828 protein-coding genes, 34 pseudogenes and 2 riboswitches are annotated in these 877,212 nt (G+C 60.9%); of the genes and pseudogenes, 420 read left to right on the forward strand and 442 right to left on the reverse strand.

All coding sequences use genetic code 11. The annotated features are described in order from the left end of the window. Positions 1 to 10 precede the first annotated feature (10 nt). From J0663_RS22125 to J0663_RS22150, 6 genes are all read right to left on the reverse strand, one after another. On the reverse strand, positions 11 to 298 hold the full coding sequence (locus J0663_RS22125; RefSeq protein WP_221105720.1) for a hypothetical protein: 288 nt from the start codon (positions 296 to 298) through the stop codon (positions 11 to 13). A gap of 62 nt (positions 299 to 360) precedes the next feature. After that, on the reverse strand, positions 361 to 1,425 hold the full coding sequence (locus J0663_RS22130; protein WP_207244938.1) for a fatty acid desaturase: 1,065 nt from the start codon (positions 1,423 to 1,425) through the stop codon (positions 361 to 363). Between the two features lie 66 nt (positions 1,426 to 1,491). Beyond that, on the reverse strand, positions 1,492 to 1,863 hold the full coding sequence (locus tag J0663_RS22135; protein WP_207244939.1) for a DUF6481 family protein: 372 nt from the start codon (positions 1,861 to 1,863) through the stop codon (positions 1,492 to 1,494). 173 nt (positions 1,864 to 2,036) lie between these two features. Continuing rightward, positions 2,037 to 2,246, reverse strand: a complete 210-nt coding sequence (locus tag J0663_RS22140; protein ID WP_088396361.1) for a cold-shock protein — start codon at positions 2,244 to 2,246, stop codon at positions 2,037 to 2,039. Between the two features lie 178 nt (positions 2,247 to 2,424). Continuing rightward, positions 2,425 to 2,712, reverse strand: a complete 288-nt coding sequence (locus J0663_RS22145) for a hypothetical protein (RefSeq protein WP_207244940.1) — start codon at positions 2,710 to 2,712, stop codon at positions 2,425 to 2,427. 66 nt (positions 2,713 to 2,778) lie between these two features. After that, the gene (locus J0663_RS22150; protein ID WP_097599674.1) at positions 2,779 to 2,976 is read right to left on the reverse strand and encodes a hypothetical protein; all 198 of its coding nucleotides are present in this window, start codon (positions 2,974 to 2,976) and stop codon (positions 2,779 to 2,781) included. A 641-nt stretch (positions 2,977 to 3,617) separates the two neighbouring features. On the opposite strand from J0663_RS22150, the gene J0663_RS22155 reads away from it, so the two are divergent. From J0663_RS22155 to J0663_RS22165, 3 genes are all read left to right on the forward strand, one after another. Next, positions 3,618 to 4,391, forward strand: a complete 774-nt coding sequence (locus J0663_RS22155) for a hypothetical protein (protein ID WP_207244941.1) — start codon at positions 3,618 to 3,620, stop codon at positions 4,389 to 4,391. Positions 4,392 to 5,004: 613 nt separating this feature from the next. Further along, positions 5,005 to 5,271 carry a DUF1488 family protein gene (locus J0663_RS22160; RefSeq protein ID WP_207245462.1) on the forward strand — a complete coding sequence of 89 codons (267 nt, stop codon included), beginning with the start codon at positions 5,005 to 5,007 and terminating at the stop codon, positions 5,269 to 5,271. Between the two features lie 38 nt (positions 5,272 to 5,309). Beyond that, a complete protein-coding gene (locus J0663_RS22165; protein WP_207244942.1) occupies positions 5,310 to 5,576 on the forward strand; it encodes a BON domain-containing protein in 267 nt (88 codons plus the stop codon). Positions 5,577 to 6,521: 945 nt separating this feature from the next. Here the strand turns inward: J0663_RS22165 and J0663_RS22170 are convergent. Next, complete coding sequence (locus J0663_RS22170; RefSeq protein WP_246590437.1) at positions 6,522 to 6,923, reverse strand: hypothetical protein; 402 nt, start codon at positions 6,921 to 6,923, stop codon at positions 6,522 to 6,524. 627 nt (positions 6,924 to 7,550) lie between these two features. Here J0663_RS22170 and J0663_RS31360 point away from each other — a divergent pair. Beyond that, on the forward strand, positions 7,551 to 7,661 hold the full coding sequence (locus J0663_RS31360) for a DUF982 domain-containing protein (protein WP_246590462.1): 111 nt from the start codon (positions 7,551 to 7,553) through the stop codon (positions 7,659 to 7,661). Positions 7,662 to 7,852: 191 nt separating this feature from the next. Here J0663_RS31360 and J0663_RS22180 read toward each other — a convergent pair whose 3' ends face one another. Next, positions 7,853 to 8,062 carry a hypothetical protein gene (locus tag J0663_RS22180; protein ID WP_207245514.1) on the reverse strand — a complete coding sequence of 70 codons (210 nt, stop codon included), beginning with the start codon at positions 8,060 to 8,062 and terminating at the stop codon, positions 7,853 to 7,855. A gap of 423 nt (positions 8,063 to 8,485) precedes the next feature. Here J0663_RS22180 and J0663_RS22185 point away from each other — a divergent pair, with 423 nt between their 5' ends. Next, positions 8,486 to 8,851: a hypothetical protein gene (locus J0663_RS22185; protein WP_207244944.1), complete on the forward strand. Its 366-nt coding sequence runs from the start codon at positions 8,486 to 8,488 to the stop codon at positions 8,849 to 8,851. Positions 8,852 to 8,890: 39 nt separating this feature from the next. Here J0663_RS22185 and J0663_RS22190 read toward each other — a convergent pair whose 3' ends face one another. Continuing rightward, positions 8,891 to 9,106 (reverse strand): hypothetical protein, encoded by a 216-nt coding sequence (locus J0663_RS22190; RefSeq protein WP_207244945.1) that lies wholly within the window; start codon positions 9,104 to 9,106, stop codon positions 8,891 to 8,893. A gap of 772 nt (positions 9,107 to 9,878) precedes the next feature. Beyond that, entirely contained in the window at positions 9,879 to 10,196 is a 318-nt protein-coding gene (locus tag J0663_RS22195; RefSeq protein ID WP_207244946.1) for a hypothetical protein, read from the reverse strand. A gap of 83 nt (positions 10,197 to 10,279) precedes the next feature. On the opposite strand from J0663_RS22195, the gene J0663_RS22200 reads away from it, so the two are divergent. Together J0663_RS22200 and J0663_RS22205 are read left to right on the forward strand one after the other, a co-directional pair. Further along, a complete protein-coding gene (locus J0663_RS22200; protein WP_207244947.1) occupies positions 10,280 to 10,588 on the forward strand; it encodes a hypothetical protein in 309 nt (102 codons plus the stop codon). A 292-nt stretch (positions 10,589 to 10,880) separates the two neighbouring features. Further along, positions 10,881 to 11,192, forward strand: a complete 312-nt coding sequence (locus J0663_RS22205; RefSeq protein WP_207244948.1) for a hypothetical protein — start codon at positions 10,881 to 10,883, stop codon at positions 11,190 to 11,192. Between the two features lie 167 nt (positions 11,193 to 11,359). On the opposite strand, the pseudogene J0663_RS22210 reads toward J0663_RS22205, so the two are convergent. The 6 genes and pseudogenes from J0663_RS22210 to thiC form a co-directional block, all read right to left on the reverse strand. Further along, a pseudogene (locus J0663_RS22210) lies at positions 11,360 to 11,511 on the reverse strand (cold-shock protein). Between the two features lie 99 nt (positions 11,512 to 11,610). Next, a complete protein-coding gene (locus J0663_RS22215) occupies positions 11,611 to 12,237 on the reverse strand; it encodes a thiamine phosphate synthase (protein ID WP_207244949.1) in 627 nt (208 codons plus the stop codon). Beyond that, positions 12,234 to 13,007 (reverse strand): thiazole synthase, encoded by a 774-nt coding sequence (locus J0663_RS22220; protein WP_207244950.1) that lies wholly within the window; start codon positions 13,005 to 13,007, stop codon positions 12,234 to 12,236. Before J0663_RS22220 ends, J0663_RS22215 begins: the two co-directional genes overlap by 4 nt. A gap of 1 nt (position 13,008) precedes the next feature. After that, positions 13,009 to 13,206, reverse strand: coding sequence for a sulfur carrier protein ThiS (thiS, locus tag J0663_RS22225; RefSeq protein WP_064710472.1), 198 nt, complete (start codon positions 13,204 to 13,206; stop codon positions 13,009 to 13,011). Beyond that, entirely contained in the window at positions 13,203 to 14,189 is a 987-nt protein-coding gene (gene thiO, locus J0663_RS22230) for a glycine oxidase ThiO (RefSeq protein ID WP_207244951.1), read from the reverse strand. Before thiO ends, thiS begins: the two co-directional genes overlap by 4 nt. 2 nt (positions 14,190 to 14,191) lie before the next feature. Then, complete coding sequence (gene thiC / locus J0663_RS22235; protein ID WP_207244952.1) at positions 14,192 to 16,024, reverse strand: phosphomethylpyrimidine synthase ThiC; 1,833 nt, start codon at positions 16,022 to 16,024, stop codon at positions 14,192 to 14,194. Positions 16,025 to 16,115: 91 nt separating this feature from the next. Then, positions 16,116 to 16,247, reverse strand: a riboswitch (TPP riboswitch). A 276-nt stretch (positions 16,248 to 16,523) separates the two neighbouring features. On the opposite strand from thiC, the gene J0663_RS22240 reads away from it, so the two are divergent. Next, positions 16,524 to 17,438, forward strand: a complete 915-nt coding sequence (locus J0663_RS22240; protein ID WP_207244953.1) for an acetamidase/formamidase family protein — start codon at positions 16,524 to 16,526, stop codon at positions 17,436 to 17,438. A gap of 15 nt (positions 17,439 to 17,453) precedes the next feature. Here the strand turns inward: J0663_RS22240 and J0663_RS22245 are convergent, their stop codons facing one another. Both J0663_RS22245 and J0663_RS22250 read right to left on the reverse strand, forming a co-directional pair. Then, positions 17,454 to 18,356: a proline iminopeptidase-family hydrolase gene (locus J0663_RS22245; protein ID WP_207244954.1), complete on the reverse strand. Its 903-nt coding sequence runs from the start codon at positions 18,354 to 18,356 to the stop codon at positions 17,454 to 17,456. A gap of 62 nt (positions 18,357 to 18,418) precedes the next feature. Further along, the gene (locus J0663_RS22250; RefSeq protein ID WP_207244955.1) at positions 18,419 to 19,213 is read right to left on the reverse strand and encodes a helix-turn-helix transcriptional regulator; all 795 of its coding nucleotides are present in this window, start codon (positions 19,211 to 19,213) and stop codon (positions 18,419 to 18,421) included. 127 nt (positions 19,214 to 19,340) lie between these two features. Here J0663_RS22250 and J0663_RS22255 point away from each other — a divergent pair, with 127 nt between their 5' ends. The 5 genes from J0663_RS22255 to J0663_RS22275 are packed head-to-tail and all read left to right on the forward strand — an operon-like array spanning position 19,341 to position 25,299. Continuing rightward, the gene (locus tag J0663_RS22255; RefSeq protein ID WP_207244956.1) at positions 19,341 to 20,231 is read left to right on the forward strand and encodes a proline iminopeptidase-family hydrolase; all 891 of its coding nucleotides are present in this window, start codon (positions 19,341 to 19,343) and stop codon (positions 20,229 to 20,231) included. Positions 20,232 to 20,282: 51 nt separating this feature from the next. Continuing rightward, a complete protein-coding gene (locus J0663_RS22260; RefSeq protein WP_207244957.1) occupies positions 20,283 to 21,221 on the forward strand; it encodes an ABC transporter permease in 939 nt (312 codons plus the stop codon). Next, positions 21,218 to 22,069 carry an ABC transporter permease gene (locus tag J0663_RS22265; protein WP_207244958.1) on the forward strand — a complete coding sequence of 284 codons (852 nt, stop codon included), beginning with the start codon at positions 21,218 to 21,220 and terminating at the stop codon, positions 22,067 to 22,069. The genes J0663_RS22260 and J0663_RS22265 overlap by 4 nt, the downstream gene beginning before the upstream one ends. Continuing rightward, positions 22,066 to 23,766, forward strand: a complete 1,701-nt coding sequence (locus tag J0663_RS22270) for a dipeptide ABC transporter ATP-binding protein (protein WP_207244959.1) — start codon at positions 22,066 to 22,068, stop codon at positions 23,764 to 23,766. The genes J0663_RS22265 and J0663_RS22270 overlap by 4 nt, the downstream gene beginning before the upstream one ends. Before the next feature lie 18 nt (positions 23,767 to 23,784). Then, positions 23,785 to 25,299 carry an ABC transporter substrate-binding protein gene (locus tag J0663_RS22275; protein WP_207244960.1) on the forward strand — a complete coding sequence of 505 codons (1,515 nt, stop codon included), beginning with the start codon at positions 23,785 to 23,787 and terminating at the stop codon, positions 25,297 to 25,299. Between the two features lie 83 nt (positions 25,300 to 25,382). Here J0663_RS22275 and yghU read toward each other — a convergent pair whose 3' ends face one another. The 7 genes from yghU to J0663_RS22310 form a co-directional block, all read right to left on the reverse strand. Then, on the reverse strand, positions 25,383 to 26,258 hold the full coding sequence (gene yghU, locus J0663_RS22280) for a glutathione-dependent disulfide-bond oxidoreductase (RefSeq protein ID WP_207244961.1): 876 nt from the start codon (positions 26,256 to 26,258) through the stop codon (positions 25,383 to 25,385). Between the two features lie 166 nt (positions 26,259 to 26,424). Then, on the reverse strand, positions 26,425 to 26,805 hold the full coding sequence (locus J0663_RS22285) for a cupin domain-containing protein (protein ID WP_207244962.1): 381 nt from the start codon (positions 26,803 to 26,805) through the stop codon (positions 26,425 to 26,427). A 16-nt stretch (positions 26,806 to 26,821) separates the two neighbouring features. Then, positions 26,822 to 27,913 (reverse strand): Gfo/Idh/MocA family protein, encoded by a 1,092-nt coding sequence (locus tag J0663_RS22290; protein WP_207244963.1) that lies wholly within the window; start codon positions 27,911 to 27,913, stop codon positions 26,822 to 26,824. Positions 27,914 to 27,915: 2 nt separating this feature from the next. Continuing rightward, the gene (locus J0663_RS22295; RefSeq protein ID WP_207244964.1) at positions 27,916 to 28,743 is read right to left on the reverse strand and encodes a carbohydrate ABC transporter permease; all 828 of its coding nucleotides are present in this window, start codon (positions 28,741 to 28,743) and stop codon (positions 27,916 to 27,918) included. Further along, a complete protein-coding gene (locus tag J0663_RS22300) occupies positions 28,740 to 29,687 on the reverse strand; it encodes a carbohydrate ABC transporter permease (RefSeq protein ID WP_207244965.1) in 948 nt (315 codons plus the stop codon). The genes J0663_RS22295 and J0663_RS22300 overlap by 4 nt, the downstream gene beginning before the upstream one ends. 59 nt (positions 29,688 to 29,746) lie before the next feature. Beyond that, positions 29,747 to 31,000 (reverse strand): ABC transporter substrate-binding protein, encoded by a 1,254-nt coding sequence (locus J0663_RS22305; protein WP_207244966.1) that lies wholly within the window; start codon positions 30,998 to 31,000, stop codon positions 29,747 to 29,749. 78 nt (positions 31,001 to 31,078) lie between these two features. Then, the gene (locus J0663_RS22310) at positions 31,079 to 31,744 is read right to left on the reverse strand and encodes a GntR family transcriptional regulator (RefSeq protein ID WP_207244967.1); all 666 of its coding nucleotides are present in this window, start codon (positions 31,742 to 31,744) and stop codon (positions 31,079 to 31,081) included. A 133-nt stretch (positions 31,745 to 31,877) separates the two neighbouring features. Between J0663_RS22310 and J0663_RS22315 the strand changes: the two genes are divergently transcribed. Further along, positions 31,878 to 33,074 (forward strand): Tm-1-like ATP-binding domain-containing protein, encoded by a 1,197-nt coding sequence (locus J0663_RS22315; protein ID WP_207244968.1) that lies wholly within the window; start codon positions 31,878 to 31,880, stop codon positions 33,072 to 33,074. A 10-nt stretch (positions 33,075 to 33,084) separates the two neighbouring features. Beyond that, positions 33,085 to 33,909, forward strand: coding sequence for a phosphoenolpyruvate hydrolase family protein (locus J0663_RS22320; RefSeq protein WP_207244969.1), 825 nt, complete (start codon positions 33,085 to 33,087; stop codon positions 33,907 to 33,909). A 455-nt stretch (positions 33,910 to 34,364) separates the two neighbouring features. Here the strand turns inward: J0663_RS22320 and J0663_RS22325 are convergent, their stop codons facing one another. Then, positions 34,365 to 35,045, reverse strand: a complete 681-nt coding sequence (locus tag J0663_RS22325; protein ID WP_221133718.1) for a TetR/AcrR family transcriptional regulator — start codon at positions 35,043 to 35,045, stop codon at positions 34,365 to 34,367. Positions 35,046 to 35,124: 79 nt separating this feature from the next. On the opposite strand from J0663_RS22325, the gene J0663_RS22330 reads away from it, so the two are divergent. Beyond that, positions 35,125 to 35,865, forward strand: a complete 741-nt coding sequence (locus J0663_RS22330) for an SDR family NAD(P)-dependent oxidoreductase (protein WP_207244971.1) — start codon at positions 35,125 to 35,127, stop codon at positions 35,863 to 35,865. Between the two features lie 186 nt (positions 35,866 to 36,051). On the opposite strand, the gene J0663_RS22335 is transcribed toward J0663_RS22330, so the two are convergent. The 3 genes from J0663_RS22335 to J0663_RS22345 are packed head-to-tail and all read right to left on the reverse strand — an operon-like array spanning position 36,052 to position 38,772. Next, the gene (locus J0663_RS22335) at positions 36,052 to 36,636 is read right to left on the reverse strand and encodes a dioxygenase family protein (protein ID WP_207244972.1); all 585 of its coding nucleotides are present in this window, start codon (positions 36,634 to 36,636) and stop codon (positions 36,052 to 36,054) included. Positions 36,637 to 36,672: 36 nt separating this feature from the next. After that, positions 36,673 to 37,755, reverse strand: a complete 1,083-nt coding sequence (locus tag J0663_RS22340) for an aldo/keto reductase (RefSeq protein WP_207244973.1) — start codon at positions 37,753 to 37,755, stop codon at positions 36,673 to 36,675. A 24-nt stretch (positions 37,756 to 37,779) separates the two neighbouring features. Continuing rightward, positions 37,780 to 38,772 (reverse strand): MBL fold metallo-hydrolase, encoded by a 993-nt coding sequence (locus J0663_RS22345; protein WP_207244974.1) that lies wholly within the window; start codon positions 38,770 to 38,772, stop codon positions 37,780 to 37,782. 166 nt (positions 38,773 to 38,938) lie between these two features. Between J0663_RS22345 and J0663_RS22350 the strand changes: the two genes are divergently transcribed. Beyond that, positions 38,939 to 39,859: a LysR family transcriptional regulator gene (locus tag J0663_RS22350; RefSeq protein ID WP_207244975.1), complete on the forward strand. Its 921-nt coding sequence runs from the start codon at positions 38,939 to 38,941 to the stop codon at positions 39,857 to 39,859. 161 nt (positions 39,860 to 40,020) lie between these two features. Here J0663_RS22350 and J0663_RS31745 read toward each other — a convergent pair whose 3' ends face one another. The 3 genes from J0663_RS31745 to J0663_RS22365 form a co-directional block, all read right to left on the reverse strand. Continuing rightward, positions 40,021 to 40,158, reverse strand: a complete 138-nt coding sequence (locus tag J0663_RS31745) for a winged helix-turn-helix transcriptional regulator (RefSeq protein WP_311043558.1) — start codon at positions 40,156 to 40,158, stop codon at positions 40,021 to 40,023. 253 nt (positions 40,159 to 40,411) lie between these two features. Then, positions 40,412 to 40,906 carry a lipocalin-like domain-containing protein gene (locus J0663_RS22360; RefSeq protein WP_207244976.1) on the reverse strand — a complete coding sequence of 165 codons (495 nt, stop codon included), beginning with the start codon at positions 40,904 to 40,906 and terminating at the stop codon, positions 40,412 to 40,414. 49 nt (positions 40,907 to 40,955) lie between these two features. After that, positions 40,956 to 41,789: an SDR family oxidoreductase gene (locus J0663_RS22365; RefSeq protein ID WP_207244977.1), complete on the reverse strand. Its 834-nt coding sequence runs from the start codon at positions 41,787 to 41,789 to the stop codon at positions 40,956 to 40,958. A 94-nt stretch (positions 41,790 to 41,883) separates the two neighbouring features. Here J0663_RS22365 and J0663_RS22370 point away from each other — a divergent pair, with 94 nt between their 5' ends. After that, positions 41,884 to 42,783, forward strand: a complete 900-nt coding sequence (locus J0663_RS22370; RefSeq protein ID WP_207244978.1) for a LysR family transcriptional regulator — start codon at positions 41,884 to 41,886, stop codon at positions 42,781 to 42,783. A gap of 104 nt (positions 42,784 to 42,887) precedes the next feature. On the opposite strand, the gene J0663_RS22375 is transcribed toward J0663_RS22370, so the two are convergent. Together J0663_RS22375 and J0663_RS22380 are read right to left on the reverse strand one after the other, a co-directional pair. Further along, the gene (locus J0663_RS22375; protein WP_092586163.1) at positions 42,888 to 43,217 is read right to left on the reverse strand and encodes an Atu4866 domain-containing protein; all 330 of its coding nucleotides are present in this window, start codon (positions 43,215 to 43,217) and stop codon (positions 42,888 to 42,890) included. Positions 43,218 to 43,300: 83 nt separating this feature from the next. Continuing rightward, positions 43,301 to 43,855: a nuclear transport factor 2 family protein gene (locus tag J0663_RS22380; protein ID WP_207244979.1), complete on the reverse strand. Its 555-nt coding sequence runs from the start codon at positions 43,853 to 43,855 to the stop codon at positions 43,301 to 43,303. Between the two features lie 174 nt (positions 43,856 to 44,029). Between J0663_RS22380 and J0663_RS22385 the strand changes: the two genes are divergently transcribed. The 4 genes from J0663_RS22385 to J0663_RS22400 all read left to right on the forward strand — a co-directional run bounded on the left by J0663_RS22385 (position 44,030) and on the right by J0663_RS22400 (position 47,031). Then, entirely contained in the window at positions 44,030 to 44,920 is an 891-nt protein-coding gene (locus J0663_RS22385; RefSeq protein WP_207244980.1) for a LysR family transcriptional regulator, read from the forward strand. A gap of 265 nt (positions 44,921 to 45,185) precedes the next feature. Next, entirely contained in the window at positions 45,186 to 45,653 is a 468-nt protein-coding gene (locus tag J0663_RS22390) for a universal stress protein (protein WP_207244981.1), read from the forward strand. A 137-nt stretch (positions 45,654 to 45,790) separates the two neighbouring features. After that, positions 45,791 to 46,705, forward strand: coding sequence for a DnaJ C-terminal domain-containing protein (locus tag J0663_RS22395; RefSeq protein WP_207244983.1), 915 nt, complete (start codon positions 45,791 to 45,793; stop codon positions 46,703 to 46,705). 2 nt (positions 46,706 to 46,707) lie between these two features. Then, a complete protein-coding gene (locus J0663_RS22400; protein ID WP_207244985.1) occupies positions 46,708 to 47,031 on the forward strand; it encodes a chaperone modulator CbpM in 324 nt (107 codons plus the stop codon). Between the two features lie 18 nt (positions 47,032 to 47,049). On the opposite strand, the gene J0663_RS22405 is transcribed toward J0663_RS22400, so the two are convergent. Genes J0663_RS22405 through J0663_RS22415 form a run of 3 tightly spaced genes read right to left on the reverse strand, consistent with a single transcriptional unit; the run spans position 47,050 to position 48,970 of the window. Continuing rightward, positions 47,050 to 47,979: a phosphatidate cytidylyltransferase gene (locus tag J0663_RS22405; RefSeq protein ID WP_207244986.1), complete on the reverse strand. Its 930-nt coding sequence runs from the start codon at positions 47,977 to 47,979 to the stop codon at positions 47,050 to 47,052. Next, positions 47,976 to 48,596: a lysophospholipid acyltransferase family protein gene (locus tag J0663_RS22410; RefSeq protein ID WP_207244987.1), complete on the reverse strand. Its 621-nt coding sequence runs from the start codon at positions 48,594 to 48,596 to the stop codon at positions 47,976 to 47,978. The genes J0663_RS22405 and J0663_RS22410 overlap by 4 nt, the downstream gene beginning before the upstream one ends. Further along, the gene (locus J0663_RS22415) at positions 48,593 to 48,970 is read right to left on the reverse strand and encodes a hypothetical protein (RefSeq protein ID WP_207244989.1); all 378 of its coding nucleotides are present in this window, start codon (positions 48,968 to 48,970) and stop codon (positions 48,593 to 48,595) included. Before J0663_RS22415 ends, J0663_RS22410 begins: the two co-directional genes overlap by 4 nt. A gap of 177 nt (positions 48,971 to 49,147) precedes the next feature. Here J0663_RS22415 and J0663_RS22420 point away from each other — a divergent pair, with 177 nt between their 5' ends. The 6 genes from J0663_RS22420 to J0663_RS22445 are packed head-to-tail and all read left to right on the forward strand — an operon-like array spanning position 49,148 to position 56,380. Continuing rightward, positions 49,148 to 50,134, forward strand: a complete 987-nt coding sequence (locus J0663_RS22420) for a BMP family protein (protein WP_207244990.1) — start codon at positions 49,148 to 49,150, stop codon at positions 50,132 to 50,134. Positions 50,135 to 50,142: 8 nt separating this feature from the next. Further along, positions 50,143 to 51,552 carry an amidase gene (locus J0663_RS22425; protein ID WP_207244991.1) on the forward strand — a complete coding sequence of 470 codons (1,410 nt, stop codon included), beginning with the start codon at positions 50,143 to 50,145 and terminating at the stop codon, positions 51,550 to 51,552. Next, the gene (locus J0663_RS22430) at positions 51,552 to 53,084 is read left to right on the forward strand and encodes an ABC transporter ATP-binding protein (RefSeq protein ID WP_207245463.1); all 1,533 of its coding nucleotides are present in this window, start codon (positions 51,552 to 51,554) and stop codon (positions 53,082 to 53,084) included. The genes J0663_RS22425 and J0663_RS22430 overlap by 1 nt, the downstream gene beginning before the upstream one ends. Beyond that, the gene (locus J0663_RS22435) at positions 53,074 to 54,123 is read left to right on the forward strand and encodes an ABC transporter permease (protein WP_207244992.1); all 1,050 of its coding nucleotides are present in this window, start codon (positions 53,074 to 53,076) and stop codon (positions 54,121 to 54,123) included. The genes J0663_RS22430 and J0663_RS22435 overlap by 11 nt, the downstream gene beginning before the upstream one ends. Next, complete coding sequence (locus tag J0663_RS22440; RefSeq protein WP_207244993.1) at positions 54,120 to 55,064, forward strand: ABC transporter permease; 945 nt, start codon at positions 54,120 to 54,122, stop codon at positions 55,062 to 55,064. The genes J0663_RS22435 and J0663_RS22440 overlap by 4 nt, the downstream gene beginning before the upstream one ends. A 26-nt stretch (positions 55,065 to 55,090) precedes the next feature. After that, positions 55,091 to 56,380, forward strand: coding sequence for an amidohydrolase family protein (locus J0663_RS22445; protein ID WP_207244996.1), 1,290 nt, complete (start codon positions 55,091 to 55,093; stop codon positions 56,378 to 56,380). Between the two features lie 54 nt (positions 56,381 to 56,434). Here the strand turns inward: J0663_RS22445 and J0663_RS22450 are convergent, their stop codons facing one another. Next, on the reverse strand, positions 56,435 to 57,214 hold the full coding sequence (locus tag J0663_RS22450; protein ID WP_207244998.1) for a class I SAM-dependent methyltransferase: 780 nt from the start codon (positions 57,212 to 57,214) through the stop codon (positions 56,435 to 56,437). Between the two features lie 112 nt (positions 57,215 to 57,326). On the opposite strand from J0663_RS22450, the gene J0663_RS22455 reads away from it, so the two are divergent. After that, entirely contained in the window at positions 57,327 to 58,193 is an 867-nt protein-coding gene (locus J0663_RS22455; RefSeq protein ID WP_207245000.1) for an alpha/beta fold hydrolase, read from the forward strand. A gap of 80 nt (positions 58,194 to 58,273) precedes the next feature. Here J0663_RS22455 and msrA read toward each other — a convergent pair whose 3' ends face one another. Then, the gene (msrA, locus tag J0663_RS22460; protein WP_207245007.1) at positions 58,274 to 58,783 is read right to left on the reverse strand and encodes a peptide-methionine (S)-S-oxide reductase MsrA; all 510 of its coding nucleotides are present in this window, start codon (positions 58,781 to 58,783) and stop codon (positions 58,274 to 58,276) included. Between the two features lie 187 nt (positions 58,784 to 58,970). On the opposite strand from msrA, the gene J0663_RS22465 reads away from it, so the two are divergent. From J0663_RS22465 to J0663_RS22480, 4 genes are read left to right on the forward strand one after another with little or no spacing between them, the layout of a single operon-like run. Next, positions 58,971 to 60,116 carry an extracellular solute-binding protein gene (locus tag J0663_RS22465; RefSeq protein ID WP_207245009.1) on the forward strand — a complete coding sequence of 382 codons (1,146 nt, stop codon included), beginning with the start codon at positions 58,971 to 58,973 and terminating at the stop codon, positions 60,114 to 60,116. After that, entirely contained in the window at positions 60,116 to 61,006 is an 891-nt protein-coding gene (locus tag J0663_RS22470) for an ABC transporter permease (RefSeq protein ID WP_207245011.1), read from the forward strand. The genes J0663_RS22465 and J0663_RS22470 overlap by 1 nt, the downstream gene beginning before the upstream one ends. After that, entirely contained in the window at positions 61,003 to 61,830 is an 828-nt protein-coding gene (locus J0663_RS22475; RefSeq protein ID WP_207245012.1) for an ABC transporter permease, read from the forward strand. Before J0663_RS22470 ends, J0663_RS22475 begins: the two co-directional genes overlap by 4 nt. 29 nt (positions 61,831 to 61,859) lie before the next feature. Beyond that, the gene (locus J0663_RS22480) at positions 61,860 to 62,936 is read left to right on the forward strand and encodes an ABC transporter ATP-binding protein (protein WP_207245013.1); all 1,077 of its coding nucleotides are present in this window, start codon (positions 61,860 to 61,862) and stop codon (positions 62,934 to 62,936) included. A gap of 4 nt (positions 62,937 to 62,940) precedes the next feature. On the opposite strand, the gene J0663_RS22485 is transcribed toward J0663_RS22480, so the two are convergent. The 7 genes from J0663_RS22485 to J0663_RS22515 all read right to left on the reverse strand — a co-directional run bounded on the left by J0663_RS22485 (position 62,941) and on the right by J0663_RS22515 (position 70,288). Then, positions 62,941 to 63,774 carry an inositol monophosphatase family protein gene (locus J0663_RS22485; RefSeq protein WP_207245015.1) on the reverse strand — a complete coding sequence of 278 codons (834 nt, stop codon included), beginning with the start codon at positions 63,772 to 63,774 and terminating at the stop codon, positions 62,941 to 62,943. Positions 63,775 to 63,874: 100 nt separating this feature from the next. After that, positions 63,875 to 64,945, reverse strand: a complete 1,071-nt coding sequence (locus J0663_RS22490; protein ID WP_207245017.1) for an ABC transporter ATP-binding protein — start codon at positions 64,943 to 64,945, stop codon at positions 63,875 to 63,877. Further along, a complete protein-coding gene (locus tag J0663_RS22495) occupies positions 64,942 to 65,769 on the reverse strand; it encodes a carbohydrate ABC transporter permease (protein WP_207245018.1) in 828 nt (275 codons plus the stop codon). The genes J0663_RS22490 and J0663_RS22495 overlap by 4 nt, the downstream gene beginning before the upstream one ends. Further along, a complete protein-coding gene (locus tag J0663_RS22500) occupies positions 65,766 to 66,668 on the reverse strand; it encodes a carbohydrate ABC transporter permease (RefSeq protein ID WP_207245020.1) in 903 nt (300 codons plus the stop codon). Before J0663_RS22500 ends, J0663_RS22495 begins: the two co-directional genes overlap by 4 nt. A 375-nt stretch (positions 66,669 to 67,043) precedes the next feature. Then, positions 67,044 to 68,276 carry an ABC transporter substrate-binding protein gene (locus J0663_RS22505; RefSeq protein ID WP_207245021.1) on the reverse strand — a complete coding sequence of 411 codons (1,233 nt, stop codon included), beginning with the start codon at positions 68,274 to 68,276 and terminating at the stop codon, positions 67,044 to 67,046. Positions 68,277 to 68,339: 63 nt separating this feature from the next. Next, the gene (locus J0663_RS22510) at positions 68,340 to 69,242 is read right to left on the reverse strand and encodes a sugar phosphate isomerase/epimerase family protein (RefSeq protein ID WP_207245023.1); all 903 of its coding nucleotides are present in this window, start codon (positions 69,240 to 69,242) and stop codon (positions 68,340 to 68,342) included. A gap of 11 nt (positions 69,243 to 69,253) precedes the next feature. Next, entirely contained in the window at positions 69,254 to 70,288 is a 1,035-nt protein-coding gene (locus J0663_RS22515) for a Gfo/Idh/MocA family protein (RefSeq protein WP_207245024.1), read from the reverse strand. 109 nt (positions 70,289 to 70,397) lie between these two features. Here J0663_RS22515 and J0663_RS22520 point away from each other — a divergent pair, with 109 nt between their 5' ends. The 4 genes from J0663_RS22520 to J0663_RS31370 all read left to right on the forward strand — a co-directional run bounded on the left by J0663_RS22520 (position 70,398) and on the right by J0663_RS31370 (position 72,125). Next, positions 70,398 to 71,468 carry a LacI family DNA-binding transcriptional regulator gene (locus J0663_RS22520; protein WP_207245031.1) on the forward strand — a complete coding sequence of 357 codons (1,071 nt, stop codon included), beginning with the start codon at positions 70,398 to 70,400 and terminating at the stop codon, positions 71,466 to 71,468. A gap of 61 nt (positions 71,469 to 71,529) precedes the next feature. Beyond that, positions 71,530 to 71,778 (forward strand): type II toxin-antitoxin system Phd/YefM family antitoxin, encoded by a 249-nt coding sequence (locus J0663_RS22525; RefSeq protein WP_207245032.1) that lies wholly within the window; start codon positions 71,530 to 71,532, stop codon positions 71,776 to 71,778. After that, on the forward strand, positions 71,778 to 71,957 hold the full coding sequence (locus J0663_RS31365) for a PIN domain-containing protein (protein WP_246590438.1): 180 nt from the start codon (positions 71,778 to 71,780) through the stop codon (positions 71,955 to 71,957). Before J0663_RS22525 ends, J0663_RS31365 begins: the two co-directional genes overlap by 1 nt. A gap of 15 nt (positions 71,958 to 71,972) precedes the next feature. Beyond that, entirely contained in the window at positions 71,973 to 72,125 is a 153-nt protein-coding gene (locus tag J0663_RS31370) for a PIN domain-containing protein (protein ID WP_246590439.1), read from the forward strand. Between the two features lie 95 nt (positions 72,126 to 72,220). On the opposite strand, the gene J0663_RS22535 is transcribed toward J0663_RS31370, so the two are convergent. Further along, positions 72,221 to 73,555 carry an LLM class flavin-dependent oxidoreductase gene (locus J0663_RS22535; protein WP_207245034.1) on the reverse strand — a complete coding sequence of 445 codons (1,335 nt, stop codon included), beginning with the start codon at positions 73,553 to 73,555 and terminating at the stop codon, positions 72,221 to 72,223. A 321-nt stretch (positions 73,556 to 73,876) separates the two neighbouring features. Between J0663_RS22535 and J0663_RS22540 the strand changes: the two genes are divergently transcribed. Then, on the forward strand, positions 73,877 to 75,094 hold the full coding sequence (locus J0663_RS22540; protein ID WP_207245037.1) for an SfnB family sulfur acquisition oxidoreductase: 1,218 nt from the start codon (positions 73,877 to 73,879) through the stop codon (positions 75,092 to 75,094). Between the two features lie 265 nt (positions 75,095 to 75,359). On the opposite strand, the gene J0663_RS22545 is transcribed toward J0663_RS22540, so the two are convergent. After that, positions 75,360 to 76,568 (reverse strand): acyl-CoA dehydrogenase family protein, encoded by a 1,209-nt coding sequence (locus J0663_RS22545; RefSeq protein ID WP_207245039.1) that lies wholly within the window; start codon positions 76,566 to 76,568, stop codon positions 75,360 to 75,362. Between the two features lie 79 nt (positions 76,569 to 76,647). Continuing rightward, the gene (locus tag J0663_RS22550) at positions 76,648 to 77,694 is read right to left on the reverse strand and encodes a substrate-binding domain-containing protein (protein ID WP_207245040.1); all 1,047 of its coding nucleotides are present in this window, start codon (positions 77,692 to 77,694) and stop codon (positions 76,648 to 76,650) included. Positions 77,695 to 77,927: 233 nt separating this feature from the next. Here J0663_RS22550 and J0663_RS22555 point away from each other — a divergent pair, with 233 nt between their 5' ends. From J0663_RS22555 to J0663_RS22600, 10 genes are all read left to right on the forward strand, one after another. Then, complete coding sequence (locus tag J0663_RS22555) at positions 77,928 to 79,412, forward strand: sugar ABC transporter ATP-binding protein (protein ID WP_207245041.1); 1,485 nt, start codon at positions 77,928 to 77,930, stop codon at positions 79,410 to 79,412. Next, the gene (locus J0663_RS22560; protein WP_207245042.1) at positions 79,409 to 80,458 is read left to right on the forward strand and encodes an ABC transporter permease; all 1,050 of its coding nucleotides are present in this window, start codon (positions 79,409 to 79,411) and stop codon (positions 80,456 to 80,458) included. Before J0663_RS22555 ends, J0663_RS22560 begins: the two co-directional genes overlap by 4 nt. Before the next feature lie 16 nt (positions 80,459 to 80,474). Then, complete coding sequence (locus J0663_RS22565; protein ID WP_207245043.1) at positions 80,475 to 81,872, forward strand: LLM class flavin-dependent oxidoreductase; 1,398 nt, start codon at positions 80,475 to 80,477, stop codon at positions 81,870 to 81,872. Positions 81,873 to 81,996: 124 nt separating this feature from the next. Then, positions 81,997 to 83,607, forward strand: a complete 1,611-nt coding sequence (locus J0663_RS22570; protein ID WP_207245044.1) for an ABC transporter substrate-binding protein — start codon at positions 81,997 to 81,999, stop codon at positions 83,605 to 83,607. Positions 83,608 to 83,647: 40 nt separating this feature from the next. Further along, positions 83,648 to 84,637 carry an ABC transporter permease gene (locus J0663_RS22575; protein ID WP_207245045.1) on the forward strand — a complete coding sequence of 330 codons (990 nt, stop codon included), beginning with the start codon at positions 83,648 to 83,650 and terminating at the stop codon, positions 84,635 to 84,637. Beyond that, positions 84,634 to 85,467: an ABC transporter permease gene (locus tag J0663_RS22580; protein WP_207245046.1), complete on the forward strand. Its 834-nt coding sequence runs from the start codon at positions 84,634 to 84,636 to the stop codon at positions 85,465 to 85,467. Before J0663_RS22575 ends, J0663_RS22580 begins: the two co-directional genes overlap by 4 nt. Beyond that, complete coding sequence (locus J0663_RS22585) at positions 85,464 to 86,249, forward strand: ABC transporter ATP-binding protein (RefSeq protein ID WP_207245047.1); 786 nt, start codon at positions 85,464 to 85,466, stop codon at positions 86,247 to 86,249. Before J0663_RS22580 ends, J0663_RS22585 begins: the two co-directional genes overlap by 4 nt. Next, complete coding sequence (locus J0663_RS22590; RefSeq protein ID WP_207245048.1) at positions 86,246 to 87,028, forward strand: ABC transporter ATP-binding protein; 783 nt, start codon at positions 86,246 to 86,248, stop codon at positions 87,026 to 87,028. Before J0663_RS22585 ends, J0663_RS22590 begins: the two co-directional genes overlap by 4 nt. 11 nt (positions 87,029 to 87,039) lie before the next feature. Next, entirely contained in the window at positions 87,040 to 88,134 is a 1,095-nt protein-coding gene (locus tag J0663_RS22595; RefSeq protein WP_207245049.1) for an aminotransferase class V-fold PLP-dependent enzyme, read from the forward strand. Between the two features lie 70 nt (positions 88,135 to 88,204). Next, complete coding sequence (locus J0663_RS22600; RefSeq protein WP_207245051.1) at positions 88,205 to 89,068, forward strand: glycerophosphodiester phosphodiesterase; 864 nt, start codon at positions 88,205 to 88,207, stop codon at positions 89,066 to 89,068. On the opposite strand, the gene J0663_RS22605 is transcribed toward J0663_RS22600, so the two are convergent. The 7 genes from J0663_RS22605 to J0663_RS22635 form a co-directional block, all read right to left on the reverse strand. Beyond that, positions 89,058 to 89,882, reverse strand: coding sequence for an inositol monophosphatase family protein (locus J0663_RS22605; protein ID WP_207245053.1), 825 nt, complete (start codon positions 89,880 to 89,882; stop codon positions 89,058 to 89,060). The two genes, J0663_RS22600 and J0663_RS22605, sit on opposite strands and share 11 nt — an antisense overlap. Beyond that, entirely contained in the window at positions 89,882 to 90,886 is a 1,005-nt protein-coding gene (locus J0663_RS22610; protein WP_207245054.1) for a LacI family DNA-binding transcriptional regulator, read from the reverse strand. The genes J0663_RS22605 and J0663_RS22610 overlap by 1 nt, the downstream gene beginning before the upstream one ends. Next, positions 90,879 to 91,649 carry a glycerophosphodiester phosphodiesterase gene (locus J0663_RS22615; RefSeq protein WP_207245055.1) on the reverse strand — a complete coding sequence of 257 codons (771 nt, stop codon included), beginning with the start codon at positions 91,647 to 91,649 and terminating at the stop codon, positions 90,879 to 90,881. The genes J0663_RS22610 and J0663_RS22615 overlap by 8 nt, the downstream gene beginning before the upstream one ends. Then, complete coding sequence (locus J0663_RS22620; RefSeq protein WP_207245057.1) at positions 91,649 to 92,704, reverse strand: ABC transporter ATP-binding protein; 1,056 nt, start codon at positions 92,702 to 92,704, stop codon at positions 91,649 to 91,651. The genes J0663_RS22615 and J0663_RS22620 overlap by 1 nt, the downstream gene beginning before the upstream one ends. Next, on the reverse strand, positions 92,704 to 93,546 hold the full coding sequence (locus tag J0663_RS22625) for a carbohydrate ABC transporter permease (RefSeq protein ID WP_207245058.1): 843 nt from the start codon (positions 93,544 to 93,546) through the stop codon (positions 92,704 to 92,706). Before J0663_RS22625 ends, J0663_RS22620 begins: the two co-directional genes overlap by 1 nt. Positions 93,547 to 93,548: 2 nt before the next feature. Continuing rightward, on the reverse strand, positions 93,549 to 94,850 hold the full coding sequence (locus J0663_RS22630) for a carbohydrate ABC transporter permease (RefSeq protein ID WP_207245060.1): 1,302 nt from the start codon (positions 94,848 to 94,850) through the stop codon (positions 93,549 to 93,551). A 62-nt stretch (positions 94,851 to 94,912) separates the two neighbouring features. Then, positions 94,913 to 96,259: an extracellular solute-binding protein gene (locus tag J0663_RS22635; RefSeq protein ID WP_207245065.1), complete on the reverse strand. Its 1,347-nt coding sequence runs from the start codon at positions 96,257 to 96,259 to the stop codon at positions 94,913 to 94,915. A gap of 904 nt (positions 96,260 to 97,163) precedes the next feature. Here J0663_RS22635 and J0663_RS22640 point away from each other — a divergent pair. Continuing rightward, complete coding sequence (locus J0663_RS22640; RefSeq protein ID WP_207245066.1) at positions 97,164 to 97,622, forward strand: YbaK/EbsC family protein; 459 nt, start codon at positions 97,164 to 97,166, stop codon at positions 97,620 to 97,622. Positions 97,623 to 97,697: 75 nt separating this feature from the next. After that, positions 97,698 to 98,705 (forward strand): Tim44 domain-containing protein, encoded by a 1,008-nt coding sequence (locus J0663_RS22645; protein ID WP_207245071.1) that lies wholly within the window; start codon positions 97,698 to 97,700, stop codon positions 98,703 to 98,705. Between the two features lie 55 nt (positions 98,706 to 98,760). On the opposite strand, the gene J0663_RS22650 is transcribed toward J0663_RS22645, so the two are convergent. Continuing rightward, entirely contained in the window at positions 98,761 to 99,792 is a 1,032-nt protein-coding gene (locus J0663_RS22650; protein WP_207245073.1) for a hydroxyacid dehydrogenase, read from the reverse strand. A 282-nt stretch (positions 99,793 to 100,074) separates the two neighbouring features. On the opposite strand from J0663_RS22650, the gene J0663_RS22655 reads away from it, so the two are divergent. The 7 genes from J0663_RS22655 (at position 100,075) to cydX (ending at position 107,907) form a co-directional block, all read left to right on the forward strand. Continuing rightward, entirely contained in the window at positions 100,075 to 100,674 is a 600-nt protein-coding gene (locus J0663_RS22655) for a HupE/UreJ family protein (protein ID WP_207245074.1), read from the forward strand. A gap of 280 nt (positions 100,675 to 100,954) precedes the next feature. Next, positions 100,955 to 101,533: a GbsR/MarR family transcriptional regulator gene (locus tag J0663_RS22660; RefSeq protein ID WP_207245076.1), complete on the forward strand. Its 579-nt coding sequence runs from the start codon at positions 100,955 to 100,957 to the stop codon at positions 101,531 to 101,533. Between the two features lie 4 nt (positions 101,534 to 101,537). Further along, positions 101,538 to 103,268, forward strand: a complete 1,731-nt coding sequence (cydD, locus tag J0663_RS22665) for a thiol reductant ABC exporter subunit CydD (protein WP_207245079.1) — start codon at positions 101,538 to 101,540, stop codon at positions 103,266 to 103,268. Continuing rightward, positions 103,265 to 104,956 (forward strand): amino acid ABC transporter ATP-binding/permease protein, encoded by a 1,692-nt coding sequence (locus J0663_RS22670; RefSeq protein ID WP_207245084.1) that lies wholly within the window; start codon positions 103,265 to 103,267, stop codon positions 104,954 to 104,956. Before cydD ends, J0663_RS22670 begins: the two co-directional genes overlap by 4 nt. 74 nt (positions 104,957 to 105,030) lie before the next feature. Next, complete coding sequence (locus J0663_RS22675; RefSeq protein WP_207245090.1) at positions 105,031 to 106,611, forward strand: cytochrome ubiquinol oxidase subunit I; 1,581 nt, start codon at positions 105,031 to 105,033, stop codon at positions 106,609 to 106,611. 6 nt (positions 106,612 to 106,617) lie between these two features. Next, positions 106,618 to 107,772, forward strand: a complete 1,155-nt coding sequence (gene cydB / locus J0663_RS22680) for a cytochrome d ubiquinol oxidase subunit II (protein WP_207245092.1) — start codon at positions 106,618 to 106,620, stop codon at positions 107,770 to 107,772. A 12-nt stretch (positions 107,773 to 107,784) separates the two neighbouring features. Next, on the forward strand, positions 107,785 to 107,907 hold the full coding sequence (gene cydX, locus J0663_RS22685; RefSeq protein ID WP_018069319.1) for a cytochrome bd-I oxidase subunit CydX: 123 nt from the start codon (positions 107,785 to 107,787) through the stop codon (positions 107,905 to 107,907). A gap of 245 nt (positions 107,908 to 108,152) precedes the next feature. Here the strand turns inward: cydX and J0663_RS22690 are convergent, their stop codons facing one another. The 5 genes and pseudogenes from J0663_RS22690 to J0663_RS22710 form a co-directional block, all read right to left on the reverse strand. Beyond that, on the reverse strand, positions 108,153 to 110,156 hold the full coding sequence (locus tag J0663_RS22690; RefSeq protein WP_207245100.1) for an aldo/keto reductase: 2,004 nt from the start codon (positions 110,154 to 110,156) through the stop codon (positions 108,153 to 108,155). A gap of 35 nt (positions 110,157 to 110,191) precedes the next feature. Further along, on the reverse strand, positions 110,192 to 111,274 hold the full coding sequence (locus J0663_RS22695; RefSeq protein WP_207245106.1) for an ABC transporter ATP-binding protein: 1,083 nt from the start codon (positions 111,272 to 111,274) through the stop codon (positions 110,192 to 110,194). 12 nt (positions 111,275 to 111,286) lie between these two features. Beyond that, entirely contained in the window at positions 111,287 to 112,123 is an 837-nt protein-coding gene (locus J0663_RS22700; RefSeq protein ID WP_207245110.1) for a carbohydrate ABC transporter permease, read from the reverse strand. Beyond that, a pseudogene (locus J0663_RS22705) lies at positions 112,120 to 112,979 on the reverse strand (carbohydrate ABC transporter permease). Before J0663_RS22705 ends, J0663_RS22700 begins: the two are co-directional and overlap by 4 nt. 82 nt (positions 112,980 to 113,061) lie before the next feature. Continuing rightward, positions 113,062 to 114,336 (reverse strand): extracellular solute-binding protein, encoded by a 1,275-nt coding sequence (locus J0663_RS22710; RefSeq protein ID WP_207245115.1) that lies wholly within the window; start codon positions 114,334 to 114,336, stop codon positions 113,062 to 113,064. An 86-nt stretch (positions 114,337 to 114,422) separates the two neighbouring features. Between J0663_RS22710 and J0663_RS22715 the strand changes: the two genes are divergently transcribed. Next, a complete protein-coding gene (locus tag J0663_RS22715; RefSeq protein ID WP_207245116.1) occupies positions 114,423 to 115,343 on the forward strand; it encodes a helix-turn-helix domain-containing protein in 921 nt (306 codons plus the stop codon). Between the two features lie 24 nt (positions 115,344 to 115,367). On the opposite strand, the pseudogene J0663_RS31375 reads toward J0663_RS22715, so the two are convergent. Then, positions 115,368 to 115,567: pseudogene (locus J0663_RS31375) on the reverse strand (VOC family protein); the annotation flags it as partial. A gap of 79 nt (positions 115,568 to 115,646) precedes the next feature. Here J0663_RS31375 and J0663_RS22720 point away from each other — a divergent pair. Then, complete coding sequence (locus tag J0663_RS22720) at positions 115,647 to 116,147, forward strand: GNAT family N-acetyltransferase (RefSeq protein ID WP_207245464.1); 501 nt, start codon at positions 115,647 to 115,649, stop codon at positions 116,145 to 116,147. 18 nt (positions 116,148 to 116,165) lie between these two features. Here J0663_RS22720 and J0663_RS22725 read toward each other — a convergent pair whose 3' ends face one another. Both J0663_RS22725 and J0663_RS22730 read right to left on the reverse strand, forming a co-directional pair. Beyond that, positions 116,166 to 117,260: a Gfo/Idh/MocA family protein gene (locus J0663_RS22725; protein ID WP_207245118.1), complete on the reverse strand. Its 1,095-nt coding sequence runs from the start codon at positions 117,258 to 117,260 to the stop codon at positions 116,166 to 116,168. A gap of 10 nt (positions 117,261 to 117,270) precedes the next feature. After that, entirely contained in the window at positions 117,271 to 118,281 is a 1,011-nt protein-coding gene (locus J0663_RS22730; RefSeq protein ID WP_207245120.1) for a Gfo/Idh/MocA family protein, read from the reverse strand. Positions 118,282 to 118,646: 365 nt separating this feature from the next. Between J0663_RS22730 and J0663_RS22735 the strand changes: the two genes are divergently transcribed. Next, entirely contained in the window at positions 118,647 to 119,807 is a 1,161-nt protein-coding gene (locus J0663_RS22735; RefSeq protein WP_207245122.1) for a fumarylacetoacetate hydrolase family protein, read from the forward strand. A 1-nt stretch (position 119,808) separates the two neighbouring features. Here J0663_RS22735 and scpA read toward each other — a convergent pair whose 3' ends face one another. The 6 genes from scpA to J0663_RS22765 form a co-directional block, all read right to left on the reverse strand. Next, positions 119,809 to 121,947 carry a methylmalonyl-CoA mutase gene (gene scpA / locus J0663_RS22740; protein WP_207245124.1) on the reverse strand — a complete coding sequence of 713 codons (2,139 nt, stop codon included), beginning with the start codon at positions 121,945 to 121,947 and terminating at the stop codon, positions 119,809 to 119,811. Between the two features lie 130 nt (positions 121,948 to 122,077). Next, on the reverse strand, positions 122,078 to 122,731 hold the full coding sequence (locus tag J0663_RS22745) for a methionine ABC transporter permease (RefSeq protein WP_207245125.1): 654 nt from the start codon (positions 122,729 to 122,731) through the stop codon (positions 122,078 to 122,080). After that, complete coding sequence (locus tag J0663_RS22750; protein WP_207245126.1) at positions 122,712 to 123,797, reverse strand: methionine ABC transporter ATP-binding protein; 1,086 nt, start codon at positions 123,795 to 123,797, stop codon at positions 122,712 to 122,714. Before J0663_RS22750 ends, J0663_RS22745 begins: the two co-directional genes overlap by 20 nt. 87 nt (positions 123,798 to 123,884) lie before the next feature. Next, the gene (locus tag J0663_RS22755) at positions 123,885 to 124,724 is read right to left on the reverse strand and encodes a MetQ/NlpA family lipoprotein (RefSeq protein ID WP_207245127.1); all 840 of its coding nucleotides are present in this window, start codon (positions 124,722 to 124,724) and stop codon (positions 123,885 to 123,887) included. Positions 124,725 to 124,968: 244 nt separating this feature from the next. After that, positions 124,969 to 125,529 (reverse strand): FMN reductase, encoded by a 561-nt coding sequence (msuE, locus tag J0663_RS22760; RefSeq protein ID WP_207245128.1) that lies wholly within the window; start codon positions 125,527 to 125,529, stop codon positions 124,969 to 124,971. 214 nt (positions 125,530 to 125,743) lie between these two features. Next, positions 125,744 to 126,943: an MFS transporter gene (locus J0663_RS22765; RefSeq protein WP_207245130.1), complete on the reverse strand. Its 1,200-nt coding sequence runs from the start codon at positions 126,941 to 126,943 to the stop codon at positions 125,744 to 125,746. 347 nt (positions 126,944 to 127,290) lie between these two features. Here J0663_RS22765 and J0663_RS22770 point away from each other — a divergent pair, with 347 nt between their 5' ends. Beyond that, positions 127,291 to 127,749: a helix-turn-helix domain-containing protein gene (locus J0663_RS22770; RefSeq protein ID WP_207245131.1), complete on the forward strand. Its 459-nt coding sequence runs from the start codon at positions 127,291 to 127,293 to the stop codon at positions 127,747 to 127,749. Between the two features lie 116 nt (positions 127,750 to 127,865). Here J0663_RS22770 and J0663_RS22775 read toward each other — a convergent pair whose 3' ends face one another. From J0663_RS22775 to J0663_RS22795, 5 genes are read right to left on the reverse strand one after another with little or no spacing between them, the layout of a single operon-like run. Next, a complete protein-coding gene (locus tag J0663_RS22775; RefSeq protein WP_207245132.1) occupies positions 127,866 to 129,023 on the reverse strand; it encodes a glutathionylspermidine synthase family protein in 1,158 nt (385 codons plus the stop codon). 1 nt (position 129,024) lies between these two features. Next, positions 129,025 to 129,618: a DUF1190 domain-containing protein gene (locus tag J0663_RS22780; protein WP_207245133.1), complete on the reverse strand. Its 594-nt coding sequence runs from the start codon at positions 129,616 to 129,618 to the stop codon at positions 129,025 to 129,027. 11 nt (positions 129,619 to 129,629) lie between these two features. Beyond that, positions 129,630 to 130,031 (reverse strand): DUF350 domain-containing protein, encoded by a 402-nt coding sequence (locus tag J0663_RS22785; RefSeq protein ID WP_207245134.1) that lies wholly within the window; start codon positions 130,029 to 130,031, stop codon positions 129,630 to 129,632. A gap of 33 nt (positions 130,032 to 130,064) precedes the next feature. Beyond that, complete coding sequence (locus J0663_RS22790; protein WP_207245135.1) at positions 130,065 to 130,724, reverse strand: DUF2491 family protein; 660 nt, start codon at positions 130,722 to 130,724, stop codon at positions 130,065 to 130,067. After that, positions 130,721 to 131,776, reverse strand: coding sequence for an ion channel (locus J0663_RS22795; protein WP_207245140.1), 1,056 nt, complete (start codon positions 131,774 to 131,776; stop codon positions 130,721 to 130,723). Before J0663_RS22795 ends, J0663_RS22790 begins: the two co-directional genes overlap by 4 nt. A gap of 104 nt (positions 131,777 to 131,880) precedes the next feature. Here J0663_RS22795 and J0663_RS22800 point away from each other — a divergent pair, with 104 nt between their 5' ends. From J0663_RS22800 to J0663_RS22810, 3 genes and pseudogenes are all read left to right on the forward strand, one after another. Next, entirely contained in the window at positions 131,881 to 132,327 is a 447-nt protein-coding gene (locus J0663_RS22800; RefSeq protein WP_207245142.1) for a YjfI family protein, read from the forward strand. Continuing rightward, positions 132,324 to 133,058 carry a PspA/IM30 family protein gene (locus J0663_RS22805; protein ID WP_207245145.1) on the forward strand — a complete coding sequence of 245 codons (735 nt, stop codon included), beginning with the start codon at positions 132,324 to 132,326 and terminating at the stop codon, positions 133,056 to 133,058. The genes J0663_RS22800 and J0663_RS22805 overlap by 4 nt, the downstream gene beginning before the upstream one ends. Before the next feature lie 268 nt (positions 133,059 to 133,326). Then, a pseudogene (locus J0663_RS22810) lies at positions 133,327 to 133,662 on the forward strand (ZinT family metal-binding protein); the annotation flags it as partial. 182 nt (positions 133,663 to 133,844) lie between these two features. Here J0663_RS22810 and J0663_RS22815 read toward each other — a convergent pair. From J0663_RS22815 to J0663_RS22875, 13 genes are all read right to left on the reverse strand, one after another. Next, positions 133,845 to 134,570 carry an amino acid ABC transporter ATP-binding protein gene (locus tag J0663_RS22815; RefSeq protein WP_207245147.1) on the reverse strand — a complete coding sequence of 242 codons (726 nt, stop codon included), beginning with the start codon at positions 134,568 to 134,570 and terminating at the stop codon, positions 133,845 to 133,847. Continuing rightward, positions 134,548 to 135,207, reverse strand: coding sequence for an amino acid ABC transporter permease (locus tag J0663_RS22820; RefSeq protein ID WP_207245148.1), 660 nt, complete (start codon positions 135,205 to 135,207; stop codon positions 134,548 to 134,550). Before J0663_RS22820 ends, J0663_RS22815 begins: the two co-directional genes overlap by 23 nt. Next, on the reverse strand, positions 135,204 to 135,875 hold the full coding sequence (locus tag J0663_RS22825) for an amino acid ABC transporter permease (RefSeq protein ID WP_207245150.1): 672 nt from the start codon (positions 135,873 to 135,875) through the stop codon (positions 135,204 to 135,206). The genes J0663_RS22820 and J0663_RS22825 overlap by 4 nt, the downstream gene beginning before the upstream one ends. Positions 135,876 to 135,949: 74 nt before the next feature. After that, positions 135,950 to 136,735 carry a transporter substrate-binding domain-containing protein gene (locus J0663_RS22830; protein WP_207245151.1) on the reverse strand — a complete coding sequence of 262 codons (786 nt, stop codon included), beginning with the start codon at positions 136,733 to 136,735 and terminating at the stop codon, positions 135,950 to 135,952. A 3-nt stretch (positions 136,736 to 136,738) separates the two neighbouring features. Further along, positions 136,739 to 137,488: a GntR family transcriptional regulator gene (locus J0663_RS22835; RefSeq protein WP_207245465.1), complete on the reverse strand. Its 750-nt coding sequence runs from the start codon at positions 137,486 to 137,488 to the stop codon at positions 136,739 to 136,741. A gap of 273 nt (positions 137,489 to 137,761) precedes the next feature. After that, complete coding sequence (locus J0663_RS22840) at positions 137,762 to 138,532, reverse strand: amino acid ABC transporter ATP-binding protein (RefSeq protein ID WP_207245153.1); 771 nt, start codon at positions 138,530 to 138,532, stop codon at positions 137,762 to 137,764. An 11-nt stretch (positions 138,533 to 138,543) separates the two neighbouring features. Then, positions 138,544 to 139,203 (reverse strand): amino acid ABC transporter permease, encoded by a 660-nt coding sequence (locus J0663_RS22845; protein ID WP_207245154.1) that lies wholly within the window; start codon positions 139,201 to 139,203, stop codon positions 138,544 to 138,546. 5 nt (positions 139,204 to 139,208) lie between these two features. Continuing rightward, complete coding sequence (locus tag J0663_RS22850) at positions 139,209 to 139,871, reverse strand: amino acid ABC transporter permease (protein WP_207245156.1); 663 nt, start codon at positions 139,869 to 139,871, stop codon at positions 139,209 to 139,211. A gap of 66 nt (positions 139,872 to 139,937) precedes the next feature. After that, a complete protein-coding gene (locus J0663_RS22855) occupies positions 139,938 to 140,777 on the reverse strand; it encodes a transporter substrate-binding protein (protein ID WP_207245158.1) in 840 nt (279 codons plus the stop codon). 473 nt (positions 140,778 to 141,250) lie between these two features. Beyond that, entirely contained in the window at positions 141,251 to 141,898 is a 648-nt protein-coding gene (locus J0663_RS22860; RefSeq protein ID WP_207245159.1) for a TetR/AcrR family transcriptional regulator, read from the reverse strand. A gap of 138 nt (positions 141,899 to 142,036) precedes the next feature. Beyond that, complete coding sequence (locus J0663_RS22865; RefSeq protein ID WP_207245161.1) at positions 142,037 to 142,231, reverse strand: hypothetical protein; 195 nt, start codon at positions 142,229 to 142,231, stop codon at positions 142,037 to 142,039. A 248-nt stretch (positions 142,232 to 142,479) separates the two neighbouring features. Further along, positions 142,480 to 142,893 carry a type II toxin-antitoxin system VapC family toxin gene (locus J0663_RS22870; protein ID WP_207245162.1) on the reverse strand — a complete coding sequence of 138 codons (414 nt, stop codon included), beginning with the start codon at positions 142,891 to 142,893 and terminating at the stop codon, positions 142,480 to 142,482. Next, positions 142,890 to 143,138 carry a plasmid stabilization protein gene (locus J0663_RS22875; protein WP_207245170.1) on the reverse strand — a complete coding sequence of 83 codons (249 nt, stop codon included), beginning with the start codon at positions 143,136 to 143,138 and terminating at the stop codon, positions 142,890 to 142,892. The genes J0663_RS22870 and J0663_RS22875 overlap by 4 nt, the downstream gene beginning before the upstream one ends. A 251-nt stretch (positions 143,139 to 143,389) precedes the next feature. Between J0663_RS22875 and J0663_RS22880 the strand changes: the two genes are divergently transcribed. Further along, positions 143,390 to 145,207 (forward strand): methyl-accepting chemotaxis protein, encoded by a 1,818-nt coding sequence (locus tag J0663_RS22880; RefSeq protein ID WP_207245172.1) that lies wholly within the window; start codon positions 143,390 to 143,392, stop codon positions 145,205 to 145,207. A gap of 45 nt (positions 145,208 to 145,252) precedes the next feature. Here J0663_RS22880 and doeB read toward each other — a convergent pair whose 3' ends face one another. The 10 genes from doeB to ehuR form a co-directional block, all read right to left on the reverse strand. Then, positions 145,253 to 146,260: a N(2)-acetyl-L-2,4-diaminobutanoate deacetylase DoeB gene (gene doeB / locus J0663_RS22885; protein ID WP_207245180.1), complete on the reverse strand. Its 1,008-nt coding sequence runs from the start codon at positions 146,258 to 146,260 to the stop codon at positions 145,253 to 145,255. 7 nt (positions 146,261 to 146,267) lie between these two features. Continuing rightward, a complete protein-coding gene (doeA, locus tag J0663_RS22890) occupies positions 146,268 to 147,449 on the reverse strand; it encodes an ectoine hydrolase DoeA (protein WP_207245188.1) in 1,182 nt (393 codons plus the stop codon). Between the two features lie 32 nt (positions 147,450 to 147,481). Continuing rightward, positions 147,482 to 148,474, reverse strand: a complete 993-nt coding sequence (gene eutC / locus J0663_RS22895; RefSeq protein WP_207245190.1) for an ectoine utilization protein EutC — start codon at positions 148,472 to 148,474, stop codon at positions 147,482 to 147,484. Further along, entirely contained in the window at positions 148,471 to 149,472 is a 1,002-nt protein-coding gene (eutB, locus tag J0663_RS22900) for a hydroxyectoine utilization dehydratase EutB (RefSeq protein WP_207245191.1), read from the reverse strand. The genes eutC and eutB overlap by 4 nt, the downstream gene beginning before the upstream one ends. Before the next feature lie 4 nt (positions 149,473 to 149,476). Then, the gene (gene eutA, locus J0663_RS22905) at positions 149,477 to 150,256 is read right to left on the reverse strand and encodes an ectoine utilization protein EutA (RefSeq protein WP_207245192.1); all 780 of its coding nucleotides are present in this window, start codon (positions 150,254 to 150,256) and stop codon (positions 149,477 to 149,479) included. A 1-nt stretch (position 150,257) separates the two neighbouring features. After that, on the reverse strand, positions 150,258 to 150,917 hold the full coding sequence (gene ehuD, locus J0663_RS22910) for an ectoine/hydroxyectoine ABC transporter permease subunit EhuD (protein ID WP_207245193.1): 660 nt from the start codon (positions 150,915 to 150,917) through the stop codon (positions 150,258 to 150,260). Positions 150,918 to 150,922: 5 nt separating this feature from the next. After that, positions 150,923 to 151,582: an ectoine/hydroxyectoine ABC transporter permease subunit EhuC gene (gene ehuC / locus J0663_RS22915; RefSeq protein WP_207245194.1), complete on the reverse strand. Its 660-nt coding sequence runs from the start codon at positions 151,580 to 151,582 to the stop codon at positions 150,923 to 150,925. Positions 151,583 to 151,660: 78 nt separating this feature from the next. Then, positions 151,661 to 152,503, reverse strand: a complete 843-nt coding sequence (gene ehuB / locus J0663_RS22920) for an ectoine/hydroxyectoine ABC transporter substrate-binding protein EhuB (protein ID WP_207245195.1) — start codon at positions 152,501 to 152,503, stop codon at positions 151,661 to 151,663. A gap of 56 nt (positions 152,504 to 152,559) precedes the next feature. Next, positions 152,560 to 153,345, reverse strand: a complete 786-nt coding sequence (ehuA, locus tag J0663_RS22925; protein WP_207245196.1) for an ectoine/hydroxyectoine ABC transporter ATP-binding protein EhuA — start codon at positions 153,343 to 153,345, stop codon at positions 152,560 to 152,562. Positions 153,346 to 153,467: 122 nt separating this feature from the next. Beyond that, positions 153,468 to 154,853 carry a MocR-like ectoine utilization transcription factor EhuR gene (gene ehuR / locus J0663_RS22930; protein WP_207245197.1) on the reverse strand — a complete coding sequence of 462 codons (1,386 nt, stop codon included), beginning with the start codon at positions 154,851 to 154,853 and terminating at the stop codon, positions 153,468 to 153,470. A 100-nt stretch (positions 154,854 to 154,953) separates the two neighbouring features. Here ehuR and J0663_RS22935 point away from each other — a divergent pair, with 100 nt between their 5' ends. The 5 genes from J0663_RS22935 to J0663_RS22955 all read left to right on the forward strand — a co-directional run bounded on the left by J0663_RS22935 (position 154,954) and on the right by J0663_RS22955 (position 160,110). Continuing rightward, positions 154,954 to 155,451 carry an Lrp/AsnC family transcriptional regulator gene (locus tag J0663_RS22935; RefSeq protein WP_207245198.1) on the forward strand — a complete coding sequence of 166 codons (498 nt, stop codon included), beginning with the start codon at positions 154,954 to 154,956 and terminating at the stop codon, positions 155,449 to 155,451. A 119-nt stretch (positions 155,452 to 155,570) separates the two neighbouring features. Next, a complete protein-coding gene (locus J0663_RS22940) occupies positions 155,571 to 157,067 on the forward strand; it encodes an NAD-dependent succinate-semialdehyde dehydrogenase (RefSeq protein WP_207245199.1) in 1,497 nt (498 codons plus the stop codon). A 26-nt stretch (positions 157,068 to 157,093) separates the two neighbouring features. Further along, positions 157,094 to 158,473, forward strand: coding sequence for an aspartate aminotransferase family protein (locus J0663_RS22945; protein WP_207245201.1), 1,380 nt, complete (start codon positions 157,094 to 157,096; stop codon positions 158,471 to 158,473). A 14-nt stretch (positions 158,474 to 158,487) separates the two neighbouring features. Then, complete coding sequence (locus J0663_RS22950) at positions 158,488 to 159,561, forward strand: alcohol dehydrogenase family protein (protein WP_207245203.1); 1,074 nt, start codon at positions 158,488 to 158,490, stop codon at positions 159,559 to 159,561. Between the two features lie 174 nt (positions 159,562 to 159,735). After that, positions 159,736 to 160,110, forward strand: coding sequence for a DUF4112 domain-containing protein (locus J0663_RS22955; protein ID WP_375337002.1), 375 nt, complete (start codon positions 159,736 to 159,738; stop codon positions 160,108 to 160,110). 25 nt (positions 160,111 to 160,135) lie between these two features. Here the strand turns inward: J0663_RS22955 and J0663_RS22960 are convergent, their stop codons facing one another. The 6 genes from J0663_RS22960 to J0663_RS22985 all read right to left on the reverse strand — a co-directional run bounded on the left by J0663_RS22960 (position 160,136) and on the right by J0663_RS22985 (position 166,229). Next, complete coding sequence (locus J0663_RS22960; RefSeq protein WP_207245205.1) at positions 160,136 to 161,173, reverse strand: Gfo/Idh/MocA family protein; 1,038 nt, start codon at positions 161,171 to 161,173, stop codon at positions 160,136 to 160,138. A gap of 27 nt (positions 161,174 to 161,200) precedes the next feature. Then, entirely contained in the window at positions 161,201 to 161,986 is a 786-nt protein-coding gene (locus J0663_RS22965) for a ThuA domain-containing protein (RefSeq protein WP_207245208.1), read from the reverse strand. 62 nt (positions 161,987 to 162,048) lie between these two features. Then, positions 162,049 to 163,074, reverse strand: a complete 1,026-nt coding sequence (locus J0663_RS22970; protein WP_207245216.1) for an ABC transporter ATP-binding protein — start codon at positions 163,072 to 163,074, stop codon at positions 162,049 to 162,051. 10 nt (positions 163,075 to 163,084) lie between these two features. Further along, positions 163,085 to 163,915 (reverse strand): carbohydrate ABC transporter permease, encoded by an 831-nt coding sequence (locus tag J0663_RS22975; protein WP_207245218.1) that lies wholly within the window; start codon positions 163,913 to 163,915, stop codon positions 163,085 to 163,087. Then, positions 163,915 to 164,901 (reverse strand): carbohydrate ABC transporter permease, encoded by a 987-nt coding sequence (locus J0663_RS22980; protein WP_207245220.1) that lies wholly within the window; start codon positions 164,899 to 164,901, stop codon positions 163,915 to 163,917. Before J0663_RS22980 ends, J0663_RS22975 begins: the two co-directional genes overlap by 1 nt. 65 nt (positions 164,902 to 164,966) lie before the next feature. Then, complete coding sequence (locus J0663_RS22985; protein WP_207245221.1) at positions 164,967 to 166,229, reverse strand: ABC transporter substrate-binding protein; 1,263 nt, start codon at positions 166,227 to 166,229, stop codon at positions 164,967 to 164,969. Positions 166,230 to 166,500: 271 nt separating this feature from the next. Between J0663_RS22985 and J0663_RS22990 the strand changes: the two genes are divergently transcribed. Beyond that, positions 166,501 to 167,514 carry a substrate-binding domain-containing protein gene (locus J0663_RS22990; protein WP_207245225.1) on the forward strand — a complete coding sequence of 338 codons (1,014 nt, stop codon included), beginning with the start codon at positions 166,501 to 166,503 and terminating at the stop codon, positions 167,512 to 167,514. Positions 167,515 to 167,535: 21 nt separating this feature from the next. On the opposite strand, the gene repC (J0663_RS22995) is transcribed toward J0663_RS22990, so the two are convergent. From repC (J0663_RS22995) to J0663_RS23020, 6 genes are all read right to left on the reverse strand, one after another. Beyond that, the gene (gene repC, locus J0663_RS22995) at positions 167,536 to 168,840 is read right to left on the reverse strand and encodes a plasmid replication protein RepC (RefSeq protein ID WP_207245226.1); all 1,305 of its coding nucleotides are present in this window, start codon (positions 168,838 to 168,840) and stop codon (positions 167,536 to 167,538) included. Positions 168,841 to 168,993: 153 nt separating this feature from the next. Beyond that, on the reverse strand, positions 168,994 to 169,995 hold the full coding sequence (repB, locus tag J0663_RS23000; protein ID WP_207245227.1) for a plasmid partitioning protein RepB: 1,002 nt from the start codon (positions 169,993 to 169,995) through the stop codon (positions 168,994 to 168,996). A gap of 1 nt (position 169,996) precedes the next feature. Further along, positions 169,997 to 171,190: a plasmid partitioning protein RepA gene (gene repA / locus J0663_RS23005; protein ID WP_207245228.1), complete on the reverse strand. Its 1,194-nt coding sequence runs from the start codon at positions 171,188 to 171,190 to the stop codon at positions 169,997 to 169,999. 359 nt (positions 171,191 to 171,549) lie between these two features. Then, a complete protein-coding gene (locus tag J0663_RS23010; RefSeq protein ID WP_207245230.1) occupies positions 171,550 to 172,575 on the reverse strand; it encodes an ABC transporter permease in 1,026 nt (341 codons plus the stop codon). Between the two features lie 43 nt (positions 172,576 to 172,618). Further along, on the reverse strand, positions 172,619 to 174,160 hold the full coding sequence (locus tag J0663_RS23015; protein ID WP_207245231.1) for a sugar ABC transporter ATP-binding protein: 1,542 nt from the start codon (positions 174,158 to 174,160) through the stop codon (positions 172,619 to 172,621). A gap of 68 nt (positions 174,161 to 174,228) precedes the next feature. Beyond that, entirely contained in the window at positions 174,229 to 175,191 is a 963-nt protein-coding gene (locus J0663_RS23020; RefSeq protein ID WP_207245233.1) for a sugar-binding protein, read from the reverse strand. 324 nt (positions 175,192 to 175,515) lie between these two features. On the opposite strand from J0663_RS23020, the gene J0663_RS23025 reads away from it, so the two are divergent. After that, positions 175,516 to 176,619, forward strand: a complete 1,104-nt coding sequence (locus J0663_RS23025) for a LacI family DNA-binding transcriptional regulator (RefSeq protein ID WP_207245240.1) — start codon at positions 175,516 to 175,518, stop codon at positions 176,617 to 176,619. A 126-nt stretch (positions 176,620 to 176,745) separates the two neighbouring features. Here J0663_RS23025 and J0663_RS23030 read toward each other — a convergent pair. Beyond that, a pseudogene (locus J0663_RS23030) lies at positions 176,746 to 177,497 on the reverse strand (SDR family oxidoreductase). Positions 177,498 to 177,838: 341 nt separating this feature from the next. On the opposite strand from J0663_RS23030, the gene J0663_RS23035 reads away from it, so the two are divergent. The 7 genes from J0663_RS23035 (at position 177,839) to J0663_RS23065 (ending at position 185,379) form a co-directional block, all read left to right on the forward strand. Beyond that, positions 177,839 to 181,471 carry a PAS domain-containing protein gene (locus tag J0663_RS23035; protein ID WP_207245466.1) on the forward strand — a complete coding sequence of 1,211 codons (3,633 nt, stop codon included), beginning with the start codon at positions 177,839 to 177,841 and terminating at the stop codon, positions 181,469 to 181,471. Beyond that, positions 181,471 to 182,112 carry a response regulator transcription factor gene (locus tag J0663_RS23040; RefSeq protein WP_207245467.1) on the forward strand — a complete coding sequence of 214 codons (642 nt, stop codon included), beginning with the start codon at positions 181,471 to 181,473 and terminating at the stop codon, positions 182,110 to 182,112. Before J0663_RS23035 ends, J0663_RS23040 begins: the two co-directional genes overlap by 1 nt. A gap of 2 nt (positions 182,113 to 182,114) precedes the next feature. Continuing rightward, positions 182,115 to 182,492, forward strand: coding sequence for a response regulator (locus tag J0663_RS23045; protein WP_207245468.1), 378 nt, complete (start codon positions 182,115 to 182,117; stop codon positions 182,490 to 182,492). 1 nt (position 182,493) lies between these two features. Further along, positions 182,494 to 183,189: a response regulator transcription factor gene (locus J0663_RS23050; RefSeq protein WP_207245242.1), complete on the forward strand. Its 696-nt coding sequence runs from the start codon at positions 182,494 to 182,496 to the stop codon at positions 183,187 to 183,189. Positions 183,190 to 183,377: 188 nt separating this feature from the next. Then, positions 183,378 to 183,731, forward strand: a complete 354-nt coding sequence (locus tag J0663_RS23055; RefSeq protein ID WP_207245244.1) for an ArsR/SmtB family transcription factor — start codon at positions 183,378 to 183,380, stop codon at positions 183,729 to 183,731. Between the two features lie 326 nt (positions 183,732 to 184,057). Beyond that, positions 184,058 to 184,723 carry a nitroreductase gene (locus J0663_RS23060; RefSeq protein ID WP_207245246.1) on the forward strand — a complete coding sequence of 222 codons (666 nt, stop codon included), beginning with the start codon at positions 184,058 to 184,060 and terminating at the stop codon, positions 184,721 to 184,723. 83 nt (positions 184,724 to 184,806) lie between these two features. Then, on the forward strand, positions 184,807 to 185,379 hold the full coding sequence (locus J0663_RS23065) for an NADPH-dependent FMN reductase (protein WP_207245248.1): 573 nt from the start codon (positions 184,807 to 184,809) through the stop codon (positions 185,377 to 185,379). A gap of 37 nt (positions 185,380 to 185,416) precedes the next feature. Here J0663_RS23065 and J0663_RS23070 read toward each other — a convergent pair whose 3' ends face one another. The 12 genes and pseudogenes from J0663_RS23070 to J0663_RS23125 form a co-directional block, all read right to left on the reverse strand. Beyond that, the gene (locus J0663_RS23070) at positions 185,417 to 186,358 is read right to left on the reverse strand and encodes an ABC transporter ATP-binding protein (protein WP_207245250.1); all 942 of its coding nucleotides are present in this window, start codon (positions 186,356 to 186,358) and stop codon (positions 185,417 to 185,419) included. 22 nt (positions 186,359 to 186,380) lie between these two features. After that, positions 186,381 to 187,016 carry an ABC transporter permease gene (locus tag J0663_RS23075; protein ID WP_207245252.1) on the reverse strand — a complete coding sequence of 212 codons (636 nt, stop codon included), beginning with the start codon at positions 187,014 to 187,016 and terminating at the stop codon, positions 186,381 to 186,383. After that, complete coding sequence (locus J0663_RS23080) at positions 187,013 to 187,645, reverse strand: ABC transporter permease (RefSeq protein WP_207245254.1); 633 nt, start codon at positions 187,643 to 187,645, stop codon at positions 187,013 to 187,015. The genes J0663_RS23075 and J0663_RS23080 overlap by 4 nt, the downstream gene beginning before the upstream one ends. Next, positions 187,642 to 188,460 (reverse strand): phosphate/phosphite/phosphonate ABC transporter substrate-binding protein, encoded by an 819-nt coding sequence (locus tag J0663_RS23085; RefSeq protein ID WP_207245255.1) that lies wholly within the window; start codon positions 188,458 to 188,460, stop codon positions 187,642 to 187,644. Before J0663_RS23085 ends, J0663_RS23080 begins: the two co-directional genes overlap by 4 nt. A gap of 5 nt (positions 188,461 to 188,465) precedes the next feature. Next, positions 188,466 to 189,470: an ornithine cyclodeaminase family protein gene (locus tag J0663_RS23090; RefSeq protein ID WP_207245256.1), complete on the reverse strand. Its 1,005-nt coding sequence runs from the start codon at positions 189,468 to 189,470 to the stop codon at positions 188,466 to 188,468. A gap of 119 nt (positions 189,471 to 189,589) precedes the next feature. Continuing rightward, positions 189,590 to 190,477: a glycine betaine ABC transporter substrate-binding protein gene (locus tag J0663_RS23095; RefSeq protein WP_207245257.1), complete on the reverse strand. Its 888-nt coding sequence runs from the start codon at positions 190,475 to 190,477 to the stop codon at positions 189,590 to 189,592. A 114-nt stretch (positions 190,478 to 190,591) separates the two neighbouring features. Further along, entirely contained in the window at positions 190,592 to 192,097 is a 1,506-nt protein-coding gene (locus tag J0663_RS23100) for an HAL/PAL/TAL family ammonia-lyase (RefSeq protein ID WP_207245258.1), read from the reverse strand. After that, positions 192,094 to 192,861 carry a histidine utilization transcriptional repressor HutC gene (hutC, locus tag J0663_RS23105; protein ID WP_207245260.1) on the reverse strand — a complete coding sequence of 256 codons (768 nt, stop codon included), beginning with the start codon at positions 192,859 to 192,861 and terminating at the stop codon, positions 192,094 to 192,096. Before hutC ends, J0663_RS23100 begins: the two co-directional genes overlap by 4 nt. Next, complete coding sequence (locus J0663_RS23110; RefSeq protein WP_207245263.1) at positions 192,858 to 193,709, reverse strand: MaoC family dehydratase; 852 nt, start codon at positions 193,707 to 193,709, stop codon at positions 192,858 to 192,860. Before J0663_RS23110 ends, hutC begins: the two co-directional genes overlap by 4 nt. Further along, positions 193,706 to 194,512, reverse strand: a complete 807-nt coding sequence (locus tag J0663_RS23115; RefSeq protein WP_207245264.1) for an SDR family NAD(P)-dependent oxidoreductase — start codon at positions 194,510 to 194,512, stop codon at positions 193,706 to 193,708. The genes J0663_RS23110 and J0663_RS23115 overlap by 4 nt, the downstream gene beginning before the upstream one ends. Further along, positions 194,509 to 196,058 (reverse strand): annotated as a pseudogene (locus J0663_RS23120) (acyl CoA:acetate/3-ketoacid CoA transferase). Before J0663_RS23120 ends, J0663_RS23115 begins: the two are co-directional and overlap by 4 nt. 100 nt (positions 196,059 to 196,158) lie before the next feature. After that, the gene (locus J0663_RS23125; protein ID WP_207245469.1) at positions 196,159 to 197,184 is read right to left on the reverse strand and encodes a YeiH family protein; all 1,026 of its coding nucleotides are present in this window, start codon (positions 197,182 to 197,184) and stop codon (positions 196,159 to 196,161) included. Between the two features lie 100 nt (positions 197,185 to 197,284). Here J0663_RS23125 and J0663_RS23130 point away from each other — a divergent pair, with 100 nt between their 5' ends. Further along, positions 197,285 to 198,208 carry a LysR family transcriptional regulator gene (locus J0663_RS23130; RefSeq protein WP_207245267.1) on the forward strand — a complete coding sequence of 308 codons (924 nt, stop codon included), beginning with the start codon at positions 197,285 to 197,287 and terminating at the stop codon, positions 198,206 to 198,208. 334 nt (positions 198,209 to 198,542) lie between these two features. After that, the gene (locus tag J0663_RS23135) at positions 198,543 to 199,460 is read left to right on the forward strand and encodes a DMT family transporter (protein ID WP_207245268.1); all 918 of its coding nucleotides are present in this window, start codon (positions 198,543 to 198,545) and stop codon (positions 199,458 to 199,460) included. A gap of 3 nt (positions 199,461 to 199,463) precedes the next feature. Here J0663_RS23135 and J0663_RS23140 read toward each other — a convergent pair whose 3' ends face one another. Continuing rightward, a complete protein-coding gene (locus J0663_RS23140; protein ID WP_207245269.1) occupies positions 199,464 to 200,717 on the reverse strand; it encodes a DUF763 domain-containing protein in 1,254 nt (417 codons plus the stop codon). Positions 200,718 to 200,825: 108 nt separating this feature from the next. Between J0663_RS23140 and J0663_RS23145 the strand changes: the two genes are divergently transcribed. Further along, positions 200,826 to 202,340 (forward strand): phospholipase D-like domain-containing protein, encoded by a 1,515-nt coding sequence (locus J0663_RS23145; protein ID WP_207245270.1) that lies wholly within the window; start codon positions 200,826 to 200,828, stop codon positions 202,338 to 202,340. On the opposite strand, the gene J0663_RS23150 is transcribed toward J0663_RS23145, so the two are convergent. Next, positions 202,287 to 203,246 (reverse strand): lysylphosphatidylglycerol synthase domain-containing protein, encoded by a 960-nt coding sequence (locus J0663_RS23150; RefSeq protein ID WP_207245271.1) that lies wholly within the window; start codon positions 203,244 to 203,246, stop codon positions 202,287 to 202,289. The genes J0663_RS23145 and J0663_RS23150 overlap by 54 nt on opposite strands. A 149-nt stretch (positions 203,247 to 203,395) precedes the next feature. Here J0663_RS23150 and J0663_RS23155 point away from each other — a divergent pair, with 149 nt between their 5' ends. The 3 genes from J0663_RS23155 to J0663_RS31395 all read left to right on the forward strand — a co-directional run bounded on the left by J0663_RS23155 (position 203,396) and on the right by J0663_RS31395 (position 206,789). Beyond that, positions 203,396 to 204,124 carry an endonuclease/exonuclease/phosphatase family protein gene (locus tag J0663_RS23155; RefSeq protein ID WP_207245272.1) on the forward strand — a complete coding sequence of 243 codons (729 nt, stop codon included), beginning with the start codon at positions 203,396 to 203,398 and terminating at the stop codon, positions 204,122 to 204,124. A gap of 161 nt (positions 204,125 to 204,285) precedes the next feature. Further along, positions 204,286 to 205,482, forward strand: coding sequence for a hypothetical protein (locus J0663_RS31390; RefSeq protein WP_246590442.1), 1,197 nt, complete (start codon positions 204,286 to 204,288; stop codon positions 205,480 to 205,482). Beyond that, a complete protein-coding gene (locus J0663_RS31395; protein WP_246590443.1) occupies positions 205,383 to 206,789 on the forward strand; it encodes a methyl-accepting chemotaxis protein in 1,407 nt (468 codons plus the stop codon). The genes J0663_RS31390 and J0663_RS31395 overlap by 100 nt, the downstream gene beginning before the upstream one ends. 142 nt (positions 206,790 to 206,931) lie before the next feature. On the opposite strand, the gene J0663_RS23165 is transcribed toward J0663_RS31395, so the two are convergent. The 5 genes from J0663_RS23165 to J0663_RS23185 all read right to left on the reverse strand — a co-directional run bounded on the left by J0663_RS23165 (position 206,932) and on the right by J0663_RS23185 (position 211,514). Continuing rightward, complete coding sequence (locus J0663_RS23165; RefSeq protein ID WP_207245273.1) at positions 206,932 to 207,183, reverse strand: hypothetical protein; 252 nt, start codon at positions 207,181 to 207,183, stop codon at positions 206,932 to 206,934. A 120-nt stretch (positions 207,184 to 207,303) separates the two neighbouring features. Then, positions 207,304 to 207,813, reverse strand: coding sequence for a hypothetical protein (locus J0663_RS23170; protein ID WP_207245274.1), 510 nt, complete (start codon positions 207,811 to 207,813; stop codon positions 207,304 to 207,306). A 56-nt stretch (positions 207,814 to 207,869) separates the two neighbouring features. Further along, complete coding sequence (locus J0663_RS23175; protein WP_207245275.1) at positions 207,870 to 209,006, reverse strand: NAD(P)/FAD-dependent oxidoreductase; 1,137 nt, start codon at positions 209,004 to 209,006, stop codon at positions 207,870 to 207,872. A 67-nt stretch (positions 209,007 to 209,073) separates the two neighbouring features. Further along, positions 209,074 to 210,606 (reverse strand): amino acid ABC transporter permease/ATP-binding protein, encoded by a 1,533-nt coding sequence (locus J0663_RS31640; protein ID WP_207245276.1) that lies wholly within the window; start codon positions 210,604 to 210,606, stop codon positions 209,074 to 209,076. Between the two features lie 80 nt (positions 210,607 to 210,686). After that, positions 210,687 to 211,514, reverse strand: a complete 828-nt coding sequence (locus J0663_RS23185) for an ABC transporter substrate-binding protein (RefSeq protein WP_207245277.1) — start codon at positions 211,512 to 211,514, stop codon at positions 210,687 to 210,689. Between the two features lie 180 nt (positions 211,515 to 211,694). On the opposite strand from J0663_RS23185, the gene J0663_RS23190 reads away from it, so the two are divergent. Then, complete coding sequence (locus J0663_RS23190) at positions 211,695 to 212,759, forward strand: LacI family DNA-binding transcriptional regulator (RefSeq protein ID WP_207245278.1); 1,065 nt, start codon at positions 211,695 to 211,697, stop codon at positions 212,757 to 212,759. A gap of 43 nt (positions 212,760 to 212,802) precedes the next feature. Here J0663_RS23190 and J0663_RS23195 read toward each other — a convergent pair whose 3' ends face one another. The 5 genes from J0663_RS23195 to J0663_RS23215 form a co-directional block, all read right to left on the reverse strand. After that, the gene (locus tag J0663_RS23195; protein WP_207245470.1) at positions 212,803 to 213,066 is read right to left on the reverse strand and encodes a hypothetical protein; all 264 of its coding nucleotides are present in this window, start codon (positions 213,064 to 213,066) and stop codon (positions 212,803 to 212,805) included. Positions 213,067 to 213,166: 100 nt separating this feature from the next. After that, a complete protein-coding gene (locus tag J0663_RS23200; protein ID WP_207245279.1) occupies positions 213,167 to 213,397 on the reverse strand; it encodes a hypothetical protein in 231 nt (76 codons plus the stop codon). 200 nt (positions 213,398 to 213,597) lie between these two features. Next, positions 213,598 to 213,846 (reverse strand): hypothetical protein, encoded by a 249-nt coding sequence (locus J0663_RS23205; RefSeq protein WP_207245280.1) that lies wholly within the window; start codon positions 213,844 to 213,846, stop codon positions 213,598 to 213,600. Between the two features lie 64 nt (positions 213,847 to 213,910). Then, positions 213,911 to 214,321, reverse strand: a complete 411-nt coding sequence (locus J0663_RS23210) for a hypothetical protein (protein ID WP_207245281.1) — start codon at positions 214,319 to 214,321, stop codon at positions 213,911 to 213,913. A gap of 14 nt (positions 214,322 to 214,335) precedes the next feature. Next, positions 214,336 to 214,626, reverse strand: coding sequence for a hypothetical protein (locus tag J0663_RS23215; RefSeq protein WP_207245282.1), 291 nt, complete (start codon positions 214,624 to 214,626; stop codon positions 214,336 to 214,338). A gap of 290 nt (positions 214,627 to 214,916) precedes the next feature. On the opposite strand from J0663_RS23215, the gene J0663_RS23220 reads away from it, so the two are divergent. From J0663_RS23220 to J0663_RS23235, 4 genes are all read left to right on the forward strand, one after another. Further along, on the forward strand, positions 214,917 to 215,177 hold the full coding sequence (locus J0663_RS23220) for a DUF982 domain-containing protein (protein WP_207245283.1): 261 nt from the start codon (positions 214,917 to 214,919) through the stop codon (positions 215,175 to 215,177). Between the two features lie 318 nt (positions 215,178 to 215,495). Next, positions 215,496 to 215,858 (forward strand): hypothetical protein, encoded by a 363-nt coding sequence (locus J0663_RS23225; protein ID WP_207245284.1) that lies wholly within the window; start codon positions 215,496 to 215,498, stop codon positions 215,856 to 215,858. Between the two features lie 47 nt (positions 215,859 to 215,905). Next, positions 215,906 to 216,130: a hypothetical protein gene (locus tag J0663_RS23230; protein WP_207245285.1), complete on the forward strand. Its 225-nt coding sequence runs from the start codon at positions 215,906 to 215,908 to the stop codon at positions 216,128 to 216,130. 85 nt (positions 216,131 to 216,215) lie between these two features. Continuing rightward, positions 216,216 to 216,359 carry a hypothetical protein gene (locus tag J0663_RS23235; RefSeq protein WP_207245515.1) on the forward strand — a complete coding sequence of 48 codons (144 nt, stop codon included), beginning with the start codon at positions 216,216 to 216,218 and terminating at the stop codon, positions 216,357 to 216,359. A 62-nt stretch (positions 216,360 to 216,421) separates the two neighbouring features. On the opposite strand, the gene J0663_RS23240 is transcribed toward J0663_RS23235, so the two are convergent. The 4 genes from J0663_RS23240 to treZ all read right to left on the reverse strand — a co-directional run bounded on the left by J0663_RS23240 (position 216,422) and on the right by treZ (position 220,685). Continuing rightward, the gene (locus J0663_RS23240) at positions 216,422 to 216,583 is read right to left on the reverse strand and encodes a hypothetical protein (protein ID WP_167377222.1); all 162 of its coding nucleotides are present in this window, start codon (positions 216,581 to 216,583) and stop codon (positions 216,422 to 216,424) included. 193 nt (positions 216,584 to 216,776) lie between these two features. Next, on the reverse strand, positions 216,777 to 216,977 hold the full coding sequence (locus J0663_RS23245) for a hypothetical protein (RefSeq protein ID WP_207245286.1): 201 nt from the start codon (positions 216,975 to 216,977) through the stop codon (positions 216,777 to 216,779). Positions 216,978 to 216,988: 11 nt separating this feature from the next. Next, positions 216,989 to 218,902 carry a 4-alpha-glucanotransferase gene (malQ, locus tag J0663_RS23250; protein WP_207245287.1) on the reverse strand — a complete coding sequence of 638 codons (1,914 nt, stop codon included), beginning with the start codon at positions 218,900 to 218,902 and terminating at the stop codon, positions 216,989 to 216,991. Between the two features lie 13 nt (positions 218,903 to 218,915). Beyond that, positions 218,916 to 220,685, reverse strand: a complete 1,770-nt coding sequence (treZ, locus tag J0663_RS23255; RefSeq protein WP_375337269.1) for a malto-oligosyltrehalose trehalohydrolase — start codon at positions 220,683 to 220,685, stop codon at positions 218,916 to 218,918. A gap of 262 nt (positions 220,686 to 220,947) precedes the next feature. Here treZ and J0663_RS23260 point away from each other — a divergent pair, with 262 nt between their 5' ends. Then, complete coding sequence (locus J0663_RS23260) at positions 220,948 to 221,442, forward strand: hypothetical protein (RefSeq protein WP_207245289.1); 495 nt, start codon at positions 220,948 to 220,950, stop codon at positions 221,440 to 221,442. A 47-nt stretch (positions 221,443 to 221,489) separates the two neighbouring features. On the opposite strand, the gene J0663_RS23265 is transcribed toward J0663_RS23260, so the two are convergent. Beyond that, complete coding sequence (locus J0663_RS23265) at positions 221,490 to 223,163, reverse strand: response regulator (protein ID WP_207245290.1); 1,674 nt, start codon at positions 223,161 to 223,163, stop codon at positions 221,490 to 221,492. Positions 223,164 to 223,173: 10 nt separating this feature from the next. Next, the gene (locus J0663_RS23270; RefSeq protein WP_207245291.1) at positions 223,174 to 229,476 is read right to left on the reverse strand and encodes a HAMP domain-containing protein; all 6,303 of its coding nucleotides are present in this window, start codon (positions 229,474 to 229,476) and stop codon (positions 223,174 to 223,176) included. Positions 229,477 to 229,645: 169 nt separating this feature from the next. On the opposite strand from J0663_RS23270, the gene J0663_RS23275 reads away from it, so the two are divergent. The 5 genes from J0663_RS23275 (at position 229,646) to J0663_RS23295 (ending at position 233,390) form a co-directional block, all read left to right on the forward strand. Further along, a complete protein-coding gene (locus J0663_RS23275; protein WP_207245292.1) occupies positions 229,646 to 230,098 on the forward strand; it encodes a hypothetical protein in 453 nt (150 codons plus the stop codon). A 27-nt stretch (positions 230,099 to 230,125) separates the two neighbouring features. Further along, positions 230,126 to 230,407, forward strand: coding sequence for a hypothetical protein (locus J0663_RS23280; protein ID WP_207245293.1), 282 nt, complete (start codon positions 230,126 to 230,128; stop codon positions 230,405 to 230,407). A gap of 162 nt (positions 230,408 to 230,569) precedes the next feature. Continuing rightward, positions 230,570 to 231,595: an ABC transporter substrate-binding protein gene (locus J0663_RS23285; protein WP_207245294.1), complete on the forward strand. Its 1,026-nt coding sequence runs from the start codon at positions 230,570 to 230,572 to the stop codon at positions 231,593 to 231,595. Beyond that, positions 231,592 to 232,632, forward strand: a complete 1,041-nt coding sequence (locus J0663_RS23290) for a FecCD family ABC transporter permease (protein ID WP_207245295.1) — start codon at positions 231,592 to 231,594, stop codon at positions 232,630 to 232,632. The genes J0663_RS23285 and J0663_RS23290 overlap by 4 nt, the downstream gene beginning before the upstream one ends. Further along, on the forward strand, positions 232,629 to 233,390 hold the full coding sequence (locus tag J0663_RS23295; RefSeq protein ID WP_207245296.1) for an ABC transporter ATP-binding protein: 762 nt from the start codon (positions 232,629 to 232,631) through the stop codon (positions 233,388 to 233,390). Before J0663_RS23290 ends, J0663_RS23295 begins: the two co-directional genes overlap by 4 nt. A gap of 14 nt (positions 233,391 to 233,404) precedes the next feature. Here the strand turns inward: J0663_RS23295 and J0663_RS23300 are convergent, their stop codons facing one another. Beyond that, a complete protein-coding gene (locus tag J0663_RS23300) occupies positions 233,405 to 233,872 on the reverse strand; it encodes an Lrp/AsnC family transcriptional regulator (protein ID WP_207245297.1) in 468 nt (155 codons plus the stop codon). A gap of 150 nt (positions 233,873 to 234,022) precedes the next feature. Here J0663_RS23300 and J0663_RS23305 point away from each other — a divergent pair, with 150 nt between their 5' ends. Next, complete coding sequence (locus J0663_RS23305) at positions 234,023 to 235,201, forward strand: amino acid aminotransferase (protein WP_207245298.1); 1,179 nt, start codon at positions 234,023 to 234,025, stop codon at positions 235,199 to 235,201. 25 nt (positions 235,202 to 235,226) lie between these two features. Beyond that, on the forward strand, positions 235,227 to 236,855 hold the full coding sequence (locus J0663_RS23310; protein ID WP_207245299.1) for a thiamine pyrophosphate-dependent enzyme: 1,629 nt from the start codon (positions 235,227 to 235,229) through the stop codon (positions 236,853 to 236,855). A gap of 6 nt (positions 236,856 to 236,861) precedes the next feature. On the opposite strand, the gene glgB is transcribed toward J0663_RS23310, so the two are convergent. The 3 genes from glgB to J0663_RS23325 are packed head-to-tail and all read right to left on the reverse strand — an operon-like array spanning position 236,862 to position 245,572. Further along, positions 236,862 to 239,066: a 1,4-alpha-glucan branching protein GlgB gene (gene glgB, locus J0663_RS23315; RefSeq protein ID WP_207245300.1), complete on the reverse strand. Its 2,205-nt coding sequence runs from the start codon at positions 239,064 to 239,066 to the stop codon at positions 236,862 to 236,864. Then, the gene (gene treS / locus J0663_RS23320; protein WP_207245301.1) at positions 239,063 to 242,344 is read right to left on the reverse strand and encodes a maltose alpha-D-glucosyltransferase; all 3,282 of its coding nucleotides are present in this window, start codon (positions 242,342 to 242,344) and stop codon (positions 239,063 to 239,065) included. Before treS ends, glgB begins: the two co-directional genes overlap by 4 nt. After that, entirely contained in the window at positions 242,345 to 245,572 is a 3,228-nt protein-coding gene (locus J0663_RS23325; protein WP_207245302.1) for an alpha-1,4-glucan--maltose-1-phosphate maltosyltransferase, read from the reverse strand. It abuts the gene before it with no gap. Between the two features lie 257 nt (positions 245,573 to 245,829). Between J0663_RS23325 and J0663_RS23330 the strand changes: the two genes are divergently transcribed. The 3 genes and pseudogenes from J0663_RS23330 to J0663_RS23340 all read left to right on the forward strand — a co-directional run bounded on the left by J0663_RS23330 (position 245,830) and on the right by J0663_RS23340 (position 247,963). Then, positions 245,830 to 246,210 (forward strand): hypothetical protein, encoded by a 381-nt coding sequence (locus J0663_RS23330; RefSeq protein ID WP_207245303.1) that lies wholly within the window; start codon positions 245,830 to 245,832, stop codon positions 246,208 to 246,210. Between the two features lie 66 nt (positions 246,211 to 246,276). Further along, entirely contained in the window at positions 246,277 to 247,161 is an 885-nt protein-coding gene (locus J0663_RS23335; protein ID WP_207245304.1) for an MBL fold metallo-hydrolase, read from the forward strand. Positions 247,162 to 247,187: 26 nt separating this feature from the next. Next, a pseudogene (locus J0663_RS23340) lies at positions 247,188 to 247,963 on the forward strand (phosphotransferase enzyme family protein). Here the strand turns inward: J0663_RS23340 and J0663_RS23345 are convergent. The 6 genes from J0663_RS23345 to J0663_RS23370 form a co-directional block, all read right to left on the reverse strand. Then, a complete protein-coding gene (locus J0663_RS23345) occupies positions 247,960 to 249,006 on the reverse strand; it encodes a magnesium and cobalt transport protein CorA (protein WP_207245305.1) in 1,047 nt (348 codons plus the stop codon). The pseudogene J0663_RS23340 and the gene J0663_RS23345 sit on opposite strands and share 4 nt — an antisense overlap. A 265-nt stretch (positions 249,007 to 249,271) precedes the next feature. Beyond that, positions 249,272 to 249,976: a DUF4272 domain-containing protein gene (locus J0663_RS23350; protein ID WP_207245306.1), complete on the reverse strand. Its 705-nt coding sequence runs from the start codon at positions 249,974 to 249,976 to the stop codon at positions 249,272 to 249,274. A gap of 134 nt (positions 249,977 to 250,110) precedes the next feature. Further along, entirely contained in the window at positions 250,111 to 251,289 is a 1,179-nt protein-coding gene (locus J0663_RS23355) for an alpha/beta hydrolase (protein WP_375337268.1), read from the reverse strand. A 178-nt stretch (positions 251,290 to 251,467) separates the two neighbouring features. After that, positions 251,468 to 254,542 (reverse strand): efflux RND transporter permease subunit, encoded by a 3,075-nt coding sequence (locus tag J0663_RS23360; RefSeq protein ID WP_207245307.1) that lies wholly within the window; start codon positions 254,540 to 254,542, stop codon positions 251,468 to 251,470. After that, complete coding sequence (locus J0663_RS23365) at positions 254,539 to 255,618, reverse strand: efflux RND transporter periplasmic adaptor subunit (protein ID WP_207245308.1); 1,080 nt, start codon at positions 255,616 to 255,618, stop codon at positions 254,539 to 254,541. The genes J0663_RS23360 and J0663_RS23365 overlap by 4 nt, the downstream gene beginning before the upstream one ends. Then, positions 255,615 to 256,688 (reverse strand): efflux RND transporter periplasmic adaptor subunit, encoded by a 1,074-nt coding sequence (locus J0663_RS23370; protein WP_207245309.1) that lies wholly within the window; start codon positions 256,686 to 256,688, stop codon positions 255,615 to 255,617. The genes J0663_RS23365 and J0663_RS23370 overlap by 4 nt, the downstream gene beginning before the upstream one ends. Positions 256,689 to 256,799: 111 nt before the next feature. Here J0663_RS23370 and J0663_RS23375 point away from each other — a divergent pair, with 111 nt between their 5' ends. After that, positions 256,800 to 257,432 (forward strand): TetR/AcrR family transcriptional regulator, encoded by a 633-nt coding sequence (locus J0663_RS23375; protein WP_207245310.1) that lies wholly within the window; start codon positions 256,800 to 256,802, stop codon positions 257,430 to 257,432. A gap of 108 nt (positions 257,433 to 257,540) precedes the next feature. Further along, positions 257,541 to 258,578, forward strand: a complete 1,038-nt coding sequence (locus J0663_RS23380) for a LacI family DNA-binding transcriptional regulator (protein WP_207245311.1) — start codon at positions 257,541 to 257,543, stop codon at positions 258,576 to 258,578. A gap of 30 nt (positions 258,579 to 258,608) precedes the next feature. Here J0663_RS23380 and J0663_RS23385 read toward each other — a convergent pair whose 3' ends face one another. Then, the gene (locus tag J0663_RS23385; RefSeq protein ID WP_207245312.1) at positions 258,609 to 259,640 is read right to left on the reverse strand and encodes a helix-turn-helix transcriptional regulator; all 1,032 of its coding nucleotides are present in this window, start codon (positions 259,638 to 259,640) and stop codon (positions 258,609 to 258,611) included. Positions 259,641 to 259,812: 172 nt separating this feature from the next. On the opposite strand from J0663_RS23385, the gene J0663_RS23390 reads away from it, so the two are divergent. Next, on the forward strand, positions 259,813 to 260,964 hold the full coding sequence (locus J0663_RS23390) for an ROK family transcriptional regulator (protein ID WP_207245313.1): 1,152 nt from the start codon (positions 259,813 to 259,815) through the stop codon (positions 260,962 to 260,964). Positions 260,965 to 261,137: 173 nt separating this feature from the next. On the opposite strand, the gene J0663_RS23395 is transcribed toward J0663_RS23390, so the two are convergent. Genes J0663_RS23395 through J0663_RS23420 form a run of 6 tightly spaced genes read right to left on the reverse strand, consistent with a single transcriptional unit; the run spans position 261,138 to position 269,263 of the window. Then, complete coding sequence (locus J0663_RS23395) at positions 261,138 to 262,184, reverse strand: carbohydrate ABC transporter permease (protein WP_207245314.1); 1,047 nt, start codon at positions 262,182 to 262,184, stop codon at positions 261,138 to 261,140. Between the two features lies 1 nt (position 262,185). Next, positions 262,186 to 263,172 (reverse strand): carbohydrate ABC transporter permease, encoded by a 987-nt coding sequence (locus tag J0663_RS23400; RefSeq protein WP_207245315.1) that lies wholly within the window; start codon positions 263,170 to 263,172, stop codon positions 262,186 to 262,188. A 2-nt stretch (positions 263,173 to 263,174) separates the two neighbouring features. After that, complete coding sequence (locus tag J0663_RS23405; RefSeq protein ID WP_207245316.1) at positions 263,175 to 264,281, reverse strand: ABC transporter ATP-binding protein; 1,107 nt, start codon at positions 264,279 to 264,281, stop codon at positions 263,175 to 263,177. Then, positions 264,269 to 265,633, reverse strand: coding sequence for a polygalacturonase PglB (gene pglB / locus J0663_RS23410; RefSeq protein ID WP_207245317.1), 1,365 nt, complete (start codon positions 265,631 to 265,633; stop codon positions 264,269 to 264,271). Before pglB ends, J0663_RS23405 begins: the two co-directional genes overlap by 13 nt. Further along, positions 265,630 to 266,724: a beta-galactosidase BglB gene (gene bglB / locus J0663_RS23415; RefSeq protein ID WP_207245318.1), complete on the reverse strand. Its 1,095-nt coding sequence runs from the start codon at positions 266,722 to 266,724 to the stop codon at positions 265,630 to 265,632. The genes pglB and bglB overlap by 4 nt, the downstream gene beginning before the upstream one ends. Positions 266,725 to 266,740: 16 nt before the next feature. After that, complete coding sequence (locus tag J0663_RS23420; RefSeq protein WP_207245319.1) at positions 266,741 to 269,263, reverse strand: hypothetical protein; 2,523 nt, start codon at positions 269,261 to 269,263, stop codon at positions 266,741 to 266,743. A gap of 191 nt (positions 269,264 to 269,454) precedes the next feature. On the opposite strand from J0663_RS23420, the gene J0663_RS23425 reads away from it, so the two are divergent. Both J0663_RS23425 and J0663_RS23430 read left to right on the forward strand, forming a co-directional pair. Continuing rightward, a complete protein-coding gene (locus tag J0663_RS23425) occupies positions 269,455 to 270,741 on the forward strand; it encodes an ABC transporter substrate-binding protein (protein ID WP_207245320.1) in 1,287 nt (428 codons plus the stop codon). A 355-nt stretch (positions 270,742 to 271,096) separates the two neighbouring features. After that, on the forward strand, positions 271,097 to 272,359 hold the full coding sequence (locus tag J0663_RS23430; RefSeq protein WP_207245321.1) for a DUF3422 domain-containing protein: 1,263 nt from the start codon (positions 271,097 to 271,099) through the stop codon (positions 272,357 to 272,359). A gap of 32 nt (positions 272,360 to 272,391) precedes the next feature. Here the strand turns inward: J0663_RS23430 and J0663_RS23435 are convergent, their stop codons facing one another. After that, on the reverse strand, positions 272,392 to 272,868 hold the full coding sequence (locus tag J0663_RS23435; RefSeq protein ID WP_207245322.1) for a MarR family winged helix-turn-helix transcriptional regulator: 477 nt from the start codon (positions 272,866 to 272,868) through the stop codon (positions 272,392 to 272,394). 97 nt (positions 272,869 to 272,965) lie between these two features. On the opposite strand from J0663_RS23435, the gene J0663_RS23440 reads away from it, so the two are divergent. Next, entirely contained in the window at positions 272,966 to 273,334 is a 369-nt protein-coding gene (locus J0663_RS23440; RefSeq protein WP_207245323.1) for an antibiotic biosynthesis monooxygenase family protein, read from the forward strand. 197 nt (positions 273,335 to 273,531) lie between these two features. Here the strand turns inward: J0663_RS23440 and J0663_RS23445 are convergent, their stop codons facing one another. From J0663_RS23445 to J0663_RS23460, 4 genes and pseudogenes are all read right to left on the reverse strand, one after another. Further along, positions 273,532 to 274,404: a carbohydrate ABC transporter permease gene (locus J0663_RS23445; RefSeq protein WP_207245324.1), complete on the reverse strand. Its 873-nt coding sequence runs from the start codon at positions 274,402 to 274,404 to the stop codon at positions 273,532 to 273,534. Further along, positions 274,394 to 275,319 (reverse strand): annotated as a pseudogene (locus J0663_RS23450) (carbohydrate ABC transporter permease). Before J0663_RS23450 ends, J0663_RS23445 begins: the two are co-directional and overlap by 11 nt. Before the next feature lie 154 nt (positions 275,320 to 275,473). Next, the gene (locus tag J0663_RS23455) at positions 275,474 to 276,697 is read right to left on the reverse strand and encodes an ABC transporter substrate-binding protein (protein ID WP_207245325.1); all 1,224 of its coding nucleotides are present in this window, start codon (positions 276,695 to 276,697) and stop codon (positions 275,474 to 275,476) included. A gap of 49 nt (positions 276,698 to 276,746) precedes the next feature. Continuing rightward, entirely contained in the window at positions 276,747 to 278,072 is a 1,326-nt protein-coding gene (locus tag J0663_RS23460; RefSeq protein WP_207245326.1) for an alpha-L-fucosidase, read from the reverse strand. A gap of 205 nt (positions 278,073 to 278,277) precedes the next feature. On the opposite strand from J0663_RS23460, the gene J0663_RS23465 reads away from it, so the two are divergent. After that, positions 278,278 to 279,285, forward strand: coding sequence for a LacI family DNA-binding transcriptional regulator (locus J0663_RS23465; RefSeq protein ID WP_207245327.1), 1,008 nt, complete (start codon positions 278,278 to 278,280; stop codon positions 279,283 to 279,285). Positions 279,286 to 279,587: 302 nt separating this feature from the next. Here J0663_RS23465 and J0663_RS23470 read toward each other — a convergent pair whose 3' ends face one another. The 5 genes from J0663_RS23470 to J0663_RS23490 form a co-directional block, all read right to left on the reverse strand. Next, the gene (locus J0663_RS23470) at positions 279,588 to 281,984 is read right to left on the reverse strand and encodes a PAS-domain containing protein (protein WP_207245328.1); all 2,397 of its coding nucleotides are present in this window, start codon (positions 281,982 to 281,984) and stop codon (positions 279,588 to 279,590) included. Between the two features lie 144 nt (positions 281,985 to 282,128). Then, entirely contained in the window at positions 282,129 to 282,572 is a 444-nt protein-coding gene (locus J0663_RS23475) for an HD domain-containing protein (protein WP_207245329.1), read from the reverse strand. Positions 282,573 to 282,577: 5 nt separating this feature from the next. After that, positions 282,578 to 282,904 (reverse strand): DUF2934 domain-containing protein, encoded by a 327-nt coding sequence (locus J0663_RS23480; protein WP_207245330.1) that lies wholly within the window; start codon positions 282,902 to 282,904, stop codon positions 282,578 to 282,580. A gap of 132 nt (positions 282,905 to 283,036) precedes the next feature. After that, positions 283,037 to 283,393 carry a hypothetical protein gene (locus tag J0663_RS23485; RefSeq protein ID WP_207245331.1) on the reverse strand — a complete coding sequence of 119 codons (357 nt, stop codon included), beginning with the start codon at positions 283,391 to 283,393 and terminating at the stop codon, positions 283,037 to 283,039. 106 nt (positions 283,394 to 283,499) lie between these two features. Further along, on the reverse strand, positions 283,500 to 283,790 hold the full coding sequence (locus tag J0663_RS23490; RefSeq protein WP_207245332.1) for a hypothetical protein: 291 nt from the start codon (positions 283,788 to 283,790) through the stop codon (positions 283,500 to 283,502). A gap of 351 nt (positions 283,791 to 284,141) precedes the next feature. Here J0663_RS23490 and groL (J0663_RS23495) point away from each other — a divergent pair, with 351 nt between their 5' ends. The 3 genes from groL (J0663_RS23495) (at position 284,142) to ydiJ (ending at position 289,304) form a co-directional block, all read left to right on the forward strand. Then, on the forward strand, positions 284,142 to 285,770 hold the full coding sequence (groL, locus tag J0663_RS23495) for a chaperonin GroEL (RefSeq protein WP_207245333.1): 1,629 nt from the start codon (positions 284,142 to 284,144) through the stop codon (positions 285,768 to 285,770). Between the two features lie 108 nt (positions 285,771 to 285,878). After that, the gene (locus J0663_RS23500) at positions 285,879 to 286,130 is read left to right on the forward strand and encodes a hypothetical protein (protein WP_207245334.1); all 252 of its coding nucleotides are present in this window, start codon (positions 285,879 to 285,881) and stop codon (positions 286,128 to 286,130) included. A 132-nt stretch (positions 286,131 to 286,262) separates the two neighbouring features. Then, positions 286,263 to 289,304, forward strand: a complete 3,042-nt coding sequence (gene ydiJ, locus J0663_RS23505; protein WP_207245335.1) for a D-2-hydroxyglutarate dehydrogenase YdiJ — start codon at positions 286,263 to 286,265, stop codon at positions 289,302 to 289,304. Positions 289,305 to 289,382: 78 nt separating this feature from the next. On the opposite strand, the gene J0663_RS23510 is transcribed toward ydiJ, so the two are convergent. Continuing rightward, positions 289,383 to 290,513, reverse strand: coding sequence for an HPP family protein (locus J0663_RS23510; protein ID WP_207245336.1), 1,131 nt, complete (start codon positions 290,511 to 290,513; stop codon positions 289,383 to 289,385). Positions 290,514 to 290,566: 53 nt separating this feature from the next. Further along, entirely contained in the window at positions 290,567 to 291,472 is a 906-nt protein-coding gene (locus J0663_RS23515) for a LysR substrate-binding domain-containing protein (RefSeq protein WP_207245337.1), read from the reverse strand. Positions 291,473 to 291,781: 309 nt separating this feature from the next. On the opposite strand from J0663_RS23515, the gene J0663_RS23520 reads away from it, so the two are divergent. Next, a complete protein-coding gene (locus J0663_RS23520) occupies positions 291,782 to 292,093 on the forward strand; it encodes a hypothetical protein (protein ID WP_207245338.1) in 312 nt (103 codons plus the stop codon). A 270-nt stretch (positions 292,094 to 292,363) separates the two neighbouring features. After that, on the forward strand, positions 292,364 to 292,567 hold the full coding sequence (locus tag J0663_RS23525; RefSeq protein WP_207245339.1) for a hypothetical protein: 204 nt from the start codon (positions 292,364 to 292,366) through the stop codon (positions 292,565 to 292,567). A gap of 7 nt (positions 292,568 to 292,574) precedes the next feature. Here J0663_RS23525 and J0663_RS23530 read toward each other — a convergent pair whose 3' ends face one another. Next, on the reverse strand, positions 292,575 to 293,477 hold the full coding sequence (locus J0663_RS23530) for a GNAT family N-acetyltransferase (RefSeq protein ID WP_246590445.1): 903 nt from the start codon (positions 293,475 to 293,477) through the stop codon (positions 292,575 to 292,577). A 245-nt stretch (positions 293,478 to 293,722) separates the two neighbouring features. Here J0663_RS23530 and argE point away from each other — a divergent pair, with 245 nt between their 5' ends. The 6 genes from argE (at position 293,723) to J0663_RS23560 (ending at position 300,355) form a co-directional block, all read left to right on the forward strand. After that, complete coding sequence (gene argE, locus J0663_RS23535; RefSeq protein ID WP_207245341.1) at positions 293,723 to 294,847, forward strand: acetylornithine deacetylase; 1,125 nt, start codon at positions 293,723 to 293,725, stop codon at positions 294,845 to 294,847. A 19-nt stretch (positions 294,848 to 294,866) separates the two neighbouring features. After that, the gene (locus J0663_RS23540; RefSeq protein ID WP_207245342.1) at positions 294,867 to 295,790 is read left to right on the forward strand and encodes a 2-hydroxyacid dehydrogenase; all 924 of its coding nucleotides are present in this window, start codon (positions 294,867 to 294,869) and stop codon (positions 295,788 to 295,790) included. A gap of 38 nt (positions 295,791 to 295,828) precedes the next feature. Further along, the gene (locus J0663_RS23545; RefSeq protein ID WP_207245343.1) at positions 295,829 to 296,182 is read left to right on the forward strand and encodes a cupin domain-containing protein; all 354 of its coding nucleotides are present in this window, start codon (positions 295,829 to 295,831) and stop codon (positions 296,180 to 296,182) included. A gap of 183 nt (positions 296,183 to 296,365) precedes the next feature. After that, on the forward strand, positions 296,366 to 297,829 hold the full coding sequence (locus J0663_RS23550) for an aldehyde dehydrogenase family protein (protein WP_207245344.1): 1,464 nt from the start codon (positions 296,366 to 296,368) through the stop codon (positions 297,827 to 297,829). 9 nt (positions 297,830 to 297,838) lie between these two features. Further along, positions 297,839 to 298,882: a tartrate dehydrogenase gene (locus J0663_RS23555; RefSeq protein ID WP_207245345.1), complete on the forward strand. Its 1,044-nt coding sequence runs from the start codon at positions 297,839 to 297,841 to the stop codon at positions 298,880 to 298,882. A gap of 15 nt (positions 298,883 to 298,897) precedes the next feature. After that, positions 298,898 to 300,355, forward strand: coding sequence for an NAD-dependent succinate-semialdehyde dehydrogenase (locus J0663_RS23560; protein ID WP_207245346.1), 1,458 nt, complete (start codon positions 298,898 to 298,900; stop codon positions 300,353 to 300,355). A gap of 135 nt (positions 300,356 to 300,490) precedes the next feature. Here the strand turns inward: J0663_RS23560 and J0663_RS23565 are convergent, their stop codons facing one another. From J0663_RS23565 to J0663_RS23580, 4 genes are all read right to left on the reverse strand, one after another. Next, positions 300,491 to 301,765, reverse strand: a complete 1,275-nt coding sequence (locus J0663_RS23565; protein WP_207245347.1) for an NAD(P)/FAD-dependent oxidoreductase — start codon at positions 301,763 to 301,765, stop codon at positions 300,491 to 300,493. Positions 301,766 to 301,778: 13 nt separating this feature from the next. Further along, entirely contained in the window at positions 301,779 to 302,447 is a 669-nt protein-coding gene (locus tag J0663_RS23570) for a haloacid dehalogenase type II (RefSeq protein WP_207245348.1), read from the reverse strand. 224 nt (positions 302,448 to 302,671) lie between these two features. Further along, complete coding sequence (gene otnC, locus J0663_RS23575) at positions 302,672 to 303,346, reverse strand: 3-oxo-tetronate 4-phosphate decarboxylase (RefSeq protein ID WP_207245349.1); 675 nt, start codon at positions 303,344 to 303,346, stop codon at positions 302,672 to 302,674. A gap of 16 nt (positions 303,347 to 303,362) precedes the next feature. Further along, positions 303,363 to 304,361 carry a LacI family DNA-binding transcriptional regulator gene (locus J0663_RS23580; RefSeq protein WP_207245350.1) on the reverse strand — a complete coding sequence of 333 codons (999 nt, stop codon included), beginning with the start codon at positions 304,359 to 304,361 and terminating at the stop codon, positions 303,363 to 303,365. Positions 304,362 to 304,554: 193 nt separating this feature from the next. On the opposite strand from J0663_RS23580, the gene J0663_RS23585 reads away from it, so the two are divergent. From J0663_RS23585 to J0663_RS23645, 13 genes and pseudogenes are all read left to right on the forward strand, one after another. Continuing rightward, the gene (locus tag J0663_RS23585; RefSeq protein ID WP_207245351.1) at positions 304,555 to 305,871 is read left to right on the forward strand and encodes an MFS transporter; all 1,317 of its coding nucleotides are present in this window, start codon (positions 304,555 to 304,557) and stop codon (positions 305,869 to 305,871) included. Positions 305,872 to 305,936: 65 nt separating this feature from the next. Beyond that, positions 305,937 to 306,878, forward strand: coding sequence for an L-threonate dehydrogenase (ltnD, locus tag J0663_RS23590; protein WP_207245352.1), 942 nt, complete (start codon positions 305,937 to 305,939; stop codon positions 306,876 to 306,878). 14 nt (positions 306,879 to 306,892) lie between these two features. Further along, a complete protein-coding gene (otnI, locus tag J0663_RS23595) occupies positions 306,893 to 307,669 on the forward strand; it encodes a 2-oxo-tetronate isomerase (protein WP_207245353.1) in 777 nt (258 codons plus the stop codon). Positions 307,670 to 307,672: 3 nt separating this feature from the next. Continuing rightward, on the forward strand, positions 307,673 to 308,950 hold the full coding sequence (otnK, locus tag J0663_RS23600) for a 3-oxo-tetronate kinase (RefSeq protein WP_207245354.1): 1,278 nt from the start codon (positions 307,673 to 307,675) through the stop codon (positions 308,948 to 308,950). 195 nt (positions 308,951 to 309,145) lie between these two features. Then, entirely contained in the window at positions 309,146 to 309,982 is an 837-nt protein-coding gene (locus tag J0663_RS23605; RefSeq protein WP_207245355.1) for a GNAT family N-acetyltransferase, read from the forward strand. 12 nt (positions 309,983 to 309,994) lie between these two features. Further along, positions 309,995 to 311,371 carry an aspartate aminotransferase family protein gene (locus tag J0663_RS23610; RefSeq protein ID WP_207245356.1) on the forward strand — a complete coding sequence of 459 codons (1,377 nt, stop codon included), beginning with the start codon at positions 309,995 to 309,997 and terminating at the stop codon, positions 311,369 to 311,371. A 217-nt stretch (positions 311,372 to 311,588) separates the two neighbouring features. Then, positions 311,589 to 311,944: pseudogene (locus tag J0663_RS23615) on the forward strand (hypothetical protein). A 60-nt stretch (positions 311,945 to 312,004) separates the two neighbouring features. After that, entirely contained in the window at positions 312,005 to 313,618 is a 1,614-nt protein-coding gene (locus tag J0663_RS23620; protein ID WP_207245357.1) for an ABC transporter substrate-binding protein, read from the forward strand. A gap of 81 nt (positions 313,619 to 313,699) precedes the next feature. Beyond that, on the forward strand, positions 313,700 to 314,650 hold the full coding sequence (locus tag J0663_RS23625) for an ABC transporter permease (protein ID WP_207245358.1): 951 nt from the start codon (positions 313,700 to 313,702) through the stop codon (positions 314,648 to 314,650). Beyond that, positions 314,647 to 315,501, forward strand: coding sequence for an ABC transporter permease (locus tag J0663_RS23630; RefSeq protein WP_207245359.1), 855 nt, complete (start codon positions 314,647 to 314,649; stop codon positions 315,499 to 315,501). Before J0663_RS23625 ends, J0663_RS23630 begins: the two co-directional genes overlap by 4 nt. After that, positions 315,501 to 317,156, forward strand: a complete 1,656-nt coding sequence (locus J0663_RS23635) for an ABC transporter ATP-binding protein (RefSeq protein ID WP_207245360.1) — start codon at positions 315,501 to 315,503, stop codon at positions 317,154 to 317,156. Before J0663_RS23630 ends, J0663_RS23635 begins: the two co-directional genes overlap by 1 nt. Positions 317,157 to 317,350: 194 nt before the next feature. Continuing rightward, positions 317,351 to 318,346, forward strand: a complete 996-nt coding sequence (locus tag J0663_RS23640; RefSeq protein ID WP_207245361.1) for an ornithine cyclodeaminase family protein — start codon at positions 317,351 to 317,353, stop codon at positions 318,344 to 318,346. After that, positions 318,343 to 319,311, forward strand: coding sequence for a threonine/serine dehydratase family protein (locus J0663_RS23645; protein ID WP_207245362.1), 969 nt, complete (start codon positions 318,343 to 318,345; stop codon positions 319,309 to 319,311). Before J0663_RS23640 ends, J0663_RS23645 begins: the two co-directional genes overlap by 4 nt. A gap of 388 nt (positions 319,312 to 319,699) precedes the next feature. Here the strand turns inward: J0663_RS23645 and J0663_RS23650 are convergent, their stop codons facing one another. After that, on the reverse strand, positions 319,700 to 320,176 hold the full coding sequence (locus J0663_RS23650; protein ID WP_207245363.1) for an Lrp/AsnC family transcriptional regulator: 477 nt from the start codon (positions 320,174 to 320,176) through the stop codon (positions 319,700 to 319,702). 231 nt (positions 320,177 to 320,407) lie between these two features. Here J0663_RS23650 and J0663_RS23655 point away from each other — a divergent pair, with 231 nt between their 5' ends. Further along, positions 320,408 to 321,733 carry an NAD(P)/FAD-dependent oxidoreductase gene (locus tag J0663_RS23655; RefSeq protein WP_207245364.1) on the forward strand — a complete coding sequence of 442 codons (1,326 nt, stop codon included), beginning with the start codon at positions 320,408 to 320,410 and terminating at the stop codon, positions 321,731 to 321,733. A gap of 28 nt (positions 321,734 to 321,761) precedes the next feature. On the opposite strand, the gene J0663_RS23660 is transcribed toward J0663_RS23655, so the two are convergent. Genes J0663_RS23660 through J0663_RS23680 form a run of 5 tightly spaced genes read right to left on the reverse strand, consistent with a single transcriptional unit; the run spans position 321,762 to position 326,560 of the window. After that, positions 321,762 to 321,923: a hypothetical protein gene (locus tag J0663_RS23660; RefSeq protein ID WP_207245365.1), complete on the reverse strand. Its 162-nt coding sequence runs from the start codon at positions 321,921 to 321,923 to the stop codon at positions 321,762 to 321,764. A gap of 12 nt (positions 321,924 to 321,935) precedes the next feature. Beyond that, the gene (locus tag J0663_RS23665) at positions 321,936 to 322,787 is read right to left on the reverse strand and encodes an alpha/beta hydrolase (RefSeq protein ID WP_207245366.1); all 852 of its coding nucleotides are present in this window, start codon (positions 322,785 to 322,787) and stop codon (positions 321,936 to 321,938) included. Positions 322,788 to 322,798: 11 nt separating this feature from the next. Continuing rightward, positions 322,799 to 324,286, reverse strand: coding sequence for an NAD-dependent succinate-semialdehyde dehydrogenase (locus tag J0663_RS23670; protein WP_207245367.1), 1,488 nt, complete (start codon positions 324,284 to 324,286; stop codon positions 322,799 to 322,801). Between the two features lie 13 nt (positions 324,287 to 324,299). Further along, positions 324,300 to 325,529 carry an iron-containing alcohol dehydrogenase gene (locus J0663_RS23675; RefSeq protein ID WP_207245368.1) on the reverse strand — a complete coding sequence of 410 codons (1,230 nt, stop codon included), beginning with the start codon at positions 325,527 to 325,529 and terminating at the stop codon, positions 324,300 to 324,302. Then, complete coding sequence (locus J0663_RS23680; RefSeq protein ID WP_207245369.1) at positions 325,526 to 326,560, reverse strand: Ldh family oxidoreductase; 1,035 nt, start codon at positions 326,558 to 326,560, stop codon at positions 325,526 to 325,528. Before J0663_RS23680 ends, J0663_RS23675 begins: the two co-directional genes overlap by 4 nt. Before the next feature lie 93 nt (positions 326,561 to 326,653). On the opposite strand from J0663_RS23680, the gene J0663_RS23685 reads away from it, so the two are divergent. Together J0663_RS23685 and J0663_RS23690 are read left to right on the forward strand one after the other, a co-directional pair. Beyond that, positions 326,654 to 327,352: a GntR family transcriptional regulator gene (locus tag J0663_RS23685; protein ID WP_207245370.1), complete on the forward strand. Its 699-nt coding sequence runs from the start codon at positions 326,654 to 326,656 to the stop codon at positions 327,350 to 327,352. A gap of 55 nt (positions 327,353 to 327,407) precedes the next feature. After that, on the forward strand, positions 327,408 to 328,001 hold the full coding sequence (locus J0663_RS23690; RefSeq protein WP_207245371.1) for a DJ-1/PfpI family protein: 594 nt from the start codon (positions 327,408 to 327,410) through the stop codon (positions 327,999 to 328,001). A 70-nt stretch (positions 328,002 to 328,071) separates the two neighbouring features. Here J0663_RS23690 and J0663_RS23695 read toward each other — a convergent pair whose 3' ends face one another. From J0663_RS23695 to J0663_RS23710, 4 genes are read right to left on the reverse strand one after another with little or no spacing between them, the layout of a single operon-like run. Further along, positions 328,072 to 329,262: a M24 family metallopeptidase gene (locus J0663_RS23695; protein WP_207245372.1), complete on the reverse strand. Its 1,191-nt coding sequence runs from the start codon at positions 329,260 to 329,262 to the stop codon at positions 328,072 to 328,074. A 30-nt stretch (positions 329,263 to 329,292) separates the two neighbouring features. Next, entirely contained in the window at positions 329,293 to 329,706 is a 414-nt protein-coding gene (locus tag J0663_RS23700; RefSeq protein ID WP_207245373.1) for a cupin domain-containing protein, read from the reverse strand. 23 nt (positions 329,707 to 329,729) lie between these two features. After that, positions 329,730 to 330,572: a phosphoenolpyruvate hydrolase family protein gene (locus J0663_RS23705; RefSeq protein WP_207245374.1), complete on the reverse strand. Its 843-nt coding sequence runs from the start codon at positions 330,570 to 330,572 to the stop codon at positions 329,730 to 329,732. 12 nt (positions 330,573 to 330,584) lie between these two features. Then, a complete protein-coding gene (locus J0663_RS23710) occupies positions 330,585 to 331,781 on the reverse strand; it encodes a Tm-1-like ATP-binding domain-containing protein (protein ID WP_207245375.1) in 1,197 nt (398 codons plus the stop codon). A 97-nt stretch (positions 331,782 to 331,878) separates the two neighbouring features. On the opposite strand from J0663_RS23710, the gene J0663_RS23715 reads away from it, so the two are divergent. From J0663_RS23715 to J0663_RS23745, 7 genes are all read left to right on the forward strand, one after another. Next, positions 331,879 to 332,517, forward strand: coding sequence for a TetR/AcrR family transcriptional regulator (locus J0663_RS23715; RefSeq protein WP_207245376.1), 639 nt, complete (start codon positions 331,879 to 331,881; stop codon positions 332,515 to 332,517). A gap of 348 nt (positions 332,518 to 332,865) precedes the next feature. After that, complete coding sequence (locus J0663_RS23720) at positions 332,866 to 334,176, forward strand: ABC transporter substrate-binding protein (protein WP_207245377.1); 1,311 nt, start codon at positions 332,866 to 332,868, stop codon at positions 334,174 to 334,176. Positions 334,177 to 334,331: 155 nt separating this feature from the next. Then, the gene (locus tag J0663_RS23725; RefSeq protein WP_064709699.1) at positions 334,332 to 335,237 is read left to right on the forward strand and encodes a carbohydrate ABC transporter permease; all 906 of its coding nucleotides are present in this window, start codon (positions 334,332 to 334,334) and stop codon (positions 335,235 to 335,237) included. A gap of 1 nt (position 335,238) precedes the next feature. Beyond that, positions 335,239 to 336,198, forward strand: coding sequence for a carbohydrate ABC transporter permease (locus J0663_RS23730; RefSeq protein ID WP_207245378.1), 960 nt, complete (start codon positions 335,239 to 335,241; stop codon positions 336,196 to 336,198). Then, positions 336,195 to 336,398, forward strand: a complete 204-nt coding sequence (locus J0663_RS23735; RefSeq protein WP_207245379.1) for a hypothetical protein — start codon at positions 336,195 to 336,197, stop codon at positions 336,396 to 336,398. The genes J0663_RS23730 and J0663_RS23735 overlap by 4 nt, the downstream gene beginning before the upstream one ends. Next, positions 336,395 to 337,504, forward strand: coding sequence for an ABC transporter ATP-binding protein (locus tag J0663_RS23740; RefSeq protein WP_207245380.1), 1,110 nt, complete (start codon positions 336,395 to 336,397; stop codon positions 337,502 to 337,504). Before J0663_RS23735 ends, J0663_RS23740 begins: the two co-directional genes overlap by 4 nt. Then, positions 337,504 to 338,580, forward strand: a complete 1,077-nt coding sequence (locus tag J0663_RS23745) for an ABC transporter ATP-binding protein (RefSeq protein WP_207245381.1) — start codon at positions 337,504 to 337,506, stop codon at positions 338,578 to 338,580. The genes J0663_RS23740 and J0663_RS23745 overlap by 1 nt, the downstream gene beginning before the upstream one ends. Before the next feature lie 75 nt (positions 338,581 to 338,655). Here the strand turns inward: J0663_RS23745 and J0663_RS23750 are convergent, their stop codons facing one another. From J0663_RS23750 to J0663_RS23765, 4 genes are read right to left on the reverse strand one after another with little or no spacing between them, the layout of a single operon-like run. Next, a complete protein-coding gene (locus J0663_RS23750; RefSeq protein WP_207245382.1) occupies positions 338,656 to 339,630 on the reverse strand; it encodes an NAD(P)-dependent oxidoreductase in 975 nt (324 codons plus the stop codon). Between the two features lie 20 nt (positions 339,631 to 339,650). After that, positions 339,651 to 340,343 (reverse strand): FadR/GntR family transcriptional regulator, encoded by a 693-nt coding sequence (locus J0663_RS23755; RefSeq protein WP_207245383.1) that lies wholly within the window; start codon positions 340,341 to 340,343, stop codon positions 339,651 to 339,653. Between the two features lie 2 nt (positions 340,344 to 340,345). Further along, positions 340,346 to 341,515: a mandelate racemase/muconate lactonizing enzyme family protein gene (locus J0663_RS23760; RefSeq protein WP_207245384.1), complete on the reverse strand. Its 1,170-nt coding sequence runs from the start codon at positions 341,513 to 341,515 to the stop codon at positions 340,346 to 340,348. A gap of 57 nt (positions 341,516 to 341,572) precedes the next feature. After that, complete coding sequence (locus tag J0663_RS23765; RefSeq protein WP_207245385.1) at positions 341,573 to 342,463, reverse strand: sugar phosphate isomerase/epimerase family protein; 891 nt, start codon at positions 342,461 to 342,463, stop codon at positions 341,573 to 341,575. A 330-nt stretch (positions 342,464 to 342,793) separates the two neighbouring features. Here J0663_RS23765 and J0663_RS23770 point away from each other — a divergent pair, with 330 nt between their 5' ends. Next, the gene (locus J0663_RS23770) at positions 342,794 to 343,645 is read left to right on the forward strand and encodes a sugar phosphate isomerase/epimerase family protein (protein WP_207245386.1); all 852 of its coding nucleotides are present in this window, start codon (positions 342,794 to 342,796) and stop codon (positions 343,643 to 343,645) included. 165 nt (positions 343,646 to 343,810) lie between these two features. On the opposite strand, the gene putA is transcribed toward J0663_RS23770, so the two are convergent. After that, entirely contained in the window at positions 343,811 to 347,512 is a 3,702-nt protein-coding gene (putA, locus tag J0663_RS23775) for a trifunctional transcriptional regulator/proline dehydrogenase/L-glutamate gamma-semialdehyde dehydrogenase (protein ID WP_207245387.1), read from the reverse strand. A 27-nt stretch (positions 347,513 to 347,539) separates the two neighbouring features. After that, a complete protein-coding gene (locus J0663_RS23780) occupies positions 347,540 to 347,743 on the reverse strand; it encodes a hypothetical protein (RefSeq protein WP_207245388.1) in 204 nt (67 codons plus the stop codon). Positions 347,744 to 347,915: 172 nt separating this feature from the next. On the opposite strand from J0663_RS23780, the gene J0663_RS23785 reads away from it, so the two are divergent. Then, positions 347,916 to 348,410 carry an Lrp/AsnC family transcriptional regulator gene (locus tag J0663_RS23785; RefSeq protein ID WP_207245389.1) on the forward strand — a complete coding sequence of 165 codons (495 nt, stop codon included), beginning with the start codon at positions 347,916 to 347,918 and terminating at the stop codon, positions 348,408 to 348,410. 97 nt (positions 348,411 to 348,507) lie between these two features. On the opposite strand, the gene J0663_RS23790 is transcribed toward J0663_RS23785, so the two are convergent. Further along, positions 348,508 to 349,521, reverse strand: a complete 1,014-nt coding sequence (locus tag J0663_RS23790) for an aldo/keto reductase (protein WP_207245390.1) — start codon at positions 349,519 to 349,521, stop codon at positions 348,508 to 348,510. Positions 349,522 to 349,900: 379 nt separating this feature from the next. Beyond that, the gene (locus tag J0663_RS23795; RefSeq protein WP_207245391.1) at positions 349,901 to 350,788 is read right to left on the reverse strand and encodes a LysR substrate-binding domain-containing protein; all 888 of its coding nucleotides are present in this window, start codon (positions 350,786 to 350,788) and stop codon (positions 349,901 to 349,903) included. 107 nt (positions 350,789 to 350,895) lie between these two features. On the opposite strand from J0663_RS23795, the gene J0663_RS23800 reads away from it, so the two are divergent. Then, a complete protein-coding gene (locus J0663_RS23800; protein ID WP_207245392.1) occupies positions 350,896 to 352,149 on the forward strand; it encodes an aromatic ring-hydroxylating oxygenase subunit alpha in 1,254 nt (417 codons plus the stop codon). After that, positions 352,139 to 353,227, forward strand: coding sequence for an FAD-binding oxidoreductase (locus J0663_RS23805; protein WP_207245393.1), 1,089 nt, complete (start codon positions 352,139 to 352,141; stop codon positions 353,225 to 353,227). Before J0663_RS23800 ends, J0663_RS23805 begins: the two co-directional genes overlap by 11 nt. A 78-nt stretch (positions 353,228 to 353,305) precedes the next feature. Here the strand turns inward: J0663_RS23805 and J0663_RS23810 are convergent, their stop codons facing one another. From J0663_RS23810 to J0663_RS23850, 9 genes are all read right to left on the reverse strand, one after another. Next, a complete protein-coding gene (locus J0663_RS23810) occupies positions 353,306 to 354,319 on the reverse strand; it encodes a GlxA family transcriptional regulator (RefSeq protein WP_207245472.1) in 1,014 nt (337 codons plus the stop codon). A gap of 558 nt (positions 354,320 to 354,877) precedes the next feature. After that, entirely contained in the window at positions 354,878 to 355,450 is a 573-nt protein-coding gene (gene gfa / locus J0663_RS23815) for an S-(hydroxymethyl)glutathione synthase (protein ID WP_207245394.1), read from the reverse strand. A 58-nt stretch (positions 355,451 to 355,508) separates the two neighbouring features. After that, on the reverse strand, positions 355,509 to 356,342 hold the full coding sequence (fghA, locus tag J0663_RS23820) for an S-formylglutathione hydrolase (protein WP_207245395.1): 834 nt from the start codon (positions 356,340 to 356,342) through the stop codon (positions 355,509 to 355,511). A 3-nt stretch (positions 356,343 to 356,345) separates the two neighbouring features. Continuing rightward, a complete protein-coding gene (locus tag J0663_RS23825) occupies positions 356,346 to 357,473 on the reverse strand; it encodes an S-(hydroxymethyl)glutathione dehydrogenase/class III alcohol dehydrogenase (protein ID WP_207245396.1) in 1,128 nt (375 codons plus the stop codon). 74 nt (positions 357,474 to 357,547) lie between these two features. Beyond that, positions 357,548 to 358,240: a dimethylsulfonioproprionate lyase family protein gene (locus J0663_RS23830; RefSeq protein WP_207245397.1), complete on the reverse strand. Its 693-nt coding sequence runs from the start codon at positions 358,238 to 358,240 to the stop codon at positions 357,548 to 357,550. A 15-nt stretch (positions 358,241 to 358,255) separates the two neighbouring features. Then, on the reverse strand, positions 358,256 to 359,185 hold the full coding sequence (locus J0663_RS23835) for an electron transfer flavoprotein subunit alpha/FixB family protein (RefSeq protein ID WP_207245398.1): 930 nt from the start codon (positions 359,183 to 359,185) through the stop codon (positions 358,256 to 358,258). A 25-nt stretch (positions 359,186 to 359,210) separates the two neighbouring features. Then, entirely contained in the window at positions 359,211 to 359,960 is a 750-nt protein-coding gene (locus J0663_RS23840; RefSeq protein WP_207245399.1) for an electron transfer flavoprotein subunit beta/FixA family protein, read from the reverse strand. Positions 359,961 to 359,993: 33 nt separating this feature from the next. Further along, positions 359,994 to 360,596, reverse strand: coding sequence for a dimethylsulfoniopropionate lyase (locus J0663_RS23845; protein ID WP_207245400.1), 603 nt, complete (start codon positions 360,594 to 360,596; stop codon positions 359,994 to 359,996). Between the two features lie 48 nt (positions 360,597 to 360,644). Beyond that, positions 360,645 to 362,681 (reverse strand): NADH:flavin oxidoreductase, encoded by a 2,037-nt coding sequence (locus tag J0663_RS23850; RefSeq protein ID WP_207245401.1) that lies wholly within the window; start codon positions 362,679 to 362,681, stop codon positions 360,645 to 360,647. Positions 362,682 to 362,827: 146 nt separating this feature from the next. On the opposite strand from J0663_RS23850, the gene J0663_RS23855 reads away from it, so the two are divergent. The 5 genes from J0663_RS23855 to J0663_RS23875 all read left to right on the forward strand — a co-directional run bounded on the left by J0663_RS23855 (position 362,828) and on the right by J0663_RS23875 (position 367,387). After that, entirely contained in the window at positions 362,828 to 363,457 is a 630-nt protein-coding gene (locus J0663_RS23855) for a TetR/AcrR family transcriptional regulator (RefSeq protein WP_207245402.1), read from the forward strand. Between the two features lie 10 nt (positions 363,458 to 363,467). Further along, positions 363,468 to 364,262, forward strand: a complete 795-nt coding sequence (locus tag J0663_RS23860; RefSeq protein ID WP_207245403.1) for a pyrroline-5-carboxylate reductase family protein — start codon at positions 363,468 to 363,470, stop codon at positions 364,260 to 364,262. A gap of 68 nt (positions 364,263 to 364,330) precedes the next feature. Beyond that, positions 364,331 to 365,332: an ABC transporter substrate-binding protein gene (locus J0663_RS23865; protein WP_207245404.1), complete on the forward strand. Its 1,002-nt coding sequence runs from the start codon at positions 364,331 to 364,333 to the stop codon at positions 365,330 to 365,332. Between the two features lie 95 nt (positions 365,333 to 365,427). After that, a complete protein-coding gene (locus J0663_RS23870; RefSeq protein WP_207245405.1) occupies positions 365,428 to 366,315 on the forward strand; it encodes an ABC transporter permease in 888 nt (295 codons plus the stop codon). Further along, a complete protein-coding gene (locus tag J0663_RS23875) occupies positions 366,308 to 367,387 on the forward strand; it encodes a quaternary amine ABC transporter ATP-binding protein (RefSeq protein ID WP_207245406.1) in 1,080 nt (359 codons plus the stop codon). The genes J0663_RS23870 and J0663_RS23875 overlap by 8 nt, the downstream gene beginning before the upstream one ends. A 696-nt stretch (positions 367,388 to 368,083) precedes the next feature. On the opposite strand, the gene J0663_RS23880 is transcribed toward J0663_RS23875, so the two are convergent. Beyond that, positions 368,084 to 368,287 (reverse strand): hypothetical protein, encoded by a 204-nt coding sequence (locus J0663_RS23880; protein WP_207245407.1) that lies wholly within the window; start codon positions 368,285 to 368,287, stop codon positions 368,084 to 368,086. Between the two features lie 184 nt (positions 368,288 to 368,471). Here J0663_RS23880 and J0663_RS23885 point away from each other — a divergent pair, with 184 nt between their 5' ends. Then, a complete protein-coding gene (locus J0663_RS23885; protein WP_207245408.1) occupies positions 368,472 to 369,470 on the forward strand; it encodes an AraC family transcriptional regulator in 999 nt (332 codons plus the stop codon). Between the two features lie 56 nt (positions 369,471 to 369,526). Here the strand turns inward: J0663_RS23885 and J0663_RS23890 are convergent, their stop codons facing one another. From J0663_RS23890 to J0663_RS23900, 3 genes are all read right to left on the reverse strand, one after another. Continuing rightward, positions 369,527 to 369,799 (reverse strand): hypothetical protein, encoded by a 273-nt coding sequence (locus tag J0663_RS23890; RefSeq protein ID WP_207245409.1) that lies wholly within the window; start codon positions 369,797 to 369,799, stop codon positions 369,527 to 369,529. After that, positions 369,796 to 372,090: an FdhF/YdeP family oxidoreductase gene (locus J0663_RS23895; RefSeq protein WP_207245410.1), complete on the reverse strand. Its 2,295-nt coding sequence runs from the start codon at positions 372,088 to 372,090 to the stop codon at positions 369,796 to 369,798. The genes J0663_RS23890 and J0663_RS23895 overlap by 4 nt, the downstream gene beginning before the upstream one ends. Positions 372,091 to 372,191: 101 nt before the next feature. Beyond that, complete coding sequence (locus tag J0663_RS23900) at positions 372,192 to 374,120, reverse strand: diguanylate cyclase (protein ID WP_207245411.1); 1,929 nt, start codon at positions 374,118 to 374,120, stop codon at positions 372,192 to 372,194. A 238-nt stretch (positions 374,121 to 374,358) separates the two neighbouring features. Between J0663_RS23900 and J0663_RS23905 the strand changes: the two genes are divergently transcribed. Both J0663_RS23905 and J0663_RS23910 read left to right on the forward strand, forming a co-directional pair. Then, positions 374,359 to 375,384 (forward strand): aldo/keto reductase, encoded by a 1,026-nt coding sequence (locus J0663_RS23905; protein WP_207245412.1) that lies wholly within the window; start codon positions 374,359 to 374,361, stop codon positions 375,382 to 375,384. Between the two features lie 25 nt (positions 375,385 to 375,409). Continuing rightward, positions 375,410 to 375,703 (forward strand): annotated as a pseudogene (locus tag J0663_RS23910) (sigma factor-like helix-turn-helix DNA-binding protein); the annotation flags it as partial. Between the two features lie 22 nt (positions 375,704 to 375,725). Here J0663_RS23910 and J0663_RS23915 read toward each other — a convergent pair. After that, on the reverse strand, positions 375,726 to 376,646 hold the full coding sequence (locus tag J0663_RS23915; RefSeq protein WP_246590447.1) for an ABC transporter substrate-binding protein: 921 nt from the start codon (positions 376,644 to 376,646) through the stop codon (positions 375,726 to 375,728). A 94-nt stretch (positions 376,647 to 376,740) separates the two neighbouring features. Here J0663_RS23915 and J0663_RS23920 point away from each other — a divergent pair, with 94 nt between their 5' ends. The 4 genes from J0663_RS23920 (at position 376,741) to J0663_RS23935 (ending at position 380,633) form a co-directional block, all read left to right on the forward strand. Further along, on the forward strand, positions 376,741 to 377,748 hold the full coding sequence (locus J0663_RS23920; RefSeq protein ID WP_246590448.1) for a FecCD family ABC transporter permease: 1,008 nt from the start codon (positions 376,741 to 376,743) through the stop codon (positions 377,746 to 377,748). After that, complete coding sequence (locus J0663_RS23925; RefSeq protein WP_207245413.1) at positions 377,745 to 378,776, forward strand: FecCD family ABC transporter permease; 1,032 nt, start codon at positions 377,745 to 377,747, stop codon at positions 378,774 to 378,776. Before J0663_RS23920 ends, J0663_RS23925 begins: the two co-directional genes overlap by 4 nt. Next, the gene (locus J0663_RS23930; protein WP_207245414.1) at positions 378,769 to 379,587 is read left to right on the forward strand and encodes an ABC transporter ATP-binding protein; all 819 of its coding nucleotides are present in this window, start codon (positions 378,769 to 378,771) and stop codon (positions 379,585 to 379,587) included. The genes J0663_RS23925 and J0663_RS23930 overlap by 8 nt, the downstream gene beginning before the upstream one ends. A 434-nt stretch (positions 379,588 to 380,021) precedes the next feature. Beyond that, entirely contained in the window at positions 380,022 to 380,633 is a 612-nt protein-coding gene (locus J0663_RS23935; RefSeq protein ID WP_207245415.1) for a L,D-transpeptidase, read from the forward strand. Between the two features lie 514 nt (positions 380,634 to 381,147). Here the strand turns inward: J0663_RS23935 and J0663_RS23940 are convergent. Then, complete coding sequence (locus J0663_RS23940; RefSeq protein ID WP_207245416.1) at positions 381,148 to 381,987, reverse strand: hypothetical protein; 840 nt, start codon at positions 381,985 to 381,987, stop codon at positions 381,148 to 381,150. A gap of 94 nt (positions 381,988 to 382,081) precedes the next feature. After that, positions 382,082 to 382,171, reverse strand: a pseudogene (locus tag J0663_RS31750) (GntR family transcriptional regulator); the annotation flags it as partial. A gap of 382 nt (positions 382,172 to 382,553) precedes the next feature. Between J0663_RS31750 and J0663_RS23945 the strand changes: the two are divergent. From J0663_RS23945 to J0663_RS23955, 4 genes are all read left to right on the forward strand, one after another. Further along, positions 382,554 to 383,339, forward strand: coding sequence for a pyrroline-5-carboxylate reductase (locus J0663_RS23945; protein WP_207245417.1), 786 nt, complete (start codon positions 382,554 to 382,556; stop codon positions 383,337 to 383,339). A gap of 65 nt (positions 383,340 to 383,404) precedes the next feature. After that, positions 383,405 to 383,701: a DUF5086 domain-containing protein gene (locus J0663_RS23950; protein ID WP_259666870.1), complete on the forward strand. Its 297-nt coding sequence runs from the start codon at positions 383,405 to 383,407 to the stop codon at positions 383,699 to 383,701. After that, positions 383,634 to 383,822, forward strand: coding sequence for a DUF5086 domain-containing protein (locus J0663_RS31645; protein WP_259666074.1), 189 nt, complete (start codon positions 383,634 to 383,636; stop codon positions 383,820 to 383,822). The genes J0663_RS23950 and J0663_RS31645 overlap by 68 nt, the downstream gene beginning before the upstream one ends. Before the next feature lie 286 nt (positions 383,823 to 384,108). Further along, positions 384,109 to 385,296, forward strand: coding sequence for a hypothetical protein (locus J0663_RS23955; RefSeq protein WP_207245418.1), 1,188 nt, complete (start codon positions 384,109 to 384,111; stop codon positions 385,294 to 385,296). Positions 385,297 to 385,398: 102 nt separating this feature from the next. On the opposite strand, the gene J0663_RS23960 is transcribed toward J0663_RS23955, so the two are convergent. Further along, on the reverse strand, positions 385,399 to 385,947 hold the full coding sequence (locus J0663_RS23960) for a cupin domain-containing protein (RefSeq protein ID WP_207245419.1): 549 nt from the start codon (positions 385,945 to 385,947) through the stop codon (positions 385,399 to 385,401). A 141-nt stretch (positions 385,948 to 386,088) separates the two neighbouring features. On the opposite strand from J0663_RS23960, the gene aptA reads away from it, so the two are divergent. Further along, a complete protein-coding gene (gene aptA, locus J0663_RS23965) occupies positions 386,089 to 387,423 on the forward strand; it encodes an omega-aminotransferase AptA (RefSeq protein WP_207245420.1) in 1,335 nt (444 codons plus the stop codon). An 18-nt stretch (positions 387,424 to 387,441) separates the two neighbouring features. Here aptA and J0663_RS23970 read toward each other — a convergent pair whose 3' ends face one another. The 3 genes from J0663_RS23970 to alr all read right to left on the reverse strand — a co-directional run bounded on the left by J0663_RS23970 (position 387,442) and on the right by alr (position 390,956). Further along, positions 387,442 to 388,461, reverse strand: a complete 1,020-nt coding sequence (locus tag J0663_RS23970) for an AraC family transcriptional regulator (protein WP_207245421.1) — start codon at positions 388,459 to 388,461, stop codon at positions 387,442 to 387,444. A gap of 79 nt (positions 388,462 to 388,540) precedes the next feature. After that, entirely contained in the window at positions 388,541 to 389,791 is a 1,251-nt protein-coding gene (locus J0663_RS23975) for a D-amino acid dehydrogenase (RefSeq protein ID WP_207245422.1), read from the reverse strand. Between the two features lie 31 nt (positions 389,792 to 389,822). After that, positions 389,823 to 390,956 (reverse strand): alanine racemase, encoded by a 1,134-nt coding sequence (alr, locus tag J0663_RS23980; protein WP_207245423.1) that lies wholly within the window; start codon positions 390,954 to 390,956, stop codon positions 389,823 to 389,825. A 125-nt stretch (positions 390,957 to 391,081) separates the two neighbouring features. On the opposite strand from alr, the gene J0663_RS23985 reads away from it, so the two are divergent. After that, positions 391,082 to 391,546, forward strand: a complete 465-nt coding sequence (locus J0663_RS23985; RefSeq protein WP_207245424.1) for an Lrp/AsnC family transcriptional regulator — start codon at positions 391,082 to 391,084, stop codon at positions 391,544 to 391,546. 12 nt (positions 391,547 to 391,558) lie between these two features. Here J0663_RS23985 and J0663_RS23990 read toward each other — a convergent pair whose 3' ends face one another. Then, entirely contained in the window at positions 391,559 to 392,281 is a 723-nt protein-coding gene (locus tag J0663_RS23990; RefSeq protein WP_207245425.1) for a helix-turn-helix transcriptional regulator, read from the reverse strand. A 139-nt stretch (positions 392,282 to 392,420) separates the two neighbouring features. Further along, positions 392,421 to 393,059, reverse strand: coding sequence for an acyl-homoserine-lactone synthase (locus tag J0663_RS23995; protein WP_207245426.1), 639 nt, complete (start codon positions 393,057 to 393,059; stop codon positions 392,421 to 392,423). Positions 393,060 to 393,222: 163 nt separating this feature from the next. Between J0663_RS23995 and J0663_RS24000 the strand changes: the two genes are divergently transcribed. The 9 genes from J0663_RS24000 to J0663_RS24040 all read left to right on the forward strand — a co-directional run bounded on the left by J0663_RS24000 (position 393,223) and on the right by J0663_RS24040 (position 403,679). Then, positions 393,223 to 393,567, forward strand: a complete 345-nt coding sequence (locus J0663_RS24000) for a helix-turn-helix domain-containing protein (protein ID WP_207245427.1) — start codon at positions 393,223 to 393,225, stop codon at positions 393,565 to 393,567. A 250-nt stretch (positions 393,568 to 393,817) separates the two neighbouring features. Further along, complete coding sequence (locus tag J0663_RS24005) at positions 393,818 to 395,245, forward strand: glycoside hydrolase family 15 protein (RefSeq protein WP_207245428.1); 1,428 nt, start codon at positions 393,818 to 393,820, stop codon at positions 395,243 to 395,245. A 94-nt stretch (positions 395,246 to 395,339) separates the two neighbouring features. After that, the gene (locus tag J0663_RS24010) at positions 395,340 to 397,211 is read left to right on the forward strand and encodes a GMC oxidoreductase (RefSeq protein WP_207245429.1); all 1,872 of its coding nucleotides are present in this window, start codon (positions 395,340 to 395,342) and stop codon (positions 397,209 to 397,211) included. Positions 397,212 to 397,309: 98 nt separating this feature from the next. After that, positions 397,310 to 398,425 (forward strand): ferritin-like domain-containing protein, encoded by a 1,116-nt coding sequence (locus J0663_RS24015; RefSeq protein WP_207245430.1) that lies wholly within the window; start codon positions 397,310 to 397,312, stop codon positions 398,423 to 398,425. Further along, on the forward strand, positions 398,422 to 398,979 hold the full coding sequence (locus tag J0663_RS24020; protein WP_207245431.1) for a hypothetical protein: 558 nt from the start codon (positions 398,422 to 398,424) through the stop codon (positions 398,977 to 398,979). The genes J0663_RS24015 and J0663_RS24020 overlap by 4 nt, the downstream gene beginning before the upstream one ends. Continuing rightward, positions 398,945 to 399,883 carry a myo-inosose-2 dehydratase gene (gene iolE, locus J0663_RS24025; RefSeq protein WP_207245432.1) on the forward strand — a complete coding sequence of 313 codons (939 nt, stop codon included), beginning with the start codon at positions 398,945 to 398,947 and terminating at the stop codon, positions 399,881 to 399,883. Before J0663_RS24020 ends, iolE begins: the two co-directional genes overlap by 35 nt. A 131-nt stretch (positions 399,884 to 400,014) precedes the next feature. Next, positions 400,015 to 401,043, forward strand: coding sequence for a sugar phosphate isomerase/epimerase family protein (locus J0663_RS24030; RefSeq protein WP_207245433.1), 1,029 nt, complete (start codon positions 400,015 to 400,017; stop codon positions 401,041 to 401,043). Positions 401,044 to 401,160: 117 nt separating this feature from the next. Then, positions 401,161 to 401,985, forward strand: a complete 825-nt coding sequence (locus J0663_RS24035) for an MBL fold metallo-hydrolase (RefSeq protein ID WP_207245434.1) — start codon at positions 401,161 to 401,163, stop codon at positions 401,983 to 401,985. A 38-nt stretch (positions 401,986 to 402,023) separates the two neighbouring features. Continuing rightward, a complete protein-coding gene (locus J0663_RS24040; RefSeq protein ID WP_207245435.1) occupies positions 402,024 to 403,679 on the forward strand; it encodes an alpha-keto acid decarboxylase family protein in 1,656 nt (551 codons plus the stop codon). Between the two features lie 173 nt (positions 403,680 to 403,852). Here the strand turns inward: J0663_RS24040 and J0663_RS24045 are convergent, their stop codons facing one another. After that, positions 403,853 to 405,580, reverse strand: coding sequence for a putative bifunctional diguanylate cyclase/phosphodiesterase (locus J0663_RS24045; RefSeq protein WP_246590450.1), 1,728 nt, complete (start codon positions 405,578 to 405,580; stop codon positions 403,853 to 403,855). A 180-nt stretch (positions 405,581 to 405,760) separates the two neighbouring features. On the opposite strand from J0663_RS24045, the gene J0663_RS24050 reads away from it, so the two are divergent. From J0663_RS24050 to J0663_RS24070, 5 genes are all read left to right on the forward strand, one after another. Then, complete coding sequence (locus J0663_RS24050) at positions 405,761 to 406,168, forward strand: hypothetical protein (RefSeq protein WP_246590451.1); 408 nt, start codon at positions 405,761 to 405,763, stop codon at positions 406,166 to 406,168. Positions 406,169 to 406,655: 487 nt separating this feature from the next. Beyond that, complete coding sequence (locus tag J0663_RS24055) at positions 406,656 to 407,969, forward strand: CmpA/NrtA family ABC transporter substrate-binding protein (protein ID WP_207245437.1); 1,314 nt, start codon at positions 406,656 to 406,658, stop codon at positions 407,967 to 407,969. Between the two features lie 55 nt (positions 407,970 to 408,024). Next, the gene (gene ntrB / locus J0663_RS24060) at positions 408,025 to 408,918 is read left to right on the forward strand and encodes a nitrate ABC transporter permease (protein ID WP_207245438.1); all 894 of its coding nucleotides are present in this window, start codon (positions 408,025 to 408,027) and stop codon (positions 408,916 to 408,918) included. Between the two features lie 12 nt (positions 408,919 to 408,930). Continuing rightward, entirely contained in the window at positions 408,931 to 409,728 is a 798-nt protein-coding gene (locus J0663_RS24065) for an ABC transporter ATP-binding protein (RefSeq protein ID WP_207245439.1), read from the forward strand. Between the two features lie 69 nt (positions 409,729 to 409,797). Then, on the forward strand, positions 409,798 to 410,517 hold the full coding sequence (locus J0663_RS24070) for a 4'-phosphopantetheinyl transferase family protein (protein WP_207245440.1): 720 nt from the start codon (positions 409,798 to 409,800) through the stop codon (positions 410,515 to 410,517). Here J0663_RS24070 and J0663_RS24075 read toward each other — a convergent pair. The 3 genes from J0663_RS24075 to J0663_RS24085 are packed head-to-tail and all read right to left on the reverse strand — an operon-like array spanning position 410,490 to position 416,073. Then, the gene (locus J0663_RS24075; RefSeq protein ID WP_207245441.1) at positions 410,490 to 411,848 is read right to left on the reverse strand and encodes a lysine N(6)-hydroxylase/L-ornithine N(5)-oxygenase family protein; all 1,359 of its coding nucleotides are present in this window, start codon (positions 411,846 to 411,848) and stop codon (positions 410,490 to 410,492) included. The genes J0663_RS24070 and J0663_RS24075 overlap by 28 nt on opposite strands. After that, complete coding sequence (locus tag J0663_RS24080) at positions 411,845 to 415,837, reverse strand: non-ribosomal peptide synthetase (protein WP_207245442.1); 3,993 nt, start codon at positions 415,835 to 415,837, stop codon at positions 411,845 to 411,847. The genes J0663_RS24075 and J0663_RS24080 overlap by 4 nt, the downstream gene beginning before the upstream one ends. A 17-nt stretch (positions 415,838 to 415,854) precedes the next feature. After that, complete coding sequence (locus tag J0663_RS24085) at positions 415,855 to 416,073, reverse strand: MbtH family protein (RefSeq protein WP_207245443.1); 219 nt, start codon at positions 416,071 to 416,073, stop codon at positions 415,855 to 415,857. A gap of 195 nt (positions 416,074 to 416,268) precedes the next feature. Here J0663_RS24085 and J0663_RS24090 point away from each other — a divergent pair, with 195 nt between their 5' ends. From J0663_RS24090 to J0663_RS24100, 3 genes are read left to right on the forward strand one after another with little or no spacing between them, the layout of a single operon-like run. Beyond that, on the forward strand, positions 416,269 to 417,258 hold the full coding sequence (locus J0663_RS24090; protein ID WP_207245444.1) for a GNAT family N-acetyltransferase: 990 nt from the start codon (positions 416,269 to 416,271) through the stop codon (positions 417,256 to 417,258). Next, positions 417,255 to 418,673 carry an MATE family efflux transporter gene (locus tag J0663_RS24095; protein ID WP_207245445.1) on the forward strand — a complete coding sequence of 473 codons (1,419 nt, stop codon included), beginning with the start codon at positions 417,255 to 417,257 and terminating at the stop codon, positions 418,671 to 418,673. Before J0663_RS24090 ends, J0663_RS24095 begins: the two co-directional genes overlap by 4 nt. A gap of 10 nt (positions 418,674 to 418,683) precedes the next feature. Then, entirely contained in the window at positions 418,684 to 419,871 is a 1,188-nt protein-coding gene (locus tag J0663_RS24100; RefSeq protein WP_207245446.1) for a PLP-dependent transferase, read from the forward strand. On the opposite strand, the gene J0663_RS24105 is transcribed toward J0663_RS24100, so the two are convergent. Continuing rightward, positions 419,762 to 420,418 carry a sigma-70 family RNA polymerase sigma factor gene (locus J0663_RS24105; RefSeq protein ID WP_207245447.1) on the reverse strand — a complete coding sequence of 219 codons (657 nt, stop codon included), beginning with the start codon at positions 420,416 to 420,418 and terminating at the stop codon, positions 419,762 to 419,764. The genes J0663_RS24100 and J0663_RS24105 overlap by 110 nt on opposite strands. 165 nt (positions 420,419 to 420,583) lie before the next feature. Here J0663_RS24105 and J0663_RS24110 point away from each other — a divergent pair, with 165 nt between their 5' ends. From J0663_RS24110 to fhuB, 3 genes are read left to right on the forward strand one after another with little or no spacing between them, the layout of a single operon-like run. Then, positions 420,584 to 421,075: a GNAT family N-acetyltransferase gene (locus J0663_RS24110; protein WP_207245448.1), complete on the forward strand. Its 492-nt coding sequence runs from the start codon at positions 420,584 to 420,586 to the stop codon at positions 421,073 to 421,075. Positions 421,076 to 421,107: 32 nt separating this feature from the next. Continuing rightward, positions 421,108 to 421,938, forward strand: coding sequence for an iron-siderophore ABC transporter substrate-binding protein (locus J0663_RS24115; protein ID WP_207245476.1), 831 nt, complete (start codon positions 421,108 to 421,110; stop codon positions 421,936 to 421,938). Next, complete coding sequence (gene fhuB / locus J0663_RS24120) at positions 421,938 to 423,902, forward strand: Fe(3+)-hydroxamate ABC transporter permease FhuB (RefSeq protein WP_207245449.1); 1,965 nt, start codon at positions 421,938 to 421,940, stop codon at positions 423,900 to 423,902. The genes J0663_RS24115 and fhuB overlap by 1 nt, the downstream gene beginning before the upstream one ends. Before the next feature lie 10 nt (positions 423,903 to 423,912). Here fhuB and J0663_RS24125 read toward each other — a convergent pair whose 3' ends face one another. Continuing rightward, the gene (locus J0663_RS24125; RefSeq protein ID WP_207245450.1) at positions 423,913 to 424,662 is read right to left on the reverse strand and encodes an SDR family oxidoreductase; all 750 of its coding nucleotides are present in this window, start codon (positions 424,660 to 424,662) and stop codon (positions 423,913 to 423,915) included. A gap of 95 nt (positions 424,663 to 424,757) precedes the next feature. On the opposite strand from J0663_RS24125, the gene J0663_RS24130 reads away from it, so the two are divergent. Then, positions 424,758 to 425,660, forward strand: a complete 903-nt coding sequence (locus J0663_RS24130) for an AraC family transcriptional regulator (protein WP_207245451.1) — start codon at positions 424,758 to 424,760, stop codon at positions 425,658 to 425,660. Position 425,661: 1 nt separating this feature from the next. Here J0663_RS24130 and fhuF read toward each other — a convergent pair whose 3' ends face one another. The 5 genes from fhuF to J0663_RS24155 form a co-directional block, all read right to left on the reverse strand. Beyond that, positions 425,662 to 426,447, reverse strand: a complete 786-nt coding sequence (gene fhuF / locus J0663_RS24135; protein ID WP_375337012.1) for a siderophore-iron reductase FhuF — start codon at positions 426,445 to 426,447, stop codon at positions 425,662 to 425,664. Between the two features lie 2 nt (positions 426,448 to 426,449). After that, the gene (locus J0663_RS24140; RefSeq protein WP_207245452.1) at positions 426,450 to 428,621 is read right to left on the reverse strand and encodes a TonB-dependent siderophore receptor; all 2,172 of its coding nucleotides are present in this window, start codon (positions 428,619 to 428,621) and stop codon (positions 426,450 to 426,452) included. A gap of 317 nt (positions 428,622 to 428,938) precedes the next feature. Next, entirely contained in the window at positions 428,939 to 429,739 is an 801-nt protein-coding gene (locus tag J0663_RS24145; RefSeq protein ID WP_207245453.1) for an ABC transporter permease, read from the reverse strand. Between the two features lie 2 nt (positions 429,740 to 429,741). Next, the gene (locus tag J0663_RS24150; RefSeq protein WP_207245454.1) at positions 429,742 to 430,536 is read right to left on the reverse strand and encodes an ABC transporter permease; all 795 of its coding nucleotides are present in this window, start codon (positions 430,534 to 430,536) and stop codon (positions 429,742 to 429,744) included. Position 430,537: 1 nt separating this feature from the next. Further along, positions 430,538 to 431,521: an ABC transporter ATP-binding protein gene (locus tag J0663_RS24155; protein ID WP_207245455.1), complete on the reverse strand. Its 984-nt coding sequence runs from the start codon at positions 431,519 to 431,521 to the stop codon at positions 430,538 to 430,540. Between the two features lie 376 nt (positions 431,522 to 431,897). Between J0663_RS24155 and J0663_RS24160 the strand changes: the two genes are divergently transcribed. Then, positions 431,898 to 432,572: a L,D-transpeptidase gene (locus tag J0663_RS24160; RefSeq protein ID WP_207245456.1), complete on the forward strand. Its 675-nt coding sequence runs from the start codon at positions 431,898 to 431,900 to the stop codon at positions 432,570 to 432,572. Positions 432,573 to 432,586: 14 nt separating this feature from the next. Continuing rightward, positions 432,587 to 433,120 carry an OmpA family protein gene (locus J0663_RS24165; protein ID WP_207245457.1) on the forward strand — a complete coding sequence of 178 codons (534 nt, stop codon included), beginning with the start codon at positions 432,587 to 432,589 and terminating at the stop codon, positions 433,118 to 433,120. Between the two features lie 280 nt (positions 433,121 to 433,400). Here the strand turns inward: J0663_RS24165 and J0663_RS24170 are convergent, their stop codons facing one another. Next, positions 433,401 to 433,871 carry an Hsp20 family protein gene (locus tag J0663_RS24170; RefSeq protein WP_207245458.1) on the reverse strand — a complete coding sequence of 157 codons (471 nt, stop codon included), beginning with the start codon at positions 433,869 to 433,871 and terminating at the stop codon, positions 433,401 to 433,403. Positions 433,872 to 434,104: 233 nt separating this feature from the next. Then, on the reverse strand, positions 434,105 to 436,567 hold the full coding sequence (locus tag J0663_RS24175) for a beta-glucosidase (protein WP_207245459.1): 2,463 nt from the start codon (positions 436,565 to 436,567) through the stop codon (positions 434,105 to 434,107). 195 nt (positions 436,568 to 436,762) lie between these two features. On the opposite strand from J0663_RS24175, the gene J0663_RS24180 reads away from it, so the two are divergent. After that, positions 436,763 to 437,401 carry a TetR/AcrR family transcriptional regulator gene (locus J0663_RS24180; protein ID WP_207245460.1) on the forward strand — a complete coding sequence of 213 codons (639 nt, stop codon included), beginning with the start codon at positions 436,763 to 436,765 and terminating at the stop codon, positions 437,399 to 437,401. Positions 437,402 to 437,601: 200 nt separating this feature from the next. On the opposite strand, the gene J0663_RS24185 is transcribed toward J0663_RS24180, so the two are convergent. Both J0663_RS24185 and J0663_RS24190 read right to left on the reverse strand, forming a co-directional pair. Further along, positions 437,602 to 438,324 carry a response regulator transcription factor gene (locus tag J0663_RS24185; RefSeq protein ID WP_097590922.1) on the reverse strand — a complete coding sequence of 241 codons (723 nt, stop codon included), beginning with the start codon at positions 438,322 to 438,324 and terminating at the stop codon, positions 437,602 to 437,604. 12 nt (positions 438,325 to 438,336) lie between these two features. Then, entirely contained in the window at positions 438,337 to 439,575 is a 1,239-nt protein-coding gene (locus tag J0663_RS24190; RefSeq protein WP_207245461.1) for a GAF domain-containing sensor histidine kinase, read from the reverse strand. A 275-nt stretch (positions 439,576 to 439,850) separates the two neighbouring features. Between J0663_RS24190 and J0663_RS24195 the strand changes: the two genes are divergently transcribed. From J0663_RS24195 to J0663_RS24215, 5 genes are all read left to right on the forward strand, one after another. After that, positions 439,851 to 440,867 (forward strand): ABC transporter substrate-binding protein, encoded by a 1,017-nt coding sequence (locus J0663_RS24195; protein ID WP_207244579.1) that lies wholly within the window; start codon positions 439,851 to 439,853, stop codon positions 440,865 to 440,867. Positions 440,868 to 440,937: 70 nt separating this feature from the next. Beyond that, positions 440,938 to 442,389: a sugar ABC transporter ATP-binding protein gene (locus J0663_RS24200; protein ID WP_207244580.1), complete on the forward strand. Its 1,452-nt coding sequence runs from the start codon at positions 440,938 to 440,940 to the stop codon at positions 442,387 to 442,389. Continuing rightward, a complete protein-coding gene (locus tag J0663_RS24205) occupies positions 442,386 to 443,333 on the forward strand; it encodes an ABC transporter permease (RefSeq protein ID WP_207244581.1) in 948 nt (315 codons plus the stop codon). Before J0663_RS24200 ends, J0663_RS24205 begins: the two co-directional genes overlap by 4 nt. Next, positions 443,330 to 444,280, forward strand: coding sequence for an ABC transporter permease (locus J0663_RS24210; RefSeq protein ID WP_207244582.1), 951 nt, complete (start codon positions 443,330 to 443,332; stop codon positions 444,278 to 444,280). Before J0663_RS24205 ends, J0663_RS24210 begins: the two co-directional genes overlap by 4 nt. A gap of 14 nt (positions 444,281 to 444,294) precedes the next feature. Next, complete coding sequence (locus J0663_RS24215) at positions 444,295 to 445,209, forward strand: SMP-30/gluconolactonase/LRE family protein (RefSeq protein ID WP_207244583.1); 915 nt, start codon at positions 444,295 to 444,297, stop codon at positions 445,207 to 445,209. 28 nt (positions 445,210 to 445,237) lie between these two features. On the opposite strand, the gene J0663_RS24220 is transcribed toward J0663_RS24215, so the two are convergent. The 5 genes from J0663_RS24220 to J0663_RS24240 all read right to left on the reverse strand — a co-directional run bounded on the left by J0663_RS24220 (position 445,238) and on the right by J0663_RS24240 (position 451,965). Then, positions 445,238 to 445,408, reverse strand: a complete 171-nt coding sequence (locus J0663_RS24220) for a HAMP domain-containing protein (protein WP_207244584.1) — start codon at positions 445,406 to 445,408, stop codon at positions 445,238 to 445,240. 190 nt (positions 445,409 to 445,598) lie between these two features. Continuing rightward, positions 445,599 to 446,183 carry an RES family NAD+ phosphorylase gene (locus tag J0663_RS24225; protein ID WP_207244585.1) on the reverse strand — a complete coding sequence of 195 codons (585 nt, stop codon included), beginning with the start codon at positions 446,181 to 446,183 and terminating at the stop codon, positions 445,599 to 445,601. Continuing rightward, positions 446,180 to 446,902, reverse strand: coding sequence for an antitoxin Xre/MbcA/ParS-like domain-containing protein (locus tag J0663_RS24230; protein ID WP_207244586.1), 723 nt, complete (start codon positions 446,900 to 446,902; stop codon positions 446,180 to 446,182). Before J0663_RS24230 ends, J0663_RS24225 begins: the two co-directional genes overlap by 4 nt. Before the next feature lie 94 nt (positions 446,903 to 446,996). Continuing rightward, on the reverse strand, positions 446,997 to 450,023 hold the full coding sequence (locus J0663_RS24235) for an alpha-mannosidase (RefSeq protein ID WP_207244587.1): 3,027 nt from the start codon (positions 450,021 to 450,023) through the stop codon (positions 446,997 to 446,999). Between the two features lie 1,108 nt (positions 450,024 to 451,131). Then, positions 451,132 to 451,965: a universal stress protein gene (locus tag J0663_RS24240; protein ID WP_207244588.1), complete on the reverse strand. Its 834-nt coding sequence runs from the start codon at positions 451,963 to 451,965 to the stop codon at positions 451,132 to 451,134. A gap of 122 nt (positions 451,966 to 452,087) precedes the next feature. On the opposite strand from J0663_RS24240, the gene J0663_RS24245 reads away from it, so the two are divergent. From J0663_RS24245 to J0663_RS24270, 7 genes and pseudogenes are all read left to right on the forward strand, one after another. Beyond that, entirely contained in the window at positions 452,088 to 453,698 is a 1,611-nt protein-coding gene (locus J0663_RS24245) for an MBL fold metallo-hydrolase (RefSeq protein ID WP_207244589.1), read from the forward strand. After that, positions 453,699 to 453,995 carry a hypothetical protein gene (locus J0663_RS24250; RefSeq protein WP_207244590.1) on the forward strand — a complete coding sequence of 99 codons (297 nt, stop codon included), beginning with the start codon at positions 453,699 to 453,701 and terminating at the stop codon, positions 453,993 to 453,995. Positions 453,996 to 454,021: 26 nt separating this feature from the next. Then, positions 454,022 to 455,191, forward strand: a complete 1,170-nt coding sequence (locus J0663_RS24255; RefSeq protein WP_207244591.1) for an acetate/propionate family kinase — start codon at positions 454,022 to 454,024, stop codon at positions 455,189 to 455,191. 218 nt (positions 455,192 to 455,409) lie between these two features. Further along, positions 455,410 to 455,586 carry a hypothetical protein gene (locus J0663_RS24260; RefSeq protein WP_207244592.1) on the forward strand — a complete coding sequence of 59 codons (177 nt, stop codon included), beginning with the start codon at positions 455,410 to 455,412 and terminating at the stop codon, positions 455,584 to 455,586. Between the two features lie 207 nt (positions 455,587 to 455,793). Next, positions 455,794 to 455,916 (forward strand): annotated as a pseudogene (locus tag J0663_RS31825) (ATPase inhibitor subunit zeta); the annotation flags it as partial. Between the two features lie 47 nt (positions 455,917 to 455,963). Continuing rightward, the gene (locus J0663_RS31830) at positions 455,964 to 456,110 is read left to right on the forward strand and encodes an ATPase inhibitor subunit zeta (protein ID WP_375337014.1); all 147 of its coding nucleotides are present in this window, start codon (positions 455,964 to 455,966) and stop codon (positions 456,108 to 456,110) included. A gap of 50 nt (positions 456,111 to 456,160) precedes the next feature. Beyond that, complete coding sequence (locus J0663_RS24270) at positions 456,161 to 458,851, forward strand: cation-translocating P-type ATPase (RefSeq protein ID WP_207244594.1); 2,691 nt, start codon at positions 456,161 to 456,163, stop codon at positions 458,849 to 458,851. Between the two features lie 39 nt (positions 458,852 to 458,890). On the opposite strand, the gene J0663_RS24275 is transcribed toward J0663_RS24270, so the two are convergent. Continuing rightward, a complete protein-coding gene (locus J0663_RS24275; RefSeq protein WP_246590414.1) occupies positions 458,891 to 459,787 on the reverse strand; it encodes a universal stress protein in 897 nt (298 codons plus the stop codon). 132 nt (positions 459,788 to 459,919) lie between these two features. Between J0663_RS24275 and J0663_RS24280 the strand changes: the two genes are divergently transcribed. The 6 genes from J0663_RS24280 to J0663_RS24305 all read left to right on the forward strand — a co-directional run bounded on the left by J0663_RS24280 (position 459,920) and on the right by J0663_RS24305 (position 469,059). After that, positions 459,920 to 460,990 carry an HlyD family secretion protein gene (locus J0663_RS24280; protein WP_375337015.1) on the forward strand — a complete coding sequence of 357 codons (1,071 nt, stop codon included), beginning with the start codon at positions 459,920 to 459,922 and terminating at the stop codon, positions 460,988 to 460,990. A 25-nt stretch (positions 460,991 to 461,015) separates the two neighbouring features. Continuing rightward, complete coding sequence (gene rbbA / locus J0663_RS24285; protein WP_207244596.1) at positions 461,016 to 463,754, forward strand: ribosome-associated ATPase/putative transporter RbbA; 2,739 nt, start codon at positions 461,016 to 461,018, stop codon at positions 463,752 to 463,754. 2 nt (positions 463,755 to 463,756) lie between these two features. After that, the gene (locus J0663_RS24290) at positions 463,757 to 464,869 is read left to right on the forward strand and encodes an ABC transporter permease (protein WP_207245479.1); all 1,113 of its coding nucleotides are present in this window, start codon (positions 463,757 to 463,759) and stop codon (positions 464,867 to 464,869) included. 94 nt (positions 464,870 to 464,963) lie between these two features. Next, a complete protein-coding gene (locus J0663_RS24295) occupies positions 464,964 to 465,671 on the forward strand; it encodes a CBS domain-containing protein (RefSeq protein WP_207244597.1) in 708 nt (235 codons plus the stop codon). Positions 465,672 to 465,747: 76 nt separating this feature from the next. Continuing rightward, entirely contained in the window at positions 465,748 to 468,354 is a 2,607-nt protein-coding gene (gene mgtA / locus J0663_RS24300; RefSeq protein WP_207244598.1) for a magnesium-translocating P-type ATPase, read from the forward strand. Positions 468,355 to 468,537: 183 nt separating this feature from the next. Beyond that, positions 468,538 to 469,059, forward strand: a complete 522-nt coding sequence (locus J0663_RS24305) for an Hsp20/alpha crystallin family protein (protein WP_207245480.1) — start codon at positions 468,538 to 468,540, stop codon at positions 469,057 to 469,059. 189 nt (positions 469,060 to 469,248) lie between these two features. Here the strand turns inward: J0663_RS24305 and J0663_RS24310 are convergent, their stop codons facing one another. Continuing rightward, positions 469,249 to 469,731, reverse strand: coding sequence for a baeRF12 domain-containing protein (locus J0663_RS24310; protein ID WP_246590415.1), 483 nt, complete (start codon positions 469,729 to 469,731; stop codon positions 469,249 to 469,251). A gap of 277 nt (positions 469,732 to 470,008) precedes the next feature. Beyond that, a pseudogene (locus J0663_RS31420) lies at positions 470,009 to 470,426 on the reverse strand (VIT1/CCC1 transporter family protein); the annotation flags it as partial. Between the two features lie 118 nt (positions 470,427 to 470,544). On the opposite strand from J0663_RS31420, the gene J0663_RS24315 reads away from it, so the two are divergent. Continuing rightward, a complete protein-coding gene (locus tag J0663_RS24315) occupies positions 470,545 to 470,718 on the forward strand; it encodes a hypothetical protein (RefSeq protein WP_207244599.1) in 174 nt (57 codons plus the stop codon). Between the two features lie 506 nt (positions 470,719 to 471,224). After that, positions 471,225 to 472,520 (forward strand): DUF2254 domain-containing protein, encoded by a 1,296-nt coding sequence (locus J0663_RS24320; protein WP_207244600.1) that lies wholly within the window; start codon positions 471,225 to 471,227, stop codon positions 472,518 to 472,520. Here the strand turns inward: J0663_RS24320 and J0663_RS24325 are convergent. Then, positions 472,507 to 473,382 (reverse strand): bile acid:sodium symporter family protein, encoded by an 876-nt coding sequence (locus J0663_RS24325; RefSeq protein ID WP_207244601.1) that lies wholly within the window; start codon positions 473,380 to 473,382, stop codon positions 472,507 to 472,509. The two genes, J0663_RS24320 and J0663_RS24325, sit on opposite strands and share 14 nt — an antisense overlap. A 742-nt stretch (positions 473,383 to 474,124) precedes the next feature. Here J0663_RS24325 and J0663_RS24330 point away from each other — a divergent pair. Together J0663_RS24330 and J0663_RS24335 are read left to right on the forward strand one after the other, a co-directional pair. Next, positions 474,125 to 474,988 (forward strand): universal stress protein, encoded by an 864-nt coding sequence (locus J0663_RS24330; protein ID WP_207244602.1) that lies wholly within the window; start codon positions 474,125 to 474,127, stop codon positions 474,986 to 474,988. Positions 474,989 to 475,030: 42 nt separating this feature from the next. Then, on the forward strand, positions 475,031 to 475,744 hold the full coding sequence (locus J0663_RS24335) for a phosphoribosyltransferase (RefSeq protein WP_311043549.1): 714 nt from the start codon (positions 475,031 to 475,033) through the stop codon (positions 475,742 to 475,744). 128 nt (positions 475,745 to 475,872) lie between these two features. On the opposite strand, the gene ppsA is transcribed toward J0663_RS24335, so the two are convergent. Beyond that, positions 475,873 to 478,275, reverse strand: a complete 2,403-nt coding sequence (ppsA, locus tag J0663_RS24340) for a phosphoenolpyruvate synthase (protein ID WP_207244603.1) — start codon at positions 478,273 to 478,275, stop codon at positions 475,873 to 475,875. A gap of 137 nt (positions 478,276 to 478,412) precedes the next feature. On the opposite strand from ppsA, the gene J0663_RS24345 reads away from it, so the two are divergent. After that, the gene (locus tag J0663_RS24345; protein ID WP_207244604.1) at positions 478,413 to 479,372 is read left to right on the forward strand and encodes a glucokinase; all 960 of its coding nucleotides are present in this window, start codon (positions 478,413 to 478,415) and stop codon (positions 479,370 to 479,372) included. A gap of 46 nt (positions 479,373 to 479,418) precedes the next feature. Here J0663_RS24345 and groL (J0663_RS24350) read toward each other — a convergent pair whose 3' ends face one another. Next, the gene (gene groL, locus J0663_RS24350) at positions 479,419 to 481,038 is read right to left on the reverse strand and encodes a chaperonin GroEL (RefSeq protein ID WP_207244605.1); all 1,620 of its coding nucleotides are present in this window, start codon (positions 481,036 to 481,038) and stop codon (positions 479,419 to 479,421) included. Positions 481,039 to 481,259: 221 nt separating this feature from the next. On the opposite strand from groL (J0663_RS24350), the gene J0663_RS24355 reads away from it, so the two are divergent. Next, positions 481,260 to 481,472, forward strand: coding sequence for a hypothetical protein (locus tag J0663_RS24355; RefSeq protein ID WP_207244606.1), 213 nt, complete (start codon positions 481,260 to 481,262; stop codon positions 481,470 to 481,472). On the opposite strand, the pseudogene J0663_RS24360 reads toward J0663_RS24355, so the two are convergent. Together J0663_RS24360 and J0663_RS24370 are read right to left on the reverse strand one after the other, a co-directional pair. Then, positions 481,448 to 483,700: pseudogene (locus J0663_RS24360) on the reverse strand (heavy metal translocating P-type ATPase). The gene J0663_RS24355 and the pseudogene J0663_RS24360 overlap by 25 nt on opposite strands. 201 nt (positions 483,701 to 483,901) lie before the next feature. Further along, a pseudogene (locus J0663_RS24370) lies at positions 483,902 to 484,322 on the reverse strand (chemotaxis protein CheB). 623 nt (positions 484,323 to 484,945) lie between these two features. Between J0663_RS24370 and J0663_RS24375 the strand changes: the two are divergent. From J0663_RS24375 to J0663_RS24395, 5 genes are all read left to right on the forward strand, one after another. After that, positions 484,946 to 485,164, forward strand: coding sequence for a hypothetical protein (locus J0663_RS24375; RefSeq protein WP_207244609.1), 219 nt, complete (start codon positions 484,946 to 484,948; stop codon positions 485,162 to 485,164). Positions 485,165 to 485,219: 55 nt separating this feature from the next. Further along, complete coding sequence (locus J0663_RS24380; protein ID WP_207244610.1) at positions 485,220 to 485,456, forward strand: hypothetical protein; 237 nt, start codon at positions 485,220 to 485,222, stop codon at positions 485,454 to 485,456. Between the two features lie 58 nt (positions 485,457 to 485,514). Then, positions 485,515 to 486,162, forward strand: a complete 648-nt coding sequence (locus J0663_RS24385) for a BON domain-containing protein (RefSeq protein WP_207244611.1) — start codon at positions 485,515 to 485,517, stop codon at positions 486,160 to 486,162. Positions 486,163 to 486,319: 157 nt separating this feature from the next. Continuing rightward, on the forward strand, positions 486,320 to 486,700 hold the full coding sequence (locus J0663_RS24390) for a hypothetical protein (RefSeq protein WP_246590417.1): 381 nt from the start codon (positions 486,320 to 486,322) through the stop codon (positions 486,698 to 486,700). Positions 486,701 to 486,806: 106 nt separating this feature from the next. Next, the gene (locus J0663_RS24395) at positions 486,807 to 489,455 is read left to right on the forward strand and encodes an erythromycin esterase family protein (RefSeq protein WP_207244613.1); all 2,649 of its coding nucleotides are present in this window, start codon (positions 486,807 to 486,809) and stop codon (positions 489,453 to 489,455) included. A gap of 206 nt (positions 489,456 to 489,661) precedes the next feature. Here J0663_RS24395 and J0663_RS24400 read toward each other — a convergent pair whose 3' ends face one another. After that, complete coding sequence (locus J0663_RS24400) at positions 489,662 to 490,120, reverse strand: pyridoxamine 5'-phosphate oxidase family protein (protein WP_246590418.1); 459 nt, start codon at positions 490,118 to 490,120, stop codon at positions 489,662 to 489,664. 543 nt (positions 490,121 to 490,663) lie between these two features. On the opposite strand from J0663_RS24400, the gene J0663_RS24405 reads away from it, so the two are divergent. Continuing rightward, complete coding sequence (locus tag J0663_RS24405; RefSeq protein WP_207244614.1) at positions 490,664 to 491,416, forward strand: Crp/Fnr family transcriptional regulator; 753 nt, start codon at positions 490,664 to 490,666, stop codon at positions 491,414 to 491,416. Between the two features lie 382 nt (positions 491,417 to 491,798). On the opposite strand, the gene J0663_RS24410 is transcribed toward J0663_RS24405, so the two are convergent. After that, positions 491,799 to 492,230 carry a DUF3775 domain-containing protein gene (locus J0663_RS24410; RefSeq protein WP_207244615.1) on the reverse strand — a complete coding sequence of 144 codons (432 nt, stop codon included), beginning with the start codon at positions 492,228 to 492,230 and terminating at the stop codon, positions 491,799 to 491,801. A gap of 197 nt (positions 492,231 to 492,427) precedes the next feature. On the opposite strand from J0663_RS24410, the gene ftsH reads away from it, so the two are divergent. Both ftsH and J0663_RS24420 read left to right on the forward strand, forming a co-directional pair. Then, complete coding sequence (gene ftsH / locus J0663_RS24415; RefSeq protein WP_207244616.1) at positions 492,428 to 494,275, forward strand: ATP-dependent zinc metalloprotease FtsH; 1,848 nt, start codon at positions 492,428 to 492,430, stop codon at positions 494,273 to 494,275. A 142-nt stretch (positions 494,276 to 494,417) separates the two neighbouring features. Continuing rightward, positions 494,418 to 494,603, forward strand: coding sequence for a hypothetical protein (locus tag J0663_RS24420; RefSeq protein ID WP_207244617.1), 186 nt, complete (start codon positions 494,418 to 494,420; stop codon positions 494,601 to 494,603). 45 nt (positions 494,604 to 494,648) lie between these two features. Here the strand turns inward: J0663_RS24420 and J0663_RS24425 are convergent, their stop codons facing one another. Continuing rightward, the gene (locus tag J0663_RS24425; protein ID WP_207244618.1) at positions 494,649 to 495,296 is read right to left on the reverse strand and encodes a BON domain-containing protein; all 648 of its coding nucleotides are present in this window, start codon (positions 495,294 to 495,296) and stop codon (positions 494,649 to 494,651) included. Between the two features lie 257 nt (positions 495,297 to 495,553). Between J0663_RS24425 and J0663_RS24430 the strand changes: the two genes are divergently transcribed. Next, the gene (locus tag J0663_RS24430; protein WP_246590419.1) at positions 495,554 to 496,168 is read left to right on the forward strand and encodes a hypothetical protein; all 615 of its coding nucleotides are present in this window, start codon (positions 495,554 to 495,556) and stop codon (positions 496,166 to 496,168) included. A 112-nt stretch (positions 496,169 to 496,280) separates the two neighbouring features. Here J0663_RS24430 and J0663_RS24435 read toward each other — a convergent pair whose 3' ends face one another. Both J0663_RS24435 and J0663_RS24440 read right to left on the reverse strand, forming a co-directional pair. After that, positions 496,281 to 498,200 carry a PAS domain S-box protein gene (locus J0663_RS24435; protein ID WP_207244619.1) on the reverse strand — a complete coding sequence of 640 codons (1,920 nt, stop codon included), beginning with the start codon at positions 498,198 to 498,200 and terminating at the stop codon, positions 496,281 to 496,283. Between the two features lie 116 nt (positions 498,201 to 498,316). Continuing rightward, positions 498,317 to 499,300: a zinc-dependent alcohol dehydrogenase family protein gene (locus tag J0663_RS24440; RefSeq protein WP_207244620.1), complete on the reverse strand. Its 984-nt coding sequence runs from the start codon at positions 499,298 to 499,300 to the stop codon at positions 498,317 to 498,319. 216 nt (positions 499,301 to 499,516) lie between these two features. Between J0663_RS24440 and adhP the strand changes: the two genes are divergently transcribed. The 3 genes from adhP (at position 499,517) to J0663_RS24455 (ending at position 502,784) form a co-directional block, all read left to right on the forward strand. After that, entirely contained in the window at positions 499,517 to 500,590 is a 1,074-nt protein-coding gene (gene adhP / locus J0663_RS24445) for an alcohol dehydrogenase AdhP (protein WP_207244621.1), read from the forward strand. Positions 500,591 to 500,961: 371 nt separating this feature from the next. Beyond that, complete coding sequence (locus J0663_RS24450) at positions 500,962 to 501,684, forward strand: CBS domain-containing protein (protein WP_207244622.1); 723 nt, start codon at positions 500,962 to 500,964, stop codon at positions 501,682 to 501,684. 125 nt (positions 501,685 to 501,809) lie between these two features. Next, on the forward strand, positions 501,810 to 502,784 hold the full coding sequence (locus tag J0663_RS24455; RefSeq protein ID WP_207244623.1) for an ABC transporter transmembrane domain-containing protein: 975 nt from the start codon (positions 501,810 to 501,812) through the stop codon (positions 502,782 to 502,784). Between the two features lie 11 nt (positions 502,785 to 502,795). Here the strand turns inward: J0663_RS24455 and scpC are convergent, their stop codons facing one another. From scpC to blh, 12 genes are all read right to left on the reverse strand, one after another. Continuing rightward, on the reverse strand, positions 502,796 to 504,286 hold the full coding sequence (gene scpC, locus J0663_RS24460) for a succinyl-CoA:acetate CoA-transferase ScpC (protein WP_207244624.1): 1,491 nt from the start codon (positions 504,284 to 504,286) through the stop codon (positions 502,796 to 502,798). A gap of 44 nt (positions 504,287 to 504,330) precedes the next feature. Continuing rightward, positions 504,331 to 504,552: a hypothetical protein gene (locus J0663_RS24465; RefSeq protein WP_207244625.1), complete on the reverse strand. Its 222-nt coding sequence runs from the start codon at positions 504,550 to 504,552 to the stop codon at positions 504,331 to 504,333. A 195-nt stretch (positions 504,553 to 504,747) separates the two neighbouring features. Next, a complete protein-coding gene (locus J0663_RS24470) occupies positions 504,748 to 506,079 on the reverse strand; it encodes a sensor histidine kinase (RefSeq protein ID WP_207244626.1) in 1,332 nt (443 codons plus the stop codon). Then, positions 506,076 to 506,753, reverse strand: a complete 678-nt coding sequence (locus J0663_RS24475) for a response regulator (RefSeq protein ID WP_207244627.1) — start codon at positions 506,751 to 506,753, stop codon at positions 506,076 to 506,078. Before J0663_RS24475 ends, J0663_RS24470 begins: the two co-directional genes overlap by 4 nt. Further along, positions 506,750 to 507,319: a cytochrome b/b6 domain-containing protein gene (locus tag J0663_RS24480; RefSeq protein WP_207244628.1), complete on the reverse strand. Its 570-nt coding sequence runs from the start codon at positions 507,317 to 507,319 to the stop codon at positions 506,750 to 506,752. The genes J0663_RS24475 and J0663_RS24480 overlap by 4 nt, the downstream gene beginning before the upstream one ends. A gap of 2 nt (positions 507,320 to 507,321) precedes the next feature. Then, complete coding sequence (locus J0663_RS24485) at positions 507,322 to 507,588, reverse strand: PepSY domain-containing protein (protein ID WP_183706231.1); 267 nt, start codon at positions 507,586 to 507,588, stop codon at positions 507,322 to 507,324. Positions 507,589 to 507,909: 321 nt separating this feature from the next. Continuing rightward, entirely contained in the window at positions 507,910 to 508,344 is a 435-nt protein-coding gene (locus tag J0663_RS24490) for an EF-hand domain-containing protein (RefSeq protein ID WP_207244629.1), read from the reverse strand. Between the two features lie 98 nt (positions 508,345 to 508,442). After that, positions 508,443 to 508,766 (reverse strand): hypothetical protein, encoded by a 324-nt coding sequence (locus tag J0663_RS24495; protein ID WP_375337018.1) that lies wholly within the window; start codon positions 508,764 to 508,766, stop codon positions 508,443 to 508,445. A gap of 47 nt (positions 508,767 to 508,813) precedes the next feature. After that, on the reverse strand, positions 508,814 to 509,245 hold the full coding sequence (locus tag J0663_RS24500; protein WP_207244630.1) for a YeeE/YedE family protein: 432 nt from the start codon (positions 509,243 to 509,245) through the stop codon (positions 508,814 to 508,816). After that, positions 509,242 to 509,652: a YeeE/YedE family protein gene (locus tag J0663_RS24505; protein ID WP_207244631.1), complete on the reverse strand. Its 411-nt coding sequence runs from the start codon at positions 509,650 to 509,652 to the stop codon at positions 509,242 to 509,244. The genes J0663_RS24500 and J0663_RS24505 overlap by 4 nt, the downstream gene beginning before the upstream one ends. Continuing rightward, positions 509,649 to 509,996 (reverse strand): sulfite-sensing transcriptional repressor BigR, encoded by a 348-nt coding sequence (bigR, locus tag J0663_RS24510; RefSeq protein WP_207244632.1) that lies wholly within the window; start codon positions 509,994 to 509,996, stop codon positions 509,649 to 509,651. The genes J0663_RS24505 and bigR overlap by 4 nt, the downstream gene beginning before the upstream one ends. After that, the gene (blh, locus tag J0663_RS24515) at positions 509,987 to 511,285 is read right to left on the reverse strand and encodes a bifunctional sulfur transferase/dioxygenase Blh (protein ID WP_207244633.1); all 1,299 of its coding nucleotides are present in this window, start codon (positions 511,283 to 511,285) and stop codon (positions 509,987 to 509,989) included. The genes bigR and blh overlap by 10 nt, the downstream gene beginning before the upstream one ends. 152 nt (positions 511,286 to 511,437) lie before the next feature. Between blh and J0663_RS24520 the strand changes: the two genes are divergently transcribed. The 4 genes from J0663_RS24520 to J0663_RS24535 all read left to right on the forward strand — a co-directional run bounded on the left by J0663_RS24520 (position 511,438) and on the right by J0663_RS24535 (position 514,515). Continuing rightward, complete coding sequence (locus J0663_RS24520) at positions 511,438 to 511,668, forward strand: hypothetical protein (protein ID WP_207244634.1); 231 nt, start codon at positions 511,438 to 511,440, stop codon at positions 511,666 to 511,668. Positions 511,669 to 512,275: 607 nt separating this feature from the next. After that, positions 512,276 to 513,349 carry a hypothetical protein gene (locus J0663_RS24525; RefSeq protein WP_207244635.1) on the forward strand — a complete coding sequence of 358 codons (1,074 nt, stop codon included), beginning with the start codon at positions 512,276 to 512,278 and terminating at the stop codon, positions 513,347 to 513,349. 345 nt (positions 513,350 to 513,694) lie between these two features. After that, positions 513,695 to 513,937 (forward strand): hypothetical protein, encoded by a 243-nt coding sequence (locus tag J0663_RS24530; RefSeq protein WP_097600190.1) that lies wholly within the window; start codon positions 513,695 to 513,697, stop codon positions 513,935 to 513,937. Between the two features lie 56 nt (positions 513,938 to 513,993). Continuing rightward, complete coding sequence (locus J0663_RS24535; protein ID WP_246590420.1) at positions 513,994 to 514,515, forward strand: ATPase; 522 nt, start codon at positions 513,994 to 513,996, stop codon at positions 514,513 to 514,515. A 311-nt stretch (positions 514,516 to 514,826) separates the two neighbouring features. Here J0663_RS24535 and J0663_RS24540 read toward each other — a convergent pair. The 10 genes and pseudogenes from J0663_RS24540 to J0663_RS24585 form a co-directional block, all read right to left on the reverse strand. Then, a pseudogene (locus J0663_RS24540) lies at positions 514,827 to 515,231 on the reverse strand (GlcG/HbpS family heme-binding protein); the annotation flags it as partial. Between the two features lie 18 nt (positions 515,232 to 515,249). Continuing rightward, positions 515,250 to 516,230 carry an ROK family protein gene (locus J0663_RS24545; RefSeq protein ID WP_207244637.1) on the reverse strand — a complete coding sequence of 327 codons (981 nt, stop codon included), beginning with the start codon at positions 516,228 to 516,230 and terminating at the stop codon, positions 515,250 to 515,252. A gap of 14 nt (positions 516,231 to 516,244) precedes the next feature. Continuing rightward, on the reverse strand, positions 516,245 to 516,946 hold the full coding sequence (locus J0663_RS24550) for a ribulose-phosphate 3-epimerase (RefSeq protein ID WP_207244638.1): 702 nt from the start codon (positions 516,944 to 516,946) through the stop codon (positions 516,245 to 516,247). Next, a complete protein-coding gene (locus J0663_RS24555) occupies positions 516,933 to 517,760 on the reverse strand; it encodes an alpha/beta fold hydrolase (RefSeq protein ID WP_207244639.1) in 828 nt (275 codons plus the stop codon). The genes J0663_RS24550 and J0663_RS24555 overlap by 14 nt, the downstream gene beginning before the upstream one ends. After that, entirely contained in the window at positions 517,757 to 518,593 is an 837-nt protein-coding gene (locus J0663_RS24560) for a sugar phosphate isomerase/epimerase family protein (RefSeq protein ID WP_207245486.1), read from the reverse strand. Before J0663_RS24560 ends, J0663_RS24555 begins: the two co-directional genes overlap by 4 nt. Further along, on the reverse strand, positions 518,593 to 519,669 hold the full coding sequence (locus J0663_RS24565; protein ID WP_207244640.1) for a Gfo/Idh/MocA family protein: 1,077 nt from the start codon (positions 519,667 to 519,669) through the stop codon (positions 518,593 to 518,595). Before J0663_RS24565 ends, J0663_RS24560 begins: the two co-directional genes overlap by 1 nt. A 25-nt stretch (positions 519,670 to 519,694) precedes the next feature. After that, positions 519,695 to 520,780, reverse strand: coding sequence for an ABC transporter ATP-binding protein (locus J0663_RS24570; RefSeq protein WP_207244641.1), 1,086 nt, complete (start codon positions 520,778 to 520,780; stop codon positions 519,695 to 519,697). A gap of 5 nt (positions 520,781 to 520,785) precedes the next feature. Beyond that, positions 520,786 to 521,697: a carbohydrate ABC transporter permease gene (locus J0663_RS24575; protein ID WP_246590421.1), complete on the reverse strand. Its 912-nt coding sequence runs from the start codon at positions 521,695 to 521,697 to the stop codon at positions 520,786 to 520,788. Beyond that, the gene (locus J0663_RS24580; RefSeq protein WP_246590422.1) at positions 521,681 to 522,532 is read right to left on the reverse strand and encodes a carbohydrate ABC transporter permease; all 852 of its coding nucleotides are present in this window, start codon (positions 522,530 to 522,532) and stop codon (positions 521,681 to 521,683) included. Before J0663_RS24580 ends, J0663_RS24575 begins: the two co-directional genes overlap by 17 nt. Before the next feature lie 137 nt (positions 522,533 to 522,669). Beyond that, positions 522,670 to 523,923, reverse strand: coding sequence for an ABC transporter substrate-binding protein (locus J0663_RS24585; protein WP_207244643.1), 1,254 nt, complete (start codon positions 523,921 to 523,923; stop codon positions 522,670 to 522,672). Positions 523,924 to 524,051: 128 nt separating this feature from the next. Between J0663_RS24585 and J0663_RS24590 the strand changes: the two genes are divergently transcribed. Genes J0663_RS24590 through J0663_RS24600 form a run of 3 tightly spaced genes read left to right on the forward strand, consistent with a single transcriptional unit; the run spans position 524,052 to position 526,347 of the window. Then, the gene (locus tag J0663_RS24590; protein ID WP_207244644.1) at positions 524,052 to 524,423 is read left to right on the forward strand and encodes a CidA/LrgA family protein; all 372 of its coding nucleotides are present in this window, start codon (positions 524,052 to 524,054) and stop codon (positions 524,421 to 524,423) included. Further along, positions 524,416 to 525,114 carry an LrgB family protein gene (locus J0663_RS24595; RefSeq protein ID WP_207244645.1) on the forward strand — a complete coding sequence of 233 codons (699 nt, stop codon included), beginning with the start codon at positions 524,416 to 524,418 and terminating at the stop codon, positions 525,112 to 525,114. The genes J0663_RS24590 and J0663_RS24595 overlap by 8 nt, the downstream gene beginning before the upstream one ends. 24 nt (positions 525,115 to 525,138) lie before the next feature. Further along, complete coding sequence (locus tag J0663_RS24600; protein ID WP_207244646.1) at positions 525,139 to 526,347, forward strand: ROK family transcriptional regulator; 1,209 nt, start codon at positions 525,139 to 525,141, stop codon at positions 526,345 to 526,347. Here the strand turns inward: J0663_RS24600 and J0663_RS24605 are convergent. The 7 genes from J0663_RS24605 to J0663_RS24635 all read right to left on the reverse strand — a co-directional run bounded on the left by J0663_RS24605 (position 526,341) and on the right by J0663_RS24635 (position 532,711). After that, positions 526,341 to 527,003 carry an HAD-IA family hydrolase gene (locus J0663_RS24605; RefSeq protein ID WP_259666079.1) on the reverse strand — a complete coding sequence of 221 codons (663 nt, stop codon included), beginning with the start codon at positions 527,001 to 527,003 and terminating at the stop codon, positions 526,341 to 526,343. The genes J0663_RS24600 and J0663_RS24605 overlap by 7 nt on opposite strands. A gap of 38 nt (positions 527,004 to 527,041) precedes the next feature. Next, complete coding sequence (locus J0663_RS24610; protein ID WP_207244647.1) at positions 527,042 to 527,476, reverse strand: RbsD/FucU family protein; 435 nt, start codon at positions 527,474 to 527,476, stop codon at positions 527,042 to 527,044. Positions 527,477 to 527,561: 85 nt separating this feature from the next. Further along, entirely contained in the window at positions 527,562 to 528,719 is a 1,158-nt protein-coding gene (locus tag J0663_RS24615; RefSeq protein ID WP_207244648.1) for an ROK family transcriptional regulator, read from the reverse strand. A gap of 137 nt (positions 528,720 to 528,856) precedes the next feature. Then, positions 528,857 to 529,627 (reverse strand): SDR family NAD(P)-dependent oxidoreductase, encoded by a 771-nt coding sequence (locus J0663_RS24620; RefSeq protein WP_207245489.1) that lies wholly within the window; start codon positions 529,625 to 529,627, stop codon positions 528,857 to 528,859. A 29-nt stretch (positions 529,628 to 529,656) separates the two neighbouring features. Then, positions 529,657 to 530,415, reverse strand: a complete 759-nt coding sequence (locus J0663_RS24625; RefSeq protein WP_207244649.1) for an ATP-binding cassette domain-containing protein — start codon at positions 530,413 to 530,415, stop codon at positions 529,657 to 529,659. Continuing rightward, positions 530,412 to 531,650, reverse strand: coding sequence for a sugar ABC transporter permease (locus J0663_RS24630; RefSeq protein ID WP_207244650.1), 1,239 nt, complete (start codon positions 531,648 to 531,650; stop codon positions 530,412 to 530,414). Before J0663_RS24630 ends, J0663_RS24625 begins: the two co-directional genes overlap by 4 nt. A gap of 23 nt (positions 531,651 to 531,673) precedes the next feature. Beyond that, positions 531,674 to 532,711 carry a substrate-binding domain-containing protein gene (locus tag J0663_RS24635; protein ID WP_207244651.1) on the reverse strand — a complete coding sequence of 346 codons (1,038 nt, stop codon included), beginning with the start codon at positions 532,709 to 532,711 and terminating at the stop codon, positions 531,674 to 531,676. Positions 532,712 to 533,044: 333 nt separating this feature from the next. Here J0663_RS24635 and J0663_RS24640 point away from each other — a divergent pair. Continuing rightward, a pseudogene (locus J0663_RS24640) lies at positions 533,045 to 533,554 on the forward strand (GlxA family transcriptional regulator); the annotation flags it as partial. A gap of 14 nt (positions 533,555 to 533,568) precedes the next feature. On the opposite strand, the gene pdxR reads toward J0663_RS24640, so the two are convergent. Beyond that, on the reverse strand, positions 533,569 to 534,984 hold the full coding sequence (pdxR, locus tag J0663_RS24645; protein ID WP_207245490.1) for a MocR-like pyridoxine biosynthesis transcription factor PdxR: 1,416 nt from the start codon (positions 534,982 to 534,984) through the stop codon (positions 533,569 to 533,571). A 90-nt stretch (positions 534,985 to 535,074) separates the two neighbouring features. Between pdxR and J0663_RS24650 the strand changes: the two genes are divergently transcribed. The 4 genes from J0663_RS24650 to J0663_RS24665 all read left to right on the forward strand — a co-directional run bounded on the left by J0663_RS24650 (position 535,075) and on the right by J0663_RS24665 (position 537,632). Next, on the forward strand, positions 535,075 to 535,500 hold the full coding sequence (locus J0663_RS24650) for a cupin domain-containing protein (RefSeq protein WP_183705514.1): 426 nt from the start codon (positions 535,075 to 535,077) through the stop codon (positions 535,498 to 535,500). 11 nt (positions 535,501 to 535,511) lie between these two features. After that, positions 535,512 to 535,961, forward strand: a complete 450-nt coding sequence (locus J0663_RS24655) for a carboxymuconolactone decarboxylase family protein (RefSeq protein WP_207244652.1) — start codon at positions 535,512 to 535,514, stop codon at positions 535,959 to 535,961. Positions 535,962 to 536,004: 43 nt separating this feature from the next. After that, positions 536,005 to 536,649: an HD domain-containing protein gene (locus J0663_RS24660; protein WP_207244653.1), complete on the forward strand. Its 645-nt coding sequence runs from the start codon at positions 536,005 to 536,007 to the stop codon at positions 536,647 to 536,649. Between the two features lie 263 nt (positions 536,650 to 536,912). Next, the gene (locus J0663_RS24665; RefSeq protein WP_207244654.1) at positions 536,913 to 537,632 is read left to right on the forward strand and encodes an SDR family oxidoreductase; all 720 of its coding nucleotides are present in this window, start codon (positions 536,913 to 536,915) and stop codon (positions 537,630 to 537,632) included. A gap of 554 nt (positions 537,633 to 538,186) precedes the next feature. On the opposite strand, the gene J0663_RS24670 is transcribed toward J0663_RS24665, so the two are convergent. Next, complete coding sequence (locus tag J0663_RS24670) at positions 538,187 to 539,215, reverse strand: SDR family oxidoreductase (RefSeq protein WP_207244655.1); 1,029 nt, start codon at positions 539,213 to 539,215, stop codon at positions 538,187 to 538,189. Between the two features lie 26 nt (positions 539,216 to 539,241). Then, positions 539,242 to 540,237, reverse strand: a complete 996-nt coding sequence (locus J0663_RS24675; protein ID WP_207244656.1) for an aldo/keto reductase — start codon at positions 540,235 to 540,237, stop codon at positions 539,242 to 539,244. A 91-nt stretch (positions 540,238 to 540,328) separates the two neighbouring features. Between J0663_RS24675 and J0663_RS24680 the strand changes: the two genes are divergently transcribed. Beyond that, entirely contained in the window at positions 540,329 to 541,285 is a 957-nt protein-coding gene (locus tag J0663_RS24680; RefSeq protein WP_207244657.1) for an AraC family transcriptional regulator, read from the forward strand. A 195-nt stretch (positions 541,286 to 541,480) separates the two neighbouring features. On the opposite strand, the gene J0663_RS24685 is transcribed toward J0663_RS24680, so the two are convergent. Further along, positions 541,481 to 542,455 (reverse strand): AraC family transcriptional regulator, encoded by a 975-nt coding sequence (locus J0663_RS24685; protein WP_207244658.1) that lies wholly within the window; start codon positions 542,453 to 542,455, stop codon positions 541,481 to 541,483. A 102-nt stretch (positions 542,456 to 542,557) separates the two neighbouring features. On the opposite strand from J0663_RS24685, the gene J0663_RS24690 reads away from it, so the two are divergent. Together J0663_RS24690 and J0663_RS24695 are read left to right on the forward strand one after the other, a co-directional pair. After that, entirely contained in the window at positions 542,558 to 543,652 is a 1,095-nt protein-coding gene (locus J0663_RS24690) for a zinc-binding dehydrogenase (protein WP_221121893.1), read from the forward strand. A 2-nt stretch (positions 543,653 to 543,654) separates the two neighbouring features. Further along, positions 543,655 to 544,623: an oxidoreductase gene (locus tag J0663_RS24695; protein WP_207244659.1), complete on the forward strand. Its 969-nt coding sequence runs from the start codon at positions 543,655 to 543,657 to the stop codon at positions 544,621 to 544,623. A 283-nt stretch (positions 544,624 to 544,906) separates the two neighbouring features. Here J0663_RS24695 and J0663_RS24700 read toward each other — a convergent pair whose 3' ends face one another. Further along, a complete protein-coding gene (locus J0663_RS24700; RefSeq protein WP_207244660.1) occupies positions 544,907 to 545,749 on the reverse strand; it encodes an alpha/beta fold hydrolase in 843 nt (280 codons plus the stop codon). Between the two features lie 132 nt (positions 545,750 to 545,881). On the opposite strand from J0663_RS24700, the gene J0663_RS24705 reads away from it, so the two are divergent. Further along, positions 545,882 to 546,496 (forward strand): CGNR zinc finger domain-containing protein, encoded by a 615-nt coding sequence (locus J0663_RS24705; protein WP_207244661.1) that lies wholly within the window; start codon positions 545,882 to 545,884, stop codon positions 546,494 to 546,496. A 55-nt stretch (positions 546,497 to 546,551) separates the two neighbouring features. On the opposite strand, the gene J0663_RS24710 is transcribed toward J0663_RS24705, so the two are convergent. After that, positions 546,552 to 547,517 (reverse strand): DUF1349 domain-containing protein, encoded by a 966-nt coding sequence (locus J0663_RS24710; RefSeq protein WP_207244662.1) that lies wholly within the window; start codon positions 547,515 to 547,517, stop codon positions 546,552 to 546,554. Between the two features lie 234 nt (positions 547,518 to 547,751). Between J0663_RS24710 and tnpA the strand changes: the two genes are divergently transcribed. Genes tnpA through J0663_RS24730 form a run of 4 tightly spaced genes read left to right on the forward strand, consistent with a single transcriptional unit; the run spans position 547,752 to position 550,491 of the window. After that, positions 547,752 to 548,162, forward strand: a complete 411-nt coding sequence (gene tnpA / locus J0663_RS24715) for an IS66-like element accessory protein TnpA (protein WP_096772345.1) — start codon at positions 547,752 to 547,754, stop codon at positions 548,160 to 548,162. Beyond that, entirely contained in the window at positions 548,159 to 548,506 is a 348-nt protein-coding gene (gene tnpB / locus J0663_RS24720) for an IS66 family insertion sequence element accessory protein TnpB (RefSeq protein ID WP_095436757.1), read from the forward strand. The genes tnpA and tnpB overlap by 4 nt, the downstream gene beginning before the upstream one ends. A 45-nt stretch (positions 548,507 to 548,551) precedes the next feature. Further along, positions 548,552 to 550,207, forward strand: a complete 1,656-nt coding sequence (gene tnpC, locus J0663_RS24725; RefSeq protein ID WP_207243129.1) for an IS66 family transposase — start codon at positions 548,552 to 548,554, stop codon at positions 550,205 to 550,207. 8 nt (positions 550,208 to 550,215) lie between these two features. Next, positions 550,216 to 550,491, forward strand: a complete 276-nt coding sequence (locus J0663_RS24730; RefSeq protein ID WP_207243130.1) for a hypothetical protein — start codon at positions 550,216 to 550,218, stop codon at positions 550,489 to 550,491. A 391-nt stretch (positions 550,492 to 550,882) separates the two neighbouring features. Here the strand turns inward: J0663_RS24730 and J0663_RS24735 are convergent, their stop codons facing one another. Together J0663_RS24735 and J0663_RS24740 are read right to left on the reverse strand one after the other, a co-directional pair. Beyond that, positions 550,883 to 551,176, reverse strand: a complete 294-nt coding sequence (locus J0663_RS24735) for a type II toxin-antitoxin system RelE/ParE family toxin (RefSeq protein ID WP_207244663.1) — start codon at positions 551,174 to 551,176, stop codon at positions 550,883 to 550,885. Further along, a complete protein-coding gene (locus J0663_RS24740) occupies positions 551,173 to 551,481 on the reverse strand; it encodes a type II toxin-antitoxin system RelB/DinJ family antitoxin (protein WP_183704861.1) in 309 nt (102 codons plus the stop codon). Before J0663_RS24740 ends, J0663_RS24735 begins: the two co-directional genes overlap by 4 nt. A 293-nt stretch (positions 551,482 to 551,774) precedes the next feature. Between J0663_RS24740 and istB the strand changes: the two are divergent. Next, positions 551,775 to 552,424, forward strand: a pseudogene (istB, locus tag J0663_RS24745) (IS21-like element helper ATPase IstB); the annotation flags it as partial. A 64-nt stretch (positions 552,425 to 552,488) separates the two neighbouring features. On the opposite strand, the gene J0663_RS24750 reads toward istB, so the two are convergent. Next, on the reverse strand, positions 552,489 to 552,665 hold the full coding sequence (locus J0663_RS24750) for a hypothetical protein (RefSeq protein ID WP_207245512.1): 177 nt from the start codon (positions 552,663 to 552,665) through the stop codon (positions 552,489 to 552,491). A gap of 326 nt (positions 552,666 to 552,991) precedes the next feature. Here J0663_RS24750 and J0663_RS24755 point away from each other — a divergent pair, with 326 nt between their 5' ends. Continuing rightward, positions 552,992 to 553,732, forward strand: coding sequence for an SDR family NAD(P)-dependent oxidoreductase (locus J0663_RS24755; protein WP_183704862.1), 741 nt, complete (start codon positions 552,992 to 552,994; stop codon positions 553,730 to 553,732). 279 nt (positions 553,733 to 554,011) lie between these two features. On the opposite strand, the gene J0663_RS24760 is transcribed toward J0663_RS24755, so the two are convergent. The 6 genes from J0663_RS24760 to J0663_RS24785 all read right to left on the reverse strand — a co-directional run bounded on the left by J0663_RS24760 (position 554,012) and on the right by J0663_RS24785 (position 559,396). Beyond that, on the reverse strand, positions 554,012 to 554,248 hold the full coding sequence (locus J0663_RS24760; protein WP_207244664.1) for a hypothetical protein: 237 nt from the start codon (positions 554,246 to 554,248) through the stop codon (positions 554,012 to 554,014). Positions 554,249 to 554,374: 126 nt separating this feature from the next. Further along, positions 554,375 to 555,889, reverse strand: a complete 1,515-nt coding sequence (locus tag J0663_RS24765; RefSeq protein WP_207245492.1) for a GMC family oxidoreductase — start codon at positions 555,887 to 555,889, stop codon at positions 554,375 to 554,377. A 28-nt stretch (positions 555,890 to 555,917) separates the two neighbouring features. Then, positions 555,918 to 556,865: an alpha/beta hydrolase gene (locus J0663_RS24770; RefSeq protein WP_207244665.1), complete on the reverse strand. Its 948-nt coding sequence runs from the start codon at positions 556,863 to 556,865 to the stop codon at positions 555,918 to 555,920. A 125-nt stretch (positions 556,866 to 556,990) separates the two neighbouring features. Next, entirely contained in the window at positions 556,991 to 557,767 is a 777-nt protein-coding gene (locus tag J0663_RS24775; protein WP_207244666.1) for a pirin family protein, read from the reverse strand. Positions 557,768 to 557,872: 105 nt separating this feature from the next. Continuing rightward, positions 557,873 to 558,784, reverse strand: coding sequence for a LysR substrate-binding domain-containing protein (locus tag J0663_RS24780; protein WP_183704866.1), 912 nt, complete (start codon positions 558,782 to 558,784; stop codon positions 557,873 to 557,875). A 294-nt stretch (positions 558,785 to 559,078) separates the two neighbouring features. After that, complete coding sequence (locus J0663_RS24785) at positions 559,079 to 559,396, reverse strand: hypothetical protein (protein WP_207244667.1); 318 nt, start codon at positions 559,394 to 559,396, stop codon at positions 559,079 to 559,081. 483 nt (positions 559,397 to 559,879) lie between these two features. On the opposite strand from J0663_RS24785, the gene J0663_RS24790 reads away from it, so the two are divergent. Both J0663_RS24790 and J0663_RS24795 read left to right on the forward strand, forming a co-directional pair. Continuing rightward, on the forward strand, positions 559,880 to 560,497 hold the full coding sequence (locus tag J0663_RS24790; protein WP_207244668.1) for an isochorismatase family protein: 618 nt from the start codon (positions 559,880 to 559,882) through the stop codon (positions 560,495 to 560,497). A gap of 185 nt (positions 560,498 to 560,682) precedes the next feature. Next, a pseudogene (locus J0663_RS24795) lies at positions 560,683 to 561,716 on the forward strand (IS3 family transposase); the annotation flags it as partial. Here J0663_RS24795 and J0663_RS24800 read toward each other — a convergent pair. The 10 genes from J0663_RS24800 to J0663_RS24845 all read right to left on the reverse strand — a co-directional run bounded on the left by J0663_RS24800 (position 561,622) and on the right by J0663_RS24845 (position 571,037). Next, complete coding sequence (locus J0663_RS24800) at positions 561,622 to 562,293, reverse strand: toxin-activating lysine-acyltransferase (protein WP_207244669.1); 672 nt, start codon at positions 562,291 to 562,293, stop codon at positions 561,622 to 561,624. The pseudogene J0663_RS24795 and the gene J0663_RS24800 overlap by 95 nt on opposite strands. A 439-nt stretch (positions 562,294 to 562,732) precedes the next feature. After that, the gene (locus tag J0663_RS24805) at positions 562,733 to 563,116 is read right to left on the reverse strand and encodes a DUF3307 domain-containing protein (protein ID WP_246590423.1); all 384 of its coding nucleotides are present in this window, start codon (positions 563,114 to 563,116) and stop codon (positions 562,733 to 562,735) included. Positions 563,117 to 563,128: 12 nt separating this feature from the next. After that, entirely contained in the window at positions 563,129 to 564,991 is a 1,863-nt protein-coding gene (locus J0663_RS24810; RefSeq protein WP_207244670.1) for an adenylate/guanylate cyclase domain-containing protein, read from the reverse strand. After that, positions 564,981 to 566,258 carry an NAD(P)/FAD-dependent oxidoreductase gene (locus tag J0663_RS24815; RefSeq protein ID WP_207245493.1) on the reverse strand — a complete coding sequence of 426 codons (1,278 nt, stop codon included), beginning with the start codon at positions 566,256 to 566,258 and terminating at the stop codon, positions 564,981 to 564,983. Before J0663_RS24815 ends, J0663_RS24810 begins: the two co-directional genes overlap by 11 nt. Positions 566,259 to 566,303: 45 nt before the next feature. Continuing rightward, entirely contained in the window at positions 566,304 to 566,777 is a 474-nt protein-coding gene (locus J0663_RS24820; RefSeq protein ID WP_207244671.1) for a DoxX family protein, read from the reverse strand. 14 nt (positions 566,778 to 566,791) lie between these two features. Then, positions 566,792 to 567,574: an HvfC/BufC family peptide modification chaperone gene (locus tag J0663_RS24825; RefSeq protein WP_207244672.1), complete on the reverse strand. Its 783-nt coding sequence runs from the start codon at positions 567,572 to 567,574 to the stop codon at positions 566,792 to 566,794. Beyond that, positions 567,564 to 568,589, reverse strand: coding sequence for an MNIO family bufferin maturase (gene bufB / locus J0663_RS24830; RefSeq protein ID WP_207244673.1), 1,026 nt, complete (start codon positions 568,587 to 568,589; stop codon positions 567,564 to 567,566). Before bufB ends, J0663_RS24825 begins: the two co-directional genes overlap by 11 nt. A gap of 32 nt (positions 568,590 to 568,621) precedes the next feature. Continuing rightward, complete coding sequence (locus J0663_RS24835; RefSeq protein WP_085862087.1) at positions 568,622 to 568,891, reverse strand: BufA1 family periplasmic bufferin-type metallophore; 270 nt, start codon at positions 568,889 to 568,891, stop codon at positions 568,622 to 568,624. Positions 568,892 to 569,103: 212 nt separating this feature from the next. Then, positions 569,104 to 570,177, reverse strand: a complete 1,074-nt coding sequence (locus J0663_RS24840; RefSeq protein WP_246590424.1) for a patatin-like phospholipase family protein — start codon at positions 570,175 to 570,177, stop codon at positions 569,104 to 569,106. Between the two features lie 29 nt (positions 570,178 to 570,206). Then, on the reverse strand, positions 570,207 to 571,037 hold the full coding sequence (locus tag J0663_RS24845; protein ID WP_207244674.1) for a 3-hydroxybutyrate dehydrogenase: 831 nt from the start codon (positions 571,035 to 571,037) through the stop codon (positions 570,207 to 570,209). A gap of 181 nt (positions 571,038 to 571,218) precedes the next feature. Here J0663_RS24845 and J0663_RS24850 point away from each other — a divergent pair, with 181 nt between their 5' ends. The 4 genes from J0663_RS24850 to J0663_RS24865 all read left to right on the forward strand — a co-directional run bounded on the left by J0663_RS24850 (position 571,219) and on the right by J0663_RS24865 (position 574,683). Continuing rightward, the gene (locus tag J0663_RS24850) at positions 571,219 to 572,115 is read left to right on the forward strand and encodes a LysR family transcriptional regulator (protein WP_207244675.1); all 897 of its coding nucleotides are present in this window, start codon (positions 571,219 to 571,221) and stop codon (positions 572,113 to 572,115) included. A 196-nt stretch (positions 572,116 to 572,311) separates the two neighbouring features. Continuing rightward, positions 572,312 to 572,800 (forward strand): cupin domain-containing protein, encoded by a 489-nt coding sequence (locus J0663_RS24855; protein ID WP_207244676.1) that lies wholly within the window; start codon positions 572,312 to 572,314, stop codon positions 572,798 to 572,800. 100 nt (positions 572,801 to 572,900) lie between these two features. Beyond that, a complete protein-coding gene (locus tag J0663_RS24860) occupies positions 572,901 to 574,106 on the forward strand; it encodes an MFS transporter (protein ID WP_207244677.1) in 1,206 nt (401 codons plus the stop codon). Between the two features lie 97 nt (positions 574,107 to 574,203). Beyond that, a complete protein-coding gene (locus J0663_RS24865) occupies positions 574,204 to 574,683 on the forward strand; it encodes a DUF302 domain-containing protein (RefSeq protein ID WP_183705088.1) in 480 nt (159 codons plus the stop codon). A gap of 299 nt (positions 574,684 to 574,982) precedes the next feature. Here J0663_RS24865 and J0663_RS24870 read toward each other — a convergent pair whose 3' ends face one another. Beyond that, on the reverse strand, positions 574,983 to 575,666 hold the full coding sequence (locus tag J0663_RS24870) for a redoxin domain-containing protein (RefSeq protein WP_207245495.1): 684 nt from the start codon (positions 575,664 to 575,666) through the stop codon (positions 574,983 to 574,985). Between J0663_RS24870 and J0663_RS24875 the strand changes: the two genes are divergently transcribed. From J0663_RS24875 to J0663_RS24890, 5 genes and pseudogenes are all read left to right on the forward strand, one after another. Next, on the forward strand, positions 575,659 to 575,856 hold the full coding sequence (locus J0663_RS24875) for a hypothetical protein (protein ID WP_207244678.1): 198 nt from the start codon (positions 575,659 to 575,661) through the stop codon (positions 575,854 to 575,856). The two genes, J0663_RS24870 and J0663_RS24875, sit on opposite strands and share 8 nt — an antisense overlap. Positions 575,857 to 576,087: 231 nt before the next feature. Then, positions 576,088 to 576,276 (forward strand): hypothetical protein, encoded by a 189-nt coding sequence (locus tag J0663_RS31430; RefSeq protein ID WP_246590425.1) that lies wholly within the window; start codon positions 576,088 to 576,090, stop codon positions 576,274 to 576,276. Positions 576,277 to 576,461: 185 nt separating this feature from the next. Beyond that, the gene (locus J0663_RS24880) at positions 576,462 to 577,034 is read left to right on the forward strand and encodes a GNAT family N-acetyltransferase (RefSeq protein WP_207244679.1); all 573 of its coding nucleotides are present in this window, start codon (positions 576,462 to 576,464) and stop codon (positions 577,032 to 577,034) included. 186 nt (positions 577,035 to 577,220) lie between these two features. Continuing rightward, positions 577,221 to 578,188, forward strand: a pseudogene (locus J0663_RS24885) (IS481 family transposase). An 11-nt stretch (positions 578,189 to 578,199) separates the two neighbouring features. Continuing rightward, a complete protein-coding gene (locus J0663_RS24890) occupies positions 578,200 to 579,339 on the forward strand; it encodes an ROK family transcriptional regulator (RefSeq protein ID WP_207244680.1) in 1,140 nt (379 codons plus the stop codon). Between the two features lie 29 nt (positions 579,340 to 579,368). On the opposite strand, the gene J0663_RS24895 is transcribed toward J0663_RS24890, so the two are convergent. Beyond that, positions 579,369 to 580,415 carry a Gfo/Idh/MocA family protein gene (locus J0663_RS24895; protein WP_207245496.1) on the reverse strand — a complete coding sequence of 349 codons (1,047 nt, stop codon included), beginning with the start codon at positions 580,413 to 580,415 and terminating at the stop codon, positions 579,369 to 579,371. A gap of 339 nt (positions 580,416 to 580,754) precedes the next feature. Between J0663_RS24895 and J0663_RS24900 the strand changes: the two genes are divergently transcribed. The 9 genes and pseudogenes from J0663_RS24900 to repC (J0663_RS24940) all read left to right on the forward strand — a co-directional run bounded on the left by J0663_RS24900 (position 580,755) and on the right by repC (J0663_RS24940) (position 591,351). Beyond that, positions 580,755 to 582,053, forward strand: a complete 1,299-nt coding sequence (locus J0663_RS24900) for a type 2 periplasmic-binding domain-containing protein (protein WP_207244681.1) — start codon at positions 580,755 to 580,757, stop codon at positions 582,051 to 582,053. Between the two features lie 273 nt (positions 582,054 to 582,326). Then, positions 582,327 to 583,256, forward strand: coding sequence for a carbohydrate ABC transporter permease (locus tag J0663_RS24905; RefSeq protein WP_126908255.1), 930 nt, complete (start codon positions 582,327 to 582,329; stop codon positions 583,254 to 583,256). Beyond that, entirely contained in the window at positions 583,253 to 584,095 is an 843-nt protein-coding gene (locus tag J0663_RS24910) for a carbohydrate ABC transporter permease (RefSeq protein WP_097615824.1), read from the forward strand. Before J0663_RS24905 ends, J0663_RS24910 begins: the two co-directional genes overlap by 4 nt. 43 nt (positions 584,096 to 584,138) lie before the next feature. Further along, the gene (locus J0663_RS24915; protein WP_207244682.1) at positions 584,139 to 585,377 is read left to right on the forward strand and encodes an ROK family transcriptional regulator; all 1,239 of its coding nucleotides are present in this window, start codon (positions 584,139 to 584,141) and stop codon (positions 585,375 to 585,377) included. A 27-nt stretch (positions 585,378 to 585,404) separates the two neighbouring features. Continuing rightward, entirely contained in the window at positions 585,405 to 586,259 is an 855-nt protein-coding gene (locus J0663_RS24920; protein ID WP_207244683.1) for a sugar phosphate isomerase/epimerase family protein, read from the forward strand. Positions 586,260 to 586,281: 22 nt separating this feature from the next. After that, positions 586,282 to 587,334: pseudogene (locus tag J0663_RS24925) on the forward strand (ABC transporter ATP-binding protein); the annotation flags it as partial. Between the two features lie 249 nt (positions 587,335 to 587,583). Beyond that, a complete protein-coding gene (gene repA / locus J0663_RS24930; RefSeq protein ID WP_207244684.1) occupies positions 587,584 to 588,792 on the forward strand; it encodes a plasmid partitioning protein RepA in 1,209 nt (402 codons plus the stop codon). A 69-nt stretch (positions 588,793 to 588,861) separates the two neighbouring features. Further along, entirely contained in the window at positions 588,862 to 589,836 is a 975-nt protein-coding gene (gene repB / locus J0663_RS24935; RefSeq protein WP_207244685.1) for a plasmid partitioning protein RepB, read from the forward strand. 210 nt (positions 589,837 to 590,046) lie between these two features. Further along, a complete protein-coding gene (repC, locus tag J0663_RS24940; RefSeq protein WP_207244686.1) occupies positions 590,047 to 591,351 on the forward strand; it encodes a plasmid replication protein RepC in 1,305 nt (434 codons plus the stop codon). Between the two features lie 152 nt (positions 591,352 to 591,503). Here the strand turns inward: repC (J0663_RS24940) and J0663_RS24945 are convergent, their stop codons facing one another. Continuing rightward, the gene (locus J0663_RS24945) at positions 591,504 to 591,983 is read right to left on the reverse strand and encodes a ProQ/FINO family protein (RefSeq protein WP_207244687.1); all 480 of its coding nucleotides are present in this window, start codon (positions 591,981 to 591,983) and stop codon (positions 591,504 to 591,506) included. A 246-nt stretch (positions 591,984 to 592,229) separates the two neighbouring features. On the opposite strand from J0663_RS24945, the gene panC reads away from it, so the two are divergent. Both panC and panB read left to right on the forward strand, forming a co-directional pair. After that, entirely contained in the window at positions 592,230 to 593,123 is an 894-nt protein-coding gene (panC, locus tag J0663_RS24950) for a pantoate--beta-alanine ligase (RefSeq protein WP_207244688.1), read from the forward strand. After that, complete coding sequence (gene panB, locus J0663_RS24955) at positions 593,120 to 593,941, forward strand: 3-methyl-2-oxobutanoate hydroxymethyltransferase (protein ID WP_207244689.1); 822 nt, start codon at positions 593,120 to 593,122, stop codon at positions 593,939 to 593,941. The genes panC and panB overlap by 4 nt, the downstream gene beginning before the upstream one ends. 72 nt (positions 593,942 to 594,013) lie before the next feature. Here the strand turns inward: panB and J0663_RS24960 are convergent, their stop codons facing one another. Beyond that, positions 594,014 to 594,928, reverse strand: coding sequence for a hydrogen peroxide-inducible genes activator (locus tag J0663_RS24960; RefSeq protein WP_207244690.1), 915 nt, complete (start codon positions 594,926 to 594,928; stop codon positions 594,014 to 594,016). 143 nt (positions 594,929 to 595,071) lie between these two features. Between J0663_RS24960 and katG the strand changes: the two genes are divergently transcribed. Both katG and J0663_RS24970 read left to right on the forward strand, forming a co-directional pair. Further along, positions 595,072 to 597,258: a catalase/peroxidase HPI gene (gene katG / locus J0663_RS24965; RefSeq protein ID WP_207244691.1), complete on the forward strand. Its 2,187-nt coding sequence runs from the start codon at positions 595,072 to 595,074 to the stop codon at positions 597,256 to 597,258. 191 nt (positions 597,259 to 597,449) lie between these two features. Further along, the gene (locus J0663_RS24970; RefSeq protein WP_207244692.1) at positions 597,450 to 598,088 is read left to right on the forward strand and encodes a hypothetical protein; all 639 of its coding nucleotides are present in this window, start codon (positions 597,450 to 597,452) and stop codon (positions 598,086 to 598,088) included. A gap of 110 nt (positions 598,089 to 598,198) precedes the next feature. Here the strand turns inward: J0663_RS24970 and J0663_RS24975 are convergent, their stop codons facing one another. From J0663_RS24975 to J0663_RS25000, 6 genes are all read right to left on the reverse strand, one after another. After that, positions 598,199 to 598,858 (reverse strand): adenylate/guanylate cyclase domain-containing protein, encoded by a 660-nt coding sequence (locus tag J0663_RS24975; protein WP_207244693.1) that lies wholly within the window; start codon positions 598,856 to 598,858, stop codon positions 598,199 to 598,201. A 281-nt stretch (positions 598,859 to 599,139) separates the two neighbouring features. After that, entirely contained in the window at positions 599,140 to 599,574 is a 435-nt protein-coding gene (gene copM / locus J0663_RS24980; RefSeq protein ID WP_207244694.1) for a CopM family metallochaperone, read from the reverse strand. Positions 599,575 to 600,396: 822 nt separating this feature from the next. After that, entirely contained in the window at positions 600,397 to 600,954 is a 558-nt protein-coding gene (locus J0663_RS24985; RefSeq protein WP_207244695.1) for a DUF3299 domain-containing protein, read from the reverse strand. A 338-nt stretch (positions 600,955 to 601,292) separates the two neighbouring features. Next, positions 601,293 to 601,697, reverse strand: a complete 405-nt coding sequence (locus J0663_RS24990; RefSeq protein WP_207244696.1) for an ROK family protein — start codon at positions 601,695 to 601,697, stop codon at positions 601,293 to 601,295. 61 nt (positions 601,698 to 601,758) lie between these two features. Beyond that, positions 601,759 to 602,334: a pyridoxamine 5'-phosphate oxidase family protein gene (locus J0663_RS24995; RefSeq protein WP_207244697.1), complete on the reverse strand. Its 576-nt coding sequence runs from the start codon at positions 602,332 to 602,334 to the stop codon at positions 601,759 to 601,761. A gap of 14 nt (positions 602,335 to 602,348) precedes the next feature. After that, positions 602,349 to 603,053 (reverse strand): SDR family oxidoreductase, encoded by a 705-nt coding sequence (locus tag J0663_RS25000; protein ID WP_207244698.1) that lies wholly within the window; start codon positions 603,051 to 603,053, stop codon positions 602,349 to 602,351. 105 nt (positions 603,054 to 603,158) lie between these two features. Here J0663_RS25000 and J0663_RS25005 point away from each other — a divergent pair. Next, positions 603,159 to 604,048, forward strand: a pseudogene (locus J0663_RS25005) (LysR substrate-binding domain-containing protein). An 87-nt stretch (positions 604,049 to 604,135) separates the two neighbouring features. Here the strand turns inward: J0663_RS25005 and J0663_RS25010 are convergent. Together J0663_RS25010 and J0663_RS25015 are read right to left on the reverse strand one after the other, a co-directional pair. Next, on the reverse strand, positions 604,136 to 604,495 hold the full coding sequence (locus tag J0663_RS25010) for a hypothetical protein (protein ID WP_207244699.1): 360 nt from the start codon (positions 604,493 to 604,495) through the stop codon (positions 604,136 to 604,138). A 108-nt stretch (positions 604,496 to 604,603) separates the two neighbouring features. Continuing rightward, positions 604,604 to 605,443: an oxidoreductase gene (locus J0663_RS25015; protein ID WP_207244700.1), complete on the reverse strand. Its 840-nt coding sequence runs from the start codon at positions 605,441 to 605,443 to the stop codon at positions 604,604 to 604,606. A gap of 143 nt (positions 605,444 to 605,586) precedes the next feature. On the opposite strand from J0663_RS25015, the gene J0663_RS25020 reads away from it, so the two are divergent. Further along, positions 605,587 to 606,225 carry a TetR/AcrR family transcriptional regulator gene (locus J0663_RS25020; protein WP_207244701.1) on the forward strand — a complete coding sequence of 213 codons (639 nt, stop codon included), beginning with the start codon at positions 605,587 to 605,589 and terminating at the stop codon, positions 606,223 to 606,225. 35 nt (positions 606,226 to 606,260) lie between these two features. On the opposite strand, the gene J0663_RS25025 is transcribed toward J0663_RS25020, so the two are convergent. Then, positions 606,261 to 606,728 (reverse strand): nuclear transport factor 2 family protein, encoded by a 468-nt coding sequence (locus J0663_RS25025; protein WP_207244702.1) that lies wholly within the window; start codon positions 606,726 to 606,728, stop codon positions 606,261 to 606,263. Positions 606,729 to 606,862: 134 nt separating this feature from the next. Here J0663_RS25025 and J0663_RS25030 point away from each other — a divergent pair, with 134 nt between their 5' ends. Then, entirely contained in the window at positions 606,863 to 607,234 is a 372-nt protein-coding gene (locus J0663_RS25030; protein WP_207244703.1) for a winged helix-turn-helix transcriptional regulator, read from the forward strand. Between the two features lie 338 nt (positions 607,235 to 607,572). Here the strand turns inward: J0663_RS25030 and J0663_RS25035 are convergent, their stop codons facing one another. Beyond that, positions 607,573 to 608,541, reverse strand: coding sequence for a zinc-dependent alcohol dehydrogenase family protein (locus J0663_RS25035; protein WP_207244704.1), 969 nt, complete (start codon positions 608,539 to 608,541; stop codon positions 607,573 to 607,575). A gap of 53 nt (positions 608,542 to 608,594) precedes the next feature. Here J0663_RS25035 and J0663_RS25040 point away from each other — a divergent pair, with 53 nt between their 5' ends. The 5 genes from J0663_RS25040 (at position 608,595) to J0663_RS25060 (ending at position 613,397) form a co-directional block, all read left to right on the forward strand. Then, entirely contained in the window at positions 608,595 to 609,011 is a 417-nt protein-coding gene (locus J0663_RS25040; RefSeq protein ID WP_207244705.1) for an acyl-CoA thioesterase, read from the forward strand. A gap of 3 nt (positions 609,012 to 609,014) precedes the next feature. Beyond that, the gene (locus J0663_RS25045) at positions 609,015 to 610,538 is read left to right on the forward strand and encodes a class I adenylate-forming enzyme family protein (RefSeq protein ID WP_207244706.1); all 1,524 of its coding nucleotides are present in this window, start codon (positions 609,015 to 609,017) and stop codon (positions 610,536 to 610,538) included. After that, positions 610,516 to 611,718, forward strand: coding sequence for a thiolase family protein (locus J0663_RS25050; protein WP_207244707.1), 1,203 nt, complete (start codon positions 610,516 to 610,518; stop codon positions 611,716 to 611,718). Before J0663_RS25045 ends, J0663_RS25050 begins: the two co-directional genes overlap by 23 nt. 453 nt (positions 611,719 to 612,171) lie before the next feature. Then, on the forward strand, positions 612,172 to 612,936 hold the full coding sequence (locus J0663_RS25055; protein WP_207244708.1) for an SDR family oxidoreductase: 765 nt from the start codon (positions 612,172 to 612,174) through the stop codon (positions 612,934 to 612,936). A 47-nt stretch (positions 612,937 to 612,983) separates the two neighbouring features. Next, the gene (locus J0663_RS25060) at positions 612,984 to 613,397 is read left to right on the forward strand and encodes a cupin domain-containing protein (RefSeq protein ID WP_207244709.1); all 414 of its coding nucleotides are present in this window, start codon (positions 612,984 to 612,986) and stop codon (positions 613,395 to 613,397) included. 46 nt (positions 613,398 to 613,443) lie between these two features. On the opposite strand, the gene J0663_RS25065 is transcribed toward J0663_RS25060, so the two are convergent. The 3 genes from J0663_RS25065 to J0663_RS25075 all read right to left on the reverse strand — a co-directional run bounded on the left by J0663_RS25065 (position 613,444) and on the right by J0663_RS25075 (position 618,041). Next, positions 613,444 to 614,727, reverse strand: a complete 1,284-nt coding sequence (locus J0663_RS25065; RefSeq protein ID WP_207244710.1) for a cystathionine gamma-synthase family protein — start codon at positions 614,725 to 614,727, stop codon at positions 613,444 to 613,446. An 85-nt stretch (positions 614,728 to 614,812) separates the two neighbouring features. Further along, a complete protein-coding gene (locus J0663_RS25070) occupies positions 614,813 to 615,892 on the reverse strand; it encodes a YihY/virulence factor BrkB family protein (RefSeq protein ID WP_207244711.1) in 1,080 nt (359 codons plus the stop codon). Positions 615,893 to 616,298: 406 nt separating this feature from the next. Then, a complete protein-coding gene (locus J0663_RS25075) occupies positions 616,299 to 618,041 on the reverse strand; it encodes an adenylate/guanylate cyclase domain-containing protein (RefSeq protein WP_207244712.1) in 1,743 nt (580 codons plus the stop codon). A gap of 741 nt (positions 618,042 to 618,782) precedes the next feature. Here J0663_RS25075 and J0663_RS31435 point away from each other — a divergent pair. Continuing rightward, positions 618,783 to 619,034 carry a GFA family protein gene (locus tag J0663_RS31435; RefSeq protein ID WP_246590427.1) on the forward strand — a complete coding sequence of 84 codons (252 nt, stop codon included), beginning with the start codon at positions 618,783 to 618,785 and terminating at the stop codon, positions 619,032 to 619,034. A 248-nt stretch (positions 619,035 to 619,282) separates the two neighbouring features. Here J0663_RS31435 and J0663_RS25085 read toward each other — a convergent pair whose 3' ends face one another. Further along, positions 619,283 to 619,678 carry an RES domain-containing protein gene (locus J0663_RS25085; RefSeq protein ID WP_246590428.1) on the reverse strand — a complete coding sequence of 132 codons (396 nt, stop codon included), beginning with the start codon at positions 619,676 to 619,678 and terminating at the stop codon, positions 619,283 to 619,285. Positions 619,679 to 620,251: 573 nt separating this feature from the next. On the opposite strand from J0663_RS25085, the gene J0663_RS25090 reads away from it, so the two are divergent. Beyond that, positions 620,252 to 620,800: a DEAD/DEAH box helicase family protein gene (locus tag J0663_RS25090; protein WP_375337270.1), complete on the forward strand. Its 549-nt coding sequence runs from the start codon at positions 620,252 to 620,254 to the stop codon at positions 620,798 to 620,800. Between the two features lie 358 nt (positions 620,801 to 621,158). Here the strand turns inward: J0663_RS25090 and J0663_RS25095 are convergent, their stop codons facing one another. From J0663_RS25095 to J0663_RS25105, 3 genes are read right to left on the reverse strand one after another with little or no spacing between them, the layout of a single operon-like run. Then, complete coding sequence (locus J0663_RS25095; protein ID WP_207244713.1) at positions 621,159 to 621,458, reverse strand: DUF4304 domain-containing protein; 300 nt, start codon at positions 621,456 to 621,458, stop codon at positions 621,159 to 621,161. 30 nt (positions 621,459 to 621,488) lie between these two features. Then, positions 621,489 to 622,427 (reverse strand): diacylglycerol kinase catalytic domain-containing protein, encoded by a 939-nt coding sequence (locus J0663_RS25100; RefSeq protein WP_207244714.1) that lies wholly within the window; start codon positions 622,425 to 622,427, stop codon positions 621,489 to 621,491. Then, positions 622,414 to 623,448, reverse strand: coding sequence for an SPFH domain-containing protein (locus J0663_RS25105; protein WP_207244715.1), 1,035 nt, complete (start codon positions 623,446 to 623,448; stop codon positions 622,414 to 622,416). Before J0663_RS25105 ends, J0663_RS25100 begins: the two co-directional genes overlap by 14 nt. 128 nt (positions 623,449 to 623,576) lie before the next feature. Between J0663_RS25105 and J0663_RS25110 the strand changes: the two genes are divergently transcribed. The 8 genes from J0663_RS25110 to J0663_RS25145 all read left to right on the forward strand — a co-directional run bounded on the left by J0663_RS25110 (position 623,577) and on the right by J0663_RS25145 (position 631,589). Continuing rightward, entirely contained in the window at positions 623,577 to 624,272 is a 696-nt protein-coding gene (locus J0663_RS25110) for an NUDIX hydrolase (RefSeq protein ID WP_207244716.1), read from the forward strand. Positions 624,273 to 624,407: 135 nt separating this feature from the next. Beyond that, positions 624,408 to 624,728 (forward strand): hypothetical protein, encoded by a 321-nt coding sequence (locus J0663_RS25115; RefSeq protein ID WP_207244717.1) that lies wholly within the window; start codon positions 624,408 to 624,410, stop codon positions 624,726 to 624,728. Between the two features lie 125 nt (positions 624,729 to 624,853). Further along, positions 624,854 to 625,858, forward strand: a complete 1,005-nt coding sequence (locus tag J0663_RS25120) for a LacI family DNA-binding transcriptional regulator (protein ID WP_207244718.1) — start codon at positions 624,854 to 624,856, stop codon at positions 625,856 to 625,858. 34 nt (positions 625,859 to 625,892) lie between these two features. After that, complete coding sequence (locus tag J0663_RS25125; RefSeq protein WP_207244719.1) at positions 625,893 to 627,185, forward strand: ABC transporter substrate-binding protein; 1,293 nt, start codon at positions 625,893 to 625,895, stop codon at positions 627,183 to 627,185. Between the two features lie 88 nt (positions 627,186 to 627,273). Then, positions 627,274 to 628,209 carry a carbohydrate ABC transporter permease gene (locus J0663_RS25130; protein WP_207244720.1) on the forward strand — a complete coding sequence of 312 codons (936 nt, stop codon included), beginning with the start codon at positions 627,274 to 627,276 and terminating at the stop codon, positions 628,207 to 628,209. Continuing rightward, positions 628,202 to 629,095 carry a carbohydrate ABC transporter permease gene (locus J0663_RS25135; RefSeq protein WP_207244721.1) on the forward strand — a complete coding sequence of 298 codons (894 nt, stop codon included), beginning with the start codon at positions 628,202 to 628,204 and terminating at the stop codon, positions 629,093 to 629,095. Before J0663_RS25130 ends, J0663_RS25135 begins: the two co-directional genes overlap by 8 nt. A gap of 3 nt (positions 629,096 to 629,098) precedes the next feature. After that, positions 629,099 to 630,814, forward strand: coding sequence for a GH32 C-terminal domain-containing protein (locus J0663_RS25140; RefSeq protein WP_207244722.1), 1,716 nt, complete (start codon positions 629,099 to 629,101; stop codon positions 630,812 to 630,814). 247 nt (positions 630,815 to 631,061) lie between these two features. After that, complete coding sequence (locus J0663_RS25145) at positions 631,062 to 631,589, forward strand: sigma-70 family RNA polymerase sigma factor (protein WP_207245497.1); 528 nt, start codon at positions 631,062 to 631,064, stop codon at positions 631,587 to 631,589. Between the two features lie 21 nt (positions 631,590 to 631,610). Here J0663_RS25145 and J0663_RS25150 read toward each other — a convergent pair whose 3' ends face one another. The 6 genes and pseudogenes from J0663_RS25150 to J0663_RS25175 all read right to left on the reverse strand — a co-directional run bounded on the left by J0663_RS25150 (position 631,611) and on the right by J0663_RS25175 (position 634,391). Beyond that, positions 631,611 to 631,781 carry a hypothetical protein gene (locus J0663_RS25150; protein ID WP_207244723.1) on the reverse strand — a complete coding sequence of 57 codons (171 nt, stop codon included), beginning with the start codon at positions 631,779 to 631,781 and terminating at the stop codon, positions 631,611 to 631,613. Then, positions 631,781 to 631,933 (reverse strand): hypothetical protein, encoded by a 153-nt coding sequence (locus J0663_RS25155; protein ID WP_207244724.1) that lies wholly within the window; start codon positions 631,931 to 631,933, stop codon positions 631,781 to 631,783. The genes J0663_RS25150 and J0663_RS25155 overlap by 1 nt, the downstream gene beginning before the upstream one ends. A 68-nt stretch (positions 631,934 to 632,001) precedes the next feature. Then, positions 632,002 to 632,646: an NrsF family protein gene (locus J0663_RS25160; RefSeq protein ID WP_207244725.1), complete on the reverse strand. Its 645-nt coding sequence runs from the start codon at positions 632,644 to 632,646 to the stop codon at positions 632,002 to 632,004. Beyond that, on the reverse strand, positions 632,643 to 633,191 hold the full coding sequence (locus J0663_RS25165; RefSeq protein WP_207244726.1) for a sigma-70 family RNA polymerase sigma factor: 549 nt from the start codon (positions 633,189 to 633,191) through the stop codon (positions 632,643 to 632,645). The genes J0663_RS25160 and J0663_RS25165 overlap by 4 nt, the downstream gene beginning before the upstream one ends. Positions 633,192 to 633,412: 221 nt before the next feature. Next, a pseudogene (locus J0663_RS25170) lies at positions 633,413 to 633,644 on the reverse strand (molybdopterin-dependent oxidoreductase); the annotation flags it as partial. A 30-nt stretch (positions 633,645 to 633,674) separates the two neighbouring features. Continuing rightward, the gene (locus tag J0663_RS25175; protein WP_207245498.1) at positions 633,675 to 634,391 is read right to left on the reverse strand and encodes a Crp/Fnr family transcriptional regulator; all 717 of its coding nucleotides are present in this window, start codon (positions 634,389 to 634,391) and stop codon (positions 633,675 to 633,677) included. A 294-nt stretch (positions 634,392 to 634,685) separates the two neighbouring features. Between J0663_RS25175 and J0663_RS25180 the strand changes: the two genes are divergently transcribed. Continuing rightward, on the forward strand, positions 634,686 to 635,405 hold the full coding sequence (locus J0663_RS25180) for a Crp/Fnr family transcriptional regulator (protein WP_207245499.1): 720 nt from the start codon (positions 634,686 to 634,688) through the stop codon (positions 635,403 to 635,405). Positions 635,406 to 635,432: 27 nt separating this feature from the next. Here J0663_RS25180 and J0663_RS25185 read toward each other — a convergent pair whose 3' ends face one another. The 3 genes from J0663_RS25185 to J0663_RS25195 form a co-directional block, all read right to left on the reverse strand. Continuing rightward, the gene (locus J0663_RS25185) at positions 635,433 to 635,864 is read right to left on the reverse strand and encodes a DUF983 domain-containing protein (protein ID WP_207244727.1); all 432 of its coding nucleotides are present in this window, start codon (positions 635,862 to 635,864) and stop codon (positions 635,433 to 635,435) included. Positions 635,865 to 636,107: 243 nt separating this feature from the next. Then, positions 636,108 to 636,410, reverse strand: coding sequence for a hypothetical protein (locus tag J0663_RS25190; protein ID WP_207244728.1), 303 nt, complete (start codon positions 636,408 to 636,410; stop codon positions 636,108 to 636,110). A gap of 131 nt (positions 636,411 to 636,541) precedes the next feature. Beyond that, a complete protein-coding gene (locus J0663_RS25195; RefSeq protein ID WP_207244729.1) occupies positions 636,542 to 636,913 on the reverse strand; it encodes a response regulator in 372 nt (123 codons plus the stop codon). A 273-nt stretch (positions 636,914 to 637,186) separates the two neighbouring features. Between J0663_RS25195 and J0663_RS25200 the strand changes: the two genes are divergently transcribed. From J0663_RS25200 to J0663_RS31755, 3 genes are read left to right on the forward strand one after another with little or no spacing between them, the layout of a single operon-like run. Then, positions 637,187 to 637,486 (forward strand): hypothetical protein, encoded by a 300-nt coding sequence (locus tag J0663_RS25200; RefSeq protein WP_246590429.1) that lies wholly within the window; start codon positions 637,187 to 637,189, stop codon positions 637,484 to 637,486. Continuing rightward, positions 637,479 to 637,775, forward strand: a complete 297-nt coding sequence (locus tag J0663_RS25205; RefSeq protein ID WP_207244730.1) for a hypothetical protein — start codon at positions 637,479 to 637,481, stop codon at positions 637,773 to 637,775. Before J0663_RS25200 ends, J0663_RS25205 begins: the two co-directional genes overlap by 8 nt. Next, positions 637,744 to 638,121 (forward strand): DUF6894 family protein, encoded by a 378-nt coding sequence (locus J0663_RS31755; protein WP_311043493.1) that lies wholly within the window; start codon positions 637,744 to 637,746, stop codon positions 638,119 to 638,121. Before J0663_RS25205 ends, J0663_RS31755 begins: the two co-directional genes overlap by 32 nt. On the opposite strand, the gene J0663_RS25215 is transcribed toward J0663_RS31755, so the two are convergent. Both J0663_RS25215 and J0663_RS25220 read right to left on the reverse strand, forming a co-directional pair. After that, positions 638,105 to 638,845, reverse strand: a complete 741-nt coding sequence (locus tag J0663_RS25215) for a Crp/Fnr family transcriptional regulator (protein ID WP_207244731.1) — start codon at positions 638,843 to 638,845, stop codon at positions 638,105 to 638,107. The genes J0663_RS31755 and J0663_RS25215 overlap by 17 nt on opposite strands. Before the next feature lie 190 nt (positions 638,846 to 639,035). After that, positions 639,036 to 640,409, reverse strand: a complete 1,374-nt coding sequence (locus tag J0663_RS25220; protein ID WP_207244732.1) for a sensor histidine kinase — start codon at positions 640,407 to 640,409, stop codon at positions 639,036 to 639,038. Between the two features lie 237 nt (positions 640,410 to 640,646). On the opposite strand from J0663_RS25220, the gene J0663_RS25225 reads away from it, so the two are divergent. Next, the gene (locus J0663_RS25225; RefSeq protein WP_207244733.1) at positions 640,647 to 641,375 is read left to right on the forward strand and encodes a Crp/Fnr family transcriptional regulator; all 729 of its coding nucleotides are present in this window, start codon (positions 640,647 to 640,649) and stop codon (positions 641,373 to 641,375) included. 30 nt (positions 641,376 to 641,405) lie between these two features. Here J0663_RS25225 and J0663_RS25230 read toward each other — a convergent pair whose 3' ends face one another. Beyond that, positions 641,406 to 641,666, reverse strand: coding sequence for a hypothetical protein (locus tag J0663_RS25230; protein WP_207244734.1), 261 nt, complete (start codon positions 641,664 to 641,666; stop codon positions 641,406 to 641,408). A gap of 127 nt (positions 641,667 to 641,793) precedes the next feature. Between J0663_RS25230 and J0663_RS25235 the strand changes: the two genes are divergently transcribed. The 7 genes from J0663_RS25235 (at position 641,794) to J0663_RS25265 (ending at position 649,302) form a co-directional block, all read left to right on the forward strand. Further along, positions 641,794 to 642,867, forward strand: coding sequence for an Ldh family oxidoreductase (locus J0663_RS25235; protein ID WP_207244735.1), 1,074 nt, complete (start codon positions 641,794 to 641,796; stop codon positions 642,865 to 642,867). Positions 642,868 to 642,974: 107 nt separating this feature from the next. Further along, positions 642,975 to 643,733, forward strand: a complete 759-nt coding sequence (locus J0663_RS25240) for a FadR/GntR family transcriptional regulator (RefSeq protein ID WP_207244736.1) — start codon at positions 642,975 to 642,977, stop codon at positions 643,731 to 643,733. Between the two features lie 24 nt (positions 643,734 to 643,757). After that, positions 643,758 to 644,732, forward strand: a complete 975-nt coding sequence (locus tag J0663_RS25245) for a sialic acid TRAP transporter substrate-binding protein SiaP (RefSeq protein ID WP_207244737.1) — start codon at positions 643,758 to 643,760, stop codon at positions 644,730 to 644,732. 217 nt (positions 644,733 to 644,949) lie between these two features. Then, positions 644,950 to 645,522, forward strand: a complete 573-nt coding sequence (locus J0663_RS25250) for a TRAP transporter small permease (RefSeq protein WP_207244738.1) — start codon at positions 644,950 to 644,952, stop codon at positions 645,520 to 645,522. A 4-nt stretch (positions 645,523 to 645,526) separates the two neighbouring features. Beyond that, positions 645,527 to 646,933: a TRAP transporter large permease gene (locus J0663_RS25255; RefSeq protein ID WP_207244739.1), complete on the forward strand. Its 1,407-nt coding sequence runs from the start codon at positions 645,527 to 645,529 to the stop codon at positions 646,931 to 646,933. A 9-nt stretch (positions 646,934 to 646,942) separates the two neighbouring features. Further along, on the forward strand, positions 646,943 to 647,977 hold the full coding sequence (locus J0663_RS25260; protein WP_207244740.1) for an L-idonate 5-dehydrogenase: 1,035 nt from the start codon (positions 646,943 to 646,945) through the stop codon (positions 647,975 to 647,977). Between the two features lie 338 nt (positions 647,978 to 648,315). Next, positions 648,316 to 649,302, forward strand: coding sequence for a GGDEF domain-containing protein (locus J0663_RS25265; protein WP_246590430.1), 987 nt, complete (start codon positions 648,316 to 648,318; stop codon positions 649,300 to 649,302). 150 nt (positions 649,303 to 649,452) lie between these two features. Here J0663_RS25265 and J0663_RS25270 read toward each other — a convergent pair whose 3' ends face one another. After that, positions 649,453 to 650,751, reverse strand: coding sequence for a GGDEF domain-containing protein (locus tag J0663_RS25270; protein ID WP_207244742.1), 1,299 nt, complete (start codon positions 650,749 to 650,751; stop codon positions 649,453 to 649,455). A gap of 152 nt (positions 650,752 to 650,903) precedes the next feature. On the opposite strand from J0663_RS25270, the gene J0663_RS25275 reads away from it, so the two are divergent. The 3 genes from J0663_RS25275 (at position 650,904) to J0663_RS25285 (ending at position 653,280) form a co-directional block, all read left to right on the forward strand. Beyond that, positions 650,904 to 652,598, forward strand: coding sequence for a sensor histidine kinase (locus J0663_RS25275; RefSeq protein ID WP_207244743.1), 1,695 nt, complete (start codon positions 650,904 to 650,906; stop codon positions 652,596 to 652,598). After that, a complete protein-coding gene (locus tag J0663_RS25280; protein WP_207244744.1) occupies positions 652,595 to 652,951 on the forward strand; it encodes a response regulator in 357 nt (118 codons plus the stop codon). Before J0663_RS25275 ends, J0663_RS25280 begins: the two co-directional genes overlap by 4 nt. A 143-nt stretch (positions 652,952 to 653,094) precedes the next feature. Further along, positions 653,095 to 653,280: a hypothetical protein gene (locus tag J0663_RS25285; RefSeq protein ID WP_207244745.1), complete on the forward strand. Its 186-nt coding sequence runs from the start codon at positions 653,095 to 653,097 to the stop codon at positions 653,278 to 653,280. A 49-nt stretch (positions 653,281 to 653,329) separates the two neighbouring features. Here J0663_RS25285 and J0663_RS25290 read toward each other — a convergent pair whose 3' ends face one another. The 5 genes from J0663_RS25290 to J0663_RS25310 form a co-directional block, all read right to left on the reverse strand. After that, positions 653,330 to 653,848 carry a hypothetical protein gene (locus J0663_RS25290; RefSeq protein ID WP_207244746.1) on the reverse strand — a complete coding sequence of 173 codons (519 nt, stop codon included), beginning with the start codon at positions 653,846 to 653,848 and terminating at the stop codon, positions 653,330 to 653,332. Between the two features lie 69 nt (positions 653,849 to 653,917). Continuing rightward, positions 653,918 to 654,442: a GXWXG domain-containing protein gene (locus J0663_RS25295; protein ID WP_207244747.1), complete on the reverse strand. Its 525-nt coding sequence runs from the start codon at positions 654,440 to 654,442 to the stop codon at positions 653,918 to 653,920. Positions 654,443 to 654,649: 207 nt separating this feature from the next. Further along, complete coding sequence (locus J0663_RS25300; protein ID WP_207244748.1) at positions 654,650 to 655,576, reverse strand: manganese catalase family protein; 927 nt, start codon at positions 655,574 to 655,576, stop codon at positions 654,650 to 654,652. Positions 655,577 to 655,667: 91 nt separating this feature from the next. After that, positions 655,668 to 656,165: a metallophosphoesterase family protein gene (locus J0663_RS25305; protein ID WP_207244749.1), complete on the reverse strand. Its 498-nt coding sequence runs from the start codon at positions 656,163 to 656,165 to the stop codon at positions 655,668 to 655,670. 43 nt (positions 656,166 to 656,208) lie between these two features. After that, positions 656,209 to 657,030 carry a DUF1206 domain-containing protein gene (locus tag J0663_RS25310; RefSeq protein WP_207244750.1) on the reverse strand — a complete coding sequence of 274 codons (822 nt, stop codon included), beginning with the start codon at positions 657,028 to 657,030 and terminating at the stop codon, positions 656,209 to 656,211. A 95-nt stretch (positions 657,031 to 657,125) separates the two neighbouring features. Here J0663_RS25310 and J0663_RS25315 point away from each other — a divergent pair, with 95 nt between their 5' ends. Then, complete coding sequence (locus tag J0663_RS25315) at positions 657,126 to 657,599, forward strand: NUDIX hydrolase (RefSeq protein WP_207244751.1); 474 nt, start codon at positions 657,126 to 657,128, stop codon at positions 657,597 to 657,599. 57 nt (positions 657,600 to 657,656) lie between these two features. Here J0663_RS25315 and J0663_RS25320 read toward each other — a convergent pair whose 3' ends face one another. Continuing rightward, positions 657,657 to 658,655: a LacI family DNA-binding transcriptional regulator gene (locus J0663_RS25320; protein WP_207244752.1), complete on the reverse strand. Its 999-nt coding sequence runs from the start codon at positions 658,653 to 658,655 to the stop codon at positions 657,657 to 657,659. Positions 658,656 to 659,101: 446 nt separating this feature from the next. Here J0663_RS25320 and denD point away from each other — a divergent pair, with 446 nt between their 5' ends. The 10 genes from denD to J0663_RS25370 all read left to right on the forward strand — a co-directional run bounded on the left by denD (position 659,102) and on the right by J0663_RS25370 (position 669,308). Further along, on the forward strand, positions 659,102 to 660,088 hold the full coding sequence (gene denD / locus J0663_RS25325; protein WP_207244753.1) for a D-erythronate dehydrogenase: 987 nt from the start codon (positions 659,102 to 659,104) through the stop codon (positions 660,086 to 660,088). Beyond that, entirely contained in the window at positions 660,085 to 660,858 is a 774-nt protein-coding gene (locus J0663_RS25330) for an SDR family oxidoreductase (RefSeq protein ID WP_207244754.1), read from the forward strand. The genes denD and J0663_RS25330 overlap by 4 nt, the downstream gene beginning before the upstream one ends. A 53-nt stretch (positions 660,859 to 660,911) precedes the next feature. After that, positions 660,912 to 661,979 carry an ABC transporter ATP-binding protein gene (locus J0663_RS25335; RefSeq protein ID WP_207244755.1) on the forward strand — a complete coding sequence of 356 codons (1,068 nt, stop codon included), beginning with the start codon at positions 660,912 to 660,914 and terminating at the stop codon, positions 661,977 to 661,979. 147 nt (positions 661,980 to 662,126) lie between these two features. Further along, on the forward strand, positions 662,127 to 663,431 hold the full coding sequence (locus J0663_RS25340; protein WP_207244756.1) for an ABC transporter substrate-binding protein: 1,305 nt from the start codon (positions 662,127 to 662,129) through the stop codon (positions 663,429 to 663,431). A gap of 183 nt (positions 663,432 to 663,614) precedes the next feature. Then, positions 663,615 to 664,541: a carbohydrate ABC transporter permease gene (locus J0663_RS25345; RefSeq protein WP_207244757.1), complete on the forward strand. Its 927-nt coding sequence runs from the start codon at positions 663,615 to 663,617 to the stop codon at positions 664,539 to 664,541. A gap of 10 nt (positions 664,542 to 664,551) precedes the next feature. Beyond that, positions 664,552 to 665,451 (forward strand): carbohydrate ABC transporter permease, encoded by a 900-nt coding sequence (locus tag J0663_RS25350; RefSeq protein ID WP_207244758.1) that lies wholly within the window; start codon positions 664,552 to 664,554, stop codon positions 665,449 to 665,451. A 275-nt stretch (positions 665,452 to 665,726) separates the two neighbouring features. Next, positions 665,727 to 666,641, forward strand: a complete 915-nt coding sequence (locus tag J0663_RS25355; protein WP_207244759.1) for a metal ABC transporter substrate-binding protein — start codon at positions 665,727 to 665,729, stop codon at positions 666,639 to 666,641. 62 nt (positions 666,642 to 666,703) lie between these two features. Then, entirely contained in the window at positions 666,704 to 667,609 is a 906-nt protein-coding gene (locus J0663_RS25360; protein ID WP_375337024.1) for a manganese/iron ABC transporter ATP-binding protein, read from the forward strand. Then, the gene (gene sitC / locus J0663_RS25365) at positions 667,606 to 668,466 is read left to right on the forward strand and encodes a metal ABC transporter permease (protein WP_207244760.1); all 861 of its coding nucleotides are present in this window, start codon (positions 667,606 to 667,608) and stop codon (positions 668,464 to 668,466) included. The genes J0663_RS25360 and sitC overlap by 4 nt, the downstream gene beginning before the upstream one ends. Then, on the forward strand, positions 668,463 to 669,308 hold the full coding sequence (locus J0663_RS25370; protein WP_207244761.1) for a metal ABC transporter permease: 846 nt from the start codon (positions 668,463 to 668,465) through the stop codon (positions 669,306 to 669,308). The genes sitC and J0663_RS25370 overlap by 4 nt, the downstream gene beginning before the upstream one ends. Here J0663_RS25370 and J0663_RS25375 read toward each other — a convergent pair. Further along, positions 669,305 to 669,523, reverse strand: coding sequence for a hypothetical protein (locus J0663_RS25375; RefSeq protein WP_207244762.1), 219 nt, complete (start codon positions 669,521 to 669,523; stop codon positions 669,305 to 669,307). The two genes, J0663_RS25370 and J0663_RS25375, sit on opposite strands and share 4 nt — an antisense overlap. A gap of 767 nt (positions 669,524 to 670,290) precedes the next feature. Between J0663_RS25375 and J0663_RS25380 the strand changes: the two genes are divergently transcribed. From J0663_RS25380 to J0663_RS25410, 7 genes are all read left to right on the forward strand, one after another. Continuing rightward, positions 670,291 to 671,175 (forward strand): dihydrodipicolinate synthase family protein, encoded by an 885-nt coding sequence (locus tag J0663_RS25380; RefSeq protein WP_207244763.1) that lies wholly within the window; start codon positions 670,291 to 670,293, stop codon positions 671,173 to 671,175. 7 nt (positions 671,176 to 671,182) lie between these two features. Continuing rightward, positions 671,183 to 671,860, forward strand: coding sequence for a GntR family transcriptional regulator (locus J0663_RS25385; RefSeq protein WP_207244764.1), 678 nt, complete (start codon positions 671,183 to 671,185; stop codon positions 671,858 to 671,860). 55 nt (positions 671,861 to 671,915) lie between these two features. Continuing rightward, positions 671,916 to 673,244, forward strand: coding sequence for an ABC transporter substrate-binding protein (locus J0663_RS25390; RefSeq protein WP_207244765.1), 1,329 nt, complete (start codon positions 671,916 to 671,918; stop codon positions 673,242 to 673,244). Beyond that, a complete protein-coding gene (locus J0663_RS25395) occupies positions 673,244 to 674,182 on the forward strand; it encodes a carbohydrate ABC transporter permease (protein WP_207244766.1) in 939 nt (312 codons plus the stop codon). The genes J0663_RS25390 and J0663_RS25395 overlap by 1 nt, the downstream gene beginning before the upstream one ends. Further along, complete coding sequence (locus J0663_RS25400) at positions 674,182 to 674,997, forward strand: carbohydrate ABC transporter permease (protein WP_207244767.1); 816 nt, start codon at positions 674,182 to 674,184, stop codon at positions 674,995 to 674,997. The genes J0663_RS25395 and J0663_RS25400 overlap by 1 nt, the downstream gene beginning before the upstream one ends. Positions 674,998 to 675,016: 19 nt before the next feature. Continuing rightward, positions 675,017 to 675,994: a sugar kinase gene (locus J0663_RS25405; protein WP_207244768.1), complete on the forward strand. Its 978-nt coding sequence runs from the start codon at positions 675,017 to 675,019 to the stop codon at positions 675,992 to 675,994. Between the two features lie 447 nt (positions 675,995 to 676,441). Beyond that, entirely contained in the window at positions 676,442 to 677,344 is a 903-nt protein-coding gene (locus J0663_RS25410; protein WP_221105670.1) for a DUF6030 family protein, read from the forward strand. Positions 677,345 to 677,350: 6 nt separating this feature from the next. Here J0663_RS25410 and J0663_RS25415 read toward each other — a convergent pair whose 3' ends face one another. The 3 genes and pseudogenes from J0663_RS25415 to J0663_RS31835 all read right to left on the reverse strand — a co-directional run. Next, entirely contained in the window at positions 677,351 to 679,987 is a 2,637-nt protein-coding gene (locus J0663_RS25415) for an AMP-binding protein (protein ID WP_207244769.1), read from the reverse strand. Between the two features lie 457 nt (positions 679,988 to 680,444). Then, the gene (locus tag J0663_RS25420) at positions 680,445 to 681,392 is read right to left on the reverse strand and encodes a sulfonate ABC transporter substrate-binding protein (RefSeq protein WP_207245502.1); all 948 of its coding nucleotides are present in this window, start codon (positions 681,390 to 681,392) and stop codon (positions 680,445 to 680,447) included. A 183-nt stretch (positions 681,393 to 681,575) separates the two neighbouring features. Next, positions 681,576 to 681,675: pseudogene (locus J0663_RS31835) on the reverse strand (NADP-dependent oxidoreductase); the annotation flags it as partial. Between the two features lie 133 nt (positions 681,676 to 681,808). Here J0663_RS31835 and nuoH point away from each other — a divergent pair. Genes nuoH through J0663_RS25435 form a run of 3 tightly spaced genes read left to right on the forward strand, consistent with a single transcriptional unit; the run spans position 681,809 to position 683,873 of the window. Next, positions 681,809 to 682,810 carry an NADH-quinone oxidoreductase subunit NuoH gene (gene nuoH / locus J0663_RS25425; RefSeq protein ID WP_207244770.1) on the forward strand — a complete coding sequence of 334 codons (1,002 nt, stop codon included), beginning with the start codon at positions 681,809 to 681,811 and terminating at the stop codon, positions 682,808 to 682,810. Positions 682,811 to 682,820: 10 nt separating this feature from the next. Continuing rightward, entirely contained in the window at positions 682,821 to 683,387 is a 567-nt protein-coding gene (locus tag J0663_RS25430) for an NADH-quinone oxidoreductase subunit I (RefSeq protein WP_207244771.1), read from the forward strand. A 45-nt stretch (positions 683,388 to 683,432) separates the two neighbouring features. Then, entirely contained in the window at positions 683,433 to 683,873 is a 441-nt protein-coding gene (locus J0663_RS25435; protein ID WP_207244772.1) for a CBS domain-containing protein, read from the forward strand. Positions 683,874 to 683,922: 49 nt separating this feature from the next. Here J0663_RS25435 and nuoG read toward each other — a convergent pair whose 3' ends face one another. The 14 genes from nuoG to J0663_RS25505 form a co-directional block, all read right to left on the reverse strand. After that, positions 683,923 to 686,502 carry an NADH-quinone oxidoreductase subunit NuoG gene (gene nuoG, locus J0663_RS25440; RefSeq protein WP_207244773.1) on the reverse strand — a complete coding sequence of 860 codons (2,580 nt, stop codon included), beginning with the start codon at positions 686,500 to 686,502 and terminating at the stop codon, positions 683,923 to 683,925. After that, on the reverse strand, positions 686,495 to 687,799 hold the full coding sequence (nuoF, locus tag J0663_RS25445) for an NADH-quinone oxidoreductase subunit NuoF (RefSeq protein ID WP_207244774.1): 1,305 nt from the start codon (positions 687,797 to 687,799) through the stop codon (positions 686,495 to 686,497). Before nuoF ends, nuoG begins: the two co-directional genes overlap by 8 nt. Before the next feature lie 4 nt (positions 687,800 to 687,803). Further along, entirely contained in the window at positions 687,804 to 688,313 is a 510-nt protein-coding gene (nuoE, locus tag J0663_RS25450; RefSeq protein ID WP_207244775.1) for an NADH-quinone oxidoreductase subunit NuoE, read from the reverse strand. 16 nt (positions 688,314 to 688,329) lie between these two features. After that, positions 688,330 to 689,544 (reverse strand): NADH dehydrogenase (quinone) subunit D, encoded by a 1,215-nt coding sequence (nuoD, locus tag J0663_RS25455; protein ID WP_207244776.1) that lies wholly within the window; start codon positions 689,542 to 689,544, stop codon positions 688,330 to 688,332. Between the two features lie 29 nt (positions 689,545 to 689,573). Beyond that, positions 689,574 to 690,110: an NADH-quinone oxidoreductase subunit C gene (locus J0663_RS25460; RefSeq protein ID WP_207244777.1), complete on the reverse strand. Its 537-nt coding sequence runs from the start codon at positions 690,108 to 690,110 to the stop codon at positions 689,574 to 689,576. Continuing rightward, positions 690,107 to 690,610: a NuoB/complex I 20 kDa subunit family protein gene (locus tag J0663_RS25465; protein ID WP_207244778.1), complete on the reverse strand. Its 504-nt coding sequence runs from the start codon at positions 690,608 to 690,610 to the stop codon at positions 690,107 to 690,109. Before J0663_RS25465 ends, J0663_RS25460 begins: the two co-directional genes overlap by 4 nt. Next, entirely contained in the window at positions 690,598 to 690,963 is a 366-nt protein-coding gene (locus tag J0663_RS25470) for an NADH-quinone oxidoreductase subunit A (RefSeq protein ID WP_207244779.1), read from the reverse strand. Before J0663_RS25470 ends, J0663_RS25465 begins: the two co-directional genes overlap by 13 nt. 127 nt (positions 690,964 to 691,090) lie before the next feature. Further along, positions 691,091 to 692,530: an NADH-quinone oxidoreductase subunit N gene (locus tag J0663_RS25475; protein WP_207244780.1), complete on the reverse strand. Its 1,440-nt coding sequence runs from the start codon at positions 692,528 to 692,530 to the stop codon at positions 691,091 to 691,093. Continuing rightward, positions 692,527 to 694,002: an NADH-quinone oxidoreductase subunit M gene (locus tag J0663_RS25480; RefSeq protein ID WP_207244781.1), complete on the reverse strand. Its 1,476-nt coding sequence runs from the start codon at positions 694,000 to 694,002 to the stop codon at positions 692,527 to 692,529. Before J0663_RS25480 ends, J0663_RS25475 begins: the two co-directional genes overlap by 4 nt. An 8-nt stretch (positions 694,003 to 694,010) precedes the next feature. Continuing rightward, the gene (locus J0663_RS25485; protein WP_207244782.1) at positions 694,011 to 695,786 is read right to left on the reverse strand and encodes a Na(+)/H(+) antiporter subunit D; all 1,776 of its coding nucleotides are present in this window, start codon (positions 695,784 to 695,786) and stop codon (positions 694,011 to 694,013) included. Continuing rightward, positions 695,779 to 696,033, reverse strand: a complete 255-nt coding sequence (locus J0663_RS25490; protein WP_207244783.1) for a hypothetical protein — start codon at positions 696,031 to 696,033, stop codon at positions 695,779 to 695,781. The genes J0663_RS25485 and J0663_RS25490 overlap by 8 nt, the downstream gene beginning before the upstream one ends. Further along, the gene (locus J0663_RS25495; RefSeq protein ID WP_207244784.1) at positions 696,030 to 697,493 is read right to left on the reverse strand and encodes a monovalent cation/H+ antiporter subunit D family protein; all 1,464 of its coding nucleotides are present in this window, start codon (positions 697,491 to 697,493) and stop codon (positions 696,030 to 696,032) included. Before J0663_RS25495 ends, J0663_RS25490 begins: the two co-directional genes overlap by 4 nt. A 5-nt stretch (positions 697,494 to 697,498) precedes the next feature. Further along, positions 697,499 to 697,801 carry an NADH-quinone oxidoreductase subunit NuoK gene (gene nuoK, locus J0663_RS25500; RefSeq protein ID WP_207244785.1) on the reverse strand — a complete coding sequence of 101 codons (303 nt, stop codon included), beginning with the start codon at positions 697,799 to 697,801 and terminating at the stop codon, positions 697,499 to 697,501. After that, positions 697,801 to 698,301: an NADH-quinone oxidoreductase subunit J family protein gene (locus J0663_RS25505; protein ID WP_207244786.1), complete on the reverse strand. Its 501-nt coding sequence runs from the start codon at positions 698,299 to 698,301 to the stop codon at positions 697,801 to 697,803. The genes nuoK and J0663_RS25505 overlap by 1 nt, the downstream gene beginning before the upstream one ends. A 40-nt stretch (positions 698,302 to 698,341) precedes the next feature. Here J0663_RS25505 and J0663_RS25510 point away from each other — a divergent pair, with 40 nt between their 5' ends. Genes J0663_RS25510 through J0663_RS25520 form a run of 3 tightly spaced genes read left to right on the forward strand, consistent with a single transcriptional unit; the run spans position 698,342 to position 700,730 of the window. Next, entirely contained in the window at positions 698,342 to 698,536 is a 195-nt protein-coding gene (locus tag J0663_RS25510) for a hypothetical protein (protein ID WP_207244787.1), read from the forward strand. A 5-nt stretch (positions 698,537 to 698,541) separates the two neighbouring features. Further along, entirely contained in the window at positions 698,542 to 699,960 is a 1,419-nt protein-coding gene (locus J0663_RS25515; RefSeq protein ID WP_207244788.1) for an NfeD family protein, read from the forward strand. Continuing rightward, complete coding sequence (locus J0663_RS25520) at positions 699,957 to 700,730, forward strand: slipin family protein (RefSeq protein ID WP_207244789.1); 774 nt, start codon at positions 699,957 to 699,959, stop codon at positions 700,728 to 700,730. The genes J0663_RS25515 and J0663_RS25520 overlap by 4 nt, the downstream gene beginning before the upstream one ends. A 201-nt stretch (positions 700,731 to 700,931) precedes the next feature. On the opposite strand, the gene J0663_RS25525 is transcribed toward J0663_RS25520, so the two are convergent. The 7 genes from J0663_RS25525 to J0663_RS25555 form a co-directional block, all read right to left on the reverse strand. After that, positions 700,932 to 701,279 (reverse strand): cupin domain-containing protein, encoded by a 348-nt coding sequence (locus tag J0663_RS25525; protein ID WP_207244790.1) that lies wholly within the window; start codon positions 701,277 to 701,279, stop codon positions 700,932 to 700,934. Continuing rightward, the gene (locus J0663_RS25530) at positions 701,272 to 701,940 is read right to left on the reverse strand and encodes a cysteine hydrolase family protein (protein ID WP_207244791.1); all 669 of its coding nucleotides are present in this window, start codon (positions 701,938 to 701,940) and stop codon (positions 701,272 to 701,274) included. Before J0663_RS25530 ends, J0663_RS25525 begins: the two co-directional genes overlap by 8 nt. Beyond that, positions 701,940 to 703,490, reverse strand: a complete 1,551-nt coding sequence (locus J0663_RS25535; protein WP_207244792.1) for an ABC transporter ATP-binding protein — start codon at positions 703,488 to 703,490, stop codon at positions 701,940 to 701,942. Before J0663_RS25535 ends, J0663_RS25530 begins: the two co-directional genes overlap by 1 nt. After that, positions 703,487 to 704,188 carry a biuret amidohydrolase gene (gene biuH / locus J0663_RS25540; RefSeq protein WP_207244793.1) on the reverse strand — a complete coding sequence of 234 codons (702 nt, stop codon included), beginning with the start codon at positions 704,186 to 704,188 and terminating at the stop codon, positions 703,487 to 703,489. The genes J0663_RS25535 and biuH overlap by 4 nt, the downstream gene beginning before the upstream one ends. Before the next feature lie 103 nt (positions 704,189 to 704,291). Beyond that, positions 704,292 to 705,218, reverse strand: coding sequence for an ABC transporter permease (locus tag J0663_RS25545; RefSeq protein ID WP_207244794.1), 927 nt, complete (start codon positions 705,216 to 705,218; stop codon positions 704,292 to 704,294). Next, positions 705,218 to 706,345, reverse strand: a complete 1,128-nt coding sequence (locus J0663_RS25550; protein ID WP_207244795.1) for an ABC transporter permease — start codon at positions 706,343 to 706,345, stop codon at positions 705,218 to 705,220. The genes J0663_RS25545 and J0663_RS25550 overlap by 1 nt, the downstream gene beginning before the upstream one ends. A gap of 20 nt (positions 706,346 to 706,365) precedes the next feature. Continuing rightward, a complete protein-coding gene (locus J0663_RS25555) occupies positions 706,366 to 707,493 on the reverse strand; it encodes a BMP family ABC transporter substrate-binding protein (RefSeq protein WP_207244796.1) in 1,128 nt (375 codons plus the stop codon). A gap of 335 nt (positions 707,494 to 707,828) precedes the next feature. Between J0663_RS25555 and J0663_RS25560 the strand changes: the two genes are divergently transcribed. After that, positions 707,829 to 708,521 (forward strand): GntR family transcriptional regulator, encoded by a 693-nt coding sequence (locus tag J0663_RS25560; protein WP_207245503.1) that lies wholly within the window; start codon positions 707,829 to 707,831, stop codon positions 708,519 to 708,521. A gap of 290 nt (positions 708,522 to 708,811) precedes the next feature. On the opposite strand, the gene atzF is transcribed toward J0663_RS25560, so the two are convergent. The 8 genes and pseudogenes from atzF to soxR all read right to left on the reverse strand — a co-directional run bounded on the left by atzF (position 708,812) and on the right by soxR (position 719,354). Beyond that, on the reverse strand, positions 708,812 to 710,623 hold the full coding sequence (gene atzF, locus J0663_RS25565; protein ID WP_207244797.1) for an allophanate hydrolase: 1,812 nt from the start codon (positions 710,621 to 710,623) through the stop codon (positions 708,812 to 708,814). Positions 710,624 to 710,626: 3 nt separating this feature from the next. Further along, a pseudogene (gene uca / locus J0663_RS25570) lies at positions 710,627 to 714,165 on the reverse strand (urea carboxylase). A gap of 2 nt (positions 714,166 to 714,167) precedes the next feature. Further along, entirely contained in the window at positions 714,168 to 714,818 is a 651-nt protein-coding gene (locus J0663_RS25575; RefSeq protein WP_207244798.1) for an urea amidolyase associated protein UAAP2, read from the reverse strand. 10 nt (positions 714,819 to 714,828) lie between these two features. Continuing rightward, positions 714,829 to 715,650 (reverse strand): urea amidolyase associated protein UAAP1, encoded by an 822-nt coding sequence (locus tag J0663_RS25580; RefSeq protein WP_207244799.1) that lies wholly within the window; start codon positions 715,648 to 715,650, stop codon positions 714,829 to 714,831. Next, positions 715,647 to 716,471: an ABC transporter ATP-binding protein gene (locus J0663_RS25585; protein WP_207244800.1), complete on the reverse strand. Its 825-nt coding sequence runs from the start codon at positions 716,469 to 716,471 to the stop codon at positions 715,647 to 715,649. Before J0663_RS25585 ends, J0663_RS25580 begins: the two co-directional genes overlap by 4 nt. Continuing rightward, the gene (locus J0663_RS25590; RefSeq protein ID WP_207244801.1) at positions 716,468 to 717,286 is read right to left on the reverse strand and encodes an ABC transporter permease; all 819 of its coding nucleotides are present in this window, start codon (positions 717,284 to 717,286) and stop codon (positions 716,468 to 716,470) included. Before J0663_RS25590 ends, J0663_RS25585 begins: the two co-directional genes overlap by 4 nt. Positions 717,287 to 717,344: 58 nt before the next feature. Next, the gene (locus J0663_RS25595; protein ID WP_207244802.1) at positions 717,345 to 718,418 is read right to left on the reverse strand and encodes a putative urea ABC transporter substrate-binding protein; all 1,074 of its coding nucleotides are present in this window, start codon (positions 718,416 to 718,418) and stop codon (positions 717,345 to 717,347) included. 74 nt (positions 718,419 to 718,492) lie between these two features. Next, positions 718,493 to 718,604, reverse strand: a riboswitch (guanidine-I (ykkC/yxkD leader). Between the two features lie 315 nt (positions 718,605 to 718,919). Continuing rightward, positions 718,920 to 719,354, reverse strand: a complete 435-nt coding sequence (soxR, locus tag J0663_RS25600) for a redox-sensitive transcriptional activator SoxR (RefSeq protein WP_207244803.1) — start codon at positions 719,352 to 719,354, stop codon at positions 718,920 to 718,922. An 86-nt stretch (positions 719,355 to 719,440) separates the two neighbouring features. Here soxR and J0663_RS25605 point away from each other — a divergent pair, with 86 nt between their 5' ends. Both J0663_RS25605 and J0663_RS25610 read left to right on the forward strand, forming a co-directional pair. Continuing rightward, positions 719,441 to 720,163 carry an SDR family NAD(P)-dependent oxidoreductase gene (locus tag J0663_RS25605; RefSeq protein WP_207244804.1) on the forward strand — a complete coding sequence of 241 codons (723 nt, stop codon included), beginning with the start codon at positions 719,441 to 719,443 and terminating at the stop codon, positions 720,161 to 720,163. Beyond that, positions 720,160 to 721,200 (forward strand): S-adenosylmethionine:tRNA ribosyltransferase-isomerase, encoded by a 1,041-nt coding sequence (locus J0663_RS25610; protein ID WP_207244805.1) that lies wholly within the window; start codon positions 720,160 to 720,162, stop codon positions 721,198 to 721,200. Before J0663_RS25605 ends, J0663_RS25610 begins: the two co-directional genes overlap by 4 nt. Before the next feature lie 29 nt (positions 721,201 to 721,229). Here the strand turns inward: J0663_RS25610 and J0663_RS31760 are convergent, their stop codons facing one another. Further along, positions 721,230 to 721,448, reverse strand: coding sequence for an ATP dependent DNA ligase (locus J0663_RS31760; RefSeq protein ID WP_343075800.1), 219 nt, complete (start codon positions 721,446 to 721,448; stop codon positions 721,230 to 721,232). Positions 721,449 to 721,832: 384 nt separating this feature from the next. Here J0663_RS31760 and J0663_RS25615 point away from each other — a divergent pair, with 384 nt between their 5' ends. Continuing rightward, the gene (locus J0663_RS25615) at positions 721,833 to 722,372 is read left to right on the forward strand and encodes a SixA phosphatase family protein (protein ID WP_207244806.1); all 540 of its coding nucleotides are present in this window, start codon (positions 721,833 to 721,835) and stop codon (positions 722,370 to 722,372) included. Between the two features lie 383 nt (positions 722,373 to 722,755). Further along, on the forward strand, positions 722,756 to 723,211 hold the full coding sequence (locus J0663_RS25620; RefSeq protein WP_207244807.1) for an NUDIX hydrolase: 456 nt from the start codon (positions 722,756 to 722,758) through the stop codon (positions 723,209 to 723,211). Positions 723,212 to 723,251: 40 nt separating this feature from the next. On the opposite strand, the gene J0663_RS31840 is transcribed toward J0663_RS25620, so the two are convergent. Next, positions 723,252 to 723,377 (reverse strand): hypothetical protein, encoded by a 126-nt coding sequence (locus tag J0663_RS31840; protein WP_259666286.1) that lies wholly within the window; start codon positions 723,375 to 723,377, stop codon positions 723,252 to 723,254. A 16-nt stretch (positions 723,378 to 723,393) separates the two neighbouring features. Here J0663_RS31840 and J0663_RS25625 point away from each other — a divergent pair, with 16 nt between their 5' ends. Next, positions 723,394 to 724,236 carry an extracellular catalytic domain type 1 short-chain-length polyhydroxyalkanoate depolymerase gene (locus tag J0663_RS25625; RefSeq protein ID WP_246590458.1) on the forward strand — a complete coding sequence of 281 codons (843 nt, stop codon included), beginning with the start codon at positions 723,394 to 723,396 and terminating at the stop codon, positions 724,234 to 724,236. A gap of 240 nt (positions 724,237 to 724,476) precedes the next feature. Here the strand turns inward: J0663_RS25625 and J0663_RS25630 are convergent, their stop codons facing one another. The 4 genes from J0663_RS25630 to J0663_RS25645 form a co-directional block, all read right to left on the reverse strand. After that, a complete protein-coding gene (locus tag J0663_RS25630; protein WP_375337022.1) occupies positions 724,477 to 724,758 on the reverse strand; it encodes a hypothetical protein in 282 nt (93 codons plus the stop codon). Between the two features lie 169 nt (positions 724,759 to 724,927). Continuing rightward, entirely contained in the window at positions 724,928 to 725,572 is a 645-nt protein-coding gene (locus tag J0663_RS25635) for a helix-turn-helix domain-containing protein (RefSeq protein ID WP_207244810.1), read from the reverse strand. A gap of 122 nt (positions 725,573 to 725,694) precedes the next feature. Continuing rightward, complete coding sequence (gene fixJ / locus J0663_RS25640; RefSeq protein ID WP_207244811.1) at positions 725,695 to 726,363, reverse strand: response regulator FixJ; 669 nt, start codon at positions 726,361 to 726,363, stop codon at positions 725,695 to 725,697. After that, positions 726,332 to 727,564 carry a sensor histidine kinase gene (locus J0663_RS25645; protein ID WP_259667078.1) on the reverse strand — a complete coding sequence of 411 codons (1,233 nt, stop codon included), beginning with the start codon at positions 727,562 to 727,564 and terminating at the stop codon, positions 726,332 to 726,334. The genes fixJ and J0663_RS25645 overlap by 32 nt, the downstream gene beginning before the upstream one ends. A 271-nt stretch (positions 727,565 to 727,835) precedes the next feature. Between J0663_RS25645 and J0663_RS25650 the strand changes: the two genes are divergently transcribed. The 5 genes from J0663_RS25650 (at position 727,836) to arcC (ending at position 731,918) form a co-directional block, all read left to right on the forward strand. Beyond that, positions 727,836 to 728,186: a hypothetical protein gene (locus J0663_RS25650; protein WP_207244813.1), complete on the forward strand. Its 351-nt coding sequence runs from the start codon at positions 727,836 to 727,838 to the stop codon at positions 728,184 to 728,186. A gap of 173 nt (positions 728,187 to 728,359) precedes the next feature. Beyond that, a complete protein-coding gene (locus J0663_RS25655; RefSeq protein ID WP_375337021.1) occupies positions 728,360 to 728,569 on the forward strand; it encodes a hypothetical protein in 210 nt (69 codons plus the stop codon). Between the two features lie 136 nt (positions 728,570 to 728,705). Continuing rightward, positions 728,706 to 729,935, forward strand: a complete 1,230-nt coding sequence (gene arcA, locus J0663_RS25660; protein WP_207244814.1) for an arginine deiminase — start codon at positions 728,706 to 728,708, stop codon at positions 729,933 to 729,935. A gap of 38 nt (positions 729,936 to 729,973) precedes the next feature. After that, entirely contained in the window at positions 729,974 to 730,978 is a 1,005-nt protein-coding gene (locus J0663_RS25665) for an ornithine carbamoyltransferase (RefSeq protein ID WP_207244815.1), read from the forward strand. A gap of 1 nt (position 730,979) precedes the next feature. Beyond that, positions 730,980 to 731,918, forward strand: a complete 939-nt coding sequence (gene arcC, locus J0663_RS25670; RefSeq protein ID WP_207244816.1) for a carbamate kinase — start codon at positions 730,980 to 730,982, stop codon at positions 731,916 to 731,918. 12 nt (positions 731,919 to 731,930) lie between these two features. Here the strand turns inward: arcC and J0663_RS25675 are convergent, their stop codons facing one another. Next, entirely contained in the window at positions 731,931 to 733,298 is a 1,368-nt protein-coding gene (locus J0663_RS25675; RefSeq protein ID WP_207244817.1) for an amino acid permease, read from the reverse strand. A 191-nt stretch (positions 733,299 to 733,489) separates the two neighbouring features. Here J0663_RS25675 and J0663_RS25680 point away from each other — a divergent pair, with 191 nt between their 5' ends. From J0663_RS25680 to J0663_RS25715, 8 genes are all read left to right on the forward strand, one after another. Beyond that, positions 733,490 to 734,416 (forward strand): cation diffusion facilitator family transporter, encoded by a 927-nt coding sequence (locus J0663_RS25680; protein ID WP_207244818.1) that lies wholly within the window; start codon positions 733,490 to 733,492, stop codon positions 734,414 to 734,416. 160 nt (positions 734,417 to 734,576) lie between these two features. Beyond that, the gene (locus J0663_RS25685; RefSeq protein WP_207244819.1) at positions 734,577 to 736,838 is read left to right on the forward strand and encodes an Orn/Lys/Arg family decarboxylase; all 2,262 of its coding nucleotides are present in this window, start codon (positions 734,577 to 734,579) and stop codon (positions 736,836 to 736,838) included. Then, positions 736,835 to 739,198 carry an ornithine decarboxylase gene (gene speC / locus J0663_RS25690; RefSeq protein WP_207244820.1) on the forward strand — a complete coding sequence of 788 codons (2,364 nt, stop codon included), beginning with the start codon at positions 736,835 to 736,837 and terminating at the stop codon, positions 739,196 to 739,198. Before J0663_RS25685 ends, speC begins: the two co-directional genes overlap by 4 nt. A gap of 118 nt (positions 739,199 to 739,316) precedes the next feature. Next, a complete protein-coding gene (gene potE / locus J0663_RS25695) occupies positions 739,317 to 740,675 on the forward strand; it encodes a putrescine-ornithine antiporter (RefSeq protein ID WP_207244821.1) in 1,359 nt (452 codons plus the stop codon). 16 nt (positions 740,676 to 740,691) lie between these two features. After that, positions 740,692 to 741,618: an amino acid ABC transporter substrate-binding protein gene (locus tag J0663_RS25700; RefSeq protein ID WP_207244822.1), complete on the forward strand. Its 927-nt coding sequence runs from the start codon at positions 740,692 to 740,694 to the stop codon at positions 741,616 to 741,618. A 121-nt stretch (positions 741,619 to 741,739) separates the two neighbouring features. Beyond that, positions 741,740 to 742,888 (forward strand): calcium/proton exchanger, encoded by a 1,149-nt coding sequence (cax, locus tag J0663_RS25705; protein WP_246590432.1) that lies wholly within the window; start codon positions 741,740 to 741,742, stop codon positions 742,886 to 742,888. 87 nt (positions 742,889 to 742,975) lie between these two features. Then, entirely contained in the window at positions 742,976 to 743,281 is a 306-nt protein-coding gene (locus J0663_RS25710; protein ID WP_207244823.1) for a potassium channel family protein, read from the forward strand. Positions 743,282 to 743,373: 92 nt separating this feature from the next. Continuing rightward, positions 743,374 to 744,333, forward strand: coding sequence for a hypothetical protein (locus J0663_RS25715; RefSeq protein ID WP_207244824.1), 960 nt, complete (start codon positions 743,374 to 743,376; stop codon positions 744,331 to 744,333). Between the two features lie 5 nt (positions 744,334 to 744,338). Here J0663_RS25715 and J0663_RS25720 read toward each other — a convergent pair whose 3' ends face one another. Continuing rightward, complete coding sequence (locus J0663_RS25720) at positions 744,339 to 746,111, reverse strand: hypothetical protein (RefSeq protein WP_207244825.1); 1,773 nt, start codon at positions 746,109 to 746,111, stop codon at positions 744,339 to 744,341. 318 nt (positions 746,112 to 746,429) lie between these two features. On the opposite strand from J0663_RS25720, the gene J0663_RS25725 reads away from it, so the two are divergent. Next, on the forward strand, positions 746,430 to 746,666 hold the full coding sequence (locus tag J0663_RS25725) for a hypothetical protein (RefSeq protein WP_207244826.1): 237 nt from the start codon (positions 746,430 to 746,432) through the stop codon (positions 746,664 to 746,666). A 12-nt stretch (positions 746,667 to 746,678) separates the two neighbouring features. Here the strand turns inward: J0663_RS25725 and J0663_RS25730 are convergent, their stop codons facing one another. From J0663_RS25730 to J0663_RS25740, 3 genes are read right to left on the reverse strand one after another with little or no spacing between them, the layout of a single operon-like run. Next, entirely contained in the window at positions 746,679 to 747,827 is a 1,149-nt protein-coding gene (locus J0663_RS25730; protein ID WP_207244827.1) for an AI-2E family transporter, read from the reverse strand. A 37-nt stretch (positions 747,828 to 747,864) separates the two neighbouring features. Then, positions 747,865 to 748,707, reverse strand: a complete 843-nt coding sequence (ppk2, locus tag J0663_RS25735) for a polyphosphate kinase 2 (RefSeq protein WP_207244828.1) — start codon at positions 748,705 to 748,707, stop codon at positions 747,865 to 747,867. A gap of 21 nt (positions 748,708 to 748,728) precedes the next feature. Beyond that, positions 748,729 to 750,429: a SulP family inorganic anion transporter gene (locus tag J0663_RS25740; protein ID WP_207245505.1), complete on the reverse strand. Its 1,701-nt coding sequence runs from the start codon at positions 750,427 to 750,429 to the stop codon at positions 748,729 to 748,731. A 581-nt stretch (positions 750,430 to 751,010) separates the two neighbouring features. Here J0663_RS25740 and J0663_RS25745 point away from each other — a divergent pair. From J0663_RS25745 to J0663_RS25755, 3 genes are read left to right on the forward strand one after another with little or no spacing between them, the layout of a single operon-like run. Then, on the forward strand, positions 751,011 to 751,325 hold the full coding sequence (locus J0663_RS25745; RefSeq protein WP_207244829.1) for a hypothetical protein: 315 nt from the start codon (positions 751,011 to 751,013) through the stop codon (positions 751,323 to 751,325). 39 nt (positions 751,326 to 751,364) lie between these two features. Continuing rightward, positions 751,365 to 752,795, forward strand: coding sequence for a DUF3300 domain-containing protein (locus J0663_RS25750; RefSeq protein ID WP_207244830.1), 1,431 nt, complete (start codon positions 751,365 to 751,367; stop codon positions 752,793 to 752,795). A 28-nt stretch (positions 752,796 to 752,823) separates the two neighbouring features. Continuing rightward, the gene (locus tag J0663_RS25755) at positions 752,824 to 753,762 is read left to right on the forward strand and encodes a DUF2950 family protein (RefSeq protein ID WP_207244831.1); all 939 of its coding nucleotides are present in this window, start codon (positions 752,824 to 752,826) and stop codon (positions 753,760 to 753,762) included. Between the two features lie 5 nt (positions 753,763 to 753,767). On the opposite strand, the gene J0663_RS25760 is transcribed toward J0663_RS25755, so the two are convergent. Further along, positions 753,768 to 754,253 carry a CYTH domain-containing protein gene (locus J0663_RS25760; RefSeq protein ID WP_207244832.1) on the reverse strand — a complete coding sequence of 162 codons (486 nt, stop codon included), beginning with the start codon at positions 754,251 to 754,253 and terminating at the stop codon, positions 753,768 to 753,770. 31 nt (positions 754,254 to 754,284) lie between these two features. Further along, the gene (locus J0663_RS25765) at positions 754,285 to 754,752 is read right to left on the reverse strand and encodes a hypothetical protein (protein ID WP_207244833.1); all 468 of its coding nucleotides are present in this window, start codon (positions 754,750 to 754,752) and stop codon (positions 754,285 to 754,287) included. Positions 754,753 to 755,012: 260 nt separating this feature from the next. Here J0663_RS25765 and J0663_RS25770 point away from each other — a divergent pair, with 260 nt between their 5' ends. From J0663_RS25770 to J0663_RS25790, 5 genes are all read left to right on the forward strand, one after another. Next, entirely contained in the window at positions 755,013 to 756,803 is a 1,791-nt protein-coding gene (locus J0663_RS25770; protein WP_207244834.1) for a hypothetical protein, read from the forward strand. 241 nt (positions 756,804 to 757,044) lie between these two features. Further along, a complete protein-coding gene (locus J0663_RS25775) occupies positions 757,045 to 758,247 on the forward strand; it encodes an alpha/beta hydrolase (RefSeq protein ID WP_207245506.1) in 1,203 nt (400 codons plus the stop codon). A 34-nt stretch (positions 758,248 to 758,281) separates the two neighbouring features. Further along, positions 758,282 to 760,435 carry a mechanosensitive ion channel family protein gene (locus J0663_RS25780; protein WP_207244835.1) on the forward strand — a complete coding sequence of 718 codons (2,154 nt, stop codon included), beginning with the start codon at positions 758,282 to 758,284 and terminating at the stop codon, positions 760,433 to 760,435. Between the two features lie 65 nt (positions 760,436 to 760,500). Continuing rightward, the gene (locus J0663_RS25785; RefSeq protein ID WP_246590433.1) at positions 760,501 to 760,977 is read left to right on the forward strand and encodes a hypothetical protein; all 477 of its coding nucleotides are present in this window, start codon (positions 760,501 to 760,503) and stop codon (positions 760,975 to 760,977) included. Between the two features lie 2 nt (positions 760,978 to 760,979). Then, positions 760,980 to 762,206, forward strand: coding sequence for an HlyD family secretion protein (locus J0663_RS25790; RefSeq protein WP_207244836.1), 1,227 nt, complete (start codon positions 760,980 to 760,982; stop codon positions 762,204 to 762,206). A gap of 131 nt (positions 762,207 to 762,337) precedes the next feature. Here the strand turns inward: J0663_RS25790 and J0663_RS25795 are convergent. Next, a pseudogene (locus tag J0663_RS25795) lies at positions 762,338 to 762,472 on the reverse strand (cupin domain-containing protein); the annotation flags it as partial. Positions 762,473 to 762,588: 116 nt separating this feature from the next. Between J0663_RS25795 and J0663_RS25800 the strand changes: the two are divergent. From J0663_RS25800 to J0663_RS25830, 7 genes and pseudogenes are all read left to right on the forward strand, one after another. Continuing rightward, positions 762,589 to 762,795 carry a hypothetical protein gene (locus J0663_RS25800; RefSeq protein WP_207244837.1) on the forward strand — a complete coding sequence of 69 codons (207 nt, stop codon included), beginning with the start codon at positions 762,589 to 762,591 and terminating at the stop codon, positions 762,793 to 762,795. 164 nt (positions 762,796 to 762,959) lie between these two features. Next, entirely contained in the window at positions 762,960 to 764,222 is a 1,263-nt protein-coding gene (locus J0663_RS25805; protein WP_246590461.1) for an efflux RND transporter periplasmic adaptor subunit, read from the forward strand. 8 nt (positions 764,223 to 764,230) lie between these two features. Further along, positions 764,231 to 767,377: an efflux RND transporter permease subunit gene (locus tag J0663_RS25810; RefSeq protein WP_207244838.1), complete on the forward strand. Its 3,147-nt coding sequence runs from the start codon at positions 764,231 to 764,233 to the stop codon at positions 767,375 to 767,377. A gap of 22 nt (positions 767,378 to 767,399) precedes the next feature. Next, positions 767,400 to 767,717: pseudogene (locus J0663_RS25815) on the forward strand (XdhC family protein). A gap of 377 nt (positions 767,718 to 768,094) precedes the next feature. Beyond that, positions 768,095 to 768,814 (forward strand): response regulator, encoded by a 720-nt coding sequence (locus J0663_RS25820; RefSeq protein WP_207244839.1) that lies wholly within the window; start codon positions 768,095 to 768,097, stop codon positions 768,812 to 768,814. Then, positions 768,811 to 770,325, forward strand: a complete 1,515-nt coding sequence (locus tag J0663_RS25825) for an ATP-binding protein (RefSeq protein ID WP_207244840.1) — start codon at positions 768,811 to 768,813, stop codon at positions 770,323 to 770,325. The genes J0663_RS25820 and J0663_RS25825 overlap by 4 nt, the downstream gene beginning before the upstream one ends. 145 nt (positions 770,326 to 770,470) lie before the next feature. Further along, positions 770,471 to 770,593: pseudogene (locus J0663_RS25830) on the forward strand (IS66 family transposase); the annotation flags it as partial. A gap of 166 nt (positions 770,594 to 770,759) precedes the next feature. Here the strand turns inward: J0663_RS25830 and J0663_RS25835 are convergent. Next, a complete protein-coding gene (locus J0663_RS25835) occupies positions 770,760 to 771,611 on the reverse strand; it encodes an SDR family oxidoreductase (protein ID WP_207244841.1) in 852 nt (283 codons plus the stop codon). 347 nt (positions 771,612 to 771,958) lie between these two features. Between J0663_RS25835 and J0663_RS25840 the strand changes: the two genes are divergently transcribed. Beyond that, complete coding sequence (locus J0663_RS25840; protein ID WP_259666097.1) at positions 771,959 to 772,936, forward strand: AraC family transcriptional regulator; 978 nt, start codon at positions 771,959 to 771,961, stop codon at positions 772,934 to 772,936. Positions 772,937 to 773,179: 243 nt separating this feature from the next. After that, positions 773,180 to 773,290, forward strand: a pseudogene (locus J0663_RS31440) (IS630 family transposase); the annotation flags it as partial. A 26-nt stretch (positions 773,291 to 773,316) separates the two neighbouring features. Here the strand turns inward: J0663_RS31440 and J0663_RS25845 are convergent. Continuing rightward, entirely contained in the window at positions 773,317 to 774,300 is a 984-nt protein-coding gene (locus J0663_RS25845) for an oxidoreductase (RefSeq protein ID WP_207244842.1), read from the reverse strand. Between the two features lie 446 nt (positions 774,301 to 774,746). On the opposite strand from J0663_RS25845, the gene J0663_RS31655 reads away from it, so the two are divergent. From J0663_RS31655 to J0663_RS31765, 4 genes are all read left to right on the forward strand, one after another. Beyond that, a complete protein-coding gene (locus J0663_RS31655; RefSeq protein ID WP_259666089.1) occupies positions 774,747 to 774,881 on the forward strand; it encodes a hypothetical protein in 135 nt (44 codons plus the stop codon). Between the two features lie 65 nt (positions 774,882 to 774,946). After that, positions 774,947 to 775,192 (forward strand): hypothetical protein, encoded by a 246-nt coding sequence (locus J0663_RS25850; RefSeq protein WP_207244843.1) that lies wholly within the window; start codon positions 774,947 to 774,949, stop codon positions 775,190 to 775,192. A 61-nt stretch (positions 775,193 to 775,253) separates the two neighbouring features. Then, the gene (locus J0663_RS25855) at positions 775,254 to 775,724 is read left to right on the forward strand and encodes a DUF6152 family protein (protein WP_207244844.1); all 471 of its coding nucleotides are present in this window, start codon (positions 775,254 to 775,256) and stop codon (positions 775,722 to 775,724) included. Continuing rightward, positions 775,715 to 776,188, forward strand: coding sequence for a DUF6644 family protein (locus tag J0663_RS31765; RefSeq protein ID WP_311043475.1), 474 nt, complete (start codon positions 775,715 to 775,717; stop codon positions 776,186 to 776,188). The genes J0663_RS25855 and J0663_RS31765 overlap by 10 nt, the downstream gene beginning before the upstream one ends. Positions 776,189 to 776,317: 129 nt before the next feature. Here the strand turns inward: J0663_RS31765 and J0663_RS25860 are convergent, their stop codons facing one another. Continuing rightward, a complete protein-coding gene (locus J0663_RS25860; RefSeq protein ID WP_207244845.1) occupies positions 776,318 to 777,211 on the reverse strand; it encodes an AraC family transcriptional regulator in 894 nt (297 codons plus the stop codon). Positions 777,212 to 777,477: 266 nt separating this feature from the next. Between J0663_RS25860 and J0663_RS25865 the strand changes: the two genes are divergently transcribed. Beyond that, the gene (locus tag J0663_RS25865) at positions 777,478 to 778,233 is read left to right on the forward strand and encodes an SDR family NAD(P)-dependent oxidoreductase (RefSeq protein ID WP_207244846.1); all 756 of its coding nucleotides are present in this window, start codon (positions 777,478 to 777,480) and stop codon (positions 778,231 to 778,233) included. 166 nt (positions 778,234 to 778,399) lie between these two features. Here J0663_RS25865 and J0663_RS25870 read toward each other — a convergent pair. The 6 genes and pseudogenes from J0663_RS25870 to J0663_RS25895 form a co-directional block, all read right to left on the reverse strand. Beyond that, positions 778,400 to 778,555, reverse strand: a pseudogene (locus J0663_RS25870) (tetrahydrofolate dehydrogenase/cyclohydrolase catalytic domain-containing protein); the annotation flags it as partial. Between the two features lie 3 nt (positions 778,556 to 778,558). Further along, positions 778,559 to 779,443 (reverse strand): formyltetrahydrofolate deformylase, encoded by an 885-nt coding sequence (gene purU / locus J0663_RS25875; protein ID WP_207244847.1) that lies wholly within the window; start codon positions 779,441 to 779,443, stop codon positions 778,559 to 778,561. Positions 779,444 to 779,508: 65 nt separating this feature from the next. Next, positions 779,509 to 780,735, reverse strand: coding sequence for an NAD(P)/FAD-dependent oxidoreductase (locus J0663_RS25880; protein WP_207244848.1), 1,227 nt, complete (start codon positions 780,733 to 780,735; stop codon positions 779,509 to 779,511). A 132-nt stretch (positions 780,736 to 780,867) separates the two neighbouring features. Continuing rightward, positions 780,868 to 781,134 (reverse strand): annotated as a pseudogene (locus J0663_RS25885) (sterol desaturase family protein); the annotation flags it as partial. 11 nt (positions 781,135 to 781,145) lie between these two features. After that, entirely contained in the window at positions 781,146 to 781,937 is a 792-nt protein-coding gene (locus tag J0663_RS25890; RefSeq protein WP_207244849.1) for a 3-methyl-2-oxobutanoate hydroxymethyltransferase, read from the reverse strand. Positions 781,938 to 782,007: 70 nt separating this feature from the next. Then, entirely contained in the window at positions 782,008 to 782,358 is a 351-nt protein-coding gene (locus tag J0663_RS25895; protein WP_207244850.1) for a hypothetical protein, read from the reverse strand. Between J0663_RS25895 and J0663_RS25900 the strand changes: the two genes are divergently transcribed. The 3 genes from J0663_RS25900 to J0663_RS25910 all read left to right on the forward strand — a co-directional run bounded on the left by J0663_RS25900 (position 782,357) and on the right by J0663_RS25910 (position 786,867). Next, entirely contained in the window at positions 782,357 to 783,808 is a 1,452-nt protein-coding gene (locus tag J0663_RS25900; RefSeq protein WP_207244851.1) for a CYTH and CHAD domain-containing protein, read from the forward strand. The two genes, J0663_RS25895 and J0663_RS25900, sit on opposite strands and share 2 nt — an antisense overlap. A 374-nt stretch (positions 783,809 to 784,182) precedes the next feature. Further along, positions 784,183 to 784,749: a sugar transferase gene (locus J0663_RS25905; RefSeq protein WP_207244852.1), complete on the forward strand. Its 567-nt coding sequence runs from the start codon at positions 784,183 to 784,185 to the stop codon at positions 784,747 to 784,749. A gap of 123 nt (positions 784,750 to 784,872) precedes the next feature. Then, positions 784,873 to 786,867: a polysaccharide biosynthesis protein gene (locus J0663_RS25910; protein ID WP_207244853.1), complete on the forward strand. Its 1,995-nt coding sequence runs from the start codon at positions 784,873 to 784,875 to the stop codon at positions 786,865 to 786,867. Positions 786,868 to 786,902: 35 nt separating this feature from the next. On the opposite strand, the gene J0663_RS25915 is transcribed toward J0663_RS25910, so the two are convergent. From J0663_RS25915 to J0663_RS25925, 3 genes are all read right to left on the reverse strand, one after another. Next, positions 786,903 to 788,177 (reverse strand): O-antigen ligase family protein, encoded by a 1,275-nt coding sequence (locus J0663_RS25915; protein WP_207244854.1) that lies wholly within the window; start codon positions 788,175 to 788,177, stop codon positions 786,903 to 786,905. Positions 788,178 to 788,432: 255 nt separating this feature from the next. Continuing rightward, positions 788,433 to 788,681: a hypothetical protein gene (locus J0663_RS25920; RefSeq protein ID WP_207244855.1), complete on the reverse strand. Its 249-nt coding sequence runs from the start codon at positions 788,679 to 788,681 to the stop codon at positions 788,433 to 788,435. A 37-nt stretch (positions 788,682 to 788,718) separates the two neighbouring features. Further along, the gene (locus tag J0663_RS25925; RefSeq protein ID WP_207244856.1) at positions 788,719 to 789,108 is read right to left on the reverse strand and encodes a DUF2934 domain-containing protein; all 390 of its coding nucleotides are present in this window, start codon (positions 789,106 to 789,108) and stop codon (positions 788,719 to 788,721) included. Positions 789,109 to 789,300: 192 nt separating this feature from the next. Here J0663_RS25925 and J0663_RS25930 point away from each other — a divergent pair, with 192 nt between their 5' ends. Both J0663_RS25930 and uxuA read left to right on the forward strand, forming a co-directional pair. Further along, on the forward strand, positions 789,301 to 790,023 hold the full coding sequence (locus J0663_RS25930) for a GntR family transcriptional regulator (protein ID WP_207244857.1): 723 nt from the start codon (positions 789,301 to 789,303) through the stop codon (positions 790,021 to 790,023). Between the two features lie 44 nt (positions 790,024 to 790,067). Continuing rightward, positions 790,068 to 791,255, forward strand: a complete 1,188-nt coding sequence (gene uxuA, locus J0663_RS25935; protein WP_207244858.1) for a mannonate dehydratase — start codon at positions 790,068 to 790,070, stop codon at positions 791,253 to 791,255. 58 nt (positions 791,256 to 791,313) lie between these two features. On the opposite strand, the gene J0663_RS25940 is transcribed toward uxuA, so the two are convergent. After that, on the reverse strand, positions 791,314 to 791,961 hold the full coding sequence (locus J0663_RS25940) for a TetR/AcrR family transcriptional regulator (RefSeq protein ID WP_207244859.1): 648 nt from the start codon (positions 791,959 to 791,961) through the stop codon (positions 791,314 to 791,316). 136 nt (positions 791,962 to 792,097) lie between these two features. Here J0663_RS25940 and J0663_RS25945 point away from each other — a divergent pair, with 136 nt between their 5' ends. Both J0663_RS25945 and J0663_RS25950 read left to right on the forward strand, forming a co-directional pair. Then, the gene (locus J0663_RS25945) at positions 792,098 to 793,282 is read left to right on the forward strand and encodes an HlyD family secretion protein (RefSeq protein WP_207244860.1); all 1,185 of its coding nucleotides are present in this window, start codon (positions 792,098 to 792,100) and stop codon (positions 793,280 to 793,282) included. 22 nt (positions 793,283 to 793,304) lie between these two features. Then, positions 793,305 to 794,885, forward strand: coding sequence for a DHA2 family efflux MFS transporter permease subunit (locus tag J0663_RS25950; RefSeq protein WP_207244861.1), 1,581 nt, complete (start codon positions 793,305 to 793,307; stop codon positions 794,883 to 794,885). A 76-nt stretch (positions 794,886 to 794,961) separates the two neighbouring features. On the opposite strand, the gene J0663_RS25955 is transcribed toward J0663_RS25950, so the two are convergent. Continuing rightward, positions 794,962 to 795,831, reverse strand: coding sequence for an aldose 1-epimerase family protein (locus J0663_RS25955; RefSeq protein ID WP_207244862.1), 870 nt, complete (start codon positions 795,829 to 795,831; stop codon positions 794,962 to 794,964). Positions 795,832 to 795,926: 95 nt separating this feature from the next. Continuing rightward, positions 795,927 to 796,256 carry a DUF6665 family protein gene (locus J0663_RS25960; RefSeq protein ID WP_207245509.1) on the reverse strand — a complete coding sequence of 110 codons (330 nt, stop codon included), beginning with the start codon at positions 796,254 to 796,256 and terminating at the stop codon, positions 795,927 to 795,929. Between the two features lie 139 nt (positions 796,257 to 796,395). Between J0663_RS25960 and J0663_RS25965 the strand changes: the two genes are divergently transcribed. The 5 genes from J0663_RS25965 to J0663_RS25985 all read left to right on the forward strand — a co-directional run bounded on the left by J0663_RS25965 (position 796,396) and on the right by J0663_RS25985 (position 800,449). After that, positions 796,396 to 798,018, forward strand: a complete 1,623-nt coding sequence (locus J0663_RS25965) for an ABC-F family ATP-binding cassette domain-containing protein (protein ID WP_207244863.1) — start codon at positions 796,396 to 796,398, stop codon at positions 798,016 to 798,018. A gap of 193 nt (positions 798,019 to 798,211) precedes the next feature. Then, positions 798,212 to 798,802: a hypothetical protein gene (locus J0663_RS25970; RefSeq protein WP_207244864.1), complete on the forward strand. Its 591-nt coding sequence runs from the start codon at positions 798,212 to 798,214 to the stop codon at positions 798,800 to 798,802. An 87-nt stretch (positions 798,803 to 798,889) separates the two neighbouring features. Next, a complete protein-coding gene (locus J0663_RS25975) occupies positions 798,890 to 799,054 on the forward strand; it encodes a DUF1328 domain-containing protein (protein ID WP_003571841.1) in 165 nt (54 codons plus the stop codon). Positions 799,055 to 799,380: 326 nt separating this feature from the next. Then, positions 799,381 to 799,902, forward strand: coding sequence for a DUF992 domain-containing protein (locus tag J0663_RS25980; protein ID WP_207244865.1), 522 nt, complete (start codon positions 799,381 to 799,383; stop codon positions 799,900 to 799,902). 79 nt (positions 799,903 to 799,981) lie between these two features. Next, positions 799,982 to 800,449: a GNAT family N-acetyltransferase gene (locus tag J0663_RS25985; protein WP_207244866.1), complete on the forward strand. Its 468-nt coding sequence runs from the start codon at positions 799,982 to 799,984 to the stop codon at positions 800,447 to 800,449. Positions 800,450 to 800,546: 97 nt separating this feature from the next. Here J0663_RS25985 and J0663_RS25990 read toward each other — a convergent pair whose 3' ends face one another. Beyond that, complete coding sequence (locus J0663_RS25990; protein WP_207244867.1) at positions 800,547 to 801,476, reverse strand: LysR family transcriptional regulator; 930 nt, start codon at positions 801,474 to 801,476, stop codon at positions 800,547 to 800,549. Positions 801,477 to 801,547: 71 nt separating this feature from the next. On the opposite strand from J0663_RS25990, the gene J0663_RS25995 reads away from it, so the two are divergent. The 15 genes and pseudogenes from J0663_RS25995 to glpK all read left to right on the forward strand — a co-directional run bounded on the left by J0663_RS25995 (position 801,548) and on the right by glpK (position 818,750). Beyond that, a complete protein-coding gene (locus J0663_RS25995; RefSeq protein ID WP_207244868.1) occupies positions 801,548 to 802,465 on the forward strand; it encodes a DMT family transporter in 918 nt (305 codons plus the stop codon). A gap of 441 nt (positions 802,466 to 802,906) precedes the next feature. Beyond that, a complete protein-coding gene (locus tag J0663_RS26000; RefSeq protein ID WP_207244869.1) occupies positions 802,907 to 804,844 on the forward strand; it encodes a DUF3604 domain-containing protein in 1,938 nt (645 codons plus the stop codon). Between the two features lie 26 nt (positions 804,845 to 804,870). Next, positions 804,871 to 805,788, forward strand: coding sequence for a peptidyl-prolyl cis-trans isomerase (locus J0663_RS26005; protein WP_246590434.1), 918 nt, complete (start codon positions 804,871 to 804,873; stop codon positions 805,786 to 805,788). Next, entirely contained in the window at positions 805,785 to 806,780 is a 996-nt protein-coding gene (locus J0663_RS26010) for a HupE/UreJ family protein (RefSeq protein ID WP_207244871.1), read from the forward strand. Before J0663_RS26005 ends, J0663_RS26010 begins: the two co-directional genes overlap by 4 nt. A 66-nt stretch (positions 806,781 to 806,846) precedes the next feature. Further along, positions 806,847 to 807,423 (forward strand): annotated as a pseudogene (locus J0663_RS31445) (hypothetical protein); the annotation flags it as partial. 292 nt (positions 807,424 to 807,715) lie between these two features. Then, positions 807,716 to 808,507, forward strand: a complete 792-nt coding sequence (locus J0663_RS26015; protein WP_207244872.1) for a porin family protein — start codon at positions 807,716 to 807,718, stop codon at positions 808,505 to 808,507. Positions 808,508 to 808,665: 158 nt separating this feature from the next. Further along, a complete protein-coding gene (locus tag J0663_RS26020; RefSeq protein ID WP_207244873.1) occupies positions 808,666 to 809,439 on the forward strand; it encodes a DeoR/GlpR family DNA-binding transcription regulator in 774 nt (257 codons plus the stop codon). Positions 809,440 to 809,557: 118 nt separating this feature from the next. Further along, a complete protein-coding gene (glpD, locus tag J0663_RS26025) occupies positions 809,558 to 811,072 on the forward strand; it encodes a glycerol-3-phosphate dehydrogenase (protein WP_207244874.1) in 1,515 nt (504 codons plus the stop codon). Between the two features lie 41 nt (positions 811,073 to 811,113). Further along, complete coding sequence (locus J0663_RS26030; protein ID WP_207244875.1) at positions 811,114 to 812,211, forward strand: ABC transporter ATP-binding protein; 1,098 nt, start codon at positions 811,114 to 811,116, stop codon at positions 812,209 to 812,211. Between the two features lie 9 nt (positions 812,212 to 812,220). Further along, positions 812,221 to 813,291 (forward strand): ABC transporter ATP-binding protein, encoded by a 1,071-nt coding sequence (locus J0663_RS26035; protein ID WP_207244876.1) that lies wholly within the window; start codon positions 812,221 to 812,223, stop codon positions 813,289 to 813,291. Positions 813,292 to 813,294: 3 nt separating this feature from the next. Then, the gene (locus J0663_RS26040; RefSeq protein ID WP_207244877.1) at positions 813,295 to 814,161 is read left to right on the forward strand and encodes a carbohydrate ABC transporter permease; all 867 of its coding nucleotides are present in this window, start codon (positions 813,295 to 813,297) and stop codon (positions 814,159 to 814,161) included. A 14-nt stretch (positions 814,162 to 814,175) separates the two neighbouring features. Then, entirely contained in the window at positions 814,176 to 815,003 is an 828-nt protein-coding gene (locus tag J0663_RS26045; RefSeq protein WP_207244878.1) for a carbohydrate ABC transporter permease, read from the forward strand. A gap of 14 nt (positions 815,004 to 815,017) precedes the next feature. Further along, complete coding sequence (locus J0663_RS26050) at positions 815,018 to 815,299, forward strand: DUF2160 domain-containing protein (protein WP_207244879.1); 282 nt, start codon at positions 815,018 to 815,020, stop codon at positions 815,297 to 815,299. A 77-nt stretch (positions 815,300 to 815,376) separates the two neighbouring features. After that, entirely contained in the window at positions 815,377 to 817,098 is a 1,722-nt protein-coding gene (locus J0663_RS26055) for an ABC transporter substrate-binding protein (RefSeq protein ID WP_207244880.1), read from the forward strand. Positions 817,099 to 817,247: 149 nt separating this feature from the next. After that, positions 817,248 to 818,750, forward strand: a complete 1,503-nt coding sequence (glpK, locus tag J0663_RS26060; protein ID WP_207244881.1) for a glycerol kinase GlpK — start codon at positions 817,248 to 817,250, stop codon at positions 818,748 to 818,750. A gap of 23 nt (positions 818,751 to 818,773) precedes the next feature. Here glpK and J0663_RS26065 read toward each other — a convergent pair whose 3' ends face one another. The 4 genes from J0663_RS26065 to J0663_RS26080 are packed head-to-tail and all read right to left on the reverse strand — an operon-like array spanning position 818,774 to position 823,411. Then, entirely contained in the window at positions 818,774 to 819,775 is a 1,002-nt protein-coding gene (locus J0663_RS26065; RefSeq protein WP_207244882.1) for an ABC transporter permease, read from the reverse strand. A 2-nt stretch (positions 819,776 to 819,777) separates the two neighbouring features. Next, complete coding sequence (locus tag J0663_RS26070; RefSeq protein WP_207244883.1) at positions 819,778 to 820,797, reverse strand: ABC transporter permease; 1,020 nt, start codon at positions 820,795 to 820,797, stop codon at positions 819,778 to 819,780. Next, positions 820,787 to 822,337: a sugar ABC transporter ATP-binding protein gene (locus J0663_RS26075; RefSeq protein WP_207244884.1), complete on the reverse strand. Its 1,551-nt coding sequence runs from the start codon at positions 822,335 to 822,337 to the stop codon at positions 820,787 to 820,789. Before J0663_RS26075 ends, J0663_RS26070 begins: the two co-directional genes overlap by 11 nt. Positions 822,338 to 822,397: 60 nt before the next feature. After that, on the reverse strand, positions 822,398 to 823,411 hold the full coding sequence (locus J0663_RS26080) for a sugar ABC transporter substrate-binding protein (protein ID WP_207244885.1): 1,014 nt from the start codon (positions 823,409 to 823,411) through the stop codon (positions 822,398 to 822,400). 414 nt (positions 823,412 to 823,825) lie between these two features. Here J0663_RS26080 and J0663_RS26085 point away from each other — a divergent pair, with 414 nt between their 5' ends. From J0663_RS26085 to J0663_RS26105, 5 genes are all read left to right on the forward strand, one after another. Then, positions 823,826 to 824,689 carry an AraC family transcriptional regulator gene (locus tag J0663_RS26085; protein ID WP_207244886.1) on the forward strand — a complete coding sequence of 288 codons (864 nt, stop codon included), beginning with the start codon at positions 823,826 to 823,828 and terminating at the stop codon, positions 824,687 to 824,689. A gap of 110 nt (positions 824,690 to 824,799) precedes the next feature. Next, on the forward strand, positions 824,800 to 825,237 hold the full coding sequence (locus J0663_RS26090) for a VOC family protein (protein WP_207244887.1): 438 nt from the start codon (positions 824,800 to 824,802) through the stop codon (positions 825,235 to 825,237). Positions 825,238 to 825,293: 56 nt separating this feature from the next. Then, positions 825,294 to 826,340 carry an ABC transporter substrate-binding protein gene (locus tag J0663_RS26095; protein ID WP_207244888.1) on the forward strand — a complete coding sequence of 349 codons (1,047 nt, stop codon included), beginning with the start codon at positions 825,294 to 825,296 and terminating at the stop codon, positions 826,338 to 826,340. Between the two features lie 8 nt (positions 826,341 to 826,348). Then, positions 826,349 to 827,137 carry an ABC transporter ATP-binding protein gene (locus tag J0663_RS26100; RefSeq protein ID WP_207244889.1) on the forward strand — a complete coding sequence of 263 codons (789 nt, stop codon included), beginning with the start codon at positions 826,349 to 826,351 and terminating at the stop codon, positions 827,135 to 827,137. Beyond that, entirely contained in the window at positions 827,134 to 827,904 is a 771-nt protein-coding gene (locus J0663_RS26105) for an ABC transporter permease (protein WP_207244890.1), read from the forward strand. The genes J0663_RS26100 and J0663_RS26105 overlap by 4 nt, the downstream gene beginning before the upstream one ends. On the opposite strand, the gene J0663_RS26110 is transcribed toward J0663_RS26105, so the two are convergent. From J0663_RS26110 to J0663_RS26130, 5 genes are all read right to left on the reverse strand, one after another. Then, a complete protein-coding gene (locus tag J0663_RS26110) occupies positions 827,889 to 828,098 on the reverse strand; it encodes a hypothetical protein (RefSeq protein WP_207244891.1) in 210 nt (69 codons plus the stop codon). The two genes, J0663_RS26105 and J0663_RS26110, sit on opposite strands and share 16 nt — an antisense overlap. After that, positions 828,099 to 829,085 (reverse strand): 4-hydroxythreonine-4-phosphate dehydrogenase PdxA, encoded by a 987-nt coding sequence (gene pdxA, locus J0663_RS26115; protein ID WP_207244892.1) that lies wholly within the window; start codon positions 829,083 to 829,085, stop codon positions 828,099 to 828,101. A 31-nt stretch (positions 829,086 to 829,116) separates the two neighbouring features. Further along, a complete protein-coding gene (locus tag J0663_RS26120; RefSeq protein WP_207244893.1) occupies positions 829,117 to 830,250 on the reverse strand; it encodes an iron-containing alcohol dehydrogenase in 1,134 nt (377 codons plus the stop codon). A gap of 358 nt (positions 830,251 to 830,608) precedes the next feature. Further along, on the reverse strand, positions 830,609 to 831,796 hold the full coding sequence (locus tag J0663_RS26125; RefSeq protein ID WP_207244894.1) for a sialidase family protein: 1,188 nt from the start codon (positions 831,794 to 831,796) through the stop codon (positions 830,609 to 830,611). A gap of 11 nt (positions 831,797 to 831,807) precedes the next feature. Continuing rightward, positions 831,808 to 832,710, reverse strand: a complete 903-nt coding sequence (locus J0663_RS26130) for a dihydrodipicolinate synthase family protein (RefSeq protein WP_207244895.1) — start codon at positions 832,708 to 832,710, stop codon at positions 831,808 to 831,810. Positions 832,711 to 833,035: 325 nt separating this feature from the next. Between J0663_RS26130 and J0663_RS26135 the strand changes: the two genes are divergently transcribed. The 7 genes from J0663_RS26135 (at position 833,036) to J0663_RS26165 (ending at position 840,650) form a co-directional block, all read left to right on the forward strand. Continuing rightward, positions 833,036 to 834,673, forward strand: coding sequence for an ABC transporter substrate-binding protein (locus J0663_RS26135; protein ID WP_207244896.1), 1,638 nt, complete (start codon positions 833,036 to 833,038; stop codon positions 834,671 to 834,673). Positions 834,674 to 834,802: 129 nt separating this feature from the next. Next, a complete protein-coding gene (locus J0663_RS26140) occupies positions 834,803 to 835,759 on the forward strand; it encodes an ABC transporter permease (protein ID WP_207244897.1) in 957 nt (318 codons plus the stop codon). A gap of 2 nt (positions 835,760 to 835,761) precedes the next feature. After that, on the forward strand, positions 835,762 to 836,721 hold the full coding sequence (locus J0663_RS26145; RefSeq protein ID WP_207244898.1) for an ABC transporter permease: 960 nt from the start codon (positions 835,762 to 835,764) through the stop codon (positions 836,719 to 836,721). Further along, positions 836,718 to 837,725 (forward strand): ABC transporter ATP-binding protein, encoded by a 1,008-nt coding sequence (locus J0663_RS26150; RefSeq protein ID WP_207244899.1) that lies wholly within the window; start codon positions 836,718 to 836,720, stop codon positions 837,723 to 837,725. The genes J0663_RS26145 and J0663_RS26150 overlap by 4 nt, the downstream gene beginning before the upstream one ends. Further along, positions 837,725 to 838,714, forward strand: a complete 990-nt coding sequence (locus J0663_RS26155; RefSeq protein ID WP_207244900.1) for an ABC transporter ATP-binding protein — start codon at positions 837,725 to 837,727, stop codon at positions 838,712 to 838,714. Before J0663_RS26150 ends, J0663_RS26155 begins: the two co-directional genes overlap by 1 nt. Further along, positions 838,711 to 839,772 (forward strand): four-carbon acid sugar kinase family protein, encoded by a 1,062-nt coding sequence (locus J0663_RS26160; protein WP_207244901.1) that lies wholly within the window; start codon positions 838,711 to 838,713, stop codon positions 839,770 to 839,772. Before J0663_RS26155 ends, J0663_RS26160 begins: the two co-directional genes overlap by 4 nt. Before the next feature lie 113 nt (positions 839,773 to 839,885). Continuing rightward, positions 839,886 to 840,650, forward strand: coding sequence for a FadR/GntR family transcriptional regulator (locus tag J0663_RS26165; protein ID WP_207244902.1), 765 nt, complete (start codon positions 839,886 to 839,888; stop codon positions 840,648 to 840,650). A gap of 44 nt (positions 840,651 to 840,694) precedes the next feature. On the opposite strand, the gene J0663_RS26170 is transcribed toward J0663_RS26165, so the two are convergent. Further along, on the reverse strand, positions 840,695 to 841,090 hold the full coding sequence (locus J0663_RS26170; RefSeq protein WP_207244903.1) for a DUF2934 domain-containing protein: 396 nt from the start codon (positions 841,088 to 841,090) through the stop codon (positions 840,695 to 840,697). Positions 841,091 to 841,318: 228 nt separating this feature from the next. After that, positions 841,319 to 843,301, reverse strand: coding sequence for a protein-L-isoaspartate(D-aspartate) O-methyltransferase (locus tag J0663_RS26175; protein ID WP_207244904.1), 1,983 nt, complete (start codon positions 843,299 to 843,301; stop codon positions 841,319 to 841,321). 392 nt (positions 843,302 to 843,693) lie between these two features. On the opposite strand from J0663_RS26175, the gene J0663_RS26180 reads away from it, so the two are divergent. Next, complete coding sequence (locus J0663_RS26180; RefSeq protein WP_207244905.1) at positions 843,694 to 843,939, forward strand: hypothetical protein; 246 nt, start codon at positions 843,694 to 843,696, stop codon at positions 843,937 to 843,939. 43 nt (positions 843,940 to 843,982) lie between these two features. Continuing rightward, complete coding sequence (locus tag J0663_RS26185) at positions 843,983 to 844,246, forward strand: hypothetical protein (protein WP_207244906.1); 264 nt, start codon at positions 843,983 to 843,985, stop codon at positions 844,244 to 844,246. Between the two features lie 29 nt (positions 844,247 to 844,275). Here J0663_RS26185 and J0663_RS26190 read toward each other — a convergent pair whose 3' ends face one another. Beyond that, positions 844,276 to 844,998, reverse strand: a complete 723-nt coding sequence (locus J0663_RS26190; RefSeq protein WP_207244907.1) for a metallophosphoesterase family protein — start codon at positions 844,996 to 844,998, stop codon at positions 844,276 to 844,278. 9 nt (positions 844,999 to 845,007) lie between these two features. Beyond that, positions 845,008 to 845,811: a nucleotidyltransferase family protein gene (locus J0663_RS26195; protein WP_207244908.1), complete on the reverse strand. Its 804-nt coding sequence runs from the start codon at positions 845,809 to 845,811 to the stop codon at positions 845,008 to 845,010. A gap of 191 nt (positions 845,812 to 846,002) precedes the next feature. Between J0663_RS26195 and J0663_RS26200 the strand changes: the two genes are divergently transcribed. Genes J0663_RS26200 through J0663_RS26210 form a run of 3 tightly spaced genes read left to right on the forward strand, consistent with a single transcriptional unit; the run spans position 846,003 to position 846,585 of the window. Beyond that, on the forward strand, positions 846,003 to 846,224 hold the full coding sequence (locus J0663_RS26200) for a hypothetical protein (protein ID WP_207244909.1): 222 nt from the start codon (positions 846,003 to 846,005) through the stop codon (positions 846,222 to 846,224). After that, entirely contained in the window at positions 846,221 to 846,418 is a 198-nt protein-coding gene (locus tag J0663_RS26205; protein WP_207244910.1) for a hypothetical protein, read from the forward strand. The genes J0663_RS26200 and J0663_RS26205 overlap by 4 nt, the downstream gene beginning before the upstream one ends. Next, positions 846,415 to 846,585, forward strand: coding sequence for a hypothetical protein (locus J0663_RS26210; RefSeq protein WP_207244911.1), 171 nt, complete (start codon positions 846,415 to 846,417; stop codon positions 846,583 to 846,585). Before J0663_RS26205 ends, J0663_RS26210 begins: the two co-directional genes overlap by 4 nt. Positions 846,586 to 846,703: 118 nt before the next feature. Here the strand turns inward: J0663_RS26210 and J0663_RS26215 are convergent, their stop codons facing one another. From J0663_RS26215 to J0663_RS26225, 3 genes and pseudogenes are all read right to left on the reverse strand, one after another. Next, positions 846,704 to 846,961: a hypothetical protein gene (locus tag J0663_RS26215; protein WP_246590436.1), complete on the reverse strand. Its 258-nt coding sequence runs from the start codon at positions 846,959 to 846,961 to the stop codon at positions 846,704 to 846,706. Between the two features lie 148 nt (positions 846,962 to 847,109). Continuing rightward, positions 847,110 to 847,710 (reverse strand): annotated as a pseudogene (locus J0663_RS26220) (transposase family protein); the annotation flags it as partial. Between the two features lie 456 nt (positions 847,711 to 848,166). After that, complete coding sequence (locus tag J0663_RS26225; protein WP_207244912.1) at positions 848,167 to 849,069, reverse strand: LysR substrate-binding domain-containing protein; 903 nt, start codon at positions 849,067 to 849,069, stop codon at positions 848,167 to 848,169. A 137-nt stretch (positions 849,070 to 849,206) separates the two neighbouring features. Here J0663_RS26225 and J0663_RS26230 point away from each other — a divergent pair, with 137 nt between their 5' ends. After that, positions 849,207 to 850,085 carry an NAD(P)-dependent oxidoreductase gene (locus J0663_RS26230; RefSeq protein WP_207244913.1) on the forward strand — a complete coding sequence of 293 codons (879 nt, stop codon included), beginning with the start codon at positions 849,207 to 849,209 and terminating at the stop codon, positions 850,083 to 850,085. Positions 850,086 to 850,252: 167 nt separating this feature from the next. Here the strand turns inward: J0663_RS26230 and J0663_RS26235 are convergent, their stop codons facing one another. Together J0663_RS26235 and J0663_RS26240 are read right to left on the reverse strand one after the other, a co-directional pair. Then, positions 850,253 to 851,173 (reverse strand): RNA polymerase sigma factor, encoded by a 921-nt coding sequence (locus J0663_RS26235; RefSeq protein ID WP_207244914.1) that lies wholly within the window; start codon positions 851,171 to 851,173, stop codon positions 850,253 to 850,255. After that, positions 851,148 to 851,483: a hypothetical protein gene (locus tag J0663_RS26240; RefSeq protein WP_207244915.1), complete on the reverse strand. Its 336-nt coding sequence runs from the start codon at positions 851,481 to 851,483 to the stop codon at positions 851,148 to 851,150. The genes J0663_RS26235 and J0663_RS26240 overlap by 26 nt, the downstream gene beginning before the upstream one ends. Before the next feature lie 183 nt (positions 851,484 to 851,666). On the opposite strand from J0663_RS26240, the gene J0663_RS26245 reads away from it, so the two are divergent. Beyond that, entirely contained in the window at positions 851,667 to 852,074 is a 408-nt protein-coding gene (locus J0663_RS26245; protein ID WP_207244916.1) for a tautomerase family protein, read from the forward strand. A gap of 324 nt (positions 852,075 to 852,398) precedes the next feature. Here the strand turns inward: J0663_RS26245 and J0663_RS26250 are convergent, their stop codons facing one another. From J0663_RS26250 to J0663_RS26300, 11 genes are all read right to left on the reverse strand, one after another. Next, positions 852,399 to 852,932 (reverse strand): nuclear transport factor 2 family protein, encoded by a 534-nt coding sequence (locus J0663_RS26250; protein ID WP_207244917.1) that lies wholly within the window; start codon positions 852,930 to 852,932, stop codon positions 852,399 to 852,401. Positions 852,933 to 853,043: 111 nt separating this feature from the next. Continuing rightward, complete coding sequence (locus J0663_RS26255) at positions 853,044 to 853,652, reverse strand: helix-turn-helix domain-containing protein (RefSeq protein ID WP_207244918.1); 609 nt, start codon at positions 853,650 to 853,652, stop codon at positions 853,044 to 853,046. 557 nt (positions 853,653 to 854,209) lie between these two features. After that, complete coding sequence (locus J0663_RS26260; protein ID WP_207244919.1) at positions 854,210 to 855,094, reverse strand: intradiol ring-cleavage dioxygenase; 885 nt, start codon at positions 855,092 to 855,094, stop codon at positions 854,210 to 854,212. A gap of 8 nt (positions 855,095 to 855,102) precedes the next feature. Then, positions 855,103 to 856,857: an FAD-dependent oxidoreductase gene (locus J0663_RS26265; protein WP_207244920.1), complete on the reverse strand. Its 1,755-nt coding sequence runs from the start codon at positions 856,855 to 856,857 to the stop codon at positions 855,103 to 855,105. Continuing rightward, positions 856,850 to 857,965 carry a branched-chain amino acid ABC transporter permease gene (locus J0663_RS26270; protein WP_207244921.1) on the reverse strand — a complete coding sequence of 372 codons (1,116 nt, stop codon included), beginning with the start codon at positions 857,963 to 857,965 and terminating at the stop codon, positions 856,850 to 856,852. Before J0663_RS26270 ends, J0663_RS26265 begins: the two co-directional genes overlap by 8 nt. Before the next feature lie 8 nt (positions 857,966 to 857,973). After that, entirely contained in the window at positions 857,974 to 858,837 is an 864-nt protein-coding gene (locus J0663_RS26275) for a branched-chain amino acid ABC transporter permease (protein ID WP_207244922.1), read from the reverse strand. Beyond that, positions 858,824 to 859,546, reverse strand: coding sequence for an ABC transporter ATP-binding protein (locus J0663_RS26280; protein WP_207244923.1), 723 nt, complete (start codon positions 859,544 to 859,546; stop codon positions 858,824 to 858,826). Before J0663_RS26280 ends, J0663_RS26275 begins: the two co-directional genes overlap by 14 nt. Further along, a complete protein-coding gene (locus J0663_RS26285) occupies positions 859,546 to 860,265 on the reverse strand; it encodes an ABC transporter ATP-binding protein (protein WP_207244924.1) in 720 nt (239 codons plus the stop codon). Before J0663_RS26285 ends, J0663_RS26280 begins: the two co-directional genes overlap by 1 nt. A gap of 51 nt (positions 860,266 to 860,316) precedes the next feature. Next, positions 860,317 to 861,597, reverse strand: a complete 1,281-nt coding sequence (locus J0663_RS26290; protein WP_207244925.1) for an ABC transporter substrate-binding protein — start codon at positions 861,595 to 861,597, stop codon at positions 860,317 to 860,319. Positions 861,598 to 861,644: 47 nt separating this feature from the next. Next, the gene (locus tag J0663_RS26295; protein ID WP_207244926.1) at positions 861,645 to 862,706 is read right to left on the reverse strand and encodes a maleylacetate reductase; all 1,062 of its coding nucleotides are present in this window, start codon (positions 862,704 to 862,706) and stop codon (positions 861,645 to 861,647) included. Next, on the reverse strand, positions 862,703 to 863,578 hold the full coding sequence (locus J0663_RS26300; protein ID WP_207244927.1) for a dioxygenase family protein: 876 nt from the start codon (positions 863,576 to 863,578) through the stop codon (positions 862,703 to 862,705). Before J0663_RS26300 ends, J0663_RS26295 begins: the two co-directional genes overlap by 4 nt. Positions 863,579 to 863,668: 90 nt before the next feature. On the opposite strand from J0663_RS26300, the gene J0663_RS26305 reads away from it, so the two are divergent. Continuing rightward, the gene (locus tag J0663_RS26305) at positions 863,669 to 864,619 is read left to right on the forward strand and encodes a LysR family transcriptional regulator (RefSeq protein ID WP_207244928.1); all 951 of its coding nucleotides are present in this window, start codon (positions 863,669 to 863,671) and stop codon (positions 864,617 to 864,619) included. A gap of 254 nt (positions 864,620 to 864,873) precedes the next feature. Here the strand turns inward: J0663_RS26305 and J0663_RS26310 are convergent, their stop codons facing one another. The 5 genes from J0663_RS26310 to J0663_RS26330 all read right to left on the reverse strand — a co-directional run bounded on the left by J0663_RS26310 (position 864,874) and on the right by J0663_RS26330 (position 869,226). Beyond that, a complete protein-coding gene (locus J0663_RS26310; protein ID WP_207244929.1) occupies positions 864,874 to 866,103 on the reverse strand; it encodes an MFS transporter in 1,230 nt (409 codons plus the stop codon). A 113-nt stretch (positions 866,104 to 866,216) separates the two neighbouring features. Then, positions 866,217 to 867,272 (reverse strand): NAD(P)-dependent alcohol dehydrogenase, encoded by a 1,056-nt coding sequence (locus tag J0663_RS26315; RefSeq protein WP_207244930.1) that lies wholly within the window; start codon positions 867,270 to 867,272, stop codon positions 866,217 to 866,219. A 118-nt stretch (positions 867,273 to 867,390) separates the two neighbouring features. Then, positions 867,391 to 868,116 carry an alpha/beta hydrolase gene (locus tag J0663_RS26320; protein ID WP_207244931.1) on the reverse strand — a complete coding sequence of 242 codons (726 nt, stop codon included), beginning with the start codon at positions 868,114 to 868,116 and terminating at the stop codon, positions 867,391 to 867,393. Between the two features lie 51 nt (positions 868,117 to 868,167). Next, positions 868,168 to 868,464 carry a putative quinol monooxygenase gene (locus J0663_RS26325; RefSeq protein ID WP_207244932.1) on the reverse strand — a complete coding sequence of 99 codons (297 nt, stop codon included), beginning with the start codon at positions 868,462 to 868,464 and terminating at the stop codon, positions 868,168 to 868,170. A gap of 87 nt (positions 868,465 to 868,551) precedes the next feature. Next, on the reverse strand, positions 868,552 to 869,226 hold the full coding sequence (locus J0663_RS26330) for a type 1 glutamine amidotransferase domain-containing protein (protein WP_207244933.1): 675 nt from the start codon (positions 869,224 to 869,226) through the stop codon (positions 868,552 to 868,554). Here J0663_RS26330 and J0663_RS26335 point away from each other — a divergent pair. Both J0663_RS26335 and J0663_RS26340 read left to right on the forward strand, forming a co-directional pair. Then, positions 869,198 to 869,470, forward strand: coding sequence for a hypothetical protein (locus J0663_RS26335; protein WP_207245513.1), 273 nt, complete (start codon positions 869,198 to 869,200; stop codon positions 869,468 to 869,470). The two genes, J0663_RS26330 and J0663_RS26335, sit on opposite strands and share 29 nt — an antisense overlap. A 641-nt stretch (positions 869,471 to 870,111) precedes the next feature. Continuing rightward, a complete protein-coding gene (locus J0663_RS26340) occupies positions 870,112 to 872,991 on the forward strand; it encodes an ATP-binding protein (RefSeq protein ID WP_207244934.1) in 2,880 nt (959 codons plus the stop codon). A 99-nt stretch (positions 872,992 to 873,090) separates the two neighbouring features. On the opposite strand, the gene J0663_RS26345 is transcribed toward J0663_RS26340, so the two are convergent. Beyond that, positions 873,091 to 874,026, reverse strand: a complete 936-nt coding sequence (locus J0663_RS26345; protein ID WP_207244935.1) for a pirin family protein — start codon at positions 874,024 to 874,026, stop codon at positions 873,091 to 873,093. Positions 874,027 to 874,259: 233 nt separating this feature from the next. Next, the gene (locus J0663_RS26350; protein WP_207244936.1) at positions 874,260 to 874,919 is read right to left on the reverse strand and encodes a hydrolase; all 660 of its coding nucleotides are present in this window, start codon (positions 874,917 to 874,919) and stop codon (positions 874,260 to 874,262) included. 140 nt (positions 874,920 to 875,059) lie between these two features. Here J0663_RS26350 and J0663_RS26355 point away from each other — a divergent pair, with 140 nt between their 5' ends. Next, positions 875,060 to 875,932, forward strand: coding sequence for a LysR family transcriptional regulator (locus J0663_RS26355; protein ID WP_207245511.1), 873 nt, complete (start codon positions 875,060 to 875,062; stop codon positions 875,930 to 875,932). Between the two features lie 452 nt (positions 875,933 to 876,384). Then, positions 876,385 to 877,105, forward strand: a pseudogene (locus J0663_RS26360) (SDR family NAD(P)-dependent oxidoreductase). Positions 877,106 to 877,212: the final 107 nt, after the last annotated feature.

The raw sequence follows: 877,212 nt of genomic DNA on the forward strand, positions 1-877,212 counted from the left end.
CTGACCTGATCTATTTATGCTTCAGCAGCCACATCTTTCCGGCCATCGTGATGCCGTGCGGCGAGATGTCTGGGTCGGCGTTGGCATCAAGGGTCTTGAGAAGACCGCTGCTTCTCAATTCGCCTACCGTCGCCGTTGTCGCGAACTTGATTTTGATCGGGCGCTCCTGAAAGCGATCGGCTTTGGCGAAGGTAATCGTCGCATTGAGATGCGTCCACTTCTTGCTCTCCTGTAGGTACAGGTCCCCATCCCTTGCAAGTTTCAGGCCTCTGATCTGGGGAGGCGTCAAAGTGACCATCAAAGCGGCCGTATTGGGACTTGTTTTGGCGGTCGTACTCATCTTGGATCCTGACATGCTAATCAAACGATCCGCATAAAGCGGTCAGATATCGATGGACCAAGGCTCTCGGCCTCTCGGAAGGAGATGAGCCTGCCGCTCTGTTCATCCCACAAAGCAAGCCGGACACATTCGACGCTTTGCCGAACGGTGACGCGGCCGATAGCCACCAACTCGGGGTAATTGCGCAGGACTTCCGGAAGCCGGTAATACGGAATGCGGCTTGAAAGGTGGTGGATGTGGTGGATACCGATATTCCCGGTCAGCCATCGAAGCACGAGCGGAAGATCATAATGTGACGCGCCGTGAAGAGCGGCCCGCGGAAATTTCCATTCTCCGGTCTTCGACCAGTGCGTTTCCTCGAACTGATGTTGGACATAAAATAGCCAGACGCCGGCTGCCCCTGCCAGCAAAACGATCGGCAGATGCACCAGCAGGAAGGGGATAGGCCCAATCGTCCACATTAACAGGCCGACTACGATCGCGATCGCTACATTCGTGGCCATCGTGGAAACCCAAGGCAAGGCTCCCGCCTGCATCATCCCGATCGGCAGGCGTTGCTTGACGATAAAGAGCCAGGCGGGTCCAATGCCGAACATGACGATCGGATGCCTGTAGAGTCGGTAGGCGAGTCGCCCGGTTCGAGAACGGGCGCGATATTCCTCGAGCGTCAAGGTCGTGATGTCCCCGATGCCACGTTTATCAAGATTGCCGGCAGATGCATGATGTTCGGCATGTGTTTGCCGCCAATAATCGTACGGCGTTAGGGTCAAAACGCCGAGTGCTCGTCCTGTCCACGTATCCAGCTTTCGCCGGGCGAAGAATGAACCGTGCCCGCAATCGTGCTGGATCATGAATAACCGGAGCAGGAAGGCGGCGGCTGGCAGGATGAGTATGTAGCCGGGCCAAAAGTCTTGCAGTAAAGAGGCATATGCGCCGACCCATAGCAGCGCGAACGGGACAGCTGTCACAGACAACTCGAACGCGCTGCGCCAAAAGCTCGGTTGCCGGTATTTCGCGAGGATCTTCAGCCACGCACCGGCGGAGTCTTCAAACGGCTCGTGCAACTGGCCGGCTTGGCTTCTCATAGGTTTTCTGATTCCTTCTGGACGTCGATGCAAATTGGCAGGAGCCACGGTCGGATGTTCAGGCCGTCAAGGGCGACGAGCCTTACGTGCGGCATAGCGCCGGTCGCGCTCGGCCTTGCGTGCCGCTTCATCGGCGACGACACGTGCGATTCGGTTATTTGCTTCCAATTGGCGAGCCTCCGCCTCTGCTCTTTGATGAGCCTCGGCAACATCGGCTAATGCGGCAGCTTCCTGAAGGAGCCGGTCATTTTCCGCCGCCTTCATCGCATCGCGCTCGGCGCGACGCGCGGTCCTGGCCGAAGCAATTGCCGCCAACCGTTCTTGCATTACAGGGTCGGTCGGCTTCGGAGCCGACTCAAATTTTGCAATCAGCTGACGTCTGGCGCTTTCGGCGGACTTACGACGTTCTGAAAAGCTGTTGTCGCTTGGGTGTTTCAATCGATGTCCTTGCCCAACAGGATAGCGCAGCCCGCTACGCTTCAAGTCTCGGTACGAGCGGTCGGGCGCTGTTCGGTCTTCTTGAATGAAAAAGGCCAGACATCTGCCTGGCCTTCAACTGCCCTTGCCAGCCACGCCAGTACATCCGTGGTCGCAGCAGCTATAAGAGCTTCTTAGGCCGCTTGGAGCTGGCCCGCAGACATTTTGCCGGACTTACGGTCATGCTCCAATTGAAAGCCGAGCTTCTGGCCCTCAGCGATTGAACTCATTCCCGCGCGTTCAACGGCAGAGATGTGAACGAAGACGTCGGCGCTGCCGTCGTCGGGCTGGATGAAGCCAAAGCCTTTGGTGGCGTTGAACCATTTTACTGTGCCAGTGGTCATGACAAACCCTTTCATTGGCATACATTTAACGGCCCGCCGAGCGGCGCGCGGCGGTGTTTCGACTTTTGAAGGGAGAGTTGATCAAGAGGCGCAGAGCGCAGCCAAACAAATATCGGCAAACAAAGTATCGATGTTTGCAGCAATAGACTGGAGATCCTTCCCCGTCAACCTTTTGTTTTCAGCTTCTCGCAATTTCCACTTTTGCGGGCAACCCCGTAATGCCTTCCAGGCGGCGCGTCAGCGGATAAGCGTCGTCTTCATAGAGTTTGCGCATCTGCAAACCATCGAAGCGCGCCTCCTCGACTTCGAGCACGGATCCACGAAGGAGAGAAGCCGGCATGTCCTCGATCGCAAAGCGAAGAGCTTCGGCGACGGAATCGAACCTCTTGTAGACGAGGCTGCCTCTTCTGTTGATTGTCTTGCACGGGTAAAGCCCCGCCCCAGCATTATAATCGAAAACGGTCATAACCTAATCCTTGCGGCGTGAGCGATCGTCGAGGACAGTCGATCTTTGCCGTTCCATCTTGCGGTATCAACGGAAAAAAGAAGCCAGTCCAACCGTTCCAGCAGTCCGTTTTTCGAGACGCTGCTGCATCTCGGCAAGCTTCGTCGCGCGCCTCCGGAGAGCTTGCCTGCTGAGGAAATCCTGCAGCTTTGCTGCATCCGATCCTTGTTCTGGCTTGGAGCGCTTGAACATGCTTTCGGCGGCATGGCGGGTGGTGTTGGTCATTATGGCATCCTCAGTGTGGCTGCTGGACGAATACATCCGGAACAAACCGCTCCAGCCAGTATGGCGGAGTTCGCAACGTTCGCAAAATCAGGGTTTGCCAAGCAACCGGCGCAGCCGGGAGGATTAGGTAGCCGAAAGGCTGAAAACGTGTCCCGCATATAAGGTTTTAATCAGCCTCATTCAAGGCACCACATGAATAGCAAAAGCTTGCTTGCCAAAGGCGGAAATGAAGTCCAGGGTGCGATGTCGGCTGCAACTGGTCAGGGCGCTGCCGCCTGAGGGACAAGAGCGCGCCCTAGCCCCGACAAGAGGAGGACGCGATGACGTCCCGATCCTCGCATGCCTGCTTCCTGCTCTACTTCCAGAAAATGCTCCTGAACGCCAACGGCGAAAGCAAGCACAAACCATGCAATCAGAAAGTCCATAGGACCTTTCCCATGGTTCGCATCAAAGACCAGCTTCATGGCTCGTCACTTGTCGGTCGCGGGATGTGGGCCGGCGCGCCCATTTTTCCTGAGAAAGCTCCCGAGAAAAAGCCAAGGCTCTGGTAGCGTCGCACGTATCTGTCCTTCCCTCTTTACCGCCCATCCGCGTTATATCTTTACCAGGAGATCGCGGATGCGGGCCTTTGGAGACAACTTATGCGCCAATCATATTACAGCGCGCTGGCCCTGATGATGACCATCCCCCTGCATTCTGCATCGGGACTCAGCTCCTCGGCGTTCGGCCAGACCTCAAGGCCGGTGCCTGAAAATGCCCAGGCAAACCGCTTTGGCCTAGGCTGGGAATGCAATCGTGGTTTTCGAAGGCAGGATGACGCCTGCTTTAAGGTGAAGCTTCCCGACAACGCGTTTCTGACGAACTCCTCCTTTGGCAAGGGCTGGGATTGCCATTACGGCTTTGTGGAGAAGGGGAACCAGTGCCTCACCGTCCAAATTCCGACCAATGCATATCTTGACCCAAATTTCGGCGATCGCTGGAGATGCCTGCGTGGATACCGTCAAACCAATGTGGGTTGCGACCTCATTAAAGTCCCGGAGAAAGCATTCCTGTCCGATAATACCACGGGATCCGGCTGGGAATGCGAAAGAGGTTATCGCGCGCTACAACAAGCATGCCTCAAGCTCGAACTCCCCGCCCACTCCTACCTGACAACCGGCGGAAATGACTGGAGGTGTGATAGAGGCTTTGAAAACAAGGATCAGAAGTGTGTCGCTGTCGAGGTTCCGGAAAATGCCATCTTCGTCGACGCGGCCCACGGACAGAAATGGAAGTGCGACCGAGGCTTCGGGCTACGGGGCAATCAATGCCTGCAGCTCAAGCTCCCCCAAAACGCACACATTAACTCGACGGGCAACGGCTGGGACTGTAATCGTCCGTACCAGCTTCGCGGTGGTGCCTGCATGATCGAATGACAATCAGCTGAGGTCCACTATCCGGCGCCCCCCTCGCCGTCTAAATGGCTGATGATTTTTCACTCTGCACGTTTTTTCTATCGGAAAGCAAACGGCTCGACGTCGAAGACGGAAACTCGAGAAGAGCGACGAGATTACTCAGCGCGTAAATGAAAACTTCCAATTCCGACACGATATCGTCATCATAGCAGCGGGTATCACATGAACCGCCCACAGGAGTTTTCGATAGTCCCAATGGGGATCGATGGTTGCGAAACGCGGACGACCGTAGAAGAGTTTCACAACCTGCCCCCGTTCGGTCGCGAACGCGATGCTCTCGTCGCAGCCCTCCTCAAGCGCAGACGACAAATTCCAGCCAGCGACGGACACTCCTTCTGGCCTTACATTGCAATTCGAATGCCGCGCCCCATATTTCTTTAGGGCCGGAGCTGCGAAGGAGCAGCCGTCGTTCCGGGATTCCGGCACGCCGACAGGAGGAGAAGGTTTCCCTGCATCTGTAAGCGGCAACCTGACCAGCCCTGCCGGGCCTCAGTGAGCCCGGCGGAAGTTCAATGACATGATCTGCTACAGTCCAGTTTGACTTGGCATGACCAATCCCTCCGGGAGAGAATGCGTGACACTGACCTTTCCTAATAGAAGCCGCAGTTTCGACGAGAGCCGGGATGCCGTTCGCTTCTCCGGATATGACGGCATGTTCGAGGTGCGGTTTTTGATTGAAGCCAATGCATTGCGGACCGCAAGCCAGGCCGCCCGCTCCGAAGACGAGTGCTTGAGAGCCTTTGATATGGCGCGCGATGCCATTTTGGATGCGGCCACGCATGCCTACGGCAACGGCGGCAAGGACCGACATACCCTGACGGCGCGGGATATCCGCCGATAGGCTATTACACCCGAAAGGGCCGCGCAGGAGGCGAAACGATGTCAGTCGACAGAAAACATCTCGGCGTCGCGAGCCGCGTAGCAACCCGGCATCCCGACCAGGACGATCTTGAATCGGCGGTCTACAGCGCGCTTGCCGATTTCGGCGATCTCGACCCCAGCTATATCTTCGTCACCGCACGCGGCAGCGATATCACGCTGGCCGGGTGGGTGCATGTGCAAGCGGAGGTGTTGTTGGCGGAGGAGATTACGCTGAGAACGAAGGGTGTGCACAAGGTTCATAATGAGCTGTCGCCGGATTTGTGAGGCGAACCCATGGCAAGCCCGGCACGCTGCCGGGTTTCCGTTAACCGCAGATGGATCTCCCGATCACAGAGGCGGTTGGCGGACGAGGTCCTGCATGGCGGCGACGCTCAAAGCCTCCATGCGTTCCCGTAAGGCTCTCTCATCGACATTCTTGCCGGCCGAGCGTAAATCTGCCAGGATCTTGGCAATCACGCCCTCATCGTCAGCGCCTATCCAAGCGCCCGAACGGCAATCCTCCCCCAAGGAATCGATCGCCGACGCGGTCGCCGCACACAGACATCGCCGAGCGCCTGGGGAAGCTCGCGCAGTTGACGAAGTCCGTGAAGCACAGAAGCCTATCTGCATACTTGGTCGTCAGAATGAAGGGGCTCCCCTAGTCACGCTGGGCCTTCGGCAAAGATCCCCATCGGTTGATGAGCGACGGGGTGTGATTCGAATTGACTCGCTTTTGTCTTGCTTATGTGAGCAAGTGCCTATGCCCGGTCGTAGTTCTGTTCCTGGGATCGACTTCTGAGCTTTTTGGAGTCCGCTTCCTACCCCTTGGCGGGCTCCTTCTGTGTGGTGCTAATACAGCCAATTCGATCTTTTTGATTCAAGACTGCTCATTCCTTGCCTTCCGGCTAATGAACGAGCTGCGAATTGCGTCTACAAAAGCGTGGTGCTGAGGACTTTGCCGCGGCGAACGCGATACCGCAGGAATTACAGTTGGCTGCTTCGAAAAGTGGGCTCGCTTTCAGTTTCTCAAAGCGAGCCTTCCGAGTTGCTACTATCGGACGTCTATTTGCGTCCACCGCTAGGACGGGATTTGCCACCGGTTCCGCCTGCGGTCTTGGCGTCGGGAGCCTGCCCGAAGTTTGTTCCCCCCAAGTGGCCGCCACCGCTCGTGTTCGCGACTTGGCGTTCGGTTCTGCGCCGGATCTCAGCCGCATTGGTTTTGCTCATTTTTCAATTCCCTTTTGTCGCGTGAGTGATCGCTGCCGGACCGCGCCCGGAAGACCGAAGTTCGATTTTGAGAGGAAAGGTCTGCTTGACGCCGATTGACACGAAACAAAACTCGACTGGCAAACTCGATGTGGCAACCTGAGCCGCCATTGTGTTTAAACGAGGTTCTGGGACAGCGAGCCGGCCAACAAAAAAGGCCGAGGCGATACCGCACCGACCTTCCACATCGCTACTCATACCAATGCCATTATCCGTGGTCAAAAGCAGAAAGCAATTGCGGCAATTGCGAGCGACAGATGCCTTCCAGCGCTCATCAGCAATGCCGATGAGAGCCATATAGGCACTCGCTGCATGAAACGCAACCGCAATTTTCGGTTTTGTTAAAGATATCTTATAAAAATTCAAATTGCGTGATTCACATTGCATGCGGAGGTGCGCTCAGGCATGGTCACCTTGTCAGCAGCCAATGTTACGGGCGCTGCTGCATCAGGGCTTTCAGCCCTCGCCCCAAATGGAAGGAGGACCAGAAATGTCTTCCGAACACGTCTATATTTTAAATTCCAGAGACCTCACAATGCTGCAAGGCGTCTTGGATGCGGCTGGATACAATTCAGCCAGAAGCGTCGCCCATCCTGAGCGATACAGCGCGGCAGCGAAGTTGCTTATCCAACGTTTCCAATATGGGATGACCTCTGCCAACGACCTTTCCAGGGAGCTGGAAAGGTGTTTTGGCGAGCCAATATCGTCTAAGTCTCCGCCAAGCTTTGAGCGGACACGCGCCTCCATTCAGGGACGGCCTGTTCGATAAACCTCCGGCAACCGTAGTACTTATCGGCCCTCCTGTGTAGTAAGGCGATAGCATGGAACAACGCGTCAAGGCGGTGGTTGGGGGTTGTGGATTGCACGGGTGAGGAACGTTTCTCCCTCATGTCCTACGCCGGCTAACTGTGAGATCCACTATTTCTCAAATGTGGAATCGGAGACTGTGTGTCGACATCGGCGTGGCTGCTCTTAGTGGTTGAACGCAATCAGGTGCGGCATACTATTGCGTCCGCAGATGAAGCCCTTGACATGCTTTTTAAGAATTGGCCGGTGACGAGCGGTAGCGCTTTCTTCATGGCAATGGAGGCGCGGGCACGGTAGAGGGCATAGTAACCGAAGGGGAAGCCCCGTCCGCATTCCTTGCAGCAGCTTTTGACGCGCGAGTCGTGGTTCGGATCGCCTAGCTCTTGACTTAAAAGGACTGCCAATTTCCTCGTCTTCGGTCAGAACAACCTGGAGGCGGCGTCCGAGGCAGGTCACCGAAGGCCGCAATGGTAAGCGCAAATCCCCGCCTATGCGTGGCTTTGGCGGCGTCGGTAGGCAAGCCAAGACAGACCTTCGATCGCCTCCTGGGCGATCTTGTAATCGCCGACCGGATGCATCTCGCCAGCCAGATCGGGCAGCGCGAAAGGGGCGGAGAAGTGCACGATGGCGTTCGTCGTGCGTGTAGATGATATGTCCATGGACATGGTGACAGGCTCCAGTTGAATACGGTCAGCCAAGCCCGTGAATACTTCCTACAGGGCATTGGCAGAGCGATCGGAATTCAGGCCGATGATGGCCCGCAAGTTTCTGGCACCTACGAGAGCCACAGGGCCAAACGACCATAGAGATTCCTACGCCTCAATTGCGTCGCAACTGGGATGAAATGCTAAACTGAAGGTTTTATTCAAGCTTGATTGGCAAGATTTGGAATTATAATATTATTGGTTGATGGAACTAGATTGAACTAATCTTCAGTAAAGACCTATTTGCCTTTTTATTGTGTTATTTTCCTGAAATATAAGATGCTGCAATTCCAAGATCGGATTTGCGAAAATATTCGCCACCTCAGCGAGCCCGCTCGATAAGCAGGAGGCCCGCCGAAGGGCGTCGCTGCGTGAACGGCAGGCTCGTGGCCTCACACTAAAACGGAGGGCATCTAAATGTCGAAACATAACAACGCCATGTGCTTTACTGCCCGCGATCGCCACGACTTCGACGCCAACGGCAAGCGCCCGGATGGCAATCCCTCGGCCAACGAATTGATCGCCCATGCCGTCGCCGCACGCACCGACCTCGCCATGCCGTCCGAGGAAGCTCGCGCAGTTGAGAAACGCCGTGAAGCAACGAAGCCGCGGCATCGGTTCACAAAGCGCCAAAGCACTGAGGTCGATGACAAGAGCATGGGTGTCCGGGACCTTCCCACAATGAGAGAACTCGAGCAGGCGCGGACCGATCACAGCCGGAAGATCGCCAGCCAGGAAGCTGAGAGGCGTGCCGAGGAGCCTGACGAGAAGGCTGCGGAGTGAACAAGCGGGAAGTCCGTCAACCGCCCCGAGGGCGCAGGCTCAGCGTTCCAATCGGATCGACGCCTGAATCAGATCCTGATGGAAGCAATGCTTGCGTAGATCCTCTGTCAATTTGACCAGCCTTTCGTTGGCCAGCCCAGCGGGCTCGCCGCGCGTCAGCATTCCGTCGATCAGGCTCTGCTGAGCGTAAATCATCTGCCGGTCGATAGTCACCTGCCGGCGCGCGAGTTCCAGGTCCTTCGGGGAATAGGTCATGAGAGACTATATCATACAGGCGGGCGAGAGTAGGATTCAATTCGGGGCCGCCTCGGTACTATCGCGGCCGCCAGGTGAGTTGTCATCGCTGAACGAGCCGAGAAGAGCCTGCGCCTCTCGCTCCGCTACCGAATAGCTCCGCACGAATTATATTGTCGCCTGGAGCTGCGTTCGTCGCATTTGCCTTGGATAAAGCGCAATAGAGGCGCATATTTGCATATCGACAGCCAATGACACGGGCGCTGCCGATCAAGGGGTGGCTCCCTTCGCCCCAATCAAAGGAGGACAAGATGTCTTCCACCTTCAAGCGCTCTTCCCATATGGCGGCTCACGGCGACTTCTTATTCAGGGCTTCCATCCTGGCGAGCTTCGCCGTCATCATCAGTCTAATGTTGAGAGGCTGGTTATGGTAGTAATCCTCACAACCGGAATTCCGACGAAACGCGACGAAAATTGGCGGCTCCGGTCCATCCTCAAGCGCGCTGACTACGCGACGACAGATCTCGTTGCTTCAGAACATGGCGACCATCACGAAGAGGTGATGGTGATAAGGCGCATCAAGGCGGCGACGATTCCCGCGCCCGACTACCCCTCTTCGAGACGGCGGAAGCTGCATGCCGATCCTGAGGCTTTGGCATCATGGGAAAACGAAGGGGGCGCCACGCGAGCTGTGGACGCGCCTGCGGACAAGAAGAATTGATGACCCACGAGGCAATTGAGCAAGGAATGCCGAATTGGCGATCAGGCTCGGTGGTCGAAAGCCCAGCCCCTCTTAGTCTTTGGTGATGCTGAGATTCTGCCCGGTGGTTTGTTGCAAAGACCTGCAGCGATTATGCTGTCGCAGGCGTGATGTCCGCATGCTGTCGCATTGCTCCAGTTCGGGAAAGAGGTGATCGAGCGATTTCCGGTTCACCAACTTCATTCGGAGTTCGGACGGGATATGCGTAGGGCCTTTTACGTCCTTCTGGCCCTGATGATTGAACCTGGAAAAAGATGATTGCGAAAAATCACCACATTGGAACGCACAGGCCTGACCGCTTTCTGCCCATCCCACAATATTCAGTTTGCCAGCCGTATCGATTAGGCGCATGGTAGGTCTTCAGTAGCTGTTTCTCAGGGCGCTACTGCGTGGAGGTCGGTTTCTGCCTTCGCCCCAAATTGAAGGAGGACAGCATGTCTTCCAATCTCAACATGTCTGTGCGGACCTCTGACCTGGCTGTATTGCAGGGCGTCCTTGACGACGCAGGATATGATTGCACAAGTAGCCTTGCAGACCCGAGATATTACAGCGTTGCCGTCAGACTGCTGTTCAAGCTTTATCACGACGGAATGACCTCGCCCGCCGCCCTCTCTATCGAACTCAGCCGGCACTTCGGAAAAACACCACTGCCCTCGAAATCATCCGCCGAGTTCGAAAAAAATCGCAAGCGGATGCAGGGTATCCGTTCAGCCATTGAAGTTAGGTCGCCTACCGGCGCCTGAACAGAACGTTCTCGCAAAGCTCATTCGACGAAGCCCTTACCAACGGGATGGAGGGTTGCATGCCGGAGCCGTTCGAACAGCTAAACGAGCTTCTCATCGCGCTCGGTGCAAGCGCCGGAGGCGCAGGAAGTCATTAACTCTCCGTGCCATCAACTACCTGCAACGAAAGTGCACACTGCGCCGGATTGCGCGGTCCAAGCCAAAGACCTTGCTGCTGCGCTTGCCGAAACCATAATGCGCAACAGCGCGCCGGGAAGCGGCACAATAATAGGCACCGTCAGAGGAGGCTAGAATGCCAGAAGCACCAAACGAATTTGCGGCCAGTCCAAACGGAGACAAATGGTATCTCGAACATAACGAAACAGTGGACCAGCATGTTGTCATCCATCGCGCCAACGACGCCTCCGGCGGCGCTGAGACGAGATGGCCGATTTCGAGCTTTCTGGAGCACTTCGGCGATCATCCGCAAGGCCAGGCTCTTCGCAAGGCATTGGAAGATGCCGGATCAGCTGAACAGGAAGTACCAAGTGAACATACGCCCGTTGTGCAGAAACTGGTGACTTCTTTCCCTTGGTCGCGCAAAATGCAACACGTTGAGAATTGAGTACGCATTCACTTACCTAAAAGGGTAGCCCCACGGCCGTCTCAGGCTTTGTCATATGCAAACGATGTCAGCAGAGTCGTCGAAAAATTCCTGGCGCGTTTCTTGACAAGGAACTCCGTCCACTCGTCTGTACCTCTTCAAGCAGCCTGAAGATTGCACGCCGACATCTAGCCGGACTTGTCGTCGCGCTCCAAGTCGTAGCCGTTCTTCTGGCCGATATCGCGCATTTCAACGCGTTCCACCGCAGAAATATGGACGAACGCTCCGGGCCGCCATTGTCAGGCCGAATGAAACCGGGCTCATTAGTGGAATTGAACAAATCCGAACCGGCGTTCCGCCTCGCAAGCAAACCGAGCAACCGAATGGACAATACCCGAGCCGGCAGGATCAAAGGCTTCCCCGTTGCCGGCGGGATGTATCAACCTTCATCCTCATTCGCGCGCCGCCATGGCGCGGTCGCGGCCAGCCACTGCCGCGTGCGGGCCTCGGGATCCGAGTTGCGGGTGATATCGGTGACCACGGCGGCACTATCGGCACCTTTTTCCAGCACCAGCGGCGCGCGTTCGGCGGTGATCCCACCGATGGCGACGAGCGGTATCGCGCCGACTCGCTGGCGCCAGTCGAGAAGGCGTTCGACCCCCTGCGGCGCCCATTTCATCTCTTTGAGAACGGTGGGCCAGACTGGTCCGAGCGCAACATAATCCGGCTCGGCCGCCAGCGCCGTCTCGAGCTCCGATGGGTCATGCGTGGAAAGGCCGAGCCTCAGGCCGGCGCGACGAATGGCATTCCTGTCGGCGGCCATCAGGTCTTCCTGTCCGAGATGAACGAAATCGCATCCTTCATCTATCGCCAGCTTCCAATAGTCGTTGACGACCAATTGGCAAGCCGCTGCCGCGCAGGCAGCCTTCGAACGCCGGATCTGCTCGCGAAGCACGGAGTCCGGGCAGTCCTTGATGCGCAGTTGGACGAGTTTGACGCCGAGCGGCACGAGACGCTCGACCCATTCGGCGCTGTCGACGATGAGATAGAAGGGATCGAGCTTCATGTGAAGACGGCCTTTCCGATGACGGGAGTGGATGGGACGGCGATGTCGCGTGGCTCCAGCGGTACGGCGCCATGTGCCAGGCGGCCGGCTTCGATGGCAAGCGCGAATGCCTCGGCGATGGTGGCGGGATCGCCTGCGCCGGCAACGGCGGTGTTGAGAAGTACGGCATCATAACCGTACTCCATGACGGCGGCGGCATGAGACGGGCGGCCGATGCCGGCATCGATGATCAGCGGCACATCCGGAAAATGCGCGCGAAACGCCCTTAGCGCCATCGGGTTCAGCGGCCCTTGAGCGGAACCGATCGGCGCGCACCAGGGCATCAGCACACGGCAGCCGGCCTCCAGCAGCCTTTCGGCCACGACAAGGTCGTCGGTCGTATAGGGGAAGACCTGAAAGCCCTCGCCGTTCAGGATGCGGGCCGCTTCGACAAGGCCGAAGACGTCAGGCTGCAGCGTATCATGATGACCGATGACTTCGAGCTTGATCCAGTCGGTGCGGAACACGTCGCGCGCCATCTTCGCCGTCAGCACAGCCTCCTGCACGCTATGACATCCGGCCGTATTCGGCAGCACGCGCACGCCAAGCTCACCGATCAGGTCGAAGAAGGCGCCGCCCGCTTTGCCGCCGACGGCTTCGCGCCGAAGCGACACGGTGACGATCTCCGTTTTCGAGCGCCTCACCGATTCTGCAAGGATCGCTGGAGACGGATAGCGGGCGGTGCCGAGCAGCAGTCGGGAGCGGACTTCGACATCATAAAGTTTCAGCATCTCAGCCTCCTTGCATGGGTGAGAGAATTTCGATGCGGTCGCGTTCGCCGAGCCTGAAATCGGCGCGGTCCTCGCGGTGCACCAGCTCACCGTTGACTGCGGTTGCCAGCCATCCGCCTTCGTAGTCCAGAGCGAGAAGAAGATCTGCGAGCGTCGTGGCCGCGACCTCCTGTTCCTCGCCATTGATGATGAAGGTCATGATGCCCTCCTTTCCGGTTGCTTCTGTTCTCCAAGGAGACGCCGCGCCACCTCGCCTGCCATGGCCGGCGCCAGCAGAAAGCCGTGGCGGTAGAGGCCATTGACATGGAAGGTGCGGCCTTCCTGCGTCACCCGCGGAAGATTGTCGGGATAAGCCGGCCGCACGCCTGCGCCGGTTTCCGTAACCCGTGCCTCCCCGAAGGCAGGATTGAGAGCATAGGCGGCATTTAGCAGCTCCATCAGCGAGCGCGCGGTAATCGGGCCGGTATCATTGCTTTCGATCATCGTCGCCCCGATCAAGAAACGATGTCTTTCGCGCGGCACGATATAGATCGGATGACGTGGATGCAGCAGGCGAACGGGACGAGAGAGCGTTATCTCGTTCGTTTCGACGCAAAGCATCTCTCCGCGAACGCCGCGCAATCCGGGCAATCGGCCGATCTGCGCTGCCCCGGTGCAGTCGATCACGCGATCATAATGGGCAAGGTCAGCATCGCCGGCAACGCCGAAGATGAGACGCATGCGGGCCTCCTCGAGTCCGGCGGCCAGCGCCGAGAGCGCCTGTCGCGGGTCAAGATGCGCTTCCTGCCGGAAGAACAATGCCCTGCGGAAGCGGCCCGCAAGATCGGGTTCCAGCGCCGCGATCGCCTGCTCGTCCAGCCATTCCCATCCGCTTGTCCGGCGGGAAAAGCGGTCGAGTTCGCCGGCATCGCGCCCGGCTGCCACGACAAGCGTCCCCCGGCGAGTGACGTGACCGGGCAGTGCTGCCTCCCACCAATCGGCGGCAAGACGACCGAGCGCCAGTACCGGCTCCTCCGCGCTTTCCCTTTCGCACCATGGAGCCAGCATGCCGCCGGCAAAGCCGGATGCGCCAGCGCCGACCCGGTCGCCTTGCTCAGCGACGCTGACCCGGAAACCGTGCCGATAGAGCTGCCACGCAACGGTGAGGCCGGCAACGCCGGCCCCCTTGACGAGAATGTCCATCGTCATTCCTCGGCGGGCGTTTTCGCCGCGTCAACGACCGGCATGTAGAGATCACCGCCATCGCGATATCTGGCGGCCATGGCTTCCAGTCCCTCTTTCTGGGCTTCGGCTCGAATGTCGTGGGAAATTCGCATGGAACAGAATTTCGGGCCGCACATCGAGCAGAAATGCGCCACTTTGTGCGCCTCCTTCGGCAGGGTTTCGTCATGGAAGGAGCGGGCCGTTTCCGGGTCGAGGGAGAGATTGAACTGGTCTTCCCAGCGGAATTCGAACCGCGCCCGCGACAGCGCATCGTCGCGGATGCGGGCGGCCGGATGTCCCTTGGCAAGGTCGGCTGCATGAGCGGCGATCTTGTAGGTGATGACGCCGGTCTTGACGTCGCTGCGGTCAGGCAGCCCCAGATGCTCCTTCGGCGTGACGTAGCAGAGCATGGCCGTGCCGAACCAGCCGATCATCGCGGCTCCGATGCCGGAGGTGATGTGGTCATAGCCCGGCGCGATGTCGGTCGTCAGCGGTCCGAGCGTATAGAAGGGAGCTTCGCCGCAGACCTTGAGCTGCTTGTCCATATTCTCTTTGATCTTGTGCATCGGCACGTGGCCGGGGCCTTCGATCATCACCTGGCAATCCCCGGCCCAGGCGATCTTGGTCAGTTCGCCGAGGGTTTCGAGCTCGGCAAACTGCGCTGCGTCATTGGCATCGGCGATCGAGCCGGGGCGAAGACCGTCCCCGAGCGAGAAGGAGACGTCGTAAGCGCGGCAGATCTCGCAGATTTCCTCGAAGTGCTCGTAAAGGAAGCTTTCCTTGTGGTGATGCAGGCACCACTTGGCCATGATCGAGCCACCGCGTGAGACGATGCCGGTGACACGATTGACGGTGAGCGGGATATAGGCAAGCCGCACGCCCGCATGAATGGTGAAATAATCGACCCCCTGCTCAGCCTGTTCGATCAGCGTATCGCGGTAGACTTCCCATGTCAGGTCCTCGGCAATACCGTTCACCTTTTCAAGCGCCTGGTAGAGCGGCACCGTTCCGATCGGAACCGGCGAATTGCGAATGATCCATTCCCGGATATTGTGAATGTTGCGGCCGGTGGAGAGGTCCATAACCGTGTCGGCGCCCCAGCGGATCGCCCAGACCATCTTTTCCACCTCTTCCGCCATCGACGAGGTGACCGCCGAGTTGCCGATATTGGCGTTGATCTTCACCAGGAAATTCCGGCCGATGATCATCGGCTCGGACTCGGGGTGGTTGATGTTGGCCGGAATGATCGCGCGGCCCGCCGCAACTTCCCGCCGCACGAATTCGGGCGTCACGGAATCGGGAATATCAGCGCCAAAGCTCTCGCCGTCGCGCGCGAGCGCCTCCTTTGCGGCCTGCCGGCCAAGGTTTTCGCGGATCGCGATGAACTCCATTTCCGGCGTGACGATGCCGGCGCGCGCATAGGCGAGCTGGGTGACGGCGCGGCCCGCTTTTGCCTTTAGCGGCGTGTTGCGGATGGGAAATTCCGGCGTCAGCCGCTCGCCTGCGGCAAAACCATTGTCCTCAGGCTTCACCATCCGGCCTTCATAGGCTTCGACGTCGCCGCGCGTCCTGATCCAGCTCTCGCGCAATCGCGGCAGCCCGGCGTCGATCGAGACTGTATGCGCCGGATCGGTATAGGGGCCGGAGGAATCATAGACCGTGACCGGTGGTTCGCCGGAGGTCGGGTGAAGGCTGATTTCGCGCATCGGCACGCGCAGATCCGGATAGAGTGCTCCGGGCTTGACGACCTTGGTCGAGGCCGGAAGCGGGCCGGTGGTGACGATCGGAGTAAGCTTGGGTGCGACAATATTCATGGGTGAGGCTCCAAGGTTTGACGTTTGGAGACCCAGTTCCAGTGTTGGAATGATGGAAAGACTCAAGCGACAAAGCGAAATCCGCCCGACAGCCGCAGCGTCCGCACCGTCCCTACGCCAGTATGAACTGGATCAGGTTCAACGGGTCACTGCGCCACAAACGGCAAAGCCGCATTGTTCAGCAGAATCTCAGCCCCTTGCCGGGACACCCCTGGTGAATACCTGCATCAAAGACCGCTGCGGCCCTGATGTCAAGAAGCCCTCTCTCCTATCGGATCCGGTCCCACGGTTTAAATATGAGTGCAGCGGAAGGGCGGTTTGGAGAAATCTCTTTTGTTTTTCATGTATATAACCAAGCAAGGCCATCCCCGCTCTCGGTTGCGGAGGCCTATGGCGGCCCGGAGCTCGGCAGGATTGGCACCCCGACGTCTCTGGTCTAGTCTCGAATTCTCCTGCGGGGCTTTCAGCCGCAGCCGGTAATTGAACGAAAGAGATTTTCATGACCACGCATCGTTTCATTCCGACGGTCTTCCATAATGTCATCGGTTCTCTACCGGCGGCGCTCCGTATTGCGAGTGGCGATACCGTGGTCACCGAGACGCTCGACGCGATCGGCTATGACAAGAACGGCATCAGGCAGGCATCTGGTCCGAACCCGATGAACGGCCCGATTTTCGTCGAGGGCGCCGAGCCCGGCGATGCGCTGAAGGTAGAGATCGTCAGCATGATCCCGACCAGGGGCACCGGTTTTACCCGAAGCATCGTTGCGGCCAATGTCATCGATCCGGAAACGGCTCGCGACCTGCCGCCGCGCGATATGGCGATCTGGGCGATCGACCGCGAAGCATTGACCGTCCGGCTGGCGGAGCCGGTCCCCGGCCTCGAAAATTTCGTCCTGCCGCTCGCGCCGATGATCGGCTGTTTCGGGGTTGCGCCGAGCCTCGGCCAAGCGATATCGACCGCGACCAGCGGCGAGTATGGCGGCAACATGGACTATCGCCTGTTCGGACCGGGAACCACGGTTTGTTTCCCCATATCGGCGCCAGGAGCCCTTTTCTTTTTGGGCGATTGCCATGCCGTACAGGGAGATGGCGAGATTGTCGGCACCGGCATCGAAACCAGTTTCGAGGTCACGGTGCGACTGACGGTCGAAAAGAGAGCTGGCCTCGTCTGGCCGCGCGGAGAAACTGCCGAAGACATCTTCACCATCGGCAATGCCCGGCCCCTCGATCAGGCGCTTCAGCATGCCACCAGTGAAATGCTGAACTGGCTGGCATCGGATTATGGGCTGGACAGGACGGCTGCAAGCCATCTGCTCGGCCAGGTAGTGCGATACGATGTCGGCAACGTCTTCGATCCGGCCTATACGATGGCTTGCCGGGTCGCCAAGAGATGGCTGGCCGGCCGATCATGACGGACCGTCCACGCTTCAGTCGTGCCGCGACAGGAAGCGGGAAACGGTCGCCATGCAAAGCTGCCTTTCCTCGACATGCGGCATATGGCTGGAATTTTCGAAGAGCACCCACTCGCAGCCGGGGACGCGATCGAGATAGGGCCTCACGACCAGGGGCGTTGCCTCGTCATATTTGCCCGAGATCAGCAACGTCGGTGCGTCGATGCGGTCGAGCCGGTCTTCGATCGTCCAATCCTTCATCGTGCCGATGACGTGGAATTCAGTCGGACCGTTCATGTTGCGATAGACGGTGTTGTCTTCGTCCATGATGGCGAAGGTGCGCGCCACTTCCGCTGGCCATGGCGTCACCCGGCAGACATGGCGATCATAGAAGACGCGAGAGGCGGCGACATAGTCCGGATCGGTGAGGCTTCCCGCCTGTTCGTGCTTCAGCAGCGTGTCCTGCACCTCTTTCGGCAGTTCCTGCCGCAGCCGATTGGCTTCCGCAACCCAGGTGTGCATGTTGGCTGGCGAGTTGGCAATGACAAGAGCCTTCAGTCCCTGCGGCCGGCGCACCGCATGTTCGGCGCCGAGCATGCCGCCCCAGGACTGACCGAGGAAGGCGTAACGTTCCTGGATGCCGAGATGGGCCAGCAGTGCGTCCAACTCCTCGAGGAAGAGACCGACCGTCCAGAAATCCGGGCCCTTCTCAGGAAGGCGGGTGGAATTGCCGTTGCCGAGCTGGTCGTAGTGGATGACGGGGCGGCCGTCGAGGGCGGCGATATCCTTGAAGGAATCGACGTAGTCATGCGTGCAGCCCGGCCCTCCATGGGCGACGACGAGCGGCAGCTTGTCACTCTGGAGAGAACCGGTGATGCGGTACCAGGTGCGGTAGTCGCGAAAGGGCAGATAGGCTTCACTTGTTGCGACTTCGGCCACCGGCGTCTCCATTCCTCGGAAGTTTGGAAACCATAACGTGGCGTCAGCGGCGAAGGCAGCTATCACAAGTTATAGGGTGGCAATGACCGGCCACGCTCGTCGAGCAGTCGGTAATGGGTCGCGCGCACGACGGCCTGCGTACGGTTGCGGGCGCCGAGTTTCTTGGCGGCGGCGTTGAGATGCATGACCACGGTCGGCACGGAGCGGCCGATGATCCGCGAGATTTCCTTGGCGGAGTAGCCTTCGGCGGAATGGCGAAGGCACTCGCGTTCCCGCTCTGTCAGGCGGATAGTGCCGACGGTGCGCGCCTTGATGTCGAAAAGCGAATAGGCCGTCTCATGAAAGACATGGGCAAGCAGGTTGAAGTCGGCGATATAACGCAGCGCATGCCGTTCGAAATCGCCGTCCCCGCTGAAGCGGATGCCGGTGACCGTCGCATAGTCGCCGCCCGGCATATGGACCGGCACGGTGACGCCGGTCGACATGTCGCGTTCGCGCAGATAGCGCGTCACCGGCGCGGTGTCGTCGCTCATGAAGCGGTTGATCAGCGTGTCGGCATTCGTGTCGTAATTCCAGAAGAACGGTGCAGTACTGCGCAACGCCACCTGCTGGACCGGGTCGATGCGAAAATAGCCGCGGTTAAACCAATAGTCGTGCATGTCGTCGGAGATGTTCCGGAGCTTCAGCAACGACGGGAACATGATCGCGCCATCGAGATCGTAGGGCACCGGCGTATAATCGTAGATCAGCGCCTCGAAGCCCAACTGCTTCATCGCCTCGAAGGCCTGGTCAATCCGCCCGTCCAGCGTTTCATGTGCCGTAAACTGCCGTCTGATCATTCCGATGTCGTCAAGCATAAGCAGTTCCCCGGTTCGGTGTGCGCCCTACCCTATCACTTCTTATAGCTGGCATAGAACGCGATTTCCGGTAAAAAATTAACCATGCCCAAATATTGAGCAAGGGAAATTTCTGCTGGAGCAATCAATGTGGCGTGAAATGCAGCCGGACGCGCGATTTGAGATCGATGTGGATGGCTATCGCGTCGTCGCCTATAGCTTTGGGTCCGGCGACGAGACGGTGTTCTGCCTGAATGGCGGTCCCGGCCTGCCTTGTGATTACTTGCGCGAGGCGCACTCCTGCCTGATCGACAAAGGCTACCGCGTCGTCGCCTTCGACCAGCTCGGCACCGGCGCGTCCGACCGGCCGGACGATCTCTCGCTCTGGACGATCGGCCGCTACGTCGAAGAGACCGAAACCGTGCGCAAGAAGCTGGGCCTCGGCAAGGTCCATATGCTCGGCCATTCCTGGGGAGGGTGGCTGGCGATAGACTATGCTCTGACCTATCCCGAAAACCTCAAGACGCTGATCCTCGAAGATACCGTCGCCGACATGCCGCATCTGGTCTCGGAGCTGGAACGGCTGCGCGCAGCACTCGGTCCGGAAACAGTGTCGATGATGCAGAAGCATGAGGCGCAGGGAACCTACGATCATCCGGAATACCTCGCTGCGGTCACCATCCTCAACTACCGCCATGTCTGCCGGCTGGCGGAATGGCCGGCGCCGGTGCGCCGTTCGCTCGACGACTGGAATATGGCGCCCTATGCGACGATGCAGGGCCCGAACGAATTTCTCTACATCGGCAACCTCAAGGACTGGAACCGCATCCCGGACCTGCCGCGGCTGACGCTGCCCGTGCTGATCACGACGGGAGAGCATGACGAGCTGACGCCGGCCTGCGCGCTCAGGATGAAGCTCGCGCTGCCGAATGCCGAGCTCCGGGTATTTGCCAATGCCAGTCACATGCCTTTCTATGAGAACCCGCAGGATTATTACCCGGCGCTTCTCGATTTCCTCGCTCGGCAGAAGGCGGCGTGATGCAAGGGGAAGCGGCTCAAACCGGACGAAGATACAGGGGCGGCCGCCGTCATGCATCGCTATAAATTCGTTCTCACGCGACCGCTGCAGTTCCTGCCCGTCATTATCGGCATCAGCGTCATCACCTTCATCCTGGTCCGTCTGATCCCCGGCGATCCCGCACGCAACATCCTCGGCACGCGGGCGACGCCGGATGCGCTTGCGAACATCCGCGCCCAATACGGGCTCGACCAGCCGATGTGGCTGCAATATGTCTATTTCCTCAAGAACCTCGCCAATGGCGAGATGGGCAAGTCGATCCTCTACAAGATCGACGTGCTGAAACTCATCGCGACACGCATCGAGCCGACGCTCGCGCTCGTGGCCGCCAGCGTCGTGCTCTCGGTCCTGATCGCGGTGCCGATGGCGGCGATCGCCGCACGCAACGCAGGCCGCGCGCCGGACCATGCGGTCCGCATCATCTCGACTTTCGGCATCGGTTTTCCGCCTTTCTGGCTGGGGCTGATGCTGATCATCCTCTTCAGCGTCGAACTCGGCGTGCTGCCGGTTTCGGGCTACGGCGCGACCATCGGCGAAAAGCTTTCACATCTGGTGCTGCCGAGCCTGACGGTGGCGCTGTCGCTCTCGACCGTTTTGACGCGCAGCCTGCGGGCGGCAATGATCGAGGCGCTGAAATCGGATGTCGCGACGGCGGCGCGCGCCCGCGGTATGCCCGAGAGCATCGTCTTCTGGCGGCATGTGCTGCCGAATTCGCTGATGCCGACGATCAACCTGCTCGCCGTCAACATCGGCTGGCTGATCGGCGGCACGGTGGTGGTCGAGAGCGTCTTTGCGCTGCCCGGCATGGGGCAGCTCCTCGTCAGGGCGATCTTCTCGCGCGACTATATGGTGGTGCAAGGCGTCGCCATGGTCTTTGCCTGCGCCACGGTGCTCATCAACTTCGTCGCCGACATCGTCACCGTCGCCGTCGATCCGAGGGTGAAGCTATGAGCGTCGAGGCGACCGCAACCGCGTCTCCCCGCCGGCGCCGTTTCCTCGGCCGGCGGCCGATGCTTGCCGTCGGCGCCGGCGTGCTGCTGTTCTTCATCCTGTTGGCGGTCGCATCACCTCTTGTCGCGCCCTATGATCCGATCATGCAGGATGCCGCAGTGCGCTTGCAGGCGCCGTCGCTGCTGCACCCTTTCGGCACCGACAATTTCGGCCGTGACATCCTTTCCCGCGTCATCTGGGGTGCGCGCGTCGACCTGCAGATGGCGCTGATCGGCGTCGTCTTCCCCTTCCTCATCGGCACGACGGTCGGCACGATCGCCGGCTTTTTCGGCGGGATCGTCGATGCGCTGTTCATGCGCCTGGTCGATATCATCCTCGCCTTCCCCTTCCTCGTGTTGATGCTGTCGATCATCGCGATCCTTGGACCGGGCCTCGGCAGCTTCTACATCGCCATGGCGCTGGTCGGCTGGGTCTCCTATGCCAGGCTGATCCGGGCGCAGATGCTGGTGCTGAAAAGCAGCGACTATGCCGTCGCCGCCGTCAGCCTCGGCTTCAGTCGTTCGCGCATCATGTTCCGGCACCTGCTGCCGAATGCCATCGCCGGCTCGATCGTCTTTTCCATGTCCGATGCGACGCTGGTGCTGCTCAGTGGTGCGGCCGTCAGCTATCTCGGCCTCGGCGTCCAGCCGCCGATCGCCGAATGGGGCGTCATGGTCGCGGAAGGACAGGGCTTCATCACCACGGCCTGGTGGATCACGCTGTTTCCCGGCCTCTCCATCGTCTGCCTCGCCTTCGGCTTCAGCATGCTGGGTGATGCGCTCGGTGAACTGCTGGGGGTGCATGAATGAGCGGCTCCGTACTGTCAGTCCGTGATCTCACCGTCAGGGCACATGTCGATTCCGGCCCGCGCACGCTTCTTGATGCCGTCTCGCTCGATCTCGGCAAGGGCGAGATCCTCGGCCTCGTCGGCGAAAGCGGCTCGGGCAAGAGCCTGTTCTGCCGTTCTCTGGTGCGCCTGCTGCCCTCTTCGCTGCTGAAGATCGAAAGCGGGAGCGTGCTGCTCCAAGGGCGCGACCTCATGCGGATCGACGATCGCGAGATGCTGAAGGTGCGCGGCGGAGAGATCGGCATGATCTTTCAGAACCCAACCAGCCATCTCGACCCCGTGATGCGGATCGGCGATCAGATCGCCGAGGGCATTCGCTATCATCAGGGCCTCGGCGCCCGCCAAGCTCGCTCCGCGGCGACGGACATCCTCGCCCAGGTCGGCTTTCCCGATCCCGCCCGCCAGTACGACAGCTATCCGCACGAATTTTCCGGCGGCATGCGGCAACGGGCGATGATCGGTGTCGCTCTGTCCTGCAATCCGAAGATCCTGATCGCCGACGAGCCGACGACGGCGCTCGACGTCACCATCCAGGCGCAGATCCTGCGGCTGCTGATCGACATTCGCGACCGGCGCGGCTTGTCGATCATTCTCATCACGCACGATCTCGGTATCGTCGCCCAGACCTGCGACCGCATCGCCGTAATGCGCGGCGGCAAGCTTGTCGAAGAAGGGCTGAAACGGACGATCCTCGCGCGGCCGCAGCATCCTTACACGATCAACCTGATCGACAGCCACCCCTCCATGTCAGGCGAGATGGCCGCGCCGTTGGCCGAGCTTGCTGAGGCCCGCCGGTCGAGCAGGGCATTGCTCGAAATCGACGATCTCCAAGTCCAATTCACAGCGGGCCGCAGTTTGCTCCCCGGCAGTGCCAAGACGGTCAGCGCCGTTGCCGGCGTCAGCCTGAGGATCATGCCGGGCGAAACGGTCGGCATCGTCGGCGAATCCGGCAGCGGCAAGAGTACGCTTGCCCGCGCCGTGCTCGGCCTGACGCCGCTTTCTGCCGGCCACGTCACCTTCGACGGCATCGACCTGGCGCAGCAGCGGAGCGCGGGCCTGGCAAAACTCAGGCGCGAAACTGCGATGGTGTTCCAGGATCCCTACAATGCGCTGAACCCGCGGCTGACGATCGGGCGGATGCTTTCCGAGGTGCTGAAGGTCCAAGGTAAGGTCGCCACGCCCGACATTCCGGCGCGCATCGGCGAGTTGCTCGATCTCGTCGGCCTCGAGCGCGAATTCGCCGAGCGCAAGCCGCGCAGCATGAGCGGCGGCCAGTGCCAGCGCGCCGGCATTGCCCGCGCGCTCGCCGTCGAGCCGAAGCTGATCATCGCCGACGAATGCGTGGCCGCCCTCGACGTCACCATCCAGGCGCAGATCATCGAGCTATTCCGCCAACTCACCGCGAAGATGAACCTCACGCTGATCTTCATCGCCCACGACCTCGCGATCGTACGCAATCTCTGCGACCGCGTCGTCGTGATGTATCGCGGCGAGATCGTCGAGGAGGGCCGCTCCGAGGAAGTCTTCACGCGGCCGAAGCACGCCTATACCGCGGCGCTGATCGCCGCCATTCCCGACATCGATCCCGACAGGCCGCTACTGCAAGGCACCGGCCGTGGGGACGAACCGCAATCCATGTCGATCAAACGCATGCCATAACAAAGAAGGGAACGACTGATGACAAACAGGTGGAAATCAATCGGGCTTGCCGCCATGCTCGCAGCCCTGACGCTGAGCGCGAGCTATGCCGAGGCCGCCGGCGTGCTCACCATCGGACGCCGCGAGGATTCGACGACATTCGATCCGATCAAGACGGCCCAGAACATCGACAACTGGGTGTTCTCCAACGTCTACGACGTGCTGATCCGCGTCGACAAGACAGGCACGAAGCTCGAGCCCGGCCTTGCCGAAAGCTGGACCGTTTCGGATGACGGGCTGACCTATACGCTCAAGATCCGCGACACGAAATTCTCCGATGGTTCGCCGCTGACGGCGGAAGACGCGGCGTTCAGCCTGCTGCGCATCCGCGACGACCCTGCCTCGCTCTGGAGCGATTCCTACAAGGTAATCGACACGGCGGTCGCGACCGACGCACATACGCTGACGATCAAACTCAAGAACCCGTCCGCGCCCTTCCTCTCGACGCTTGCGCTGCCCAATGCCTCCGTCATCTCCAAGAAGGGCATGGAATCGCTAGGGGCCGAGGCCTATGGCGAGAAACCGATCGCATCCGGCGCCTTCGTGGTCGACGAATGGCGGCGCGGCGACCGCGTCATCCTCAAGAAGAACCCGAATTTCTGGGAAGCCGACCGCGCCAAGCTCGATGGTGTCGAGTGGATCTCGGTGCCCGATGACAACACCCGCATGCTGAATGTTCAGGCCGGCGAACTCGATGCCGCGATTTTCGTGCCCTTCTCCCGCGTCGAGGAGCTGAAGAAGGATCCCAACCTCAACGTCGACATCGATGCCTCGACACGCGAGGATCACCTGCTGATCAACCATGCGCATGGCGCGCTCGGCAAGAAGGAAGTCCGCCAGGCCTTGGACCTTGCGATCGACAAGAAGGCGATCGTCGACACCGTCACCTTCGGCCAGGGCACGGTCGCCAATTCCTACATCCCGAAGGGTGCGCTCTATTATTACGCCGACAACCTGCAGCGGCCCTATGATCCCGCGAAAGCCAAGGAGATGCTGGCGGCTGCCGGAGCCTCCGACCTGACCCTGAATTACGTGGTGCGTGCCGGCGACGAAGTTGACGAGCAGACGGCTGTCTTGGTCCAGCAGCAGCTGCAGAAGGCCGGCATTACCGCCAATCTGCAGAAGGTCGACCCCAGCCAGGAATGGGATATGCTCGTTGCCGGCGACTATGACATTTCGGTCAACTACTGGACCAACGACATTCTCGACCCGGACCAGAAGACCACTTTCGTCCTCGGCCACGATTCCAACAACAACTATTTGACCAACTATAAGAACGAGGCGGTGAAGGAACTGGTCGCCAAGGCCCGTCTCGAGCTCGACCCGAAGAAGCGCGAAGAGATGTATGTAAATCTGCAGAGGATGGCCAAGGACGACGTCAACTGGATCGACCTCTATTACAGCCCTTACATCAACGTCTCGCGCAAGAGTATCGAGAACTTCCACCAGAACCCGCTCGGCCGTTTCTTCCTGGAAGACACGGTCAAGAACTGAGTTCGCGCAGCATGCAAATGCTCCGCCGCCCTTGCGGCGACGGAGCCTCATTCATTGCTGCGACAGGTGACTGACCGGCTTGATTACTCGGCGGCCGCAAGCTTGTCCTGCGTTCTGGTTTCAAAGTCGCTGGCGTCGTGACGCTCGTGCAACTGGGTCGACGGGTCGCCGGAGAGGCGGTTGACCATGCGGCCGCGCTGCACGGCGGGCCGGCTGTAGATCGTGTCGGCCCAGCGCAGCACGTTCTTATAGTCCTCGACCTGCAGGAATTCGGCAGCCCCGTAGCTCCAGCCCTTCACCAGGCCGCCGTACCATGGCCAGATGGCAATATCGGCGATCGTATATTGGCTGCCTGCCACATATTCGCTTTCGGCAAGCCGGCGATCGAGCACGTCGAGCTGACGTTTCACTTCCATAGCGAAGCGGTCGATCGCATATTCGATCTTCGTCGGCGCATAGGCGTAGAAATGGCCGAAACCGCCGCCGAGATAGGGAGCGCTGCCCATCTGCCAGAACAGCCATGAGAGGCATTCGGCACGCTCGCTCGGTTCTGTCGGTAGGAAGGCGCCGAACTTTTCGGCGAGATAGGTAAGGATGGCGCCGGATTCGAAAACGCGGATCGGCTTCGGACCACTACGATCCATCAGCGCCGGGATCTTCGAATTGGGGTTGACCTTCACGAAACCGCTGCCGAACTGGTCGCCGTCACCGATCCTGATCAGCCATGCGTCATACTCGGCGCCGCTATGGCCAAGGGCCAGCAGCTCCTCGAGCATGATCGTGACCTTCTGTCCGTTCGGCGTACCGAGCGAATAGAGCTGCAGCGGGTGGCGGCCGACCGGAAGTTCCTTCTCATGCGTCGGTCCCGCGATCGGGCGATTGATGTTGGCGAATTGGCCGCCATTCGCCTTGTTCCAGGTCCAGACTTTCGGGGGGGTATAGTCGGGAGAACCGCTCATCTTTTAAAACTCCTGGGATTGGTCGGATGGAGTGCGGCGCAGGTTGGGTTGCCGCATTTTTCCTGACATAGCAGAGGCGACGAGCTTTTGTCACAGGTGTTGGCGCGGTTTCACGCAATCGTCAGAGCCTTGGCAAAGTTCATGATATCCCTCTCGAACGCAGCGTTCAGGCTGCGCCCTCGCCTTCATGATTGACTGCCGTCCTTGTGCCGGAGGAGAAGATGATCAGGGCAAAGAGCGGTTCGGTTCCGAGGGCGCGCGCCCAATGACGGACATTGCGGGGGATGCGGATGGCGTCGCCAGCTTTCAGCCGGTACAGGACATCGCCGAGCTTATGTTCGCAACTGCCGGAAACGACATAGAGGATCTCCTCACAGTCGGGATGTGAGTGCAGCTGGTTGCGCTCGCCGGGATTGATGCGGCAGGTGCCGAAGGTCATCTCGGCGCCGGGCGTACCGTCGCCGGTGATTTTCCAGTTGAGCTCGCCCCAGGAGGTCGGCATGAATTCGCCGCCGGCTTTCCGGAAAATGACATCGCTGTCGGTCAAGGCTGTCCCTCCCCTATCAGAGATTGGTGGTGACGCCGGCATCCGTGCGTCTGTAGAATTCGAAGAGCTTCATGATCTCGCGGGCGATTTCGAGCGTGCCCCTCGTGATCGGCGTACCCGCAAGGATCGCGTCGGTCAGGTGCAGGATTTCGGGCACATAGCCGAGATAGAAGAGGTTGTTGTTGTAGAGCTGGCCGAGCGAATGTTCGGGCTCATAGAACAGCGCCGCATTCTCGTCCGGCTGGATGAAGCTTGCGGCGCGGCCGTAGGACGGAAGATCGGCCTTGCGGAAATAAGTCAGTCGGCTGCCGTTCTCGACGATGGCATTGGCGCCCTCGCCGATGATCTCGACCCGCTCGAAGATGCTGCCGCCCGATTGGCCGGCGGCAAAATGCAGCGTGCCGATCGCGCCGGAGCGGAAGCGCAGGCTGGTGACGCTCGCGCCCGTCAGCGGCTCCCATTCATAGCCCGCGCGCTCGATCTCCCCGCCGAGGAAATTGAGGATCGCCCCCGGATGGTAGATATGGTCGAGGAAGCTCTGCATCTTGACGAGATCGGCGCGCTCTTCCGGCTTCGGCAGGCTCTGGGGATAGCGGACGTTGATCGAGGTCAGCCTGCCGAAACCGGGGGAACCGATCAAATCCCTAAGTTTCTCGATTGTGGGGAAAAAAGTCTTCTTGAGTCCGGTCATCACCATGCGGCCGGCCGCCGCACTTGCCGCCTGCAGCCTTTCGATGTCCTCGATGCTTGCTGCCGTCGGTTTCTCCATCCAGACGTGGGCGCCTGCTGCAAGCGCGTCGAGCGCCAGATCGGTCGCCTGCACCCGGCCATCGGGATGATAGGCGGTGACGAGAAAGACCAGTTCCGGCTTTTCCCGTTCCAGCATCTCGCGGTGATCGGTATAGGCTTTGCCGGCGCCGAAGAGCTTGGCGAATTTCTCGGCGCGGGCGAGATCGAGATCGCAGATACCGGCGAGTTCGACCGGCGCATAACGCAGCGCCGGATAGACGTTGCGATAGGCATGGCCGCCGGCGCCGATGAAGCATGCCTTGATGCGGTGATCGAATTCGAAATTGTAGCGGATTTCCCGCTGGACATGATGTGACATGGTCAGCCCTTGATTGCTCCCTGCGTCAGCCCCTCGGTGAAGCGGCGCTGCATCAGGATGTAGAGAAGAATGATCGGCAGGAACGAAATGACGGTGCCCGAAAAGACCAGGCGGTAGTCGGAGGCATAGGTGCTGGCGAAACGGACCAGCCCGAGCGGCAGTGTCTGGACCTCGGGGCTGATCAGCACGATCAGCGGCAGGAAGAAGTCGTTCCAGGTGGAGAGCGCGCTGATGATGACGAGCGCCTGCACCGCCGGCGTCGAGATCGGCAGAAAGACCTTGGTGAGGATCTGGAAATGCGAGGCGCCGTCGATCTTGGCGGCCTCGATCAGATCGTCCGGCACGCCGATGAAGAAGCTCCGCATCAGGAAAATGCCGAAGGGAATACCGTTGCTGACCTGCACCAGCACGATACCAGCAAGCGTGTTGACGAGGTTCAGTCCGAAGAGCACCTGGTAGAGCGGGATGACGATCGCCTGGACCGGCACGGTGAGCCCGAGGATGAAGGCATAGAACAGCCACTCCCGGCCGGGAAAGCGGATCTTGGCGAGGGCATAACCGGCCGGCGCGCAGGTGATGAGCGACAGGAGGACGACGCCGACGAGATTGATCAGGCTGTTGCCGACGAGCTCGCCGAACCCGCCGATTTGCCAGGCATCGAGATAATTCCGCCACATCAGGTCGGCGGGCCAGGTGAAGGGATCAGCCCGGCCGATCTCGGCCTCGGTCTTGAAGCTCGAAATCACCAGCCAGACGAAGGGGGCAAGGATCAGGATCAAGACCGGCGTCAGCGCCAGCACCACCGGCCATTCGCGGTTGCGTACACTCATTGGGACAGCCTCGCGCGCCAGCGGTTGAAGACGATGGTGATGACGATCGCAAGCAGGCTGAGCAGGATGCAGAGCACGGCCGCAAGCCCGTGATCCTGGGACTGGAAGGCAAGCCGATAAATATAGGTCGTGATCAGTTCACTCTGATAGAACGGCCCGCCATTGGTCATGACGAAGACTGTGGCAAAGCCCTTGAGGCCGTTGATCATCGCCAGCGAGATGACGAAGGTCATGACCTCGCGAAGTCCCGGCAGGGTCACATAGATCAGCTTCTGGAAAGCGTTGGCGCCATCCACTTCGGCTGCGTCATAGAGCGAGTGATCGATATTCTGCAGGCCGGCGATGAAGAGCAGCATGTAAAGGCCGAAGCCCTGCCAAGAGCTTGCGACGTTGACGGAGAACAGCACCAGAGCGGGATCCGAAAGCCAGCCTTGCGTGAAGGCGCCGAGCCCGATCTGCGTCAGGGCCGTGTTCAGCAGGCCGAAAAACGGATCGTAGATGTTGGCCCAGATGACGCCGACCACGGCGAGCGAGACCAGATGCGGCAGGAAGAAAGCGGTGCGGAAGAAGACCTGCGTGATCCTCAGCCTGCTGACCGCAAGCGCCAGCAGAAGACCGAGCCCGCCTGCCATCACCACATGATAGGCCAGCCAGGCGAAGGTATGAACGAGGCTCTTCCAGACGATCGGATCCTGCGCCGCCTTGGCGTAATTGCCGACGCCGACGAAACTCGCCGAGGTGTTGAAGCCAGCGGAGCTGTTGAAGCTCAGCCAGAAGGTCGCAGCAATCGGCAGCAGCGTGAAGACGGCGTAGAGCGCGAGCGCCGGCGCCACCAGCCAGAATGCGGTGCGGGCATCGTCATTGGGCGAGCCCTCAGGTAAGGCAGCGCCGGCCGCCCGGCCTTTGGACATGCGGGCAGACAGGCCGCCCGTATGTCCCGCCACGGCAGACGCATCCCTGAGAGGAGCCACGATCTTGCTTCCCTGCGTTTCTGGAACAACCACTATTTGGCCTCGGCCATCTTCGCCTGGAGTTGCTTCATGCCGTCCTCGCCGCCGATCTGGCCGGAGATCAGGCCCTGGATAACCTGGAAATAGGTGTCGAGAACGGTGCCCGGCAGATAGACGCTCGGATTGTAGCCGACGCCGCCAGCGGCCGCGGCGAAGATATCTTTGAGAACAGGGGTCGGCGGTTCGACGCCGGGGATCTCGCGGGGGTAGATCATCGTGCTTGCCGGATCCTGCGCGCGCTTCTTCATCACCGCATCCGACAGCATGAAGTCGATCCACTTCATCGCAAGCTCCGGCTGCTTGGAATTGACCGGCACGAGCCAGCTCCAGCCGACGCCGCCGGTCGGGATCGCTGCACCCTTGATGTCGGAAGGCATCGGCGCATAACCGGCGTTGGCGAGGTCATAGCCGGCCTTGCGGGCATTGGCGGTGAACCAGGGACCGGCAACGAACATCGCCGCGCGCTTGTTGAACCAGAGGCGGGAGGCGCCATCGAGATCCAGGCCGGCCATTTCCTTCTTGATGTAGCCCGCCTCGACCAGCTTCTGCAGCCGGACGGCGCCGGCGGCGATCGATGGATCGTCGAAGGCGACCTCGCGGCGCAGCGCCTTGCCGATCACCTCCTTGCCGCTCGCCGATTGCAACAGGTTGCCGAAGAGATGGCCGGCGCTGCCCGGCGTGCGCGGACCGATGGCGATCGGCTGCAGGCCGGTTTCCTCGATCGCCTTCATCAGCGTTTCGAACTCGGCCCAGGTCGCCGGGATCTTCCAGCCCGCCTGCGCGAAAATGTCTTTGTGATACCAGATGCCGAGAGCATCGAGCCCATCGGGAACTTCGTAGATTTCGCCCCCGAACTGGCCCTTGAGCTCGGTGTAGAGCCAGGGATAGATCTGATCCTTCCAGCCGCGCTTCTCATATTGCTCGGTGAGCGGCATCACCTGCTTGGCGTTCTTGACGACGCTGATGCGGCCGATGCCTGAATTGGTGAGGATCACGTCGGGGCCGGCATCCGACTGGATCGCCGCCTGCACCGCGCCGTTGCTGATCGTCCCGGTCGGCGGCATGAATTCGACGGTCACATCGGGATTGGCCCTTTCGAAATCGGCCTTGATGCCGTTCCAGAGCTGCGCGACCAGCGGTTCGGTGATCTGTTCCGGACCCCACATTTTCAGGGTCTCGGCATGCGCCAGCGAGCTTGTGGCGATCATCGCAGCCAGCGCCGTGCCGCGGGCAAGAAATTTCAGCATTGCTCCCTCCTCCGGGCCGCTCCTCGGCCACGTTTTGCTTGTTGAAAAGGAGACCTCCCTCTCCTTCGTTCCGGGCGGCTAACGCTCCGGATCTTCTTTCTGAAACCGCGCCATGACGGCCTGCTGAACATCGCTGATATGTGCGTGCATCAGTGCCTTGGCGCGGGCGATGTCACGCGCTCTGAAAGCCTGCAGGATCTGATCGCGCTCCTCGGCCGCCCTTACGGCCAGATCGCGGCTCTCATTGGCGATCGAGCGGCAGATCTGGATCTGCAGCGCCAGCCGCGCCAGCGTTTCGACCAGCGGCGCACTTCCTGAAAGCTCGGCGATGGTCTCGTGAAATTCCTTGTCGCGGATGCCGTAGGTCGCCATGTCGCCGCGGCGCAGCGCCGCCACCGCCTCGTCGAGGATGTGTTCGAAGCCGGCGATATGCCGGTCGCTCATCTGCGGAACAGCGAGTTCGACGGCGAAGCACTCAAGCGTCTTGCGTAATTCATAGAGGTCGTCGATCTCCTTGGGCGTGAAGCTGCGCACGAAGAAGCCACGATAGGGCTTGATCTCGATCAGACCTTCCTTGGCAAGCGTGCCGATCGCCTCGCGGAACGGCGTGCGGCTGACCTGCAGGCGTTCCGTCAGTTCCTTTTCGTCGATCGAGACGCCGCTCGGCAGTTCGCCGGAAACGATCAGGCGAACGATCTCCTCGTAAATCCGCTCGCGAAGGGTGAGGTGGCGCGGTGCGTTCATAGTCTCCACTTCCGTCTGGCATTCGTGAGTTAAGTATGCAATATACTAAAGAATATACAATATGGAAAATACAAAACGGGGAATTTTGTTGGGAAACCAGCAGGAGCTGGATCGAAGGAGAGGAGGAAACCCAATGCGAAAGGTCTATATCGTCGGCACCTGCGACACCAAGGGCGCTGAACTGAACTACGCCAGGGAGGTGCTTCTTTCAGCCGGAACCGAGGCCGTTCTGGTCGATGTCGGCACGCTTGCTGAGGGTGCGGGCGCCGACATTCCAGCGTGCGACGTCGCGGCATTTCATCCGGATGGTGCTGCGGCCGTGCTCGGGCAGACCGACCGGGGAACCGCGGTTTCGGCCATGGCCACGGCGCTGACGGGTTTCCTGAAATCACGCAACGATATCGGCGCCGTCCTCGGCCTCGGCGGAACCGGCAATACCGCACTTGTAACGGAAGCGATGCGGGCGCTTCCCATCGGCCTGCCGAAACTGATGGTCTCGACCGTCGCCTCGGGCAATGTGGCTCCATATGTCGGGCCGAATGATCTCACCATGATGTATTCGGTCGTCGACGTCGCCGGCCTGAATGCGATCTCGCGCAAGGTGATCGGCAATGCGGCGAATGCGGCGGCCGGCATGGCCCGCAACCCCGTGCCCGCGTCCAGGGATGATCGACCGGGCATCGGCATGACCATGTTCGGCGTCACCACGTCCTGCGTCACGCAGGTTCGCGAGATGCTCGCCAAGACCCATGAAATCTATGTCTTCCATGCGACCGGCGTCGGCGGCCAGTCGATGGAGAAGCTCGCCGATTCAGGTCTGCTGCAGGGCGTGATCGATGTGACGACGACCGAGGTTCCCGATCTCCTTGTCGGCGGCGTCTTTCCCGCGACCGAGGATCGCTTCGGCGCCATCATCCGCAGCGGCCTGCCCTATGTCGGCTCGGTCGGCGCCGTCGATATGGTGAATTTTGGCGCGCGCGACACAGTGCCGGCACCGTTCTGTGACCGAAGGCTTCACGTCCATAATGCGCAGGTTACCCTGATGCGCACCACCCCAGAGGAAAATCGCCGGATCGGCGCCTTCATTGTCGAACGGCTCAACCGGATGCAGGGGCCGGTCCGCTTTCTGCTGCCGCTTCAGGGCGTGTCGGCGATCGATGCCGCCGGCCAGCCGTTCTACGATCCCGACGCCGACGAGGCACTGTTTTCCGTCATCCGCGCCGGCTGGAACGATGCGCCGAACAGGCGCCTCATCGAGATAGACGCCCACATCAACAGTCCGGAATTTGCCGCGGCACTCGTTGCCAGCTTCCACGATATCCACGCCTGAGGAGAAAGTTTTGACCAACGCCAACCGCAACGACATTCTGAGCAAGCTTCGCCGCAAGATCGCCGAGGGCCGGCCGATCATCGGCGGCGGCGCCGGCACGGGCCTCTCGGCAAAGAGCGAGGAGGCAGGCGGTATCGACCTTATCGTGATCTATAATTCCGGCCGTTACCGCATGGCTGGACGCGGCTCGCTGGCCGGCCTGCTCGCCTGCGGCAACGCCAACGAGATCGTCAAGGACATGGGCCGCGAGGTCCTGCCGGTTGTGCGCCACACGCCGGTGCTTGCCGGCGTCAACGGCACCGATCCGTTCATGCTGCCCGATCACTTCATCGACGAACTGAAGGCAATGGGTTTTGCCGGCATCCAGAATTTTCCGACGGTCGGGCTGATCGACGGCACGTTCCGCGCCAATCTCGAAGAGACCGGCATGGGCTTCGATCTGGAAGTCGACATCATCGCCCGTGCGCACGCCAAGGACATGCTGACGACGCCCTATGTCTTCAGCAGCGATGATGCCGCCGCCATGACCAAGGCGGGTGCCGACATCGTGGTCTGCCATCTCGGCCTGACCACGGGAGGCGCGATCGGTGCGGAAACTGCGCTGACGCTCGACGGATGCGTGGAGAAGATCAACGCATGGTCGGATGCCGCAAGATCGGTGCGCGACGACATCATCGTGCTCTGCCATGGCGGCCCCATCGCCATGCCCGCGGACGCGGCCTATGTGCTCGCCCGCTGCAAGACTTGCAATGGCTTTTACGGCGCCAGCTCAATGGAGCGCTTGCCGACCGAGGTCGCGATCCGGGCGCAGGTCGAGGACTTCGCAAAGATGTAAATGCGACTCGGGACCGGCCGCACGCTTTCCCGGTTAAATTGAAGCATTCTGTGGAGTGCGCCCATTGAGGCGGACAGAGATCAGGCTGCGGTTTTGCCCGTCTGCCGGATGTGTTGGTCCTCAAACTCTTACGGACTGAGATAACCCAGCGCCGAATGCTGCCGCCGGTTGTTGTAGATGCTCTGGATGAAGTCAGGAAGATGTTCGATGACTTCATCATAGGTTCCGAGCGCCTGCATTGCGTACGGATTGCCTCGTTCGCCTCATAGAACCGACCAATCCATGCGATCCACGATCGGAATGGTGAATGCAGACGGCCGGGGTCGTCTGCATTTCGATAGCTGTCTGCAGGGTCGCCGCCAATGTCAGACGGGCATCGATTGACCGTCGGATGGCATGCCCCGATGACATCCGTGACCAGGCATAAAGGATGACGGCCCTTCACTGCCAAAGGGTCAGGCCTTGCCCTGCATGCTGTGACCGACGTTGCCGGTGATATTGTCCCAGCCGGAAAGCGCAATTTCCGCCACAGCTTGCAGTTCGGCGCGATCCGCTCCATCGCGGGCGCGAATCGCCATGCCGCTTTGGACTGTCTGCACGAACCTCGCCAATTTGGTCGTGTCTGCCATGGCCTTAAGGTCGCCGTCGCTCTTCGCTCTGTCGAAGCGCGCCTTGAGGAGATCGAAACCGCCTGCACGAGTCGCTCGCATGAGTTCGCTCAGTTCGGAGTGTCCTTCGCTGCCCACGGTGGCGAGCGTCGCCATGCAGCCGTGCGGTAGATCACAATCTCCACCGGTCATGGCGATCGCGGAATCCTGAAGAAACGCCAGCGCTGCGTCTCTCGCAGACGAAGCAGCCCTGAAGCGTGTCCAGACCAACCCCTCGTAGGTCGTGTAATAATATTGGAGTGCCTCCGCATAGAGCGCGTCCTTTGAGCCGAAGGCTGCATAAAGGCTCTTGGTTCCGATCCCCATCGTTTCCGTCAGATCAGCGATCGAGGTCGCCTCATAACCCTTGATCCAGAACAGCCGTGTCGCCGCAGCAAGCGCAGCCTGGCGGTCGAATTCCCGCGGTCGCCCGCGCGAGCGATGGGTCTGCTCTGAATGCTCTGGAGAGGTCGGAACGTAATTTTGCATTGACCACTGCATAAATCAGTTGACGGCAATTTGCAATGGGCTTACCTATTTATACATCGATCACTGCATAAAGGGAATAATGATGGAATTGCTTGGAAAACGTGCTTTGGTGAATGGTGGCTCGCGGGGAATAGGCGCCGCGATCGTGACCACCCTCGCTGAGAACGGCGCGGATGTTGCGTTCACCTATCAGCGTTCGACAGACAGGGCTGCATCGGTAGTTCAGACTATCGAGGAAAAAGGCCGGCGCGGGCTTGCCATTCAAGCCGACAGTGCCGACCCGGACGCCATTCGTCGCGCCGTCAGCCAGACGCTCGACACACTTGGGGGGCTTGACATTCTGGTCAACAGCGCAGGCATCGGAACCGCAGGCATGACCGCGGATCTGGCTCTCGCCGACCTGCAGGCCATGCTTGATGTGAACGTTCGCGCGCCCGTCCTGTTCGCACAGGCGGCGATCCCGCATCTCTCATCGGGCGGCCGTATCATCTCTATCGGCTCTGCTTTGGCGGAGCGCGTGCCTTTCCCGGGTGTCACGGCTTACGCCATGTCGAAGTCGGCACTCCTGTCGCTCACGCGAGGCCTTTCGCGCGAACTTGGGCCCCAAGGCATTACCGTCAATCTTGTTCTCCCCGGTTCAACTGACACGGACATGAACCCGGCCAATGGCGAGAATGCTGATTATCAGCGAAGCCTCACATCGCTCGGCCGATTTGGCGAACCCCGTGAAGTTGCCAGCGCGGTGGCGTTTCTGGCCGGTCCGGCTGCAAGTCTGATTACCGGTGCGGTTCTCAGTGTAGACGCCGGCTTCAACGCCTGATTTGCCTTTCGCGTTGTCCGGACGTCGTGCTTTACGGCGTCCGGCAGGCGATTTTCAATAGCGGCCGTAAGACGCGTTGACGAGCGATCTCTATCTGTCAACGAGGCTGTGCAAATCAGCGGAATGCACATCAACGCAAGTTGAGAAACTCGCAGGCGATTAAGTCCCCCTCTCCCGCCGCCTTCGTCAGATCACGAAATCAAACCGTCCGAACTTTCCGTCACTGGTTTGCTTCATGTCGAGGAGCAGTGCCTCGTCAAACAGCCGGTCTCCGGCGTTTCTGGGCTCGCGGGGAAAATAGAGTTGAGTGGTAAGGACGCGTCCCCCTGGGCGCTGGACCTTGAAATGGAAATGACGCGTGCGGCCGGGATAAAGCGCGGGGACGATGGTGTTGAACCACCATCGTCCCTGGGTGTCGGTGAACTGGTGTCCGCGCAGACGGAAACCCACGCTGTCGTAGTCACCGTTTTCGTCAGCATGCCAGATCTCGACGAGGCTGCCGCCAAGCGGTCGGCAGCGGTTGTCGAGCACGAACCCGGCGACGGTTATTCGCTCGCCCCCCGGTGCATCCGAATAGAGATCCCGATTGAGCGGCGAGTTTGGCCTGAAGAATGGGCCGGCTTCTCGCTCGGGGGTTGGTTGATCCCCATCGTCACACGCAAGGGTGAGCGGCAGTTCGGGAGCGGCCTGCGCAAACGCCTTCATTCTTGCTGCGTCGATGAGAGGCAACGTCAGAAAGGCCGTCAATAGCGAGCGTCTGGTGGAGGGCAAAGTCGATCTCCTGGCGATTTGTAAAATAGTCGCGCTTTACCGCAGGCGCTGCACCGCAGTCGCCTGCGCCTCCCGGATCAGGCCGGCATACATATTCTCTTTGCCTGGATACCACGGCATCGTGCCGATGGAGCCGAAGCCGGGAATGGTCTCCATATGTGCGACCATGCGGGCACGCATGCGCTCGTCAGGAAGCGGTCCTGTCATCGCCTGGACATTATCACTCATGTGATCAGGGTTGGAGGTGCCGCAGAGTACGCTCGTGACGGCCGGGTGAGCCATGACCCATTTCAGGAAGAACTGGGCCCAGCTCGTCGCGCCGAACTCGACTGCGAAACCAGGCAGCGGATGTCCCTCAACCACCTTCATCAACCGTGCTTTTTCAAGCGGCAAATTGATCAGGACGCCGACGCCCTTGTCGGCCGCGGCCGGGAGAAGACGGCGCTCGGCGTCACGGTTGAAGATCGAGTAGTTCGTCTGGATGAAATCGACATCGTCGCGCTGGACGATCGCCAGCAACTGGTCCTGCGCCGCCGATTCGTGATGCGTCACGCCGACATGGCGTATGAGACCTTCCTTCTTCCAGGCTTTCATCAGTGGAATGACGACCGGCGCATTGGTGATGCTGTGGCATTGCATGAGATTGATCGTGGCGCGCCATGTCCGCATGCGCGATTGCCGAAAGCTTTCAACGGCGTGACTTTCGTCTCCAAGATACTCTCCTGTCGACCAGACCTTGTTGGCGAGAAACATCTCATCGGATCTTGCAAACTCGCCCATGAACTGCCCGACGCTGACTTCGGCCGAGCCATAGAGAGGCGATGTGTCGACCACGCGACCGCCTGCAGCGACGTATCGCTCGAAGACCTGACGGAGAGCGTCGCGGCGATCACCGGGCCTGAGGTCAAAGGTGAGGAATGTGCCGAGACCCAAGGCTGTAACCTTTTCGCCGGTACGCGGCAAGCTGCGGGCCAGCACATCCGGGTTTGGTCCAGTGACTGGCGACGCCACATTCTTGTCCTGGATTTGCGCCGTAGCGTTGGTGGCCAGTGCCAGCCCTGTCGCCGCCGCCCCCATAGTGCCGAGGAAGCCGCGTCTGTTGATCTTTGAGTGGTCCATGAGATCTCTCCGTTTCGCTAACCGTCAGAACTGCCAATTAGCGGGTACCCAGGCATAGCCACCGTCGGTCTTCAGCATCCGCCCAAGACCAGGGAATGGATAGTGGAAACCAAGCACGGGCATGCGCTCGGCGGCCGCCCTATCGAAAATGCGACGACGGGAAGAAAGAGCCGTCTCCTTGTCGCGGTCGGGTCCCGGCAGCCAGGGATTGTCGACGTTGACGACAGGGTGGTAGGCAAGGTCTGCCGTCAGCAGCAACTGGTCGCTCCGGGAATGGACGAGGAAGGTCGCCATGCCTGGCGTGTGACCCGATGCGACGATCGTCGTCAGACCCGGCACGATGTCGGCGCCGGCTTCATAAAGCTCGACGTCGTTCATGACCGGCGCCAGGCTGTTCTTGATGTTTGCCGCGAAGCGCAGACGGAATTCCTCCGGCACAGGCATGTAGGAGAGATCCGGATCGGTGCGGACGAAGAAGTCCCAGTCGGCCTTCGGGACGAAGACAGTGGCGCGGGGAAAGGCCTTGCCGCCGTCCGCGGTCCTTAAGTTGCCGACATGGTCGGGGTGGGTGTGCGAGACGACGATCGCGTCGATCTCGGCAGGATCAAGACCGATTGCCGCGAGGTTATCGAAGATGCGGCCACCGTTCGGGCCCATGGTCTTGCCGGCGCCAGCCTCGATCAGAATCCGCTGGCCACCGGTCTCGATCAGCAGCGTGTTGAGGTTGAGCGTCATGTGGTCGGTCGGCAGAAATGCCTGCCGCAGGACCTCTTGAAGCTCGGCTTCCGGCGCGTCGCTTGCATAAACGCGGGGCGGGCCACCAATCACGCCGTCGCTCAACACAGTCGCGCTGATTTCGCCGACGCGGAAGCGGTAGTGACCGGCATTGCCCGTCACCGGGGACGCGGCCTGGGCGTTGGCGCTGCCGGAGCCACCCAGGCTTGGGATGAGCACGCTTGATACGCCTGCGACAGCGGACAGCATGATCGCGCGTCTGTTGAGAGTGAAGGCATTCATCGGTCTTCCCTTCTAAGTTGGGCACTCTTCATTGGCTTGGCTGGTCGAACTGGCCGCTAAAGGAGGCGGATCGAGCACGGCGATAAACTCTGAGCTCATCATGACATGGGTCGATTGGTCTGATAACCTGCGCTAAGTTTATCACGTTGGTTAGAAATACTTCTCAATGGATCCAATTCGCTTAGACAGCTTCGATGTCTTCGTGGCCATCGTACGTTGTGGCGGTTTCCGTGCAGCAGCACTCGAGCGAGGCGTATCTTCATCTGCCTTGAGCCAAACGATGAATGCTCTGGAAGAGGCTCTTGGTATCCGGCTCCTCAATCGAACGACGAGGAGCGTGTTTCCGACAGAGGCTGGCCAGCGCCTTCTTGAACGTCTGGCACCTGCATTGAGCGACATCAGGCTCGCCATCGCAGAGGTCGATGAATTGCGCGATAGCCCATCCGGAACCCTCAGGATCAACGCACCGGCACCGGCCGTCGATCATGTCCTCTGCCCGATGATATTCGACTTTATGGATACCTATCGCGAGGTGAAGATCGAGATCATCAGCGATGCGGCCGTCATCGATATCGTGGAACAGGGTTTCGATGCCGGCGTCAGGTTCGGCAAGCAGCTGGCCCAAGACATGATCGCGCTGCCGATTGGACCCGCGCTTCGCTATGCAATCGTCGCTTCGCCTGACTATATCAAGAGATGCGGTCAACCGCTGACGCCGCACGAACTCGTTGGTCACGACTGTATAAAGCGTCGTTTCCCTGGTGGCACGCTTGTCACCTGGCGGTTCGCCGAAGGAAGCGAGGAAATCGAGGTCACCCCCACGGGCCGTTTGACCGTCAGTTCCGCGCACAATGAACTGCAAGCTGCACTGGCGGGCAGAGGAATCGCCCATGTCTTCGATGACTACGCCGAGCCGCATGTCCAAACCGGCCGGCTGGTGGAGCTTCTCTCCGACTGGAGCCCCACCTTGCCACACTGGTTTTTATACTACCCCAGTCGCCGCCTCCCGAGCGCCGCCATGCGGGCGTTCCTTGATTACATGAGGAGCTACGACTGGAAGGCGAAGAATGCCTTCGACGCGCGGTGATTTGGCCAGCAGCTTGGTAGAAGCAGATCGGCGCTCCTTCTAAATCCGGCGTTGTTCGGCGGCATCGAACTTCCTACGCGAGGCTTCGATATTTTGCCATGTGTCGCGCGTCCGATCGGTGAATCCCGCAAGCGGCTTCAGCATCGATTTTCCGCGATCGGTCAGCTCATACTGCGTGGTGGCAGTTCGGTGTAATAGTGCCGTGCTACTAGCCCGTCCCCCTCAAGATCGCGAAGAGTAAGGGTCAGCATACGCTGCGAGATATCGGGAACGCCGCGTCGAAGGGCGCCGAACCGCATCGGTGCATCGGGAAGCAGGCCGGGGAGTTCGCGCCTTCGTTCGTGACCCCTATAGCGAAAGGGCCAAGCCACTCGTCGCGGACGGCATCAGATCAGAAATTGATAGCTCACGGCGGCCCCCGCCTTGAACATGGAACGACGATTGAAGAGCATGGTTTTCTTCCTCCAGATAGCTCAGCTTCGCTTTGGTCATGGCCGAAGGACAGAAGCTCGGCGCGGTCGAACCTCATTCAGAGAGCTGGCCTCCGGTGACTCATTTGACCCGCTGCCATTCAATCCTGATTTCAGTACCTTCCGGTCTGCGGAATTGTTCGGTCATGCGGTCGCCTTCAACGACCAGTCGCAAATCCTCACGTGTTCGTACGCTGCCGACCCAGTTCGGGAACGTAGACCCTTCGACACGATTGCCGCTGAATTCTCCTTTCTCATCAACGGTGTAGGTTCCGAAAAATCCGATGCTGCGTGACATGGCCATGCGATTTTCATCATCCGTCCCCTCGCCGCGAGCGTTGGATGCAAACCGTGGGATGCCGGCGTCGGTCAGCACTTCCACGAAGTGCATGTCGGGGGTGAAGACGAGAAGACCGTGGGGCTTTTGTCCATAGGCAGAGATATTTTTGCCGCCGGGATTGATCGTCGCCGACATCATCCGCCAGGTGCCTACGACTTGGTTTTCTGCGGCTGTCTGCGCGAAGGCAGAAGACGAGACGCTGAGGGCGAGAGCCAATATTATTGATCGAATGGACATGTTGTCTCCTTCCTGCATGAGGTCCGTGTTTGCAGATCGCTGTTGCGGTTCACAGATCCTGCCTGTCGGCGGAATTCGCCACTCCCCGCTGCGCCTCAAGGGCAGACAGGCGTGCGGAAAGCGCCTGTGAGATGGAGGAATAGGCCGTGCTACCCAGCGCCAGCCGCAATGGCGGCGTCCTGCTCTCGGCGGCTGATATGATTGCTGCCACGGTGCGCGCGGCATCCCCCTTGATCTCGAAGCTGCCGTCGGTGATCGGCCGGCGAACGGCCCCGGCAGGGGTTTCGTCGTAGGCATCCATCGGCTTCGCGCGGACGAGATTGGCTCCGAAGTTGGTGCCGGTCGGTCCCGGCTCGGCAATGATGAAGTCGATGCCGAAAGGAGCCACCTCCTGTGCCACGGCTTCGACAAAGCCCTCGATACCCCACTTGGTTGCGTGATAGAGGCTGAAGCCTGGATAGGCGATCTGCCCACCCTCGGAGGAAACCTGGACGATTCGCCCGCCGCCTTGTTTTCGAAGAAGGGGCAGCGCGGCACGGATGAGATGGATGGATCCCGCAAGGTTGGTGGCGATCTGCCGGTCGATCTCTTCAGTCGTGAGCTCTTCCGCAGCACCGAACAGGCCATAGCCCGCGTTGCTGACGATTACCTCTATCCGCTCGTGCCGTTGGAATGCGTCTCTGACGGCCGAGGCAATGCGCTCCGGCTCGACCAGATCGAGCTGAACGATATCCAGGCGTTCGCGGTATTCCTGCGCAAGTTTCGTCAGCGCCCCCGCGCGGCGAATCGCTGCGACCACGTTGTGTCCCTGCGTGAGCAGCTGTTGCGTCATCTCGAGACCGAGCCCCGAGGAAGCGCCGGTGATAAACCATGTCTTTGGCATGTGAACTCCTGATCTGTTCATTTGCAATGTAAAACAGCCATATTGGTGATATAAGATCTTCAATTTGAGATGCCGTGGTGAGGTTGATTCACGAATGATGCGTCCCAGTCTGAATGATCTCGCCGCCTTTGCGGCGGTGGCCAGTCACCAGAGCTTTCACAGAGCTGCCGACGTCATGGGCGTTTCGCGCTCGGCTCTCAGCCACGCAATCATCGGATTGGAGGCAAAACTGGACGTGCGGCTCTTTAACCGGACGACCCGCAGCGTGTCGCTGACCCAGGCCGGCGCTCGCCTGCTTGCGCGCCTCGATCCGGTTCTTCAGGATCTTGATCAGGCGCTCGATACCTTGTCGGAGGAGCGCGGCACGCCGAGCGGCACACTGCGGATCAATGCAAACAAGAGCGGCGCCCGCATTCTCCTCGAAGAGGTCGTGCCGCGCTTTATGGATCTCTATCCCGACGTCGAGCTGGATCTTGTTTCGGAAGGTCGACTCGTCGATATCGTGGAACAGGGATTCGATGCTGGAATACGCTTGCTGGAAACCGTCCCGAAAGACATGGTCGCGGTGAAGTTCGGCGGCGACGTGCGTTTCATTGCCGTGGCAGCGCCGTCCTATCTCGAGAGCAGAGCAAGACCGGATACGCCCGACGACCTTTTTACGCATTGCTGCATCCGCCAACGTCTGCCTAGCGGAAAGCGTTATCGCTGGGAGTTCTCAAAGCGCGGCGCCGAAGTCGCAATCGACGCACCGGGCAATCTCACCCTCGACGACAATGATCTTCTCGTGCAGGCGGCCGCGGACGGCCGTGGCATTGCTTATGTGCCGGAATATTTCGCACGGCCGTTTCTGGCGTCCGGTCAACTCGCGACCGTGCTCGATGATTGGTGTCCGCCGACGCCTGGTCTGGCGCTCTATTACCCGCGCAGCCGGCACGTGCCGTCCCCGTTACGGGCCTTCATCGACCTCCTGCGAGAGGTGGACAGGGCACGATGACGGGGCGACGCTGCGTGGCGTCCGGACCTGTCAGAGGATTCAGGAGGACCTGCGGCACCCATCGCTTTGAACCGTTTCCGCACCGCGGATGCTCGCCCAATGTGTCAAGGCGTCGCTGGCTTGCGGCGCAAGATCATGCCGCCATGGTGCAGTGTGTTCGCATCGACGAAATCGCCGTCGGCGGTGAAGCCGGTGTCGTCCCAGTACTCGATATGCGTCCCGTCGACTTCGTAGCGGCCTTCATAGGCACGCTCGCGCTGACCGCGGGCCTCGACATAACGCCCGCTCGGCAGAAGTTCATGGCGAACACGGTTGTCGTCGGTGACCCACATGCCAACGTAAGGATGGTTCGGCTGCAAATTGGTCTCCTGTGCTTCTGCGGGTTGGATCGAAAGGGTGGCCGCGGTGATGAGTGCTGCAAACGGCTGTCGCATGGTCGGGGCTCCTCTAAGCGTTGCTATTCTCGGTTTGGAGGCGATAGCGCATGGGTGCGCGGTGCCAAAACCGCGGCCGTCGGTCATTGAGCGCGCGGAGCGTTGTTGTCGACAACCTGCTGATAGGCAACGAGGTCCAGGAAGGCTTCCGCATTGACGACGAGGCCGTCCTTCATCTTGAATATCCAGACAAACTGGTTGCGATAGGGCGCGCCCGACGTTGTGGTCGCGGTTCCGTCAAAACGAATGATGATCGTGTCGCCATCGGCAAAGATGTTGTGCACCTCCGGCATGATCGCCGTCGCGAGACGGCTGGTCAGAGGACGCGATGCCCGTTCGATAAAGTCCTTCTGGTTGCGATAGGTGCCGGCGACCGGCCCGGAGCCATGGATCGTCCAGACGACGTCGGGAGCGAGTAGTTCCGCGAAGACGTAGGTACCACCACGCCATTTTTCGAAGGCGGCTTCGACGATAGCCCTGTTCCGCTGCTCGATCGCGGAACTGTCAGGGGCCTGCGCCTGCGTTGCCGCGGTGGTGGCAATGGCTGCACCCGGCAGGGCGAGCGACAGCAATGCCAGTGTGATCAGAGTTGTCCGGCTTACGCCTGCGATCCACTGGCGTGTCGGAAGAATGGTCATGGTATCAGTCCTTTCCTGTTGCTGAGAGCTTGCTAAGACCCCTCGATCAGCAATGAAGCTGCGTGCGCCGTCGACAGGCCTCGCGTCGTTTGAACGGTCAGTCGCAGCGTAGGCGTATCGATAAGGCCGAACAACTTGCCCAATAATGACCACTCTGGTAAATAGATCTAACCAATGGCGATCGACCTGAATGGCATTTCTGTTTTTCTGGCAGTCGCCGAAGCGCGGAGCTTTCGCGTGGCCGGGGAGAATTTGGGCGTCACACGGCCAGCGGTCAGCCAGGCCATCCGCCGTCTGGAGGACCGGCTGGGCGTCGCGCTCGTGCGCCGCACGACGCGCAGTGTCAGTCTCACAGAGGCCGGTGAACAACTGTATCAGAGGGTGGCGCCGGCTATTTCGGAAGTCGGACTGGCGCTCGACGCGGCCGCGGACCGCGACAGCGCACCGGGCGGACTGTTGAGGCTGGCGGTGTCATCTATCGCCGAGCAGTTTATCTCCGGGCCGCTTCTGGCCCGCTTCGCGGACACCTTTCCCACTATTCAGATCGACGTGACCGTCACGGACGAGGAATTCGACATTGTTGCGGAAGGCTATGATGCGGGGGTACGTTTGGGCGAAGTCATTGATCAGGATATGATTGCCGTTCCGGTGTCGGGCGAGCAGCGCCAGGGCGCCTTCGCTGCGCCGTCCTACATTGAACGTTTCGGCAAGCCCGAACATCCTTCAGAGCTCTCGTCGCATCGTTGTATCGGCTGGCGTCCAGCGCCACACAGCGCACCTTATCGTTGGGAATTCGGCCAGCATGGCCGCGAGTTCGACGTGGCTGTCGACCCCCAGATCACCACCAACGACATGTGGCTTATGATCCGCACAGCCTGTGCCGGCGGCGGGATCACCTTCGGGATGGAGGACACCTTCAAACCCTATGTCGAATCTGGTCAGTTGGCTCCTCTCCTTCAGGAGTATTGCCCTCCCTTTGCCGGCTTCTTTCTTTATTATCCCAGCCGGCGCAATCTGCCTCCGAAGCTTCGGGCACTGGTCGACCATGTCAGACGGTGGCGATAGCATGGGCCCACGAGATCGGCGTCGTGACAGGCAATGTCAGGCTGGGCCGGGTCGACGCGGATCCTGCGGGCCAAGCCTACCTTTAAGCCATGGCCGCATCGTGGATGCTCGCTGGATTGCCCGCCCGATCGCGTTGCTTTCGTCGAAGACGCCGTTCGGGTGGAAACCACATTGCCGCGGCAGTCCGGCTTGACTTTAGTCAAAGCAGGCGCTGTCGATAGCGCTATGATGACGAAAATGGCTCGCCTTCGAGGATATAGGCTCAATGTATCGCACGATCATCTGCGGCATCGGCATGGGATCGCGACAGACGGCAAACCGCCTGTTGCGCCGGGCTGCGGCGCTGCTGGACGACGGCGGAACCATTATCGTCATTCATGTGGTCGAGAATATCCCGGACCGTCACCTGACTGACATTCCCGAGGAATTCGAGAGGGCTGCCATTATCGATGCCGAGCAGAAACTTGCATCGTGTTGCAAGGAGTTGGGCGTCCCGGCGAGGATTGAGGTCCGCATCGGCGTTGCCGCCTCGCTGCTGGTGTCGGTCGCAGCGGAGAGAGCGGCTGATCTCATCCTGCTGTCGTCCCACGTGCCCGATATCACCGACTATGTCTTTTCATCGATCGTCGAGAAGGTCGTGCGCCACGCCGAATGCTCGGTTCTGATCGATCGACGGCCTCGTCACGGGCATGAAGGCTCGTCGCGAGCGGCAGACGATGCCGCTTTGCTCTGATCTCTGGCGGGCTCCCGCCGAGCATGGCATGATCGGCTTTTGCACGCTGATCGGCATCCCCTCCCCGGCGGCGGCTCGACAACCTATATCTTTCCCAACCCAACCAGCAGTACTCACTGCCCCGACCGGAGATATGCATGAGCCAGGATCCCTATGAGCTTCTGGGCGTGAAGCGGGATGCAACGCAGAAGGATATTCAGAGCGCATTCCGCAAGCTTGCCAAGAAACTTCACCCCGACCTCAACCCAGGCGACAAAAAGGCGGAGGATAAGTTCAAGGAAATTTCGACCGCCTACGAGATCCTGAGCGATGAGGAAAAGCGCGGTCGCTTCGATCGCGGCGAGATCGATATGTCGGGCGCCGAGCGGGCCCAGCGCAGCTATTATCGTGATTATGCCTCGACGAGCGGCCCCGGCGATCCCTATCACAACAGCGCCGGCTTCGCCGACTTCGGTGACGCCGATGATATCTTTGCGAACTTCTTCTCGCGCCGTACCGGCGGTGGCCGGGCGCGCAGCCATGGCCAGGACCGGCGTTTCTCCATGGAGGTCGATTTTCTCGAGGCCGTCAACGGCACCAGAACCGAGGTCAAGCTTCCCAACGGTCCCGCGCTCGAGGTGCAGATCCCACCGGGAACCCGCGACGGCCAGACCTTGCGGCTGCGCGGCAAGGGTGAACCCGGTATCGGAGGCGGGCCGGCGGGGGATGCGCTGATCGAGATCAGAGTACGGCCGCATCACTTCTTCACGCGCGATGGCGACGATATTCGCCTGGAACTGCCGATCTCGCTCAGCGAAGCCGTGCTCGGCGGCAAAGTCCGGGCGCCGACGCCGTCCGGACCCGTCAACCTGGCGCTGCCGCCTCATTCCAACACCGGGAAAGTGCTGCGTCTCAAAGGCAAGGGGGTTCCGAAACGCGGCGGTGGACACGGCGATGTCTATGTCTCGTTGAAGATCGTATTGCCCGATCGCCCCGACGAACGACTGACGTCCATGGTGAAGGATTGGGCGAGCGCACATCCATACGATCCGAGAAAGAACATGGAGGCCTGATCATGGATGATCTCGAATTCCGTCTTTACTTGAAAATCGATGTCGTCCAACTCGATTTCTGGATCGAACAGGGCTGGCTGATCCCTGAGACGTCGAGCGGACGGCGGCAGTTTCGTGACGTTGACGTTGCCCGCGCGCGGCTCATTCTGGATCTGATGGGCAATATGGGTGTCAACGCCGCTGGGGTCGATGTCGTCATGGAACTGGTAGACGAATTGCACGGGCTGCGCGGAACGATGGGCAGGCTGATGACAGCCATCGGCAGGCAGGAGCGCGACGTTCAGCGCCGGCTGTTCGAGAGCCTCGAGGAACTCGATCGCGTTTAACACGATCACGCGCGACGCCTATGTCGTGAACCAGTAGCGGACGATGTGGAAGAACAGCGGTGATGCGAAGGTAATGGAATCCAACCGGTCAAGCACGCCGCCATGGCCCTCGATCACATAGCCCCAGTCCTTGGCGTTGAGATCGCGCTTGATGGCCGAGAGCACGAAGCCGCCGAAGAAGCCCGCGACGACGATGACCGTGCTGATGGCTGCTGCCTGCAGGGGTGAGAACGGCGTCAGGCGATAGAGCAACGTTCCCACCAGGATGGCCGAGGCGCCGCCGCCAATCAGCCCTTCGAGCGTCTTCGACGGGCTGATGTTCGGCGAGAAGCGGTGCTTTCCCAAGAGCTTGCCCCAGACATACTGGAAGACGTCGCTGAGCTGCACCACGATGACGAGATAGACGAGAAGCAGCGCCGACGGCGTGCCGGTCTGCAGCATCAGCAGCGCCGGCGCATGGCTGATCGAATAGACGGTCAGCATCAATCCCCACTGCACCCTGGCGGTCCGCGCCAGGAATTCGTTGACGTCGCCCGTCAGGGTTGCGACGGCCGGCAGGATCAGGAAGGCATAGACCGGGATGAAGATTGCAAACAGCCCGTACCATAACGTTCCGAGCAGCACATATTGCACCGGCAGCACAACGAAGAAGGACAGGAACAGCGCCAGGTGATCGCCGCGCCGCGATGGCGTCAGCGTCCAGAATTCGCGAAGTGCCATAAAGGACAGAAAGGCGAACAGGATGACCACCGCCGTATCGCCGAGCAGGATCGCGCCGCCGAAGACGGCGACCATGATCCACCAGGAGCGAATACGGGCGTTGAGGTTTTGGACGGTCGCGACGGAGCCGGCCTCGGTCGCGCGCCGCTGCAGGATGAAACCGATGGCGGAGGCGACCGCCAGCAGGCCGAGGATCGCGGCCAGCACGATGGAGAAGAAGCTGGTCATGCCGTGTGCCCTCCGCCAGCCAAGTCGATGACCGCGGCACGGGCGCGAGCCAGGAACGCTCCCTTTTCCTCGCCCGGTTCGACGCGCAGCGGCTTGCCGAAGCGCGCCGTGCAGGTGATCGGCACGATCAGCCAGCTTCCCTTCGGCAGGATGCGCTGAAGATTGTCGAGATGGATCGGTACGAGATCAACGTCAGGAAAACGGCAGGCGAGGCGATAGATGCCGCTGCGGAACGGGGCGATCTCGTCGTTGGAGCTTCTCGTTCCTTCCGGGAAGATTAGAACGGAGCGCCCCTCCTCGAGCAGGCGCTCGACCGGCGCGAGCGGATTGCTGTCCGGCAAAGGCTTGCGTTCTATCAGGACAGCACGCAGGCCCTTTTCCGCGATGAAACGGCGAAAGGCGTTGGTTCCCCAATAATCGCGCGCCGCGACGGGATGGGTCAGCCGCCGCACCGGCCACGGCAGGGCGGCCATGACGGCGACAGTATCGACATGGCTGTTGTGATTGGCGAAATAAATACGGCGGATCGGATCGGGGGCGCAGCCCCGCCATTCGCTTCGGGCGCCGACCACAATACGGACGAGTAGCACGAGAAGGCGACGAACGAGCGCGATCATGATCTCTCCAGGGAACGGCTGAGGTTTATCGTGCGCGTGATGCAGGTCACGAGACTTCCGGCCGCGATAGTGACGGAGGTGATGAGCAGCGACCAATGGCTGCGCGAGGCCAGGGTCTCGATAGCCTGGGCGGCAAGGCCATCAAGCAGATTGCAGACGAGCCGCAGTTGCATCGAAACCGCCGCGCCGATCATCGCGATCGTTTGCGTCGTGAGCAGAATGAGCGCTGCGCCGATGCCGGCAAACAGGATCGAGAAAAGCGAGATGCTGTTCGGCGTGACACCGGTACGCGCCACCCATGCGCTCATGCCGGTTGCCCAGGACGACGACCGGCTCGCGATCGGTCGCCCCGAGGCGTCCTCTTCTTCACCCATTCTCATTTTCCCCGACCCAATGCTCCATGCATATCCCGCCAATGTCGTCGCGCCAAGCCCTCGTTCCTTCCTCGTTGCGGCGGCCATCAGCCTGTTTTTTAAGCCGGTTCTGAGCTTGACACCTTTTTGGGCGCTACTATGATTTTTGAACCAGATGGTAAAAAAGGGGAACAATCAATGACCAAAGACATGCTGATTTCACGCCGAGCAGTGATCGCATCGGGCATTGCGCTCGGCGTCAGCAGCTTCGCCCCGCGCGCGAGGGCCGCCGCTCCGCTGAAAGTCGCCGGCATTCATGCGTCGCCGGTCGAAAATGCCTGGAATTCCTGTCTTCATAAGGCCCTTCAGGACGCCGCCAAGGACGGCGTCATCGAATATGTGTTCTCCGAAGGTGTCTCCGGCACCGATTATCCGCGTGCCATGCGCGAATATGCCGAACAGGGCAACAAGCTGATCATCGGCGAAGCCTATGCCGTAGAGAAGGAGGCCCGGCAGGTCGCGGCCGACTACCCCGACACGGCTTTCGTACTGGGCTCGAGCGGCGAGCAGGCCGGCGACAATTTCGGTGTCTTCGGCACCTGGAACCACGACGGCGCCTATCTGGCTGGCATGCTGGCGGGCAAGATGACCAAGTCGAACGTCGTCGGTTCAGTCGGCGCCATCCCGATCCCGGAGGTCAACATGCTGATCAACGCCTTTGCCGCGGGCGTCAAGGCTGTCAATCCGGATGCGAAGCACCTCGTCTCCTTCATCGGCACCTTCTTCGATCCGCCGAAGGCCCGCGAAGCCGGTCTTGCCCAGATCGACGCCGGCGCCGACATTCTGTTCGGCGAGCGCATCGGCACGGCCGATGCCGCCAAGGAACGCGGCATCAGGTCGATCGGCTCGCTGATCGATTATACGCCACGTTATCCGGATACGGTGTTCGCTAACGCCATGTGGTATTTCCGCCCGATCCTGAATGCGGCGATCGCCGATGTCGCCGCCGGCAAACCGGTCGGCAGGAACTACACGTCTTACGGCCTGATGAAGGAAGGCGGCAGCGATATCGTCTTCGTCAAGGGCGTGGCGCCCGCTGAGGCGGAAGCCGCGATGGAAGCCAAGCGCGCCGAGATTAAGGCCGGCACATTCGAAGTTCCGAAGATGATGGACGAGCCGAAGTAGTTCGGTCGATGCAGGGCGACGCAACGGAGCTGGCGGCAGCGATCAGGCATGGCAGCCTGAGCGCTGCGGAAGCGATGCAGGCCGCCATCGCTATGGCCGCCCGGCAGGAGCCGCTCGGCGCAATTGCCTATCTCGATCGTGCCATGGGTCTCGCCTCGGCGCATGACCGCGACCGGGAACGGCGGATCGCTCCCGATCGTTTTTCTGCGCGGCCCTTTGCCGGCGTGCCGACCCTGGCGAAGGATCTTGGCGGTCCTTTTCGAGGACTGCCGGTGAGGGCGGGTTCGCGCCTGTTCGAAAGAAAGGGCGGCGACGCCGATTCCGACCTCGCCTCCCGGTTCCGTGATGCCGGCTTCTGTCCGTTCGGCCTGACGACGAGTCCGGAATTCGGTCTTTCGCTCGCCAGCGAACCGGCGATCGGGCCCGTCTGTCGCAATCCGCTCGATCCGGCCCGTACCGCCGGCGGTTCGTCCGGCGGTGCGGCGGCAGCGGTTGCGGCCGGGATCGTAGCGATCGCCCATGCAACCGACGCCGGCGGCTCGATCCGTGTACCTGCCGCCTGTTGCGGCCTTGTCGGGCTGAAGCCGACCCGCGGCGCCATTCCCGGCGGGCCATCCTTCGGCAACCACCTCGGCGGTATTGCGAGCGAACTGGCGGTCTGCCGCTCGGTGCGGGATACGGCGCTAATTTTCAGCCGGCTCAGCGGCAACTCGCGCGGACCCGTTCCCGATCCCTTGCCTGCCGAAATCGATGGCGGCCGTTTGCGGATCGGGCTGCTGACCGATACCGGGCCGGTCCATCCGACTGAAGGTAGCCGGCTCGCCGCCGTCGAAGACGCGGCGCGCATATTGCAGCGTGATGGACACGTCATCCTTCCTTTGGCTTGGGCCGAGTTCGAATGGAACGTCGCCGCCAGCAGCCGCGCCTTTGCCGATATCGTGTCCGTCAACCTTTCCGCGCTCATCGAGACGGCGGGGCTTGAGGAAAGCAGGGCCGAGCCTCTGACGCAGGCTTTCGCGGCGCGCGGGCGGGCGCTTCCGGCGACCATGCTCTGGAACACGCTGCACGACGCCGTTCTGGTGAGCCATGCATTCTGGGCGCTGTTCGACAAGGTCGACTGCATCCTGATGCCGATGCTTGCGTCCGCGCCCCTTGCGATCGGCTCCTTTCCGTCCGATCATGCCGACACGTATCTGCATCTCGAACGCATGGCGGCATTTGCGCCGCTTGCCTGCCTCGCCAATATTTCGGGTTTCCCTGCTTTGACGCTACCTTTCGGACAGGATGAGCATGCCATGCCGCTGCCGGTGCAACTGATGATGCCGATGGGTCACGAGCGGCGCCTTCTGTCGCTTGCGGCACGCCTGGAGGCTGAGGCGCGATGGCAGCATCGTTTTCCGGTGGCGGGGCTGCCGTGATGACCGGGCCGGTTCTGGAAATTGTCGGCGTCAGCAAACGTTTCGGCGCCAATCTCGCCAATGACGATATTTCCATGACCCTTGCCAGCGGCGAGATCGTGGCGCTGCTCGGTGAAAACGGCGCCGGCAAGACGACGCTGATGAGCATCCTTTTCGGCCACTACACGCCGGATGCCGGCCGAATCCTGATCGATGGCGCGGAGGTGCCGCAGGGCAAGCCGCGCGCGGCGATCCGCGCCGGCGTCGGGATGGTACACCAGCATTTTTCGCTCGCCCCCAATCTGACGGTCCTCGAAAATGTCATGACCGGCACGGAAGGGCTGTGGTCCTGGCGTTCGGCAACGTCAACGGCGCGCAAGAAGCTCCTGGCAATTTCCGAGCGCTTCGGCCTCAGGGTCGACCCGGATGCTCGTCTTGGCGACCTCTCGGTCGGCGAGCAGCAGCGCGTCGAGATTCTCAAGGCGCTCTATAACGACGCCCGCATCCTGATCCTCGACGAGCCGACGGCCGTGCTGACCAACATCGAAGCCGAGCGGCTGTTCACGACACTCAAGGAAATGGCCCGCCAGGGCCTGTCGTTGATCTTCATCTCGCACAAGCTCGAGGAGGTCATGGCGGCGGCCGACCGCATCGTGGTCTTGCGCGGAGGCAAGATGGTCGCCGAACGCCGGGCGGTGGAAACCAGCAAGGCGGAGCTTGCCGAATTGATGGTCGGGCGGCGCGTAACACGGCCCGTGCGAGAACCATCGACACCGGGCGCCGTTGCACTCGAAGCTGCCGGTGTGACGGTGCGCACCGGCGGTGTCGACCGGCTGAAATCGATCAGCTTCCGGCTGCACCAGGGAGAGATCCTCGGCATCATCGGCGTTTCGGGCAATGGTCAGGCGGCGCTGGCGCATCTCCTGTCCGGCACGCTGGCGCGCAGTGCCGGCGACCTCACGCTGTTCGGGGAAATCGTCGGCAATCTTGGCGTCGCCGATGTCGTCGAAGCCGGCATCGGCCGCATTCCCGAGGATCGCAACCACGAGGGCGTGATCGGGGAAATGGCGATCTGGGAAAACGCCGTGCTGGAGCGTATCGCCTCGCCGGCCTTCTCGCGCCGTGGTCTCGTCAATCGCAGGGCCGGCATGGCTTTCGCCAGGGAGATCATCGACGGCTTCGACGTTCGCGGCGGCAGCCCGGCAAGCCGCACACGGCTGCTTTCCGGCGGCAATATGCAAAAACTCATTCTCGGGCGCAGCCTGTATCGGCGGCCGCGCATTCTGATTGCCGCGCAGCCTTCCCGGGGGCTCGATGAAGGTGCCGTCGCCGCTGTGCACGCACGCCTGCTCGAAGCCCGCCGGCAGGGCACCGCCGTGCTGCTGATCTCGGAGGATCTCGACGAGGTGATCGCGCTTGCAGACCGCATACAGGCGATCGTCGGCGGCCGCCTGTCGCCGCCGGTCGAGGCCGAAGACGCCGACGCCCGCAGGCTGGGGCTGATGATGGCCGGTGAATGGCAAGAGACCCGTGAGGCCGGCCATGCGATTTGAGCGCCGCGAGCACCGCCCGCTTTACCTGCTGATCGTCACGCCTGTTATCGCCGTCATCGCGGCGCTTGCGCTCGCCGGCATCTTGATCTCGATCGCCGGTGCGCCCGTGCTTGATGCCTATTGGCGCATCCTCACCGGCGCCTTCGGCTCGCGGCTATCGGTGACCGAAACGCTGACGCGGGCAACGCCGCTGATGCTGACGGGACTTGCTGCTGCCGTCGCTTTCCGGGCGCGACTCTGGAATATCGGCGCCGAGGGGCAGTTCTATCTCGGCGCCATCGCCGTTGCGGCGGCAAGCTCGAAACTCCTCGGCAATCTTCCCGCTCCGATCCTCATTCCGCTCCTGCTGCTGATCGGGGCCATCGCCGGCATGGTGCTGATCCTGGTTCCGCTCTGGCTCAGGCTGCGCTTTTCCGTCGATGAGGTCGTCACCAGCCTGCTCCTGAACTTCATCGCCGTGCTTTTCGTCTCGATGCTGATTGACGGCGTTCTCAAGGATCCGCTCGCCTTCGGCTGGCCGCAATCGCAATCCGTCAGCGATCACGCCATGCTGCCGAAGCTGATCGCCCGCTCGCGCTTGCATATCGGCTTTGCGATCGCGATCGCTCTGGCCCTTGTCGTCCATCTCGTTCAATCGCGAACGGTGTTCGGCATGCAGTCCCGCGCCGCCGGCCTCAATCCCGCCGGCGCGGTCTTCGCAGGCGTCCCGCTCGGCAGGACACTGGTGAAGGTCGCCTGTCTGTCAGGCGGGCTGGCGGGACTTGCCGGAGCAATCGAGGTGATGGGCGTCAAGGGTTACGTGACGACCGATCTATCACCGGGTTTCGGTTATGCCGGCATCGTCGTCGCGATGCTTGCCAATCTCAATCCGCTCGGCGTCGTCTTCGCCGCAATTTTCACGGCCACCATGTTCGTGGGCGCGGACGGCATGAGCCGGGGCCTCGGCATCCCGACCTATATCGCCGACGTCACGGTGGCGCTGTCGCTGTTGACGATGCTGATCGCCTTGTTCTTCACGCAATACAGGATCCGGCGATGATGCAATTGTTCGATATCATTGCCTCCGCCGGCCTCTGGGCGGCAATCCTGCGGATCGCCACGCCGCTGATTTTCGGCACGCTCGGCGCCCTGCTGTGCGAAAGGGCCGGCGTGCTCAATCTCGGCATCGAAGGCATCATGACTTTCGGGGCGATGATCGGCTGGATTTCCGTCTATCACGGCGCCGACCTCTGGACCGGCCTGCTGATTGCTGCGATCGCAGGCGGCGTCTTTGGCCTGCTGCATGCGGGGCTGACGGTGACGCTCGGCCTCTCCCAGCATGTTGCCGGCCTCGGCGTCACGCTGTTTGCTTCGAGTTTCAGCTATTATGTCTTCCGGCTGATCGTGCCGCTAGCCAATACGCCGCCCACCATCGTGCCGTTCCAACCGATCGCCATTCCTGGTCTCTCGACGCTGCCGTTCATCGGCCCGGCCTTCTTCACGCAGACCGCGCCGACCTATCTCGCGATCCTAATCGCTCTCCTGATGGCCTACATCATCTTCCGTACGCCGGTGGGGCTTGCGATCCGCATGACCGGCGAGAACCCGCATGCGGCGGAAGCCCAGGGCGTCAACCCGATGAAAGTGCGTTACGGCGCGGTGGTGGCCGGAAGCGCGCTGATGGGAATGGGCGGCGCCTTCCTGACATTATCGGCATTCAACAGCTTCTTCCCGACGATGGTCCAGGGGCGCGGATGGATCTGCATCGCGCTGGTCGTGTTCGCCTCCTGGCGTCCGGGCCGCGCGCTTTTCGGCGCCCTGCTCTTCGCCTTCTTCGATGCCTTTCAGCTTCGGCTGCAAACCGTGCTGAGCGGGCTCGTGCCCTATCAGCTCTTCCTGATGACGCCCTATATCCTCTCCATCGCCGCGCTTGCCGTCATGGCCCGCCGCGCCCGCGTTCCGCAGGCGCTGATGCAGCCTTATCGTCGCGGCGAGCGCTGAGACCGTTCACATCAAATGAGGCTCCGATGTTCGATCTGATTGTCAGAAACGCAAATCTCCCCGATGGCCGTACCGGCATCGACATCGGCGTTCAGCGCGGCAGGATCGCTGCCGTCGAGCGTGACCTCCAGGCGCAGGCGGGCGAAGAAATCGACGCCACCGGCAGGTTGGTCAGCCCGCCTTTCGTCGATCCGCATTTTCATATGGACGCCACCCTGTCGCTCGGCCTGCCGCGCATGAATATCTCCGGTACCCTGCTCGAAGGCATTGCGCTGTGGGGCGAGCTGCGTCCGATCGTGACGAAGGAAGAACTTGTCGATCGCGCGCTGCGCTATTGCGATCTGGCGGTGACGCAAGGCCTGCTTTTCATCCGCAGCCATGTCGATACCAGTGATCCGAGGCTGGTAACGGTCGAGGCGATGATCGAGGTCCGCGAAAGGGTCGCGCCCTATATCGATCTGCAGCTCGTCGCCTTCCCGCAGGACGGCTATTATCGCTCGCCAGGCGCGATCGACGCGCTCAACCGCGCCCTCGATATCGGCGTCGACATCGTTGGCGGCATTCCTCACTTCGAACGGACGATGGGTGACGGCACGGCGTCGGTCGAGGCGCTCTGCCGCATCGCCGCCGATCGCGGCCTGCCGGTCGACATGCATTGCGACGAAACCGACGATCCGCTCTCGCGCCACATCGAGACGCTGGCTGCGCAAACCATCCGCTTCGGCCTGCAGGGACGTGTCGCCGGCTCGCACCTGACCTCGATGCACTCGATGGACAATTATTATGTCTCCAAGCTCATCCCGCTGATGGCGGAGGCCGAGATCAACGTCATCCCCAATCCGCTGATCAACATCATGCTGCAGGGACGGCACGATACCTATCCGAAACGGCGCGGCATGACCCGAGTGAGGGAACTGATGGATGCCGGGCTCAACGTTTCCTTCGGGCACGATTGCGTCATGGATCCCTGGTATTCGATGGGGTCCGGTGACATGCTGGAGGTCGGCCATATGGCGATCCATGTGGCGCAGATGGCCGGCATCGAGGACAAGAAGAAGATCTTCGATGCACTGACCGTCAATTCGGCGAGGACGATGGGGCTTGAAGGCTATGGTATCGAGAAAGGATGCAACGCCGATCTCGTCATCCTCCAGGCGCGCGATACGCTGGAAGCGCTGCGGCTGAAGCCGAACCGGCTGGCGGTGATTCGTCGGGGCAAGATCGTCGCCCGCTCGGCGCCGCGCATCGACGAGCTTTTCCTAGACGGGCGCCCAGCCCAAATCGACGGCGGCCTGGACTACGCGCCTGGCTATTGAGAAGCGGCGGCACCGACCATCGGTTAAGTCCCGCGGCCGTTGCCCGCCTCTCCGCTATCCCTCGGCCCGGCGAGCCGTGATGATCCACGCGCGCGAGTCGAAGAACACGCCCTTGGCGGTCATATGCACTTCGAGCAAGTCGCGTAGCCGCTGCAATGGTTTTTCGCGCGGTTCACCAACATGCGCAAGCGCGTCCTTCACGAGATAGAGGCCGGCGAGCGCACCGAGCGCCGTATCGACATCGGGTCCATAGAAGACCGGCTCCCGCACGTCAATGAAGTCGATCGAAGTAAAGCCTGCTGCGCCCAGAAGGGCGGTTGCAATCGCTTGATCGCCGAGCGAAAACGGATCGGGAGCATCTGCAGAAACCGCAGCCGGCGCCGCCAAGGCTTGCCGGATGGCTTCGGACCACTCGTTGTGCTCGCGGCTTTGCCACACCATCCACACAAGGCGCGCACCGGGACGCATCGCTCGGGCGACATTGGCAAAGGCCGCTGCCGGATCGGCAAAAAACATCACGCCGAACCGGCTGATGCAGAGGTCGAATCCGGCCGCCGGGAATGCGTGCACCTGCGCGTCGCCAAGTTCGAACGTCACATTGCCTAAACCCTCGGCGACGCTCCGTCGCCTTGCGATCTCGAGCAGCTCCGCTGAAGTATCGACGCCGACCGCTTTTCCCTGCGGCGCGACGCGGGCGGCCTCGCGGGTCGTCTGCCCCGCCCCACAGCCAATATCGAGCACCCGGTCAGCCGCGCCGACATCGGCAACATCCCGAAGGTGCCCATTATGGCGCGCCAATTCTGCGTCGTAAAAGTCGGCAAGATCCAATGCCATCCCGCTCATCCTCGTTTTTGGCTCATCTGGATTTCTTGAAAAACAGATTGCATATCGGGATCAGTTATGCAAGATAAAACCGGTTTCAAATAACAATCAGAAGTGCGGTGTCATGGAAGCAGCCAGCTCATCTCCCGTCGCCGATAAAGTCGTTGAACTCAGAGGCGTGCGGCTTCAGACTCAAGCATTCGGCGATCCGGCTAGCCCCCCCGTGCTGCTGATCATGGGCGTGATGTCATCGATGCTGTGGTGGCCGGAAAGGTTCTGTCAGGAACTCGCCGCCCAAGGGCGCCATGTCATCCGCTACGATCAGCGCGACACCGGCCTTTCCACGCATTATCCGCCGGGCAAGCCGGCCTATTCATTCGGCGATCTGTCCGATGATGCGATCGCCATTCTCGAAGCGTATGGCATCGAAGCTGCGCATCTCGTGGGCATGTCGATGGGCGGTTTCGTGGCGCAAGAGGCCGCACTGTGCCATCCCCGGCGAGTGCGGACGCTCACCCTGATCAGCTCGTCGCCGCTCGGGGTCGATGGGCTGCCCTCCTCCACCTCAGCTTATAAGGAGCACTCCGCCGCTGCCGAAAACATCGACTGGTCTGACCTTGAAGCCATCGCCGATTTCATGCGGCGTGACTCGGCCATGCTTGCCGGCACGAAGCATCAGCATGACGCCGAAGCCGCGAGTGCTCTGATCGCGCGTGATACGGATCGCGCACCATCCTTCGTCAGTGCGACGAACCACTTCATGCTGTTAAGCGGGAATGAGGGCGCAACGTTGCATGCATCCCGAATAGATATGCCGGTTCTCGCAATCCACGGCACATCGGATCCGCTATTTCCCATCGAGCACGGAGAGGCCTTCACGCGTGTCGTTCCGAACGCGGAACTGCATCGGATCAGCGGTGGAGGACACGAAATTCACGATCAGGACATCGATGAGATGGTGCGCGTGATCGCAGGTCACACGGCGTCCTGAAGGTCCGCAGTCCGTTCGAGCAGCAACGACGACTTGCACGATGCATGCCGGCATCTAGATGCCGGCATGCATCAATAGCGTCAGGCGATCTTCTGGCGGGCCGGCAGTTTCCAGCCCGGTCGGACGAAGTGGCAGGTATAGCCGTTCGGAATCCGCTCCAAATAGTCCTGGTGTTCGGGCTCGGCCTCCCAGAAATCGCCGGCCGGCACGACCTCGGTGACGACCTTGCCGGGCCAGAGGCCCGATGCGTCGACATCGGCAATCGTATCGCGGGCGATGCGCTCCTGTTCCGGGCTGACGTAGAAGATCGCCGAGCGATAGCTCGTGCCGACGTCATTGCCCTGGCGATTGCGCGTGGTCGGGTCGTGAATCTGGAAGAAGAATTCGAGGATTTCGCGATAGCTGATCCGGGCGGGATCGAAGATGATCTCGATCGCCTCGGCATGTGTTCCGTGGTTGCGGTAGGTGGCATTCGGCACGTCGCCGCCGGTATAGCCGACGCGGGTCGAAATCACGCCATTATAGCGGCGGATGAGGTCCTGCATGCCCCAGAAGCAGCCGCCGGCGAGCACTGCACGTTCTTCGGTCATTTGGTATCTCCTTGTTTCCCGACAGATAGTGTCTCAAGCCGCCAATTTCCATACGGCGGATATCAGCACAGCTGTGCAATTTCCCTTCGAACAGGCCCTGCCTGTCATGTCGATGTTACGCGCCGGCGCTAGCAAGGCCCAGGACAATCCGCGGAGACCGAGCCGCGACACCTGATGGAGATGGGTTATGAACAGGCGTGAATTTCTGATCACTTCGTCGGCTGCGGCCGGTCTTCTGGCTCTTCAGCGCTTCGCATCGGCCGCGGCCGGCACGATCGACCTCTACAGCGGTTCGGACGCCAATATCGTCGACCTCTGGAACAACATCATCCGCCCGGCCTTCGAGAAGGCCCATCCGGGCGTTGCCCTGAAGGTGACCGATGCCGGCGACAATAACGGTCTGCGCGCCATTGCCGATCGTGCGCTTGCAGCATTGAAGACCAAGACCGATCCGCAGGCCGATCTGTTCGAGCAGTTCGATCCACGCCTGCCGTCCGGCGGCATCGATGCCGGTCTCTGGGTCAAGTTCTCTGCCGAGAACATCGAAGGCTACGACCACATCAATCCGCTTGCCCTCGATACCCCCTACTCTCTTCCCTATCGCGGCTCGCAGGTCCTGCTCGCCTACGATACGACCAAGCTCGATCCGAAGGATGCGCCGAAGAGCTGGGAGCAGCTCACCACATGGATCAAGGCCAATCCCGGCCAGTTCATCTACAACAGGCCCGACAAGGGCGGCTCGGGCGGCAACTTCGTCCGCCGCGCGATCCATGAGGCCAACGGCCGCGACCCGAAGAAGTTCAAGATCGACAATTACACTGCCGACTTCGGCACCGAGGCGCTGACGCCGGCCTGGAAGATTCTCACCGATCTCGCCCCCTCCCTCTACGACAAGGGCGCCTACACATCCGGCAACACCCAGTCGATCCAGCTGCTTGCCCAGGGCGTCGTCACCATGGTGCCGGTCTGGTCGGATCAGGTGCTGCAGGCGATCGCGCAGGGTGTGCTGCCGGAGACGACCGGCCTGGTGCAGCTCGGCGATCTCGCGCTTTGCGGCGGCTTCTCCAGCATCACCGTGTTTTCGAACGGCGCCAACAAGGATGCGGCGCTGAAGCTTGCCGCCTTCATGCTGACGACGGAAATGCAGGAAGCGATCATCACTGGGATCGGCGGCTTCCCGGCTGTCTCCTGGGATCATATTTCCGATGATCTCCGCAAGAAATATGCCGACGTGATTCCGTCGACCATCCCGACCTTCCCCGCCGGCGATTGGGAAAGGGCGATCAATGACGGCTGGTACCGCAGCGTCGCGCCCGGCATCAGCCGTACCTGATGTCCACCGACACTGCGCCGGCGGCCCTGCGCCGTCACCGGACCATCCACAGGAGGGGCGCGATCGGCCTCCTCCTCGTTGCCCTGCCGGTATTCCTGCTCGCCTGGCTGATCATCTTTCCGATCTTTTCGGCTGTCGTCGGCACGATCTTCGTACCGGGTGCTGACGGCGCGCGCGAGTTTTCGCTCGCCTCCTACCGCTTCTTCTTCACCGACGGCTACAGCCTCGCCAATCTATGGGTGACGCTCTGGACCACTGCGGTCTGCGGCATCCTGCTCTTGGCGATCGGGCTTCCGATTGCGCTCTACCTCCGTTTCTCGCAGGGGCGCCTTGCCGCCTACGTGCAGGGACTGGCGATCTTCCCGATGTTCGTGCCGTCGATCATCCTCGCCTATGCGCTGATCAGGACGATCGGGCCGAACGGCACCGTCGATCTGCTGCTGAATTCAATCGGCCTGCCCAAGCTGCGCACACCCTATCTGACTCCGTGGGGACCGGTTATCGGTCTTGTCTGGGATAATCTTCCCCTAACTGTGCTGATGCTCACGGCCGGGCTCTCCTCCGTGTCGAACAGCGCGATCGAGGCCGCCCGCGACGTCGGCGCAAGGCCACTGCGGGTCTTTATCTCGATCATCCTGCCGCGTATGGGCAACTCCCTGCTGGTGACCGCGTCCTTCGCCGTTCTCGGGATCTTCTCCGCCTTCACCCTTCCCTATGTGCTCGGTCCGGCATCGCCGGAGATGATGGGGCCATTCATGCAGCGCACCTTCGCCGACATGAACGATCCGCTGAACGCCATGACGCAGGCGGTCATCACTTTCGGTTTCTGCCTGGTCTTCGGCATTCTTTATATCAGGTCGATTGCCCGCAACCCCGAGACCAGACCATGAGCATCGGCAGATCGGGCATCTCCCTCCGCTTCGATTGGATCGGCTTGCTCTTCGCATGCCTGCTGACACTGTTCATCGCTTTGCCGCTTGTTGTCGTCGGAACATGGGCCTTTACCGAGGTCTGGCGTTATCCCTCTGTGATCCCGCAGCAATTCGGCCTGCGCTTCTGGGGCCAGACGCTGGCACGTCCCGATGTCTGGGAGGCTCTCCTGCTCAGCCTGCGCCTGACGACGACCGTGACCATTCTTTCCGCCGTCATCTGCCTTCCCGCGGCTTACGCTTTCGCGCGCATGCGCTTCCCCGGCAGGAACATCCTCTTCCTCTCCTTCCTGGCGTCACATGCCTTTCCGAAATTCGGCCTGCTCGTCGCCATCGCCGGCATCTTTCTGCAGCTCGGCCTGATCAGCACTTTCTGGGGCGTCGTACTTATCCAGCTCGTCGGCACGCTGATGCTGATGATCTGGATTCCGGTCGCGGCCTTTCAGAATGTCGACCGGCGCATGGAAGAGGCGGCGCGCGATGCCGGCGCCACGCCGCTGCGCGTCTTCTGGTCGATTACGCTGCCGCAGGCCGCACCGACGATATCGGCAGCTCTGCTTTTGACGTTCGTCGGCACTTTTTACGAAACCGAAGGCGCCTGGCTGATCGGCGCGCCCGAAATCCGCACCATGCCGGTGCTGATGATCAGCTTCATCAACAATCAGATCGTCGTGCAATACGGCGCCGTGCTCTCCGTCATGCTGTGGGTGCCGTCCTTCATCGCGCTGATGTTCGCGCGCCGCGTGGTCGGCACCGGCGCCTTTGCGAGAGGTTTTGGCGCGTGAGGCGCCGCGCGTCGGGACAAGGAAGGATTATGGCACGTTTGGCGATCGAGGGTGTTTCGAAGCTGTTCGGGACCAGCTATGCCGTTCGCGACTTCTCGCTCGAAGTCGGCGACGGCGAGCTCGTATGCCTGCTAGGCCCGTCCGGTTCCGGCAAGTCGACGCTGCTCAGGATGATCGGCGGTTTCGAGCGCCCGAGCGGCGGAACGATCCGCATCGATGCGAAAGATGTGACGAGCCTGCCGCCCGAGCGGCGCCCGACCGGTATGGTGTTCCAGAGCCATGCGCTCTGGACGCATATGGATGTCTTCAACAACATCGCCTTCGGGCTGAAGCTTCGCCGGCTGCCGAAATCAGCAATCCATGAGCGTGTCGAGAGTGCATTGGCGTTGGTCGGCCTTGCCGATTATGGGCGGCGGATGACGACGCAGCTCTCGGGTGGACAGCAGCAGCGCGTCGCGCTTGCCCGCTCGCTGGTGCTCGAACCGAAGATCCTGCTGCTCGACGAACCCTTCGCCAGCCTCGATCAACACTTGCGCGAAAGATTGCGGGAGGAAGTGCGCGATATCCAGCAGCGCCTCGGCATCACCACGCTTTTCGTCACCCACGGCCAGGACGAGGCCCTGGCGCTTGCCGACCGCATCGTCGTCATGCGCGACGGGCGTACTGAACAGATTGCGCCGCCGAGTACCATCTACCGGCAGCCGCAGACAGCCTTCGTCGCCGGCTTCATCGGCTCGATGAATTTCGTCCAGAGCCACACGAGAAACGGTGTCTGCGGGCACCCTCTCTTCCCGCTCGCCATTCCCATCGAGGATGGGCCGGTGACGCTTGCCGGCCGCCCCGAAGCGCTGGTGATCCGTCCTTCTGATCAGGCGGATGCGGCGACTGCCCACCGCATCGTCGATTTCGGCACCCATAAGATGGTCGATATTGATCTCGTAGACGGCACACGCCTGAAGGCGATGGTGGCGCCGGACGATCGAATCCGGGCCGGAATGAAGGTCGAGCCGAGCTTCGCGAGCTTCTTCGCCTTCCGCGACAGCGCGCTCGTGCATCAGTCGATGCCGGCAAAGAGCGACGCGGAGGCTGAGCTCCTGTCGGTATAGGCGATTACGCCTTGTTCGAGAAACCTTCCCTGAGCCAGGGATAGAGCGCCTTGCTGGCCGCAAGGATATCGCCGCGCCCGTCGACATCAGCACCGGAAAAACGCGTGACGATGCCGCCCGCCTCTTCGACCATCAGCGCCGAGGCGCCGAAATCATGGATCGAGAGCCCGTCCTCGAAGAAACCGTCCAGCCGGCCGCAGGCGACATAGGCGATCGACAGTGCGGCCGAGCCGAGGCGGCGCACGCCCGCCGTATTGGCCATCAGGCGCTTGATGGCGTCGAAATAGGTCTCTTCCGAAACCGCCTTGACCTGGCCAGGGATCGGCAGTCCGGCGCCAACAAGCACGTTTTCGATGTCGCTGACATCAGCGCAACGGATATGCTCGCCGTTGAGATAGGCGCCACCGCCGATCTCGGCGCTGAACAGCTCGTCCTGCATGGCGTCGTAGACGACGCCGGCGACGAGCCTGCCGCCTTCGGCAATCGAGATCGTGATGCCGAAATGCGGGACGCCCCATGCATAGTTGGTCGTGCCGTCGATCGGATCGATATAGATGACCGGGGTTTCCGGCCCGGCCGTACGGTTGCCGACGGCCTCCTCACCCTGGATGGCATAATCAGGGAAGGCCTTGATCATCTCCTCGACGATGATCCGCTCGACGGCGACATCGATCTCGGTCTGATAGTCGCGCGGCGCCTTCGCAAGCATTTCCTGAGAGGTTCTGCGCCGCAGCGAGGCGCGGGCCGTGTCGCCGGCCTTCAATACCGTTTCGGCAAGCACGACAAGACGGGATGAGGCGTTCGGAGAAAGACGCGCTGATATCGGGGAGGATGTCATGTGAAAATCCGGGTGCTGCATGGGGTGGATCGTGCGGAGCCACTCCTTTCGCAGAGCCCGATGATGGTTTTATGAAGCCGCCGCACTTGTCCGATGCGAGCTATATCAGGCGCTCGGTCGATGCGTCAAAGAGATGCACCTGCGCCGGATCGACCGAAAGCCCGATCATCTCACCCGGCCTGACCTTATCGCGCCTCGTCTCGACGATCGTCAGCTCCGGCTGGGTCGCCGCGACGATGAAAGTCGAGGAACCTGTCGATTCGACGAAGGCGATCGGCACATCGAAGCTGCCCTGCCCGGGCGCGACCACCTCGATGTGTTCCGGCCGAATACCCGCGACGAGCTGACGACCCGGCTCGACGGCGCGAGCCAGTGCAAGCTTCGGCTTCACCGCGCCGAAATCCAACACCAGGCTCTTTCCGTCCTCCCCCGCGATCGCGGGAATGAAATTCATCGCCGGCGAGCCGATGAAGCCGGCGACGAAGCGGTTTGCCGGCCGGTCGTAAAGGTCCAGCGGTGCGCCCTGTTGCTCGATAATACCGTCGCGCATCACCACCACGTGGTCGGCCATCGTCATCGCCTCGACCTGGTCGTGCGTGACGTAGACGAAGGTTGCGTTCAGCCGGTCGTGCAGCGCCCGGATTTCCTTGCGCATGTGGACGCGGAGCGCTGCGTCGAGATTGGAGAGCGGCTCGTCGAACAGGAAGGCTTTGGGATGGCGGATGATGGCGCGGCTCATGGCGACGCGCTGGCGCTGGCCGCCGGACAGTTCGCGCGGGTAACGCTTCAGAAGATGCGAAAGCCCCGTCGTCGCCGCCACGTCCTCGGCCGCCTTTTTGGCCTCCGCCTTGGCGATGCCGCGGATGCGCAGGCTGTAGGTCAGGTTCTCCTCGACCGTCATATGCGGATAGAGCGCATAGGACTGGAAGACCATGGCGACGTCGCGCTTGCGCGGCGGCACGCCGTTCATCAGTTCGCCGGCGATCCGGAGATCGCCTGTGGAAATGCTTTCGAGCCCGGCAAGCGAGCGCAGCAGCGTCGACTTGCCGCAACCCGAGGGGCCGACGAGCGCAACGAAGGTGCCTTTGGCGATCGAAAGGTCGATGTTCTTCAGGGCATGGAAGGCGCCGTAATATTTATTGACGCCTCTGAGCTCGATCTGCGTGGTCATTTCAGGGCTCCAGAGGTGAGGCCGGACACGATGCGGCGCTGCAAGAGAACGAAGATGGCGAGGATTGGCGTCACATACATCGTGGCGTAGGCCATGATGTTGTTCCACTCGTTGGTGTTCGGCCCCATGAAGGAGTTGAGGCCGACGCTGGCCGGCTGAAGATCGACCGCCTGGATCATCGACTTCGAGTAGACGAATTCGCCGAAGGCCTGCATGAAGATCAGGATGGCGCTGACGAGGATGCCGTTGCGGGCAAGCGGCAGCACGATGTTGGAGAAAGCGCCAATGCGCGAATTGCCGTCGACGAGGGCCGCCTCCTCCAGTTCCTGCGGAACGCTCATGAAAGTGGCGCGCACCAGGACGACGAAGAAGGGCATGTGTTTTGCTGCGATCGCGATGATGACGGCAAGGCGCGGATAGGAGAGCATGCCGATCTGCGAGAAGCCGACGAAGATCGGCGTGATCATCAGCGAGGCCGGCAGAACCTGCAGCATCAGGATCAGGAACAGGCCGATATCCACCCAGACGTTGCGATATCTCGCGAGCACATAGGCACAGCCGATGCCGAGCAGCGTGATCAGCGCCACGGAACCGAGCGCGATGACCAGCGAATTCCATAGATAGCGGCCCATGTCTCGGCTTTCCCAGACATAGGCGTAGGTTCCCCATTGGGGTGCTGCCGGCCAGAAGCTCGGCGGCGTGGCGAACATCTCGGAGCCGCTTTTCAGCGCCGTGATGTACATCCAGTAGAGCGGAAAAAGATAGATCGCCGCCATGACGATCGATATTGCCAGCATCAGCCGGTCACGGTTCGTCGTGCTCATCCGCGCACCTCGTGGCGCGTGGAGCGGACATAGACGACGGACGCGAACATGACGAAAACGATCATGATGACGGAGATCGTCGCGCCCTTGGCGAAGTCGTATTGACGGAAGGAGAGATCCCAGGCCCAATATTGGGTGACGTTCGACGAATTGTTCGGTCCCCCCGACGTGATCGCGGCGAAGAGATCGAATTGCTGCAGCGTGAAGATGAGTCCGAGCGCGACGATGGCGCCGATCGTCGAGCGCATCATCGGCAGCGTGATCGTCCAGAAGCGCTGCCAGACATTGGCGCCGTCGAGTTCGGCCGCTTCGTAGAGATCGGCCGGGATTCCGGCAAGACCGACCGAGAGCAGGATCATATTGAACGAGGCGCCGAGCCAGATATTGGCAATGATCACCGCATAAAGTGAATAATGCGGATCCGAACGCCAGAAAATGTTGCCGGAGATGATGCCGCTCTCCTTCAAGATAAAATTCAGGACGCCGAAGTCGCCGGAGAGGATCCAGTTCCAGATGGCGCCGGCAACGAGGCCGGGCATTATCCAGGAGACGAGGAACAGCCCGCGCATCCACGAGGCGCCGGGAAAATTGACCCAGAAGAACAGCGCCAGGCCGAAACCGATCAGGAACTGGCCGGCGATCGAGCCGGTGACGAAGATGAGGGTGTTGTAGAGGATCGGCAGCGTTTCCGGCTGCGCGAAGAGGTCAGTATAGTTCTTGAAGCCGACGAAGGGCCGCGAGAAGGTGCCGAGGCTGAACATGTCGACCTCCTGGAAGCTCATCACCACATTGTAGATAAGCGGCAGCCCCGCCATCAGGAACAGAAAGCCAAGGGGAAAAGCGACCAGCACGATATCGAAACCGCGGCCGTCCCTGACGCTCGTCAGGATCCTCTTCATGGGTCCTCCGATGTCCCGAACGGGGCCGTCAGGCGCGTGACGCGGAAGACGGCCCCTGCCGGGAGGAAATGGTTGAGTTTTCCCTTCTCCCCAGAGGGGAGAAGGTGGCCCGAAGGGTCGGATGAGGGGGCGGCGAGCTCGACGCTGACTGTTCTTCACTTGCGTTCAGAACGTTCGTCGCTTGCGCTCCTCACCTCCCTCATCTGCCTGTTGGGTATCCGTACCTGGGTCGAGCCGCGTGTCTCGCCCGTCCTTTCGGACCCCGTTGGGAGAAGAGGGAGCAAGCGGCGATCCCGGCCCTGCGCTTTGGCTCCGGGCGTTCGTCGCTGCAATCGATCCACTGGATCGATTGCTTCGGCTGCGCCGAACCGCTCCTCACCCAAGCACAGCTTTGATCTTATCCGCGGCTTGATCGAGCGCGTCCTTCGGGCTCATCTGGCCGGTCAGCGCTGCCTGGATAGCATCCTGAATCGCCTTGGAGATCTTCGGCCATTGCGGATGCGGGCCGCGGGGCTTCGCGTATTTGAGCTGTTCGAGGAAGACCTTGAGGGCGGCATCCTTCAGCGGCTGGCCGCTCTCGGGGATCGAGATGTCGGAACGGGCCGGAAGCTGGCCGAAGTTCTTGAACATTTTGTCGTCCTGCGAGGCGAAATATTCGAGCGCCTTGAAAGCTTCGGCCGGATGTTTGCTGCTGGCGAAGATCGCCCAGTTGAAATCGCCCATGGCCGAGGAGCGTTCAGCTCCTTCCTTCGGAACCGGAAGCAGGGTGACGCCCCAGTCGAATTTCGCTTCCTGCACCATGCGGTCGAGTTCCCACGGACCCGAGATCGCCATCGCCGCATTGCCCGAATTGAAGGTACCGGTCGAATCCCACTGGCCGCGCGTCAGACTATCGGGAGAGGCGAGCTTCTCATCGATGATCGTCTTCCAGATCTCGAGCGCCTTTACCGCGCCGTCGGCATTGATGTGCTCGTAGCTGCCGCCGCCCATCTGCGCCCAGGGAAGGAACTGGAAGGTGCCTTCCTCGTTCGCCTTGGCCGAGAAGGCGAGACCGTAGATGTTCTTGGCGGGGTCGGTCAGCTTGCGGGCATCCTCGACCAACTCATCCCAGGTCTGCGGCGGCTTGTTCGGATCGAGGCCCTTCGCCTTGAACATGTCCTTGTTGTAGTAGAGAGCTATCGTGTTGGTCGCCTTCGGCACGCCGTAATATTTGCCGTCCCATTCGACCGATTTCAGCGGGCCCGGGAAATAGTTATCCGGCTTGATGACGGTCGACTTGGAGATCATGTCGGTGAGATCGAGGAAGGCGCCGCGCGACGAGAAGAGCGCGTGCTCGGGATTGTCAACGGCGATGATGTCGGGCGCTTGGCCGGTCGCGTAGGCGCGCATGGCTTCAGTAACGACGTCGTCGAACTGGATCAGCCGGTATTCGATGGTGATGCCGTTGTGTTGGTCATTGAATTCCTTGACCAAGGTCGGCGCAGGCTGGGTGTCCTTGTCAAGCGACCAGAGCGTCAGCTTGACGTCTTCCGCCTTGGCGGACAGACCGAAGAGCGAGACGCTTGCGAGCGCCAGAGCGCCAAGAATTGCATATTTGCGGATAGCCATGGTTCTCCTCCTTTGTGGTTATCCCCGTGGGCCGGCAATTCCTCTTTGCCGGCCACGATGTCATCAGACCGGATCGACGACGAATTCGCCGCCCCGGGCATGCTTGAGGTGGTTCAACGCATAGACCTGGCCGGTCATTTCGAGTTCGTCGCGGTAGACCGGGTCGTGCCAGCCTTCGATGTCGATCGATCCGCACCAGCCGGCAAGGCGCAACTCGGAAATGATGTCGGTCCAGTTGCTGTCGCCGAAGCCCGGCGTGCGCATGAAAACAAACTTCTCCTTGCCGAAGATCCCGTGTTCCTTGATGACCTCCCAGCGGATGGTCGCGTCCTTGCCGTGGACGTGGAAGATCTTGTGCGCCCATTTGCGGATCTGCGGCATCGGGTCGATCAGATAGACCATCTGATGGCAGGGTTCCCACTCCAGCCCGATATGGTCATCCGGCGTTTCGTTGAAGATCAGTTCCCAGGCATCGGGATTGTGGGCGATGTTCCAGTCGCCGCTCGCCCAGTTGCCGTCCATGGCGCAATTTTCGAAAGCGATCCTGATGCCCTTGTCGGCGGCGCGCCTGGCGAGCTCGCTCCAGATCTCTCTGTAGCGCGGCAGACTGTCGGTCAGCGGTTTGCCGCGAATGCGGCCGGTGAAGCCGGCGACGCAGGAGGCGCCGAAGTGATGGGCGTTGTCGATGCAGTCCTTCCAGCCCTGCAACGTCTCCAGGTCAATTGCGTCCTCTTCCAGCGGGTTGCCGAACATGCCGAGCGTCGAAATGGTGATGTCGCGGTCGCCGATCGCGTCAAGGCAGCGCTTGCCGAGTTCGGCGAGATTCTGGCCCTTGGTCGTCTGCCAGAAAAAGGGTTCGAAACTTTCGAAGCCGAGGTCAGCGATCTGGCCGATGCGTGCGGCGGCATCACCCTTGTTGCCGCTGACCATCGTGCCGATGCGAATGGATTTTGCAGGATTGCTCACGTCACTTCATCCTATGCTGAAATTTCGATGCGCCGGCCGGTCTTGGCGCTTTCGATCGCGCTGAAGACCATGGCGAGGCTTCTGATATTGTCGGAATTGACGGTCTCCGGCTGTTTGCCGGTGCCGATCGCCGCGATGAAATCGGCGATGACACTGGCGTGGCCGTGAGTCTCCTCATCATGTTCCGGACCGGGAACGTTTACGGAAACAAAGCCGTGCAGAAGGCCAGGCTCTTCGCCGGCGACGGCTGCCTTGAAATTCTCGTCGCCGTCCCAGGTCAGCATTCCTTTCGAGCCGACGAGACGCCATTGGCTTTCCCAACTGGTGCGCTCGCCTTCCGCGCACCAGGAGCCGCGATAGGTGAAGACGATATCGTCGGAAAATTCGAAGATGGCGTTTGCCGAGGCGCCGTGCCTGTACCAGGAGCCCTTCGGATTGCGCTCGACGCAATAGACGGCGAGCGGCTTCTTATCCGCGACATAGCGGGCCGCATCGAAGGTATGGATCGCCATGTCGAGCAGCAGCACATTGTCCATCTCCTCGCGGAAGCCGCCGAAATGTGGCGCGATGAAGAAGTCGCAGTGAATGGCGGTGAGCTCGCCGATCGCACCGCTGTCGACGAAACGGCGCAGGCGCCTGACCCCCGAGATGAAGCGTCGGTTCTGGATGACGGCGTGGATACGGCCGGTCTCTGCCGCGAGATCGATCAGCGCAGCGCCTTCGGCAAGCGAGGCCGCCATCGGCTTTTCACTGAGCACGTGGCAGCCGGCCTTGAGTGCGGTCGAAACAACATCATACCGGGCGGACGGAATGACGATGTCGAAGACGAGATCAGCCTTCGTGACAGCAATGACGTCGGACAGGTCCGAGCCGATGACTGCGCCTTCCAGACCGAACTCGGCGGCGAGCGTTTCCGCCGTCTCCCGGTTCAGGTCCACGAGGCCGACAATGGCGATGGACTCGGCGAGTTGGGGGTTGGAAGCGATGGCGCGCAACCAACCTTTGGACATAGCTCCGCACCCGCACAGAATGGCACTGAATTTCACGATTTCCTCCGAGGGAACGGCGCCAACTCTCTTGGTGACACGCATCCCGTAAACGTTTACGACTGTAGGCGAAAACATTTTACGCTGTCAATAGAGGCGAAATGCGAAAATGCGGAGCAAAGGAAAAGCGTCGGCAACGAGAGGCATCCGCCAACTTGCTGAACACCTTGATATCTCGATTGGCACGGTCTCCCGTGCCCTGAACGGCAAACCCGACGTGAACGAGGAAACCCGCCGGCGCGTGCTGGCGGCGGCCGAAGAGCTCGGCTACGTCGCCAATCAATCGGGGCGAAGCCTTCGACAAGGAGAGACGAAGGTCATCGGCTTCATGATTGAATCCAGCCAGGAAGTGGTCGAAAATGCCGACAACTTTTTCCTTGGGGTCACCAGCGGGCTGCAGCATTGCTTTGCCCGCCATAAGCTCGACCTCCTGATGCTCCCCTGCCCGGCCGATGAGGACCCGTGCGAATATCTGAAGCGCATGGTGGCGCGACGTATCGTCGATGCGATGATCATCTCCAACACGCAGCGTATCGATCGGCGCATCGATCTTCTCTTGCGCGCAAAGATTCCCTTCCTCGCTGTCGGCCGCAGCCTTTCAGCCGGCAATTTCCCCTGGGTCGATCTGGATTTCGAGGGGGTCGCCGAACGCGCTGTCGAACGGCTGGTCGCGCGCGGCCATCGCCGGATCGCGATCACTGCGCCATCGACCGAGGCCAACCTCGGCTACGTCTTTGTCGACAGCTACCGCCGTGCGCTCGAACGGCACGGCATCCGCTTCGATCCCTTGCTGGTCATTCGCGTCAAGTCGAGCGAACAAGGCGGGTACCGCGCAGCACAGGAACTGCTGCAGTTTGAAGACCGCCCGACCGCAGTCATCCTGATATACGAGATCATGGCGATCGGCCTCTACCGGCGGCTGACGGAATCGGGGATCCTCCCCGGTCGCGACCTCGCGGTCATAGGCTTCCGCGACGCTCCGCGCGCACGCTTCCTGCAGCCCTCGCTCAGCTGCTTCCGCATGTCGCTCCACGATCTCGGCATCGCGATCGGCCAGACGCTTCTCTCTAACATGCCGGCCTATCGCGCGTTCTATCCGGATGGCGGCCGCAACATCATCTGGCCGCTGGAACTGGTATCCGGCGAAAGCGACGCGTTTGAGATCGGAGCCCTGACCTGAGCGTCTGTAAAGTAGACATGAGGTAGTATATTTTCTCGTAAATGTAGCATGGAACTTTCCGATGAGAATGTCCTTCATGACCAGCGCCGGCTTCAACCAGAATCCAAGCAAGGCGAAGAAGGAGGCAAGCGAGCGGCCGCTTGTGATCACCGATCACGGCCAGGCAGCCTATGTGCTTGTCAGCTACGCCGCATTCCAGGCGACTTGGAAAGCGCCGAAGACGCTCTTTTCGGCATTGCGCGATCCTCGGGCGGATGAACGAGAATTCGAGCCCGAGCGGATCGGCTTCGACAGGACTCTCGAGTTCTGATGGTGTTCCTCCTCGATACGAATATCGTCTCCGCAGCGCGCGGGGTCGAACGGCAGGCGCGGGAATTCCAAGACTTCATGAGGAGTTTTCCGTCACTGAGGCCTATCTCGGCGGTCACGATCATGGAAATCCAGTTCGGCATTCAGCGCGAGCGCACAAGGGACCCTGGCTTCGCCTAGAATCTCCACCGCTGGATGGACGAGATCGTGCTGGCGGAATTCGCCGGGCGCATCCTGCCGTTCGACACGGCGACGGCAAGCCGGGCCGGCCTGCTGCCGACCGCGGATAAGCGTCTCTCCGCCGATGCGATGATCGCAGCCACGGCGCCGGAGCACGGACTGACGTGACGCGCAATGTCGCGCATTTCAACCCGCTCGGTGTCGAATGCATCGATCCCTGGCGCTTTGCCGGCGCGCCGAGCTGAGCGCTCGCGAGCTGTTCTTCATGCCCCTGCGGCGAAAAACCGGTTCCCCGGCCGCGGCAGGCCGAGATGCTCGCGCAGCGTCGTGCCTTCGTATTCGCTGCGGAACAGGCCGCGGCGCTGAAGCTCGGGAATCAGCCTGTCGGTGACATCAAGCAAACCTTGCGGAAGATAGGGGAAGACGACGTTGAAGCCATCCGAGCCTTCCTCATCCAGCCAGCGCTCCATCTCGTCGGCGATGCTTGCCGGCGTGCCGACGAAGGCGAGGCCGGCATAGCCGCCGTAGCGCTGCGCCAGCTGGCGCACGGTCAGCTTCTCCTCTGCAGCCAATTTCAGCACCTGTGCGCGGCCGGTCTTGCTGGCATTGGTGTCGGGAATATCGGCCGGCAGCGGCGCGTCTGGATCGAAGGCGGAAGCGTCGTGACCGAGGGCAATCGAAAGCGAGGCGATGGCGCTGTCGTAATGCACCAGGCTGTCGAGGGTGGCGCGTTTGCCGCGCGCCTCCTCGATGCTGTCGCCGACGATGACGAAGGCGGCAGGCAGGATCTTCAGATGGTCGCGGTTGCGGCCGATGGCTTCCATACGGCCCTTGATATCGGCATAGAGCGCCTTGCCGGCGGCAAGATCACGCGGCGAACAGAAGACCATCTCGGCGGTCTCGGCAGCAAGCTGGCGGCCGGGATCGGACTGTCCGGCCTGAACGATGACAGGCCAGCCCTGTGGTGGGCGGGCGATATTGAGTGGCCCGCGCACGCTCAGTTCTTCACCCTTGTGACCGAGCACATGCATTTTATCCGGATCGAAGAACAGGCCGCTCTCCCGGTCGCGGATAAAGGCATCGTCGGCGAAGCTGTCCCAGAGCCCGGTCACGACATCATAGAACTCGCGCGCACGATGATAACGCTCGCCATGCTCCACGTGCTCATCCAGGCCGAAATTGAGTGCGGCATCGGGATTTGAAGTCGTAACGATGTTCCAGCCGGCGCGGCCGCTGCTGATGTGGTCGAGCGAGGCGAAACGCCGGGCGATGTGATAGGGCTCGTCGAAGGTGGTGGAGGCGGTGGCGACGAGGCCAATACGTTCCGTCACCGCTGCCAGCGCCGACAGCAGCGTGAAGGGCTCGAACGAAGTGACGGTATGGCTGCGCCTCAGCGCCTCAACGGGCATGTTGAGCACGGCCAGGTGATCGGCCATGAAGAAGGCGTCGAATTTCGCCCGCTCCAGCGCCTGGGCGAAGAACTTCAGATGCGCGAAATTGAAGTTGGCATCGGGGTAGGAACCGGGATAACGCCATGCGCCGGTGTGCAGGCTGACGGGACGCATGAAGGCGCCGAGGCGCAACTGCCGTGGGGTCATGATGTTCCTCATGGAGCGGGCAAGGCGGCCGCCTGCTCCGCATTGGGCTCATTGTGCAACCGTTGCGGCGAGGCAGCGGAATTCTGGTTACGTAGGTAGTCGCCGAAATCGAATCGAGACCGCAAGCAAGAATTCCGGGCTGGAATTTTAACGCTTGCGGGGCCGCCTCGCCGCGACAGTGTTGAACGCAAACCCTAATCGCGGCGGTTGGGGGGCCGATAAGCAAACACTTTTCATTTTCGACGGCTTCTATAGAATTTGTGCTCTTATCTCGACGCTTGATTTCTTTCACCGATGGGCTCGTCAGAATTGGAGACATCGATGAACACCGTGCTGAGATCAACAGATCAGATCCGACCCTTGGCCGCCCGCATCGGCAGCGACGAGGAAGCGATCGCCACCGCCCGCAGACTGGCGGCGCAATTTGCCGCGCGCGCCGCCGAGCGCGATGCCGACCGGATCCTGCCGTTTGCCGAACTCGATCTTCTCGCGCAATCCGGCCTTCTGGCGATCACCGTGCCCGCGCAATATGGCGGGCTCGACGTCTCCAATGCCGTGCTTGCCGAGATCACCGCGATCCTGTCGGAGGCGGACGGTTCGATCGGCCAGATCCCGCAGAACCATTTCTATATTCTGGAGGCGCTAAGGACCGACGGCAGCGAGGAGCAGCAGCGTTATTTCTTCGGCCGCGTCCTGGCGGGCGACCGCTTCGGCAATGCGCTTTCCGAGCGCGGCACCAAGACGGTCGGCCACTACCACACGCGCATTACCCACGACGGCCCGGGCTACCGGATCAACGGCCGGAAATTCTATTCCACCGGCGTGCTCTTCGCCGACTGGATCACCATCTTCGCGCTCGATCCGGAAGACCGGCTGACCATGGCTTTCGTGCCGAAGGGCACTGAAGGTGTCGAGATCGTCGACGACTGGGATGGCTTCGGCCAGCGCACCACCGGCAGCGGCACGACGATCCTCGACAATGTTTATGTGAGCGCCGATTCCGTGGTTTTTCATCACAAGGGTTTCGAGCGGCCGACGACGATCGGCTCTGTCGGCCAGATCATCCATGCCGGCATCGATCTCGGGATCGCGCGGGCGGCTTTTGCCGAAACGCTTGATTTCGTCAGGAAAAAATCGCGCCCCTGGATGGATAGCGGCCTCGATCGTGCCTCGGATGATCCGCTGACAATCGCCAAGGTCGGCCAGATCGCCATCCGGCTCGAAGCGGCAACCGCTCTGGTAGAGCGTGCCGGTAACAAGGTGGATGCCGCTCAGGTCGAAACGACGGAGGAAAAGGTGATCGAGGCCACGCTTGCGGTTGCCGCCGCCAAGGTACTGACAACAGAGGTGGCGATCGAGGCTTCGAATACGCTTTTCGAACTTGCTGGAACCTCGTCGGTACAAACAAGCCTCAATCTCGACCGCCACTGGCGCAACGCCCGTACTCATACACTGCACGATCCCGTGCGCTGGAAATACCACGTTGTCGGCAACTACCATCTGAACGGCGTCATGCCGCCGAAAAACGGCGCGCTCTGAAATTCCCGCCTATTCAGCCGAAAACCCCACCGCTGGCGGTGGGGGCAGGCTGCTGACAACCACTGCGAAACCCCGCGACGGCATCCTCGGCCTTGTGCCGAGGATCTGCGTACGTCTAATTAAGATACTGAAAAGAAACGGTTTCCTGCCAGGAAAATGCCGTCGTTAGATGCTCGGCACAAGGCCGAGTATGACGGAGGAGAGGTTATCGACACACTGACCCATCGCGGGCGGTGGGTTTTGCTTTCGGTGACGAGCGTCCGCCTCAGCTGTAGAGGCTGACCTCCGGTATCCTGTCGTTCAGCACGAATTCGCCGACTTCCCGCGCCTTGTAGAAGACCGGGTCGTGCAGAGTATGGGTGCGGACATTGCGCCAGAAGCGGTCGAAGCGGTATTTGTCCGCCGTCGAGCGCGCGCCCGTCAGCTCGAAGACGCGCGAGGTGATGTCGAGCGAGACATGAGTGGCATGGACCTTGGCGGCATAGGCTTCTGCCGCCGCCTCGCCGCGCTCACGCGCCGTCACTTGGCGCCCACGCGCAAGACCTGCCTGCACGGCGAATGCGGCGCTGTCGGCAAGGGCTGCCGAAGCCTTCAATTCCGCGGTGAATTCCCCGACACGCTCGAGGATATAGGGGTCGTCGGCCGCCCGCTCGACGCCTGAGGTGATCCACGGCCGGGTGATGGTTCTGACGTAATCGACGGCGGCCTGCAGCGCGCCTTCGGCGGTGCCGAGATAGAAGTTGACGAAGACCAGCTGGATGAACGGCGTATTGAAGGTCGACAATACGGGCGGCGCTACGTCGGGCGGAGCCGGTGCGCCGACGAAGTCCTCTTCATAGACGGGGAAGTCGCGAAATTCGACGCTGCCGCTGTCGGACAGGCGCTGGCCGATATTGTCCCAATCGTCATTGGCGACGTAGCCCGGCCGGTTGGTCGGCACGGCGAAGCTGGTGATCTTATCGTCGAGCGCGGCATTGGCATTGATATAGTCGGAGACCCGCGCTGCCGTGGAAAAGGACTTGCGCCCATTCAGCACATAGCCGTTTCCGCGGCGGGTGAGCACCAGCCCGGGATCGCGCGGATTGACCGCCGCGCCCCAATAGAGGTTCTTCGCCACCGTTTCGCTGCCGAGCGCATGGGCGCGCGCGGGGTCGAGTGCCCAATAGATGTACTGGCTGTTGACATAGTGGTAGCCGAGCAGCTGGCCGATCGAGCTTTCGCCGCGCGCGAGGATGCGCACCAGTTTCAGTCCGTCGACCCAGTCGAGGCCGCCGCCACCGATCTCCGTTGGATGCAGCGCATTGAGGAGGCCGGCATTCTTCAACTTAACGATTTCGGCGAGCGGCGGGCGGCCTTCTCGGTCGAGGTCCGCGGCACGCCTGGAAAGATCAGCCGAGATCTCCTCCGCACGGGCAAAAAGGTCTTCTCGCGTCGGGTTGCGGCTCACTGCGAAAACGACATTGGACTGGCTCATGGACGAAACTCCAAATCTCCAAAAAGATGATCCGGCGGGAGTTTGACGCTTCCGCCGGAAGGGATCGAGGATGACCGCCTCAGGAGAGCTTGTCCGGGATCCAGCTCGCGGTTGCCGCATCGCTTGTGCTGAAGGCCGGGATCTTTGCCGCCAGGTCCTCGATCGTCTTGACGCCGGCGGCGCGCAGGCTCTCCTGCGTCAGAAGCGTCGGCTTGACGGTGATCTGATGGGGAACGGTCTGGCCGGCGATTTCGAGGGCGGCGGCGCGGATGGAGACGGCGCCGACGACAGCCGGATTGGTCGCGACAGTCGCGACCCAGGGGCTGCCCTCCTCGGTGATCTCCTGGATGTCGGCCGTCGAAACGTCGGCCGAGTAGATCTTGATTTTGCTTGAAATGCCTAGGTCGTTGGCGGCGAGCTTCACGCCGCGGGCGAATTCGTCATAGGGCGCGAAGACCACGGTGATGTCGGGATTGGCGGTGAGCGCGGCCTTCGCCTGATCGGCGGTCGAGGTGGCGGTCGTGTCGCTGACATTGCCGAAGCGGGCCTTTTCCACAACGCCCTTATTCTCCGACTTGAACTTGTCCCAGACCTCGTTGCGGCGATCGAGCGGCGCAAAGCCCGCAACGTAGACGTAGCCCGCTTTGAAGTCTTTGCCGTTGTCCTTCACCACCTGTTCGAGCGCAAGCGAAGCAAGCTCGTGGTCGCTCTGCTCGACCTGCGGGATCTTCAGGTTGTTGAGGTTGACGTCGAAGGCCACAACCTTGATGCCCTTGTCGAGCGCCTGCTGCACGACGTCGCCAAGCGACTCCGGCAGGCCGTGGTCGATGACGATACCGGAGACGCCGAGATTGATCGCCTGCAGGATCTGTTCGCGCTGCTCGGCGGCATCCTGCCGGCCAGGGAAAACGCGCAGGTCGATATCCAGCGCCTTTGCCTGGGCCTCAGCACCGGCCTGATAGGCCTGGAAGAAATCGCCGGCGGAGATGTAGCTGATCAGCGCCACCTTGACGCCGCCCTTGTCGAAGGGGGCCGGAGCACCGGGCAGGCCATCGGCGTTTGCGTCTTGAATGAAAATGAACGGAATGACGGCAGCGGAGAGTGCGAGCCGTGCGAGGGATTTCATCGTCGCGTTCCTTCTAACAATCGGAGGCGTCGTCTGACAGGTTTCGACCCTCGCGACGCGTCGATTTATTAGATATATTATCTATGTTTTTAGTAGATTAAATGATCCGAATTTGCTGGCTGCGGGAGATTCTTTGTTTCCCTGGTGCAGTTCACCAGGGAAATGCGTGCCTGGAATTCGACCGTCCGAACAAGGCACACTTCAGGTTCGAATGCAGTCCCGGACTTTTGCCGATGCCGCTCCTTCACGTTGACAATACGACTCGCAGCTTCGGGTCGACGCAGGCGCTTGCCGGCGCTCATCTTTCGATTGAGCGCGGCGAGATCGTGGCGCTGATGGGCGCGAACGGCGCGGGCAAGTCGACGCTGGTGAAGATCCTTTCCGGCGTACTTCCGGCCGATGGCGGCACGATCCATCTCGATGGCCATCTCTTTTCGCCGCGCAGCCCGGCCGAAGCGGCAAAAGCCGGTGTCGTGACCGTGCACCAATCGACGGATCTGGTCGGCGCGGCGGGGCTGAGCGTTGCAGACGCCCTGCTTCTCAACCGCTTCGCCGATCGCAGCACACCTTTCTTCGTGTCGCGCGCCGGCATCCGTCGCGCCGCGCAGGCGATGCTCGATGCCGCCGGCTTCAGCCTGCCGCTCGATCGTGATTTCGGCGAGCTTACCAGCGCTGACCGTCAGCTGGTGGCAATTGCCCGGGCGCTCGCCAATCGCGCGGATCTTCTCATTCTCGATGAGCCGACGGCGAGCCTTTCCGGAGCGGAAAGCCGACGGCTCTTCGATATTCTGCTTCGTTTGCGCAAACGCGGCTTGGCGATCCTCTACATCTCGCACCGCACGGCCGATCTGGAAGCCGTCGCCGATCGTGCGCTCGTCATGCGTGGCGGTCGCGTCGTCGGCACCTTCTCGCGGCCGATCGATTTTTCGAGTGCCATCGAGACGATGATCGGCCGCAAGCTGGAAGCGGCGCGGCCGGATGCGCGGTCCGCGGCCGGGCCTGCGATTTTCGAGATGCGCGATATCAGCCTCCTCCCGGCAAGCGCGTCCTTCGATCTGTCGCTGCACGAAGGCGAGGTCGTGGCGGTGACGGGCGTGCTCGGCGCCGGCAAGAGCCGGCTGCTCCAGGCGATCTTCGGCGTGACGGCGCTTAGCCGTGGTGCGATGTTTCTGGACGGCCGGCCGTATCAGCCGAAAAATCCGGCCGACGCAATTGCGGCCGGTGTCGCCATGGCGGCCGAAGACCGCCACCGCTCTTCGCTGATGCCGGCGGCATGGCCTGGCCACTCGCTGTCGGCGACGATCAGCCTGCCGCATCTTGCCAAATGGTATCCGCGTGGTTTCCTTGTCGGCAGTCGCGAACGGCGCGAGGCCGAGCAGGCCATCGCCCGCCTCGGCATCAAGGCCGCAGGCCCGTTCGCCTCTGTCTGGTCGCTTTCAGGCGGCAACCAGCAGAAGGCGGTGATTGCCCGCTGGGAGGCTGAGCCGAGCCGACTCTTGCTGCTCGACGAACCCTTTCAGGGCGTCGACGTCGGCGCCCGGCGCGACATCATCCGGACCATCCGCAGCCGCACCGACCTGGCGACGCTGATCGCGACCTCGGATCCGGAGGAGGCCTATGAGGTGGCCGACCGCATCCTCGTTATCGACCACCACGTGTTGAGACCCGCAATCGGCGGGGCCGCCGGTCATCCCGAAATCCAAGGAATATCCGCATGACGACGATCGACGAAGAGACGCTGCCGCAGACCGGCACCCTGCCGCGCGCCGGCCGCAACCGCCTTGCCGCTTTCGGCGCGTTCCTGCGGTCGGGCGCGGTGTTCATCCTGCTTGCGCTCCTCGTCGTCGGTTTTACCATCGCCGAGCCCGCCTTCATCAATATCGCCAATCTGATGAGCATCCTGCAGGCGGTCTCCGTCGTCGCCATCCTCGGCGCTGGCGTCACCGTCACCCTTGCCGTCGGTGGTTTCGATCTGTCGATCGGCGCGGTCGCCGCCTCGAGCGTGATGGCGGCGAGTTATGCGATGATCGTCTGGGGCTTCGACGCCTATGCGACGGTGCCGCTGGTGCTCGCCTTCGGCGCCATGGTCGGCCTGGTCAATGCCTTCCTGATCGTGCGCTTGAAGGTGCCGGATCTTCTGGCGACGCTGGCGATGATGTTCTTACTTTCCGGCCTGCAACTGATCCCGACCGCCGGCCGCTCGATTTCATCAGGCCTCACCCTGCCGGACGGCTCAAAGGCGACCGGCGCTTATGACCCGGCCTTCCTGTTGATCGGCCGCTACAGCATCTTCGGCACCCTGCCGGTTTCCGTGGTGTTGATGGCGGCGGTTGCCGTCCTTCTCTTCATCCTTACCGAACGCACCCGCGTCGGGCGGCTGCTGTTTGCGACCGGCGGCAACGAGGTCGCAACCCGGCTTGCGGGCGCTTCGACGGTCCGGCTGAAGACGCTCGCTTACGTCATTTCGGGCACGCTGGCATCGCTCGGCGGCATCGTCATTGCCGCCCGCGTCGGGCGCGGCGATATCTCCTCCGGCGGCTCTCTGCTGATGGATTCGGTTGCCGCTGCATTGATCGGTTTCGCCGTCTTCAACCTCAGGCGTCCAAACGTGCTCGGCACCATTGCCGGCGCCGTCTTCGTCGGCGTGCTCTTGAACGGCCTCACCATGCTGAACGCCCCCTACTACACGCAGGACTTCGTCAAGGGCGCCGTGCTCGTCGGAGCCCTGGCGCTGACCTACGGCCTCGGCCGCAGCAATCCCTAATCCAAGGAAAAAAGACATGACCCGCCAGATCAGGCTCAACGCCTTCGACATGAACTGCGTCGGACACCAGTCGCCGGGGCTCTGGCGCCATCCGCGCGACAAGTCCTGGACCTACAAGGATCTCGACTATTGGGTGCATCTGGCAAAGACGCTGGAGCGCGGCAAGTTCGACGGGCTATTCATCGCCGATGTGCTCGGCGTCTACGATGTGCTGAACGGCAATGTTGATGCGGCATTGCGCCATTCCGCGCAGGTGCCGGTCAACGATCCGCTGCAGCTCATCCCGACCATGTCTTATGAGACCGAGCATCTCGGCTTCGGCCTGACCGCGTCGCTCTCCTTCGAGCATCCCTACACTTTCGCCCGCCGCATCTCGACGCTCGACCACCTGACCAAGGGCCGTGTCGGCTGGAACATCGTCACCTCCTACCTCAACAGCGGTGCGCTCAATATCGGTCAGCCGGCGCAGACGAAGCACGACGACCGCTACGATCTTGCCGAGGAATATCTGGAGGTCTGCTACAAGCTCTGGGAGGGAAGCTGGGAGGATGGCGCCGTCGTCCGCGACCGGGAAACCGGCATCTTCACCCATCCCGACAAAGTTCACTCCATCGGCCATTCCGGCAGGCATTTCAACGTGCCCGGCATTCACCTGAGTGAGCCCTCCCCGCAACGCACGCCGGTGCTCTATCAGGCCGGCGCCTCCAGCCGCGGCAAGGATTTCGCCGGCGCCCATGCCGAATGCATCTTTGTTGCGTCGCCCTCGAAGGCCGTACTGAAGCGTTATGTCGCCAATGTCCGCGAGGCGGCCGAGCGTGTCGGCCGCAATCCGCGCGAAATCCTCGCCTTCAACCTGCAGACCGTGATCCTCGGCGAGACGGATGCGGAGGCGCAACGGAAGTTCAACGACTACCGCAAATATGCCTCCTTCGAAGGCGCGCTGACGCTGATCTCGGGCTGGACCGGCATCGATTTCGGCCAGTTCGGACCGGATGAGGTGCTGCGGCATCGTCATACCAATGCCGTGCAATCGGCCGTCGAGACCTTCACGACAATCGATCCGACGAAGGAATGGACGGTGCGCGAAATGGCCGATTGGGTCGGCGTCGGCGGTTTCGGTCCTGTCTTCGTCGGCTCGCCGCAGACGGTCGCCGATCTGATGCAGGAATGGATCGAGGATACCGATGTCGATGGCTTCAACCTCGCCTATGCCGTAACGCCCGAGAGCTTCGAGGATGCCGTCGATCTGCTGGTGCCGGAACTGCAGAAGCGCGGCGTCTACAAGACCGAATATGCCAAAGGAACGCTGCGTGAGAAGCTTGGGGGAGCGGGCCCTCGGCTTGTCGCGCCGCATCCGGGTGTCGCCTATCGCAATCTCTTCGGCGAGCCCGCGCGTATCGCCGCCCGCGGCTGAGCGAATAATGGCTGGGTGACAAAAAATATCTCGCCCAGCCCGGTCATTCGAATTTAATCTCTATGACAGTCGGTACTTCGCCCTGAATATGGGCGCTCGGAACATGATCGATCAGGAGGGGCTCATGACCATTCCAGAAATCTCGCGGCGCGCGCTGATGAAGGGCACCGCTCTGCTGTTTGCCTCGACGGCGCTCGCCCGGCAAGCCCTTGCGCAGGCCGCGCCAAGCGGCGGCCGGCTGGTCGTTGCGGCCGATTCCGAGCCGAAGAACCTCAACCCCGCCATCGTCGCCTCGAACGGCGTCTTCTTCATCGCAAGCAAGGTGGTCGAGCCGCTCGCCGAAGCCTCGTTCGACGGCAAGGACGGGCTTGCGCCGCGCCTTGCCACCTCCTGGGAAGGTTCGCCCGACGGCCTCTCCGTCACCTTCAAGCTGCGCGACGGCGTCACCTGGCATGACGGCAAGCCGTTCACCTCGTTCGATGTCGCCTTCTCCGCGCTCAAGATCTGGAAGCCGCTGCAAAATCTCGGCCGTCTGGTCTTCGCCAATCTCGAAGCCGTCGATACGCCCGACGATTACACCGCCATCTTCCGCTTCTCCAAGCCGACGCCGTTCCAGCTCATCCGTAATGCGCTGCCTGTCGTAACCAGCGTCGTCGCCAAACATATTTTCGACGGCACCGATATCGCCACCAATGCAGCCAATAATGCACTGGTCGGCACCGGCCCGTTCAAATTCGCCGAACACAAGCCCGGCGAATATTATCGGCTGACACGCAATGAGAATTATTGGGAAAAGGATCAGCCGAAACTCGACGAGATCGTCTACCGCGTGCTGCCTGATCGCGAGGCGGCGGGAGCGGCGCTCGAAGCAGACGAAATCCAGCTTGCCGCCTTCTCGGCGGTGCCGCTCGCCGATCTCGACCGTATATCCAAGATCGACGGCATCAAGGTGATTTCCAAGGGCTACGAGGCCCTGACCTACCAGCTCGTCGTGGAGATCAATCACCGCCGCAAGGAACTCGCCGACCTCAGGGTGCGCCAGGCAATCGCCCATGCGATCGACAAGAAATTCGTGGTCGACACGATCTTCCTCGGTTATGCCGCCGCCTCGACCGGGCCGGTGCCGAAGAACGCACCGGAATTCTACACGTCCGATGTCGCGACCTATGAGTTCAACCCCGCGGCCGCCAACGATATCCTCGACAAGGCGGGTTACATCAAGGGGCCGGATGGCAACCGCTTCTCGCTGAAGCTCCGCCCCGCCCCCTATTTCAACGAGACCCGGCAATTCGGTGATTACCTTCGTCAGGCGCTCGCGGTGATCGGCATCAATGCCGAGATCGTCAATGCCGATGCGGCCGCGCACCAGAAGGCTGTTTATACGAATCACGATTTCGATCTCGCCGTCGGCCCACCGGTCTTCCGCGGCGATCCGGCAATCTCCACCACCATTCTCGTCCAATCAGGTACGCCCGATGGTGTGCCCTTCTCCAACCAGGGCGGTTATGCCAATCCGGAACTCGACAAGATCATCAAGCAGGCTGCGCAGACCATCGACACCGGTGCGCGCACCGGTCTCTACCGCAAGTTCCAACAGCTTGTAGTCGCCGACCTGCCGCTGATCAACGTCGCGGAATGGGGCTTCATCACCGTCGCGCGCGACACCGTGCTCAACGTCTCGAACAATCCGCGCTGGGCCGTCTCGAACTGGGGCGATACCGCGCTGCAATCATGATAGGATCGGCGGCAATTTTCTTCCAGAGGCCCTCTCCGGCGTGAAACGAGCCATCATCCTCCTGAGGCGCAGGGCGATCAGCAGCATTCCGGTGCTGCTGATCGTGGTGATCTTCACGTTTTTCCTGCTCGAATCCGCCTCGGGCGATGCCGTCGACGCCTATCTCGGCTCGATCGGCGGCGGTGATGCGGCCCTGATTCAGTCGCTGCGTGAGAGCTATGGCCTCGACCGGTCCATGCTTGCGCGCCTCTGGCTCTATCTTTCCTCGCTCGCGCGGTTCGATCTCGGCTGGTCGGTCGCCTTCAACCGGCCGGTCGGCGAACTGATTGCCGAGCGCCTGCCCAATACACTGCTGCTGATGGGCAGCGCGACGGCGCTTTCCTTCGGCCTCGGCTCAGCGCTCGGCGTCCTTGCGGGCGCGCGGCCAGGCAGCGTACGGGATCGGCTGCTGTCGATCGGTTCGCTTGTCGTTTATGCCATTCCGAGCTTTTGGCTCGGCCTGGTGCTCAGCATCACCTTTTCGGTGAAGCTGCGCTGGTTTCCCATCGCCGGCATAGAGACGATCGCTTCCGGCAAGACGGGATTTGCGCGCGCGCTCGATATATTTGATCATCTGGTGCTGCCGGTCGGTGCGCTTGCCATGATCTATCTCGCTTTGTTCCTGCGAGTGATGCGGAGCGGCATGGCTGAGGCATGGAAGCTGGATTTCGTGCTCTTTGCCCGCGCCAAGGGTCTGTCGCGAAGCCGCATCGTGCTGCGCCATGTCGCGCGCAATGCGCTGCTGCCGCTCGTCACCATGCTCGGGCTGCAATCGGCCGCCATGCTCGGCGGCAGCGTCGTGATCGAAAGCGTCTTTGCGATCCCGGGGTTCGGGCGGTTGGCGCAGGAGGCGGTCAATGGCCGCGATGCACCGCTGTTGATGGGCATCGTCGTCACCAGTGCCGTGCTCGTTATCGCCGTCAACTTCCTCGTCGATCTCGTCTATGCCGCGCTCGACCCGCGCATCGGCGCTTCGGAGGGCGGCGTATGAGCCGTCTCCAGCACTTCTTCAGCACCTGGGAAGGTGTGGCCGGGCTTGCGCTCCTCGTCATCCTGCTGTTGGCCGGCCTGCTCGCACCCGTCATCTCGCCGGGCGACCCGCTGAGAATCGCCGGCCGAGCGCTGCTCGCGCCGTTTTCCGAGCCGGCTTTTCCGCTCGGCACCGATCGTCTTGGCCGCGATGTGCTCGCCGGTCTGCTTTACGGTGCGCGCACCTCACTTGTGGTCGGCCTCGCGGCAGCCTTATCGGCCATGGTCCTCGGTGTCTGCGTCGGCATGGCGGCCGGTTTTGCCGGCGGGGTCGTCGACGAAGCGCTGATGCGGGTGGTCGACGCCTTCCAGATCGTGCCGGCTTTCCTGCTGGCACTTGCCTTCGTCAGCACCATCGGCGTCTCGACGCCTGTCGTCGTCCTGGCCATCGCACTTGGCAGTTGGGCGGATCCGGCGCGGCTGACACGAGCGCAGGTGCTTGCGATCCGGGAGCAGGATTATGTCGCTTCGGCGAAGGTGATCGGCATGCATCCGCTTGAGATCGCCGTCCGCGAAGTCCTGCCGAACGCGCTGCCGCCGGTGCTTGCGCTTTCCGCCACCATCGTCGCCGGCGCGATCCTCACCGAGGCGGCGCTTTCCTTTCTAGGCCTCGGCAATCCCAATATCGCCACCTGGGGTTCAATGATCGCAGAGGGTCGCAGCGTGCTGCGTTCGGCATCCTATCTCTCGGTCATCCCCGGCGCAGCGCTTGCCGTGACCGTGCTCAGCGTCCACCTCTTCAGCGAGGGCCTCGGCAAGGCGCTGGCCGAGAACGGCGTGAGGGCGGTATGAGCGGTATTTTCTGCAGCCTGAAACAGTTTTCGGTCATTTATGGGCGCGGCACGGCCGCGCTCGATGGCATCGATCTCGATATCGTCGCCGGCGAGAGGCTGGCCATCATCGGCGAAAGCGGTTCCGGCAAGAGCACGCTTGCCCGCGCGCTCGCCGGTCTGCTGCCTGAAGGAGCGAAGGTCGGCGGCAAAATGCAGTGGTCTGTCCTTGGCCATTCGCCCCGTCCCGGCCGCGATTTCGGCTTCGTCTTCCAGGATCCGGGCTCCAGCCTCAATCCCGTGATCACGATCGGCGAGCAGATCGCCGAAGGCGCCAGGCGCCATCTCGGCTTCAGCTGGAAACAGGCTTATATCAGAGCCGAGGAATTGCTCGAGCGAGTGCAGATGCCGCGGCCTGACAGGGTCATGCGGGCCTTTCCGCACCAGCTTTCCGGCGGCCAGCGCCAGCGCGTGGCGATTGCGGCGGCCATCGCTGCAAGACCTGCGCTGCTGATCGCCGACGAGGCGACCAGCGCGCTCGACGTCGTGGTCCAAGCCGAAATTGTCCGTCTTCTCGACGGTCTGGTGCGCGAGGACGGCATGACGTTGCTCTTCATCACCCATGACATCGCGCTCGCTTCCGGCTTCGTCGATCGCATCGCCGTCTTTCACAATGCGCGGCTGGTCGAAACGGGTCCCGTTCGTTCGGTGCTTTCAGCGCCGGCAAATGATCATACCGCCGCCCTCATCGCCAGCCATCGCGATCTGGCGACGCCGCCGCTGATCGCAGGGGTGGCTTCATGAACCCCGCGCTGCTTTCCTTAGCAAACATCTCCAAAGCCTTTTTGTCCTCGGGTCGCCGGGTCGCTGCTCTCGACAATGTCTCGCTGACGATCGCAGCCGGCGAAACCCTTGGCCTCGTCGGGGCCTCCGGCAGCGGGAAATCGACGTTGTCGCGCATCCTGTTGCGGCTTCTCTCGGCCGACGCCGGCGCGATCCGCTTCGAGGGAGAGGATTGGCTTGCGTTGAACGGTGCGCCGTTGCGCCGCAAACGGGCGCGCATGCAGATGGTGTTCCAGGATCCGCTCGCGGCCTTCAATCCGCTGGCGAGCGTAAGTGTGGCGCTCGACGATCCGCTGCGTATCCACGGCATCGTGCCCAGGGAACGACGTGCCGGCGAGATCGCAATGCTTCTCGAACGCGTCGGCCTGCCCGCCGATTATGCCTCACGTCCAATCCGCGCTCTCTCCGGCGGCCAGCGCCAGCGTGTGGCGATCGCCCGAGCTATCGCTACGCGTCCCTCTCTGTTGGTGCTTGACGAGGCGGTATCGGCGCTCGACGTCACCGTGCGCGGCAGGATTCTCGAACTTCTGGTCAGCCTGCAGAAGGAACAGGGCATTGCCTGTCTGTTCATTTCGCATGATCTTGCCGTGGTGCGTGCCGTGTCCCACCGCATCGCCGTCATGGATGGCGGACGGATCGTCGAGACCGGTCCGGCGGCGGCAGTCGTTGCCAAACCGAAATCCGATGCCGGCAGCGCGCTCGTGGCAGCGGTCCCTCGCCTCGTTACCGATCCGTCCTGAAGGAGATGCCGATGTTCGATCTTGGTTGGAATCCCCTGCATGGCGTGCCGTCCTACCCCGTGGAGCGCTTCGGCACCCTCGCCGACAGGATCGGCGGCATCTTGCGCAGCCGTGGCGATGTCTTACTGGTGCAGGCCGAGGCGGTGGTGGCGCTGGAGGCGGTCGCGGTCAGCCTTGCGCGCCCCGGCCTTGCCGCACTCAACATCGTCACCAGTCCCTATGGCCGCTGGTTTGGTCAATGGCTGCGGCGGGGTGGTGCCAGGGTTGAGGATATCGTCGCCGAGCCAGGCCTGCCAATCGAGATCGAAGCGGTCGCGAAAGCGTTGCAGGCCGGCCCTCACATCGACGTCATCGCTGTGGGTCACGCGGAATCCGCGAGCGGCATTCTCAATCCCCTGCCCGAGATAATGGCGCTTGCCCGGGCTCGCGGCATCGTCACCGTTGTCGATGCGGTCGCCTCGGTCGGCGGCCATCAGTTCGACGTCGATCATCTCGGCATCGACATCGCCGTCATAGGTCCGCAGAAGGCGCTCGGCGGTCCGGCGGGCGTCTCCGCGCTCTCCGTAAGCCAGCGCGCCTGGCAGCTCATTCTCAAGGAGGGCGCACAGCGCGACTCGATCCTGTCGCTGGCCGATCTGAAAAGATGGGTCGACGATGGCCGGCGCGGTCTGCCGGGAACGCCGGCGCCGCTGGAATTCTTTGCGCTGGAGGCGGCTCTCGACCGTATCGAGGCCGAAGGTATGGAGAATGTCATCGCCCGCCATGCGCTGGCGGCGTCGGCGACGCGGGCTGGGCTTGCCGCACTCGGCGCCGGAGCCTGGGCGCCGCCGGCAAAGGCTTCCAACCTGGTCACGGCGGTGCCGGTGCCGCAGGCGTTGGCGCCTGCTGCACTGATCGCCGCTGCGGCGCGGTTGGGTGTCGAGTTGACCGAGGGTGTTGGGACGGCGCCCATCAATCTCGTGCGTCTGAATCACACCGGCCCACGCGCTGCATTCCAGACGGTACTTGCTAATGTCGCGGCTTACGGCGCGGCCCTTCGGCAGGCCGGCCACCCATCTGACATTGCCGCAGCATCCGAGGCGATTTCAGTGGTCTACAGTCGATGAAAGCCTGCTTCGGCCTTGATAATCACAGCTCGTCAAGGCAGGAGAATGGCATCACGGAGACTTGGCAGAGATGACGAAATTGCTGGATGCACAGGGCCTGGAGATTTCACACGCGGGGCATCGCACCCGCCTGAAATGGCACCGGCTGCGCAAGCGCTTTGCTGATCCACTGTTTTCAGCCGAGGTGATGGCGGAAGGTTTTGCAGCAGGCGCCTCGATGGAACTCGACCTGCGCGTGCGCGCCGACGGCGGCTTCGTCGTGCTGCACGACAAGGAGCTGGAAGGCGAAACAACGGGATATGGACCGATCGCCAAAAAGAGTGGCTCCGACCTCCGCGACATCCGGATGAAGGAGGGCGCCCGGCCGCTGATCCTCAGCGAGGATCTCGCAGGCATGATGCAGGCGACGCATCCGGCCGCGTTGCTGCAATTCGACATGAAGGACGATTACGAAGCGATCGGCGCAAGCGGCATCGCGCATCTTGCCGAGCATTTCCGCGATATCGCTGCTTCGGTGATCGTCAGCGGCGGCTGTCTCGACCTCGTTATGGCAGTCAAGGAAAAGCTTCCGCATCTGCTGCGCGGCATCGATCCGACCGATAAGCTTTACGGCATCCGGGAGGCCAGCGGTTGGAAGGCCGCCGAAACGGAACTGCGCGCCGATCTGCGCGGGCCGACCGAACCCGACACAGTCTACCTCCACTGGCCGCTGATCCTTGCTGCCGCCAAGGACGGCTTCGACATGATCGCGCTCTGCCGTGACGAAGGCAAACGCGTCGACGCATGGACCTTCACCCTGAAGGATCCGGAGGCAGGATTCAGTGAAGAGGAGTGGCGCAGCTTCTCGGCATTGATGGCCCTGAAGCCGGATCAGATCACCACCGATGAGGCGCCGGCGACCGAACGCGCCTGGCGTCGGCGCATTAGCGGGTAACGGGCGCCAGTCCTTCGATATCGAGAATGAAAGCGAATTCATCGGCAAGTCCCGGCGAATGGGCGATCACCGGTCCGCCTTGCGTAAGCAATCTCTCAACAGGCGGCATCACCACCGTCGCGCCGGCCTCTGCGGCGATCAGCGCGCCGGCCAGCATGTCCCACGCATTGAGCTGACGTTCGTAATAGAGATCGGCGGCACCCTCGGCGACGCGAACCAGGTCGATGGCAGCCGCGCCCATGCGGCGATAATCCATGCCGCGTTCATGCAGCCGCCGGGAGAGCGCGAGATAATCGTCGAAACTCGTCTTGCGGGAATGGCCGAGGATGACGAGCGCATTGGCCGGATCGGTGGTTGCGGCGGCATGAATGGCAAGCCGATCCTTGAAGGCGCCGCCGCCGCGAACGGCATGGAAAACCTTGTCCTCAGCGGCGTCGTAGACCACGCCGACCTCGACCCTATCGTCGGCGACGAAGGCGATCGAGATGCCCCAATGCCGGAAGCCCCTGATATAATTGGTCGTACCGTCGATGGGATCGACGACCCACGTGCCGGCCCCGCCCGACAGTCCGCCGCTCTCCTCTCCCATGAATGAATCGCCCGGAAAGCGCGAGATAAGTCCGTCGCGGATTGCCTGCTCGGCTTTTCTGTCGGCAACGGTGACGAAATCCTGCAAGCCCTTGTTTTCGACAGCGAGCATGCCGGGGTTTGAAACCCTCCGAGACCGCGCCGTTTCCCGTCCCACCTCCAGAGCCACGGTGATCGCAGCCTCCGCCCTTGCGCCAATGGCGGCGGCATCGAATGCGGAATTCATCAGGCTGTCCTTCTCTTTATCAATGTCACCGGCGTGAATTCGACGCGCGCCGTCAGCTCGGGTTCGGCCATCCGGCTCATCAGCAGGTCGACGGTCTGTTCGGCCTGGAGATCGCAGGGTTGGCGGATGGTCGTAAGGTCGTAAGCGGTCCAGCTCGCCTGAGGAATATCGTCATGGCCAATGACGGAAAGCGGCGGCGCATCATTACGGCCGCGGCCTCGCATCATGCGGTCGATCACGCCGCAGGCCATGTAGTCGTTGGCGCAAAACAGCCCGTCGATACCCGAGCCGGCAAGCTCGCCGGCCGCATCGTAGCCGCTCCGGTAATCATTGATTTTGACATGCAGAAACTCCGCTTCGACGCCCAGCTGCCTGCAGCGCGCGACGAAGGCCTCGCTGCGCCGCCGCGCCGTATAGGATATGGCGGGTGCGGCCATCACGGCGGGCTTTCGCACGCCGTTGTCGATCAGGTGGGTGGCCGCAAGATGGCCGGCCATGCGGTCATCGGAAATGATGCGATCGACGAAGGGAATGTCGTTACCCTTGTTGATCAGCACGATCGGCACGCCCTCGGCCGCACATTGCTCGCAGATCTCACCCGGCGGTGCGTCCGAGGTGACGATGACGCCGGACACGGCATAGTGCAGCAGCTGGCCGATGACCGTCGAGGTATCCGCTTCCTGTGAGGTCGGCAGCAGGATGGGGCGGAAATTCCGCGCCAGCAGCACCCGTGACAGATGCTCGATCTGCTGCGTGCGGAATGGGTTGTCGAAACCGGCGGCGACGAGGCCGACGAGATCGGAGCGTTTGTTGGTGAGGCTCCGGGCAAGGTAGTTCACCCGATAGCCGAGTTCCTTGGCCGCCTGATAGACCTTCTCCCGGGTTTTCGGCGAGACGCTGGCATCCGGGGTGAAGGCGCGCGACACGGCAGCGCGCGAGACGCCGGCCACCCGCGCGACGTCGAAGGAGGTTACCTTGCGTGGTCCCTTGTCCCTGTCAGCCAAATGCTCGTTCCTTCATCAGAGGCGCCCGCATCAGATCGGGCAGATCGGTGCAGATACCGAGAACCGAGAGTTTCATGAGGTCATCGAGAATGGTCCGCCGCTCCTCGTGCCAAAGCACGATCTCGCGGCCCGCCTCGAAGGCGCGCGCCATCAGCGCCTCGGTCACCAGATCCTGCGGGCGCTCCCCTGCCCTCTCCCAGCAGAGATGGAGAATATCGGCGCCGGCCTCATCACCGAGCGCATGCGGATCGTGGCCGACGCGGATCAGCAACGAGAGCGGAAAATCGCAGGCCGCATCTCTGAGTTCGCGCACCTGTGCGGTATCGAAGGAACCAAGGCAAGCAAAGCGCTGGTTCATTTCGACAAGGTGCTGCCAGCAGCGGATGCCGGTCCCCGGCGCCTTGAGCTCGACATAGAGACCGGTCCCGGTCTCGCGGGCGAGAGCGGCGACCTCGGAAAAGCTCGGTACGTCGACGCCGTCAAGGGCAACGAGCTCCGCCGCCGTCATTTCCGAAATCCGCCGGTCGATGCCGTAGACCCGCTGCAGATGGTCGTCGTGTGATACGACCACAACGCCGTCGCCGGTCAGCTGCGTGTCGAGCTCCCACATCTCCGCACCGAGTTCAGCCGCGCGGCGGAAGGCGGCGAGCGTGTTTTCGCGTTCGTGGCCGCTGGCGCCGCGATGGCCGATGCAAAAGGGAAGCCGGCCCTTGGCGGTCGGCCAGCCGTAGCGTTTGAAAAAGGCCGAAAAATCGCGGTTCATCAGAGCCTCGTTCCGTTCTCGTCGAAAACGAACACGCCGCGGCTGTCGATCCCCCAGGCGACGTCGTCGCCGACGTGAATGTCGTTGCGCACAGGCTGGATCGAGCGCAGCAGCGGGCCGCCGGCAAGACGCACGTCGTAAAGGTTCTCTCGCCCTTGCGTTTCTGCAAAGGTGATCTTGCCGGACACGCTGACGTCGCCGGCGGGCGTAAAATGCTCCGGCCGGACGCCGAGCATCAGCTTGGTGCCTTCTGCCGCACCGATGGCGTTTGGCAACGGCACCCGGATCTCGCTTTCCGGGATTGCGAAGGCGCCCTTGTCCATGACGCCGCGCAGGAAGGTGATCGGGGGATTGCCGAGAAAGCCGGCGACGAAGGCGGTCTTCGGATCGTTGTACATTTCAGCCGGCGTGGCGATCTGGACGATCTCGCCCTCTTTCATGATGGCAATGCGGTCGCACATGCTCATTGCCTCAACCTGGTCATGGGTGACGAGAATGGCGGTGATGCCGGTCTCGCGCTGCAGGCGGCGGATTTCCGAGCGCATTTCGAGACGCAGCTTGGCGTCGAGATTGGCGAGCGGTTCGTCGAGCAGCAGCACGTCGGGTTTGCGGATCAGCGCGCGCGCCAGCGCTACGCGCTGCTGCTGGCCGCCTGACAGTTCGGCCGGGCGTCGGCCCATCAGATTGCCGATCTGGACAAGGGTTGCGATACGGTCGACCTCCTTGCGGATATCTGTGGCCGGCGTGCCCTTCACCTTCAAGGGAAAGCCGATGTTCTCGGCAACCGTCATATGCGGGTAGAGCGCATAGGACTGAAAGACGACGCCGACATTGCGGGCCTGGCTCGGCAGGTCGGTAACGTCGCGATCGCCGAACAGGATGCGTCCACCGGTCGGCCGGTGAATGCCGCAGACCGCGAAAAGCGTCGTCGACTTGCCGCAGCCGGAAGGGCCGAGCAGCGCCAGCATCTCGCCGCTGCCCACTTCGAGCCGCATGTTCTCGATGACTTTGGTCGAGCCGAAGCTCTTCGAAAAATTGTCGAGGAGGACGCGCATCAGCCTTTGCTCCCGCCGCCGTAGATGTTCATCAGATATTTGTTGAAGAGTGCGTAGGCGATCAGCACCGGAACGAGGTAGAAGAGTCCGACCGCCTTGAACATGTTGAAATCGTAGTTGTTGTCGTCGGCGAGGAAGCCCGCGAGATAGACCGAAAGCACCTGCACGTCATTGCCTGGCGCGAGCACCTGCGGCAGGATGAATTCGCCCCAGCCGGACAGGAAGGAGAAGAGCCCGAGCGCCATGATCCCGGGCTTGACCTGCGGCAGCACGAGGCTCTTCCAGACGCGGAAGCGGGAGGCGCCGTCGACGACACCGGCCATTTCGATTTCCCAGGGCACCGTATCGTAGAAGCCCTTCATCAGCCAGATCCCGAGCGGCAGGTCGATCGCCGCCTTCACCAGGATGACGCCGATCAGCGAATTATAGAGCCCGATCATCTGCAGCACGATGAAGATGGCAATGATCAGCGTCACCGACGGGAAGGCGTGCAAGACCATGACGCCGGCGAGGAAGAAGCCTCGCGCCGGCACGTTCAATCGCGAGAGAACGTAGCCGGCCATCGACGAGACCAGGAGTACGAGACTGGTGGTGCAGGCCGAAAATAGCAGCGTATTGACGGTCACCTGCCAGATGTTCGCCTTGCCCGCCGTCGTCTGCCACAGGAAACGCCAGTGATTGACCGTGAAACCAGAGGGCAGCAGCGCATCCGGCTGCTTCACTGTTACGGTGTCGAGGAAGAGGTAGACATACATCAGAAGCAGCGGCAGGCTGACGATCGTCAGTGCTGAAACGACAGGCCAGCTGCTGTAATTTGCCGAGGGCTGCGATCGTTCGGCCATGGTCAATCCTCGATCAGGGGCTTGGCGACAAGCGTGCGGTAGTTGAAGACGCGCAGATAGAGGAGCGACAGCGTCACGCCGATGACGACGAGCACCAGCGCCATGGCCGCGCCCAGCCCGTATTCAAGGTTGCCGGCATAGTTCCTGAGTGCCGTGTGATAGGCGGCGAGCGCCCAAACCTCCGTGGCGTTGCCAGGCCCGCCATTGGTGGCGAGCAGGGTTTCATTGAAGGAGGCGAGCAGCGACAGTGTCTGATAGCAGGTGACGAAGAGGATCGGCCAGCGCATCTGCGGCAGGATGATGTAGCGAATCTGCTGCCAGCGCGACGCGCCGTCGACCTCGCTTGCATAAAATTGGCTCTTCGGAATGGCCTTCATCGCCGAGGAAAAGACCAGCATGCCCATCGAGGCGCCGATGAAACCGTTGATCAGAACGACGAAGAACCAGGCATTATAGGCGGTGTCGAGGAGATAATTCTTCGGCGGATAGCCGAACTTGCCCATCAGCACCGAAATGAAGCCGGTGTCCCAGGCGAGCCATTTCCACAGCATGACATAGATGACGACGGGCGTGATGCGGGGCAGCAGCCAGATGCCGCGGAAGATCGAGGCCGGCGCCGGCGGCATGTAATGCGTCCAGATTGCCAGCAGCAGCGCATAGCCGACATTGAAGAGCGTCAGCACCAGCGCGACATAGAGCGCGGTATTCAAGAGCACGCGCGCCATGTCGGGTGAGGTGGCGATGCGCGAGAAATTGTCGGTCGTCCAGGTCCAGCCGGTGTAGGTGGCCTCAGCGACGGCTTCCTTCTGTTCCAGCGTCAGATTCAGGCCGAGCGTATCAAGAGCGGAAAAAAGCTCTTCCTTGCTGTCAAAGCGTGTGTTGACGGCGGAGCGGTTGAACTGTTCGGAAATCTGTTTGACGTCGCGCGTCGAAGGCCGTTCGGCAAGATCCTTGATCATGCGCTCGGCTTCGCGCCGCGTCGGGAAGACCTCGCCGGCGTGCTTGGCGCGCAATTCCGCAGCAATGCCGTGCGCCAGGCCGAGACCTTCCACGGCCTTGAGGCCGGCTTCATCGATCGCGTAGCGCGGTTCGGCCAGTTCAGCGGCGATATCGGGCATCGCCGATTTCAATATTATCAGGGAATTAGGGGCGATTTGGTAGACGCCGCCTGATATCCCGGTCGCGGTCGACATGTTGGTCATCGAGAAGACTGCCGTCAGAATGACCGGCAGCAGGAAGAAGAGGACGATCATGATCGCCGCGGGCGCGATCATCACCAGTCCGAGCCTTCTGGACGATTTCATGGAAGCCTCCTCGCGGATCGACCGGGCGGCGGGGTGCCGCCGCCCGGAAGGGTGCTTCGATCTTAGCGGATGACGATCTTGTCGCCGAGCGTGCCCTTCAGCTCGCTCTCGGCATCGCCGATGGCGGCGTCGACGGTCTTGGCGCCGGTCCAGGAAGCTTCGAGGTTCTTCCACATGATGTTCCAATATTTGCCGAAATCGGAATTGTTCGGCATCGCATTGGCATGCGGCAGCAGGCGCTCGGTGGCTTCCCGGGTCCAGCGGTCGGCCGAGTAGAAGTCGACTTCCGATTCCGCCTCGGAAATGCCGAGATGGGCTGACTTGACCGCATGCAGCGCGTTGATGCGCGGCTCGGAGGCGATCGTGATCAGCTGGGCCGCGATATCGGTCTCCTCCTTGTCGTGGCCTGCCGTCAACAGGTAGACGAGCGGGTGGGTCAGCGTGTTGGCCTTGCCGCCTTCGCCGGCCGGGATCAGCGTGAAGATCACGTTGCCGAAGAAGTCCTTGAGGCCTTCCTGATTAACGAGGCGGGCATAGTGCCAGGTGCCGCCGTCCCAGATGCCGGCCTTGCCGGTGGCGACTTCCTTCCACCACTGATCGCCAGGCATGCCGATATGGTTCTTCTTGGTGACGCCCGCCTTAACGGCGTCGGCGAAGAACTGGTAAGTGCGCTGCATGGCGGCCTTGTCGAAAACGAGCTTGCCGCCTTCTTCCATCGTACCGCCGAACGAGGTGTAGAACTGCCAATAGTCAGGGCCGTTGCTGGGGCGCGGATAGAAGCCGTAGCCGGGCTGGACGACGCCCTTGTCCTGCATCTTCTTGGCGTCTTCGAGCAGGTTCTTCATGGTGTACTTGCCGTCCTGGACGTTTTGCGGCAGAGCATCCAAATCGGCGTCGCTGTAGCCGATCGCCTTCATGTGCGGCTTCCAGAAGAACATCGGACGGGATTCGGCGTCCTGCGGAATGCCGTAGACGGCACCGTTATAGGAAGCGATCTGCAGCAGGTTCTCATAAATGCCGTTGAGCGGCCAAGCGTCGAGATCGACGTAGTCCTCGATCGGAACGATAAGGCCGGCCTGCGACCACGGCGCGATATCCTCGTGGCCGCTGGCGACGATGTTCGGGGCGGTCTTGGCTTCTGCAGCAAGGGTCAGCGCCTGCTTGAAGTCGTCCCAGCCGGAATAGGCTTTTTTCTCGACCTTGATCTTCAGCTCTTCGCCCTTGAGAGCGGCTTGGCGCTCCAGCTGCTGGGCGGCGATGTCGATGGCGTCGAGGCGATAGACGTCGTTCGGACCGGTGCCGCCAGCCCAGACGGTGATGGTAACGTCCTTGGCGAATGCGAGAGCAGAAGTCGAAGCCAGGATGGCGGCAGCGACGGTGAGGGACTTCAGTGTCGGCAAAATGGTCATTTTCTTCATCTCCCCAGAAGAGCAGTGTGAGGCCTCTTTGACGGGTCATCACTGGTGTTGACGACCGTTTCAAAAACCCGCGAAAACGTGACAAGTCCCGCTCTATGGGCTTAACGTAACGGCCGAATGACAAAATTGAGCACGTGTGCAAAATTATTATGACGATGTTCTGAATGTGGTCAATTGCCGATGCTGAGGCGACATCGCTTCTGGGTGAAAATCAGCATCGATGGCGATCTTGAAGGCCTGAATGAAGTGCCCCTTGCCTCCGTTTTCGCAATCAGCTATTGGTAGTGAAGGATTTGACCAGCAAGGGAGGCGTGCAATGACAGATATTTCCTCGTCCAACGCCTCTTTGGCATAGGCTTCCGAAGCTCCCTACCCTCGTTCATCCGAGACCTTTCAAGCTTCACCATCCGAAGACGGCTTCCATTTCGCACGCAGCGTTTTGGCACGGCGACGTCCGGGCAACATGGCGTTGCGCTTTTCAGGCTTGAAGAAGGGCGGTTCAGCATTCCGACCGCGATTGATCATGAACAATCAGCACGCCGGCGAGAGCTTGGCGACATCCATGAGCGAGCTTTGCTCGCGATTTAGCTTTCGAGAAATTCTCGTCGCAACCATAATTGCCCGGCGGAAACGTCGTAGCATGGTGAACAGCTTGGACTCTTTTCCAGCATGGCTGCGCCGCGACCTCGCTTTATCAGGTGAATAGATCGGCTTCCTCGCCGATGTTGGGGAATGTCCGGCCGGGATGGTTTCAAGGCAAAATCATGCCGGCCGGCTTCGGCGGCCGAGCCGCGCTTTGCTTGAAATATCTCGAACTTTAAGTTAGGGGATTATGCTTGGATTTCGGTATCCACATCCCGCATTTTTCCGATCATCGTTTTTGCACGTCCGTTCCATGAGCCTTGAATCCGTCCGTGCCTTTTTCCGCACCCATGCACCAGATATCGAAATCATCGAAACCGCCGAGAGCTCCTCGACGGTGGCACTTGCTGCCGAAGCCCATGGCGTCGAGCCGGCCCAGATCGCCAAGACGATCTGTCTGCGCGTCGGAGAACAGGCGATGCTGGTCGTTGCCGGCGGCACGGCGCGCCTCGACAATCGCAAGTTCAAGGATACGTTCGGAGGCAAGGGGCGCATGCTCGATGCGGAGGAAGTCGTGGCTATGACGAGCCATCCTGTCGGCGGCGTCTGTCCGTTCGGCCTGCCCGCGCCGCTGCCCATCTATTGCGATGTCTCGCTGAAGCGCTTCGATGAGGTCGTGCCCGCGGCCGGCTCGACGAACTCGGCCGTGCGCATCGAAACCGGGCGCCTTGCGGAACTGACCGGCGCCAGCTGGGTCGACGTCTGCCAGTAAAGAACTTCACACCTCAGAAAGAGTACCTATATTAGCTCCCGATATGCCATGATTGTGCATGACAGGAGATCAGGAATGCCGGGTGCCGTTTCGCGTTTTGCCAAAATTGCGGCGATTGCCGTACTGACGAGCGCTACCGTTTTTGCTTCGCTCGGGGATGCCGAGGCTCGCCGCGCCGGCAGCTCCGGTTTCGGGAGCCGCGGCACGCGGACATTCCAGGCTCCACCCGTCACCCAAACCGCGCCTGCTCCTGCTGCGCCGATCGAACGTTCGATGACGCCGCGTCCGCAGACGACGGCGCCAGCCACGGCACAGCAGCCCCTCGGCGCCCAGCGGCCCGGATTCTTCAACGGCTTCGGCCGTTCGATGATCGGGGGCCTGATCGCCGGCGGCCTCCTCGGCATGCTGCTTGGCCACGGATTCGGCGGAGGCTTCGGCTTCCTCGGCATGCTGCTGCAGATCGCCTTGATCGGCGGCGCCGTCATGCTCGCCATGCGTTATTTCGCCAACCGCCGCCAGCCATCTTATGGCGTAGGCGGCCAGAGCCGGTCCTACGGCCAGTCTTTCAACATGTCGCCCGCGAACCATTCTTCGTTCCAGATCCCGGCGATCGGTTCGGGCGCCGGCTACGGCGGGCAGTCGCGCGGCAATCGCCCGAACGACGAAATCGGGCTGGCGCAGGCTGATCTCGATCAGTTCGAGGAGTTGCTGACGAGCGTGCAGACCGCTTACGGCGCGGAAGACTACGGTACGCTGCGCCGGCTGACGACGCCTGAGGCGATGTCCTATCTTGCTGAGGAACTCGGCGAAAACGCCACCAATGGCGTGCGCAACCGTGTCTCCGACGTCAAGCTGCTGCAGGGCGATATCGCCGAGGCCTGGCGCGAGGACGGCCAGGAATATGCAACGCTCGCCATGCGCTACTCTTCGATCGATGCCATGGTCGAACGCGACAGCGGCCGCGTCGTTTCCGGCGACGACCGCCGCCCGAGCGAAAGCACCGAGATCTGGACCTTCGTGCGCAAGCCCGGCGCTGACTGGAAGCTCGCCGCAATCCAGGGCACTGGGCAGCGGGCCGCTTGAAGAAAGCCTTGCCTCTTTTGTGCCGCCCAAACTGTCGGTCAGTCTGGGCGGCATTTTAATTCACCGCGACCGGTCTGGAGCGCATGCGGGAGACCGTCTCGCGCTCGGCGCGCTTGCAGCGCATCGGCGGCAGGCCGCGATCCATCAGGTCCATGTCTTCGAGCACCATGTCGCCCATCTTCTTGAAGGCGCCGTCGAGCGCACCGGCACGGTGCGCCGAGCGGATGAAGCCTTTCAGCTTCCGCACCGGATGGTCCGCCGGCAGCGGCTCTTGCGGATAGACATCGCTTGCTGCGACGATGTGGCCCGACGAGACAGCTCCCATCAGCGCATCGAAATCGACGACATCGGCGCGGCTGAGCAGGATGAAGGCCGCGCCTTTGCGCATGCTGGCAAACGCCTCGGCGCCGAGAAAACCCTTGTTTTCGCTAGTGACGGCTGCGACGACGAAGACGAAGTCGCTTTTCGTCAGCACATCCTCCAGGCTTGCGGGCTCGACGCTGTTTTCTTCGAGGATCGAGCGGGGCAGCCAGGGATCGAAGACCCTGATGCGCGCCCGGAAGCCGGACAGCACCCGGCGCAGCGCCCTGCCGAGATCGCCGAAGCCGACGATGCCGATGTCGGAACCAGCGATGAGCCGCGCGCTCGCATTGCCCTCCCCGCCCCAGAGCTCGGTGCCTTCGCGAAAAGCGACATCCCCATCGACGATACCGCGCGCCAAGGCCAGCGCGAAGCCTAGACCGATTTCGGCGACCGGCTCGGCGAAGACCTGACCCGTCGTCACGACATGAATGCCGCGCTCAAAGAGCACGTCATAGGGCATGTTGTTGAGAAGATTGCTCTCGACATTGAGGATCGAGCGCAGAGCCGGCATTTTCGCGAGCGTTTCGGCCGAAAGCGGCGGCTGGCCGATGATGTAACGCGCCCTGCCGAGAATGTCGTCGCCGAGGGCGGCGATATTTTCGGGATCGGCCTCGACGATTTCGTATTTCGCATGCAGTTCGGCGCGTGCCTTGTCGGTGAAGATCAAGTCAAGCGTGCGCGGCTCGGGCGCACTGATCGCCAGCGGCCGGTCGATATTGGTCATGAGCATCTCCTCCATCGCGGCGGCTTGCGCCGCCTCGGCTCTTCGATTGATAGCTTCTGTGCGAGAAGCTTTCCAGCTCATGAGCCTTCGATGCCTCACATGAGGTGGCGGCGCTGTCGAAAGCGGCATTTGCCTATCAGATAAGCAATTGAATCGCCTTGGTATTTCTGAGGGTTTTCGTTGACGGCGCAAACTCATTGAACTAGCTTGAGCGCGCGTCTTTGAACCATGCCTGATGGTGGCAGCCGCCGCGTATTGGAAAACGAACGAGGGGATCGAGCAATGAAATCAGCACTCAAGAGCGGTCTGCTCGCTTTGGCCGCCATAGCGCTGCCGGCGGTTGCCTCTGCCCATCCCGCGGTCGGCGAAGCGGCGGGTTTCAGCCATGGCTTTGTCCATCCGATGTCCGGCCTCGATCATGTCCTCGCCATGGTGATGGTCGGCGTTTTCGCCTTTCAGCTCGGCGGCCGCGCCGCATGGCTCATGCCGACGACCTTCGTTTTGGTTATGGCGCTCGGCGGTGTCCTTGGCGTTGCCGGCATCAATGTTCCCTTCGTTGAAACCGGTATCGCGCTTTCCGTTGTCGTGCTCGGCGCCGTTGTGGCGCTCAATGTCAAAGCGCCGCTCGCCGCATCGCTCGGAGTCGTCGGGCTCTTCGCCGTCTTTCACGGTCACGCGCACGGGAGCGAAATGCCGGAGAATGCGACGGGCGCCGCCTATGCTGCCGGTTTCATGATCGCCACCGCATTGCTGCACGTCGCCGGCCTAGGCCTTGGCTACCTCGTGGGTCGCGCCGGAGAACGGCAGGGTGCCTTCGTGACCCGTGCCGCCGGCGGCATTGCCGCAATATCAGGCATCGGCATCCTGGCCGGCATGATCTAGGCCTGGTAGCTTTCCGGCCGCCTTCGGCATCACGTATACCTTACAGTCCGATCGGAACGCCCGGCACGCCATTGCCGGGCGTTTTTGCATCATGGCCGCAAAGTGACGCAGACTTGACTCAAATCAAATCCGGCCATGCGTTGTCGAGCTATATTTGACACGTGTTCAACGGACGGACATCCAAATTGACGCAGGCTGCCTTGCCTGTTGGCGGCGAGGTGCGAAAGTCACTATAGTAATTTCAGAAATTTCTGAAATCACAGACGCAACGGAAATTACAATGAACCTTCCGCCTCTCGTCCAGTCCTTCGTTCTTCACTTCGGCGAAATGGGCTCGCGCTGGGGGATCAACCGCACGGTCGGCCAGATCTATGCCCTGCTCTTCGTCTCGCCCGCGCCGCTTTGCGCGGAGGAGATCGCCGATTCCCTCAGCGTCTCGCGGTCCAACGTGTCGATGAGCCTGCGCGAACTGCAGGCCTGGAACCTCGTCCTTCTCAAACACAAGCCTGATGATCGCCGCGATTTCTTCACCACGCCGGACGATGTCTGGCAGATATTGAGGACGCTCGCCGAGGAGCGAAAGAAGCGGGAAGTCGACCCGACGCTGTCGGTTCTGCGCGAAATCCTGATGCAGCGCCCCGCAAGCGAAACCGAGCGCTATGCGCAGGAGCGCATGGGCGAGATGCATACGCTGATTGAACAGCTGACGCATTGGTATGAAGACGTAAAGCAACTTGAAACGGAAAGGCTCGCGACGCTACTCTCGCTTGGCGCGAAAGTGACAAAGCTTCTGGAGGCCAAGGACCGGGTCATCTCGCTCGGCCGCGGCCGCCGGCCGAATCCTGCGAACAAGAGTTAGCGCCATGGGCACTGCTTTCTCCGACGCGACAATCGAAGCGAGGGCCCGGCCGCGGGATGAAGAGGTTCCCTCGCCACGCGCCGACGCGGCGAAAGGCCGGCTGCGTAATGCGGCGATGCTGCAGGCGCTGGCCGCCGCCATCTGGATTCCGCAGGCCGGATTGCTGGCCGCCTCGGTCGGCCGTATCGCCGATGGCGGCGGATTTCATGACGTTTTGTGGCCGGCCTTCGGCATCCTCGTCCTTGGATTGGTGAGAAGCTGTCTCGACGCGACTGGCGGGCGCCTGGCCTTTCGCGCCGCCCGCACGCAGCTCAGCCGCAAGCGTCAGGCCGCCGCCGCTGCCCTTTCCCTGTTGTCGCCGGTCGACCGCGGCCGGCCGGCATCTGGCAAAGCCGCGAGCGTCATCGGCGAACAGGCCGAACTCATCGTGCCTTATCTCTCGCGTTTCCGGCCGGCGCGGATGAAGGCGAGCCTTGTGCCGCTCGTCATCCTCGCCTTTATCCTACCGGTCTCCTGGGTTGCCGCGCTGGTCCTGCTGTTGGCCGCGCCGTTGATCCCGCTCTTCATGGCGCTGATCGGCTGGCGCGCCCAGGCGGCAAGCGAAAGACAGCTCGTCGCGACCGGCGGTCTCAACGGCTTTCTGCTCGATCGCCTGCGCGGATTGACGACGATCCGCGCGCTCGACGCGGTCGATGCGACCGCTCTCAAGCTGCGTTCGGAGGCGGAGTTGCTTCGCGCGCGCACTATGGCAGTGCTGAAGATCGCTTTTCTGTCCTCGGCCGTGCTCGAGCTTTTCGCGGCGCTCGGCGTGGCGATGATTGCCGTCTATGTCGGCTTCAGTCTGCTCGGCGAAATTCGCTTCGGCACCTGGGTAGGCAGGCTCGACCTGACCGAGGGGTTGTTCATCCTGCTGCTCGCCCCCGCCTTCTTCGAGCCGCTGCGTGAACTCTCAGCGGTCTGGCACGACCGGGCCGCCGGCGAAGCGGCGCTGAAAGCGCTGGACGCCCTTGCCGGCGTCAGCTTGCCTATCCGAGGATCGGCCGAACCGGCGGCTGTAGTTGGCACCGAGGCGCCGGACGTCCATCTCGAAAATCTCGCCTTTCGCTATGGTGCCGACGAACCGCTGATCCTAGACGGCTTCAATCTCGATGTCACTGCTGGCGAACATCTGGCGCTGCTCGGTGCCAGCGGTTCCGGCAAGTCGACGCTTCTTTCGCTGATTGCAGGCCTGGCGCCCTCTGCCGATGGCCGCATCATGATTGGCGGCGTCGACCTTACCGACGAAACTGCCGCGAACCTTCGGGGCGGCATGGCTTGGATCGGCCAGAAACCGCATATCTTTGCCGGTACCATCGCCGGCAATATTGCGCTCGGCAGGCCGGGCACCTCACGCGGCGATGTGGCGGATGCTCTTGCCGCCGCCGGCCTTGAAAAGGCGGCTGATGCCTATGGAAGCCGGCCGCTTGGTGAGAACGGAATCGGACTTTCCGGCGGCGAGGCGCTGCGGCTTGCAATCGCGCGCGCGGCCTGCAACCCGCATCTGAAGATCATCCTGGCCGATGAGCCGACCGCCCATCTCGACGCCGCCACCGCGGCTGATGTAACCGAGAGCCTGCTTGCGCTCGCGCAGGGTCGTACCCTCATCGTCGCGACACACGATCCGCTCCTGGCCGCCCGCATGCATCGCGCCATCCGCATCGACGCCGATCTTGCCATGAGGGAGGCCGCCGAATGAGTTTCTTTGCTGCAGATATCAGGCCCATCCTGCGTCTCTTCCTCGGGGAGCGCCGGCGTGCGCTGTTACTCGGCGCTATGCTTTCCGCAGCGACGGTGACGGCCGGCATTGCGCTGCTCGGCCTCTCCGGCTGGTTCATCACCGCCACTTCGCTTGCCGGTCTTTCCGCCGCTGCGGCTCTGACTTTCGACGTTTTTGCGCCGGCGGCCGGCATCCGTCTGCTGGCCATCATCAGGACCGCGGCACGCTACGGTGAAAGGCTCGCGACCCATGACGCGACGCTCGGTGTGCTCGCCGCACTTCGCGAGAGGCTATTTCGCGGCTTTGCCGAACCGCGTGCCGCCTGCGTTCTCCTGCACCGCCCCGCGCGGCTGCTCTTCCGGCTGACGGCCGACATCGATGCGCTCGATTCCCTCTATCTCCGCATTCTCGTGCCGGCTGCTGTCGCGATCGGCGCGGCCCTGGCTGCAAGCGTGGTACTGGGGCTGATGCACCCCCTGTTCGGCCTGTGTTTCGGCCTTTTTCTCGCCGGCGCCGGCCTCGGCCTGCCTTTGATCGCCGGCCGCGCGGCGCGCAGACATGCTGGGCGGCGCGCCCATGGCATCGAGGCGCTGCGCTCACGGACGATCGATCTCGTCGCCGGCCAGACCGACCTGTTGATGGCCGGTCGGCTTGCGGCGCAGAGGGGTGCGATTGCTGCGGCCGACAGCTATGCCGTTCGCGCCGATGATCGGCTGAACCGCATCGAAACCGGCCTGACCTTCAGCTTCGGCATCGTCTCAACACTCTTGCTGACGGGATCGCTGCTTGCCGTCGCGGCCCTTGCGGAAACGAAGACGATTACCGCACCTGTCGCAGCCCTCGGCCTGCTCGTCGCCTTCGCGGCGGTCGAACCCTTCGCCGCGTTGCGCCGCGGCGCCCTGGAACTCGGACGGACGATGCTTGCCGCAAAGCGGATCGCGCCCCGAATTGCCGTCGCCGATGTAACCGAACCGTTGGCGACGCCGCTGCCGGGATATGCCTTTTCTGTGGCCGACGTGGCCGCCTTTCATGAAAATTCCGCCGTGCCGGTGCTCCAAGGCATCGATCTTGTGCTCAAGCAGGGCGATCGCCTCGCCGTCATCGGCAGCAGCGGCGCCGGCAAGTCGAGCCTGCTCGCTCTGCTTTCCCACGAGTTGCCGGCAAGGACAGGTTACGTCGCTGCGATGACGGCGACCCTGCTGACTCAGCGGACGGAACTCTTCGAGGATAGCCTGCGCGGCAACCTCGTCCTTGCAAATCCGGATGCCACAGAGGCCAGCCTTCGCGAAGCGCTGGCCGCGGCCGGCCTGCTTGCCGATGTCGAGGCCATGCCGCGCGGGCTCGATACGCCGCTCGGCGAAGGCGGCCTCGGCCTTTCCGGCGGGCAGTCGCGCCGGCTCGCGCTTGCCCGCCTCTTCCTGCGCGACACGCCGCTCTGGTTGCTCGACGAGCCGACCGAAGGCCTCGATGGCCCGACCGCCCGTGATGTGCTCCAGCGTCTTTCGGCGAAGGCGGCGGGCCGCTCGCTGGTGATCGCAACGCATATCCGCCGCGAGGCTGCGATCGCAGACCGCATCGCCATCATCGAAAGCGGACGTATTTCAGAAGTTTCGTGCCGCGGAGAGGCGGCGTTCGAAAGGGCGCTCGGCCGGCTGCGGCCGGATTGAGCGAGACCACATGCCTTCGACGCCGGCCGGCGCTGAGGAACGCTTGTATCCCGTGGGACCGTGGGAGAAAGACAATGGAACTAGATATCGTGGCGCTATCGCGCTTCCAATTCGCGCTGACGGCGCTTTACCACTTCCTGTTCGTGCCGCTGACGCTCGGTCTGTCCGTGCTCTTGGCGATCATGGAAACCGTCTATGTCATGACCGGCCGCCAGATCTGGCGGCAGATGACGAAATTCTGGGGGACACTGTTCGGCATCAATTTCGTGCTGGGCGTGGCCACAGGCATCGTCATGGAATTCCAGTTCGGCATGAACTGGAGCTATTACAGCTATTATGTCGGCGACATCTTCGGCGCGCCGCTGGCGATCGAAGGCCTGATGGCCTTCTTCCTCGAGGCGACCTTTGTCGGCCTGTTCTTCTTCGGCTGGGACAAGCTGTCGAAAGTCGGCCATCTCGTCGCCACCTGGGCGGTGGCGCTCGGCTCGAATTTTTCCGCACTCTGGATCCTCATCGCCAATGGCTGGATGCAGAACCCGGTGGGATCGGCGCTCAATCCACAGACGATGCGCATGGAGATCACGAGCTTCTTCGACGTCGTCTTCAACCCGGTCGCCCAGGCGAAATTCGTCCATACCGTGTCGGCGGGTTATGTCTGCGCCTCGATCTTCGTGCTCGGCGTCTCGGCCTGGTATGTGCTGAAGGGCCGGCATATCGAGCTTGCCAAACGTTCGATGGCGGTGGCCGCCTCCTTCGGCCTCGCCTCGGCGCTCTCGGTCGTCGTGCTCGGCGACGAGAGCGGTTATCTTGCGACTGAAAACCAGAAGATGAAACTTGCCGCCATCGAAGGCATGTGGAAGACGGAGCCGGCTCCGGCCGCCTTCACGGCCTTCGGCTTCCCGGATCAGGAAGCGCGCGAGACGCACTTTGCCGTGCATATCCCATGGGTTATGGGCTTGATCGGCACACGGTCGCTGACCACCGAAATCCCCGGCATCGATAAGCTTGAACAGCAGGCCGAAGCGCGCATCCGCGACGGCATCAAGGCTTACGACGCGCTGATGCAGATCCGCGCTGCACCCGCACAGGATCAGGTGGCGCAGGAAGTCCGCACTTCCTTCGAGGATCTCGGCCACGATCTCGGCTATGCGCTGCTTCTGAAGCGCTATGTCGACGATCCCCGCCTGGCGACCGACGCGCAGATCGCCCAGGCGGCGCGCGATACGATCCCGCATGTGCCGACGCTCTTCTGGTCCTTCCGCATCATGGTCGGCCTCGGCATCTTCTTCATACTCCTGACGGCGACCTTCTTCTGGCTGTCGGCGCGGCGTCGTCTCGATAAATACCCGCAGCTTCTGAGAATTGCCGTGCTGGCGATCCCACTCCCCTGGATCGCCATCGAACTCGGCTGGGTCGTTGCCGAATTCGGCCGCCAGCCCTGGGTGATCGAAGGCGTGCTGCCGACGGCCGCCGCAGTCTCCAGCCTCGGCGCCGGCACCGTGCTTTTGACGATCATCGGATTTGCCGCGCTCTACACAGTGCTGATCGTCATCGAGATGAGCCTGATGATCAAGGCGATCCGCCAGGGACCGGAGCCGGACGACGAGCCGGAAGCCGTCCTGATTTCCGAAACCCTCGTCCCGGCCGCGGAGTGACCTGCTATGATCCTTCACGAACTCATCGACTATGAAACCCTGCGGATCATTTGGTGGCTGCTGCTCGGCGTACTGCTGATCGCCTTCGCGACAACAGGCGGCTTCGATCTCGGCGTCGGCACGCTTCTGCCCTTTGTCGCCAGGACCGATACGGAACGGCGCGTGGCGATCAACACCATCGGCGCCACCTGGGAGGGCAACCAGGTCTGGCTGATCCTCGGCGGCGGCGCCATCTTCGCCGCCTGGCCGCCGCTTTATGCGGTTTCCTTTTCCGGCTTCTATCTGGCGATGTTCGCGATCCTTTTCGCGCTCATCCTGCGCCCGGTCGGTTTCAAATACCGGTCGAAGCGGGAAAGCGCCCGCTGGCGCAACGGCTGGGACTGGGCGCTCTTCATCGGCGGCTTCGTGCCGGCGCTGATCTTCGGTGTTGCCGTCGGCAATGTGCTGCAGGGTGTGCCCTTCCGCTTTGCCGACGACATGCGGATCTTCTACGAAGGTTCGTTCATCGCCCTGCTCAATCCCTACGCACTGCTTTGCGGCCTGCTTTCCGTCGCAATGCTGACGATGCATGGCGCGGCCTGGCTGGTGCTGAAGGCGAGCGGGCCGGTTGCGGAACGTGCCAGAAGCTATGGCAGCATCGCCGCCCTTGCCGCGATCGTGCTTTTCGCCCTCGGCGGCCTCTTCCTGTGGATGGGCATCGACGGCTACCGCATCACCAGCGATATCAGCCCGATCGGGCCTTCCAATCCGCTGCTGAAGACGGTGGTGGTCGAGAACGGCGCGTGGCTTGCCAATTACAGCGTCCATTCCTGGATGGTCGTGGCGCCCGTCCTCGGCTTTGCCGGCGCGGCACTGGCCTTCATCGCCATGCGGGCAAGGCGCGAGGTGATGACGCTGCTTTTCAGCAAGGTTTCGATAACAGGCATCATCTCGACGGTCGGTCTGTCGATGTTCCCGTTCATCCTGCCCTCCTCGCTTGATCCGCGATCGAGCCTGGCAGTCTGGGATGCATCGTCCAGCCATATGACGCTGTTCATCATGCTGGTCGTAACGGTGATCTTCCTGCCGATCATCGTCGCCTACACCGCCTGGGTCTATAAGGTTCTCTGGGGCAAGGTCGACGAGACGTCCGTCACCGACAAGAACAGCCACGCCTACTGAGGGAGACGAACAATGTGGTACTTTGCATGGATCCTCGGCCTGCCGCTGGCGGCCGCCTTCGCCGTCCTCAATGCCATGTGGTATGAGCTCATGGACGACGCCGCCAGAAAGAAGGCTTCGGAGCTGCGCAAGTAGAAATCTAAGGGCGCGGCTTGCACTGCGCCCTTAGACTGGTTTGGTAACAGCCTCGCTCTATTTTTCGGCGTCATCTTCTGCATAAGCCCCTCATCCGGCTTCTCCCGCTTGCGGGGCGAAGGGGTATGCCGCACCCGCTTTCCCCAACCTCCACGCTGAGTTTGGCACGTCCCCTCGCCCCGTTTACGGGGAGAGGGTTAGGGTGAGGGGCAAGCACGGCTCGAACTGCGCCCTTTGCTTTTTCATCAGCCTTCCAGCCACTTCACCTGATCGGGCGTGAGCTTGATGTCGAGAGCCGACAGGCTGTCCTCCAGTTCGGCGACGGTGCGCGGCCCGATCAGCGGAATGACCGGGAAAGGCTGGGCGATCACATAGGCGAGCGCGATGTGGATCGGATTGCGGCCGAGCTTGTTGGCAAGCTCGATGGCGCGGTCGCGGCGTCCGAAGTTACGCTCGGAATACCAGACGCGCACGATCTCCTCATCGTCTCGCTTGTCGCGGCCGGCGCGGTCGGTGAAGAAGCCGCGGCCCTGGCTGGACCAGGCGAAGTTCGGGATCTGCTTCTCATTCAGCCACGTCTTCCAGTCGTCATCGGAGGCTGCGACGCAACCGGCCCAGATCGGATCGAGCATCTCTGCGAGCGAAAAGTTGTTGGAGAGTGCCGCCGGCGCCGTTTTGCCGGTCTTTTCGGCATAGGCGATCGCCTCGTCGAAACGTGCCCGCGTCCAGTTCGAACCACCGAAGATGCCGCGAATGCGGCCGCGTTTGACCTCGGCGTCCATGGCATCGACGAACTCGCCGACGGGTACATCAGTGTTGTCGCGATGCATGAAATAGATGTCGACATAGTCGGTTTTCAGCCGGGCGAGCGACTGGTCGAGCTGCTTTGCAATCATGTCGGGGTAGCAGAGCGGCGAGTGCGCGCCCTTGCCGATCAACACGATTTCCTCGCGCGGCACCTTGCGGCTGGTGTGCCAGTCGCCGAAGATCGCCTCCGTCTTGCCGGCGCCATAGACGAAGGCCGTATCGAAGGCGTTGCCGCCGGCTTCGTAGAAGGCATCGAGCGTCAGCGACGCAGCCGCGAAGTTCGGGAAGAACTCGAAGCCGAGGGTCACGACTGAGGCCGGCTTGGAAATACCGGGGATCTGGCGCTGCGGAATGCTGTTGCCCCGCTTGACCATGCCGCCTGATATGTTGGCCGTGCGTTTGGCGGCTTTCTCCACACCATATTCGAGACCGACCGAGGCGCGCCACTGGTCGAGCACGCGCAGGTTTCCGATCGAATCCGCCCAGCTCATGCCGGGGGTGCTGAACTCGGTCTTGCCGGCGCGGATGGCATCGCCCGCAGCGTCCGCCTCGAAGGAATAGAGCCAGCGATTCTCTTTGATCTCGACCGTTTCCTGTTTGCCGCCCTTGAAGACCTCGATCTTGCCGACGCCGCCCTTGTGGCCGGAGGCAAACCAGAAGTCGGCGACCTCGATCCGGCCCTCGGAGCCGATGATGCGCAGCACATTATCCTGCTGGGCCATGATCGAGCAGGAGACTTCTGCAATGATCTCGTTCGGGAATTTCAGCACCGCGGAAGCCCATTCGTCGACGCCGCTCTCACCGAGATGCGCGACGCCCGAAACCTTCTTCGGTTCGAGGAAGGCTTTGCCCTCCGCCGCGCCTGCTATCAGCCTCGCCATGGAAACCGGATAGCCGCCGACATCGAGAATGCCGCCGCCGGCAGTATCGTTGGCGAAAAGCCGGTGCTCCGGCTTATAGCTGCCCATGTTGAAGCCGAAGCTCGAGCGGATGATGCGGATCGTGCCGATGATGCCGCTCTTGATGAGGTCGACCAGCTTTTCCGTCTGTGGATGCACACGATACATGAAGGCCTCGCCGGCAAAGACGCCAGCCTTCTTGGCTTCGTAATAGACGGCTTCGGCGTCATAAGCCGAAAGTGCGATCGGCTTTTCGACGAGGATATGCTTGCCAGCGCGTGCGGCCTTGATCGCCCATTCGGCATGACCGGTATGAGGTACGGAGATATAGACTGCATCGACCTCAGGGTCGGTAAGGAGCGCCTCGTAGCCGTTGACGATGCGGGCCCCGGGGAAGTTCTCCTGAAGTCCTGGCTTGGAAGGATTACGGGTGGCGATCGCCACCAGTTTGCCGGTGCGCGAATGGGCGACGCCGTCCGCAAAGGTGCGGGCGATAGTACCGGGGCCGATGATGCCCCAGCGGATCGGTTGATCGGAAGTCATGGAGTCCTCTTTCGTCGTTCTGCCTTGGGATTGGTTCAGCGGAGCCGTTTGCCGGCGCCGTCGAAAAGGAATGAGCGGTTAGCGGGAAGGCCGACGGTCAGCGTCTCGCGATTGCCTGATGTGCGTGATTCCGGCCGCTCGATAATCAACTGCTCGGCGCCGATGGCGGCATAGATGTAGCTGGTATTGCCGAGATGTTCGGCGACATCGACAGCGACGGTGAGATCAGCATCGCCCGCACCGGCATCGACAAAATGCTCGGGCCGGATTCCGAGGGTTACCTTCGTGCCGGTTTCAACGGGGTCCGCCACGAGCAGCGGCAGACGTGTCTCCGGATTGCTTTCCAGCGCGATTACCGCCCTGCCCGGCTGCGCCTCGCTCACAACGGCCTTCAAGAAATTCATCTTCGGCGAGCCGACGAAGCCGGCGACAAACTGGTTGGCGGGATCGTCGTAAAGGTCGAGTGGCGCACCAATCTGCTCGATGTTGCCGGCGCGCAGCACGACGATCCTGTCGGCGAGCGTCATCGCTTCCGTCTGGTCGTGGGTGACATAGATCATCGTCGTGCCGAGCTGTTTGTGCAGCCTGGAGATTTCGACGCGCATCTGCACGCGCAGTTCCGCGTCGAGGTTCGACAAGGGCTCGTCGAACAGGAAGACCTCAGGCTCGCGGACGATGGCGCGGCCAATGGCGACGCGCTGGCGCTGGCCGCCAGAAAGCTGCTTCGGTCGCCGCTTCATCAGCTCTGTGATCTGCAGGATTTCGGCAACACGGCGCACACGCCGTTCGGTGTCCTCTTTCGGATTGCCGTTCATGCGCAGGCCGAAGCTCAAATTCTCCTCGACGGTCAGGTGCGGATAGAGCGCGTAGGACTGAAAGACCATGGCGATGCCGCGGTCGGCGGGCTCAACGTCGTTGACGACCCTGCCGCCGATCCGAAGCTCGCCTGATGTGATCTCCTCGAGGCCGGCGATCATCCTCAGCAGCGTGGACTTGCCGCAGCCGGAGGGGCCGACGAAGACGACGAATTCGCCATCCTTTACCTCGAGGTTGGCGCCATGGATGATCTCAAAGCCGCCGAAGCGCTTGACGATGTTGGTAAGTGAAAGCTCTGCCATGCGGCCCCCCGATTACTTGATTGCGCCGGCCGCGATGCCGGCGATGAAATGGCGCTGGAGAGCCACGAATACGACGAGGATCGGCGCCGTCAGCAGCACCGCGCCGGCCATGATGCCACCCCAGGAAACCTTGGTCAGGCCGATCAGCGTTCCCAATGCCACCGGCGCCGTCATCATCCCAGGCCTGGAGTTGATGAGCAGCGGCCAGAGGTAATTGTTCCACGAGTGCAAGAAGAGAATGATCGCCAATGCCGCCATGGTCGGGCGGGCCAGCGGCAGCGCGATGCGAAGGAAAATCTGCCATTCCTTGACACCCTCGACGCGGGCCGCATCGAAGAGCTCGCCCGGCATCATCGAGAAGGATTGCCGCATGAACAGCACGCCGAGCGAATTGAAGAGCGGCGGCACGATCAGAGCCACCCAGGTGTTTGCCAGCTTGAACTCGCGCGCCACCATGATGAATTGCGGGATGACGACCACGGAGAACGGCAGCGTGATCGTGCCGAGGATGATCGCGATGACGATGGAGCGGCCGACGAAACGGTAACGTGCCAGCGCCCAGCCGGCCATCGACGTCAGCATCACCGAGAGCGCGGTGTAGATCAGCGCCACGCCGATGGAGATCACCATGGCCCCGATGAAATCGGTATCGGCCTGCAGGTTCTTGAAATTCTCGACGAAGTTGGTCGATGGCCACAGCACGATCTCGGGATTGAAGATGCCGTTGTCGGGCATGGTCGAGAAGACGAACATCATCCACAGCGGAAACAGCCAGATCAGCGCCAGCGGCGCCAGCACGGCATGCAGCGCGATCTGACGGACGAGAAGGGATTGCGATTTGGATCTCATTTCGGGTCCCTCCCGATCCAGAGATTGAAGAGAGAGATCACCACGGCGAGAGCGGCCATTGTATAGGCGATTGCCGAGGCATAGCCGAAATTCAAGGAGGTGAAACCCTGGCGATAGAGGAAGAGGCCGAGTGTTTCCGTGCCGCCGCCGGGACCGCCGCGATTGGTAATGAGGAAGGGTTCGGTAAAGAGCTGCATGGTGCCGATCACCGAGAGTACGACACAGAAGAGGATGATCGGTTTCAGGAGCGGCAGGGTGATGTGAAAGAATTGCTGTGCCTTGCTCACCCGGTCGAGCGTCGCTGCCTCGTAGACATCGTCAGGAATGGCCTGCAGGCCCGCCAGGATAATGATGGCGTTATACCCGGCCCATCGCCACGTGACGGCGAGGATGATCACTGCCATCGCGGCATTTGCGTTGTCGAACCAGGAGACCGGGCTGAAGCCGATCGCTGAAATTAACTTGTTGATGATGCCGAAATCGAGGCTGAACATCAGTCGAAACACGGCCGCGTAAGCGACCTCGCCGACGACGACGGGGGCAAAGAAGGCGAAACGGAAAAGCGGCCGCGCTTTCAGGAGCGGCGAATTGAGCAGCACGGCCATGACGGTCGCCAGCGCGATCATGACGGGCACCTGGATCACCAGGATGATCAGCGTGTTGTAAAGAGCGTTATAGAAGGCCGGATCGTAAAACAGCCGGCCCCAATTGGCCTGAAAACTGTATTTCCACGGGTTGATACGCGTGTTCTGAAAGGAAATCAGGAACGAGTTGATGATCGGCCAGACCCAGAACGTGGCGAAGATCAGCAGATAGGGGCGAGGAACGCATAGGCGCTCCGGGTTCTGAACGGCATCGAGCCTCCTCCTTACGAACGAATGACCGGCAGCGTTACAAGCCGGGAAAAGCCGGGCGCTTCGGGCGCCCGGCATCGTCACTCATTGCGCGATCGGAAGTCCGGTTGCGGAAGCGATCTGATTGGCGGCGTCGTCGAGCGCCGCCTTTGCATCGGGGTAGCCGCCGGCGAAGAACTTCGCCTGCGTTGCTCTGAAGATGCCTTCGGCATCACTCTGGAAGGCCGTGCCGCGGCTCGGTACGATCTTCGGCAGCGTCGCGAGGATATCGGCCCAAACCTTCTGGCCGCCCCAATAAGGCTGCGGCTCGTTGACGAAGGGGTCCTTTTCGGCAGAAAGCAGCGACGGCACCAGGCCGAACTCCTTCAGCATGGTGACCTGACCCTCATTCGTACCGAGGGCGTAGTTGACGAATTTCCAGGCCGCCTCCTTATTTGCGGAGGCCGCCGAAATGGCGAGCGACGAACCGCCGAGATTGGCCGCATGGGGACCGTCGGCCTTCAGGCTCGGCATTCTATAGACGCCCCACTTGCCCTTGAGATCGGGAGAGGTCGAGCGCACGGTGCCTTCATACCAGCCGCCATAGAGCTGGCTCGCGGCCTTGCCGGCGGTATTGGCCTGGATCTTCTCGTCCCAGTTGGCTGCCGTCAGCGTGCCGGCGTCCTTCATCTCCTTCACCTTTTGCAGGGCGGCGACGCAGGCCGGCTGGTTGATGGTGATGTTCTGGCCATCGGTCGAGAAATAGCCGCAGCCCTGCTCGTTGGCGATCATGCGGAACCATTCGCTATCGCCGTTGAAATCGGCTTGTGCCATGACGACGCCGGGATTGGCGGCGGAAATCTTCTTGCCGGCGGCGATGAAATCGTCCCAGGTGCTGATCGTGCTCGGATCGACGCCGGCCTTTTCGTACATGTCACGGCGGTAGAAGACGGCGACGGGGCCGGAATCCCACGGCATGGCATAGGCGACATCGCCAACTTCAAGCTCGGTACGCTTGAAGTCGGGGAACTTCGCCTGAATCTCTGCCGTGTAGCCGAGTTCCTTCAGATTGGCGAAGCAATCCGGGAAGCGGCTCCAGAAGATTTCGGCCTCGAAATTCTCGATGCTGACAATATCGGGCAGGCCGTCGCCCCCGGCAGCGCAGGCTGCAAGCGTCTTGTCGAAGACCTGGCTGTTTCCGAGGTCCTCGACGGTCACCTTGATATCGGGGAATTGTTTATTGAAACCCGGAAGCGTGGATTTCAATGCCGACGCGGCGACATTCCAGCTCCAGATGGTCAGATTGGCCGTCTCAGCGAAGGCGGAGCCGGAAGCAAGCAGTGCGACAGCTGCGGTCGCGGCGAGAAGTTTGAAGCGCATTGAAAATCCTCCCTTTTCAATTGCCGATCTTTCACGAACGCGGTTAGACTATCTGCAAGGGAGCGGCTGTCTCCTAAAAAGGGAATATGGATTTGGCGGAAAGTAAGATCGGCACGAGTGCAATCTATCGGCCCGGCGCTAGCAGCATTGAGGGCTCGCCGACGGCGCTGCAAATGTTTCATGCCCATCCGCTCGTCATGGCGATGCCGCACTGGCATGCGCAGGTCGAGGTCAACTATGTCTTGCGCGGCACTGTTCACTATCGGATGAGCGATCACGATTTCCGCCTGAACGCCGGCGAAATGTGCCTCTTCTGGGGTGGGCAGCCGCATCAAATGGACGAATCGTCGGACGATTCGCTCTATGCCGGCGCTCATCTGCCGCTCATCTATTTCTTCCGGCTGCGTCTGCCGATCAGCATTTCCAGCCGGCTGATGAAGGGCGAGACGCTGCTGACTTCGGCGACCGATGCCGCCGACAACGAAAACTTCGCCCGCTGGTTCCGCTATTCCAAGTCCGGCGATGCAGCCAAGGCCCAGCACGCCGTCGATGAATTGCTGCTGCGCATCGAGCGTATCGCACTCGAACCCTATTCGATGACGACATCGAAGACGACCGTCAGCCTGGAAGGCGATCAGCCGCATCCCAATTCCTCGCGCAGCGTTGCGCGCATGTGCGATTTCATCGCCGCCAATTTTCTGCAGGACATCGATTCGGTCGATATCGCTCGCGCCGCCGATCTGCATCCGAAATATGCCATGAACCTTTTCAAGCGATCGACCGGCATGACGCTCAGCAAATATGTGACGCTGCTCAGGCTGTCTCGTGCCCAGGCGATGCTGATGAGCGAAGGCGCCAATGTGCTGCAGGTGGCGATGGACAGCGGCTTCGGCTCGATCAGCGCCTTCAACAAATCCTTCCGCCACATCGCCGGCATGTCGCCATCGGATTTCCGCCGCGATATCCGGCTGGTGACGACGGTGCCCGCCGGCGCCTTCCGCAATTAACTTGCGTCCGCGCCCGTCATATGCGGCGAGCTCTGTCTGGATGCCCTCGGGATTGCGCGGGAAGGCGATCTTGTGCAGGACCTCGGCGTTGTTTGCCAGGCGCGGTCGCTCCTTGATCTCGACACCGGCCTTTTCCAGGCGGGCGAAGGTGTCATCGACATCCTCGAACAGGAAGGTCAGGTGGCGAGGCCGGCCGTGCCTTCGGGCACGTCACCCCCCTTTGCTGTAGCAGATGGGCGGTCACTTGTGTTCTATCGCGGTCATGGCTACGCTGTCGCTCCGGAGATGGGGACTACCAAAAATATGCATGTTCGAAGAGCGGTAGCCGCCGACGCGCAAGAGTTGTGCGGTCTCCTGAACGAAATCATTCTGGCCGGCGGAACAACGGCTCTCGAGACACCGCTTACGGCCGCGGAATTCGCAGACTGGTTCATCGACGGCGAGTTTCCCCTTGTCTGCCATGTTGCGGAGCATGACCGGTCGCTTGCCGGCTTTCAGTCGTTGAGCCTCTATGGCGATCCGCCAAAAGGTTATGCGGATATCGCAACATTTGCCCGCATCAGCCCGAAGATTTCCGGCGTCGGCCGCGCCCTTTTTCCGGCGACACGGGCAGCAGCCGAGGAGCTCGGGCTCGAATTCATCAATGCGACCATTCGCGCCGACAATGTCAGCGGTCTTGCTTATTACACAAAGATGGGCTTCGAGCCCTATGACAGGCTTATCCAGGTTCCGCTTTTGGACGGAACACCCATCGATCGGATCAAGAAGCGTTTCAGGCTCCACAGCCGCCCGGCATCCTCCTAGTGACCCCAAAGGCGTCGCTCAGAGGCCGGCCCCCGAGCGTTGTTCTTCCGGGAGCCAGGAGCGGTAGAGCGGATGATCGGCGGCGATCGGCATCGGCGTCGGTTTGCCGGTGCGTTGCGAGAAATAGGCGGCTGTCACCAATTCCAGAGAATTGCGGGCGTCCTGCAGCGTCACTGGTGGGTCGGTGTCGTCGACGATCGCCTTGTGGAAAAGCTCGAACTGACGGGTATAGCCATCCTCGCCGGGCACATAGGCGGCAAGCGCCGCGTCGATCCGCGCCTGATGCTCCTCTGTCCCGGCGATGAACGTCCAGGGATCACGGCCCATGGTATAAGGTTCGATGATGCTCTCGGCGACAAGGTCGTTGAAGCAGAAGCGCAGCCGCGATATCTCCTTGCGTGAGCCGAGGGTCATCGACAGCGTCGCCAGCGAGCCGTTCTGCATCTTCACCGAAAGTGCTGCCGTATCCTCAACCTCGATCGGGTTGACCAGCGTAGCGCCATAGGAAAATACCTCGGCACAGGGGCCGTGCACGTAGTTCAGCATGTCATGAGCGTGAATCGCATGGCCGAGAAGGCCGCCGCCGAGTTCGCTCGCCCATTTGCCGCGCCACGGCACGGCGTAATAATCCGGGCCACGCCACCAATGGGTTTCGATCGTCGTTAGAAAGGGCTTGCCGGTCAGGCCCTGTTCGATCAGGAGCTTCAACTTCTGCAGGCCGGAGCCGTAGCGATACTGAAAGATCGGCATCAGCTTCCTGCCGGGAAAGCGGGCGAGGATGCGGCCCATCTCGTCAACTTCGGCAATCGAGCCGAAGAGCGGCTTTTCGCAGATCACGTGCTTGCCTGACACAATGCCCTTGCGGCAAAGCTCGAAATGCGAGCTCGGCGGCGTCGAAATGTCGATGATGTCGAGATCGTCACGGGCAAACAGCGACTCCGCATCCTGCGTATATTCAGCAATACCGAATTCCTCGCACAGCGCCCTGCCGCGATCTTCGTCCAGCGAGCAGAGCACGGGAACCTCGAAAAGCTCCTTGTTCCAGCCGAAGCCGGTCAGATGCCGCGCGGCGATGCCTGCGCCGATGACCCCGACGCGCAATTTCCTGGCCATGCTATCCTCCTCAGCGGGCGCCTATGCGCGCGGCTTTCGTCTGCGCCTCGAGCGAAAGGCGGCAGACTTCGAACACGTGATCCTGTGTCATCGCCGTCTGCGTGCGGTTGCCGACGTCGGCGGTGAAAGCGTCGAAATAATCGAGCTTTTCGCCGCTGCAATCGATATGGGTCATTTCCTTGCCATTGACGAGGAAGAGATGATCCTTGCCCGGCCGGCCGGCAATATCGATATATTTGCGCAGCTCGATATAACCCTCGGTGCCGAGGATGGTCAGACGCCCGTCGCCCCAGGTCGGCAGCGCCTCCGGTGTGAACCAGTCGACGCGCACATAGCCCGCCGCCTTGTCGGAGCGAAGCAGCACTTCGCCGAAATCCTGGAAGGCCGGCTTGTCCGGCATGCCGAAATTGCCGATCGAGCTGGCGATGACCTCGCCTGAGGTCGAGCCGGTATAAAACAGGAACTGGTCGACCTGATGCGATGCGATATCGACGATGATGCCGCCAAAGGCTTCGGGGTCGAAGAACCAGCTGGGCCGGGTCGGCAGCTGCAGCCGGTGCGGGCCGACGCCCAGCGTCTGGATCACCTTGCCGATCGCGCCTTCCTTTACGAGCTTGCCGGCCTTGACGGCGGAACGCACGCAATGGCGCTCGGAAAAGCAGATCGAAAAGATCTTGCCCGTTTCGGCGACGGTCTTCTTGACCTCCTCAAGCTGGGCGAATGTCGTCACGCCAGGCTTGTCGGTCATCACGTCCTTGCCGGCTTTCATCGCGCGGATGGCAAGGCCGGCCCGATCGCGCGGGATCGCGGAAATGCAGATGACGTCGATCGACGGATCGGCAAAAAGTTTTTCCCGGTCGATCTGCGGCGCGTCGGGATAGGTCTTCTCGAAGGCCTCGCGCAATGCCGGTACGGAGGTCTGAGGGCAGTAGCCGACGAACTCGCCGCCTGCGGCAAGCAATCCCTTCACGTGATCGAACGTATGCCCATGGTCGATTCCGACGACGGCAAATCTCAACATCGCTGCAATATCCTCCTGGGATTTTCTTAAGCCCGGCTGATGCCGGCATCCTCCATGTCGGGGCAAAACAGATAACGAAACTTGGCTCCTGTCAAGGCGAGGTAGAGACCGAAATTGCGCGCAGATAGATATAACTACTTGAAATAATACAATTATTTTGTATCTAAATAGTTATTTACCGGTTTCTGTACGGCGTTTTGGCAGCACGCGGCTCATTCGATCCCATTGGACGAAAGTCTTTTTCCCAAGCATGTCTTGCCCCATCTGCGTGAATGTGATCGATTTCAGCCGTCACCGGCTGGAGGGTGGCAACGATCTCGGAAATTTAAAGAGTGCACCACGCTCGCCTATGACGGAGGACCACCATGTCTCATCCCCTTCTCGATGCCGACGCTTCGGCTGGTCTTTTTGTCGGCCGCGTCTGGAATCCCGAGGTCGCCGGACCGAGTATTGTCACGCTTCGGGAGGGAGTGCTGATCGATATCACGTCGCGCGAGGCGCCGACGCTGAGCGCTTTGCTCGAGAAGCAGGATGCTGCCGGCTTCGTCCGTGCCGCAAATGGCAAGACGATCGGCACCTTGGGGGAGATCGCCGCCAACAGCAACGGAGCGCCGGATGAGACGCGCTCCTACCTCCTTGCGCCTGCCGACCTGCAGGCGGTCAAGGCCTGCGGCGTCACCTTTGCCCAGTCGATGATCGAGCGCGTCATCGAGGAGAAGGCGGCCGGCAGTCCTGAACGTGCCGCCTCGATCCGCGAGCGCGTCAGCACGTTGATCGGCGGCAGCCTCACCAATCTCAAGGCCGGCTCGCAGGAGGCCGCCAAGGTCAAGCAGGCGCTGATCGACGAGGGCATGTGGTCGCAATATCTCGAGGTCGGCATCGGTCCCGACGCCGAGGTCTTCACCAAGGCGCCGGTGCTGTCCTCCGTCGGGTGGGGCGCGGATGTCGGCTTGCACCCGATCTCGACCTGGAACAATCCCGAGCCGGAAATCGTGCTTGCCGTCAACAGCCGCGGCGAGATCAAGGGTGCGACGCTCGGTAACGACGTCAATCTGCGTGATGTCGAGGGCCGCTCCGCGCTGCTGCTCGGCAAGGCGAAGGACAACAATGCCTCCTGCTCGATCGGTCCCTTCGTCCGCCTGTTCGATGCCGGTTACGGCCTGGATGATGTGCGCAAGGCGGAACTTGACCTCAAGGTCACCGGCCGCGATGGCTTCGTGCTCAACGGCAAGAGCTCGATGTCGCAGATCAGCCGCGATCCGACCGATCTCGTCAAGCAGACGCTTGGCCCCCACCATCAGTATCCCGATGGGTTCATGCTCTTTCTCGGCACCTTGTTTGCGCCGACCCAGGACCGCGACGCACCGAAGCAGGGCTTTACCCACAAGATCGGCGACGTCGTCGAAATCTCCTCGGCGGGGCTCGGCGCACTGGTCAACACCGTGCGTCTCTCCACCGAATGCCCGCCCTGGACTTTCGGCATTTCGGCGCTGATGCGCAATCTCGCACAGCGGGGATTTCTTTGAGCTACTGGTTTCGCCGCCTGCCCTGCAAGAGGTCGAGGACGGAGTTTGCCGCCTCGAGGACGTTCGTGCCCGGCCCGAACACGGCCGCAACGCCGTGTTCGTGCAGGAATTCATAGTCCTGCCGCGGGATGACGCCGCCGCAGACGACAATGATATCGTCACCCCCCTGCTCTTTCAGCTTGTCGACCAGCTGTGGCATCAGCGTCCTGTGACCCGCTGCCAGTGACGAGACTCCAACCACATTGACCTTTTCGCCAAGCGCCATCTCGACAGCCTCGTCAGGTGTCTGGAACAACGGACCGGCGAGCACATCGAAGCCGATATCGCCGAAGGCCGAGGCGATCACCTTGGCGCCACGGTCGTGACCGTCCTGACCGAGCTTGGCAACCATGATTTTCGGCCGCTGTCCCATCGCTTCCGTGACCTCCGCCATGCGGGTCTTCAGCACCGCAAGTTCCGGCTCGTTGTCATAGGCCTCGCCATAGACGCCCTTGATGACGGCAGGCGTTGCGGCATGATCGCCGAAGGCATCACGCATGGCATCCGAGATCTCGCCGACGGTGGCGCGGGCCCGCGCTGCCTCGATGGCGGCTTCCAGGAGGTTTCCCCTGCCGCTCCGCGCGACCTCCGTCAGGCTGGCCAGAGTCTCGCGCACGGTGGCGCCGTCGCGCCGTCTCTTGGTTTCCTCGATCCGTTTGATCTGGGCGTTGCGCACCGCACTGTTGTCGATCTTCAAAATGTCGATCGGCTGTTCGTTGTCGAGCCTGTAGCGATTGACGCCGACGATGACCTCCTCGCCTTTGTCGACGGCCGCCTGCCGGCGCGCCGCCGCTTCCTCGATCAGTCGCTTCGGCAGGCCGTCATTGACGGCGCGGGTCATGCCGCCGAGCGCTTCCACTTCTTCGATCAACGCCCAGGCGTGGTCGGCAAGTTCCTTCGTCAGGCTTTCGACGTAATAGGAGCCGGCCAGCGGGTCGACGACCTTGGTCACCCCGGTTTCATGCTGGAGGATGAGCTGGGTGTTGCGGGCGATGCGGGCGGAAAATTCCGTCGGCAGCGCGATCGCCTCGTCGAAGGAATTCGTGTGCAGGGACTGCGTGCCGCCGAGCACGGCCGACATCGCTTCGAAGGCGGTGCGGACGATGTTGTTATAGGGGTCCTGTTCCTGCAATGAGACGCCGGAGGTCTGGCAATGGGTACGCAGCATCAGCGAAGTTTCCTTCTTCGGCTGGAACTCCTCCATGATCCGGGTCCAGAGCAGGCGGGCGGCGCGGAGTTTTGCGGCCTCCATGAAGAAATTCATGCCGATGGCGAAGAAGAAGGAGAGCCTTCCGGCGAAATCGTCGACATCGAGGCCCTTCTTGATTGCGGCGCGGACATATTCGCGGCCGTCGGCCAGCGTGAAGGCGAGCTCCTGCACCAGCGTCGCGCCGGCCTCCTGCATGTGATAGCCGGAGATCGAGATCGAGTTGAACTTAGGCATCTCCCTTGCCGTATAGTCGATGATGTCGGCAACGATCCGCATCGAAGGCTCGGGCGGATAGATATAGGTGTTGCGGACCATGAACTCCTTGAGAATGTCGTTCTGAATGGTTCCCGACAGCTCTGCGCGGGAAACACCTTGCTCTTCACCAGCGACGATGAAATTGGCGAGGATCGGAATGACGGCGCCGTTCATGGTCATCGAAACAGACATTTCCCCAAGCGGAATGCCGTCGAACAGGATTTTCATGTCCTCGACGCTATCAATCGCGACGCCCGCCTTGCCGACATCGCCCTCGACGCGGGGGTGATCGCTGTCATAACCACGATGGGTGGCAAGATCGAAGGCAACCGACAGGCCCTTCTGGCCGGCAGCGAGATTGCGGCGATAAAAGGCGTTGGATTCCTCTGCCGTCGAGAAGCCGGCATATTGCCGGATCGTCCATGGCCGGCCGGCGTACATCGTCGCGCGTGGCCCGCGGGTGAAGGGCGAAAAACCGGGCAGCGAGCCGAGGTGCGCCGCGCCTTCGACATCGTCGGCGGTATAGAGCGGCTTGACGGCGATGCCTTCCGGCGTGTGCCAGGTCAGTGTGTCGGGCAAGGCGCGCAGCTCCTTCTGCGCAAGCTCCACCCAATCCGACAGCGTCTTCTTCGTCATGCGTTCCTCCGGCTCTTTCATCGCCACCTTATCATTTCACAGGTGGCTGATGCGATACAGCCTTAGGACAATTAACGCAGCAAAGCATTCGCTGCCTGCCGTTCGCCCGCCGCAAGCCTCCGCCCTTGACCTATCGATGATCGAGCTTGGCGACCAGCCGGTCGCCTAGCCACTGGATGCCGCAGACGAGGACGATGAGGACGGCTACCACCGCGATCATCACGCTGGTTTCAAAACGCTGGTAGCCGTAGCGGATGGCGAGATCGCCGAGACCGCCGGCGCCGATTGCACCGGCCATGGCGGAGGCGCCGATCAGCGTCACCAGCGTGACGGTGAAACCTGCGACGATGCCAGACAGTGCTTCCGGCACCAGCACCTCGCGGACGATTGTCCAGCGATTGCCGCCCATGGCGCGCACTGCATCGATCAACCCGCGGTCGACCTCGCGCAGCGATACTTCGGCAATACGCGCGTAGTAGGGAGTCGCGGCGATGGCGAGCGGCACGATGGCTGCCCATGTGCCGAGCGCCGTGCCGACGATCAGCCGCGTCAGTGGGATCAGCGCCACCAGCAGGATGATGAAGGGCACCGAACGGAAGCCGCTGATAACAGCGCCGAGGACGCGATTGATCCAGAGATTTTCAGCGATGCCGCCGCGTGCCGTCACAACAAGGGCAAGGCCGAGCGGCAGGCCGGCGACGAGTGAAATCACGCCCGAGGCGACGGTCATCAGGACCGTTTCCCAAAGCGAACGGATCAGCAGTTCAAGCATGATCGGCGTCATAGCCAAGCACCTCCACCCGGGCGGACCGGGCCGTCAGGAATTGTTCGACCTTTCCGGCAAGCGCGGGATCGCGCGTGGGAATGGCGATGAAGAACCGCGCTACCGGCTGGTTCTGGATATGGTCGATGCCGCCGTGGACGAGGCGGAACGAATGCGGCAGTGCCGCCGAGAGTTCGGCAAACAGCGCGCCTTGTGCTTCGGGTCCGGCGAGATCGACGCTGAGGATCGCTTCGCTGCCCGCCGTCGCCGACAGCCGGCCGGCGATATGATCCGGAAGCTGCGGCCGGATGCCGCCGAGCAGGCTCCTGGTGGTCTCAGCCTGCGGATTGGCGAAGATCGACCAGACCTGCCCTTCCTCGACGATCCGGCCGGCATCGATGACTGCGACGCGATCGGCAATGCCGCGCACCACTTCCATCTCGTGCGTGATCAGCAGGATGGTCAGTCCGAGCTTACCGTTGATATCCTTGAGCAGCGCCAGGATCGACCGAGTCGTCTCGGGATCGAGCGCCGATGTCGCCTCGTCCGATAACAGGAGCGCCGGGCGTGCCGCGAGCGCCCGGGCGATGCCGACGCGCTGCTTCTGGCCGCCCGAGAGTGACGAGGGATAGGCCTTCGCCTTGTCGGCAAGGCCGACGAGCTCAAGCAGTTCATGCGCCCGCTTCAGTCGCTCGGCCTTGGCAACACCCTCGATCTTCAGCGGCAGTGCGACATTGTCTTCGACCGTCTTGGCGGAAAGCAGATTGAAATGCTGAAAGATCATGCCGATGCGGCGACGGAGCAGCTGCAGCTCCTGCTCCTGAAGCCGGGTGATATCACGGCCTTCGATGCGGATTTCGCCGCTGTCGGCACGCTCCAGCCCGTTCAGGCAGCGGATCAGAGTCGATTTGCCGGCGCCGCTGCGACCGATGATGCCGAGGATCTCGCCCCTCTTCACTTTCAGTGAAATTCCATCGAGCGCCGGCGTGGCTCCGAACCGCCGCTTCACGTCGGTAAGCCTCACCACCTCCTCGGCCGCCGCTTGTGGCTGTGCCTCAATCGCCGTGGTGGAAACAAACGAATTCATGTGCTTTTCCTTACAAACACTGAAGGCGGCCCCGGCAAGGACACCCGGGCCGCCTTCGGCGGGCCTTAACCCCGGCCCTCTTTCGGATCAATAGGCGCTGAGACCCGTGCCCTTGTAGACCTTGTCGAACTCGGCCTTGACGGTGTCATTCTGATAGGAAGACACAAGCGTTTTGACCCAGTCGGCATCCTTGTTCTCGTCCTTGACGGCGATGAAGTTGCGGTACGGATTATCGGCGATCGGCTCCTGCGCAATGCGTTCGGCCGGCGAAAGGCCGCTCTTCAGCGCCCAGTCGGTGTTGACGACGCCTGCATCCAGATCGTCGATCGAACGGCCGACAATGCCAGCGTCGAGCTCCTTGATCTCGATTTTCTTCGGATTGTCGATGACGTCGGCAACGGTTGCGAGAATGCCCGTGCCGTCCTTCAGCTTGATCAGGCCTTCATTCTGCAGAACGCGGAGCGCCCGGCCTTCGTTCGAGGGGTCGTTCGGCACGCCAATGACAGCCCCTTCCGGGATCTCGGCGACGGATTTGTGCTTCTTGCTATAGAGGCCGATCGGCCAGACCCCGGTATAACCGACGCGCACGATGTGATAGCCGTGCTGCTTGACCTGGTTGTCGAGATAGGGCTGGTGCTGGAAGGCGTTGGCGTCGATTTCGCCACGCTCCAGCGCTTCGTTCGGCTGGGTATAGTCGTTGAAGGTAATGGTCTCGATCTTGAGGCCCTTCTTGGCCGCCTCGTTCGTGACCACGCGCCATACGTCCTCATCCTCGCCGGCCATGATGCCGACCTTGATCGACTTGTCTTCGGCAAAGGAAGGAGCGGGCGCTGCAAAGGAAATTAGCGCGGCAGCGGAAACAGCGACGGCTGCAAGAGCCGCGCGGCGCGAAAGGTGGAAGCCGTGAAGATTTTTGTTCTTGGTCATTTTATGTCCCGTCTGACTGAATGAGGCCGAACGCCCCGAGCGGGCCGATCATGGCAAATGCGCGCATCGGGAGCGAAGTACGAAAGTCTGATGTGGAGGAAAGGTCGGAAATACTCTTGCCTTGCCGTCGATATCGGCAGGATAAATTTCCATTAAATTTGTGGATTAATTGCGGCTCGTAAGCATATTCTAAAAAATGAAAACGGCGCCTCCGGGCGCCGCCTCAAACCTGTTTCGGCACTTTTCACTCGGCAGCGATAAGCGCTTGATGTCGGGCAGGAAAGAAGGCAGAAAGCTCGCGAATGACATCTTCGATCCGCTTGGAAAGCGGCTCGGACGAGACGCGGTAATCGGTGAAGTCACGGTCGGAAGCATAAATGGCCGTCGGCAGCGTGTGGGACATGAAGAAGCCGAAGAGCGGGCGGAGCTGATGCTCGACCACAAGCGCATGCCGGTCGCCGCCGCCGGTTGCGCTGATCACGATCGGCTTGGCGCGCAGCTCATGCGGATCGATCAGGTCGATCAGATGTTTGAAGAGGCCGGGATAGCTGCCTTTGTAGGTCGGCGCGCCGATAACCAGCACGTCGGCATTGACGATGTCGTCGATGATGTCCTTGGCGCGGCTGTCGAGATCGTCACGGCGCAGCGCTTGGCCAAGCGAGGGGCCGACATCGGCCAGGTCGTAGATGGTGTTGTCGAAGCCGTATTTCTCACGGGCGAGACTGGCGACGTTTTCGACGAGCGCGAAGGTCTTCGAGGGGCGGTTGAAGCTACCCGCAAGGCCGACCAGTGTATGAGCAGACATGCCATTTCCTTCCTATACGTGCCGTAACCGATGTCGTTCTCCGAGAATATTATCTATAAAAATAGTGGATTAAAGGAATGATGATCCCTCTTCCCCATATGAGATGAAAAATGCGTTCGTGCCTGTCGCGATAGCGACGTTCGAAACCGCATGATGCGTCCCGCCGGAATATCGAGGGATTTCCGGCTCGATGCATCACCTGCATGCGGCTGACCTAGGATTTCGGCTTTGGGATGCGCGGCAGGAAGACCGTCAGAAGGCCGAGCAGCGGCAGGTAGGAGCAGAGGCGGTAGACGAAGGCGATGCCGTGGGTGTCGGCAAAATCGCCGAGCAACGCCGCGCCAAGCCCCCCTGCCCCGAATGCAAAGCCGAAGAAGACGCCGGCAATCAGCCCGACGCGGCCAGGCACCAGTTCCTGGGCGAAGACGACGATCGCCGAAAAGGCCGAAGCAAAGACAAGGCCGATGACGATGCTGAGCACGCCCGTCCAGAAAAGATTGGCATAGGGCAGCAGCAAGGCGAAGGGAATGACGCCGAGGATCGAAAACCAGATGACGAAACGGGCGCCGAAGCGATCGCCGATCGGTCCGCCGAGGAAAGTGCCGACGGCGACCGAGCCGAGGAACAGGAAAAGCATCAGCTGCGCCTGCTGCACGCTGAGCTCAAACTTGTCGATGACATAAAAGGTGAAGTAGCTCGACACGCTCGCCATGTAGACATTCTTCGTCGCCGTCAGCAGCACGAGGATCAGCAATGCCCAGACGACCCTGTTCTGCGGCAGCGGCAGGGTTCGGCTGACGGCCGGCCTGCTGGCGTTTTGACGTCTGTGGCTCATATACCAGCTGCCCACCCAGCTCAGCACGACCATTCCGACCATGGCGATGGCGGCAAACCAGGAAACGCTGTGCTGGCCGAGCGGCAGCACGATGAAGGCGGCGAGCAGCGGACCGATCGCCTGACCGGCATTGCCGCCGACCTGGAAAAAGGACTGCGCGAAACCGTGGCGGCCGCCGGAGGCAAGACGGGCAACACGCGAAGATTCCGGATGGAAGACGGCCGAACCGAAGCCGATCAGGCTTGCGGCGACCAGCAGCAGCGCGAAATTGCCGGCATTGCCGAGCAGAATGAGACCGCAGAAAGTACTCGCCATTCCGACCGGCAGAGAATAGGGCATCGGCCAGCGATCGGTGACGATGCCGACCACCGGTTGCAGCAGAGACGCCGTGACCTGGAACGTCATGGTCAGGAGGCCGATCTGCACAAAATCGAGATCGTAATTCGCCTTAAACAGCGGATAGAGGGAGGCGAGCAGCGACTGCATGATGTCATTCAGCATATGGCAGAAGCTGACAGCCACCAGAATAGACATGGTCGTCTTTTCAAAACGCGGCGCGCGCTCGGCAACGGTTGCCATCAATATCCCTCCTGCACGGTCACGCTCGGGGCCGCGTCGTTTTCGATGGATCTTGGGGCGATCGGGGCTGGCAAGACTGTCGAGCGACGGTCGCTGAAAAGCATTTAACGCAGGCCGGGCAACAATCACCAGCCCGGTTTAGCCAGGATCGGTACGGCTTTGGTCCGATTTGTCCTTCCGTCGACAGGTTCTTGCGTCGCTGACCGCCTGACGGATGGGGGTTTCATACCACAGTCAGCCGGGATCATCGCATATGTGGTATGCTATACGAAAACAATCGTGGCAAACCGCTCAAAGGGGTACTACAGCTGCGCCGATTGAAATGCGATCGAGGCTGAAAATACGCGATGAATGTCAAGACACCGAATGCCATAGACAGCTATGTCGGAGCGCGCATCAGAACGCGCCGGCAGCTGCTCGGAATGAGCCAGGAGCGGCTTGCCGATCAGATCGGCGTGACCTTTCAGCAGGTTCAGAAATACGAGAAGGGAATCAACCGCATCGGTGCGAGCCGTTTGCAGCGAATTGCCGAAGTGCTTCACACCTCACCAAGCTTCTTCTTCGAACAGAGCGATTCCGAACCATTGAGGCTGCAAGGGTTGGATCTGCCGAACGATGCCGATCCGGTCGCCGAATTCCTGCGAACGAAAGAAGGATTGGTGCTGAACCGCGCCTTTCTAAAGATCGGCGATGCCGATGTCCGTGAAACGATCATCGCCCTGGTGAAGGCGATGGCGCAGGCGGAAAGCCGCGGTCCGACACTGGAAGCTTCGATGCCCGATGCCACCCATCCGCTCGGAGAATAGCCGGCGGATCGAGGAGGAGCCTCGATGCCTGGTTCAATTGAGTGATATCGGTGGTTCTCGGCGCGTCGGCACTAAACTTCACTGCGGATGTCACAGCGGCGGCAGCAGAAGACACCTCAATCCATTATGACGTGCGGCACGAAACGCGATAGGTTTGCGGTTATGCGCGAGCGGTCCTCGCGGACGGCGAGGCCGCAGGCGCGATCGCCGGCTATCCAGCTGCCGAGCACGGCAAAGCCGGTATCGCTTTCGAAAAGCGGGGCATAGGCCTGAACGATGAAGCCTTCGTCGCCATAGTCGCCGGGGGCGGAAATCGAGTCCCGACCATTTCGAAATATGGTGACGTTCTCGCCTTCCCGCGACAAGAGTGGTTTGCGCACGTAATCGGTCAAAGTCGAAGCCGCCGGATCATCGGTGAAATAGCTAGGCAACAGATTGGGATGATTGCGGTGGCGCTGCCAGAGCAGAGGCAGAAGCCCTTTGTTGGAGAGCACCGCCTTCCAGGCTGGCTCGACGAAAACATCGCCCGAGCGCGCGAGTTCGCGAGCGAAGGGCTCGCGCAGCATGAATTCCCACGGGTAAAGCTTGAAGCAGCGGTCGATCACCCGATCCTTGAGGTCGGTGTAGCGGCCCTGCGCATCGATGCCGATCTCCCGAATGTCCAGAAGCTCGACGCGATGGCCCGCCTGCACCGCACAATCCATGAGGTAGACGGTGGTGCCTCGATCCTCCTCATTGTCGGTTATCGCGGCGAAGTGGAAGATCGACTCCTTGGGAAATTGATCGAACGCCTCGACAAGGCTTTCCTGCAGGAAGTTATACTGGTCCGCATCTTTGGGCAGAACACCCAAAGCGATCTGATCAGTCAGCCAGTTGAACTGGAAATAGGCCGTCTCGAACACCGAGGTCGGGGTATCGGCGTTGTATTCGAGCAACTTGGCTGGGCCGTTGCCATCATAAGCTAGATCGAAACGGCCGTAGAGGTGCCGGTCCCGGCGCTGCCAGGACCGCTGCACCACATCGCGCAGGTCCTCCGGAATGGCCAGCCTGTCTAGCGACTCTTCGCTGCCGACGATCTCGCCGACCAGATCCATGCACATGTCATGCAGCTCCTGGCTCGGCTCTTCGATCTGCTTCTCGATCTCATCGAGCGTGAAGGTATAGGCGGCATCGTCGAGCCAGTAGGGTTCGCCATACATGACGTGAAATCCGAAGCCAACGGCCCGCGCCTTGTCACGCCAGTCAGGACGCGCCGGAAGGGTGATGCGTTTCATGTCATCCGCCGAAACTGAATGACGAACGGCCGCCGAAGCCTTGTCGGGCAACTGTGCGGGTATTGACGTTGACCGGCTTGACAGTCTGGCGCGAGGGTGCGGTCACGCTGTCGCTGCCCGAGCGAACAGTGGTTGTGACCGTCTGCCCGGAGCGATTGCGATAAATCGGCGTCGAGCCGTAATAGGAGCCGCTCTGCTCCTGGCGCCGGCGATAGTCGTAATAGTCGCCGATATTGTTCAGTGCCGAAGACAGCATATAGCCTGCCAGGAAGGGCACGAAGAAGCTACCGCCTCCGCCGCTATTATTGGCGACGGTGTTTGACGGCTGTTCGGTGCACTGGCCCTTGCCGTATTCGGCCTCGCAGGCGGCCATGCCATTAAAACGCGGCGCGGCGGCGAGATGGGCGCGCATCGCATCCTGATAGCCTGCCTGGCAGACCTGCCGATCCATGCCCGCCGCCACACATTGGTCGACGGAAGTGAACATGATGTCCGAAGGAGCCTCCTCGCCGCAGCCGGACAGCGCCAGGGTCGAGGCGGCGATGGTGCCAAGGGCCAGCAAAGGTCGCCTGTGCCCGCTCATGCGTCTGCGCATCTTTCCCTCCCTCAATAGGTCATGCAGGCGGCGTTGAGAATACCGATGACGAGCGCGATGCCCCCACCCCATATGCCCGCGGCGATATCGTCGGCGGTGATCTTTTCATGCAGGTCCTTCATGGTGAAGTTCGCGATATAGAAAGCAAGGATTTGCGCCAGAATGCCTATTATAGCCCAGATGACGTAGTCTACGATGCTGACGGAATTTGCTGCGGCCGATGCCAGAGGCAGGCTGAAACCGACAAGCGCGCCCAAGAATGCCGTGACGGCCGCAAGATTGCCCGCGCGAATGAGCTGAACTTCCTTTTGCGGCGTCAAGAATGTGTAGATGACCCCGAAAACGCCGTAGGCGGCAAGACCGACGGCGAAATAGCCGAGGAAGGCAGGCAGGCCCGCCACGTAATCGAGCATTGAAAAAGTCCTCCGTTGAAATTGACAGGTCCATCAGACGCGGCGAACGTCTGCCGGAGCCAATCCATAACCGATCAGAAATTCCACCGAGCTGCCCGCCTGAGCCTGTCCGAGATCGAGGTCGCGCTCGACATTGATCAGAAGCATTTCGCGCGTCGAGCCGAGCGGGCGATAATACAACATGCAGGTCTGATGAATGGAGCGCTGGGTTTCTCCATCAGTGACCTTTTCAACAAATTCCACCAGCTGGGCGCGTTCCGGGCCGTCGCCCCAAAATCGGTTGTAGAGGATCCCATCGGCATCATAGGATGGCTGACCGATCAGGCCAGCCGGCCCGGTCCAGCGGTTCCATTCGCTCTGGCCGGCGGGCACGACGCTGTCCCAAGGCTGATAAAAGCTGATGTCGTCGATCACGTCACCCGGCTTGCCCGACGCCGACATCACTTGAATCAACCGGTTCTCTTCATCGTAATAGCGCGAAAGAACCGTCGCGGCATCGAGCAGGACTTCACCGTAGCCGGCAATGATGAACGGCCCGCTTTGCGGCAGCGGCATGGCCGGCTCACCGCCCAAAGCATCGGCTTCAAGCGAAAGGAAATCGATTTCAAGCGCCCCGCCGATGGCCGCGCTCAGGGGGCCAAGCTCTTCGGGCAAGGACCTCTCGTTCTTGTTTCCGCCGAACCAGCTGATCATGATACGTCTCCCATTCGAGCCCAGGCGATGGCAGCGGGATCTAGCCGTATTTCGCTGATGTAGTAAAGCGTCTCGCCGCCCCGCAACAGCGTCTCGTCCCGGCAGTTAAGATCGGTGACGCCCTGGCTCAGCATACCGACGAGCGTCACATGATGCCGGCGCTTGAGACTTAAAAACACGTCGCCATAACGCAGCGACGTTTGCAAGGGCGGTACCGGCAGGGAAAAGGCGGTGTCCGAGGAAGCGGCCGACAACAGACGTGCGGCGATTTCCGAAGAGCCCGGATCACGTGCAGAGCGCGACAGGAGCTCTTCGGCGAGCGAACCCACCGCCTCGACGCGCGGCCGGCGTTGCTTGACCATCTGTGCTGTGCGGTCGTCGGCGAAATAGGCCACGATATGGGCATTGGGCGCATGATCCTCGGCGATCAGCACCGCAGCGAGCGTTTCGTCGTCATTTGCTCCGCGCGCGATGATCGCACGTGCCTGGGCCACGCCGGCCCGCAGCAAGGCGTCGGCATCGGCAAGCCGTTCCGTGCGGACGTAGTCGGCAAAATCGCTGGCGGGATTTTCCGGCAGCTCCTTGGCGACCAGGACGGCCATCGGTTCGTCGGCATGCCGTTCGGAATGCAGCAGCCGCAGCGTTTGATAAGTCTGCCCCTCCTGCCAACCCAAAACGATGATATGACCGGTGCGTTCGCTGTAATCACCCAGTCCGCGCATGCGATTCCTCCACATCGTACCGATCGCTGTCAACAACTTGCCAAGAACAGCGGTAAAGATGGCAATGCCACCGGGAAGAACAACGAGGACGGTCATGATCCGACCGAGCCCCGATTTTGGGGAAAGATCGCCATAGCCGACAGTCGTTGCCGTAACCATATAGTAATAAACAAAGTCGATCGGGTTGCCGACGAGATCACCTTCGCCGGCCAGCATGAAGAGCAGGTAGGACGTAACCAAGTGCACAAGGAGGATAACAAGAAGGGCTGACCACGCCAATTCGCTGAGCGACAGATATACACGCCGCAGTAATGTAGCGATAAATGGCAAGCGATTCGCCCCCGTTGCTGACAGATACCCTACTGAAATTTATTTCGCGCGCCAGACCTTTAAGTTGTAAATCGACTACCCAGATGATTCCGACGCTCTAACCGATGGAGGACTTTTTGGAGACCTGGAACCTGACCACTTTAACACGCCTGTTCGCCGCTGATCCGGAAGCGCTGGGCGATGTGGACGTCGCCGTACCCGAACAAGGAGACGTCATCTGCGTAACTCTTAAGGAAAGAGGCGATCTCGACGTCTTCGTCGCGGTGAGCGGTGAGCGCGATATTCTCGTCAGCGTTGTTCTCGTGCCATGCAAGGACGTGCCCAAGCGAGAGGCCTTCGAACGGATGGTTCTCAAGACGCACAAGTTCGTGCCGCTCTCCAGCTTCGGCATCACCACGATCGACGGCGAGGAATGGTATGAATTGTTCGGCTCGCTGTCGGCTCGCTCGTCGGCCGAGACAGTCGTCGAGGAGGTCGCCATTCTGGCTGCCAACGCGGTCGATGCGGCACACATGATTGAAGAATGGAAAAGCGGGGAGATTGCAGCGTGAGCACCTGGGGAAAGATTTTTACCGCCATTCGTGGCGGCATCAACGAGGCAGCGGAAGCGGCGGCCGACAGCCAATCCATGCGCATTCTTGACCAAGAAATCCGCGATGCCGAACAGTCGCTGCGCCGGGCTCGATCCGATCTGGCCGGCATCATGGCGTCGAACAAGAGCGTCATGCGCCGGCTTGAAGAAAACCGCGCAAAGGAAGCCAAGGACACCGACAGCGCCCGCGCTGCAATCTCCGCCGGCCGCGCGGACCTCGCGCAGGGTCTCGCGCAGCGCATTGCCAACAGTCGCGCCGAAGTGCAGCGAGACCAGGAAGAGCTCGATCGGCTGCTGCCCCGTCAGCAGCAGATGCTGCGCACGATCCAGGAAACCGAATCGCGCATTGCTCAGATGAAGCGCGAGGTGGAGAATGTCAAAGCCAACGAGTCGCTGCTGCGCGCTCAATCGGCGATTGCCCACAATCAATCTGGCATCAACACCCGCCTCGGCAGCGCCGTCGAAAGTCTCGAGCGCATCAAGAAGCGCCAGGAAATCACTGCCGGCCGCATCGAAGCCGGTGCTGAACTGGCCGCGCTGGAAAACGGCAGCGATCTCGATCGTCAATTGCGCGAGGCCGGGATTGGCGGTTCGAGTGAATCGGCCGACGACATCCTGGCGCAGCTGATGGCACCAAAGCATTCGGCTGAACCGGTCTTGCTGCCCCCGCCTGTCGGCACCAAGAACTGATAATTTCCAGAGCGGCCGCCCTGTCGGCAGATCGAAGACAGAGCGGCCGCAGGCCGAACTTTGACGTTGCAGCCCGAACAAGTCGAAGAATGATACGGCTCCCCGCCTGTGATCCGGTCAGCGGGCCGGCCAAAACGGCGCCTATGACGCCAGCACGATCGCGGATTTCGGCACCGATGCTGTTTGAACCGGACCTTTTGCAGCAACGGGCGCCTTCTGAATGACCTGAATGTGTTCGTTGAGTGCTGATCACTAAGCGACGCGCATCGTTGACCGGATCGTCATCAATGGAAAGAAGGTTACCTTTTTCCGTGGCAAGGACTCCGTGGTCGGAGACTACGAGACGGATGGGCACGAAATTCTCACCTACAAGAAGGGTAATCGAGGGGTTCGTTTCATCTTCAGAAAGAGCGCCGGTGATGACGCCGCACCTCGGTTCATCCAGTTCAGCGATCACATCGTCGCCCCCGAGAAGGCCGACCACTACCATCTTTACTGGGGCAATGACCGCGCCGCGCTACTGAATGAGGTCACCAACTGGCCGACCTACTACCCCGCGAGCCTGAGTGGGAAGCAGATCGCCGAGGAGATGCTGAGTCACTGACCAGTCGCGGCGACCGTACATAGCCGGATCGGGTGCGCAAAGCGCCCCTTCATGTGCTTGGCTGGCTGAAACGGGCCCCCTGATCGACCAGCCGGCTTGCCGTAGGGCTGAGCTACGGCGCGCGCCGGCCGGTCGACCATCCGACTCCATTTGAGCCAAACAGAATGCTTCAATCTAGAGCTCTAGCTGACACCGAGAAACTGCTTCAACTCAGCCGTCTGCGGATGGGCGAAGACATCCTCCGGCCGGCCAGCTTCATGGACCCGGCCCTGATGCATGAAGACGACGCGGCTGCAGACGTCGCGGGCGAACCTCATCTCATGCGTGACCATCAGGAGCGTCATTCCCTCGGCAGCAAGCTCGCGCACGACGGCCAGAACTTCGGCCACCAGCTCCGGATCGAGCGCCGAGGTGATCTCGTCGCAAAGAAGCGCGGTCGGCTGCATGGCGAGCGCGCGGGCGATGGCGACGCGCTGCTGCTGACCGCCCGAGAGCTCATCCGGATAGGCGTCGAACTTGTGGCTAAGCCCTACCCGCTCCAGCATCTTGCGGGCGGTCGCCTCTGCTTCGGCTTTCGGTGTCTTCTTGACCACGGTCTGCGACAGCATGACATTGCCGCCGGCCGTCAGATGCGGGAACAGATTGAATTGCTGGAAGATCATGCCGACCTTGAGCCGCAGCGCCTTCAGATGCACATCATCATCAAGGAGCTGTGCGCCGGCCACGGAGATGGAACCGCTGGTAATGGTCTCAAGCCCGTTGATGCAGCGAAGCAGCGTCGATTTTCCAGAACCGCTCTTGCCGATAATGGCGATGACCTCCCCTGACTCGACGTCGAGGTTGATGCCTTTCAACACCTCGGTGGCGCCGAAGCTTTTACGGACCTCAGTGATTTCGATGAGCGACATTGAGCTTCCTCTCCAGGATCTGGCTGCTTTTTGACAAGGGCCAGCAAAGGGCGAAATAGATGAGCGCGACGAGCCCGTAGACGGTGAAGGGCTGGAAGGTGGCGTTGGTGACCACGGTGCCGGCTTTCGACAATTCGACGAAGCCGATGATCGAGGTTAGCGCCGTGCCCTTGACGATCTGAACGGAGAAACCGACGGTTGGCGGGATGGCGATCCTCAGCGCTTGCGGAAGGATGACGTAGCGCATCTGCTGCAGGCGGCCCATGCCGAGGCTGGCGGAGGCTTCCCACTGACCTTTGGCAACCGCTTCGACGCAGCCTCGCCAGATCTCGGTGAGGAAGGCGGCGCTCCACAGGATCAGCGCCAATCCCGCGGCAAGCCAGGCCGGCACGTCAATTCCGAAGATTCCGAGACCGAAAAAGGCGATGAAGAGCTGCATCAACAGCGGCGTGCCCTGGAAGAGCTCGATGTAATATTTCGCGAATGCCCTGGCAGCCCTGCGTTTGCTGATGCGCAGGAACAGCAGACCCAGACCGACCATGCCGCCGCCGACGAACGAGACCACCGACAGAACAATTGTCCAGCGGGTGGCGAGTAGCAGGTTGCGCAGGATGTCCCAGAGTGTGAACGTGATCATCGTGCTGTTCTCCTCGGGAAGATGAACCAGCCGATCAGACCCAGCACCTGCCGGAGCAGGATTGCCAGCGCGAGATAGATTGCTGTCGAGACGATGTAGGCCTCGAAGGCGCGGAAGGTTCGCGATTGTATGAAATTCGCGGCAAAGGTCAGATCCTCAGCAGCGATCTGCGATACGACCGCCGAGCCGAGCATGACGATGACCACCTGCGACGACAGCGCCGGCCAGATGCGCTGCAGCGACGGCACGAGAACGACATGCCGGAAGGTCTCGAAGCGAGTCAAGGCGAGGCTCTCGCCTGCCTCGAACTGGCCCTTCGGCGTTGCCTGGATCCCGGCACGGATAATCTCGCAGCTATAGGCGCCGAGGTTGACGACCATTGCGAGATTGGCGGCCGTCAATTCCGAGAGCTGGAGGCCGAGCGACGGCAGACCGAAAAAGATGAAGAACAGCTGGATCAGGAACGGCGTGTTGCGGATCAGTTCGACATAGGCGGCAACGACAGGTTTCAGCCAGACCGGGCCAAGTGCCCGCACCCAGGCGCAGCAGATGCCGAGCGAAATGCCGAGCACGCCACCGACGAGGATGAGTTCCAGGGTAATCAGTATGCCCTTGCTGATCTCAGGGTAATATTGAAGCAGCCAGCCGAATTCGAAATGGTAGCTCAAGGAATGTCCCCTCTTGCAGTGACGGAGCGCATGTCTCCCGCGGGCGCGGGAGACATGCGCAACACCCGGTTTCCCTACAGATCGGACGGCAGATCAGCGCCGAGCCACTTTTGCGATATGGCGTTCAGCGTGCCATCGGCTTTGGCGGCGGCGACAATGCCGTTGACTTTCTCCAGCAGCGCGGCCTGCTCCTTATTGAGGCCGATGTAGCAGGGCGAATTCTTGATGAGGAACTTCAGCTCAGGGCGCTTGGGAGGATTTTTGGCGAGGATCGCGGCCGCCACGACGTTGCCGGTGGCGACGATGTCGACCTGGCCGGACAGGAACGCCGAGATGGTGCCGTTATTGTCCTCGTAACGCTTGATCGTTGCGTCGGCCGGCGCGATCTTCGTCAGTTCGAGATCCTCCACGGCGCCGCGTGTGACGCCGACGCTCTTGCCCGCGAGATCTTCCGCCTTGGCGACCGAAAGATCAGCCGGCCCGAACACGCCGTTGAAGAAGGGCGCATAGGCGACCGAGAAATCGATCACCTTTTCGCGATCCGGGTTCTTGCCGAGGCTTGAGATGACGAGATCGACCTTGTTCGTCTGCAGATAAGGAATGCGGTTGGCGCTTGTGACCGGCACGAGCTCGGCTTTGACGCCCAGCTTTTCGGCAATGAGGTTGGCCACGTCGATATCGTAGCCCATCGGCGCCATGTCGGTGCCGACACTGCCGAACGGGGGGAAATCCTGCGGGACCGCGACACGCAGCGTACCGCGGGCCGTAATGTCGGCGAGAGCATCGGCGTGAGACGGCGAGTTGAAGCTGAAGGTCGCGGCGAAAGCCGCGATTGCGAAGAAGATTCGTCTTGTCAGCATGTGTCATTGCTCCTTTAAACGTGCGATTTTTGGGTCTGGCTGTTGGAAGACTGAGGACGCGCTCTTGGGCGGAAGCGATAGGGAATGACGCAGATCCGAAAGCGGATCCGGGCGCGCGGTGAGGTCGAGGCCCATTTCCACTTCGTCAAGATGTTCGACGGAGAGCTCCGCAGCTCTGACGAAATCACCTGCCTGCATCGCCTCAAAAATGCGGCAGTGCCCGGCGTGAGACTGCGCCGCATGAAATTCGGATTGATAGAGCATCGAAATAAGGATCGTTCTGGCTGTGAGGTCGCGGAGAATATCGACAATGATGGCGTTCCCGCTCAATTCGGCGATGCGGATGTGGAAATCGCCCATCAAATAGGTCAGGCGCTGGCGGTCGCCCGCCGCCATTGCAGTCCGTTCCTCGTTCAGATGGGTGTCGAGAGCCCTGCGCCCCTCGTCCGTCAGCACACCCATGCTGCGCAGCAATCCGGCCTCGACGATACGCCTTGCCTCATAGACGGCGATCGCGTCTTCAGCGGACGGCTCGACAACGAACCAGCCTCGCCGAGGGCTGACATGCACGATGCCGCGAGTCTCCAGGCGCATCATGGCTTCACGCACGCGGGTTCGGGACACGCCAAAGAGCACTGCCAGCTGGTTTTCGCCAAGACGCGTGCCTGGGCGAATCTTGGCGGAAAGGATGCCCGAGACGATCGTTGCCTCAATGGACTTCTGCGTGGTCTCGGATGTGTGGCTATCTTGCATACAAGACAGAAAGCAAAGCTCGTGCCAAAATCCCGGGTTCAGGATTTTCAACGTGCCTCGGATTTTTCGCGGGAGATTTGCCTGCGGGGAATGCAGCCTGAACGGAATTTGTGCGCGCTCCCTGCCCCGGGCATCGACCTGTTACCGATGCCGGCAGCCAAAGACCAGATCCGACCTTCCAACCGGGGCGGAGGTATAACCCGCCGAAGCCGGTAGATCGACCACATCAAGACCTGCGGTCTCGATGAAAACCGTATCGCGGATGACGTCCTATTAATTGAAGCTCGAAGTTTTGAGAAATTCCGCCAACCGCTCGGTCTTTGGGCGCACGAACATTTCCTTCGGATCGCCCTCTTCGCAGATGACGCCCTGGTTCATGAAGATCACGCGGGAGGAAACCTCGTAGGCAAAACGCATCTCGTGGGTGACGAGCAGCATGGTCATGCCGTCGGCGGCAAGCCCCTTGATTACCTGCAGCACTTCGCCCACCAGTTCCGGATCGAGCGCGGAGGTGACCTCGTCGAACAGCATCAGCCGCGGCGACATGGCGATGGCGCGAGCAATTGCAACGCGCTGCTGTTGGCCGCCGGAGAGCTGGCCCGGATAATGGTTGGCACGGGCAGCAAGGCCGACCCGATCCAGCCATTTTTCAGCAACGGCGCGGGCTTCGGGCTTCGTCATCTTCTTCACCTTGACGAGGCCGAGCATAACGTTTTCGGCCGCACTCATATGCGGGAAGAGATTGAACTGCTGAAAAGCCATGCCGGTCAGCGCGCGCTGGCGGGCGATCTCCTTCTCGCTCTTGCGCCGCCGCGTCGCACCGTCGACATGATAGCCGATCTCCTCGCCGTCCAGGCTGATCGTGCCGCCCTGGAATTCCTCAAGCATGTTGACGCAGCGCAGCAAGGTGGTTTTGCCGGAGCCGGATGAGCCGATGATGGAGATGACCTCGCCTTCCTGCACGGCGCAATCAACGCCTTTGAGAACTTCGTGGATGCCGTAAGTCTTGCGCAGACCCTTGATGTCGAGAATGGTCTTGGCCATCGGAGGTCTCCTCAGGACGGCAGGGCGGTCTTGCGCTCGACATATTTGCCGAAGTGCTCGATGCCGTAATTGACGATGAAATAGAGGCCGCCGGCCAGGAAGTAGAACTGGAGGCTCATGAAATTGCGGGAAATAATCTCCTGCGTGCGCAGAAGCAGCTCCGCGACGCCGATGACGGAGAGCAGCGTCGAGGCCTTCACCATCTCGGCCGCCGTATTCACCCAGGCCGGCAGACACTGCCGCATGGCCTGCGGCCACAGCACCGAGGTGAAAGTCTGGGTAAAGGTCAAGCCGATCGCCTTTGCGGCTTCGGTCTGACCTTTCGGGATCGCCTGAAGCGCTCCGCGCACGATTTCGCCGACATGGGAAGAGCAAAAGATGGCAAGCGCGAGCACACCGGCAGAAAAGGGTCCGAGATCGAGACCGACCGCGGCGGAGACATAATAGCTTGCCAGCACGAGCACGAGTACCGGCGTCCCCCGGATGATATCAGTATAGGCCCGCACGAGGAGACGCAAAACGATGCCGCCGTAAACCAGCGCCAGGCCGACAAAGACACCGAGGACCGAGCCTGCAAGAATGGCCAGCAGGGAGATCGACACCGTCATGGCGATGCCGTTCATGATGACGTAGCGGGCGATCCAGAGTTGTTCGAGAAAGGTGTGAGACATCGGGACTATCTCGGCAGGGCCAGGCGGCGCTCGACGAGGCGCATCAAGGCGGCGATGAGGAAACAGGTCGCGACATAGAGGGCTGATGTAACGATCCAGGTCTCTATGACGCGGAAGCTCTCCACATTGATCTTGCGGGCGGCAAAGGTCAGCTCGGGCACGGCGATGGCGGCGGCGAGCGAGGTATCCTTGAAGAGCGAGATGATCGTCGAGGAGAGCGATGGCAGCACGTTACGCAGCATCAGCGGCGCGATGATGGAACTGCGGATCTGCATCCCCGTCAGGCCGATGGCGAGGCCGGCTTCCGTCAGCCCTCTCGGGATGGACAGCAGGCCGGCACGGAACACTTCGGCGAGATATGCGCCGGAATAGAGGGAGAGAACCAGCACGAAGCTTTTCATCTTGTCGAGGCGCAACCCCATCTGCGGCAGCGCGAAAAAGGCGAAAAGCACCAGCACGAGGATCGGCAGGTTGCGGATGACAGTGACATAGATTCGCCCCGGCAGGACCGCAAAGGGGCGCCTGGATGTCAGCGCGAAGGCCACGACGAGACCGATCGCGGCTCCGATCAGGATCGAGATCACCGCAAGGCCGAGGCTGAGCGCAAGCCCGCTCAAAAGAAAATCGAAATTGCGCCAGACGGCAGCGAAATTCAGCGTGTAACCCATGCGGGCCGCCCTTTCAGAATACGCACTGCAGCGGAGCGGGAGAACAATCCCGCTCCGCATGGCGGTTCACTTGAACTCAACCGGAAAGCCGATCTGCGGTGGGGTCAGATCCTTGCCGAACCAGGTCTTGAAGGACTTGGCATAAAAGTCAAACTCGACACCGGTCATCGCTTCGTGAAGAGCGGTGTTGACGAAGTTCAGCCAGTCCTGATCACCACGCTTGACGGCGCAGGCATAGGTCTGTGGGTTCCAGCCGTAGCCGGCATCCTTGTAGCGGCCCGGGTTCTGCGTCATGTACCAGGCGAGCGACGACTGGTCCGTGGCGGCGGCATCGGCACGGCCCGACTCCAGCGCCTGATAGATGAGGTCGACGGATTCGTACTGGTCGACGGCCGCCTCCGGCAATGCGGCATGAACCATGGCTTCGGCATAGACGTTCTGAAGAACCGAAATGGTGACCGACGAGCCGGCCGCCTTCAAGGCGGCGTAGTCGGCATATTTTCCATCCGCCTTGAGCATCAGACCGACGCCCTCACGATAATAGGGAATGGTGAAGGCAACCTGCTGAGCGCGTTCACCCGTAACCGTCATGAACTGGCAGGTGATGTCGACCTTATCCGTGGTGATGTTCGGAATGCGGGCGTCCGAGGACTGGTTGACATATTCGATCTTCTCGGGATCGCCGAAGAGCGCCTTAGCAATGATGTGGCCCATGTCGACATCGAAGCCCTGGAGCTTGTCGTCGGCGCTCTTGAAATGCCAGGGCGCATTGGTGCTGCCCGTGCCGAGGACGAGGTGGCCGCGGGCCAGCACTTCGTCGAGCTTGCTGCCCTCGGCGAGCACAGGCGTCGACACCAAGGCGGCGATGGCCAGCGACATCAGGCCGTTGCGAAAGGAAATGATCATGGCGTTCCCCTTTGTAGATGTTTCGATGATCCAATATACCGGACATCTGTCTATTTTATTGGATTTCGATATCAAGTGCCATCGGCGGTGAATTGTCAATGGGGCATGCCGAAAAAACGCGCAGCAGAGGGCTTGGCGATTTTTTCGGCAGCGCAGCATTTTGCGATCGGTTTTCGATTTCCTCGCCCGCGGCGCGCCCTTGGGGCTAAGTCGCTTTCGAGCACCTCTTTCATGAAGGCCTGGCATATCTTCGAGGCCCTAGGCCTTCATGGCATAGGAGTAGAGCTTGTAGTCGCTCATGACTTCACCGACCGTCGGGACCTTGCCGGTGTTTCCTCGTGAAAGCGCTGTGGCGGGCAACGGTTGCCTATGAAGCCACGTTGGGGAGACTGGCACTCAGATTCGGGCGGCAAGCACTTGATCCAGGGATTGCGCGGCGTGGGATGCGAGAGTTGCTGCGCCACTTTACCGCTCTAAGCGGCCGCGACGCCGGCGGCGAAGATCGCGATGCAGCGGTGAAGATGGGCAAGCATCAGTGCCCGGTCGGGCCAGGCTTGCACGCGACCTTCCGGCGGGCCCATGCCGCCAAAGATCATATCCATCAGCATGCGAGCGCCGCTCTCCGGATCATCCAGCGACAGCCTGCCTTCCGCCCGGCGATCGCTCAGCCAGTCGGCGAGATGTTGCCTGCTGGTGAGTATGCCTTCGCGCTGGAGAATGTCGATAAGCTCGGGAAACTGCGTCGCTTCGCGAAAGACAAGCTGCAGGAAGCCGGCGCGTTCCGCATCCGTATCCTCGTCCATGTCGATCATGAAGATACGCTCGAGACTCACCGTGATCGGGATATCCTCGGGGGGCCTCGGCAGGTCGAGCATGAGGCGCCGATGCGCGCCGACTACAGCTGCAAACAGCTCTTCCTTGCTCTGAAACAGCTTGTAGAGCGTCTGCTTGGAAACACCCGCCTCCGAGGCGACCACTGCCGTCGTGCTTCCGGCATAGCCGTATTTTACGAAAACGCGGCGGGCGACTTCGACGATATGAGTGCGCTTGTCTTCGTCGCTGGAGACTTTCGGCCGGCCCCTTTTGCGCGGCTCATCTGAGCTCTCGTCGGTGATATCCATGACGATCAGGCCGCTTTGCCGGAACGCATGCCTACGATCCTGAAAAGCAGCCTGAAATATCGGGGCGATTTTTTCTGTCGTGGCATCAGCAATTTCGATTTAGAGAACTCGTCAGTTTTGCAACACGACGTCCACATCTTAAGGCATTCTGTCCTGTAGTACGGTTTCAGCAAAAAAAAGCAACCACGATGGGCTGGTCGACTTAGACACGTCCGGCAGCACCGACAAATTGATGCCCCAGCTGATGACGCTGCGATAAACCGCTTCGATCAGTCCGGCTCCGGCAGCAGAGATGATGGCGGCGCCGGCATGAACGTTGCCGATCTGGATCACGAGGCGGCGGCTATGTGAGCAAGGCCGAATTGTAACGGCCCGGCCGTCGGACGCCAGGGAGGATCCAGGCAGGCAGGCTCTGCCAGGAAGATACGGACAGGCTGATTGAACTGCTGCGATAGATCGGCAAGCTCAACATATGCTGATGCGATTGGCCTGAGAGCGCCGTCGCAGAACGGATCGAACGCCACGGCAATTATAAAAACCCGTCCACCGGATTAGGTTCCTGCTTCCAGTGCTTCGGGAGATCAAAACTCCCAAGGGGAGATCAATTCGAGGTCCGTGGTCGCGAAATCGCCCAGGTTTCGGGTGGCAAGTCGACCGCCATTGACCCGCGCAATAGCTGCGATCATACCATCCGGCGCTGACATGCCGCGTCCTTGGTGAGTTGCGGTTCCCATGATCTCACCATAGGCAAGAGCGGCCTCCTCGGTCAGGCCAAAAATCCGGTCCGCGAAGCGGCGACGCCAATCGGACAGTCCTTGTTCGAGGCGCTCGGCTCTTTGATCAGGCCGGATCTTCTGGATACCGTAGGCGACCTCGGCAATCGTCACAGTCGGCAGAGCCAATTCAGCATCATGACGAACGAGCCATGCGATCACCGCTTCATCGGGTGATTTTCTCAACGTTTCCGAAACAATGTTGGTATCGAGAAAAATCAAAGCTCGATGCCCTTATGCGCCTGCCGGCCTTCCTTGAGGACAGTCTCAAGGTCGATATCCGTTCCGCTTTGCTGCGAAAGCCTGGTGTAGAAAGATGACGCCGGCTCCCGGCCGGCCTGGCGTATTTCATAGGATTCGAGCGCCCGCTCGACGATGTCGGCAACCGACCGGTTTTCACGGCGTGCCAGCCGGTGGGCAAGATCACGCGCCCTCGCGCTTCGTACCGAAAGCTGAGGTTCAGCCATGATCAGCTCCTTTGCGATACATATAGCGAGCTCCCGTTTAGCCATCAAGATGGCAAGTGATGGCTTGGTACCGAAAATATGTGGTTGTCTTCAACCATCCCAATTTTGGACGGCTGCCTCCTTGCCAGGACGGTTAGTCGACTTCTCATCCGAATAAGAAATTAACCACATTTCAGCGTTCTTGAGAAATAATGCTCTACGTAGATCAGGCGTCTCGAAGAAGAGAGCCGCAAAGTTATTTGGAGACAGTCTTGGCACTTACTATTGCGCGCAGTTTGGTGGCCTTCGGCGTCGCTGTTTCGACTGGCCTTTTCATGTCGATCGGGTTGCAGCAATCGGCACTCGAACGGCTGAAGGTCAACGGTCCGGTTTACGAGCAGGTGATCTACGGCAAGGACCTCATTGCCGATATCCTGCCGCCGCCGCTCTTCGTTGTCGAATCCTACATGCTCTCTTTCGAGGCCAGCAAATTTCCCGAACTCACCGAGATCAATCTTACCAAGATCGCAAATCTGAAGACCGCTTACGACGACCGCCGCGCCTATTGGAAGTCCACCCGGCTGCCTCAGGCTTTGAAGGACGAGCTAGAAAATGATGTGCTGACCAAGGGCGATGCATTCTGGGACGTGATGAACCGCGAGATCATCCCGGCGTTGAAGGCAAAGGACCAAGACAAGGCGCAGGGCGCCATCGAGCAATTGCGCGGCGCCTTCCATGCGCACCAGGATGCTGTGGAGAAACTTGTCGCGAACTCCGACGCCTTCCTGAAGGGCGAGGAAAAGAACGCCGCTTCTGAAATCGTGACCTGGACGGTCTATGCTGGCGCCGCGGGCTTCGGCTCTTTCGCCCTGCTGCTGGTCGGGCTCTATTTTCTGCGCCGCCGGGCCATTGTGCCGCTTGACGGCATGAAGGCCTATATGGGCAGCCTTGCCGAAGGCGATTTTTCGACCGAGGTTCCCTATTTCGACCGCTCCGACGAGATCGGCGCCATGTCCAAGGCCGTGGCGGTGTTCCGCCGCAATGCGCTGGAACGACAAGATGCTCAAAAGCGCGAGACGGCGCTTCGCGACCAGGAATTCCAGCGCGAACACAGCCAGATGGCTGAAAAGGCCGCCGAGGAACAGCGCCGCGAAACGGTGATCGAGGAGCTGACCTACGGCCTGGACCAGCTCTCGCTCGGCAATCTGAATTGCCGGATCACCACGGCCTTCGCACCCGCCTACGAAACGCTACGTGCCAAGTTCAACGGCAGCCTGGATGCGCTTTGCGTCTCGATGGCGGAGGTCGCCCAGACCTCCAGGCAGGTCGGCACTTCCTCCTCCGGCATCACGGATGCCGCCGACAGCCTTGCATCGCGCACCGAACAGCAGGCCGCCATGCTTGAAGAGGCAGCGAGCGCGCTCGGCGAAATGAACGCCAAGGCCAAGGACGCTTCGAACCATGCAGGCAAGGCGACCGGCATGATGGCGGAGACCCGCAGCAGCGCAGAACATTCGGCCGCCATCGTTCGCGATGCGATCGCCGCCATGCAAAAGATCGAAGGTTCGTCCACCCAGATCGGCGAGATCGTCAACGTCATCGACGAGATCGCCTTCCAGACCAACCTTCTGGCGCTCAACGCCGGCGTCGAAGCCGCCCGCGCAGGCGAAGCCGGCAAAGGCTTTGCCGTTGTGGCCCAGGAAGTGCGTGAGCTTGCTCTTCGCTCAGCCAACGCCGCCAAGGAGATTAGATCCCTGATTTCCACCTCATCGTCTCATGTTTCCACCGGTGTGGAGCTCGTCAACCGCACCGGCAAGGCGCTTATGGAAATCGAAGGCCAGGTCGAGCAAGTCGCCGGGCTGATCGCCCGCATCGTTTCGGTTTCCTCAGAGCAGGCGCTCGCGATCGGGGAAATCAATGCCTCTGTCAACGCGCTCGATGAGGTCACTCAGCGCAATGCCGCCATGGCCGCCGAAACGGTCTCGGCCTGCCGTGCGCTCGGAAGCCAGACGCAGACGCTGGAAGGAATTGTCAGCCGCTTCCAAACCGATGCGGCAACCGCCAGGTCGAAATCGCAGAAGGCGGCGTGACGTTCATCGGCAGGTGAAACTTATCTCACGCTGCCTGTCGTCTTTTCAGTTCGTCACAACCGCCACGACGCCAACGCAGTCGCCTGATTTGACCAGGCCCGGGAAATGCCGGGCACAGAGAATACCATCCATGGCGGCACGGATTTCGCGTGGCGCCTCTCCGGTCTTTCCTGTGGGATAGATGCGGGCGATGACGGCATCTTCGGCAACCGCTTCACCGAGGTCGATGGTAGGTTCGATCAATCCGCCCTGTTCTGCGAAGGAGAAACAGCGGCTGTCCGGCATGTCGAGCCAGTTCGTCGGACTGCTGTCGACGGCGCCGGAGACGATACCCGCATGCCTCAGCACATTCATGGTGCCGCGTTTGGCGATCGCCGCACTTCTGGCCGTGGCGGTACCGCCACCGCCGAGCTCGGTCGTGATGAAGATCTTACCCATTTCCTCGGCTGCCGTGTCGTACATGCCGACCGCATCGATCTCCAGCATCTTCATCGAATAGGGTGCGGCAAAGGCTGTCACGAATTCAAAAGCCTGTGCTTCCTGCTGTTTGTTCGGCAGGATGTGCGCTGCGCAAAACGGGAGGAAATCGAGCGTCTTGCCGCCGGAGTGGAAGTCGAGAACGAAATCGGCCATCGGCAGAAGCACGCGCTGGAAATAATCGGCGATCTTTTCTGTCACCGTGCCGTCCGGACGGCCCGGAAAGCTGCGGTTCATGTTGCCCCTGTCGATCGGCGACGTTCTGGTTCCCGCCAGGAATGCCGGGTAATTCATCGCCGGCACGATGATGACAGCGCCACTGACTTCGTCGGCTCGCAGCGAGCGGGCGAGATCGAAGAGCGCGATTGGCCCTTCATATTCGTCCCCATGATTGCCGCCAGTCAGAAGCGCCGTCGGTCCCTGGCCGTTCCTGACGACGGTTATCGGAACCATTACCGAGCCCCAAGCGGAATCGTCACGACTGTACGGCAGCCGGAGGAACCCGTGCTGGACGCCCTCGGCGGCAAAATCTACCGTCGCGCTGATCGGCGACGGCCGCAAACCAGTGTCTGTCATGACGGCCTCAATCCTTGACCATCAGCTTGCGCGGAACGCTAGCGAGGCATTCGACACCGCTCTCGGTGATGAGGATGCTCTCCGTCGTTTCGAAACCCATGTCCTCGAGCCAGAGGCCGGTCATGAAATGGAAGGTCATGCCGGGCTTCAGTTCCGTCCGGTCGCCCGGCCGCAGGCTCATGGTTCGCTCGCCCCAGTCCGGCGGATAGGAAAGCCCGATCGGGTAACCCGTACGATTGTCTTTGACGATCCCGTATTTTTTCAGCACTGCGAAGAAGGCATTGGCGATATCCTCGCAGCTATTGCCGGGTCTGGCGACCGCAAGACCGGCTTCCATGCCTTCCAGTGTCGCCTTTTCGGCGTCGAGAAAGGCCTGCGTCGGCTTGCCGAGGAAGACCGTGCGCGACAGCGGCAGATGATAGCGGTTGTAGCAGCCGGCGATCTCGAAGAAGGTGCCCTCTCCCTTCTTCAACGGCCGGTCGTCCCAGGTCAGATGCGGTGCGGATGCTTCGACGCCGGATGGCAGCAGCGGCACGATCGCCGGATAGTCGCCGCCGATGCCATCGACGCCGCGGGTGCCGGCGTCGTAGATTTCCGCCACCAGATCGCATTTACGCATGCCCACCTCGATCTTGTCGAAGATGCGGGCGTGCATGGCTTCCACGATCCGGGCCGCATTGCGCATGTATTTGATCTCCGTCTCGCTCTTGACCGCGCGCTGCCAGTTGACCAGCGCAGTCGCGTCGACGAAGCGCGCGTTCGGCAGATGCTTCTGCAGTGCGGCGAAGGCGGCCGCCGAGAACCAGTAATTGTCCATTTCGACGCCGATCGTCAGCTTTGCGAAGCCGCGCTCCTCCAGGATGCCGGATAGGTAATCCATCGGATGGCGTTCGGTGGATTGCACGTAGTGATCGGGATAGCCGACGATATTGTCGTGCTTGAGATAGGCGGTGAGCTTGGCGCCATTGGCGTCCTGGCCTCGGCCGAACCAGATCGGCTCCCCCTGCGGCGGCACGATCACGGCCTGGTGCACGTAGAAGGACCAACCGTCATAGCCTGTCAGCCAAGCCATGTTCGAGGGGTCGCTGACAACAAGCAGGTCGACACCCTTCGCCTCCATGGCGCGCCGTGTTTTTTCCAGCCGCGCGGCATATTCGCCGAGCGAAAACTTCAGATTGGGCTGGGTCATGTCTCTTCCCTTCTTTTGCGGCTCCGCGCCGGTCAGCTGTCGAATGGGGTGCCGGCATCCGCCGCGCCGGCGCGGGCGAAGGCGAGTGTGGCGATGGCTGTATCCTGGATGCCGGTTCCGGTGAGGTCGGCTATGGTGATCTGATCATTGCTCGTCCTGGCCGGTATCTGACGGGCAACAATCCGGCCGAGTTCGGCAAAATCGGCATCGGCTGAGACCAGACCGGCATCGATTGCATGGTGCAGTTCGCCGAGACGGCGCGTCTGCTTCAGGCTGTCGGCGACATAAAGGCTCGCGTGGGCGATAGCTGCGGGATCGATCTCGTTCTTGTGCTCCGCATCCGACCCCATAGCCGTCAGATGCTGCCCAGGTTCGAGCCACCCCGCTTCGAGGATGGGGGTTTCCGCCGGTGTGGTGGTCACGACAATATCAGAGCCGGACATCGCTTCTCTCGGAGCCGACATCGCAATGACGGGAAAGCCGAGTTTTCCGCTCAATTCCGCCGCTGCCTTTCGTGCCTTTGCGGCATCACGCGCCCAGATCCTGGCTTCGGTAATGGGCCGCACCAGCGTCAGCGCTTCGAGCTGCAGCCGAGCCTGCATACCGGCGCCGAAAATTGCGGCCACGCCGGAATTTTCCCGCGACAGGTATTTCGCCGCGACGGCGCCGGCTGCCGCGGTACGCACGTCGGTGAGATAGCCATTGTCCAGAAGCAGCGCCTGCACCAGGCCGGTCCGGCTCGACAGCAGCACCATCATGCCATTGGTGCTCGGCAGGCCGATCTTTGGATTGTCGAAGAAACCAGGGCTGATCTTGATCGCGAAACCTTCGATGCCGGGGACGTAGGCCGTCTTCACGTCGACCTCACCCCGATACTCTGGAATGTCGAGCCGCAAAATCGGCGGCATGGCCACCGCTTTCGTTGCAAGCGCCGCGAAAGCCTGCTCGACGCAGGCGACCGCATCGGGATCGAGCACCACGATCCTGCGCAATTCCGCTTCCGTCAGAATGATCATGCTGCTCATGGGCTATCCTCCGCGAACGCTGCACCCTCGCCGTTAATCACCCGGCGGTGCTGTTCCATGTCGACATTTCGCCCGGAAAGGATCGCAACGACCGGACTTGCAGAGCGGATCTTTCCCGCCAGCAGCGCTGCTATTCCGACCGCTCCCGCGCCCTCGACGATCTCATCTTCGCGGGCATAGGCATGGCGCATGCCGGCGGCGATCTCCGCCTCCGTCAACAGCAGGACGTCGTCGAGAAGCGCGCGGCACATGGCGAAAGTCACCTGATTGTCGGGGCCGATGCCGCCGCCGAGCGAGTCGGCAAGGCTGCTCACCTCCTCGACCTGCACCGGCCGTCCAGCATCGAGGCTCGCTTTCATCGCCGCGCCCCGTTCCATTGTCAGGCCGATCACTTTCGTCTTCGGATTGACGCCCTTGATCGCCGCGGCGACGCCCGCGGCAAGGCCGCCGCCCGAGAGCGGCACCAGAACCGTAGCTGTCTCCGGCAATGCGTTGACGATTTCGAGCCCCAGCGTCCCCTGACCGGCCACGACAGCGGGATGATCAAAAGGCGGGACCATTACCAGCCCTTCTTCGCGCACCAGCCGGTCAACTTCCCCCTGCGCCTCGTCCTGTGACCGACCGACGATGCGCACATCGGCGCCGAGTCGGCGGATTTCCAAAACCTTGTTCTCCGGCACCAGCCGCGACATGCAGATCGTCGCGACCATGCCTTGTGCCTTCGCTGCGTAGGCAAGCGCCCGGCCGTGATTGCCCGTCGAGGCGGCGACGACGCCGCGCGCGCGTTCCGCCGGCGACAATGACACTACCGCATTGGTTGCCCCGCGAAGCTTGAAACTGCCCGTCGTCTGATGATGTTCGAGCTTCAGCCAGACCGGAACACCGGCGATCTCGCCGAGTGATGCCGACGGCACCATCGGTGTTTCGGCAATGCGGCCGGCGATCCGATGCGCCGCAGCGCGGATATCCTCCAACGAAACCGGCAAGGCGCCTTCCATGCTCTCACCCTTCCCCATAGGGCCTGGTCATCAGCTGACCGAGCTCGGGCCGCGCCTGATCGTCGCCGCAAAGCCTGAGGCACGCCCAGGCGGTCGCGAGATTGCTGGTCACCACCGGCTTGCCGGTCTCCGCTTCGATACGGGCAGCGACCTGGGCGGCGCGCACGGCGGTGCAGGAGATGAACAGCGCATCGGATTGCGGCGCCAGTGCCTGCCGCGCGAAGGCTGCGATTTCATCCAATGCGATCCGCGCCATCTCGCGGTCGTCGCTGAGGCCGAGGCAGGTGAAGCGGTCGATCGCAAAGCCGAGTCGCGTGAAATAGTCCGCCATCGGCCGACTGGTTTCGATCGTATAGGGCGTCAGCACGGAAATCTGCCTGGCGCCGAGTACCTTCAGGGCTCTTACCGCCGCCGCCGTCGGCGTCACCACGCAAGCGCCCGGTTTGGCCGCATGGATCGCCGCTTCGATTTTGCCGTCGCCGATGACGACCGAGGCCGAGGTGCAGGAATACATGACGACATCCAACGCCTCATCCGGCAGAATGAGCCCAGCGCCCTGCGTCAGCGATGGCTGCATCTCCAGGAGATTTTCCGGTGTCACCGGATTGGCGTAATGGATGCGGCCGACATAGACGCCGATGCGGTCGCTGGCGACCATGCGCCGGAAATCGGCTTCCGTCGTGTGGTCGGTGGCAAGAATGACGAGGCCGATGCGCTTTTCCAGCGGCCGGTCATCCAGCCGTGGCAGTCGGCCGGCGGGAATGATCTCGATCGATGCCGTCATGTCAGTCGTCCACCCTGGCATAGCGCTCCTCGAGCCAGCGCAATCCGACAACCGATATCAAGCTGATGACGAGGAAGAAGACGCCGACCAGCGTCATCGGTTCGATATAGCGATAGTTGCTGTTGGCGATGCTCTTGGCCTGGTTCATCAATTCCAGCACGGTGATCGCCGACAGCAGCGGCGTCTCCTTGAACATGGCGATGAAATAATTGGCGAGCGCCGGGATCATCGGCGGGATCGCCTGCGGCAGGATTACGTGGATCCAGGCCTGGCGCGTCGTCAGATTGGTGGCCTTGGCCGCCTCCCATTGTCCGCGCGAGACGTTCTCGATGCCGGCGCGATAGACCTCCGCCGTATAGGTCGCATAGTGAATACCGATGCCGATGACGCCGGCAACCAGCGGCGACAGCCGGACGCCGATATCCGGCAGGACGTAGAAGATGAAATAGAGCTGCACCAGCAGCGGCGTCCCGCGAATGAACTCGGAAACGAAGCCGACCGTCTTTGATAGGGCTGCGACCGATGATCGCCGCGCGATAGCGAGGAAGAGCCCGACGATCATCGCGACCGCGGCGCCGAGAACGGTGGCAAGAATGGTGATCTTGAACCCTTCGAGAAGGGTCGGCATGATGTGCCAGACGAAATCCCAATCCCATTCCATATTGATCAGGTCCTCATGCCGTCGAGGCCGCGTGTCATCCGCCGCTCCAACAGGCGCATGCCCGCCGAGATGGCGGAGGCCATGAGGAAATAGAGGATGAGGATCGTTGCGAAAGGCACCAGAGTATTGCCCGTCTGTGCCCGCACCACTTGCGCCTGGAAGGTCATGTCGGTCAGCGAGATCAGCGACACGACGGCCGTGCCTTTCAAAAGCTCGATCGCATTGTTGCAGAAGGTCGGCAGCATCAGGGGCAAGGCCTGCGGCAGGATGACATGGCGCATGCGTTGGTATCGCGACAGGTTCAGCGCGATGCAGGCTTCCGACTGTTCGCGCCCGACGGCCCTGACGGCGCCACGCACCACTTCTGCGCCGTAGGCGCCGACATTCAGGCCGAGCGCCAGCACGCCCGCCTGCAGCGGCGTCAGCGTCAATCCCGCGAAGGGCAGGACGAAATAGACCCAGAAGAGCTGGACGAAGATCGAGGTGCCGCGAAAGAATTCGATATAAGCGGTCGCCAGAGCCCGGAGCGCAAAGAAGCGCGACAGGCGGCCGAGGCCTGCGACGAAGGCCATGACGAGGGCCAGCGCCGAGCCCATGATCGTCAGTTCGAGCGTCACCAGGGCGCCCTGAAGGATCAGTGTCAGATAGCCGGACCATACCGACATCGGCAACTCACTTCTCTGGAGGTCGTGCTAGGGACAAACCGGCCATGACAGGACACATGGCCGGCTGCCCACTTCCGTTTACTTGGCTGCGGCGCAGAGCTTTTCGCGGCTCGTCGACATCGCCGCCTTGGCCGAAAAGCCATAGGGCTCGATGATCTTGGCGAATTCGCCCGATTCCTTCAGCTTCTTCAGCTCGACGTCGAAGGCATCGCGAAGCGCAACATCCTGTTTGCGGAAGGCCGCGCCATCGCAATAGACGGGTGCGTTGACGACCGGAGCGACGGTTTCCAAATTCGGGTCGTTCGCCTTGGCCAACAGGTCATGGATCGACAAAACCGGCAGCGAATAGACGTCGATGCGGCCGTCCTGCAGCATCTTGATGCCGCTCTGCCCATCCGGAACGACAATGACGCGGTCACGCGGCACGCCTGCTTCCAGCGCCAGCTTCTCCTCCGTGCCACCGCCCGGCGCGCCGATCTTGGCGTTGGGGTTGTCGGCGATATCCTTGTAGCTCGTCAGTTTCAACGGGTTGCCCTTCTTGAGAGCAAAGGCTTCGGCGTCGCACAGAATCGGCTCCGAATAGGCGACGGCATTGCATCGTTCGGGCTTCATGAAGAGACCTGCCGTGATCGCATCGTGACGGCCGGCCTGCAGGCCGGGAATCATCGCGCCGTATTCGGAGATCGAGGCGACCACTTCCTTGACACCGAGCTTTTCGAAGATCACGCGCGCCACATCGGGCGCGGCGCCTGAAACCTTGCCATCGGCCCCGACGGCCGTGAACGGCGGCTCGTTGGCAATTGCGATACGGGCAAAACCCTGTTCCTTCAGTTGCTCGAGCTTGTCATCAGCGGCCGAAGCCTGGCCGGCCGCCAGCAGCACCGACAGGCCGACGGCGCTCAAAAGATATCCTGCTTTCATCGTTCCCAACTCCTCTGACTTTCCTTGCGTTTTGTTTTTGCGGGCGATCTCTGATGTCAGACGCGGTGCCCTGCCGCGATGATCTTGCGCAGGAAGGTCTGCGTCCTCTCCTGCGTCGGATTGCGAAAAATGTCGCCGGGCTTGCCTTCCTCAACGATCCTGCCGCGATCGAAAAACAGCACGCGATCGGCGAAGTCATGGGCGAAGCCCATTTCGTGGGTGACGAGAAGCATCGTCATGTCGGTCTCGGAGGCGAGGCGGCGCATGACGTTCAGCACCTCCTCGACCAGCTCCGGGTCGAGCGCCGAGGTCACCTCGTCGAAAAGCATGATCTTCGGCGACAACGCCAGCGCCCGGGCGATGGCGACGCGCTGCTTCTGGCCGCCGGAAAGCTGTGCCGGGACGCTGCGGGCCTTATCGGCCAGGCCGACCATGTCGAGAAGTTCCATTGCCCGCTTTTCGGCTTCGGGCCGCTTGACGCCCTTGGTCAGCATCGGCGCCAAAGTCACATTGTCGAGCACACATTTGTGCGGGAACAGGTTGAAGTGCTGAAAGACCATGCCGATCTTCTCGCGCATCCGATGCAAATGGCGTTCATCGGCCGCCACCAGCCCGCCGCCGTTCGGCATGTGGTAGAGCTGTTCGCCATCCACCTCAATATGGCCGCCGCTGATCGTCTCGAGGGTCATCAGGATGCGCAGGATCGTCGTCTTACCGGAGCCGGACGGCCCGATCAGCGCCAGTTTCTCGCCCGGCATGACATTCATCGACAGGCCGTCGAGCACGGTCAGCGGGCCGTATCTCTTGACGATGTTGTCGATGCGGATGATGGGCGCAGGCATTCATGTCTCTCCCTTTTGAGACAAGCAATAACCTAACGATGACGGCCCAGCAAAATCATGTCAATTCGTAAAATAATATCATGACAATTATTCTGCATCTGCCAGCAAATGAGGCGCCGGCGTCAAATTGCGAGCAACAATTCTTCCGGATTTCCTTGCGCCAGTGAGGCAACGATCCCCAGCCCCGTCCGCAGCTCGCCTTCCGTCGTCGAGCCGAGCGAGATGCGCACCGCCGGCGTCCAGCCGTGATCGGCCGTGTGAAAGGATTTTCCCGGGGCGATCGCTACGCCGCGAAGCCTTGCCTGTGACACGAAACCATCCTCCGTATGGCTGCCGGAAAGCGGCAGCCATACATGCAGACTCTGCGGGTGCGTCCGATAGGAGAGGCCGGCCAGCGTCTCCGCCGCGATCGCATGGCGCCCAACGAGGGCGCGGCGCTGCCAGTTGACCAGTTCCATCGCCGTGCCGTCACTGACCCAGCGGGTGGCGATCTCGGCCATCGCAGGTGTGGCCATCCAGCTGGAGACCAGATGCCGGTTGGCGACGGCGGCGACATAGCGGTCGGGGGCTGCGAGATAGCCGATCCTGAGCCCGGGAACGGTGATTTTCGTGAAACTCGTGACGTAGAGCGTGCGCTCCGGCGCGAAGGCGGCGATCGGCGGCGGGCGGTCATCGACCATTGGGCCGAGAATGTCATTTTCGATGATCGCTATGTCGTGCTTGGCGGCCACTGCGGCAAGTGCCTGCCGGCGTTCGGCGCTCATCAGGGCGGCCATGGGATTGATCACCGAAGGCTGCAGGAAAATCGCCCTGATTGGCCCTGTCCGGCAGGCCTCGTCCAGGGCTTCGGGAATCATGCCCTCCTCGTCGATCGCCAGCCCCTCAAGGTGCAGCCCGAGATAGGTGGAAAGCGGCACCAGCGTATGATGGCTGATTGCCTCGGTCGCAATCGTGGAACCCGGCGGGGCGACGCTCATCAGCGCCACCGTCATGCCCGAGGTCGCGCCATTCGTCAGGCTGATGTTCAGCGGCGATAGGTCGAGCCCGCAGCGCGCCAGCCATTCGGTGGCAACGGAGCGATGGCGGGGAAAGACCATGTTCGGCCGAAACGACAGGGCCGAGCTTGAAGGCAAATTCTCCGAGAGCCAGCCAAAGGCCTGGCGCAGCCTTTCCAGATGGATCTGCTCGCAGACCGGTTTCAGGATCGAAAGATCGATCACCTCCCCCAGCCGCTCCGGCAGATAAGGCGGCTCTGGCTCCCGCGGGCGCGTCTGCACGAAGCTGCCGCGTCCGATCTCGCCTGATATCAGCCCGCGGCGACTCAACTCGTCATAGGCGCGGCTCACCGTCTGTACGGAAAGATGCAGATCATCCGCCAGCTTGCGATGCGGCGGCAATTGCGTGCCGTCGGAGAGCTTGCCGTCGGTGATGGCGTTGGCGATCTGCTCGGCGAGCGAGAGATAGGCAGGCCGGCGGAGTTGCGAGGGATCGGGGCGCCAATTTGTCATGATTTCAACACTGCTGAAAATCAGTTCAATTGACAATGCCAAAATGCGCTTCCATTGTCTTTTCGCTGCGTTTGAAATGATTTCTTTCCGAAGAAGCACCATGAAGCTCGACGCCATCGACCTGCGCATTCTCGACGCCGTCCAGCGCAACGGCCGCATCACAAAGCTGGCCCTTGCCGAAAAGGCTGGCCTGTCGCCGACACCGTGCTGGCTGCGCCTGCGCAAGCTCGAAAAGGCGGGCATCATCACCGGCTATCACGCCCGGATCGCCCCGCGGCGGATCGCGCCGGTGGCCAGCGTGATGATGGAAGTGACGCTCGCCAATCATCGCCAGGCCGATTTCGAGCGCTTCGAGCGGGCCGTTGCCGCAACTCCGCAGATCGTCGCCTGCTGGTCGGTCGGAGGCGGCGTCGATTATATTCTGAAGATCATCGCAACCGATATTGATGCCTATCAACGGCTCGTCGACGGACTCCTCGACCGTGAACTCGGTATCGACCGCTACTTCACCTACATCGTCACCAAGACAGTGAAGGAAGATACCGTCCTCCCGCTCTCGTCCTTCGCCGCATCCGGCGAGGAACAGAGCGCCTCGTAGACAATCTCTCCAGGAGGCGGCCGAGCTTTAGACCGTCTGTCTCTTTGGACCATCGGCAATGGACAATCTCTCGCCTGCTCTCATGGAAGACTTGCGTCAACACCACGAGGAGATTGGACATGACCGCCGTTTTGGCCCGCCCCGCCTATCATGATGCGCTGTCGCGGCTTGCCGACCGTCATCTCTTGCGCGATCTCGCCTATGTCGGCGGCCGCTGGACTGCCGCAGAGACAAGCAAAAGTTTCGCCGTGACCGATCCGGCCTCATCGGCAACGCTGGCCTGGGTTGCGAGCCTCGGTGCGGAGGAAACGGCAACGGCCATCGATGCGGCATCGGAGGCGCTTGCCGCGTGGCGCGCCATGCTGCCGCAGCACCGTGCGACAATCCTGCGTAAATGGCACGCGCTGATCCTCGCCGCCAGGGAAGATCTGGCGCTGATTATGACGCTCGAACAGGGCAAGCCGCTCGCGGAGGCGCGTGGTGAGATCGATTACGCCGCCTCCTTCCTCGAGTGGTATGCCGAAGAAGGCAAGCGGCTGAACACCGAAAGCGTCACCAGCCATTTGGCCGGTGCGGAAATGATCGTCCGGCGCGAGCCGCTTGGCGTCGTCGGCGTCGTCACGCCCTGGAATTTCCCTTCCGCCATGCTCACCCGCAAGGCGGCGGCAGCACTTGCCGCAGGCTGCACGGTTGTCGCCCACCCGTCCTCGGAAACGCCGCTTTCGGCCCTCGCGCTTGCCGAGCTCGGCGAACGGGCCGGCATTCCCGCCGGCGTCTTCAATGTGGTCACCGGCCATGCCGCAACGATCGTCGGACGGATGTGCAGCGACAACCGCCTGCGCGCCATGAGCTTCACTGGTTCGACCGAGGTTGGCCGACTGATCGCCGCCCAGTGCGTGCCGACCATGAAGCGGCTGGTAATGGAACTCGGCGGCCATGCGCCGCTGGTTGTCTTCGACGATGCCGATGTCGCAAAAGCCGTCGAGATTGCTATCGGTGCCAAATTTGCCACATCCGGCCAGGACTGCCTTGCCGCCAACCGGATCTTCGTCCAGCGACGCATCGCCGATGCTTTTACCAAGGCTTTCGCCGCGCGCATTGGCGAACTGAAGGTCGGCGCAGGCGTCGAGGCTGAAAACGAGATCGGGCCGCTGATGCATGAACGCGCCGTCGCCAAGGTCGAGGACCAGGTCGCCGACGCCTTGGCCCGTGGCGCCAGACTCGTTACCGGTGGCAACCGCCACAAAGCCGGCCCGCTCTTCTATCAGCCGACGCTTTTGACGGATGTGCCGGCGAATGCGCTGATCATGCGCGAGGAGACCTTCGGGCCTGTAGCAGCGCTTGCCACCTTCGACACGGAAGAAGAGGTCGTCGCCCGTGCCAACGATACCGAGTATGGCCTCGTTGCCTATGTCGTCACCGAGAATGGCGCCCGCCAGATGCGCCTCGGCCGCGCTCTGGAATACGGGATGGTGGCGGTCAATCGCGTGAAAATCACCGGTGGCCCCATTCCATTCGGCGGCTGGAAACAGTCCGGTCTCGGCCGTGAAGGCTCCCGTCATGGGCTCGAGGCCTTCACCGAGCTCAAATATCTCTGCATCGACACTGCCGCCTGAGCGCCCATTTTAGAAGAGGACAGGACATGCTCGACAAAAGCAACGAACTCACCGCGTGGGATCGCGACCACTTCTTTCATCCCTCAACCCATATGGGCATGCATGCGCGCGGCGAGACTCCGACGCGCGTCGTCGCCGATGGCGAAGGCGTCTACATCACCGACACGAGCGGCCGCAAAAGCCTCGATGCCTTTGCCGGACTATATTGCGTCAATGTCGGCTATGGCCGTCAGGAGATTGCTGATGCCATTGCCGAACAGGCGAAAAACCTCGCCTATTACCACGCTTATGTCGGCCACGGCACTGAAGCCTCGATTACGCTTGCGAAAATGATTATCGACCGGGCGCCAGCCGGCATGAGCCGCGTCTATTTCGGCCTTTCCGGCTCGGATGCCAACGAAACCAACATCAAGCTCATCTGGTATTACAACAACATTCTCGGCCGGCCGGAAAAGAAGAAGATCATCTCGCGCTGGCGTGGTTATCACGGCTCCGGCGTTATGACCGGCAGCCTCACCGGTCTTGCGCTTTTCCATAATGCCTTCGATCTGCCGCGCGCCCCGATCCTTCATACTGAAGCGCCCTATTATTTCCGCCGGCCCGACCGGTCGATGAGTGAAGAGCAATTCTCGCAATATTGCGCCGACAGGCTGGAGGAGATGATTCTCGCCGAGGGGCCAGATACCATCGCGGCCTTCATCGGCGAACCAATCCTCGGCACCGGCGGCATCGTCCCGCCCCCGCGAGGCTACTGGCAGAAGATCCAGGCGGTGCTCGACAAATACGATATCCTGCTGGTCGCAGACGAGGTCGTCACCGGCTTCGGCCGCCTCGGCACGATGTTCGGCTCGGATCACTACGGCATGAAGCCGGACTTGATCACCATCGCCAAGGGCCTGACCTCGGCCTATGCTCCGCTTTCCGGCTCGATCGTTTCGAACAAGATGTGGCAGGTGCTGGTGCAGGGTTCCGATCAGCTTGGCGCAATAGGCCATGGCTGGACCTATTCCGCCCATCCGATCTGCGCTGCCGCAGGCATCGCCAATCTGGAACTGATCGACGAGCTCGGCATCGTCGACAATGCCGGTACGATCGGCACCTATTTCCGGTCGCGATTGCAAGAGGCGGTGGGCGGCCATCGGAACGTCGGCGAGGTCCGAGGCGACGGTCTGATGGCGGCAGTCGAGTTCGTCGCGAACAGGGACGATTGCAGGTTCTTCGATCCCGGGCGCAAGATCGGCCCGCAGGTCGCATCCGCCCTTCTCGAACGCGGCGTCATCGGCCGCGCCATGCCGCAGGGCGATATTCTCGGATTCGCTCCGCCGCTCTGCCTCACCCGCGAAGAAGCAGACCTCGTCGTCGAGGCGGCCGCGGACGCAATCGAGAGCGTTTTCAAAGCCATCTGAGAAGGAGAGCCCCAATGACGATCCCGGAGAAGATGGCGGCGGTATTGCTCACCGGCCATGGCGGCCTGGAAAAGCTCATCTATGAAACGGATGTACCTGTCCCGACCCCAGCGGCGGGCGAGGTGCTGATCCGTGTCACCGCCTGCGGCATGAACAATACCGACGTCTGGGTGCGCGAAGGCGCCTACGGCACAGAGGATGACCCTTCCGCCGTCTCCACCTGGCGCAGGCAGGGAAACACGCTGACATTCCCGCGCATCCAGGGCACCGATACCGTCGGTCGTATCGTCGGCGTCGGTTCGGGCGTTGATTCCAGACGCATCGGCGAACGCGTCATGGTCGACTTCTCGATCTATAATCGCGACGACGACAGCCTTGCCGATATCGATTACATCGGCCACGGGCGGGATGGCGGCTACGCCGAATACATGGCGCTGCCTGCCGAGAACGCCCATGTCGTCGCAACCGATCTGACCGATGTCGAGCTCGCCACCTTCTGCTGCGCCTATCTGACCGGCGAACGAATGCTGGAGCGGGCAAGACTCGTCGCCGGCGAGCGCGTACTCGTCACCGGCGCTTCGGGCGGCGTCGGTTCAGCGATCATCCAGCTCGCTCGCGCTCGCGGCGCCATCCCGATCGCGATCGCAGGTCCCGGCAAGGAGGCGGCAATGATCGATATCGGCGCTGAAGCCGTCGTAACCCGGGGCAAGGGCGATCTTGTCGAAGCAGTCCATTCCGCAACGCGTGGCCAGCCAATCGACGTCGTCGCCGATCTGGTCGGCGGACCGCTGTTCAACGATCTTCTGAAGGTTCTGCGCCCGGAAGGCCGCTATACCACGGCCGGCGCGATCGCCGGCCCCGTTGTCCAGCTCGATCTGCGGACCATGTATCTGAAACAGCTCGAGCTGCACGGATCGAGCCAGGGGAGCCGCGCCGATTTCCGCAGGCTCGTCGGCTATATCGAAAGCCGCAAAATCCGGCCCCTCGTCGGCGGCGTCTATCCGCTGTCGGACTTCCACCGGGCGCAGGCCGAATTCATGGCAAAGAATTTTGTAGGCAAGCTGGTCGTCGTCCCCGACGCGAGATGATCTTCGGAGCGCCGCACGAACCTTATCGGGTTTGCGGCGTTCCACCGCCATGGAAAACGCTTTCGATCGCATCAAGTACACGCAGCTTCGGACGATGGAAGGCATCCCTGCATTCATGATGGAAGCGCAGCGATCCGTCGCTCGCCCGGGCCGCAGATGCCAGGTTCCAATGCCATGAGATACCCTACCGCCGCCGAACTCGGCAGAATCCGCCGCGCTGCGGCGATCGCTCGCCTCATGGACACCGCAGTCAGATTGCCTTTCGGCGTCCGGATCGGCGCGGACTCGGTTCTCGGTCTCATCCCCGCCGTCGGCGACGTTGCCGGTTCCCTCGTCGGTCTTTTCATCATTGACGAGGCAAGGCGTCTCGGCCTTCCCGCCCATAAACTCGCCCGCATGGCGGTCAATCTCGGCGTCGACGCGGCCTGCGGCACGGTTCCGCTGATCGGTGATCTCTTCGATGTCTATTTCAAGTCTCACCGCAGGAACGTCGGCATCATCCTCGAGCACTTCGGCATCAGTGAAGACGAGTTGAACCAACGCATGTAACGAGCCCGACCGCCCTGCGAAGAGCCTAAAGCTCAGTCAGGGCACCGGCCGTCTTGACTGCGTGATCAAGAACAAATTGCAACTTGGCGGCATGGCCGAAACCCGGCTCATCCGGCTCCCCCTTTTGCACGGCGTTTGCAAATCGCTGGAAATTGGAAATGACCGGCTCAACCTCGATCTTGCGCCAGATCGCCTTATCGGCATCAGCGCCTTCACAGACCCTGAGGGTCGAGCCTTCAGGCGTATGAACCACCTCCAGCGCGCCCTTGTCTCCATGCAGCCGCAGGCGCAATTCGTTCAGATGACCGGTTGCCCAGCGCGTTGCATGAATGACGCCAGCCGCGCCGTTTTCGAGTTCGGCCATCATCAGGAAGCTGTCATTTGCATCGAGCTCATATTCTCCGATCCGGTTCCCGGGGCTCTTGTCGAAAACCTTGAGATGCGATGCCGCCGCCTTGACATCGCTTCCGGCGGCAAAAACCGCGAAGTCGAGAATGTGGATACCGACATCGCCAAGCACGCCATTGGAGCCGTGCTTCGTCGACAGGCGCCAAAGCCATTGCGACTCTTTGGTCCAGTCGCCCCAGGCCTTTGAGACCAGCCAACTTTGGAGATAGGACGCTTCGAAATGGCGGATGGCGCCGAGACGCCCTTCAAGTACCATCTTTCGTGCAGCTTGCAGCGGCGCGACGTTACGATAGGTGAGGTTCACCATCGTGACCTTGCCGGACGCCGCCGCGGCGTCGGCCATCTCCTTGGCTTCGCGGTAGTTGACCGCCAGCGGCTTCTCGCAGAGCACATGCTTGCCGGCGGCGAGTATCTTCATCGTCGTGGCGTAGTGCGCACGATCCGGCGTCACATTGGTCACGGCATCGAACTCGCCCCAGGCAAGGGCGTCGTCGAGCGAGGTGAAAGTCAGCGGGATACTGTGCCTGAGCGCGAAGGCCCGCAGCCGCACCTCATCCGTATCGACGGCGGCAACGATTTTGACGCCGGCGATTTCCGAGAAGTTCATGGCATGGGTATTTGCCCATCCTCCGGTTCCGAGAATGATCAAGCGCATTTTTGTCCTCATGGTCGTTTTTCGAATTCAGCGATAACCGGCTTCGCCGGCCTGGTGCAGTTTCGGTCCGCGTTCGACGATCGGTTCCAGTGCCTTTTCTACCGGCACATTCGGAGCCTCGGTGATGCCGGTCAACGCGCCTTCAGGGTTATAGGCCCACTTGACGCCGTTGATCAGCACCTTCTGGATAGTGGCGTCGTAATAGGTCGGATAGGTCTCGTGGCCGGGGCGGAAATAGAAAATGTTGCCGGCGCCGCGGCGCCAGGTCAGGCCCGAGCGGAACACCTCGCCGCCCTGGAACCAGGAGATGAATACCGTTTCGAGCGGCTCCGGCACCGAGAACTGCTCGCCATACATTTCCTCGTTCTCCAGCTCGAAATGCTCGCCGATGCCGGCGGCGATCGGATGGCGGGGATTGATCGTCCACAGCCGCTCGCGCTCGCCCGCCTCGCGCCATTTCAGCGCGCAGGGCGTGCCCATCAGCCGCTTGAAGATCTTGGAGAAATGGCCGGAATGCAGAACCAGAAGGCCCATGCCCTCCCAGACACGCTTGGCGACGCGCTCGACGACGACGTCGGAGACAGCGCCGTGATCCTTGTGGCCCCACCAGGTCAGCACGTCGGTTTCGGCAAGACGGGCTTCGCTTAAGCCATGCTCCGGCTCCTGCAGCGTCGCCGTGGTCGCCGAGATGCCCGGGTCGGTATTCAACGCATTGGCGATCGTCGTGTGCATACCCTCGGGATAGATGCCCCGGACGATCTCATTGGTGGTCTCGTGGATGTTTTCACCCCACACAACGGTGCGTATGGTCACGTCGTTTTCTCCTTGTATTGCGAGCGGATCGAGTCTTGGGAGGAACATCGTTCCTGGGAAGGTCAGGCAGCCTGCACAGAGTGACGCTCGAGCGCCCTGCCCGAACGATCGAAACGGTGGACGTGGCCGGCAAGCGGGGCGAGGCCGAGTGTCCGGCCCGGCTCGTGACGGGAGACGCCCGCCTCTCGCACGACGAGCGGCTCGTCCGTCCCTATATCCACATAGACGAAGCTGTCGGAACCGAGGATTTCCGAGTGGATGACCGTGCCGTTCCAAACAGGCGACTCGGGCGCGATGCGAATATGCTCTGCGCGCACGCCGATCGTATGGCTGCCATAAGGCTGCGCCAGTTCGCCTGAGAGAAAGTTCATTTTCGGCGAACCGATGAAGCCGGCAACGAAGACCGAATTAGGGCTTTCGTAGAGTTCCAGCGGCGTGCCGATCTGCTCGACGACGCCATCCCTCAGCACGCAGATCCGGTCGGCCAGCGTCATGGCCTCGACTTGATCATGCGTCACATAGATCATTGTCGTGCCGTGCATGCTGCGATGAAGCTTCGCGATCTCAAGCCTCGTCGCGACGCGAAGTGCCGCATCGAGGTTGGACAGCGGCTCATCGAAGAGAAAAACCTTGGGATCGCGCACGATTGCCCGGCCGATGGCAACGCGCTGACGCTGCCCGCCGGAAAGCTGCCGCGGCAGGCGCTCCAGGTAGGATGAAAGCTGCAGCATGCCAGCCGCCTGTTCGACGCGCTTTCGACATTCGTCCTTTGTGCGTCCCGACAGCTTCATGCCGAAAGCCATGTTGTCGAAAACCGTCATATGCGGATAGAGCGCGTAGGACTGGAACACCATAGCTATCCCTCTCTTCGAGGGCGCGTGCTGGTTCACCATCACGTTGTCGAAGGCGAGCGTTCCCGACGTAATGTCCTCGAGGCCGGAGATAAGCCTAAGCAAGGTGGACTTGCCGCATCCCGAAGGCCCCACGAAGACCATGAACTCGCCCCGGCGGATGTTCATCGTCACGCCTTTGATCACCTCGAAAGCGCCGAAGCTCTTGCGGATATTCTCCAGTCTGATCTCTGCCATGTTCTGCTCCTCAACCCTTGACGCCGCCGGCGGTCAGCCCGGAAATGATCCGGCGCTGGAATATCAAGACAAGCACGACAACCGGAACGGTGACGATCACCGAAGCAGCCATGATGTTGCCCCAGGGAATTTCGAATTCGCTGTTGCCCGACAGCAGCGCGATGGCAACCGGCACGGTTCGTTGCGTATCAGACGATGTGAACGTCAGCGCGAAAAGGAACTCATTCCAGGCGGTGATGAAGGCGAGCAGCCCGGTCGTCACCAGCGCTGGCCACATCAGCGGCATGAACACCTGGGTGACAATGACCCATGGCGAGGCGCCGTCGACGATTGCCGCCTCCTCGATCTCGATCGGCAGTTCGCGCATGAAGGTGGTCAGCACCCAGACGGTGAACGGCAGTGTGAAGATCATGTAGGAAAAGATCAGCGCGAACGGCGTGTTGAAGATGCCGATCCAGCGAATGAGTTCGAAGAGGCCCGCAAGGACGGCAATCTGGGGAAACATCGACACCGAGAGGATGGTCAGCATCAACAGTGCCCGTCCGCGGAAATGCACCCGGGCCAAAGCAAACGAAGCGGTGATCGAAAGCAACAGCGAAGCTGAAACCACGACGCAGGCGATCATCGCGGAATTCGCGAGACTGCGGACGAAGCCGCCCTGGCCCATCACGGAAGCATAGTTGCCGAAGGAAATCGAGGTCGGCCAGTAGTCAACTTTGAAAAGGGCCGTGCCGGTCTTCAGGCTCGTGAGGATCGCATAGTAGAACGGAAATATCGCAATGATGACGATGATCGTGACGAGCAGATAGAATAGCGTATTTCTGGCGATCGAAAGCAGCATCAGCGTTCCTCCCCGCCGAGCCTGACGCGGCCGAGCCAGATATAAAGGATGGTGACGGAAGCAATGATCAGGAAAAGCACCGTCGACGCGGTGGCGCCGTAGGCGAACTTGTCGAAGTCGAACAGGTTCTCACGCGCCATGACCGACATGGTCTTCGTCTGCGCATTGTTGGGCGTCAGCACATAGATCAGATCGAAGATGCGCATCGCATCCAGCATCCGGAAGATCACGGCGACCATGATGGCAGGCCGGATCAGCGGCAGCGTCAGACGCCAGAAAACTTTTATTGGATTGACGCCATCGATCTTGGCCGCTTCGTAGATATCTCCCGGCACCATCTGCAGTCCGGCAAGGATCAGAAGCGCCATGAAGGGCGTCGTCTTCCAGACGTCGACGATCAGGACCGCGATCATCGCCGTTTCCGGATTGGCGGTCCAGGCGATTTTTTCGCTGATCAGGCCGAAGCCGAGCAGAACATCATTGAGAATGCCGAACTGGTCATTGAGCATCCAGGCCCACATCTTGGCCGAGACGATCGTCGGGATCGCCCAGGGGATGAGGATTGCGGCCCGAACGATCCCACGCCCGACGAACTGCGCGTTCAGCACCAGCGCGACGATCAAGCCGAGCATGGTCTCGATTGTCACCGACAGGAAGGTGAATTTGGCGGTGTTCCAGACGGCGTTCCACCAGACTGGATCGGCAAGCAGCCCGCGATAGACGGTCCTGCCGCTCTTCAGTGTCACCCAAGACAGATAATTGCCAAAGCCGACGAACTGGGCATTGCCAAGATCGTTGAGTGACGCATTGGTAAAACTGAAATAAATCGTTCTGAACAGCGGCCAGCCGGCGACAATTGCCAGGATCAACAGCGTCGGCGCCAGAAACACCCAGGCCGATCGAATGCGCTCTGATCGCAGTTCCGTAGAGGCTTTGAGATTGGAAACCCGCGGTTCAACTGCTTGGGGAACTACGATTTCAGTCATGAAACGCCTTCCTGTTCAGCCACTCGGAGATTGGACCGACGACCTGGGGTCGCCGGTCCCGATGCTCACCAGGCGTCGCCCATGAGGGTCGTCAGGTCGGCTTCGAGAAGCTCGAGGTTCTCGGCGGCCGAGCCGCTGCCCGACAATGTGTTGTGCACTGCCGTCCAGAACTTCGAGGAGACTTCGTTGTACTTTACCTTGGCTGTCGCCGAAGGACGCGGCACCGCATCCTGGAAAATGGGTTTCCAGTTCGGCATGAAGGGTTGCGCGGCGGCAACATCCTTGTCGTCATAAAGAACGGCCAGAGTCGGCAGATTGGACAGCTCGATGGCACGGGCCTTTTGGACGTCCTTCGATGCCAGGAATTTTACGAGCGCGATGGCTGCTTCCTGTTTTTCGGAATATTTCGAAACCGCCAGATTCCAGCCGCCGAGCGTCGAAGACGGTTTGTCGCCGGTGGCTGCAACCGGCAGCGTCGTCACGTCGAACTTGCCTTTCACGGCGCTGTCGGCGCCGTTACCGAGGGAGTAGGCATAGGGCCAGTTGCGCATGAAGACGGCGTTGCCTGTCTGCCAGACGCCGCGCGATTCCTCTTCCTGATAGGCAAGCACGCCGGGCGGCGAGATCGTGCCGATCCAGCCCTTGGCGCGCTCAAGCGCTGCTGCCGCCTTCTCGTTGTTGATCGAGATCGTCCCGTCCGGCTCGACGATCTGACCGCCGCCCGACGACTTCACCCATTCCAGCGCATTGCAGGTGAGCCCCTCGTAGGAATTGCCCTGGAAGACGTAACCCCAGAGATCCTTCTGGCCGGCCTGACGTTCCTTGTCCTGGATCTCCTTGGCGGTTGCGGCCATCTCATCCCAGGTCTTCGGCGGCTGCTTGCCGTATTTCTCGAGCAGGTCCTTTCGGTAAAACAGCGCCGGAGCATCTGTAAACAAAGGTAGCGCCACAAGTCGGCCATTGACAGTCTGCGAGGCGATGATCGACGGGAAGAACTGGTCGACCACGTCCTTGGTGGCGTCCTTCAGATCGATAAACTGGTCGGCAAGCTGCGGCGCCCAGATCACGTCGGTCTGATAGACGTCGATGTCCTTGTTTCCCGCCGCAAGCCACAGGCGATATTGAGAAAACTGCTCGCTGCTCGATGATGGCATGGTGACGAGCTTGACGTGATTGCCGGTATTCTTCTCGAAAATTGCGAGCTGCTTGTTAAGGAATTCGACGTTTTTCCCCGTGGTGTTCGCGGCAAACGAAATTTCAGCGGCATGGATTGGGCCGGCAGCGAGAGCGACGCTGAGGACTGACAAGGCTAAGGCAAATGTTTTCATGATCTCCTCCCAGAAATTGAAATCGATTTGGCCGCCAAACCATTGCAGAAGGTCAAGCAGGCGTCAAGTCATTATAAACATCATCTTTTGGTTGTGTTTTAACTGATAAATGGCAAAACTTATAGGGTCAGGGCGGTATTTTCTGAGTTCCAGGGGCGGCCATTTGGAGCAATGAATTGAAACCGCTTTCAATTTCGGTCGAACTGACACTTGTCCGTTGCGCATTGCCAACACTTCGTCCATTGATTTGCCGGGACAAAGAAGACATCCGATGAAACTGCGTGAATTTGCAAAGCAGCTTGGGCTCTCTCCGACGACAGTCAGCCGTGCGCTCAGCGGCTACCCCGAGGTGAGCGAAGCCACGCGCGCCCGGGTTGCGAGCGAGGCGATGCGGCTTGGCTATCGCCCCGATATCAATGCCGTGCGGCTAAAGACCGGGCGAGCCGGAGCGATCGGCGTCATGATGGGGCGCTCGGGAGAAATCCATTTCGCTGAGTTCATGGCGGGGATGGCGCAGCGCCTGGAAACGGCCGATACGGATATTCTCATCACGCCTATTACCGCGCACAATGACGATGACGAGATCCAGGCCTACCGACGCCTGGTCGAAAGCCGCCGGGTGGATGCGGTGATCATCCATTCGCCCCGCCCCAGGGATCCGCGGATCGAAATGCTGAACAACCTAGGCCTGCCTTTCCTGGTCCACGGCCGTTCGGAGACCGAGCACGTTCACGCCTGGCTCGATATCGACAATGAAAATGCCGTGCGCAGAGCCACCGAGCACCTGCTCGATCTCGGGCACCGGCGCATTGGCATGATTAATGGCCTGCGGGGCAAGACCTATTCCATCCATCGCGAGCAGGGTTTTCGGATAGCCCATCAGGAGCGTGGGCTCGCCGCAGATCCCAACCTGATGGTCTGCGATAAATTCTCCGACGAAAGCGGCTTTCGCCATGCCCGCTCGTTTCTGGAGAGCGCCAATGCCCCGACCGCCATCGTTGCCGGTTCCACCATGACAGCGCTTGGTGTCTACCGTGCCGTCCGTTCGCTTGGGATGACGGTGGGACAAGATGTTTCCGTCATCGCTCATGACGACGTCTTTCCCTATCTGACGGCTGAAAATATGGTGCCGTCGCTCTCGAGCACGCGATCCTCCATGCGTGCTGCAGGCACTCGTTGCGCCGAGCTGACACTACAGCTTATCGCTGGGCGCGCCGCAGATGAGATCCATGAATTGTGGCCAGTCGAGTTGATCCTTCGGGAAAGTACGGCGCCGCCGCGCTGACTGCGCTGCAATCGAAGTCCATCAGCCAGCATCGCGCCGCACTCCACCATTCGCCCGAACCAGCGCCATCAGCATCGGACCGATCGCAAATTCGCCTCGCTCGGTCCTGCGGGTCAAATCGCGGAGATAACCGCCGGGCGAGTTGATGTGCCCGCCCCGTTCCAGAATGCAGGCGATCACTGTCGCGGCGTTCTCCGGCCCCATGCCGGCGCAGGCTTCCTCATAGGCCGAGGGGCTGACGCCGAGCATCGAGCGGACGATAACGGCGGCCGACATCAGATCGCGCCAGTTGCCAATCGTTCCGCCCGGCCCGTAATCGAGAATTTGTGGGCAGGCCTGGAGAACGAGGCCGAGCGGGAAGGATTTCAGCCTATGTCCCGCCGCCGGATCGGCCGCCCTTGATATTTCGGGGTTCATCCCTGCAGACTTTACCGCCTGCTTCAGCCTCCGCTCTTCCCGCGGCCCGGCATCCGGGTCCTTGTCGACCGCTGCCTTTGCGCCCTGCTTCGTCTCGAAGCTTGGTTCAAGTTCAGATGTGGAGTTGGGGTTTGAATTCTGTTTGTGGCGCTCAGTTTGAGACTCATTGGCGTCTACTTTTTTGACTTTTATATGTCTTTCCAGCAGGTTGACGACTTCCTCACGCAGCAGTTCCATCTCGTCGAGCAGCGGCGCCAATTCTTCCGCGCTCGCCACGCGCGGAATTCTGAGAACGAGTGCGCGAAACATCATCGAAATGCGCTCCCAGTCGCCCGGAACAGCTTCGTCGAGTGCCGCCGCAATCAGCTTGGAGATATCGCGACGGCAGACCGTCAGGCGTTCCCGCGTCACCCTGGTGAGCTCCCGATCGGCAATCGCCTGGGCCGCCAGAGTTTCGATCTCGACAGCGCGGGCAAGCAACGGAGCGACGCTGAAGCCGAAAGCCTCACCAACGGCCCCTTCCCTGTCGCGGCGCGCATAGCGCTTTCCGTTCGGGCTGTCTTTGCGCAGGATCAGGCCGGCCTCCACCAGCACCGCAAGGTGCCGCCTCAGCGTCGCCGGCGTCATGCCTCGGGCACGCAGCGAAAGCTGGGCGTTCGAGGGAAAGACTATCAGGCCTTTTTCCTCGGAAATCTCGTCGTCTGGGTAGAAGGTCAGAAGCGCATCGAGCACCGTCAGCGCCCGGTCGGTCACGCCGAGCGCCGGCCGCGCTTCGCAGATCGCGCGAAACAGTTTCCATTTGCCGCGTTTCATTCCCGGCTCGATCGTCTCGGCCAGTTGCTGGTTTGCCAGCATGCCAAGCGACATCGGCCGCCGCCCAAAGGGCGTCGTCACATATCCACTCTCCATTGCCTTCACCTTCGTTCAGGCAAAAGAAAACCATCCACCAATTTGGTGCCTAAGACGCTTGACTGTGATTCGTGGAAATGCGATTCTCGATGTGCTTAAGATCTGAGAAGGGCTTCCACGACGGCGTCGTTGGGGGCCTTTTTCTTTTGCGCGCTACGCTCCTCTGTGCTTTTTGAACTCCTGGAACAGGCCCTGCAGCCGTTCCTGGACGAATTGATCGAAACCGGGCGCATTCTTGCCGTCGAAAACAAAGGTGGCACCGGACGCTGTCTTCTTGACTGTCACCGGCACGCCGCTGACCTCTGCTTTGACCGCTGCGAGCTTCGGCGCGGCCGCCTTCTTCGTTGCCAGCGCGAATGCTCGATGGAACCGCTCGTCACTCGAAATCCTGCCCGCGTCGTCCGCGGACAACTTCGCGACGATCTTGTCGACATCGGCCTTCTCCAGCCGCTCGCCGAATTCTAGCCATCGCCGCCTACCGATCTCAGGCGCAGCACCTATGGCGTTGATGAGCGTCAAGGGCACCTGCCGCATCACGATCAGCATCCTCGACAGCGCCGCCTTGTCGACGCTCAGCGCCGCCATGATGACGTCGCGGCTGAAACCGCGTTCCTCGAGCCGCGACGCGAAGAGCGCCCGTTCGATATAGGAAAGATTGGTGCGGGCGCTGTTTTCCTGCCCCTGGCTCACGACCAGCTGGCCATCGGTGAGATCGCGGACGACCGCGCGCACCCTGATGCCGATCTCTCTCGCGGCCGCCAGGCGGCGATGCCCATAGGCAACCTGATAGCGGCCTTTGGCTTCCGGATGCGGACGAACGAGGATTGGGACCTGCTGCCCATGCTCGCGGATCTGGTGGACGAGTTCGGCGAGTTCAGCCGCGTCGATCGCCAGGCGATCGCTGACGAAGGAAGCATCGATCAGTCCGGGATCAAGTTCGACAATCATCTGGCCGGCGGCAAGCTGGCGTTCCAACTCGCTGGCACGTTCCATCTTCTCGGTGATGTTGCCGAGCGTCTTGGTGATGCCGCCGACCGGCCCGCCGCTGCGTTCCTGCGGTACGAAGCCGGCAATCGGGCGATTGTCGCGCGGCGCGACCGCTTCCACCCGTGCGGGGCTCGGTGCTGAAACTTCGATAAGGTTCTTGCGCGCCATCCTATCTCCTTCCCCAGGTGGAGCGAATATGCGCTTCGATCTCACCATTCACGAGGTTCAGCGACTCCAGCGCCCGATCATAGGTTCCGCGCGTGAATTGCGACCGCTCGACCTCGTAGAGCGTCTGCTTGGTGACCCCTGCGTCGGCGACGGCCGTCGATTTCACCATGGCATTGTGGAGCATGCGATTGCCGAAAATCGCCCGCATGAAGCCGGTCATCTGGCTCTGCGGACCGTCGTTCGGTTCGAACCGCGTCACGAGATAACGCATCCAGTCATAGCTGGTGCGCCCGCCGGCCTTCTCGACGACCGACATCAATTCGCTGGTCATCGTCAGGAACTGCGACATCGACATGACGTCAAGCATTTGCGGGTGGACAGTGATCAGGACCGAGGTCGCGGCGCAAAGCGCTGACATGGTGAGGAAACCGAGCTGCGGCGGGCAGTCGATGACGACGACGTCGTAGAGGCTCTCGATATCGGTCAGGACCTCGCCAATACGGGCGAAGAACATCGTCTCCGCCGTACCCGATGCCATCGCCTTCGGCGTCTCGTGCTCGAATTCCATCAGTTCGAGATTGCCGGGGATGAGATGCAGGTTCGGCGTGTAGGTGGCGCGCACGATGTCGGCTATAGGACGCGGATCGTCATAGCGGATCGCGCCATAGATCGTTTCGCCCTCCCCGACGTCGAACTCCGGCTGATGGCCGAACAGGGCGGACAAGGAGGCCTGTGGGTCGAGATCGACCGCGAGCACGCGGTAGCCCCGGAGCGCCATGAATTGCGCGAAGTGGGCCGCGGTCGTGGTCTTGCCCGAGCCGCCCTTGAAATTCATCACGGAGACGACCTGGAGCTTTTCGCCAGGCCTGCGAGCCGGCACATATTTCGGCGTTCCGTTGCGCTCGTCGAGAACGCGGCGGATCCGGTCCATGTCGGTTGCGCTATAGAGCCGGCGTCCGTTTGCGAGCGGATCCGGGCCGTGGCCGTCGGCCGCCACCTGCCGCAGATAGCCTTCGCCAATGCCGATGAAGGCCGCGGCCTCCGCTGGAGAAAACGTCCTGATCGTCTTTTGCGAGAGCGGGGGAAAGATTTTGGCCTGATGCTGCTGAAGTTGATAGGATAACTCCTTCGCATCCGTTGCCAGAAGCGACGGAAGGTGCTCTTGATCATCTTGAAGAGCAAGACTCGGCTGCATGATCTCTTTCCCACGTAACTGCGCAATTTTGAACGAAAGCGCTTCAGTTGCGCAGTTACTATATGCCGCGATTCGTGACCGAAATACAAATGCTTAACCAAGACCGCGCATCACCCCAGGTAAAATCGGCTTCGAAACCAAGCGATTTGCGGACTGGAGCGCGGTGATTCGCGCGGCCCGAAACGCCGATAAGGCAAGGGCCCCCATTCTTGTTATCACATGAAATTCATTGGATTTTTGCGACGCCGCTCAACTGGGCAGACAGCCGAGCCAGCTATCGCCAACTCCGTCTCGGCAACATACTGATGGCCATGGCAACTATCTCGACGAACAGCCGCAAATAACCGCCAAGGATGTTCCTAGTCCCGGTTTGCAACGATCGGCAAGCTTGCTTCGCTTGGCCGACCGGATTCAGCCTGTCGTGCGGCGGAGACGAGGCGTCGCTTTGCGCGGATCGAATGCCATTGTTGGTCTATCAGGACGCCGATCAGGATCACGCCGCCCATGACGGCGAAGTTCAACGACGAGGGAATGCCGAGCAGGTTCACAAGATTTTGCAGCTCTTGCAACAGGACTGTGCCGAGCACGACGCCGACGATCGATCCCTCGCCGCCGCGCAACGAAAAGCCACCGAGCACAGCGGCGGCAATCGCGTAAAGTTCGTAGAACTGACCATGGCTCGCCGGCGAAATGGAGCGCGTGTACATGGCGAAATAGATCGCCGAGAGCGCCGTAAGCAGTCCGCAGATGATATAAGCAGTCATAACCAGTCGATCGGTCCGGATACCTGAATAGCGAGCAGCCTCTTCGTTCTTTCCAATCGCGTAAAGATAACGTCCGAAGACGGAGCGATGCAGCACCAGCCACATCGCGACGCCAATAATGACCAAAGCAATGAAGGTGATGGGAATGCCATAGAACCGGCCGGCGGTCAGAAATTCGAGCTCGGGGAAACTCTGCCCGAAGGCAAACCCCGCCGTTCCGTCGGCCGTATAGAAGCGCGCTGCCCCGCGATAGATCAAGAGGCCGCAGAGGGTGACAACGAAGGGCTGCAATTTAAGCCGGGTGATAAGCCAGCCGTGGACGGCGCCTATGACTGCTCCAAGCAGGAGAATGAGCGGCAGCGCCAGCGCCCAAGGCATATATTGTACGGCAACGAAATCGACGAACAGTACGCCGAGAAGCGCTACGAGCGAGCCCACCGAAAGCTCGATACCCCCCGTAATGATAACAAAGGCTTGTCCCATCGACAGGATGCCGAACAGGCCGATCAGGTTGGCGGTGTTCGCAAGGTTGATCGGCAGCAGGAAGCGCGGATTGATGATGGCAACGACGATGCCGACGACGACGATCAAAAGCAGCAGTCCGAGATCTTTTTTGATCATTCGAGATTCCATCCCCGACATCGGTTTCTCATGGCCGCAGCCGCTATTTTACGCTTTTGCCGACGGCAAGCAAAAGGACACTTTCCTGGCTGAAGTCGTCCTCCTCCAGAATGCCTGCAACCTGGCCCTCGTGCATGACGGCGATGCGGTCGGAAACGCCAATCACCTCCTCCATGTCGCTGGAGATCATCAGGATCGCGACACCGGCATCGGCAAGCGCTCGCATAAGGCCGTAAATCTCATTTTTCGCGCCGACATCGATGCCGCGCGTCGGCTCGTCAAAGATCATCACCCTCGGGCTCATCGACAACCATTTGGCCAGCACCACCTTCTGTTGGTTGCCGCCGGACAGGGTGCCGGTTCGCGTCGACACAGAGGGCGCCTTGATACCGAGACGAACACGCTGCTTTTCAGCGGCCGCAGTCTCCCGCTCAGCCGAAAGCATGAAGCGGCGGGAAATCCTGGGGAGATCGGCAAGGGTTATGTTCTGGGCGATCGGAAGGTCAAGAAGAAGACCATTGCGCTTGCGATCCTCCGGCACCAGGAAGATGCCGCGAGCCACGGCGTCCCGGGCAGAATTGATGTCAATTTGGCGTCCATCCTGCAGAATGATTCCGCCGTAACTCCGGTCGATGCCGAAGAGTACCCTTGCAAGCTCCGTGCGGCCTGACCCAACGAGGCCTGCAAGCCCCAGGATTTCTCCGTACCTGAGTTCCAGGTCGACCGAACGATCTGGATATGCTCCGGTGCGCACGCCGCTGACCTTCAATGCGACCGGACCTGGCGAGCGCTGGGGTTTGGCTGTGCGGGCTGCGAGCAACCGCCCGATCATCAGCTTGACCATCTGATCATGGCCGATGTCCTTCCTGGCCAGCGTGCCAACAAGCGTGCCATCGCGCAATACGACCACTCGGTCCGCAACCCGCTCGACCTCGTGTAGGCGGTGCGAGATGAAGATTACGCTGATACCATCCGCCTTCAGCAACTTGATGATGTTCAGGAGCCGCTCGGTTTCGGCCAGCGGCAGGCTAGAGGTGGGTTCATCGAAAATGACAAGCCTTGCCTTGATGGACAGCGCCTTGGCAATTTCCACCATCTGCTGCTCGGCAAGGGAAAGCGACGCTACGGGGGTGTCGGCGGAAAAATGCGCCCCTACGCGCTTCAAGAGTGGGGTCACCATCTCTCGAAGTCGAGCGCGATCGACAAACTTAAAGGGTCCCGCCTTCAAGGGCTCACGGCCCAGGAGGATATTGGCGGCAACGTCCAGATTGTCAAAGAGGTTGAGTTCTTGATGCACAAAGGCGATGCCCGATGCAATGCTCGTTTCCACGGTGAGGTGGCGATGTTCTACGCCGTCGAGCAGGATCACGCCCCGATCCGGAGCGATCACGCCGCCGAGAATTTTCATCAGCGTCGATTTTCCGGCCCCGTTCTCGCCGACCAGGCCGATGACCTCTCCCGGCACGATGTCGAGCGACAACCCCTCAAGCGCCACGACGCCTGGATAAGTCTTGGAAACGCCTGAAAGCGAAAGGAACGGCGTTGCAGGCGCGGCCGGTGAGGGGATGTCTGAGCTCTGGTTCATCGCCTGTCCAAGACTGATGGTGCTGCGGCATGAAACGGCGGCGGGGAGAACCCCGCCGCAAAAGAGGATTACTTTCCGGCCATGGCCTTCAGGTTAGCGGCATATTTATCAACATCATCCTTGCCGATGATCACTGTCGGAATGATGATCAAGCCGTTGCTGGGAACGCCGGATTTGTCTCCCTTGAGGTAGGCGGCCATCAACTTCATCCCCTGATAAGCCCATTCGAATGGCTGCTGCACGACGGTTGCTGCGACCGTGCCTTCCTTGACGCCGCCGAGCGTGATCGGATCGTCGTCAAAGCCGACCACGGTGATCTGACCAAGCTTTCCGGCGTCGCGCAGCGCTTCATAGATGCGTGGTGTGTTATAAGAGTAGAAGCCGACCATGCAGGTCACGTCCGGACTCGCCACCAGCGCATCCTCGACATTCTTTTTTGCGCGTGTCTGGTCGATATCGTCGCCGCGTACATCTGTCAGCTCTATCTTCGTACCCTTAAGCCCATCCTCCATGCCCTGGATACGTTCCTTGGCGTTATCGGCGCCGAGGAGCCCGACGAAACCGATGCACTTGCCGCCATCCGGCATCGCCTTCTTGGCGATTTCGGCCGCCTGCAGACCGGCGTCGATGTTGGATGAGCCGATATAGGCAACGCGGTTGGTCTGCGGCGCGTCGCTATCGGTGGTGAAAAGAGCTGTCTGTGAGCCGATCTTGTTCAGCCCTTCAGTCTGGGTCTTGGGATCGACTGCGGAAACCATGATCCCCTTGACGCCAGCACTGACCAGATCTTCCATCAGACGTTGCTGAATGGCTACCGATGCCTGCTCAGGATACTTCAGCTCCAGTTGGTAGTCAGGCAATTCGGCCTGGGCTTTCTTCACGCCTGCTTCCGCGGCTTTCCAGAAGTCAGACGCTCCGTTGACGACGAAAGCAAGAGTCGGCTTGTCGGCGGCATGAGATACTGCAATTGGCGCCGCGCTCAGTATCAGCCCCGCAAGGAACAAGGCTGCATTGCGTTTCAGCTGTTTCATGGCTACCTCCCGAGGGGCCGCGGTCGCGCAGGCCCGTTTGCGATATACGGCCGGCCGAATGCGCGCCCCCTCCCAGGGCCGTCGATAACCGACGAATGGCATTGGTTCCGATCGCTCCCTGACGGTATACAAGAATCTTAATTAGTAAATAGTATTATCAATGCACATCAAAACATTTCATCAGGGAGGGGCGAAAATGAAGTTTTTCGACGCCGATTCCTAAGATAATACAGGCGTTAACGTGATTGCCATGAATTTCGGACAGGTGATAATATTTATTATCCAGAACGTTGTTTCTTTCAGAACCGGAGATCGTTCCCGCGAATGCGAAAGCCCAGGACCCAAAAGAAGCCCGCAATAAACAAGCCAGTTCGCGTGACGATGATGGACATCGCCGCGGCGGCCGGCTGCTCACAGGCGGCTGTTTCCTTCGTGCTCAACGACACGCCCGGCACCCGCATCTCACAGCAGACCCGCGACCGTGTATTGGAGGCTGCGCGCGCGCTCGGCTACATGGGAACAAGCTATACCATGAAGGCCTCTTATTCGGGTCTCGACAACGTCATCGGTTTCGCCGTGGATCAACTCGCCACCAGTCCCGAAGCAATCGTCGCAATCGAGGGCGCCCGGCAGGCCTCCTGGAACACGGGCAACGTGTTGTTGGTCACCCAGACGCTGGGTGATCCCGTCATGGAGCCCAAAGCAATCAGAGCGTTGACCAGCGGCGGCATATCCGCGCTCATATACATGACGATCTATACCAGGGAGGTCCACCTTCCTTCTTACGTCTGTGAGCTCAAGATCCCGACCGTATTGTTGAACTGCTACACAGCTGATCATGCCTTTCCAGCCGTGGTGCCGAGCGAGATCGCAGGCGGCCAGAGCTCCACCCGGCACCTGATCATGCACGGCCACCATCGCATCGGAACGATTACCGGCGAGATTTGGATGCAGGCTGCGCAGGACCGGCTGACGGGATACCGCCGTGCACTTGCGACCGCCGATATACCCTTTGATCCGGAATTGGTCATTGAAGGCGACTGGTCGGCCGGCGCCGGCTATGCCGCCACGATGAAATTGCTTGCGTTGAAGGAACCGCCGACCGCGATCTTCTGCCAGAACGATCGAACTGCCGTGGGATGCTACGAGGCCCTCAAAGATGCCGGGCTGCGCATCCCCCAGGACATGTCGGTGGTCGGTTATGACGACGAAGAAATCTCGCGACACCTCGTACCGACACTGACCACTTCGGTCCTTCCGCACCTCGCCATGGGTCAGTGGGCAATTGAACATCTCAACCTGCAGACCATGCCTGGCAAGCGCTATCCAATCACGAAGCTGGAATGCTCGCTGGTCAATCGTCATTCCGTCGCTGCGCCGAGGACCAAGGCGCGGCATATCTTCGATGGCGCGCAAGCGCCGCGATAGGGACGAGACGGCCGAGCGGACGTGGCACAGGCCAGATGCCCGGACGACATCGTGCTCCAGCTAAAGATCAGAATCGGATTCAACGTTCGGTACGACCAAGCCAATCGCCAAAATTCAAGGAGGCCGTTAAGCCGCAATCGACTGATAGAGCCAGTCGGAGAGCTTCTGCCTCGCCATGCGTGCGCCGACATTCGGAAGCAATACGTCGCCCGTCAATTCGACACCGAAATAGGAGGTGGAGGGATTGGTGATCACCTGCCGCTGGTCTTTGTTCGCGGCAAGAAAGACCCGGGCGATGTCGTCGATGCCGAACTGTTCCGGGCCGCCGATCTCGATGATATTGCTCAAGGGATCTCCGACTGCCAGTTCGGCCAGGAACGCCGCGACGTCTTCAGCCGCGACCGGCCTCATCAAGGCCGGGGGCAAGCGAAGGATGTTGCCTTCGGCACCGATGTCGATCACGCCGTTTATGAATTCGTAGAACTGGGTGGAGCGGAGGATCGTGTAGGGTCGGGTCGAAGCCCGGATGAGATTTTCCTGTACTGCTTTCGCGCGGAAGTAATCGCTTTCCACCAGACGCGGCGTGCCGACGATGGAAAGCGCGAGATAGTGGCGGACGCCGGCTTCCGCCGCGGCCGAAAGCAGGTTCTTCGTCGATACCTTGAAGAAATCAAGCGCCGAACTGTCGCCGAAGGAGGCGGCATCGGTCACATCGACGACGACCTCGGCGCCGGCCATTGCCGCTGCGAGGCCCTTGCCCGTCGCCGTATCGACGCCGAGCGACGGAGAGGCGGCCGTGACGTCGGGCCCGAGCTCCGCAGATCCGCCCTCAGTTGCGTTCCGATAAGCCCGCTTGCTCCCGCTACCATGATCTTCATGTCGGCATCCTCCGTTGCATCTCATCCGCATGCCCGCGCGGACGGAGAATGATCGGAACACCGGACACCTTCCATCATGCTTGAGGGTCGGAGGCCTCAGACGCAGGGCATAGCCGAACCAGCCCAAAGTGAAGGGTGCCTCATCGGGAAGATAGGAGAGCATCGTCCGCGGCCGAAACTTCCGGCTACATTCCCGCGCAATGCATGGTTTTCCATGAGTTGCGGTTGTGGTGCTACAGGATTAGCGTTCGAATATGAGCTCGCCGGCCCCAAAATGGAAAATTACTGTCGCAGGACATGCTGACGATCCCCCGGCCTTGCCTGTCCGGCCGGAGCGGTTGATCGAGAGCGTCTGGTCTCACCGGCCCCCATTCTTGCGTCTGGCGCTTTTCTTCCTCGCCTATGTGCTCGCCTGCGGCTTTGCTCAGTCGCTTGCGATCGTGCCGGGAACAGGCATTTCCATCTGGCCTCCGGCCGGGCTTTTCATCGCGACACTCATCCTCGCCTCCCGGCCGAGCTGGCCGTGGTGGATCTTGGCGGGCTGCCTGGGTGAGATGTTCAGCAATGTCCTCTGGTTCCACAGTCCGCAGGCCGCGGCCTTCCTGATCTATGTCGGCAATGCTCTCGAAGCTGTGGTTGCGGCATGGCTCGTCAACCGGACTTTGAAGCCTCCGGTTCGGCTCGAAACCCTGCAGGAAGTTACCGCATTCGTCGTCATCAGCGCCGGGATTGCGCCGGCCGTCAGCGCGACCATCGGAAGCGCCACGCTTGCCTGGTTCAGCATCCAGTCGCAATCCTTCCTGACAGCCTGGCCCTTATGGTGGATCGGAGACGCGACCGGTGTTCTGATCGTGGCGCCGCTGGCGCTGGTCCTTTTCCACAGCTGGCGCGGCAAAACCCAGTTTTCGGCCGGGCAATGGGTGGAAGCGGTCATCCTGGCGCTGATCTTTCTCGGCGTCGCCGCTCTGTCGCTGAGCGGCTACCTTCCCTTCGCCTATATCATCATGCCCCCTCTTCTCTGGGCCGCGGTCCGCTTCGAATTCAAGGGAGCGGCGGTGTCACTCGCGCTCCTCGCCCTGATTACCGCCGTCTTTACGATCACGGGCGCCAGCCAATTCGCCGGCGATCCGACGTCCCAGAAACATAATCAGGTCATGCTGCAGCTTTTTCTGGCGATCTCGGCATTTTCAGCGCTGATTGTCGCCGCCATATCCCGTCAGCATCAGATGGCGGTGCTTTCGCTGCGCCAAAGCGTGCAAGCGCTCAGCGAACGGGAACGGGAGCTCTCGCAGCTCGTGGACATGGTGCCGAGCCATGTCTGGCGTCTCAGACCCGACGGCGAGCCGACCTTCTTCAACAAGCGCATGGTCGACTTCCTCGGCGTCGATGTGGCGGATTCCGACAGGCCCGACGTGAGCAGGCTGGAGGCGGTGTTTCAGGCCATCGTTCATACCGATGACGCCGCGGCATTCAGAGATTTGCTCAGCCATTGCCTCGTCACGGGCGAGAATTTCGTGATGCGCTATCGGCTGCGCCGCGCCGACGGCGTCTATCGGTGGATGTCGAGCCGGGCAGAGCCGATGCGCGACCAAGCGGGAAACATCGTCCAGTGGTGTGGGCTTTGTCACGATATCGACGACCAGGTCCATGCGGAAGAGGCCTTGCGCCGGAGCGAGCAGCAGCTGCAGCAGATGATCGACGCCGTTCCCATCCGCATCTGGAGCGTGGAGCCGACGGGTGGCTCGATCTACTTCAACAAACGCTACCAAGATCACTTCCGCGCCGTCATCGCCGATTTCGACTCCGTCGGCGAACCGCGCATCGACGAACTGCTGCAGCAGTTGATCCACCCCGATGAAGCGCACGACGTTCAGCGCACGCTGCGCAATTGTTTCGAAAGCGGCGGCGGCGCAGCAATGCGGTTTCGCTGGCTTGAAAAGGATGGCGTCTATCGCTGGGCCGAATGCAGGGTGGAGCCGAGGCGCGACGAAGACGGAAAGGTCGTGCAGTGGTACGGCGTTTCGCTCGATATCGACGATGAGGTGCGCGCGCTGGAAACCTTGCGCGACCGTGAGCGCGAACTCTCGCAGCTCGTGGACATGGTGCCGGTGCAGATCCGGCGCCTGAAACCGAACGGCGAACCGGTCTTCTTCAACAAGCGCCTGATCGACTTTTTCGGCCTCGACGTCGGCGATATGGACCGGCCCGGCATGAGCCGTCTCTCATCGGTCATTCACACGCTCGTTCATCCCGACGATGCACAGCGGCTGCTGGATACGGTCCAGCAATCCCTCGTCAGCGGCGATCCCTTCTCGATCAAATACCGCATGCGCCGTTTCGACGGAGCCTATCGCTGGGTCGACGGCCGCGCCGAGCCGCTGCGGGATCAAAACGGCGCGATCGTGCAATGGTACGTGATATCGGTCGACATCGACGACGAGATGCGGGCGCAGGAAGCGCTGCGCAACCGGGAGCACGAGCTTTCCCAACTGGTGGACATGGTTCCGAGCCTGCTCTGGCGGCTCAATCCGGAAGGCGCTCCAACTTTCTTCAACAAGCGCCTGATCGACTTCCTCGGCCTTGACGTCGCGGAGATGGAGAAACCCGGCATGAGCCGGCTGGCGGCCCTCATCGACGTCGCTGTTCATCCCGACGATGCCGAGCGCCTCGCCGAGGCGCTGAACCATTCCCTCGTCACCGGCGAACGATTCTCGCAGCAATATCGCCTGCGGCGCGCCGACGGGGTCTATCGCTGGGTGAAAGGCAGCGCCGAGCCACTGCGCGACGAAACCGGACGGATCGTCCAGTGGTACGGTCTCTCGCATGATATCGACGACCAGTTGCGCGTCGAGGAGGCACTGCGAGAGAGGGAGCGGTCGCTCTGGCAGATCGTCGAAACGCTGCCTGTCATGATCGATTGCGCGGCTCCGGACGGAGAGCCGGTCTATCGCAATCCGCAACTTCGTGACTTTCTCGGATACAAGCTCGAAGACCTTGATGGAACCGGAAAGTCACGGCTGGCCGGCACGCTCGATGCCGGCGTTCATCCCGACGATCTAGCCGGCGTGAAGGAGAAATATGCCCATTCGCTCGCCACCGGCGAACCCTATGCGCGCAGGCACCGCCTCCGGCGGTTCGATGGCGACTATCGCTGGGTCGAGACGCGGGCTGCGCCGATGCGCAACGCCGAAGGCGCCATCGTGCAGTGGAATGTCATATGCCTCGACATCGACGGCGAGGTACGAATAGAGGAAGAGCTGCGCCTGGCGCAGGAGGGGCTTGCCCGGGCGAGCCAGGCGGCAAGCCTCGCCGAGCTTTCCGCCTCCATTGCGCATGAGGTGAACCAGCCCTTGGCGGCCGTCGTGGCGAATTCCCACGCCTGCCAGCGCTGGCTGACGGCCGAGCCGCCGAACATGGAGCGGGCGCAGAAGACGGTCGAGCGCATTATCCGGGACGCCAACTCGGCCGCCGATGTCGTCAGCCGCATTCGCGCCTTGTTCAAGCAATCCGCAGACAGCAGGACCCAGACGACGCCCTCCGGGATTATCGAGGAGGCGCGCAGCCTGATGGCCGACGAGGCCTGGCGCCGCCGCGTTCGCCTCGAGGTCGACGTCGACGCCAACCTGCCGCTGATCGCGATCGATCGCGTCCAGATCCAGCAGGTCCTGATCAATCTCGTCCGCAACGGCATCGAGGCGATGCAGGCCACGACGGACGACAGAGTGATCGGGATACGCGCGCACCATGTAGGAAATGGCGTCCGGATCGAAGTCAGCGACCGTGGCCAGGGCATCGCGTTTCCCGAGAAGATGTTCGAGCCTTTCTTCAGCACTAAGGAAAACGGTATGGGCATGGGGCTGGCGATCTGCCGCTCGATCGTCGAACTGCACGGCGGAAGATTATGGGCGGAGAAGAACGAACCGCACGGAGCGACGTTGATCTTCACATTGCCCATTGAAACGAAGGCGGCATGATGACGGCCGACGACCATATTGTCTTCATCGTGGATGACGATGAACGCATTCGCGAGGCGCTCGGCGAGCTGCTCGCCTCGCACGGCATGCATGCCGTCGCCTTCGAGTCCGCATGCGATTATGTGAAGGCAGACAAGCCGGATCGGCCTGCCTGCCTCATTCTCGATATCGAGCTGCCCGATATCAACGGCCTCGAGCTGCAGCGGCAGATCGCCGACGGTGATCATCCGCCGATCGTCTTCATCACTGGACACGGCGACATCCCCTCTTCCGTGCGCGCCATCAAGCGCGGCGCGGTGGATTTTCTCACCAAGCCGTTCAGCGATGATGATCTCATGGCGGCCATCCAGGCGGCAATCGCCCAAGATCGCGCAAAGAAGGCCGGGCGCGCCGAACTCGACATGCTGAGGCGACACTATCTCGACCTGACACCGCGCGAGCGCGAGGTGCTGCCGCTCGTCGTCAGCGGCCTTCTCAACAAGCAGGCGGCAGCCGAACTGGGGATCAGCGAAGTCACGCTACAGATCCACAGAAGGAACGTGATGCAGAAGATGGCGGCGGCATCGCTCGCCGATCTCGTGCGCATCGCGGAGAAACTGGAAATACCGATAACCCACTCGCGCCGGGTGGGAGGGAATTGAACATGAACAAGACAAGACATGTCGTGGCAATTGTCGATGACGACCCAAGACTCCTTGAATCCATGGGCGACCTGCTGGAGTCAGCGGGCTATGTCGCGCGAAGTTTCTCGTCGGCGGGCTCGCTGCTCGTCAATGGGTTGTCGGATCTCGACCTGCTCATCACCGACATCGGAATGCCCGGCATTGACGGCTTCGAGCTTCGTGATCTCGTCAGGAAATCACGTCCGGAGCTGCCGGTGTTCCTGATCACAGGCCGCCACGAGATCGCGGATCAGGGTCGGGCTCAAGGCACCGGCCGATTCTTTCGCAAGCCTTTCGATGCCCAGGCGCTGCTCGCGGCTATCGCCAATGCTTTGCACAAATCGAGAGATGGAGGGTGACATGAGAGTTGACCAGCCGTTGCGGAGATCGGCGCCGTTATCACCGCAGCGCGTGTGTGAAGAGGATCAGCCGCTCGTCATTATAGTGGATGACGACGCCTCCATTCGCGAGGCGCTCTGTGAACTCATCCTGTCGGCAGGTTTCCAGCCGGTCAGTTTTGCCTCGACCCGCGAATTGCTCGACGCGCATATATTGGACAGGCCGGGCTGCCTGGTCCTCGATGTGCGCATGCCGGGGGCGAGCGGTCTTCACCTGCAGAGTCATCTGGCCGAAAACGGCATCGCCAAACCGATCATCTTCCTGACCGGACACGGTGATATTCCGATGACCGTACAGGCGATGAAAGCCGGGGCGGTGGATTTCCTCACCAAGCCGGTGCGGGACCAGACGCTGCTCGATGCCGTGACCGCGGCCATAGCGGTAGACGGCGAACGACGGGCGGAAGCCGCGATCGCCAAGCGCAATATCGAACGTCTGGAGACGCTGACGCAGCGCGAGCGTGAAGTGTTGCACGAAGTTGCCCGCGGACGCCTCAACAAGCAGATCGCTTACGATCTCGGCATCAGCGAGGTGACGGTCAAGCTGCATCGCAGCAATGTCATGCACAAGATGGAGGCCGCCTCGATCGGCGAACTGATCCGGGCCTGGGAAACACTCCCGGCGCAAATGCGTCAGGGCGGGCGCGTAGGCCTTTAACCGGGTGCCGTGCAAAGAGGGAAGGACGCCGGCTGTCCATTTTGATGCACGCGTATCCGATTCACGCCAAAAAAGACGATGCGGCGCCGACAAATGGGTTTCGGCACTGCACCCTTGCGTTATCTCTAAATTAAAGTTCGGGGATATGACCCGGTGCCCGGCTTTGGTTCCCCAAAGGAGATCTCGCCTTGAACAATCAATCGTCAGTCCCGCATTCCCCCGAAACCATCGCTTTCGATAACGAAGCAAATTTCCTGTCGGCCATGGGGAATGCCAAACGGCTTCACATTCTGCATCTGTTGACCGAAGGAGAAATGTCCGTGACGGTCCTGGCCGACGAAGTGGGATTGAGCCAATCGTCAACGTCGCAGCATTTGGCAATTCTTCGAGAACAGGAACTCGTGCAGACGCGAAGGGCTGCGCAGACCATCTATTATTCACTTCAATCTGACGCGGCCAGGGCGATGCTCGATACGCTCGCTGACATCTTCGGATCGCACCGTCCTGCGGCGGCAGAACGTGCCCGAGCCGTAGGCGCTTAACGAAACGTCGGTCTTGCCAGTTCTGCCGAGAATGACCTTGTTGGCATCAGGATCGGCGCCTCGACGGCGAGAACGCGGTTTCAACGAGATGACCGCCGCTGGACCTCTATGCACCAGAGGCTGAGGCCGTTCAAGGCTTCTTACCGAGGCCTTGACGCCGTGCTCAGGATTCCCGCGATGCTTCGCCCACATCCTCCTCGGACAGATCGATCCCCGATGGACCTTTGACGTACGCCTCCTAGACCACTGTGTGATTACGCCGCCGTTGCAAATGGGGATAATGAGCCACATCAGAAACGAGACCGGCTCACGACATGGAGGCGATCATGGATGTATATGAGGCAGTCAAAAGTCGACGGTCGGTGCGCGGGTTCAAGGACAAGCCTGTGGCAAGGGAGGTGCTCGAGCGTGTGCTGTCGGCCGCCGCCTGGTCGCCATCAGGATCGAACATCCAGCCGTGGAACATCTACGTGATGACCGGCGCGCCGCTGGTCGAGCTCAAGACATCGGCCGTCGAGCGTGTGGCCCATGGCGACGCCTGGGACAAGCGGCAGTACGAGATGTATCCGCCCGCTCTGAAGCCCCCCTATGGAGAGCGCCGATCCGCCTTCGGCAAGGAGCGCTACAGCGCGCTCGGCATTGCTCGCGAGGACTGGGAGGCACGCCAGCGGGCAGCGATCGCCAATTGGAACTGCTTCGGCGCGCCCGCCGCCCTGTTCTGCTACATCGACCGTGACCTCGGCCTGCCCCAATGGGCCGATGTCGGCATGTATCTGCAGACCGTCATGCTGCTGCTTCGCGCCGAAGGTCTGCACAGTTGCCCGCAGATGGCGTGGTCGCAGGTTCGCGAGACGGTCGCAGAGGTCCTGTCACCTCCGGATGGGCTGATCCTCTTCTGCGGAATGTCGATCGGCTACGAGGATCCCGCGGTCGCCTACGCCCGTACGGGCCGCGCCCCGCTCGACGAGACCGTCACGTTTGTCGGCGAATAATCGTTTGCGCTCGAAGGACAGAGACCCCTTCGATAAATCCGCGTATGATACGTCCTTCATCATGCGGGATATTGGAGAACGCCATGACCACGCATAAAGTAGGCTATCTTATCGGCAGCCTCGCCAAGGGCTCGATCAACCGCAAGCTCGCCAAGGCATTGGTGCGTGTCGCCCCGCCGGAACTTGACATGTCGGAGATATCCTTCAAGGACCTGCCGCTCTACAGCTACGACTATGACGCCGACTACCCTCCGGCCGGCAAGGCGTTCAAGGCGGCAATCGCGGCCGTCGACGCGGTGCTGTTTGTCACGCCCGAATATAACAGATCCATACCCGGCGGGCTGAAAAACGCAATCGACTGGGCAAGCCGCCCCTACGGCACCAACTCGTTCACGCGCAAACCGTCGGCGGTGATCGGTACGTCGCCGGGCGCGATCGGCACAGCCGTCGCCCAACAGAATTTGCGCAGCGTGCTCAGTTTCTGCAATTCTCCCCAGATGAATGCCCCGGAAGCCTATATCCAATTCACACCGGGGCTGATCACCGACGACGGCGAGGTAACCAACGACACCACTGCCGATTTTCTGCGCACGTTCATGCGGGACTTTCATGCCTTCATCGCAAGGGTTCGCTCAGTGCTGCCGAAAGATGCCTAGAGCAATTCCAGGAAAACCGCTGCGCACTTTTCCTGCTCTATAGCCGATTGGCGCGCAACAACGTGGCTCGCGACAGATATCCCGCAAGCGTCCCATCGGCTGATCTGACATGGAGGCCCGGCATGTCGCCAGAGAGGATGAGCGCCAAGGCATCGTGAACCGTGGCGTCGGCGGCGATCTCGGCATCGCCGTTGGACGGTTCGGGCGCGGTCATGATCGTCGATACGGCAATCAAGCTCAGCCTCTTTATGGCTCGGTCAGGGCCGAGGAAGGTCTCGACGAACTCGTTGACGGGACGCGCAAGAATTTCCTGTGGGCTATCATATTGAAGAAGGCGGCCATCCCGCATGATCGCGATGCGATCACCCATCTTGATAGCCTCGTCGAGGTCATGCGTGACGATGACGACGGTCTTCTTCACCTTCCTCAGAATATCGCGGAATTCGTCCTGAAGCCTAACGCGGGTGATCGGGTCGATCGCGCCGAACGGTTCGTCCATCAGCATGATTGCGGGGTCTGCTGCGAGCGCACGCGCGAAACCGACGCGCTGACGCTGCCCGCCCGACAATTCGTGCGGCAGGCGCTGCCGCATGATGGCCGGCTCAAGACCGACGAGATCCAGGAGCTCGTCGACGCGGCGATCGCTGCGCGCCTTTTCCCAACCGAGAAGCCGCGGGACGGTCGCGACATTGCGTGCGATCGACATATGTGGAAACAGACCGACCTGCTGGATGACATAGCCGATGCTGCGGCGGAGCTCCTTCTGATCGACCCGGGCTATATCTCTTCCGTCGACCAGGACGCGTCCCGTCGTCGGCGTCTCCAACTGATTGATCATCCGCATGGTCGTGGTCTTGCCGCAGCCCGAGGGACCAATCAGGGCAACCGTCGTGCCGGTCTCGATCAGCAGATCGAGATTGTCGACCGCATGCGGGCCGCTTCCGTCGTATTTCTTGGTAACATGATCGAGATGAATCATCCTGATATCCGCTTTCGGCCGCTCAGCGCCGTTGAGTGAAGAGGCGCTCAAGGGCGCCGAAGGCCAATTCCGCAAAGATTGCCAGCAGGGCTATCGGCACCGCTCCGACGAGAAGGCGCGGCATGTTCATGATCGCAATGCCGGCGTTGATGAAATCGCCAAGCCCGCCGCCGCCGATGAAGGAGGCCAGCGCCGCCCCACCGATGACCTGGATGGCGCTCGTTCTGACGCCCGACAGAATCGCGGGAACTGCCAGGGGAAGTTCGATCTCCCACAGCATCTGTCCGGCGCTCATGCCCATTCCATCTGCCGCATCGATCACCGAGGCGTCGATCTCGCGGATGCCGATGATCGTGTTCAACAATAGCGGCGGCACGGCCAGGACGATGAGGGCGATCACCGACGGCAGCAATCCGATGCCGAGAAAAGGCATCGTCGCCGACAGGATCGCAAGGCTTGGGATGGAGCGCAAGGCGCCGGCGAAATTGACCACCGCAAAGGCGGCGCGCGGTGCCCGTGCAACGACAAATCCGAGCGGTACCGCAATGACGAAGGCGATGCCGAGCGACAGGACGCACATCAGAAGATGGCGATTGAAAGCGTTGAAGAAGGTACCGGAATTGTTGAAGATCCAGCTGGATGCATCGATGAAGATCATACTACCTTCCCCCCGCTGCGCCGACGCAGCAGCTTTTCGAAGGAGGCAAAACAGTAGTCGGCAAAGAGCGCCAGAAATGACGTCAGCAGCCCGCCTGCGATGATCTTTTCAGGAAAGCGCTGGTCGATGCCTTCGAAAATGATGACGCCGAGCCCGCCGGCATTGATATAGGCGGCAACGGTGGCGATGCCGATGACCGTCACCATGGCGATGCGAAGCCCGCCTACGATATAGGGCATTGCCAGCGGCAGTTCGACCTCCCAAATCCGTCGTGCCGTGCCGTAGCCCATGCCATCGGCAGCTTCCAATATGTCACGCGGAATCGCCTGAAATCCCATGCCGATATTGCGGATCAGGATCATCAGCGAGTAGGCGGCAAGACCGGTTATGGCGGGTGCCGCACCGATGCCCATGATGGGAATGAGAAGCGCAAACAGCGCCAGGCTCGGCACCGCGAACAGGATACCAGTGAAAATGACGATGACGGCAAAGCTCCGCGGTCGCCTCGCCGCCCATATCCCGACGATCAGCGAGATCACCAGGGCAATGCCGACCGAGGAAAAAACGAGATAGAGGTGCTCCAACAGCGCTTCGAATAGCCGGTCGAGATGTTTAGGGACCCATTTCACCATGAGATCCCCAATTTGCGATCGGTGTCGTCGGCTCTCTGCGGCAGAATATCGTAGGCCGAGGGAACGACCGTTGAGAATCGCCTGAGGCCGAGCGGCGCCAAAACCGCCGCTCCCTCAGGCGTTTCATGCAATGTCACGAGGCTTTGCTGCAACGCTGCGGCGATGTCCAACGGCAATGTCTGGGCGGCAACCAGCAGCGGCGCAGGAAGCGGATCGGTCGTCGCCAGAACACGGAGACCGTCGATCGCAGCGGGTTCGTGCATCCGCAGCAATTGGAAGGCGCAAGCGTCGATCGCACCTGCATCGATCCTGCCGTCCTTGAGGGCGGCGACGATGCCTGACGGGTTGAGCAGCGGTCCGACTGTCATGCCCTGCTTCATTTTCCCGGCAAACCGGTCGGCAAGAAAAGAACGCGCCGCGTGGTAACCCGATTGGGAATCGCGCACAGTCCAGCCCCAGCGTACCGATGCAAGATCCTCCACGGCGTTCACCGGCCCGGTGGAGGCGACGAGAATGTGGCTGGCATAGAGCGGCTGGTCCAAAGACCATGCCTCGCTCGAGACGGGTGCGGCAAGCACCGTCGGTCGCGCAGCCTCGGGCATGTGCGAAAACGGATAGCCGCACATGAAGACCGCTCCCATGTCCGGCCTCCCCCATAGCTCCGAAAGCGGTGCCGGTGCTGCATGAGCGATGATCTCGAGTTCGATGCCGGACTGCAGACTGACCTGCGCAAACAGCGCATCCCACAGGCCGCGAATGCGCGGACTGAGATTATACATTCTCGAACAGGCGATCGGCTTGGACATCACCATGGCAATTATGCGAACCGCAGCCGTTGGCCGATGTTCATCTGTCTTGCCTTGTCGACCATGGCGGCGCCGAGTGCCACATCGGTGGTGCTGAGGCCGCGGTGCCAGAACAGGATCGTCTCCTCATCGCTTTGACGGCCGGGCTTCCTGCCGCAGATGATCTGGCCGATTTCGGCATGCAGGTTCTCGGCTGTCACCTTGCCCTCGTCGACGTGACGGCGAAGCGCTCCAAAGGGCTTGCCGGGGCCGCATTGTCCCCAATCGTCGACGACGACCTTATCCATGATGTCGGTGAGATCGAATTCGAGCGCGCTCATCGTGCCATAGGGCACGACGAAGGCTCCCTTCTTCACCCATTCGGTCTTGAACAGCGGCGCCGGTTCCGGCAGGCGGCTGGCCTCAACCATGATGTCGGCATCCTTGAGGCAATCCTCCCAATTGTCGGTGACGACGATCTTCTTGCCGAGATCCGCCTCAAGACGCTTGGCGAAGGCATTGCGGCTTTCCGGGCGGCGCGAATGCACGCGGATTTCCTCGAAATCGAAGAGATGGTCGAGAAGCCTGACATTCCAGTAGGAGGTTCCGCGCGCACCGATATGGCCGAGCACCTTGCTGTCCTTGCGAGCGAGATATTTTGCGCCAAGAGCGGTGACGGCGCCGGTGCGCATGTCGGTGATGGCAGTCGCGTCGATGATGGCCTTCGGCACGCCCGTATTTGGGTCGAACAGGTTGAGGACCGCAAGCTCCGAAGGCAGGTCCACCTTGTAGTTGTCGACGAAGTCGCCGACGACCTTGACGCCGGCATAATTCAGCGCTTTGACATAGCCACGAAGCACATTGAAATGGCCTTTGTCGGAGCTCTCCGGCACAAGATGAACCCGCGGCTCGATGACGGTTTCACCCCTGCCCTGCGCATCCAGCGCCTTCGCCACCGCATCGAGAATCTCGTCATTCGTCAGCGCCAGCGCCTTGGCATCGAGGGCGTTGAGATAATCGATCCAGATTTCCTGCATTTCCCGCTTCTCCACATTCCTGCCCGCCTGCTCACCGGATGGATTTTCGAACAAACTCTTAAAAGGATCGCCGCGCCAGACAGCGGCCGGATTGATATCCGGCCGCGGAGGCATGACGGTTATTTCGGCAGGAGGCCGTTTTCCTTGAGGAAATCGACCGCCACGTCCTTGGCTTCCTCGTGATCGGTCTCGACCTTGGCATTGAGGACCCGCATTTTTTCATTATCGAGATGGGAGCCGACCGCTTCCAGCAGTTCGGCAACCTTCGGGTTGGCCTTCAACACGTCCTGGCGGACAACGGGCGCCACATAGTAGGGCGGAAACAGACCCTTGTCGTCTGCCAGCGGCACGAGGTTCTTCGAGCCGATCTGCCAGTCGGTCGCTGCACCATTGGCAACATCGATGTCCTTTTGTTCCAGCGCGTCGTAACGAAGACCAAGCTTGGCGAACTGCTTGAACTCCTTGAATTCGGCGTCATAGACACGCTTCAGGCCGGGCAGGCCGTCGGCGCGATCCGGAAACTCGGCACCGCCGCCGAAGACCAGGGTCTTGGAAACCTTGGCGAGATCCGACAGGCTCTTCAGATTGTTGGCCTGCGCGGTTTCCTGCCGGACAACGATGACATAGCCGTTGTTGATGCCGCTCGGCTTCAGCCATGTGAGGTTGAACTGCTTGGCGTAGAAGTCCTTGACCTGGGTGTAGACCTTGTCGGCATCGGTCGACATCTCGCCCTTGACGACAGACGCGAGCGCCGTCCCGGTATATTCCGGATAGAGATCGATCTCTCCGGCCACCAATGCCTGGTGCGCAATCAGCGTGCCGCCGAGGTTGATCTTGCGCTCGACGGTGAAGCCGGCGTTTTCCAGAACGGCTGAATACATTTCAGCGAGGATGAACTGCTCGGTGAAATTCTTGCTGCCGACCTTGATCGTCTCTGCGGATGCCGACTGGAACATGGCGGCTGCCATGATACCGGCTGCAAATATGCCCTTTGTCCAATTTTTCATAGTCATTCCCTCTGTTGACTTTTCAATGAACGAACCGGCGGCATTCCCCAGAATAACCGTCGGCATGACCGGTCGGCGCCCTGCCCTTCTTGGTGGGGCAGTTGCGAACCGGGCTTATTGCGGGCCAAGCCCGATCAATGCGGCGATCGTCGCAAAATCCGGCCCCTGCGCGCGATCCTCATCAAGCGCCGGGACATGGCTGCGGACGAATGCATAGGCCTCAGCCGATCCCTTGCCCAATTCGGCTGAGACACCGCGCAGCTCGACGGCCTGTGCCGAGGCAATCAGTTCGATGGCAACGAGATAACGCAGGCGCTCGACGATCGCTTGCGTCTTTGCCAAAACGCTCGGCGCCATCGATGCTTGATCTTCGACGCCATCGGCGACGGGAAAGGGCGAGAGCGAAACCGGCATGGCGAGATGGCGGATTTCGGCTTCCATGGCCGAGACGGTCTTTTGCACGGTCGCAAAACCGGTCCGGCTCTGGCCCATCGGGGTCAGGAAGCGTGGAAGGTCGGACATGCCAGGCGACATGATCTTCATGATCCGATAGGCGGTGCCTGCCGCACAATGCGCCATCGCCTGCCCCAGCCTTTCCCAGGCGAGCACAAAAGCGGTCATGTCGAAATTGCCGTGTGCAAGAATGACGCCTTCTGAGGCGATGACGACAGGATTGTCGCTGGAGCTGACGAGATCTATCTCCGTCGCCTGCCTTGCCTCATCGATCGCATGCCTCAACGCACCCCAGACCTGCGGCGTGCAGCGGTAGCTCAATGGATCCTGGAGACGTCTTGCGGCATCGGCGGCGAGCAAGGAGCTTCCCGAAAGCAACTCCATCAGTTGAGTGGCAACGCGGCGCTGCCCGAAGGCCGGTCTCGCAGCCAGAGCGCGGTCGTCGAAGACGCTGACATTGGACCTGAACGCTTCGAAATTAACCGCAATCGCCTTCAGAGACCAATCGAAGAGCCGCTCGATATCCTCAAGCGCCAGGCAGGCAAGGCCGATGGAGAGGCTGTTGGCCACGACAAGCGCGTGCCCATCCTTCGGCGCCAACTCGAGAGGTTTGAGGCCAGCCCTTTCCAGGGCGACGGCGGCCGGCAGCACTTCGCCGCCAAGCTCGATCTCGCCGAAGCCGAGAAGCGCCCGGCTCATATGGGCAAGCGGAGCCAAATCCGCCGCACCGATCGAGCCCAATGACGGGACGACAGGATGGACACCTGCATTAATGGCGGCGATCAGACCACGGAACACGTTCAGCGAAATGCCGGAACCGCCCGCCGCCATGCCGACAGCCCTGACGGCCATCATCGCCCGCACGGATTCCTGACCAAGCGGCTTTCCGACGCCGACGGCGCGGGCTTGTGGCACACGCATCTGAAACGCCACCAGATCTTCCGTTGCAAGTCGTGTATCGACCCCCGCTCCCAGTCCCGTCGTCAGGCCATAAACCGGCAGATCCTTTTCCGTATAGCGATCGACGACAGTGCGCGCCGCCGTAATCCGGGCCTCGACCTCGGCGGAGATTTCGATCCTGGCGTGACGACGGGCAATTGCGGCGATGTCCTCGATCGTCGGCGGCGACGCGCTGAAGGTGATCGATGGAGAATGGGTGGCGCTCACTGTTTCTCTCCGAGAATGGCGACGGGCTTCGAGGGACCCTTGGTGGACCGTGCTTCCAGCCGATATTGCGCGCCGGGATAGTATAACAGCGCACAGGTCACGACGGCCTCGCCCGACCAGGTCCTTCGAAAGACGCGCAGGCAAGGGTGATCATTCTTGAGGCCAAGATATTTGCGGATCGTCGTGTCCGGCTTGACGGCCTGGACGATATGTTCGAACGCCGTTATCGGGGCCACCTTCGTCAGATATTCATTCGGCGTCATGCTGCTGAAATCGGTCGACAGGTAGTCGGGCGCAACCAGCGGATTGACGTAGCGCTCCTCGACCTGAATGGGGCGGTCGTTTTCCATGTGCACGATCAGCGAATGCATCACCTCAGCGCCGAGGGTCAGCTCGAGCGCGTCGGCAACGTTGGCATCCGCCTTCATCAAACCGGCCTTGACGACCGTAGCCTTATGCGTGTGACCCCGCTCCAGTATTTCGTCGGCTATGTTGCGGATTTGAAGCAGATCGACATCGAGGTGTTTTGGCGACACGAAGGTGCCGATGCCGGCGGATCGCTTGAGAACACCCTCGAACATCAACTCCCGCAGCGCCCGGTTCGCCGTCATGCGGCTGACGCCGAATGCCGCCACCAGCTCGCTTTCAGAGGATACCCGGTCTCCCGGCTGCAGCTTGCCCTCGGCGATCTCGGCCAGGATCTGCTCCTTGATCCTGATATATTGGCGCGCCTCGCTGGCGGCCGGCTTGACCGCTTTCGTCATGACAGCCTCGCCATGCCGTTGTCGAGGATGGTCACGCCCCGGGAAGCAACGATCCCCCGGAAGCGAATTTCGGCATCGTTGCGCCACATCTGCAGGGTGATCGTTTCTCCGGGAAAGATCGGCGCGCTGAACCGCGCCGCGATCGCGCTCAAACCGGTAGCCATGCCTGGATCGATGGCGGCGACGATGGCGTAGCCCGCATAACCGAAGCTGCATAGCCCATGCAGAATCGGCCGATCGAAGCCGCTGCTGCCGGCTGCCCGTGGGTCGACATGCAGCGGATTGAGATCGCCGTTCAGGCGATAAAGCAGCGCGGCGTTACGAGGGATGTCGACGTTGTATTCGAAGTCAGGCTCTCTGTCCGGGACTTTGGACAGAGGTTCAGGCGCCAATCCCGCCGAACCGCATCCACCGTCGCCGCGGCAGGCGTTCGTCTGGACGATCGTCGCGATCGGCTCGTCACCGTCCACGGTTGTGATCAGCCGCTCGAAGCTGACGAACATGCCTTTCGCAACGCCGCGATCGACCACCGACAAGACGCGCGACCGGGAGATCAGCGGCACATCGAGAGGGACCGGCCGATGGATCATCAGGCGATGTTCGGAATGCACCAGACGCGCCCAGTCGACACCCGTCTGCTGCATCCACGGGCCCGGATGTGCCACGATGTTGGCAAGCGTCGGCGCAGTGACCAGATTGCGTTCATAGACGTAGTTTAACGCGTTTTCGTCGAGCGGGCTGGTGCCGTAGCCGACCGACAGAGCGTAGAGGATGGCATCCCTTGCGGTGACCACATGCGTCGCTTGCGGCACCGGGAAATCGAGAATGGATTGAGCCGACAGCGTCACGATGCGGCTCCGCCGGATGCCACGGGTCTGCGAACGCCACCGGACAGGCGGATGCCGCCGTCGACGGAAAGCAATTCACCGGTGACGAAGTCAGCCCCCTGAACAAGCCAGACAATGGCGCCGGCAACGTCTTCCGGTGTCGCGACCCGGCCGAGCGGCGCGGTTTCCGAAAATCGCTTGGCAATGGCTCCATAGGCATCCGGCCCGAGCGTATCGCGCATCCAGCGCGTATCGATGATGCCGGGGCAAACCGCGTTCACCCGGATATCGGGACCGCAGGTGCGCGCCAGCGCCATTGTCAGCGCATTGAGCGCGCCCTTGGAGGCCGTGTAGGCAAGCGAACTGCCGCCGCCGGTAAAGGCAACGTTGGATGAGACATTGACGATCGCGCCGCCGCCGCTGTCACGCATGGCCGGCACCGCCGCCCGGCACATCTGATAGGCGCCGATGACATTGACGCCGAAAACACTCTGAAAATCCTTTGCCGACAATGTCTCGAGATCGAAAGGATCCGATTTGACCGTTATTGCGGCATTGTTCACCAGGGCGTCGAGCCGCCCCCACCGTTTAACGACCGTCGCAACCATCCGGCGGCAGGCCGCATCGTCGGCAACGTCGGCCTGGACGATCTCGACCTCCGCGCCCAGGCTGCGGCAGATATCGGCCGTTTCATCGGCCTCTTTCCTGCTGCGGCTGTAATTGACCACCACCCGGGCACCGCCCTCGGCGAACAGCTTCACGCATGCGGCCCCGACGCCTGTTGCCGAGCCGGTGACGATGATGACGGCTCCATCGATTTTCATGGGGCAGAGTCCTTCATGGCGTGGGTGGAAAACAGGCGCGCATCCATCTGTTTCAGCTGGTCCGACACCGCGACGCCCTTCGGCAGGCGGTCGAGAACGTGGGCGGCGAGATCGATGCCGGGGGCAAACTCCGTCAGCGTCAGGCAGCCGTCGATCACCTGAAAGACCGCCCGCTCGGTGAAGACGAGCTGTGTCTGCCCTTCCGGCGCAAAGGCCGGGCTCGAACTGATCTGGTCGACGTGGTCGACGATCTTGCAAACTCTGCCGTCCCGGATGATGTCGAGCCTGCCGTCGGCAACCGCAATTTCCGCGCCGCCGGCCGAAAACGCGCCGAGATAGACAACACGCCTCGCTGTCTGCGAGATATTGGTGAAGCCACCGACGCCAACGAGGGAGTTGTTGAAGCGGCTGACATTGACCGCACCGTACCTATCCACCTCGGCCATGCCGAGAAAGGCGATATCGAGGCCGCCGCCGTCATAAAAATCGAACTGTGAAGCCTGTGGGACGATCGCGGTCGGATTGACGCAGCGCCGAAGGACAGTTCCTCGGCCGGTACGCCGCCGATGACGCCGGATTCGATCGTCACCGTATAATCGTCAAATCCCTCTTCGCTGGCGATACGGCCGATCCCGGCGGCAATGCCGATGCCGAGGTTGATCGTCGGGCGATGGAGCGGCGCCAGCTCCAGGAAGGCGCGGCGCTGGATAATCTTATCGGCCGACAGCGGCGCCGGCTGCAGACGGCTCACCGCCATCCGGACGCGCCCCGTATAGGCGATATTGTCCGTCTCGGCGAAACTGACGCCGTGCTGGGCCGGATTTTCGCAGACGACAACATAATCGACCAGCGCCGCCGGGATGCGAACATCGCCCGGCGGCAGTGAGCCGCGCTCGGCAATCCGCTTGACCTGCACGATGACGATACCGCCGGAATTTCGGCCTGCCTGCGCCATGGCAAGCACGTCGAGGGGAAAGGCTTCGTCCTCGAGGGTGATATTGCCATCTTCGTCGGCCGTCGTACCGCGCAAAAGCACGCAGTCGAGCGGCATCGAGGGATAGAGCAGCCATTCCTTGCCGCGCAACGACACACGCTCGACAAGCGCGCGTGGCGTCGTCGCATTCATGCGGCCGCCGCCATGCAGCGGATCCATGAAAGAACCGAGCCCGATATGGGTGATCACCCCAGGCTGACCGGCGGCAATCGCTCGATAGAGCTGGGCGATAACGCCTTGCGGCCAGCAATGCGCTTCGATCTTTTCCTCGATCGCCAGCCTGCCAAGGCGCGGCGTTCCCCGCCAGCCCCCGGCGATCACGCAGGCGACGAGGCCTTCATAGCCAAAATGCCCCATGCCGCGCGTATGACGATCGCCCGTGCTGGCAGCAAACAAAAGTGTCAGATTGCGGGGTTTTCCAGAGGCGACGAAACGCTCCTCCACCGCTGCCGTGATGGCCTCGGGATGGCAGCATCCTCCAAAACCCGAAGCAGCGACAGTCATCCCGTCTTCGAGGAGATCCGCAGCTTGCTGTGAAGAGATGACCCGCATGACGATCTTTGTTTCCACCCAACCTGTATATACAGGCTAGCCGCCGATCGTTTGGAAGGCAACCGGAATCTTTGCCGGTATTTTGGGCAAATCGCCTCGATCAGCCGATGTCAAGCAGCCCCATCAAGCAAAGCCCAAGAGCCGCCAGAGCCAACAGTGACAGCGCCGCCGCTGCAAGGATCCGGCCGCCGGTACGGGCGACGGATCTCACATCGACGGAGAGGCCTAACGCGGCCATGGCGGTGACGGTGAAAGCGGCGGAGACAGCCGACATCCCGGTCAGCAGCGGCGCCGGGATCGCGTCAAAGGAGCGAAGCGTCGCCATGGCTGCAAAACCGAGGATGAACCATGGCAGGAGATGGCGGAGATTGACTGCGGAGCCAGTGGCACGGCGGCCATGAAGTGCGCCGAGCACAAGAATAACGGGTCCGAGCATCATCACGCGGATCAGTTTGACGAGCGTGCCAACCTGGGTGCTGACGGCGCCTGCAGAGGCTGTGGCTGCCAATACCTGCGGCACGGCATAGGCTGTCAGCCCTGCGAAGACGCCATATTGTACGGTGCTGAGGCCCAGGAGCAGATGCAGAAGCGGCAGCGCCAGCACCGCACCAACGCCTAGCAACGCGGTAAAGGCTATCGAGGCAGCGATATCGTCGGGTTTGGCGCCGATGACAGGGGCTGCAGCGGCAATCGCAGAATTGCCGCAGATCGAGTTGCCGCACGCAACCAAGGTCGCTTGGCCCGTCGACAGCCCCAATAGCCGCCCGATCAGAAAGCTGCCGGCCAGGGACAGAGCAACCAGGACGGCAATTCCGCAGACCAGCGGCAATCCGGCCTGCCGGATGGCAGCCGCGCTGAGCGAAGCGCCCAGCAACACGACGGCAATCTCGAGCAGCGTCTTGGCGGCGAAGTGAATGCCTGGCGTGAAACTCTGCGGAAGACGGACCGAGGAGCGCACGGCAATGCCGATCAGAATGGCCAGCACGAGGCTCTCGATCCAGTGCGCGCCGAAAATCACTAGCTGCAACCGCTCGAGCAACTGCGCCATGAGCGTGACTGCCGCGCAAAGGAAAAGGCCCGGCAGGACAGCAGGAAGCGACGGGGAACGTGAAACGGAAACGAGCATCGGCGAGACCTTGCGGAATGCTTCACTCTCCCATAGCCAATTGTCGGATTCCATTGAATAGTTTAGGATGGTTCATTCGGTTAAATCGAACGATTGTATCATGACCTTCGAACAGCTCTCCATCTTCATCGCGGTTGCGGAACGCGAGCACCTGACCAACGCCGCCTCGGCGATCGGCCTCACGCCATCAGCCGTCAGTTCGGCCATCCGCAATCTCGAGGCCTCCTATGGCGTCGAGCTTTTTCACCGTGTTGGACGCCGCATAGAGCTGACATATGAAGGGCGGGTGTTTCTGGGGGAGGCAAGAGCCACACTCGCGCGCGCAAAAGCCGCAGCCCTCGTCTTGTCCGATCTCGGTGGGCTGCAAAAGGGTGAGCTCGTTGTCTTTGCCAGCCAGACGATCGCAAGCTATTGGCTGCCAGCGATGCTGATGCGTTTCAAGACCCGCTATCCGGGCATCGAGCTGAAGCTGATGATTGGCAATACCGCCACGGCGGCAAAAGCGGTTCTCGATGGATTGGCGGAAGTCGGTTTTGTCGAAGGCAGCGTTGATGAGCCGGCGCTGAATGTTCAGCCGCTTGCCGAGGACGAACTCCTTGTCGTCGTCGGTCCGCGCCATCCCTGGGCGCGTGGCAAGCCGATCGCTCCGGCGGAGCTGGTTTCGGGCACGAAATGGGTCATGCGGGAAAAAGGGTCCGGAACCCGGTCGGCTTTCGAGGCGGCGATTTCAAATCTCGGCATTGGCGCCGGAGATCTGAATGTCGCGCTTGAGCTGCCATCGAACGAAGCCGTCATATCGGCAGCTAGAGAAGGCCTCTGCGCAACGGTCGTTTCCGGCGCCGTGGCCGCGCCGCTCTTGACGCAGGGGCTATTGGTAAAGGCGCGCTTTCCTTTGCCGTCCCGCCAGTTCGCAATCCTGCGGCACAAACAAAGACACTCCAGCCGTGCCTCGTTGGCGCTGCAAACGATTTGCCGCGAGGACAAAGCTGCCGAAGTCCAATACCGGGATGACTGGACGCTTTAATCGAGAGCAGTTCAGTTTTCAACGCACACAAATGGGGATGCATTCAATTGCGGGAGCGGTTCGGTCAGGATAGCGCTCCGTTTGGATGCGTCGCTGACGATTACACAGGCTGGAATACTGAACACGCTGAGGCATCTCCCGTTGCGTTCAACTTGACCGGCCAAATTTGGCAAACACAGCGCGTGGTCAGGCATCCTGGATGCGGTCGCTCGCCATACCATCTATGCCAAACTCAAAATGCGGGCGCTTCAAACTGATGGTTGACATCGGCAGCGTTAAGGCCGAAGCGGCAGCTGGCCGCGCACGCGCGGCCGTGTTTGCGAGGATGCGAAAGATGAACACCAAGACGGCCGCAGCCAATGCCGGCAACCTGATTCTGACCGGCGTTGTGCTGATGCTGCTCGGCGATCTGCTCTTTGCGCTGAACGATGCGATGGGCAAATGGCTTGTGGCGAGCTTTGCCGTTGGCCAGGTGCTGGTGATCCGCTCGGTCGGGGCGTTCATCGTGCTCGGGCCTATGATCGCACGGCAAGGGCCGATGGCCTTGTTCCGCGTCGAGCAGAAGTGTCTTCAGTTCATGCGGGTCGCCATGGCGACCGGCGACGTCGCCCTGTTCTACGCGGCCGTCGCCTATCTGCCGCTTGCCGACGTCATGACCTTCTACATGGCAGGGCCGATCTACATTGCTGCGCTCTCGCATTTCTTTCTCGGCGAAAAGATCGGCTGGCGCCGGTGGCTTGCCGTTCTGGTCGGCTTCGCCGGCGTCGTCATTGCGCTTCGTCCCTCCACCGCGATGCTGTCGCTTCCGTCCTTCTTCGGTCTCGCCGGCAGCTTTGCCTTCGCGCTGTCGCTCGTCATGAGCCGCTATCTGCGCTCGACGAGCGACACGACTCTGGTGACATGGCAGACGGTCGCCGCCCTCGTCACGGGCGTTGTATTGAGCGTCGGTCATTGGCAGCCGGCAACGCCCATCGATTGGGCTGGCATGCTGCTGCTTGGGATCGTCGCCACCTGCGCGCATCTGCTCATCACCCGCTCGCTGAAGCTCGCACCGGCATCGCTGCTGGCGCCGCTGCAATATACGCTGCTGCTGTGGGCGATCGTGCTCGGCTACATCTTCTTTAACGATATTCCCGACACGCAGATCGTCATCGGCGCCGCCATCATCGTCTTTGCCGGGCTCTTCATCTTCCATCGGAAGAACCTGAAAGAGACAATTCCGGCCGAAGCCGTACCGCCGGACGGACATTGAGGACTATGTGTCGGCGGCCACCGTCGGCGGCTCCCAGCCGAACACGCTGCGGCCGCCGAAATCGGCGGAGTGGTGGAATTCGCCGGCGATGATCTCCTTGAGGTCAGGACCGGTTACGTAGCGTTCCATCTGCCTGGACTGGTCGTCGAGGCGCCGCAGCGCCTGCAGCTCCTCCTCTCGCCCGAGCTTGCCCTTCTGCACCGCCGACTTCATCACGGCGATCGTCTCGTCATAGACCTTGAGCGGGACCGGAAAAGGATGGCGATCCTTGCCGCCATGGGCGATCGAAAATCGCGCCGGGTCGGAAAAGCGGCAGGGCGCGCCGTGGACGACTTCCGCAACCATCGCCAAGGCCTTCACCGTGCGGGCACCGACACCTGGAACGAGCAACAGCTCCTGGAAATCCGCGGGCCCGCGGTTGGCGGCGGCAGCCAGATTGCCATGCAGGCGCCGCATGTTGACATCGCTCTCGCGAACGTCGTGATGGGCGGGCATGATCAGGTGCGGCAGCATCGGCTGTTCGGCCGGCTCCGGGACCGGCTCCTCGGCACGCAGCAACGCGGCCGCCTCGCGAATGATCCCGTCGGGACCGAGGGTGGCCAGCAGATCGAGCTGGCCGCGCCGCGAGCGCTCGGCGCGCCGGTCGGCGAGATTGACGATCTCACCCTGGCTCCTGCCCTCGATCGCCGCATGCGGCGAATCGACAAAACTCTCCAGTCCCTCCGACAGCCAATGATACCGGCGGGCCTGCCGCCTGTCGCCATTCATGCCTTGCTGCACGACCACCCAGTGGCCGTCATCGGCGACGATGAAGCCGTGGAGATAGAGGTCGAAGCCGTCCTGGAGGGCGGCGCTGTCGACCTTGGCGATGAGGCGGCTCGTTGTTGCCAGCCCCTCGCCGTCGAGGCCGACGCGCTCGCCGATCCAGACGAGCTCCTGCGGCGTTTTGCGCGAATGCGCACCACGGCCGCCGCAGACATGTAGGCCGAGCTCGCCGGCACGCGGCTTCAGTCCTCGCTTGAGGGCTCCAAGAACGCTGGTGGTAATGCCGGAGGAATGCCAGTCCATGCCCATGACCGCGCCGAAGGACTGGAACCAGAAAGGGTGAGCAAGCCGGCGCAGGAATTCGTCGCGGCCGTAATGATGAACGATCGCCTCGGTGATCAGCGTGCCGAGCCGCGTCATCCGGTCGCCGAGCCAGTGCGGCACGCGTCCGCCGTGAAGGGGAAGATCGGCACTGCCTGCTCGTTGTGACATTGCTCTTCCTATACTCGCTGCGCCGGCGCATTTCGACAGCAGCGCCCTGCGATCGGGAACCCTGTTAAATTCCAGGCGTTTGCTTTCAGTCAAACGGCCGAGGCAACCATGACCGCATTCGAAACCATCTCCAATCAACCGTACCTGACCCGAACAAAAGCGCAACATCCGGATGGCGAAAAAGCGGGATGTGCGGCATTGCGTCTCCAAGGACGCGCAGAAAAAACCGCCTTTCTGATCAACGGCAATAGATATTTCGCCGAAGTCTCGCGGGCGCTGCGGCAGGCGCGACGCACTGTCTGGATCATTGGATGGGATTTCCATCCCAATATTCGGATGGAACCGGAAAAGTCGGACGAAACCTTGGCCGATCTGCTGCATGCTCTGGCAGCAGAAAATCCCGAACTCGAAATACGCATTCTTGTCTGGGCGCTCGGACCGATCTACTCGGGCAAATCGATAGATCTGCTTCGGAAGAAGAATTTCCCCAGGAATGCCAGGATCGATCTGCGTTTCGATCTTCAAGGGGCGCTACGCGGCTGTCATCATCAAAAGCTTGTCTGCATCGACGACGCCGTCGCCTTCACCGGGGGTATCGACCTGACGTCACGCCGATGGGATACCAGACGCCACCGCGCCAAGGACAGGCTGCGGCGCGATCCGGAGGGAGCCCCTTACGATCCGTTGCATGATGTGCAAGCGATGGTCACGGGCGATGCCGCCCGGCTGATCGGCGATATCGCCAGGCAGCGCTGGGAAAACGCCACCGGCGAAAAGCACCTGCCGCCCGCCGAAAGCATGCCCTTCGCCTGGCCGGACGATCTTGCCGTTTCGTTGCGGAACATCCCTGTCGGCTTCGCCCTGACGGAGCCGGCGAGCACTTGGCGCACCGGCATTTGTGACGGTATCGCCTCGACCTTGGACATCGTCTCCCGCGCCCGCCGCCAGCTCTATATCGAGGCGCAGTATCTCGCTTCCTTCCGCGTCGCCGACGCCATTGCCGCGCGATTGCAGGAAGAGGATGGGCCGGAGGTCGTCGTCATCTGTACGCGCAGCTCTCACGGGCTGATCGAAAAGCTGGTCATGGGCAGCAATCGCGATCGAGTGATCCGCCTCCTCAAACGTGCCGATCGCGCCAATCGCCTGCGGGTTTACTATCCCGTCGTGCCCGGGCCGAAAGTGTCCGGGTCAGCGGCAGACAGCGAGGTGGAGGTGCTTATCCATTCCAAGCTGATGATCGCCGACGATGACGTCGTCCGCATCGGTTCCTCCAATCTCAACCATCGCTCGGAAGGGCTTGATTCGGAATGCGATCTGCTGTTCGAGGCTGAAAATCGCGAGCATCGCCAGGCGGTCGCGGATCTGCGCAATCGTCTGCTGGCGGAGTACCTCGGAACGGCCCCCGCGACCTTTGCCACCGCCTGCGCGCAAAGCGGCTCGATGATCGAGGCGATCGACGCGCTGAACGAGGGCGTTCGCGGACTCAGGGAGTTTGCCATTGAGCTGTCGGGCAGCGTCTCGCCGGTCAGAGGCACCGCATTCTTCGACCCGGCCCGGCCGTTTCTGCTCCTACACCGACTGGGCCTCGGCGCGCTCGTCCGCCTCTTCGTCCGCACCGCGTGATCTGCGGAAAACGAGCTCGCTGATCAGGAGTAGCGTTGCCCCGAGCGCCAGCGGAATGAAGAAATAGGCGCAACGGAACGCGATCAGCGCCCCGATCGACGCCTCTTGCGGCACGGCATAGGAGACGGTCGCCTCCAGCACGCCGAGACCGCCCGGAACATGAGTTGCGAGGATTGCGGAATTGGCGAGCACGTAGGCCGTGACCGATCGGAAGAAGGCAACGTCGCCGAAGGTCGAGAGCATTTGATGCAGGCAGGCGGATACGAAGATGAAATTGATCGTCCCGACGCCCACCTGCGCGAGCGCGATCGAAAAGCGCGGCAGCTGAAACGACCAGCGCCAGAGATGCAGCTTGCTGCGGATGAAAAACGCCAGGCTCGCGTAGACGACGGGCACGATCAGGGCCAGCACCCCGAAGATGCGGGCTCTGGGCGCATCTATGCGCAGCAAACGTGCTGCGTCACCGGGATTGACGATCAGCGCAAGGCCACCGAGCGTGATGAGCCCGAGCCCCACGGTGACGCCGCAAAACAGGATGATCTTCGCCACATCCTCCGTCGTCAGCCCCCAGCGCGAGTAGAAGCGATAGCGGAAGGCGCCGCTGCTCAAGCCCGCAAAGCCGATATTGTGGCCGAGCGAAAGGCTGATGAAGGAGGCGAGCACGATCTTCCGGTAGGGCAAGGTTTTTCCGAGCGAGCGGATCGCCAGAAGGTCGAAACAACTGAGGCAGAGATAGGATGCCGCCGCAAAGGCGAGCGCCGTGAAGAAGGTGGAAAGCGGAATGCTCCGGACCGATTGGACGATCTCGTCCAGGCTGTAGTTTTGGAAGATTCGATAGAGAAGAAAGACCGCAAGACAAAGGGCGGCCACGAGCAATCCATTCATGATTATGCTTTTCAGGCTCATCGATCTTCCATCTCCGAGGTGCGAGCGACGGGGCTCGTCTTCCGGAACGATCAAACGAGTTCTGTGTTCCCAGGAGAGCCGCAGCTTCGCGGCTCTCCATTCCCCAGGGGGCAAGTCCATGCTCCCGGAAACGAGCTTTCAGCGGGCCTATGCCGAGAAGAACGATCAAACTCCTGACCTATAACGTGCACAGCTGCATCGGCAGCGACCGGAAGCTCGATCCCGGCCGTATCGCTTCCGTCATCGCCGAGACCGAGGCCGATATCATCGCGCTTCAGGAGGTCGACGTCGGCCGACGCAGGACCGGCGGCATCGACCAGGCCCATATAATCGCCTCGCTTTTGAAGATGCAGGCGCATTTCCACCCCGCCCTGTCGGTTGCCGAGGAGCAATATGGCGATGCGATCATCACCGCCCTGCCGACCGGCGCGGTCAAATCAGGTCCCCTGCCCTCCATCGGCGAGACCCGCGGTGCCCTTTCGGTCGAAATAACGGTCGGCGACCAGAAACTTCTTGTCGTCAATACCCATCTCGGCCTTCGCGGGCGCGAGCGCATTCAACAGATGACGACGTTGCTCAATTCCGGCTGGCTGCACGGCACGGCGGAAGCGCCCCTCCCGACCGTTCTCTGCGGCGATTTCAACGCCATTCCTTCCTCCGCGACCTACCGGCTCGTCACACGGACGTTGAAGGATGCGCAGCTCGCCGGGCCGGGCGCGCCGAGAGCGACCTTTCCCGCCCGTTACCCTCTGATGCGCCTCGACCACATCTTCGTCAGCGGCGATCTCGTCGTCAAGAAGGCCGCCGTTTTCGAAAACCGCCTGACGAGGGTCGCCTCGGACCATCTCCCGCTGCTTGCGGAAATCGGTTTTGCCTGATCGTCCGTTACATCAGATCCGCTCCGGTGGGATATTCGGTGCAAAACGACGTTGAGCACCCTCCAAGCGACATTCGAAACGAATATTTCACGAATATTGCTGTATGAAATATTCATTCCATGGTGTTTGATAGGTCTGGGGATCAGCAGAGGGAGGGGCTCATGTTGGGAAGGCTGTTATCACGGGTTCGTATCCAGACGCAGGTGATGGTGTTCATTACCCCGTTCGTCTTGAGCATCGTGGCGGTCGGCGCGACGGGTTTTTATGCATCGAGCCTCCTCCAGGGACGGATGGATATTTCCAATTCCGTCCTGCAATCCTTGAGCGGTTTTCGCAATCTGTCAGCGGCGATGGCCGAGTTTCTCGCCAATGCCACCCAGGAAAACCGGAATGCCGTCACCCGGAGGCTTGGCGATCAGCGGACACTTCTGAAATCCGGCATAGACAGGCTCGCTTCCGATCGCGGCGGCCAGCAGGAACTGGAGCAGACGCTGTCTTCCATCGACGGAATTTCGACCCGTATGGATTCGCTGTGGCAGCTCCAGGAGAGCCGGGCAGCGTTGCTCGCCAACCTTCAGAAGGCCCAGAGCGTGATCGTATCGTCCCAAACGGATATTGTCGAAGGCACCAAAGCTCTCCAGCGTATCGCCGACCTGCAGGAAGATGAATCCCGCAACACGCTCGCCGACGCACAGCGTATTTCGGACTTTGTCTCCTTCGCCCAATCGTTGAACGATAAGGCGCAAGCCGCCGGCCCGATCGGCGGCGCCGACACTGACGAACTCGCCCGGCAGCAGCGCATCGTGGGAATGGCGCTCGGCGGCGAGGCACCAGAGGCCAAAAAGGCGATCGACGATGCCATTGCTTCCTTGAAGCCGCTTTCCGAAGCCGCCGACCAGATCGAGGGGCGTGCGGCCGGCCTCAAGGATGTGACGGGCCGGATCGTCGACAGCCTGCCCGAATTGCAGGCTGTCGCCGCACGGCGGGTGAAGGCGGTCACGGACAAGGCGGCCGAGACTGCCAAAACGGTCGAGCGCGCCAAGACCAGCCAGAGGGACGGCCAGAAACTCACGACCTCGGCTTACGTGATCCAGATCGTCATGGCAAAGCTGACGCTTGCGCCGACGCACGCCAATTTCCAGAGGCTTTCGCAGGAAATCACGGCCGTCAGGAAGAGCCTGGAAATGCTTATTTCCAATGCCGGCGGCGTTGCCCAGTTCGACAACCTCAAAAGAAACTTCTGCCGGCGCTGGACAAGATGCAGACCTCCGCCGCCGATCTCGTCCGCATCAGCCTGCAGCGCGAGGACGAATTCCGGGCCGCCGCCGCCGACGTCGACCGGATGTGGGCTCAGTTGACGGCCTTTGCCGAAATGCAGCGGCAGAACGCAGCCGAAGAACGCGCCGACGCCAATTCCATGTCTTTGGGAACGACGATCCTCGGCGCGGTGATCGCCATCCTCGCCGGCATAGGGCTGACGGTGACGCTCAAACGCCCGATCAACCAGATCACCTCGGCCATGCGGCGGCTTGCCGACGGCAGGCTCGAAACGGCAATCGTCGGCGAAAACCGCGCCGATGAGATCGGCGACATGGCCCGTGCACTAGGGGTCTTCAAGAACAACGCCATTGCCAAGGTCGAGATCGAGGAGCGCAGCCAGATTGAACGCACGAGGGCGGAGGAGGAACGGCATCGCAACGACGAGGAAAAACGCGCGGTCGAACAGCAGATCGACTTTGCGGTGACGGCACTGGCCGAGGGCCTCGGGCGTTTGGCGCGTGGCGACATTTCGCAGACGATCGCGACACCCTTCTTCGGCAGGATGGAGCAGCTTCGTAACGATTTCAACTCGTCGCTCCTGCGCCTTCAGGAAACGATCGACCAGATCCGCACCAACACCCGGATGATCGAAGGCAATGCCGGGCAAATGGATATCTCCGCCGGCAACCTTGCAAAACGCACCGAACAGCAGGCCGTCGCGCTCGAAGAGATCGCCGCCGCGATCGAGGAGATCACCTCCACGGTCCGTTCGTCGGCGGCTTGCGCCGACGATGCCCGAGAGATCATCACGGATACCAAGAAGACCGCGGATTCATCGTCCGAGGTGGTTGCCAGCGCCATCGAGGCGATGAGCAAGATCGAAGCGGCTTCCGACGAGATCGTGCAGATCATCGGCGTCATCGACGATATCGCATTCCAGACGAACCTGCTCGCGCTCAATGCCGGCATCGAAGCGGCCCGCGCCGGCGAGGCCGGAAAGGGCTTTGCGGTCGTGGCTCAGGAAGTCCGCGATCTCGCCCAGCGCTCCGCAGAGGCCGGCCAGCGGATTAAGCAGCTTATCGGCCGCTCGCGGGCGGAGATTACCAACGGCGCGCGTATCGTGCGCGAAACGAGCGAAGTCCTCGAAAGCATTTCGACAAAAGTGGTCACCGCATCCGAGCAGATGGACGTCATCGCTCGATCGAGCCGGGAGCAATACAACGCGCTGCACGAAGTCAATTCCTCCGTCAACCGCATGGACCAGATGACGCAGCAGAATGCGGCCATGGTCGAGGAAACGAGCGCGGCGACGAAGGAGCTTGCCGATGAGACCAGGACGCTCCTGCAGCTGATCGACCAGTTCCAGCTGGATGAAGCGGACGCACGCCGCATTGCCGCTGCGTAGACTGATCCCGCTCCAGAGCTGTCCAGGCAAAGCGCGAAGCGCTTTTGCCGGGAATTGCGTAAAACAAACTTGGAGCGGTTCTGCGCTTCCATGAAAAGCTGAACCGCTCTAAGTCGCGATGGTCATCGCCAGCACGGGTGCGTCAATGACGACTGTAGAGTGGCGGCGCCACGTCTTCATCGGCGAATTCCGGGTAGAGGTGTCTGCGCGTGCGAGCAAGTGCTTCCGCCTCCCTGCGGTTCCGCTCCAGCAGCGCGGCGGTGACATCCTTCCAGGGCCCGCCATCCGACGAGGCGATACGGACGGCTCCGCCCTGCGAGAGGAAGTCGCAGAACGACCGCACCGAGCGAAGACGCGTCGTAATTTCGACGTAACGGTCGTCATGTCCAGCCATGTTCGCTCCCTTTCAAAACGGTAGGATGTCATGAACACTTCGGCGAGATGATGGCGCCCGTTCCATCGATGAAGAAAACGACGCACGATCGCAATGCAGGAACCGTCCGCGCCTGTGCCATTACCGTCGGGCAAACTTTCTATTCATCGCAGCGACAGCCAAAGGCAGGGCCGTTGTCGCCACGGTTCCCCAGGGCAACCGCCTCAGGCCCCTGGTGATGACGAATGCACCGGCCATCGCGCCGGCGAGCTTCAGCCACGGTTGATCGCCGAGCTGTGCGTGGGCGCTGGAATCAGCCCACCGGACATTTTCGGTTACGACGGTCGCGGCCTGGCGTCTGCTCACATGAAGGCGAGCCTGAAGGTTTTCGAGCTCCCATCTTAGTTCCTGCAATCGGCTTTCCAGAACGTGCTTCTCGGCGATCCGGACTGGCTCCTCGACATACTCCTCGGCCGTAGCGGAAACATCTCGGCCCAACGTGGCAAAATAGGCGCGGTATTCGGCCTCGCTCGCGAACCCCTCGCGCCGGATGAGATCCGGATTGATGGTCGACCCTTCTCCATTCAGCGCTGAATCGCCGGCATCGCCGCGGTTGTTTTCCGTGCCGACGGCGGGTTGGTCCTTGAACATCATGCTTCTCCCGTTGTTTCCTGTCGGCAGAACGCTCGATGGCTCTAATTGATCCGTCACTGCCGAGCTGCGCCGAAACGCTCAGGGCGAAAGTCCGCAAGCAGGCGGTAGCGGCGGCTGGTGGCGATCTCGTCCGCCAGCAACTCCCCGGCAATCAAGCCGAGGGTGGCGCCGCTATGGCTGAAGGCGACGAAATAGCCCGAGATCGATGGCAGCTCGCCGAAGACAGGCTCGCCGTCGCCTGGAATAGGTTTCGGACCGACCCCATAATCTTCGATCTCCAGCGCCGGATTGCCTTCAAGGACTCTTGATGCCTCTCGCAGCAGCCCCTGCAGTGTAGATTGCCTGACATTGTAGCTGCCGTCGGAATTCACGCTTACCTCTTCCTCCGACCAGGCGGAATCAAGCGCAAAGCCGCCCTTGGGCATCGGTCGAATGGCGACGCGAGGCGTATTGAGCACAGCTTTCAGGGGGTGATCGATCGGCTTGGTCCTGACGAGAAGGGCGACAGGCGTCGCATCTTCGATCTGCTGGCCCGCCTTCGCAACGATTGCGGGAACCTCACCGCCGGCAGCCAGGAGCACAGCGTCCGCGTCGTGTCGCACGCCGTCCGCCGTGATCACGCCACGGGCGCGCCCATTGCTGACATCGACCATCGCACGTCCGGCATCCGTGATGATCTCGCCGCCCAGCGTCAGGAATTCATCCGCAAGCACGCCGATCAGAGACGGAAGATCCACCCATCCCTCCCCCGGATTGAATATTGCGCCTTGCGGCGTCACAGCGCTTGGGTCGACGCCGGGCGTCGCTGCGGCAATCCTCTCCGGGGCAAGCCATTGTGCGTGATAGCCGAGTTCACGTTCATGGTCGAAGATTTCAGCGATCTCGTTGCTGGCGTCGTCCGCGTCCCAGGTCAGGCCGCCGTCGAAGCGCAGCCATGGTGCATCGCGATATCGGGCGGCCAGCGTGCGATAGCGGTCGATGCCGGCCAGGCGCAGCCTGTGATAGGCATCGGAGCGCTTGCGCGCCGAGTTCAACCAGGCGAGCGATCGGCCGGAGGCGCCGTTGGCGAGCGGGCCGTCATTGACGAGCAGCGTTCCAACCCCCAATCGAGCCAGATGGAGCGCGGCCGAGACGCCGAAAATCCCCCCGCCGATGACAACGACCTTCGAAGGTTTGGTGGAAGCATTCATGTCGGGTGCCCTATTCCTGCTCTTTCTGATTGAAACAAATATTGGATCGCGTTTGAGTCCGGTCGCCTCAAAGTACTTCTGCAAGGAAGCGCTTCAGCCGTTCGCTTTGCGGATTGTCGAAGATCTGCTGCGGAGAGCCGGCTTCGATGATGCGGCCCTCGTCCATGAAAACCACCTGGTTGGCGACGCGGCGGGCAAATCCCATCTCATGCGTCACGACGGCCATCGTCATGCCCTGGCGGCCGAGTGTCGCCATCAGGTCGAGCACGCCCTTTACGAGTTCAGGATCAAGCGCACTCGTCACTTCATCGAACAGGATGACCTCCGGATCCATGGCCAGAGCCCGCGCGATCGCGACGCGCTGCTGCTGACCGCCCGACAGGCCAGCCGGCCGATGATCCCTGCGCGCGGCCAGACCGACATCCGCCAGGCGCGCCTCGGCGATGCGCCGCGCCTTCTGCCTCGGCATCTTCTTGATCTTCGTCAGTGCAAGCATGACGTTTTCGAGAGCGGTGTGATCGGGAAACAGATTGAAGTGCTGGAACACCATCCCGACACGGCGACGAAGCTTTTCCGGCCGCATGGCCAGGATACTCTCGCCGTCGAGCAGCATGTCGCCACTCTTCGGCTCGACGAGCCTGTTCATGCAACGCAGCAGCGTTGACTTTCCCGAGCCGGAAGGGCCGATGATGCAAGTGACGGTCCCGGGGGCTATATCGAGATCGACGCTCTTGAGAACGTCGAGTTCGCCGTAGGCCATACTCAAATTGCGGATTCGCAGCGCCCCGCCTTGGAAATGACGGCTGCCTTCGCCGGCTGCGCCGGTGGCGGAAGAGCCGGCAGCCGCAAGTTCGCTCACTTCGACAAGCCCGCTCGCAGGACCGGGACCGCGTCCCTGTTTTCCCAGACGCAGCCTCGCGTCGATATAATTGACGAAGTGGGTCAGCGGCACAGTGATCACGAGGTAGAAGACACCAGCCAGCAGCAGCGGTGACAGATTGCCGGTTACGACCGCCTGATCCTGGCCGACGCGGAAAATCTCCCGCTCGGAGGCGAGCAATCCGAGGAAATAGACGAGGCTCGAATCCTTGACGTTACCGATGAACTGGTTGACCAGCGCCGGCAGCACGCGCCTGATACCCTGAGGGATGACGATCAGACGCATGCCTTGCCCGTAACTCATGCTGAGCGCCCGGCAGGCTTCCATCTGGCCGCGCTCGACGCTTTGGATGCCCGAGCGGAAGATTTCGCCGATATAGGCGCCGGCGATCAGGCTGAGCGCCAGGATGCCAAGCGGGAATGGCGACGGGCCGAAAATATCCCGTCCGACGCGGGCAAAGCCCTGACCAATGATCAGGATCGTGACGATCGCCGGCAGCCCGCGAAAAATATCGGTATAGATGCGCGCTGGCAATCGCAGCCAGCGAGACTGAGAGATACCCATCACGGCGAGAACCATGCCGATGACGACACCGAGCACGGTCGATGCGGCGGCGAGGATCAGCGTATTCTTCAGGCCGATGCTGATCATGCTCGGCAGCACGTCAGCCATCGCCTCCCAATCGAGGAAGCTGCGGCGCAGATTATCTAGCCAGTTCATAGAAATCCCCATCGAAGCCGGTGACCGCGGCCTGCCGCCGCTGAAGTCAGCCGTCCGTTTTTGACGGACGGCTTGTGGCCTCACTTCTTAGGAAGATACTGGTCCGGCATCGGCGAGCCGGGAAACCACTTCTCATAGAGGGTCTTCCAGGTGCCGTCCTGCATCGCCTCATGAAGGGCGCCATTCAGCGCCGTGCGAAAGGCATCGTTGCCCTTCCTGATCACGAAGCCCGCGGGCGCATCGAAGGATGGAATGTTGACAGCGACCTTCAGTGCGGGATAGCGCTCGCCATATTGCTTGGCGGCCTCGTAATCCAGGAAATGCGCATCGATCGTGCCGTTGTTGAGCGCGGCGACGGCGGAATTGTTGTCGGGGAATTTCACGAGATCGGTCCCGCCGAAATTCTTGGCGGCATAGATTTCCTGCAAGGTTCCCTGCACCACGCCGAGACGCTTGCCGTTCAGCCCCTCGGCATCCTTGATCCCTGCATCCGGCGTCAGCACCGAGAGGTAGCCGGCAAGATAGCCGTCGGAAAAATCGACCGTCTTCTTGCGGGCCTCGGTGGTTCCGATCGCCGCAACGGCAACATCGAAGCGTTCGTTGGCGACCGAAGGCAGCAATGCCGAAAATTCCTGGCCGGTAAACGTCACCTTCTCCTTCGGGAAACCAATACGAGAGGCGACGTCGAGAAAAAGTTCGATATCGAAACCGGTGAACTGGCCGTCCGCAGTCGCAAAGGTGTAGGGCTTGGCGTCGCCCATCGTGCCGACGCTGATGAGGCCGGGCTCGATGAGATTATATGGATTGTCCGCGGCGGCCGCAGAGCCGATCCCTGTCGCCAGAAGGCAAGCCATGAGGCCGGCGCGCAACGGCGCAATGGCAGCCGGAACTGATTCAAAAAACTTCATATTGGTTCTCCGCTCTGAAAGGAATGCTCTTTTCGGCACTATCGATCATCCGCTCTTGCCGCGTTCACGGCAGAGCTTGTTTGGCAAAGATACCGGTATCTTTTAAAAAGAGACCGGTCTCACAACATAATTGATATCTGTCAATTGACCCGCCGTCAATAACTCTTGTAGTGCTGCCGCATGGAAGATCCTGTTGCCCACAAACGTTCAGTCACGGTTGCCGACGTCGCGAAGGCGGCGAGGGTGTCGAAAGCGACGGCCGCCCGCGTGCTGGGCGGCTATGGCGTCGTCAGCGGCAAGATCAAGGATCAGGTCATGGCCGCCGCAGCGGCGCTCGAATACCGGCCGAATGAACTTGCCCGCAGCATGAGCACCGGACGGTCCGGCATCATCGGGGTCGTGGTGGGAGACATTGAAAACGCCTTCTTCAGCCTGGCAGTTCGCGGTATAACCGACGCAGCCCGGGTCGCCGGCTTTAACGTGATCATTTCCAATTCGGGCGAAAAGCTTGAAGCGGAGAAATCGGCGGTCGACCTCCTGATTGGCAAGCGCGTCGATGGCCTGATCGTGACGCCGGCTCGCTGCGACAGCATCGATCATCTCCGCCACGTCCGCCGCGCGGGTATGCCGCTGGTGCTGTTCGATCGGACTATCCCCGAACTCGATGTGGACTCCGTGACCGGCGATGATCGCGAGGCCGCAATCGCCGCCACTCGGTTTATGGTCGGGGAAGGGCATCGCCGTCTCGCCTACGTCTCGGCCATGGATGCCGAAGGCAATGGGTTCATTGACATCGGGGGGATATCGAATTCAGCCGTACGCGAACGCGTGGAAGGCTTCGTGAGCGTTCTCACGGAGGCAGGCTCGCCCAACCCCGTTCACTATGTACGGTTGGGCGCTACGGATCAGCCGCAAACCGACGCCGTGATCAAACGGTTGCTCGCGGATCCATCGCCGCCGACCGCCATCCTGGCGTCGGACAGCCTTGTGGGATTGCGGGTCTTCAAGTCGCTGCAATCACTCGGCCTTTCGATTCCCGACGATGTCTCGATGATTTCCTTCCTTGATGCCGATTGGACAACCGTTACCGTCCCGCCGATCACCATCGTCGACCAGCACGTCTACGAGATGGGCAAGCTCGCCGGCGAGAGGCTCGTCGCCCGCATCGAACAAAGCCCCCTTGCCGTCGAACGGCTGCGGGTTAGGACGAGGCTCGTCACACGCGGCTCTGTCGCAAAGCGATGAGCATGCCCCCAGCGCAGCAGGAGGAAGGTGAAACGCGCGGCGTCTAATCGAAAAGCTCGCCGTGGCCAATCTGCTCCCGCTTGCCTGGCACGTCACTAATGACGGGATCATCGGCAGGATCGGGATCCTTCTTATTGGCTTCGGTCAAAAACCGCGCGGCCTCAAGAAAGGCGACCGTTATCTCCTCGGTTCCCCATCCGGCTTCGTTGGCGGCTGCAATGAGCCTCTCCAAGGCGTCTCGTGCAGCAGCGCTCGCTTCTTCGAAGCGTTGAGCGGGAGCTTCGGCTTTTGGCGGTGGAAAGGTCATCGGCGTTCCCTCCATGGTCTGGCTATCGAGGATGAACGCAGCTCCTCGGAAATGGATGCACCATGATGACGATTTAGCTGCGGCTGCGCCGACTTCCCTATCAGACGACCGTCTGCAATAAAAACGGGGAACGCTCCAGCGGACGCTGGGCGAGGATTCTCAGCATCGCCGGGCCCTGTATGCCGGTTGTCGTGCACGAGCGGCCGTCGTGATAGATGACCGTCATGACCTGGCCGCGAATATCATAGCGTATCTGCGCGATCGTCCGGCTGTGAACCGGAAATACGAATTCGTCGGGCCCAGATGTCTGCCCGGAGGTCTTCAAAGTCATCGCGATGCCCCAACGATCATGCGCCCTGTCCCGATGCTTCTTCCTTCCAAGGAACCCGGCCCGGAAATCGAAAGCGCCAAGCGAGCCCAATCAAACACATATTGCTTCTATGGTCGCGTGACATCGGCGTGACATGCAGTCCTGCGTTAGAAAACCCTTTGAGAACAGCCATGGACCTAGATGCCGCGAAAGCCACGCAATCAGTGCAAAGTCGCCTGCAATCCATAGGCCCGGGTGGCCTGTGGCCAGCGTTCGATTACGTGCGTGAGCGACCGGACTGCCTCATCCACCGCAAAAAGCGCATCCCTCAGGCGTGCGACCTCATAATGGAGTTCATACATCTCGACCTCGTCAATATCCTCCCTGTCAAGCAGGCCTCGCGCCGCTTCGATCAAGCGCTCCCCGCGCCCGACAATATCGAGAGCGCTTCTTACAATGACGTCGAGCATGCCTCACCCCGGTTTTCCGACCAAGCTCCCGCAGAATCGGCATACTGACAATCCTAAAATCTTGTCAGATCCGCTCGCGCATCCTGCCATAGAAATCCCTGAGATCCCGTAGGGCCAATGAGTTGTGGTGGCGCGGCGGGGAGAAGTAACGTGAGGCTGTAAGGGCAAACATACCCGCGACGGCAGCCATCAGGACAATTGTGGAAAGCGGATAATGTCTTACCACTGCCTCGGTCTGTCGGATCGCCTTCCCGGTGCTACCCTTCGCCAATCGCCCGGCATCGAGAACCCGTTGCCGGAGCGCATCAACCTGTTTCCGCAGCGCGCTCAGTTCCACGCCCAGGTCCTGTTCCGGTTGTCGAGGGATGCCGACGGATGCGGTTTTGATGTCGATGATGGCCTTCGGCACCGGTTCGCCGATCTTGGCTGCGCTGGTGTCGAGGGCTGTCGTGCTACTGTTCTTTCGGCGCGGCATGTCACATCTCCATCCTAGTCGTCGTCGAGTGAAAAGAGCGGCCGGTAATGGCGCTCGGCGATCAGCAGGCTTCGGTCGGACCGGATAACGTATATCTCCTCGACCTCCCGTCCCCATTGGTCAGTGAAGGTGTGCGGGAAGGAAGAGCCCACCGGCGACTTGGTCAGCTTGGTACGAGGCTGGCCGTTAAAGGTTATGCTGCCGGGAATGGGCGCGAGCCCCGCCGACGAGTAGCTGCCTGCGCTGGTCGTGCAGCCTGTCAGCGCAATGACCAGGACCATCGTCAATCCCGTACTCCGCCTCATCGAATCCTCCAACTGCGTCGGCGTCGATCGCTGTTCGTCGATGTAACAAGAAGCTGTAGACATTGTTCCAGAATTCGGCGGCGCCGGGGCGTGCGTCTGCGACAGGAACAACCGGGCTGTGGCGTAGTTCGGTCTGCAAAGGAGATGCCATATGAACCACGAAGCCCCGATCCGGCAGCGGCTCCTTCAGAGGGCCTCACCTGCGTTTGGCCACCCGGCCCACTACCGGATTTTCCGAGACCGAGACAGAGGCTGCGCCCACCGCCTGAACAACCGCGTTGGATCATGTCATGGCTGATATCATCGAGGTCGATTTCCAGCTCGTGTGGCGGTATCCGGTTTTCATCCGCACCGGAGCGAGCGAACAGCAGCGCATAGAAGGCCCGGACGCGGCGCTCGACGCCCTGAACCACCGCTGGTCCGATGTTCGGGGCGGCGGTTATGTCGAAGCGAAGCGGCGCTGCGTCGATGCGCTTCGCCGACGCGGAAGTGCGGAACTGGCGCGCCAACGTTTCATCCAGGCCGCCATTGCCGCCGGCGTCCTGGCCTGACGCGAGCAACTTGGCCCGCAGCTCGAACCGCTGGTCCGCGCGCTATCTCACCAAGGAGACAAGCGGGCTGGCATCAACAACGCGTCCGTTATCTTGATCAACTGAAGGGCGATTGTTCTCTGCATCGCCGCGATCCAGCTCTTCTGCGACGGCAAGACAGATGTCGAAGATCTCGCCGCAGGATTAAACGAGATGTTTCCCCCCGGATCTGCTCAAGATCAATGCTCCAACCTCGCAGTCGATCCACTGACGCCTGTCCTACGGACTCCGGGAACAGGGCGCGTCTCACTGCGTTTTCCGCTCGAAGGGAGCTATACCATGGCCAAAACAAAGATTCCGAGGAAAATTGCCGGGTACAAGGTGCCGAACAGCATCCGGAAGAATTCAATATTGAAAACCTTGCTGGCGAGCCCCACAGGCCGTGACATCCTGGGAAAGGCACTGATCGCCGGCGCCGGCGCTGCCGCCGCCGTGCTGGTGGAGGACCACGACGACATTGCCGACGCCGCAGGATCGGGAAAGCGCAAGGGCGCCAAGACCCTTGGGCTGATCGGCCAAGCCTTTCATAGCGCAACGGATGCGGCCGTCGAAGTCGTGCGTGACGCCGCCAGCGCGGCGCTTCCGAAGAAAATCAGGAAACGGGCCGAAGAAAACCCTCGGAAGGGCGTCGCCGTGCACTAGATGCGACGCCGCCCCCAAAGCATTCGAAGCGAGTGTTGGAATCTCTCTTGCGCAAACACGCAGATAAAGGCGTACTGTCCCAGGCCAAGGCGGCTGCCGCTGCCAAGGCGCTGGGCAAGCTTGTGCGCAAGCACCCTTTCATCGCTGCTGAGCTTGCCCTGGCGGGAACGGCCAGAGGCATCGTGGTCGCGGCCGAGGAAGTAAAGCAGCGCCTTCTACCTCATCATGATGCCGGAGAAATCGGGGATGAGGGTTCGGGGGAAATCAGATGAAAGAACAGGACTTGAAGGAGCTCGGCGAAGCCGTCCTGAAGGAACGCGGGCCGATATCACTCCGAAGCAGCTCATCAAGGCCGTAATGAAATCGCATCCGCAGGCCACCAGGAAGGAGATCGTTCGTGCGGCCTTCTATGCGCTTATTGCGCATGCCGGCAACGAGCCTGAAAAGGCCGGCATCCTTCAGGACTTCGCGATCACCGAGCGCACCAAAGACGACGAGTGAAACTCTGGCGGCCGAAGACTTCGGCATCCCAAGCGCGAATGTGATGCTGGCTCTCCGTTCGCCTACAGCTCGTCGCTGCGCCGCTTTACGGCGTGTTTTACAGCCAGCAAATGTCGGCGCCGCTCGATCACGTAGTCGGCATAGCCGACGCAGATATAAAGCAAGGTCGGACCGGCGTAGATGACGATGAGAGCCAATGCAACAAGGATGAATGCGGTCGTCATGGTCTGTTTTCCATCATATTGATGATCTAAGCGATGGACTTGCGCCTTTGGCAGTTTCCACCGCTCGGTCTGCGGTCGGCATGTGCGATAATTTTTCTCCTTCGGTTTATCGACTCAAACATTCGAGGCCCATGGAGGTTCCGGGCCCGAAACGCAAATCACCTGGCTACGCGGGCTGGCGGACTGAGACAGCCTAAGACTTGTCCAGGTGCCGCCGCAGTTCGTCCTTGGGAATGAAATTGTCGGTACTGCCCGCCTCATGATCGGGATGCGATACTTTCACATCGATATCGTCAGGAAGTGACAATGCCTGCTTAGCATTCATGATGCCCAGCGGCACCCGTCCCTTCTCGGTCTCGACGGCGACTTCGACAAGTGGTTTCCTAGGTTTCATCGTGGCGATCCTTATCCTTGTCTAATCGAAATCCGCCTGCTTCCCGATCGTTCCCTCTCCGCGCGATTTCGTGGTCTTTCTTCCCGCATTGCCGCCGTAATACGGTCCAGCAAGGGGTTCGACGCCAGACCCTCGAGCGAAACCGACAGCTTCGGCTTCCAGTTCGGGTAGCTGACGCTGGTGCCCGGTATATTGGTGGGCCTCTTCTCGTCAGTCAGATCCGCCAGCCGGACCGCGACGAGAAGCGAAGGGGTCCGGGCGATGAAGCGGTAGGCGCTGACAGTCAATTCCCTCAAGGTCTCCCGGCTTGCCCTTGCGCTCAGCCGGGCCGGCATCTCGAGGCCGGCGGCGCGCAGCGCCGCCTTGAGATTTCGTCGCTCGCGCCGACGGTGCTCGAGATGTTTTGCCGTGAGATCGGGCGGCACGATGCCGTGGTCGCGGCGATCCTGGATGTCGGCGCTGCGCCACCAGCCGACCAGGGTTTGATGGTCATGCGTCGAAATGCAGGTTAGGCCGAAAATGGGATAGGCATCCGGCGGCTTGAAGCCTTTCTTGTCCTGTTCGTAGGAGAGGATGCGATAAGAGAGTATCTGCGCCGCTGCCAGTTCGTCCGGCAAATCCACGGGGATCATTCCCAGCGCTTCGCCGATGACGAGGCATCGATGCTCGGCGGAAGTCTCGGCGAGAATCTGCAGAAGACGATGCTGGGGGTAGCGGACATAGGCGCCGCCGTCCGGCTTGCTGCCCAGCGGCACGAGGAAGAGGCGCCGGAGCGCCGGGGCGTGATCGATCCGGATCGCACCGGCATATCGCATGGCGGCGCTCACCATGCGCCGGTAAGGCGACCCATCTCCGGCGACGATCGCGGAAGGCAAATACCCGGCAAGATGCCAGTCCTGCCCCCCTACAGCAAACGGATCGGGAGGGCTGCCGATGGTTGCCTTGGAGATATAGACATCCGGCTCGCCCCAAGTCGCCGACCCGTCGACCGCCTCGCCCACGGCCAGATCGAGATAAAGTCCGATCCGCAGTCCGGCCTTGCGCGCCCTCTCCGCTGCCAGCAGCAACTGACGATGCGCCAGCCACTGCAGCCACATGTGGAAGCGGACCTCGTCCGCATGCCCATGCTCGAATTCGGCGACGGCAGCGCTGTCGAAACGCTGGAAATCCCCCGGCCATCCGTGCCAGCCGGCGCCTGCCCCGCGCTCCACCATGGAAAACGAAAGGCATTCGAAAAGCGCGTGCCGCCGCAGGCTGTCGCCGCCTCGCGCGACGAAGCTCTCGAAATCACCGGGATTGTAGGTTTCATCGGCAGCGCCCGACTGCAACCAGGCGCGCCATAGATCACGCAAGGCGCCAAGCTTGACCCGTGCGACCCCGACATAATCGACGAGATCGGCCTGGCGAAGCCCCTTCAATTGTCGTTCGAGTTCGGCATTACCGACAAAACCCGGCAAACGATCGACCGCGATATAGAGCGGGTTGAGATGCTGACGGTTTGAGGGCTCATAGGGGCTGCAGCGGTTGGGATCGGCGAGAAAAGGCGCATGGAGCGGGTTGAGGCCGACGAAATCGGCGCCGAGCTTCGCCGCCAGACCGGCCATATCGGACAGATCCTCGAAATCCCCGATGCCCCAATTGCGCGCCGACCGGAGCTCGTAAAGCTGCAGGCTGATACCCCAGACCCGTGTCCTGAACAGAAAATCCGGCAGAAATGATTTGGGAATTGCCTTATCCGCCGGCTCCTGCGCCCGTCGCGGTGCATTCGTCTCTCGTTGGGTGGCTGCCGCCAGTTCGACTCCCAAAGCCGAGAGTATCTTGCGTTTGGTATCGGCGGAGATCGCCACCTCGCGGCCGTCGGGGCTGGGCCGGGTCGGGCTGATCCCGTATCGGCGGGCGAGCTTGTCGAGCCCGGCAGATTTCATCGTCCGATCGCCTTCATGCCAGGCCCTCACCTTTCGAGATGCTCCAGATCACTGTCCAGGGCGCCAGTTGACCTCCATCGCTGCCGCCGAGGCGGAAGATCGTCTCGCCTTGGTCACGCCGGGAGAGAAGCGGCGCCGCCTCGTTGCCGAGATTGGCATCCAGATGAAGACGCCGGTCGCCGGCCAAAACCCAATCGACCGCAAGCGTTGAGCCCGCCGAGCGATAGGCCGCGTTTCCATCGCCGGCGCCTTTCAGCAGCGGTACGATCCGTCGATGCCGAAGGTCGAGCAGCGTCCTGTAGAATTCAAGCATTCCCGATAAAGCGCATTTCGACCAGTCGAGCTTGGCGGCCGCAAAGGTCGATGGCGCCGTCGGATCAAGACGCTCGTCGGCGTCGAAGCCCGGCAGCCGCGAAAGCTCCTTGCGCCGACCCATCCGGACCTTTTCGTTCAGTTCCTCGTCAAAATCGCAGAAAAACGGAAAGGGCTCTCGCGCACCCCATTCCTCGCCCATGAACAGCATCGGTATCTGCGGTGCCAGCAGGTAGATTGACGTGACGGCCTTGACGGCATCGGTCGGGCTCGACGCCATAATCCGGTCCCCCAGCGCCCGGTTGCCAATCTGGTCATGATTCTGGATGAAGGACACGAAGGCGGCGGGCGGCAGGTGGCCGCTCGGCCGGCCTCGGCTTCCACCACGATACGGCATGTGCTCGCCTTGGAACACGAAGCCTTCCGCCAGCGCCCGGCCGAGCTTGTGCGCGTCACCGACATAATCGGCATAATAGCCGAAGGTCTCGCCGGTCGCAGCGATATGCAGCACATGATGCAGGTCGTCGTTCCACTGGGCGGTAAACAGCCTCGACTCGCCGTTCTCGTCGCGCAGCAGAAGATCGCTGTCGTTCTCCTCGTTCTCGACGATCAGATGAACCTGGCGGCCGCCGGCCGCCGCCCGAATGCGGCGCGCAAGCGCATGAAGAAGATGCTCTGTGCTGTCGTCCTTGATGGCGTGGACGGCGTCGAAGCGAAAACCATCAAGTCTGAATTCGCTGATCCAATAGATGGCGTTCTCTATGATGAATTCGCGGATCATCTCAGAGCCGTCGCCGTCATAATTGATGCCGTGGCCCCAGGGCGTCTTGTGATGATCGGTAAAGAGCGGTGCGTAGGAGGGAATATAGTTGCCGTCGGGTCCGAAGTGATTGTAGACCGCGTCGAGGAAGACCGAGATGCCGCGCTCATGCGCCGCATCGACCAGCGCCATGAAATCTTCCGGCCGGCCGTAACTGCTGTCGGGCGCATAGGGAAGCACGCCGTCATAGCCCCAGTTGTAGCGGCCCGGGAAGTCGCTGAGCGGCATGATCTGCAGCGCCGTAACGCCCAGCTCCCGCAAATGGTCGAGACGTTCGATCGCGGCCCTGAAGGTCCCCTGCGGTGTAAAGCAGCCGATATGCAGTTCGTAGATGACCATCTCTTCCCATGGCCGGCCCGTCCAGTCGCCCGTTTTCCAGCGATAGGCGGAAAGGTCGACCACTTCGCTCGGACCATGCACATCCTGCGGCTGGAACCGCGAGGCAGGATCGGGAACTTCGCGGCCATCCGGCAGGACGAAACGATAGCGCGCACCGGCACGGGCATCTGCAACCATGCACCGATGCCACCCGTCTTCTGTCGGCTGCATCGGACGCGTGGCACCTCCTTCGATTTTCAATGACACGCTTTGATGCAAAGGCGCCCAGTGGCGAAACAGAGTGCCATCTTCGGTGAATGCGGGGCCGAACATCGTTTTGGTCAAGGGAAAGCCTTCAGTGGAGGGTGGGATTTGAGTAACTTTTGTCAGAGCAAAAAGTTTCGCCTGAGCGGAGTGCGCAAGCTGAGTGCCGCGAAGGTGAACGGCGTTTGATCTGCGTCTCCATGTATTCCGTTTGAAACGCGGTTGTGCTTCAACCATGCGACGACGACGGGATGATGCTTGAAGCGAAAAGGTTACCTGCGGCTTGCAAACTATTTCGATAATTTCAAAACATTTTGTAAGACACGGCGCGATGGCAGCGACCGGATTCCTTTTGATGATTTCCGGTCTCGCGCCAGCATTCGGTTCGGACATGGAATCGCGCGAATCATGGGGGAGTTTTCCTGTATCGCTCGATTCCGTTGAAATAAAATGCCCACGCTTTGGGAAAGCTTCATCAGACGCGGCGCTCGTCATGGAGTGCGATGGAAGCAAGCGGACGGTGATGATTGCGAAGAGCCTAAATTTTGACGGCGCTTCCTATATTAGAAATCCAGACAGCCACGCAAAGCAAGTATTGTCGGACGTTCGCAAGATCATAAATGAAGATTTAAACATCGAACATCGACTATTAACGTTGTGCGATCCCTCAATAGATAATCTCGGAAGATGCAAAACAGTCTACGTTCTGAGTGGCGCCAGGGACTTTGAAGAGGCGGCGTTGGCCATCAACCCGAAGGACAATAAAATTGACAGCGTACTTTCTGATCCTCTCGTGGGAGCGAGGCAAATGAGGGGTGAAACTTGATCCCCCAGATACTCCAGCTCCCGCTAGGCGCGGCGCTTCGATCATCATCACGCGGCGGCGACCTTATCCCTGAGCGCCGCGTCCATGGCCGCCTGGAGCTGCTCCTGCGTGAATGGCTTCGTCATCCTGAGCATCCGGCCGAGCCCCTGGTCCTCGGTAAGCTCGACATAGCCGGAGGCGAGGATCACCGGCAGGTTGGGGAAGGCTGAACGAAGGTAGCGCGCAAGTTCCGCACCCGTCATGCCCGGCATGGCATGATCTGTAATCACGAGATCACACTCCTGTCCGCCGGCGAGGAATTCCAGAGCCTGAGACGCGGAAGCCGCTTCCCGCGGCAGGTGGCCGAGATCCTCCAGCATTGCCACGGTTCCGGTCCTGACGAGCGCATCGTCGTCGACGACGAGGATGGCAAGCGATCGCGAGACCGGGTTCAAGGGTTCGGCGACCGCAGGCACGTCCGCCGGCTCTGCCCTCGGAACCCTCTGCGCGACGGGCAGCCAGAGGGAGACGGTCGTGCCCTTCCCTCTTGTGCTCGAAATCTGGATGGAACCACCCGACTGCGCTGCCAGGCCGTGCACCATCGAGAGGCCGAGACCGGTTCCCTTACCGATCCCCTTCGTGGTGAAAAATGGCTCGGCGGCGCGCAGGACCGTCGCCTCGTCCATGCCTTCGCCATCGTCCGAGACCGATATCTTGATGTAATTTCCGCCTGCAAGACCGGCGGGCCGCGCCTCCTCCGCCGCCGCGGCGACCGTCACCGCACCGCCGCTTTCGAGCGCATCGCGTGCATTGACGAAGAGATTGAGCAGCGCCAGCTCCAGCTGGTTGCTGTCCACCAGCAGCGGCTCCAGATCCGCCGGAATGCGCTTTCGGATCTCGACGCGCGGTCCGACCGCCTTGGCGAGCAGATCCTCGACATTTTCGAACAGCCGTAGGAAGTCGACCGCCTGCGGCTTCAGCTCCTGGCGGCGAGCGAAGGCAAGCAGGCGCTGGGTGAGCGCCGTACCGCGTTCGGCCGCCTGGATGGCGTTCGTCACCAGGCGCTCGCTGCGCTCATCCGCCGGAAGCCGCTTCTTTAAGAGACTGAGACTGCCGAGCACTGCCATGAGAAGATTGTTGAAGTCGTGCGCCACCCCGCCTGTCAGATGACCGATCGTATCGAGCTTCTGCGCCTCGAAGAGCTGCGCCAGCGCCTCCTCGCGCTCGCGCGTCCTTTGATCGATGCGATGCTCGAGCTCCTCGTTCAGCTGACGCAACTGCGCTGCCGAGGCTTCGAGTTCGGCGGTGCGCTGGTGCACTCTGGCCTCCAGCTCGGCATTCAGGCGTTCGAGTTCCCGCGTCTTCCTGTAGAGATCGGCAAAGACCCTGACCTTGGCCCGCAGCACCTCGGGCACGATCGGGACGGAGACGTAATCGACGGCGCCCACCGCATAGCCGCGCAACCGGTCTGGTTCCGCCAGCATGACGGCGGAGACGAAGATGATCGGTGTGTTTTGATAGCGCGGATGCTGCCGGATCATGCTGACGAGTTCGAATCCGTCCTGCTCGGGCATGCAGACGTCGACGAGGATCACGGCAATTTCCGTGCGCAGCAGGTGCTCGAAGGCTTCGCGCGCCGATTGCGCCTTGATGAGATTTTCCTCGAGCTCTTCGAGAATGACCTCATAGCTCAGGAGTTTGGCGGGCTGGTCGTCGACGAGGAGGATGTTGACGGGGTTCATAGCCGGATCCTCAGCGGTGCAGCCACATACGCAGAGCCGACAGGAGCTGCTCGGTGTTGACGGGCTTTGCCAGGTAGTCAGACGCGCCGGCTTCCAGGCATTTCTCCCGGTCGCCCTTCATCGCCTTGGCCGTCAGCGCCAGGATCGGCAGCCGTCGGAAGCGGGGCTCCGACCGGATCACCTGCATCGTCTCGTAACCGTCCATCCCGGGCATCATGATATCCATCAGCACGATCGCGACGGAGGGCTCGTTGTTGATAACATCGATCGCCTCGCTGCCCGTCGTCGCGGTCAGCACCTTCATGCCGCGACGTTCGAGCACGCTGCTGAGCGCGAAGATGTTGCGGGCATCATCATCGACGAGCAACACGGTCTCGCCGACGAGATCCTCGTCCGAGCTGTGCAGTTCCTGCAGAGTCGCCTGTTTTGCCGCCGGCAGGTCGGCGACCACCCGGTGCAGGAACAAGGCCGTTTCGTCGAGCAGGCGCTCGGGCGACTCGACGCCCTTCACTACGACGCTGCGCGCCATGCTGTGCAGCGTGGCGTCTTCCTCAGGCGAAAGCTCGCGGCCGGTGAAGACGACCACCGGCACTTCGGCGATCTCGTCATTGTCACGTATCTGTTCCAGCACCTCGAAGCCCGACATATCGGGAAGCGTGAGGTCGAGCACGACGCAATCGGCCGAACCCTGCCGGAGAATGTCGAGCGCCTCCGATCCAGATCCGACGCTCGTTATGTCGATGTCGTCGTGCCCGAGAAGGGCGGTGACGCTCATGCGCTCGGCTTCGTTATCCTCCACGAGCAGCAGATGCTTGCGGCGCGGTTCGGCATAGGCCTTCAGCCGCGACAGCGCCTTTCCGAGGCCTTCGGGCGTCGTCGGCTTGCTCATGAAGGCGAACGCGCCGCGGGTCAGGCCGTGCTGGCGGTCCTCATCGAGGCTGATGATCTGTACCGGAATATGCCGCGTCTGCGGATTCTGCTTCAGCTGGCTCAGCACCGTCCAGCCGAGCATGTCGGGCAGGAAGATGTCGAGCGAAATCGCCGATGGCCTGTATTCCTGCGCAAGCACGAGCGCATCGCTGCCGCGCATGGCGACCAGCACCTTGAAGCCGTTGTCGCGGGCAAGATCGACCAGGACGCGGGCGTAATGCGCATCGTCTTCGACGACGAGCAGCACGGAGTCGCCCGCCTCGATCCGATGGCGGTCGTCCGCGACATGTTCGGCCGGCTTCTCGGCCCGCCGGCTGGCGGCTGCTTCCGCGAATTCCACGACATTGGCCGCGGCCGGAGCAGGCTTCGGCGCCACCGCACCGGCACCGACATAGGTGAGCGGCAGGTAGAGCACGAAGGTGCTGCCGACGCCGGGCGTGCTGCGCAGCTGGATTTCGCCGCCAAGCAGGTTTGCAAGCTCGCGACTGATGGCGAGGCCGAGGCCAGTGCCGCCATATTTGCGGCTCGTCGAGGCATCCGCTTGCTGGAACGCCTCGAAAATGATGCGCTGCTTCTCCGGCGGTATGCCGATGCCGGTATCGACCACTTCGAAGGCGATGACGGAAGGCGCATGCCGGAGCGAGGGATGCTCCGGCGACCATCCGCTCGTCGCGGAGGCGACGCGGAGCGTAACGCCTCCTTGCGCAGTGAACTTGAAGGCGTTCGACAGCAGGTTTTTCAGGATCTGCTGGAGCCGCTTTGAGTCCGTGATGATGCTCTTCGTGACATCGACGCCGACCTCGATCGAGAATGACAGGTTGCGGTTTTCAGCCTCGTGGCGGAACGGCCTGGCCATCACCTCGAGCAGATTGCTGACGAAGATCTCCTCCGCATCGACCGAAACCGTTCCGGACTCGATCTTCGACAGGTCGAGGATATCGCTGATGAGATTCAGCAGATCGGTCCCCGCACCGTGGATCGTCTTTGCGAATTCGACCTGCTTGCCCGACAGGTTGCCGTCGGGATTTTCGCCGAGCTGCTGGCCGAGGATCAGGATCGAATTCAAGGGCGTGCGCAATTCGTGCGACATGTTGGCGAGGAACTCGGATTTGTATTTCGAGGTCAGCGCAAGCTCGGTCGCCTTCTCCTCGAGCGCGCGGCGGGCCTGCTCGATCTCCTGGTTCTTTGCCTCGACTTCGACGTTGCGCTCTTCCAGCTGCTGCGCCTTCTGGCCGAGCTGCTCGTTGGTCTGCTGCAGTTCGCGCTGCTGCGTCTGCAGCTCGGCGGCGAGCTGCTGGGATTGCTTCAGCAGGCCTTCGGTCTGCATGGTCGCTTCGATCGAGTTCAGCACGATGCCGATCGATGTCGTCAGTTGGTCGAGGAAGGAGAGCTGCAGCTCGGTGAACTCACCTGCTGAGGCAAGCTCGATCACCGCCTTCACCTGGCCCTCGAAATGCACCGGCAGCACGATCGCGCTTCTCGGCAGAGTCGTGAACACGCCGGAAGTGATCGGAACCACGTTGTCGGGAAGATCGGTGACGAGGATGCGGCGGGCGTCACTGGCGCATTGGCCGACGAGGCCCTGGCCGAAGTCGAGCCGAGGCGGATGCGCCGCCTCGACGCCTTGCGCATAGACCGACAGCAGCGACAGGAACGGCTGGCTCTCGTCGGCGTCCACCTGGTAGATCACGCCCTGATGCGCACCGACTAGTGGTGCCAGCTCCGAGAGCAGCATCTTGCCGACCAGCGTCAGGTCGCGTTGGCCCTGCAGCATGTTGGTGAAGCGCGCCAGGTTCGTCTTCAGCCAGTCCTGCTCGGTGTTGCGCTCTGTCGTCAGGCGCAGGTTGTCGATCATCGTGTTAATGTTGTCCTTGAGCTCGGCCACTTCGCCGCGCGCATCGACCTTGATCGACCGCGTCAGGTCGCCCTTGGTGACGGCGGTGGCGACCTCGGCGATGGCGCGCACCTGTGTCGTCAGATTGGCGGCCAGCAGGTTGACGTTACCGGTCAGGTCCTTCCACGTCCCCGCAGTACCGGGAACATTCGCCTGGCCGCCGAGGCGGCCTTCGACGCCCACCTCACGCGCCACAGTGGTCACCTGATCGGCGAAGGTCGCGAGCGTATTGGTCATGTTGTTGATGGTTTCTGCAAGGGCTGCCACCTCGCCCTTGGAGGCAACAGTGAGGTTCTGCTTGAGGTCACCGTTCGCGACTGCCGTCACCACCTTGACGATGCCGCGCACCTGCTCGGTCAGGTTGGCCGCCATGACGTTAACCGTGTCGGTCAGATCCTTCCAGGTACCGGCGACACCGGGCACCTGCGCCTGGCCGCCGAGCTTGCCTTCGGTGCCGACTTCGCGGGCCACACGCGTCACTTCGCCGGCAAAGGCGTTGAGCTGGTCCACCATCGTGTTGATGGTGTTCTTCAGCTCGAGGATTTCGCCCTTCACGTCGACGGTGATCTTACGCGAGAGGTCGCCGCGCGCCACGGCGGTCGTGACTTCGGCAATGTTGCGCACCTGTGTCGTCAGGTTGGCGGCAAGCAGGTTGACGTTGTCGGTTAGGTCCTTCCAGGTGCCGGCGACACCGGGAACGACCGCCTGGCCGCCGAGCCGGCCGTCGGTGCCGACTTCACGGGCGACGCGCGTCACTTCGCCGGCAAAGGAGCGAAGCTGGTCGACCATCGTGTTCAGCGTGTCCTTCAACAGCAGGATTTCGCCGCGCACGTCGACGGTGATCTTGCGCGACAGGTCGCCATTGGCGATCGCGGTCGCCACTTCAGCGATGTTGCGCACCTGCGCCGTCAGGTTGCCGGCCATGGAGTTGACGCTGTCGGTCAGATCCTTCCAGGTACCGGCGACACCCGAGACCTGCGCCTGGCCGCCGAGCTTGCCTTCAGTGCCGACCTCGCGCGCGACACGCGTGACTTCGCCGGCGAAGGCGTTGAGCTGATCCACCATGGTGTTGATGGTGTTCTTCAGCTCCAGGATTTCGCCCTTCACGTCGACGGTGATCTTGCGCGAAAGGTCGCCGCGCGCCACGGCGGTCGTGACTTCAGCGATGTTGCGCACCTGACCTGTCAGGTTCGAGGCCATGGAATTGACATTCTCGGTGAGGTCCTTCCAGGTGCCCGCGACACCCGGCACCTGCGCCTGTCCGCCGAGCTTGCCTTCGGTACCGACTTCGCGGGCGACGCGCGTCACTTCCGATGCGAAGCGGTTGAGCTGGTCCACCATGGTGTTCAGCGTTTCCTTGAGCTCCAGGATTTCGCCCGAGACCGACACCGTGATCTTCTTCGACAGGTCGCCGTTCGCGATCGCCGTCGACACTTCGGCGATGTTGCGCACCTGCGCCGTCAGGTTACCCGCCATGGAATTGACGCTATCGGTCAGGTCCTTCCAGGTGCCGGCGACGCCGAGCACGTTCGCCTGGCCGCCGAGCCGGCCTTCCGTGCCGACTTCGCGCGCCACGCGCGTGACTTCGCCGGCAAAGCCGTTCAGCTGGTCGACCATCGTGTTGATGGTTTCCTTCAGTTCGAGGATTTCCCCCGACACAGTGACGGTGATCTTCTTCGAAAGGTCGCCCTGGGCGACCGCGGTCGCGACCTCGGCGATGTTGCGCACCTGGCCTGTCAGGTTCGAAGCCATGGAGTTGACGCTGTCGGTCAGGTCCTTCCAGGTGCCGGCGACACCGCGCACGTTCGCCTGACCGCCAAGCCGGCCTTCGGTGCCGACCTCGCGGGCGACACGCGTCACTTCCGAGGCAAAGGCGTTCAACTGGTCGACCATCGTATTGATGGTTTCCTTGAGTTCGAGGATTTCGCCCTTCACGTCGACGGTGATCTTCTTCGAGAGGTCGCCATTAGCGATGGCGGTCGAAACTTCGGCGATATTGCGCACCTGCGCCGTCAGGTTGCCGCCCATCGAATTGACGTTTTCGGTCAGATCCTTCCAGGTGCCGGCCACACCGCGCACATTGGCCTGGCCGCCGAGCCGGCCTTCAGTACCCACTTCGCGGGCCACGCGGGTCACTTCCGAAGCGAAAGCGTTCAGCTGGTCCACCATCGTGTTGATGGTTTCCTTCAGCTCCAGGATTTCCCCTGACACCGTCACCGTGATCTTCTTCGACAGGTCGCCATTGGCGATGGCGGTCGAGACCTCGGCGATGTTGCGCACTTGTGCCGTCAGGTTCGAGGCCATGGAATTGACGTTGTCGGTCAGGTCCTTCCAGGTGCCGGCCACGCCGGGCACCTGCGCCTGGCCGCCGAGCCGGCCTTCCGTGCCGACTTCGCGTGCCACGCGCGTCACCTCGCCGGCAAAGCCGTTCAGCTGGTCGACCATCGTGTTGATGGTTTCCTTGAGTTCCAGGATTTCGCCCGAGACGTCGACGGTGATCTTGCGCGACAGGTCGCCGCGCGCCACGGCCGTCGTCACCTGGGCAATATTCCGCACCTGGGCTGTCAGATTGCCGCACATGGCGTTGACCGAGTCGGTCAGGTCCTTCCAGGTGCCGGCGACGCCGGGCACGAGCGCCTGGCCGCCGAGCTTGCCCTCGGTGCCGACCTCTCGGGCCACGCGCGTCACTTCGGAAGCGAAGGAGCGCAGCTGGTCGACCATGGTGTTGATCGCTTCCTTCAGCTGCAGGATTTCGCCGCGCACGTCGACGGTGATCTTCTTGGACAAATCGCCATTGGCAACGGCGATCGTCACTTCCGCAATGTTGCGCACCTGGGCCGTCAGGTTCGACGCCATCGAGTTAACGCTCTCGGTCAGGTCCTTCCAAACGCCCGTCACTTCAGGCACCTGCGCCTGCCCGCCGAGTTTACCGTCGGTGCCGACCTCGCGGGCGACGCGTGTGACTTCCGACGTGAAGACGCTCAGCTGCTTGATCATCGTATTGACGATATCGGCCGAGCGCAGAAACTCACCCTTGAGCGCCCGCCCATCGACGTCGAGCGGCACGGTCTGCAACAGATCGCCCTTCGCGACGGCGGTGATCGTGCGTGTGACTGCCGTCGTTGGCCACAGGAGATCGTCGATCAGGCCGTTGATCGAGCCCTCCATCTCCGACCAGGATCCATCGGAAAGACCGAAGCGCACCCGTGTGCTCGTTCGCCCGTCGCGGCCGACGACCTGACCGACATGTTCGAGTTGCTGGGCCATGCGTTGGTTGGCGGCAATAATGTCGTTGAGCGCATCGGCGACCTTGCCGGTAACGCCGGTGAGATCCGACCGCATGCGCACGGAAAAGTCGCCGCGCCTCACCGCGACCAGGACCTCGAGGAGGGCACTGGCATCGTCGAACGCCATGGATTTGTGGTCGTGCCCGTTAAGGCTCTCTGGCGCAGACTCGTCGCGCGAAAATTCACTGCTTTGCGTGCTCACGAAACTTCCCCCTCGTCGAACAAAAGGTAATTAGTGCCGTACTGGAAAAATGCTATGGGCGTGCCACATGGTTGCAATGTTAGGCCTAACCTAACGTCAACGGCAAACTTTGCCTCCGCGGGAACAGTTTCCTGCCAGCCGTCGTTTCCGTCCTGACAAGGAGAGCGACATGTCGAACGTCTCAAGGACAGGCAAGAACGAGATCAACAACGCGACCAGCCCGACCACCTTCGGAAGGTCGGTCGAGAGCCAGGCACAGATGCAGGATGCCGCAGCGGAGGCATCACCCGAAGCCGGCGGCGAAGCGCTCAATATCTACCGGTTGGAACCAATCGCCAAGCCCGACGATCCCAGATGGGCCAACGCCCCCGGCCACGGCACGGTCGTCGTGGCCGCCAGAACGCCCGGTGACGCCAGAATCGTCGCCTCCGCGCGCGAACTCGATTTCATGGAAGTCGATGCGGCGCCGGCCGAGGATGTCACCACGGCCAATGCCAGCGCATTCCGAGACGACAAGCTCTACACCGTGATCGAGATCGATCGGGACAGACGTGATATAAAGCGGGGTATTCTCGACGGCACGGTCTCGGTCGACACGATCCGGCCGGTCGAGGCGGACTAGAAATCCTTTCTTCATCGGGGAGTTCTCATGAATACCGCCAATCTGCAGCTCAAAGGCCTGATCATGGCAATGGCCTCGCTATGCGACGCGATCGCCGAGAAGGAATTGCTCACACGTGGGGAAATCAATGCCGCGCTCTCGAAGGCTCAAAAGGCGATTGAGGATGACGATGACCATGAGCTGTCCGGCGCCAACCGAGCAGCGATCCTGTTTCCGATCCGCGTGCTGCAGCTTGCCGGCGAAGCCGGCCGCAAAGGCGAAGGGGCCACGTTTTCGGACTATGCCAAGCTCGTGGGAAAACTTACCTGACGATATTCGAAGGTTTTGCTTGCAACGTCGGAGAGCATTGCCCCGCCCGCAACATCCAGCACTGTCGATTTTTGCGATAAGTTGATCATTTTGATCTTGTTTTCCCGCCACCCCTGTGGCTATACCCCCGGGCGCATATATTCACGCACCGGGATTATCTTCGTGACCAGCATCAACTCACTTCTGGCCGCCTGCGGCCTCTCCGCCTTGATCGGCCTTGCCGCAACCCCGTCCTTCGCCGGTTCGACCTCCTATCCGCTGACGCTGGAGAACTGCGGCGCCGAGGTGACGTTCAAGAAGGCGCCCGAGCGGGCAATCGGGCTTGGCCAGAACAGCGCGGAAATCCTGCTGCTGCTCGGCCTTCAGGACAAGATGGTCGGCACCGCCTTCTGGCCCAGCAAGGTCCTGCCGCAGCTCGCCGAGGCCAATGCCAAGGTCAAGCTTCTCACGGTCGAGATGCCGACCTTCGAATCCATGCTCGCCGAAAATCCCGATTTCGTGGCCGTCGCCCTGCCGAGCCTCGTCGGGCCGAACAGCAAGATCGCCAAGCGCGAGGATTTCGACAAGGTCGGCGTCGCGACCTATCTCTCGCCCAGCACCTGCCTCAGCACCAAGGACGTCAAGGACCAGTACGGCAGTCGCGGTGAGCTGTGGAACATGGACCTCCTCTATAAAGAGATCGACGAACTCTCGCAGATTTTCGACGTTGCCGACCGCGGCCAGGCTGTGATTGCCGATTTCAAGGCGCGTGAAGCCAAGCTTCGCGCGAGCGTTTCCAAGGACGGCAAGAACCTCTCCTACGTCTTCTGGTTCTCCAGCCCCAGCCCGTCGGCCGACGCCTATGTCGGCGGCAAGAACGGCGCCTCCGGCTTCATCGCCGACCTGCTCGGCGGGCACAATGCGATCACCGCAGAGGCGGAATGGCCGACCGTCGGCTGGGAAGGCATCATCGCCGCCAATCCCGACGTCATCGTCGTCGCCAGCCTCGACCGCAATCGCTGGGAGCTCGACAAGCCGGAAGCCAAGATCAAGTTCCTCAACACCGATCCGGCCGTCAGCCAGATCCCGGCCGTCAAGAACAAGGCTCTTGTCGTCATGGACGGACAGGCGATGAACCCGACCATCCGCACGATCTACGGCGCCGAGCAGGTGACAGAGCAGCTGAAGGCGCTTGGTCTGCGGAAGTGACTGACGCAGGCCGTCTCTTCCGGCAGCTGGGAGCGGTCACCGTACTGCTCCTGGCTTCCCTGTGCCTCATCGCGGTCGCCATCGGCGTCAGCGTCGGGATCGGCGATCTGCCGATCCCGCTTACGACCACCTTTTCGGCGGTCACCAACCGGCTCGGATGGACCGGGGTCGAGCTCAACCGCATCCACGAGACGGTCATTTGGGATTATCGCCTGAGCCGGGCGTTGGTCGCCGCCTTCTGCGGCGCCGGATTGGCGCTGTCGGGCGCGATCATGCAGTCGCTGCTGCGCAACCCGCTTGCCGAACCCTATGTGCTCGGCATCTCGGCCGGCGCGTCTACCGGCGCCGTCGCGATCGTTATCCTCGGGCTCGGCTCGGGCGCGGTATCCCTATCATCAGGCGCGTTTGCCGGCGCCTTCGCAGCCTTCTTCTTTGTCGCATTGCTTTCCAACGGCACCCGCGGCGGCGCCGACCGCACCATCCTTGCCGGTGTCGCCGCATCCCAGCTCTTCAACGCCTCGACCTCCTATATCGTCACCACCTCGGCCAACGCCCAGCAGGCCCGCGACGTCATGTTCTGGCTGCTCGGCAGCTTCAGCGGCGTGCGCTGGCCGGAATTCGCGCTGGTCTCGGTCGTCGTCGGTCTCGGCCTTGCCGCCTGTCTGCTCTATGCCCGCGTGCTCGACGCCTTCGCTTTCGGCGACGAGGCGGCATCCTCGCTTGGCGTCAATGTCGGGCGCGCCCGCATGGTGCTCTTCGCACTGACGGCGATGATGACCGCCACGATCGTCAGCATGGTCGGCTCGATCGGCTTCGTCGGCCTCGTCGTGCCGCATGTCGCCCGTTTCGTCGTCGGGCCGTTGCATATCCGTCTGCTGCCGGCCTGCGCCATCGGGGGAGCGATCTTCATGGTGCTCGCCGACATCGCTGCGCGTGCCCTCATTCCCGGCCAGATCCTGCCGATCGGCGTCGTCACGGCGCTGGTGGGCGTTCCCTTCTTCTCGATCATCCTCTACCGGTTCCAGCGCGCGTCATGAGCATCAAGGCCGACAATGTCACCTGGAAAATTGGCAGGAAGACCATTCTGGACGGCGTCTCCATGGAGGCTGAGCCCGGCCGGATGCTCGGCCTGCTCGGGCCGAACGGCTCGGGCAAGACCTCGCTGCTCAGGCTTCTCGCCGGCCTGAAGCGGCCGCATTCCGGCCGCGTCATGCTCGACCGCAGCGACATCGGCACGATCAGTCGCCGCTCGATCGCCCGTCGCATCGCCTTCGTCGAGCAGCACGCGACGACGAACGCCAATCTGAAGGTCGTCGACGTCGTCAAGCTCGGCCGCTTCCCGCACCGTTCGATGTTCTCGGGCTGGACGAAGGCCGACGAAGAAGCGGTGGAAGCGGCACTCGCCCGCGCCGGCATGGCGGAGAAGCGCGACGACCGCTGGCAGAGTCTTTCCGGCGGCGAAAAGCAGCGCACCCATATCGCCAGGGCGCTCGCTCAATCGCCTAGGGAATTGATCCTCGACGAGCCCACCAACCATCTCGATATCCAGCACCAGATCGGCCTGATGCGGCTCGTCTCCGGCCTGCCGATCACCAGCATCGTCGCGCTGCACGATCTCAACCATGCCGCCATGTTCTGCGACCGGCTGATCATCATGCACCAAGGCCGGATCGTCGCCTCCGGCACGCCTGAGGACGTGCTGAGCGAGAAGCTACTGCGCGAGGTCTTTTCTATCGAGGCGCGGATCGAAGCCTCGCCCTATCATTCGCGCCCGCATATCCACTATCTCAAGTGAGAGCGGGCTCGCTCTCACGACACGATCTGCAGCGGCAAAGCCGTGGTCTTTTTCAATGTCCTGAGGACGATGCTCGATTTGACCAATGCCAGATTGTCGGTGACGCGGATCATCCTTTCGAGAAACTGGCTGAGATGGTCGAGGTCGCGCGTCATCACCTTCATCAGAAAGTCGGCGTCGCCGGTCTGCGAATAGCACTCCAAAATCTCCGGCGCGGTCTCGATGAAGCGATGAAGTTTCTCGTTTCCGCCTTCGGTATGTGCTCTCAAGCTGACGAGCGTATGAGCAACGACCGTGAAACCCAGTTTTGCGGGATTGAGGATGGCGACGACGCCTTGGATATATTGCTCATTGCGCAGCCTTTCCAAACGACGTGCGCATTGGGTCGCCGAGAGATTGACCTTCTGAGAGAGTTCGCTCTGCGTCAGCTCGCTGTTTTGCTGGAGTGCGGCAAGCAGTTTGATATCGAACTGGTCAAGCATAGCACCTCCTCCAACCGTGATTTTCTGCACATCATAAGCTGTTTTCGCTGATTGTCTGCATGATCGCGCTTAAATAGGGAGAAAATCGCAGAAATTCGCCATGGAACTTCAGTTAATCTCCGGCCACCTAAAAAAGATCGAGGTGGAACTGTGTTTGACCAACTGAACAGCCGGCCGGCCGACAGCCTGCTTGCCCTCATCAAGGCCTTCCAGGCTGACGATCGCCTGGGAAAGATCGACCTCGGGGTCGGGGTCTATCGCGATGCGATGGGACGCACGCCTGTCATGAGGGCCGTGAAGGCTGCGGAGCAATTTCTCCTGGAGAACCAGGACAGCAAGAAATACCTCGGCCCCGAAGGCGATCTGCAATTCGTGCGCCTGCTTGAGCCGATCATCTTCGGCAACGCGCCGAAATTCGCCCAACGGCTCGCCGGTATTCAAACGCCCGGCGGCAGCGGCGCGCTCCGTCTCGGCGCGGAGCTCATTCAAACGGCAAACCCATCAGCAAAAGTTTTTTTGGGAACGCCGAGCTGGCCCAACCATGCACCGATTTTCGCTTCGGCACGCTTGGGCGTGAAGGAATACGCCTTCGTGGACCTGACTTCACAGCAGGTGACATTCGACAGCGTCGTCTCCGCCTTGTCTTCCGCCGGGGAAGGCGACGTCGTGCTGCTTCACGGTTGCTGCCATAACCCAACTGGCATCGATTTCACCATCGAGCAATGGCGAAAGATTACCGACCTCCTCGTCGCGCACAGGCTGGTGCCCTTCATCGATCTTGCCTATCAGGGGCTCGGCGACGGCCTCGAACAGGATGCCGCCCCGACACGCATGATCCTCGGTGCGGTCGACGAGGCGCTGATCGCCTATTCCTGCGACAAGAACTTCGGCCTCTATCGCGAACGCGTCGGCGCACTTTATGTCGTGGCTCGCAATGCCGATGACGTCAGAAAGGCGGAAAGCAACATGGCGGCGCTTGCCCGCGTCAACTGGTCCATGCCGCCGGATCATGGGGCTGCCGTCGTCAGGGCCATTCTCGAAAGCCCCGAAATGACGACAATGTGGCGCGTCGAACTCGAAGAGATGTGCCTGCGCGTCAACGGCAATCGTGCCGCGCTGGCCACGGCCTCTGCCGATCTCGCCTTTATCAGCCGCCAACGCGGGCTGTTTTCCAATCTCGCCATGTCCAAGGAAACGGCCGCTGCCCTCAGAGCCAGGCACGGCATCTACATGGCGGATTCCGGGCGCATGAACCTTGCCGGCATGCAGCCTGCCGATGCCGGCGCCATCGTCGCTGCGCTCCGGGCCGAAGGCTGCCTGAGATCGTAACCGAACGAAGCATTGGAGCCTCCGAATGAGCAGGAAAGAAACGACCGGCCAGGCGATCACCCGTTCGCTTGTCGCCCATGGGATCGATACGGTCTTCGGCATCCCGGGCGCCCACATGTATGACTTCAACGACGCCCTCTACGGCGCTGGCGATAAAATCCGGTTCATTCACACCCGGCACGAACAGGGTGCGGCCTACATGGCCTACGGTTATGCCAAGTCCACCGGCCGGGTCGGCGCCTATACCGTCGTCCCCGGCCCAGGCGTCCTCAATTCCGGCGCGGCCCTTTGCACCGCTTACGGCGCCAATGCGCCGGTGCTTTGCATCACCGGCAACATCATGTCGCATCTGATTGGACAAGGCAGAGGGCAACTGCACGAACTGCCGGACCAACTCGCGACGATGCGCGGGATTACCAAGACGGCAGAGCGGATCAACCATCAGTCCGAAACCGGGCCTGTCTTGGCCGGGGTCCTCAGCAAGATGCTTTCGGGCCGCCAGGGGCCGGGAGCAGTCGAAGCGCCATGGGACGTGTTTGGGCAATTCGGCCCTGAAATCGATCTCCCCCTTGCCAAGAGAGCACCTGATCCGGCCGTCAATCCTGACCAGATCGCCGCTGCGGCAGCGCTGATATCAGGCGCCAGCAATCCGCTGATCATGGTCGGCGGCGGCGCGGCGAATGCCGGCCCAGAGATCGCCGCGCTTGCGGAATTGCTGCAGGCGCCGGTCACCTCCCATCGCTCCGGCAAGGGTATCGTCGCCGACGACCATCCGAACACTCTGAATTTCGTCGCCGCCTATGAATATTGGAAAAAGGTCGATGTGCTGATCGGGATTGGCAGCCGGCTCGAATTGCAGTTCATGCGGTGGAAGTGGCTTCCCAAGGGTCTGAAGGTCATCCGTATGGATATTGATCCGACCGAGATGGTCCGCCTGAAGCCCGATGTCGGTATCGTCGCGGATGCGAGGGACGGAACGCAGGCGCTGACCGCTGCGCTGGCCGGTTACAGCCGCGAGAAACGCACGCCTGAATTTGCCGCGCTCAATGAAGAGGCGAGGTCTCGCTTCTCGGCGGTGCAGCCGCAGCTTGGCTATCTCCAAGCCATCCGCGAAGCTTTGCCGAGAGACGGTTTCTTTGTCGAGGAGGTCAGCCAGATGGGCTTCACCGCCCGCTTTGCATTCCCGACCTACGGACCTCGCCTATATGTGACATGCGGTTACCAGGATAATCTCGGTTTCGGCTTCAACACCGCCTTGGGCGTGAAAGTCGCCAATCCCGACAAAGTGGTCATCTCCGTATCGGGTGATGGCGGTTTCATGTTCGGCGTCCAGGAGCTTGCCACCGCCGTGCAGCACAAGATCGCCATCGTCGCCATCGTCTTCAACAACTCTGCCTACGGCAATGTGCTGCGCGACCAGCAGCAGACCTATAAAGGCCGCATTCTAGGCTCGGATCTCACCAATCCCGACTTCGTCACCCTCGCCGAAAGCTTCGGCATCCGATCCTTCAAGGCGACAAGCCCAGGCGAACTGAGAGGCATATTGGAGAAAGCGCTCTCACTCGATGAGCCTGTCCTTATAGAAGTTCCCGTCGAAAAGGGATCCGAGGCGAGCCCCTGGCCTTTCATTCATCCGGCTCCGCACGCCGAATGAAGCCCCTCAAGGCGATGGTCCCTTCAGAAAGATCGTCGCCAGCGGCGGCAGCGTCAGCGAGAGCGAGACGGGCCTGCCATGCGAAGGTACGGGCTCGCTCGACACTGCCCCGTTGACGAGGCCCGAGCCGCCATATTCGCTTGCATCCGTGGTGATCCTCTCGATCCACACGCCGTCCTGTGGCACGCCGATCCGGTAGCCATAACGCGGCACCGGCGTGAAATTCGAGACGACAAGGACCGAGGAGGAGCGATCGGGGGCATAACGGAGCATGCCGAGGACGGAGTTGACGGCATCGTCGGCAGCCGCCCATTCGAAACCCTCGGGATGGAAATCGCCGAACTGCAGGGCCAGCTCCTGACCATAGAAGGCGTTCAAATCCTTGACCAGCCGCTGAAGCCCCGCATGCGCCGGCCGGTCCAGCACGTCCCACGTGACCGATGCGTCATGGTTCCACTCGCCCGGCTGGGCGATCTCGCCGCCCATGAACATCAGCTTTTTGCCGGGGTGGCCCCACATGAAGGCGAGATAGCTGCGCAGATTGGCAAATTTCTGCCATTCGTCGCCCGGCATCTTGCCGAGCAGCGAGCCTTTTCCATAGACGACCTCGTCGTGCGAAATCGGCAGCATGAAGCGCTCGGAATAGGCATAGATCATGCCGAAGGTCATCGTGTTGTGGTGATAGCTTCGGTAGACCGGGTCCTTCGAAATGTAGCTCAAGCTGTCATGCATCCAGCCCATGTTCCATTTGATGTCGAAGCCGAGTCCGCCCTCTTCAGGTGGTTTGGTGACGCCGGGCCAGGCGGTCGATTCCTCGGCAATCGTCATCGCATGCGGGCAGCGCTCGTGGATGATGCTGTTCAAGTGCTTGAAGAATTCCACCGCCTCCAGGTTCTCGCGGCCGCCATAGCGGTTCGGAATCCATTCCCCCTCCTTGCGGCTATAGTCGCGGTAGAGCATCGAGGCGACGGCGTCGACGCGCAATCCATCGATATGGTAGCGTTCGAGCCATTCGAGCGCGCTGGCGATCAGGAAGCCCTTCACCTCGTTGCGGCCGAGATTGTAGATCAGCGTGTTCCAGTCGCCATGAAAGCCCTCGCGCGGGTCCTCGTGTTCGTAGAGCGCAGTCCCGTCGAAGCGGGCAAGTCCCCAGACGTCTGTGGGGAAATGGGCCGGCACCCAGTCGAGGATCACGCCGATCCCGGCGCCATGGCAGCGGTCGACGAAATAGGCGAAATCTTCAGGAGTTCCATAACGGCCGGTCGGAGCGAAGAGGCCGAGCGGCTGATAGCCCCAGGAGCCGCCGAAGGGATGCTCCATGATCGGCAGCAGCTCGATATGGGTAAATCCCATCTCTCTTGCATAGGGAACGAGCCGCTGGCTGAGCTCGACCCAGTCGAGCGACCGCCCGCCATTCTCGCGCAGCCAGGAGCCGGCGTGTACCTCGTAAACGGAGACCGCGCCTTCCAGTCTTTCCTGCCGCGACCGGCCTTTCATCCAATTGTCATCAGTCCATCGAAAGCGTGCCGAGGACGCGACGATCGAGGCAGTGGACGGGGCGGCCTCGCTTGCCCGCGCGACCGGATCGGCCTTCTGCGGCAGGCAGTTTCCATGCGCGTCGATGATCTCGAACTTGTATCTTTCCCCAGGGGCGAGACGTGGGACGAACAGCTCCCATACGCCCGCCGATTGCCTCAGCCGCATCGGATTCCGGCGTCCGTCCCAGGCGTTGAAGTCGCCAACAACCGAGACGCGCCGCGCATTCGGCGCCCAGACGGCGAAACGAACACCCGGTACGCCGTCGATCGACATATCAATCGCACCGAGCGTCCGGCTGAGGCTGTAGTGCGTGCCTTCCGATATCAGGTGAAGGTCGAGCTCCCCGAGCAGAAGACCGAAGCTGTAGGGATCCTCGGTGACTTGCACCGCGTCCGGCCAAGTGATCCGCAGCCGATATCCACTCCTCGAAGCGGTCGCAGCGGCAAACAAACCGGCTGGATGGGCGATGCTGAACGGCGTCACCACCCGCCCGCTTGCCGCCTCGACGAGATCGACCGCCTCCGCGCCGGGCAGGAAGACGCGCACGATCGTCATGCCCCCGCTTTCATGGGGGCCGAGGATTGAAAACGGATCGCCATGGCGGCCCTCGATCAGGGCCCAGAGCGCATCCTGTCCAATGCCTGAGAGAAATTCCGAGCGCTCAACATTCATGCCGTCACTCCCGCCAGGCGCGATACGATTTCGGTCAGGCCGGCAAGCGGGATCGGTAACCACTTCGGCCTGTTGCGAGCTTCATAGGCGATCTCGTAGGCTGCCTTTTCGAGAAGAAAGGCATCGAGAAGCCTTCGTCGGCGATCGGGCGGCATGGCAAGCTCCTTCGACGCCGCGACCGCCTCCCAATAGGCATCGAGAAAAGCCGCCTCGGCGTTGTGTCCGAAACGGGCGATGGCGCCGCGGCGGACTTCGTTTTCGTGTTCGGTAACGGCGTCGTTATCCAGCTGGGCGGTGGCGACCAGATAGCTCAGGGATCTTAGAAGGCCGGCGACGTCGCGCAACGGAACCGTCTTGGCGCGGCGCTCGGCCAGATTTTTCGCCGGCTCACCTTCGAAGTCGATGATGACAGCATCACCCTCGCTGACGAGAATCTGGCCGAGATGGAAGTCGCCATGTGTGCGTGTCATGAGCGTATCGCGGGCGCTCTCTGCCAGCCTCGCGGCGAGCTCGATCAGTTCGGAGCGGCGTTCGAGAAGCGGTGCCGAAAGCAGGTCGATTGCCGGATCCGCCCCCACCTCGCGCTCGGCGAGTTTCGACATGGCATAGGCGACCTCGCCGGCAACCGCCTTCTTGATCGCCTCGACTTCGCTATCGCCGGCCATGACGGGGCTGAAGGCCTCGTCTGCATTTTCGCCGGCGAGCACGACGTGCAATTCGCCGAGCCTCAGGCCAACCATCGCGACGAAGCTGATCAGCGAGCGGAAAACGTCATCGCCCGGCTGGACGGCGGGATCGTTCAACACGAGTTCGTCGGCGGCGCGGCGCAGATTGTTCAGCATCCAGTTCCAGGCGTCGCCCTGATTGCGGATTGCGCCCTGGACGATGATCAATGTCGAACGACGCCCGGCGGAATCGGTGTGTGCAACCTCGCCGAGCAGCGGCGCCGTGTGGTCGTAGCCGGCCCGGGTGAGAAAGCGCGTCATCTCGACCTCCGGATGGACGCCGGGAAAAATGTGCCTGATCAGCTTGATCATCGCGACGTCGCCGACAATCAGCGAGCTGTTCGATTGTTCGGCCGAAAGCCAGTGGACCGGCAGATCATCGGTGATAGCAAGGCGGTCAAGCCGTTCCGTGCCGAGGAATTCGAGGGTGCCGGTGCGGCCGGTGATGCGCGAGCGGTCGGCAAGACCGCGCAGGACGCCGCGCGCCATCGATTCAACAGCAAATCCGTCTGTCAGAAAGCCGACGCGCCTGCCCTGCCGCACCCGCGCCAGCGCCAACTGCTGGGTCAATGCCGTTGGCTGTGCATCATCCCAGGCGATCGTCAGCGGCAACTGATAGGATTCGCTGTGGTTCGGCAGCACAGCCTCCAACTCGCCGAGAACGACGCCGTCTGCATAAGGGATCGGCGTAGCCGAGATCAGCCGCGCCGCCTGAAGCGGCTGGTCCTTCGCCCCGAACCAGCGCCGCCGGGCGAGATAGGCCGGGAGGATTTCGTTGCTGAGAAGGCGCGCGTGCCCGGGCTCGTCGACGAGGTCGAGCAACCCGCGGCGGATGACCATCGTCACGAAATCGGGAAGCTGCTCGGGCGGCGCCGTGCGCCAAGCCGGCGGGTCGGCATCCGCCTCCAGCTGAAACCAGAAGAAGCCGTAGGGCGGCAGCGTCAGCAGATAGGTCAGTTGACCGATCGGCGGAAAGGGCGACATGCCGGTCAGCTCGATCGGCACCCGGCCCTCGAAGGCCGACAGGTCGAGCTCGACCGCCTGGGGCAGGCGCGAGAGGTTTGCGACGCACATCAGGGTCTCCCCGTCATATTCCCTGAGATAGGCGAGGATCTTGCGGTTCTCGGGCGAGAGGAACCGCAGCGAGCCGCGCCCGAAAGCCGGATGCCGGCCGCGCAGGGCCAGCATCTTGCGCGTCCAATTGAGCAGCGAATGCGCGTCCGTGCTCTGCGCCTCGACATTGACGGCTTCGTAGCCGTAAAGCGGATCGGCAATCAGCGGCAGGACAAGTCGCGCAGGGTCCGTCCTGGAGAAGCCGCCATTGCGATCCGGCGACCACTGCATCGGCGTCCTCACCCCATCCCGGTCGCCGAGATAAATATTGTCGCCCATGCCGATCTCGTCGCCGTAATAGATGACAGGCGTTCCCGGCATCGAGAGGAGAAGCGCGTTCATCAGCTCGATGCGCCGGCGATCGCGCTCCATCAGCGGCGCCAGGCGCCGCCGGATGCCGAGATTGATGCGGGCGCGCTTGTCGGAGGCATAGGTCTCCCAAAGATAGTCCCGTTCGGCATCGGTGACCATTTCCAGCGTCAGCTCGTCGTGGTTGCGCAGGAAGATCGCCCACTGGCAGTTCTCGGGAATCTCCGGCGTCTGTCGCAGGATATCGGTGATCGGAAACCGATCCTCCTTGGCGATCGCCATGTACATGCGCGGCATCAGCGGGAAGTGAAAGGCCATGTGGCATTCGTCGCCGTCGCCGAAATATTCGCGGGTGTCCTCCGGCCACTGATTGGCTTCGGCCAGCAGCATCACGCCGGGATGCGTAGCGTCGAGGGCCGCACGGATGCGTTTCAGGATCGCATGGGTTTCCGACAGATTTTCGTTAATCGTTCCCTCGCGCTCGACGAGATAGGGGATCGCGTCGAGACGGAAGCCGTCGATGCCCGTTTCCAGCCAGAAGCGCATCACCTTCAGCAGCTCTTCCATGACAAGCGGGCTGTCGAAATTGAGGTCCGGCTGGTGGGAATAGAAGCGGTGCCAATAATAGGCGCCGGCGACGGCATCCCATGTCCAGTTGGATTTTTCCGTGTCGAGGAAGATGATGCGCGTTTCCGGGAATTTCTGGTCGTTGTCCGACCAGACATAGAAGTCTCGCTCCGGTGATCCCGCGGGTGCATGGCGCGCACGCTGGAACCAGGGATGCTGGTCGGAGGTGTGGTTGATGACAAGCTCAATGATGACACGAATGTTGCGCTGATGGGCGGCGTCAACAAAGGCGCGGAAATCCTCCATCGTTCCGTAGTCAGGACTGACATTGCCGTAGTCGGCAATGTCGTAACCATCGTCACGGCGCGGTGAGGGAAAGAAGGGCAAAAGCCAGATCGCGTTGACACCGAGCGCTGCGATGTGGTCGAGCTTCTGATTCAGGCCGGCAAAATCGCCGACGCCATCGCCATTGGCGTCGTAGAACGACTTGATGTGCAGCTGATAGATTATCGCGTCCTTATACCAGAGCAGCGGTTCGACGCTACCGGGGTTCATCGTGTCCATTCATGCCTCCGCTGCGCGTACGCGCCAGATCGCGAATGGCAGGATCTGAGGATTGAAACTCACTCTCTGCCATTTGCCGTTCCACCTGAACCGATGCCCCGCGACCAGATCCTCGGCGTCGAGGGCGCCGCTGTCACCGAGCCCCCATTTCCAGAGCGGCAGCTCGACGTTGCTTTCCTGGAAGCGATGGGGATCAAGGCTGATTGCGATCAGCAAGACATTGTCGCGGGCGCGGCTCGCCTTTTCGAAGAACAGAATGTTGTCATTCCCGGCATTCAGCATCGTCAACCCGAGATGCGAATGCAGCGCGGTGTTTTCGTTACGGATACGGTTCAGCATCCGGATTTCGGCGATGATGTTGCCCGGCCGGTCGTAGTCCCAGGCGCGGATCTCATATTTCTCGCTATCGGCATATTCCTTCCGCTTGGCATCAGGGCGCCCCTCGCACAGTTCGAAACCGTTATAAACACCCCATAGCCCGGACAAAGTGGCGGCGAGTGCCGCGCGGATCAAGAAGGCCGGGCGCGGCGCGTTCTGAAGAAAATCCGGGTTGATGTCATGGGTATTGACGAAGAAATGCGGGCGAAAGAATTCCTTCGGCGCCGTCTCGGTCAGCTCCCGCATATATTGCTCGAGCTCCCACTTGGTATTGCGCCAGGTGAAGTAGGTATAGGACTGAGAGAAGCCGATCTTCGCCAACCGGTACATGACCTTCGGCTTGGTGAAGGCTTCCGACAGGAAGACGACCTCGGGATGGCGCGCCCTGATATCGCCAATCAGCCATTCCCAGAACGGGAAGGGTTTGGTGTGCGGATTGTCGACGCGAAACAGCTTGACCCCCTGGTCGACCCAAAGCTGGACGATATCCCTGAGCTCCACCCATAGAGAAGGCAGCGCGTCTTTCGCGTAAAAATCGACATTGACGATGTCCTCGTATTTTTTCGGCGGGTTCTCGGCATATTTGATCGTGCCGTCGGGCCGCCAGTCGAACCAGCCGGGATGTTCCGTCAGCCAGGGATGATCGGGCGAGGCTTGAATCGCGAGGTCGAGGGCGATCTCCAGCCCGTGCTGGCCCGCCTCCTCGACCAGCCGGCGGAAATCCTCGAAATCGCCGAGCTCTGGATGGATGGCATCGTGGCCGCCGTCCTCGGAGCCGATGGCATAGGGGCTACCGGGATCGCCGGGTGCTGCCTTCAGGCTGTTATTGCGCCCCTTCCGGTTGGTCGTTCCAATCGGATGAATCGGCGGGAAGTAGAGCACGTCGAAGCCCATGTCGCGGATATCCGGCAATCTCGGGATGACGTCGTCAAAGGTGCCGTGTCGGTTCGGATCGCCGCTCTGCGAGCGTGGGAAGATCTGGTACCAGCTGGCGAAAGCCGCCGACTTGCGTTCGGCATCGACGGCGCTTGCCGTGGAGCGAAGCCGGAACGGCCGCCTGTCGGCCCTGTGCATCAATTCGGATGTCTCGGGATCGAGCAGGATCGCCGTGCGTTCGGAGTCGGAAGCATTTTCGAGACTGTCGATGAGCGCCTGCAAGTCGGCGCCGAGTGCCGCCGGCCCTTCGGCCTTCGCGGCCCGGACGAGGTTCAGACCCTCCTGAAGCTCCAGCTTCAGGTCCAGCCTCGCATCGTGCTTCTTGGTCAGTTCATAACGGAAGATCGCGAAGGGGTTTTTCCACGCCTCAACGGCGAACTCATAGCGTCCTATCCGCTCCAGCAGAAATTCCGCGCGCCATCGGTCGTTCTCGACCAACTGCATCTCTGTCTCATTCCACCCCGCCATGGCATCGTGCGGCCGCCAGAGCAGGACGGCGGCGATCGGGTCGTGCCCATCGGCGAAGATGTCGGCCTCAACGGTGACGTTGTCGCCGACGACGCGCTTGACCGGAAAGCGCCCGTCATCGACCCGCGGCATGATGTTTTCGATGGCAAGCCGCGGCGAGGCTACCGCCTGCTCGATCTCGAGGGCCGGTCTGGACGTGATCGGCTCCGGCGCCTTGCCTTCTATCACCCGGGTCTCCCCTGCCCGCAGGCGCAGGACAGCGTCATCGGCAGTGACGGGAAGATAGCCGGAGGCCGCTTCGCGAAGCGCCGTCACCGGCGCGGGCGCACTTCGCCTGAGGTCCCTGTTAATCAGAACGAACCGCACATTCGATGCGCTGCGAATATCCTGCGTCTCGGATTGAACGAGCGCCGAAACCGGCCCATTGGCGTTGCGGATCAGGCGAAGCGAGGGAGCGCGAGTACGGCCGGCCTTGCCGATTTCGCTATTGGCGACGCGTATTTCGGAGGAGATATCAAAGGCGAGATCATGGCGCAGCTTCCGCAATCCCGAACCATCGCCGTGGGTCGGATCGAGCGGTGTCGCCGCACCATATTCGAAGCCCATGGGAACCATGAGGCCGCCACCGAGCGAGGCTGCAAGCCGCAGTGCTCTGACGGCGCGCCGTTCGAGAATCTCGCGGCTCTCGGTTCCGTGCGCGATGCGCCTTGCGAATGGCGGCTCCGGAAAAGCGACCTGCCAGCCGAGCGGCTCCTGGACGCGATGCTCCTCGACGAACCATCTCTCATCGAGATCCCACCAGGCCATAGACGAAAAACACCCTGAAAAACCCGCATCCGCAATCGCTCGCCTCACCGCGAAATCGGTGCCGGGCGTCCAGGCGAAGAATTGCGCGTCAGCCTTCTCCCGCACCGCTGCAATCAGCGCTTTGAAAAGCGCTGGGGCCGCTCGATCGATCCCGAGCACCCGGTAGCCGGTGAGGCCGAGGCCGGAGAAGCGCCGCAGCCGTTCGGTCCATTCCGCCAGCAAATGCGATTGCCGATCCGCTTCCATCATGGCCATCGGCTCTACTGGGTCGAGCGGCGAGCGACGGGGATCGACAGGATAAAAGCCCGCTTTCGGGTCTCGCGCTTTCCCGTCGAGCATCAGGTCCATCATCAAGCCGACGCCGCTCTTGTCGGCCGTCTCCACCAGGCGGGACAGCCCCTCCTCGACCGCGCTTCCGAGCTGCAGTTCAGTATCGAGACGATCGAAATGTTGAGAGGTGAAGACGCTGCAGTCCCCGCCCCGGTCGAAGAGGGGCGCTGTCAGCACATGGTCGAAACCGGTATCTGCCGCATGGTCGAAAACCTCGCGCCATGCATCGATGCCTTGGAGAAGGAGCGGATTGACATAATAGATCCGGGGTGGGGTGCTCAGCACACCCTGCTTCGCAGAGAATAACATCGGCCGCCGCCTCGCATTGCTTTTCAGGCAAACTTCCTTTGGCGGAGGTTGTTCCACTCAAACCGTCAATTCACGGCTGCATGCGCCATCGCAGGCGGCATCAAGTCATCGGGGATACGAGGTCATCAGGCAGATCGGTCTCACTAAAAGGGAGAAGGAAGCCGCATGATTTTCCGGTGGAGATATTGAGGCCATGCGCTAAAAGATCTTCTGACCATTGCCAAGCCGGAACCTCTCGGACGGTTGAGAGCGCATCAATGCTGCGATCAATACTCTTCACCATCGAACTCGTGGCCTGCGTTGCGTGCCTGGCCTCCTGGAGCATCGAGACCGATCGCTCGACACCGGAAAAGCACGGCCTCTTCGAAATCCGTGAGGAGGCCAGACGTTTCATCGCGCAGGAGAACGCCAAGGGACAGCAGCAGTGGGACGCGCTTGATCCCAACGCGAAGGTGGTGGTTCCCCGTTGTACGGTCCCGCTCCGGGCCCAATGGACGCCGACGAGCCTCGGCCGCTCGAAACCCAGCGTAATGGTGATATGTCCCGCCGCCGTGCCGAACCTCGTAATGGGGAAGTGGAATGTGGACGTTCCCGTAAAGCGGAAGCCTGACCGAGAGGACGCCGGCAGTCGTCCTTAGCAAGCGTCAACGCAGAATTTGATGTATCTGAGTGAAATCACTGCGATTGCACGGAGGCGACGAGAGGTGAATGCACCGGTAGAATTGTGCTCATATCCCGACCTCGACGAGCGGATCGTGATCGTCAGGGCGGGAGACGAGGTGGATGCCGTGTTTGTCCGGACCGAAAGGTTCAACGTGCTGATCGACACGCTCGGCACGCCCGAGCAATGCCGGATGGCGCTGGATCTTCTCGACGAAAAGCAGGAGAAGACGCGTCCCCTGATCGTCGTCAACTCGCACATGGATTGGGATCACTTCTGGGGGAATGGCGCCATTGCCGGGCGCGCCCCGATCATTGCGCATGCCGCAGCACTCGACCGCCTGCGCAACCCTTCCACACAGCAGATCCTGAAGGACAAGACGAGCGACGAGCCTCGGTTCGGCAGCGTCGAGGTCATCGGTCCCGACATCACCTTCTCCGGCTCGATGGCCCTCAACGGCGGCGACTTGACGCTGGAGCTCATTCACACGCCGGGGCACACGCCGGATCATATCGCCATCTGGATTCCGCAGCTGCGCATCTGCCTCGCCGTCGATGCGGTGGAATATCCTATCCCCGAAGTCTGGAGCAGAAGTGCGGCTGATCTTGACCTGATCCGTTCCTCGCTTCAGCATATTCGCGACCTCGAGGCGAGGCTGGTTATTCCGGCGCATGGCAGGACATCTTCGCCCTCGACCGTGGATGCCAACCTCGCCTATTTCGAGGCCTTGGCCGATCGCGTCGGTAGCTTGAGCGAGGACCGGCTGACGGATAGACAGCTCGGGAGTTCAAGCGGCTTCGGGCTTGAAGATTTCGTTGCCATTCCCAATGGGATGCCTTCGGACACGGTGACATTCTACCGGAACTGCCATGAGACAAACCTTGGCGCGACGGTTCATGCCCGTCTCGAAACGTTGAAATCCGCGTAGAGGCATCGCAGACGGGAGGCGATAACGTGAAACCACTTGAGGGCGGACGAACCGGGCAGATCTGGCGCGACGGCGAGACCGTCATCAGGCCTTCCGGCACATGGACGCCAACGGTGCATCGGTTCTTGCGCCATCTCAGGAGCAGGGGCTTTGCGGGGCGCCCGAGCCGATCGACATCACTGACGGGAACCGCGAGGTCGTCAGCTACGTCGCCGGGCGCGTCTGCGAAGAGCTTGGCGATCCGTTCGTCGGCTCCGAACGCATGCTGGTTTCGGCGGCCAGGCTTCTGCGCGATTTTCATTCGGCGTCGCGAGGCTTTCTGGAGCGGGACGGCGAGGTCCAGACATGGATGCTGGCGCCGCAGGAACCGCGCGAGATCATATGCCACGGAGATTTTGCGCCTTACAACGTCACCGCGGCGGATGGTGAGGCGGTCGGAATTATCGATTTCGACACGGCCCATCCGGCGCCGCGCCTCTGGGATGTCGCCTATGCGATCTATCGCTGGGCGCCCTTGTCCGATCCCGCCGGCCCAGCGGCTTCATTCAGCACCGAGGACCAGCTGCGCCGAGCTCAACTCTTCTGCACGGCCTATGGGGCAACAATCGAAGAACGGCTCCGGCTCCCGGAAATGATCTGCCGGCGGCTCCAGGCCCTCGTCGATTTCATGCTGACGAGCGCTGCGGCCGGAAACGAAACCTTCGCGGAGGACGTCGATGCAGGAGACGCCCAGCTATATCTGGCCGATATCGACTATATCCACCGACATCGAGACCGGCTGCTGAAAGCGCTGTCTGACTAAAGCCACTTCCTGCGTCGGAAAAAGCCGAAAAGACTCAGACACAAGACGGCGATGACGCCGAGGACGACGAAATAGCCATATTGGAACTTAAGTTCCGGCATATCGTTGAAATTCATCCCGTAGATGCCGGCGATCGCGGTGGGAACGGCGAGAATCGCCGCCCAGGCGGCAAGCTTGCGGGCGATCGCCGTCTGCTCCGTCTGGCCGATCATCACACTGGCCTCGAAAGCGAAGGCCAGGACCTCGCGCAGCGCGTCGATATCCTCCTGCACCCGTCGCACATGATCGGTCACATCGCGGAACAGCGACTGGAGCGTCGGGTCCATGCCGGGAAGATCGATATGCTCGTAGCGCCGGCAGACATCCACCAGCGGCACCACGGCATTGCGCAGCCGCAAAAGCTTGCGCCGCAATAGATAGAGCCGCTCGATGTCCGACTTGCCGAGCTGTTCGCGCAGCACCAGATCCTCGAGTTTCTCCACCTCGTCCTGCACGACCTCGATCACCGGCATGTAATTGTCGACGATGAAATCGAGGATGGAATAGAGGATGTAGTTCTCGCCGTGGGCCAGCGCGGCGGGCGTCGCCTCGCATCGCTGCCGCACCGCCAGATAGGAGGAGGATTCTCCGTGGCGGACGGAGACAACATAACCGCGGCCGACGAACAGGTGGGTTTCGCCGAAGATGATTTCACCGTCCTTCATATGGGCGGTCCGGGCGACTATGAACATCGCGTCGCCGTAAATTTCCAGTTTCGGGCGCTGGTGTGGCTGTGCGGCATCCTCGATAGCCAGCGGATGGAGATTGAACTCCGCCTGGACCTGGTGCAGCAGCACTTCATCCGGCTCATGCAGGCCGATCCAGACAATGGCGTTCTCCCGGTTCCGCCAGTCGCCAGCCTCCTCTATCCTGATGTCGCGAATGCGCTGCCCGTGCTGGTATACGGCGGCAGCCACGACGCCCGGTCGTTGATCGTACCGCGGCGACGGCGAGCCGCTGCCTTCCCGCGCGGCAACACCCTCCATATCCTTCAACCGTTCCAAATCCTGCCTCCCATCCCGCGGACAAACGTATCCGGATCCAAATCAATGAATCAGAGCATGGTGTCCCGCAAAGCCGCTCATAGTTTTCGGCCTCATGCTCACCGCCGGCCCCGACGTTGCGCCGATCTTAATGCCATTTCGCAAAACATGCATCCGTCTCAATGCGGGGCAGCTTGGTCCTAGCCGGCAAACATGCTTAACGGACAGCATGTGCGCGGCTCCTTTCCTGGCGAGAGGCTGCGCCCTCTTGAGGCGGTAAGCGTCATCAAGTATCCGTGGAAATATCGTCCCAGTCCTGATCCATATAGCCGATCAGCCAATTGAGGGCGTAGTGGCGTTCATAGACGACGCCCCTATCCAATCCGCCGGGCGGCTCTTCGCCCTTCAACCTGGCGTTCACGGCGGCCCAATCGTATCGGTAGATCAGGTCGGCGGCATCGAGAAGTTCGGCCTGCGGACGCAGCCTGGCGCGGCGCATCAAGCCGTCCGTCCCCAGCTCGCGGAGCGTGTTGGCGATGGACGGAACGTCGCAAATATGGTCGGGACGTTCGAGGTCCGGCACAATCCCAAGCGCCCACAACATCACATGGACGCCTTCGTAACGCCAGGTGAAGTTCGTCCGATCCTGATCGGAGGGATCGGGATCGTCCATGAAAGCCTGTTCCTTCGGGGTGAAAAACCCCTCCGCGCTGAACTGGCGAATAAGCGTCTGCCCCATCGCATGGTCGCCGGTCTCGCCTTTCACGGCGACGATCGCCAGCGCAATGGTCCGCTGGACGACAGCCATCGTCTTTCGCCGGGTACTCTCGTTTTCGGGGGCGATGGTCGGCAGATGATCGATAGTCGGCACGCCCTCCGATTGAAGTTGGGCAATGGACCGGGCCTTGCGCGCTTGAGCCTCGTCGGCGGGCTGCGAAACTGCCTGCACTGGAAGAAGCAATGCAAGGATGGTGGAGAATATGCGCTTCATCGTGGGCTGGCTCCTGTCATCTCAGCAATGCATCGATAGCCATTTCCGCGTTTGAACGGGATGCCAAGCGGGACGGCGAAGGCGATTTTTCCAAAACTGGTAAATGAATTTTTTTGCAATTTAAGGCTCCCTGTCTATTGCGAGTGAACCACACGTCCGGCCAAGCGAAACGGGCTTGCGACTGCGGCACCGGCGGCATCGAAGACGAAGGCGCCGACATCCCCAGCGCTCGAACGCCGGCCGCTCTCGAAGGAGGCAAGCTGAGTGCCGAACTTGGCGAGCGATGCGTAGCGGTCGTGACCCAATCCGTCGGAGGTCTTGATCGACGTGATGTCGATGACCCGAAGCCTCGCCTTCAAGGCAGCATCCTCGATGACGGGATCGTCGATGTCGGGCCGCTCGACGCGCGGCCGCTCTCCAGCGATGAAGCTCGAGGCCACCAGCGCCCGGTCGTCCTTGGAGACGAGCAGCGAGATCGGCATCGGCATTGCACCGATGTCTTTCAGCTGCGAGCGGAAAACATCGACGTCGATATCCGGGGCGGCGAGCAACACCGCCAGTTTGCCGATGACCGCGTCGCGATGCTGCAGCTTGAGCTCCCGCACCGTTTCCATCACCAGAAACCCGCCCATGCTGTGCCCGAACAGGATGATGCGCTTCACCTTGGCTGATGCCGAGAGCGATGTGACGAGTGAATCGAGTTCGCTGCGCGAGGAAAGTGCCGCGTCACGGTCGGCGACATATCCGGCGACCGAGGCCGCCGAAGGCCAGGAAAACAGGATCGGCGCGCCCCGGATCTTGGCGTCTGCGGCGATCTGGGCGGTACGATAGAGCGCCTCCTGATAACTGTAGTTGTATCCATGCACAAAGATGCCGATAGTGCCGTCCGGCTGCACGAAGCCGAGTGCCTGCTGCACGAAAGCGTCCTTCGGTAGCTGCTTGCGCTCGACGACGGCAAATTGCCGTTCCGGATCCGGCTTTGCCGTCGGATAGGTGATCGCCGTATCCTTCCTCCCTGGAGGAACGGAAAACGCATACTGCTCATAGGTAAGCTTCTCGGCCCAAGCTCTGCCGAAGCCGCCGCGCGCACTATCGGGGGTTCTGTTGGTGGCAACGAGGACGCTCACCTTGTCCGGCGCTATTTGGGAACGGACCGGCTCGTTCAGATGAACGGGCGTCAAGACTTCAGGCGATGGCCTCGTGGCGCAGCCCGCAAGCATCGCCAGTCCAATTGTGGCGATGACCGCGAGTGTCGCCTTCGGCAGGACTCGGGGAGTTGCCGAAGCCAACCCCCGGGATTGCTGTTCCGTCATCGATCCGTTTCCCTCAAGGCCACATGCTCTTCGGCGCGGAGTTTTGTCCACCATCATCCAGCATGCCGTTCCCGCCCCGGCGTGGGATGGCATCGCCCGCGCCATCCCACCATTTCATCGCAGCCCGTGTTGCAGCGGCCGCCGCGACGGCCGTGGGCGATGGCCGTCGAAGACTGCCTCATGCTTCTGCCGTGGCGGCTTCGGCCGGAACGCCTTCGTCCCTCGGGATCCTGAACCAGGCGACGTAGAGCGCCGGCAGGAACAGCAGGGTCAGCGCGGTACCGATGACGATGCCGCCCATCATGGCGTAGGCCATCGGCCCCCAGAAGATCTCGCGCGAGATCGGGATCAGCGCGAGCGTGGCGGCGGCGGCCGTCAGCATGATCGGCCGCATGCGGTGTTCTGTCGCCTCGATGACCGCCTGCCATGGCGCCATTCCTTCGCTGCGCAGATGCTCGATCTGCACCACCAGGATGACGGAGTTGCGGATGAGGATGCCGATCAGCGCCAGAATGCCGAGGATGGCGACGAAACCCATCGGGGCATTGCTCAGCAAGAGCGCTGCGACCACGCCGATCAGCGCCGTCGGCGCAACCGCAAAGACCAGGAACAGGCGGCTGAAGCTCTGTAGCTGGATCATCAGGATCGTCGCCATCGTGAACAGCATCAGCGGAGCCACGGCCGCAATCGGCCCTTGCGCCTCGGCGCTGGATTCGACGGCGCCGCCGATTTCCAGCTTGTATCCGACAGGAAGGCTCTTCTGGAACTCTTCGACCTTCTGCTTCAGCTGATCGACGACTGTGGCCGGCTGCGTCGAACCGATGACGGCCGCCTTGAGCGTGATCGTGGGCTGGCGGTCACGACGCCAGATTGTCGGCTGCTCGAGCTCGTAACGGAAATTCGCCACGGCAGACAGAGGCACGACCTTGCCGTTGGAGGTGGAGAGCTGAAGATTCTCAAGGGTCTGGATGGAGTCGCGCTCGGATGCCCTGGCGCGCCCGACCACGTTCACCAGGTAGATGTCGTCGCGGATCTGTGTCGCCGTAGAACCTTCGACGATACCGTTAAGCGCCGTCGCGATGTCTTCGGAGGAGACGCCGAGCTGGCGCGCTTTGTCCTGCAGGACATCGACCTTCACGACACGGGAGGGTTCATTCCAGTCCAGCACCATGTTCGACAGTAGCGGATGCGAACCGACCACGCCGGCAAACTGCTGGGAGATGTCGCGCACCTTCTGAATGTCAGGGCCGCTGATCCGGTACTGCACCGGCTTACCCACCGGCGGGCCGATGTCGAGAAGCTTCACGAAGGCGTCGGTGCCGGGGAAGGTCTTCGTCAGATAGGCCTGCAGGTCAGCCCGCACCTTGTCGCGCACGTCGAGGCCTTTGGTGACGATGATCGTCTGTCCGAAGGTGACATCGGGCGTCTGCACGTCAAAGGACAGGATGAAGCGCGGCGCGCCCTGGCCGACATAGGTCGTCCAATGGTCGACATCCTTGTTATCGGCCAACATTTCCTTTTCAAATTTGGCCATCTGCCTGTTGGTCTCGGCGATCGAGCTGTTGTGAGGCAGGTTCCAATCAATGACGAGCTCGGTTCTGTCCGAATTCGGGAAGAATTGCTGCTGCACCAGCCCCATGCCACCGACCGAAAGAGCGAAGGCGCCGACTGTGAGAACGATGGTGACCCAGCGCCAGCGCATTGCAAGCTTCAAGAGCCAGGAGAAGACAGTGGCGAAACGGCCCTTCTTCTCATGATGCGACTTCATCGTCTTCGGCAGGATCGTGACCCCGAGAAGCGGCGTGAAAAGCACCGCGACGATCCAGGAAACGACCAGCGACACCGCAATGACGACGAAGAGCGTGAAGGTGAATTCGCCGGCGGCACTGCTGTTGAGACCGACCGGGATGAAGCCCGCGACGGTGACCAGCGTTCCCGTCAACATCGGGAAAGCCGTCGACGTATAGACGTGGGTGGCGGCTTTCCTTAGATCGTCGCCCGCCTCCAGGCGGGCCACCATCATCTCAACGGCGATCATGGCGTCGTCGACCAGCAGCCCGAGCGCGATGATGAGCGCGCCGAGCGAGATGCGCTGAAGCGAAATGCCGGAATATTCCATCACCACGAAGGTGATGGCGAGCACCAGGGGAATGGAGATCGCCACAACCATGCCGGCCCGCAGGCCGAGGCTGATGAAGCTGATGACGAGCACGATGACGATCGCTTCGAAGAGCGCCCGCGTAAAGCCCGAGACCGCTTCGTCGACGACATGCGGCTGGTCGGAAACGCGATGGACGTCCACGCCGATAGGAAGATCGGCAACGACACGTTTCATCTGCGCGTCGAGCCCCTCGCCGAATTCCAAGAGGTTGGCGCCCTGCTTCATGCCGATGGCAAGCCCGATCGCCGGCTCTCCGTTGAAGCGGAAAAGCGCCGACGGCGGGTCGACATAGCCGCGCTTGATCGTGGCGACGTCGGTCAGCGGGAAAAAGCGGTCATTGATGCGAAGGTTGATCGAGCGCAGGCTCTCCTCCGAGGAGAACTGTCCGCTTACCCGCAAGGCGATGCGCTCCGGCCCGGCATCGACGAAGCCGGACTGGGTAACGGCATTCTGGGCCTGCAGCGTCTGGATGACCGACTGCTGGTCGATGCCGAGCGCTGCGATCTGGCGTGTGGAGAATTCGAGATAGATCGCCTCGTCCTGGGCGCCGATCACATCGACCTTGCCGACGTTCGGTACCGTCAGAACTTCGGAGCGGGCATTTTCCACAAGATCGCGAAGCTGACGCTGGGTCAGTCCGTCGCTCGTAAAGGCGTAGATGTTTCCGAACACGTCGCCGAAGCGGTCGTTGAAGAAGGGACCGATGACCCCGCTCGGGAAATCGCCCTTGATATCGGCGATCATGTTGCGGATGCGCAGCCAGGTCGGCGCGACATCCCTGGCCTTGGTCGTCGGCAGCAGCTCGACGAAAATGGTGGTCTGGCCGGCAACGGTCTGGCTTTTGGTGTAGTCGAGCGATTCCAGTTCCTGGAGCTTCTTCTCGATCCTGTCGGTCACCTGCCGCGTCACTTCCTCGGCGGACGCGCCGGGCCACTGGGCAGTGATCACCATGGTCTTGATGGTGAAGTTCGGATCCTCTTCGCGGCCGAGGTTCAGATAGGAGAAGGCGCCCGCAAGGATGAAGACGATCATGAAGTACCAGACGAGCGAACGGTGTTCGAGCGCCCAGTCGGAAAGATTGAAGGACTTCACTGGCTGATCTCCTGGTCGATCCTGATGGCCTGGCCATCTTGAAGTTTATGCACGCCCGCCACGACCACTCGCTCTCCCGGAGCGAGCCCTTCCACGATGCGGACGGTGTCGACGACGTCGCCGTCGATCTTCACGCGGCGCAGCGACACTTTTTTCCCCGGCACGTCGACGATCCAGACGCTCGCGCCATCCGTGCTGGCGAGGATGGCTGATGCGGGTAGCACGATCTCGGGATCGGCGGCGATGGTTGCGGAGGCTGTAATCACCGCGCCGAGCCTGAAGGCTTCAGGCGGATCGGCGAGCGCAATCTTGGTCCTACTCGTGCGGGTGGCGGTCTCTGCCTCCGGCGCGATCTCGCGCACCACCCCGGACGTGCGGATTGTCGGATCGAGCTGCAGCGTCACTTCGAATGGCGCGCCGATCTTCAGTTTCTGAGCGGCCGCCTGAGGCACGTCGACCACCGCATCGCGCTTGTCCGGTCGCGCGATGGTGACGACCGTCTGGCCCGCCGACACGACCTGGCCGACCTCGGCCGAGGTTGCCGTCACGACGCCATCGAATTCTGCCCGCAGCTGCGCGTAACCCAGTTGCTCTTTGGCCTTGTCGAGATTGGCCTGTGCCTTGGCCACGGCCGCCGCGGCCGTTCGTCTCGCCTGCTCGGCCTCTTCGAGCGAGGCCTCCGTGCCCGAACGCGATTCCACCAGCGCGCGCTGGCGCTGCTCCGTGGTGACCGCGTTTCGAAGCTGGGCGTCGCTGTTTTCGACGTCGGATTGGGCGCTGCGCACGGCAAGCTCCAGTGCCAGGGGATCGATGGCGGCCACGACGTCGCCCTTCTTGACGACATCACCGACATTGACGTTGCGGGCGATCATCCGGCCCAAAATCCGGAAGCCAAGCTCGGTCTCGATCGTCGGTTTGATCGTACCGGTCAGGCGGAGGGTCGTGGCAGGCGTCTGCCTGACTGTCATCGACAGCACGGGACGGGGCGCTTCCTCGGTGATTTCCTCCTGCTTCGTGCAGGAAGAGATCAGGGCCGTACCCATCATCAGTGCGATTATCTTGGGACGAATACTCACTTGGAATCTTCCTTGACATAAGACACGATTTCACCCGGCCTGAGGAACTTGGTGCCGTCTGTCACCACGACCTCTCCTGCCGACACGCCCGACTTGAGGATGAAGCTGCCGGTCTCGTAGCCGGCAACGTCGACCGCCCGGACCGAAACCGCGGAGGATGCGGGATCGACGATCCAGACAGCCGGCTTGCCGTCCTTGGACGTCATCGCCGACCAGGGCAGCTGGATGACGTCCTGCGGGACATAATTGAACTTGCCGACGACCGGGGCACCGAGAGGAATGGGGGCGTCGCTCGTGATCGCGACCTTGACCCTGATGGTGCCGGTCGAGGAATCAATCGTCGGCGAGATTTCGCGAACCTTCGCCGTGATCTTCTGCGCGGGGTCGGACAACAGGTTCACGGTGCCGTCGCCATCGACCGGGCGCAGGAACGCGCTCTCGACCACGTCGAACACGGCATCCCGGTCGCCGTCATGGGCAAGGGTGAAGACGACCTGGGCGGCCTGCGCCACCTGCCCGACCTCAGCGTTGCGGGCGGTTATCACACCGTCGGCATCCGCCTTCAGCTCGGTGTAGGACAGGGTGTCCTGGGCGGTTTCGAAGAGCGCCTGCGCCGATTTTGTCGATGCCTGCGCGGTCAGAAGCGCCTCCTGCGCCTGATCGAGCGCCGCACGGGTCGTCACCTGGGTTCGAAACAGGCTCTGCTGGCGGTCGAAGGCAAGCTGCGCCTGGGTCTGCAGCGCTTCGGCCGATTGAAGATTGGCCGCCGCCACGTCCAGGTCGGCCTTCTGCTCTTCCGGATCGATCCGCGCGAGAAGCTGCCCCGCTTTGACGGATTGTCCGACTTCGACCAGCCGTTCGATGATCTTGCCGCTGACGCGGAAGGATAGATCGGTCTGGACACGCGCCCGCACTTCTCCCGTAAGGGCGCCGCCCTGGATCAGCGGCTCAGGCTTGGCGACGATGACGCCCACCTGCCGTCGGGTCGGCTCCGCCGGCCTGCCTTCATCGCTGCATGAACCCAGACCGATGGCGCATACGATCGCTGTGGCGATCAGAATGGTTCTCATAGTTGACCTCTTGCTCTCAACGGCAGCTGCTATATAATTGACTAACGCATTAGTCAATGAAAGTTTTGCCGCAGGGACGAGGGCGCGCAACGAAAGGGAGACGAGGCACGAATGGCAGATCAGAAGAAACTCACACGCGCAGAACAGAAGGCGCTGCGACCGATCCAGATCCTGGATGCCGCCTTCGAGGAATTCGTCAGAAACGGCTTTACCGGCGCCCGCGTGGACGACATCGCCGACAGGGTCGGCGTCACCAAGGGCACCGTCTATGTCTATTTCGAGACGAAGGAGAAGCTCTTCGAAGCCATGATCAGCCATTTCTCCGTGCCCTTCCAGGAGCTGCTGGCGATCACCGCGAGCCTCAGCGGTAGCGCGGCTGACAGGCTGATGTCCATGCTCGGACTGCTCTATGACCAGATCGCTGAGGATCGGACGACCCGCGAATTAACGCGGCTCGTCATTTCGGAAGGACAGCGGTTCCCCGATCTGATCGATCGCCATCACGACCAATTCATAGCGCCTGTTATCGCCAAGATCGACGGTCTCATTCTGGAAGGGGTTGAGTCCGGAGAGTTTCGGGAAATTCCGGTGGAATTCTCCGACATCGTCGTCGCCCCCATCCTGACGACGACGGTTCTGCGGCTGATATTCGACGATCGCCGCGTGCCTACTCCCGACAGGGAGGCCTTCCTCCGGACCTACTTCGACCTGCTGTTCAACGGCCTCCTTGTCGAACGCCGCTGATTGCGGGGGCAGAAAAATATGCCGATAACATAGCTTTTCCAGTTGTTATGTGAAAACACCGAGTTAGCTTATGTTGCGAAGGCAATATCTGAATTCCTGGCGGGAAAAGTGGAACGCAAAGTCAGTCTCAAGGATGTCGCGCGCGATGCTGATGTGTCGCTGAGCACGGCCTCGCATGCCCTGAACGGAACCGCGCCGCTGACGATCGAGGTGCGCGAGAGGGTTCTGGATTCTGCCAAACGCCTGGGCTACCTCGACCGTCGCAGGAGGAAGGCGACGATCGCCACGCTGCGCGTTCTGCTTCTCGCCATTCCCGACGATGCCGCTCCGCAGAGCGACCTCAACCTGGTGAGTTGGACGATCCTCAACGGCCTTCGCAGGGAATGCGAGCGCCGCGGCATCCGCATCGTCCCTTATGTCAGCACCGGCCGGCGCATCGACGGCACAGAGGTCCGGAAGATCGCGCTGTCTGAACGCGCCGACGGCATCGTGGTTCTGAACGACGATCAGCCCGAACTCATCCGCAGCCTTGCCTCGGCTGATATGCCCGTCGTCATCGTCAACGGTGAGGACCCGGCCATGCTGGTCGATACGGTAACGCCCGAAAACCGCTTCGGCGCTCGGCTCGGCATAGAGCATCTGCTGGCGCTCGGCCACCGCCGAATCCTGCATTTGACCTGGAAGGGCCGCACGACGATCCAGCGCCGATATGACGGCTTTTCCGACGCCTATTTCGCCGCACAGCTTCCCGTGCCTGACGATATGATCATCGAGGCCGAGGGATATGAGCCGAGACATGGCGAGGCTGCGATCGACGCGCTGCTCGATCGCGACCCTACGATGAAAGACGCGACCGCTGTCTTCTGCGCGGCCGACAATCTGGCGCTCGGCTGCCTGAAGGCCCTGGCCGATCGCAACATACGCGTGCCCGACGCGGTCTCCGTGCTCGGCTTCGACGACATCGTTCCCGGCGAGTTCAGCCGGCCGCCGCTTTCGACGGTGAGCGTACCCACCGACCGGCTCGGCGCCGCCGCTCTCGCGCTTATCGAACAGCGGCTGATTGCCAACGATCCGCAGCGGCCGGCACATCGCCTGGAGCTCGGCTGCCATCTCGTCCTGCGCGGCAGCATTGCACCACCGCGCTGAACCGCCGGAAGATGCGGGATCCCGCTCAAATCAGCGTAAGCGTTCAGCCCGCAGCCGCGTATCCCTCGGGCTTTCTCCAAAGGTGTTGCGGTAGATAATGGAGAACCTGCCCGCGTGAGCAAAACCCCATATCGCGCAGATTTCGCGGACGGATTGCTGGTTGGTCGGGTCCCGCAGATGCTCGCGGGCTGCCTGTAGCCGGATCGTGCGCAGGTATCCTGCCGGCGACGTTCCCCTGAAGGCCTTAAAGCCCGTTTGCAGCGCGCGAAGGGAAACGCCGACACCATCGGCAACCATCGTCATGGTGAGAGGTTCCGCGATATTGGCATGCATGTAGTCGATGGCCCGTCGAACATGCCAAGGCGCAATCAACGATACCTTCTTTCTTTCCAGATGATGAGAGAAACGATGCCGGCCAAATCGGAGCACCAGATGAGCGAGAGTTTCGCTCATCGCCGCTGCGGCAAGGGGCGAAGATAGAAGCGGACCGCCGTTGCGCATGCCCTGCACGATCGTCTGGAGCAGATTGCCAATGAGCTGGCCTGACTGCGTTGCAAGATCGAGCACAGGGTCGAGGTCGAGCGACTCGGAGAGTGGCGGTTCAACCAGCGAGGCGAGCGTCCTCTTCACAACCTTCCAATCCAGGAACAGGACGTCCGAGCGGTGCGGTCCACCCTGGATCACGCGATCGCCGGCTTCGTGGTTGTTGGCCATAAGCAGGTGACCAGCGCCGCTTTCGACGGTCCGCTTCCCGATCGACAGTCGAAAGGATCCTGAGTGCGGCATGAAAAACGCGAGATGTTGCGGCGAGTCCTCAAGCGTTCGTATTGTCCACGAACTCTGATATGCCGAATGAAGCACCGTGAGCGCCTCGGTCCTTCTCAAGTCCGCGGCCCAGGCAAACCTCCGGTCATTCTTCAACGGCTGCGCGCCGAAAACCCCATAACCCGCTGAAAAGGCTTGGACCATCGACTCGAAGTTGGCCCCTTTATGCGTGGGCGTAAAACCGAAACCCTCGTGCTCGGCAAGGCGGGCTATAGTCTCTGGTCTCAACGAATCCATGGCGCTCGATTCCTCCCTTGCACCTGAACCGACGCCATCGCGACTGGCCTGACCAATCTTGATGAGTTAAGCAGGACCCAAAACCATTAGATGATTTTTCTTGCCCTGCAGAAGCAAAGTGGTTCCCTTTCACCTGCTTCACACTTATAGTGTAAATCAAAATGATCGGAAAATGAAGTACGCTCCTTTAAACCATGTGGCCGCACATTTTTTGCGGGACGCGCATCCGGCGAGAGTAGCGTCTCGCAACGAACGGGACCTCTTGCGGTTGATCTGGAAGTCGCCCGGCATCGAACGCTCGAGCCTGACCGAACCGCTTGATCTCACCCAGCAATCGCTGCACAGAATCGTCGGGCGGCTCCATGATCGGGGAATGGTCGCCTTTTCCCAGTCGGAAAACCGACGGGCCGGTCCGCCCAGTCCAGAGCTGACGCTCCGACGGGAGTGGTGTCTGACGCTCGGCATCTCCGTCAACGTCGGCTCGATCGGCCTTTGCCTCATGGGTTTCGGTGAGCCGGTGGACAATATGGAAATTCCGCAGACGGGCTCGTCGCTGTCCGAGGAGATGGACCGGATCGAAGCGGCGGTCGAAGACATTCTTGCCCGACGCGGTGCCAAGCGGCGCGACATTCTCGGCGTCGGCCTCGCAGTCGCCGGCCACCGCATGTTTGAAACGGCTTTCAATTGTCCCCTGCCGCTAGCCCATTGGTCTCTGATCGACCTGGCGCCCTTGCTTGGAGAGCGACTTGGCCTGCCGGTCTGGGCGGATAATGTCGCCAGGACCGCGGCTCTGGCGGAAGCCATCTTCGGCGTTGGACGTGACGTCGCCGATTTTGCCTATATCGCCCATCTTCACGGTTATGGCGGCGGCCTGGTTTCCGGGGGCATGCCGTTTCGCGGCAGTTTCGGGAATGCCGGTGAATTCTCCGTTCTCTTCGGACGTCAGGACTACGACGATCGCCCCGCCCTCAACCAGCTGCTCGAACATCTTCGCGCCAACGGGCGCGTGGGCCTGACCCTGAGGGATCTGAAGAACGAAAATCTGGTGGATTGGGATGGCGTCGAGGAATGGATCGACCGCGTCAGTCCGGCCCACAATCGGGCCGTCAATGCGATCTGCGCGATCTTCGACCCGGCATTGATCGTGCTTGGCGGCGAGCTTCCACATTCGCTTGCGACAATGCTGATCGAACGCACCGAATTCAACAATCTCCCTCGGCATGGCGCATTGCGCGACGTTCCGGCGCTGGCCGTGGCACAGATCATCGATGCCCCCGGCGCCATCGGCGCGGCCTTGATCCCGCTCTTCGAAACCGTTTTGTGATTACGGCTCGGACAGTCAACCCCGCGCGGCTTCTCCAAACAGCACTGAAGTGCACCGCCGGACCAGGCGCGGTGCGCTTCAGCCGGGCGCGATGAGATGGGAATGCAGTCTTCAATGCTTGGGAGGCGCTCTCCACATCTCGACCTCCATTTGGGCTACGCGCCGGGGTCCGGTCACTTCATCCCTGTTCCGGCGATGCCTGTCGTGATGTATTTCTGCAGGAACAGGAAGACGACGGTGACGGGCAGCAGGCTGAGGAAGGTCATCGCCAGGATATAGTGCCACTGCACCGAGAACTCGCCCTGGAATGCGTTCAGACCGACCTGCAGCGTGAAATTCTCGCGGCTGTTGAGGACGATGAGCGGCCAGAGGAAGTCGTTCCAGCGCCAGAGCACCGAAAAGATCGCCAGCACCGCGAGAGCGGGCGCCGTCAGCGGCAGGATGATGCGCCAGAAGATGCAGAATTCGCTCGCCGCATCGACGCGCGCCGCCTCGATCAATTCGTCGGGAATGGTCAGCATATATTGCCGCAGCAGGAAGACGGCGGTCGGCGAGGCGATCGTCGGCAGGATGACGCCCCAGAGATTGTCCGCGAGCCCGACCCCGACGATGACGAGATAGGCCGGCACCATGACGACGGCGAGCGGGATCATCAGCGTCGAAATGATGATGACGAAAACAGTCGTGTCGCCGCGAAACTTGTATTTCGACAGCGCGAATGCCGCCATGGCGTTGACGATTAGCGTCAGAAGCGTCGCAACGACGGTGACGAACACCGAATTCTTGAGGAAGGTCAGGAAGTTGAAGCGCGTCAGCGGATCGGTGTAATTCTCGGTGGCGACGGTCAGGTGCTGCACCGGCGTGATCCCCTTTACGTCGACGCTGACCGGCGGCCCTGGATTTGCGGGATCGACCATCTGGGCCTTGAGACCGATGCGCCGCACCATGGCCATTTCGCGCTGCTGGCCATCGACCGTGACCTGCCAGATGCTGAGCGGCTTGTCGAAGCCGGGCACAGTCTGCTCCACCGCTGTCCGGGGGAGCAGCGACGGCGGAAAGCGCGTGATTTCGGCGGCCGGCTTCAGCGAGGAGAGGCCTGCCCAAACGACGGGGACCAGCACGGCGAGCGTGCCGCCGATCAGCCAGACCCATGACAACATATCGGTGATATCGATACGACCGGCCCGGCGCGTGCGCGAGAGAAAGCTGATCGGGTTCATCTCAGGACTCCATTCGCTTGCCCAAGCGCAGCTGTATGAGGGTGAGGACCAGAAGCACCAGCCCCATGAGAACCGATGCGGCGGAGGCAAGTCCGAAGACGCGCAGATCGCTGCCGAATGCCATCTGGTAGATATACTGGACGATGAAGCTGTTGGCCGTGCCGGGACCGCCGCCGTTCGTCAGAACCCAGGCCTCGTCGAAGATCTGCACGGACTTGATCATCAGAAGGATGAAGACGACGAGCAGGTTCGGAGCCAGCAGGGGCAGCGTGATCCTGAACAGGGTGCGCCGCGGCGAAGCGGCGTCGATGGAGGCAGCCTCGTAGAGCTCCTTCGGGATCGCCTGCAGGCCGGCGAGCAGGATCAAGGTGTAAAAACCCATATGGAACCAGACCGACACCACCACGACGAAGAAGCGCGACCAGCCCACATCGAGCAGGAAGATTTCCGGCGGCACGCCGATCATCTGGAAGAAGGCGTTCAGCAACCCGTTACGATCGAGGAACCATTTCCAGATCAGACCGATGACGACGGGCGAGAGCAGAACGGGATAGAAGAACATCGCCCGGAAGAAGCCGCGCGCGAAGATCGCCCGATTGAGGATCAGCGCCGTGATCAGCGCCACCAGCAATGTGGCGACGACATTGCACGCCACGAACCAGAGCGTATTCCACACCGCCGTCCAGAACAGCGATTCCTGGCAGGTTCCCGGCTGCAGGTAATTGCCGCAGGAAAGCAGGGTTCGGAAATTGTCGAAGCCGACGAAAGGCCGTTCCGAGACGAAAAGATTGGTGCCGCCGGTGAAGGCGTAACCGACCGCGATCGCGATCGGAAGGAAGGTGAAGATGGCAAACAGAATGAGGTTCGGCGCCAGGAACATCCAGGGCATGCGCTTGCGGCCGAAAATGTGCTCGAACGCATTCATCGGCGCTTCGACCACCCTCATCGCCGTTTCGCCCGCCTGGGAGAACAATGCACCAGCCGCCATGGTCAGCGCCTCCCCTGTCCCGATCGACGGGCAAAAGCAAGTTCGCTTTTGGGATCGAACAGATGAATACGTGCCGGATCGGCATCGATCACGAGCCGGTCGCCCTGGTGAGGTGCGAAATGGCCTGCCTCATGGATGATGATCTGCTCGTCCTGTCCCTCGAGATTGCCGTAGACGTAGGTCTCGGTGCCCAGGCCCTCGTGATACTGGACGACAAATGGCAGGCCCTGCCCGCTGGATCGCAAGAAATGCGCAGGCCTTATGCCGGCGAGAACCTCCTGCCCCACGGAAATGCCGGCGGGATCGACATCGCTGACGATCCTGCCGCCGCTCGCGACATCGATGGCGATGCCGCTTTCCGTGATGGCTGCAACCTTGCCCTTGATAATGTTCATGCGCGGTGAACCGAGGAAGCCGGCGACGAAGAGATTGCGCGGATTGTCGAACAGCTCCAGCGGTGCGCCCACCTGCTCGACCCGCCCGGCGCGCAGCACGACGATCTTGTCGGCCATGGTCATCGCCTCGACCTGGTCGTGCGTGACATAGATCATCGTCGTCTTGATCTCACGGTGGAGCTTGGTGATTTCGGCGCGGGTCTGGACTCGCAGCGCCGCGTCGAGGTTCGACAGCGGCTCGTCGAAGAGGAAGATGTCGGGTTCGCGCACGATCGCCCGGCCAATCGCCACACGCTGGCGCTGGCCACCGGAAAGCTGCTTCGGACGCCGGTCGAGATAGGGTTCGATCGCCAGCATCCTCGCGGCTTCGGCGATCCGCGCCTCGATCTCGGCGCGCTTGAACTTCAGGTTCTCAAGGCCGAAGGCGAGGTTCTTGCGCACGCTCATATGCGGGTAGAGCGCGTAGGACTGGAAGACCATGGCGATCTTGCGCTCGGCTGGCGAAAGCGCGCTGACGTCGCGTCCCCCGATCGCGATCGTGCCCTGCGTGACCTCTTCGAGACCGGCGATGACGCGCAGCAGGGTCGACTTGCCGCATCCCGACGGGCCGACGAAGACGACGAATTCGCCGTCCTTGATGTCGAGCTCAACGTCATGCAGGACCTTGACCGTGCCGTACGCCTTGTTGACGGTGGAAAGTTTCAGTTCTGCCATGCCCCACTCCCATCAGATGTCGCCGTTTCGAAGACGACGTCGTTTTCGTTCCAGCCTTGCGGCAGCGGTGCCGGCCGTGTGATCCGCACCTCGTTCATCGATATCCCGGTGACGTCGGCCACGTAGACGGCAGGCATTCCGCCGGGATAGTTCTGCAAGCCGATCACCCGGCCGTCCGAACCGCGGGTCCAGGCATTGGCCCGCCCGCCGCCATCGGCCCTCGGTGCGAGGTCGGCGTTCGTCGGACGCAGGTCATAGGTCCGCCCGGTGCCAAGCGTGCCGGCCTGCTGATCGATGGCGATACGGGCCAACGACACATTGCGGATGCCAGAAGGTGCTGCCGCAATGACGGTGATCGCCCCTTCCATACGGCCGGTCACGTCTTCGACGATCAGGTTTTCGATGGCGCCCGCGGGGCGTTCGGCGACGCGGTCGATGACATTGACGGTCAGCGCCTCCCCTGAGCCCCAAAAACCATCCGGTGTTTCCCGGCACTCTACCGCAATCCGCGAGAACCTCACGTTCGAGATCCGCCCGCCGTCGCGGGAGAATATGCCGAGCGCTCGGTTGGAAGCCGAGACATTGCAATCCTCGAATAAGACGTTGCTGACGTCACCATGCGTTTCCGTGCCGATCTTCAGCGCGCAGCTCAAACTCTCAACGGAGCAACGGCGAATTAGGATGTTTTCGCATCGCCCGATGGCGACGCCTTGAGGGCCGATGCTCGTCTTCAGGCATATGCCGTCGTCGGCCGTTGATATCCTGCAATCCTCGATGACGGCGCCACGGCAGGCGTCGAGCACGATGCCGTCGGTATTGGGAAGGCGGCGATCGTTTTCGATGGTGACGTTGCGGACCGTGAGATCGGTGCAGTCGACGAAATGCAGCGTCCACATCGGCGAGCGGCTAATGGTGACGGAGCTGATCTCGACCTCGTCGCAGCCTTCGAAGACGACGACGCGGGGACGAAATTCGGCCGGGATGAAGGTTCCCACGCTTTCATCGTCGCCTGTGATGAAGTTGTCGCAGCCGGCCTCGATGCGCCCTTCCCCCGTCAGGCTGATCCGCCGCGCACCGTTAGCGACAATCATGCCGCGGTCCGATTTCTCGGCGACCACCGAAACCGTCGTATGCGCATAAGCCGCATAATCGGGGACAGGACGCAGGATCGCGCCGGCGGCAAGATGCAGATCGACGCCGGAATGCAGCCGGAGCCCCCGGCAGAGGTGGATGCCCGCCAGGAGCTCCAGGCGGCCGCCGCCGGCAACCGAAAGACTGTCGATTTCGGACTGCAGGCGGTCGGTATTGTCGCCGTCGAGCGCCTCAATCGCGACGAGGGAGGAAGCACTCATTGGCGGCGGCCACTCTCGATAAGCACTTCGGTCAGAAGCAGCATGGTCAGCGCCTGGCCGTAAGGCGTCGGCAGGTTCGGGATGCGCCGGTAGAAATCGAGATCGTGACCCATCGGCGTGCCGTCGGAAACGCCGTGGACAACGCCTTCGTCATCGATCTGCGCCAGCACCGCCGCAAGCGCGCGCTCTGCATAGACCTTGTCGCTCTCGTCGAGAATGCCGGCGTCGATGGCGCGCAATATGCCATAGGCGATGCCCGCGGTTGCCGAGGTTTCGAGTGGCGAAGCCGGGTCGTCCAGAAGCGTCGTGAACATGCCGTCCGGCCGCTGGTAAGCCTTGAGCGAACGCACCTGGCTGACGAGGACGTTCGACAGGAAACGCCGGTCCTTCTGACTGAGCGTCGGCACGAGATCGAAGAGTTCGGGGATCGCCACCGTGATCCAGGCATTGCCGCGCGCCCAGAAGGCATTGGCGAAATTGTGCCGGCCGTTGAAGGTCCAGCCGTGATACCAAAGGCCGCTTACCGGGTCGGAAAGATAGCGAGTGTGGATTACGAACTGATAGACGGCCTCGTCAATCCAGTCGTCGCGCCCGCAGAGGACGCCGGCCTGGGCGAGGAAGAGGCAGGCCATGAACAGCGTGTCGTCCCACAATTCCCCGTCGTTGAGACGTTCCTTGACGACATGCTGGAAGCCACCATCCTCGGTCTTCGGCAGCTCCTTGACGAGCCATTCGGCCCAGTCCTCGACCAGCGCGCGAAAATCGGGACGCTCGACATGCTGAACGAGGATCGCGAGCGGCAGCATCGGCGCCGTGCTGTTGATCTGGCGCGGCGGAATACCCCGTTCGATTTGGGCGCTGTACCACGCAACGAGCTCCTGCAACGCCTTCTGGTCATTGGCGGATATTGCGCGGCGCAAGAATCCGTAAAGGCCGACGCCGACTTCCCAGTCCCATTCGTCGAACTGGATGCCGGAGGCGGCGCTGTCCGTGACGAGACCCTCCTTGATGCCCCGGAGTCGGCTGAAAGCCGTCGCCACGCGATCGATGGTCGTCAGGAGAGCGGCGTTGTCGACAGATGCTGTGTTCATGCTGGAGACCTATGTTTTAGGAGTAGAACGGCCCGTCAGTGCCGGCTTGGGACGCGGCGCTGTCGTGGGTGAGGATCGGGTGCGGCTGATCATGCGTGAACGGCCGGGCCTTACCGGCGATCGAAAGACCGTCGGCATAGGAAAGAGCAATCGCCGGACCGCCTGGCGGCGTCAGAGAAAGACGCCGAAGCGCCGGATCGAAGGAGACCACCGTCTGGCACAGGCGCTCGATGAAGGCCTTGAAAGCATCGTCATTGCCGGATGCTACGATAGAAGCCCAGCCGCAGAGCGACCCATGCGATCGCGCCTCGCGGCCGGCGGTCGGGCCGTCCGTGATCAGTTCCAGGCCGTTCGACGCCCAGAGGGCGGCAAATCCCCTTCCTGACCGGGCGATCAACCATTTGTCTTCGACGATCAGATCGTCGAGACCGTCGCGGCCGATATAGGCGTGCGTCCAGGCATGCCGCGCGTCGGCTGTATCCTCGATCAGAAGGGCGACGTCACGATGCTGGGCGACACGCGGCAGGATGCCGTTGCCGGCCCAATAAGACGGTCTTTGATTGCCCCACGGGTCGTCTTCGCCCGGGTGGTTGACCCAAAGTCTCGCCATTGGATGGCCGGCAAGCCTGATATCGAGAACATGCTGCTGATGCCCCTTCCGGCCGGTCTTGTGGTCGACAACCGTCGAAAGCTGCGCGGCCTCGTTCTTGAAGAGCACGAGCTTTCCGCTCTCCAGCCCTTGGCTGTAGCGCGCCTCGACGCTTCTTCCCCGCGAAAGCGAAGCAAGCTCGGCGAGATCGGCCGGCGGCTCATAATCGCCGGCGCAGAACATGGTCAGCGCGGCGACGCCGTTGTTGAGCCAGCCCGTGCCGAAGGCGACCTGGGCGAAGGGTGCAAGCTCGGTCAGCGGGCCCGCGCGCAGTTCCTTGTCGTAGGCGCGCCCCTGTGACCCGGCCGGAACGCCGGCGAGCGTATGAAGGGCAATCATGCGGAAGATGAGATCGATCTGGCCGCGGGCGCGATCGGCGATGCCGCTTTCAGCCCAGCGCTCCAGCGCCAGCAGGCCAATGAAGTCGATCGGGTAATAGGCCGCCGAATTCCATTCCGCCAGGCCATGCGCTTCGACGCTGTCGAACCAGCGCCCGAGCCGTTCGGCGGCGAGTTCCGCCTGCTGCCGTCCCGTCCGCCCCGAGGTCGAGAACACGTCGCCGGGCAGCAGAAGTCCGGCCAGCAGCTGGCTCGTATGGAAGCAGAGCACATGGTTCTCGCTCCAGAACCACATCGCGTCGTTGCCCGGCTCGTCAACCCAGTATCGGTAGGAGAGAACGGAATGGCGAATGCGATCAACCGTGGCCTTGGGCATCCGGTCGCCGTACGCGCCGAGCAGCCACAGCAGCGGCACCATGATGAAATCCGAGCAATCCTCCCGCGCATCGATGGAGGCGAGCGTCATGTCGACGATGCGATCGAAGCTTTCCTGGTCGTCATGACCGGTTTCCATCATGGCGATGAGCCGCCCGGCGCGGTTGGCGCCGAAGCGGGCGCTGTATTCTAACGCCTGGCGCTTGCGGGCGGAAAGCGACGCCGCTGCCGGCGATGGCAAGATGCTGCTCATGAAGGCGGCGTCAATGACGCGGGTGACCGAGCCCGGCCCCGACCCGATCGTCATGTGGATACCGTGATAACCGTCGGCAATGCCGCAGACATCCTGCGCCGTCAGCCGGCTCTGACCTGCGTGGAGGGTCAGTTTCGCATCGGCGAGGACCGGCCGCTCGTGACCATGTCCGAACACCTTGAGCTCCACCGGCAGGTCGCGCTCGGGCGCCGTGTCGAAGATGATCTCCAGCGGCTCTCTGACGAAGACGTCGCGCGCCGGCCGCACGCCGCGCGAAAGGGCTTCCAGCTCCCGCACCTCGTTGTGATCGAGCGCTACCGGCAGCAGCACTGAGAGCGGCTCCTTGTCCAGCATTTCGAGCTCGAAGAACCAGGTCGTGTCGCGCTCGGCAAGATCTTCGCTATGGACGAGAATCTCGTTGTCGCCGGCTTCGAGCGGCAAAGCTATCTCGGTTGCGCTCTCGACGTTACGCTTGAAGGGCTCGAAGCGAACCGCCTCCCGCCCGTTGACCCATATGCGAACGCCGCCGCAGGTCTTGAGCGCGAGATTGAGCGCACGCGGCGCTTCCGTCCTGAAGGTGCCCTTCAGCCAACGCCTGACATGCGTGGGCACGTGCCAGAAGCTGGTGAATTCGACGCGGCGGTTCGAGCCGGGAAGATAGAGGCTTTCGGTCGGCCAGGACGTGTCGGGGATGAGCTCGCGGCCGACCATGGTCGACCAGAAGGCCTTGCGGCAGGGCAGGTCGCCGACATCGACGAAACCGTTGATGAAACGATAGTTCACACGGTCTTCGGCGGGCGCCGGCTCGCCGGGAAAATGGCTCGCGATGAGCGCTGATACCGCCCATGCCGTTATCGTCTGCCCCTGGCCCACGCCATATGCTGGCGCCATGTCGTCCGGCTGCTTGATGCTTTCCGTTTTCACAGATCGCCTCCTCCGCAATCTCATGAAAATATTTTCACTTGGTTATTTTGATGCGCGATTTCTGAAAATTGCTCAAAAACATCGCTATTCGCGTAGAAAATAGCTTGACGGAATGAATGTCAAGTATATGAAATTCGCTTATCGATGGCTGATGCCGCGATTGATGAAAATGTTTTCATGGGAGGATGAAAATGAAAACCTATCTATCAGGGGCTTTCGCACTGGCGCTGGCCACCGTTTCTTTCGCATGGTCGAGCGTCGCCATGGCGGAAACCCAGACGATCACCTTTCTCTTCACCGACGACGACCAGGCTTACGTCGAGCGCATGGAAGCGCTGAGCAAGGAATTCGAAACCGCGCACCCCGACATCAAGGTGAATTTCGTCTCGTCGGGCTATGATGCCGTCGCCAAGCAGCTGCCGGTGCAGCTTGCCATCGGCGAAGGTCCTGACATCGCCAAGATCACCGACTGGCAGCTCGCGCCCTATTACCTCGACATGCGCCCGCTGATGAAGGATCCGGACGGCTTCGCCAAGCTGCACGGCGACAGCCTGAACACGCTTCGCTTCCCCGGCGTCAACGATCCGAATTCGATCAACGGCTACGTCGCGTCACAGACCTTCAACCTGCCCTTCGTCAACAAGACGCTCTTCGAACAGGCGAACGAACCGCTTCCGCAGCCGACCGCCACGCTGAAGGAAATCGTCGAAGCCTCCGCCCGGGTCGCCAAGGCGACCGGCGCCCAGATCCCCTTCACGATGGACCGCTCCGGCCACCGCTTCTCGGGTGCCGCCTTCTCCTACGGCTCGAATTACGTCAAGGACGGCAAGTTCTCGTTCCCTGACGATGCCGCCAAGCGCTACATCACCGATCTCTACAACTGGACGAAGGACGGCTCTTTCCCCAAGGAAATGTGGGGTGCTGCCGGCGGAACCCAGTACAAGAACATGGGTGACGAATTCGTCAACGGCAATGTCGTGACCTATCTCGCCGGCAACTGGATGGTCAATCCGTTCCAGAAGAAGATCGGCGACGGCTTCGACTGGACGGCACTCAGCGCGCCCTGCGGCGATGCCGGCTGCTATGCTATGCCCGGCGGCACCGCGATCGTCGGTTTCAAGCGCACCAAGCACCCGGAAGCCGTGGCCGCCTTCATCGAGTTCCTCGGGTCTGAAAACATCCAGCGTGAAATCGCCGAAAACTACGTCATCCTGACCGGCGCCGACATCAAGGATCCGCAATACAAGCTCGAGAGCAAGAACGCCAAGGATGCCATGGCCGTCTTCCTCGCGGCCCGCAACAGTGCGCCGCAGGCAGCCCGCGATCTGGAACGCCTCAAGGGATCTGGGGCCATCTATCAAACGATCGTGCAGCGGATGAGCCAGCTGTTCGTCGGCGAGCTTTCCCTCGAAGAGACCTTCAAGGCCATGGCCGCAGACGTCGACAAGGTCAACGTGACGCTCGCCGCCAACAAGTAACCGGCCGCGCCTGTCTCCCACAGATTGCGCGCCGCATCAGCCACGGCCTCGCAACGGGCCGTGGCTGATCGTTTTTTGTCCATGCTTCGGCTCATCCTTCCGGCCGGCCGGTACAGCGCGGAAGAGATCGGCTTGCCGCCGACCGGCATCTCGCCGGGACCGATGTTACCGTACAGTGGAGCGGCTTCCCCAGTATTGCGCCCGATCAAGTATATTCAGCCAGCCTTGTACATCAGGCAGAGAAGTCGTCGTGACAGGCGCCACGGGAGAGGCTATAGGCGTCGTGGTCAGTTCAAAACGCCGACACCCCGGTTACGTCAGCCGTCGATCCGTCTACCACATAGAGGTGCATTCCATGCCGATGGGTTCCGAACATCCGCTGCGCAGGGAGTTGCATAACGAGCTGCATGCGCGGCCGTCGCTTTACTTCGATGGCGATACCGACGTCTGGCATGTCGCCATCGTCGGCGACAACGGCTCGCCTCTGCTGCCGGATTCCCTTCCGGGATTGGAGGACGTCTCAACCACCCTCGGAGGCAACCACGGAATCGGCCGCTTCGGCGACGGCCGGCTGAAATGGGAGGCGCATACCGAGTTTCTAAGCCTCACCTTCGTCGCTCCGGCAGCGTCTGCGCCCGGCAGCCATCCGCCCGAGGCTTTCAAGGCCTGCTGCGACAGGATCGACGGAAAGGTGATTGCAGCCGTCCGGGTGCTGGTGCGCGACGAGAAGGACGGGCCGGCTCTCGAAAAACCCAAGCTCGACTACGTCGCCTCCAGGGTCGGCGGCGGCGATGCCGAAGTACATTCGAATTTCCGCCTGAGCGACAGCGGTTTCGTCGAATTCCTGTTCTTCAACCACAACCTCAACGCCTATCGCACCGGCCGCATGGTCCGGCGCGTCCTCGAAATCGAGACATACAGGATGATGGCGATGCTGGCGATGCCGATGGCGCGCGAGACGATCTCGCAGCTCTCGGCCTTCGACCGGCGCCTCGATCTGCTGATCACGCACATGCAAAGCGCCGTCAAAGTCGACAAGGCGCTGCTTTCCGAAGTGACGAGGCTCTCCTCCGACGTCCTCAACTTCTCCGCGCTTGCGCGCCACCGCTTCGGGGCGACCAAAGCCTATGCGGAGATCGTCACCAGCCGGGTATCGGAGCTGCGCGAAGAGCGCGTCGAGCAGCGCCAGCGGATCGGCACCTTCATCGGACGACGCTTCCAGCCGGCCGTGCGTTCCGTGCATGCCGCAGAACGCCGCCTCGACGAACTCGCCGAACGGGTCAGTCTCGCCGGCGATCTGCTCAGAACCACCGTTCAGGTTCAGCTCGAGGATCAGAACGCTTCGCTGCTGACCTCGATGGAAGAAAGGGCGCGAATCCAGGTGCATATCCAGCAGGCGGTCGAAGGCTTCTCCGTTATCGCCATCACCTATTACACCGTGGGCCTCGCCAAGATCTGCCTCGAAAGCATTACCGAGCTGGGCGTCGATCCGCATATGGCCAAGCTCGCGGTGCTTGCAGCCATCCCGCTCGTGCTCTTGGCTGTGTGGACCGCCGTTCGCCACGTTCGCAGAAGCATTGCCGGCGCCCCACACAGCCCGGTATCCGGAAATCGCTGACGCGCCGATACTCAGGCTGCCGCAAGGGGACTTCAGGCCTCTTCACGAGCCTCCTCGCTTCCTTCCAGCTTGTGAAGAAGCGCCCTCATGACGCGATGCGTCCTCTCAATCTCGGTGACCTCGAGACCGTCCGCGAGACCACTCGCCCATGGAGCCTGGAGGCGCATGGCCGCCTCGCAGGTGATCCGTCCCTTTTCCGTCAGCACGACGAGTTGCGCGCGCCGGTGATGGGGGTTGGCTGCAAAAGCGACGAGCCCCTCTTTCTCCAGATCGTTGACGATGCGCTGCACGTTCTGGCGGTTGGCTCCCATGTCGCGCGCCAGCCAGGCGACCGGCTGCGGGCGTTCCGAAGCTTCGATGGTGCCGAGAACTTGCCAGCGCGCGCTCGTCAGCCCGAGATTGGCGACGAGCCTGTCTCCTGACGTCAGCATCCGGTTGTTGAGCCTGAACAAGTCAAGGATGAGCTTGGTCAATGCGGATCCCGCGGCGGTTCGTTCAACTTCAGCCATTTGTCACCATGCAAATAAATTGACATCATAATGTCAATATCATATGTTTTCTTCATGTCGAATTGACACCATGGAACCATAGAGACCGGAGCAAGTCATGCCACATTTTCGTCCGATGGACCCCACCTTCCCGATCGACCGGCAACTCGGCCTCGAAGCCTCCCCGGTCGTGCTGGTCAACCTGTTCACCCTCGACAAGGCGGACGAGCCGAGATTCCTCGAGGTCTGGCAGGACGACGCCGCCTTCATGAAGCGCCAACCCGGCTTCATCTCCACGCAGTTGCACCGCGCGCTCGGCGAAAACCCGACCTATCTCAATTACGCCGTCTGGGAATCCACCGCGCATTTCCAAGCCGCCTTCGTCCATCCTGAATTCAGGGCGAAAACCTCTGCTTATCCCTCGTCGGCGGTCGCGTCACCGCATCTCTTCCAGAAGGTCGCAGTCGCCGGCATCTGCGTGGCCTAGGGCCTTTCCGGGTTAGATCGAAGCATTCTGTTGCTCAAACGGCGTCGGATGGTCGACCGGCCGGCGCGCGTCCTAGCCCGGCTCTGCGGCCAAGACGGCGGGGCGATAAGGCGGCCCGCTTCGGCACCGGCTCCCTCGACTTGAGGTGCGCTGCAAATAACTTGAAATGAGCACGTCAAGCCCTTGTTTTATAGCCGCTATCTTCCACCGAAACCGGAGCCCACGCTGATGCCTTTGTAGATCACCCGCTGCAGCACGATGGCCAGGATCACGCCCGGCACCATGGAGATCGTCGCACCTGCCATGATGTAATTCCACGAGGTGCCCTGCTGCGTCTGGAACAAGGTGAGCCCGAGCGGCAGCGTGGCTTTATCGAGGCCGCTGGTGGCGATCAGCGGCCAGAGAAAGCTCTTCCACTGGGCGATGAAGGTGAAGAGCGCCAAGAGGCTGATCGCCGGCATGGCGAGAGGAACGATGACCCTGACAAGGATGCGCAGCCGCGAGGCGCCGTCCATCATCGCCGCCTCGTCGAGATCCTTGGGAATGCCGAGGATGAACTGACGCAGCAGGAAGGTGCCGAACGACGAAAATGCGACCGGCAGGATCATACCGTGATAGGTGTTGATCCAGCCGAGCTTGCTGACGACGAGGAAGAGCGGGATGACCAGCATCACCTGAGGGATCATCAGCGTGCTGAGATAGGTGAGCAGCAGCCCCTCGCGGCCGGGAAACCGCAGCCTGGCGAAAGCATAGGCAGAGAGACAGGATACCACGATGACGATCGCGGTGACGCCGCAGGCGACAATAACAGAATTCAGGAGGAAGGTGCCGAAGGGCAGCGACACCAGCGCCTCGACGAAATTGCCCCATTGGTATTCCTCGGGCAGGATGCGGACCGGCACGGCCATCACTTCGGTGTTGGAACGCACCGCGTTCGACACCATCCAGAAGAAGGGAAAGAGGAAGAGCAGCGCGACCAGCGACAATGTGGCATAGCTGACGAAGCTGCCGATCCGTCGCAGGATGCGATGTCGGGACTGGGAATGCCGTGAAGTCGCGTCATTCATCATAGTGCACCCATTTGCGCTGCATGTGGAACTGCAGGATGGTCAGGCCCATGATCATCACGAACATCACCCAGGCGAGCGCCGAGGCATAACCCATCTGGAAATTGGTGAAACCCTTCTGATAGATGGCGAAGCCGAGGGTGGCTGTTGCCGAGCCCGGACCGCCGCGCGTCATCGCGAAGATCTCGTCGAAGACCTGCAGCGAGGTGATGGCCGTCATGACCGTGGCGAAGAAGACCGTCGGCGAGATGAGCGGCAGACGGATGCGCCAGAAGCGGCGCCAGGGACCGGCGCCGTCGATCATCGCCGCTTCAAGATAATGCTTCGGCACCAGGTCGAGCGCGGCGTTGAACATCACGACGTTATAGCCGACATTGGCCCAGAGCGTGACGAGCACGACCGCCTGCATGGCCCAGCTCGAACTCAGCAGAAAATTCGGCAAGCCGAGGCCGAGCGAGCGGATGATGCTGTCGGCGAGCCCGTCTGGCGTGAAGATCAGCAGCCACACCACGGAGGCTGCGATCGTCGGGGTAAAGGTCGGCAGGAAGAAGATCACCCGGAAAATCGCCTTGCCGCGCTTGAGGCTCGATATCCAGACCGCGAGCGTCAGGGACACGACGATATTCAGCGCCAGATATTCGACAGCAAGAACAGCGTATTGCTCAATATGGTGTAGAAGGCCGGATCGACGGTGAAGAGCTTTATATAATTCTGGAATCCGACGAAGGACGGCGTCTTGAGCAGCTGCCAGTTGGTGAAGGAGAGCGCCAGTGACGCCAGGATCGGCAGGGCCATGAAGATCATGAAGCCGAGGAAACTCGGCAGCAGGAATAGCATGGCCGTCTGCGTTTCAGGCTTCAGAAAGCGCCGTGGCTGACCAGGCTGCAGGCTTATTTCGGCAATGGCGCTTTCCGACATCCCTTCCTCCATGCGCGGCAGCTCCTTCCGCCGCGCTCTAGAGCAATTCCAGCAAAAGCGTGCAACGGTTTTGCGTCCGGAATTGCGTGAAAACAAAGAGATAGAGCATTTCCGTGATTCAAAGAAAAACGGAGATGCTCTTGCGCGACATGCTCTATTGCTGCACGAGGCTCTGGATGGACTCCATCGTCTGCCTGGCGTCGGCGCTGCCGCCGAAGGCGGGTGGGAAATATTGGTTGAAGAGATTTTCCACCGCCGCCCAATTGTTGGTGATCACATAGGGCACCGAATGCGCCAGCGAATAGTCGAGCGCCTCGCCGCCATTGGTGATGTCCTTGGCCGCCACCTTGTACCAGGAGGCTTGCGAAGCCGTGCGCGCCGGGAGCGCGCGCCCCTGTTCGGCGAGATACTGCAATGCTTCCGGACTGGTCAGCACCTGGATCGCCTTCCAGGCCGCATCCTTGTTCTTGCTCGTCGTGGAAATGCCGAAACCTGATCCCGCCGTGACGGCCGCAAGTTCCTTGGCGTCGTCACGCGGCAGCGTGGTCAGGCCGATCTTGAACTTCGCCTTGTCCTTCATGCCGATGATCGACCAGGGGCCATCGACATACATGGCGACATTGCCCGAGTTGAAGCGACCCTGGATAACCGTGCCGACATCGGCGCTCGACGGCACCAGCGGCGCGACCTTGTCCTTGGCGGCAAAGCCGATCACCCTTTCGGCAGCGGCAATGGCGCTTGGATTGGTAAGGTCGAGTTCCCCGGCGTCGTTCACGTATTTGTCGCCCCAGGCCGAGGCCAGGACCGAATAGTTCTGTGGGGTGATGCCGAAGCCGTACTTGCCGTCCTTCGTCAGCTTCTTGGCGGCATCGGTAAACTCGGCGAGCGTCCAGCCCGGTTTCGGCAAGGGAATGCCGGCAGCTTGGATCGCGTCCACGTTATAATAGATGACCCACGGACCGACGTCATAAGGCAAGCCGTAAAGCTGCTTGTCGACGGACATGCCGCCGATGATCGAAGGGGTAAAGGCCCCGATATCGAACTTGTCGGCGGCGATGCGGTCGTTCAGCGGCTCGAGCAGCGAATAGAAGTTCGGCATGCGCAGCGACTGCATGGACACGATGTCGGCAAGCTGGCCGGACGCCGCCAGCACCGGCAGCCGCGTCCAGTAGTCGACCCAGCCCGTCGTCGTCAGCGTCACCTTGATATCGGGATATTTGGCAGTCACCATATCGGCCAGGTGCTGCCAGCTCTTGGTGTCGGCCTCCGAACCGGTCCACATCTGCCAGGTCAGGTTGACCTGCTCGGCCGAAGCGGATGTGGCAAAGAGGCTTCCGCCGATTGCGGCGAGCAAAAGCGTTTTCTTCAGAACCTTCATGGGTTTCTCCTCCCTCCATGACGCAATGAACACGCGAATGGGACCGAGTTCATGCCTTGAGGATGATCTCGATCACCGGGACGGTAACGTCCGGTCGCCGGACCGGCAGCTCGAGCATGACCATGCCTTCCGGCACCATCACGCCGACATTGGGATCCACATCCCTGGTGTGGGTGAGCCAGCGCACTTCGCTGGCGTCATGCAGGAACTGCACATAGGCGATCCTGCCGGCGATGCCCTCGATGTGGATGTGGCGGTAAGGCCAGTTATAAACATGCAGATACAGTCGGTTGCCCCGCTGGGTGTAGCGGCAGCCGGCCGGTGCCGGAAGTTCGGACGGACCGGCTCCATAGATGGAGCGCGCGTTGACGGCCATCCAGTTCTGGTAGACCTCGAGCGCGGCGATGGCGCGCGCATCGAACGTGCCCCGCCCGGTCGGGCCGACATTCATGAGGAGGTTGCCGCCGAGCGCAACGGAATCGATCAGCAGCTGGATGATCTGTTCCGGGCTCTTCCAGCTATCCTCGTCACGGTGATAGCCCCAGGAGCCACTGAAAGTGTGGCAGGCTTCCCAGAGCACCCCTTGGCTCGCGATGGCGGGCGCCACGCGTGGCGTATATTGCTCCGGCGTGGTTATGTCGGGCAAAATTCCCGGCGGCAGATCGAGGCGGTTGTTGATGATGATTTCGGGCTGCAGCTCGCGCGCCAGTTCGACCAGCCGCTCGCTCTCCCAGTCTGCGCGCCCCTTGCCGGGCAGGCCGCGATATTCGCGGGCGGGCCCGGGATAGCTGAAATCGAACCAGATAATGTCGACGCGACCGAAGCCGGTCAGAAGCTCGCGCACCTGTTCGCGCATATAGGCCGCATAGTTGGCAACGTTGCGGCCGGCATTCAGCGCCTTGGCTTCGGGATGGTTGCGCAAGGGATGGTGAAGGTCGATCGGGAAATCCGGATGATGCCAGTCGAGCAGCGAATAATAGAAGCCGATCTTCAACCCCTCGGCGCGGAAGGCCTCGACCAGCGGCGTCAGCAGATCCCGGCCGCAGGGGGTGTTCGGCGCCTTGTAGTCGGTGACCTTGCTGTCCCAAAGGCAGAAACCCTCGTGATGCTTGGTCGTCACCACGACATATTTCATGCCGGCGAGACGGGCGCGACGCGCCCATTCCTTGGGATCGTAGAGGTCGGGATCGAAATTGTCGAAATAGCGCTGGTAATGGTCGTCGCTCAGCTCTTCGCGGTTCTTCAACCACTCGTGCCGGGCTCCAAGAGCATAAAGGCCCCAATGGATGAACATACCGAGGCGGTCATAGCTGAACCAGGCGTGCTTACCCGCCCCCGATGCCGAATTCTCCGGCAGGCGCTCCGAACTCGTCACAGGTTTCTCCTCCCTGTTTTCCGGTTCCACGTCATGTCGAACCGGTTCGGTGAGTGAACATCTTCCTTGATCCGGCGCCTGTCAAGGCGAAAATCACAAATCGCAAAACTGCCGATTAGGCCGTGCTGTAGAGGCCAATAGACGGCGCGTGTTGCAACGCCGAATAAAATCTGACAAAAGAAAGCTCTAGAACCGGTTCGATAACATGACGACCATACGAGATGTCGCGCGCCTGGCGGGGGTTTCGATCTCGACTGTCTCGCTCGCGCTCAACAGCCCGAAAAAGGTGGGCGCCGAGACGCTCGAGCGCATCCGGCAGGCGATACAATCGACGGGCTACCGCATCGATCCGGTGGCGCAGACGCTGGCGCGCGGGCGAAGCTCGCTGATCGGCTTCGTTGCAGCCAATCTCGGCAACATGTTCTTCGGCGACGTCCGACGCGAGATCGAGCACCAGGCGCTCGACCACGGCTATTTCGTGCTGATCGCGGATTCCTCCGGCAGGGCCGATCTCGAACGGGCGTTGCTGGAGCGGCTGCAGGCGCAGAAGATCGCCGGCATCGCCTTGGCGGCAAACGGACACGGCGAGGAATACGCAACCTTCTTGCGCGACTTCAAGACGCCGATCGTCATGTTCGACCAAAAGGTGGAGGGTGCGGCGCGTGATTTCGTCGGCTCCGACAATGCGCTGACGACGACCATCCTGGCGGAGCACCTGCTGCAACTCGGCCACCGACGCATCGCCCTGATCTCCGGACCGAGCAGCCTTTACACCGCCAACGAGCGCCTGACGGGATTCTTGAACACGATGGCCGGCGCCGGGGTCGAGGTCGATCCTTCGCTGGTGGTCGAGGGCGGGTATACCAGGGCCGGCGGCCACGCACAGGCAATGCGCCTGCTGACCCGCCGCGACCGGCCGACTGCCATTATCGGCGCCAACAACATGACCGGCCTTGCTGCTTTGCAGGCGATGCAGGAAATGGGCTTCCGTTGCCCCGACGACGTATCGCTAGCCATGGTCGACGACGTGCCCTGGAGCAACGTCATCACGCCCCGCATCACCATGGTCGTCCAGGATGCGCAGAAGCTCGGCGAACTCGCTGCACAGCGTCTGCTGGCCAGGATCGCAAGCCCCGAAGCCGCCGCCGAGCCGCCGCAGGATTTCATCCTGACGCCGCGCTTCGTGCGCGGCGAGTCGACCAGACGGCTGTGAGGGCTTCCGGGGCGAAGCTGCGCCAAAGCACGAGAGAACCTCATCCTTGTAGGTTGCCGTTGCTATATGGTGGGGCCGGGAGACGGGGAGGCGCTTCATCCTCAGGTTTGGAACTCGTACCTCAGCGCGCATCTCCGTCGCCATGTCTTGGCTCGAACGGTTGCTGGGCTTTGGGCCCGCGTTGCAAGGAGGAGCAGTCATGCATGCCGCGGCGTCGAAGACCCTTTCAAGGCGCGGGATAGATTCGACCGGCTGGCGGCGATCATTCTGAGCCTCTGTGATCTCGCGGAAAGCTCCCCGAGCTAACGGGCAGCAGTAATCCGCACTTCATCCGACATCTCCGCACCGATCGGAATCCGAAGCGTAAACGTCGTGCCGTTTCCGCGGCTACTTGTCACCACTATCGATCCCCCGTGAAGCTCGATGATCTGCTTGACGAGATTGAGGCCGATGCCGGTGCCGGCAATACCTGTGGAGCTTCTGGCGCGAAAATAACGCTGGAACATCTTCGGGAGGTCGTCGGCGTCGATGCCGATGCCCTCGTCGCGCACGGCGATGCAGACGTTATCTCCTTCCTGCCATCCCGTAACGTGGACGTTCGGAGAGTCCGGCGCGTATTTCACGGCATTCGAAAAGAGGTTGCTGAAGACCTGATCGAGAGCGGGATGATCGCCGTAGATGGTCGAAGGAAGTCGATCGAGGTCGAGCAAGAAGCGATGGGACCGCCGGATGCTTTCCTGACGTGCGCTGCAGGTTCCGATGATTTCGGCAATCGAGCACGGCTTGTGCACGATGCTGATCCGGCCATGATCCAATCGCCCGGCCGCAAGAATGCTTTCCATCAGTTCGAGCATGCGCGAAACCGAGCTGCGGATCTGATCGGCTTTTTCGGAGAGAAACTCCGGCGTCGCCGCCTCCTTGCGCCGAATGAGCCGCTGCGCCGCGCCGTCAATCACTGCGAGCGGCGTACGGAACTCATGCGACGCCATCGAGACGAACTGGCGCTGCAACTCGTTGATCTGCTTTTCCTGTTCAAGCATGCGTTCGAGCTCTTCCGTCTGCCTCGCCAATTCGACCGTGCGGGAGCGCACCATCTCTTCAAGCGTGTCGCGGTGCTGCAGCAAGGCCTTTTCGGCGCGCTTGGCCTCGGTGACGTCGACGACTGCCATCAGCGACGCGGCCTTACCCTTATAGGTCAAACAGGTGGAATAGACGGTGACTTCGATGGCCGTGCCATCTCCCTTGAGATGCTGGGAGCAACGGGTCGAGGCGGGATGTTCGACGTCGAAGAGGAGAACCTCGGGTCGGTTGAATTCCTGCGGCGCCTCGATGTCGGACAGCCGCATCGTCAGGAATTGTTCCAGACCGTAGCCGTAGTGATCGATGGCGGCCTGGTTTACGTGGAGAAATCGCAACGTTTCACGATCGTAAACCCACATCGGCATCGGGTTGCCTTCAAACAGCAGCCTGAACGACGCCTCCTGCATCTTAAGATCGGTGATGTCGACACGTATGCCGACACTGCCCCCTTCGGAGATCCGGCGTTCTTCGATCCGCAGCCACCGGTTTCCGGGCAGGCGCTGCTCGTGTTTGCTGCTGGGCTCGGCGTGATGAGCCAGCCTTTCCGCCAGCCATTCCTCTTCCCGGCCGACTGCTTCGGGATATTGGCCGCGTTCGAGGCCTGCACGCAGACGGTCTTCGAAGCGCATGCCTTTCTCGAGCATATCGCCGCTTTCGGCATAAAGCTGTTCGTATCTCCTGTTCCACAGGACGAAGCGGTCTTCCGCGTCGAACAATACGAGGCCTTCCGGGACGACTTCGAAAGCCGCCAGAAGCCGGGCATGCGCCGCCCGCGCCTCCTGCTCGGCGCGTTCCGCCTGGGCGTGCGCCTTGGCAAGCGCCCTATCAGCCAGCCAGGCCTGCGTGATATCCTCGTGGGTCGAGACCCAGCCGCCGTCCTGTGTCCGCTGATGATAGCCACGGATGATCTGGCCGGACTTGAGTTCCTTGATCCAGTCCTGAGGCGTGTCGCCCTTGTTGGTCGCTTCTGCCCAGGCAAGATAGTCCGAGGTCGAGGTGGCGGGAACGGCGCCGACCCCGTGTCTTAGATTCAGAATGTCTTCGAGCGACTGCCCTGGATGGATGACGGAGGGATCAAGCCCGTAGACTTCGGCATAACGATTGTTTGAAAGCAGCAGCCGGCCGCCTTCGTCAAACAGGCAGACGCCTTGGCCCATACTGGCAAGGGCCGTGTCGAGCTGCTCGTTGCGCCGCCGCAGGCGCGCGTGAACAGAACCGAGCTCGATATGTCGTTTGATGCGGGCGACGAGCTCGCCGGCGGAGACAAGATTGGAAACGCAATCCACCGCGCCGGCGGCAAGCCCTCCAATCCGGCTTTCCTCGTCCTCCGGCAAGACGAGGATGATCACCGGAATATCACTCGTTAGCGGATTTTCCTTCAGACGCCGGCAGTCTTCGAGACCATGTCCCTCCGGCGACAGGGCGTCCAGCAGAATAAGTTCCGGCAGCGGTCGCTCGGCGGCGAGTTGGTGAAACTGATCCCGGTCGAGGTGAACGCGCAACGCTATACCATGTCGTTCAAGATCACCGCCGACACCATGCAGGCCTGGCAACGCGCCGCCCATCGCAAAGATTCTGTGCAGTTCGCCGGACACGACCGTTCCCCCGTTCGTCCACATGGACGCGACCATAAGTCGTGCCGGTTAACATGCCCCTCACCTACGGTCAGCATCATGGCATTCCTCATTCTATGGTTGAAGAAAAGTTTGCGGGGGGTGGGTAAATATCAGGTGATGCAAGCGGCAGGGCGTTCTTCGAAGTTTTCACCGATGTCGGCTGGACCGACCTACCGTTCGTTCCATGCCCTTGCGCAGGATATCCAGGCCGCGCTGGTATTTTTCGGTGTTCTTGCCGGCTTGTTCGGCCTGTCGGAGATTGTCTTCGAGATCGGCCTGTTTGACCGGCAGGGCCAGCGGGTTCGCTGCGGCGCGCCTGACGAATTCCTCGTCAGGCTCGTCGGGACGTCGGGTCAAAGCATCCACCGCGGAAATGATCGCTGGCGGAAAACCTTCCTCCCTCAGCCTGTCGAGGGTCCAGCCGCTGCCTTTTTCGGCGACGTCGTGAAGATAGGCGACCGTCCGCGCGTCGTCACCCGAAACAAGGAGGGCGACCCGCTGACAGTGCTCGAAGAACGGCTGGCCGGTCTTGTCCACCTGCCCCTTATGCGCCTCGATGGCGATTTGCATGGCATGATCGAGATGCTGCATGGCGGCTACGGTCCCTCGGTCTCTCTGATCTTCCGCCGGGAAGCTTCCTCCCCGGTTGTCATCTCGATATCGGGCGTCGACGTTCCGGCAACTTGATCAGGTCCGGCTCGTGGCCGATCGAGATCACCGCTTTCCCCGGCCGCTTGAAGCAGCGCCGCATCGTCCCTGTCATCTTGCTCAAGCAGGTCTCGCAGCGTCTCATGCTCGTCCTCGCCGGCCAGCTCATCGCAGGCTTGCATCCAGTGACGCAGGTCCGCACCTTCAGGGCGGCCTTCGGCTTCCCATATTTCATAGGCGCGCCGCCGTATCTGCTCGTGTTTGTCTATGGCCATGGTCTTCTCCAATTCCGACCTGATGCGCAGCCTAAGCTTAGCTCCGGCCGGCCTAAAACGATCGCGTTCTAGGCCGCCATCTCCCGACAGCTTTCAGCGCAGCTTCGGCACGACGAGCCGAGCGGTCGGCCTTCAAGGCGAATTGATGGTGGGAAGAAAATCCTCCACCTGCTTGCGCTGATCTTTTGAAAGCGTCTCCACCCGCTCCTTCCAGAAGCGTTCGGCCGCCGGAGGATCCTCCTCCCATTGGCGAACAGTGGTGATGTTGTCGTCGATCTTGGACCGACGGCGCCCGCCGAGACTCAGATACTCCTTTGCGAGTTTGAGGCTCGGGGTTTCAGTGCCGCTATCGCGATCCAATGTCGAACTCGCGTTGCTGCGGGCTGCTTGCGAGGCTTTCTGACGATCGGCCTCGGCCCGCTGCGTGTCGAAGGAGCGCGCGTCGTCGGTTCCGCTCTCGGGTGTCGTGTCGGTTTTGAAAGTGCTCATGGATCACCTCGATTGCTGTGATCCAATAACCCTTGCCAGCGGCCAGAGTTCCGCACATCTGCGATTGATTTGAGCGGCTAATCGAGCCGGACCGGCCTGCCGGCAATCAGTGAACGGCCATGCTCACCATGCGATAGGGATGCACCGCCTCGAACTGCGAGATCATCGCCGTTGCCTGAAGCAACACGCGCTCGGCATTCTCGGGATCGTCCCGGGCGAGCTCGTCGGCGTTGACGCGGATCGCCTCGGCCATGTTGTTGGATAGGACAGCAAACTGCATATTGCCTTCGACAAGAGCCTCGCGCGCCGTATCCTCCAGCGTACGAGCGATATCGACGAAGATTTCCTCGCGTTCCTCGACACTGAGGTCTTTGATTATATTGGTCTTCTCTTCCATGTCACTCACTCCTGAGACGTGGGACGGTGATCGAGCTCATCGAGCCTCGATCGCCTGAGAGCTAGGAATGCCGAAATCCGCTTTCAACCCCTGGTGCAGTTTGAACTCGTCTTCGAGACGAGGGGGACGACCATCGTCTTATGTCGAACGCAGGAGCGGGTCTTCTGTTCCCGGGGAGGATCGTTGGCAGTCGTCATCAGAGAGTGCTAATTTTTCTTCTGCTCCTCTTGAAATCGAAAAACCCCCGAACCAGATCATTCGCGCAAGGCGCGCGCGCGTTTACGCATGTCGTGTCGCCAAACCGCTGTACATTTGGCGACATGCGCTAGCTGCCGATGAAGGAGTGAGGACATGGCTGCTAAAGAAGTCAAATTCAACGTCGAAGCCCGCGAGAAAATGCTGCGGGGCGTCGAGATCCTGGCCAACGCCGTGAAGGTGACCCTCGGCCCGAAAGGCCGCAACGTCGTCATCGACAAGTCCTTCGGCGCGCCGCGCATCACCAAGGACGGCGTTTCGGTCGCCAAGGAGATCGAACTCGAAGACAAGTTCGAAAACATGGGCGCCCAGATGGTCCGCGAGGTTGCTTCGAAGACCAGCGACATCGCCGGCGACGGCACCACGACTGCGACGGTGCTCGCCCAGGCGATCGTCAAGGAAGGCGCCAAGGCCGTGACCTCGGGGATGAACCCGATGGACCTGAAGCGCGGCATCGACCTCGCCGTCAGCGCCGTCGTCGCGGAACTGAAAACCAACGCCCGCAAGATCTCCAACAATTCCGAAATCGCGCAGGTCGGCACGATCTCCGCCAATGGCGACGAAGAGATCGGGCGCTTCCTCGCAGAAGCGATGGAAAAGGTCGGCAATGACGGCGTCATCACCGTCGAAGAAGCCAAGACTGCCGAAACCGAACTCGAAGTCGTCGAAGGCATGCAGTTCGACCGTGGTTATCTGAGCCCCTACTTCGTCACCAATGCCGACAAGATGCGCGTCGAATTCGAGGACCCCTATATTCTCATCCACGAGAAGAAGCTCTCGAACCTGCAGTCAATGCTTCCAATTCTCGAAGCTGTCGTTCAGTCCGGCAAGCCGCTTCTCATCATCGCTGAAGACGTCGAAGGCGAAGCGCTTGCAACGCTCGTCGTCAACAAGCTGCGCGGCGGGCTGAAGATCGCTGCCGTCAAGGCGCCGGGCTTCGGCGATCGCCGCAAGGCCATGCTCGAAGACATCGCCGTGCTGACCGCCGGCACCGTCATCTCCGAAGATCTCGGCATCAAGCTCGAGAATGTGACGCTCGATATGCTCGGCCGGGCAAAGAAGGTCTCGGTCGAGAAGGAAAACACCACGATCGTCGACGGTTCGGGCGCCAAGTCCGACATCGAAGGCCGTATCGCCCAGATCAAGGCCCAGATCGAAGAGACCACCTCCGACTACGACCGGGAGAAGCTGCAGGAACGTCTTGCCAAGCTCGCCGGTGGCGTTGCCGTCATCCGCGTCGGCGGCTCGACGGAAGTCGAGGTGAAGGAGAAGAAGGATCGTGTCGACGACGCGCTGCATGCAACCCGCGCAGCAGTCGAGGAAGGCATTCTGCCGGGCGGCGGCGTGGCGCTTCTGCGTGCGGTCAAGGCGCTCGACGCCGTCAAGACGGCCAATGACGACCAGCGGGTCGGCATCGACATCGTCCGCCGCGCGCTTGAGGCCCCGGCACGCCAGATCGCCGAAAACGCCGGCGCCGAAGGCTCGATCGTCGTCGGCAAGCTGCGGGAGAAGAGCGAATTCTCCTATGGCTGGAACGCTCAGACCGGCGAATACGGCGATCTCTATGCGCAGGGCGTCATCGATCCGGCCAAGGTCGTTCGCACCGCGCTTCAGGACGCCTCGTCCATAGCCGGTCTTCTCGTGACGACGGAGGCCATGATCGCCGAGAAACCGAAGAAGGATGCTCCTCCGGCAATGCCGGCCGGCGCCGACATGGGCTTCTGAGACAGGCCGCCGGCTCGCCCGGATCGGAAGATTTGGGCCTGCTCGGCCGATATCTCAATCCTTTTTTGGCGTCGCCACCGGGCGAGCCCTTTTTCCGAGGGAATGAAAATGGTTCAACCGATCGTAAACCGATCGCAGGTGCCGCTGGACTCCCGCGATCTCGAAACCTGCCAGCGTGTCTTCGACAAGCTCAGCGCCGATTTCGCAGTCGCAAGGGATAGCGACGAAGCCGAACGAATGGCGAGCATCATTATCGAACTCTACCGGCAGGGCGTGCGCGATCCCAATCACCTGCAGTCGATGGTCGAAGCGGCCCGCGGCCTCTTCGAACCGAGCGGGCGCCCGCCGGCTGCTCGGTGACTGCGCCGACTTGACAGGGCGTCAGCTTGGATTACCACACCGTCGACCATCTTGGATCGGCCCGAAAATCGATTCCGATTTTCGGGCCGATCCGCTACGGACAAAGTTCGAGTGCATTCCGAAGGTATCGAAATGATTCCACGCCTCCAGCCGAAGATTTCCGTTTCCCTGCCCGCCGCGGGGTTTTTCCAGCGGCTCGTCGAGGCGGGATTCGACGGCGACATCGAGACCGGCCCGGCGAGCCGAACCGTATTTTCGACCGACAATTCCATCTACCAGCTCGAGCCGACCGGCATCCTTTTTCCTCGAGGCGTGGAAGACCTGCAGGTCGTGACAGCCGTGCTCTCAGAACCGGCCTTCCACGGGATCAACATCGCGCCTCGTGGCGGCGGCACGGGCACAAACGGGCAATCGCTGACATCGGGCGTCGTGGTGGATTGTTCGCGGCACATGCGGTCCATTCTCGAAATCGATCCCGTCCGACGAGTTGCGCGCGTCCAGGCGGGCGTCGTGAAGGATCAACTGAACCAGGCGCTGAAACCTTACGGTCTTTTTTTCGCGCCCGAACTCTCCACCTCCAATCGCGCCACAATCGGCGGCATGATCTCCACCGATGCCTGCGGCCAGGGGTCCTGCCTCTACGGCAAGACCAGCAATCACGTTCTCGGATTGCGCATCGTGCTCGCGGACGGATCCGATTTCTGGTCACGCCCGCTCGATGCCGGCGCGCTTGAGGAGATTGCCGCAAGCAAGGACCGCGTCGGCAAGATCCACAGGACGGTAGAGCGGATCACCCGCGAAAAGCGCGACCGGATCGCCGAGATCTTCCCGAAACTCAACCGCTACATGACCGGCTACGACCTCGCCCATGTCAGGCGAGCCGACGGACGCTTCGACCTCAACGCCGTTCTTTGCGGCTCGGAGGGAACGCTGGCCATGATCGCCGAAGCCGAACTCAACCTTCTGCCGATCCCCGCCCATGCGGCGCTGATCAATATCCGCTACGGCGATTTCAATACCGCCCTGGAGGACGCCCGCAATCTCGTGGCGCTGAAGGTCGCTTCCGTGGAAACCGTCGATGAGAAAGTTCTCGACCTTGCGAGACGCGACATCGTCTGGCCCGGCATTGCTCGCTTCTTCCCGGATGACGCGGGCGGGACGACCGATGGCATCAATATCGTGGAAGTCCTCGCCGACCACGAGGCGGAGCTCGAACGCAAGCTTTCGGAAGTGACGGCAGCCCTTGACACCGGCGCAAATGCCCGCCACGCGGGTTACACGATTGCCCGAGGCCATGCCGAGGTCGAGGCGATCTGGTCAATGCGCAAGCGGGCCGTCGGCCTGCTTGGAAATGTGGAGGGGCCGGTCAGGCCCGTCGCCTTCGTCGAGGATACAGCCGTGCCGCCGGAAAATCTGGCGGCCTACATCCGCGAATTCCGCGCGCTTCTCGATAGCGCAGGCCTTTCCTACGGCATGTTCGGACATGTTGATGCCGGCGTCTTGCACGTGCGACCCGCTCTTGACCTCACCCGCGACGCTCATGTCCGGCTGGTTCGGGAGATCAGCGACGCCGTCGTGGCGCTTACCCGCAAATATGGCGGCGTGCTCTGGGGAGAACACGGCAAGGGGGTGCGTTCGGAATATGTACCCGAATTCTTCGGCGATCTTTATCCTAGCCTGCAGGAGATCAAGCGGGCTTTCGATCCGGAGAACCGGCTCAATCCTGGCAAGATCGCAACGCCTGCCGCTGAGGCGCTCACCAAGATCGACGATGTCCCGCTGCGGGGCGATATCGACCGCATCATCGGAAACGATATCCGCTCCGCCTTCGACAATGCCGCCTATTGCAACGGCAATGGCGCCTGTTTCGATTTCGACGAAACCAGCCCGATGTGTCCCTCCTATAAGGCGACGCGCGACCGGCGTTTTTCACCCAAAGGCCGCGCCGCGCTGATGCGCGAATGGTTGAGGCTGCTTGCCGAACAGGGCATCGATCCACGTGATGAAGCGACACGCCTGCGGCGAAGCGCTCCGCTCGCCGGCCTCGCGCGACGCGCCTTCAACTCTTTGAACCCTGCAAACCAGGCTGATTTTTCCCACGAGGTGCGCGCGGCGATGGACACCTGTCTCGCCTGCAAGGCCTGCGCCGGGCAATGTCCGGTGAAGGTCAGCGTGCCGGCCTTCCGCTCGAAATTCCTGGAACTCTACTACGGGCGCTATCTCCGGCCGCTGAAGGACCCGCTGGTTGCTGCGATCGAGACGACCTTGCCGCTCGTCCGGCGCATCCGGCCTGCCTATAATCTGGTCGTCGGCACGCGCGCCGGCAGGGCGATGATGCGCATGGTGGGGCTGACCTCCCTGCCGCGTCTGTCACAAATCTCCCTGGCGAAGGAAGCCGCCCGCCTCGGTGTGCCGGTTGCGACCGCGCAGACGATCGAAGCGCTATCCCCGGCTGAACGGCAGCGGCGCGTCGTCTTCGTCGCCGACAGCTTTACCGCCTATTTCGATCCTGACGTCGCTCTCGCCGCGATCGCTCTCGCCAGGAAAATGGGACTCTCACCCCTCCTCGCTGCCTCCCATATCAATGGCAAGGCCCTCCATGTTCATGGTTACCTCGGACGCTTCGAGGCCGCCGCCCAGCGGACCGCACGCTATCTTCAGCAACTTGATCATGCCGGTATGACCCTCGTCGGGCTCGATCCGTCGATGACGCTCGCTTTCCGCAGCGAGTATAAGGGCATGCTGCAGGCTGCAGTCCTTCTTCCACAGGAATGGCTTGCCGCCAATCTCGACCGGGTTGCCGCTTCGCCTTCTGTCGTTGAGGGCAACAGCTTCCGACTAATGGCGCATTGCACCGAACGCACCAACGCACCGGCCTCCGTCGCACAATGGCAAAATATATTCGAAAGCCTTGGCATTGACCTCCAGGTGGCACAAACCGGCTGTTGCGGCATGGCAGGAACCTTCGGGCACGAGGCCCGCAACCGCCCGATCTCCGAACGCCTCTACGCAATGAGCTGGAAGCCGGAGCTTGATGCGGCCGGCGACGCCGATATCCTCATGGCGACAGGATATTCCTGCCGTTCGCAGGTGAAGGAGATCGATAACCGGCGCATCCCGCATCCGTTTCAGGTCATCGCCCGGATCATTTCGGCAAAGACCGAAATCCGGTAGTTGCACATGGCATTTCCGCGGAGTTGACAACCAAGCCACGCCGCCTGCGACGGCGGCAGTCCGAGCGGCTCCGCGAGTTCACGCCACGGCCGCGATCGTGTCGCCGTCATTCGGCAGCAGCCGCGCCACGGCGCTCAAGAGGTCCGTCTGTGATATCAGGCCGAGGATTCGGTCGTCGTCGTCGACCACGATGACGGCATGCGTGCGCCCGTCCGTCAGAACGGGCAGCAGCGACAGAGCAGCATCCGAAGCTCTCGCCACCGCCGGTTTGGAGATCGCATGGGCAATCGTATCGCCGCCGGCAAACAATTCACGCAAGCCGAGAGTGCCGACCAGACGGCCTTCCGGATCCTTGACCGGCAAGGTGCGGATATTGTGCTTCAAAAGAAGATGGCGTGCGGCGTCCGGCTCGGATGTCTCGCCGATGGCGATCACGTCACGCGACATGATATCGGCGCAGCTTATCTTGCCGTTTGAGCGGATAGCCGCTTGCAACTCGACCTGCTGCAACAGTCGCCCGAGGTCTGCCCGATCGATATCGAAGGTTTCGTCGAGCGCTTCGAGGGCGGCATCGACATCTTCTTCGCGAAAACCCACCCGCACGGCAGATGGCGCATCGGTCGTCTGATGGGTGTTCTCCGCAGGTTTCGGGACGACGTGCGGATAGTTCCGCCTTGAAAGCTTGTGGAACAGCAGCCCAAGCCCGACGAGAATGCAGGAATTCAAAGCGACCGGCACGAAGGGAAACAGGAACCCCCAGCCGGCGACGACAGGACCGCCGAGCACGGCTGTCAGTGCTGCGGCCCCTCCCGGCGGGTGAAGGCACCGCGTGAACGACATCGCGCCTATGGCGAGCGAAACGCCGACGCCCGTCGCAATGATCGGATCACCTATAAAATAGGCGGCAATGATGCCCATCATGGCGGAAATCGTATTGCCGCCGATGATTGCCCAGGGCTGCGCCAGCGGGCTTGCCGGCACTGCGAAAAGCAGCACCGCCGACGCCCCCATCGGCGCGACGAGCAGCGGAAGATGCGGTCCTTGGCCGAACAGGTAGCCGCTGATGACGCCGGTGAGACCGATGCCCAGCAGCGCGCCGAAACACGCGATCAATCGTTCTCTTAATGTCGCGCCGGCCAGGATGGGCGAAAACAGGCGAAAGCGAGGAAAACGGCTCGACCCGACCTTTGGTGAAACGGGATGCTGCATGCGAAGACCAATGTAAGCGAGGATTGTCTGGGGCGAAGGAGAAGACGGAGGAGCTAGTTCGTCGCCAGCCTGATACCTCCGCCTTTCCCAGCGCTGAGCACTTCACGGAAGGCACTGAACGCGCTGGGGCGATCCTCCCTGCGGTAGATCAGCAGCGTCTCGACGGGCCCGAGCTGATGGGTCTGGACGGCCGTCGGCCAGTGCATGAGATCAAGCACGGATCTCGGCATCACACCCGCCGTATTCCCGGTCGCAACACTCGCCAGGATCGCATGGTAGGAGCCGAGCTCGCTCGTCGGCAGGGCGCTCGATTTGCGCGCCCAGTTTTCGGCGATCCGGCGATAGGTGCAGCCGGGTTCCAAGGCCGCGAGCGATCCGACACGCAGGTCGGCGGCGGATTTGATGACGGGATGCCCGGATGGCAGCACGATCAACAGATCTTCGACGAAGATCGTCTCCATTTCCAGCGCCTCGAGTTCGGCGTCGAAATCCAGATCCTCCTCGCGCATCGTCTTTGGCGGGCGGGCAATCAGCGCGCAATCCAGCACATCAGCCAGGACGTCGCGGGCCAGATCACGAGACGCGCCCATCGTCAGATGCAGCGACACGTCGGGCCACATCTGGTTGAATTGCGTCAGCGCCGCAGGCAGCCTGCTTGCCGCCGTGCTCTCCATCGTGCCGACGCGCAGAGTTCCCGATGGGGCGAGAGGACGCACGGCCTGCCGCGCCTGGAGCGCAAGCGCCATAAGCCGGTTGGCATAGGCGAGGAATGTCTCACCCTCGCGTGTCAGCGTCATCTTCTTGCCGTCACGACTGAACAGCAAAGCGCCAAGATCCTCCTCCAGCTGCTGGATGCGCGTCGTCACGTTCGACGGCACCCGCCCGACGGCCTTTGCCGCCTTTGTCACGCTGCGGTCGCTGGCAACGGCGAGGAATATCTCGATCGACGAAAGGTCCAATGAAAAATCTCTTTTCCAGAATTAGAGCGATTTATAATTCTCTATATAAAAATCATCTCTTGAGCTCAAGCGGGTTTCGGCACCGGGCGATAGCGCCGGAACGGGGTGGCGCCTGAAGGTTCCCGGCTCCGACTTGCTCGTTCAGACCTCCATGCCATCCGCAGACAAACAGGCAAGGGATTGCCGAAAAAAAGATCGCTGCGCCGCCGAAATAGCCATGCAAGCCGCGATATGGTCTCCGCCGCACGGTGTTTTGCGAGCTGGCATGCGGATTGCTTCTGTATGCTTACCTGCAGAGCGATCGGCCCGATGTTGCACCTTGTCCTGACTTGTCTACTTCTGAGCGTCGCTTCGGGCCTGAGCATGCGGCGCTTTCTTCTGCCATATTTTCCAGGCGGCGACCTTTCAGAAAAATCCGCTCCCGTGACGATCGTCGCAAGCGCCGTCTTTCTGGCAGCGGCCGCCTTCACTGTCTCCGATCAGGGCCTTTGGGCCAAGTCCGTCATCCTCATGCTCTGCCTTTTACTGGCAGCACTGCTCGACGACGCCCGACCGAGGCTGACTATCGCCCTTTCCGTCGTCAGCCTGGCAGCCTATCTCGGGCTACGCTCAATTGGCTGAGCCCGTCCGTCTTGTGCGAGCATGCCAGCGGCGACGAGACCGTACGGCTTCATTTCTCGACGCCCGATCGAGACCTGCAGCCACCTGTGAAACTCATTCCTCAGCAGTCGCATCGTTTCCACCGCGGTTCGCAAAGTCCCGCGAAAGACATGGGAAGGATGGGTTCGAGCGGCCCTTAGAATGATCTTCGTGAAGGAATAATTTCGTATTATTATTCTTTCTGCCTGAATATTTTTCGGAGCGAACCGATTCAAGAATGGGAGAGGGGCGATGATCGGGAATCAGGAGGGAAGAAGGATCTGGTCGCAGTGGTATGCCTGGCATCCCGTCGTGCCGATCGACGATACGGTGTTCTGGCTCGAGACCGTATACCGGCGAGAAACCGCGGAAGGCCTATGGCAATATCGTTCGTTCCGGCCCGAATTCGAACGAACCCAGGCTTCGGCCGCCTTGCCCATCTGTCCCGGCGCTTGATGCCCTGTCAACCTAGCGCCTGACTGACGAGCGCATAGGTCTTCGGCTGATGCTCCGCTTGATGTCCCGGATTCGGCAGCCAGGGCTCGCCCAGCGACATGGTCGTCACCATGTCGTAGATCGCAAGGCCGCAGCGGGAGAGGAAATCGCCGAATATCCCGCCTTTCTCGCGTGTGTCGAGGCGCAGGAATGCGCCTGCATGCTCGACCGCATGCGGATGGATGACGGCAATCGCGTCTGCGTCACTGCTCGCCACCACCGGACCGACGACATGGCCGCGCCCGAACCTTCGGCAAAGTGAGAAGGCCTCGATCCGGCCGCCGCGGACCAGCACGACGCCCTTGGAACTTGCTATAAGGCGAGCCAGAAGCAGCCTGCGGTCGGTGCCGAAGGCCACGCGATCCAGGTCCGCGATCGGCCCTAGATCTCCAGCGTCCAGGGGGCGTACGACGGCACCGTCCGACAGTTCCACATCCGGCGGCAATGTCGCTTCACCCTGGCATTGATAGACGGGCGCCTCCGACACAAAATCCAGGGATAGATAAAGGCGTCGCGCCGCCCGTGTCGAGTTCAGCCCCAGATTGCGTCCAGCGACCTGGTCGAGCGCGTGGCGCATCAGCCATTGCCCGGCGCCGTTGGCCTGCAGGCGCGGCGAGGTGATGACCATACCGATCGTGGCGAAGCGATCATCATAGGGAAACCACATGGCGGAGCCGAGGATGCGGCCGATTTCATCGATGGCCGCGATACCCTGGCCGAATTCGCGCAGGAACTGCCAGTCTTCCCGGCGATGAGGCCAGGCGACGGACATCGAAAGCGCATGGAGTTTGTCGAGGTCGACGCTGTCGATCCCGGCGATGCGCGTCTCAAAACTATCGACCAATCTGGATTCGGATGTCAGTGCACTCACTACCCGCCCTCCTGGCGCGTGTCTGGCCCCTTGGGAAAGCCGCCGAGGATATTCCTTTATAGAGATTAGGACGGATCGCGCGATACAATCGACTGGCGAAGCCCGCGCAAACACAACAATCATCCAAATCCGATGCACTTTCAGCAAATAAAGCCTGGGCGGGCCTCTACAGTCATAGCCCGAACCCGACCGCCGGCAGCGCCGTGATGGCCAGAGCCCGGTAGCGATACGACGTGAGAAGGCTTATGCAGGCAATTGAAATCCTCGAAAGGCTTGTCGGCTTCCCCTCCGTCGTCGGTACACCGAACGGCGAGATCGTCGGCTGGATTCGGCATTACCTGCAAAATCACGGCATTGCCATCACCGAGCTTCGCGGCCCCGAGGGTGACCGGTCGAACCTCTTCGCGACAATCGGCCCAAGGGAGATGCCCGGCTACATCCTCTCCGGTCATATGGACGTCGTTCCCGCCGCAGAAGACGGGTGGAGCAGCGATCCGTTTCGACTCCGCGCCGAGGCGGGCCGCCTCTACGGTCGCGGAACCACCGACATGAAAGGCTTTCTAGCCGTCATGCTTGCGGCCGTTCCTGCACTCGCGGCGGCACAACTCGGCCGGCCCATCCACCTCGCCTTTTCCTACGATGAGGAGGCGGGTTGCCGCGGCGTCCCGCACATGATCGCGCGCCTGCCTGAGCTCTGTGCCCATCCGCTTGGCGCGATCATCGGCGAGCCGAGCGGCATGCAGGCGATCCGCGCCCACAAGGGCAAGGCCGCAGCCCGGTTGACGATCCGGGGCCGGTCCGGTCATTCCTCGCGCCCGGACCAGGGACTGAATGCAATCCATGCCATGACCGACGTCTTGGCCTGCGCCGGCGCCGAAGCGGAACGCCTGTCCAAAGGCCCGTTCGAGCATGTGTTCGAACCGCCCTATTCCTCGCTTCAGGTCGGCACGCTGAAGGGCGGCCAGGCGGTCAACATCATTCCCGAGACCTGCGAAGCCGAGTTCGAAGCCAGGGCGATTTCCGCGATCGACCCGGCCACGCTACTGACGCCGCTTCGGGCGGTGGCCGAGGCGCTGCCGCGGCGCGGCTTCGAGGTGGAGTGGCGCGAACTCAGCGCCTATCCGGCGCTGTCGCTTGCCGCCGAAGCGCCGCTTGCACGCTTGCTTGAAGAACTCACCGGCGTGGAGCCGCTCGACGCCGTCAGCTACGGCACCGAAGCCGGTCTTTTCCAGCGGGCCGGCATTGACGCGATCATCTGCGGGCCGGGTGACATCGCCCGTGCTCACAAGCCGGACGAATTCATAATTGCCGATGAACTGCTGGCCTGCCAGGCGATGGTCGAGGCGCTCGCCCGGCATTGCATCCGCTGACGATTAAGGAGCCGATGCAATGACCTTTCTCTTCAATTCCGATGCGAAGCGCGGCGCCATATTCGCCGAGGCCTTCGCGCGCGAACTGCCGGACATTGCCTTCGCCATTGATCCGGCATCGGTCGAACCGGAATCGATACGCTACCTGATCACCTGGACTGTTCCGGATGATCTCGTGCGCTACCGCAATCTCGAAATCCTCTTTTCGATCGGCGCCGGCGTCGACCAGTTCCGCATCGATGCGGTGCCTGCCGGGGTCAAGGTGGTGCGCATGGTCGAAGACGGCATCATCAGAATGATGCAGGAATATGCGACGCTCGCCGTGCTCGCTCTCCATCGTGATCTGCCCGCCTATCTCGACCAGCAACGGCGCCGGATCTGGCAGCCGATGACACCGGTGCAGGCCACGAAACGCCGTATCGGAGTACTCGGGCTTGGCATGCTGGGAAGCGCGGTGCTTAAGAGCTTGCGGCCCTTCGGCTTTCCACTGTCCGGCTGGAGTCGTACTCCCCGCATCATCGACAGCGTTCGATGCCTCAGCGGCGGCGAGGGACTCGAGGTCCTGCTTGAAACCAGCGATATTCTCGTCTGCATGCTGCCGCTGACGGAGGAGACGCGCGGCTTTCTGAATGCCGAACTCTTCGCCAAGCTTCCGTCCGGGGCAGCACTCGTTCATGTCGGCCGCGGCGCCCAGCTCGATCATCAGGCGCTCGTCGACGCGCTGAACGCCGGACATCTCTCCGGCGCCGTCGTCGACGTCACCGATCCGGAGCCGCTGCCGGCTGACCACGCCTTCTGGAGCCATCCGAAAATTCTGCTGACGCCGCATATTGCCAGCGTCACCCAAGCTGAAACCGCCGCGGCCGCCGTGATCGGCAACATCAGACGGCATCGCGTCGGCCTCGACCCGATCGGGCTGGTCGATCGCAGCCGAGGCTACTGATTCATCTCCCCACACATCTGACCCCGGAAAGGAAACCCATGTCCCTGCTCAAGACAATCGACGTCAACCCATCCCAGGCGCCGCGCGAGTCCGGCCCCCTCCCCGAGCGCCTGATCTCGGGCAATCCAACCTACAAGACCTGGGCGCAGGATGTTGCTCGCGCAGACACGGTTCATACCGGCGTATGGGAGGCGACGCCCGGTGAGACTCGATCCATCAAGGGCGAGACATTCGAATTCTGCCATATTCTTTCAGGCTTGGTCGAACTCACCCCCGAAGGCGGAGAGCCGGTCGTCTACAAGGCCGGCGACAGCTTTGTCATGAAGCCGGGCTTCGTCGGCGTCTGGAAGACGATCGAGACGGTCCGCAAGATCTACGTGACCGTGACGTGACTGCGACGCGGAGCGCGGTTTTCCGCGCGCGGACGGTGCGGCATCGGTGCCGGGCATCCGCCGTAGATTTGACTGACGGCGGCGCGCAAAACGCAATTTTCGACCGTCGCAGCATTCCCGGTCGATGCATGCTGCTCGCTTTCCCCAGCTAGGCTTGTTCTCAGCTCACGGCGAGGACACGCAATGACACTCAGCTTCGATCCCAACACGATCTCCCTGCCTGTCGGACATTTCATCGGCGGCCGTCTGGTTCCGGCCGAAGCCGTCATCGACATGCATCGGCCTTCCGACGGCAAAGCCTATGCGGGCTGCCCGCTCGCCGACGCGGCGCTCGTGGACCAAGCCGTCGAGACGGCAAGGGGGGCGTTAGACAGGAGCAATTGGGGCGGCGTGCGGCCGCGTGAGCGCACCACGGCGCTACAGCGCTGGGCTGACCTGATCGAAGCCGAGGCAGAAACTCTCGCCAGGCTTGAAGCGCTCTCCTCAACCCGCCCCGTCGGCCATCTCGTCGCCGGCGATATCGCCGTCACCGCCGAGCAGATCCGCTTCTTTGCCGAATTCGCCGACAAGGAAGGCGGCGATCTCGTCCCGACCGACGACGCGAATTTCGGCATGATCGTGACGGAGCCCTATGGTGTGGTCGGCGCCATCACACCCTGGAATTTCCCCTTGTCGATGGCGGGCTGGAAGCTTGGCCCGGCACTGGCGGCGGGCAATGCGGTGGTGTTGAAACCATCGGAAATGACGCCGTTCTCGACACTCTATCTTGCCGAGCTTTCGGTGCGGGCCGGCTTGCCCGCCGGCCTCGTCAACATCGTCCTTGGTGACGGCCCGACCACCGGCACCGCCATCACCGGACATCCGGGGATTTCCAAAGTCAGCTTCACCGGCTCGACGACGGCCGGCGCGGCGATCATGGCCAATATTGCCAGGACGGGCGTGAAGCCGATGACACTGGAGCTCGGCGGCAAGAGCCCGCAGTTGGTCTTTGCGGATGCCGATCTCGATCTCGCGGCAGGCGCCATCGCCGCCAGCATTTTGTCCAATGCCGGCCAGGCCTGCATATGCGGATCCCGCCTCATCGTCGAGGCGAAGATAGCGGATGCACTCGCGGCCGCACTCATCGCGAGGCTGGCGGCAATCCGCCCCGGCCCCACCTGGGACGAAACGACCGATTATTCGCCCGTCATCTCCGAACGCCAGATCGCCCGCATGGACGGCATCATCCGCGCCGCGATCGACGGCGGGGCCGAATGCCTCACCGGTGGCCGCCGGCTCGATCGTGAGGGCTATTTCTACGCGCCGACCCTGATTTCGGGCGTAACGGCAACATCACCCGCGGTTCTCGAGGAAATCTTCGGGCCGGTCCTGACCATCCAGACCTTCGAGACGGAAGAGGAGGCGCTGAGCCTGGCAGATCATCCATCCTATGGCCTGGCCGCCGGTCTCTTCACCCGCGATCTCTCCCGTGCGATCCGCCTCACCCGCCGCCTGCAGGCCGGCACCGTCTGGGTCAACCGCTACGGCCGCTCGCGCGACCATATCCTGCCGACCGGCGGCTACAAGCAGTCCGGCATCGGCAAGGACCTCGGCCGCGAAGCCTATCATGCCAACCGCAAGAGCAAGAGCGTGCTCATCAGCCTTTAAGGAGCTGCGATGAAGACCTACAGGATTGCCCTTCTGCCGGGAGACGGCATCGGCCGCGACGTGACCGACGCTGCCTGGGCCGTGCTCGAAAAGACTGCCGGATCGAGCGGGTTTTGTCTTGAAGCGACCCGCTACCCCTGGTCCTGCGACTACTATCTCGAAAACGGCAGCATGATGCCCGCCGACGGGATCGAGACGCTGAGATCCTTCGACGCCATCTTGCTCGGCGCCGTCGGATGGCCCAGCAAGGTGCCGGATTCCGTGTCGCTGCATGGGTTGCTGCTGCCCATCCGCAAGGCTTTTGTGCAATATGCCAACATCCGCCCGCACAAGCTGCTGCCCGGTGTGCTGGGACCGCTGCGGTCGCAAGACTTCGACATCCTGTGCATCCGTGAAAACACCGAGGGCGAATATTCCGGCGCCGGCGGCCGCGTGCATCAGGGCACAGACAGCGAGGTGGCGGTCGAAACCTCCATCTTCACCCGAAAGGGGGTCGAACGCATCCTGCGTTTCGGCTTCGAGCAAGCGCGTGCGCGGCGCGGTAAACTCGCGTCGGTGACCAAGTCCAACGCGCAGAAATATTCGATGGTCTTCTGGGACGAGATCACCCACCGCCTCTCCGCCGAATATCCCGATGTCGAAGTGACGAGCTACCATATCGACGCCATGGCCGCCCGTATGGTCATGGCGCCCGATAGTCTCGATGTCGTGGTTGCATCCAACCTGTTCGGCGACATTCTGACCGACCTCGGCGCCGCCATCCAGGGTGGGCTCGGGTTTGCGGCATCCGCCAACGTCAATCCTGATCGCCGGGCGCCGTCGATGTTCGAACCCGTCCACGGTTCCGCGCCCGATATCGCTCATCTCGGCATCGCCAATCCGATCGCCGCCATCTGGTCGGGAGCGATGATGCTGCAGCATCTGGGGGAAACGGCTGCGGCCGGAAAGGTGATGGCAGCTATCGAGGCAACGACCGCACGCGGCATCGGCGCAATCCCCGGCAAAGACAAGACCGATGCAATCACGGCATCGGTGCTTTCGGCACTTGACTGATCAATGGAGAACTAAATGAACGGACTAAGGGATGAGAGCCTGCTTCGCCAGCAAGGGCTGATCGACGGAGAATGGCGTGCGGCCGCAACCGGGCGCATGATCGAGGTGATCGACCCGGCGACGCAGAATGTGCTGGGCATGGTGCCCGACATGGACGGAGCCGATACGCGGGCGGCAATCGCGGCGGCGGAAAAGGCCTTCGGTCCATGGCGGGCAAAAACCAATGCCGAGCGCGCCGCTTTGCTGGAAGCCTGGCACGATCTGATGATGGACAATATCGAGGATCTGGCGCTGATCCTGACCCGGGAACAGGGCAAGCCGCTGACGGAGGCGCGCGTCGAAATCCGTTACGGCGCCTCGTTCATCAAATGGTTTTCCGAGGAAGCGCGCCGCATTGGCGGAACGACCATCCCCTCGCCCACCGCAGAGCGGCGGATCGTCGTTCTGAAGGAGCCCGTCGGCGTATCGGCGATCGTCACACCGTGGAATTTTCCAAATGCGATGATCACCCGCAAGGTGGGGCCAGCACTTGCGGCCGGTTGCACGGTCGTCATCAAGCCATCGGAGCTGACCCCCTTCTCGGCACTGGCGCTCGCCGTACTGGCGGAGCGCGCCGGCATCCCCAAGGGGGTGATCAACATCGTCACCGGCATGCCGACCGCAATCGGCAACGAGTTGATGACGAACCAGACCGTCCGCAAGATCTCTTTCACCGGCTCAACCCGCGTCGGGTCGCTGTTGATGCGCGGCGCGGCCGACAGCATCAAGCGGCTCAGTCTCGAACTCGGCGGAAACGCGCCTTTCATCGTCTTCGACGATGCCGATCTCGACCTTGCCGTGGAGGGCGCCATCGCATCGAAATTCCGCAACGGTGGACAGACCTGTGTCTGCGCCAACCGCCTTCTCGTCCAGTCCGGCGTCTACGACGCCTTTGCCGCCAAACTCGGCGCGCGGGTCTCGGCCATGAAGGTCGGGGCAGGCACTGAGGCCGGCACCGATATCGGACCGATGATCAACAAGGCTGCGATCGACAAGATCAAGCGTCACGTGGATGATGCGGTGGAAAAGGGAGCCAAGATCCTCGCCACTGCCGGCTCCATGCCGGTCGGCGATCAATATGCGGCGCCGATGGTGCTCGGAGGCGCAACGACCGAGATGCAGCTTGCCACCGAAGAGACATTCGGACCCGTTGCCCCTCTCTTTCGCTTCGACACCGAGGAGGAGGCGATCCGCATCGCAAATTCCACTCCCTTCGGCCTTGCGGCCTATTTCTACACGGAGAGCCTGAAACGGTCCTGGCGGGTCGGCGAGGCGCTCGAATTCGGCATGATCGGCCTGAACACGGGCGCCATCTCGACTGAGGTCGCTCCGTTCGGCGGCGTCAAGCAATCCGGCCTCGGGCGCGAGGGCGCCCAATGCGGCATTGAGGAATATCTTGAAATGAAGAGTTTCCACATCGGTGGGCTCTCCTGACCGGCAAGAAGACAAAGGGCGCCGGAAACTCCGCCGGCGCCCTTCCCAAGTAGTTCTTTTCCACCTTCTTCCAAACGGCGGCAGCTTTTGAGAGACGCGGCTGAGAAAGCCTCGACCGCTCTCGTCACGCCGCGCTTACACGAAGCGATCAAGCGTCTTGTAATAGAGCCCGACGACCGGCAGGAACCACGGCTTGCCGAAATGGCCGGGCACGGCAGGCCATTCGAGCCCCTTTACCGGATTGCGGTCCGCCTTGCCCATGATGGCGTCGGCGATGATCATGCCGAGATGGGTGGAGAGTTGGGCGCCGTGGCCGGAATAGCCCATGGCGTACCAAACGCCGTCAACGTAGCCCGCGCGGGGATAACGGTCTTTCGTCATATCGACGAGCCCGCCCCAGCAATAGTCGATCTCAACGCCGGCAAGTCGTGGGAAGATTTCGGCCAGGCTGGCGCGCAGAATATCGCCGCTCTTTTCATCCGAGCGCTGATCAGACGTGGCGGAAAAACGTGCGCGGCCGCCGAAGATCAGCCGCTTGTCCGGCGACAGTCGGAAATAATTGCCGATATTCATCGAGGTGACGCAGGTCCGGTTTCCCGGCATCGTCGCGGCGATTTCGGCATCGGTCAGCGGACGGGTGGCCACAAGAAAACTGCCGACCGAAATGATCCGGCGGCGAAAATAGCCGAAGAGGGACGGCGTGTAGGCGCCCGTCGCGACCAAGACGTGGTCTGCGGTAACGCTGCCGCGTGCGGTCGCAAGGCTGTGCCGACCATTGCCCTGCCGGTGCGCCGTCACCGCCGCCTTTTCGAAGATGACGGCGCCGTGGCGGACGGCCGCGGCGGCGAGCCCGGCGACATAGCGACCCATATGCATCATCGCACTCTTCTTCGAGAGCATGGCGCCATGGAAGGGCGAGCCGACCTCACTCTTCAAGTCATCCGCCGAAAGCAGCGCCGTCTCCGGATCGACGTCTCTGTGCACAGCCTCGAAGTTGCGGGCAATGGCCTCGAAATGCTGAGGTTTGGAGGCAAGCTTCAGCTTTCCGGCGCGACGGAAATTGCAGTCGATGCCCTCCTCGGCGATGATCGCCTCGATCGTGTCGATGGACTCATCGAACGCACGATAGAGCGCGATAGCATTCTCCGCGCCGAGCGCTGACTTCGCGGACAGGAAGCTGTGGGCCAGTCCGTTGTTGAGGTGGCCTCCATTGCGCCCCGATGCGCCCCAGCCCACTCGTTCTGCCTCCAGTACGACGACCCTGGCGCCGACTTTCGCAAGCTGGCGCGCTGCTGCTAGCCCCGTAAAGCCAGCCCCGATGACGGCGACATCATAATGCCCTTCGACCGGGCCTTGAGCCGCATCGGCAAAAGCACGGGCTGTGTCGTGCCAGTAGGACTGGAATTGCATCCGCTTGTCTCCGTCAGAGGCCAACGACGCCAGGCAGGCTCGATATACCTGAAATTTCTACATAGCCGTAATAGGGATTGGCCGGCTCGTGACCGCGATTGACCCAGACCTTGTTCTTGATGCCGAGATCGTGGGCCGACATCAGATCATAGCGGAAGGAGGACGAGCAATGCAGCACGTCTTGCGGTCCGCAGCCGAGCATGTCGAACATATATTCAAAGGCCTGGAACCGCGGTTTGTAGGCATTTGCCTGTTGGGCGGTATAGACAGCGTGGAATGGCGCACCGAGCTTTTCGACATTCGACATGATCTGCGCGTCCATGGCGTTCGACAGGATCACCAGCGGAATTTCCCGGGCGACCCTGGCGAGGCCCTCCGGTACGTCGCGATGCGGCCCCCAGGTCGGAACACGCGCGTAGATCATCTGAGCGGCTTCGTCGCGAAATGTTACGCCGTTGCGCTTGCAAGTCCGCTCGAGCGAATTATGGACAACCTCGGCGTAGGGCTTCCAGGCGCCCATGATCTCGTCCAGGCGATAGGCGGCGAAATTCTTGATGAACTCCACCATGCGCGGCTCATCGAGCTGGTCGCCGTAGAGATCGCGTGCCGCTTCTGCCATCTGAAAATTGGTCAGCGTGCCGTAGCAATCGAAGGTGATGTATTTCGGACGGAACGTCGTCATCTGCGTATCCTTTAACGATCGGAACTGGGGACGTGTTCAAAATCATAGGCACTGCTTCACCCGTGGCTTACCTGAATTAGCCGCATCGGAAGCAGAATCTATCGTATCGAGAGTGGCGTTTGGCAGAAGGTTGCGCGCGCTTGCTGCTCCTGGAAATTGAAGCGATCGTAAGAAAGGATCAAACGGCCCAGTTCTGCGCCGCCGGAAGGCGGCCGGCTATCGGTTCAATCGTGATCGTGATCATGCTCATGATGCGATGGAAGATCGAGGTCGAAGGTATTGACGAGATCGGCCACCTGAGCAGGGCTGAGGAAACGGGGATTGAGGTTGCGCAGCAGCAGATAGAGCTTCGCCGTTTCCTCCAGTTCCTCGGTCGCGAAGACCGCCGCTTCCAGACTGTCACCGGCGACGACAGGGCCATGATTGGCCAGAAGCACCGAAGAATATCTGCCAGCCAGCCCCCGGATCGCGTCTGCCACCGCCGGATCCCCGGGGCGAAAATACGGCACCAAAGCGGTCTCACCGGCGCGCATGAGATAATATGGCGTCATCGGCGGCAGGGCGGCACGCGGATCGATCTCCGGCAGCATCGTCAGCGCCACCGCATGAGTGGAGTGAAGATGGACGATGGCACGGGCGCTGCCGCGTGTCTCATAGAGGGCAGTGTGAAGCGGGATTTCTTTTGTCGGCTTGTCGCCGGACAGCAGCCGGCCTTCCGCGTCAAGCCTTGAGATGCGGGCCGGGTCGAGAAAGCCGAGCGAGGCGTTGGTCGGCGTCACCAGCCAGCCGCCGTCCTCCAATCGCAACGATATGTTGCCGGACGAACCGGGCGTCAGCCCGCGCTCGAACAGCGAGCGACCGTATCGGCAGATTTCCTCACGCAGGCGCGTGTCGGACATGGCGGTTCCTCCAATATTACGCAGTTGCCCCTTCGATCAGTTCAAAACCGAGATCGATGGCCTGCGGCGGCGCATTGGCGATGACCAGCTGCGCGGCAATCTGCCCCGTTGCCACACGCGGCGTCCGGATGGTCGATAAAGGTTGCGGGATTGCCCGGCCGATATCGAGACCGTTATAGCCGAATATGGCGAGCTGCGAGGGGATGGCGATCCCTTGAGCGAGACAGTGAAAATAACCGCCGAGCGCCATGTCATCGTTGGAAAAGTAGACCGCATCGAGGTCGGTCGCTCGTGCCAACAGTCGCTCCAGTCCCTGCTTGCCGTTTTCCACTGACGAAGCGCTCGCCAGGATTTCGCGAGCGATAAGTGGAGTTCCGTTAGCTTCGAGAGTTTCGCAAAAGCTCAAAAAACGCTTTCCGGCACGGGTGTCGCGGTCCAGGTCGTGACCGACATAGCCGATCCGTCGGTAGCCCCGCCGGAGCAGGAAGGCAGCGCTCTCCTGTCCGGCCGCGCGGTTCGAGAAGCCGACGGCGATATCGAGGGGATCGCCGTCCAAATCGAGCAACTCCACCACCCGGCATCCGCTGGCACGCAGCATCTTCGCTGTTCCCTCGGTATGCTCGTAGCCCGCCAACATCACTGCCGCCGGGCGCCAGGCAAGCATCGCGGCGGCGAGCGCTTCCTCCTTGGCCGGATCATAATCGGTGACGGAGAACACCGCCTGGTAGCGGTTTTCTTCCAGGACGGCGCTGGCGCCGCGCAGCACATCGGGAAAGACGATGTTCGAGAGCGAGGGAATGACGAAGGCGACCAGACGCGAACCGGTGGAGGCCAGCGTCCCGGCAATCCGGTTCGGCACATAGCCCAGCCGCTCGACGGCAGCCATCACCCGCTCCCGCGTCCTGCCGGAAAACGAACCGTGGTTGCGCAGCACACGCGACACCGTGCTTTCACCGACACCGGCCGCTTCCGCGACCTCGGCAAGCGTTACCGTCGCCTGATGTTTGAATTCCATCGTTACATCGAACCCAGCTTTTCCCCACCATTTTTCATTGCTCACGCCAAGAAGCAAGATTTTTTTGGCAGCGCTACCAATTTACCGTTGGCAGCGCTGCCAAAATGGACTATTGGAAATTGGCAGCGCTGCCAAAGACGGCGCGCCGGGCCGCAGGAGGATCGACGGGCCGGCAACAGTGGAGGAGAAAATCATGACACTGCAGACGCAGGCGCCAGTGGCTGGCGCATATATCGCTGAGGCCTGGGAGGACCGGGCCTATGGCAAGGTATTCTGGCGCATAATACCCTTTTTGATGCTGTGCTACGTCGTGGCCTATCTCGACCGCGTCAATGTCGGCTTCGCGAAGCTGCAGATGTCGAGCGAACTCGGCCTGTCGGAAGCCGCCTATGGCATCGGCGCCGGCATCTTCTTCATCGGTTATTTTCTGTTTGAAGTGCCGAGCAACGTCATCATGAACAAGGTGGGCGCGCGGGTGTGGATCGCCCGCATCATGGTCACGTGGGGCATCATATCAGCCGCCTTCATGTTCACCTCGTCGGAAACCGTCTTCTATGTCCTGCGTTTCCTGTTGGGCGTTGCCGAAGCCGGATTTTTCCCTGGCATCATTCTCTATCTGACCGCGTGGTATCCGGCCCATCGCCGCGCCAGGATCATCACCACCTTCATGTCGGCGATCCCGGTCTCCGCCATTTTCGGCAATCCGCTATCGGGTCTCCTGATGGACAGTTTCCACGGCGCGCATGGCCTTTCAGGCTGGCAGTGGATGTTCCTGATCGAAGCCGTTCCGGCCATTCTTTTCGGTATCGCGACGTTCTTCTATCTTGATGATACGATCCAGGACGCGAAATGGCTGGACGATAAGGAAAAGCGCGTGCTGACGGCCAATATCGAGGCGGAGAACCGGATCAAGGCGACAAGCCCGCACAGCATCGCGGCAACCCTGGCCGACCGTCGCGTCTGGCTGATGTGCCTGATCTATTTTTGCTTCGTGCTCGGGCAATATGGCCTGAATTTTTGGATGCCGACCATCGTCAAGGCCTCGGGCGTGAGCGGAAATCTGAATATCGGTCTGATTTCCGCGATCCCCTATATCTGCACATTCGTCGCCATGCTGGCGCTCGGCCGTTCCGCCGACAGGCTGCGCGAACGCCGCTGGCATCTCGTCGTCCCGGCTCTCACCGCCGCCGGCGGTTTTGTCGCGGCGACCATGGCGACCAGCACGACGGTCTCGATCGTCTGCCTCTCGCTGGCGGCGGCGGGTGCGATCAGCTGCGCGCCGCTCTTCTGGTCGCTGCCGACGGCCTTTCTTGCCGGCACCGGCGCTGCGGCCGGTATCGCCTGGATCAATTCGGTCGGCAACCTCGCCGGGTTTCTCGGGCCGTTTCTGGTCGGCTATCTCAAGGATTTCACCGGCACCAACAGCGCCGGCATGTATCTGCTGGCGGCCGCGCTGGTCATTGGCTCGCTGGCCGTGTTGACGGTTCCGGCGAAAAGCGTCAATCGCTGAACGGCAGCCCTCCGGGACAGGACCCGGAGGGCGCAGACGTTCCTCACAAGATGGAGAATCTCCTCATGTCACCGCTTGCTGAAAACCCGGGCTCCGCCATTGTCGCGGCCGTAATCGGTCTTGGTTCCATGGGGCTCGGAATGGCCCGGTCGATGAAGCGCGCCGGTCTCGACGTCGTCGGATATGACATCACGCCGGCGGCGGTGGACCGCTTCATCGCTGATGGCGGACGTGGCGCAGCGACCCCCGCCGATGCGGCAAAGGGCGCCGACATCGTCGTCTCCGTGGTCGTCAACGGCGCGCAGACCGAGGCGGTGCTATTCGGGCCTGAAGGCGTCGCGCATGCGATGGAGCCCGGCGCGGTCTTCATCTCGTCGGCCACCATGGATCCAGCCGTCGCCCGCGATCTGGCGCAACGGGTGGAGGCTCTCGGCTTGCATTATCTCGACGCGCCGATTTCGGGCGGCGCGGCCAAGGCGGCGCAGGGCGCGTTGACGATCATGGCGTCCGGCTCCAGGCAGGCCTTCGACGCCGCCCGCCCAAGTCTCGACGCCATGGCCGCCAAAGTCTACGAGCTTGGCGACGCAGCCGGCAAAGGCGCGGCCTTCAAGATGATCAACCAGCTTCTCGCCGGCGTGCACATCGCCGCCGCCTGCGAGGCGATAAGTTTTGCCGCCAAGCAGGGCCTCGACCTCGACAAGGTCTATGAGGTAATCACGGCCTCGGCCGGCAATTCGTGGATGTTCGAAAACCGCGTGCCGCATGTGCTGGCCGGCGATTATACTCCGCTCAGCAGCATCGAGATTTTCGTCAAGGACCTCGGCATCGTCCAGGATATGGCCCGCTCCGAACGATATCCGGTGCCGCTCGCGGCAGCCGCCTTGCAGATGTATCTGGCCGCCGCAGGCGCCGGCATGGGCCGTGACGACGATTCCTCGCTCGCCCGGCTCTATGCCCAGCTTTCCGGCGCAGAATTGCCGGGCTTCAAAGAGCCGCAGAGCCTGTAGAGGGAACGCTAGACATGCCGGTTTTCGCCGCCAACCTGACGATGATGTTTAACGAATGGACATTCCTCGACCGTTTCGACGCCGCAGCCGATGCCGGCTTTGCCGCCGTCGAATACCTCTTTCCCTACGAGGCCACGCCGGAGGCGATTGCCGAACGGCTTGCCCGCAACAATCTGCAGCAGGCCCTGTTCAACCTGCCGCCGGGCGACTGGGCAGCCGGCGAGCGCGGCATCGCGGCCCTTCCCGGAAGGTTCGATGAGCTGAAGACTTATGTCGAGCGGGCACTGGATTATGCGGCGGCGACGGGCGTCAGGCGATTGCACCTGATGGCGGGCATCGCCGATGCTCATGATCAGAACGCCTCTTCCTGCTATCGGCGATCCGTTGCCTACACCGCCGGCCGGCTTGGGGAAAAGGGCATCGACCTTCTGCTTGAGCCGATCAACGGGCGCAACATGCCGGGATATTTCCTCAACGACTTCGGGAGGGCCGAGCGGTTGATCGCCGAATGCGGTCTGCCGAACCTGAAGCTCCAATTCGACATCTATCACCGTCAGATCATCCATGGCGACGTCGCCATGGCATTGCGGCGCCTGCTGCCGATCACAGGCCATATCCAGATCGCCAGCGTGCCGTCCCGCAACGAGCCGGATGGGGAGGAGCTGAACTATCCCTATCTGTTCAGCGAGATCGACCGGCTGGGTTATGACGGTTTCATCGGCTGCGAATATATTCCGCGGGGACGCACGCTGGACGGCTTGGGCTGGTTCGCCCCTTTTGCACGGAGCTAGATGATGGCCATTTCACTCGGATCGATTGCTGACGACTATACGGGCGCGTCGGATCTCGCCAACACGCTGACAAAGAACGGCCTGCGCACGGTGCAGACGGTCGGCATTCCCGATCCCGCGCTTGCACTGCCTGACGTGGATGCCGTCGTCATTTCCCTGAAAATCCGCTCAGTCCCGGCCTCCGAGGCCGTGACTGCTGCCACCGAAGCTGAGCGATGGCTGCGCGAGCGAGGCGCGCACCACGTGCTTTACAAAATCTGTTCGACCTTCGATTCCACCGATGCCGGCAATATCGGTCCCGTCACCGAGGCCTTGAGCGACGCGGCCGGCGGCGGGAGTGTGCTGGTAACACCGGCCTTTCCGGAAACGGGACGGACCGTCTATCTCGGCCATCTCTTCGTCGGCGGCCAGCCATTGAACGAAAGCCCGCTCAAGGACCACCCCTTGAACCCGATGCACGATGCCAATCTCGTGCGGGTTCTCACCCGGCAATCGCGCGGCTCCGTCGGACTGCTCGACCTGGCAAACGTCGCTGCCGGCCCTGCCGCGGCCAGGGCGAGGTTCGATGCGTTGCGCCCGACGGGCGTGAGCATGGCTATTGCCGATGCAATATTCGAAAGGGATCTGGAGACGCTCGGCGAGATCGCGCTCGAAATGCCGGTATCCACCGGTGCGTCCGGCCTTGGTCTCGGCCTTGCGCGCGCTCTCGTCCGTTCCGGCCGCATATCCGGCAGCGAAACCGCTGAAGACATCATTCGCCCTGTGGGGGGGCTTTCGGCGATCGTGGCCGGCAGCTGTTCGCAGGCGACGCTGCGCCAGCTCGACGTCGCCGAACGATCGATGCCTGTGCTGCGGCTTGATCCGGAACGGCTGCTCGCCGGTCCGGATGAGATCACCGCAGCGATTTCCTGGGCCGGAGACCGCCTCTCCGCCGGCCCCGTCATCATCGCGGCGAGCGCGGCGCCGGAAACGGTATCCCGGCTGCAACGCCAATATGGGCGGGAGGCCTCCGGCCACGCGATCGAGACCGCAACCTCGATGATCGCAGCTGAATTGGTTGAGAGAGGCGTGCGCCGCCTCGTGGTCGCCGGCGGCGAAACGTCTGGGGCCGCAGTCGACAGGCTCGCCATTCCGGCATTTCTGATCGGCCCCGAGATTGCCCCCGGCGTGCCGATTCTGCGCACGCTCGGCAACGCACAGGGCGACATGCTTCTGGCGTTGAAATCAGGAAACTTCGGCGGCGACGATTTCTTTGCGGCAGCGCTGGCGATGATGCACTGAGCTTCAGCGAACGGAACGATTTCATGCCGAGCCGGTCTGGACAGCATCCGGACAGGATCGATATCGATGGCCCCAGCATAAGATGCGGCGGCCCGTCAGCGCAAAGCTATAAGATACTGCTCGAGCCACGGCCTTCAGACGATCTGCCCGCCGGGGCTCCGGCAGACTTGCGGGCACGACATGAAGGATGGCCCGATGCAAACACGTCAGATCGAAATCGCCGCGTTCAGCCCCGGCCATCTGGAAGCCGCCGTAGCGCTCTCCAGACAGGCGGGCTGGCCGCATCGGCCCGAGGACTGGCAGATGGCGCACGCCTTGAGCGAAGGCGTGGTCGCAATCGAAGACGGCAGGGTCGTCGGCACCGTGCTCGTCACATCCTACAAGGAGGATTGCGCGACCATCAACATGGTCATCGTCGACGAAACCATGCGCGGTCGCGGCGTCGGCCGCAGGCTGATGGATGCCGCCTTGCGGATCGCTGGCGACCGGCCGCTGCGGCTGATCGCGACAACGGCGGGGCTGCCGCTCTATCAAAAGCTGGGCTTTGATGAAACCGGGACAGTGATGCAGCACCAGGGCCTTGCCGAAGAAATCGGCGCGCCGACCGGCACCGACGCCGCCACCGCCGGCGATCTCCCGGCCATCATGGCGCTCGACCGCCTTGCCTTCGGCGCCGACCGCGAAAAACTCATCGCCTGTCTCGCACAGGTGGGCGAATTCGCCGTCATTCGCCGCAACGGCGGTGTCTCGGGTTTCGCCTGCCTGCGTCCCTTTGGTCGCGGCGAGGTGATCGGGCCCGTGGTCGCCGCAGACATCGAAGACGCCAGGAAACTCATCGAACATCACGTCGCCGCACGCGCAGGAAGGTTCCTCAGGGTGGATACGACCGCCGAAACCGGACTGTCTCCATGGCTCGACACGCTGGGGCTCGCCCATGTCGGTGGCGGTATCGCAATGAGAAGGCCATCGATCGGCGACGTCGCCGCCCGGACCGCCACCATCTTTGCCCTTGCCAACCAAGCCCTCGGCTGATTCGGAGATCCCATGTATAGCAACTCGCTCATCGAACTCGATCGCGCCCATCTCATTCATCCCGTAGCGTCCTACCGCAGTCATGAAAAACATGGCGTGCGCGTGCTGGCCTCGGCCAAGGGAGCAACGGTCACCGACGCCTCGGGCAAACAGCTGATCGACGGTTTCGCCGGTCTGTGGTGCGTCAATGCCGGTTACGGCCACGACAGCATCGTCGAGGCGGCAGCCCGGCAGATGCGGGAGCTTCCCTATGCAACAGCCTATTTCGGCCTCGGCTCCGAGCCAGCGATCCGGCTCGCCGGGGAGCTTGCCGACCGGACCCCAGGCAATCTGAACCATGTCTACTTCACGCTCGGCGGCTCGGACGCGGTGGACAGCACGGTCCGCTTCATCCGCTACTACTGGAATGCCCGGGGACGGCCCGAGCGCGATCAGTTCATCTCGGTCGAACAGGGCTATCACGGCTCCTCCACGGTGGGTGCGGGCCTGACCGCCCTGCCTGCCTTCCATGCCGGCTTCGGCCTTCCTTTCGATTGGCAGCATAAAATTCCGTCGCATTACGCCTATCGCAACCCGGTCGGCGACAGCCCGCAGGCAATCATCGAGGCCTCGCTTGCGGCGCTGAAAAGCAAGGTGAAGGCGATCGGGCCTGAACGCGTCGCCGCCTTCTACGTCGAACCGATCCAGGGTTCTGGCGGCGTGCTTGTGCCGCCGAAAGGCTGGCTTAAGGCGATGCGGGAATTCTGCCGCGAGCACGATATCCTTTTTGTCGCGGATGAGGTGATCACCGGCTTTGGCCGGACGGGGCCGCTTTTTGCCTGCAGCGAGGAAGGGGTCGTGCCTGATTTCATGACGACCGCCAAGGGCCTCACCTCCGGCTACGTCCCGATGGGCGCCGTCTTCATGGCCGATCATGTCTATGAAACGATTGCCGAGGGGGCGGGCGCCGCCGCAATTGGTCATGGCTACACCTATTCGGCCCATCCAGTCAGCGCCGCGGTCGGCCTCGAAGTCTTGAAGCTCTACGAAAACGGCCTGCTCGACAATGGCATCAAGGCCGGGAAGCGGCTGATGCAGGGCCTGGAATCGCTAAGAAATCACCCGCTCGTCGGCGATGTCCGCGGGCGCGGCATGCTGGCCGCCATCGAACTCGTGGTCGATAAGGCCAACCGGACGCCGCTACCGGCGTCCGCCGATCCGGCGCGTCGCATCTTCGATCGCGCCTGGGAAAACGGCCTCGTCATCCGCGCGTTCGCCAACGGCATCCTTGGCTACGCGCCGCCGCTTTGCTGCACCGACGCCGAGATCGATGCGATCGTCGAACGCACGCGTTTGACGCTGGACGAGACGCTGGAGGATCCGGATGTGCGCCGGGCGCTACGGGCCTGAGAATACCGCGAAACGGTCAGATTCGGTGTTTTGTGCCGCCCCAGGGCGCCTTTTCGGAGAATCCGGCGCGGCGCAAGTGACAAACTGAAACACACGAAAGGCACGGATGACAACAAATCCGGCCTTCATACAAGAGCAGGACAACGATCCTGCCGGGAACGGAACATTCTTCTTCGAGAAGCCGCGCTCCATCGGAGCCGAACACTGGGGAATTCGCGTGAGCAGAAGCCTTCCGAAAATCAGCTACATGAGCTTCGACATGGTCGGCGCGCTCATCGATTCAGCCGAAGCGGGACATGAGATCGATGGCGAGCGGGCGCTCAGCATCACGACGCCCGCCGCTACTCAGACGACGTCGACCTCTTTCCCGGCGATCTCGTGCGCGTCCATCTCGCGACCGCGCCGGAGCTTGGCCTGCCCGCAGCCGGTCGCCATATGTGCGATCGGCGGGAGCGGCGGCATGCCCAGAAGGACTGCGACGGCACGATCGAGCCGGCCGAATTCACCGCACCCGATGATCATTTCACGTCGATGGCCGGCCTCGCGGAGGCCGTGGCTGCTTCGCGCGCCTGACTTTTAAAACCGGATCGGCTCGCCAGCAGGCGGCCGTCACAGAAAGAAAAGGGGAATGCCATGACCGACTTAAAGACTACGAACTGGAACCGCGCCGACGACGCAGTGGTCGAAAGCGCCATCCGACGCGGCGCCACCCGCCGTGAACTGCTGCAGATGCTTCTCGCCGGCGGCGTCGCCATGTCTGCTGGCGGCGTCATCGTAGGTCGCGCCACTAAAGCGATCGCCGCCACTCCGGTTAGCGGAGGACACCTCAAGGCGGCAGGCTTCACGTCTTCGACCGCAGACACGCTCGACCCGGCCAAAGCGTCGAATTCCACGGATTATTCACGGTGTTCCGCAGTCTATAACCGCCTTTCCAACCTCGACAAGTCCGGCGCGGTCGAGATGGAACTGGCGGAAAGCATCGAGAGCACCGACGGCAAGGTGTGGACCGTGAAGCTGCGCAAGGGCGTCACCTTTCACGACGGGAAACAACTTACGTCCGCAGACGTGATCTTCTCGCTCAAGCGCCACCTGGATCCCAAAGTCGGCTCAAAGGTCAATGCCATCGCAAAGCAAATGACGGGGTTCAAGGCGGTCGACGATCTCACTCTCGAAATAACACTCGCAGATGCCAACGCCGACCTGCCGACCATCCTGGCGCTTCAGCACTTCATGATCGTCGCGGACGGGACCGCCGACTTCTCGAAGGGGAACGGCACAGGGCCTTTCGTTCTCGAAAACTTCGAACCCGGTGTGCGCTCGCTGATGCGGCGGAACGACCATTACTGGAAGTCGAAAGGACCATTTGTCGACTCCTTTGAGTTCTTCGCGATCAGCGACGACAGCTCGCGCGTGAACGCCTTGCTGTCGGGAGACGTCCATGTCGCGGCCGCTATCAATCCCCGCTCGGAGCGGCTCGTCGAAGGGAGGCCCGGCTTCGTTCTATCGAAATCGAGCGCCAACAGTTACACCAACCTCAACCTGCGCCTCGATACGACCCCTGGTCAAAACAGCGATTTCGTCGCGGGCATGAAGCACCTGGTCAATCGTGAGCAGATCCTGAGGGCAGCCCTGCGCGGGCGCGGTGAAATCGGTAACGACCAGCCGATTTTCCCTGGCAACCCCTATCGCAACGACGATCTCAAGCCGAAGCCGTACGACCCTGAAAAGGCTAAGTTCTATTTCAATAAGGCAGGCGTTCTCGGCCAGTCGATCCCGGTTATCGCGTCCGAGGCCGCGAACTCCGCAATCGACATGGCGATGATCGTTCAGGCCGCCGGCGCCGAAATCGGCATGAAGCTCGACGTTCAGCGTGTGCCCTCCGACGGCTATTGGGACAAGTATTGGCTCAAAGCGCCGATCCATTTCGGCAATATCAATTACAGGCCGACGCCCGACATCCTGTTCTCGTTGCTGTACGCGTCCGGCGCACCCTGGAATGAGAGCCATTACAAATCGGACAAATTCGACAAGATGCTGATCGAGGCGCGCGGCTCGCTCGATCAGGAGAAGCGCAAAGCCATTTACAATGAGATGCAGGTGATGATCGCAGACGAGGCCGGCACCATCATTCCGGCCTACCTGACCGGGATCGACGCCATCACGGACAAGCTCAAGGGCATGGAAACCAACCCGCTCGGCGGTATGATGGGTTATCGCATGGCCGAGCATGTTTGGTTTGAATCTTGATTGACAAAGTAGGCTCGGGGCTGCCGCCACGTTGCTGTGGCCCCTCTGCACTTTGGTTCCGATAACTGGAAGGAAGCGAGTGTGAACAAAGAGGTCCTGTCCCTGGTGCTGAGCAGATTGCTCATCGCCCTGATCACCTTGGTCATCGTCTCGTTCGCGGTCTTTACAGCGACGTCGCTCCTGCCGGGGGATACTGCGTCGATCCTGCTCGGCCAGGCTGCAACGCCGGAGGCCGTCGCAGGGTTGCGCAAGGCCATGCATCTCGACGACCCGGCGTTCGTGCGTTTTATCTATTGGATGGGCGGGCTGCTATCGGGTGACCTGGGCACGTCCTACGCCAACAACATGCCAGTTGCCGACCTGATCAGCGGCCGGTTCGCCAACTCGATGAAGCTTGCGGGCATCACGGCCTTGTTCGCAGTACCGATTGCATTGACGCTCGGCATCACCGCCGCCATGGTGCGGGGCTCGCTCTATGATCGGGCGGTCACCGTATTTACGATCGGCGTCATATCGGTCCCGGAATTCATGATAGCGACGTTGGCTGTCATGTTCTTTGCAGTCTATTTGCAATGGCTGCCGGCGATTTCATTCACCAATGAAGTCCACACTATCACCGACATAGTGCGCGTATACGCGATGCCGGTGATCACCCTCACCTTTGGGGTCTCCGCGCAGATGATCCGCATGACGCGGGCTGCTGTGGTGGAAACGCTGAACACACCCTATGCCGAAATGGCGCTGTTGAAGGGTGCCTCTCGAAGCCGCATCGTGTTGAAACATGCGCTGCCGAACGCCCTCGGTCCGATCGTCAATGCGATTGCCCTCTCGCTTTCATACCTTCTGGGCGGAGTGATCATCGTCGAGACGATCTTCAACTATCCCGGCATCGCTAAGCTGATGGTCGACGCCGTCGCCACCCGCGATCTCCCCCTCATCCAATCCTGCGCGATGATATTCTGCGTCGGCTATCTGATCCTGATCACGACGGCCGATATCGTCGCTATTCTTGCCAACCCGAGGCTACGATGATGACCACGATCGAAACACATGCGCCAAAGCGTCGGAAATTCGCCTATCGCATCAATCTGGTCGGTGTGGTCGGCTTCGCCGTCATTGCTTTCTGGGCAATCATCGCCGTCATTGCTCCCTGGATCATCCCCCATCCGGTTGGTGAGATACTCGATTTTGACTATTTTGGCCCCATGAGCCAGCAGTTCTGGCTCGGTTCGGACTATCTGGGACGTGACATGCTTTCCCGCATCCTGATGGGAGCGCGCTACACTGTCGGCATTTCGCTAGTCGCCGTTAGCATCGCCTGCTTCTCAGGCGTCGTGCTCGGCATGATCGCGGCGGTGTCTGGCGGCTGGGTCGACACCCTTCTCAGTCGCTTTCTCGATGCCATGAACTCGATTCCAAGCAAACTTTTCGGCCTCGTAGTCGTGGCCGCGGTCGGATCGTCCATTCCCGTTCTGGTGATGACACTTGCGGTGATCTACACGCCCGGCTCCTATCGCTTCGCCCGGGCTCTCGCAGTCAACATCAATACGATGGACTTCATCACCGTGGCCCGCGCTCGCGGCGAAGGTATAGTTTACTTGGTCGCGTCCGAAATCCTGCCCAATATTGTCGGGCCGGTGCTTGCCGACCTGGGCCTGCGCTTCGTCTTCATCGTGCTGCTCCTGTCGGGCCTTTCGTTCCTCGGGCTTGGCGTGCAGCCGCCCTATGCGGATTGGGGCGCCCTGGTGCGCGAGAATATCGGCGGCCTCCCTCTCGGCGCACCCGCGGTGATTTTCCCCTCGATCGCTATCGCCACGCTGACGATCAGCGTCAACTTGCTGATCGACAACCTTCCTCAAAAAATACGCGATCGGAGCGAATGATGGCCAACCTCGTCGAAATCCGTGACCTCAAGGTCGAAGCCAAGACCGACTCCGGCCGCATCGTCGAAATCATCCGTGGCGTCAGTTTCGAAGTCGCCGAAGGAGAGATCGTCGCTCTGATCGGCGAAAGTGGGTCAGGCAAGACGACCATCGCTTTAACCCTGATGGGTTATGCCCGAGCCGGCTGTCGGATCAGCGGCGGCTCCGTCGTGCTCGCCGGTCAGGACATGGCAAGCCTTCCGGAGCGAAAACGGGGCAAGATCCGGGGAACCGTCGTCTCATATGTACCACAAAGTGCCGCCGCGGCCTTCAATCCGTCACAGACGATCATGGAACAGGTCATCGAGATCGCTCGCATCCATGACCTGATGCCGGCCGAAGAGGCCCGCACCCGCGCGGTAAGCCTATTCAAGGCGCTCTCTCTTCCCGATCCGGAAACGATCGGTTCCCGTTATCCGCATCAGGTTTCCGGCGGTCAGTTGCAACGCCTCTCGGCCGCGATGGCCCTGATCGGCGATCCAAAACTTGTCATCTTCGACGAGCCCACGACGGCGCTTGATGTGACCACACAGATCGAAGTGCTGCGCGCCTTTAAATCCGTAATGCACAAGGGTCGCATCGGCGGCGTGTACGTCTCGCACGATCTCGCCGTGGTGGCTCAGATCGCCGATCGCATCGTTGTCCTCAAAGGAGGCGAAGTCCAGGAGATCGGAAGCACCGAGCAAATCCTAAGCAGACCGCAGCATCCTTATACCAAGGAGCTGCTGGGCGCTTTCAAGCCGGAAGCGCGGGCCAAATCCCCTGACAAGCAGCAGAGCAAAGCGATTCTTCAGGTGCAGGACCTTATCGCAGGCTACGGCCCCATCCAGGCCGACGGTACACCTCTCGTCAAAGCCCTGAAATCCGTCAGCGTCGAGGTTGAGAGCGGTTGCAATCTGGGAATTATCGGTGAGTCCGGCTGCGGCAAATCCACCCTGGCTCGAACGATTGCCGGCATCATTCCGGCGACTGCGGGCAAGATCACCTTCAATGGACAGACGCTGGCGCCAGCCGCCCGCGCCCGTACGCGAGAACAGTTGCGAGAGCTGCAGATCGTTTTCCAATACGCCGACACCGCTCTCAATCCGGCCAAATCGATCAGCGATATCCTGGGGCGACCGTTGGCCTTCTATCATGGCATGACAGGTGAGAAGCGTGAGAAGCGGATCGACGAACTCCTGGATATGGTTCGCCTTCCCCGGGCCTTGAAGCACCGGCGCCCGTCAGAACTGTCAGGCGGTCAGAAGCAGCGCGTCAACTTCGCTCGCGCGCTTGCTGCCGAGCCAAAACTGATCCTGTGTGACGAAGTTACGTCGGCACTTGATACAGTTGTTGCCGCAGCCGTCATCGACCTTCTCAAGGAACTGCAGCGGGAGCTTTCTCTCTCCTACATTTTTATCAGCCACGACCTCTCGGTCGTCGAGGCGATCTGCGACGAAGTCGCTGTGATGTATGCGGGCGAAAAGATCGAGCAGCTCCCTCCGTCGGCCATGAGCAGCAGCGCGAGCCACCCCTACTCACAGCTACTGTTCTCCTCCGTTCCGAAACTCGATCCGGCCTGGCTCGACGGGCTAAAGCAGGATCCGAAGCTGATCAGCGCCGTCGCAGGCCGATAATTGCGCGGGAAGAGGCTCTCACCGGCCGGTGCGATCTGGACGCCTGCTGGCGAAAATTCGCAATAGTGACGCCTAAGCAGGAAAGGCGGCCGCGCATGCGGCCAATAAAGCCGGCACTGGGCGATGATGATGATCCCGAAATCAAGGCGGGATGATCGAAGCGTTGGTTGAATCAAGAAATTGAGAGCTGGTGCATGAAAACGCTGCTGCTTAAAAAGGACGAGGTCAGTCGGCTGATCAGCGTGACGGAAGTCATCGCTGCCGTGGAAGAGGCGTACAAGGCCTTTAGCAGTGATCAGGTGGAACAACCTGACTATATGGGGATAGATCTCCCGTCGCCTCGTGGCGAAATCGACTTTAAGCTCGGCTACTACAAAGCCAATGAAATGATCTCCATGAAAGCCTCTTCCGGCGGGTTCATTGATAACCCGACTGCACACGGAGTGCCCAATGGCATGGCGACGATTTTCCTGTTCGACGCCAGGAGCGGTTCGTTGATCTGCGTTATGGATGGAAGCTTGATTCTCGGTCTCAGAACGGGGGCGTCTGGAGCCGTCTCCGTCAAAGCACTGGCGAGGAAGAACGCCACGACAGTCGCATCGATCGGCACTGGCAATCAAGCAAGAATGCAAATCCGGTCAATTAACGAGATCATGAAGATCGAGGAGATCCACGCCTGGGACAGCAACCCTGACACGCTTTTCAAATACAAGACGGATATCGAAAGCGAGCTTGGCATTCCTGTCATGATGGCGAATTCCAAAAGGGAGGCCGTCGAGCAGGCCGATATCCTTGTTACGACGACCCGCGGAAAAGGCTCGCTCGTGGAAGCGGATTGGGTCAGGCCCGGCACGCACATTGTTGCGATCGGCACGGATCAACAAGGCAAGCAAGAATTGGATCCGGAGATATTCAGGAATGCAAAGCTAGTCGTCGACTCGATCGCGCAGTGCACCGAGAAGGGCGAAACCTGGCATCCCCTGAACAAAAATATCATCACCAAGGACGACATTCACGGTGAAATTGGCGAGATATTGCTGGGAAGGAAACCTGGACGAGAAAGTGATGACGAAATCACGATCTTCGACTCCACGGGCATGGCCATACAGGACAATACGACGGCCAGCAGAATTTATCATAACGCCATAGCCTATAACGTCGGCACCTTCTTTCGGTTTTTCGAGCAATGACCATGCGCAATTACCCCACCATTGACGACATCCGTGAAGCTCAAGAGCGGCTAAAACCGCACGTCAGACACACCCCCCTATTGCGTGCGGACAAGATCGAGAAGGCGGTTGGTTGTCAGCTCTATCTCAAGCCCGAAACCCTGCAGATTACTGGCGCGTTCAAGATCCGCGGCGCCCTGAACAAGGCTCTCTCGCTCTCCCGAGAAGAGATTGCAAACGGGATCATCGCGACGTCGTCGGGCAACCATGCCCAAGGGCTTGCTTATGCCGCCAGGATGCTGGGTGTGAAAGCGATTTTGGTCCTTCCGGTCACCACACCCAAGATCAAAATCGAAAACACGAAAGCCCTCGGGGCGGAAGTTATTCTCTTCGACGGCGACACCGCTGCCAGATGGAAAAGAGTGTACGAAATCGCCGAAGAAAACAGCTACGCGGCTGTCCACGCCTTTGAGGACCCCATCGTAATGGCCGGTCAGGGAACGATCGGTTGTGAAATACTGCAGGATCTGGACGATGTGCATACCGTCATCGTTCCCGTAGGCGGCGGCGGTCTGATATCGGGAATCGCTACCGCCATAAAGGAAACGAAGCCATCGGTGCGGGTTATCGGCGCGGAACCTGCGTTGACACCGAAGTATTTTCATAGCCGGATCAACAAGGAGCGAACAACGCTTCCCTTGAAGAACACGATTGCTGATGGCTTGAGGATAAGCGTTCCTGGCCAAAATCCGTACCCGATTATCGAAAAGTATGTCGACGAAATAGTTCTTGTTGAAGACGAACACATCATTGCCGGCATGCGTGCCCTTGCCAAGGATGCAAAATTGATCGCTGAACCGGCCGCCTCCATCGGAATCGGAGCCTTGTTGGCAGGCAGCATACACGTGAAACCAGATGAGAAAGTCTGTGCGGTCTTGTCTGGCGGGAATTGGGATCTAAGCGACCTTGCCGAGATTTACAATTAGCACTGTGTTCTGTTCAGCTTCGCTCAATGCACCATCCGGTCGGGCGATCATCCTCGCGCAAATACAAGCTGTCCGACGGCGCGGTGCCAACCGCGAATTTCGTTCGGCAGGGACGGTAGACCGAGCCATACCTAGGAGCCTCCAGTAAAACATGCGCAAGCGAGTGTGATGACGTCGTGCGTATCCAAGAACATGTGCGTCGCGGGTGATAGCGAACAGGGTCGACGGCACGAAAGATCCAGAGAGCTCGCTCGTGATATCTGAAACTCACATCCTCGCAGGCAAAAGCGGCTTCTCCTTCACCCGAAGAGATACTCGCGAGCGCCGCTACATTTTCACAAGCCGCAGATCACCGGCCAAGTGTGCGCCATAAAGGCCAGCGCGCTCTCTAATGCGGAAACAGGGTGGTCAACGGCATGTGGGCTTTGACGATCGGCGATTTCAGGACGACGAAGCTGAAATATTTGTCGATGCCGACGTCCATGTCGGTCAGCCTTTCCATGATCGTCTGGTATTCGTCGATCCCGGCAGTGACGAATTTCAAGAGATAATCGTAGCCGCCCGACACCAGATGGCATTCGATCACCTGTTCGACCTTCTCGATCGCCCCGAGGAAGCGAGCGAAGTCGATCTGCCGATGGTTCTTGAGGGTAATCTCTGTGAATACGGTCAGTGTCTGCCCGAGTTTGCTGACGTTAATCTGCGCCGAATAGCCTTCGATGTAACCCTCCGACTGCAGTTTCTTTACCCGCATCAGGCAGGGGCTCGGCGACAGATTGACCAGCTCGGCGAGCTCCACATTCGTGACGCGGCCATTCTTCTGCAGTTCATAAAGAATTTTTATGTCGATCCGGTCGAGTTTCATCACAGGCCTTCGTTTGCTAGAGATCCCCAACCACACAGCAGATTATGCTGAGGCTTCCCGACACTGAATTTAACACATAACAAAAAGGTGTCGATCGGATTGCCTGCTATACCGAAGCACAAATGGCTGCCAGTCTCCCCGCAACACGGAATCTTCTGCTGTCACCGGCTGATCTCCGGCAAAGGTGTCGCGTCGAATCCGTTAGACTCGACCTGAAACGGAGACCACGCAATGCCCGCACCGCTCACCCGCGTCGACACCACACCGCAGCTGCCGGCTGCCGCCGATGCAGTCGTGATCGGCGGCGGCATCGTGGGCGTTTTCGCAGCCTATTATCTCCTCAGGCGCGGGCTGAAAGTCGCGCTTGTCGAGAAGGGCTTAGTCGGTGCGGAACAATCGAGCCGCAACTGGGGCTGGTGCCGGCAGCAGAACCGCGACGCCCGCGAATTGCCGATGGCGACGAAGAGCCTGGATCTGTGGGAGCGCTTCGCCACTGAGACCGGCGAGGATACCGGCTTCCGCCGCTGCGGCCTCTTCTATCTCAGCAACAGCGACGAGGAACTCTCCGGCTGGGCGCGCTGGCGCGATTTCGCCCGATCGGTCGGCGTCACGACGCATATGCTGAGCGGCGCGGAGGCGACGGAACGCGGGCGAGCCACCGACACGACGTGGAAAGGCGGGGTATTTTCGCCAACCGACGGAACCGCCGACCCCGCTAATGCCGCTCCTGCCGTCGCGCGTGCGATCCTGAAGCTCGGCGGCACGGTGCATCAGTCCTGTGCAGCCCGCGGCGTCGAGATTGAAGGCGGCCGACTATCGGGCATCGTCACGGAGCATGGCACGATCCGGACAAAGGTCGCCATCCTGGCGGGCGGCGCCTGGGCATCCTCCTTCTGCCGCCAGCTCGGCGTTCGATTTCCACAGGCCTCGATCCGCTCGTCGATCCTTTCGGTTTCGCCGGGCGCAAGCGGCCTGCCCGATGCGCTGCATACATCCGCGGTTTCCGTGACACGCCGCGGCGACGGCGGTTACACGCTTGCTATCAGCGGCCGCGGCCGCGTCGATCCCACCGCGCAGCAGCTTCGTTTCGCGCCGCAGTTCCTGCCGATGTTCGCTCGACGCTGGCGCAGCCTCGCACCTGGCGGATTGGAGGGAGTTCGCTCGGGGCATGAATCGCTGGCACGCTGGCGGCTCGACAGGCGGACGCCAATGGAGCGCATGCGCATCCTCGACCCGGCGGTCGACCAGGCCACCATTGCCCTCACGCATTCGCGGGCGCTGAAGCTTCTGCCCGCCTTGAAGAACACCGAAATCAACGCGGCCTGGGCGGGCTATATCGACAGCACGCCAGATGGCGTGCCGGCAATCGGCGAGATTGCCACTCTTCCGGGCTTCATCCTCGCCGCGGGTTTCAGCGGCCACGGCTTCGGCATCGGACCCGGCGCCGGTCATCTGATTGCCGATATCGTCACGGGTGATGAGCCGATCGTCGATCCCGGGCCCTATCATCCCAACCGCTTCGCGACGTCCGCCTGGGGCAAAGTCGCCGATTTCTAGCGCGCGTCGCAAAAGAAGGACGAGCCACTCAGAAGGCCAAGGCCGTCCGCGACTTACGACAGGCGGAACTGTCTTCGAGGGCGGCCGCCTGCTGTTCCGTGCGCCGGGCCAGATCGTCGGCCGCGCCGACGCCGACCGGCAGATCGATACCGGTTATGACAAAGCATGACTTTTCGACTGCCACGATCACCGAAAACGGCCGTCAGGGAAAGGTTGATCGCTTGAGTTCCTCACCGGCATCACCGGCAATTGAGGCGCGCAATGCCGCCGCGGCTGGTGTGCCAGCGACCGCAAGATCGCGCACCGTGCTCATGTGATTCCCGCCCAGAGCGTACGATGCCCGCACTTCAAGCCCTTGGGCAGCAAGAATGTTCTCAAATGCCTTTGCCTGGATTTTGAACGGATCAGTTTCCTCATCGCCGGTCATGATCGCGACACGCGTTGCAGGATCGTGCTCGTAACGCATCGGTGTAAACCGTCGTACCTCCTCGTCGCTCAAGGCGATCTCGTCACGCAGGAAGGACGTCTGCAGCGGTGCCAGATCGTATAGCCCGCCAAGCAGGAAAGCGGCAGTTACGCCCGAGGGCGCCGGAGAGCGATGGAAGAGGAAGGTTGCAAGATGAGCACCGGCGGAGTGTCCGCTGACGGAAAACTGCTTCGGTGTGGCGCCAAAACGATCCGCATGCGCCAGCAAGAAAGCCTTGGCTTTCAGGACCTGACCAACCAGGACGTCCATTCTCACGCCGGGCATCAAGGAATAATCCACGATGGCCGCGACCGCGCCAGCTCCGATGATGGTCTCAGCGACGCAGGAATAGTCCGTCTTGGAAAACATCCGCCAATAGCCACCATGAATGAACATGTGGATCGGCATCTCCGAGCCGGCATTGCTTGGCAGAAAGATGTCGAGCGTCTCGCCCGGCCCGGTCCCATAAGCGATATTGGCTTCCATTGTCACAGTGCGCCGCGTTGCAAGGCTGCGAGCACGGATATCGCCAACGATCTCGTCGAAATTTGCGACGTGGTCACGAATGCGGAACGGATCGGCGGCCACAGGTTCCTCCTTCAGAAACTTGTCGCAATGTACTTGGCTTCCATGAACTCCGCGATACCGTGGTGCTGCCCTCCTTCACGTCCGAGGCCGCTCTGCTTCACACCGCCAAAGGGGGCGGCGGGATCGGAGACCAGTCCACGGTTGAGCGCGATCATGCCCGCCTCAACCTTGGAGGCGACGCGCATGCCACGACCAATGTCGCGGGTATAGATGTAGGCGGCGAGGCCATACTCCGTATTGTTGGCGGCAGCGATGACTTCTGCGTCGCTCTCGAAACGGTAAAGCGCCGCGACGGGCCCGAAAATCTCCTCACAGCCCATGTCTGAGGCCGGGGAAACATCGACCAGCACCGTCGGCGGATAGAAAAAGCCCCGTCCGGCCAATGTGCGTGCGCCGCAGAGAGCGCGCGCACCGCGGGAAATGGCGTCCGCAACAAGGCGCTCGATCTTCTCCACCGCCTTGCGTGTGATCATCGGACCGCACGCGGTATCCGGATCGACGCCCGGGCCGACCCTGAGGGCTGCCATGCGTCGCGCAAACCTTTCCGCGAAGGAATCATGGATACCGGATTGAACATAGATGCGGTTCGCAGCCGTGCAGGCCTCACCGGCATTGCGCATCTTCGCGACCATCAACCCGTCGATCGCCGCGTCGATATCCGCGTCGTCGAACACGATGAACGGCGCGTTGCCGCCGAGTTCCATGGAGCAGGAGATGACGTTTTTCGCCGCTTCCGCCAGGAGCGTGCGGCCGACACCAGTCGAGCCTGTAAAGGAGAGTTTTCGCACGCGCGGGTCGGCCAGCATGGCGGCGATGACGGGACCAGGCGTCGACGTTGTCATCACGTTCACGACGCCCGGCGGCACCCCAGCCTCCTCGTAGAGAGCCGCAAGCGCGTAGGCCGTCAACGGCGTCTCGCTCGCCGGCTTCAGGATGACGGTGCAGCCTGCGGCAAGGGCTGGCGCAATCTTGCGGGTCGCCATCGCGGCGGGGAAATTCCACGGTGTGATAAGTACGCAGACGCCGATAGGCTGGTAATCGACGACGATCCGGTTTCCACCGACCGGAGCGATGCCGAACTCACCCGAGATGCGGACCGCCTCCTCGGCGTTCCACCGAAAGAACTCCGCAGCGTAGGCAACTTCGCCGCGCGCGTCGGGCAGCGCCTTTCCGTTCTCGAGCGAGATGAGCCTGGCAAGCGTTTCGGAGCGCTCCACCATAAGTTCGAAGCAGCGGCGCAGGATCTCCGAGCGCTTCCTCGGCGGCGTCTCGCGCCAGCTTTCAGCCGCGCCTGCTGCAGCCTCCACGGCCGCTGCCGCATCCGCAAGCCTCGCATCCGGCACGGCGGCAATGACCGCCTCGGTCGAGGGATCGATCACCTGGATCTGCCCCCCGCCCGCTGCAGGCCGCCAGGCGCCACCAATATAGAGGCCGCGGGAAAACGCACTGAGCCCGAAGGAATCGTGGTCGGGATGGGGAGAATGCTGATTAATGTTCATGATGATTTCCAGGTCAGAGGGCCGAAGCGGCCAGGTCGCCATCATAGGCGGCCCGTACCAGGCCGCGCATGGCGGCCGGATCGAGGGGGCGTGGGTTATTCTTGATTAGCCGGCCGATACCGAGGGCCTCTTCGGCCGCCCAGTCGATCCGGTCTTCGGGAAGGCCGAGCCTGGCGAGCGTCGGCGCAATGCCGATTGCGGCAAAGAGGCGGCTCACCTCGGCGATTGCCGCATCGGCAAGTGTCTCGTCCTTGTCTATTCCATTGGGATCGAGGCCGAGCGCTCTACCGACAGCGGCAATTTCGGCGACGGCGACGCGGCGATTAAATGTCATCACATAGGGCAGCATGGTCGCCACCCCGAGCCCATGCGGCGTATGCGTCAGGGCGCCGACCGGATATTGCACCGCATGGGCCGCAGCGGTGCCGGCAGTTCCGAAGGCGCAGCCGGCTGCGAGCGCGCCCATCATCACATCGGCGCGCGCGTCGATGTCCGAACCGTCGGTGAAGGCCCTTTCCAAGCTCCGGCTCAGGAGTCGGATAGCATACAGCGCGAACTGGTCGGAGAGGTCGCTCTTGCCGACAAAGACATGCTGCTGAGCAAGCTCCGGATCGCCGGGGCGGCGCATCGCCGTGAACGCTTCGATGGCATGCGTCAGCGCATCCGCACCGGCAACCGCCGTGAGCCCAGGCGGGCAGGATAAGGTGAGTTCCGGATCACAGATCGCCGCGGCAGCGATGAGATACGGGCTCGAAATGCCAACCTTCAGGATACGATCGGGATCGGAAACAACCGCAACCGGCGTCACCTCGGAGCCGGTGCCTGCCGTCGTCGGCACGGCGATGATCGGCAGGACGGGTGCAGGCACCTTGAACTCACCGTAGTAATCGGCGAGCGCGCCGCCATGAGCGAGCAGCAGCGAGGCACATTTCGCCATGTCGAGGCAGCTGCCACCGCCGATGCCGATCACCATATCGGGCTCAAAGCCGCGCGCGGCCTCAACGCAAACTGCGACCGTATCGCGCGGCACGTCCGGCAGCGTCTGATCGTGGACCAGTACAGCGATGCCGGCGGCTTCGACGGCGGCGATCATTTCCGCGAATACCGGCGTTGCGGCAAAACGCGCGTCCGTGCAGACGAGTGCGCGCCGGCCGGTCCTTCTGGCGACGCTCGCGAGCGCATGGCGCTGGCCGATGCCAAACAGGATCTCCCGCGGCAGCCTCAAGGCGGCAAACAGGCTCATGATCTTTGCCCCTCAAAGGCCAGAATACGGGAGGGGGAAAGCGCGTTGAGCTCATCCCAGAGACGCTCGTCGATCTCAAAACCGTTGCGGCCGGCGGCCGCACGCCGCTGGCGGGCGCGATCGCCGGGGACGAGAATCGATTCGCCAGCCACCTCGGATGGTGAGGCGCGCACGGCATCGAGATAGGCTGACAGCTGCGCCGGAAGCCCGGGTGCCAGGCTGGGCTCGATCAAGATGAAAACGTCGCCCTTGTTGCACGGCGACTGGCTATCGAGCGTGCCGTGCACTTCGGGTGCAAGCGCCGAGCCTGCAAGAGCCGCCACCAGCAGCTCGATGGCAATTCCGAGGCCATAGCCCTTCGCACCGCCGAACGGCGCAATCGCGCCGGCCTTGGCACGCCTCGGATCGGTCGTCGGCTTGCCGGCCGCATCGCGCGCCCATCCCTCGGGAATAGACCTGCCGGTCGCCGCGTGATGATGGATCCTGCCCATCGGCACGATGCTGGTGGCAAGGTCGAGTACGAGAGGGTCCTCGGCAGTCGGAACGCCGATAGCGATGGGGTTCGTGCCAAGCATGGCTCGTGTACCGCCGAAGGGATGGACCAGCGCCTCGCTCGACGAGAGCGCGATGCCGACCAAACCCAAAGCAGCGATGGCCTCAACATAGTGCGCGAGCATGCCGAGATGGTTCGCGTTGCGCACGACCACCAGGCCGATGCCAAGATCAGGAATATGAGGCGCCAGCCGCTCGATCGCGGCCATGGCGACAACGGGGCCAAATCCCGCCGACCCCTCGACCTCCAGCGCCGCATCCGCACGCCAGCGCTGCGTTCCCTTCGTTCGTGGGTCGACGACACCGCGCGCCATCCTTTCGACCAGGCGTGGAAGCCGGCTCAGGCCATGCGAAGGGTGCCCCTTCATCTCGGCCGTTACGAGGACGCGGGCCTGCAGTGCCGCATGGTCACGCGGTGCGCCATGCTCTTCCAGCAGGCGGCTGGCAAGCGCAAGGGCTGCCGTTTCGGTAACTCGCACGATTTCCCCCTATATTAAATCGTATAGGATATAGGATTGTCTTGGATGCAGCATCGTGCTAGCGATTGAACCTGTCAAGAGACAAGGTAGCAGATGATTTCGACGCGACTCAGAGAACCCTCAACGGGCACAACCCAGATACCCCGGGCCAACAGTCTGGCTGTTGACGTCTACGAGGCAATCTTCAATCAACTCATGTCGTTGAAAATCGCGCCGGGCGCGCGCATTACGGTCGACAACCTGGTTAGGGAGTTCAACGTCTCCCACACCCCCATCCGCGAAGCTCTCGGCCGGCTTGAAGGCGAAGGCCTCGTGGTCAAGCAGCACCTCGTCGGCTATCGCGCTGCGCCCCAGATCACGCGCCGCCGCTTTGACGAGCTCTATGAGCTTCGTCTGCTGCTGGAACCTGCTGGCGCTGCGAAGGCCGCCCAGGCGATGGACGACGAAAAGCTGGCCATCCTGACGGATGCCGCAGGCGTGATGACACGTAGTGACAACAGGGACGAGAGGGCGAACTATTCGGCCTTCGCCCGCAACGATGCTATTTTCCACGACCGCATCATGGAATTTGCCGGCAACGAGTTGATCCGAGAGACGTTGGCATTTCAGCACACGCATTTTCACATCTTCCGCCTGATGTTTCATCGCCGTGTAACCGAGGAGGCACTCGGCGAACATCAGATGCTGCTCGACGCCTTTGCGGCGCGCGACCCGGGCGCGGCTGCGAATGCAATGCGCATCCACATCGAACATTCGCGCGACCGGCTGTTGCCGGCGTTCGACGACATTTGATTCACCCGGCAGGCAAGGACGCGCCTGCCCGATCTGACAACGAGGAGGAGAACCCATGGCAGGCAAGAAAATCCTGATGCTCACCGGCGATTTCACCGAGGAGTACGAAATCTTCGTCTTTCAGCAAGCGATGGAGGCGGTCGGTCACACGGTGCACGTCGTCTGCCCGGACAAGAAGGCCGGCGACATACTCAGGACGTCGCTGCACGATTTCGAAGGGGATCAGACCTACACAGAAAAGCTCGGGCACAACGTCACCATCAACAAGACGTTCTCCGAAGCCGAGGACCAGCTCGACCAGTATCACGCCGTCTACTGCGCCGGCGGGCGCGGACCTGAATATATCCGCACTGATAAACGGGTGCAGGCAATGGTGCGTCACTTCCACGAGCAGCGGAAGCCGATTTTCACCATCTGCCACGGCGTCCAGATTCTGATCGCGGTCGACGGCGTCGTTCGCGGCAAGAAGGTGGGTGCGCTTGGGGCCTGCGAGCCCGAGGTTACTTTGGCGGGCGGAACCTACATCGACCTCTCGCCAACCGAAGCCTATGTCGATGGGACCATGGTTTCAGCCAAGGGTTGGACGGCGCTCGCCGCCTTCATGCGCGAATGCTTGAAGGTGCTGGGAACGGAGATCCACCATAGCTGAGACGACGGCCCCAGAAACAAATGCCCGGCAGTGACGTCTGCCAGGCATTTCATCGCGGCCGGCGCTCCAATCACACTCCGCCGCGGTTCCAGCCGCGGCCACGCTGACCGAACATTTCATAGCCGCCATCAGTGATCGCGAGCGTATCCTCCAGCTTGATGAACCCGCGCTTGGGGTGAAGCATCGTCGTCTCGACCGAGATCACACTGCCGGCTTCCAGCGGCTTGTCGGCATCGATTCCCTCATAGGCGACGGGGTGGTTCGTCATGAGGAAAGGCGCTTCGTGGCTGATAAGGCCCATGCCATGGCAGAAGAAATCGGTGAAGGCAGCCGATGGCGAGGCCTTGAGTTCGGCTTCCGCCGCCACGATCATGTCACTGCCTGCAGCCCCTGCCCTCACCTTGGCGAAGGCTGCTTGCTGGATGCATTCGACTTCCGCCAGAAGATCCTCCAGCTCCGCATCGGGCTCACCCAGCACACCCATACGGCAGAGGTCGCCGATGTATCCGTGATAGTTGCCGCCGGAATCAATCGACAGGACCTCGCCCTCGGCCCAGGCCTGCGGCGAGCCCGCGCGGTTGTGGCTTGCGCCGAGCGTCAGCAGACAATATTCGAAGTGCAGCCCCCGGTTTGTTTCCTCCCGTCGCAGTTGCTCGATGATCTCCAGTTTCGTCGAACCGGCGCGGGCGCCAGCGATCGTCGCCAGCATCGAATCGGTGATCAGCTCGGAGGCGCGTCTGAGCTTTGCCAGTTCATTCAGCGTCTTGACGGCCCTCAACCGCTCCAACACATGTGTGGCATCGACAAACTGCGCGCCATCCAGCCGAGAGGAAAGGACATCGCGGGCGTCGGACGGAAGGAAGGCCGGCTCGATGCCGATGCGCCCGCCGGCCTTGCCGATTTTCTTCAGGTGCTCGACGGCGAGCCCGGCCGCATCCTGCGTGCCCCAGGCCGCCGTATGCACCGCGGGCGTCCAGAATGGATTGTTCTGGTGCTCTGCGCCCTCCATGCGGTTCCCCACATAGGCGGAGTGATGAGGCGCGCCTTTCTCATAAATGACTATAGGCAGGTAACGGCTATGCCCGATCGCGTCCATGGCGGCAAAGAAGATGAACTTGTAGCCACCCATGAGATATTGCGTGTTGTGTTTGGAGGTGGCGACGATGACGTCGATACCAGCTTGCTCCATGAGACGGTCGAGCTTGGCCGTATCGAAAGGTGCCACGGCGGCCTGCCTTGTCTGCCCTGCATTGTCGTTCATTGTCTTTCCTCCACAATATGGATGCCCGCCTCACCGGCGCTGCGGCAGCAGACGGAAGTCCGGCAAATCGCGCAAAGCAAGCTCAGGCCCAGCCGGTGAGTAGACCACGAAGAGGAGCATCGGCCCGCCCCCGGTGTTCTTCGTCGAATGAAAGCGACTTTCGGGAATATAGATCGTGCAGCCGCTGGCGACCCTCCGCGTCACCGGATCTCCGTGCTCGTCCTCGACCATCTGCTCGCCCTCGCCGGAAATGACGAAGATGATTTCCTCTGCGCCCGGATGATTGTGACGAGAATGGCCTTCGCCGCTTGGCAGTTCGACGACCCCGCCGGAAAAGCGGCTGGCGCCGTTGACTTCGGGCGCCACGGTCAGCGACAGCTTGCCCCAGTCGAAACCGAAGGCGCTGACATCCTCCGGATAGATAAAGTAATTGTCCTTTACCATGAACCCCTCCTCCAAGATCTTCCTCAGACGACCGCACCGATCGCGAGCGCCTTGAAATCTTCCGTTTGCTTGCGGATTGCCGCCTCTGCCGGCAATCGCTCCATCGAGCTTGCCCCATAGAAGCCGTGGCAGCCGGCACAACGCTCGAGGATGAAGCGCGCATCCTCCGGCATGGAGATAGGACCGCCGTGGCAAAGCACAATGACGTCGTCGCGCACGGACCGCGCCGCCTTGGCGATCGAGGTAATCTCGTCGACGCAGTCATCGAGCGACTTGCCGGATGTGGCTCCGATCGTGCCGCCGGTGGTCACACCCATATGCGCCACGACAATGTCGGCGCCGGCGGTCGTCATGGCGATAGCCTCGCTCTCGTTGAAGACATAGGGCGTCGTCAGCAGGTCGAGGCCATGGGCGGTCGCTATCATCTCGACCTCCAGATTGTAGCTCATGCCTGTCTCCTCGAAACTCTGCCGCATCCGGCCGTCGAAGAGGCCGATCGTGGGGAAGTTCTGTACACCCGAAAAGCCCATGGCCTTCAGTTCGGCCAGGAAGCGCGGCATCAGCACGAACGGATCCGTGCCATTGACGCCGGCGAGCACCGGCGTCTTTTTCACGACCGGCAACACTTCGAGCGCCATATCCTTCACAATCTCGTTGGCGTTGCCATAGGCCAGCAGTCCGGCCGCCGAACCGCGTCCCGCCATGCGGTAGCGCCCAGAATTGTAGATAATGATGAGGTCGATGCCGCCTGCCTCCTCGGCCTTGGCGGAGATGCCGGTGCCGGCACCACCGCCGACGATCGGCACGCCGGCTGCGATCATGCCGTGAAATTTTTCGAGGATAGTCTGGCGCGGTGTAGCTGGCATCTATTTTGTCTCTCAGGGGTTGGCGATGTCACGATAGGCAGCGACGGCGGCTTCTGCGAAATGCGGATCGTTGATATGGAGCGGCAGTCGAACAATACGTCGCGACGCCGTCGGCTTCACCGTTGCCTCAAGCGCGGCAAAGAGCGCGGCGTCGGCTTCCGGGTCGAAGAACGCACCACCTTCAATATCGAGGGCCGAGACTCCCTTCTCCGGAATGAGGAAGCGTATGGGGCCGTGGCAAAGATTGAGCTTGTCGCCGATCCAGCGGCCAATCTGCCGGCATTCGGCCGATGTTGTGCGCATCAAGGTGACGTTTGGATTATGGCGGTAAAACAGCCGGCCGGCAAAGCGCTCGGGGACCGTCTCCGGCGCCCAGAAGTTCACCATATCGAGCGCACCGACGGAGCCGACATAGGGCAGGCCCGTGCGGGCAATCGCATCGAAACGGTCCGAAGTGGCCGGCAAGACCCCTCCGAAAAGCAGGTCGCAGACTTCGGTAGTCGTGATGTCGAGCACACCTGAGATCAGCCCGCTGTCGGCAAGCTTCTCCATCGCCCGCCCGCCCGTGCCGGTAGCATGGAAGACCAGGCAGTCATAGTCCGCGCGGAGGCGCTCGACCATGGCGGATACAGCAGGTGTGGTAACACCGAACATGGTAAGGCCGAGCGCCGGCTTCGATGCCGTCACCTCAGCCGGGCGGCGTGACATGGCCGTAATCGCCTGGGCGGCGTTGTGAAGAATGACCCGGCTCAGCCGGTTCAGGCCCGCCATGTCCGTAACCGAAGGCATCATCACGATGTCGGAAACATCGACATAGGGAGCAACATCGCCGGAGGCGAGCGTGGAGACCATGATCTTTGGCAGGCCTAGCCGCAGTTGGCGCATGCCTCTAGTGATGATCGAGGTGCCCCCGCCTCCGCCGATACCGATAATGCCGGCAATGTCCTGGCGATCCACGAGGAAGCGCGCGAAGGCGATGCCCATCGCCTCGACTGCCCTTCCCCGGTCCCTGCAGGCAAGGACGGCTGCAGCACCGTCCGGATGGTATGCGGCAACCGTATCGGCCGTCACATCAACCTCTGTCCGAGATGGGCGGGTACCGACGTCGACGCACACGACACCCCCGCCCGCCGCCTTGATGCAAGCGACGAGATAAGTAAGCTCCTCGCCCTTCGTGTCGGCCGTGCCGACCACGTAGATCTGCTTCATTTCCCCTCCGCGACCGGGTGGGCTCCTCCCAGCATATCCCACGTTCGGAGCAAAGCGATGGGCTTGCAAATTTGTGAGACGCGCGTATCATAAAGATATGGATGTCTCACGTCAACAGAACGAAACGGCCAGGATCGAGCGAGGCCCGAAAGCCCGCACGCGAAAACTGATGCTTGAAACGGCAACGCGGCTGATGCAGTCAGGCATTACCCCTTCTGTCAGCGAAGTGGCTGAGGCCGCCGAAGTCTCGCGGGCAACCGCCTACCGTTACTTTCCGAGCCAGGCCGCGCTGGTGCATGCCGTGGTGGATGAGGCTCTGGGGCCGATACTCGGCTGGTCGTCCGACAGTCCGGATGCACAGGCCCGGGTTGCCGATCTTTTGGCAACCGCGATGCCGCGCATCGACGAGTTCGAGGCCACCTTCAAGGCGGCGCTGAAACTTTCGCTGGACCAGTGGGCGCAGCGCCAGGCGGGCACGCTCGGCAACGAGCCGCTGTTCACGCGCGGCCACCGCGTCGACCTGCTCAGGTGCGTCACTGCGCCCCTGCAGGGCGCCGTAACCCCCGAAGCCAGGGAACGCCTTGCTCAGGCGCTTTCGCTTGTCTTCGGCGTTGAGGTGCTGATTGTGTTGAAGGATATCTGGGGCCTGACCTCCGAAGGCGCGCAATCTGTTGCTGAATGGGCTGCCCAAGCGCTCGTCGACAGCGCGCTGCGGCAGGCGGAGGGCGAAGCATGACATCGCAACCATCTGGTTAGACCAGATGAAGCAACATATTCTGCATCGCGGGTCCGGATTGACGACAGAGAACGTGAGGCCACCTAACGTCGCAGCATCGAGATGCTATAATTGCGGGAATATATCCGGCAGTCTGAAAGATGAACCGATGATGAAAGCTCGCCGAGGCTCGCTCTTGACCGTAATTGAGTTTGGTACTACCAGATCAGGGACATAATATTCAGGCTTGAGATCCTGAAACGCGCGGGGTCGGGGAGGACCCAGCACGAAATCAACTTGTAAGGATCAGGGAGCCGGATCGGGAGGCCCGCGACGACGCGGGAAGGTGCATAAATGGGAGGAAACGTTATGCGCAAAACTATGACCGGTCTCATTGCCGGTGTCGGACTGATGTGGGCCTGCGGGACGTCCGCACAGGCCCAGGAACTCACGATATTCTGGGCCGAGTGGGACCCGGCAAATTATCTTCAGGAGCTCGCAAACGAATACGAGGCTGAAACCGGCGTCAAGGTCACGGTCGAGACCACACCATGGGCCGACTTCCAGACCAAGGCCTTCACCGAGTTCAACGCAAAAGGTTCGGCTTACGACCTAGTCGTTGGCGACAGCCAGTGGATCGGGGCGGCGTCAGAAGCAGGACATTACGTCGATCTGACCGAATTCTTCACCAAGCATAATTTGACTCAGGTGATGGCCCCGGCCACAGTGAAGTACTACTCCGAGTATCCGGCGAACTCGAAGAAGTACTGGTCAATCCCCGCAGAAGGTGACGCCGTCGGCTGGTCCTACCGCAAGGACTGGTTCGAGGATCCAAAGGAGATGGAGGCGTTCAAGGCCAAATACGGCTACGACCTCGCTCCGCCGAAGACGTGGGCGCAGATGCGCGACATTGCCGAGTTCTTCCACCGTCCAGACCAGAAGCGCTACGGCATCGCCATCTATACCGACAATTCTTACGACGGTCTCGTCATGGGTGTCGAAAACGCGATCTTCTCGTTTGGAGGCGAACTCGGCGATTACCAGAACTACAAGGTTGACGGCATCATCAACTCGGAGAAGAACGTCAAGGCGCTCGAATTGTATCGCGAGCTCTACGGCTTTACGCCTCCCGGTTGGGCAAAGTCCTTCTTCGTGGAGAATAACCAGGCGATCACCGAGAACCTGGCGGCGATGAGCATGAATTACTTCGCCTTCTTCCCGGCTCTGGTGAACGAGGCGTCTAACCCTAACGCCAAGGTTACAGGCTTCTTCGCCAATCCGGCAGGCCCGAACGGCGACCAATTCGCAGCGCTCGGCGGCCAGGGGATATCGGTCATCTCCTATTCGAAAAACCAGGAAGAGGCGATGAAATTCCTCGAATGGTTCATCAAGGACGAGACCCAGAAGCGCTGGGCCGAGCTCGGCGGTTACACGGCAAGCGCCAAAGTGCTTGAATCGCCGGAATTTCAGAACGCCACACCGTATAACAAGGCTTTCTACGAGACCATGTTCAAGGTGAAGGACTTCTGGGCCACTCCTGAATATGCCGAACTGCTGATCCAGATGAACCAGCGCATTTATCCCTTCGTCACCGCCGGCCAAGGCACTGCGAAGGAAGCGCTCGATGCTCTGGCAGCTGACTGGAACGCCACGTTCAAGAAATACGGGCGCAATAATTAGCAAGCGCGATCAGCGGAGGGGCACGCCGCCCCTCCCGTTTCATTCTGCATCCCGCGCCGAAAGCGCGGCTCGAGAGGGCGCGGCGCCCGGCATTCACTTCGCGCATTGTGATGCCTTTCCGGCATCCGGCGCCGAACTCTCGGAGGAGGAGAGGATTGGCCACCGCAGTCATGACATCGCTCGACACGAAATCGCGTGCCGCATCCCGCGGCATGAGCGATATCCGCATCCGCAATCTGTTCATTATTCCGACGATCCTGTTCCTGATTGTCTTCAACATCTTTCCGCTGATCTATTCGCTCGGCTATTCCTTCACGGACTTCCGTGCCTCGTCGAACGCAGCGGCCAGGTTCGTCGGCCTGCAGAACTACCGCGAGCTGCTGAACGACCCATTCATCTGGTCGAATTTCGCGATCACCGCCAAATATGTGATCGTCTCCGTTACCGGGCAGGTGATCGTCGGCTTCGGCACGGCGATGCTGCTCAACCGTGACATTCCGCTGAAGGGCCTGCTGACGACACTGCTGCTGCTGCCGATGATGCTCTCGATGGCGGTGGTCGGCCTCTTCTGGAAGCTGCTCTACGATCCCTCGTTCGGCATTATCAACTACACACTCGGCCTCGGCTCCTTCGAGTGGCTGTCGAATCCGGAGGTGGCGCTCTATGCAGTCGCGATCACGGATATCTGGATGTGGTCGCCCTTCGTGATGCTGCTGTCGCTTGCCGGTCTTTCTGCCGTGCCGAAACACCTCTATGAGGCAGCGGCGATCGACCGGGCAGGACCATTCTATACTTTCTTCCGCATCACGCTGCCGCTGGTGGCGCCGATTCTGATGATCGCGATCATCTTCCGTACGATGGAAGCCTTCAAGACGTTCGACCTGGCCTACATTCTGACCAGCCAGCCGACGACCGAGGTGATCTCCATCCGGCTCTACAAGATGGCCTTCCAGGAATGGCAGACCGGGCGCTCCTGCGCGCTGGCCTACATCGTGCTCATCATGATTCTCGCCATCACCAACATTTACGTGAAGTATCTCAACAAAGTGAAGGAGCGCTAAGATGGCGGCCGTACAAACCCGCTCCGAACGCGCGCTGAATCGGGTCGCGATCGCCGCGGTACTGATCATTACGTTGATCTTCCTGGCACCGATCTACTGGATCACCTCGACGGCCTTCAAGCCTCGCAATCTCGCCACGACCATCCCCCCGACAGTGGTCTTCGAGCCGGAACTCTCGCCTTTCGTGAAGCTTTTCACCAAGCGCTCACAGCTGCGCGGAGCGCCGACGCCCGAAGAATATGCCGCCGCCCCCTGGTGGGAGCGGATGGTTTTCGACGGCGGCGAGAAGATCGTCCGCTCCGGCCGCGGCGAGGTGCAGCCGTCCGGCTATCCGAACCGCTTCATGAACTCGCTGATCGTCGCGATCACGTCCACGGTGCTGGCGGTCGGCATGGGAACTTTCACAGCCTACGGTTTCTCGCGCTTCAGAGTGAAGGGGGAGGCGGACCTGCTCTTCTTCATCCTGTCGACGCGCATGCTGCCGCCCGTCGTCGTGGCGATCCCGATGTTCCTCATGTACCGCGCCGTTGGCCTCAACGACACGCATTGGGGCCTCATCATCCTCTACACCGCCTTCAATCTATCCTTCTCAGTTTGGCTGATGAAGGGTTTTATCGACGAGATTCCGAAGGAATACGAGGAGGCCGCGCTCGTCGACGGCTACACGCGGATGGAGGCCTTTTTCAAGATCGTCATCCCCGAAGCGGCCACCGGCATAGCCGCAACCGCCGTCTTCTGCTTCATAACGGCCTGGAACGAATATGCGTTTGCGCTGATCATGACGAACCGGCGCGCGCAAACCGCCCCACCCTTCATTCCGAGTCAGGTCGGCTCCGGCCTGCCTGATTGGACGGTCATTGCGGCCGGTACGTTCCTGTTCCTGCTGCCGGTTGCCATATTCACCTTCCTGCTCAGGAACCATCTCCTGCGCGGCATGAGCTTCGGAGCGATCCGCAAATGACCTTGCGCGCCTTCAACCAGAAATACCTCGAACCCGGTTCGCAATATCTGATGATCCTGGGGATTATCGCGCTCTGCCAGCCCTGGAACCTGTTCCTGCACCGCTACGGCATGACGATGACGCTCGTAGGACTGATCGCCTTCATGGTCACGACCAAAGTCCCCCGGGACGCGCAACCAGACGAAGGGGGCCAATCATGACTCAGATTGAATTACGCGCCATCCAGAAATATTTCGGTGCCGTCCAGGTCATCAAAGACCTCAATCTCGCCATCGCCGACAACGAGTTCATCGTGCTGCTCGGCCAATCGGGTTGCGGCAAGACGACAACATTGCGCGCAGTCGCGGGCTTGGAGACGATAGACGAAGGCGATATCCTGATCGACGGGCAGCCGGTGCAGCATATCAAGGCATCCGGCCGGGACATCGCCATGGTGTTCCAATCCTTCTCGCTCTACCCGCACATGACGGTCTACGAAAACATCGCCTTCCCGCTCCGCGCCACCCGGATGAGCCGCGCAGATGTTGATAAGGCGGTCCGCGAGATCGCCGCCGTGCTGCGCATCACCGGTCTGTTGACCCGCAAGCCCTCAGCGCTTTCGGGGGGCGACATGCAGCGAGTGGCAATCGGCCGCGCGCTGGTGCGACGCCCAAAGGCTATGCTGATGGACGAGCCGATCGGTGCGCTTGACGCGAAGCTGCGAGAGGAGATGCGGGCGGAAATCAAGCGTCTGCATATCAAGCAGGGTTCAACCACGATCTACGTGACCCATGACCAGGTGGAGGCCATGTCGCTCGCAGACCGCATCGTCATCATGCACGAGGGCATCCTCCAACAGGTCGGCACGCCGGAAGAGGTCTACGGTCAACCCGCCAACATGTTCGTCGCACAGTTTGTCGGAAGCCCTGTGATGAACATGGCGCCTGCGACAGTCAGCCAGACTGGCGGCCGCACGAATGTGCAGGTAAGCCCCGGGACAACGGGCTTCGAGTTCCCCGCCGTACTGGCCAACCACCTCTCTGACGTGAGGGCTGAGAACGGCCAGCTGACGCTCGGGGTTCGGCCGGAGGGCGTGATCGTTTCACGGGATGCGCGTGAGGGCTTCGTGCCGGTTGAGGCGCATATTATCGAGCCGCTCGGCTCGCACGACATCGTGGACCTGAAGGTCGGCCAGCAGATGATCAGGGCACGAACCAAAAGCGGTTTCGTGCCCGGCCCGGGCCAAGCCGTCTGGGCACGCATCGACCCCGCCCAGGCGCATTTCTTCAACACGACAACCGGTTCATCGCTTGGGATCAGACTCTGATGGCGCATATCGAACTCAAGGGCATCACCAAGACCTTCGGCAGCCACACGGCACTGAAAAACCTGAACATCGACATTGCTGACGGCGAGTTCTTCGTGCTGCTCGGACAGACCGGCGCCGGCAAGACAACGACGCTTCGCCTGATCGCCGGCCTCGAACAGCCGACGGCAGGCCAGATCTACATCGACGGACACGACGTCGCCGACTGGGGCGCCGCCGAGCGAGACGTGGCCCTGGTGCTCCAGCAGTACTCGCTTTACCCGCGCTATACGGTGCGGGAGAACCTGGAATTTCCTTTGAAATCCCGTATTCGCCGCATCGAGCCCCACGAAATCAAGGAGCGCGTCGCACGGGTTGCGAAGACCCTGCGCATCGAGCATCTCCTCGACCGCAAGACGGACCGGCTGTCGGGCGGCGAGATGCAGCGCGTATCAATCGGCCGTGCCATCGTGCGCAAGCCGCGGGTCTTCCTGATGGACGAACCGCTTTCGGCTCTCGACGCAAAGCTTCGCGAAGCACTCCGCACGGAGTTGAAGAACCTGCAGATGAACCTCGGCGCCACCTTCCTCTTCGTCACCCACGACCAGATCGAGGCCATGTCGATGGGCGACAAGATCGGCGTCCTGAATAACGGTCAACTGGTGCAAACGGGGACTCCGCAGGAGATCTACCGGAATCCTGTCAACACATTCGTCGCTCGCGCCGTCGGTTCGCCGCCGATGAACCTGATCGCCGGCACGCTTTCCGGCGGTGAGGCCGTGGCCAGCGAAGGTTATCGGCTGCCGCTCGCCAATGACCACGGCATCGCGACAGATGGTCGGCCACTCACCTTCGGTATCCGACCAGAGGACATCTTCCTCGACGGCGGTGCTCCAGGGGAGGCACGGGTGCACGACGTGGAAAACCATGGCGTCGAAAAAATCGTGACGCTACGCACCGGCGAAAGGTTCATCCACGCGACCGTGCCGACGCAAACGGCGCTTCGGATTGAGGATACGGTTCGTTTTTCCTGGAACCCGGAAAAGGTCGTGCTGTTTGATGCCGGAAGCGGAGTAAGCCTGCGGCATGCGGGCTGACCTGATCCGTGTAAGAGATTCCTACGATCTCTGGGGCGCGGCAGGACAGCCGGCAGTCGTCCCTCGCATGCCGCATTATGCGGGGAAACGTCGGCGGTAGTGCTCTAACACCTCGGGGTTACGCAAATTGACGGGCAAGTCGCCCTTGATGACACGCAGCACTTCGTTGGCCGCGCCTGTTCCCATGCGCATCATGCTCTCTTCCGTCAGACCAGCCAGATGCGGCGTGACGATGACATTGGCAAAGGCGAAATAGGGATGATCGAGCGGCAGCGGCTGCGTTGCAAAGACGTCGAGCGCCGCTCCGCCGATGTGGCCGTCGCGTAGCGCCTCGATCAGCGCCGCATCTTCGACCACCGGCCCACGCGAGACGTTGACCAGAATGGCGTCGGGCTTCATACGGCCGATGCGCCCGGCATTGAGCAAGCCGGTTGTCTCCGGCGTCAGCGGGCAGCAGAGCACGAGGATGTCGGCGCTGGCGACGAGCTCATCGATTGCCAGGAAGCGCGCGCCTTGCGGCACGCTTTCCGGGGAGCGGCTGGTGGCGACCACTTCCAGGCCGAAACCGAACTTCGCGATCTTAAAGACCGCCTTGCCGACATTGCCCATGCCGACGATGCCCATAGTGCGGCCGGCGAGGTCGACGGCCGCATCTGACTGCGAGCGGGCGGCTGTCCAGCCGTTTTGACGCAGTTGCCCATCCATTTGGCGGAAGCGCCTCAGCAGAGCCAGCGTCACCAGGAAGACGTGCTCGGCGACGGTTGACGCATTGACAGCAGGCACGTTGGCAACAAGCACGCCGGCTCGGGTCGCCGCCTCCATCGGCACCATATCGAGGCCGGCACCATGGCGAATAGCAGCGCGAAGCGCAGGCGCATTCTCGAAGAAGGCCGGGGGGATCGGCGCGCGCACGACGACGATGCCCGCGCCGTGGCCTTCTCGGAGCAACGTTTCGGGGTCGGGCGCAGAAGCCACGCGCAGATCACCTGCAGCCTCAAGCATGGCCGTGGCCGCGGGGTGCAGCGGATGTGTGGAAAAGATAAAGCTCATCGGCCCTCCCCCGCGGTTACCTATCCGGCCGCCGTCGCCGGACCGCCGATGAGACCCTTCCAATAGCTTTCCGCACCTTGAAGATGGGCGCTCATCAGCGCCTGGGCGAGATTGCCGTCCCGCGCAAGCAGCGCCTCGTAGATGCGGATATGCTCCTCATGCGAGCGCCGGCTGCGGGCGGCATCGGCAAAATAGATAGGCAGGCGGTGCTCGCCCATGACGTAATAAACGCTGCAAACCCGATAGAAGACGCTATTCTTGGTGGCTCGCACGATCTCCAGATGGAAATCCCGATCCTCGCGCGCCAGCCCCTCGCCCGCGGCAAGCTTCGCCTCTGACGCCGCGAGGATATCGCGCAAGCGCTGGTAATTCTCCTCCGTTGCCCGGTCGCAGGCAAGTTCCGCGGCCTTGATCTCATGGATCTTGCGAAGCTCCACCGTCTCGTAGATCAGGATGGGATCAAGCGGAACGCCGGCACGGGCAAAGAGCGCCATCGCCTCCACGCTCGCCTCCGTCGTCGTCAGGTAGATTCCCGACTTGGCTCGACGCTCCACGATGCGCATTGCCTCCAGGATCGCCAGCGCCTCGCGAATCTGCCCCCTGCTGACGGCGAAATGTTCCGCAAGCTCGCGCTCCGATGGCGTGCGGCCATTGCCGCTCGAGTTCGAAAAAAGGTGTGCGGCGAGATCCGAGAGGAGGGAATTTTCTTTCATCGTCACTGTCTTTGCGCGTGAGTCTCCAGGACCCGCTGATTGATCGTGAAACCCAGGCCAGGCCTGTCCGGGATCTCTATCATACCGTCCTTCACGGACACAGTGTCCTCGACCAGGTCATGGATCATCGGATTTGCGCCAAGGGAATATTCGATGACGAAGCTTGCCGGGGAAGCCGCGCACACGTGCAGGCCGGAGAAGAAGCAGGGCGCACCGGCCCAGAGATGCGGTGCGAAACGAAGGTTGAAGGCGCTGGCGAGCGAACCGATGCGCATTGCCTCGGTAATGCCGCCGCAAAAGGCGGGGTCCGGCTGGAATATGTCGGCGGCCCGAAGCATCGCAAGATCTCGGAAGGCAAAACGCGTCGCCTCGCTCTCGCCGGCAGCGATCGGCACGTTCCCGGCGGCCCGCACCTCCGCCATGCCAGGCTTGTCATCGGCTATCACCGGTTCCTCGAACCAGGCGAGGTCGCAATCGGCAATCATCTGGATGAAGCGCTTCGCTTCGGCAACAGTATAGGTGCCGTGAGCATCGACCATCAGGTCGACGTTGGGGCCGACAGCCTTGCGAGCCGCCCGCACGCGCGATGCCGAGACATGCGCCGCACCATCCATCGCACCGACGCGCATCTTGACTGACTTGAAGCCGCCGGCCGCGATATAGGACCGGAGTTGATCGCCGATCCGGTCGGCGCTCTCCCAACCGCCCGAGGCATAGGCGGGCAATCGGTCCGCCTTGCGGCCACCCAACAGCTTCCAGACCGGGACGCCGAGCGACTTGCCGAGAATGTCCCAGAGCGCGATATCGACCGCGCTGATCGCCGCGACGGAAAGACCACGTCGCGCGATCTCCGGCATAGCGTGACCCGAACTCGCCGCGGTCTCGTGGCGCACGCCGTTGTAGAGCATCTCCCATATGCTGGAGATGTCGGCAGGATCGCGGCCGATGAGCTTCGGCCCTACCTCATGATTGATCATGTGGACCAGCGTGCCATAGGTGCCCGCGCTGCCCGCGGCATTCTTGCCCTCTCCCCAGCCCACGATGCCGTCGTTCGTTTCGATACGCAGGATTGCTGCATCAAAGGTCGTCAATCGGCCGAAGTCGCTGCGGTGCTGTCGACTCGCCTCGATGGGAATCTTAACCCACCAGGCCTCTACGGTCTTGATACGCATGTCTCGGATCCCCGCTCCCCACGGCCCTCCGCGGGCCGCCGGCATATGTCTTTCCGTTCATTGTTTGATCAGCGGCAGGATTGTCTCAGCGGTGATCCGCATCTGATCGTCATAGAATTTCTCGGTGAGAAGGCTCGAGCCGTGGTCCTGGATAAATTTCAGTTGCTCGGGAGGAATGTCGACAGGGTTGCGCTCGACCATCTCCGGATATTTGGTGGCGGGCGTCCGGTCGACCGGAGCGACGAACTCGTTGGTGACCGCGCCGTCGTAACCGATCTCCTTCAGCGTACCGATGATCTTCGGCCAATCGAGGTGGCCGAGACCGGCGGCGAAACGATTGTTATCGGCGATGTGGAAATCGAACAGGCGCTCTCCGGCGAGCCGGATCGCCTCATATATGTCTTCCTCTTCGATATTCAGGTGGAAGGCATCCAGACAAACCCCGCATTCGGGGCTGACCGCGTCGGCGAGCGCCAACGCCTGGGCGGCGCGGTTGAAAAAATAGGTCTCGAAACGGTTGAGCGGTTCGACGGCAATGCGCACGCCCCGCTTCTGAGCGTGGGCAAAACACTCCCTGGTGGCATCCACCACCCATCTCCACTCTTCCTCCTCGGTTCCATCCGGCACCACCTTGCCGACCGTCGCAGGTACGAGCGTGAGGATCTCCCCCTCGAGTTCGCTGATCATGGTGATGACGCTCTTGACATAGTCCACTGACCTGGCGCGCTGTCCCTCATCCCTGGCGGCAAGATTTCGCTCGCCGAGCGTCAGCGTAACCGCGCCCCAGCAGCGGATGCCATGCTCCTTCAGCAGCGCACGAGTCTCCTTCACGTCGTATTGTGTCGGCTCGCCGGATATCTCGATGCTCTCGTAGCCGTATTTCTTGATGCGCTTCAGGGTGACCGCGAGCGGTTCGGCCCGCATCCAGTTGTGTGTCGAAAGATGCATGAGGTTTCCTCCTATATTTTGCGGCCACGCTCGATAGCCGCTTGGCATCGAAACGTACCTTGTCGCTGGCCACTATCGTTCCCCCGGCGGAAATCTGGTTTGGCCAATTCTTATTGTTACAAGGTCTAGCCTAAATCCAGAGCCTCTGCAAGATGACCCCAGAAGCACCGAGGAAGCCGCCAAATATCGTGGTTTTTACCGCCGTATACCGAATGCTCGCTCCCAATGGCGCGGAAAAGCAGCTTGACCAAAGCCGCCGCTTTGGTATGACCAGATGTGAAAAATTTAGACGCTGGAGCCGCAAGCAGTGGCAAACCACGAGGGGGAGAGATGAAGATCGGCATGTGCATGTTCCTGTGGACGACAGCTGTCGGCCGGAAACACGAGAGACTGTTGCGCGACATCAAGGACACCGGTTTTGATGGGGTCGAGATCCCCATCTTTTCGGGCACACTCGATGACTACCGGCACCTGGGGGACTTGCTTGACCGGATCGGCCTGGAACGGACCGCAGTTTCCGCCATGGGCGACCCGCAGATGAACCTGATCGCTCCCGACGCGGCAACTCGCCGACGCGGAATTGATTATGTGAAATGGGCGATCGACTGCAGCGATGCGCTTGGCGCGACAATGCTGAGCGGGCCGCTGCATTCGACGCTCGGCAAATTTTCCGGAAGTGGGCCAAGCGCGGCAGAACTCAAGCGCTCGGTTTCCTCGCAGTTGGCGATCGGCGATCATGCAGCAAAGCACGGCGTCACTATCGGACTTGAGGCGCTCAACCGCTTCGAATGTTACCTGTTCAACACGATGGACGACCTTGCGGCCCATATCGATGCGGTCGGGCATCCGAATATCCGCGCCATGTACGACACATTCCACAGCAATATCGAAGAAACCGATCCTATCGGCGCTTTCACGCGCAATAGTGACCGCATCGTGCATGTCCACATTTCGGAGAACGACCGCGGCGTACCAGGGCGCGGCAACATTCCCTGGGCGGAGACGTTCAGGGCACTGCGCGCGAGTGGCTACGACGGATGGCTGACAATTGAAGCCTTTGGTCGGGCGCTCAAGGAGCTCGCTGCGGCGACAAAGGTCTGGCGCGACTTTTTCGAGACACCGGAATCGGTCTATCGCGAAGGCTACCGTCATATCCGCGACGGATGGCGGGCGGCGGCATAACCGCCAACCCACCAGAAGTTTCGATCTCGCCGGCTGCACCGCTCGGGAGAGCGCGAACACGGCCGCGCCACCAGGAGGAATGTAGGCGCTCATGCTGCTCGCGAAAACCGCCGGTTTCTCAAGCTTGCCGACGAGACTGCGTTTTCAGCGCGCCCATCTCGTGCCTCAGCCGATAGCCATCAGGCTCGCATTGCCGCCGGCAGCCGCTGTATTGATCGAGGTCGACACTTCTTCCAGCAGCCAGTTGAGGCAATAGGCCTCCGGGTCTCTCGCGAGTTCCTCGCTCGTCGCGGCCTGGACCAAGAGAAGCGGGCCGGGCAGCGCGGCGATCTTCCGGTTGACCGAAAGAACTCTGTCGCGGTCCCCTTCGACGAGCGCACCCGAGAAGGGTCCGTCTTTCTCCCAATCCGAGGTCCAGGAGACACGGCTCGCGACGGTCGCGGGAAGGTCTGCCAGCACCGACTTCGATATGGACCCTGCATCCACGACGGTGTGGTTGCCGGTCGAGAGCGCTGCGGCGATCTGGCGATGCAGCCCGCTTTCGGTCTGTGGCACGAGCAGGATACGGCCGCGCGGATGGAGCGCATAGAGGTTGCGCTCGCCGACGGGGCCGGTGAGTTCGCGTTCGAGCCCGAGCGCCGAGCGGCTCGCATATCCGCGTGCCGCTTCCCCTTCCGCCGTCAGGCCCTTCTTGTCGAGCCAGACGATGTAATCGCGAAGGGCAAGGTCGGTATGCACCGAATCCTGCTGCGGCGGCACGGGCGCGCGCTGCACCAAGCGGCCGATATAGAGCGGACCGCCGGCCTTCGGACCGGTTCCCGAAAGGCCGCGGCCGCCGAAAGGCTGCACGCCGACGACCGCGCCGATGATGTTGCGGTTGACATAGAGGTTGCCGGCCTTGATGCGGCTCGTCACATGGGCGATCGTTTCGTCGAGCCGGGTGTGAAGCCCGAATGTCAGGCCGTAACCCGATGCGTTGATGTCGTCGATCAGGCGGTCGAGCCCGTTTCTCTTGAAGCGGACGACATGCAGGACCGGCCCGAAGACCTCCTTCGTCAGGTCCGAGAGCGATTTGATTTCGATGATCGTCGGCGGAACGAATGTCCCGGCCGCAGCACTTTCCGGCAGCGGCAGCTGCTCCACCTTGCGGCCGGCGGCCCGCATCGCTTCGATATGCTGGTCGATCTCCGCCTTCGCACCGTCATTGATGACAGGCCCGACATCGACACTCAAGCGATCCGTGCGGCCGATCGTCAGCTCACGGAAAGCGCCCTTCAGCATGGCGAGCGTTCTGTCGGCCACATCGTCCTGAAGGCAGAGGACGCGCAGCGCCGAGCAGCGCTGGCCGGCGCTGTCGAAGGCCGATGTCACGACGTCGGCCACCACCTGTTCGGCCAAAGCCGAGGAGTCGACGATCATGCCGTTCTGGCCGCCGGTTTCGGCAATCAGCGGGATCGGCTTGCCGGTCGCCGACAGGCGTTCGGCAAGCTGCGCCTGGATCATGCGCGCGACCTCGGTCGAGCCCGTGAACATGACACCTGCCGTCTCCTGGGCGCCAACCATGCCCGCGCCGAGGCGGCCGCTGCCGGGCACGAACTGCAGCGCGCCGACCGGCACGCCGGCGTCGTGGAGGATCTTGACGCTCTCCGAGGCGATGATGGGTGTCACGCCGGCGGGTTTGGCCAGCACAGGATTGCCGGCGACCAGGGCTGCCGCAACCTGGCCGGTGAAGATCGCCAGCGGGAAGTTCCACGGACTGATGCAGACGATCGGTCCGAGCGGCAGATGCGACGGCCCAAGGGTCTTGCGGGCCTGATCGGCGTAATAGCGGAGGAAATCAACCGCCTCGCGCACTTCGCCGACTGCGTTGGCCGCGGATTTGCCGGCCTCACGCATGACGATGCCCATCAGCACCTTGATGCGAGCCTGCATGATATCGGCTGCGCGGTCGAGGCAGGCGGCGCGCTCAGCCGGCGGCACGGCCGCCCATTGCTGCGCATATTCGGCGGCCATCGCAACGACGCGGGCGGCATCCTCGGCTTTCACTTCGGTGACCGCGCCGACGACATCGCTGTGATCCGCAGGATTGAGGACATCGCGCGTCACTCCGTCGGTCGAGCCGTCGGCGAGAATCGGAAGGGCATGCCATGGCGTCCCAGCCGTGGAGACGAGCGCCTGCCCCAAGTCCGCGAGCGTCGCTTCATTCGACAGATCAAGGCCACTCGAGTTGACGCGGGCGCTGCCGTACAGAGCCTTCGGCGCTGCGATCTGCACATGCGGTGCGCCGACGACGGGCATGGCCGCGACGGTCTCGGCCGGATCGGCGATCAGTGCCTCGACCGAGACATTCGGATCGGAGATGCGGTGCACGAAGGAGGAATTGGCGCCGTTTTCAAGCAGGCGGCGGACGAGATAGGCAAGCAGCGTCTCATGCGTCCCGACGGGTGCATAGATGCGGCAGGGCCGGTCGAGCTTTTCCTTGCCGACGACCTCGTCATAGAGCGGTTCGCCCATGCCATGCAGGCACTGGAACTCATATTTGCCGACCGCGAAATCGGTACCCGCCAGATGATAGATCGTGGCGAGGGTCTGCGCATTGTGGGTGGCGAATTGCGGGAAGACGGCATCGGCGGCGGCCAGCAGCTTGCGAGCGCAGGCGATATAGGCGACATCGGTATAGATCTTGCGGGTATAGACCGGATAGTCGTCGAGACCGTCGAGCTGGGCCCGCTTGATCTCGGCATCCCAATAGGCGCCCTTGACCAGACGCACCATGATCCGGCGCCCGGAGCGGCGCGCGAGATCGATGATGTAGTCGAGAACGAATGGGCAGCGCTTGCCATAGGCTTGGACGACGAAGCCCAGCCCGTTCCAGCCGGCAAGTTCCGGGACGAAGCAGAGTTCTTCGAGGAGATCGAGCGAAAGCTCCAGCCGATCGGCCTCTTCGGCATCGATGTTGAGACCGATATCATAGGACTTGGCGAGAACGGCGAGCGCCTGGACCTTCGGCAGCAGTTCGTCCATCACCCGGCCGGCCTGCGCTCTGCTATAGCGAGGATGCAGGGCCGAAAGCTTGATCGAGATGCCAGGGCCGTCATAGATTCCCCGCCCTGCCGCAGCCTTGCCGATGGCATGGATCGCCTTTTCATAATCCTTGAAATAGCGTTCGGCGTCGGCGGCGGTCGTCGCCGCCTCGCCCAGCATGTCATAGGAATAGCGGAAGCCGCGGGCTTCGAGCGGCCGGGCGCGCTTCAGCGCCTCCTCGATCGTTTCACCGGTGACGAACTGCTCGCCCATCATGCGCATCGCCATGTCGACGCCGCGGCGGATGACCGGTTCGCCGGCACGCGCGATCAGCCGCGTCAGCGCCGCCGACAGGCTGCGGTCATTGACCGTCGAGGTGAGCTTGCCGGTGACGACGAGACCCCAGGTGGCGGCGTTGACGAACATGGATTTGCCGCCGCCGATATGCGAGGTCCAGTTGCCCTCGGCGACCTTGTCGCGGATCAGCGCGTCGCGGGTGTCCGTATCGGGAATGCGCAGCAGCGCTTCGGCAAGGCACATCAGCGCCACGCCTTCCTGGCTGGAAAGCGAATATTCCTGGACCAGCCCTTCGACGCCGGTGCCCTTGTGTTTGGCGCGCAGCGCCTCGATCAGAGTCCGGGCCGTGCTGCGAATATCATAACGCTTGGCCTCGGAGACGCGTGCGGCGGCAACGAGCGGCGGCAGGCATTCGGTTTCGGGGCGGCGATAAGCGGCCGTAATCGCCTGGCGAAGCTCCGACTGCGGCCGGATCGGCGGCGCAAAGGCCGAGAACGGCGCGCCATTGGAATTGGATGACGTGTTGTCGATCGCTGCGTTCAGCATGGAGGTCCCTATCAATCGATATCTGGTTTAACGGATGAATGAGACGCCTGGTTCATCGTCCCAGTCAGCATCATCCGTGACGGCTGGGCCGGAATATTCCGTTTCGCGAAGCGGGCGCGCCGGCTTGTCGCGTTTGAGGGTGAGCGCTGCCGCGACGGCCCTTATCGCCACCGGCCGGTAATGAGCGATAAGGTCCGGCTTCTCGTCGTCATCTTGTTTTTCCCTAGCCATGCATGACCCCATTTTTCCGGTGGCGCCGATCCGATCCTGGCGATCGTCAAGCGCCTGCGCCTTCCATCCCATCGTCGACGCATAAGGTATCACAGATCGCCGACCACGATCTCACTTGATTTTCGCCATTTTCAGTCTGTATGAACTTATTAAATCATATCCGAGAGTTCAAATGGCTAGCGAACCCGACATCTTTAGTGAATTGGACCAGTTCGACAGAAAGATCCTCGCCGCGCTTGCCGAGGACGGGAGATTGTCGATCACAGATCTCGCCGCGCGCGTCGGGCTCTCGAAGACACCCTGCCAGATTCGTTTCAAGCGGCTGATCAGCGAAGGATATATCGAAGGCTTCAAGGCCGTCCTCAATCCGGCGAAAATGCAGCTCGACCATATCGCCTTCGTCGAGGTGAAGCTCTCCGACACCCGCGAGGATGCACTGAGAAGCTTCAACGAGGCCATCAAGAAAATCAGGGAAGTTGAAGAGTGCCACATGATCGCCGGCAGGTTCGACTATCTCCTGAAAATCCGTACCCGCGACATCGGCCGCTACCGCCGCGTGCTGGGCGAACGCATCTCGACGCTTCCCCACGTTGCCAACACATCGACGAATGTCGCGATGGAGACGATCAAGGAAGGCTGGGACAAGTTCGGTTCGAGTCTTTCGTGATGTGATGCATGGAACATTGCGACCAGCTGCCGCCGATCCGGCGACAGAAGGTTCGCCGATGATTGAATAGGCGAGGCCGGTATCGGATCTCACATCTTCAGCCAGCGACAGGCAGCGGCGCATCTGGATTGACCAGGCTGGCCTGACGAATTTCGTGCCAGAAATCCGCCGGAATTACCTCCGCGAGTGCCGCGCGATCCTCAGCGATGCGCTCGGGCTTGCTCGCACCGGGAATGACCGCTGCGACCGCCCGATGGCCGTGGGAGAATTGCAGCCCAGCGGCCTTCATGCTCACGCCATAGCGATCGGCGATTGCCTTGATCCGCGCCACCTTGTCCAGGATTGCAGGTGTCGCCGGGGCATACTCAAAGTTTGGGCCGCCCACCAGCGCTCCGGAACTGTAGGGGCCGCCGACAACGATACCGAGTCCACGTTCGACCACCTGAGGCATGACGCGCTGAAGGGCTCGGTCATGGTCGAGCAACGTGTAACGGCCGGCGAGCAGAAAACCATCAGGGCGTGGACCTTCCAGCGCGAGCAGCAGTTCGATCGGCTCGACACGATTGACGCCGAGGCCCCAGGCCTTGATCACGCCTTCGTCGCGCAACCGGTCCAGAGCTTTGAAAGCGCCCTTGCGTGCGCTTTCGAAAACGCTCAGCCATTCGTCGCCGTAAAAATCCTGGGCAACGTCATGGACGAAGGCGATCTCGATATGATCGGTGTTCAACCGCTTCAGGCTGTCCTCGATCGAACGGAGGGTGGCGTCTCCCGAGTAGTCGTTGACGACCTTGTTGGGGCGACCGTATTTGAAGACATCGCCCTTCTCTCCGAGGTCGCGACTGCTGACATCCTCGATCTCGTCGAGGATGATCCGGCCAACCTTGGTGCTGATCACATATTGGTCGCGCGGCTTATCCGCAAGCGCCTGGCCCATGCGGATCTCCGCGAGGCCGGCGCCATAGAACGGCGCATTGTCGTAGTAGCGAATTCCATCATTCCAGGCGGCCTCGACGGTTGCCAGCGCCTCTTCCTCCGGAATATCGCGGAACATGTTGCCAAGTGGGGCTGCGCCAAAGCCGAGCTTGCTCGGCAGAATATCCTTGAGAGTCATCATCTTATCCTTTCGTTGGGTCCGTTTGGATGAAGAGATAAAGAAGCTGGATCACCAGGGGGCCGCGAGGCTTTGCAGGATATGCGAAAAAATTCTTAGATCAGGCAAGCAAACGTAGAATCGCAGCCCTAAAGGCGGAAATGTTTCCGGATTGGCAGGGCTGGTCATGCAGAGATTGGAAAATGGGATCGCCTGGCAACCCCATTCGACATCGTCCCCTAAGCGACACTGCCACCCTACAAGAATTTTCAGCAAAATCAAAAGCGATGGCGAGCGCCCGGTTGGAAGGCAAGAACGGTCAGAAGCTGACCGGTGAGGTACCCGCCCGGGTGTTGCCAAAGGCGTGCACCGAACGGCGTCTCCCGGACTCGGCCTGCAATCAACCATGCAACGAGGCCGTCAGCCAGGCGGCGGCGAGGTTGCGCGCATTGCTTCGCTTGGCCTTGATCGGAACGATCACGTTATAACGGTCTTCGGCGACAAGCTCGCCGCCGTCGGCCTGCACTAGGGTTCCGTCTTCCACGAAGGTACCGATCAGCATTCGCCACCCGAGGGCGATCCCCTGGCCCGCGCGGGCGGCGGCGATGGTTTCGGTATAGTGATTGAAACGAAGCGACGGCTTGAACTCGACATTGGCGCCGGTCAGGGAAAACCATTGCGACCAGCTGTACCAGGAACGGTCGACGACATCAGTTTCGATGAATTCGTCGCCCGAGCCGAGTGGCCCATTGCCCCGACGCTTGAGATAATCGGGTGAACAGACGGGAGTGATGATGTCGCCGCGCGAAGCGATGACGGTTCCGTCGCTGAAGGGCGGCATGCCGTAGCGGATGGCGACGTCGATCTCTCCGTCGTCGAGAGCGAACGGGCTGTCCTGGGATATGACCCGCACCAGAATGCCGGGATTGGCCCGGCGGAATTCGGCAAGCCGCGGGAGCAGCCAGAAGGAGGAGAAGGCGACGGTCGCGCCGATCGTTACTACGTCCTGTCCGCGCGACCGGATCGCTTCCACGCTCTCGGCGATATCGGCAAGACTCTTGGCAAGCGTCGCGCCAAGGCTGACGCAGGCGGCCGTCGGTTCGATTGACCGATGCTTGCGCAGGAACAGCGGCTGGCCGAGTTCCTCTTCGAGAGCGGCGATCTGTCGGCTGACCGCAGCCTGTGTGACGCCGAGTTCGTTCGCAGCAAGCGTGAAGCTTTTCCGGCGCAGCACCGCTTCCAGCGTCACCAATGCGGTCAGTGAGGGCAATCGTCTTCGAAACTGCATTCGATCCTCATCACATGAGAAAATATTATGCGAGCCTGATTTTTTATGCCGTTGAAATCTCCTAACTGCAAGCGCAATCTAGGGAAACTCTCCCATAAGAGGTTTTCATGCTAAACAAGCTTCCATCTTCCATTTCAGCCCTTCTCGACGCCCGCGCCGACGGCCACTCCCAGCCGGCGGGCCTCTACACCAGGGAAGATGTGTTCGAAGCTGATATCGACGTCTTCTTCCACAAGCACTGGATCTGCGTCGGCCTCGACTGTGACGTTCCCGAACCCGGCGACGCGACGGTGATCGACATCGGCAAGACGAGCCTGATCCTTCTGCGTGACGACGACGGCGAACTCCGCGTCCTGCACAATGTCTGCCGCCATCGCGGCTCCCGCCTTCTCGATCCGGGCAAGACGATCGTCTCGAAGCTCGTCTGTCCCTACCACACCTGGACCTATGAACTGACGGGGGAGCTTAGCTACGCTCCTCATATGGGCAAGGATTTCGACAAGGACTGTCGGGGCCTAAAACGCGTGACCTTTAAGTCCATCGGCGGGCTGATCTATGTCTGCCTCTCCGACAATCCGCCCGAAGACATCGCTCTCCTCGAGCGGACGATGGTCGAGCGGCTGGCGCCGTACGACATCCGCAACGCCAAGATCGCCCACCAGGTCGACGTCATCGAGGAGGGCAACTGGAAGCTGACGATGGAGAACAACCGTGAGTGCTACCATTGCTCCGCCAACCATCCGGAACTCTGCGTCTCCTTCGTCGATCTCGACTTCGGCTTCGACCCGGAGACCCTGAGCCCCGAGGATCGCGAGCAGGCCGAAGAGCATTTCCGGCTCTACCAAGAGCGGACCAGGGCATGGGAAGCCGATGGCTATCCCTCGGCTGCCGTCGAACAGCTCGTCGACTGCGCCACCAACTTCCGCACGCAGCGGCTGATCATAGCAGGAGCCGGCGAATCCCAGACCCATGACGCCACCGCCGCATCGTCGAAGCTGCTCGGCCGCATGACCCGCAAGGATCTCGGCGATACCCATCTCTGGGGCCACAACAGCTGGAACCACTTCATGGGCGACCATGCGGTCGTAGCCGTCGTCATCCCGCTCTCGGCGGGCAAGACGCTCGTCCGCACCAAATGGCTGGTGCACGAGGAGGCCGTCGAAGGGATCGATTACGGCCTCGACAAGCTGACGGATGTCTGGAACGCGACGACGGATCAGGATGCAGACCTTGTGGCCCGCTCGCACGCCGGCACGCTCGACCCCGCTTATCAGCCCGGCCCCTATTCCCGCTTCTCCGAGACGAACCTCGACAAATTCGCCACCTGGTATATCGATCGGATGCGCGCCCATGGATACTAGAAGCCCACAGGTATCGATCAAAAAGGCTGCCCCCGCTGCGCTCTGGAACCCCGAGGAAGACGACACGCTCGTCTGCCTCGACGTCCAGCAGGAGACCCACGACGTCAAGACCTTCACCTTCGCATCGCCCGAGGGGAAGCGGTTCGCGTTCAAGGCGGGGCAGTATTTCCTGTTCGACCTCGATCATAATGGAGAGGCCGAAAGCCGCTGTTACAGCATCTCCTCCTCGCCGCATCGCACCAACGCCTTTTCGGTAACGGTGAAGCGCGTTCCCGGCGGCAAGATCTCCAACTGGCTGCACGACACGCTGGTTGTGGGGGCATCGGTCAAGGCGAACGGCCCCCTCGGTCATTTCGTGCGATCGGAGACGGGACGCAAGCTGCTGCTGCTGTCGGGCGGCTCCGGCATCACGCCCGTGATGTCCATCCTGCGTGAGATCGCGGACAGCTGCGAACCCGCCAATGTCGTCTTCATGCACGGCGCACGCAGGCCGCAGGATCTGATTTTTCGAGACGAGCTTGCCTGCATCGCCCGCAGACTGAAAGGTCTTCGGCTGCACCTTCTGCCTGAGACCGTCGCGGGCGAAGCATCCTGGCCGGGGCTATCCGGCCGTATTTCGGCGGAGTATATGCGGCTTGCCGTTCCCGACATCGCCGAGCGCACCGTGATGTGCTGCGGCCCGGCGCCGTTCATGGCGGCGGCGCGCCGCATCGCTGGCGAACTCGGCGTACCCGCCTCGAACTATGTGGAGGAAAGCTTCGACGCCGCTGTCATCGACGAGCCGGAGATACCCGCGGTAAAGGAAGCGGTTATCAAGGTCTTTCAGGTGAGCTTCTCCAAGCAGGCCCGCAGCATCGAGGTCTCCGGCGACCAAAGCGTGCTCTCCTGCGCCAAGAAAGCGGGCGTCCGGATTCCATCCTCCTGCGCGAACGGCGTCTGCGGCACCTGCAAGTCGAAGCTGATCTCCGGCACAGTCGACATGAACCACAATGGCGGAATCCGCCAGAGAGAAATCGACGCCGGCTTGTTCCTGCCCTGCTGCTCCAAGCCGCTCAGCGATCTGATCATCGAGCGCTGAACGACCCTCCCTGGTCACGTCGAAGGGCGCGGAGCGGCTGGACAACTTTCCTGGGAGGATATCTAATGATTGCTATGTTCAGTGCGCTCTCGAAGCCGCCGCGCGATGCTGCGAGGGCGTCTGTCCGAATGTCCGCTTGAACGTCCTCGTGAATTGCGAGGCATTTTCGAAGCCGACATCGAGCGCGATCTCGATCAGCGGCGCCTTCGATTGGGCAAGGATCGATTTTGCCCGCTCCATGCGGACACGATTATAGGCCTTGGCAGGCGACATGCCGGTCTTGTCGATGAAGATCCTCTCCAGCTGCCGCCTTGAAAGCCCTACCATGGCGGCGAGCTTCTCGATCGGCATGCTGCCATCGACGAACTGCTCCATCGTGATCATCGCCGCCTTGACGCGGGCATCGTCATAGTCGTCGTAGAGCGGGCGCCTGGGTTGAATGTCGGCCGGAGCCCGGGCCTTCTCGATCTGCAGCACTTCAAGCGCGTTTCGTTCGGCATCGCGGCTGATGTATTTCCTGACCAGCAGCGCCGCCATATCGGCACTGCTGCTGCCGCCGGCGCAGGATCCACGCTGGCGATCGAGATTGAAGAGCCGGTCGGAGCGAACGCTGAGATCGGGGAAGCGCTCGCGAAACTCCCTGTAATGCAGCCAGCTCACGCAGGATTCATGCCGCTTCATCAGGCCCGCGGCGGCAAGGATGAACGTACCGGTGCACACGCCAATCAGCGGCACTTTCTTGGCGTCCGCCTGTTTGAGGAAGGCGATGGTCTGCTGGTCGACGGGATTCTCCACCGTCAGAAGCCCCCCGACCACGACGATGTAGTCGAAGCGGGTGGGATCGACGAAGTCAGACGTCGGAGCGACCTGGACGCCGCAGCTCGAGGTGATCAGATGCCGCGTGCTGCCGATCACCTGCCAGTCGGCAAGCACCCGTCCGGAACGGTCCTGCTCGTCGCTGGCAAGCCGCAGCGTGTCCACGAAGAGCGCAAAAGCGGACAGCGTGAAGGACCGCGACAAAACGAACCCAACCTTGAGCCGGGCGGTCTGTTTTTTGCCATCGTCTGCCGACCGATGCTGCTCAGGTCGCATGGTCATTTCCCGTCCTCCAAAACGCGCTCATCGAATCCAAACCCCATGCGCCAGCGGATCGTGATTGTCGATCAAAAATGGTGTTGTGCCCGATCACCCGCGCCCAGCCTCCGAGCGCGGACGGTATCCAGGCATAAGATCAAAGGACTTCACGACCTCTTCCACCCTTCTCAAGCAAGCAGGGCTCGCCGTCAAAGATCGATCAGAACGATTCATACCACAATGGCCAGCGGGGCATTTATCAAAGTCGCGCTATCGAGCGTCCTGATCGCGCCGTAGGTCGCTCCTCCAATGCCGGTCACCGCAGGGGAAAGCGGATAGCGAGAAGGTATCGCTGGCGACACCCTGAGCGCCGCTGTCGCTGTTCCTGAGCGAACACGCGCGATCCAACCCGTGTCGACCATCGCAGGATCCTTCGACGCGGGTGACGGTTGCAACGTGTGGTGCCGGCATCGAGGCGCATTCTCGAACATCGGAAGTCGAATATCGAGCGAGAGCTATCGTTTGCTACCGTCCAACAACTGGACCGGAAGCGCCGGCACCGCAGTTAGCGAAGCTTCAAGCCGCGAGAGCGCCGCTCTTCTTGGCGGTCCAGGTCGCGATATAGTCCATCAGACCGGGCGACAGGCAGTCATAGGGCTCGAGGCCCGACGCCCTCAGCTGTGCGCGGACGGCATCCATCTTCGAAGGGTCGAAGCCGCTTTCGATGATCGACGAGACGAAGGCCGCAAAGGTCGGCTTTGCCCAGCCGCTTTCCTGGAAGCGTTCCGGATGGACGAAGGACAATCCCTGGAAGGGGTGTTCGCGCTCGACTGGACCGTACATATGCACGCCGCACTCCTTGCACGCGTGGCGCTGGATCAAGGCCGCCGAATCGACGACCGCGAGCTTGTCGCCGTTCTCCAGCACCTCGACATTTTCGGTCGGCGCCACCGCCACGACTGAGAAGACGGCACCTTTCGGCTTCCAGCACTTAGTGCAGCCGCAGACGTGGTTGTGGGCGATGTCGCCCCTGATCCTCACCTTGACCGGATTGCTCGCGCAGTTGCAGACGAGCGTTCCGCCAGCGAAAGCAGCGTCGGTCGCTCGAAAGCCTGAATCCACTGCCGGATGAATGGCTATGCTGGTCATTGCTTCTCTCCTTCCCTCCCTGGCCGTTTGCGAAATGCCCGGCCGAGCTCTGCAATTTTTATCCCAGCCTCTGCGCATGCCAGCGCAGATGGTCCTCCATGAATGTCGAAATGAAGAAGTAGGAATGGCCGTAGCCTTCCTGCATGCGAAGCGTGAGGTTGATTTCAGCCGCCTCACAGGCTGCTTTCAGCTCGGCGGGGCGCAATCCATCCTCCAGAAAGCTATCGGCCGTTCCCTGATCGACGAAGAGTTCCGGGAAACGATAGCCATCCTCGATCAGCGAGCAGGCATCATAGGCCCGCCACGTCTTTTCATCGGCTCCGAGATATTTCCGGAAGGCGGGCTTCGACCAGCCGGAAACTGAGGGGTGGCTGATCGGCGCGAAGGCCGAGCAGCTGCGGAAGCGGTCGGGGTTCTTGAGCGCGATGGTGATCGCGCCGTGTCCGCCCATCGAATGACCGAAGATCCCCTGGCGGTCCATATCGACCGGGAACTCGGCCGCGATCAGCTTCGGCAGCTCTTCGGCGATGTAGCTGCACATGCCATAATTCGCAGCATAGGGCGGCTGGGTGGCGTCGACGTAAAAACCGGCGCCCTTGCCGAACTGCCAGTTGTCGGCCTCGTCGGGAACATGGTCTCCACGAGGGCTGGTATCCGGGCAGACGATGACGAGACCGAGTTCGGCGGCAAGCCGCCGATACTCGCCCTTGTCCATGACATTGGCATGCGTGCAGGTCAGGCCGGACAGATACCAGAGAACCGGCAGATTGCCTTCGGCGGCCTGCGGCGGCACGAACACAGCAAAGGTCATGTCGCAATCGCACGCCTCGGAGCGGCTGACGTAGACGCCCTGGGTACCGCCATAGCACTTGTCGGTCGAGATCGTCTTCATCGCTTAATACAGCACCACGCCGCGGATGCTTTCTCCCTTGTGCATCAGGTCGAAGCCCTTGTTGATGTCTTCAAGCGGCATGGTGTGGGTGATCATCGGATCGATCTGGATCTTGCCCTGCATGTACCAGTCGACGATCTTCGGAACGTCGGTGCGCCCGCGTGCGCCGCCGAAGGCCGTGCCCATCCAGTTGCGGCCGGTGACGAGCTGGAACGGACGCGTCGAGATCTCCTGGCCGGCGCCGGCAACGCCGATGATCACCGATTTGCCCCAGCCGCGATGCGAAGCTTCCAGCGCCTGACGCATGACCTTCGTATTGCCGGTGCAGTCGAAGGTGTAGTCGGCGCCGCCGATCAGGTCGCCGCCCCGTTTGGTCATGTTGACCAGATAGGGGACGATGTCGTCGCCAACGTCCTTCGGATTGACGAAATGCGTCATGCCGAACTTTTCGCCCCATGCCTTGCGATCCGGGTTGATATCGACGCCGATGATCATGTCGGCGCCGGCCAGCCGCAGGCCCTGGATGACGTTCAGGCCGATGCCGCCAAGCCCGAAGACGATCGCCGTCGATCCGATCTCCACCTTGGCCGTGTTGATGACGGCGCCGATGCCTGTGGTGACGCCGCAGCCGATGTAGCAGACCTTGTCGAAGGGCGCGTCGGGATTGATCTTGGCGAGCGCGATCTCGGGCAGCACAGTGTAATTGGCGAAGGTCGAGCAGCCCATATAGTGATGGATCTTGTCCTTGCCGATCGAGAAGCGGCTCGTACCATCCGGCATCACGCCCTGACCCTGGGTGGCGCGGATCGAAGTGCAGAGATTGGTTTTGCGCGACGTGCAGGAATAGCACTCGCGGCATTCCGGCGTGTAAAGCGGAATGACATGGTCGCCCTTCTTGACCGAGGTGACGCCCTGGCCAACATCGACGACGATGCCGGCGCCCTCATGGCCGAGAATGGCGGGGAAGAGGCCTTCCGGATCGGCGCCGGAGAGAGTGAAATCATCGGTGTGGCAAATGCCCGTCGCCTTGACCTCGATCAACACTTCGCCGGCCTTCGGGCCGTCGAGCTGCACGGTCATCACTTCGAGCGGTTTTCCTGCCTGAACGGCAACGGCGGCGCGAACGTCCATTTGATAATCCCTCCTATTAAACTGAATTCAGTGGCTGCGTATGCGGATAAACGATCTGGTTCGGCCTCGCCCGGTCATCCCGGCTCGACCTGGCACCAAACCGCCAGAAGAGGCTGGGCCGTGCATCTTATCGCGAAGGATTGCCCGGCATCGTTTGCAAAGACTGTGCCGGTAGCGGCAGAAAACCATTGGGAATCGCCAAGGCAGATTTCTCCCGGCGAAAGCAGGATGAAGGCGCGCGGCTGCGTCTGAACGTGATCGGGGAACCGGGTGTAGCGATCCATATAGATGACGCCGACCCTGAGATCGGCGCGCTCCTCCATGCCGCCGGGACCGACCACGACCGCATGGGAGTGCGTATTGCCGAAATTCAGGCTGGCAAACGGCCCGGAGCGGCCGCGTCTCCAGAGCAGCTTGTCGGCGAGACTCTGGAACTGGCCGGCGATCGCCTCATATTTCCGTCCCGACTTTGCAAGATGGCGGACGGCATCGTCGAGCCCTTCGGGCACGCCGGGAAGAGGCCCGCCCTCCGGGCGCACCTTTCCTGTTTTCAGCAGCCGCTGAAGGACCTTGCCCGCAACGAAACTGGCGACGGCAGGAGCTTCCGCCGACAGCATCAGGCCGCCGACGTCGTTGAGGAATTCCTGCAGCGGCCGAGGCCGCCTTTCCCTGCCGATGTCGTGCAGCCGTATATATGCCGGCTTCTCGTCATCGTTCAGAAGAAGGTCGGCACCAGGTTTGATTGGACGTCCCACCGCGCGCGCCACGTTCGGTCTCCCCGCTCAGAGCGCCTTTTCGAGTTCCGGCAGGACCTCGAAGAGATCGGCGACGAGGCCGTAGTCGGCGACCTGGAAGATCGGCGCCTCCTCGTCCTTGTTGATGGCGACGATCACCTTCGAGTCCTTCATGCCGGCCAGATGCTGGATCGCCCCGGAGATGCCGGCCGCGATATAGAGATCGGGCGCCACCACCTTGCCGGTCTGGCCGACCTGCCAGTCGTTCGGCGCATAACCGGCATCGACGGCAGCGCGGCTGGCGCCGACGGCCGCCCCGAGCTTGTCGGCGACCGGCAGAATGACCTCCTTGAACTTCTCGGAGGAGCCGAGCGCCCGGCCGCCGGAGATGATGATCTTCGCCGAGGTCAGCTCCGGACGTTCCGACGCCGACAGCGCATCGGAGACGAAACGCGACAGCCCCGGATCGGACACCGCCGGGATCGCCTCGACGGCGGCAGAACCGCCTGCCGGCGCGGCGGCGAAGGAAGCGGTGCGCACGGTGATGACCTTCTTGGCATCGCTTGCCTGCACCGTCTGAATGGCATTGCCGGCATAGATCGGCCGCTTGAAGGTATCGGATGAGACGACCTCGATGATCTCCGAGACCTGGGCGACGTCGAGGAGGGCTGCCACCCGCGGCAGCACCGTCTTGCCGACCGAGGTCGCGGCCGAGACGATCGTGTCATAGGAGCCGGCGAGCGAGACGATCAGGTCGGCGAGCGGTTCGGCCAGATTGTTGGCAAGCGCGTCGCTTTCGGCAAGCAGCACTTTAGAGACGCCGGAAAGTTTGGCGGCCGCATCGGCCGCAGCCCTGGCACCCTTGCCGGCGACGAGAATGTGAATGTCGCCGCCGATCTGGGTTGCGGCGGTCAGCGCCTTGGTGGTCTGGTCGGAGAGGCTCGAATTGTCGTGATCGGCCAGAAGAAGAATGGTCATGATGGTTGCTCCTGTTCTTGCCCGATTACAGCACGCCGGCTTCGTTCTTCAGCTTGTCGACCAGCTCAGCGACCGACTTGACCTTGACGCCGGCCTTGCGGCCGGACGGTTCCTCGGTCTTCAGCACCTTCAGCCGCGGCGTCGTGTCGACGCCGAAATCGGCAGGCGCCTTCTTGTCGAGCGGCTTCTTCTTCGCCTTCATGATGTTCGGCAGTGAGGCGTAACGCGGCTCGTTCAAGCGCAGGTCGGTGGTCACCACCGCCGGCAGCTTGATCTCGATCGTCTGCAGGCCGCCGTCGACCTCGCGGGTGACGGTCGCCTTGCCGTCGCCGATCTCGATCTTCGAGGCGAAGGTCGCCTGGGGCATGCCGAGCAGCGCCGCCAGCATCTGGCCGGTCTGGTTGGAATCGTCGTCGATCGCCTGCTTGCCGGTGATGACAAGCCCCGGCTGTTCGGCTTCGGCGATCCCTTTCAGGATCTTGGCGACGGCGAGCGGTTCGACGGCATCGTCGGTCTCGACCAGGATCGCCCGGTCGGCGCCCATGGCAAGTGCCGTCCGCAGCGTCTCCTCGGCCTTGGCAGGACCGATCGAGACTACCACCACTTCCTCAGCCTTGCCGGCTTCCTTCAATCTCAGCGCCTCTTCTACCGAGATCTCGTCGAACGGGTTCATCGACATCTTCACATTGGCAAGCTCGACACCCGTGCCATCCGGCTTCACACGGATCTTCACGTTGTAGTCGACAACCCGCTTGACGGGCACGAGAATCTTCATTTGCGAACCTCTTTATATCTTCAATGGCCGCCGTCAGTGCGGCTGTTCGGCAAGCAGTGCCCAGAAGGCGAAGAACGGTGTATCGACCGATCTCATGGCATGTTTGATTCCGGGGATATTGTAGAACGATCCGCCGATCCCAGGCGAAAACCAGTCCCCCTCCCCTTGTCGAAACTCTCCCTTGGAAAGCACGAGATAGACTTCCTCCGGCGCATGGTCGTGGTCGGGATAGCGCACGTGAGGCGCCATCAACGTCACGCCGAGCCACAGGTCGTTTCGCTCCTCCAATCCGCCCGGGCCGATGATCAAGGCATTGGCATGCCCATCGACGAAATTGTCGCTGGCCGTGTGGTCATACTTGGTGCGCCGATGCCATTCAAGCATTGGCTCGATGCCTCTGAAACCCTCGATCAATCGCGCCAGGCAAGCATAGGACGTATCGACCGAGAGCGCCATATCGAGCTGATCACAGACGGGCAACCGGCTTCCTTTTCCTGCCCGCGCGCTCCCCGGACGCTCCAGCGCCGCAAAGATCTGACCGATCGAACGGCGGGCTTCTGGAGCTTTCGCGAACTGATCGAAAGCCACATTCGCCGCCTCCAGGAAGTGCTGGAGGCTTTCATTGCGCAAGTTCATCTCAACCCCTCCCGAGACGATCGGCCGGCGATCCGGCTGCTGTCGCGATCATAGATCCTTTGCGATGCGCAGAGCGTCATAAATGGCGGCATGCGTATTGCGCGCAGCGACGGCATCGCCGATGCGGAACAGCTGGAACCGCCCCTCGGGATTGCGAACGACGGACTGGGGCTTTCCCGAAAGGAGCTCGTCGTGCGAGACCTCGCCGAGATTGCTGGAACTGGGCTTCAGCTCGAAATAAAGCTCGTCGAGGGGGATGGTGCCATGATTGACGACGATCTGGTCGTAACTGTGCTCCCGGGCAATTCCACCATAATCGCTGCCGACATGGGCGACGAGCTGGTTGCCGCTCTTTTCGACTGCTTCCAGACGGTAGGTGACGGTAAACGTCACGTCATGCTTCTGGAGCGAGCGCATATAGGGCACCAGGTTCATGGCCATGACCTCGGGCGCGAAGGATCGGTCCGGTGTCATGATCTCGACCTTGGCTCCTGCCCTGGCGATAAATTCAGCGGCCTGAAGGCCGGCATGGTCGCCGGCGTCGTCGAAGATCAGCACATTGGTTCCAGGCTTCACGTCGCCGGAGATGATGTCCCAGGAGGAGACCACCAGTTCGTTGCCTCTTGAGAGAACCTCGGTATGCGGCAGGCCGCCGGTGGCGATGATCACGACATCGGGCTTCTCCGCCTCGATCGTGTCGGCTTCGGCCCAGCTATTGAAGTGGAAGGTGACATCGTATTTCTCACACTGGCTCATGCGCCAGTCGATGATACTGATCATTTCCCTGCGGCGCTCGCTCTGGGCAGTCAGCCGGATCTGACCGCCGGCATTGTTCGCCGCTTCGAAGACCACGACCTCATGGCCGCGCTCTCCGGCGACACGCGCCGCCTCCAGACCGGCCGGGCCGGCGCCGACGACGACGACCTTTTTCCGGACATTGGCCTTCGTCAGGATATGCGGCATGGTCAGTTCGCGGCCGGTGGCGGCGTTGTGGATGCAGTAGGCGGCCCCGCCCTGGTAGATGCGGTCGAGGCAATAGTTGGCACCGACGCAGGGGCGGATATCCTCTTCCCGCTTCTCGATGATCTTGCGGACGATGTGCGGGTCCGTCATGTGGGCGCGGGTCATGCCGACCATGTCGACTTTGCCGGCTGCGATGGCATGACGCGCCGTGGCGACGTCGGGAATCTTCGCGGCATGGAAGGTCGGGAAGTTGGTCGCGGCACGGATTTCGCCGGCAAAATCCAGGTGCGGCGAGTTGGCCATGCCCTGGATGGGAATGACGTCGGTCAAACCCGCGTCCGTATCGATGTGACCGCGAATGACGTTCAGATAGTCGATGAGCCCGCTGTCGCGCAACCGCTTCGAAATCTCTATGCCTTCCGCCTGCCCGTTGCCGCCGGGCAGACACTCGTCGGCCGTATAGCGCACGCCGAGGATGAATTCGTTCCCGACCCTCTCGCGGATCGCCTTGAACACGTCGAGACAGAAGAGCATCCGGTTTTCGAGCGCACCGCCATAGGGGTCGTCGAGTTCGTTCGTGAGCGGAGACGCAAATTGGTCGATCAGGTGGCCGTAGGCCTCCAGCTCGATTCCATCCATGCCGCCCGCCTTCATCCTTTCGGCCGCGTCGGCGAAATCCTTGATGATGCGCTTGATGTCCCAATCTTCCACCTTCTTCGGGAAGGCGCGATGCGAGGCCTCGCGATGATGCGATGGGGCGACGACCGGCAGCCAGTCTCCCTTGTCCCAACGCGTGCGCCGGCCGAGATGAGTGAGCTGGATCATGATCGCCGCCCCCTCCTCGTGCACGGCATCGGTCATTTCCCTGATCCAGGGCACGATCTCGTCCTTATAAGCCAGCAGATTGTTGAAGACCGGCGGGCTGTCCCTGGAAACCGCGGCAGAGCCCGCCGTCATCGTCAAGGCCACCCCGCCCTTCGCCCGCTCCACCGCATAAGCCCGATACCTCTCCTTCGGCATGCCGTCCTCGGGATAGGCCGGCTCGTGCGAGGTCACGATGATACGGTTACGCAGCGTCAGATGCTTGAGCTGATAGGGCTGAAGAAGGGGGTCGTTCGACATGGACGGTGGTTCCGGATTAAAACATTGAAGCAGACGGTAAGGACGATGTACACATGTGTCAACAATGAAAACATTTGAGTCATTGGTTTAGACACTGGTGTACATTTTTCTTGCGCCGCGCCGTGCCATTTGGTAGGAGATAATCTATGGACCAAGCTTTGAACGACACCGGCTGGCGCGGATCGCAGGAGGGATGGCTGGAGGCAGCCTACCAGTCATTGCTGGAATCCGGCGTGGATTCGGTGAAAATTCTGCCGCTCGCAAAGAAGCTCAATCTCTCGCGAACGAGCTTCTACTGGTTCTTCAAGGATCGGGAGGAGCTGTTGAGCGCGCTCGTGGCGCGGTGGCGCGAGAAAAACACCGGCAATATCGTCAAGCAGTCCGAAGCCTATGCCGAGTCGCTCGCCGAAGCGATGCTCAACGTTTTCGATTGCTGGCTGAACACCGAGCTCTTCGACGCCAAGTTCGAGTTTGCCGTGCGCAGCTGGGCGTTGCAGTCCGATGAGCTTCTGGCCGATGTCCAGCAGGCCGACCAGATCCGGCTGGAGGCGCTGAAACGCATGTTTATGCGGTTCGGGTTACCAGAAACGACATCAGATGTCAGAGCGCGGACAACTTATCTCGTCCAAATCGGGTACATCTCCATGCAGTCGAAGGAGGAACTCGCCGTCCGCATGAAACGGATTCCGGAATACATCGCGATCTACACGGGCGAAGTGCCGCAGCAAAGGGAGCTCGATCGCTTCTTCGCCCGGCATGGCTATAGGCCCGGCTGAGGAAACCGAGATGAGCGTTTCCTTGAGGATCGGCATTATTGGCGGTGGCGGCTGGCTCGGCGGGGCCATTGCCGGGTCGATTCTTGATTCCGGACTGGTCGACCCTCAAAATCTCTGTCTCTCCTATCGCAGCAGGCAGCCGCCGCGTTTTCCGAATTCCTTCTGGACCACCGACAGCCAGGAGCTTGCCGACCGGTCGGATGTGATCCTTCTCTCCGTCCGCCGCGATGACTGGCGTCGTCTCGACGTCGACGCCTCCGGCAAGCTCGTCATCTCGGTCATGGCCGGGATCCGCCTGGCGGCCCTTTCGGAGCGCCATAAGACCGACCGCGTCGTCCGCGCCCTGCCGAATGCCGCTGCGGAAGTGGCGAAATCCTATACGCCATGGATCGGCGCGAGCAGCATCACGGAAGACGACCGCGCCGTCGTCCGCGCCATCTTCGAGACCTGCGGATGTGAAGACGAGGTCGAAAGGGAAAGCGACATCGATTATCTCACAGGCCTTACCGGCTCCGGTCCGGCATTCCCGGCGCTGCTTGGCGCGGCTATGATGCGCGACGCCGTCGCACGCGGATTGACGGCCGAGGTCGCGCGCCGCGCCGTCAATACGGTGCTGGTCGGCGCGGGCCATTTGCTGGAGCGCCGCGACGAATCTCCTGACGATGTTGTTCAAGCCTTTCTCGACTATCGCGGAACAACGGCGGCCGCCATCGAAGGCATGCGCGCCGCGGGGTTCGACGCTGCGTTGGCGCAAGGACTATCGGCGGCATTCAAGAAATCGGTGAGTATGGGAGAGGCTTCCTGACGACCGTTGAGGGCGGGTACTGCGGCGCCCCGCCTGACTAGATTTGCCGCTAAATAGAGGGAACGAGAATGAAGAAACTACTCGCATCGACATGTTTGACGTTCGGCCTGATTGGCGGCGCGTCTTTCGCCGGCGCCGCCGAATGCGGCAGCGTCACCATCGCCAGCATGAACTGGCAGAGCGCCGAAGTTCTCTCCAACTTGGACAAGTTCATTCTGAACGAAGGTTACGGCTGCAGCGCCGATATCACCGTTGGCGACACCGTCCCGACGATCACCTCCATGGCCGAAAAGGGCCAGCCTGATATCGCGCCGGAAGCCTGGATCGACCTGCTGCCCGACGTCGTCAAGAAGGGCACCGAAGAAGGCCGCATCGTTCAAGTCGGCTCACCGCTGCCGGACGGCGGCGTTCAGGGCTGGTGGATTCCGAAATATATCGCCGACGCCCATCCCGATATCAAGACGATCGGCGATGTGCTGAAGCATCCGGAACTCTTCCCCGATCCTGAGGATCCGAAGAAGGGCGCCATCGTCAACGGCCCGCAAGGCTGGGGCGGCACCGTCGTCACCTCGCAACTCTATAAGGCCTTCGCAGCCGACAAGGCCGGCTTCACCCTCGTGGACACCGGTTCGGCTGCCGGCCTAGACGGTTCGATCGCCAAGGCTTACGAACGCAAGGAAGGCTGGGTCGGCTACTACTGGGCGCCGACCGCGCTACTCGGCAAGTATCAGATGGTCAAGCTCGAAGCCGGCGTGCCGGAAGATGCCGCCGAGTGGAAGCGCTGCATCACCGTTGCCGATTGCCCCGATCCGAAGCCGGCGGCATGGCCTGTCGACAAAATCGTAACCCTGGTGGCCAAGCCCTTCTCCGAAAAGGTCGGTCCCGAAGTCATGGACTACCTGAAGAAGCGCTCCTGGAGCAACGATACGGTCAACAAACTGATGGCCTGGATGACCGACAACCAGGCGACCGGCGAAGACGGCGCCAAGCATTTCCTTGAAGAAAACAAGGACATCTGGACCAAGTGGGTCACGCCTGAGGCAGCCAAGAAAATCGAAGCTGCGCTTTAATATTGACTATCGCGGTGCGCGAAAAGCGCACCGCCTCTCGCTGCCGATAAGATCAAAAAGACTGCCACGGCTCTTTGAAGAAAAAGGGGATCCGAATGGACTGGTTTTATAAATTCCCGCACATGAACGACGACGCGCTTCGAAATCTGAAGAAGGCGATCGACGACGGTTTTCGTGCCTTCACGCGCGCCTATGGCGACGGCATCGAAAGCCTGTTCGTCCCGCTTCAGCATTTCCTCATCGCCGCCGAGCGCTTCATGACGCAGACGCCGTGGCCGATCATCACTGCGATCATTCTGGCCATCGCATGGTTTGCGAGCCGCAGCCCGAAGATCGTCTTTGGCTGTCTCGTGACGCTGCTGCTGATCGGCTACTTCGACATGTGGGACGATACGATGCGGACGGTCTCGATGATCTTCGTCTGCACCGTGCTCTCCATCGCCATCGGCATCCCGATCGGCATCCTGATGGCCCGCTCCGACCGCCTCCAGCGCGTCGTCAACCCGATCCTCGACGTCATGCAGACGATGCCGAGCTTCGTCTATCTCATCCCGGTCGTCATGCTGCTCGGCATCGGCAAGGTGCCCGGCCTCATTGCCGTCGTCATCTACGCCATCCCGCCGATGATCCGCTTGACCGATCTCGGCATCCGTCTGGTCGACAAGGACGTGCTCGAAGCGGCCGACGCCTTCGGGACATCGCGATCGCAGAAGCTCTTCAAGGTGCAGCTGCCGCTCGCGCTTCCCACCATCATGGCCGGCATCAACCAGACGATCATGATGGCGCTCGCCATGGTGGTCATCGCCTCGATGATCGGCGTGCAGGGCCTCGGCCAGCCGGTGCTGAAGGCGATCGCCAACCAGTACTTCACGCTTGGCATTTTCAACGGCCTTGCCATCGTCGGCATCGCCATCATCTTTGACCGGGTCAGCCAGGCTTATGGCAAAAGGCTCCAGAAACATCGGGAGACCGTCCATGGCTGAGCATCATTTCGGCGGCATCGAGATCCGCAATCTCTACAAGATCTTCGGTCCCAATCCGGCGGACTATGTCGAAGCGGTCCGCAACGGCCTGACGAAGGCCGAACTCAATGCTAAACATGGGCACGTGCTGGGACTGAGGGATATCAATATCGAGATCCCCTCCGGCCGGATCCAGGTCATCATGGGCCTTTCCGGTTCGGGCAAGTCGACGCTCATCCGCCACATCAACAGGCTGATCGACCCGACATCAGGCGAAGTGCTGGTCGACGGCGTCGATGTCGTGAAGATGAACGAGGCCGAATTGCGGACATTCCGCCGGCAGCAGACGGCCATGGTGTTCCAGAAATTCGCGCTTCTGCCGCACCGAAACGTCCTCGACAACACTATCTTCGGTCTCGAAGTGCAGGGTATGGAGCGCGCAAAAGCCATCGACGTCGCCATGCGCTGGATCGAGCGCGTCGGACTGAAGGGCTTCGAGCAGAAATATCCCAACCAGCTTTCCGGCGGCATGCAGCAGCGCGTCGGCCTGGCGCGGGCGCTCTCCAACGATGCGCCGGTGCTCCTCATGGACGAAGCCTATTCGGCGCTCGATCCGCTGATCCGAACGGATATGCAGACGGTCCTCCTCGACATTCAGAAGGAGATCAAGAAGACCATCGTCTTCATCACCCACGATCTCGACGAGGCGCTGCGCCTTGGCGATCAGATTGCCATCCTGCGCGACGGCGAAGTCATTCAGCAGGGCACCAGCCAGGACATCGTGCTGCGCCCGGCCGACGACTACATCGCCAACTTCGTCAAGGAGGTGAACCGCGGCCGGGTCGTCCATGTCGAGGCGGTCATGACGCCGCTGCATTCTCCCACGGCGGCGGGTGGCCTGACGATCGTCTCGGGCACGACCGTCGAAGAGGCCGTCCGAATGCTGGCTTCGACGCCGGACGATGATGCTCGTGTGGTTTCACCGTCGGGGGAAACCCTGGGCCTTGTCACCTTCCGCCAGCTCGCCGGCGCTATGGTGAACTCGCAGGAGGTGGCTGCCCCACGCAATAGCACCCTTTCGGTCGCTCTCTGACTCTCCGCGGACGGCCTCCCCCGGTTGGCCGCTGAGATTGGCGCGGCGGTCGCCCGGTACTGCAACCGCCAAAGCCGCCCGCGCGGCCGCCGAGGGAGGCCACAGTGTCATCCTCGCGGAAACATCCAGCCGGCTCGGCAACAATTTCTGGCTGCCGGAACGCAGCCTCACCGGGGGCGGATCCTCGACCGTGTCGCTGGTACGAGCGGCAACTGACAAAGCTCGGAATCGACATCCGGATCAACTCTTATGTCGAGGAATCGGATGTAGACGCCGTCATCCTGGCGACAGGCTCCTATTCCCCCGCACCGAGTCTTATGATGGCGCCGGCGATGGGCAGCAAAGCGCAAGCTTGTACGTTTTGCGCAGGACCAGTCCAGACTGCGTCGCGAAAAGCTGATTGACCAACAATATCGGCGCCCGACAATTGCTCCGTGGCTGCGGAACACTAAAGTGAACCCGACCGAGGCCATGATGGCCTACGGTCTGGAAGCCAAAATTCCTCCATCGATTACCCCAAATGATGGAAGGGATTGCATCCATACGCACTCCATCCCGTGCGTATGCCAACCTGTCGGCCTGCCGAAGGCTATCTCGAGCGGTCCACTTTAGAACCTTCGGCAGGCGACTTTGAATGGCGCATTGAATGCGCCATCCCTGCACAGGCTGGCTAATCGTTTCATCACCGGATTTCCATCAGGCGAGCTGTTCCAAGGCCTTGCCAAGTGCTGTCGGTCCTGTCGGCTCCGGTCGACCGACCAGCAAATCCGACAGATGGAAATTGTCGATAAAGCATTTAAAAAGTTCATATTTCCGGCGCCCGCGACACTCGGGGCTCAAGGTGTACCCGCTTGCCTCGACCAGCAATACCGACACCCGCATCGCTGCCGCTTGCTGCACTCTGACCTCTTATCCGCTAACATACGACCAAGGCTCGTTCATCTTGCTCTCCATCAGGTCCTGACCAAGCGCGAGGGAGAGATGAAGCTCGGCGGCGTGCAAACCAGGACGACGTACCTCATCCGATCAGGCGGGCGAGGCGTCGCGCCGTCCTCGGCGCCGGTGAGATAACGGGGGGAACAACATGACGGAAGACAGCGCCCAGCCATTCTCCTTCCGATTCCACGGTTCGTCCTTCGACAACATGGTGGAAACCCTCGGCGGCGCCTTTGGCGCGTTTGACGCCGAGCCTGTCGGCCGCGCCAAGGACTTCCATTGGGGATTGGATTTTTCGGTGACGGATAGCGCAGTCCTGCTGACGGGCTATCATGAGGCAGAGTTCCAATTCAATATCGAGCCCACCCCCAGCACGGCGGAGTACTTGTCGCTCGTCGTCCCGCGCCGCGGCGGTATGGGCGTCACCTACGGGCCACGCAAAGCCGAGGCCGGGCAAGGAAAGCTGCTTCTCTACAACAATTTCGAACCCGACAGCGTTCTCATGCATGGGGAAGGGAATGTCATCGACGAGCTGCTGATCAACTGGCCCGTCATCCTCCAGACGATCGGCCAGACATTCGAGATGCCGTTCAGCGGCTCACTCGACCTGCTGCCCGAACTGGACCTGTCGACGCCGGTCGGCCGGACGATCGGCAACCTCACGGAAACGATCATCATTGGCATGCGTGACGACGGCCCGCTGCTGCAGTCGCCGATCGCCATGGCGCACATGACGCAGGCGCTTGCCGATCTGATCGTGCGGATGGTGCCGCACCGGCTGTCTCATTTCCTGGAAAGGGGGCCGGCTCTGATTGCTCCCAAGCATGTGCGAAGGGCCATCGAATTCATGCAGGCAAATATCGACCAGCCGATCACCATGCTGAAGGTGGCAGAAGCGGCCGGCGTCTCAAGCAGAGCGCTCGAAACCGGTTTCCGGGCCTTCAAGGGTACGTCACCCGCCGCCTACCTGCTGACACTTCGTCTGCGCGCCACACGCCAGGATCTCCTCGATCCCGAGAGCAAGGAGACGATGAAGGCCATCTGCCTGAAATGGGGCTTCTTTCATTTCGGCCGATTTTCCTCCGTCTACAAGGCGACGTACGGAGAATATCCCTCCGACACGAGAAAGCGCGTGAGCCGCCGGTAACCTGCATCGGACGCGTGTCGCGACGTACCAGCCTCGCTATCTGCGCCTTTTGTGTTTTAGAGCGCGGCCAGCCTGTAGTGCACCCGCATTGTCCTCGGATCCCGCTCGACGATTTGAAGTGCATCACGCTCCGCCAGGGCACTGAGTTCCCGCAACACAAGGGCATGTGCGATCCCGAGCTTATGCGCAAAGGAGCGGCTGTCGCATGCAATCCCGAGCTCGGCGGCGACGAGCAGTCCGGCCTGTATCGAGCTCAGTCTCATATCTCTCTCTTGCGCCGCGGCAACAAGAGCAAGAAACCGGTCGGCGCTGGACGCCTCTTCCTTCACGCGGCGTCTCGCTTGCGGAAGGAAACCATGATCGATTTCGAGGTCGGCGTATCGCTTTCCTCGCCGGCACTGCCAAGCGGCACGAGCACGTTCAGTTCCGGATAATAACCGGCAATGCTGCCGCGCGGAATGTCATAGGGCACGAAGCGGAAATCCCGCGCGATGCGCTCGATGCCCTCATCGTGCCCGCCGATCACGTCGACACGGTCACCGGGCTTGGCAGTCATCGCCTCCAGGTCTGCCGGATGAATGAAGATGACCTGCCGCTCTCCGTAGACACCGCGGTATCGATCATTGAGACCGTAGACCGTCGTATTGTATTGGTCGTGCGACCGGAACGTCTGCAGGGCGAAACGCCCCGCGCCTTTTCGCGCACGCTGGTGCACCGTCTCCTCTGGAAGCGGCTGGCAGGAGAATGATGCCTTGCCCGCCGGCGTCTGCCACTCCCGATGGGCGGCCGAATTGCGCAGATGAAAACCGCGCGGCTTGCGCAGGCGCGCATTGTAGTTTTCAAAGCCAGGAATGGTCGCCTCGATATGATCGCGGATGCGGTCGTAGTCATCGGCAAGCTCCGCCCAGTCGACCACTGAGGTGCCGACCGTCGCCTGCGCAATGCCGGCAATGATGGCGACCTCCGAGAGGAGGTGCGGTGAGGCCGGACGATTGATGCCGGCGGAACCGTGCACCATGCTCATCGAATCCTCGACGCTCACGAGCTGGGAGTTGCCGGCAGCGTTCAGATCCATCTCGGTACGCCCGAGGCAGGGGAGGATAAAGGCCGCCTCGCCGGGGATCAGATGCGAATGGTTCGGCTTGGTCGCGATGTGCACCGTCAGCTTCAGCCCCCGCAGCGCTTTCTCGACAAGTGCGCTGTCGGGGGTGGCGCGGGCGAAATTGCCGCCAAGCCCGATGAAGGCCTCGGCCGAGCCGTCGAGCATCGCGCCGATCGCGGCAACGACATTGTGGCCATGTTCGCGAGGAACGGCGAAGCCGAAATGCTTCTCCAGCGCATCGAGGAAATCGTCCGATGGCTTTTCGTTGATGCCGACGGTGCGGTCGCCCTGCACGTTGGAATGCCCTCGAACCGGGCAAAGGCCGGCGCCAGGCCGGCCGATATTGCCGCGCAGGAACATGAAATTGGCGATCTCGCGGATCGTCGCGACGGAATGCAGATGCTGGGTCACGCCCATCGCCCAGGTGCAGATGACCCGCTCGGCATTGATGTAGACATCGGCCGCCCGTTTGATTTCCTGCCGCCTCAGTCCCGATTGGTCCTCTATATCAGCCCAGCTCGTCGCCTCGACCGCTGCCCGATATTCCGCAAAACCCGCGCAATGTTCGGTGAGGAATGCATGATCGAGAACGGAGGGCAGACCGGCGGCGACCGCTTCGTTTTCCGCGGCCAGCACGGCCTTCGCCATACCTCGCACCGCGGCCATATCGCCGCCGAGTTGCGGCTGGAGATAAAGGCTGGCGATGTCGGTCGAACCACCGCGCAGCATCTCGAGCTTGTCCTGCGGATCGGAGAAGCGCTCCAGGCCGCGTTCGCGGATCGGATTGAAGACGACGATGCGCGCGCCGCGAAGCGCCGCCCGGCGCAGGTCGCCGAGCATTCGCGGATGGTTGGTGCCCGGGTTCTGCCCGATCACGAAGATCGCGTCGGCCTCTTCGAAGTCCTCCAGAAGCACGGTGCCCTTGCCCACGCCGACCGCCTGGCGCATGGCGATGCCGCTTGCCTCGTGGCACATGTTGGAGCAGTCGGGAAAATTGTTGGTGCCGTAGACGCGCACGAACAGCTGGTAGAGAAAGGCTGCCTCGTTGCTCGCCCGGCCGGACGTGTAGAATTCCGCCCGGTTGGGATTATCGAGCGCCTTGAGAATGGCTCCGATTTCGGCGAAGGCATCCTCCCATGCAACTGGAAGATACCGGTCGCTCGCCGCATCGTAACGCATCGGATGCGTCAGGCGGCCGTTGAGTTCCAGTTCATAATCCGTCAACTGGCGAAGCTGCGATACCGTATTGTCAGCAAAGAAAGCAGGCGTTGCCCGCTTCTCCGTCGCTTCCCAGGCGACGGCCTTTACACCGTTTTCGCAGAATTCGAACGACGATCCATGTTCCGGATCGCCCCAGGCGCAGCCCGGGCAATCAAACCCATCCGGCTGGTTTGCCTTCAGCATCGTCCGCGCGCCGGAGATCGGCATACCGCTTTGGAGCAATTGCTTGCCGCAGCTTTTCAAAGCGCCCCAGCCGCCGGCGGCGGCCGATTTCTTCCCGATGAATTTCGTGTCCATGCGCCCTGTATTGTCGAATTGCGATAAACATCAAGGGCATAGGAGCGATGGCTCGATAGAAAAATCCTATCGAGCCAATGTGAAGGTTACCGGGATGCGGCCTAACCCGCTTCCTTCAGCGCATGCCCGTTCTCGCGGGAATGTGCCAGGATGCGGTTGCGGCCTTGGGTTTTGGCCTCATAGAGGGCCGCGTCGGCCTCGACCAGCAGACGGTTCGGGCTGGTCCGCAGGGTCGCCCCTGTCGCGCAGGATATGCCGATACTGGCCGTGACCCGCCCGAATTCGCTGCCGGAATGAATGATATTCTCCTCAGCCAGGCGACGCGCGAACTGCTCGGCGACGATCATCGCCCCCTTGGCGCTGGTGTCGGGAAGGAACACGGCGAATTCCTCTCCGCCGTAGCGTGCCACGATGTCCGCCGGCCGGCTGACGGACTGGCGCAGGCACTTGCTGACGACGCGCAGGCATTGGTCGCCGGCGGGATGGCCATAGGTGTCGTTATAGGCTTTGAAGCGGTCGATATCGACCATCAACAGGCTGAACGGCGTGTTTTTCCTGGCGCCGCCGGCGGTCTCACGAGCGAAGGCTTCGTCGAAAGCACGGCGATTGACCATGCCGGTAAGCCCGTCGGTCTCGGCTAGGTTCTTCAATTGCTCGGCCGACAGCCTGAGCGCGATTTCTGCCTGCTTCGTCGCCGTGATATCCGAGACGACGGCCATCGCCGTGCCGTCCCCGGCAATCCTTGTGCGGATGCTGCGCCAATCACCGTTGTAAAGCTGAACCTCCTCATCCTTATTGCTGTGCAGCAAAGCGGTGGCTGTCTTGATCCACTCTTCCGGATCACCCTCTGCGATAGCCGGCCGCTCGCCGGTTTCGACGACGCGGCGCAGGATGTCGCTGATATGCGCGCCGACCACGCGGGCGTCTCCGGAGAGCGGAAAAGCGGTGCGGTACTGATCGTTGCAAAAGACAAGAAACCCTTTGCGGTCGTACATGGCGATGCCGTCGGACATATTCGCCATCGCATGCGACAGCAGGTTCTTGCTTTCGCGCAGCTCCCGCTCCAGCGCTGTACGCTCGGTCACGTCACGCGTTACGCCTGCAAGACCGATGATCCGTCCCTGCTTATCCCTGAGCGGCACCTTGGAAGCGAGCAGGAAACGGCCTTCGATCCGCTCAATTGAGTCGATCAGCGGCGTCCCTGTCTCCATCACCTGCTGTTCGAGATGATACAGCTCTTCAGCGAGCGGCGGCGACATCAGATTAAAATCCGACAATCCGGTCATCTCCGCCGTCGTCCTGAAACGAAACAGGCGCGTCATGTTTTCATTGACGGTGATGAACCGGCTGTTTCGGTCCTTCACATAGAGATAGTCGGGCGATTGCGAAAATGCCGTCACCAAAATGCTGCGTTCGAGCTCCCATTGCTGCGTCTTGAGCAGGACAAAGCCACCCAGCACGGTCGCCAGACAATTGAAAGCCGTCAGGGGAAAGCCCACTCCGGCCAGCACATGGGCAGTCACGAGCGTGGGAAGCAAGGCCATTGTAGCAACCAGTACACCGCCAAGGGCCAGGCTGAGCAGAACAACCTCCGTAAAACCGGGGGATCTCTTGCGAGTCCAGAAATGGCCGGCCACGCCGATGCCGGTCGCCAATGCAATTGTGACGATCCCGTCGACCATCGCCGCGCCGCCGACGGCAAAGCGGAAGGCGATCGCCAGCGATGCAGCAAACGCCGCTGCAATCGGCCCCCCGAACATGCCGGCCAAGGCAAGTGGAGAGAATCGCAGGTCGATATAGATCCCGGGATGGAATTCGATGGCGAGCAATATCGATCCGATCGACGCGCCGCCGGCTATCATCCCGAAGGCGATCTTCTCCTGCGTGAAGGAACGGCGCTGAAACTGGATCGAAAACAGGGCCCAGAGCGACATCGCCAGAGACACGAAGGATAGGTTGCCACCGAATTGCGTCCAGATGCCATTCACCGCGTTGGATCCACCTTCACGACCATGTAATTCTCCTATCATACGACAATACTGGTTTGGGCTTCGTTAAATTGGAGGGCCGGATGTGTCATTCACTGGAGCCGATGCGCCAGGATATGACGGTTCTGCACCTCGAGGACGGTGTCAGCACGCAAGTCCCTTGTCGGGGCCATAGCGGACCGAGGTTCCAATCTCGGGTTCGATTCCACTTCAGAAGCGGATTGGATAGAATGCAGCGTCGAGCACGAGTGGCAAGCCAACATGGATGCAGACACCTGACATGAAGACGCGACACTGGGATCGCAGGGGAGATGGCGGGCTTACCTTTACCGAACTGGGATTCGGCACCGCGCCGCTGGGCAATCTCTATCGAGCGATAACCGATGAGGAGGCGGCAATGGTGTTGGATGCCGCTTGGCGGTGCGGCATCCGTTACTTCGACACCGCACCGCTCTATGGACTTGGACTCGCCGAAAGGCGGGTCGGCCGCTTCCTTGCAGCGAAACAACGGGACGACTTCGTAGTGTCGACAAAAGTCGGCCGGATCCTGCAGGTCTGCCGACCCGAAGAACGGACCGGCATCGGCAAATTCTTCGATACTCCCAGTCGCCGAGAGGTTTTCGACTACAGCTACGATGGAGTCATGCGGTCTTTCGAAGCGTCTTTCGAGCGTACCGGACTCGACAGCTTCGATATTCTGTTCGTGCACGATCTCGATGTCTTCAATCACGGCACCCAGGCGGCCTGCGACCATTACGTCGAGCAATTCATGAACGGTGGGTATCAGGCAATGACCGCGCTGCGCGACCAGGGAGTCGTGAAGGCCATCGGTGGCGGAATAAACGAGTGGGAGATGTGTCAGACGCTTGCCGAGCGTGGCGACTTCGATCTGTTTCTGCTTGCCGGGCGCTATACTCTGCTGGAGCAGGAAGCGTTGGAATCCTTTCTTCCGATGTGCGTGGCCCGCAATATCGGCATCGTGCTCGGCGGGCCATATAATTCCGGCATCCTGGCAACAGGCCCGATTGCCGGCGCGCAATATAATTACTCTGACGCCCCGTCACACATCCTCGACAAAGTCCGGCGCATCGAGCAAGTCTGCCTGAAATACAATGTCGCTCTCCCAGATGCGGCTCTCAACTTTCCGTTCTTCCATCCGGCTATCGTTTCCGTCATCCCAGGTGGTCAGTCGATCGATCAGGTGGCGTCAAACGATCGCGCGCGGAAACGACACATCCCCTTCGAACTGTGGGAGGACCTGAAATCGCTTGGCTTGATGCGAGGTGATGCGCCGGTCGGTGAATAATCGGATTTTTGAGGCCGTCCCGCAATCGCGAAGCCAGGCGCGGCATCTTCTCGAACAGGCTGTTGTCGGACTTCCGGACGAGTTCCGCGCCGTCTTCGTGCTGCGCGATGTCGAAGGCATGAGCACAAAGGAGGCCGCATCTTATCTCGGCATCAAAGCCGAGACCGCCAAGACACGGCTGCACCGGGCGCGGAAGATGATGCGCCAGTCGATCGAGAAACAGCTCTCCGGCGCATTGTCCGCCCTGTTTCCCTTCGATGGCGCCCGTTGCGCCTCCATGGGCGACCGCATCGTCGCAGCCCTTCGCCGGACACCGTGATCACACCGGCTTATTCCACGCCTCACCGCGAGGCAGGCAGGCCGTATATCTTCTCGATATCGTCAAGCATCAGGTTTGCCGCGATAATGCCGCCGGCGGTATTCCAGACGGCGTCGCTGACGGCCTCGACCTTGCCTGCCTTGACGACGGCGAGGTTCTTCCAGAGCGGATCGGAGGTCCAATCGGCGGCGGCAGCAGCCGTCTCGCCGTCGCCGGTGTCGTAGACCAGGTAGAACAGCCGGTCGCCATCGAATTCGGGCGTGCGCTCCTTCGTCACCTCGTCGGCAAATTCCATCCGGTCCTGATTTGCCGGCCTGCTAAAACCGACTTGGCTCAGTATGTTGCCGGCAAAGGTATCCTTCAGCAGGATCCGGGTGCGCCCGGGCATGAAGCGCACCAGCGAAATCTTCTCCGCTTTCTTGTCGCCCAGCGCCTTGCTGATCGCCGCGACGCGGTCGTCATAGGCCTTGAAGGCGGCATCGGCCTCCGGCAGCTTGCCGACGGCCGTGGCGTAGAGCTTCATATTGCCCTTCCAATCGCTTCTGATCCGCTCGGAAAGGACCGTCGGCGCGATGGCCGACAGCTGGGAATAGATCTTCTCCTGCCGGAACTTGGTGCCGAGAATGAGATCGGGCTCGAGCGAGGCGATCAGTTCGAGGTTGACGGCCGACTCGTCGCCGACGACCGTCACGCCGTCCATCTGCCTTGCGATATGATCGTACCAGGGCTTGCCCAGCCAGGACCGCACGGCGCCGACAGGCGTGATGCCGATCGAAAGCAGCGCTTCGGTCCCTTCATTGGTCAGGACGACGATCCTCTTCGGCGCATCCGGCACTTCGGTCACGCCCATGGCGTGGGTGACTTCGCGCGCGCTTGCGGCACCGACGGCGATGAAGGACAGGAGGACCGCGAACACCGCGAGCAGGATGGATTTCGTACGCACAGACGCCTCGAACTTGACAATCGAATGATTTTCCGACCAATCGGTCGGGCCATAAAGATGAGATGCATTATCCACTTAAAGTCAAGCTGAAACCGTGCGCCCGATTGCCATCTCCCCCTCTTCCCGTCCCGTGATATCGCTGACGATCGCCTTGTGGGCGATGCTGGCGGTTGTCGTCGTCGCGAGCGTGGCGCTGGGCTACCGGCAATATTCGCCGGCAGCGATGTGGCACGCGATCTTTTCCTTCGACGGCTCGGAAAGTGCCGTCGTCATCACCACGCTGCGCATCCCCCGCGCCCTTCTCGCGCCGTTGGTGGGCGCTGCTCTCGGTGTCGCCGGCGTCTTGACCCAGACGCTGGCGCGCAACCGCATCGCTTCCCCCGATACGCTCGGCATCAATGGCGGCGCGGCACTCGCAGTGGTCGCTTCGAGCGTCTGGTTCGGGGTCGGTTCGATCGCCGGAATGTCCGTGGCGGCCATTTCAGGCGCGCTTGCGACCAGCCTGCTCGTCTTCGGCATTGCCGCCAGTTCCGGCGGCTTCTCGCCCATCCGGATCGTGCTGGTCGGCGTCACCGTCGGCGGCCTCGGCTATTCGATCGTCCAGATCATCCTGACCACCAATGAGGCCCAGCTCAAGGAACTGCTCTTCTGGCTGACGGGCTCCTTCGCCGACCGCCCGATCGCATTTGCCCTCGGCGGCGCTCCGGTGGTGCTGGTGGGCCTTGCGGTCGCGTGGATGCTCGCGCAGCCGCTCGATGCGCTGCAGGCCGACGATACGACGGCGGCAAACCTCGGCGTGCCGCTCGCGGTGATCCGCTGGGCCGGATTCGTCACCATCTCGCTGCTAACCGGCGCCAGCGTCTGCATGGCGGGTCCGGTCGGTTTCGTCGGTTTCGTCGTGCCGCATGTGGCCAGGCGCTTCGTGGGCTTGAGCCATCGCCGGCTCATCGTCACCTCGGCGCTGATCGGCGCGATCTACGCCACCGCAGCCGACATTCTCGCGCGGTTCATCATCTACCCCGCCGAAGCGCCTGTCGGCGCGATCACCTCGACCATCGGCGGCGTGGTTCTGCTCGTCCTGCTGAAGCGGAGAGCGGCATGACGTCTTCCGCAGGTTCGTCCGCCGTCTCCAGAGCGCCGCTGACGCTGGCGGGAATCATCCTCCTCTTCATGGCTCTCGCCTTGACGGGGATCGCATTCGGCTCCACCTGGATCCCGCTCGCCCAGGTGTGGGATGTGCTTCTCGGCGCTGATATACGCGGCAAGACGGTCATCATCCTGCAGTTCCGCCTACCCCGCGTCGTGATCGCGGCTCTCGCGGGAGGCGGCTTTGCGGTCGCCGGATATCTTCTGCAGCGCGTGACCCGCAATGATCTCGCTTCACCAGGCATACTCGGCGTCGTCGATGGTGCCGCGCTCGCGGTCGTCTGTTTCCTCGCCGCACTCTCCAACGAATCCAACGCTCTCGTCACGTCGGTCGCCTATCAGCCGGTCGCCGCCGTTGCCGGATCGATCGCTGCAATCTTCGTCGTCTTCGCCTTCGCCGGTCGGCAGGCGGCGTCGGCGATCCGCCTGCTTCTCTTCGGCACCGCCGTCGCCGCCGTTTTGAAATCGCTGACGGTCATCGCCATGCTGGTCGGTCCGGTCTATCAGGCGGGGCAGGCCGCCCGCTGGATCGCCGGCGCGGTCAACGAGATAAACTGGAACGAAATCCGCATCACCGCTATCGGCATGCTTCCGCTCGGGCTCATCGTGCTGATCGTGGCGCGCAGACTGCCGCCGGCCGATCTCGACGAGATATCGGCGAGAAGCGTCGGCCTCGATCTGCCGCGCTTCCGCATCCAGATCTTCGTTCTGGCCGCGGCCATTACCGCGCTTTCGGCTGCTTTCGTCGGCGGTGTCGGCTTCATCGGCCTGATGGCGCCGCATCTCGCGCGCCGGCTGATCGGGCGGACCGTCCATTTCGGCCTGGTCGGCAGCTTCTTCATCGGCGCCGCGATGCTGGTCGGCGCGGACCTCCTGGTCCGAGTGCTTTTTTCGCCGACCGAAGTGCCCGCCGGAACGGTTCCGGCCGTCATCGGCGCTCCCTACTTCCTCTATCTTCTGATGAGAAACCAGGACCATGACTGAGGCCGCCGCCATCGACAACGTGATATCGATCGAGGAACTCAGCCTCGATTACGGCAAGCTCAACGTCCTCCATTCCCTGTCGCTCGCCATCCCCAGAGGTAAGATCACCGTGCTTGCCGGCGCAAACGGCTGCGGCAAATCCACCCTGCTGAGAGCCATTCGAAGGCTGCACAAGCCGAGCAAGGGCCATATCCTCCTCGAGGAGCTGAACCTTCACAGTCTCGGCGAAAAAGCGCTCGCCAGGAAAATCGGACTGCTGACCCAGAGCCCTTCCGCCCCTGAAGACATGACGGTGCAGGAACTCGTGCGCCTCGGGCGTTATCCGCACCAGACGCTGCTGCAGCCCTGGAGCGCCGGCGATGCGGAAGCGATCGAGCAGGCGATGGCCGGCACCGGTGTCGGCCATTTGCGAGACCGCAGGCTCGGCTCTCTTTCGGGAGGGCAATTGCAGCGCGCCTGGATTGCGATGGTGCTGGCGCAGGAGACCGACATCATCTGCCTGGACGAGCCGGTCAATCATCTCGACCTCGCCCACCAGCTCGAATGCCTGGAACTGGTCTATCGCCTCAAGGAACAATTCGGCAGAACGGTCGTGCTCGTCCTGCACGATCTCAATCTCGCGGCGCGCTACGGCGATAGACTCGTGTTCCTAAGGGGCGGCAAAATCGTCGCCACCGGCGCACCGGCCGACCTCGTCACCGAAGAGAGGGTCGCCGAGGTTTTCGGCGTGCAGGTGAGGATCATTACCGATCCCGTCCATGGCCGGCCGCTTTGCATTCCGCTTCGCCTGGCGGAGAAATCGCTTGCCTAAGCAAGCGGCGGGACCGGTGAATATCCGCCGGCGATCCGCTCCGGTATCAACTTTCGACGATCAATTGGCGTAGCTCGCCGTTCAATCGAAGTGGGCCAGGACCTTCCGGATTCGGGCACGCGCCCCAAGCATGTGCTTGGTTTCGGAATCGCCGGGCGGCGCACCTGCGGCCTGCGATTCGCAAGAGCGGTTTGTTGCGCCTTGCTTGTCGGGCAGTAAACGTCGCAATATCCTTAATAAGAAGCCACTTTGTCCGGCATCGCAGCTCCCCTTTGCGGCTTTGCTGCGACAAGCGGATAAAGCTGCGACATTCGGACAGCGCAACCGGCGACTGCAGGACCGTCAAGATAACCGCCAGAATGCAGACCGAACCTGCCATAGTGCCGCCATAGAGTTCGGCCCAGTCATGCTTGGATAACAAGCGGATGCATTGAATGAGATTGTTGGTTCTCCTTGCTGCGGCCCTTTTGGTAACGGTCTTCCAGGCTCAAGCCCAAGTTTACGAGCCTTATGATGGATACGGTGAATTCGATGGATACAGCTATGATGAGCCATATGCCCCGTATCCACCTCCCGACTACTACGAGCCAGCGCCTCGATATCGGCCCCCTTTACAGGAGCGTCGGGAGCCGCCAGCACGAAGCGCGAGAGGAACCATCATCATCGCTACGCGCGAACATACGCTTATCTACACGACGTCATGGGGCGAGCAGTTCGCTTACCCCATCGCTGTCGGCCGTGAAGGAAAACAATGGTACGGCACGACGCGCGTGGTGTCGAAGCGCGAGCATCCCGAGTGGCGGCCGACAGCCAGCATGCGCCAGAAGAACCCAAGGCTCCCGGAAGTTGTGAAACCCGGCCCCGCAAATCCGCTTGGAACCCGCGCAATCTACCTTGCCGACGGACTACTCCGTATCCACGGAACCAACGATCCCTCCTCCATCGGCACCAATGCATCGAGCGGATGCTTTCGGATGTACCGCGAGGACGTCGAGGAGCTTTACGATATGGTCCAGCCGGGAACCCGGGTGATCGTCCAGCGGTGATCGGACGGGGTGCGATTGCAGCCCTGGACGTTCCTTGCCAGCCATATTGGCGGCCTCTCGCGTCGTCGTTCCGTTCCGCAGCATCTCCAGAGCTTGGCGATTTACCGGATCGGCAAAGAATGAGCCTGATTGATCGTCAGAAATGCGCACGCGTTTCAGCGGCGGCGACATCGACGGACAAGCCGATCCCGACCCGCAGTACAGGATAGACGCCTTTCGTATCGCGGCCGAAGCGGGGCGGCTGGTCGGCGCCAAACATGCAGCCGAGAAGAATGTGGATCGGCTCCCCATTATGAAGAGCTTGCCAAGACCTTGGAACAGCAGAACGACTGAGCGATAGGTATATGGGCGAGACGCTGCAGCGACGGTCCTTTCTGGCGCCCCGGAGTGCCGAGGCCGCACTCACCAAACGCATTCCAGCGAGTTGCGGCTCAATTTCGACGGGCCGAAGAAGCCCCGGCTCTGGCTGCGCAACTACGACTATCACTACAGCCTTTACTGAGCGAAGCGAGGCTCAGCCGGCGAGCTTGAGGACGCCGTAGGGATTGAACTTGAACTCGTCCACTTCGTAGGTGGAATCGAAGGTGAGGCTTGCGCCGCGCGCTTTCAGCGTCGGATCGAGACCCTGTTTGCCGATCTCGTCGGCAACCGCGTCCATGATGGCGACGACCTGCCTTTCGCTGCCGGCCGTCTCCGGCACGTAGACCTCCGGCAGCCCCACAAGATGGAAGCCGACGCTTTCCAGATATCCGCGCGCCGAGAGCGGCCGCTTCGCAAAAGCCAGGCGGCCGATGCGCTGCTCAGCGAACGGATCGCCGGCCTTCTGCGCTTCGGCTCCCTGGCGGATCAGCGCTCTCCATCGATCGAGCCCATGCGCGATGCCGGCGCTTTCACCCTTGACGGCCACGGCTCCCGCCTCGATCAGCCGCTCGACGAGACGCAGCGCCGTCATCGATACCTTCACGGTTTCTGCCTGCGCCATGCTCGGCCCGAGGATATAGAGGACGGACTGATGCGCGGCGACGGCTTTCTCGTCCGTCTCGCTCCACGCGTCGGGTTCGACTCGATCCCAGCAGACATCGAATGACCGGCTCATACGGTCATCCGGCTCCGCCTGCGAATAATCCTCATCGATACTGAATCCGGTGGCGAAATCATGAATCGCTTTGCCCGCCGCTTCGGACAAGCGGCTGAGGTCGCGATCCCTCCCGAGAAAACACAGGACATGCCGGGGCGTCACCGACGACGCCTCCTCCTGGGTCATCGTTTCCGGGCTGACTTGCGCAGCGAAAGACGGTTTCCAGCCGATCATGGCCCATAGGGACCCCAGCAGCGCACGACGCAGAATACGCAAGATCGATGCCTCCGTTCGGTCATATGTTTACAGCTTTCGCTTGTAAACATATGCCGCGTAAAACGAAAGCGAGATCATCGCCGCAGGCGAGCGCCGCGACCGAATCACGGATAAATTTCAGGATTATATCCGAGGCCGTGGACGCCTTCCCGAGATCGGTCACCTGTGCGGTGTTGAATGGCACTTCCCAAGCTCCTCATGACAAGATCGTGCTTGGGATATCGTAGACGACTTCTTTCCTCAAGCCGGCCCGCCCGTAGACGATGTGCCACAGCGATGTTGCCTGAAATGCACGAGCGCTTGCTTGCCCAGGTCGACCGCCTCATAGGAGCTCCACCTGGTACTCATTCCGCCAACTGCCATGATCAGCATTGTCGCAAAACCAGACGAAAATTACATTGCCGACAAGCTGTTTTTCTGGCCCTATGGAGCCAGCTCGGAGAGAATGGGACCTGGGTCTCAAATCGTGAAACGCTCGAACCGGAGCACGATTGTCGCCCATCGAGGCAAATACGTCCGAGCCCTCGACATCGCGCTAGGGCCGCTCAAAGCTGCGGAGTAATCAGGTGAACGTCAAGAGCATCGGATTCGTCGGAACCGGCGTCATCACCGAGGCAATGGTTCGCGGGCTTCTCACCGCCCCGGCCTATGCCAGCGAGATTCACGTCTCTCCCCGAAGCGCTCACATTGCGGAGACGCTGGCGGGCGAATTCGCCACTGTCAGAATTGCCAGGGACAATCAGGAGGTCGTCGATCGCAGCGACATTGTGTTCCTGGCGATACGGCCGCAGGTCGCCGAGGAGGTCGTGCGTGAGCTTTCATTCAAAGCCGGACAGACCATCGTCAGTGTCGTCGCGGCGACGGAGCGCCAGGCTCTCATCGACTGGATCGGCACCGACGTGCATCTGGTCCAGGCGATTCCCCTGCCCTTCGTCGCAACTCGCCAAGGCGTAACCGCCATCTTTCCGCCGGACGACACGGTCGCAACGCTGTTCGACACGCTTGGAACGGCCGTCCAATGCCAGTCGAGGAAGGAATACGACCTTCTCGCAGCCGCGAGTTCAATGATGTCGACTTATTTCGGGATCATGGAGACGCTCGCCGGCTGGCTGGAAAAGAACGGCCTCGAAAGAGCGAAAGGCCATGCCTACATCGCCCCGCTCTTTGCAAGCCTGGCGCAGAAGGCGAGCGGCCCCAGCGCCGAGCCGTTCAGCACGCTGAGCCGCGAATTCGCGACCAAGGGCGGATTGAACGAGCAGGTTCTGTCCGACTTCGAGAGCAAGGGCGGCATAGCCGCGCTGGCCGCCGCGCTCGACGGCGTGCTTGCCCGCATCGAGGGCCGGACGAACTGAAGCGCGTGGACCCGAAGCAAAAAACCCTGAGATCGCGCTCATGGGTACAAGTAGCCCCTGCAGCCATGCTTCTCACAGCCGCAATCATCTCAGGCGCCGCGGTCTCGGCGCCTGCCGCAGCGGCGGAACGCTCGACCGTTTCCACCATCATTCTCTCCGCCTCACCGAGAACCGTTCGCTGGGCCACCGTCTGCAAAGTTCCCGATCCCGCCGAACACGCTCCTTATTACCATGTCGAGGTGATCGAGAAGGAGCGACGCACACCGCCATGGCAATTCAAACGGCTTGCCACCCATGTCGTCGTCACGGTGGCAGCGTTGGAACGGAGCCGCCAGAGGCACAAGGCCAACCTATTTCTATAAGGATATCGAATTCCGGATCGCCTACCAGAACTGGCGCACACGGCCTCACGCGCAGAGGGAGGCCGGGGTTTGCCGCACGACAATTCTCGAATGCGTCGGGGTCGTCGGCAAAAGCGACTGATCGCGCGACGCTATCCCGAAATTCGAGGGTTGCAAGAATCGAAGAAATACAATTTAGGTCTAGCAATGAGTCGAAGAACTACTCTTGCTAGAGAAAATCTTATCGCCCAGTCGGCAGGATGGCCGCCTTTCTCCAGCCTGCCTCTGCCGGCTGATCCCGATTTCGTCACCCCTAATTAGCTGATCACCTGAACTTGCGATGTCCTGCCCGCTTTCCAAGCCGAGAGCGGAGCGGACCCTGTTCCATGCATTTCCATCGCATCCACTTTCCACACGAGGATATCTCCATGAAGTCCATGCGCAACCTGCCCCTGATGATGGCAAGCACCGCGTTCCTGACACTGGCCGGCCCGGCATCTGCCCTCGACGGCACGGATATGATGAAGAAGCTCAGCGCCGCGACCGGCGCCGGCGGCACGGTCATCACCTTCGAAAAGGCCGAAGTCGACGGCGACACGGTGACGGCGACAGGCGTCCAGGTAGGATATGCGAACCTGCCCGGCGACACGTTGAAGATCGGCGACCTCACCTTCGAGGGCGTTGAGGAAAGGGAAAGCGGCGGCTACTACGCCAAGACCCTTTCCTTTCAGGATGTCGACATCAGCCAGGAGGGAGGGCACTTTTCCGTCAAGGACATTCTGTTCACCGGCCTGACAATTCCTGCCAATCCGACCGGCGAGACGCTGGACGACATCCTCCTCTATGAGACCGCCAGCACCGGGCCGATCGCTCTCAACATCAAGGGCAAGGACGTGGTTGCGATCGAAGGCGTCGAAGCAAATATGGGGCGCCGGGAGGGCGGTTTCACTTACGACGCCAATGTCGCCGGCTTCAAGGCCGACTTGTCGCAGGTCGAGGAAGCGGCTGCGAAGGAGGCCATCGAGAAGCTGGGCCTGACGACGTTGGACGGCACCGTGACGATGAAGGGAAGCTGGGAAGTCGAAAGCGGTAAGGTTGCCCTCGACGAATATGCTTTCGATTTCAAGAATGTCGGCCGGCTGAACTTCGCCATCGATTTCTCCGGTTATACACTCGCCTTCATCAAATCGCTGCAGGAGGCAGTGAAAACTGCCGAGGCCAATCCGAACAAGGAAGAGGCCAATCAAGCTGCGGGACTTGCGATGATGGGACTGATGCAGCAGCTGACGTTCAACAGCGCCTCGATCCGCTTCGACGACGCCTCGATCACGAAGAAGGCGCTCGATTATGCCGGTTCGAAGCAGGGCGTGACCGGCGAAGAGCTGGCGCAATCGCTGAAAGCGCTGGTGCCGATCATGATGGCGCAGCTCAATATGCCGGAGCTGCAAAACCAGGTGTCGGCTGCCGTCAGCACCTATCTTGATGGGCCGAAGAGCCTGACGATCAGCGCCGCTCCGGGAAAACCAGTTCCCGTTCCGATGATCGTGGGTGCCGCCATGGGCGCGCCGAACACCGTTCCTTCGGTCCTCGGCGTCAAGGTATCGGCGAACGATTAAGGTCGAGATCCATTTCAGAATGGCCAACTTCCGGCGGCGGATCGTTTGCCGATCCGCCGCCGGACGTTTTTTCAAACCCGCTGCACACTTTGCCCAATCCCCCTAAAAAGTAGGGGGTGTGCAGGCGCTGATGACCTCGCAGGGCACCGGGCCAACGCAGCGGAACCGGTGCGGGCGCCGGCTTTCGAAATAATAGGCGTCACCTGCCCCGAGGACGCGCCGTTCGTCGTCGACCGTGACCTCAAGCCTTCCCGAGAGCACGATCCCGCCCTCCTCCCCCTCATGGACAAGCGGAATTTTTCCGGTATCGGCACCCGGCTGGTAGCACTCCTTGAGCATCTGCAGGCTGCGCCCGAACAGGGTTTCGCCAACTTGCTTGTAGGAAATGGCACCCTTGCCGATCTCCACGAGGTCCTCGGCGGCGTAGAAGGCCTTCCTCGGACGCTCGGGTTCGAAAGCGAAGAATTCCGCCAGCCCGATTGGAATGCCGTCAAGAATTCGCTTCAAGGCTCCGACCGATGGATTTGAGGCGTTCGACTCGATCAGCGAAATCGTCGAGTTCGGCACCCCGGTGCGCTTGGCGAGCTCACGCTGGGAAAGCTTGTGGGCGATACGGAGATGGCGAAGGCGGCTGCCGATGTCGACTGACATGATGGGGTCCGTTTGCGTTGTCCAGGATAGCTAAAACCTATCCGGCGATCCATTATGATTCAATATGTTGCATCAACAAAGAAAAGGACTTGTTTGCGATGGAGAAATCACCATTCTCGGCCTGTCCCAAAGGAGGCCAGGATGGATCAGTTGAACAAGACGAACGCACCCGTACTCGAGAATTTCTGGATGCCGTTCACTTCGAACCGGCAGTTCAAAGCCACCCCGCGTCTTCTGGCCGCTGCGGAAGGAATGTACTACACCGACGTCGACGGAAACCGGGTGCTGGACGGCACGGCCGGTCTTTGGTGCTGCAATGCCGGACACGGCCGCAGGAAGATCGCCCAGGCGGTCGAGCGGCAGCTTGCCACTCTCGACTACGCGCCGACCTTCCAGATGGGACATCCGATTGCCTTCGACTTCGCCGCGAAGCTCGCCGCAACCGCGCCGGGCGGCCCTGACGGCAAGCTCGACAGGGTCTTCTTCACCGGCTCGGGTTCGGAATCGGTCGATACGGCCCTGAAGATCGCCATCGCCTACCAGCGCGCAATCGGCCAGGGCACGCGCACGCGCATCATCGGCCGCGAAAAGGGCTATCACGGGGTCGGCTTCGGCGGCATTTCCGTTGGCGGCCTCGTCAACAATCGGCGGGTCTTCCCGCAGATACCGGCCGACCACATGCGCCATACGCTCGATATCGGGCGCAACGCGTTTTCGAAGGGGCTTCCCGCGCACGGTATCGAACTGGCTGACGACCTCGAGCGCCTCGTGCAGTTGCACGGCGCCGAAACCATCGCAGCCGTCATCGTCGAGCCGATGTCGGGATCGGCGGGCGTTGTCCTGCCTCCGAAAGGTTATCTGGAGACGCTGCGCGCGATAGCCGACAAGCACGGTATCCTGCTGATCTTCGACGAGGTTATCACCGGCTTCGGTCGCCTCGGCACGCCTTTCGCGGTGGACTATTTCGGCGTCGTGCCTGACCTGGTCACCACGGCGAAGGGCCTCACCAACGGCGCCATTCCCATGGGCGCGGTCTTTGCCAGCCGCAAGATCTATGACGGACTGATGGTCGGACCGGAAAATACGATCGAACTCTTCCACGGTTACACCTATTCCGGCCATCCGGTCGCCTGCGCCGCCGGGCTCGCAACCCTCGAAATCTACGAGGAAGAAGGGCTGCTGACGCGAGCATCCGGTCTGGCGGAATACTGGCAGGACAGCCTCCACTCGCTGAAGGGACTGCCTGGCGTCATCGACATCCGCAATCTCGGACTGGTCGGCGCAGTCGAACTCGCCCCGCGTGACGGGGCACCGGGAACCCGCGCCTACGACGTCTTCGTCGATTGCTTCAAGAAGGGCCTGCTGATCCGCGTGACCGGTGATATCATTGCGCTCTCACCACCGCTGATCATCGAGAAAGACCAGATCGACACGATCGTCTCGACAATCGCCGATGCGCTTAAGCGCGCAGCATAGTCTGCCAACAACACTAGACTAGCGCTTCACGGTCTGCGACGGCAACTGGCCGAAGCGCTTCCTGTAGTCGGCTGCAAATCGCCCGAGATGGGTGAACCCCCATCTCCCCGCGATTTCGGCGATGGCCTGGGTCCCGTCTGATTCCAGCAGCTCGCGATGGGCGGCAATCATCCTGATATCATGCAGATATGCGATCGGAGTGGTGTTCCTGAACTGACGGAAGCCCTGCTGCAAAGTCCGAACGCTTACCCTGGCCGCCATGGCGATTTGGCTGAGGGAGATCGGTTCGGAGATGTGTTCCTGCATGAAATCCATGGCCCATTTCACATGGCGGGGGGCGGGGAGCGGAGCGGAGCGCGCCAGCTCCTCCGAATAGTGATGGGGACATGTCTCCAGAAGCAGGTACACCGCCGCGTCGCAGAGCGATTGGACGGCCAGAGGCGAGCGTTGCAACAAGCCATTGCCGCTGAGACCGCTGTGGAGGTTCGAGACGAGTTGCTGCAAGACGAATCCCGGACCGGCCGTCAGATCTATGTCGGTATGGAAGCCGACATCGCCGCTGATCGTCCGCTCGCACATATGGGTGAGCTGCGCGGCGATCTTGCCGCGGTCGATGAAAAGGCAGAAATGACTGCGGGGGCCAACAATCCCCGTTCCACTAACGCTGCCCTGTTCAAGGATCACGCCGCGACCAGGTGCCGAATATATCGGCTCTTGCTTGCCACCGAACCACATCTTCCCCTGCTTCGGCAGGAAGATAGCCAGTTTATCGGCGACCCCTTCCCGCTTGCAGAAAATCGTGCCTTCATAAGAGCAATCTGCCACGCTTACATCTTCCATCGAGATGAAATTGCAGCGATATGCAATCGGCATCGTGCCTTCGGTCGAAACCCGTATCGTGGATCTCGGCGTCGACAGTGCTTCCGCGAGTTGATCCGCGTCGGTTCCGTTCTGCACCGTTGCCCGAAACGACATATTCGCTACGGCCGACGACTGGACCACGCTGTCTGGGACATGCCGATCGGGGCTAACGGACATTCGTGACCTCCTACAGTGATGCCCGCGAGTAAAAAACGATTTGTACCATATCGCTTATCCGCCTGTCGTCTATTTCGCGTCAGCCGTATCGGCTGACGGCAAGATCCCTGGCGTCGATATCGGGCGTGCGGCCGCCGACGAGATCGCCGATCAGCCGGGCCGAACCGGTGCTCATGGTCCAGCCGAGCGTGCCGTGACCGGTATTGAGGAACAGACCAGCGATCTTGGTCGGTCCGATGACCGGCGTGCCATCGGGTGTCATCGGGCGCAGGCCGGACCAGAAGGAAGCCTTCGAAACGTCGCCGCCGGGGAAGAGATCGGTGACGGAATGTTCGAGCGTGCTGCGGCGGGCGAGGCCGAGATCATTGGTATAGCCTGATATCTCGGCCATGCCGCCGACGCGGATGCGGTCGCCGAGCCGGGTGATCGCGATCTTGTAGGTTTCGTCCATGACGGTCGATTCCGGCGCGCGCGATACGTCGGTGATCGGGATGGTGAGCGAATAACCCTTGACCGGATAGACCGGCAGGCCGATGCCGAACGGTTTGAGCAGCAGCGGCGAATAGCTTCCGAGCGCGACCACCACAGCCTCCGCATCCATTCGCCCGCGGTCGGTGATAATCCCGCGCACGCGGCCCGCTTCGACGTCCAGCGCCTTGATGGTCGTGCCATAGGCGAAGCGGACGCCGAGCGCCTCGGCCTTGGCGGCCAGCGCATTGGTGAACTTGAAGCAGTCGCCGGTCTCGTCCTTCGGCGTCAGCAGCCCGCCGACGATCTTGTCGCGTACATGCTTCAGTGCCGGTTCGACGCGGATGCAGCCATCCCTGTCCAGCACCTCATAGGGAATGCCGTCGGCCGCGAGCGCCTTGACGTCCTTAGCCGAAGCATCGAGCTGCTGCTGCGTGCGAAACAGCTGCAGGGTTCCCTGCATGCGTTCGTCATAGGCGATGCCGGTTTCGGCGCGGAGCTCGGCAAGCGCGATGCGGCTGTAATCGGCAAGACGCAGCATGCGGCTCTTGTTGATCGCGTAGCGCTCGGAGGTGCAGTTGGACAGCATTCTCGCCATCCAGGAGAGCATGGCCAAGTCGAATTTCGGGCGCAAGATGAGCGGCGCATGCTTCATGAACAGCCATTTCATCGCCTTCATCGGAATGCCGGGCGCTGCCCATGGCGAGCAATAGCCGAACGAGACTTCGCCGGCATTGGCAAAGCTCGTCTCCAGCGCCGGCGCCGACTGCCGGTCGACGACGGTAACCTCATGGCCTGATTTGGCCAGCTGATAGGCGGATGTGACGCCGACGATGCCGGCACCCAGTACGATGACTTTCATGATGTCCCCAAGGATGGGAGCCAGCCGGCTCTCAGCGATATTGCCTGTGATACCGATCGCCGAGACCGGTCAGGATTTCATAAGATATGGTGTCGGCATCCCGCGCAATATCCTCGAGCGTCTGATGCGGACCGAGCACTTCGACAAGACTGCCGAGCGTCAGCGCGCCTTCGGGCAGCGCCGATATATCGACCGTGATGCTGTCCATCGAAACGCGGCCGACGATCGGCAGGCGCGTGCCCTCGTAATAGACGGCGCCGCGGTCGCTGAGGCAGCGCGGCAGGCCGTCGGCATAGCCGGCGCCAATGGTGGCGAGACGCATTTCCCGTTGCGCGACATGCGCACCGCCGTAACCAATCTTCGTGCCCGGTGACACGGTCCGCGTCTGCACGACGGCAACATCGAGGCTGACGACCGGCTCCATCGGGTTCGCCCGGCCGGCGCTCGGAGCGCCGCCGTAAAGCGCGATGCCCGGCCGGGCGAGCACGCCATGATAGGCTTTGCCAAGGAAAACGCCGCCGGAATTAGCGAAGGACATATCGAAGCCTGGAAATTCGTCGGCGATGCAGGACATTTCTGCCAACTGGTCACTATTCTGCTGGCCCTCGGTCTCATCTGCCGAAGCCAGGTGGCTCATGATGAACAGGACTTCGATGTTGGTACCGTTGCGAAGGGCTGTCGCCAGTTCCGCCCGTTCTTCCGGGGGAAAGCCCAGCCGCGACATGCCGGTGTCGAATTGCAGGACGGCAGGCAGGCAGCGCTTTAGCGCGCGCGCCGCCGCCGACCATTGCTGCCACTGGGCGAGCGAATTGAGGACCGGAACAATGTCCATTTCGGCGCAGGCAATTTCGTTGCCCGGCTGCAGGCCGTTCAGCACGAAAACCTGAGCATCCCGCGCAAGCACAGGCCGGAGCCTCGCGGCCTCGACGAATTGAGCAACGAAGAAATGCCGGCAGCCTTGGCCATAGAGCGCTTTCGCCACCCGTTCCGCACCGAGGCCGTAGGCATCGGCCTTGACGACGGCGCCCGCGCGAGCCGGAGCCAGCATCGACACGAGCTTCCGATAATTGCGGCCGAGTGCGGCAAGATCGATTCTGAGATAGCCCGTGGCTCCCTGCGTAATCGCGGCAGTACGTGCATGGGAGACCAAAATATCGCTGTCCATGTTCACCCTCTTATTCCCAGCCCAATCTATGAAATAATGAGCGAAATTGCCGGTCAATTTGTTGTCGATCATTGCAACATCTGCATATTATGCGCATGATCGGCGAAATTTTGGAACTATCGATCATGCCCGCTCTTGACACGACAGATCGCAACATCCTCAGGCTGCTGCGTCTCGACGCCCGGATGAGCAATGCCAGGCTTGCCGCCGAGATCGGCCTTTCGCCATCGGCCTGCCTGAGACGCATCAAGATCATGGAAAAGACCGGCGTAATCCGCGGCTATACGGCGCTTCTCGATACGAGCAATGCGGATGCGATGATTGCCGTTATCATCAACATCACTCTCGAGCGGCAGACGGAGGATTATCTCGACCGTTTCGAGGCCGCCGTCCGCCGCCATCCGGAAATCCGCGAATGTTTCCTGATGACGGGTGGTTCCGACTATCTGCTGCGCGTGGAAGTCGCCAATGCCGGCGAATTCGAACGGATCCACAAGGAAATATTGTCGGCCTTGCCGGGCGTCCTCAGGATTCACTCCAGCTTCTCGATTCGAAACGTCTTGGCGACGCGCGGCAGAGGCAAACGCTGAGACCAGGCAGGCTTATATCAGTTCGAGCGCCACCGCCTTGGCGACCGCTTCGCTCGTCGTGGCAACCGCCAGCTTCCGGCGCGCCGAGGCGAGATAGAGCTGCACCGCGCTGAGCGAAATCGACAATCGGGCGCCGATCTGCTTGGCCAGAAGGCCATTGGCTGTCATGTCAAGGCATTGAACCTCGCGGCGCGACAATTGCGGAACATCCGCAGCCTCACGCATTCCCGACAAGACCATTGCCCTGTCGTGAAGGTGGTGGGCGAGATATTGTAGGTCGCGCATGCTGTCCATTCGGAATTGCCGCCAGTAGGCGTCGGGATGGTTGGAGGTCACGGTAAACAGCGACCGCTCCCCCTGCGGGCCCCGCACCGGGAGGGTCACACCCTGCCGGCCGACGCCGAAGGCCATGGCTTCCTTGAAGAAGCCGTGCGCCCGGCCCGAATCCCATTTCGAGGCGAACCATTCCACCGGCAGGAAGCCGCGCCGGCCGAGATGCACGACGGGATCGATGCTGAAATAGTCCCGCTCAAGATATTGTTTCACCCATTCGGGAGGATAGGTCAGCATCAACAGCGGATTGCTGGCATTGCCCGAGGAGCGGGTCACATGCAGAACCATGTGCGATATCGCATAGATGTGGCGGACTTCGTCCAGCGTTGCTTCCAGATCTCGCATCGTGGGCGATGCGGAGATCCGGTCCAAACTGTAGAAAAAACGAGAACTGCTCAGCATGAGTGGACTCGTAGTTGTGTTATTACAAACTGCTCGCGATAGTAACATTTCGCGATTACCGAGAACAGCATATTTTTCAACAACTGTTGCGCGATATGAAGAACAGGTTAAAAGCTGAGCATCCCGACAGCGACGGCGCTTACCGCATGCCGCCATAGAGAAGGGCTCCGGCAGGATTGAGAGAGGCTTGCTCCACAAGGCGGGACAGGTTGGCTCGAAGTGTCCGACCATTCTCCGCCGTCACATCCCATAGGCCAACATATAGTTTGCCGATCTCCGGCCGGGATCGGGCAAGCGCCGTAGGCCTCCAGCCGATCCTGCGGTACACGGCAATCATCGCGACGTCATAGACGCCGACAATGCTCTCGATACCGGTGTCGAGCGCAAGATCGCAAAGCCCTGAGAGCAACTCCGTGGCGACTGCGCGCGATTGCTCCATTTGCCCGGCATGCGGATGAAGGCAAAAGCGGGTACATTCCCAGGTCGTTGGGCTATCGACGTCGATGGGTTGATCGAAGAAATGCCGGAACTCGCTTTTAAGCATCGTCGCTCCGGTGGTCGGCAGCAGGCGCAGCGAACCCGTCAGCGTGCCGGAAGGGTGGTGCGTGACGAGGTAGACGGGATCCTCGGCCTCGTCGTATCGGTCCCTCTCCCATTGATCCCGGACATCGACCTGCCATCCCAGCCGATCGCGAAAAACGGTGGCGCGAGCCCGAAACATTTCATCGAAAGCGCGTCGATCGGTATCGAGCATGTCTTTGGTGAGTATCCGCAACATATCCGTCCCTCCTGATGTGGACGTTTCACATCAGGAGGCCGAGCGGGAGCAATCTGGATATTTCACCAGGTTGACCGGTGCCTGGCTTTGCCTTTCCTTTCCATAAGCAGTTTCTGATGTTCGTCGATCAGAAGCACTTGATTTACTGAAGGGGGGATTCTTGATGACCTACGACATGGCACGCGGCAGACGTATTCGAGAAGCGATATCCCGGGGCAAGTTCCGGAAAGTTCACGCCCTGGCGGCCGAACTAGACGTGTCCGTCGCCGCTGTCTCACGCTGGCAGAATGGCGGTCATACGTCGCTGGAAAGCGCCTGCGCGCTTGCCGACCTGCTGGATGTCTCCCTCGACTGGCTGCTGCTCGGGCGCGGCACGATGGACTGGCATAGGAACAGCGCGATCTCCCCCGCAGAATTGCAAATGATTCTGGCGTTGCGCAATCGGTCTGCGGCAACGCGGTCCAATCTCGCTGGGCTGGTCGAATCCATCCCGCCGGAGCACCCATAAAGCGAAGCGCAATTCTCCGACATTTTTTTACCGGAAGTAAACAGCTTCAGGTTGCCAAGAAACAAAACGTCGACGATCTTTCCAGTTAAAGGTGCAACTGAAGCGAGGGCAGACGGCCGGCCACCCTGCCCTCCGCAGAGACCTTGTGTTCACGCTCAACGCCCATTCGACCGCAATATTTCGCTCATCCGGGTCCGGAAATTTACTCGATCCGGTTGCGGCAAGTCTCAACCGTTTTTGGAGTCAGTCAATGACAGTTGCGCTTTGGAGTCAGTCAATGACGGGTGCGAACCCGGCCGATATCGGCGCCAATGCACCTATGGTCAAACCGCGGCCCGCCTTCGCGCAGACCGATCTGGTCGCATTGTCGCGATATTTTGCCATTCTTATGATGCGCAACATCACAAGCGATGGCTATGTCATTGAGGATCCCACATCGCCCGGCGTCTTTTCGGCCCCCGGCTGCGTCATCGCCGCACCCTCCTATCCAGCGAACACGCCGGGTGTCGATCAGGATTACGTTTTTAACTGGGTCCGCGACGGGGCCATTACGGCAATCGAGATCGCGCTAGCCGGATTGCTGCCCGTTCCGGGCGGAGTTTTGCCGAGCCTGGTCGACTATGTAAACTTCGCCGCGCTCTGCCAGGCGAATGCCAAGAACTCCGCGACCGTCACACTTGGCCACGCCTGTTTCACCATCACCGGCGAGGTTCGCCCGTGGTCGGAGCAGAATGACGGGCCGGCCATTCAGTCGATCGCGATCCTGACCCTGTTCGATCAACTGGATGGCGCCACGCAGACGATCGCCAGACAATTGGTCGAGGCCAACCTCGCCTATCTTCTCGAAGTTTACCAGAACAAGACCACAAATCTCTGGGAGGAATATGAGGGGTATTCGTTTTTCACAAGAGCCGTACACCTGCGCTTTTTCCGGGAGATCTCCACAAACACGATCGGCGTTGCGGTGCCTGCCGGGGTGGCCGATGCCATCTCCTGGCTGGAAAGCCAGCTGGCAACCCACTGGAACGGGCAGCTCTACGTGAGCATTCTTGATGCCGCCGAGCAAGCCGGTTACGACGCAAACATCGATATCGTCTCTTCGGTCTGCTATGGCGGGATCGAGCCAACCGATACCAAGCTTCTGGCAACGGCGGCCATCTTGCGGCGCCAGTGGGCCGATCCTTCGTCTTCGACCTACTACCCGGTCAATGGCGCCGACGCGGCCAAAGGGCTCGGACCACTCTTCGGGCGCTATCCAGGTGACCATTACGATGGCGATGTGGCAGCTCCAGTGGTCGGCGGGCATCCCTGGGCTCTGTGCACCGCCAACTTCGCCGAGTTTCAATATCGGCTTGCCAATGCCATCGATGCCAGCGGCGCCATCCCCCTCGATCAGTTCTCCGAACCCTTCTTCGCGGAACTCGGACTTGGCGCATCCAGCAGCGCCGCCGAAGCGTCGGCTGCCCTGCGGGCTTCGTCTGACGCCATGCTGCGCGCCATCGTCTATCACAGCGATCACTATGAGTTGAGCGAACAGTTCGATGGAACTGTCGGCTACGAGAAAAGCGTCCGGAATCTGACCTGGAGCTATGCCTCCTTTCTCTCGGCAGTCAGAGCCCGCGCCGTCGCGCCGGCCGCCAAGTCCAAGCCCCGAAACTCTCGCGGAGCGAAATCATGACGATGGAAGGCCCTAGGGCCTGAAATCTCGATTGAGTCCAGAACGGCATGGTTCGCAAAGCCCTGATGCGGCTTGGGATTAATGGAGGATCAAAGTGCTTTTTCCCCTCGAATCGGCAATAAGAGCCGATGCCAAGACCGTCGCAGAGTCTGGCGACTACGATATCGTGATCGTCGGCAGCGGCATTTCCGGAGCAATCATTGCCAAGCAGGCTGCGGAAGCGGGCAAACGTGTCCTTATCCTTGAAGCCGGAACCGGTGCCAATGTTACTCTGGCAGGCTATGACAATCTGCTGACGACTTTTTATTCGGCAGCCTCCAAGGACAACCAGTCGCCCTTTCCGTTGAATGCGAACGCGGCCATACCCCGCAGCCCGCAACTTCGCAAGCTGCAGGCGGGGGAAACCGATAGCTCGAACTATATCGTTCAATCCGGCCCTTATGTCAGTGATACGGTATATACCCGTATTTTCGGCGGAACGACCATGCACTGGGAGGCGAAAACGCCCCGTCTGCTTCGCTCCGATTTCAAGACGCACACGCTTTTCGGCCAGGGGCTGGACTGGCCGCTGAGCTTCGAGGAAGTCGAGGAGGATTACCGTCTGGCCGAGCGGGAAATCGGCGTATCGGCAAATGTCGAAGATCAGCAATATCTCGGGCAGACCTTCCCGGACGACTATGTCTTTCCCATGCGCGGCCTGCCGCTTTCCTATCTGGATCAGCAGGTCAACAAGGGCATCGAGGGCACCACCGTCGAGCTTTACGACAAGACCTACCCCCTGAAGGTCAGGCCCTATCCGCAGGGGCGCAATGGCATACCAAACCCGGCCTATGACGGCGGGAAGGGCTACCGTCCAATCGGCGCAGTCAACACGCATCAGGTCGAAGAGGGCGGTCGCTGCCAGGGCAACACCAACTGCGTACCGCTCTGTCCCGTGCAAGCGCGCTACCACTCCGGCAAATCACTTGCCAAGGCGTTCGCTGTAAGCGGGGAAAGGGGCGAGCGGCTTGTCGAATTGTTGCCGCAGGCGGTCGCATCGAAGGTCAACATCGATCCGGATAGCGGGAAAGTCCGCTCCCTCGAGGTCAAGGTTTACAAGGACCCGGCCTCACCGGCTCACGAGACCATCACCGTGAAGGGCAAGGTTTTCGTGCTTGCGGCAGGCGCCATTGAAACCGCGCGTCTTATGCTGGCCTCCGGCCTGCGCAGCACCAGCGGTCTTGTCGGACGCAATTTGATGGACCACGCCTACCTGCTGAACTGGGCACTGATGCCTGAGATCTGCGGCACGATGCGCGGAACCAGTTCGACGGGCGGTATCGTCGACCTGCGGGACGGCCCTTTCCGGGAAAAGCAGGCCGCCTTCGCCATCGATATCCATAATGATGGCTGGGGTTGGGCCACGGGTGCGCCGACCTCCGACCTTCTCGAACTGGTGGATGATCGCAACCTCTATGGCGCGGATCTTCGGCGCGGCATGGTCGACCAGGTTTCGCGGCAGTTGCTGCTGGCGTTCATGATCGAGGTCATGCCCGTCGAAAGCAACCGCATCTCGGTGGATCCGCAATATACCGATGCTCTGGGCAACATGCGGCCCATCCTGTCCTTCACGGTTCCGGAATATACCATGAAGGGTGCCGCCTATGGCCGCCAGTTTGCGCGCACCGTCTTTGCGCGCCTCGGCGCGCGGGACCATACCCATTACGACCCCAGCGATTACGGCTATGTGGCCTATGAGGGACAAGGCTATGCGATCCGCGGCGGCAATCATCTGGCCGGCACCCATATCATGGGAACGACGAAGACCAATTCCGTCGTGGACAAGAACCAGCGCAGCTGGGACCACGAAAACCTCTATCTCGTGGGCGGCGGCAGCATGCCGACGATCGGCACGGCCAATGTCACCTTGACGCTGGCCGCCATGTGCTTCCGAAGCGGTCGCGACATTCTGAAGTCTCTGCATTGAACGAAGACCGGCGACAAGCGCGGAACGAACCTATGGGTTCGATGCAAGCGACGCGAAGCCGGCCGGTGCACCCAACTCGTTTTTCATGGAGCATGAGCATGGATTCCAGTATCAAGACGCTCGATGAGCTGAAAGAGTTTCTCTACCGGGCGATGCAGCTCGAACATGCGACGATTCCGCCGTATCTGACGGCGCTTTACTCGATCAAGCCCGGCGTCAACCAGGACGCGACCCAGGTTTTGCGCGTGATCGTCGTGGAAGAAATGCTGCACCTGACGATCGCGGCCAATATTCTCAATGCCATCGGCGGCAAGCCGGATCTTGTCAGGCCGGACTTCGTAGCGAGATATCCCGCCGCCCTGCCGGACGGTGAGACCGATTTCAAGGTCGGCATCCAGGCTTTCGGCCGTGAGGCGCTGGCGACCTTCCTGAAAATCGAGCGGCCGGCCCAGCGTCCTGACCATCTCGTCGGCAAGGACCTGATATACCGCAAAACTCCGCCTGATATCACCGCGCTTGCCAGCCATCCGAGGCATGAGGACCTCCATTTCTACAGTATCGGCGAATTCTACTCGGCCATCGCGGAAGGCATCAAATACCTGGAAGCCGAAGCGCATGAGGCGGGCACAACCATCTTTACCGGCGACAGGTCGCGCCAGATCACCTCGGAATATTATTACTCCGGCGGCGGCGAGCTGTTTCCCGTGACCGATCTGAAAAGTGCCCAGGCAGCCATCGAGCTCATCATCGAACAGGGCGAGGGCGACGGCGGCGGCATCTACGACGATGACGACCACGAACTGGCCCATTATTATCGTTTCGAGGAACTGGTCAAAGGCCGCTACTACCAGAAGGGCGACCAGCCCGGCCACCCCACGGGTCCGCACCTGCAGGTCGATTGGGAGGGCGCCTATCCCATAAAAGAGAACCTGAAAGTGGGGGACATACTCGAAGGTTCGGAACTGCGTGAGGCGGCGACCGCCTTCAACACGCGCTATGGCGAATTTCTCCAGCTTTTGACGCGTGCCTATAACGGCCAGCCAAACCTGTTGCTGGAAGCCGTTCCGATGATGTTCGAATTCCGCAACATGATCCTCGAACTCGTCCGCAATCCGCTGCCGGGGCATCCCGGTAAGAACGGCAGCCCCACCTATGAGATCCCCGGCGGTATCAAACAGCCAGCCGTCGCCCGGCAGGCGGAGGTGAACGCATGAACAGCCGTTTCGAGCCCTTTCTGGGTCTTTCGGTCGAATTGACGGCCTTCTCCTACTTCGATCTTCTGGGAACCGGCCTTGCGGAACGCTATCTCGCCACGCTCGACACGGTGGTCGGCAGTGAGATCACCGACGCGCTGCTGGCCGCTTTCACCGCCTTGCCACCGCCGGAAAGCGAGGCTCGTATCCACGCCGTGCGCACGACAATCCTCGGCAGTGAATTGCTCGGAGACGTGGCCCGCGCGCTGATCAAGCTCTGGTATTCCGGCACCTGGTTCGAGCTGTCCTCCGCTTGGACGGAGCGCTTTGGACCCAGGCCCGCGAATACCACCTTCGTCGTTTCTCCCGATGCCTATATCGAGGGTCTCCTCTGGAAGGCGATCGGAGCCCACCCTCCTGGCGCCAAGGGGCAGGGCTTCGGCTCCTGGGCCTTTCCACCGAAAATTCCGGCTCCGGCCCCCGGTCCAAAACCTGACCTGACGCCACTTCCGCTTGTCTTCAAAGAACTGGATCAACGCCATGACGAAATATCTGCATCGACTGACGCCCGCTAAGGTCTGGCTCGGCGTCATCCCCACGCTCTGGTGGAATGACGATTTCATCAACATCGACATTGGCATCCCCTATGAGCAGGCTCTGAGTGAAATGGCACTCGCCGGCTATGTCGGGTGCGGCGTCGGCCATAAATATCCGACGGATCCGAAAATCCTGCGCCCCGTCCTCGAACTCAGGGGATTGCGGATTTCCGAGCCTTGGGTGAGCACTTACTTCACCATCAAGGCGATGAATCGTCACACGCTTGAAAGCGTCGATGCTCAGCTCGACTTCCTCGAAGCCATGGAAGGCGGCAGCGACGATCCGCGCAGGGCCGATCTCGTCGTCGCCGAGTTTGGCGGAGCGGTCAATCCGCTTCCGGTCGCCCTGTTTCCGAATTGCCCCGAATTCTCCGAGGACCAGTGGAAACAGCTGATCGAAGGTCTGCATGCAGCCGGAGAGAAAGCCAGGGCCCGCAACCGCCGGCTCTGCTATCACCCGCATCTCGGAACCGGGGTGATGAAGACGGAAGCGATCCACCGGCTCATGGACGAGACGGATCCTCGCCTGGTCAACATGCTTCTCGATACAGCGCACCAGGCGGCCGCCGGTGTCGATCCGCTGGCGCTGGCCAGAAAATACGCCCACCGGATCAAGCATGTTCACCTCAAAGACATTCGCGGCGAGGTGGTCACGAAGATTCACAGGGGAGAATTGTCCTTCCAGCAAGGGATCGAGGCGGGGATCTTCACCGTGCCGGGCGACGGCTCCATAGAAACCTTTCCGGAAATACTCGATGTGTTGGCCGAGGCGGACTTCGCCGGGTGGATCTGCGTCGAGGCAGAGCAGGATCCGGCCAAGGCCAATCCGCTGCAATACGCGAAGATGGGCCGCGAATATCTGCGCAAGCTGCTTGGATGGTAGCCCTGCGCGGACGGACCGTTTGTTTCAGCACTACGGCAATGTGAATGAGACGGGACGGATCTCCGCCTCATTACAAAGCCAGTCGAGACATCATCTGAACCACGCATTACTGGATAGCCACAGCTGGAGCGATGAAGATGGAAGAGGCACGCAGGCGAGATATATTTTTCAGCTTCTTTATGTTTACAGCCGATTTGAGGCCGAATGACGCGGGCTATACCCAGGTTCTCGTCAGACATCTGAAAGCTCTTATCGAGATCGGCTACACCGGCTTCGATGTGCATATCGCCCCGGGACCGGCCCATGTCGGTCATCATGCCGAAGTTGAAAGCTATATCAGCCTCAAGAGGGCGTTCGATGAGGCAGGCTTCCGGAGTGTGAAGTTCACAACCAATGTGGGGACCACGCGAAGCTTCGATCCGACCTCGCCCTACGAGGAACAGCGCAAGCAGGCTTTGTCCTATCTCAAATCCCGCGTCGACATCACCTCGGTGTTGGGCGGGGAGAATACAATCATGTCGGGGCCGTTCCTGTACCCCTATGGTGTCTTTCCGCTGACGGATGATGGCGATGGGATCTGGAGCGACGCACTTCAGGATTGGATGAAGCCAAGATATGCGGCGGCGGCCTCCATCTTCCGGGAATTGGCGCAATATTCTGCCGAGAAGAGGGTGAAGCTCGCCATCGAACCCGTCAAGAATTGGGAAACGCCCGGGCCGACCATGGTCTCGGAGGCGCTGGATTTTCTCGAAAGCGCCGACATTCCGGTCTGTGGCGTCACGATCGATACAGCCCAGGTCGTGATGGAAAGCCAGGGGCCGGCAATCTTCCGGAAAAACGTCGCCCGGGCAGCACAGCAGAGCCGGCTGAATTACGTTCATATCTCAGCGCCGGACCGGGGCGCTGTCAGCGACAGCTGGATTCCCTGGGAGATCATGCTGGACGAAATCGAGCCGGTCTATTCCGGCCCATATCTCGTCGAAGTCTTCAACGCGATTCCCCCCTTCGAGAGCTCCATGCGAATGACGCGCAGACGCTTCTGGCGCCCCGGCGAGGACGCGCCGCAGGCGGGCGTCGACAGCGCCTATGACATTGCGCGCACCGCCCTGAGGACATTGGAGGAAAAGATCGCGTCCCACGGTCGTCGATCTCGTCGGTGATGGCGCTCCGGCGCGCAAATGTTGGAAACAGCCCGCGAATGCTGGGGAACCGAGTCTCCGCCATGCCCGGGTGAACGTCAAACCTCAACAAATGACCTTTCAATCAGGGAGATACCTATGGTGGCGCAATTGCCGGATCCCATTAAAATCGTCAGGCGAGCAGGCGATGTCCGTATTCACACCTTCATTTCAGCTTTCACGGATGACAATATCGCCAACGCGACGCATATCATCGAAAGCAGGAACAAGCTTGTTCTTGTCGATGGGCAATTCCTCGTCCCCTATGCGCTGCAATTCAGGGCCTATGCCGACAGTATCGGCAAGGAGATCGACCGGATTTACCTGTCGCACAGGCACCCCGACCATTGGTTCGGCCTGGGAGCCGCCTTCAGCGACATTCCGATTCATGCGCTGTCGGAAACGAAGGAGTTCCTGAGGCAGCATGGGCAGGATTCGCTGAACGACCATTGGAAACTGGGCAACCTCGCTCCGACAAGCTTGGTAATCCCCGAAAAAACCGTCCGCGCCGGCCACGAGATCATCGACGGAGTCAGATACGTATTTGATGAAGTCGTTGATACGGAGATCGATTTTCTCCTCACCATAGGCCTTCCGGACGTGGGCGTTTTTATTGCGCAAGACCTGATCTACAGCGGAACGCACCTTTATCTGACGAAATACATGGAGCATTGGATTGGGATTTTGCAGGGCATGCTGCTGTCCGACTATGAGCTGTTCCTTCCCGGTCACGGCTTTCCGGCCGACAAAAACGAGGTTGCCAAAAATATAGAGTATTTGTCCGCCGCCATGGAGGCCGCCGGCAACGGACTTACCAATGATGCCTTCAAGCGCTTCCTGCTGGAAAGATTTCCCGAGCGAAAATGCCCCGGAATATTCGACATATACATACCGCGCTTATTCGATAACGCGAGCGAGTTCTAACACAGATCAATTATCGTCAACAGGAGGGCCGTTGGAACATGGGCAATACATACACGGTTGGACAATATCTGGTCGACAGACTTGGCGAACTTGGCCTGGGACACCTGTTTTCCGTAGCGGGCGATTATTCGATCGAATGGGTAAACAGCTATGTCGAGAAAAGCGGTATTCAGGTCATCGAAGAGGTGAACGAACTGAATGCCGGTTACGCGGCCGACGGTTATGCGAGACTGAAAGGAATTGGCGCGCTGTGCGTCACCTATTCCGCAGGCTCGCTTTGCGCAACAAATGCGATCGCCGGATCTTACGTCGAGAAAGTGCCGGTCGTTCTGATCAATGGTGCGCCAAGCATCCAGAAAACGCTGACATTCGAACAAACCGGCTACAGTTCGCATCACTTCATCAGCGGACGGGAAACGGATCTTCAGGTGTTCGAATACATAACCGCAGCTACCGTCCGCATCGACAGCCCTCATCTTGCGCCAATGCTCATAGATTACGCGCTGACACAGTGCATCACGGAAAGACGTCCGGTCTATATCGAGTTGCTGGAGGATATGGTCGACCTGGAATGCGCGCGCCCGTCGAACGCGTTAAAGGCGGCGCCCGTCATATCCGACAAGGACAGTCTCAATCAGTCGATCGCGCAAATCAGCGACAGATTGGAAAATGCCACCAAACCCTTGATCTGGATCGGTGTCGAGATCGACCGGTTTGGTCTTCACGACCAGGCGGAGCGGCTCATTCGTGACCTCAAAATTCCCTACGTGACTGAGCTTCTGAGCAAGGCCATCCTGTCGGAAGACGATGTCCAATTTGCCGGGGTGTTTGATGGCAAATCGTCGTCACCCTATGTCCAGTCTTTGGTCAAAGACTCCGACTTCGTATTGGCGCTTGGCGTCTGGTTGACTGATATCAACGACTTGGGCTGGCCTATCGATCTTGATAAAACCGCATTCGCCTCTTGGGATACGGTAAAATACGGCACGATCTTCAACGCACAGGTTTCGTTGGCAGATCTCGTCAACGGCTTGATCGACAAAAGGCTGACGTGCAAAGCGCAAACTCTTCCGGCGAAAACGGCCCGGCAAGCGCCGGTCGTGAATCCGGCAGCCGAAATCACCTATCAGGGCTTCTACGATTTCATTCAGCAGCAGATCGACGGAAATACGATCGTTGGTGCCGACGCCAGTTTGAATTACTTCGGGAGCCTGCTTCTTGAAGTGGGTGCTCGCCGCGGTTTCATCGTCCAATCATCCTATTCGGCGATCGGTTATATTGGCCCGGCCGCGACCGGGGTTTCGCTAGCGAAGCAAGATAAACAGAGGCTGCTGGTCTTTGCGGGGGATGGCGGGTTTCAGATGACCGCTCAATGCCTCTCGACACAAACCCGTTTCAATCTCAACCCGATCGTCTTTGTGATGGACAATGGCGTCTATGGCGTGGAGCAGTGGCTTGCCGATGCATCAGTTTTCCACGGCAACAAACCGTTCTACAATTCATGCATTCTGCACCGATGGAATTACAGCAAGCTGGCAGAGGTCTTTGGCTGCCAAGGCTGGAAAGTGGATACCTATGGAGAACTGCAGGACGCCATAAACGGCGCCAAAGAAAACCTGAACAGCCCGTCCATCATCCAAGTGGTCGTGCCTCAGCGGTCGATCCCCGACAATGCGAACTGGAAAACAAGCTAGAGTGCGGTTCAGTTTTTAACGAAGCGCAGAACCGCTCTCGCCTGCTGTTTTTGCGCAATTCCGGACGAAAAAAGTAGGTTCGGGAAATCGTCGATGGCCAACACAACTCCATTCTCCCCGCCTTAACCGAATGTTAGCGGGGAGAAAATGGTGATGCCGCCGAGTTCTCTTCATCAGCGCGCGCGCACGACGTCCGCTCGCCCGAACTCCAACTCCTCCTGCTCCAGTCGCGCCGACAGATCGGCAAACGATTGTGGTCGTCCAAACGCATAACCCTGGAGCGTGTGGACGCCGAGATCGGCAAGCACTTTGGCATGGTCGAGCGTTTCCACCCCTTCCGCTATCACTTCCATATCGAGCGCCCGCGCTATGTCGACCAGTGAGCTGACCAGCCGGCGGCTGGGCACGGATTGCAGGATCGGCATCACCAACTGGCGATCGATCTTGACCCGATCCGGTCGCAACTCGAGCAGGCCAAGCAAGGAGGCATGTCCCGACCCGAGATCATCGATCTCGATGTCGATACCGAAGGATTTGATGGCCTGAATATTCTGGCGCACCCGATCACTCAGGCTATCCAGGAATATCGTTTCGATAAGCTCGAAGCTCAACCGGCCGGGCGGGATGTCATAACCGCCGAGCTTCGCTGTCAATTCGGGATCGTCGAGACGATCGGCGGACAGATTGACCGAAACCCGGATGCCCTCCAGCAGAGAGATCAGGGATTTCATATCCGACAGGACAGCCTTCAGAACGACATCGTCAAGCTCTGCGACCAAGCCATTCGACGAGGCGAGAGCCAGAAAATGCGCCGGGGCGAGAATTCCTTTGGTCGGGTGGTGCCACCTCGCCAGAGCTTCGACGCCTTTAACCCGGAATGACTTGGCGTCGACCTGCACCTGGTAAAATGGACGAATCTGGCCGAGCGCCAGTCCGGACCGCAGATCCTGGGCGAGCTGCCTTTCGTTCGCCAGGGTCGACGCCATCTCGTCGGAAAAGATCTCGGCGCGATTCCGGCCGTTCCGTTTGGCATGGTACAAAGCCAGGTCCGACTGGGAAAGCAGCCTGGCGTAGTCTGCGCTGATCGCGCTGGCAACGCCAATGGAACACCGCACGCTGAGCGTCTGGTCGCCGACAGGAAAAGGACTCTCCAGACGTCGCTGAATATGATCGAGAACCGCGCTCGTCTTGTCGGACTCGTCCTCAGCGATGATGACGGCGAACTCGTCGCCGCCGAGGCGCGCCGCGACGTCACCCGTGGAAATCGCCTCCAGCAGAATCCTGCTGACATGACAGAGAATGAGGTCGCCGACGGCATGCCCAAAACGATCATTGATTTCCTTGAAATGATCGACGTCTATATGGAGAAGCGCAACCTTGACGCTCTCCTGTCTGGCAAGCTCGGACAGGGCAAAGTCGAAGCTGCGCCGGTTCAAGAGACCGGTGAGGTGATCGTGATCGGCGGCGAAGCGAGCCTCCGCCCGGCTCCGCTCCAACTCCTTGTTGAGAAGGACGTCGTCCGTGACATCCCATTCGGCGCCGACAAAACAAGCGTCGCCGGCCGCATCGACGAAATAACGGGCGCGCGAGCGCAGATAGCGGATCGCTCCATCCGGTCGAATAATGCGAAATTCGGATGCATAATCCGATTTGGTTTCGATCGCGCGCAGGAATATTTCGTTGGTCGGCGCCAGGTCGTCGGGGTGGACGCTGTCGAGCCAGATGACATCGAGCGGCGCTTTCGGAACACCATACATCAGCTTGAGCTGCTCGTCCCAGCGCGTCTGATTTTTAGGAATGTTGTGTTGCCAGATTCCGATTCCGGACGCCTCAAGGGCCAGGCCCAGTTGGCGAAGCAGGTTCTCAAGCTCGACATTTGTTCTGGATCGTTTGTTGCTCAAGGCGATCTCGCTGTTTCGTTCGCCCGAATGTCGCATCGAATATTTTAAAGAGTGCTAATCGAGGGCAAGCCACCGCGGCCGAAAGCCGCTCGCTGGTGGTGGCACAGATTCGATGTCAGCTGATAAACCGCCCATCTCTCGGAAACGACCGGGCCTGGCTGCACATCCCGCAGAGCCGACATGCGCAACGCTTCACGGGCGCCGATTTTCCTTTTATGCTGGCGAAATTCATTGGAGCACGCATGGCGGGAGGAGTGGATGTTGGGAGAAATCAAGTATCGGCTGGGTGGAATGCTCATCCTGCTCGTGGGCATCGTCATCGCATGGGTTGCCATCTGGCAGCCGCTTCACCAGGCGGAGCTGGGAGCGGATGCGGTCACATGGATGCCGCGCATCGTCGTCCTCGTTGCCGTTTGCGCGGTGTTCGGTTTCTATTTTGTCGTGACCGGCAACAGATATCCTTATCGCAATGTCGAGCGGCAGTCCCTGACAACGGCCGGCTGGATATTGTTCGCGATCACCGCCCTGGCGGCGGTCGCGGGCTTCTTCTGGATGGATGCGACGCTTAGGTCGCTTGGTTACAGCTGACCCAGATCAACCAGAAAACCTCATAGTCCAGGCGTCCACCGCAATCCTTTTGTCGCCGGAAGAATGCCCGCGCAGACCGTCCAATGGGGTTGAACCCGGATGGATGGGCTCGAAGATTATTTCGAATTTGCATGGCCAACGCCGTGTGCGCTGCACAAAAATAACGCTTTGCAAATGCGGCCACATTCGAAATCGCACAAATCGTCACCACCCAGCCGACATGCACAATAATTGGCCATTGCTGAAATAGCCGGATTCCTGTTTTGTCTTCATGCAGTTATCGCCCCCTCCTTGGAATTGGCACGCTTGTTGCAAGGGCATAGACGCCCCGGTCAACGGCGACCGAGGCGGATGGGCGCACCATAAGCGCCTACCATAGACACCGACGTCGCAAGGTATTTGCTGTCCGGGATATCCCATCCCGCGAGCGCAAATTCCGGCGGCGTTTTTTTGCGTCCGAATTCACCAAGCAGAGGGGAACCTGCAGATGAAGAAGATTTCGACGACTGGGATTTCGACAACCGGCATCACCCGCCGGAGCATGCTCCAGATGACTGCAGCGGCTGCCCTCATCGGCGCTGTCAAGACTGCCTTTCCCTCCGGCGCCTTCGCAGCCGGGACCGGCCCTGAAGTAAAAAGCGTCAAGCTCGGCTTTATCGCGCTCACGGATTCCGCACCGCTGATCATCGCCAAGGAAAAGGGCTTCTTCGACAAGCACGGCCTGCCGGAAACAGATGTCGCCAAACAGGCATCCTGGGGTGCGACCCGTGACAATCTGGTGCTGGGCGGCGCAGCAAACGGCATCGACGGCGCCCATATTCTCTCGCCGCTCCCCTATCTCATGCAGACCGGCAAGGTGACGCAGAATAACAAGCCGGTGCCGATGGCCATCCTCGCCCGGCTCAATCTCGACAGCCAGGGCATTTCCGTCGCCAAGGAATATGCCGACACCGGCGTGCAGCTCGATGCCTCCAAGCTGAAGGCGGCCTTCGAAAAGAAGAAGGCCGAGGGTAAGGAGATCAAGGCAGCCATGACCTTCCCGGGCGGCACTCACGACCTCTGGATACGTTACTGGCTTGCCGCAGGCGGCATCGATCCGAACAAGGATGTTTCGACCATTGTCGTGCCGCCGCCGCAGATGGTTGCCAATATGAAAGTCGGCAACATGGACGTCTTCTGTGTGGGCGAGCCGTGGAACGAGCAGCTCGTCAACCAGGGTATCGGCTTTACCGCAGCGACCACCGGCGAACTCTGGAAGGGCCACCCCGAAAAGGCGCTCGGGCTGCGCGCCGACTGGATCGAAAAGAATCCCAATGCTGCAAAGGCGCTGTTGATGGCGGTCATGGAGGCGCAGCAGTGGTGCGAAAGCATGGACAACAAGGCGGAGATGGCCGACATCCTCGGCAAGCGCCAATGGTTCAACGTTCCGACGAAGGACGTGCTCGGCCGCCTCAAGGGCGACATCAACTATGGCAACGGCCGTGAGGTCAAGGCCACCGACCTCTATATGAAATTCTGGAAAGACGGTGCGTCCTACCCGTTCAAGAGCCATGACACCTGGTTCATGACGGAAAACATGCGCTGGGGAAATCTGCCGGCAAGTACGGACATCAAGGCGCTGGTCAACCAGGTGAACCGCGAAGACATCTGGCGGGAGGCCGCCAAGGATCTCGGCGTCGCGGCGGCCGACATTCCCCCATCGTCCTCGCGTGGCAAGGAGACTTTCTTCGACGGCAAGGTCTTCGACCCTGAAAATCCCTCGGCCTATCTCGACAGCCTTTCGATCAAGGCTCTTTCCTGACCCGCTCCGGCGCGCAACGGCGCGCCGGCCTTTCATTCACGTGAGGAGCGCGCTGATGTCCGCCCTGGCAAATAAACAAGACCCCTTCACGGCCGCCTCCGCCAAGCCGGCGGCAAAGGTTCTGCCATTTTCCGGCAACAATGGATCGCGGATCGATTTTCGTCGAGCGGCATTGACCGCACTTCGCAACGTCGTTCCGCCAGCCGTCGTGCTGACCCTCGTTCTCATCCTCTGGCAGACACTTTGTTCATCGGCTGATGCCTCTTTGCCTTCGCCGCATCAGGTCTGGCAGGAGAGCTATGACCTGATCGTCTATCCATTCTTCAACTACGGCTCGCAGGATATCGGGCTTGGCTGGCGCGTGCTGGTGTCGCTGCAGCGTGTGCTTTACGGCTTTGGCCTTGCCGCAGTAACCGGCGTCATCATCGGGGCGATCATCGGCCAGTCCGTCTGGGCAATGCGTGGCCTCGACCCGATCTTCCAGGTGCTGCGCACGGTGCCGCCACTCGCCTGGCTGCCGCTGTCGCTCGCAGCCTTCCAGGATTCCAACCCTTCCGCGATCTTCGTAATCTTCATCACATCGATCTGGCCTGTCATTATCAACACCGCCGTCGGCGTCCGCAATATCCCGCAGGACTACCGCAATGTCGCCGAGGTACTGCGCCTCAACCAGTTCGAGTTTTTCTGGAAGATCATGTTGCCTTCGGCAGCGCCCTATATCTTTACCGGCCTCAGGATCGGCGTCGGACTTTCCTGGCTTGCCATTGTCGCGGCGGAAATGCTGACGGGCGGAGTCGGCATCGGCTTCTTCATCTGGGATGCATGGAACTCGTCGCGCCTTCCAGACATCATCGTCGCACTCGCCTATATCGGCATCGTCGGTTTCGCTCTCGACAAGCTGGTGGCCGTGCTCGGCAAACTCGTCACCCGCGGCGCCATGGCCAATTGAGGAGCGCGACTTATGAACGCCTATCTGAAGCTCGACCGTATCGACAAGCATTTCGACCGCGGCGGCGTGCGCGCCGAGGTTCTGAAGGACATCAACCTGACAATTTCCGAAGGCGAGTTCGTCTCGATCATCGGCCATTCGGGTTGCGGCAAGTCTACCTTGCTCAACCTCATCGCCGGCCTGACCCCGGTTTCGGCAGGTGCCGTGCTCCTTGAAAATCGCGAGGTCAACGAGCCAGGTCCGGAACGCGCCGTCGTCTTCCAGAACCACTCGCTCCTGCCTTGGCTGACGGTCTACGAGAACGTCAACCTCGCCGTCTCCAAAGTCTTCAGCCGAACGAAGACCAAGAGCGAGCGCCATGACTGGGTCATGGCCAATCTCGACCTCGTGCAGATGGCGCATGCCAAGGACAAGCGGCCTTCGGAAATTTCAGGTGGCATGAAGCAGCGTGTCGGGATTGCCCGCGCGCTTTCAATGGAGCCGAAGATCCTGCTCCTCGACGAGCCGTTCGGCGCGCTCGACGCGCTGACCCGCGCCCATCTTCAGGACGCAGTGATGGAGATCCATAGCCGGCTCGGCAACACGATGGTGATGATCACCCATGATGTCGATGAGGCGGTGCTGCTGTCCGACCGCATCGTAATGATGACCAATGGCCCGGCGGCCCGCATCGGCGAAGTGCTCGATGTGATCATGTCCCGTCCGCGCAATCGCATCGAACTCGCCTCCGACCGGACTTACCTCAAATGCCGCCAGGCCGTGCTGAAGTTTCTCTACGAACGTCACCGCTTCATCGAAGCCGCGGAATAGGTCCCGCAGCAATTGCAGATATAACCGCGGCCTGATTGCCAATCGGGCCGTGGCACGCATACTGGCTCCATGCAGCAATCAGAAAATCAACCGGCAGCCATTGATGTCGCGCTCTGGCCGTATCCGAAGAACGAGGGTGACCGTAACCGCTGGATACGGTCGCTTCCACCGGATGAGCTGGAGCGCGCCGCTCGCTATCGATTCGACCGGGATCGGACCTCGTTCATCGCCGGCCGCTATCTCCTGCGGCGAATGTTGAGCGCGCATGCCGGCATCCGGCCGAGCGAGGTTGCGCTGGTTGCAGACGAGTACGGCAGGCTGACACTCGACCGTCGTGATGCCCCACGATTCAGTCTCGCCAATGCTGACGGGCTCGTGGCGGTCGCCGTCGCTTCGGGCTGCGAGCACATCGGAATAGACTGCGAGCGTATCGATACCGAGATCGAAGCGGCAGCTTTAGAGAGCTATTGCAGCCCGGGCGAACGAGGTTGGCTCGGTGAATTGCCTGCGAGCGAGCGTGCGCGCGCCGCCGTTGAACTTTGGACCTTCAAGGAGAGTCATCTGAAGGCGCTCGGCATTGGGCTGCGCGAAGATCCCCGCAATGTCGCCTTCGCCTGGGAGAACGGCCTTCCCGTCGCGGCCCACAATGGCGAGCGCGACGGGCGCTGGTTTCACCGCCTGATCGAGAGCGGCAGCCAGCACGTCGCTGCACTGGCTGTCTGCTCCCGATCAGGGCTCCCCGCCATTGATGTGCGCCTGTTTCAGGACGACAGCACGGAGTCCGAATAGCTCGCCCGGAGCTGATGCGGCATGGCCGATGCAGTCTCCGTCGCCCAGACCAGCTGCGCATTGTCGGGTTCGGTATCGAAATGCTGGCGGCCGAGAAGCGTATTGACGATGGCGGCGCTGCGCCAGGCCATGAGGCTGAGCTGCGAGTCGGCGATGCCGTGCGAATATCGGCCGGCATTCTGCGCAAACAGCCGGTTGGTTCTCGGACCGGTCCACTGCATGGTGTAGTCGTCGTTGAGGCTGGGATAGCCGTTTCTGTCGAGGCTTATCCTTTCGCCGAGCGAGGCCAGCGCATCCGGCAATCGGAACCTGTAGCCGGTCGCGAGCACCACGGCATCGGCATGAAGCACCTCTATTCCGCCGTCGAAGTGGTTTCGTACGATGAGCCGATAGGCATTGCCGTTCCGCTCCATCTGGATCACATCGCGGTTCGGCGACAGGGACGCGTTGAGCGAGCCCGGCTCGAGATAACGCAGCGCGTAGAGGCGGCGGTAGATCGAGTGGATCGTCGAGACCGACAGGCCGTCGCTGGTCAGGATCGAGTTTTTCAGGGCCGCCTGCTTCTGTTCGCCGCTGAGCTTCAGATAGGCCTGCACATATTCCGGCGAGAACACCTGGTTCGAAAACGGCGTGTCGTTGATCGGCTCGAAATTATGGCGCCGGCTGATCCAGGTCAGCTCCGTCATCAAACCGGGATCCCCAAGCAGCGCCTCGACCACCTCGCCACCGCTCTGGCCGCCGCCGACCACGACGATGCGGGCGGCGTTGAGATCGCTGAGACGCGATTTCGCCTCGCTGTTGTGGAAGCAATCGGCACCCAGGAAGGGCTTCGCCCAGTCGGGCACGAAGGGCGAAGAGCCGGTGCCGATCACCAGGTTGCGCGCTTCCTCCTGGCCGTTGTCGAAGCGCAGGACGAAGCGGTCGTCGCGGTGTTCGACATCGCGGATCTCGGCGGAGAAGCGCAGACCCTCCACGCCCCTGGCGACCCAGGCGAGATAACGCGCGAACTCCTGCCGGGGAACGGCTTCATAATTGGCGTTCAGGAAGGCGTAGAGCCGCTTATGGGCCACGAGGTAGGAGATGAAGGACCATGGGCTGGTTGGCAGGACCGGGGTGACGAGGTCCTTCAGGAACGACGACTGCAGCTCGACGCCGGGCATCATCATGCCGGGATGCCAGTCGAAGGAGCCGCGGCGCTCGAAGAAGCGGCTGCGGACCTCAGGCACCGACTCCAGCAGGCACGCAAGGCTCAGATTGGAAGGACCGATACCGATGCCGGCAACATCGAGCGGCTCGTTCAGGGCATCCCTTCGGGTAAATGCGACGGTCATGCGTTATCCTTCTCTGTTTCCTTGAGACGCAGGGCAAGCCTTGAGTGGAAGGCGGGAGACCCGATCATGTGCAGATGGTTGGTGCCGGTGATGATCTCGGCCGCGTGTGCGCGCGGCGACAGGCGGCGCCAATCGATCAGGTTGAGGCCGCGATTGAGGCTGTCGTCGGCTGCCCAGGGATAGATGGGCACATCGTGGGGAACGAGCCGATGCTTGCGGAAGATCAGGGCATTGTCGATCAGCACCCAGAATGTATGCTCGCGGCTGCTGATATCAGGCCCGTCCGTGGGAAGCGGGTCCTTCTCATCGCCGACGAAGCGCAGGAACTGCTCATAGGTATCGGCGTCCATCGTTGAAAGCAGCCTGTCCCATTCGGGCCGCATCGCCGTCTTTTGCAGCCATGCCTGCACGTCGCGGTGAAGCGCGTCGCGCTCGCCGGGCCGGAAGCGCGGCTTGGCGCCGATCGCAAATTCCGATCCGAGGTCGCAAACGTCGACCATCGCCATCATCCTGACGTTGACCTCGTTGCCCAGCGTGCGGGCAGCCTCATAGGCCAGAAGCCCGCCCCAGGACCAGCCGAGGAAGTAGCAGGGCGCGCCCCTGCTGTGCGTCCGGATATAATCGACATAGCTCTCGATGATCTCTTCGATCGGCGCGCCAACTTCCTTCTTCTCTGACAGCGAGTGGCAAATGAAGCCGGTCGCTGGCTGGTCGGCTCCGAGATAATCGACGAGCTTCACATATTCGCGCGTGCTGACGAGCAGCCCGGGGAAGCAATAGAGCCGCGGCTTGGCGCCGGAGGAGCGCAGCACGATCACTTCGGAGAGATCACGCTCCTTTCCCTGCTCCATCACGCCGGCAAAGGCGCGAATGGTCGGGTTGTTGAAGATATCGGCGACGGTGAGCGGAACCTTCGGACGGCGCTGCCGGAGTAGCGACAGGATGCGGATCGCTCCCAGCGAATTGCCGCCGATCGCGAAGAAATTATCCTCGACGCTGATTGCCTCCAGCTTCAGAACCTGGCGCCAGACATCCAGCACCTCTTCTTCGAGCCCAGTCGCCGGCTCGACGATGGCGCGCTTGACCGGCTGCGGCGCCGGCAGCGCGAAGCGGTCGAGCTTGCTGTTCGGATTGGTCGGCATCTTATCGAGTTCGACCACGGCGGCCGGCACCATGTAGGACGGCAGGCTGCGTTCCAGGCCCGCGCGGACCGTCTCGACGTCAAGCTTGTCGTCCTTCTTCGAAACGACATAGGCAACCAGCGCTTTCTCACCGGCATCGTCGTCTCGCAGTACCACCAGGGCTTCACCGACGCCCGGCTGCTGGAGCAGAGCCGCTTCGATCTCGCCGAGCTCGATGCGGTAACCGCGCAGTTTCACCTGATGGTCGACGCGGCCGACGAATTCGACGGTTCCGTCCTCACGCCAGCGCGTCAGATCACCGGAGCGGTAAAGCCGGCCGCCCTCTTTCGAGAACGGATCGGGGATGAAGCGGTCCGCCGTCGTATCAGGCTTGCCGAGATAGCCGCGGGCGATGCCCTCACCGCCGATATAAAGTTCGCCGGTTACGCCGATCGGGCACAGGTTGAGGTCGGGGTCGAGCACATAGACGCGCCTCAAACCAACGGCACGGCCGAGCGGGGCATAGACGCCCTGGAATTTCGTGCCGGCTCTCACCTTCCAGACCATTGGTGTCATGATCGTTTCAGTGGGACCGTAGCCGTTGATCAGCCATTCCGATTTCAGCGCCCGCGACAGAAGGTCGAAGGTCGATTGCGCCAGCCCCTCGCCGCCGAAGGAATAGAGCCGCATCGGCGGCGCGCCGTCCGTAATGTCGGCCCATTCCGCCAGCTGCTGCAGATAGGTTGTGGGAATGCTCGCATTGTTGGCGCCGTGTTTGCGCATCGCCGTCAGCGTCTCTTCCGGCGTCCACAGCGGCTGGTCGGGAAGGATAATGCTGCCGCCTTCCATCAGCGGGTTCATCCAGCGCTCATGGCCGCCGTCCGAGCTGAAGGGCAGGAATGGCAGCTCACGGGATTCCGAGCTCATGCCGTAGACGCGTGAGGTATTCTGCAGATGGTGGGTCAGCGGGCCATGCTCGACGGCGACACCCTTCGGCAGTCCGGTCGATCCGGAGGTGTACATGACGTAAGCGAGCTGATCCTTATGGATCGGAACATAGAGCGGCGTCTCCGGCTCGCCGTCGAGATCGAGCTTGTCGAGTTCGAGGACGATGGCGTCGAGTTCCTCCGGCAGACGATGACGCAGCCAGCTATGGGTGAGAACGATCTTCACCCCGCCGTCGCGCAGGATATGGTGGTTGCGCACCGCCGGGTGGTCGGGCTCGACGGGGATGTAGGCGCCGCCGGCCTTCAGCGTGGCGAGGATGCCGACGATTGCTTCCGGCGAACGCTTGATAAAGATCGCGACCGTCACCTCGGCGCGAACGCCGAGCTGCCGCAGCCGATGCCCAAGGCGATTGGTGCTCGCCTCCAGCCAGCCATGGCTCCATTCCTCGTCGCCATAGACGATCGCCGTCTTCTCTGGCGTCCGGCGCGAATGGGCCGATATCAGCTCGTGGACCGGCCGGTCGTCGTTGATGACGTCATCCTCGTAGGGCGCCGACAACCAGTCGAGTTCGTCGCTGCCGACGAGTTCGATGTCCTTGATCCTGAGATCAGGCTGCGCGACGATCTGCTCGAGCACCAGGCCGAAATGCCTGGCGACACGGGCGATCAGCGCGCCGTCGTAAAGGTCCTGGGCATAGTCGATCAGCCCCGATGCGCTCCCGTCGGGACGCGCCTCGATCACCAGGGAAAACTCGCTGTCGGCGCGCGGACCTAGTGGCTCCAGATTCGCAGCCTCTCTCGCGACCGGATAGGATTCGCGAAATTCGAACAGCGCCTTGACCACGGCTTCCTGTGCGGCGGCCTCGTCGACCACCAATTCCTGTGTGATGCGCTCCAGCGGCACGAGCCGGCGAAGCCCCTCCTCCGTCACCGAAGAGATCGCCGCGACGAGGTCGTCGAGGGAAAGTCTAGAGGCGAGCGGCAGAACGAGAGGAAGGACCTGTTCGGCACGGCCGCGGCTGGCGAAATGCTCCGTGCCCGGCCGCGCGACCAGAAGGCCTGTCAGCAAAGCATAATTGCCACTGTAGCGCGCCAGCAGCGCCCAGAAGGCGGCGTGAAGCACACGCTTGACCTGATATCCCTTTTTCCCCGCATGCCGTTCGAGCTTGTTCCAGAGTTCGGGCTTGATCACAAACCGATGCTCGGCGCGCGCCACGCCGGCAAGCCCGCCGCTGTTGAAGCGGGTGGGAAAAGTCGAGGCCGCATAGTCGAGACCGATGGTCTCGCGCCAATAGGCAAGCGCTTCGCGCGCCTCGTCCGTCTCCAGCCATTCTTCCTCCCGCGTTCCGGCCGAGATTTCCGCCGCCTGCATATTGCCGGCGGGTTCGCCGTCGAGAATTCGCGCCAGGGAACCGGCAAGAACGGATTTTTCGCGATCGTCGCAAATGATCGGATGCAGCACGATCGTCAGCAGCGACTGACCATCAGCAAGCGGGATGATCTGGATGCGCGCGCCTGGCCCTTCCAGGAGATCGAAGCGTCTGTTGCGGAAGGCTTTCCGCGCGGCCAACGCATCAGTCTCGGAAAGAGCGGCTCCTTCTTTTCCGAGGATTTCGGTCGGCACGGCGTTCGATGCACCGCGATATTGCTCGATGCGGCCGCCCGCCAGCCGGCGGAAGCGGGTGGTGAGCGACGGATGCTGAGCCACGAGCGCGCGGCAGGCGCCGGCAATCGTCTCGACGTCGATCGCGGCGCCCAATCGCAGCCCGATGACCTGGTCGGGAAAGACCGTGTAATTGCCGATCTGCTCCAGCGACCAGATACGCTTCTGCGCGATCGTCAGCGGAAAGCTTTCGAAGACTGCGTCCACAGCCGCATCTGTCGGGCGGGCACCGGCGAAATTGGTGATCTGCTTGTTCATCTTGTCATCCGGATGTTTCAGAGACGCGCATCGCCGGCCATTGCCGAGCGCAGGGAGAGCGGGCGCGGATCGGCCCAGATGGCGCGGATATGCGCCAGGCACTCCTGGCGCGAACCGGCAAAGCCCGCGGGCTGCCAGCTCACCGGAATCCGCTTGTCCTGCGGCCAGACCGAGTAGTGATGCTCGGTGTCGTGGACGACGATCCAGAGATCGTCGCCGGGCTCGAGATTATCCATTGAAGGCTCCTGCCGTGATTGACGTCATGCGCAAATGACGGATCCCGCCAGCCCCAGTTTAGAAGATTGTTGAGAATTTTTTTCTTCTCCCGACCCTAAATCCAGCCGGAGATGGATCGTCATTCTACCAAATCGGCATAGGAGCGGGCTTCATGCTCGCAGCATCGAAAAGCCTTGCCGATCAAGGAGAACATCATGGATTTCGACGCCGCTAAACAAAGGCAGGCTCTGCAGGCGCGCAGCTATGTCAGCCTTGCCCCCAATCTCATCCACTTGAAGACCGTGCACGGGCTCCACGAAGCCGCCTTCGAGGTCGAGGCCGGCGCCGCAACGGTCACTTTCTACCACGGCGATTCCCCGCAATCGGCGGAGCTTCTGATGGCGGCCGCCGAAGCGGTGACGGCACAGGATCGCTCGATCAAATCGGTCGCCTTCGAAGGCCATCAGATGAGCCTTCCCCGGCACATTTCAGGCGTCGGCGGAAGGCTCGAGTCCGAGATCCTCTGGCAATGGCCCTCGCTGTGGCTGCCGCAGCTTTCCTATCCGCTGCCGCCCGTGCAGAAGATGACCGCGGGCCGCTATCATCCGCGCCGACCGGCAAAGCCGAAGGGCACGGTCTACCAGCGCTTCATCCCCTGGCTGGAGCGGGATATCACCTTCAGGGTCGCCGATCCCGAAACCGATCTTGCGGTCTTCCATCGCTGGATGAACGACGAGCAGGTCAACACGATCTGGGAGGATGCGGGCTCCATCAACAAGCACCGGGAGATCCTGGAGGAAAGGATCGCCGATCCGCATATCCTGCCGCTGATCGGCAGTTTCGCGGACATTCCCTTCGGCTATTTCGAAGTCTACTGGGCCAAAGAAAACCGGCTCGGCCCCTTCTACGACGCCGACGATTACGATCGCGGCTGGCATGTCGCGATCGGCGAGCCCGATTATCGCGGCAAGAAGTGGATCAGCGCCTGGCTTCCCTCGCTGATGCATTTCATCTTCCTCGACGATCCCCGCACCAAGCGCATCGTCGGCGAGCCGCGCGCCAGCCATGAGCAGCAGATCCGCAACCTCGACCGCTCGGGCTTTGCCAAGGTCAAGCATTTCGACTTTCCACACAAGCGGGCGCTCTTGGTGATGCTGAGCCGCGAACGCTTCTTCGGCGATCATCTCTGGGTTCCCGCATCATGAACGACATGAGCGAGATGAGCAGCAGCCTCCGGAAACGGCGGCTTGCACCGGAGGATCTTGCCAGCCCGCAGCTTTTCCGGCTGCTGCTGCGGCTTGGGCTGCCCGCGATGTTCGGCCTGTCGATCAATGCCGCGCATCACACTATCAACATGATCTTCCTCGGCATGATCGGCGAAGACCAGATCGCCGCGATCATGATCGTGCTGCCGATCCTCATGCTCGTCGCCGCCTTCGGCGAAGGCATCGGCGTCGGCGCGGCGACCGAGGTCGGGCGCGCACTCGGCGCCGGCAACCGATCGAAAGCCGGCATCCTCGCCTCGGTCAGCCTTGCCGCCGGCGTCGCCTTCGGCGCGGCGAGCGCCATCGCGATCGTCGCTTTTCCCTCTTTCATGCTGTTCGGCGCCACGGCCGCCATCGAGCCGCTTGCGCAGCATTATCTCCTCATTATCGCGTTCTCGATACCGCTGACGATGGCGCAGATCATTCTCGACTTTTTGGCGATCGCCGAGGGCAATGCCCGCTTCAGCATGTGGACGCTGGTCGCCTGCTTCGCGCTGAACATCATCCTCGACCCGATCATGATCTTCGGTTTCGGTCTCGGCCTGCAGGGCGTGGCTATCGCGACGATCCTCTCCCAGCTCGTGGCGCTCTGCATCTATGGCGCCTACCATGCGAGGCGGCTTGGGACGATCCGGCTGTCGCTCGGCTGGCGGTTCGCCGATCTTAGCCATCTCAGGCCGGTTCTTGCAGTGGGCGCGCCGACGACGCTGACGAGCCTTGCAACGGCGGGCGCAATCGCCACGATGCTGTCGATCGCCGGCACCTACCACGGTGAAGACGGGATTGCCGGCGTCGGGATCGCCCTGCGGCTGCTCGCCGTCGGCGCGCTGCCTGTCATCGGCATTTCGCTCGGGGCGCAGTCCATCCTGAGCTTTGCCTGGGGTCGTGGGGATATCGACCGAGTGCTGTCGGCAGCCCGCATGCTGACAGCAGTGACAAGTGCGGTCGGCGGCGCCTACGGGCTGATGGCGATCATCTTTTCCGAGCACCTTGCCTCGTATTTCACCGACGATGCATCCGTGGTTTCGATCGCTGGGCAGGCGATCATTGCAACCCATCTTCCCTTCCTGCTGTTCGGCCTCAGGCAAACCGTGCTGATCCTCTTCCAGGCGCAAGGCAGGCCGAAAGCCGCAGTGATCATCGGCCTGGCGCAGAATGGATATCTTCTCTTTCCGCTCTTGGCTCTCCTGCCGCCCTTCTTCGGTTTTTCCGGCCTGCTCGCAGCCATGTTCCTGGCCTCGGCGCTCACCGGTCTCTTGTCATGCTTCTGCCTGGCGCAGTCGCTCGGCGCGCTCCGGCACCGCTCGGCCGACCGGCTGATCTCCATCCGTCCCCATCCCCGCTTTTGTCCATGAGAGGATTATTATGAACCAGTCGTTCAGCCCACGCGGTCTTGGCGCCCATGCGGCCGCCGACGATCTCTTCACGCCCGTCGATCCGGCGGCCTTCAACGCCGTCTCGCCGCCGATCTTCCAGACGTCGCTCTTCACCTATGACAGTTACGAGGCGATGGAGGATGTCTTTGCCGGCCGGGCGCGCAACTTCATCTATTCGCGCGGCGACAATCCGACCGTCCGCGAATTCGAGCTGCTGGTCGCCCGCCTCGAAGGCGCGGAAGACGGGCGCGCCTTTTCGAGCGGAACGGCCGCCATCACTTCGACCATTCTCAGCCTCGTGGAAGCGGGCGACCGGGTCGTTGCGGTCCGCCACCTCTATAATGATGTCTACCGCCTACTGGTGAAGCTGCTCGGCCGGCTCGGCGTCACGGTGGATTTCGTCGATCCTTCCGACCATGACGAGGTGCGCAAGGCGCTGCCGGGCGCCAAGCTGCTCTATCTCGAAAATCCCTCCTCCTTCGTCTTCGAGCTTCAGGACATCGTGGCGCTGTCGGCCATGGCGAAAGAGGCCGGTGTGACGACCCTCATCGACAATTCCTGGGCAACGCCGCTCTTTCAGAAGCCGATCCAGCACGGCGTTGATATCGTCATTCACGCCGCCTCGAAATATCTCGGCGGCCACAGCGATACGGTCGCCGGCGTCGTCGTCGGCTCGAACGAGGCGATCGCCAGAATCAACTCGACCTCCTACCCCTATGTCGGCGCCAAGCTCTCGCCCTTCGAGGCCTGGCTCCTGCTGCGCGGCATGCGGACGCTTCGCGTCCGGCTGAAGGAGCATGAGCGCAGCGGGCTTCTGCTCGCCGACCGGCTGAAGCAGCATCCCGACATTGCGCGCGTCCGCCATCCGGCCTTTCAGGATCATCCCGGCCGGGCGACGCTGTCGGGATATGCCGGGCTCTTTGCCTTCGACGTCACGCCCGACATCGATGTCGCGCGCTTCGTCAATGCGCTTCGCGAGATCCGTCTCGGCGTCAGCTGGGGAGGACCGGAAACGCTGGTTGTTCCGGCCAAGGTTGCACTGCAGATCCCCGACCGGATGACCACTTTCATCCGGTTCGGCGTGAGCGAGCAGACGGTTCGTTTCGCAGTTGGGCTGGAAGAACCGGAACTGCTTTGGAGCGACCTTGAGCAGGCGCTGCACGCCGCGCAGCGGTAACATCCTGCCGATGTACATGATCGGGGCGGGCGGGTTCGGTGATCGCCGAATGGCAATGCTGCTCCGCCGCCTTGATCATGAAATTGACCAACGTCCTCGAGACGCCGAGTTCAGCCGCGATATCCTTCTGCGGCACGCCATTCAGGCGATGGCGAATGAAGGCGTCGTTGGTCCGCTTCGGCAGCGCCTCGAGCGAAGCAAGCACATCACGCAGGGTCTCGGCGGCCACCAGCTGATCGAGCACGGTGGGGATCGGAGCGGTGATTTCCTGAATCTGATCTATCGACCTATGGTTGTTCAACTGTTGGCGTCGGCGGCGGCTCTCGTCGAGGGCGAGGTTATAAACCATCCGGAAGGCGTAACCGATCGGGCAACGAATACCCTCGACATTAACCCCGTAAGCTTTAATGACGCCATCCTGAAATATATCCTCAGAATATGACCTTGATTTGACAACGCTTTCAATCGTTTTAAGGAGTTTTTCCTTATTTTCGATCATCGCGTTGACAACCGCATTTCCGTTCACATCACGATGCGATGCTCGCATTGCCCTGTACCCTTTTTACAAATGGAAAATCAGGCTCTGTCGTTGCTGGTCGGTTCGGCCTTGGCGCTCCTTTTTCAAGCGGAAGTGCACGATGTGATTGCAGTGTCTATTTTAAGGTGATAACAAGAGTCAAGTTTAAATCGATCAAACGAATGCGAGAAATAAATGGGACAAACAGTCGAGATCCTGACCGGCAAGGCAGAGCTTTGCCGATCGATCATGGGGGCCTTGCCAGACTGGTTTTCGGAACCTGAAGTCATCGAGGCAAGTGCACAGGCGGTCGAGGAACTGCCAGTGTTCGGCTATGTCGAAGCCGATGTCGTCACTGCGATGATCGCCCTAAAGCCGCACCTGCCCGATGCCGTCGAAATCGCGCTGATCGCGACCCGACCGGAATATCACGGCCACGGCGCCGGGCGTCATCTCGTCGACGCGGCCGAACGCTTCGCCCAGGAAGCGGGCGCCCGGCTGCTCACGGTCAAGACGCTCGCGCCGCGCGGGCGCGATGAGCCGCAATTCGAGGCGACGCGGCGCTTCTATGACCGAACCGGCTTCGTCAAGGCCGAGGTCTTTCCAAAATTCTGGCGCGAGGATCATCCTTGCCTGTTCATGATCAAGCCGCTCACGGACAAGCAGCCAGGCAGGACAGCGCTTTGAGACGACGAGACTTTCTACTCGGCGCTCTGGCAATGACCGGCGCGCCGGCCATCGCGGGCGCGGGCGATGCCAACATCGTTTCGCTGGATTACGGGCTGGCGTCGACGATGCTGGCGCTCGGCAGCGTGCCGCGCGCAATCGCCTCCCTCAGGAACTGGCCGGAATGGGTGGTCGAGCCGGCGATGCCCTCAGGCGTCGTCGATGTCGGCACCACGTCCGAGATCAATCTCGAAGTCCTCACCAGCCTCCGGCCATCGCTCATCCTCAGCACGCCCTTCCTGGCCGCGCTGGACGAAAAACTCTCCCAGATCGCACCGGTGGAAAGCTTCACCGTCTACGCCGAGAACGGAGAGGCGCTCGACCGCTCCTATTCGGAAACGCTGCGTCTCGGCGCCATGATTGGGCGGCAGAGGCAAGCGGAGGCATTTCTGTCCCGCGCCGACGCCACCTTCGCCCGGCTGCGCGACCGGATCAAAAGCCTGTCGGCGCCACCGGTCGCCGTCATCAACTTCATCGACCTGAGACATGCGCGCATCTATGGCGGCCCCGGGCTTTACGGCGGTGCCATGGGCCGGATCGGCCTAGAAAATGCCTGGCAGGGCGAAGCGAGCTACTGGGGATTTCAGACGATCGGCCTGGAACAGCTCGCCGAGCTCGACGAAGAAGCCCATCTCGTCGTCGTTTCGCCGCTGCTTCCGCCTGATGTCCTGACCCGACTTTCCGAAAGTCCGCTCTGGACCAGCCTTCCCTTCGTCCGGCGGCAGCGGATCTCGGTCGTTCCAGGCGTTCTGATGTTTGGAATGGTCCAGGAAGCGCTGCGCTTTTCGACCCTGATGGTCGAAGTTCTGGAGACTGCGGCCTGATGAAAGTGCAAATTTCCGGCTTCGGCGCGCCCGCGCTTGCGTCGCTGCTGCTGTTTTCTAGCCTGGGCCTGGCTCTCCTTGACCTGCTCCCGTCGCTGCCCCATCTGGAGACATCAGGCGGATACGATGCGCAGCACCTTCTCCTCCTCTACTCCACGCTCCCGCGCATGGCCACGGCCCTGATCACCGGCGCCGCGCTTGCGCTGTCGGGCACGATCCTGCAACAGGTGCTGCGCAATCCGCTGGCTTCACCAACGACGCTCGGCGTTTCGGCCGGGGCCAATCTGGCGCTGGTCTCTGTCATGCTCGCCTTCCCCTCGCTGGCGGGGTGGGGCCGCGACGCGGTCGCTCTTGCCGGAAGTGCTGCTGCTGCCTTCGCCATTTTTTCGATCAGCGCCCGGCACGGTTTCTCGCCCTTCTCCCTCATCCTGTCGGGCATGATCATCGGCCTGTGGTGCGGCGCGGCGGCGGCCATTCTGATCTTGATGAACGATCAATATCTCTCCGGGATCTTCATCTGGGGCGCTGGGTCTCTGTCGCAGCAAAGCTGGGCGATCCCGCTGTCGCTGCTGCCCAAGGTCGCCCTCCTCGCCGGCCTCGCCTTCCTCGCCGCGAGACCGCTGGCGCTGAGCCAGCTCGGAGATGCCGGCGCAGCGAGCCTCGGCCTGCCGATCAAATGGGCGCGCGGCTTTATCCTGGCGATTGCGATTGCACTGAGCGCCCTCGTCACCAGCGCCGTCGGCGTCATCGGCTTCATCGGGCTGGTCGCCCCGCAGATCGTCCGGCTGGCCGGCGCACGCCGGGTCGTCAGCCAGTTGATCTGGTCGCCCATAGCAGGCGCCGGCCTTCTTCTTCTGACCGATGAGGCGAGCAAGCTCCTTGCTCCCGGCGATTTCGTGCCGACCGGGGCTGTCACCGCGTTGCTCGGCGGACCGATCCTGATTGCGCTTCTGCCACGCCTTGCCACTGCCACCCGCGCGCTGCCGGGCATGGCTACGCCAGGAGTTGCCGTCGCCGGCAGAACGGCACCCCTCGGCCTGCTGCTGGTCTCGGTCGCCGCGCTGGCAGCGGCCGCGATCTTCTTCGGCCGCGCACCCGACGGAAGCTGGACCTGGCTGCCGGCCGCTGCGTGGAATGAGATCCTTCCCCTTCGCCTGCCGCGCGTCGCGGCCGCCTTTGGCGCCGGAACCGTGCTCGGCGTGACCGGACTGATCCTGCAGCGGCTGACCGGAAACGAAATGGCAAGTCCCGAGGTGCTCGGCGTTTCGGCCGGAGCCACGCTCGGCGTCGCGGCTGCCATGTTCGCCTTCGCCGCGCCGGGCCTGACGGTCCAGCTTGCCTTTGCCGGCGGCGGCGCGCTTGGCGTGCTGCTGCTGATCTTCCTCCTGAGCGCCCGTTCAGGCTTCGGCCCGAACCGCGTGCTGCTCGCCGGCATCGCCTTCGGCGCGATCCTCGATGCCGGGATCGGCGTGCTGGCGGCAAGCGGCGATCCGCGCGGCCTGGCGCTGATCCGCTGGATGTCGGGCTCGACCTATTTCGTCGACAACAGCGTTGCCGCAAGCGCCATGCTGATCGCTCTTGCCTGTCTCATCGCGGCCTTTCTCGCAAGCCGCTGGCTTGCCCTGCTGCAGCTCGGCTCGGAGACGGCGAGCGAACTCGGCCTCAGGATAGCACCGGCGCGCGGCGTCCTCTTCGGGCTCTCGGCGATCATGACAGCGGCCGCCACGCTGGTCGTCGGCCCCTTGAGCTTCGTCGGGCTGATGGCGCCGCACCTTGCCCATGGGCTTGGCCTCCGCCGTCCCCCAACCCAACTGCTCGCCGCAGCGCTGATCGGAGCGACGCTGCTCGTCATCGCCGACTGGGCCGGCCGCATGATCGCCTTCCCCTATCAGGTTCCAGCCGGATTGATTTCAGCCCTGGTCGGTGCCCCGATGCTGCTTTTCCTTCTGCGCCGGCGCCCATGAGAAGCCGCCTTCATCCTGCCAATGCTTCCGCATCGGCCCCTGCAGGGATGCGCAATGGAGAGGAAGGATCGGTCGCAGCACGCCACACCGCCTCGACGACGTCGACGGGCTGTGTCAAGGCGGTCTCCGACTGCTGCTCCCAGGATGCGAACACCTCTGCGACAACTGACGAATAGGCTTCCGGGAAGCCACCCTCTTGTTGAATCCGTGCGCGCGCCGTATCGCCGAACCGCGTTTCTGGCGCGCGTCCTGGAAGCACGATCCTCACACGCACATTGAACGGCTCGAGCTCGAGCGCGACAGATTCGGTGAACGCGTTCACCGCGGCTTTGCTCGCCGTATAGACCGAGAGGAGCGGAAGCGGCTTGAGTGTCACGCTTGACGTGACGTTGACGATGACGCCTTCCTGGCGCGCCCGCATCTGCGGCAGAACCGCCTGCGTCATCGCGATTGTTCCGAGCGTGTTCGTCTCGAAAATATCGCGGGCGATCTCCATCGGCGTTCCCTCGACCGCGTTGAGCCAACCGATGCCGGCATTGTTTACCAGCACATCCACGGGGCCAGCGGCCTCAACCGCAGCGCGGATACTTTCGGGGCTCGTGACATCGAGCGCAACGATCGCAAGATTGTCCGAAGGCGGCAGAAGGTCTTGGCGTGGCGTTCGCATGGTGGCAATCACCTTCCATCCCTGCGCGAGAAAGAACCTGGCAATTTCCAGCCCGAAACCAGATGAGCATCCTGTAACGAGAACCGTCTTCATATGTGTCTCCTATCTATGCTGACGGCCATAGATGTAGACGGCGATATCGGGACTGGATATCATGCATAGTCCTTTTTTCATTATCAGGAGTATCGATGAGCGACCCTTTGGCGGATATGGTCACGCTGCTTCAGCCAGCTGCCCGCTATTCAAAGCTCGTCAGCGGCGCAGGAACGTGGCGCGTCGAGCGACAGGAGACAGGTCAGCCTTTCTACTGCGTGGTCCTGGAAGGTTCTTCGCGGTTGAGCGCTGAGGACGAGCAGATCACACTCCTAGAAGGCGACTTCATCCTGATCCCGGCTGCCCGTGCATTCACGATGTGGAGCCTCGACGACGGGTCATCGGGCGGCATCGATCCCCTCACCGTCACGATGCTCGCCGAGGAAACCCGGCACGGCGATCCCGAAGGCGTCCCGAATGCACGATTGCTCGTCGGCCATTTCGCCTTCGGCTCGCCTGATACGGCCTTGCTGGTCGCCCTGCTGCCGCGGATCATCCATATCCGTGGCGACAGCAGACTTTCGGCGATCGTTCAACTTGTCACGGACGAAGCGCGCGCGGAGCGGCCGGGAAAGAACATGATCCTGGCTCGATTGTTGGAAGTGCTGCTTGTCGAGGCGCTTCGCTCGACGGACGGGGAGACTGCGCCGCTTGGAATCCTGCGGGGGTTGAGCGATGGACGCCTCTCGCTCGCCATTCGTCGGCTGCATGAAAATCCCGCGATGGAATGGACGGTGGAACAGCTTGCCGGCGAGGCTGCGCTGTCGCGGTCGGCGTTTTTCAATCGCTTCCGGCGTGCTGTGGGTCTGGCGCCAATGGAATATCTGATATCATGGCGCATGGCGCTCGCCAAAAATCTGTTGAGGCACGAGCATATCGGAATTCAGGAAATCGCCGAGCGCGTCGGCTATGGCTCCGCAAGCGCGTTCAGCACGGCATTTACGCGCTCTGTCGGCTTGCGGCCGTCTAGATATGCCGAGCAAATAAGGACCGTCTGATTCAATGCCGCCCGTCCGGCAGCGGACAGGCTTCGCCGCAGCCGCCAACGCCTGGTAGGTTGTAGCGCAGGCAGCAGACTTTGCGGCGGGCGAATTCGAGGCCGCATTGCTGGCGCGCCATGCGGATCATGCCGAACATCGGATTGCGACCGCCGCCCGGCCATTGCGCTTCATCGAGCAGCGCCAGACCGCCCTGAACGAGGCCGGGCTCGTGGCGATGAGCAATCTCTTTCAGAATCCAGGAGAGATAGGCAGCGACATTGTTCCAGAGAAGCTTCGGCGCGACCCCGGCATTGGTGGCGATCGCCGCGATGACAGGCTCGGCGTGGCCGAGCATCATCCGGTGAAGCTCGCCGGCCGGATCGCTTGTCACTTCGGGCTGACCGGACATCACGAATGCTTCCGGCTCGCCTGTCTGCTCATTGCAGACCAGCCAAATCCGATCGATCTCCATCGGCAGCGCGATGCGGTTGACGAACATATGGACGCTCGGCGCGATCGTCAGCATGCTGAAATAATAGAGCGTCCACATGGAGACGATCGCGCGGCGATCGCTGCCTGGAAACTTCTGGGCATATCGGGCGATGATCCCGTCAAAGACGTCGCGGTCGCCGAGATTCCCGCAGGGAACGACCAGGCCGGTCTGCGAGGGAGAACTGAGCAGCTTGCCGCGGCAATAGGAGAACGGGCCGTCGCCCACCAGGCCATCGAGGTCGACGGTCTTATGGCCGACAGAATGATCGGCAATCGAAGGACGCTCTGATGCCCCGTTCCTCTCCATCGCCATGCCTACCACCGATACTTCAGGGTGCCGGTCATGTTGCGGCCCTGGCCGAGGTAGCAGAAGCCCTCTTCGCAAACCGTCTCGCGCTCATCGGCGATGTTGCGAATGGCGAAGGCTGCCGTCAGCCCTTCATATTTCTTGTCGACCGCGCCGAAATCATAAGAGGCCGATGCATCGACATAGAAAGTTGCAGGGTTCTTCGAGGTGTTGGCGACATCCGTCCAGGTCTCGCTGATGTAGCGCACGCCGGCGCCGACCGACAGACCGTTGAAGGGGTTGCTTTCCTGGAAAGTGTAGTTCGCCCAGAGGCTCGCAACATGGGTCGGGGTGATGGCCGGAGTATTGCCGACGTTGTTACCCCCGGTCACTTCGGAGTCGTTGTAGGTGTAGGCCGCGATGATATCCAGACCGTCGGCGATGGCCGCGCGGGCTTCAAGCTCGATACCCTTCCCGGTCACCTCGCCCTGGGAGTCGTAGGCAAAGGTCAGCGGATCGGCGAGCCTCGGCTTGTTCTGCTCGACGATGTGGTAGGCGACGGCCGACAGCAGGATATCGGAGCCAGGAGGCTGGTACTTCACGCCGACTTCGTATTGCTCGCCCTTCGTCGGCGGAAGAATTGTGTTGGTTGCCGATCGGTTGGTGACCGGATCGAAGGAGGTCGCGTAGGAAACGAACGGCGCGATGCCGTTGTCGAAGAGGTAAAGCGCGCCGGCCTGTACGGAGAAGGCATTCTTGTCGACGTCCTCCGAACTGACCGACGGCAAGGTCGAATCGCGCGTCTGGTTCACCCAGGTTTGACGGCCGCCGAAATTGAAACGCCAGTTTCCGACCTCGATCTGGTCCATGGCGTAGATGCCGATTTGCCGCATGTCGGCATCGGAAGCCATGAAATTATAGTCCGGCGTAGCGCCCGAAACTCCATAAGTCGGATTGGCGATATCGAAATCGAATGCCGGATCGGCGGCTCCGAAACCATAGCCAAAGCTCGACTTCAGATTGGTGTAATCGAGCCCGAACAGCATCGTATGCGTAAGCGGGCCGGTATCGAACTTCGCCTCGAGCTGATTGTCGACCTGGAAAACATTCATCTCGTCCCGGATCGCATTCGTGCCACGATGCGCGACGGTCCCTGTCCAGCTGGTAACGCCAAGGTAGCGGGCCTCCAGATCGAGATGCGAATATCGCAGGTTCTGCCGGAAGGTCAGGCCGTTGTCGAATTCATGTTCGAACTGGTAGCCGACCTGCTGCTGCTTTATTTTCTGGTGGTCATAGTCTGGATCGCTCGCCCTGAGGTCGAGGATCCTGCCATCCACGGTCGTGATCGCGCCGACATTGGCATCGGTCTCGTCGGACTGCGCCAGGCCGTAGACCGTGAAGGTCGTGCTCTCGTCGGGCTTCCAGGTAAAGGACGGCGCCAGGAAATAGCGGTCGTCGGCAATATCGAAATTGGTGTCGCCGCGACGGGCGAGGCCGACGATGCGGTAGAGGAAATCGTCGTTATCTTCACTGATCGGCCCGCCGAAATCGAACATCCCCTGCACTCGATCCTTGGTGCCGTAGGTAATGCCGACTTCGCGGATCGGCTCTTCGGTCGGGAGCTTAGAGATCTTGTTGACGAGGCCACCCGGAGATCCCGAGCCGTAGAGAACGGAAACGGGACCCTTGATCACCTCGACGCGCTGCAATTGATAGGGATCGGTGCGGAACGTGCCGTAATTGATGTAAGGCTGGCGCAGTCCGTCACGATAGTCGCCGACCGTTGTCGCGTTGTAGCCTCGAATGTAGATCTGGTCGAAACGCGGATCGAAGCCGCTCATTCCCGTCGTCACGCCGGCCGTATAACGGACCGCCTCTATAACCGTTTGCGCGCCGCGCTGCTCGATTTCCTTCTCCGTGGTGACAGAGACCGAACGCGGCGTTTCGACGAGCGGCGTGCTGATCTTGGTCGCGCCCGAGCTGTTCTTGGCGGTGACGGAGGTCCGGTCGGTCTTGCTATCAGAGGATGCGCCCTGAATAACGATGGGCTCCAGCGTCGTCGCGGTCTCACCTGTCGAGGCGCTCTGGGCGGCGGCCGGCGATGCTGCAATGCCGACCAGGAAGATCGCCGTCGTGGCTAATAAGGCATCTCGATAAATTTTTGCTACATTATTAGAAAGGTTAAAAAAAACATACGCCATTGTTGGGTTCCTACCTCACGATGCGGGCGGAACCTATGGAGCGAAATTGGCCTTGTCAACATAAGATGATTATTTTTGTCATCTTTTGTTCGATGATCCGTCCGTGTCCGCCACTCCCGAAGAGGTTGCAGGCAGAATCGAGGCCGACAATGGTCTGAGCATTCGCGGCTTGCCTCCGGCGCAACCGCTTCGCCACATCTGCTCCGCCAAGGATTGGCGGGCCGCCCCGGTGAGCGGTTTCTACGACATGCCCAGGCAACCATTTTATGACCGCGAGGGGACATAAAGAAACCATGACCTCGCCGGCCGCGGATCTATCAGCCGCCGACACCCTGGTAACGGCGGATCGCGAAGCGCCAGAAGGCAGCGGCAATCAAGGCAGCGACGGGTCCGACGGTGACCGCGACCGACGCGGCGGCATCTCCGAGATATGGAACCGGCTTTCGAAGCAGCGCGGCGACGGGCACATAGGCCATGTAGGCAAAGGGCAATCCTGAAAGCAGCAGAAACTGGAGCGGTGCTGCAAAGATCGTTATCGGATACCGGGATAGTTCCCAAAAGTCGAAATATATGCCGAAAATATAGCGCGCGCGCCGCAGCACCAGCGCACTTGCGCCGATCAACGTGATCAGCGCGCCAGTCAGAAGCGCAGCGCTGAAAAGGCTGGCGGCGAGTTGCAATATGGTGAAGATACTCCAGTCGACCGCCACCTTGGGCAAAGCCCAGGCCATCAGGCCCACGCCCAAAATGACATGGCTGCCATACTCGATGTTAAATCCTGAGAACGACAAAAAAGCCCATGTATTCACCGGCCTGGTCAGCAGCGAATCGAATTCGCCATCCCGGACGATTTCTTCCATTCGGCGCAACTGCACGAAGGTAAAGCACGCGCCGAGGGCATAACCCAGGGTGTGGAAACCCAGCAGGAACGCCATATCTTGCCAGCGCCAGCCGCCCATGCCGCCAAATCGCGTGAGGATGATCCAAAGCGAGGCGAAGGCGCCAGCATAACCGAAGCCCTGCGAGACCCAGGCAAGAACCAGTGCCGCCCGATATTGCAACCGGGTCCGCATGCGCAGCCGCATAAGATACCAGGCGAGCGCCAGCGTGTCCGGCATGATCAGCCTCCCTGAACGACAATTCGCCGGCGCGCACCGGACCACAGCGCTGCGATCAGGCCGACAAGGCCGGCGACCCAGCAGATCCCGACGGCCAGATATGTGAAAGCGGAGGCAAGATCGAGCTGACCGAGATAGACGGCCATCGGATAATAGGTGATCCAGGCGAAGGGCAGCACGTGAGCGGCTTCGGCAAGCGCCGGGGGAAAGAACCACAGGGGCACAAGTCCACCCGACAGAAGCGCCCCGAATCCACGCATGAACCATTCCAGTGAGTGTGCGTCGAATACCCAGAAGGACAGAAGACCAAACAGGATCGAGATCAATAGAAGCAAGGTCGTGGAGACGGCGACATAGGCGATGAAGACGAGGCCGTGCGCGACGCTGGCCGGCGGCAAAAGCCCATATAGAAGTGCAAATACGACAATCACCGGCGTACCGACGACAGCGAAGTTGAAGAGCCGCGGCCCGAGATTTTCTGCAAACAGCATGAGCGGAAAGCTCGCCGGACGAATGAGGCTGTTGGCGATTTGGCCGGTGCGGATCGCCGTGCCGATTTCCCGTACCACCAGTGCGGTGTCCCAATTCGAAAGGAGCGTTGCCCCGATAATGGCATAGGCTATCATCTGAGGCAGGGTAATGCCCGCCACCACATGCTGGCCCCCGTAAACGGCTTTCCATATCGAAATGCGGGCGAAGACTTCGATCATCGCGCCGAGGACCATCGAGAGGATTTCGGCACGATAACCGGCCTGCTGGCGGATGGCGGCTGCAGCCAAAGCTAGAAACCCCCGCATGTCATCCCCTCGCCTGATAGTGTGTGCGGATCACTTCCTCGATGCCGGGCTCATGCAAACGAACATCGCGAAGCGCGGCCTTGGCGGTGAGCGCGCCCATCAAATCGATCAAAGAGCGTCCATCGTCGGCCAGCAGAAATTCGCGCACCGCTCCCTCTCCCCCGAGCAGCTCGGCCCCGGCCAACGAGACTACGCCGGGTTCGCCGTCAAACTCCAGCGTCAACCGGCGCCTCGCGCCAAAGGTCACGCGCAGTTCTGCAAGCGGGCCGTCGAACAGAAGCCGGCCTTCATCCACCATGATAAGGCGGGGGCAGATCTCCTCGATGTCCTGCAGGTCGTGCGTTGTGAGAATGATCGTCGTGCCACGCTCTCGGTTCGTGCGAGCGAGAAACTTGCGCACAACGTCCTTGGCGACGACGTCGAGCCCGATAGTCGGCTCGTCGAGGAACAGGATTCTAGGCTCGTGCATAAGCGCCATGGCAATTTCGGCCCGCATGCGTTGCCCCAGACTGAGTTGACGGACGGGCCGCTCGATAAACGAGGAAAGCTCCATCATCTCGACCAGTTCGGCTCTGTTGATGCGAAAGGACGAATCCGCCACCCGGTAGAGCCGCCGGTGCAGCTCGAAGCTCTCGGCAAGGGGAAGGTCCCACCATAATTGGGTACGCTGACCAAAGACCACGCCGATCTCACGCGCATTGGCGATCCGGTCCGCCACAGGCCTGCGACCGAGCACGCTCACCTCGCCGGAGGAGGGCATGAGGATGCCGGTCAGCATCTTGATCATGGTCGACTTGCCCGCACCGTTCGGTCCGAGATAACCGACAGCCTCCCCCGCCCCTATCGTGAAGGAAATCTGATCCACAGCGTGCACGGGCGTCGTAACCGGCGCTATGATGTTGCGCAGCACCCCGGTCAGGCCCGGCTGCGGCACACGCTGGCTGAAGGTCTTGCTTACGCTCTTGGCACTGATGATCGGCAGCATGATGGAATCCGGCGATTATGGGAAGATCCCAATAAGAGAGTCGCGTGAAACCTATGCAACACATGCGGCCTGGGATAGACAATTCTTTTGATACAACCGATCGACCGTCGAAATGTCGGGCGCCTGCAGATGCACCGCTGGAGCACTGCCCACGCCATTTCGGCTCAAGTTCGGGACGCAGGTGCCCTCCTCCCCCGGGGATGATGCGCAATGGTTTTAATATTGTCCCGTGCCGAGTAACAACGAAGCAATACCGATCCAGGAAACGCTCAATTCGATATCGATCGTGATACGGAGAGGAGTTTTCTATTGAGGCAAATAGAAAATCTGGTTTACTGACGCTTCGCTTGTTGGCTTCCAGGGGGGATTTTAGCCGATGGTATGGACCCGCAGGAGTATTGTGCTCGGTGGATTGGCGTTGATTGGGACCGGCGCCCTTCGGAACCCGGCCGCCGCGGCGGCACCTTCTTATTTTGACGGCACCGCCGTCGACAATGGCGTTACATTTCGCCGCACCAATTTCGGCAAAATCGACAGGCGGTGGCACCGCCAGGTCGTCAAATATTTCAGCAGCGAGCCGATCGGCACCGTTGTCGTCGATACGAGGCACCATTTTCTCTACGTGATCATGGAGAACAAGACAGCGATCCGCTATGGCGTCGGGGTCGGCCGCGAGGGCTTCAAATGGTTCGGCCGCGCCACCATCGACGCTAAATCGCTCTGGCCGCGCTGGACGCCGCCGCCGGAGATGCGCAAGCGCCACCCCGAACTGCCGGAGTTCGTCTCGGGTGGCTCACCGAAGAACCCGCTCGGCCCTCGCGCCATGTATCTGCATCGCGACGGCGTCGACACCGGCTATCGATTCCACGGCACGCTGGAGCCATGGAGCATCGGCAAGGACGCCTCCAGCGGCTGCATCCGGATGTTCAACGAAGATGCCATCGATCTTTACCAGCGCTGCCCCATTGGCACCGCGGTACAGGTTTTGCCGCACATTGCCGACCAGGCGGAGAATTCCGCAGAGCTTAGCCAGGCTACCCCGGTCGAATGAGGAAAATCACCCCTATGTCTGCTATATCAGGATTCACGAGGGGCCTCCTCGCAGTAACGCTTTTGGCGCTCGCCGCCTGCACCACTCCCGGCACCGCCTCGTTGGAGGAACCCGCCGTCGCGCCCATGACCGGCCAGACCAACGATCCGGCACCCGGTTTCGAGAATATCGCGATGGGCAGCGAGGAAGACTTCATCCTCAATGTCGGCCGACGGATCTACTTCGCGCAGGATTCTGCCAGCCTCGATTCCGTCGCCAAGGCGACGCTGGACAACCAAGCCGCCTGGCTCAACAGGAACCCGAGCTGGATGCTCAAACTGCAGGGCTTTGCCGACGATTCCGGCTCCGCCGCCAAAATGCAGACGCTCTCGCAGAAACGCGCCGATGCGGCGATGGCCTATCTTGCCTCAAAGGGCGTGGACCCCAAGCGTATGTGGGCCAAGGGCTACGGCAACGACCGCGAAGTCCGCGACTGCACAGAGCGCTCCTGCAAGGTGCAGAACCGGCGCGTCGTCACCAATTTGCGCAGCCAGCCGGATGCGGTCTGATTGCACGTGGGCCGAACAAAGGTCAAGCTTGCGCCAAGAGAGTTCGAGGGGAATGCAACCTTGAGGCCGCATCACTCGTGAACAAGGGCCGGCCACTTGGCCGGCCGATTGACATGGAGGGCCCGTTCAGGATCGCGCTTCCGAAACGGCGTCCGCGCTGCCGAGCTTGCCTAACAACTTCGGAAACAGAGGCTTTGCAGCATTTTTCGCGCTGCTTCCGCGACGTTTCCTGATCTCTACGATAAACGGCTTTATTCGGGACTTCATGGAGAAGCTCTCCTTAAGCCACCTGACGTTCCGCTTCGATCTGAAGAGGTGTCTGCTGAAAGGAGCCGCCTCCGATGGCGATCTTGCGCGGTTTCATAGCCTCGGGCACTTCACGCTTCAGCGCAATAGAGAGAATACCATTCGTCAGCGAGGCATTCTCGACCCTGACGTGATCGGCGAGCTCGAAGCGGCGTTCAAATGCGCGCCCGGCGATGCCGCGATGCAGATATTCGCCGTCCTTCCCTTCGGCCTTTTGCCCCTTCACCAGAAGGACGTTCCGCTCCTGGGTGATGTCCAGGTCACCTTCGGCGAAGCCGGCCACTGCCATCTGAATGCGATAATCGTCTTCGCTCGTCTTGACGATGTCATAGGGCGGCCAGGCATCGATCGCCTGCAGGCGTTGCGCATTGTTCAGGAGATTGAAAACACGGTCGAAGCCGATGCTGGACCGATAAAGGGGGGCGAAGTCAAGTTCGTTTCTCATAGCCATATCCTCGGTAAAGCAACATGGGGTGGAGACGCCTCGGAAACCTGCGTCTCCGCTCTGATCATCGGCCCGCTTCTGCGCTGCCGACGAAAATGATCTGGTTTCGCACGATTTTCGTTTCAAGAGGAGCATCTGAAAATTTTCAGCCTGCTTTATCCGACAGGCCGGAAAGCCTTTTGAACACTCTCTTTATTCACCCAATCGATAGGCGCAGGCCATAGACACGGCAATCAGGCGGTCGAGGGCGACAACACGTGGCCCGCTGACGACGGCAGGTCGATCACGGATCTTATGTCGGTGGCGTTGGCCGCCACGACCAGCTGATAATCACCCGGTTCGGCCCGGAAGGCGCCGGCCTCGATATCGAAATAAGCCAGATCGCGCGGCAGGATCTTCATGATGGCTGTGCCTGTTTCGCCGGGCTGCAGCAAGAGCTTTGCGAAAGCGCGCAGTTCCTTGTCCGGCCGTTCCACCTTGGATTTTGGCGAGCGCACATAGAGTTGGACCAGTTCCGATCCGGCCCGGTCGCCGACATTGGTGACGTCGACGCAGACGGTCACACCTTCGGGGCCCATTTCGCCGGCGAGCCGCGGTTCGCTCCAGCTGAAACGGGTATAGCCTAGGCCGAAACCGAAGGGGAAGAGCGGCTCCACGGCGCGCGTATCGTGGTGTCGGTAGCCGACGAAGACGCCCTCGGCGTAGCGCACGTGCCCGTCCTTGCCGGGATAAACGGCGGGATCGTCCGTGATGGCGGAATTGTCGGTCAGCGCCTTCGGGAAAGTCTGCGGCAGGCGGCCGCCGGGCTCGGCATCCCCGAACAGAACGTCGGCGGCGGCATTGCCGAGTTCCTGGCCGGGATACCACATCTGCAGCACGGCGCGGACCTTGCCGAGCCAGGGCATCTCAATGGGACCGCCGGTCTGCAGCACGACGACCGTGTTGGCATTGGCGGCCGCAACTCGCTCGATCAGTCCCTCCTGCCGGCCCGGCAGCCGCATGTCCGGCAGATCGAGTCCTTCTGTGTCCCACTCGCCGTCGCGGCCGACGAAGAGGAGTGCCACATCGGCATTGCGTGCCGCCTCGACGGCGGCCTCGATATCGGCCTCGCCGAGCGGCTTTTCGACGCCGAAACGAACTGCGATGAGGTTGATCCCCTCCTCACTCGCCAAGGACGGCTCATATTCGACGGTGATTTCATAGGAACGGCCCGCTTCGAGCGTCAGCGCGCCGCGCTGTTCGTCATTGGCGGTGCCGAAATAATTCTCGCCGCGCGTCCAGCCCTCGCAGCCGTCGACCGTCAGTCTCCCGTCGACGAAGAGCCTTGCCAGGCCGGCATTGGTCATGCCGAAGACATGCTCGCCGCTCTCTTCCGGCACGAACTGCATCATCATGCGCGTCGAAAAGTCGGCAGGGTTGAGTTCACCCGACGGCAGCTCGAACCAGAAGAACTCACCCTTGTCGACGGTCTCGACATGGAGGGGATTCCCCTTGCAGCCGCGCCCCTTGAAATATTCGACCGTGATCCTGCCCTTGAACACGTCAATCAGCCGGTTATGGCGGCAGCCGACCGCATGGCTGATGCTGTTGGCATTGGAAAGAGCGGCGCGAATGCCTTCGAGCGGGCTCACCGTATAATGGGCGGCGATCTGGGCGCTGCCGCCGCCCATGACGCGGGCGCTCGCGGCATTCGGCCCGATGAGGGCGATCCGGTCGAGCGAGGTCTTGGCGAGCGGCAGGATGCCGTCATTCTTGAGAAGGACCGCGCCTTCGGCACCGAGACGCCGGATCAGCGCGCGGTCTTCCGGCAGGTCGACCGCCCGTTCGGTGAGGTCGGGCTTGCTCTTGAACGCACCGACCCGCTCGAGCAGCAGCAGGATCCGCCGCGCCGCTGCCCGTATCTTGGCAGTCTCGACCTTGCCCTCGCGCACGGCCGCAACCAGCTTCTCGCCGCGATCGCGCGCCGGACCCGGCATTTCGAGATCGAGGCCGGCATTGATCGTCTCGACCGTCGAATGCGAGCCGAACCAGTCGGACATGACGATGCCGTCAAAACCCCATTCCTCGCGCAGCACCTTGGTCAGCAGCCAGGGATGCTCGCTCGTATAGATGCCGTTGAGGCGGTTATAGGAAGACATGACGGCCATCACGCCGGCGCGGCGCACCGCCTGCTCGAAGGGCGGCAGGTAGATTTCGCGCAGCGTCCGCTCGTCGATGTCGGACGACATGGTCTGCCGCTCGATCTCGGATTCATTTCCGGCGAAATGCTTGATCGTTGCCGCGACCCCCTCGCCCTGCACACCCTCGATATAGGCGACGGCGAGTTCGGAGGTCAGCATCGGATCTTCGGAATAACATTCGAAATTGCGACCGTTGAGGCCGGAGCGATGAATATTCACCGTCGGCGCGAGCAGCACGGCAGCCCCCTTGCTCTTGGCCTGGCGCGCAAGCGCTGCGCCCATCTGCTTGACGAGGCCGGGATTCCAGCTGGCACCGAGCGCAATGGCGACGGGAAAGCAGGTCGCCTTGACGCCGGCGACCAGCGAACCGGCACCGCGGGCGCCGTTCGGCCCGTCCGTCACCTTGATCTTCGGCACGCCGAGGCGCTCGACGGGAACGGTCGTCCAGAAATCGGCGCCCGACAGCAGGGCAACCTGCTCCTCGAGCGTCATCTTGTCGAGAATGGAATCGATCATGCAAACCTCCCCGTTCGAATGCGTTGCGAGCACCGCAAGCCATCCATCGGGCCCGGGTCGCCTTCTGCAATCTTAAACCTACCGATTACTCGGTATTTTTAGGATGTCAACCCGCCGGGCGTGCTGTATGAATGGACACTGGAGAAATCGACCGGAGACTTGGCGATCGCTCGGGGAAATGGCAGACGGGAAACCATGGCAGAGTCTTCAAAAACAGAGACCGGAGAGACGCAACCGCGTCGGCGCCGTTCCCGCAAGGGGGAGGAGCGCCGGAAGGAGATCCTGGCGGCGGCGATGCGGCGCTTTGCCGAAGACGGCTACCAGAATGCGGCGATCGGCGACATCGCCCGGGATGTCGGCCTGTCGCTGCCCGGCCTGCTGCACCATTTCCCCACAAAGGTCGATCTGCTGCTTGCGATCCTCGCCAAACGCGATCTCGATAGCGCCGATTTCATCGGGCACTATCGCTATGATCTTAGCGCCCTGCTGAAGGGCATGGTGGAGGTCTTCCGCCGCAACGCCGGAATGATCGAGGTCGTCAGGGCCTTCGCTATCCTGAATGCTGAGAGCCTGATGAAGGATCATCCTGCCAAGGCATGGTTTCTGGGGCGCGCCGTAGAGATGCAGAATGGCATCGCCGCGACCTTCGAGCGGGCCATCGCCGACGGCTCGATCGACAACAAGACTGACAGCCGCGCGATGGCCGCCGAACTGATCGCCGTGATGGACGGCCTGCAGATGCTCTGGCTGCGCGATCCCGATCGCTTCGACATGGTCGGCGGCTTGGAAGCCTATGTCGGCCGCCTGCTGGCGAGCCTCGGACTGGAGGGCTGAGTTCGGCGTGCGGTTGTCGGAACGTCTAGCGTCGATCAAAGCGCACCGGCCAGATCATGATGCGGCCGCTCACGGCTTCATAGTACCTTCGGCCGATCAGCAGGCCGTATGTGTCGTGCCCTAAAGACCTAGATACTCGCCAACGAGGTGACGAGGCTCGCTTCAGTGCCCAGGATAAAGGTTCGGACAGCGGTCGGAAATTACTTTCCGTCAAGCCATTCCTGCAGCTCCGCCTCAGCGCGTTCCAGAGCGCTGTAATTCAGAAGTTTACGCAAGAAAGCAATCGTAACGGCGCGGGCACGGAGATTGAAACGGCCATCCTCATGGTCGTCGCCGGCCGTCTGATAGACGTCGAGCTTGTCGTAGAGCTGCTGCAGGCGGTTTTGAACGCTGCGCAGCGACAGGCCCCGCCGTTTGGCGATGGCCCGGTCGGTCAGGCCGAGTGCTATATCAACGAGAATCTCGTATTCGGAATCGGTAAAGCCGTTCGTCTGGCCGAGGCTCTTCTGTTGAAGGCCGCGCACCTCGCGGTCGATGACGCACTGGCTCTCGATGAAGATCGAGCGCAGCGCGAGCTTCAGCCGCTCGTCGGAGGCGGATTTCAGCACGTAGCCATAGGCGGCGCCATCCGGCACGATGCGCGAGACGCCGCGCACATAGGCCTCGTCCGAGTAATTCGACCAGAAGAGGATGCGCGTCTCCGGCCGTTCCTTCCAGATCGTGCGCGCCGCCTCGATGCCGTTGCGACTCGCCATCTGCAGGTCCATGACGATATGCGCCGACTTGTGGTCACGGGCGAGCTTCTCACCGGCCGTTCCGTTCTCCGCCTCGATCACTGTATCGCATTCCGGCAGCGCGGCGTTGACAGCCTCGTGCAGGTAGGACCTGTGCAGCGGGTCGTCCTCGACGATCAGCACCTTCATGTTGTCTACTCCTCAGTCTGGCTCGCCCGCCGGGCCGTTCGGCGCCAGCGGCAGCACGACGCGGACCACGGTGCCGCGATTGTTATGGCCGGGGCCGATCGTGAAGCGCGCCGAGATCAGCCGCGCGCGGGTCTTCATATTGTCGATGCCCCCGCCGATCCGTCCCCGCGTCTTGGCAAGCCCGGTCCCGTCGTCCGAGATTTCGATCGACAGCTGTTCGTCGTCGGCTTCGAGCCGCACCATGATCGCCAGGGGCGCGGCATGGCGCACGGCATTGTTGATCGCCTCCTGCGCGATGCGGAACAAGGCGACGCTGACGGTCGGTTCCAGCCTTTCCAGCGCGCCGCTGGTCTCGTCGACGAGGCCCCATTCGATGCCCGATCCCGTGTCGCGGGTCGACCGGTCGAGATGGTGCTCGATCGCCTGGGCGAGGCCGAAGAGCTGGAGCACCGAGGGTTTTGCCTGCTCGATGATCTGCCGCAGATCCTGCATGCAGTGCTGCAGAGACCGCGAGACGGGCTCGAGCGCCTCAGGCGTCACCTCTCCGTTGCGCGACAGCCGATCGATCCGGCGGGCAAGCCGCGTCAGGTCGGCAAGCGTCTGGTCGTGGAGGTCCATACCGATCCGCTGCCGCTCCTGTTCCAGGGCTTCGGTCAGCTTCAGCGCACCTTGACGCAGCCCCTCTTCCCGGGCACGAGCCTCGGCCTCGACGATCGCCGAGCGTTGCGCCTGCTCGGCCGCCTGCAGCGCGAAGAAATAGGGCGTCAGCAGATCGGCGATGATGCGGGCGCGCTCGACGTCCTCCATCGTATAGGCGCCCGCCCTGTGAGACGAACAGGAAAGTGCTGCGATGATCGTGCCCTGTACCTTCATCGGGACATGCAGGCGGCTCCTCAGCGATTGCTCGACGATCGGCCGCTTGAACGCGCCTTCGAAATGGAAGCGCGGGTCTTTCATGGCGTCGTCCGAAAGCAGAAAGTCGACCTCACCCCGCAGGAGAGAGCGGATGGGGCTGTTAACGACAGGCGCGCCGGCAATCTCGCCCCAGGCGGTCTCGATGCCCGTCTCATAGGCCGTGTGATAGTTGCCGCCTTCGAGCAGCACGCAGACGTCGAGATGATCGTGCGGTATAATGTGGGCGACCTCGGCCGCGACGGAACGGATCGCCGAGCGGAAATCGAGCTGGCCCGCGAGCAGCCGGGAAATGCCGAGATAGTGGTCGAACAGGGATGCCGGTGCAAGATGCAGCATTGTAGTTCCTCCCCGTCACGACAGGCTCCTCAACCCGTCGTAATCGTTTCCCAGTAAGCGCCCGCACATGGGCTGCCGTCTTGCGTAAACCCGCAGCTTGTTGCGCAAAACCCGCAAACGAGTTGCCGCCTTGCCCCTGTACAGTCTGGCCGATCTCCCGCATCCTGCCCTTACTGAGAGGAGGAAGCTCAGTGCAAGAACAATTTTCACTCGGGCCTGTGAGCCGGCAGGGGTGAAACGATCGGCCGACCGGCACGATCATGAGGGAGGAAGACATGACAATCCGTAAGATGCTCCTGGCATCGGCCGCTATTGCTTGCGCCGCCATGCCCGTTTCCGCCTTTGCCGATACGTCGGCCAAGAAGATCGCTTTGTCCAACAACTATGCCGGAAACTCCTGGCGCCAGGCGATGCTGACGAGCTGGGGCAAGGTGACGGGCGAGGCCGTGAAATCAGGCGTCGTGGCCGCAGCCGATCCTTTCACCACCGCCGAGAACCAGGCAACGGAACAGGCGGCGCAGATCCAGAACATGATCCTGCAGGGCTATGACGCGATCGTGCTGAACGCCGCCTCGCCAACGGCGCTGAACGGCGCGGTCAAGGAAGCCTGCGACGCCGGCATCACCGTCGTGTCCTTCGACGGCATCGTGACCGAACCCTGCGCCTGGCGCATTGCCGTCAATTTCAAGGAAATGGGCCGCAGCGAGGTGGAGTATCTGTCGAAGAAACTCCCGCAGGGCGGCAATCTGCTTGAGATCCGCGGCCTCGCCGGTGTCTTCGTCGATGATGAGATCTCGGCCGGCATCCACGAAGGCGTCAAGCAGTTCCCGCAGTTCAAGATCGTCGGCTCCGTTCACGGAGACTGGGCGCAGGACGTCGCGCAGAAGGCCGTCGCCGGCATCCTGCCGAGCCTGCCCGAGATCGTCGGCGTGGTAACGCAGGGCGGCGACGGTTATGGGGCAGCACAGGCGTTTGCCGCGACCGACCGGAAGATGCCGATCATCATCATGGGCAACCGCGAAGACGAGCTGAAGTGGTGGAAGGAGCAGAAGGACGCGAAGGGCTACGAGACCATGTCCGTGTCGATTGCACCGGGTGTCTCGACACTTGCCTTCTGGGTTGCCCAGCAAATCCTTGACGGCAAGCAGGTCAAGAAGGACCTCGTCGTGCCGTTCCTGCGCATCGACCAGGACAATCTTGAAGCGAACCTCGCCAGCACCCAGGCCGGCGGCGTCGCCAATGTGGAATATACGCAGGCAGACGCGATCAAGGTCATCGAGTCGGCAAAATAACTCTCCCGGCGACTGCCGCGGGGCCAAAATGGCCCTGCGGCAGTCCTTCCGAGCAGATGTGGCGGGCAGCATGAATGAGGTTTTGAAGGCGGTGATCGCCGTCGATGGCGCCAAGGTGAGCTTCGGGGCCGTCAGGGCGCTTGACGGCGTCACGCTCCGTGTCATGCCGGGGGAATGCGTCGGGCTCGTCGGACACAATGGAGCCGGCAAATCCACGATCGTCAGCGTGATCAATGGCGGCCTCACCCCCCATGAAGGAAGTGTCGCAAGCGATGGCGAGCGGCTGGAGCGCTACGGCATCAACGCCGCACGAGCTCACGGCGTGCGCTGCGTCTTTCAGGAGCTTTCGCTCTGCCCCAATCTCTCCATTGTCGAGAATACGCGCATCATGCACCGCGATCTCGGCGGCTTCGGCTGGCGCAGGCGCGCCGCAAGGATCATCGAAAAGAGCCTCGATGCGGTCTTTCCCGGCCATGGCATCGACAGCGGCCGGGCCGTGGGAGACCTCTCCATCGCAGAGCGACAGATGGTCGAGATCGCGATGGCCTTTTCCGACGCTGGCATTGCGCCGCGGCTGGTGATCCTCGATGAACCGACCTCCTCGCTGGACGCGAGCCTCGCCCGCAAGATGCTCGACCATGTCCGGCGCTTCGTCGCCGCCGGCGGCTCTGTCATCTTCATCTCGCATATTCTGCACGAAATCCTCGAAACCTCCGACCGCATCGTCGTCATGAAGGACGGCCGCGTCGTTGCCGAACGCCCGGCGCGCGACTTCAACCATCATGGCCTGGTCGAGGCCATGGGTACCGTTGCGAAGGAAGAGACGGGACAGCGGCCGGCACGCGAACAATCGACCGCTCCACTCATTCTGTCCCATCAGACGGCCGGCCGTCCCTTTTCGGCCCGCAAGGGCGAGATCATCGGCTTGGCAGGTCTCGCCGGACACGGGCAGACCGAACTCCTGCTTGCCCTGCATGCCGCCCAGTCCGGCAACTGGCTCCCCGAGCACGATCCGCTCGTCACCTTTGTCGCCGGCGACCGCCGCCTCAACGGCGTCTTCGAACTCTGGAGCATCCTGCGCAACTTCTCGGTCGCCTCGCTCGGTGACCTGTCGCGACGCGGCCTCATTCTCGAGGGCAAAGAGGAGGCCAAGGGCGCGGACTGGAAACGACGGATCGAAATCCGCACGCCGGACATGGCAAACCGCATATTGTCGCTTTCAGGCGGCAACCAGCAGAAAGTGCTCTTCGCCCGCGCCCTTGCCACACGCGCGCCCGTCGTCTTGATGGATGATCCGATGCGCGGCGTCGATGTCGGGACCAAGCAGGAGGTCTACGCCATCATCCGCGACGAAGCTTCGCGCGGCCGCACCTTCGTCTGGTATTCGACTGAAATGGACGAGGTTCGTCTTTGCGACCGCGTCTACGTCTTCCGTGAGGGCCGCATCACCGCCGAACTCACCGGTGACGCCGTCAACGAAACGACCATCATCGCCGCATCCTTCGAGGGGGTTGCCGCATGACGTTCCGGCTTTCGTCCGACGCCATGCGTCTTGCCATTCCCGCCCTGTCGCTGACCCTGCTGCTCGCCGCCGTCTTCTGGCTGCAGCCGCGCGCCATGAGCTATGTCGGGCTCAACCTGCTGTTCAATCTGGCTGTGCCGATCGCGCTTGCGACGATCGCCCAGATGCTTGTCATGGCGGTCAACGATCTCGACCTGTCGATGGGCACCTTCGTCAGCTTCGTCGCCTGCGTCAGCGCTACATTTCTGCGGGATGACCCCGTGACCGGTGTCCTGATCCTTGCCGGAGCGATCGCCACCTATGCCGCGCTCGGCGTCGTCATCCATCTGCGCAACCTGCCGTCTATTGTCGTCACGCTCGGCATGAGCTTCGTCTGGGGCGGCCTTGCCGTCCTGCTGCTGCCAGCCCCGGGTGGGCAGGCGCCGGATTGGGTGCGCTGGCTGATGACCGTCAAGCCGCCGCTGGCACCGATGGCGATCGTCGCCAGCATCGTTATCGCCGCCGTCGCCCATCTTCTCGTCATGCGGTCCTCGCTCGGCGTGCTGATCCGCGGCATCGGCGGTAACCAGCGCTCGGTCGAGCGGGCCGGCTGGTCGATCGTCGCCGCCCGCGCCGCCGCCTATGGCCTCGCCGGCCTCTTCGCCGTGCTTGCCGGCATCGCCCTCGTCGGCCTGACGACTTCGGCGGATGCCAATATCGCACTGCGTTACACCCTGCTCTCGATCGCCGGCGTGATCCTCGGCGGCGGCGAATTCATCGGTGGCCGCGTCTCTCCGGTCGGCGCCGTCATCGGCGCCCTGACGCTGACGCTCGCGGGCTCCTTCCTGTCCTTCCTGCGCATCTCGCCCGACTGGCAGATCGGAGCACAGGGCGCGATCCTGATCATCGTGCTCGCGCTTCGCCTGATGCTGAACCGCCTGGAGAAACGGGAGAAACGCCGATGACCTCCCCCCTCCGCCTTTTCGGCAAACCCTGGATCTGGTCATGGCTTGCCGCCTTCGTGGTCTGGTTCCTGACGATCATGGTGACGCTCGGCGCCAGCACGCTCGGCCTGTCTCAGGCAGCACTCACTTTCGCGGCCTTCTCGGTGATCGTTGGCATCGGCCAGATGTTCGTCATCACGCTCGGCCCCGGCAATATCGATCTGTCGGTTCCCGCCACCATGACTCTTGCCGGGACGCTGGCGCTGAAGCTGATGAATGTCGAAAACGGCTTGATCCTACCTGGACTTCTCGTCGCCATCCTCATCGGCCTCGTCGTCGGCCTCGGCAACTATGCGCTGATCAAGGCGTTGCGCATTCCGCCGATCATCGCCACGCTTTCCATGAGCTTCATCGTACAATCCGCAGCGATCTGGACGAACCGCGGCTTACGCATCAAGCCTCCGAGCATTCTTGCGGAGTTCACCACTTCGACCACGCTCGGTGTGCCCAACGTGGCGATCGTCGCGCTCCTCATCTCGCTGCTGGCCTGGTTCCTGCTCGAAAAGACGATCTACGGGCGCTGGATCTCGGCGATCGGCCAAAGCATGCCGGCCGCACGCATGGCCGGCATTCCGGTCGACGGCACACGCTTCGTCACCTACCTCTTCTGCGCCGTGCTCGCATCCATCGCGGGCTATCTGCTCGCCTGCTTCTCCGGCGGCGCGGCGCTCAACATGGGCTCGGAATATCTGCTGACTTCGATTGCCGTCGTCGTGATCGGCGGCACGGCGGTCGCCGGCGGCGATTCCAACGTGCCGGGCATATGGGGCGCATCGCTTTTCATGTTCCTGGTCGTCTCCATGCTTAACACCTACGGGGTCGGCGCGGGCATCCGCCTCATCATGACCGGCCTCATCATCATCAGCGTCATCATGCTCGCCGGCGGCCGCCGGGCCGGCATGCGATAAACGGGAAGACCGCCATGGCCGAGGCCAGCATCTACGAAATCCACGACCCGCGCTTCCGGCAGTTGATCGTCACCAGCGCCGGCCTCGACCAACTCTATTCACGCTGCCGCTGGGCGGAGGGTCCTGTCTGGTTCAACGATGCGAACCAGCTTCTGTGGAGCGACATTCCAAACCAGCGCATGCTGCGATGGACGCCCGAGGGCGGCGTGTCCATCTACCGGCAGCCATCCAACTTCACCAACGGCCACACGCGCGATCGCCAGGGCCGGCTCGTCTCCTGCGAACATGGCGGGCGCCGCGTCACGCGCACCGAGATCGACGGCTCGATCACCGTGCTCGCCGACCGTTTCGAGGGCGCGCGGCTCAACTCGCCGAACGACGTGGTGGTGAAATCGGACGGCACGATCTGGTTCACCGATCCCACCTACGGTATCATGTCGAATTATGAAGGCTACCAGGCCGAGCCCGAGCAGGCGACGCGCAACGTCTACCGGCTCGATCCGGCAACCGGCGAGCTTGCCGCTGTCGTCACGGATTTCATCCAGCCGAACGGCCTCGCTTTCTCACCTGATGAAACGATCCTTTATGTCGCGGACTCGGCAGCAAGCCACGACGAAAGCCTGCCGCGTCACATCCGCGCCTTCGACGTGGTCGACGGCAGCAGGCTCACAAACGGCCGCGTCTTCTGCCACATCGACACCGGCATTCCGGACGGCATCCGGACCGACGTGAACGGCAACCTTTGGTCCAGTGCCGGTGACGGCGTGCACTGCTTTGATCCGTCAGGCAAGCTGATCGGCAAGATCCGCGTCCCTCAGACCGTAGCCAACCTGACCTTCGGCGGCCCCGGACGCAACCGTCTGTTCATAGCGGCAACGCGCTCACTCTATTCCCTCTATGTTGCCACGACTGGCGCCCAAAGACCGTAAGCACCTTGATGCCGTTCTGCTTGAAGGCTTAGACGGCGCGGGCCATCCGGTCGATTTCGTCACGCCGGTTGGCGAATGGGATGTCGGCATCGAGATTGCCTTCTGCTAGACCGCTCATGCTTGCGGTGATCTCGCCGATCGGCTTTGCGGTCACGCGGGCGCCAAAAACAGCGGCGACGATCAACGTTATAATGGTCAACAGACCGCCACCGAGATTGACGTATAGGACGAGGCAGCGGAGGCATCGGCCTCTTCCTCAGCCTTCGTCGCCATCGCCTTGGCCGAGTCCGCACCTTCGATTGGGATAGCGAGCGCAGGATGTGGATATGACAGCTGGCTCGCTCTGTGTCGCATCCGCCGATCGCGGAACGTCTTCTCGACGACCGGGATTATTCCCTTGATATGACCGTGACCTGCAGCGCATCGAGGATGAGGCCGAGCGCCGACAGGCGGGGCAGATCCAATGCGGGGCTATCCGCCTCAAGGCCGGCGGTGGCGCGGTCATAAACGGCAACACATTGCTTGTTGGTGATCCGCGACATGTAGAGAATGCCGTCGAAATCGGTGCGATCGTAGATGTCCTGGCTGAGCCGGCGTCCGCTCGCCTGCGCCCGTGCCCGAACGGCATCCGTCGAGACACCGAGCAGGTTTGCGCCTTCGTAGCGCAGGTCGAGCAGGAAAAGCGGGCCCGGGTTTCGGACGGCGGCGATCGAATAGCGGTCGAACTCCTCCTGGAATATCACTCGCTCGGCCTTGCCTTGAAAGCGGTCGCGAACAATCGTTTCCGCCACCGCGGTCATGGGGTCCTGAGCGAGGTAGAGCAGCTGGAACTTGTCTTTGGGGCTCGAAAACCGCGACTTGCCGAAACCCATGCCGAGCGGCGTTCCGGCATGGGCGCGCGCGATGATCCTGACATAGTCGGTGACATCAGCCCGGACGGCGAGGCGCTGAAGGATAGTTTTGTCGAGTTTCATTGCGTGGCGAAATAGGTCTGAGCCGCGTCGATGATCTCGTCCGCGCGATCCTGTTTCAGGAGGTCGATGGGCCTGCGGCCGCCCAACATGGGGTTCGGCTGGCAAAGCCACAGCCATGCCACCCGCTGATTGGACACGAGAGCGGCGACCGTTGCTATGCCCCTTGCGGGACGCCCGTCGATGAATTGTTCGATCGGATAGACGTGCTTTCTCGTTCCCTTCAACAGTGCGATCACCTCGCCGGCATGCTGCCAGCGATTGAGCGTGGAGCGCGCAATTCCAAAATCGCGCTGGAGTTCGCTGGCGCCGGCAACCGGCCCGGCCCAATCCTCAAGCCTGCGGGCGACCGCAAGCTCGCCCAGCAACCGCGCGCCCTCCTCGACTGTCACGATCTTCCCGAGTCCTTCGCCGGCGGAGGGCTCCACGGTTTTCGGAATCTCGAGCGCGATCTTGCCGCCGGCAGCCGCATCGCCGAACGTCTCCACCAGGCCACGAATGCGGCGGGCAAGTTCGCCCTGGCGCTTGCTAAGCTCGCGCCGCACGCTGACGGGAAGATCGACGATGGCCGCAGCCGCCGCACCCGCAATACTGGCCGACAGGGCCACCGAGCCGGCCTCGAATGCGGCGTCGGCTTTCAGCGCGTCGGCAACTTTGGCGGCGACGCGGTCGGCAACCCTTGCCTGACGGGCACGATGCAGCCGCGCCTCAGAACCAACCATGACACTATCTCCGTTCTTACAGAAACTGATATAGTCTCAAATAGCCAATTTGTCCAGTTTGTCCCACTTTAGCGCCGCCACGGACTGAGCGTGATCAGCCCTTTCGCAGCCTCCAGCTCCTGACTTCGAAGGGCATGATGTCGGCGGGGCCTTTGCGTTCCATCGGCTCTTCGAGAATGCTGAGCGGCTGTGACGCCGTCCATCCGGAAGGCAGGGCAAGCGAAAGACGGCCACGCCGGCCGGCCGGTTCGTAGAGGCGCAGGATCAGGCCCTCGCCCTCCTCCGCCGGTTTCAGGCCGGAGAAGGCGACGGGGGTCCCCTCGACGCCAATCGGCGCGAAACTGCCGGCGGAGAGGCCGCTGGCTTCGGCCGTCACCAGCGGCTGGTTGAGATCGAGCGCCTCGTCAAGGACGCCGCCTTCATGCCAGGCGCCCTCATGCGGCATCAGCGCGTAGGTGAAGCTCTGCTCGCCTTCGTCGGCGAGCGGATCGGGATAGATCGGCCCGCGCACCAGGCTCATGCCGATCACATTGCCGCGGGCGCTGTGGCCGTATTTGGCATTGTTGAGGAGCGCCACGCCGAAGCCCGGCTCGCTGAGATCGACGAAGCGATGGGCGGCAGCCTCGAACATCGCCTGTTCCCAGGAGGTATTCGTGTGCGTAGCCCGCTCGACCACGCCGAAGGCGCATTCGAAGGTCGCCTTGCGGGCCTGCACGCCGACCGGGTTCAGGGTGCGCAGCAGGGTTCGGCGGTCGTGCCAATCGATCGTCGTTTCGATATCGAGCCGCCTGGCGTTGGCGGTCAGCACATAGATCTGCGTGACGCTCGAATTCCGGTAGCGGTGGACGACGCGGATCGCCGCACGATGCGGGCCGTTTTCGACGAGGCTGATGCTTTCGGGCGCTTCAAGACGCACACCTTTCTCGGCATAATCGGCATCGACATCCCAGGCGTCCCAGTTGCGCGGCTTGTCGGCCGGATAGACCCAGAGCTGGTTGGCGGAGCCATCGACCGCCTCGCGGCCGCTTGCCTTGTGAATAAGGCTGGCAACGGCGCCATCCTTGCCGATGACGACCGAGAGATGATCGTTTTCAAACCGATCGGAACTTGCCTTGAGTCCACCCGCTGGCTGCAACGTGCGCCTGTCGAAGACGGCAATGGACAAGGGAGCGACGATCTCAGCGGCCGAAAGTGCCGTGCCGTCGGCAAGTCTGGCGCTTACTGGTCTGGCCGCTAGCGACGGATTGACGACAATGAGCGCATCAGAGACCCCGCCCTTCGGCAGATTGGTCGAGAGCGCCTGCAATGCCTTTGCCTGCTCGGCCTTGGCATGGTCGATGACGCCGCCGAGCTCCTGCTCCGCATCCTGGTAGACCTCGCGGATGCTCGAACCCGGCAGGATGTCGTGGAACTCGTTCTTCAGCACCACGCGCCAATCCGCTTCCAGGCTGCGGGGCTTGTCGGCGCCGAGCATATGGGCGAGCGAAGCGAGCGTCTCAGCGGTGATCAGCGCGCGTTCGGCGTGGCGGTGCTTGCGCTTGACGCCGCTTTGTGACGTCAGCGTCGCGCGATGCAGCTCGAGATATATTTCGCCATCCCAGACGGGAAGCTTCTTTTCCCTAGCGGTCTGGTGCGCCTGCTCGTAGAAGCCTTTGACGGTGCCCCAGCGCGCCTGCGGGATGGCGGGGAAATCGCGCAGTTGCACTTCGCGCTCCACCATCTCGGGCGTGACCCCACCGCCGCCGTCACCGTAGCCGACGGCCAGAAGCGAGGCATGATGCTGCGTCTTGCCGCGGAAATTCTTCCATGTCGGCAGGTAACAATCCGGCTGCACGAAGCCGTTATAGCCCTGCATGGGATTGTCGAATGTGTGGGTCAGCACGCGGCTGCCGTCGAGACCTTTCCACCAGAAGAAATCAGAGGGGATGTGGTTGGTCTCGCTCCAGTTGACTTTGATTGTGAAGAAACTGTCGATGCCGCCCTGTTTCAGGATCTGCGGCAGCGCGCCTGAGAAGCCGAAGCAATCCGGCAGCCAGCAGACCGTGTGGCGCGTGCCAAAAGTCTTCTCGAAATAACGCTGGCCATAGAGCACCTGGCGGACGAGGCTTTCGCCGGTCGGCATGTTGGTGTCGGGCTCGACCCACATGCCGCCGACCGTTTCCCACTTTCCTTCCGCGACCTTCTTCTTGATGCGCTCGAGAAGCTCGGGATCGTCCTCTTCCATCTGCGCGTAATAATGGGCGGTCGACTGGTTGAAGCGGAAATCCTCGGAGCGTTCCATCAGCGAAAGCGCCGTATTGAAGGTTCGCCGCATCTTTCGCCGCGTTTCTCGATAGGGCCAGAGCCAGGCGAGATCGATATGGGCATGGCCCGTCAGCACCAGTTCTCCATTCGGGGGGAAGCGCTTCTGCAGCTCCTTCAGCCGCGCCGTCAGCGCCTCAAAGGCGGCAGCCGCCGAAGCACTCTGCTCTTCGGAGAGACCCGCCGGATCGGATACAAGCTCCGGCAGTTCCCAGATCTTCTGCTGCATGACGGCATCAGCGGTGCGGGAGATGTAAGCCGCCGTATCCGACGGCCAGTCGAGACTGCGCAGCGTCCGCTCGGCGGCCTCCACCAGATGCGGCACGACCTCATGATCGCCGAGCGCGCCGACCGATTCGGCGACCTGCTTCAGAAGAAGATGCAGGCGGTGGACGGCACCGTCGAGCCAGATCAGCCGGGCCTTGTTGAGCCTCGGCGCCCGGTTCGGCTCGCCGAAAGGAAAACGGGCGACGCTTTCCGTCGAAATCGAGAAGCGGCGGCCCTTCACCGGAAATTCCTGGTGGTAGGGATCGAGACCGAATGTTTCGCTCTCGCCGTCGGGATAGCTGAGCATAATCAGGCTCTCACCGCCGAGATCTAGCTGCAGGCGAATATTTTCAAGCGGCCAGCTCTGCGGCGCTTCAGCACTCGCAGCAAAATGCACCACGCCCTGACGATGCGGCCAGTCCTGCTGATGGGCGATCGGCTCGCCCTCGAAGGTCCAGCCATCGATCGGGCTGCTATACCGGTCCCGCCAATGCGCGAGCTCGGCGATACGGACCTTCAGACTGTCGTGGCGTTGGGCGATGGTGAGCGGCATGGCTTATCCTGTTGAAAAATCGGCGGCGCGCGATCGGGAATCCTGGCTTTGGGAGACGAAGATGATGCGATAGGGATCGCGAATGCCGGCCCCTCCTCCCAGCGGGATCCTGCCGATGCTTAGATTAAGTAACTTTGATTTGGCGTCAAGCCGCAAAACATCTTCCTGTCCGAGATCGCCTAGCTGCTGGTCTAGCGGAACTCTTCGACTGAGGCGGTGTTCAGGAGCCGGAATGTCTGCCCGTCCGATCAGACGAAGCCAGATCAGACATGGTGAGGGAGTCTCCCAAACGACTCGTTCAGGGGGAGCGGTCACAACCGATCGACGGTGTCGGTTTTACATTGCCATGTCAAACAAGAAAAGGGGCTTTAGATTCAAGGGGTAAATGGAAAGTGATTTTCCGCTAACGATTTCAATGATACCGATCTCGAGGCGTTGCGTCATTCTGGCCGTGCCGCCGAACTCGTGGTGTCCTTTGAAAAATGGCGAGCCAAATACGACTGCATGGACGCATCGATGATCAGCCAGATGAAGGCCCCGGCGGTCTCGTCAGCGAGGTCGGCAAGCTGCAGAGCGCCAGCGAAGAGTTTGTCATCGGCTATGACCGCCAGCCCGGAATTCGATCGACATAAACCTCGATGACGGCAGCAAGTGCTACGCCGAGTTTTCCTACACGCCTCAGCCGGGAAACCAGGTTATCATCAACGATGTGAAATGCATGTGAGAGGGTCAAAAGGATGCTACGCGCAATCGGTTTGCTGTTGTTCCTGCACGGTAGGGCTGGATCATGGAAGATCCTTGCCGGCGCAGCACCCTCGCCTTGATCAGACGTATATAACCACGCCGCAGTGGCGCGATCAGCACGACGAGCGCCATCTGAACGGCCTGGACTAGGCGAGTGGAGATCACGACCAAGCCAGCACCACAAGCAGGAAGACAAGCGCGCGGAAGACCCGGCTCAGATACAGAGCCCTTCCCAAAACAAACGCGCCGGCCGAAGATCCCCCGGGGGCAGCATGTCCACCCGCTCGCGGGCGCGGAAAACCAGCGTCCCGAAATCACGCCGAACCAGCTGGTGGGACATGCCTCGGCGGAGCGGACTTAAATCTCAATGGGCCATGAATATCGGCATCGTGCTTTCTTCGATCATGCTGCGCGTGACTCCGCCAAAGATCGTCTGCCGCCAGCGCGGATGGTTATAGGCGCCCATGACGATCAGGTCGGCGGATATGTCAACGGCATGCTGTCGCAGGACTTCGCCTGCCTGTCGTCCGCCGCTGGCGATGCGGTCCACCTGCACCTTGACGCCGTGACGGGCGAGATAGGCGGCGATGTCGGCGCCCGGCTCCTCGCCGTTCGCGCGCATGCGTGCTACCGGATCCACCATGGTGACGTAAACGGTGTCGGCCTGCTTCAGCAGATCAAGCGATTGCCGGGTGGCACGTGACGCTTCGTCACTGGAATCCCAGGCCAGTAAAACCGATCTCGACGCCGCATTCATCGCCCGTGTTCCGCGGTTGATGAGGATCGGGGTCGGCGTCTGGAAGAGAGCTCCATCGATGATGCGTCTGCGGAGCTGTTCGTCTCGGGCCGCCTGCCGTCCAACCAAAACGACGTCGGCGTAAAGCGCCCTTTCGGCAATGTCTTCATCAGCCCAGGCAAATTCCGTATAGACATCCTGGACCTCATAGGAGATTTCGCTTCGGCCGAGGATCGTCTTGAGCTCGTCCGTCTTCTCGGAGAGCGCGTCGATTTCACGCTGGCGCTCCTCGATCCAGACAGGTGAGATGACATTATAATCTCCGATGAGCGGAGCCGCACCCAGCGCGATCACCAGCGCATTCAGATGCGCGCCGTGTGCTCCGCAAAAGTCGATTGCCGCTTTCAGGTCTTCCTCGAACTGATCGACGCTGAGGATGCTAAGTACCGTCCTGATGGTCATGTCGATATACCTCGCTGATTGATAACAGAAGCATAACCCCCGATATCGGCAAGTTCCTTGACCTTCGTCAAAGCGGTTTCGAATTAAGCCTCGTAGTCTGGCTCCTAACGACAGGAGCAGCCATGGACACCGTAATCTTAGAGTTTCACGGAGCAGCGGGTTCTGTCACCGGATCCTGCTTTCTTCTCAAGTCCGGCGGTGCCCGTATTCTGATTGATTGCGGAATGTTCCAAGGCTCCAAGACCGAGAAGGAGCTCAATTACAGACCGTTTCCGTTTGAGCCTGCCGAGATCGACGCGGTGCTTCTCACCCACGCCCACATCGATCATTCGGGCCTGCTTCCGAAACTCGCCAAGGACGGTTTCAGCGGCCCGATCTACACGACACCCGCCTCGATCGATCTTTGCACCATCATGCTGCAGGATTCCGGGCATATCCAGGAATCCGAGGTTCATCAGCTTAATCGCCGGAACCGCCGGCGCTCGCGCAAAACGGTGGAGCCGATTTACACCGCGGACGACGCACGCAGCATCATGCCGCAATATGTTGCGGTGCGATATGGAGAATGGCGCGAGACGGCAGGCGCAGTGAGGTTTCGCTTCTGGGACGCAGGACACCTTCTCGGGTCCGCTTCGGTCGAGGTTGAGGCAGGCGATGCGGAAAGACCCCTGAGGCTTTTGTTCTCGGGCGACGTTGGGCCTGGCTCCAAGCTTTTCGAAAGTCGCCCGGAAGCTCCGCGCGGGATCGACTATTTGATCTGCGAAACCACCTACGGCGATCGCGAGCGGGAGGAATACGCGTTGCAACAAAGACGCATCCGCCTTCAAAAGCTCGTCGCACAAGCGAACCACCCGAATGGTGTGCTTCTTATTCCATCCTTTGCGGTCGAGCGCACTCAGGAAGTTCTGACGGATCTTATCGCGCTCATGGACGCCGGCACACTGCAGCGGTGCCCCGTCTTTATCGATTCACCGCTGGCCTCCAGAGCGACCGATGCCTTCAAGAAACACGCTCGCGACATGGAGAATGGCGCCAATTTTCTGCGGGCACTCAATGCCCCGAATGTAAGATTTACGGAAACCGCCGAGCAGTCCAAAGCCCTGGACCTCATAAAGGGCTTCCACATCATCATTGCTGCAAGCGGCATGTGTGAAGCGGGCAGGATCAGACATCGTCTCAAGAATTGGCTCTGGCGCAGTGAATGCACAGTTCTCTTCGTCGGGTTTCAGGCGGCAGGCACGCTCGGCAGGATCTTGCAGGACGGCGCGAAGGTAGTGCGGATCCAGGGGGACGAAGTACGCGTGAGAGCGAAAATCGCAACCCTCGATGCTTACAGTGGCCATGCCGATGCAAGCGAGCTGGATGGCTGGGTGATGGAGCGTGGTCCGATCCGCAAAGGGCTATTTCTCGTGCATGGCGAGGATGGCGCTCGCAACGCCATGTCGCGCAGGCTTTCCGGAAAACTACCCATCGAGATATTCTCCCCCCGCCTCGACGACGTCTATGAACTGACCGGAGCATCTGCTCGACTTCTATCGAGGCCGACGCCGGCGCGTTTGCAGCCCGAAGAGATTGGACTTCCGGACTGGCACAACGACTACCAGAACTTCATCCTCGATCTCGCCGACCGATTAAAGGATGCAGCCGATGGCAAGGGCCGCGCTGTCATCCTGCGCCGGCTTGAGCGTGCGCTCGAAGCCGAGACGGACCCGAGCGAACATAGGGGACCGTAGATGCTGTCGACGGAACGAGACTACAAACGAGGCGGCGAGCGCTTCCCCATTCCTTCCCAAAGCGAAGTCGAGGGCAAGCTTCTGATATTCGAAGTGGTTGCCGTCACATGCTTGCAGGAGCTTCTCGCAAACGGGGATTCGAATCTGATCCGCAGGCTTCGCCAAAGGCTCCTACGCAATCTCAAGGAACGATGCGCGCCGTTGAAGTTATGTTGCGACGATGAAAAGGCAACAACGGAATTTGCACTTCATTTGCTGGAAGCGGCCGGCGAAGAGGCAAGAAATGACAGGCAGTAATGCAGCATATATCCGGAGGAGGTTCAATGAGCAGAATTGCAGTTACCTTCAATTCGGGATCGTCGAGCTTGAAGATCGGCGTCTTCAGCATCGGCGCGGGCGACGCACAGCTATTGGCCAGAGGTGCCGTGACGACCGACGGGCAAACACGCTTCAGATACGGAGCGGGGGAGGCCATGCATGAGATCAATCTGTCGACCGCCACAGAAATCGATCCAGCCTTGATTGCCGACATTCTGTCGAGGCTGCTGCCACAAGGTTCGCAGCCGGCGGTAATTGGGCATCGCATCGTCCATGGAGGCCTCAGGTTCACCGGGCCTGCGCTTTTGGACTCGGATACCCAGGCCCTGATCGAGGAGCTGGTCCCACTAGCACCTTTGCACATTCCAGCGGCGCTGAAGGTCATCCGCGCCGTTAGCATGACATGCCCTGAGGTGCCGCAGACAGCGTCTTTCGATACGGCATTTCATACGTCCCAGTCCAGCTTGGCCACACGCCTAGCCATTCCGCGCGCAATGCACGAGGCGGGAATTCGCAGATATGGCTTCCACGGAATTTCCTATAAGTCCGTTTCCGGCAAGCTCAAGAAATTCGCCCCGGATCTCGGCAGCGGCAGAGTTGTTTGCGCGCATCTGGGGAGCGGCGCGAGCCTTTGCGGCATGGTGGATGGTGTCAGCATTGACACCAGTATGGGGTTTTCCGCGCTCGACGGCATACCCATGGCGACGCGACCGGGTTCGATCGATGCCGGGGTCCTGATCCATCTTCTCCGCAATGAATTCCATGACACGGATAAACTCGAGGATTTTCTCTACCACAAATGTGGCCTGCTCGGCGTTTCCGGAGTGAGTGGAGACGTGCGGGTGCTCGTAGAAGACTTTCACCCGGCGGCGCGGGAAGCTCTGGATCTCTTCTGTTTCAGGATCGCCGGCGAAATAGGCAGGCTGGCCGTGTCGCTGGGCGGCGTCGACGCCATCGTCTTCACGGCCGGCATCGGAGAAAATCAGCCAGAAGTCCGGAAGGGCGTGGCGCATCATCTCGCGTGGATGGGACTCGCGCTCGGCGAGACCGCAAACAAGTCGAATGCGACCATGATTAGCGGTCGGGACAGCACCATTGCTGCCTTCGTCATTCCGACCGACGAGGAGCAAGTGATTGCTGATGAGGCGCTTGCCATCGTTAGCCGGCACATCTGACGAGCGTGGAGCTTCGCGCCGCTTGCCTGGCTCCGGCTTGACCATTGTCCGATGGAGCTCCCCGCCTCGAGCAGGGACGGCGGCATGTCTCTGCGAAGCCTCATACCTCCTGCGACATCGCAATCACTTAGGTTCGATCGGCTGATTGATCGAGCGCAATGCGCCGGAGCCAGGCCCGCTTGAAGATGGCCCCGTCAACGCGCGGAAAGGAAAGCGCCATGCCGAAGATAGTGACAGTAACAGCTGTGATCCTCCTCGTCATCCTGGCCGGTTACAGCGGCGCGGCATGGTGGCCGCAGCCGAATCAGTCGGATGACGCGCCCCAGGAGAAGGCGACTTCCAAGAAAGGCTATCCGGATCCATTCATCCCGCCGACAAAGGGCAATGGATTCTGATCTGGCCGACATCGGCGGAAAGCGGTGCCGGTGATCTGCTGCATTGCTGGGACAATTGTCCGGTGAAACGATGCGAGAGGCTTTCGTGCAGGCGGTTTCCGATGCAAGAATGATCACCTGCGCGCCGAATGCGACGCGCGGGGCTGACTCCGGCGACACACCGGCAACCAGGCGTTCAACGACAACTAATCAGCCGGAGGAACGGTGATGGGCATCATCAACGAGCGTGAAGAAGCACTCGAGAAAGAGTACATTATGAAGCTCGAACGTTCATTCCATATCCAGGCCAGACGGGACCGGATGCTGGCACGCTGGGCGGCCGAACTCATCGGACGAAATGACTTCGACGTCATTTTGACGAAGTCATTTCCGCCGGGTTGCTGGAGTCCGGCGACGAGAATGTCTTCAGAAAGGTTCTTGACGACCTGCAATATGCAGATGTCGCGATCGATGCTCACGCGGTTCGCGAGAAAATGAAACGGCTTCTGCGTGAAGCGGCTAGCTCGCTCGACAGCGCTGGTTAGATCTCGATAACATGGGCGGGCAGCCGGCGATTTCAGGCAAGAGATAGGTCATGGCCAGTCCCATTCCCCAGCCATTCGCTCCCAAGCTCCGCGATCGTAGCGGCCTTGTCACTGAAGAGGCCGAGAGCCGGCTGGTGCGTTTCGGTCCAAACATTCTGCCCGAGCCTGAGGCTCCCTCTTTCGCGTTTGTCTTCTTGCGGCAGTTCCGCAGCCCCCTGATTTATATCCTGTTTCTGGCCGCTGCCATCTCACTGGTGATCAGTGACACCAAGGACGCAGTCTTTATCGGCGTCGTCTTGCTGCTGAACGGCTTGATCGGCAGCCTGCAGGAATATTCGGCAGGCCGAGCTGCGCAGGCGCTTCGAAAGCTCGAACAACCGCGTGCCGCCGTCATTCGCGACGGAGAGGTGCGGGGAATCGAAGCACGCCTGCTGGTGCCGGGGGATCTCGTGCTTCTGGAAGCCGGCGGAAGGGTTCCGGCCGACCTCGCACTGGTCGAGGCGACCGACCTTCTGTGCGACGAATCCCTCCTTACCGGAGAAGCCAAGGCGACACGCAAGACGGCGTCGTCGCCCGCCGCGCCGGTTGCGGAGGGCAAGACGGCAACCGCATTCGCGGGCACGCTGGTCACGCGTGGACGGGGCACGGGCGTCGTGACAGGGACGGGACTTAGAACCGAGATCGGCAAGATTGCCGTCGAAATCGGCAGGGCATCCGCATCGCAACCGCCACTGATGATCCGGCTTGCTCGTTTCTCCAATGCGATCGCCTGGGCGGTGGGGGTGACGTCGCTGGTCTTGATCGGCATCGGCCTCATGCGAGGGCTCGCGTGGAGCGATCTTTTCCTCATGTCGGTCGGTCTTGCCGTGAGTGCAATTCCCGAAGGCCTGCCCATCGCAATCTCGATTGCGCTCGCGATCAGCATGCGTCGCATGGCGAAGCGCAACGTCATTGTGCGGCGAATGCCGGCGGTCGAATCGCTGGGCTCCTGCACCATGATCGCCACCGACAAGACAGGGACGCTGACGCTCAACGAGCTCACCGTTACCGATATCCGGCTCCCGGACGGCACCGATCTTGCCGTTGATGCGGATACTGACCTGGACACCTGCGAGATCAAGGCGGCCAATATGAGCGTGGCGGAGGCACGCGTGCGCGCCAGCCGACTGCTCAGAGCGGCCACGCTTCCCAACGAGGGTTTGCTCATGCAGGACGAGAACGGCTGGAAGGGCGTCGGCGACACGGTCGACGTCGCCCTATTGGCCGCCGCGCGTAAGGCGGGCTTGGCGCAAGAGAAGATGGCAGCGGATTATCCCTTGCTCGCCCGCATCCCTTATGAGCCCGATCTGAAATATACTGCCTCCTTCCATCGTGGGAGCGAAAGCGTGCGCATCTTCGCGAAGGGCTCGACTGAGACGCTGCTCAGCATGGCCGACCGGATGGATATCGGCGACCGGGTGGTGGAAATCGACAGAGACAGGCTTCTCGCCCAGAAGGAGGAGATGGCGGCCCGGGGCCTTCGGGTTCTCGCTTTCGCAGATGGCGAAATTCGCGATGATGCCGACGCCACCTTCGGCCACCATCATCTTATCGATCTCGTATTCCTTGGCATTGCGGGCATGCAGGATCCGATCCGCCAGGAAGTTCCGCAGGCGATCCGCGAATGCCGCGCCGCCGGCGTGGAGGTAGCGATGGTGACAGGCGACGACCCCAAAACAGCAGCGGCCATCGCCGCTCAGGCGGGTTTGCACTTCGGCCCGAGCCAGATCACCACCGGCGACGCGGTGCGCGAGGCCGAAGCAGCAGGCCCGGAGCGGCTGGATGAGCTTACGAAACGGGCGCGCATCTATGCCCGCGTCGTTCCCGATCAGAAGCTTGCGATTGTGCTCTCCTTGGCGCGCAACGGCCATTTCGTGGCGGTGACCGGAGACGGGGTCAATGACGCTCCAGCCCTGAAACACGCTCATGTCGGTGTCGCCATGGGCGTGAAGGGTACGGAGGTCGCCAAGGAGAGCGCGGACATCGTCGTTGCCGACGACAATTTCGCCTCCATCGTCAGCGGTATTCGCGAGGGTAGAACCGCCTATTCGAACATTCGCAAAGTCATCCTCATGCTGACGGCGACAGGAGCTGCGGAAATGCTGCTGTTCCTGCTGGCGATTCCGCTCGGTCTTCCAATGCCACTGCTTCCCGTGCAGCTTCTCTGGCTGAATCTCGTCACGAATGGCATTCAGGATGTGACGCTCGCGGGAGAGCCGCCCGAGGGCGACGAACTGGGCCGGCCACCTCGCCGCCCGAAGGAGCCGATCTTCGACCGGCTGATGGTTCGCCGGATCGTCCAGTCCGCGCTCGTCATCGGCGGCGGCGGGTTTGCAGTCTTCTATTGGCTGCTGTCACAGGGCTACCCGGTATCCGAGGCGCGCAATCTGCTGCTTCTGCTTTTCGTCATGTTCGAAAATGTGCAAACCCTCGGCTCCCGTTCCGAACATCACTCGCTCTTCTCGCGATCCTTCTTCAAAAACCCGCTGCTGCTTGGCAGCATCGTCGTAGCCCAGGCCATCCATATCGGCGCCATGCATGTCCCGTGGTTCCGTGAGGTGCTTGGCCTGGCGCCGATTTCGCTCGCGGAATGGGCGCTGACGCTTCTGGCTGCTGGATCACTGCTTGTCGTCATCGAAGTTGACAAGGTGCGTGAACGCACGTCTTCTCGCGCATATCCGAGAAGAATCGAAGCCGAGTAGCTGCCATTGCCTCTTTCGCCAATGGCAGCAAGCTCTGGCTCATCGGGCCATTAAAACCGGCGTGTCGCAGTCCTCGAGAATCGAGGCCGTCACGCCGCCAAATATCCTTTCGCGAAGCCGCGAATGGCCATAGGCGCCCATAACGATCATGTCACAGCCGAGCTCGCGCGCGCGTCTCAGGAGAACCTCCTCGGTTTTGCGTCCACCGCTCGCCAACTGCTCGACAGCAATCTTTACTCCATGGCGCGCTAGGAATGTTGCAAAATCCGCCCCTGGCTCATCACCGCTTTTGAAATAGGTGACATCCGGATCGACGAGTACGAGATGAACCTCCTCGGCTGCGATCAGCAGCTCTAAAGCTGCCTTGGCGGCATTGGCCGCTTCAGGTCGCGAGTTCCAGGCAACGAGCACGTTCGTCGGCTTCAGGCTTGCGGTGCCCGCATTCGGAACAAGCAACAGCGGCGTCTTCGAATCGAAGGTTATTGCCGCCACGACGGTTCTCCTCAGCTCGGCATCAGCGCGTAAGCCATGTCCGATCAAGACGATGTCGGCGTACATGCTGCGCATGCCGATACTGCTCTCCAGGAGAAAGAGATCTTCATAGAGGCAGTCGACATCGAAGGAGATATCGTTCGTTCGGCACAAGTCTTCGGCCTGCAGCCGGATCTTCTGCAGCGCATCTGTCTCCTTCTGCACTTGGTCAATCCAGGCTGTAGTCACCGGGTATTCGACGGTGACCGGCTGCAACGCAGCGCCGACTATCAGAATTGACAGATGAGCGCTGTTCTCGACCGCCAGTTGAATGGCGCTCTTGATCTCTGTTTGAGCATCTGTGGCTCCGACGAGCACAAGCAGAGTTTTCAAAGACATGGTGATCTCCCTCCGGTTTACTTTGGTTGGTCTGAGGGAGGCTACAAGGCTGCCCGAAAGCCGCAATGATCTTTGTCAATAGCCCCAAGCAAGCGTGAGAAGATCAATTGAATTCGTCGCGATTGATCCCCATCAAGGTAGATTCCCGGGAATGGTATGATGAAAGGCTCGTCAGATTTCGCAGGTAAGGAGCCTTCGTTGAACCGTTACTGGAAACTTGCACTTCTGCTCGTCGCCCTGGCGGGTGCCAGCTATGCCGCCTGGCTGTATCAGGCAAACCGGCTTGCCGCGCGGGCCATGATAGGCATCGCGAGCGGAAACGGACGCATCGAGGCCGTCGAAATCGATGTCGCTGCTCGCACGGCCGGACGTCTGTCGGACGTGCTCGTCCATGAAGGCGACTTCGTCGAGGCCGGCCAAGTCGTCGCAACGATGGACGTCGAGCAGCTCAATGCCCAAAGGCGGGAGGCCATGGCGCAACTCTCCAGGGCAAAAATTGCGATCGGCACGGCACGGACGCTGGTTGTGCAGCGGCAGGCGGAGAAGGAGGCTGCGGCAGCCACCGTTTCCCAGAACGACGTCCAGCTTCAGTCGGCGCAAAAGCGGCTTGCCCGCAGTCAGCAACTTTCAAGGAGCGGCTCCGTCTCCGAGCAGACGCTCGACGACGATCGCGCGCGCGCCGACGCAGCGGCGGCCACACTTGGCGCAGCCAAGGCGAATCTCGCCGCCACTGACGCTGCCATCGGCAACGCCGAAGCGCAGGTGGTCGACGCGAAAGCCGCCGTCGAAGCCGCTGAGGCGACCGTCGTGCGGATCGAGGCAGATCTGCGGGACTGCGACCTCAAGGCCCCGCGAAGCGGCCGTATCCAATATCTCGTCGCGCATCCGGGCGAAGTCGTCGCGGCGGGAGGACGAGTCCTCAACCTCCTGGATGTTGGCGATGTCTATATGACTTTCTTTCTGGGAACGGTGGACGCGGGCCGTACCGCAATCGGCAGCGAGGCACGCATCGTCCTCGACGCCGCACCGCAATACGTTATCCCTGCTCGAGTCTCTTTCGTTTCGGACGTCGCCCAGTTTACCCCGAAGACCGTCGAAACCGAGGAGGAGCGCGAGAAACTGATGTTCCGCCTTCGTGCGCAGGTGCCGAAAGAACTGCTGCAGAGATATGTGACGCAGGTGAAGACAGGCCTTCCGGGACGAGCCTATGTCAGGATCGATCCCGCCGCCAAATGGCCGGCCCCGCTTTCGACGCCTCTCACCCCTTGACCTGGAGCATCCTGTGACCATCGAGATGGCAGACTCAGCATATGTCGCCCGCCTGAAGGACGTGACGCATGCCTACGGCGGGTGCAGGGCTCTCGATGCAGTCACGATCGATATTCCGGCAGGTTTGATGGCCGGCCTTGTAGGTCCGGATGGCGTCGGCAAATCCTCGCTCCTCTCCCTGATCGCCGGCGCACGACAGATCCAAAAGGGCGATGTCACTGTGTTTGGCGGCGACATGCGCCGCCCCGGCCACCGTCGCCAGGCCTGCCCTCTGATCGCCTATATGCCCCAGGGCCTTGGCAAAAATCTTTATCCGACACTCTCGGTTTTTGAGAATGCTGACTTCTTCGGTCGGCTGTTCGGCCAGAACCGAGAAGAACGGCAGGACCGCATTCACACGCTCCTGCAGCGCACCGGCCTTTCCGGCTTCGAAGACCGGCAGGCTGGGAAACTTTCGGGAGGCATGAAACAGAAGCTCGGCCTCTGCTGTTCACTGATCCACGACCCAGAACTTCTGATCCTTGACGAGCCGACCACCGGCGTCGACCCTCTGTCACGCCGGCAATTCTGGGATCTTATCGATGACATACGGTCTGAGCGACCGCGGCTCAGTGTGGTGGTGGCAACGGCCTATCTGGAAGAGGCGGCGCGTTTCGACTGGTTGGCGACCATGGATGCCGGCCGGCTGGTGGCGACTGGATCGCCCCGATATCTGCTGGAGAAAACGAAGGCCGCCACGCTTGACGATGCCTTCATCGCACTGATGCCGGAAGACAGGCGGGCATTGCATCACGCTGTGGAATTGCCGCCCCTTCCGATGCGGGGTGAAGCGGATTTCGTCATCGAGGCTGAGGGCCTGACGACACGGTTCGGCGAGTTTACCGCGGTCGATAACGTCAGCTTCAAAATTCGTCGTGGCGAGATATTCGGATTCATCGGCTCGAACGGATGCGGCAAATCGACCACGATGAAGACGCTGACCGGTCTTCTGCCGGCGAGTGGAGGCACCGCAAGACTGTTCGGTAAAACAGTCGACGCGCGCAATATGGATGTCCGCCGGCGCGTCGGCTACATGAGCCAGGCCTTTTCGCTCTACACGGAATTGACGGTCCGGCAGAATCTCGACCTTCACGCGCGGCTTTTCGGATTGCCAGCGAAGATCATCCCTGCGCGGATTGAGGAACTGGGGCTTCGCTTCCAACTCGACGGCGTCATGCAATCTCTGCCTGACACGCTGCCGCTCGGCGTTCGGCAGCGATTGTCGCTGGCGGTCGCTCTCGTCCATGGGCCGGAGATGCTTATTCTCGACGAGCCGACATCGGGTGTAGACCCCATCGCCCGTGACCAACTCTGGGCCACGCTGATCGAACTGTCGCGCAAGGAGAAGGTGACGATCTTCATTTCCACGCATTTCATGAACGAAGCCGAGCGCTGCGACCATGTCTCGCTCATGCATGCCGGCCGCGTTCTGGTGACGGACACGCCCGAGGCGCTCCGCGAAAGCTGCGGCGTCGCCACGCTGGAGGACGCCTTCATCAGCTACCTCAAGGATGCGATCGGCCAATCGTCGAAGACGGATTTCGCTCCATCTGCCATGATCGGCAGGCCGCGTCCCCTTCCCACGGCCAAGCCGCGACGCGCTTTCGACCTTCGCGGCGCTTTGAGCTATAGCCGCCGCGAGGCGCTGGAGCTGCGCCGCGATCCCCTTCGCGCGACCTTGGCCTTGATCGGCAGTGTTATCCTGATGTTCGTCCTCGGCTACGGCATCAACATGGACATCAAGGATCTTACCTTCGCGGCGCTCGATCGGGACGATACGGTCGCCAGCCGCGATTACATCGCAGATATTGCAGGTTCGCGCTATTTCATCGAACAGTCGCCGCTCACCGACTACGCCGATCTCGACCGTCGCATGCGCGACGGCTCGCTGAAGCTCGCAATCGAGATACCACCCGGTTTTGCCGAACGCCTCGCCCGCGGTCATGATGTCGAGATCGGCGCCTGGATCGATGGTGCGATGCCGCAGCGCGCGGAAACGATGCGCGGCTATGTGCAGGGCATGCACAACAGCTGGCTCGCCCGCAAGACACGCGAAATTTACGGCCAAACAGCACCCGGCCAGTTCTCCGTGGAGACCCGTTTCCGCTACAATCCCGGCATCGAAAGTATGGTCGCCATGGTGCCGGCCGTCATCCCGCTCCTGCTGCTTCTGATCCCGGCCATGCTTTCAGCTCTTTCGGTCGTCCGGGAGAAGGAACTGGGGTCGATCGTCAATCTCTACGTCACACCTGTGACGAGGCTCGAATTCCTGGTCGGCAAGCAGTTTCCCTATCTGGTGCTCGGAATGATGAATGCCGCGCTGCTCTTGCTGTTTGCCGTCTTCATCTTTGAGGTTCCGTTCACCGGCAGCCTTCTCGTCTTCACGATATCGGCCTTCCTTTACGTGGTCTTCGCGACTGCTTTCGGATTGATGATCTCCACCTTCATGTCCAGCCAGATCGCGGCGATCTTCGGCACGACGCTTCTGACCATCATTCCGGCCGTGCAGTTCTCCGGCATGATCGATCCGGTCTCGTCGCTGCAGGGCTTTGGCGCAATCATCGGTCGGATCTTTCCGGCGACCTATTTCAACATCATCTCGCGCGGCACTTTTTCAAAGGGGCTCGGCTTCGGCAACCTCGAAACGACCTTGCTTCCGATCCTCGTCGCCGGGCCGTTGCTCCTTGCCGCTAGCGTCCTCCTCCTCAGAAAGCAGGCGAGATGACCATGCGTCTCGCCACTATCTTTCATCTCGGCATCAAGGAATTGCGGGGGCTGATGCGCGATCCGATCCTCCTCGGATTGATCCTCTATTCCTTCACCGTCGCCGTCTATGCTGAAGCGAGGGCCATCCCCCAAACCTTGAACAACGCTCCGATTGCCATCGTCGATGAAGATGGTTCGCCGCTTTCGCTGCGCATCGCCGATGCATTTTTGAGACCCTATTTCAAGCCGCCGGTGACGATCACCGCAGACGAGATGGACACCCGCATGGACGCAGCCACGGATACGTTCGCGCTCGACATTCCCCCACATTTCCAGAGCGACCTCATTGCCGGCAAATCGCCGGTCATCCAGCTCAATGTCGACGCCACCCGCATGACCCAGGCATTTTCCGGTTCGGGTTACGTGCAATCCATTGTTGCTCAGGAAATCACGGGCTTCGCCGCCACACAAACAATCTCCCAAATCCCTCGGGTTGATCTGGCGCTCCGGGCCCGCTTCAACCCCGAGCTCAATCAGACCTGGTTCGGATCGGTAATGAACGTCATCAATATGGTGACGATGCTGTCGATCATCCTTACCGGCACTGCACTAATCCGTGAGCGGGAACACGGTACAGTGGAGCATCTGTTGGTCATGCCGGTTACACCACTCGAGATCATGCTCGCCAAGGTCTGGTCCATGGGACTGGTCGTCTTTGTCGCAACCGGCCTTTCCCTGGTCTTCATGGTGGAGGGCCTCCTCCAGGTGCCGATCGAAGGCTCGCTGGGCCTGTTCATGGCGGGGGCGGCACTCGACCTTCTGGCGACAACGGCAATGGGCATCGCGCTCGCGACAATTGCGGGTTCCATGCCACAGTTCGGACTGCTGCTGATGCTGGTGCTGATGCCGCTGCAGATCCTCTCCGGCGCCACGACGCCGCGAGAGAGCATGCCCGAGGCGATACAGACGATCATGCTCGCGGCGCCGAACACGCACTTCATCACAATGGCACAAGCAATCCTCTATCGTGGCGCGGGCTTTGCGACCGTCTGGCCACAATTTCTCTGGCTTGCAGCGATTGCCGCGGTCTTATTTGTTTTTTCGCTGCTCGGATTTCGCAGGTCGTTGCGGTGACCTCCGACGATCGCCACTGACGATGTCAATTGACGGCGATCAAGGAAGAGCGCCGCAGACGTCGTATCCTGCCGTCAGTTCAGGAGGTAGGAAGATGTTGAAAATTCGATCAATCATGACGCCAAAACCGGCGACGATCGGGCCGGATGCCAAGATCTGGGAGGCTGCCAACGCGATGCTGGATCACGGCATCAGCGGATTGCCCGTCGTCGATCAATCGGGCGGCCTTCTCGGCATCATCAGTGAAAGCGACTTCTTGCGGCGCAGCGAAATCCATACCGACGCAACGCACGGCCTCTGGCGCAATTTCTTCTCTTCACGGGGCGAGTTGGCTGAAGAATACGCAAAAAACTTCGGAAGTACGGTTGGCGAAGTGATGTCCTGTCCGGCGTTGACTGTGCAGCCCGATGCATCAGTCGAAACCGCGGCCGAGCTGATGGCCAGGAAGAACATCAAACGTCTTCCCGTGGTCGAAGGCGACGAAATGATCGGTATCGTGACCCGCTTCGACGTCATGGCCGCGCTCGTCCGCGAGCTTGCAAGCCATTACGCCGCACGAGCCGATAGCGATATCCGAAATGCGTTGGAAGCGGAGCTGGCTCATCAAAAGTGGGGAGATTCCGTGACTCTGCACGTCGCCGATGGGGTGGTTACGCTTGAAGGCCGGGTGCTGGACACACGGGAGAAGACCGCCCTTCACGTGGCGGCAGAAAGCACGATCGGCGTAAAGCGGGTGGATGACCGGATCCAGGTCGTGGCGCCTCCCGACATGCCGGTGCCGCCACCCGGCTTCTATCTATGACGGCTGTGCGCGGCGACCTCTCTGTTCTCCTGGGACCGCCAGGATGCGGTTGCAAATCGCTGAAGAAGGATCTGGAATGGACACGATCTCAGATCACGAGACGCCACCCTACTGGTCCCTATCCGCTGAGACAGTCTTGGCCGAGCTGCACAGTTCGCGGGACGGCCTTTCCACTTCCGAGGTCGCGCGGCGATTAAAAGACAGCGGTCCGAATTCGCTGGGCAAGGACCGGAGTCACTCCGCGATCGCGGCTCTTGCGCGGCAATTCCGCAGTCCTCTCGTCCTGATCCTCATCGCGGCCGCCGCAATCTCCGCTTTAGTGGGCGAAGGGCATGAGACGCTTATCATTTCGATTATCGTGCTGGCCAGCTGCCTGCTCGGCTTCTTCCAGGAGTATGGGGCTTCACAGGCGGCGGAAAAGCTCAAGCGGCGCCTGTCACAGAAAACGGTGGTCCTGCGCGATGGCGCCGAGAGTACTATTCGCGTCGAAGAGGTCGTTCCAGGCGACATCCTGCACCTTTCCGCGGGCAGCCTGATCCCCGCCGATGGTATCATCTTGGAAGCGCGCGACCTCAATGTCAGCGAGGCAGTACTGACGGGAGAAACCTTTCCGGCCATGAAGACACCGGGCATCGCCGAAGCAGGCGCGCCTCTTTCCCGGCGCAGCAACGTTGTTTTCGCCGGTACATCCGTGCGTAGCGGCAAGGCTTGCGTCCTGACCGTCAAAACCGGCATCCACACGGAATTCGCCTCCATCGCCGAGAGCCTGGAACGTCAGGTTCCGGAGACCGAGTTTTCCCGGGGTATCCGCCGGTTCGGCCTGTTGATGACCGAGATCATGTTCGTCATGGTTATTCTGGTCTTCTTCGCAAACGCGCTGCTCGACCGACCGCTGATTGACTCCATCCTCTTTTCCCTTGCGCTTGCGGTCGGCCTCACGCCCGAGCTGCTGCCCGCCATCATCAGTGTGACGCTTGCCCGCGGAGCCAGGGCAATGGCGGCCAACGGCGTCATCGTTCGCCGGCTTGAAGCAATCGAAAATCTCGGCAGCATGGATATTCTTTGCACTGACAAGACCGGGACATTGACGGAAGGCGTCATCCATCTCGATGGCTGCCTGGACGCCGGCGGACAGCGATCGGACGAGGTGCTCCTGCTGGCCCGGCTCAATGCCACTCTCCAGAGCGGCCTCACCAACCCGCTGGACGAAGCGATCCTCGCCGCAGAGGAGACTGATGCGCGCGAGCAGTCCTTCATCAAACGGGACGAAATTCCCTACGATTTCGTGCGAAAGCGACTGTCGGTGATCGTCGCGTCTCCTGAAGGAGACATCGTGCTGATCTGCAAAGGGGCGGTCGACGGTGTCCTGAGGATCTGCAGCACCATCCGCGACGCTGGAAAAGAGGCACGCCTCGATCCGGAGAAGCGAGCTGCGGTCGAGGGCAAGTTCCGAAGCTGGAGCCAACAGGGCTTTCGCGTTCTCGGTCTTGCAACACGGCGCTTGGCGACGCCCGGTCCCTACGCCCGCACGGACGAAAACGGCCTTTGCTTCGAAGGCTTTCTGCTATTCCTTGATCCGCCGAAGCAGGGGATCCAGCGCTGCCTTTCCGATCTGGCGAGGCGCGGCATCATGGTCAAGGTCATTTCCGGTGACAACCGCTATGTCGCCTCCCACCTCGCTGCCGCGATCGGGCTGTCATCCGATCGGATTCTTACAGGGGCGGACCTATCGAAGCTCTCCTCGCAAGCACTTGCGGCAAAAGCGGCGCATACCGATCTCTTTGCCGAGATAGATCCTAATCAGAAAGAAAGCATCGTAAGGGCCCTCAGGTCGCGCGGCCACGTCGTCGGCTATCTCGGCGATGGGATCAACGACGCACCCGCCCTCCATGAAGCCGATATTGGGATTTCCGTCGACAGCGCCGTAGACGTGGCGCGCGAAGCCGCCGACATGGTCCTTCTGAGACGCGATCTCGGCGTACTGGTACAAGGCGTTGATGATGGGCGAACCACGTTTGCCAACACGATGAAATATATATCGATCACCACCAGCGCCAATTTCGGCAATATGATCAGCATGGCGCTGGCCTCCGTCGCGCTCCCTTTCCTGCCCCTTCTCGCCCAGCAGGTCCTGCTCAATAATTTTCTCTCTGATATCCCCTCATTCGCGATTGCCACCGATAATGTCGACGAGGAGGACAGGCGTCGGCCCCGTCATTGGGAAATCGGCTCCGTACGACGGTTCATGGTCACCTTCGGATTGGTCAGTTCGCTGTTCGACCTCCTGACCTTCGGCTTTCTGATCTTCCTGGTGGGGACCGGCGAGCGACATTTCCAGACGGCCTGGTTCCTTGAATCGCTGCTGACGGAATTGCTGATCGTCTTCATTGTCCGTACACGCAAGAGGTTCTGGCAGAGCTGGCCGTCGCGCCTGCTCGCCGCTCTGTCTGCTCTGATCATCTCGGTGACCTTTGCACTGCCCTTCCTGCCGGTCGCGCGCTGGTTCGACTTTGTCCCCTTGCCGCTTTCCACCATACGCGGGATCGTCTCCATCAGCGTGATGTATCTTTTGTCGTCGGAGCTGGCCAAACACTGGTTCTTCCGACGCGAGGACCAACGACGCCGCACCGCAGGCCGGAAACGTCGACGATCTCCACGGCGTCTCCGGCCAGAACGCGCCTGAGGCGTCAGGCAGTCGCGCCGAACACGGATGAGGTCCTCCGCGCGTGAAGCTTGATCCGCGTCAATGCTGACTTGCTCCTAAAGATTTGAAATGGAGATGCTCAATGACGAGCTGACGTCGGCTGCACCGAAATACGCTTGGCGCTTCGATGCGGCCTCCTTCTTGGAAGACAGGAGAAAAATCATGGCAGATGCAACCAAACTTGCTGTTAAGAACGAAGATAAGCCGGTTCAGTCGGCAGGAATCTGGTCCCCCTTCGAAGCGCTGCGCTCGGAGATCGACCGTCTGTTCGATGGCTTCATGCCCTCACCTTGGCGTTCCTCCGACCGGTCCATTTTCGCGCGCGGCTTTCCGTCGCTGAGTGGATGGGCAGCCGCCCCGGCTGTCGATGTGATCGAAAAGGACGACGCCTTCGAGATCACCGCCGAAATGCCTGGCCTCGATGAAAAGAACATCGAAGTCACGCTGTCCAACAGCTACCTGACAATCCGTGGCGAAAAGCAGGAGGAGAAGGAGGATAAGCAGAAGGAATACCATGTGTCCGAGCGTCGCTACGGCTCCTTCCAGCGCACCTTCCAGATCCCAGATGGGGTAGATGCCAACAAGGTGGATGCCACCTTCACCAAGGGCGTCCTGAAGGTGAGGCTTCCAAAGAGCGCCGATGCCAAAAAAAACGAGCGGAAGGTGGAGATAAAAGTCGCTTGATCCGGGTTCGCGTCGGATGGGCGCGCATCGCGATGCGCGCCCATTACTGTTGGCAATGGGCCAATAGAAATCGTCGAACGCCATGCACATCGTCACACCGTGCTTTTGCCGATGCCGTTGCCCGTCCAGTCATCAGCTACCGGCGAGTCGACCTGGCCGGTGCCGTGCCATCCATGATAACTTCATTGTTCACGACGCCAGATGTTTTTCGATTTCGTCGACCGGAAAATTGACGAGGTCCTTGTCGTATTCCGCCACAATCCGCTTCCTTACCGTTTCGGACATGGCACGGCGCAGGTCGGCAAGAGCCTTCGGGGGAGCCACGAGGAAAAGCTTCTGAATGTTGTTGCCTGCGCAGATCACCTCCAGCTTTTCCGCGACCATGGAAGAGAACTGCTCTTCTTCAAGCTGATGGAAATCAGTCTGTCCGAGGCTGCTGCGATGGCTGCCGCTGGCGGTCCGGCCAGGCCTATCTGTCCCCTGTTGACGGGTCGGCGCATTGTGCGGCGCCTCGAATACCTGCTCGACTTCAAGAGACAGGTCGGACGCTGTCCCGACATTGCGCAGAAGCAGGGCTTTTCTCGCGTCCGCGACGAGCACTCGCGCGTTGTAAGAGATGATGATATTTTGGTTCATCGCGATCGATCCCCTTTCTTTCGTGAGGTTCATCATACTCGCGTGCTGGACTGGCGATTTGATCGGCATCAATGCCCAAGAGAAGGCGTTGGCGGTTTGATCAAAGCTTCTTCTTAATGCGCTTACGACACAAAGAACCTGCGCTGAGCGCGTCTGCCGGAAAGCGGCGGCTGAGTGGGCCGGAGCGTACGCGGGCGGGCGGCGCGTCCTAAGAAAGTGCCGGTCGCCATCGTCCGGTCCTTCGAAATGATCCTACGCCGCAGAAAAGCAGGTCGAACTGCGGGTAAGGGCCTACGAAGGATGTTCAACCACCGAGAGCGATCGCGATCATGTCAGACCCACGCGCAAATGCCAGGAGTGAACGATAAAGCGCATCTGCATCTGCAGCCTTTGCAGAGAGCGATACTGCTGGGACCGGGAATTCGTTTTCAAGAATCCTAAGCGCAGCGGACTCGTTCTTGGCGGCCTTGATCTGTCGAAAAAGGCGCAGCCGCCGGCTCCGATAGAAGGTGGTGCCGAGGACGAACAATACGGCGTCGATGATCCCCCACGCAACGTTGCATCCAATTGTCGCGATAACCAATTCGCCGGCGTTGAGCCCCTTCTTGTTCGAAGACGAGTCTCGAACCGACCGTCCACGTCAGCGCCATGATCAACCCAAAAAGAACCTCGCCCATAGCATCTCCAGGATCAATGATGTTGGCAAGTTGGCTGCCTGTGTTCGAAGTCATCGACTGCGTCCCAGCTGATAGAGATGACGGTTTGCCCGCGGCTATCCAGCCACCATAGGACGAGCCAGTCTCGATGTGGATGCCGCCGTGGCACGGGTAAAGCCTGAGGCGAACTATGATGGACGCAGCAGCCTATTTCATTGACCGTGATCAATATCAAAAGCCCGGCGTGTCTGATGACCCACTTGTCACAAAAGCGCAAAGGCTTCGTGATCACTTGGGAGGCGAAAGTCGTCGATCGGCAGGTTGCGCTCTGGTCGGCATCGCACATTCGATGCTGAAGGTTAAGTGACCGCCTCCCGAGGGGGCTGCGTTTGACTCGGCCTCCTCTTCGCGCAAGCGCGGTCTACGGCTGATTGGGCCGGCGGAGACGGTCGGACTTGGCGTTCCATAAAGGTACCACTACTCAGCCGAGCAATAAGACTGCGGGCTTCTTCCCGTGTCAGCAAAACCGATGTCACGTCCGCCTCCACCGGTGAACCGCTGCTCGCTTCGACCACGTTGTAGAGATCGAAGGGCGCTGGGACGCAGACGTATTGCCCTTTCTTATTCATCGTGAGGGTCTCCGACCCACTAGCTTGTGCCACTCGCTGCCGTCGTGATCCCTTCATTGCACACCCATCAGTCGGAGACGCTACGGCATCGTTGAAAATCTACGCAGATCCTGCCGGCCATACATTGAGCGAGATCAAAATAGCCGTCCGTGTCTTGATCGGCATCAATGCTCTTTCCGGGTGATAAAGCCATCGTTGAAAGACCAATTTTTGCCCTCACGGTTTTCAGGAGTGGGATACGCCGATGCGTTGGAACCGCTGGTATAGCTTCAGGAGTTACATCAGATCCTCTTTGTGGGTCGTTCCCTTCGTCGCCCTGCTCCTTTACGTCGCCGCCATCCGACTGGTCTACCTCTTTGAAAACTGGACCCAGTGGCTCACTTTATGGCCCTGGGAATTGGCGGGCACGCAAAGGATGCTTGAGACGATCATTACAATGACTTTGACATTCGTCGTGTTCACCTTCGGATCGCTGCTGGTGGCAATTCAAGTTGCCGGCGGCCAATTGACGCCCCGGATCATCGCGACGACTCTTTTGCGCGACAATGCCATCCGGTTCACCGTAGGCCTTTTCATTTTTACATTGCTGTTTGCAACCGGCGCCCTTGCGAGACTTGATGCAACCGTTCCCCATGGTATCTCTGCGATCGCGGCGCTGCTTGGTTTTCTTTCCATTGCAGCCTTCCTGTATCTCATAGACTACGCGGCCCGCCTGCTGCGTCCTGTCAGCATCATCTTGAGAGTCGGCGAAAGCGGTCATGCCGTCATTGAGGAAGTCTATCCCGCACCTGCCAAAACTGACTGCTCCCATCCCGAGTTGATCACGTTCACGGGTTCGGCCGACAGGATTGTCTGCCATCAGGCCAATTCCGCGGTCGTGGTCGCTGTCAATATGGCTGCGCTGGTCGCCCTGGCCGAGAGGACAGATTCGGTCATCGAGCTGGTGCCAAAAGTCGGCGACTTCGTCGGTACGGGCGAAGTTCTTTTCCGCCTATACGGCCAAGATCTGCCGCCGGACAGCGTCGTGACAGCCTTGGTCGCTTTCGGGCCGGAACGCACGCTCGAACAGGATGCGACATTTGCCTTCAGGATCATCGTCGACATCGGAATCAAAGCGCTATCGAAGGCTATCAACGATCCCACGACGGCCGTTCTCGCGATCGATCAGCTTCAACGCCTCCTTTGCTTCGTGGGAGGAAGGCATCTCCTCGGCGACGAGGTCCGCGGAAAATCCGGCAAATTGAGATTTATCTGCAGAACGCCGAACTGGGAGGACTTCGTGCAACTGACCTTCAGCGAGATACGCCTGTACGGCGCGGAAAACTTTCAGATCGCCCGCCGTTTGCGAGCGATGATCGAATATGCCTCACAAATTTTGCCTAACGACCGGCGCCCGGCGCTTCTCGCTGAACTCGACCTCCTCGACCGGATGCTCGAGAGGACTTATGTCTTTCCTGAAGACTTGGCGCTGGCACGCACACCGGACTCACAGGGGTTGGGAGGGGCCGCCGAGCGAACAAGCGGAGCTAGCGAGCATTAATCGCCAGATCGCGCTTCGGCGCCAGTCGGCCCAATATTTTGGCTACGGCGAATCCGACTATGAGGGTGATGAAGGCTGCCAGGATGCACATCGTGGTTGATCGTTGATCGGCATTGGCAACTGCTGACAATGGGGCGAGAGCCGCCCCGACATTCCTGGTGCAGACCCCAATTGTGACCACGCCGCGCTTCTCGTGAGGAAGCCTGAACGAAACTGCGTAAGAGCACAGAGCCAGCGCGCAATAGTAGATGAACTGTGCTGCTATCGCCCAGGTTCCTATGGCGCTGAGAATTTGATCCCAATTCTGCAGGAATGCGACGGAAAGCAACACGGCAGTGCTGAAAGAGACCAGTTTCCTGATAATCGGATCGCACCTATCCGCCCACCTCTTCGACAGTTGACGCACTGCTATTCCGACGCCGAAAGGTGCGAGAATGAGAAGCAGGAGCGGCCGCGCGATCGTACCCGCACCGGCGTGAAGGTCTGGAGCAAAAAGAGGAAGTGCGATCGGCATCAAGAGGATTGTGCCAAGGGCAGCAATCACGATGAATGCCGCCGAATAGGCGGCGTCTCCTTTCGCAATGTCCGACAGCATCGGCATGAATGGTGCACATGGCGCCAGGCCCAGCAGCAGCAAACCAACGGCGTAGGGTTCCGGCAATGCGAGCAACCTTGCAATAACAATGGCAAGAATCGGCCCCAGAACGAAGCCTGACAATAGGCTGGGGACGACGAAGTCCTTGTCATGCAGCGCAGTCCAGGCATCCCTGACATCAAGTTTGAGGCCGACATCTGCCAGGCTGCCGAGCATGAACGAGATGAGCGCGACCTGTAAGGTGTACCTAAGTAACTCCGATGTCATGTTCTTCTCCTTTCCCCGGAGAACTCCGCTCTCTCGGTCTGCCCCTTTCTGCCCTGCGCCGTCGGTGCTCTGGCCGAGCTGGCAAGTCCTGGCTTGCGCTGGGGGTTCTAGGATCTTCCAATCGTTGCCGAAGCGGTCCGGTTGAGCCCCACGGGCTAGAATAGATCCGTGCCGCTGCGGCCAACGAACTCAGTTCGGAATCCCCTTTCGTGCGCGTCTTTCACGAAAGAGTTCGCGCTGAGGGCATCTGCTCGTATGACGTCATTGAAGCATTGAGCGAAGGGGCAGCATAGTTCGTCACGCATCCAGTCGTGGGCGCGGGGTGACACGGCGGTTATCTGCCAGTCATCATTGCTCGTTCGCTCAAGGCGAAAATCCACACCACCGCGAAGGACATCCGCGCAGCCGGCGCCGGCCAGCAAGGCCTCTGCGGTTCGCGAGATAACTCCGCTCATATCATCCCCCTTTCTTTCATGGGGTGCGATTACCTCAGGGATGTCGTAGCGCTTCCGTCTGACAAAGCGCGGTAAGCGATCATCTCGACCGGCACGCTTCAAGAAGACATCTTTTGACGCCCTTTCTCATTGATGCGGGTCAAAATGTGATCAGCATTCATCTCCGTGGTGAAAGCCGCAGGTGCCCGGCCGTTTCAGCCTTCCGGCGAGGGGCGGATCATGGATGGAAGGGTCCACGTCTTGACGTGGGTCAAAGCGCCCACGAGCAGGCGGACTAGACTTGCGGGATGCAGCCGAAAGAAGGAGGCATTGGATTGCCTTACAAAACGATACTGGTTGTGCTCGGGGTCAATGACTTCAAGGACGATATCAAGAACGCCGTCGCCAGCGGTCAGGCTATCGACGCCCACCTCTCGGTCGTAGTGGTGGCCATGGCAGCGCCACCGCCTTTCGGCGCATCTGCCGAGGAGATTTCAGCCGTCTGGCTGGAGGAGCGCGGAGGCGACATCGCCAAGCTTGCGGAGCATACGAGACATGTGGAAGAGCAGCTTGCATCTTCGGGGCTTTCGTTTGACGTTCAGGACCTCTACACGGAGGGCGCCTGGACGGACGAGGCGGTCGCCGAAAGAGCGCTGTACGTCGATCTGACCCTTGTCGGCCGGCGGGCTGCCCACGATCGCGATCTCTGCCCGCGGATCATCGGCGGAGCCTTGTTTCAGGCGCCCGCTCCTCTGATTTTAAATCCGACGGATCAGCCCGCCGAGATCACTCCTCGCACAGTTCTGATCGCCTGGAACGCCCGGAGGGAAGCGGCGCGCGCGGTTCAGCAGGCCCTTCCAATTCTCCAGCGCGCCGGCGAAGTGCGTCTTGTTCTGGTTGATCCTTTGGCAAAGACATCGCCAAGCGGTGAGGATCCGGGTGCCGATATCGCCGCCTATCTTGCACGGCAAGGCGTACCTGTCGCGGCGGAAACCATCGTGAGCGGAGGAAGGCCCGTCCAGGACATCCTCAAGCAACGCGCAGCGGAAATGGGAGCCGATATGATTGTCATGGGCGCGTATGGCCACTCCCGATTGCGCGAACGAATTTTCGGAGGCGTGACGCGAGCGATGATTGAAACGTGTAATCGGCCGCTTTTCCTCAGTCATTAGCGGAGGCTGTAAGATCAGTATCGGAATTGGAACAAGGCCGCTGTGCAGGACGAGGCCAATGCCCAAAAGAAGCATGTGCGCTCGAAGCGCGTCAAAGGGAGATCGCCGATGTTCAAGGATAGAAGAGATGCCGGCCGGAAACTTGCTGCAGCTCTGCTCCGGTATCGCGGGCGAGACGCCGTCGTCGCAGGCCTTCCGCGTGGCGGCATCCCAGTCGCGTTCGAGATCGCCAGAGCACTGGACGCACCGATGACGATGGTGTTCGTCAGGAAAATTGGGGTGCCCGCGATGCCTGAGCTTGCTATGGGCGCGGTCGTCGACGGACCGCATCCCTATGTCTTCAAGAACGGCGACATCATACGCCAAGCCGACATCTCGGACGCCGTGTTTCAATCCGCCACGGATATGGAGTTGAAAGAAATCGCGCGCCGCAAATCCCTGTTCAAGGGGATTTTTCCCGATATCGACATCGCAGGCAGGATCGTCATCCTCGCGGATGACGGCATCGCCACTGGCGCAACGATGAAGGCAGTGGCGATGGCAATCAGACAATACGGGGTAGAACGCATCGTCATTGCCGTACCCGTTGCGCCGGCAGAGGTGGTCGCCGATCTCGAGGATGAGGTCGAAGAGGTGGTTTGTCTTGAGGCTGGGCTGTCCTTTCGCGCGGTCGGTGATTTCTACTTCCACTTTCCTCAGCTGACAGACGAAGACGTCATCAGCTGCTTTAAGCAGCTTGCACCGGCGGCACACTGATTGCGTCGGTTAATCCAGCGTCTTATCTGAATGGCGCGCGGCGCTCCCCACCGTAATAATCGCGCTCGAGAGGTACAACAGCAAGATAGCTGAATAGACGCAGCGGCTTCATTCCGGTCTGTCTGTAATCACCCTCGAACGGTCCGCCCCCTGCGCCGCTCGGCCTCCGCCACTATCTGTTTCACAGCCACGAAGCTGTCCGGCGTGACGGAAATGCTGTCGATCCCGCATTCGACGAGAAAGGCGGCAAAGTCGGGGTGGTCGCTTGGCGCCTGGCCGCAGATGCCGATCTTGGCGCCGGCCTGTCCGGCTTCGGTGACGACTCTCGAAATCATCCACTTTACCGCCGGATCCTGTTCGTCGAAAAGATCGGCGAGATCGCCAGCGTCCCTGTCGACGCCGAGCGTCAGTTGCGTGAGATCGTTCGAGCCGATGGAGAAGCCATCGAAATAGCGGGCGAAATCCTTAGCAAGAACGACGTTTGAGGGTATCTCGCACATCACATAGATCTTCAGTCCGTCCTCGCCGCGTTTCAAGCCGCTTTCCGCCATGACCTGCAGCACCTTCTCAGCTTCTTCGATCGACCGGCAGAAGGGAACCATGACGATGACATTGGCAAAACCCATCTCATTGCGCAGCTTGCGAATGGCGCGGCATTCCAGCGCAAAACCCTCACGGTAGCGAGGCGAATAGTAACGGGAGGCGCCACGGAAGCCGAGCATCGGATTTTCTTCCTTGGGCTCGAACTCAGCTCCGCCCAAAAGCCCGGCATATTCATTCGTTTTGAAATCACTCAAGCGGACGATGGCGGGATTGGGGTGTACCACAGCGGCGATCCGGGCAAGACCACCCGCGAGAGTGTCGACGAAATACTCCGACTTGTCGTCATAACCCTGCGTCAGCGCCGCGATCTCGTTGCGGGCAACCTCGTCCTTCAGCCTGTCGAAGTGGACAAGTGCCATCGGATGGATGCGGATGGCGTTGCTGATGACGAACTCCATCCGGGCTAGGCCGACGCCGTCGGCGGGCAGCCGCCACCAGCGGAAGGCCGTAGCCGGATTTGCAAGATTCAGCATCACTTCGGTCTGCGTCGCCGGCAGGTCGTGGGCATCGAAGGTTTCAACCTCGTATTCGGCAGCCCCGTCATAGACGAACCCTTCGTACCCCTCCGCGCAGGACACGGTCACCTGCTCGCCCGTATGCAGCAGCAGCGTCGCGGTGCCGGTCCCCACCACCGCCGGCAAGCCGAGCTCGCGGCTGACAATTGCGGCGTGAGAAGTGCGGCCACCATGATCGGTAACGATCGCCGCCGCCCGTTTCATGATCGGCATCCAGTCCGGGTCGGTTGTCGCGGTTACCAATACCGAACCGTCAACGAATTGATCGATATCCTTGGCCGTTTCAACGAGGCAGACGCGGCCCGAGACGATGGCGTCACCGATCGCCAGACCTTCGACAAGCTTCTTGCCTTTCTGTTTGATGCTGTAGCTCCTGAACACCCCTGTCTTGTGCCTCGACTGAACTGTTTCCGGCCGCGCCTGCACGATGACGAGTTCTCCGGCCTCGCCGTTACGGGCCCATTCCATGTCCATCGGACAGCCGTAGTGCTGCTCGATGAGCGATGCCCAGCGGGCGAGCTTGAGCACCGCTTCGTCGTCAAGCACATAGCTTGCCCGTTCGGCTTTCGAGGTCGGAACGTTAATGGTAGGCTCTTCGGCCGATCCGTAGATCATCTTCTTTGCCTTCGCGCCGCACTTGCGGGCGACGATGGGGCGGAGAGAGCCGTTTGCGAGGAACGGCTTGAACACTTGGTATTCATCCGGATCGACGGCGCCTTGGACGACGTTCTCGCCGAGCCCCCAGGCGGCATTGATGAGCACGACCTTGTCAAAGCCGGTTTCCGTGTCAATGGAGAACATGACGCCGGAGCCACCGAGGTCCGACCGGACCATCTGCTGGATTCCGATCGAGAGTGCGACTTTCAGATGCTCAAAGCCCTTCGTCTGGCGATAGGAGATCGCCCTGTCGGTGAATAGGGAAGCGTAGCAGCGGCGGCAGGCATCGAGAAGCGAACGCTCACCGCGAATATTCAGGAAACTCTCCTGCTGCCCGGCGAAGCTCGCATCCGGAAGATCTTCGGCCGTGGCGCTGGAGCGGACAGCAACGGCGACATCTTCGCTTCCGATACGTTTCGAAAGCTCCGCGTAAGCGGCTCGGATGGCGTTCGCCAAGTCCTGTGGCCAGTCGCCGCGCAGGAAAAGCTTGCGTATGGCCGAACCTGCTTCAGCCAAACTCGCTTTGCCCTGCTGCCAGTCGACGATGCCTGCGGCAACCTTGTCCCGAATACCATTGGCATCGACATAATGCCAATAGGCGTCGGCGGTGGTGGCGAAACCCGCCGGTACGGCAATTCCTTTCGGCGAGAGATCCTGGATCATTTCCCCCAGGGAGGCATTCTTGCCGCCCACTCGGGCGATGTCGCCGCGCCGGAGGTGCTCAAACCAGATCACCTGTTCCATCCCTCCGTCCATGACACCCTCCCGGCCTGTCCCAATTGAACTGCGCCGAGAGTAGACGGGCTCGTCTCCTTCGACCTTGATGAAAATCAAGGCCATGGCGCAGCAGCTGGCGCAGACTGGGAAAAGTTTGAAGAATGCGGAGACCCAACATGCCAACGCTTTCAGATCGTCACGCCATTGTCGGGGAGATCGGACCGACCCACTTGCGCTTTGCGGTGGCCGATATCGATGAACTGGCGATGGACCACTATGTCAACTTCCGAACCGCCGACTTCGACTCGATTGAACTGGCGGTCGATGCTTATCTCACGTCGCTGCAGAACCGGCCGGCGAAGATGAGCCTCGCCGTGGCCGGTGATATAGCCGGAGGCCATGCTCGCCTCTTTCATCGCCCCTGGAGTTTTAGCGCCAAACAGCTGCAAAACGCTTTTTCCATCCCCACGGTCAGGCTTATGCGCGACATCGAAGCAGTCTCCCGATCCGTGCCGCTGCTGACGCAGCACGACCTTCTGCAAATCGGCGGAGCAATATCCCCCCGGGTCGGACCGAAAGCCATCCTGCTGGTGGAAAGGGACGTGGAGGTCGCTGCCGCAGTTCCAGTCGGACCGGGTTGGGGAACCTTATTGGGCCGGGCCGGCGATATCTCATTCGGCGCCGAAGACGGGGATGAGCTTCTCGTCCTCAATATCATGCGACGTGGACCGGCCAGAATAGCGCTCAGGAATGTCCTGACTTCAACCGGGCTTGCGAGCCTTCACGATGCGTTGCGGCAGCATGCCGGTCTCGGTGCATCAACTTGGGGCGTATCGGAGATCATCGAAGCCGCGTCGGCTGAAGAACCGGATCCCTATGCGAGTGAAACGCTCCGACGCTTCACGACCTGGCTCGGGCGCTTCGCCGGCGATTTGGCGGCCGCTTACGGCGCAGAGGGAGGACTTTATCTGGCTGGCAGCCTCTCGAACGATCTACGGAACGTTCTGACAGAGGGAACATTCGCCGCCTCGTTCACGGCTGCAGGCGGCCCGTCAGGCTTTGCGTCGACCGTTCCGGTGCACATCGTGACGGCTTCGAACGTTGCCCTGCGTGGGGCCGCCCTAGCGCTTTCCTGATTGGCACGAAGGATCTCGCGCGAGGACCAGCTGGCGTCGCCCGGCTCTACATCTCCATCGGAGGCGCAGCCGGCTGCCGGATAGGCTCGGGGATCTCTGTCATCGTCGCCTCCGTCAGCAGTAATATGCTGGCGACGGACACTGCGTTTTCCAGCGCGACGCGCACGACCTTGGTCGGATCGATAATGCCTTCCTGCAGGAGATCAACATAGCGGTTCCGCGCAGCATCAAAGCCGATGGCTCCTTCACTTTCGAGCATCCTGGCAACGACGACACCGCCATCGACAGCCGAGTTTTCGGCAATCTGACGTGCCGGGACCTCCAGAGCACGCTTCAGGATCTGTACGCCCGTCCGCTCATCCCCATCGCAGAGCTGTTCTTCCTCGGCCACAGCCGCGATGCAGCGCAAGAGCGCAAGCCCACCGCCGGGAACGATACCCTCCTCAACCGCCGCCTTGGTGGCATTGATCGCGTCGTCGAGAGCTTCCTTCTTGGCCTTCACCTCCGCTTCCGCAGGAGCACCAACGCGAATGACGGCCACCCCACCGGAAAGCTTCGCCAGCCGTTCCTGCAGCTTCTCCTTGTCATAGTCGCTGGTGGTCGTCTCAATCTCCTTGCGGATCTGCTCGCCCCTTGCCCTGATCGCCTGCTGCGAGCCGCCGCCCCCGATGATCGTGGTGGTGTCCTTATCCACGACAACGCGCGTCGCCGTGCCGAGCTGCTCCAGCGTCGTCTTATCGAGCTTGAATCCGAGATCTTCCGAAATGAGCTGAGCGCCGGTGAGGATCGCCAGATCCTGCAGCATTGCCTTGCGGCGGTCACCGAAGCCGGGCGCTTTGACTGCGCAGTTGCGGAAGGTGCCGCGGATCTGGTTGACGATCAAAGTGGCAAGCGCCTCGCTTTCCACGTCCTCGGCGATGACGAGGAGCGGCCTGCCCGACTTGGCGATTTCTTCGAGCAGGCCGACCAAGTCGCCAAGCGCAGAGATCTTCCTGTCGAAGATCAAGATCCGAGCATCCTCGAGAACGGATTCCATCTTTTCCGGATCCGTCGCAAAATAGGGCGAGATATAGCCGCGGTCGAATTGCGTGCCTTCCACGACATCCAGCCGGGTTTCCATCGTCTTCGATTCCTCGACGGTGATGACACCTTCCTTGCCGACTTGCGTCATGGCTTCGGCGACCAGCTGGCCGATGGTTTCGTCATTGTGTGCGGAGATCGCCGCAACCTGCTGTTTTTCCTTGTCAGTGGTCACCGGCCTGGAAAGATCCCGCAATGCCTTGATGGTGCGGTTGACGGCGCGGTCGAGGCCACGCTTGAGGTCGATGGCGCTCGCGCCCGCCACGACATTGCGGTGACCATCCGCCAAAATCGCGTGCGCAAGCACGGTGGATGTGCTTGTTCCGTCTCCAACCACATCTCCTGTCTTCTCGGCAGCGGCGCGCAACATGCGGGCGCCGAGATTTTCCTCGGGATCCTTCAGATCGAATTCCTTGGCGATCGTCACCCCGTCATTGCAAACGATGGGAGCAGCCCACTTTTTCTCGATCAGAACCGACTTGGAACGCGGGCCGAGGGTGATGCGAACGGCGTCTGCCAGTCTGGTTGCCCCCTGAAGAACCTTACTCCTGGCCTCTGCATGAAAGAAAACTTGTTTGTGCGGCATTGCCCTATCCCCAAGTTGTCATGACCTCGCCTAACAGGCTGGCACGATATCAATGACATAGATCCGCGGCGATGAAATTGACCGGCGTCAAAAGCGGCCGTCAGGAAATCGGCGCGGCGGTAATTTGATCCTGCGCAATGCCTCTTCGATGGCGCCCTCTAGACTGTTGCCGTGAAGACAATCGTTCTCACTGGCTCACCAGCTACGATTGGAGCAAGGCCGTGAACCACTTCTCCGCGGGACGATGGCTGCGATGGCTTATCATCGATCACCTCCTGTTGATCGTTCTCATTCTGATGGTTGCGGCCGTCTTCAGCATCCCAGCGATCAAAGCTATGATCGAGCACGATCAGGGAAATGCGCCGCTGATGGGTTCGACACCGCAGCAGTCCGTGCTGGCTGAGACCCCTCACTCGACCTCCAGCGAGCGATAGATCTCCTCCTCCTGCGCAAAATGAAGGCGGGTGATCGCCTCCAGCCCGTGCAGCAGCCGCTGGATCTCGTTAAGCTGCGTCTCCGTCGGCGCCTTGCCGTCAAACGCCTTGCGCATGACGGCGAGGTTGTGAATTTGCCGTTGAATTTCCATGTGCGTCCGGCTCATTCCGGCCAGGATGTCCGGCGCCGCTTTTTTTTGGCGAAGCTGCGCGTAAACCTGTTCGTCCTTCTTCTCGTGTGGGAGAAGACGGTCACGCAAGCCGCGATCCAGTCTTTCGAGCTCGTCCATTGCCTCTTCCAGAGGCAGGCGCTTGAGTCGATCTGCCGTCATGCCGATATCGTCGACCAAGTCAGCCAACGCCTTGTGCTCGGCCTCCAGTCTCTGGAGATCTTCGTTGCTCAACCGCGGTGACGTCATGGCGAACGAGACGGGCGGCCCCAGGGCGCGCAGCGCGTTCAGGACGACGGCGACATCGATCGCCTCCTGAAAGAGCGCTCCTTCGACCGGCGTCAGATAACCGAAGGCGGCAGCAATCATGCCGCGACCGAAAGGCCTGTGCCGACATAAACGCTCTGCACTGCAATCCTGCGCGAGCGGCGTGCGATGTGAAGGGCATCGACCAGCCTGTCCAGACGATCGACGAGGATCACGACGTCCGCCGCTTCCGACGAAGCAGCGGCGCCGCGTGCTCCCATCGCTATGCCGACATCGGCGGCCGCAAGCGCAGGCGCGTCATTGACGCCATCGCCGATCATCAGTACGGGACGGCCTCTTGCACGCTCCTTTTCGACCGCGCTGGTCTTGTCCTCGGGCTTCATTTCACTGATGACGTCATCCACTCCGAGGAATGCGCCAACACCTGCAGCGAGATCGGCGCGATCGCCGGTAACGAGAACGATGCGCGCAATGCCGGTCTCGCGCAGATGCCGCAGTACGCAACCCGCTTCGGGACGAATCTGATCTGCCAGAAGCATCGCCCCGGCCAGGGCGCCGTCTATTGCCACAACGACTGCGACCGTTCCGTCGCGCCGTATCCATGCTTCGATCTCGCGACAAAAATCCGAGTCCTCAATGCCTGCGCTCGCGAAAGCCCAGCCGCCGACCACGACGTCTTGCCTGGCGACGCGGCCCCTCAACCCAGAGCCGGCCGTCTCCCGGACGCCGCTTGGTACATCAAGCAGACCCCCCGTTCACGGGCGGCGGCCACGATGGCCTGGGCCACGACATGAGGCGAGCTCTGATCCAGCGATGCCGCCACCCTCAAAAGGTCGAGCGGATTGAGGTCGCCGCGTGCCTTGATCTCAATCAGGCGGGCCCGACCATCGGTAACCGTTCCCGTCTTGTCGAGAAGCACCGTCCTTGCGGCGGCAAGGGCTTCAAGGGCGCCTCCGTCTTTCACCAAGACGCCCTTTTTTGCGCAGCGTGAAATGCCGGACACGATTGCGACGGATACGGCGAGTATCAGCGGACAGGGTGTCGCCACGACAATGACGGCAAGGGCCCGGGTTGCCTCGCCCGTCAGTGCCCAGGCCGAAACGGCGATTGACAAGGTGAGGGCCAGGAGGCCAACCCGAATTTGGCAGCCAATCGCTCGATCGGCGCTTTCGTCCGCTGTGCTGCTTCGACTAGCCGGATGACGCCGGCATAGGTGCTGTCGACAGCCGCGCTCGTCGCCTGGAGGTCGAACGCATCGCCGGCATTCGTGGAGCCGCTCATCACCGTCTGTCCAGATTGCCGTCGGATAGGCAGAGCCTCGCCCGTCAGTGCGGATTCATCTAGGACGGCAACATTGCCCGCGACAATTCCGTCGACGGGAACAACTTCGCCGCGGCGGACCAGGATAAGGTCGCCAGGCGCGATTGCCGCCACCGCAACATCCTCGATGCGGTCATCTTTATAACGGGCCGCGCGCGTTGGCACCCGGCTGAGCAGTGCTGTCATCTCTCGGCTTGCCCTGTTTTGCGCGAAGTTCTCCAGGAACTGCCCGCCGGTGAACATCAGCGCGACAACAATTCCGGCGAGATATTCGCCGAAGATGATGGCGCCGCCTATGGCCAGTGCCGCAATCAGGTCGAGGCCGAAATCCTTCCTGTGCAGACCAATGCCGATATCGATGACGAGCACCGCAAAGACAACTGCCGTGCCCGTCGTCCACAATTGCGTCGCAAGGCTCTCTTGCCCCACAAATCTGGCCAATCCACCGCCGACCAGAGCCAATGTGACCATCGGCAGCATCCATGCTTTGGCGACACGCCAGTCGGGCATCCGCATGTGGGCATTTCTCCGTTCCTGAACCACGGCCTCCCGGGACTGACCTGACGAATGTGGCCGACGAGACCCCTTGCACTCCGGACACTAGGACTGCGCCCGCATTGGAAAGCCGAATACATCACTAGTCCACGCCGATCAGTCGAACCTTGAGCATGATCATCCTGGGGGGGCGCTGAGGGATAGAGGTTGAAGCCCGACCTGCTCGCAGATGAATTCAGCAAGGGTTTCGATGGGACCGATCAGATCTATCTCCCCGTCGTGCATCGCCGCATTCTCCGGCATGTCCGGAAAGGAGGCTTCAGCGGGATCTTGCACCAAAGCGATGCCGCCAGCTTCTTTCAGGAACTTCAGGCCTAACGTTCCATCTTTCAGCGCGCCCGAAAGGATCACGCCGACCGTACGCGGGGCAATTGCGGCGGCAAGACACGCTCAGGTGCCAGCCAGGCGGGTTCAACAAACAGGTGCCGTATTCGAGTTGCTCGCCTTCGCGTGCGAAGCGCACTGGAAGCGCGCATAGCCGTCCGAGAACCTCAGGCAGGTAACTCGGCGGCTCAATTGGTCGATGGATGACGACCAAGACAGCGGCTGGAGTTCTGCCGGCAAATAGCTCAGTAACTTCGAAACGGCTTCAATTCCACCCGCAGAGGCTCCGATAGCGACAACATCTCGTTGCATGATTTACCTCAAGCACCCGATTTTCCAATCCTTTAGCCGATGATACGTTTTCGGACATTGACGTTGATCAATCGAACTGCGGGCTTTCGGTTGGCATCGAGGCCAAAAAATCGAGCACTTAGTGACCCAGGTTTTGGCGCAATACCTCTTCATCTTAATTCGGGCAATTGACCTTCAATGCCGATATCCAGAACCGTCGGGTCATCTCCTGCTCCCGCCCCGCGGCACGCGATGCCAGGAATGCATAGTGCATTGAACCGCTCGATCCGGGGGAGACCACTTGCGGCGCGCTCGCGATCGTCTCCACCGGGGGCAGCGCTCGGAAGCGAGCCACTCCTGTCTCCCCCGCGTGCAACAACTTCATTCGACGTCTTTGATTCGAATCAAAGAGCCCCGGAACATTTCGCCTATGGTGGACGAAAGAAGAAAGAGCTCATCTCATGTATATCCCTCGCGCCTCGGAAGACTTCCGAGCATCGCGGGTTTCATGTCGAACTGTCGTTGCGCCGATAGGGGAGAAATTGGATGTCCGTCTTAATTGCTTCGAATGAGCAGCAACTGCCAGATTTCAGGGTTAAGCGTGAAGAAGCCAGCTACTGGACGATCAGCCCTCTCACGCCCCGAGCAGCCCAGTGGGTACGCGCGAATTTCGGCCAATTCGATTCAAAAGAGGATCAGATCGTCAAGACCAACCTGATTGGCGCCAACGCACTGATCAGGAAAGCCCGTTCTTTTGGCTGGTGACGGAATATGTCGGGCCGGTTACCACCTTTCATTTCTGAAGGAGAAGGAAATGCGGATGCCAGCAGCGATTATCGTTTCTTCCATTGGTCTCGTCGGCCAGATGAGCCTGGACGAGGCAGGCCACCGCGTTTCAAAGGGTCCACGGGTGACCCTACCGGCCGCGATCTACACCGACCAAAGCCCAACTCAGCGATCGCGCGCACAACTTGATCAACTGCGTGGCGCCTTGCTCCAGCAGAAGGAGCAGTTGCGTGCGAAATCGGCAAACGAACGCATGGGGCTTCCCGCCTGATGGGAAGGGCCTTCGTCCGTTGCCGGACAAAAGTCCTGAAAGCAGAAAGGAGCAAATCATGGACGATATTACCCTGAGACAGAACATTATTGACGAGCTTGACTTCGAACCGAGCATCGATGCCGCCAACATCGGAATTTCCGTCGAAGACGGCATCGTCACCGTCACCGGTCACGTCAGCTCCTACTCCGAAAAGGAGACCGCCGAGCGAGTGGTGAAGCGGATCAAGGGCGTGCGCGGCATTGCCCAGGAGATCGAGGTGAGGATCTTCGGCAATCATGAGACATCGGACGACGATATCGCCCGCCGCGCCGTCAACATGCTCGACTGGAACGTTTCCGTTCCGAAGGGCGCAATCCAGGTCAAGGTCCAGAAGGGTTGGGTCACACTCACCGGCAAGGCCGAATGGCAATATCAGAAAAATGCTGCGGCCGATGCCGTCCGCAACCTCGCTGGTGTGGTCGGTCTGTCAAACTTGATCGAGATCAGCCCGAGTGTCAGCGCTGCTGACGTGAAGAAGCGCATCGAGGATGCGTTCAAGCGTGATGCCGAGCTGGAATCGCAGGGTATCCGCGTCGAAGTCTCCGGCGGCAGCGTTACGCTCAAAGGGAAGGTCCATACCTGGTCGGAGCGGCGTGCAGCCGAACGGGCGGCCTGGTCAGCCCCCGGAATCAAGACGTTGAATGATCAGATAGCGATCGGATGATCGGATTACGGATCCACATCAAATGTCGTGCCGGGGAGGTTTTGCTGTCCCCGGCGTGACTGCATCAGCGATTGCATGAAGCGGCAATCCGTCGCTTGGAGTGAATGGGTTTCATATGGCATCCGAACTGAAGATCGGCCAGTTGCAGGAAACTGAGGTGGAGCGTGCCTATGTCGTCGCGCAAGCGGGAATGCCACGTCTGACGCTCGCCTCCTGGCGTCAGGTCACCAGCGGTTCCGAACGCCGCAACTTCATCGTCGCGGCCGATATCAATGATTACGTCCGCGGGCTCTGCCACGCTCGAATGGAGAACCATCCGCTTGCCGGGCGGCTGTTCGATATTGCGATTTTCATCGTGGTGAGCCCGTTTCGCGAGCAAGAGATCGCCGCAAAGCTCTTTTCCAATGTGAAGAAACAGGCGATTGACGCGAACTGCAATTATTTAAGGGTATGGACGCTCAGGCCAGAGAACTGGGACCTCCTCGATGACCAGGACTATCGTCATCGTTGGGATCACGGGAGCATGCACCCGCTTTGACCTCCTTCCAGCGGCCGTAATCTCGGCGCCCTGAGGTCCATCTATTCCCCGCGAAGATTTGATGTTGGTCAATGCGTGGCGATCAATAGGCACATATTCTATCGTAATGGTTCAATCGCACCTCCAATTTCGAGACAGGTTCGATGCCGGGCGTCAGCTAGCGACCAAGCTCGTTGCGCTAACTCTCGAGCAACCTGTCGTTTATGCCTTGCCACGCGGTGGCGTACCGATCGCGCTGGAAATCTCGCGTGCTTTGCAAGCGCCGCTCGATCTCCTTCTGGTGCGAAAGATTGGCGCGCCGGGGACGCCCGAAGTGGCGCTCGGTGCTGTCGTCGAAGGCTCAGGGGCCGAGACCGTCATCAATGAAGAGGTACGAATGGCAACGGGTGCCGACGATACTTACCTTGAGCGTGCACGGCAGCGGGAACTTGTCGAGCTAGAACGTCGGCGCGCCTTATACCTCGGTAGCCGCGCGCGGTTGAAGCCGGCGGGACGAACCGCAATCGTCGTCGACGATGGCCTTGCCACGGGGGCCACAGCCAAAGCCGCGCTCATAGCAATCAAAAATCAGGGTGCTGCAAAAGTTGTGCTCGCTGTTCCAGTGGCGCCAGAAGCAACGCTGGCGGAAATGCGTCCATATGCGGACATTATCGTTTGTCTCCATCCGGTGCGAGCTTTTCCGGGAGTGGGCGCATTCTACAGCGATTTCCACCAACTCACTGATGAAGAGACGATCGGGCTGCTGAGGCAGGGTTGGGTCAGGGGCGGAACCACCGGCTCCGCTCATTCGAGGCGCAGTATCTTGGTCCCGCCGCTCGGTCTGGTCGGAGATTTGAGCGTGCCACTTGATCCAAGAGGCATCATATTGTTCGCCCATGGCAGTGGGTCGAGCCGCCTCAGTCCTCGCAACGCTGCTGTCGCCGACCGGCTGAATGACAAGGGTTTCGCGACGCTCCTTCTTGATCTGCTGACGGCAGATGAGGCGAAAGACCGCCGAAATGTCTTCGATATTCCATTGCTTGCCGAGCGTTTGCTCGAGGCTGCGATCTGGATTCAAGCTGAGCCGGACATTGCCGATCTACCGTTGGGGCTGTTCGGTGCGAGTACCGGCGCCGGAGCGGCAATGCTGGCAGCTGCCGAACTTCAAGGTCGCGTGGCAGCGGTAGTCTCGCGCGGCGGGCGCCCTGATCTCGCCGGGCCGCGTCTGGCGGAGGTCGAAGCACCGACCCTGCTCATTGTCGGGGGCGATGATCGGGAGGTTCTTACACTAAATCAGAAGGCACTACATGCGCTCGCATGTGAGAAGCTGCTCAAAATCGTTCCTGGAGCCACGCATCTGTTCGAAGAACCTGGAGCGCTTGAAGCGGTGACCGACTTGGCAAGCGCCTGGTTCGAGCATTACCTGTTGAAGCCTAACCAGCCACCCACATCCGCGACGCCTCAGTCAATCTCACAGACATCGGCAGTGGCCGTGTTGCGGACTGCGGCCGAGCCACTGCCTTCGCTGGAGGACGCGAATTTCGCAGCCGTCTTTGATCGGTTCGCTCAAGCAAGGGTAATATTGCTTGGCGAAGCCTCCCACGGCACTTCGGAATTTTATCTGGCTCGCGCCGCTATAACGCGCCGTCTGATCGAGCGGCACGGCTTCACGATCGTCGCTGTGGAGGCCGACTGGCCCGATGCCGCCGCAATCGATCGGTATGTTCGGCAAAGTCCGCATCGGCCAATGCACTCAACGCCGTTCGCGCGATTCCCCACCTGGATGTGGCGCAACAAGGATGTCGACGCCTTTATCAGTTTCCTGCGCAATCACAACGCCAAGAAACTCCAGGGTGAAAAGGTCGGTTTCTATGGCCTGGATCTTTACAACATGACGGCGTCGATCGCCGCTGTGCTCGCCTATCTCGACCGCGTGGATCCCGAGGCCGCGCAAATTGCGCGTGAACGGTATGCCTGCCTGTCGCCGTGGTCGCGGGAGCCGGCTGCCTATGGCCGCGCGTCACTGACTGAAGGTTATGCACTGTGCGAACGGCCGGTGACACGCATTCTCATCGACCTGCTGCAGAAGGAGCTCCAATATGCCAAGAACGATGGCGCTGAGTTCTTCGACGCGATGCAGAATGCCCGTCTTGTGGCTGACGCGGAACGCTACTATCGGGCCATGTATTACGGGGCTCGTGAGTCATGGAACCACCGCGACCAGCACATGTTCAACGCGCTGCAGAATATCCTCGCATGGACAGGTCCAAAAGCGAAAGCGGTTGTCTGGGCACACAATTCACATATCGGAGACGCGCGGTTCACCGAGATGGGTATGGAGCGCGGCGAGCTGAACATCGGCCAGTTGTGCAGACAGGCGTATGGACGTGATGCGGCGCTGATCGGCTTTGGCACACATTCCGGTACCGTCGCGGCGGCGTCGGAATGGGATGGGCCGATGGAAATCAAGGCCATACGGCCGTCTCGCCCAGGCAGTTACGAGGACTTGTTCCACAAGGTCGGCGCCGACCGCTTCCTGGTGGACTTTCGCGCAAAGGAGCACGACAATCTCCGCCGCGTCATCGCTGCCCCGCGGCTTGAACGCTACATTGGTGTCATCTATCGGCCCGAGACGGAGCGATGGAGTCATTACAGTTACGCGTCGTTGTCCGACCAGTACGATGCGTTCGTGTGGTTCGATCAGAGCTGCGCAGTAATTCCGTTGCCGACTGAGGTGGCCGCCGGAGAGGATGAGACTTATCCCTTCGGTCTATGAAGCGCCACTGTCGTTCAGGTTTCCTCACGCCACTGCAAGAGGCTGTTCAAGTCTAATGTCCGAGCCTCAAAACCGTGGACGCGACCAGTCCATCACACAAGGCGTCCCCACGTCCAAATTCAACGCCAGGCATCCGGAATGAAAAGGTCACGCTCTCGGCTCATTGGGAAGAGCCAAAGCTCTCATGAGACCTCGTCCGATTCATCTCAAATCGCCTCGACACCGTGCCTGCCCGAAATCTCTTCAACCCAAATTCCAAAGAAAATCGGCTCGTGTGGCTTTGCCGCCGTCCCATCTTCAGGGGTGAGCGCGCCAGGCTCCCACCACCCGCTCTCCTTCTGCAGAACACTCCAGGCGTGCTGACGTTCACTGGCAAAGCCATCCTTATCTGGAAATTCTTCGAAGCGTCCGGAGGCAATCACGGAACGCCATGAGCCACGGGATGTATGTTCGTGGACCAGCACGCAAACATGGGGATTTGCGCGCATCCAGTCGATTTTCTTTCCCTCGAGCGAGAAGGCATAGATCTTTCGTTCCTCGCAGGCAAAGGAGATCGGAACGAGGTAAGGTTTGTTCTCATGGCTACATGCCAGTATTCCCGTTTTCGCATGGCGAAGCATATCGAAGCAATCGTCTGTGTTCATTTCCTTAATCGTCACGCTCATCGTCGTCTCCTCCAGCCGAGTATTGAAGCAATGCCACACTGCTCGTCACAGGACCTTGCGATAGCTCAATTGGCCACAGATTTCAGGAACAACGAGCCAGGGGCGTTCAATTAGATCTCGTTTGGGAGAGGGAAGCGCCGCGACAGTTTGCCAACGCAGGAGTTTCGAGCGCGCACGAGCAAGAGTCTTCGTTAGTGCAAGGTCAACTCTCACTGCCGGGAGCGTTTGATCTGTCGCAATGTTCTGCGGCCGCCAGACATCTATAGTTCGTCAGATATTTGCTCCTCATTTGCAGCGGGAGGGCATGCGGTTTGAAAACTTTACTGTAGCGTCCGTCCCCGCCCAGCAGAATTTAAAGCTGCGCAGATCAATTACGAACGGGCAGGATAGATAGGGTTGCTCGGCTCTCTCGCCAAACCCGTGTGCTCGACAAGCCGTTGGCTGTTACAAACTGTTACAAATTCGCACCATCTTTAACCCGCGCGGCATCGGCGTGTCACCGGCGGCTGGTCAGATCGTGATCTACAGCACGGAGGGATGGACATGCCTCAGGTTGCCAATTTTAACTACGCAGAAGGCGTCACGAGCGCGACCTTTCCCGCCTCCGCGCCGACCGGCCTTCAGGCGCTTTTCCAGAAACTGCCCGTCGAACGCATAGCGGCGGGCCAATCGCTGTTCTTCGAAGGGGATGCCGCCGGTCATCTCTTCGAGGTTGTCGAGGGCAGCCTGCGAATTTTCAAGATCATCTCCGATGGCCGCCGCGTCATCACCGGTTTCCTGCATGACGGCGACATCATCGGCGTATCGCTAAAGAGCCACTATCTCTACAGCGCCGAAGCCGTCACCGATATCAAGGTCCGTCGCATCTCACGCAGGACTTTCGAGACAGAGGTCGACAAATCACCCGGCCTGCGGCCCGAGGTCTTTGCTCATCTCTGCGACGAGATGGCCGCCGCCCAGGATCAGATGGTGCTCCTCTCCCGCAAGAATGCCGAGGAGCGCGTTTGCAGCTTTCTATTGAAGGAACTCCTTCGCGATATTGACGGTCGCCAGTCCGACAACATCATCGAACTGCCAATGACCCGGCTCGATATTGCGGATTATCTTGGCCTGACCATTGAGACGGTTTCGCGGACGATGACGAAGCTAGCGAACAAGGGCGTCGTCGCCCCCGCCGGTCGTCATTCAGTCAGAATCGTGAAGCGCTCCGCCCTAGTGCTACTGGCAGGCAATGACGACGAATATGTGGACAACACGGTGGAATTTGCCAGTTATGCGAGGCGGTCGCACCACTGAACCAGCGGCGGAAATAATGTGACAACGGACATACATCGTTGAAGTTGACCATAGCTAAAACGAGCTATTGATCTGGGCGGGCGCGGCGCTAGAATGGGCGTTCCCGCTGCCCGGAAACAGGTCTACGACGATGGACCCCTATGTCGTCCAGCAGAACATCAGGCGATTTCAGGACATGCTCGATCAGGCGCGAGATCCTGCAGAGCGCGCAAAACTAAGTCGTATGATCGACCGAGAGCAAGCGCAGTTGGAACAGGCGGAACGGAAAAAAACTGACAACTCTGAAAGGTCGTGAACCATCGCTGCGCTTGTGGTTGAGCCGACGACCCTCGCCGGCGGCCACTGCTATGCTTTGCCAGTCTCTCCCGTTTGAAGCGCTGTTTTACAACTTGCCTTCCATTGCGGCAGCCGAGCTCTCTCCGAACTGATCGAGCGCGTCTTCGAGGTAGTCCGGCAGCAGCGGCAGGCCGAGAAGATAAGCAACCGTTCGATTGTTATGCGCCTCGGCAGCCTGATGGCGCAGGTCGTCCCAATCGCTGGTATCGCCATCGCCGCGACCGAGCCAGGCAAGTGCGACTAGATCGATCTGCTCGTCTTCATTGAGGGCCCAGATTGCGCTTGCCAGTTCCTTTTCGACGACATCATCCGGATGCTCCTCCAGAATTTCGATCATATTGTCATCCATCGGATTGGAGCCGGGATCGGGCTCCGTGAGCACATCCTTGGCGTTGAATTCACGGCCCTTCAGAATAAGATAGCGCACCTTCTCCGGAGATATGCCAGGCTTCCAATCATCGCTCGCACCATTTCGCATGTCCCTTCCTCACATCACGTCTCAGCATGAGAGGCTATCAGCTCCAGGTTCGGCCGCGTTGCGTTGGATCAATTTTGACCTCGACCGATCGCGATAGGTTTCCCATTGCAGCGCGTCGCAAGTTGATCAGCGTCAATGATGGCCTCGCCAAGCTGTGTGAGAAAACTGAGGAAGAACGCGGATGCGGGGAGCGACCGATGGAACGCAAACACGGCTTCAACCTTGGATACTTCTTCGTTGCGATGGTGTTGGTCGGACTTTTTCAACTCTGGCTCGCGTCGAGGGATATTATTGAGGTCGGCTACAGCGATCTGATGCGGATGGTCGCCGATGGAAAGGTTCAGTCGGTAACGCTCACTGAAACGAAGATCCAGGGCGTATTCAAGCAGCCGCAGAACGGCAAGACGCTGTTCATCAGCAACCGCGTCGATCCTGCCATCGCCGGGACCTTCGAGAGGGCTGGCGTACAGGTCGTGGGAGGCACGGACAGCAATTGGGTGACGACGATCCTTTCCTGGATGCTCCCGACGCTGCTGTTCCTCGGCGTCTGGGTTTTCCTCTTCCGCGGCTTTGCAGAGCGGCAGGGCATGGGGGGTCTGATCAATATCGGCAAATCCCGCGCCAAGGTCTACCTCGAACGCAAGACCGGCGTCACCTTCGATGATGTCGCCGGTGCCGACGAGGCCAAGGCGGAATTGCAGGAGATCGTGTCCTTCCTGAAGGAAAAGGATAAATACGGTCGGCTTGGCGCCCGGATCCCCAAAGGGATCCTGCTCGTCGGCCCCCCGGGGACGGGGAAGACGCTGCTTGCCCGTGCCGTCGCCGGCGAGGCGAACGTTCCCTTCTTCTCGATCTCCGGTTCCGAATTCGTCGAAATGTTCGTAGGCGTAGGGGCGGCGCGCGTCCGCGATCTTTTCGAGCAGGCGCGCGAAGCCGCGCCATGCATCATTTTCATCGACGAGCTCGATGCGCTCGGCCGCGCTCGAAGCCCGCTCGGAGGGTTCGGCGGCAGTGACGAGAAGGAACAGACGCTCAACCAGCTTCTTTCCGAACTCGACGGCTTCGACCCCAGGGTGGGAATCGTGCTCCTGGCCGCCACCAACCGACCTGAGATTCTGGACGCGGCGCTGCTGCGTGCCGGCCGTTTCGATCGTCAGGTGGTCATCGACCGGCCGGACCGGAAAGGTCGTGCCGCCATTCTTGCCGTCCACGCGAAGAAGGTGACCATGGCGCCTGACGTGAAGGTCGACGACATAGCGGGCCTGACGCCGGGGTTCACAGGGGCCGACCTTGCCAATCTCGTCAACGAGGCCGCGATCTTCGCGACGCGTCGCAACGGCACCACCGTCAATATGGACGATTTCACCCAGGCGGTGGAGCGCATCGTCGCCGGCTCCGAACGCCGCAGCCGTCTGCTCAATCCGCGGGAGCGCGAGCGGGTCGCCTATCACGAAATGGGACACGCACTGGCGGCAGCTGCCCTGACGAGGACCGATCCGGTGCAGAAAGTTTCGATTATTCCGCGTTCCATCGGGGCCTTGGGCTATACGCTGCAGCGGCCGACGGAGGATCGCTTTCTGATCACCCTCGGCGAGTTGAAGGAGCGGATGATCGCCCTGTTGGCAGGCCGGGCTGCGGAGGCCGTCATCTTCGGCGAGGTGTCGACGGGAGCTGCCGACGATCTTGCCAAGGCCACCGATGTGGCGCGGGGATGTGTGACTCGCTTCGGCATGAGTCCGGTCGGCCAGGCGGTCTTGGAGCCACAGCGCCTGCAATGGCTGGGCGACGGGCAACCGGACCTGCGGCAGAAAGACTATTCCGAGGCAACGGCGCGAGAAGTTGACATCGCCATCCGCGCCATGCTCGACGAGGCTTACGAGCAGGCCAAGGCACTATTAACGGCGCGGACGGCTGATCTGCACGCCGGCGCCAAGCTACTGCTCAAACACGAGACAATCACTCCGGCAGACTTCGAGCCACTGCGGCGAGTGAGCAGCGGGAATGTCGCCCTGGGGGCCGAAGATCTGCCATTTGCAGCCCAGTAGGCATTGAAGATGGGCGACCATCCGGATTTCGCGGAAGCACACAAGCAATCCGCCACGTCGCACACTTCAACCCTATCGAGGTGGGTAATCGGTATCCTGATCCTGGGGAGCCATACTTCGCTTCGGCGATATCTGTCTCTTCATGGACACGCAGAAATCAACTGATCTCGGCTGCCTTGCCGCGGCGCTCATCGTCCAGGCAGCCACCTATCGCTGTGCGGCGACAATCTGGTTGCGCGTGATGGCCAAAGCCGGATACCGAATAAGACTCCCCGACCTGCTCAGCCTGTGCACGCTCGCCTCAGTCTTTGTCGCGAAGCAGAATTGATTGTTTGAGGAGGTGGCGAGGCTGCCCCTCGCCACCGGCCGTGAATCAGCTCACTGCGATGCGATTATCGACCATTGTCACGCCCGGCACGGACCATGCAGCACGCTCGGCAGCGCGACGCTCGTTCCAAGAATGAACATCGCCCCTCAAGGTGACATTGCCGCCGGCTACATCGGCGCGAATGCCGGAAGCCTCGATCTCGGCATTGCGACGCAATGCGTTCTCGATACGCTCCCGGACGTCCGCGGCGCTTGCGGTCGGCCGGATGGTTAAATGATTTGCGATCGCAAGAACCCCACCCAGTTTGCGGACTGCATTTTCCGCCGCGACGCGTTGGAAGTGCCACGGCACTTCGCCGGTCAGGGTAACGCAACCACGCTGGACGGTCACGCCGATGGCGGCATCTGGAAGTGCTGTGTCCCAGCTGATGATTTTCACTGCTCTTGCTGCAATTTCATCATCAGCGTGCTTCTTCCGTTCGGGATAGCGGACCTCGATTTCCTCGGCGATCGCCCGTACACCTCTGACGCGTCGTGCCGCTGCTTCGGCGGCTGCCTTTTCCGCATAACTTCCGACGTGGCCTGACAGGGTGACGATGCCATTTTCAACCGCGACGCCGATATTGGCAGCATCGATGCTTGGCTCGAATTCCAATTCGTCTAAGACGTCCTGTTGTATGGTGCTGTCGTGCATCTGATCTCTCCGCTTTTGAAGATGATAGAGGTGGACCCTCGGCACTAGTCTGTTCCGATCCCGGCAGGTCTGCATTGCGGTCGATCAAAGAGCGGTGTGATCGCGATTGGCCTATAGCAAATGGCATTCGCGGCTGCTGTCGTGTCGGATAGCGAGATTGCGATTCAACACGAATTTTCCTCGTGAACCGGCGCCTGATTGACCAATCTCATGGAATGGCGCCGTCAAAACTCCGATAGATTCATGAAGTCACGCGTGTGAATACCGAGATTAAGCCTGCGGCCCACCGAAAACAGCCGATAGAGGTTGGGATCGAACAGAGGCGGCAACGAGAGATTGTTCGGCAGATGGAAGATGAGAGCTACACGATCGTCTTGAAGGTCGATTGCGCAGCTCGCCTATTCAACTCCCTCGACCCTACGCCCTTTCGTGAGCGGGATCTCGATCCAGACGCGGAGCGCTTCATCGTCGAATGGGCTCAGGAAGCACCGAGAAGCGCTCGGCTGGAGATCGTCGTTCAGCTGCCCGTTCAGGAATCCGCAGCCGAATCCGCCGCAGCGATATGCGAGGCAATTCGACACAACTTCGGCGATCGCGCTGCTCAAAGCCGCCGCGAACTGCGCGAGGGGCGACGTGAACTGATCGTGGGCATTCCGGCTTTGGCGTTGAGCATCGTTTTCAGTCAACTCATCATCAATGCGATGGGATCGGACACCCTTGGAAAAGTGCTGAGCGAAAGCCTGCTTATATTCGGCTGGGTTGCGAACTGGCGTCCGCTTGAAATCTTCCTTTATGATTGGTGGTCTATCGCCCTCAAACGCCGCTTCTATCGGCGATTGGCGGCAGCCGACGTGAAAGTGGTCGCAGCATGATTGCCCAATCCGGCACGTCCCTTCGCGCGATCAGCTTTGCCAGGGTTTCCCACACTACAGCCGACGTTTAGAGCCGAAGAAGTTTCAATAGCGACGCCGGCGACAGGCAATGTCAATCGAGGAGTTCTCGAAGCCGGATCGCCAGCTCACGGGCGGTGTAAGGCTTCTTCAGCCAGCTCCCGGAAAGAGCCAGTTCCCGGCCTGCGATTGTCGGCTCCGCGTACCCCGACGTGAATAAGATCTTCATCCCGGGGTTCCGCGTCCTCACTTCGTTGGCGAGCTCATCGCCAGTCATGCCGCGTGGCATGACGATATCAGTGAAGAGCAAGGCGATATCGTCATGTTCCTCCAGCCGCTCCAGTGCTTCCCCACCATTCGCAGCCTCGACGACCGTATAACCCGCGGCTACCAGACGCGAGACAGCGACGCGGCGTACGCGCGGATCGTCCTCGACGACGAGGATTTTTTCGACGCCGCGCGGAATGCTCGGTTGAAGGCGCGCTTCCGCTCCCCCCTCGCCGGCATTCGCGGCCGCCATGTGCGCGGCTGGAAGGAAAACGCGCACACTCGTACCTCGGTCGATCTCGCTGTAAAGCTGGATAAAACCGCCCGATTGCTTCGCGAAGCCATAGACCATGGAAAGGCCTAGCCCGGTCCCGGCGCCGACGCCCTTGGTGGTGAAGAAGGGTTCGAAGGCCCGCTGCTTGACCTCGGCCGTCATGCCGCCGCCGGTGTCGGTGACCGAGATCAGCACGTAATCGCCCGTGCGCACCTCGGGATACATCTTGGCATAGTCGATATCGAGCTTGACACGCGAGATTTCAATCGAAATCTGCCCGCCGCGGGGCATGGCGTCCCTGCCATTGAGCACGAGGTTCAAAAGCGCGTTTTGTAGTTGCGAGCTGTCGACAAGCGCTTTGTTGTCTACGCCCGTGATGATGGTACGGAACTCGATCGCCTCGCCTACAGTGCGCCGCAGCAGCTCGGAAAAGCCTGAAACCAGTTGGGCGACATCGACGAGCTTCGGGTTCAGCGGCTGCCGACGGCCAAAGGCCAGCAACTGAGCCGTGAGCTTTGCACCATCATCAGTTGCCTCCTGCGCCTCTCGCAAGAGCGGTCGCAGTTTTTCGTCCGTCAACTTATCCTCAATCATTTCAAGATTGCCGCTGATGACTGTCAGAAGATTGTTGAAGTCGTGCGCCAGCCCTCCGGTCAGCTGGCCGATCGCTTCCATCTTCTGCGATTGGCGCAGTTCCTCATCGATCCTCTGACGGCTCGTCAGATCACGGATGAAACCGGTGAATATCTGCTTGCCATTAACAATGGCCTCGCCGACAGCCAATTCCATGGGAAAGACGGAGCCGTCCTTGCGCTGCCCGGTCACCACCCGGCCATAGCCGATGATGCGCCGGTCGCCGGTCGCCATGTAACGAGAGAGATAACCATCATGCGCGTCGCGATCAGGCTGCGGCATCAACATCTTGACGTTCCGGCCAAAGACTTCCTTGGAGGAATAGCCGAAAAGCCGCTCAGCTGCGGCGCTGAAAGAGGAGATGGTGCCAGTGTTGTCGATGACGATCATCGCCTCGGGAACGGTGTCGAGGATGGAACGCAAATGCGCCTCACGCCCCGCTAGGTCGTCCTGCACCCTCTTCATCTCGGTCACATCATTGTTGGTCTGGACGATCACACCCTTGGAAGAAGATGGATCGATACCAATCCAGCGAGTGGCGATGAAGAGGGTGCGCCCGTCCTTGTGACGATGCAGCACCTCGCCTTCCCAGGCGCCTTCCCTCCGCACTGCCTCCCGGATTTCTTCCACCGGCCGGGGAAAATGCGTTGCCAGAAGCTCATGTACGACCTTGCCGAGAGCCTCTTCCCGCGACCAGCCGTAAAGTGCTTCGCAGCCGCCGGTCCACCGGCTGATGACGCCATCGAAACCGTGAATGATGAGATTGGCTCCATCGAGCAGGCGGGCGAGTTCGACGAGCTGGGTTTCGATAGTGGAACTGTTCGTAATGTCGCCGTTCATGGCACTTCTTCACCAAAAGAAAGATGGCGCGGCCTCGATCGTAAGATCATCCGACATTCGCCGCCATCAAGAATGCACCATCGTGCCGTATTTTGCGAGACGGCGTCGGGTGTCGCTCAAGGCGTCAGAACGGCGGCCCCGGTCACCCGGCCAAGCCGGAGATCCGCAAGCGCTCTGTTGGCATCGACGAGCGAATAGACAGTCGTATGAGTCCTGACCCCGGCCTTGCGAGCGACCGGAAAGAGTTCCTCCGCGTCGGCGCGCGTGAGATTAGCGACCGAAACGATGCTTCGCTCGCCCCAAATGAGGGCATAGGGCATCGCGGGAAGATCGCTCATATGGATGCCACCGCAGACGACCCTGCCCCCTTTCCGCACTGCCCTCAAAGCAGCCGGCACGAGCTCGCCGACAGGAGCGAAGATGATCGCCGCGTCGAGCAGGACTGGCGGACTTTCATCCGAGCCTCCCGCCCACGCGGCGCCGAGGTCGAGCGCGAAAAGCTGCGCCGCCTCGTCGCCCGGACGTGAAAAAGCATAGATTTCGCGCCCTTGCCAACGGCAGACCTGCGCGATGATGTGGGCCGCCGCACCGAAACCGTATAACCCGATCCTGGAGCCGTCGCCGGCCTTCTTCAGTGAACGCCACCCTATGAGACCGGCACACAGCAACGGCGCAAGCGCTACCGGATCGGCCTGCGGATCCAGCACAAAGGCGTAATCAGCATCGGCAACGACATGCATGGCAAAACCGCCATCACGCGTATAGCCGGTGAATTGCGGCTGATCGCAAAGGTTTTCCGCTTTGTTCCGGCAAAAGGAGCAGCAGCCGCAAGTATGACCAAGCCAGGGAACGCCGACCCTCTGTCCGACCCGCGATGACGGCACCCCCTCTCCCACCGCCTCGACGCGGCCGACGATCTCATGGCCGGGAATGAGCGGAAGTTTCGGCTCGGAAAGATCGCCGTCACAAACTTGAAGATCGGTCCTGCAAACGGCGCAAGCTTCCACTCTCAACATCAGTTGCCCGCTTAGCGGGACGGGATCGGGCCGATCGACCGGACGCAGAGGAGATCCGACCGCTTCGAGAACCATTGCTTTCATCAGGCCTTCCTCCGAACGCCTCCTGCAGATGCGGCAGGTTACCCTCTTCTACCGGCGGGATGAAGCCAAGACTGCACCTGCATGGGCATCGGCGTCGATGCCGTAAAATTCAAGCGCGATCCGGTCAACGGAACTGCTCTTTGCGATGGATCAACGTGCGCGGCGTGCATCACCTGCATTATCCGCGCCGGACACCATCGTGAAGGGACGAAGATCATGACGAGCAAGATGATGAAGGCGGCAGTGGTTCGGGAGTTCGGCAAGCCGCTCGCAATCGAATGCGTGCCGGTGCCTGTTCCGGGTCCAGGTGAAATCCTGGTGAAGGTCGTTGCCTGTGGAGTATGCCATACCGACCTGCACGCCGCCGAGGGCGATTGGCCGGTCACGCCGCTGCCGCCCTTCATTCCCGGTCACGAAGCGGCCGGGGTCGTTGCTGCTCTCGGTCCCGGCGTCACCGAATTCAAGGAAGGCGATGCCGTCGGCGTCGCCTGGCTGCACGATGCCTGCCTGCGCTGCGAATATTGCGAAGCCGGTTGGGAAACCCTCTGCGAACACCAGCACAATACCGGCTACAGCTGCAATGGCGGCTTTGCCGAATATGTCATTGCCTCGGCCGCTTTCGCCGCCCGCCTTCCCGCAGACGTCGACTTTGCCGAGATCGCGCCAATCCTCTGCGCCGGTGTCACGACCTATAAGGGGCTGAAGGAAACCGAAGCGCGGCCCGGCGAATGGGTGGCGATATCGGGCGTCGGCGGCCTCGGCCATGTTGCGATCCAATATGCCAAAGCGATGGGTCTCAAGGTGGTCGCTCTCGATGTCGCTGCCGCCAAGCTTGACCTTGCCCGCCAGGTCGGGGCCGATCTCGCGCTCAATGCCCGCGCCGAAGACACCGTCGAAAAGGTACTGAAGGCAACTGGCGGCGGTGCGCATGGCGTTCTCGTCACCGCCGTCTCGCCGCCCGCTTTCTCGCAGGCGCTCGGCATGGTGCGTCGCAAGGGCACCGTCAGCCTCGTCGGCCTGCCGCCGGGCAACTTCCCGACACCGATCTTCGACGTCGTCCTGAAACGCATCACCGTACGCGGCTCGATCGTCGGCACGCGCCGCGACCTCGACGAAGCGCTGGCTTTCGCCATCGATGGCAAGGTTCGCGCCGAAATCTCCAAGGCGCCGCTCGACAACATCAACGATATATTTGCCGATCTCAAAGCGGGAACGATCGAGGGCCGCACGGTGCTCGATATCGCAGGAGAGGCGAGCATCTTCGCAGCGCGGGACCAGTCCGCAGCATAGCTGGCGCGCTGCGCCTCTCCGCCGCGCCGGGAGGAGCGGCGGAGACACCTTCGCTTCGAAAACCAGAGCGCCTCGTCCCGGCCGATCCGGTACGTGGAGCAAGGCGCCCCCCGGCTGGGGCTGAGAGCGAAGCGCTGGGCCGAAAAGGAATTCAAAACGATCCGGCTGCGTTTCGAGTTCCTTCCATTGTTGACGTTGGTCAAAGCGTCCCGGCTTCATCGCCACTACCTTGTTCCCACTAGCCCAAAGTGTTGCTTGCCTGCTGCAAAGGCCGGCACCCAGCCATCGATTACGCCGGCAAAATGCCGGTCTGTTCAAGGTTCTCGCGCGTCACGTTTTGCCGAGAGGATGCGAAACATCAGGAGTCGAAAATGCTCGTTCAAGACATCATGACATCGCCGGCGATCACTACGACGACATCCTGTTCCGTCGCCGAAGCCGCCAAGCTGATGCTCGACAACAGGATCAGCGGTCTGCCGGTCGTCGATGCCAACGGAGCGCTGGTCGGCGTCGTCAGCGAAGGGGACTTCCTGCGCCGCAGCGAATTGAACACCGAACGTAAGCGGTCGTGGCTGCTCGAATGGCTGACGGGCTCCGGAAAGATCGCCGCCGAATATGTCCGAACCCATGGGCGGCGGATCGAGGAGGTGATGACCGCGGAGGTCAGCACGATCGCGCCGACCGCCTCCATTTCCGACGCCGTCAGATTGATGGAACACCAGGATATCAAGCGTCTGCCCGTGGTGGAGAACGGCAGGCTCGTCGGTATCATCTCGCGCTCCGATCTCTTGCGGGCCTTGTCTCGGGCGCTACCGGCGGCGGCGCTTTCGGCCGGGGACGCTCAGATCCAGGCAGCAATCGAAGCGGAACTTGCAAAACAGAGCTGGAGCCGTAACGGCTTCATCCATTGCCACGTCGCCGGTGGCGTCGCCGAACTGACCGGAACGATCTTCGACGAACGCGAGCGCCTGGCCGCAAGGGTCGCGGTCGAGAACGTTGCAGGCGTGACGTCGGTCAGGGACCTGCTCGTCTGGGTCGATCCCTATTACGGCATCGCACTGCCGCCGCCGGATGCCGAGGCGAGACAGGCTTGAAACGTCAGGGAGGCAAATCATGGAATGGCCAGCCGGCAGGAGCGCTCCAAAAGGTGGAAGCCCGTTCCCGTCGCTCGCAGCGGCGCCGGCCATTGTAAAGCACAAATACGAGGCCATGACGTAAAATGCCGAAAAGCCTGTTCGGTTTCGTGTTTCTCGTCGGTCGCCATCACCAGATCGCGATCGCGGCCCTTTCCATCGTTCTCTTCCTCGCCGGCACCGCGCCGCTGGAAGTCCAGAGGCGCATCATCAATGCGGCCACAGACGGCGGCGCCTACCAGACCATCCTGTTTCTCGTCCTTGCCTATCTCGGCCTCGTCCTGCTGGAAGGGCTGACCAAACTGATGCTCAACATCTATCGTGGCTGGATCGGTGAGATCGCGGTGCGCTGGCTGCGCAAGTCGGCGCTGGCTGCCTCGGAGCGATCGGGGGAGGCTCCCTTCGATGCGCTTGCCGAAGGCGTGCAGCTCTCGATCATCATCGCCGAGGCCGAACCGGTCGGCGGTTTTGTCGGCACCAGCATCTCGGAGCCGCTGCTGCAGGCCGGCATTCTTGTCGCAGTTGGCGGTTATATGATCTTCCTGCAGCCCCTTATGGCGCTGGCCGTCGCCGTCGTCTTCCTGCCGCAGATCGGTTTCGTGCCACTGATGCAAGCGGCGATCAACCGCAGGGTCGAAACCAAGATCACCGTTATGCGCCATGTCAGCCAGAGCATGGTCCAGCACGTCGCCACCAATGATGCGCTCGATGCTCAGGGCGATCGGATCGAGAGGCTCTTTGCGTTGAACATGAGCGTCTTCCGGATCAAGTTCACCATGAACTTCATGATGAACCTGATGACACAGCTGGGCTATGCCGGCATCTTCGCGCTCGGCGGCTATTATGTCGTCACCGGCAAGACCGAAATCGGCACCGTCGTCGCCTTCATCTCCGGCCTCTCCAAGATCAGAGATCCGTGGGGAGAACTCATCGACTGGTACCGCGACCTGAAGGTGACGCAGGTCAAATATGCCATGATCCGCGATGCAAGTGACGCTGCAAGATTGCAAGAGGACGAGATGGTCGAGGACACGGCAGCGGCTGACGCCATGGAGGCGTGAAACGGGCGGCACTACGGCAGCATCTTTCCTGTCCGGCGCAAGGCATCGTGCCAGCTGAGCGCCTCCTCCAGGAGATGAGGCGTGTGGCCGCCGCGCAGCAGCGCGCGCCGATAATAATCTGCCAGCGTTTCACGATAGATCGGATGCACGCAGTTGGCGACGATCACCTCCGCCCGCTCCCGCGGGGCAAGGCCGCGAAGATCGGCGAGGCCGATTTCCGTCACCAGAATATCGACGTCGTGCTCGGTATGGTCGACATGGCTGACCATCGGAACGACGCGCGAGATTGTTCCGTTCTTGGCAAGCGACTTCGTGACGAAGATCGACATGTGGGCGTTGCGGGCGAAATCGCCGGAGCCGCCGATGCCGTTCATCATTTGGGTGCCGCCGACATGGGTCGAGTTGACGTTGCCGTAAATGTCGAATTCCAGCGCGGTGTTGATGGCGATGATGCCCAGCCGGCGGATGACTTCGGGATGATTGCTGATCTCCTGCGGGCGCAAGATCAGCCGCCGCTTGTAATGTTCGATTTCCGAGAGCACACGCCGGTGTTTCTGCGTTGACAGCGTCATCGACGACCCTGAAGCGAAGCCAAGCTTGCCGGCATCCATCAGATCGAACGTCGAATCCTGCAGCACCTCTGAATACATGGTCAGATCGTGGAACGGTGTCTCCGTGAAGCTCTGGAGCACTGCGTTGGCGATCGTTCCAATGCCCGCCTGGAGCGGCAGCAATTTCTCCGTCAGGCGGCCGCGCCGCACCTCATGCAACAGGAATTCCGTGAGATGCCAGGCGATAGCATCGGTTTCGGCATCCGATGCCTCCACCGCTGAATCGCTGTCGCTGCTCTGGGTGACGACGATCGCGGCGATCTTTTCCGGCGGGATCGGAATGAAGGGCACGCCGATGCGGCTGTCGGGCGCAACGATGGGGATCGCCTCCCGGCTCGGTCGCGCGGCCGGGATATAGATATCGTGGAGACCTTCCAGTGCTTCCGGCTGCGACAGGTTTATCTCGACGATCACCTTCGTTGCGAGGACGGCGAAACTTGCCGAATTGCCGACGGAGGTTGTCGGCACGATGCCGCCGCCCTCGGTAATCGCGGTCGCCTCGACGACGGCCACATCCACCGGTGCAAGCTGGCCGCTGCGCAGGAATTCCACCGTCTCCGACAGATGCTGGTCGACGAACATCACATCGCCGGCATTGATCGCCCGGCGCAAGACGGGATCGGATTGGAACGGCATGCGGCGCCCGATGACATGAGCCTCGGTGAGCGTGCTGTCGAGATTGTGGCCGAGCGAGGCGCCGGTCATCAGTGTGATCTTCAGCGGATCACGTCTTGCCCGTTCCGCCAGCGCCAGAGGCACGGCCTTGGCCTCGCCGGCTCTGGTGAATCCGCTCATGCCGACGGTCATGCCGTCGGTGATCAGCCGCGCGGCCTCTGCGGCATCGACGATACGATCCCAAAGCCGAGTGTTCCGGAGCCGGTCCCTGAACATCTCAACCGCCTAATTCGATAAAAGCACTGGCAGCCTGACGCTGTTCAGCACAGCCTGTGTGGCACCGCCGAGCATAAGTTCTCGCAAGCGCGAATGGCCGAAGCCGCCCTTAACGAGAGCGTCCGCCCGACTTCGAAAGCTTCGTTCTGCAGCCCCTTTACGCCGAGCCCGCCGCGGGCACGTACTTGGATCGCCTCGGCCATCACGCCATTCTTCGGCAGGTTTTCGATCAGGTATTCGCCTGTCTCGTCTTTCAGCATCGGCATAGGTGAGGAGCGGAAGGAAGAAGTGCCGTCTCATGGGTGTATTCCCGAAGGAAAGAATTGGGCTGTAATATTACCATTCTGACACCTGGTCAGAAATGCGCATTGACCTGGCGCAATAGCAGCTCTGATGTCTTGCTTGATCAGCGGAGGCGGTCAGGCTGGATCGGGAGAAGCGATGGCGCGAACAGTTCAGCCCTATTTCGGTTCGCCTGGCAGCAACAAGAGTTCGAACATGTTGCCGTGCCGAGATTTGGTACGCCTCAATGATCCCTTATGAAGCTCCGCGATCCGCTCAACGATTTTAAGCCCTATCCCGAGGCCTTCCGCATTCCGGGTTTGATGGACGAGACTGCCGGGTTGGGCGTCCTGTCGATCTTCGACCTGGATACCGTATTCTCCCACCCTGACAATGATCTTCGTTGAATCCGGCGTATGACGAACCGCATTCTCGATCAGATTGCGAAGGGCGTCTTTCAATAGGGCTGGTGCGGCTCTGACAACTGCCGCCTCAACATGAGCGAACACCTCTAGCGAATGCTTGTTTTCGTAAACCCAAGGTGCAAGCTGCTCTGCCACGCCTGTACATAGGACGACGAGATCGACCTCTTCGAACGTGCTGTGATCGAACGTGTCCAGCCGCGCGAGCGCCGTCAGCTGGCTCACAAAATGCACGAGGTCGTCGAGATCAGCCTCGGCTTTCCGCGCCCTCGGATGGTCAATACGGCCGAGTTCGAGTTTGATGGCCGCAAGCGGTGTGCGCACTTCATGGGCGATGCCCGATGTCAGTATCCTTTGCGACAACATCAGCTCGCCAATCCGTTGGAACGCCCGGTTAACGGCCACCGCGAGATGGGCAATTTCTCGCGGCATTCCCTCGAAGGGCAAATGAGATCCGGAATCCATCGGATCGATAAGTTCGGCAGCATCGGCCGCTGCCTTCACAGGCTTCAGAGCACGGCGAACCGATATTAAGGTTGCCCCGAGAACAAGTCCGAGCAAGATGCTCATCGGCACGATCATGTGCTCGAGGATCTCGTTCCAAAAGACGCCGGAGGCGAGATTCTCAGGATCGCCCACGGTGGCGACATCAACCAGAATCCGCTGCTCGCCGATCTGGAAACCTCGACCTCCGACAAGCGTAAGCGGTTTCCCTGGCTTGATGGTGCGAAGCCAAAAATCCGGAGGATTGACCTCCGCGGGCAGGAAACGGCTTTCGCAGGCATCGTCGCAGGATTCGAAGATAAGGTGGCCGCGTCCGTCGCGAATGCGGGCGACATAGCCTGTCTGCGGATGGGCATAACGCCGGCCTACAGCTGCCGGCAGCCTGTAGGTAACGGCTCCGTCCCTGCCACCTACGCCCGAGGCAAGTCGCTCTGTTTCCTGCTCGACATATAGGCGGGAGAGTTCCCCGACGTTCCAATAATAGTCGGAGAAGACGACGGCGAGCTGGACCAGCATCGCGACCATGGCGAAGAAGGCGATCCTTCGCGTCAGAATGGCCGTCAAGGTGGGAGCCGATCGAATCAACCCCGTTCCTCGCGCAGCATGTAACCGACGCCTCTTACTGTTTCGATGACGGCATTGGCGGGATGTCCCTCGAGTTTCCGCCGGAGCCGGGAGACTGCCAGCTCAACGGCATTGCTGCTGCGCTCGTCGCCGAACTGGGAGAAGGCGTGTTCCATCTTGCGCTTGGAAACCACGTTCCCGCCATTGCGCATCAGCAGTTCGAGCAGCGACTTTTCCGATGGGGCGAGCGCCATTTCAATGCCGTGGCAGGTGACCTGGCGAGATGCCGTCTCAAACCTGACGTCGGCGAATTCCAGTGTCGGCATGGCTGTCACGGGCGAGCGCCGCATCAGTGCGCGAATCCGCGCGATCAGCTCGCCATTATTGAAGGGTTTGATCAAGTAGTCGTCGGCCCCGGCATCCAGCCCGGCGATCCGCTCGTCGACAGCCCCGCGTGCCGTCAGCACGAGCACCGGAATCTGCCGCTTCGCGAGACGCAAAGACTTCAACACGTCAAGGCCATCTTCGTCAGGCAGGCCAAGGTCAAGAAGAAGGAGATCGTAGCTTGTTCCATCAAGCGCGAGACGGCCTTCATTTGCAGTAGCAAAGGCATCCATGCGCCAGCCGGCCTCGCGGATGGCTTCGCAAAGAAGCTCGCGAAGCCGGGGGCTGTCTTCGATCAGAAGAATCCTCATGCTCTCTTTCGACCTGTCACCATCGACCAGACGAGATTTTCCCGATGTCTCCAGCTCTCGATCAATGCCGCCGCGGCATGGATGAAAGCCAGGACCATGATGCTGTTGGCGATGACACCGTGCATCTCCTCGAGCCATTTGTCGCCCCAGAAGGCATCAAGCGTCGTCATCCAGCCACTGACCGCGGTCATGGCAAGAAGTACCATGAGGCCCAGCATCATGATGGATGCCAGCGGATTATGACCGATATAGCGTTGCTCGCTGCCATTGATCATACCGAAGATCTGCGCCCTCACCTTGCCGGGTGTCGGGAGAAAATCGCCGAACCGCGCATGCCTGGTTCCGACGAACCCCCAGATGATCCGCACGACGACGGCCGTGGCAACGACATAGCCAGTCAAGCGGTGCCAATATTTCCCTTCGTCGAACACAAAAAGATTGAGGATGCAGGCCGTAACGACCGTCCAGTGAAACAGCCTGACAACCGGGTCCCAGACCTTGACAGTGGCGCTCGCAACCTGGGAGGGCCGGAGGCCCTCCTGCTTCTGCAACTCAACGGGCGCCATGGTCAGTCGCCTTTCTGGACGATTTCGCCGGACACCGGATTGAAATAAACTTCGGCGCGGTCTCCATCCTTGTCCTTGCCGTAGATCTCGTAGCAGCTTCCGGTGATCTCGAAGGTTTTTACCTTGTAACCCAGAGCGTCGATCTTTTCCTTCATGGCTTTTTCGGGCATCCACTTGGACTTCGGCTCCTTGGTGCAGCTTGGGCTGGCGATCGCCAGAGCGGGAGTTGCGGCCAGGATCATAAGGGCGGAGATAAGTTTCAACTTCATGGTTCAATCCTTTGCTGGTGCCTTCCAGAAGGCGACAGCGACTGGATAAAGGCCTGAACCTGTCTGTTTGCTGTCCGTGACACCATTCGAATTTGCGACAGGCCGAGACAGCCAGCCTGCGGGCAACGGTAATTTCCTGCCCATCGGATCGGCAACATAAAGCTGCGGCTGGGGGCACATCCGACGTACCTGCATCCGATTGCGGGGGTGCAATCCGCAGCGAGAGCTCGCAGCAGAGCCGATCGCAAGCAGCGCCAGCAGCACTGCTGCCGCTGTAACGAGGCACCAATTGTTGGAGAACCCATTGTTTACCGGTTCTGCCTATTGCCGCCAGAACGCCTGCATCTCCTCGGGCGTGACCTTGCCGTCTCTGTTGGCGTCCACGCTGTCGAAAATCCGCTTGTGGATGGCCGTCACCTCCTCGAAGGACAGGGCACCATCCCCGTCCGTGTCGGCGATTGCGAACATAATCTTCATCATCTGTCCGCGCATACCCATCGGCGGCATGCCGCCCATGATGCCGGGCTGCATCATCATACCTCGCCCCATCATGCCGCCGGGCATCATGCCGGAACCGGGCATGGTCTCCTGGCCCTGTCCGTTCATCTCCTCCGTTCCGGAGGGTGAGGCGCCTTGCGATGATTCCTCGGAATGATGCGGATCCGCACCATTAGTCTGTGCGACCGCGAATCCCGCAGCGCCGAGGGCGAGCGTCGCGGCGAGCGCCACAGCGTTTGGAAGTCTTGTCTTTCTCATGTCCTTCCCCTTTGGTTTAATCTGTCTACACGCCTGTTTCCGAATGGAGCAGCACGATTTAAGATGAGCTTGCGCCCAAGTCCCCGCAGATTGCCCAATCAGCCAAGACGTCGGCTGGTGAAGTTGAAGATTATAGCGATCAATCCTCCCGCGTAGCCGCCGAAGATGACGCTTTGAATCGTCCCGAGGGCCAGGCTTCGAAGATCAAAGCCGGTCAGGCCCGAAAAGAACTGCAGCCAGGGCCGATGCAGTCCCCAGTCGGGAGCCACGAAGCCGAGCACCATGCAGAGCAGGAATGAGATAGTGACGAAGGCGGCCAGTGTCGTGCCAAGCACCAGCACGGAGACATGAATCGGCATCGCAGAGTAGGTCGACGGTTGCGCATGCAGGGTAGATCCGCCTCCACCCAGGAGGCCGAGCATGAAGCCGACGAGGCCGCCGGAGCCGACTGCCGAAACGATAGGATAGCTCACGCCCGTCGGCTCCATACTCTGTCATACAACATCATCCCGCCCAGCATCGCCACGACAAACAGGATTGTCCGAGGAAGACCCATTGACAAAGATGCAATCGCCGGGCCTGGACAGAGGCCGCCGATCCCCCAGCCAAGACCGAACAAGACGGAGCCGATAACCAGCGGCGCGTCGACCCGATGGTTCGCCGGCACATGGAAGCTGTCGTCAAAGGCTGGATGCCGCATCCGCTTCATCACCTGCATGCCGATGGCCGCGACCGCAACTGCACCGCCAAGAACGAATGCGAGGCTCGGATCCCAGGCGCCGAAGACGTCGAGGAAGCCCTGTATACGGACGGGGTTCAGCATACCGGACAAGGACAGTCCGAAGCCGAAGACAACGCCCGAGGCAAGCGCCGCGACGAATTGGCAGATGTTCCTGTTCATAACCCAACACCTCGCAGAATTGCGACGGCGACCGCGCCGGCGGTCAGGAACGTGGCGACCGCCACCATCGATCGTATAGAAAGGCGGGCAAGCCCGAGCACGCCGTGTCCGCTGGTGCAGCCCGAGCCCATGCGTGAGCCGAAGCCGACAAGCAGCCCCGCCACGATGAGCAGCGGCCAACTGGCAGTGATCTGCACGACCGGCCAGCCGCCGAACAGGAGCAGATAGGCGAGCGGCCCTAGCAGCAGACCGAGCACAAAGGCAAGGTTGGTCCTCAAGCCGATCCCCTGCGCGAGACGCCCGACGATCCCGCTGATCCCGGCAATCCGGCCGTTGAGGAGCACAAGCATGACGGCCGATGCGCCGATCAGCATGCCGCCGAGCAGAGATGGGAGATAGGCGCTCATTTTTCTTCCTTCGCACAGAAGATGTCATAGAGGGCGGCAACCAGTTGCGCGGCCTTTTCTTCCGTCAGACGGTAGAAAATCTGTTTCCCCTCCCGCCGCGTTTCGACGATGCCGGAGCCGCGCAGTACCGTCAGGTGCTGCGACAGATGCGGCTGGTGAACGTCGACTTTCTCTTCAAGCTCCCCGACCGAATACTCGTCTTCCACCAGGGTGCAGACGATCATCAGACGCGCCGGATGGGACAGCGTTTTCAACAGGTTCGCCACCTCGCCCGCGCGGAGAGAAAGCTCCGCAGGAGACAGCCCAGCCTTCATCATTGCCTTCAGATCGGCGGTCATTCCCATGCTGCTCCCTGTAATGCATCGAGCGGAAACTTGAGGTAGCGCTTGCCGTTGGCTTCCGGCTCCGGCAGGCGCCCGCTGCGGATGTTTACCTGCAGGGCATGGAGGATGAGCTTCGGCATCGGCAGCGTCTTGTCGCGCTTCGTCCTGAGCGCCACGAATTCTTCTTCCGTCACGCCAGCAAGATGCGGGTTGAACTTCTTCTGATCAGCCACGCTGCTTTCCCAGCGAGGAGCCCGCCCGCCTGGCTGGTAGTCGTGGCCGGTAAAGATCCGCGTCTCATCCGGAAGCGCGAGGATGTCCTGTATCGACTTCCACAGGACGCGTGCGTCACCACCGGGGAAGTCTGCTCGTGCGGTCCCGCTGTCGGGCATGAAGAGCGTGTCGTGCACGAAGGCCGCATCGCCGACGACATAGGTGACGGAGGCGAGGGTGTGTCCCGGCGAGTACAGCACCTTGGCGTCGATGTAGCCGACCTTGAAGGTCTCACCATGGGCGAACAGCCGGTCCCATTGGGAACCATCGTTCGCGAGCTCTGGCCAGTTGTAAATGCCCTTCCACAGCTTCTGGACATCCACGACGTGCTCGCCGATGGCGGTTTTCGCCCCCGTCTTCTCCTTCAGATACTGCGCCGCCGAGAAGTGGTCGGCGTGCGGATGGGTGTCTAGGATCCATTCGACGGTCAGCCCCTGGTCGCGGACGTAGTCGAGGATCGCGTCGGCATTGACGGTCGCTGTCGCCCCTGACTTCTCGTCGAAGTCGAGCACAGGGTCGATGATGACGCACTTGCTGGTCGCGGGATCCGACACCACGTACTGAACGCTCCAGGTACGCTTGTCGAAAAAGCCCTTTACCTGCGGACGGTGCGCGCCCTGCTTCTCAAGCCAGCGTGCGGCAGCGCTGATGTCGTAGCCGCGGCTGCCTCCGAACTCGACGACCTCATCGGCAGACATGCGGCCGTCAAGGACCTCACCGATCAAGTAGAGGCTCAGCGAGCGAGTGCCGGTCTTGCAGTGGCCGAGCACAGGCCCGTCGGATTCATCGACCGCGCGCTGGAACGCACGCACGTCCGCCTCGGTGATCGTGCTGGCCGTGACCGGGATGAACGCATAGGACAGGCCGCAGTGCTTCGCTTCCTGGCTTTCCGCTTGCGTGCCAGGCTGTGCAGGATCCTCGTCGTCCGGTCGGTTGTTGATGAGTGTCTTGAATCCTTTGTCGCGGAGCGACTGGATGTCCTCAATGCTCGGCTGCGTCGAGACGGAAAGCTTCTCGGATATTGCTGTAATGGGCATGACTGGCTCCGCGCTTATTATATACTATAATATAATATATAACGATATAAAACAAGATCAGGTATGCAACTCTGTGCATACCTTGTGGCCGGACGCTCGAGGCGAAAGCTTCCAGTTCAAGGAACAGTCCTGGCGGCCACGGCGGATCGCCGGTGGCTGGTCCTGCCGGCTATCGTGACGGGGTTCTTTTCCAGCACGCCATCCGAGGGATGCTGAGCGCCGCTGCCGATCCTGCGTCGGCTGGCTTCCGGACTGACTATGCTTTGAAAACGCTCAGGGGCGTTTTTGAAGCCAAGGTTGGCGACAAGCTCGATGCCGTCCTGCGCTCCCCCGGGGTATCAGAAGAGGCGGCGCATGGCGGCAACGTCTATCGGTCGTCGTGAGATTTGGAGAAGCCTGGGCAACGCCCAAGAACGGAACGTTGCCAATGGAACTGGGCCTTGCAGCTTCTCGGGGAAGACGTCCGATTTAGAACATGATTTTCGACGAACGACGGTGACAGCGCTCTCGCCATTTTTCTGACTGCCAATCGGCGTCCAACCGACGACCGTTAATGCAGTTGAAGGGATCAGAACCGAAGACCCGAAAACTTGTTACCTCACTATGGCACATTATCTAGGAATCTTAGGAGCCTAGCCAGGCGGGGAATAACGGGAGTGCGGCCGATGGCAAATCGCTGGCGGCAATGACATGGATGTCCGTTCTCGCTGCCGAAGTTCAGGATCGGCGTTCGGCGGACAGTCGTCCACAGCGAGACGAAAATCCCAGACACTGATTAGAAAGATTGTACGTCGGCCTCGTGGCGACGGTGAAGCGCCTGCGGCAATATTTAAGAGGGGTCAATGCTGCGAATGTGTCGCCGTGAGGACCTTGTCATCTCTAAGCGAACTTCGACGAGCATCAACGCGCACAAAAATTGTTCTTAGCTAATTCTTTCGCTTCCTTGCGATATCGATCTGCAACTTCAATTTCTTTTCCGCTGGTGAACCAATGCCTCAATTGACCGACGATGCCGCAGCCGCTCTCGCCGAAGCGTATCTTAGCGATCCGCAGCGCCATACTTCGCAAGACGTCGTAAGAGCTGACCGCCTTGTCCGGCAGACGGCGACTATCTTGGCAACAATCTCCCGATATGTTTCGACCTCGTCTCAAGAAGAAGCTAAGGCTGAATTTCCGTTCGTCCTTGACCCGAGTGGAGAGCCAAACGGGCCGGCGGGTATGAATAAGAAGGACGGCGAGCTGTTCTACTACGCGCGAATAGCACTGGCCTCGGTAGAGCGGCTTTTCGACCTAATTGTCAGTGTGCACGAGGTTCCTGCACGTAATTATGACCCGATGGCGTTCGTGGTTGCTGCAGTGGTTACTGCTCTCGCCCATGAGTATTCTCATGGCCTTTATGGACACAAGGAAAAAGTGGAGACCAACATTAGCGGGTCCCGCTTTCTCGAGGAACTAGATGCAGACCGTCGTGGCGGCGTGGGCTCGCTTTGCCTTTTTGTTGATCGAGAATTGCGTAGGATGATGGGTGACTTCTTCAACCTGAAAGATCCCATGGATTTTTTAGAAGCGGCGATGGTTGGACACTCGCTGCTCGCCTTTTGGCTGGCCGGCGGCCGAGAGGATCTGTACGCCGGGCCGACGATGCGTTGTTTCATGTATTACGACGGTCTGCGGTCTATTGCTCTACGGGAACGTTTTGCTGACTTGAGCCAAATCAATCTTGCCCGGACCAACGCCGATCGGATTGTCGTTAAAATAGCAAAATTCGTCGAGGGAGGTGACCGACTAATCAAGATTCGCGAGGATCACCTTGCAGCCGAGACGGGATATAAGAAGACTTTCAAAAAAAATCTGTACAAGCGCACCGACGAAACCGTTGCGGCATCGCCGTTTTGGATTGCATTTTCTGGTCGCAGTCAAGCGACGTGGGATGACGACAATGAACGTCACGGAATCGTTATTCGACAACCCACACTACGGGAGTTACGTGCAGATGGTGTTAAAGTCCCGTTTAAGGCGTCACTCCTCGAAACAATCTGTCGCCTGGTATGCCGCTGGAGGTAAATGGCATCCGGCAATCGCAATAGAGATGACTATCAGCCAAGTGTAGCAGAACGCATCAGGCGCCGCGCCGGAATATGCCTGAAGAGAGTTCCCGCAGTGTCTGCCTTTCAGCAAAGTATCTTTGAACTCCATCACGCGCGCGGGAGCATTGTCCACACCGGGGAACTTGGCCAAGCCGCACACGTAGAATGCGCGCAGGCAGCTTGCACGATGCTTCTGCAACCTGGTTGCTCGTATCTCGACCGGCCGGCTGCCGTCCAACAATCCCATCCGCAACCTGCTCGGATTGGCCTTTTCGGGCTCGATGATGCTTGCTATATTGGACGGTGAAGAATTGGAGTAAACATGGCAAAAGTCGTCGTCAAAAAGCTTGGTGGCCCAAACTCCGGAGTGCGTGGCAACGCGGTGACGGAGAAGCGAGTTCGCGATTCGAGCAGCGGGCAGTTCGTCACTGTGCGCACGATTGACGCGAAAAGCCAAACATTTGGACAAGACATCACCTACGTCTTCAGCAAGAATGTGGCCAAGGCTCGCCGTGATAACAAAGCTGTGACAGGCGTCGTCGACCGTGCTCCTGCAAAAGCTTGAGCAGCCTGTCTTTCTGATCGTTGCAGGACCCAACGGATCCGGTAAGAGTAGCGTCTATGCAGTTGGAAGGGCGGTCCGTATGGATTGTCAATCCTGATCTTCTAGCAGCCCGGATCAGTGAAGTAGAAAAGAAACCACTCTCCGAAGCCAATTTGATTGCAGTTCAACGCATCGAGGCCTGGATCCATTCATCCATAGCCGTCCATAAAACAATTGGCGTCGAGACCGTGTTATCTACAGATAAATATCGACGTCTTGTGGAAGCCGCTGAGGCCTTGGGATTTGCTGTATGGCTTTTCTACACCGTTTTGGACAGTCCGGAACGATCGATCGAGCGCATCAAGCTACGCGTCGCGAAGGGTGGACATGACGTTCCCGCCGATAAGGTACGTGCTCGCTACGCAAGATCTCTCGATCAACTCCCTTGGTTTCTTGAACGTGCTGACAGAGCCTGGATTTGGGACAACAGCGGTGCAAAGCCCAAACTGATCGGTGAAAAGCAGGATGGTGTAATTGGTCTTGATGAGAATGCTCTCGCCGTCGTCGCGTCCGCTGTGAAATCTATCGCGACAGAGTGACGGAAGCTATTCCGGCGCTTTAATTTTCGTCACCCTTCAAGCGCCCCACCTTTAGGCGGAGCTCTTGAAAGGATATGAACCAGCAACCCGCAACAGGCAGGCCGGCGCTCGAACTAAATCAACGAGTTGGTACATAACGCTGTTTTATGGAACCGACCACCGAAGATGAAGCCAGCGTGCATTTCAAAGCTGAAGTTGACCTATGTCTCGAAGGGACCTTGGGCCAGTGACCCAATCCCCGGAACAGGTACGGCTAACTTCTTCGTGCTGGCATCAAGCCATCGGCAACTTTTCAGGCGCTGAGGTCGCGAAAAAAGGTCGATTCCTGCCTGGGCGCAATCCTTGTCCTGCCCGGGCGTTCCAGAACTGACCCCAACGGCGCCGACGACCTGACCGTCGACGATGACGGGGATGCCGCCAGCCACGACCAGCAGTCGCCCGCCGATGGCCGAGTTGATGCCATAGGCCGGCTTGCCCGGTTGGCTGACTTCTCCATAGCTCTCTGTCGTTCGCTTGGCGCCGGCGGCAGTGTAGGCCTTGTCCTGTGCTATGATGGTGCTGGTAATTTTGCCCCCGTCCATGCGTTCGAACGCGATCAATTGCCCCGATTCATCCGTCACAGCGATACACATCGGTACTCCGATTTCTTCCGCGCGTCCGCGAGCACCCTCGATCAGAATGCGGGCGTCGGCCAGGCTCAATCTGTTAGTCAGCATATCTTCTCCTTCTTGCTTTCAATTGTACGCAGCAAGCGCGAAGGTATCCGCCTCGGGGCGTTTCGCCAGAAAGGCAAGCGCAGCCGACCCCACAAGGCCAGAATTCTGGCCCAGGGCGGCACGCACCACCTTTACATCCTTGAAGGCAGGCATTGCCCATTGGCCGATGTAGGCCTGGATGCCGGGCTGGAGGCTTTCGAACTCGTGCGAGATCCCGCCACCCATGACGACGATGTCGGGGCTGAAGATGTGGATCAGGCCGGTAAAACCGCGCCCGAGGATCTCCGCCTCCTCGTCAATCAGTCTCTTGGCAAGGGCGTCGCCGTTCCGCGCCGACACGAAGACATCGCGCGCGTGGATCTCGCTACCGTTCTTTCCCAGCGTCGTCTCCTCGCAGCCGATGGCGCGCGTCCTGGCGCGCAGGGTGAATGCCGTGCCGGAACCATAGGCTTCGAAACAGCCGTGATTGCCACAGGGGCATAGCGCGCCGTTAGGCTCGACCGACATGTGGCCGATGTGCGCGGCCATGCCCTTGCGGCCGCGCACCACGCGACCGTCCGCGACGACACCCCCGCCGATGCCCGTGCTCACAGTAACGTAAACAAGATTTTCGAGCCCTCGGCCCGCCCCGAATTGCCATTCTCCGATGGCTGCGGCAATGCCGTCGTTCTCGAGGCTTACGGGGAAGGCAAAGCGCTTTTGCAGTTCCGCTTTCAACGGGAAATCCGCAAAGCCTGAAAGGGTCGGAATATCCTTCGCGATGCCGCTGACGGTGTCGATCGGACCCGGCGTCGAGACGCCGATGCCAACGACCACGGAAGACTTGGTCGCGGCCAGCAATCTTTCGGTGAGGCTGTGAATTTGCGAAAGAACTCGCTCAGGACCCGCCTGGGCCTCGGTCGGCTCCTCCATGCGCGCAACGATCGTGCCGTGCTTGTCGATGAGGGCCGCGCGCACCTGAGTTCCCCCTAAGTCTATCCCGATGGCGATCTGATGCATGTTCATACCGTGCGTTAGAGTGCGCGTAGCCACGCCATCCGCTCTTCAAGCGATGGAGCATTGAAAGCCAGAGAGCCGAGAACGACCGTCTCCGCGCCTGCTCGGCGCAGCAGCGGTACCGTATGCTCCCGGATACCGCCATCGGCAGCAAGAACGATGCGATGCGTCGCGCCGCTGGCCGCTATGATCCGGCCAGCTTCCTCAAGCCGCGTGCCGGCCCGTCCGTCGAGCCCCTGCCCTTTTACGCCGATGGCCGTTCCGAGCAGCGTTACGAAATCCAGGCGTGGGACATATTTGGCGATACGGTCCACGGGGGACTCGACCCGCAGGACCATGCCTGATGCAACGCCGCGCCGGTCCAGAAGATCGATCGCTGCGTCAGCCACCGCTTCGTTCTCAACATGGATGCTGATGAGATCACTGCCGGCATCGACGAATTGTTCGATCTGCGGCAACAGCACATTGTCGGACACCATCAGGTGAACATGGATCGGCCGCGAGGAGACCTTGCGCACGCCCGCTACCAGATCAGGGAAGAAGAGCATCGCAGGCGCGAAGTGACCATCGGCGACATCGATATGCAGGACGTCGACAAACGGTTCCACACGCGCGAGATCATCGGCAAGCCGCACGAGATCGGCCGACCACACGGAAAACTCAGCGATCAATCGGTCTCTCGGCAGGTTGGCGATCCATTTTCTATTAGGCTTGCTCATATCTCAGACTCTTCAGGAAATTGCCCATCGCAAGCCGGAAATCGGCAACGTACTTCTCCCGGTTTTCCACTTTGGGCGTAATTTGAACGAGGCGTGCACGGGGTATGATGCGGGCCAGGGTGTGCGCGTGGGTGAGCGGGTGAATCAGGTCCTTCTCATGACCGATCACCAGCGTTGGAACTTCAAGGTTGCGAACCTCAGCTTCCGTCACATCCGGCCCATCGCCGGAAATCGCGGTCAGGAGTGCCGCGGTCACCTCGATCGGAGTCCGTGAAAAGAAACCGGCAAGCGATGCCAGATTGTCAGGCGCCTCCGTTGCGAGGCGGCGGCCGATCGGTCCGTCGAGAAAGGCGACCTTTGCCTCTTCAGGCGGCATGGTTTTCAACAGTCTGCCCACTTCGGCATTCGGCGCCATGTTTTCCGGCCCAGCCTCAATAACCCATGCAGGTCGAGCAACCACAAGTCCGTTGACGAGATCGGGCCGCTTGACCGCAAGTCGCAGCGCGATTGCTGCCCCCATCGAAATGCCGCCGATCACCACGGGCTCCTGCAGATTGCGTTCGATGTATAATGCAATGTCGTCCGCGGACGTCGCGATCGAAAGATTGTCGAGCGCGCCCGGCTGTGAGCGGCCATGGCCCCTTGCCTCCACCGTAATCCGGCGCAGCCCCGGCTCGGTCGGAAAGGCTTCGCGCGTCTGGCCAGCATCGCCGCAAAGGCCGTGCTGAAAGACGACGGTCTGCCCTTCGCCGGCTGCGTCGACATTCAGCAGCGTGCCGTCGGAGGTTTCGAACGGGCCAATGGCCGTGCTCATGAGGCCACTCCGTCCTGCAGATGGTTTTTCAGGAAAGCTGAGACGCCGGGCGCTTCGCCTACCGACAGACCGTGGGTGATCAGGCTGCCTTCAAAGCCGATGCTCTTGAGACGGCCGAGGTAATGGCCGTAGTCGAGCACGCCCTTGCCGGCTGTCGCGAAGCTGCCGTCCGGATTGCGATCCTTGGCATGGGCCATGACGATGCGATCGGCCAGAAGGTCAACGGCGCCCGATACGAGAGCGCGCTGCTCTTCAAGGCTTGCGATCTCGAAGAGGTTGGCCGGGTCGAGCACAATCTTGATGCGCGGACTTTTTATTTCGTCAATGAGCCGGCGAGCCTTCGCCGCCGAATTCACAACGTTGGCAAGCTCCGGTTCGATGCCGAGATCGACGTCGTAGCGGTCGGCGATACCAACCGCCGTTTCCATGGCTTCCAAGAGATCGCGCCATGCTTCTGGCGTATTGTTATCCGGATGCTCCTTCCACTGATCTACAGGATCGCCCGTGCCGGTGCACAGCGTGATGAGCCTGGTGGACATGCCCGCGCAATTGCGCGCAATGACCTCAAGCTTAGCGTGACCGACGGCGCGAACGTCCCGGTCGGGGTGGATCATGTTGTAGGTGCCGGACACAGCGACAACGTCCACGCCGGTAGCGTCTGCTGCATCGCTTACCGCTTTGGCCTGCGCTGCCGAAATGTCTTCCGGCATGGATGGCAGGCCGGAACAGGCCATGTTGTATTGTGCGCAAACGAACCCGGCCGCCGCGACAGCCTTGAGGACCATTTCGGGATCGTTGCCATCAAAGGTCTTTGCAAATATCCCGAGCTTCATCACACGCCACCCGTGGCGTCGGCAAGTGCAACAGACTTCCCGCTTTCAACGGAGCGGGCAATCGCGACCATAGCCTGGACCGAGGCCAACCCGTCGTTGATGTCGGCACCTTCCATCGGTGCATCGTCGAGAATGGTGCGTGCGAAGCCTTCGACCTGGCGGCGGTAGAAGTGGCCGTCGGCGCCGAGAACCCGGTGGGTGGCACCATCTGCCTCGCGGAAGATATCGACCTCGCTCGACTTATAGTACCAAGGGTTGTACGTCTTGCCGAGAATGCTGCCGTTCTTGCCATAGATCTGGAAACCTTCGTGCCAGTCCATGCGTACCTGAACCGTCAGATCGAGATGGCCGAGTGTGCCGGAGGCAAACTCGACATCAATGAACCAGCACCAGATGCCGGAGCGCTCGGAAAGCCGCGCGTTCACAGACACAATATCGCCGGCGAAATAGCGCGCGGTATCGATCAGGTGGCAGCCATGAGCCAGCATATAGTAGCGGCGAAGATCAGCCTTGGGGTTCGTAGAGGGCCGCTTGGCATGTGCGCTGGTCACGATCAGCGGCTGCACCGCATCCGTCATCGGGTAGCGGTGAGTATTGTCACAATACCAAGCCTTCAGCGCGATCAGATCGCCCATCTCGTCACGGATGAAAGACTTGGCAGCCTGCAGGCCTGCGTCAAAGCGCTTCATGTGACCGACCTGGAAGGTCTTGCCGGACTTTTCGACGGCGGACTTGAGGTCCACGCATTCCTCGACGGTGACGCCGACCGGCTTTTCGCACAAGACATGCTTGCCCGCTTCCAGTGCTCGAATCGAGGCCGGAACGTGGAAGGCATCGGCCGTTGCGATGATGACGGCGTCGAGATCCGGATCAGCCAGCATCTTGTCGTAGTCGTTATACGATTTTTGCGCACCGTGGGTGATCACCATGCGCTCGCGCAAATCGTCCGCGACATCGCAGATAGCATAGAGATCGGCGTTTGCGGCCTTCGTGCAGGCTTCGAAATGCGCTGCCTGGGCGATCTGACCGGCTCCGAGCACGCCGACGCGGAGGCGTCTTTCCTGTTTTGCTGGCATTGGTAAGTCCTTGGGTCGTTAGTGTTTAGAGAGCGACGCCGGTCTCGGCGTCGAAGAGAACTGCTTTTGATAGGTCGAGTGTGAAGGATGCTTTCTCTCCGATCCGGACCGGGGTGCCCGTAGGCAGGCGCGACATGATTTCGCGCTCACCGGTGCGCAGGGCCACGAACACGTCCGGGCCAGTGGGCTCGATGACATCCACATGCAGCGTCAGTGTTGGATTGGAGGAGTTGCCGTCCGTCGCCAGTGAAATCCATTCCGGCCTGAGGCCCAGAAGCACCTCCCTGCCGGGGGCAGGCATGTCGAGGACTGACATGGGGACCGGCAAAGTCGTGTCCGCGCCTTTAATGGAGAGAATTTGGGAGCCGGGAGTGACTACGGCGGGGAGCAGGTTCATCGGCGGCGAACCCATGAAGGTCGCGACGAATACGTTTGCGGGCCGATCGTAGATGTCTTCGGGCGTCCCGAACTGCTGCAGTATACCGTCCTTCATCACGGCGATCCGGGTCGCCATCGTCATGGCCTCGATCTGGTCGTGTGTGACGTAGACGATGGTTGCTCCGAGCCGCTGGTGCAGCTTCTTGATCTCGGTGCGCATTTCCACACGCAGCTTCGCATCGAGGTTTGATAGCGGCTCGTCGAAGAGAAAGACTTTCGGCTCGCGAACCAGCGCTCGTCCCATGGCAACACGCTGACGCTGCCCGCCCGAGAGCTGGCCCGGACGCCGCTTGAGCAAGTGGCGGATCTGAAGCAGATCTGCAACCTTGCCGACGCGCTCCACCCTTTCGGCTTTCGGCATCTTGCTCATCTCCAGCGAAAAGCCGATGTTCTGCTCGACCGTCATTGCCGGGTAGAGCGCATAGGATTGAAACACCATCGCGATGTCCCTTTCCTTCGGTTCAAGGCCCTGAACAGATTTACCATCGATGGTGATCGAGCCCGATGTGTGCTCGTCCAGTCCGGCAATAATGGAGAGCAGGGTCGATTTTCCGCAGCCTGAAGGACCGACAAGGACAAGGAACTCCCCGTCGTCAATGGAGATGTTGATGTCCTTCAGGACCGTCAGACTCCCGAAGCTTTTGTTGATGTGATTGATCGCCAGGTTGGCCATCGTCGTTATCCCTTCACTGCACCGGCCATCAGACCACGAAGGAAGTACCGCCCTGCCGCCACGTAGATAATTATGGTGGGCAGCGCGGCGATCATCGCGGCGGCCATGTCTTCGTTGTAAGCTTTGGTGCCTGTTGATGTATTGACCAGATTGTTCAGTGCGACCGTCACCGGTTGACTGGAGCCGGCTGCGAACGAGACGCCGAACAGAAAGTCATTCCAGACCCCCGTGAACTGCCAAATGATGGACACCATCACGATCGGCCAGGAGATTGGCAGCAGTATCCGGAAGAACACGGCCCAGAACCCGGCCCCGTCGATACGTGCCGCCTTAAAGATCTCCGCCGGCACGGTCACGAAATAGTTTCTGAAGAACATCGTCGTGAAGCAAATCCCGTAAACGACGTGAACGAGAACGAGGCCAGGTATCGTGCCGGCGAGTTTCAATTGCCCCAGGAGGCCGGCCATCGGGATCAGTACGATCTGTAGTGGGATGAAGCAGCCGAACAGGACGAGGCCGAAGAGGATATTGTCGCCCCTAAACCGCCAATTTGCAAAAATGTATCCGTTCAGTGCTCCGAAGCCCACCGACAGCAGTGTGGCCGGTATGACAATCAGGAAGGAATTGCCGAAGTAGCCCTTCAGCCCCCCGCAGGTAACCCCGATGCATGCTGAATGCCAAACGTGCTTCCATGCTTCGAAGGTGATCGCTTTCGGAAACGACAGAATATTGCCGGACCGAATTTCGTCCATGCTTTTCAGGGACGTGAAGATCATGGAAACAAGGGGCGCCAGGAAAACCGCGGCTGGGATAATCAGGCATCCATAGATAAAGCTCCGGCCGAGAATACGGGTCACTTTTATGTCGGTGCCCTTCGATAGGATTGCGGCGCTTTCCGCATCAAGTCGCAGGCTCATTGCGCAGCTCCGAATAAAGATAGGGGATGATGATGCTTGCCAGAGTAACGAGCATGACGGTCGCGCTGGCCGCGCCGACCGCGAGCTCGTTACGCGTGAATGTCATCGAATACATGAACGTCGATGGAAGTTCGGTGGACACGCCAGGACCACCCTTCGTGAGCGCGACGACAAGGTCGTAGCTCTTGATGGCGAGATGCGCCTCGATCACGAAAACCGTGAGGAAGGCTGGCCGAAGGGCTGGTATGATGATGCGCGTGTAGACTTTGTGTATGGGGGCCCCGTCTATGCGGGCAGCCCGAAGAATCTCGGTATCTACCCCGCGAAGGCCGGCCAGGAGAAGCGCCATGACGAAACCGGTTACCTGCCAGACGCCGGCGATGACGATCGTGTAGATCGCGCGGTCGGGCTCGATCAGCCACTGAAACGAAAAGGAATCCCAGCCAAGCTCGCGCATCATGTGCTCCAAGCCGAGGCCGGGGTTCAACAGCCACTGCCAGATGACGCCCGTAACCACGAATGAGAGCGCCATCGGGTAAAGGAAGACCGCCCGAAACACACCCTCGAAGCGGATACGCTGATCAATCAGGATGGCGATGAATAGGCCAAGGCAGGTCGCTCCAATGATATAGAGGCACCCAAAGATCGCCATGTTTTCAATGGCCGTGATCCATCGGGGGTTTTCAAAAAGTCTTCCATACTGTCGCCACCCAACGAAAGTGAAGTTGGCGAACATCTTTGATCCGGTGAAGGATAACAGCGCAGTGTAGGCGATGAAGCCATAGACGCAGACCGTGATGACCGCCAACGATGGCGACAGGACGATTGCTGGCATTACCTTGCCAAGGCGTTTTGAAAAGGACATCTGCTGGCTCGGAATCAACAGGTTGGCGTCCCCGTCTCCGACGGGCGCGCAACCTCGCTGCAGGATACCCCCGCCGCCTTTCGACGGCAGGGGCAGGGAGGAGCTGGTTACTTCGCAGCCTGGATGGAGCTGATCAGCGCAGACACGGCATCCTTGGACGACATGTCCGAGTTGATGTGCTGAGTCACGACGTCGAAGATCGCGCGCTGGATCGACGCGGGCTCCGCGTGGCCGTGAGCAAGCGACCCCATCAGCGTGCCGGCCTTCTCGGCCGTCTTCAGGTCGGCCATGGATTTCTGAGCGCAGGCATCGAACTTGTCACCCGGCACGTCGGAACGCGCTGGGATCGATCCTTTCACGAGATTAAAGGCTTGCTGAAATTCAGGCGACATGACGCTCGATGCAAGTTTGGTCTGTGCATCGACCTTGTCGGCACCAACCGGGAACATCGCGAGAAAGTCCGTGTTGAAAAGGAACGAGCCCTCGGTTCCTGGCGCGGTAACGCAGAGGATATCTACGCCCGGTTTCATGCCGGCCTTGACGATTTCGCCCTTGGCCCAGTCACCCATGAGCTGCATTGCTGCATCGCCCTTAAGGACCATTCCAGTTGCAAGGTTCCAGTCGCGGCCGGAAAAATTCGGATCGACATAACCGCGGATCTTGCGCATTTGATCGAAGACCTTGACCATTGTGTCCGAGCCAAGCGCGGTCTCGTCCAGCTCGATGATCGCTTTCTTGTAGAACTCCGGCCCGCCGAGCCCCAGAACCACGTCGTCAAAAATCGTCGTGTCCTGCCAAGGCTGTCCGCCATGCGCCAGCGGCGTAATTCCCTTGGCTTTGAGCTTTTCCGCAACCGCGTTGAACTCGTCCCAGGTTTTCGGTGGCTCCAGCCCGTTGTCCTTGAAAACTTTAGCGTTGATCCAGAGCCAGTTGGGCCGATGTATGTTAACCGGAACGGCCTGCCACTTCCCATCATGAACAGCGAACTGCTTGATCTGATCCGGGACGACCTTGTCCCATCCCTCTTTTTGGGCAACAGAGGTCAAGTCGCCGAGAAGACCCTGCTCGGACCACTCGTTAACGGCCATTCCGAGCAGCTGAGCAGCCGTCGGGGGATTGCCGGCGGCGACTCGCGCTTTGAGAGTGGTTGTTGCAGCTTCACCGCCGCCTCCGGCGACCGGCATATCCTGCCAACTGACGCCCTTCTTCTGCAGATCGTCCTTGAGGACGCCCACAGCTGCAGCCTCTCCGCCCGATGTCCACCAGTGCAACACCTCGACGCTTTCAGCCGCAAACGCATGGCCGCTGACCGAGGCGCTCAGTGCAGCCGTCAGGGCCGTTATTTTGAACGATAAACGCATGTAGTCCTCCTCCAGCCAAACCGGCACCATGCCGGATCTCAGACAAACGACACTCCTCTAGTTTGTTTCGATTGAAAACAAACATACTAGGGTTTATGAGTCAAGGGAGTTTGTTGTGGAGTCGAACAATGCTCGTTGGGATTACGTTTCTGCTGATATTTCAGCTCTTTGGCGAAGTCATCGCCTATTACCTCCATGGCCTCGTACCCGGGCCAGTTATAGGCATGGCTTTGATATTTGGCGCGCTGACAGCATCGAAGAGAACTCCGATCGGCAAGCTGATGCAACCGACCGTCTCCACATCCCATGCCCTATTGGCAAATTTTGGAGCCCTGTTTGTTCCAGCCGGCGTTGGAATCATCCAGCATTTGGACCTCCTTGCCGAAAGAGGCCTGACGCTTTTCGTGACGATATCCGTCTCAACAGTTGCGACGCTGATCGTCACCGTGTGGTGCTATCTGGCGATCAAGCGGCTGATTGGGGGGACAAGCCATGGATGAAGGCTTGTGGGTTTACCTTGCAGCGTCCCCGCTCTCTTGGCTTTCCGTAACGCTGTTTGTCTGGATAATCGCGCTCAAGATCGCAAGGGCGCTTCCCGCCAATCCTCTTGTCAATCCGGTTCTGCTGTCGGTCGTGACGATCGCATGCCTGCTTTCTGTCTTTCACATTAGATACCAGACCTATTTCGCCGGCGCGCAGTTCATTCATTTTCTGCTAGGGCCAGCGACTGTGGCGCTCGGTATACCGCTTTATGAAAAGCTTCATCTGGTCAGGGCCAATCTTATTCCGATGGTCGTGGCGCTGTTTGCCGGAAGCCTGACGGCGGTGACTTCCACGATTTATTTGGGCCGCTTCTTCGGCTTCGATCAGACGGTCATCGCTTCTCTCGCTCCAAAATCTGTCACGGCGGCGGTCGCCATGGCTATCTCGTCTGGTTTGCACGGCGATCCTGCCTTGACCGCCGCCGTCGTCATTATGGCCGGCATTACTGGCGCCGTCGTTGTGACCCCGCTGATGAACGCGATGAAGATTCGCGATTACAGTGCGAGAGGGTTCGCCGTAGGGCTTGCATCGCACGGAATTGGCACCGCTCGTGCCTATTCGGTTGACCCGGTGGCGGGTCTTTTCTCAGGACTCGCCATGGGCTTGAATGCGCTCGTCACTTCCTTGATTGTACACCTCTTTTTGTGAGTCTGATTTAATTGGAGGACACCAATGTCCATGCCGCGCGCCGTAAGGCACATTAACGAGGTCAGGGCGCTGGATGTTGTTTTTCGCCATGGCCGCATTAGCCGGGCGAATATCGCCAAAGAGCTCGGCATGGTTCGCTCGACGGCAAGCAGCATCGTTGCCAGCCTGGCCGATGAAGGATTGCTGGTGGAAGACGACTCACAGGATGACAAAAGTGCCGGCACGGGCAGGCCCGGGACGTTTGTTCGCATCAATCCAAACTATGGGATGTTCATAGGCGCAGATATCGGCGTCGGTCGCATGAACGTCGTCGCTCTCGACATGGAGGCGTCGGTCATTGCGCAGTCGACGGCGGACTTCAGCCTCCTGGAGGCAAGCCCCGACGTCGTGGTGCAGAGGTTGGCGGATGTCGTTGAGAATATCAGGCAACGGCTCGGCAATGAATATCGCATCCGCGGCCTATGCCTGACCGCCCCGGGTGTTATAGATCGCAATGGCACGGTTTTGCGCGCTCCCATTTTGGGATGGCGGCAAGAACCGATCCTGGAGCGATTACAGCAGCGCCTGCCCGAAATTCCTCTGCTGATTGCTGAAAACGATGCAAACGCCTTCGCAATTGCCGAGATCTACCAGTCCAAGGACGAGCGCGGCGAGACCGAGATCTACATCTATCTGGACGCCGGTGTCGGCGGGGCGATTGTGAATTCCGGTCAGCTTCTCCGTGGACAGGATGGCTATGCCGGCGAGCTTGGCCACATCATTCTGGGTGACGAGGGCTTCGTTGAACTGGCAACCGTTTCGGGATCGTTCGAGAGCTTCATCGGGCGCGAAGCTGTGCTTGCGCGCTATCGCTTTCACGGTGGCTCAGCAGATGACATTCAAGCATTCATGGAAGCCGCCAGGCGACAGGAAAAAAGCGCTCTTTCGACACTTAAGGATTGGTCGTTTTATCTCGGAAGAGGAGTTGCGACCCTGACAAGTATTTTCAATCCCACGCGTATTGTACTCGGCGGACCGGTCGCCGCCCTTTTCGACCTTTGCCGTGAAGAGACGCTCGAGAAAGTGGCGCGCAATCTCCTCGACGGGCATCCGATCCCGGAAATAAAGCTCTCGTCGCTCGGCCTCGAAGGCCCCGCGATCGGGGGCGCATCAATGCTGCACAAGCAGATGTTGTCTGTAGACGAAAACCTTGTCTTCCGCCGCCCGAAAATGGAGGCTGGACGCGCTCAATGATTAGAATGACATAAGCCCAAGGCCCCGTTGACGAGCCTCGGTTTGATGCGTTCGTAACTCTCAAACTGGTGGTGGTCGACCTTCATCCGCCGCTTATGCGTCTCGGTAATGATGCAGACCTGACAACCTGCCGCGGTTGCGGCGGCAATCCCCACTTCGGCATCCTCGAAGACAAGGCAACGCGCGGGTTCGACCGAGAGGCGCTCGGCGGCCAGAATGAAGCAATCAGGCGCCGGCTTTCCCCGCTGTACGTCCTCGGCTGTTACGAGTACCGCTGGTGTCGGCAATCCGGCCGCCTCAATCCGTCTTTTGGCCAGTGCGGAAGGCGCAGAGGTCACGACGGCCCATCGGTGAGATGGGAGGCTGCTCAAAAAATGCTGTGCACCGCCGATTGCAATCACACCGTTGATTTCATCGATTTCCGCCTGTGTTATGGCGGCAGCCTCGGCCTGCGGATCGACATCCGGGAGGCCGAGGGAAGAGATTGTTTCGAAGGCCCTGCGCCCATGGATCGTGGGTAGAAACACTTCTGGATCAAGCCCGAACTTCCAAGCCCAAGCGCCCCAAACCCGTTCAGCAGCGGCAATAGAGTTGAGGATCGTTCCGTCCATGTCAAAAAGGAAGGCGTCGAAAGAAGAGGCGAAAAGATCGGGCAAGATGACACCTGACGTTGGATTGCCGCGTGGATTCCGATTTATTCGGGCGCAATGACACCTTTGCGCAGAATGACACTGCCATAGAAGCGTCGCTCTCCAGTGACCACGACCGTATGGGCGGCGCGGACGCGGTCCTTGAATTCATCCGGCTCGACTGCAGTGAGTTCGATCGCCCTGCCCTGCGTTTTCTCTAGGCCGGCACTGTAATCTTCGAAAACGGGCAGGATCTTGGCAGCATCGCCTTCAGCGATCATACGCCATGCCACATGCGGTTCCTGCTCTTCCAGCGGAAAGATCTTGAGGATTGCTTCCAGCGCCCGTGGCCCGGAAACGCCGTCGAGACGGATGAGGCGCTCGTCGCCGGCATCGCATGGGAAGTTCGCATCGACGATAGCAATATCGTGCCGATGCCCCATCACTCGAAGAGCGTAAAGCAGTTCCGGAGAGAGAATTGGGTCGATTAGCTTCAGCATCTGCTTCCTCCACTGGCTGGCTATTTGCGTTTGTATTATACAAATACAAATATGGAGTCAAACCCGTTTGGCGTTCCGCGTCGAATTAAACGGCAGGCAGTTCGGGAAGGTCGAAGAGGCTCTCGCGAAGAAGAGCGGCAGCGCCAATGGCAGCTCCATCCCCACCGAACCGGGCAACGGAGATAGGGGGGACGTTGAAGCCGTGGACGAGGTTTTCAGAGAGGAGGCTCTCGACGCGCTCTGCCACCTTTGGGTAAAGGACGGCGAGTGGCCCACCCAGCACGATCGTTTTCGGGTCGAGAATATGAATGAGGTTAAGGATGCCGGTTGCCAGTCCCAAGGCCCATTCATGAAGAGCCTGGTCGAGAGCCGGAGATCCTTCCCGGGTCACGAGTTTGGCAAGACCTTCCGGGATTGGGACACCATTCTCGATGAAGGGCAGAAATCTTTGGTAGCCAGCGAGGATTTCGAACGTGTGCGTGGCCGCCATTTGAGGCCGCCCACCCATCACCATGTGCCCGACTTCCCCTCCAAGTCCGTGTGCGCCCTCGACGACCCGCCCCTGCCGCAAATGCGCGCTGCCAATACCCTGCGCGAGCAATAACAGCAGTACGTCGCTCAGATCGCTTTCCGACGAGTCGGCGGCGACCGCGCTTGCAAGAGCCACTGCGTCATTGCAAATTTGAAGCGGCAGCGAGGGCTTCATCGCTTCCGACATGGCTGAAACGACGTCGACGTCTCGCCAGCTCAACCATGGCGCGGAGATGATTTTCCCGTCGCGCACGATACCCGGCGCGGAAATACAGACCCCGCGCACCCTCGATGCCCGGACCTTTGATACGTCAACCAGTTCCTTCGGCAAGGCGGCGAGCAATTCGATCACCCGCTTCGGCTCGTGATAGCGGTCGGCAATCGACACGATCCGCTTGGCAACCACGCGCATCGAAAAGTCGATCAGAACCGCGTTGATCTCTGCCGAGGAAATATCGAGACCGATAAAGTAGGCGCCTGCCGGATTGAGCGATACGAGAGCCCCGGGGCGCCCGGCTCCATTGGCCTCGGCGCTTTCGTTGAGGTCGATAACGAGATTTTCTGCAAGAAGCTGCTTTATCGAATTGCCGACGGTCGCGCGCGTCACGTTCAGTTCGCGCGCAATATCTGCGCGCGACAGAGGAACGTCTCTGCGCAGGACGCGCAGACAACGCACGGCATTCATGTGTCTCAAGACACTGTTCGTCGTCAAGTTTCCTCCCACTGACAGCATTGTCGATCAGGAGCTGTTGTCAGGCACCGGCAATGCACTCGAATCATTGCTTGAAATACACCTCCACGCACTATCAGATGGCAGCGTGCAGGCAAAGGTTTGAGAGAAGGACATCGTCATGCAATCGACCATCCCCCGTCCACCAACAGGTTGGCGCCAGTCACAAGGGATGCGGCAGGGGATGCGAGGTAGACCACGGCTCCGACAACGTCATCGGTATCACCGATCCGCCCGAGCGGGATATGGCCCACGGTACGTGCATAAAAATCCGGATCGGCAAGGACCGGGCGGGTCGAATCCGTCCATATGAAGGTGGGCGAGACCGTATTGACCGTAATGCCATATTGCGCCCACTCGGCCGCCAGGCATCTGCTCAAGTGGTTGATAGCCGCCTTGCTCATGCAATACAGGGCTTCACCGCGAAGCGTGACGGTCCCGGCCTGTGAACTGATGTTGATGATGCGACCGCTCTTGCGCTCGATCATATGGCGGGCAACCGTTTGCGTGACGAGGAAGGTGCCTTTGATGTTAACATCGAGGATCTGGTCAAGCGCCTTTTCGTCGACGAGTTCCGCGAGGTTTCCCGGCGCCACGCCGACGTTATTGACCAACACGTCGATTTTTCCGAATGCCGCGACAGCTTCGGCAACCGCTTCGGCGATTTGACCGCTGTTTGAGATGTCCATCGTGACGGCGAGAGCGCGTCGGCCAGTGGTCTTCAGTTCCACAACGAGATCGGCAACCGCCTCCACGCTTCGCACGCCGATGACCACATCGGCCCCGGCGGCGGCGCAGGCGAGTGCGATCCCGCGACCTATGCCACGCGCCGCGCCCGTTACGAGGGCAACCTTCCCGTCGAGACTGAAGTTTGGTGCTTTGACTGTCATATTTCTTTCCATTCTCGGGTTGGTATGCCTCATGCCGTCGCGGCAAGGCGAGCCGGCTTGCGGCCAAGGATGATCATTTCGAGCGCGTCGTCCTGTGTCAGGTCTCGCGTCGGATAGGAACCGACAACGCGTCCGGATTTCATCACGGTGATCCGGTCCGACAGCGCGAAGACATCGTGCATGTCATGGCTGATGAGGAAAATACCCAAACCCTGCTTTTTGAGTTCCTCAATCAAGATGCCGACGTTTTTCGTTTCCTCGGGTCCAAGGGCGGCGGTGGGTTCATCCATGATGAGAATGCGCGCGTTGAAGTGAAGTGCGCGTGCGATCGCCACCGCTTGCCTTTGACCACCTGACATGGATCGGACGGACGCGTTCAGAGAAGGTATCCTCAACCGCATGCGCTCTATCGTCTTTCGTGCCCCATGCTCCATCGCTTCCGTGTCGAGGAAACCGAAGCGGTCGGTCTGCTCCCGACCGAGGAAAAGGTTAGAGACCGCATCGAGATTATCGGCGAGCGCCAACGTCTGATGGATCGTCTCGATCCCCAGTTCCTGTGCATCGTGGGGGGACCGGATATCAACGGTTTCGCCGTCGATCAGGATCTCGCCGCTGTCTGCGGGAAAGACTCCCGACAGCATCTTGATGAAGGTGGATTTGCCAGCACCATTATGGCCGAGTAGCGCGACGACTTCGCCCGGCATGAGCGATACACTGACATTCTCGACTGCGTGAACGCCGCCAAATGCCATGTTGACGTTTCTGGCTTCGAGCAACGGAGTCGTCATGATGGCCTCCTTTCGCGCCACATTGTATCAATCCAGACGGCGAGTACGAGAACGCCCGCAAGCACCATGCTCTGCAGCGGGCTCGCAACTCCCATCAGGACCATCGCGCTTTGAAGACTTTGCATGATCAAGGCGCCAATGCAGCCACCAAGAATTGTACCGGCTCCTCCGGCAAGCGACGTCCCACCGATCACTGCGGCCGCGATCACATAGAGCTCCATCATCGTGCCCGCTCCGCTCGCTGCGGCGTTCAGTCGGGCCGTAAGAACGATCGAGGCCAATCCAGACAGGAACCCCATCAGAACGAAGACTTTCAGGACGACGCGTTGGGTATTGATGCCCGTCAACCGCGCGCTGAGTGGATCGCCGCCGACGGCGAACACGTGGCGTCCAAACCTGTGCTTTTTGGCGATGACCGTCATAAGCATCGTCACCGCGATCAGGATGAGAACGGGAACGGCCAATCCCATCGACTCTGTCGTTCCAGGCCGATAGTAGCTGTTCATGACTGCCACTAGACCGAATGCGCAAACGCACCATAGTGCCGCCGGAACAATGTCGGATGCCGTTAATGCATTCTGTATGCCAAGCGACTTTTTGCGCTGGTACCTGCGAACAAGGTTGAAGACGACATAGGCGGTGACCGCGCCGGCCGCAGCCCAGCTCAGGGTGGCTCCAAGAACTCCGTTCTGTCCCCCGCCGAGATTCTGGAACGTCGAGCTCAGGGGGGCGATCGTGGTGCCATCGTTCAATTCATAAGCAGCATTGCGCAGGAATAGCAGGCCACCCAGCGTAACGACGAACGAGGGTATGCGCGCGTAGGCGACAAGCGCGCCCTGGATCAAACCGATCACCATACCGCCCGACAGCATGACGAGGCAGGAGATCCACCAGGCGTGCGGGCTGTCGGGGAGCCAGCTGCTTTGCACGAGACCACCGAGGACCCCGAGAAAACCGACCTGAGATCCGACCGAGAGGTCGATGTGTCGCGTCACGATGACCAGGATCATGCCCGACGCCATGATGGCCACGACCGAGACCTGCAACGAGAGATTGAACAGGTTTCGAGGCGACAGGAATACGCCGTTGGTAAGGATGTTTGCGCAAAGCCATATCAAAGCAAGGACGGACACCATCGCCACAAGGCGAGTGTCGCGGCCCCCTCCCCCGACCGCTTGTAGCAGTCGGGGGAAAAGCTTCGTCGAGCTGGACGCAGGTTGAAGAATAGATGTCATGACAGAACTCCAGCTGGAACTGTTTATTCGCAGGCTTTTGGCGGGTTCTTCGTCACACCTTTGCAAAGCACGTCCTTCGAGATCCAGCCGGCTTTGACCACGAGGTCGAGGTTGTCGCGCGTAATGGCGATGGGATCGAGAATTATTGCGGGCTGCGAAGCGCCGGTTGATGTCTTGCCAGGCTTTACGCCCGTCACCCCATCAATTTTTGTGCCCTTGATGATTTCGACGGCAGCATTCGCCGCGACCGTTCCAAGTGCGTTCGCGTCCTTCCAGACGGTCATCGTCTGGTCACCTTTGGCGATGCGATTGAGGACGTTCTTGTCGCCGTCCTGCCCGGAGATTGCAACCTTGCCCAGGAGATCCTGGCTCGCGAGTGCCGCTGCCACGCCGTTAGCAATGCTGTCGTTCATCGCAAGCACTGCATCGACCTTGTTGTTCGTCGCTGTCAGGACCTGTTCCATGAGCGACTGCGCAACGTCCGGCTTCCACTGCTCAACGTTCTGCTGGGCAACGATTTTGATATCGCCTCTGTCGATTGCGGACTGGATCGCCTGCATCTGACCGCTCTTGAAAACCTGCTGGATCGTCTGGGCAGGGTCTCCGTCCATCGCAACGTAGTTGCCCTTTGGCACAGCTTTCAGGAGAGCCTCGCCCATGACACGGCCGACAGCTACGTTGTCGAAGCTTGTATAGAGGACGTCGCCGGTGTCGATCGGAGCATCGTAGGCAATGACGGCGATGTTGCTGCGCTTGGCCTCGTCGATAACAGGAATGATGGCCTTGGCATCCTGGGCTACGACGACAAGCACCTTAACGCCACGAGCAATCAGGCTTTCAATGTCTCCTGCTTGTTTCTGCGGGTCGCCCTGCGCATCGATGCCGACATAGGAGACGCCGGCCTTTTCGAGCACGGACTTCATTGCGGCTTCGTCGATCTTCCAGCGTTCGTCCTGGAAATAGCGCCAGCTGACACCGACAGAGTCCTGAGCAGCGGCAACCCCCGACATCAGCGCAACGGCTGCGACGGCGCTAGCGAGCATCTTCGAAATCTTTGACATTCATTCCTCCCTAATGGAAACCTGCTGGCCAAGCCCATGCTCAAGCCGCGATAGCGCCCCTCCAGTGCTATTTGTATTTGTTTAAAGCAGATACATATTAGAGTCAATCACCATTCGGGCCGGAGCCGCAACTGGGCCATGTTGAGCCATCACAGAAAACTTCAACTAAGAGGGCTTGAAGTATGGGAAGTGCCGGACTGCCCGACTTGAGAGATAGGTGACGTTTCGTACCGGAGACATGGGTAACACTTTTCCCTTTTTGGCGGGAGGTGTTGATGCCGTGGAAAGAGACTTCGGTGATGGAGGAACGTCTACGATTTGTCGCCCGGCTATCGGGACGGCCGCCTCGTGACCTCTGCGGGCGTGACGGCGGGTATCGATCTCGCGCTGGCTCTGGTCAGGGAGACGCACGGAAACGACGTAGCGCTCGCTGTCGCGAAGCGGCTGGTCGTAGTCGCACAGCGTCAGGGCGGCCAGTCTCAGTTCAGCCCGTACCTTATCGCGCCTGCCGATCCGACGTCGCCTATCGCCAGGATCCAGCAGCATGTGATGGACCATCTGCGCGAACGCCACACGCTTGAGTCTCTGGGAAACCTTGTCGGAATGAGCGCACGCAGCCTTGCTCGACACTTCGTGCAGGCCACAGGCTGCACCCCGCATGAGTTCGTGGAGCGGGCAAGAGTAGATGCCGCGAGGAACCTGCTCGAGGGTAGCGATCTTCAGCTGAAGACGGTGGCCTACGACTGCGGATTTGGCACGGCCGACAGGCTGCGGGCCGTCTCCACGCAACGGCTCGCGGTCACTCCAGCTCAGTATCGCGCAAGCTTTCGGAACACGCGGTGATTGGGTGGCCACACCTAAAGCCGCGACCGTTCGGCCAGCTCCAGAAGCCGGCGGCAGGCCTCGCGGAGATTTCTCTGGGGAGCACTCGCGACGCCCAGAAGCAGCCCCGGCTGAGCGCTTGCTGACGACGCGAACCACGTCGAAAGCGGTGCTGGAAACAGACCGAATGGGAGAGCCTCGCTGACCACGGCGACGTCCGAAATGTCGTCCCGCAGCTTGAGCAGGACCGCGAGACCCGGTGTCGAAACATCAACGACGCAATCGGAGCTTGGAAGGGCAGCAAGCACGGCCTGCTGTCGCGAGGCATAGAGACGCTTCATGCGGCGTATGTGCCTCAGATAGTGGCCCTCCCTGATGAACTCTGCGACAGCCATCTGCACTGCGGGACCAGGCGCCGGCATGAGACAGGCGGCCGTCTCCGCGAACAACGGCACCAGTGCAGGGGGTACGATGACGAAGCCGAGCCTGAGCGCCGGGCTAATGGTCTTGCTGAAAGAGCCGATGTGGATGACACGCCCTGCACGATCCAGCGAGGCAAGAGCGGGGGCTGCCCTGCCTGTCAGCTGCAGTTCGCTCAGGTAGTCGTCTTCCACAATCCATGCACCATTCGCCGCTGCCCAGTCGAGCAGAAGCAGACGGCGTCCCAGGGACAAGGTATGGCCCAGAGGTGCCTGCTGTCCCGGCGTGACAACCGCGAGCTTGGCGCCGGAGCATGAGCGCATACCGTGTTCCACGTCGATGCCCTGCGCATCGACCGGGATCGGTGCGACTGAGAGACCGGCCAGTTCGACGCCTCTTCTCGACCAGGGAAAGCTAGGTTCCTCCAGCCAAGCGGGATGTCCGGCCAGCTTTAGGGCGCCGAGTGCAAGCCCCAGACCTGCAGCATATCCATTGGTCACTATCACCTGGTCCGGCGAACAGTTCATGCCACGGGCTATGGCCAGAAAGGAGGCGATCTCGCGTCTCAACTCTAGCTCCCCACGCGGATCCGGGTAGAGCAGCGGCGCGCTCGCACCGGCTCGCACGGCCTGGCCATACAGACGGGCAAACAATGTTGCGGGAAAGACGTCGGTCGCAGGGACGCCCATTTGGAAGAACGCGGGTCCCTGCGTCATTTCCAGATACATTTGCATGAACGCACCTGGATCTACCCGCGTCTGCATATCCGCAACGGAACCTGGCCGCTGCGCCACGCGGGTGCCCGCCGCCCTTGAAGCCTCGATCAGCTGCGCTGCAGCAAGCCTGTCATAGGCGGCCCGGACGGTTCCGCGCGCAACCCCAAGCTCGGCCGAAAGATCCTGCCAGGAAGGCAGGCGCGCTCCCTGTTCCAGGACGCCGTCCTCGATCGCCTTCCTGATTCCGGAGTGAATCTGTTCCGAGAGCGATGTCGATGCGGAGCGGTCGATGGAAAGGCTAAGCTTAGTCCCCATGGGTTCATGATACACTGTTTCTGCATGTTCTTGGTTCTTTTTTTTATGCCACGGCAGCGGCATCTTCAGGCCATCGAAAGGAGCACACTCATGAAGATGAAGAACCTGTTGCCCGTCGCCGTCGCGGCAATGTCCTGGATCATGGCGTCGCAGGCATCGGCGCATGATCCGCGGTCCGAGACGGTCACCCCCAGGCTCCGGGAAGCCATCCCCAACGTACCGGGTAAGTCGCTTGTCGCAGTCGAAGTCGACTACGAGCCCGGTGCGGCTTCTAAGCCGCATACCCATGCCAAGTCGGCCTTCATCTATGCCTACGTCCTTTCCGGCCGGGTCGAGTCGAAGGTCAACGACGGCCCGGCTCGTATCTACAAGGTCGGAGAAGGCTGGTCGGAGCCACCTGGCGCTGTCCATTCCATCAGCCGCAACGCGAGCCAGACGGAGCCAGCCAGGCTGCTTGCTATCTTCGTCACCGATACCTCCGAAACGAAACTCACTTTCCCCGTAAAGCAGAACTAAGGATAACCGACATGACACAGAGGCTTGATTACAACCAGGTCGCACCGAATGGCGCGAAGGCACTTGGCGGGGTGTATGGCTACGTCAGCCAGAGCGGCCTGCCGGGAGAACTCGTCGACCTCGTCTATCTCCGCGTATCGCAGATCAACAACTGCGCCTACTGCCTCGACATGCACACCCGCGAACTTATCAAGCGGGCCGTCAAAACTGAAAAGTTGGCCCTCCTGCAGGCCTGGCAAGAAGGCGGCAACCTCTTCTCCGAGACCGAGCGTGCGGCTCTGGCATGGGCGGAGAGCGTGACCCTGGTTGCGCAGACCGGCGTGCCCGACAGCGCCTATCAGGCGGCGCGGAAGGTCTTCGACGAGAAGCAGCTTGTCGACCTCACTATCGCGATCAGCCTGATGAACAGCTATAATCGCATGGCCATCAGCTTCCGCAACACGCCCCAGGCAGTGCGCTAAATCGGCTTAAGGCCGACCCCAACCAACACCAATGGAGCATGCCATGATCCCGCTGGAGATAGCCGGCATACGCATTCCCGACAGCAAGCTCGCAAGGGATGTAACCCAGCTCATACGCGACACAGAAAGCGAGCTGCTCTTTCGCCACTCGTGTCGCGTCTACTTCTGGGGAGCCATCGGCGGGACAAACAAGGGGCTCGTCTACGATCCCGAACTGCTCTACGTCGCCTCCATGTTCCATGACCTCGGATTGACGGCGCAGTTCGCAGACAGCCGCCTTCGCTTTGAAGTGGATGGGGCAAATGCCGCGCGCGACTTCCTGCGCGCGCGCGGCATCTCGGAAGGCGACATCGAAACGGTGTGGAACGCGGTTGCCTTGCACACAACGCCTGGCATACCGGAGTTCATGCGTGCGGAAATTGCGCTGCTCCAGGCTGGAGCCGGGATGGACGTCGCCGGCCGAGGATTCGAGCATTACGATGAGGCAGACCGGAACGCGGTCGTCGCTGCGTTTCCTCGTGAAGCCGATTTCAAGGACGGGGTCATCGACGCGTTCTACCAAGGCATGAAGCATAGACCGGAAACCACCTTCGGAACCTTCAACGATGATTTCCTGGCCGCAAGGGATCCGCAGTTCCAGCGGGTGAACATGTGCTCGGTCATCTGCCACTCGCACTGGGAACACTGAAATCTTCCCGGAGTGTCAGGCAAGAGCGTCAGCGCGCACCAGCGACGTCCCGCGCCCGCGGAACATCTGCGGGATCCCGATGGGAGGCAGACGTCTGGGCGGCTCGCGTCAGGCGCTCGCCGGCGCTTCGAAGAACGGCCAGACAGGAACCTCCTCACTCACCGCATGAACCATCTGCGGCGACGATACAACAAGCGCACCGTCAGGCGTGTCCCTCGAGCGGTTCGCCAACAACATGACATTCTATCATGACAGGTACGGACATGACTGAACGAACTTTCCTGGTGACTGGTGCAAGCAAGGGCATCGGTCGCGCACTATCACATCGCCTCGCCGCCGCAGGCCATCAGGTGGTCGGCATCGCCCGTGGAAAGGATCCTGACTTCCCTGGCGCCTTGGTCTCGCTCGATCTCAACGATACGCAGGCTTCGGAGGAAGCTCTCAGGGAATTGGCGCAACTCTATTCCTTCGACGGCGTCGTCAACAATGTCGGATTGGCAAGGCTCCACGCAGTCGGAGAAATCGATCTTCATGATCTGGAGGACATGCTTCGTGTCAACCTTCACCCCACGATCCAGACCGTCCAGGCTCTCTTACCAGTGATGAAGGCAAAAGGCTGGGGCCGGATCGTGAACGTCAGTAGCATGGTGACGACCGGCACACCGCTCAGGAGCGGATATGCAGCAGCGAAGGCTGCGGTAAACAGCCTCACACGGACATGGGCGATGGAGCTCGCCAGCAGCGGCATAACCGTTAATGCCGTTGCGCCGGGTCCGGCCGAAACTGAAATGTTCCGCCGCAACACCCCGGCCCGGAGCGCAGCCGAGGCACGGTTCCTCTCGACGATCCCAATGGGCCGCCTTGGCAGACCGGAAGAAATCGCAGCCGCCATAGCCTTCCTTCTGTCCGAGGATGCTGGCTTCATCACTGGCCAAATCCTGTTCGTTGATGGTGGTGGGTCGGTCGGTAGAAGCGCGGCATAAATATCCCACAGGAAAGTCTGGTTCCATGTGGGGGAGCTGGGCATGGAGGAAATCATCGAGGCGCCGCCCCTTGGTTTTGCCTTGCGGTAAGAAGTCCAAGAACAAAAAGCGGACCGGCTGCTTGCAGGTATCTGACCGCAGTGACCGAATGGCGGAAATGACGGGCGCAAAGCTCTCACAGCCTTTTTTTGCAGTTGAAAGGATCGGAACCAACGACCTAGAGGAGCGTCAGTTTGTTTTCGTGGAACGGCCGATATGGGGCCATCTTCGGACTGCCCGCTTCAAGAGCGTAGAAAATGAAAGCGGTCGCGCAACCGTCATGCGCTGAATCGGTCCAAAACAGACTCTATGCCTGTCTGACCGAACGAACATTTTTTTCAACCTTAGCGACCGACTGGCCATTGCGCGTGTTGGTGATCCGTTAGCATGGCGCCGAAGATTCCCGGGAACGATGCTCAATGCCGCAGATCTGTTTCCCCGATTTTTCCTGCTTTCAGCCGGCCGGCGGCAGGCCAAGCAACGCCCGCGCCTCCGCGGCGACCGTCCCTAAACACTCAGTCAACTATACCCAAGCGAACGAGGCTTTCGGCCGTCGCAACGATTGCCTCTTCCCGCGAGCGCGGCTTCCATCCGAGCAGGTGCGTTGCCTTTTCTCCGCTGGCGTTCATGTCGGCACCGAGTTGCCACATGATCCCCCGCATGGCCGGGTTGAATAGAGCTACGAGACGGACGAACCAATTGGGCAAGACGCGCGTGTTAACTTTGCGCGCAGTCAAACCGGTACGCTCCTTCAGCAGTTTGGCAATGTCGACCAACCACAAACTATTGCCCGTTGTGGCTAGGAAACGCTCGCCCTTGGCGGCAGGGTCGACCATCGCGCGCAAATGCAGATCAGCGACGTCACGGACATCGACGACGCAGGTGTTGATCTTGGGGCAACCCGGCTGGCCCCCCAGCATGTTTTTGATCAGCCGGATTGAATGCGAGTAGTCAGGGCCGAGTGCTGGTCCGAGTACGGTCGTCGGATTGACAGTTGCAAGCTCAAGACCGTTTCCTTCCCGAGCAATGAAGTCCCAGGCCGCGCGCTCGGCGAGCGTCTTTGACTTCTGGTAGGGCGCGATGTTGCCGTCGAGATCACTCCAGTCGGTCTCGTCGAAGGGGCGGTTCCGTGGTTCGGAACGGCCACCGGCGATCGCGCCGAATGCCGAGGTGAGCACCACCCGTTTGACACCTGCATCGCGCGCAGCCCGCAGCACGCGCAGATTCCCCTCGACCGCCGGCCTCACCCAGTCCTCCTCGCGGACCTGATCGCCAGATGGCGTTGGCGACGCGCCATGGATGACGTATCTGCATCCGCGTACGGCCTCAGGCCAGCCGGCGTCCGACTTCAGGTCCGCCTGCACAAATGACAGGCGGTCGCCCGGTTCAACACCGCCGGTCTTCAGATTGTCGAGCACTTCCTGGCTGCGCGACATCGACCGGAGGGTGGTTCTCACCCTATAGCCGGCGCCAAGAAGCGCCAGTATGCAATATTGCGCGATGAATCCGCTGCCGCCGCTCACCAGAACTAAATCTTCCGTCACCTTCGTCTCCGGGATTGCGCCCGCGCTCAGCGGTCGATACCGGCCATGATCCAGGCCGGGTAGCGGTTGCCTGCGACGGTGCCCGACGCCAGCGTTTTGTCGAGCGTCTGCATTTCCTCGTTGGTGAGGTGGACCGCATCCGCAGCGACGTTCTCCTCCAGGAAGGTGCGGCGCTTGGTGCCGGGGATCGGGACAATATTGTTGCCCTTGCGAAGCAGCCACGCTAGCGCGACTTGCCCAGGCTTCACATCTTTGGCATTCGCTATGGTAAAGACGGCTTCCGCGGCCCGAACGTTGGCGTAGTAGTTTGTACCCTGATAGCGCTCGTCGTTGTGACGAGTATCGTTGGCAGGATATTCCTCCGCCCGCTTGACCGCACCGGTGAGGAAACCACGACCGAGCGGTGCGAAGGGCACCAGGCCGATGCCAAGCTCGCGCATTGTGGGGATCACATCGACCTCCAAATTGCGCTCCCAGAGCGAGTACTCGCTTTGCAGCGCGGACACTGGATGGACGGCGTGGGCGCGGCGCAATGTAGCGGCACCCACTTCGGAGAGGCCAAAGAAGCGCACCTTACCTTCCTGCACCAGTTCGCCGACCGTGCCGGCAACGTCTTCGATAGACACATTCCGATCAATGCGATGCTGGTACAAAAGATCGATGTAATCGGTCTGGAGCCGGCGCAGCGATCCCTCCACAGCGCGGCGGATTGCCTCGGGGCGGCTGTCGGTCTCCGCACCGAGTTGGCGGCCGTTCTCGAACTTGAAACCGAACTTGGTCGCGATGACCGCCTTTTCGCGCCGATCGCGAAAGGCGCGTCCGAGTAGTTCCTCGTTGGTATAGGGGCCGTAGCCTTCGGCGGTGTCGAAGAAATCGCAGCCGATCTCTATCGCCCGGTGCAAGGTTGCGATTGATTCCGCCTCATCCGCGGGGCCATAAGATTGGCTCATCCCCATACAACCGAGACCGATAGCTCCGACCTCCAGTCCCTGTGTGCCTAGCCGACGCTTGCTCAATGCCATGATCAGTATCTCCGTGAAGGTTTCCTAATATCTTAGGCTCTGCGCACTTAAAATGCTTGCAAGTCCGCAATACTTGCGCGATAGTCCGGCCATGCCCAATGAACCTTTTTCCGATATTCTGAAACTGACTCGTGCGGAAACGCTGGTGACAGGTGGCTTCACTGCCGGGGGACCATGGGCACTCCGCTTTCCGATTCCCAAGACAATCAAGTTTTTTGCAGTGCTCAAGGGGAGTTGCTGGGTCACGCTCGATGGGCAGGAAGCGATCAATTTCTCCGCGGGCGATGTAGGATTGTTGTCCGCTCCCTTGGCTTTCGAGCTCGCCAGCGATCCATCTATTCCTCCCGTCGATGCAATGAGCCTGTTTTCCGGCGCTGGAAGAACCGACGTGCGAATTGGTGACGGCAGCGAGTTCGCGCACATCGGCGGGCATGTGCTACTCGACGCGACGAGCGGACGGCTCCTAACGGACGTGTTGCCGCCCTGGATCCATGTTCAGGCCGGTCGGCCTGAGGCAGCTACCTTCCGTTGGCTACTGGACCGTTTGGCCATGGAGCGCGCCAACGATCTGCCGGGTGCCGAACTCGCGGCCGCTCAACTCGCTCAATTGCTGTTCATCGAGATCTTGCGAGCCCATCTGTCGCAGAACAGCGTCGAGCAGACTGGGTGGCTGCGAGCGTTGGCCGATCCGGGGATCGTGCCTGCTATCCGGTTGATGCATGCCAATCCGGCAAGAGCCTGGCATCTTGAGGATTTGGCCGAAGCTTGCGCCATGTCGCGAACGACGTTCGCTGAGCGTTTCCGGACCGTGGCTGGGATTGCACCACTCGCCTATCTCACAAACTGGCGCATGCGATTGGCGGAACGGGCCCTGCGGGAAGAGGCAAGACAACCGGTCGCTTCGATAGCAACCACGGTCGGGTACGCGTCAGAGAGCAGCTTCAGCAACGCGTTCAAACGCATAACCGGCGCATCGCCGCGAGAATTCCGAAACGCGAGCCATCGGCCAATCATCGCGGTTCAATCACCAGAGGCTGCGGATGGCTGAAACATTGCGGCCCGAAAGATATGGCCCAACGATCGCTATTCTTTCCGGACGCTCGCTCGTGAAATCACCTCTTCTTTGGTCATATCGACGGCTTGATTTTGATCGCAGTCTTGCCGAATGGTGATCCCGATCCGATCAGACTTTGCCTGATCGCCTCACCGCGATGATATGAGGCTGGTATTCGATGATCGGCATCTATCCTTCGAAGGCGGGTTCCAAGATTTGGCTGGCAGGATTGCTTAGCCCTGAACCCGCCACCCGCATCCTCGCGCGGTATCGGCCCGGACTTTCATTGAACATCCGCTTGAACGCGAGGCCGAAGGCTGTCTCGGAGTCGTAGCCGATCTTGTTTGCAATCGTCGCCAGGGTGTCGGTGTCACTCCTCAACACATGACGTGCGAGCGTCATCCGCCAACGGGTTAGATATTCAAGCGGCGGCAGCCCGACCTTTGCTCGAAAGCGCTCGGAAAAACTTGTGCGCGACATGGCTACCGCCGTTGCCAGATCAGCAACTTTCCAATTTCGTTGGACCTCGGCGTGCATAGATCGCAGTGCCTCCCCGATCTTTGGATCACCAAGCGCCCCGAGCCACCCGACCGGGGGAGCATCGCTGGCCAGGTGAGCGCGCAGAATATTGACGAGGACGATCGAGGCGAGGCTTGCCGCGATGACGGTCGCGGCTGGGCGCACCGTCTCGGTTTCGAGCTGGATGAGTTCGAGTGCCGGCCGAAGTGATCGAGCTTGCGGACTGTCGCCACGAATAACGATCACCGGGGGTAGCAGATCAACGAGCCATCCGCTCATCTCCTGATCGAAGACGAACCGGCCGCCAGCACCGATCGTCTGGGGGTGGCCAGCCCCAAAACGGACGACGCCATCGTTGCAAAGGTTCGCAGCCATGACCTCCACGCCTTCCAGGACCGGCGCAGCCAGATCGCTGGCGAAGCAATAGGGCCGGCCATCGGTCAGAAGGTAGAAATCACCGGGGTTCAGCTTCACCCGTTCACTCGATCCGTCGATCCAGAGCCATCTGGCACCTTCGATCACGCCCCCGAACTTGACATGGCGATAAGCCGGAAAGCGCAATGCCCACGGCCCCGCCGCTTCGATCCGAGCCGAGAGTACGCTCTCCACTTTAAGCAAGGCAAAGACATCAGACAGAGGATCCATTGGCCATTCTCGTATGATCGAATAGGAAATGCGGACGCGACATTATGGATCGTCCGCCAAATCTACGCAACTATGCGGACAGTTCAATATGGATGATCTCTGATGACCTCTCATATGAAAGCCTGGCGGCTGGAGCGGCCCGGTGGCGCTCTGACCTTCAAGGATGTTCCCATCCCGGAACCGCGTCCCGGAAGCGTCTTGGTGCGCATCGAGGTTTCCACCCTGATGTCCTACATGAAGGGCTACGTCGAAGGACGCCTGCCCTTCTACAATCCGCCGAAGGTCGAGTATACCATCGGTACAAACGGCGTGGGGATCGTCGAGGCAGTCGGCGGCGATGTCTGGCACATCAAGCCCGGTCAGCGCGTCTTGATCTCCTCACACTTCATCGCTCGGGATAATGTGGATGATCCCAATCAGATCCTGATCGGCCTGACGGCGGGGACCGGCGCCGACGCGATGCTGTCGGACTGGCCAGACGGGACGCTTGCAGAATACGCCTTGGTACCCGTCGAGGCTGTCACGCCTGTCGATGGCTTGGACCACGTCGATGCGGCCCATCTTGCTGCTGTGTCCCGCTGCATAATTCCCTTTGGAGGCCTGCTGCGCGGACGGCTGGCAGCCGGGGAGACCTTGGTCGTCACGGGGGCAACAGGCGCCTATGGCACCGCGGCGGTTTTGCTCGCAGTCGGCATGGGAGCTGCACGCGTCGTCGCCGCCGGACGCAATCAGGCCCGGCTGGAAGCAATCGCCGAGGCGGGCGGCCCACGTGTGGCAACGGTGGTGCTGAAGGGAGATCCGGCTGAGGATGCTGCGGCGTTGCGCGCGGCTGCCAGCGGCGGTGCACACATGGCATTCGATATGGTCGGTAATGCGACTGACACGAACGCAACCCTTGCGGCGCTGAGTAGCCTGCGCCGCGGCGGCCGGCTGGTGCTGATGGGAAGCATGACGACACCCCTGCCCGTTCCCTACACCCTGGTGATGCTGAACGATTGGGAGATCCTCGGCCAGTTCATGTACCCCGCAAGAGCCTATGGCCGTCTGCTGGAACTGCTTCGCAGCGGCCTGCTCGATGTCGGCCGGATCCAGCCACGCCTCTATCCGCTCTCCAACCTATATGAGGCCATGGACGTGGCCGCAGCTGCCAGCAATTTCGAATACGTTGTGATGCAACCTGACTATCGAGGAAAATAGATATGCCCTCCAAGCAAGCCCCGATTCATTCCGGCTTCGGTCCAAAGAGCACCGCCGTCGAGACACTCGGCGATACCGATCTCACCGGTAGGATCGCCATTGTAACCGGAGGAGCATCGGGGATCGGGCTGGAGACGACGCGCACCCTGACGCAAGCCGGTGCGACCGTGATCGTGCCGGCGCGCGACCCGGTCAAGGCAGCGGCAGCCCTGTCCGGCATCCCCCGTGCCGAGGTCGGCAAGCTTGACCTGATGGATCCAGCCTCCATCGACGCCTTTTCCGAGACCTTCCGTGGCAACGGTCGCCCGCTCCATCTGTTGATCAACAATGCCGGGATCATGGCCGCGCCGCTGGTGCGCGACGCGCGAGGATACGAGTCGCATTTTTCGGCCAATCATCTCGGCCATTTTCATCTCACCGCTCGGCTCTGGCCGGCTTTGCAACAGACCAAAGCTGCGCGGGTCGTCACCCTTTCCTCAGGCGCCCACCGGCAGGCGGCGGTGGATTTTGACGATCCCAATTTCGAGCGCTGCGACTACGACAAATGGAAGGCCTATGGACAATCCAAGACCGCCAATGTGCTGTTCACCGTCGCCTTGGATCAGAGGGGAGCGTCGGACGGCATCCGAGCTTTCGCCGTCCATCCCGGGCGGATCGAGACAAATCTACAGCGTTTCATCCCAATGGAGGAATTGCAGGCTCGCGGCCTTCGCAACGAAAACGGGGAAATTCCTCCGGAGCAACGCAGTCTTTACAAGACTCCACAACAAGGTGCCGCGACCACGATCTGGTGCGCAGTGAGCAAATCTCTCGATGGCCTGGGCGGAGTCTATTGCGAGAATTCGGACATCGCGCAAGCCGTCCCATCCGATCACAAGCCGCTCGACGGGGTCCTTCCCTGGGCAATCGATGAGGAAGCGGCGGAGCGTCTTTGGACATTGAGCGAGCAGATGACCGGCGCCGTTCTATAGCATGCTGGTCAATCAGTGGCCAACCGCGGCAGGTTGGTGCAAGCAGCGAACCCTGTAGCGGTCAAGCGATAGGAAGATGGCAATTTGGCCGCCTTCCTATTATCGGATTCCACCGGCGCGTTGGCGATTACGCATCCAGCCGCGCCTGGCTGAAGAACTCCAGCCCGCCGCAGGCCCGTCTTCAGGAATCTGTCACCACACATTGGCAGTCCTGCCCTCTCTTGCCGTTTTGGTGTCGCGGTGGAGACAACGCGCAACCTGAAGCCGCGCGTTCTCTACGATGTCAGGGGTTCGGAAGAAATTTGAGGAGCTCCGCAATGATAGCTTCTGGAGCATCTTCCTGGACTATATGTCCAGCGTTGGGAATTATTTTGAGCTTGGAACCGGCAATCTTCTCGGCGAGCTTATAGGCGAAGTCGACCGAGATCCATTTGTCTTCCTTACCCCAAAGGATCATCACCGGGCACCGGAAGCTGTCGTACTTGGATTCGATCTCGTCGGTGTATTTTTCGTCGAACTGCGCGATCTGCCTCCAAAACGCGGGCTGTCCCAATGGTCCAAACCACGGCTCAGCGTAAAGCGCCATTGCCTCAGCAGACAGGGGCGTAAAAACCGCTCCCTCAATATAAGCGGGCACGACCGCCCGTTGGATGAAGTCAGGCAAGCCAGCAAAAATGCTTTCATGCTGACGAGCGTAACGTGGAAGCGGGGTTCCCCAGGGGGAGAGAGCAACAGGATCAATTAGCGTCAGCGAACGGTAGTTACGCTTGTTGAGAAGATGGCCGCGCAAAACCGTTGCGCCTCCGAAATCGTGACCAACCACATCCGGGGATCCCAGCCCCCAGTGCTCAAGCAAAGCTGCAAAGATTTCGTTTTGAACGCCCAGCGACACGATCTGTCCGTCCCGCATCTCAGACTGACCATAACCGAGAAGGTCGTAATAATAGACCCGGTACCGATCTTCCAGGTGAGGGATAATTTTCCTCCAGACAACTGAACTAAACGGGGTTCCGTGAACCAGCACCAGAGGAGGTCCCTCGCCTCGGATGTTGTAACGAATCTTCTGACCTTCGTATTCGAAGACATGCGGGAGATCCCAGATCTTGCTCAAATCAGCTGCCGACATATCTAACCCTTTCTTTATTGACTTCGGGTTAGATAAACTGCCCCTCTTCGATCGGCAACCGAAAACACTTCTAACGGAGTTCAGTTTTGCTTATGCAGCAATCAGACTTATTGAATTTTCGCGGATCCTGGCATGACAGAATGGCCTGAAAAAACCTTCCTTGGCGGACACCCGGTTCTTAATTTCCTGAACACGGCAGGGGGCGAGACGAAAGGGCGCGACGTAGAGCGTCTGGTTGATTTTGAAGCCTTCATTTCGTGGTGCGAGGTAAGCGAAGTCGTTTCGACAGAAGAAAGTTCATTGTTATCGCAAGCGGCTTCGCGGTCGCCAGGCGGCTCGGTAGACCGGCTTACTTCGGTACGGACATTCCGAGAAGCGACGTACGGCTTTTTGAATGCTGCCGTGCATGGCCGGCCACCCGAATCCGTTGATGTAGCCTTGATTGAGGACGCTTGTAGGAAAGCTTATATTGCCGCGAGACTGAATAGCCCCGATGGGCGACACTTCGAATGGCAACTCGCGGTCAACGAGAACGAGATCGATCTACCAATGCATCGGCTCGCGCTCCTGACGTCGACTCTCATCACGCAGACGCCCGTAACGGATATTAGACAATGCGAGATGTGCAGCTGGTTATTCATCGACTCATCCACGACGAAGCGACGCCGTTGGTGCTCTATGGCCTTGTGTGGTAACAGGGCGAAAGCGCAAAGACATTACTATCGCAGTAAAGACGTCAAACACTGACCATTGGCCATTCGTACCGGGTACAGAAAATCTGTGCGGCGGTCAGTTCAGGCATTCAATATATGCGCTTTTTCAGCTTAAGAAGCGAAGGGACAAGCTCTGCTGCTTCTCGGCAAACCACGGCGCCAGCTTTTTCGAGTTCATCACCCACGTCTACAGGAAGACTGGAGTTCGAGCCTTCCGGGATCTGGTTGAGGCGGCCACCGATCATGACGGGAGTTTCAAGACCTCGCTTTGCGAGCTCGGTCTTGAGTTTCAGGTAATAGTTCAGGGCGACGCCGTTGTAGGTACTGATGGCCACCGCGGTTGCACCAGTTTTCTGAACCAGCTCAGCGACTTTTTCCGGATCGGTTGAGACGCCTCCATCAAGACTATCGACGTTTAATTGCTTCAGCATCTCGTCGATCAACATCTTTCCATGTTCATGGACATCGCTTGTGGCGACTAACACGACTTGCTTGGTGGCTTTCAGGGCCTCTCGATCCATTTGAGTGACGCTCCTCAGCGCTGCCTCAGCCATCTCATGGATTTCCGTCAGGATAGTAGCGGCAATCACCGGCTCACGATCGCCTCGGGAGCTTCTCGTACCCACACCCCACTCGCGTTCCAGATACCGTGCGCCCAGGCGACGCATAGCGAGCAACATTTCGAAAGCGTCACGCGTGTCGACGCCTGCGTTCGCCAGTCCTTGGGTGACATTGCGGGCGAACCGCCTGCCTTCCTCGAGGAGCGCAGTTGCAATCCGGTCGATCTCCAATTTTGCCCAATTATCGTCATCAGCCTGCACGAAGACTGCGCCGGCGTCATAAGGGGAAGCGAAGTCGACGGAAACCCGGGCTCTGACGGAAAAGGTCCCTTCCGCTACCTCGGTAGCCAAGGAAAGGACATCGTTGCGACGGAAGCTGTCCGCGGGGTGGTGGAACCAATCGGTGTTTGTGTTGGCGGTAAGGATCAAGTTCTTATCGCCAATCAAAACCGTTCCGTAGCTTTCGCCGCGGACCTGCATTTTATTTAAGTTCATCTACGACTTCCGATCGCTTGTGACATGGATTGCTTTCTGAAACGTCGACGGTTCAGGTTTCCAGAAGAACGGCGCGTGCTGGTGAGAAGGCAATTGCAACGAACCGGACACCATCAGGATCGCATGGAATGCGTCAGCGACAATATCGCAATGTAGGTAATCCCACGGTGAGGGCCGTCTTGCGAGGTTGATGCGAACATCGGAAGTCCTAGTGCAAACACTAGGAGTAGTCCTATGACCAAGCATCCGATTGAAGTGATCACGTCTGTCGAGCGCCGTCGGCGCTGGTCTCGCGAGGACAAAGAGCGACTGGTTGCAGCCTGCCTTGAGCCTGGTGCGGTTCTTTCCGAGATTGCCCGTGCGGCCGGCATCCACGTGAGCCAACTCTTTCGGTGGCGCAAGGAACTCTGCCGGATCGAGGAGCCGTCGACGCAGGTGTCGAGCACCTTGGTGCCCGTGATCGTTTCGGAGGCCGCGCCGGCAGCCCAGCCCGCTGCCTCAGAAGCGCCGGCCTCATCGCATCCCCGCCGGAAGCGCAGCGATGTGACGATTGATCTGGGCCGCGGTCGTCGTGTCCGTGTGGACAGCGACATCGACACGGAGGCACTTGGCCGCATTCTCGATTGTGTGCTGGGTCGGCGATGATCCCGGTTCCTGCTGGTGTGAAGGTCTGGCTGGCGACCGGCCATACGGACATGCGCAAGGGCTTTCCCGGTCTGTCGCTGATGGTGCAAGAGACACTGAAGCGCGATCCGATGTGTGGGCACCTGTTCGTGTTCCGCGGGCGTGGCGGCGGCCTGATCAAGGTCATCTGGCATGATGGTCAGGGAGCCTGCCTGTTCACGAAGAAGTTGGAACGTGGACGCTTCATATGGCCGTCGGCGGCCGATGGGACGGTCGTGATTACGCCTGGGCAGCTCGGTTATTTGCTGGAAGGTATCGACTGGCGGATGCCGCAAAAGACCTGGCGACCAACCTCGGTTGGATGAGCAAAAACACTGGAATAGCGGGGACGAATATGATTCCATCTGGCCGTGAACAGCCCTGTCGACCAGCTTCCAGATGACCTTGCCAGTGCGCTCGCACTGCTGGCGGAAGAGCGAGCGCTGCGTGTTGCTGCCGAGGTGGAAGCGGCGACAGCCAAGGCGGAAGCTGCCAGCGCAAAAGCGCTCGTGTCACATTCCGAGGCGCTGATCGCGCGGCTGAAGCTGGAGATCGAGAAGGTCCGCCGAGAGCTTTACGGCAGCCGCTCTGAGCGCAAGGCGCGGCTTCTCGAACAGATGGAACTGCAACTCGAAGAACTCGAAGCTGATGCCGGCGAAGACGAACTCGCGGCAGAGATGGTTGCCAAAAGCTCGACCGTCAGGGCCTTCGAGCGCAAGCGTCCGTCACGCAAGCCCTTTCCTGAACACCTGCCGCGCGAGCGCGTCGTTATTGCCGCCCCATCCAGTTGCCCATGCTGTGGATCGGCCAAGCTGTCGAAGCTCGGCGAGGATATCACCGAGACCCTGGAGGTCATCCCGCGTCAGTGGAAGGTTATCCAGACGGTGCGGGAGAAGTTCACCTGCCGCGAGTGCGAGAAGATTACGCAGCCGCCAGCACCCTTCCATGTGACACCCCGCGGCTTTGCCGGCCCGAACCTTCTGGCGATGATCCTGTTCGAGAAGTACGCCCAGCATCAGCCGCTCAATCGCCAGAGCGAGCGCTTTGCCCGAGAGGGGATCGATCTCAGCGTGTCAACGCTTGCCGATCAGGTCGGCGCGTGTGCTGCAGCCCTGAAGCCCATCCATTCGTTGATCGAGGCCCATGTCCTAGCGGCCGAGCGGCTGCATGGCGACGACACGACTGTGCCGATCCTGGCGAAGGGAAAGACCGATACCGGCCGCATCTGGACCTACGTTCGGGACGATCGGCCGTTCGGCGGACAGTCACCGCCCGCCGCCCTCTACTATTCCTCTCGGGATCGGCGGCAGGAGCATCCAGAGCGACATCTGAAGACCTTCACCGGCATTCTGCAGGCGGATGCCTATGGCGGCTATAACCCGCTGTTCAAAGCAGATCGCGATCCCGCGCCTCTGCGCCAAGCACTCTGCTGGGCACATTCGCGCCGCAAGTTCTTCGTGCTGGCCGACATTGCCACGAACGCCAAACGTGGCAGCAAAGCCGCACCGATCTCACCAATGGCATTGGAGGCCGTCAAACGGATCGATGCCCTGTTCGATATCGAACGGGAGATCAACGGTCTTAGCCCCGAGCAGCGCCAGGAGCGCCGCCGCAAAGGCAGCCAGCCGCTCGTCGAAGAACTGCATGACTGGCTCCAAACCGAGCGGGCAAAGCTGTCGCGCAGTTCTCCTGTCTCTGAGCCGATCGACTACATGTTGAAGCGCTGGAACGGCTTCACGGCCTTCCTCGAAGACGGCCGGATTTGCCTGACGAATAATGCCGCCGAACGCGCGCTCAGAGGCTTTGCTCTCGGAAGAAAGTCATGGCTCTTCGCCGGATCGGATCGTGGTGCTGATCGTGCCGCCTTCATGGCCACGCTGATCATGACCGCCAAGCTTAATGACATCGACCCACAGGCTTGGCTCGCCGACGTTCTCGCCAACATTGCCGACACGCCGATCAGCAGGCTGGAGCAATTGCTGCCGTGGAACTGGAAACCGACGCAAACAGCAGCCGTTGCGGCATAGGATCAACGATGGATCGCAAAGCCAACCGAGCTATCATTCGGAAAATATTGCTCACCGAGTGGGACCCCATCGGGGTGTCGGACATTCCTGAAGCGCAAGACGAATATGATGCCTATGCCGATACCGTCTTTGGCATGCTGGCCAACCAAACCGCCTCAGTTGATGCCATCGCCCAGTATCTCTTCAAGATCGCGACCGAGCACATGGGGCTCTCATACCCAGAACTTACAGAGCGCTGTGATAAGGCGGCAAGAGCCGTCGCGGCACTTCAGTCAGACCGCTGAACCTACACACCATCAGCGCCAGGTGCGGCAATCACCGGATGCTTACCAATGTAGTCAAACCTGACGCGATGTGACGTTGTCGATCAACAGCAGACCATCTCGCCAAGGCCTCGAGAAATAGTGAGCTAGTCACCGGGTGCGCTAACAATGGAGCCGAAGGTGCTCTTCTTGATTCAGTGGAACTTGATGCCATTCGACGTTTGGCGAATTTGAACCAACTCGAACCGTTGACCCGTCGCTTTGCGAGCATCAGACCATGATTTTTCGTTGCAACTTAGCGGCTATGGCTACCCACTCGAACCTGCCGCAATCTCGTTGGATCGCAACTGTAGTTCGGGTCAAGCGGCGCTTGTCTCAGAAGACGTAGCATCTTGCGCGCCAAGCTGAAAATTTAGCTGCCGGGCAAAGTGTCGGGCCATTCTTGCGATCCATGAAGGACGCGCAGGACACGAACTGCTGTTTCCGTAGCGACATATGCAGCGATATATGGCGTTCCGTTGATCACCAGTTCGCGTGTCCCAGCAATTCTTCCAACGCGACCGCTTGCTGGAAAATCGACCAAGCGGCGCGCAGCGGCCATGATCCGCTCGTCGATCATTACAGCGGCCGAAGGATTCTCTGCCTCGATATAGGTGAATATGGCGTCTCGGTCCGACAGCGCGAACGCAGACCATGTAAGCTTCACGACTTGAGAGCACCTGCTTTGACGCGCGCTATCGCCCGGCGCTCCTCGAAGTGTGCCTCGACGTCAAAATCTGACACGTCCGGTCGAGTGTCGTTCAGTGCTTCGAGTACCTTCGTGCGAAACCAAGCATCGTGAGCCTCGCTTCCCGAAAAAAGTTCAAGTGGCAGCGCACCCTCGTTAGCTGTCCGCGTGAGCAGGATGCGGACTGCATCTGATACCGTCAGGCCCATGTTCTCAAGGACGGCGGAAGCACGATCCCGAACTTCGGCATCGATACGTGTTTGGACAAGTGCGTTTGCAGCCATGGCTATCTCCAAATTTAATAGCAAGGTAATGCATTTGAATGACAAAATCCATAGTAAGTTTCCGGCCGAGAAGGCCCCTATTCAGATCATCGACGACGCGATTTTCTCGTGCGGCGTATCATGGAACTAGCGGGCGGACTCGCAAACGGTGCTTCTTATCTGAAAGCCGCCGTTAGATAGCTTATTAAACTGAGAACGGCGGTGCATACATCGGCCATCGGTAGTAGCGGAATAATCCGACCGCGGCCGGAGTGCCCCTCTCCAGGCTTTGGCCGGACGAGTTTGCGACGCTGCTGTGTGCCACCGAGGGCGACGATCATGTCGGCTACCTGCTCCGGCTCTCCGAAAGGGAGATGATCGAACGGGATCGCCATAAGGTCGAACGCCGGATCAAGGCTGCTAAATGCCCTGTCGTGAAAAGCCTCGACAGCTTCGACTTCGCTGCCATCCACAAGCTCAACAAGATGCAGGCTGCGAATGGATCGAGCGTCGGGACAACGTCATCGTTCTCGGCCTCAGTGGAACCGGCATGACGCATGTGGCGCTCGGCCTCGGGCTGGCGGCCTGCCAAAAAAGCCTCTCTGTCGGCTTCACCACAGCGGCCGCTCTGGTCAGTGAAATGGTGGAGGCCCGTGACGAGCGGCGTCTGCTCCGCTTCCAGAAGCAGATGGCCACCTACAAGCTGCTGATCATCAACGAACTGGGCTTCGTGCCGCTATCCACGACTGGCGCGGAATTGCTGTTCGAGTTAATCTCACCACGCTACGGGCGCGGTGCCACCCTGATCACCAGCAATCTTCCATTTGACAAATGGACCGAGACCTTGGGATCCGAACGTCTGACCGGCGCGCTGCTCGATCGCATCGCCCACCATGTCAACATTCTCGAAATGAACGGCGACAGCTATCGTCTCGCCCAAAGCCGAGCCCGCAAGGCAGGCTAAAACTCTTCTCAAAAAATCGCCGCCCCGGCATGAGCCCCCGCTCGGGCTACGCCCTCCCGGGGGCTCATGCCAGCGCTATGGTGGCCGACTTTTGCTCCGCTCCGTGGCAGGTTTTTAATCCGCCGTTGACAAAAGCGAACCCCAGCTCGCGTTTCCATTGCTCATTTTTGGTTGCGATGAGTTCGGCAACCGCCGGGTTAACCCCTCCGAAGCCGATGAGCGAAACATTGTAGATAGTCATGTAAAGCCTCCATCAGTGTTATCCACGAAGGCTCCCATTGCCAACTTACGTTAGCATTTCGACCAAACTGCTTACCGGAGTGCCCACTTCTGTGCACTCCGCACGGGGGTCGACCAACTCAACATTCCAGAACGTTCACGGCCAATACGTGCGATCTCTGACGTCTCTAATTGTCCAATGTCATGGACGCTAAGTTATGTTTTTGCTGCCTTCTGAGACGCGCGGTGAGTGACTAACTTCTTGCCATGAGAACGGGAAAAAGCGAGGCAGCCGATCCATTCGGCTCGAGCGCTGGCCGGCCTCATCATCAAAGAAGGAGCCAAGTTATGAAATCGCTTACAGGTAAACGTGCCTTTGTAACTGGCGCCAGCCGCGGCATCGGCGCCGCAATCGCACGCCGCTTCGCAGCGGAAGGCGCATTTGTCGCCATCGGCTACGAGCGGTCAGCCGAGGCCGCCAACGCCATCGCCAACGAAATTGAAGCAGGCGGCGGCCGCGCCGTCACAATCCAAATGAATGCTGCCGACCCGATCTCGATCAAGAAGGCGGTTGACCAGGCCGCCTCCGAACTTGGCGGCCTAGATGTCCTCGTGAACAATGCCGGCATTATCAGCTACGGCACGCTCGAAGAGGTCACTCTTGAGCAAATCGACGCCATGCTGCACGTGAACGTGCGGGCGGTCATCCTCGCGAGCCAGGCAGCGCTACCCCACATGTCTGACGGCGGCCGTATCATCTCGACCGGCAGCAATCTGGCCACACGCGTGCCGGACGCCGGCAAGGCTTTGTATTCCGCTAGTAAGGCAGCGTTGCTCGCCTGGACGCAGGGCACAGCCCGCGATCTCGGCCCGCGCGGTATCACTGTCAACCTCGTGCATCCTGGCTCGACCAATACTGACATGAACCCCGCCGACGGTCCTCACGCCGAAGCCCAACGTCAGCGCATGGCCATCAAGCAATATGGTCGGGCCGAGGATGTCGCCGCAGCCTATGCTTTCCTCGCAACCGACGAAGCGCGGTCCATCAACGGGACGGGTATCGTTGTGGACGGTGGAGCAAACGCATGAACTCCGCCAGCGACCATTCCGAACATATCTTGAACAAAGCCCTGCTTTTGCTGCACCGGCGATAACAATCGTTGTTGCCTCCGTATTCATCGTTGTCGGGCTCCTTCCCCTGGTTTCGCAGGATCTGCGCATCCCCCTTGCGAAGGAGGGAGATCTGGCGGGCTGGTGGGCATTTTCGGCGGCGGTCGCCGGTCCCTTCGTCACGTTACTCGCGAGCTGGATGGCGCCGCGGGTAGGCGCTTCGCCGAATGAAGCTTTGCTGGTCGCTTGGAACAGTAATCATGGCAAAGCTGATAGCGACGCCATACTCGCCGAAATCGGGATCGCCGGCTGAGATTGCGATTGTATCCACCGACGGACATCGGCGTCCTGCAAAAGACGCATCAAATCATCTATCTTCGCCTGCGTAACCTGGGCGGGTGCCGCGATCGACGAAGATGAATTCTTCTCAAAAAGCGCCTGGGCCGAAGACGCGGAAGCGATGAGCAGAAAGAACAATACGGTGAGCCATCTCATCGGAATTCTCCAATAGCTGTCGATCTCGGGCCTCGACCCGCACTTTGGCAAAGAGATGCCGGGGCACCCTCTCGTGACGCGCCGGCATAGATTCAGGTCACCCGATCATTCGTTTGGCTCGTTCGATCAGAGCCTTCGACTGATCATCTCGGCCATCATCATCGTGGTCACATTGGTCGGTGCTGAAACGATATCGGGCATGATGGATGCGTCGACCACATGCAGGTTTTCCGTACCGCGGACTGCTCCATTCTCGTCAACGACGACGGTAGGATCTTCGGCACTTCCCATCGGAACGGAGGACGTGGGGTGAGAATAGCCGTCGACCTGCTCGATGATCGCTTTCTCTAGCGAAGCGTCGTCATCGACATCCTTTCCAGGGAACATCTCCATCTCGATCATGTCGCTGAAGGGTGCCGTTCTGCCGATCCGGCGCGACAGCTTTACGGCTTCCATCATCCGGCGCAGATCGCTTGGATCCTGGAAGAAGTTGAAGCGGATCAGCGGCATGGCGCGTGGATCGCGACTAGCAAGGCGGATCGATCCGTTGGACTTTGGCAGTGTTACCGAGCAGGCAAGCACAATCGCACGGCCCGTCGGACTTTGAGCCGGGTCGAAGATATGCGTTCCCGAGACGTGTAGATCGAGCTCATCCGTGCCAGCCTCGCTGGAATTGGTCCAGACGATGGCCCCTGCCGCTGGCGTCATCGAATTGGCATCCGGCTTCAGAGCGTAGATATTGTAGTAGAATGGGTGTTCCTTCAGCAGGTTTCCAACGGGTGCGTCAACGACAACCGGAATATCCAGCTCGCGCAGATGCGAGGACGGTCCAATACCGGAGCGCATGAGGATAGCGGGGCTGCCATAGGTCCCGGAGGACAGGATGATCTTGCCGCCGGCGATCGTCTCCCCGCCGATGAGCGTGATGCCAATGGCACGACGCCCGCTAAAGAGGATGGAATCGACCTCGGCATGCCCCATAACTGTAAGGTTCGGCCTGCAACGCACATCGTCCGTTAGGTAGGCCATGCCGGTGTTGATCCGGCGGCCATCCACGACGTTCAGCGGATAGGGCGAAACCCCGTTCTGCTCGGCACCGTTGAAATCGCTGATACGGGCGAGGCCTGCAGCTTCCGCCGCCAACACGAAGGCTTGCATCGACGGCGTATTTTCTCCCATCGTTCTCTGTCGGATCGGGAACGGGCCAGAACGACCGTGCCAGGCGTCATCTCCGGTCGGAGTATTCTCGAGCGATTTGAAGACTGGCAGGACGTCTTCAAAGGTCCAGCCCTTGACTCCGCGAGCTGTCCAGCGTGCGAAGTCGGACCTGCGCGCACGCATTGCGACAGCCGCATTGACAGCCGAACCACCACCGAGAACCTTGCCGCGCAATGCCCTGACATCATGCCCGGGACCAAAATGATCCTGCGTGCGGTAGCCCCAGTCATGCTCCGCATCGCCACCCACGCGGTTCGCATTAGCGATGACGTCGGGAAAGTCGGCGGCCGCATAGGCGGGGCCGGCTTCGATGAGCAGGACCTTCCTGCTGGCATCTTCGCTCAATCGGTTCGCCAGAACCGCGCCGGCAGAACCTCCTCCTGCGATGATGACGTCATATGTGGTAACGGTTGGCATATCCATCTCCTCTAGCAGTTGGCCCAATTTCGCCTCAACCACGGTTGAAAGCGGCGAGCATGAACTGTGCTGCACGGTCGAGTGCTGTTCTGGCGCTCTCGATATGCTCGACGTCGAGCTGGAAAACGTGGTGCATGCCTTCCCAGATCTCGAGCTGGACAGGGACGCCAGATTGAGCTGCGCGGTCGGCGAATTGCCGGGAGTCATCGAGCAGGCGCTCATCGGTGCCGACCTGGATCAGCAATGGCGGCAGTTTTTGAAGATCACCCAGCAGAGGCGACGCCAGCGGATCGGAGGCGCTGAACGAGCCGATATATTTTTGGGCGCAGTCCTTGAGGTAGTCATAAACGATCAGCGGATCGACAACGGATTGATCCACCATCGAAGCGCCAGAGAGGGTCAGATCGACCCAGGGAGAAAACACGACGCCGGCGACTGGCTTCACGTCCGAGTTCCCGTTGCCGAGTTGCGTCAACGTCACCAGCGAAAGTCCGCCGCCGGCAGAATCGCCGACGATAGCGATTTTTTGGAAGCCCTGAGCGATAAGCCAGTCCCAGGCAGCTAGTGCCGTGTTCGGCGCCGTCGGCAAAGACGCTTCAGGCGCAAGTGGATACTCGAGGATGAAAGCCGAAACCCCGGTGCGGGCAACGATCTGGCTTACAAAACCGCGATAGGCTTGCGACGAACCAAGAACGTAGCCGCCACCATGGATATAGAGGAATGCCTTGGAGGTGCTTGCCTGTTCCGGACGAACCCACCAGCCGCTGACGCCACCCTCATCGACAGCTTCGAAGCTTACGCCGTCCACAAGTGGGCTTGCCGAGATGAACGCTTCGTAAGTGGCGCGCAGGTCGCTCGTGGCCGATGCCCAGAAATCAGCAAACCGCTGGCGAAGGGCGTCTTCGCGGGCACGCTCTACGTCCGAAATCGTGACGACTTCGGTCTTCGCCTTGATATCAGTGGTCTTCAGAACATCCAGCATGGTCTTACTCCGTTTGTACCGCTCGTCCGGCGGCGTTCGAGGATTAGGATTCGAGATTGCCCGATGTAAAGTCGCCCTCGAAGGCGCCTTCAGGCGCCGCCGTTGGTCTTCATCCAAGGCAGGATTCAGGGGATCGGTTTTGCCGCGAGAAGTACGAAATGAGCCTCTTCATTGGCCTCGATGTGAACTTCCGTTTCCGATCCTGCAGCCACCGTCGTTGCGGTTCCTGCAGTAAGGTCTCGGCTCTCGCTGGCCGCTTTGAGCGTGATCGTGCCCGAGACGGCATAGATCCATGCCCCCCGGCCCTCCGGCATCAGATGTGAAAACTGTGCGCCTGAATGGAGGAAGCCATCCAGCATGGTCATTTCCTCCGGCGTTCCCTGGGCACCGGCGACGTGACCGCTGCGGCCAAGAACGACGCGGATACGAAAGTCCGGCGTTTCGATGACTGGCATGCTAAGCGCTTCCACATGAAGCGCTCGGGCCGGTTCCCTCTTCAGGCGCTCCGGCAGATCGACGAAGATTTGCAGTGCGTGGGTTCTTCCACCTTCCTCGGGCTTTTCCTCATGCACTGCACCGCTCGCCGCAGCCAACCAGTAAAGATCTCCTGGCTTCAAGGCGACATTATTCCGGAGTGTATCCCGGTTCAGAAACGCCCCTTGGGAATCTTCGAAGATAGCAGTGACAGCTGATATATCTTTATGAAGATGCGGGTCGAAGGTAGGGGCCGTCATGACAAAATGATCGATCATGAGAAGCGGGTTCATCCGACCATCGAACATCTTCTCGGAGAAGTGGACTGCGACGAATCCGCTGCCGATTTCACGTGGCAAACCGGTGACGATCGCACCTATTCTCGCCGCATCATCCCGCGGGATCTCAAATGTTGCAGCCGTTTGCATCTCGTTCGCTCCGTTGACAGGTGTCTGCCAACGAATTTGCGGCCAACTGCATCAGACGAGAAGTCGCTAATGTCCCAACCTTGCGTTCAAGAAACTGGACGATCCCTATAACAAGACTGCTTTCGGAAATTCCGCAGCCAGATGATCGAGAAAAGCGCGAACCGATGGAAGCAGGCCTTGCCGGTAAGGAATAAGTGCCGTCAGTGTGGAATCGCCTGCTAGCCAATCCGGCAGGATGCGCCTGAGGGCACCGGATTGAACTGCTGCCCTGGCGATGTAACCTGGTAGAGCGACCACACCAATTCCTTTGATGGCCGCTTGCTGAAGACCAACCATGTCGTCTCCAATCAGTCGGGGTGTCAGCGGCACCACAACTTCGTCTCTCGCCTGGCGCGCATGACGTAATCGCCAGACCGGCGAAACCCCGGTCCTCATCATGAACAGCGACGGATGAGTCTGGAGATCTTGAGGGCGTTTTGGAGCACCATTTTTTTCGATATAATCAGTTCCGGCAAAGAGATACCAGGGGGCGGGCGCAAGCGTCCGCTGGACGAGGTTGGAATCGGGAAGAGGATCGGAATGCGCCCGGACCGCGAGGTCAAAATTCTCACCGACGATATCCACCGTCCGGTCGGCAGCATGGGCGAAGATATTGACCTTGGGATACTTCACCAGAAAATCGGCAATAATATCCGCCATGGCAAACTGCATCGTTGCGACACCCGCCGTGCAGCGCACAGTGCCGGTCGGCTCGGTTAGCCGGTGCCTTATTGTCGTTTCCGCCATTTCGGCTTCACGCAGCATGGCGACGGCGTGGCGATAAAAGTCGCTTCCCGCGTCCGTCATACTGAAACGACGTGACGTTCGGTTGAGCAAGCGGACCCCGAGTTCCTTCTCGAGCTCCTGCATACGGTGGCTGAGTGTCGACTTCGGCACTCGAAGTGTTCGGCCAGCTGCCGTGAAGCCTCCGCGATCGACGATTTGCACATAGTAAAAGAAATCATTTAAATCGAGCATCACACATCGTTCATTTGGTCGGACGTTGCGTTGTGGTTTTGACGGCTTTTGAGCCATTCGTCCAGACACTAGCTAATGCCGGATACTGAATTTGAGGGATTTGCTGTCTCAGGGTCGCGTTAAACGACTCTCTTGTTCACCTACCCGCTAGCGAGGAAGCCGATGTCTGCAGGCCATGAGCCACTGGCTCGCATTGACACGGTCTTGAGGGTTCGTCCCGAGCTCCAGTACTTTTGTCATTTCAGGCTCGTGGAGCCTTTCTCATCCCGATGCAGGCTCAGGATGGGCAGCATTTCATATCGCCATCAGGGGCGATGGAGAGCCCGGATTTAAGCTTGTCACGCTCAAGGCAGGAGATGTGATCTTACCGCCACAGCCTGCAGACCAAGGGATGTAAGGCGCCTGCACAATCGCCATTGAGATACCGGGCGGACCGTGCCCTGTGGCGAAATCGGCGATCATTTGGTCAACGTATTCGCCGTGGCGCTGCAGATTGGTGTCACCCCGTACGATCGGCAGATGCGGAGCCGATGCGGCCTGAGAAAAAGCCGGAACGGAGAAGCTTGCTGAGGCAGCCAGAGCTGCCTGCAGGAGGTTTCTAGTGACGGTCATGGTTTGATCCTCTGGCGCAAGGGAATGCCTTTGGCTGCATCGGGTCCGATGCCCCTTACGTAACGTTGATTTTAAGATTGCTCGAAAGAAAAGCCGATTGGGTGCGTGGTCCCTGTTCAGGCTTTAGCGGTGAAAGAGTGTGAGAACTTCGTGCATTTGGTTCGTCTGCTCCTTGCGTTGCGATGAACAAAAGTTAGGAGGAACCTCAGGCATTGTGGATGGCCGTGCCGCTCACTCTCTTGTCCCAGAGGATCGTTTCACGATGGCCAAGTGCGGTCGAGTTCAGGCGCGTCTACAATCGGGCCGACCCGACAGATCTGCATTGAAAAGACGAAACGAACATCACGCCGTCGTCCAATGGGTAGGACTTCAGGTTGCGTTTTTGCTGACTTTTGGGCTGCTCGTGACAAGGCTAACTTATCCTGGTCACGAACGAAATGAACCGCCGCGAGTGAGCTGGTTGAGTTCAAAAGGAGAAACGCAATGACCAACCGCACCTACGAACCTCTTACCGCCGACAATGCCGCCGTCATTCTGGTCGACCATCAGGTTGGTCTCATGACAGGCGTGCGTGATTATTCCACTGGCGAACTCAAACACAATGTTGTCGCGCTCGCAAAGGCGGCGAAGGCCTTAAACCTGCCGATCGTCGTCGTCACCACGGCTCGCGACAGCATGTGGGGGCCGACCATTCCCGAACTCGTCGAAGCGCTGCCGGGCATCGAGATCATCGACCGTTCCTCGGTCAATGCTTATGACGACGAACGCGTCGCCAAGGCAATTGAGGCAACCGGCCGCAAGAAGTTGATCTTCGCGGGCATTTCTCTGGAAGTCTGCGCGGCTTTCCCGGCCATGACGGCAGTCGCCCGCGGCCTCGACGCTTATATTGCCGTGGATGCTTCGGGCACCTTCAGCGAAACCAAGCGGCAAGCGGGCCTCCTTCGCATGCAGCAGGCGGGCGTCATCCTGTCCGACTACGCCACCCTCATGGTGGAGATCCTCAAGGATAACGGCCGCCCGGAAGCCGGAGCCGTCTACGCCGCCCTCGACATGCCCTGGGCCACTCTTGTCGGCCAGGTCGCCAAGGCATACGGCAAGTAAATCCCAACGACTATATCCGACCATCACGCGTCGCGAGACCTATTCGCCTGAGCGGCTTAGCTAGCCGCTTCTGTCACGAACTCGACCGGTTTCGCGCTTGCGGTCACTCTTGCCAGAACTAGGCCCTGTTGACAAAGTAAGGTAGCCATATCTTGGCTGCGGCCAGAGCGAGGAAGGCCTCGAAGGATTTTCGGCTGAAAGCGCTTGAGGACGAGAACGCGAGGCTAAAGAAGCTGCTCGCCGAACAGATGCTCGATGCGGCCGCACTGCGCGAGCTTCTCGCAAAAAAATGGTAGGGCCCGCTGCCAAGCGTGACGCCGTCGCGCATCTGAAGGCTGTGATGGGGCTTTCGGAACGGCGGGCCTGCCAGATCATATCCGCCGACCGCAAGACGGTGCGCTACCAGTCGAACCGACCGCCGGAGACCGAGTTGCGAGCGAAGCTGCGCGAGTTGGCTAATGAGCGACCGCGTTTCGGTTACCGTCGACTGTTCGTCTTGCTTCGGCGGGAGGGAGAGCCGTCCGGGGTCAACCGTATCTACCGCCTGTATCGCGAGGAAGGGCTTTCAGTACGCAAACGTAAGGCCCGACGGCGCGCCGTCGGCACGCGTGCGCCGATCCTGGTCGAAGCGAAGGCCAATGCCCGCTGGTCGCTGGATTTCGTCCACGACCAGTTCGCCTGCGGCAGACGCTTTCGCGTGCTCAACATCGTCGATGATGTGACGCGTGAATGCCTGGCAGCAATCCCGGACACCTCAATCTCCGGCCGCCGCGTTGCACGCGAACTGACGACGCTGATCGAGCGGCGTGGCAAACCCGGAATGATTGTCTCCGATAACGGCACCGAGCTCACCTCGAATGCCATCCTTGCCTGGTCGAGGGATCACAAGGTCGAGTGGCATTACATCGCGCCGGGAAAGCCAATGCAGAACGGCTATGTCGAGAGTTTCAACGGGCGAATGCGTGACGAACTGCTCAACGAGAGTCTGTTCTTCGGCCTCGATCACGCCCGGAGCGCCATCGCGGAATGGGCGGACGATTATAATCATTTCCGGCCGCACTCATCCCTCGGATATCAGACCCCGGCAGGCTATGCCGGGTCCATCGCCGCAACCGGCTCCAACGCTACGCAAGATGAAAGCTTCGCGTTTCCGCCGGTTGCTCCCACCGCGCCAATTGGCGTATCGAAAACTGCCGGGGCTCTAATCGCCGCTGGATGAAAGTTCCGTGGCAGGTCAGATTGCCGATCTCGCTACCGCTTGGCTCCGCTGACGGGGAATCGGCCAACTTCCGCAAGACCTCACGGTCAACCAAGTGGGCAACCATCGGATGAATCTTGATGTCTCCCCGCTTGGCGACGTGGTGGAAATTCGTTAGCACCATCGTTGCCAGCTCGCGCGTGGGCGCGATCACATCGAGCAGCCAAACGGTGTCACCACTCTTCCGGTCTTCCGGCTTCAGCCGGACCGGAAACACACCCGCCTTAGCCTGTTCCGAAATCCCCGCATCAACCTCGGCGCTCACTGCCGCCCAGATGGCAATTGCTGGCGGTTCGATGCCTGTGACGGCCTTGGGCATCGCAATGGCGATTCTGTCGTTAATCAAAGGATCGACAACCAGATGGTGGAGGTCGGATAACATCTGGCTACGGTAGCGCGGCACTGAGCTCATCGCGAGAACAACCTGCCCAAAGGTTGATTGCAAAGCCGCCTTAGCTCCTGCAAGCTTCTTCTTCGTCTCTTCAGATAACGCGTTTTGGCTTGAACTAGCCGACGCTTCGGTCGCAATGTTATCCATGTATCCCCAGCCCCATGGGTTACCAGCTAAATCTCGATATAGAGTTGCAATCACCCCGACTGCGATTATGAAACGGAGATTATAAATTGAATTGACAATTCCAAGTGAAATTGACGCGCGATGCTCTCACTGAGTGAATAATTTCGCCCGCGTCCTCTTCCGGCCAATAATGGCCGAGGCATACCCTCTTGCGGCTGCCTGTCGATCGACCGATGCAGCTTGGCGAACCCTGCCGACGTGGCAGGGCGCAAAGGGCCGGGAGCGAGGTATTGGCTGGGGTGAATGAGCCTCCAATGGTATGCCGAACGATCTTACGATCTTGACGGTTATTCAATGTGTCATGTCCCGACTTCATCTCCACACTGAAGATTGACTTATGGCGGAACGCTACCCGCATAACCTGATCTCAACAGCCGAGACGACGATTCGAATGTCTGCTTCAAGAAATGAACACAGTATCCCAGGCCACGATCGCCAAGATTGCCGAATAGGTCAGGTGATGAGCGAGCTGGTCGGCACCGTGAAGTATCCAGAATGAACGAGTATTGACCGGGTGCGGCTGACGTTGACCGTGGATGGCCTTCAAGTGGTCGATGAGGAAATGGATCAGAAACTCGCCGGAGGCAATGGCGAAAATCCACATCGGATCCGTGATTGCAACCAAGAGGATTGGCGCGGTGGCGACGGCGTGGATGCCAGCGTGGACATAAGCGCCCGGCTTCTTGAAGTTCCCTTTGCCGGCAATCATCCATTCGGGCTGCAGGACATAGTCAGCCATGAAGTGCTTGGTTTGCAACCAAATCAGCGTTGTGAGCAGCAGCATCGTCATGCTCCTTCAGTCCGCCATAACCGCCGGATCGATCGTGTGCACTCGGACCGGCGCGATCCTTCCCCGTATGCCGACGCAGCCAAGCGGCCTTGTCTGAATAAGGTCTCGGGTCTTTCGAAGCGTTTCGTCGCTTAGCGCAATTTCCACGCCTTTGTCCTTGGCCACGCCAACGAGCCGGCTCGCGAGATTGACGACGTCGCCGATCGCCGTATAGCTGAGGCGTTCAGTCGAGCCGATATTGCCGACAAGGGCCACGCCGGTGTTGATGCCGATACGCACCCGAATCTCATCATGCTTGGGCGCAATCGGCGCCATGGCATGCATCGCATCGCGAATTGCCGCTGCGGCGCGGCACGCGCGCAATGCATGATCCGGCACATTGCCGGGGGCATTCCAGATCGCCATCACCGCATCGCCGATGAATTTGTCGACTGTGCCGCCTTCGGCATGAATAGCGGCGATCGACAGGGTCAGAAACCGCGTCAGGCTTGGTTCAACGCCAGCGCCGAACTCTTCCGTGAGTTCCGTAAAGCCTGGCAAATCCGCAAACAACACCGTTATGTCCCTGAGTTCGCCGCCGGGACGAGGCTTAAGACCGCCGTCGACAAGGGGACGAACGACCTCGACGGGCATGAAGCGCGCGAACGCGGCAAGGCCACTCGACATGCGCTTCAAGGCGGAGGAGAAATGATCGAGTTCAGTCAACAGCGCCGGGCGATGTTCCACCGCGTCGAGTTCGAACCTCTCGATCATATGCAGCTGCTCGGCCAGGCGCGACAGTGGCCGAGCGAAGAGAATTCTGGCAAACAGGATCGCCGTCACAGCGGCCAACACAGCAATGCCCCCGATGATGAAGATCAGTCGCTCGGTATTGGCGTCGATGTCGCCGGCAAAAGTCGCCCGCGGTATGGCGGTTACCAGACGCCAGTCTTCGAACGGCAACTTGCCAGATGACACGAAGATTGGGCCGAGCGCCTTGCTTGCCACCAGCGTCCGGGAACCGTCTGGTTTTTCGGCGCTGGCAGCCAGGGCGACTGCCGCGGCCAGAGCGTCGGAGGCGGCAAAATCCTTGAGATGAGCAGCGACCATACCGTCTGACGGCTCGGATGTCGCCAGTACCGCGTTATCCCGCGCTAGCACAAAGGCCTTGCTGCCTTCCGGCATCTTGAGCCCTCCAAGGATGGCCGACAACCGATGCAGGCTGACCGCCACCATCACCACACCTTCGAAATGGCCGAACACCTCGACTTTCTTCGAGACGACAATCGCCGGTTCGAAGCCGTTCGGAAGGATATTGACGAGACTCCAGGCCGGTTCTGCACTGGTCCGGCCAAGTCTGTACCATGGCGAGCCCTCCGGAACGTAGACACTCTCGGCCTTCAGCCGATTTTCGAAAAAAATATCGCCAGGGATTGGCTTGTAGAGATCGCGGCGTAGCGGACGCGGCTTGCTCAGGGGTGCCCAACCGATCTCCACCATTTCGATCTCGCCATCCGGCAGCGCGTGCGCCCCAAAGAAGCGCCCGTCCGGGAAGCCGAAACCGATCCAGGCAATCGCCGGCTGTTCACGCAGCAACGACAGGAAAAGGAATTCGCGCTTCACCTCGTCGTCCGGCCTGATCGCTCCCTGGAAAAAGACCGATCTGACGATCTCCGCGCTGCTCGAAACCAGCGCCAGATTAGAAGAAAGCTCGTTGCGGACCGCAGCGGTGCTCTGAGCATCGAGGCTCGCGACGACCGCCTCAATATTCCGGCTTGCGGTACGATACCAGACCAGGTGGACGAGCGCCGCCGTCGACAACACCGCAAGCAGCAGCAGTGCAGTGACCGCACGCCCCATCTTTATGCGTGGGAATGTTCTAGCGTTCATAGCGGTCGGTAATCAGACGGGCGGCGCGGTCATAGCGGACATAAGCCAGCGCCCAGTCCGCGAACACGACGAAGCGATTGCGGAAGCCCACGAGAAACCAGAGATGGGCGATGTTCCAAACCAGCCAGGCGGAAAATCCTGAAAGACGGATGCGGCGAAAGTCGGCGACCGCCGCATTGCGTCCGATGGTTGCCAGATTTCCGAAATCGCGATAGCCGAACAGGCCAGCGGTCCGACCATCGAGACCGGCGAGAATGGCGCGAGCCGCGTGTTCACCCATCTGCTTGGCGGCCGGCGCGACTCCGGGAACCGTTCTACCGTTCTTGTCCGTGACCGCCGCGGTGTCGCCGATCACGAAGATCTCGTCATTGCCCGGCGGGTTGAGGTTCCGGTCGACATGAACGCGGCCGGCGCGATCAGCGGGCACGCCAAGCCATTTGGCCGCCCTGGAGGCCATGACACCGGCCGCCCACAGCACGCAGGATGATCGGATTTGCCGGCCGCCGGCAAGCGCTACTCCCTCAGAGTCGCAGCGCGTTACCGCTTCCCCGAGGGACACCTCGACGCCGAGCATCTCCAGGTGTCGCCGGGCTTCTCCCGACAATTTCGCCGGCATGGTCGGCAGAACGATATTGCCGGCTTCGACCAGCACCACGCGAGCTGAGGACGGATCAATGCGCCTGAAGTCACGGACGATGACCTTTCTTGCCAGCTCGGCGATTGCTCCAGCCAGTTCAACGCCTGTCGGGCCGCCGCCAACAACGACGAAGGTGAGAAACCGCCGCCGCTCGGCTTCGTCCTCGGCTGCCTCGGCACGTTCGAAGGCCGACAGGATCCGGGCACGGATTTCAGTCGCATCGGCGATTGTTTTCAACCCGGGCGCGGTCTCCGCCCATTCATCCTTTCCTAAATATGCGTGTCTTGCACCGGTGGCGACGACCAGATAGTCGTAGGCGATGCGACTATTTGTGGTCTGAACGAACCGGTTCTCCTTGTCGATCCCCTCGACACGCTCCATCAGCACAGTGACGTTGGATTGCCGAGAGAGAATGCGGCGGATCGGCATGGCGATCTGGGCTGGCGAAAGCGCGGCCGTCGCGACCTGATAAAGCAGCGGCTGAAAAAGATGATAGTTGCGCCGATCGACGACCGTCACATCCACGTCCGCGTGCCGAAGCCCCTTGGCGGCGGCAAGGCCGCCAAAACCGGCTCCGAGGATGACGACCCTCAGGCGGTGACCCGCCGCCTGACGTGCCCCTGGGCTCATGAGCGGCGAGCCGCCACTTGTCTCTTCGACAACGGCGCGCATGGCTCAGCGCCCCCTCGGAAACAGGCGCGCTGCCAGATAATCGAGCGAAATGGCGCCTGCCCCGCGCGTCAGGATCAACAGCAACGGCGCCGTCCAGAGCAAATGGTCCGGCCAGTTCTGCGGGTAGACGAGGAGCTGGATCGTCGAGATGACGCAAAGCAGCATAATGGCGGCAGGGCGAGAGAACAGGCCTAGAAAAATCAAGATCGAGCCAGTCACTTCGGCCGTCGTCGCAAGCACGGCGGCCACGCCGGGATCGATGACGGGCAGCTGGTATTCAAGGGTGAACAGCTGAATTGTCACCGGCCAGGAGGCAAGCTTGCTCTGCGACGACTGCCAGAAGACGTGGGCGACCGCCAGACGGGAAACAAGTTGGGCGAGCGACAAGGGCAGGCTGTTGAAGCTCTCGAGAGCGGCGACATAAAGTCCAATAATACCGCCTCTGTGTCGCGTCGAAGAAGGGGACATCATAGTCATGATTTCCATCCTGTTTACTTTGTTGCGGGCTTGATGTGGCGAATGCGAGCGACGAGGCCAAAGGCGAAAAGACTGCCAAAGGCACCCTCAAGATCGAAGCCGGGAGTTTGGGCAAGCACGCGGCTGACCGCAGCCTCCAGGCTGGCGCGTTCTTTCAGGGCATGAAGGAAGGCGAAATGGCTGGCATCGAGGCGCAGAAATCGCAGGCTATCTTGGCCGCGCCAGAGCGCGATCCGCTCCGGTCGGCGGCTCAGACTCGCCAATGCTTCGATGTTTCCGCCGGCTTGATGCGCCTCCCATATGTCCAGCGCGGGCCAACGGCAAACCAGTAGGCGTAGCGAGGGCTGAAGAAATATCTGGGGAGCGGTGTCGGCTTCACCGTCCGCCAACTGCTCCAAGCGACAGCCCGGCAGCGCCGGCGCATCCAGCGCCTCGGCAATCATCCATTCCAGCCGCGCCGTTTCGGCAATGAAGGGCATGGCGCGGATGCCATCGAAGTCGGCCAGGAAGCGAGGGAAACTCGTGCCATAGCGAACAAGCTGCGCTTCCTGCGGCGGATTATTCCGGATGAAGGCGCCGGCGACATGACGAAAGTAGTTCTCGCCCAGAAGCTGGACCGTGATCGGAAAAACCGCGATCAAGGTCGCTGTCAGCGAGGCGAAGGTGTTGTTGCGGTAAATGTTGAACCGACGCAGCGGATCGAAAGCACCTTTCGCCAGCACTGGCGCAAGATCGCGGCCATCTTCACCGAGGATGGCTTGGGCGACCCGCGATTGCAGCGCGCAACTAGAGAGCATGGCCAACCCTCCTTGCGCCGGAATGATTGGCGAACACCGACGGCTTAATCGTCGCAAGCGCGGCGAGCGCCGGCATCGGGCCCGTCCGGTTGTCGGCCCGCAATGGCAGGATCATCCCCTCGAACCGGGTCGACTGTGGTGTCGGCCTTTCCGCCAGCATGCGGTCTTCGAAGGCGATCGACTGCGCCAGCATGTCGGCCCACATGGCTTCACCGAGGAGCACGTCGAGAGCGGGCACATCCGTATCCCATTCGATGAGCGTCGGACGCGGGCCGATCTTGCGGATCGCATGAGCATAGAGCGACCAGACAGCCGGCGGAACACGCGAACCGTGGTCGTCGATCAGTACGATATCGCCTTCGACCTCGTTGATCGCGTGCCCGGCAAGATGAATCTCCCCGATGGCGCACGCGGGAAGCTGGTCGATGAAGGCTTTGGAATCGAAGCCGAGATTGCAGGCCGAGACGTGAACATTATTGATATCGAGAAGCAGCCCGCAGCCGGTGAGGCGCACGAGCTCGACTAAGAATTCCGCCTCGGTCATTGTCGAGTCCTCGAAGGCGACATAAGCAGAGAGGTTTTCGATGTAGACGCGCCGCTGGAGCGTATCCTGCAGTCGCGACACGTTGGCGCTCACGATGGCGAGGGCCTCTGCGTCATAACGCAGCGGCAGGAGATCATTCAGATAGGCGCCGTCGGCGGCGCTCCAGGCGAGATGCTCGGAGACCAGGCCTGGCTGGAAACGCAGGCAGAGCTTGCGCATGCGCTCCAGATGGTCGCCGTCGAGACCGGAACTACTCCCGAGTGAAAGGCCAACGCCATGGACGGACAGGGGATAGTTTTCCCGCAGCCGCTCCAGCGCGTCGACGGCCGCCGAGCCGCCCATGTAGTTTTCCGCGTGAACTTCAAGCCATCCCGCCGAGGGGCGGCGAGACAGCATTTCGCCGATATGCTGGGAGCGAAGACCGATGCCCGCGGCGGTTGGCACCGGATTGCTGGGATATATCTTGGACATCGATTACTCCTTTGGTTGAAGTGGTGGAAAGGTCAGGCTTTGGGTTCGTTGCTTCCGCCGGTGATCTTCGTGCAGGTGCCGGCCGGCACGTAGATCCATGAATCCTTGGCGTTGTCGGCGGTGGCCGTGCCGGCGCAGGAGTGGCTGGCCGTCTGGCAGTCGTTCAGGCCGGCCTTGACGACGCCGAAGCACTTTTCGAACGAGAAATCCGGCTTGGCAGCCGGGCCGGCAAAGGCGCTGCCCGCAGCCACGGAGGCTGCGGCGGCAAGGGCCGAACTGATGAGAAGACGAGTGGTATTCATGAGAAATCTCCTGGGTTACGTGAGGTCAAACCGCCATCGGCTTGCCTGTCTTCACCTTCCCAGAAGTCAGTCGTCACCTGAAATGCTGTCTCTGCATGATTTCGATACGCTGTCTCTATGCGTCGCGGCTGATCCTCACGACAAAAACCCCCCGCCGGAGGCGGGGGCTCAAGTTGCAGGCGGGAGGCGGGACTTTCTGAGATAGCCGAGGATCAGAGATAGCGTTCGCGGACGTCCACTGTCGATCGTTTGCCGATATCCTGGTAATTCGTTTGCAGCCAGAGGTCAGCGCATCGGCGGCCGCGATCCCTCAAGTCCATGAGCGCTCCCCAGTCGGCGTTCAGCTTGCTCGCGACGCTGAGGTTTTTCATCGCCTCGTCGTCTGAGATACCGTGCACGAAAATGCGCTTGAGATTGGAAGGCGGCGTCGCTGCCGTGTCGATCAGCTGTGTGACGAAGGCCACCGCACGCATTTCCCTCAGCAATGACGAATTGAAACTGATCTCATTGATTCGATTGAGAATCTCTCCAGCCGTGCGCGGCAGTTCCGTTCGTTCAATCGGATTTATGTGAACCACGATCACGTCGGGCGTGTCGCAGCCGTAAATCAGCGGGAAGATCGCGGGATTACCCATATAGCCACCGTCCCAATAGGCTTCCCCTCCGATTTCCACCGCTTGGAACAAGAATGGCAGACAGGCTGACGCCATGATGGCATCGATCGAGAGTTCGTCGTTCCCGAACACCTTTACCTTGCCGGTGCGAACGTTTGTGGCACAGATGCTGAGCTTGACAGGGCAGCGTGCCATCCGGATTGCCTCCAGATCGATCGACTGTTCCAGCACCTGCCGCAGGGGATTGAAATTGAAGGGGTTGAACTGGTAAGGCGACATCAGCCGTGTCACCAGGTCGAACATGATGAAGGCCGGCGAGAATTCCAACGATTTGGAGCCTGTCAGGCGGTCGAGCAGGGTTGGCTGCAAAGGTCCGGATGCGGCTGCATGGCTGACGCGGCGCCAGAAATTGGCAAGCGCGGTCTGTGCTCCGCTGCGCCCGCCCTCGGCGAGGCCATAGGCTGCGACCGCAGCATTCATAGCGCCTGCGCTGGTCGCCACAATGCCTTCAAATGAAAGGCTCGGCTCGTCCAGCAGCCGGTCGAGCACTCCCCACGTAAAGGCGCCATGCGCGCCGCCGCCCTGCAGCGCAAGATTGATCGTCCGCGGCTCCCGCTCGGCGAGCGAAGAGTCGGGCTGCATTTTGAGCTTTGCACCCACATGTTTGTTCACGATCGAACCTCCGTGTCTTAAATAGTAGGTCAGTGGGCAGTCCAGCCGCCGTCGACAGGGATCGCCGTGCCTGTGATCGATCCGGCAAGATCGCTGCAGAGAAAGACGGCAAGCGCGCCCATTTCCTCGACGGTGGCAAAGCGCCTCGTCGGCTGGTCCTTCAGGAAGACGTCGCGGATCACCGCGTCCCGCGGGATGTTGTGCGACTTCGCCTGATCCTCGATCTGGTGTTCGACAAGCGGCGTCCAGACGTAGCCGGGGCAGATCGCATTGGATGTCACCCCGTATTCCGCGCCTTCGAGCGCAATCGTTTTGGTGAAGCCGACAATGCCGTGTTTTGCCGCCACATAGGCGGATTTGAAGGGGGACGCGACCAATCCATGGGCGGAGGCAACGTTGACGATCCGGCCATAGCGGTTGGCGCACATGTTGTCGAACGTCGCTTGAACGAGATGGAAGGCTGAGGAAAGATTGATAGCAAGTATCGCGTCCCACTTTTCCGGCGGAAACTTTCCGAGTGGCGAAACATGCTGGATGCCGGCATTGTTGACGACAATGTCCACCTGCCCAAAACGGGCGACCGCCCTCTCGACCATCATGCGGATCGCTTCCGGCTTCGACATGTCAGCGGCGTCATAGGCAACATCGACGTCGTTATCGGTGGCAATGCCGTCGCGCAGCATCTCGATCTCGGCAGGGTCGCCGAAGCCGTTCAACATCACGGCGGCCCCCGCCCTTGCAAGCGCATGTGCAATGCCAAGGCCGATCCCGCTGGTCGAGCCAGTGACTATGGCGCTACGCCCTTCCAAGGGCCTGCGGCCAACGAGAGTATCAGTTACGGGATCAAAGGCGTTCAGCATATCCGCTCTCCACTACGATCGACTACGCCGTCTGGCGTCTTGCAATCACAATGGTCGACGGGACTTCGCTTTAGAAATGCCAGTCTGGTATGGAATTGATAAATCCATGGCATTGGAGGAGAATGCCGCCCGCGGAGAATATTGAGGGCATTGCAAATAGAATTCATGCCGAGGGGCGGCGATGGATATTCACCATATAAGGTATTTCCTGGCGGTGTGTGAAACGCGAAACTTCACGCGCGCAGCCGAAAAGTGCAATGTTACTCAGCCAGCGCTCAGTCGCGCCATCCAGCAGCTGGAGGATGAGGTGGGCGGCCTGATGTTCCGTCGGGAGCGCAATCTCACCCACATAACAGATCTCGGGAACCTTCTTCGCCCACGATTCCAGCAGATCCAGGACGAGTTGATGGGTGTGCGCACCGAGGCTTCGCGATTTCTCTGTCTTAGTGAAGCACCGCTCAAGGTCGGCATCATGTGCACGATCGGACCGCGCCGGTTCACCGGTCTGCTCACCGACTTCAACATGCGCCACAAGGGAATCCAGCTGCAACTGATCGAGGGCGTGCCCGCCCGATTGTCCGATCTGCTGGAGACCGGCGAAATCGATGTGGCGCTGATGTCGACGGCAACGAGCTTTCCGGAACGCTTCGACGTGACCTCGCTCTTTCGCGAGAGGTTCATGCTCGCTTTCCCCGCCGGCCATCGCCTCGGCCAATATGATGCCATTCCCATAGCGGCGATCGACGGTGAGATCTATCTGCGTCGTGTCAACTGCGAATATTGGGATTACCTCACGGATCTCTGCAACGCACAAGGCGTGAAGACCCTCGTTTCCTACTCCAGCGAGCGCGAAGACTGGATCCAGAACCTGGTCGCCGGTGGTCTTGGTATCTGTTTCATCCCCGAATACAGCGCGGTTATCCCAGGCTTGCAGGTGCGACCTGTCGCGGACCCGGAAGTTTCGCGGGAGGTCTGCCTCGTGACGGTCGCGGGTCGTCGCTTCTCCCCGGCGGTTTCAGTCTTTGTCGGCGCCGTGAAATCCTACGGCTGGGCGAGCGCGACAGGCCGTTCGCACTGACGGCCGTATTTTTTACCGAGCCTTGGGAGCATAGCCTGGCAAGCTGCCGGGCATTCGGTGTTTCCGCCGCGGCTGACAATAGCTTGCGGCTATCGAAATCAAAAGCATCTGGCATTTCTCTTTCGATCGGCGCTCCGCCAGTCTTCGAACATGCTCGGCACCGTCCTCGCCGGGCTCCAACAAGGAGAAACCGCTGATGAAGCCCGTATTGAAAATCGACCGCATGTCCCTCGCCGCTCTCGCATTCGCTGCAGTGGTCCTCGGCGCCGGCCTGCCCGCCGCGTCCGCCATGGCGGGCGAATGCCCGGCTGATCAGGTCACTGAAGATGGCATGAAGCCTGGCCCGATGATGCCGAAGGGCGTCTCCGACAGCGTCGTCAAGACAATCGATCTCTCGTCCAAGGGCGAAGCCTGGAAGGGCAGCATACTGCGCATGCGCAAGCTCGTCGTGCAGCCGGGCGGCATCGTTCCCTGGCATTCGCACGAGATGCGCCCGGCCAATATCCTGATCATCTCCGGCTCGATCACGGAATACAGCAGCACCTGCAAGGTGCCGATCCTGCACAAGAAGGGCGAGGTGACGGCCGAGTTTGGACATCTCTCCCATTGGTGGAAGAACAATGGCAAGGCTTCGGCCGTGCTCTATTCCTCCGACATACTGAGCCCCGGAAATGCACACCGATGACGCGGCGATGTAACGGTTGCCCTTTATCTGAAGCAGCCCCATCGCTCGCCGGCGTTTCCCTCGCACTGGCAGGGAAACGCCGCATCCCGGAGGAACAAGCATGACCGACATCGAACAGCCGCTCACGGCATCCGTTCAAGAGCGCCGGACCATTCACGCCGACAGTTGGCGCTTTGGACTGATCGCACTCATCGCCTTTTTGACCTTGGTCGACCTCTTTGCGGCGCAAGCCGTATTGCCTTCTCTGGTCGAGAGGTTTCAGGTCAGCCGCGCAACGATGGGTTTCGCCGTCAATGCCAGCACCCTCGGTATGGCGCTCGCCGGTCTGCTCGTCGCCTTCGTCGGCAGCGGCCTGGACCGGCGCAACGGCATCTGGATCAGCCTCGCGATCCTGTCCGTGCCAACGACGCTTCTGGCATTTACCGACAACATCATCGTCTTTGCCGCGCTGCGAGTACTTCAGGGGCTTTGCATGTCGACGGCCTTCACGCTGACGGCCGCCTATCTGTCGGAGCATTTCTCCGCCGGAAAGGCCTCCACGGCCCTAGCCGCCTATGTCACCGGCAATGTTGCCAGCAACCTCTTCGGCCGCATGCTGTCCGCTGCCGTCGCAGGCATTGGCGGCCTCTCGATAAATTTTCTGGTGTTTGCCGCCCTCAACCTCCTCGGCGCCGCCCTGGTTTGGTTCACGCTCAAAAGGACGACCAGCATGATGCGGAGCGATGATCGCGGGAACCTCACCATGCGCATCTGGGGCGGACATCTTGCCGATCCAAAGCTGCGACGCGTCTTCGCTATCGGCTTCCTCATCCTCTTCGTGTTCATCGGCACCTACACCTATGTCAACTTTCGGATTGTCACCCTCGGGGTACGCCCGATGGCGCTCGGCCTTGTCTATCTCGTCTTCCTTCCGTCGATCTTCACCACGCCTTTCGCCGGCAGGCTCGCAAGCGCTGTGGGGCCGGCAACCGGAATCGTGCTGACGCTTGCGATTGCCATCGTCGGACTCGTCGCGCTTCTCAGTGCGTATTTGCCGGTCATCCTGATCGGTTTGACACTGGTGGCGGTCGGCACCTTCCTCGCACAGGCAATGGCAACCGGCGTCGTCGGTCAACATGCCAGGGGCGACAAGGCTGGAGCGAGCGGCATCTACCTCGCATCCTACTATACCGGAGGCATGGCCGGCAGTGTGGTTCTCGGTCAGGTCTACGATCACGTCGGCTGGAACGCATCCGTCTACGTGCTTATCGCAGCTCTGGCGGTAGCGATGCTGCTCGCGGGTTCGCTAAGCGCCCCGCACCGATAGATCCCAACTTTCCGTGGTAGCCGGAATAGGGGTCGCCCCTTCCATACGGAAGCCGGCGACGAGTTTGAATGAGACACAACCGAAAGGAGTAAATGACATGCAAAGAATGATCAGACTATTGTTCATGGCCGCGCTTTCATTGGCAGGAATTCTGTCGGCATCAGCCACTATCGTCCAGGCAGGTGCCCGGGACGGTGTCGTTGTTCTGAAGAGTCGCTATTCGGTCGACGAGACTGTCACAAAGATCAAAGGCAGCGTCGCAGAGAAGGGCATAATGCTGTTCGATGATATCGATCAAGCAAGGCTCGGCAACGCGGCTGGCAACAAGGTCCGTCCATCGCGGCTGATCCTGTTCGGCAATCCGGCGCTCGGAACGACGTTCATCACCGCAAATCCAGTGGCCGGGCTCGATTGGCCCGTCAGAGTTCTCGTTTACGAAGCGAAGGATGGAACGGTCCGTGTTGCCTATACGGATTTTAACTGGATCGCGCGACGCCATGGCATCACCAGCCGGGAGAAGGAGTTCAAGATGGCGTCCGAGGTCATCAAAGCGGTGACGGATCCGGTCCATCAATGAGGTCATGGCGATGCGGTGATAAATGGGGAGGGAGCGACTTCCTCCTCATTGCGGATGTTGCAGAGAGGTTACCATCCGAGGCTGACCTTGATGGTTGGTTGAGAACCTTCCAGGCGCGATGCTGACTTTGGTCTAGATTCTACTGGTTCTGATGAACGTTGCTCGCCACGGACTTCGCAATGCCCACGGTCCGCTGGTGGCCCCAGACCTGCTGATCATCGTATACAACGGGAAGCTCTGCGCGTTCGCCGACTGGTATAAGGCTACCAACCATCTCGTGGGACGAGTTGTTCAGCAGCTTATCGATGTGCGACTTGGGACGCTGCTGACATCAATTCTTCGGCACTCGGCGCCCGGCATATATTTTGGCCTTCCTCTTCGGCTTCTGTAAAACTCCAGCGCACAGTGCCTTCCCGATCGAGCAGGAACTCGCCGATAAGCGGCATGTGACCGGCGATCATAATCTGCCGGTCGGCCGCCGTAATTTCATACCGGTCCTTTTTTTCAAGAAAGTCGCCCGCTGCAGGCGGGTTCATCGGCACGGGCAATTCCCCGGGCAGATCGATCCGCATTGCCATGACCGCGTCCATTCCGAGCTTGTGCGGCCATTCGGTTTCATTCTCCGTGAACTCGAGGATGGGTAGACCAAAGGCGCGATGCGAAGCCCCCTCCGGGTCGGATGCGCTAAGAAGGCCGGGTAGCGGATGGTAGCGGAAGTAGAGCCGCGCCCGCTCGACTGGCGTCTTGACCACGGCGAGACATTCGATGCCTTTCTCCTTAAGGGCCGGGTTGAGTTGCGCCATCGCCGAGACATGACGCCGGCAGAACGGACAGTGTAGGCCTCGAAACAAACCGATCAGTAACGGGCTGCGGCCTCGAAAATCATCAAGCGCGATCTTGCCTTCGCGCGAGATCGCGTCGAATATAACATTCGGTGCCCGTTCGCCCGGCTGCAGCGGGCGGTCGACACTACTCGTGGACATGAACAACCTCCTCGCCTGGGATCAGCAAAAAAGGCAGCACACCCAGCCCGTGCTGGGCGGCCATCATAGCACGGAAAGCGTCTGCGGGCGAACATTCAGGCTGGTCAGCAATCCGGCGCGCTATGTCCTTTGCGAGATCTTCGATCGAGATCCTGCGTTTACCGAGGATGTTTCCAAGGTCGAAGCTTGATCCCACGCGAACCTCATCCCTGAAGCGGGACCTATCTAAAGTCGGCAGATTGCAAGTCTGCAGACCCATCAGTTTCCGTCTATGATCGTTAAGGCCATCGACAGCTGCCGATGGCTCTCACCGAATAACGAGATCTTGATAGGCAACATTGGTTACAAATCCCCGGTCGGCCCTATTTGACCCAGAACAGAACTGGTATCGCCGATGCCAGGCAGCGATCGGGAGGGTGGGATGCTACATATTCGCAAATTGTCGACAGCCGCGGCTGGCGTCATCGTGGTTGCCGTATCGTTATCGTCCTGTACGACGAGTTCGAGTGATCCGGTGCAGACCGGTTCGATCGGGTATAGCAGCGTTGACTATGGACTCCGACCGGCCTGCCGCGATGGGTTCGGCAACGATCGACCTTGCAGTTACTAGCGACGGCGGTTGGGCATCGGCTTGATCAACCCCGCTTGAATCATATCGGCGCTTGCCGATGTGACAGGTCATTCACGCACTCAGATCTAAAATCGGCAGTGCTTCCAATCTGACCGTAACGAATCAGGTGATCATCCAGCTATAAGCTGCCTGCTGATGATTTCGGGCGAAGGGGCTGAAGAGTCGTGAACATCCAAATCAAAACTTCGCGGCTTACTTTGCGTCCTTGGAACGAGGAAGACATCGAGCAACTCATATTCGGCTTGAACGAACTCAAGCTTGCAAAATGGCTCGCTTTCGTCCCTCACCCCTATACGGCCTCACACGCCAAAGCCTGGATCAGCAGATGCCAGCAGATTTCGGGCAGCGATATCCGGCCGGCCGCATACGAATTTGCAGTGGAACTCAAGCCTGAGCGGATAGTGATCGGCGGGGTCAGTCTCAACAAGATAGACTGGGAGGCCGGGACAGGCGGTGGAGGCATCTGGATAGCCAAGAATTATCGGGGGTGCGGCTATGGCCGTGAAGCGTTCGAGGCAAAGATCCGTTTCGCTTTCTCCGAATTGGGCCTGACGAAGCTCGTCAATGGTTACTTCGACGGCAACGAAAGTTCCCGGGCGATGCAGCGGAAATTGGGCTATCGGCGTGTCGCCGAGGTTGCCAACCGTTGCATGGCCGACGGACGGCAAACAATCGAACATGTCACCACATTGCTCCGCAGTGATTGGGAAGATCGCGGATTAACCGTCCAAACGTGATCCGATGGCCGCCGGAATAGAATCAATTGCTTGCGGAGCTCGATTGGAAAATACTCGAGAAGCATCGATAACAGGCAGCACACCAGCGAGATGGGGCTCTAGGTGTGAGCTTTCGGGAGGTTGTCCATTCGGAGCGGATTTAGGAGACTGGAGCTACCACACCTCGAGTCGGAAGGATCGCCGCGAATGAACATTCATAAGAATGCCCGACTGACGCCGTTGCGCCGGGAAGAAATGGCGCTTGCTGTTATCGAGGGGCATCTGACCCAGGCTCAGGCAGCACTGACCTATGGCGTCGCGGCCAAGATCGTCGCCCGCTGGGTCGAGCGTTTCAAGGCCGGTGGTCGAGAGGCGATGCTCGATCGTTCCTCCCGGCCTCATGCCATGCCCCGGCAGACCAGTCAGGCGCTGGCGGAGCGCATCATCACGCTTCGCCGCCAGCGCCTGACTGGCAAGCACATCGCGATCGAAACCGGTGTATCTGCAGCGACGGTGAGCCGGGTTCTCAAGCGCGCAGGCCTCTCCCGCCTCAAGGATATCGAGCCGGCCGAGCCTGTGCGTCGTTATGAACGCCAGGCCCCCGGCGAGATGATTCATATCGACATCAAGAAGCTCGGCCGGTTTCATGAGGTCGGCCACCGCATCACCGGCGATCGCACTCGGCAGAGTTCGCGCAGAGGCAAGAGTTGGGGCGCCGGTTGGGAATGCGTTCATGTGGCCATCGACGATGCCTCTCGCATCGCTTTCTCACAGATATTGCCGGACGAGACGAAAGAAAGCGCCGTGGCCTTCTTGAAGGCGGCATTGGCCTATTATGCCAGCCTCGGGATCGCGGTCGAGCGCGTCATGACCGACAATGGTCCCTGCTACACATCAAAGCCATTCGTCCAAGCTTGCCGCGACAACGGCCTCAAGCACGTCCGCACCAGACCATACACGCCTAAAACCAACGGAAAGGCCGAACGCTTATCCAGACCGCCCTCAGAGAGTGGGCCTACGCCGTCGCCTATCCCAACTCGGACATGCGCGCCGCCGAACTGCCAGGATGGCTTCATCGCTACAATTGGCACAGGCCTCACGGAAGTCTAAACTCAAAACCACCAATCACTAGGCTCGCTCTTACCCAGGACAACCTGTTGAGGCTCCACATCTAGGAAAGACAGTCATGCGGTATCTTCGGTCAGGGCCGCGTCGGCTTCATACCCAGGAGACGGGCGCGCCCCGCGCCAAAACGGTCGGTCTGAGGTCGGGGGAGATCGCCGATCGGAACATTCGTGTCATTCTCGAAGCCATCCGCCGGCATGGGCCGCTGACGCGCACCGAGCTTGGGCGGCACAGCGGGCTGACCGGGCCGGGCATCACCAATATTCTGCGCAGGCTCGCCGAAGAGAATCTCGTGACGTCGAACCGGCGCAGCGGGCTCGGCGGCGGCGCCACTGCCACGGAATTTGCGCTGCGCCCGGAGGGCGCGTTTTCGATCGGGGTCAAGCTTCGCCGGACGCGCGGCGAAATCGTTCTGATCGATCTCAGCGGCCAGGTTCATGACCGGGTCTATTTCGACGTGGAGCCGGAAGACGGGGTTGGCGCGGTGCATGCGGCGGTTAGGGACATGGTCGATCGGCATGCGACATTGCCGGTCGTCGGGCTCGGGATCGCTGCCAACGATTGGAGCGATGCGCGGAGCGAACAGCTCTCTGCGATGTCGACGATCGCACGGCCCTGTGTTGAAAACGAATGTACGGCGAGCCTGCTTGCCGAACGCACGATCGGCAGCGCCCTACCGGAAGGTGGGCTGGCCATGATCATCATCGACGACGATGTACAGGCCGGCTTCCTCATCCGCGGCATTCCCTATTCCGGCGTCCATGGGCGGGCGGGCAGCATCGGCGAAATGCTGACCGGGCCAGATAACGTCCAGCTCAACTCCGTCGTCGGTTTCGATTCCTTGCGTTCACGCATCGGGGACGAGGACTTCGCGCGCCTGCTGAAGGGGGAGGAATTCTCCTCGCCGTCGCTGTCGCAATGGATACGCGAGGCGGCCGGCCATCTGCTCGACCCGATCATTGCCATGGCCGGCTTCATCGCCCCGAGCGTCGTCATGATCGGCAGCGACCTGCCGCAGGGCGTGATCGAGGCGCTGATCCACCAGCTTTCCGTCGAGCGGCGCGACACCTCCACCAGGCCGCTGCTGACGCCCTGGATTTCGCCGATGCGGCCGGCAAGCTTCAGCGGTGGCGGCGTGGCGCTCGGTGCGGCCCTCCTGCCCTTCCTTAACACTCTGCTGCTGCAGCCCGCTTCAGCCTAAGCCGAACGTGCTGCACGCTCTGGGTGGCCTCAGCCAATCACCTCGTCGGCGTGGCCGAGATCGGAGGCAATTGCCTTGTCGAGCACCTTCTGAATGTTGGCGGCACGCCGGAAGGACGGCTCCTGGGTCTTGCCCGCACGCACGGCCTGGACAAAACGCTGGTAGTTCGTTTCCACCGGGTCGAAGGGCAGGTCACGCCAGGTCGCCGTGTGCACGTCTTCGCCGAGGCAGGCGCGCAACGTCGATTTGCCGGTGTCGTAGATCATCTCGACCGAGCCGGTTTCGCCATAGACCCTGAGGCGCAGCTGATCCATCTGGCCGGCCGCCGTGCGTGTCGCCTGGATCGTGCCGATGGCGCCATTGGTGAAATCGACATTCATCGTGAAGCTGTCGTTGGCGTCGAGATCATATTCGCCGATCCTGTGACCCGGCGCCTTGTCGAAAGTCTTCAGCCGCGCAAAGACATGGGCGATGTCGAGGCCGGAACCGTAGGAGGCAAAATCGACGATGTGGATGCCGATATCGCCGAGCGCACCGTTCGATCCGTGTTTTTTGCTCAGCCGCCACAGCCATTTGCTCTCACTTTTCCAATCGCCCCAGTGGCGGCCGACCAGCCAACTTTGCAGATGCGACGCTTCGACGTGGCGCACTAGACCGATCTCGCCGGCGAGCACCATCTGCCGGCCTTTCTGCAGCGCTGGCGAGTTGCGATAGGTGAGGTTGACCATGCCGACCTTGCCCGCCCGCTCGATCGCCTCGGTCATTTCCATAGCTTTCACAGCATCGGTGGCGAGCGGTTTTTCGCAGAAGACATGCTTGCCGGCGGCGACAGCCTGAAGCGTCGTCGGGTGATGAATACTATCGGGCGTGACGTTCGCCACCGCATCGAATTCGCCCCAGGCGAGCGCCTCCTCGAGCAAAGCGAAATGGTTGGCGATGCCATGTTCGGTGCAGAAGGCGGCGAGCCTTTCCGGAACGACATCGACGCCGCCGACGACGCTGACACCTTCGATCGCCTTGAAGCGCGCGGCGTGCTGATTGGCCATGCCGCCGGTGCCGAGAATGAGTAATCGCATCTTCTCCTCCATGAACTTCAGTTTCCGGCTGCCGCTGCGGCCAAAACGAACCGGCGTCATCGGGGGTATCCGCGATCGCTCGGGTTCTTCTTCGGGAAAATTGCAGGTTCGATGCGCCGCGCGTCCGTAAGGCGCGCTCCGTCACTTAATTTGGCGCGCATCCCTTCCGAAAAGGCGAACGCGCGCTAGCTGCTGTTGAATGTCGCCAGCATCTCAACCTCCCAAGCTCTGGCTTGACATCAAATCAAAGTAACTTAATCTAATTAATGCAGCACGGAAATGAGGAGAGGTCAACCGACCGCCAGGCTGTATTCGTTCAAAATGGGGAGGAGACCCATCATGAAGAGCGCGACCGTCAGCGCATTGGCGCTGAGCACTATCTTATTTTCAGCATCCGCCATTTTTGCTCAGGAACTTGCCACGAAAGACCGGATCGGCACTGCCGATGCGGCCAAAACCCTCGTCGTTCGCCTGACGAACGACAGCCCGAACAATTCCGACCCCGCCATCGCCGAGGGCTACCAGAAGCTCTTCGTCGATTTCATCAAGAAGCACCCGGACTGGAAAATGCAGATGCAGTTCATGTCCTCCGACATCGGCACCGAACAGGCCAAGATGCTGGAGCAGGCCAAGGCCGGCAATGCGCCGGATTGCGCCGCTGTCGACTCCTTCGTGCTGTCGCAGTTCATGGTCAACAAGGTGCTGGCGGATTTCACACCCTATTTCTCCAAGGAGGAAGTCGACGACCTCTTCCCCTTCATCCGCAGCGGCATCACCGACAAGGATCAGACGATCCGCGCCTGGTGGTGGGACACCGACCTTCGCGTGCTCTACCGCAACAAGTCAATCGTTGCGGACGCGCCGCAGACCTGGGACGACCTGAAGAAGGCCGCCATTGCTTCCACCAAGGAGGGAATGGAAGGCGTCCTCTTCAACGGCGGGCGCTGGGAAGGCACGACCTTCGACTGGCTGGCGAACTACTGGGCGCTCGGCGGCAAGCTCGTCGACGACTCGGGCAAGCCGGTCTTCGGCGAAGGCGAGAACAAGGAGAAATTCCTGAAGGCGCTAAACTACTTCAAAGATCTCGTCGATTCCGGTGCCGCACCCAAGCGCGTCACCACGATCGCCAATTACGACGATATGAATGCGGCAGCGGCGGCCGCGACGACGGCGCTCTTCATCGGCGGCAACTGGCAATATGCGCAGCTGAAGTCCACGCTCGACGAAGAGGAATTCAAGAACTGGACATTCTCGCCGATCCCCGGCCCGACAGCCGACCAGAAGTCGACGGGCACCGGCGGCTGGACGATCGCTTCCTTCAGCAAGGACAAGGAGAAGATCGAGATGTGCGCCAACTTGGCGCGCGATGTCTATATGGGCCCGGCCAACGCGCTGCAGCAGCAGCTGCCGACCCGCAAGTCGCTGTTCGACAAGTATGAGGTCTTCTCGACGGAAGCCAACAAGACCTTCGCCAATGCGCTGGTCGACGGCCAGGCCCGTCCCGGCGTGCCGATCTATCCCGAGATCTCCAACCAGATCCAGATCATGATGGGCGACGTGCTCTCCGGAACGAAGAAACCGGAAGAAGCCCTGGATGCCGCCTTCAGCGCGGCGATGGAGGCTTACAAGCGGCTGTGATGCCAAGGCTGAGATCGGTGAGACCTGCCCCTCATCCGGCTGCCGCCACCTTCTCCCGCTTGCGGGGAAGGACAAGCTGCGGGCTCTCCGTCCCTCACCAGCGCCTCGTAGGGCACGTCCCCTCTCCCCGTTTTTTACGGGGAGAGGGTTAGGGTGAGGGGCAGCCATCGCCGCGAACCGGCTCGCATGCCAGGCGTCTCGGACGCTTCAGATAACGGCGACGCCTGCCATTGAGGGCGCCGTCGACAGTGCCAAACCCGGACAGAGATGCCAATGAGCCCTATTGCCATCGAGGCTGACAGCCCGCCTCAAAGCAGAACGTTCATGCGCCGGTTCGCCGGCGCGCCCCTGCCCTGGATCATGCCCGTGATCGTCGTCATCGGCATATTCTACCTTTATCCCGTCATAGACGTTTTCCGGCTTTCCTTCACCAATGCGACGCTGATCGGCGAAAACCAGCAATATACGTTCGGCTCGATCGCCAATGCGCTGAGTTCTCCGCAGCTGCCCGACATTCTCTGGGCGACGCTGATCTTCGTCGGCGGCAGCGTCATCGGCCAACAGATCCTCGGCCTTGCCGTCGCCGTCACCGTCATCCGCGGCGAAAAGCGCGGCTTATTCGGCACCACGATCCTGAGGACGACGGCGCTCGTCGCTTGGGTCGTGCCGGGCATTGCCGGCGGCATCATCTGGCAAATGCTGTTTTCCGAAGCGCCCTACGGCGCTCTGAACAGCATCCTCAGGCTAATGCACATGCCGACCGTTGCCTGGCTCTCCGATCCAGCGATGGCGCCCTGGTCGACGCTGATCTCCAACATCTGGCGCGGCACGGCCTTTTCGATGGTGGTCATGTATGCGGCACTGAAATCGATCGATCCCTCGCTCTACGAAGCGGCGGAGGTCGATGGGGCAACGGCCTCGCAGCAGTTCTTCTTCGTCACCCTTCCGCAGCTCCGCGCCGCGATCCTCGTCAACATGATCCTGATCACCATCCAGACGGTGAACACCTTCGACGCGATCATCACGCTGACCGGCGGCGGACCGGGACGTGCGACCGAGGTGATCTCGCTCTACGTCTTCAACATCGTCTTCCGAAACTACGACCTCTCCGGCGGCAGCGTGCTTTCGGTGCTGATGCTGATCATCAGCCTTGGCCTTGCCTTCGTCTACGCGTCGTTCCTGCCGAAGGAGGAAGAGCAATGAGCGGACGCACCGGAACCCGCCTCGGCGACGCCATGAGCTATCTCTTCATGCTGGTGATGTTCGTCTTCTTCGCCGGCCCCCTCACCTATCTCCTGTCGATGGCGCTGCGCGACAAGCGTGAGGTCTATCGCGGCGCGGCGCGTTATATTCCCGACAATCCCACCATCCAGAACTTCATCACAGTTCTGAACAACAGCTACTTTCCAATCTATCTCTGGAACGGCCTCAAGCTCGCTGCGCTCAGCGGCCTCGGCGTGCTGATCGTTGCGTTGCCCGCCGCTTACGCATTTTCCCGCTTCCAGTTCCGCGGCAAGGGCCTCTCCATGATGGGCCTGCTGCTCTTCCAGATGATCTCGCCGCTCGTCATCATGGTGCCGCTCTACCGCTACATGAACCGCCTCGGCCTTCTCGACACGCATTTCGCCGTCGTCATGGTCTATATCGCGCTCGGCGTTCCCCTGGCGACCTGGCTCCTGAAGAGCACGGTCGACGGCATTCCGCGCAGCCTCGATGAAGCGGCGATGATCGACGGTTGCAACCGCTTCTCTGTCTTCTGGCGCATCATCCTGCCCCTGTCGGCGCCCGGCATCGCTTCGGTCTTCATCATCACCGTCATTGCCGGCTGGTCGCAATTCCTGGTGCCTTTCCTGCTGCTCACCAAAAATGACCTGATGCCGATTGGCGTCGGAATCTTTAACTTCCGCGGCATGCAGACCGACTCGTCCATTCAGCTGCTTGCCGCCGCCTGCCTGATCTCGGTCGTTCCGGCGATCGTGGCCTTCCTGTCGCTCCAGAGGCTGATCCTCGGCGCGATGACCAGCGGCGCGGTGAAGGGATGAACCGGTCTGCTTCATTCTCGACGCATCAGGAAGGATTGAACGCATGAATCAGACACAGGGCACCAAGCTCTCTCCCGATCTGACGGGCGCCAATGTCGAGGACGCGGGCGAGCACAACAGGGCCGTCGTCCTGCGCTGCATTCACCGTCAGGCGCCGATTTCGCGCGCCGAGATCGCCAGGCAAACCGGCTTCACCAAGCCGGCGATCGCCCGCATCGTCGATCGCCTGCTCGACGAAGGTCTGATCATGGAAGCCCGCCGGCGGCATGGGCTGAGAGGCCAGCCGGCGATCGAACTCGAAATCAATCCGGATGCCTATTACGCCATCGGCATCAACATCGACCGCGACCATCTGACGATTCTGGCCGTCGATGCCGTCGGCAATGTGCGTGCTCGCGTGCATCATGAAAAACGCTTCATCCTGCCGGCGGAATTCCTGCAGCTGACATCGGACGCGATCTCTCATTTCCAGCGCAGCCGGCTGATCGACGATGCGCGCCTTGCAGGCATCGGCCTTGCGATGCCCGATTGGCTCGGCGAAATCTCGCTGCTTGGCAAGCCCGATGCCTATCAGGAATGGACGGAATTTGACGTGCGAGGCGCACTGGAGAGCCTCACGCCGCATCCTGTCTTCACCGAAAACGAGGCCAATGCCGCTGCCCTTGCAGAACTCAACTACGGCCTTGGCGCTGAAAGCAGCAGCTTCTTCTATATCGCCGTCAATGCCTGCCCGGGCGGCGGCTTGGTTCTCGACGGCAATAGCCATCGCGGCGCCATGGGCCTCAGCGGCGAAATTGGCTGGCTTCCGATCGCCGACGGCCGCGACGGCGAGGCGCAGAAGGTCCAGCTGCTCGGCGAGATCTTCTCGCTGTTCTTCCTCTATGATTTCCTCGCCCGGCACGGGATCAAGGTAAGCGTTCCCCAGGATCTGCTGACGCTCGACGCGCGCGGCAAGAGGCTCGTTTCGCAGTGGCTGAAGGAGATGAGCGCGCATCTCGCCGTCGCCGTCAAGCATATCGCCATGATCGTCGATCCCGACGCCGTGCTCGTCGGCGGCAGGCTGCCGATCCGCATCGTCGACGAATTGCTGCGTTATGTGCACGAGCATCTCGACGCGGAGGATACGAACCTGCCCTCGCTGCATCGCGCCTCGATTGGAGAGGATGCCTCGGCCATGGGCGCGGCGGCGATGCCGATGGCGGCAGCGCTGATGCTTGCCTCGGCCGACGTGGCGCAACGCACGCGCTCGCCGCTCAAATTCATGGATCGGCTGACCGGTTGAGACGGCCGAGAGGCCCGGGAGGATATGGTGAAGATCGGCTTCTATACCTCGACTTTCAATGACCGCCCGCTGGAGGAAGTGGTGGATTTCGCCGCTTCGGCAGGTTTCGATGCAATCGAGATCGATGTCGGCGGCCATATCAAGACGCCCGACCGGGTGGAGGATGCCGTCTCGCTCGCCAGGAACCGCGGCCTCTTCGTCTCCTCGATCACCTTCTTCGGCAACCAGCTCGATTCCGACCGCGACAAGCGCCGGGAGCTTCGGGCAAGAACCGCGGAATTTGCGGCCGCAATCGGCGAGACCGGCGTTCCGATCTTCGTGATATTCCCCGGCCGGGATGACACGACGAGCGAAGAAGCCAATTACGACGATTTCGCCGACTTCACGAACGGACTAATCGCAGAAACGCGGGCCAGCGGCCTCACCTTCGCGATCGAGAACTGGCCCGGGCCGAGAGACAATTTCATCGGCACGACGCCGAAGGGATGGCAGGAGCTTTTCCGCCGGATTACGGACCGCCGCTTCGGTCTCGAATTCGATCCCTCGCATCTCGTCCGCATCGGCGTCGACCCCTATCGGGCGTTGGAGGCGGTCAAGGATCGTATCGCCATTCTGCACGCCAAGGATACGGCGATCGATAGAGAGGCCCTGCAGACGCTCGGCTATCACAGCAGGGGCTGGTGGCAATACAAGCTGCCGGGGCTCGGCCTTCTCGACTGGCCGCGGTTCCTCAGTCGGGCCCGTGGCTACGGCTTTAACGGCACGCTCTCGATCGAGCACGAGGATGCCGCCTATGGCTGGCCGAGCAAGGACTTGGCGGCGCGCAAGGAAGGCGAGCGCCTCGGCCTCGATTTTCTCAAGAGTGTCTTGAACGGACTTTGACGGCGATTTCGGGAGGAGTTTCATGGCCCATGTTTCGGTCAGCAATGCGCGCAAGGATTACGGCGCGTTCAAAGCCATCAAAGGCGTGTCGGTCGATATCGGCGACGGCGAATTCGTCGTCCTGGTCGGCCCCTCCGGCTGTGGAAAATCGACACTTCTCAGAATGATCGCGGGCCTCGAGGATATCACGTCGGGGAAGATCCAGATCGGCAAGCATATCGTCAACGAGCTTGCGCCCAAGGATCGCGACATCGCCATGGTGTTCCAGAACTACGCGCTGTATCCGCATATGACGGTGGCGAAAAACATGGGCTTTTCGCTGCGACTGAAACGCATGCCGAGATCGGAGATCGACCAGCGGGTCGACAATGCGGCGAAGATCCTCGGTCTCGAAAACCTCTTGGAACGCTATCCGAAGCAACTGTCCGGCGGCCAGCGGCAGCGCGTTGCCATGGGCCGGGCGATCGTGCGAGACCCGGCCGTCTTCCTTTTCGACGAACCCTTGTCGAACCTCGACGCCAAGCTCCGGGTGCAGATGCGCTCGGAGATCAAGGAGCTGCATCAGCGGCTGCAGACGACGACTATCTACGTCACCCACGACCAGATCGAGGCCATGACCATGGCCGACAAAATCGTCGTGATGAAGGATGGGCTGATCGAACAATCCGGCTCGCCGCTCGAACTCTACGACCGCCCGAACAATCTCTTCGTCGCCGGCTTCATCGGCTCCCCGGCGATGAATTTCATCCAGGGCACGATGGCCGACGACGGGTTCCGGACCGAGGACGGCCTGCTGCTGCCGAGCGAGCGCCGGCCGAAGGATGCCGTGACCTACGGCATCCGTCCCGAACATATCATGCTCGACCCAAACGGCATCGAGGTGACGACAATCGTCGTCGAGCCCACCGGCTCTGAAACCCTCGTCCTTGTCCGGCTGGGAGCCCAGGCGCTGACCTGCGTCTTCCGCGAGCGGATCCGGGCCGCCCCCGGAGACGTGCTGAGGATCGCGCCGGGTCACGACACCGTTCACCTGTTCGGCGTGAACGAACAGCGCATCACATCAGGCGAAGCGCCCTCAGCTAAGCCCGCCGAATGCCCCCTCCCCTTCGGCCGGGCGACGCCGGGGGCGCGTTATCAGCGCCCCCGGCCCAAAGGTTCCGGTCCTTTCCGGACATGATGCAGCAGCAGCCAAGTGTTTGAACGAACACCGAAAAGGTTAATATGCGTTAACCTTAAAATTCTTGGCCGACATTGGAGAATCGCGGATAATAACGGTTACAGGGGCTTTTGATCCCGAAAACCGTTATCCGAGAGATTGCTGCCGATGAACGCTAATTTGAACGCCATGATGGCCGCGCCATTGCATTTCGAGGATCAGATTCTCGAGCATGGCGACGTGATTTCGAAGAAGCTGCATCTCTTGAGCATGCAGCGCTTTCCGCCGAACGCGAAGAAGACATTGCGCAGCTTTTCCCTCGCCGAGGTCGCCAACTATGTCGGGGCCTCGCAGAGCACGCTGAAGAAACTGCATCTCGAAGGCAAGGGCCCCTGCCCGCAGACATCGCCCTCCGGTCGACGCTCCTACAGCGCCGAGCAGATGCTGGAGCTGAGGCGCTATCTCGATGCGCATGGCCGCTCCGAGAGCCGCATGTATGTTCCCCATCGCCGCGGCCATGAGAAACTGCAGGTCATCGCCGTCGTCAACTTCAAGGGCGGCTCGGGCAAGACGACGACAGCAGCCCATCTGGCCCAGCATCTGGCGCTGACCGGCCACCGCGTGCTGGCCGTCGATCTCGATCCGCAGGCCTCACTCTCTTCCCTGCACGGCTTCCAGCCGGAGTTCGACCAGGCCTCGTCGCTCTATGAGGCGATCCGCTACGATGGCGAGAGGAAGCCGCTCTCTGAGATCATCCACAAGACGAATTTCCCCGGCCTCGATATCGTGCCGGCCAATCTCGACCTGCAGGAATATGAATACGACACGCCGCTCGCCATGGCCGACAAATCGACCAATGACGGCAAGACCTTCTTCACCCGCATCTCGCGCGCGCTCGCCGAGGTCGACGACCGCTACGACGTCGTCGTCATCGATTGCCCGCCGCAGCTCGGCTATCTCACGCTGACGGCGCTGACGGCGGCGACCAGTGTCTTGATCACCATCCATCCGCAGATGCTCGACGTCATGTCGATGGGCCAGTTCCTGCTGATGCTCGGCGGCATCCTGAAGCCAATTCGCGCCGCCGGCGCCGAAGTGAATCTTTCCTGGTACCGCTATCTCATCACCCGATACGAGCCGACCGACGTGCCGCAGGCACAGATGGTCGGCTTCATGTCGACGATGTTCCACGAGTTCATGCTGAAACATCAGATGGTGAAATCGACAGCGATCTCGGATGCCGGGATCACCAAGCAGACGCTCTACGAGGTCGAACGCGCCTCGCTGAACCGGGGAACCTACGATCGCGCGCTGGAGGCGATGGACGCCGTCAACGCGGAGATCGCCGGCCTTATTCACCAGGCATGGGGGCGGTGAAATTGTCGGCTGACAAATTCACGGTTTCCTTGAACCGAATCAATGGAATGACCGCAATCGGAGGACGCGATGGCACGAAAGAATCTCCTTGAAGGGCTGGCCGATATGCCCGACGAAAACGCGGGCGCGCCGAACTATCCGATGCGCGGAGCAGGCCGCTCGCTCGTCCGCTCGCTGGATGAGCTTGCCAAGCAGGCCGAGAAATTCCTGGAGGGCGAGGCGGTCGTCGACCTCGACCCCGATCTCGTCGAAGCCTCCTTCGTCAAGGACCGTCTGTCAGAGGATGACGATGACTTCCGCGCACTGGTGGAAGCGATCCGCGCCCGCGGCCAGGACACGCCAATCCTGGTGCGTCCCCATGGCAGGATCGACGGGCGCTATCAGGTTGTCTTCGGCCATCGGCGCCTGCGCGCGGCCCGCGAACTTGGCCGCAACGTCCGGGCCGTCGTCAAGACGATGGATGATCGCACCCATGTCATCGCCCAGGGGCAGGAGAATTCGGCGCGCGCCGACCTGACCTTCATCGAGCGGGCGCTCTTCGCCCGGCGGCTGGAAGAGCTCGGCTATGATAGGGAGGTCGTCTCGACGGCACTTGCCGCCAATGCGGCTTCGGTCTCGAAGATGATGTCGGTCATGGATCGCATCGCGCCGGAGATCGTCAAGGCGATCGGGGCGGCACCCGGTGTCGGCCGCGAGCGCTGGGTGGCGCTGTCGCTGCTCGCCGGCAAATCGGCCAATGCGGCAAACGTCGCCAAGGTCCTGCAGGACGACAACTTTCATCAGCTACCTTCCGACAAACGTTTCGAAGCGCTCTACACGGCGCTGAACAAAAGCGCGCGGCCAGTGAAGAAAACCGTCGCCGCGAGGAAGGTCAAATGGCAGCCGCGGGATAAGACGGTCCAGGCGGAAATGAAAAATGACGGCAAGGCGTTCTCGCTCTCGATGAAGGCGAAAAATGCCGGCCGCTTCGGAGAATTTCTCTCCAGCAGGCTGGATGCGCTCTATGAGCAATTCCTCGCCGAGGAGGGCAAACAAGGAGACTGAACCGCAAAAGAAAAAGGCCCCCAAACGAACGAGTCGTGGAAGCCCTTCTCACATCCTTAGCAAGACAGAGAATCGCATTTTCACGAATCCCAGTCAAGAGTCCTGCGGCGCCCTCGCGTCTCTTCAGACGCAGAAATGACGCGGCAGCACCCTCAAGCCTCGCATCGTTTCGGTGAGCGGATTTCTTTTGCCTGATTAAAGGTGAAGGAAATGGAGAGTGAATATGTGACGACGCCCTTTGGGCGGCGACCGATGACGCTTGCCTTGCTGTTGAAACAGCGGCGCGGCGAAGCAATCGCGGCCGGGACGACGCGCAACAAATGGAAACTGTTCCGATCGGTCTGCGAGGCCAGGGCAGGGCTCGGCGTGACCGACCGGGCGCTCACCGTGCTCGATGCGCTGCTGACCTTTTATCCCGAGGACGAACTCTCCGGCGAAAAACCGCTGGTCGTCTTTCCCTCGAACGCGCAGCTTTCGCTTCGAGCCCGCGGCATGGCACCCGCGACGCTCCGCCGGCACCTCGCCGTGCTCGTCGAGGCCGGCCTCATCTCCCGCAAGGACAGCCCGAACGGCAAGCGTTACATGCGCCGCGGCCGGGACGGCGGCATCGACGAGGCCTATGGCTTCAGCCTCACCCCGCTGTTGGCCCGCGCAGGCGAGATAGAAGCGATCGCGGCGCGGATCGCCGCCGACCGCCAGATGCTGCGCGGAATGAAGGAGTGGCTGACGATCTGCCGGCGCGACATCGCCAAGCTCCTTGCCGCCGCCGTCGAGGAAGCGGTTCCGGGCGACTGGGAATGTATGTCTTCGATGTTCCAGACGATCCTGCAACGCATTCCACGCGCCGCAACGATCGAAAACCTCACGCCGATCCTCGAAGAGCTGGAGACGATTCGTGAAGAAATAGTCAAGTTATTGGAACTACATGAGAAAATTCCGATAGCGAGCACCAGTGAATCCCAGATTGAGCGCCACATACAGAATTCTCACACCGAATCCATATCTGAATCTGAACCGGGCTTGGGGACAGGGCCGGGGACGACGGCGGCCGGACAGACTGAGCGGGATCAGCAACCGGGAACGAAGCCGCATGATGACAGCCTGAAAGCGCAAACAAATGGCAGGGAGGGATCGCGCTTCGCCGTCCGGTCGAGGGCAGGCGAACTGGATTCCTTCCCGCTCGCCACGGTTCTGCAGGCCTGCCCCGACATCGTCGACTATGGACCAGGCGGAGGAATCGCCAGTTGGCGGGATTTCATGGCGGCGGCCATTGTCGTGCGCACGATGCTCGGCGTCAGCCCTTCGGCTTATGAGGCAGCGGCGGCAGTGATGGGACCGGAAACCGCCGCCATCGTCATGGCCTGCATCCTGGAGAGGGCACGGGAGATCAACTCCCCGGGCGGTTACCTCAGGGATCTCACGCGGCGGGCCCAAAGGGGCGGATTCGCGCTCGGTCCGATGTTGAAGGCGCTCCTGCGCGTCAACGGCCGGCTTCGCTGCAGAATCGACGGGTGAGCCCGGTTGGTCGCCTGTTCGCGCGCCGCACCCGCCAGCGCCTCCATGAACCGGTTGATATCGACGATGAGGCGGCCGAGGTGTTTGCCGACCGACGCGATTGTCAGCCTGCGCGCCCTATCGGCTCTTATGGATGCACATCTCCAGCCGCATTACCCCGCTCTGGCTGATGCGTTCTTCTTGCTGAGGAGGGCTGCGCGAATTTGTTCGTTCTTGCTCAGAAGGGGAGGGGCAACAGGGGCGGGCTCGGGCGTCTCGGCCTTGGCGGCGCTCTGCTTGAGGCTCAGGAAGCGCTTCTGCGCGACCAGCCGGTCCTCCTGCGACAGTTCTTCGACCGGTTCTCCGTCAAGGTTGTGGCGCATGGAATCGGGCTGGGCGCTGGCGAAATAGTAGCGCCGGCAATGGACGTAGGCAGCGGTCGCGCGCCTCAGAGTCGTCACACCGGCATCGGGCTTCAGGAGCGGGCGCAGCTCGTTGAACAGGCCGACGGCGAAGGGGAGGATCGGATCACCGGGTTTGGCCGGAAGCACGCCGACCGGCCGGATCAACAGCGTGTTGATCGCGTTTGCCTTCTCAACGTCAAGCTCGGTCGCCGCAATGGGGCCGCGGCTGATCTTCCAGGGTTTGTCCATGCATCCTCCATAGCGGCCGACTGTGATGGTATCTTGACGGACTGGGCCAATAGCGCTCCGGCTCGCATATTGCTAGTCCCGCTGCGAGCCGGGGCACGAGACGCCATTTTCCGGGCGGATATAGGCTGGCTTCATCGGCCGGCCATTCTACATAATCGTTTTTATCGCGGAATGTGCATTGACCTCCCGCTTCGATTACACTTCTTATCCGCGCCCAGGATTGGTGAGCGGCCGCGGGGAGGATGCATGCGGGTTTTTTCGAGTATTGAAGAGCTGCGGCACACGCTCGATGCGCTGAAGCGGCAAGGGCGCACCGTCGGCCTCGTGCCAACGATGGGTTACCTCCACGCCGGTCACATGCAGCTTGTCGCACGCGCCCGCGCCGAGAACGACATCGTCGTCGTCTCGATCTTCGTCAATCCGCTGCAGTTCGGCCCGGCGGAAGACCTCAGCAAATATCCGCGCGATCTGGAGCGCGACGCGGCCATGCTGAAACAGGCCGGGGTCAATTTCCTTTTTTCGCCCGGCGTCGAGGACATGTATCCGCGGCCGATGCAGACCGTGGTCGATCTTCCCGACCTTGGTCGTGAGCTGGAAGGGGCTGTCCGGCCCGGGCATTTTGCCGGCGTTGCGACGGTCGTCTGCAAGCTTTTCAACATCGTGCAGCCGCAGACCGCTTATTTCGGAGAGAAGGACTACCAGCAGGTGGTCATTATCAGGCGCATGGTGGAGGATCTCGCCGTGCCGGTGCGTGTCATTGCAGTGCCGACTGTCAGAGACGTCGACGGCCTGGCTTTGTCGTCGCGCAACGTTTATCTCAGCAAGGCGGAACGGCGCGCCGCGGTGATCATTCCTCAGACCCTTGAGGAAGCCGAGCGTCTGGTTACCGGCGGCCTCGCGGATCCTGCGGAGCTGGAGACAAAACTCATGACCTTTCTCGGCCGCGAGCCGTTGGTAAAGCCCGAGGTCGTCGCCGTGAGGGATGCCGCGACGCTTGAGCCGGTCACGACGATCACAGCGCCTGTCGTCGTTGCGCTCTTCGTGCGGGTCGGCTCGACACGGCTTCTCGACAACAGGGTCGTCGGGGGTAACAAGCTGAGCGGCGAGCAAGGCTTGCCGGGAAAGGGAGTGAGCAGATGAGCGCGGTCGGATCTCAGAAGCGCCTTACGCCAGCGCGCATCTCTACCATGAAGGGCGGCAAACCGATTGTCTGCCTGACCGCCTATACGACGCCGATGGCGCGGCTGCTCGACGAGCATTGCGACCTGCTGCTGGTCGGAGATTCGCTCGGCATGGTGCTCTATGGCATGGAGACCACGATCGGTGTCACCATCGATATGATGATCGCCCATGGCAAGGCTGTCATGCGCGGCGTCTCCACGGCCTGCGTCGTCGTTGACATGCCGTTCGGCAGTTACCAGGAATCGAAAGAGACCGCCTTCCGCAACGCCGTCCGCATTCTCCAGGAAACCGGTTGCGATGCCGTCAAACTGGAAGGCGGCGAGGAGATGGCCGAGACCATCGCCTTTTTGACGAAGCGAGGGATCCCGGTCATGGGGCATATCGGGCTGATGCCGCAACAGGTTCAGACCGCAGGCGGCTATCGCTCCGTCGGGCATTCCGAACACGAGACCTCGAAAATCCGGCGCGATGCGCATGCCATCGGCGGCTCGGGCGCCTTTGCTGTCGTCGTCGAGGGCACGGTGGAACCGCTCGCTCGCGAAGTGACGGCCGCCGTGCACATCCCGACCATCGGGATCGGCGCCTCATCCGCCTGCGACGGCCAGGTCCTCGTTTCCGATGATATTCTTGGGCTCTTCAACGATTTCACGCCGCGTTTCGTCAAGCGCTACGATGAGCTCGGCAAGAGGGTCGCGGCAGCCGCAGCCGCCTATGCCGAGGAGGTGCGCTCGCGAAAGTTTCCGGCAGCCGAACATACCTTCAAGCGGCGGTCGTAAGGCGATGGCGCCTGCCATTCACTCTTTCCCACAAGGAAGGGTTTTTGGGTTCAACGGGACAGCCATCGTCCGTCACCCGCCGTCAAGCTGCCCACGCATCGCCTGCGCCGAGCGGCGCACCGCCTCGGCGACCTCTTGCAGCTGCTTGGCCATCGGCGTCGAATTGCGCCAGACCATACCGATCATTCGCGACGGCTGCGGCGACGGGAAGCGGGAGATCGACACCTGCGCCGAGCGCGTTTCGACCTGAACCGCCATCTCCGGAATGAGGGTGACGCCGATACCGGCGCCGACCATCTGGACAAGGGTGGAAAGCGAGCTGCCTTCCATGATCTCCCGCGGGCGAGCCGGCCCGACCTTGCAGAAGGACAGCGCCTGGTCGCGGAAGCAGTGGCCCTCTTCGAGCAGCAGCAGCCGCATCTCACGCAGCGCCTCGCGTTCGGGCACTGGCTTGTCTCCATCCTCCCGCCGCCTGACCAGCACGAACTCCTCCTTGAAAAGCTCGAGCTCGGTCAGCGAAGGTTCGGACACGGGCAGCGCGACGATCGCCGTGTCCAGCTGGCCTTGCGCCAGCTCCTGAACCAGCCTTGCCGTCTGCGTCTCACGCACTTCGATATGAATTCCGGCGAAGGTTTGGTTCAGATCGTTTATAATCGCCGGCAGCAAGTAAGGCGCGATAGTCGGGATGATGCCGATGCGCAGCCGTGTGAGGAAGGAATCGCGCGAGGCTCGGGCAAACTCCCCCAGTTCGTCCACGGCCCGCAGGATATCGCGGACCCTCAGCGCGAAGGTCTGCCCGAACGGCGTGAGCTTCACCTCGCGCGCGCTGCGCTCGAAGAGTTCGCTGCCCAATTCCTGCTCAAGTTCTTTGATCTGCATGGAGAGCGCAGGCTGGGAGATGGCGCAGGCGTCGGCAGCACGCCGGAAACGGCCATCCCTTGCGAGGGCTTCAAAATAACGCAACTGTTTCAGGGTAAGATTTTTCATAAGTTCAACTTATCGCAGCAATCAGTAAATCCAACTTAAAATTATTGAACGCTTCCGATATGAAGACTGCAGGGAGAGAGCGGGGCGCCGGCCCGGTTCATCTTTTTCGACGGCAGACAGATCAAGCAATGAAGGAGACGATCATGGACAACCCCACTGACAGCGCAGGCAAATGTCCTGTCGCCCACGGTAATACGCCGCGCGGCCGATCGAACCGCGACTGGTGGCCCAACCAGCTGAACGTGCAGATTCTTCATCACAATTCCGGCCGTGCCGACCCGATGGGCACGGACTTCGATTATGCCGAGGAGTTCAAGAAGCTCGATCTCGACGCGCTCAAGAAGGACCTCCACGCGCTCATGACGGATTCGCAGGACTGGTGGCCGGCTGACTTCGGTCATTACGGCGGCCTTTTCATCCGCATGGCCTGGCACAGCGCCGGCACCTACCGCATCACCGACGGCCGCGGCGGCGCCGGTCAGGGCCAGCAGCGGTTTGCGCCGCTGAACAGCTGGCCTGACAATGCCAACCTCGACAAGGCTCGCCGCCTGCTCTGGCCGATCAAGCAGAAATACGGCAACCGCATCTCCTGGGCCGACCTTCTGATCCTCACCGGCAACGTCGCGCTCGAATCCATGGGCTTCAAGACCTTCGGCTTCGCCGGCGGCCGCGCCGACGTCTGGGAGCCGGAAGAGCTCTACTGGGGTCCGGAGGGCACCTGGCTCGGCGACGAGCGCTACAGCGGCGAACGCCAGCTGGCGGAACCGCTCGGCGCCGTGCAGATGGGCCTCATCTACGTCAACCCGGAAGGACCGGGCGGCAATCCGGACCCGGTGGCCGCCGCGCGCGACATCCGCGAAACCTTCGCCCGCATGGCGATGAACGACGAGGAAACCGTGGCGTTGATCGCCGGCGGCCACACCTTCGGCAAGACCCATGGCGCGGGCGACCCGTCCTTCATCGGCGCCGAGCCTGAAGGCGGCGCGATCGAGGATCAGGGCCTCGGTTGGAAGAGCACGTTCGGCACCGGCGTCGGCAAGGACGCGATCACCGCCGGCCTCGAGGTTACCTGGTCGCAGACGCCGACCAGGTGGAGCAACTATTTCTTCGAAAACCTTTTCGCTTACGAGTGGGAGCTGACGAAGAGCCCGGCCGGCGCGCATCAGTGGCGGGCCAAGAACGCCGAAGCCTCCATCCCAGATGCCTATGAGGCTGGCAAGAAGCATGTGCCGACCATGCTGACCACCGATCTGTCCCTGCGCTTCGATCCGATCTACGAGAAGATCTCGCGCCGGTTCCTGGAAAATCCCGACCAGTTCGCCGACGCTTTCGCCCGCGCCTGGTTCAAGCTGACCCACCGCGATATGGGACCGAAGGTGCGTTACCTCGGCCCTGAAGTACCGGCCGAAGACCTGATCTGGCAGGACGTTATCCCGGCGGTCGACCATCCGCTCGTCGACGACCAGGACATTGCCGAACTGAAGGCAAAGGTTCTCGCAACCGGCCTTACCGTTCAGGAACTGGTATCGACCGCCTGGGCCTCGGCCTCGACCTTCCGCGGCTCCGACAAGCGGGGCGGCGCCAATGGCGCGCGCATCCGCCTCGCGCCGCAGAAGGACTGGGAAGCCAACCAGCCGGCGCAGCTCGCCAAGGTGCTCGGTGTCCTCGAAGGCATCCAGAGGGACTTTAACGCCGCCCAGACCGGGGCGAAGAAGATCTCGCTCGCTGACCTGATCGTGCTTGCCGGTGCGGCGGGCGTCGAGAAGGCGGCGGCAGCCGGCGGCAACGCCGTCAGCGTGCCGTTCACGCCGGGCCGGATGGACGCTTCCGAAGCCCAGACGGACGCGCATTCCTTCGCAGCACTCGAGCCGCGCATCGACGGCTTCCGCAACTATGTGAATGGCAAGCGTCTTCAGTTCATGAAGCCGGAAGAAGCGCTCGTCGACCGCGCCCAGCTCCTGACCCTGACCGGCCCCGAGATGACCGTCCTCGTCGGCGGCCTGCGCGTGCTGAAGGCCGGCAATCCCGAGCACGGCGTCTTCACGTCACGCCCCGAAACGCTGACGAACGACTTCTTCGTCAACCTGCTCGACATGGCGACGCAATGGGTTCCGGCCGCTGGCAAGGACGGCGTCTATGAAGGCCGCGACCGCAAGACGGGTGCGCCGAAGTGGACCGGCACCCGCGTCGACCTGATCTTCGGCTCGCACTCGCAGCTGCGTGCCTTTGCCGAAGTCTACGGCCAGGCCGACGCCAAGGAGAAGTTCGTGAAGGACTTCGTGGCCGCCTGGAACAAGGTCATGAACGCCGACCGCTTCGACCTCGTCTGATCGGTAAGCATTTCGCATTTCGCCCGGGTGCAGTTGCGGCTGCGCCCGTGCTTTTTCTTTCTTTTCGACGCCGCTCCTCTCCTCCCTTGCGCTCGTAGGATCCGGTCGGCGAGGATCTGCTGACTTACTCCCTCACGGCGCCGCACGGGCAGCCCGTTGACGCTCGCCCTTCCGATCCCATCTGCTCCAGTATGCCGAACACGAAGACGCAAAATAACAGCGATGATCCCGAGCTGATCAGGGAGTGGTCACTCCCCGTGGAGGCGACGCTCGGATCGGCTGTGAGGGTGAAGGGAATCCTGCAGGAAATCCGGTCTCGCCTGCCTCCCGCCGTCAAAAAGTCGCTGGATATGCAGTCGGGCGAGCTTACCCTCGTCATGCCAGAGACTTCGAAGACAGTGTTTCGTGCGACCGCGTCGATTGTGTCCGAGGCGCTCCGGGACATCTCAGACCTACCGGTCATCCCACGTGAGGTCGAGGACATCCTCGGGATTAAGGCTTCTGAGAGAAAGCGGTGGCTGGAGGACGGACGTCTCCCAAGCGCTGGAACTCGAACGGTCAGGCTTCAGGGCCGGGCGCGGCGGATCACCTTCCACATATTCGATCCGCGGGTTGTCGAAGACCTGCTCGATCGCGGGGTCGTGGAGGAATGGCGCGAGGAAGACGCGGCGGCGAGAGCAGAAAATCGGAGGCGTGCCGCGTACCAGGCGAAACTGACACGTTCGCTGAAGGGAAAGGAGAAAGTCAAAGCGGCTGATCCGAACGCTGACGATGCTGCAACCGGGTTGAGCGGTTGGGAAGAATTCGGCAGCGAAGGCCTGCTTCGCTGAAAGTCGAGAGCGCGTCCTGATCTGAACTCACTCTCCCAAGCGGCGCTTCACAGCGGCCTGAGCACGAGCGCGCCATGATCTTGAACGGACAAAATTCGCGTCCGTTTCCCTCAGCGTGTCAGTTGATAGGTCTGCGGTGACCGTCGATAGGCTTCTTCACACTGGGGAGAGCAAAACCACGGCCCTTGCGGGGCGGCCCGCCTGTAGGCCGAATAGGGTGCATGCATCTTGCAAACCGGATCGATCCAGGCCGGGTCAGCCGATGGAGCAAGCTCGATCTCATAGAGAGGGACCTCGTCGGCAACCGATCTTAGCGCGACCATCCCGAGATTACGCACTACGATGCCTCTGGCGATAGCCGCCTCGGCGATGGATCGAGTGGCAAGCAGTTGACCTGGCATTGCGAGCGCCGCTATTCGAGCCGCAATGTTGACAGTCGACCCAAACAGGTCGCCTTCTCTGCGGACCACCGGTCCATGGTTCAGGCCCGTCCGAGTAAGCGGGAGCCGGGGTTCTTTGCGGCATGCGTGTAACAGCGTTCCGAGCACTTGGATCGCCGTATCGGGCTCGGAAAACGAAAGCATCGCCTCATCGCCGATCCATTTGATCGGAGGCTCGTAGCCGCTGAGTGCGTCGCGCACCATGCCCTCGAACACTTCAAGAACGTCAAGCGCGGCTCCGTCTCCATAAACATCGGCAATAGCGCTGAATCCCGCAATATCGACGAACGCAACAGTGGCGGACGTGTCAGAATCCTGTCGCTGCCTCATATCACTCCGCATCGCGGCTCCCACTGATGCTTACCTTAACTCTGAGCAATCGGGCTCGGCTGTAACGGCTAGCACATTTTGCACATGTCGACACCGACGACCGGCCACATCCCTCGCAGGGAATGCGGGCGACCAACACGGTTCGCCTTTTGCGGCGGATATCCGCCGTTTTAGCGGATATCCGTTTGATCAAGGCAGCAAGTGGGCTGACGCCCCTCATCGCGCCAGACAGTTGTCGATGCAGGCCCTCCCAATTGACATGTGATGCATCGGGCCAGCTCCTATTTCGCTTCCTTATCCACCCACTTCGACATCTCTTCGATCTCTTTCTTCTGGGCTTCGATGACTTTCTTGGCCATCTGTTTGGCCTCGTCATTATCGCCATATTCGAGCTCGACCTCGGACATGCTGATCGCGCCCATATGGTGGGCGATCATGCCGCAGACGAAGGAGACATCGGCATCCTTCTTCATCATTCCCTGCATCATGTTCATGTGCATGTCCTTCATCCCGTTCATCGACGCCTTCTGGTAGTCGGTCATCTCACCGGTCGGCATGCCGTTCATCGACATGTCCGCCTTCGACATGTCCATGCCTTGGGACTTGCATTTCTCCGGATATGCCATCGTCGACTGGGCAGAAGAGGCAGAGGGCAGGATTGCGAGTGAGGCAAGGGCGGCCATCGCGGAGAGGGCCAGGTTAGTGAACGTCTTCATATTTCGATCTCCGAAAGCTGGGTTGAGGTGGTTTGTCAGCCTGCCAGAGATCGGGGCGGCGGATCGATCGCACGGATCAGCAGCAGCTGCCGATCGTCGGCCACCGTCCTCCCATGCCGTTTCGGTTGCGGGAGCGGAGCCGCGTCCGCCGCAAGCTCCGGCAAGAGCGGACAACAGTGAGCCGCCGAACAGCACGCCGTTCGCTGCCCGCAAGCATGTTCGGCCGTATGATGATCCTGGCTGGCGACAGCGCAGTGCTTGTGATGAAGGGCAGTCGACGCCGAGGCCATCCCGGAAGGATTGGCCGTCACCAGCAGAGCGACCACGACAATCTGAACGTAGCGGAAAATGCTCCCAAGTCTCATTCGGCCGGGTTCCCTTCCGCCCTACAACCGTACGGCGCCAGAAATGTTCCGATCCGCGCCTGCTGCCGATGAGCAAGCGTTAACCGCCGACTAGCCTGCGCTGTCAGGCGGAAGCATCGATAGTGTCATTGCGAAAAGGTCCAATCCCTGTTGACCTTGCCACCGTCGGAAGCCGTAGACGCCTAAAAGTGATGTTCGCGTTGTTTTCCACGACGCAACGTCGGCTGCAAGCGCTTCGGAGAACCCCGGCAGCTCACTGCTTCCGCAATAGTATCCTCAGTCGCCGAAGCCTCGAACGCGACGTCGATTAGCGATTGTCGGCAGGAGCGCGTCGACCCCGGTTTCTTGGAAAAACTTGTCTGCCTCCGAGAGGTCGAACCCTTGACCGCACGGTCAGTTTCCATCGCCATCACTTTCCGCGTTGAGGCCTTCTCGCATTCATGCAAGAGGCCTTGCATCAACGAGGCAGAACGCCGAATGGCGAGAGCGACAGCAGATCCGGATCGACAGTCGCCGTCGCTTTCGCCACCTGGGCATGGCTCATGCTGTAGCCGTAGGCGAGGATGCGGACGCCATCGATCATGAAGAACTGCGCCTGGTCCAGACCCGGCCGCAGCGCCCCCGTCACAGTGACGATCTCGTAGATTCTTGCGAGGTGCAAAGGCTCCTTTGGAACGACACGCACCAACTGGTTCGGCGGCGGGGAAGGCATATGGCTGCAGGCTCCGGCCCAGGGCACCAGCATGAACTCGTAGACGAGATCGCCGTCCTGGTCGATCGGCAGAACGAAGCCCGTCAATTCGACAGGACGGCCCTCGTCATGCCAGGCAAGCGTGTCGCCCTGCGGACCACTGACCGCCTTGCCCGACAGCGGCATTGTCGTCCTCGCCTGATCGGCTGGCCGCAATGCGCTCCAGAAAATAGGCTGAGCTGCGGCAGAGGCGCCGGAAATCGGCCATGCGGAACCAAATGCCAGCGCCGCAAATGTCAGGAGGAAAGGTCTGTGTTTGATCATGAAGTCTCCTTGGGCGCCGGCCGGCGAGGACCTTGCAACTGCCGGACAGATGCTACTCCCGATCTTGGTCGGCCGTCAAAGCTCGGGCGGGCTAACTCTTCTCCTCATCATCCCTCTGCTCGACATCCGCGCGCCCGCTGGAACTCGCCAAACACGGGCTGGCGGCGCCGAAATAGGAGCGTCCCGTATCGACTGATCGACCTACCCCCTATCTCAGACGATGGACCTTGGCTCTCGCGAATGCTGGCCCAGCAACTCGGCGGCAATCGGCAGCAGAGCGGCGGCCTCGGCAAGCCCGGCGGGGCCCGAGAGGCGCCTCACGGTAAGCGTCGGCCTGGTCAGCGGCCGCCGGCCGGCCACATTGAGAGCGCCGAGATCGATGCGCTCACAAAGCCGCTCCGATAAATCGCGCGCGGAAAGAAGCCGCCGACGACGATCGCATCCGGATTGAAGAGCTGGACGACGGTCGCGAGCGGCTTCGACAGCCTCTCGCCGCGGTCGTCGATCCAGTCGATGAGGCGGGCATCGCCCCCCTGGAACAGGGCCGAGAGGAAATCCTCCGAGAGCTCATCCAGCCGGCAGCCGAGATGCCGGGCGAGATCGGAAAGGTTCGGCCGGGGACCGGTTTCGGGAATGAGCGCGCCGATATTCGAGGCTTGATTGAAAGCGCCGCGAAAGACGGCGTCCTTGGTGACGAGACCGCCGCCGCGGGTCAACTTTCCGAAAGTGACAAGCGAATCCAAGAATAGGCTGCCGGCCTGTTCATGTCATGCACTTAACGCTGATTCGCACCGTAATCTCCGGTTACGGATTGATCCATCGACAGGAGGAGAGGGCGCCGGTTTCGTCGTAGACAAACAATGCTCTTCGATTGTCCTGCTGGCGCAGCTCGAACCAGTCCATCGTCCGGGCCCGGAAGCTCAGGACGCCGAAACGCGGCTTTCCGCCCACTTCGCCCAGAGGTTCCGGCAACTCGCCGATCGCTTCGAAGCCGCGCTCGTCCCCCGGCGGACCGCCCACATAAGTCATCCGCGTCCGACTGGGCAGGTTCTGCCACGCGGCGTCGGCGTGTTCGCTTCCCGGGCCATGGCGTTCGGCCCTTCCCTGAAGCCGCAACTGCAGCCGGGCCTGCGGGCAGAAGCCCAGCACCGTGACTTCAGGATTTGCCGAAAGCTCCAGCCACTTCTGGCTCCGCGTATCGGTGTGAAATTCAAGGCTCCGCGTCGTTCTGTCGGCGCTGCGTAGCACCACCATGCGGGCCTGCGCTCTCGCCTCGGCGTCGACGGTGCACAGGTTCACATAGCGGAAACCGGACAGCGGGTTTCCCGCAGCCATTTCGAGTTCCGCCCATGCCGAAGCATCTATGTCAGTTAGGTTCACCGCCAGGTCCTCGCTCAGACGGAACGGGCGATGCCGCCGTCGACGCGGATGTTCTGGCCGGTGATATAGCCCGCACCCTCCGACAGGAGGAAGGCGATGGTGGCGGCGATTTCCTCGCTGGTGCCGTAGCGGCGCATCGGAATGCTGTCGCGCCGCTCGTCGGTGGCCGGCAGGCTGTCGATCCAGCCGGGCAGGACGTTGTTCATGCGGATGTTCTTGGCCGCATAGGTGTCTGCGAAGATCTTGGTGAAACTCGCCAGTCCCGCCCGGGCGACCGCGGAGGTCGGGAACATCGGCGAGGGTTCGAAGGCCCAAGCCGTGGAGATGTTGACGATCGCGCCGCCGCCCTGCGCTTCCATGATCGGCACCACCAGCCGGACCGGGCGCACCGCGCTCAGGAAATAGACCTCCATGCCCTTGTGCCAGTCCTCGTCGGAGATGTCGAGGATCGGGGCGCGCGGGCCGTGGCCGGCGGAATTGACCAAGGCATCGATCCGGCCCCATCGCTCCATTGCCAGATCGACGAGCCGCTTCACATCGTCGTTCGACTGGTTCGAGCCGGTGACGCCGACGCCGCCGAGTTCTTCTGCCAACGCCTCTCCCTTGCCTGAGGAGGATAGAACCGCGACGCGATAGCCGTCTGCGGCGAGTTTGCGGGCGGCTGCCGCCCCCATTCCGGATCCACCTGCGGTAATGAGAGCGACTTTTTCTTCAGACATTGAGGCCTCCGACAACTGATCTCCCAAAGCATTATGCCAGATGCCTTCGGGACTTTCGCGCGAGAAAGAAAGCTGCGAGACTGTAGAAAATCTACTGGAAGACCGATGACCCAATCCCGCCGCACGCTGCCGCCGCTGAACGCCCTGCGCGCCTTCGAGGCCGCGGGCCGCAGGCTGAATTTCCGCGCCGCCGCCGAGGAACTGGGCGTCACGCAAGGGGCAGTCGCGCAGCAGGTACGCGCGCTGGAAGACCAGCTCGGCCTCAGGCTGTTCCTGCGCCTTTCCCGCGGCCTTGCGCTCACGGCCTATGGCACGGGCTATTTGGCGGAAGTGAGTCGCGCCTTCGACACGCTCGCAGAAGCGACCGGGCGGCTTCTGGACCGGCCGGAAACCGTGACGATCAGCGTCACCCCACGGTCGCCACCAAGGTGCTGATCCCGCGGCTCGCCGAGCTCTACGCCGCCCTTCCCAATATCGATCTGAGGACAATGGCCACCGAGGCGCTGTCGGATTTCGATCGCGACCAGGTTGATATAGCAGTGCGCCTCACCCGCCCGCCCTTTCCGACGAACCTGGAGGCGCAGCTGCTGTTTCGCCAGGATCTGGTGGCGGTCGCAAGCCCGCGCCTGGTCAAGGGCCTCACCCTCCCTTTAACCGGCGAAGAGCTGCGCAAGCTGCCGCTTCTGCATGACTCGCACGATCACTGGCGGGTGCTTCTGCAGTCCCGCGAGAAGCTGCCGGGTGCGGCCTTCAACCACACGACCCTCGCCCTGGACGCCGCGCTTGCCGGCCAGGGCGTCGTGCTCGCCTGCCGGGCTTTCGTCATGGCCGATCTCGAAGCCGGCCGGCTAGTGCGGGTGACCGAGGAGACGGCGACCATCGGACCCGACTACTACCTCGTCCGCAAACGTTCATCATCGCCGCGTAAGGCCGTCGACGCGGTGTGGGAGTGGTGCGCGGCGCGGCTGTCGCTGCCTTTGAGCGAAGCGGCATAGCGGCAGAACTTCTTCACTCCATCTGAAACGCATGCTCGGCTGACCGGTCGCGCCAGGGCCGCAGACCTGTCCTCAGGCCGCCGACATTCAAATCTCAAGAAAGACTTCCGTCATATTCACGTCATGCACCTTAATATTGATGCACACGAGGGTGTGAGCAAGATCTTCCCGAACGGTCACAGGGTGCTCGACGTCCTCGGGCGAATTCCTGACGCTGCTCGGGCCGTCGGGATGCGCGACCGGCTGTCGGACCTGCTTCAGCTCCGCCACCCCGGGCATGAGGACTATGTATTCCACCTCAGCATCGCCTATCTGATCCGCTATCCCGATGAAAGGCAGCGGGCTGCTCTTGCGGCGCAGCTTTTCGAACTCCTCTCCGGCCTGTCTGATGAATTCGAGCTTGGCGCCCCGGAATTCTGCCGCTTCGCCGACATGTTCGCCTTCCATCGCCAGTTCTTCCTGCGCAGCCGGGAAAGGGGCTCTCACGCGAACATTCCGCGAGGGGCCGGTGTGGCCAGGCCCCCTCTCTGCGTCTTCACGATCTTTATCTGCCACTCAGACCATCGAGGAAATGATCCGATCGAACATCCGGTCGCTGAGCCAGCGGCGCAGCCACAAGACCGGGCCTGCCATGTAGCCAGTGTGATACCGGGTCTTCGGCCTGGCTGATGTGACGGCTTTCAGAATGGTGGCCGCCACGACGTCGGGGGCCGACAGCCGTGAGCCGGAATAGATTTCATGCATGCTGGCCGCGGCTTTATTGGCGGCCTTGGCATAGGCGCCGGTCCCTGACGTCTTCTTCAGATTGTCGGCGGCGATATGCCCCCAATCCGTTTTGATGCCGCCCGGCTCGACGATGACGACGTCTATCCCGAAAGGTTTGGTCTCCAGGCGAAGCGTATCCGACCAGCCTTCGAGCGCATGCTTCGTTGCATGATACCAGCCGCCGAACGGCGTGTAGATCTTGCCGCCGATCGAGGTGACGTTGACGATCTTTCCGAACTTGTTCTCGCGCATTTTCGGAAGGACGAGTTGCGTCAGCCGGGCAAGCCCGAAGAGGTTCACCTCGAACTGCCGGCGGCCTTCGTCGACCGGGACATCTTCGATTGCCCCGTAGGAGCCGTAACCGGCATTGTTGACGAGAATGTCGATCGAGCCACATTCCACGACGATCCGCTCGACCGCCGCCACGATCTCCTCGTCCCTGGTGAGATCCAGGGGCACGGCGATGGCGCCACGCTGCACGAGATCCTGCATCTGCTCGACGCGGCGTGCGGCCACGTAGACCCGGTAGCCCTCCTGCAGCAGTTTCCGGGTCGTGGCATTGCCGATGCCCGACGAGGCACCGGTGATCAAAGCCGTTTTCTTCTTGGCGGTATTGGATGAGATAGCCATGATAGCACCTTTCGTTGGTGAAATGGGGTCGGCGGGCCCCGTCGGACTCACGGCCTCGCCAGTTGGTCAGTTTGCAGTTCTTTGCAACTTATTTTGAACAGTGTTAAGATGCGTATATAGACGTCGATTTGAACGCTGTACAGATGCGGCTCGAAAAAATTATGGAGTGTGCTTGGGTGGCTGAAAAGCGGGGGTATCATCACGGGGAGCTGAGGAAGGCGCTGATCACCGCCACCGACGACATCCTGAGAGAAAGCGGCATAGAGGGGTTTTCATTGCGCGATGCCGCCAGACGGGCCGGCGTGTCGCCGGGAGCACCCGCGCACCATTTCGGCAGCGCATCGGGGCTGCTGACCGAAGTGGCGATTCTCGGCTATGAGGAGCTGGCTCGCTATCTCGATGAAGCAGTGGATGACGGAACGCCGGCCGGGAGGATGCGCGCCCTGGCGGCGGCCTATGTCACCTTCGCCCTCGACCATCCCGGTCGGTTCCGTCTGATGTTCCGCAAGGATCTCGTCAATCGCACCAACCCCGTATACGAGGAAACGAGCAAACGGGCTCTTTGGCCTTTCGCCGAAGCCATCGCGCGGGTCAACGGGACGACCTTGGAGGCCATGCTGGAAGCGCGCAACCTAGCTCCGATCTTTGCCGCCTGGTCCACCGCCCACGGCATCGCCTATCTCGCACTGGAAGACAAGATGCACTTCGCGCTCCAGGGCAACTACGATGAGGACTTCCGCAAAAGGCTCCTGCCCGAAATATTGAAAGCGCAGTGGGCGTAAGTCATGGGGCCGGTCGGAAGCCGGCCCCATTAGATTCAGAACATGGTGTTCTTGTTGGCCGCTTCGCTTGGAACGGCCTGGACGACGTCCCAGTGCTCGACGATCTTGCCGTCCTTGACGCGGAAGACATCGACGATCGCCTGGCCGCGGTCAGTCGCACCGTTCGTCGCGTGCACATGCAGCCAGACGAGATCGCCGTCTGCGGCGCTGCGGACAATCTCAGCCTTCGATTGGGCATTGTCCTTGAAGAAGCCGGAGAAGAAGGAAATCAGCGGCTTCTTGCCATCGGGAACCTGGGGATTGTGCTGTCGGTAATCATCGGCGATGACCGAGGCGGCCTCGATATCGTGCTTGTTGAAGAACCGGTCATAGAACTCCACCACCAGCTTCCGATTGGATTCCTCGACCTTCAAATCCCGCGCGGCCGACTCGGCGAAAGCGCCTGAAGGCGCGGCAATGCCTGCCAGGATGGCGAGTGCGAAAAGCGATTTCCCGAAAGTCATGAGTCAAACTCCTATCGATCTGGGATCTAGTCTAGAAAGCAGACTATGGAGATCTGGTCTATGGAAGCCGGGCACAGTGGGCAAGAAGGCAGATTTTAGTGGCAAGGTAAGCCTGCGCTGACCAAGGAGAGGACATGCCCGGGAAAATGGACGAACCAAAACAGCGGCCCGGGGCAGGGTGCCCGGTCAGAGGCGTCCTCGATCGCATCGGCGATCAATGGAGCCTGCTCACGCTGGAGGCGCTGGAAGACGGAAAGAAGCGCTTCAACGAGCTGCTGCGCGACATCGGCGACGTCTCGAAACAGATGCTGTCCAAGACGCTGCGGCATCTGGAACAGGACGGCTTCATCAGCCGCACCCTCTATCCCGAGGTTCCGCCGCGCGTGGAATATGAGCTGACGGAGATGGGGCGATCCTTCCTGTTTCCGATGAAAGGCTTGATCGGCTGGGCTGAACGGAACCACCCGGAAATTATCAGGTCGCGGCGGCGGCATGAAACGGGTTAGGGTTTAACTCACTGCGACAATGCCTCAATGTTTGTCACCCGTCCCGTTATTTGCCTTTCGCTTGCGCTCAAGGCGTTCGTCGCTTTCGCTCCTCACCCCCCTCATCTGCCCTGACGGGCATCTTCTCCCCGCTGGGGCGAAGGGGGAATGAGCAGCACGGTAGCCGTTCCTGCAGCAAAGGTTTCAAGCCGAGCGAGACGCCGCCGCGATTCCCCTTCTCCCGCGCGGGGAGAAGATGCCGGCAGGCAGATCAGGGGGTGAGCGACGATAGGAGCGAATGCACGGAGCGCAAGCGAAGGGCAATAATTAAGGTAGAAACCTCATCCTATGGCGCCCCATCACGCCAGCAACACTTTCCCCCCTGTCCGGAAGGGCAAGGCAGAGCGCAACGCTTCGCCCACCTTTTCCAGCGGAAACACCTCCCGCACCTCGGTGGCGATAACCTTGGCCACGATCTCAGCGGCGATCTCGGAATAGGCGCGCTGGACGTCATCGATCGCTTCGGAATGCACCCATTCCCGCAGGTGGCAATAGGAAAAGGCGATATCGGGATGGGAGGCCCAGAAGGCGGGCGGGATGCTTTGGCCTGACAAGAGGCCGTAATGCAGGAAATGTCCGCCGGGTTTGAGCGCATCGGCGAGCACCGAGGCGCGCGGGCCACCGACGCAGTCGAGCACCGCGTCGAGCCCGTGCCGGCCGGCGAGGCCGGCGGCGAGATCATTCTCCGCCTTGTCGATGATAACAGCTTCGAGCCGGCCGCGGAGGCGCGCCAGCGAGGCCTCGCTGCGGACGATTGCAATCGGTTCAACGCCGACGGCATTCGCCATGCCGATCAGGATCGACCCGATCGACGAGGCGGCGGCATTGATGGCGATGCGCATGCCTGACTTCAGCCCGATCTTCTGGTGCAGCATCAGCCAGGCGGTCATCGGGTTGACGTAGCTCGTCGCCGCTTCGAAATCGGAAAGCGCGTCGGGCACACGAAGGCACCAGCCCGGATCGGTGTCCTTGAACTCCTGCCATCCGCCGGCGCTGCGCACCGGCAGCACGCGCGCGCCCGGGCAAAGGCCGCAAACCTCCTCGCCGCACTCTTCGACGACGCCGAAGGCTTCGAAGCCCGGAATGAAGGGCAGGGTCGTGCGTCCGGCATAGGCGCCCGAAATGGTGATGATATCGGAGGGATTGATCGAGCGGGCCAGCAGGCGCACCCGCACCTTGTCGCGCGCGAGCGGCGGCAGTTCGGCACATTCGATCCCGACGACCTCCTCGGCCGGCCCGAATTTTCGCACGACCGCCTGATATTGCATTTGCATCCCCCACACAGTCGGTTAGAACACGCCTTCGAAATTTCGGTGATCGAATGAGCGTTGACGACAGGCCTTTAGCATCGTTCCGGGTCTCGATGCGAGACATCGACATCTATGGTCATGTCCACAATTCGGTTTATCTCGATTACTGCGAGGATGCGGTCGTCGAATTTTTGCGCGACCGCGACATTCTCAGCCACTTCCGCCACACCACCTCGGGCGTTGCCTATCACGTCAAGAAAGCGGAGATCACCTTTCACAGCCCGATCGATGTCGACGATGTCGTCGAGGCGAAGGTCAATATCGAGAAGATCGGGCGTTCGAGCCTCTCCTTTACGATCGAGCTCTATCGCCAGCGCGACGGCGCTCACTGCGCATCGAGCGGACTAGTCTGGGTCTGCGTCGGCATCTCCGACAGCCGCCCGACGCCGATCCCCGAGGCGACCAGAGCCGCCTTGTCGCAGGGCTGAGCCATGCCGATCCACAAAGAGCTTCTTCGACACGCCACCGAGAGACCGGAGAAGCCAGCGGTCGCAATCGACGGCCGCTCCCTGAGCTATGGCGAACTCCATACCCGCGCGAGCGCGATCTGTCGCCTTCTCCAAGCGCTTCCGCGCTCGAGCCGCCGCTCACTCGATCTGCCCGGCGTGGAGAAGCTCGTGGGTTTGAGCCTCGGTAATCACATCGGCTTTGCCGAATATTTCGCCGCCGCCACCGCCTCGCCGCATGCCGCGGCGGTCATCGATCCGATGATGCCGGCCGAAAGGATCGAGCGCATCGTCGAGCGCCTGGCGCCCGACGTGCTTGTGGTCGACGACGGTGCCAGCCCGAGCGCCGAAATCGGTCGCAGGCTCGGCATTCCTGTCATCGTCGCCGGAGCGGAGCCCTTCGACCTTGCAGCAACGGGAGACGGCCTGCCCGTCGATGTCGAGGGTATCTTCCTGATCGGCTTCACCTCAGGCACAACGGCCGAGCCGAAGGCCTATTATCGCTCGCGCGAGCAGTGGCGCCGGAGCCTCGACCGCGGACGTCTCGTTTTCGAACTCCAGGACGCGCCCTCGACCGTTTGCCCGGGAGCGCTCGCGCATGGGCTGGCACTTTACGCACTGGTCGAGGCGCTCGACGCCGGGGCGACTTTCCATTCCGTGGGGAAATGGGATGCCGGCGCGGTCGCGCGTATTCTCTGCTCGGCTGGCATAGAACGGCTGGTCGCCGTGCCCACCCATATCGCCGGTATCGCGAGAGCGTGGGCGGGTGAACCCGCGCTGACCGCGCTCCGCGACGTGCTGACGGCAGGCGCGAAATTGAACCTAAGCGAGGTCGAATCCATCCGCCGGCTCTTCCCGCAGGCGCGCATCCGCGAATATTACGGCGCCTCCGAGATCGGCTTCATGACAGTCTCGACGCTTGTCGGCGGCAAGACCGATTATCCGATCGACCGGGTGGGGCGCGCCTATCCCGGCGTCGAAATCTCCATCCGCGATCCTGATGAAAACGATGTCGGCGCCGATGTGCCGGGCACCATCTTCGTCAACAGCGACCTGATCGCCGACGGCTATCTCTGGGGCGACGACGGTCAGGCGTTCCGGGTCACCAAGGCGGGTGCCACGGTCGGCGATCTCGGCGAGATCGATCAAAACGGCATGCTGCGGGTGATCGGCCGGGCCGGCGGCATGATGATATCGGGCGGCAACAATGTCTACCCCGCCGAAGTCGAGAGCGCGCTCAAAACCTGCCCCGGCGTCGAGGATGCCGTCGTCTTCGGGCTGCCGGATGCCTATTACGGCCAAAGGATCGTCGCCGTCGTCGCGGGCGAGGCGACGGACGCGAAAATTCTCGCAGACCATTGCGCAGCCAAGCTTGCAAGGTTCAAGATCCCCAGGGAGTTCCACCGCATCGGCTCCTGGCCGATGACGAGCAGCGGCAAGATCGCGCGCGGGCAGGTGGAAGCATCGGTGATTGCGGGAGGCGGTCTTGTCCTACGCCTATCAGCCTGACGAGGATTGGCAGCCGGTCGTGGTCGCCGCCTACCGCACGCCGATCGGCCGTGCCTTCGGCTCGCTGGCGACGGTCGCGGCCGAAGATCTGCTTGCCCCGATCATCCGCCGGGTCCTTGCGGAAACGGGCGTTGCCCCAGAAAACATCGAAGATGTGCTGGTCGGCAATGCCGCCGGCGGCGGCGGCAATATCGGCCGGCTGGCGGCGCTCAATGCAGGCTTGCCCATGGCCGTTCCCGGCGTTGCCATCGACCGGCAGTGCGGTTCGGGGCTGGAAGCAATCATCCTGGCCGCCCGGCTGATCCAGGCGAAGGCGGGAGCCTGTTTTCTCGCCGGCGGCGTCGAGAGCGTCAGCACCGCGCCATGGCGCGTCGAAAGGCCGAAAGCCAGCGGTGCGCTGCCGCGTTTTTACGGGCGCGCGCGGTTTTCGCCTGAGGCAGTCGGCGATCCCGAGATGGGTGTTGCCGCCGAAAATGTTGCGCGCGCCTTCGGCATATCGCGCCAACGGCAGGATGAATTCGCCCTGCGCAGCCACCGGCTCGCGGTAGCAGCGGCGGAAGCCGGCCTGTTCCGGCCGGAGATCGTCGAGATCGCCACCGGTCACGGGCTGGTGGAGCGGGACGAATGCCCGCGCCCGACGACCTCGATGGAAGCGCTGGCAAACCTGAAGCCCGTCTTCCAGGCCGATGGTTCCGTGACGGCAGGCAATGCCTGCCCTGTGAATGACGGCGCCTGCCTGGTGCTGGTCATGAGCCGCGGCATGGCCAGACGCCTCGGCATTGAAAAAGGCCTCGCCTTCATCGACAGCGCCGCCGCCGGCGTCGACCCCAAGCTGCTCGGCATCGGCCCGGTCGCTTCGACTGGAAAGCTCCTGAAGCGCCAGCCCGAACTATCGCTTTCCGAGGCCGACGCCATCGAATTCAACGAAGCTTTCGCGTCCCAGGTTCTGGCGTCGCTCGATCAGCTCGGTATATCAGCCGACGCGGTCAACAAGGAAGGCGGCGCCATCGCGCTCGGCCATCCCTTCGGTGCTTCCGGCGCGATTCTCGTTAGCCGACTATATAGTCAGCTGGTGCGCGGCGATCGCTGGTCGCCCGCCGCAACCGGCCTCGCGCTGATCGGCATCGGCGGCGGCATCGGGCTGACGGCGCTGTTCGAGGCAGTCAGGCTTTCTCAATAGGAAGCAGATCTCTGCCTAGGCAAGCCGTCCGGTTTGTACCAGCGCCCGCCCCTCACCCTAAGCCTGACCCTAACCCTCTCCCCGCTCGCGGGGAGAGAGGACGTGCCATGCGCGAGAGGAACTGAGACGGCGAGGCATGTCCCTTCGCCCCGCGAGCGGGGAGAAGTGGCGGCAGCCGGATGAGGGGCGACGCCAACGCGAATTCTCCATTTCCACAAAATGGCTCTCTCGCAGGGCCAGCTCCCCTACACCTTGGCATAGGGCGACAGCGACTGAGGGAGAATGGTCCGTCGCCGCGATCGGGCGCATTCTCCTGGCGATCGGTTCCGGCCGATGAAGCCGCTTGGCCTCGCCAGGTACGCGGTTTCGGCACGTCGAGCAGTTCCTGCTCGCCTTCATTCAGCAAAGGCACGTCAACAGAGGACATCCTCGTAACGGACAAGGGAGATTATCATGAAGATCGTCGTTATCGGCGGCACCGGGCTCATCGGCTCGAAGACCGTGGAGAGATTGCGCAAGAAGGGGCATGACGTTGTGGCGGCTTCGCCGAATTCGGGCGTCGACACGATCACCGGCAAGGGCGTGGCCGAGGCGCTCGCCGGTGCCAAGGTGGTGGTCGATCTCGCCAACTCGCCGTCCTTCGAGGACAAGGCCGTGCTCGAATTCTTCCAAACCTCGGGCCGCAACCTGCTCAAGGCCGGGGCTGCGGCCGGCGTTAAGCACCACATCGCGCTCTCGATCGTCGGCATGGAGCGGCTGCAGGGCAGCGGCTATATGCGCGCCAAGATGGCCCAGGAAGAGCTGATCAAGGGCTCCGGCATTCCCTACACCATCGTCCACTCCACACAGTTTCATGAATTCATGGCAGGCATCGCCGAGGCGAACACGGTCGGCCAGACCGTGCATCTGTCGCCGGCCTATCTGCAGCCGATCGCCTCGGACGACGTCGCCGACGTCATGGCCGAGGTGGCGCTCGCAGCACCTGTGAACGGCACGATCGAGATTGGCGGGCCGGAGAAGATCCGCCTCACCGAGATCGTAATGCGCCTCTTCAAGGCGACGAACGATCCGCGCCAGGTGATGGCGGATCCGCACGCCCGCTACTTCGGCGTCGAGCTCGACGACACTTCGCTGGTGACCGGCGCCAATGCGCGGCTCGGCAAGATCCGCTTCGACGACTGGCTGAGCCAGCAGCCGCCCCAGAAGAAGAGCGCCTGATAGCGAGGCAGGTGTCGAACCATTCTTATCATCCGAGGAGACCAGATATGCTCAGGAAATTGATCTCGGCGGCGGCCTTCGCCTTCGTCCTTGCCGCCGGCACTCAGGTTCACGCCGGAGGCGAAAAAGCCAAGGTAACCGTCGTTTTCGACCAGAAGCTTCCCAATGTTCCCGGCAAGAGCATGAAGGGCGTGCTGGTGGAATATCAGCCCGGCGGCATGTCACCCGGCCATACCCATCCGGATTCGGCCTTCATCTATGCCACCGTTCTCGAAGGTTCGATCCGCAGCGCGGTCAACGACCGCCCGGTGAAGACCTACAAATCCGGAGAAAGCTTCGCCGAATTCCCCGGCGATCACCACAGCGTCAGCGCAAACGCCAGCACGACCGAACCGGCGCGCCTGCTGGCAGTCTTCGTGCTGGATACGACCGAGACGGAACTGACGATCGACGACAAATGACCTCACGCCCGATGCCCGGCGCCGCCGGGCATCGTTTCCCACCGCCTCAGGCCGCCTGCAGCGCCAGTTCCAGATCGGCGATGAGATCATCCGGATGCTCGATGCCGATCGACAGGCGGATCGTCGATTCCAGCACGCCGATCCGCTCCCTGACATCGGCGGGCACGCCGGAATGCGTCATCGCAGCCGGATGGCTTGCGAGCGACTCCGTACCCCCGAGGCTGACGGCGAGCTTGAAGACCTGCAGCGCATTCAGGAATTTGAAGGAAGCCGGCTGGCCGCCGCGGATATCGAAAGAGAAGGTCGAGCCGGCGCCGGTGCATTGGGCGGCGAAGGTGCGGCCGGAGGGCGAGTCCGGATCATGGTAGGGGAGATAGTGTACCGTCTCGACCTTCGGGTGGTCGCGCAGGAAATCGGCGACGGCCCGGGCATTGCTGTTGGCCCGCTCCATGCGCAACTGCAGCGTTTCCAGCGACCGGCCGAGCATCCAGCAGGAATGCGGATCGAGCTGCGTGCCGATAGCACCGCGCAGTGCCTTCACCTGCTTGATGACTGCCTTGCGGCCGAGAACGGCGCCGGCGATGAGATCGGAATGGCCGCCGACATATTTGGTCAGCGAATAGAGCGAAATGTCGGCGCCATGCTCGATCGGCCGCTGGAAGACCGGTCCGAGCAGGGTGTTGTCGCAGACGACGATCGGCACATGTCCCTGCTTCGCGCCGATCTCATCGGCCACGCGCCGGATCATTGCGACGTCGACGAGGCTGTTGGTCGGGTTGGCGGGCGTCTCGATCAGGATGACGGAAACGCGGCCCTTTCCGAGCGCCTCATCCGCCGCCTTCTGCACCGATGTCTCGCTGACGCCATCGGCAAAGCCGACCGCGGCAACGCCGAAATTGAGAAAGGTTTTCGCCAGCAGGGTTTCGGTGCCGCCATAAAGCGGCTGCGAATGCAGGATTGCATCGCCCGGCCGCACGAAGGCGAACAGGGTCGTGGCGATCGCCGCCATTCCCGAGGAAAACAGCGCGCCGCTTTCCGTCCGCTCATAGACGGCGAGCCGATCTTCGACGATCTCGCTGTTGGGATGGTTGAAGCGCGAATAGACGAGGCCCGCGCCCTTGCCCGCCGGCGGCTCGCGCCGGCCAGAGACGTAATCGAAGAAATCGCGGCCATCCTCGGCGGAGTTGAAGACGAAGGTGGAGGTCAGGAATACCGGCGGCTTGACCGCGCCTTCCGAGAGTTCGGGATCGTAGCCGTAATTTAGCATCTGCGTTTCAGGATGCAGCGCGTGATTGCCGATATGGGTTTTGGAAGGATGCGGGGCGGTCATGATCGTCTCCTCTGCCGACGTGCCGAAGCACAAAATACATCAAAACCGCATCGGGCGAGCAGCCATCGATGAGGCTCCTTAACGATCAGCTCACCGTCTCGCCCAGCGTGTCCGCGACATAGGCACCGCGCGCGCCCATCGGCAGCGGCGGGCCTGTGGTCGTGTCCTTCGCGGTCTGGTGTTCCAGCTCGGCGTTGAGCTCTGCCCCGAGGATGAGAATGACGACGGAAAGCCAGATCCAGACGAGGAAACCGATCAGCGCGCCAAGCGTGCCGTAAGTCGCGTTGTAATTGGCGAAATGCTCGAGATAGAAGGAGAAGCCGACCGACATGGCGGCCCAGGCGAATGTGGTCAGCCCCGCGCCCCACGTCATCCAGCGGACCCTGGCAGGCTCACGGCTCGGGCCGAAACGATAGACCAAGGTCACGGCCACGGCGACGACGAAAAGAAGCAGCGGCCATCTCAGGAGAAGCGCCATATTCTCCTTGAACTGGTCGAGCCAGAGATAGGAGAGCACGACGGGCATCACGCCGACGAGCGCCACCATGACGACGGCGAAAACCATCGCGCATAGGGTGAAACAGAGGCCGATCAGGTTCAGCCTGATGAGACTGCGCTTCTCCCTTTCCTCATAGGCGACGTTCATGGCGTCGAAGATCGCCAGCGTGCCGCTATGGGTGCTCCAGAGCGCGATCGCGAGACCGATGAAGAATGTGATGCCGAGGGTGCTTTCGCGATTTTCGACGAGCGCCTTGATCTGGTCGGCAAGAAGATCAAAGGCACCGGGCGGCAGCAGGATGGCGAGCTCGCGCAGATGTTCTGAAATCGTCACCGGATCGGCCACCAGCCCATAGAGCGAGACGAGGGCCGCGAGCGCAGGGAATATCGCCAGCAGCAGATAAAAGGTCACGCCCGCGGCAATCAGGGTGACCCGGTCGTCCAGGATCTCATGGAACACACGCCAGAACACATCGCGAAGACCGCTCAGCGGAATGGCTTCCGGCGTGGCCGCACTGCGCCCATGATCATCACCGGACCAGGCGGTTGGGGCAGGCGGAGCCAGCGAACCGCGCTGCCTTGCCTGCACAAACACAAACACCCCGATCGCGGCCGCCATCATTGCGGCGGCGAGCGGATATCTCTTGAGGTGGAGCACCTCAGCCATTACCCTATCCTCCGATTTGCTTCGGGGATAACGCTGCGCGCCGCTAAAGGATGCAAGCCATTGCTTTCCCGCGGAGAATCCCGGCGGGGGGGGGGGGTGGCTCGCCTGCAGCGATGAGCACGGCGGGTCAGAATCCGGCACCGTTTCACAGATTCATAAGCAGCTGATTTTGTTGAATTGGTTTCGAGCTACGGAAGCGAACCAGCAGTTTGATTTCGTTACTAGGGCATGAGCGCAATTTTGGTCACCGCCGCCGGGGTGCGGCTTTGCGGTTCCGAGGCAGAATATTCGCGCGAAAAACGTCCAAAGAGCGCGGTTCGAACCTGAATTCGGCGTCAAATATCAAGGCTCGAGCGACGCCTCGCACCAGCGGCGGCCAACCGAGTGGAGACGAGGCAGGTCAATCCTATTCCGGCAACCCGGCCTTGCGCAATGCCGATGCCAGCTTATCCATGAGCTGAGGCCGCACGACATCCATTCGCACAAACTCGCTGATCGTCCAGCCGGGCGCGACCTCCAGCAGTCGCCCGGCCGCCGCTCGGGCGGCCTCCAGCCGGTCAAGATTGGCATAGCTCGCCACCAGGCTGGCGTGGAGAATGCTGAAGCCAGGGTTCACCTGAATACCGAGCGCTGAATATTTTACCGCGTCCTCGAAGTGCGCGGTAAACAGGCTGACCCAGGCCAATGCCAGATAGGAATGATAGTTCATCGGATCGAGCGGACTGAGCCGGAGCGCCTTGAATGCGTGATCGCGCGACTGCTCATAGGTTTCGTTGAACATATGCACCATCGAACTCAGCCCGTAGGCGAGCGACGCATTGCCGTCCAGCATCAGCGCCCTGTCGAGCGCGTTGATCGAGCGGTCGTAATCATGGGTGATCGTCGCGTGAACGAATGCGCCCAGGCAAAGCGCCTGCGGATCGTCCCCGCCGGTATTGAGCGCCGCGTTCGCGTGTCTCAGCGCCGCAGCCCTGTCCTCGGGATGGAAGCCGCCACGCAGGAAACGCTGCTCATATCCCCAGGCAGCATAGCCATGGGCGCAGGCGTAGCTGGGATCGAGGCGCAAGGCCTCGCCCAACAATCGCAGGGCTTCGCCGGTCTCCGCCGGGGTGTTGGCATAGCTGTGCGGCAAGGCGCGGAGGAAAAAGTCGTAGGCATCAAGGCTATCCGGCCGTTTGCGGCGTGCACGCTCGATCTCCGCGCGCCAGATCGTCGGCTCAAGCGTGCCGACAATGCGTTCAGTCAACTGATCCTGTAAGTCGAAGATATCCTCGGCCGCGCCCTCGAACCTGTCGGCCCAGATGTGGGTTGCGTCCTTGCCCTCAATGAGTTGCGCGGTGATGCGCAACCGGTTCGCCGCCCGCCTGATACTGCCTTCCAGCACGTAGCGGACACCGAGTTCCCTGGCGATCTGCCGGATGTCGATCGTCCTGCCTTTGTAAGCGAAAGTGGAATTTCGCGCGATGACGAACAGGCTCGGAATCTTCGAAAGATTGGTGATGACATCCTCGACCAATCCATCGGCGAAATACTCCTGCTCGGGATCGCCGCTCATGTTTGCAAAGGCCAGAACGGCGATCGACGGCTTGTTCGGCAGGGGAGGCGCCCTCGCCAACCGCGCTTCCGGAGACGTGCCTTCCTGCACGATGCGGTGGACTGTGATCGGCTCGGCAATGTTCTTGACCTGCTGCTCGCCCATCGATTCGAATCCGAAGGCAAGGGTCTTTTCGACCTCGCGCACCACCTTGCCGGAGATGCATATGCCGCCGGGATCGCCGAGCTGCTGCAGACGCGCCGACACGTTGACGCCCTCCCCATAGCGGTCGTCGCCATCGACGATGACCTCGCCGAGATTGAGCCCTATTCTCAGCTCCAGCCGCTCGTTCTGCGGCACCTCCGCATTGCGCTCGTTCAGCGCGCGCTGCAGCGATACGGCGCATTCAACGGCATCCACGACGCTGCCGAATTCGGCAAGCAAGCCATCACCCATGAGCTTGAAGATGCAGCCGCGTCGCTTGGCGATTTCCGGCTCGATCACTTCCTTGCGTATCCCGGTGAGGCGCTCGAACGTCCCCGTCTCGTCACGCTCCATCAGCGCCGAGTACCCAACCACGTCGGCCGCTAGGATCGCCGCAAGCTTCCTGTCCATCTGTCCCTCACACGACGGCATGCCGAACATTAACATAGAAGCAGAAAGCCACCTAGGGAGCCGCCTCCGGTATCGACGGCCAGGATGGATGCCGGTTGAAGCTTGGATTGGGCGATCCGTTGTCCGCGGACAACCGGTCAATGTAGAACCCGCAGGACATGCCAAAGGCGGGCCTCCGCAGAATACTCGTGTCACACCGGGAACGTATGGCTTCCATACCGTCGACTTCCATACCGAACTGGCGTCACCAGCACATGGCACCTCGACTGGCGTAGACGGTCAGGCGGCTTCTCGCGCCCTTGCTGGCAGGCTGACATTCACCATCTCTTCGGTTGTCCGCGGACAACGCTCCCCAAGCTGGCGATAGCGGACAACCGGGTGACACATCCGCCCCGCCCTCCTTCTTCGACATTCCCTGCACGGCATCGACGCAACCACCTGGCTTGAATTCGCCTCATTGCGGCACTACCTCGTGACGAGCCGAAGCGCTGCACCCCTCCTGGGTTGCTTCGGCCCGATGGACAGCATTCCTCCTCCCATGCTGTCGGTCACTATCGAAGCCCGGCGCCTCTCTCCCCGCGCCGGGCTTCTGTCAGTTCGATGCACCAGCGCACCCGCCTCATCCTTCGTGGCCCCTTGCGGGGCGCCTCAGGATGAGGCTCTCTTCAACCTGACGCGGCCCAACACCTCCCATTGGATGCAACGCGCCAAGCACCAGGTCAAAAACAACCGAGGCGACAAATGAACAGGCTTGCGCAATGCCATTGCGGATCACTGCGCGCAAAGACTTCGGGCGACCCGCTCACGGTGAGCATGTGCCACTGCCGCGATTGCCAGCCGAGAACCGGAGCCGTCGCGGGAAGCGGTGCGATCTTTGCGAAGGCCGAGGCGACGATCGAGGGCGATCGCAAGATTTTCGAACGGGACGCCGCGCAAGGGCGCAAAGTTCGATTCCACTTTTGCCCGAACTGCTGGGACGTCATTATTCTTTGAAGGCGACTTCAATCCGGAGCTCTGCGTCATCGCGGCCGGCGCCTTCGCTGACCCGGCATTCCCACCGCCGTTGGTTTCCGTCTACGAGGAGTCCAGGCATGATAGGGTTCAGCTTCCTCAAGGGGTGAAGCACGCCCAGCGCGGGTTGGCTTCATCGGCGGCGGACAAGGAGCCGGGCAACGGATAGCGCCAGCCGGACGGCACTTTGCCTGGAGGCCTCACAGCTGACTTTCAAGCCTACAGCCAGGTTACAAACCCCACTTCGGACCATCCTCCGATAATCTGATCTCGACCGGATCGCCGCTCACCTCGACCGATGGACCGCCGAGCACGTTCCAGCGAAACAGGTTGAGATGCCAGCCGCCGGGGATCAATCTCGATCGATCAATGATGCCGTCAGCACCAGCGGCTCTGGCAGCGTCGGCCGTGCGCCATGACGGCGGCTCCTCGCCGGCCGTCAACGCGAAGCGCCAAGACAAATTAGAGACATTCCGGTCGATGCCGAGCCGTTCACACGCCTGCTGAGCATGCTGATCAAGCACAAGTGCATTGCCGACCGACAGCGGCACGACAACACGCCGCCGTCCATCCTCGCGCATATAAACCGAAATCGCCATGATCGCCCATTCGGCCGAAGCGCTCATATAGAGGGCAGGCTGGCCGAGCCTGTGGTAACGGCCCGCGCTCTGGATCGAGTACGCGATCGAGGCGCTCGACCAGCACAGAACGAAAGAAGCGACCGCTCACATTGCGAAAGATGCTCGGCGGTTCACGTGCTGGCGATTGCTCGTGCATATGAGCCTCCGAATTATCGATGCAAAAATGCGACGATCGGCAATCGCCGACAGAGTCGCATCAGCTCTGAGCATGATGGCGAAAGGCGTACACGGTTCAAACGTGCTCTTTCGCACCTTTTATGGGACTTGAGCCGCCTACAGAAGTAGCGGAAATTAAGTCCAATATCGCTTCCGCAATTGACATGATCAAAACAAAATCAATGCGTTGTTCCTTCCACCGCAAACCGCGGGACACTGGCAAGCCAAACCCGAGCAGGCGGCCGAATGTGGACCGGAGTTTTGCGACGATCGCCGCAAGGGAGGGCTTTTCGAAATCGCGCGGCTGGATATTATCTGCTGCGTCAGTCCAAGGACCAGGTGAGGCACTGCCTCTGAATTACCGATTGCGAAGTTCGAAAGGTCAGCGGAGCTTGCACTGCCATGAAATCATTCGTTCTGCTGATAGGCTTTCCCGGCGTCGGAAAGCTGACGATCGCGAAAGAGTTAAGCCCGCTCCTGGCTGCAAAAGTTATCGATAATCACTGGTTCAATAATCCAATACTGCGTCTGCTCGACGACGACGGGACGACACCCCTTCCCAGCGGAATATGGAAATATACCGGCAGAGTCCGGCAAGCCGTCCTGGATGCGATTGTCGACCATGCCCCTCCTACTGCGAATTTCATCTTCACACATGCCGGATTGGGAGGGGATGAGCGCAGCATCCGCACCTTTCAGCAGATTGCCGACGCCGCCCGGCAATGCGAGGCGCTGCTGGTGCCGGTGCGATTGCTTTGCGATGAGGAGGAACTGGCGCGCCGCGTTACCATGCCGGCGCGTCGCGAGCGGTTGAAGTCGATTGACGCACAGGCCTCTAGGGAAAGGAGCAGGCGAGCTCAGGTCCTCGATCCTCAACATCGATTTACCCTGAATTTGGATGTGACATCAAAGACCGCCGAAGCGAGCGCAGCGGCGATGATCATATCCTGAGCGTGGCAGCCGGAGACTTCGGTTCGCTTTCGTGCAACGATGTCGTCAACCCGCCGTAGCCAGGGGAAGTTCGCGTTGCGATGGTTCAGAGCGCAATTCCATTCTCGACCGCCCAAGCGCTAAAACGCTCTTTAGCGGCAGGTCTGGATGTGATTGCCGCTTGCAACCTTCGAGTGGCCTCCGCCTTGTCGCCCGCCAACCAAGCTGCGCTGAACGATTTCAAAGATGGGCTATCCCTTAGGGCCGCGGCAACATGCGAGAGGTCGCGATGGATATCGAGCCAAGGCAGTCCGACCGACTGCATTTTCTCCACCAGATCAGCGGATATTGCGCTTAGGTTTACCCCTGGCTCAACGACCTACCAATGGTCTTGGCCATAGGCAAGACTTCCCAGCCTTTCTCGAATTGTAGACTCGTACTCCTTGGGCTTGCCGGCAGCTACCCCCTCTCCAGAGAGGGCTGCAACCGACGCCATGTAGACCCCGAGGTTTACAGTAAATTGTCCCCTGTCGCCGAAATTGGAGCGACTTGCCTGGACATTGACAATCAACCAGTTTTCGCCGTCGGCTTTATGCCAATTTCGCCCGGATTTCTTAAAACCGTGAGCTCGCAGCAGGTCCGCAAACCCAAGTTTGATAACGTCGTCAATGCGATCCACAATCCGCTCCTTGTCTCTTGCTTCAGCTGCTCACACCACCAGCATCCCCTGCCGCTCGGCAATCGTCACCACCGCGCGTGTCCCGGAGTTGAACTCTAGAAAATCCGCCTCGATGCCGTCGCTGAAAATGACGCCGTGTTCCGGCATTTCGGAGACGATGGTAAGCGGCTGGTTCTGGGAGACGAGACCGGCGACGATGCTCGTGCCGGTCGTGCGGCTGGGGAAGGGTTCGCGGACGAAATAGCGCAGGTAATCCGCGTCCCAGGGGAAGGTCATGTCCAGCGCCTTTCGGTCGGGGTCGATGCCGAGCGCGCTTGCAGCTCCGAGCCAGCCGGAATAGAGGCTCTTCAGCCAGCCGGTCGAGCCCATGCCTGTGGAGACGATGATGCCGCTGGAGGACTGGCGCTCCTCGCGCTCCTCGGCGTGCAGGATGTAACGGGCCGAGGCGTGGCTTTGCGGGCCGATGAAGAGGTCGTTGACCGCGTGGATGACGGCGCCGGTGTTGAGCGTCGCCTTGGCCATGCTGACCCGCTTGATCGGCCGCTTGTTTTTCAGCGCCTCGCCGATCACTTTCGGAAGGCTCTTCGGATTGAAGGGAAGCAGCAGGCCGTCCCAGCGCTTGGGATCGGGATTGACGCCGAGGACCGGCTGCACGTCGAGATATTTCAGCGTGTTGGCGACGAGACCATCCTGGCCGAGCACGACGACGACATCGTCGGGGCCGAAGACGAAGTTCGCGAGGTAGCGGCGCTCCAGACGCTGGACGCGGGCGACGGCGCGAAGGCTCCCTTCCACGTCGGCGATGGCAGCTTCGTACCGCTTCTTTTCGGCGAGATAATCGCTGAAATCGGCGCCGAGATGCTCGACGTAAAACTGTGCCTGCTGCACCGTGTTGTAGCGGGCGATGAGTTCGTCGAGCCGGGTCGGCCTGACGACCAGGATGATCTTGCGTTCGTCAGAGGCCGGCACGATCCTTGCCCTCCTGCGGCTGCAATATCTCCCTCAGAAGATCGGGCGAGACGTTCAGCTGGCCGATCTTCGTCGCATTGTCGGCGAGGTCGCGGAAGGCGAGCGCCATCAGCTGACCCGGCTGCATGCCGACCGAGGCGAGCGCCTGCAGCACTTTCGGATCGGCCTCTTCGAAGGATTTCATCATCGCCGTCATCGCATAGGCCTGGGCGTCGGCCTCGGCCCGGGCGTTGGCCGCCGACAGTGTCACCAGTTCGCGGTTCTGCTCCTCGAGCGCGATCTTGCCGGCCATCTCTTCCCGCCGGATCTGCAGCTGCCGCTCCTGCACGGCGCGTTCGGCCTCCATCTGGGCTTCGCGCACCTGCCGCCTCTTATTCTCCAGCGTGATCTCGGTGGCGATCTCGTTTTCCTTGATCGTCCGCTCCTGTTCGATCGCGGCGTTGCGCCTGGTATAGATGGCTTCGTCGGCCTGGCGGAGCAGGGCTTCGCGCGCATGCGCTTCCAGCGCCTTTGATGTCTCGGCCTTCGGCATGACGGCGAGCAACGACAGGCCGAGGATCTCGAGGCCAAGCGCTTCGATCGTCGGATGGACCTTGAGAGCTTCCGCCACGCCGGCGACGAGGGCCTCGCCCGAGGCCAGCACTTCCTTGAGCGACAGTGTCTGAACCTCGGCCCGCATGGCCACCTGAACGCGGTCGATCACCCGGGTCGAAAGCTTCTGCGGATCTTCCGAGACGTAGGCACCCCTACGGTCGAGCGTGAAGTTCAAAAGTGCCGCCGTGCGGCGCGGCTCGGCGATGCGGTAGGTGATCTGCCCCTGCACCGTCACTTCCTGGAAGTCCGATGTCACCAGGGGAAAGATGAAAGGATCGTTGACGCTCGCTGTCGGCACCAGCACGAGGGAGCTCGACGGCGAAAAGTGCCAGAAGGCCAGGCCCGCGCCTTCGCGGATGACATTGCCATTCTGATATTGGATGACGTATTGCGTGGGTTCCGTCTTAATGAAGCGCAGTCCGAACATATCCGTTTCCCTATTCCCGACACGAGCCCCTCGCTCGTGTCGTAAAGGAGAAAACATGACTTAGTGATAAATGTCAACTAACTTAGTTGAAGATTTACACTAAGGCTGACCCATGCTATCTTCCGATCATGACGACCCATGACAATGACGCCTTCAAACCGATCGCGACCATCGATCTCGCGATCTTCTCGCTGTCGCCGGCCGGGCTTTCCGTGCTGCTCGTGCGGCGGGCGAACGCGCCTTTTGCCGGCGAATGGGCCTTGCCCGGCGGCTGGATCCACATCGACGAGGATATCGATCTGGAGGCTGCCGCGCGCCGCGTGCTGAAGGAAAAGACCGGCGTCGAGACACCCTATCTCGAACAGCTGCAAACGACTGGGAGCGCCGGCCGGGACCCGAGGGGCTGGAGCATCAGCATCGTCTATATCGCGTTGCTTTCGTCCGACGATGTGGCGGAACGGCAGGATGCGATGGCCGAGGAGGCCGAATGGCGGCCGGTCGAGGGTGACGGCGTCGGCATTCCCATCGCTTTCGACCACGCATCGCTACTCAAGGAGGCGCTCGTCCGCATCCGCAGCAAGGTTGAATATTCGAGCCTGCCCGGCCATCTGCTGCCTGTCCGTTTCACATTGAGCGAGCTGCAATCGGTCTATGAGAGCCTTCTCGGCCGCAAGCTCGACAAATCGGCTTTTCGAAAGCGCATGGCCGAAGCCGATTTCCTCGAGCCGGTGGAGGGCGAAATGCGCCGGGCGAGCAATCGGCCCGCCCAGGTGTTTCGCTTGAAGGACACCCAGTCGCTGACGCTGTTCGACCGAAAGATTTAGCCTCTGCACCCTTTCGGGCGCGGGAAGATGGGTCGACGATCTCTTTCGAACCTCCAGACAGGCTGATGCGGAACAATGATGGTCCGGCGAGGTTGTGCATGGGCTAACCGTGCAACATCCCAAGGAGGATATAAGATGCGTATGAAACTCGTAGCAGCTTCGCTTTTCGCTCTCGGCTTGGCCACGTCGGCCTTCGCCCAGTCCAATCCGGCTCCGGCCGGCGCCACGATCGACAAGAATGCCGCCGATCAGGGCGGCGGAGCGAGCGGCGACATGAAAGCCAAGAAGCCGATGGCGACGGACACCACCACGACCGGCTCAACCACCAGCGGCACGATGAAAATGGACAAGACCAAGTGCCCGAACCCGGTCAACAACTCCGCCAATCTCCAGACACAGGGCGGCACCAGCAACGCCACCCCGATGGACGAAGCCTGCGCAGCTCACAACAACTGAGCCGCTTCTTGCAACAACAACCCCGCTTCGGCGGGGTTCTTGCTGCCGGCTCTTTCCTGTAGTGTTATTGACTCGCCGAAAGGTCGTTGCTATGAATTGGGTAATCGATAACCCAAGCGCAGCCCATGACCGCCTCACTCAACGACATAGCCGCCCGTGCAGGCGTTTCCGTCAAGACGGTGTCGGGCGCGCTGCACGGCGGTTCGGCGCGGATGTCGGAGGACACACGACAGCGCATCAAGGAGATCGCGGAAGAGCTCGGCTACGTCACCAACTTCGCCGCCCGCAGCATGCGGCAGGGCTGGATGCCGCTCGTCGGCCTCATCGCGGATGATCTAATCACATCACCATTCGCAACCGAGATCATCCGGGGGCTCGACGGCGCGGTCCGCGCCGCAGACATGGCCGTCTTCGCGATGACCCTCGGCGGCCACCGGAGCGTGGCATCGATCCTCGACGAGATGCGCCGCTTTCGCCCGAGAGCGATCGCCTATGCCGCCATGTATCACAAGAGCGTCGACCTGCCGCGCGAATTTGCCGATGCGGTTGGCGTCATGATCAACTGCCGGGACGCCAACGACCGTGTAACCTCGCTGGTGCCTGATGAAACCGGCGCCGCGGTCGAGATTACGAACCACCTAATAGACGCGGGCCGACGCAATATCGCCTTCCTCAATCTGCCGGGGCTGCTCGCCGGCGAACTGCGCGAACTTGGCTTCCGGCAGGCGCTCGATCACGCCGGCATCGATGGGGCAGGGGCTGTCGTCCTGCCTGCGGTCAGCAAGGCGGTCTACAGCGATCGCGCCCACAGTCTCGTGCCGACGCATGTCCATGACCTCATCAACCGCTCCCGCCGTCCTGACGCCATCCTGTGCGGCAATGACCGTGTAGCCATGGAAGTCTACGCCGCGCTGCGCCGTGCAGGCGCGACCATTCCCGACGACGTTGCGGTTGCGAGTTTCGACAACCAGGTCGAAATCGCCTCCCGCCTCGATCCGCCGCTCACCACGATGGCACTGCCGCATAGGGCAATGGGCCGTCAGGCGGCCCAAATCCTGCTTGCCGAAGACCGGTCGCCGGTCGGAGTGCAGAAACTGCCGTTCCAGCTGGTGGAGCGGGCATCCGTGTAAATTGAGTCAGCCATTCTATTGAGGAGGAATTCAAATGGGTAAACGTTTACTTTGGTCTCTGATCTTGTCCTCGGCGCTGACCGCCACATGGGCTGACGCAGCCGAGAAGACCGCCGTCCAGGTCATGCACCAGGGCGATCCCGGCTTCGTTGCCGCCTATGGCAAAGTGGCGGAGCGTTTCGAGGCTGCCAATCCCGATGTCGACATCCAGTTCATCTACGCGCCGCACGATGCCTATAATGAGAAGTTCAGCGCAGCCGTCATGGCCAAACAGCTGCCCGACGTCATGGAACTCGATGCGCCGTTCCTCGCCAATTACGTCTGGTCGGGATATCTGCAGCCCCTCAAGCCGCTGGTCGACAAGGACTTGCTCGACGACATGACGGAGTCCAACATCGCCCAGGGGACATACCCGATCGATAAGGATCTCTATGCGATCGGTCTGACAGATTCCTCGGTCGTTCTCTATGGCAACAAGAAATATCTCGAAGCAATCGGCGCCCGTATCCCGAAGTCCGTCGACGATGCGTGGACCCGCGAAGAATTTGAGGGCTATCTCGAAAAGCTTTCGAAACTCGACGGCGTGAAGTGGCCGATCGACACCTTCCGCGGCTACGGCATCAAGACCGAATGGATCACCTATGCCTATGGACCCATCCTGCAGTCTGCCGGCTGCGATCTGATCGACCGCAAGGCCTGGAAATCGGAGGGCACGCTCGACAGCGACGCCTGCGCCGATGCGCTCGCCATGATGCAGAAATGGGTCAAGAACGGCTGGGTCGTGCCGCAATCGGCCGGGACCAATCAGTTCTTCGCCGAAGGCAATCCGGCAGCCCTGGCTCTCGGCGGGCACTGGGTCTACGCAGAGGCCGCCGCGACGATGAAGGACAATATCGTCGTCCTGCCGCTCCCGAAGTTCGGCACGAAGGGCGCGAGTCCCAACGGCACGTGGATCTGGGCGATCACCAAGACGTCGAAACATCCCGACATCGCGGCAAAATTCATCAGCTTCATGCTGAAGGACAAGGAATACCGCGCCTATGTCGCAAGCCAGTCCGGCTATCCCGGTTTGAAGAGCTTCGCCGCCGAATCTCCGCTCTATGCCGCCGGCGGCCCGATGGCGATCGCCTTCGAACAGGCATCGAAGACGGCCATCGCCCGCCCGCCGCATCCGGCCTACCCCACAATCACCTCGGCCTTCATGCAGGCCGTCGACGAGGCTTTCAATGGCGGCGATCCCAAGGAGGCGCTGACGTCCGCCGCCAGGAAGATCGATCAGGATATCGAGGACAATGACGGCTATCCGCCGTTCGGTGACGAGCAGTAACCGCCATAGTCCGGCAGGTAATGCCTTGCGATGTCCAATTGGGCATCGCAAGGCAGGACGGGCATCAAGCGTGGAGAGGAGGAGCGACATGGTCATGCAGCAATCAACATCGTCAACGGCCGTCCCGGTGACGGCGCGCCGGCGCGACAAGGGGCGGCTGATGCAGGAAGCGGCCATGCTCGCGCCGGCCGTGATCCTGCTGACCGTCTTCCTGATCGTGCCGTTCTTCCTGTCCTTCTGGACGGCCATGACCAATCAGCCTCTGGTGCCGCGGCCGACACCCGTCCGGTTCATCTGGTTCAGCAATTTCATCCGCATCTTCAAGGACGAGCTCTTCTGGACCGCCCTCTGGAACGTGTCGCGCTTCACCTTCTGGATCATTCCGGCGCAGTGCGGCCTCGCTTTCGCGACGGCGCTGCTGCTGCATCAAAAGCTGCCGCTGCGCAATCTGTTGCGCGGCATGTTCTTTCTGCCGGCGATCACCTCAATGGTGGTGGTCTGCGTCATCTGGGGAACCCTGTTCCAGTATCCCACCGGGCCGTTCAACCAGATCCTCGGCTTCCTCTCCGGCGGAGCGATCCAGCCGATCGATTGGCTCGGCGACCCGCAGTGGGCGATGTTCTCGATCGTCCTACTCTCGGCCTGGCAAGCCTATGGCTTCCAGATGATCGTCTACCTCGCCGGCCTTCAGGGTATTCCCGACGAACTGTACGATGCCGCCAAGATCGACGGCGCCAACGCCTTCCGGCGTTTCTGGCACGTGACCATGCCCGGCCTGCGGCCGACCCACGTCTTCGTCCTCGTGATTACGACGATCCAGGCGTTCAAGCTTTATACGCAGGTCGCCATCCTGACGCAGGGCGGACCGAAGAGCAGCACCGAAACGGTGGTGCATTACATGGTCCGTGCCGGCTTCGAGGAGCAGAAAATGGGCTATGCCTCCGCCGTCTCGGTGATCCTGTTCGTCATCGTTCTCATCATCGCGCTGATCCAGCGCCAGCTCTTGAGGCGCTTCGATGTCTGATATTGCTCTGTCCATCCCGCAATCGCGCGTGGCGCAGCCTCGCTCGGCTACCCGGGTTCTGCGAGCCATCCAGGTGACTTGCATCTTCATCATCGCCCTGGTGATCGTGTCTCCGCTGCTGCTCCTGGTCGTGGCGAGCCTCAAGGACGACCGGTTCCAGATTCTGGCCGATATGGGCAGCTTCCGCGCCTTCTGGGTTTCGAATCCGACGCTTTCCAACTACGCCGAGGTCGGCCACCTCTCGGGCGAACTCGCCTTCGGGCGCTACCTCATCAACTCGCTGATCATCCTGATCACGACGGTTTGTTCCGGGCTGATCGTCAATTCGATGGCCGGCTTCGTTCTGGCCTGGGGGTCGCTCAAGGGCCGCGCCGTCATCCTGGCGATCGTGATTGCGCTTTACGTGATTCCGCAGGAGAGCATCATCATGCCCCTCGTGATCATGGTCTCGCGGGCGGGAATGTCCGACACCTTTGCGGTGCAGATCGTGCCTTGGGTCGCGAGCCCTCTCTATATCTTCCTGTTCTACCAGTTCTTTTCGCAGCTGCCGAAGGAACTGCTGGAAGCCGCCGAGATCGATGGCGCAAGCTTTTTCCGGGCCTACCGATCGATCTTCCTGCCGCTCAGCCTGCCCGCCCTAGCCACCGTCTCGATCCTGATGGGGATCGAGACCTGGAACCAGTATCTCTGGCCGATCCTCGTCACGCAGACGGACTACGCCCGGCCGATCGCGGTCGCCATCGCGACCTTCTTCGGACAGGACAGCATCTACTGGGATCGCGCGATGGCCGCCTCCGTTTTGATGATGATCCCGATCCTGGGACTCTACCTCGCATTCCAGCGCTGGTTCGTGAGTTCCTTCATCGGCTCCGCCGTGAAAGGTTGACATATGACAGACCAAGCGATTTCTCAGCCCCATCAGCGCGGGCGGGAGACAATCAACGCTGTCCTGCCTGCCGGAACCATGATCCACGCGTGGATCAAGGCATCGGCCGGAAACAGCTCGGGATGGCTGACCGCATATGTCGCCGGCGAGCCGGCAGCAGCCGTCGAAACAGCAAATCCCGACGAGTTTGAGTTCCGGCAACTGACGCTGGAAAGCGGCGGAGACACGGTCTTCTCCTTCGATCCGGTAACGACCGATATCTCGGTTCTCTATGCCTTCCTTCCATCTCGCGTTCTCGAAGAAGGCATCCGGCTGCTCCATGTCCGGCCTGCCAATGCCGCCCCTGAAGTTGCCGGCGGCTATCATTTCCGCCCGCCTTTCGGCTGGATGAACGATCCCAATGGCTTCGGGAGATTCGACGGCAGACTGCACCTCTTCTACCAACACTATCCGCATAGCCTTCGCTGGAACAATATGCATTGGGGCCATGCGGTCTCCGACGACTATCTTCGCTGGACCCATCTTCCCGTCTTCCTTCCCCCTTCGGAAGAAATCGCCGCGCGCGCCGATGGGCGGGGCGGCGCATTTTCCGGCTCGGCGATCGCTCTCCCCGGCGAGGCCGGCCTGCGTATCTTCTTTACCGAGCATGTGAAGGACCGGGAGCCGGAGGAGCAGGTTCAGTTCACGGCCGTCACCCGTGATTTCGTCAAAGCCGAGCCGGCAACCCTCATCCTGCCGGCGCGCCCAGCGGGTCTCGGCCTCACCACCGACTTCCGCGATCCCTATGTGTTCCGGGGGCCTGACGGCAAATGGAAGATGTTGCTGGGGACGCGAGACCGCGAGGGCGGCGTGATCCTGCTCTATGAAACCGAGGATCCGGCTGCGGCGGCGGGATGGACCTTTCTCGGCGTTATCCACCGCGAAAACCGTTTCGGAATGACGGCGGCGGAGTGCCCATGCCTGATTCCGGTCGACGGCCCCGCAAACGACCCATCGACGCGATGGGCGCTGATCTTCGGTCTTCTGACCAGCCGCGACCCGGCAACCGGCCGGCGCAACGTGACGCTTGCGACCGTCGGCCGCTTCGATGGCCTGAGGTTTGCCGTGGAATTCGAACAGGAACTCGATTTCGGCACCGACGCCTACGCGTTCCAGGCCTTCGTCGACGAGACCGGCCCGATCGGGATCGCGTGGCTGGCGAACTGGACCGATGTCTCCAGGGAAACGGACATGCCGACGGCGATGACGCTGCCGCGCCGGCTGGCGTTGCGCGGCGGCGCATTGATCACGCCGCCGATCGGTGCCGTAGAAAGCCTGCGGCAGCGCCGACTGGATGCCGGAGGCTTGCTGGACGGCCTTCCCGTCGACCTCGCCAATGGCGCCGTCGAAATCCTGCTCACTCTGGCCGAGGCCGGCAACGCCTTCCGCCTCGCATTTGAACATCCCGAGGCGAAGGTCGAAGTTGAGTTGAACGAGGATGGGCTGAGCATTCCGTTTTCGCTGGCGAATGCCAAGACGTCACCGCGCTACATCGCCGCCGGCGCACGCCCATCGACAGTCCGGATATTCCTGGACGCAGGCTCGATCGAGGTCTTCGCCGACGATGGCCGCTGGACGGGGACCAAGCGGCTCCCCGGTTTCAACGGGGTCAACTCCGTGCGCCTTGTCGCGCCCGCCGGCAATGTGCTTGCCGCCGAAATCTGGCAGCTTGGTCTTTGATCCCAGGAGGAGAAGGCAAGGCGGCATCGCCCACTGCCGTGTCCTGACCCTACGAAGCACGGCCGCCAGGGCGGCCGTGCGTTCTCATCCCTTCTGCGTCCGCCGTCTGACGGCGTCGCTGAAGCTGCGCCCATGACCGAACTCGGCAACATGATCCCAGCGCAGAACCGTGGCAAGCAGTTCGTCCGGTATCGTACAGCAACGAATAGAGTGCCAACGACTTTCCTCTTCATCTCAGGAGAGAAAAATGTCTTCCTTATCTTCACTGCGCCCTGCGCCGAATTGCAAAGAAACGTCGAAAATCGAATTGGAAATCGTCGAACTGACACCGGCCTTGCGCGCCTTTGCCCGACGGTTTCTGCGCAGCGAGGACGACATCGATGACCTCGTTCAGGAAACCTTGCTGAAGGCGCTGAACTCGCTTCATCTCTACAAACCCGGCACCTCGCTCAAATCCTGGCTTTTCACCATCCTTCGAAACACGTTCTGTACCAATTACCGCCGGCAGAAACGCGAACCAGCCGGAATGGACGCGGCGATGGAACAGGTGGCGATCGCTCCAACCCAGGAGTGGGTCCTGCGGGAGCGTGAGCTGCAGCGGGCATTGACGTTTCTTTCCGACGACCGGCGTCGGGCCCTGACATTGGTGGCTGCCGGAACGAGTTACGAGGATGCCGCCAGGATGTGCGGGTGCCGGATCGGCACGTTGAAAAGCCGTGTGAGCCGCGCCCGTGAGTGCCTGGCTCAGATGCTCGGAAACCACCTCGTCGACTGAGCACCTTGCGCCGTCTTGTGCTCACATCCTTTGCATCACGCCGTAAACGAGAATCGAGACGTAGAGCAAAAAGGTGATGGCGACCATCGTCGCGATCAGAGCGATGGCCAGCCACAGGGGTTTCGTGCCGTTCCGCTGCTGTTCAGCATTCAGCCGGTCCACTCGGATAGGGTCCTCTTTGGGCCACTTCATCAGGGATTGGCTTCCCTTGAATATAGCGTGGACTGCTCGCTTGTGCTGGTCGAGTTCCACGAAAGCGTCGCGCCGAGCACGATCAAAAGCCCGACCAGTACGATGGCCCCGATATAAATCAAAAAAGCACGACGATCCGATTCCTGGCTCATCTTCCGCTCCTTCGTCCCTCGAACCAGACAAGACCCGGAATGTTCCGGTCAACCGGCTGAGAAACAATCTACCAGCGCAGCAGGCGGGGCCCGGACACGGCGCCGACAGCCGCGGTGAGCAGGATGCCGAGTGTGTACCAGATCAACACGAAGGGCATGCCGTTTTCGGTGCAGAACCAGGAATAGACCCAGGCGCCGGCTCCTCCCGCGGCAATGCCAGTGACGAAGCCGGTCAGCCGCAGGTCCACCGGCGCGGCGCGGCGCAGGGCCCAGACCGCACCGGCATAGACCGGGATCGCAAAGCCGATGATGAACAGTGGGCAATGCAGTGCCGAGGAACCGAGGATCAGCACCCGATAGGCTTCGATCGGGCCCATCATAAGCTGGACGGCTGCGACGGCCGCCATGGCGGCGAAGATCAAGCCAAGAATACCGAAAAGACGTCCCTCGGAACCATCGGGACGGGAAAGCCGAAAGACGGCTGCAAAAGCCGCCACGGCAATCAGCGTGTTGTAGGCTGATTTCATCCAGAAGACCGGCTGCGTCAGGACATCAGGCATGTCGACCCTGAGACCGACGATGGCCAGCATCAGCAGCAGAGACAGGCCGAGGGCGGGCAGTATGCCAAGCGCGAGCCGACGGCGCAGCGCATGGCGCGGCACGGGTTTCAGGTCGCTTACAAGCCTCTCGATGATGTCGTCCGTCTCTGTCACGATGTGCCCCGCAATCTCTCGCCGAGCGCCTTGAGCGCCCGATGGATGCCGACTTTTACCGCTGATTCGGACTGGCCGGTGCGCTTTGCCGTGTCGGCGACCGATTGGCCCTCCAGTTTCACCTGCCGGATCAGTTCCTGTTGCTTCGGCGACAAGCCCTCGAGCAACCGCTCGACGTCCAGGCGGGCCGTCAGCCCTTCCTCATCGAAGTCACTTTCAAACTCCTCGCCGAGCTCGGTCTCGGCCATCCTGCGTCCGCCGCGGCCGCGGTGATGGTCGATCAGCTTGTAGCGGGCGATCGAGAAGAACCAGGCCGTAAAAGCTCTTTCCCGGTCATAAGTAGCTCGCCGGGAATGCAGTGCCAGCAATGTCTCCTGAACCAGGTCTTCCATATCCGCTTTCATCGCAGAGGCCATTCTGCGGCTGTAATACCCGACAAGCAGGACGCGCAACGCCGTCAGCAAACGCCGATAGGCCGCCTCGTCGCCGTCAAGGGACAGAAGCATCAGTGCTTTCAAGACTTGTTCCGTATGGGCGATCGTCATGCTGTCAGACAGTTCATTCGGGCAAACAGCCGATCGGTTACAGGGAAGAGTAAAAACAATTGCGGACATCACAGCTCTATCACATGCGCTTGAGGCTGTAACGCATCTCCACACCCTCTCGAATGCTTGGGTGGGAGCCGTCGGCGGGGCGCCGGCGGACACGGCAAACCCATGTCAGGAGAGTTCATGGCCAAGCTTTTTCCTACCCTTGCAGCCTGCGCCAGATATTTCGCCTGCTTGTAACCGAGCTGCCGCTCGACCCTGAGCCTTAACGGCGCTCCATGCGTCACTTTGAGGTCTCGGCCATTCATCGAATAGGCAAGTATCGTCTGCGGATGGAAGGCATCGACAGATGCTCTCATAATACCAGCCGCTGCCATCGAGTGTCTTTTCGTATTCGTCCGCGCAGTGGAACACGATGTAGCGGGCCTCCGGTTTCAGGCCGAGGCACTGCCGAGATATAGCTGCCGCTGTTACAGTAAGCTATCGCTTCGTTTTTTTCAGAGGGCCGATCAGCCGCTCATACTCCTCCTCCGCCTTGCCGTAGGCATCGGCGGCGAATTCCTCCAGGCCAGGGCGATCCCGGACGATCACCAGGCCGCGGACGGAGCGGATGAAATGGTTGCCCTCGAGCATATGCAGAGCCGTGGTGACGCTCGGCCGCCTGACCGCGAGCATCCAGGCGATGAACTCGTGCGTCAAAGCGAGCTTATCACCGTCGATTCGGTCATGGCACATCAATATCCAGCGGGCCAGCCGCTCGTCGATCCCGTGAATCGCATTGGAGAGCGCGGTGAACCCGGCCTGAACCGCGAGGACATGCGTGCTCCTGTGGAGCAGGCCGGCAAACACCGGCTGGGTTTTCATCAAATCCGCCAGCTTGTCCTGCGCCAACCGATAGGCAAAGCCAGGCACCTGGACGGCGACCTCGTTGATGCTGATCCCGGCGTCAATCGCCGCTCCGGTAGGTGCAAATCCGTCACGGCCGAACAAACCGGCTTCGACGCGATTGCCCTCGGGCGAGATGTTGATGACCGAACCGACGCCCGAGCAGGGAAAATAGGCGTACTCAATCGTTGCGCCGGCCTCGGCAATGACAAAGCCGCGGGGAGTGTCAGTCGGTTCGAGATGGGATTGGACGGCCGCAAACTCCTCCTCGGGCAAGAGCGCAAGTAAACGATTTTCCTTGTACGGTGTCATTGCTTCTGCCAATGCTCCCCCGGAAGTGCGCGGTATTCGAGGCTGTGTGAGCGATTCAGATAGAGAACGACGGCTCGCTGTTTTTCTCATACACGCAACTCGCAAGCCCTTGCTTGGTTCCCCGGCCTCAGGGGTGGATCTCGCGGGTGTCCCACCGAACCGCAGGCGCGGGCCAGGACTGATCAAACGGATACTGACGGTCTGTACGCTAGTGCACAGTGTATTGCTCAACGATTCTAGATGGTTAGGTTCGCCCGCAGCAGGGGTCGCATTAACACCGATGCGCGGATGGACATGGATGACCAACAATTGAATTTCCGGAATGAACTTTTGCGCGCCATGGGCCCGCAGGAGCAGGCACTCCTGCTGCCGCATCTGCAGCCCGTCGATCTCGAGGTGCCCACCATCCTCGAAATGGAGAATAGCCCGGTCAGCGACGTCTACATTCTCGAATCAGGGCTCGCCTCGATCGTGGCGAGATTTCCAGGCGGACGCGATATCGAAGTGGGCATCGTCGGCCGCGAGGGCATGACGGGCGCGGCCGTCATCCTGGGCGGTAATCAGTCCGCGAACCGGACGTTCATGCAAGTTGCCGGCCATGGCTTCAAATTGCCGGCCTCGGTCCTTTCTGCGGCGATGGAGGAAAGCCGCCCCTTACGCAGCCTGCTTCTTGCCTATGTCCAGGCGCTGCTCGCGCAGACAACGTCGACGGTGCTGGCAAACGGCCACGCCAAACTCGAGGAGCGGCTGGCCCGATGGCTGCTGATGGTCCATGACCGGACCGATGGCGCGACCATCTGGCTGACCCACGAGTTTCTGGCGGTGATGCTCGGCGTCCGCCGCGCCGGCGTGACGGTTGCGCTGCATCTGCTGGAAGGCAAAGGGCTGATCCGCTCCACGCGGCGCCAGATCGTCATCCTCAACCGCCGGGGATTGATCGAAGAGGCGCATGGATCTTACGGCGCTGCCGAAGAAGAATACCGGCGGCTGATCGGGAAGGATCTCGCCCGCTGAAAAGCATGCCGCCGCCGCGCGAGCGCCTCAGGATCGCTCTCTCCGCACCTTCTCGGAGGTATGCCAGGCTCTGTCGATACTGCCTTCCTCAGCCTTGTGAAAGAATTGCGAGCAGACGAGCCAGCCTTTCAGCGGCCTCAGGATGAGGATGCAGGCGATGACGCTGAGCGGCAGGCTGACGATGAGATGCATCCAGATTGCCGGCTCGAACGTGAACTGGAACCAGAGGGCGAATGCGAGTGCCGGGACGGCGACGATCGACATCGCGAAGAAGGCCGGTCCATCCGCCGGATCCGCGAAGGAATAATCCAGTCCGCAGACTTCGCAGCCTCGGGCGAGCGTGAGATATCCGGAAAACAGATGACCGCGCTGGCACCGCGGGCAACGTCCCAAAAATCCCGTGAGGGCAGGGTTGGTCGTTACCTGATAGTCGGTGGAAGCTTCGTGTTCGGGGTCCATTCTCCTCGAACTGCGCCGGAAGGGGCAGGTTCCGCAGCCGACGGCGTTTTCCGCCACGCCGGCCCTGGGTCAGCCTGATCCCGGCGTGATGCTCTGCTCGACCTTCCCGGGCAGCGCGCCGGCGCCGGGCGTCTTTCGTCTATGAGATGATCCTTGGCGTGAGGACCGGCCGGCGGTTTTTTCCTGGCATCAACGGCTCCTTTTGCGCTCCTTCGACGTCGGCTCGCGCGTTTTCATCGTCATTCATGAGCTGCTCCTCGTCAGACTGAGTTGACGGACCGGCCGTTTCGATCTCCGCCCGGCCGTGGCGGCAGCAGCTGGGGAGTGCCCTTTTCGCGCTGCCGCCAGACGGCCGACCGACAGCAGCTTGTCCTCATTTGTCAAACCGTGGCGATAGAGGCGAATGAGCAGCGCGGCGAGCTCCTGCATTTCCGGCGAGCGCACGGCTTTGCCAGCCTCGCGGCAGATCACATCCAATACGACCTGCAGACGCTGAAGATCGGCTGAATCAAGCGCTTTCAGATGGATGGATTGAGAATCGAGCATAATCGTGGTCTCGAAGCTTCATCGTTCGTTTTTGGATAATGGGACTCAATTGCAGACGAAACAACTCCTCGTCCTCCATTGTACAGAAGCGAACATCCATCGCATCGCGCCCGTAGGGGGACACAGGGCAGTTAGTGATAGTAGGACGGGTCCCCTCCGAACAGAGCGGCAACTATGGCGTCCACGTCGGAAGGGCGCCCGCTGACGACAAATCCGCCCGGCGGTGTCTCGGGCCGCTCGTCATGAGCAAAGATGAAAGGAATCCGGCGCGCCTCCAACCAATCATTTATCCAGAGCATGGCTTCGTCGGAAATCGTCACATCGATGATCACCGCATCGAACGGGAGGCCCTCTCTCAAGCACTCCATGGCGCTGGAGGTGACGACGGGGCCGGCGAGCACCGCCTGGCGCGCGATCAACGCCTTTCTGGCACCGTCCGAAAGGAAGCCGGCATCACCAATGATAAGGATCGTCTTACCGGCGACCGGACTGAGCGACTTCATGGCGGACGCCTACTGTAATCCAGGATTTAGGGCGATCATGCTGTTCAATGGCGGTTAGAAACATAGGCGGGTCCGCGCCTGTATCGTGCCTACCATATTCGAGCCTGTCATGCGACGTTCATTTTGCCCTGACCGCCGAACCCTTGCCGGGCCGCCTTGTTCCCCCGGCGATCCGGATCTGACCACGATCGTCCGGTCCGTACGCTTCCGCACCAGCTGTTGAAATCGATGACCCTAAGTTTAGGATCGTCGCATACAAGGGGAGGAACGCGGATGATGCAGCACGCGGGAATCACGAAGCCGCCGTTACAGCCCGATGACGTGGCGATGCTGACCACGGTCCTTGAGGACTGGTGCCAGGAAAAATCATACGAGATCACCAGCCCGGCAGCCGAACATATTGCCAGAGAACTCGTATCCTGGTTCGAATGCGGAATTCGAGACAAGCACAAGCTCGCAGGCCTGATGCGACATGTGCATCTGGATCCGGAGGAACTGCTGATCGCCCCGGATGCGGCGTCCTGCGCACAGGTGCGTCAGAACGCCAGGCGGGCGGAGGGGCACGATGGATAGAACCCTGCAAAGTGCTCCTGTCGTGGCGGGTCATTCCGAACTCGGTTTTGTGGATCGGCAGATCGCTCTGCGACAGATCGTTGCCGATCTTAGAAACCTGCGCGATGGAGTGCCGGACAATTTCGGTCGAGCTCCGGCTCTCGATCATCTGCTTCGCATGATCGACGCTTCGGTCATATCGATTGCCAAAGCGGATGACGAGGAATGGGAGATCATTCTTATGGAGCTCCTCGATCTTCGCGCGACGATGACGCGCCTTGCCACTGGCGGCGCCGAAACGTCCCACTGATTTCGACAGCAGGGATTTGAAACGAGGATTTAAAGGGCGCCCTGGTTCTTTTCCACGGAACCTTAAGACAGGCTATGGCATTGATTCTGCAACGATGGGGCGGCTGATGCCAAGATTTTATTTCAACGTCGTTTCAGACACCGGCACGGTCGTTGATCCCGATGGTTCGGAACTGGCAACCATTGAAGACGCCAGGCGCGAAGCCGTTCAGGATGCAAGAGCCCTCATGAGTCAGGCAATTCTTTCGGGAAAAGACATTTCAGCGAGAAAGATCTACATCTGCGACGAACAGGGGAGCCTGCTTCTGATCGTGCCTTTCGCCGATACGATCAGGAGTGCCGATTAGTGGGGCGCCGGATCGGCAGACCGATCAAACGTTGATATTCGCGCTCCGGAACGCCGTAGCAGCCGGCTGCGATTTCTTCCAGGCGGTCTCTGTCGAGGATCCGGACATTGGCGCGGGTCGACCGGATCGCTCGCAGGCCTTCGATGACGTGCAGTTCGTTGGTGACGCCTGCGCGGCGCACGCCGAGCATGATGGCCAGGAGCTCATGCGTCAGCGGCAGGTCGTTGCCACTCAGCCGGTCGTGGCACATCAGCAGCCAGCGGGCGAGCCGCTCGTGCATGTTGTAGCGCCCGTTGGCAAGCGCCGACTGGGCCAGCTGAATGTCGCAGCAATGCATGTATTTGAGGAACAGTTCGTCGGCGGCCGGAAATTCCGCCAGCACCTGGCTGAAGCTTTTCACCGAAACCCGCACGCCGGAGCCGGCGACCTGAACGAAGGTGCGGTTGGGTGTCGTATCCGTTCTCAGCAGGACATGAAGCCCGGACATGCCATCAAGTCCGATGTGCCCCACCTCGACGGCTTCGTCATCGCCATTGGCCGCCACCATCGAGGCAAGACCGTCTTCGATAAAACAGACATACTCGTTCGGCTGATCGGCTTCGACCAGAACATGTCTGGCCGGAAGTTCAATCAGACTGCCATCGCCGGTGAGCTTTTGGAATGCCTCGGCCGGCAGGGCCTTCAACAGCAAATTCCGAACATTGCGTTGGTCCGGTACGCGCATGCTCATCTCCTGGCGGGAGACAGCCCGTGCTCATACCGACGCCTCGTTGGCGGTAATGACAGGTATATGGGTCATGCGTGCAATGATGACCATCTCCAGAAAGGTATTGTACGGTTCTGACAAAAGCCGAGCTATAGAACCCGCACGCGCCCCCCCCCCGGACAATTACCGTGGCCGGGACGGAACGCTCTCAAACCTCCCTCGGCAGCCGGATCACGAACCCCGTGCCGGGGTCCCGGTTTTCGATTTGAAGCTCAGCCCTCAGTTGCTGCACCAACGCACGCACGATCTTCATTCCGAGGCTCTTTCCGCCGTTCTCGCCGGACAGCACTTCCGGCGGCAGGCCTTGTCCGTCGTCGGCGATCTCCAGGCGGATTTCGTCGGCAATGCTCCGGGCGCTGACGGTGACGGCGCCCGCCACGTCAGCATAGGCGTGTTTGAAGGCATTGGTTACCAGCTCGTTGACGAGAAGAGCGATCTGGATCGCACGGTCCGCATCGATCATGCATGGATCGGCCTCGACCGATACCGTGTGGCCGGAGGTCGATTGCTGTAGGCGTTGGCAAAGGCTCGACAGGAAATCGGCGAGATCCACCGTTTCGATATCAGGCTGCCGCCACAGTTGATCGTGCACCTGCGCAATGGTTCCCACTCGCGCTTCAGCATCCCGAAGCGCCTGTCCGACCTCCTCCTGCGTTGTCGAACGAGCCTGCATGGCGAGCATGGCCGCAACCAGAGCCAGGCTGTTCTTGACGCGATGGCTCATCTCCCGCAGCATGATCTGCTGATGCTCGTCGGCGAAATGACGCTCGGTATCGTCCCGAAGCACCTTGAGATAACCGGCCCGCTGGGCGCGTAGCGGCATGGTCAAACCGCTGCCCCAGAATGTCGAGCCGTCCTTACGCAAGTGGAACCGCTCGTTCTCGGCGCGGCCGTGCTCGGCCGCCGCCTGCATCTCGCGCTCCAGAGCCTCCTCTTCGCGGTCCTCGGGAACGAACAAGATGCGGGCGTTGCGACCGAGGATCTCGCTCTCCTCATAACCGAAAATGCGGCAGGCGCCGGTATTCCAGCTGATGATCCGCCCATCACGGCCAAAAGAGAAGATCGCATAATCGATTGCGCTTTTGAGAATAAGCTGGAGGCGCTCTTCGCTGGCGCGCCGAGCTTGGTCCTGATGAAGCATCTGCGTTCGGTCGCGGACGATTTTCAGGAGACCGTAGGTCTCGCCGGCATTGTTGCGGAGCGGCATCATCAGTCCCGAAGCCCAGAACGTACTGCCGTCCTTTCTCACATGCCAGCGATTGTCGTCGGCCCGTCCGGTGGTCAAGGCAAGCCTGATCTCCTTGAGCATCGCCCCTGCCAGCTGATCCTCGAAGGTAAAGATTGTGGCACCGCTTTGCCCGATGATTTCGGTATCCGAATAGCCGAAAATATTCTTCGCACCGGCGCTCCACGTCAAAACAGTGCCGTCGCGATCCATCGCAAAAATCGCATAGTCCCCAGCGCTCTCGACGATGTGCCGATAGATTTCAGTCTCGTCGCTCGGAAGCGGATATTGATCCATGCCAGCGCGCCCTGGAATTGCCGTCACCTACATTAGCACTTGCTACAGCAATGTCTCTCCCGAGTGCGGTTACGTACAAAACTCGCCGACGGAACCTTCCGCCGACCATAGGAGTTTAGGCTAGTGCGCCTCGCTAGTGGTCATCGCAAAGCTAATGGCCTTTGGTCCCGCGGAGCGTGGACCTTCTGGCGTTGACGGCTGGAAGGTGGTGTCCTCTCGCCAACAAAGGGCTGAGTGATGCGCGCGTTCGAAAGCGAAAATCTCATCCTGTCGCAATTGGCGGATCCGGAGCTTTTGGATCTCGAGCGCATTCTGGAGCCGCTTCTTCTTCCGCGCGATTTCGAGCTCGTCCATTTGGGCACGCCGGTCAGCCACTATTATTTCCTGGAAAACGGCATAGCTTCCATGGTGGCGACGAGTCCCGAGGGCAGGAAGGCCGAGATCGGCGTACTCGGCAGGGACGGAATGTCTCCACCGGCCCTGACGATGCATAGGGAACAGTTCTCCTTTGATGTGATGATGCAGGTCGGCGGCCATGGACGCCGTGTGGAAGCCGGCGCCCTGGAGTGCTTCCTGGCCGACCGCCCCGCGGTCCGGCGGCTGCTTTCGCGCTTTCTCCATACCTTTTTCGTGCAGGTCGCCAACACCGCGCTTTCCAACGCCGTTCACAAGATCGACGTTCGCCTGGCGAAATGGATCCTGATGTGCCACGACCGCCTCGAAGGGGAAGAGATCGAAATCACCCACGAATATATGGCGACGATGCTCGGCGTGCGGCGCTCCAGCGTGACGGACGCCCTGCATGTTCTCGAGGGCCAGCATCTCATCTATTCCACCCGAGGCGTGGTAATCATCCGCAACCGCGCCTCTCTGGAAGCCTTCGCGGCCGACGCCTACAATGTTCCAGGCATTTCGGGCCGTGACTGGCCGCAGACACGCCGTCGTCCTCTGGTCATGTACAATTAGGGACGTTGGACACTAGCGATCTTCCATCGGTCACTGTCCCGGCAGATCCTTTTCGGTCGTCGCAGCACCCGGAAGCCTGTTCTGCGATCCCTCGCGGTCGGAGGAGCGCAGCGGAGCGGTGGGTTCTTTGGAGACATAGACTCCAAGACCCAAGGCGCCGATGGCAACGATAAAGGCGCAAGCGATGGCGGCTACCGAGCGCCGGCCATCCTGCTTGATCATTCCGAAAGCAAGGGCAATTCCGAGAACGGCCGCTCCTCCCGCCACTGCAAAAAGCCAGAGATAATTCATCATCATGCTCCCAATATCAGCTCACCCAACCCGGAAAAATGGCGAAGGTTCCCGTTCTTTTCGCCGTTTACGGGCGACCGGTGCATGGCTACACCCTGTGAAAACGTGATTGGAGTGGATCAAGAACATGCCGACAGACAGCCCCTCATCGTCCAGCCTCCTGACGCCACTTGCGGCAATCGACGCTTTCTGCAGGCAGATCCTGACAGCAGCCGGCGCCGACCATGCGACCGCGGAGGCCGCCACGAGGGGGATGATCCACGGCAGCCGCCACGGCATCGACAGCCATGGCGTGCGACTGCTCGCCCATTATGTGAAGGGGCTGGTCGAGGGCCGACTTAATCCAAGTCCCAAGCTGGCGCTCGCCACCGCCTTCGGCGCCGTCGCCTCGCTGGACGCCGATAATGCGCACGGCGCGCTCGCGACCTACACCGCCATGACCCATGCGACGCGACTGGCGGGCGAATTCGGGATCGGTTCAGTCGCCATCCGGAATTCTTCTCATTTCGGGCCGGCCGGCGCCTATGCGATCGACGCCGCGGAACACGGCTTCATCGGCTTTGCCTTCTGCAATTCCGACAGTTTCGTGCGCCTGCATGATGGAGCGATGCGCTTCCACGGCACCAACCCGATCGCCTGCGCCGTGCCGGTCAGAGGGCAAAATCCCTGGCTGTTCGACATGGCAACGAGCGCAGTGCCCTATAACCGCGTGCAGCTCTATCGAAGCCTCGGCCGGGAGCTGCCGGCCGGCGTCGCTTCCGACGAGCGGGGCTACGACACAAGGGACCCGGAGGTGGCGGACATGCTGGCGCCGCTCGGCGGCGAGTTCGGTTTCAAGGGCGCGGGGCTCGCCGGCATCTGCGAGATCTTGAGTGCCGTGCTGACGGGCATGAAACTCAGTTTCGACATAGCTCCGATGCCCGGCCCCGATTTCTCGACGCCGCGCGGTCTCGGCGCGTTCGTGATCGCGCTCAAACCCGGTGCATTCGTCGATATCGATACCTTCGATGCGGCGATGACGCGTTACCTCGACACCTTGCGCAGCTCGCCGGCGCGGGAGGGCTTCAATGTGATGGCGCCGGGCGACCGGGAATGGAAAGTCGCCGTGCACCGGGAAAAGGAAGGCATCGAGCTTGATCCGGCTACTGTCGAATCCTTCCGGGCGCTCGGCTCCACCTATGGCGTCAATAGTCCTGTTTGAGCTGTGTGGCCGATTGACGCACAATACATGCGATGCTATCCCTTGATGAATTGGTCAGGCCAGTTGACCAGATGCGTGCTTGAGGAGAAGCCGCCGGGGAGGCCAGAATGTTTTCGCCTGTTGAATCGCGCCGCCTCTACAGGCAGGTGGCGGATCAGATCCGTTCGATGATCACGAGCGGAGAGCTTGTCGTCGGCCAAAAGCTGCCGGCCGAGCGCGAGCTGGCGGAGCAATTGTCGGTCTCGCGCCCGACCGTGCGCGAAGCGCTGATCGTTCTCGAGGTCGAAGGCCTCGTCAACATCCGCATGGGCTCCGGCATCTACGTGGTGCGCCGGCATGCCGTCAGCATGACGGCAAGCGAGAGCGAGCCGGTGGAGGGACCTTTCGAGCTGCTGCAGGCGCGCGCCATTATCGAATGCGCCATCGCCGAGGAAGCGGCGACCCGGGCGAAGCCTGAAGATATCGCCGTGCTCGACGAGGCGCTGATGCGGATGAGCGGCGGCGTCAACGATGCGGCGACGGTGCTCGCCGCCGACCGCGCCTTTCACACCGGCATTGCCGCCATCGTCGGCAATGCGACGCTGACCCGCGTAACGGGCGAGATGTTCGACATGCGCATGACCCCTTATTTCGCCAAGCTTGCCAGCCATTTCGAGGGACCGACGACATGGCGCAGCGCTGTCGACGAGCACCGGGCCATCCGCGATGCGATCGCCGCCGGCGACGCCGCAGGCGCGAAGGCTGCGATGCGCAGCCATCTCACCATGTCACAGAAGAGGTTTTCCGAGAGCTTCGGGGAGGAGTTTTCGGGAGAGGAGGAGCGCGCCCGCGACAAGGCGGGCGCGAAAGGAGCCAACAAGACTTAAACCCGAGCTCGGGAGGAGCGAGAAATGAAAAGCAGACTGGCAACGATAATTTGCACCGCAGCCGCGATCATGGCGACGACGGCGGTCGCGCACGCCCAGACGGTATTGAAGTGGGCGCATGTCTATGAAACCTCGGAGCCCTTCCACACGGATTCCGTCTGGGCTGCCGAAGAAATCGCCAAGCGCACCGACGGCCGCTACAAGATCGAGGTCTATCCGGCCTCGCAGCTCGGCAAAGAAGCCGACATCAACCAGGGCCTGAAGCTCGGCACGGTCGACATCATCATCTCAGGCTCGAGCTTTGCAGCGCGCGACTACAAGCCGATCGGCGTCACCTACTTCCCCTATATCTTCCGCAGCCCCGATCACCTGATCGCCTATACGAAGAGCGACGTCTTCAAGCGTCTCGCCAAGGGCTATGAGGATAAGACCGGCAACCATATCGCCGCCGTCAGCTATTACGGCACGCGCCACACGACCTCGAACAAGCCGATCGCAAAATGCGCCGACATGCAGGGCCTGAAGATCCGCGTGCCCGACGTTCCGGCCTATCTCGCCATGCCGCGCGCCTGCGGCGCCAACACAACGCCGATCGCCTTCGCCGAGGTCTATCTCGCTTTGCAGAACGGCACGGTCGAGGCGCAGGAAAACCCGCTGACGACGATCGAGGCGAAGAAGTTCTACGAAGTTCAGAAGAACATCATCCTCACCGGCCATATCGTCGACCACCTGAACACTGTCATCTCCAAGACGCGGTGGGCGAGCCTTTCCGACGAGGACAAGAAGATCTTCGGTGAGGTTATGCAGGCCGCCGCCGAGCGCACCACCAAGACGATCGCCGGCAAGGAAAACACCCTCGTCGCGACCTTCAAGGAAAAGGGCCTGAACGTCGCCGAAGTCGACAAAACCGATTTCGAAAAGACCGTGATGGAAAAGGTGAAGTTCGAGGACTTCGGCTATGAAAAGGCCGATTGGGAAGCGATCCGGGCGATTCAGTAAAACTCGCTGCGCGACGTCCCCACGTCGCGCTCGTCCCAAGCCCGCCAACCCTTCCTTCGTCATGCTCGGGCTTGTCCCGAGCATCTGCCCACGTCGATACACAGCAAATCCTCGGCACAAGGCCGAGGATGAAGTCGGGGAAGGAACGATCCCAGCAGCTCTCAGGTCGCGTCGCCCAAGCCCCGCGCCCTTCTTCCCAACCCAGACAAGGCCGATCATGTCGCAAGAAATTCATACGCCAATCACGGCCGAGGAAATCGGCCACGAATTCGAGGGGCACGCGCCGACGGCAAATGTCGCGGATTATGCCATCGAGGACTGGATCACGCTGATCGTCTTCTGGCTGATGGCGGGCTGCGTCTTCCTGCAGTTCTTCACGCGCTATGTGCTGAACGACAGCTATGCATGGACCGAGGAAATCGCCATCAACTGCCTGATCGGCGTCGTCTTTCTCGGTTCCGCCATGTGCGTGCGCATGTCGCGGCATATTCAGGTTGATGTCTTCTATCACTATATGCCGGCGGGCCTGGCGCGCGTGCTCGCGACCTTCGTCGATATCGTCCGCATCGGCTTCTTCGCTTATGGCTGCTATCTGATGTGGCGTTACGTCGAGATCGTCGCCGACGAGCAGATGGTCACCATCGAGCTGCCGCGCAACATCGTTTTCTACTCCGTTCTCGTCGCCTTCGTGCTGATGCTGGTCCGCGCGATCATTGTCTTCATCGCCAATATGCGTCGCGGCTATTCCGTCCTGGAGCGGCCCGAAGAATTCCAGAGTGTGGAGGGGTGATCCGATGCTACTGCTTCTTGGCTCGTTTCTGCTGCTGATGCTGGTCGGCGTGCCCGTCGCCATCTCGATGGCCGTCGCATCCGTCCTCTATATCGTCCTTTACGGGGTGGCGCCCGATATCATCGTCGCCCAGCGCATGATCGCCGGCGTCGAAAGCTTCCCGCTGCTCGCTGTGCCCTTCTTCATCTTGGCTGGCAACCTGATGAATTCCGCCGGCGTCACTGGCCGCATCTATTCCTTCGCGGTCGCGCTGGTCGGCTGGATGAAGGGCGGACTGGCGCAGGTCAATATCATCGGCTCCGTCATCTTCTCCGGCATGTCGGGCACAGCCCTTGCCGATGCGGCCGGCATCGGCACGATCGAGATCAAGGCGATGAAGGATCACGGCTATCCGGTCGAGGCAGCAGTCGGCGTCACCGCCGCCTCCGCAACGCTCGGGCCAATCTTCCCGCCGTCCCTGCCATTCGTGATCTACGGCATGATGGCGAACGTCTCGATCGGCGCTCTGTTCATGGCCGGCATCCTGCCCGGCGTCGTCATGACACTGCTGATGATGGTCACCGTCGCCGCCTTCGCCTACCGCAAGCGCTGGGGCTCGGATGCACCCTTCGATGTCCGCCAGCTTCTGTCGGCGGGACTCGAAATCGTCGTCGTCTTCATGGTGCCGGTGGCGATCTATCTGATGATGCGCGCCGGCCTCTCGATGAATGCCGCCGCCGGCATTGCCCTTGCCATACTTCTGGCGCTCGACTGGTATTTCAGCTTCTCCGCCGTCATGGCGCTGATGACCCCGGTCATTCTGATCGGCGGCATGACGATGGGCTGGTTCACGCCGACGGAGGCCGCGGTCGCGGCCGTGCTCTGGTCGCTGTTCCTCGGCCTCGTGCGCTACCGCACGATGACGCTTTCGACGCTCGCCAAGGCAAGCTTCGATACGATCGAGACGACGGCATCCGTTCTCTTCATCGTCACGGCGGCATCGGTCTTCGCCTGGCTTCTGACGGTCAGCCAGGCGGCACAGCTGCTTTCGGATGCGATCCTGTCGATCACCGACAATAAATGGGTGTTCCTCATCCTGGTGAACCTCTTGATGCTCTTCGTCGGCTGCTTCCTGGATACGATCGCGGCGATCACCATCCTCGTGCCGATTCTTCTGCCTATCGTCGCAAGGTTCGGCATCGATCCGGTTCAGTTCGGCCTGATCATGACGCTGAACCTGATGATCGGCCTGCTGCATCCGCCGCTCGGCATGGTGCTCTTCGTCCTGTCGCGAGTGGCGAAACTTTCGGTCGAACGCACCACCATGGCGATTCTGCCCTGGCTGGTGCCGCTCTTCCTGGCGCTGATCCTGATCACCTTCGTGCCGGCCATATCGCTCTGGCTGCCGGAACAGGTCGGGCTCTTGAGATAGGAGGGCAGGATGCAGACGCGTCTGGCACGGCTTTACCGGAAGGGCGATCTCAGGATCGAAACCGACAGCGTTCCCGCTCCCGGTCCGGGCGAGGTGCTTCTGAAAATGGCGGCCGCGGGCATCTGCGGCTCCGACCTGCATTATTATCAGGACGGCGGCTTCGGGCCGGTCAGAGTGTGCGAGCCGATCATCCCCGGTCACGAGGCCTCGGGGATCGTCAGCCAGACGGGGGAGGGGGTCGACCTCGAAGCCGGCACGCTGGTGGCGGTCAATCCGAGCCAGCCCTGCGGCCACTGCGAATATTGCGGCAAGGGGCTGCCGATCCACTGCCTCGACATGCGCTTCATGGGCAGCGCCATGCGCCTGCCGCATGAGCAGGGCATGTTCCGGCAGTGGCTGGTGGTGCCGGCCAGGCAATGTTTCGAATCGGGAGCCGCGACGACGCCTGCGGAAGCGGCCTGCAGCGAGCCGCTATCAGTCTGCCTGCATGCCGCATCGCGCGCCGGAGAGATAGCGGGCAAACGCATCCTCATCACCGGCGCTGGCCCGATCGGCTGCCTGATGGTTGCCGCCGCCCATCATCACGGCGCAGCCGAGATCGTCGTGACCGATCTTGCCGATGCCGCGCTGGAGAGAGCAGAAGCGATGGGCGCCAGCCGCACGATCAATGTTTCCGGAGGGCCTGCGACGCTTGCCGAATTCGAGGCGGGAAAAGGCTATTTCGATCTCGTGTTCGAATGCTCGGCCGCAGCACCGGCGATCCACAGCGCAATTGCGGCGATCAGGCCGCGCGGCACGATCGTTCAGATCGGCGTCACGGGAGAGATCCCGGTGCCGCTCAACGCCATCGTCGGCAAGGAGCTGCAGATCCACGGCACCCAGCGCTTCCACGAGGAATTCGCCACCGCCGTCGCGCTGATCGCAAGCCGCAGCATCGACGTGAAGCCGATCATCAGCCACAGCCTGCCGCTGGAAGAGGCGAACGCAGCCTTCATCCTCGCCGGGGACCGCACGGCGGCCTGTAAGGTGCAGCTTACGTTTTAGAGCAGGGGCGCGTGTTGCCGCACCGTCGACCGGTTGGCGCCCGCGCGAATTGAAATCATGCCCTTGCCAAAACCGTCGGCAGGCGAAGGACGCGCTCTTCATCAAGCATCAAGCAATTAGATTCACATAAACGTAGCTGTTGTTGATTATCTCCGTCGCCGTCTTGGTTGGCTCAGAGTTCGGCGATGGATCTTGCTACGGTTCTTCTTCTCCACAAATCATCGTTCATCGTTGGCGCATTATGCTTTTTCTATATGAGATGGCGGTCCCGGGAGCCCGGCCTCGAACTTCTCGCGGTCGGCGATTGTTTCCTCGCCTTCGCCTCCACGCTCGCGGGAATGGGCGAACAGGGCTCCCTTCCCTATGAAATCTGGACCTTCGGGAGCTTTTCCGTCGGCGTGACCGGCTACGCGTTGATGGCTGTGGGGACCATCCGGTTAAGCGGGCGCCGGCGTGAGCTTTCGGATTGGCTACTGGTGACGGCCGCGCTGGCTCTGTCGATTGTTGTCGGTATGACCCATTTGTATCTCGACAATCAATCGCGGGCCGCGATATTCAACGCAAACGCTTCAATCTTCCTCTTCATCTCCGCCGGCGCCATTTCAGTGGATTTTTTCGGTGATCGCCTGCCGGGAAGAATCGGTCTGGCCGCGTCGCTTATGGCCGCGATGATGTTCTCGGCATTGGTCGTCCTCGGGGTGGCTTTCCCGGAATATGGTCCGATCGCCCCGCGGAACGCCTTCTTCATGCTCATCATCTGCCACTTCTCGGTTGCGCTGTTCGTCGTTGTTCTCGTGCAAGAAAGGGCGGAGGCCAAGCTTAGTCGTCTTGCAAATACCGATGCCCTGACCGGCATTCCTAACCGCCAGAACTTCCTTGCCTGCCTCCCGCGGCAGCTCAGGCAGGGAGACGGCTTCATCATGATGGACATCGACCACTTCAAGTCGGTCAATGACCGGCATGGTCACGAGATCGGTGACGCCGTCCTTGTCGGCGTCGCGCAGACCATCGCCGCCGCCGCCGGACGCGAGCTGCTGCTCGCCCGCCTCGGCGGGGAAGAGTTCGCGTTGTTCCTGCGCGATCAGACCGAGGAAACTCTGGTCGCGACGGCCGACCAGATCCGGCGAAAGATCAAGACCCTGGCGTTTGACGTTGGCGCCGGGACCGTGACGCCGACCGTAAGCGCGGGCGTTGCCCTGTGGAGCGATGAATGCGACGCGACGAAGCTGCGCGATCGTGCGGACCAGGCGCTTTACCGGGCGAAGAGGGCGGGGCGCGACAGGGTCGAGACATACGCTGCCGAAAGCGTCGCTGCGCTCAGCTGAGTTCCTGGGAAAGTCCGATGTGCAACCCTTCAGCTCACGAATGCAATAGGAAGATATACGTCCCTGTGCCGGACGACTTCGCCCACGAGCTCGACGCCGCTGCTTTCAGATCGGAAGCTGGTGAGCCGCATGGCCGATACGCGGCATCTTCTACCGCCGGGCGGCGATCTGCTCGGACGGTGCGGCTTGTTGCGACCGGCGGAAGACGCAGACCTGATTGCGCCCCCCTTCCTTGGCGCGATAAAGCGCCATATCGGCCTCGTGCTGAAGATTCGCGAGCGAAATATCGGCGTCGAGCGCCGATTTCAAAGCGACGCCGACGCTCAGCGTCACCGACGGGCCGACGCCGGAGCCGGGATTGGGAAGGGCGGCGGCTTCCACGCTCTCCCGGATGCGCCTGGCAATCGCCATGGCTTCTTCTTCCTCGACATCGGGAAGCACGATCAAGAATTCCTCACCGCCGTGCCGGGAGACGAGGTCGCGGTCGGCGCGCACGCAGCTTTGGATGATGCCGGCGACCTTGACGAGGCAGCGGTCGCCCTCACCATGGCCGAGCTTGTCGTTCAGCGCCTTGAAGTGATCGATGTCGCACATGAGCATGGCCGCGACGCCGGTTTGGCCGCCGCCACGCCAAAGACGCTCGAGCGTCTCCATCATCCAGCGCCGGTTGGCAATGCCCGTCAGCGGATCGGTTCTGGCGAGCCGCTCCAATCGGGCGTTCGCATCGGCCAGTTCCGCGACACGACGCTGGTCCCTGCAGTCCAGGAGAAATGTCTTCTGCGCCAGGATGTTCATCGTGCGCCTGGCAACCACCGTCGCGATGATGCCGCAGGAAAAGAACAGAGTGCCGGCAACGACGCTGCCCGCTTCCGCAAGCGGGTTGTACCACTGAAAAACAAAATAGAGGCAGAGGGCGTAACAGGCGATCGCGATCGTCCACGCCAGCGGCACGCTGAAGATGGTGATCGCACTCGTTGCTACGAACAGCATGATGGTCAAATGCCGCTCGTAGAATTCGCCGCCGGCAAAGACGCCGACGAGCGCCACCGATAGAAGAATGAGGCCCATTCCGCCGAGAAGCGATGCGCGCTGAAGCCAGGCCGGGCGCGGCTTACGCCAGATCAGGGCAGTGAAAATTGCCGCCGGCGGCAAAAGGCAGGCCGGAGCGACCATAGAGAGAGCGACATCATGGGGAAGCAGGATGGCGTTTAGCGCCAGCGTCAGCACATCGACGAAAGCGACCCATGTCATCCAGGAACGCATGACCTTCGCGGTCTGGCGCCATGACCTTTCTTCATACCGCCGGCGCAGATCGCCCGAGAGGCGAATGTCGCGGGTGCGGCCCGACAAAAGGCGCTCGACCTCTTCGGCCATCGCGGCATTCAGCGGCCGCGGCGAGAAGGACCCGGCTGCAGAACCTTCGGAGGAAGTGCTCTTGGCATCAGTCATCACCGGATTATCTAGCCGCGATCGAAAGCTCGGCAAGGCTCGTGCGCAAACGTCCGAAATCATATGTTGATATTTTGTAAACAAGATTCCTCTCGCGATCTGTGCGAGATCGTCTCGATCATGCTACCAACCGTCTTGGGAGAGGGGGCAGGATGAGACTCAAGCTTGTAGCAGTTGCGGTCGCGGCGCTGGCGCCGGTGGTCACGATGCTCGCCTATAACGAGATCGCGCTCCGCCATCAGCGGAACGAGGAAGTGCGCGCATCCGCAGCACAGGCGGCAAGACAAGCATCGTCGGAAGTCGAAAGGATCGTCGAAGGCTCGCACGCGCTTCTCGTTTCGGTCTCCGCCATGCCCTCCGTCCGGCATCTTGACGTCAGCGCCTGCAACCAGGCCCTCAAGTCGGTCGCCGACAACATTCCGAACGTCAGCACCCTCTTCGTCATTGGTCTCGACGGGCGGCCGGTCTGCGGCAGCACGGCATTTCCCGACGGTGTGACATTCTCCGATCGCGACTATTTCCAGCAGATACTGAAGACCAGGGTCTTCACCGTCGGCACCTACACCCAAAGCCGCCTTTCCGACAAGCATGTCCTGCCGCTCGCAATGCCCTTGATGGAGGGCGGCATCTTCAAGGCCATCATCGTCAGCGGCATCCGGATGGATTGGCTGCAGAACCGCATCACCGAGCGCGGCATCGCCTCCGGCGACACGGTGACCATTGCCGACGGCAAGGGAACCATCGTCGCGCGGGTTCCGGATGCCGAGCAGTTTGTCGGCACCGCCATCCCCGAGGCATATCAGCCGCTGATCCACGCCGAACAGCCCGACGTGATCGAGGTCGCAAGCCAGGACGGGACCGAGCGCATCCTCGGCTATCGGCCGATAGCGCTGCCTTCCAGCCCTCTCTATGTCAGCGCCGGCTTCTCGAAACGGGAAGCCTTCGCGCCGATCAACCGGGCGACGCTGACGAACACGCTCGCAATTATCGGCGGCGCGCTGTTTTCCTTCCTCGCCGCGATCTTCATCGGCAACCGTTTCATCCTCGTGCCGATCTCGCGGATCGCCGACGTGATGGAGAAGTGGCGCAACGGCCAGACGACAGCGCGAACCGGCATGACCGGATCCGACGAACTGGCCGTCGTCGGCGCGACCTTCGACCGACTGCTTGACGAACTGGATGAGCAGCGACACCAGAACGAAGAGGCGGAGGAGGAGCGCATCCTTCTCGTCCGCGAGTTGGCCCACCGGGTCAAGAACGGCTTTACCCTCGTCCAGGCGATCGCCCGGCAGACCTTCTCGCGCTCCGATCCCGAAAGATACAATTCCTTCGCCGAAAGGCTCGCTGCGCTCGCCGGCACCTATGATCTCATCCTGTCGCGGGAGGGATCGGCCTCATCCATCCGAGACATCGTCTCCGCCGCCCTGCGGGCGCATGTCGCCTCAGAGGCGGAGCGCATTCGCCTCGACGGGCCGGAAGTGGTTCTGCCGGCGGATACGGCTTTGCCGCTTTCCCTCGTGATCCATGAACTCGCTACCAACGCGACGAAATATGGAAGCCTCGGAAGCGAGGATGGAACGGTCGCGATTGCATGGAAGCACGAGGGCGGACGCGTCTTTCTTCTCTGGACAGAAACCGGCGGATCCCCGGTGTCGGCGCCGACGAAAAGGGGCTTCGGTTCGGTGCTCATAGAGCGCGCCTTCCCCGCCAAGGCGCAGGCGCGGTCGCACTCCGACTTCCGGCCTGAAGGTCTTGTCTTCGAAGTTATATTCTCGGCGGGGGAACCTGCTGCGAAGGGGGAAGTTGAAACTTCAGATAGGCATATGGTGCATTCGAGCAAAACATGAAAACCAAGGTAGTCGTGGTCGAGGACGAACCCCTGCTGCTGATGATGGCGGTCGAAATCGTCGAGGAAGCCGGCTTAGAGGCGCTCGAGGCACGTGATGCCGACGAGGCGCTCCTGCTCCTCGAGCGAGTCGCGGGCATCCGGATCCTTCTGACCGATATCGACATGCCGGGAAGCATGGACGGGTTGAAGCTGGCCCGGGCGGTTCGCGACCGCTGGCCGCCCGTGGAAATCATCATCGTCTCCGGCATGAAGCAGCCCGACGCCGATGAACTGCCGGAGCGCGGCGTCTTCTTCTCGAAGCCCTACGATACCAGGCAGCTTTCCGATACGCTCGTCCGCATGGCTGCCTGAAGAGTGTCGCGCAAAAGTGTGCAGCGGTTTAGCCAGGCAAAGCGTGAAACGCTTTTGCCGAGACATGCGTGAAACCAGCGGCGCATCCAATGCATCCTTTTGGAATCTGGCGCGTTTTGTCTGCTCCAGCAGAGGAGACGAACATGTCCAAACGTGAACTCGTAGATACCGGCACCGACAAGCGCTACGTCCGCCGCGACGATCAAGGCCGTTTCAAGGAGTCGGACGATGTCGGCCGCTCGTTGTCCGCGGACAAACGGCGTAAGGCAAAGAGCGCTGCGAAGCCCGGCGAAGGCGACCGCGGCGACCGCCAGCCGAGGAAACATTGAGACCAATCCGGGGCAGGCGGTCGAAACCGTCGCTCCGGTGTCTTGATTGCTAGTTTCTTGCTGCGGCGGGACGCTGCAGATCGATGCGGCTCGTGACGACAGACCGTCCCGAAAGCAGGTCGTTGTCGACCGTCTGCAGCCGGAGCCGGTCCTGCCCGATCTTTTCGATCAGCAGAGTTGCTTTCCGGTCGCCATTGACCACGCGGGCCCAGGTAATGTTAAGGTTCAGTCTGTCGCCCTGCCTGCGTCCGACAAGCTTGGACGACTGTCCCGATGGTCCGATGTAATTGCCGCTGTAGTGTTGTCCCGATGCCTTGACGTCGGCCGAGAAAGTCCTGGTGAAGACCGCAAGCCCGCGGCACTTCCCGTTCATCGATAAGGCGGACTGGCTGGCGTCCGATCTGAGGGTGCAGGAGACGTTGAAATTCATGCCGCCGATCTTGGTCAGGACCATTCCCGTGCCGTTCCAATCGCCTCCCAGAGACCGCAGGAAAGCGGACTCCTGCGCCAGTGCACCGGCAGGCAGACCGTAAAGCGACAGCAAAGTGGCGATCAGGACAACGCGCATGACACCCTCGATGTTGGGTGCGGTAAAAACAGATTAACGCGGCAGATTGTTCCCACATACGGGCGCCGTTCAAACCGAAGTGATGCCGACCCTGCGGAGTTTGAAGAAGTAACGACGGGCATCATCCTTCACGCACATCATGCCGGCCAGATCTTCTCCGTTGATCCTGCGGAAATAATCGACGATCGGCTGCCTGTCGTAGACCATCGCCGCAGTGGCGACACGCTCCAGGCTCTGGAGCCTCAGCGACGCGGTGGTGCTCCGCGCCCGGAGTGCCTTCTGCAGGTAGGAGAACCAGTTCCGCGCGATCCGAGTGCGACCGAACGGCGCGGCCCTGATGGCCAGGCCAATTGGAAGAATACCGGGGTCGATGGCCACCAGCCGATCCGGCCGCCACTGAAAGAGGAGGGCGTCCGCGCGCATGTCGGCGTGAAATCTTTTGCCGAACCAACCCAGATTCTCGAGAACGCCGTCGAGCGGGTGATCCGATGGGATGCCCGCGCCTCGCCACAAGCCGACCATCTCGATCGGCTGGACAGGCGCCAGCGACGAGAACCACTCCTTGGCCTCTTTCTGCCGCTCCGTGCTTTTCATGCATTTTCCATAGAGCAATTCCAGGAAAAGTAAGAAGCCATTTTCCATCCGGAATTGCGCAAATACGAAAGGTAGAGAGGTTCTGCGCTTCGGCGAGAAACTGAACCGCTCCAGCCTGCGATCGAACCTTTTCGCCCTAGCGAAAGAAAGGGCCGACACCGCGCCGGCCTTTGTTTCCCTTCGAGGGCCTATCTGCCAGCCGGCTGCCTACAGCGATTTCTTGTACAGCTTTTGGGCGATCTCAAACATCTCTTCCGGCGCGTAGTCGGGCGTGAAGGCAGAGGGAACACCGACAAGCTGGTGGATCTTACCGCCGTCCGGCATGCCCTCGACGACTTCAAGCTCGCCCGGCGGATCGTCCGGCAGTGCGACCTCGTCATTGCTCCAGATGCCGGCGATTTCCTTGTAGTCGTTCGGGCTCCAGGTGTAGAGGCGGCGATGCGATCCTTCGTCGAGGTATTTCTGCGCCTCCGGAATGTTGGCGAGCGGGATGTTGGGGCAGGGAAGAAACTTCTCGATCTCGACCCCGGTGATCTTCTTCAGCGCAAGCGCATAGGCGTGTGCATGCACGGAGCCGCGTACGAGCAGATAACCGCAGACTTCGCGCCCTGTCGGATCCGTAACCGTTTCGTACACCCTGAGCTTATGAAGCCTGGCGCCGCATTCCAGATGAAAATTGTGCAGCAGGTCGAAGACGATATTGCCGGTCGTGGTGATGAAGTCGTTGTTCCACGAGACGCCGTTGCTGTTGACCGGCATTGCACCGCCGCCGCCGGACAGGAAGCTCGCGGCAAGGCGGATATCCGTCATATCCTTAAAGGGCGCGCCGGAAATGTCGCCGCCATCGCCCGCGTCGCCATCGGGCATGTCGGGACCGTTGGCAAGCATGGCGACGCCGTTGCTGACAAGCTCTACATGGCCGAGCTCCTCCGCGGTGATGCTGGCGACCAGGCTGTAGAACGGCCGGAGCTTCGATTTGGAGCGGAAGTTGAAACTCTGGAACATGTAGTTGCCGAGAGTCGACATCTCCCCGTATTTGCCCCCAAGCAGCTCCTGGAGGGCTGCAGCCGCATTTGGGTCTGCCGCCTTCGGCGCGGGTAATTCCGCCTGCAATTGATCGACGCGCATGAACATCGGGAAGTTCCTTTGGTTGAGAAAACACTGCCCAACCTCGCCGGGCGGCCACTGTTCCCGCCCCTACGGAAATTTTCCCGATTGGGCGGGATCACGCCCCTCCCTTCGTTGACAACAAGGAGTCCAGCGACACGGGCCTCAGGCCCTGTGCATCGACGCCGACATCATATTGGCGGGGCACGGGCTTCAGGCGGCCATGGGAATGTCCGTGCAGATTGATCGACTGCTTGCCCATCTTGTTCCAGGTGCGGAACGGGTAGTGGCACAGGATCAGCAGCTGATCGCCCAGTGTCATCTCCTTGTAGTGCTGGACGCTTGCCCATCCCGTCGCTTCGGTCGTCGTCTGCGGATCATTATTCCCGATGATGAGGTGCTTTCGCCCGTTCAGCATCGAAAGGAGCTGGTCGCAGTCCCCGCCGCGGAAAGCCATAAAGTCGCCGAGATGCCAGACGTCGTCCTGCGGACCGACGATCGCGTTCCAGTTCCGGATCAGCGTTACGTCGTGGGAGGTCAAGTCGGGAAAGGGACGTCGGTCGATGCGAAGGACGCGGGGATCTGCAAAATGGGTATCGCCGGTGAAGTAGATCATTTGACAGAGATGGCGCAGCCGGCCCGGTTGGAAAGTCGCTTCGCTAACGGCCAGGTGTCGGGATCGAATGCTTGACGTCATCAAGGGACGGGCTGCGCACGACGCGATAGCGCGCTTCGACGAGGTTATAGATCCCGAAGGCCGCCAGTCCGATCGCGATGGCGATATAGAGGATCGAGCCGAAAGGAAGCCGTCTCACCCATTCAAGCGCGTCCCCCATGCTGCCTGCCTGTTGCGGGTCGACGCTGAACCCGGCATAGGCGAGGAAGATTCCGGTGATCACGAAGACGGCGCCGCGCGCGACAAGACCGTAGACACAGACCGAGGTCACCACGCCGCTGGCGTCGTCAAGCCTGAGATAGCGCTTGAATTTCTTCGTGATGCCCTTGGCTGCCGTCACGACCCCGCCGATGACGAAGCCGAGGCCGACGGCTACGGCAAGATAGGCGCCGAACGGCTGCGACATGATCCATTCGGCCAATCCCTTCTCACCCGATCCCTGGCTTGCGCCGCCGCTGAAGAGCGCATGTCCCAGCGCGTATCCGGCAAGCCCGAGATAGACGACGGCGCTGCCGAGGAGAACCGTGCGGATGGCGATCGCCTTGGTGTCGCCGCCATGGCCGTCGCTGTCGGCCAGGGACTGCGCCAGCCGCCAGGCGACGAAACCAAGAAGTCCGATGCCGATGAGTCCAACCCAGACGCGGCCGAAGGGCTGTGCGAGAAGCGTCGAAAGTGCCGATTTCGTTTCCGGCTTTCCCCCGGCGACACCGGAAAAGAGGGCGAGGCCGGCGACAAGGAGGAACACGACACCGCGTGCCATGTAGCCGCTCTTGGCAAGCAGATCGAAACGAAATCCTTTGGACATGATATGCTCCGCGCTTCTGTGTGGCTGTCACCCCTAACGCGCCACCGCGCGGAAAGTTGTCGCCGAGGAGGCCGCGATCATGCCGGGAGTCGTCAATGCCGGTCCGTAGCGCCGGGCTTCTCATCTACCGCCTTTTCGGGAGGAGGCTGGAGTTCCTGCTCGTCCATCCCGGCGGCCCCTTCTGGGCGAAGAAGGACGAGGGCGCCTGGTCGATCCCGAAAGGATTGATCGAAGCCGGCGAAAACGAACTGTCGGCAGCAATCCGGGAGGCGCAGGAGGAGCTCGGCGTCGACATCCAAGGAGCCTTCGCCCCGCTCGGAGAATATCGCCAACCCGGCGGAAAATTGGTGGTCGTCTGGTCGATGGAGGCGAACGCTGCGCTTGATGTCGAGACGGTGCACAGTTCAGAGTTTCAGATCGAATGGCCGCCGCGATCGGGTAGGATCCAAAGTTTTCCCGAGGTCGACCGCGCCGCATGGTTTGCCCCTGCAGAGGCTGAGATCAAAATTCTCAAGGGCCAGGCCGCAATGCTTGCAGATCTCGCAAAGCAACTCGGCCGGGACCGGTGAACGGGAGTCTCGATCATCATTCTGTTTCGACAAGCACGGCGGGCGCGGTCGGCGGCCTCAATCGACCCCGGTAATCTTTGGAGTGAAGGCGATAATTTTTTCGGATATCCGGCTTTCGTCGCCGCTGCTCGCCGCGAGCAGAAGCGCGGCAGCGGCTTCGCCCATCTGACGCCGTGGCGAGATCGACGTCGCGATCCTGACGGGGAGGGCGCTGGCGACATCCAGGCCGTTAAACCCGGCGATCAGTATTTCCGCGGGGCTGGAAATTCCGAGTTCCAGGCACGCAAAGACGCCGCCCGTTGCCATGTCATCATTGGAATAATAGATGCAATCGAGATCCTTTGTCGCCGCTAGCATGGATAGCGACAACCGCTTGCCGTGCGCCACCGAGGAATAGGCAGCGTTGATCCGCTCGTCGATAAAAGAAAGGCCGCTCTCGCGCAGCACCTTCTCGAAGCCGGCTTTTCGCTTGCCGGCCCGCAGATCTCTGTCGATCGCGCTGCCGATATAGCCGAACCGCCGCCGGCCGGCTGCCAAAAGCGCCTTTGCCATCTCTTCCCCAGCCTTGCCATGCGAAAGGCCGACGTTGAAATCGACCGGCGTGCCGTCGAGGTCCATCAGCTGTATGACGGGGATGGCTGCATTCTGCAGCATCCTGACCGTTTCTGCCGGCTGATCGAGACCTGTCACGATGATGGCGGCAGGCCGCCAGGAGAGCATGTCGCGGATGATCTCGCGTTCCTTCGTCATATCGTAATCGGAGATGCCGAACACCGCCTGCATGCCGGATCCGCGCAGCCCCGCAGAAATGCCCGCCAGCATTTCGGGAAAGACGATGTTGGACATGCTGGGAACGACGACGGCGACGAGGTTGGTGCGCTGCGACGACAATGAGAGTGCCAGCCGGTTGCCGACATAGCTCAGCCGCTCGGCCTGCTGAAGCACTTTCGCGCGGGTCTCCTTGGAGACGTCGGCGGCGCCGCGAAGTGCGCGCGATGCCGTCATCTTGCTGACGCCGGCCGCAGCCGCAACCTCTTCCAGTGTGGATTTACGCATCGCACCGACCCCATCGTCGAACTGCCCCGCCAGCGGGCAACATCAGATTCATAGGCTCTTTTCCAAAAAAGGAAAACACTCACCACTTGACATAGACGGCTAAAATGGGCGTTGTTACCGATACCGGTATCGATAACAACAATCGGCAACGGGGAGGAAGCCATGCGAGAAATAGGGAAGGCCGCGGTCATCGGATCGGAGCCGATGGGCTGACCGGGCAGAGCTTCGGGGCGTCCGACGTCCGACTATGTTCGATTGCCATCATCTGCGGATCGGGCAAGGTGACTTGACCCGCAGGTTGCAAATCTATCTGAATTCTATTGGGCATGTTCCATCTGCCGGTTCCGGATCACCGCGCACCGGGCCAGGAATTGACCGCAAGGACAATATGACGAGCGAGTGCGGGTCTTGACCGAAAATACCGGTCGACGGGAGGAAGAGCCGATATGCATGTGATGATTTTAGGCGCGGCGGGCATGATCGGCCGCAAGCTGGTCGAGAAGATCGCGCGCGAGCCGCTGATTTTGGGCCGGCCCGTCACCCGCCTGACGATGGTGGACGCCTTTGAGCCGCCGGTGCCGGAAGCGCTCCGACCCGTCTCCACGGCGCTGACGGTTGACCTTGCCGCCACCGGTGCGGCCGACCGGCTGATCGAAAGCCGGCCGGAGCTGATCTTCCACCTTGCCGCCATCGTGTCCGGTGAGGCGGAGGCGGATTTCGACAAGGGTTACGCCGTCAATCTCGACGGCACCCGCGCCCTGTTCGATGCGATCCGCCAGCTCGGCCTCAAGAGCGATTATGTGCCGCGCGTGGTTTTCGCCTCCTCGATTGCCGTCTTCGGTACACCGTTCCCCGAGGTCATTCCGGACGAATTCTTCACCACGCCGCTGACGAGCTACGGCACCCAGAAGGCGATCGCCGAGCTGCTGCTCGCTGATTATTCCCGCCGCGGCATTTTCGACGGCGTCGGCATCCGGCTGCCGACCATCTGCGTGCGTCCAGGCGCGCCCAACAAGGCGGCCTCCGGTTTCTTCTCCAACATCCTGCGCGAGCCGCTGGTCGGCAAGGAAGCGGTGCTGCCGGTCAGCGATAGCGTCCGGCACTGGTTTGCCAGCCCGCGCGCGGCCGTCGGCTTCTTCGTTCATGCGGCGACGATCGATACGGCCAGGATCGGCGCGCGCCGCAACCTCACCATGCCGGGGCTCTCGGCGCTGGTCGCCGAAGAGATTGAAGCCTTGCGCCGGGTGGCCGGTGACAGGGCGGTCGCCCTCATCAAGCGCGTGCCCGATCCGGTAATCGAACGCATCGTCGCCGGCTGGCCGACCCAGTTCGATGCAACGAGAGCCTCCTTACTCGGCTTCAAGGCGGAGACGAGCTTCGACGAGATCCTGAAGGTGCACATCGAGGATGAACTCGGCGGGAGGATCGCATGAGCCTATCGGGCAGCGGAGAAGCGAAGATTGCGCTTGTCACCGGCGGCGGCACAGGCGTCGGGCGGGCTATGTCGCGGGCGCTCGGCACAGCCGGCTATAAGGTGGTCATTTCAGGGCGGCGGGCCGACGTGCTTGAAAAGGCAGCAGCAGAACTCGGCGCCGAGACGGGTGCGGAATTCTTCGCGGTTCGCGCCGATGTCGGCGATCCCGCTTCGGTGCGCGCCCTCTTCGATGCGATCTCGGACAAATACGGAAGGCTCGACCTCCTGGTCAACAATGCCGGCGTCACCGTGCCGGGCGTGCCCCTCGAAGAGGTTTCCTTCGAACAGTGGAGCGCCATCGTCGCCGCCAATCTGACGGGCGCCTTCCTCTGCACCCAGCAGGCCTTCCGGCTGATGAAGAACCAGACCCCGCGCGGTGGGCGCATCATCAACAACGGCTCCGTCTCCGCCACGACGCCTCGTCCGAATTCCGCGCCTTACACGGCGACCAAGCACGCCATTACGGGGCTGACGAAATCCACCGCTCTCGACGGGCGCGAATTCGACATCGCCTGCGGCCAGATCGATATCGGCAATGCCGCAAGCGACATGACGACGAAGATCGCCGCCGGCGTGCTGCAGGCAAATGGCAGCATCGCCGCGGAGGCGACGATCGACCCTGCGCACATCGCCGATGCGGTCGTCTACATGGCGGGCCTGCCGCTCAGTGCCAACGTGCTGACAATGACCGTGATGGCGACAAAAATGCCTTTCGTCGGGCGGGGGTGAAGTGGCCGGCCGATCGACATATATGCAGTGCTCATGATCTGGGAGGAGGGAGTATGGCAAACGTTCAATTCGAAGACGTCCGAAAATCATTCGGTGCGCATCCTGTCATCAAGGGGGTGGACATCGATATTGCCGACGGGGAATTCGTCATCCTGGTCGGCCCCTCGGGTTGCGGTAAGTCCACTCTTCTGAGGATGCTGGCCGGGCTCGAGAATATTTCCGGCGGCGAGATCAAGATCGGCGGGCGTGTCGTCAACACGCTGCCGCCGAAGGACCGCGACATCGCCATGGTGTTCCAGAATTATGCGCTTTATCCGCACATGACGGTGGAGCAGAACATGGGCTTTTCGCTCATGCTCAACAAGGCGCCGAAGGCCGAAGCGGAGAAGCGGGTCAAATATGCCGCCGGGATCCTCGGTCTCGACAAGCTGCTCGATCGCTATCCACGCCAGCTTTCCGGCGGCCAGCGCCAGCGCGTCGCCATGGGCCGGGCCATCGTGCGCAACCCGGAGGTCTTCCTGTTCGACGAGCCGCTCTCCAACCTCGATGCCAAGCTGCGCGTCGCCATGCGCGCCGAGATCAAGGAGCTGCACCAGCGCCTGAAAACGACGACCGTCTACGTCACCCATGACCAGATCGAGGCGATGACGATGGCCGACAAGATCGTCGTCATGCATGACGGCATCGTCGAGCAGATCGGCAGCCCGCTCGAGCTTTACGACCGTCCCGCCAATCTCTTCGTCGGCGGCTTCATCGGCTCGCCGGCGATGAACATGATCCACGGCAGGCTCGATCCGGAAAACCCCAGCGAGTTCGTTGCAGTGAACGGCACGCGGCTGCCCGTCGCCAATCCGCCGGAAAGCGCCAAAGGCCGCGACCTCGTCTACGGGCTGCGACCCGAATATATCTCGCTCGATCCCAACGGGCTGCCGGCCGAAATCGTGGTGATCGAACCGACTGGCTATGAGACGCATCTGACTGTCCGCCTCGGCGGCAGCGAGGTCAGCTGCGTCTTCCGCGAACGTGTCGACGCCCGCCCGGGCGAAGCCATTCGCGTGGCGATCGACGCCAAGCATGTTCATCTCTTCGATGCCGAAGGCGGCAGGAGATTGACAGACTGATGCGATCCGGCGCCAGCACGGGAGAGGAGGAGTCTTCCCTGCTGCCGGAGCGCAAACATCCCATTCACAGGATGTCAGACCGGACTTCACCAAGCGGGAGGTGGATGCCGGAGAATTGCTCCCGCTGTTTCAATGAGGAGGAATCTCATGACGATTAAGAGACGTGAATTTCTTGCCGCATCGGCAGCCGTTGCCGGTGTCGCCGGCCTCGGCATCAAGCCATCCTTTGCGCAGGCAGAACCGACCTACACGCCGGAAAGCGGCGCGAGCCTGCGGCTACTCCGCTGGACGCCTTTCGTGAAGGGCGATGAGGATGCCTGGATCGCCAATACCAAGAAATTCACCGAAGCGACCGGTGTCGAAGTGCGCATCGACAAGGAGAGCTGGGAAGACATCCGTCCGAAGGCGGCCGTTGCGGCCAATGTCGGCTCCGGCCCCGATCTGATCATGTGCTGGTTCGACGACGCGCATCAATATCCGGACAAGCTGGTCGATCTCACCGAACTTGGCAACTATCTCGGTGACAAGTACGAGGGTTGGTATGACGGCGTGAAGGGCTATGCCACACGCGACGACAAGTTCATCGCCATGCCGCTGACGACGATCGGCAATGCCGTCGTCTATCGCGACAGCCACGTGAAGGCCGCCGGTTTCAACGAATTCCCGAACGATACGGCAGGCTTCCTCGAGCTTTGCAAGGCCATGAAGGCAAAGGGCACTCCCGCCGGCTTCCCGCACGGCAAGGCAGTCGGCGACGGCAACAACTACGCCCATTGGCTGCTCTGGAGCCACGGCGGCAAAATGGTCGATGAAAGCGGCGCGGTGACGATCAACAGCCCCGAGACGCTCGCCTCGATCAACTATGCCAAGGAGCTCTACGCGACCTTCATTCCGGGCACGGAAAGCTGGCAGGACGTCAACAACAACCGCGCCTTCCTCGCCGGTCAGGTATCGCTGATCGCCAACGGCGTTTCGGTCTACTACACCGCCAAGAACGACCCGAAGCTAGCCGAGATCGCCAAGGACATGCGTACGACGAACTTCCCAATCGGGCCCGTCGGCAAGAGCGTCGAGCTCTTCCAGACAAGTTCGCTGCTGCTCTTCAAGCACACGAAATATCCGGAAGCGGCCAAGGCCTACATAAAGTTCATGATGGAAGCCGATCAGATGAATGCCTGGATCCAGGGCTCCAGCGCCTATTGCTGCCAGCCGCTCAAGGCCTTCGCCAAGAACCCGGTCTGGACCGCCGATCCGGTCCACGCGCCCTATGCGCGCGCCTCAGAAAAGCTGCGCCCGAATGGCTATGCCGGCCCGCTCGGTTACGCCTCGGCAGCGACCATGGCCGACTATGTGCTGGTCGACATGTATGCAGCTGCCGTCACCGGCCAGAAGTCGCCCGAGGACGCGATGAAGGAAGCCGAACGCCGGGCGAACCGCTACTACCGCGTCTGATCCGGAGCCGAGATATGCGGCATGCCGGCTATCCGGCATGCCGCGAGCGCCTCTAAAGCGCGTCGCATCAAATTTGATCCGTGCGCAGCGCTTTAGCTCCTTTTTATGCATGACGTTGTCCCGGAACCGCTGCACACTTCCGGGCGACATGCATCGGGACTGAATGCAAGCTGGAGACAAGCAATGTCGACCTTGAAATCCGGGGACACGCGCGGCCCCTCGCTGATGCAGAACAACAATGTGCTCGGCTTCCTCTTCATGCTGCCGGCCGCCGTGTTTCTCGTCTGCTTTCTCACCTATCCCCTGGGGCTCGGCGTCTGGCTTGGCTTTACCGACACCCGGATCGGTCGGGACGGCATCTTCATCGGTTTGGAGAACTATCAGTTCCTCGCAGACGACGCGGTCTTCTGGCTGTCGGTCTTCAACACCATTCTCTACACAGTCATCGCCTCGGCGCTGAAATTCGCGCTCGGCCTCTGGCTGGCGCTGCTCCTGAACCAGCACCTTCCGTTCAAATCCTTCTTCCGGGCGATCGTGCTCTTGCCCTGGGTCGTGCCGACGGTGCTTTCGGCGCTGGCCTTCTGGTGGATCTACGATTCCCAGTTCTCGATCGTCTCCTGGTCGCTGATGAAGCTGGGGCTGATCAGCGGGCCGATCAACTTCCTCGGCGATCCCACCAATGCACGCATATCGGTCATCGTCGCCAATGTCTGGCGCGGCATTCCCTTCGTCGCGATCTCGCTGCTCGCCGGCCTGCAGACCATCCCGGCCTCGCTGCAGGAGGCGGCCTCGCTCGATGGCGCCACGAGCTGGCAGCGCTTCCGCTATGTGACGCTGCCGATGCTGACGCCGATCATCGCCGTTGTCATGACCTTCTCGGTGCTCTTCACCTTTACGGATTTCCAGCTGATCTACGTGCTGACAAAGGGCGGGCCGGTCAACGCCACGCATCTGATGGCCACACTCTCCTTCCAGCGCGGCATTCCGGGCGGCCAGCTCGGCGAGGGGGCGGCCATCGCCGTTGCCATGATACCCTTCCTGCTCGGCGCCATCATGTTCAGCTTCTTCGGCCTGCAACGCCGCAAATGGCAGCAGGGCGGCCAGGATTAAGGGGGAAACAATGTCGACCAATCTCAAAACGGCCGATCAGGTCCTGACCGACAATGCCGAGGGCATGAGCTATCTCAACCGCCTGCCGCGGCGCGTGGTGATGCTCTACCTGCCGATGGCGGTCTTCGTCTTTGTGCTGCTCTTTCCCTTCTACTGGATGGCGATCACCGCCGTGAAGCCGAACGAGCAGCTGACGGACTACAATAATTACAGCCCGTTCTGGGTGGTGGGGCCGACGCTCGACCACATCAAGTACCTGTTCCTCGAAACGTCCTATCCCGGCTGGCTGTGGAATACGATGCTGGTGGCTGTGGGGTCGACGGCACTGTCGCTGGTGGCCTCGGTGTTCGGCGCATATGCGATCGAGCGCGTGCGCTTCACCGGCTCGCGGCAGATCGGCCTCGTCATCTTCCTCGCCTATCTCATTCCGCCGTCGATCCTCTTCATCCCGCTCGCCTTCATCGTCTTCAAGCTTGGGATCTACGACTCGCGCCTGGCGCTGATCTTCACCTATCCGACTTTCCTCATTCCCTTCTGCACCTGGCTGCTGATGGGCTATTTTCGCTCGATCCCCTTCGAACTGGAGGAAAGCGCGCTGGTGGACGGCGCCAACCGCTGGCAAATTCTTGTCAAGATCATCCTGCCGCTTGCCGTGCCTGGCCTGATCTCGGCCGGCATCTTCGCCTTCACGCTCTCCTGGAACGAATTCATCTACGCGCTGACATTCATCCAGTCCTCGGAGAACAAGACCATCCCGGTCGGCGTCCTCACCGAGCTGGTGCGCGGCGACGTCTTCGAATGGGGATCGCTGATGGCGGGCGCGCTGTTCGGCTCGCTGCCAGTCGTCATCCTCTATTCCTTTTTCGTCGATTACTACGTGTCCTCGATGACGGGCGCGGTGAAGGAGTAGTCTCGCATTTATCGGACCGGCCGCGGAGCGTCTGGAAGCCTTCCGCGGCCGCCGGCTTTATCATGAATCATTGCGGAAGAGAGGCCACTTAAGCCTGCTGTTTGCGACAGCGGGCCGATTGACGTGCAGCGCCCAATCCCTGTCGTGGAATTTTTTATTGCAATTCATTCGCAATTGCAGAATATGGAGGAACCGGGGATTGTCTGGTTGCCACATTATGGGGCAGACTTCGACCTCGAACTGCAACTAAATCTTAATAGCAACCGGAGACATCCATGCTCGATAAGGTACGACGGTCGGTCCTGACCGGGATGATGGGAGCGGCGTTCGCGGCGATGCTCATGGTCATGCCGGCATCGGCGCAGGAAAAGTTCAAAGTAGTGACGACCTTCACCGTTATCGCCGACATCGCGCAGAATGTCGCGGGTGACGCGGCGATCGTCGAGTCCATCACCAAGCCGGGCGCCGAGATTCACAATTACCAGCCGACGCCGGGCGATATCCAGCGCGCCCAGGGCGCGAAGCTCATCCTCTGGAACGGGCTCAATCTCGAGCGCTGGTTCGAGAAATTCCTCCAGAACCTGAAGGATGTGCCTGAAGTGGTCGTCTCGACAGGCGTCGAACCGATGGGCATTGCCGAGGGACCCTATGAGGGCAAGCCGAACCCCCACGCCTGGATGTCGCCGGCGGCGGCGCTGATCTATGTCGACAATATCCGCGATGCCTTCGTGAAGTACGATCCCACCAATGCCGAGACCTACAAGGCCAATGCCGAGGCCTACAAGGAGAAGATCAAGGCGACTGTCGACCCCATCAAGTCGCGGCTTGCCGCCGTGCCCGAGGCCAAGCGGTGGCTGGTATCGAGCGAAGGCGCCTTTTCTTATCTCGCCCGCGATTTCGGCTTGAAGGAACTGTATCTGTGGCCGATCAATGCCGATCAGCAGGGCACGCCGCAGCAGGTGCGCAAGGTGATCGACGCCGTCCGCAAGAACGGCATCACGGTCGTGTTCTCCGAGAGCACGATCTCTTCCAAGCCCGCCGAACAGGTGGCGCGTGAGACGGGCGCCAAATATGGCGGCGTTCTTTACGTCGACTCGCTGAGTGAGGCCGACGGTCCGGTTCCGACCTATCTCGATCTCCTCAAGGTCACGTCGGACACCATCGCCAGGGGCCTGGCGTCCTCGTCCTGATCGGCCGATAGGGCCTCGCCTCCGGGCGGCGTCCGACCCATGTGTTTTAGGAGGTATTTTTGATAAGCGTTCAACCCGGCCGGCAGAAGCAGGCGTCATCCGGCTTCGAGGGAACCGGGATTTTGGTGGACGGCGCGACGGTCACCTACCGCAACGGCCATACGGCGCTGAGGGACGCGAGTTTCGTCATCCCCACCGGCACGATCAGCGCGCTCGTCGGCGTCAACGGCTCGGGAAAATCGACCCTCTTCAAGTCGATCATGGGCTTCGTGCATCTGGCCAGGGGCGAGATCCGCGTGCTCGGCATGCCCGTCAAGGACGCGCTGCGAAAGAACCTCGTCGCTTATGTGCCTCAGTCGGAAGAGGTCGACTGGAACTTCCCCGTTCTGGTCGAAGACGTCGTGATGATGGGCCGCTACGGCCATATGGGCATGATGCGCATTCCCAAGGCCTCCGATCACCAGGCGGTGGCGGCAGCACTTGCCCGTGTTAACATGAGCGAATTCCGCAAGCGTCAGATCGGCGAGCTCTCCGGCGGCCAGAAGAAGAGGGTCTTTCTCGCCCGCGCGCTGGCGCAGGACGGAAAGGTCATCCTGCTCGACGAACCGTTTACCGGCGTGGACGTCAAGACCGAGGAGCAGATCATCAAACTGCTTCGGGAACTGCGCGACGAGGGCCGCGTCATGCTGGTTTCGACGCACAATCTCGGCTCGGTGCCTGAATTCTGCGACCGGACGATCCTGATCAAGGGCACGGTGCTCGCCCACGGGCCGACCTTCGAGACATTCACCCAGGACAATCTGGAGAAGGCTTTCGGCGGCGTGCTCCGCCATTTCGTGCTGACCGAAGCCCCAAGCGGCAGACCGACATCGATCGGCCTGATCAGCGACGACGAACGGCCGCTGGTGTTTCGCGAAGGCAAGGCGACCGCAGGTGCATCGGATGGGGAAGGCGAGGGCTGGGAATGACGGCCATTCTTCTCGAGCCCTTCACCTATAATTACATGGTGAACGCCATGTGGGTCTCTGCCCTCGTCGGCGGCGTCTGCGCGTTTCTCTCCTGTTACCTGATGCTGAAGGGCTGGTCGCTGATCGGCGATGCGCTCTCGCATTCGATCGTTCCCGGCGTTGCCGGCGCCTATATGCTCGGGCTTCCCTTCTCGATCGGCGCCTTCTTTTCCGGCGGGCTTGCCGCCGCCGCCATGCTTTTCCTCAACCAGCGCACCAAGCTGAAGGAAGACGCCATCATCGGGCTGATCTTTTCCTCCTTCTTCGGGCTCGGCCTGTTCATGGTGTCGCTAAGGCCGACCGCCGTGAACATCCAGACGATCGTCCTCGGCAACATTCTGGCCATCACGCCCGAGGATACGCTGCAGCTCGCCATTATCGGCTTCGTGTCGCTGGCCATCCTACTCGTCAAGTGGAAGGATCTGATGGTCACTTTCTTCGACGAGAGCCATGCCCGTTCGATCGGCCTCAATCCGACCGTGCTCAAGATCATGTTCTTCACCCTGCTGTCCGCCTCCACCGTCGCAGCCCTGCAGACGGTCGGCGCGTTCCTCGTCATCTGCATGGTGGTGACACCGGGCGCGACCGCCTATCTGCTGACGGATCGCTTCCCGCGGCTCCTCGTCATCGCGGTCGCCATCGGCTCGATCACCAGCTTCGCGGGCGCCTATGCGAGCTATTTTCTCGATGGGGCGACCGGCGGCATCATCGTCGTGCTGCAGACGCTCATCTTTTTGCTCGCCTTCTTCTTCGCGCCCAAGCACGGCATGCTCGCAGCACGCAGAAGGGCCGCCCAAGCCCTGGAGACGGCGCCATGAATATCGTCGCTACGCTGCTTTCGCCTTTCCAGTTCGAATTCATGGTCAATGCGCTTGTCATTTCGGTGCTGGTCGCCGTGCCGATGGCGCTTCTGTCCTGCTTCGTGGTTCTCAAGGGCTGGTCGCTAATGGGCGATGCGATCAGCCACGCGGTCTTTCCCGGCGTGGTCATCGCCTATATCGTCGGCTTTCCCTTTGCCGTCGGCGCCTTCGTCGCCGGCATGTTCTGCGCCATCGCCACCGGTTTCCTCAAGGACAACAGCCGCATCAAGCAGGATACGGTGATGGGCATCGTCTTCTCCGGCATGTTCGGTCTCGGTCTGGTGCTCTACGTCAAAATCCAAACCGACGTGCATCTCGACCACATCCTGTTCGGCGATATGCTGGGCGTTTCCTGGCGTGACATTGCGCAGGCGGCCGCGATCGCCGCGGTCACGGCCGGCATTCTCGGGATCAAGTGGAAAGACTTCCTGCTGCATGCTTTCGACCCGACGCAGGCAAAGGCCGTGGGGCTCAGGATCGGTCTTCTGCATTACGGCCTGCTTGCCCTCATCTCGCTGACGATCGTCGGCGCCCTGCAGGCAGTCGGCATCATCCTTTCGATCGCCATGCTGATCGCACCGGGCGCCATTGCATTCCTGCTGACCCGAAAGTTCAGCACGATGCTCATCCTGTCGGTCGCCATCGCCGTCACCGGCTCCTTCGCCGGCGTCTACCTGTCCTTCTTCATCGACAGCGCCCCCGCTCCGACCATCGTGCTTGTGCTCTCAATTATTTTCGTCCTCGCCTTCATCCATGCCATGCGGCGGGCCGCGAGGATCGACGCCGCGGAGGTGGTCTAGCCGGCGGAAAGCATCCGGCCGTCGAAGGCGCTCTGACCCGAATAGAAGCGCACCGCCACGACCTTCTTCGGGCCATCCGCGCCCGTTTGAAGCACGCCGTCGGCCCGCCCGGCTTCGGCGGGCGTCTCGATCCGGCGCTCATTCACGCGACCCGGCACAAGATCCACCTTCTCGATGTGACCTGGCATCTCAAAGTCGTAAATAATTCTCAGCACGGCTTTTCCTCATACCGGAATGCCATTCACACAGGAGCGTATGATGGTGGGATTGATCCCGAACATACTCAAACGGCATCGGTTTTTCAGAGCTAAGGCCTTCATTGCCGCCCTATCGACTTGCTTCTCCCATCATAACGCACCCAACCTTAGCCATTGCATCCAGCGGCAAGGAAACCTTGCAGGTTTCAAAGGTCTTTCCTGCAGCATGGCTGCAAGACTGCAAGACTGCAATCAGTACCGTGACGGAGAACGTGCCGCGTGTAAAGCGACCACACTCGCGCTTGGATTATAGTTGGGGCCTCGTGTTCGCATTGCGCGGTTTCGATTTAGCTCCGAGGGTATTGCGCGGCGATCTTACAGCGTTTCGAAATTTTGACGAAAGAGATGCGACTTATTCGACCCACCGATCGGCGGTCGAGGCGTTCTTGAGCAAACCTCTCAAAATCTGCGTTTCTGAAGACTGCGGAAAATTCCTCGGTCTGTCGAAATCGAACTAGCGGCGATGTCCGCCGAGTTTGAAGAAAGACGACGAGCAATGCTTTGTCTTCTCAAACGAGACCGACCGAGGGACAAACTGGGTGGCGCGCTGCACGATCGCGCATTGCTCACCGATGTAGGGGAAATGCAGCGCGGCCTCATCCCTTCCTGTGCACCAAACATCGGCCGCTGTTGAGGAAATTCTTAGACGAGCTTTCGAACAATCACCCCTTTACAACTAACATGTCAGTCTGCTACACCTGACCCGTTAGCTGGGAGGAATGAGGTTGACTGCAAAATTCGGGCTTTCCGTCGCCCTCGCCACGCCGTTCCACGAGAACGGCGACATTGCGATCGAGGCGATGATCGCGCAGGCACGGCGCTGCCTTGCCGCCGGATGCTCCAGCGTGACGCTGTTCGGGACGACGGGTGAAGGCTCCTCGATCGGGGATGGCGAACGGGAACGCGTGCTGTCTGCTTTCCTCGCTGCAGGAATCCCGGCGAAGAACATCATCGTCGGCGTGCTCGTCGACGCCGCCGAGGATGCGGCGATGCAGGCCGGTCTGGCCCTCTCCAAGGGAGCCCGCAATATCCTTCTTGCGCCACCCTCCTATTTCAAGAATGTGAGTGACGACGGCGTCTTCCGGTGGTTTTCAGCCGTATTCGCCCTTCTGGGTGAAACGGCGCGGGACATCATCGTTTATAATCTTCCCTCGGTTACCATGGTGCCGCTCAGCGTATCGCTGATCGGCCGGTTGCGGACCGCCTTTCCCCATATCGTCACCGGCGTAAAGGATTCCTCCGGCGACTGGCCCTACACCGAAGCGCTGCTGAAAGCACACAGCGATCTCATCATCCTGGTCGGCGATGAGCGGCACCTCGCAACGGCCGTGAGGCTCGGCGGCCAGGGTGCTATATCGGGCATGGCGAATTTTGTCCCACACGAGCTCAGACCGCTGGCCGAGGAAGGCAGAGACGACGCCCGCATCGAGAATTTCGTGCTCGAATTGCTGAAACATCCCGTCATCCCTGCCGTGAAGGCGATGGTCGCGCGCACAACGTCGGAGGAAATCTGGCTTGCGGTTCGCCCGCCGCTCGTTTCAATATCCGCAGAGGGACAGGCGCAGCTCGCTCGCGTTTTCGATAGTCTTTTCCGTTCGAAAGCTGCGTAGGTCGGGCATGTTTCTGGAGGAGGCGATGGACGGAACGGACGAACAGCCGACGCTGCGGGAAAAGGCCTATGCGAGCTTCACGCGTCACCTGCTTGCCCGTGACGTGCGTCCCGGCCAGTTCGTTTCGCAGCGCCGTCTCGTGGAGCTGACGGGGCTGACACTTGGGGCCATCCGCGAGCTCATCCCCCGGCTCGAAGCGGAGGGGCTGATCAAGACCGTACCGCAGCGGGGTCTGCAGATTGCTCACATCGATCTCAACCTCATCCGCGAGGCGTTCCAGCTGCGTGTCTTCCTGGAGAAGGAAGCCGTAGCGCTCTTCACACGGACCGCGTCGGACGAAACGATCGCCGGGCTGTTGAAGCAGCATCGGGATATCGCCGACGCCATCCGCAACGGCGATGGATCGCACGAATTGGAGCTGCGCGCGCAGGCCGTCGACTGGGGCATGCACGATGCCTTTATCGACGCCCTTGGCAACACGATCATTTCGAACGCCTACCGCGTGAACTCGATCAAGATGCGCCTGATCAGCCAGGATCGCTTTCGCATCGACGGCCACGTCGGACCCGTCATGGGCGAGCACCTGAAGGTGCTCGAGGCGATCGAACGACGATCGGCGGAAGACGCCGTCAACAGCCTTGTCGCACACATCAATCATGCAAGGGATCGTGCGCTCAGGATATAATCGAGAATAAACAGCCGGGGATGAGGAGATCGCCGGCAAAAGGAGGAGGATTACCATGCCATCATTCTTCAACCCGACCAGGCGCGGCTTTCTGGCGGGCACCGCCGCATTGGGGGCGAGCAGCATGCTCGGCATGCGGCCGGCAGCCGCTGCGGTCGACTGGAAGCGCTTCACCGGCACGACGCTCGAAATCAACCTCGTCAAGAGCCCGCGCAGCGAGATACTCTTGAAGTACCTATCCGAATTCGAGGAACTCACCGGCATCAAGGTCAATGCCGAAGCGACGCCGGAACAGCAGCAGCGCCAGAAGACGACCATCGAGCTGAGCTCGGGAAAGCCGAGCTTCGACGTCGTGCACCTGAGCTACCACGTCCAGAAGCGGCAGTTCGAAAAGGGCGGCTGGCTTGCCGATATCAGCGGCTTCCTCAAGGATCCATCGCTCACCGACCCGTCGCTGGTGGAAAGCGACTTCGCCGAAGCCGGCCTCGCCTTCGCCAAGGATGCGGACGGCGTTCTGCGTTCCCTGCCTTTCTCGGTCGATTACTGGATCATCTATTGGAACAAGGCGCTGTTCGAGAAGAAGGGGCTTGCTTACCCCACGAGCTTCGACGAACTGGCAAGTGCCGCAGAAGCGCTGACCGATCCCTCGACCAACACCTACGGCTTCGTCGCCCGCGGCCTGAAGAACGCCAACACGCCGGTCTGGACGACCTTGCTGCTCGGCTATGGTTCCAGCCCGCTCGGCCCGGACGGCAAGCTGCGCACGACGTCGCAGGAGGCGATCGAAGCGGCCAAGCTTTACCAGCGGCTGATGACCAAGACCGCGCCTCCCGGCGTCTCCGGTTTCAACTGGGCCGAGGCGCAGTCGGCCTTCCTACAGGGTAAGATCGGCATGTGGCTGGATGGCGTCGGTTTTGCGCCGCCGATCGAGAATCCGGAAAAGTCGCGCGTCGTCGGCCAGGTCGGTTACGGCATCATGCCGAAAGGCCCTAATGCGCAAGCCGCCGGAACCTTCGGCGACGGCCTCGGCGTCGTCGCGGCAAGCCAGAAGAAGGAAGCCGCCTACCTGTTCTGCCAATGGGCGATTTCACACGACATGGGCGCGCGCCTGCTGCAGGCCGGCGCCGGCGTTCCCTTCCGCCAATCCGTGCTTGAGGATGCGAAAGTCCGCGAGGGCGTCAAGATGCCCGGCTCATGGCTGGATGCCGTTGCCGGCTCCGGCAAGATTTCGCAGCTCGCCCTGCCGGTCATCATTCCGGTCACCGAGTTCCGCGACATCTATGGCGTCGGTCTCACAAACATGATCGGCGGCGCCGATCCTGAAACCGAACTGAAGGCGGCGACGGCACAGTTCGAACCCGTCCTGGCGAAGAGCGAGGGATAATGGCTTCGGCAGGCATCGAAACGGCCGCACTGGCCAAGGCGTCGAAAGGAGGGAGCAAACCGGACCGGTTTGCTCCCAACTACTGGCCCTTCGTCATCCCGGCGCTCATCGTCATCTCGGCCGTCATCGTCTTCCCATGGGTGTTTACGGTGTGGATGAGCGTCAACAGCTGGACGCTCGGCCAGTCGCAGGTCTTTGCGGGGCTGGACAATTATATCAGACTCGCCGTCGACATGCGCTTCTGGGAGTCGTTGTGGCATACAGTGGTCTATACTGCACTCTCCGTGCTGCTTCCGCTTTTTCTGGGAACGCTTGCCGCACTGATCTTCGATGCCCAGTTCCCGCTGCGCGGCCTCATTCGAGGCATATTCGTGATGCCGATGATGGCGACCCCCGTTGCCATCGCGCTCGTCTGGACTATGATGTTCCATCCGCAGCTCGGCGTGCTCAACTATCTCCTCTCCTTCATCGGCATCGGCCCGCAGGAGTGGATCTACAATCAGAGCAGCGTCATCCCCTCGCTGGTTCTGGTCGAAAGCTGGCAGTGGACGCCGCTCGTCATGCTGATCGTGCTCGGAGGGCTCGCCGCCGTTCCGCGCGAACCTTACGAGAGCGCCGAGATCGATGGCGCCAATGTCTGGCAGAAATTCCGCTATCTCACGCTGCCGATGATCGCGCCCTTCCTAATGATCGCGGTGATCATCCGCAGTATCGATGCCGTGAAGAGCTTCGATATCATCTATGCCATGACCCAGGGCGGCCCTGGCACCGCCTCGGAAACGATCAACATCTATCTCTATAACACGGCCTTCGCCTATTACGACATCGGCTATGGCTCAGCGATGGCGGTCGTCTTCTTCATCCTCATCGTGCTGCTTTCGTTCGTCCTGATGATGATCCGGCAGCGCGTCAACTGGTCCGACGGGGAGGCACGCTGATGAAGCGCAAGACGCTCGATCGCATCGGACTGCTGTTCGTCGCGCTGGTGATGATCTCGCCGGTCGTCCTGTTTTTCCTCTGGATGATCTCACTGTCGCTGAAATATGAGATCGACAACGGCGCCTATCCGCCGATCTTCATCCCGGAGCGTTTCGCCTGGTCGAACTATGTGAAGGTCTTCGAGGAGAACAATTTCTTCCTCTATCTCTGGAATTCGCTGCTGGTGACGGGCAGCGCCACGCTGTTGGCGCTCTTGATCGGCGTGCCTGCCGGCTATGGCATCGCGCGTCTGAAGGCGGAGAAATCGGCGATGGTCATCATGATCGCGCGCATGACGCCCGGCCTGTCCTTCCTCATTCCGCTCTTCCTGCTGTTCCAGTGGCTGAACCTGCTCGGCACGCTCGTGCCGCAGATCATCATCCACCTCGTCGTCACCGTGCCGATCGTCGTGTGGATCATGATTGGCTATTTCGAGACGACGCCAATGGAGCTGGAGGAGGCTGCAAGCATCGACGGCGCGACACCCTGGCAGGTGTTTCGCCTGGTCGCCCTGCCGATCGCAAGGCCTGGCATCGTCGTCGCCTTCATCCTGTCGGTCATCTTCTCGTGGAACAATTTCGTCTTCGGCATCGTGCTCGCCAGTCGCGAGACCCGCACGCTTCCTGTCGCCGTCTACAACATGCTGTCTTTCGAGCAGGTCAGTTGGGGGCCGCTCGCAGCGGCGGCGCTGATTGTCACATTGCCCGTGCTGATATTGACCGTATTTGCGCAACGGCAGATCGTGGCCGGCCTGACGGCCGGCGCCGTCAAGTGAACGGGCGAGACAATCGCCGATGACGTCCTCTGTGTTCGATCCGCCGCCCGGTCCGCCGCGCCGTGTTCTATGCGTCGGCGCGGCGGTTCTGGATACGCTGTTCCGCGTCCGCGCGCTGCCGGCCGGCCAAGGTAAGATTCTGCCCTATGAGATGCTGCAGATCGCTGAAGGCATGGCGTCGAGTGCAGCCTATGCCATCGCCCGACTGGGCGGCGCGGCCAGCCTCTGGGGTGCGGTCGGCGAGGATGCCGCCGGCGAACGCATCATTGCCGATCTCGGCAATAGCGGTATCGATACGAGCGGCATGCTGCGGGCCGAAGGCGCCCGCTCGGCCATCGCGACGATCCTCATCGATGACCGGGGCGAGCGCCTGATCGTGCCCTTCTACGACGAGCGGCTCCACGACACGGTCAGGCCGGTAACAGAACGGGAGGTTTCTGCTTTCGATGCGGTGCTTGTCGACGTCCGATGGCCGAAGCTTGCGCTGCGGACGTTGATCGCAGCCGGCAAGGCAGGCAAACCGGCCGTTCTCGATGGCGACGTTGCGGGCGAGGGCATATTCGAGATGCTGGCGCCGGCCGCCAGCCACGTCGTCTTTTCACAGCCGGCCGCCGAACGGCTTGCCGGGACGGCGGATCTGGTGGAGAGCGTCGGCCTTCTGAAGCGTAAATTCGAACATGCCTTCATCAGCGTCACCGCTGGCGAACATGGCTGCCTGTGGTTCGATGACCGAAGCGGCGCCATCCGTCACCTTGCCGCTCCGAAGGTGCGAGCGATCGATACACTTGCGGCGGGCGACATCTTCCACGGCGCTTTCGCCCTGACAATCGCGGAAGGCATGCCGATCGAAGAGTCGATGCGATTGTCGTCGATGGCGGCTGCTCTCAAATGCCAGGTGTTCGGCGGACGCATCGGCGCCCCCACCAGAGCCGAAGTCCGCGATGCCCTGCAGGATTGGAACATTGGCGCCGTCTCGGCAGGAGAGCCGACGATATGATGCCCCCGGCCGCGGGCCGCTTTTCTCGGTCGCGGCCTCGATGACGTGACCGATATTGGGATGCGCATTGCCCATGCGCCGACACCGACGCCGACGTCGAACAGCGGTCGCGGGGCGGAGCTTGCGGTCAGTGAGACGCTTCCAGGCGCCATTCTGGTCTGCGTCTTACCCCGCCTCGAGTTTCATCAAAAAGGGGATGTGCAGATCGAACAATTCACACCAATAGTATCAGTTTTCTAACCTCGCCGCTCGCTGCTATAAAAGAGCGGTACCAGGGATGGTAAGGCGATGCCTGATTGCCAGATCGACTTCCTCGACACCGTTGAGCCGCGGCAAAGCAATGCTACATATCTGACCTGCCACGGGAGAGGCCTCGCCAGATCTTCGCAACCCAAACTGAAGCGTCCGGTGCTGCCACTGTTCCTCTTTTGTCTATGAGGTAACGCCATGGATAAAGTCTTGTCGGCGGTCGATCCTCCCCGCGACAGCCCACTTTGGCACAAGATGGTTCCATTGCGGAGCAACCACGGCCGGCTGTTTTGGCCAGCGCTTTTGGCTGTTTTGCTTCTCGCAGGCACCGCTGTTTTTTATCATCAAACCCGCCGCGTCGAAAATCCGGTTGGGCCTTTCGAACATCGCGCTCTCAATAAGACTGCCCGATTGCCCGGCATAGCCGTCCACACTGCCACGACGGCTTCTTCTCCTCTTCCGCCCAAATCTGTATCGCGGCACCTGATCGAGCTCCCGAAGCTCGAATTGACAAGTCAGTTTCTGCGGACGTGGTTGGCCTCAGGTCCACATATATGCGGCGCTCTTCGAGAAGGTGGCATCGAGATGAGCGAATGGAAAGCCGCATCGATGCGCAATCGCAGCTATGAGTGCTATTTTCAGCGCATCTACGAACGGAACGAGGTGCGTCCCCTCAGTTCGACTTTTCTCAGGGTTCGCGGAAATGAAATGGGCGAAATCGTTGACATCGGTGCCAAGCTGGTTGGGCCGGAGACAGATGCACAGGGGCGTCTCTCCCCCGCCGTCCTGCGCATTTTCGAGCTCATTGTGAAGCAGGCGTGCTGGCCCGATTTCGAGGATACGCTTGGGTCGATCCAAAACCTTCGCGATGTCGAACACGAACGATTCGGTTCCTATCTCAGCTTCACGCGCGAAGCCGGCAGCGAAAATAACTTCAATTTTGCTCTTGGTCTCAGGGCGACTTCGGGCCCGCAGATGAGGACCAAAGGCTATTTTTCGAAAGACCGCTGGCTCGCCGCGCCAAATCCTCGCAATGTTCCCGCAAACGTCATCCTTATGGACCATTTGGACACGCCCATATCAGCCCATTGCGCTCGATGACGGCGGTCACCGATTGCGCCGCATAACGAACGGCCGCTGCAGCAATAGGGCCGGCTGAGGCACGCCGGTGTTCTCTCCTATCGCCATTCCGCCCAGCAGGTTGCGGAACTCCGCCACTGTCTTGTTGGCGATGATGCCCAGCGCGAGGCCGCCGGCGATTGCCAGCAGGTGAAAGACTGAAACCGGCAGAGCGCCCGCTGCCGGCGTCATCAGCAGCTCCGGTACGAAGCGGTGCAGCAGGTAGATGGGGAAGGCAGAGACTGCGATCAGCGTCACGAAACGGCCGAGCCACACAGGCAACGGAATCCGCGGCAGATAAAGAAGGGCAAGAAGCGCGGCGAAGATCGTCAGATATTTGACCGTCGTTCCAATCCAAACCGTTTCCCAGAAGGCGAGGTATCCAAGCACGGCCGCAGCCAGCGCCGTCAGAACCATGCGCCGTGCCGCACGATCGGCCAGACCGGCACACCAGCCAAAGATAGCGAGATGGAAACCCCAATAGATTGTGAAGATCTGCCGCTTGCCGATGTCGAAGATAGGCGGAAGAGAAAAGCGCGCGGCGACGGCCAGCCCCAGCAGGCCAAGCGAAAAGGCAAAGGGTCGCGCCCGCGCGAGCTTGCGCACCGCAGGAATCGCGAAAATGAGCGCGAAGACGAGAAGCGTCTGCGCATAGGCTTCGATGAACCAGTAGAGATAGGGAACCATCTCGTGCCGCTCCGGATCGGCATAGCCGAAATTGCCGGTCAGCGTGATCGAAGCCCAGGGAACCGCCCGCCACACGAGCGCATAAGCGGCGACAATGAAGAAGTAGGGAATAAGAACGTTGATGGCGGGCCGCAACGCCTGACGGAACCGCCCGGCGAGGAAATGGGCGGACTGGAAGCGCGCCAGGCTGAAGCCGACGAGAAGCAGCATGACGCCAGATCCGCCGGGAATGGGCCACACCATCTCGTGGTGCACCACCACCAACAGAATGGCGATCGCCCTGAGGACGAGATCGGTTGGCAACGCCCTGACGTCTGCGAGGCGGGAGCGTGTCACCTGCCGGCAATTGTCGAGCTCGGCGATCCGCGCGTGCGCCCAGCCTTCCGGCAGGTCGACGCCAAGTCGGCCGAATTCCATGGTCAATTGCAGGAAGCGAAGGGAATCGCCGCCAAGCGAGACGAAGCTGTCATTGCGTCCGACGCTGAGGGGATAGAAGACGCGGGCATAGGCTTCGAGCACGCTGACCGCCGCCTGGCGGCCTTTCTCGCGCGTCTTCAGCATCTTCTTCTCGAGGCTGTCATAGTCGATTTTGCCGGAGGCAAGCCTGGGCAGGTTCGTCTGCTCGCTAACGCAGATCAGATTCGCGGGAAGATGGCTCGCCTTTGCAAGGATCCGCCGCGCCTGATCGGCCACATCAACATCGGTCACATAGGCCTGCAGACCCTCATCGTCACCCACCACCGCCGCCGCGATGCCTGCCTCCGCCAGAACCTGCTCCATGATGTCGAAGCCGATCCTCAGTCCCGCGACCTTCGCGAAACGGCTTTTCCGCCCGACGATACGGAAGAAACCTTCATGGTCGCGAACGGCGATATCACCGGTGTGCAGCGCCTCGATCTCGGCGGAGCGCGCGAGATCGGCACGATCTGCGCCGTAGCCCATCATCACGTTCGGGCCTGAGTAGACAAGCTCTCCAGCGGCGCCCGGCCGGTCAACCGGGTTTCCTTCATCATCGGCAAGGCTGAGGCTGCCGCCGGGGATGGCAATGCCGATCCGCTCTTCATGGTCCGACAGACTTTCCGGCGGGACGAAAGCGATACGGGCCGCCGCCTCGGTCTGGCCGTACATGACGAAGAAGCGGCCACCTCCGGCGCGCATGTAATCTCGGTAGCGGCGAATGAGTTCGGGCGCCAGCCTGCCGCCGGCCACCGTCATGAAGCGCAGCGCCTTGAGCTCAGTCGCCCGGAAGCCCGTGTTTTCCATGAGCTCATAGGAATAGGGCACACCCGAAAAATTGGTGCAGCCGCTTTCGCCGATCACTCTCGCGAAATCGTCGCTCATCACCGAGACACCGGGCAAGAAAATACTGCCGCCGGCAACCAAATGAGAATGGAGGACAGACAGGCCGTAGGAGTAGTGAAGCGGCAGGACCAAGGCAGCCCTGTCGGCCGATGAAAGGTCGAGATAATCCGCTATCGAACGCGCATTGGCGTCGAGATTGGCGTAGGAAAGGCGCACCGCCTTGGCAGTGCCCGAACTGCCGGAAGTCATCAGAACGAGGGCGAGATCGGGATGGAGTTGCTGCCTGCTGCCGCCAGGCCGACTTTCATCGATCAGACGCCAGCGGCCGTCGGCCGGCCGAAAGGTAAAGTCGGGCCGAAAGGCCGCAAGAAAATCTCTCCATAGCCGGTCGTCGCATGGGGGCAGCATGGCCACTGCGTGGCCTGCGCGCAACGCGCCAAGATATGCGACGATCATATGCTCCGAGGTTTCCGCCGAGATCGCGATGAGCCGCTTTTTCCCCTGGCCCAGCCGCTCCGCAAACCGCAACGTTCGCGCGTCGAGGTCAGCGTAGGAAAGCGTCCGCCCATCGGCGAAGACAAGCGCTACGCGATCATCCGCGCGAACGATTTCGGACAAGATATCGACAGGGGGCATGCTCGTGCTTCAGGTTTGCCGGAAAACTGCCGAAGCGCGTATAATCCTTGAGTATAACAGTCAACTAACCAGCAGCATGATCCGCCGTTTTTTGAGATCCAATAGGCGGGATTCCTTCCAACCACGATTTCATACACCCGCTTCAGACGGCTCTGCCCAATCCGAGCGGCGTCGGCCGGGGAAGGTTGTCGGCGCCTCCGTTTTCCTGGAGCAGTTCGAGGCGGTTAGAGGAGGGAAGGCTAGGGTAGAACGCCGCGACGACCTCCGGAACGTCGGCTTAGTATTTCAGGAGCGCCACGCCCAAGACGTCTCTCCAATCACGCCGCGCAATGAACGTCGGCGTGGGATGTCGACATCAGTTGTGAATTTGCCCGCAGCACGTCGGACGGCGCGGCAAAGTGCTGGCCGTCGAGGTCGTGACCATGAAACTTCACCGCTCAGATACTGGAAACGAGCATCATGCCTTTCCCTTGCGGACAACGTCCGCAATCGTCACTTCCTTGGGAATGAGCTTGAGCTTGAAAAAAGTATCGGCGATGCTCTGCTGCTGCGCGACGACGGTGTCGTCCAGGCTCTTGACCCCGTAGGATTGACGCTCGAGCGCCTTGACTAGGATAGGTTTTGGGATGCCGACAGACGGCGAGAGTTCCGCAGCCGCAGCCGCGGTATCGGACTTGGTCCATTCGTCGATCTCGGAAATGGCTTCGATCAAGACATCGATCGCCTCACCGTGGCCGTCGACCAACGTCTTGGTGCCGAGATAGAACTGGTGATTGGGAACGATGCCTTCGCCGTTTCTGAGTTCTCGCGCTTCGATCGTCACTTCCGCCGCTGCCTGGAAGGGATCCCAGATGACCCATGCATCAACCGCACCCTTTTCGAAGGCTGCGCGGCCGTCGGCCGGAGCGAGGAAGGATAATTCCACGTCCTCATAGTTCAAGCCGGCTTCTTCGAGAGCCTTGACGAGCAGGTAATGCACGTTCGAGCCCTTGTTGAGGGCGAGCTTTTTACCCTTCAGCTCCGCGACAGATTTAATGGGGCTGTCCTTCGGGACAAGTATGGCTTCGCCGCGCGGGGCGGGCGGCTCGTGCGCGATGTAGACAAGCGGAGCGTTCGCGGCCTGGGCGAAGATCGGCGGCGTTTCGCCGGTCGATCCGAAATCGACGGCACCGGCGTTCAGAGCCTCGAGCAGTTGGGGACCGCCCGGAAACTCGGTCCATTCAACCGAATAGCCGATGGATTCCAGTTTCTTCTCCAACGTACTCTTGCCCTTGAGAAGGACCAGCGTTCCATATTTCTGGTAACCGATACGCACGACCTTTTCAGCCGCGCGAGCCATCCGAATATGCGTCAAAGGTGTTGCAATGGCGCCTGCCACCACCGCCGTGAAAGCGCGTCTTGTGATCTATGTTTTTTCTAGAATATACGTGCTCCCGTATCCGCTTCTGCGGGATTCGCTTTTTTGTTCCGTTCCGGCAGCGAGCAAAAAGAACCGTCCCTGGAATGAAAGACGCTAGGGCGACGTTTCAGGCACGATCAGCTTTCCGAAATTCTTCCCGCAGGATAGTGTGCAAGACTATGGGCAGCTGCCACAGACCGGTATGCGCGAAATCGCTCGGCAGGGGAAACACCGTGTTCCAGATGTGGCCACCGACATTCCCGAAATAGACATCGATGCCGTTCGGGCAACACAGTGATGGCATTGTGTGAGGTGCGTCGCCGTTGTACCATGACTCTGACGGTTGCGCGCAGTGCTAGGCCTATAGCCGGAGCCATAGTCCGGTCGCACGTTTCAACCCGATGAATAAGTGGCCGCGGATCATGGAACTTATCGTCGCGCTTGGCCTGATTGTCTTCAAGGTCGCATTTCTGATTGCGATCCTGCTGCTGCTGCCGTTGCCGCTAACCTGGCTGGAACGCAAGGTCGCCGGGCACATCCAGCAGCGGATGGGGCCGATGCGTGTCGGGTGGCACGGGCTGCTGCAACCGGTGGCGGACGGAATAAAGCTCTTAACCAAAGAGGATCACATCCCCGCCGAGGCCGATCGCTTCCTGTTCAAACTGGCGCCGATCCTGGCGCTCGCCCCGCCCTTTGTGGTGTTCGTCGCGATCCCCTTCGGCGAAAGCATCTCGGTCCTCGGCGCCGAGATCACCCTCTACGCCTCCAACATGAACGTGGCGTTGCTCTTCGTCTTTGCGGTGATCGGGATCGAGGTCTATGGTGTCATCTTCGGTGGCTGGGCCGCTAACAGCAAATACGCGGTCCTTGGCAGCCTCAGAACCTGTGCGCAGATGATCAGCTACGAGATTCCGATGGGATTCGCGGTGATCGGAGTGGTCATGTTGGCGCAATCCATGAGCCTGCTCGACATCGTGCGGGCCCAATCCGATGTCTGGAACATCGTCTACCAACCGGTCGGCTTCTTCGTGTTCTTCGTCGCCGGATTGGCCGAAGCGCAGCGCATTCCCTTCGACCTTGCGGAAGCGGAAGGCGATCTGGGCGCCGGCTTCCATACCGAATACAGCGGTATCCGTTTTGCGTTTTTCATGGTCAGCGAATATGCCATCGTGTTGCTGGTGTCGGTCCTGGTGGTGATCCTGTTTTTCGGCGGCTGGAACGGTGTCCTAATCCCCTTGCCACCACTCCTCTGGTTTGTGCTCAAGGTCGCATTCTTCGTCTATGTGTTTATCTGGTTCCGCTTCACTTTCCCCCGCTACCGCTACGACCAACTGATGGCGATCGGATGGAAGGTCTTGCTTCCTCTGTCGATGGCGAACATAATTATAACCGGTGTACTTTTAGGGGCCGTAGCGGCTCCGTAGCGAGGCGGCGATGTCGCGCGCGCAGGACAGAGTTGGAACATGGATTGGCTGGGCGTTCTTCGCCGATCTGGCGAGTGCCTTGGCTCTGACCTTCGGCTACGGGATCTCCAGAACCGTAACCATGCAGTATCCGGACAAGGAAAAATGGCTACCCTACTCACGCTATCGCGGGCATCACTTCCTCAAGCGTGATGAAGAGGGCGAGATCAAGTGCGTAGCTTGCGAACTCTGCGCGCGGATCTGTCCCTGCGACTGCATCGAAGTCGTCCCTTACGAGGACGAGAAGGGTAACCGGCACCCGGCCAAATTCGAGATCGACACGGCTCGCTGCCTGTTCTGCGGACTGTGCGAGGATGCCTGCCCAGCGGATGCAATCGCGCTTGGCCAGCAGTACGAATTTTCGAGTTTTTCCTCGCGTGACCTGGTGATCGGGCGCGACGACCTGCTCGCCAAGCCGGGCAAGGCGGCAACCGGCGGCGGCGTGGTTGCCGCGAGCCTGAATACAGCGAAGGACGTGCTCGTCGAGACAAAAGAGACGAAGGGCTACAATTGGTGGCGGAATATCCGGCGAACGTGAACGCGCGCCATCCGTGAAGCCGGAGCGCGCAGACAGGAGGCTCAGATGCTTGTCGGCGAAATTATGAAGAACAAGGGTGTCGGTGTCATAGCGGTCGCTCCCGATCAGACGGTAGTGGAAGTCTTGAGGCTGTTTCGCGAGAACAATATTGGCTTCGTCGTCGTCAGCCAATCGAATGACGAATACGTGGGTTCGCTATCGGAACGGGATTGCTGCAATGCGGTGGCGGAATACGGGGCCGAGGCGGCGACGATGCGGGTCGCGGATGTCATGAACCGCAATGTGGCCACCTGTTCGACGCGGGATTTGCTACCCGTCGCGATGGGGATCATGACTCAGCGGCGTACGCGTCATGTGCTGGTCATGGATGACGGCGACGTTGTCGGCGTGGTCAGTATCGGCGACGTGGTTAAACACAGGCTCGAGGAAGCGCAGCGCACGGAACAAGATCTGCAGGATTACATCTGCGGGAACAGATATCACTGACGTCGCCGGCTTGGGCAGCTTACCGGGGCGGCGGCCGACCCCAAAAGCTTCAGACCCCACGCCAGATCCGGCTCGTGCGGTCGACCTCCAGAGTGGCATGCACCTTCTGGACCTCCACCGGGCATGGGTATTCGCCCCGCCGCATCAGGCCGTTGAGACGCAGGGCTCGATAGTTTTCCGGAACGAAGACGAGGCCTTTGGGAAACCGCCTGTCGACCTTGAGTTGCGCCGTCAGTTCTCCTCGGGCGGAACGCACAATGACCAGATCGCCATCCGAAAGGCCAAGCTGTGCGGTATCCTGCGCGCTCATCGCGACATAGGGATCATTGGCGACCGTATTCAGGATGTCCGACCGTTCGGAAAGATATCCGTTGTGGAACAGGCAGTTGCCGGTGATCAGCATGAGCCGGTCTCCTGCTGCCGGGACGGGCGGCGGCGCAAAGAACCTGGCCACAGGTGGCGTCGGCACCGCCTTGGTGAATGCGCCGTCGGCGCCAAGCGCGTGCTGAGTCAATCCTTGGTAGGCCGGAACCAGCCGTGCAATCTCGTCGAAAATTTCGCCTTGTGTCGACGGTCGCAGTGCCTGGTTGCGAAGCGCCGCGACGAAGTCGAAGATCGCCAGATTGCTTCGTGCCTCGAAGGCGGGTTCTCGGAATTTGCAGACCGTCTGGGTCCGGCCCTCATTGTTGGTGAACGTGCCGGTTTCCTCGCCGTAACCTGCCGCGGGCAGGACGACCTCTGCAAGGCCCGCCGTATCGGTGAGGAAGGCGTCCTGCACGATCAGGAGATCGGCGGCGCCAAGCGCCCGCGTCACGATATCCCTGTCGGGATAGGCAATCACGGGGTCGGTTCCGACGACGTAGAGAGCGCCCATCCGCCCGCCGACGCAGAGTTCCAGCATGGCGTCGAGATTCGCGCCGGGTTCAGACGGGATTTCGGCGCCCCAGTTCCGCGCAAGCGTTGTGCGTGCCACATCGTCGGTGACTGCCCGCAGGCCCGGCAGAGCCGCCGGCAGAACTCCCATGTCCCAGGCGCCCAGCTGGTTGGCTCGGTCGAAGAGGAACTGCATCGCCGGGTCTTTGCCGAGCAGGCGCAGAACCTGCAGCAGGTTGTTGATCTGCTGCAGCGTCGCGCGCGCTTCGGGTAATCTCAGGAGGTCGACGCTGACAAGCACGGTGACGCTGCGGCCTTCCTTGAGTGCTGCGGCCAGACGATCCGGTCCGTCAATGCCCGTTTCCGCCGCCGGCTTGCCGATTGTCGCATCGATGCCCGCAAGAACGTCGCCCGGCAAGGCCTGACCAACTGCCGCCACCAGACCTGCCACCACCGCCGCAAGGCCTGCCGCTTCTTCGCCCGGCAGCACACGAACCACCACCCTGGCATCGGCATCCAGACGGGATGGCCGCGCCGACAGCATGAGCAATCCGGTCTGCCGCCGCCGCACGCCATCCCGCAGCAGGTATTCGGTGACCGGGTTCTCCTCGGTGACGTTGCCGCCGACGACGAGCACGCAGTCGTTGCCGATCACGTCGTCCAGTGGTGCGCGGCTGTGGAAGGCTGCCAGTAGCGGGCCGAGCGTATCGAAGGGCGTGGACCAGCGTGACGAGCAATCAATGCTGTTGGTGCGGAATGCCGTTCGCATCAGCTTCTGAAACTGATAGAGCACCTCGTTGGGGAGGCGAGGCGAGGCCAGCCCGCCGGCAGCCTTGTCCTCGACGGCCAATAGCCGCCGGCGTAGATAGTCACCAGCCTCATCCCAGGAAACCGGAACCAGGGCGCCATCACGACGGATCATCGGCCGCTTGATCCGGTCCCGGCTCGCGACGAAATCGAGGCCGAAGCGTCCCCGAACGCAGAGCGTTTCGCGGTTGACCCCCTCGTCCCACTTCGAGCGCACCCGCATGAACTCGCCCTTACGTGTACCCACTGTCAGCTGGCAACCGGTGCCGCAATGCGGGCAGACCGTGTCGGTCTCGGCGAGATCCCAGGGCCGCGCCTTGTAGCGATAGGGGAAGCTCATCAGTGCGCCGACCGGGCAGACCTCGACGCAATTGCCGCATTGGTCACATCCGGCGAGACTGCCCTCGAAGCCGGTGACGGCGGTATCCATGCCTTTTTCGATGGTGCCCAGCGCCACCGCGCCGACGACCTCCTCACACATCCGGACACAGCGCTGGCACTGGATGCAGCGGTTGACGTTCATGATGATGACCGGGCTCAGACGAATGTCCTCGGAGTGGAACACACGCTTGTCATCGCGGAATCGGCTCTCGCGGGGTCCGTAGGCCATCACCATGTTCTGAAGCTCGCATTCGCCGCCCTTGTCGCAGATCGGACAGTCGAGGGGGTGGTTGGCGAGCAGCATATCGAGCATGGAAGAGCGGGTTTCCTCGATCAGAGGTGTGTTCGCCCGCACCACCATACCCTCGGTGACGGCGGTGGCGCAGGACGGCTGCAGCCGCCGCTGCCCCTCGATCTCCACCAGGCACATCCGGCAGGAGGCCAGCGGCGGCAGACGCTTCAGATAGCAGAAGGTCGGGATATCGATGCCCAAACGCCGAGCGGCCTGCAGCACTGTCGAGCCAGCCTCAACTTCCAGCGTTTGTCCATCGATCGTAATGCTAACCATACTTCCTCGCAGTCTTGTCGCGGCGCGGTTCTTCAGTGAAAGGGCAACTGCGCTCCTCGATATGCGCAACGAACTCAGTCCGAAAATGCGCGAGTGCCGCCCGCAACCCCATCGCCGCTCCGTCACCCAAGGCACAAAACGTATTGCCGAAAATGCCTTTGCAGAGCATATCCAGCTGCTCCAGATCGCCGGCAGCACCTTCGCCGGCCTCGATCCGGCGCAGGACCTTCACGACCCAGTTCAATCCTTCCCGGCATGGCGTGCATTTGCCGCAGGACTCGTGGTGGAAGAACTCGATGATCCGGGTGGCGACCTTGACCATGCAGGTCGAGTCATCGATCACGATAACGCCAGCCGAACCGAGCATCGAGCCGGCGGCAGCCAGCGAGTCGAAATCCATCCGCACCTCCAGCCCGTGCTCCGGTATGACAGGCGCCGAGACCCCGCCCGGGATCACCGCCTTGATTTTACGTCCCGGCAGCGCGCCGCCGGCGTGGTTCTCGACCAGTTCGCGCAGTGGTATGCCCATCGGCAACTCATAGAGACCGGGTTTGCGCACCTGACCACTGAGGCAGTAGAGCTTCGGGCCCGGGCTCTTTTCCGGGCCGATGCCGCGAAACCAGTCCCACCCCCGCATAATGATATGCGGCACGCAAGCGAGCGTCTCGACATTGTTGATCACGGTAGGGCTGGCGTAGAGCCCGGCCACGGCCGGAAATGGTGGCTTCAATCGCGGCTGCGCCCGCTTGCCCTCGAGCGACTCGAGCATTGCAGTCTCCTCGCCGCAGATATAAGCACCGGCGCCGCAGTGGATGTGTATGGCGAAATTGAAATCCGAGCCCAGAACGCGCTTTCCGAGATAGCCTTTTGCCTGGGCCTCGGCGATCGCTTGCTGCAGACGACGGATCGCCGTCACATATTCTCCGCGAATATAGACATAGGCGGTTTCGGCCCCGATCGCGTAGGCACTGACCGCCAGCCCCTCGATTAGTTGATGCGGGTCGCGCTCCATGATGATCCGGTCCTTGAACGTGCCCGGCTCGCCCTCATCGGCGTTGCAGCACAGATATGTCGGCTTACCCGTGCGCTTCGGCACGAAACCCCATTTCATGCCCGTTGGGAATCCGGCACCGCCGCGACCGCGCAGGTTGGACCGTTTGACGAGGTCGATGACCTCGTCAGGCGTGTACTCGCGCAGCGCCTTGGCCAGCGCCTGGTAGCCGCCGCCAGCCTCGTAGGTCGACACCAGATGACCGTCCGCAACATCGACATTTTTGAGAAGAACCGGCTCGAACATGGCGCTACTCCCCCGGCAGCCGCGCAGGGGCGTGTTCGACGCTCGCGGCTCCCGCTGTCGCCCGCAGGCTGTCCAGCAATGCGTTTATCCGCGCCACATCAAGGTGGGCGTGATAATCGTCGCCGACTTGCATCACCGGAGCCATCTCGCAGGCGCCGAGGCATTCGACGGTCGAAAGGGTGAACAGCCCGTCCGGGGTGGTGTCGCCTTTCCTGATCCCCAGCACGGTTTCCAGATGGTTCAGCAGCTCCTCCGATCCGCACAGCATGCAGGAAACATTGTCACAGAGTTGCAGGTGGAACATCCCCACTGGCTCGGTGTGGAAGAGGGTGTAGAAGGTCGCCAGCTCGTACACCCATATCCGCTCGACTCCGAGAATGTCGGCGACCTCTTCCAACACTGGCCCGGGCAGATGGCCATGTTCTTCCTGCGCGATCAGGAGTGCCGGCATGATCGCAGAACGCTGGTCGGGATACCGCGCCGCCGCCTCTTCGATCTTTTCGCGCATGGTCATCGCATTCAAATCCTTGCTACTTGTCCACCTCCGCCATCACAGGGTCGAGGCTGCCGAGCACGGCGATCATGTCCGCCAGATAGCGGGCGTTGGTGACCCCGAAGAGGGCCTGAAGATTGACGAACGAGGGTGCCCGCACCTTCATGCGGAACGGTTTTGGCGACCCGTCGCTGATGATGTAGAAGCCAAGCTCGCCCTTTGGCGCCTCGATCGCCGAATAGACCTCGCCCTTCGGCACCTTGAAGCCGTAGGCCGACAGATCGAAATGCTGGATCAGCGCCTCCATCGAGCAGTGCACCCGATCCTTGTCCAGCGGGAAGGCGATCGTCGGCATGTCGATCTGGAACGGCCCCTCAGGCATCTGGTCGATGCATTGTTCGATGATCCCTATGCTTTCGCGCATCTCGTCGACGCGGCATCGCCAGCGTGCATAGCAATCGCCCTCGTCACGGGTGATGACGTTGAAATCGAGTCGGTTGTAGATCTCGTAGGGCTCATCGCGCCGGATGTCCCAGTCGACACCGGAAGCACGCAGGTTCGGGCCGCTGAGGCCGAGATCGACAGCATCCTCGGCGGAGATCACGCCGATCCCCTTCGTGCGATTGAGAAACACCCGGTTATCTTCGAGCAGTCGCTCATAGTCGCGGATCCGGTTCGGGAATATGTCGCAAAACTCCCGGATTTTGGGGAAGAACCCGTCAGGCAGGTCCTCGCGCACCCCGCCGACCCGGCAGAAGGACGTGTGCATGCGCGCCCCGGTGATCATTTCCAGGAGGTCCATGATCATTTCGCGCTCGCGCATGACGTAAAGCAGCGCGGTCATGGCGCCGAGATCCATCGGCAGCGCGCCGGTGATCAGGAGGTGACCGGAGATCCGTGCCAGCTCGGCCATCATCACGCGGATATATTGCGCCCGGATCGGCGCTTCTATGCCGAGGAGTTTCTCCACCGCCAGCGCGAAGGCGAGGTTGTTCGAAGGCGGACAGAGATAGTCGAGCCGGTCCGTCAACGGGAAGATCTGGGTATAGGTGAAGCTCTCCGCCAGTTTTTCGGTGCCGCGATGGAGATAGCCGATATGCGGATCGACGCGCTCCACGAACTCGCCGTCCAGTTCGAGGACGAGCCGAAGAACCCCATGGGTGCTGGGGTGCTGCGGACCGAGGTTGAGAAGCACTTCCCTGGTATTGAGCGCTTCACCCTCGGGCCTGCTGAGCTCGGTGACTTCAGTCATCTCAACGTTCCGGCGTAGAACGGCCTCCCTTACGGAATGTCCCTGGTGGCAAGGTCGGGCTGCGTTGGCGGCGGACCTTCGGCACCGAAGGGGTTCAACTTGTCCTTATAGCCCCTGAGAGGGAAATCCTTGCGCTGGGGAAAGCCCTCGAAGCCTTCCCACATGTAGATCCGGCGCAGATCGGGATGTCCCTCGAACCGGATGCCATACATGTCCCAGGCCTCACGCTCATGCCAGTTGGCGGTGCGCCAGACTCCCGTGACCGAAGGCACTTCAGGAGGATCGCCAAGCCGGCACTTGATGCGGACCCGCCACCTATTGGGCAGCGAATAAAGGTGGTAGACCGCCTCGAACCGCGGCGTTTCGGGATAATGATCGACCCCGCAAATGTCGGAGAGGAAATTGAATTGCAGTGCCGGATGCTCTTTCAGGAATCGGCAGAACTCGACGATCCTTGCGGGCGGAACGGCAAAGGCGTCGATACCGTGCGCAGTGCCGAGGTCCTCGATTGTTTCTCCGAAGCGCTCCATGATCGGAGCGCGATTGAGGGACGGCTCCGCACTCATGACGCTATAACCCGATCCAGAGGTGTGCCGGCAAGTGCCCGGGACCTCTTGATCTTTTCCTGAAGCAGGAGGAAGCCGTGCATCAGCGCCTCCGGCCGGGGCGGACAGCCAGGCACATGCACATCGACGGGCACGAAGGTTTCCGATCCCTGCACGACGGCATAGGTATTGTAGACCCCGCCCGAAATAGCGCAGGTACCCATGGCGATCACCCAGCGCGGTTCCGGCATCTGGTCATAGAGCCGACGCACGACGGGCGCGAATTTCCGGGTCACGGTGCCGGCGATGATCATGACGTCGGATTGTCTCGGCGAAGGGCGGAACACCACGCCGAACCGGTCGAGATCGTAGCGGGCGCAGCCGGCCGAAATCATCTCGATGGCGCAGCAGGCAATGCCGAAGGTCTCCGGCCATAGCGCCGACCGCCGGCTCCAATTGATGATGCTGTCGGCCGTGGTGAACAGCACGCTGTCGCGGATCGCGTTGTTTACGCCTCCCATTCCAGCGCTCCTTTCAGCCAGGCGTAGGCGAAGCCCACGAGAAGCAGCACTATGAAGATGAACATCTCGATATAGCCGACCAGCCCGATCTCTTTCAGGACGACTGCCCAGGGAAAGAGGAACATCGCTTCGACATCGAAAACGACCAGCAGGATCGCGAGGATAAAGAACGGCACCCTGAAGCGGCCCGCCGCCGCCTCGCCCGCTGCGTCCATGCCGCATTCATAGGGCATGTTCTTGGCAGGATAGGGATTGGACGGGCGCAGCAGCGAGGAAACGAACAATGTCACCCCCGCCACCAGAACGACCCCGGCGACCATGAAAAGAACCGGCAAGAATTCCATTGCAGTCATCACTGCACCGGTTGCCCACTGACCTCATCCCGAACGGGTAAATTGGTCACGCCGCAGCGCGACTTGGGCAATCCTTCCTCTATCCCTAAGTCTATTCCGTCGGTGTGATCATTGCAAATCCAATCGTTCACCCGCCAAGGACCGAATCTTGGGCAAGCTTCAGGAACCATGATGGAAATAGGCCGATGCCGATGGTGCCGGCAGCGGTGACGGCGAGTGTCGCGCCCACCAGAGGCGTCAGCGCCGGCGTGAACGCCCTCTGCGGCTCGCGCATGTAGATCACCATGACGATGCGAATGTAGAAATAAGCGGCGATGGCGCTGAGCAGCACGGCGATGATTGCCAGCATGACGAAACCATGCTCGACGAGGGCGACCAGCACGTAAAACTTGGCGAAGAACCCGGCCGTCGGCGGAATGCCGGCCAGCGAGAAGAGATAGAGCAGCATCAGAAGCGCCAGCCCCGGATGTGCCTTGGCGAAACCCGCATAGTCTTCGATGACCTCGCCCGAGAAATCGCCGTTCCGCATCATGATGACGGCGCCGAAAATGCCGAGATTCATGAAAGCGTAGATCAGCAGATAGAGCATCACGCTGGCGATCCCATCGGCGCCGCCAGCGGCCACGCCGAAAATGGCGAAGCCGGCATGGGCGATGCTGGAATAGGCCAGGAGACGCTTGAAATTATCCTGCACCAGAGCCACGAAGCTGCCGAGCGCCATCGTCACCACCGCGATGGCGGCAACGATGATCCACACATCCGAGGCTGCGACCAGGGGGTTTAGGAATACCCGCAGGATCACCGCGAATCCCGCCGCCTTGGGACCTACCGACATGAAGGCGGTGATCGTCGTCGGCGCGCCTTCATAGACGTCCGGCAGCCACATATGGAAGGGAACCGCGCCGACCTTGAAGACCAGCCCCGCGACGATGAAGACCACCGCCAGCAGCAATCCGGGATCGAGCGGATCGGCGGTCACGGCCGCAGCCATCCCGTCCAATTGCGTTGTGCCGGTGAGCCCGTAGACCAGCGAAACACCGTAAAGGAAAATCCCGGTCGAAACCGCGCCAAGGATTACGTATTTCAGTGCTGCTTCGTTCGACCGCCGCTCACGCCGCAGGAAGCCGGTCAGCACATAGGTGCAAATCACCATCAGTTCGAGGCCCACATAGATCGACAGGAGATCGGTCGCCGAGGCCATGATCATCGTGCCCGAAAGCGCTAGGAGCAGCAGGACGTAGTATTCGCTGGTCCCGATCCCTTCGATATCGGCATATTTTCGCGAAAGGAGGAATGTCAGAACGGTGGCTAGGTAGAAAACGAACTTGAAGAAGACCGCGAAGCGGTCGGCGATGAACATGCCCGCGTAGGCCGGCCGCACTTCGTTCGCCAGCATGACTGTCGCCAAGGCGGCAATCAACACGATCGCGATCGACGCCCAGACAAGGATATGTTCCTGTCCCTTTCTCACGAACTGTCCGAGGATCAGCAGGATGCAGGCGCCGGTGATCACCACGATCTCGGGCAGGCTCGCCAGGGCCGACTGGAAAAGCGTCGCGGCGGTCATGGGCCGTTCCCCCTACTGTGCACATGCGTCAGCAGATGCTTCACCGAGGCATCGATGATGTCGAGAAAGGGTTTCGGATAGAGCCCAACCCAGAGTACAAAGACGGCCAGCGGCAGGATCGCAGTCATCTCACGGGCGTTCACGTCGCGTATCTTCAACCGGGCGCCGGCGCTCGCCGGACCGAGCGCGACTTTCCCATACATGCCAAGCAGATAGGCGGCCCCCAGCAATGCGCCCAAAACGGCGGCCGAGCCGGCGACCAAGTTGGCCGCAAATCCGCCGGACAGCACCAGCAACTCTCCGACGAACGAATTCGTTCCCGGCAGCGCCATCGACGACAGGGTAAACAGTGCCAGAAACGTGGTGTAAACAGGCGCCACCTTCATCAAGCCGCCATAGTCGGCAATGCTGCGGGTATGGGTCCGCTCGTAAATCACCCCGACGAACAGGAATAGGGCGCCTGTCGTCACGCCATGATTGAACATCTGCAGAATACCGCCCTCGAGCCCGCGGAGGTTCAGCGCAAAGATCCCCAGCGTCACGAAGCCCATGTGGCTGATGCTGGAGTAAGCCACCAGCTTCTTCAGATCGTCCTGAGCCAGCGCGAGCAACCCGCCATAGACGATCGCAAGCCCCGAAAGCGCCAGCATCAGCGTCGAATAATATATCGATGCCTCCGGAAGCATCGGCAGCGAGAATCGCAGGAATCCGTAGGCGCCCATCTTCAGGAGCACTCCGGCAAGAATAATGCTGCCCGCCGTCGGCGCCTGCACATGGGCGTCCGGCAGCCAGGTATGGACCGGCACCATCGGCACCTTGACCGCGAAAGCGATCAGGAAGGCGAAGAACAGCCAGGACTGGATCCGGAACGGCAAATCCTGCTCCGTCAAGGCGAGGATATCGAAGGTCCTGCCACCGTAGAAATAGAGCACAATGACACCGATCAGGAACAGGAGGCTGCCCGCCAGCGTGTAGAGGAAAAACTTGATCGCTGCATAGACCCGACCCTCGCCGCCCCAGACGCCGATGATGAGGTACATCGGGATCAGCATCGCCTCCCAAAAGACGTAGAAAAGGAACAGATCGAGCGCGCAGAAGACCCCGAGCATCAGCGCCTGCATGGAGAGCAGACTGATCATGAATTCCTTCACCTTGCGGTCGATCGCGACCCAGGAGGCGAGCACGCAGATCGACCCCAACAGTGCGGTCAGGAACACGAAGAGCGCGCTGATTCCATCGATGCCGAGCGCATAGTTGATCCCGAGCGCGGGCACCCACGGGCGCGTCTCGGTGAACTGCATCGCATGGGTCGTGGTGTCGAAGCCGACCAGCATGGCGATGCAGAGAGCAAGGTCGAGGACGGTGAAAGAGAGCGCAGTCCACCGCGCCGCATCCTCACCGCGCAGGAACATCAGAACCGCGGCCCCGGCGACGGGTGTGAATATGATGAGGCTGAGCAGCGGGAAGCCCATGGCACGCCCTACCGCCACGCCACGACGAAGACGACGGTGGCCGCGATCAGACCGACGAGCATCGCCAGCACGTAATGGGTCACGACACCCGTCTGGAGCCGCCTGAGTCGCCCGCCCCCGTTCAGGATCGAGTGAGCAATGCCATTCACGACGGCATCGATGCCGGCAAGATCGAGCCGCAGTCCTGCCCGCGCCGCGCCGTGCAGCAAGGGCAGCGCCGCGGTCTCGGAGACGTTGCTTACCGCCTGCTCATAGCGCGCCAGCGGCCTTTCGGCTAGCCACATGAAGGCCCGCGCACCCTTGCGATAAAACCAGTCGGTATCGAGGCTGATAGTATTCTCGGGATCGAGCGCCCAGAGGAACAGCACGAACCCCAGGGCGGTGAACATCAGCAGCCCAAGGCTCTCCATGACATGCGAGCCCGTATAGGGTTCGAAATCCACCGGATAGGGCAGAAGCGCATAAAGCGGCTGAGGGAACACCCCGATCGCAATGCAGAGCACGGCCGCCATGCCCATGGCAACCAGCATGTTGCGCGGCGGTTCCCGCGCCTCCAGTTTCCGGTCCGTCCCGAAGAACATGAAATAGGGAAGCTTTAGGCCGGTGTGCAGGAACGTCCCGGACGATGCCATCGTCAGCGCCAGCACCACCAGTGCGCGGTGATCGGCTCCCGCGGCCGCTATCACCATCGATTTGGTGACGAAACCCGAGAAGAACGGGAATGCCGAGATCGCGAAGGCGCCGACCATGTAAAGCGCCACGGTCAGCGGCATGGTCTTGTAAAGCCCGCCGAGCTCGGTGAGCTTGCGTCGGCCGGTGACATAGATGACGGCCCCGGCACCCATGAATAGCAGCGCCTTGTAGAGGATATGCGCGAAAGCGTGGCTGGCGGATCCGTTTACCGCCATCTCCGTCCCGATGCCGATACCCGCGATCATATAACCTACCTGGCTGACGATGTGATAGGCGAGAAGCCGCCGGCAATCGTTCTCCAGTACCGCGTAGATGACGCCGTAGAGCGCCATGATGGTGCCGAGCCAGACAAGGAGCTCGGTCCCCGGAAACGCCCGCGCCAGCACATAGACGGCGGTCTTGGTGGTAAACGCACTCATGAATACCGCCCCGGTGACGGTCGCCTCCGGATAGGCATCGGTCAGCCAGGCATTGAGCGGCGGCACGGCCGCGTTGAGAATGAAGCCGATGAGGATCAGGTAGTCGCCGACCCCCATTCCCCCGTTGGTGAGGCCCTCCGCGATCGGGCCGAAAAGCAGTGAACCGGTGGCGAGCCCGTGGGAAATGATGCCGCCGAGCAGGACGACGCCGCCGGTGATATGGACCATGAGATAGCGGAAGCCTGCCCGGATCGCCGGCCCACCACGCTGCACGAAGACCAGATAGGCGGAGGCGAATGCCATGCCCTCCCAGAACAGGTAGAGGGTCAGGTAGTCACCGGCAAACACGACGCCAAGCGCGCTGCCGACATAAACGAATGCCGCCACGTGCTGGCCAGGATCCGTCAGATGCAGCGCGTAGACCATGCCGATCAGTGCCATGATGGTGAAAACGATCGCGAAGACGATGCTGAGCTTGTCCACCTTCGCGATCAGGATCTCCTGCCCGATGAACCGCGCTTCACCATAGCTGCCCGGCTCCATCGCAAGCACGGCAAGGAGCGCCAGCGCAGGGATCAGAAGCAGATAGGCCTTGCGGATCGACCCGCTGAGGAACGGGATCGGCAGGGCGCCAAGAATAAAGAGCAGAGCCGGATGGATGAAGTCAGTCATAATAATCCTCGCGCCGCATCAGCCCGACCCGGTGGCCGAGAAATTTGGAAACGAAGATAAGCAGAACGCAGGAGGCGAAGCCGTAAACGGCCGACCAGCCCGGCAGGCTGTCCCACAGATATTCGGCGTGTTCGCGGAAGACCAGAAAGTCGGCGACGACGATCAGGACGAGCACGAGATAGAACAGCCGGCGGCGCGGCCTCGCATATTGCTCGTCACCAAAGAAGTCGACGACACGCTTGATCATCGGATCACTCCGTCTGCCAGGGTAAGAAAATAGCCCGGGAAAATGCCCATCAGCACCGACAGGATCGCCGTTGCGACCAGCGGAATCGTGACCAACGGAATTTCACGGACCGTCGTCTGGCTCTCCTGCCTCTCGGCCTGGAAGAAGGCGGCATAGCTGACCGGCAGGAAATAGGCGGCGTTCAGGACCGAGCTCACCAGGAGCACGATCAGGAACGCGGTCTCTCCCGCCGCCACGGCGCCCTCCGCCAGATACCACTTGCTGACGAAGCCCGCGGTTGGCGGCACTCCAATCATGCTGAGCGAGGCGATGAAGAATGCCCCCATCGTCCAGGGCAGCCTGCGGCCTATGCCGGCCATGTCGCTGATGTTACGCTTGCCCGACGCGCAATAGATCGACCCGGCGCAGAAAAAGAGCGTGATTTTGGAGAAAGCGTGAGCCGCGATGTGAATGATCCCGCCGACCATCGCGACCGGCGACAACAGAACCGCGCCGAGCACGATGTAGGAGAGCTGGCTGACCGTCGAATAGGCAAGCCTGGCCTTCAGGTCGTCCCGCGTCAGGGCGTATACCGACGCCATCAGGATCGTGAACGAAACCAGATAGGCCGTGGCGATGCCGAGGCCCAGCCCGCCCAACAGCCCCGTGCCGAAGACATGGAACACCACCCGCAGCACGCAGAACACGCCCATCTTGACCACTGCCACTGCATGCAAGAGCGCACTGACCGGTGTCGGCGCGACCATCGCGGCGGGCAGCCAGGCGTGCATCGGCATCACGGCAGCCTTGGCGAAGCCGAAAAGATAGCAGAAATAGACGACCGTCAGCAGCGTCGCCGAGGCATCACTGCCCGCCAGCAGCCCCCCCGCGACAAAGTCGAGTGACCCCGCAATATGGTAGGTCAGCGCCAATGCGGCGAGCAGCGCGCTTTTCGAGGCGCCCATCAGATAGACGAGATACTTGCGGCTGCCTCTCCATCCCTCTTCGTCCTCGTGGTGGTAGACGAGCGGGTAGGTAACGAGGCTGAGCACTTCATAGAAGATCACCAGAGTAAACAGATTGGCGGCGAAGGCACCCCCGACGGCAGCCGCAAGACTGCTGGCGAAGCAGGCGAAGAACCGGGTCTGCGCATGCTCGTTCAAATGCCGCATGTAGCCGATGGAATAGATCGCCGCCACGATCCACAGCAGCGACGAGACGGTAGCAAACACCATGCCGAGCGCATCGACCCGGAACGCAAAGTCAATTCCCGGCAGAATCTCGAAGAGGCGCAATTCGACCGTCCCGCCCGCCAGCACCGTGGGGGCCATCGACACGACAATCGCGAACATGGCGACCGCAGCCAACGGCGAGACCAGATCGCGAAGTCTTTCGCGGTTATTCAAAAGGAGAACTGTAAGGGCCGCCAGACCGGCGACGGTGATGGCAAGCAACGGCCGGATCGATACAACCGGGTCCAAAGCCGCTATCCTTTCATCACCGTCATGTCGTCGACCTTGATGGTGGATTTATTCCTCACGAGGGCGACCAGGATACCGAGGGCGACGGCAACTTCCGCCGCAGTGATTGCGATGACGAAGATCGCGAAGATCTGCCCACGGAAATCGGCGTGGTAACGCCCGAAAGCGATGAAATTGATGTTGACCGAGTTGAGCAGCAGCTCCAGCGACATCAGGACGACCAGAATATTGCGCCTGAGCAGCACGCCCGCCGCTCCGATCACGAACAGGACCACTCCGAGCACAATATACCACCAGAGCGGAACCATCACCCTTGCTCCTTCCGCGCCAGCATGATGGCGCCGACCAAGGCCGCCAGCAGGATTACGGAGGCGGTTTCAAACGGCAGGAGGTAGTCGGCGAAAAGGGCAGTGCTGAGCTCCCTGACGTCATCGCCGCCGCCCATGGCGACGGGCTCCGTGACCGAAAAGCGGTCGCTCCAGAGCACCAGCACCAGCATCTCGACCCCGAGCAGGGCGAGCAGAACGAGAGCTGGGAGGTTGCCGCCCGGCAAGAACCGCTGCAACACCGCTTCGCGCACATCGATCATCATGATCACGAACAGGAACAGGACCATGATCGCGCCGACATAAACGAAGATCTGGATGACCGCGAGCAACGGTGCCTCGAGCAAGACGAAGATTGCCGAGACCTGCAGGAAACACGCCATCAACGCCAATGCGCTGTGAACCGGATTGCGCACCAGAACCATCGTCAGGGCCGTGATCACGGATACCGTAGCGAACAGAAGAAAGAACCCCTGATCCATCGACGCCGACCCTCCGGCGCGAACTGTCACTCGGCGCGAGATGGCCGGATTTGAGTTTGCGCCGCAACTTCAGATGCCTTCGCAAATTGTGCCCTACTATCGGATTTTTCACAAGATTTTTGTCATCGGCGGAGCAAAACCAGGCCAGTCCGGATGTGGCGACATGCGCGTTGAGATCGCCGTGGCTGGTGAAGAAACTTCTGCCTTATCTTTTGGTAAATCCGGCGTATATTAGAGTCTATGAATATTGATCGGGTGACCGTGCGGCCCCGGAGGTTTTGCCGAGAGGCAATCCGTATTTTCGCTTTGGCATTGATCTGGGGTTCAGCATTCCTGTTTTCCGCCGCCCCGACAGCGGGCTCGGAACGCGTCGCTTTACTGCTGCGATTGAATGGCGCCGTCAGCCCGGCGTCCGCCGACTATGTGATACGCGGCATCCAGCTTGCCAATGATCGTAAAGTGGCGTTGATCGTCCTGCAGATGGATACGCCCGGCGGTCTCGATACGTCGATGCGGGACATCGTTCGCGCAATCCTTGCCTCATCTGTGCCGGTCGCGAGCTACGTGGCTCCGAGCGGCGCCCGCGCGGCCAGTGCCGGCACTTACATCCTCTATGCCAGTCATATCGCCGCCATGGCGCCCGGTACTAATCTGGGCGCCGCAACACCCATTGCTCTCGGTGGGAGCGGACAAGACAACGGCCAGAACGGCGACAGCAAGGAGCGACAGTCGCGCAACGCTGCAGAGGCAAAGGCAGTGAACGACGCTGCTGCCTATCTTCGGGGGCTGGCCGAGTTGCGCAATCGCAACGCCGACTGGGCGGAAAAGGCGGTACGCGACGCAGCCAGCTTCTCATCAACTGCGGCTGAACGCGAAAGGGTCATCGATTTCGTCGCGTCCACCGTCGATGAGCTGATGGCGAAAGCCAACGGTCGCACGGTACGGGCAGGAGGAGCGGACATCCGGCTTGATACGACTGCTCTCGCTGTCCAGAGCATCGAGCCTGACTGGAGAACCCGCCTGCTTTCAGTCATCGCCGACCCGAATGTCGCGCTCATTCTGATGATTGTCGGCATTTACGGCCTGATATTCGAGTTTCTTACGCCCGGAGCGGTTATCCCTGGAACAGTCGGCGGCATATGCCTGCTGCTCGGTCTCTACGCCCTGGCAATGCTACCTGTCAGCTATGCCGGCGTGGGCCTCATCGTGCTTGCGGTTGCTCTCTTGGTTGCGGAGGCGCATGCACCGACATTCGGCGTCCTCGGCCTCGGCGGTGCGGTCGCCCTCGTCCTGGGCGCAACCATTCTCTTCGATACGGATGTGCCCGATCTGAAAGTGAGCCGACAGGTCCTGGTTGGCATCGGCGTTTCGGCCCTTGCCTTCAGCCTCATCGTCGTTCGCCTTGCTTTCGGCGCACGCCGGCGTGCCGTGGTGACAGGTGCGGAGCAGATGATCGGCATCTCAGGGAAAGTCTCCAGTTGGACGGGCACGACCGGCTACATTGTCGCGCATGGAGAGCGCTGGAGCGCCGCCTCCGCCGAACCGCTCACGGACGGAGACGACGTGACGGTCATTGCCCGAGATGGGCTAACCCTCGAGGTCATCCGTGATCCCCGCAAGAGCCGAGGGCCTCAAGAGAGCAAGGAGAAGCGCAGATGACGATTATTGGAGGTTTCATCTTCTATATCGTCGCAGTCGTCCTGTTGATGATCATCCTGGCGAGCGCGATCAAGATCCTGCGCGAGTATCAGCGGGCCGTCGTCTTTACACTCGGCCGATTTACCGGCGCGAAAGGCCCCGGATTGATCCTGCTTGTTCCCTACGTGCAGCAAATGGTGCGGGTCGACCTGCGCACGCGCGTGCTCGACGTCCCCAGCCAGGACGTCATCTCCCATGACAACGTTTCGGTTAGAGTGAGCGCAGTGATTTACTTCAGGGTCATCGATCCGGAGAAGTCAGTGATTCAAGTCGAGGATTTCATGGCAGCCACGAGCCAGCTTGCCCAAACGACGTTGCGCTCGGTGCTCGGTAAGCACGATCTCGACGAGATGCTCGCGGAACGCGACAGGCTGAACGAAGATATCCAGAGAATGCTCGACGCCCAAACAGATGCCTGGGGCATCAAAGTGGCCAATGTTGAGATCAAGCATGTCGACATCAACGAATCGATGATCCGTGCAATTGCCAGGCAAGCTGAGGCAGAACGCGAGCGGCGCGCAAAAATCATAAATGCCGAGGGCGAGCAGCAGGCCGCGGCAAAGCTGGTGGAGGCGGCTGAAATGCTGGCCAGACAACCATTGTCAATGCAGCTGCGCTACTTGAGCACGCTGAACGTTATTGCCGGGGAAAACAGTTCGACGATCGTATTTCCGTTCCCCATCGAACTTATTCATCTCCTGAACGGCAAGGCCGACAAGCCAACTGAATGAGCAACGGCATGTCCCGCGCATGTCACATCTCTACAGCGCCGTTTCACCCATATGGTATCGGCCAATCTGCTCAAGCGCCGCGTTCAAGGATGACGATCTGCCGATCATGATGGGGCGCGATGTCGAGCCCGCCGGTCTGAAATCCGAGCCGACAAAATCACATAGCGAGCTATATCGACGGACGATATCCTGGGCTTCATGCTATTTCTCGTCCAGTATTTTCACTGGCCGGTCCCACTGGATGAGCACGACACAGCCGGTGTCGCTCCAGACCGAATGTTCGGTGCCGGGCGCGTTGACGACGTAGCTGCCGCGGCCGTAATCGCCCGCTTCATCGGATTGCACGCCGTCGAGCACGAGGATGGTTTCCAGCCCCTCGTGCCGATGGCGGGGAACACCGGCGCCGGCTTCGTATTTCAGGAGCGCCACGCCTGGCTGGTCGCCCTCGAAAGGTCGGATCCAATGGATTGTCACCTCGTCGCGGAACGGGCCGAATTCGAGATCCTTCCAGCCGCCTGACGTCAGCAGTTCGCGAGTGGTTTCAGGCATGGGCAATGCTTTCCAATATGTCGTCGACATGCGCCGTCCAGCCGACGATTGCGCCCTGAGCGCGGATCATGGCGATGGCTGCGGCTTTGAACTCCGGAAAATAGCTTTCCGTCGCCTCCTCGGCGAGCAGGCACTCATAGCCGCGGTCGTTCGCCTCGCGCATGGTTGTCTGCACGCAGACTTCGGTCGTGACACCTGCGAAAACCAGCTGTTTGATGCCCTTCTGCTGCAGCACTTCGCCGAGTTCGGTCGCATAGAAGGCGCCCTTGCCGGGTTTTTCGATAACCACTTCGCCTTTGATCGGAGCAAGTTCCGGCAGAATAGCCGTGCCGGGCTCGCCGGCGATGAGGATGCGGCCCATCGGGCCTTTGTCGCCGATCCTGAGTGAGGGGTTGCCGCGGTCGCGTTTGGCCGGCGGCAGATCCGAAAGATCGGGCTTGTGGCATTCCATCGTGTGGATGACCGGCAGCCCGGCGTAACGGAAACCCTGGATGAGGCGTTTGACAGCGGGCACGATCCTCGTGATGCGGCTGACATCGTTGCCGAGGCTGGCGCCAAAACCGCCGGGCTCGGCGAAATCGCGCTGCATGTCGATGACGATGAGGGCGAGCTGGTCGTGCTTCACCGGGAAGGCGAAAGGTTCTGCTTTGATCTTAGCCATCAGTGATGCCCCGCCATATGGGCGCCGATCACGCCGATATCGGCCGAGCGCGCCGGCGTCTCGTAGACCAGCCTGCCTTCGGAAATGACCATGATGCGATCGGACATCTCGAGCAGCTCGTCGAGGTCCTCGGAGAGGAGCAACACCGCAGCGCCAGCATTGCGCGCTTTCATGATGCGGGCGCGGATTTCGGCGACGGCCGAGAAATCGAGGCCGAAACACGGGTTCGAGACGATCAGCAGTTCCACCTTGCCTGTGAGTTCGCGGGCAAGCACGGCGCGCTGCACGTTGCCGCCGGAAAGCGCTGCGATCGGCGAGGAAGACGAGGCCGTCTTCACCTTGAAGTCGGAAATCAGCGCCGAGGCGCGCTTCCTCATCTTGCCTTTGTTCAGCCAGATCGCGTCCTTGCCGTCCGTCTTCAGATCGAAGGTCCGAAAGGCGAGATTCTCGCTGACCGTCATGCGCGGGGCACAGGCGTTCTGCAGCGGCTCCTCGGGGATAAAGCGGACATTGTTCTTGCGCGTCTCGCGGCGTGTCGCGCCGTAGGCTTCGCCTTTGACGCTGACGCGGCCGGCATCGGTCGGCCGCTGGCCGGCAAGGATTTCCGTCAGTTCCTTCTGGCCATTGCCGGAGATGCCGGCAATGCCGACGATCTCGCCGGAGCGGACCGTGAGATTAGCGATCTCGATGGTTTTGAGCCCGGAGCGATCCGGCGCCTTCACCTGCTCGACCTCAAGCACTGGCACGGCGCTCTCGGAGACGGGAACGCGGGTGTCGAGCTCGGCGAGCTTGACGTCCCCGATCATCATCGCCGCCATTTCGGCGGTGGAGAGCTCGCCAACCTTGCCTGTGCCGACCAGCTTGCCGCGCCGCAGGATCGAGACGGCATCGGCGAATTTCGTCACCTCGTGGAATTTGTGGGAGATCATCAGCACCGTCAGCTCGCCGCGTTCGGTCATCCCACGCACGAGGCCGAGCATCTCGTCGGCTTCCGCCGGCGTCAGCACCGAGGTCGGCTCGTCGAGGACGAGGAAGGAGCGGCCGAGATAGAGCTGCTTGACGATTTCGAGCTTCTGCTTCTCGCCGGCGGCAAGCTCGCTCACCGGTCTGTCGAGCGGGATCTTGAAGGGCATGCGCTCCATGAAGGCGGAAAGATCCGTCCGCTCCTTGGCCCAGTTGATGATGGCGGGAACTTCCGTACGGCTGATGACGAGGTTTTCGGCGCCGGTCAGCGAAGGGACCAGCGTGAAGTGCTGATAGACCATGCCGAGACCGTAGCTCGCCGCATCCTTGGGCGAGGCAATCGCCACTTCGCGGCCGTCGACGGAGAGGGAACCTGCTGTGGCGTGATAAAAGCCCATGATGCATTTGACGAGCGTAGACTTGCCGGCGCCGTTCTCGCCGAGCAGGGCGTGGAAACTGCCTGAGGGCACCTTGATCGAGACATGATCGAGGGCGGTGAAACTGCCGAAGCGCATCGTCATGTCGATCGTATCGATGCCGACGGCCTTGCCGGGGTGAGGGAGCGGAGTGTCGCGGATCGTGCTCATGGCAGCTCGCTCACGAGCGTTGCGGAATTGGACACGGAGCCGAAGACGCCGCCCTGCATCTTCACCATTTTGATGGCGGCGAGATGGTTGCCGTAGTCGGTCGCGCCGCAGCAGTCTTCCAGAAGCAGGCATTCGAAGCCGCGGTCGTTGGCTTCGCGCATGGTTGTGGAAACGCAGACATCGGTCGTGATGCCGGTCAGGATGATGTTTTCGATGCGCTTCTGATTGAGGATCAGCTCCAGATCCGTGGCGCAGAAGGAGCCCTTGCCCGGTTTGTCGATGATGATCTCGCCCTCGATCGGATAAAGCTCCGGAATGATGTCCCAGCCGGGTTCGCCGCGTGTGAGGATGCGCCCGCAGGGGCCCGGATCGCCGATGCCCGCGCCGATGCGCTGTGAACGCCAGCGCTTGTTGGCCGGCAGGTCGGCAAGATCGGGCCGATGACCTTCGCGGGTGTGGATGATGTGATAGCCCTTGGCGCGCATGGCGGCCAGAACTCGTCTGATGGGCTGGATGGGTGCCTGGACCAGCGACAGGTCATAACCCATGTGGTCGACATAGCCGCCCTTGCCGCAGAAATCCGTCTGCATGTCGATGATGATGAGGGCCGTATTGTCCGGCCGCAGGGCTCCGTTATAAGGCCAGGGGTAGGGGTCAGCGTCGATATAATGTCCTTTGGTCTCGGCCATGGCGTCCATCGTCTCTTCTCCTATTCACCCGCAGGTTTAATTGCTTCTGCCGTCACGGTTCGACCGCTTCGACCGGCTCGGTACCCAGAGACTGGATATGGTTGCCGCCCCCTCATTTCGTCAGCGACAGCGCGCCCGGCGCACCGGCAAGCGAACGGGTGGGCGAGGAGGTCGCGATCATGATAATGAGGGTGAGCACGTAAGGAGCCGCATAGAAGAGGTAGTAGCCCTGGGTCATGCCGATCGATTGCAACGCCGGCCCGAGCGCACCCGCGCCGCCGAACAGCAGGGCGGCGAGGAAGCAGCCGATCGGGTTCCAGCGGGCGAAGATGACAAGTGCGACGGCCATCAGGCCCTGGCCGGAGGAAATGCCCTCGTTCCAAGATCCCGGATAGTAGAGCGAGAGATAGGCTCCGCCGATCGCCGCCAACGAACCACCGAGGGCGGTGGCGAGCAGACGTACGCGATCCGGGTTGATGCCCATGGCGCGGGCCGCATCCGTGCTGTCGCCGACGACGCGCAGGATGAGACCCACCCGCGTATTCCCGAAGGCCCACCAGAGACCGAAGGCAAGTAGGGCACCGAGGATGAAGAGCACATTGATGTTCAGCGCCGCCTGGATCTGCGGCAGGCTCGACCAGAAGCCGAAGGGGATCGACGGCAGATGCGGCGCTGCCGGCTGAATGAAGGACTTACCGAGGAAGAAGGCGAGGCCCAGGCCGAACTGCATCATGGCAATGCCGATTGCGATGTCGTTCACCTTCGGCCATTTGCAGATCCAGCCGTGAACGAGACCGAAGATGGCGCCGGTCGCCATGGCGGCGAGCACGCCGAGCCAGGGCGAGTTGGTCATGACGGCGACGGCGTACGCCGTCATCGCCCCGAAGACGAGTGTGCCTTCCAGGCCGAGATTGATGCGACCGGAGCGCTCGGTGATCGTCTCACCAAGGCTGACGAAGATGAACGGGGTGGAGACGCGGATGGCGCCCGCCAGGATCGCCAGCGGCACGCCCCAGATGCCGATGCCCGTCTCTTCCATCAGTAACTCCTTTTCCAAAGGTCGGGATTGAAGATCTTGAAGCGCCCGTAGAAGGTCTCGCAGAAGAGGATGACGATGAAGAGCGTGCCCTGCAGCACTAGGACGGTGGCATCGGGCAGGCCCATGCGGCGCTGGATGAGGCCGCCCGAGGCATCGATGCCGCCGAGCAGGATCGCGACAGGGATGATCGCCAGCGGATTGTGGCGGGCGAGGAAGGCGACGAGGATGCCGGTATAGCCATAGCCTGCGGCCAGCGAGGCATTGGCGCTGCCCTGGACGGCGACGACTTCGATCATGCCGGCAAGCCCCGCGAAGCTGCCGGCGATGGCGGTGAAGCCGGCGATCAGCCTGCCGACCGGCAAGCCCTGGATCTGGGCGGCGCGCACGTTACCGCCAGCGACGCGGGCGGCGAAACCATAGCTCGTCACTTCGATCAGCACCCAGGAGAGGATGCAGGCGAGGATGCCGATCGCGAGGCCCCAATGCACATCCATACCGGGAATATTGCCGAGCATGTGGTCCGCCGGCAGCGGCTTGGTCGAGGGTTTGTTGAGGCTGGCCGGATCGCGCAGCGGCCCCTCGACGAACTGGTTCATCAAGGCAATCGCGATATAGGAAAGCAGCAGCGAGGAGATCGTTTCGTTGACGCCGCGGTAGTGGCGCAGGAAACCGGCAAGGCCGATCCAGCCGCCGCCGACCACCATGGCGGCGATCGCCATGAGAACAAGGGAGGGCAGGGCAGGGACCGTCCCGACGAGCGGCATGGCCATTGCGGCTGCGGCAACGCCGCCCAGCACGACCGCCCCTTCCCCGCCGATAATGACGAGGCCGAGGCGGGCGGGCAGGGCGACGCAGAGTGCCGTCAGGAGAAGGGGTGCGGCACGGCTTAAGCTGTTCTGCACCGAAAACCAGCTGCCGAAGCCGCCGGTATACATTAGCTGGAAGAGCATGGCCGGCGATTTGCCGATCATCAGGATGAAGAGGGAGAAGAGCCCAAGCCCGATCAGGATGGCCGACAGGCCGATGACAACAGGTTCGGTTCGCCGGGCGATCCATTCGAGCATGGGGCGCAGCGAAGCCGGTTTTTCCGCGACTGTCATTGGGGGATCGTTGGCCTGAACGGTCATGCGCTTCTCCCTGTTGCGGTTTACGCCGTGGACCCGACGACACCCTCAACCAGGTAGTTCATGCTTTCGAGCTCGATCGCATCTTCCGCGTAGCTCTTTTCGGCCGTGACGACGGTGCTGCCCTTGTTATCCTTCAGCGGTCCCTTGAAGACCGAGAAGCCGCCCTTCATCATTTCGGCATGTGTCGCTTCGAACGCCTTGCGTCCCACCTCGGGGACACCGGGGCCGAGGGCGCTCATCTTGACGAAACCGTCCTTCAGGCCGCCGCGCACGAAGTTGCCGAGCTTTTCGCCGGCCTGGGCCTTCTTGACGAAGTCGCTATAGACATTGCCCCAGGCCCATTCGGCGCCGGTAAGGTATTTCTCGGGCGCAAGCGGGCTCTGATTGGCGTGGTAGCCGCAGACGAAGGCACCTCGGCCGGCAGCGGTTTCGACCACCACCTTCGGGCTGTCGACATGGCAGGTGATGACATCGGCGCCCTGGTCGACCAGCGCGTTGGTGGCTTCCGCCTCCTTGACCGCCAGCGACCATTCGCCGGTGAAAATCACCTGGCAGGTGATTGTCGGATCGACGCTGCGCGCACCTAGCAGGAAGGCATTGATGTTCTGCAGCACCTGCGGAATCGGCTTGGCGGCGACGAAACCGATCTTCTTGCTCTTTGTCGCATGGCCAGCGGTGATGCCGTTCAGATATTGGCCTTGGAAGATATAACCGAAATAGGAGCCGGTATTGGCCGGATTCTTGCCCTCCTGCCAGAGTCCACCGCAATGGCGGAACTGGACATCGGGATATTTGGCGGCCATGGCCAGCATGTGCGGATCGAAATAACCGAAGGAAGTCGGGAAGAGCAGGGTGGCGCCATCGAGATTGATCATCGATTCCATCGTCTTCTGAACATCCACCGTCTCGGGAACGTTTTCTTCTTCGACGACCGTGATGCCAGGCAACGCTTTGACGGCGGCAGCCCCCTCGGCGTGCGCCTGGTTGTAGCCATAGTCATCTTTGGGACCGACATAGATGAAGCCGACAGCAAGAGCGGTCTGCGCAAATGCGCGCGAGGAGAGGAGACCAGGCCCCGCGCCGACGAGAGCGGCAGCGGCGGAAGCCTGGAGGAACTGGCGTCGTTTCATGGAAAGGAGTCTGGTCATCGCAATGCTCCTTACGGCGGCTTGCCGTTTTCAATTGGTTACGAAAAAGTGTATGCAATGGTTATGCCAGATTTTATAATATTGATTTCATGAATAAAATTTCGAACTCCTGATGCAGATGCTCAGAAGTGCATGCAATTTAATCCTGAAAGTAGGCTAAAAATTATGCATAGCCTACAAAACAATCTGGAATCGGGCATTTGTCATCTCAGGGCGCTGCATGTTTCAATGACAAAGAACATTTTTAGCTGCTATATCAATTGGATGTACTGATGTTTGACTTTGTTCGTGCGAGCAGGCATGTGTATGCAACCACAACGATGCAGAATCATTCCTTGAAGCAAGTCAGGCGCAAAGAGATCATCAGGGCAGGCACCACCGTCGAACAGATGGTGCGGGCGATTGCCGATATGATCGTTACTGGGCAGATGCTGCCCGGCGAGAAGCTTGACGAAGTCTCGCTGGCGGCTCGTTTTGAAGTGTCGCGCACTCCGGTGCGTGAAGCCCTTCGTGAACTCGGGGCGATGGGGCTCATCGATCGCGAGCCGAACCGCAGCGCCGTGGTCACCAACGTCTCCGAAACCTATCTGCACTCGATGTTCGAGGCGATGGCGGAACTCGAAGCGATCTGCGCCAGGCTCTCGGCCGAGCGCATGACAGTCGATGAGCGCCGCATGCTGGAACTGGAGCACAAGGCTTCGATGAGGCTCGTGCATGCCGGTGCGGAAGAGGAATATGCGGCGTACAACACCGAATTCCATACCCGCCTCTATCGCGGCTCGCATAATGATCATATTTTCGAGATGGTGATCCAGACGCGGGCGCGCCTGGCGCCGTTTCGGCGGGCTCAGTTCCGTCTGCCCGGGCGCCTGGCAAAATCCTATGAGGAGCACGGCCGAATCGTAACCGCGATCATGCGAGCCGACGGCGCCGCCGCTGCGCAGGCGGCTTTTTCCCACGTGGAAATTGTCAGCGATGCCAGCGCGGTGTTTGCAACCGCCGGGGAACTGAGCGCGCGTGACGCCTGAAATCGGGCGTCCGCTAGACGAAAGGACACGTCATATGCGGATCTCCTTTGTGGCTTCATGAGATGGTGCCGTTCGTGGAGGAGCTTTGGCGCGGCCTCCAGGGACGTGGGCACCGCGGGCTAACGGCAGCCGAGATCGAGCGGGGCGAGGACCGCCATTGGGAACGGGACCCAGCGGCAGGGTTGCCGATGACGATCGCCTTCTTGCAGGAGCGAACCGTCGCGAGTCGCTTCGCGCTTGGAGCCCTGCGATTATCGCCGCGAGGATTTTCTTGAGATGACGCTTCATCCTCATTTCGGAATACTTGCATCCGCTAGGTAGGCGCGCCAGCCTCCTAATTCGGTGATTTCGTGCGCGCCTTCGATTGCGTGAGCCTCGCAGAGAAAACCTGAGACTTGCGAACCGTCATCGAGCGTTACCTTGCCAATGCCGAGTGGGGCCGGAATGTTCTGCACAAAGCGCCCAAAGGCTTCCGCAGTGACCTTCCAAACCTCAACTTCGAGGCCATTGCCGTCGAAACCTGGTTCGCGGACGAGGCCTGGCTTCGGCGGGACGGTATCAGGCAAAACGAAGAGACGGTAATCCGCTGCGGTGCGGCAAGTTTTGATCCGCTTGCCGCCCGGCCCAGTCAGTTCGTGGTTGAGAGGCATACCAGTCAGATGTGCCCCGACAACGACGATTGCCACCGAGCCGTCATCGGCCGGCGGGACGCGGCTTGCCTCGGATATTGCCGCCAGGCGGTCCTTCCCCATACCTGCGTTCGACGTCCGATGCATGGCGTCGGCGAAAGGGGCAAGGGCGTCATCGGTGAAGGCGGGGCCGATCAGAGTCACGCCGCTGGGGAGATGATCATTGGCGTCGAAGCCGGCTGGAACGGCGATCGCGGCGCAACCGAGAAGATTGGCGAAGTTGGTGTACCGGCCGAAATGGCCGTTTTTCACTATCGGATCCGCCATCATTTCTTCGACCGTGTAGGTGGTCGGCGAGGTCGGCAGCATCAGGATATCAACCTTTTCCCATTCCTTCAGGGTCTCTTGGCGCAGTGCTTCAAGCTTGTATCTGCCTTCAAAAGCGGCGACTGCGTCGTAGGCTTTGGCGCTCTCGATGATGGTGCGAACCGTCGGCTCGAAGTCTGCACCATTCGTCGCAAGAAAATCCTTCACAGCCGCCAGCCGTTCGGCAACCCAGGGACCGTTGTAGAGCAGCTCAGCTGCCTGCCGGAACGGCGCGTAGTCGAAGGGAACGATGGTGGCTCCGAGCGAGCGCGCCCTTTCGATTGCAGCGTCGTAGAGAGCCTCGACGTGCCTGTTGCCGAAGAATTCCCGCTCGGCTCCGTCGAGCACACCGATCCGCAGACCGGAGGCAGGCAGGCTGGAGGCAACTGCTTTGCGCGAAAACGGATCGGCGGCATCGTAGCCTTCCATCACCTTGCGGATCGCGACGCCGTCGCCGACTGTCGGCGCAAAGACGGTGACGACATCGACGCTGCGGCAGGCAGGCACAACCCCGACATTCGGCACCAGTCCCGGTGTCGGTTTGATGCCGACAAGATTGTTGAAAGCCGCCGGCACGCGACCGGAGCCGGCCGTGTCCGTGCCGAGCGCGAAGCTCGCCAAGCCCGAGGCGACGGCAACTGCCGAGCCGGAACTCGAGCCGCCCGACACATAGTTCTTGTCGAAGACCGAGCGCGGCGCTCCATAGGGCGAACGCGTGCCGTTGAGGCCGGTCGCAAACTGATCGAGATTGGTCTTGCCGATGACGATCGCGCCCGCGGCCCTAAGCCTCGCAACGACGGTTGAGTCCTTTTCCGGCTGGTAGGAGAAAGCAGGGCAGGCAGCCGTCGTCGGCAGTCCCGCCACGTCGATATTGTCCTTTACCGCGAAGGGAATGCCCCAGAGCGGCAGGCTGTTCGGCGCGGGTGCGCGCTGCATCAGTGCCAGTGCTTCGGCCCGCAACATGTCGTCGGGCGTGGGCGTGATGAAGATTGCCGGATCGGTCGAGGCGGTCCGGCGGGCAATGACGACCTCCACGATATCGAGCGGGCTTTTGCCTGCCTCATAGGCTGCGCGAAGGCTGGTCAGATCAAGAATGGTCGGCAGCATGGATCAGCATTCCTCCAGAACAACAATGACATCGCCCGCCTTGACGTTTCGTCCGGGGCCGGCGCGCAGGTCGCGGACACGGCCTGGTGCATGGGCAGTAACGTTGATTTCCATTTTCATGGATTCGATGATGGCAAGCGTGTCGCCGGCCGCAACCGCTGCGCCCGGCTCGACCAGCAGTTTCCAGATATTGCCGGGTACGGCGCTGGCAACCCCGAAGCAGCCTTCAGGAATGTCCCCATCCGGGCGTTCGCCGGAGCCTTCGTCGGTGACAAAGCTGTCGAGGCCCGCCTCCTTCCAGCGCTGGCGCTCGGCATCGAAGGCGGCCTGCTGGCGAGCCTTGAAGTTTCCGATCGAGGCGGCATTGGCCTGCAATTCCCGCTCATAGGCGGCGTAGGAGAATTCCGCCTCCTCGATCCGGACCGGATAGCCCCCGTGCGGGAAAGCGCCGCGGGCTTCTGCCAGTTCCCGATGGCTGATCGGGAAGAAGCGGATCTGATCGAAGAAATCCAGCAGCCACGGCTTTTCCCTGGCAAAGACCGGCGTCTGCCGCCAAGTATTCCAGACCTGGATGGTCCGCCCGAAGAGCTGGTAACCTCCGGGACCTTCCATGCCATAGATGCACATATAGGCACCGCCAATGCCGACGGCATTCTCAGGCGTCCAGGTGCGGGCGGGATTGTACTTCGTCGTTACCAGCCTGTGACGCGGATCAACCGGTGTCGCCACCGGCGCACCGAGATAGACGTCGCCGAGGCCGAGCACCAGATAGCTCGCGTCAAAGACGATGTCGCGGACCGCCTGTTCGTCCGCCAGCCCATTGATGCGGCGGATGAACTCGATGTTGTCGGGGCACCAGGGCGCATTTGGCCGCACGAGTTCCTGATACTTGCGCATCGCAAGTTCCGCATCCGGATCGTTCCAGGAAAGCGGCAGATGCATAATGCGGCTCGGCACGGTGACATCCTGTGCCGCCGGCAGGCTGACCTCGATCTCGGCCAGCAGACCGAGCAGGCGTTTTCGGGTGAGCATCGTGCCGTCGTAGTGAATCTGTAGCGAGCGGATGCCGGGGGTGAGATCAATGATGCCGGGCAATCCCGCTTGCGAGACGGCCTTCATCAAGAGATGCACCCTCAGCCGCAGGGCGATATCAAGCGTCATCGGCCCGTATTCGACCAGCAGATTGTCATCGCCCTGGCGGCGGTAGACGACCGAGACCGGTCCATCCTCGCGCTTGCCGATGACAGGCGAACCTGCTTCCTCCTTCGCGCGATGCACGACCGGACCGGCGATGGGGTCTTCGGGCCGCGCGACGGGATGGAAGCGGATACGATCACCCGGCTTGAACTGGCCCATCTTCCATTGTTCCTCGCGGGCGATCACCGCCGGGCAGACGAAGCCGCCGAGGCTCGGCCCGTCCGGCCCGAGGATGATCGGCATGTCACCGGTAAAATCGATCGCGCCGATCGCATAGGCATTGTCATGCAGATTGGAGGGATGGAGCCCAGCCTCGCCGCCATCGCTGCGCGCCCATTTCGGCGCAGGGCCGATCAGGCGAACGCCGGTGCGTGCGCTGTTGAAATGCACCTCGTAACTGGTCGAGAACAACGTCTCGATATCGCCGTCCTGAAAGAAATCAGGCGCGCCATGCGGACCATAGACAAGGCCGACATCCCATTCGCCCGTCAGCTCGGCCGGCTCGGTCGCGCGCTTAGGCGCTTCGGTGGCGACCTGGCGAGCGAGATGAAGGACATGGCCGGTCTTCAGCGTGCCGGTGGCATTGCCGCCGAACTGGCCTAGGCCGAAAGTGGCACGCGAGCCGAGCACGACGGGAGCGGCAAAACCGCCCGCCACGGCCAGATAAGCTCGCTGTCCCGGGCCATCGATGCTGCCGATCGAGAGGGTCTGCCCGGCGCGGATGGTGACGGCCTCGCCATGCGGCAATTTCTCGCCATCGATGCTCATCGCCATCCTTGCGCCGGCAAGAGCAACAACCGTATCGGTATCGAATTTCAGCACAGGCCCGGACACCGTCAGCTCGAGTGCTGCGACCGTGTCGCCATTGCCGACAAGGCGGTTGGCATGGCGGAAGGAACGCTCGTCCATTGGGCCGCTCGGCGGTACGCCGACATACCAGAGGCCAAGCCGGCCGGGCAGTTCCTGGATACTGGATTGGGCGCCCGGCGCGATGACTTCGATAACGTCAGGGACGACGGTAAAGCCGCGCAACGCAGTCGTCGCGACCTTGCCGCTGGCCAGAAGCTCGGAGCCGGCGATGGCCTTGAGATAATCGAGATTGGTCTCGATACCGGATATCGACGTGCCGGCAAGAACTGTCTTCAGCTTTTCGATCGCCGCGGGACGATCTTCGGCGAAAACGATCACCTTGGCGAGCATCGGATCGTAGAAGGGTGTCACTTCAGTGCCGGTCTCGATCCAGCCGTCGATGCGTGCGTCTTCGGGAAAGACGACCTCGGTCAGCAGACCGGCGCTTGGTCGAAAATCGGCATGCGGCATCTCGGCATAGACCCGCACTTCGATTGCGGCTCCTTTCGGCTGAAGAACTTCGGCGCCCGAGAGCACATCCTCGCCCGCCGCCTGACGGATCATCCATTCGACAAGGTCGATACCGAAGACGGCTTCGGTAACGGGATGCTCGACCTGCAGGCGGGTGTTCACCTCGAGGAAATAGAATTCCTCGCGCTGGGGATCATAGATGAACTCGACGGTGCCGGCGGATTCATAGGAAACCGCGGCACCAAGATCGACGGCCGCCTTGTGCAGGCGGGCGCGGGTTGCAGCGGAAAGGCCGGGGGCGGGGTCTCCTCGACCACCTTCTGGTTTCGCCGCTGCAGCGAGCAGTCGCGCTCGCCGAGCGCGATCACCTTGCCCTTGCCATTGCCGAAGATCTGCACCTCGACATGCCGGGCCTCGGCTACAAAACGCTCGATATAAACGCGCGCATCGCCGAAGCTTGCCCGTGCGGTGCGCTGCACGCTTTCGAAGGACGCTTTCAGGCTTTCGGCATCACCGCAAAGCTGCATCCCGATGCCGCCGCCGCCGGCCGTGCTTTTCAGCATGACGGGATAGCCGATCGTCTCGGCCGCCGCGAGTGCTTCATCGGCGCTCGAAAGCAGACCGGTGCCGGGCAAAAGCGGCACGCCGCTCGACCTGGCGAGTTCACGCGCCGTATGTTTCAGGCCGAAGGCAGAGAGGTGCTCAGGCCGCGGGCCGATGAAGGCAATGCCTTCGGCGGCAAGGCGCTCGGCGAAACCGATATTTTCCGAGAGGAAGCCATAGCCTGGATGTGCGGCCTCAGCGCCTGTCGCCTTGCAGGCGGCGATGACCGCATCGACGTTGAGATAGCTTTCGCTGGCCGGCGCCGGCCCGAGACGCACCGCTTCATCAGCCATCATCGCCGGCTTGGCGAAACGGTCGGCATCGGAATAGACGGCGACCGAGGCGATGCCCATCCGCCTCAGGGTCTTGATGACCCGGATGGCGATTTCGCCCCGGTTGGCGATCAGGACTTTCTTGAACATGCTCAGTCCTCGCCATCCCAGATCAGCACCCGGATCGGCGTCGGATCGAAGCCGTTGCAGGGATTGTTGATCTGCGGGCAGTTGGAAATGACGCAGAGCACGTCCATCTCGGCGATGAGCTCGACATAGTCGCCGGGCGCGGAAATGCCGTCGACGATCGTCATTTCGCCGTTGGGCTTGATCGGCACGTTCATGAAGAAATTGATGTTGGGCACGATGTCGCGCTTGCCCATGCCGTGTTTCGAAACTTCGAGCACGAAATTGTCGCGGCAGGCATGCAGATATTTCGTGCCGTGGCCGAAGCGGACCGTATTGCTCTCGCAAGAGCAGGCGCCGGCGGATGTGTCATGGCGGCCGCAGCTGTCGGCGGTCATTGTCAGCATGACATTGCCTTCGTTCGACATGATCTTCGTGCCGATGCCGATATAGGCGGCACCTTGCATGCGCATCGTATCCTGATTGGAATAGCGCTCGGAGAAATCATCGGCACGGTAAAAGAGCGTGTCGATCGCCTGCTGACCATAGCTGTCCTCGATGCGGATCGTCTGGCCCTTGCGCACGAGGCCGGACCACGGGGCTTCGGCCGCGATGAAATGATCCTGCGCGGCATTCTGCAGGCTGCGGGCAGGCGAGGTCTGGATGAAATCGGACATCATTCTCTCCTCAGGCCTGCATCAGGGCGTTGTTTTCGAAACCGCGAACGGCTTCGGCCGTCGCCGTGCGGCAGAGGTCATCGGCCGCCGGGATTGCCGCCTTGTAGCGGGTGATGACAACTCGCTTCGGCTGGTATGTCGGATCGGGATCGAGCGGATGCGGACAATTAGAAAAGGCGACCAGCATGTCCATCTCGGCGCGCAGTTCGACATAGTCACCACTGTTGGTGCGCTTGCCCTGCCAGGCGAAACCGCCCGCTTCCGCAAGGCGGACGGGGGCGAAGAGATTGAGGATGCCGGGAATATCACGCTTGTCGAGGCCGAGCTTAACGGCGGCAAGGATCAGGTTGTCGCGGGTGTTGCGCGTTTTCTCGCCGGGATATTTGGCGGCGTTCGACGCAGCAGTCGAGCCGCCCATCAGGCAGTCATGGGCGCCCGAACTATCCTCGATCATCGAGAACATCACGCGGCCCATATCAGAGAAGATCACCCGCCCCTTGCCGAGCGCCGTCGTCCATTGAACCTTGGCGGTGTCAACCAGATTGATCCGCTCGCTCGTATCCTCGGCATTCCAGGCGACGAGCGCCACGGTGGAATTTCCCTCGCCCTGGTCGATGCGGATTGCCTCGCCGCGCAGAAGCTTCGACGACCAATACCAGCCGCCCGGAACGATCTCCTGGTGGATGATCGCGGCGGCTTCGATGACCGGCGCCGGCAGCGGGCTTGGGCCGGGCAGGGCCTTGGGCGCGAATTCCAGACCCTTCTTCTGATGCTCCTCGTAGCGCGCGCGATTGGCGGCGATCTCTTCGGGGGAACGTCTCACATGCATCATAGCGTCTCTCCTGATGGTGCCAGGTCGTCCCGGCTGTGCCCCAGGGAAGCGACCGGGCCGTCCCGGTCGGGGCTGAAGATCGAGGACTGGCCGGCAAGGCGCGGCGGCCAGATGGAAATATCCTTGGTGATGGTGGCGCCGTAACGCTCCTTCTCCTCCGGCCGGTCGCGGCGGCGCTCGAAGGCGACCACACGGCTTGCCAGCGTGAAGGCCTCGCGCATGTCATGGGTGACCATGACGACGGTCATCTGGGTTTCGTGCCAGAGCCGCTTCATCAGCGTGTGGACTTCGGCGCGAATACCGGGATCGAGCGCGCCGAATGGCTCGTCGAGTAACAGCACCTTCGGCTTCATGATCAGCGCCTGGGCAAGCGCCAGACGCTGCTGCATGCCGCCGGAAAGCTGCGCCGGATATTTGCGCTCCGAACCGGCGAGCCCAACCTCGGCGATCAGCTCGCGTGCTTCCTCAATGGCGTTGCGGCGCGCAGCGCCGAAAAGCCTGGCCTTGTAGCGCGCAGCGGAAAACTCCTTGCCGAGCAGCACATTGCCGAGCACCGTCAGGTGCGGAAAGACGGAATAACGCTGGAAGACAACGCCGCGGTCCGGCCCCGGCTCCGACGGCAGAGGCTCGCCGTCGAGCAGGATCTTGCCTTTCGTCGGCTGTTCTTGGCCGAGCAGCATGCGCAGGAAAGTGGTCTTGCCGCAGCCCGACGGGCCGACCAAGGCGACGAAGGCACGCGAGGCGACGGTCAAGGACACGTTTTCGAGCACGATCTGGTCGCCATATTCCTTCCAGACCCTTTCGATCTTCAGTTCGCTCATGCCTGCTTCTCCAGCTCCGACCAGGGGAAGACGGCGACACGCAGGCGATCGAGCAGGGCGTTCATGACCACCGCGAGGAGCGTGATCCAGACGACATAGGGAAAGATGATATCCATCGAGAGATAGCGGCGGACGAGGAAGATGCGGTAGCCAAGGCCGGAATCCGAGGAGATCGCCTCGGCCGCGATCAGGAATAGCCAGGCCGGGCCGAGCTGCAGCCTGAGGCAGGTGATCAGCCGCGGCAGGATTTGCGGCAGCACGACACGCAGACCGATCTGCCAGGAGGAGCCGCCAAGCGTCTCCGCCTTGACGATCTGCTCACGCGGCAGTTCCAGCGCCTTCAGCGCCAGATCGCGGATCATCGTCGGCGCAACGCCGATGACGATGAGGGCGATCTTCGATGTTTCGCCAAGCCCCATGACAATGAAGAGGATCGGCAGCAGCGCCAGCGGCGGCACCATGGAAATGACGGCGATGAACGGGGCGAGCAGCGCCCTGAGATAGGGCAGCATCCCGATCAGCATGCCGATAACGAGCGCGATCGCAGTCGAGATGCCGAGTCCGGAAAGCAGGCGGACCAGGCTCGCGCCGGTATCCGACCAGAGCAGAAATTCGCCGGTGCGCTGGTCGGCGACAAAGGCCAAGCGATTGATCGCATCGGCAAAGCCGGCAAGGCTCGGCAGAAGCTTGTCATTGGCGTTTTCCGCCAGCCGCGCGGCCGAGCCGAAGGCATAGGCAAGGGCGAGCAGCACGAAGGGCAGCAGCATCAAGGCGAACTGCGCGCCCCGGCTCGGCCTCGTGTTGATCCAACGCATGGGAAATGCTCCGCTGATGAAGGGAAGGGAGCGCGGGTGAACCGCGCCTCCATTGCGATCAGAGCGAACTGTCGGCGGCGGCCTTCATGTATGTCTCGGTGAAGCGCAGCTTCACATTGCCGGCATCGCCCAGGACCTTGCCGTCCGGCATTTCGATGCCGATGACGTCAGCGGATGGCGCGCCGTTGCCGAGCAGTCCCTTCTCGAAAAGGAAGTTGCGCACCAGATCCATGGTTTTCGGCAGATTGGGGGAGGTTGTGAAGGCAACCGCGTCAGCCGGCTTGTCGAAGAGCTTGGTGGCGGCAAGCTGGGTCTCGAACCCGGCGAGATTTGTGCCCGAAGCCGAACCCATGGCCTCGCGGGCTGCCTTGCCCTCGGCGGTATCGGCCTGCAGCAGTGCGGCCGTCTCATACCAAATGCCGGCGAGCGCCTTGCCGAAGTTCGGATTGTCCTTCAGCACGCCACTATTGGCGACCATCAGATCGATGATTTCGCCCGGCACCTGCGAGCTGTCGAAAACCTTCTTGGCGGAGGGATCTTCGAGGATGGTGGAGACCAGGGGATTCCAGGTGACGACGGCGGTGACGTCTGGCGTCTTGTAGGCTGCGACCATGTCCGCATCCGACGTGTTGACCACCTTCACGTCGCGCTCCGTCAACTTGATGCTCTCGAGCGCGCGGGCAAGCAGGTAATGCGAGACCGAGAACTCGACGAGATTGACGTTCTGGCCCTTGATATCGGCAAGGCTCGCCTTGTCTTTCAGGATCACGGCGTCATTGCCGTTCGAGAAATCGCCGACGATCACAGCGGTCGTGTCGACCCCACCGGCGGCGGGAATCGACAATCCGTCCATATTTGTGAGCGTCACGGCATCGAAGGCACCGGCCGTGTATTGGTTCATGGACTCGACATAGTCGTTGAACTGCGTGACCTCGATCTTGATGCCGTATTTGTCAGCCCATTTCTTGACGATGCCGTGGTCGGCCGCATAGCCCCAGGGCATCCAGCCGACATAGATGGACCAGGCGACCTTGAAATCGGTTTTCGGTTCGGCCTTAGCGACTGGGCTAATGCCGAGCGCCAGCGAAGCGGAAAGGGCGGCGATGGAAAGGATCTTCGAAAAAGTCTGCATTGAAATTCCCCTTTTGCTTTTCTTCAAAAGGGATCGGCAATGACCATCGTGCCGCCAATCCCTTGGCTAACGAGGTCTCCCGGGCTTTTGTCCCGCCGTGCACCCGGCAGGATGTCTCCCCCGCCGGTGGTGGCTCTCGGACCAGTCGCGCTTCAGAAAAGCACCGGAACCCTAGCCACCAACTCAGCCGTTAACCTGCAAGCGGTGTGCCACGTTATAAGTCATTGATTTATTTAGCCGTGGCTCCTCGACAAATTGACACTGTGTACACTTTGGAGCAATTGCTTAATTTTCCACCATCTCTGGGGTGAAGGATGTCGGCGCTAGGACTGCAAGTCCTGGTGCAACCAATAGTCCTATAACGAAGCACAGAGTGAAGCTCGCATTTGGCTGAGCCACTATCGTGCGCGCGTCGCTAAGTCGCCGCTCGGCACTCGCCTATGTCGCCCAAATATTGTCGCGAAGATCGTAAGATCGTCCGCCGTACCGTTGGAGGCTCATTCACCCCAGCCAATACCTCGCCCCCGGCCCTTTGCGCCCTGCCACGTCGGCAGGGTTCGCCAAGCTGCATCGGTCGATCGACAGACAGCCGCAACCGATGCATTCGCCAAGCCCGGACCGCAGGCGCTGTAACTCGGCTATGCGCTGGTCGATACGCTTTGCCCACGCGCTCGACAGCCGCGACCAATCCCGACGTGACGGTACGCGATCGGCCGGAAGCTTAGCGAGCTCGACGCCGATCTCCTCAAGCGTCAGCCCGATCCGCTGTGCAAAGACGATGAAGGCGATCCGCCGCAATGCGGACCGGTGGTAGCGTCGGTGTCCCGAGCCGGCGCGCTCAGATGCGATCAGCCCACGCTCCTCATAGAAGCGCAAGGCTGATGATGCAACGCCGCTGCGCCGCGACACGTCGGTGATGGTCAGCATCGGATCCATGCACAAATAAAAGCACGAAGCTCTCTTGACTTCAAGTTAACTTGAACTTGTAGCAGTTACGCGTGGCTATTGAAGGAGCACCTGCAATGCAGCCGAAAATCGATCTTCAAGGACTTCGCGTAGGGATCACCGGCGGCACTTCCGGCCTTGGACTGGCGCTTGTGCGGCAGCTTGCCGGGAAGGGTGCGAGCATCGCTTTCGTCGCCCGTACCGCCGGGAATGTCGAACGCGTCGCAGCCGAGACGGGCGCGTTTGGCATTGTCGCCGACATCGGCAAGAAGGAAGATATCTACCCGATCGCGATGCAGGTCACTGCCAACCTCGGCGGGGTCGACGTCCTGATCAACAATGCATCGAGCCTCGGTCCTGCGCCTCTGGCGCTTCTTGCTGATACGGAGTGCGAGGAGCTGGAAGCGGCGCTCGCGGTCAACGTTCTCGGCGTCTTCCGGCTGACGAAAGCCCTGTTCGGTGCGCTTGCCGCGTCCGCGCACGAGGGCCGCGGCGCCCTGGTGATTAACATCTCCAGCGACGCGGCGGTCAACGCCTATCCCGGTTGGGGCGCATACGGCGCGAGCAAGGCAGCACTTGCCCATCTGACCGCGATTTGGGACGAGGAGTCGAAATCCGATGGAATAAGGTTCCTTGCGCTCGACCCTGGGGACATGGACACCCCGCTCCACGCGCTGGCGCTTCCGGACGCCGACCCTTCGACCTTGAAAGACCCGGAGGTGGCGGCTGCCGAGATCATCGCAAAGATGCTTGACGCGTTGCCGGGTCACGCTGCGCTTACCGCCGGAGCCCACGCGTGATTGCCGCGGATCGCCTCGATAGGCAATCGGCCAGGCTGCTCGTCGTTGAGGCGGACGGCACGATGCGCGACCTGCCGCGGGCTCACCTCGGGGCGGCATTCGATCCTGGCGATCTGGTTGTCGCCAACGATGCCGCAACCTTGCCTGCCAGCCTGCACGGCACGCATCTCCAATGCGGAAAGACGATCGAGATCCGCTTGGCCGGCTGGCTGTCACCTTCCGCTCCAGTCCGCTTCCTTGCGATTGTCTTCGGCTCGGGCGATCATCGCACCCGCACGGAAGATCGCCTGCCGCCGCCTGCGCTGTCATCAGGCGATCGCCTCCAGCTCGGCTCACTTGAAGCCGAGGTCGCGCGCGTTCTCGACCATCCTCGCCTTGTCGAGCTGGTCTTCCAAGGCACCCGAGCAGCCATATTTGCAGGACTGGCGCAGCACGGCAGGCCGATCCAATACGCGCATGTTCCCGAGCCGTTGGCACTATGGGATGTTTGGACGAGAATTGCTGCCCGGCCGGTCGCGTTCGAGGCGCCATCGGCTTCCTTCGCGCTCGACTGGCGCACGCTGCAAGCTTGGCGTCGTCGCGAGATCGGTTTTGCAACACTCACGCATGCCGCGGGCGTTTCATCCACCGGCGATCCCGCGCTCGACTTGCGCCTTCCCTTCGACGAGCCGTACCGCATCCCTGAATGTACCGTGGCGCAGGTAGCGCAGGCGCAGCTCAGGGGCAACCGCATCATCGCGATCGGCACCAGCGTCGTGCGCGCACTTGAAGCAGCCGCCAATCCCGATGGCAGCGTGCGTGCCGGAGATGGTATTGCGACAGGGCGCATCGAACAGGGCACTCCGCTCCGCGTCGTCGATGCGCTGCTCACTGGCGTCCACCAGCCCGGCGAAAGCCATTTCGAGCTGCTGCGCGCCTTTGCCGACGACGGCCTACTCGCCAGCGCCTCCGCCGCTCTCACTGCGTGCCGCTACCGTGCGCATGAATTCGGCGATTCCATGCTGCTCAATCGGCAACCACTGTTTTATCGGCGCTAACCTTCTCCCTCGGGCCACATGATCGTCGATCATAGGCTGCAGATGCCTCGGGGTTTATTCAGACTACAGCGGAAGCGAAGTGCGCTGGACGCCAGCAGCACGACGGGCTTCTTCGTTATGAGACTATCTAACACCTTACGAAGATCCTCGACCTCCTTTCGACTGAACCCCGTGCCGAAGGATCCGACGTGTACCCAGTCATTATCCTTTCGTCCGGTGAACAGCAGCCTGCCGAGCCGCCCGTGCATCGTGGCCGACTGCTCATAGCCGATGCCGCGGTCGACTCTAAGCGCCGCACCGGTCGTACACGAACTGCAGTAGCGCTGGCCCGATTCGAGGCGGCCGCGGAGCGCAGCCAGCCTGCACGGCGAGCGCGGCGCGAAGCCATCAAGGGGACGGAGGAAGACGAAGTGTCCAATACGAGAACCACGGAGCGACGGCGCAAGCGCTATCCGGTGCCCGCCGATGAGGCCCCGCCCGGCGCTCCCCGCCGAAACCCCACGACGCTCAAGGCACGAAACAACTGGACCCGTCAGTGGCATGCGCCTAGTTTGCGAAGTGTATCGGACAGTTCATGCACCAGTTGTCAACACGAATCGAAGCTCTTACCGATGACATTGGCCTCGCGATAAATGACCTTGAACCATATGCTGCCGAAACACCGGCTCATTCTTCTGCGCCACGCCAAATCCGCCTGGCCCGACGGTGTGGCCGATCGTGAACGGCCATTGGCGGATCGCGGGCGAAAGGCTGCGCCCGTCATCGGGACCTATATGCTGCGCGAAAAGCTGATCCCCGACCTCGCCCTCGTCTCGCCGGCCCGCCGAGCGCAGGAAACCTGGAAGCTTGTCCGCAGGGCCCTTTCGAAAAAGGTCTCGGAAGTGGAGACGGCAGATATCTACGAGGTGTCGGCGGAGCGCATGCTCGATGTGATCCGGGCCGTCGAACCCGGCATCCGCACGCTGCTTGTCGTCGGCCACAATCCCGGCATGGAGAATGCTGCCTCGCTGATCGTGGCGGACGGCGATGTCGATGCCGTGCGACGCATGCGGCAGAAGTTCCCGACGGCGGGACTCGCCGTCATCGACCTCGATCTCGGCGGATGGCACGAGATTGCGACGGGCACCGGTTATCTCGAGCGGTTCGTAACCCCGCGATCCTTGGGATCATAGGGCCACTTTCCGGTTTGAATTTAGTAGAAATGGTACATGGCGCTAACTCTAACGCGCGCCGATTGCGATCGGGTCGTTCACGGCAGAATGGTTCGACAACGCCGAATTGGCCGGAGAACCCGTTCTCGTCAACGAAGCGGAAATGGCCAATGCCTTCAAGTACCACCTGCGGTTCTCCAAGCAGATCGGAACTCAGCACAAGGTCCAGAGTTCACCTTCGTGGTCGAGCTTGATTTCGATTTCCGACAAGACGTGCTCCACGTTCGATTGACCATCGCCAACGCCTAAACCCACGGCATGTTCAATTTTCGCAAATGTAGGACGAAACAACTGGACCCGCCTGTGTCATCGCCCTAGTTTGCGAGCCGTATCGGAGGCCGTTCATGCTGCAGCAGCCAACAAGAAACGAAGTTCTGACCGATAACACCGGACTCGATGTCGCACAGGCAGGCGCCATCTGCTATCGACGAAATGCCAACGGACGTCTCGAAGTGCTTTTGGTCGGCAGTCGACGCAACGGTCGATGGGGCGTTCCGAAAGGCCATATCGAGAGCCGCGAAACGAGCAGCGCGGCGGCCTTGAGGGAGGCGTTTGAGGAGGCCGGCATCATCGGTGACGTCGACAGCACGCCCGTCGGCAGTTTCACCTATCAAAAGGACAGTAGCGTGAACCGTTATACGGTTGCCGTTCATCTTTTGAAAGTTTTGAGGATTGCCGTGGCGTTTCCCGAAGCAGGACTTCGCAAGACGCAGTGGTTCCGGTTGAAGGATGCGAGTCGTGAAGCCGCGCAGCCGGGCCTGCGGACGCTGTTGTCACGGCTCGAGACGATGGGGGTATGAAGTTCGGTTTCGGCAAGTCGTTAGCGCGTGCCCTCAAGTCTCAGAAGAAATTCAGCAGGCTGATCGAGAAGGCCTTCAAGGCGCCTCGGAACAAGACGAAACGCACGAGGCCGACACCGCGTGCTGCGAAACCTGTTCTTGTCGAGACGACTGCGTTTGGAAGCAATCCCGGCCGCCTGACCATGAAAACCTTCGTGCCGGCAGCGCGGCTGCCGAAACGCCCGGCACTTGTCGTCGTGCTTCATGGCTGCCGGCAGACACCCGAAAGTCTGGATGGTGCCGCTGGCTTCTCTAGGCTCGCAAAGGAACGCGGCTTCGTTCTCCTTTACCCTGAGCAGAGAAGCGCCAATAATTCGCAACGATGCTTCAATTGGTTCCGTCCAAGTGCCGTCGCCAGAGACCGCGGAGAGCTGCTCTCCATCAGGCAGATGATCGAATATGCATGCGAAAAACATCGCATCGACCGCTCGAGGATCTTTGTCACAGGACTGTCTGCAGGCGGGGCAATGACGGCCGCGCTGGTTGCCAACTATCCGAAGCTGTTCGCAGGCGCCGCGATCATCGCCGGCATGCCCCTCGGAGCGGCCCGAGATGCGATGTCGGCGTTACGAGCGATGAAGTCGGGCGCGACGCCCCCGCCTGGCGGCTGGGGGCGACCCGTCAGGGAAATCTCCTCAGAGATAAAGCAGTGGCCGCCGATAACCATCTGGCATGGCATGGATGATAGGACCGTGAACCCCACCAACGCCCTCGCATCCATCGCTCAGTGGCTGGAAGTCCAGGGCATCGCCGAGAGCAGCGGACGCGCGGAGGAAAAACCGTGGGGCAGATTGCAGTCGTGGCGGGCCGCAGACGGTCTGAAACTGGCCTTCTATTCGGTCAGGAAGCTTGGGCACGGGCTTCCAATCAAGATGCGGGAAGCCACAACGCCGATGCGCAGTGGAGACCCTTACGTCATCGCGGCGGAGATTTCGGCTCCAGCCGAATTGCTGCGGCTATGGGGCCTGAAGAGGCTCAGCTTTTAGTCCCGATAACGCTGCGCTTTTTTCCCCTTTCACCGTCCGACTGCCGCATCTCGTCAGGAGCCGCCCGATCCGGTGACGTTGTCGCTGTAAATGAGAGCTGCCAGATCGGTCAGACGAATTTCGACCTGAGGCGGAATCGCAGTCGCGATATACGTTCGGCGGACCGCGGTGCGCGCTGGTCGCCACTCGGTCTTTAGCATCGACCTCTGCGGGGCGAGCCTAGTCTAACGGCCGCATCGCCTAGCGGTTCAGATCGTAGGCTTGATGGGATGCGCGAAGCTCCGCCAAGGTCTTGCCGACGCAGGTGCCTCCACCTTCACCGCCGATAGCCTTGGCCTTGCCGTCGAGGGTGATCGTGCCGGCGATCCGTTCGGATGCCTGATAGGTTGCAACGCCGTCCTGTGAGATGCGTGACAAGTAGAAGCTGTGGTAGGTTTCATTGTACTTGCAATGGATGACCAAAGGAAATTGCTCAAACGGATTGTCCTGCGCCCGTCCAGCGAGTGGAAAGGTCACCAGCAACAGCAGAGCCGCGATGCATGTTGTGGCCGCTGCATTCGATCTGTGGCAGAATAGGAATCTCATTGTTCAACCCTCTTTGCACGGTCGATTTCAATCCATCGCCGCTATAGCTTCTGTGCTTTATGCATGACCTTATCCCCGAAGCGCCCCCACGTCCGGACGACATGCGTCAGGTGGTGAGCGCGATGAGCGCCTCGCGGTCCAGAAGGCGAACGACGCGCTGCAGCTTGCCCTTCAGGCATAGGACGCCTTTTTCGCGGAGTTTCGTGAAGCAGCGGGCAACGGTTTCGACTGTCAGTCCGAGATAGTCGGCGACGTCGCTGCGGGACATCATCATGTCGAACTCCAGATCTTCCGGATGACGGTCTGCCATTTCGCAAACGAAGGCCGCGACCCGCTTCAGCGCGCTTTGTTCGGTGATAACGAGCTGCTTGTGCTGTGCCTTGGCGAGGTTCGTCAGCGCGATGTGAAGAAGGTCGATAGGAACGACCGCGTTCTGGCTGGTTCGAAAAGGTCTGATGGAGGCCTCGCAGACGGCTTCCGCAAAGTCGGTTCGAACATTCCCGGTTTCAAGGCCGAACCATTCGCCCTCACCGCAGAATGACAGAATATATCGCTGTCCGCTGGCCATCAGGCGATAAATGCGCACCGCACCCGTTTCGACCTGATAGATTGCAAATGCGTGTTCGCCTTCGCTGTAAATTGTCTCGTTGGCCTTGAGCTTGATCGACTGATCCCTGGCTGTTCCGACAGTTGTTCCATGACGACGGCCCGGAATTGCCATTTGCCTTACGGTCGCGTGGTGATGAAGCATATGCGTCGCCCCCCAATCCGCCTAGCAACATAACCAATCGCCGTCTGCCTCGATATTCGCGAAATCCCTTAAGTATCGCTACGGAAGCTCGATCCCCGACAGCTGTGTGACGCGGCCGCGACCTATCGGGCAGGCGTCCAAGCACCGTCGCCGGGCAGGGCCTTGGTGGTTCCAATCGGCTGCGCTGCCGTATCCAGGGTGATGGCCATCCGCATGAGCTCAGCCAGATTACGTGCGCCCATTTTCGCCATCACGTTGGCGCGGTGGACTTCGACCGTGCGTGCGCTGATACCAAGCTGATAGGCGATCATCTTGTTCTGCAGGCCGTCAAGAACGCCGGCCAGAACCTGGTGTTCGCGCTCCGTGAGCTGACGAAGCCGTACCGCAACGCTCTCAGAATCAGCGATGGCCCCGCCCGGACGCCTCTGTCCCACCGCCGCGTTGATCGCCGCTATCAGCGCCTCTTCTCTGACGGGCTTTTCAAGGAAATCGGATGCGCCCGCCTTCATCGCCCGGACGGCTGCGGCGATATCGCCCTGACCGGTAATGACAATGACCGGAACGTTCAGTCTCAAACGGCGCAGGCGCTGGAGCAATTCGATACCATCGATTTCGGGCATGCGCAGGTCCGTCACGAGGCAGCTTCGTCCCGAAAGCGGCAACAGTTCCAGAAAGGCTTTGGCAGAGCTATGCGTCCGAACGGCGAAACCTGCCGACACCAACAGGAACGTTAAAGACCGCCTAAGCGACTCCTCGTCATCAACGAGATGGATCGTGAGGTCGTTCGCCATCGGTTGTTGTCTCCACCAGCGGAAGGGAAAACGAAAGGATTGAACCGCTTTCCATTCTGTTGCGCGCGCTTATGCGCCCCCCATGCGCCTCGATGATGCGCTTGGACAATGCCAGGCCCATACCGAGGCCGCGCGGTTTGCTGGTCACGAAGGGACGAAACAGCGCCTCCTCGATGTCGACCGCAATTCCGCAGCCATTGTCGGATACGTCGACAACGAGGCGGGAGAAATCGTCGGTTCTGGTTCGGATGGTGATATGCGGCTGCGCAATGCCGTCGGTAGCCTCCACGGCGTTGCGCACAAGGTTCGTCAGCACCTGCACGATTTGGACGCGGTTCGCAAGCACGACGTCCCGCTGCGCTTCGAGCTGAAAATCGGCACAAAAGCCTTTTCGCTGCGATCCGGCAAGCGCGAATGCCGTCGCCTCATGGATGAGCGCGTGCATCGCCTCAATCTTTCTCTCGTCGGCGCCGCGCTTGGCGAATTCTCTGATGTTCTGCACGATCTTTCCCGCCCACAGAGCGTGCTGCGTAATCTCGGACAAGGCTTCACAGAGTTCTTCGCCGTGGCCGTGTCGATGCTTCTTTACAAGCCGCCCGCAACCCTGCGCGTATGCGGCGATCGACGCCAGCGGCTGGGCAAGTTCATGAGCCAGCGTCGATGTCATTTCACCGAGCGCGACTATTCTGGCGAGGCGGGCAAGCTCGTGCTGAAGCTCCTGGACATGTTGCAAAGTCTCGCGTTCGGTGCGGAAATCCTCGAAGATCACCGCGAAGAAGTGTCCTTTGTCGTCCTGCTCTCTGATGATCGTCAGGGCAGTTGGAAATTGAACACCGCTCCTCGTGATCGCCACACCCGCCCGGACCACGCCCCGGTCTGCCCAGCGTCCCTTCAACGTGACATCCGGTGTCGGATACCAGACAAAGTCGATCCTCTGACCAAGCAATTCGTCTTCCTCATAACCGAACAATGCCACAGCAGCCCTGTTGCAGGCCGAAATTCGGTGACGCTCGGTAATGAAGAACACCGCGTCCGGCAGGTGTTCATAGAATTGCCGGATCCAGTCCATCCGCGGTGCGCCATCGCCCTGCCGCAAAGCGCCTGGCCGGTCGCGGCCTGTCATCCGAGTTTCCATGAACGAGGGTCGGCCCGAGACGTCCGGGTCAACACGATCGCATTCCTCAACATGCGGCGCTTCCATCTTGATGGACACGATGGTTTCCTCCGCCCTTGAGACGGCCTGCCCCTTAATGGGCTTTGCCCTACAAGGACTTGAGGTTACCACCTTTGGGAAACGGGTCGGTGTAGTATCGCGTAGCCTCTATGGGTATCTCAGTGCCAATCGCCGGTGGAAAGGCCTGGCCTGCCTAGGTTTCCGCTCGGCTCCTTCCATTGATTCGGCTCAATGTCGCCGGCTCATTCTTCCGCTACTCTGGCAGGAATGGGCACACGGCCATTTGAGGAGCAGGAAGATGATGAAGATTGCCCTTGCTATCGCCATTGCGAGCGCGGCGTTGGTTGCGGCGCCTGTCGACGCCCAGCAGACGCGCAAGGAATACCGGCGCATGAACTGGGCCGAAAACCTGCCGGAGCACATCAGAAACTATCACGACAAGCGTTTTTCAATCGTCAGCTTTCGAACCGCGGTCGAAGTCGGTGCGATGCCGAGGCCGGGCAGCGCCGAACATGTGAAGGAAATCCGGACAGCTATCCGTTCCAACACATGGCTCGTCCAGCAATTGAAGGCTAAGAAGCTGACCCCCAACCAAATAGAATGGGTGACGCGCGCCCGTAACGGCAACCTGACCTTCTATATTGAGTGAGGCGTTGCTGGAGCCACAGGAACCTCATCTTCTATCGAAAGGGCGGGACAATGATGTCGTTGCGCCGCCGCCCGCAAAACGCCGGCTGGAGAACCAATGCCGGACGAGCGACCGGCCTGTGTAAGAACAGCCCCGTATCCAGTCGACGCTCGTGCATCAACGGGGAGGGTTCGATGATGTGGCGGTTGGTCGTCGAAGCACCATTCGAAGAGGATATCGAACTCGCCGTCATTGACGGTGATGGTATCCACGCCCTGGTTTTTCCGTGCCAGCGCCTGGCAAGCGGATGGGCCAATGCCTTGACGGGCGAGATGCTGGACGTTCATCCCACCCATTGGCGCGCATGGCAGATACGCCGAAACGATCGGTCCGATCTTCACTGAGCGACGGCATCACTGGGCGACGCCGGGGTCACAAATGCTGCACCGCACCTTGTCTGCAATCAATGACATGAGTGGACCCGCCAAAATAATCTGACGCTGTTCAAAGAGCTATCCCGATGGCTGGAAGGAGGACCACATGCGTGGTTTCGGTGTTCATTCTGAGGTTGGAAAACTGAGAACCGTCATGGTCTGTCGACCATCCCTGGCGCATCAACGCCTGACGCCTGCAAACTGCCATGATCTGCTTTTTGACGATGTCCTCTGGGTTCATGAAGCCCAGAAGGACCACTATGACTTCGTCCTGAAGATGCAGGAAAGGGGTGTCGAGGTTCTCGAACTTCACGATCTGCTCGGTCAGGCCCTCGCCAACGAGCAGGCGCGCGATTTCATCCTGGACCGGCGCATCACCCCGAATGTGCTTGGCTCGCAGGTTGCCGAGGCGATGCGGCCATGGCTCGACGAAATGCCGGCCAAACAGCTTGCCGCATTCATGATCGGCGGCATCGCGATCTCCGACCTGCCCGACGTCAAGGCCAAGGCGTTGATGCTCAGCGCCTTGCCGGAAAGCGATTTCGTCATCCCGCCGATTCCCAACACGCTTTTCCAGCGCGATCCCTCCTGCTGGATCTATAACGGCGTGACCTGCAACCCGATGTTCTGGCCGGCGCGACGCGCCGAGACACTGATTCAGCGTGCCATCTACAAGTTTCATCCGATCTTCCAGGGCGGCGATTTCCAGATCTGGTGGGGTGACGCCGATCATCAATTTGCCAACGCCTCGATGGAAGGCGGCGACGTCATGCCGATCGGGAACGGTACGGTACTGATCGGCATGGGCGAGCGCACCACCTATCAGGCGGTCGGCCAGGTGGCTCAGGCCCTTTTCAGAAGCAAGGCGGCGAAGCGGGTGATCGGCTGCCTGATGCCGAAGAGCCGCGCGGCAATGCATCTCGATACGGTCTTCAGCTTCTGCGACCGCGACGTCGTCACACTGTTTGCCGAGGTCGTCGATCAGATCCGTTGCTACAGCATGCATCCCAAGGACGACGACGGCACATTCGAGATCCATCCGGAAAATGCGCCGATGCTCGATGTCGTCGCCGAAGCGCTCGATCTGGCGAAGCTGCGCACCGTCGAGACCGGCGGCAACTCCTACCAGGCCGAACGCGAACAATGGGACGACGGCAACAATGTCGTGGCGCTCGAGCCCGGCGTCGTCGTCGCCTACGACCGCAATACCTACACCAATACGCTGCTGCGAAAGGCGGGCGTCGAGGTCATCACCATCCGCGGCTCCGAGCTCGGACGCGGTCGTGGTGGTGGACACTGCATGACATGCCCGATCTGGCGCGACCCCGCTTACTGACCGTTTCCATCCACGAACCAGACCGACGGAGCAAGACCATGAGTTTCAATCTGCGCAATCGATCGCTTCTGACCGTGCAGGACTATACGCCGAGGGAATTCCGCTATCTCCTCGATCTCGCGCGCGACCTGAAACGGGCCAAATATGCCCGCACCGAACAGGAGCATCTGAAGGGCAAGGAAATCTGCCTGATCTTCGAGAAAACCTCGACGAGAACGAGGTGTGCCTTCGAAGTGGCCTGCTCGGATCAGGGCGCCAATGTGACCTATCTCGATCCATCGGGGTCGCAGATCGGGCACAAGGAATCCTTCAAGGACACGGCGCGAGTGCTGGGGCGCATGTATGACGCGATCGAATATCGCGGCTCCGCCCAGAGGGGCGTGGAGACGCTGGCAAAGTACGCCGGCGTGCCGGTCTATAACGGCCTGACCGATGAATATCATCCGACCCAGATGATTGCCGATGTCATGACCATGCGCGAGCACAGCGACAAGCCGATCGCTGAAATCAAATATGCCTATGTCGGCGACACCCGCTCGAACATGGGCCATTCGCTGCTGATCGTCGGCTGCCTTCTCGGCATGGATGTGCGTATCTGCGGGCCGAGATCACTGTGGCCCTCGGAAGAATACATGAAGATCGCCAGGGATTTGCAGCAGGCTTCGGGTGCCCGGCTGCTGGTCACCGAAGATCCGCGAGAGGCCGTCAAGGACGTGGATTTCATCCATACGGATGTCTGGGTTTCGATGGGCGAGCCGAAGGACGTCTGGCGCGAACGCATCAAGCTGCTCACACCTTACCAGGTCAATCAGGATCTGATGAAGGCGACCGGCAATCCGCAGACCAAGTTCATGCATTGCCTGCCGGCATTTCACGACACCGAGACGACGCTCGGCAAGCAGATCGCCGAAGATTACGGCATGGAGAACGGGCTCGAAGTGACCAACGACGTCTTCGAATCCGAAGCCAACGTCGCCTTCGAACAGGCTGAGAACCGCCTGCATACGATCAAGGCCCTGCTCGTTGCAACCCTGGGAGATTAGCATGCGTGTGGTCATAGCGCTTGGCGGCAATGCGCTTCTCCGGCGCGGAGAAGCGATGACCGCCGATACCCAGAGGCGAAATGCGCGCACCGCCGCTGAGGCGATCGCGCCGCTGGCGGCCGAACATGAGATCGTAGTAACCCACGGCAACGGACCGCAGGTCGGGCTGCTCGCGCTGCAGGGAGCGGCCTACAAACCAGAGGAGGCCTATCCGCTCGATGTTCTCGGCGCCGAGACCGAGGGCATGATCGGCTATATGCTGGAACAAGAACTCGGCAATCTCCTGCCGTTCGAGCAACCTCTGGCAACGCTTCTCACCATGGTGGAAGTCGACGCCGAAGATCCGGGGTTCCGGAACCCTACCAAGTTCGTCGGGCCGGTCTACGACAAGGGCGAGGCGGATCGGATCCGCACGGAGAAGGGTTGGGTGCTCAAGCAGGACGGTGAAAAATGGCGGCGCGTCGTCGCCTCGCCGGCGCCGAAGCGCATCTTCGAGATCCGACCCGTGCGCTGGCTTCTGGAGCAGCGCACCATCGTTATCTGTGCCGGCGGCGGCGGAATTCCGACGATGTACGAAAAGGGCGCTGATCGGAAGCTGATCGGCGTCGAGGCCGTGATCGACAAGGATCTGTGCTCGGAACTGCTGGCGCGAGAACTCCACGCCGATCTTTTGATCATGGCGACGGATGCCGAGGCTGTCTGCATCGATTGGGGCAAGCCGTCCCAGAAGGCGATCCACCGCGCTCGTCCTGACGATCTCGCGCAGTTCTCCTTCCCGGCCGGCTCGATGGGCCCGAAGGTCGATGCTGCCTGCCATTTTGCACGGGCAAACGGCAAGACGGCCGCAATCGGCTCTCTTGCCGAAATCGCCGGTATGGTGCGCGGTGACCGCGGGACGATCATCAACGAGCGTTTTGATAACCTGAGCTGGCATGCCTGAGGGCCTGGTCGATCAGGCAAACTTATCCTGAGACGGCAGCGGTTGCGTTGCGGCGTTCGCTGCCGTTTCCTTGTCTGTCGCGCCAGCCGCGTTGCGTCTTTGCCAGACATAGACGGGGATGCCGAGCATCAGCAGCACGAGGCCGTAGAGCACCGGTTCGGCGCCGGAGCCGTAAAGGGTGAAGATCGCAAAGATGAACGCGATGAGCTCGATCACGCTGACCCTCGGCATTCGCCCATCAGTCACGCTTGCGACAAGGCTTCCGGCAAGCGCGCAGAAGGCATAGGGAACGACGGCGGCCATGGTGCTCAGTCCGACCATCAGCCGATAGACGGCGGCAAAACCTTCGGAGCCCAGCGCCTGGACGAGCACGAGGAGCGTTGCCAACGAGGCCGAGATGATCATGCCCCACCCCGGCACGCCTCGCGGGGAGAGCCGGGCAAATAGCGGCGGAAACAGCCCATCGCGGGCAGCAGCCATCGGAACCTGCCCCATCAGCAAGGTCCAGCCGTTGAGCGCGCCGATCGAGGAGACCAGCACCGCAAGCGAGATGGCCAACTCGCCGGGCCGTCCCCACATGATCCCTGCCGCCTGGGAAAATGGCGCAACCGACTGAACAAGCTGTTCACGCGGCACGAGGCCCATCACCACGATCGTGCCGAGCACATAAAGGGCAGCGGCGATGGAGATGCCGAGCACGGTCGATCGTGGGATCGTCCGCTCCGCATTTTCCACGTCGCCGGCTGGAACGGTCGCCGATTCCAGCCCGAGATAGGCAAACATGGTGAGAGGCGCCAGGGTCGCAAAGGACTGCAGCAACGGCTGACCGCTCGGATTGAATTCGGCGAAATGCGACGTATCGATATAGAGAAGACCGATGATTGCAACGGCGCCGAAAGGCAGCAGTTTGGCGTAGGTCGTGACCTGCGCGAAGACTCCGGCCGCGTGAACGCCGCGAAGATTGACAAGCACGATCGCCCAGATCACGCCGAGCGTCAGCACCGTCGCGGCGAATCGGTTGGCGAGGGCAGGGAAGAGATCGACCATCACGCCGGCAAAGGCAATCGCTATGACGGGCAGCGATGTCCATATCGAGATCCAGTAGCCCCAGGCGATCAGAAAGCCGGCGAAATCGCCATAGGCGAGCCGCGTATAGGCATAGGGGCCGCCGACGGCCGGCACGAGGCTGGCGAGGCGCGCGAAGGTCAGGCCGAGGCAAATCGCGCCGGCGCCCATGACGATCCAGACGATGATCGCAAGGTTGCCATAGGGCGCTACCGCGGCTGGTGAAAGATAAAAGCCCGATCCCACCATATTGCCGACCACGATGGCGGTGCAGGCAGCAAGTCCGAGGCTCTTGCCATTTTGCGACGTTGTCATGAGCTTCCCCCGCGAGCCGGCTGCCCGGAGCCGATGTCTCTGCGGACCGCCTTCAAACCGTAATTGTCGTTGCAAAAACCGGCTGCCGCAATCCGGATCAATGCGTAGTCGGCGGGGCTGGTCTAGCCTTCGTCATCGGGCTAAAGCTGCTTAGATCGCATGACGGGCCGGAGCGGGAGGCGGGGTCGACGATGCTGAGCGAGCAGGGGTTTCTCAGGGTGTCGATTGCCGCGACCGTCGTGGTCGCAACGCTCGGCGTCGTCTTCGGCATTCTTTCCGGCTCCTTCTCGATCGCCTTCGACGGCGTTTACTCGCTGGCCGATGCCGCGATGACCGGTCTTGCGCTTGGAGTCTCCAACCTGATCATCCAATCGACCCAGAGCGATGCCCGATCCGGCAGAATTCGCAACCGCTTCACCATGGGCTTCTGGCATCTGGAGCCTATCGTGCTGATGCTCAACGGCTGCCTGCTGATGACGGTCGGTGTCTATGCGCTGATCAGCGCGATCATCAGCATCCTGAACGGCGGCCACGAACTGCAATTCGGCATGGCGGTCGCTTATTCCGCAGCGACCTTGTTTGTCTGCACGGTCATGGCCTTCCTCGGCATCAGGCTGAACGCCCGCATCAGATCGGATTTCGTCTCGCTCGACGTCAAGGCATGGATCATGTCGGGCGGCATCGCGCTTGCGCTGCTCGTCGCATTCCTGATCGGTATGGCGGTGCAGGCAACGCCGGCTGCCTGGCTTGCCAACTATATGGACCCGGCGGTTCTGGCGCTTGTCTGCCTGGTCATGATTCCGCTTCCGGTCGGCACCGTCTGGAAGGCATTGAGCGAGATCCTGCTGATCGCCCCCGTCGATCTGCAGGAACATGTCGACCGTGTCGCCTTGGAAACGGTTCGCCGTCTCGGCTTCCTTTCCCACCGCGCCTATGTCGCCCAAGTCGGCCGCGCAATGCAGATCGAACTTTATTTCATCGTCCCCGAAGGGCTTCCTGCCAAGACCGTGGAAGAATGGGACGCGCTCCGCGACGAGATCGGCAACGCGATCGGTGACGAAAGCGCCAATCGCTGGCTGACGATCGCCTTCACCGCCGATGCGGAATGGGCCGAATAGCTAGTCAAAGCGCAATTCCGCCGGCGATGTCGAAATGCTTCGCGTCACCTTGATTGCAATCAAGGACGCTCCACGACCCGTCATGTACGATCCTTCGACCTGAGATGCAGCGGGCTGCATGACGGCCACAGCCTTTGACATCAGGGTTCTGGAGGAACGCATGGAATTCCAGATGGCATTTCCGATAGCGGTCATCGATGAGGATTTCGATGGCAAGAGTGCTGCCGGCCGCGGAATGCGCGATTTGGCCTCAGCCATCGAAACGGAAGGGTTCCGGATCGTCTCCGGTATTTCCTATGAGGATGCCCGCCGTCTCGTGCATGTCTTCAACACCGAATCCTGCTGGCTGGTTTCCGTCGACGGCACCGAGGACAGCGGCACGCGCTGGCAGGTGCTGGGGGAGGTTCTCGCCGCAAAACGGCGAAGAAACGACCGCCTGCCGATCTTCCTCTTCGGCGACGACACCACGGCGGAAGACGTTCCGGCCACGGTGCTGCGCCACGCCAATGCCTTCTTCCGGCTGTTCGAGGATTCGGCGGAATTCATGGCGCGCGCCATCGCGCAGGCAGCCCGCAATTATCTCGACCGGCTGCCGCCGCCGATGTTCAAGGCGCTGATGGATTATACGCTGGAGGGGGCCTATTCCTGGCACACGCCTGGGCACGGCGGCGGCGTCGCGTTTCGTAAGAGCCCCGTCGGCCAGCTCTTCTACACGTTCTTCGGTGAAAACACGCTGCGGTCCGATATCTCAGTGTCAGTCGGCAGCGTAGGCTCGCTTCTCGATCATGTCGGGCCGATCGCCGAGGGCGAGCGCAATGCCGCGCGCATCTTCGGCACAGATGAGACGCTGTTCGTCGTCGGCGGCACGTCGACTGCCAACAAGATCGTATGGCACGGCATGGTCGGGCGCGGGGATCTCGTGCTGTGCGACCGCAATTGCCACAAGTCCATCCTGCATTCGCTGATCATGACGGGCGCGACGCCCATCTATCTGACGCCCTCGCGCAACGGGCTCGGTATCATCGGTCCGATCTCGAAGGACCAGTTCACGCCGGAGTCGATTGCCGGCAAGATTGCCGCAAGCCCCTTTGCCGGGCAGACCAGCGGCAAGGTCCGGCTGATGGTCATCACCAACTCGACCTATGACGGCCTCTGCTACAATGTCGATGCCATCAAGGCGTCGCTCGGCGACGCGGTCGAGGTGCTGCACTTCGACGAAGCCTGGTACGCCTACGCCAATTTCCACGAATTCTACGATGGCTTCCACGCGATCTCGTCGAATCAGCCTGCGCGGTCGCAAAACGCCATCACCTTCGCCACCCAATCGACGCACAAGCTGCTGGCCGCCCTTTCGCAGGCGTCGATGATCCATATCCAGCATGCCGAGACCAAACGTCTCGACATCACCCGCTTCAACGAAGCTTTCATGATGCACACCTCGACCTCGCCGCAATACGGCATCATTGCCTCCTGCGATGTCGCGGCCGCCATGATGGAGCAGCCGGCCGGACGCGCGCTCATCCAGGAGACGATCGACGAGGCGATCAGCTTCCGCCGGGCGATGAACGCGGTGAGGAAACAGACGGAAGACACCTGGTGGTTCGACGTCTGGGAGCCGACGATTGCCGGGCAGACGCCGACCGACACCCGTGCCGACTGGGTCTTGAAGCCGGATGATGCCTGGCATGGTTTTGCCGGCCTTGCCGAAAACCATGTCATGGTCGACCCGATCAAGGTCACCATCCTGTCGCCGGGCCTCTCGGCCAGCGGCGTGATGGATGATCACGGCATTCCGGCGGCGGTCGTCACCAAGTTCCTGTCCTCGCGGCGCATCGAGATCGAGAAGACCGGCCTCTATTCCTTCCTCGTGCTGTTCTCGATGGGTATCACCCGCGGCAAGTGGAGCACGCTCGTCACCGAACTGCTGAATTTCAAGGATCTCTATGACGCCAATGCGCCATTGACCCGCGCACTGCCGGCACTGGCCGCGGCACATCCGGAAGCCTATGCCGGAATGGGGCTCAAAGATCTCAGCGAGCAGATCCACGCGATCTATCGCAAGGACGACGTGCCGAAGGCGCAGCGCGAAATGTATACGGTCCTGCCCGACATGGCACTGCGTCCGGCCGATGCTTATGACCGGCTGGTCAAGGGCCGGATCGAGAGCGTCGAGATCGACGACCTCATGAATCGCATCCTTGCCGTGATGATCGTTCCCTATCCGCCCGGCATTCCGCTGATCATGCCGGGCGAACGGATCACCCAGTCGACGAAGTCCATTCAGGACTATCTGCTTTACGCCCGTGACTTCGACAGAAAATTCCCCGGTTTCGAAACCGATATCCACGGCCTTCGCTTCGCGCCCGGTGACGGCGGTCGCCGCTACCTCGTCGATTGCATCGCAGGGGAGGGGCAAGAATGATCCCGCGCGACGTGAAATCTCCGACGGTCGCAATACCGTTCCACAAGATGCTGAAGATCGTCGCGATCATCGATCGCGACAATGCCCAGGCGCAGGAACTGGTGTCACAGATCACCGCCCAGGGCTTCGAGGTGGAACAGCGCGACGATTATTCGGCCGACGTGTCAGAGGATGCTGACGTCGGCGCCTATATCGGCTCGGTCGAGGGCGGGCGGCTGGTTTCGGCACGCAGCTTCCTTCGTTCCGTCAGGGATATCGGTTTCCGCACGCCGATCTGGGCGATGGCCGATACGCTGACGATTGCGGATATGGATGTCGTCGAGATGGCCGGCGAGGTGGATGGTTTCGTCTATCTCGGCCAGCAGACGCCGACCTTCTATGCCAAGCAGATCGTGTCCAGCGCCGTGAATTACGGCAAATCGCTGCTGCCGCCATTCTTCGGCGGCTTGATGGCCTATGACGGCGAGGCCAATATCGCCTTTGATTGCCCGGGGCATCAGGGCGGCCAGTTCTATCGAAAATCGCCGGCCGGACAGATCTTCTTCAAATATTTCGGCGAGAGCATCTTTCGCAACGATCTCTGCAACGCAGATGTCGATCTTGGCGACCTCCTGATCCATGAAGGCCCCGCCGTCGAAGCCCAGAAGCAGGCGGCGCGCATCTTCGGCGCGGACCGCACCTATTTCATCCTGAACGGCACGAGCACCTCCAATAAGGTCGTCGCCAATGCGGTACTGCACAGCGGCGATCTGGTGCTCTTCGACCGCAACAATCACAAATCCCTGCATCAGGGTGCTCTCGTGCAGGCCGGCGCCATCCCGATCTATCTGCCGACCGCCCGCAATTCCTTCGGCATGATCGGCGCGGTCGACTGGTCGGCTTGGGACGAAAGCTGGCTGCGGCAAAAGATAGAGGAGCACCCACTCGTCGCCGACAAGAGCCGTGCGGAGGCGGAAAGGCCGTTCCGTCTGGCCTGCATCCAGCTCGCGACCTATGACGGCACGATCTACAATGTCGCCCAGGTGATGGAGAAGCTCGGCCATCTCTGCGACTACGTGCTCTGGGACGAGGCTTGGATCGGCTACAACGCCTTCCACCCGCTCTTCGAGGGCCATAGCCCGATGCGGCTGAAGGGCCTCAGGGCTGATATGCCCGGGCTGTTCTCCACGCAATCGGTCCACAAGCAGGGCGCCGGCTTTTCCCAGGCATCGCAGATCCACAAGCGGGATGAACATATCAAGGGCCAGCGCAGGTTCGTCGAACACAAGCGCTTCAATGAATCGCTGCTGATGCACGTCTCGACCTCTCCCTTCTATCCGCTTTTCGCCTCGCTCGACGTCAATGCCAAGGTGCATGAGGGCAAGGCCGGCGAGATGCTCTGGGACCGCTGCATCGAGCTCGGGATCGAGGTTCGCAAGAAGCTGCGCGGTTTCGTGGAGCATTACGAGACCAAGGCCGCGACCCCGGAGGAGCAGTGGTTCTTCGATCCTTTCGTGCCGGACAGGGTGACGGTTTCGGGCTCCAAGCACACCGGCGATCTCGCCGCCGCCAAGTGGGAAGATGTCGCGACGGAGGTACTGAAACGCGAGCAGCAATGCTGGCGGTTCGATCCGGAGGCGAGCTGGCATGGTTATTCGGGGTATGCGCCCGGCTATACCATGGTCGATCCCAACAAGCTTACGCTGCTGACCCCCGGCATCGACCGGAAGACCGGCGAGTATCGCGAGTTCGGCATTCCGGCGACCGTTGTCGCCAACTATCTGCGCGAGCAGCGGGTCGTGCCTGAAAAATGCGACCTGAACAGCCTGCTCTTCCTCCTGACACCTGCCGAAGACGAGAGCAAGCTGAACACGCTCGTCGCCAAGCTCGTCAAGTTCAAGAACCTGTGGGACCGCGATGCGCCGCTGCAGGAAGTGCTGCCGACCGTCTTCGCCGCCCATCGCGAGCGTTATGCCGGCTATAGCGTCCGCCAGGTCTGCCATGAGATGCATTCCTTCTACCGCGAGGCGGGGGTCAAGGAGTTGCAGCGCCTCTGCTTCCGCTCCGAGAGCTTCCCCGAACCGGCGATGGCACCCAAGCAGGCCTATGAGGCACTGGTCGCCAACAATGTCGACTATGTGCCGCTGACGGAAGCCGCCGGCCGCATCTCTGCGACGCTGGCGCTGATCTATCCGCCCGGTATCGGCGTGATCGTGCCGGGAGAGCGCTGGGACGACAGGGCGCGGCCGATGCGGGACTATTTCCTCGCCTTCGAAGAATCCTTCAACCGCTTCCCCGGCTTCAATTACGAGGTCCAGGGCGTGTTCCAGGAGCGGATCGATGGGCGGATCAAGTTCCACACATATGTCGTGCGCGAGTAGGCTGGAGCACGAAAAGTGCGAAGCGGTTTTGCGGCAACGACATGTATGAAAACAGAGAGTTAAAGCGTGAGCCAAGCGAAGCTGCAGGATCGCGACGCGCTTTAGGGAGGATTACGTCATGACCGACAACACGATGCATCTTGCGGCCGAGGCCACGACCAAGAAAAAGATGAATCTGGTGCAGCTCACCTTTATCGTCGCCGTCAACATGATGGGGTCGGGGATCATCATGCTGCCTGCCAATATGGCGCAGGTCGGGGCAATATCGCTGCTCTCCTGGCTCGTGACCGCTATCGGCTCTATGGCGATCGCCTATGGCTTCGCCCAGGCCGGGCTGTTCAACCAGCGCCCCGGAGGCATGTCCGCCTATGCGGAGGATGCCTATGGGAAGGACGGCTACTTCATGGTGTTCTTCCTGTATTTCCTGTCGCTTGCCGTCGGCAATGTGGCGATCGGCATTTCGGCCGTCGGATACCTGGCCGGTTTCTTCCCGGTGCTGACCTCGACCCCGATCATGACCTGCCTGGCGCTGATCGTGTTGTTATGGCTGACTACGGCCGCCAATTTCGGTGGACCGCGCATTACCGGCCGCATTGGCTCGGTCACGGTCTGGGGCGTCATCCTTCCCGTCGGATTGCTGTCGATCATCGGCTGGCTCTGGTTCAGCTCCAGCACTTTCGCCGCCGCCTGGAATCCGCAAGGCCTGACGCTTGGGCAAGGCATGGGATCGAGCATCTCGCTGACGCTCTGGGCCTTCCTCGGGATGGAATCCGCGGCGCAAAATTCCGATGCCGTCGAAAATCCCAAGCGCGACGTACCGCTCGCCTGCATGTTCGGCACGCTGGGCGCGGCCGTCATCTATATCCTGTCCACGACGGTCATACAGGGCATCGTGCCGAATGCCGATCTCGCCGCTTCAACGGGACCGTTTGCACTCGCCTATGCGACCATGTTCAATTCCACGGTTGGTTCCATCGTCATGGCGCTTGCAGTGCTGGCCTGCCTCGGCTCGCTGCTCGGATGGCAGTTTACGATCGCACAGACGGCGAAAACCGCCGCCGACGAGCGGATGTTCCCATCCATATTCTCGCGGGTGAACGATATGGGGGCTCCCATGGCCGGCATGATCATTCTTGGCATCGTGCAGACATGCCTTGCCTTGATGACCATATCGCCGACTTTGAGCGAACAGTTCTCGGCGCTCGTCAATCTCGCCGTCGTCACCAACGTTCTGCCCTATATCATCGCGCTTTCGTCACTGTTCGTCATGATGAAGGCTGCACGCGTGCCACAGCCGAAATACCGGCTGAATGCGACCATCGCCCTTATCGGCATGGCCTACAGCGTCTTCGCCATCTATGCCTCGGGTAAGGATGCGGTGCTCGGCGGCATGATCGTCACAGGCATCGGCTTCATCATCTACGGCCTGATCGCCCCGCGTTTCGCCAGCGCCACGAACCAGCTTCCGGCCGAGTAACAGAGGAGGATCGGACATGTCAGGAACAAATGATCGCTGGGCGGCTATCGCCGCCTCTGTCCTCACGGCGGCGGCCGTATTGGCCCTCAGCGCGTCCGCGCAAGCTCAGACGCTCGACCGCATCAGAACAAGCAGCGCGCTGAAGCTCGGCTACGATCCGGATGCAAGGCCGTTTTCCTTCAATGGCGAACAAGGGCGGCCGGACGGCTATGCCGTCACCCTCTGCAACAAGATTGCCGATAGTCTGAGGGCACAGCTGAACCTGCCGAAGCTCAATGTCGAATGGGTTTCGCTTGCAGGCGACGCCAAGACACGCGCGATGGAGAGCGGTACGGCTGACCTTGTTTGCGGTGCGGAGCCCGTAACGTTGACGCGCCGGCAGCAGGTCTCGTTTTCCATCCCGATCTTCCCAAGCGGCACCGGCGCGCTCTTGAGCGCCAGCTCGCCGCTGGCTTTGCGGGAAGTGCTCCAATATGGCGAACCTTCGACCCGCCCCGTCTGGCGCGGTTCACCGGCGCGGACGATCCTCGAGCACAAGACCTTCTCCTCGATTGCCGGCACGACGAGCGAAGGCTGGCTGAGCGACAGGATCAAGACCTTTCAACTCGCTGCAACGGCTGCGCCGGTCGACAATTATCAGCAGGGGATCGAGCGCGTCGTGGACGGCAGTTCGGCGGTGCTCTTCGGTGACATGCCAATACTCATGGATGCCGCCGCCCGCAGTGACAATTCCGGTAATCTGATCGTCCTGCAGCGCCATTTCACCTACGAACCGCTCGGTCTTGAGCTGGCCCGCGGCGACGAGGACTTCCGCCTCGCCGTCGATCGTGCGCTCAGCCAGGTCTATGCCGGGCCGGATTTCCGGGCATTCTTCACAACCTGGTTCGGCCCGCCGGACGAAGCGACCGTGACCTTCTTCCGGCAAACAGCTCTGCCGGAGTAGCACTGCATTGCGGCGGTTAATCAATCGTCGAACAAGAGGCGCGCTGCGGAGCATAGTCACCTGTAACCCGCTGCGCGCCTGAGCAAAGGCTGCGATTCAGCGGCTGAACGGGAGTGACGAGGTGAGTCTCCTTTGGAAAGAAATCCGTGAAAACCCCATGCTATGGCTGCTCGCGGCAGTGCCGGTGGTCTTCGTCGCTGCGAGCGTTGCCCCTGAGGCTCACACGGTGCTCTTCATGCTGTCGGTGCTTGCCGTGATACCGCTGGCCGGGCTCCTCAGTCACGCGACCGAGTCCGTTGCGGCGAAAACGGGCGACGCCGCTGGCGGACTGCTCAACGCCACGCTCGGGAACCTCACAGAGCTTGTCATCGCGTTGACCGCCCTGCGCGCCGGACAATATACGCTGGTAAAATCATCGGTTGCCGGTGCAATCGTCACCAACACTTTATTCATGCTGGGGGCATCGTTTTTGCTCGGCGGCCTCAAACATCACAGTCAGGAGTTCAACCGGGCCAATGCGCGTCTTCAGGCCGGCCTGCTTTTCCTCGCCACGATCGGCCTGCTGATGCCTTCGGCGGTTGCGTCAATGGATTCGACCTCGGCTACTGAAGTGATTAACAAGCTCAGCCTAGGCTTGGCGATCCTGCTAATCGTCGGCTACGCGCTGGGGCTCCTGTTCACTCTCAAGACGCATCGCGAGTTTTTTGCCGCCGCCGAGCACGCCGAGACCGATGAAACCCCGTGGCCGATTGGGCTGGCGCTAACCACACTCGCCGGTGTGACGATACTGGTCGCGCTGGTCAGCGAAATCTTCGTCGAATCGGTGCAGGAGGCTGCCAAGGTTTTTGGGATGACGCCTGCCTTTGTCGGTTTCATCGTCGTCGCACTGGTGGGCGGCGCAGCCGAAATGGCTTCGGCATTTTCCGGCGCACGCAAGAATCGCCTCGACCTGAGCGTGGGCATAGCGCTCGGAAGCGCCTCGCAAATAGCCCTGTTCGTGGCGCCCGTGCTGGTGCTGTTGAGCTATGCGATCGGGCCGACGCCGATGGATATGCAGTTTTCTCCGGGCGTAATCGTCATGGTTTTGCTGGCGACCATGACGGCGATGTTCGTGACCAACAGCGGGCGATCGGCGTGGTTCGTAGGCATATTGGTGCTGATGGTTTACATGATCTTCGCCACGACTCTGTATGTGTTGCCCGATCGGGGGCATGAAGCGGATCGGGGCGCGGCCCGCACCAGTGCCTTAGCAAGCATCGTGCGCCATTGACGTGAGGTGTGCAATTACCATGAGGCCGCGTAAGTGGAAGGTCGAAAGGTGCAGATAAAACCTGTCCGAAAATCGAGCCCCAGACAGATGCGCCGCCTGTTTTTTGTGGCGCTCGTAAGGCAGCTTCATGTGATCTGGCCAATCCTGTCCGGGATCGTCTCGGTGATGGTCGGGTCTGGGCTTGCGATCTGGCGTATAGAAAATTGGCGCATCGATGAAGCCATGTATTTCACTCTCGTCACCGGCCTGACTATCGGCTACGGCGATTTTACCCCCAAACATGTCTCATCGCGCATATTGGCATTGGCGATTGGCTTTGCGGGCATCGTGCTAACCGGCATCGTCGCCGCTGTCACCGTGAAAGCTCTGGATGCGGACGACCGGGAGCCTTAATTCCTGCTCTGCTGTCTCGTTACGTATTGCTACGGAAGTCCCAAAGCATCAGCAGGTGTATAAGGCAATAGGTGGCGTCGCGGGAGGGCTCGATGGTATCGGACGAGGGAAGAACCAGCCCCGCACCTCACGATCCCGCAGCCGTTCGCGAGCAGCTCGATCGCATCCTCGCCAGTCCCGAATTCCATGCTCCCGAGCGTGGGCGGCGTTTCCTGCAATATATCGTCGAGGAGATGCTGGAAGGACGCGGCGAACAGCTCAAGGCCTATACGATTGCGCAGGCGGTTTTCGGGCGCGACGCTTCCTTCGATGCGCAGAATGATCCGGTCGTCCGCATCGAGGCGGGGCGTATTCGCCGCGCGCTGGAGCGATATTATCTCGTCAGCGGAAGCAGCGACCCGATCGGGATTACCATCCCCAAAGGAGGCTATTCGCCGCATTTTACGAGCAGCAATGGCAGCGCGAATCCGGGCGAAGGGATCGATTTGCGAAGCCGCGGAAACAAGCGGCGCGATCTTGAGCGACCGATCGCCTATCGCGATCTTCTGCTGCCGATCGGCGTGCCAGCGCTGTTCGGCGTGATCGCGGTTCTGGCTCTCATCCGCCCGCTGGAAGCCTATTTTTCAAAGCCGAAAGCGCCGCCGGCGCCCGCCGCGTCGACGGTCGCGAGCAAGGCCAGCGTCGTCGTCGAGCCGTTCGCGGCTATCGGCGACAGCTCAGAGGGCGTGAATTTTGCGAAAGGCCTGGCCGACCAGCTGCTGTCGAAACTGATGAAAGCGGAAAATCTTGTCGTGTTCTCGCTCGACCGGCCCGGCGCTCAACCGATCGTTCCGCGGTTCAATCTGCAGGGAAGCGTGGTTATCGAGGGCTCCGTCCTTCATCTGCATGTCCGCCTGATCAATGGCGCCGACGGCACGGTAGTATGGGCCAATCAATATGATCGCGAGCTGCAGGGCCGGACCATTCTCGATATCGAGGACGAGATCGCCGGGCAAATCGCGATGGAGATTTCAAACAGCCGCAAGCAGAGCGCCGCATCGCCCGGTCGATAGTGCCCTTATCTTGCCGTCGGCGCGCCGACATCAAGTCCCGAGGCACGCAATCCGTTCAGGAAGCGCTCCTGATCTTCAGTCCGTTGCAAGCGCAGCGAAACTTCCTCGCGGACATTGGCCATCAATGCCGGCGCATGGGCATAAAGCCAATGCTCTTCCGCTTCGGCTTCCTCGGTCTTCCCGGCCGCCCCGAGAATGGATAGCAGCACAAGACGATGGACCGGGTTCGAGCCGAGATCGGATTTTCGCGACCAGCGCTCCGCCTGTTCGAGATCGCCCTTCATGAATGCACACAGCGCCATGCCGGCTTCATAGTATCCGCTGGGACCGACGCTCTTGTTGAGGGCGACCGAGAGCAATTCGCAGCCTGATTGCCACTTCCCGGAAAGCGCCAGTCGATAGCCATATTCACCGGCGACTTCGACGTCGCCAGGATTGGCGGCATAGGCTGCCGTGCCCGCCTTCAGGGCCTTGTCGACATCTCCCTGGAAGAAGCCCACCAACATCAGCGCCTGCAGAACCCGGGGATCGCCCGGCGCGAGAGATGCCGCCTGCTCCACCGCAGCGGTTGCCATTTCGAGCGGTCGAACCGAAGAGGGAGTGCCGAGCTTGTAGCGAAACCGCAGTTCGTCAAGATAGACCATGGACAGCAATGTCCAGGAAACAGCGTTATCGGGGAATCGCTGTGTCGCCTGCCGCAGGCATTCCAGTGCGGCACCGTGGCTTTGCGCGGTCATGGCCTGACGGTAGCTGTAATAGGCGCGCGTGCAAGCATAGTCATCCTGGTCGCCATTTTGCGCTCCGACGGTCTTGTCCGTCTCCGTTTGAAGAACGGCGCCACGAGGATGCGCTATGGCGCTGGAAATCTCCCTGGAAATGTTGGCTTGGATGACAAGCTTGTTCTCGGTTTGAAGATCGGCATCGAAACTTCTGGCCCAGATGACCGCGCCGTCCAATTGACGCACCAGCCTGGCCGCGGCGCGCAATCTGCTTTTGTAGAGCTGGACATTGCCGTGGAGCGAGTAGTCGACACCGGCGGCATGAGCTCCGCGCAGCGGATCGGCGACGACGACGATGTGGTCGATCCGGGCAAGCCGACCGATAACATCGTCCCTCAGCCCGCGAGCGATATCCGAACCGGCGCCGGCGGAGCCGCTTTCGGAAAAGAATTCGACGAGCACCTTCGGATGGGCGCTCGCCAGCGGCGGAGTGCCGGTCGGGCGCCCGTTCCAAACAGACAGTGCAAATGCAAGGGTCAAGGCGAAGAGCGCAAACCCTACTGATATGACGATCCCGAAGCCCCGAGCGGCCGAAAGTATCGGAGCACGCATCTCGCCAGGAGAGCTGTCTTGCGTATTAACTTCTGCGGCCTGACGCTCCTCCGGATTTGTCTCCGACGAAGGCAGCACTTCCTGAGCATATTCGAAATGCGGCACGTATCCGCCTTTGGGCACCGTGATGATGACCTCGTCCGTGCGCCCTGCGACGAGATAATAGCGCTCGAGCGCCTTTCTGATCCGACCGGCCTCGATCCGGACGACAGGATCATTCTGCGGGTCGAATGAAGCTTCCCGGCCGAAAACAACATTCGCTATCGTGAAGGCTTTCAGGAACCCCGATCGGCCGGCAAGGGTCTCATTGACCACGAACTCGAGGAAATCCCGCCCCCGCTTCGGCGCGTGAAATTCCTCGCTTCCAAGAATTCGCTCGACCTGACGGCAGATTTCATCAACCGTCGGCTCGAGACTGCCCAAAACATTGACCTTTGCGTTCCTCATGATCGCCCCACGACAAGTCACGCAATTATCTAAGCCCATTCTAATACATCATAACGCGCGAGCCCATGGTTGCAAGTTTTGCTTTAGGATTCGCGCATAAGGCCACAAATTTGGGCGTGAGCTGTTTTTTGCGCACCTGGAAAGATGCGATTTTTGGCCATCGCACTAACGGAATGAGCGACAGCGATTGTTCGCTACCGAACTAAGCTGGCAATGATGGCTTTCGGTCTGATACAGTCGATGTTACCTCGGGAACAATCCGTCACCTTTCTGACTTCGTATCAATTGCAGGACGCGGTACCAATGCGGAGCTAGTTCATGAGCCAAGAACGCGGCCGCAGAAAACTGATGTTGCGGCTTCCGGATATCCGCCATCTGCTGGCGGACATAACCAACGAGACCCTCGGCGAACTGTTCGAGGCCTATGATCTTGCGGTCGATGCGCTGGATCGGTTCCGGACCCAGAACCCTAGGGAAGACAAGCTCGTTGCGGAATATGAGGAGCTCTGTCGCGACATAGAGCAGGAGGTTGTCGTATACTGTACCAGCCGGTAGACCGGCCGAGGCCTATCCGGCGCGCTCGGTTTCGGCGCTGAAAGCCGGCGCGCCATCATGTTCTGATCCTTCCGCTATTGCCGCAGGCCAGGCCCAGGCTCTCAGCAGCTCGTAAAAGACGCTGAGCACCACCGGCCCCAGGAAGAGGCCCAGGAGCCCGTGGGAAAGCGTGCCGCCGATCACGCCGATCAGGATGACGGGCATCGGAGTGGAGAGGCCTCTCGCCATCAGGATGGGCTTCAGGATGTTGTCGACGATCGAGATCGGCACCGCAAGGCAGGTAAAGGCAAAGGCGTTGGCGAACGGCCAGGAGAACCAGGCCCAGATGACGAGCGGCAGGAGCACCAGCGCTGGCCCGAGTTGCATGACGCACAGTATGAAGACGACGAAGGTCAGCGCTCCGCGGGCCGGAACGTCGAAGACGGCAAAACACAGTCCGCAAAGCAGGGTCTGCAGGAAAGCAACGCCGATGACACCGCGCGAGACATTCCGCATTGTGGTTCCCGACAGCCGGGCGAAACCGACGCCCTTTTCGCCCCCGACTCGGCTTGCCAGAATCTGTATCGCCGCCGCCAGGCGCGCCGACTGGGTGAGGAACAGGCCGGAGAGTAAGATAGAGACGACGAAACTCAATACACCGCCGCCGATCGAGGCAAGCTTTGTGACCACCGCGCCCATGACCTCGCGAATGGGTGCCTGAAACTTGATGATCGTCGAAGCCAGATCGCCGGCAACACGATTCCAGACATCATGGAGCCGCTCGCCGACGACAGGCCAATTCCTGATGGCGTCAGGCGCTGCCGGCAGGGTGAATTCTCCGGTCCGTAACCTGCCGATCAACGCCTCTACGGTTTCGGTGAAATTGACGGCGACGAGGGCGAGCGGCCCGATGATCAGGACGAGGCAACCGGCGACGATAACGATGGCGGCGATCACCGGCCGGTTTCCGATCAGCCGCGAGAGCGTCGCAAACATCGGGTAGAGAGCAACGGCAAGGATGGCGGCCCAGATGAGGATAAGTGCGAAAGGAGCAATTAGCGTCATCGTCCAGTAAGCGAAAAGTCCGATGATGCCCAAACGGACCAGGTCGCTTACTCTCGCCTCTATCGAAATCTGACCCGCGCCGGTCCCTGGCGTTGTCGTATCAACTGTCTGCTCCATCGTCACATCCGTGAGGTTACAGGCCGGACCCACCTGCCTATGAGGTCGTGTCAGGCACGACATGGCGGACGCTGCGGTCCTCAGTGAAGTCGGCCGGTCGTTTCTGCCGTTTCCCCAGATCGGGCTCGTCAAATTTCACTCGTTCATACGGAATGGACTGCAGGATGTGCGAGATGCAGTTGATCCGCGCCCGTTTCTTGTCGTCGGAAGGCACGATCCACCACGGTGCATGGTTGGAGTCGGTCATCCGCAGCATCTCGTCATAGGCGCGCGTATAATCCCACCAGCGCTGGTAGGATTCGACATCCATGGGACTGAGCTTCCATTGCCGCACCGGATCATGGATCCGGCGCCTGAAGCGGCGCTCCTGTTCCTCCTCGGTGACCGTCAGGAAATATTTGAGAAGGATGACGCCGCTTTCGACGATGGCGGCTTCGAAGCGGGGCGCGAGTTCGAGAAAGCGCTGCGCCTTCTTGTCACTGCAGAAGCCCATGACACGATCGACGCCGGCCCGGTTATACCAGCTGCGGTCGAATATCACGACTTCGCCGGCTGCCGGCAGGTGGGCGATGTAACGCTGCATGTAGATCTGCGACTTTTCCCGGTCGGTGGGAGCCGGCAGAGCCACAACGCGGAAAACACGCGGGCTGAGCCGTTCCATGATCCGCTTGATCATGCCGCCCTTGCCGGCGGCGTCGCGCCCTTCGAAGATGATGACGATCCTTGCGCCTGACTTCTTCACCCAGGCCTGAAGGTAAGCCAGCTCCACCTGCAGCCGGCCGATTTCCTTGTCATAATCCCAGGATTTCTTCTTCTTTTTATCTTTGCCGTTGCGGGTTGCCTCTGCTTCTGCCTCTCTCGGCTCGTAGTTTTCGTCCATGGCTCTCCCTCCTTCTCTCAACTAGGGTACATTGGCGGCCGGGACGGTGCGGTCGGGCTGGTCGATGTCGCCGATCAGCGTCCGCAAGGCTTCTTCCCTGCCATTGAAAAGATTGTCGGCGCCGATCGCGTTGATCACGCCGGCACGATCAAGAATCGCGCGGCTTTCCTCGCTGAGATCGGCGATCGCGAAGGTGATGTTGCGCTTCGCAAGCATGTCAGCGACAGCCTCGAGCGCGGTCGCGCCGGTGCTGTCGATATAGGTAATGGCGCTTGCATCGAGCACCAGGTATTTGGTTTCGGCGGGAAGCGCCTTGATCACCGAAATCATCCGCAAACGCACGTAATCGGCGTTGTAAAACAGGATGCTGCCCTGGACCGCGAAGACGGCCGCCCCCTCGATCGGACGGGCTTCCGGAAAGCGCTGCAGATCGAAGAAGCCGTGCCGCCCCTCGATGCGGCCAAGAAGGCCATCGCGCGGAAACATCGTCTGACGCAGCAGATAGGCGAAGGTCGCCGCGATCGCGACAATCACGCCGTTAAGGACGCCGAAGCTGATCGCTCCCCACATGGCGATCAGCGCAAAGATGAATTCGATACGGCTGATGCGCCAGATCTTCCTGAGCTCATCGATATCGATGAGGCTGATGGCAGCCGTTGCCAGGATCGCCGCCAGCGCCGGGATCGGGAGAATGCTCAGCGCATCATTCAGGAACACCAGGGCCGCGATCAAGGTGGCGGCCGAAACCAGCCCTGCAAGCTGAGAGACACCTCCCGTCGACAGGTTTATGGCCGTGCGGGAATCGGACATGCTGATCGGAAACGAGCCGAAAAGGCCAGGTGCGATATTGGCGGCGCCAAGTCCGATCAACTCCTGGTTCGCGTCGACTTCCTCGCCGGTGCGTGACCCGAAGCTGCGCGCCGTCACTATTCCGGCGCCGAAGCTGACGAGAAAAATCGCGGCCGAACCGAGCACGGTCTTGTCGAGAGGCATCTGATGAAATGCTGGCAGGGAGAGGGCCGGCAGACCACTCGGCAGGTCGCCGATCACGGCGATGCCCTGGCCGCGGAAATCGAAGATCGCCGACAGAACGACAGACACCACCACCACCAGAACCGGGCCTGGAACCTTCAAGTGCAGCCCCCGGACGATCCATAACAGCGCAAACATGGCAAGGCCGAGGATGAGCGAAGGCCAATGGACCAGGCCGCTCTTGGCTAGCATTTCGACGAGCGGAGCGATCAGCCCGTCGGATTCGATCTTCACGCCGGTGAAGCGGCCGATCTGTCCGACCAGGATCGAAAGCGACACGCCGGCGAAAAACCCGACCAGAATCGGCCGGGACAGGAAGCTCGCGAGAACGCCGAGCTTCAACAGTTTCGCGGCGATGCAAAAGACGCCGACACCGATGGCAAGCGCCGAAGCGATCGCAACCCGATCGACAGCGGTACCGGCAGGCGAGGCCGCGATGATGGCTCCCATGGCCGCGGCAAGCACCGTCATCGTAGCCGCGTCCGGCCCGACGACCAGCAGCCGCGAAGGCCCGAAAATCGCATAGGCAATCGGCGCAAGAATGCTGGCATAGATGCCGGTCTCCGGCGGCAGGCCCGCGATCGCCGGATAGGCGATGGCGCTCGGCAGGCCGACGGCAGCGACCGACAACCCGGCGGGGATATCGCTGCGGAGCCAATCCCAGCTGAACCCGCTCAGGCCTCGCAACATCGGAATGCTACCTATCACCGCGGGCTCCTATGCTCTTACCGCTGGTTCTTCCTGATCATCGCCCTGCTTGGAGGCACGGTGGCGTCAACTGCGATAACCAGATCGCAAGACCGCGAGTTGAGACCGCCCGTTTGGCAGCGTTCGCGGCGTGCTGATAAGGGTGGTTTGATACGTTGGCGATCAGATCTGAACGTCCATCGCCATCTCGGACAAGGATGGTGACGACGAAGACAGAGGCTCCAGGCAAGAAAGTCGAAACACGGCCGCTCCTTCCGGCCGGTCTGGCCTCACCCTTTGATCGCTGTCAACGGTCGATATTAGGCCCGTTTCGACGTGGAGGCTCGTAGCATCGTGTAATCTCTATCGGGTGGTGGGCCGCCAAGCCCTCGCGGTGATCGTCAGCGCCCGAGGAGCGGAGCGACTCGATCGGCTAGATTCCTGACATTCGGCCGGTTGCCTCGAATTCCCCCGGTGACACAAAAGCCGGCTACCGTAGAGGATCGCGTATTTTACGTCAGCCGCGGGTGCGGCTGTTGTATAGTTTCGACATCTGCTGAGCGCAGTCGGCGGCGGGGGCGGAGATGGCGTCGGGAGATAAAGGTTCGACATATCTATCCGCCCTTGAGACGGCCGAGACTTATTTTCCCAACCAGACGCGGCTGGTACAGCGGCTTTTCTACGTCAACGAGCCCTTTCACAGCATGTGTGAGGATCTCGCGGCCGCCGCCCAGGCTCTGGCGCATGTCGAAGGCCTGCCGGAGGCGGTTCGAGAGGCGCGGCGGCAAGAATATGCGGGCCTCGTCGAGGCTCTGCTGAAAGAGATGGGGGAGGCAATCGCCCAATCGAAAGTAGTCATGCTGGGGCGACCGCCGCTCATCGGGCCGAAGTCTTCATGAGGGCATCCGTCACTGTTTGATCAAAGGGAGGTCGATGCCATGAAAGCAATTTCCCGCAAAGTGTTTTGGGGCCGATTCCCACTTGGCCAATTCATCGCTGGCCAAGTCATCGCTGGATTGTCGGCTGTCGCGATGATCGCGTTGCAGCCGGCCTTGCCCGCGCGCGCGCAGGCGCCTGCATCAGCGGCCGCGTCGTCCCAGACGGCTGCCGAACAGACCACGACGACACTTCTGTCAGATGATGAGTTGGAAGTGCTCGTGGCTCGCATCGCCCTTTATCCGGACGAGTTGGTCGCAGCGATTTCGGCCGCCTCGCTCTTTCCCCTGCAGATCATCGAGGCGCAGCGTTTCCTGGAGGCAAAAAAGAAGAATTCCGACCTCAAGCCGAAGAGCGATTGGGATGGCAGCGTCGTTTCCCTGCTCAATTATCCCGACATCGTCAAGATGATGAGCGAGGATCTCGACTGGACGCAATCGCTGGCGGATGCGCTTACCAATCAGCAAAAGGATGTTCTGATTGCCATTCAGCAGCTTCGCGACGAGGCGGTAGAAAAGAACATCATCAAGACGGATGACAAGGTGACCGTCGTTACCGAAAACGAAAACATCATCATCCGGCCGACCGATCCCGAGAAGATCTATATCCCACAATATCCACCGGAAATGCTCTATGAGCCGGGTTATGCCGCGGAGCCTATCTCCTACTATCCGGATTATTACGACAGCTACTATTACCCCGGGGCTGGGTTCTTTGCCGCTGCGGTCACGGGGTTGACCTGGGCAGCCATCGTCAACTGGGACGACTGGGGAGTCTGGGGCGGCCGCTGGGACGGCGATATCGATATCGACTGCAACAATTGCCTCAACGACCGCAATTTCAACGGGAAGCTCAAGTTTAACGACGTCGACTGGAGCAATGTCGATCGCAGCAAATTGAGCATAGGCAAGGACCAGTTGTCGAAGCTGGACCGGACGTCGATCAAGTCCAGTCTCCAGAACGACAATCGCAACCAGCTGCGCAACAGAGCCAACGATATTCAGGCCAGCCAGAGGCCCGGTAATCGCGGTAATACTGCACGCGCGGAAGATATCCGCAAGAGTACGGCGCAGGGTCTGAAGGCCAAGCCCGCCGCCAATCGGCCGGCGGCAAGCAATCGGCAGGCCGCGTCCCGGCCCGATGCGCGCCCTCAGAAGGCCGCCAATCGCCCCGCAAAGCCCGCCCAGAAATCCGTCAAGAAAGCCAACAAGCCGCAAATGGCTGCGAGACCTGACAATCGCGGACGCCAGCCGAGCGCTCTCGGCAACCCGCAGTCCGGTCGCCGGGAGGCCATCTCCTCGCACCGCGGCTCGCAGAGCATGGGCCAGCGTCCTTCGGCCCGTCCGCCTCAGTATCGCCGCCCTCCAGGCGGCGGCGGCCGCGGTGGCGGTGGTCGTGGCGGCGGTGGCCGTGGCGGCGGTGGACGGCGGTAAGACTGTTTCCAGTTCAGGGAGTGACATCATGCGACGCCAATCGACTGTAATTTCGCTCATGTTCGCAGCAGCGCTTTGCACGTTTTCGGCAACGCCGACGTTCTCACTTGCGCAGGCGGATCTCTCCGCCTACAAGGCGGCGACGTCCCCGCCGAAGTTCGACAATGCGCAGCTTGCGATCGACAAACTGAAGTCGGTGCTGGCTTCCAACAATGTCGACGATCTTGCCGCGCTGCTTGGGCTCAATGCCGACAAGCTTCGTTCCAGCAACGAGGCGATGATCGCGTACGGATTGATCCGGGAGGGCGCAGAGCGCCAGGTGGTTCTAAGGGATCTCGGCGATATGAAAGTCGCTGCGATCGGCGATCGGCTTTGGCCGTTGCCGTTTCCGCTGGCCGAAGACAAGGATGGCAAATGGTCCTTCGACACTCAGCGTGGCCTTGAAGAAATCATCAATCGCCGTATCGGCGAGAACGAGCTCGCCACCATCGACACCATGCGTGAATATGTGGCGGCCCAGTACCAGTTCGCATCCGAGGATCGCGACGGCGACGGCATCTATGAGTTCGCAAAGAAATTGATCAGCAGCCCCGGCAAGCTTGATGGCCTTTACTGGGATCCCAGCGTCTACCCCGAGGAAAGCCCGGCAAGCGCGCTGGTCGAAACGGCCGCTTTCGGAGCCGCCAAACGCGGCGAGGGTTATTTCGGCTATCGCTACCGTATCCTGACCTCCCAGGGAGACAATGTCCTTGGCGGCAAGCAAAGCTACCTCATCAACGGCTATCTGACCGGCGGCTTTGCGCTGATCGCCTGGCCGGTCAAATACAGGGTGACCGGCGTGCAGACCTTCATGGTCAACGGGATGAGCGTCATCTATCAACGCGATCTGGGAGCAGCAACGGAAGAGCGTGCTGCAGCGATCAAGGATTTCAATCCGGACGCAAACTGGACCGTGGTAAAAGATTGAGGCACTCAGCCGGCGGTGCCCTGCGCCGCCGGCTGTGTGCGCGGGGCAGCTGCCATGCCGCGGTTCGAGTACCGCATCTCGCCCGTGACCTCGCGCCCCAGCCATTGCGGCAGGTTGAACCGGTCATCCTCGCTCGCCATCTCGATTTCGGCGAGCGTTAATCCCTGGTAAGCACCGGCGAACACGTCCACCTCCCAGCTCCTGCCGTCATGCAGGACGCGGTAGCGCGTCTTTTCAATGACTTGACCTGCGTGAAGCAAAAGGTCGCGTGCTTCCTCGACCGGAATCTCGTACTCAAATTCCTCGCGGGCCAGGCCCGGCGAGCGGAATTTAATCGTCAGGCGCGCGGAACGCCCGTCGATCAGGCGGACGCGGATGGAGTTCTGGTCGCTGCCAAGATAGGCCTGCTGCAGGACGCATGGCTGGTCAGCGCAAGCGCGCCAACTGTCGTCGCGAACCAGGAACTTTCGCTCGATCTCTATCGCTTTCAATATGACGTTCCTTAGCTCATGCCTGCTGCCGTCATTCGACAGGGGGTTCCCAGGTGAGGAAGAAGCCGACGTCTCCCGGCATGCCGTCGGGGAAATTGATGATCATCGCCTTAAGCCCGTAGCCTTGCGGCTTGGCGACCTCCTCGAACAGTCCATACAGTTCCTTCGCCTTTCCCTGCAGCGTTTTCTGCCACCCGGCCAGATTGTTGTTGATGGCCCTGCCGCTATCCGTGCAGAAGGTCGATGGAAAGCTGTAGATCAGCGCCTCGTATTTGCCGTCCGCGGCCGCTTTCATCACCAGCCGCTTGATGACAGCACGTTCCGCTTCTCCGATCTGCTTGCGGAAGAAATCCTCGACGAAATCAGCATGTTTCTTCGCTTCACGCGCCTTGATCTTTTCGCTGCGCTCCATTTCCAGGAGCTGAAGTTCCAAAGCGCGTTTGCGCAGGTCCTCGGCGCTGGTCATGGATTGGGATGTGGACGTTTCAGGTGATGTCATCGCCGCCTCCTCCAGAATGTTGAGGCGATGATAGAGCGCACGAAGAGACGAAGGCAGTAAAATACATGTCCGCCCCGGTAGGATACGGTATCCTACGCTGGTCCGGGCAATACCGGCCTGTATTGGCCCCTGGTGAGCGCTGAATAAGACGGCCCTTGATTAGCTTATTCTTCTGAATCGCATTGCCGTCATGCCGACTCAGGTCTATCGTGGACGGTTGTATGCTGCAGGTTGTTCGCAATCGGAGTCTGGGGGAGCCGATGCCAAATGCAGACGTTGACAGGGCTGGCAGCGACATTTCTTCACCCGAGGAGGTGCAGCAGCAACTTGAGCGTATTCTGTCCAGTCCGGAGTTCCGTCTTCCGGAGCGGGCGGGGAGGTTTCTCGAATTCGTCGTGACCGAGACGCTTGCCGGCCGGCGCGACTATCTGAAGGCATTTACCATCGCACAGGCCGTTTTCGGCCGAGATGCGAGTTTCGACGCTCAGCAGGATCCGTGTGTCCGTATCGAAGCGGGCCGACTGCGCAGGGAACTGGAACATTATTACCTGACCGCGGGCGTCGCGGACCGGGTCATCATCACAATTCCTAGAGGCGGCTACGCGCCGGTCTTCGAGGTGAGGCAATGGGCCCAGCTTGCAGATATGCCGAAAACAGGACAGACCGCTCCGCTGCTACCCCCCGGAGACGATTGGGCCCAGGCAGCGGATGCAGTCGGCCGAGACAAGCCGAACCGGCGCCTATCGTGGCACCGATACTGGCTTTCTGCAGGAGGCGCAGTGGTCGTGCTCGCCGCCGCTGTCGCCATGCTTCAGCACCTGAAGTCGTTCAACACCGGGAACGAGATTCCGTCCGGAGCCGTCGGTCGCCCAACCATCGTCGTCGAACGCTTCGAAAGTGCTTCCGGCAGCGGAGTTGCATCCGACATCTCCCAGGGCATCACTGACGATATCATCGAAAAGCTGGTTGCCTTCAACGACATCGTCGTCGCCGCCGCTTTGCCGCACAACATGGATGGCCAGCTGTCGTCGCAACCAATCTATGCCTTGCAGGGGAGTATCAGGCTCGAAGGCGAAACACTGCGCTCGACGGCCAGACTTGTGCGGCGCGCGGATGGGACCGTCATCTGGGCGAACAATTACGATGCCGACATGAAAGTCCAGGGCTTGCTGCAAACGCAGGCAAGTCTCGCCGAGGATATTGCGACGGCGGTCGCGCGCCCCTTCGGCGCGATATTTCAGACGGACACCGCCAGCATCGCCGGAAGCGCGGACGCGTTTTCCTGCACTCTGTCCTACTACAGCTACCGGAGCGAAATGACCCCGCAGGCGCAGGAAGCGGCAAAATCCTGCCTGAAGCATGCCGCCGAAAAGAGGCCCGATGATTCCAATATCGCGGCCTTTCTTTCGCTCACCTATCTCGACGAATTCCGCTTTCCATATCAGCTGAACACCAAACCGACCGCTGCCACGCTGGTGACTGCCAAGCAGCTTGCCGAACGCGCCGTGCAGCTCGATCCGAAGAATGCACGAGCTCTCCAGGCGTTGATGCTCGCCAACTTTTTCGGCAATGACTCCACCGAGGCCCTGCGCGCTGGCGAAGCTGCGTACGCGAGCAATCCGAATGATACCGAGGTGGCGGGCGAATATGGCCTGCGCCTGGCGATGTCGGGAAAATGGGACAGGGGCTGCGAGCTGATATCGGAAGCGGTCGGCAAGAATGCGGGGCCGCAGGGATATTACGAGGTCGGAATGGCGCTCTGCGCCTTCATGCGGGGCGATATCCAGGCTGCGGAATTGTGGTCGCGCATGTCGGACCTCAACTACAATCCGATGCATCGCCTCGTGCTGCTTTCGATCCTCGGCACCCTCGGGAAATCGGCTGAGGCAAAGGAGCAAATGGACTGGATCACGGCCCGGTCGCCCGCCTTGATCCTGAATGTCCGGCGGGAAGTCGTCCGAAGACTGGCGAGGTTCGAGGACCAGGAGCGATTTTTTGCCGGATTGGAGGCAGCTGGCCTGCCTGTTCAAGACGACGCCCCGAACAATTAAGGGCGGGGTCGCCGGCCGCCTGTCCTCGTCATCGGCCGAAAACGGAGAGTGCTGTTACCTGTAACATACAGGATGATACATGCCTGCGGCTTCGTCTTTGGCCCAATCTCTTCCTGCAGGACCTAGTCAGGTCCCGGCAGCGTGCGTCAGGGTGGGGAGCAGTGTGAACATCAGCAACATGCGCGGCAGGCAGGCCGCTTTTCGGCAGACGCTACAACGGCTTCTGGTCTGCGTTACGGTGATGTGCCTGTCGGGCTGCAGCGGGCATCCGAAGGGCGTGCTAACCCCGGTCGCCGAAACCTCTCCCCGCGCCGATCGCGTCGAAATGCTGGTCGCCACGACGCGCAGCCGCTCGCCTGTTCCCGGGGAGATGTTCAGTGGCGAGCGCGCCCGTGAGCCGACCTTCGCCGATATTACCGTATCGATTCCGCCTGGACGCAAGACCGGTGAAGTCGCCTGGCCGAAGAAGTTGCCGTCCAATCCTAAAACCGATTTTGCGACGCTCAAGGCAATCGAAATCGATGTCGATGGGGCGAAGGCCTGGCTCAGTGCCAGCGTGCGCAAGAGCCCCGACAGGAGCGTCTTCGTCTTCATCCACGGGTACAACACCCGCTTCGAGGACTCTGTCTACCGTTTTGCCCAAATCGTTCATGATTCCGGCGTGCACAGCGCGCCGGTGCTGGTGACATGGCCCTCGCGCGGCCGGCTGCTCGCCTACGGCTATGATCGGGAGAGCACGAATTACACCCGCAACGCGCTGGAGAGGCTGTTCCAGTATCTCTACCATGATCCGGAGATCAAGGAAGTCTCGATCCTCGCCCATTCGATGGGCAATTGGCTTGCCATGGAAGGCTTGCGGCAGATGGCGATCCGCAATGGCCGCCTGCCAGCGAAATTCAAGAACGTCATGCTCGCGGCTCCCGACGTCGATGTAGACGTGTTCCGTCAGCAGATCGCCGACATGGGAAAGCAGCATCCCCAATTCACGCTCTTCGTATCCCGCGACGATCGGGCGCTCGCCGTCTCCCGAAGGGTATGGGGCGATGTCGCCCGTCTCGGCTCGATCGATCCAGAGCAGGCGCCTTACAAGCAGGAGCTCGAGGAATACGACATCAACGTCATTGACCTGACGAAGGTGAAGACCAGCGACCGGCTCCACCACGCCAAGTTCGCGGCCTCGCCCGAGATCGTCCAGCTGATCGGCGCCCGCATCTCGGAAGGGCAGACGCTGACCGATAGCCGCGTCGGCCTTGGAGAGAGAATCCTTGTGGCGACGACGGAAACGGCAGCTGCGGCGGGCAGTGCTGCGGGCCTGGTGCTGGCGGCGCCTGCTGCCGTCGTAGATCAGGATACCCGCGACGCCTATGTCGCTGACGCAAGCTCACCTAGCGGCCGTCCTAAGCCGCCCTGTGGCAATGCGTTCAGGACGGAATGCCGGCCATAGGGCTTGTGCCCGACACGCGGGATTGGGAGGGATCATGCGGATAGTGTCATCAAGGAACGTTCTTCGGGCGCTGCTCCTGGCGGTGATGGCATCTGTCGCCGCCACGCTGATGACCATGCCCGCGATGTCGCAGACCCCGCCGGCCGGACTGCCGGCCGAACGGATCGAACAGTTCATAGCCTTGTCCACCGATCCGGCGGTGCAGGACTGGCTGAAGCATCAGGCGGCGGCGAAAGCCGCTGCCGAATCTGGCGAGGCAAAGCCCACCGATCCCTCTTTCGCCGAATTCGCCACGCGCTTCCGCCGGCATTCTGCCGATCTGATGAACGCTGCAAGCTCATTTCCTTCGCAGGTGGTGGCGGCTGCGGCAGTGCTCGAGCGTGATATCCAGGCGAACGGCGGCACCCGGCCGGTCGTCCTCTTGATTGCCTTCATGGCGGCAGGTTTCGCCGCCCAGTGGTTTTTCCGGCGGATCAGCGGCGACTGGCGCGCCTGGATGGAGCAGGCGCCCTTTTCGACCGTCCGGGAGCGGCTTGTCCTTCTCGGCGCCAAGCTTCTCTGGGAAACATGCCATGTGCTCGCTTTCGCGCTCGGCAGCATCGGCTTCTTCCTCGTCTTCGACTGGCCGCCGCTCGTGCGCGAAATCGTCGTGGGGTACCTCTTCGCCTACGTCGCCTTCCGCCTCGCGTCCGCGCTCCTGCGCACTTGGCTTGCGCCCCCCGCCGCCACGGCGCAGCCAGGATTTCGCGTGGTTCCCGTCAGCGATCCGGCCGCGATCCATTGGGCGCGCCGTCTCGCTTATCTCTGCGGCTGGTTCGCCTTCGGCTGGGTGACGGTGCGGCTGCTAGCCACCCTCGGCCTTTCCCCCGCCTCGCGGCTGCTGGTCGCCTATACGCTCGGTGTCGTGCTCCTGGCGATCGCAATCGAAAGCCTCTGGCGCCGGCCGGTGGACGAGCCCGCCGAGCGGCAGACGCCCCGCATCGGCCCGACGATCCGCAATTGGCTGTGGACCGCCTATTTCGTCGTTCTCTGGATCCTCTGGGTTGTCGGTGCGATGAGGCTCTTCTGGATCGTCGCGGTATGCGCCGCCTTGCCGGCCATCCTAGCGCTCACCCGCGTCTCCATCGCCAACATTCTGTCCTCTCCTGGCGGTGAGGAAAAGGCCGAGCAGGCAACCATCGCCTCCGTACTGGTAGAGCGCGGTGTACGGGCAGCCGTCATCGTCGGGGCCATTCTTCTGCTTGCCGAGGCTCTCGATGTCGAGTTGACCCGAATGACCACGCACGACACCCCGATGCTGCGCATCGTCAGGGGGATGCTCAGCGCCGGCATCATCCTTCTCGTCATCGATCTCGCCTGGAGCCTCGTGCGTGTCGTCATCGATCGCAAGCTTAGCGAGACCGATACGCCCCAAGAGGCTGGCAGCGACAGGGCGCGCCGCCGGGCGCGGATCCGGACGTTGCTGCCGATCCTGCGCAACGTGCTGATGATCCTCTTTGCCGCAATTGCGGTGATGATGGCGCTGTCTTCGCTCGGCGTCGAGATCGGTCCGCTGATCGCCGGCGCCGGCGTCGTTGGCGTTGCGATCGGCTTCGGCGCCCAGACCGTCGTCAAGGATATCATCAGCGGTGTATTTTACTTGCTCGACGATGCCTTCCGCGTCGGCGAATACATTCAGAGCGGCAACTATAAGGGAAGCGTCGAATCTTTCAGCCTTCGATCAGTGAAGCTCAGGCATCACCGCGGCGCCGTCTACATCGTGCCCTTCAGCGAACTCGGCGCGATCCAAAACATGAGCCGCGATTGGGTGATCGAGAAGATGACGGTCACGGTGGCCTATGATGCCGATGTCGAAAAAGCCCGCAAGATCATCAAGAAGATCGGCCAGGAACTCTTCGCCGACCCCGAATTCAAACCGATCACGATCGAGCCGCTGAAAATGCAGGGCATCGACAGCCTGGGAGACTCCGGATTGCTGCTGCGCATGAAGGTCATGACGCTCCCCGGCGAACAGTTCACGCTGAAACGCCGGGCGCTACGGATGATCTATCAGGCCTTCCATGAAAACGGCATCCGCATTGCCGTGCCCACCGTACAGGTCGCCGGCGACAAGGTTACCGATACGGCAGCGGCCGCCCAGCAAGCTCTGATGGCACAGAAACAGGCCCTGGCGGCCAGCGCCGGCTGACATGATCCATGCGGCCTGCCGGCAGGCAGGCCCGGACACTAGGGCGTTCAGGAAAGGAGATTCCGATGGAAGACTATCACTCCGCTCTCACCGATCACGTGCCCGGCTTCATCACCGGGCCGGGTCAGACGGACTATTTGTTCGTCGGCGTCATCGTCTTTCTGATCGTGATGATTCTGGTAGTCGGAAATCTCTACTTCCAGCTTCACGCCGTACCCGAACGCATCGCCCATCACACGAACAAGGTGCAGATGGAGATCGTCGCGGTTCTGGCGTTGATCTCGCTCTTCACCCACAATCATCTCTACTGGATCCTGGGTCTGCTCTTGGCCTTCATTCGGTTTCCCGATTTTACGACGCCCCTTTATTCAATCGCGCGGTCGCTCGCCAGGCTTGCCGGTCGCGAGCCGGTCGAACTGACGGAAGAGGCGCCGGTCGCAGCCGACCACGCGGAACCGGCCCGCGCGCCTGTGCCAGAACCGGTGGCGGAGGCGCCCCCCGCCCGGGCGCCCGCGAAGGCACTACACGAAGAAGGGATCTGATCATGCTCGAATTGTTGCTCTGCTCAATGCTGACGATCTTCCCGGACTATCTCTACCGGCGCTATGTCCAGGGCAAGCGCATCGGCCAGGAGATCACCCTTTACAGCATGTGGTACGAACTGCGTTGGGGGATCTCGGCCTGCCTGATCCTGACCGTTTCGTTGATCACCATGATCTTCTATTTCCATCCCTCGACAAAAGCCGTCACCGCGGTGTTCCGCACAGTCACGATCCTGCCGGAGGCCTCCGGCCGGGTCGATGAAGTCTTTGTCGGCGTCAACGAAAAGGTCGCCGCCGGCGCGCCGCTCTTCAGCCTCGACGATTCACAGCAGAAAGCGGCATTTGAAACCGCCAGTCGGCAAATCGCCGAAGTCGAAGCCGAAGCGAAGGTCGCGCAGACCGAGCTTGCGAGCATGGACGGCCAGATTCAGGAGGCCGAAGGCGCCCTCAGAGTGGCTGAGGACGAGTTGGAGATGAAGACGCAACTCCTGAAAAACGATGCCGTCGCCCGCCGGGAGGTGGTCCGCCTCACCAATACGGTCGAAGGCCGTAAAGGCTCCCTGAGCGCTGCGCTCGCCAAGAAACAGACGCTGGAAACCAAGCTCAGCGTTCTCCTGCCCGCACAGAAGGCAAGCGCGGAAGCCGCCAGGGCCGAAGCGCAGGTGGAACTCGACAAGACGATCGTCAGAGCGGGAATATCGGGCACCGTCCAGCAGTTCACGTTGCGCCCCGGCGATGTGCTGAACACCATGCTGCGCCCTGCCGGCATCCTGGTGCCGAGCGAAGCGGGCCGCGGCACGCTGATTGCCGGTTTCGGGCAGATCGAAGCGCAGGTGATGAAACCCGGAATGGTCGCGGAGGCAGTCTGTGTCGGCAAGCCGTTCACCATCATCCCGCTCGTGGTGACCGATGTGCAGGATGTGATCGCGGCCGGTCAGCTGCGCCCCACCGACCAGTTGGTCGACGTCCAACAGATGGCAAAACCTGGCACTCTGACGGTGTTCCTGCAGCCGCTCTTCGACGGCGGCCTCGCTGATGTGCCGCCGGGCAGCAGCTGCATTGCCAATGCCTATACCAACAACCACGACGCGCTCGCTGATCCGAATATCAGCACGCCGCGCTGGATGTTCCTGCATGTCGTCGACACGGTCGGTGTCGTGCATGCGATGATCCTGCGCATACAAGCGATGTTGCTGCCCGTTCAGACCCTGGTATTCGCCGGACATTGAACTCAAATGAGCGGTGATCGTCGGGGCATTGATGGCCGTTTCAGCGTCGGGAAAAGTGACTCTGATATGAGGAAGACAACGAACAAATTTTCACCACCTGAAGTCCGCGCCCCTGCAGCACGGACTTCACATTATTTCTCTTCAAGTATTGTTTTCATTGGCCGGTCCCACTGGATGAGCACGACAGAGCCGGTCTCGCTGCAGGCCGAATGTTCGGTGCCGGGCGCATTGACGATGTAGCTGCCGCGACCGTAGTCGCCCGCTTCAGGTTTTATCTGCCGATGTACATTCCCCGCCGGTACCACTTGTTACATTTCCGGCACACGCAGGCGACATCGCACTGGCAATATGGCGTCAGTGGAAACAGCTTGGAGTAATGGAAATGTCGCTTGGACTTTGGCAGCTCCGTGAAGCCAAACGGGCACTAACGATCTTTTGTGACGACAATAACCTCAACTTGAATGATGACGTCGCCCTGAGGGCGGCGCAGCAGCTGTTGCAGCTCGCGCAAGAGCGCTCGGGCACTTCGGAGCAACTTCTTCGTCATTTACAAGAGCACACCGAGTCCGGATCAAAACGCCAACTCTAGCGTGCTCTTGCACCCCCGAGTGTCGGGTCCCATCGCGATGGCGCACATTACACATTGATACATTTTGCGGGAACTGCGGCATAGCCGCGAGACAAGTCTTCGTTAAATTGCCTTCCCTTCAGGGGCGCGCTCGCGGAGGGTTCGCCGGAAACAGCCTCTTGCTCATGGTGTTCTCAATGATCCGACGTTGCCGCATGGCTTCGCTCTCACTCCTCGGCTGCGGAGTCTTTGTCCTGGCTGGCTTGAGCCCCGATGTCACGGCCCAGCAATCTGCCAAAGGCCAGGATCCGGAAGTAAGCGTTCAGAGACTGCAAAGACGGGACGTGACGCTCACGCGTGAATTACCGGGAAGAACAAGCGCGCAGCTGGTCTCCGAGGTCCGGCCGCGGGTGACTGGTACCATTCGCCGCCGAGTCTTCGAGGAAGGGAGCGTCGTCAAGGCCGGCGACGTCTTGTATGAATTGGATCGAACGTCTTTCGAAGCCACATACCGGAATGCCCAAGCTGCACTACAGCGGGCTGAGAGCGCCATTCCGAGCTCTCGCGCCAGGTTTGATCGATACCAGCGACTGCGCGTCAGTAATGTCGTGAGCCAACAAGATCTCGACGAGGCTCGCACTCAATTGCTTCAGGCGGAGGCGGACGTGGCTGCGGCGAATGCAGCCTTGGAAGCCGCCCGCATCGAGCTCGGCTATACAACAATCGTGGCGCCGATCGGAGGGCGCGTGGATGCCTCCAACGTCACGCAGGGCGCCCTTGTCACACAGGACCAAGCCCAGCCCCTGACCGTTATTCGTCAGCACGATATCGTTAATGTCGATCTGGTGCGGTCGAGCTCTAGCCTTTTGACCTTGAACAAGGCGCTGGCGTCAAACCAGATCATGACTAATGGCGAGTTTGTTACGGTTGAGCTCAAATTGGAAGACGGGTCAAGATACCCGCATCCTGGCAAGTTGCAGTTTTCTGGATCAGCAGTCTCGCAATCGACGGGAATGGTCTCGCTGCGCGCTGTTTTTCCGAATCCGAACGGCATTTTGATGCCTGGCATGTATGTGCGCGCCCTCATTGAAGAGGGTTTCGTTCAGGGCAGTTTCCTGGTGCCGCAGCGCGCGGTTTCGCGCAATCCGCGGGGACAAGCTACAGCAAAGTTCGTAACCGACGACATGAAGGTCGAAGAGCGTGTCCTTACCGTCGATCGTACGATCGGAAACAGTTGGCTCGTAACGGATGGCGTTTCTGATGGTGATCGCGTCATTGTCGAGGGGTTCCAGAGAGCAGGTGTGGGGCAACAGGTCCGGACAAAGCTAGTCGTCGTCGAAGATGAAACCGGTGACGTGCGAAATGTCGCGGAAGCGTCAGCATCGCCCGGCGAGCCCAAAAGCGACACTCAGGCTTTTGCTGGCTCATTGCCTGCGTCGCTTCGGTAGGATCCATCATGTCTCGCTTCTTCATCGAACGCCCCATCTTCGCCTTTGTGCTTGCCATAGCGATCATGATGGCCGGGGCTCTGTCGATCCCGGCATTATCGATCTCTCAATATCCGCAAATCGCGCCTACGGCTGTCCGGATCACCGCGAATTATCCCGGAGCGGATGCGAAGACGGTCGAGGACTCGGTGACGAAGGTTATCGAACAAGGCATGACCGGGATCGACAGCGTTGACTATATCTCATCGAGTTCCACAGCGACCGGCGAGGCCTCGATCACGCTGACCTTCACCAGCGAAGCCGATCCAGACGTCGCTCAGATGCAGGTTCAAAATAATCTTCAGCTCGTTGAAGCGCGTTTGCCGCAGGCGGTTCTGGACAGCGGGTTGACGGTTTCGAAGTCGACGGCCAGCTTTTTCCTGATTGCCGCCCTTGCGTCGCCTGATGGACGGTTGAGCGGCAACGATATCGCCGATTTTATCGATACCTCGCTCATGGACACGTTAAGACGGGTGCCAGGCGTTGGAGAGGCACGGCTTCTCGGATCGGATCGGTACGCGATGCGGATCTGGGTTGATCCCGATAAGCTGGCTCAACACGGTTTGATGGTTGGCGATGTAACGCAGGCCGTTCGGGCGCAAAACACGCAGGTCTCGGCCGGGCAACTGGGTGCGTTGCCACAACGGCGAGGCCAGCAACTTAACGCAACGGTCACGGCAGGTAGTCGTCTGCAAACTGTCGAGCAGTTCGAGGCCATCATCCTCAACAGCGCTGCAGACGGTTCCGTGATCCGCTTGAGCGACGTTGCAACGGTCGAGCTTGGAGCGGAAAGCTACACCAATTCGAGCACGTATAGCGGCACGCCGGCTGCCGGGATTGGCTTCAGATTGACGTCCGGGGCCAATGCGCTGGAGACGGCGGAAGGCATTCGTGCCGAAATTGAGCGGCAACGGCCCAATTTTCCGCCGAACGTCGAAGTCCATTACCCGTTTGACACATCGCCTTTCGTTCGATTGTCGATCGAGGGTGTGGTGGTGACCCTGATCGAAGCTATCATTCTCGTCTTTGTCGTCATGTACGTCTTCCTACAAAATGTCAGGGCGACGATCATTCCCACGTTGGCAATTCCTGTCGTGCTGCTTGGAACATTCGCTGTCCTCGGACTATTCGGCTATTCGATCAACACGCTCACAATGTTTGGGATGGTGTTGGCGATTGGCCTGCTGGTGGATGACGCCATTGTCGTCGTCGAGAATGTCGAGCGGGTAATGGACGAAGAGGATCTTGGTCCACGAGAGGCAACAATCAGGTCGATGGGCGAGATCAGCAGCGCCCTGATAGGGATAACGACCGTTCTGGCCGCGGTCTTCATCCCGATGGCCTTCTTCTCTGGGTCCGTTGGCATCATCTACCGGCAGTTTTCCGTTACCATTGTCACGGCCATGGTCCTGTCCGTCCTTGTTGCATTGGTGCTCACGCCAGCTCTTTGCGCGTCGCTCCTAAAAAGACGGAGACACGGAGCGACCAAAGCGGCACCGTTTCGGTGGTTCAATGCAGGTTTTATTGGGTTTACGAACCTTTACCAGCGCGCCACTGCACTCCTGCTTCGCCGCATCGCCCTGGGCGTCGTAATGCTCATCGTGATCTCTGCTGCAGTCGGTGTTTTGATGACAAGACTGCCCTCCGCCTTCCTGCCAGAGGAAGATCAAGGGCGTCTCGTCACTGCGGTTCAGTTACCGCCCGGTGCAACAGCTGACCGAACGCGTCGGGTGCTCGATCAGGTGATCGAACATTATCTGACGAACGAGCGGGATTACGTCGAGGGAATTTTCGGATCGGTCGGCTTCAGTTTTGGCGGCCAAGGGCAGAATGTCGCGACGGTATTCGTGGCACTGAAAGACTTCGAACTAAGGCGGACGCCGGAGTCATCGGCGGCGGCGATTGCGCGACGAGCCATGGCCGCATTTGCCAAGATTGCCGATGGCCGGGTTGTCGCACTTGCGCCTCCTGCCATTCCGGGTTTCGGCAACAACAGCGCATTCGATTTCTACCTGCGCGACACTGCTAATGCTGGACATGAAGCCCTGATGGCTGCTCGCAACCAGCTCTTGGGTGCTGCGAGCCGGAACGAAAGACTGACGGGTACTCGTCCGAACGGACTGGATGATACTCCCCAATTTTCCGTGGTCATCGATCGTGATCGCGCAAGCGCATTGGGCCTCAATCTCTCAGATATTGACACGACGCTGTCTACGGCTTGGGGAGGTACATATGTGAACGATTTTCTAGACCGGGGACGCGTAAAGCGCGTGTATGTTCAGTCAGACGCGGAATTTCGCATGCAGCCTGAGGACTTCGAGCGCTGGCATGTCCGCAATGATCTCGGAGAAATGGTTCCACTGTCATCCTTCTCGACCGGGCACTGGGGCTTCGGTTCACCGAGACTGGAGCGGTATAATGGCGTCTCCGCAGTTCAGCTGCAGGGTTCTCCCTCGGCTGGAGTGAGCTCAGGCCAAGCGATGCAGGAAGTCGATGGCATGGTCGATGATTTGCCAGATGGGTTCTCGCATCAATGGACCGGGCTGTCGGCTGAAGAACGGCTCGCTGGAAATCAAGCTCTTCAACTTTACATCATCTCCGTAGTCGTGGTCTTCCTGGCACTTGCCGCGCTTTATGAAAGCTGGACGATACCGTTCTCGGTCATGCTTTCAGTTCCAGTGGGTATCTTAGGAGCATTGTTCGCCGCGACGCAATTCGGCCAGTTGAACGATGTCTACTTCAAAGTTGGACTGCTCACGACGATCGGACTGACAGCAAAAAACGCGATCCTGATCGTCGAATTCGCAACGGCAGAGGGAACAAAGGGCAGGGGGCTTGTCGAAGCGACACTTGAGGCTTCCCGTCAACGCCTGCGACCCATTCTCATGACTTCTTTCGCTTTCATCTTAGGGGTCTTGCCGCTCGCAACCGCTTCAGGCGCTGGAGCCGGCAGTCAGAATTCAATTGGTATCGGCGTGATGGGTGGGATGATTTCGGCGACAATCTTCGGCCTATTCTTGATCCCCGTGCTTTATGTCGCAACGCGAGCGCTGGCTGGCATCAGGACGTCAAGATCGGCTCATTCGCATTCGGAGGCGAACGCACCGGCGGAATGAAATCGACATCTTTGCCCTGTCACTGGCCGCGCGCCCCCTCGATCCACTGTTGGCGGCGGAGGCATGGAGAAAGAGCGGCCGTAAGGTGACAATTGCCACTGTTGTTGAGAGATGGGGTTCAGCGCCGCGGCCCGCCATCTCGTGATCGACAGCGACGGCAATTTTGAAGCCTCCGTTTCCGGCGGCTGCCTCGAGAGCGCCATTATCGCCGAGGCACTCGATGTCATCGACAGCGGCGAACCGAAGATGCCTGGAATTCGGCGTTGCCGATGAGACGGCCTGGCGTGCCGGGCTTTCCTGCGGCGGGCGGATCCACATCTATGTTGATGGGCTCGACTGATGGAGCTTTGCCGTAACTTGATCGGATACCGATGGCCTTCAACGGCCATCGGTGTTGTCGACGCTTCGCATGGCCGTGGGTCTCGGCTCATCATAAACTCGACTGCCAAGATGTAGCTCGGCGTTGTCAGCAGAATGTGCCGGAAATGTAATTGGTTGATACAAGTGCATGACTCACCGCTCCTGCCAAGTTGTCTTGGCTCCGGCTGCAAGTTGTCCCGAATGCAGAGAACACTGATTTGGCAGGCTCTTTAGGACAGCTGTCGTAAGGGTGATGTCTTCAGGTGCCTTGGCGAGCTGCGAAACTTTGATACACTTTTTGGACTGCGAAAACCTGCCTCATTGAGGTATCTTCTGGGAAGAAATGAGGTTACTCGCATGGACAATTCCGCTCATATTTTGGTTGTTGATGATCATGGAGATATCCGAGATCTCGTCCAACAATATCTTGAACAGCACGGGTATAAGGTCAACGCTGTCGATGGCGGCGCGGCGTTGCGGCGCCTCCTTGAAAAGCAGACCGTCGATCTAATCGTTCTCGACGTGATGATGCCTGGTGAAGATGGGCTTTCCGTTTGCCGCCACCTGCGCGCGACGACCAACATCCCCATTATTTTTCTCACCGCAATGGCGGATGACACAGACCGGATCATAGGTTTGGAGCTTGGTGCGGATGATTATCTGATCAAGCCGTTCAATCCGAGGGAACTGCTGGCGCGCATTCGCGCAGTATTGCGGAGATCTGGCAACAGTACCTCACAATTTGCCACGGCGACTCCAAAGAACGTCCGCGTCGGCCCGTGGCGGGTCAATCTCGGGCGACAGGAAATCTCGGGCGATGACGGTGTTGGGATCCCTCTGAGCTCGGCCGAATTCCGGCTTTTGAAAGTGTTCATGGAGCGGCCAGGGCTGGTGCTGAGCCGGGAACAGCTCCTTGATCTGACGGTTGGACGAACTGCGGACATCTTCGACCGCAGTATCGATAATCAGGTCAGTCGCTTGAGGAAAAAAATCGAGGACAATCCGAAAAACCCATCCATCATCAAGACGCATTGGGGGGGCGGTTACAGTCTTTCGGCAGAGGTATCTCAGGAATGATAAGAACCTGGACGAGAAGCCTCGCTGCCCAGGTCATTGGGCTTATGCTGACCGCCCTGCTCGTAGCGCAGGCGATAACGTTTGTTATATCTTGGAACGAGCATTCCAAGGCGCTGGATGCAGCCGCTAAAAGCGAATTCTTCAGTCGCGCTCGCACGCTCACTCGTCTTGTCAATGAGGCAGCGCCGCCGCTTCGCCAACAGGTGCTGACGGCCAGTGAGACAGGAGATTCCCGGTTTTGGATCACGGACCGTGAGGCAGCAGATGCGCCTGCGTGGCGGCTGGAAGCCGTCAAGCAATTTGCTCGACCGCTCGAAAATTATGTTGATCTCGTTCGCGTTTTCGAAGGGGGTGAGGCGGTCGCACAAATCCCCAACGCAAATAAGGTTGCGTCCTCCAATCATGGCGAGGATTGGAGAACACCATTCCAGGAATTGTGGGCGCTGCCTCAGCCAGTGAAATACACGTATTTTGCCGGTGCACGCGGGTATGGCATGGTCGTCAAACTGGACGACGGGAGATATCTCAATTCAGCGTTCTACATGAAAAAGGGAAGTTGGTGGACGTCAACATCCCTGAGATCGCTGGTTCTGACGGCACTTGTCCTCGCTGTCATCGGCGTTTTGATAGGGAGCCGCATCGCGCGCCCCCTAAAAAGTCTGGCGATAGCTGCGGAGGCACTTGGGCGTGGCGAAAATCTACCCCCTCTGGAAGAGAAAGGGCCGGAGGAAATCCGGCGCACGGCAGCCGCGTTCAACCAGATGCAGGCGCGTCTACATCGGTTCATCGATGACAGAACCAAGATGCTGGCCGCAATCGGCCACGATCTGCGAACACCGCTCACTTCTCTCCGGCTCAGGACGGAGTTCGTAAAAGATGAGCAGATCCAGCAAAAAATGCAGGCCACGATCGAAGAACTTCAAAGCATGACCGAGGCCGCGATAGCCTTTGCACGAGGGGAGTCCACGGAAGAGGAGACACGACCTATACAGCTCGAGGCGCTGGTAGGCAGCATTTGTGATGATCAGGAGGACCTAGGCAACCCAGTTACATTCGTTCGCGCCGCGAAGATAACATACCGGTGCCGGCCTGATGGACTAAGGCGTGCCGTGCGCAACATCGTAGAAAACGCAGTTCGGTACGGAGGCGAGGCAAAGGTGACCATTCTCCAGACCAAAGCCACTGTCGATATCGTCGTCGAGGACCGCGGACCAGGTATTCCGGAGGAGATGAGAGAAAAGGTCTTCGCTCCATTCTTTCGGCTGGAGGCTTCTCGCAATAAGCAGACCGGCGGGATCGGGCTCGGACTTGCAATTGCGCGGGCAGTCGCTCGACAGCATGGCGGCGATATCGTCTTCATCTCTAAAAACATAGGGATGCGGACCATTATTTCGCTGCCACGTCACGACAACGGCGACCCCGAGCGACCTCTTAGCAAAAGAACTTGGAACTTGAGAGCATTGGTGGAACGGGCTCGGCGCGGACGACGGGTAAAACCAGTGTCTCCCTGATGACTGCCTGGTGGCCGGCATCCCCCCTATTCATCGTGTCCTCCGATACGGCTTCCTAGGCGACAGGGTCCGTGCTTCGGAGTTCGAATGCGTAGCCGAGGATGCCGCGAGTGGGCCCTGCACCAGCAGCACGCTTTGGACATGCGGCAAGCCGCCGCTAGGAGAAGAACTGGCCTATTTCGCCAAATACTGGGATGGCCTCTGCATCTTTTTGACCGATGGTTGCATCGAGATCGACAACAACAGCGTTGAAAGAACCATACGACCTGCGTCGGGTCTGAGTTGAGCGACCGATCTGGGCCGCGGTCCCCTCAGGACGCGTCTGCGTGAGGCTGGCACGTCAACGAGCCGAGCCATCGCTCGGATGGTTGCACCACGACTTGCGAGGCGAGCTGCATTGCATCGGCCACCCTCGCAACATCGGTAACCTGAGCTTAGCTCAGCCCGCCATTCGCGAAGACGTTTTGACCGTTGATCCATGCCCCGTCGCCCGCGCAGAGGCTTGCGATAACACCGGCGATGTCTTCCGGTTGACCGAGCCGGCGCAGCGGCGTCCGCTCCGGAATTCCTCGCAACGCCTCTTCGCCATGTTGGCGCAGAAGCTGCGTGTCAACAGCACCGGGTGAAATGGCATTTACCGAAATGTTTCGGCCACCGAGTTCCTTAGACAGAACACTAGCATAAATCGTTTGCGCCGCTTTAGTCGCGGCGTAGGCTCCGGTGAACGCTGGATTTGACAAAGTAATGCTCGAGCTTAGGGTTACAATTCTTCCGCCGTCGCGAACACGCCGCGCCGCTTCACGCAGCACGTTGAAACTGCCGGTAAGGTTGGTTGCGATCATTCTGTTGAAGGCGTCGTCAGTCATCTGGGCGAACGAACCGACGTTCATGATACCGGCATTGCTGATCACGACGTCAACACCACCGAATGCTTCATCACTGGCATCGAACAGAGCCCCGACGGCTGCGGGATCAGCCACGTCGCCTTGGCGGACAATCGCGCGTCCACCGCTTGCCTTGATCTCGTTGGCGACAGCCTCGGCCAATTCCCGGTTGGTCAGGTAGTTTACAGTTACCGCAAAGCCATCACGAGCCAGCCGGCGGGCTGTTGCTGCCCCGATCCCTCGTGATGATCCAGTGATGATCGCTGCTCTACCCGCGCGAGACGAGGTGGGCGGTTGTGCATCGCTGCTTTGTGCCGTAGCTGCGGTGGCGAACGCAACTGCTGCCGGAGCTGTTGCAGCAAGAGCTAGGAAAGTGCGGCGGGAGTTGCTGAGGTCGTTCATAATCTATCTCCAAATATCGGGTGATGCGCCAAGTCCCGGTAGCGCATATCTGTGCTGGCGGACGAGGATGGCTGCGAACTGACATGGAAGTTTGGGCCGGGGTCGGCGCTCGGTTACCTTGGTCGGCAGCACGCGCAAAGCGTGGATGCGCGCGCGACCTTCTGGGCGCCCTTATCGTCGCCTTGGCGGATCAGGAGCCCAGCTCGAGATGTATTGACCGAGCGGTGATTTCTGTCATGTTTGGCTCGCTCCTCGCTTGGTTGGCAACCTCAAGCTAAACGGAGTGTCCAATGACCAAAATGCCTGAATCTTCAAGAAATTTGCCTATTCCTGCGGAAGGCGAGAGCATGCCGGTTCCAAACCGGGTACTTTCCTGGCCGGGGAGACTTCCGGAGCCGCGAGTGCCAACACCTCTGCTGTCGGCTGTTACTGCCTATATTGACGAGCAGGGTGGAGGGCAGGGTCTGTTCCCCACGCCGATCGATGGCTTCAACATTGTCCGGTCGTTTCAAGCAATGATGCCGATGCGCGCCTTGTACCGCCCGTCATTGTGCGTGGTCCTGCAGGGAAGCAAGGAGATCCGTGTTGGATCAGAAAAGCTCGACTACGGTGCAATGGAGTGCCTCGTCGTCAGCGTGGAAGTCCCAGCGAAGGGGCGGATCGTGGAGGCAAGCCCCGAAACGCCTTACATTGGTGTTACCATCGATTTCGATGTAGCCACCATGCGTGAAGTCCTCGAGCAGCTCGACACTCCGCCAACTCCCACGGTAAGCGCTGTTCCCTGCTTCTTTGTCGGCAAGGTTGACGAGCCGTTGTCAGACTGCATCCTGCGCTTGGTTCGGATGTCTTCGACGCCCAAAGCCATTCCAATCCTAGCTTCCTCGGTGATGCGCGAGATCTGCTATTGGTTGCTTAACGGACCACATGGAGGTGAGCTGTGCAAACTGGCGCTGCCTGAATCGAACGTCGAACGAGTCGTGAAAGCCGTCGCGATGTTGCACACAAATTTTGCGCAAAGGCTTAGAGTTGAACAACTTGCGAGCGAGGCGAGAATGAGCCTGTCATCGTTTCACCAACACTTCAAAGCCCTGACCTCGATGACGCCTCTTCAATTCCAAAAACAACTGCGCCTTCTGGAAGCTCGGCGTCTGATGGTGTCGGAAGCGGCCAGTGTCGCCGAAGCCGCATACAAGGTTGGCTACGAAAGCCCATCTCAGTTCAGTCGCGAGTATTCCCGAACCTTCGGCACTGCACCGAAACAGGACGTTCTCAACCAGCAGCGACTCTACAGTCAGTACGCAAGTCGAACAGTGCGCACTGCTTAAATGAGTAGCAGGTCTCATCGCGCTGTGCTCGGTGGCGCGACCTCTTTCCGTGGATTTACGCAAGCGCATTGCCGACGCACTTGCCGAGGGCATGACAGTGCGGGCGGCCGCCTTGCGCTTTGGGTAGCACGGCGACGGCAGAGCGGATCGGTCAGCTTGACCGATCTGGGCGTGGTTTGGCGCCGGCCAAGATAGGTGCACATCTCAAACCCATGCCGTGTGGCGCGGCGGCCATGGCCTTCGAAGACGCTGACCTTCCTCGCCCGACTGCGCCACGACCGTATCGTCGCGCCTTTCGTGCTCGAGGGCCCGATTAACGGCACCGCTTTCACCGCCTGGGTCGGGCAATGCCTGGACCACTAGCAAGCGGATCCATCAGTTCAGCCTTCCATACTGGCTTCGAAGTCGTCGAAACCAGACGTCTGCGGCAAAGCCTGATGCTCGCCAAATCGGAGCCCTGTAAGTTCCTCAGATATCCGCCAGAGTTGATCTGCAATATGCAAATCAAGGGCTTGCATTGGAATCGGCGCGACCTTCGGATAACCGCGAGTTTCCCAAAGCCTGCCGGGACCATAGTAGCTGCCGTTATTCGCATCGGGAGACGTCGCTGCAAATAGCGTCGGGAGTGCACCTTGCGCCGCTGGTTGGAAGAGAAACCACAGTAGGGAGCGCATAATCCCGTGCATACTGTATCGACCCGGTGCGTTGTGCAGAAGGTTGGTCCTTGAAACACCCGGATGGACGGCGATGCTCTTTATACCCCAATCGGCCGCATCGCTCCGTCGCTGAAGTTCAAGAGCGAACATCAAGCATGCCAGCTTAGACTGAGCGTAAGCCGGCATCGGTTTATAGCTGCGCTCTGCTTGCAGATTTTCGAAATCTATGACGACGCCTGCGCTCTTAACCGCTATGCTCGAAAGGGTCACGACCCGCGGCCGAGGGGCGCGCTGCAAAAGCGGCAATAAGTGAGCCGTGAGAGCAAAATGCGCCAGGTAATTTGTACCGAATTGCAATTCGAAACCGTCGTCGGTCGTCCTGCGTGTCGGAGGCGTCATCACACCTGCGTTGTTGATGAGGACATCAATGCTTGGGCAGATCTCCTCAAGCCGGCTGGCCATCGCCTTGACGGATGTTAGATTTGCCAGATCGATGACTTCAAAACTCACCCTTGCGTTCTGCGTAATAGTTTTTATCCGGTTGACCGCATCCTTGCCCTTCGCCCGGTCTCTTCCGGCAATGATCACATCGCCTCCGGCCTTGGCGAGCGCAAGGGCGCTCTCGAAACCAAGCCCACCGGTTCCGGTCACGACAAAGGTGCGGCCATGTTGAGGGGGAATGTCCCCGGCGTTCCAAGGTTTAGGCAAATTCGGTCCTTTTTATAGTCTTGAAGATTTGGCTTCGGTTGACTGCGAGCTAGAAGGTAGACGCGGAAGGCGCAAAGCAGAATGCCTGTTTCCTGAGGAAACGTGCCTATTTCTGTAAATCGTCACCTGGCCGAGGTCGGTGTTCTGGCTGTTGTGAAACGAGCACGTGCAAGACGATCGGGGAACATCTGCCGCCGGGAATGAGAGGAACAACATTGCAAACAGTTCGTCTTTACCGCCTTGTTCCAATGCATGTGCGGTCAGCGCTCGCGCATTGGAATTCTATCTGCCGTCGGGTCCTCCCATCTCGCGACATCTCGTTACACTTCATTACAATTAACAGGTTCGCCGGAGACATTCCTGCGACAGAGCCGGCGTAGGCTGCTTTCAATCGACAACGCAGTCTCAGCGGGTTTGCCTAGAGCTCGCGGAAACCGGAGGCGACCATGGACGATCGCGAGGACTATTTCAGCCGCTTCCACCACTCAACCTACAGTTACGTCAGGGGGCTGCTCGCCGACGTATTGCTCTTTGTCTTGGTTGTTGGGGTTGGATTGACGATAAGCTCCCTCGCAGCCTGAACTGCCTCGTGGGTTCTCATGGGAGAGGTCAGAGCACGGCGCGTAGCCAGATTTACGGTAGCCTTGTGTGGGCGATCAGCGGCAGGCTGCGCGAGGAGACCGAAATCGACGGACGTTTCGGCGGTTACCCAAACTGCGACCTGGCGGACCACATCGTCGCAGTCAACGCGGATATAGGCGAGATTGACGTCGGGATGATCGACGAGCCGGATCCTTTGGCCAAGGAAACAGCTCTCAAGGGTCTTGGAAATGGCGCGATGTGGGAGCATCAACGGCAATTGCCAATGCGCTTTATCATGCCACGGGCGTGAGGGTGCCGCTTGCCAATCCGCATCGAAGACATTTTGTAGTCAATGCAGGAAGGGACATCCCATGCTCATTCGAACCAAACGAGTGATCTTGACGGCAGCTTCGGCCATCCTCGCGTTGAGCGGGGCAGCGTTGGCCCATCATGGCGTCAGAGGAAGGTACGATGCGTCCAATCCAATTGTGTTGGTCGGAGAAGTTACCGCAACGACGTTCAGTCCACCGCATCCTATCATCATGGTACGCGTTGTCTCCGGCGATCTTCCCGCCTACGAACTTGGCAGGAAAGATGAATATTTAGGGCCGCCGGTCGTGCGCAAGGAGGACGTTGGGGCCGAGCGCGTTGTCGAATTGTCGCCGGTCCGAATGTTCTATGATCTCGAGGGCCGGCTAGAGGTCGGAGACCGTGTGACGATCGTGGCGCTCCGCAACTGCTTGCCGACACATCAATTGCGCAGCACCTGGCTTCGGCTCTCCACCGGCGAGGTCATTTCATACGAGGGCGACTGGGCGCCTGGGGTGAACGGATGCAGTTAGCCTCAATATTCGATTGGATAGAAACGCTCTCTGCGGTCCGGCTGATCGTGATCATCCCCGGGCTTTACCCGGCGATCTCGGCTTTACACATCCTGGGAATCGGTCTCCTCGTAGGGTCGATCGTAACAGTCGATCTTCGGCTGTTGAATGTTCTGGGACACGCCTTCGACGACGCCTTGCGAAGTCTCGTTCGAATAGCACTTGCCGGCTTCTTCGTTGCTTTCACAACGGGATTGCTCATGCTCTCCGTACGAATTCAGCAATATACCAGCAACCCCGCTTTTCTTGCAAAGATGCTGCTCTTACTGTGTGCCGGGACAAACGCGATTGCTCTCAGGTTCGCTACCGGGTCACCAGATATCAGAAGAATTCTGAATACTCGGCGTGCGCGTATAGCAGGTGGACTGTCGATCGGGATATGGGTGAGCACCGTCTTTTCGGGACGATGGATCGCCTTCCTATAGCAATCCCTTTGAACAATTGTTGAGTAGCTCTTTGGCGATGCCGGTCGCATACAAGCCGACCACATGCATTAGAGCGGCACTCCGGAACGGCGCATATGAAGGTGCGTCAAAGGTAGGGTCACGGCGGGCTCATGCCGCGATCTGGCTCTTGCCGAAACTATCCCGTACATCCCGCGCTGGTGAAGCTCCAAACAACCGGCCATATTCACGCGTGAACTGCGGAACGCTTTCATAGCCGACGGCATAGGCCGCGTTGCTGATCGGTGAGCCTTCAGAGATCATCATCCGCCGCGCCTCGATGAGGCGCAGTTGCTTCTGGAACTGCAGCGGAGACAGCGACGTGACCGCCCGGAAGTGATGGTGGAATGAAGAAGGACTCATCCCGGCGACTTCGGCCAGTTTTTCCACCGCCAGCGTCTCCGCATATGCGCTCCTGATAAGCGCGACCGCCCGGCCAATCCGGCTGGCATGACTATCGCTAATACCGAGCGCACGGATGTCTGCGCCATGACGACCTGCCAGGAGCCAGTAGTGCATCTCGCGGATCAGCTGGCTTTGCAGCAGCGGGATTGAAGCGGGACGATCGAGAAGTCGCATCAGGCGCAGTGCCGTGTCGGCGACTTCCGCTTCGGTCGGGTCGACGCGGATGGGAACGCCCGTTTCCGCTTGAGCAATGCCGATTTCCAAGACGAGCGACTGCGTCACCGCCAGATCGATATCGAGTACGAGCGAGTAGTAAGGGGCGCCGGCACTGGCCCGCGTAATCTGGCTGACATTGGGAACGTCGGCGGCAATCAGCAAGGAATCTCCAGCCCCGAAATCGAAGGTCGTGCTCCCCATGGTCACCCGCTTGGCTCCCTGAAGAACGAGGGCCACCAGCGGTTTGGAGATCGCAAACTGCATTTCGCTCGACGCCGTCGACCGCATGGCAAAAAGCCCGGGGATGGGCGTGCGCGCGACACCATGCATGTCAGCATTCGCGTCGGCGAAACGGCGCACGCATTCGAGGAGAGTGCTGTTCATCGTGTTCCACTCCGATCGACCAGAATGCAGACATCCTAAAGCGCGAGCGCACCTCCCGCAAGCGGGCTTGGCGGATTAGGCAAGGATTCTGAATTCCGCGACAATGCCGACCGTAAGGGCTTGCGGTAGCTCAAGTCATTCTGCAGCCCACAGCACGTGCTGGCCTGGAGAAATAGGCAAGGCATAGCGAGGATTCGGCAACCTCCGAGCCGCGATCCCTGTCATAAAACCCCTGTCACCCACAAACAGATTGAAGGAGAACGCACATGAATACAGTTTCAATCATCACCGGCGGTAGCCGTGGCCTGGGCCGCAACACCGCAGTCAGCATCGCGCATCATGGTGGGGACGTCATCTTGACCTACCGCAGCGGCGCTGCCGACGCGCAAGCCGTCGTCGCCGAAATCGAAGCTCTCGGCCGCAAGGCGGTGGCACTGCAGCTCGACGTGACGGACGTCGCCTCGTTCGCGGCCTTCGCTGACAACGTTCGGAATACCCTGTCGGCGACCTGGGGCCGCACCAACTTCGATCATCTGGTCAACAATGCTGGCCAGGGCGAAATGGCGAGTTTCGCCGAGACGACCGAGGCCCAGTTCGATGCTCTCTTCGACACCCATGTCAAAGGCGTCTTTTTCCTCACCCAGACGCTCCTGCCGCTGTTGGCCGATGGTGGCCGCATCGTGAATTTTTCCTCGGGCCTCACCCGTGTCTCGGCTGCCGGCTTCTCGGCCTATTCCGCCGCAAAGGGCGCGGTCGAGATTCTGACCCTCTATATGGCCAAGGAACTGGCCGGACGCGGCATCACCGCCAATACGGTGGCACCAGGTGCCATCGAGACCGACTTCCTCGGCGGCGCGGTTCGCGACATGCCCGATCTCAACAAGCAGTTCGCCGGCATGACTGCGCTCGGTCGTGTGGGTGTCCCTGACGATATCGGTCCCATGGTCGCAAGCCTGCTAGGTCCCGACAACCGCTGGATAACCGCACAGCGGATTGAAGTTTCCGGCGGTCAGGTCATCTGATGCAAGGAACCGGGAAGCCGCCGTCAGAGCTCGTGGCGGCTCCCTGCCACACAGGCGCGAAGTGGTCTAGATTCCAGCTCGCGCCAAGATTAAGGTCTGGCCGAGTTTTGATCTACCACACAGGAACGGCAGCCGTGGCCTCGCGGGTTGATCATTGCTATGCCACCGAGCCGACATAGGCGTGGCTTGCCGGATCGTCGCCGACAATGATGACCGCAAGGCCTGTCGTGACGCCGCTCATCTTTTCCAGCGCCGCCGTCGCACTCTTGACCGTCTCGAGTAAGGATGCAGCAACAAGCTTGCCGTCGATGACCTCGACCATCTCTCAGCCCATGCGTTCGGAGGCGTAGCTTCCGGGGCTGGCCGGGAAGACGACGGTGCGGTTGCCGTTGATGAAGGTGCGGTGATGGATATGGGCGTGGATGGCGCGCGCCAGCACCTGGCTTTCGACGTCGCGGCCGATCGAGACATAGTCGTCGGGTGACTGCGCATGGGTGATGCGCGCGGTGTCCTGCTCGATGATCGGGCCTTCGTCGAGGTCGGCGGTCACGTAATGGGCGGTCGCGCCGATCAGCTTGACGCCTCGGCTGTAGGCCTGCTTGTAGGGGTTGGCACCCTTGAAGCTCGGCAGGAAGGAGTGGTGAATATTGATGATCCTGCCCGACATCTGCTTGCAGAGCTGGTCGGAGAGGACCTGCATGTAGCGGGCGAGCACGATCAGCTCGGTGCCGGTCTGCTCGACGAGATCGACGAGCTGGGCTTCGGCCTGCGGCTTGTTCTCCTTGGTCACCTTGATGTGGTGGAAGGGAATGTCGTGGTTGACGACGACCTTCTGGTAGTCGAAATGGTTGGAGACGACGCCGACAATGTCGATCGGCAGGGCGCCGATCTTCCAGCGGTAGAGCAGGTCGTTGAGACAATGGCCGAAGCGCGACACCATCAGCAGCACCTTCATGCGGCTCTCACTGTCGTGGAATTCGTAATCCATCTCGAAGGGCGCGGCGACGGCAGCGAAATCGGCGCTGATCGCCGAGCCGGACAGACCCTCCTCGGAAATGAAGCTGACGCGCATGAAGAACCTGCCGGTATCGAGATCGTCGAACTGGCTGGAATCGATGATGTTGCAGCCCTTCTCCGCCAGATAGCTCGAAATCGCCGCGACGATCCCGCGCGTCGATTGGCAGGATATTGTGAGCACATGGGTGGTCATGACAATCCTCAGTCGAACCGCCATCGAGCGGTCTATTAAAGTTGATACTGATAAGATGAGGGAGATCAGGCGGCGAGCAGTTGTTTCAGCTTGATCTGCGGTGCGGCGAGCGCTGCCGGATCGGGATGACGTCCGGCGGCGATCAGCATCTCGGCGAGCCGGATATCGCGAGCGATCGCATTGCCCGGTCCGATGCCGCTCGCGGCAAGCAGGCGGCCATCGGCGCCAAGATGGAAGAGAATGAAGGCCTCGGTAGACAGATCACGTCGAACCGTCGTTACAGCCCCCTCGGCAAGCCCCGCGATCTGCAGCGTCAGATCGTATTGATCCGACCAGAACCACGGCACAGCGGCGCTGGTTTCTTGTGCGCCCATCATGTTGGCGGCGGCAAGCGCGCCCTGCTCATGCGCATTGCGCCAGGACTCTAGCCGGATACGCCGGCCACCGTAGTGACGGATCGGAAAGGAGCAACAATCCCCGGCCGCGAAGATATCGGGATCGCTTGTTTGCAGATGCTGATCGACCGCGATGCCGTTGTCAATGACAAGGCCGGCCGCATCGGCGAGCGCCACATTCGGAATCGAGCCGACACCGACGACCACAAGGTTTGCCGCAATCACCCGGCCGTCTTCCAGCGAGATGCGCACGTCACTCGGTCGTTCATCGATCGCGGCGATTTTTATGCCCAAGAGAAGGTCCACGCCCGCGCCGCGATGGCGGTTGCAGACCACCTCCGCGATTTCTGCTGGCACGGCGCGGGTAAGAACGCGCGGTAGGCCTTCGAGAAGCGTGACGCCTGCGCCGAGTTTTCGGGCGCTAGCGGCAAGCTCCAGGCCGATGAACCCGCCGCCGATGATCGCGATATGGTTGCCTTCGGCCATGTGCGGGCGGATGGCGGAGGCATCGCCATAACTGCGCAGGACGCGGATGCGGCCGTGCGAATACGGCGCAGCTGGTAGTTCTCGTGCACTGGCGCCAGTTGCCAGAAGAAGCTTGTCGTATGGAAGCCGGGAGCCGTTCGACAGCGCGACGTTTCTTCCGTTCCGGTCGATTGCGATCACCGACACGCCTGTGATTATCTGGATGCGCTCCGCCTCGAAGCGGGCGGCATCGGCAACGAACGTCGGCTGGGCGCCCGCGACGATGGCATCTTTGGAGAGTGGCGGCCGCTCATAGGGCAAGAGCGGTTCCGTACCGACGAGCGTGACAGCGCCGTCGAAACCCCGTTCACGCAGCGCAAAGGCTGCGCGTGCGCCGCACTCTCCGGCGCCTACGATGACAAAAGAGGACATGACCAAGCCTCGCGTGAGAGAGAAAGTAAAAACGCGTTCCGACCGGATGCTTCAGACCGGCAGTTCGACCAGCACCGTCCCATCCTCGACGCGCGCCGCGTAGACGTTGAGGTTCTTGCATACCGGCAGGCGCTTGTTGTCGCCGGGAAACTTGCCATTGTACTTGAAGCGGTTTTCCTGGGTGCGAAGGATATACAGGCGCAGTTCCGGCACGATCAAATGCCAATAGGCGACGGCAGAGGCCGCGAAGAGCACGTTCCACGGCAAGAAATAGTGTGGCAGCCATTTCAGGAGGGCCACCGGCTTCGGAGGCAGGGTGAAGACAGGGGCGGTCTCGATCCGTCCGTCGGGAGCCCAATCGCCCCGCTTGTTGAGTTTGCCAAAGCTCAGGTCATCCATCGGGGTCTCCGTCAGATCGATTGGGCGAGAGTGAAGAAGCGTTCGAAGGCGGCGTCATCCATATCCACCTGATGCCTCGTTTCGGGGTAGGCGCCGCTGGCGACATCGGCAGCAAATGCGCGGAAGGCTTCAACGCGTTTTGTCTGCAGCTCGGCCGTGAGGGCGACGAAATCGGCGTATCGTTTGGCATGGCGGGGATAGTGGTCCGCATGCGTGCCAAGCACGTCCGACGAGAAGAGATATTGCGTGTCGCAAGCCGAACCGCAGCCCATTCCCATGGTGATCATCGGCGTGTTGCGGGTGATGTAGTCGGCGAGGCGCACTGGCACCACTTCGACCTCGATCGCAGCGGCACCCGCATTCTCGAGATCCCTCACGGCGCGTAGTACGCGTAGCGCCTCCTCCGGTGTCCTGCCGATCGCTCGGAAATTTGTCCATGTGGCGCGGTTTGGAACGAGCCCGACATGACCGGTCACAGGTATGCCTTCCCGCGCCATCGCCTCGATGAAATAGGGAGAATGCGAACAATAGATGGAGTCGGCGCCACGTTTCAGCATCTCGAAACCGAGACGGATTGCTTCTTGCTGCGATGAAACGGCACCGTGAGGCATGCCCACCGACAGGAACGCAAACGGCACGGCCGCGCGAATGGTTTCGAGATTGTGGTTCGGTTCGCAGGACAGGATGGTGATCCCGCACTCCATCGCTGCCGCGGCTTCCTCAGCGTTGTCAACATGCAGCTGAAGCCACTTGCGCGAGCCTTTTTGGCTCTGCAAGTCATGGACCGTGGTGCGTCTTGTCATCAGATCTCCCCTCGATTTGGGGCGATCATAGTCTGCAGGTAGAGCATCCGCTGCTGGTTTGCTGATCAAATCAGATCAAGCACTCGGTCTCAGAGATTTTCCCCAGGATTGCAACGAACCGGATCGGATCGTTGGTGACGGGCTCGTTGATGAGGCCGAGACGGGCGAGCATCAGATCAAGCTCGCGGCGCCCCATTGGTATCCATCGCAAGTCGCACTTCATCCTTGAACCCACCAGATCTGAAAGGCGAGATCCCCGATTTGGCAGCGTTGGCGTCAGCGCTGAATCTTGCCGGTAATCGGCGTCTTCTACAGGCTTGCGGGCCTGAGGGCTGCGGGTACGGTTGTTTATGACAGTTTTATGACTGAATATACGGCGCTCTCCGTCGTTACGGCGAAGGACCTGGGCCGAGGTGATCATGCATGAAACAGAACTGAAGTTCGAACTTTCGTCATCTGGTGCGGCACAGCTCCTGAAGAAGAATCCGTTCGATTCCTCGCCCACGATCCTTCAGCAAAAGTCCATTTATTTTGACGCTCCCGGATGGGAACTTTCCAAGCGCGGCGTATCGCTGCGCATCCGGCAATCGGGAAACGAGCGGATACAGACCGTCAAGGCCGGCAATGGCGCCGCGGTCGGATCGTACACACGCGAGGAATGGGAACAACCAGTCGCGGGCGATCTACCAGTTCTTGATGATCCCGAAATCCGAGACCTGCTGGCGGGCGCTGGGCCGAAGCTGGCGCCCGTGTTCGAGGTTCATGTCAAACGGCATCGTTGGAACGTCGCCGATGGCGACGCCACAATCGAAGTCGCCTTGGACCTCGGCAAAGTGGTCGCGGCGGATCGCGAGGCGCCGCTTTGCGAGATCGAGTTTGAAAGGAAGGCAGGCTCACCGACAGCGCTGTTTGCGCTCGCCCGAAAGGTCGATCAGATGACGCCGGTGCATCTCGGGGTGCTCAGCAAAGCGGAACGGGGCTATCGTCTGCTGGGGGCAGCACCCGGCGCTGTGAAAGCAAGCCCCACTCCGCTCACGTCCGAGATGAGCGCGGCAACCGCTTTCGCGCACATCGCCGCGGCCTGTCTCAGGCAGTTTCGTCTCAATGAAATGGCGCTGACTTGGTCCCGCGATGCCGAAGCCCTGCACCAGGCGCGTGTGTCGCTGCGACGGCTGCGCTCCCTTTGTTCAATCTCCAAATCCCTGTTTGAGGACAGCCGTTTCGACCACCTGCGAGAAGAATTGAAATGGCTTGCCTCGGAGCTTGGCGATGCCCGCAACATCGACGTGATGATCGACCGCGCTTCGGGCGAAGCTCTGTCGCACCGTCTTCGAGACGCTCGTGATGACGCCTACGGGGCGGTCAAAGCAGCGCTCTCCTCGGTGCGTGCGCGCTCCTTGATGATCGATACCGCCGAGTGGATCTCCATCAGAGACTGGCGAACTAACCAATCGGGCGAAGCAGGGCACGATCAGTCTTCAAGGGATTTCGCCGCCGGTGTGTTTGATAAACTTTGGAAAAAGGTGGCGAAGCGCGGCACCAATCTCATCGAGGCCGACGACGAGACACGCCATGAGGTGCGCATAGCCGCAAAGAAACTGCGCTATGCGGCGGAGTTCTTTGCGCCGCTCTACGCGAGCAAAGGGGAAAGCAAACGCCACCGTCGCTTCATCACGGCCATGTCAGATCTTCAGGATGAGCTCGGTTCTCTGAACGATCTCGCCACTGCTTCGGATATGCTGTCGGCCTTGGGACTTTTGGATGTGGCGGGCGCGGAAGAGCTCCTCGGCGCGAACGACAAGGCGAAGCTCCTTCAACAAGCGGCAGAAGCGCACGACAACTTTGTCGAAACGAAACGTTTCTGGCGCTGAGGCGATCATGGTCGGTCGGACGGCGTTGCGGTTGCGTCGCGCAAAGTAGGGGAGGGGTCTTTCAAGACCCGGATGCCTTGGTGAGATAGACCAGGAAGCGATCGCGCCGGCGAAGCCTCGCAGTTCGCTCCCAATGTGGGAGCTGGCGGCGGAAGGGACATTTCAGTGAAATCGTCAGCCGAAAATCGTCCATCATCTATCGGCCAAGCCTAGCGGGGCATGCCGACATTCCCGTTTGAAATGACGAAGTAAAAACCGACAGTGTTCCAAGGAACGGCGCCGGCCGGAGTTGACGCGAAACGTCTTTTTGACGATACGGCGCGGTGGCGCATGGCGGAAATCCGCTGACGAGGCAAATGGAACAAGTGCGGAGCATGGGTTTGAAACGGGCGGTGGACTTTTTCCTGGCTTTGGTCGCGTCGATCATCCTGCTCTTTCCGATCCTTGTCGTCGCGCTTTGTGTACGGCTGACGTCGCCAGGACCAATTCTCTACTGGTCAAAACGTGTCGGACGTTTCAATCAGATCTTTCTGATGCCGAAATTCCGCAGCATGCGCGTCGACACGCCAACAGTCGCGACACATCTGCTCGAAAACCCCGAGCGGTTTCTGACGCCGATCGGTTCGTTTCTGCGCAAATCCAGTCTCGACGAACTGCCGCAGCTCTGGTGCATTCTGGGCGGCAAGATGAGTTTCGTCGGGCCACGGCCGGCGCTCTACAACCAGTATGATTTGATCGAATTGCGCACGGCCCACGGCGTCGACAAACTCCTGCCCGGATTGACCGGATGGGCGCAGATCAACGGGCGGGACGAACTGCCGATTCCGGAGAAGGTGAAATTCGATATCGAATATCTCGAGCGGCGCTCGATCGGCTTCGACATGCGCATCCTGTTTCTGACGGCCGAGAAGGTACTCCGCCGTAGGGGTATAAAGCATTAGATTACCTACTTCTGATAGATAAGCGGTGCGGAAGACTTTGATTTCCGATTATTTCAGTTGCGCCCGTTGCAGAAAATGACAAGAAGGTGGTTGTCCGATTGATCCGCGAGACGCTGGGAAGCAATGCCTGAAAATACCCCCACTGAGACGCCACGCTCGGGATGGTTCTTAGTGCCGATGCAGGCGCTCGTCGCCCCTCTGCTGGCGATGCCGCGTGCTGCCAAACGCGCGCTCGCCTTGCTGGTGGATTCCGGCCTTTGCGTCCTGACGATCTGGCTGGCTTATTGCTTCCGTCTGAACGAATGGACGGTGCTAACCGGCGTGCAGTGGTTGCCGGTCTTCGTTTCCTTGTGCATGGCGCTTCCGATCTTCATCGTCATGGGCATGTATCGGGCGATCTTCCGTTATGCCAATATGGCCGCTTTCATTGCGGTGCTGAAGGCCGTTGCGATCTACGGCGTCGCCTTCATGACGATATTCACGGCGCTGAGCGTCCCGGGCGTTCCGAGAACCGTCGGCATTCTCCAGCCCTTCCTGCTGCTGATTGCGATCGGCCTGTCGCGGTTGGGTATCCGTTATTGGCTCGGGGATACCTATCAGCGTATCCTCCACCAGAATACGCTCGCCAAAGTGCTGATCTATGGGGCAGGGAACGCCGGGCGCCAGCTCGCCGGCGCTTTGACGAACAGCGCCGAACTCAATGTCGTCGGTTACCTTGATGATGATCCGCGCCTTAAGGGCGGCATCATGGGCGGTTTGCCGATCTATGATCCATCGGATCTTCCGGTGCTTGCCGAAGCTCTTGGCGTGCACAACGTGCTGCTTGCTCTTCCCTCCACATCACGACAGCGTCGCAATGAGATCCTGGAGCGCATCCGCAAAGCCAGGGTGAATGTTCGAACATTGCCGGATCTCACCGCGCTTGCTCAGGGGCGTGTCGCCGTCTCCGACATTCGTGAACTAGAGATCGAAGACTTGCTGGGAAGGGAAGCGGTAGCGCCGCGGCAGGAACTGCTCGACAAGGCGATGCGCAACAAGGTGGTGATGGTCACGGGCGCCGGCGGCTCGATCGGCGGCGAGCTATGTCGCCAGATCCTGCGCAATGCGCCGTCGAGCCTTATCCTCTTGGATCAGAACGAGTTTGCGCTCTATAATATCCACGCCGAATTGCTGAAGCTGGCCGAACTTTACAAGCATGAGAGCGTGCAGATCGTCCCGATCCTCTGTTCCGTCCGCGACCAGGATCGCATGGAACATATCATGCAGAGCTGGCGGCCTCAGACGCTCTATCATGCCGCCGCCTACAAGCACGTGCCTCTCGTCGAACATAATGCCGTTGAAGGCATCAAGAACAATGTCATGGGGACGTTGGTCACCGCCCGCGCGGCGAATAAATGCGGGGTCTCGAATTTCGTGCTGATCAGCACGGACAAGGCCGTGCGCCCTACGAATGTGATGGGCGCCAGCAAGAGGCTGGCGGAGATGGTTCTGCAGGCGCTTGCGGCAGAACCGGCCGCCGACAGAGCGCGGACGAATTTCTCCATGGTCCGCTTCGGAAACGTCCTGGGTTCTTCCGGATCCGTTGTGCCGCTGTTCCGGCAGCAGATCAAGGAAGGCGGCCCGGTTACCCTGACGCACCCGAAAATAACCCGCTATTTCATGACCATTTCAGAAGCCTCGCAGCTTGTCATTCAGGCCGGCGCCATGGCCGAGGGCGGGGACGTTTTCCTGCTCGATATGGGCGAGCCTGTTCGCATCGCAGACCTCGCCCGCAAGATGGTCGAGCTTTCCGGATTGACCGTCCGTGACGACGATAATCCCGAAGGGGACATCGAGCTTTCCGTTACCGGCCTGAGACCCGGCGAGAAGCTTTATGAAGAATTGTTGATCGGGGATAATCCTGAGACAACCGAACATCCGCGGATTATGAAGGCGCGTGAGGATTTCCTGTTCTGGCCGGAGCTTTCGAAGAAGCTCAACTCGCTCAACGCCGCATTGGATCGAAACGACATGGTCGCGGCACGTGCGACCTTGGCAGAGCTGGTTTCCGGCTATTCGTCAACGGGCGAGGTTTCGGATCTGGCCTTCACCGGGGCCGAAACCATTACGGCAGCCTGAAAGCGTCAACACGCCCCAGCCTCATGCGCGGCAAATCAGCTTCCGACGACGGGTGCAAAGCGTGTGCTACCCCGATCTGCGCAAATGAGGGCGACCATATAGGCGAAGATCGGATCCAATGCCTTTTGGTTGAACATGATGCCGAAGCTGCCGGTAATGATGTAGCTGCTGATAAGCAGAAGGGCGAGCGCTATGGCTAGGTCCCGGCCAGGGCCCGGCTCCTTCTTCCACGCGCCGATCAGGGGCGTCAGGAGCAGCAGTGAAAGCGCCGCGATACCGACAAAGCCGGCGTCGATTCCCGCGGTCAGAAAGCCGTTATGAACATGCGAATAGGGCAGCTGCGGCCTTATGCCGTCAGGGAGTTCTGCCAAGACCGCAGCCATCCGGTTTTGCGGGCCATAACCGGTCAATGGATCCTTGGCTATGGCAGCGAGGGCGCCTTTGTAGAGAGCGACCCGCGCGCTCAGCGAAGTGATGTCACCTTGGGTGCTTTCGAGCGACGACAGATTGTTTTGGAGCTCACGGACGCGATAGACAACCTGGTCGCTCCCCAGGGCGAGAAGCCCCAGCAACAGCACGGAGCCGGTTACAGCGAGGCTGCGCGGGCTCACGTGGAAGCGGTGTTTGGGAAAATACCACAGGAAGATGACGAGATGAACCGGGATGACCAGCCATGCCGAGCGCGTTCCTGAGAGCAACGCGCAGCCTAGTCCCGCGGCATATCCCAGTATCGCAATCCTTTGCTCCATGCTTTTGGGGGATTGAATGTTGAGAAGCGCGACGCCGCCGAAGAGAACACCGATAACGCCCAGCAGCGCCGCGTTCGAGGTTCCCGCTTCCGCCCTGGGCATCAGCAACAAGACCTGAAGCAGGCTGAAAAGAAAGGTGACGATCATGCCGAGACCCGCGCCGACGATAAAGAGCGGCACAAGCCGGCCATCGGGAGATTGACGCATACGCGGCAAAATCAGCCAGATCGAAAAGAAGGGCAGGAGCCGGAAAATCCAATCCAGTTCTTCGGAGAAAGGCGGATTGACGAATATGCTGACGATCATCACCACCGGGTAGATCGTCATGCAAATGGCAACCACTCGGTCGGACTTCGACAGGTTTAGAGGAAAGCGAGCCCTCGCCAGGAGATAGAGGCCCGATACCATCGACCCGAGGAGGATGAAAGAGTTAAAGTTGGGCGAAAGTCCGGGCAGGATTGCGAAGAGAAAGACCGCAATGCCGTTGGTTCGATCAAGCGCGCTTCCAGACCCGTTTCCGGGGTGAAGCATCGCAATCACGAGTTGCTTGAAATAATTCACTTTACCAGTCCTGCGATGTCATTTTCCAGCCTCGCTAAGGACCGTTGTCACCGCTGTCAAGCCGTGAGCGCGAGCAGAACCCACCTTTTCTCACTGTCATATTCCGGCAACAGCAAAGCCGGATGCTCCTTGCTCTCCTCGGCGATGGGCCGCAACGACCCAGACCAGCAAAGCTGCTCCGGTCAGAAAACACGTTTGAGGTGCGAACTAAGAAGCTTTGTCATCAAGCGGCACCCACTTCGGTAGGGTGTGCGGCTATCGCCAATATGAATACGTAGAGCTTTCCACCGATGATCGACCTAGGAGATAACCGAAGCCGAACGCCAGAATACCAATAGTGAGCAATGCGCTTGCGGTGTGCGGGTGGCTTCTAGCCCCGGCGGTGACTGCATAGACCTCACGTTTCACCCCGCTGGCCGCCGATTGGGCGACCTTGGCCACTCCTTCAGGCTGCTCGACGGGTGTGCCGGTGAATCCGGCGTGCAAATCTTGTTTATCAACCATGTCGGGCCCTTTCCTGAACTGGCTCACGGCTGCGATTTTAATCCTGCTCGCGAGTGCCGGGTGAGGCTTCGCGTTGATCTGCGTCTTCGAGATCGGTCTTGACTAGGAAGGCGTCGCTATGCTCGCGCACGGCCTCTCGCAGCGCTTCGAACCTGGGAGGATTGTCGACCTCGCCCCGCCGCGCATCGAGCTCGTCCTCGGCGCGGATCCAGTGATCCCGATGCTTGCCCTCCGGCCTGCCTTCCTTCTCCCACAACGAGTATGCCCTTTTCCGGATTTCGTCCTCGCGGGTAGCGGCCGGAGAATCGGTTTCGTGTGCGACTTGCCGCGCTATCTTCCCCTTGCGTGCGCCGGCTGGGGATGAATCCTTCAGCAGCGCGTCGTCGCGGGTACTGTCGTTTCGTTTGCGTCGTACCGGGTTCTTCATCGGCGCCTCCTTGATTTGGATCTCAACCATTTCGGCCGATCTAAGTTCCCAAACCTAGCCTCGATCAGCATCGAAGCGCGCTGCTTTAAAAAGACGCTGAACCTCAAAATGCAACACACTCTCCCGACCGTCTTGGCAATCTGCAATAACTGATATACTAGTATGCCAGCTCGAAATAGTCCGGTATTACTGATGCGGCAGGCTGTAAAAACCGAACCAGTTGCGGCCTCGATTTCTCAGGAAGTCGGTCGCAGGCTGCGCCGCGTCACTGCGGCTGGCGTGATTTACGAGCGTCTTCATTCCGATATCGTCTCGCTCAAGATGCCACCCGGCCTGTTCTTGCAGGAGAAGCGGATCGCCGAGGATTTCGGCGTCAGCCGCACGCCGGTGCGCGAGGCGCTGCTCAGGCTCTCCGAAGGCGGGCTGGTCGATATTTATCCTCAGTCGGGCACTGTCGTTTCGCGGGTGCCTGTCGCGGCGATCCCCGAGGCGGTTGTCGTGCGCAAAGCCCTCGAAGGCACTACTGTCGAGACTGCGGCTCAGATCGCCACCGCTGCCGATATTGCCCATCTGGATGTCATCATCGACCGGCAGCGGTCGCTTGCCGCCGTCGGCAACGCCTCGAGCTTTCATGAAGAGGACGAGGCCTTTCATGAGGCGATCGCGCAGATATCCGGTTATCCCGGCATTTGGGCAATTCTGAAGACGACCAAGGTGCAGATCGACCGGGCACGGCGACTGACGTTGCCGGCGCTTGGGCGCATGGGCAATGTGGTGCGCGAACATATGCTCATTCGTGACGCGCTCGCCGCCCATGATGCCGCGGCTGCACGTGAGGCGATGATCCATCACTTAAGCGCCGTCATTCCCGATGTTGACGCGCTGCGCTCGCGTTACCCCGATTATTTCTGCTGACGGCAGACCACCACGAAACGAACAGGCGAGGGAGGCAAAAAAAGATGCGACAGGGTTGGAGATGGTTCGGGCCGGAGGCGCCGGTGACACTCGATGATGTCCGACAGACGGGCGCCACCAATATCGTCTCGTCACTGCATCAGGTGCCGATCGGCAGGGCCTGGACGGAGAAGGAAGTGCGCGAACGCCAATCGCTGATCGAGACGACGCCGGTCGATCGCTCGCCGCTCGTTTGGTCAGTCGTCGAAAGCATTCCGATTCCGGATGCCGTCAAGCGCAAGGGCGGGGAGGCGAAGGCCGAAATCGAGGCGTGGATCGCCAGCCTAGAAGCGGTCGCCGCCTGCGGCATTCCGATCGTCTGCTATAATTTCATGCCTGTCGTGGACTGGACGCGTACCGAACTCGATTTCGTGACGCCGACCGGGGCCACCGCCATGCGCTTCGATCACGAGCGCTTCGCCGCCTTCGACCTGTTCGTTCTGGAGCGGCCGGATGCGGCGCAGCAATATTCCGAAGAAGATCGCGAACGGGCGCGCGTTGTCTTCGAGGCGATGTCGGAAGAGGAGATTTCCGAGATCACCCGCATCATCACCTCGGCTCTGCCCGGCTCGACCACCGAACCTCTGACCATTCCGGCCTTCCGGGAGAAGCTTGTCGCCTATAGCGGCATCGATGCGGCACGGCTGCGCCGCCACCTGATCGAATTTCTTAAGGCGGTGACGCCGGCTGCCGAAGCACGCGGGGTCAAGCTGACGCTGCATCCCGACGATCCGCCGCGTTCGCTGTTCGGCCTGCCGCGCATCGCTTCGACGGCGGAGGATTACGCTGCTCTCTTCGATGCTGTGCCATCGGCGGCGAACGGCATGTGTTATTGCACCGGCAGCCTCGGCGTGCGCGCCGATAACGACTTGCCGGCGATTGCGCGGCGCTTCGCCTCGCGCATTCATTTCGCGCATCTGCGCGCCACGACGCGGGAAGGCGACGGCCGGACGTTCCATGAAAGCGCCCATCTGGAGGGCGATGTCGATATGGTCGCGGTTCTCCGCGAACTGGTTGCGGAAGACCGCAGCCGGGGCCCCAAAGACACCATCGTCTTCCGCTCGGACCATGGCCACCGCATGCTCGACGATCTCGACAAAACAGTCACACCCGGCTACCCCGCCATTGGCCGCATGCGCGGCCTTGCCGAGCTTCGCGGCATTCTGCATGCGCTGGGCGCTCCGCCGAACTGAGTGGCATTGGCGTCGCTTGGCATAGAAAATCATTGCGCTCTGGAGCCCAAGCGACACTTCAGAGCGCGCAACCCTTCAGGAATAGATCTGCGCACATCTTCGCCCTCGCGGCGATTTCCTCGGCCCCAGGCGGCTGTTGCTGGCGCAACATCGCGGCGCGCTGGGGCTCCATGATCATCATCCCACGCAGCATCCCGCAGGCGGCATGTGGATCGTCGAGTGCGATCAGCCCGCGATCGATCTGTCTGCGCAGCCAGTCCTCCATCAGCGCGTTGGTCCTGACGATCGCTTTCTCATAGAAGGTCGTGGCGATCTCGGGAAAACGGTCGGACTCGCTGATGACGAGTCGGGTCACGGTGATCGTGTCCAGTGAGAGCGTCAGCATGCCATAGGCTATCAGCATGCGCTCCAATCCTTGCCTGAGGTCCGCTACCGCGAGTGTTCCGGGATCGAGCGACATGAGGAAGCGCCCCGTCCGCTCGATGATCATCTCGGAAAACAGATCCGCTTTGGTCGGAAACAGCCGATAGAGCGTTTTGGTCGAGACACCAGCCTCTTGCGCAATCGCGGCGATGCTTGCAGCGGCATACCCATTCTCATGGAACTGCCGGTTGGCCGCCTCGATGATGACGCTTCTCGTATCGTCATCGCAGCGGACTTGCGGTCGTCCTCGCGGTCTCTTCTCGATTTTGTGATTTTGGACCATGGCTATTTTCCAAATTCTAGTTGACACCAATTTTATAGAGCATATTTTGGAAAGTGACAAGTTTCCTAAATCAGAACTGACGTGAATTAAAAGGCCGCGGCCGGTAGCGACAGCGACCAGTAACAGGAGAAAGGCAATGTCCATCAAAACGCTGCAGACTCTGAACAACAGAGCGCCTGTCACGGAAACTACGGCGGAAGCCGCGCCTGCAAGCCTTGATGCCGGCAACACACCTCGCATCGTCGAGGTTGCCACCGTTTCGGAACCTCCCGCCCGCAAGCGTCGTGGCCGCGGATTGTTGTTGGGCGCTATGGCCATCGGCCTGATCGCTGCTGCCGCCTATTACGGCCATAATTACTGGACCGTTGGCCGCTTCGAAATTTCCACCGACGACGCCTATGTGAAGGCCGACAATACGACTGTTGCGCCAAAGGTATCGGGGTATATCGCGGAAGTTCTCGTCAGCGATAACGAGGAGGTCAAGGCCGGTCAGCCGCTCGCTCGCATCGACGATCGCGATTTCCGTGCCGCCCTCGATCAGGCCAGGGCCGATGTCGCCGCGGCCGAAGCCACGCTCAACGCAAAACAGGCCTCGCTCGACATCCAGCAGTCGACGATTGCCGCTGCCCGCGCCACGGTCGAGGTCGACAAGGCAAACGAGACCTTCGCCGAACAAAACAATAAGCGTTACGCCAATCTCGCCACCAGTGGTTATGCGCCGGTTCAGACGGCACAGCAGGCGGCCTCCGCCATCGCTGCAGCTCAGGCAACCATTGTTCGCGATAACGCTGCGCTGGACGCCGCTGTCAAGCAGGTCGATCTTCTCAATGCAGAACTTGCTCAGGCGAAGGCGACGCTCGCCCATGACCAGGCTATCCAGCATCAGGCTGAACTGAACCTCTCCTACGCAACGATTACCGCCCCTGTCGGCGGCACCGTCGGCAACAGGACGCTGCGGGTCGGCCAGTATGTTCAGGCGGGCACCCAGCTGATGTCGGTCGTACCCACGAGTGCAGTCTATGTGATCGCCAACTACAAGGAAACGCAACTCACCAACGTCCGGGCCGGCCAGCCGGTGGAGATCGAGGTCGATACCTTTCCGGGCCGCATCTATCACGGCCATGTCGACAGCCTCGCTCCGGCAAGCGGTCAAGAATTCGCTCTGCTGCCTCCGGACAATGCGACCGGCAATTTCACCAAGGTCGTCCAGCGCATTCCCGTCAAGATCGTGCTCGATGGCGAAACCGCCAACGGCGATCTGCGTCCTGGCATGTCCGTCCAGCCAAGCATCGACACTAAGGCCGATGCGGTTCGTCACTAGCGCCGAAGCAGGAGATCGTGTCATGTCCAGCGTTACAGCCACCGCCGCCATATCGCAGCCGCGCGCCAGCAGCAGGGAATGGATCGCCGTTCTTGCTGGTATGATCGGCGCCTTCATGGCGATCCTCAACATCCAGATCACGAATGCTTCTCTGCTCGACATCGAGGGCGGCATTGGAACCGGCGTCGATAATGGCGCCTGGATATCCACCTCCTACCTCATCGGAGAGATCGTGGTCATTCCGCTGACGGCCTATTTCAGCAGCGTGTTCTCGTTCCGCCGCTATATCCTGGTCAATTCGATCCTTTTCCCGCTGTTCTCAATCGCCTGCGCCTTCGCCCATGATCTCGGTACGATGATCGTGATGCGCGGCCTGCAGGGTTTTGCCGGCGGCGTGCTGATCCCGATGGCCTTCACCATGGTGCTGACCAAGCTGCCGAAATCGCAGCAGCCGCTTGGCCTTGCCCTCTTCGCTCTCTCCGTCACCTTCGCACCCGCGATCGGCCCCACTATCGGCGGTTATCTCACGGAAAACTATGGCTGGCAGACGATCTTTTTCATCAATGCCGTGCCGAGCGCGATCATGGCCACGGCCCTCGGGCTCACGCTCGACAAACAGCCAATGCAGCTCGGCCTCCTTAAGGAAGGCGATTGGGCGGGTATCGTCACCATGGCGATCGGTCTCTCGGCGCTGCAGACGGTGCTCGAGGAGGGCAACAAGGAGGACTGGTTCGCTTCGCCTTTCATCGTCAAGCTCAGCATCCTCGCCTTCGTCTTTCTCGCCGCCTTCATCTGGATCGAACTCACCGTGAAAAAGCCGCTGGTCAAGCTCAGTCTGCTCAAGCAGCGGAATTTCGGCGTCGGCGTCGCGGTCAATGTCCTGGTCGGCGTCGCGCTTTTCGGTACCGTTTATATCCTGCCGCAATATCTCGGCCAGGTGCAGCGCTATAATGCCGAGCAGATCGGGAACGTGCTGGCCTGGACGGGCCTGCCGCAGCTGCTGCTGATCCCGCTCGTCCCGATGATGATGAAACGCTTCGATGCCCGATATATCGGCTTCCTCGGCATCTCCATCTTTGCGATCAGCTGTTTCCTCAACGTCACGCTTTCGGCCGATACCGCCGGCGACCAGTTCTGGATACCGAACATCGTCCGCGCCGTCGGCCAGGCGCTGGTGCTGACACCGATCACCGCGATCACCACCGCCGGCATCGCTCCATCCGATGCGGCCGCTGCCTCTGGCCTGACCAACATGCTGCGCAACCTCGGCGGCGCTGTCGGCACGGCGACGCTCGGCACGGTGCTGACCAAACGTGAGCAGTTTCATTCCAATATCATCGGCCAGTCGGTGACGCTCTCCCGCGACGAAGTCCGCGACCGGCTTGCGCAAACAACCAGCTATTTCATGCAACACGGCGTTTCCGACACCGCTCTCGCCGCGCACAAAGCCATTGTCGCCCTCGGCCAGCTCGTCAGGCGCCAGGCCCTCATCCTCGGCTTTGCCGATACCTTCGCCGTCATCGGGGTGGTTCTCGCCATTGCCGCCGTAGCGCTGCTGCTCACCCGGAAGCCGCAGGCCGGCGATGGGGCCGGAGCCCACTGACAATCGCTCCGGCGACCGCGGCAGAAATACCGCCCGATGGAAGCCTGCCTCGCGCGCCCGGCAAGGGCGCGCCTTCTTATTGCAAGATCTCGACCGTGAAGGAAAAGCGAGCGGTCGCCCCTGGCGCCAATAGCGTCGTATGGGGCCGTTTCGACAACTCGTTCGACCCTTCCGCTTCGGCGGCCGTTCCGTGCCATGGCTCGATGCAAATGAAGGGCGCCCCCGGTTTGGTCCACAAGGCTAGATTGGGCAGGTTTTCGAAACGAAAGCGCAAGGTCGGCCCGCCTTCGGCACCGTAACACAAACCTTCGCCCGCACCTTCGGGGAAGATCATCGCATCCTGGTCGAACATTGCCTGATCCAGCACCAGCCGCCCGCCGTCGAAGGGCGAGGGCAGCATCGTGGGGTTGATGAGACCGCCTCCCAGCCGGACGAGCGCCGGCTCGCCATGATTGTCGAGCGAAATGGTGTGGGCGCGGCCGGCACCGCCCGGCAGCGGCCAGGCGAAGGCCGGGTGAAACCCGAGACCGAACGGCAGCGCCTTTGCGTCACGACTGCCGACCTCTGCCGTCACGGTCAACATCCGGCCCTCTACTGCATGTTCCACAGCCAGCAGAAAATCGAACGGATAGACCGCCCGCGTGGCCGCGGAGGCAGCGAGTTCGTGCCGGCACATTGTCGGCGTCGATGCGGCAAGCGCAAACTCGCTGCGTCGGGCAAAGCCATGCTGGCCCATCGGATAGAGTGTGCCGTCGATCGCCACCGTGTCATCAGGCGCCTTGCCGACGATCGGAAACAGGATCGGCGACCGCCCGGTCCAAAAGGCTGCGTCGCCCGTCCACAACCAGGAGCGTCCGTCGTTGGTGACGAGCGCCTGCATTTCTGCGCCGAGCGAGGAGACGTCGGCGGCGAGATCCTGATTGCCGATCCGGATTGAGCTTGGCATCGCATTCCCTTTCACACTGGTTCGGTACCAAAGCCATATTTCGGCACCGCTGATTTCCGATCAATAGGGGAGGAAGACGACAGCATCGCCGGGCGTCATTTTCGCACTGCGCCCAATCGGGCCAGCACCTCGTTTGGAATGCCGTAACGCTCTATGGCATCGCGGTTGTTTCTGAGCCCGCAGACCTCGCGCTGCACGAAGAATGCCCAGACGGCGTCGGAGGCTTCGTTGAGAAGCCTCTCGCGCTCCTCCGCGCTCTGGCGCTCCGGCGTCCAGGCTTTCAGGGCAGCGAGCGCCGTTTCCACCTTCAGCCCGTGGCGCCCCAGCGCGTCGGCACGTACCGATATCAGCTCGTATTCGAGAAAGCTGAAGCCGTTGGCACCCTGCTGGGATTGTCTGAAAGACTGTGGCGGGCGAACATCCATGGGCACGAATTCCTTATCAGCGTAGACCTCGATGTTATCCAATTCGATCCCGAATATCGAGAGAGTCCGAACGGGTCTATCCCGCCGTTTCCGCGCGTGGCATAAGGGCGCCGAAACTTTGCCAGGTCCAGCGCACACCATGATCCGTATCGAGAATATCAGCAAGCAGCTCAGCCACCGCATCCTTTTCATCGAGGCATCCGCAGCGCTCAACAGGGGCGAGAAGATCGGTCTCGTCGGCCCGAACGGCGCCGGCAAGACGACGATCTTCCGGATGATCAACGGCGAGGAGCAGCCCGACGAAGGCCAAGTCTCCTGCGAAAAGGGCGTCACCATCGGCTACTTCAACCAGGACGTCGGCGAGATGGCCGGCCACAGCGCCGTCGCCGAAGTGATGAACGGCGCCGGCCCGGTCAGCCTCGTTGCCGCCGAGTTGCGCGAACTCGAGGCCGCCATGGCCGACCCGGACAGGGCTGACGACATGGAGGAGATCATCGAGCGCTACGGCGAGGTGCAGGCGCGCTACGAGGAGCTGGACGGTTATGCGCTCGAGGGCCGCGCCCGCGAAGTGCTGGCGGGCTTGAGCTTCAGCCAGGAGATGATGGACGGCGATGTCGGCGCGCTGTCGGGCGGCTGGAAGATGCGCGTGGCGCTTGCCCGCATCCTGCTCATGCGTCCCGACGTCATGCTGCTCGACGAACCGAGCAACCATCTGGATCTCGAAAGCCTGATCTGGCTCGAGGAGTTCCTGAAGGGTTATGAGGGGGCGCTGCTGATGACCTCGCACGACCGCGAGTTCATGAACCGCATCGTCAATAAGATCCTCGAGATCGACGCTGGCGAGCTCACGGCCTATTCCGGCGATTATGAATTCTACGAGCAGCAGCGGGCTCAGAACGAGAAGCAGCAGCAGGCTCAGTTCGAGCGCCAGCAGGCAATGCTTGCCAAGGAAATCAAATTCATCGAGCGGTTCAAGGCGCGCGCCTCGCATGCCTCGCAGGTGCAGAGCCGGGTGAAGAAGCTCGAGAAGATCGACCGGGTGGAGCCGCCCAAGCGCCGCCAGTCGGTCGCCTTCGAGTTCCAGCCGGCCCCGCGCTCCGGCGAGGACGTTGTCAGCCTGAAGAACGTCCATAAGAAGTACGGCAGCCGCAGCATCTACGAGGGGCTGGATTTCATGGTGCGGCGCAAGGAGCGCTGGTGCATCATGGGCATTAACGGCGCCGGCAAGTCGACGCTGCTGAAGCTGGTGACGGGCACCACCGCGCCCGACGAAGGCAGCGTCGCCCTCGGCGCCAGCGTCAAGATGGGTTATTTCGCCCAGCACGCCATGGATATTCTCGACGGCGAACGCACCATCTTCCAATCGCTGGAAGACCGGTTTCCTCAGGCGGGGCAGGGGCCATTGCGGGCGCTTGCCGGATGTTTCGGCTTCTCCGGCGACGATGTCGAGAAGCGATGCCGCGTGCTGTCGGGCGGCGAGAAGGCCCGGCTGGTCATGGCGATGATGCTATTCGACCCGCCGAACCTGCTCGTGCTCGATGAGCCGACCAACCATCTCGACCTCGACACGAAGGAGATGCTGATCAAGGCGCTCTCGCAATATGAGGGTACCATGCTCTTCGTCTCGCACGACCGGCATTTCCTGGCCGCGCTCTCCAACCGCGTGCTGGAGCTGACGCCGGAGGGCGTCCATCAATATGGCGGCGGCTATACGGAATATGTGGCGCGCACCGGTCATGAGGCGCCTGGCCTGCGCAGCTGACGGCCGTTTTCCGCCGGTATGTCGAAACACCAGAGATCGAAACGCAAGCAGAGTGCCGTTCGGCATATGGAGCGGCCGGAGCATCGGAGGATGAATGCCATGCTGCGAGCTGGGATAGGCTAATCGAGGGTTGCGAAGGCCGGTTTACGTGGGTGAAGACCGGCGTCGACCTTATTGCCGGCGCTCTGCCACGATGATGACCCATTTCCGTGGTGTTCGGGGTTCCTTCAGACAATCAGGGCGGGCGCGCATCAGCATGGACTGGATCAACCGTTATATCGATCAGCCGTTATTGAACGGCGCGGCGGGCTTGCTGCGGCAGTGGCACATCCGCACGCGGCAGCCGCCGGAACTGCTGGAGCCGACATGGAATCTGGTCGTGCTATCCTTTCTCCTTATCGCGAGTGGGCAAGTTATGGCGGGCAGGCCTTTTGCGCTCAGCATCGCCGCGCTGATCATGCTGGCCCTGCCGTCCGCCAAGAAACTGTTTTCGGCCGTCAGGGCAGGGGGAAGCGCCTATGGCGCCCGGGAATACAAGTCGTCAAGGGCGCGCGCCGTTGCCAAACGCGAAGCGGAATGGTCGGTGCGGATCATCGTGCTGTTCTCATCAGCCTGCCTTCCCTTGATCGCCCGTATCGACGAGCCGGTGGGCGCCTGCTTCATGCTGGGTGCAAGTGTTTGGTTCGTGCTGACAGGGCCGCTCAAGACCTATCTCGATGCGGCCGAACCTCCCGAGCCGACTGAAGGCGACCGGATGTACAGCGGCGTCTTTCATTTCGGCTGAGCGACGTTCCATCTGCCGACCGCGAGCGGCAGGGAACCAAACCGGACGGTCTCCGTTATGTCACCAGCAACGTAAAAGGAGATTGCGATGCTTTACTACGCTCTGGTGTTTCTCGTTGTGGCCTTGATTGCCGGCGTCCTCGGATTTGGCGGCATCGCAGGGGCTTCAGCTTCCATTGCCCAGGTTCTGTTCTTCATTTTCCTGGTGCTATTCGTCGTATCGCTCGTCATGCGCTTCATGCGCAGAGTATAGCGAGGGATATGACAAGTATAAAACCCGGTGAAATCCATCACCGGGTTTTCCTGTTCTTGATGGCCATCCACCGGCAATCTCGCTCTGAGCGAATGTGTTTTTTGTGCAACCATCCCTGACAAGAATCGTGAAAGGCTGCATGCCAGCCCGCGTGCGCCTTCGAAATGTCCCAAAGGGGCTTGAACCGTAGGCCTGTCGCCTGCGCCCTTCCCCCGCGCTTTGACACGCGACACGCAAACGGCGCCGTTTGGGATTGCATTGCGGTCCCCTTCGATCCGGCGCCGGCCAGCCGGGTGTTCCCGTCACGATTTGAGAAGGAGAGACTTATGAATAAAACTCTTGCGACGGCATTTGCCGCGGTATCGTTGACGTTTGTCGGCGCAGGGGCGGTGAATGCCGCCGACCCCGTCACCAGAACCTATGCAGAACCGGACCTGCGCAATGGCGTAAAGATCGGTTATCTCACTTGCGATATCGGCGGCGGTACGGGTTATGTGCTCGGTTCGTCCAAGGAAGCCGACTGCGTCTTTCAATCGATCGTCGGCAATGAGCTTTTCGATCACTACACCGGCGAAGTGCGAAAGCTCGGCATCGATCTCGGCTTCACCACGCGCAGCCGCCTGATCTGGGCGGTGTTTGCACCCACGGCTGGTTATCACCGCGGCTCCCTCGCCGGCCTTTATGTCGGCGCCAGCGCAGAGGCGACGGTAGGCGCCGGTGTCGGCGCCAACCTTCTGGTCGGTGGCACCTCCGGCTCAATCCATCTGCAGACGGTCAGCCTCACCGGCCAGCTCGGCCTCAATGTTGCGGCCGGCAGCGCATCGATGACACTGACCCCGGCGGATTGACCGGTTTTTTTACGCCCCTGCCGCGACGCGGCGGGGGCGTCACGAGCTTGTTGGAATGGATTAGCGCGGGCGACGACAGATGGATATCCGAATGGCAACGCCCGGCGAGGACGAGATCCTGGTCAGCCACTATCTGAAAATCTGGGACAGCTACGGCACGCCGCCGGAACATTACAGGCCGGACGCGGCGGCACGAATATTGGCGTTCCTCACAAGTGGCCGTGCGGAACGTCGCCTTGCCTCGTTCCTGGCCATTGTGGACGATGAAATCGCCGGTTCGGTATCCTGCCAGCTCCACCAATCACCGTTTCCGGAAGTCATCCGGCCGGAGCAGCGGTTGCATGGATACATCTGGTCCGTCTATGTCGCGGAGGCCTTCCGTCGGCGCGGTATTGCATTGGCGCTGACGAACAGGGCTGTCGACCATCTGAAATCCATCGGCTGCACGACCGCCGTCATCCATGCCTCGGATGCGGGGGAACCGGTCTATCGGAGTGCTGGCTTCGAGCTGGCGAAAGAAATGCGCCTGAAGTTTCCCGCGGAGTGACCGGCGTATCTGAGGCATCTGAACAGGATTGCCCCAGCAATCGATAGGCTCCGCGATTTGCTGTCGAGCCAATGCGGCCAGCCCGCACGTCTTCTGTCTACGCTTTCGCCTTGCCGGGTGCGATAAAGGTGTTGATCGTCGCCTCGTCATGGCCGGCTTCGCGTAGAAAGCGGCTGGCGAATTCGATGGCGGGGCTCCTCAATGCATCGTCCGGCCGGATCAGGTGGAAAGCGACGTGGGAATCGAGAGTGCGCTCCGACACTGCAACGACGCGCCCGGCGGCAAGCGCGGCATCCGACAGCGGCGGCCGGGCAAGGGCGATACCGAGCCCTTGTGCGCAGGCATCGATCACCAGATTATAGTCCTCAAAGCGCCGATCCTGGCCGCGCGGCGTATAGTCGACGCCCTCGCGGGCGAGCCAGCGACGCCAGCCTTCGATATTGGAGTCGTGAAGGATAGGTAGGTCGAGCATCGACACGGCGTCCGAGCGCTGTGCGAGCCGGTCCGCCAGCGTCGGGGCGGCGATCGGAAAGGATTTCTCCTGCCAAAGCGGTAGGGCCCGCACGCCGGCCCATGGTCCCTTGCCGCAGCGGACGGCAAGATCCGCGCCTTCGCCGAAATCCGCGAGCCGGTGTTCGAGCGTCAGTTCGACATGCAGCTCATTTCCTTCAAGCTTTGCCAGGCGCTGAAACAGCCATAACGAAGCAACTGACGGCGTGACGGAGAGGCGCACCACCGCCTTATTGGGCCGCGGCAGCCAGCGTTCACCGCTATTGCCGAGCAGGGAAAGCGCCTCCTCGGCGCGGGCGAAAAATCGCATGCCCTCGGGCGTCAGGCGCACGCCGCGCGCTTCACGCGCGAACAGCCGCACCCCCATCCAGCGCTCGAGCCGCGAGACCTGCCGCGACACGGCGCCATGGGTGATGCCGCTTTCTTCAGCTGCGGCCGAAAACGACCCCAGCCGCGCAGCGCGGGCAAAGGTCTCGAGCGTATCGAGCGGCGGAAGCACTGGCGAGCTGTGAACCATATGCACATTTGATCATTGATTGCGGTGCTTTTCAAGCATGCATCGAAGGCTTACTTCATTCGCAGGCACAGATGGAGGCACCAATGAGCATGGCAGCAAGCGCACCGGTTTCGGCAAAACAGCAAGGCGGCTTCGATCTGATCGCCTTCGCGGCGATCGTGGTCACCATTGTCTTCTGGGCCTCCTCTTTCGTGGTGATCCGCATCTGCCTCGGGCCGCTGACGCCGATCGAGCTGGCGACGGCGCGTTATGTGGCGGCTGGCGTCCTCGCCCTTGTCTACCTTGCCATCTATCGGCCGATCCCGGAAAAGCGTGATTTCCTCCGCCTCTCGGTGGCTGCGGTGCTTTTCATAGCCGCCTATGCGGTTCTTCTGAACACCGGCGAGCAGACCGTGGCGGCGGGACCGGCGAGCTTTATCATCAATACCATGCCCGTCTTCACCGCCCTCATTGCCACATTCGCGCTCGGCGAGCGTTTCGGCCGATGGGGCTGGGCGGGCACTGCAGTTTCCTTCGGCGGCGTGGCGCTGATTGCGCTTTCCTCCGACGGCAGCTTCAAGCTAGATCCGAACGCCGTGCTGATCCTCGGCGCAGCGCTCTGCTCGGCAATCGCGAGCGTTTTGCAGAAGCCGCTGCTCGCTCGCCTGCCGGCGCTTGCCGTCACCGCCTGGATCCTGCTGATCGGCTCCGTGCCGCTGTTTCCGGCCGTCCCGGCGACGATCCGCGCGCTGGCCGCCGCACCGGCGGACGTCAATTGGGGCGTTGCCTATCTTGTCATCTTCCCGACGGCGATCGGTTATCTCACCTGGGCCATCGCCTTGAAGCGGCTGACGGCCGCGCGCGCTTCCAATTTCCTCTACGGCGTCCCGCCGGTTGCAACGCTGATCGGCTTCGTCTGGCTCGGCGAGGTGCCGACAGTGCTGGGTGCCGTCGGCGGGGTCATGGCGATCCTCGGTGTGGTCGTCGTCAACGTGATGCGGAAACGGTAGCCGCATACAGACCGGCCGCAGCCAAATAAACATCGCGCCGCCCTTTGCTTTCTTTAAAACGAAAGCAGACCGACAGGGGCGCCTATGCACCTCCCGTGATCAGAAGACTCCCAATGAAACCAGATAGCGCAGCTAAAAAATTTCATCTTTCCTCCGAGTACTTCCCACTTGGATTATAATTGAACACATTCTTCCCAAGCAGAACAACTTTATCTTAACAGATATTCCGATGCTGCGCCGGTGAGCTTTCGCCAACAATTTCGTCGGTCCATTCCAATCAATACTACACGAGTGCCTTCTGCCGAGAATGCTCGGTAGTCGATTCCGCAGACGGCAGTTAAGGAATGGCTGAGAGGATTCTAGTATTTCTGTCGTTGACCCAAATCAACGCATAATCTCTTCCTTTGCTTTAAATAGGACTGCTGCAAAGGGGGGAAAGCGATGACCAAGGCATCTTTCAAGTTCATTACGGGATACGTAATACTGGCTTCCGTCTTGCCGGCTGCTGCTCAGCAGGCCACCGATGTCGGCACCCTGGACAGCGCAAAGGCAGGAAAGGCGTTTTCAAGCAAACCGATCTACTCGCCCTATGCGGGGCGTAATTTTCCGACTCGGCCGCTATTCGGCGATACGCATCTTCACACCGGAGCCTCGTTCGATGCTGGCGCTTTTGGAGCGCGGTTAACCCCTCGCGATGCCTACCGCTTCGCCCGCGGCGAGGAGATCACCGCGTCGAGCGGCCAGCCCGCCAAGCTGTCACGGCCGCTCGACTTTCTGGTGGTGGCAGATCACTCCGACAACATGGGCATGTTTCCCGACCTTTTCGCCGGCAAGCCGGAAGTGATTGCCGATCCGCAGGCTAAGACCTGGTACGATGAAATCAAGTCAGGCCAAGGCGCCAAGGCGGCGCTCGAAATCATCTTCAGTTTCGGCAAAGGAACGCTTCCGAAGAGCATGATCTATGGCCCGGACACACGTCCTTACAAGAATGCGTGGCAGGACACGATAAAGGCCGCCGAGGAATATAATGATCCGGGGCGGTTCACGGCCTTCATCGGCTATGAGTGGACGTCGAATACGGCAGGCAACAATCTCCATCGCAACGTCATCTTCCGCGATAACGCGGACAAGGCTGCGCAGGTTGTGCCTTATACGACCCTGAAACCCTTGGGCAGCGATAATCCGCGCGACCTATGGCAGTGGATGCAGGCCTATGAAGAGAAGACCGGCGGCAACGTGCTGGCGATTGCCCACAATGGCAATCTATCCAACGGCCGCATGTTCCCGATGATCGAGTCTTTCACCAACAAGCCGGTCGACAAGGAATATGCTGAGCAGCGCGCAAAATGGGAACGTCTTTACGAGACAACCCAGACGAAGGGAACCGGAGAGGCTCACCCGTTCCTGTCGCCGAATGACGAATTCGCGGATTTCGAGATCTGGGATTTCGGCAATCTCGATGCCAGCGCGCCGAAGACACCTGACATGCTCGAGTTCGAATATGCACGGTCTGCGCTCAAGAACGGCCTGAAGCTCGAAGCCGAACTCGGCACCAACCCCTACAAGTTCGGGCTGGTCGGCAGTTCCGACGCGCATACAGGCCTTGCGGCGATGGAAGAGGAAAACTTCTTCGGCAAGACCACCCCACAGGAGCCGAGCCCCGAACGTCTGACCGCGACGTTCGTCAAGGACGCCAAGACCGGCATCACCGTAATGGATTGGGAGGTCGGCGCGTCGGGCTACGCGGCTGTATGGGCGGTGGAAAACACCCGCGAGTCGATCTGGGACGCCATGCAGCGCAAGGAAACCTACGCCACGACTGGCTCGCGCATGATGGTCCGCTTCTTCGGCGGCTGGGATTTCGAGCCTGCCGATGCCGAGACTCGCAATCCCGGCGCGATCGGCTACGGCAAGGGCGTGCCCATGGGTGGCGACCTGACGGCAGCGCCGCAAGGTAAGGCACCGACGTTCCTCGTCGCCGCGTTAAGGGACCCGATCGGCGCCAATCTCGACCGCTACCAGATCGTCAAGGGTTGGCTCGACGAAAAAGGCGACACGCATGAGCAGGTATATGACGTCGCCTGGGGCGGAAACCGCAAGCCGGGCGCCGACGGCAAGGTGCCATCGGTAGGAAGCACCGTCGACATCGACAACGCGACCTGGACCAATACGATCGGCGCTCCGGAGTTGATCGCCGTTTGGAAGGACCCAAGCTTCGATCCAAAGAAGAAAGCCTTCTATTACGGACGCGTCATTGAAATTCCTACGCCACGCTGGACCGCCTACGACGCCAAGCGCTACGGGATCAAAGCGCTCGAGGGGACGCGGATGACCGTCACCGAACGCGCCTATACTTCGCCGATCTGGTACACGCCGTGATCAGTGGGAAAATGGATGTCGCGAGGTTGGCGGACGAACCCGCGGCCGGATCGTCTCGTCAGTCATCGGGTAAACGAGAAAGAGCGGTATTGGTGAAGCGTGTGCTGAAGGAGCCTCTGGTCCATTTCCTTCTGCTCGCGCTGCTCATCTTCGCGGGTTACGGGCTCTTAGGCGCCGATGCGGAAGACGCGCCGGACAGCATCGTCATCACGGTGCCGAAGATCGAGCAGATCGCCACCGTGTTCACGAAAACCTGGCAGCGCCCGCCGACAGCCGAGGAACTGAAGGGCCTAATCGATGATCAGGTGAAGGAGGAAATTCTGGTACGCCAGGCGCTGGAACTCAAGCTTGACAAGGACGACACAGTAATTCGCCGCCGGTTGCGCCAGAAGATCGAATTTCTGAATGCCGCTGACGCCGAAGCGCTGACGGCAACCGATGCGGAACTCGACGCCTTCTTGAAGGCAAATCCAGCCGTGTTCGAGATCGATCCGATGCTGTCATTCCAGCAAATCGTTCTGGATGGCCAGCGGCACGGAGAAGCAATCGAACAAAACGCGGCCGCTATCCTCGAAGTATTGTTGAGCCAGCCTGCGGCCGATCCCGCTTCGCTTGGCGATGCCTCCCTGCTCCCACCGGAGCTTCCACTTACGAGCAAGACTTCGATCGGCAAGACCTTCGGCGCTGACTTTGCGGAAGAACTCGACAAGATCCCGGTAGGCCGGTGGGCTGGTCCTGTCAAATCCGCCTTCGGGCTGCACCTGATCCGCGTGACGGAGCGTGTGCCCGGGCACGTGCCGGCGCTCAACGAGATTCGCGATGCCGTTGCGCGAGAGTGGACGAACGCTAAACGCAAAGAACTCGAGGACCAGCGCTTCGCCGTGCTCCTCAAGCGCTATGTGGTGCGGATCGAAAGTCCGACCGGCGCGGGAGCCGGTCCATGATGCGGTTCGGGGCCTTGCTGGCGGTGCTTGTCCCGCTCTTGCTGGCCGTGTCCGCGGTGGCTCACGAAATCAGGCCGGCCTATCTCGACCTGCGAGAAACGGCGCGCGACGGGTTCGCAGTTGTGTGGAAAGTTCCCGCGCAGGGCAACATGCGCCTCAGTCTCGATGCAGTTTTGCCGAAACCTTGCATCGAAAAGGCCGAACGAGAGAGATCGATCGGCAGCAGCGCCTATTTGGAGCGCTGGACCGTCACCTGCACAGGCGGATTGAAGGGCGGCCAGATTACCATTGAGGGGCTCAGGTCGACGATGACGGAAGCGCTCGTTCGCATCGAATATCAGAGCGGTGACACCGAGGTCGTCCGCGTCATGCCGGACGCCCCCTCCTTCATCGTGGCGGGGGCAAAGAGCAGCCTCGATGTTGTTCGAACCTACTTCGTGCTGGGCGTCGACCACATTCTCTCGGGCCTTGATCATCTGTTGTTCGTTCTCGCCCTGATGCTGCTCATTCGAGATTGCCGGAAGCTGGTCAAGACGATCACCGCGTTTACCGTCGCACACAGCATAACGCTGGCCGGAGCATCGCTCGGATATTTCAGTTTGCCGCAGAAGCCGGTCGAAGCGACGATCGCCCTCAGCATAGCTTTCGTCGCGAGCGAACTGGTCAGAATGAAGCCGGGCGAAAGGCGGCTCTCCGAGAGCTACCCCTGGATCGTGGCCTTCGCATTCGGGCTGCTGCACGGTTTCGGCTTTGCCGGCGCGCTGAAGGAAATCGGCTTGCCGCAATCCGACGTGCCGCTGAGCCTGCTGACATTCAATCTGGGCGTCGAGGCGGGACAACTCATCTTTGTCGCCGCGGCGCTGGTCGTGCTTCGGGCAGCAGGCACTCTAAGCACGATAAAGCCCGCGCCTGCGCGTCAGTTCGGCGCCTATATGATCGGGACTGCCGCGATGCTGTGGCTGATTTCGCGGATCGCCTTGTTGACGGCGTGAACAGCGCGTCCAGTGAACGCCTCATGCCCTTGTTCGATATGATCGTGCTCCCGGTCAAGCGGGGAGGCCAGCTCGGTTTCTGAGAATGCGATTAAGGCACCCGCCCAGAAGGCGATCGGGGCGGCGAAACAGGAGATTGTTCCGTCCCTGATCGTAATGAACTCCGATGGCGCAAGCCTGAAGGGAACGACCCTGACGCTCAACGGCATCTCGCTCAATTCGATCATTTCCGCCGACCGCCCTGTCCGGTCGGCCGGTCACGGGCTGACCAAACATCTTTTGGAGGAGTGGGCGCCGGGCGGCGATTTTGAGAAGGACCCGCCGAACGCAACGGTTTCGGTCTTCGACAGGGAGGCGTCGACCGTCGAAGACGCTGTGGCAGTCCTCAAGGATCCGAAGTTCTCGGGCGACACGCTCACCTTCACCGTCGACATTCAAAGCCGACGGCCCTGCGTCGATCTTCATTCACATCATCGGGCTGCCGCGCACCCCGGTGTCATTCGCGGGGGCTGCCAGGCGGACAGCTTGGCGCGGTGCCTGGTATGCGGGTGCGGCCGCGGGTGCCGCTTACGGAGCTGCCCCATACTGCCGCCCGCCATACCCGCCGCCGGCCTGCGGCTACTATCCCTATCCGCCCTGCTAATAGGACAGAGCAGCCAACATTGCGCAGCACTCTGCATGAGATGGGAGGAAAGGTGATGGGCCTGCATGGAGCTGCACGGAAAGTGGCACTTGGAATCGTCGTGTCTCGCCAGCGGCGGGTCTGCGCTATACCAATTTCCACTCGATCAATCATCTGGCAAATCGTCGCGAAAGAATGTAACCATAAGTTACTTAAGTACTTTCGATTTTTCCTGCAGATTGCCTATCGGCGAATTGAGATTGGTAGGTCTTGGCGTTAATCGGTCGCCGACGACGGGGGAGCGGAGTCGATCATGAAAGCTATTCTTGTGCCTGTAGTTGTGTTTTGCGCCGGCCTTGCGATCGCATCGCCTGGCTGGTCGGCGGACGTCGCGCCACTGGCGCCGGAGGCGAAGGTGGTCGAAAGCCCGACCGGATGGACAATCACAGCCGCGCCATATTTCTGGGCTGCCGGGATTTCCGGAGATACGGCGCAGTTCGGATTACCGGAGGTTCACATCGACTCCAGCTTTAGCGATATTCTGCAGAATCTGGACTTTGCCTTCATGGGAGCCGGCGAGGCACGATATGACCGTTACAGCATATTCGGCGACATCATCTACACGAAGCTTGGCGCCGACGGGCATACGCGCCGCGGGATTCTGGCTGATAGCGTCGATGTGACTTCGAAGACGTTCGCCGGACTTCTCGGAGCCGGCTATTCGGTGCTCGAGGACCAGTCGGGTCATCTCGATATTGTCGGCGGCGTGAGGGTGTGGTCGGTCGATACGAATATTGCCTTTAACGGCGGTATCCTGGATGGTCGTGAAAGGGACGACGGTGCCACGTGGGTCGACGCCATGGCCGGTGTCAGGGGCAACTATTTCTTCACGCCGGAATTCTATCTCACCGGATGGGGCCTTGTCGGCGGCGGTGGCGCGGATGTCGACTGGGACGTGGCGGTGGGGCTCGGCTATAAATTTACCAACACAGTCTCTGCCGTCGCGGGCTACCGTGCGATGGGCGTGGACTACAGCAACAATGACGGTTTTGTCTTTGACGTGGTCGAGCAGGGTCCGATTTTAGGGATAGCGTTTCACTTCTAGCAGGTTGAAAAAGAAGCTGGCTTTATGTGTCCCTTCTCAAATGAAGGGACTGAGCAGTATTATTGCAGAAATGACCACGGAGCGCCTTTACTGACAAATAGGCATTGCACCGCCGTTCGCTTTCTTTAGAAACGAAAGCAGATCGAAAGGTGTGCACCATGTTCCTGAGCGACCGACAAACCGAAATCGTGGAAATCGCGAAGTCTAGCGGCAGGGTTCTGGTCGAGGAACTCGCCGCCCGCTTTTCGGTAACGCGGCAAACGATCCGCAAGGATCTCAACGATCTCTGCGATGCGCAGGTGCTGACGCGCATCCATGGCGGAGCCACATTCCCGAGCGGGACGGAGAATGTCAAATACGAGGCGCGCCGCCAAATCGCCGCGTCCGAGAAACAGGCGATCGGCATTGCTGCCGTCGAGCTGATCCCGAGCGGCGCTTCGCTCTTCATCAATATCGGAACGACGACTGAGGCGGTGGGAGAGGCACTCGCCAATCATCACGAGCTGATGGTTATCACCAATAATATTAACGTCGCCAATAGGTTGCGTTTATTCCCGGCGATCGAAGTGGTGATTGCCGGTGGCGTCGTGCGCGGTTCGGACGGCGGCATTGTGGGCGAGGCGGCGGTCGATTTCATCCGGCAGTTCAAGGTCGACTACGCCGTGATCGGCGCTTCGGCGATCGACGCGGACGGCGCGCTGCTCGACTATGATTTTCGCGAGGTCAAGGTCGCCCAGGCGATCATCGCCAATGCCCGGCATGTCATCCTCGTTGCTGATTCGACGAAATTCGAGCGCACCGCGCCGGTCAGAATCGGCCAGCTTTCTCAGGTTCATACCTTCATCACCGACCACTGTCCGGTACCGTCGATCCGCAACCTGTGCCGCGAAAACAATGTGAAACTGATCGAAACGAACGGCAAAACACGCTAAACAAAAAATCCGCGAAACATTCGTTTGACATTCGCATTCCTTTCGTTTTAAGTGATCTCGCTTTCGCAATCGCGCAGATTTGTGCAATGCGAAATCCGCAGCGGGCTCGGAGGGGATATTGGGCCGGGAGATTCACGACATATTCGTCATCGGTGGCGGCATCAACGGCTGCGGCATTGCCCGCGATGCCGTCGGACGCGGCTATTCGGTGGCGCTGGCGGAGATGAACGACTTCGCCTCCGGGACCTCGTCGGGCGCCACCAAGCTGATCCATGGCGGCTTGCGTTATCTTGAGCACTACGAGTTCCGGCTGGTGCGTGAATCGCTGATGGAGCGCGAGATCCTCTGGGCGATGGCCCCGCACATCATCTGGCCGCTGCGCTTCGTATTGCCTTATCACAAGGGCGGCATTCGCCCCGCCTGGCTGATCCGGCTCGGCCTCTTCCTTTACGATCATCTCGGCGGCCGCAAGCTGCTGCCGGCGACGTCGGTTCTGGACATGCGCAAGGACCCGGCCGGCAAGCCGCTGAAGGCGCTGTTTACGCGGGCGTTCGAATATTCCGACGGCTGGGTCGACGATGCCCGCATGGTGGTGCTGAATGCCCGCGATGCCGCCGACAAGGGGGCGACCATCCTGCCGCGCACCAAGGTGGTTGCGGCGAGGCGCGAGAACGGCCTGTGGCATATCGAGACCGTCGATACGATCACCGGCCGCAACGACAGCCATCAGGCCCGCATGCTGGTCAATGCCGCCGGTCCCTGGGTCGATCATGTCATCCGGTCCGCTTTCGGCCAGAACGAAGCCCACCATGTCCGTCTTGTGCAGGGCAGCCATATAGTCGTGAAGAAGAAGTTCGACGATCCCAGAGCCTATTTCTTCCAGAACCCCGACAACCGCATCATCTTCGCCATCCCCTATGAGGGCGATTTCACCCTGATCGGCACCACCGACCGGGACTACACCGCCGATCCCAAGGACGTCAGGATCTCCGAGGAGGAGACCGTCTACCTCTGCAACGCGGCTTCGGAATATTTCAAGGAGCCGGTGCGACCGGAGGATATCGTCTGGACCTATTCGGCGGTCAGGCCGCTTTACGACGACGGCGCCTCGAAGGCCCAGGAGGCGACGCGCGACTATGTGCTGAAGCTGGAAGGCGAGGGTGGGGCCGCGCCGCTGCTCAACGTCTTCGGCGGCAAGCTCACCACCTATCGCCGGCTTTCCGAACATGCGCTGGAGAAGATCGGTGCCGCAATCGGCGTCAAGGGCGCTCCGTGGACGGCCAAAAGCCACTTGCCCGGCGGCAATTTCGCGGTCCAGGGATATGAGGATGAGGTCGCCAAGCTGAAGCGGCGTTATGCCTTCCTCACAGATGGGCACGCTCGCCGATTGGTGCGCCGCTATGGCACGCGGGCGGAGCTGCTGCTTGGCGATGCCCGCGGCATCGACGACCTCGGGCGACTGTTTGGCGGCGATCTTTACGAGGCCGAGGTCAGATACCTCGTCGAACATGAATGGGCCCGGCACGCCGAAGACGTGCTGTGGAGGAGAACAAAGGATGGTCTGCGCCTTTCGAAGGAGCAGGCTCAATCACTGGAGGAGTACATGGCTGCCAGACCGGCGATGGCCGGATAGGCGGCATGTGGTCCCCGCTGCGTGGAGGCACGGGAATCGGAATGCTGGAACTGCGAAACGCCGCCAAGATGGTGGGCGCGGACTATCATATCTATCCGACCGATCTGGTCCTCGAGCGTGGTACGCTGAACGTGCTGCTCGGGCCGACGCTGTCGGGCAAGACGTCGCTGATGCGGCTGATGGCCGGGCTCGACCGTCCGACCGCTGGCTCCGTTCATTTCGACGGCGCTGACGTCACCGGCATGCCGGTGCAGAAGCGCAATGTCGCCATGGTCTATCAGCAATTCATCAATTACCCGGCGCTGACCGTCTACGAGAACATCGCTTCGCCGATGCGCATCTCGGGCAAGGATGGCGCGACCATCGACCGCGAGGTGCGCAAGGCGGCCGAGCTTCTGAAGCTCACACCCTATCTCGATCGCACGCCGCTCAATCTCTCCGGCGGCCAACAGCAGCGCACCGCGCTGGCGCGCGCGCTCGTCAAGAATGCCAGCCTGGTGCTGATGGACGAGCCGCTTGCCAACCTGGATTACAAACTGCGCGAGGAGCTCCGTGAGGAATTGCCGAAGATCTTCGCCCAGTCCGGTGCGATCTTTGTTTATGCCACAACCGAACCTTCCGAAGCGCTCCTGCTCGGCGGCAATACGGCGACGCTGAACGAGGGGCGGGTTACCCAGTTCGGGCCGACGATCGATGTCTACCGCCGTCCCGCCGACCTTGCCACAGCCGGCATCTTCGCCGATCCGCCGCTGAACACGCTCGACGTCACCAAGTCGGGCAATGTCTTCACGCGTCAGGGCGGCGCGGCGCTTCCGGTCCCCTCGCATCTGGCCGCCGTGCCGGACGGGCCGGTGACCATTGCTTTCCACCCGCATCACCTCGGCTTCAAGCCGCAGACTGGTGAGGCGGCCCGCCTGCAGGCGCGCACCCTGGTTTCCGAGATCACCGGTTCGGAAAGCTTCGTTCACCTGGAATATGACGGCGTGCGCTGGGTGATGCTGGCGCACGGGATTCACGACATCGATCCCGACATGGAGATCGAGGCCTTCCTCGACACGCGTCACCTCTTGGCCTTCGGCGCCGATGGCCACGCTATCGCCACGGTCGGCCACGCTGCCGCTGCAGCGGCAAAGGCATAGGAGAGCACAATGGCACGCATTACGCTCGACCATATCCGCCACGCCTACGGAGCCAATCCGCAGTCGGAGAAGGATTATTCGCTGAAGGAAGTCGACCACGAGTGGAACGACGGCGGCGCCTATGCGCTGCTCGGTCCTTCCGGCTGCGGCAAGACCACGCTGCTCAACATCATCTCGGGACTGCTGCAGCCGTCGCACGGCCGCATTCTGTTCGACGGGAGGGATGTGACAAACCTTTCCACACAGAGCCGCAATATCGCGCAGGTCTTCCAGTTCCCCGTCATCTACGACACGATGACCGTCTACGACAATCTCGCCTTCCCCCTGCGCAACCGCGGCGTGGCGGAGGCCGATGTCGACCGGCGCGTTCGTGACATCCTGGAGATGATCGATCTTGCCGGCTGGGCCAAGCGCAAGGCGCAGGGGCTGACAGCCGACCAGAAGCAGAAGATCTCGCTCGGCCGTGGCCTGGTGCGCAACGACGTCAACGCCATCCTTTTCGACGAGCCGCTGACCGTCATCGATCCGCATATGAAATGGGTGCTGCGCTCGCAGTTGAAGCGGCTGCACAAGCAGTTCGGCTTCACCATGGTCTATGTCACCCACGACCAGACCGAGGCGCTGACTTTCGCCGAGAAGGTCGTCGTCATGTATGACGGCCAGATCGTTCAGATCGGCACGCCGGCCGAGCTCTTCGAGCGGCCGAGCCACACCTTCGTCGGTTATTTCATCGGTTCGCCGGGTATGAACGTCATGCCGGCGCAGGTCGACGGCAGCGCCGTCAAGGTCGGAGACGAGGTGCTGACGCTCGATTACGCGCCGAAGACCGCGGGCAGTTCCAAAACCGAACTCGGTATCCGCCCCGAATTCATCCGCCTCGGACGCGAAGGCATGCCGGTCAACATCACCAAGGTCGAAGATATCGGCCGGCAGAAGATCGTGCGCGCCCGCTTCGCCGGCCAGCCGATTGCGATCGTCGTGCATGAGGATGCCGACATCCCGACGGATGCCCGCGTCACCTTCGATCCGTCCGCCATCAGCATTTACGCCGACAGCTGGCGTGTCGGCAGGGAGGCCTGAGCCATGCAGAAGACGTGGAACAACAAAGCCTGGTTTCTGGTGCTGCCGGTGCTGCTGCTCGTCGCCTTTTCGGCCGTCATCCCGCTGATGACCGTCGTCAACTATTCGGTTCAGGATACGTTCGGGAATAACGAATTCTTCTGGGCAGGCACCGACTGGTTCGTCCAGACGCTGCATTCCGACCGCTTCTGGGAAGCGCTCGAGCGCAACCTGCTCTTCTCCTTCATCATCCTGGCGCTGGAGATCCCGCTCGGCATCTTCATTGCTCTCAACATGCCGAAGAAGGGCATCGGCGTTCCCGTTTGCCTCGTTCTGATGGCGCTGCCGCTGCTCATTCCGTGGAATGTTGTCGGCACTATCTGGCAGGTCTTCGGCCGCGTCGACATCGGCCTGCTCGGCCATACCCTTGAGGCGATGGGCCTCGACTATAACTATGTCCGCGATCCGGTCGATGCCTGGGTGACCGTCATCGTCATGGATGTCTGGCATTGGACGAGCCTCGTCGTGCTGCTCTGCTATGCCGGCCTCGTCTCGATCCCCGACGCCTATTATCAGGCGGCCAAGATCGACGGCGCCTCGCGCTGGTCCGTATTCCGCTACATCCAGCTTCCGAAGATGAAGCGGGTGCTGCTGATCGCCGTTCTCCTGCGCTTCATGGACAGTTTCATGATCTATACCGAGCCATTCGTCGTCACCGGCGGCGGCCCCGGCAACTCGACGACCTTCCTGTCGATCGATCTCGTGAAGATGGCTGTCGGCCAATTCGATCTCGGCCCCGCCGCGGCGATGTCGATCATCTACTTCCTGATCATCCTGTTGCTGTCATGGATCTTCTACACGGTCATGACCAGCAGCGACGCCAACGCTTGAGAAAGGAGAGATCCATGCGTTCGACAATCAAATACAAGCCCGCTGGAAACCTCTCCTGGGTGGTTACGACGCTCTACATCCTCTTTCTGCTCCTGCCGATCTACTGGCTGATCAACATGAGCTTCAAGGAGAATGCCGAGATCACCGGCGCCTTCTCGCTCTGGCCGCAGAACCCGACGCTGCGGAACTACGCCGTCATCTTCACCGATCCGTCCTGGTATAGCGGTTACATCAACTCGATCATTTACGTGGTGATGAACACGGTCATTTCGGTGCTTGCAGCGCTGCCGGCCGCCTACGCTTTTTCGCGCTACCGCTTCCTCGGCGACAAGCACCTGTTCTTCTGGCTGCTCACCAACCGGATGGCGCCGCCGGCCGTCTTCGCGCTCCCCTTCTTCCAGCTCTATTCCGCCTTCGGCCTGATCGATACCCATATCGCGGTGGCGCTGGCCCATTGCCTGTTCAACGTGCCGCTGGCGGTCTGGATCCTCGAAGGCTTCATGTCCGGCGTGCCGAAGGAAATCGACGAGACCGCCTATATCGACGGCTACTCATTCCCTCGCTTCTTCGTGAAGATCTTCATGCCGCTCATCGCAAGCGGCATCGGTGTCGCCGCCTTCTTCTGCTTCATGTTCTCGTGGGTCGAATTGCTGCTTGCTCGCACGTTGACGACCACCGCGGCAAAGCCGATCTCGGCGATCATGACACGTACGGTTTCGGCAGCCGGCATGGACTGGGGCGTACTGGCGGCAGCCGGCGTGCTGACTATCATTCCCGGCGCGCTCGTCATCTATTTCGTTCGCAATTACATCGCCAAGGGCTTTGCCCTGGGCCGCGTCTGAGGAGGAATACGGTCATGAACTTTTCCTGGATGGCCTGGACGCTGCCGACGACGCTGTTCTTCCTGACGATCCTGGCGCTTCTCATCACCATGAGCGTCTGGGAGTTTTTTTCGCCGGGCGGATCGCCGCGCACGGGCGTGCTGCGTTTCGAGACGACGCGCGGCGACCGGCTCTTCATTTCGCTGCTGGGCAGCGCTTTCATTCATCTTGCATGGCTTGGGCTCGTCGGGCCCAACCTGTGGTGGGCTCTTGCCGCCTCCGTGGTCTACGCCATCGGCGTGTTCCGCTACGTGTGACGGCAAGGAGAAGACAGATGGCCGGGGGTACTGGCCGCCTGAGACGTAACTGCAATCGCAAACCCTGGGAGGATATTATGCGACGGCACTTATTGACGACGACAGCAGGTCTGCTGCTGGCGATGACTGCAACGGCCTATGCCGGGATGGACGAGGCAAAGACCTTCCTCGACAAGGAAGTCAAGGATCTCTCGACGCTTTCCCGCGCCGACCAGGAAAAGGAAATGCAGTGGTTCGTCGATGCTGCGAAGCCCTTCGCCGGCATGGACATCAAGGTCGTTTCCGAAACGATCACCACACATGAATATGAATCGAAGGTGCTGGCTCCGGCCTTCACCGCGATCACCGGCATCAAGATCACCCATGACCTGATCGGCGAAGGCGATGTGGTCGAAAAGCTGCAGACGCAGATGCAGTCGGGCGAAAACATCTATGACGCCTATATCAACGACTCGGACCTGATCGGCACCCATTGGCGCTACCAGCAGGCCCGCTCGCTGACCGACTGGATGGCCAACGAAGGCAAGGATGTCACCAATCCCGGCCTCGACATAGACGACTTCATCGGCAAGTCCTTCACCACGGCGCCTGACGGCAAGCTCTACCAGCTGCCGGATCAGCAGTTCGCGAACCTCTACTGGTTCCGCTACGACTGGTTCAACGACGAGAAGAACAAGGCGGACTTCAAGGCGAAGTACGGCTACGACCTCGGCGTGCCGGTCAACTGGTCGGCCTATGAGGATATTGCCGAGTTCTTCACCGGCCGCGAGATCGACGGCAAGAAGGTCTATGGTCACATGGACTACGGCAAGAAGGACCCGTCGCTCGGCTGGCGCTTCACCGATGCGTGGCTGTCGATGGCCGGCAACGGCGACAAAGGCATTCCGAACGGCAAACCGGTCGACGAATGGGGCATCAAGGTTGACGAGAACTCCCGTCCTGTCGGTTCGTGCGTAGCGCGCGGTGGCGACACCAACGGCCCGGCAGCGGTCTACTCCATCCAGAAATATCTGGACTGGATGAAGGCCTATGCACCGGCTGCCGCTCAGGGCATGACCTTCTCCGAATCCGGCCCGGTCCCCTCGCAGGGTGAAGTCGCTCAGCAGATGTTCACCTACACGGCCTTCACCGCCGATTTCGTCAAGGAAGGCCTGCCGGTCGTTAATGCCGACGGCACGCCGAAATGGCGTTTCGCACCGAGCCCGCATGGCGTCTACTGGAAGGACGGCATGAAGCTCGGCTATCAGGACGCAGGCTCCTGGACGCTGATGAAGTCCACGCCCGATGACCGCGCCAAGGCGGCTTGGCTTTATGCCCAGTTCGTCACCTCCAAGACTGTCGACGTGAAGAAGAGCCACATGGGCCTGACCTTCATCCGCCAGTCGACGCTTGATCACAAGTCCTTCACCGACCGCGCACCGAAGCTCGGCGGCCTGATCGAATTCTACCGTTCGCCGGCTCGCCTGCAGTGGTCGCCGACCGGTACGAACGTTCCTGACTATCCGAAGCTCGCACAGCTCTGGTGGCAGGCGATCGGTGACGCGTCCTCCGGCGCCAAGACGGCGCAGGAAGCGATGGACTCGCTTTGCGCCGAACAGGAAAAGGTGCTGCAGCGCCTCGAACGCGCCAAGGTCCAGGGCGATATCGGGCCGAAGCTCGCCGAAGAGCACGATCTTGAATATTGGAACAAGGATGCCGTCGCGAAGGGCAACCTTGCACCGCAGCTGAAGATCGAGAACGAGAAGGACAAGCCGATCACTGTCAACTACGACGAACTCGTCAAGAGCTGGCAGAAGTAAGGCGGACCCGGCCGGAGGCGACGAGGCCTCCGGCCACAACTTCCTGCCACCGGTAGCAAGCCGGTGGCACCCCACAATCTTTCTCATGAGACGTCCGCGTCCTGCCGCTCCCGGCAGGCGGAGCGGTTTCGCGTGAGCTGGAGACGGATATGAGCGGCTATATTCTTTCGATCGATCAGGGCACGACGTCTTCGCGCGCCATCGTCTTCGATGGCGACATGAAAATGGCCGGCTCGGCCCAGGCGGAGATCACCCAATATTATCCGCAGCCCGGCTGGGTCGAGCACGACGCCGCCGAAATCTGGCAGTCCGTTGTCGATACAGTGCGCGGGGCAATCGCCGATGCCGGCTTGGACGCCGACGCGATCGCCGCGATCGGCATCACCAATCAGCGCGAAACCGCAGTCGTCTGGGACCGCAAGTCCAGTACGCCGCTTCACCGCGCGATCGTCTGGCAGGACAGGCGCACGGCCGAAATGTGCGATAGCCTGAAGGCTGATGGATACGAAAAACTGTTCAGCGCCAAGACCGGCCTGCTGCTCGATCCTTATTTTTCCGGCACGAAGCTGCGCTGGCTGCTCGACAATGTCGATGGCCTGCGCGAGAAGGCCGAGGCTGGCGAGGTCTGCTTCGGCACCATCGACAGTTGGCTGATCTATAAGCTGACGGATGGTCGAGTGCATGCCACCGACGCGACCAATGCGTCGCGAACGCTGCTCTACAATATCGACGATGGCGCATGGGACGAGGAGCTTCTCGGCATTCTCGGTATTCCCTCAGCCATGCTTCCCGAGGTCAGGGAATGCGCCGATGATTTCGGCCGGGTCGACGAGGCGCTGTTCGGCGCCGCGCTTCCGATCCTTGGCGTCGCCGGCGACCAGCAGGCCGCGGCCGTGGGCAATGCCTGCTTCGAGCCCGGTATGATGAAATCCACCTATGGCACGGGCTGCTTCGCCCTCCTGAACACCGGACGGGATCGCGTTTCCTCGTCGAACCGAATGTTGACGACGATCGCCTGCCGGCTTGATGGCGAGACCACTTACGCGCTCGAAGGCTCGATTTTCATAGCGGGTGCGGCTGTGCAATGGCTGCGCGACGGCCTTGGCATCATCAATCATGCTTCCGAGGCCGGGGGTCTTGCGACCAAGGCGGATCCCGGACAGCAGGTCTATATCGTTCCGGCTTTCACCGGGCTCGGCGCGCCCTATTGGGATCCGGCTGCGCGCGGCGCGATCTTCGGCCTGACGCGAAACAGCGGCCCCGCGGAATTTGCCCGCGCCGTGCTCGAATCCGTCGCCTACCAGACGCTCGACCTGCTCGTCGCGATGAAGAAGGACTGGGGGGCCAACCAGCTAGGAACCGTATTGCGCGTCGATGGCGGCATGGCAGCGTCGGATTGGACGATGCAGTGCCTGGCAGACATCACGGGAAATCCCGTCGATCGCTCGGCGATCCGCGAGACGACGGCGCTGGGGGCCGCCTGGCTCGCCGGCTCGAAAGCCGGCATCTGGCCCGACAAGCGCGAGTTTGCCGAGGCTTGGGCCTGCGACCGCCGCTTCAGCCCTTCGATGGAAGAGACCGAGCGGCAGGGCAAGATCATCGGCTGGAAAAACGCCGTATCGCGGATGATCTCGGAAACCTCGGCGGGCTGACCTGTTTTGCGATGCGGCAGCTCTCACGCGTGGCCGGCTGCTTTCCTGTTGATGAAGCTCAGGGCGAGCACGGCGAAGATCAGCGTGCCCGTGCCAACCTGCTGCCAATAGAAATTCAGATCGGTCAACAGCAGCCCGTTGGCGACGATGCTGAGCAGCAGCACGCCAAGCACGGTGCCGCCGACGTTCGGCCGCCCGAACGGGCTGAGCGTCGTGCCGATGAAGGTGGCGCCAATGGCGTTCAGCAGGAAGGCATTGCCGGAGGAGGGGATGTACACGGTGACGGTCGCCGTCAGGATCAGCCCGGCGACGGCTGCGATCAAGCCGACGATGACGAAGGTTGCGGCGATATGGGTCGATGTTCCGATGCCGGAATAGCGCACGACCGCCGGCTGGATGCCGATCGAGAGGATGACGCGGCCGAACCGCGTGCGGGCAAAGACGACCGCTGCGGCAGCTATGATGAGGATTGCGGCCGCAAGCGGCACCGCAAGGCCGGCGATCGTGCCGTGGCCGAGAAAACGAAAGGCTTCCGGCACGCCGCTCGGCGGCAGGTAGACAGGATTGCCGCCATTGGTCAACAATTGCTGCACGCTTCGGCCGATGAACAGCGTGCCGAGCGTTGCAAGGAAGGGAGAGACGCCGATCCCTGAGATCAGAAGCGCGTTGAAGGCACCGACGAGTGCTCCTGCCGCCAGTCCGGCAAGGGCCGCAATCGCCACCGGCTGACCCGCCAGCACGAGGGAGACGAAGGCGAAACTGGCAAAATCCATTGCCGTTCCCACAGAGAGATCGATGCCGCCCGAGGAGACGGCGAAGGTCATGGCGATGGATACGATGGCAAGCAGCGTAAAATTGTTGACCAGGATGCTCTGAAGGTTGGCGAGCGTCAGAAATGTCGGCGTTGCCGCGGAGAAGATGGCGGACACCGCCACGAGCGCCAGAATGAGCCCGTAACGCACCACGCCGGCAGCGATGAGCCGCGGCAAGTCGGTGAAGGCTGATGTTGAAGTCAGCAGCGACATGATCAAGCCTCCTGCCGGCGCAACAGGGTGGTCGCTGAGACCACGATGAGAATGAGCGCGCCCTGGACGCCACTGACCAGCGTGCTCGAAATGTTGAGCAGCTGGAAGCCATTTGTGAGGAAACCGACCAGCAGGGCCGAGAGGAAAGTGCCGGTGATCGTGGGAACCAGCCGGCGCGAAAAAACCGAGCCGAGCAGAGCGGTGACGACGACGGGCAACAGCATCTCCCCGGAGCCGGTCGTGCTGCCGCTCAGATAAGAGACGCTCAAGATACCGGCGATTCCGCCGGACACGCCGCTGGCGACGAATGCGCTTGATAGTAGCCGGCGAAGCGGCAGGCCGGCGGCGCGCGCAGCATCGGGGAACTCGCCGACGGCATAAAGGCGCAGGCCAACCGGCGTGTATTGGACGATAGCCGTTGCAAGTGCCGTGAAACCGAGAAGCACGTAGGCAAGAACGGGCAGGCCTGAGGGACCGGACGCCGAAAGCGCCGAGAGGAAGGGCGTTGAGGCCGGCAGCACGGTATTCTGGGTCAGCACCAGTTCGAGGCCGGCGACGACGTTCATCACGGCAAGTGTAGCAAGCAACGGCACGATGCCGGCATAGACGACGGCAATGGCATTGACGGTGCCGATCAGCGCCCCTGTCCCAATTGCCGCCGAGATCGCTGCCGCGTCGCCGTAGCCGAGTTGGGTCAAGGTGGCGTAGACGGCGGCGCTGAGACCCATATTGGCCGCGAGCGAGAGATCGATGCCGCCGGTGACGACATTGGAGCCACCGGCAATCAAAACAACCGTCAGCCCGATGGCGAGCACGCCTGAAATCGCGGATTGACCAAGCACATTGCCGATATTGCCGACACTGAGGAAATAAGGGGCTGTGAGCGAGAAGACGATGAGAATGGCTGCAAAAGCGATCAATGATCCGAAGCGCAGCGCCGCAGCCGCGATGGTGCCGGTCGGCCGCAGAGGCGGTTCTATTGCCGATAAGCCGGCAGGTGCGAATTCCACTTCAGCCGACATGGCGCTGTCCCTCCGACGATCCGGTCGATTCCGCCAGCACCGCATCCGCCGTGGTCTCCGACGAGATGAATTCCCGCACCACACGACCGCGGAAGAGTACGAGGATACGATCAGTGATGCCGATGAGTTCGGGCAGATCCGAAGACAGCACGATCACGCCGGCGCCTCGCGCCGCAAGCTCGCCGATCAGCGTGTATATCTCGACCTTGGAGCCAATATCGACGCCGACCGTCGGTTCGTCGAGGAGATAGACTTCGGAGTGTCGGCTCAGCCATTTGGCGATCGCCACCTTCTGCTGGTTGCCGCCCGAGAGCGTGCGCAATAGGGCATTGCGCCCGCTGGCTTTCACCTGCAGCCGCGTGATCAGGGCATCGATCTCGCGCTGCTCGCGCTTGCGGTCGAGAAAGCCGAAGCGCGTGAAGCGGCCGAGGCTGGAAAGGCTGGCATTTTCCGCAACACTGAGATCGAGCGCAATGCCATGGCGGCGCCGATCCTCCGGCACAAGCGCGATCTCGTGGCCGGCAGCCTGCGTCGGATTGGCAAATCGGGCCGGTTTGCCGTTGATTTCAATCTGGCCGGAAGATGGTAACTCAAGACCGAAGAGAGCACGAACCAGTTCCTTTGCGCCGGAGCCGAGCAGGCCGGTGAGCCCGAGCACCTCGCCGCGGCGAAGCGAGAAGCTGATGTCGCTGTATTTTCCCGGCGCCGACAGCTGCTCGACCTTGAGGATCTCTGCACCGAACGTAACCTCAGGCTTCGGAAACATCTCCTTGATATCCCGCTCGACCATCAGCCGGGCGATCGCTGCGGATGAAGTCTCGCCGATCGGTACGGAAGCGACATCAAGACCGTTGCGCAGCACAGTGACGTGGTCGCAAAGTTCCTCGATTTCGTTCAGGTAGTGCGAGATATAGATGATGGTCACGCCTTCATCGCGCAGGCGGCGGATCAGCCGGAAAAGGATATCGGCCTCGCGGCGCACCAGTGCCGCCGTCGGCTCGTCGAAGACGAGTACCTTCGGCTGATTGAGCAACGCACGGGTGATCTGCACGATCTGCTTTTCGGCGGTCGACAATTCGCCGATCAGGGCAGTGTTCGGCAGGCGGACGCCGAAATAGTCGTTGAGTATCTCGGAAGCACGGCGCTGCATCCGCCGCCGGTCCAGGAACGGCGTGCCAACTATGCACGGTTCGCGGCCGAGGAACAGCGCTTCGCCGACGGTGAAGGTCGGCACCAGCAGCCTGTCCTGGTGAATGAAGTGGATGCCGAGTTCTTCGGCAAGATGCGGCGTCAGCCTGTCGAAAGCTTTCCCTTCGATCTCGATCAGACCGCCATCCGGCTGGTGAAGACCGGCCAGCAGCTTGATCAGCGTCGACTTGCCGGCGCCGTTCTGGCCGACGAGACCGTGGATGGTGCCGCGCCTGACGAGCAGCGACGCACCGGCAAGCGCCTGCGCGCCGCCGAAATGCTTGACGATGCCTTCGAAGCGGAGGATGTCGTTGCCTACCGTTACCGGCTGCTTCAACGAAATGGCCGTCATGTCGATTTCTCCGGGCAGATTCCGAGCGATCCGGTGTGGCCGGATCGCTCTGGAGTCTTGTCAGCCGATGCCTAGTTTCTTGGTGACTTCGCCGACATTGGTCTTGTTGGCGAGGAGCGCCGGAACATAGGTCTCGCGCGGCAGCGTCTGGCCGGCGAGCAGCTTGGCGACGTTGCGGATGGCTGTGCGGCCGATTTCTGCCGGCTGCTGTGCGACATCGGCGCCGGCAGGCGAATTCGGATCGGCGATGAGCTGTAGCACTTCGGGGCTGCCATCGACGCCATAAGTGCGGATTTCGGTCCGCCCTGCTGCCGTCAGCGCCTGGGTCGCGCCGAGCTGCGGGATGTCCCAGGCCGACCAGATTGCCTTGATTGATCCCTTTTCCGGATATTTGTTGAGGATCGCCGTGATCTGGGTGAAAGCGTCCTGTACCGTGTTCGGGATGACGTCGCGCAGTTCCGGCTGGAGAATCTTTACCTTCGGGAAATATTTGACGACGTTGACCAACTGGTCGTAGCGGATCGCGCAGGGGGTCACGCCATAGAAGCCGTTGAAGACGATTATATTGCCTTCGCCGCCGATATCGGAGACGAGCTGCAGCGCCAAGTCCTTGCCGATGCCCCAATTGTCGGAGGTGGTGTTGTTGATCGAGTTGGTCGAGCCGACGTCGACGGTCAGAACCGGGATTCCCGCATCGCGCGCCTTCTTCAGCCACGGATCAATGACGCTGAGCGTGCCGAGGATCTGCACGATCGCATCCGGCTTCTGGGCGATCAGCGTCTGCAGCTGCGAAACCAGCTTGCCGTCGTTGCGCCCGGCATCTACGGCGATCGGCTCGCCGCCGAGGCGCTTTACCTCTTCGATCTGGGCATTATAGGCCTGCAGGTCGAAGAAGTGATCGGTGCCGGTTGCGCTGATGGCGATGCGCTTGCCCTTCAGCGACAATTCGCCGTCGGCAGCCAATACCGGCTTCTGCCCGATCAGCGACGCACCGGCGACGGCAGCCCCGGCCGCGGCGGACAGTTTCAACAGGTCTCGCCTTCCGAGACCGCTTCCGAATTTTTCAATGGTCATTGCCACTCTCCATATTGATCTATGTCTATAAATTAAGTGTACTAACAGGAATGGAGAGAAACGAATTTCCAAAAAGACCATCTCCGGGGAAAAGAGTGGACGGAGCAAAAGCGCGTTCCTGGCCGCGGTTTGCCGTGGCCGGGAATGATTTCAGATGCCGCGCGCTGTTGGGAGCGATAAGTCTGCAGTCACCGATCAGAAAGAAACATGTGTTGCATAATTCTTGCGCACGCTACCAAATTTGCCGAGGATGAATGCCGGCTAGGCCGTGGCGCCACGTGACATGACAGCTGTGATAAAATCACGATTTAAATGGGCACCGTCGGGTTTTATCCCACGACGTTGATATCAAGCGCGAGCTTGGCTTCCGTTTGGCGCGCAATTTGCCTCTTCCCTGCCAGGGAGAATGAAACGATGCCAGATATCGACCCGCAGATTTTCTCAATAAGCCGGCCATCCCTTGGAGGCTACAAGGCCTTCGTTCAACGCGACATGATCGTCGAGACCTATCGCAGCGCTGCGGGGCAGATGATTTCGAAAGGCTCGCTTCATAGGATTTCGATCAACCGCACGGCGCACGGCAAATATGCCTATCGGCTTGGAAGCGGGGCGTTCCGCAGAGTTGAGAGGCCGCCGTTCACCCTGGGATTTCAACCGGCTGCCACGGTTCTTGAAGTCGAGGGCGATGCGGCGGATTATATCTCGATTTTCCAGTCACCTGCGCTCTACAGCAGCCTCGGGGACACTCGCTTCGAGCCGGAGCATTGGGATAGTGATGCACTAAGCGCGACGACTGATCCGACAACGCTGCAGGTTGCGCTTTCTCTTGCTTTTGCCGTCGAGAAGACCGGGCGCGACGACCTGCTTTTGATGCAGCATCTGGGAATGGCGCTCGCCTGTTGCGTTGTAAAACTGCTGGGCGCCAGACCTGAGGCCGGCGATCGTCCGCTGACGTCGGAGAATTTCCGGCGCGTGATCGATTACATCGAGAACCTGCTTGGCAAATCCGATTTGAGTGTGGAGGAACTGGCGGGTGTGGCCCACATGAGCCCGTTTCATTTCAGCCGGGAATTCAAACGGGCGGCGGGCTTGGCGCCGCATCGCTTCGTCCTCGAACGCAGGATCGAGCGGGCGCGACTTTATCTCGCCGATGGCAAGGAGACGCTCGCAAGCATCGCTTACGCTACAGGCTTTTCCAGCCAGGCGCATTTCTCCAGCGTCTTTCGCCGCCTGATGGGGGCGACACCGAAGGAATACCAGCGTTCGGTCCGTCTTTGAACCGGCCGTCTCCCCCTACGGTGAATCAGCAATTTTGCGAAAGATAACCGCACGAATTTGAAATCTCTTGAGGCTGTGGTCTGCGAGGCTTTTCCCATCAGGAGGCCTGTATGACCGCTTTTGCCCAAACCAATCCGATTACCGACATCTGTTTTCTGGTTGAGGATATCGAAAGAGCGTCTGCCTTCTATGTCGAGCGGCTTGGCTTCAGGCCGCGCCGCCGCGCTCCAGGCTTTGCCGATTTCAGAGGGGCGGGCGTGACGCTGGCGCTCTGGGAGATCGCCCATATCGCCGAGAATACCGGTGTCTCAAGCCGCCGGGCTCCTCCGGGCGTGCACAAGGCCTGCGCGGCCATCGAGCTTGCCTCGCCAGAGCAGGTCGATGCTGCCTATGCGGAGCTGAAGGCTGCCGGCGTGCTCTTCCACGCGCCGCCGCAGAATTACGTCTGGAATGCGCGATGCTGCTATTTCGCCGACCCCGACGACAATCTCTGGGAGATCTATGCGTGGTCAGAAGGCGGCCCGATCGGCGACATCGACCAGCGATAACGAGCATAAGCGGCCGAGCCAGCCGTCCGGCAAACCAACAAGGGGAAGGCAAGCAAATGAACGGAGATGACAAACAGATCACGGTCGGCAGACGTAGCGTCCTGAAGGGAGGAGCCTTTGCTCTTGCCGCGGCGACGGCGGGGATCAGCGTGTTCGTACCGCGTCATTCGAGCGCCGCCGCATCCAAAGTCGTCATCAAATACGATTGGTTGATGAGCAACGGACAGATCGGCGATATCGTTGCCGCCAAGCAAGGCCTGTTTGAGGCCGAGGGTCTCGACGTCGAGTTCTCCCCTGGCGGTCCGAATTCGGCAACGGTGCCGCCTGTGATCACGGGTGATGCGAAGCTCGGTCAATTCTCGGATTCGGCACAGCTTCTTCTTGCCCGGTCATCCGGCGTGCCGATCAAGATCTTCGCCTGCGGTTTCCGCATGGCGCCTTTTGCCTTCTATTCGCTGCCCAAGGCGCCGGTCCGCACCGTCAAGGATATGGTCGGCAAGCGTATCGGCATCCAGCCGACGGCGCGTTACGTGCTCGATGCCATTCTGCTCAAGAACAATATCGATCCCTCGAGCCTGGCCATTTCCAATATCGGTTTCGACATGACGCCGTTGACGACCGGCCAGGTCGATGCGGTCACCGGATGGATCACCAACACGCAGGCCCTTTCCGTCATCGGCCCCGACCGCATCGACCTGATGATGAAGGACACGGGCCTGCCATCCTATGCCAATGTCTATTTCGCCACCGACGATGCCGTGACCGGCCATGCCGAGACGCTGGCAAGTGTGCTGCGTGCCGTCGCCAAGGGTTGGGCCTGGACGCATGAACATCCCGAAGAGGCGGTGAAATTGGTTGTGGAGGCCTATCCGCAGCTGGATCTTGCCGTGGAACTGAAGACGGTGCCGCGCATATTGTCGCTGAGCTTCAACGCAGAGACCGGCAGGGACGGCTGGGGCAGCTTCGATCCAGCCGCTCTCGCCGAGCAGATTTCCGTCTACGACAAGATCGGCCAGTTCAAGAGCGGCGCGCCGAAGCTGGAGGATTGCTACACGACTGAGATATTGGATATGACGGCGGCTGACCGCCCAAAGATTGCGTGAGAGCGGATTTGCCTGAAGCAGTGGCCATCGAAACCAAGAATCTGGCTATCGGTTATGCCGGCGCTGTCGAGACGACCCGCATTCTGTCCGGCGTCGACCTCAGCGTCGGCAGGGGCGAGTTTCTGACCATTCTCGGCCCTTCCGGTTGCGGCAAGTCGACCTTCTTGCGTGCGGTGGCAGACCTTCTTCCGCCCCTTGACGGGCGGTTGTCGGTACTCGGCAGGACTGCCTCGGAGGCGCGCCGGCGGCGCGAGGTCGCCTTCGTCTTTCAGGACGCAACGTTGTTACCCTGGCGGACCGTGAGGGAGAATGTCGCGCTGCCGCTGCAGGTGGGGAAGAAGAGCATCTCGCGATCGGTCGATCCGCGGCCCGAGCATTGGATCGACCTGGTCGGCCTGTCGCATCTGGCCGACCGCTATCCCCATCAATTGTCCGGCGGGCAACGCCAGCGCGTCGCCATAGCGCGCGCGCTTCAATGCGAGCCGGATATCCTGCTCATGGACGAGCCTTTCGGTGCGCTCGACGAAATCACCCGCGAACGACTGAACGATGAGCTTCTGGACGTCTGGCGCCGGACCGGCACGACCATCCTGTTCGTAACCCACAGCGTCGTCGAGGCGATCTATCTCGGCGGACGCGTGCTGGTCCTGGCCGCGAATCCGGGCCGCGTCCAGGCGCTGATCGACCTAAAACCGCTGAAAGACGAGCGCGGCCTCTGTCGGCGCGAAAGCCTCGATGTCCAGGAGACCGCCGCCCATCTGCGAGGATTGCTCCAGGAGGGGAGTGCGGCTGCATGACGCACCGTCCGTTGTCGCTCACAGAGGCGCTCAGCCTTCCGGTTATCGGCGCCCTTTCCCTGCTCCTCGCCTGGCAGTGGCTGGTGCCCGCACTCGGTGTTCCCAGTTATATCGTTCCCACGCCGCTGGCAATCATGCGTACGCTTGGCATCGAATGGCGCTTCCTGCTGTCGAACGCCGTCCCGACATGGGGCGAGGCGGGCCTCGGATTCCTCCTGGGCAATAGTCTCGCCGTGATACTGGCGGTTGCCTTTGTCTATAATCCGCGGTTCCAGGCCGCCTATTTTCCCGTTGTCCTACTCTTCAACACGATTCCGGTGCTGGCGCTCGCGCCGATCATCATTCTCATCTTCGGTCTCGGCATGCTCCCGAAGGTCATCATCGCCGCTCTCATCTGCTTCTTCCCAACCCTGGTGAATACCGCCCGGGGCCTCAATCTGGCGACTTTAAGCGAGCTTGAGCTGATGCATGTGCTTTCGGCAAGTGGGTGGGAAACGTTCTGGCGCCTGCGCGCACCACGGTCCGCCCCCTTGCTGTTTGCGTCGCTGCGCATTTCTGCAACCACCTGTGTGATCGGCGCGATCGTCGGGGAGTGGATCGGCTCGAACCAGGGGCTGGGCGCTGTCATCATCCAGTCGACGTTCAACTATCAGGCGGAAAGGCTCTTTGCCGCCGTCGTGCTCGCTTCTCTCACCGGCATCGTCTTTTTTGCCGTTGTTGCCCAGATCGAGCGGATTTTCCGCCGGCTGCATCAGGGGCAAAGCTGAAGCCCCGGCACGAGCGAACGCTGCCCCGCGCTGCCGGGTCGGGACAGCATGCCGGCCGCCGTCAGCAAGGCTTTCGGCGAAAAATGCCGCCAGGAAAAACGCAGCGTCATGTTGGTAGTGCCAAGCGTCGTCGCTCTTGGATCGCCGGACTGCGATCGCCGCTTCCCCATATTATAGGCTTGCAGATTCGACAATCACACCTCCCGCCGCGGCGAGCGAGCCATCAGCCGGGCATAGGCGATGGCGGAGAGCATGTTGACGTGGTTGGCCTTCCCGGTGCCGGCAATGTCGAAGGCGGTGCCGTGATCGACCGAGACGCGGTCGATCGGCAGGCCGAGCGAGACGTTGACCGCGGTTTCGAATGCGACGAGCTTGATCGGGATATGGCCCTGGTCGTGATACTGGGCGATGACGAGATCGAAGGCGCCGTTGTAGGCGCGGGCAAACACCGTATCGGCCGAGATCGGGCCGGCGACGTCGATGTCCTTGGCCCGCGCCTGCTCGACGGCCGGAGCCAAAAACTCCACGTCCTCGGTGCCGAACAGGCCATTTTCGCCGCAATGCGGATTGAGGCCGGCGACGGCAATGCGCGCTTTCTTTCCGAGGCGGAGGAAATGTCTGTGGCCGGCTTCGATGGTCGCCAGTACGCGCTCTGTCTTGGCGCGTTCGATGGCGCCCTTTAGCGAAACATGCGTGGAGACGTGGATGGTGTTCAGCCGCTCGGAGGCAAGCAGCATGAAAGAGCTCTTCGCGCCGGTGAGATGCGCGAGGAGCCCGGTATGGCCGTCATGGTGGTGACCGGCAAGGTTCATCGCCTCCTTGTTGATCGGTGCGGTGACGATGACATCGGCTTCACCCGACAGGGCGAGATCGACGGCGCGGGTGATGTAACGCACCGAGGCATCGCCGGCAACCGGGCTGACCTTGCCGATTTCGGGGAGCGCCGCGCCGAGCGCGACCTCATCGACGGCGATCTTGTCGTTGCCGGCGGCATCGGCCGGACCGAAGCGCAGCCCGGCACCGGTGACGCGCTCGGCGCGTTCCAGCGCTTCGATATTGCCAACAACGACGAAATCGCGGCGCTCTTCGACCGGAAGCGCTGCCAGGGCCTTGACGATCACTTCGGGGCCGACGCCTGCCGGATCGCCAAGCGTCACGGCGACTTTCGCATTCCTGTTCATTGATCGGGTCCCTTCCAAAAAACTCTTCCGCCTAAAAAGCGGCTGCGTAGATCGAGCGGATGTCGGCTCGCGAGAGATCGCGCGGATTGTTATCGAGCAGACGGCGAATGGCAAAAGCGTCGTCGGCCATGGCGTCGAGATCGCTTTCCGGCACGCCGAGGCGGGAAAGCTTCATCTCGATGCCGAGCTCGGCACAGAAAGCGTACGCCGCATCGAAGACGGATGCGATATTCCCCGAGGGTTTAAAGCTCAGTGCTTCCATCACCGCCTTCGTCTTTTCCGGGGCAGCCGGCGTGTTGAAGGCAAGCACATGCGGAAAGATCAATGCATTGGCGGCACCATGCGCGACATGCCAGCGCGTGCCGAGGGGATAGGCGAGCGCGTGGCCGCCGGCAGTGTTGACCGGACCGAGGCAAAAGCCGCCGTAAAGCGAGGCGAGCGAGAGGCCGGAACGTGCCTCGGCGTCATTACCGTCCTTGACGGCGCGGGCGAGATATTTGCCGACGAGCCGCGTTCCCTCGATTGCATAGATGTCGACCATCGGATGGGCTTTGCGGTTGGTGAAGGCCTCGACGCAATGGGCCATCGCATCGACGCCGGTGGCGGCGGTGGTGCGGGCCGGCACGCTGAAGGTCAGGGCCGGATCGATGACGGCTATGTCTGCGAGCATATGCAGGCTTTCCACCGCAAGCTTTGCCTTCGTCGCCGGATCGGTGACGAGCGCGCGGATGCCGGCCTCACTGCCGGTTCCCGATGTCGTCGGGACCTGGGCGAGCCCCACCTTGCGCGGCCCATGCACCTTGTGCGGGCCGACGACCTCCTGCAGGGTCTGAGCCGAGCCGGCAAGCACGGCGGCGAGCTTGGCGAGATCCATGGCGCTGCCGCCACCGAAACCGACGATCAGTTCGGCGTCCGCGAAGTTGGCCGCCGCCAGGACCTTTTCGAGATTGGCCGTATCCGGTTCCGGCGTCACCTCGGAGAAGACCGTGACCTCACCCTTCAGCTCCAAGAGGTCGATACGTGAGGCATTGAAGGCGTCGGAGATGATGAGCGTGCGCCGGTAGCCCCTTTCGGCTGCCCATTTACCGAGCTTTCCCGCAGTGCCGATGCCGAATTCGATCAGATGCGGCCGAACCATCGTGATCGGCGAATCTAAGCTGGCCATGAAACCAGTCCTCCCTGCAAGACCTTGCGGCAATGATGTCGCCTTCTTTAATGTAAAGTTGTAAGCTCAATGTCAAGTCGGCACTCGCACGAACGGGAATTTTATCAGCGGGGTATCGGGGCCGGTTAGATGAGAAGCGCAATCATCATCCCGATATTATGATGATATATCAGCATGTTGCCAAATAAATGGCACCGCGGTGGCATTCCCGGGCGCCACGCAAATCCGCTAGGATGAGGGTGGCGAAGACCTCGACGCTGTTGTCAATTACCAATCGTTCCCACGACGGGCAATGCCTATACCCTGCATCTCTTCGCATGTGATCAGATGCAGTTTTACAATTCTAGACGGGCCTCGCTTACGGCAGCGACTGCGGGGCAAGGCGGACATATTTGATGGCGCGCCGGTAATAGGTATAAGCGATATGAAGCGCGCCGTCGCGGCCCTGGAGGACCGATGGATAGGAGAATTCGCGGTTCAGCGAATCCTTCGAGTTGTTGCTGAGGCAGAAGCCGTCGCCGGTATCGAGATCGACACGATCAGGAAAGCTCCAGCCGCTATCCCGCGATATGGCCAGGCTGAGCGGCGCCCGCGGAACGCCCCAGACGGCCTTGCGTGCGCTGTTATCGGCGACAACGGCAGTCTCTCCGGCCTCGCCGCCCTCGATTTCGTCATAAAGGGACTGGCGCCGGGCATCAGACGTTCCGGCATTCGCATGGTTATAAACCATTGCAATCGCTCCATTATTCAGTATCGTGGCCTGGATCGAGGAATTGTTGTTCGGCAGGTCGATTGGCGCGGGCGCGCTCCAGCTCTCGCCGCCATCGGTCGATCGGCTGGACAGGATGTTTTCGGCGAAACGGTTGCGGTAGAAGGCGATCATCTCATCGCCGCCAAGCGGCAGGATGTTCATGTGCACCGCGCCGAGACTGTCCGGAATATCGAGCATTTGCCAGCTCGCACCGCCGTCGCGCGAGATCAGCACGGCAGCTGTGTCGGCATCGCCGCTCCAGCGCTGGCCGTTCAGGCCGACGCAGCGGAAGACCGGCAGCAGCCAGTCGCCGGAGCCGTTGACGACGATCTGCTGGCGAACGAAGGTGCCGGGGCTGTCGCAGAGTATCCGGACGGGACCGAAGGTCTTGCCGCCATCATTTGAAATCCGGCATTTGACGATGGCACCGTCCTGATTGCCTGACGTTTGCGAGGTGTAGAGCAGCCATGTCTTTCCGTCAGGCGCATTGAAAAGCAATGGATTCTGCTCGGATTTCTGCGGGTCGTCGCTCATTTTTTCCGGCTCCGACCAGCGTTCGGAACCGGGCGCCAGGCGCGACATGTAAATTGAAATATCGCCCATGCCCTCCATCGTGCCGCCGAACCAGACGCAGTTCAGCGTGCCGTCAGGCAGAAAGGCGAGATTTGCGGCGTGGTTCTGGATGCAGGGGGAGGGCAGATACGCTTCGGCGCGGCCCTCGACAGAGGGATGAGGGACAATAATGCCGGTCATCAGGGCCGGAACGGCTTCCGGGGGCAGGCCGGTAAAACGCATGACGGAACTCCTCAAGGCAGCTTGGCGTAGCTTTCGGCGAGTGCGGCATAATCGGCATCGCTGAGCGGCATCAGTGGCGCGCGTGTGCGCTTCCAGGCAGGATTGCCTGCTTTTAGCCCGATCATTGCCTTGATGGTCGGGATCTGGACGTAGGAATTGGAAAGCGTGCGATAGGCGTTAATACGTGCCTGCGCCGCCTCGACATCGGCGGCGCGCGTCTCGTCATGGACGTGGTCGTAGACGGTGCGCAGCGAATCCGCCACAAGGTTGGAGGTGGCGGTGATGCAGCCGGCGCCGTCCGCCTTCAGGAGTGGCAGCAGCAGCGGATCGGCCCCCGCCAGCACCGAAAAGCCGGGATAGGCGGCGATGATCGCCTGCATATTGTTGAAATCGCCGGCCGATTCCTTGATGCCGACGACCGTTTCCGGGAAGGCCGCAATCAGTCGCCCGATTAGCGGGATGGAGAGCGGCACCCCGGAGACCTGCGGAATATGATAGAGGATGACCCGCAGGCGGGTGTCGGCGACCTTTTCCAGCACCTGCGAATAGGCGGCAAACAAGCCGTCATCGGAAACGCCCTTGTAGTAGAAGGGCGGCAGCATCACCACTTTGGTGACGCCGAGCGATAGCGCGTGCCGGGTCAGTTCCACGGTTTCGGGAATGGCGACGACACCGGTGCCCGGCAGCAGCTTATCGGCTGAAATGCCGGCCTTCAGCGCCGCCTCCAGAATGGCGCGGCGTTCGGCTCCGGAGAAAGAGTTGGCCTCACCGGTCGTGCCGAGCAGGGCCACGCCATGGCAGCCCTCGTCCAGCAGCCGTCGGCAATGATCGGTAAAAAGGCCGAGATCCGGCGTATTGTCTGCTGTCAGCGGCGTTGCCGCCGCGCTGAAAACGCCTGTAATTCTATGGCTCATTCCGCCCTCCCTGGGGCGCGGCCCTGTCGTGCCGATCCTGTTGAACCGCCCGGCCGCACAAAATTGTCATTCGTCTGTGGCGATGGAATGCAAAGAACTTTTCCATAACGACGCTTTTGTCAAGAAGACAAAATGGACCATTGCGAGAGCAAAAATTTATCTGATTGTAATTATTGTGTTATTTTTAACTCAATATTTTCAACGGCTCAAAACTGCGATTTTTTATTGACATATTTACAATAACGAGAGAACGATATGGGACGGATTGTGCTGCGCCAGGCAGGGCGCAGGGAGAGCGCTGCCGAATTCACCGTGGGAGGAACACATGTCTTTTGATCAATCGGATAAAACCAATATATCGCGCCGTAACGCGCTGAAGCTCGGTCTTGCGGCCGGCGTCGGCCTCACCGTGTTCGGGATGAATGCCCGCATCGTGCTGGCAGATGAAGGCCAGGTCCTTAAGGTGGCGCATCCGGCCTTCGATCAGGACTGGTCGCCGCTGCGCGGCGGCGGCAGGACTTTCCGCTGGAATTCGATCTGGTGGGCCGCGCCGATGTATTTCGACAGCGAAGGCAATATCAAGCCTTACGTCTTCACCAGCTGGGAATCGGCCGACAACACCGTCTGGACCTTCAAGATCGATCCCAAGGCCGTCTTCTCCGACGGCAGCAGGATCACTGCCGCCGACGTCAAGGGATCGTGGGAAGTTGCCTCGATGCCGAACACCAAGAGTCAGCGCGCCGACCAGGTGCTGAGCAAGGTCAAGGGCTATGCCGAAATCGCCGCCGGCTCCGGCAACGAACTCACGGGCGTTGCCACCCCTGACGAGGGAACGGTCGTCGTGACGCTCGCTGCCGCCGATCCGATCTTCTTCATGCGGCTGGCAAACCACATCGCGCCGATCACCAGGGCGTCGCAGTCGCGCGGCAGCGACGGCGAGGAGATTATCGACTGGTACAAGCCCGACAGCCAGCCGGTCTTCTCCGGCCCGTTCAAGCTGACGAGCATCGATATCGACGCCGGCAAGCTCTCCTTCGAGCCGAACGAGAACTTCTTCGGGCCGAAGCCGAAGCTGGCGCGCATCGACATCACCTCGATCGAGGACAATGTCAGCGCGACGTCGCTGATCAAGTCGGGCGAATTCAATGCCCATACCGAACTCATCACCTCAACCATCATCCAGGATCTCGGCCCGGAATTCTCGGCCGGTCCGCTGATCCCGACCAGCCAGCATTTCTGGTTCAACATTTCGCGTGCGCCGATGGACGATCCGAAGGTCCGCCAGGCGCTGATCATGGCGGTCGATCGCGACGGCCTGTTCAAGGCCTCCTATCCCGACGGGCCGCACAAGAAGGCCGACCAGATCCTGAATTCGGTTCCCGGTGCCGACAATTCCGGTTTCGAGCCCTATCCCTATGATCCGGCAGGCGCAAAGAAGCTGCTTGCGGAATCGAGCTATGGCGGCCCGGAGCGCCTGCCGAAGATCCTGTTTGTCGGCATCTCGGGGCCGGCGATTCAGGCTGCCGCCCAGTTCATCGCCGAGCAGTGGCGCCAGAATCTCGGCATCACGGCCGTCGATATGAAGCCGCAGCAGGATTCCTATGCCGGTCCGGACCAGAATTCGGTCCAGATCTTCCGCGACGACGTCGGCACCCGCGTTCCCGATGCCGTCTCTTATCTGGCGGGTTCCATCGCCTCGACCTCTTCGAACGCCCAGAACAAGCTCGGCGGATACAAGAACGACAAGGTCGACAGCGCTCTGGCCGAAGCGACGACCAAGCCTGCGGATGATCCGCAGCGTATCGCTCTCGCCCAGCAAGCCCAGAAGGCGTTCCGCGACGATTGGGCCTTCATCCCATGGTATTCTCAGGCGATGTCGCGCTGGGCCACCAAGGAGGTCAAGGGCCTGGAGAAGAACCTCGACTGGCAGATCGTCGAGCCCTGGAACATTTCCATCGGCTGATCCGGAACGTTCGTTCCTGGCAGTAAGCGCGCGAAGGCCGCAAGGTCTTCGCGCAAATTTCAAGAAGAAGAGATGCGATCCGCCTGATATTCGAGGATGAGAACGCATCGTAACAGGTGGGAGGTGGCCTTGCTGCGCTACGTGCTAACCCGGTTTGCCATCTGGATTCCGTCGGTTCTGATCGTGATGCTGGCCGTCTACGCGCTGGCCTTCTATGGCGCCGGCGATCCGATCAAGCTGATCTTCCTGCGCGCGCCTGGTGATGTCGCCTATAATCCGCAGCGCATCGAGGCGATCCGCGAAAGTGCCGGCCTCAACAAACCCTTCATCGTCCAGTTCGGACTTTACATCTGGAACCTGCTGCACGGCCAGTTCGGCAATTCGCTGACCTCCGGCCGCTCGGTCTGGGCCATGGTCTCGGCCGCTGCGCCCGTCTCCTTCCAGCTTGCCCTCTGTTCCATCATCCTGACGGCCGTCGTCGCGATCCCGCTCGGCATGATCGCCGCGCTGAACCAGAATTCGCGCATCGACTATGCCATTCTGGGGTCCGCGCTCTTACTCTGGGCGATCCCGGCCTATGTCGCCGGTCCGCTTCTGATGGTCGGCCTCATCGTGTTGCTGCCGGGCGCGAGTGTGCCCTATGGCTGGGGCGGCATCCTCGATGTCCGCATTCTGCTGCCGCTGCTCGTCCTTTCCTTCCAGCCGATCGCGCTGATCGTGCGCCAGACCCGAGCCGCCGTCATCGAGGTGCTGTCGGAGGATTTCGTCCGCACCGCCCGCGCCAAAGGGGTGCCCGAGATCGTCGTGGCGCTGCGCCATATCCTGCGGCCGGTGCTCACACCCGTCGTCACGCAGCTTGGTCTCATCATGATCACCATCGTCAACGGCGCGATCTTCGTCGAACTCGTCTTCGGCCTGCCGGGTCTTGGCCGGCTGACGGTGCAGGCGCTGATCAATTCCGATTATCCGGTCATACTCGCAATCACGCTGATCGGATCATTCCTCGTCATGGTGTCGAACCTGCTGGTGGACGTGCTCTATCCGCTGCTCGACCCGCGCGCCAATGATTCAAGAAGGAGCCGCTGACCATGTCCGCAATCCCTCTTTCCACCACCGAAACCGCCGAGGAGCCGCCGGTCAGCCTGTGGCGCGACGCCTGGCATCGGCTGCGGCGCAACAAGCTCGCCGTCTTCGGCCTCGTCGTCGTCCTGATCCTGGCTTTCACGGCGATCTTCGGACCTTACCTCACGCCCTATGATTATCTCAGCCAGGACCTCAACGCGCGTAACGCGCTACCGTCGATGAGCCATCTCTTCGGAACCGACGATCTCGGCCGCGACGTTTTCAGCCGCGTGGTCTTCGGCACGCGAACTGCCTTCCTGGTTGCCGTGATCGTCACTTTTTTCGCCGTGCTGATCGGCCTGACTCTCGGCGCAGTGGCCGGGTTCTTCGGCAATCCCTTCGACCGCGCTATCATGTGGCTGACCGACGTGACGATGTCGGTTCCCAACCTTCTGCTGGTCGTCGTCATCAATGCCTCGCTGAAATCGCCGATCACCCGCTGGATGGAGGCGCGCTATCTCGAAACCCTCAATCCCTTTTACCGCCAGACGATATGGGTGGATTTCATTCTCGTCTTCGGCTCGATGGCGCTTATCTCCTGGCCGCCCTATGCCCGTCTCGTGCGCGCCCAAGTGCTGTCGATTCGCAGCCGGCCCTATATTACGGCGGCGCAGGCGCTCGGCCTGTCGAACTGGATCATCATCAAGCGCTATGTCGTGCCGAATGCGCTTGGCCCCTTGATCGTCTCGGTCAGCGCCGGCCTCGGCACGGCGATGGTTCTCGAAAGTGCCTTCAGCTTCCTCGGTGTGGGGGTCAATCCGCCGACGCCGAGCTGGGGCAACATGATCTCGGACGGCCTTCGCGTCTGGCAGCATTATCCGCATCTCCTTGCCGCTCCGGCGGCCGTGCTCGGCCTTGCCTCGGTTGCCTTCAGCTTCCTCGGCGACGGCCTCAACGACGCGCTCAATCCGCGGGGCAGCAAATGATGGACACGCAAAACAGGGAACGCCTGCTCGATGTCAGGGGTCTTACAGTCGAGATCGACGGCCGCAACGGTCCGGCCGTCGTCGTCGACGGTATCGATCTGCATGTCGACAAAGGCGAGACGCTCGGCGTCGTCGGCGAATCCGGCTGCGGCAAAAGCCTCACCATGCTGAGCCTGATGCGGCTCCTGCCGAACAAGATCAAAGTCGCCAAAGGTACGGCGAGCTTTGACGGCCGCGACCTGCAGACGATGTCGAATGCCGAGCTGCGCAAGGTGCGTGGCGGCGATATCGGCTTCGTCTTCCAGGATCCGATGACCTCGCTCAATCCCGTCATGCGCGTCGGCGACCAGATCTGCGAACCGCTGATCTATCACCGCGGCATGAAGAAGGCGCAAGCCCGCGCCCGCGCAGTCGAGCTGCTGCGCCTCGTCGGTATTCCCGGCCCGGAAGAGCGCCTGCAGGCATTTCCGCACGAGCTTTCCGGCGGCATGCGCCAGCGCGTGATGATCGCGATCGGCCTGGCCTGCAATCCGAAGCTCCTGATCGCCGACGAGCCTACGACTGCGCTCGACGTCACGATCCAGGCCCAGATCGTCGATCTGGTGAAGGATCTCAGAGCCAAGCTCGGCATGTCCGTCGTCTGGATCACCCACGATCTGGCGCTGATCGCCGGGCTCGTCGATCGCGTCGCCGTGCTCTATGCCGGCACGGTCGTGGAGGACGCGCCGGTCGACGAGCTCTACGCCCGCCCGAGCCATCCCTATACGCGCGGCCTGCTCTCCTCGATCCCGAAACTGTCGGATCCGCCGGCAAGCCGGCTGAGCTCGATCGGCGGGACGCCGCCGGAGCCGGGCCGCCGGCCGAAGGGCTGCCCCTTTGCGCCGCGCTGCCCACTCGCCGAGACGATCTGTCACGAGAAGGTGCCGCGGCTCGAACCTTTGAGCGGCAGCAGCAAACACCGCGCCGCCTGTTTCGTCGTCCAGAGAATGCAGGAGGCCGCGTGATGGCTGCTCAACCGCTGCTCAAGGTCGAAAACCTGGTCAAGCATTTTCACGTCAAGCTCGGCGCCTTCGGCGAACGCTCGGCGACCGTCTATGCGCTCGACAATGTCGATCTTGACATCATGGAAGGCGAGACGCTGAGCCTCGTCGGCGAATCCGGCTGCGGCAAGTCGACGACCGGTTTTACCATCCTCAATCTCTACAAGGCGACCAGCGGCAGGGTCGTCTACAAGGGCCAGGACCTCGCTTCGCTCAACGAGAAGCAGATGCGGCCTTTCCGCCGCGACCTGCAGATCGTCTTCCAGGACCCGTACTCGACGCTCAACCCGCGCATGACGGTTGGCGAAGCGATCGGCGAGCCAATCCTCTTTCATAAGCTTTGCACGAAGGCCGAGCTGAAGGAGAAGGTGGCGATGCTGCTCACCGATGTCGGCCTTCCCACACGCTTTGCCCAGCGTTACCCGCACGAGCTTTCCGGCGGTCAGCGCCAGCGCGTCGTCATCGCCCGCGCGCTCGCCTGCCAGCCGAAATTCATCGTCTGCGACGAGGCGATCTCGGCGCTCGACGTGTCGATCCAGGCGCAGATCATCAACCTGCTGCTCGATCTGCAGGAGAAGTATGGGCTGACCTATCTCTTCATCGCCCATGATCTCGCGGTCGTGCGCCACATCAGCACGCGCGTCGGCGTCATGTATCTCGGGCGACTCGCCGAACTCGCGACCCGCGAGGAACTCTTCGACAATCCGCTGCACCCCTATACCAGGGCGCTGCTGTCGGCTGTTCCTGAAACCGATCCCGAGCATGAGCGCGCCCGCCAGCACCAGATCCTGCAGGGCGATGTGCCGAGCCCGCTGAACCCGCCTTCCGGCTGTCGTTTCCACACGCGCTGCCCGATCGCCATGGATGTCTGCAGCAAAGTCGTTCCTGTGTGGAAGGAGGCCCGGCCCGGCCATCTCGTTGCCTGCCACGCCGTCAACCCGGGGCAGACATGACACTGAAGGCCGTCATCATTGCCGACGATCTGACCGGCGCGCTCGATACCGGCACGCCTTTCGTCGCCGCCGGCCTTTCGGTTGCGGTTGCCGTCGATGTCGAGGCGGCGCAGGAAGCGATTGCGAGAGGCTGCGATGTCATCGTCATAAACACGGCCTCGCGCGCGCTCGGCGCGCGTGACGCCGCCGAAAGGGTCCGGATAGCAATACGGGCCTTTCATGGCGCGAAGCCCGCCGTCGTCATGAAGAAGATCGACTCCCGGCTGAAGGGGAATGTCGCGGCGGAAAGCCTGGCGCTTGCAGAAGCGCTCGGCCTGGAGACGATTCTGGTGGCGCCGGCCATTCCCGACCAGGAACGCGTGACTTACCGCGGCTGCGTCGTCGGCCGCGGGATCGCCAGACCGCTGCGGATCGCCGACCTGTTCGAGGGCCGCAGGGACAATGTCGTCGTTGCCGATGCCGAGGACGATTCGGATCTCGACTTGATTGCCGGCGGCCATGATTGGCTGAGGACACTTGCCGTCGGCGCGCGCGGCCTCGGCGCGGCACTTGCCCGCCGGTTTGCCGAAGAGGGACAACCCCTGACGGAATTCAAGGCGAGCCCGCGGACGCTGTTTGCCTTCGGGTCGCGCGATCCGATCACAGCCGCCCAGATGAAACGGCTCGAAGCCTCAGGTGCCTTGCGTATGGTGGTGGAGGCGCCGATGGGCGAGATCGAGTGCGGGGAGGGCCTGGCGCTGCCAGTGCTGCTACGCTGCACTGGCGACTTGACGGCTGATGCGACCCTCGTCGCTCGCCGCTTTGCCGCAGGCGTCAGAATGCTCATCGATGATACCAGGCCCGATATGCTGATGGTCGGCGGCGGCGATACCGCACTCGCCGTTTTCCAGGCGCTTGGGGTGAGGGTGCTGGCGCCGAGGGGTGAGATTGAGGCCGGCATTCCGTGGTTCGAGGTCGCGGCCGCCGACGGGCGGCATTTTCGATGCGCGGTCAAGTCGGGGGGCTTCGGCAAGCCCGATAGTTTGTTAAAACTGGTTCTTCGGAATCAGGTGGCATAGGGCGATTTTAGGCTGAATCGCCCTGTTCTAAATACTGTTGTGGGAGCATGATCCGAAAACCGCTCACACTTTTCGGCATCATGCTTTAGGAAGATACCGTCGGGGAGAATGACGTGGTTGAAGCGAATGGCGAATCTTTGAACGCGGAAGCCGGCCCGCCGGGCAAGCCCGAACGCGGCAAGGCCGTCAAGCTGGTCGATCGCGTTTTCGATCAGCTGCTCGAACGGATTCGCGGCGGAAATTACCCGCCGGATTCACGCCTTCCCGGCGAACACGAGCTTGCCTCGATGCTGGGTGTCTCCCGGCCGATCGTTCGCGATGCGCTCGCGCGCCTGCGCGATCAGGGCATCGTCTATGCTCGCCAGGGAGCCGGAACCTTCGTCAGCGCGCATGGGTCGCCGACGACCCAACTTGCCTATTCGCCGGTCAAGACGATTGCCGATATCCAGCGCTGCTACGAATTTCGCCTGACGATTGAGCCGGCCGCCGCCTATTTCGCCGCCAAGCGCCGCAATGAGCAGGCAATCCAGAAGATCGCCAGCGCCCTTGCCGACCTGCGCGAAGCGACGAGCCATCAGCTTCACCGCACCGACGCCGATTTCATCTTCCATCGCGCCGTGACGGAGGCTGCCAACAACCATTATTACACGGCCTCGATCGATGCGCTGAAGGCCCATATTGCGGTCGGCATGCATCTCCACGGCCTCTCGCTGCTCGGCCCGCGCCAGGGTCTTGAACAAGTCTACGAAGAGCATAATGCCATATACAAGGCGATCGCCGATGGCCGGGCTGACGACGCGCAAAGGCTGATGAAGGCGCACCTCGAAGGCTCCCGGGACCGTCTGTTCGAGGGCAGGGTGCTCGACCTGTCCTTCTGAGGCGCTTCTCACGGATCGGGCGCGTTGCTGCAGATTTGACTAATCTAGGGTCGCAGGCGGCCCCAGGACGGGTTCCAGTCGACGTCTTCGACGAGTTCGACAAAGACGGGATTGCCGCTATCGGCTCTATGGGATTCTGCTAGTTTGAATGCCGCCTCGGGTTCCATTTCCTCGCCGGGAAAGACCGTGTCCTCGTGGTTTGTATCCGCGACGGTACGAACATAACCCCGGATCTGGTCGCTCGATCGGTAGAGTTTGATGATCAACGAGCCTGCCGGCGCGGTGCCGGGGGAATAGCTGATATATTCCCGGCGATCGGGCACAGGACCAACCGCTTCGTCGCCTGCCCGATACCAATGCGCGAGATCCTGACCTTCCGGGCGCCCCTCGCTTTCCCAAATCCGATAAGCGCGGATCCTTCTTGTTTCCTGATCGATCATCCTTGCCTCCCGCCCGCTTGATCGTCATTTTTACTATGCGGTCTTCCCGTTCACTTATTAAGCACCTCGGCCATCTGGAGATGATGCTCCGGAGCGGGGGATCTCCTGATAATCCGCTAACTTCTTGCCGGGCCGAGAGTTCCCCACCGGGTCAGCCTGATTTCCGCCCTTCGGTGGTGCCGTTAGTTGCCGCTGAGCTCGAGGATCGGAAGTTTTGGCACGATCGCCTCAGAGGCCGAAAGGAAAGGTTTCCTGATCGGTCGTAGCGCCTTCCTGCGGCAGGAGCGGTGAAAGTGCGCGGGTTTCATCGAACCAGAGGAAGGCATCATATTGGCGCGACAGCGATGTCGACATGTAATGGCTCAGCCGTTCCGTTTCCGGCCGATAGATGACGCCGATGAAGCGTTGGAGCCGCTGTTCGACCAGGTTCGCATGCAGCTCCTCGTTGCCTTTGAGATCAAGGAGAAATCGCGGCTTTCCGGTATCGTGACATAAACGTTCGCAGCTTTGCGGGAGCGACGGTCGAATTCGTTTCTTCTCGGCCTCTCCGTCCCAATCGTCTGCAGCAATCACCTCGCCGGAATGGGTTCCCAATCCTATGAGGCTGGTCATTGCGTCGAAACGCTGGCGGCACAGCTGGCCGAGGTTCAGCTCGTCGCGGGCAGCTGCCATCTCGGTATAGCGGGCATCGCCAATGTGCGAGTTGTGGGCCCATATGATGATTTTCGCCGCCCGTCCGTGAAAGTCGAGGAGATGTTCGACGGTATCGGCCATGTAGGTGTCGCGAAGATTCCAGGCTTGAGAACCGCCGTAATACATGACGCGGTAGTATCGCTCGGCTGCTGCGAGCAGCCGTGCTGACTGGGCGGCGTTCAGAAAATCGTCGCCATCGGAAATCGTGTCATCCAGCGATCGCGCCAGAAGCTCCGTGCATTGTTTCAGCACGGCCTCCTCGCACGACCGGTAGGCATCGGTGAGGACGGCTCTGCCGTAAGTTGCTGGATGGCTTTGCCAGGGGCTGAGGCAACCGTAACGTTCCTTGGCGACCCTGGCTGTTTCCGGGCTGACATCTTCGAGATAGTCGAGCACGGATCGGATCGATCCTGCCATGTTGTAGAGATCCAGGCCGTAGAATCGTATCGCATCCTTTTGCAAGGCCCTGCGGCGGTCGTTTTCGTCATGCATCCAGCCGACGAACTGGGAGAATTCCCGGTTTCGCCACATCCATCCGGGAAAGCGGCTGAATGCCGGGCCGCCTGTCGGTGCTTTTCCGTTGATCCAACGGTCGATCATGGCGGCATCGGGCCAATCCGCTTCGACGGCGATCATGTTGAACCCGTGATGTTCGACCAGATGGCGGCTGATTGCGGCCCGCGCCTCATAAAATTCAGAGGTGCCGTGGGTGGATTCGCCGAGCAGAACGATGCGGCTTTCGGCAAACCGGTCGAAAAGGGCAGCAAAGCTCTTGTCGTTGATCGACGAAAATTCTTCCGCTGCGGCTGCGATGATTGCATCAGGTGTTTCTTCCGGGTGCGACGGCGGGACTGCCGGCGTATACATCGGGTGGGCGGCGGTCCAGGCGTCTTCGCCGATCAAGGGGACGAAGAATACCCCACCGAGATCTTCTTCCTCGAAGGTGGCGGCTCCCGTGCGCGTAATGCGTTTCAGGCGCTGCTGGTCATCTTGCCCGACGGGGATGATGAGCCGCCCCCCGAGGTCCAGCTGTTCTTTTAAGGCGGCTGGAACCTCGGGAGCGCCGGCAGAAACGATAATGGCGTCGAAGGGCGCGGTTTTCGCCCAGCCCTTGCTGCCATCGCCTATCCGCACGTCGATGTTGCGGTATCCGAGCTGTTCGAACCGCTCCCTTGCCTGAAGCGCCAATCTTTCATGACGCTCGATAGAATAGACGTGCCTTGCGATCCGGCTGATGAGCGCGGATGCGTAGCCGGAGCCCGTGCCGACCTCGAGGACTTTGTCGCCCGCATCGAGATTTGCCTTTTCAAGCATCAGCGCCACGATGTAGGGCTGCGAAATTGTCTGGCCCTCGCCGATCGCTAGCGGCGCATCCTCATAAGCGAATTCCTCGAAGCCCGGAGCGACGAATTTTTCGCGCGGGACCGTGCGCATCGCTCTCGTCACGCTTCGATCGCGAATGCCGCGACGCATCAGATGGTATTCAACCATGCGGTCTCGGAGGCGCGCCATATCCATGGATCAGCTCCACTGTCGTCGATTGCATCTCGGGCGAATTTCTGATCGTGCATAAGAACGGAAAACGAACGCGCGAGCTAGGAGTTCCTGCCTTGAGCAGGTTTTCGGGAAACTCATTGTTGGCTGGTTCGCCATGCACGGCGTGAGGAACCTCCGAACGGCGCCCAGGCCAGGTGGCGGTGCTTATCCCAAAACAGCGGAAAACAATTGGTAGCAGAAGCTGCCGCGTGAGCAGGGCAGGCGGCGCAGGGCAAATTGGCAAATTTCGAAGAGTAGCAACGGTTCCCCGGCGGCCTATCGGGAAGAGCAGGGGGTGATCGCATTTTGCTCGGCCTGTCGGTGGAACTTAGTTTAGGGCGCGAAGTTGGACAGGCATCAGCAGAGAGGCGCCAGTGTCCACCAATCCACTTATCAGCGAACCGGTCAAAGATCTCGTTTCCCGCCTTGAGGCGATGACCGACGACGAATTGTTCGTGATCATGAACGACTTGGAAAAAGCGAGCGAGGCCGCCGAAGGCGAGGCAGCAGAAGAGATCCTCGCCCGCATCGCTCTGGCTGAAAGCGAAATCGAGCGGCGCTATCCCGGCCGATTGCTCGCACCGTATCGCGACTGGAAGCAAAGACAGCCGCTCCTGTAGCGGCTTCTGGCGGGGTGTGAATATCATGTGAAAGGAAGCTTCAATGAGCAGCTCTGAGACGACGACGGATCACAAAAAAATCCGCAAATGGGCGGAGGAAAGGGACGGCAGGCCGGCGGCTATCCGAACCGGGGGCAAAGGCGGCGTTCTTCGCATCGATTTCGGCGAAAAGGAAGAAGAATTCGATGAGATCGACTGGGACGAATTCTTCAAGATTTTCGACCAAAACAGGCTTGCCTTTCTCTACCAGGACAAGACCAAGGACGGAAAGACGAGCCGCTTCAACAAATTCGTCGAGCGAAGCTAGCGCCCCGGCAGTCGGATGAAGCGCCACGATCAGAGCTCAAGCAATGCATAGGGCTTTCCGGTCGGCTTCTCGATATGGGCCGCGACATTGTAGACGGGGGCGCCACCCGGCGTGCGGCCCTCGTAGGATCCACGATGGGCATGACCGTGCACGACGGCATCGACCCGAAATCGGTCGATGGTTTCCGCCAGCCGTGAAGATCCGAGGAACGGATAGATTTCCAGGGGCTCGCCCGCCACTGTTTCGGCAATCGGCGCATAGTGCAAGATGACGAGGGAACGATCGGAGCGGACCTGGCGCATCGCGTTTTCAAGGCGCATCGACTCCTCCACGCTTTCGGCCACCATCGCCTTGATCGCCGCCTCGCCGAACGAGCCGAGCATATGGCGACCGAAGCCGCCGGCGAACCCCTTGACGCCGACGAAGCCGACGCCGGCGACTTCGGCCGCCTGGCCGTTCAGCAGCTTCACTCCGGCATCCGTCAGGACCCGGCAGACATCCTCGACCTGGCCGCTCTCGTGATCATGATTGCCGAGAACCGCGACGGTCGGTACCGTGCAATGGCGCAGATCGCTCGCAAGCAGTTCGGCCTCCTTTGGCTTGCCGAGATCGGTCAGATCGCCGGCGATGACGAGGACGTCGGCGACGGAAGAGATCTCCGCGAACAGATCCTTGTAGGATTTCGCGCCGTCTTCCGTCATGTGGAGATCGGCCACTGCCGCAATCCTCACGCTCTTTCGCTGATCATCCATCGCTTTCTCCTAATCACCTCGCAGTTCGCCTTCGCCGCCGACATCGGCAAAGCCCCATTCCTTTACGTCGATTTCGAAATCCACGCGGGAATACATCCGGCCGCGGCATATTTTCATTTGCGGCAGCGGCAGTTCCTGTTGCGCTTTGAGCCGGTCCATAAGCTCGTCCAGCAGCCACCGCGGAATCTTGTCGCGCTCGGTCGGATAGATCCACCTGAAATTGAGGAGATGGATGAGAAGGACTTCCCAATGGACTTCGAGATAAGCCAGCAGTTTGCGCCAATCGATCGAGTCATGCGCCTTCAGAATGACATGTGCGACGTCGGCGCCATCGTAGCGGTGGCGCAGCTGGACGAAACATTTCGACCAGACCAGTTCGGTCGGACTGACGATCCTGACCGTATGGCCGCACATCTCGACCTTGCGCGCATCCTCGAACCAGTCGTCGCCGACCGGCATTGTTCCGTTGGAGGAGGCAAAGATGACGTCGAAGAAATGGCTGCCCTTCAACACCTTTCCGAGCCAGCGCTCGTCTTCGACTTCGACCGCGTAACCCCTTGATTTGAAATGTCCCAGGATGCGGGCGTAATCGCCTGCCTTGCAGAATATGTCGAAATCCTTCGTGCGGCGCGAGATACCAGTATAGGCGCAGACGGCGTAGGTGCCCGCGACGAGGAAGGGGATATGCGACTCCACGAGTTCATGAACGGCCTCGGTCACGAATGGCTCGGCGTCTGGATCGATGAGCTCCGGAACCGCCTTCACTTTCATCAGCGTGTCGTGGTCGTCTTGTTCGGCACTTTGCGCGGTCATCGTCGATCCTAGTATTGCTATGCAAAGCAACACCTGGATGGGCTCAATGTTCCGCCGCACCCATCGAGCGATGATCGGCGATAAGACAGGTCGGCAAAGCGCTCGGATCATCCCGGAACTTCGCCATCGCCGGGTCGTTTGACCATAAGACGCATCCGCAGAAACCTTCCCAGAGCTGTACGGAGGATGTCATGGACAGACGAGCAAATATATCGACCGGCACGAACGACAGGCCCAGAAACGAGACCATCGCCGAAAGCGGCCCCGGTATTCCCGATGACGGCGGCCGGATGGTCGAGGTGCGGGATGCAGAAGCAAGACGCCTGAAAGCGTCGCAGCTGCGCGATGGGCTCGACGAGCTCAAGGAGAAGCTCGAGGAAGAGACCGATCTCCCGCAAAGGGGTGCGCCATGAACGAGGTGAGGAAGGGCGGCCCATTTCCCTCCGGGATGAGCCACGATAATTTCGAACCCCCGCGCCGCATGATGATGTTCGTCGTCACCATCTTTCTGATCGCGTGCCTTGTTGCCCTCGCATTCTCGTGGATAGCGCATCCCGGCGAACCGGACGAGACATCACCCGCAGCGACGGCGGAGCAGGAACGATGAGCGAGGAGGATAAAGATCCTGTTCAGCGGCCATCATCATCTCCCCTGGGAAAGCACACCAGGCTCAATGCCGGCAGAATAGCGTTGATTCTGGTCGGCACGGTCGGTGTCGTCGCATTCATTCTGTATGCGACATTCGTTGTCTACGGGCTCGTCGCGGGTCGCTAGATCGATCACGTAGATGCCGCGATCGCCGGCGTCATAGCCGGTGTGGAGCCCCCGGGAGCATGTCAGGCCGATGTTTTTCGGGGGCTTGCCTATTCCGGCTTGGCCGTATCGCGTGCATTTAGAGTTGTGTCGGAGCGTCTGCTTCCACCTCGGCATAGAGCTGACCACACATCGTCAGCGACCGCCGCATTGCGTTGACGCGATCTTCCGCATCTCTGTGTGAATAGGCCCAGATTTCGGTTGCCCAGCTCTTGCCATCCATATGATATTGCAACGCGAATCTGTAGAGTTGCCGCTCGTCCGCGTCATTGCTAACGAATGCGTGATCGGGATTGTCGCGGTGGTTTCTCATGCTGGGGAAACTTACAACATTCACAATATGCTCCTTGGGCCAGGACTCGACACGCCATATTCTTTCAGCCTAACCAGATCGCCTGGATTTCGTTCCCTTAGGTCCTGGCGAGCTCATTCGTGCCTAGCCCTTCAGGAATGTCGCAACGCCCCCGTCGAATCTATTACGGCGGGTCGAATTGCGACGCATGGATCGAACGAAAGACGCCGTGCTTGTCGCTGTAGAACGCTAGAGGCTTGCCCCATTGCTGCAAATAGGCCTTCGTCGCAAAGGTGTTCTCCAACCGCAGATGCAGCAGCTTGCCGGTGGCATCATCGATATATACGAGCAGGGCGCATTGGAGCCGCGGTTCTCGAACCACCAGTGATGCGAGCCATCGATCTGCACGAGCTCTCCGAGACAATCCCGCCGGCCGCGCGGCTGGAAAACCCGCTTCTTGCGTTCGCACCGCGAGATCCAGATGCCGGCCTCGGTCATCCATTGGCGCAGCGTCTCCTTAGCGACCGAATTCTGATGCAGTTCGATCAGCTTCTCGCGCGCCAGCGTCGGCCCGAAATCCGGATAGCGTTCGCGGATCAGATCCAGCGCCGCATTGCGAAAGTCCTCGCTGTGGCGCCAATTGCTCGGTCGTGATCGCTTCTTCGAAACCAGGCCGGTCGCGCCGGAGCGGTCATAGGCCAGCAGCAGCCGGTGCACCCGACTTCTTCACGGATCTTCTGAATAACATCGAGCCGATACAATTCTTTCTGCGACATGGTGATCATAAAGGACATGACGACTCCGACCGCTCATGGTCTCGACCAGGCTGGAGGTCGTCATCCTTGCTCCCAACGTGGCATTGACCAGCACGTCGAGAGGCGAGACTGTGGCATCTCTAACTGGCCCAACTGTCGCATTACTAAATGGCTGAAGACGCCCCAAAGTGACATTTCTACTTTGCGCAACCGCGGACAGTTCAACCTGACCGCCACAAGAATCTGGCATAAGCTGAATTATGGAACTGCTGAGCGGCGCGCCGTAGACCCGCGCAGGAGCCAGGCTCTGGTGGCCTTCCGTAACCGCGAGAGCCACTTCTTAGGCGTTAGTCGAGCATTCTTATGAATGTTCATTCGAAGCGATCCTGGATAACCGAGGTGTGGTGCTCCGGTCTCTTAACGCTACGAATGGACAACCTCCCGAGCTCACATCAGCTACTCTCCGTAGCTTTCCATTGACATCTGCTCCAACGATTAGGCGTCTTGAGGTCGCTGAGAGAGTTCTGCGATCAAATAGTCCGCGACTATTCGAACTGAGGGAAGCTGGCCGCGGCGATGCGGAATCAGCAGGGTTGTCGTCACGCCACCTGCTGTCCATTCGGGTAGAATGCGAACAAGCGCGCCAGATGCAATGAGTGGTGCACAGAAGCTGCTTGCAAGGCAAGCCACGCCAAGACCGGCCTTGGCTGCTTCAAGTAGCGAGATAGTCTCGTTGGCCACGTAGCGCGGCATTGGCGTGATCTTGACGACGGCGCCTTCGCCATTTCGAAGTGTCCATACCGTTTCCGAGGGCGATGCCATGAGCCCCTCGAGCTCACTTGCTTCCTCGGGTCGAGAACACACGCCTTTCTCCCTGATATAGTCGGCCGAGGCGACGAGCCAGGCGGGATCGTGATAGATCCGACGTTGCACGAGATCGGTGTCCGGCAGCGGGGCGAAGTGGTTGCGGATCGCGATGTCGAAGCCCTCCTGCACGATGTCCACGAACCTGTCGGAAACGTCAAGTGTAATGCGCACCTTCGGATAGCGCGCTGCGAGGCACGGAAGCAGCGTCGACAAACGGAACTGGGCAACCGGCATCGATGCTGTGATCCGAACAGTTCCGCTAGGTTCCGCAAGGCGGCCCTTGATGACATGCTCCGCAGCCTCCGCCTCGATCAGCATGGCGGCGGCATGTCGATACAGCTCATGGCCAATTTCGGTCACTGCGAAGCTGCGCGAAGTTCGTTGAATCAGGCGGACGCCGATCTCCCGCTCCAACTCGGAAAGCCGCTTGCTGAGCGTGGATTTGGGAAGGCGCAGCGCGCGACCGGCTGCAGCGAAACCGCCGTGATCTACTACTCGAACGAAAACGAGAAGATCATTGAGATTAAGCATTTATCTACCGATCGTTCCAATTTGCAGACGATGGATCCACAAATAGCCCACTACATTACACTCGTCCAATACTGCATCCTTCGGCAAATCGCCAATGGAGCGGTGTTAACTCGGAATATGGAAGGATGGACACATAGATGACCTATATCTCGGTTCTCGGCCTAGGAGCGATGGGGCAAGCGCTGGCCGCTCGCCTTCTCCAACAAGGGCATTCGGTCACCGTCTGGAATCGTACGGCCGGCAAGGCTGCCTCCTTGGTCGCCAAAGGCGCACGTGAACGCAGCAGCGCGGCGGATGCCATCGCTTCGAGCGATATCACCGTCATTTGCGTATTGGACTACGCCGCGGCAAACTCTGTGCTCGATGGTGCGGCCTCAGTTCTTGCAGGGCGTGCGATAGTCAATCTTACCAATGGCACGCCGGCTCAGGCACGCGCCACCGCCGAGCGACTCGCAGGCCTAACAGCCTCCTATCTTGACGGCGGCATCATGGCGACGCCCCCGATGATCGGAGGCGAACATGCACTGATCCTCTACAGCGGTTCGAAGCCAACTTTCGATGCGCATGTCGGGACGCTTGAGGCGCTCGGCGTCGCCACCTATCTCGGTGCGGATGCCGGACTAGCGTCGCTACACGATCTCGCTCTTCTCAGCGGCATGTATGGCCTGTTCGCCGGCTTTTTTCACGCGACCGCCCTTGTCAATTCTGAGGGGATCCACGCAGGTGAATTTCTTAAGTTGCTTGGCCCCTGGATGACCGCGATGATGGGTGAATTTCCCGGATACGCAGAGAAGATCGACAGCGGTCGGCACGGTGTCAACGTAGTGTCGAATCTCGCCATGCAGGCCGCCTCGCTGGAAAACATACTCACAGCCACCCGTGAGCAGGGTGTCGCCACCAATCTGCTTGCCCCCCTGCTGGAACTGTTTCGCAAACGGGACGGTGCTGGACATGGAGACGAAGACATTTCAGGCGTGTTTGAGCTGATCCGACGCAGGAGCGGCGCAGGCATCTGAAGCCAGTATCGAATGGCGCAGTCGGCCGCCGATGTTTACACCCGCTTGCTGCGCGAGGGTTTAGGGGGTGAGCAAAGCTTCCTTTGCCATCTCCGGCACGTTCAGCCCATCGGAAAGGCCAGAGAACGTATGCGGGCCCGATATTTGGTTGGCCCCAGGCGTCGGACTCAAGCCTTTCCGACAAAATCCGCGCCCAACTGCTTGATGTCCGCCGCTTCCAACGCATAACGCGCGTAACGGAAATCACGGATCGCAAGGAGCGAATCCCCGGACCAGTCGAGGACAATGAAATAAGCAGGGGTGCGCAGGACGGCGCCTTGCTCAAACACCAGCGCGGCGGGGCGACCTTCAACCAAGCCAGGGGCGAGCCACCACCGTTCTTCACGCGCGTAATTCCCGAAATAGGTGGAAACCTTGTCTCTACCGCGCATGACGACCTCGCCGACGAGTTCGGCTTTCGCATCCTCGGCCAGCCTGTCTTTCAGCGCCTCGAAGTCACGGGCGTTGAACCGGTCAACATAGAAGGCGAGGCTATTCTTCTCAGCAGCCGAAAGAACCGGTAGCGGTTGGTCGTCCGGCCCCGCCGCTATGTCGCGCAGCCTGACGCGGCCACGATGGAGAAGCGCCTTGACGGCTGGCATGGTCATCCCCGTGATCGAGCAGAGCTCGCTCAGCGAGTAGCCGAGCACATCCATCAGGATGATACAACTGCGCTCGCGTACCGGCAGCCGCATGAAAGTGCGCAGGCTGGTGGCAGCGATCTGACGCGCCTCTGTCTGGGACAGCGGTTCAGCGACCATCTCGGCCTCCTCCTCGCCGATGTGGTCCGCCCGCCTGGCACGGCGCCTCAGGAAGTCTAGGGCGGTGTTGTGAACGATACGAAACAGCCAACCCTGCGGATTGGTTATCGGTGCTGCTGCTGGAAGCGCTTCCATCGCCTTCGCCAGGGCGTCCTGCAGAACGTCCTCTCCATCGATGACCGAACCGGTCATGCGTGCGCAGTAGCGATGGAGCTTTGGCCGCAATTTGCCGAGCCGCAGACCGAATGTTGCTGCAAAGAGTTCACTGCTCACGGCGTTGCCAGTCATGTGTAGCTCGTTCGCAGAACATGCCGAAATTGCCGATGATCTGCGCCGTGCTGCGGACTGGCCCTTCGAGGCATCGCTCGCGAATGCCGCTTTGAAAAGCTGCAAACGCCCCCAGATCGCCGACCGAGTTATCGCCGCTTTGCTCGATTTCCACCAGATGGACGAAGACGCTGCCGTGAAGTCGCAAGGCAGCGTATTTCACGCCCGGCAGCGCCTTTTCGTTCAGCTCGCGAAACACCCCCTCGATCAGCCGCTGATTTTCGTCGGCGGTTTCGGGCCGGGTCTTGTATCTGATCATCGTGCGGTTCATCGACGTACCTCCCGTTAACGGTGTCTCCCTGAAGACGTTCGCCGCCGCTCGAAGGATTCACGAGCCGAAAGAAATATTTCCGCGAATCCTATCCGGCGGGCGGATCGTCTCTTCCATGTGATCCGCGTCGAACCTGCATTGGAGTTCGATCTCGCGGAGAGTACCAACCAGGAGACGACACACATGCCCACCTTTATCATCGAGGGGCCGCAGGGCCTACGAACTGAAGCCAAGGCGACGATGATGGCCGAGATAACGACCGCGCTGGATGAAGCCTATCATATTCCGGATGTCCGCATTTTCCTGCGCGAGCACGCGCCCGCCAACGTTGCGCAAGACGGTCGCGTGGAGGCCGAGCCGGTTCGGCCGGTTTGTTTCGTCGAGGCGCCGAAATTGCCCGGCCTCGACGCCAGGCGCGTGCTGATCGAGAAGCTGAATGGCGCGATCGCAAAGGCATTTGCCGGCATTGCCAACACCGACGACATCCTGATCCTGGTCAATGAGTATCCGTTGGAGCTTGCCGGCGCGGGCGGGCGCCTCCAGTCGGAGAACCCCGATATCCTCGCAGCGATAGGAACGGCCGCCGAATAAGCAATGCCGTGCGGGGCGATCAGCGCCGGCCTGCGTCTGGTGGACCTGGAAATGGCGGAGATCTCAGCTGTGGCCGCGTCGGGCGAACGGCCGATGAACGTCGCGAATCTCCGCATACAGCGGATGTAGTCACGGCGCGTGTGCGCCACTACTCCCGCGCGAGCGGATTCGTTCTGTGGTGCAACAGCGACCTCCAGTGTGGTCGCTGGCCATGCCCGCTTTCGGAAGCCGGCAAAGCTGACCTTTGCATCCAAATGAGGGCACAAAACGGACAGCCGGAGCCTGGTCCAGTACGACTTATGGGGGCAGAGCGCGACGGCCGCGTCAGTTGCCCGTCGCATCGGCACCGGGATCCAACACATTCCAGTATTCGCGCAGCGCGCTGATGCGATCGCCGCGCACCTTGAAGATGATGACCTCGTGATTTCGATAGAAACCCGCCGGCATGCTTTCTGCGGCAGATTCAAAGACGGCGGTATCGCCGTCATAGGTTGCTCGTTCCAGCACGCTTCGAATTCGGTTTCCTGCCTGTTGGTGATAACGTGCCCACGCCACCAGTTGCTTCTTGCCATCCTGCCCTTCATGGAGACCAGCAAAATCTCCCTGTGGAAAGTGAAACTGAAAATCATCGGTTGTGAGTGCAAGAAATGGCTCCCATTCACCCGTGCGCCATGCCCGAACAAAGAGCGACCAGGCATGGTCGGCGACACGCTTCGTGTTTGCGTCCATTCCTTCGGCGACTGCGGGTGCGGCAATTTCAGGCATAGGAGGAAGTACCCGGCGAGAACTTTGATCCTGCGCTACGGCAATGCTGGAAAAGAGAGCCGCTGCGAGTGCTAGGCTTGTACCGAATTTCATGGAGCTGATCCTTCCTGATTGACGTTGTGCATTATCAGGAGGAAAACGACGACACCTGCAACGCTGCACCGTGTGAACCGCGCAGATTACGCAAATCACACAGCTTGGTAGTTACGTTCTGCTCATAGAGCGCGATAGGCGACGATGTGATGCGGGAGGCTCGCCCATCCGGCTTCGGAAGACATTCGTCAGGTGCGCATGAGTAGCGAAGCCGCACATCCTCGCTATTTCCTTGATGGCTAAAGAGCTACCTGTCAGAAGCTTCGAGGCTCTATAGATGCGCCTGCGGATGAGGTACTCGCCGGGAGATATTCCCGTACTGCCCCGAAATGCACGGACGAATGCGCTGATGCTCAGCCCTGCATCCTGCGCGAGGAGAGCAAGCGACAGGTCCTCATGCATCTCTGCCTCTATCCGATCGACAACGCGCTGCAAAGCTGCCGGATGCATCCAGGCATCGTCGTGATGACCGAAGTCAAGACGAGCCTCGCGGGCAAGGTGGCGGACAGCGGCGATGGCGAGCTGTTCCATGACGATGACAGGTGGGCGTTCCGCAATTTCCGAAAGTTCGGTCATCCGTTCGATCAAAAGCCGGAATTTCTCCGCCCGATCATTATAGATCGGGACCATGCTTTGCCGTGATCCATCCAACTGGCAGGCATCCATCAGGAAATCATCCGAAAATTCGAGCCTGATGAACGAGAGACTGCCGCCTTCCATCACGCCCGCTCGTTCACGACCGGCGGGAGTTAGTGACACGGAACCTGGCCGGTCAGGTCTTTCGAGAAGGGGGCCTGCATCTGTTCGTGAGGCACTATATCGTGACGCGCCGGTTCGTGTCACCGATGCCTGATGCCAGTCGGAGACGGTATGGTAACGTGCGCCGCCGAAAGCCTGTGTACGGGACAAGTACAAAGTGAAGCCTACAAACTCCAGTCTTTGGATATTTCTCCCATGCCTTGCCAATAGGGGCTCCTTCGCGAGGCTCGAACGACCCGGATAATCTCTAACCAGTCCGCGAAGACCCGCAAACTCATGAGAGCGAAGGCACAATGAGCGTGCAAACGCATCTCGTGAGACTCTGCTTCCTTTGCGATCCGGACCTCCAGCCAGACGGCTCCAACGGTGAACGGATCGAGGCGGTCGTAGGTCCGCCCCGATTGCTTAGCCACGATTTTGCCACCGATGATCTGACGGAGTTTGAAATTTCCGATACTTCCTCGCTCCCACAGTCTCTTCCATGGTGACGAGTACCAGTCGCGGCGATCGATTCAAACCTAGGATTTTATCGGCGCGAGCACGAAATCGTGTTCGACTTTCCAGTATTTCCCTTCAAAGCCGAGTTCCCGGGCACGCGCCGGATCGTCGGTCAGCTCAAATTTGGCGAGCAGGCTTTCCTTCACACCGAAGACCGCGTCCGAATGGATATAGGGATCATCCGGATCGAAGATGTGGGTCGTCAGCGTCTCGAACCCGTCGGCCCTAATGATATAGTGGAGATGGGCCGGTCTGTAGGGATGGCGACCCAGCGCCTTCAGCATCTGCCCGACGGGACCGTCGTCCGGGATCGGATAATATTTCGGTTTGACGGCGCGGAACCAGTAACGGCCGTCTTTGCCGGTGCGGAAGATGCCACGCAGATTGAAATCCGGCTGGATGCCCTTCTGCTGCACGTCGTAGAAGCCCTCGTCATTTGCCTGCCAGACATCGATGACGGCATTCTTGATCGGCCTGCCTTCGGTATCGAGGATAAGCCCGCCGATCACCATGTCCTCGCCCTTCTGGTCGAGGCAGATATTGGCCCCCATCGGCAGTTCAGGCGCATCGGCGACGTGGAAGGGACCAAGCACAGTGCTTTCCGACGCGCCCGATGGCTTGCGGTTATTGATTGCATCGACCAGCATAGAGACGCCGAGCACATCGGACAGCAGAATGAATTCCTGCCGCCATTCGTTGCACATGTGCCCGGTGCGGGTCAGGAACTGGACCGTCTCCATCCATTCCTCCTGCGTCGGTTCAAGCTCCTTGACCGCCTCATGCAGCTTGCGGGTAACGACCTCCATAACCTGCTTCAGCCGCTCGCTCCTGGCGCCGGCATTGCGGCTGGTGACGACCTCGACGGAGTTCTCCTCGGTGAAATAGCCATTTTCCTCCTGAGCCATGATGAGCCTCACCGGTCCAAAATCGTTTTGAGAACGCGGCGCAGTTCGGCTTCGGGTTCGGAAGCCGCCTCATCCGCCCGCCACGCGACGTGATGATCCGGCCGCACCAGCAACAGGCCGGAATCGCGAATTTCCCGGGCGCGCGCCCAGTCGCCCGTCAGGTCCTGCCAGGTCTGGCGCGGACCGATCTTGTGTGCGGCAATGGTAATGCCAAGTTCCTTGGAGAGCGCTTTGGCAGCCGAAATCCAGCCATCGCCGCCGATCCCCGTCAGGACCGTGAAGACGCCGTGTCCGGTGAGATCGAGGCTGGATACTTTCTCGCCGTTGGCGCCGAACAGCCAGACATGCGGCAAGCGGGCGCCCGGCCAGGTCGTCTGCTGGAAATGCAGCTCCGCATCCCTCGCGAAAGCAGGCTCCGGCTGACCGTCCTTGACGATAGCGTTCGAGGTGTAGCGGTGGTTCATTTCGACGCCATGGGCATCAAATTCGTAGACCTTATGAGCGATGGCGGCGCGGATCGCGCTGCGCTGCAGCTCGGCATCGGCTGTGTCGTCACAGCGCGCATCCATATTCTGTTGCATCTTTACGGGGTCGACGGAATCGAGCAGGCCGAGCGACTTGAAGATCGGCCCGAATTCCTCGATCGACTTGTTGGCGCGGGTGACGATCTGCTTGGCGACGGGAGCACGCTCTGCTTGGTAGCTATCGAGGAGCCCCATGCCCGCCTGCCCCTTGAGCACCATGGCAAGCTTCCAGGCGAGATTGAACCCGTCCTGGATCGAAGTGTTCGATCCGAGCCCGTTGGATGGCGGATGGCGATGGGTTGCATCGCCCATGCAGAACACACGGCCGTTCGACACCGTGGTCGCGTACATGTTGTTGACAGTCCAGGTGGAGACCGACTTGATCTTCGGCTCGATTTCCTGAACGCCGACCAGCTCGCGCACGACCTTGGTGGCGAAGGCGTCATCCACTTGGGGCGCCGGCTGGTTGATGTCGTAGCCCCAAACGATCAGCCACTCGTTCCATGGCCGGACCATGCGCACCAGGCCCATGCCGATGCCCCCGACATCAGCGCCCGGCTGCAGCACCCAATAAAGCACCGAGGGACGATGCGCGACATAGCGGGAGAGGTCTGCCTTGAACAGGATGTTCATCGACCCCGCGACGCCCATCTTGCCTTCGAAGGTCAGGCCCGCATGTTCGGCAACCTTGGAATTGCCGCCGTCCGCACCGATCAGGAATTTCGAGCGGATCGTCAGTTCCTTGCCGGTCAGCCGGTCGAAGCAGATGGTCGTCACGCCTTCGGCATCCTGCACGTGGCTCCTGTATTCGGTTGACATGCGCGGCTGCGCGCCGCGCGAACATGCCGTCTTGAACAGGAGCGGTTCCATATAGGTCTGTGGCAGATCGTTCATCCGGCCTGGCGATGACAGAATATGCTCCGCGCGGGACAGGGGGTGATTGCCCCAGCTCTGCATACGGCCGATCTCCTCGCCGGCAACGGCGGTGCAGAAGACGTTCTGCCCCATGAGATCCTGCTCGGTGGCAAACAGATAGGCCTCGTCCTCGACGTCCCGCCCGAGATCGCGCAGGACCTCCATCGTCCGCTGATTGGTGATGTGTGCTCTGGGCGTATTGGCGAGCCAACGGTAGCGGTTGATCACTAGCGGCTCCAGGCCGTAGGTCGCAAGCAGCGCGGCCGTGGCCGAGCCGGCCGGCCCCGTGCCAATGATCAAAACGTCGGTGATGATGTCAGCCATTCGGCCCTCCCTTGTCATCCTGTCGAACGGTTTCGCCCCTCAGGATGCGGCGAACCGGAAAGAGTTCCCAACCCGTACGGTCGGATATCAGCCCCCAGAGCCCTCTAGGCGCAAACAGCATGGTTATGATCGCCAGCGTGCCGAGCGCCAGAAGATACCAGGAACCGTAGCTGGAAAAGGCATTCTGCAGCACGAAGAACACGAGCACGCCAAGGATGGGACCTTCAATCGTACCGATGCCGCCGATGACGACGATGAAGATGACGTAGGCCGTCCAATCGGTCAGCGAAAAGGCCGCGTCAGGTGATATCCGCGCCTTCTGCAGGTAGATCAGCGCACCAACGATGCCGGTAACGAATGCGACGAAGAGATAGACGAGCGTCTTCAGCCTGCGGGCATCGACCCCGAGCGCCCGGGCGGCGGTCTCGTTGTCACGTACCGCGGCAAGGCCCAGCCCGTGCTTGCTGCGCAGCAGCTTGTAGATGAAGGAGATCGTCAAGGCTGCCGATGCCAGCGCCAACCAGTAGGCCAGTGCATCGGCCGCAGCCGGCGGGCGCATGCCGAACCAGTCAACAAGCGCCGAGATGCCGAACATGTCGCGCACGGCATCCCGCGGGAGTGACGTGCCCGTTCCTCCACCAAGCGTCTTCCACTGTGCCAGAAGTAGTCGGCCGACCTCGGCAATGACCCAAGTACCAATTGCGAAATAGGGACCGTAAAGGCGAAAAGCGAAAAAGGCGGTCGGCACAGCGATCAGCATCGCAAGCAGGCCGGCCAGCGGAACCGCCAGGATAGGGTCGAGCCCAAGCAGGATCACCAGACCGAAGAGAGCATAGGCGCCGCAGCCGACGAAGAGTTGCTGCCCCACCGAAATCAGCCCGGCATAGCCGGCCAGCAGGTTCCAGCTCTGCGCCAATGTCAGCATCGTCAATATGTAGAAGAGGTCCTGGGCGACGCCGCGCGAAACAATAAAGGGCGCGGCTGCAAGAGCGATCACCGCGGCGAGCGCGACAATGCCGAAGATGCGGGCAATGCGCGTGCGTGTCTCGATTTTCCAATCCGCCGCTGCGTGATTTTCGGGTGTCATTGTTTCGAAACCTGTGGTCATCGCGCGCCTCAATCCACCGCCCGCGGGAAGAGACCGCGCGGACGAAACAGCAGGACGAGCAGAAAGGCGAGATGGCCGGCGAGTATCTGCCACTCGGGATTGATCGCCGCGCCCATGGTCTGCGCGATCCCGAGAATAACGCCGCCGGCGAGCGTGCCCCAGAGCGACCCCAGCCCGCCGATGATAACGGCCTCGAAGGCGTAGATAAGCCGCGCAGGTCCGGCGGTCGGATCGAAATTCGCGCGCATGCCGAGATAGAGCGCGGCGACGGTGACGACCAGCATCGCAAGACCGGTGGCAACGGCGAAGATCGAGTTCGGCCGGATGCCCATCAGGCTTGCGGTCACGACGTCATCAGAGGTGGCTCGGAAGGCGCGGCCGAGCGCCGTCCGGTAGATGAGCTGGTTCAAAGCGATGATGACGATCACCGCCGATGCGAAGGTCATCAGCGGCATCAGCCCGGCATTGACGCCACCGATCTCCACCGACGCGGTCTCGAGCGTACCCGCCGAAATTCTCCGGCTGTCCGCCGTGAATGCCTCCAGAAGCCCGTTCTGGACGACGATCGACAGCCCGAAGGTAACGAGCAGCGGCGGCAGCACGTCCTTGCCAAGCGTGCGGTTCAGAAGGTGGTATTGCATGAGCCAGCCTATGCCGAACATCAACGGCGCAGCGATCAGTGCTGCGACGAATGGGTCGAGGCCGAGCGACGAGACGATCAGCAGGATCAGGAAGGCCGCCAGCACGATCAGGTCGCCATGCGCAAGGTTCACCAGCCGCATGATGCCGAACACGATGCTGAGACCGGCGGCAAACAGCGCGTAGAGCCCGCCGAGCAGGATGCCTTGCAGGACCGTATCAAGCCAGTTCATGGTTGTCGGCTCCGAAATAAGCAGAATGGATCGCGGCTCGCTCCAGCTCAGAGGGACGTCCCGTCAGGGTGATCCGGCCCTCCATCATGCAATAGACGCGGTCGGCGACCTTCAGCGCCTGAGCGATATCCTGCTCGACGATGATAATGGCGGCACCCGAGGCCCTGATCTTGGAAAAGGCGGCGTAGATATCTCTGATCACCACCGGGGCCAGACCGAGGCTGAGTTCATCGCAGAGCAGAACCTCCGGGTTGGACATCAGTGCCCGCCCGATCGCTACCATCTGCTGCTGGCCGCCGGAGAGCGCCGTTGCCGGATAGCGGCGGCGCTCCTTCAGGATTGGGAAAAGGTCATAGATGGTTTCGAGCGTCCACGGTCCACCGGCGCGTCTGCCATAGCCGCCGATCTGAAGGTTTTCCTCGACGCTGAGAGACGGAAAGAGTTTGCGGCCCTCCGGCACCAGCGCGATGCCGCGGCGCACGACGTCGGGCGCGCCGATCGCGCCGATCGCCTGGCCACGATGCAGGACCATCTCCGGCAGATTGGCGATCACCCCGGCAATCGACCGCATCAGGGTCGACTTACCGGCGCCATTGGCCCCGATTACCGCGATGGTTTCACCGGCATCCAGCCGCATATCGACGCCGAAGATCGCCTGGAAATCGCCGTAGAAGGCCGTCAGCCGCTTCGTTTCGATGAGGCTCGTCATCAAACTTCCATCCCGAGATAGATTTCGCGGACCTCGCGCGATGCCATGATCGCATCTGGTTCACCGATGCCGATGACCCGGCCAAAATTGAGAACGAGAATACGTTCCACAACAGCGGTCAGGGCATGTAGCACGTGCTCGATCCAGATGATCGCAATCCCGCGCTGATGGACGCGCTTGATCGTCGCTACCAGCTGGCGGCATTCGCCCTCGGTCAGCCCTCCGGCGATTTCGTCGAGCAACAGAAGCTTCGGCTGGGTCGCGAGCGCCCGCGCCAACTCCAGCCGCTTGCGCTCCAGAAGCGTCAGCGACGACGCGGGCCTGTTTGCCTTGGCGATCAGCCCGGTCTCGACAAGAATGTCGGCGCAAATGGCGGTGACGTCGCTCTCCCTTTGCTGCGTGCCGAAAGCACCGGCAACGAGGAGATTCTCATAGACCGTCAGGCGTTCGAAAGGCTGCGGGATCTGGAATGTGCGTCCCATGCCCGCCAGGCAACGCTGCATCGGCGGCAAACGGGTCACGTCATGCCCATCGAGCTCTATGGAACCGGAGGCAACCGCGAGATTGCCATTGATCAGGTTGAACAGCGTCGACTTGCCGGCCCCATTGGGACCGATAATGCCGAGCGCTTCGCCGGGCGCGACCGAAAAGTCGACCCCTTCGGCGACGACGAGCGCGCCGAAGGATTTCGAGACATCCTTGAGTTCCAGAATGGCCATGATTATTCTCCGCGCGACCGCCCGGCTCGCAAGCCAGGCAGTTCTACGCCCTTACGCCAGTGCCTCGAGGTTGCCGCCGAGCGGCACGTTCGGAGCGAGGCCGTTTTCGACAACCACCAGATCGTAGCCACCGCCGGATTTCAGACGCCACTGGCCACCGACGAGCGGGGTTTTGGCGACGTTCTTCTGGGCAAAGGGCGGCAGTTTCTCGTTGCCCCAGGCAATCGGCCCGACCAGCGTGTCGAGCTTTGTTTCGCCGATCGCCTTGGCGACGGCGTCGCCGTCGCCGACATCCTCGGCGCGTTTCATGACATCCACCGCCAGCTCGAAGAGTGCATGGGCAAAGCCGATCGGCTGCGTCCAGGGACGGTTGGTCTCCCTGGTAAAGGCATCGGCGACCGCCGCAGTTGTCTCACCGGTCAGCGACGACTTGAACGGATGGCTCGGCGTCCACCAGACTTCGGTCGACAGGTTGTGACCCGCATCACCCAGCGCTTCAACCGTCTGCGGGAAGAGAAGCGCCTTGCCGATCGAGGCGATCTTCGGCGTCAGGCCTTGCTGCTTTGCCTGGTTCCAGAACGTCGTGAGGTCGGGCGGGATCATGACGCCGGTCAGAATGTCGGTGCGCGCCTGCTTGAAAGCGTTGATCTGCGCCGAAAAATCGTCGGTCAGGTTCTGGTAGCGACCGGTATCCGTCAGGCCATAGCCGAGTTTTTCCAGAACCGGCGGGAAGCCCACAACTTTGTCGCCCCAGGCATTGCCGTCGCCGTCATTCGGGAACAGGCCGCCGATCTTCTTGTTGGTCTCGATCTGACCCCACATGCCGGTGAAGACGGCAATGATATCCTCGAGCCCCCAAAAGAAATGATAGGCATAGTCGAACGGCTTCCATGAGGCTGGGTCACCGGGGTTGCCCTGCTGGCCGATGAACCACGGCTGCCAAGGCGCCACCGTCGAAATGCAGGGCATCTGCTCGCCTTCGCATGTAGTGGAAACCGGGTTGGTCGTCTCCGGCGTGGACGATACCAGCATCAGGTTGACCTGGTCGTCGACGATAAGTTCCTTCGCCACCTCGGCGGCGCGGTTGGGATTGGACTGACTATCCTTGACCACAACCTCGTAGTTCAGCCCAAGCTTCTTCGTCGTCGCCAAGAACGAGTTGATGACGAATTTGTCTGCTTCGCCGAAACCTGCCAGCGGACCGGTCTGCGGACTGACATAGCCAAGTTTGATAGCCTTGTCCTGGGCAATAGCCGGCGCCGAAAGGCCGGACGTTGCGATGAGCGCACCGCCAGCGGCGGCCGTTTTCAGAAGATCGCGTCTCGTAAACATGCTTCCTCCCATTTCACTCTCCTCCCAAAGAGCGCGTGCCGCGGCGTTCAATTGGCCGGGCGCCGGCCTTCCCAAGCATCCTGTAAAAGCATTCGGATCGAGTCCCGGCCGATGGGCCGGGGATTCCAGTAGGGGTTCTCGACCGCAATCGATGCGGCGCGATCGAGATCGGCCTCCGTCAATCCAAATTCCTTGAGCGACAGCGGCGCACCGATCGCCCTGGCGAAGTCCCAGAGCCCGCCGCCGATCGAGCCCTCGAAGATCTCAGCCGCACCCGCCAACTCCGGCTCCGCGGCAATTGCATTGAAGGCAGCCGTATGCGGCAGCATCACTGCATGCGTTTCCGCATGCGGCGTATCAAAGGAGCCGCCGAGCGTGTGGCAGATCTTATGATGCAGGGCCATGCCGACGGTACCGAGCACCGTACCGCACAGCCAGGCGCCGTAAAGCGCGTCGCTGCGGGCCTCTTCGTCCCCTGGTGATTTGATGATGACGGGCAAACTGCGGGCAAAGGCGCGCAAGCCTTCGAGAGCCATCAGCGTCGAGATGGGATTGCGGTCCTGTGCATAGAGACCCTCGACGGCATGGGCCATCGCGTTCAGGCCGCTGGTTATGCTCATTGACACCGGCAGCCCGTACGTCAGCGCCGGATCGTAAATAACGATCTCCGGGAGAATCTTCGCGTCACGCACCGTCGTCTTGCGCCCGCCCTCCGTCTGTCCGAGGATCGGCGTCACCTCCGACCCCGCATAGGTCGTCGGTACCACGATCTGCAGGATGTCGGTGCGATAGGCGATCGCCTTGCCGAGCCCGGTCGTCGATCCACCGCCGAGCGAAACGACACAATCCGCCCCCGTCTCGGTGACCACCTTCATTGCCGCATCCGTAACATCGACAGGCGTATGCATGGCCGCACCGGCAAAGACGCCGCAGCCGAGCTCGCCGATCTCCAGCGCCAGAGCCTCGGCATCGGCCTTCTGATGTGGCGTCGAGAGTACCAATGCGCGCCGGCATCCGGATTTTGCGATCCACTCGCCGACGGCGGCTTTGGAACCCACGCCGAACACGATCCGGGCCGGACTGCCCACAAAGGAAAATGCTCTGCTCATGACGCCCTCCCCGGCCTGGAACGCACCATGACGAAGGTGAGCTCGACCGCTTGGCCGCGCTTGCCGCCGACCTCTACAGGCTCGAACCTGGCAATGAGTTCCGGCCGGACGCCGAACAGCGCGTCCTCGCCAAGATGCGGATCGCGGGAATCGTAGATATGTGTGGTGATCGTCTCAAAGCCCTTGGCGCGCACCACGAAATGCAGATGCGCCGGACGGTGAAGGGGATATCCCGCTCCTGAAAGCAGGCGGCCGACAGGGCCATCGCTCGGAACGCCGTAACCAGCTGGCACGACGGACCGATAGTGAAAGCGCCCCTCTGCATTCGTGCGAAACAGCCCACGCAGGTTGTGCTCCGGCTGAAGGTCCGGCTGCTGGTTCTCGTAAAAGCCCTCGGCGTTGGCCTGCCAGGTGACGACTTCGGCATCGGCGATCGGCAGGCCGTCGAGATCCTGGACGCGGACCGATACCACGAGCGGCTCACCCTTGCCGTCGATGGAAATCGACGATCCGGGCGCGCGCGCCGGCGCGTTGTCGCGATAGAAGGGTCCGCGGATGGTATTCGGGGTGGCGCCCTTGGGACGGCGGGAATTGATTTCCTCGACCAGAGCCGACGCGCCGATCAGGTCCGAGAGAAGCACCCATTCCTGGCGCCGTTCGTCGGAGGCATGCCCGACCTCGGTCAGAAAAAGTAGAACCTTGCGCCAGTCGTCCTGAGTGGGGCGGAACTCCTTGATCAGCTCGTGGACATGCATGACGGCTGCGGCGATCAGCTCGGCAAGCTTGCCGTTCCTGTTCGCCGGAAAACGCTCGGCAAAGGCTTGCGACGAGGTCGCCTCGCTGAATGTGAGCGCCTGGGTTTGCGCAGCCATGCTCATCTCCTCCCGATGGACATGCGGCAAAGTAGCATAGGGAAATAGATGCATTGATGATTTAGTTACCGTTCAATATAACATATTGCTATGAAACTGGATGAACGCCATCTCATGCAGCTCGCCGCCGTCGTCAAGGCCGGGGGCGTAACCGAGGGTGCTGCCCTGCTCGGCATGGCGCAGCCGGCCGTGTCGCGAACGCTGTCGATGCTGGAAAAGCGTCTGGGCGAGCCACTTTTTATTAAGGGCCGCAGGCCACTGCAGCCAACCCCATTCGGCCTGTCGCTTGCCGAGCATGGCCTAGTGATGCTTGCCGCTTCCCGCAAGGCATCCGATCTGGTCGACAGTTTCAGGGTCGGCCGCAGCGGCACCGTACGGGTTGGCGGCACGCCGTTCTTCATGGACGCCCTGATCGCCCAGCTTTGCGCCGAGTTCCAGCAGACGCATCCGGACGTTCGCATCGACCAGAGCTACGGATACTTCCCCGATCTCAGGGCGGCGCTGAAGGCTGACCAGATCGACATTGCCATCTGCCCGATCGATATTCTCGACGAAGGATCCGGCCTTGAGTTCCAGCAGATCCTCCCGGGACGCAATGTGATCGCCTGCCGCTCGACGCATCCGCTGCTTCTGAAGCGCCGGCCGCAGCCGAGCCATCTTCTGGAATACCCATGGATTGCGCCGCCACCGGGCAGTCCACTGCTCGCCGATCTGCGCGCCCTGCTTCTGTCCTTTGGCGCCACCGAGCTGAAGATCCGTTATTCCGGCGGTTCGCTGATGGGTGTCATCAATTACCTGAAGGCTGCAGACGCGCTGACAGTGATGCCACACAGTGTCGTGTTCGCGCAGCGCAAGGAAAAGGCGATCACGGCACTACCGATCACCATCCCGCACCCCGAGCGGGCGCTCGCCATCCTCAAGCGCACCGACGCACCTCGCTCGCCTGCTGTCGACCACTTCGCAGGCTTCATCCGCACTGGTTTTGAGAGCCTGCGTCATCTTATCAAGCGTCACGAAGAAGCGGTGATCTGGGGGCAGTAGTTGCGCAGCGCGTACCCACCGCCTGCTTAACCCTGCTACGCTCAGGCAAGGTCGACCGTTAGGGAACTCATGTTACCGTCAAGCCATCCTGCCGGCGCCGCTGAGCGACAACTTCGCTGCCATGGCGCTCGAATGGGTCCCGAGTGATCGACAGCCCTGCCCACCACCGGGCGCTGTAGGTCCGCCTCCCCGCGCGAATGGCGAAGATCCAGTTCAGCAGTTCTGCGTCGATTCCTCAAGCTGTGCATTGATGATCACGCCTCGGCGAGTTGGGGCGCACGTGGCTGCGTGATGGCGAACACAATCAGGCCAAGAAACGTGAGGGCGAAGCCGGCCCAGACTGCAGAAAGGAGGCCAAATCCCGCGGCGATTGCCGCCCCGCCGGCCCAGGCGCCGATGGCGTTGGCAACATTGAGTGCCGCGAGGTTCATGGCGCCCATCAATGTCGGCGCTTCCGGGGCAAAGCTTGTTAACCTCACTTGGATCGTGGGGATCGCAATCATCATCGTGGTGCCGACACCGAAGAGGCCGGTCATGAGCAGCACAACATTGCCGCCGAAGGATGCAAGAAATGCGAGCACGATCAACGCTCCGCCGAAACCGATGATGAGCCCCCTCGAGGGGTGGCTATCGGCAAGCCGTCCGCCAATCAGATTGCCTAGCGTCATGCCGATACCGAAAAGAGCGAGCGCTGGTGGAATCCAGGCCTGGTCTATCCCTGCAATATCGGTCACGAATGGCCCAATGAAGGTGTAAACGGCAAAAATGCTGGCGATCCCCAGCGCGGCGACGAGCATCATGTTCCAGACAGATGCGCGACGAAGCGAGCTCAACTCTTGCGCGATCGGTCCGCCATTCAACGCGTCAGTCCGCGGTACCCATACCGACAGCGCCAGGAGCGCCAGAAAACCTACGCCGGCAACGGCGAAATAGGTGTTCCGCCAACCGAGATTCTGCCCGAGGAAGGTAGCGACTGGAGAACCGATGATCGTTGCGACGGTAAGCCCTGTCATGACAAGCGCAAAAGCCTTGCCGCCGTGTCCAGGGCCAACGATGTAGGAGGCGACGACAGCGCCGGCCCCGAAATAGGCGCCTTGGGGCATCCCGCTGACGAAGCGGGCGAAGGCGAACATGCCGAGATTGACTGCGATCGCCGAGAGTACGTTGCCAACGATGAAAATGCAGAGCAACGCCAGGAGCAGAGTCTTCCGGTTGAAGCGGGCAGCCGCCAGAGTGACGAGCGGAGCCCCGATCACGACGCCAAAGGCATAGGCGGTGATCGCGTTCGTCGCCACCGGTATGCTGATATCAAGGCTTTCGGCAAAGAGCTGCAGAACCCCCATGCTGGCGAATTCGGAGGTTCCGATGCAGAAGCTTCCAAGGGCAAGTGCAAACAAAGTCAGGCCCCGGCGCCGATGCTGCGTCTTGTCCGTGCAATGGGAACTGACTGCCTTACATTGAGGTTCAAATGCTTTTTGGAGCATGCTCGAACTCCTGTGCACCGCTTCAGGGTGGGTTGATGATTGCCGGCCTCGATCCGCGTCGAACCTCGCCAATTCAGGCGCGGCCGCGATGCCGTCGGGCGACCCTCAGGGCATCAGAATTTCACGACCGCCCGCCCGACAACCTTATTGTCCCGTTGCAGATCGAGATATTCGTTGATCTCATCGAAACTGATCGTCTTGATCGTGTGTTGGATTTTGCCTGCGGCGGCGAGCGCCATCACCTCGTTGAGGTCGGCGTTATTGCCCCAGAAAGACCCATGAAACGTCTGCTCGCCGGAAACTCGCGGGAACAACGGAATGTCGATGCGATCGGCAATGAAGCCGACATCGGCATAGTGGCCACTGATCGCCAATAAGGCGAAACCCAGTTGCATCATCTCACGGGCGCCGGCGCAATCGATGATTGCATCGAGCTTGTCCTGCCCGGTGGCCTTCTTGAGCTCCTTGCCGATATCGCCAGCGGACTTGCCTTTGATATCGATGATGTGGTCGGCTCCATAGCCCTTTGCGATGGCCAGCTTGTCCGGATTGCGGGCGAATGCAACGACGGCCGCACCACCGCCAAGCAGCTTGGCATATTGTACCGCATAGGCACCGAGGCCGCCGATGCCGAACACGCCGATCACCCGATCAGGCCCGAGGCCACCAGCATCGCGGATCTTCTTGATGCCGCGATAGGGCGTCAATCCGGCATCGGTGAGTGGAGCAAGCTCTTCAAATTTCAAATGCTTCGCGACCTTGATCACGTAGCGTGCCGGAACGGGAATATATTCCGCAAAGCCACCATAGGTGCCGAAGCCGGGCCAACGCACGTTGGCGCAGATATGCGTGTTGCCGACCTGGCAATGGCGACATACGCCATCGCCCCATCCGGGCGCGACCACGACATGATCACCTTCTTCGAGCCCCGCGGCTTTTAAAACGACGTCGCCAATCTTCTCTATGGTGCCGGTGATCTCGTGGCCGGGGATGACCGGCGGGGGAATATCGCCGTAGTTCTGGAAAAATCCGTCGACCAGAAGAACGTCGGAGCGGCACATCCCGCATGCCGCGACCTTGACCAGAACTTCGTCCGCCTTGATATCGGGAACCGCTATCTCTTCCAGGACGAGCGGCTTGCGATACTGGAGTATGCGTGCGGCTCTCATGTTTTTCTCCTCTCCTCGATAAGCTTGGCTTCCTCGATGGCTGCCTCTGCCGCAGCACTCTCCTCAATTTCTTCCGGCACTCTTGGTAAGGACGTTAAGCTGGTATGGGCGTGTTGTCTCAGTTCGCCGGCGCAGCCGCGCTGGCGATAAAGTCTGCGACGTCCTGCGGATGCGAGAGCATCACGGCGTGGCTGGAGTCGATTTCAACGACCTTGGCGCCGGCACGCGCTGCCATAGAACGCTGCTGGCTGGGCGGGATCATGTGGTCGTTTTTTGTCACCATGAAGTAGGTGGGCTTGTCCTTCCAGGCCGGCGCCGTGACTTTGCCCTCTACGGCGGCGAGCCCCCATGGAACCTGAGACTCGGCCATGAACCGGGTCTTGGCGGGGTCGACGTCCGCTGCGAAAGCCGTCGGGAACTTGGCCGAGTCCACCAGGAGGAAACCGTCGCTTGGCGGAAGCAGCGGCGCCTTGTCTTCGCCCGGCGTCGGCACCGTGGCGATGTCGTGGACCGACTCACCTGCTTCAGGCGCAAATGCCGCCAGGTAAACCAGGCTCTTGACCTTGGGCAGGCTGCCGGCCTCGGAAATTACCGCCCCGCCATAGGAGTGACCAACCAGAACGACGGGTTTGCTGGCCCGGGCAATGACCTGCCTGGTGGCGTCGACGTCACCCTGCAGGGTAACGGTTGGATTCTGGACGGCCAGAACCTCGTAGCCGTCGGCGGAAAGGATGCCGTAGACGGCCTGCCAGCCCGAAGCATCGACGAATGCGCCGTGCACCAGCACGATGGACACGGGCTTGTCGGCCGCGTGGCCGACGACGGCGGAAGCGGTTGTGATCATGACAGTGAGCAATCCTGTTATCGCGCATTTCATCGCATTCTCTCCAGTGGGTTAATCGACCTCGACTGGGTCGAGAGTGATTGGAGTTCGGTCGGCGAGCTCGCCGATCCTGGCGGCATAGTCCTTGAAGTGCGGGGTGTCGCGATGCGCGGCGGCGGCCGCTTCGTCGACATAAAGTTCATCGAGCACGAAGCGGTCGGCATTGGCCTTGTCTCGCCAGATATCCCACCGCAGATTTCCGGGCTCGGCCCGGCTGCGTAGTCGCATTGCCGAGAGAAACGCTCCGAGTTCGGATACCTTGCCTGGGCGCGCGGTCAGGATAGCCACAATTTTCGTGTGAGTGGACATGGTTCATTCCGATCTGGGCGCGAGCTGTCGGCCCCCGTCTGCCAGAGGGCGGGTCGCGACGACACGCCCGGGGTCTTGCTCAGAGACTCACGCCGACTCGTTCAGAGCGGCGAGCAACTGCTTTGCGAGCGGTCCCGCCGACGCGGGATTCTGGCCGGTGATGAGGCGACCATCAACGACAACGTGAGGTTCCCAGTTGGACGTGGACGAGTACTCGGCGCCTTCCGCTCTTAACGCGTCCTCGAGTTCATAGGGCACGTCTTCTCTGGCGTAGTCATATTCCTCTTTCTTCGAGAAGGAGGTGAGCTTCTTGCCGCGCACGAACGGCGTGCCGTCGCCGAGGTCCACTCCGAGCAGAGAGCACGGGCCGTGACAAACGGCGCTCACGAGCTTGCCCGTGCTCCAGGCGCGCACGACAGCCTTCTGGACATCGGCATTCCGTTGGATGTCGACCATCGGCCCGAGGCCGCCGGGGATCAGGATGGCATCGTAATCCGCGGCATCCACCTCGGCCAACTTGCGGCTGTGATTGAGGCGGCGAAAGGCCTTGCTTTCGAGAAATCCCTTCTGAGCAGGGTCCTTCTCGTCGTAGGCGTCGTAGGGCGTCCATCCCCCGGCAGGTGAGGAGAACTCGACTGCGATCCCGGCCTTGTCGAGCTCATCGAAAGGATGAGCGACCTCGGCGAAAAAGAAGCCGGTCTTGCGATTGTGCGGGCCAATCACGGGTGCGTTGGTGACGATGAACAAGACGTGTTTTGTCATGGCTTTCCCCTTGAAAATGATTCAGTCGAGGATTCCGCTTGAAGGCGGCGTCCGCCGTCTCAATGAAGTGGTGACCTTGCACGGATGCGACAGCATCACTGCCTGGCCGCCAACTGAATCCGTGGCCTGGCGCCTCTGCGCTTCGCCATCATCGCCGCATGCTGGGCGCCGCATGCTCGGCAATCCTTTGCCGATCCGCGCCTCATGCGACCGCAACCTCACCATCGCCGCCTGGTGCCGTTAGACCCATAGCCGCTTCCTGAGGTGCTGAATTCCTTAAATGAACTTCTTCAAATGCTTAGCCGCTTGGGCTGCCGCACGCTGCGAGCGGCCATCCGCGACCAAAGACGATCCATGCGTCGGGCAACTGGATCTATACTCATGCAGCGAGTTTACATGGAATGCCGCGTGCCGCCCGTTAATCATGGTAAAATTTGGTAATGAGATTCGGCGACGAGACTTTCTCGCCAGCTGATCCCGTTCCAATGGCGCCGGCGCGGCTGATATCTCGTCTGATGTTCCGGCCGAAAGCCTTGGGTGGCCTTCGCCGCCGGCTGAATCAGTTCTGCTCGAACCGGCGCAGCATTGCCTGGGGTGCTCGCAATACTGGCCGAGAACGAGTATTATAGATTGATTATTCGCAATATATTTATGGTTGTCCGAGTGCGCCGGGTTCCGCGTTCGATAAGATTCAACTGAGTACCGCGCCGCGATCCGTTTGAGAGGCTCGCGGGTTTCCGCTGTTTTGTGCCAACATTCCAGCGGGCGCGCAGATAGGCTCATAAGCAGCCCCGTAGTTGGACGCTGCGCCTTTCGCTTCGGTGGCTGGTCGGCAGACTGCTATCAAGTTCAGTTCGGTAAGAAGGAATCTTGAGGGAAAAGATTGTGACGAGCGACCTTGCTGAGCGGATTTCCCGATCTTTCTCCTTTGGACCTTTCGTGCTCATTCCCGAGCGCCAGTTGCTCTTGCAAGGCGATGCCCGTGTTCGCATAGGAGGCCGCGCTCTGGACATCCTGACGACACTGGTCGAGCGCCCGGGGGAACTGGTCAACAAGCGCGAATTGATTACACGCGTTTGGCCGGACGTCGTTGTCGATGACGGAAACCTCAAGGTCAACATGGCTGCCTTGAGGCGAGCCCTCGGCGATGGCGCCGGGACGACGCAATACATAGCGACGGTTACCGGGCGGGGCTATAGGTTCATTGCGCCAGTCGAGGTCGTCAGAATGTATGGCCTCGCGCCAACCGCAGCGGCGGCGAGAAAGCGCAGCCACAATTTACCGATCGCGACGACGAGGGTCTTCGGAAGGGCCGACGCGATTGAAACCATTCGACGCGAGTTGAATTCATCCCGCTTGGTGTCGATTGTCGGTGCCGGCGGCATCGGAAAGACGACGGTTGCGCTTGCCGTCGCCGAGCAGACGATCGGCGTGTTCAGAGAAGGTGTCTGGCTGATCGATCTGGCGCGGTTAAAGGATTCGTCGCTCGTGCCCTATGCCGTCGCGGCTGCAATCGGTCTGGCAACGCACTCTGCGAATATGCTCGCTGCCTTGGGCAGCTATCTCCGCGATTGCGAAATGCTCCTCGTGTTCGACAATTGCGAGCACATCATCGAAGCGGCTGCCTTCTGTGCAGATCGGATCCTGGCCGAAGCGCCAGGCATCAGGATTCTCGCCACCAGCCGAGAGCCGCTCGGTGTGAGAGGCGAACGCGTCCGCAGGTTATCGGGATTGGACGCGCCACCTGCGTCGTCCGACTTGAAAGCTGCCGAAGCGCTCGGCTATCCCGCCATCCAACTCTTTGTAGATCGCGCGACCGACAGGCTGGAGTCATTCGAGCTAAGCGACGCCAACGTGCTGACGATTACGGAAATTTGCCGGCGGCTCGACGGCCTTGCATTGGCGATCGAACTTGCGGCGACGCGCGTCGATTCCTTCGGCACGGACGGGTTGCTCGCGCATCTGGACGGTCGATTTCGCTCGCTGAGTGGGCATCGCGCCGGCCCCAAGCGTCATCGCACGCTGACGGCGATGATCGACTGGAGCTACGATACTCTCTCGGAGAGCGAATGTGCGGTCATGCGCCGGCTGTCGGTCTTTGCCGGTTCGTTCGATATAGATTCGGCCTGCGCCGTCGCCGCCGACGATCTCGACCGGGTGCAGGTGATCGACGACGTCGCCAACCTGGCCGCAAAATCCCTGCTTTCGGTTGACGTCGCTGCCGACAAGCTTGTCTACCGCCTCCTGGAGACGACGCGCGGATATTGTCGCGAGCGGTTGCAACTGAGCGGCGAGGAGGAGGTCGTCCGCCGTCGGCATGCGGAGCATATTTGCACGGTTCTGGAGCGCGCAGCGAGCGAGTGGGCGCAAAGGCCGGCCCCGGATTGGGCTGGTGCCTACGGAGGCGTCCTCGACGATCTGCGCTCGGCGCTGGACTGGGCCGGAGGGGTCGCGGCGGACAAATCGCTGTACGCCCGGCTCGCGCTCGCGGGAAGCCTGCTCTGGAACCACTTCTCTTTTACCGAAGAATGCCGCGTTCGCGTCTCGCGGGCGCTCGAGGAACTCGATGCAGCGGGGCTTGTCGGGACGGCGGCAGAGATGCAACTTCAGGTGTCGTTCGCAGGCACGACGATGTTCACGCGCGGCGCCATACCCGTGGCCATGGATGCGATGCGACGGGCATTGGAAATTGCCGTCCGGATCGGCGACATCGACCATCAACTCCGTTGCCTGCGGATGATCGGTACATACCAGCTCTTCAGCGGCGAGCACGATGCCGGGATCAGGACGCTTGAGACCTTCATTTCAATCGCCACCGCGGCGGACCCTTCCGCGTTGCCGGCCGGCGAAACGCATTTGGCCGTAGCCGATCTACTCATCGGCCGACTGGAAGGCGCCCGGCAACGCATTGAACGTTTTTATGGGAACGACTTGAAAGACTCCAACGACCCGCGGTTTGCGCGTTTCCTGTACGATGGAAATGTCGATGTCGGGATTATCCTGTCGCACATACAGTGGCTGACGGGTTTCCCTGACACGGCCGCTCGCACCACAGAGGTCACAATCGCGCTCGCGCGCAAGACCGAGCATGAGCTTTCGCTGAGCAATGCTCTCGCATGGGCTAGCCTGACTTTCCTTATGAGCAGGCATTACCAAGAATGTGGCCGCTTTGTCGCGATGCTCGATGATCAAGTCGTACGGCACGGTATCGTCATCTGGCGGCCCGTTGCAATTTTCTGTCGCGGTGCAGTGGCCTGCGCTCAGGACGACACGGCGGCCGAAGGACTGGGCCTGCTCGAGCAAGCTGTCGGGGAGTTTCGCGCCATAAGGCATCTGGCGCGTTTCCCATTCTATCTCGGCGGCTTTGCGGACGCATTGGCGAAGTGCGGCCGCCTGGCAGACGCCGCCGCCACCATCCAGGAAGCGCTCGATTGTGCCCATGCGCAGAACGAGCAATGGTGCGTTCCCGAGCTTCTGCGCATCCGGGCCTCAATTCTGATGGCCGAGGTTCGGCCTGATGAGGCGGAGACGCTTCTCATCGAGTCGATCGCGCTGGCTCAGGAAATCGGTGCCTTGTCATGGCGATTACGATCAGCTTGCGACCTCGCAAAACTCTGGCATGTACGATTGCGAGCGCATGATGCGCGCAAAATGCTGCAACCTATTTATGATGAATTCACTGAAGGGCTGGAAACGCAGGACCTTGCCGTCGCAGCCGGCCTGCTCGCCTCACTTGCGCACCTTGGAGCGGACAGACAGGTTTAAAAACCGATCCAGCCGCAATTCGTCGCTCACTCCTGCAGCTTAGCTGCTGTCACTCCATTCCGACATGGCTGAGCCCTCGCCTTGATGGGCGGCTCGCGGTCAGTCCGGAAGAGGAATGAACTCACCACGATCGCCGATCGGAAGGTCGAAGCGTCCCTCCCCCCACTTTCCGGCTCGCCACTCCGCCTTTGCTTCTTCGATACGTTCCTTCGACGAGGCAACGAAATTCCACCAGATATATCTGGGGCCTGAGAAGGTGGCGCCGCCGAGGATCATGATCCGCGCGCCCTTTTCACCCGCCGCCACGGTGATCCTGTCTCCGGGACGAAACACCATCATTTGCATCGCTCCGAACTCTTGCCCGGCAACGGAGATCGAACCGTCGACGATGTAGATTGCACGATCCTCGTGCTCGTCCGGCATCGGCAGACGCGCGGCCGGCGCCAGTTCGACGTCCGCGTAGAAGGTTTCCGAAAACATCCTGGCGGGCGCCTGCTCGCCGTAAGCGCTACCGAGGATAAGTCGCGCCGAGATACCGTTATCCTCGATCATGGGCAGCGCGTTCTTGGCGTGATGTTCGAATGACGGGGTCACATCCTCATGACTTTCTGGCAGAGCCAGCCATGTCTGGATCCCGAACAAGCTGTTCGGACCACCCCGTGCTGCGGCACTCGTGCGCTCCGAGTGCGATACACCCCTGCCTGCGACCATCCAGTTCAACTCTCCGGGTCTTATGATCTGGTCGGCGCCGGTGCTGTCCCGATGGTGAAAGTCGCCGCGGTAGAGGTAGGTGACGGTGCCGAGACCGATGTGAGGATGGGGGCGAACGTCGACGCCCTGCCCGGTCAGGAGTTCGGCGGGACCGGCCTGATCGAAGAAGATGAACGGTCCGACCATCTGCCGTTTCGGCGCGGGCAGAGCGCGACGGACTTCGAAGCCGCCGAGGTCGCGGGCTCGAGGGATGATCAGCGTTTCAATCGCGTCCATTCCCACTTGATCGGGGCATCCGGGTTCGATGCCGGGGTTCCAGCTCATTTACTACGTCCTTCTGGTGGCGTTTTCATCCGATGCGTTTGCCTTGGGGTCCGCAGGAGACGGAAGCGCACAAGCTATAGTCTGCGCGCGCGCGGGTCTACGTCCACATGATCGGTTGCGCCAAGGCAGCGAAAAGCTAGGGGCGATTGGCTGTTTGATCGCCGGCTCAAGCGAGGACGTGGTCGGCGAGCGAAGACCGCTGCGCGGCTTTCGCTCGCCAACGTGTAGCCCGATTACATTCCTGTGCCAGCCTTGGGCGCCGGAGTGTTGAGCAACTGCTGTTCCCAAAGATATGCAATCCCGCTACCGCCAACATGCTGGACGATAACGTCTGTGATCCTTGCCGCTTGTTCGGCGCGAGCCCAGTCGCGCTGCCATTCGGCCGCGAGCGCCAACCAGGTCATCATGTTGACGCCCGCAGCTATCATCCGCTGGATCGCGACCTGGTGCGCCTCGACCGAGACTGCGCCAGAGGCGTCGGTGATCACGGTGACATCCCAGCCCTCGCCCGCAGCTTGAATTGCCGGCATAGCGACGCATACCTCTGTCCACAGACCCGCGATGATCAGTTGCTTGCGGCCGGTCGCCTTCACGACATCGACGACCTTCTGATCCTGCCAGGTGTTGATAAGAGTGCGGTCGATGATCTCCTTGCCAGGAAACACCTCCGCGATTTGCGGGAAGAGGTTGCCGCCACGCTCTGCGATCACCGTGGTGAGGATCGTCGGAACGTCGAAGGCTTTGGCCGCCTTGGCCAAACCCACTGTGTTGTTGACCACCATGGTGGGCTCATGGCTGTTTACGTTCGCGAGCTGATAGGGTTGATGATCGATGAGAACGAGCACCGAATCTTCGGGACGCAGGAGTGAATTGAGGCCGTTACGAAAGGTCATGGAATATCCTGGGTTGGCGGTTCGTCGAGGCACATGCGAACGCTCCCTCGGGAGGCGGTCCGCGCGAACCCTGTCATTCTCACATGCGATACGGTAGTCCTCGTCTAAGGTGAGCTCTGTTGCAGAAAGGGGAACGCCGCGTGGAAATCGAGGATCTCAGGACATTCGTGGAAGTTGCCGATGCCGGCGGAGTGACGCCTGCCGCGCAACGCCTTGGCATCTCCAAGTCAATGGTCAGCAGGCGCATCGCCCGGCTTGAGGCAGATCTTGGCGCGCAGCTTGTCGCGCGGACGACGCGTGGGATCGCACTTACCGAAGAAGGCGCCACTTTCCGAGACTATGCGGCGAGAATCTCGGCCGAGATCGATGCGGCGCGCGAGACGATCCTACCGGCCGGAGAGCTCCGCGGCCGCCTGCGCGTTGCAGCCCCACTTTCATTTGGTCCGACGCACTTCGCCCCCGTCCTGTCTCAAATGGCGCGTCGGCACCCGCAACTACACGTCTACTCCTGCTACACCGACCGCTTCGTCGATCTCATCACGGAAGGTTTCGACTGCGCCATTCGGGTCGGCTATTTGCCGGATTCCAATCTCGTCGCCAGACGTATCGGACCACTGTATGGAAAATTTGTCGCCAGCCCGGAGTACGTTGCAGCCAATGGTTCGCCGGAGACGCCGGCGGAGCTTCTCAACCATCAGGCTCTTTTGCAAGGAACCGAAGTCTGGCAGGTCACCGATGGAGACCAAGTCCTCAACGTTCGGCCACAAGGACGCTTCAAGGCCGACAACGGCGTAGCGCTCCTTGCGGCCGCGTTGGAAGGGCTCGGGATAGCAAGACTCCCGAACGGCCTTACGGATGAACATATCTCCTCGGGTGCGCTCGTCGAGGTGATGCCACGCCACGCGCCGCCTCCGGCCGGCATCTTCGTCGTCAGGCCTCCCGGACAGCATCCGGCCAAGAAGGTTCGTGTGCTGACAGAGATGCTGATTGAATGCTTCGATTCCGGCTCGTAGAAAGGGCCTTGAATCTATGGCGCAAGCTGTCCCGCGTAAAACTCGGCCAGCCGCATCACCGCCTGGTTCGCAGGTTCAGGCTTGTAGTACATGTCGCAGTGGCCCGCGCGCTGAGGGCGTCAAAACCCAGCAGCTCCGGATCTGAAATGCCTGCGGCTTAGGCCTCAGCAAGAGTATGGGGAATCCGTGGATCCCTGCGTGGAGCGGCACCACGCGCGGTGCGCGGCTGCGAGGACCGTCGCTGCGAGCCTGCAAGTTTATCGCACGCGCCGACGAGAATCCGAACAGCGAGTGCCCTGGCCGCTGTTCCTATCCGCGCAACACTTTGTCGCCATCGCCGTCACTACGGGGAACCGTGTGGAATCACAAGATAAGCCGAACAGGTCGTCGATGGCTTCTGCGCCTTCTCGGCCTTGCTCAAACTTCGCTAAAAATTATTGGAAAGGACCAACATGATCGATCTAAGGGGAAAGCGCGCCTTGGTCACCGGCGGCTCGCGCGGTATCGGCGCAGCTATTGCCGAGGCGCTTGCCGAAAGAGGAGCCGACGTGGCGTTCACTTATCACCGTTCGGTTGAGAAAGCTGCGGCGGTGGCAAAAAAAATCGAAAGCCGCGGCCGGCGCGCGGTCGCCATTCAGGCCGACAGCGCCGATCCGAACGCAATAGCTCAAGCGGTAGAAAAAGCCGTGTCTGTGCTCGGCGGGCTCGACATCCTAGTTAACAGCGCAGCGATCGGCCATGCCGGAACCATCGCCGATCTGGATGTGGAAGAATATCAGGCCCTGATGGACATCAACGTGCGTGCGCCAGTGCCCGCATTTGGGGGAAGGCGGTCGTATCATCACGATCGGTTCCGCCCTTGGCGAGCGGGTACCCTTTCCCGGAATTACGCCTTACGCCATGTCTAAGGCGGCGCTCACCTCCTTCACCCGCGGTCTCTCGCGCGAACTGGGACCAAACGGCATAACTGTGAATCTCGTGCAACCAGGCGCGACGGATACGGATGCCAACCCCGCCGACGGCGCGGCTGCCGATTTCCAGCGCAGCCTGACATCGCTGGGACGCTACGGCGAGCCATGCGAAATCGCCAACGCCGTAGTCTTTCTTGCGAGTCCTGCCGCCAGCATTATCACCGGCGCAACCCTAACCGCAGACGGAGGGGCAATCGCTTAGCCTGATCAGATAGCTGAGCACCTCTCAGTGGCTCCGGCTGCGATGGCCGTCAGACTGAGAGGTGCTAAGCATTGTCCTGACGGTTTCTCCTGTCGCCGGCGCTGTAA

It is taken from the genome of Rhizobium lentis, assembly GCF_017352135.1.
In the GTDB taxonomy this organism is placed as follows: domain Bacteria; phylum Pseudomonadota; class Alphaproteobacteria; order Rhizobiales; family Rhizobiaceae; genus Rhizobium; species Rhizobium lentis.

Coding starts and splice junctions, on each gene's coding strand:
- J0663_RS23215 (WP_207245282.1), bottom strand. CDS start 214,626: ATGAGGCGGAGTACGGGATTGACGATGGTCCTGGTCATTGCGCTGACA.
- J0663_RS23790 (WP_207245390.1), bottom strand. CDS start 349,521: ATGACTCTCAAGGATATTCTGCCGAGCAAGCTCGGCTTTGGCGCAGCC.
- otnI (WP_207245353.1), top strand. CDS start 306,893: ATGCCGGTTTTCGCCGCCAACCTGACGATGATGTTTAACGAATGGACA.
- J0663_RS24960 (WP_207244690.1), bottom strand. CDS start 594,928: ATGAAAAATCTTACCCTGAAACAGTTGCGTTATTTTGAAGCCCTCGCA.
- J0663_RS23970 (WP_207245421.1), bottom strand. CDS start 388,461: ATGTCCGTTAGCCCCGATCGGCATGTCCCAGACAGCGTGGTCCAGTCG.
- J0663_RS23905 (WP_207245412.1), top strand. CDS start 374,359: ATGAAGACGCGACACTGGGATCGCAGGGGAGATGGCGGGCTTACCTTT.
- J0663_RS26160 (WP_207244901.1), top strand. CDS start 838,711: ATGACACTGAAGGCCGTCATCATTGCCGACGATCTGACCGGCGCGCTC.
- J0663_RS22465 (WP_207245009.1), top strand. CDS start 58,971: ATGAACAGGCGTGAATTTCTGATCACTTCGTCGGCTGCGGCCGGTCTT.
- J0663_RS26225 (WP_207244912.1), bottom strand. CDS start 849,069: ATGCTTAATCTCAATGATCTTCTCGTTTTCGTTCGAGTAGTAGATCAC.
- J0663_RS23950 (WP_259666870.1), top strand. CDS start 383,405: ATGCTTCTCACAGCCGCAATCATCTCAGGCGCCGCGGTCTCGGCGCCT.
- J0663_RS23190 (WP_207245278.1), top strand. CDS start 211,695: ATGGAAGATCCTGTTGCCCACAAACGTTCAGTCACGGTTGCCGACGTC.
- J0663_RS24200 (WP_207244580.1), top strand. CDS start 440,938: ATGAATGAGGTTTTGAAGGCGGTGATCGCCGTCGATGGCGCCAAGGTG.
- J0663_RS25070 (WP_207244711.1), bottom strand. CDS start 615,892: ATGGCTGAGGTGCTCCACCTCAAGAGATATCCGCTCGCCGCCGCAATG.
- J0663_RS25435 (WP_207244772.1), top strand. CDS start 683,433: ATGCTTGTCGGCGAAATTATGAAGAACAAGGGTGTCGGTGTCATAGCG.
- J0663_RS25800 (WP_207244837.1), top strand. CDS start 762,589: ATGTCGCTTGGACTTTGGCAGCTCCGTGAAGCCAAACGGGCACTAACG.
- J0663_RS22305 (WP_207244966.1), bottom strand. CDS start 31,000: ATGCTGAAATTTCTTGCCCGCGGCACGGCGCTGGCTGCGATGATCGCC.
- repB (WP_207244685.1), top strand. CDS start 588,862: ATGGCACGAAAGAATCTCCTTGAAGGGCTGGCCGATATGCCCGACGAA.
- J0663_RS23435 (WP_207245322.1), bottom strand. CDS start 272,868: ATGGCTGAAGTTGAACGAACCGCCGCGGGATCCGCATTGACCAAGCTC.
- J0663_RS25585 (WP_207244800.1), bottom strand. CDS start 716,471: ATGAGCGAACTGAAGATCGAAAGGGTCTGGAAGGAATATGGCGACCAG.
- J0663_RS24315 (WP_207244599.1), top strand. CDS start 470,545: ATGGACGCAGCAGCCTATTTCATTGACCGTGATCAATATCAAAAGCCC.
- J0663_RS24945 (WP_207244687.1), bottom strand. CDS start 591,983: ATGGACAAACCCTGGAAGATCAGCCGCGGCCCCATTGCGGCGACCGAG.
- J0663_RS23350 (WP_207245306.1), bottom strand. CDS start 249,976: ATGAAGCGCATATTCTCCACCATCCTTGCATTGCTTCTTCCAGTGCAG.
- J0663_RS22395 (WP_207244983.1), top strand. CDS start 45,791: ATGAGCCAGGATCCCTATGAGCTTCTGGGCGTGAAGCGGGATGCAACG.
- J0663_RS24770 (WP_207244665.1), bottom strand. CDS start 556,865: ATGCTGGATGTTCTGAAGACCACTGATATCAAGGCGAAGACCGAAGTC.
- J0663_RS25145 (WP_207245497.1), top strand. CDS start 631,062: ATGTCTTCCTTATCTTCACTGCGCCCTGCGCCGAATTGCAAAGAAACG.
- J0663_RS24485 (WP_183706231.1), bottom strand. CDS start 507,588: ATGAAGTTGAAACTTATCTCCGCCCTTATGATCCTGGCCGCAACTCCC.
- ppsA (WP_207244603.1), bottom strand. CDS start 478,275: ATGGACGGAGGGATGGAACAGGTGATCTGGTTTGAGCACCTCCGGCGC.
- J0663_RS23510 (WP_207245336.1), bottom strand. CDS start 290,513: ATGCAGCATCCCGTTTCACCAAAGGTCGGGTCGAGCCGTTTTCCTCGC.
- J0663_RS26175 (WP_207244904.1), bottom strand. CDS start 843,301: ATGGATATGGCGCGCCTCCGAGACCGCATGGTTGAATACCATCTGATG.
- J0663_RS22550 (WP_207245040.1), bottom strand. CDS start 77,694: ATGAAATCCCTCGCACGGCTCGCACTCTCCGCTGCCGTCATTCCGTTC.
- J0663_RS24535 (WP_246590420.1), top strand. CDS start 513,994: ATGCAGTTGGAAGGGCGGTCCGTATGGATTGTCAATCCTGATCTTCTA.
- J0663_RS22415 (WP_207244989.1), bottom strand. CDS start 48,970: ATGGGTGAAGAAGAGGACGCCTCGGGGCGACCGATCGCGAGCCGGTCG.
- J0663_RS25030 (WP_207244703.1), top strand. CDS start 606,863: ATGCCCGGGAAAATGGACGAACCAAAACAGCGGCCCGGGGCAGGGTGC.
- J0663_RS22290 (WP_207244963.1), bottom strand. CDS start 27,913: ATGTCACATCATGTCCAGCGGGAAATCCGCTACAATTTCGAATTCGAT.
- J0663_RS23580 (WP_207245350.1), bottom strand. CDS start 304,361: ATGGAATTCAAACATCAGGCGACGGTAACGCTTGCCGAGGTCGCGGAA.
- J0663_RS25790 (WP_207244836.1), top strand. CDS start 760,980: ATGCTCGAATTGTTGCTCTGCTCAATGCTGACGATCTTCCCGGACTAT.
- J0663_RS24475 (WP_207244627.1), bottom strand. CDS start 506,753: ATGAGGATTCTTCTGATCGAAGACAGCCCCCGGCTTCGCGAGCTTCTT.
- J0663_RS24260 (WP_207244592.1), top strand. CDS start 455,410: ATGCCGAAGATAGTGACAGTAACAGCTGTGATCCTCCTCGTCATCCTG.
- J0663_RS24625 (WP_207244649.1), bottom strand. CDS start 530,415: ATGACGACTCCGTTGCTCGAAGCCAGAAACGTCAACATGGCATTTGGC.
- J0663_RS24575 (WP_246590421.1), bottom strand. CDS start 521,697: ATGAGCCTGCGACTTGATGCGGAAAGCGCCGCAATCCTATCGAAGGGC.
- J0663_RS22190 (WP_207244945.1), bottom strand. CDS start 9,106: ATGACCTATTCCCCGAAGGACCTGGAACTCGCGCGCCGGCAGGTGACT.
- groL (WP_207244605.1), bottom strand. CDS start 481,038: ATGCCGCACAAACAAGTTTTCTTTCATGCAGAGGCCAGGAGTAAGGTT.
- J0663_RS22855 (WP_207245158.1), bottom strand. CDS start 140,777: ATGATCATTTCCTTTCGCAACGGCCTGATGTCGCTGGCCATCGCCGCC.
- J0663_RS26010 (WP_207244871.1), top strand. CDS start 805,785: ATGATGCGGTTCGGGGCCTTGCTGGCGGTGCTTGTCCCGCTCTTGCTG.
- J0663_RS22785 (WP_207245134.1), bottom strand. CDS start 130,031: ATGCTCGATTACGTGGCGGGCCTGCCTGCCTTCCTCGGCTATTTCGCC.
- glgB (WP_207245300.1), bottom strand. CDS start 239,066: ATGAATGTTGAGCGCTCGGAATTTCTCTCAGGCATTGGACAGGATGCG.
- doeB (WP_207245180.1), bottom strand. CDS start 146,260: ATGACAGACACTGGTTTGCGGCCGTCGCCGATCAGCGCGACGGTAGAT.
- J0663_RS23620 (WP_207245357.1), top strand. CDS start 312,005: ATGACCGACTTAAAGACTACGAACTGGAACCGCGCCGACGACGCAGTG.
- nuoD (WP_207244776.1), bottom strand. CDS start 689,544: ATGACTGAAGTCACCGAGCTCAGCAGGCCCGAGGGTGAAGCGCTCAAT.
- J0663_RS22935 (WP_207245198.1), top strand. CDS start 154,954: ATGAAGCTCGACGCCATCGACCTGCGCATTCTCGACGCCGTCCAGCGC.
- J0663_RS25945 (WP_207244860.1), top strand. CDS start 792,098: ATGTCCATCAAAACGCTGCAGACTCTGAACAACAGAGCGCCTGTCACG.
- J0663_RS22945 (WP_207245201.1), top strand. CDS start 157,094: ATGCTCGACAAAAGCAACGAACTCACCGCGTGGGATCGCGACCACTTC.
- J0663_RS22640 (WP_207245066.1), top strand. CDS start 97,164: ATGAGCCTTGAATCCGTCCGTGCCTTTTTCCGCACCCATGCACCAGAT.
- J0663_RS23325 (WP_207245302.1), bottom strand. CDS start 245,572: ATGTTATTCTCTGCGAAGCAGGGTGTGCTGAGCACCCCACCCCGGATC.
- J0663_RS26270 (WP_207244921.1), bottom strand. CDS start 857,965: ATGACCACAGGTTTCGAAACAATGACACCCGAAAATCACGCAGCGGCG.
- J0663_RS22985 (WP_207245221.1), bottom strand. CDS start 166,229: ATGAAAACATTTGCCTTAGCCTTGTCAGTCCTCAGCGTCGCTCTCGCT.
- J0663_RS24310 (WP_246590415.1), bottom strand. CDS start 469,731: ATGATGAACCTCACGAAAGAAAGGGGATCGATCGCGATGAACCAAAAT.
- J0663_RS24650 (WP_183705514.1), top strand. CDS start 535,075: ATGAAGATGAAGAACCTGTTGCCCGTCGCCGTCGCGGCAATGTCCTGG.
- J0663_RS23800 (WP_207245392.1), top strand. CDS start 350,896: ATGCTAAACAAGCTTCCATCTTCCATTTCAGCCCTTCTCGACGCCCGC.
- J0663_RS23875 (WP_207245406.1), top strand. CDS start 366,308: ATGGCTGAGCATCATTTCGGCGGCATCGAGATCCGCAATCTCTACAAG.
- J0663_RS24155 (WP_207245455.1), bottom strand. CDS start 431,521: ATGCTGCCGATCATCAGTGCCAAGAGCGTAAGCAAGACCTTCAGCCAG.
- J0663_RS24090 (WP_207245444.1), top strand. CDS start 416,269: ATGGATTTCGACGCCGCTAAACAAAGGCAGGCTCTGCAGGCGCGCAGC.
- J0663_RS23355 (WP_375337268.1), bottom strand. CDS start 251,289: ATGACGGAACAGCAATCCCGGGGGTTGGCTTCGGCAACTCCCCGAGTC.
- J0663_RS25710 (WP_207244823.1), top strand. CDS start 742,976: ATGCGCCGCCTGTTTTTTGTGGCGCTCGTAAGGCAGCTTCATGTGATC.
- J0663_RS22580 (WP_207245046.1), top strand. CDS start 84,634: ATGAGCCGTCTCCAGCACTTCTTCAGCACCTGGGAAGGTGTGGCCGGG.
- J0663_RS24685 (WP_207244658.1), bottom strand. CDS start 542,455: ATGGATCCTCTGTCTGATGTCTTTGCCTTGCTTAAAGTGGAGAGCGTA.
- J0663_RS22425 (WP_207244991.1), top strand. CDS start 50,143: ATGCAGGGCGACGCAACGGAGCTGGCGGCAGCGATCAGGCATGGCAGC.
- adhP (WP_207244621.1), top strand. CDS start 499,517: ATGACGAGCAAGATGATGAAGGCGGCAGTGGTTCGGGAGTTCGGCAAG.
- bigR (WP_207244632.1), bottom strand. CDS start 509,996: ATGGGAATGACCGCCGATCTGAAGGCAATGATGAAGGCTGGGCTGTCT.
- J0663_RS24140 (WP_207245452.1), bottom strand. CDS start 428,621: ATGGCGTATGTTTTTTTTAACCTTTCTAATAATGTAGCAAAAATTTAT.
- J0663_RS26155 (WP_207244900.1), top strand. CDS start 837,725: ATGGCTGCTCAACCGCTGCTCAAGGTCGAAAACCTGGTCAAGCATTTT.
- J0663_RS25605 (WP_207244804.1), top strand. CDS start 719,441: ATGCAGCCGAAAATCGATCTTCAAGGACTTCGCGTAGGGATCACCGGC.
- J0663_RS24810 (WP_207244670.1), bottom strand. CDS start 564,991: ATGAACGCTAGAACATTCCCACGCATAAAGATGGGGCGTGCGGTCACT.
- J0663_RS23705 (WP_207245374.1), bottom strand. CDS start 330,572: ATGCCAGCTACACCGCGCCAGACTATCCTCGAAAAATTTCACGGCATG.
- J0663_RS24740 (WP_183704861.1), bottom strand. CDS start 551,481: ATGGCTGCAAACGCACTTGTCCAAACACGTATCGATGCCGAAGTTCGG.
- J0663_RS22570 (WP_207245044.1), top strand. CDS start 81,997: ATGACCATTCCAGAAATCTCGCGGCGCGCGCTGATGAAGGGCACCGCT.
- J0663_RS22410 (WP_207244987.1), bottom strand. CDS start 48,596: ATGATCGCGCTCGTTCGTCGCCTTCTCGTGCTACTCGTCCGTATTGTG.
- J0663_RS24690 (WP_221121893.1), top strand. CDS start 542,558: ATGACCTCTCATATGAAAGCCTGGCGGCTGGAGCGGCCCGGTGGCGCT.
- J0663_RS24330 (WP_207244602.1), top strand. CDS start 474,125: ATGCAGCCGAAAGAAGGAGGCATTGGATTGCCTTACAAAACGATACTG.
- J0663_RS23295 (WP_207245296.1), top strand. CDS start 232,629: ATGAGCATCAAGGCCGACAATGTCACCTGGAAAATTGGCAGGAAGACC.
- J0663_RS25515 (WP_207244788.1), top strand. CDS start 698,542: ATGAATATTGATCGGGTGACCGTGCGGCCCCGGAGGTTTTGCCGAGAG.
- J0663_RS22770 (WP_207245131.1), top strand. CDS start 127,291: ATGAATGTCAAGACACCGAATGCCATAGACAGCTATGTCGGAGCGCGC.
- J0663_RS23235 (WP_207245515.1), top strand. CDS start 216,216: ATGAAATCGCATCCGCAGGCCACCAGGAAGGAGATCGTTCGTGCGGCC.
- J0663_RS31745 (WP_311043558.1), bottom strand. CDS start 40,158: ATGCGGTTCGGCGCCCTTCGACGCGGCGTTCCCGATATCTCGCAGCGT.
- J0663_RS23550 (WP_207245344.1), top strand. CDS start 296,366: ATGACACTCAGCTTCGATCCCAACACGATCTCCCTGCCTGTCGGACAT.
- gfa (WP_207245394.1), bottom strand. CDS start 355,450: ATGACCAGCATAGCCATTCATCCGGCAGTGGATTCAGGCTTTCGAGCG.
- J0663_RS25645 (WP_259667078.1), bottom strand. CDS start 727,564: ATGGAAGCGCCGCATGTTGAGGAATGCGATCGTGTTGACCCGGACGTC.
- J0663_RS25595 (WP_207244802.1), bottom strand. CDS start 718,418: ATGCAGACTTTTTCGAAGATCCTTTCCATCGCCGCCCTTTCCGCTTCG.
- J0663_RS22725 (WP_207245118.1), bottom strand. CDS start 117,260: ATGGCCAGGAAATTGCGCGTCGGGGTCATCGGCGCAGGCATCGCCGCG.
- J0663_RS22360 (WP_207244976.1), bottom strand. CDS start 40,906: ATGTCCATTCGATCAATAATATTGGCTCTCGCCCTCAGCGTCTCGTCT.
- J0663_RS23670 (WP_207245367.1), bottom strand. CDS start 324,286: ATGAACATTAATCAGCATTCTCCCCATCCCGACCACGATTCCTTCGGG.
- J0663_RS22835 (WP_207245465.1), bottom strand. CDS start 137,488: ATGCAAGATAGCCACACATCCGAGACCACGCAGAAGTCCATTGAGGCA.
- J0663_RS22710 (WP_207245115.1), bottom strand. CDS start 114,336: ATGCGCTTCAAACTTCTCGCCGCGACCGCAGCTGTCGCACTGCTTGCT.
- soxR (WP_207244803.1), bottom strand. CDS start 719,354: ATGGATCCGATGCTGACCATCACCGACGTGTCGCGGCGCAGCGGCGTT.
- J0663_RS25615 (WP_207244806.1), top strand. CDS start 721,833: ATGACCTTGAACCATATGCTGCCGAAACACCGGCTCATTCTTCTGCGC.
- J0663_RS22565 (WP_207245043.1), top strand. CDS start 80,475: ATGACCCGCCAGATCAGGCTCAACGCCTTCGACATGAACTGCGTCGGA.
- J0663_RS24170 (WP_207245458.1), bottom strand. CDS start 433,871: ATGAGAAACGAACTTGACTTCGCCCCCCTTTATCGGTCCAGCATCGGC.
- J0663_RS24590 (WP_207244644.1), top strand. CDS start 524,052: ATGCTCGTTGGGATTACGTTTCTGCTGATATTTCAGCTCTTTGGCGAA.
- J0663_RS25195 (WP_207244729.1), bottom strand. CDS start 636,913: ATGAAGTCGCTCAGTCCGGTCGCCGGTAAGACGATCCTTATCATTGGT.
- J0663_RS24915 (WP_207244682.1), top strand. CDS start 584,139: ATGAATCAGACACAGGGCACCAAGCTCTCTCCCGATCTGACGGGCGCC.
- J0663_RS24630 (WP_207244650.1), bottom strand. CDS start 531,650: ATGACATCTATTCTTCAACCTGCGTCCAGCTCGACGAAGCTTTTCCCC.
- J0663_RS22600 (WP_207245051.1), top strand. CDS start 88,205: ATGACGAAATTGCTGGATGCACAGGGCCTGGAGATTTCACACGCGGGG.
- J0663_RS23140 (WP_207245269.1), bottom strand. CDS start 200,717: ATGTCACAACGAGCAGGCAGTGCCGATCTTCCCCTTCACGGCGGACGC.
- J0663_RS25065 (WP_207244710.1), bottom strand. CDS start 614,727: ATGACCGCCCCGCATCCTTCCAAAACCCATATCGGCAATCACGCGCTG.
- J0663_RS22195 (WP_207244946.1), bottom strand. CDS start 10,196: ATGCGCCTAATCGATACGGCTGGCAAACTGAATATTGTGGGATGGGCA.
- bglB (WP_207245318.1), bottom strand. CDS start 266,724: ATGAACACAGCATCTGTCGACAACGCCGCTCTCCTGACGACCATCGAT.
- J0663_RS26050 (WP_207244879.1), top strand. CDS start 815,018: ATGAACTTTTCCTGGATGGCCTGGACGCTGCCGACGACGCTGTTCTTC.
- J0663_RS26345 (WP_207244935.1), bottom strand. CDS start 874,026: ATGAGCTGGAACCCCGGCATCGAACCCGGATGCCCCGATCAAGTGGGA.
- J0663_RS22645 (WP_207245071.1), top strand. CDS start 97,698: ATGCCGGGTGCCGTTTCGCGTTTTGCCAAAATTGCGGCGATTGCCGTA.
- J0663_RS25550 (WP_207244795.1), bottom strand. CDS start 706,345: ATGACCGTTCAGGCCAACGATCCCCCAATGACAGTCGCGGAAAAACCG.
- J0663_RS24160 (WP_207245456.1), top strand. CDS start 431,898: ATGGTATGGACCCGCAGGAGTATTGTGCTCGGTGGATTGGCGTTGATT.
- J0663_RS25405 (WP_207244768.1), top strand. CDS start 675,017: ATGACGTCCTCTGTGTTCGATCCGCCGCCCGGTCCGCCGCGCCGTGTT.
- J0663_RS22200 (WP_207244947.1), top strand. CDS start 10,280: ATGTCTTCCAATCTCAACATGTCTGTGCGGACCTCTGACCTGGCTGTA.
- fixJ (WP_207244811.1), bottom strand. CDS start 726,363: ATGGCGAACGACCTCACGATCCATCTCGTTGATGACGAGGAGTCGCTT.
- J0663_RS23990 (WP_207245425.1), bottom strand. CDS start 392,281: ATGCTGAGCAGTTCTCGTTTTTTCTACAGTTTGGACCGGATCTCCGCA.
- J0663_RS24665 (WP_207244654.1), top strand. CDS start 536,913: ATGACTGAACGAACTTTCCTGGTGACTGGTGCAAGCAAGGGCATCGGT.
- J0663_RS24870 (WP_207245495.1), bottom strand. CDS start 575,666: ATGTCCACGAGTAGTGTCGACCGCCCGCTGCAGCCGGGCGAACGGGCA.
- J0663_RS23845 (WP_207245400.1), bottom strand. CDS start 360,596: ATGAACTTGCGCAATGAAAGCCTCCAGCACTTCCTGGAGGCGGCGAAT.
- J0663_RS24890 (WP_207244680.1), top strand. CDS start 578,200: ATGCGGTATCTTCGGTCAGGGCCGCGTCGGCTTCATACCCAGGAGACG.
- J0663_RS25125 (WP_207244719.1), top strand. CDS start 625,893: ATGGGTAAACGTTTACTTTGGTCTCTGATCTTGTCCTCGGCGCTGACC.
- J0663_RS24030 (WP_207245433.1), top strand. CDS start 400,015: ATGAAGATGGAAGAGGCACGCAGGCGAGATATATTTTTCAGCTTCTTT.
- J0663_RS23825 (WP_207245396.1), bottom strand. CDS start 357,473: ATGGACGTTCGCGCCGCCGTTGCCGTTCAGGCAGGAAAACCGCTCGAA.
- J0663_RS26130 (WP_207244895.1), bottom strand. CDS start 832,710: ATGAGCCATAGAATTACAGGCGTTTTCAGCGCGGCGGCAACGCCGCTG.
- repB (WP_207245227.1), bottom strand. CDS start 169,995: ATGGCGCGCAAGAACCTTATCGAAGTTTCAGCACCGAGCCCCGCACGG.
- J0663_RS23385 (WP_207245312.1), bottom strand. CDS start 259,640: ATGGATTCGTTGAGACCAGAGACTATAGCCCGCCTTGCCGAGCACGAG.
- J0663_RS25890 (WP_207244849.1), bottom strand. CDS start 781,937: ATGACAAGACGCACCACGGTCCATGACTTGCAGAGCCAAAAAGGCTCG.
- J0663_RS23655 (WP_207245364.1), top strand. CDS start 320,408: ATGCCCGCACCGCTCACCCGCGTCGACACCACACCGCAGCTGCCGGCT.
- J0663_RS23265 (WP_207245290.1), bottom strand. CDS start 223,163: ATGAACCCCGTCAACATCCTCCTCGTCGACGACCAGCCCGCCAAACTC.
- J0663_RS24835 (WP_085862087.1), bottom strand. CDS start 568,891: ATGAATACCACTCGTCTTCTCATCAGTTCGGCCCTTGCCGCCGCAGCC.
- J0663_RS24190 (WP_207245461.1), bottom strand. CDS start 439,575: ATGCTGCATCTTGCACCGGCATCCCTGTTCGACCACTATCTCGGCATT.
- J0663_RS24525 (WP_207244635.1), top strand. CDS start 512,276: ATGCCTCAATTGACCGACGATGCCGCAGCCGCTCTCGCCGAAGCGTAT.
- J0663_RS25535 (WP_207244792.1), bottom strand. CDS start 703,490: ATGAGCACGATCCGCGACACTCCGCTCCCTCACCCCGGCAAGGCCGTC.
- J0663_RS22220 (WP_207244950.1), bottom strand. CDS start 13,007: ATGCTGAAACTTTATGATGTCGAAGTCCGCTCCCGACTGCTGCTCGGC.
- sitC (WP_207244760.1), top strand. CDS start 667,606: ATGACGGCCATTCTTCTCGAGCCCTTCACCTATAATTACATGGTGAAC.
- J0663_RS23740 (WP_207245380.1), top strand. CDS start 336,395: ATGACTCAGATTGAATTACGCGCCATCCAGAAATATTTCGGTGCCGTC.
- J0663_RS24610 (WP_207244647.1), bottom strand. CDS start 527,476: ATGCTGAAGCTAATCGACCCAATTCTCTCTCCGGAACTGCTTTACGCT.
- J0663_RS23040 (WP_207245467.1), top strand. CDS start 181,471: ATGACGGCCGACGACCATATTGTCTTCATCGTGGATGACGATGAACGC.
- treS (WP_207245301.1), bottom strand. CDS start 242,344: ATGGACACGATGAACCCCGGTAGCGTCGAACCGCTGCTCTGGTATAAG.
- J0663_RS22555 (WP_207245041.1), top strand. CDS start 77,928: ATGCCGCTCCTTCACGTTGACAATACGACTCGCAGCTTCGGGTCGACG.
- J0663_RS22970 (WP_207245216.1), bottom strand. CDS start 163,074: ATGGCAGAGATCAGACTGGAGAATATCCGCAAGAGCTTCGGCGCTTTC.
- J0663_RS24760 (WP_207244664.1), bottom strand. CDS start 554,248: ATGAGATGGCTCACCGTATTGTTCTTTCTGCTCATCGCTTCCGCGTCT.
- copM (WP_207244694.1), bottom strand. CDS start 599,574: ATGAAGACGTTCACTAACCTGGCCCTCTCCGCGATGGCCGCCCTTGCC.
- J0663_RS25840 (WP_259666097.1), top strand. CDS start 771,959: ATGCCGGTTCCAAACCGGGTACTTTCCTGGCCGGGGAGACTTCCGGAG.
- J0663_RS22185 (WP_207244944.1), top strand. CDS start 8,486: ATGTCGAAACATAACAACGCCATGTGCTTTACTGCCCGCGATCGCCAC.
- J0663_RS25085 (WP_246590428.1), bottom strand. CDS start 619,678: ATGAGCGCTTCGGCCGAATGGGCGATCATGGCGATTTCGGTTTATATG.
- J0663_RS22165 (WP_207244942.1), top strand. CDS start 5,310: ATGTCAGTCGACAGAAAACATCTCGGCGTCGCGAGCCGCGTAGCAACC.
- J0663_RS23710 (WP_207245375.1), bottom strand. CDS start 331,781: ATGAAGCAGATCTACGTGGTCGGCACGGCCGACACGAAGGGCGAGGAG.
- J0663_RS23700 (WP_207245373.1), bottom strand. CDS start 329,706: ATGGTAAAGGACAATTACTTTATCTATCCGGAGGATGTCAGCGCCTTC.
- J0663_RS23900 (WP_207245411.1), bottom strand. CDS start 374,120: ATGATAGGAGAATTACATGGTCGTGAAGGTGGATCCAACGCGGTGAAT.
- otnK (WP_207245354.1), top strand. CDS start 307,673: ATGGCCATTTCACTCGGATCGATTGCTGACGACTATACGGGCGCGTCG.
- J0663_RS22545 (WP_207245039.1), bottom strand. CDS start 76,568: ATGAGCCAGTCCAATGTCGTTTTCGCAGTGAGCCGCAACCCGACGCGA.
- J0663_RS23835 (WP_207245398.1), bottom strand. CDS start 359,185: ATGACCATTCTTCTTCTGGCCGATCACGACAATTCGAGCCTCTCCGAC.
- J0663_RS23445 (WP_207245324.1), bottom strand. CDS start 274,404: ATGATGAATGACGCGACTTCACGGCATTCCCAGTCCCGACATCGCATC.
- J0663_RS24585 (WP_207244643.1), bottom strand. CDS start 523,923: ATGCGTTTATCGTTCAAAATAACGGCCCTGACGGCTGCACTGAGCGCC.
- J0663_RS22775 (WP_207245132.1), bottom strand. CDS start 129,023: ATGAAACGCATCACCCTTCCGGCGCGTCCTGACTGGCGTGACAAGGCG.
- J0663_RS22670 (WP_207245084.1), top strand. CDS start 103,265: ATGAGTTTCTTTGCTGCAGATATCAGGCCCATCCTGCGTCTCTTCCTC.
- ehuC (WP_207245194.1), bottom strand. CDS start 151,582: ATGTCGGTATGGTCCGGCTATCTGACACTGATCCTTCAGGGCGCCCTG.
- J0663_RS22860 (WP_207245159.1), bottom strand. CDS start 141,898: ATGGATATCACCGACGAGAGCTCAGATGAGCCGCGCAAAAGGGGCCGG.
- J0663_RS22405 (WP_207244986.1), bottom strand. CDS start 47,979: ATGACCAGCTTCTTCTCCATCGTGCTGGCCGCGATCCTCGGCCTGCTG.
- J0663_RS26275 (WP_207244922.1), bottom strand. CDS start 858,837: ATGAACTGGCTTGATACGGTCCTGCAAGGCATCCTGCTCGGCGGGCTC.
- J0663_RS22850 (WP_207245156.1), bottom strand. CDS start 139,871: ATGGGTTACACGCTGAATTTCGCTGCCGTCTGGCGCAATTTCGATTTT.
- J0663_RS31435 (WP_246590427.1), top strand. CDS start 618,783: ATGAACAGGCTTGCGCAATGCCATTGCGGATCACTGCGCGCAAAGACT.
- J0663_RS22730 (WP_207245120.1), bottom strand. CDS start 118,281: ATGTTGAGATTTGCCGTCGTCGGAATCGACCATGGGCATACGTTCGAT.
- J0663_RS25185 (WP_207244727.1), bottom strand. CDS start 635,864: ATGGACCCCGAACACGAAGCTTCCACCGACTATCAGGTAACGACCAAC.
- otnC (WP_207245349.1), bottom strand. CDS start 303,346: ATGTCCGACACGCGCCTGCGTGAGGAAATCTGCCGATACGGTCGCTCG.
- J0663_RS23865 (WP_207245404.1), top strand. CDS start 364,331: ATGAAGAAACTACTCGCATCGACATGTTTGACGTTCGGCCTGATTGGC.
- J0663_RS23490 (WP_207245332.1), bottom strand. CDS start 283,790: ATGGAAGAGAAGACCAATATAATCAAAGACCTCAGTGTCGAGGAACGC.
- J0663_RS24975 (WP_207244693.1), bottom strand. CDS start 598,858: ATGAGGCAGCGACAGGATTCTGACACGTCCGCCACTGTTGCGTTCGTC.
- J0663_RS22940 (WP_207245199.1), top strand. CDS start 155,571: ATGACCGCCGTTTTGGCCCGCCCCGCCTATCATGATGCGCTGTCGCGG.
- ntrB (WP_207245438.1), top strand. CDS start 408,025: ATGTCCGCCCTGGCAAATAAACAAGACCCCTTCACGGCCGCCTCCGCC.
- J0663_RS26285 (WP_207244924.1), bottom strand. CDS start 860,265: ATGGCCATTCTGGAACTCAAGGATGTCTCGAAATCCTTCGGCGCGCTC.
- J0663_RS26255 (WP_207244918.1), bottom strand. CDS start 853,652: ATGGAAGGCGGCAGTCTCTCGTTCATCAGGCTCGAATTTTCGGATGAT.
- J0663_RS25805 (WP_246590461.1), top strand. CDS start 762,960: ATGGTGTTCTCAATGATCCGACGTTGCCGCATGGCTTCGCTCTCACTC.
- tnpA (WP_096772345.1), top strand. CDS start 547,752: ATGACCAAGCATCCGATTGAAGTGATCACGTCTGTCGAGCGCCGTCGG.
- J0663_RS25590 (WP_207244801.1), bottom strand. CDS start 717,286: ATGCGTTGGATCAACACGAGGCCGAGCCGGGGCGCGCAGTTCGCCTTG.
- J0663_RS23165 (WP_207245273.1), bottom strand. CDS start 207,183: ATGGCTGGACATGACGACCGTTACGTCGAAATTACGACGCGTCTTCGC.
- J0663_RS23860 (WP_207245403.1), top strand. CDS start 363,468: ATGAGCGTTTCCTTGAGGATCGGCATTATTGGCGGTGGCGGCTGGCTC.
- nuoF (WP_207244774.1), bottom strand. CDS start 687,799: ATGTTCGAGCCGGTTCTTCTCAAAAATGTCGATGTTGCGGACGGTCAT.
- J0663_RS26250 (WP_207244917.1), bottom strand. CDS start 852,932: ATGAAATTCGGTACAAGCCTAGCACTCGCAGCGGCTCTCTTTTCCAGC.
- J0663_RS23015 (WP_207245231.1), bottom strand. CDS start 174,160: ATGAACCAGAGCTCAGACATCCCCTCACCGGCCGCGCCTGCAACGCCG.
- J0663_RS26070 (WP_207244883.1), bottom strand. CDS start 820,797: ATGTCGGCTGAAGTGGAATTCGCACCTGCCGGCTTATCGGCAATAGAA.
- J0663_RS25180 (WP_207245499.1), top strand. CDS start 634,686: ATGGATGACCAACAATTGAATTTCCGGAATGAACTTTTGCGCGCCATG.
- J0663_RS22490 (WP_207245017.1), bottom strand. CDS start 64,945: ATGACCACGCAGATCGAGCTCAGAGGCGTCAATAAATATTACGGCGCC.
- J0663_RS24730 (WP_207243130.1), top strand. CDS start 550,216: ATGGATCGCAAAGCCAACCGAGCTATCATTCGGAAAATATTGCTCACC.
- J0663_RS23750 (WP_207245382.1), bottom strand. CDS start 339,630: ATGAGCTTTATCTTTTCCACACATCCGCTGCACCCCGCGGCCACGGCC.
- J0663_RS22735 (WP_207245122.1), top strand. CDS start 118,647: ATGTCTCATCCCCTTCTCGATGCCGACGCTTCGGCTGGTCTTTTTGTC.
- J0663_RS24555 (WP_207244639.1), bottom strand. CDS start 517,760: ATGAGCACGGCCATTGGCCCGTTCGAAACCTCCGACGGCACGCTGCTG.
- J0663_RS23375 (WP_207245310.1), top strand. CDS start 256,800: ATGGCAGATCAGAAGAAACTCACACGCGCAGAACAGAAGGCGCTGCGA.
- J0663_RS22620 (WP_207245057.1), bottom strand. CDS start 92,704: ATGCGCGTCCTCCTCGACAATTTTTCGAAGAGCTTCGGCTCGACCAAA.
- J0663_RS25700 (WP_207244822.1), top strand. CDS start 740,692: ATGTCAGGAACAAATGATCGCTGGGCGGCTATCGCCGCCTCTGTCCTC.
- J0663_RS26170 (WP_207244903.1), bottom strand. CDS start 841,090: ATGATCGATCAGGAAACAAGAAGGATCCGCGCTTATCGGATTTGGGAA.
- J0663_RS23475 (WP_207245329.1), bottom strand. CDS start 282,572: ATGCAGCATCTCGATCATGCCATGCAAATCGCCATCGAGGCGCATAAG.
- J0663_RS25135 (WP_207244721.1), top strand. CDS start 628,202: ATGTCTGATATTGCTCTGTCCATCCCGCAATCGCGCGTGGCGCAGCCT.
- J0663_RS24150 (WP_207245454.1), bottom strand. CDS start 430,536: ATGCGGGGGTTTCTAGCTTTGGCTGCAGCCGCCATCCGCCAGCAGGCC.
- J0663_RS31370 (WP_246590439.1), top strand. CDS start 71,973: ATGGACGAGATCGTGCTGGCGGAATTCGCCGGGCGCATCCTGCCGTTC.
- J0663_RS23955 (WP_207245418.1), top strand. CDS start 384,109: ATGAAGTCCATGCGCAACCTGCCCCTGATGATGGCAAGCACCGCGTTC.
- J0663_RS25395 (WP_207244766.1), top strand. CDS start 673,244: ATGGCTTCGGCAGGCATCGAAACGGCCGCACTGGCCAAGGCGTCGAAA.
- thiO (WP_207244951.1), bottom strand. CDS start 14,189: ATGGACATTCTCGTCAAGGGGGCCGGCGTTGCCGGCCTCACCGTTGCG.
- J0663_RS25950 (WP_207244861.1), top strand. CDS start 793,305: ATGTCCAGCGTTACAGCCACCGCCGCCATATCGCAGCCGCGCGCCAGC.
- J0663_RS22295 (WP_207244964.1), bottom strand. CDS start 28,743: ATGAGTGTACGCAACCGCGAATGGCCGGTGGTGCTGGCGCTGACGCCG.
- arcA (WP_207244814.1), top strand. CDS start 728,706: ATGCGTGGTTTCGGTGTTCATTCTGAGGTTGGAAAACTGAGAACCGTC.
- J0663_RS24305 (WP_207245480.1), top strand. CDS start 468,538: ATGGCAGATGCAACCAAACTTGCTGTTAAGAACGAAGATAAGCCGGTT.
- J0663_RS25255 (WP_207244739.1), top strand. CDS start 645,527: ATGCTACTGCTTCTTGGCTCGTTTCTGCTGCTGATGCTGGTCGGCGTG.
- J0663_RS25930 (WP_207244857.1), top strand. CDS start 789,301: ATGCGGCAGGCTGTAAAAACCGAACCAGTTGCGGCCTCGATTTCTCAG.
- J0663_RS24635 (WP_207244651.1), bottom strand. CDS start 532,711: ATGTCAAAGATTTCGAAGATGCTCGCTAGCGCCGTCGCAGCCGTTGCG.
- J0663_RS24215 (WP_207244583.1), top strand. CDS start 444,295: ATGGCCGAGGCCAGCATCTACGAAATCCACGACCCGCGCTTCCGGCAG.
- J0663_RS22420 (WP_207244990.1), top strand. CDS start 49,148: ATGACCAAAGACATGCTGATTTCACGCCGAGCAGTGATCGCATCGGGC.
- J0663_RS25720 (WP_207244825.1), bottom strand. CDS start 746,111: ATGAGGAACGCAAAGGTCAATGTTTTGGGCAGTCTCGAGCCGACGGTT.
- J0663_RS25355 (WP_207244759.1), top strand. CDS start 665,727: ATGCTCGATAAGGTACGACGGTCGGTCCTGACCGGGATGATGGGAGCG.
- J0663_RS22255 (WP_207244956.1), top strand. CDS start 19,341: ATGTGGCGTGAAATGCAGCCGGACGCGCGATTTGAGATCGATGTGGAT.
- J0663_RS22345 (WP_207244974.1), bottom strand. CDS start 38,772: ATGAATGCCTTCACTCTCAACAGACGCGCGATCATGCTGTCCGCTGTC.
- J0663_RS24480 (WP_207244628.1), bottom strand. CDS start 507,319: ATGGCGCCCGTTGAGTTGCAGAAGCAGGAGGGCCTCCGGCCCTCCCAG.
- J0663_RS22500 (WP_207245020.1), bottom strand. CDS start 66,668: ATGAAGAGGATCCTGACGAGCGTCAGGGACGGCCGCGGTTTCGATATC.
- J0663_RS23545 (WP_207245343.1), top strand. CDS start 295,829: ATGTCCCTGCTCAAGACAATCGACGTCAACCCATCCCAGGCGCCGCGC.
- J0663_RS25285 (WP_207244745.1), top strand. CDS start 653,095: ATGTCCAAACGTGAACTCGTAGATACCGGCACCGACAAGCGCTACGTC.
- fhuF (WP_375337012.1), bottom strand. CDS start 426,447: ATGGCGATGGAGAGGAACGGGGCATCAGAGCGTCCTTCGATTGCCGAT.
- J0663_RS24145 (WP_207245453.1), bottom strand. CDS start 429,739: ATGCCGGACACGCTGGCGCTCGCCTGGTATCTTATGCGGCTGCGCATG.
- ehuA (WP_207245196.1), bottom strand. CDS start 153,345: ATGCCTGCGCCCATCATCCGCATCGACAACATCGTCAAGAGATACGGC.
- J0663_RS22715 (WP_207245116.1), top strand. CDS start 114,423: ATGGATTTGGCGGAAAGTAAGATCGGCACGAGTGCAATCTATCGGCCC.
- J0663_RS25000 (WP_207244698.1), bottom strand. CDS start 603,053: ATGTCTGAAGAAAAAGTCGCTCTCATTACCGCAGGTGGATCCGGAATG.
- J0663_RS25270 (WP_207244742.1), bottom strand. CDS start 650,751: ATGACTGATGCCAAGAGCACTTCCTCCGAAGGTTCTGCAGCCGGGTCC.
- J0663_RS22605 (WP_207245053.1), bottom strand. CDS start 89,882: ATGAATTCCGCATTCGATGCCGCCGCCATTGGCGCAAGGGCGGAGGCT.
- J0663_RS22820 (WP_207245148.1), bottom strand. CDS start 135,207: ATGATCACGTTCACACTCTGGGACATCCTGCGCAACCTGCTACTCGCC.
- J0663_RS25340 (WP_207244756.1), top strand. CDS start 662,127: ATGACGATTAAGAGACGTGAATTTCTTGCCGCATCGGCAGCCGTTGCC.
- J0663_RS23025 (WP_207245240.1), top strand. CDS start 175,516: ATGCGAAAGCCCAGGACCCAAAAGAAGCCCGCAATAAACAAGCCAGTT.
- J0663_RS23210 (WP_207245281.1), bottom strand. CDS start 214,321: ATGCCGCGCCGAAAGAACAGTAGCACGACAGCCCTCGACACCAGCGCA.
- J0663_RS25470 (WP_207244779.1), bottom strand. CDS start 690,963: ATGACTGCAATGGAATTCTTGCCGGTTCTTTTCATGGTCGCCGGGGTC.
- iolE (WP_207245432.1), top strand. CDS start 398,945: ATGACGAAATATCTGCATCGACTGACGCCCGCTAAGGTCTGGCTCGGC.
- eutB (WP_207245191.1), bottom strand. CDS start 149,472: ATGGAAGGCGCCTTGCCGGTTTCGTTGGAGGATATCCGCGCTGCGGCG.
- J0663_RS22260 (WP_207244957.1), top strand. CDS start 20,283: ATGCATCGCTATAAATTCGTTCTCACGCGACCGCTGCAGTTCCTGCCC.
- J0663_RS26000 (WP_207244869.1), top strand. CDS start 802,907: ATGACCAAGGCATCTTTCAAGTTCATTACGGGATACGTAATACTGGCT.
- msrA (WP_207245007.1), bottom strand. CDS start 58,783: ATGACCGAAGAACGTGCAGTGCTCGCCGGCGGCTGCTTCTGGGGCATG.
- J0663_RS25770 (WP_207244834.1), top strand. CDS start 755,013: ATGCCAAATGCAGACGTTGACAGGGCTGGCAGCGACATTTCTTCACCC.
- J0663_RS22450 (WP_207244998.1), bottom strand. CDS start 57,214: ATGGCATTGGATCTTGCCGACTTTTACGACGCAGAATTGGCGCGCCAT.
- J0663_RS24560 (WP_207245486.1), bottom strand. CDS start 518,593: ATGAAGCTCGGGATATTTGCAAAGACCTTTGATGGCAACGATCCCGAA.
- J0663_RS23640 (WP_207245361.1), top strand. CDS start 317,351: ATGAAAACGCTGCTGCTTAAAAAGGACGAGGTCAGTCGGCTGATCAGC.
- J0663_RS24600 (WP_207244646.1), top strand. CDS start 525,139: ATGTCCATGCCGCGCGCCGTAAGGCACATTAACGAGGTCAGGGCGCTG.
- J0663_RS23050 (WP_207245242.1), top strand. CDS start 182,494: ATGAGAGTTGACCAGCCGTTGCGGAGATCGGCGCCGTTATCACCGCAG.
- J0663_RS23485 (WP_207245331.1), bottom strand. CDS start 283,393: ATGAGCACTTTCAAAACCGACACGACACCCGAGAGCGGAACCGACGAC.
- J0663_RS24435 (WP_207244619.1), bottom strand. CDS start 498,200: ATGAACGGCGACATTACGAACAGTTCCACTATCGAAACCCAGCTCGTC.
- J0663_RS23045 (WP_207245468.1), top strand. CDS start 182,115: ATGAACAAGACAAGACATGTCGTGGCAATTGTCGATGACGACCCAAGA.
- J0663_RS22745 (WP_207245125.1), bottom strand. CDS start 122,731: ATGACGCCGATCATGCTTGAACTGCTGATCCGTTCGCTTTGGGAAACG.
- J0663_RS23995 (WP_207245426.1), bottom strand. CDS start 393,059: ATGTTGCGGATACTCACCAAAGACATGCTCGATACCGATCGACGCGCT.
- J0663_RS25530 (WP_207244791.1), bottom strand. CDS start 701,940: ATGGCTAAGATCAAAGCAGAACCTTTCGCCTTCCCGGTGAAGCACGAC.
- J0663_RS24400 (WP_246590418.1), bottom strand. CDS start 490,120: ATGAGCGTGACGATTAAGGAAATGAACACAGACGATTGCTTCGATATG.
- J0663_RS22505 (WP_207245021.1), bottom strand. CDS start 68,276: ATGGCTATCCGCAAATATGCAATTCTTGGCGCTCTGGCGCTCGCAAGC.
- J0663_RS22375 (WP_092586163.1), bottom strand. CDS start 43,217: ATGCGACAGCCGTTTGCAGCACTCATCACCGCGGCCACCCTTTCGATC.
- J0663_RS31365 (WP_246590438.1), top strand. CDS start 71,778: ATGGTGTTCCTCCTCGATACGAATATCGTCTCCGCAGCGCGCGGGGTC.
- J0663_RS22480 (WP_207245013.1), top strand. CDS start 61,860: ATGGCACGTTTGGCGATCGAGGGTGTTTCGAAGCTGTTCGGGACCAGC.
- J0663_RS25965 (WP_207244863.1), top strand. CDS start 796,396: ATGATCCGTATCGAGAATATCAGCAAGCAGCTCAGCCACCGCATCCTT.
- J0663_RS24245 (WP_207244589.1), top strand. CDS start 452,088: ATGGACACCGTAATCTTAGAGTTTCACGGAGCAGCGGGTTCTGTCACC.
- J0663_RS25290 (WP_207244746.1), bottom strand. CDS start 653,848: ATGCGCGTTGTCCTGATCGCCACTTTGCTGTCGCTTTACGGTCTGCCT.
- J0663_RS24255 (WP_207244591.1), top strand. CDS start 454,022: ATGAGCAGAATTGCAGTTACCTTCAATTCGGGATCGTCGAGCTTGAAG.
- J0663_RS25040 (WP_207244705.1), top strand. CDS start 608,595: ATGAGCGTTGACGACAGGCCTTTAGCATCGTTCCGGGTCTCGATGCGA.
- J0663_RS25835 (WP_207244841.1), bottom strand. CDS start 771,611: ATGAACGACCTCAGCAACTCCCGCCGCACTTTCCTAGCTCTTGCTGCA.
- J0663_RS25990 (WP_207244867.1), bottom strand. CDS start 801,476: ATGGTTCACAGCTCGCCAGTGCTTCCGCCGCTCGATACGCTCGAGACC.
- J0663_RS25775 (WP_207245506.1), top strand. CDS start 757,045: ATGTGCCTGTCGGGCTGCAGCGGGCATCCGAAGGGCGTGCTAACCCCG.
- J0663_RS23480 (WP_207245330.1), bottom strand. CDS start 282,904: ATGGCCATAGACAAACACGAGCAGATACGGCGGCGCGCCTATGAAATA.
- J0663_RS23115 (WP_207245264.1), bottom strand. CDS start 194,512: ATGAAAATCGATGGAGCCGTCATCATCGTCACCGGCTCGGCAACAGGC.
- J0663_RS22240 (WP_207244953.1), top strand. CDS start 16,524: ATGACCACGCATCGTTTCATTCCGACGGTCTTCCATAATGTCATCGGT.
- J0663_RS24115 (WP_207245476.1), top strand. CDS start 421,108: ATGACCGGCGCGCCGGCCATCGCGGGCGCGGGCGATGCCAACATCGTT.
- J0663_RS22590 (WP_207245048.1), top strand. CDS start 86,246: ATGAACCCCGCGCTGCTTTCCTTAGCAAACATCTCCAAAGCCTTTTTG.
- J0663_RS25165 (WP_207244726.1), bottom strand. CDS start 633,191: ATGACGATCGCCCATACGGAACAAGTCTTGAAAGCACTGATGCTTCTG.
- J0663_RS24695 (WP_207244659.1), top strand. CDS start 543,655: ATGCCCTCCAAGCAAGCCCCGATTCATTCCGGCTTCGGTCCAAAGAGC.
- J0663_RS23400 (WP_207245315.1), bottom strand. CDS start 263,172: ATGGCGGCTGGTGCATTGTTCTCCCAGGCGGGCGAAACGGCGATGAGG.
- J0663_RS26260 (WP_207244919.1), bottom strand. CDS start 855,094: ATGGCTCAGGAGGAAAATGGCTATTTCACCGAGGAGAACTCCGTCGAG.
- J0663_RS25280 (WP_207244744.1), top strand. CDS start 652,595: ATGAAAACCAAGGTAGTCGTGGTCGAGGACGAACCCCTGCTGCTGATG.
- J0663_RS26125 (WP_207244894.1), bottom strand. CDS start 831,796: ATGCGTTTTACCGGCCTGCCCCCGGAAGCCGTTCCGGCCCTGATGACC.
- treZ (WP_375337269.1), bottom strand. CDS start 220,685: ATGTTCGGCCCCGCATTCACCGAAGATGGCACTCTGTTTCGCCACTGG.
- J0663_RS25865 (WP_207244846.1), top strand. CDS start 777,478: ATGAATACAGTTTCAATCATCACCGGCGGTAGCCGTGGCCTGGGCCGC.
- J0663_RS23690 (WP_207245371.1), top strand. CDS start 327,408: ATGGCAGGCAAGAAAATCCTGATGCTCACCGGCGATTTCACCGAGGAG.
- J0663_RS25755 (WP_207244831.1), top strand. CDS start 752,824: ATGCGACGCCAATCGACTGTAATTTCGCTCATGTTCGCAGCAGCGCTT.
- aptA (WP_207245420.1), top strand. CDS start 386,089: ATGGATCAGTTGAACAAGACGAACGCACCCGTACTCGAGAATTTCTGG.
- nuoH (WP_207244770.1), top strand. CDS start 681,809: ATGGAACTTATCGTCGCGCTTGGCCTGATTGTCTTCAAGGTCGCATTT.
- potE (WP_207244821.1), top strand. CDS start 739,317: ATGACCGACAACACGATGCATCTTGCGGCCGAGGCCACGACCAAGAAA.
- J0663_RS23935 (WP_207245415.1), top strand. CDS start 380,022: ATGAGATTGTTGGTTCTCCTTGCTGCGGCCCTTTTGGTAACGGTCTTC.
- J0663_RS25305 (WP_207244749.1), bottom strand. CDS start 656,165: ATGATCTACTTCACCGGCGATACCCATTTTGCAGATCCCCGCGTCCTT.
- J0663_RS23465 (WP_207245327.1), top strand. CDS start 278,278: ATGACGACCATACGAGATGTCGCGCGCCTGGCGGGGGTTTCGATCTCG.
- J0663_RS24620 (WP_207245489.1), bottom strand. CDS start 529,627: ATGACAGTCAAAGCACCAAACTTCAGTCTCGACGGGAAGGTTGCCCTC.
- J0663_RS22800 (WP_207245142.1), top strand. CDS start 131,881: ATGGAGGACTTTTTGGAGACCTGGAACCTGACCACTTTAACACGCCTG.
- J0663_RS25205 (WP_207244730.1), top strand. CDS start 637,479: ATGGATAGAACCCTGCAAAGTGCTCCTGTCGTGGCGGGTCATTCCGAA.
- panB (WP_207244689.1), top strand. CDS start 593,120: ATGAGCGCGGTCGGATCTCAGAAGCGCCTTACGCCAGCGCGCATCTCT.
- atzF (WP_207244797.1), bottom strand. CDS start 710,623: ATGCTGCCGACCATTCTTGATCTGACCAGCCTTCGCGCAGCCTATGAG.
- J0663_RS23205 (WP_207245280.1), bottom strand. CDS start 213,846: ATGCTCGACGTCATTGTAAGAAGCGCTCTCGATATTGTCGGGCGCGGG.
- J0663_RS25400 (WP_207244767.1), top strand. CDS start 674,182: ATGAAGCGCAAGACGCTCGATCGCATCGGACTGCTGTTCGTCGCGCTG.
- J0663_RS24775 (WP_207244666.1), bottom strand. CDS start 557,767: ATGCAAACGGCTGCAACATTTGAGATCCCGCGGGATGATGCGGCGAGA.
- J0663_RS24855 (WP_207244676.1), top strand. CDS start 572,312: ATGAAGCCCGTATTGAAAATCGACCGCATGTCCCTCGCCGCTCTCGCA.
- J0663_RS25920 (WP_207244855.1), bottom strand. CDS start 788,681: ATGGTTGATAAACAAGATTTGCACGCCGGATTCACCGGCACACCCGTC.
- J0663_RS26245 (WP_207244916.1), top strand. CDS start 851,667: ATGCCCACCTTTATCATCGAGGGGCCGCAGGGCCTACGAACTGAAGCC.
- purU (WP_207244847.1), bottom strand. CDS start 779,443: ATGACCACCCATGTGCTCACAATATCCTGCCAATCGACGCGCGGGATC.
- J0663_RS22310 (WP_207244967.1), bottom strand. CDS start 31,744: ATGAACGCACCGCGCCACCTCACCCTTCGCGAGCGGATTTACGAGGAG.
- J0663_RS23225 (WP_207245284.1), top strand. CDS start 215,496: ATGGCCAAAACAAAGATTCCGAGGAAAATTGCCGGGTACAAGGTGCCG.
- J0663_RS25905 (WP_207244852.1), top strand. CDS start 784,183: ATGGGTTTGAAACGGGCGGTGGACTTTTTCCTGGCTTTGGTCGCGTCG.
- repC (WP_207245226.1), bottom strand. CDS start 168,840: ATGGAGAGTGGATATGTGACGACGCCCTTTGGGCGGCGGCCGATGTCG.
- J0663_RS23310 (WP_207245299.1), top strand. CDS start 235,227: ATGAGCAGGAAAGAAACGACCGGCCAGGCGATCACCCGTTCGCTTGTC.
- J0663_RS25465 (WP_207244778.1), bottom strand. CDS start 690,610: ATGGGAGGCGTAAACAACGCGATCCGCGACAGCGTGCTGTTCACCACG.
- J0663_RS23610 (WP_207245356.1), top strand. CDS start 309,995: ATGTATAGCAACTCGCTCATCGAACTCGATCGCGCCCATCTCATTCAT.
- J0663_RS24085 (WP_207245443.1), bottom strand. CDS start 416,073: ATGGATAATCTCGAGCCCGGCGACGATCTCTGGATCGTCGTCCACGAC.
- J0663_RS23540 (WP_207245342.1), top strand. CDS start 294,867: ATGACCTTTCTCTTCAATTCCGATGCGAAGCGCGGCGCCATATTCGCC.
- arcC (WP_207244816.1), top strand. CDS start 730,980: ATGCGTGTGGTCATAGCGCTTGGCGGCAATGCGCTTCTCCGGCGCGGA.
- J0663_RS24675 (WP_207244656.1), bottom strand. CDS start 540,237: ATGGCATTGAGCAAGCGTCGGCTAGGCACACAGGGACTGGAGGTCGGA.
- ppk2 (WP_207244828.1), bottom strand. CDS start 748,707: ATGGACGAAAACTACGAGCCGAGAGAGGCAGAAGCAGAGGCAACCCGC.
- J0663_RS22125 (WP_221105720.1), bottom strand. CDS start 298: ATGGTCACTTTGACGCCTCCCCAGATCAGAGGCCTGAAACTTGCAAGG.
- J0663_RS25250 (WP_207244738.1), top strand. CDS start 644,950: ATGTCGCAAGAAATTCATACGCCAATCACGGCCGAGGAAATCGGCCAC.
- J0663_RS23685 (WP_207245370.1), top strand. CDS start 326,654: ATGATTTCGACGCGACTCAGAGAACCCTCAACGGGCACAACCCAGATA.
- J0663_RS24035 (WP_207245434.1), top strand. CDS start 401,161: ATGGTGGCGCAATTGCCGGATCCCATTAAAATCGTCAGGCGAGCAGGC.
- pdxR (WP_207245490.1), bottom strand. CDS start 534,984: ATGGGGACTAAGCTTAGCCTTTCCATCGACCGCTCCGCATCGACATCG.
- J0663_RS22330 (WP_207244971.1), top strand. CDS start 35,125: ATGATGGAATTGCTTGGAAAACGTGCTTTGGTGAATGGTGGCTCGCGG.
- J0663_RS24425 (WP_207244618.1), bottom strand. CDS start 495,296: ATGCACGACAGCACCATACAACAGGACGTCTTAGACGAATTGGAATTC.
- J0663_RS24250 (WP_207244590.1), top strand. CDS start 453,699: ATGCTGTCGACGGAACGAGACTACAAACGAGGCGGCGAGCGCTTCCCC.
- J0663_RS22400 (WP_207244985.1), top strand. CDS start 46,708: ATGGATGATCTCGAATTCCGTCTTTACTTGAAAATCGATGTCGTCCAA.
- J0663_RS31395 (WP_246590443.1), top strand. CDS start 205,383: ATGCAGACCTCCGCCGCCGATCTCGTCCGCATCAGCCTGCAGCGCGAG.
- J0663_RS22815 (WP_207245147.1), bottom strand. CDS start 134,570: ATGTCGCTCATCGAAATCACTGAGGTCCGTAAAAGCTTCGGCGCCACC.
- J0663_RS24325 (WP_207244601.1), bottom strand. CDS start 473,382: ATGACATCGGAGTTACTTAGGTACACCTTACAGGTCGCGCTCATCTCG.
- J0663_RS25765 (WP_207244833.1), bottom strand. CDS start 754,752: ATGACATCACCTGAAACGTCCACATCCCAATCCATGACCAGCGCCGAG.
- J0663_RS22990 (WP_207245225.1), top strand. CDS start 166,501: ATGAAACTGCGTGAATTTGCAAAGCAGCTTGGGCTCTCTCCGACGACA.
- J0663_RS24175 (WP_207245459.1), bottom strand. CDS start 436,567: ATGATCGATTCCATTCTCGACAAGATGACGCTCGAGGAGCAGGTTGCC.
- J0663_RS24185 (WP_097590922.1), bottom strand. CDS start 438,324: ATGAAGGTGCTGATCGTCGAGGACGACCCGCTGCACAGGTCCTACCTG.
- J0663_RS25265 (WP_246590430.1), top strand. CDS start 648,316: ATGGGCGAACAGGGCTCCCTTCCCTATGAAATCTGGACCTTCGGGAGC.
- J0663_RS22535 (WP_207245034.1), bottom strand. CDS start 73,555: ATGACCCCACGGCAGTTGCGCCTCGGCGCCTTCATGCGTCCCGTCAGC.
- J0663_RS23240 (WP_167377222.1), bottom strand. CDS start 216,583: ATGACGACCGCATTCATCCTTGTTGCATTGGCTCTCATCGTCATCTAC.
- pdxA (WP_207244892.1), bottom strand. CDS start 829,085: ATGAACAGGAATGCGAAAGTCGCCGTGACGCTTGGCGATCCGGCAGGC.
- J0663_RS24295 (WP_207244597.1), top strand. CDS start 464,964: ATGTTGAAAATTCGATCAATCATGACGCCAAAACCGGCGACGATCGGG.
- hutC (WP_207245260.1), bottom strand. CDS start 192,861: ATGACGAAAGCGGTCAAGCCGGCCGCCAGCGAGGCGCGCCAATATATC.
- J0663_RS24765 (WP_207245492.1), bottom strand. CDS start 555,889: ATGGATATGCCAACCGTTACCACATATGACGTCATCATCGCAGGAGGA.
- J0663_RS24660 (WP_207244653.1), top strand. CDS start 536,005: ATGATCCCGCTGGAGATAGCCGGCATACGCATTCCCGACAGCAAGCTC.
- J0663_RS23675 (WP_207245368.1), bottom strand. CDS start 325,529: ATGAGCCTGTTTGCCGCCTTGAGGCTGCCGCGGGAGATCCTGTTTGGC.
- J0663_RS25730 (WP_207244827.1), bottom strand. CDS start 747,827: ATGGAGCAGACAGTTGATACGACAACGCCAGGGACCGGCGCGGGTCAG.
- J0663_RS23300 (WP_207245297.1), bottom strand. CDS start 233,872: ATGCTTGACCAGTTCGATATCAAACTGCTTGCCGCACTCCAGCAAAAC.
- J0663_RS26330 (WP_207244933.1), bottom strand. CDS start 869,226: ATGACAAAACACGTCTTGTTCATCGTCACCAACGCACCCGTGATTGGC.
- J0663_RS24790 (WP_207244668.1), top strand. CDS start 559,880: ATGACCAACCGCACCTACGAACCTCTTACCGCCGACAATGCCGCCGTC.
- J0663_RS22385 (WP_207244980.1), top strand. CDS start 44,030: ATGGCGATCGACCTGAATGGCATTTCTGTTTTTCTGGCAGTCGCCGAA.
- J0663_RS23645 (WP_207245362.1), top strand. CDS start 318,343: ATGACCATGCGCAATTACCCCACCATTGACGACATCCGTGAAGCTCAA.
- J0663_RS25245 (WP_207244737.1), top strand. CDS start 643,758: ATGAAAAGCAGACTGGCAACGATAATTTGCACCGCAGCCGCGATCATG.
- J0663_RS25855 (WP_207244844.1), top strand. CDS start 775,254: ATGCTCATTCGAACCAAACGAGTGATCTTGACGGCAGCTTCGGCCATC.
- J0663_RS24205 (WP_207244581.1), top strand. CDS start 442,386: ATGACGTTCCGGCTTTCGTCCGACGCCATGCGTCTTGCCATTCCCGCC.
- J0663_RS23245 (WP_207245286.1), bottom strand. CDS start 216,977: ATGAAACCTAGGAAACCACTTGTCGAAGTCGCCGTCGAGACCGAGAAG.
- J0663_RS23720 (WP_207245377.1), top strand. CDS start 332,866: ATGCGCAAAACTATGACCGGTCTCATTGCCGGTGTCGGACTGATGTGG.
- J0663_RS22700 (WP_207245110.1), bottom strand. CDS start 112,123: ATGAGATCCAAATCGCAATCCCTTCTCGTCCGTCAGATCGCGCTGCAT.
- J0663_RS24845 (WP_207244674.1), bottom strand. CDS start 571,037: ATGCTGAACGCCTTTGATCCCGTAACTGATACTCTCGTTGGCCGCAGG.
- J0663_RS24080 (WP_207245442.1), bottom strand. CDS start 415,837: ATGAACAAGCAGATCACCAATTTCGCCGGTGCCCGCCCGACAGATGCG.
- J0663_RS23795 (WP_207245391.1), bottom strand. CDS start 350,788: ATGCAGTTTCGAAGACGATTGCCCTCACTGACCGCATTGGTGACGCTG.
- J0663_RS23195 (WP_207245470.1), bottom strand. CDS start 213,066: ATGACCTTTCCACCGCCAAAAGCCGAAGCTCCCGCTCAACGCTTCGAA.
- J0663_RS26035 (WP_207244876.1), top strand. CDS start 812,221: ATGGCACGCATTACGCTCGACCATATCCGCCACGCCTACGGAGCCAAT.
- J0663_RS26305 (WP_207244928.1), top strand. CDS start 863,669: ATGAAACTGGATGAACGCCATCTCATGCAGCTCGCCGCCGTCGTCAAG.
- J0663_RS31765 (WP_311043475.1), top strand. CDS start 775,715: ATGCAGTTAGCCTCAATATTCGATTGGATAGAAACGCTCTCTGCGGTC.
- J0663_RS23070 (WP_207245250.1), bottom strand. CDS start 186,358: ATGATTCATCTCGATCATGTTACCAAGAAATACGACGGAAGCGGCCCG.
- J0663_RS25910 (WP_207244853.1), top strand. CDS start 784,873: ATGCCTGAAAATACCCCCACTGAGACGCCACGCTCGGGATGGTTCTTA.
- J0663_RS25900 (WP_207244851.1), top strand. CDS start 782,357: ATGCATGAAACAGAACTGAAGTTCGAACTTTCGTCATCTGGTGCGGCA.
- J0663_RS23275 (WP_207245292.1), top strand. CDS start 229,646: ATGTCGAACGTCTCAAGGACAGGCAAGAACGAGATCAACAACGCGACC.
- ftsH (WP_207244616.1), top strand. CDS start 492,428: ATGGAACGCAAACACGGCTTCAACCTTGGATACTTCTTCGTTGCGATG.
- J0663_RS23520 (WP_207245338.1), top strand. CDS start 291,782: ATGTTGCACCTTGTCCTGACTTGTCTACTTCTGAGCGTCGCTTCGGGC.
- J0663_RS23770 (WP_207245386.1), top strand. CDS start 342,794: ATGAAGATCGGCATGTGCATGTTCCTGTGGACGACAGCTGTCGGCCGG.
- J0663_RS22495 (WP_207245018.1), bottom strand. CDS start 65,769: ATGAGCACGACGAACCGTGACCGGCTGATGCTGGCAATATCGATCGTC.
- J0663_RS24015 (WP_207245430.1), top strand. CDS start 397,310: ATGGATTCCAGTATCAAGACGCTCGATGAGCTGAAAGAGTTTCTCTAC.
- fghA (WP_207245395.1), bottom strand. CDS start 356,342: ATGAAGACGATCTCGACCGACAAGTGCTATGGCGGTACCCAGGGCGTC.
- J0663_RS25105 (WP_207244715.1), bottom strand. CDS start 623,448: ATGTTCGGACTGCGCTTCATTAAGACGGAACCCACGCAATACGTCATC.
- J0663_RS23155 (WP_207245272.1), top strand. CDS start 203,396: ATGCCGAGAAGAACGATCAAACTCCTGACCTATAACGTGCACAGCTGC.
- J0663_RS23175 (WP_207245275.1), bottom strand. CDS start 209,006: ATGAATGCTTCCACCAAACCTTCGAAGGTCGTTGTCATCGGCGGGGGG.
- J0663_RS24455 (WP_207244623.1), top strand. CDS start 501,810: ATGCCGAAAAGCCTGTTCGGTTTCGTGTTTCTCGTCGGTCGCCATCAC.
- J0663_RS23855 (WP_207245402.1), top strand. CDS start 362,828: ATGGACCAAGCTTTGAACGACACCGGCTGGCGCGGATCGCAGGAGGGA.
- J0663_RS25345 (WP_207244757.1), top strand. CDS start 663,615: ATGTCGACCTTGAAATCCGGGGACACGCGCGGCCCCTCGCTGATGCAG.
- J0663_RS26265 (WP_207244920.1), bottom strand. CDS start 856,857: ATGGCTGACATCATCACCGACGTTTTGATCATTGGCACGGGGCCGGCC.
- J0663_RS24235 (WP_207244587.1), bottom strand. CDS start 450,023: ATGCCGCTCACCATCGCCCAACGCCACGACAGTCTGAAGGTCCGTATC.
- J0663_RS25020 (WP_207244701.1), top strand. CDS start 605,587: ATGCGGCTCGAAAAAATTATGGAGTGTGCTTGGGTGGCTGAAAAGCGG.
- J0663_RS24655 (WP_207244652.1), top strand. CDS start 535,512: ATGACACAGAGGCTTGATTACAACCAGGTCGCACCGAATGGCGCGAAG.
- J0663_RS25555 (WP_207244796.1), bottom strand. CDS start 707,493: ATGACCAGACTCCTTTCCATGAAACGACGCCAGTTCCTCCAGGCTTCC.
- J0663_RS25320 (WP_207244752.1), bottom strand. CDS start 658,655: ATGCGTAAATCCACACTGGAAGAGGTTGCGGCTGCGGCCGGCGTCAGC.
- pglB (WP_207245317.1), bottom strand. CDS start 265,633: ATGAGTGCTTCCTCCCTCGTCGCGATTGAGGCGCTCGACGGCGACAAT.
- putA (WP_207245387.1), bottom strand. CDS start 347,512: ATGCTGAACGCAGCGATCGACAACACGTCATCCAATTCCAATGGCGCG.
- J0663_RS25625 (WP_246590458.1), top strand. CDS start 723,394: ATGAAAACCTTCGTGCCGGCAGCGCGGCTGCCGAAACGCCCGGCACTT.
- J0663_RS26185 (WP_207244906.1), top strand. CDS start 843,983: ATGAGCAGCTCTGAGACGACGACGGATCACAAAAAAATCCGCAAATGG.
- J0663_RS26145 (WP_207244898.1), top strand. CDS start 835,762: ATGTCCGCAATCCCTCTTTCCACCACCGAAACCGCCGAGGAGCCGCCG.
- J0663_RS23060 (WP_207245246.1), top strand. CDS start 184,058: ATGGATGTATATGAGGCAGTCAAAAGTCGACGGTCGGTGCGCGGGTTC.
- J0663_RS22955 (WP_375337002.1), top strand. CDS start 159,736: ATGAGATACCCTACCGCCGCCGAACTCGGCAGAATCCGCCGCGCTGCG.
- J0663_RS25115 (WP_207244717.1), top strand. CDS start 624,408: ATGCGTATGAAACTCGTAGCAGCTTCGCTTTTCGCTCTCGGCTTGGCC.
- J0663_RS24700 (WP_207244660.1), bottom strand. CDS start 545,749: ATGTCGGCAGCTGATTTGAGCAAGATCTGGGATCTCCCGCATGTCTTC.
- J0663_RS23715 (WP_207245376.1), top strand. CDS start 331,879: ATGGATGTCTCACGTCAACAGAACGAAACGGCCAGGATCGAGCGAGGC.
- J0663_RS25130 (WP_207244720.1), top strand. CDS start 627,274: ATGGTCATGCAGCAATCAACATCGTCAACGGCCGTCCCGGTGACGGCG.
- J0663_RS25275 (WP_207244743.1), top strand. CDS start 650,904: ATGAGACTCAAGCTTGTAGCAGTTGCGGTCGCGGCGCTGGCGCCGGTG.
- J0663_RS23885 (WP_207245408.1), top strand. CDS start 368,472: ATGACGGAAGACAGCGCCCAGCCATTCTCCTTCCGATTCCACGGTTCG.
- eutC (WP_207245190.1), bottom strand. CDS start 148,474: ATGAGCAGCATGATCATTCTGACGGAAGCGGAATTGCGCAGGATCGTG.
- J0663_RS25120 (WP_207244718.1), top strand. CDS start 624,854: ATGACCGCCTCACTCAACGACATAGCCGCCCGTGCAGGCGTTTCCGTC.
- J0663_RS25825 (WP_207244840.1), top strand. CDS start 768,811: ATGATAAGAACCTGGACGAGAAGCCTCGCTGCCCAGGTCATTGGGCTT.
- J0663_RS23010 (WP_207245230.1), bottom strand. CDS start 172,575: ATGATCAAAAAAGATCTCGGACTGCTGCTTTTGATCGTCGTCGTCGGC.
- J0663_RS22830 (WP_207245151.1), bottom strand. CDS start 136,735: ATGCTGACAAGACGAATCTTCTTCGCAATCGCGGCTTTCGCCGCGACC.
- J0663_RS26280 (WP_207244923.1), bottom strand. CDS start 859,546: ATGACGAGCCTCATCGAAACGAAGCGGCTGACGGCCTTCTACGGCGAT.
- J0663_RS24545 (WP_207244637.1), bottom strand. CDS start 516,230: ATGCATCAGATCGCCATCGGGATAGACTTAGGGGGAACTCAGGTGCGC.
- J0663_RS22520 (WP_207245031.1), top strand. CDS start 70,398: ATGCGGAGCAAAGGAAAAGCGTCGGCAACGAGAGGCATCCGCCAACTT.
- J0663_RS31760 (WP_343075800.1), bottom strand. CDS start 721,448: ATGCACGGGCGGCTCGGCAGGCTGCTGTTCACCGGACGAAAGGATAAT.
- mgtA (WP_207244598.1), top strand. CDS start 465,748: ATGGACACGATCTCAGATCACGAGACGCCACCCTACTGGTCCCTATCC.
- J0663_RS22475 (WP_207245012.1), top strand. CDS start 61,003: ATGAGCATCGGCAGATCGGGCATCTCCCTCCGCTTCGATTGGATCGGC.
- J0663_RS22675 (WP_207245090.1), top strand. CDS start 105,031: ATGGAACTAGATATCGTGGCGCTATCGCGCTTCCAATTCGCGCTGACG.
- J0663_RS26235 (WP_207244914.1), bottom strand. CDS start 851,173: ATGACTGGCAACGCCGTGAGCAGTGAACTCTTTGCAGCAACATTCGGT.
- J0663_RS23125 (WP_207245469.1), bottom strand. CDS start 197,184: ATGCTCGTTTCCGTTTCACGTTCCCCGTCGCTTCCTGCTGTCCTGCCG.
- J0663_RS23760 (WP_207245384.1), bottom strand. CDS start 341,515: ATGCGTATCAAGACCGTAGAGGCCTGGTGGGTTAAGATTCCCATCGAG.
- glpK (WP_207244881.1), top strand. CDS start 817,248: ATGAGCGGCTATATTCTTTCGATCGATCAGGGCACGACGTCTTCGCGC.
- J0663_RS25225 (WP_207244733.1), top strand. CDS start 640,647: ATGCGCGCGTTCGAAAGCGAAAATCTCATCCTGTCGCAATTGGCGGAT.
- J0663_RS24705 (WP_207244661.1), top strand. CDS start 545,882: ATGACAGAATGGCCTGAAAAAACCTTCCTTGGCGGACACCCGGTTCTT.
- J0663_RS26350 (WP_207244936.1), bottom strand. CDS start 874,919: ATGACCTTTCGTAACGGCCTCAATTCACTCCTGCGTCCCGAAGATTCG.
- J0663_RS23170 (WP_207245274.1), bottom strand. CDS start 207,813: ATGTTCAAGGACCAACCCGCCGTCGGCACGGAAAACAACCGCGGCGAT.
- J0663_RS22380 (WP_207244979.1), bottom strand. CDS start 43,855: ATGACCATTCTTCCGACACGCCAGTGGATCGCAGGCGTAAGCCGGACA.
- J0663_RS25665 (WP_207244815.1), top strand. CDS start 729,974: ATGAGTTTCAATCTGCGCAATCGATCGCTTCTGACCGTGCAGGACTAT.
- J0663_RS23425 (WP_207245320.1), top strand. CDS start 269,455: ATGAAAACCTATCTATCAGGGGCTTTCGCACTGGCGCTGGCCACCGTT.
- J0663_RS25215 (WP_207244731.1), bottom strand. CDS start 638,845: ATGCGCGTACCGGACCAACGCAATGTTCGGAATTTGCTGTTGAAGGCC.
- J0663_RS24500 (WP_207244630.1), bottom strand. CDS start 509,245: ATGAACAGGAACATCTGCCAATTCGTCGCGGCGCTTGCCTCGGGCGTT.
- J0663_RS26295 (WP_207244926.1), bottom strand. CDS start 862,706: ATGAGCAGAGCATTTTCCTTTGTGGGCAGTCCGGCCCGGATCGTGTTC.
- J0663_RS25300 (WP_207244748.1), bottom strand. CDS start 655,576: ATGTTCATGCGCGTCGATCAATTGCAGGCGGAATTACCCGCGCCGAAG.
- J0663_RS23280 (WP_207245293.1), top strand. CDS start 230,126: ATGAATACCGCCAATCTGCAGCTCAAAGGCCTGATCATGGCAATGGCC.
- J0663_RS22615 (WP_207245055.1), bottom strand. CDS start 91,649: ATGAACCGCGATTTTTCGGCCTTTTTCAAACGCTACGGCTGGCCGACC.
- J0663_RS26150 (WP_207244899.1), top strand. CDS start 836,718: ATGATGGACACGCAAAACAGGGAACGCCTGCTCGATGTCAGGGGTCTT.
- J0663_RS26240 (WP_207244915.1), bottom strand. CDS start 851,483: ATGAACCGCACGATGATCAGATACAAGACCCGGCCCGAAACCGCCGAC.
- J0663_RS25980 (WP_207244865.1), top strand. CDS start 799,381: ATGAATAAAACTCTTGCGACGGCATTTGCCGCGGTATCGTTGACGTTT.
- J0663_RS25260 (WP_207244740.1), top strand. CDS start 646,943: ATGCAGACGCGTCTGGCACGGCTTTACCGGAAGGGCGATCTCAGGATC.
- J0663_RS25310 (WP_207244750.1), bottom strand. CDS start 657,030: ATGTCCAAAGGATTTCGTTTCGATCTGCTTGCCAAGAGCGGCTACATG.
- argE (WP_207245341.1), top strand. CDS start 293,723: ATGCAGGCAATTGAAATCCTCGAAAGGCTTGTCGGCTTCCCCTCCGTC.
- J0663_RS22695 (WP_207245106.1), bottom strand. CDS start 111,274: ATGGCAGAGCTTTCACTTACCAACATCGTCAAGCGCTTCGGCGGCTTT.
- J0663_RS22585 (WP_207245047.1), top strand. CDS start 85,464: ATGAGCGGTATTTTCTGCAGCCTGAAACAGTTTTCGGTCATTTATGGG.
- J0663_RS22630 (WP_207245060.1), bottom strand. CDS start 94,850: ATGAAATCGTCCAGAAGGCTCGGACTGGTGATGATCGCGCCCGCGGCG.
- J0663_RS25175 (WP_207245498.1), bottom strand. CDS start 634,391: ATGACACCGTACAAGGAAAATCGTTTACTTGCGCTCTTGCCCGAGGAG.
- J0663_RS24910 (WP_097615824.1), top strand. CDS start 583,253: ATGAGCGGACGCACCGGAACCCGCCTCGGCGACGCCATGAGCTATCTC.
- J0663_RS25525 (WP_207244790.1), bottom strand. CDS start 701,279: ATGCCTGAAACCACTCGCGAACTGCTGACGTCAGGCGGCTGGAAGGAT.
- J0663_RS22390 (WP_207244981.1), top strand. CDS start 45,186: ATGTATCGCACGATCATCTGCGGCATCGGCATGGGATCGCGACAGACG.
- J0663_RS25385 (WP_207244764.1), top strand. CDS start 671,183: ATGTTTCTGGAGGAGGCGATGGACGGAACGGACGAACAGCCGACGCTG.
- J0663_RS22650 (WP_207245073.1), bottom strand. CDS start 99,792: ATGACCAATATCGACCGGCCGCTGGCGATCAGTGCGCCCGAGCCGCGC.
- cydD (WP_207245079.1), top strand. CDS start 101,538: ATGGGCACTGCTTTCTCCGACGCGACAATCGAAGCGAGGGCCCGGCCG.
- J0663_RS22690 (WP_207245100.1), bottom strand. CDS start 110,156: ATGACTTCCGATCAACCGATCCGCTGGGGCATCATCGGCCCCGGTACT.
- J0663_RS24565 (WP_207244640.1), bottom strand. CDS start 519,669: ATGCCAGCAAAACAGGAAAGACGCCTCCGCGTCGGCGTGCTCGGAGCC.
- J0663_RS23975 (WP_207245422.1), bottom strand. CDS start 389,791: ATGAAAGTCATCGTACTGGGTGCCGGCATCGTCGGCGTCACATCCGCC.
- J0663_RS23525 (WP_207245339.1), top strand. CDS start 292,364: ATGATCGGGAATCAGGAGGGAAGAAGGATCTGGTCGCAGTGGTATGCC.
- J0663_RS23930 (WP_207245414.1), top strand. CDS start 378,769: ATGACTGAGGCCGCCGCCATCGACAACGTGATATCGATCGAGGAACTC.
- J0663_RS26090 (WP_207244887.1), top strand. CDS start 824,800: ATGACCGCTTTTGCCCAAACCAATCCGATTACCGACATCTGTTTTCTG.
- J0663_RS23500 (WP_207245334.1), top strand. CDS start 285,879: ATGGTTCAACCGATCGTAAACCGATCGCAGGTGCCGCTGGACTCCCGC.
- J0663_RS25955 (WP_207244862.1), bottom strand. CDS start 795,831: ATGCCAAGCTCAATCCGGATCGGCAATCAGGATCTCGCCGCCGACGTC.
- J0663_RS23870 (WP_207245405.1), top strand. CDS start 365,428: ATGGACTGGTTTTATAAATTCCCGCACATGAACGACGACGCGCTTCGA.
- J0663_RS23570 (WP_207245348.1), bottom strand. CDS start 302,447: ATGACGACGTTCCGTCCGAAATACATCACCTTCGATTGCTACGGCACG.
- J0663_RS24865 (WP_183705088.1), top strand. CDS start 574,204: ATGCAAAGAATGATCAGACTATTGTTCATGGCCGCGCTTTCATTGGCA.
- J0663_RS23560 (WP_207245346.1), top strand. CDS start 298,898: ATGAACGGACTAAGGGATGAGAGCCTGCTTCGCCAGCAAGGGCTGATC.
- J0663_RS22660 (WP_207245076.1), top strand. CDS start 100,955: ATGAACCTTCCGCCTCTCGTCCAGTCCTTCGTTCTTCACTTCGGCGAA.
- J0663_RS22265 (WP_207244958.1), top strand. CDS start 21,218: ATGAGCGTCGAGGCGACCGCAACCGCGTCTCCCCGCCGGCGCCGTTTC.
- J0663_RS23090 (WP_207245256.1), bottom strand. CDS start 189,470: ATGCAGGAAATCTGGATCGATTATCTCAACGCCCTCGATGCCAAGGCG.
- J0663_RS25675 (WP_207244817.1), bottom strand. CDS start 733,298: ATGACAACGTCGCAAAATGGCAAGAGCCTCGGACTTGCTGCCTGCACC.
- J0663_RS31430 (WP_246590425.1), top strand. CDS start 576,088: ATGCTACATATTCGCAAATTGTCGACAGCCGCGGCTGGCGTCATCGTG.
- J0663_RS26015 (WP_207244872.1), top strand. CDS start 807,716: ATGAAAGCTATTCTTGTGCCTGTAGTTGTGTTTTGCGCCGGCCTTGCG.
- J0663_RS22155 (WP_207244941.1), top strand. CDS start 3,618: ATGCGCCAATCATATTACAGCGCGCTGGCCCTGATGATGACCATCCCC.
- J0663_RS25635 (WP_207244810.1), bottom strand. CDS start 725,572: ATGCTTCATCACCACGCGACCGTAAGGCAAATGGCAATTCCGGGCCGT.
- J0663_RS26300 (WP_207244927.1), bottom strand. CDS start 863,578: ATGGCTGCGCAAACCCAGGCGCTCACATTCAGCGAGGCGACCTCGTCG.
- J0663_RS24395 (WP_207244613.1), top strand. CDS start 486,807: ATGGTTCAATCGCACCTCCAATTTCGAGACAGGTTCGATGCCGGGCGT.
- J0663_RS24900 (WP_207244681.1), top strand. CDS start 580,755: ATGAAGAGCGCGACCGTCAGCGCATTGGCGCTGAGCACTATCTTATTT.
- J0663_RS22755 (WP_207245127.1), bottom strand. CDS start 124,724: ATGACCAAGAACAAAAATCTTCACGGCTTCCACCTTTCGCGCCGCGCG.
- J0663_RS24050 (WP_246590451.1), top strand. CDS start 405,761: ATGCGCAACGCTTCACGGGCGCCGATTTTCCTTTTATGCTGGCGAAAT.
- J0663_RS23430 (WP_207245321.1), top strand. CDS start 271,097: ATGCCGATGGGTTCCGAACATCCGCTGCGCAGGGAGTTGCATAACGAG.
- J0663_RS26310 (WP_207244929.1), bottom strand. CDS start 866,103: ATGCTCCAAAAAGCATTTGAACCTCAATGTAAGGCAGTCAGTTCCCAT.
- J0663_RS24020 (WP_207245431.1), top strand. CDS start 398,422: ATGAACAGCCGTTTCGAGCCCTTTCTGGGTCTTTCGGTCGAATTGACG.
- J0663_RS25960 (WP_207245509.1), bottom strand. CDS start 796,256: ATGGATGTTCGCCCGCCACAGTCTTTCAGACAATCCCAGCAGGGTGCC.
- J0663_RS25895 (WP_207244850.1), bottom strand. CDS start 782,358: ATGATCACCTCGGCCCAGGTCCTTCGCCGTAACGACGGAGAGCGCCGT.
- J0663_RS25655 (WP_375337021.1), top strand. CDS start 728,360: ATGATGTGGCGGTTGGTCGTCGAAGCACCATTCGAAGAGGATATCGAA.
- J0663_RS22435 (WP_207244992.1), top strand. CDS start 53,074: ATGCGATTTGAGCGCCGCGAGCACCGCCCGCTTTACCTGCTGATCGTC.
- J0663_RS22430 (WP_207245463.1), top strand. CDS start 51,552: ATGACCGGGCCGGTTCTGGAAATTGTCGGCGTCAGCAAACGTTTCGGC.
- J0663_RS22325 (WP_221133718.1), bottom strand. CDS start 35,045: ATGCAAAATTACGTTCCGACCTCTCCAGAGCATTCAGAGCAGACCCAT.
- J0663_RS22455 (WP_207245000.1), top strand. CDS start 57,327: ATGGAAGCAGCCAGCTCATCTCCCGTCGCCGATAAAGTCGTTGAACTC.
- J0663_RS22765 (WP_207245130.1), bottom strand. CDS start 126,943: ATGGCAACCGTTGCCGAGCGCGCGCCGCGTTTTGAAAAGACGACCATG.
- J0663_RS25480 (WP_207244781.1), bottom strand. CDS start 694,002: ATGGGCTTCCCGCTGCTCAGCCTCATCATATTCACACCCGTCGCCGGG.
- J0663_RS24095 (WP_207245445.1), top strand. CDS start 417,255: ATGAACGACATGAGCGAGATGAGCAGCAGCCTCCGGAAACGGCGGCTT.
- J0663_RS23405 (WP_207245316.1), bottom strand. CDS start 264,281: ATGGCAGAACTGAAACTTTCCACCGTCAACAAGGCGTACGGCACGGTC.
- J0663_RS24040 (WP_207245435.1), top strand. CDS start 402,024: ATGGGCAATACATACACGGTTGGACAATATCTGGTCGACAGACTTGGC.
- J0663_RS23585 (WP_207245351.1), top strand. CDS start 304,555: ATGACACTGCAGACGCAGGCGCCAGTGGCTGGCGCATATATCGCTGAG.
- J0663_RS24750 (WP_207245512.1), bottom strand. CDS start 552,665: ATGACTATCTACAATGTTTCGCTCATCGGCTTCGGAGGGGTTAACCCG.
- J0663_RS22975 (WP_207245218.1), bottom strand. CDS start 163,915: ATGCTGCTTTCGATCGCCAGAAATACGCTATTCTATCTGCTCGTCACG.
- J0663_RS24440 (WP_207244620.1), bottom strand. CDS start 499,300: ATGAAAGCAATGGTTCTCGAAGCGGTCGGATCTCCTCTGCGTCCGGTC.
- J0663_RS26105 (WP_207244890.1), top strand. CDS start 827,134: ATGACGCACCGTCCGTTGTCGCTCACAGAGGCGCTCAGCCTTCCGGTT.
- alr (WP_207245423.1), bottom strand. CDS start 390,956: ATGGACAGCGATATTTTGGTCTCCCATGCACGTACTGCCGCGATTACG.
- J0663_RS23810 (WP_207245472.1), bottom strand. CDS start 354,319: ATGCGACCTGAGCAGCATCGGTCGGCAGACGATGGCAAAAAACAGACC.
- J0663_RS24825 (WP_207244672.1), bottom strand. CDS start 567,574: ATGCTCTCTAGTTGCGCGCTGCAATCGCGGGTCGCCCAAGCCATCCTC.
- nuoK (WP_207244785.1), bottom strand. CDS start 697,801: ATGGTTCCGCTCTGGTGGTATATTGTGCTCGGAGTGGTCCTGTTCGTG.
- J0663_RS23960 (WP_207245419.1), bottom strand. CDS start 385,947: ATGTCAGTCGACATCGGCAGCCGCCTTCGCCATCTCCGTATCGCCCAC.
- J0663_RS23565 (WP_207245347.1), bottom strand. CDS start 301,765: ATGCAATTCCAGTCCTACTGGCACGACACAGCCCGTGCTTTTGCCGAT.
- repA (WP_207244684.1), top strand. CDS start 587,584: ATGAACGCTAATTTGAACGCCATGATGGCCGCGCCATTGCATTTCGAG.
- J0663_RS26040 (WP_207244877.1), top strand. CDS start 813,295: ATGCAGAAGACGTGGAACAACAAAGCCTGGTTTCTGGTGCTGCCGGTG.
- J0663_RS25880 (WP_207244848.1), bottom strand. CDS start 780,735: ATGTCCTCTTTTGTCATCGTAGGCGCCGGAGAGTGCGGCGCACGCGCA.
- J0663_RS23630 (WP_207245359.1), top strand. CDS start 314,647: ATGATGACCACGATCGAAACACATGCGCCAAAGCGTCGGAAATTCGCC.
- J0663_RS24450 (WP_207244622.1), top strand. CDS start 500,962: ATGCTCGTTCAAGACATCATGACATCGCCGGCGATCACTACGACGACA.
- cydX (WP_018069319.1), top strand. CDS start 107,785: ATGTGGTACTTTGCATGGATCCTCGGCCTGCCGCTGGCGGCCGCCTTC.
- J0663_RS25190 (WP_207244728.1), bottom strand. CDS start 636,410: ATGCTCGATTCTCAATCCATCCATCTGAAAGCGCTTGATTCAGCCGAT.
- J0663_RS24785 (WP_207244667.1), bottom strand. CDS start 559,396: ATGACCGTCACTAGAAACCTCCTGCAGGCAGCTCTGGCTGCCTCAGCA.
- J0663_RS23765 (WP_207245385.1), bottom strand. CDS start 342,463: ATGCATCTTTCGACACACAACTGGATGCGGGCCGAACCGCTCGCGGTC.
- J0663_RS24905 (WP_126908255.1), top strand. CDS start 582,327: ATGAGCCCTATTGCCATCGAGGCTGACAGCCCGCCTCAAAGCAGAACG.
- J0663_RS25740 (WP_207245505.1), bottom strand. CDS start 750,429: ATGTTGCGAGGCCTGAGCGGGTTCAGCTGGGATTGGCTCCGCAGCGAT.
- J0663_RS24130 (WP_207245451.1), top strand. CDS start 424,758: ATGAGCGACCCTTTGGCGGATATGGTCACGCTGCTTCAGCCAGCTGCC.
- J0663_RS24815 (WP_207245493.1), bottom strand. CDS start 566,258: ATGAGCCCAGGGGCACGTCAGGCGGCGGGTCACCGCCTGAGGGTCGTC.
- J0663_RS24550 (WP_207244638.1), bottom strand. CDS start 516,946: ATGAGCAAGCCTAATAGAAAATGGATCGCCAACCTGCCGAGAGACCGA.
- J0663_RS25715 (WP_207244824.1), top strand. CDS start 743,374: ATGGTATCGGACGAGGGAAGAACCAGCCCCGCACCTCACGATCCCGCA.
- repA (WP_207245228.1), bottom strand. CDS start 171,190: ATGCAGCCGAGTCTTGCTCTTCAAGATGATCAAGAGCACCTTCCGTCG.
- J0663_RS24505 (WP_207244631.1), bottom strand. CDS start 509,652: ATGAGCGCCTATCTCCCATCTCTGCTCGGCGGCATGCTGATCGGCGCA.
- yghU (WP_207244961.1), bottom strand. CDS start 26,258: ATGAGCGGTTCTCCCGACTATACCCCCCCGAAAGTCTGGACCTGGAAC.
- J0663_RS24805 (WP_246590423.1), bottom strand. CDS start 563,116: ATGCTGCTGCTCACAACGCTGATTTGGTTGCAAACCAAGCACTTCATG.
- J0663_RS23395 (WP_207245314.1), bottom strand. CDS start 262,184: ATGAACCCGATCAGCTTTCTCTCGCGCACGCGCCGGGCCGGTCGTATC.
- J0663_RS25240 (WP_207244736.1), top strand. CDS start 642,975: ATGTTTTCGCCTGTTGAATCGCGCCGCCTCTACAGGCAGGTGGCGGAT.
- rbbA (WP_207244596.1), top strand. CDS start 461,016: ATGGCAGACTCAGCATATGTCGCCCGCCTGAAGGACGTGACGCATGCC.
- J0663_RS24105 (WP_207245447.1), bottom strand. CDS start 420,418: ATGCGAGCATCGCATCGTGATGTGAACGGAAATGCGGTTGTCAACGCG.
- J0663_RS25370 (WP_207244761.1), top strand. CDS start 668,463: ATGAATATCGTCGCTACGCTGCTTTCGCCTTTCCAGTTCGAATTCATG.
- J0663_RS25750 (WP_207244830.1), top strand. CDS start 751,365: ATGAAAGCAATTTCCCGCAAAGTGTTTTGGGGCCGATTCCCACTTGGC.
- J0663_RS26095 (WP_207244888.1), top strand. CDS start 825,294: ATGAACGGAGATGACAAACAGATCACGGTCGGCAGACGTAGCGTCCTG.
- J0663_RS22845 (WP_207245154.1), bottom strand. CDS start 139,203: ATGTCTCACACCTTTCTCGAACAACTCTGGATCGCCCGCTACGTCATC.
- J0663_RS25410 (WP_221105670.1), top strand. CDS start 676,442: ATGGATAAAGTCTTGTCGGCGGTCGATCCTCCCCGCGACAGCCCACTT.
- ehuB (WP_207245195.1), bottom strand. CDS start 152,503: ATGAAAGCAGGATATCTTTTGAGCGCCGTCGGCCTGTCGGTGCTGCTG.
- J0663_RS23150 (WP_207245271.1), bottom strand. CDS start 203,246: ATGAGCCTGAAAAGCATAATCATGAATGGATTGCTCGTGGCCGCCCTT.
- J0663_RS25820 (WP_207244839.1), top strand. CDS start 768,095: ATGGACAATTCCGCTCATATTTTGGTTGTTGATGATCATGGAGATATC.
- J0663_RS24895 (WP_207245496.1), bottom strand. CDS start 580,415: ATGCGATTACTCATTCTCGGCACCGGCGGCATGGCCAATCAGCACGCC.
- J0663_RS25580 (WP_207244799.1), bottom strand. CDS start 715,650: ATGATGCATGTGAGACGTTCCCCCGAAGAGATCGCCGCCAATCGCGCG.
- J0663_RS24125 (WP_207245450.1), bottom strand. CDS start 424,662: ATGAAGACGGTTCTCGTTACAGGATGCTCATCTGGTTTCGGGCTGGAA.
- J0663_RS22440 (WP_207244993.1), top strand. CDS start 54,120: ATGATGCAATTGTTCGATATCATTGCCTCCGCCGGCCTCTGGGCGGCA.
- J0663_RS26200 (WP_207244909.1), top strand. CDS start 846,003: ATGGACAGACGAGCAAATATATCGACCGGCACGAACGACAGGCCCAGA.
- J0663_RS25045 (WP_207244706.1), top strand. CDS start 609,015: ATGCCGATCCACAAAGAGCTTCTTCGACACGCCACCGAGAGACCGGAG.
- J0663_RS26290 (WP_207244925.1), bottom strand. CDS start 861,597: ATGTTTACGAGACGCGATCTTCTGAAAACGGCCGCCGCTGGCGGTGCG.
- J0663_RS24065 (WP_207245439.1), top strand. CDS start 408,931: ATGAACGCCTATCTGAAGCTCGACCGTATCGACAAGCATTTCGACCGC.
- J0663_RS23390 (WP_207245313.1), top strand. CDS start 259,813: ATGAAGTACGCTCCTTTAAACCATGTGGCCGCACATTTTTTGCGGGAC.
- J0663_RS22470 (WP_207245011.1), top strand. CDS start 60,116: ATGTCCACCGACACTGCGCCGGCGGCCCTGCGCCGTCACCGGACCATC.
- J0663_RS22340 (WP_207244973.1), bottom strand. CDS start 37,755: ATGGACCACTCAAAGATCAACAGACGCGGCTTCCTCGGCACTATGGGG.
- J0663_RS25390 (WP_207244765.1), top strand. CDS start 671,916: ATGCCATCATTCTTCAACCCGACCAGGCGCGGCTTTCTGGCGGGCACC.
- J0663_RS23695 (WP_207245372.1), bottom strand. CDS start 329,262: ATGAACGACAATGCAGGGCAGACAAGGCAGGCCGCCGTGGCACCTTTC.
- J0663_RS24240 (WP_207244588.1), bottom strand. CDS start 451,965: ATGACCATCAGGACGGTACTTAGCATCCTCAGCGTCGATCAGTTCGAG.
- J0663_RS23925 (WP_207245413.1), top strand. CDS start 377,745: ATGACGTCTTCCGCAGGTTCGTCCGCCGTCTCCAGAGCGCCGCTGACG.
- J0663_RS25780 (WP_207244835.1), top strand. CDS start 758,282: ATGCGGATAGTGTCATCAAGGAACGTTCTTCGGGCGCTGCTCCTGGCG.
- repC (WP_207244686.1), top strand. CDS start 590,047: ATGGAGAGTGAATATGTGACGACGCCCTTTGGGCGGCGACCGATGACG.
- J0663_RS23730 (WP_207245378.1), top strand. CDS start 335,239: ATGGCGGCCGTACAAACCCGCTCCGAACGCGCGCTGAATCGGGTCGCG.
- J0663_RS23095 (WP_207245257.1), bottom strand. CDS start 190,477: ATGAAAAATTGGACAAAGGGCATATTTGCAGCCGGTATCATGGCAGCC.
- katG (WP_207244691.1), top strand. CDS start 595,072: ATGGACAACCCCACTGACAGCGCAGGCAAATGTCCTGTCGCCCACGGT.
- ydiJ (WP_207245335.1), top strand. CDS start 286,263: ATGATTCCACGCCTCCAGCCGAAGATTTCCGTTTCCCTGCCCGCCGCG.
- cydB (WP_207245092.1), top strand. CDS start 106,618: ATGATCCTTCACGAACTCATCGACTATGAAACCCTGCGGATCATTTGG.
- J0663_RS24580 (WP_246590422.1), bottom strand. CDS start 522,532: ATGCCAGCAATCGTCCTGTCGCCATCGTTGGCGGTCATCACGGTCTGC.
- J0663_RS25035 (WP_207244704.1), bottom strand. CDS start 608,541: ATGCAATATCAGGCGGTCGTGCGAAAATTCGGGCCGGCCGAGGAGGTC.
- J0663_RS26085 (WP_207244886.1), top strand. CDS start 823,826: ATGCCAGATATCGACCCGCAGATTTTCTCAATAAGCCGGCCATCCCTT.
- J0663_RS25995 (WP_207244868.1), top strand. CDS start 801,548: ATGGAGGCACCAATGAGCATGGCAGCAAGCGCACCGGTTTCGGCAAAA.
- J0663_RS24100 (WP_207245446.1), top strand. CDS start 418,684: ATGAACCAGTCGTTCAGCCCACGCGGTCTTGGCGCCCATGCGGCCGCC.
- J0663_RS23370 (WP_207245309.1), bottom strand. CDS start 256,688: ATGAGAACCATTCTGATCGCCACAGCGATCGTATGCGCCATCGGTCTG.
- J0663_RS25520 (WP_207244789.1), top strand. CDS start 699,957: ATGACGATTATTGGAGGTTTCATCTTCTATATCGTCGCAGTCGTCCTG.
- J0663_RS26120 (WP_207244893.1), bottom strand. CDS start 830,250: ATGGCCAGCTTAGATTCGCCGATCACGATGGTTCGGCCGCATCTGATC.
- J0663_RS22205 (WP_207244948.1), top strand. CDS start 10,881: ATGCCAGAAGCACCAAACGAATTTGCGGCCAGTCCAAACGGAGACAAA.
- J0663_RS23020 (WP_207245233.1), bottom strand. CDS start 175,191: ATGAAACAGCTGAAACGCAATGCAGCCTTGTTCCTTGCGGGGCTGATA.
- J0663_RS23075 (WP_207245252.1), bottom strand. CDS start 187,016: ATGATCTTCATCGATGCATCCAGCTGGATCTTCAACAATTCCGGTACC.
- J0663_RS23850 (WP_207245401.1), bottom strand. CDS start 362,681: ATGTCGAACGACCCCCTTCTTCAGCCCTATCAGCTCAAGCATCTGACG.
- J0663_RS22485 (WP_207245015.1), bottom strand. CDS start 63,774: ATGACATCCTCCCCGATATCAGCGCGTCTTTCTCCGAACGCCTCATCC.
- J0663_RS25860 (WP_207244845.1), bottom strand. CDS start 777,211: ATGAACAGCACTCTCCTCGAATGCGTGCGCCGTTTCGCCGACGCGAAT.
- J0663_RS23470 (WP_207245328.1), bottom strand. CDS start 281,984: ATGTGGACGAACGGGGGAACGGTCGTGTCCGGCGAACTGCACAGAATC.
- J0663_RS22445 (WP_207244996.1), top strand. CDS start 55,091: ATGTTCGATCTGATTGTCAGAAACGCAAATCTCCCCGATGGCCGTACC.
- J0663_RS22525 (WP_207245032.1), top strand. CDS start 71,530: ATGAGAATGTCCTTCATGACCAGCGCCGGCTTCAACCAGAATCCAAGC.
- J0663_RS25485 (WP_207244782.1), bottom strand. CDS start 695,786: ATGACTGACTTCATCCATCCGGCTCTGCTCTTTATTCTTGGCGCCCTG.
- J0663_RS23065 (WP_207245248.1), top strand. CDS start 184,807: ATGACCACGCATAAAGTAGGCTATCTTATCGGCAGCCTCGCCAAGGGC.
- J0663_RS26080 (WP_207244885.1), bottom strand. CDS start 823,411: ATGACCATTGAAAAATTCGGAAGCGGTCTCGGAAGGCGAGACCTGTTG.
- groL (WP_207245333.1), top strand. CDS start 284,142: ATGGCTGCTAAAGAAGTCAAATTCAACGTCGAAGCCCGCGAGAAAATG.
- J0663_RS24985 (WP_207244695.1), bottom strand. CDS start 600,954: ATGATCAAACACAGACCTTTCCTCCTGACATTTGCGGCGCTGGCATTT.
- J0663_RS22750 (WP_207245126.1), bottom strand. CDS start 123,797: ATGAATTCGTTTGTTTCCACCACGGCGATTGAGGCACAGCCACAAGCG.
- J0663_RS25350 (WP_207244758.1), top strand. CDS start 664,552: ATGTCGACCAATCTCAAAACGGCCGATCAGGTCCTGACCGACAATGCC.
- J0663_RS25110 (WP_207244716.1), top strand. CDS start 623,577: ATGACGACCCATGACAATGACGCCTTCAAACCGATCGCGACCATCGAT.
- J0663_RS23135 (WP_207245268.1), top strand. CDS start 198,543: ATGAACACCAAGACGGCCGCAGCCAATGCCGGCAACCTGATTCTGACC.
- J0663_RS25295 (WP_207244747.1), bottom strand. CDS start 654,442: ATGAAAAGCACGGAGCGGCAGAAAGAGGCCAAGGAGTGGTTCTCGTCG.
- J0663_RS26065 (WP_207244882.1), bottom strand. CDS start 819,775: ATGTCGCTGCTGACTTCAACATCAGCCTTCACCGACTTGCCGCGGCTC.
- J0663_RS25230 (WP_207244734.1), bottom strand. CDS start 641,666: ATGAATTATCTCTGGCTTTTTGCAGTGGCGGGAGGAGCGGCCGTTCTC.
- J0663_RS25545 (WP_207244794.1), bottom strand. CDS start 705,218: ATGGAAGAGACGGGCATCGGCATCTGGGGCGTGCCGCTGGCGATCCTG.
- J0663_RS22625 (WP_207245058.1), bottom strand. CDS start 93,546: ATGGCCGAACGATCGCAGCCCTCGGCAAATTACAGCAGCTGGCCTGTC.
- J0663_RS23985 (WP_207245424.1), top strand. CDS start 391,082: ATGCCCGCTCTTGACACGACAGATCGCAACATCCTCAGGCTGCTGCGT.
- scpC (WP_207244624.1), bottom strand. CDS start 504,286: ATGTTCAGGGACCGGCTCCGGAACACTCGGCTTTGGGATCGTATCGTC.
- J0663_RS25025 (WP_207244702.1), bottom strand. CDS start 606,728: ATGACTTTCGGGAAATCGCTTTTCGCACTCGCCATCCTGGCAGGCATT.
- J0663_RS25680 (WP_207244818.1), top strand. CDS start 733,490: ATGCTGAGCGAGCAGGGGTTTCTCAGGGTGTCGATTGCCGCGACCGTC.
- J0663_RS23745 (WP_207245381.1), top strand. CDS start 337,504: ATGGCGCATATCGAACTCAAGGGCATCACCAAGACCTTCGGCAGCCAC.
- J0663_RS25335 (WP_207244755.1), top strand. CDS start 660,912: ATGGCAAACGTTCAATTCGAAGACGTCCGAAAATCATTCGGTGCGCAT.
- J0663_RS25060 (WP_207244709.1), top strand. CDS start 612,984: ATGCTCAGGAAATTGATCTCGGCGGCGGCCTTCGCCTTCGTCCTTGCC.
- J0663_RS31655 (WP_259666089.1), top strand. CDS start 774,747: ATGGACGATCGCGAGGACTATTTCAGCCGCTTCCACCACTCAACCTAC.
- J0663_RS26205 (WP_207244910.1), top strand. CDS start 846,221: ATGAACGAGGTGAGGAAGGGCGGCCCATTTCCCTCCGGGATGAGCCAC.
- J0663_RS25510 (WP_207244787.1), top strand. CDS start 698,342: ATGGCCGGATTTGAGTTTGCGCCGCAACTTCAGATGCCTTCGCAAATT.
- J0663_RS26325 (WP_207244932.1), bottom strand. CDS start 868,464: ATGTCCACTCACACGAAAATTGTGGCTATCCTGACCGCGCGCCCAGGC.
- J0663_RS25055 (WP_207244708.1), top strand. CDS start 612,172: ATGAAGATCGTCGTTATCGGCGGCACCGGGCTCATCGGCTCGAAGACC.
- J0663_RS23260 (WP_207245289.1), top strand. CDS start 220,948: ATGGCAGCGACCGGATTCCTTTTGATGATTTCCGGTCTCGCGCCAGCA.
- J0663_RS24385 (WP_207244611.1), top strand. CDS start 485,515: ATGGACGATATTACCCTGAGACAGAACATTATTGACGAGCTTGACTTC.
- J0663_RS24070 (WP_207245440.1), top strand. CDS start 409,798: ATGCAGCAATCAGAAAATCAACCGGCAGCCATTGATGTCGCGCTCTGG.
- J0663_RS22215 (WP_207244949.1), bottom strand. CDS start 12,237: ATGAAGCTCGATCCCTTCTATCTCATCGTCGACAGCGCCGAATGGGTC.
- J0663_RS22595 (WP_207245049.1), top strand. CDS start 87,040: ATGTTCGATCTTGGTTGGAATCCCCTGCATGGCGTGCCGTCCTACCCC.
- J0663_RS23185 (WP_207245277.1), bottom strand. CDS start 211,514: ATGAAGTTTTTTGAATCAGTTCCGGCTGCCATTGCGCCGTTGCGCGCC.
- J0663_RS22250 (WP_207244955.1), bottom strand. CDS start 19,213: ATGCTTGACGACATCGGAATGATCAGACGGCAGTTTACGGCACATGAA.
- J0663_RS23605 (WP_207245355.1), top strand. CDS start 309,146: ATGCAAACACGTCAGATCGAAATCGCCGCGTTCAGCCCCGGCCATCTG.
- J0663_RS24165 (WP_207245457.1), top strand. CDS start 432,587: ATGTCTGCTATATCAGGATTCACGAGGGGCCTCCTCGCAGTAACGCTT.
- biuH (WP_207244793.1), bottom strand. CDS start 704,188: ATGGACGCCATGGCCGAGACCAAAGGACATTATATCGACGCTGACCCC.
- J0663_RS25150 (WP_207244723.1), bottom strand. CDS start 631,781: ATGAAGTGGCCCAAAGAGGACCCTATCCGAGTGGACCGGCTGAATGCT.
- J0663_RS25505 (WP_207244786.1), bottom strand. CDS start 698,301: ATGGATCAGGGGTTCTTTCTTCTGTTCGCTACGGTATCCGTGATCACG.
- J0663_RS24405 (WP_207244614.1), top strand. CDS start 490,664: ATGCCTCAGGTTGCCAATTTTAACTACGCAGAAGGCGTCACGAGCGCG.
- J0663_RS22790 (WP_207245135.1), bottom strand. CDS start 130,724: ATGATCAGCTGGTTCGGCGGAAACAAGAACGAGAGGTCCTTGCCCGAA.
- scpA (WP_207245124.1), bottom strand. CDS start 121,947: ATGACGAAGAAGACGCTGTCGGATTGGGTGGAGCTTGCGCAGAAGGAG.
- J0663_RS24270 (WP_207244594.1), top strand. CDS start 456,161: ATGGCCAGTCCCATTCCCCAGCCATTCGCTCCCAAGCTCCGCGATCGT.
- J0663_RS22875 (WP_207245170.1), bottom strand. CDS start 143,138: ATGGCTGAACCTCAGCTTTCGGTACGAAGCGCGAGGGCGCGTGATCTT.
- J0663_RS23085 (WP_207245255.1), bottom strand. CDS start 188,460: ATGGTGATGTCCAAGCCGATCGCCTGTTCGAGAATGTATAATCTCAGT.
- J0663_RS22720 (WP_207245464.1), top strand. CDS start 115,647: ATGCATGTTCGAAGAGCGGTAGCCGCCGACGCGCAAGAGTTGTGCGGT.
- J0663_RS25475 (WP_207244780.1), bottom strand. CDS start 692,530: ATGACCGCCGCGACGCTTTTCCAGTCGGCCCTGGCGAGCCTGCCCGAG.
- J0663_RS26055 (WP_207244880.1), top strand. CDS start 815,377: ATGCGACGGCACTTATTGACGACGACAGCAGGTCTGCTGCTGGCGATG.
- J0663_RS22655 (WP_207245074.1), top strand. CDS start 100,075: ATGAAATCAGCACTCAAGAGCGGTCTGCTCGCTTTGGCCGCCATAGCG.
- J0663_RS25490 (WP_207244783.1), bottom strand. CDS start 696,033: ATGATCAAGCGTGTCGTCGACTTCTTTGGTGACGAGCAATATGCGAGG.
- J0663_RS24490 (WP_207244629.1), bottom strand. CDS start 508,344: ATGAGAAAGACAAGACTTCCAAACGCTGTGGCGCTCGCCGCGACGCTC.
- J0663_RS25650 (WP_207244813.1), top strand. CDS start 727,836: ATGATGAAGATTGCCCTTGCTATCGCCATTGCGAGCGCGGCGTTGGTT.
- J0663_RS25970 (WP_207244864.1), top strand. CDS start 798,212: ATGATGACCCATTTCCGTGGTGTTCGGGGTTCCTTCAGACAATCAGGG.
- J0663_RS23650 (WP_207245363.1), bottom strand. CDS start 320,176: ATGAAACTCGACCGGATCGACATAAAAATTCTTTATGAACTGCAGAAG.
- J0663_RS22780 (WP_207245133.1), bottom strand. CDS start 129,618: ATGCGCAGACGCATGAGCGGGCACAGGCGACCTTTGCTGGCCCTTGGC.
- J0663_RS25200 (WP_246590429.1), top strand. CDS start 637,187: ATGATGCAGCACGCGGGAATCACGAAGCCGCCGTTACAGCCCGATGAC.
- J0663_RS23145 (WP_207245270.1), top strand. CDS start 200,826: ATGACCGCATTCGAAACCATCTCCAATCAACCGTACCTGACCCGAACA.
- J0663_RS23220 (WP_207245283.1), top strand. CDS start 214,917: ATGGCTGATATCATCGAGGTCGATTTCCAGCTCGTGTGGCGGTATCCG.
- J0663_RS24465 (WP_207244625.1), bottom strand. CDS start 504,552: ATGCCGATGCTGAAAGACGAGACAGGCGAATACCTGATCGAAAACCTG.
- J0663_RS22145 (WP_207244940.1), bottom strand. CDS start 2,712: ATGACCGTTTTCGATTATAATGCTGGGGCGGGGCTTTACCCGTGCAAG.
- J0663_RS25315 (WP_207244751.1), top strand. CDS start 657,126: ATGCCGGTCCGTAGCGCCGGGCTTCTCATCTACCGCCTTTTCGGGAGG.
- J0663_RS26195 (WP_207244908.1), bottom strand. CDS start 845,811: ATGACCGCGCAAAGTGCCGAACAAGACGACCACGACACGCTGATGAAA.
- J0663_RS22270 (WP_207244959.1), top strand. CDS start 22,066: ATGAGCGGCTCCGTACTGTCAGTCCGTGATCTCACCGTCAGGGCACAT.
- J0663_RS24860 (WP_207244677.1), top strand. CDS start 572,901: ATGACCGACATCGAACAGCCGCTCACGGCATCCGTTCAAGAGCGCCGG.
- J0663_RS24380 (WP_207244610.1), top strand. CDS start 485,220: ATGCCAGCAGCGATTATCGTTTCTTCCATTGGTCTCGTCGGCCAGATG.
- J0663_RS25620 (WP_207244807.1), top strand. CDS start 722,756: ATGCTGCAGCAGCCAACAAGAAACGAAGTTCTGACCGATAACACCGGA.
- J0663_RS24530 (WP_097600190.1), top strand. CDS start 513,695: ATGGCAAAAGTCGTCGTCAAAAAGCTTGGTGGCCCAAACTCCGGAGTG.
- J0663_RS24595 (WP_207244645.1), top strand. CDS start 524,416: ATGGATGAAGGCTTGTGGGTTTACCTTGCAGCGTCCCCGCTCTCTTGG.
- J0663_RS22275 (WP_207244960.1), top strand. CDS start 23,785: ATGACAAACAGGTGGAAATCAATCGGGCTTGCCGCCATGCTCGCAGCC.
- J0663_RS24850 (WP_207244675.1), top strand. CDS start 571,219: ATGGATATTCACCATATAAGGTATTTCCTGGCGGTGTGTGAAACGCGA.
- J0663_RS25075 (WP_207244712.1), bottom strand. CDS start 618,041: ATGGACAGGAAGCTTGCGGCGATCCTAGCGGCCGACGTGGTTGGGTAC.
- J0663_RS24110 (WP_207245448.1), top strand. CDS start 420,584: ATGGGACAAACAGTCGAGATCCTGACCGGCAAGGCAGAGCTTTGCCGA.
- J0663_RS23805 (WP_207245393.1), top strand. CDS start 352,139: ATGGATACTAGAAGCCCACAGGTATCGATCAAAAAGGCTGCCCCCGCT.
- J0663_RS23735 (WP_207245379.1), top strand. CDS start 336,195: ATGACCTTGCGCGCCTTCAACCAGAAATACCTCGAACCCGGTTCGCAA.
- J0663_RS23635 (WP_207245360.1), top strand. CDS start 315,501: ATGGCCAACCTCGTCGAAATCCGTGACCTCAAGGTCGAAGCCAAGACC.
- J0663_RS26230 (WP_207244913.1), top strand. CDS start 849,207: ATGACCTATATCTCGGTTCTCGGCCTAGGAGCGATGGGGCAAGCGCTG.
- J0663_RS24005 (WP_207245428.1), top strand. CDS start 393,818: ATGACAGTTGCGCTTTGGAGTCAGTCAATGACGGGTGCGAACCCGGCC.
- J0663_RS22980 (WP_207245220.1), bottom strand. CDS start 164,901: ATGACTGAAATCGTAGTTCCCCAAGCAGTTGAACCGCGGGTTTCCAAT.
- J0663_RS24570 (WP_207244641.1), bottom strand. CDS start 520,780: ATGGCCAACCTGGCGATCAATCACATCAACAAAAGCTTCGGGAGTCTG.
- J0663_RS25925 (WP_207244856.1), bottom strand. CDS start 789,108: ATGAAGAACCCGGTACGACGCAAACGAAACGACAGTACCCGCGACGAC.
- bufB (WP_207244673.1), bottom strand. CDS start 568,589: ATGTCCAAGATATATCCCAGCAATCCGGTGCCAACCGCCGCGGGCATC.
- J0663_RS23440 (WP_207245323.1), top strand. CDS start 272,966: ATGCCACATTTTCGTCCGATGGACCCCACCTTCCCGATCGACCGGCAA.
- J0663_RS24320 (WP_207244600.1), top strand. CDS start 471,225: ATGCGTTGGAACCGCTGGTATAGCTTCAGGAGTTACATCAGATCCTCT.
- J0663_RS26320 (WP_207244931.1), bottom strand. CDS start 868,116: ATGATCACAACCGCTTCCGCCGTCGTCGGCCACGCGGCCGACAAGCCC.
- J0663_RS24420 (WP_207244617.1), top strand. CDS start 494,418: ATGGACACGCAGAAATCAACTGATCTCGGCTGCCTTGCCGCGGCGCTC.
- J0663_RS31640 (WP_207245276.1), bottom strand. CDS start 210,606: ATGAACTGGCTAGATAATCTGCGCCGCAGCTTCCTCGATTGGGAGGCG.
- J0663_RS24225 (WP_207244585.1), bottom strand. CDS start 446,183: ATGAAACTCGACAAAACTATCCTTCAGCGCCTCGCCGTCCGGGCTGAT.
- J0663_RS25575 (WP_207244798.1), bottom strand. CDS start 714,818: ATGTCCGATTTCATCCAGACCTCGCCTGCCCGCAGCCTGCAGAATGCC.
- J0663_RS23755 (WP_207245383.1), bottom strand. CDS start 340,343: ATGAAAGAAAATTCCCTCCTCTCGGATCTCGCCGCACACCTTTTTTCG.
- fhuB (WP_207245449.1), top strand. CDS start 421,938: ATGAAAGTGCAAATTTCCGGCTTCGGCGCGCCCGCGCTTGCGTCGCTG.
- J0663_RS25430 (WP_207244771.1), top strand. CDS start 682,821: ATGTCGCGCGCGCAGGACAGAGTTGGAACATGGATTGGCTGGGCGTTC.
- J0663_RS24290 (WP_207245479.1), top strand. CDS start 463,757: ATGCGTCTCGCCACTATCTTTCATCTCGGCATCAAGGAATTGCGGGGG.
- J0663_RS25010 (WP_207244699.1), bottom strand. CDS start 604,495: ATGGAAGGCGAACATGTCGGCGAAGCGGCAGAATTCCGGGGCGCCAAG.
- J0663_RS22370 (WP_207244978.1), top strand. CDS start 41,884: ATGATGCGTCCCAGTCTGAATGATCTCGCCGCCTTTGCGGCGGTGGCC.
- J0663_RS22365 (WP_207244977.1), bottom strand. CDS start 41,789: ATGCCAAAGACATGGTTTATCACCGGCGCTTCCTCGGGGCTCGGTCTC.
- J0663_RS22315 (WP_207244968.1), top strand. CDS start 31,878: ATGCGAAAGGTCTATATCGTCGGCACCTGCGACACCAAGGGCGCTGAA.
- J0663_RS22840 (WP_207245153.1), bottom strand. CDS start 138,532: ATGGCCAAGACCATTCTCGACATCAAGGGTCTGCGCAAGACTTACGGC.
- J0663_RS25220 (WP_207244732.1), bottom strand. CDS start 640,409: ATGGATCAATATCCGCTTCCGAGCGACGAGACTGAAATCTATCGGCAC.
- denD (WP_207244753.1), top strand. CDS start 659,102: ATGCATGTGATGATTTTAGGCGCGGCGGGCATGATCGGCCGCAAGCTG.
- J0663_RS23785 (WP_207245389.1), top strand. CDS start 347,916: ATGGCTAGCGAACCCGACATCTTTAGTGAATTGGACCAGTTCGACAGA.
- J0663_RS24710 (WP_207244662.1), bottom strand. CDS start 547,517: ATGAACTTAAATAAAATGCAGGTCCGCGGCGAAAGCTACGGAACGGTT.
- J0663_RS23330 (WP_207245303.1), top strand. CDS start 245,830: ATGCTGCGATCAATACTCTTCACCATCGAACTCGTGGCCTGCGTTGCG.
- ehuR (WP_207245197.1), bottom strand. CDS start 154,853: ATGACAAATTGGCGCCCCGATCCCTCGCAACTCCGCCGGCCTGCCTAT.
- J0663_RS23455 (WP_207245325.1), bottom strand. CDS start 276,697: ATGAAGGTTCTGAAGAAAACGCTTTTGCTCGCCGCAATCGGCGGAAGC.
- thiC (WP_207244952.1), bottom strand. CDS start 16,024: ATGAATATTGTCGCACCCAAGCTTACTCCGATCGTCACCACCGGCCCG.
- J0663_RS25330 (WP_207244754.1), top strand. CDS start 660,085: ATGAGCCTATCGGGCAGCGGAGAAGCGAAGATTGCGCTTGTCACCGGC.
- J0663_RS25725 (WP_207244826.1), top strand. CDS start 746,430: ATGAGCCAAGAACGCGGCCGCAGAAAACTGATGTTGCGGCTTCCGGAT.
- J0663_RS22960 (WP_207245205.1), bottom strand. CDS start 161,173: ATGCGCTTGATCATTCTCGGAACCGGAGGATGGGCAAATACCCATGCC.
- J0663_RS24680 (WP_207244657.1), top strand. CDS start 540,329: ATGCCCAATGAACCTTTTTCCGATATTCTGAAACTGACTCGTGCGGAA.
- J0663_RS31390 (WP_246590442.1), top strand. CDS start 204,286: ATGTTGGGAAGGCTGTTATCACGGGTTCGTATCCAGACGCAGGTGATG.
- J0663_RS22140 (WP_088396361.1), bottom strand. CDS start 2,246: ATGACCACTGGCACAGTAAAATGGTTCAACGCCACCAAAGGCTTTGGC.
- J0663_RS22150 (WP_097599674.1), bottom strand. CDS start 2,976: ATGACCAACACCACCCGCCATGCCGCCGAAAGCATGTTCAAGCGCTCC.
- J0663_RS25940 (WP_207244859.1), bottom strand. CDS start 791,961: ATGGTCCAAAATCACAAAATCGAGAAGAGACCGCGAGGACGACCGCAA.
- J0663_RS23840 (WP_207245399.1), bottom strand. CDS start 359,960: ATGAAGATTCTCGTGCCCGTCAAGCGGGTTGTCGACTACAACGTGAAG.
- J0663_RS23130 (WP_207245267.1), top strand. CDS start 197,285: ATGACCTTCGAACAGCTCTCCATCTTCATCGCGGTTGCGGAACGCGAG.
- J0663_RS25155 (WP_207244724.1), bottom strand. CDS start 631,933: ATGAGCCAGGAATCGGATCGTCGTGCTTTTTTGATTTATATCGGGGCC.
- J0663_RS24195 (WP_207244579.1), top strand. CDS start 439,851: ATGACAATCCGTAAGATGCTCCTGGCATCGGCCGCTATTGCTTGCGCC.
- J0663_RS23555 (WP_207245345.1), top strand. CDS start 297,839: ATGAAGACCTACAGGATTGCCCTTCTGCCGGGAGACGGCATCGGCCGC.
- J0663_RS24000 (WP_207245427.1), top strand. CDS start 393,223: ATGACCTACGACATGGCACGCGGCAGACGTATTCGAGAAGCGATATCC.
- J0663_RS24495 (WP_375337018.1), bottom strand. CDS start 508,766: ATGCTCGGCCTCCTGGGTGGAGGCGGATCTACCCTGCATGCGCAACCG.
- J0663_RS24055 (WP_207245437.1), top strand. CDS start 406,656: ATGAAGAAGATTTCGACGACTGGGATTTCGACAACCGGCATCACCCGC.
- J0663_RS26135 (WP_207244896.1), top strand. CDS start 833,036: ATGTCTTTTGATCAATCGGATAAAACCAATATATCGCGCCGTAACGCG.
- J0663_RS24800 (WP_207244669.1), bottom strand. CDS start 562,293: ATGGATAACATTGCGACCGAAGCGTCGGCTAGTTCAAGCCAAAACGCG.
- J0663_RS25975 (WP_003571841.1), top strand. CDS start 798,890: ATGCTTTACTACGCTCTGGTGTTTCTCGTTGTGGCCTTGATTGCCGGC.
- J0663_RS31645 (WP_259666074.1), top strand. CDS start 383,634: ATGTCGTCGTCACGGTGGCAGCGTTGGAACGGAGCCGCCAGAGGCACA.
- J0663_RS23895 (WP_207245410.1), bottom strand. CDS start 372,090: ATGGACACGAAATTCATCGGGAAGAAATCGGCCGCCGCCGGCGGCTGG.
- J0663_RS24180 (WP_207245460.1), top strand. CDS start 436,763: ATGGCAGAGTCTTCAAAAACAGAGACCGGAGAGACGCAACCGCGTCGG.
- J0663_RS25235 (WP_207244735.1), top strand. CDS start 641,794: ATGCCGACAGACAGCCCCTCATCGTCCAGCCTCCTGACGCCACTTGCG.
- J0663_RS25785 (WP_246590433.1), top strand. CDS start 760,501: ATGGAAGACTATCACTCCGCTCTCACCGATCACGTGCCCGGCTTCATC.
- J0663_RS26030 (WP_207244875.1), top strand. CDS start 811,114: ATGCTGGAACTGCGAAACGCCGCCAAGATGGTGGGCGCGGACTATCAT.
- J0663_RS25015 (WP_207244700.1), bottom strand. CDS start 605,443: ATGGCTATCTCATCCAATACCGCCAAGAAGAAAACGGCTTTGATCACC.
- J0663_RS24230 (WP_207244586.1), bottom strand. CDS start 446,902: ATGGTTGGTTCTGAGGCGCGGCTGCATCGTGCCCGTCAGGCAAGGGTT.
- J0663_RS24410 (WP_207244615.1), bottom strand. CDS start 492,230: ATGCGAAATGGTGCGAGCGATGATTGGAAGCCTGGCATATCTCCGGAG.
- J0663_RS26315 (WP_207244930.1), bottom strand. CDS start 867,272: ATGAGAGCCGCACGCATACTCCAGTATCGCAAGCCGCTCGTCCTGGAA.
- J0663_RS26020 (WP_207244873.1), top strand. CDS start 808,666: ATGTTCCTGAGCGACCGACAAACCGAAATCGTGGAAATCGCGAAGTCT.
- tnpB (WP_095436757.1), top strand. CDS start 548,159: ATGATCCCGGTTCCTGCTGGTGTGAAGGTCTGGCTGGCGACCGGCCAT.
- J0663_RS25685 (WP_207244819.1), top strand. CDS start 734,577: ATGGAATTCCAGATGGCATTTCCGATAGCGGTCATCGATGAGGATTTC.
- J0663_RS24345 (WP_207244604.1), top strand. CDS start 478,413: ATGCCAACGCTTTCAGATCGTCACGCCATTGTCGGGGAGATCGGACCG.
- eutA (WP_207245192.1), bottom strand. CDS start 150,256: ATGACGGCATCGATCGAGATCATTCCCGCCGGCCGACTGCCACGGCTG.
- ltnD (WP_207245352.1), top strand. CDS start 305,937: ATGTCACCGCTTGCTGAAAACCCGGGCTCCGCCATTGTCGCGGCCGTA.
- J0663_RS22635 (WP_207245065.1), bottom strand. CDS start 96,259: ATGACCATTTTGCCGACACTGAAGTCCCTCACCGTCGCTGCCGCCATC.
- nuoE (WP_207244775.1), bottom strand. CDS start 688,313: ATGACCATGCGCGAAAAGATCGAAGAGGCGGCGGCGCGGTATCCCGAC.
- J0663_RS26190 (WP_207244907.1), bottom strand. CDS start 844,998: ATGGATGATCAGCGAAAGAGCGTGAGGATTGCGGCAGTGGCCGATCTC.
- doeA (WP_207245188.1), bottom strand. CDS start 147,449: ATGACCCAGCCCAATCTGAAGTTTTCGCTCGGCGAATATGCCGCGCGG.
- J0663_RS24375 (WP_207244609.1), top strand. CDS start 484,946: ATGTCCGTCTTAATTGCTTCGAATGAGCAGCAACTGCCAGATTTCAGG.
- J0663_RS26210 (WP_207244911.1), top strand. CDS start 846,415: ATGAGCGAGGAGGATAAAGATCCTGTTCAGCGGCCATCATCATCTCCC.
- J0663_RS22350 (WP_207244975.1), top strand. CDS start 38,939: ATGGATCCAATTCGCTTAGACAGCTTCGATGTCTTCGTGGCCATCGTA.
- J0663_RS25460 (WP_207244777.1), bottom strand. CDS start 690,110: ATGAGTGCGGAGCCGTCCCTCAATCGCGCTCCGATCATGGAGCGCTTC.
- blh (WP_207244633.1), bottom strand. CDS start 511,285: ATGCCCATTACAGCAATATCCGAGAAGCTTTCCGTCTCGACGCAGCCG.
- J0663_RS25745 (WP_207244829.1), top strand. CDS start 751,011: ATGGCGTCGGGAGATAAAGGTTCGACATATCTATCCGCCCTTGAGACG.
- ehuD (WP_207245193.1), bottom strand. CDS start 150,917: ATGGAATGGGATTGGGATTTCGTCTGGCACATCATGCCGACCCTTCTC.
- J0663_RS22560 (WP_207245042.1), top strand. CDS start 79,409: ATGACGACGATCGACGAAGAGACGCTGCCGCAGACCGGCACCCTGCCG.
- J0663_RS24755 (WP_183704862.1), top strand. CDS start 552,992: ATGAAATCGCTTACAGGTAAACGTGCCTTTGTAACTGGCGCCAGCCGC.
- speC (WP_207244820.1), top strand. CDS start 736,835: ATGATCCCGCGCGACGTGAAATCTCCGACGGTCGCAATACCGTTCCAC.
- nuoG (WP_207244773.1), bottom strand. CDS start 686,502: ATGGTTAGCATTACGATCGATGGACAAACGCTGGAAGTTGAGGCTGGC.
- J0663_RS24970 (WP_207244692.1), top strand. CDS start 597,450: ATGCCGAACACGAAGACGCAAAATAACAGCGATGATCCCGAGCTGATC.
- J0663_RS24780 (WP_183704866.1), bottom strand. CDS start 558,784: ATGCTCGATTTAAATGATTTCTTTTACTATGTGCAAATCGTCGATCGC.
- J0663_RS23780 (WP_207245388.1), bottom strand. CDS start 347,743: ATGGCTAGGGAAAAACAAGATGACGACGAGAAGCCGGACCTTATCGCT.
- thiS (WP_064710472.1), bottom strand. CDS start 13,206: ATGACCTTCATCATCAATGGCGAGGAACAGGAGGTCGCGGCCACGACG.
- uxuA (WP_207244858.1), top strand. CDS start 790,068: ATGCGACAGGGTTGGAGATGGTTCGGGCCGGAGGCGCCGGTGACACTC.
- J0663_RS22130 (WP_207244938.1), bottom strand. CDS start 1,425: ATGAGAAGCCAAGCCGGCCAGTTGCACGAGCCGTTTGAAGACTCCGCC.
- J0663_RS24210 (WP_207244582.1), top strand. CDS start 443,330: ATGACCTCCCCCCTCCGCCTTTTCGGCAAACCCTGGATCTGGTCATGG.
- J0663_RS26045 (WP_207244878.1), top strand. CDS start 814,176: ATGCGTTCGACAATCAAATACAAGCCCGCTGGAAACCTCTCCTGGGTG.
- J0663_RS22540 (WP_207245037.1), top strand. CDS start 73,877: ATGAACACCGTGCTGAGATCAACAGATCAGATCCGACCCTTGGCCGCC.
- J0663_RS23200 (WP_207245279.1), bottom strand. CDS start 213,397: ATGACTTTGAAGACCTCCGGGCAGACATCTGGGCCCGACGAATTCGTA.
- J0663_RS25090 (WP_375337270.1), top strand. CDS start 620,252: ATGAAATCATTCGTTCTGCTGATAGGCTTTCCCGGCGTCGGAAAGCTG.
- J0663_RS25415 (WP_207244769.1), bottom strand. CDS start 679,987: ATGCCCCCTGTCGATATCTTGTCCGAAATCGTTCGCGCGGATGATCGC.
- J0663_RS25985 (WP_207244866.1), top strand. CDS start 799,982: ATGGATATCCGAATGGCAACGCCCGGCGAGGACGAGATCCTGGTCAGC.
- J0663_RS26075 (WP_207244884.1), bottom strand. CDS start 822,337: ATGACGGCCATTTCGTTGAAGCAGCCGGTAACGGTAGGCAACGACATC.
- malQ (WP_207245287.1), bottom strand. CDS start 218,902: ATGAAATCTGCCGGGCTCGACAAGCTCGCCCGCCGATACGGGATCAGC.
- msuE (WP_207245128.1), bottom strand. CDS start 125,529: ATGTCTGCTCATACACTGGTCGGCCTTGCGGGTAGCTTCAACCGCCCC.
- J0663_RS25810 (WP_207244838.1), top strand. CDS start 764,231: ATGTCTCGCTTCTTCATCGAACGCCCCATCTTCGCCTTTGTGCTTGCC.
- J0663_RS24820 (WP_207244671.1), bottom strand. CDS start 566,777: ATGACTATGATGTCCCCTTCTTCGACGCGACACAGAGGCGGTATTATT.
- J0663_RS22950 (WP_207245203.1), top strand. CDS start 158,488: ATGACGATCCCGGAGAAGATGGCGGCGGTATTGCTCACCGGCCATGGC.
- J0663_RS25140 (WP_207244722.1), top strand. CDS start 629,099: ATGACAGACCAAGCGATTTCTCAGCCCCATCAGCGCGGGCGGGAGACA.
- panC (WP_207244688.1), top strand. CDS start 592,230: ATGCGGGTTTTTTCGAGTATTGAAGAGCTGCGGCACACGCTCGATGCG.
- J0663_RS24075 (WP_207245441.1), bottom strand. CDS start 411,848: ATGACCGTCGCATTTACCCGAAGGGATGCCCTGAACGAGCCGCTCGAT.